Here is a 922,746-nt window from a genome sequence, read left to right on the forward strand (position 1 = left end):
AGCAACTGGCCTCGCAATTGGACGATCACCTCTACACCCTGCACCAAAGCGCCGGCGAAATCCTGTTTCCGAAAGCGGCCACCGCTTATCTCGACGACTGGGCCTCCGACGAACGCGGCTGGCTGCGCAAATACTATCCGCCCGCCGACGACGAAGCCCACTACGACCTGGCCTCGGCCACCGAACAAGCCCTCGAATGGCTCAAGAACCTGGGACAGCGCACCTTCATCGGCACCGAATCGCGCCTGATGACGGTCTTCGACCTGCTGCACCAGATCGTCGACGGCAGCGAACTCGATCCGCGCGCCCGCATCGCCGAACTCAAACGCCGCAAGGCGGACATCGACGCCGAAATCGCCGACATCAGCGCCGGCAGATTCGCCCTGATGGACCCGACCCAGGTGCGCGAACGCTTCCTGCAAATGGCGGCCACCGCGCGCGACCTGCTGTCGGACTTCCGCGCGGTCGACACCAACTTCCGCACGCTCGACCGCCAGGTGCGCGAACACATCGCCACCTGGGATGGCAGCAAGGGTGAACTGCTGCAAGCGATCTTCGGCCAGCGCGACCTGATTGCCGACACCGACGAAGGCCGCAGCTTCCGCGCCTTCTGGGACTTGTTGATGTCGCCCTCGCGCCAGGATGAACTCACCGGCCTGCTCGACGCCGTGCTCAAGCTCGGCCCCGTGCGCGAACTCCAGCCAGATGGCCGTCTGCAGCGCATCCACTATGACTGGCTCGAAGCCGGCGAAGTCACCCAGCGCACCGTCGCGCGCCTGTCCGAGCAGCTGCGGCGCTACCTCGACGACCAGGCCTGGCTGGAAAACCGCCGCATCATGCAGCTGATCCGCGACATCGAACAGAAAGCGCTATCCCTGCGCGGCCAGGTCGACGAACGCGCCTTCATGGAGATCGACGACGCAGCGCCCGCAGTCGCCCTGTCGATGGACCGCATCCTGTACAATCCGCCGTTCAAGCCGAAGATCACGCAGCAAATCATCAGTGACGATGGCGTCGAGATCGCGTCCGACGCGCTCTTCGAGCAAATCTACGTGGACCAGCTGCGCCTCATGTCGAACATCCGGCGCGCCCTTCAGACCCGCAAGCAGGTCTCGCTCGGCACCCTGGCGCGCGAATATCCGATCGAGCAGGGCCTGGCCGAACTGGCCACCTACCTCAAGCTGGCCACCCAGGACATGCACGCCGCCATCGACGACGATCAGTCCGAAACGGTCGACTGGCTTGATGACAGCGGCCGTCGGCGCCAGGCCACGCTCCCCCTTATCATTTACGCGGCATGAATCCTGAACCGACTACCCCCAACGATCAAAACCGCCTCGGCCAATTGCTGGTAGCGCTGTTCCAGGGCGTGCTGTACCGCGACACCGACAGCGCCCTGTGGCAGCCGCTGATGGACCTGCAGGCGCGCGTGCGCGACTACGGCGCCACGATCGGCCTCGAACTCATTCTCGACGAGGCCGAAGGCTACGCCTATCTGCGCCAGCGCCCTGCCGTGGTGGGCGAGCCGGAACTGCCACGCTTGATCCAGCGGCGCCAGCTCAGTTACCCGGTCAGCCTGATCCTGGCCCTGCTGCGCAAGAAGCTGGCCGAATTCGACGCCACTGGCGGCGACACCCGCCTCGTCATCGACCGCGACCAGATCGCCGAACAGGTACGCCTGTTCCTGCCGCAGAGCGGCAACGAAGCGCGCCTGCTCGACCGCATGGACGCGCACCTGAACAAGGTCGTGGAACTCGGCTTTTTGCACCGGCTGCGCGGGCAGGACAACCAGTTCGAAGTGCGGCGCATCCTCAAGGCGTTCGTGGATGCCCAATGGCTGGCCGACTTCGAACAGCGCCTCTCAGGCTACGCCGCCCACGCTGCCAGCGGCGAGGAGGAAGCATGAGTCACGCTTGTGTGGCCGATATCCCCGCGGCCGATGGCAGCGGCCCGCTACTTGAACGTGCTGGCTTCCGCCTTCAGCACTTCGAGGTATTCAACTGGGGCACCTTCCACGAACGCGTCTGGCGATTGCACCCGGGTGGCGACAACATGCTGCTGACCGGCGACATCGGCTCCGGAAAATCGACGCTGGTCGACGCCATCACGACGCTGCTGGTGCCGGCTCAGAAGATCGCCTACAACAAGGCGGCCGGCGCCGACGCGCGCGAACGCAGCCTGCGCACCTACGTCATGGGTAACTACAAGTCCGAGCGCGGCGACAGCGGCCTGGCGGCGCGCGCCGTCGCCCTGCGCGATCACAACAGCTATTCCGTGATCCTCGGCGTCTTCCACAACGAAGGCTTCGACCAGACCGTCACCCTGGCGCAAGTCTTCTGGTTCAAAAACCCGCACGGCCAGCCCGAACGCTTCTACGTCGTGGCCGATGGCGCGCTGTCGGTAGCCGAGCACTTCGCCGGCTTCGGCAGCGACATCGCGCAGCTGCGCAAGCGCCTGCGCGCGCTGCCCGGCGTCACCCTGCACGACAGTTTCCCGCCGTACGGCGCCGAGTTCCGGCGCCGCTTCGGCATCGCCAGCGAACAGGCGATGGACCTGTTCCACCAGACCGTATCGATGAAATCGGTCGGCAATCTGACCGACTTCGTGCGCGACCACATGCTCGAAGCGTTTCCGGTCGAAGCGCGCATCGCCGCCCTGATCGCCCACTTCGACGACCTCAATCGCGCGCATGAAGCGGTCCTCAAGGCCAAGCTGCAGATCGACCAGCTCACGCCCCTGGTCGGCGACTGCGACCGCCACGAAACGCTGCAGGAACAGGTGGTCCAGCTGCGCGGCTGCCGCGAAGCGTTGCGCCCGTGGTTCGCCCATCTCAAAGGCGAGTTGCTGGAAAAGCGCATCGGCCTGCTGCAATCGGAGCTCGACAAACTGGCCGGGCGCCTGGCGCGCCTGCAGGAAGAAAAACGCAGCCAGATGCTGCGGCGCGACGACATGACCCAGGCCATCGCGGCCAACGGCGGCAACCGCATCGAGCAAATCCGCGCCGAGATCACACGCCTGCAAACCACGCGCGAGGAACGCACACGCCGCTCGAACCAGTATGACGCGCTGGCGGCGGCGGTTGGCTTGCCCGGCGCGGCCGAGGCGAGCATGTTCGACGCCAACCGGCGCGCCATCGACGACGGCAAAGCCGGCTGCACCGCGCGCCGCGACGACGCGCAAAACCAGCTGATGGTGGCCGGCGTGAGCCTGCACGAACTGCGCGACCAGCACGGCGCCATCACCACCGAACTCGATTCGCTGCGCCAGCGCCGCTCCAACATCACCAGCCAGATGCTGGCCGTGCGCGCCGCCCTGTGCGACGCGCTGCGCATCGCACCGGAAGACTTGCCGTTCATCGGCGAGTTAATCCAGGTGCGCGAGGAGGAACGCGCATGGGAAGGCGCCGCCGAACGCATGCTGCACAGCTTCGGCCTGTCGCTGCTGGTGCCCGAAACGCACTACGGACAGGTGGCGGCCTGGGTCGATGCGACCAATCTTGGCAACCGGCTGGTGTATTTCCGGGTGCGCGCCAATGTCAGCGCCGACCACCACGGCCTGCACCCCGACGCATTGGCGCGCAAGCTCGCCATCAAGCCCGATTCGCCGTTCTACGGCTGGATCGACGCCGAACTGGCGCGCCGCTACGACCACGCCTGCTGCGAAACGCTCGACCAGTTCCGCCGCGAAAAGCGTGCCATCACCCGCAACGGCCAGATCAAGGCCGGTGGCGAACGCCACGAAAAGGATGACCGCCACCGGATCGACGACCGTTCGCGCTACGTGCTGGGATGGTCGAACCAGGGCAAGATCGCTGCGCTGGCAAAGCAGGAGCGCGACCTCTCCACGCGCATACAGGCGCATGCGGCCAAAATCCAGTCGGTCAGGGCCGATATCGCTCGCCAGGAAGCGCTGCTGGAAAACTGGGGCAAGCTGACCATGTTCTCGAATTTCAGCGACCTCGATTGGAAGCCGCTGCTCTCCGCCATCGACGCGCTCGAACGCGAACAGGAAGCGTTGGCCGCATCGTCCGACATCCTGCGCACTTTGCAGCAGCAGCTCGCCGAGCTGACCGTGGCCCAAGCCGACACGGACGCACAGGCGCACAGCGCCACCGCCGATCACGCAAAGACCATCGAAAAGCTGGAAGTGGCCGGCGCCGCCCTGGACGACTGCGCCACCCTGCTCGATGCGACGCCAGACCAATCGCGCGCCACGTATTTTCCGCAGCTCGAAGCGCTGCGCGACGAGGTGCTGGGTGAGCACACGCTCACGGTCGAGTCGTGCGAGAATCGCGAGAAAGAGCTGCGTCAGGAACTGCAGAACCGGATCGATGCAGAAGAGAAGAAAATCAGCCGCCTGCGCGACGCCATCATCCGCGCCATGCAAGACTACACGCGGGCCTGGCCGCTGGACGCGCGCGAGGTCGACGTGAGCATCGACGCGGCCGCCGAGTTCCGCAAGATGCTGGCGGTGCTGCAGGCGGACGACTTGCCGCGTTTCGCAGGACGCTTCAAGGAACTCCTCAACGAAAACACCATCCGCGAGATCGCCGGCTTCCAGTCGCAGCTCAAGCGCGAGCGTGAAACCATCCGCGAACGCATCGACACCATCAACGGTTCGCTGCGCCAGATCGACTACAACCCGAACCGCTACATCGCGCTCGAAGCGGAGAACAACATCGACGCCGACCTGCGCGACTTCCAGCAAGACCTGCGCAGCTGCACCGAGGGCGCGCTGACCGGATCGGCCGACGAAGAGTATTCGGAGGCGAAGTTCTTGCAGGTCAAACGCATCATCGAGCGGTTTCGCGGACGCGAAGGCAGTGCCGAGATGGACCGGCGCTGGACGCGCAAGGTCACCGATGTGCGCAACTGGTTCGTGTTCTCCGCATCCGAACGCTGGCGCGAGGATGGCCGCGAGCACGAACACTACACCGACGCCGGCGGCAAATCCGGGGGCCAGAAAGAGAAGCTGGCCTACACCGTGCTGGCGGCCAGCCTGGCTTACCAGTTCGGGCTGGAGTGGGGCGTGGTCCGTTCGCGCTCCTTCCGTTTCGTTGTCATCGACGAGGCATTCGGGCGCGGCTCCGACGAATCGGCGCGCTACGGCCTGGAACTGTTCAAGCGCATGAACCTGCAACTGCTGATCGTCACGCCGCTGCAAAAAATCCACATCATCGAGCCTTACGTGTCCGGCCTGGGCTTCGTGCACAGCGAAGAAGGGCGCCAGTCGCTGCTGCGCTATCTAACGATCGAACAGTACCAGGCCGAGCGCAGCGCGCGTGCCGCATGAGCGCCGCGCCATCCTGGTCGAGCGCGGCCGCGATCCGCGCTCAGGTGCAGCGGCTGTGGGACGATGGCCGCCTGCTCGCCGCGCGCCTGCGCGGTGAAGCCCTGTTCCCGCTCGAACTGCGTTTGCGCCAGCCCACGGTGGCGCAAACGGGCGAGCGCTTCGACGAGGTGCGCGCGTGGATCAGGGAACTCGACGCCGGCAGCAAAACGGCGCGCGGCTACGGCTACCGGATCGTTTGGCGCGACATCAATCATCGCCAGCTCGGGCGCAACCGCATTCCTGACAGCGTGGTGTTCGAGAGCGACGAAGACGCCCTGCGCCTGATCGGATGCCAGGCCGAGGCACGCCGTGTCGACCAGCTTGCCGCGGCGACCGTCAGCGCGTTTCCGCAACTGGCCGACTGGCTCGCGCGGCGCGCGCTCGTGGTGCTGGAGCAAAGCGAGGCGTGGGCGCGCATCCTGGCGATCCTGGAATGGTTCGCCGCTCATCCACGTCCCGTTTTATATCTGCGCCAGCTCGATATTGCGGGCGTCGACAGCAAATTCATCGAAACGCGCAAGGCCTTGCTCACCGAATTGCTCGACCTGGTGCTGCCGGCCGGCGCCATCGATACCCGGGCCATTGGCACGCGCCAGTTCGAGGCGCGCTACGGGCTACTAAGCAAACCTGCGCTGCTGCGCTTTCGCCTGCTCGATCCGGCGCACCACATCGGCGGCCTGTCGGACCTCGCCGTGCCGCTGGCCCAGTTCGCGGCGCTGCAAACGGGTGTGCATCGCGTCTTCATTACAGAGAATGAAATCAACGGTCTCGCCTTTCCCCCGGTGCCCGATGCCATGGTGATTTTTGGCGGCGGTTACGGGGTCGAGCGGCTCGCCGATGTGCCCTGGCTGGCCACGCGCGCGGTATATTACTGGGGCGATATCGACACGCACGGCTTTGCCATCCTGGACCGCTTGCGCGCCGGTGTTCCCCACGCGCGCTCCATCCTGATGGACAGCGCGACCCTGATGGCGCACCGCGCGCTGTGGGGCGCCGAAGACCAGGACAAGCGCTTCAGCGGGCAGCCGGCACGGCTCGATCCCGACGAGCGGGCGCTGTTCGACGCCCTGCGCGACGATGTGTTCGGCGAGCGAATCCGGATGGAGCAGGAGCGCCTTTCGTACGGCTGGCTGCAGCAAACCCTGGCCGCGCTCATCGTAGGAAGCGGTGACAGCGCTTACGCCTTCACCCGGCTGAGATGATAGGCCACCAGGGCATTGGCGTGTCCATGCCCGAGTTGATGCTCCGACTTGAGCCAGTCGACCATCTCCATGTGCTTCATCGGGCCGGTCGATTCCAGAAGGCCAAGCCAATACGCCACCGGGTGCCCATATTTCGCTTCAATGGCGGGAAAATAGGAAGCCGGGCCTTTTACCTTGTCAGTCATTGTCGTTCTCCGTTGGTTGATGTTGTGCGCTGCGGGGCAAAGGCACCGGAGTGCATGCTGACCCGCTAACCATACGACGTTACGGAGTGGCTGATATCGACATCGACATCGGGAAAATCAGGTTATTTGCGGCGGCGGCGAGGGGATGCGCCGGAAGTGCTCACCCACCCAATACCGCCGCGCTGCCCAGCGCATCGGCCGGCGCCTGGATCGTCGCATGCGCCACCGCCATGCGCAGCATGGTCGGCGTCACATACGCGCGGTGAGTGCGGTCGATCGCCCACATATAAAAGCGCCCGAACAGGTTCTTGCAGCGCACGCGCGAGCCCAGGCTGAACTCCACCTGGCCGCCCTTGACGATGCGCGCCGCCACGCAGGAGCGAAACGATAGATGCTTGTCGTCCGCGCCCAGCACCACTTGCGCGCGCGTATTATGCTCGTCCGTGCTTTGCTCGAGCACCGGAAAACGGTTCGAGAACAGCCGGCTCTTGTCCGGCGAGAGCAGCGACGACACCGGACAGCCCAGCGACGAGGTCCGCAATCCCATCGGCCGTACCAGCACATTGCGCACGGCCATCATGCGCGTGACGCCGCGCGGCGGATTTTCCATGAAGCCATCGAGCAGGCGGGTCAGCAGCGCCGTCGCATTGCTCTCCTGGAAGCTGGACAGCGGCATGGTCAGGGTAAACGTATCTTCATGATGAAACGGCGTGCCCTCGAATTGCTTCAGCAGCAACGATCCGGCCGGCGTGGCATCCAGCTCGCGCACTTCGCTTCCGTCGCCGTGATGCGACACAAAGCCCTTCGAGCGGCGCCACGCGCCCCATTTGCCGAGAATCGTGCCGACGGTGCCGCGTGCCGTGTAGCACATCGCGCGTTGCAAGGTGCCCGGCGGCGCTTCCAGCGACAGGTCGACAGTGGCAACTTGCCCCTTGGCCATTGCCGCGTCGAGCAAATCGGCCACTTCCGGCGGCAGAAGCGAGGTCAGCGAGGGAATACTGGCTTCGTTCGCCATGACCTGTTGCCGCAGGTCTTCGGACAAGTCGCCGCCGAGCTCGTTGGTGTGGCAGGACAGCGCGAAAAACACCGGATGCGGGCTGTTGCGCGTCAGCGGCGCGAACTGGTGCCAGGTCTCGCCGCCGAAGCGCACGGTGAACATGCAGTCCGGCGGGATATTGATGCATTGAAGCGCGCGCAGGAAACTTTGCGGGTCTTCATCGATCTGCGCCGTGGACGCGCTGGAAAAGCGCAACTGCGCGCCGCCGCTGCCGGAAATTGCCGTGAAAATGCGATGCCCGGCGTGCCGGTGGAAAGGGTGCCCTTTGGGGCCGACAACGAAGGAGTACAGCGAGGTCGGATCGCCTTTATCGAAATTGGTGCCCCCCAGCTTGGCCGATGGCTCGTCAAGCTCGTCGACAAACTCCTGATGTTGCTGTTGTCGCGCCGATACGCTGGCGAACAAATGATTACCCGAGCCATGTACCAGTTGCGCGATCAGTGACACTTCGACCGGCAGCCCGCCCGAGCTGGACAGAATCCGAACCGAAGGAAAGGTTCGCACAACCTTAATCATTGATAACATGGCACTTCCACAGATTAAATTATTGCTCACATTCTACACATGTAGTCTGAGCGTCAACCGCGCAAAGTGCGCTCCGCTGACGTTTTTGCAACAACTGGAAAATGCCTTATTTTATAGCACACAGCGCGTCGTACAAGGGACGCGCGGCTTGCGCAATGCGCTCCAGGCTGGCCTCGCGCAGTTGGTTGGTGTCCACTGTGTTTGTGCTGTCGAGCCCCGCCCAGCGCAGCAGCGCGGCGCAAGCTTGCGGGTGATCGAACATACCGTGCAGGTAGCTGCCCAGGATCCGGTCGTCGCCTGAGCGCGCACCTTCGGCCCGGCCATCGATGTGGAACGCCGGCGTATCGAGTGCAGCGCCACTGGAAACGCCCATGTGAATCTCGTAGCCCGCCACCTCGGCATCGGCAAAGGCGCAGCGGCCCGCCACTTGCGCCAGGCGTTTTTCGGTGGTCAGCTCGGTGCGCATATCGAGCAGGCCGAGACCCTCGGTCATGCCGCTCTCGCCTTCCACGCCGTTCGGATCGGCCACCTCACGCCCCAGCATCTGGAAGCCGCCGCAAATGCCGATGACCTTGCCGCCGTAGCGCAGGTGCTTGTCGATATACGGCCCCCAGCCCTCGTCGAGCAGATAGGCCAGGTCGCCGCGCGTGTTTTTACTACCCGGGATAATCAGCAGGTCGCACGCCGGCTTGGCCTCGTTCTGGCGCACGAACTGCAGGTCCACATCCGGATGCACGCGCAGCGCATCGAAGTCCGTGTGATTGCTCATGCGCGGCAGCGACGGCACGACCACCTTGAAGGCCCCGCGCGAGGCCTGCACCGCCTGCACCGCGTCTTCCGCATCGAGGAACAGCCCTTGCAGATACGGCAGCACCGCCAGCACCGGTTTGCCGGTCTGCTGTTCCAGCCAGTCCAGGCCCGGTTCCAGCAGCGAGATATCGCCGCGAAAGCGGTTGATCACGAAACCGATGGTCCGGTCACGCTCGCTCTGCGACAGGCACGACAGCGTGCCGACAATGTGCGCGAACACGCCCCCGCGGTCGATGTCGGCCACCAGGATCACCGGGCAGTCCACCGCCTCGGCAAAACCCATGTTGGCGATATCGCGGTCGCGCAGGTTGATCTCCGCCGGGCTGCCCGCGCCTTCCACCACGATCGCCTGGTACTGCTGGCGCAGGCGCGCGTACGATTCGAGCACGGCACCCATCGCCACCGTCTTGTACTGATGGTAGTCGCGCGCATTCATCTCGGCGCGCACCTTGCCGTGAATGACCACCTGCGCGCCGATGTTACTCGATGGCTTGAGCAGCACCGGGTTCATGTCCGTGTGCGGCGCCACGCCGGCGGCAATCGCCTGCAGCGCCTGCGCCCGGCCGATCTCGCCGCCGTCGGCCGTCACCGCGCTGTTCAAGGCCATGTTCTGCGGTTTGAACGGCGCCACCGTGACGCCTTCGTTTTTCAGCAGGCGGCACAGGGCCGCCACGACGGTACTCTTGCCCGCGTCCGATGTGGTCCCCTGCACCATCAGGGTGTGATAAGGGAAGCGGCTCATGGCTTGGTACGGCGCTGGCGCACGATGTCGAGTTTTTCGCACAGCAGTTCGGCGCCGGCGACCATGCGCGGACCCGAACGATTAAGCAGGTTGCCGTCAATGCTGAACAGGTTCCCGCGCTTGACCGCCGTCATGGTGGTGTACGGCTTCCAGAGATTCAAACCGACGTCCGTGGGACTGCGTTCGCCGCTGAACAGCGCCTCCGGATCTTCCTCCAGCACAGCCTCCACCGTGACCACCGGCGCGGTGACTTTCAGTTTGCCGAATACGTTCTCGCCGCCGCACAGGAGCATGGCATCGCTCAGGATATGGCCATCGTTGAGCGTGTAGAGTGGCTTGTCCCACACCTGGTAAAACATGCGCACCGGCGCGCGCTTGGCATATTTGAGCTGCAGCGCGCCGAGGCGCTTGCGCAGGTCGGCCGCCGCCGGGGCGGCAACGGCTTCGGTTCCCATCAGCTTTCCGAGGCGTGTCAGGTTGGTGGCGATGTCATCGAGTTTGCGCGGCTCGCTGTGGAACAGGGGAATGCCGAGCGCGCGGATCTGATCGATCTGGCGCGCCGAACTGCCATGCAACCAGACCACGATCAGGTCCGGCTTGAATGCGGCGATGCGTTCCATGTCGATCCCGCTGTTACTGCCCACTTGCGGCAGGCGCTTGGCCGCTTCCGGATAGTCGCTATAGGCGACGGCGGCAATCAGGCGCTCCGCGCCGCCGGCCGCGTACAGCATCTCGGTCACATGCGGCGCCAGTGCAATCACGCGCTGGGCGGGCTTTTGCAAGGTCACCGGCTTGCCATCGTCGTCGTGGACCGTGATGGCTGCGCTGGCATTCAATGCAATCATGCCGGCAAGGGCAGCAAACAATATTTTCATCGTGATCCTCGGTTCCATTCTTCCAGGGCGAGCGCCAGGCGCCACCATCCTTCTTCATCTAACGGCAGGCCAAGGCGGATGCCCCGCGCTGCCTTGGGAAACAGCCGCACCCAGATTCCGCGCTCGGCCATGTGCTGCCAGAATGCTTCCGGCTGCGCCTCCGGCCACCATTGAAACAGGTCGGTGCCGCTCGACGCGATGCCATTCGCAGCGAGCAGCGTTCGCAAGCGAGTGCCTTCGCTGGCAAGCCGCGCGCGCATCGCTTCCTGCCACGCAGCATCGCCCAGCGCCGCCGTTGAAACCTGCTGCGCCGGACCGCTGACCGTCCACGGCCCGAGCAAATCGGCGAGCTGCGACAGCAAGGGCGCATGCGCGCCCACAAAGCCCATGCGCACGCCGGCCAGGCCAAAGAATTTGCCTACCGAGCGCAGTACGATCAAACCGGGACTGTCGCTGTGCGCGGCCACGCTCAGGTGCGGCGCCGTGTCGCCAAAGGCTTCGTCCACCACCAGCCATCCACCGCGCCGGCCCAACTGCGCGGCCCAGTCCAGCAAGCGTTCCGGTGCCACGGTGGCACCGGTTGGATTATTCGGATTACACAGCACCAGTACATCGCAGTCGGGCAGCGCCGCATCAAGCGCGTCGTATTCCACCTCGCGCATGCTGTGCCCATGCCTGGACCAGTGATGCGCGTGTTCGGCGTATGAGGGCGCGGCCACCACCACACGCGATGGCGCCCGTAGCTGGGGCAGCGCCTGGATCGCGGCCTGCGTGCCGGCCACGGCCAGCATGCGCGGCGCACCGTAGAAGGCGCTCGCCGCCCGCACCAGTTCAGGATCAGTCTCCGGAAGGCGGTGCCACGCATTGTCCGCCAGTTGCGGCGCCGGATACCATGTGGGGTTCAGTCCCGTCGACAGGTCCAGCCAGTCAGCCAGTGGACGGTTGAAGCGAATCGACGCCGCGCGCAGATTGCCGCCGTGTTCAAGCATGAAGTGCTCCCGTCAATAGGGCCGCTAGCGCGGCCACGCCAAGCCACAGCAGCGCGGTGGCACGCACCAGCTTCCAGGCGCGCGCGATATCGCCCGCCTGCGCGGCGCGCCCGCGTCCCAGCGGAGGGCGCTGTTCGGCCACGCCGTCATAGGTGGCGCTGCCGCCCAGCGCCAGGCCCAGCGCGCCGGCGCCGCTGGCCATCACAGGGCCCGCGTTCGGGCTTGGCCAGCCCGGCGCCTGCGCGCGCCAGCATTCCCAGGCGGCGCGCCGGTGATCGGCCAGCAGCACATACGAGAGCGCGGTCAGGCGCGCCGGAACGAAATTGAGTGCATCGTCGATGCGCGCCGCCGCCCATCCGAATTGCAGAAACCGGGTGCTCTTGTAGCCCCACATTGCGTCGAGCGTGTTCGCCAGCCGGAACAGCAGTGCGCCGCCGCCGCCGGCCACCACGAACCAGAACAGGGTGCCGAACACCGCATCGTTGCCGTTTTCAAGCAGCGATTCGGCGCTGGCCTTGGCCAGATCGGCTTCGCTGGCGCTGGCGGTATCGCGGCTGACGATGCGCGCCGTCAGCAGGCGCGCCTGCGCCAGGTCGCCGCTTTCCAGCGCCTGCGCTATCGGCAGGTTATGGTCGCGCAGGCTGCGAAAACCCAGGCAGAAGTACAGCAGGACAGCGTGCGCGGCCAGCCCTGTCCCGAAGCACAGCAGCGCGCCCAATGCCGCCAGCGGCAGCACCGCCAGCGCCCACGCCAGCACGCCGCGCGCAAAGCGGCCTTGCCCACGATTGAGCGCGCGCTCGATGCGGTTGGCCAGATTGCCGAAGCCGACCAGCGGATGAAAGCGGCGCGCTTCGCCCAGCAGCAGGTCAAGCAGCACGCCGCCGGCGAGCAGCAGTGCCACCTGCGCCAGCGTCAGCCCACTCAGCATGCCTGGCCTTTCAGCGTGAGCGGCATGCCGGCCACGATGAACAGGGCGCGGTCGCACACCTTGGCGACGGCCTGGTTCAGCCGCCCCGCCTCGTCGGTGAAGCAGCGCGACACGGCGCCGTAAGGAACGATTCCGAGCCCCACTTCGTTCGATACCAGGATCACGTCGCCCGGCGCTTCCGGCAGGGCGGCCAGCAGCGTGTCGCACTGTTCGTAGAAAATGTCCGGCAGGTCGATCACGCCCACTTCCGGGAAGTCCTGGTCGACCGAGAAAATCAGGTTGGTCAGCCACAGGGTCAGGCAGTCGACCAGCACCAGGGTATCCGGCTCGCTGCAGCGCAGGATCGCGTCGCCGAGCAGCAGCGGCTCTTCGATGGTGGTCCAGCTTCCCGGGCGGCTCGACCGGTGGGTTGCGATGCGCTGCGCCATTTCACCATCGCCGGGGCGGGCGGTGGCGATATAGACCACCTCCTTGCCCGATTCGAGCGCCAGTTTTTCGGCGTACGAGCTTTTGCCCGAACGCGCGCCGCCCAGGATCAGCGTGGTCGTCATGCCTCGCTCCTTGAAAACAGGGCCGCCACCGCGGCCGGACAGGATGGAAAGTAGGCGTGGAAGTACGATGCGCTCAAGGACCCGGCGCGGTACACCGCCTCGCCGCTGGCACCGCTCGGATGCTTGACCGTGTGCGCCATTGGTGCGACGCCGGTTTCAAGCTTCGAGTAATGAAAGGTATGCCCGCGCAGCAGGCCGTGCGGCGTCTCAAGCCCTTGCGAACCGAGGCCCGCTATGCGCGCCTGCATCGTCACGCTGCCTTCGAGCAGGCCGGCCATCGGCCACACCTTGCCCGCCTGGTCGGCCAGCGAATCGGCCAGCGCCATCATGCCGCCGCATTCCGCGAGAATCGGCATGCCTGCCGCATACACGGCGCGGATCGATCCGCGCCAGCGCGCGGCAGCGGCCAGCGTCTCGCCGTGCAGCTCCGGATAGCCGCCGGGCAGGTACACCGCATCGGCCTGCGCCGGCACCGCATCGTCGGCCAGCGGCGAAAAGAAGGCGAGGGTGGCGCCCAGCGCGCGCAGGGTGTCCAGGTTGGCCGGGTACAGGAAGGCAAAGGCGGCGTCGCGCGCAATGGCGATGGTACGCCCCGCCAGCAGCGCGGCTGGCGGTTCCACGCGCGCGGTGAGGTCGATGCGCGTGCTGCGCAGTTTCGCCCAGGCGTCGTCGTCGAACTCCAGCTGGTCGGCCAGCAGGTCGAGCAGGCCATCCACATCCTGCACTTCGGACGGCAGCACCAGGCCCAGATGGCGTTCGGGCAGCGTCTTGGTCTGGCGCGGCAGAATGGCGATGAGTGGAATGTCGCGCATCGAAGCGGCGACCATCGCCCCGTGCCCCTTGCTGGCGACGCGGTTGGCGATCACGCCCGCCATCTCCACCGGGCCGTAATCGCGCAGGCCGTGCACCAGCGCGCCGGCGGTTTGCGCCATGGCCGAGGCGTCGATCACCGCCATCACCGGCAGGCCGAACTCGCGCGCCAGGTCGGCCGACGAGGGCGTGCCGTCGTACAGGCCCATGACGCCTTCGATCAGGATCACATCGGCTTCCAGCGCGGCCGCGGCCAGCTGGCTGCGGCATTGTTCGCGCCCGACCATCCACAGGTCGAGCGAGCCGACTTGCGCGCCGCTGGCGCGTTCCAGCAGCATGGGGTCGATGAAATCGGGGCCGCACTTGAAGACGCGCACGCGCTGGCCGCGCCGTACCAATGCGCGCGCCAGGGCGGCCGTCACGGTGGTCTTGCCCTGGCCGGACGATACGGCGGCCACCAGCAGCACGCGCACGTCTGCGTGGTCAGTCATCAGAATTCCGTCCCGGCCTGCGCCGCAATCCCGGCCTTGAATGCATGCTTGACCACCGTCATGTCGGTCACCGTGTCGGCAATCGCAATCAGTTCGTCCGGCGCGCCGCGCCCGGTGATGACCACGTGCTGCATGTCGGGCCGGTCGAGCAGGTCGGCGATGACGGCATGGACGTCCAGGTATTTGTACTTGAGCGCGATATTGAGTTCGTCGAACAGCACCAGGCCGATCGTCGGGTCGGACAGGAAGCCCTTGGCCAGCGCCCAGGCTTCCTCGGCCTTTTCGATGTCGCGCTCGCGGTTCTGGGTGTCCCAGGTGTAGCCTTCGCCCATGGCGTGAAAGCTCACTTCGTCGGGGAAGCGGCGCAGGAATTTTTCTTCGCCGGTCGACATCGCGCCTTTGATGAACTGGACCACCGCCACCTTCATCCCGTGCCCCATCGCGCGCACCACCATGCCGAAGCCGCTCGAACTTTTACCCTTGCCGTTACCGGTATTGACGATGATGATGCCGATTTCCTTCTGCGCCTCGGCGATCTTCTGGTCGATGATGGCCTTCTTGCGTTCCATGCGGACGCGGTGGCGTTCATTCAGTTCGCTGTTTGCGGTGTCGTCGATCATGCGGATTCCTCGGTTGGGATGAAAATACGGCGGGCGCCGTGGGGAAGGACTTCAATCGGGTGGCCCAGGTAGCGGCTCAGGACCGGTGCTTGCATCACCTCGTCGACCGGGCCGGCCAGCCATTCGCCGTCGCCCATCATCAGGAGCGCGTGGCTCGACGCCTGGTGCGCCAGGTTCAGGTCGTGGCCGATCATCACGGCCGTCTTGCCCTGCTCGCGGCACAGCTTTGCCAGCAGGCGCATCACGCTGTGCTGGTGCGCCAGGTCGAGCGCGTTGGCCGGTTCGTCGAGCAGCAGCAGGGGCGTATCCTGCGCCAGCATGGCGGCAATCGCCACGCGTTGGCGTTCGCCGCCGGACAGGGTGCGCACGTCGCGTTCGGCCAGGTCGGCCACTTCCATCGATGCCAGGGCGGCGTGCGCGATGGTGTAGTCGTCACTGCCTTCCCAGTAGCGGTTGGCGTGGTAGGGATGGCGCGCAGCCAGCACGGTTTCGATGGCGCGGTAGGCAAAGGCGTCGCTGCGCGCCTGCGGCAAGAAGGCGCGCTGGCGTGCCAGCTCTTCTAGCGGCCAGTCCTTGAGCGCGCGCCCGCCGATGGCGATGCTGCCGCCATCGGGCTCGCGCAGGCCGGCCAGGGTGCGCATCAGCGTGCTTTTGCCGGCGCCATTGCGGCCGATGATGCACCACGATTCGCCGCTGTGCACTTGCCAGTCGAGGTTTGCCACCAGCGTGCGGCTGCCGGCGGTAAGTAGTAGTTGGCGCGCTTCGATCATCATGAGCGGTTCAGCCGGTGGAGTTGATACAGGAAGACGGGTGCGCCGATCAGCGCGGTGATGACGCCCACCGGCAGCTGCTGCGGCGCGAGCACGGTGCGCGCCAGCGTATCGGCCAGCACCAGGAAGGCGCCGCCGGCCAGCGTGGCTGCGGGGATCAGCAGGCGGTGATCGGGTCCGCAGGCGAAACGGCAGGCATGCGGCACGATCAGGCCGACGAAGCCGATGCTGCCGGCGCTGGTGACGGCGCTGGCGGTCAGCATACCGGAACAGAAAAACAGGCCCTTGCGCAGTGCGCTGACGCGAATCCCAAGGGTGGCGGCGGCTTCCGCGTGCAGCGCCAGGACGTTCAGCGACCGGGCGCTGCGCAGGGCGAAAGCCAGGCCCACGGCGAGCACGATCCACGGCAGCGGGCGCAAAGGAGCGCCGGCTATGTCGCCGATCATCCAGAAAATCATGCTGCGCAAGCGGCTTTCGGGCGCGATCGAGAGCATCAAGGTCACCAGCGCGATGCAGGAGGTGGAGATAATCGCGCCGGTCAGCAGCAGCAGGGACGAGCCGCCTTCGGCCGCCGCATTGCCGCGCAAGTCGCGCCGCGCCAAAAGATACAGCAGCATCGAGACGGCCACCGCGCCCGCGAATGCAGCCAGGTCGACCATCCACATGGCCCACATGAACAGCAGCGCGGCCAGCGCGCCGACCGAGGCGCCGGCCGAGATGCCGAGTACATACGGCTCGGCCAGGGGATTACGCAGCAAGGCTTGCATCATCACGCCGGCCAGCGCGAGCGCGCCGCCTGTCACAAAAGCGACCAGCGCGCGCGACAGGCGCAGGTCGAGCAGGGTGGCGGCCAGGGTCGAGGTATTGCCTTTCGCAAGCGCCATCAGCGCGCCCGGCATCTCCGCCAGCGGGACCGGCACCGAGCCGACCATCCCGGCGACTACCAGGCTTGCCAATGCCAGCAAGGAGAGCGCCGTGATGACGACGCTGGCCCGGTGGCGCATGTTGCGAAAGAACGGATGCATGCGATTCCTATTTGCTGCCGTAGCGGATGCCGGCAAACACCTGGCGGCCGGCGGTGGCGTAAGTGCGCGCCAGTTCATACTGTTTGTCGGCGACGTTGTTCAACCGTAGCACGGCCGACCAGTCGGGCGCAAAGCGATACTCGGCAAACAGGTTCACCAGCCCGTAGCCGGGCAGCGTGTTGCGGTTGGCCAGGTCGTCGAAGCGCTTGCCGGACAGGTGCACGCCCGCGCCGGCAACCAGCGCCCCCGCCGTGTACTCGATGGCGAATTTGGCGTGGCGCTTGGCACGCCGCTGCAGGTTTTTGCCGGTGGTGTCGTCGCGCGGGTCTTGCAGGTCGAGCGAGCCGCTCATGTCGAAGGCGCCCATGCGGGTACGCGCGCCGAGGCTGATGCCCTCCAGGGTGGCGCGGTTGACGTTGTAGGCGCAGCCGTATGGATGCGTATCCTGCTGGACCGGACATATGATGGTGTTGACCAGCAGGTCTTGCAGGCGGTTGCGGTAGTAGACCGCGCTGGCTTCAAGCGTGCCATCGTTGTAATACACGCCGCCTTCGACGTTCTTGCCTTGTTCGGGCTTGTTGGCGTCGACCCCGTAACCGGGGTAATACAGTTCGTTGAACGTCGGTGCGCGAAAGCTGGTGCCGGCGCTGGCGTTCACGCGCAGCGCGCGCGTGAGTTTGTAGCCGTAGCCGACGCCGCCGGTGACCTTGTTGCCGTACTGGGTGCTGTCGTCGCGCCGCGCGCTGGCGCTGGCCAGATGGTTGCCGCGCTTGAGCGAGTAGGCCGCAGCCACGGAATTGGTCGCGCGGCTGGCGTTCAAGGCGCGCGTGGTGTCGGCGAACACGTCTTCCACCCGGCGTTCCAGAACCAGTTGCAGCAGGTCGCTACCCAAAGCGATGTCATTCTGCATGCTGTAGGCGTGCAGGCGCGTGTCGATACGGTTGCTGCTCGCCGCACTGGAGAAGTTGACCGATTTGTCGTCGGCCTCGGATGCCTGCAGGCTCACTTTCCAGTTGCGCGTGATCTCGTGTTTCGAGTACACGGCGATGTTGTCCATGTTCTGCACGCTGCGCACGTCGAAGGGACCCGCGCCCGCATCGTACTGCGACTTGAGGTGGCTGTGCAGGTACAGGAGGCCCGCTTCGTGGCCCTTGGCCAGCACGATGCCCAGCTGGCCGCTGGCGCTGTCGCGCGCATAGCCGTCGTTGTCCTGGTTGTAGGAGAAATTGCCCGGTTTGGTGGCCGAGAAGCCGTCATCCTTATCCTTCGACACACCGAACGCGTAGCTGATGCTGTTCTCGCCTTCGCTGGCGCCGGCCACGCCGAACGCCATCGAGCGCGCCTTGTCGCTGCCCGCTTCAACAGCGGCCGTGACGTTTGGCGCTCCGGCGCCGCGCCGGGTGAAAATCTGCACCACGCCGCCGATGGCGTCGGCGCCGTACATGGTGGCCAGCGGGCCGTAGACGATTTCGATGCGGTCGACGTTCGCCAGCGGCAGGGTGGCCCAGTTGGCGATGCCGATCGTGGACGAGCCAATGCGCACGCCGTCGACCAGTACCACGGTCTGCTTGGCGTCGCCGCCGCGAATGAACACTTGCGATGCGGTACCCGGACCGCCGTTACGCGTGATTTCGATACCGCGCTGCTTTTGCAGCAGTTCGACGACGCTGCTCGCACCGGAACGTGCGATGTCGGTGGCGCTGATCAGCACATGGTCGCTCAGCACCTCGCTGGACGGTTGCGGCGCGCGCGTGGCGGTGATGATGACGGCGGCACCGGCCGTATCGGCGGCGCTGTCGGCGAGGGCACAAGGGGAAGTAAAAGCTAGCGCGAGCGACGTCAGGGCCGCGTGGCGTACAACAGGAAAGGTCATGACAAATCTTCAGTGAATGCGATTGCGAGCAACCGGCCGACGTCCCCGTTGGCCAGATTGAAAAGGAACGCGCAAATCCTGCGCGTTCCCACCTGTCCTGGCCGGTATCCGGGCTGGCAAATGCGGCCGTCTCACCTTCCCATGCCAAATGCACAGTGGTCATACGAGGCGGCTCGTCGCCATGTCAGCGACATTTGCTTACCGTTGCGGGGGCAGCACACGTTGGCCTGTTGCAGGCTTCGTGTTTCCCAGTTTAACTGCGCTCATGGACATGGGCGCGGGCACCAAAACCCGATAATTATACACAGTCGATGATGACGGTCTCGCCGTAGGCGATGGCGTGGGGACGCTGCGCCGCTTCCAGCGCCATGGCCTCGGGACCCAGGCCGCGCGCGCGTGCCGACAGCAGGCGGATGGTGCCGGCGTGGCAGATGACGATGGCGCAGGGTGCCTGCGCGCGCATGCAGTCGGCATAAAACGCGGACACGCGCTGCGCCATGCCGGTCACGCTTTCGCCGCCGCCGGGGCGGTAGCGGGCCATGTCGGCGGCCCAGGCGTCGACGCCGGCACGGTCGATGTCGTCCCAGCGGCGCATTTCCCAGTCGCCGAAATCGAGTTCGGCCAGGCGCGCGTCATACCGCACCGCCGCGCCGCCGATTGACTCAGCCAGCATGGCACAGCGCCGCAACGGGCTGGAAAATACCGGTACGCCGGGGGGAAGGGTGGCGCGCAGGGCGGGCAGGGCCAGCGCCTGCAAATCAGGATCGACAGCGAGGTCGGTGCGCCCGTAGCACACGCCGGATGCTACTTGCGGCGCCAGGTGGCGTACCAGGTACAGGCGCATTCTAAGCCCCAGAGGCCGTGATGGAAAAACGCCAGCAGCGCCAGGTAAATGACCACTTCGGCCACTTGCTGCACGGCGCCCAGGCAGTCGCCGGTATAGCCGCCGATGCGGCGCAGGCACTTGGCGCCCAGCCACCACGCCACCAGCGCGGCCCCGGTCACGCTGGTGAGCAGCGCAAGCCAGGGCACCATGCCGGCCGTGGCCAGCGCCAGTGCAGGCACGCCAGCGCAGGCGCAGGCGATGCCGAATTCACGGTTGCTCATATGCTGGGCCATCGGCTTGGCCTTGCCATCGGCGCGCGCATATTCCATTTCCCAGATCAGGCTCACCGCCGCCAGGCGCGACAAGGGATGGGCGATGAACAGCGCGGCGATAGCGGCGGGTACGGAAAAAAAGGACAGCAGCGCGCATTTGAGCGCCACCGTCAGCCCCATGCCGACCGCGCCGTAGGTGCCGATGCGCGAGTCCTTCATGATCTCCAGCACCCGCTCGGTACTCAAGCCGCCGCCGAAGCCGTCGCACATGTCGGCCAGGCCGTCCTCGTGGAAGGCGCCGGTCAGGTAGATCGCCGCCGCCGTCGACAGCAGCACCGCCACCGGGGCCGGCCATAGCAATGACGCGCCGGCATACACCGCCGCGGCCACCGCCGCCACCACCACGCCGACCAGCGGAAAATAGCGCGACGCATGGTGCAGCCAGGACGGGTCGAATCCGACCCAGCCCGGAATCGGCACGCGGGTGAAGAATTGCAGCGCGATGAAGAACAGCCGGCACTGGTGGACGATGCTGGCCATGGTCTGTACTTACGCCGACTGGCCGCTGACGCGCGCCGACTGGAAGGTGGCCATCTCGCCGAGGAAGTTGACGGCCGCGTGCAGCAGCGGCAGCGCCAGGGCGCAACCGGTGCCTTCGCCCAGGCGCAGACCGAGGTTGAGCAGCGGCCTGGCCTTGAGGTGTTCGAGCATGCGCGCGTGGCCCGCTTCGTCCGAGCAGTGCGAAAATACGCAGTAGTCGAGGATGGCCGGCTGCATGCGCGCCGCCACCAGCAGCGCGCTGCTGACGATGAAGCCGTCGATCAGCAGCACCATGCGCCGCTCGGCCGCCTTGAGCATGGCCCCAACGATCATGGCGATCTCGAAGCCGCCGAAGGTGGCCAGGATGTCGAGCGGCTCGCTCATCTCGCCATGCAGGGCGACCGCCGCCTCGATCACGTCTTGCTTGTGCAGCACGCCCTCGGGCGACAAACCCGTGCCGGCGCCGACGCAATCGGCCACCGGCACGCCGGTCAGCTTGTGCATCAGCGCGGCGGCGGCGGTGGTGTTCCCGATTCCCATTTCGCCGAAGCCGATCACATTGCCTTCCAGGTTGCCGACGATGCGCATGCCGTGCGCCAGGGCGGCGGCGCATTCGGCCCAGCTCATGGCCGGCTTCTGGGCAAAGTTGGCGGTGCCGCGTCCGACCTTGCAGTCCATCAGGGCCACGCGTTTGCCGAAATCGTGGTTCACGCCGGCGTCGATGATCTGCAGCGCGCAGCCGTTCTGGCGCGCGAACACATTGATGGCCGCGCCCTTGGACAGGAAGTTCTCGACCATCTGCCAGGTGACGCTTTGCGGATAGGCCGAGATGCCTTCTGCCACCACGCCGTGATCGGCCGCGAACACGAGGATGGCCGGCTTGTGCAGCGCGACCTTGGTCGTTTGCTGGATCAGGCCAATCTGCCGGGCCAGCGTTTCGAGCGCGCCCAGGCTGCCCAGCGGCTTGGTCTTGTTGTCGATCGCTTGGGCCAGTTCGCTGGCCAGCAATGGGTCGTGGGTGGAAAGTATGTCAGGGAGGCGCATCGTGGAGATAGATAAGAAAGTGTCAAGAAAATTCCGCGCTAAGATAGCACACTCACGCTGCGTCGTTTCTCGGAGACCAGCGTGTGTCGGCACAATGCGGCAAAGTGCGGCACAATTGGCCTGTGAATGTTGTCGCTTCATACAAAAGATTTCGTTAAAAGAAAACAGGAAGAACATGAACGAGCAGGTTGCACGGGACGTGGTGTTGGTACGCTCCGTCGAAACAATGGACGGCAAGCACGAGATACTCAGCGACGACGATCGCCTGTATGCCAGCCGCAGCGCCAGGGAACTGGCGCAGTGGCAGGCGTCCGACAGCAAGGCGGCGGTAACGAACGAGCATTTTTTGCAGCAGAGGGCCGAGCAGATCCTCAAGCGCCTGGGCGAACGCACGCCCGCTTTCGCGGCTATTGCGCGGCGGCGTGCCGGCTTCAAGGCGCTGTCGCTGGGCTTGCCGCTGCTGGCGCTGGTGCTCGGCGCCGCGGTCGATCGCATTGGCGACCCGCACCGGGTCGACCTGCTGTCGGCGCCGCTGCTGGCGATTATCGGATGGAATGTAGCGGTGTACCTGCTGTTGCTGGCCTGGCTGTTCGTGCCCGCGCGCAAGAACGGCTGGGTCTCGCCGGCCTTGCTGCGGCGCCTGAGCGGAGCGCAATTGACGCTGCCGCGCAAGTTGCCGAATGTGCTGGCGTCCGCGCTGGCCGATTTCAGCCTGCAGTGGACCGAGCTGAGCGCCAAGCTGACCCTCGCGCGCCTGGCGCGCACCATGCATCTGGCCGCCGCCATGTTTGCCCTGGGCGCGGTCCTGTCGCTGTATGCGCGCGGTTTTCTGTCCGAATATGTGGCCGGCTGGGAAAGCACCTTCCTGGGCGCCGGGCAGGTGCATGCCATCCTGTCGGCCCTGTTCGCGCCGGCCATGGCGCTGTTGCCGCTGGAGGGCTTCAGTGTCGCCGATATCGAGGCCCTGCACTTTTCCAAGACGCCGAGCGGGGTGGGCGGGGCCAGATGGGTGCATTTATATGGCGCAACCTTGCTGCTGCTGGTGGTGCTGCCGCGCCTGATTCTGGCCGGGGTGGCGCATTGGCGCGCGCAGCGGATGCACAATCGCTTTCCGCTGGACCTGGAACAGCCGTATTTCCGCAAGCTGAACGGCGAGGCCGGCACCACCGCGCCGGCTGTGCTGCGCGTGCTGCCGTACAGCTTTACGCTCGACGAGGCGCGCGACAAGGGACTTTCGCAGGTGGCGGTCACCCTGTTCGGCGAACAGGCCCGGGTGATGCTGCGCCCGTCCTCCGGCTATGGCGAGGAAGCCGTCGATTCCCTGCGCGACCTGACGGCGGACGATCCGAACGTGACGGCGACCGCCGTGCTGTTCAGCCTGGCCGCGACGCCGGAAAAGGAAAACCAGGGCGCTTTTCTCGATTATCTGGTGCGCTCGTCCAAGCGCGGCATTGCCGTGCTGATCGATGAGTCGGCGCTGGTCGAGCGCAGCGTTGCGCAGGACGGGGACGATGTGCGGCTGGCCGAGCGTATCGCGCTGTGGCAACAGTTCTGCAACTTCCACCGCGCCCCGGCGACCATCGTCAACCTGCTCGATCCCGAGCGCCGCCCGCTGGAGCCCGGCGCCGGACTTAGTTTATCGAAGGCATCATGAGCGATACCCCTGACCACATCCAGTTTGCGCTGATCTCGCATACCAACAACGGCAAGACCACCCTGGCGCGTACGCTGGTCGGCGTGGACGTGGGCGAGGTGCGCGATGCCGCCCACGTGACCATCTTTGCCGAGTCGCACCTGCTGCTCAAAACAAACGAGGGCGATACCCTGCAACTGTGGGATACGCCTGGTTTCGGCGATTCGGTGCGCCTGTTCAAGCGGCTGGCCATGTCGGGCAATCCGATCGGCTGGTTCCTGCGCGAAGTGCTGGACCGCTACCGCGACCGTCCGTTCTGGCTCAGCCAGCAGGCGCTGCGCACCGCGCGCGATGAAGCGGACGTGGTGCTGTATCTGGTCAACTCGTCCGAACATCCGCGTGATGCCGGGTATTTGCCGGCCGAAATGCGCATCCTGGAGTGGCTCGGCAAACCGGTCGTGGTGCTGCTCAACCAGCTGGGTCCGCCGCGTCCCGCCAATGAAGAACAGGAAGAACAGACGCGCTGGAAACAGCATCTGGACCAGTACAAGATCGTGCGCGACGTGCTGGCGCTCGATGCCTTTGCGCGCTGCTGGGTGCATGAGCGGGTGTTTTACGAGGCGGTCGGCAAGCTGGTCGATGAGTCCAAGCAGGCCGGCTACGCGCGCCTGTTTGCGCTGTGGGAGTCGAATAACCGCGAACGCTTCCTTGAATCGATGCGCATCACCAGCGCGCAATTGGCTGGCGCCGCGCGCGACAGCGAGCCGGTCGAGGCGGATGAAAAGACCTTGCTCAAGTCGGCCATGAAAGTGGTGGGCCTGGGCAAGAACGACCAGCAGCGGCAGGAACGGGCCATGGCGGTGCTGATCGACCGGCTCAACCAGAACATTGCGGCCACCACCGCGCGTCTGCTGGCGCTGCACAAACTCGATCCGAGCGAGGCGCCCAAGATCAACGCGCGCGTGAGCAAGAATTTTACCGTGCGCGCGCCGGTCGACCGGGCCCAGGCCGGGCTGCTCGGTGCGGTGGTGTCGGGCGCGGCGACGGGCTTGTCGGCCGATCTGATGGCGGGCGGATTGACTTTCGGCGCGGGAGCGCTGCTGGGCGGCGTGGTGGGCGCGCTGACGGCGGCCGGGGCGGCCTGGGGTTTTAACACCAGCACCGACCGCAACCGCACCACCATGCAGTTCGCCGACGATTTTCTGCAGACTTTGCTGGTCAGTAGCATCCTGCGTTATCTGGCGGTGGCCCACTTCGGACGCGGGCGCGGCAATTTCGTCGAAGGCGAGGCGCCGGCGTTCTGGCAGGCCGAGGTGGAGGATGCGGTGGCGCAACAGGCCGGGAAGCTGGCCGGGCTGTGGCAGGCGCTGCGGGCGGAGGGCGAGGCCGGCAAGGCGGCCGCCGACGTCGAGGCGATTGCAACGACGGTGGCGCGCGCGACCCTGGCAAAGCTGTATCCGGGGCCTGTCTGATCTTGCTTTTCGTGAAAGATGGCTAGTAAAGCAATTTTTTAAGCCCTGTCATGCTGCCGAGGTCCGCCCGATGAAACTGTCCTTGCCCGAGCGCGAAACCTTGCTCGCCCCACTGGTGATCGGGATTTTTATCGGACTCCTTGGCGTTCTGAGCGTTGCGAGAAATAGCCCGGACCAATATCAGCCGATAGAAGAGCAACAGGGGCCTGCGCTGCACGAGGTCCTGCTGGGATTTTTCCTGGGATTTAGTCTCGTCTTCATTCCGTTTGGCGCGGCGCCGGTGCTCATTGTCCGGGCATATGCCCGAGCCAATCCCGACGCCGGGTAGCGGCCGGTTTTTTCAGCCGCGCCGGTTTCCGACAAATCAGAATACGTACTGCGCACTCACGCCCGCCAGCCAGTTGCGCTGGGGCGCCGCTTCATAAAAGCGCTTGTTGGCGTCGCCGACGATCACCGATCCCACATACCGGCGGTCGCTCAGGTTATTCAAGCGCACGAACTGTTTCAGGCGCCATCCGCCCAGGGACTGCTTGGCCTGGAAGCGCGCATTGAGAATCGCGTATCCCGGCGCGGCGACGTCCGCGTTGGCGTCTTCCGCATATATCTTGCTGCTGGCGATGGTTTCCAGCGCCGCGCCGAAGCCATCGCCGCTGCTTTTCCATGCCAGCTCGCCGAACAGGTTGGCCTTGGGTACGCCGGGCAAGCGGCTGCCGGCAGCGACGTTGCCGAATCCCTGCTGGTAGGTGGCGTTCAAGGCCGTCATTGCCAAGCGTCCACTGAATCCCGCGCCGAAGTTGCTGTCCAGAGAGACTTCCGCGCCTTTGCGCAGGGTTTCGCTGGCATTGCGGTAACTGGTGCGCCCGCCGCCCGAGATATCGACCACCAGCTCGTCACTGGTTTTAACGTGGAACAAGGCGGCGTTGATGCGTGTATTGCTGCCGAGATAGGCTTTCACGCCCGCTTCCACATGGGTGCTGGTGGCGGGCTTGAGCGCGAAGTTGAAGCCGGCGCCGGCGCCGGAATAGAACAGCTCGTTCAAGGTCGGCGTCTCGAAGCCGCGCGCCGCGCTGGCGTACACATTGATGGTCGGCGAGATTTTGACCAAGGCGCCGAGCACCGGCGTCGTGTGGCGGTAGCTGACGCCGCCGCTGTCGTTGCCATTGGTAACAAAGCGGTCATCCACCGACACCTTCATGCGGCTGTGGCGCAGGCCGGCCGTCAATACCCAGTCGCCGCCTTGCCATTCGGCTTGGGCGTACGGGTCAACGCTGGATACGGCGTTGCTTTCGTCGCGGCGCAGCTTGCCCTGCAATCCGAACTGGTTGCCCATGAAATTCTCGTAGCCCTGGCGCTCGTCGGTGGAGCGGCCGTAATCGATGCCGATGGTGGTGCTCAGCTTGCCGCCAGCCATGCTGCGCACGCTCAGCCAGTTGATGTCCGCGCCGTAAAAGTCGCGGTCGAAATCGACCACGCCGCCGGACTGGCTGGCGGGCGTCTGCACGAATTTCGAGAAGGCCTGGTACTGGATGACCTGGCGATTGCCGCCGTACACCATCGCACGCAGGCGGTCGTCGCCCAGGCGCTGCTCGAAGGCGGCGCCGGCTTGTTTGTGGTCAATGCTCTTGCGCGTGTTGTAGCGGTCGGCAATGGTGCGCTTGGGAATTTGTGTATCGGTGGCATCGGTTTCGCCGGCGCGCGGGTCGCGCTGGTAAGTGGCCCAGGTGACGCCGAGCGGATCTTGCGTGTCATCCTGGCTCAGGGCGCTGGCGGTCAGGGTCAGCTTGCTGGTGCTGGTGGGCGCCAGGGTCAGCTTGGCGAAGCTCTGGTCGCGCGTGGCGGCGCTGTGCGCGCGGTAGCCATCGGTCTCGAAGCGGGAGGTGTCGATCACGTAGCCGATGCCGTTGGCCGCTCCTTGCGCGTTGACGTCGACCTTGCGCGTGCCGTTGCTGCCGCCGATGACCGTGCCTTCCACGCTTGGCCGGCCCTGGCCGTCGCGCGTGAACAGCTGCACGGTGCCGCCGGAATGGTTGCCGTAGATGGCGGAGAAGGGGCCGCGCAGCACTTCGATGCGCTCAGCCATGTCGAGGTTGAAGGTTGCAGCTTGTCCCTGTCCGTCGGGCATGGTGGCAGGGATGCCGTCGGCAATCAGGCGCACGCCGCGCACGCCGAAGGCGGAACGGGCGCCGAAGCCGCGTGAGGAAATCTGCAGGTCCTGTGCGTAATTCTGGCGATTCTGGGCCACCAGGCCGGGTACCGCGCTGAGCGATTCCGATGCGTTGACGCGCAACTGGCCGTCACGGATGCGTGCCGCATCGAGCACATCGATGGCTGCCGGCAGGTCGAAACTGGTGTGCTCGACCCGGCTTCCGCTGATAACGATCACATCGGCCAGCGGCGCGTTGACTGGCGCGTCGGGTGCGGCCGCCGCTGCCATGCCTGCCGCGCTCAGGGCGAATAAGGTGGCGATGTAATTCAAGCGAAACGGGTGCTGCTTCATGGGTTCTCCGGTGGATTTTTGGCGTCGGTACGCAATATACGCGGGCCGCCCGAATCCTGCAGGGAGCACGGATGCCCCGCTGGTCTAATGTGCGCCAGAGCACTAACGAAAGGACTAGCCTGTCGGTAGCCGTTGACAATTCTTTGCGTTTGCGCAGGCACTCCTTTTGATCTGCGTCTATGCTGAGATTCCCGGTATATAACCATAAAGGAAGAGGACGACATGAATCTCGCAGATATCAGCAAGCTGGGCGTGGCCAACCCGTTCAAACAACGCTACGACAATTACATTGGTGGAAAATTTGTTGCGCCGGTGAAGGGCGAGTATTTCGGCAACGTCACGCCGATCACCGGGCAGGTGTTTTGCGAGATAGCGCGCTCGAGTGCGGAAGATATCGAGCTGGCGCTGGATGCCGCGCATGCCGCCCGGGAAGCGTGGGGCAAGACGTCGCAGGGCGAGCGCGCGAATATCCTGAATAAAATTGCCGATCGGATGGAGGAGAACCTCAGCCTGCTGGCCACCGCGGAGACCATCGACAACGGCAAGCCCATCCGCGAGACGACCGCGGCCGACATTCCGCTGGCCATCGACCATTTCCGTTACTTTGCCGGGTGCATACGCGCGCAGGAAGGATCGGTCGCACAGATCGACCACGAAACGTATGCCTACCATTTCCACGAACCATTGGGCGTCGTGGGGCAGATCATTCCCTGGAATTTTCCGATCCTGATGGCCGTGTGGAAGCTTGCGCCGGCGCTGGCGGCGGGCAATTGCGTCGTGCTCAAGCCCGCTGAGCAAACGCCGGCGTCGATCATGGTGTTCATCGAGCTGATCGGCGACCTGTTGCCAGTGGGCGTGCTCAATATTGTGAATGGTTACGGGTTGGAGGCGGGCAAGCCGCTTGCATCGAGCAAACGCATCGCCAAGATCGCCTTCACGGGCGAGACCGCTACCGGCCGCCTGATCATGCAATACGCGGCGCAAAACCTGATTCCCGTCACGCTGGAACTGGGCGGAAAATCGCCGAATATCTTCTTTGCCGACGTGATGGATGCGGACGACGCGTTTTTCGACAAGTGCCTGGAAGGGTTTGCCATGTTCGCGCTGAACCAGGGCGAAGTGTGCACCTGTCCGTCGCGCGTGCTGATTCAGGAATCGATTTACGACAAATTCATTGCCCGCGCGCTGGAGCGGGTGGCGGCGATCAAGCAGGGAAATCCGCTCGATGCGTCGACCATGATCGGCGCGCAGGCGTCGCAGGAGCAGCTGGAGAAAATCCTCTCCTATCTCGACATCGGCAAGCAGGAAGGCGCCCAATTGCTCACCGGCGGCGAGCGCAATATGCAGCCTGGCGAGATGGAAGGCGGCTATTACGTGCAGCCGACCGTGTTCAAGGGCGATAACAAGATGCGCATCTTCCAGGAAGAGATCTTTGGTCCGGTAGTGTCGGTGACCACCTTTACCGACGAAGCCGATGCCCTGCGCATCGCCAACGATACCCTGTATGGACTTGGCGCCGGTTTGTGGACGCGTGACGGTTCGCGCGCCTTCCGCGTGGGCCGCGCTATTGAAGCTGGGCGCGTGTGGACCAACTGCTATCACCTTTATCCGGCGCATGCCGCGTTTGGTGGGTACAAGCAATCGGGCATCGGGCGGGAAAATCACAAGATGATGCTCGATCACTACCAGAAGACCAAAAATCTGCTGGTCAGCTACAACCCGAACGCGATGGGCTTCTTTTAACCGCACGGGAGTTTCGCATGGGTGACGCGCTTTCACGCGTGGTCGCAACCGATGCCGCGCGCGCGATGATTGACGAGTTGCGCGCGCGGCATGGGCCGGTCATGTTCTTTCAGTCGGGCGGCTGCTGCGATGGCAGCGCCCCGATGTGCTATCCGGACGGCGAATTCAATATCAGCGATACCGATGTGTACCTGGGCGACCTGCACGGCGCCGCCTTCTATATGGGACGTGATCAATTCGCCTACTGGGAGCATACGCAGCTGGTCATCGACGTGGTCGCGGGCAACGGCGGGATGTTCTCTCTGGACAATGGGACGGGACGCCGGTTTCTGACGCGCTCCCGGCTCTTCACTGATGATGAGTTCAACTCTCTGCCAGCCGTAAGGGAGGGGCCGCATGACACATAAATACGTGTATTGGTGAGCAGGGCGTGGGCCGGAGGCGACGAAATGTGTGGTCTCTCAGAAAGTTCTTGCCAGCGCGGCGAGGGCTTTGCTATAGTTCGCCTCCCCGCTGAAAGGGTTAACGAAATCAAGTAGTTAGCAGGCAGTTGGGGCCGCTTCGAAAGAGACGCGGTAGCAAAGAAGGGGTTGACGAGAAACGCGAAACGCTGCATAATCTCACCTCTCTGCTGCAACGAACACAACGCTTCGTAGCAAACGGCAGAAGTAGTACAGAATAAGTTCTTTAACAATTAACAGTCGATAAGTGTGGGCGTTTGATGAAGGTGCCAACGAAGCGTAAGCGACGTTGAATACTTAAATTATCAAATGTTCACAAAAAAGAAATATAGGCGCTTCGCAAGAAGTGGCCTGTCAGTATTTTGAGTGAGCGATCTGTCCGCAAGGACATTAAACAGAGATTGAACTGAAGAGTTTGATCCTGGCTCAGATTGAACGCTGGCGGCATGCCTTACACATGCAAGTCGAACGGCAGCGCGGGGCAACCTGGCGGCGAGTGGCGAACGGGTGAGTAATATATCGGAACGTACCCTGGAGTGGGGGATAACGTAGCGAAAGTTACGCTAATACCGCATACGATCTAAGGATGAAAGTGGGGGCTTCGCAAGAACCTCATGCTCCTGGAGCGGCCGATATCTGATTAGCTAGTTGGTGGGGTAAAGGCCTACCAAGGCATCGATCAGTAGCTGGTCTGAGAGGACGACCAGCCACACTGGAACTGAGACACGGTCCAGACTCCTACGGGAGGCAGCAGTGGGGAATTTTGGACAATGGGCGAAAGCCTGATCCAGCAATGCCGCGTGAGTGAAGAAGGCCTTCGGGTTGTAAAGCTCTTTTGTCAGGGAAGAAACGGTGAGAGCTAATATCTCTTGCTAATGACGGTACCTGAAGAATAAGCACCGGCTAACTACGTGCCAGCAGCCGCGGTAATACGTAGGGTGCAAGCGTTAATCGGAATTACTGGGCGTAAAGCGTGCGCAGGCGGTTTTGTAAGTCTGTCGTGAAATCCCCGGGCTCAACCTGGGAATTGCGATGGAGACTGCAAGGCTAGAATCTGGCAGAGGGGGGTAGAATTCCACGTGTAGCAGTGAAATGCGTAGAGATGTGGAGGAACACCGATGGCGAAGGCAGCCCCCTGGGTCAAGATTGACGCTCATGCACGAAAGCGTGGGGAGCAAACAGGATTAGATACCCTGGTAGTCCACGCCCTAAACGATGTCTACTAGTTGTCGGGTTTTAATTAACTTGGTAACGCAGCTAACGCGTGAAGTAGACCGCCTGGGGAGTACGGTCGCAAGATTAAAACTCAAAGGAATTGACGGGGACCCGCACAAGCGGTGGATGATGTGGATTAATTCGATGCAACGCGAAAAACCTTACCTACCCTTGACATGTACGGAAGCCACGAGAGATCGAGGTGTGCTCGAAAGAGAGCCGTAACACAGGTGCTGCATGGCTGTCGTCAGCTCGTGTCGTGAGATGTTGGGTTAAGTCCCGCAACGAGCGCAACCCTTGTCATTAGTTGCTACGAAAGAGCACTCTAATGAGACTGCCGGTGACAAACCGGAGGAAGGTGGGGATGACGTCAAGTCCTCATGGCCCTTATGGGTAGGGCTTCACACGTCATACAATGGTACATACAGAGGGCCGCCAACCCGCGAGGGGGAGCTAATCCCAGAAAGTGTATCGTAGTCCGGATTGTAGTCTGCAACTCGACTACATGAAGTTGGAATCGCTAGTAATCGCGGATCAGCATGTCGCGGTGAATACGTTCCCGGGTCTTGTACACACCGCCCGTCACACCATGGGAGCGGGTTTTACCAGAAGTAGGTAGCTTAACCGCAAGGGGGGCGCTTACCACGGTAGGATTCGTGACTGGGGTGAAGTCGTAACAAGGTAGCCGTATCGGAAGGTGCGGCTGGATCACCTCCTTTCTAGAGTTGCACTGGCTATAGAGCCAATTCATTGAGCGTCCACTCTTATCGACTGTTGAATTTAGAAGAAACAGTAGCAGTGTCCAAGTCGGGGCTGTAGCTCAGCTGGTTAGAGCACCGTGTTGATAACGCGGGGGTCGTTGGTTCGAGTCCAACCAGCCCTACCAGTTATGTCTTTAGATATACCTTGGGGGATTAGCTCAGCTGGGAGAGCACCTGCTTTGCAAGCAGGGGGTCGTCGGTTCGATCCCGTCATCCTCCACCACTCTACTTAACTCTTGAAAGTACAAACGTAAGTCAGCGCAATTGGCGCCTGGGTTTAGGTTTGATCTTTCAGAGATTAAAAGCTGTTTCGTTCTTTAACAATCTGGAAGAAGTAAAGTTTTAATCGAATCGCCGGCAGGCGGTTCGATGGGTAGTGATTGTATGTATCAAAACAAAGCAACAACGCTGTACTTTTTTATCTCTGTAACGCTCTTTGTTCTCCGGAACAGAGGCTAACGTTATAGGGACAAGCGAATAAGTGCACATGGTGGATGCCTTGGCGATTACAGGCGACGAAGGACGTAGTAGCTTGCGATAAGCTGCGGGGAGCTAGCAAACAAGCTTTGATCCGCAGATTTCCGAATGGGGAAACCCGGCCTTTTAGGTCATTGCATACTGAATACATAGGTATGCAAAGCGAACGCGGCGAACTGAAACATCTAAGTAGCTGCAGGAAAATAAATCAACCGAGATTCCCAAAGTAGTGGCGAGCGAAATGGGATGAGCCTGCACGTTTTAGCATGACGGATAGTAGAAGCCACTGGAAATTGGTGCCATAGAGGGTGATAGCCCCTTATACGAAATTCGATGTGTGGAACTAAGCGTGCGACAAGTAGGGCGGGACACGAGAAATCCTGTCTGAATATGGGGGGACCATCCTCCAAGGCTAAATACTCGTAATCGACCGATAGTGAACCAGTACCGTGAGGGAAAGGCGAAAAGAACCCCGGAAGGGGAGTGAAATAGATCCTGAAACCGTGTGCATACAAACAGTAGGAGCGGACTTGTTCCGTGACTGCGTACCTTTTGTATAATGGGTCAGCGACTTACATTCAGTGGCAAGGTTAACCATATAGGGAAGCCGTAGAGAAATCGAGTCCGAATAGGGCGACAGTCGCTGGGTGTAGACCCGAAACCAAGTGATCTACTCATGGCCAGGATGAAGGTGCGGTAACACGCCCTGGAGGTCCGAACCCACTAATGTTGAAAAATTAGGGGATGAGCTGTGGGTAGGGGTGAAAGGCTAAACAAACTTGGAAATAGCTGGTTCTCTCCGAAAACTATTTAGGTAGTGCCTCAAGTATCACCATCGGGGGTAGAGCACTGTTATGGCTAGGGGGTCATTGCGACTTACCAAACCATTGCAAACTCCGAATACCGATGAGTGCGAGCTTGGGAGACAGACGTCGGGTGCTAACGTCCGGCGTCAAGAGGGAAACAACCCAGACCGCCAGCTAAGGTCCCAAAGATTGGCTAAGTGGAAAACGAAGTGGGAAGGCTAAAACAGTCAGGATGTTGGCTTAGAAGCAGCCATCATTTAAAGAAAGCGTAATAGCTCACTGATCGAGTCGTCCTGCGCGGAAGATGTAACGGGGCTAAGCCAGTCACCGAAGCTGCGGATATATGCTTGCATATATGGTAGGAGAGCGTTCTGTAAGCCTGCGAAGGTGTCTTGTAAAGGATGCTGGAGGTATCAGAAGTGCGAATGCTGACATGAGTAGCGATAATGGGAGTGAAAAGCTCCCACGCCGTAAGCCCAAGGTTTCCTGTTCAACGTTCATCGGAGCAGGGTGAGTCGGCCCCTAAGGCGAGGCAGAGATGCGTAGCTGATGGGAAGCAGGTTAATATTCCTGCACCGTCGTATGATGCGATGGGGGGACGGATCGCGGAAGGTTGTCCAACGGTTGGAAGTGTTGGTTTTTGACTCATAGAAGGCGCTTAGGCAAATCCGGGCGCGCAATTCAAGGGGTCGAGACGAGGAACTTAGGTTCTGAAGCAATCGGAAGTGGTTCCAAGAAAAGCCTCTAAGCTTCAGTCATACGAGACCGTACCGCAAACCGACACAGGTGGGCGAGATGAGTATTCTAAGGCGCTTGAGAGAACTCGGGAGAAGGAACTCGGCAAATTGGTACCGTAACTTCGGGAAAAGGTACGCCCCGGTAGCTTGACTGGTTTACTCCAGAAGGGTGAAAGGGTTGCAATAAACTGGTGGCTGCGACTGTTTAATAAAAACACAGCACTCTGCAAACACGAAAGTGGACGTATAGGGTGTGACGCCTGCCCGGTGCTGGAAGATTAAATGATGGGGTGCAAGCTCTTGATTGAAGTCCCAGTAAACGGCGGCCGTAACTATAACGGTCCTAAGGTAGCGAAATTCCTTGTCGGGTAAGTTCCGACCTGCACGAATGGCGTAACGATGGCCACACTGTCTCCTCCCGAGACTCAGCGAAGTTGAAATGTTTGTGATGATGCAATCTACCCGCGGCTAGACGGAAAGACCCCATGAACCTTTACTGTAGCTTTGCATTGGACTTTGAACCAATCTGTGTAGGATAGGTGGGAGGCTTTGAAGCGGGGACGCCAGTCTTCGTGGAGCCATCCTTGAAATACCACCCTGGTTTGTTTGAGGTTCTAACCTTGGTCCGTTATCCGGATCGGGGACAGTGCATGGTAGGCAGTTTGACTGGGGCGGTCTCCTCCTAAAGTGTAACGGAGGAGTTCGAAGGTACGCTAGATACGGTCGGACATCGTGTTGATAGTGCAATGGCATAAGCGTGCTTAACTGCGAGACTGACAAGTCGAGCAGGTACGAAAGTAGGACATAGTGATCCGGTGGTTCTGTATGGAAGGGCCATCGCTCAACGGATAAAAGGTACTCTGGGGATAACAGGCTGATTCCTCCCAAGAGTTCATATCGACGGGGGAGTTTGGCACCTCGATGTCGGCTCATCACATCCTGGGGCTGTAGCCGGTCCCAAGGGTATGGCTGTTCGCCATTTAAAGTGGTACGTGAGCTGGGTTTAAAACGTCGTGAGACAGTTTGGTCCCTATCTGCCGTGGGCGTTGGAAATTTGAAGGGGGCTGCTCCTAGTACGAGAGGACCGGAGTGGACAGACCTCTGGTGTACCGGTTGTCACGCCAGTGGCATTGCCGGGTAGCTAAGTCTGGAAGAGATAACCGCTGAAAGCATCTAAGCGGGAAACTTGCCTTGAGATGAGATTTCCCAGAGCCTTGAGCTCTTTAAAGGGTCGTTCGAGACCAGGACGTTGATAGGTCAGGTGTGGAAGTGCAGTAATGCATTAAGCTAACTGATACTAATTGCCCGTACGGCTTGTCCCTATAACCTTAGCAGGTACAGAGATAAGAAATGCGCGTTGTGTTTTGTGCGATATGCACAGTCACTACCCAAGTAATACAATAAAACGATACTTCTTCCAGATTCAAGCTAGTGCTGCCCAGTCGGGAGCACCAAGCTGTACAAGTTATGCCTGATGACCATAGTAAATCGGTACCACCCCTTCCCATCCCGAACAGGACCGTGAAACGATTTTACGCCGATGATAGTGCTGCAACCAGTGTGAAAGTAGGTCATCGTCAGGCTAGTTATAAGAAAAAAACCCCGCAGAAATGTGGGGTTTTTTTTCGTCCGCAAAAATTGAAGGAGCTCGACTGATGACCGATCTTGACCGCATCACGAAGCTGCAAAGCGCCATGTGCGAGAAATACGGCTCCGATTTTCTTCCGCCCGACCCAGCGCTGACATTGGGACTCGCGCGCCAAACCTTGCTGTCGATGCCCATCAGTGGCGTGCGAATCTGCCCGGAAAACGGCACCAGCGGCTGGTACATTTACGGTGGCGATCATTCGGACGCGGCAGACTTTTACAGTCCTCTCCATCACAGTCATCTTTCCGTCGAGCTTCCGATGGTCATTCCTTATCTTGCACTGGCGCCCGGATTCAGGTTTATCATCGACGACGAAGGTTACGAAGACGTATGGTACGAGCCGCACGACGTATCCGCGTAAAGGCGGCGCTGGCAGTACGCTTATCTGCCGTCCTTCAATGAAGCGCCACGACAAGACCGATTGGCTTTGGTATCAGAGAGCTTCAAGATTTGCTCCGCGCATGCCAACGAGTAGTGCCTTTCCATTCGCATCGACGCGGAATTCGCCGTACTTCGCTGCCTCCCAGCGTTTTCCTTCCCCTTCCTGGAAGTACCACGCATCGGTCACCAGCGTATGGCCACCGTGACGTGGCGTGAGTTCGATCACGATCTCGCCAGGCGCAAGCGGCGTGCCATCGTGGAGCCGGGTCAGCTCCACAATTCCCTTCTCGTTCACCTTGCCGGCGACTTTCAATCTCGCGCTTCCAGCTTCATCGTCACTCAATTGCGATAGCTCCTGCGGCAAACTGAAATTCAGGCGCATGTAATCCCCCTGCATGAGCGAGCGCGGATCGACCGGCGCCAGTTCCACCAGGACCGGGCGGCCGTTGGCAATCAGGGATTCCTTTTGCCAGATCCCGATATTGGCGATGGCCAAAACCGCGACCGCCGTCAGCGCAATGCCGATCCGGCCTGCATGCGTTTCCTTCGGCGCAGGGGGCGCGCTGGCGCCACTGACCACCGATGCGCGGTCGCGAATGGCAAGCCAGGCGATCAAGGCGAACAGCGCGCCGGCGCCGATCAGGATAAGCGCCTTGGTCGCAAGCGGATACGCCAGTTGGTAATACAGCGCGCCCACAATCCAGGCGGCTGCAGCGCCGGCCGCCGTCGCGATGCCCCAGCGCCCGCTACTCGCACACAATGCGAGAATCATCATCACCGCGCCGAGCGACGGCATCAATACCGCCAGCCCCGTGAATGCCGCGGTAGTGAGCGCATACCACGGCGTGTGTAACGTGGGCCAGCGCTTGGCCAGCCAGGCTGCCCCGCCAAGCGTCAGCGCCGCCGATGCCAACTGCGCAAAGGACGCCAGCGGCTGCGACAGCGGAGCCATCGTGCTGACGGGACCGCTGTTGATGGTGGCACCGACCAGGAAGGTCATCCCTGTCCAGAACGCAAGGCCCGCAATGATAGTGAGTACCCACCCCGTCGCCAATCTGTCCACCAGCACGCTACGCAGATGTTGTCGCTGGACGAAGTCGGTAACAAGCCAGATTCCCATCGCAGCATGCACCACGATCCAGAATCCATCGCGATCGCGAGAAGCGGCGAGGATGACGATCGCCGCCATGATGAACGCACAGGAGATCGCCCCCAGCAGAACGCGCAGCCAGTTGCGTGGAATAAGAGCAGCCAGGGCGATTGCCAACAGCGCGACGCCGGCAGAGCCATTACCAATTGACATGTCGATGTAAAAAGCCGCACTCATGGTCGCCGCGCCGGCGAGCAATGCCGGAATGGCCAGCTGCTCGATAAACAAGGGAAGGGATGCACGGCGCAAGATGGCCACTGCGACGCCGCACATGATGATCGAAAGCGGATACAGTGCACGGGTGTCGCGGGTCAGGTAATCGCCGCATAGCAGAAAAATGATTCCCATCAGTGGGATAGCCGCCAACCATGCTCCGAACGCCGTCAACAATACGACGGGCCAGGGGCGATGGGCTTCGTGCTGGATAGAGGTGGCTGCGGAGGGGGGAAGAATACCCGCCGCAATAGCCTCGGCGATAATCTCGTTAAGTGGACGCTTCATTGCGCACCTCCATGCAGCGGGCCGCGTTTCGACAGCCTGAGAATGATGCTCACCGTCGCGGCAAGCAGGCCGGCGGCGACAAGGCCAAGCACCAGCAGCGCCAGAATCGACCAGCGCGCGTGATCGACGAGCAGGAAGTGGGCCAATAATCCAATCAGCAGAACATTCAGGGCCAGCCCGATGCCGCACAGTGAAAACATATCGAACAAGCGCTGCGACGAAAACGCGGCAGCAGTAATGGCCAATACCATCAAGGCCAGCCAGTATTGTGCGGTTACCTGACTGTTCGTCAGACCGGCAATCCCGATCAGTGCGACGCTGATGACCGCCAGCGCGACGCTCACGCGCATGGACAGCAGGCCTGCACCGGTCCATAGCGCACACAGGGGGCTGAGTAGCGCCGCCACGGTAAGTGCACCAAGGCATGCTGCCGCCTGATAATTCAGATCGCTGGGTCGGAAGCGCCAACTATGGCCCGTGTTCGCATGCAGCCAGAGCGAGATGGCGCTCATGGCGATCAGCGCCCACGGTGTCCACAGCGCGTCATGGCGTACGGAGAGGCATAGGGGTAGTCCTAGCACCGCCCACAGCGCGAACAGTTGCCAAGGGTCTGCGCCCGTCTGATAGGTCTGCCCGAAGTAAGCGAACACCGCGCCGATGGCGAGCAGGGCCAACAGGCCAAGCGGCACGCGCGCGCGTGGCCGCGCGTACGCGCCGATGCACATGACAGCCACCACGCCCTGCAGCAGGATGAAACGGCCCGTGCGGCCAAGCGAATCCCAGTTCGCCGCAATCCAGAAAATGATACCGAGGCCGATCAGCACCGCCGCAATGATCGCCAATCCGGTGCGAAACCGTGACGCCAGGTTCGCTGGCTCATCATCGAGGCCGGACAGTTCGCGAAGCCGGCGGTGCTGCTCATCGTTCAAGGAATTTGTCGCGGACACTTCTAAGGAAGCACTGATTTATTCATCCAACACCATGCCGGGCTCGGGCGATACCTGAGACAATAACAGCGCCTCCACGACCGCTCAATCGATCATGCAGAAGAGTTTTTCCGATCTCGAATACGCCGCCAAGAAGAAGTTGACACGTCGTGACGTGTTCCTGGCAAAGATAGACAGTGTGACGCCATGGTCGCAGTTGCATGCGCTGATCGAACCGTTCTATCCCAAGGTTGTAGGTGCTGGCCGCCCGCCGATCGGCTTGGCGCGCATGTTGCGGATGTACGTGGTCCAGCAGTGCTTCGGTTTGTCCGATGAGGGGATCGAGGACGCGGTCTATGACAGCCAGGCGATTCGTGGCTTCGTCGGTATCGACCTCAGTCGCGAGCAGGCGCCGGACGCCACGACGCTGTTGAAATTTCGCCGCTTGCTGGAGAAGAACGAGCTCACACGCAAGATCTTCGAAACGATCAACGGGCATTTGGCGGCCCAGGGTTTGATGATGCGCGAAGGCACGATTGTGGACGCCACGCTGATAGCGGCGCCGCCATCGACCAAGAACAAGGACAAAAAACGTGATCCCGAAATGCACCAGACGAAGAAGGGGAACGACTGGCACTTCGGGCTCAAAGCGCATATTGGTGTTGACGCGAAGTCGGGACTGGTACACACGGTGGTGGCCACTGCCGCCAATGTGGCTGATGTGACGCAGGCACATGCATTGCTGCACGGCGATGAAGTGGCGGTACTGGGCGATGCGGGATACCAGGGCGTTGAAAAACGCGAAGAGAATCTTGAAACGAAAGTGACTTGGCACGTCGCAATGAAGAGAACCAAACGCAAGGCGCTGCCTGCCAACAAACTCGGCCGCATGACGGAAAAGCTGGAGCACTTGAAGGCAAGCGTGCGGGCCAAAGTTGAGCATCCGTTCCATGTCGTCAAGAACCTCTTTCGTCATCGGAAAGCGCGCTACCGCGGCTTGAAGAAAAACACTGCCCAACTGTTCACCCTGTTCGGCTTCGCGAACTTGATACTCGCGGGCCGGCAATTTACGGTCTCGGAAACCCGAACTCCGTCCTGACAATGAAAGGGCGAGAAAAACGCCCTTGAAACGGAAGAATTGGCCGCCTCAACTGTGTAGATATCGCCGATGCGGCTCGTCAGAAACGCGGCATCAAAAACTTTGCACCGCCAGCCAGAATCGTCAATAGATCAGCGCTTCCCTAACAGCGCGAGGCCGATCTCCATGATTTTCTTTCAATTTTGGAATTACGGCTGAGTTTACCCGGCTTTGCATCAAAAAGGCTTGCCAAGCGATCGGGGCCTTTGCTATAGTTCGCCTCCCCGCTGAAAGGGTTAACGAAATCAAGTAGTTAGCAGGCAGTTGGGGCCGTCTCCAAGGACGCGCGGTAGTAAAAAAGGGGTTGACGAGAAACGCGAAACGCTGCATAATCTCACCTCTCTGCTGCAACGAACAAAACGCTTCGTAGCAAACGGCAGAAGTAGTACAGAGTAAGTTCTTTAACAATTAACAGTCGATAAGTGTGGGCGTTTGATGAAGGTGCCAACAAAGCGCAAGCGATGTTGAATACTTAAATTATCAAATGTTCACAAAAAAGAAATATAGGCGCTTCGCAAGAAGTGGCCTGTCAGTATTTTGAGTGAGCGATCTGTCCGCAAGGACATTAAACAGAGATTGAACTGAAGAGTTTGATCCTGGCTCAGATTGAACGCTGGCGGCATGCCTTACACATGCAAGTCGAACGGCAGCGCGGGGCAACCTGGCGGCGAGTGGCGAACGGGTGAGTAATATATCGGAACGTACCCTGGAGTGGGGGATAACGTAGCGAAAGTTACGCTAATACCGCATACGATCTAAGGATGAAAGTGGGGGCTTCGCAAGAACCTCATGCTCCTGGAGCGGCCGATATCTGATTAGCTAGTTGGTGGGGTAAAGGCCTACCAAGGCATCGATCAGTAGCTGGTCTGAGAGGACGACCAGCCACACTGGAACTGAGACACGGTCCAGACTCCTACGGGAGGCAGCAGTGGGGAATTTTGGACAATGGGCGAAAGCCTGATCCAGCAATGCCGCGTGAGTGAAGAAGGCCTTCGGGTTGTAAAGCTCTTTTGTCAGGGAAGAAACGGTGAGGGCTAATATCTCTTGCTAATGACGGTACCTGAAGAATAAGCACCGGCTAACTACGTGCCAGCAGCCGCGGTAATACGTAGGGTGCAAGCGTTAATCGGAATTACTGGGCGTAAAGCGTGCGCAGGCGGTTTTGTAAGTCTGTCGTGAAATCCCCGGGCTCAACCTGGGAATTGCGATGGAGACTGCAAGGCTAGAATCTGGCAGAGGGGGGTAGAATTCCACGTGTAGCAGTGAAATGCGTAGAGATGTGGAGGAACACCGATGGCGAAGGCAGCCCCCTGGGTCAAGATTGACGCTCATGCACGAAAGCGTGGGGAGCAAACAGGATTAGATACCCTGGTAGTCCACGCCCTAAACGATGTCTACTAGTTGTCGGGTTTTAATTAACTTGGTAACGCAGCTAACGCGTGAAGTAGACCGCCTGGGGAGTACGGTCGCAAGATTAAAACTCAAAGGAATTGACGGGGACCCGCACAAGCGGTGGATGATGTGGATTAATTCGATGCAACGCGAAAAACCTTACCTACCCTTGACATGTACGGAAGCCACGAGAGATCGAGGTGTGCTCGAAAGAGAACCGTAACACAGGTGCTGCATGGCTGTCGTCAGCTCGTGTCGTGAGATGTTGGGTTAAGTCCCGCAACGAGCGCAACCCTTGTCATTAGTTGCTACGAAAGAGCACTCTAATGAGACTGCCGGTGACAAACCGGAGGAAGGTGGGGATGACGTCAAGTCCTCATGGCCCTTATGGGTAGGGCTTCACACGTCATACAATGGTACATACAGAGGGCCGCCAACCCGCGAGGGGGAGCTAATCCCAGAAAGTGTATCGTAGTCCGGATTGTAGTCTGCAACTCGACTACATGAAGTTGGAATCGCTAGTAATCGCGGATCAGCATGTCGCGGTGAATACGTTCCCGGGTCTTGTACACACCGCCCGTCACACCATGGGAGCGGGTTTTACCAGAAGTAGGTAGCTTAACCGCAAGGGGGGCGCTTACCACGGTAGGATTCGTGACTGGGGTGAAGTCGTAACAAGGTAGCCGTATCGGAAGGTGCGGCTGGATCACCTCCTTTCTAGAGTTGCACTGGCTATAGAGCCAATTCATTGAGCGTCCACTCTTATCGACTGTTGAAATTAGAAGAAACAGTAGCAGTGTCCAAGTCGGGGCTGTAGCTCAGCTGGTTAGAGCACCGTGTTGATAACGCGGGGGTCGTTGGTTCGAGTCCAACCAGCCCTACCAGTTATGTCTTTAGATATACCTTGGGGGATTAGCTCAGCTGGGAGAGCACCTGCTTTGCAAGCAGGGGGTCGTCGGTTCGATCCCGTCATCCTCCACCACTCTACAAACTTCTGAAAGTACAAACGTAAGCCACTGGGTTTAGGTTTGGTCTTTTAGAGATTAAAGCTGTTTCGTTCTTTAACAATCTGGAAGAAGTAAAGTTTTAATCGAATCGCCGACAGGCGGTTCGATGGGTAGTGATTGTATGTATCAAAACAAAGCAACAACGCTGTACTTTCTTATCTCTGTAACGCTCTTTTAGTGGCAACACTAAGAGGCTAACGTTATAGGGACAAGCGAATAAGTGCACATGGTGGATGCCTTGGCGATTACAGGCGACGAAGGACGTAGTAGCTTGCGATAAGCTGCGGGGAGCTAGCAAACAAGCTTTGATCCGCAGATTTCCGAATGGGGAAACCCGGCCTTTTAGGTCATTGCATACTGAATACATAGGTATGCAAAGCGAACGCGGCGAACTGAAACATCTAAGTAGCTGCAGGAAAATAAATCAACCGAGATTCCCAAAGTAGTGGCGAGCGAAATGGGATGAGCCTGCACGTTTTAGCATGACGGATAGTAGAAACCACTGGAAATTGGTGCCATAGAGGGTGATAGCCCCTTATGCGAAATTCGATGTGTGGAACTAAGCGTGCGACAAGTAGGGCGGGACACGAGAAATCCTGTCTGAATATGGGGGGACCATCCTCCAAGGCTAAATACTCGTAATCGACCGATAGTGAACCAGTACCGTGAGGGAAAGGCGAAAAGAACCCCGGAAGGGGAGTGAAATAGATCCTGAAACCGTGTGCATACAAACAGTAGGAGCGGACTTGTTCCGTGACTGCGTACCTTTTGTATAATGGGTCAGCGACTTACATTCAGTGGCAAGGTTAACCGTATAGGGAAGCCGTAGAGAAATCGAGTCCGAATAGGGCGACAGTCGCTGGGTGTAGACCCGAAACCAAGTGATCTACTCATGGCCAGGATGAAGGTGCGGTAACACGCCCTGGAGGTCCGAACCCACTAATGTTGAAAAATTAGGGGATGAGCTGTGGGTAGGGGTGAAAGGCTAAACAAACTTGGAAATAGCTGGTTCTCTCCGAAAACTATTTAGGTAGTGCCTCAAGTATCACCATCGGGGGTAGAGCACTGTTATGGCTAGGGGGTCATTGCGACTTACCAAACCATTGCAAACTCCGAATACCGATGAGTGCGAGCTTGGGAGACAGACGTCGGGTGCTAACGTCCGGCGTCAAGAGGGAAACAACCCAGACCGCCAGCTAAGGTCCCAAAGATTGGCTAAGTGGAAAACGAAGTGGGAAGGCTAAAACAGTCAGGATGTTGGCTTAGAAGCAGCCATCATTTAAAGAAAGCGTAATAGCTCACTGATCGAGTCGTCCTGCGCGGAAGATGTAACGGGGCTAAGCCAGTCACCGAAGCTGCGGATATATGCTTGCATATATGGTAGGAGAGCGTTCTGTAAGCCTGCGAAGGTGTCTTGTAAAGGATGCTGGAGGTATCAGAAGTGCGAATGCTGACATGAGTAGCGATAATGGGAGTGAAAAGCTCCCACGCCGTAAGCCCAAGGTTTCCTGTTCAACGTTCATCGGAGCAGGGTGAGTCGGCCCCTAAGGCGAGGCAGAGATGCGTAGCTGATGGGAAGCAGGTTAATATTCCTGCACCGTCGTATGATGCGATGGGGGGACGGATCGCGGAAGGTTGTCCAACGGTTGGAAGTGTTGGTTTTTGACTCATAGAAGGCGCTTAGGCAAATCCGGGCGCGCAATTCAAGGGGTCGAGACGAGGAACTTAGGTTCTGAAGCAATCGGAAGTGGTTCCAAGAAAAGCCTCTAAGCTTCAGTCATACGAGACCGTACCGCAAACCGACACAGGTGGGCGAGATGAGTATTCTAAGGCGCTTGAGAGAACTCGGGAGAAGGAACTCGGCAAATTGGTACCGTAACTTCGGGAAAAGGTACGCCCCGGTAGCTTGACTGCTTTACTGCAGAAGGGTGAAAGGGTTGCAATAAACTGGTGGCTGCGACTGTTTAATAAAAACACAGCACTCTGCAAACACGAAAGTGGACGTATAGGGTGTGACGCCTGCCCGGTGCTGGAAGATTAAATGATGGGGTGCAAGCTCTTGATTGAAGTCCCAGTAAACGGCGGCCGTAACTATAACGGTCCTAAGGTAGCGAAATTCCTTGTCGGGTAAGTTCCGACCTGCACGAATGGCGTAACGATGGCCACACTGTCTCCTCCCGAGACTCAGCGAAGTTGAAATGTTTGTGATGATGCAATCTACCCGCGGCTAGACGGAAAGACCCCATGAACCTTTACTGTAGCTTTGCATTGGACTTTGAACCAATCTGTGTAGGATAGGTGGGAGGCTTTGAAGCGGGGACGCCAGTCTTCGTGGAGCCATCCTTGAAATACCACCCTGGTTTGTTTGAGGTTCTAACCTTGGTCCGTTATCCGGATCGGGGACAGTGCATGGTAGGCAGTTTGACTGGGGCGGTCTCCTCCTAAAGTGTAACGGAGGAGTTCGAAGGTACGCTAGATACGGTCGGACATCGTGTTGATAGTGCAATGGCATAAGCGTGCTTAACTGCGAGACTGACAAGTCGAGCAGGTACGAAAGTAGGACATAGTGATCCGGTGGTTCTGTATGGAAGGGCCATCGCTCAACGGATAAAAGGTACTCTGGGGATAACAGGCTGATTCCTCCCAAGAGTTCATATCGACGGGGGAGTTTGGCACCTCGATGTCGGCTCATCACATCCTGGGGCTGTAGCCGGTCCCAAGGGTATGGCTGTTCGCCATTTAAAGTGGTACGTGAGCTGGGTTTAAAACGTCGTGAGACAGTTTGGTCCCTATCTGCCGTGGGCGTTGGAAATTTGAAGGGGGCTGCTCCTAGTACGAGAGGACCGGAGTGGACAGACCTCTGGTGTACCGGTTGTCACGCCAGTGGCATTGCCGGGTAGCTAAGTCTGGAAGAGATAACCGCTGAAAGCATCTAAGCGGGAAACTTGCCTTGAGATGAGATTTCCCAGAGCCTTGAGCTCTTTAAAGGGTCGTTCGAGACCAGGACGTTGATAGGTCAGGTGTGGAAGTGCAGTAATGCATTAAGCTAACTGATACTAATTGCCCGTACGGCTTGTCCCTATAACCTTAGCAGGTGCAGAGATAAGAAATGCGCGTTGTGTTTTGTGCGATACGCACAGTCACTACCCGAGTAATACAATAAAACGATACTTCTTCCAGATTCAAGCTAGTGCTGCCCGATCGGGAGCACCAAGCTGTACAAGTTATGCCTGATGACCATAGTAAATCGGTACCACCCCTTCCCATCCCGAACAGGACCGTGAAACGATTTTACGCCGATGATAGTGCTGCAACCAGTGTGAAAGTAGGTTATCGTCAGGCTAGTTATAAGAGAAAGACCCGTGTGAGCGAAAGCCATGCGGGTTTTTTTTCGTCCCGAATGAAGTTCCAACGGCGCTGTCCAATTCCGGAAAACGCCTGCAAAATCAGTTCAGGCGCTTCTTCATAAAGACGCTCAACGGATCGTCACGATAATCCCCGTAGCGCTCGCACCGTTCATATCCGGCGCGGCCATAAAACCCCAGCGCGTCCGGCTGCGAGGGCCCCGTTTCCAGCATCAGCATATCCAAACCAGCCTCCCGCGTGGACGCTTCCAGCAGCGCCAGCACCTTTCCTGCTACTCCCATACCGCGCTGGGCCGGCGCCACGTACATCCGTTTCAACTCCACATACTCGTCATACAGCACCACCGCGCCGCACCCGATCGCCGACCCGTCGACATCGCGGGCCACCGCAAACCGCACGTTCGGCTGCTTCAGTGAAGTCAGATCCAGCGCATAGCGGCTCTCGGCGGGGTAAAGCGAGTCCTGATAGGCATCCAGGTCCGCGATCAGCTGAATCACTTCCGGCTGATCGGGCGTTTCAATGGCGATATTCATAGGCGGTCCTCAAGCTCATAATGGGAATTCAATTGTGCACTAGAATATCCGCATGCGTATCCTTATCATCGAAGACAATCCCGACATCGTCGCCAACCTCTACGGTTTTCTGGAACCCAAGGGCTACATCCTCGACTCGGCAGCCAACGGCTACGCCGGCCTGGCCCTGGCGGCCCAGAATACCTACGACATCGTGGTGCTCGACGTCGTGCTGCCCGGCCTGACGGGCCTGGACATCTGCCAGAAGCTCCGCGGAGAACTCAACAGCGCCATTCCCGTGCTGATGCTGACCGCGCGCGACACGCTGCAGGACAAGGTCGCCGGCTTCGACAGCGGCGCCGACGACTACCTGGTCAAGCCATTTTCCCTGGTCGAACTCGACATCCGCCTCAAGGCCTTGCTGCGCCGTGCCAACGGCGCCGTCAGCGGTGCCACCATCCTGCGCGTCGGCGAGCTGAGCTTCAACACCGGCACCTACGAAGCCGCGCGCGCCGGCGTACCGCTGGCTCTCACCAAAACCGGCTACACCATCCTCAAATGCCTGATGCGCGATTCGCCCAAGGTCGTGCCGCGCCACGTCATCGAGCAAGCCATCTGGGGCGACGACCGGCCCGACAGCGACGCCTTGCGCACCCACATCCATGCCCTGCGCCAAGCCCTCGACAAACCCTTTCCGGCCGCCATGCTGCGCACCGTGCCCGGCCTCGGTTTCAAACTGGTGAACCCCGATGACATCGCGTGACTCCCTGCGCAACCGCATCGCGGTTGCCTACCTGCTGTTCGCGCTCGGATCCTCGCTCTTCCTCGCGGCAATTGCCATCGTGGCGGTCGAGGGGATCGAGGTCCACCTGGTCGACAACCGCCTGACGGAGGCCGCTGCCTGGGCGGCGCCACGCCATGCCGGCGGCTTGCCGGTTGCCATGCCCGCCGGCCTGAGCTTCTACCATGGCGCATCGATTCCGGAGCCACTGCGCAATCTCCCCGAAGGCGTCGGCGAAGTACACGTCGACGGTATCGGCCTGCACGTGCTTGCTGGCAAAGATGCGAGCGGCAACTACGTCGTGGTCGATCACGAAAGCGACTACGAAAAGGTCGAACTGGTCGTCTATTCGATGTTCGGCCTCGGCTTCATCGGCATCATGCTGTTCTCGCTGTTTCTGGGTGGCTTCATCGGACGCCGCTTCGTCACCCCGATCACGATCCTGGCCAATGCCGTGCGTGAAAATTCCTCCGAATTGCCCTTGCTCGAACGCCAGGACGAACTCGGCATCCTGGCGCGCGCCTTTGCCGCCCATACCAGCGAGCTGCGCATTTACCTTGAGCGCGAGCGCCTGTTCACGGGCGACGTCAGCCACGAACTGCGCACGCCGCTGACGGTGATCACCGGCGCCGCTGAAATCATCATGACCCAGGCTGACGCCAACCCCGCCACCGCCGCCGCGGCCGAGCGCATCCTGCGCGCCGCCAACGAGGCGTCCGCCTGCGTCAATGTCCTGCTGACCCTGGCGCGCTCGCGCGACCGCATCGCCCATCCCGTCACCAGCCTGGAGCAGATCGCCAGTGCCGAAACCGAGCGCTACCAGCCGCTGGTCGCGGGCCGGCCGGTGGCGCTGCGTTTCCTGGGCGGCCCCGCCTTCGCCGTCGCCGCCCCGCCCGAACTGCTGGTGGCCGCCGTCGGTAACCTGATCCGCAACGCATGCCAGTACACCACGCACGGCGAGGTGTCGGTTCGCCTCGGCGACGGCCTGGTGCGGGTGGAAGACACCGGCCCCGGCTTGCCGCTCGCCGTGCGCGCCACCTTCGACCAGGGGCAGGGCGCCGCCCCCGGCTTGCCGCTCGCCGTGTGCGCCACCTTCGACCAGGGGCAGGGCGCCGCCCCCGGCGCGGGATCGGCGGGCGCCGGCCTGGGCTTGGCCCTGGTGCGGCGCATCTGCGAGTATCTCGGCGCCACGCTTGCCTTCAGCGAACGCGAGGGCGGCGGCAGCGTCTTCGAGATCCGCTTCAATATGGCCTTAACGAAATCTTAACGCCCGGTTGACGCCGGCTTGATGTTCTCAACTGTATCTTCGGTCGCGTGTGCCGCCTTGCCGGGCGGCGCCGTTCACCCTGGAGCATCTGTTGAAATTGAATACCGCACCGCGCATCCACGCTTCCCTGCTCATCCTGGGCGCCTCGACCTTTCTGCTCACCGCCTATAACGGCAATTTCTGGCGCACCTTTTTCAGCGCCACCGGCGGTGTCAGCCTGCCGCACCTGCCGCTTCACCTGGGCAGCTTTCTCCTGCTGGTCCTCTTGTTCAATGCCTGCCTGAACCTCATCAATTTTCGTTTCATCGTCAAACCCGTGCTGGTCGTCCTGTTCATGGCGACCTCGGCCACGTACTACTTCATGAACGAGTACGGCACGGCCATCGACAAATCGATGATCCAGAACCTGCTCGAAACCGATGTCCACGAAGCCCTCGAACTGCTGAACTGGAAACTGCTGCTGACCATCACCGTGCTCGGGATTATCCCGTCGCTGCTGGTGTGCCGCGCGAAGATCAGTTTCTGCGCAGGCAAGCGCGGCCTGATGCTGCAGGCCGCCAATATCGGCGGCTCGCTGCTGATGGCGTCCGTGTTGCTGTTCCTGTTCTTCAAAAGCCTGGCGCCTGCCCTGCGCGAGCACCGCGAACTGCGCTATCTGCTGGCGCCCACCAACTACATCCAGGCCATCAACGGCTACATCAAACAGCAGCGCGCCCAGGCGCTGGTGATGGCCCCGCTGGGCATGGATGCGACCAAACGCGTGGTGGGCAGCGGCAACCGCCAGCGCTCGGTGACCCTGATTGTCGTCGGCGAGACCGCGCGCGCCGCCAATTTTTCGCTCAACGGCTACACCCGCGCCACCAATCCGGAACTGTCGGCACAGCCCGACCTGCTCAATTTCACCGATGTGCAATCGTGCGGCACGGCCACGGCCGTCTCGGTGCCCTGCGTCTTTTCGGCACTGGGACGAAAAAACTATTCCGACGACAAGGCGCACGCCCAGCAGGGCTTGCTCGATGTGCTTTCGCATGCCGGCTTCAGCGTGCTATGGCGCGATAATAATTCCGGCTGCAAGGGTGCTTGCGACCGGGTCGACTACGAAGACCTGTCCAAGACTGAACCAGGCAACCGCTGGTGCGTCGACGACGAATGCTTCGACGAACGCCTGCTCGATGGCTTGCCCGAACTGATCCGCAAGGCGTCCCAGGACATGGTCATCGTGCTGCACCAGAAGGGCAGCCACGGCCCGGCCTACTGGAAGCGCGCCCCCGCCGCCTTTCAGCGCTTCGGCCCGGTGTGCCAGACCAACCAGCTCGAGTCGTGCTCGCGCGAATCGATCGTGGCCGCCTACGATAATTCGATCCTGTACACCGACCACTTCCTCAATCAGGCCATCGAATTGCTCAAGGCCAGCGCCGCAAAGGAACAGATCAACACGGCCATGCTCTACTTTTCCGACCATGGCGAGTCGCTCGGCGAACACAATATGTACCTGCACGGCGCTCCGTATGTCATTTCCCCGGCCGAGCAGCGCGCAGTGCCGTTCATGCTGTGGCTGTCGGACGGATTCCGCTCGCGCTTTCACATCGACCAGCGCTGCCTGGCGGCCCGCACCGGCCAGGCGTTCTCGCACGACAACGTGTTCCACTCGGTACTGGGGATGCACAGCATCGGCACCGCCGTCTACAATCCCGGCCTCGATATCTTCGGCCCGTGCACGCATGAGGCATAAGCGGCTGGGCTTGGCGCTTGCCGGGAGCGCACTCGCCATCGCGTCGATCAACGCCTTCACCGATCTCGACCTGATCCTGGCGCGCGCCATGTTCGACCCGGCCAGCGCCACGTTTCCGTGGCGTCATACGTGGTTTGCCGAAACATTCAGCCACGTCTGGGCCAAGATCATGCTGCTGACCCTGGCCGGCGCCGTGGTGCTCGCGGCCGTGTTCGACCTGTTGTGGCCGCGCCTGGCCTGGCAAGACACCTTCCGCCTGCGCCTGCGCGTGGTGGCCCTGGCTGCCGTGCTGGTGCCCGCGTGGATCGGCGCGCTCAAGCATGTCAGCACCTCGCATTGTCCCTGGGACCTGGACCTGTTCGGCGGCAGCGAAACCTATGTGCGCCTGTTCCAGGCGGTATCGCCCAACGCCTCGGTCGGCCACTGCATGCCGGCCGGACATGTGTCGAGCGCGCTGTGGCTGGTCTCCGTGGCAGTGTTCTGGCTGCCGCACCAGCCGCGCACGGCCCTGTGGATGGGTTCAGCCATGCTCGGCCTGGGCTTTGCCCTCGGCTGGGTGCAACAATTGCGCGGCGCCCACTTCCTCACCCACACCCTGTGGTCGATGTGGTGGACTTGCCTGATCGTCAGCATCTTGTATGTGCTGCTGATCGACCGCCGGGCTGCCGGCTGCCGGAGTGGAAATACTCAACTTTCTTGAATCCACTGGGCGCCGTTCTCCGTATAAGACTGTGTGCCGCGCATGTTTCGCGTCCGTACCTACTGGGAGAACCCGATGAAACGCATTTCCGTTGGCATGATTGCCGTCCTGTTGTCGACCAGCTCCTTCGCCGCCGACCCGGCACCGATCGCCGTCCCGGCTGGCAACACGCTCGCCCTGACCGTGCTCGGCGCGGGCGACCTGGCCTACGAGTGCAAGGTCAAGGCGGGCACCCCCGGCGCCCATGAGTGGGTCTTCGCCGGCCCCACCGCGGTCCTGTACGACAAGACCAGCAAGGCCGTGATCGGCAAATATTACGCAGGCCCGACCTGGGAAGCGAACGATGGCAGCAAGGTCGGCGGCAAGCAGCTCGGCGTGAGCCCGTCGGGCAATGCCGCGTCGATTCCGCTGCAACTGGTGCAAGCCGCGCCAGCCACCGGCAGCGGCGCCATGACGGGCGTCACCTACATCCAGCGCATGAATACCAAGGGCGGCATTGCGCCGGCCGATGCTTGCGGCGCCGACAATCTGGGTGCGAAAAAGATGGTCAAGTACGAAGCGGACTACCTGTTCTACAAGGCGTCCTGAGCAGCCAGCCAAGCACGCAGGTCCGCCAGCGGGCGGGCCGCATCAAGCTCGTTGAAAATTTCGTGATACATCTCGTCGTACACATGCAGCTGCGCCATGCCGGACGGCAGGTGCGCGGCGAACCGGCGCACCCCGTCCGGGTCGACCAGATGGTCGTCGCCGGCGGCCAGCAGCAGTGCCGGCACGGCCAGCTTGCCGGCGTTCGCCTGGCAATACGCGACTGAGCGCAGCATCGAGCGCATCAGGCGCGCACTGATTTTTCCGTGCACCAGCGGATCGGCTTCGTAAGCCGCCACAACCTTGGGATCGTGCGACAGCCAGCGCGGCGGCAGGCCGTTCGGCACCGCCAGCGACGGCGCGACCGCGTGCAGCACATCGAGCAACAGCATTTGCAGGCGCGACAGGCGCAGCCCCAGCGCAGGCGAGGACAGGATCAGCCCGCGCAGTGGCGACACGCCTGATAAGGCAAAGCGCGCCGCGAACAGTCCGCCCATGCTGTGGCCGAATAAAAAGGGAGGCAGGCGAAAGCGGGCGGCGAAATCGTCGATGACGATCTCGGCATCTTGCAGTAGCGGATCGCCGTTGATGACGTCGCCGCGTTTCCCTTGCGAGCGGCCATGGCCGCGGTGGTCGTAGCAGCGTACCGACAGGCCGCATTCGTTGAAGAAGGCGGCCAGGTGGCGATAGCGTCCGCTATGTTCGCCCAGGCCATGCATGATCACCACGCTGGCGCGCAGCGGCGACGCCGGCAACAGGTAGTCGCTCACGAACAGCGTGGTGCCGTCGGCAGCAACGAGCTGGTGGCTGTGCTGCGCCACCAGCGCGGGCATTACACGCCCCAGACGACGTCGTGTCCGCCGGCCTTGGCGGCGCGCAGCATTTCCACCAGGGGATAGGCGCGCGTCGAGAAACTGACCGCCTGGATTTGTTCGTGATCGGTATCGTCGCCATCTTCGTTGTGATGCGCGTGGACATCGCGCTCGACATCTTCCGACACCGAATGCTGGCGGCTCTCTTCGATTTCTTTTTCGAGAACCTGCAAGGCATGCGGCGCTTCCATTGCCGTGATCACACCCTGGTCGACGTCTTTATGGAGGAGGTCGAGGATGCGTTTTGCGTGTTCCTTGTACATCAAAACTTCTGATGCTGCTTTGGAGGTAAAGGTAATTAACATAGGAACTTTCTAATTATGCGTACGTAGTGAAACGATAACACGAACCGGCGCTGTCGGTCGTGCCGCCTGGCCTCGTGTGCGTCATGTCAAGCGGGTTTCTTGCGCAAAAAACGCGCCGTTGCCGCGAACGCGATCAGCAGCAGCACGTTCAGGGCGGCCCCGACCACGACCGGCGCCTGCCAGCCGGCAACGGTCAGGCCGTACGCCAGGATATAGCTCAGCGTGGCCCAGCCGGCCCCGGTCAGGATCTCGGCGATGGTGCACACCAGGTTGCCCTTGCTGCGGACCTTGAAGTCGCCGCGCAGCGCCGGCCGGCTGCACCATGCCACCACCATCGCACTGTTGAGCGCACACAGGGTGCAGGTCAGCAGTATGGTCGCCGCCGCCGCCGGCTGGCGCAAGGCCAGCCAGCACAGCGGCAGCAACGCCACCGCGATCGGCGGGATCACCACCGCGGCCAGCTTGGCGCGCCGGATGGTGCCCTGGCTGCAGGGCGCGCCGCGCAGCATGTCGGGCGCGTCTTCCGCCGAGATCACGATCCAGCTCAGCGAGGCGCTCAGCGCGCCGCACAGGAAGGCCAGCGCCGCCGCCACCGCCGGCAACGCCGCCGCGCGGCCGAACAGCAGCGGCATGAACAAGGGCAGCAGGTACATCAGCTGCAATCCCACCTGCGCAATCAGCTGCGGGTCGCGCCAGATCAGGCGCCATTCCTTGACCAGGATGGTGCGCGTCAGCCCGCGCCCGAAGCGAAAGCGCAGCCCGCCCGGCGGCGCCTTGGCCACGCGCGCCGCGCCGGCCGCCTGCTGCACGCCATGCACGAAGAAGCCGTGTGTCAGGCGCGCCGTCAGCCAGAACACGGCGCCGCCCACGCCAATCATCAGCAGCGCCGGCAGCGGCATGCCCAGCGCGGCCTTGGCCGGCAGCCAGAAGATGCTGTCCGCGCCCAGCGCCGCGCCATTGTCCAACAGCGGCAGCAGGCGCTTGACGAAGCGCTGCAAGGCCGGCCCGAGCGCGCTGTTGTAGGCCTGCGCCAGCAAGAATATCGCGGCGCCCGACACCGCGCCGAGCAGCTGCGCCGTCACGCGCGTGCGGCGCACGCCGAGCGAGCGCACCAGCGCCAGCGTGAGCAGCATCGATACCGACGACGACACCAGCGCCATGCCCACGATGGCCGGATAGATGCCCAGCCAGCGCAACTGCCCCAGCACCATGCCGGCATGCGCGAACGGCGTGAGGAAAAACAGGTACAGGGTGCAACTGGTGGCGGTGATCGCCGCCAGGCGCACGGTGAACACGCTGCGCGACGGGATCGGCGACGACAGCAGCAGGTCAAGGTCGCGCCGCTCGAACAGCGCCGTGACGCTGGTGTTCAGGCCAGTCGACATCATCATCGTGAACAGCCCGGCCATCGCCGCGCTGACCATCAGCAGCAGCTTGTGGGTCGGCGCGCCCGCGGGCAGCCTGGCTTCCATCAGTACCATAAACGCGAAGCCATGCATCAGCAGTGCCAGAATGAGCCAGACCGCGACCGCCTTCTTGTTCACGCCGGTGCGAACCGTATCCTTGCGCGCCCCCAGGATGTCGAACATGAACAGGCGCAGCTCGTGCCGCAGCAGCCACAGGGCGCTGCCGGCGCGTGCCATCAGCCTTTCCCCGTCAGGTGCAGGAACACGTCTTCCAGCGTGCCGCCCTGGGCCAGGCCGCGCAGCTGGTCGAGCGTGCCTTCGGCGATCAGACGCCCGTGCTGGATGATGCCGATGCGCTGCGCCAGCCGCTCCGCCACTTCAAGAATGTGGGTGGTGAGGATCACCGTGCCGCCGCCGTCCACGTGCGCCAGCAGCAGGTCCTTGACCTGGCGCGCGGCGGCCGCATCGAGCCCGGTGAGCGGCTCGTCGAGAATGAGCAGGCGCGGTTCGTGAATCAGTGCCCCGGCCAGCGCCAGCTTTTGCTTCATCCCGCGCGAAAAGCCATCGGTCAGTTCGTGCGCGTGCGGCGTCAGCTCGAGCCAGTCGAGCAGGCGCCGCGCGCGCGGCTCGGCTTCATCGGCTTCTATGCCCCACAGGCCGGCCACGAATTCGAGGTACTCGGTCGGTTTCAGTTTGGCGTACAGCAGCGGGTCGTCAGGCAGATACGCCATGGCGCGCTTGGCGCCGGCCGGATCGCGCGCCAGGTCGACGCCGAGCACCTCGATGCGGCCGGCGTCGGGCGCGAGCAGCCCGGCCACCATGCGCAAGGTGGTGGTCTTGCCGGCGCCATTCGGCCCGAGCAGGGCATACAGCTCGCCGCGCCGCACCGTCAGGTCCAGATTGTCGACCGCGGGACGGCCGAAATGCTTGACCAGTCCAGTGAGCCGCAGTGCGTCGCCGTTATCGGTGTTCATGTACTTGGGTTCCCGGGTTGTGCGCGGTTGAGGAGGAAGAAGACCAGCGCGCCGGCCTGCAGCAGCACCGCGACGGCGAGCGTGGCGCGGAACGCATCGGCGGCGAGCACGCCGTGCGCCTTGAACAGGTCGACCGCCACCCCGAAGCCCCACTGGGTGGCAAAGGCGCCGATGAACAGCTGCAGGTTGTAGGCCGAGTTGGCGCGCCCGGCCAGCGCGGCCGGGAAAGCCAGCCCGACGTGCGATTGCACCAGGGTGGTGACCGGCACGCAGGCCGCCAGCAGCAGCCAGAGCAGCCAGGCCATGGGCGCGCTGGTGAACAGCATGGCCGCCTGCGCCAGCACCATGCCGCCGATGCCGATGCCGATGATGCGGTGCGTGTTCCAGCCGCGCGCCACCAGGCGCGGCGCGGCCCAGCCGAGCGCCAGGTAGGACAGCAGCAGCACCAGGTTAAACGCAAACAGGATCTGGCCGGTCTGCTGCGCGCTCTTGCCCAGCACCGTCATCATCCACGGTCCGGCCCACAGGGTTTGCAGGGCGAAGAAAATGCCGTGATTGAGCAGGCCCGGCACGCCCATGCGCCAGAAATAGGCGCTGCCGAAAATGCGCCGGTAGCCGCCGTCGGGCGCCGCGTCGCCTGTTGCGGTGCCGCCCTTGGCCGCGCCGTCGTCGAACTGGCGCTCGACCTCGCGCAGCAGGAAAAAGATCGCGCCGGAGACGGCCAGCAGCAGCGCCGCGACCACCCAGAAAATGCCGCGCCAGCCCAGCGCCGGCAGCGCCAGGGTCACCGGCACGGTGGCGGTGAGCGCGCCCGAGGTGCCGGCCACCAGCATCCAGCTGGCCAGCTGGCTCTGGCGTTCGAGCGGGAACCACTGGCGGTACGCCTTGAAGGCGGCCATCAGGCAGGCCGACACGCCGATGCCGATCAGGGCGCGCCCGATCCACAGGCCGGCCAGCGAACTGCTCGACGCAAACACGGCCGCGCCCAGGGCGGCGCACAGCAGCAGGCTGGCCTCGGTGCGGCGCGCGCCGTATTTGTCGAGCCACACGCCGAGCGGCAGCTGCATGGCCCCGAAGCTGACGAAATAGGCCGACGACAGCAGCCCCAGGTCGGCGTTCGACAAGTGCATCTCCGCCACCAGGGCCGGCGCGATGACGGCGTTGACCGCCCGCAGCGCGTACGACAGCAGGTAGCCGAAGGCAAAGCACAGGAACACGCGCGCCGCGCGCGCACCGCTCAGGGGGGCTGTCACGCGCTTACTGCAGCTTGAACGACGACATGAACATATCGACCTGTTCCTGCGAAATGTCCTTTTCCTTGCCCATCACGATGACCTGGTAGAAGCGCTTGTCGCGCGCTTCGAAATGGCCCACCAGGCGCATCGGCACGCCTTTCTGCACGCCGCTGGCGTCGATGTCGATGGCGCTGCCGCGCGCCGTGGCGCTGCCGGCGGCGGCCGAGGACTTGCCGCCTTTTTCGCTCTTGATGGTGGCGCCGATATTGCGCACCAGCGCCGTCTTCATGGCCGCCACCGCCGCTTCGGCCTTGTCGGCGTCGGGCGCCACGCCGCTGCCGACGGCGAACATGGTGCCGTCGACCTGGGCCGCCGTCATGGTCATCTTGACCTTCATGCCGTCGAGGTCGACCTCGCGCGCATGGGTGGCCGGTTTGTCGGGGAACATCACGCGGAACGGCGCGTCCTGGCTGCTGTAATCGCGCCAGTTGTATTGGGGACTGCACGCGGCCAGGGACAGGCTCGCGAGCAGGGAGAGCAGAAGGGGTTTGAGGTGGGAGGTTCGCATGCCTGAATGTTAGCAGGAGTTGACAGGAATGCGGGCCAGCTTCCTCCCTACGGCGCCGGTTTGCTGGTGCGCAGCAGCGCGTACATATTGTCGCTGAACGGCGTGGTGTCGAGCGCGCTCATGCGCACCACGTCGAGGCCGGCGCGCGCGGCGATGGCGCGCAAGGTCTTGGGCGTGAAGTAGTTCACGTGGTCGGGCCAGCGAAAGCCGCTCCAGCGCGGGCCGCGGATCATCCGGTTGTAGCAGGCGAAATTGGGCACCTTGACGATGATGGTGCCGTCCGCCTTGAGGCGCTTGCGGCAGTTTTCCAGCACTTCGAGCGGACTGGCTTCGTGTTCGAGGTAGGAAGCCATGACGATGACGTCGAAATAGTCTTCGTCGAAGCGCAGCACGCCATCCTGGGCCGAGGCGTGCACGCAGCGCCCGCCGAGGGGCCGCAGCTTGTCGTCCGACAGGGTCGACAGCGCGCGCGAAATTTCCACCCCGTGCGGCGCCACGCGGCTGCGCAGGGCGGGCGGCAGGGAAGTCATCAAGGTTTGCAGCAGTTCGCCCCAGCCGCAGCCGACGTCGAGCACATTGATGCGCGCCGAGGGCGAGGCGGCGATCAGCTGGTTCAGGATGCCCAGCACCTTGTTGCGCTTTAAGACCTTGGCGCGGAAGCGCTTGAGCATGGTGCTGAAGGCGTAGCGGATCGGTTCGGCCTGCTTGCGCGCGGCCGATTCCTTGCTGAAGGTCACTTCGTAGGCGTAAGTTTCGCTCAGCTCTTCGTAGGCGGGCGGATTGGCCAGGAAGATGATGTCGGTTTCAGCGCATTGCTTGAGCACCCAGGGTGCCGGCGCGTAGTCCAGGTCGTGTTCGCGGCCTTGTACGGCCAGTAAAGGAGAAATGCGCAACGGTGTGGCTTGAACCAAGGTAGGTCCCCCGACAGGGTTTGCTGGCCGCCATCGGATTGCGCGGCGGGTACGTGGACGGCGCGGAGGTGACGCTGCTGCCCGATATGCATACTACCATCACGAAATCTTCCGCGCATGCAATTTTGCAAACAGGTTTCGCACGATGCTTCCCGGCATTACTGGGCGGGTGCCCGATCTGCGATCTCGACGATGAATTGCGGGTCGAAGTGAACATTTTCGGTGCCGCCGGCGCGGTTTTTGTAGCCGCAGGGATTCGACACCACCCGGCACTTGCCCACCATGTAGTCGACCGGATCGTGCATGTGGCCGTGCACCCACAGGTCGGCCTGGCTCACCAGTGCGTCGAGGCGCGATGCGTAGGCGGCCGAGAAGCGCGACTGCCGGTAGTCGTCCGCCACCGACTGCATCGATGGCGCCATGTGGGTGACGACCACGGTGGAGCCGGCGAACGGCTCGGCCAGCCGGGCGCGCAGCCAGGCGGTCTGGACTGCGTGGAACTGGGCCGTGTCGGCGGCGCGCAGATGGCGGTAGTTTTTCTGGGCCAGGCGGATGCGCTTGTAGTCGTTCATTACCGCTTCGGCTTCGCGCATGGCCGCCTGGCGGTCGTCGTCGCCGAACAGGCGGAAATCGGTCCACAGGGTGGCGCCCAGAAAGCGCACATTGCCGATGATTTTTTCGTCGCACGAGAGGAAGTGCACATTGCCGGCCCCCATGCAGGCTTCGCGCAGTTCGCCTTGCACGCTGTCGAGATTGTGGCCGTAGCCTTCGTGGTTACCGTGCACGTACAGCACCGGCAAGCCGGCGAAATTGCGCGCGGCCCAGGCTACCGCCTTGGCTCCGGTATCGATATCGCCGGCCAGGATGACGACATCGGGACGGCTCAGCGCCGGGTCGATGCGGGGCGCGTCGTCGCGCCAGAGTTCGTGGTGCAGGTCGGAAAGAATAAGCAGGCGCATGGACGGCGTGATCGGGAGGCGGGATATGCATACTAGCCTATCGGGCGGCCGGCTGAAACCGGGAACAGCCCCGGAGAGCCAAACACCGCTCGTCGAGGTACACAAACCTGCCGCCGCTGGCCTTGATTGGCGCCGCCGGCAGGCGCTTATCGATGCGCGCGGGGCTGGCAGAAAACGGGGATTTTCGGCGTCCGCGGGGCGAACGGCGATTGCCCGGAGAACCCCGGCGCGCTGCAAAGGTGGGGCGCCCAGGCAAGCCGAAAACAGCGCCGATAAATACGCCGCGATCGGCCGCATTTTCAGTCGCAAGCGCCGGCGTATTTACTTTCGTCTAATCCGCGTGAATTAAGAGTTACTTAAAACGGCACTCGATGAATAAATTGGCTCTGCGCGGCGAATTTAATTGCGCAATGGACAATAATGGAAACGTCCTGCAAAAAACGCCAAAATGTGGTCTATTTCGGTCTTTTTCTGATCTAGGAGGGTGTTCTCATTGCCGCTTAATCCATGGCGGGTGGAAAATCACACAGGGTTGCGGCATCATTTGTTGTTTTCTAGATATATGTACAACATGAATAATTGACAGGAAAGCGGGCGTGGTGGTTATATATGCAATCGATGATTTGAACACGACAAATCACACGAACGCGTCCGAGAGACGATTGCAAATATAATTAATCCATGACCGTTTTGCATCACGAGAGCAAAACGCGTTCATATACTTACAAAATGAGGAGCTTTGCAATGATGGTGGAGACAAGATTGTCGCGGTCGATTCGGCTGATGTTTATTGGTGGTATCGCCCTGAGCATGCAGATGGCAAATGCGCAGACCGCAGGCGACAGCATTCAGAAAGTGGAAATCACCGGTTCGAGCATCAAGCGCGCCGAAGCGGAAACCATTTCGGTGGTTCAGACGCTCAGCCGCAAGGACATCGAGCAAACCGGTAAAACCTCGATTGCCGAAGTCGTGCGCAGCATTTCCGCCGACAACAACGGCAGTATCAGCGGTTCCTTCACCAACGGCTTTGCCGGCAGCGCATCGGGCGTGTCCCTGCGCGGCCTGAGCGTGAGTTCGACCCTGGTGCTGATCAACGGCCGCCGCACCGCGCCGTACGGCTTTGGCGATGACGGCCAGCGCAGCTTCGTCGACTTGAATTCGATCCCGCTCGACGCGGTCGATCGCATCGACATCCTGAAAGACGGCGCTTCGGCCATTTACGGTTCGGACGCGATCGCCGGCGTGGTCAACGTGATCCTGCGCCAGAACTATGTTGGTAAAACCATTTCCGCCAGCGCCGGCACTTCCGGCGAGCGCGACGGCACCGTGACCAGCATGTCGGGCGCCATCGGCTTCGGCGACCTGGACAAGGATAAATTCAACGTCTTCGCGACCCTCGACGCCAAGCACCAGAAAGAAATCAAGCAGAGCAGCCGCGAAAAATGGCTGGGCCAGGCGGATTCGCGTCCGTGGGGCGGCCGCGACCAGCGCAACGGCCATACCACGGCGGGCAACGGGGGCGGCAGCAGCTTCCTCGGTACCCTGCGCCCACTGAACGCTGCCGGCGGTCCTGCCGGCGGTGTCAAGAACATGCCAGGCAGCTGCGATCCGATCAACCAGGATCCGACCGGCGGTACCGCGCATGACAACACCGGCGGTGGTTGCTTGTGGGATCCGGTCCAATTTTCGACCATCCAGCCAGAAACCAAGAACCTGAACCTGTTCGTGCGCGGCACGCTGGCGCTGGGCGAAAACACCCGTGCCTACAGCGAAGTGGGCGTCTTCAAGTCGGAAGCGATTACCCGCACCTCGCCGTCGGGCCTGACCGGCGCCGGCTTCGACCTGGTCAATGCACGCGTCAACAACACCAGCACCGGTCCGGACCAGCTGGTCATGCCGGCCAACCACCCGGACAACTTCCTCGGCGTTGCCGCACGTCCACGCTGGGTCGACGCATCGCGTCCACGCGCCTCGGACCTGGAATCGACGGTCACCCGCGTGCTCGCCGGCGTCAAGGGTAATATCGCCGACTGGGATTACGACACCGGCGTGCTGTACGCGGAAAGCAAGACCGACAAGACGCAAAACGGCTACTACCGTACCAGCGCGCTGCGCCAGGCGCTCAACAACGGTACCTTCCGCATCGGCAAGGGCGTCATCAACACGCCGGAAGTGCTGGCGCTGGTGTCGCCAACCCTGAACAACTCGGGCATTACGAAAAGCACCTCGTTCGACTTCAAGGCGTCGCGCGAGCTGATGGAACTGCCGGGCGGCAAGATGGGCATCGCCGTCGGTGCTGAGTACCGCAAGGAAAAGACTGATAGCCAGTCGACTCCGTACACGGACATCAACGATATCGCTGGCCTCGGCTATTCGGCATCGAAGGGTTCGCGCGACGTGACCGCGCTGTACACCGAGCTGGCGGTGCCGGTCCTGAAATCGGTGGAACTGCAGTTTGCGCTGCGTACCGATGATTACTCCGATTACGGCCGTTCGACGACCCCGAAAGTGGGCTTCAAGTTCACCCCGACCTCGAACTTCGCCCTGCGCGGTACCTATGCGGAAGGCTTCCGTGCGCCTAGCGCTGCAGAAAACGGCGACAGCGCAGTGGCAGCGTTCACCAACATTGCGAACGATCCGATCCGTTGCCCGGTTACCAAGCTGGCCCTGGACTGCTCGAACCAATCGGTTGGCGCCATCACCATCGGCAACAAGAACATCAAGCCGGAAGAGTCGAAGAGCTACAGCCTGGGCATGGTGCTCGAGCCGATCAAGAACGTGAACCTGTCGCTGGATTTGTGGCAGATCGTGCGTACCGGCGAAATCAACGGTTCCGATCCTGGCGCTGTCGTCGACAACCCAGCCGGCTACCCTGATGCGCAAATCGTGCGCGGCGAAGCCACCACCAACTTCCCGAACCTGCCAGGCCAGATCCTGATGGTCAAGGCGCCGTACCTGAACGCCGGTGAAACCAAAACCAGCGGCGTCGACCTCGACCTGCGCGGCCGCATCAACCTGGGTTCAAGCGGCAAGCTCAATTCCGGCATGACGGTCACCTACATGAAAGAGTTCACCCGTACCAATGCCGACGGCACGGTACTGGAGTTCGCTGGCACCCACGGCGACATCAACCTGTCCGGTAACGGCGGCACGCCGAAGACCAAGGTCCGCTTCACCCTGGGTTGGGAAAATGGTCCGTTCCAGCTGACCGGCAACGTCAATTACGTCAGCAGCATCAGCAACACCAACCAGGTTGGCGGCGAGTGCCTGGATGTGGATGAAAACGACGTGGCCCTGCTGAACTGCCGCATCGCTTCGTTCACCACCATGGACACCTTCGGCAAATGGGCATTCTCGAAGAACTTCGAACTGACCGCGTCGATCAGCAACCTGTTCAACAAAAAAGCACCGCTGGACGTGCAGACCTACGGCCGCGTCAACTACAACCCGTCGCTGCACCAGACGGGCGCGGTTGGCCGTTACTTCACGCTGGCAGGACGCTACACGTTCTAATAGTGAGTTAGTCGTACCGCAGCCGGATCGGCTGCCGTCCACTCTTCGGGGCCGGACGGCGGTTGCTCCGGCTGTTTTTTTTCGTCCGCAGGTCCGCGCAGTGCGCGCGATGCCGGATGGGCTGAACAGCAAGTTAAACATCGTCGCGTTCGCATGGCCAGTCAGGGCTAACCCGTACGTTACAATCCCTCGAACAAAGTGAATCGGTAATCATCAGTAATGTCGCGGAGACATATGAATCAACCGGAAACGGTGGACAGTTTATCCGCTTTGGCTAATACGGATCCACAAGGCGAATCTATCGCTACCCTGCATCCATCCAGCGCGACATTCGTCAATCCGCTCGTCCGGCAGGTTGGCCCAGCCGACGTCATCGCGGCAAATACGGTCTGTGGGACCGGCGAGGCGCTGCATGGCGCATGAGCGCATCGCGTTTCCCATGCCGGCCTCGTGCGAGGTCGTGTTCGACGTCTTTCACTACCATCGGTGGCGTGCGCGCTGGGACAGCCTGGTGTCGCACACCGAGGTCGACGGTGGCGCGCCTTGCCCCTATGTCGGCGCGGTCAGCGAGAATGTCGGCGGCGGCCTGCTGCGCGCGCTGTCGATGCGCACCGAGTTCGTCAGTTACCAGCGCCCGCGCCTGGCGGCGGCGCGCATGCTCGGCACGTCATTTCCATTTTCCAAGTGGGCAGCCTCGATGAAACATGAGCCCGCTGCCGGCGGCGGCTCGGTCCTGATCTACACCTACAACATCGAAGCCGGTCCGCGCATGTTGCGCTGGCTGATCGAACCGGTGGTTCACCACGTATTCCGCCGCCAGACAGTCAAGCGCTTCGAGCGCATGCGTGCGTTCCTGGCCACGAACGGCAGCGAGGTGGAAGCGTGGCAGCGCGGCTATCACGGCGCTGGCTCGCCCGGTGCGCAGTAAGGCTTTCGTCCAGAGCACGCGCTCAGGGTGCGCGCAAGCCGCGCCGTAGCTGTATTGCTTGGGAAATGGTGCGCGCCACTTTCAGCACGCGGTGATACACGCGCGCCGACCAGTTCAGGTGCAGCATGGCCTTGCGCAGCAACAGCTCGCCGGATTTGTCGAGGCGGCAGTGACGCTCCACTTCGCCCGTGATCAGCGCCTGGCTCTGCTACTGCGGGCTCTCAAGAGTGGGAGGCGGTGGTTCGCGACTCGCACGCCGTGATCGAAAAAGCGAAAGTCGCCGGCGTCTACATCTTTGGAGGTGGCATCGACGAAGGCGTGCCGCCCGTTCCCGTCGCGGCAGACGGTGCAGCCGCCGAGGGCGGCTACCCATGGGCCCCACCGCTTGATGGCGGCTTCGCCGTGCTGGGACTACCCTCGCGCGAGGGAGCCGTCCGGTAGGCCGCGCGCATTGCGAAGGCCTGTCGTTGTGACCAGAGGTACGCGTCTTCGGCTTCGACCCGCAGTCCTGAGAGCGGTGTAGACAGAGAGGGCGTTCTGACTATTCACTCATGCCGACGCTGCTCGCGTTCCGGCTTCGTTGGGAAAAAAAGGGAAAACGGATTAAATAGCACGCTAATTGCGGGCAGTTGCGGCCGGCACCGCACAACGACGGACATGGTCTAAAGTTGATTTTTAGATTACGATGACGAGCCGACATGATTTTACATTCAGCAATCTTGAAACGGGATCTGTATAGCTACCCTGGACCCGATGTCATTCATATTCGAAACCTTGGGCCGTCGAAGCTCCCCTCACAAACTGAAAATGCATGCATGCGGATATGGTGCTGTTGCGGCCATCGCTTTGCTTCTACTTATAATCCTCATGAAATGAAAAATATGATGTTAAAAAAATCGCTATATCTGTTGACCGCCTTGGCCTGTGCGTCATCGACCGCACTTGCTGTCGTGCCGACCAATAACCAGGAAGAACTGGCTTTGATCGACTTGCAGATGTCTAGCTTCGAACGGTCGCCGCCGGCGCATCCACGCTTCGTGCGCGGCGCCCAGGGAGAAAGTATTGTCGCTGCGGCCAGGGGGGGGCGCGATCCCGCCGTCAAGGTGATCGCCGACCGTATTGCACGCTGGCCCACATCACGTATCTCGACGGACGGCTTGACGGCGCTTAAGTCGGATATGACGATGGACCTGTGGAATCACGAGAAAGACAAGATGAGCCTGCATTTCGAGGCGATCGCTGAAGCAGCGTTTCTGTTTTACCTTGATCCAACCAAAGCAGCGCTTTTAGCGGATTTGCGCAGCCGGATTCAGCTTTTTGGGCCGGCAATTGTCGCCCGTGGATGTAGTGATGACATTTACTTTAGCCGTGAATACATGCGCCAGTTTGCGCTAGCCTACGATTTTGCAGGCCAGAACCTTGCATCCGGTGACGTGGTCATCATTAAAGACGTGATGAAGGCATGTGCGGCGAAATTACCTGGGTTGCTCACGACGCTGCAGAACCACCCGGATTACGCACTGGGTTTTAATGCGCTGGGGAAAATGTCGGCCGCGCTTCTGCTGGTGCGGGGCGACGCTGCCTTTGTCGATCTGTCCGCCGAAGACCATCGCAGGGCATTGAAAGCGTATATTAACCGCTTGCCGAGCTGGGGTGGGACAGATTACCTGTCCGATGGCGGCTATTCGAACGGTTCCTCCTACTTCCTGTACGATACCAGCGAGTCCGTCGCCATTTGGGATACGTTTGCGCGCGTGCTGGATTATCCGATCTACGAAAAGCCTTACGTCAAAAATCTGCCGAACTTTCTGCTATATAACGTTCCGCCTAATTCGCCAGCGGGCGTTTTCGGCGACGGAGCTGAAGTGGACCGTCGTGCCGGTGGCGAGACGCTGTATCTTACCTATCCAATCGTGACACGCTACACCGGTTCGGCCAATCCGGGGATCGCCACGCTGAGCCAGTGGTATCTCAAGAAAAACAACGGTGCGGGCGACCAGGGTCGTTTGAGCTATTTGTTTAGTCCACCGGAAAGCGCGGCGAGCCCCGCCTCGCCAACGAACATACTGAGCAAGAATTTTTCCTCGGTCGGCGTGGCGGCTTTTCATACTTCTTTTAATGACGTGAACCGAGCCTCGCTATATTTCCGTAGCGGCCCAATGGGTTCGTCGAATCACGCCCACCACGATCACAACAGCTTCCTCCTCTATAACAAGGGTCAGGTCCTGGCGATGACCAGCGGCAGATACGAATCCACAACGGAATCTCATTGGGGCGGTTACTACAAGAAGACGATGGCGCACAACGCGATTACCTACAATGACGGCCAGGGCCAGGAGCTGGTTGGCGGCTCGGAAGGTACCCGCTCGGAAAAGGGGGAGATTAGCTATTTCAACCCTAACCCTGATGCGAACGGTCTGTCGACTTCCCCGCGCGGCGTCAAGTATGACATCGTGAAGGGCAATGCGCTTAACGCCTACGGGACAGCGAATTTGTCGCGCGCCGAACGGACCATGATTTTTGTGCGTCCGTCGACGATCGTGATTTTCGATCAGCTCCGGAGCGCAAACGCAAACAAGAAATGGGAATACAATTTGCACACGCCGGTTACGGGTAAACCGGTCGGCGACGAGTATAAGTTCGAGACGGTGCCAGGCACGAGCATGTGTGTAAAGGTAATGTCGCGCAGTCCTTTGATTCGTTCGGAAAAAAGTGGCACGGACAGCTTTGGCACGGACAGCCTGGGCAGCTTCCCTCCGAAGACGCCAGTGACCCACTTCTGGAACAAGTTCGCCTACGCGAATCCCACGCTTGACGGTCTGTTCGTCTCCGTTATCCGGCTCGATTGTTCTCCCACGCCGATTGCCAACGTTGCCTTTTTCAGCGGGATCACCAGCGTTAATGTTGGCAATTTCGATGTATCGCTCACCGACGCTGGCGTACTGCAAGTGAAGTAAGCATCTCGAACCCCGGCTTGGTCGTGTGCCCTATTGGTATGGGCACCAATGCGCGATGGGAAAACTCAAAATCGGCATAGGCTCTGCACAGCGGGAGTCACTACCCATGGTAATCCCGCCATTTTTTGAGCGCGCTACAAGTAGAGGTTAAGCTGCCAGAGCAAATTTCTGTTTGAGCGTAATGACTCCCAGTGCCATATTTGGCCGGTCGTGATTGTAAGTCCATAGCCAGCGCGTAGCGAAGTCCTGAATCTGGGTTTGAGGCGCAACGGAGCGGAATGCCGGTTCAAGCTTCATTAGCGACTTGCTGGGTTTCGTGAACAAAAAAGGGCGGCTGAAAGGCCGCCCTTTCTCTTGTTTATCGCTTCGAAGCAGGCGCTCTGAGTATCGATATGAGGGCGGTACTGAAGTACTCCCATCCAAGCATGTAGAAGCCGGCGACGAAGGTCCTCAATGGGGCCATAGCGGCAGCGGCTGCAGTCCACCCTGCGGGGTCGGGCGGCGGTTGCTCCGCCTTTATTCGTGCGCGGGTTCACTATCACGGCTCGCGCAAGCCGCGCCGTAGCTGGATCGCCTCGGAAATGTGTTCGGCAAGAATGACCGGCGCGTCGCCCAGGTCGGCAATGGTGCGCGCCACTTTCAGCACCCGGTGATACACGCGCGCCGACCAGTTCAGGTGCAGCATGGCCTTGCGCAGCAATAGTTCGCCGGATTGGTCGAGGCGGCAATGGCGCTCAACCTCCCCCGTGATCAGCGCCTGGTTGGGCTTGCCCTGGCGCGCAAGCTGGCGCTGGTGGGCCAGCGCCACGCGCGCGGCGATCACGCTGCTCGCTTCCCCATCGGCATCGGCCAGCAGGGTGTCCGGCTGCAGCGCCGCCACTTCGATCTGGATATCGATGCGGTCGAGCAGCGGCCCGGAAATGCGGCCCTGGTAGCGCAGCACCGCGTCGCTGGTGCAATCGCACTTGCCGGACGGGTGGCCGAGAAAGCCGCACGGGCAGGGGTTCATCGCGGCAATGAGCTGGAAGCGCGCCGGAAAATCGGACTGGCGCGCCGCGCGCGAAATCGTCACCCGGCCCGATTCCATCGGCTGGCGCAGCACTTCCAGCACGCGCCGGTCGAATTCCGGCAGCTCATCGTCCATTATAGCTAGCATAATATTCGATCGGTCAGAAATTTCTTTTAAAATCAAACGCTTGTAGTCAATCTAATGACCGCTTCATTAGTCGGGACTGGTGCCAGCCTGCGCCACACACGGGTCGCGTACATGAATCAAGCCAGATAGCTCTTTGTAGTGGTAGATCCAATAGCTACTACGGTCTAGGATTTCGCGTGCCTCGCAGGTGACGCAGAACCCAGAGCCGCTTTGATCGAAACTTGACCGTGCCATGATGCCGGTATTGATCAGCGCTTTCCTACATTTCTAACGCAATTTTAACTCTGCGTGACTATCCGATCAAATGATCTTTCCTGTCAGATCCCCCTAAACTGTACCAAACCCGATCAAACCGGAATAAGTTTGTTGTCATTTGGAACTTCATAGTACACTTCACTTTAGATCTGCAATCTTGGAGATTTAATTTATTTGGAAGCTGATATGGACGACCGCTGGCTCTCTGTAGATGAAATTGCCGACTATCTTGGTGTTGCCAAAGACACAATTTATAGCTGGGTGACCACAAAAGGTATGCCTGGGCACAAGGTCGGACGCTTCTGGAAGTTCAAGAAAGAAGACGTGGATGCCTGGGTGCGAGAGGGCGGTGCGGCCGCCAGCAGTGATGACTTTAACGACAAGGAGCCCCGCAATGCCTAAGCAGCGCTCCGCACAGGATAACAATGATATGAACGACCTCGAACACGAAACCCCAGCGCCTGAGAGCGCACTCGACGAGGGCAAAGTCTTCGACTACATCACTGGCAATCCAGTGAAGGACAGCGATAAGGAGCAAGTTCGCCAGCGCATCGCGCGCGCCATCATCCATGAGTATGGAATCGCTGCCGAAGATATGGAGCCTGACTTTAAGGTGAAGGTGTTAGGCAAGAACCGCAAGATCGATATCGCCATCTTTAAGCCTGGTCGAATGCACACAGTCGACAACCTCTACCGTGCCGTGGTGGTTGAAAAGGAGCCAAAGATCGGCACCAAGGGTGCCTATCGAATGCGCGATCCGGAAGAGGCGCGCAAAGAGTTTGATGTGCTGGAAACCGTGATGGCCGAAGTCAATAGTTGCGACTACGGCTTGTGGACAAATGGCCTGGAGTTTTTCTTCTTTAAGAAAGAGGTCACCCGCTTTGACACTAAGTTCAAGCCCATCGGCGATTGGCCCTTGGGCGATGACACTTTTAGCGTGGAAGGTCACTCCATGGGTCGCCTGCGTCGCGCCGACCCGGTCATGTTGCGCATTGCATTCCGCCGTTGCCACAACTACATTCACGGCAACGAAGGGATGCCCAAAGATGCTGCTTTCTGGCAGTTTCTGTACCTCATTTTTTGTAAGATGTACGACGAACAGCAACCCAACGACGCACGTCGTTTTTGGGTGGGGCCGTTCGAGCCGTTTGAACCGGCCGGTCGTGAGCAAATCCGCCTGCGCATCAAGCCGCTTTTTGACGCGGTAAAGAAGAAGTACGGCAGTCTGTTTAAGGGCAATGAAGAGATTACATTGTCCGACCGGGCCTTGGCCTTTATTGTGTCCGAACTGGCCCGGTACGATTTTGGCCGCACTGACGTGGACGCCAAAGGCACTGCGTACCAAGAGATCGTTGGCACGAACCTGCGCGGAGATCGCGGCCAGTACTTCACGCCGCGTGGCGCCATAAGTCTTGTGGTCAAAATGCTTGCGCCGAAGGAGCATGAGCGCGTACTTGATTCGTCCTGCGGCACGGGTGGATTCTTGGTTGAGACCCTCAACTACCTGAACAAAGCGTTTCACGAAGAAAAGCGCATTAAGGCGGGCGACGAGAACACGGAAGAGTTCATCTCCATCCGCGACCGGCTCGCTAACTATGCAGCTAAGAACCTGTTTGGCGCTGACTTCGACCCGTTCCTGGTCCGCGCCGCACAGATGAACGTGATGATGGCGGGTAATTCATTGGGTAGTCTCTATCACATGAATTCGCTGGAGTTCCCAGCCGGGCATTTACCCGGCGTCCAAGCTGCGAAAGAGACCATCCCGCTTGGCACCATCGATGTTTTGATGACCAATCCTCCCTTCGGCTCAGACATCCCGGTCACTGAAAAAACCATACTAGAGCAGTACGAACTGGCCCGCCGTTGGGAACGACAAGGTGAGGGTTTTGTGATGACCAACGCTATCAAACCTGCGGTGTCTCCCGAAGTGCTGTTCATCGAACGTTGTGTCAAGTGGCTTAAGCCGGGTGGCCGGGCAGGCATCGTGCTGCCTGATGGCATCTTGGGCAATCCTGGTGATGAATTCATTCGGTATTGGATTCTTCGCCACTGCTGGGTTTTAGCCAGCATCGACCTGCCAGTAGAGTCCTTCATCGTGGAGGCGAATGTCAACATACTGACCAGCTTGCTCTTCCTGAAGCGCAAGCCCTCAGAAGTAATCCAAGCGGAAGATCTGGGCCAGAAGAAGGATTACCCCGTGTTCATGGCGGTGGCTGAAAAGGTAGGCTTTGACCGCCGTGGCAACACCCTTTATAAGCGTCACCCAGACGGTGAAGAAATTCTTGTGGATGTCAGCCATGAAGAGAAAGTGCGCATCGGTGGCGGCCTGCAAGTGCGCACGTTGCACCGCAAAGAACGCATTCTCGACGACGACCTGCCTGAAATCGCCAAGGCCTACGCAGCGTTCCGCGCTCAACATCCGGAGCCCAACAAGTGATCACGCGACTGGAAGCCACACGCTATCGCTGCTTTGAACGCCTCGGTGTTGATGTCGGCGAGTTTCGCGTTCTCGTCGGCGCCAATGGCTCTGGCAAGACCACCCTCCTTGATTTGCCCGGTCTACTCGGCGACCTATTGGATGCCAAGTATGTAATCGATGCATTCGTGCCGCGACGTCGCAAGTCGTCGGAGCGAAAAGCTCGCGCAAGTAGCCTAAGAGAACTAGTTTTCGCTGGTCGGGGAGATGACTTTTCCTTCGCCATCGAGGCGAAATTGCCGGAGGCAGTTCAGTCAAGGCTCGTCGAAGGCATGTTTCAACGATTGAGTAAGGCCCAACGGCAAAAGACTCAGTCCGCGCTGGACATCGATAAGAAGCGCTGGCCTTCACATATCAGGTACGAGCTAGGGCTTAGAGTTTCTGAAGATCGCGAACTTCATGTTGTTCAGGAGTACCTTTTCGTCTTCCCCGAGAACTTCAAACCGAGTCGCACGGAGCCCGGATACCAGGGCGTTCGCGTGGGCGAGCGGGGAAGCAAGGGTTGGCGAATGATTCTACAGCGCGAATTTGGCCAAACGGCTGAATTTACGCCAGAAGTGCCGCCGCCAGGCGCGCGAACTCGCTCCACAAAAGTCGGAATTGGCAATACCTTGCTAGCAATGCCTCGAATGCTTTTTGAATCAGAGCATGAGTTTCCCGCGTCACGTTGGTTACACAGTCTGCTCACCACTGAAACAGTGTTTCTTAATCCGGATTGGGAGGAGATGCGGTTCGCCTGCCCGCCAGGGCAGCCGAAAACCATCACATCCGACGGTCGGAATGCGCCGTGGCTCGCGTTGGAGTTGATGCGCGAGGGCGCACCGCAAGATGCGGGTGCCGACTACCGCAGCGAGCGCTATGCCGATTGGGTTGCGCACGTGCAAACCGCGCTCCCGCAGGTAATGGACGTGGAGGTGCGCGAGCGCGAAGACGATCATCATGCCTACTTCGTTGTCAGCTACAAAGGCGATTTCCAAGTGCCATCCCCCGGCTTGTCGGACGGCACCTTGCGCATCCTTACACTGACGCTGTTGCCCTACCTCAGCAAGCAGCCCGCTATTCTGGTGACTGAGGAGCCGGAGAACGGCATCCATCCGCGCGCCATCGAAGCCGTCTTGCAATCGCTCTCATCCATGTACGACAGCCAAGTATGGGTGTCGTCGCATTCACCCGTGGTGCTAGCCCGTGCCAAGCTGAACCAGTTGTTGTGTGCCCGGCTGGCCAATGAAGGCGGTGTCGAGATGGTTGCTGGCACAGATCACCCTCGTTTGCAGGAGTGGCGTGGTGGCATTGATCTTGGGAGTCTATTCGCAGCGGGGGTATTGGGATGATAACCAAACGACCCTGCGTCATTTTGGTGGCCGATAGCAACATGGCAGCTACCTTCCGTGGCTACTTTAAGCGGGATGGTTGGTACCTGAGCCTCGGCTGTGCACCATTTGAAATCAATACCGATGTGGGCGCCGACCTATTAGTGGATGAAGGCGGCAATGACCCTGGCGTGTACACGAAGGGCCACGAGCTACTGCGCCCCTACCAAAACAGCCACCATCGCGCCCTCGTGGTGCTGGATTGCGAATGGGGCGGCTCGCCTCGCAAGGACGCCATCATTGCCCATATCACGGCTAACCTAATCGCCAGCGGCTGGGCTGAGTATGCGGTCAAGGTGATTGCGATCGATCCGGAGTTGGAAAACTGGCTGTGGCAGGACAAGCCGCAGGTTGCAGACGTGCTTCGCTACAAGGGCGACAAGTCGCTGCGGCAACATCTGTCTGATAGTGGATGGTGGCCGGCTGACGCCGCTAAGCCACCGCGACCGAAAGAGGCCGCTGAGTGGGTGCTGAAGCAGACCCGGCAACCTCGTTCTTCCGCAATTTACCAAAAGCTGGCTGAGCACATATCGATTAAAGGGTGTACAGACACGGCCTTTGTCGAGCTGCATACCGCACTTCAGCAATGGTTCCCTCAGGAGGCGGCGGCATGAGTAACCCGAATTGGAAAATTGTTCGCTCCGCTTGGCTGCAAGAAGGTGGCCGCCGACTCGATTGCAACCCGTATATGTCGGGAGCGCTGGAGGCGCGGGACACATTGAATCGATTGCCTCTGACGGAAAGACTTTCAGATGTCACAGATCGAATCTTTCATGCAGGACGAGAGGCAAGACTTTGGGTGGAAGATGCCTCGTACGGCACAGCATTTATGGGTAGCTCAGATATTCGGATGTCCGACTTTTCCGCCTTACCGTTAATCTCCAATCGGCAAGTCCGGCGAAATCCATTGTTCACCTTGCGCTCAGGGTGGACGTTGATCACCCGCTCCGGGACCATTGGGCGGATGGCATATACAAGGCCAGACATGGATGCTATGGCGTGCTCTGAGCACGTGCTACGAGTCGCTCCCGATGCGCAACGTATTCCACCAGGCTATCTCTATGCCTTCTTGTCTAGCCGCTATGGTGTGCCTCTAGTGGTTTCGGGGACTTACGGCGCGATCATTCAGCACATTGAGCCCGAGCACATCGCTGAATTGCCGGTGCCGCGGTTCGAGCCAGGCTTCGAGCAAGAAGTGGGGGAAGCCATCGACGCTGCTGCGGCCGAGCGCGTTGCGGCATCTATGCATCGTCGCGCCGCGCTTGCGCTTTTCCAGGCCAAGATTGAATGGAGCCAACACACCGGCCCTGCGGCTGGTACTCCCATGGCATCGTCACTACGCGGGCGAATGGACGCCTTCCACTATTCACCGAATGTTGAGGCAGGTCGAGCCTCGTTAGCCGCCCATTGCGGTGTTCGGCTGGGCGATAAAGTGGAACGAGTCTTTGAACCCAATCGAGGCTCTCGGCTGAAGGTCACCGACCCTGCCTTTGGCGTTCCCTTCCTGTCATCCTCTTCCGTGTTCGAGTTGAATCCCAGCGCAGAGTATTTGGTTTCGCGATCACTGACACCGCATCTAGAAGGACTATTGCTATCGGATTGCGATGTGTTGATTCCGCGTAGTGGTCAGCTTGGCGGGATCATCGGCCGTGCGGTATTGCCCTTGCCAATGAACGTCGGTCAGGCTGGAAGTGAGCACCTGGTTCGCGTTCGGTGTCATTCGCCCTCAGATGCCGGTTACCTTTGGGCTGTTTTGGCATCCGAGCCAGGGTACTGGGCGCTGATCGGTACGGCATTTGGATCATCCATTCCTAGTCTTGATTCGTCATTGGTCAGTGACCTAACCGTTCCATGGCTGCCTGAGCTGGATCGTCAAGAGATCGGATCACGTGCTGAAAAAGCGGTCGTCGCGCAGAACAAAGGCAACGAATTGGAAGCAGCAGCCGTTGCGATGCTAGAAGAAAAAATTCGGAAGGAAAGCTGATGGCAAAGGTGATCCCAGTAGGCCAGCCGGTCAACGATGCGGAGCGCAACGCCATCGCTTACCTTCGGGATCGCCTACCAGAAAGTTTTGTCCTGCTCCATAACTTCGAGATTGAGCGCCACGGTGAACGCTTCGAGATCGACATCGCGCTGTTGACCCCGCATGCCCTTTACCTGATTGACGTGAAGGGCACGCGCGGCACCATCGACGTGTACGGCAACAAGTGGTATCCCGAGGGGCGCGCTCCGTATCCCTCGCCGCTGGGCAAGTTGCGAAGCCACGCCCGCACCGTGAAGGGCTTGGTGACCCAGGCCAATCCCGGACGTCATGAGCTGGACGGCATCTATGTAGATGCCGCCATCCTGCTCACCGCGCCTGATGCACATTTGAACGATCGCGAGCAACTTGACGCGGACCGGGCAGTCAAACTGAAGGACGCTGAGCGTTACTTTAAAGACGCGACGCGCATCCCTGCGCGCTTCTCCAAGAACATCCTGCAGCAGCAGGGACTCATCCTGCATGCGTTAAAAGTGGTGAAACCTGCTTCCGCCGTGCAGCGGTTCGGTCACTGGCAAGTAACAGAAAAGCTCGGGGCAGCAGAGGCTTATACGGAGTTCCGTGCCGAGAACGCGTTCGCGGGTGGCACGGCCCGCCTGCGGGTGTACCGAGCTGACCCCTATCAACCTGAAGATGTGCGTAAGGCGCAGGTCAACCGCATTACCAATGCCTATCGGGCACTTTCCAAGCTGCCGCTGCACCCCAACATTGTGGCGGCGCGGGACTTCTTCCCAACCGATGACGATAAGTCGTTCATCCTGATCCTGGATGATGCACCCGGTCAAGCGCTGACGGTACACATGGTCCGACCTCAACTGGCGCTGACGCTGGACCAGAAGTGGCGAGTCGCCAAGGACCTGTTGGCAGCTTTGGCCCATGCGCACCACTACGGCGTGGTTCATCGCAACCTCACGCCAGGTGCGATCTTGATCGGTCAGGACGGCACCACACGCATCACCGACTTCGATTTCGCCAAGCCTGGCGCCGACCGCACCCTGACAATAGCGCCAGACATTGTTGAACTCGTGGAAAAGGCCTATGTAGCCCCGGAGGCATTCCGCGAGCCGGGTGCGGCATCCACGGCGTCGGACATTTTTTCCGCCGGTGTCATCCTCTATGAGCTGTTCACTGGGGAGCGTCCGTTCGCAGGCGATCCCACAACGGTGTGGGATCGAGCGGGCGAGTTTTTGAACAAGCCCTCTGCGCTGCGACCTGAGCTGAACGAAACTTTTGACGGTTGGCTACAGAGCCTGTGCGCATTTGACGAACACAAGCGCTTGACCGCCACCGCCGCGCTGGCGACATTGAACGCCATTCTACAACCGGCACCCCAGCCACATACTGGGCCAATTGAAGTGCTGAAGCTTGAACCGGTTGAAGCGGCAGAACAAGCACTCGTCGATTACTTGAACCTTGCAGCAGGCTACCGGCTGACTCACAAGTTCATCGTCGAGAAGAAGCTGGGGAGAGGCAGTTTCGGCGTGGTCTACAAGGTGATCGATACCTTAGGGGATGTAGCACGCACGGTGAAGCTTATCGTCAGCGACCGGCACTCGACCCTGGACCGATTAAAGAAGGAATATCGCCACCTGGTGCAGATTCCGGAACACCCTCACGTGGTACGGGTGCTGGATGCGGATGTGATCCCTGGCCATGACATCCCTTTCCTTGTGTTTGAGTATGTGGAAGGCTCAGACGTTGGCGACATGATCCAGGATCGCCTCCTGTCACCCGAGGACGCGCTGGAACTAGGCAAGCAGGTGATGGAAGGACTGGTACACCTGCATGCGCACGGCTTCCATCACTGCGACATTAAGCCCCGTAACCTGCTCTGGACCCACAAGGGCGCCAAGATCATCGACTTCAATGTCTCGGTTCGAGCAGATGATAAAGAGTCGCGCGGTGGTGGCTCACGACGCTATCTGCCCCCGGACTTTGACCCCGAGGTCATTCCACACAACGGAGAGCGCGCGGACCGTGATCTCTATGCCTTGGGCCTGACCCTTTATGAGGCACTGACATCCCGGTACCCCTGGGACACGACCGAGCCGCCCATCAACAAGCCAGCGCCCGACCCGCGCGATTTATCGGGTTTTGACGACTTAGCCTCAGAGCTGGTGAACGTGGTGTTGAAGGCAATTGCCCCGCGTCGGACTGAGCGTTATCACACCGCCGTTGATTTCCGGGATGCGCTGGCAGAGGTGCGCCACGCGCGGCGCATTCAAAGCGGCAGCCTGACAGCCATGGCGACGGCGGTCAGCAGTGGGCAAGCCGTTTTGACCGAACCCGCTTTGAATAGAAATGCTTTTGTGTCGCACCTGCTGACGTTATATAGCCAGAGCAGCCGTAGCAATGCGGGCACGCGGGGCATGGACGCGCTGGGCTTCTCCGCTTACGTGGACACAGCGCTGGATCGGGCCTTGTTACCCGCTGTGCTGCAGGGTGAATTTCGATTGGTGCTGATCTCGGGGAATGCAGGTGATGGCAAGACGGCCTTCTTGCAGCGCCTGGAGAAAGAGGTTGAAGCCCGGGGCGGCTCAGCCAATCGAGGCCTGCCCAATGGCAGCGAGCTGCTCCTGGCGGGCAGGCGCTATTTGATCAACTACGATGGCAGCCAGGACGAGGGCAACAAAGACAACAACCAGGTTTTGTTGGATTTCCTGGCACCGTTCAAAGGCAACGACGCGACATTGTGGAAGCCAGCTGAGACCAGGCTGATCGCGATCAATGAAGGCCGATTGGTGGACTTTCTGGCGACCCATGAGATAGGCTTTCCCGCATTGACGGCGCTCGTTCGGAGGGCGTTTTCGAGCGGCGAGGCAGAATCTGGTGTGGCGGTGGTAAACCTGAACAGGCGCAGTGTGGTAGCCGACGCTGAAGGCGGTTCAATTCTGGAGCGCACGCTGCAAAGCATGGTACAGCCCAAGAATTGGTCCGCTTGCGAACAATGTGTCCTGCAGGACAGTTGCTACGCCTTGCACAACGCACGCAGCTTCCAGGACGAAATCGCCGGCCCGCGCTTGCTAGAGCGCCTCAAGATGCTTTACACCATGGCGCACCTTCGCGGGCGCTTGCACATCACGATGCGCGACCTGCGCTCGGCTCTGTCCTTCATGTTGATCGGGAACCGCGACTGTGCCGAGATACATGCGCTGTACGCGGCTGGGAAACATGATGACGTGGCGCGCAGCTTCTACTTCAATAGCTGGATGGGTGCCGAACAACCCACCTCAGACCGGCTACTGACGTTGCTTAGCGATCTTGATGTCGGCAAGCAGGAAGACCCACGCTTCGACCGTGGGTTGGACTTTGTGCAACCTGACGACCGGGCCTTGTTCCGTTTTGAGCGCCGGAGGCAGTTCGACTTCGAGATATTGAAACGGCTATTCGCCGATCTTCCGCGTGGACTATCTGATTCTTCCGTTCGCCAGCGCGCCCGAAAGCACCGGGCATACGTCGCAATGGCTCGCCGCAAGCACTTCTTTGAACGGCGCGACCCTAGCTGGGAAAAGATGCTGCCTTATCGCTCCGCCAAGCGCATGGTGGAGATCGTTCGCGGGGAAACGCCCATCGAAGAACTCACCAGCGAAATCTTGCATGCGATCAACCGCGGTGAGGGACTTCAGCGACCCGAGCGCCTGGGGGCCAGCTTGGCCTTGCAGTTGCGCCAGGTCGAACACGGCACGGTTCGAAGTTACCGGCTCTTCCCTACGGAAGGCTTCGATCTGCAAGTGCAAGACTTTGCGGCAAAGGCGCGCTTCGTTGAGCACCTGCCGACAGGCCTGCTGTTGAAATATGAAGGGCAAGGCGTGGGCGCGATCACAAGCGAGTTGATCATCAACCTGGATGTGTTCGAGATGCTGGTACGCCTCAACGAAGGCTATCGGCCCAGTGTCGAGGAAATGCAGGGTTTCTATCTTTGCCTCGGCGTATTCAAGAATAGTCTGAACGCACAGCCCTATCGGGAAATTCTGCTGACCACAACGGGACACGACTTCTTTCGCTTGGCTCGCCATGACGATGGCCGCCTGGAGATCCGTTTGCTGCAGGGTCCAGTAGTGAGTAGTGGCGGAGCAGTCGTTAAAAACGGCGTCAAGGGGAACTGATGGCATTGCAGAAGAAGGACAGGGAGTTTCGCCTCCCGAAAATTAGCTATCTCGATTTCAAGACGATCGAGATGGACCGGGTACTCACAGGGCTGTTCGAGCGCCTTGAGCATGGCGGCTATCCGAGCGTCTTCCGGGACAAGCGCGAGTTAACCGTGGACAAATTCGTGGATGACATCCTCGACGCTAGCGACAAATTCTTGGGCTTCAGGCAGCACCGAGACATAGTGGAGCGTTGGGTCGAAACCCACCTGATGGACATTGTGAATCGAGGCAAGAAAAACGCGGCCGTGGCTGGTCCGCGCCCCTTGCATGGCTATACTTACCGCTTTCGCAATCCGAAACACTCGCGAGACTATGGCGCTTCCCAGCATCTCTACCAGATGCTTCATCACGCTCGAAACCTTACAGGTCACAAGGCAATCGAGCATCTAAAGAGCTTCTTCTTCGACGGGTTCGACAAGCTCACGCGAGAGTTGAACGAGAAAGCGCTGACCGACATTGAGACTGCCACGCTGCTGCATTTCCTTTCTCAGCGAAAAGACACGGCTGATACACGTGCTGGAGGCGACCGCTTCGCGCCGGTTTGCATCGGATCGGCTGACTTGATGGCCGAGGACGTTCAGCGATTGCTTTTCTATAAACCCTTTATGCCACGCTCGGTGATGGTGGAATATCTTAAGGTCCTGTTGTCGTTCCACTTGGCCCTTTATCACCTGCGTCTCATGAAATTGCTGCCTGCTTGGCAGAAGCTGGAGGGTGCAAATTCCCTCTGCGCCGAATCGACGTGCCCAATGAAGCCCCGCGAACAACGCGATCCGCAGGGTGACTGCCCTTACAAGCTCGGTCTATATGTTGATCTCTCCGGCAGCGCGAGTTCTGCAACGGCGACGCTGGCTGAGCGAAGCGCCGACGGGTATTACCGGCGTATTCCTAGTTTTGTCCGTGCGTACTTCGTCGCGAAGAAGCTGGACGAGTTCTCAGAGCACCTGGTCAGACGTGGAAAGCTGATCCGCCCTTTGAACGCGGTATTTTCCGTTGGCCAGCTATACGGGTTGCAAGGCGAGCCTTTTGCGGAGGAGCGGAACAAGTTTTTCGGCGAACGACTTTCCGGACTGTTGGAATCCCTGGCTGAGGGGGGGGCTGGCTTAGATGCGGAGGTAGAGGCGATTACCAAAATGGGCCTCCCGGATTTTGATACTTACATTGAGATTCTGGTGGCCCTTCGTGGCGCCTTCCATCGGAAGTACATCGTCGAGTCACTGGATGCCACGATGCTCAAGAACAAGTCGGGAGCGCTGCTCGCACAAACTCGCGCGCGAAATGCCCCCCGGCGATTTGTTTTAGAAAGCCGCTTGCTTGAAGTTCTTTTGCAGATTGCCGTCCTGCGGCCCGGTGGTGATCAAGGCTATTTCACGGGGGAGATGCGGATCGATGAGTTGATGTCGTTTCTGCGTGAGCGTTACGGCATTCATATTGACCAGCTGCCGCCCGGCGAAGGCTTCAGCACGCCAACTATCGAGGAGCGCAAGGCGCTAAGGAGCAACGTACAGGCCTTCACCGGACGCCTTCGCGAAATTGGTTTCTATCGAGACCTTTCCGATGCATACGTGACACAAACCGTCGTGCCGCGCTATGTAATCGCGGAACACGCGGAGGGAGCAAGCACATGAGCCAAGGATTACGTGAACTCACCACCCAGGAGCTGAACGCCGCGCTGGAAACGGTACTGCTGCCGAAGCTTTCTAAGCTTTTGGCGACTCGCGATCTCGGGCATTGCATGCGGGTCACGGACCTTGACCGTGAGCTGATGATTCGCTTGGCCGGCGGTCTTCGTGCTGCAGTTCCTTCGGCTAACGTTGTGGTTCTTGCAGATGACAGCCTCCGTGCTCTGGCACCAGATTTAGCGGTTAGCAGTACCAAGCTTGTGGAACTCAGAAATCCGCTGCCTAACGAAGAGCTTCGGCCGCCGCTGCTCGTGTTTGTGCCGAACGACCTGCGGGCATCAGCTGAGGACTCATTCGGGGTTGCGACGTTTGAAGAGGTGTCAATTGATGGAGCCTATGCCGAGCTGAATGCGCTTCTAATTTCACAGGTTCCAGCCGATGTGAGAGTTGCCGTGGAAGCTTGCCTAGGTGAGCTGCGCCGAGGCGAGACCCGTTGGCGATATGCCGACGATGCCGCAGTTGCGCGGTATCTGCTGACCTGCAAGGTCAATGATTTTGAGCAGGATGCCATGGGCGCAGCGCTGTGCGAGTTCGCTCTGATACCTGACTTTGAGCTGTACCAGCAAGCTGAGCGAGCACCCGCTCGTGTGGCGCGTAATCGCGAGTGCGTCGAACGCATCACTTGGTCTACAAAGACCGAGCGCGTTCGAGCGCTGGAGCTAGGCTTGCTTGAGCCTCTGTTCTGCAAGCAATTGGGCGAGTTTTTCTCGCGGGTGGGTGTTGCCAATCCCAAGGAATGGACGCAGCTGATTGTCCGCGACCGGGTGCATTGGCCTCTCGCGTTCAACAAATGGCATTTTGCGGATGGTGGTGTCAATCCGGACGCCGTCTATATTGGTGATGTAGTCTTGCCAGATTTGCCAGTGGTGAAGGAAGATAACGAGGATCCTCGCTTGGCTGAGCTGATTGGCCACAAGGTGCTGCCTATCTCAAAGACTGGGCTGAAGAAGTTCAGCGTGTCTTTCCGTGTCGATCCCGTTCCATCTAAAGTCGAGGGCTTGTCCCGCTTTGTAGCAGAGGTGGTTTCGCGCGACAATGGTCCGACCGGGCTGCGGCGGCGTAAAGCGGCATGGGCCAAAGGTATGGATTCAGGGGTGATCGCCTTTTCGTCGATTGGTAAGACCGACTGGGAAGAGGGTTGGCATTTCGTTCGGGTGTATGCAGAAACGGAGGACGGTGACCGAATTCCACTGGCTGACGGCGAAGGCAATCCGGTGCGCTTTAACAACGATGCATCGGAAACACACGCCAGCGCCAATGAGAGCGATCTTTTCTATGTTGTTACAGATGAAGAGGTCGAGGTAGAGCCGCCGCAACGCGCGGTGCCACGGGATTCCAGTTTAATGCACGCGTTGCTGCGCGCACGTTTCGCTGCGGTGTCTCAGGATCGTGATCCCGGTTCTGTCTCGATCACTGGTTGTGCATGGGTCGAACGAGGCAGTAAAGCTGCGACAACCGCTGAGACTCTGGAGATTCGGCTGGGCAAGGAAGGTAAAGCGAACGTCTTGGTGTCTGGTGTGCTGGCCAGCCTTGAGCGTGCCTTTCTTAGTGATCCAGATGGTCTCAACCGATTGAAGTTGTCGGTCAGTGCCTCAGGAGTCGCCACACGCTCAACGATGTCCTTCGTATGGCCCAGCTCAGAAGAGGTGGCGCGCTTCAGGGAAGCTCGGGCGGCGCTCTTTGAAGCCGTTCTACAGGGCGATCAGCGACTGATCATGCAGGCAAGTGACCTTCTTCAGCTGCAGGAGCCCGCGCAAAACTACGCTGCTGCTTACTTAGCTTGGATTGATGCCGTACTGGTCCGATCCAGCTCGAGCGATGCGGCTGTGGCGCGCCAAGCAATGGATGAACTACGGTGTGCGTTGACCATTGATTCGGTGGCGTTGGTCCTGGAAGATTATCAAGGCAGACGCCGAGACGCTGTGCTGCTGGGGCCAACGCATCCGCTGCGCTCAACTTGGCATGCCGCGTGGGGCCAGCTCGGACAGACCTGGATGGAGCGAAGTCGAATGAGCAGCCGCGAGTTCGTGGTTCCGACCCGTGATGCTGTGATCAAGCAGCTTGCCCCCGCAGCTTTTCCTCCGGTACTCCCCTTCGGTGAGGAACTGGGGCGCTCGGCTCTTGCCGTTGACAATATCAATCCATTCTGGGCGCTGTATGCTGCGACCGATGAGAAGGACCCTCGGGGCTTAGTTGGAGAGGTGTGTGCGGCGCTTGGTCTTCAGGAGCCTGCCATCGGCGGTGCAACCATCGACAGCGCCTATTTGGCGTCGCGTGTTCAGCGATATTTGATTCAGCATCCCTATGTTGAGACCTTGACGATCAATGCCTTCAACGCCGGGAGAGCGGGGGCATTAGCTGATGTTCTATTGGCACTGCAGCGTCATTCTGAGTTTTCCGATCTTCGGTACGACGTTCGGCTGTTCGTACTTGACCCTGCCGTCCCATCGACCGGGGAAGCTCTGTTGGAACTTTTGGCGCCAGACTCGGGCACCAGTGCGAAGGAGGCAGATGCGTTTTCAACGCCAACAGACAGCCATTTGCACCCGAAGTTGCGATTGGCGGTCCGGGCCATCAAGGAATTCCGAGACGCCCCAGACTCGCATGCTGCGCACCTGTCGTTCCTATTTGACCTGTTCCCTGCCGAGGAAATTAGAGCCGTAGACGTGCGAGAATCGGATGATTCCTCATTCGTACATGGCCTAATTCAGCCCTTTAAGGTGGATTATTTAGAGGACGAACAATCCATTACGTGGCTTCGGCGCCCCCTACACGGTATCGCTCAGCCGCTGGAGGGAGCTGAAGCCTTGTCCGACCTTATGGGCGGTATCTCCCGCGCGGTATCGATTGCCGTGGCTGCGGTCGCCCGCAGCCAGTATCTTCCGCACGCGCGCCCCGTGGTTGCGCTAAGCTTGTCAGCTGACGAGCGCGCAATGCTTCATCAAGTTCACGAGGTCAGCGATTGGGTGATCACGATTGATCGAAATCTTGGCATCGAGTTCTTTGATCATCGTCGACATTCCAATCGGCCCGACTATCTTATCGATCACTCGCCCGACATGGCCAATGCGATGAGCCATCGGTTGGCGATTACTTCGCGCTCGGTGGCGGAGCTGGAGTCTTTATTGGTTCCCATCCTAGGCGAGTATGGTTTGCCGAACACTGGCCGCCATGCCTTGGCGATGTTGGATCAGTTGCGCTCACTGTCTGGTCGTTTGGCCCTGAAGTTACTCTCCTCCTCGTCGCAACGAGCTGAGGCAATGGGACTTGCACTCTCTCGTTTGTTCCTGGAACATCAAGGCGTTTTTCAAAACCAAGTGGTCGTGCCGTTGGATGCACATTTGGAGCTGTACAAGGCATTCCGGCAGAACGCCGAAGAGTTGGGGGACGACGTCAACTTCCGGCGAACTGATCTGGCACTGTTCGATCTAGATCCGTCCAGTCGCGTGATAACTTGTCGATTAGTAGAGGTGAAGTGCTACAGCCAGGTTGGTGATGTTGGTGCCTATACCCAATTGAAGGCGTCCATTGCTGAGCAGATAGCACAAACGGAACAAGTAATCGCTTACCACTTCGACCCTAAGCGCGCTGAAGTGGACCGTCCTGATCGCCCGATAAAAAACCGGGATTTAGCGGCATTGCTGGCCTTCTATTTGGATCGTGCGGAGCGGTATGGCATCGTTCTCCCCGAGGCAGCAGAAGAAGCGCAATATTTTTTGCGTCGCCTTGATGAGCGTCCCTACACGCTGATGTTTACGCGAAGTGCGGTGGTGTTTGATTTCAGCAAGCCCGGAACCGAGCCCGCCGAGCACGAGGGTGGCATCGAGTACTATCGAATTGGCAGCGACCTAATTCGGCAGCTCGTTGAGTCTGCTGTTATTGAGACCGAGAGCATAGCCAGCCTGCAGACTGCCCGGTCCGTAGATACGGCTCGGGAAGTCACGCACGAGCTTCTGCGCCGCCGGGAGTTGGCACCAGCAGTTCCGACCTTTGAGACCGCAGCCTTCCTCAGCCCGCACCGCGATCGTACGTTGGCTTGGGATGACGGCCGGCATGCCACATACCGCCCTCTCAAAGTCGTTCCCGCCCCCCCGGTGGGCGAATCAGCGCCTGACGTGTTTGTACCCCCTTTGGTGGTTGCTTCTACCCAGTCGCCAATCGTCAAACGCGAATCAACACCATCCGCTCTGGATGAGAAAACGAGAGATCAGGGTCCGCTGGCGAATGACAGTTTTGCTAAACGGCCTGCCAACGTCGTGCCCTTGACTCCACCTATCGTGGCAGAAGATGCTCCGGTTCCTTACGACATTATGCTCGGTGCTACTGGCCTGACGCCTCAGTACGGCCTGCTAGGAGAAGTTTCCGGGCGCAAGGTTGCGCTAGACCTCAATCAAACCCACACCATTAGCTTGTTCGGTGTCCAGGGTGGAGGGAAGAGCTATACCCTAGGCAGCATTGCAGAGATGGCCTCTTTGGCTATCCCTGGTATCAACTGCCTGCCCGAGCCATTGTCTACAGTGATCTTCCACTACAGCCCAACCATGGACTACAAGCCCGAGTTCACGTCAATGGTTGGAGCTAATAGGGTCGAGGATCAGGTCCGCGCGTTAAAGGAAATATACGGGGCGGAGCCAAAGGCGCTTGCAGATGTCTTGCTACTTGTGCCTGCAGACAAGATTGAAGAGCGGCAGATCGAGTATCCCGATATCGAGGTTTTGCCGTTACAGTTCTCTGCATCAGAGTTGAAGGCGTCGCACTGGAAATTCTTAATGGGTGCGGTGGGCAATCAGGCCACCTATATCCGTCAAATCATGCGCATCATGAAGGCAATGCGCGATGACATCAGCTTGGATGGACTGCGTGCAGGAATCGAGGCCTCATCGGTTCCTGAGCACCTGAAAGAGCTTGCCCGGATGCGCCTAGACTTAGCTGCGGAATACATCAACGACTCCACCTCGCTAACTGACGTGGTGAAGCCGGGACGTTTGATCATCGTGGACCTTCGTGACGAATTCATCGAGAAGGATGAGGCACTCGGATTGTTTGTAGTGCTCTTACAGTTGTTTGCAGAGGCACGGATCAACGGGCGCAGCTTCAACAAGTTGGTGGTATTCGATGAGGCTCACAAGTATATTGAGAGCCCCGACTTGGTTGCCGGACTGATCGAGGTGGTTCGCGAAATGCGGCATAAAGGTGTAAGCATATTGGTGGCCAGCCAAGACCCGCCTTCTGTTCCCGTGAGCCTAATCGAATTGTCCACCCAGATCATCATGCACAAGTTCAACTCGCCAGCGTGGCTGAAGCATATTCAGAAGGCCAACGCTGCGCTGGGTAACCTGACGCCTGAGCGAATGGCTCTGCTAAGGGCGGGGGAGGCGTACGTGTGGTCCAGCAAGTCAACCGATGAGTCTTTCTCGAAGGGGGCCGTCAAACTGAGGTGTCGGCCTCGTGTGACTCAACACGGTGGAGCAACGCGAGTGGCCGTAAACGAATGATCGGTGTAGCTACAACAAGCGGGCTTAGCGATGCAGGCGCCTTATGAATTCCGTTGAGGAGTCGAAATTGTCGCGAAGCCTGTTCCGGCGCGAACTTTGCAAACCTAGTTGCGCAAGGCCAGGGGTAAGCGTCTTCCCAGCACCGTCTAGAGATTTACTGCATTAAGAATCCATTGCGCTATCCCTTCCGGGCGCGGTAATTCGCGCAGGACAAGTACACTCGGCAATCATGTGGTCAATTGTTGCAACGAAAGGGGGTACCATGGTTGAGTCATTCGTTGAACGCAGCTTTGCACGTATGGTCGAGAAGGTCTCGGACTATGCAATCTTCCTGCTCGACCGCGAAGGAATTATCCAGACCTGGAACCCAGCCGTTGGACGACAGATCCATCTGCACTAGCGACACATCCGGTTGCACGGAACGACGCATCATCTTGCACTACGATATCGTGAGGTAACCTGAGTTCCGTGGACGCTTCCATTTGATAAACTTGTCAAAGGGAGTGTACTTATGAAATTAACGACATATATGCCGGAGTTCCGTGCGAAGGCGGTCGAGCTGGTGCTTGCTCAAGGCTTGACGCTGGAAGAAACGGCGAAACGAATCGCCATCCCGAAGGGGACATTGGCGAACTGGGTGGCTCGGCCAAGCGCGGTAGCGATCCGAGAGCGCCAGGCAGCCATAGCGTCGCTGAGCTTGAAGCCGAGGTTGCGATGCTGCGCAAAGAACTGGCTGTCGAGCGCATGGAGAAGGAAGTGCAAAAAAAGCCACCGCGTACTTTGCGAGGGAGTCGCTGGCCGGTACGCGTTCATGAAGTCGGTGCGACTCGATTACCCACTTGGCCTGTTGTGCCGTGTCTTTGATGTGTCGCGCAGCGGCTTCTATGCAGCAGTGGAGTGCCCGCCATCCCGGCGCGCTCAGGCCGATGAGCGGCTGAAGGTGGCGATCAAAGCTGCGCACGTCCAGACACGGGAGACATACGGTCCGTCGCGGCTGCAGCCCAAATTTGTCGCGCAAGGATTCGATACGGGGCGTGACCGTATAGTGCGGCTACGGCAGGAACTGGGCCTGCGGTGCAAGCAGAGGCGCAAGTTCAAGGCGACGACCAACTCTCGCCATGCGTTCGCGGTGGCGGAGTACCTGCTAGCGGTCTTACTCAACGGGCGTACCATCGCCTATGCCAGCGGGTCATCCGATGCCAGCCCCCTCGCATGGCCGACATTTCACGAAGTGCTTAAGTCCCGGCCACCCTCCGGTGCCACCACACATCGCACATTCCTCACCGTTCTGACGAAGCTGCTCGGCGCGCTCTAGACGCATGGTCCAGTCGCCGGGCACAACTAAAAACGTCACATGACGATTGCTAGGTTCCACTACATCAACCATTGCCAGATCCCCATGCAAACTAACGAAAAGATCGTGCCAGCGATAGCGAGAAATGCTAGACAGACGATCAATTTTCGCAGTGCGTAGCTGATGCAGAAAAGTGTGAGCCCAGTGAAAACGTAAATGAGCTTGGCCGTCGTCGTGTGGACAACAAAAAAAGGAAGCAGACTAAGTGCGCCGTGCAGGTAGTAAATTGCGAGTGCGGTCACCGTGCCGGGCACCAAGATCGAAACGAGCTCCTCGTTCTGCCCGCGCAGCTCGTCGTCTGAATAAATCGAATTGCCAATGCGATGAAAAGCCATGTCTGCCTCCAAGTCACGATGTCATACCGCATAATATCCCATTTTGGGATAATTTTACGGAAGTGGTCACATGGGCGGATGAAATCCATCCACGACCCACGCTACATCGAGTTCATCGAGCAATTAATTCTTGAACGTTGGAAGAGAAAAATTACGCAAGAGCAACTTTCAATTTCTCTTGGCCGACCTCAATCATACGTCGCGAAAGTGGAGAACCTCGACCGTAGAGTCGATGTGGTCGAAACGCGAGACTGGTTGAGCGCGCTGGGCGTCGCACCATCGGAGTTTATGGATCGAATCCCGTGGTGGAGTTCTGGGTCGTCTCCACCGCAGAAATGAAAAACAGCCAAAGCTGGCAGACACATTACGCGAAGATAGCTATTCTCTGCTCTTGACGCGCAGTACTAACGGTCGTTGATAGCTTCAAAGTAACTGGGCTCTCGGCCGTCAGTGCTGGATAAAATTTTCTGAAGTTGTCGAGCTGCGCGATGGCTCAGAAACGGCTCGTCGCCAAGCTCCAAAAGGAAAGCGGCACGAGCCTCGACCGCTAGCGCGAATGCTCCGTTATTGCCGTATTTTTCGATCGAATATCGCTTGCTACGAGTGGATACACCCTTGTTTTTTGGACTGCGTGCTACCCACGATGAGTACTTCGTTTTCCCGGAGGGGCGGGACAGGAAGACGCCGGCTACGCCACTTGTATTGACAGTATTGATGCGCGCAGCTACCTCTCCCGTTGGTAATGTCGGGTTGTCGAGAAATACGCGATCCCGCCATGCCTTCGCCGCAGACAACGCATCATCCGCAGTGCCATATACGGAATCGGAAAACGTCTTACGGTACTTTACTCCGCCGCGTTCGATGCTCACCCTCCAGTTACCAGTCATCGATTTCGTAATGTAACGGCCTATGTAGGGCTCGCCGCTACGATTAGAGGCGGCGAGGAGGTCCGCGTCCCGCTGAGCGATAGCGACGCGCTGCGCTTCAGCGGCCCTCTGGCGCCGAACAGTCCGGGCCTGATCGCGCTGCGCACGCTGCTGGTCCCGCAACGCCCGGCGCTCGGCTGGTTCGTTAAGCAATGCTTCAAGCGCGTCCATATGAGCGCGGCTGCTGACCTGCATCGGTTGCATTTGCTGTCGGAATACGACACTCTCCAGCTCAGCGAGGCCTTGCTCGCGTGCTTCTATCGCTAGGCGCCTCGCATCATCTTCGCCTAGCTTCGCGATCGAGAAGTGACGCACACTAACGGTGCCCCCGCTGCGCGGAACACACGCTACCCAGTACGCGTTTCTTACATCAATACCTTCCTTGGTCCGATAGCCTTTTTCGCGCCGCGCGACGCCAGGAATACCCGATGTGTTGTTACTACGCACAATGGAACAGAACTGCGCCAAAGTCATTGCGGGATGTTGAGCGATGACACGGTCGCGCCATGCTTGCGCCATTTGCAACGCCTGCACGTGGTCGCCGCAGCGATGTTCCCAAAACCGCTTTGTGAAGACAATACCATTACGTCTCAAAACAACGTGAAGCACATACCCAGCGATTGCGTGTGGAATGCGGTATATCCCGATGCGGTCAGGCGCGTGTTGTGATCTGGTTATGGGCTGCATAATAAATTCATGGCAATTTGAGACATGTCGTTAATTTGACAAAAGGTGATCCCAACAGTTCTATTTTCGCGAATTAATTGCCGCGCATGACATCCATATGTCAGCGCGCCCCAGACGAAGACAAGAATATCGACGAAAATGGCAGCTGTGGTAAATATTCCACAAAAGTAATGTTAGCAATATGTCATATTATGTTATGATCTGTAACTAAAATGGTGAGCTCAGTGGCAATGGGGGGAGTGCTGCCCTCCCTGCCGGGGACGTGTTTCATCGATCTTTTTATCACTCATCAGGAGCGAACGTATGAGCTTACAGGAATTGGTTGGTGACCGTCAGCACGCCCGCTTGCTGCGATTGTCGTTTCCAAACGGCGACGGCCCTTCGTCAACCCTGCTGGTAAATCGGATCGATGCCTTTGAATCTCTGTCACGACCATTCGAGTTCACCGTCGAATTACTTTCCGACGACCCAAACGTCGCTCTGAAGGAGCTACAAGGCAAAATGATGTGCGTCGCGCTGGTGCGGCGAGATGGTTCCATGCGTTATTTTACCGGACGCGTCTTTGGATTCGCGCTAAAAACGGTGGATGGAGGAGTATCGTTTTACGAAGCGAAACTTGGCCCTTGGTACAAATATCTGACCATGCGTAAAGATAATTTCCTGTTTCATTACACTACAATGTACGACCAGACTGCCAGCATCTTCAGTGATTATGGTGGGCTGGCCGACTGGGACTGGCGTGTTCAAGGGGCAACTGATGTGTTCACGGATTGCTGCCAATTTGACGAAAGCGATCGCAATTTTCTCGAAAGGCGCTGGGTCGCTGCGGGGATTTTTTACTGGTTCGAGCACACTGCCACAGGGCACAAGCTCGTCCTATCCGACGATTCAACGGCCGTTGCGCCTATCGATGGAAATCCTGAGGTGCCGTTTCAGCGGCATGCCGGTTCGACACACGAAGATGGGTTGGGAGAATGGTCGCCAGGCCGCCAGATCGTGACCGGTAGCGTAGCCTTAGCGTCGTTTGACTTCAAAGCGCCCCACCCCGCGCTCACTTCGCTGCCCAGCGTCAATCAGCAAGGCGACATACCGAATATTGAGTCATACGAGTACACGGGCGCCTTAGGGTTTAAAAGCGGCGGCGGCCGTTCCCTGGCCCAGCTCCGCATGGAAGAAGTCGAGGCAGCTGGCAAGCAGTTTGATGGCAGCGGTAATTGCCGCACTGTGATGCCAGGGCGCTGGTTCCGACTCACTGGTCACTTCGATGCCAGTAGCACCGGAGGCGACGATCAAGCGCGCGAGTTCCTGATTACGGAGGTGACCCACAGTGCCTCGAATAACTACCACGTCAAAAATACATCAGAATCCCATTATGAGAATCGTTTGTCGTGTATCCGTAAGATCATTCCCTTCCGCGCAGGACGCGATCACAACAGCGTCGAAACAAAGATCCACGGAATACAGACGGCAACGGTAGTCGGTCCTGCTGGTGAAGAGATCCATACTGACGAATATGGCCGGGTTCGCGTCCAATTTCATTGGGACCGCGCAGGCACTAATGATGAGAAGAGTTCAGCATGGATCCGTGTCGCGACCCCTTGGGCGGGACCGAATTTTGGTATGACTTTCGTCCCTCGCATCGGGACTGAGGTGCTCGTTCAATTTCTTGATGGCAATCCAAACCGTCCGGTAATCACTGGCATGGTTCCGAACGCCAATACGATGCCACCATGGACACTTCCAGCTAACAAGACTCAGAGCGGCATCCTAACGCGCTCCACGCCCAAGGGCAGCTACGACAATGCCAACGCATTACGCTTCGAAGACAAAAAGGGGCAGGAGCAGCTCTGGCTGCACGCCGAAAAAGACCAGCTCACCGAGGTCGAGCACGATGAAGACAAATGGGTCGGCAACGATCGGCGCAAAACTATCGATAGGGACGAGACCACGCTGGTCAAGCGCGACAGAACCGAAACGGTGAACCGGGACGAGACAATCACTATTCACCACAACAGGGTCGAGGTTGTGGACAACGACGAGACCATCACGATCCATAACAATCGCTCTGAACGCGTCGACCACAATGAAAAAATCAGTATTGGCGATAATCGAAGCGAAGATGTCGGAAAGAACGAGAAAATCGATATCGGCGGCAATCGAACCAAATCGGTAGCGAAGAATGAAAAGGACAAAATTGGCAAAAACTGGTCGATCAATGTCTCCAAGATGAAGACCGAAACGATCGGCATGGCTTATATGCAAAACGTAGGAATGGGACGGATGGAGAACGTCGGCATGGGGTACAGCCTCAATGTCGGCATGATCATGTCCACGATCGTCGGCATGAACAAGATGACCAACGTCGGAGTCGACTATTCAATTTCTGCGGGGACAAGTTATACGGTGGAAGCAGGCGGCGAGGGCGGCAGCGTGCTCAAAATGGATGCTGACAGCATCACATTGACGATCGGAAAATCGAGCCTCACGTTGAAAAAATCCGGCGAGATCGAACTGGTCGGCGATGAATTGCAGATTGCAGGTACCGATAGCATTTCGCTGATCAGCCCGAACATTCACAATAACTAAGCGATCGTTATAACCCAACAGGTTAAGGCCTCAACGTGAATAGTTTGTTGACGAACCAAACACCACTACCGGCGATTGTGAAGCCATACCGCGATCACCTTGGGCAATCGCATGTTCTTGTCATCGCCAAGGCAAGCTGGCGCATTAGTACCGACCGCATGGCGCCAGCTGAGAAACAAGTACCATTGCACATGGAGCCGGTACGTCTGCGTATTGGCGACTTCGAACTCGATACGGCGCAGTGTGAAGCGGTAAGGCAGCGGCTGGATCAGCAGGTCGTTTGGATCGACCATGATCTGATGCCGCCAAAGCCAGCCTTCGATGTCATCGTCGCAGGATACGCGACAGCCCCTCCCAAGCATGCCGAAATGTTTATCGACGCCGGAATCAAGATCGGAGAGAACACAGGTTCAATCCGGGCGCACACGCCACGATGCTGGCAAAAAAGCTGGCTCGGTTATCGTCCCAGGCCCCTGTCTCCTGTCGTGCGCCGCGTACCCGTTAGCTATGCTTTTTCGGATTGGTCGGAAGGATTTGATATCGATCCTGGAAAGGATGGTCCTGACGTGGTGGCTTACCTGCCGTGGATCGAGTCACTGCATGCATCCGCGAAGCGGCGTGGACACGCACGTGCGCCCGCCGGCCTCGGGTATTGGCCAGAGAACGCGGCCCATCGGCGCATACATGCTGGCAAGTACGACGACGAATGGCAAAAGAATGTCTCGCCGCACCTGCCCAAGAGCTTCAATCCGTGTTTCTTTAATGCGGCCCACCCGGATCTACAACTCAAAAGCGCGCCACTACCAGGCACTGCAATACGTCTGGTTCACTTGGCACCACAGGCCATACTCGACTGCTCGTTTCCTCATTTGAACCTGAGCGCACAAGGTCGTACCGCCGGTGGCGAGATGCTAGTTCCGGTGTCCTTGAAGCCCGACACGTTGACGATTGAGCCAGATGAGGACCGCTTTTCGATCGTCTGGCGTGCCTTGCTTCCGGCAGGCTCCGCACAGTCTGCCGTCCGAACTGTGCGACTTTTCAGGTCCTAGCTGAACCGACATGCGCAACCCCTCGGCCCGCACGCTAACACAGCTGCAACTATAACTTCCCAGGAAATTTATGCAAACAAATGCCCAACTCGCTTCGCGCCAATCCATGGAGACATTGCACCAGTATAGTGCCAAGGTGTTGTCCGTCGCGGGCACCGTCTGCGAGCTATCGCTTGACGAGATGACGGTGCAAGCATCGATTGCGACCCATGTTTTGGGAATCGCGCCCGGACAGCGGGTCGTTGTCCTGGGGGACAGAAGTGGCACCGGGTGGCTTGTTACAGCCGCTTGGCCAGACCCGGCAGACCAGCGTGCCCCCCTGCTTGCGTTCGAACCGGCCACGGGCACGCTCAGGATCCGGGCAGCACGCCTGGACTTGGTGGCCCTTGCAGAAGTACAACTTAGCTGCGGCGAGGCGCGCATTGGACTCAGTCTCGACGGTAAGGCGCACATTGAAGGCGCCGAGGTATTGTCGGCGGCAACTGGATCGAACCGTATTGAAGGAGCCACGATTGATCTCAACTAAGGTAGCAAGCTTGAGCCATCGATTGCCACCGTTGGCGGGATTGCTAGACGATACGCTGGACCAGGCAATCCGAGCCCGCCAGCGGCGCGTCATGATGGCGGATAACTTAGTCGTCAACCTCGCCGCCTTGCGGGTGCCCGACCGCAGCCTGGATAGCTTGCTGCAGGCCGCAGCAATGTACGGCCGCGATGCCGTCCTGCAGCTTGACTCAAGGCTGGCAACGCTGAACGGCCCGCGCAAGGAGGCGGCCGTATTCCTGCGCATCGCCCTTGCCGTGCAAAGCGGCGATCCGGCATTGTGTCAACTCGCCGCCACTTTCCATACTGAGTTCCGGCGCGCGGTTCTGGATGGCTGTGCCTTCTATCCTGTGCCTGGCGGTACGTTCAGTGGCAATGACGATCATATCGTACAGTTGTTCTCCTTTAGCAGCACTGTGCCCGCACTACGCCCAATCGCCCTTGCGCTGGCAGGCATGCGTGACGTCAAGCGGCTCGCAGCAGAGATCGACGCCTTGCGGGATGATCCGCAATGGGCTGGCCCCGCCTATCTGGCCTTGACGAGGATGGGGGCAGCGCCACCCGATACCAGTAACTTTATTGAGGACGCATTGCAGTCGGTTTCGCCAGCCCAGGTCGCGCTCGCCATGGATCTGATTGCCGCCGACCCACGGGTCATCAGTAACGAGCAGCTACTGCAAGCAAGCGCGCGCATGGATGCCGACACCGACAATGCCTGGCTCATCGCTGCTTGCCGTGCGCCCCGGGCGGTTTACGAGCGCGCAGCCGCCAGCACATCGATTGCCTATCCGCTGCTGCTACAAATTTCAGCCTTGACCGGCTACTTGGACGGCGTCATCCGCGCCTGCCATGCAATCGCCGCGACACCGGGGCCGATTACCCAGCTCGAAGCCGATCTGCTCACATTGGTGCTTGGCGAGTTGCCGGTCGAAGCACGCTGTGCGCCAAATGATGGCCACGCCAAATCGCTGGCACTACGCAACCTGTTGCTGCGGACGTGCCGAAACGCGCATGTTCCGGTATGCAACGACGCTGATATCTGCGCCTGGAATGTAGACGAGATATTGGCCAATCCCCAGGCTGCCTATGGCATTCGCTTCCGCAATGGTGCTCCCCTCACTCAGCAAGTCCCTCCCTTAAACAGCGTTGTTTTTGAAGTTAGCCATACCATGCGCCAGGCGCTCTACATTGAACGCGCCACGACGGCGGGTCACGCGCTGGCACTATCGGCAAAAGATGTGACGCGGCGTCAAGAACTTGCATGCATGATCAGTGAATTCGCCGACGCGATGACTGAAAACTGATTGCACAGCCGCCCATCCATTCAAGGCCAGACACCCGCGTATGACCTCTATCCCAGCACCACTATTAATTCTGCAAGCCCAGGGCTTGGTCACCGCCATTGGCAATTCGACCGGGCAGACTGTCGCCTCATGGATCGCACAGTCACGGCGCTCGCGCAAAGTACGCCTGGCAGGATTTGCCGATCCGTTCACCATCATCGATTGTGCCCACGTCTGCGGCGATTCGGTGGGGCCAGAACGGCTCGGCCGACTCCTTCCGTCCGCTGTCGCAGAGGCGCTGGATGACTTCGCCGCGCCTTCGCCCCACGATCGGCAGCCTGCCTTGGAAATACTAGTCCTCCCAACATGGCTGACGCATGAGCAATGCAATGCCCTAGACGCTCAGTTCAGCGCCTGTCTTGCAGACCATACAGATTGGACTGCGCGACCGCGCGAGCGACTGATCGTGCAAGCAGGAACGTGCGGAGCCTGGATCGCTCTTGAACATGCCTATCGAGCAATGGACGCGAATCTACAACTGGAACACGTTTTGATCGCGTCGGTTGACAGCGCGTGCGAACCCGGTGTCCTCGCCGATCTGGCCTCACGAGACCTCATTTTCGGTCCGGGCCACGCACAAGGTTTCGTTCCGGGTGAAGCAGCAGCATGTGTCCTTTTGAAGCGTGCGGCCCATGCAGGAAAGATTCCGGCGACGAAGTTCGCACTGCATCGGCCCGCGCTCATCGCGTCCCCCAGCGGCTTCCGGATTGACGACGGCGCGCCGGACGCTTCGTCCCTGGCGCAAGCCCTGGCGCGCGCACTAGACTTTGCGGCGATGGAGGCCATCCACATCAGCCATCTCGAAAGCGATATGGATGGCTCAGACTGGCGTGCTTTGCTTGAAGCAAATGCCTTAAACCGGGTGATCTTCAGCGTCACCACGGCGCTGCCCCAATGGCGCCCGGCGACACTGCTGGGACAGACCGGCATTCCCTCCGGCTTGATCGGGTGGATTCTCCCGGCAGTTCTTCACGCCCAGGGGATCGAACAGGTAAACACCGTGCTCAACTGGAGCGTGGACGCCTCCGGCCAATGCGCTGCCTGTGTACTCGAACGCTCGCCCTACTAACGTACTGAGAATCTATGCCTACCAACGTTCGTACCGATAACAACGACCTGGTCACGCAATATGCGCGCGGCACGGTTTTTCAGCAAGCCGATCCGGTCCTGCTCAAGCCGAAGGGCGACCCAGGCGTCGCGCCACACTTCAATATCAGTACCACCATCAAAAACCCGGCCGGCACCGTCTACGACCACAAGACCAAGGTAGCCCATAGCGAAAGCTATATGGGACAGGGCAAGCATCTGCCGATCGTCATCGTTGGACGCAATACGGGCCAAGTGGATGGCGACAATGGTTTCCTGTCGTGGGCAAAAACCTTGTACGTAGAAGGTCGCGGCGCCGTGATGCATGGCGTCCAGACCGGCGTCAATGCCTTGTGGAGCATGCTGCCCCCGGCAGTCAAGAACATTGTGCAAAATGGTGGGCAGGTTGCCGGTGGGATGACGACCAAGGACTTCGCGGATGCTGCACGCGATGATGCCGAGGCCATGCTTAATGCGTTGAAATCGACAGATACCCTGATTGCACTGGCACAGACGGCCGCCTTGATGGGTGTGTCAGCTATTCCGGTGGTAGGCCAGATTGCCGGTGGCGCAGCGGCCGTCCAGCGCATCAAAAGCGCAGTCGAAGCGACGGCGGGGGCGGCCGATGAGTTAAAGGCGATGATGGACCGCTGGAGCAAACCGATGAGTCCGACGCAAATCGCGGCCGAGCGCAAGAAACTTGCCTCGTTTCTCATTCGGGTCGGCGTGTCGGCGATTCTCGCGGCGCTCGGCAAAGCGATGGGCAAGCTGTCGGCCCGTTCGAAGGGGAAAGAGAATTCGACAAAAGATGTTGAAGTTGGCACGGCAGCGGCACCAGCGGTGACTGGATGCCCATGCAAGCGCGGCAGGCCGGTGATCGTTGCAACAGGTGAAAAGACGCTTACTCAAGCCGATTTTTCGTTGCCTAGTACGCTTTCGCTTGAGTGGACTCGTGTCTACCGCTCCGGCGATGAACGGATTGGCTGGTTCGGCCAAGGCTGGAGCGCACCGCTGTGCGTCGAACTGCAACTCTTCGCCACTGAGCTAGGCTATCGCGATGAAAACGGGCGGACCGTTATTCTCCCCGCGCCTGGCGTCGGCGCCGCCCATTTTGATCCATACGAACAATTTACGGTTAAACATCCGTCGGTCAATGATTGGGAAATTTGCTTCAAGGATGGGATCACCCAGCACTTCGTCCGGTCCAGTCAGGATCAATTGGTACTCCCGCTGTGCCACATTTGGGATCGGAACAACAACCGCATCACACTAACTTATCCAGGCGAACCGGCTGATCCAATGGAAGTCGCACGGCCCGATTACATCACAGATGCCAGCGGTCGAGTTCTGCAACTTTCCTGGAGCGATGCCCGCCTTTTGACCGGGGTCAGGCTTCAAGACTCAGCGCTAAAGAACTCGTCAGTACTGTCGACCTACCAATACGACCAGGACCAAAATTTGGTCGCTCATCTTGATTCCAATGGAGGACTAAGGACCTACGAGTGGCGCAACAATATCCTGACCGCTTATACCACCGCTGATGGTGCGCGCTATGTGGCGCAGTACGATGAATATTCCCCTTTTGGGCGCGTGGTGCATTCATTTAGTGAACAAAGTGGTCAAGGACTTCATTTTTCCTATAGCGATAGGGCACGCACAACCCTAGTGACAGATAGCCTCGGGCGCCAAACATGCTATGCGTACAATGATCGAAAGGACGTCGTTCTTACCAGGCTGCCGGATGGAACCAGCACCGAAACTCCTTACGATGCGAACGGCAACCGGCGCGGAGCCAAGGATGGCTTAGGCCGGCAGACCCACTATCGATTTGATAAACGCGGCAACATCATCGAAATTGTCGACACTGCAGGAGCGCGAACGGTTATCGATTACAACGAAGCGGACCAAGCGGTTTGCCTAACCGATGCGATGCAAAACAAATGGGAGCGGAAGTACGATGAGCGAGGGAACCTAACCGCCGTCATCAATCCTCTCGGGCACAAAACCGCCTACGTGAACGATACTCGGGGACTACCAATCACCGTTATCGATGCTCAAGGGGGAGTTAAAAAGCTCAAATGGGATGCTTTCGGAAACCTAATTGCCCACCAAGACTGTACAGGATCTGAAATACACCTCGAATACGACTTTCTGGGTCGCTTAACGCGTCGGACAGACGCCATGGGACAATCGACTATGTACTCGTGGGACGCGGTCGGCCGCCTCACCTCGATGCGCGAACCCGACGGCGCAGAACACCAGTACGAATGGAGTGCAGGCGGACAGCTCGTAAGCTACCTTGACCCTGAAGGAGCCCGCACACGGTATTTTTACAATGGCGACGGCGACCTAGTTCGTCGGGTTGACGCAAATAATTGCGAACTGCAGTATGTCTATGACGAGTCGGCTCGCTTGGTCAGGCTTGTCAATGAAAACGGCGACTTTACCGAGTTTCGCTACGATATTCTCGACAGGCTGACCGACGAAATCTCGTTCGACGGACGGCACCAGCGCTATTGTTACGACGCTGCAGGCGAAGTGACGCACATCGTGGAACCCGGCGAGGGGGATCACGGCCCGGGCAAAGTGACACGACTGGAACGCGATGCGGCAGGACGAATGATTGCACGCATTGTAGAGTGCGATCCGGCAAGCGAAGCTACTTATTCGTACGACATCTTGGGCCGCATGCAATCTGCAACGAATCGATATGCCCAGCTATCTTTTGCTTACGATCCGCTTAGCCAGCTTCTCTCGGAAACACAAGTACTGAGTGGCGGTACCCAGCTAAGCTTGAAACATGCCTATGACGAGCTTGGAAACAGGATTCAGACGACGTTTCCCGATGAGCGAAAGATCAATACGCTGTTCTACGGTAAGGGCCACGTGCACCAGGTCAATCTGGAAGAAGGCAGCAATAGTCTTGTGATCGCCGATATCGAGCGAAACAAGAATCATCAAGAGGTTCAGCGGCGCGCCGGCGCAGTCGAGCGGACGTTTTCATATGATCCAATGGGCAGGCTCACTGGCTTCAAACGGCAGTTTCTTGTCGAACCAATGCAGGATGGGCAAATCACAACCTCGCGTAGCTATGTCTACGATCATACGGGAAGGCTGACTCGGTCTTCCGATGACCAAAACGGCGAAAAACGGTTTCTCTACGATCCATTAGGGCAGATTTTGCAAGCGAGTGGCCGGATCGACGAATATTTCTCGTTCGATCCGGCCGGCAATATTCTCGATACCAATTTGCATTCCCCTAATAAAGCGCCCGGCAATCGGATTTCCAGCTTCAAAGGCCAATCTTATGCGTACGATGCTTACGGGAACGTGCAGAGCCGAGTGGGCTCGGGTGATCGCATGGAGTTGCTCTGGAACGGGCTTAACGAACTTGTAGAAGCGGAGTGCAACAACAACGGCGTACTGAGCCACACTTCCTTCGAGTACGACGCGCTGGGCAGACGCACACGGAAACACGATCAATTTGGATGTACAGAATTTCTTTGGGATGGTAACCTTCTGGCCCAGAGCCGTCGCGGCGGAAGGGTCTCACTATTCCTTTTCGAGCCCAACACATACTTCCCAATGGCAACCATCCAAGATGGCGAAGTATTTTGGTATGAATGCGATCAAATCGGTACTCCCATTGTGCTACTGGACAACGCCGGTCGCGCTGTATGGGACGCTGACTATGCTGTGTGGGGAAAACAAATTGCTAAGCGAAATGGCACTGACGGTACTATTGCAACATCGTATGCAAGGGAAAGCAACCGTATTGAACAGCCGTTCCGTTTCCAAGGCCAACAGTTCGACGCCGAGACCGGACTGCACTACAATCGTTTCAGATACTATGACCCATGGTGCGGAAGGTTTATCTCACCTGATCCCATAGGTTTAGCAGGAGGCACTAACGTATATGCATACGCCCCCAATCCCTTTTCTTGGAGTGATCCGCTCGGCTTGAAAAGCACGGCGAAGCTGCGGCAAGGTATGAAAGCCTCAGGTGTGACATGTCCGAAAGGATACGCTGCGCACCACAAGATTGCCGAACAGTTTGAAGACCATCCAGCCCTTGCGGAGGCAAAAAAGAGGGGCATATGGAACATTAATGAGGGGTCGAATGGAGTTCCGCTCCCGAGGACCCAGGCAGAGTCGCTGGCGACAGGGAAACCGCTCCATTCAGGCAATCATCTTGGTACCTATTATGATGAAGTTTTACAGGGCTTGGATAAAATCGGGACCGTTCCTTCAAAGCTCGCGAAAATGAGTGATGCGCAATTACTCGGTAAAATAAACGGCGTCGAAAACAAATTACATTCTATGTTGGAACAAGATCAGATCAGATTGCAAAGTACTGATCCGCGTCCTCCTGGAACGATTTGCAGCTTATGAGGAATATCAATGTATTATTTCCTAAAAAATAACAAAATTGATTGGGGCACTCTTTATTTCGAGCCTCCTGATGATAACTATTCTGGTATAGGCGGGATCGAGCCGCCAATAGAAGGGACGAAGGTAACTTTCAAATTAACTTCACCCAACACTCGAAAACTCGATGCGGATTTTATTCGAGCTAACCGGGGTTTTCTGTGTTCAAGAAAAATGCGAAACATATTGATTGATTCGGAGGCCAATGTAAATTTTTTGCCAGCATCCCTCTATGATCGAAAAGGCAAACTGGCGAGCGACGACTACTTTCTAATGCATATCTCGCACCAGATAGATTGCCTTGATTACACAGAATCCGAATATGAAGATCGTGAAGCATTTAAAGCCTCAGGCGAGACAGATCTGGACGTGATTACGAAAGTCAACAAGATTGTTTTGGATGTCACTCGGATTGGAGGGGTAAATGCTTTCTTCGTCTCTAATGCTCCATTTGCTTACTTGCCGGTGGTCGATGAGTCGGTTGGGCAGAAATTCCGGGGCATCGAATTAAAAGGTTTAGAATTGATTCCGGTAAATACCTTTGTTTGGAAAGACCTTGGCGTTCTGTGACCTTCCGGAAACCTTGCGGCTATGCACACGACACTCATGAGGCAACTATGAACAACGTAATTCGTACATTTTCTTCCGGAATCGACAAAAAACTCGGCGAATACATTTATGCCCTTAGGGACCCGCGCGACAATAAAATTTTTTACATCGGTAAGGGTAATGGAAACCAGGCCATCGCCGGTCCACCACAGCACTTTGATCATGTCACCGCGCCGGCCCCACGGAACACAAACACGTGACCGCTGTAGGGATCTTCCGTTAATGTCGTCTCCACGGTAAGCGATTTCGTCGGCCAATGCTGAGTTAATTTGTTTCTCATTGGACGCGCGGCGCCGATGCCATCATGGCCGCAAAAAAATCATTAGGGCAAGTGAACGTGATTTTAGCGATTTTAGATACTGGGTGCGAGATATCGCGCTGCAATCCTGCTGACGGCACGACCGGACACAGCGGCAACGGTCCGACCGTTCAGGCCACGCCGTCAATAGTTTGAGCACCAGTAGTCCCCTCGGCGACGCCGAGGAACTACCAACCCGAATTGCCTGTTTCAGTCATCTTTTTGCATCCCACGCATATAGCTAGTCCACCCCTCCATATCCATGTCCTCGTCCCCGATGTACCGCTGAGAAATCCTAGCCAAGAATGCTTCCCTTGCCTCAGGGGTGGCTAGCAGCAACTTATCTTCCACGCTGTGCGACGAGACGATCATATTCCCGTTAGATGTTTCGACACACTCAAAAGAGCCCATGTTGGTGCATTGATTGACCGCCGTGTAGAGTGCATACGCTTCCTCATGATCGGTGACATCGGCTTGATCAAGAAAGGCAGAAAAATCTGTAATGGTAGTCATTTTTTTCCTTTGCAAAACTGATGGAGGTCGTACCGAGAGCTTACCACCGCATTGAAAAAAACAGCACACTGAGCAGCGGAGCTTACAGTCGCCGGCCGTTTTCGCACTCGGCATCGCTGTTTTCATTCCACGCGGCGGCGGTGCCGGTTCCCTGGCAGGGGCGACATGACACGAATTGATGTTGGCCGGGCCACCCGCCAGTACCCCCACACATTGCGCACTCAAGCCCGCTCTCACGAAGTAGCGCGGCTTGTACTAGCCGGAAGTTCCAATCTTCCGGCAACGACGAAAGTGCCCCCGTGCCATCTTGAGGTTCTAATGCATCAGCCATTGCCAAATTCCCATTCCACACAAAGTAAAAATTGTGCCGCCAATCGCTAGCACCACTAGCGAAACGATCAACCGGCGAAAAGTATGCCCAATGCAGAACAGCGTAAGGCCCGTGAAGACGTAAATCAGTTTAGCCGTGGTGGTATGCACAACAAAAAATGGCAGAGGGCTCAGCGCGGCATGCAAATAGTAAATCCCGATGGCCGTCACCGCCACGGGCACGAGAATCGAGATGAGGTCCTCATTTCGACTACGCAGCTCCTCGTCAGAGTAAATCGAATTTCCAACGCGATGAAAAGCCATTTTGATCCTCCACGGTGTCAGTGTAGGGGGTCATAATATCCCATTTTGGGATAATTTCACGGAAGTGGTCACATAGCTGGATGAAATCCATCCATGACCCACGGTATCTCGCATTTATTGAACAGCTGATCTTAGAACGATGGTCGCTCAAAATTACTCAAGAGCAACTATCGATGGTACTTGGGAGACCGCAATCCTACGTCGCTAAAGTGGAAAACTTGGACCGGAGAATTGATGTCGTTGAACTGCGTGATTGGCTGATGGCCCTCAATATTGAGCCTACGGAATTCATGTGTCGGATTCCGTGGTGGAGTTCGAACTCCGCGTCAACGGAACAATGAGGGTCGTGCTGGCGCGGCAAAATAGCTCCTAAAGTGTAGTCGTTCGGATCGTCAGAACCTCCCCAGCTGAGCACATCGACGTAAGGATTGCCGGCCGCATCCTCGACATTCGCGGGACCGCCATTTGAAGCTAATTTCGGGCGACTATGTGCATTTTGGATTCCGACCGAAGGACCTCGAGCTCAGCTCTCAGCGACGTTAATTCGGCCCTCACTGTCAACAGCTCAAGCTCCGTGTCTCTATGAGACTGCGCGAGTCCAGCATACATGGTTTTCCAATCATTCATCCTCTCATCAGGGCCACGGCTGCTTTTACGGGGAGATGCGCTCATTGCGGATTTTCTGTGTGCCAACCAGATGTTGACTTCTTCTCTTAAGACCTTGTGGCGGTGGCTGAAGTAAGTAGTAATATGGACATCAGCTCGGCGCGCCACTTCCGCGAGGGAAAGTGTTCCTCCGTTTTGCGGATACACTCCGTTACTTGAGTCGATCTCGTGTCCTATGGACTTCAACGCTGCCCGAGTGCGGCTTACGATATCGAGAGTTCGTTGCGCGCCTTGGCGTAACGCTTTTTCTCTAATTTTCTCTTTTGTTTCGGCTGACTTTCGAAGCGGCGAAAATCCGGGAGTGATATTTTTTTGGGTCATGGTCATCCGTCGTTCATCAAAAGTCTTACGGTTGGATCGTTCAACCAATATGCACGAATATCATCAAAACGTGTTACGTTTGCGCGAAGCTGTCCGGCCCAAAATGACTGCATAAGCTCATCTTCCTCGGCCTCGGCCGTCTTGTACTGTTCGAGAGACTCTTGTATTGCACTGCTCACATCCTGCCTCAAAAATCCTTCCTCCAGACGGTGCTCGCAGGTAGACTCACATTTTGACGGCTCTGGTTGTCCCTTGCTACCGTTGCAAGGGCCAAACTCAGTGCCCGGAAATTTTGTGCAGATTATTCCTTCCCGAACCAAATTCCATGCCTGGCCTTGCAAAGTCAGAATTTCAGCTAGCTCTTTGACGTTGTTAGCGTTCCAGTTTTCTCCGCGCTGATGAATTCGCCTGCCGTGTGCACTCACTGCACTCTTTATTTTTTTCTCAGCTGGTCCACCGTAGAGCGTCGGTTCATCTGATTTAGCAAAAGTCTGCTCCGCTAGGATATGCTCGACTGCGTCCGACGCTCGCATGACACACAGTTCGCGACAAACTTTTTCGACATCAACTTGCAGGGATTTATCGGCGAGCACGTAATACAACGTCATTTCAATAGACTTGTGGCCAAAAACGTCCATTAGTATTTTTGGCGCTTGCGTGAGTGCGAGGGCGACAAGACGAGCTACCGTTTTTCGGAGTCTGTGAGGCTTTAGATTCTGTCCTCCTGGGTTTGTACTTAAGCCAAGCGTCGTCGCTAGTCGGTTTAAGGAATTGCGCAGATTTGTCAGAGGGGCGGACCGATTGCACTTCGCAGTGCCGGGAAGTTGAGCCCACAGATGTGCTGCCGGTCCTGCATTCCCTCTGTGGAGGGCTCGGCGCTTTGCATGTTGCGGTCCAATGCGTTCTACCAGATTGACTAACGTGACCTGCTGCTTTATAGCCTTCATCGCTACCTCCGGCAAGATCCATTCCTTACTTTGTCCTTCGAAATTTTGAACCAGCTTGAACGTTAGTCCAGAAGCGTACGGCTGCCCGTTTTTGCTCAAGTGCAAGCAGTGACGGCTGAGGCTTAATACTTCCGAGCTTCGTGCGCCAGTCGATAGTGTTACTACGAACAGATGAGCCTGCTGGAGGGTCGCCAAAAGCCCCATGACGTCTGCGAAGGAACTTGGAGGCCACGTTGATGATCTATCTTCCCAATCACTGGATGCTTCCGAGGGAATTCGAAGGTTTGACGCGCTCATTTTGGCACTCATATCTGATTGCGCATTTCCGCCAACAGATTTTCCAAGTTGATTAAAACGAATAAGAAATGGCGGGCGAGTTATCAAATTGCCGTAGTTGTCCTTCCACACTGCCGCGTTTAGGTACTTGCGGAGTCGCGTTCGGCGTAGCTGTTCCACTTCTAAGGTGGAGACCGCTGCAAATTCTGTCTCGCTCCAAAGCGCTGCGATTCCTTCTGCTACTTGTAGTAGTGTTGGAGCAAGCTCGTCAATGAGCCAGAGACAGCAACGGCCCATTTGGGCAACATAGTCATCTGGCAAAGGGGAATGGGGTTCAATTGTTCGGATTGCAGGGTATGTTCGTTCACCTGGGGCAGCAATCGCGACCGCTGTCTCCATCATGCCTATACGGGGAGTATCGATCCAATAGCCCCGCTCTGTGAGAACCCGCATCCGCATGATTTCCATACTAACGGCACGCCTTTCGCTCGTATTCAACAGTTGGAGGTCGTCCTCAGTGACGAAAGCGAAGAATTTAAAGGAAGATTTTTTATCGACGCCGTGGTGGATCGTTTTCGCGCGAGCCCGCCAAATATTTTGTACGGCAAGAGCAGCAAGCAACGGCATCGTTCGATAGGCAATTCCCATAATGTTTCCAGGGTCAAGCGACGCAGAACTTCCCTTGCGGCCAAGCCCTACCGGGCCTATCCGAAGTAGTAGCAAATATCTTGTAATGGAAAGAATTGCGTCATCCATTTCGGAAGCGAACAAGTTTTCTGGCGCGTCTAAAATCTGGCAGTTGAACTGAAATCGCTTCCAAAGGAAATGACGGATTCTTCCGGCTAGATCGACTCGCGAGACTACTGCTTGGGTGGAAATACGCGTCCATTTTTTTGGCGTCTCCCATATGCCGATTTCGTGGCCGTTCTCAATCAGAGATTGGAGCAGCTGAATATCGACCTTGTTGAGTCTATGTATGTTCTCTGCCGTCGAAATTCCTTTTGCCCTATCGATTGCCTCGAGAATGCTGCTCTTCCGGCCCTTTTGTGAAACGAGAGGCGAGGGGCTGGCAGCTATGGCTGACCCTGTGTCGGGAAAGGAATCTGTGCTCATCCAGAGTTTCTTTCGTATCCATTCAACTGTATAACTCGATGCGCGCCATCCGCGATTTTTTTCGACCATTCGTCAGTCTTAGCGAGCACGGAAGCTGGGTCGAAGCCTGTCAATGCAAGTTCAGTATTTCTTATTTCTTCAACAAACGATGATTGGATAAATGCGAGGGAAGACATGGTCGACTTCAAGTATTGCAGTTCCGCTAAGCGCATTGTTAGGCCGGGCAAACTATCTGGAAAGATCACTGCATGCTCGACGCATAGAGTGCATCGCTGAACAGAGCACACAGCTTTTCCGTCACGTAGAAAACCTGGCGCGATCCTCTCCGGCGGATCGTGCGGATTTTTGCAGCCTACTCCAAGTCTGCTTCGCTGCAACGACCGATACTTTTCAACACGGTCTCGTTGATCGGCCGTGATATGGCCGTCCTGAGAAATCTTTGCTATAACCGATGCATCAACTCGACCGTTTACCTTTATCTCGTCCCAAAGCGCATCGCTAAATGTTTTGTACAATCGTCGGGATTCCTCGTTGATCAAAGTGTTGTCTAGATAAATTTGGGTCGTGTTTGGCGATTTGTGACCAAGAGCCTTCATAACGTATAAGATCATCCCGCCGCTCAGCGTGTAAGCGTTCGCTGCGAAAGCATCCCGGAAGTCGCTAGGAGTGATACGGCCCAATTGTCGCTCAGAGTTTCTTCGTGTGTTCATATCGGCGATGATTTCTTCTAGAAATGAACTGCCCTGGCCCCTCTTTAGGCCGCTTCCGTAAGTTTGGTTGTGCAGCCATTGAACGTTCTTGTTTGCCCCAACCGCGTACAGCCAGGGAGACCGTAGTCCGCGCTCCAAGTTAGAAATTTCTGAGTGGGCTTTCTCAAAAGTGGTAGAGCTTTTCAACTCGTCATGCATGGCATCTAGCTGCCGTCGCTTGCCCTTCAATTCCCGTGCTAACTTTTCCCGTAAGGGGTGAGTTTGCTTCATTAGGGTCTGGAGAATAACTCCCGGGGAGCCCTGGGACTTAAAGAGCCCTTCACTAATCTGCTCCGAACTGCCGCGCGCTTTATAGCCACGCAGTAGATAGCGGGACGAATCTTTTGGATGCTCAGTCAAGAACTCTTCTTCTACGTCGAGATCAAGCAGCACCGATGGGTTCCATCCTGTATTCGCGAGGCAAAGATTGAAGGCGACGCGTATGTCTTCTGCATTGGGGTAGAAGCCACTCAGCATGAGAGGAATGGACAACCCTTTCATCTTGAAAGCGTCTGAAGAGAGACCGTTATAGAAATGCTCCGCAGTCGGGCGGGGATCTGCAGTCGCTAAAGTTCTGGTGCGAAAATGCAAGTAGTTTGCCTGCAGACGCTCCTCCGTTGCGTTCAGTGGAGAGTAATCCAGCGATAGTAAACAACGGGCTTTCTCCCAGCGAAAAATGGCGGCGAACCACCGATGTTTAAGTTCAAATCGAATCTGGTCTGTCTGCCATTTTGGTGGCAAAGATCTGGGAGCAATCGGTCGCTCTGGAGCAGACCAGTGCAGCGGTGGCGATTGACTGCGCCGCCGTACTAAGTTTGCTAACCTCACAAAGTTACTGAACGCGAGACTCTCCATCGCACTGTCCAATGCTAGTTGTCTATGCACGTCGGTAAGATCGGCGACTGTAGAGACTTTTGGCGCGCCGGAGGACTCCGCAATATCCAGTGCGCGCCACCATTTTCGTAACGCATGCAAATACTGCGAAATCGTGTTAGCGGCTGCGTATTCAACTAACTCTTTCAGCACTGGGGCGATCTCAGCTATTAACGCCGGACGACCGCTGTACCGGCCACTCCATCTTCCTGTGACCGCCTCTTGCTTCGCGCCGGTGTGAAAACTGGTCAGGTCGACCATGATCGACTTCGTTGAATGCCTAGTCCAAAAGCGCAATGGGTCGAGTGTTGGCTCTCGCTCATTTTCTGGGTTGGCCGCGGCTGCAAGTCGCTGCGCGAGTTCCTTCAGGTGATCTTTTTTATAGGTACGAATACTCATCAGTGTTGCTCATGCTTTCGTCGTTATTGAGGGCCTGATTCGTATAAGATGGGCAGACTTTCGCCGAGCGCTGCAATTGCCCACTTGAGATAAATCATTGTTGACGAATCGTGTCTATGGCCTAGTTGAGGTTGTATCTGCAATCTTAGAATGCTCATGGCCGTTGACTCAAGGAGCGCCGCTGCGACCCCGATGCCCAGGTCACGCAAACGCTCATGCCTCTTCATCTCCTGTAACAAAGTCGAGCAGGCCCACCAGTGCCGACCTTGATGAGGAGCCCAACCCTTCACGGGCAGCGCGCCGCAAGTCCATGCGCTGTAGAGTTTCTTAGCCGAGACTCTGCGACCACTTTTCTCGTCAATAAAAAGGTGGACAGCGTCATTCACCCTTCTCCTTTTTTCATCCAATGTTGTGGCCTGGTTCACCCATGTTTTTAACGCCGGCGAACGCATTTTCATTCGATATTCGTGGATCCGCTCTGCTAAGTGAAGTGGAATCCATATGAACCTAGCTGGTCCAATCTTGTCGCCGTGATCGTGTCCGTAGGATGGGCCCTTCGTTCCATACTGAAGTTTGATTTGCACCCGCTGCTGTGCCAACGGCGTACCGGAACTGCTAAGTTCCCAGTCGGACGGATTCAATGGAAGAGTATTGGTTCGCAGACAGCAGAGCTCCTCCCGCCTAAGCCCAGATAGCAAAATCGTCTCGCACATTAATCCTCTTATATGCCCAACCTTTTCGTACACATCTTTTAGCCATATTTTGAGGTCGCTGGACGCCGGCATGTGAATAATTTTGCTCGCCTCACGCACTTTTCCTTTTCTAACGTTGACGTACTGCGCAGCATGACCAACTGCACTTAGTGAACTTCGCCCCTTCAACAGTACGGTGTCACAAGGAATTTCGAAAGGCTGGCGATGGCTATTGTCTTCGAGCCATGATAGGTAGTCGCATGCTTGTTGTACCCTCAGGTTCACCGTGCGCGGCGAGAGGCCGCTGCCATCACATGACCAAATTCCGTTGAGCATTTCCGCTTGATACCGTCCCTGCACATGGTCGCGATATGTGCACGTTACGAGATCGATGTTCCGGAGTTCTGCCCACTCTAAAAAATTAACGAGCCAGTGTGCATAATTGCGCATTGTCTGGTCGCTTGGCGGATTGTTTCGCGCAGGTCCTCTCCTGGTTATCGGATGCCAAATGGCCAAACCTCGATCCAGCAAGTAGTGGCTTGCGAATCGGTGATAGCCGGGCCGCGCATCGAAGATACAGGGAAGATGTGCGGCACGACCGAATCCCGCGCGAGTGGTCGTCGGGTTATCACTGTAATAGACGCTGAATTTCATTTGGTGCCCATGTTGAGGTATAGATGGAAGACTCAGATTGAACTCCATCTAATTCCACAAAGTCTAAGCTATATCGAGAAACAGCACACCGCAATGCGCGAGCGAAATTTCGCCGGGCCGCGGTACCGCGCCGCCGCCCACCAGCGCCACGCCGGACGTGGTGTGATGCGGGCTGCGGAAGGGGCGCGCCTTCCAGTTTTCCGCACAAAAGCCACCGGTGAGCGACTGCACCGCCGCCGATTCCAGCGCTTCCTGATCCGTCATCGGCGGCAGCAGGCCGGGAAAGCGCGACGCCAGCATGGTCTTGCCGGCGCCGGGCGGCCCGACCATCAGCACGCTGTGGGCGCCGGCCGCCGCCACTTCGAGCGCGCGCTTGCTTGAGCGCTGGCCTTTGACGTCGCAAAAATCCGGATAGTCGGGCAGGCGCGTGAGCGCGCGCGGCTGATGGCGGCCGAGGCGGCAGGCGTCATCGCTGGCGCTGAAGTGGGCGCACACCTGCAGCAGGGTAGCGGCCGGGTAAATGACGGCGTCGGCCACCAGCGCCGCTTCGTCGGCATTGGCTTGCGGCAGGATGAAGCCGCGATGCGCGCCGGCTTCGCGCTGCATGGCGAAGGTGATCGCCAGCGCCCCGCGGATCGGCCGCAACTCGCCCGACAGCGACAGTTCGCCCGCGAATTCGTAGCGTCCCAGTTCCCGCGACGGAATCTGTCCCGACGCAGCCAGGATGCCGATCGCGATCGGCAGGTCGAAGCGGCCCGATTCCTTGGGCAGGTCGGCCGGGGCCAGGTTAACGGTGATGCGGCGCGCCGGGATCTGGAACCCGGCATTTTGCAGCGCGGCTTGCACGCGGTCTTTCGATTCGCGCACTTCCGCGTCGGGCAGGCCGACGATGGTGAATTTCGGCAAGCCGTTCGCCAGATGTACTTCGACGCTGACGGCGCGCGCTTCCATGCCGGCCAGGGCGCGGCTGCGTAGAACGGCGAGGCTCATGGTTTCCCGATGGGGCAAGTGATGATCCGGCTGATCATAAGCAGTGTTCACCTTCGCCTATTGATGGCGACCAAACGTGCGGGCATGGCGAGGCCCGATGGACGATGGATTGCCGCATCGTGATAGCCCCAGTGCTATTCGGCAAACTAGCAGATAATTGATGGCTGGAAGCCAATAGAGTGCGCAAGTGGCCTCGCCGGTGGCCATCCACCGGACTCAAGGTCTGGCGGCGCGATCCATATCAGGGACAGGAAATTGATGACCAAGCCTTATCGACAGCGGCCCGTCCGCATTTCAATAATCTTCCTCTTTGCCATTTCCGTGCTTCCGATGCAAGCCGTTCAAGCTCGGGACGACGTTGCATCGCTGATCGCCCAAATCGAAACGCCGCAAACTTTTCCCGACCGTGACGATCTTGACTCCCTCGCTATGGCGGCGTTGATGAAGCGCCTTCGCGTTCCTGGCGTGAGCATCGCTGTGGTCAAGGATTTCAAAATTCACTGGGCCAAAGCCTACGGCGTCGCCGACGCGCAAACCGGGCGCGTTCTGGACACGGCAACCCGCTTCCAGGCCGCGTCGATCAGCAAGCCAGTGACGGCGCTGGCCGCCATGCGCCTGGCGCAGGAGAACCGGCTCAACCTCGACGCCGATATCAATACGATGCTCAAGTCCTGGCAGGTGCCGCGCTCTGCATTGACGCGCAAGCAAGCGGTCACGCCACGTTCGCTGTTTAGCCATACATCGGGCGCGGACGATGGTTTCGGTTTCCCCGGTTACGAGCCAGGCGCGCCACTGCCGACGACGGTCCAGATGCTCGACGGCCGGCCGCCATCGAACGTCGGCAAGGTCGCCTTCGCGCGTGCGCCTTTCGAAGCCTACAAGTATTCGGGCGGTGGATTGACCATCATGCAGCTGGCGCTGACGGAGTTATCCGGGCGCCCGTTTGCGCAGTTGATGGCATCGTCCGTGCTTGGTCCGGCAGGCATGTCCGACAGCTCCTTCGGGCCGCCAGCGCTGGAGCGCGCCGCGCTGGCGCACGATGAACAGGGCCGCCGCATGGGCGCTCCCTGGCGCGTCCATCCGGAGCTGGCCGCCGCCGGCTTGTGGACCACCCCGAGCGACCTGGCCAGGTTCGTCATAGAAATCCAGACGGCTGCGCGCGGTCCAAAGGGCAGGGTGCTGGAACAGCGGTTCGCGCGGGAAATGCTAACCCCGGTCGGGATTGGCCGCTACGCAGTGGGCCTGGCAATCGACCGCCATGGCGACGGGTGGTACTTTTCGCACAACGGTAGCAACTGGGGCTATCGCGCCTGGATGACCGGCCATGTTCGCAAAGGGTACGGGCTCGTCATCATGACCAATGGCGACAACGGCATGCCCCTGATGAACCAGATCGCAGACCGTGTCGCGAAGGCATACAACTGGGATTCGATTGAAAAGCCATAAATAATGCGGGGGACCTGGAGGTCCGGCGTACCGGACCTCCTCTGCTTACTTCTCGCCGCCCTTGCGGGTGATGAACAGGCTGGCCACACAGCTTGCTGCAATGAGCACGGCCACGACGGTCAGCGATGCCTGCACCGGCACGTGATACCACGGCATGATCAGCATTTTCGTGCCGATGAAGGTCAGTACCATGGCCAGGCCATACTTGAGCAAGTGGAAGCGATCGGCCACATCGACCAGCAGGAAGTACAGTGCCCGCAGACCAAGTATGGCAAACAGGTTTGAAGTGAAGACGATGAACGGATCGGTCGTAATGGCGAAAATCGCCGGAATCGAGTCGACCGCAAACACCAGGTCCGTCACTTCAATGAGCAGCAGCACCAGGAACAGCGGCGTGACGTAGCGCAGTCCATCCTTGGTGATGAAAAACCGTTCGCCGTGGTCGCCTTCTGCGACACGCAAATGGCGGCGGGCAAAGCGCAGTACCGGGTTGTTGGCCACGTCGGGCTCCTGGTCGACCGCGACCAGCATGCGCAGGCCGGTAAAGAGCAGGAACGCACCGAACAGATACAGGACCCAGCTGAACTCGCTGACCACCCACGCGCCCGCCGAGATCATCACTGCGCGCATGACAATCGCACCGAGCACGCCGTAGATCAGCACGCGCCGCTGATACTGCTGGGGCACCTGAAACGCGGTGAATATCAGCAGGAACACGAACACGTTATCCACCGACAGCGCTTTCTCGATCAGGTAGCCCGAGAAAAACTCCAATGCCTTTTGGTCCGCGATCTCCGTTCCTACCGTGCCCTTCAGGTACCACCACAGGCCACCGTTAAACAGCATGGCCAGGCTCACCCACACCAGCGACCAGATGCCTGCCTCCTTCACGCTCACCTTGTGCGCCTTGTTGCCCCCGAATACGAACAGATCGAGGGCGAGCATGACGAGCACGAAGACGATAAAAGCTGCCCACATGGGGGCGCTTGCAATGGTTTCTAAACCGTTCATGGAATGCTCTCCGTTGTCCTTGGTCGCTTAGCTTGCCGCGTCGTCATCCAGGTCGCGCAGATCGCCGTCGCGGTCCATATCCGGCGCCTGGGTCGCCGCCAGGCGGGTGTGGGTAAAGTCACGCTTGCGCTCAACCTGCCGCACCACCGCGCGGTCGGCGCGATCCGTAGCGCGGTCGATGGCGCTGTAAAGATCGGCTTCCGTATCTTCGATGATCACTTCCTTGCCCCCGCCGAGCTGCACCTGGATCTTGCAGCGTTTGTCGATGCCGCCGCGCGGGCCGTTGATGTCGGACAGCGACACCGCCAGCCTGCGCATATGCTGGCCGGCCCAGCCTAAGGCGATGGCCAGGCGCTGCTCGGTGTACGAACGCAATGCCTCGGTGAGTACAAATCCGTTTGCCTGAATGGTGACGCGCATGATTTCCTCCTGTTGGGTTAATGGATTCACTATAGTTCGTGGAAAAGCATCGTACAATTCGAATATAATGTGCTGTCAGATCGATTTAATCGATGTATTGAAGGCTTCCATGTCATCATTGAATTTCAAGCACCTGCGCTATTTCTGGATGGTGGCGAAAACCGGCAGCATTGCCAAGGCTGCCACGCAGCTGCATCTCACGCCACAGTCCATTTCCGGCCAGCTCTCCGAATTTGCCGACACGCTTGGCGTGGAGCTGTTCCGCCGTGTCGGACGCAACCTGGAACTGACCGAAACCGGGCGGCGCATCCTGAGCTATGCCGAAGACATTTTCACCACCGGCGACGAACTGCTTGACCTCGTGCGCGACAAGACGTTCACCACGACGATTACTTTCCGTGTCGGCTGCGCCGATTCGGTATCAAAACTGATTGCCTGCCGGCTGGTGGAACCGGCCCTGAAACTAGGGGAACCGGTCAAGCTGATCTGCCGCGAAGGCAGGCTCGCCAGCCTGGTGGCGGACCTGGCGGTTCACCGGCTCGATCTCATCATTGCCGATCGCCCCATGCCGAGTCACCTCAGCGTGCGCGGCTTCAATCACCTGCTCGGTGAAAGCGGCATGACCGTGTTTGCCACCGCGGCGCTGGCGAAGGAGCTTGGTGAAGGATTTCCGGCTTGCCTGAACGGCGCTCCCATGCTGCTGCCCGGCGAAGACTTCGCCATCCATCAGCGCGTCTTGCAGTGGCTGGAAAAGAGCCAGGTGCATCCGCGCGTGGTTGGCGAGTTCGATGACAGCGCGATGATCAAGGCCTTCGGCCAGTCCGGGGCGGGGGTCTTTTTTGCACCGACCGTGATTGCCCGCCAGGTCAGCGATCAATACCGGGTGGTGCCGCTCGGCCGGGTCGATTCGCTGGTCGAACAGGTGTACGCCATCACCACGGAACGCCGGATGAGCCATCCTGCCACGTTGGCAATCAGCACAATGGCGCGCAACACACTGTTTGCCTGAGCTGATGCCCCCGCCGTGTTTCGACGGCCTTGCCGCCCATTTCAGCCGGGCTGGCGGCGGCGCCCGCATGGGCCGGGAACCACGTAAAACAGCGCTCGCGGACTTAGCGCATACAATGCATCCATACACCCGCCCCGCGTCAACGCGACCGGCGGCGTTCGCACATGCTTTCAGAGAACAGGAATATCGATGGATTTTGACGTAGCGGCATGGGAAAAAGAGATCGGCCGGCCAGTACCACCCCTCATGGCCAAGTTCTTCACATGGCTCGCGCCCTATGAATACGGCGACCTCGGCTACTTCGAGCTGGCGCCGGAAAACCTGGCCGGCGGTACCGCCTGGGAAGGCATGGAGCGCTGGGGCGACAGCACCTGGGGCTTCATCAGCCTGCCCGACGGTTCCCTGATCGGCCTGTGCGAAGCGGTGCAGCCGCCTGCCGTCGTGCATATCGGTTCCGAGGGCGAACTGCGAACCCTCTCCGACTCGTTCGAAGCCTTCCTGCTGGCCATCGACGCAGGCGAAACCGACACCGAGATCGATCTCGGCGACGATGAGCTGGAACCGGAGCAGGTGGCTGCGCGCAAGGCATTCAAATCCTGGCTCAACAAGAGCAAGATCGCCGCGCCGGCCGTGAGCGGGCAGTTCGACTTTTCCGCCTACGCCGCAGGTGATCCGCCGGAACGCCGCGCGCCGCCCACGCAGCAGGGCGCCGCGCCCGTCATGGACCCCGGCTACCTGAGCCACATCGACGGCATGGGCGAGCGCCTCAAGATGTTGTGCAGCCTGGTGGGCCGCACCGCCGCCGATCCCGAACTGTGCGCCGTCGCCGAACAGATCTTCGGCAAGGCGCCGCCCCAGTCCATCGGCAATGCCAAACACGACGACAGCATCTGGCTGACCGCGAAAAAGGCCGACGTCAGCTTTCTTTTCAGCCGCAAGGTGCTGAACCCGAACTACGCGCCAGTCCCGATCAGTAACAAGGCCATCTGCCCGTTCCTGGAAAGCGTGTTTCTTGGTGACGCGTACAGCGAGCCAGTCCTGTTCGGTTTGCATGGCGACGCACTGTGGGACGCCATTGCGCAGCGCCTGCCGCAACAGTACAAGGAAACCGTCGATGAGGACGGCGAGGTCGAAAAGGCGTGCACCTTGCCGCTCGATCCGGCACGCGACACCGAACTGAGGCTGTGGATGAACAATGGCCGCACCAATGCCTGCGTGCAAATCGCCCAGGGACGTGAACTCGCCCGGCCCGAAGCGGCCAACCAGATCCACAGCGGCGCTGGCCTGTTCATGCAATGGGCGCTGGAAAACGGCTGGCTCGAGCGCGCCATGTTCCCCGGGCAGGACGAGCTCATCGACTCCATGCGCCGCAGGGAAGCGCGTCCGTCGCAGCTGGTGCAGCTGGGGCTGACGCGCGGGCTGTGGGACACGCATCTGACGGACGAGCCCGGCCTGCGCCAGTTTGCCTACATTTACTTCCACAACATGGACGGCATCTGGATCAATGCCGATCTGAAGACCATGTTCGGCAAGCGCCAGGGCCAGTACGGTCATGACGAACCCGTGCTCGACGACGATCCGGTCGAGATCTACGACGCCTTGTTCGCGCTCTTCACCAAGCAGTTTGCGACCTGGAAGCAAGCCAATTCCCAGGAATTGGCCTAAGGTTCCTTCGGACCGGACTGCAGCGGACCACGCTCCCTGCAGCACCGGTCGCGCCGCTGCGCTAGCCGAGGTCCCCACCTCGACAGTCAGCGCTTGCGGGCAGGCTGCCATCTTGTCCTGGTTAGCATGACATTCCCGCTCCAGTTGGCGGCGGTGATGTCGTCGCCGCCGCTCGCGGCCTTGCCGCCTGGGCCACCCGGCCACGCCATGCAAGCGGCGAAGCTATGCTATTAATCTGATTACCTATGTCAATTGCAGATATTGACTTGGGTTAACACGATTGTTATATTCGTCCAAAAATTACATTTGGATAACTTTAAGCGTCGAGACACAGCGTGACCGTACACGGCTCTGGGCTGATCAATCTATCCATCCATCCCAACCGTTCTGCCGGAGTTCGTCATGCCCCCCGTCAATCATCGCCCCGCCTTGTCCATCCTGGCGCTGTCCATCGCTCTTTCCGCCTGCGGTGGATCGTCATCTTCGAATAAAGTGGGTCCGGACGCGCAAGCCTCGGTGAACCTGCCGTCCGCTGCCGCGCCAGTGCCGACGGCACCGGCCACGCCACCCGCAGCTGTTATTCCCGACACCGTGCCGGTCGCCGGCCCGCCGGAAGCGGCTCCTGCTTTGCCTGGCGCTGTTCCGGTGGCCGATGACAGCCCGGTTGGCGACCCCGTGGCCACCAAACCGATCATGGTACCGACGCCGGCTGTGCTCATTCCTGCGCCGTCCACGCCGCCGGTTGCTGCCGTGCCTGTGGTCACTCCGCCAGCCGTTGTTCCGCCGGCAATCACCCCGCCGGTGGTCGCACCGCCGGTCGTCACGCCGCCAGTCGTCACGCCGCCAGTCGTCACGCCGCCGGTGGTCACCCCACCTGTCGTCAAGCCGCCGGTCGTCGTCACCCCATCCGTGGTCGCTCCACCGGTCGTCACGCCACCGGTGATTACGCCGCCGGTCGTTACCCCGCCGGCTGTGGTCCCGATCGCCGTGCCGGCTGCCTGGACCACGGGCGTGACCAGCTTCGTGCACCCCGGCATTGGCTACAACGCGGCCGACCTGGCGCAATACAAGGCGCACGTGCTCGCTGGCGAGGAGCCGTGGGCCAGCGGCTACCACCATCTCGGCGGGCGCACACCCCTGAACTACGCGATGCTCGGCCCGTTCGCCATCGCCAACCGCAATTTCGACCTGAACCGCGGCGCCTTCGAGCGCGACATGCAGATGGCCTACAACCACGCGCTGATGTGGTACGTCTCGGGCAACAGCGCGCACGAGGAAAAGTCGATCTCGATCCTCGACGCCTGGGCCACCACCAACACCTCGCTCGATGGCGTCGAGGCCGCGCTGATGCTGGGCGACTATTCCGGCCGCGCCATCGTCGCCGCCGACATTCTGCGCGGCCTGTATCCCGGCTGGACCGCGACCCATACGGCGCACATGAAGTCCTGGCTCGAGAATGTCTGGTGGCGCCGCCTGCAGGTCGGCGGCAGTTCCGCGATCGGCACCGCGCTCGGCAACGGCAGCCTGCTCAAGCCATGCAACCAGGGCGGGCTGGCGCTCAAGGCCGCGCTGGCGGTGGCGGTATTCCTCGACAGCCCGCTCAAGTTCGACCAGGTCATCAACGCTTACCTCAGCGATCCGGGCGGGCTCGACCAGATCATGTCGAATGGCGAGGTGGGCGATACCGGCCGCGACCAGGGTCACGCACACGGCCAGATCGCCACCTACGGCGCGATTGCCGAAACCGCCTGGAAGCAGGGCATCGACCTGTATTCTCTGCGTAACAACCGCTTGCTGGCGGCCGGCGAATACTACGCCAACTACAACCTGGGCAAGCCGTTCACGTTTAATCCGGTCTCGTGCGGCTACGGTTACTACACCCAGATCGGCGCCCAGCCCCTCCAGACCATGCCGGCTAACCTGTTCGAGACCTTGTACACGCACTACGTGGTGCGCAAGGGCCTGAAGGCGCCGAATGTCGCGGAATACCGCGAGCTGGCCAAATCGCGCGGCGAAGCCGGTCCGTACAGCGGTCCGTACTCGGGCCAGGTTTACCGCCGCACCAAGGACAGCTCGACCGCACGCGCGCTAACGTTCCCGTTCACCCCGCCGGTGATGACGGCGGCGACCAGCTTCACCCAGGCCGACCTGGGCAAGGTCCAGACGCCGGGCAGCGCCACCAATACCGGCGCGAACTGGAAGATGACGGCCTCCGGCGCCGGTGCCGAGAAGGGCTATCACTTCGCGTACAAGGAGCTCAAGGGCGACGTCGAAGTCATCGCCACCGTCACCGATCCGGGGGCGCTGAGCACCGGCGTGGCCGGCATCATGATCCGCAGTTCGCTCGACGCGCGTCCCGCCACGGCGGCGGCCCAAATTTACGTGGCGCCGGCCAGTTCCGGCAACGGCACGCATCTGTTCTGGCGCGTCGGAACGCAGCACTACGGCGGCTACCATGCGGCGCGCCGGTTCACATCGGCGGTGGCGCCGATGTCGCTCAAGCTGGTGCGGCACGGTAATTTCGTCTATGCCTACCTGTCGAGCAACGGCGGGACCGACTGGTCGGCCATCGGCACCATCATTTATCCGGAACTGTCCGATACCTTGTATGTCGGCATTTTCTCGGCCTCGGGCGATCCGGTGGCCACCACCACCGCCAGTTTCGAGAACGTGAAAATCGGATCGAAGCCCGGCAGCCTGGTGGCGCCGCCCACCAAGGTCAGCGCCAGCGCGCGCAGCGGCGGCGTCGCGGTGCAGTGGGCGGCCAGCCCGATGGCGCGCAGCTACGATGTGTTGCGCGCTACTAACGCAAGCGGGCCGTTCGAGCGGGTCGGGACCGAGCTGACCGGCACCAGTTTCGTCGACGCGGGCGCTACCGGTAGTGCGGCCTACTTTTATGTGGTCAAGGCATCGACTTACAGCGGCCTGAGCGCACCATCCGCGGTGGCGAGCCTGCCGGCGCGCTAACGCAGGCAAAAAAAAGCAGCCGGATGGTTTCCGGCTGCAAGTATCTGGTGCCGGTGTTCGAGGTCACCGGACTAACCTGTGGGAAATGCAGAGGCATGTCACCAACAGCGTCAGAATAATCCTCTCAGATGACCGGAGCATGACGTAAGGCGAACGGCAGCGCGTTGTGCAACGCGTCGTGCAGAGCGGGGCGTTGCCGGAAGCGTCATGCAGTGCTTCAGGTCAGGCTGATGGCGTCGAAACCCTGCGCTTGCGGCGGCCCCGCCAGCAGGGGCATGACCGCGACGATCGGCCCGCGGTAAAATTCGGGTGCGCCGGGCCGACTTGTGCTGGCGAGACGGGGGACGGCAACGCGTCTGCTGCCAGCCAGTTGCCAGCATGTCGATTTTCTCCCACACCGCAATCATTTCATCGATAGGCATGCATGCACCTATTCCTGCTTGTAGCGGGATGTCTGTTTCCGTTGATCAGCTGGCTAACCCTGTTACTCAGCTATATCGTTGCACGCGGCGGTCGCAGCTCATCCGGTATATATATCCCCTTTGTCGGGCCAGCGCTGCTCAGCATCTGGCTGGTGCGGGTCGACGCTCCGCATTGGACGCTTCCGCTCCCTTGGATTGCCGATATCGGCACCGTGTTCTTCCTTGTATGGCTACCACGCCTTGCCCGAGAAATTTGGCAAACCAGTCGATTTACGCGGCTCTACAAACTCACTGGCAGCGACGGAAATGAATCGGTCGTCATCTCGTTTCACCGGGGTGGGAATTACTTGCTACAGAAACATTGGTACCGTCCAGCTGGCGAGCCGGGGATGATCGCGATAGGCGAACCGGGCACTTTCTCAAGCCAGCAGGGCATCGTCAGCCTGTGCAGTCATACCGGACGCCAGCGCTATCTTGTGCCCGAAGGCGCAGTCCATGCCGTCACCGATGCAGGCGAAAGTGATGAGCTTCAACTTCAGGGCTGGCGGCTTTTGAAAACCACCGGCTGAGGGCAGGGCGCAAGCCAGGTGCCAACATCTTGAAGAACGGCGGTGCACGCGACGCTGCCAACTGCAATGGCAATCGCGGCATGCATGTCGATCATGCTGCGAAGGACTGCGCGCCGTGCAACGCGTCGCCGGAAGTACCATAGGAATTGCTTTATGTCAGGCTGATGGCGTCGAAACCCTGCGCTACCGGGGCCGCCGCCAGTAGAGGCATGACCGCGACGATCGGGTCGCGCAAGGCCGGGTCGCTGTCGCCGGCGAGGCGGTCGGCCTCGGTTTCCCACAAGGTAATCGACATGCCTTTGCCGCTGGCCGGATCGGTCAGGAGAAAGGTTGACTTGAATCCTTGTAACTGTTGAAGAACCGGCAGCACCGAATCGTTGTACAGCGCCACGATCTCGGCGAGTTTTTCCGGCTTGGCTTGAACATGGGTAACTCTTGCAAACATGATGTGCTCCCTGGGATGAAAAACGACCGGTACGGGCACCGCTGCGTCCGAACCATACAGTGTGTATGGTTGCACTATACACGATGTTTGGGCACTGCCGGGTTTGCTGGCGGTAAGCTATGATGCGAGCGCATCGCACCGCATGCCGCGGGACCGTTCCTGGCGCCGGCGTCGTATTGATTGGAGCCGCCATGCCGTCCCCCCGTTCTCCCGGACAAAATCGTTTATCGCGCGACACCTGGCTCGACTTCGGCCTGGCCGTGTTGCGCGACGAGGGCCCGCAAGCCTTGAAGGCCGATCCGCTGTGCAAGCGCATGGGAGTGAGCAGGGGAAGTTTTTATTGGCATTTCGATAGCGCCGGCAGCTTTGCGCTGGCCGTGCTCGAGCGCTGGGAATCGATCGCCACCGACCAGATCATCCGCGCCATTGAAGAGGCCGCGGACGATGCGCTGGCGCGGCTGCGTCTTTTGTTGACGAACGTGGGCGAACTCGATATCGGCCTGTACCAGGCCATCAACACGCTCGGCGCGCAAGACCCGGGCGCGGCCCAGGTGCTGCGCCGGGTGCACGAGCGCCGTGTCGCGTTCGTGGCGAACTTGCTGGAGGGGCTTGGTTTTGACGCGGCCGAGGCAGCCACGCGGGCGCAACTGATCTACGCCTGGGCCATGGGCGAATTGCTCACGCGCGAGCCGGGCCGCAACGCTTTTTCAGCGGCCCAGATCGATGCGGTCGAACGCTTGCTGATGCGGCGCTAGCGCCGCCGCAGGTTCAGACTCTGACTCAGACCTGCGGCTTGGTGGGCACCAGGCGTTCTTCGAGCTCGGTGACGCGCTGTTCCAGTGCTTCGAGCTTGGCGCGGGTCTTGGCCAGCACCTGCGCCTGGATATCGAATTCCTCGCGCGTGACCAGGTCGAGCTTGGAAAAGCCCTGGGTCATCATGCTTTTGACGTTCTTCTCGATATCCTTGGCCGGCGAACTCTCGATGGCCTGGTTGATCTTGCCCTGCAAGTCGTTGAAAAAGCTGTTCATGTCCATCGCAATCCTCGTGAAATCGGTAGCGCACCGCAGCGGTGCGCCAGGTGGGCCAGTTTGGTGCATTCGCGCCGGCCGCGACCGGAATCGCGGATTTTTTACTGTTTATTAACAGCAAGTTGGGGACGCCGGGCGCAAAAACAAGTTGCGGCCGGGCGCAATCGTAGCTGGCATGACTTCTGCTAATGGTTAAGCAGTGTGCATGCTCCAGGCTTCATTTTAAACCCCAACCGCCGTCTCTGTTAAAAAACCATAAGGGAACCGTCATGAATAAGCTGTCTACTCCGTTGTCTCTCGCCGCCGCGCTGACCCTGGCGCTGGCAACCCTGGGGGCACCGCTGGCCCAGGCTGCCGACGCGCCCGCGCCCGACAATGTGGTGAGCTTCAACGCTGCCCTGACCAGCGACTACCGCTACCGCGGCCTGTCGCAAACCCGCATGAAGCCGGCCGTGCAGGGCGGGGCCGACTACAGCCACACGCCGAGCGGCGCCTACGCCGGCGTCTGGGCGTCGACCATCAAGTGGACCAAGGACCTGGGCGGCGACGGCGATGTCGAAATCGACCTGTACGGCGGCAAGAAGGGGGAAATCACCAAAGGCATCAGCTACGACGTGGGCGGCCTGTACTACGGCTACCCGTCGAACGGCTTGCATCCGAACGCTAACACGTTCGAGCTGTACGGGCAGGTCGGCATGGGGCCGGTGTCCCTGAAGTATTCGCATTCGACCACCAACCTGTTCGGCACCACCGACAGCAAGGGCAGCGGCTACCTGGACCTGAGCGCCAATCTCGACCTGGCCACCGGCCTGGTGCTCAACCTGCACGTGGGACGCCAGCGCGTGGCCCACAACGATGCGCTCAGCTACAACGACGCCAAGATCGGCCTGACCAAGGACTTCGGTTTCGCCACGGTCGCGCTGGCCGTCATCAGCGCCAATACCGACATGTACGTCAGCCCGGTCAACGGCAAGGACCTGGGCCGTTCCCGCGCCGTGCTGACCGTGTCAAAAACTTTCTAAGAGGCCAGCCATGAAAATGATCACCGCCATTATCAAACCCTTCAAGCTGGACGAAGTGCGCGAAGCGCTCTCGGCCATCAACGTGCAAGGGATTACCGTTACCGAAGTCAAGGGCTTCGGACGCCAGAAAGGCCATACCGAGCTGTACCGCGGGGCCGAGTATGTGGTGGACTTCCTGCCCAAGACCAAGATCGAGGCGGCTGTGGACGACGCCATCGTTGAACAGGCCATCGAAGCCATCGAAGGCGCTGCGCGCACCGGCAAGATTGGCGACGGCAAGATTTTTGTCTATAACCTGGAACAGGTGGTGCGTATCCGCACTGGCGAAACCGGTAACGAAGCACTTTAAGCTGAGGGAACACTGATGAATAAAACGATAACAAAGTGGCTGGCCGGACTTGCGGTGCTATGCGCAATCGGCGGCGTTTTGCCAGCCTCGGCCCAGGATGCTCCCAAGCCCGATACGACGGCCGCGGTCGTCACGCCGGTCGAGGCGCCCGCCACCACCGCGCTCACGCCGGCCGCCACCACCGCCAGTGCCGCCGTCCCGGCGGCGGCCGCCGCTCCGGCGCCGGTGCCGCATAAAGGCGACACCACCTGGATGTTCATTTCCACCGTGCTCGTGGTCCTGATGACGATTCCCGGGCTGGCGCTGTTTTACGGCGGCCTGGTGCGCACCAAGAACATGCTGTCGGTGCTGATGCAGGTATTCGTGGTGTTTGCGCTGATCATCGTGCTGTGGTGCATCTACGGCTACTCGTTGACATTTACGGCAGGAAACGCCGTGATTGGCGGCTTCGACCGGGCTTTGCTGACCGGTATCTTTGATCCGGTCAAGGGCACGTTCGCCTACGCCGCCACGTTCAGCAAGGGCGTGGTCATTCCGGAGTTCATTTATGTCGCCTTCCAGGGCACGTTTGCCGCGATTACCTGCTGCCTGATCGTCGGCGCCTTTGCCGAGCGCATCAAGTTTGCCGCCGTGATCGCCTTCATGGTGCTGTGGTTCACCTTCGGCTACCTGCCGATCGCCCACATGGTCTGGTTCTGGACCGGTCCGGACGCCATCACCGACGCCGCCACCCTGGCCACCGAAACCGCGAAAGCCGGCTGGCTGTTCCAAAAAGGTGCGCTCGATTTCGCCGGCGGCACCGTGGTGCACATCAATGCGGCAGTGGCCGGCCTGATGGGCGCCATCCTGATCGGCAAGCGCGTCGGCTACGGCCGCGAAGCCATGGCGCCGCACTCGCTGACCATGACCATGATCGGCGCCTCGCTGCTGTGGGCCGGCTGGTTCGGCTTTAACGCCGGCTCGGCACTGGAAGCGGGCGACATCGCCGCGCTGGCCTTCATCAACACCCTGCTGGCCACCGCCTGCGCCACCCTGTCGTGGGTGTTCGGCGAGTGGATCACCAAGGGCAAGCCATCGATGCTGGGCGCCGCTTCCGGCGCGGTAGCCGGCCTGGTGGCGATCACCCCGGCGGCCGGCTTCGTCGGCCCGATGGGCGGCTTGGTCATTGGTTTGCTGGCTGGTATTATCTGCCTGTGGGGAGTGAACGGCCTCAAGCGCCTGATCGGCGCCGACGACTCGCTCGACGTGTTCGGCGTGCACGGCCTGGGCGGTATCCTGGGTGCCTTGCTGACCGGCGTGTTTGCCGCGCCATCCTTGGGCGGACAGGGCATTTTCGACTACGTTGCCAACAAGGCATCGGCGGAATATTCGATCGGCGGCCAGGTCATCACGCAGCTGACCGCGGTCGGCACCACGATCTTGTGGTCGGCGGTGGTGTCCTTCATTGCCTACAAACTGGTGGACCTGGTGATCGGTCTGCGCGTACCGGAAGAAGAAGAACGGGAAGGGCTCGACATCACGAGTCACGGCGAATCGGCCTACCATTCCTGATTCACATTTTTGCTCCGGCCCGCGCAAGCGGGTTGTTCCAGGCGCCCCGCGGGGCGCCTTTTTGCTTTCCGCGACGCCGCAGGACTTTAAAACGCCGGTTCCGCCCCGATTTGTGCAGTTCATCATTATCATCAAGCAGTCTTTAAGGACGTCTTACTCATGGTTCCCCACCTCGTCACCGCCCTCACTGGCCCGCTGCTCGACCTCGAAAAGAAAATCCTGGCGGCAACGCCGGCCATTGAGCGCTGGTTCCGGATGGAGTGGCAGGAACATACGCCGCCGTTCTATTGCTCGGTCGACTTGCGCAACGCCGGCTACAAGCTGGCGCCGGTCGATACCAACCTGTTCCCTGGCGGTTTTAACAATCTTGCCACCGAGATGCTGCCGCTGGCGGTGCAGGCCGCGATGGCCGCGATCGACAAGTATTGCCCGGATGCCCGCAACCTGCTGCTGGTGCCGGAAGGCCACACCCGCAATCCGCATTACCTGCAGAACGTGGCGCGCCTGATGCAGATTTTCCGCCAGACCGGGCTGCACGTGCGCCTGGGTTCCCTGTCGCCCGAGATCACCCAGCCCACGCCGCTGGCGCTGCCGGACGGGAACATGCTGGTGGTCGAGCCGCTGGTGAGGTCCAGCAACGGCCGCCGGGTCGGGCTGAAGGATTTCGATCCTTGCACCATTTTGCTCAATAACGATTTGTCGGCCGGTATTCCATCGATCCTGGAAAATATTCACGAGCAATCGCTGCTGCCGCCGCTGCACGCCGGCTGGGCGCTGCGCAGGAAGAGCAATCACCTGGCCGCCTACGATGAAGTGGCCAAGAAGTTCGGCAAGCTGATCGATGTCGATCCGTGGATGGTCAACCCCTTCCACAGCAAATGCGGCGCGATCAATTTCGACGAAGACCAGGGCGCGGAATGCCTGGCCGACAATGTGACCATGCTGCTGGCCAAGATCCGCAAGAAATACAAGGAATACGGGATCAAGGAGCAAAAGCCGTTCGTGATCCTGAAACCCGATGCCGGAACCTATGGCATGGGCATCCTGACCATCAAGGATGCCAGCGAAGTGCGCGAACTGACGCGCGCGCAGCGCCAGAAGATGTCGGTGATCAAGGATGGCGTGGAAATCAGCGACGTCATCATCCAGGAAGGCGTGCCGACCTTCGAGAACATCAAGGATGCGGTGGCCGAGCCGGTCGTGTACATGATCGACCGCTATGTGGTAGGCGGGTTCTACCGGATTCACGCCGAGCGCGGGATCGACCAGAACCTGAATGCGCCGGGTTCGCAGTATGTGCCGCTGGCGTTTGCCCAGCAGCATGCCGTGCCGGACCTGAAGGCCAAGCCGGGGACGGCGGCGCCGAACCGCTTCTATGTGTATGGCGTGGTGGCAAGGTTGGGGTTGATTGCGGCGTCGCTGGAGATGGAGCGGACGGATCCGAACCCGGAAGTTTATTAGGCTACAGCGCGAACTTGGGGGGAACGCATGCGTTCCCGCCGAGTGCCGCCTTGGCGCGGGAAGTCGTTTCTGCCAATGGCAGGAACGACGAAGTTAGCACCCGTACCCTAATATCCGTCGTTCCCGCGCATGCGGGAACCCAAGTTCGTCGCGTATCGCCGCACCCCATCCAGACTCATCCCAAGCCAACATCGGCGTTTCCGGCTAAAATCAGGCATTACCCCGAATGGAATCGCCCATGAAAATCGCTTTCCTCGCTGATCCGCTGTCCGGCTTCAAGACGTACAAGGATTCGACCTTCGCCATGATGCGCGAGGCGGCACGGCGCGGCCATGCGGTTTACGCCTTCGAGCAGCGCGACATGGCCCTGGAAGAAGGCGTGGTCAGTGCCGACATCGCCCAGATCACCCTGACCGGCGACGCCGACGACTGGTACCGCGCCGCGCCCAAGGCGGCGATGCGCCTGTCCGAGTTCGACGCCGTCATCCAGCGCAAGGACCCGCCGTTCGACATGGAGTACGTGTACGGCACCTATCTGCTCGAACTGGCCGAACAACAGGGCGCGCGCATCTTCAACAAGCCGTCCGCGATCCGTGACCACAATGAAAAGCTGGCGATTGCCCAGTTCACCGAATTCACCTCGCCCACCCTGGTCACGTCGGACGCGGCGCGCCTGCGCGCGTTCCACGCCAAGCACGGCGACGTGATCTTCAAGCCGCTCGACGGCATGGGCGGGGCCGGCATCTTCCGCATCGGCGCCGACGCCATGAATCTCGGTTCGGTGATCGAAACGCTGACCCTCAATGGCGCCCAGACCATCATGGCGCAGCGCTACATTCCCGATATCGTCAAGGGCGACAAGCGCATTCTCGTCATCGATGGCAAGCCGGTGCCGTTCGCACTGGCGCGCATCCCGCAGGGCACTGAAATTCGCGGCAACCTGGCCGCCGGCGGCATCGGCGTGGCGCAGCCCCTGACCGCGCACGACCTCCACATCGCCGAGAGCATCGGCCCCTTGCTGGCCGAGCGCGGCCTGTTACTGGTAGGATTGGATGTGATCGGCGAGTGTCTCACCGAAGTCAATGTCACCAGCCCGACCTGCTTCCAGGAGATCACCGACCAGGCGGGCTTCGACGTGGCGGCGATGTTCATCGACGCCGTCGAGCGGCGCAGCAAGGGAAAGTAAGGCAAACATATTATGGTAGGTATTCTGTTGATGACCCATGCGCCGCTCGGACAGGCGTTCATCGCCGCGGTGGCGCACGTGTTCCGCGGCCCCACCGAGCATTTTGAGGCGATCGACGTCACCGCCGACCAGGACCTGGCCGAGGTGAACGAACTGGCGCGCCAGGCGATCTGCCGCCTCGACGACGGTACCGGCGTGCTGGTAATCACCGATATCAAGGGCGGCACGCCGGCCAACTGCTGCAATTCGCTGGCCGACGCGGGGCGGGTTGAAGTCATCGCCGGCATCAGCCTGCCGATGCTGCTGCGCGCGATCACCTACCGGCGCGACACGCTCGACGTGGTGGTTGAAATGGCGCTGGCCGGCGCGCAGAGCGGTGCGGTGCGGGTCGACAATCGTATCAGGGTAGGACCGGCGTAAAAAGCGATTGGGCGGTGGCTGCGGCCACCGGGTGTGCGAATGTGCAGGATCCGTGTGAAGAGACGACAAAAAAATGATTCAACAAGATCTGGAAATTATCAACAAACTTGGTTTGCATGCGCGCGCCTCGGCCAAATTCACGCAGCTGGCCGCGAAGTTTTCGAGCGACGTCTGGCTCACGCGTAACGCGCGCCGCATCAATGCCAAGTCGATCATGGGCGTGATGATGCTGGCGGCCGGGAAGGGCGCCAAGGTCACCCTGGAAGCCGACGGCGCCGACGAGAAGGAATGTGTCGAAGCGCTTGCCGCGCTGATCAACGACAAATTCGGCGAAGGCGAGTAATGCCGGTCGGACGCACCTCCAGCGGATCATCCATGGCATCGTTCACGCTGCACGGCATTCCTGTGTCGCGCGGTATCTCGATCGGCCGCGCGCACCTGCTCACGCCCGCCGCGCTCGACGTCAAGCATTACCTGGTGGCCGAAGAGCACCTGGAAGCGGAAGTGAAGCGCTTGCAGGATGCCCTGGCCGAGGTGCATCGCGGCCTGCAGGCGCTATGGACCGACCTGCCCAAGGACGCGCCGACGGAACTGGGCGCGTTCATCGACGTGCACGCGCTGATTCTGTCGGACCCGATGATTTCGGAAGCGCCGCTCGATATCATCCGCACGCGCCACTACAACGCCGAGTGGGCGCTGGTGACGCAGATCGACGAATTGTCGGCGCAGTTCGACGAAATTGAAGACCCGTATCTGCGCGAGCGCAAGGCCGACATCCAGCAGGTGGCCGAGCGGGTGCTCAAGGTATTGATGGGCACCGCCCAGCTGGCGCCGGCGCCCGTCACCGACGAAGAATTCCAGCCGCAGATGATCGTCGTCGCGCACGACATTTCGCCGGCCGACATGCTGCAGTTCCGCGACCGCTCGTTCATCGGTTTCGTGACCGACGTGGGCGGGCAGAACTCGCACACGGCGATCGTGGCGCGCAGCCTCGATATTCCGGCGGCGGTGGGCATGTCGCAGGCGTCGCAATTGATCGAGCAGGACGACTGGGTGATCATCGACGGCGATGCCGGCGTGGTGATCTGCAATCCGAGCACGCTGGTGCTGGAGCAGTACCGGGCGCGCCAGGCGGCCATGCTCAAGGCGCGCAAGAAGCTCTCGAAGCTCAAGAAAACCCCGGCCATCACGCGCGACGGCACCGTCATCACCCTGCTGGCCAACATCGAACTGCCGGACGATTGCCCGCACGCGCTCGACTGCGGCGCCGAAGGGGTGGGCCTGTTCCGCTCCGAGTTCCTGTTCATGGGCCGCAGCGGTCAGGCGCACAAGATTCCGAGCGAGGACGAACAGTTCGAGCAGTACCGCAAGGCGGTGGTGGCGATGAAAGGGCGGCCGGTGACGATCCGCACGCTCGACATCGGCGCCGACAAACCGCTCGACCAGACCGAGCACACCGCGCTCAATCCCGCGCTGGGACTGCGCGCGATCCGCTATTGCCTGGCCGAGCCGCAGCTGTTCCTAACGCAGCTGCGCGCGATTCTGCGGGCCTCCGCGTTCGGCAAGGTGCGCCTGCTCATTCCAATGCTGTCGCACGTGTTCGAGATCGACCAGTGCCTGGCGATGGTGGAGCAGGCCAAGGCGCAGCTGCGCGAGGCGGGGCAAAAGTACGATGCGGCGATCGACGTCGGCGCGATGATCGAGATCCCGGCGGCGGCGCTGTCGCTGCCGATGTTCGTCAAGCGCATGAACTTCCTGTCGATCGGCACCAACGACCTGATTCAGTACACCTTGGCGATCGACCGGGTCGATTACGAAGTGGCGCACTTGTACGACCCGCTGCATCCGGCGATTTTGCAGCTGATCGCGATGACCATCTCGGCGGGGATGAAGGCTGGAATCGACGTGGCGGTGTGCGGCGAGATGGCGGGCGATGTGAAGTTGACGCGCCTGTTGCTGGGCATGGGACTGCGCGAGTTCTCGATGCATCCGGCGCAGCTGCTGTCGGTCAAGCAGGAGATCTTGAATTGCGACCTGACCACAATCACCCCGCAGACGCGCAAGATCTTGCGCACCACCGAGCCGCATGCGATTGTGGAGGCGGTGCAGCAGTTGCAGGTGATTTGACAGTCTTCCCGCGCCATATCCTCCGTCGTTCCCGCGCCAAGGCGGCTCTCGGCGGGAACCCAAGTAATACATGGTTAGCGAAAAACCTTGGGTTCCCGCCGAGAGCCGCCTTGGCGCGGGAACGACGAGGTAGCGCTCTTAACTCATTTTTTCGAATCTCATGTCATCCATTGGAATAGTCTCCCCGCAAGCGATGCGCTTTGCCGAACCGCTGCGGTTGCAGGGCGGTGGTGCGCTGGCCGAGTACACCCTGGTGTACGAAACCTACGGCACCCTCAACGCCGACAAATCGAACGCGGTGCTGGTCTGCCACGCCCTGAACGCCTCCCACCACGTGGCCGGCACCTACGAGGGCGACCCGAAAAGCACCGGCTGGTGGAACAATATGGTCGGTCCGGGCAAACCGCTCGACACCGACCGTTTCTTCGTCATCGGCGTCAACAACCTCGGCTCCTGTTTCGGCTCCACCGGCCCGATGCACCTCAATCCGGCCACCGGCAAACCCTACGGCGCCTCCTTCCCGGTGGTGACGGTGGAAGACTGGGTCGCCGCGCAGGCGCGCCTGGCCGACGCCCTCGGCATCGTGCAGTTCGCCGCCGTCATGGGCGGCTCGCTGGGCGGCATGCAGGCGCTCGCGTGGAGCATCATGTTCCCCGACCGCCTGCGCCACTGCGTCGTGATCGCCTCCACCCCCAAGCTGTCGGCGCAAAACATCGCCTTCAACGACGTGGCGCGCCAGGCCATCCTGTCGGACCCGGATTATCGCGGCGGCGACTTCTACGCGCACGGCGTGGTGCCCAAGAACGGGCTGCGCGTGGCGCGCATGGTCGGTCACATCACCTACCTGTCGAACGACGACATGGCCGAAAAATTCGGCCGAAAACTGCGTAACGCCGCTGAAAACAACGACTACAAATTCGACTTCGGCATCGACTTCGAGATCGAGTCCTATTTGCGCTACCAGGGCGACAAGTTCTCGGAATACTTCGACGCCAATACCTACCTCCTGATCACCAAGGCGCTCGATTATTTCGACCCGGCGCGCGAATTCGGCGGCTCGCTCACGCGCGCGCTGGCCGGCACCAAGGCCGACTTTTTCGTCGCCTCGTTTACCACCGACTGGCGCTTTTCGCCCGAGCGCTCGCGCGAGATCGTCGAGGCGCTGGTATGCAACCGGCGCCGCGTGACCTACGCCGAAATCGACGCCCCGCACGGCCACGACGCCTTCCTGCTGGAGGACCAGCGCTACATGAACATGGTGCGCGCCTACTACCAGCGCATCTGGGAAGCCATGCCGGTGAAAGGGCAAGCATGAATTTTGAAGACCTCTCCAGCCTGCGCCCCGACCTGGCGTTCATCGCGCACTGGGTGCCGGAAAAATCGCACGTGCTCGACGTGGGCTGCGGCGACGGCGCCATGCTGCGCTACCTCCAGAGCGGCAAGGGCTGCACCGGCTACGGCATCGAGATCGCCGACGAATCGCTGCTGGCCAGCGCGCGGCGCGGCATCAACGTGATCCAGCAGGACATGGAAAAAGGCCTTGGCCTGTTTTCCGATAATTCCTTCGACACCGTCCTGTGCCTGTCGTCGCTGCAGATGATGCAGCACGTCGAGGCGCTGCTGCGCGATATCGTGCGGGTGGGCGCCGAAGCGATCGTCTCGTTCCCCAATTTCGCCTACTGGCCGCACCGCATGGCGCTGCTCAAGGGCCGCATGCCGGTGTCCAAGTCGCTGCCGTACCAGTGGTACGACACCCCCAACGTGCGCTGCGCGACGATTTACGATTTCGAGGAACTTGCGCAAGAATGCGGCCTCGAAGTACTGGAGCGGGTCGCGCTGGCCGACGGCAAGCCGGTGTCCTTCCTGCCCAACCTGCGCGGCAGCCTGGCCGTGTTTCGGCTGCGCAAAAAGACGCAAGCGGCGGCCTGAGCGGCCGGAAACCTTATCGTGTGCGACTTTACGGGATTTCCTGCGATGATGGTGTTATCAAATACATAGCAGGAATTGAAACATGCATAAGATTAAACCTATTCTCCTGGCCCTGACGCTCGGCGCCTGCACGGTCCTGGCCACCGCCCAGCCGCTGCCGGAGCCGATCAAAGGCAAGACCGCGAAGGCCGCGGTGCAGGACGGCATCCAGGTGCGGCCGATGCCGCGCTACCGCGTGCTGGCTTCGGCCGAGAAAATGGACCAGCAGGCGGCGCAGCAATATACGCAGCTGATGGGCCAAGCCCAGCAAAAGGGGGCGCTGGTGCCGGACGACCATCCGCAGGTAGTGCGCCTGCGCACCATCGCCAAACGGATCATTCCGTACGCCACGCGCTGGAATCCCGAGGCCGCCAAATGGAAGTGGCAGGTCAATCTGCTGTCGTCCAAGCAAATCAACGCCTTCTGCATGCCCGGTGGACGCATCGCGTTTTTCAGCGGCATCCTCACCACCCTGAACCTGACCGACGATGAAGTGGCCGCCATCATGGGCCACGAAGTTTCGCACGCCCTGCGCGAACACGGGCGCGAGCAGATGGTCAAGTCGACCGCCACCAATGTCGGCGCACGGGTGGGCGGCGCGGTGCTGGCGGCGGTGCTCGGCATCGATCCCGGCATTACCGACACGGTGGCCCAGTATGGCGCGCAGTTCGCTTCGCTCAAATTCTCGCGCGACGACGAACGCGAAGCCGACCTGATCGGCCTGGACCTGGCCGCGCGCGCCGGTTACGATCCGCGCGCCGGCATCATCCTGTGGCAAAAAATGGCAGCGGCGGGCGGCGGAGCGCCCCCGGCGTGGCTGTCGACCCACCCGGGCGGCAAGGAACGCATCCGCCACATGGAAGAGCACATGAACGTGCTGCTGCCGCTGTATGCGCGCAGCAAGAACACCTCGGTCGCGCAATTGCCGCCGTACCGTAGCAGCGCGCCCAAGTAAATGGGACGGCAGGCCGACGCCAATGCAGTTGTTCCGCTGCCGGTCCGCGATGGCGTCGCGCCCAGTTATTTATGGCTGGACGATAGCCCGCTTGAGGGCGCGCTGGCGTTTCTCACCAGCCATTTCGCCGATGTAGGCGAGGCTGTCTGGCGCGACCGCATGGCGCGCGGCGAGGTGGTCGACGCCAGCGGCGACATGCTTGGCGCCGACAGTGTGCTGCGGCGCGGCATGCGCATCTGGTATTACCGCGAGCTCGAGGCCGAGACGCCGATTCCCTTCGAGGAACAGATCCTGTTTCGCGACGACCATCTGCTGGTGGTCGACAAGCCCCATTTCCTGCCGATGACACCGGGCGGGCGCTTCCTGCATGAAACGTTGCTGGTGCGGCTGAAGAACAAGACCGGGTTGGCCCAGCTGACCCCGATTCACCGGCTCGACCGCGAAACGGCCGGGGTGGTGGTTTTTTCGCACCAGGAAGCGACCCGTGGCGCCTACCAGTCGCTGTTCCAGAAACGCAGCGTGCGCAAGGTGTACGAGGCGCTGGCGGCGCCCTTGCCGCAGCTGACCTTTCCACTGGTGCACCGCAGCCGCATGGTGGAGGGAAATCCGTTTTTCCGCATGCAGGAAGTCGACGGCGAGCCGAATTCGGAAAGCGTGATCGATGTGATCGAGCCGCAGGGGGACGCCATGCTGTACCGCCTGCAGCCGCATACGGGCCGCAAGCACCAGCTGCGGGTGCACATGGCCGCGCTCGGCGCGCCGATCATGAACGACGCGTTTTATCCCGAAGCGCTGCCGTGCAAGGGCGACGACTTCGCCAACCCGCTCAAGCTGCTGGCGCGCAGCATCGGCTTCGACGATCCCTTGACGGGCTTGGCGCGCCGGTTCGAGAGCCGGCGCACCCTGTAGCGGCGTCCTAGAGGCGGTAATCGATGATCAGCGGTGCGTGATCCGAAAACCGCTCATCCTTGTAGATGAATACTTCCTTGGCCTGAGCGGCGATGCCGGGGGTTGCCACGTGATAATCGATGCGCCACCCAACGTTCTTGGCGTAGGCCTGGCCGCGGTTGCTCCACCAGGTGTATTGCTCGGGGCGCTTGTCGATGCCGCGGTGCACGTCCACAAAGCCGACTTCATCAAACACACGCGTCAGCCAGGCGCGCTCTTCCGGCAGGAATCCTGAATTCTTCTTGTTGCCTTTGAAGTTTTTCAGGTCGATTTCATTGTGGGCAATATTCCAGTCGCCGCAGATGACCACTTCGCGGCCTTCGGCGCGCAATTCCAGCAGATGCGGCAGGAACAGTTCCATGAAGCGGAACTTGGCTTCCTGGCGTTCCGGCGACGAGGAACCGGACGGGCAATAGACCGAAATGATGGTCAGGTTGCCGAAATCACAACGCACGTAGCGGCCTTCGGCATCGAATTCGGGGCTGCCGAAACCAATGCGCACGGCGTCCGGCTTGGTCCGGCTGTAGATACCGGTACCGGAGTAGCCTTTTTTCTCGGCGTAATGGAAATGGCCGTGATAGCCGCCCGGCATCAGGAATTCCTCGGTCATGTCGGGCAGCTGCGCCTTGAGCTCCTGGACGCAGACGAAATCGGCGGTCTGGGTGGCCATCCAGTTGAAAAAACCCTTCTTGTGGGCGGAGCGGATCCCGTTCAGGTTCGCGGAAATAATTTTTGGCATGGTTCCAGGGGGTGTGGAGGGTGGCGTAAAATAGCGCCACTTTTCTATATGAACAAATGAGGTCGTCGTGAATAATTTGCGCCAACAGTTTATCGCGTTTTCGGTGTCGGCGGGCGTGTTGCGCTTCGGCGAGTTCACCACCAAGGCTGGCCGCCTGTCGCCGTATTTCTTCAACGCCGGCCTGTTCCATGATGGCGCCACCCTGGCCAAGCTGGCGCAGTTTTACGCGCAGACCCTGATCGATTCGGGGATCGAGTTCGACATGCTGTTCGGGCCGGCGTACAAGGGCATCACCCTGGCGTCCGCCACCGCGGTGGCGCTGGCGGGCAAAGGGCACAACACCTCGTTCGCCTATAACCGCAAGGAAGCCAAGGACCATGGCGAAGGGGGCACTATTGTCGGCGCGAAGCTGGCGGGCAAGGTCGTCATTATCGACGATGTGATTTCGGCGGGCACGTCGGTGCGCGAATCGGTCGACATGATCCGCGCCGCCGGCGCCGAGCCGTGCGCCGTGCTCATCGCGCTCGACCGCATGGAGCGTTCGGGCAAGGATGGCGAATTGTCGCCAAGTTCAGCGGTGCAGCAGGTCAGCCAGGAGTTCAATATTCCGGTGGTGTCGATCGGGAACCTGGAGGATTTGTTTACTTACCTGAACGCGGCCGGGGCCGATCCGGAGATGGCGCAGTACAAGGATGCGGTGGCGGCGTACCGGACGCGCTACGGGGTGTAAGGCGGGCGGGCGGCCCGCAGCGCCCTGAGTGCCCTCGTCAGACGGGCTGGTCGGCAGCCCGCTCGTGCTCAGGCGGTGCCGCTTCCGCTGTGCGCCTCTTGCAGGTGAAAATATAGCCGCGATCGAATTCGTTATCGAAATAGCGGCTGTATTTCATTTTCACCATACCGTGCTCGACGTCATAATCGTCCAGGATGTCATCGAGCTCGTCGTCATCCGTGTCGATGATTGTCACGTTTGCAATCATCATCCGCTCGGGATTGCTGCACACTGCATAGTATTGATCGACGATATAGCTGATCGCCGCAGGTCTATGCTCACGATCGGCCCAGTGCGCGGAAACGGTAAGTTCCCATGCTGGCTCCAGCCCGGCCCATGGCAAAAGCAAGGCGAAAAAGGTCAGCTCTCCTTTTTCTTCGGAAATCTCGCGTTCAATTACCGCCATTTTGTTCAATAAGACCTTCAATTCCGCTTTCATATACTCCTCACAAGAAACGATGCGGCAGCAAGCCTGGCACGCGCCGCACTTCCAGGTACAGCCCCGGGCGGTCGATAGCGTTCTTCAGGTGACCAATCTTTTACATTCGACCAGTGGGAGATATATTTGGTTCGAACTTTTTCTTGATGACCTGTCAGGTTAAGCAGTGTTTCAAGATAATGCGTGCGAAATGAGGTATAGCGTTCAAACTCGTGGCGCGACTCGGGATATCCATTCCAACGCAAGTTGGCGCAAATCCTTGCTTTCAGGATCAACTCGACCGCGTATCCGCTGAGGTAAGCCGACCCGTCGAACTGTTGGGTGACCAGGAGAGCGGTGGCCTCATGCAGACGCGTGCGAGCGAGCTTTTCAAGATCGGCGATGGTGAGCATGATGGGCAGTCGGGAGGATTCACATCAACCAGTCTGACGCCGAAAACGAACGCTTGTTTGCGCCCCCTCAATCGCGTTCAGCTCTGCGGTAAATCCTGCGCAATGCCGGCCGCGCCCGCCAGTGCCTGCTCGCGGCAAATGCGGTCGACCGTTTTCAGCAGCACCGGCATGCGGTGCGGCCCGTGCATGGCAGCGATGTGTTCCTTCGCCTCCGCCAACTCAAGCCCGATGCAGGTAATGAACAGCGGCTTGATGCTGTCGCCGCGCAGCAGTTTGTAGTTGTCGCCGATGCCGGCATACGACGTTTTCGCCACGCCGATGACTTTGGCCTTGCCGTCCAGCGCATCGTACAGATGCTTGCCCAGTCCCGCGTGAGAATGCCCGTCGAGGAACACAAAGCCATCGATGACGACGACCTCGGGAAGCTGGTCGAGTTCGCCGAGCAGGGCCAGGATGCACGGCAGCTCGCGCTTGTAGAATTCCCCCGGAACATACTCCCCGACGCCGGCCTGCTTTTTGCAGATAGTCGCCGCTGGCGTCAAGGCATCCCAGCGCTCGAACAGCAGCCCCGCGGCATAGCCGCAATCGGCATCGTATTGCACGTCGACTGCTAATATCATCAGGCATTTCTCCTTGGCGGAAACAAAGCCGGCCGTCAATATTGCTTAACCGGGGTCTGACCTCGATTGAGCAACATTGACGGCCGGTATGGATGCGAACTATGCCGCAGAGCCTACGGCAGGTATCAGCCAGCCAGCTTTTTCTTGAGCAGCTCGGTCAGCTCGGCCGGGTTGGCCTTGCCTTTGGATGCCTTCATGGCCTGGCCGATCAGCGCGTTGATGGCCGCTTCCTTGCCGGCGCGGTATTGCTCGACCGATTTGGCGTTGGCCGCCAGCACATCGTCGACGATCTTTTCCAGCGCGCCGCTGTCGGAGATGGTCACCAGATCTTTTTCCTTGATGACCACGTCGGCGATGTTTTCATCGTTCGATTTGGCTTCCCACATGCCCGCAAACACTTCCTTGGCGCTCTTGGTGGAAATCGTGCCGTCGGCAATGCGCTTGATCATCAGCGCCAGTTGCGATGCTTCCACCGGCGAATCGGCGATGTCGACGTTTTCGCGGTTCAGGGTCGAGGCCACGTCGCCCATCAGCCAGTTGGCCGCGGTCTTGGCTTGCTCTTTTCCGGTCTTGGCGACGACAGCTTCGAAGTACGCGGCCATCTGTTTCGACGAGGTCAGGAACAGGCTGTCGTATTCCGGCAAGCCGTAGTCGTTCGCGAAGCGCGCACGCATCGCGGCCGGCAGTTCCGGCATGTCGGCCTTGATGCGCGCGACCCACTCGTCGGAAATGAGCAGCGGCGGCAAGTCCGGATCGGGGAAGTAGCGGTAATCCTGCGCGTCTTCCTTGGTGCGCATCGAGCGCGTTTCCTTCTTGTCCGGGTCCCACAGGCGCGTGGCTTGCTGCACTTTGCCGCCATCTTCGATCAGGTCGATCTGGCGCCGCACTTCATAGGCGATCGCTTCTTCCATGAAACGGAAGGAGTTCAGGTTCTTGATCTCGCAGCGGGTGCCCAGTTCCGTCGTGCCAACCGGACGCACCGAGACGTTGACGTCGCAGCGGAACGAGCCTTCCTGCATGTTGCCGTCGCACACGCCCAGCCACACGACCAGGGTATGCAGTGCCTTGGCGTACGCCACGGCCTCGGCCGCGCTGCGCATTTCCGGCTCGGACACGATTTCCAGCAGCGGCGTACCGGCGCGGTTCAGGTCGATGCCGGTCATGCCTGCATAGTCTTCGTGCAGCGACTTGCCGGCGTCTTCTTCCAGGTGGGCGCGCGTCAGGTTCACAGTTTTGGTCTGGAACTGGCCATCTTTTTCGAAGCCGAAGGTGAGCTGGCCGCCGATGACGACCGGATCGGCGAACTGGCTGATCTGGTAACCCTTGGGCAAATCCGGGTAAAAATAGTTTTTGCGCGCAAACACCGATTCCGGCGCGATTTTCGCGTCGACCGCCAGGCCGAAACGGATCGCGCGTTCGACCGCGCCGCGGTTCATCACCGGCAGCACGCCCGGCAACGCCAGGTCGACCGGGCTGGCCTGGGTGTTCGGCTCGGCGCCGAACTGAATCGAACTGCCGCTGAAAATCTTGGAGTTGGTCGTGAGCTGCACGTGGTTCTCAAGACCGATGACGACTTCCCATTGCATAGTGTTCTCTTTTCTTGTCAGGTTGCCGGTGCGCACGCGGTGCGCACCCGGCGAAATCAGATGCCGGCCGGCGCGCGGGTGTGCCAGTCGGTCGCCAGCTGGTACTGGTGGGCAATATTTAGCAGCTTCGCTTCGGCAAAGTAATTGCCAATGATTTGCAGGCCCACCGGGCGCTTGCTGTTCTTTTCGCCCTGGCCGAAGCCGCACGGGACCGACATGCCGGGCAGGCCGGCCAGGCTGGTCGACAGGGTAAAAATGTCGGCCAGGTAGTTGGCGACCGGGTCGTTGGCCTTGTCGCCCAAGTCCCAGGCGACGGTTGGCGCGACCGGGCCCATGATGACGTCGCAGGTGTTGCCCAGCGCGGCCTGGAAGTCGTCGGCGATCAGGCGCCGGATCTTCTGGGCCTGCAGGTAGTAAGCGTCGTAATAGCCATGGCACAGCACGTAGGTGCCGACCAGGATGCGGCGCTGCACTTCGGGACCGAAGCCTTCGGCACGCGACTTTTTGTACATGTCTTCGAGGTTCTTGTATTCGCTGGCGCGGTGGCCGTAGCGCACGCCGTCGAAGCGCGACAGGTTCGACGACGCTTCCGCCGGGGCGATCACGTAGTAGACAGGGATCGAGAGCGACGTTTTTGGCAGCGAAATGTCAACCAGGGTTGCGCCCAGTTTCACAAATACGTCGAGCGCGGCGCGCACGGCTTGTTCGACGTCGGCCGCCAGGCCTTCGCCAAAATATTCTTTTGGCAAGCCGATGCGCAAGCCCTTGAGCGGTGCGTTCAGGTCGCGCGTGAAGTCTTCGCGCACATTGCCCTGTTCGGCCGTCAGGCTGGTCGAATCGCGCGCATCGAAGCCGATCATTTCATTGAGCAGCATGGCGCAGTCTTCGGCGCTCTGGGCGATCGGGCCGCCCTGGTCGAGCGAGGACGCGAACGCGATCATGCCGAAGCGCGACACGCGCCCGTAGGTCGGCTTGATGCCGGTGACGCCGCAAAACGCGGCCGGCTGGCGGATCGAGCCGCCGGTATCGGTGGCGGTGGCGGCCGGCGCCAGGCGCGCGGCAATCGCCGCGGCCGAGCCGCCCGAGGAGCCGCCCGGCACGGCCAGCGTGTCCCACGGATTCTTGACGGCGCCAAAGGCCGAGTTTTCGTTCGACGAGCCCATCGCGAATTCGTCGCAATTGAGCTTGCCCAGGGTGACCATGCCGGCGCGGTTGAATTTGTCGACCACGGTGGCGTCGAACGGGCTGGTGTAATTGGCCAGCATCTTCGAGCCGGCCGTCGAACGCCAGCCTTTGGTGACGAAAATATCCTTGTGCGCGATCGGAATCCCGGTCAGCGGGCCGGCATTGCCGGAGGCGAGGCGCACATCGGCGGCGCGCGCTTGTTCAAGCGACAAGGCTTCGTCGACCTGCAGGAAGGCGTTCAGGTCGCTCGCTTTGGCGCGCTGCAGGAAGTGGGTGGTCAGCTCGGTGGCGGAAACCTGTTTCGCGTGCAGGAGCGCGGACAGCTGTTGAATGGTTTTAGTATGCATGGCGGATGCTCGGCTGACGTAATTGCTCGGTTTGCTCGGGAGTGTGCCCGGTACTCGGCGACGCGCGCGGCGCCGGTCGGACGAAGAGGGTGGGCGGCCGTTATTCGATCACTTGCGGCACCAGATACAGGCCGTCCTGGGTCTTCGGCGCCGGCGCCTGGTAGGCTTCGCGGGCGTTTTCCTCGGTCACGACGTCGTCGCGCAGGCGCAACGGCAGCTTGCCCAGGATGGCCGCGAGCGGGTGCGAGAGCGGCTCCACGCCGGTGGTGTCGACATCCTTCATCTGCTCGGCCAGCGCGAAAATACCGTTCAGTTCCGCCAGCGCGATGTCGGCGTGGGCCTCGTCCATCTCGAGTTTGGACAGATAGGCGATTCGATTTACATCTGATAGTGTCAGGGACATGAAATTTGCGCGGCGCGGGCCGCGTTCAAAATGTGGTGGACGAATAGTGAAGTTTCGATAACAGAGCGCTAAAGCCGATAAAAGCTTCCTAAAGGCCCTGATCTCACAGGGGGAATAGGCGCGCAAAACACCGGTTTTTCAGCGATTAACGCGCAAATTATAAGGTAGAATGGCGGGCTAATGCGTTGTCGGCGCCGAATAGGAGTGGCCGCAGCATGCAAACGGCCGTGCCGGTGCGGGAAGGTAGCGCGCGGCGGCTGTTTATTTCGTAGCGTTTTTCTACTCATTTTAATGCTTACGCGCAGCCCGTTGCGCATCAGGACACTCATGTTTGGTTTTTTACGCAGCTACTTTTCCAGCGATCTGGCCATTGACCTCGGTACGGCGAACACCCTGATTTATGTACGCGGCGAGGGCATCGTCCTGGACGAACCTTCCGTCGTTGCGATCCGCCAGGAAGGCGGCCCGAACGGCAAAAAGACGATTCAGGCAGTCGGCAAACAGGCAAAGCAAATGCTCGGCAAGGTCCCTGGCAATATCGAGGCGATCCGCCCGATGAAAGATGGCGTGATCGCCGACTTCACCGTCACCGAGCAGATGCTCAAGCAGTTCATCCGCATGGTGCACAACACCAAGGTCTTCCGTCCTTCCCCCCGCATCATCATCTGCGTTCCCTGCGGTTCGACCCAGGTCGAGCGGCGCGCGATCCGCGAATCGGCGCTCGGCGCCGGCGCTTCCCAAGTCTACCTGATCGAAGAACCGATGGCGGCGGCCATCGGCGCCGGCCTGCCGGTGTCGGAAGCGACCGGCTCGATGGTGGTCGACATCGGCGGCGGCACCACCGAAGTGGGCATCATTTCGCTGGGCGGCATGGTCTATAAGGGCTCGGTACGGGTGGGCGGCGACAAGTTCGACGAAGCCATCGTCAACTACATCCGCCGCAACTACGGCATGCTGATCGGCGAACAGACGGCCGAAGCGATCAAGAAGGCCATCGGTTCGGCCTTCCCCGGTTCCGAAGTGAAGGAAATGGAAGTCAAGGGCCGCAATCTGTCCGAAGGCATCCCGCGTTCGTTTACCATTTCGTCGAACGAGATTCTCGAAGCGCTGACCGACCCGCTCAACAACATCGTCTCGGCCGTCAAGAACGCGCTCGAGCAGACCCCGCCGGAACTGGGTGCCGACATCGCCGAAAAAGGCATGATGCTCACCGGCGGCGGCGCCCTGCTGCGCGATCTCGACCGCCTGCTGATGGAAGAAACCGGCCTGCCGGTGCTGGTGGCCGAAGACCCGCTGACCTGCGTGGTGCGCGGCTCCGGCATGGCGCTCGAGCGGATGGACAAGCTGGGTTCGATTTTCTCGTACGAGTAAGTCCGAGCCCGTAGCGAGCCGCGAGCGCGCCGGCTTGCACTGCCGGCGCGGCCGGCGTACCGTTCAGATCTTCGGCTTGCAATGCGTTGTACAACCCGGACAGACCAGGTTGAACAATGTGTGCAAGCCGGAGGTCTGACCCCGTGCCGCACCGGGACAGGTTGTTAGCACCGATTATTGGATTTCATGGAATACAGTCCTCCGCCACTCTTCAAGCAAGGCGCCCCTGCCCGGGTCAAGGTGACGGTTTTCGCGTTTATTTCGATCGCCCTCCTGATGATCGACGCCCGCGTCCATGCGCTGGCCACGGTGCGCCAGGTGGCCGGCACCGTCCTGTATCCGCTCCAAATGGCGGCCCTGATGCCGCGCGAGGCGCTGGCCAACATGGGCAGCTACTTCTCTTCCATTTCCTCGCTCAAGCAGGAAGTGCGCGATCTCCAGGTCGCCCAGGTCGCCGTCGCCGAAAAACTCCAGCAAGCCCAGCTCCAGAGTGCGGAAAACGCCCAGTTGCGCAAACTGATGGGCGCGCGCGAGCATGTGCCGGTCAAGACCATGCTCAGCGAGATCCTGTACGACGCGCGCGACAGTTCCAGCCGCAAGATCGTGCTCGACCGCGGCAGCCAGAACGGCGTGGCGCTCGGCCAGCCGGTGATCGATAACGCCGGCGTGGTGGGCCAGGTCACGCGTGTATTCCCGTTCACCGCCGAAGTCACCCTGCTGACCGACCGCGAACAGGCCATTCCCGTGCAGGTGCTCAGAAACGGCTTGCGCAGCGTGGCCTACGGGCGCGGCCAGTCCGGCACGCTCGACCTGCGCTTCGTGGCACCGAACGCCGACATCCAGGTCGGCGACGTACTCATTACCTCGGGCATGGACGGGGTCTACCCGGCCGGCCTGGCCGTGGCCAAGGTCACCAAGGTCGAGAACAGCGCCGCCGGCGCCTTTGGCGGCGTGGTGTGCCAGCCGCTGGCCGGCATCGACCGCAACCGCCATGTGCTGATCCTCACCACGCTGCCGCAAGTGCCGGCCCGCCCGCCTGAAGAGCCGCCGGTGCCGTCCAAGAAGAACCTTCCCAAGATGACACCGATCAAAGAGGGTGCCGTCCCGATTGCCGCCGCCGCGCCGAAAACGCCGGCGCCGGTGGTGCCCGCCGCCAGGACCCCGGCCACGCCGTCGCGCGCGCCCGCCACGCCGGCCCGCGCGCCGGTCCCGGCGGCTCCCGCGCCCGCACCCAAGGAAGCGACCCGATGAACCGCCCGCACTACATCCTGCTGCCCGTCAGTCCGCTGTTCATTACCTTCAGCCTGACCTGCGCTTTCATGCTCAATCTGCTGCCCTGGGGGCACTGGATCGGCGCGCCCGACTTCGTGGCGCTGGTCCTGGTGTTCTGGGGCATCCACCAGCCGCGCAAGGTCGGCATCGGCGTCGCCTTTTTCATGGGCCTGCTGATGGACGTGCATGACGCCACCCTGCTCGGCGAGAACGCGCTGGCCTACACGCTGCTGTCCTACCTGGCCATCATGATTCACCGGCGCGTGCTGTGGTTTCCGGTGCTGACCCAGGCGCTGCACGTGTTTCCGCTGCTGCTGGCCACCCAGGCCATCCAGGTCATCGTGCGCGTGATCGTCTCGGGCAAATTCCCGGGCTGGATGTACTTCATCGAGAGCGTGGTGGGCATCGCGCTGTGGCCCGTGATTACCTGGATGCTGCTGGCGCCCCAGCGGCGCGCCGTCGACCGCGACCATACGCGCCCGATCTGATGGTGCGGCTGCGTCATGACTGAATTAACCAATAACGACCGCGAAATCCACCTGTTTCGCCTGCGCGTGGTGGCGCTGATCGCGCTCGTCTTCGTCTGCTTCGGCGCGCTGGTGGCGCGCCTGGTGTTCCTGCAGGTGGTCAAGCACGACGACTTTGCGGCGCTGGCCGAAGACAACCGCATCGCCATCGTGCCGATCGTGCCCAACCGCGGCCTGATCGTCGACCGCAAGGGCGTGGTCCTGGCGCGCAACTACTCGGCCTACACGCTCGAAATCACCCAGTCCAAGCTGCGCAACACGCTCGACTCGGTGATCGACGAATTGTCGACGCTGATCGAGATCGAGCCCAAGGACCGCAAGCGCTTCAAGACCCTGCTGGCCGAGTCGAAGAATTTCGAGAGCGTGCCGCTGCGCACCCGCCTGACCGACGACGAAGTGGCGCGCTTCGCCGCCCAGCGCTTCCGTTTTCCCGGGGTCGAGGTGCAGGCGCGCCTGTTCCGCCAGTACCCGCTGGGCGAAACCGCCTCGCACGTGATCGGCTACATCGGCCGCATCAACCAGAAGGAAGCGAAGGAACTCGAAGAGCGGCCCGACAAGGCGAACTACAACGGTACCGACCATATCGGCAAGGAAGGGCTGGAAAAGAGCTACGAAGCGCAGCTGCACGGGCGCACCGGCTACCAGAAGATCATCCGCACCGCCAGCGGGCGCGCGGTCAGCATCCTGTCGCGCACGGAAGCGACCGCCGGCAGCAACCTGATTCTGTCGATCGACATCGAACTGCAAAAGATCATCGAAGAAGCCTTCGGCGAGTACCGCGGCGCGCTGGTCGCCATCGAACCGGAGACGGGCGACATCCTGGCGTACGTGTCGCGTCCCGGGTTCGACCCGAACCTGTTCGTCGACGGCATCGACACCCAGAGCTGGAACGAACTCAATACCTCGCTCGACCGCCCGCTGATGAACCGCCCGCTGCAGGGCACCTATCCGCCCGGATCGACCTTCAAGCCGTTCATGGCGCTGGCCGCGCTGGAACTGGGCAAGCGCACGCAGAACCATACGATTTCCGACGCCGGCTATTTCACCCTGGGCGGCCACACCTGGAAGGACGACAAGGTGGGCGGGCACGGCATGGTCAGCCTGACCGATTCGATCATCGTCTCGTGCAATACCTACTATTACCAGCTCGGCAACGATCTCGGCATCGATGCGATCCACGACTTCATGAAGCCGTTCGGTTTCGGCCAGAAGACCGGGATCGACCTGGAGAACGAAAAAATTGGCGTGCTGCCCTCGAAAGACTGGAAGAAGGCACGCTTCGCCAAGAACAAACTGATGCAGACCTGGGTCGGCGGCGACACCGTCAATATCGCCATCGGGCAGGGCTTCAACAGCTTCACCATCCTGCAGCTGTCGCACGCGGTGGCCACCCTGGCCAATAACGGCGTGGTCATGAAGCCGCACCTGGTCAAGATTGTCGAAGACAGCAGCACGCGCGCGCGCGCCCTGACGGTGCCGAAGGAAAGCGCGCGCATCCCGCTAAGCCAGGGCAACATCGATTTCATCAAGCGCGCCATGGTCGGGGTGTCCGAGCGTGGCACCGGCAAGACCGCGTTTGCGAACGCCGGCTACATCGCCGCCGGCAAGACCGGCACCTCGCAGGCGGTGGGCCTGCGCCGCGGCGAGAAGTACAACGCCAAGAACGTCAACGAACGCCTGCGCGACAACGCGCTGTACATCACCTTCGCGCCGGCCGACAAGCCGCGCATCGCGGTGGCGCTGATCGTCGAAAACGCCGGCTTCGGCGGCGTGGTGGCGGCCCCGATCGCGCGCAAGGCGCTCGACTACTACCTGCTGGGCAAGCGCCCGGTGGGCAAGGACGGCACCAAGGTGCCCAAGGAAGACGTGGAACTGCTGCCGCTGGAAGAACTGAAGACCGATACGGCCACCGAAATGCCATACAAGCCGGGCGCCGAAACGCCGGCACCGAAGGAGTGACGGCCATGCGCATCAACGAACGGCGCTCGCTGTGGCGGCGCGCCAAGCCTTACCTGCTGGTGTTCGACGCGCCGCTGGCCATGGTCATCTTCCTGCTGCTCGGTACCAGCCTGGTGACGATGTACTCGGCCGGCGCCGATTTCCCCGGCCGCATCGAAGGCCAGTTGCGCAACATGATGATCGCATTCGTGGTCATGTGGCTGGCGGCCCAGGTGCCGCCGCAAACCCTGATGCGCCTGGCCGTGCCGATCTACACGGTCGGCGTGACCTTGCTCATTGCGGTGTTCCTGTTCGGCGTGATCAAGAAGGGCGCGCGCCGCTGGCTGCACATCGGCTTCGACATCCAGCCGTCCGAGATCATGAAAATCGCCATGCCGCTTATGCTGGCCTGGTACTTCCACCAGAAGGCGGGGCTGGTGCGCTGGCATTCGTTCATCATCGCCACCGTGCTGCTGGCCGTTCCCGTGGGCCTGATCCAGCTGCAGCCCGACCTGGGCACCTCGCTGCTGGTGCTGGCGTCGGGCTTCTACGTGATCTTTCTGGCCGGGCTGTCGTGGAAGGCGCTCATCGGCCTGTTCGTGGCCGGCGCCGCCAGTTTGCCGGTGGCCTGGTCGCTGATGCACGACTACCAGCGCGAGCGGGTGATGACCCTGATCGATCCGAACGCCGACCCGCTGGGCAAGGGCTTCCACATCATCCAGTCGGTCATCGCGATCGGCTCGGGGGGGCTGAGCGGCAAGGGCTGGATGAAGGGCACCCAGGCCCACCTCGAATTCATCCCCGAACGCACCACCGACTTCATTTTCTCGGTCTTTGCGGAGGAGTTCGGGCTGATGGGCTTCCTCGGGCTGCTGCTCTTGTACCTGCTGCTGATCGGGCGCGGCCTGATGATCGCGGCCAACGCACCGACCCTGTTTGCGCGCTTGCTGGCCGGCGCGATCACGATGATCTTCTTTACGTACGCCTTTGTGAACATGAGCATGGTCAGCGGCATCCTGCCGGTGGTGGGCGTGCCGCTGCCGTTCATGAGCTACGGCGGAACCGCTTTTGTGACCCTCGGACTGGGGGCAGGTATACTGATGAGTATCCAGCGGCACCGCAAGCTGGTGCAAACCTGACCCCGGAGACACAATGGCGGTAACACGAGCGCTTCCACCTTCCATTGCGCTGAGCGCACTGGCCTTGCTGCTGACCGCCTGCGCCACCGACCCGGAAGGCCACCGGCGCATGCTGCCGATGCCTGCCCCGGGCACCCCGGCGGCCAAACACGGCGATGTCGGCAAGAACCTGCCGCGCATGCCGCGTGCCGGTTCCGGACGCGGCGGCTACTACCAGGATGACGGCCCGGGCGACAATCCGCCGGCTAACCTGCTCGATGTGCCCGATGCCGTGGTCAAGGCCGAACCGTATGCGCGCTACGCCAACCGGCCCTACGTCGTCTTCGGCAAGACCTACACGCCGATATTGCACGAGCAGCCATTCCGGCAGCGCGGCGTGGCGACCTGGTACGGCAAAAAATTCCATGGACAGAAAACCTCGTCGGGGGAACTGTACGACATGTACAAGATGACGGCGGCCCATCCGACCCTGCCGATTCCTTCGTACGCCCGCATTACCAGCCTCGATAGCGGCAAGCAGGTGGTGGTGCGGATCAACGACCGCGGCCCCTTTCACTCGAGCCGCGTGATCGACGTGTCGTACACGGCGGCGCTCAAACTCGGCCTGCTCGGCAAGGGCACCCACACAGTGGAAGTGGAACGGCTGCTGCCCAACGCGCAGGAGCGCATCGCCACCATCAGGCGCCTGGCGCCGGAGCCGGACGGGGAAGTGAGCACGATGGCGGTGGACATGCCGCCGCCGGGCGAAAGCAGCGCGATCACGGTGACGGCCCCCGCCTTGGCTCCCGCCTTGGCGCCCGCGAGCGCGCCTGTGGCGGCGCCGCCACAGGTGCTGACGCAGCCGGGGTTTTACCTGCAGCTGGGCGCATTTGCCCGGGCCGACAAGGCGGCCGATGTGCGTGCCCAGATCGCGGCCACGGGCGGGGCGCTTTCCGCCGTCGAAGTGGTGCAGGGCGGTGCGCTGCACCGCCTGTTCAGCGGCCCATTCCCGAGCCGGGCCGACGCCATGCAGGCGCTGCGCGATCTGCCATCGACCCTGCGCCTGAAACCGATCGTCGTACAGCGCTGACCTGGGCCGGGCGCGCTGGCGTCATTTGCAGCTGCGCGATTCCTGATCCGGAAAGCGCGCCACGATCGCATCGACCTTGGCCTTGGCGGCCGGTTCGAGCGCGCGGAAGCGATACGCCATTTTGGTCGCCTGGCTGGTGCGTCCGGCCACCTTGGCGCCGACCACGCCCTGCTTGGTGAGCGTCGCCAGCAAGGTCTGGGCCGACGTCTCCGACTTGAACACACCGAGCGAAATCGCGTACTTCATCGGGCTGTTATCGTTCATGATGAAGTAACTGGTGATGCCGAGTTCCTTCAGTTCGGCCGCCTTGCGGTCGGCCGCTTCCTTGCTGCCCGGGGAAGGGATGAACACGATATGGCTGGTGACCTCGGGGACGGCGACGTTTTCGCGCGTCTGGCGCTGGCCCAGCGCCAGCGGCGAGAGCATGGCTTCGAAGCGGCGCGCTTCCGGCGGCGCGAAATTTCCAACCAATGTGCAGGCAACCAGGTCCGGCTTCGGCTCCGGCTTGGGTTCCGGCTTCGGCTCGGCGGGCGCTGGCACCGCGGCGGCGGGCTTGGTCATGACCAGCACCGGCGTTGGCGGGGCGACCACCGGCTCGGGTTCGGCCGCCGCTTCCGTGTCCGGCGATGGCAGCGGGCGCGCGGCGACCAGCTTGATGTTCTCGGTGGCGAGCTGGTTGCGCATGCGGCCCGGCTCGCGCTCGTTTTCCCTGAAGTTGCCGAGCATGCCCTGGCCGTACGCGAACAGCACGGCATTGATGGCAAGGAGGGTCCAAAATATGAATTTCAACACGGGCTATCCTGGAGTGGCGAAGACGTGACGGTGGAATGAAGGCCGATCAGGACGATATTATCGACGATCCGGTGATCGATCGGGAGCCTGAGCACGGGGCCGATGTACTGGGCCGCGCCGCCCGAGACGATGCAGGCGGTCGCGCCATGCAGGGCGCAGGCGCGTTCGATGGCGCCGGCCTGCGCCGACAGGCAGCCCGACAAAATGGCGTCGGCGGTATTGTCGGCAAAGCCGGCCGGCAGGGTGGCGCCCGGCGCGACCTCGGGCAGCTGCGCCGTATTGCGCGCCAGCGAGGTGGCCATCAGGCCCAGGCCGGGCAGGATCATCCCGCCCAAAAATACCCCGTCTGCGCTGACCGCATCGATGGTGGTGGCGGTGCCGCAGGTGGCGACGATGAGCGCCTGGCGGGGCGCCAGCGCGCGCGCGCCGAGCGCCGCGGCGAAACGGTCGCAGCCAAGCTGGGACGGATTGCGGTAGGCGTTGCGCATGCCGGCCAGCTGCGCCGTTGATGCGAACCAGCTGATCGCGGTGGTCGGAATCATCAGCTGCAGCTGGTCGCGCAGCTTGCTGCCGGCGACGTTCGACACCAGTGCGCGCTTGACGCCGTGCTGCGCCCAGCTGGCCGGCAGGTGATTGAGGTCGGCGTGGGCGACGGCGCCGCTGGCGATCCAGACGCCAGGCGCGGCGCCGTCCTCGGCCAGCGCCCATTTGATACGCGTATTGCCGGCGTCGATCAGCAGCAGCATCTCAGTGCTCCCGCACGCGCAGCGACACGTCGCCGGCGACGATGGCGATGCGCCCGCCCGCCGTGTCGAGCAGCAGGCGCGCGCCATCGTCCACGCCGGCGGCCACGCCTTCGTGCAGGGTGGCGCCGCGGTCGATGATGACCACCGGCAGGCCATGATAAGCATGCAGGCGGTTCCAGCGCGCGCAGAAAGGCGCAAAGCCGCCGTGCGCGAACTGGCCGAGGTTGGTGGCCAGCACGCCGAGCACCTGCGCCATGAGCGCATTGCGGTCCATCTGCGCCAGCCACGGGGCGGCCGCCACGCTGCGGCCGATGCGCTGTTCCATTTCGTCGGGCATGAGCAGATTGAGGCCGGCGCCGATCACCGCCCACACGCCGCCGCCGGGCGCAGCCTGGGTTTCGATCAGCACGCCGGCCAGCTTGGCGCCGTCGCGCAGCACATCGTTGGGCCACTTGAGCTGGACCGGCACGCCGAGCGCGCCGAGGGCGTCGGCCAGCGCCACGCCGACCGCCAGCGGCAGGCCGGCCAGCTCGCGCAGCGGTCCGGAAAAATGCCAGGCCAGCGAAAACGTCAGGGCCGAACCGGGCGCCGACAGCCAGCTGCGCCCGGCGCGTCCGCGCCCGGCCGTCTGGTGCTCGGCCACGCGCAGCACGGGGCGCGCAAGGCCGGCGGCGCGCGCCAGCAGGTCGGCGTTGGTCGATCCGGTTTCGGCCACGACTTCGATATCGATGCCGACCTGGTCCAGCGCACGGTAGTGGCGTGCGAGCGCGGCGGCGTCCATCCCCAGGCTGGAAGAGGCGGCGAGGGCGTCGTTCATGGCGTTTCCTTTGCCTTGCGTGCCTTATGCGGCGCGTTCACGAAGGCCAGATCGTACAGGGTATCGGGCAAGAGGCGCAGCAGCTTGGCCACCACCCCCATCTGCCACGGGATCACGCGATAGCTGGTGCCGGCGTCGATGGTGCGCGCGGCCCTGGCGGCAAAGCGCTCCGGCGACATCAGGAAAGGCATCGGATAGGCGTTGTGTCTGGTCATGGGGGTATCGATGTAGCCGGGCGCGATGGTGACCACCTTAACGCCGTGCGGCTTGAGTTCGAGCCGCAGCGACTCGCAATAGCAGCGCAGCGCCGCCTTGGACGCGCTGTAGGCGCCGGCACCGGGCAGGCCGCGCACGCCGGCCACGCTGCCGATGCCGACCAGGCGGCACGGCGTCGCCTGGGCTTTCATGGTGGCGATGAAGGGCGCGAAGGTGGCCACGGTGGCGCTCACGTTGGTGGCCAGGATGGCGTCGAACACCGGCATGTCTTCGGCATATTCGGTCAGGGTTCCCACCGAAATGCCGGCGCAGGCGATGACGATATCGGCGCCGCCGAGGCGTTCGATGAAGTCAAGGGCGGCCGCCGCCAGCGCGGCGCGGTCGGTGACGTCGAGCGCGTACACCGCATGGCGTTCGGGATTGGGCAATTGCGCGCGCAGGGCGTCGAGCGCGTCGCGGCGGCGCGCCACCAGGCCGACGGTCGCGCCGCGCGCGGCGTACTCGCGCGCCAGCGCCGCACCGAGCCCGCTCGACGCGCCGGTGATGAACACGCGGTTCATTGGGCGCGCGCCGGCATGGTTATTTCTTTTCCGCTGCCGCTTTGGCGACGAGATGATCCATCACTTGCAGCGCCATTTGCTGTTGCTGCGCTTCGGTGGCGGCGCTCGCGCTGGCGCCGGCCAGGTGGGGCGAGGTAAGGTACTTGCCGCCGATGGCCACCTGCGGCCACTCCCTGATCTGGTACGACGCCACCATGCCGTTGGCGCGCGACAGCCTGGCCTGGATACCGAAGGAGCGGTACACATCGATGAATCTGGCGCGGTCGATGCCGGCGCTGGCGGCCCAGTCGAACACCTGCTCGTCGTTGCCGAAGCGCTGGTGCTGCTGGTGCAAGGCGGTGAACACCTTGGCGTGGTATTGCGGCACCAGCTCCATCGACTCGAGCGTGTAGTACAGGCGCTGCTGCGGCACCACGGCCGGCGTGTGGCCGAGGTGGACGCGCTTGAAGACGATCTTGTCGCCCTGTTTTTTCACCCACTCGGCCAGCGCCGGCTCGAAGCTGGCGCAGTGAGGGCAGGAGTAGGCGAAAAATTCGGTGACTTCGACTTTCTGGCCGGCGTCGGTGTTTTGCGCCCCGGGCAGCGTCACATAGTCGGTGCCGCTGACCGGCGCTTCGGGCGAGGCAGTGGCGTGGCTGCCGGCGCCGCACAGGGCCAGCGCGAGCATGATCTTGAAAAGAGTGGGCATGCGGGTTTTCCGTGGTGTCGTGGGTTATTTCTGGTTGCGCACGATGGCGACGTCGATGCCGGCGTCGACCAGCTTGGCGCGCGCCTTGTTCATCGCCTCGACCTGGCCGTAAGGGCCGATGCGCACCCGGTGCAGCACGCCGCTGTCGTTGGCGCGCTCGCTGATGACGGCCTCGAAGCCGAGCAGGGCGAGCTTGGCGCGCGTGTTCTCGGCGTCGGCCACTTCGCGGAAGGCGCCTGCCTGCAGGTAGTAGGTGATCTTTTCCTCGGCCGGTTCGGCCGCCGCGGTCGGGGTCACATTCTGGGCGGACGGCGCGGCGGCGACCTGGGTTGGCGCCGGTGCCGGCGCAGGTGCCGGCTTCTCCGGCTTCTCCTTCATGTTGGCGATGGCCGCGCCCAGCGGATCGGCTTCGGCCGGGGTGGCGGCCTTGGGCTTGTCGGTGATCTGCTTGTTGGCGGCGCGCGCCGCTTCCTTGTTCCCGTACAGCGGCTTGTTCGGATCGGCCGCCTGGCCGGCGGTCGGCTCGCCCATCTTGCCGGCCTTGCCGGTTTTATCGGTAAAGGGCGTGGCGCCCTTGGTGATCGCCAGTGCCACCGCGACAGCGATCACCAGGCCCACGATCAGGCCGATGACGATGCCGGTGAGGGTATTGCCTTGCTGGTGCTTGAGCGGTAGTTTGAGCCGAGGGCGGGAATCGCGTGTCATTGGAGCTTTCAATCGAAGAAGCGGTTACATTTTTTCCGGCGCCGACACGCCGATCAGGGCCAGGCCGTTGCGCAGCACCTGGCGAGTGGCGACCATCAGCGCCAGGCGCGCCAGCTTGAGGGCCTCGTCGTCGACCAGCACGCGTTCCGCAAAGTAGAAGCTGTGCAGGTTGGCCGCCAGGTCGCGCAGGTAGAACGCCACCTGGTGCGGACCGAGTTCGCTCTGGGCGCGCGCCAGCGTTTCCGGATAGGCGGCCAGGGTCGCCAGCAAGGTCATCTCGGTCGGTGCGGTCAGCGGCGCCAGATCGGCCGAGGCCAGGGACGACAGCTCGCCCGTGAACTGTTCGAGCATGCGGCAGATGCGGGCGTGCGCGTACTGCACGTAATACACCGGGTTCTCGTCCGACGTTTTCAGGGCGACGTCGACGTCGAACACGAACTCGGTATCGGCCTTGCGCGAGATGAGGAAGAAGCGCACGGCGTCGCGGCCGCGGGCGATGTCGCCGTCGCCCGACCATTCGATCAGGTCGCGCACCGTCACGTAGGAACCGGCGCGCTTGGAGATCTTGACCTCGGCGCCATCCTTCATCACGGTGACCATCTTGTGCAGCACGTAGTCCGGGTAGCCCTGCGGGATTTCCAGGCCGACCGCCTGCAGGCCGGCGCGCACGCGCGCGATGGTGCCGTGGTGGTCGCTGCCCTGGATGTTGATGGCCTGGGTGAAGCCGCGCTGCCATTTGACGATGTGGTACGCCACGTCCGGCACGAAGTAGGTGAAGCCGCCTTCGGACTTGCGCATCACGCGGTCCTTGTCGTCGCCGTAGTCGGTGGTGCGCAGCCACAGCGCGCCATCGAGTTCATAGGTCTTGCCGGCCTTGATCAGGGCCTCGACGGCTTTTTCCACTTTGCCGTCGGCGTACAGGGACGATTCGAGGTAGTAGTTATCGAACTTCACGCCGAAGGCCTGCAGGTCGATATCCTGCTCGTTGCGCAGATAGGTGACGGCGAACGGGCGGATCGAATCGAGATCGTCGACGTTGCCGCTGGCGGTGGCAGGCAAGCCGTCGCTGGCCGAGACGGTTTTGCCGGCCAGGTAATCGGCGGCGATATCGGCGATGTAGTCGCCGTTGTAGGCCGACTCGGGCCATTCGGCGTCGTCCGGCTTGAAGCCGCGCGCGCGCGCCTGGACCGAATTGGCCAGGGTGGCGATCTGCACGCCGGCGTCGTTGTAATAGAACTCGCGGGTGACGGCGTAGCCTTGCGAATCGAACAGCGCGGCTAATGCGTCGCCCAGCGCGGCCTGGCGGCCGTGGCCGACGTGCAGCGGGCCGGTCGGATTGGCCGAGACGAATTCGAGGATGACTTTCTTGCCGGCGCCGGCGTCGCTGCGGCCGTAAGCCTGGCCTTCGGCGAGGATGGTCTTGACGACCGACTGCTTGGCGGCGGCGGCCACGCGCAGGTTGATGAAGCCCGGGCCGGCGATATCGGCGCTGTCGACGAGGGTCTTGCCGGCCGGGTTATCGAGTAGGGCGGTGACGATTTTCTGCGCCAGTTCGCGCGGATTCATCTTGAGCTGCTTGGCCAGCTGCATGGCGATATTGCAGGCGATGTCGCCGTGCGACGGATCGCGCGGGCGCTCGAGGACGACGGATGGCGTGATGCCGGTACCGTCGAGGACAGGAGCGAGGGCGGCCTGGAACAGGGCGGCGATTTCTTGTTTTTGTGAGGCGAGCATGAGTGGTGATCTGTAGAGTAGTCGAGCGGTGGCAGTGCCACGGGCAATAGTAGCTCAATTATACTGGTTTGCCGCCCCTCTGAGTCCGCCCTCGCAGCCCATCGACGCCGGCGCCTCGGTCAAAAATTCCTTAACCGGGGTCAGAGCTCTGACTAGCAACAAAAATACGACTAGTCAGCGCTTTGTCCACAATGAATGCGCTAAAGCAGCGCACGCAAAAGTACCGTGCCCCTAGGGCGGCTTGGCGCTGCCTTTCCGTCTGCAGAGATGGTGATTGTAGGAAGAATGTTTCTAATTAAAGCTCTGACCCCGGTTGTAGGATTTTCGGTTGAGTGAGTGCGTCGGAGCTCTGACGGCGGTGGTAGGATTTTTCGGTTGGGTAAGGGTTGGGCGTTGGAAGAATGTGTTGTCATAAAGGATCGTTTAAGCCTGTGCGGGGGCTAAACCGGTACAATTGCACCTTTATAAAGTAGCGCTAAGCCGACCCCGACCATGACTAACAAGCGTCCGACGCTCTCCATCAAACCCGCCGCGGCCAAAGCGGACAAGCCGGCAGCGCCGCGCATGCGCGCCAGTTTCGAGGTCAAGCCCGTGCTGCAGCCCGGCTATCGCCCCGATCTGAAGCCCGATTCGCTCGCGCTGTGCCTGCTCGGCGCGGCCAATGCCGTGGCCCAGGTACGCGGCGGTGCAGCCCTGCCGCAGGCACTGCTGACCGCGTTCGGCGTGACCGCCGCCGCGCCCCAGGCGCGCGGGGCAATCCAGGATATCGCGTACCGCACCATGCGCCAGCTCGGCCGCAGCGAGACCCTGCTCGGCCTGATGACATCAAAGGCGCCGGAACCGCCGATGCTGGCCAGCCTGCTGTGCTGCGCCCTGACCCTGATCGATACCCCGGACGGCGCCGAGCCGCCGTATGAAGTATTTACCGTCGTTGACCAGGCCGTCACGGTGGCCAGCTCGCACCCGGACATGGCGCACGCCAAGGGCATGGTCAACGCCGTGCTGCGCCGCTTCCTGCGCGAACGCGAGGAGCTGCTCAAGACGGCGCTGATGCAGCCGGTGGCGCAATGGAATTATCCGCAGTGGTGGATCGACGCCGCCAAGGCCGCCTATCCGGCCAACTGGCAAGCCATCCTGGCGGCCGGCAACGCCCAGCCGCCGTTGACCTTGCGCGTGAACGTGCGCAAGACCACGGTCGAGGCTTATATACAGTTGCTGGCCGACGCCGGCATGGCGGCCACGCAAATCGGCCCGTCCGCCGTGCGTCTCGAGAAGGCCCTGGGCGTGGCCCTGATTCCCGGTTTCGACGAGGGCCTGGCCTCGGTGCAGGACGCCGGCGCGCAGCTGGCCGCGCCACTGCTCGATGTGCAGGACGGCATGCGCGTGCTGGACGCCTGCGCCGCCCCCGGCGGCAAGACGTGCCACCTGCTGGAACTGGCGCAGCTGGAGCTGACCGCGCTCGATTCGGACCCCATGCGCCTTGAGCGCGTGGGCGAAAATCTGGAACGCCTTGGCCTGTCGGCGACGCTCAAGGCGTTCGAGGCGCAGACCAGCGTGTGGTGGGACGGCCAGCAGTTCGACCGCATCCTGGCCGACGTGCCGTGCACGGCGTCGGGCATCGTGCGGCGCCACCCCGACATCCGCTGGCTGCGGCGCAAGGGCGATGCACTCCAACTTGCAACACTTTCGGCCAAAATTCTCGACAACCTTTGGCAGATGCTGCGCCCGAATGGTAAATTGCTGTTCGTGACATGTTCGCTCTGGCCCCAGGAATCGGAGGCGCAGGCCGCCGCATTCGCGGTGCGCCACAATGCGACCCGCCTCGCCGCGCCGGGACAGTTGCTTCCGACCGGTACCGCCGTGCAGGATCATGACGGATTGTTCTACGCCCTGTTTCAAAAAAACGCGACGTAACGGGTCCTTCGACTATGCGAACTTTTAAAACTCTGGCCCCCCTGTGACATTACGATTTTTCCGCCTTCTCGCCTGCCAGCTGCTGCTGATGTTCGCGTCCGTATGCGCGTGCGTGCCGGCGTGGGCGGCGGGAGTGGTGGACGTCACGCATGCCCATATCGAGGCGACCGACGATGGCTACCGCCTGGCGGCCAGCTATGCCTTCGAGCTCAACGAGGGGCTGGAAGACGCCATCAAGCATGGCGTGCAGCTGTACTTCACCACCGAAATCGAACTGACCCGCCCGCGCTGGTACTGGTATGACGACAAGGCGGTGTCGGCGCGCCAGACCATCCGGATCTGGTACAACGTGCTCACGCGCCAGTACCACGTGTCGGTACTGGGCAGCATGGCGCAGAGTTTTCTCACCCTGGAAGACGCGATGGTGCTGATCCGCCGCCCCAGCCGCTGGGTGATCGCGCCGAAGGGCGCGCTCAAGCGCGGCGAGACCTACAACGTCACCCTGCGCATGTTCATGGACCGCGAACTGCTGCCCAAGCCGATGCAGGTCAATGCGCTGAACAATTCCGACTGGCGCCTGGCTTCCAAGAACAAAACCTTCCCCTACACGGCGGAATAAGCGGTGAATCAAGCCTTGCGCTATGCAGTGATCGTCGGCGCCGCTGTCGTCAGCATCCTGCTGTTCCTGCTTGCCTCGGCATCCGACAATTCCGGCTTCTTCGACCGTTACTACACCTGGCTGCTCGGCCTGAACGCGGCGGTGGCCGGCGCGCTGCTGGTATTCGTGGTGGTGGCGCTGGCGCGCCTGTATTCGCGCTACAAGAGCGGCAAGTTCGGCTCGCGCCTGATGGCGCGCCTGGTGCTTCTGTTCGCCGGCATCGGCATCCTGCCCGGCCTGGTCATCTTCCTGGTGTCGGTGCAGTTCGTGTCCAATTCGATCGAGTCCTGGTTCAACGTGAAGATCGAGGACGCGCTCGAATCGGGCGTGAGCCTGGGCGTGGCCGCGCTCGACCAGGCGCGCAGCGAACTGGGCGCCGTCGGCGAGATCAGCGCGGCCACCATCGCCGGCCAGGATGCGGTGGCGTCGCACGATATCCTCACCCGCCTGGTGCGGGAACAGGAGGGCATGCTCAGCGCGGTCGTCATCGGCCAGGACGGCAGGATGATCACCAGCGCGGTCCAGGGACGGCGCGACCTGAAGGCCGATCTGCCCACGCCGGCGATGCTGCTGCAGGCGGTGATGCCGGGCGGGTATTCGGTGGCCGAGGGCGGGGTGGAGCGCGATTTCAAGGATGTCAACGGCAACCACGGCCCGCCGGCCAATGCGCTCGACGGCGCCACCAGCCTGCGCCTGCGCGTGGTGCTGGCCATTCCCGAGCCGCCGGGCGCGGCGCCGCGCTTCCTGCAGCTGATGCAGGCGGTGCCGGTCAAGCTGGCGCTCAACGCCGAGGTGCTGCGCAACGCCTACAGCGAGTACCAGGAGCGCTACGTGGCGCGCACCGGCCTGCGCAAGATGTATATCGAGACGCTGACGTTGACCTTGCTGCTGGCGATCTTCGGGGCGATCGCCAGCGCGTTCGTGATCGCCGGCAAACTGGCGCAGCCGCTGCTGGTGCTGGCCGAGGGCACGCGCGCGGTGGCCGAGGGCGACCTGTCGCCGCGGCCGATCGTGGCCACCTCCGACGAACTGGGCACGCTCACGCAATCGTTCAACACCATGACCGGCCAGCTGTTCGAGGCGCGCAGCGCGGTCGAGCGCAACCGCGCCGCCCTGCAGAGCGCCAAGGCGCACCTGGAGTCGGTGCTGGAAAATATGTCGGCCGGCGTGATCGTGCTGGACGCCGATTCGAAACTGGTCAGTTCCAACGAGGCGGTCGAGCGCATCCTGCAGCACAACGTGGCCGGCCACATGGGCATGGCGCTGGCTGCCATCGACGGGCTGGAAATGTTCGCGCAAGCCATCGCCAAGGCGTTTTCGACCCAGAGCGCGCAGAGCGCGGCCGGTTCGCCCCGCAAGCAGACCCACTGGCAGCAGCAGATCGAAATCCCGCGCCGGCTCGGCACCAGCGACGACCATGACATCACCCTGCTGGCGCGCGGCTCGCGCCTGCCGGTGGGCGCCGGCAGCGGCTACATCGTGGTGTTCGACGATATTTCCGATGTGATCTCGGCGCAGCGCTCGATGGCCTGGGGCGAAGTGGCGCGGCGCCTGGCGCACGAGATCAAAAATCCGCTCACGCCGATCCAGCTGTCGGCCGAGCGCATGCAGATGAAGCTCGAATCGCGCCTGCAAGGGACCGACCGCGACCTGCTCAACAAGGGCACGGCCACCATCGTCAACCAGGTCGACGCCATGAAGCGCATGGTCGATGACTTCCGCGACTATGCCAAGGCGCCGCCGGCGGTGCTCGACAAGCTCGATCTGAATGCCCTGGTCGGCGAAATCCTGCATATGTACCTATCCGGCGACGAAAGCGATATTATTCATGCTGAGCTTGCCGATAACCTGCCGGCGGTCATGGGCGATGCGACCCAATTGCGCCAGGTGATCCACAATCTGCTGCAAAATGCGCAGGATGCGATGAGCGAGCGCGGTCCTGACGCGGCAGCGGCGCGCATCGATATCACGACCGAGGCGATTCATTACCAGGGGGCGAACGGGGCCGGAACCGCGGTGCGCCTGTCGATTGTCGATAACGGACCGGGATTCGCCCCTAAAATCCTGTCGCGCGCATTCGAGCCGTATGTCACGTCGAAAGTGCGCGGGACCGGGCTGGGACTGCCGATGGTGAAGAAAATCGTCGATGAACACGGCGGTAAGATCGAGATACAGAACCGCAGTGACGGAACTGGCGCGTCGGTGTTGATTTTACTGTTAAAGTTAGCACCGGCCAGCGTTGTGGCGTAAGCGTTGAACTAAGAATAAAATCGCGGCTGTGAGCGGTATGCGCTGCATGCCATTGGAGCGGGCAAAAAGAGGAAGGCAAACACATGGCAAACATTCTCGTAGTTGATGATGAAATGGGCATCCGCGAGTTACTCTCGGAAATTTTGGGCGATGAAGGCCATGCGATCACGCTCGCCGAAAACGCGCAGCAGGCCCGTGACGCGCGCGCGGCGGGGGCACCGGACCTGGTGCTTCTGGATATCTGGATGCCCGATACCGACGGCGTCACCCTGCTCAAGGAGTGGCAGCGCGACGGCTTGCTGACCATGCCGGTCATCATGATGTCGGGACACGCGACCATCGATACCGCGGTCGAGGCAACCCGGATCGGCGCGCTCAACTTCCTCGAGAAGCCGATCGCGCTGCAAAAACTGCTCAAGGCGGTGCAGCAGGGCCTCACGCGGGCCCAGGAAGTGGTGCGCGCGCCGGTAATCGCGCCGCGCCCGATGCTCACGCCCCAGCCCGAGGAAAGCCCGTTGACGGCGTCGGCCATGTTTTCGGCGCAAACCCCGCAATCGGCCATCGCGCCGCGCATGGGCGGCTTGCCGAACGGGGAAGGGCATGGCTTCAACCTCAGTTTCGACCTGCCGCTGCGCGAGGCGCGCGACGCCTTCGAACGCATGTATTTTGAGCATCATTTGGGACGCGAGGGCGGCAGCATGACCCGCGTGGCCGAAAAAACCGGACTCGAACGCACCCACCTGTACCGCAAGCTCAAGCAACTCGGCGTCGAGCCGGGCAAGCTGGCTAAAAAGAACGGATGACCGCGGCGCCTGCGCGCAGGGCTGCCCTGACCCTGGTCACGGGCGGCTCGGCGCCGCAGCGCGAGGCCGCCATCGCGGCGCGCCTTGCGGCATCGTCCGCTGCCGGCCTGTGCGCCGTGCTGCTCGAAGGGTTGCCATCCGGCCAGCCCCTGCTATCCCCCTCCCACGACCTGCAAGTGCACCGGATCGCGCCCGGCTGCCTTTGCTGCACCGGCAATCTCGTTTTACGTGTAACATTAAATCGGACCCTGCGTCTGCGCCCCGACTGGCTGTTCATCGGGCTGGCCGCCACGGACCACCTTGATCAGTTGAGATCGTGGCTGCAAGACCCGCCATACGATCAGCTGTTGGAACTGACAGCGGACCTGCACACTTGAAATCGGTCCGCATAGCCCCACCTGCCCTGATGAGCACAGTGGAACGTCTGATCGAGCGAAGGAGCAATAATGAACATGATCTACAACAGTGAACAGTACAGCGTGGTCGAGTTCGGCGTCGATCACAATCTCGAAGCCTTGCGCTTCGGCGGATATGAAATCGTCGACAAATCCGGACGCCGTGAAGCATTTATCGGCGGCAAACTTGCGCAATCATTCAGGCGCGACGTCAACAACCTGATCGCCAGCGAACCAACCATGGAAGAAATCGATGATTTCCTCGGTTCGTATGACTCGCTGATGAGCCAACCGGTGTTGTTGCACTAATATTCTGCAGGTGCTGGGACAGTAGCTGGCGGTCTCGCTAGCGCGGCGCTCGCAGCTCTGTTACCGGCAAAAATCAATTCCCGCGCCCGGCAGGCTGTCTTGCGCGGGAATGCAAGAACAGGGCAGTGCGTCGGCGTATCGTATCGGTGCGCATCGATACGCCTCCTTCGCGTCGCTGGCCGCGTCCATAGTGCCAAGGCACGCGCAGCGCACAAACAGACCCAGGTCGGGTGCATCACGGTACAAGCCGGCAGCCAAGCCGATTGCCGGTGCCGCCGCGCTCCCGCCGCAGGCATCGCCAATGCCTCGGAGGACCACCCGAACATGGTATTCTGGCGTCATGTGCCAACTCCTCGGAATGAACTGCAATGTCCCTACTGACATTGTTTTTAGCTTTACCGGCTTCGCCATGCGCGGCGGCCGCACCGATACCCACCACGATGGCTGGGGCATCGCCTTTTTCGAGGGCGCCGGCGTGCGCCATTTCGTCGATCACCAGGCTGCCGTCGAGTCGCCCGTCGCCGAACTGATCAAGCGCTATCCCATCAAGTCGAAAAACGTCATCGCCCATATTCGCAAGGCGACCCAGGGCCATGTGGCGCTGGAAAACTGCCATCCCTTCGTGCGCGAATTGTGGGGCCGCTACTGGGTGTTTGCCCACAATGGCGACCTCAAGGAGTTCGCGCCGACCCTGAACGGCCCGTATCGCCCGGTCGGCAGCACCGACAGCGAAAAAGCCTTCTGTTTCCTGCTGCAGGAATTGCGCAACCGCTTCGGCGACACGCCGCCGGCCTTGTCCTTGCTGCGCGCGGCGCTCAAGGAACTGGTGGCTGCCGTTGCCGTGCATGGCACTTTCAACCTGATGCTGTCGGACGGCTCGGCCCTGTTCGTCCATTGCTCGACCAAGCTGCATTACGTGGTGCGCCAGCACCCCTTTGTCACGGCCAGTCTGTCCGACGAAGATGTGAGTGTTGATTTTTCTCAAGTCACCACACCGGAAGATCGGGTAGCCATTATCGTCACCGAACCCCTGACCACCAACGAAAAGTGGACCGCCTTCGCGCCCGGCGAATTCAACGTGTTTGTGGATGGGATGTCAATACAAGAGCGTTAAGTATTTCCGCCACGCACTGGTATTAATTAGGTTACATTACCGGCTGTTATTATCCATATTTACAGGACAGATGAGCCACGACTCCGACCTAATGGCGCAGCAGATGCCAGTGCGGGATTTTTATCTGGGGCGCCAGCCTATCCTCGACCGTCAGCAAGGGCTGTACGGATACGAAATGCTTTTTCGCAACGCTCCAGGCGAGACGGCCCAGATTGACAGCGATGTGGCCGCCACCGCCACGGTCATTGCCCACACCGCCCAGCTGGGGCTGGAAAAAGTCATTGGCGACGCGCTCGGCTTTCTGAATGTGGATGCCGAAGTGCTGATGAGCGACATTTTCGTGTTCCTGCCGCGCGAGCGGGTGGTACTGGAAATTGTCGAGAGCATGGTGGTCACCAAATCGGTACTCGACCGCATTGCCGACCTGAGCGCGCATGGCTTCCGCTTTGCGCTTGACGACGTGCGCGTCGACGCCCCCGACGTGCAACTGCTGTTGCCGATGGTCGAGTACGTCAAGCTCGACGTGCGCGCGCTGCCGTTGTCGTCGCTGACGGCTCTGGCGCCACGCTTCAAGCGCCAGAACAAGAAACTGATCGCCGAAAAGGTCGAAACGCGCGAGGAATTCGATGCCTGCCTTGGGCTGGGTTTTGATTATTTCCAGGGTTATTATTTCGCCAGGCCGGCCGTGATCAGCGGGCGCAAGCTGTCGCCGTCGCAGCTGACAGTCCTTGAACTGATGAGCTTGGTCACCTCGGATGCCGAGAATATCGAGATCGAACGTGCCGTCAAGCGCGACGTGACCCTGGCCTTCAATTTGCTGCGGCTGGTCAATACCCCGGCGATCGGCATGCGCCACCGCATCGATTCGATCAGCCAGGCGGTGACGATCCTCGGCCGCCGCCAGTTGCAGCGCTGGCTGCAGATCATGCTGTACGCCGAACCCACGCGCCGCGGCAACAGCATGTCGCCCCTGCTGCTGCTGGCCACCACGCGCGGCCGCTTGCTCGAACTGCTGGCGCAACGCTTGCGCCCGGGCCAGCGCAATGTGGCCGAAATCGCCTTCACGGTCGGTATCATGTCGCTGATGGATGCCCTGTTCGGCATGCCGATGGCGGTCATCGTCGAGCAGATTCCCGTCATCGACGAGGTGGCGCACGCGCTGCTGCAGCGCACGGGCTTTTTCGGCGACTTGCTGCACCTGGCCGAGTGCATCGAGCGCATGGAAGAATCCGACGACCAGGTGCTGCCCGCATTGCGCGAACTGGCTATTTCCAGCGAAGAACTGATCGAACTGGAAGTGGCGGCATTCGAGTGGAGCGACAAGGTGGTGCGTTTCGCCATTTAGCACCTGTTGCGGCGGATGCAGCTCTCATCTGCCGCCACAGGCTTGCAAGCGCGGGCAGGGCCGCCGGGTTGCCGGCGGGCCCCGCTGCGCGTGGCGGCGGCTAGGTGCCGCCCGCCCATTGCTTGTGCAGGTCCGGATCGCTGCGCAACTCCCACAAGGCCAGGATGATGACCGCGATGCCGACGATGAGGCTGTTGTTCATCATGGGCCCGCGGTCGGCCACGACCGGAATCCATGGCGATACAGCCACCCACACGCCCGCCAGCAGGTTGACGACGACGGCCCAGACGTAGGTTTTGTACAGATCGAACGCGGCGAGCACGGCGATGACCGCGCCCGCGATCCAGGCATTCATGGCCTGCGGGGTGTCGGCGGGGTAGGCCAGCACCCAGGGTGAGACGAACAGCCAGAGACCGAGCAGCAGGATCGCCTGATCCTGCCACCGCCTGGCGGAGCGTTGGATTTTCATATTGCCTCCTGAACGCGATGTGCGGCGCGGAAAAGCGTGACCAGGGGGATGCGCCGATACTCCCCGGCTGACAGAGAGTTAGGCAGAAAAAACGCGGAAAAGTTCACGCTATGTGGTTCTGCCATCGGCAGAAACGACTCCACGCGCCAAGGCGGCACTCGGCGGGGACGCGTGCGTCTCCCCACGTTCTTACCGCAGTTACGAGCGAATCAACAAACTTGGGTTCCCGCCGAGTGCCGCCTTGGCGCGGGAACGACGGTGGAGGGCGCTGCGCTTTACCAGAAGGTGGAGGGCGCTGCGCTTTACCAGAAGGTGGAGGGCGCTGCGCTTTATCAGAAGGTGGAGGGCGCTGCGCTTTACGACAAGGTGGAGGGCGCCGCGCTTTACGACAAATTCGGCGCCAGCCAGCGTTCCAGGTCTTCTTTCGGCACGCCACGGCGCTTGACCATATCGTTCAACTGGTCTTCGCCGATCTTTCCGACCACGAAATACTTCGCTTCGGGATGGGCGAAATAGAATCCCGATACCGCCGCGCCCGGGAACATGGCGAACGACTCGGTCAGTTCCATGCCGATGTCCTGCGCCTGCAATACCTTGAACATATCGGCCTTCACCGTATGCTCCGGGCACGCCGGATAACCGGGCGCCGGACGAATACCGGCATAGCGCTCGGCGATCATGTCTTCATTCGACAGATTCTCGCCCACCGCATAACCCCACAAATCGGTGCGCACGCGTTCGTGCATATATTCGGCGAACGCTTCGGCCAGGCGGTCGGCCAGCGACTTGAGCATGATCGACGAATAATCGTCGTGCGCATCTTCAAAGCGCTTTTCGTACTTTTCGATTCCCAGCCCGCTGGTCACCGCAAACATGCCGATATAATCCTTGATGCCCGACGCTTTTGGCGCGATAAAATCGGCCAGGCACTGGTTCGGCCGCTGCACGCCATCGACCAGCGGCTTGACGCCCTGCTGGCGCAAGCCGTAATACGTGAATGCCACGGTGGCGCGCGTGTCGTCGGTATAGACTTCGATATCGTCGTCGTTTACGCTATTGGCCGGCAGCAGCGAAATGACGCCATTGGCGGTCAGCCAGCGTCCTTCGATGATCTTCTTGAGCAGCGCCTGGCCTTCCTCGAACACCTTCGACGCCGCTTCGCCGACCACCTCGTCGGTCAGGATCGCGGGGAACGGGCCGGCCAGGTCCCAGGTCTGGAAGAACGGACCCCAGTCGATATACCTGGCCAGCGTGCCCAGGTCGACGTTCTTGAATTCGCGCCGCCCGATGAATTTCGGCCGCACCGGCTCGAACGCCAGCGCCATCTTGTTGGCGCGCGCGGCGGCCAACGGCAAGATCGGCAGCGCCTTCTTGTTGGCGTGCTGCTCGCGGATGCGCACATAATCCTGGGCGATGTCTTCGATGTACTGGTCGCGGCTTTCCGGCGTGAGCAGCGACTGCGCCACCGACACCGAACGCGATGCGTCCGGCACGTACACCACCGGGCCTTCGTAGTTGTGGGCGATCTTCACCGCCGTGTGGGCGCGGCTGGTGGTGGCGCCGCCGATCAGGAGCGGGATCTTGAGCATGCGGAAGTGCGGGTCGCGCTGCATTTCCTTGGCCACGTGCGCCATCTCTTCCAGCGACGGCGTGATCAGGCCCGACAGGCCGATCATGTCGGCGTTTTCGACCTTGGCGCGCGCCAGGATCTCGGAGCAGGGCACCATCACGCCCATGTTCACGACCTCGAAGTTATTACACTGCAGGACCACCGAGACGATGTTCTTGCCGATGTCGTGCACGTCGCCCTTGACGGTGGCGATGACGATCTTGCCCTTCGGTTTGGCGACGATGCCGGTGCGTTTTTCTTCGAGCAGTTTTTCTTCTTCGATGAAGGGAATCAGGTGGGCCACGGCCTGCTTCATCACGCGCGCCGACTTGACTACCTGCGGCAGGAACATTTTCCCTTGTCCGAACAGGTCGCCGACCACGTTCATGCCGTCCATCAGCGGGCCTTCGATCACGTGGATCGGGCGGCCGCCGTTGTGCAGCAGTTCCTGGCGCGCTTCTTCGGTGTCGTCGACGATCCACTGGGTGATGCCGTGCACCAGCGCGTGCGAGAGGCGCTGCTGCACCGTGCCTTCGCGCCAGGCCAGGGTCTGCACGTCCTGCTTGTCGCCCGCTTTCAGGGTGCCGGCAATCTCGATCATGCGCTCGGTCGAATCAATCCGGCGGTTGAGCACCACGTCTTCGACGCGCTCGCGCAGCTCGGGGGCGATGTCGTCGTACACGCCCATCATGCCGGCGTTGACGATCCCCATGGTCATGCCGGCCTTGATGGCGTGGTACAGGAACACGGTGTGGATCGCTTCGCGCGCCGGGTCGTTGCCGCGGAAGCTGAACGACACGTTCGAGACGCCGCCCGAAATTTTCGCGTGCGGCAGGTTGTCCTTGATCCAGCGCGTGGCGTTGATGAAGTCGACCGCATAGTTATTGTGTTCTTCGATGCCGGTGGCAATCGCAAAGATGTTCGGGTCGAAGATGATGTCTTCCGGCGGAAAACCCACCTGCTCGGTGAGCACCTTGTAGGCGCGCGCGCAGATTTCGGTCTTGCGCGCGAAGGTGTCGGCCTGGCCCTGTTCGTCGAAGGCCATCACGATCACGGCGGCGCCGTAGCGGCGGCACAGGCGCGCCTGGCGGATGAATTCTTCCTCGCCTTCCTTCATCGAGATGGAATTGACGATCGCCTTGCCCTGCACGCATTTGAGGCCCGCTTCGATCACCGACCACTTGGACGAGTCGATCATGATCGGCACGCGCGAAATGTCCGGCTCGGAGGCGATCAGGTTCAGGAAGCGTTCCATCGCCGCCTTCGAGTCGAGCATCGCCTCGTCCATGTTGATGTCGATGACCTGGGCGCCGTTTTCCACCTGCTGGCGCGCCACCGACAGCGCTTCGTCGTACTGCTCATTCAAAATCATGCGCGCGAACGCTTTCGAGCCCGTCACGTTGGTGCGCTCGCCGACGTTCACAAAAAGCGAGTTCTCGTCGATGGTGAACGGTTCCAGGCCCGACAGGCGCTGCGCCACCGGGATCTGGGGGATCGCGCGCGGCGCGGTGGTGGCCAGCATGTCGGCAATCGCCTTGATGTGGTCGGGCGTGGTGCCGCAGCAGCCGCCGGCGATGTTGATAAAGCCGCTGTCGGCAAATTCGCGCAGCAGCGACGAGGTGTCAAGCGGCAGTTCATCGAAGCCGGTATCGCTCATCGGGTTGGGCAGGCCGGCGTTCGGGTAGATGCATACAAAGGTGTCGGCGATCTGCGACAGTTCTTCGGCGTAGGGGCGCATCAGGGCCGCGCCCAAGGCGCAGTTCAGGCCAATGGTGAGCGGCTTGGCGTGGCGCACCGAGTTCCAGAAGGCGGGCACGGTCTGGCCCGACAAGATGCGTCCCGACGCGTCGGTGACGGTCCCGGAAATCATGATCGGCAAGCGTTCGAGGGCCGGGTGTTCGGTGAAATACAGGTCGATCGCGAACAGCGCCGCCTTGCAGTTCAGGGTATCGAAGATGGTTTCGACCAGCAGCACGTCGGAGCCGCCTTCGACCAGGCCGCCCACCTGCTGGTGGTAGGCGGCGACCAGCTGGTCGAACGTCACGTTGCGCGCGGCCGGGTCGTTCACGTCGGGCGAGATCGAGGCCGTTTTCGGGGTCGGTCCGAGCGCGCCGGCGACGAAACGCGGCTTGTCCGGGGTGCTGTACTTGTCGCAGGCGGCGCGCGCCAGTTTGGCGGCGGCCACGTTCATCTCGTAGGCCAGGTGGCCCATGTGATAGTCGTCCTGGGCGATGGTGGTGGCGCCGAAGGTGTTCGTTTCGATCAGGTCGGCGCCGGCGGCCAGGTAGCGCTCGTGGATTTCCTGGATGATGTGCGGCTGGGTCAGGGTCAGCAATTCGTTGTTGCCCTTGACGAACAGCTCGCGCGCGCCGCTTCCGGCCGGGGCGGCAAAGCTCGCGAAGCGGCCATCGGGACCGCCGCGGTAGGCCGTTTCATCGAGTTTGTACTGCTGGATGATGGTGCCCATCGCGCCATCGAGAATCATGATCCGGCGCGACAGGATGTCGCGCAGCCGGGTTTCAGTCTTGGACATGGCGGGATGGGCGGTAGTCATGGGTGTGCTTTCGTTGGGCGGGTCAGGAGCCGGCCGGGACCGGGTCTAAAATTATACGTCATCGTGCCCTTTTGGTTTTTTGGAGGCTTAATGATCAGTTCGCTTTGTATCGTTTTGTATTTAAATACCGGCTTGATACAAGATGATACAAAATGTAGCGTGTCTGCAATCTTTACGTTACATGGGCAAACGACAATCGCTCCGATGACGCCGCAGTGCGTCTTTACGGGGAATACATAAATGAACGATGATTTTCAAACCAGCTGGTCCGAGCCAGTATCCATGCAGCAGGGTGACGCCAGCACCGTGCAGCGCCCGCCAGTTGCCGCGCCGCTCAAGCAGATCGTCACGATCCGCCTCGACGTCGACATGCTGAAATGGTTCAAAGCCGCAGGTCCAGGCTACCAGACCCGCATCAACCAGATCCTGCGTGAATATATGGAAGCGCAGCAGGCTGAGCGCGACGCGGCTCAGTAAGCTGGCGGAAGGACTCAGTCGAGGCTGAGCCCTTCCAGAGGGAATCCCTTGAGAAACTCGGCCGCAGGCAGACGCTTGCCGCCGGGTTTTTGCAGTTCCGTCAGGCGCAGGGTGCCATGTTTGCAGGCGACAACGATGCCGTGCTGGGCATCGGCGGCCAGGATCCGGCCGGGAGCGGCGTCGCTGCCGGCGTCGAGCGCTTCGGCGCCCCAGATCTTGATGACCACCCCATTGACCTCGGCGTGGGCGCCGGGGAAGGGGTTGAAGGCGCGGATCTTGCGGCCCAGTTCGGCCGAGGACAGGGAGAAATCGAGTGCGGCTTCCTCCTTGCCGATCTTGGCCGCGTAGGTCACGCCCGCGTCGGGCTGGGGCACCGGGTGCAGGGTGCCGGCCGCGCGCGCGCGCAGGGCGTCCACGATCATGCGTGCGCCCAGCGCCGCCAGGGTGTCGTGCAGGCTGGCGGTGGTGTCGCCCGGCAGGATCGGCACCCGTTCCATGAGCAGCATGGGGCCGGTGTCGAGGCCTTCTTCCATTTCCATGATGGTCACGCCGGTTTCAAGGTCGCCCGTTTCGATGGCGCGGTGGATCGGCGCGGCGCCGCGCCAGCGCGGCAGCAGGGAGCCGTGGATGTTGATGCAGGGCTTGATGTCGAGGGTGCTGCGCGGCAGGATCAGGCCGTAGGCGGCGACCACCATCACGTCATAGTCGGTGGCCAGCAGGCGCGCGTGGGCCGCGGCGGCCTGGGCGGCGCGTTCGGGGTCCTTGCTGTCGAGGCGCAGGGAGAGCGGCTGCAGGACCTCGATGTCGTGGGCCAGGGCGAATTGCTTGACGGCGGAGGCATGCATCTGCATGCCGCGGCCGGCGGGGCGGTCGGGCTGGGTCAGGACGAGTGGAATCTCGAAGCCGGCAACATGGAGGGCCTGGAGGGCGACGGCGGCGAACTCCGGCGTGCCGGCAAAGATGATTTTCATGGGATTCCTGGGTTAAAACAGTTCAAAGTACAAAGCGACTGTATGTGGATCGCAACGCTATAACAGGCGGTAACGCTAAAAACCGGCAGCGACGCTAAAAACCGGCAGCGACGCTAAAAACCGGCAGTAACACTAAAAACCTGCAGCAACGCTAAAAGCCGTCGTTCCCGCGAAGGCGGGAACCCAAGTCCGTTGCTCAGTTCTCGACTGCGCTGGTAACTTGGGTTCCCGCCTTCGCGGGAACGACGGTTTTACGTGTGACGGGCGACGGGCGCCGTGCGCCGGCGGATGACTAACGGTCTGTCAACTGGTACCGACAGCGTACCAGCAGCCTGCCGCCAGCCTGCAATCAGTGCCGGCGACCCGACGCCCGCAGCGCCGCTTCGCGTTCCATCCCGCGCTCTTCCTTGAGCATCTTGGCCTTGATCCGGTTGCGCTTGAGCGGCGACAGGTATTCCACGAACACCTTGCCCATCAAATGGTCCATTTCGTGCTGGATGCACACAGCCATCAAGCCATCCGCGCTCAGCTCGAACGGCTTGCCTTCGGCATCGAGCGCGCTGACCTTGATCTGGGCAGGGCGCTCCACACCGTCGTAGATGCCTGGCACCGACAGGCAGCCTTCATCGTAAACCTGCTTCTCAGCGCTTGCCCAAACGATCTTGGGATTGATGAACACGCGCAGGTCGTCCTTGGTCTCGGACGTATCGACGATGATCAGTTGCTCATGCACGTCAACCTGGCTTGCGGCCAGGCCCACGCCGGGCGCGTCGTACATGGTCTCGGCCATGTCGGCCACCAGTTTGGTGATGCGCTCGCCGAATTCGGTGACCGGCTTGGCCACCTTGTGGAGGCGCGCGTCAGGGTAGCGGAGAATATTCAGTATTGCCATAGGTCTAGTAATTTCGATAACAATTCGGTGATAATTTCAAGTGCTCATACGCATAAGATTCTAAAACACAACAAAAACACAACAGACCCACAACTGGGTTGAGCATGGTTTTTCTTGCTAGTTCAAGGATTTATGTGCAGAATTTGATCCAGTTCGGCAAGCCTTATCATCGATATCGTCGATAGGGTAGCGTTAAATCGCGCTGTCTCTTGCGCTGTGGCTGGCAAGGTGACGTGTCCAGCTAGCAATTCCGTGTTAATGCCGCACTTTACGGACATCTCAATGAAAAATTTTAGCACAGTCGGCGTCCGCGTAGCGGTTGTGGCGCTTTTTGCGGGACTGCTCGCAGCCCCGACCCAAGCGGCCACCTGCGAATTCCGGCCCAATGCCCCTGACCAGCATCTGGTGGTCAAGGGCGACACCTTGTGGGATATTTCCGGCAAGTTTCTGGAGCACCCATGGTGCTGGCCCCAGGTATGGGGACTGAACAAGGAAGAGATCCGCAACCCGCACTGGATTTATCCGGGGCAGGTGATCTACTTCGACCGCAAAAACAACCGCTTGTCGTTGTCCCGTCCGGGTAGCGGCGATGGCTCGGGCAGCGCCAATGGCGTGCTGCGCCTGTCGCCCCAGGTGCGTACCGAAGGCTTGGGCAAGGATGCGATCCAGGCCATTCCGTCGGGCGTGATCGAGCCGTTCCTGTCGCAGCCGCTGATCGTCGACGCCGACGAGCTCAAGGGCTCGCCGCGCATCGCCGCAGCCCAGGAAGGCCATGTCTACCTCGGCAAGGACGACAAGATTTACGTTCGCGGCAACCTCAAGGGTGGCAGCTCGTTCCAGGTGTTCCGTCCGGGCACTCCGCTCAAGGATCCGGAAAACGGCAAGCTGGTCGCTTATGAAGCGGTGTACCTGGGCACGGCCAAGCTGTTTGCCGAAGCCAAGCCGGGCGTCGACGTGCACACCTTCATGGTCGCCACGTCCAAGCAGGAAATCGGCGTGGGCGACCTGCTGATTCCGGCGCCGCCGACCGTCATGCGCAACTATATGCCGCACCCGCCCGATCAAAAGGTCGACGCGCGCGTCATGGGCGTGTATTCGGGCGTGACCCATGCCGGCCAGAACCAGGTGGTCAGCATTAACCGCGGCACGCTTGACGGCGTCGATGTCGGCACCGTTCTCCAGCTGTACAATCTGGGCAAACGTGTGGTCGACCCGGGTGCCGCAAAAACGGGCATCCTTCGTACCACGAAACCGACGATCAAGCTGCCTGACGAACAGTCCGGCACCCTGTTCATCTTCCGCACGTTCAAGCGCGTGTCGTACGGCTTGATCATGCAGGTAACCGAGCCGGTGGAAGTCGGCGACGTGGCCAGATCACCGGAGTAAAACCGCCGTGCAAGACACGGACCCCGCCCATCCCGTCAGCCAGGCCGAACGCCTGGCTGCCTGGGTACGCCTGGAGCAGACCCCGGGCGTGGGGCCCGGTACGGCGCACCGTCTGCTTTCCCGCTTCGGCACCCCGCAGTCCATCTTTTCCGCCTCCCATCTTTCCTTGCGCGAGCTTGTCTCCGACAGCGTTGCGCGCGCCCTGTGCGAGCCCATGCCGCACGCTTGCGCCGCCTACCTCGACACCGTGCACGACTGGCTGGCCCAGCCCGATCACCATCTTCTCACGCCCGACGATCCCGCTTTCCCGCCGCTGCTGCGCGAACTGGCCATGCCGCCCCTGCTGCTGTACGCCGCCGGCCGCGTCGCGCTGCTGTCGGCGCCGGCGGTGGCCGTGGTCGGCAGCCGCAATGCCACCGGGCAGGGCGCGGCCAATGCGCGCGCCTTCGCCAGTGCGCTCAGCGGCGCCGGCCTGACCATTGTGTCCGGGCTGGCGCTGGGCATCGATGCCGCCGCCCACGATGGCGGCTTGCGCGGTCCGGGCTCGACCGTGGCCGTGACCGGCACCGGGGCCGACCGCATTTATCCGCGCCGCAATGAAGAGCTGGCCAGACGCATCGCCGAAGAAGGTTGCATCGTCAGTGAGTACCCACTCGGCACCGGCCCTTCGCCCGGCAACTTCCCGCGCCGAAATCGCCTGATCAGCGGCATGTGCTGCGCCGTGCTGGTGGTCGAGGCCGCCGCCGGCTCGGGTTCGCTGATCACCGCCAGGCTGGCGGCCGAGCAGGGGCGCGACGTGTTCGCCATTCCCGGTTCGATCCATTCTCCGCTGTCCAAGGGCTGCCATAGCCTGATCCGCGACGGCGCCACCCTGGTCGACTGCGTCGACGACATCCTGATTCCATTGCAGGTCGCGCCGCTGGCCACCCTGGACGTGGCGGCGCCGGAGACGGCCATCCGCGACGCCGGCCAGCTGGCGCTGCTCGACGCGCTGGCGTACGAACCGAGCGGCGCCGATGCGCTGGCCGCGCTGACCGGCAGCGACCCGGGCACGCTGGCGGGCCAGCTGCTGGCACTGGAACTTGCCGGTCATCTTGAACGATTGCCGGGCGGATTGTTCCAGCGCGTAAAGCGGTAAGAAACCGCGCAAGGGGCGCACGGACGGGGCTTGTGCCCAAGCGAGCTTAACTGATAGAGTAGAGCCATGTTCGATATCCTTGTCTACCTTTACGAGACGTACTACCGCCCCGATGCCTGCCCCGAGCCGGCCGCGCTGGCGCGTAAACTGTCCGCTGTCGGTTTCGACGATGTCGAGATCTCGGAAGCACTCGTGTGGCTGACCGACCTGACCGAAATGGCGGGCGACGAGACCAATCTGTCGTTCACCTCCAGCGGCACCCGCTTTTACGTGCAGCAAGAATACGATGCGCTCGGCAGTGCCGCGGTCGGCTTCATCCAGTTCCTCGAAAGCGCGAGCGTGCTCAGCCCTGTGCAGCGCGAAATCGTCATCGAGCGCGCGCTGGCGCTGGAAGAGTCGCCCGTGGGCCTGGGCAAGCTCAAGATCATCGTGCTGATGCTGCTGTGGAGCCAGGGCAAGGAACCGGACGCGCTGATGTTCGACGACCTGTTCGGCTCCGACGACGAGCAGGCTCCCCGCCTGCTGCATTGAGTCCGGCCGGCGCCGCCCGCGCAAGCCCGGCGGCGTTCCCGTTTTCCCGTCCACGCAACGCTTTTCTCCCGCTGCCGGCAAGATTGTGCGCTTTGGCATGCAGTGGCTACTTGCGGATTTCCCGACAACCCGCTTATCATTGGCCGCTCTATCGGATTGTTACAATTTCGATATCAGGCCGGCAAAATGCCGCCTGCTGCGGCCAAGCATGTATGATGCGCGGGCCGAACCACTTAATATAGTACGACGAGAAAACCTATGACCAAAACCCTCATCATCGCCGAGAAGCCCTCCGTCGCGAACGATATCGCCAAGACGCTGGGCGGCTTCACCAAGCACGATGAGTACTTCGAATCGGACGAATATGTCCTGTCGTCGGCTGTCGGCCACCTGCTGGAAATCGCGGTGCCGGAAGAGCACGACGTCAAGCGCGGCAAGTGGAGCTTTGCCCACCTGCCCATGATTCCCCCGTATTTCGCGCTCAACCCGATCGCCAAGACCGAAGCACGCCTCAAGGTCTTGAACAAGCTGATCAAGCGCAAGGATGTCACCCAACTGATCAACGCATGCGATGCCGGGCGCGAAGGCGAGCTGATTTTCCGCCTGATCGCGCAGAACGCCAAGGCCAAGCAGCCGATCAAGCGCCTGTGGCTGCAATCGATGACGCCGGGCGCGATCCGCGACGGCTTCACGCAACTGCGCAGCGACGAAGAAATGCTGCCGCTGGCCGACGCCGCGCGCTGCCGTTCGGAAGCGGACTGGCTGATCGGCATCAACGGCACCCGCGCCATGACCGCCTTCAACTCCAAGGAAGGCGGCTTCTACCTGACCACCGTGGGCCGCGTGCAAACGCCGACCCTGTCGATCGTGGTCGAGCGCGAAGACAAGATCAAGAAATTCATCTCGCGCGATTACTGGGAAGTGCGCGCCGAGTTCGTGTGCGCCGCCGGCGTGTACGAAGGGCGCTGGCTCGACCAGTCCTTCAAGAAGGACGAGAACGACCCCGAGAAGCGCCCCGAGCGCCTGTGGAGCAAGGCAGCGGCCGACAGCATCGCCATGGCTTGCAAGGGCCGCCAGGGCAATGTAACGGAAGAATCGAAGCCGACCACCTCGATGGCGCCGGCCCTGTTCGACCTGACCAGCCTGCAGCGCGAAGCCAACGGCCGTTTCGGCTTTTCGGCCAAGAACACGCTCGGCCTGGCCCAGGCGCTGTATGAAAAGCACAAGGTGCTGACGTACCCGCGTACCGATTCGCGCCATCTGCCGGAAGACTACATCAACACCGTCAAGGACACCATGGTGAGCCTGGCGGAAAACAATAACTACCACCAGTTCGCCAAGCAGATCACCGACAAGGGCTGGGTCAAGCCGAACAAGCGCATCTTCGACAACACCAAGATCTCGGATCACTTCGCGATCATCCCGACCACGCTGGCGCCGAAGAATCTGTCGGAGCCGGAACAGAAGCTGTACGACCTGGTCACGCGCCGTTTCATGGCCGTGTTCTTCCCGCCTGCGGAATTCCAGGTCACCACCCGCTTTACCGAAGTGTCCGGCCACCAGTTCAAGACTGAAGGCAAGGTCATGACCAATCCGGGCTGGCTGGCGATCTACGGCAAGGAAGCGTCGACCGACAGCGACAAGGACGACAACACCGGCGGCAACCTGGTTCCCGTGGCCAAGGGTGAAAAAGTGCAGACCGAAAAAGTCAGCCCGAACGCCCTGGTCACCAAGCCGCCCGCGCGCTATTCGGAAGCGACCCTGCTGTCGGCCATGGAAGGCGCCGGCAAGCTGATCGACGACGATGAACTGCGCGACGCCATGGCCGGCAAGGGCCTAGGCACGCCAGCGACGCGCGCGGCCATCATCGAAGGCTTGCTGGGCGAGCGCTACCTGCTGCGCGAAGGGCGCGAACTGATTCCGACCGCCAAGGCATCGCAACTGATGACTTTGCTCCGCGGCCTCGGCGTGAACGAACTGACCGCGCCGGAACTGACGGGCGAATGGGAATACAAGCTGTCGCAAATGGAGAAGGGCAAGATTTCGCGTGACGAGTTCATGCGTGAAATTGCCCAGATGACCCAGATCATCGTCAAGCGCGCCAAGGAGTACAACAACGACACCATTCCCGGCGACTACGCGACCTTGCACACGCCGTGCCCGAACTGCGGCGGCGTGGTCAAGGAAAACTATCGCCGTTTCGCCTGCACCAAGTGCGAATTCAACATGAGCAAGACGCCTGGCAGCCGCCAGTTCGAGATCGCCGAAGTTGAAGAGTTGCTGGAAAAACGCACGATCGGCCCGATGCAGGGCTTCCGCTCGAAGATGGGGCGTCCGTTTGCCGCGATTCTGCGCATCGTGCGCGATGAAGATATCAAGAATTGCAAGCTGGAGTTCGATTTCGGCCAGAACGATGAAGGCGGCGAAGATGGCGAAGGCGTCGACTTCACCGGCCAGACCGCGCTCGGACCGTGCCCGAAATGCGCCGCCGGCGTATTCGAGATGGGCTTGGCGTATGTGTGCGAGCACAGCGTGGCCAAGCCGAAGACCTGCGACTTCCGCAGCGGACGCATCATCTTGCAGCAGGAAATTTTGCCTGAGCAAATGGTCAAGCTGCTCAACGATGGCAAGACCGATCTGATGCCGGGATTTGTATCGCAGCGTACGCGTCGTCCGTTCAAGGCTTTCCTGGTCAAGGGCAAGGATGGCAAGATCAGCTTCGAGTTCGAGGAGCGCAAGGCCAAGGCGCCGGCCAAGGGCAAGGCAGCTGCGGTAGCCGATCCCGAGGGCGACGAGGCGGCACCGGCCACGGCGAAGAAAGCCGCACCGGCCAAGAAAGCGGCGGCTAAAAAAGCGCCGGCCAAGAAGGCTGCCGCCAAGAAGCCGGCAGCGAAAAAAGCCGCCGTCAAGAAAGTTGTTGCGGAAGAATAATCCGCTGTACCGCCTGGTGCCAGGGCTGGCATCCAGATACGGGCCCGTCTGTAGAAACCGCGTTGCGGCTTTTATGGCCGGGCCCGTATTCGTTTGTCAATTTCAGTTTTTTGAGGTGGTCACAGTTTGTGACCACCTCCTGTTCTTCCGCGCCCGTCTACTGGAACGTAAGTCGGACGGGAAGCGTCGTGCTGTACTGGCACCATCACCATGTTGGAGACGCAATTCATGAACGTCGATTTGAGCCTTCTTGAACGCTGGCTGACTGGCTGGAGCCTGGCGCGCGGAGTGCCGCTTCCCAGACACCACGGGGGAGGATTGGCAGTGGACGTCGGTCGGCCCGACCAGTTGCGCCGTCACGTCTTTGCGGATGCAGGTGAAGCGCTTCAAGAATGTGCATCGCGCATCCACGAGCCCTTCGTCTATCTGAAGGCACCGGTCGATCCCGATCACATGCGCCGCGCGCTTCCCGACCGCTGGACGATCGAAGCTCCCCACTATCTTATGTACCTGTCCACGCCGATATCTGCATCAGCCGCATCGCCAGCAGGCTACACGGCCAGAATGGAAGAGGAAAATGGGGCATCCCTTATCCGCCTGCTTGACGCGGCGGGGCAGACGGCGGCAATAGGGCGCGTGGCGCTGAGCCATGGAACCGCCGTATTCGACCGCATCGAAACCGTCGAGTCTCATCGCAGAAAGGGCCTTGCCCGCGCGCTAATGATCGCGCTCGACACTGTGGCCGAACAAGCCGGAACGACAGAGCGCCTGCTCGTCGCCACCGAGGCCGGACGCGCGCTGTACCTCTCCCTGGGCTGGCGCGTGCTGGCACCGTATTCCACGGCCGTGCTTCCGGCCCCATAGCTGTAGCGGCTGGCGTTTCAGATCGACCGTGCTCGCATTCGACGCCGATTTCGGTTCGAATTTACTGCAGACGAAGGCAGGTCCGTGCTCACACTATCTACAAATGAGCTTGCTATCGATGGCGCCGGCTCGCATTCCATGGCCGCCGGCCACGCTAACTGCAAATGACGGCCCGTATCGGTACCTCCCTTTTCGGTCTGCGCGAAGGGGGTGCTGTCGCCCCAAACCGGTCATTGCCAAACAGCGTCGGCGCCATAGAACTTTAGGAATCCTCAACGTTCCTGGCGACGAACATTTCGACAAACTGCATTGGAGCGAGCGTCGTACCACCTTGTTTAGCAATTTCCTGATTCCTAGTCCACATCACATTGATGGAATCCCGGATATCCACCGGAAAGTGGAGTTGGTCGATCACGATGTCCCCCCAGGAACCAGCGGTCGAAAAAGATTCTCGAAATTTAGGAGTCATTGCTACAAGAAGCGCTTCCTGTGATGGATCGAGCTCATCAATACATTTCAATACGAAGGAATCGACCAGCTTAAGAAACGGTTTCCCAGCATAGCGGTCCATCGGCAGAGGCTTCTTGCCAAATCCGAAAAGTCCCATTTGTAGTTCCTGTTTGAAAAGGTAAATAAGGTTGAACGACCGCTCCTGGCCGACATCTGCCGATTGTACTCGACGGCTGCAGCACGGTCCGATCTCGGCAGCTGCCGCCCATAGCGGACGCCCAGAGGTAGGTCAACATTGACGCGAGCTGCGTGCCGCCAGAAAATTAAACAACCACCAGCGCCACATCCGGCACGTCCGACTCGACGGAACTTTTAAGCGGTCTTATTGCCAACCAAAAGAAGCTTATTTCTTACGGTGGCTACAAATTGAGCACGTTGGTCAACATTTAAAAATGCACGAGCAGGAATTATGTGGGCAGCGTGCGCATTAACGTACACGGCAACATATCCAAGTCGTTTGACCACCTTAAGAATGCCTGGCCAGTAGTGGTAGGACTTGTTGAAGCGAGTTTCCTCAAAAAAAGCATCATCTTGTATTTCAATGGTTCTTCTCGTAAATAGCGTGCCATTTCTGGACGAAAAGAGATAAATTACATTAAAAAGCAACTGAACCATCCACATTGCGAAATATACGATAACTGAGGAAAGTGTTCGGACCGGCAAGGTGTCTCCGTCGCTTGGCATAAAGAAAATCAACGCCGCGCCACATATGTAGAAGATCTGCACTGGAATCGACATGAGTTGGTGTATAGCATTGAACAGCAAATAATCGCGGAATTTTAAGTCGAATTCAATGCGCATATCGATGATCCTGAGGCTTAACTTTTTGGTGAGCGGCGGCCGCCCGAAAAATGAAACATAATACTCGTCGTGTACCGGCCGTCCGACTCGACCAAATTGGTAGCCATTTGGATTGCCACAGCGCTCATAATTTGCAGCGTAGTGTCTGGTTGCGCACGGTCACGGCCATGCCGTCATCAGTTGCAGGCGCCAGGACCGAACTATCATACGCGCAACATTGACGGAAAGCCAGATGGTCGAGGCGGACGGTCGCAGAACTGCGGCCATCGGTACCTTTCGCCCCATTGCGGACATTTGCGGTTAGTCGCCGGCGCTCCAAGCGCAGATGTTTTGATGCCTCATAGACTCCAGCGCTATCGTGCTCGCCACGCCAAAACAGACAGGTAAGCGCCGCAGAGTGCAAGAAAACCTCCCACCCAGACACCGAGTTCCCCATTTGAACGGAAACCCGCGCGGGTTTTTGAGAATGAACAGATTCTTTTACCACCAACGTCGAGTTGCCATACCGTGTGGGTGGCGCCCCCTACCAGTGGCATGTCTGGCGTATGCTCATACCCCACAGTAACCTCCTGATTTCCCGCGCCGCGTAAAGCCGGATCTACGATGATGTTTCCTCGAGCAATCGTTGGATAGTTGAATGTTTCGTCGCGTCCAAAGAGTTTAAACTTAACACCAATTTTTCCCGGGCTAACCTCCGCGACGCGCCCATGGGCCGTCGCCAGTGTCGACAAATCCGGGAGGTTGGAATCGGAATTATGCGAGAGTGTAGCTATTAACACACCAAGTGTGAAATTGGCCCCCGCGATCGTGGCCATCTGGGCAAAGCTGTAGTTGGGTTGGGGGTCAAAGTTTCTCAAAGGTTTGGTGATCAGTGTGGTGGACGAAACAAAAAATTCGTCATGGACAAAAACTCATTGGCTATGCACTTGTTTAAACCCTTTACCGGTTGTGGTCGATTAAGTGCAGTCCGATCAAGGCGCCACAGTTGACTGACTGCTCCTGGCCGACTTCTGCCGATTGTACTCGACCGTTGAGGATGTCCGATGTCGGCCGTTTTCGGGCAAAGCGCCCCATGGTTAATATGATAGGCTCAGACTTCGCGCATACCCATTATTTTCATGAAGCGCTGATGGCTCTCTGAAAATTGATCGTCGCTCACGTATTTATTAAAATAACCAGCTTGCAACCCATCTATGCCATCCTCATCGTCCTTGTTGGGACGTGTCAGGCCAAGCTCATCTGCCATCCAATTGTAGACGTCGGTAATATCCCCGCCATGCCTGCACGAACCGTAAACGAACTTCCCAATTCGTTCGTATTTAACTTCTGGGGTCATAGTGTTTCCTATTTTGGAAAAATCGTTGAACGTCGGATCTTGGCCGAAGGCGGAAGTTGCCTGGAGACGATTGTACCGTACAGGTGTACCTATGCGAGGCGTTGCCATTGAGACGATTTTTGCGTATCACAAGGGTTGTTTCTGCATATTTGAGACATTATCACCGACAGATCTCGACCAAAACGGGGCAAATCCGCTGCCCTTTGCTGTTTGTATTTAGTGCGAGCACATCAGCATGGAATGCGGGCCAGTGCTCTCGATTGCAAGCTCATTTGCAGCTAATGTGCGCCGGAAACGGCGCTGAGTGCGAGCACGCCCATTTTCAAACGGGTGCTGTCACACATAGCCTCCCATCATGGGCACTCGCCCGCAAACGATTGACGCTCGCGCAGCATTTCCAGTTCGCGCGCCAGGTTTTCGCGCGCGCGCTCGTTGTACAGATCCGCGAAATATCCATTCGGGTACAGCGTGCCCGCCTTGGCTTGCGCTTGAAAGTGCACCAGGATGCGTTCGCGGCCGGCCAGGTAATCCGCCTCCTCGACGTGCTTGTACTCGGCCCGCACCGAGCGCGCATAGCCGTCGTAAACATCCGCGGCCTGGCCCAGGATCGCCAGGTCCACGCCCTGCATCACATCCTGCAGCGCATGGCGCAGCGACACCGGCGCCAGATGCTCGGTGGCGCGAATCAGGCTGGCCACCTCGTTCGCCGCCGCGCCGCTGTCGAGGTTTGATGCGAGCCACAGCTGCGCACTCTGTTCCTCGTTCGATCCTGTCCCCGTGCCGCCGCCGTACACCGCGTCGTGGAACCAGAACGCTTTCTTGAGCATCGCCATCTGCGCCGCGCTGGCGCCGGCGTTGGCCGCCCACACGGTGATTTCGGTCAGCCCGTGCACCAGATGATCGAGGTTGTGATACGGCCGCTGGCAAGAGCCGTAGGCGCTCTCGCTGGTCAGCCGCGCGAACCAGGCTGCGGCGTTGGCGTCTTCGGCCGGCCACAGGCTGTCCCAGTCCTTGCGCAGCCAGTCGAGAATCCACGCGGCGTAGGCCGGCGCCGGCATGAACTGGCGCGTGGTCCAGTGCCAGCCGACCGGTCCCTGCAACCCGCGCACGAAACTCGAACTGACCGATCCCAGATCGCGCGGCGGCATCACGAACAGCGTTTTCGCGCCGTGCAGCACATCGACATTGGCTTGCTGGATCAGGTTTTCGTAATCGAAGTCGGATGTGTTGCGGATGCCGCGAATCAGGAAGTCGATGCCCAGCCGCTTGGCCGCGCGCGCCGTGTAGTCGCCGCGCACCAGCACCACGCTGACATTGGTCCAGCCCTGCGCGGCCACGCTGCGTTCGACAATCTCCTTGCGCGAGGCGGCATGGAACTGCGGCTTCTTGAACGGGTTTTCAGAGATCAGCACAACGACTTCGTCAGCCAGTTCGCGCGCTTCGCCGATCACCCACAAATGGCCGTTGGTGATCGGGTCGAGCGTGCCGGAGAATGCGATTTTTTTCAAGGTTCAGCTCCACAGGTCGGTGTATCGGTGATGCAGTTGCAAGGTGAGGGCGCGCACGTCGTCCAGCGTGCCGTCGTTCTCCACCACGTCGTCGGCACGCGCCAGATAATCGGCGCGCGGCAGCTGCATGGCGATGATGCTGGCCACCTGCGCGCCGCTCCAGTCGGGATTGCGCAGGGCGATGCGCGCCGCCCGGTTCTGGTCCGATGTATCGACCACCAGCACGCGCGCCGCCGGCAGGGCCTGGTCCATCGCCAGCGCCGACTCCCACACCACATAAGTCGCCTGCTGGCTGCGCGTCCAGTCGTTTGCCAGCGCCAGCACGGCCGGGCGCAGGATGCGCTTCAATGTTTCATTGGCGGCCGGGTCCGGCGCGAACACGCTGCGCAAGGTGCCGCGCGCCAGGCTGCCATCGGGCGCCATCGCATGCGGGAATGCGCGCGCGATTTGCATCGTGGCCGGATGCGCCGGGTCCTGGTGCACCGTGCGCGCGAGCGCATCGGCGTCGATGCACGGCACACCGAGCGCTTCAAAGGCGCGCGCGAAGGTCGACTTGCCGCTGCCGATCCCGCCGGTCAGTACCAATATCTTGGGGGGAGTGAAGCTCATCTTGTAGCCCGTTCAATTGTTTGGTTGCTCATCCAATATTGTCAGGTTAGCGAAAGACGCCAGGGAAAACAAGTATAATTTGGTCATTCAACCAATTTAAGTGATTCACGCATGTCGAGAAAGCCCAATTCGGAACAGCGCCGCGCGCAGATCGTGCAAGCCTTGCTGGACACGATGGCCGAGCATGGCTATGAAAAGGCCACCATCGTGCTCATTGCCCGGCGCGCGGATCTCACTCCCGGCCTGCTGCACTATCATTTTCACAGCAAAGCCGACATCTTGCTGGCGCTGGTCAAGGCGCTGGCCGCGGCGGCGCAGCAGCGCTACCTTGCGTTGGCGCAGAACACGCTTGACGCCGACCAGCGTCTGAAAGCCTACATCGACGCGCGTCTTGGTTTGGGGGAGGGCGCCGATCCGGGCGCCGTCGCGGCCTGGGTGGTGATCGGTGCCGAAGCGGTGCGCCAGCCCGAGGTGCGCGCGGCCTACCAGCACGCGGTCGATACCGAAATGGCGCTGCTGCGCGAGCTGCTCTCGGCCAGCCTGGCCGCACAGGGGAAAATTACGGCCAACGCGCACGCGCTGGCTGCGGCCCTGCTGGCCATGATGGAGGGGACCTTCCAGCTGGCCAGCGCGGCGCCGGCCAGCATGCCGATGGGGTACGCGGCGCCGATGGCTGCGCAACTGGTGCGCCGCTTTATCGACGCCGAGCCGCCGGCCTAGTCGTCGGTGGCGCTCAGGTGCCAGCCGCTTCCGGCCGCCGGCGGCAGCGCCGCCGCCTCGCCCCGGGCGATGCTGAATTGCGCCATGTCGCCGGGATGGCCGTGCGTCCACGCGATCCATCCGGCGCCTGTCATCAGCCAGGCCAGCGCGCCATCATCGCGCTCCAATCGCTGCGCGCGCACCGGGCCGGCATCGATGCGCACCCACAGCTCGCGGTAGCTGCCATCAACGCCAATTTCTTCGACCTTGTCCGCGCCTTCAAAGCGCATGATGCCTGCGTCGATACCGGGACCGAGCGCGGGAAAGGCGATCTTTGGATGCCATTCGCAGCGCGCCCCTTCCACCACGGTGGTACCGGCAAAGCCGCGCGAGTCGATGTGCCAGCGCGCCGACTGGAACCACAGCACCAGTGTCGTGGTATCGCTGCTGCCGTCGCTGCGCCAGATGCCTTCGCGCCGCCACAGGCCGACGTACTCGCGCGGCACCGTCATGTCAGGTCGGCCTTGTCGAAGTAGATGGTGCCGATGATGCGGGCGCCAATCAGCTGGCGCGCCAGGACGGCGGCCGTCGTTTCCTCAAGCGCCTTTTTCGGCACCTCGACCGGATCGGTGGGCGCGTCGGGGCGTGTGCTGAACGCGACGATATGGTCGAAGTCGGGCCGGCTGTCGATCTGCTTGACCAGGAAGCGCGCGGCGCCGCCGCCCACCTGCAGGTAGCGCGCCGTGGTGCTGGCCGCGAAGCGGGGCAGCAGGGGCCGGAACTGCAGAACCTTGTCGACCACGATCGATGTCCCTTTGTGCCGGGTAACGCCGCCACGCTCGAAGTGGCCCTGCACCAGGTCGGCCTTGAAGGCGCGCAGCGGGTTGGCGCTGTCCGGCGCCAGCCGGTCCAGTTCAAAGTTCTCGGGAGCGATGGTCCACAGCGCGGTTTTACCATCGAGCCGGCGCCGCAGCGCCGCATCGAGCGCCTTATCGGCCAAGTGGATTTGCAGGATCACTTGGCGGTCGTGCGGCGCATGCATCATCGGCAGGTGCGAGGCATACAGGCCATCGGCGCCGCCGAACAAGACCATGCCGTGCTGGCCGTAGCTCGCTTCGTGGCGCGATGCGGCGGCGCGTCCGATGCACGCGAACAGCGCCATGGCGCCAACCCCGCGCAGTACGAATCGGCGCGCGTTCATGCGTGCGATCCGCTCAATGGCAGGGTAAGGCGGAAGGCCGCACCCTGGTTCGGCGCGCTCTCGACCTCGAGCGTGCCGTCATGCGACTCGGCCAGCTGGCGCGCAATGTACAAGCCGAGGCCGAGGCCCTCGCGCACGTCCTTGGTGCCGGCCCGCTCGAACGGCGCGAAGATGCGCAGCTGGTCTTCGGGCGCGATGCCCACGCCCTGGTCGCGCACCACGATGATGGCGTAGCCGTCGCGCGCATCCAGGCTGATTTTCACGGGTTTGCTGCCGCCATAGCGCAGCGCGTTGGTGAGCAGGTTGATGATGATCTGCTCGACCCGGAACTCGTCCCACACGCCCGCCACCGGCTCCGGCGCGTGCAGCTCGATGGTGCCGCCGGCCGCCTCGGTGCGCTGCGCCAGGTCGCTGACGATGCGCGCCAGCAGGGCCGACAGCTCGGTTTCGGCCGGGCGGATCGACAGCTTGCCGCTGCGGATGCGCGAGACATCGACCATGTCGTTGATCAGGCGGATCATGCTCTGGATCTGGCGGCCGTCGCGCGCCACCATCTTGCGCATGTTCTCTTCGTTGAAGACGGCCATATTGCCCTTGTCGAGCTGCATGCCGCGCAACTGGGTTTCCAGGAACAGGGTGTTGAGCGGCGTGCGCAGTTCGTGCGCGACCATCGACATGAAGTCGTCGCGCATCTTGAGCGAGCGTTCCAGTTCGACCTGGGTGGCGCGCAGCTCGCGCCGGCTCTCTTCCAGTTCGGCCACCTGGCGCTTGACCTCATTGCGCTGCTGGCACAGGGCCACGAACACATTGACCTTGCTCTTGACGGCCGCGATGTCGAGCGGCTTGTAGAGGAAGTCGACGGCGCCCGTCTCGTAGCCCTTGAAGGCGTAATTGAGTTCGCGCCCGGCCGCGCTGACGAACACGATCGGCACGTTGCGCGTGCGTTCGGTGCCGCGCATCAGTTCCGCCAGTTCGATGCCGTCCATCCCGGGCATCATCACGTCGAGGATCGCCAGCGCGAAGTCGTGTTCGAGCAGCAGCGACAGCGCCGCCTCGCCCGAATTGGCCTGGTAGACGATGCGGTCTTCCTGTTCGATGATCTTGCTCAGCGCGAGCAGGTTCTCGGGCAGGTCGTCGACGATCAGGAGCTTGATTTTTTGTTGGTCGCTCTTCATTGGGTCTCCTTCATCGCGGCCATCAGCGCGCCGATGGCGGGCACGGACAGCACTGCGTCGGGTGCGCGCAGCCGGATCGCGGCCAGGGGCATGGTCGCAATCTCGGCGTCGAGCGGGTCCTGCACCACGGTCAGGCCGCCGCAGGCGGCAATGCGCGCCATGCCGGCGGCGCCATCGGCGCTGGCGCCGGTGAGCAGGATGCCGGCCAGGCGCTTGCCGTAGGCGTCGGCGGCCGATTCCATCAGCAGGTCGATGGCCGGGCGCGAAAAATGCACCGGGTCTTCCTGGCTGAGCGAAAAACTCAGGTCGCGTTCTATCGACAGGTGGTAGCCGGGCGGGGCGAAATAGACGGTGCCTGCCTCCAGCGGCATTTTGTCGTCGGCCTGGCGCACCGGCATCGCCAGGCGCTGCTGGAAAACTTCGGCCAGGCGGCTGTCGCGGTCGTCCGGCAGGTGCAGCACCACGGTCACCGAAAAGCCGAAGCTGCGCGGTAGCGCCGGCAAAATGCGCAGGAGCGCGTCAATGCCGCCGGCCGAGGCGCCGATCACCACGGCGTCGATCTTGCGCCCGGCCAGCAGCGCGTCATGGACGGCGTTCATGGGGCCACCTTGCGAAACACGCGCTCGGACTTGACCAGCGGTTCGAAAGCGTCCGCGTGCGCCGAAAAATCGAGGCTCTCCTTGCTGCCCAGGCCAAGAAAGCCGCGATGGCACAGCGACTCGTGGAACAGGCCAAGCGCGCGGTCCTGCAGCTTGCGGTTAAAGTAGATCATCACGTTGCGGCAGCTGATTAAGTGGGTTTCGGAGAACACGCTGTCGGTCGCCAGGCTATGGTCGGCGAAGATGACATTGTCCACCAGGCTGCGGTCGAACAGGGCGCCGTCGTAGGCGGCCGTGTAGTAGTCGGAGAACGCGGCGCGTCCGCCGGCCATCTGGTAGCTGGCGGTGTAGGCGCGCATGCGGTCGAGCGCGAACACGCCCTTGCGCGCGCGGTCGAGCGAATGCGGGTTGATGTCGGTGGCGTAGATGATGGAGCGCTCCAGCAGCCCTTCTTCCTTCAGCAAGATCGCCATCGAGTAGATTTCCTCGCCGGTGCTGCAGCCGGCGATCCAGATCTTCAGCGAGGGGTAGGTGGAGAGGTGCGGCATCACGTGCTCGCGCAGCGCCTGGAAGTAGGCGGGGTCGCGGAACATCTCGCTGGTCGGAATCGTCAGGTACTGCAGCAGCTGCATGAACGCGTCCGGATCGTGCAGCACGCGCGACTGCAGTTCGGAGATGCTGGCGCAGTCCATCTGGTGCAGCGCGTGCAGCACGCGGCGCTTTTGCGAGGCGCCCGAGTAATCGCGGAAGTCGTAGCTGTATTTCAGGTAAATCGCCTCCATCAGCAGGCGCAGCTCGATGGTGATGCTGTCCGGAGCATTCATCAGAGCCGCTCCATGCTCGGCAGCCAGACGCGCAGCAGGGAGTACAGGCGGTCAAGGTCGATCGGCTTGGCCAGGTAGTCCGACGCACCGGCTTTCATGCACTGTTCCTGGTCATCCTTCATGGCCTTGGCCGTGATGGCGATCACCGGCAGCTTGGCGAAGCGCGGGTCGGCGCGCAGGCGGCGCGTCGCTTCCAGGCCATCCATCCCCGGCATCATCACATCCATCAGCACAAGGTCCATATCGGGGATCTGGTCGAGCCGTTCGAGCGCCTCGAAGCCGTTGCGGCCCACTTCGACCGTGATGCCTTTCTGTTCCAGCGCGCTGGTGAGCGAGAAGATGTTGCGCACGTCGTCGTCCACCAGCAGGATGCGGCGGCCATCGAACACGCGGTCGCGGCTGCGCACCGTTTTGAGCATGCTCTGACGCTCGGCCGACATCTGCGACTCGACCTTGTGCAGGAACAGGGTGACTTCGTCGAGCAGGCGTTCGGGCGAACGCGCGCCCTTGATGATGATCGAGCGCGAATACTTCAGCAGCTCGGCTTCCTCCGCGCGCGTGAGGTTGCGGCCGGTGTAGACGATCACCGGCGGGAACGAGACGATTTCCTCGGCCGCCATCTTGCGCAGCAGTTCGTGGCCCTGCATGTCGGGCAGTTTCAGGTCGATGATCATGCAGTCGTAGACGCTGGCCTGCAGCAGCGCGAAGGCTTCGCCGCCGGTGGCCACCGCGGTGATCTCGACGTCGGCGTCGTCGATCAGATGGACCACGCTCTGGCGCTGGCGCTCGTCGTCTTCGACCAGCAGCACGCGTTTGAGCTTCTGGGTGAATTTGCCTTCGAGCGTGCGGAATACTTCCTTGAGGCGGTCGCGCGTGGCCGGCTTGATCACGTAACCGATCGCGCCCAGTTGCAGCGCGGCTTCGGCGCGGTCGTTGGCCGAGACGATGTGCACCGGGATGTGGCGCGCGCGCGGATTGTCCTTGAGCTTTTGCAGCACGTCCAGGCCCGAGCCGTCGGGAAGTCCCAGGTCGAGCAGGATGGCGTCGGGCAGGAAGTCGTCCGCGGCCTGCAGGCCGTCGGCGGCGCTGTGCGCCACCAGGCAGCGGTAGTGCATTTCGTGCGCCAGGTCGAACAGGATGCGCGCGAAGGAAACATCGTCTTCGATCACCAGCACGGTGCGCCCGCCGGCGACGGTGCGCTCGCGGTCATCGGCGAACACCGGCGCGCGCAGGGCCGATGCCGGCGCCGCCGGCGGCGCCAGGGCGGCGCGCGGTGCGGCCGGCGTGGCGGCGTCGGGCATGCCCGGCGTGCCGGCCGGCAGGGTGGGCGGCAGCAGCAGGGTGAAGGTGCTGCCCTTGCCGGGCGAGCTGGCAATCGCGATCGAGCCGCCCAGCAGGGCCGCCAGGTCGCGCGAGATCGACAGGCCCAGGCCAGTGCCGCCGTAGCGGCGGCTGGTGGTGCCGTCGGCCTGGCGGAACGCTTCGAAGATGATCGCGTGCTGGTCGGGCGCGATGCCGATGCCCGAATCGCGCACCACAAAAGCCAGCATGCCGTCCGGGCGCGCTTCGATGGTCAGCGATACCTGGCCGGCATCGGTGAACTTGATTGCATTCGACAGCAGGTTCTTGAGAATCTGCTGCAGGCGCTGGCCGTCGCTGTGCAGCGTGAGCGGAGCGCCCGCCTCGACGGCGGCGGTAAAGGTGAGCTGCTTCTGGCCGGCCAGCGGCCCGAAGGTGTGGTTCATGGTGTCGGTCAGCTCGGACAGGGCGATGTCTTCGGGCGCCAGTTCGAGCTTGCCCGCTTCGACCTTGGAGATGTCGAGAATATCGTTGATCAGGTTGAGCAGGTCGTTGCCGGCCGCGTAGATGGTGTTGGCGAACTGGATCTGCTCCGGTTCGAGATTGCCCCGGGCGTTCTCGGAGAGCAGCTTGGACAGGATCAGGGAGCTGTTGAGGGGCGTGCGCAGTTCGTGCGACATATTGGCCAGGAACTCGGACTTGTATTTGCTGGCGCGCTGCAGGTCGAGCGCGCGCTCTTCCAGCTCGTGCTGGATGACGCCCAGGGCGCTGTTCTTTTCATCGAGCGCGTTGGCCTGTTCGGCCAGGCGTTCGTTGGTCTGTTCCAGCTCCGCCTTCTGGTTTTCGAGGATGGTCTGCGATTCTTCCAGCACGCGCGACTGCTCTTCGAGTTCCTCGTTGGCGGTACGCAGTTCTTCCTGCTGCACCTGGAGTTCTTCATTGAGCTGCTGGGTCTCGGCCAGCGCATCCTGCAGGCGGCGGCGCGCCAGGGCCGCTTCGATGGCGCGGCCGATGTTCGGTGCGACCAGTTCCAGAAATTCCAGGTCACGCTTGCGCGGCTCGTTCAGGAAGCCGAATTCGATGACGCCATTGGCCACGCCGTCATTGTCGACCGGGATCAAGACCAGGTGGCGCGGGCTGCCGCTGCCGATGCCGGAGCTGACCTTCAGGTAGTGGTCGGGCAGGTTGCCCATCACGATGGCGCGTTTGGACAGCAGCGCCTGGCCGACCAGGGTGTCGGCGCCGTCGTAGCTGATCTCGCGCTGGAGTTCTTCCTTGCTCATGCCGTAACCGGCGACGCGGCGCAGGCTGCCCTCTTCGTCGCGCGCGTACAGGGCGGCGACGGCCGCGCCGGTGTATTCGGCCATGAAGTCGAGGGAGGCGCGGCCAAGGCTGGAAAGGCTGTTGTGGCCGATGCTGCGTTCGGCCAGCCGGGTCTGGCCGCTGCGCAGCCAGGCCTGTCGTTCCAGCGCTTCGCCGTGGGTACGGTGCTGGTCGATGGCGTCGCCGAATACTTCCGACAGGCGCATCAGTTCGCGGCGGCCGAAGTAGGCCAGCAGGCCGGACAGCACCAGGCTGACCAGCAGGTACAGGGTCACGCCCCAGCGCGTGACGCTCTGGGCGGACTCGTTACGCTGTTGCAGCAGGCGCTGCTCGACCGCGAGAAAATCGTCGAACGTCTTCCGGATTTCGTCGAAAGCGACCCTGCCTCGTCCGCTGCGCACCAGGGTGATGACGTCGTTATTGGCGCGCCGCAGCGCGATGGCGCTGTTGGCGTATTCGGTCCACTGGTCCTGCATCGCCATGATCTGGCGCAGGCGCTCGACCTGGGGCGGATTATCCGCCACCAGCTTGGTCAGCGATTCCATGGTCGAGGCGGTTTTCGCCTTGGACAGGGTGTAGGGGGCGAGGAAGGCTTCGTCGTTGCTCAGCAAATAGCCGCGCAGGCCGGATTCCTGGTCGACCGACAGCTTGGCCGCTTCATTGGCGTGGCCGATGACCTTTTCGCTGTGTTCGACCATGCTGAGCACCGACAGCAGGTAGGTGATGACGGCGACGAAAATGAGGGCGCTGCCCACGCCGATTGCCAGTGGCAACGCGACGTTGCGGGCGAGGATGCGGCGAAAGCCGGTCTGGTCCATCGTTTTGACGCTGGGCATGCGATCTTCCACGTAAAAGGTGGAAGTTTATACGAAAAGAAATATTTGTCGCGCAAGATTCGGGGTGGACCCGGTACAAGTGTTAGGAGGCTGTTCCCTCGTGTGCGTCACGATGGACTGTGCAATGCAGAAGCTTGGCGCAGGTCCGTTGCAAAACTTCCGGGCTCTCGCGTCGTCGGGCACACAGAGTGGAAAAAGTGGAGGTGAGTGCGGCTAAGGTATTTTGCCGAGGCAAACGAAGTCTGACGCAATCTCTTCCCACATGTCGCGCACGGCCGTGAATTTGGCTGTCCATACTTTGTGGGCTCCGGGATCATTGATGATGTCAATAATGAGATAGCCGTAGCGGCCGCCGTCCGCATAGATCAGGTAACGATCACTTAGCTGATGTTGGTTGCTGTTGTGTTTTCTGTTCTTTGCCCAGGTCTTTTTCCACAGCGCCAATTTGTCCGCGTCGTTGACTGGCACCATATGTGCATGTCTTACATGTCGGGAGCCCATATTGGCGACGTCTCTGCCGAAAACCGTGGTTTGTCGCCCGGCGGGATCGTTTTTCCATTCTGTGATTGCATTGACGAGTTCACTCTGGTCTACGCCTAACGAGGCGAGTCGCTCATGAAGATCACTGGCGAAATGGATCTTCATCGGCGAAGTCTCAAGACTTTGTTTTTGCCTGTTTCTTTTGGACCAGGCGCGCTAACGCAGCCTCCATCGAAAATCCGTTCTCGGCAGTAAGGGCCAGGTGGAGTTTCAACTGCTCCGGCGTAAGGAAAGGCGGTTCAATGTCGGGTGACGCTGCAGCATTTTCGCGATCTGCAGCGATATTTTCAATTGAAATGGTGATGGCAGATGGCGACGTTGCGACAGATCCGCGTGGCTTTTTTTTCAGCGTGGTTTTCATCCTGTTCTCCTGCGAAACGTGGAAGACACTGGTGATAGGTAGTTTACCACTGATGCCTCCCGCCCAAGGCAGCGCGCTACTGCTCCACCTCGATCATATTGTCCCCCGGCTTGCGGTCGATCAGCTTGTTGTCCGGATCGATGCCCGCCTTGTACGGTCGCGCGCCCACGACCATGGTTACGCTCACGGTATTGCTGTCGACGATGCGCCGTTCGCGCAGCAACGGCTTGCCATCCTTGTCGTCGACGCCGAACTCGATCACGTCTTTCAGTGGCGCTTCCGTCTCGTCTCCAAGTTTGCCGGCGCGCAGCTTGAGCGCGCTGGCGCGCAGAGTCACCTCGTACTTGCCGTCCGCGCGTTTGGTCGCGCTGGCGGACGTGGCCCGGTTCTCGTACAGGACGATGTGCTCGAACAGGTCGTCGATCAGGTAGGCATGCTCGGGCGGCGTGGCGCGGCGCAGCGCGTCGGTCAGCGCCAGCACGCTCGGATACGGCGCGCCGTGGAAGGCGTGATGCGTCAGCAGCTCGTGCAGCACGGCGTTGATCTTGTCTTCGCCCAGCACGTCCTGCAGCCAGTACATGGCCAGCGCGCCCTTGCGGTAGTGGATGTAGTCCTGGTTTTCATTGTGCGCCAGCGGCAGCTCGTACTTGGTTTCCAGCGCCCGTCCCATCAGGTACTTGTCCAGGTTGTAGCGCAGGAAGCGGCGCATGCGTTCGGGGCCGACCTGCTGCTTCATCACCATCAGCGCCGCATATTCGGACAAGGTTTCGCTCAGCACCGTGCTGCCGCGCGTGTTCGCGCCCACCAGCTGGTGGCCCCACCACTGGTGCGCCACTTCGTGGGCCGCCACGTAGAAGGGGTAGTCGATATCCTTGGGATTGTTGTCGTCGACCCGCGCGATGAAGCCGATGCTTTCGGAAAACGGCACCGTGCCCGGGAACGACTGCGCATACGCGCCGTAGCGCGGGAATTCGACCACGCGCAGCACCTTGTGCTGGTAGGGGCTGAAATGCTTCGAGTTGTATTCCAGGGCGGCCTTGACCCCGCGGATCATGCGCTCGACGTTGAAGTCGTGGCCCGGATGGTAATACACGTCGATCGACACATCCTGCCAGCGGTCGTGCCGCACTTCGTAGCGGGCCGACTGGAAGGCATAGAAATTGAGGATCGGCTTGTCCATGCGGTAATGGAAGTAGCGCCGTCCGGCCGACATCCATTCCTTTTCCAGGGTGCCGGGGGCGATCGCCACCTGGTCCGGGCTGGTGCTGATGACGGCATTGAAGCTGATCCAGTCGGCGTCCACGCGGAGCGAGTTATTCGCCAGCCCGGCCGGGTCGCCGGGCGAGCGCATCGGCGCATGCGGCGCCAGGCCGTGGCGCTTGCGGTCGCGGTCGTTTTCCAGTTCGAGCGCCGGCTGGTAGCCGATGCGCGGCAACTGGCCATTGTTGAAGAAGGTGCCGTTGCTCAGCACCGGGGTGTCCGACTCCAGGCCCAGTACCCCGCGCGCCTCGAATTCCACGTCGAATTCGAGCGGCATGCGTTGTCCCGGCAGTAAAGGCGTGCTCAGCTTGTAGGCGTAGAAGCCGCGTTCGCGGTCGGTGATCAACGGCGTGATTTTCTGGCCGAAGCGCACTTTCATGCTGGTGGCCAGGCGGTCCTGGCTGATGAACACCTGGGTGATCGGCGCCGTGCCCTTGTTGTCGAGCTGGTAGACGCCGGTCACGGTCAGGCGGCGCTGTTCGGGCACGATCGCCACTTTCAGGTCGACACCGGTGATGCGCGGCTGCGCCAGCGCCGCGTATTTCTTGTAGCGCAGCTCGTACTCGGCGCGCGTGTTGTCTTTCTGCCACGCGGTCTGGTAGTCGCCTTCGATGTGCAGGCTGTAGTACAGGATGGCGCCGCTGCCGGCGAAGATCGCCAGCCCGGCCGCGAAGGTGGCCAGCACCGGCAGGCTCAGGTTGCGGCGCGCCAGCTGGATGCGACTGCCCAGTTCGGCGTTGCAGCCGCGCGGCCAGAACACCAGCGAGGCGACCATCAGCATCAGCGCCGCGCCGCCCCAGTACAGCTCGAACCAGCGTTCGCGCACCAAAAAGTGGCCGTAGCCGTTCATGTCGGAATACATGAAGGATGGCGAGGTGCCGTACAGCAGCATCGGATGATCGAGGCCGAGCGAACTGAAGGTGAGCGTGGCGAAGTAGTACAAAATCATCGCGAAGTACGCCAGGTACTTGTGGTTGATCAGCACCTGCAGCGCGATCGCCAGCACCGCCAGCAGCGCGTACTGGGGCAGATGGATCAGGAACAGGGTTTGCAGGTACAGGCCGACGTCGATGGCGAAATAGCCGCGGAACAGCTGGATCAGCATGCCGGCGATCATCACCAGCACCAGCATCAGCACTTGCAGGCCGATCAGGGCGAACAGCTTGGCCAGCATCGGCAGCCAGCTCGGCAGCGGCAGGGCGTCGAGCATCTGGGCCACGCGCGCCTCGCGTTCGCGCCACACCAGTTCGCCCGCGTAAAAGGTGGTTACCACCAGCATGAACAGCGCGAAGGCCTCGCTGATCAGTTCCAGCACCTGGTAGGTGACGGGATAGGTATTGGTGCCGTACATGGAACCGAGGTTGAGCGAGGCGCCGAACACGGCCAGCACGCCGGCCAGGGCGATCACGGCGAAGTAGACATCCTTGACCGATTCGCGCAGGTTAAGCCAGCTCGACCTGAGCAGCAGCAGGGCCAGGCTGCGCTGCAGGAAGTCCGGCGTTTCCTGCGAGGCGATGGCGCTGTGCGAGAGGCGCTGCGGGACCTCTCCCTCGGCGCGCCCGGCCGGGCGGCTGTCGGCCGTGGCGGTGAACTGGAAGCGCCAGTAACCGAGCAGCAGCACCACCAGCGCGAAGCCGCACCACAGGGCGCGGTTGTACAGGACCACACCCTCGAAGGCAATCGCGCGGCTGTTGCGCTCGGCGATGGTCCAGTATTCGGTGATGCGGATCAGGGCGGTGGTGCCGAAGGGATCGATCAGCGCGGCCAGGGTCTTGTAGTCGAGGTCGCGCGCCAGCGAGGGCGCGACGATGTAGCCGATCATCATCACCACGCTGGCCACGTATACCGGCAGCATGCGCCGCGTCAGGGCCGCCAGCACGAAGAAAATCGCGCCGAAGATGAAGATGTTGGGGAGAATCACGAACAGGTAGGGCCGCAGGTACATCCAGGGCCCGGATGGGCCCAGCCGGTCGGCTTCGATGCCGGGGATGTAGGTGCCCAGCCAGGCGCCTAGCACGATGCTGGAAAACACCACCGCTAGGGTCAGCGCGGCCCCGAGAAAGCGCCCGAACACATAGTCGTGCTTGGCGATCGGCGCGCTGAAGAAGAAGTGGTGCATGTCGTATTCAAAATCCTGCTGCACCGAGCGCCCCATCATGGCGGCCATCACGACCACGCCCAGGCAGCCGAGGAAGGCCACCGTCAGCGCGATCGAGCGCGGGGAGTTGATGAACAGGCGCCCCCCGAAAGTGACGTAGGCATCCTTGAACACGCCGCCGGCGGCGGCCATCCACAGCATCGCCAGCGCGAAAAACATGCCGAAGTAGACCCAGGTCGATAGCAGCTTGAGCCGCTGGCGCGCTTCAAACAGGGCAATTGCCAACATGGACGCCACCTTCAACAGTTGCTGGCCGCGACGTGGCGTCCGGCGATGGTGGCGAAGTAGACATCCTCGAGGTCGCCGGCGGCGGGCTCGAAGCCATCGCCCGGATCTTGCTCGGAGTACACGTGAATCAGGGTGCGGCCGGTCAGCAGGCGGGTCGAGATCACCGCGTGTTCTTTCTGGAAATGGGCCAGCTCGTGCTTGGCGACAAAGCGCGCCCAGATATGGCCGTCGATATCGTCGATCAGCTTTTGCGGCTCGCCGCACAGCAGCACGTGGCCTTTGTTGATGATGGCCATGTTGGCGCACAGATCGGATACGTCGGACACGATGTGGGTCGACAGCAGCACGGTCTTGTCGTCGCCGATGTCGGAGAGCAGGTTATGGAAGCGCACCCGTTCCTGCGGGTCGAGGCCGGCGGTCGGTTCGTCGACGATGATCAGCTGCGGGTCGCCCAGCAGGGCCTGGGCAATGCCGAAGCGCTGGCGCATGCCGCCCGAAAAGGTGCCCAGGCGCTGGTTGCGTACTTCAAACAGATTGGTTTGCTGCAGCAGGCCGTCGACCACTTCGCGGCGCCGGCCGCGGTGCGACAAGCCCTTGAGCACGGCAAAATGGTCGAGCAGTTCGTAGGCCGTGACTTTGGGGTACAGGCCGAAGTCCTGGGGCAGGTAGCCGAGCAGGCGGCGGATATCGTCCTTGTCGTCGAGCACGTCGAGGTCGCCGAAGAAGACCGAACCGGAGTCGCACTCCTGCAAGGTGGCGAGGGTGCGCATCAGGGTCGACTTGCCCGCCCCGTTCGGGCCGAGCAGCCCGAACATCCCGCTGGGGATGGTGAGGGTAACTTTATCCAAGGCAACTACGCCATTGGCGTATGTCTTGGATAAATTCCTGATGCGTAATTCCATGCCTGACTCCTGATACGGTCGCTGTACGTACGCCTGGCGGATAGCTGAGCGCACTTTCTAGAGTTGCATTGTATAAAATTTGACCGCGCCACGGCCCGCCCGTTGCGATGCACCGCAATTTGATGGGCTCAGATTGCACAAATGGGGGAGTGGATGAGTGGGTACCGTCGGCCGTCGGCCGTCGCATTCGCCAGTCACCCGCCGTCCGCCGTCCGCCGTCCGCCGTCCGCCGTCCGCCGTCCGTCATCCGTCATCCGTCGTCAGCCGCCCGCCGTCCGTCATCCGCCGCCAGCCCCCGCCAGCCGCCCGTCTCCCCCGCGCAGGCGGGGGTCCAAGTTCGCTCCGCAGCCGATGACTGAGCTGACAAACTTGGACCCCCGCCTGCGCGGGGGCGACGGTGGTGAGGCCAGCGACGGTGGTGAGGCCTGCGACGGTGGTGAGGCCTGCGACGGTGGTGAGGCCTGCGACGGTGGTGAGGCCTGCGACGGTGGTGAGACCTGCGACGGTGGTGAGACCTGCAACGGTGGTGAGGCCTGCGACGGTGGTAAGGCCAGCCACGGTGGTAAGGCCAGCCACGGGGGAGGCCGCTAGCGGTTCAAAGGCGGCTATCACGGCTTCAGCGTTCGTGGCCAACTTAACTCCGAAACAACACATCCTCCCGGTTGAACCACCAGCGGCACCACGCCAGCAACGCCCCCGCGATCAGTGTGGTGGACAGCAAAATGGCCGAAAACATGCGGTAATCCATGGTTCCCTTCACCAGTTCCTTCATCGCCAGCGACACATTGGTCAGCGGCACCATCGACCAGAACCAGTTCAGCTCCACCCCCGGCAGCATGGCCACGACAATCGGCACGATCAGCAGCATCATCAGCGGCGAAATCATGCCCGACGCCTCCTTGTAGCTCTTGGCGTAGATCGAAATCGACAGCAGGATCGAGGCGAAGATGGCGGCCGTCGGCACCAGCATCAGCGCCACCATGGCCAGGTCGCGCGCGCCGATCGCACGCACCATCTGCGCCAGGCCGCCTTCGAGCGAGCCGCCGAACAAGGCCAGCAGCAAACCCATGCTGGCCACCATCAGCAGCGCCGAGGTCAATCCCACGGTAAACAACACCAGGAACTTGGCCAGCACCAGCGAGGTGCGCGCAATCGGCGCCAGCAGCAAGGTTTCGAGCGTGCCGCGCTCCTTCTCGCCGGCGCCAAGGTCGATGGCCGGGTACATCGCCGCCATCAGGCACACCATCAGCAAAATGTAGGGCAAAAAGCCCCCCACCAGCGCACCCATGCGCTCGCGCGTGCCGGCGGTCGACAGTTCTTCCAGTTCGATCGGATTAAGGGCAAAGCGCAGCTCCGCGCGGCTCATGTTCATGGCCGACAGCGCCTGCTCGCGCAGCGCCCCGTTGTGCGCGTCGATCACGGCCGCCACCCGCTTGTGGGTCATGTCGAGCGCCACCGCGTTGTTGTAGTGCAGCGTCACCCGGGCCTGGCGGTGCGCCGCCATGGCCTCCTCGAACCCGTCGGGTATCACGATCGCAAAGGTGATGCGGTCGTTATCGATGGCGGCCTTGATCGCGTCCTGATTGGCCAGCGGCACCTCGCGCAAGCCTTTTTCGCGCGCGAAGCGCTCGCTCAGCCCGGGCGCATTGTCCTTGCCGAACAGGGCGTAGCTCAGTTCCTTGTGCTGGGCTTTCTTGAAAATGGTCGACGACAGGTAGCCCAGGCCGCCGAAGATCATCGGCATGGCGACGATCGGCAGCAGCAGGGTGAAGATGAAGGTCTTGCGGTCGCGCAGCAGCTCCAGCAATTCCTTGAGATACACGGTCCACATGGTTCAGTTTTCCTGTTTGATGACATGCACGAAGGCGTCGTACAGGTCGTGGCTGCCGCCCAGCTCGCGCAACTCGGCGACGCTGCCGTTGAAGGCGCTGCGGCCGCGGTTGATGATGCAGACCCGGTCGCACAGCTTCTCGACCTCGTGCAGGTGGTGGGTGGAAAAAATCAGGGGAATGCGCAGGGCCTTGTAGCTGGCGATGAATTCGAGCAGCACGCGCGCCGACATCACGTCCAGCCCGGTGGTCGGTTCGTCCAGAATCACCACCTGCGGCTCGTGCACGACGGTGCGGGCGATCGCGCACTTCTGCTTCATGCCGGTCGATAGGTCGTCGGCGCGCTTGTGGGCGTAGGCGTGCATGTCGAGCTGCTCGAACAGCGCGTCGCAGCGCTGCTTGAGGCGGGCCGGGGCCATGCCGTGCAGGCGCCCGAAGTACTCGACGTTCTCGCGCGCGCTCAGGCGCCCGTACAGGCCGGTTGAGCCGGACAGGAAGCCGACCCGCTGGCGCGCCCGGATCGGATCGGCCACGATATCGATATCGTCGATGAAGGCGCTGCCGGCGTCCGGGCGCAGCGCGGTCGACAGGATGCGCAGGGTGGTGGTCTTGCCGGCCCCGTTCGGGCCCAACAGGCCCAGCACTTCGCCGGGCGCGCAGGAGAAACTGACATCGCGCACCGCATGGAACCAGCCATCGCTCTCGCGCACGTCGCGCTGGCGGGCGCGCCGCTCCTTGTGTACCGTCGCGGCGAAGCGCTTGGCCAGGTGTTTCACCTCGATCATCGGGTTCCTTCTCTCAAAGCGTGAGGGTAGCACGCACAAATTCACGGCCGCAAGCACGGCAGGCCGCCACAGCGGGCCGGAAATGTGGATAATGGGTCCATGGACAGTGCCATCAAAGAAAAAGTACTCGCCGTCGCCGGCAGCGGGCGCAATGCGGCCGAATGGACCGCGTATTTCCGCGTCACCCTCGGCCTGTACTACCTGGCCGGGCTGATGACGTCCGACACCATCGATTTCAAGAAGGTCGACCGCGCTTTCAACCAGTTCATCTACCATACCATCGGCAAGGGCCACACGATCACCAGCGTGCTGCAGTTCATGAGCGGGGCGAAAGTGGTGCCGGTGGTGTCCGCGCCGCGCTTCATTGCCGCGTTTTCCGAGCATTGTCCGGACGTGCCGTCGGACACCATTCCATTTTTGCTGCAGCTGAACCTGGGCGTGGCGAAAAACATCTCCGGCATCGATGTCGCCGGACCTCTGCTCGACTGGATCGAACGCCAGACGGCCCCGGCCGTGGTCGAGGCCGCAGCTGGCGACCCGCCCGGGCCGGACGTCCTATAATGGCGTTTTATCGCTACCGGGGCAGCGCGTATGTCAGCACAACGATCCATCAATCCACTCGACCAGCTGATCGTCAGCATGGACAAGGCCCTGCGCGTGATCGCGGGCGTGGCATCGGCATCGCGGCCGACCCCGGCGGCGCACGCCGATGACGGCCAGCTCGACGAAGCGGAACAGCGCCGCAGCGCCGGCCTGATGCGGGTCAACCACGTGGGCGAAGTGTGCGCGCAAGCGCTGTACAACTCGCAATCGCGCTTTGCCAAGACCGAGGCGATGCGGCTGCAGTTCGCCGAGGCGGGGCGCGAGGAAGAGGATCATCTGGCGTGGACGGCGCAGCGGCTGGCCGAGCTGGGGTCGCAGCCGAGTTTGCTCAATCCCTTGTGGTATGCGGGAGCGTATGCACTGGGCACGGTGGCGGCGCAACTGGGCGACGCGCGCAGCCTGGGGTTCGTGGTCGAGACCGAGCGCCAGGTGGAGGCGCATCTGAACAGCCATCTCGATTTGCTGCCGGTGCAGGATGCCAAGTCGCGTGCGATCGTGGACCAGATGCGGGTCGACGAGATTGCGCACGGCGCGGCGGCGCAGGCGCTGGGCGCGGTGGACGTGCCGCTGCCGGTGCGCGGCGTGATGAGTGCGATGGCGAAGGTGATGACGACGACGGCGTATTACGTTTGATGCTGCCATAAGAGCTCCCGCTGACGCCCTGGTTCACCACTTACCCGTCGTTCCTGCCACTGGCAGAAACGACTCCCCGCCTGCGCGGGGACGACGGATAGACGGCTAACGGCTTACCCTTCAATAATCTCAAACGAATGCGTGATCTCGGCCATCTTGGCCAGCATGATCGACGCTGAGCAATATTTGTCGTGCGACAGGCTCACCGCGCGCTCGACCGCACCAGGCTTCAGATTTTTCCCCGTCACCGTGAAGTGAAAGTGGATCTTGGTAAATACCTTGGGATCGGTCTCCGCGCGCTCGGCTTTCAAACTCACGTCGCAGCCGCGCACATCCTCGCGGCCACGCTTGAGAATGAGCACCACGTCATACGCGGTGCATCCGCCGGTACCGAGCAGCACCATTTCCATCGGCCGTGGCGCCAGGTTGTGGCCGCCGCCTTCGGGCGCGCCATCCATGCTGACCATGTGGCCCGACCCTGTCTGCGCCCGAAAACTCATGCCCGAGGGACCGTTCCAGCTGACTGTGACTTCCATTGCATTCTCCGATCATTGTGTCGGCCTATTGTAATGGAGCCCGCGCGCCCGTGCTGAGAGCGCCTACACCGACAGCACGTAGCGCTCGCTCTTCATGCGCCAGCTGGCAAACGCCACCGCCCCCAGGGCCGGCAGCATCGAACTGAGGAAGGTCAGCACGAACGGCAGCGCGCCCAGATCCTGGCCCTTGGCCAGCTCGCGCAGCAGGGTCTGGTTGGACAGCATCGGCACCACATACATCCAGGTCGCCGTCTTCAGGTCCAGCACCGACACCGCCACCCCCGGCAACATCGGCAACAGGATCACGAGGCTGAGCATGCTCTGGGCTTCCTTGAACGATTTCGCATTCATCGCCAGCGCGATGTGCAGGCCGGCCGCGAACAGCGACAGCGGAATGGTCGCCACGCACACCAGGGCCAGCTGGGCCGAGGTGACGCGCCAGCTCATGCCGATTTCTTCCAGCGGCAGCCAGGACAGCACGGCATGCGCCAGCGCCAGTTCCAGGGTGATGCCGATCACGGCCAGCGAGCCGGCCGCCAGCCATTTGCCGGTGATCAGCGACCACGGACTGGCCGGCTGGGCCATCAGCACTTCGAGCGAGCGACGCTCGCGTTCGCCGGCGGTGCTGTCGACCGCCGCCGACAAGCCGCAAATAAACGCCGGGAAAAACAGGAAGCCGAGAATGGCGCCGATCAGCCCGGCCGAGCGTGCCGCAGTGCTGCCGGTGTCGAAGCGCTGCAGGCGCACCGGCGCCATGGTGGCCGGCGAGACGCCGTGCGCCAGCAGGCGGGCGCTGCTGATGTTCGAGCTGTAGCTGTGTAGCACTTCTTCGATGTCGCGCTGGCGCTGGCCGTTGTCGCTGGCCGAGTCGAACCAGAGCTCGATGCCGGCCGGCCGCATGGCCTGGTAGTGTTCGCCGAAGGCGGGGTCGAGCCGCAGCAGGGCCACCACTTTACGTGCGCGCAGCAGCTCGGCGATGGCGTCTTCCTTCATCTCGCCCATCGGCACGACGGTGATATTTTTTTGCTTGAGCTGGGCCATCAGGTTGGGGGCCTGGGCGGCGTTGACGACCGCCAGTTGCATGCCTTCGCGCTCGGAGCGGGTGGCGCGTCCGATCTGCTGGTTGAGCATGTAGCCGAGCATGAGCGGGTACATCAGGGTGAACAGGGACAGCAGGACCAGCGCGCGCCGGTCGCGCAGCGTTTCCTTGAATTCCTTGAGAAAAACGACCAGGAATGCCGGCTTCATGCTGCGATTCCTTCTTCGCCCACCAGGCTGACGAAGGCGTCCTCGAGGTTGGCGATGCCGGTGCGGCGGCACAGCTCCTCGGGCGAGCCCTGGGCCACGGTATGGCCCTTGGCGATGACGATCACGTCGTCGCACAAGTGCGTTACTTCCTGCATCACGTGGGTGGCCATGATCACGCAGCAGCCGTCCTGGCGCAGGGCGGTGAGGGCGGTGCGCAGGGCGCGCGTGCTCATCACGTCCAGCCCGCGGCTCGGTTCGTCGAGCAGCAGGTGGCGCGGCTTGTGCAGCAGGGTGCGCGCCAGCGCCACCTTGATGCGCTGGCCCTGCGAAAACCCCTTGGCGCGCCGTTCCAGGATGTCCTGCATGGCCAGCAGGTCGGCCACCTCATCGATGCGGCGCTGCACCAGGGGTGTGCTCATGCCGTTCAGTTCGCCGAAATAAGCCAGGTATTCGCGCGTGCTCAGGCGCTCGTACAGGCCGAACTGGTCGGTCAGGAAGCCGATATCCTTGCGCACCGTCATCGGATCGATGGCTGGATCGATGCCGCCGATGCTGATGCTGCCCTGGTCGCGCTTGAGCAAGCCCACCAGCAGGCGCAGCAGGGTGGTCTTGCCGGCCCCGTTTGGACCGAGCAGGGCCGTGATCTGGCCGTCGGCGGCCGTGAAGCTGACGCCTCCCAGCGCTTGCAGCGAGCCGAACTGTTTGCGTACGTCGTCTACAACAATCATCGTGGCCTCGGGCTATTCAAGGGTGCGGACCGGCGCTGCCGATCTGGAAGTTGGCGGCCGGAATGTCATTCAGGCAGTGGGCCATGACCGGTTTTTGCGGTGCGTCGAGAAACTCGCGCAGCAGGCGCGGCGCGCAGCCCAGCGCGGAAATGCCGTGGCCGGCATTGGCCACCACCAGGTGCTGGGCCTTGGGAATGTGGCGCGCGGCGGCCTCGGCGCGGCGCGGCGGCGTCACCGGGTCCAGCGCGCCCGACAGCAGCAGGGCCGGCGCCAGGATCGGGCTCGGCGCGCGCCAGGCGACTGCCGGGACCTTGATCGACTTGCACAGCTCGATCAACTGCCCGACCCGTCCGCCCCCGAGGAAGGAATTGTGGGCGTCGTCGGCCAGCAATTGCGGCGTCATGCGCGGATAATCCTCGGCGCAGATCACGGCCATGTGCAGCACCAGCGCGGTGCCGCCTTCGCCGGCCAGGTCGGAGGCGACGTTGCGGCGCGCCACGAAAGGCGCCCAGCGCCCCAGGTGGGCGCTGTGGATCAGGAACGGCAGGCGCCGTCCGTCCAGCGCCGAGTACAGCACGTTGTGCACGGTGTTCAGGAAGCGCTCCTTGGTCATGTTCATCTGCAGGGGCTCGGCGGTGCGCGGATTGGACAGGTTCAGCGGCACGGGAGCGGCGCTGACCTTGGCCAGCAGGCCGTTGAATTCGGCGCGCAGCGCGGGGTAGGCCTTGTTGCAGCCGTTGTCGGCCGCGCACTGGCGGAACAGGGCGTCCAGCGCCGCCTGGCCGTCGCGTCCGCCGGCCGGGATGATCTGGTCGGGCGCGGCCACGCCGTCCAGCACCAGGCTGCGTACCGCATGCGGAAACGCGCGCGCGTAGGCCTGGCCGAGGCGGGTGCCGTACGACGCCCCCCACACATTGATTTGCTGGTAACCGAGCGCCAGGCGCACCTGTTCGATGTCGCGCGCGGCTTGTTCGGTGGTATAGGCCGACAGCGGCTGGCGGATGGCGGCCAGGCAGGCGCGCACGGCGGCGATCTGTTCCTCGTCGCTGAGATTTTCCGGCAGGGCGTCGTCATCGCAGTCGAGCTTGCCGGACAGGCCGGTGCCGCGCTGGTCGATGAATACGATGTCGCGGGTGGCGCGGGTGCGCCGGAACATGGCATTGAGTGCCGGCAGCACGTCGCTGCCGGCCTGGCCGGGGCCGCCCGCCAGCACGAACAGGGGATCGGGGCGTCCCGATTCGCGGAAGGCCGGCGCGACGGTGATGTGCAGCGTCAGGGTCGGGCCGGTGGGCTGGCGGTAATCGAGGGGAACGGCCAGTGTGCGGCAGCGCAAGCCTTCTTCGGAACCGGGCAGATGGCAGGTGCGCCCGTTCAGGGCTGCGCCGGGCGCGCTGGCCAGGCAGGACGGTGCCAGGGCCGACAGCAAGGAGAGCAGTGAGGCGGCAAGGCAATGTTTCAATTTCACGAGGTCTCCCGACGATAAGTGCTCAGGCATAGTAGATTGACATTCTTTCCGGGGTCAAGAAAGTTTTTTTCGGTTAATGAAACAGGCGCTGTGGTGCAGTCTAGGGTGGGCCATGGCGCTGGCGTTTGCGATTTATCTAGGGATGGCGCCGATGTCATTTCGCTACTGCCGCAACAGCCGGAGAAGGGCTTGACTCGTCCATGGGGAGCGCGTTATAGTAGCCGGCTTTCCGTTTGCTCAGGAAAAGACAATAAGGCAGAGTCCGCGGGCAGTACATGCGGAACCACCATTTGAGCGATTTAATAAGTTTTATATTTAGGAAGTCAACATGAAAACTTTTTCCGCTAAGGGACATGAAGTCCAGCGCGATTGGTTCGTGGTTGACGCGACGGATCTGATCCTCGGACGTGTTGCCAGCGAAGTGGCACTCCGGTTGCGCGGCAAACACAAACCCGAATTCACTCCTCACGTCGACACGGGCGATTTCATCGTCGTGATCAATGCAGGCAAACTGCGCGTGACCGGTACCAAGGCAACCGAGAAGACGTACTACCGTCACTCGGGCTACCCAGGTGGTATCTACGAAACCAACTTCAAGAAAATGCAAGAGCGTTTTCCTGGTCGCGCGCTTGAAAAAGCGGTCAAGGGCATGCTGCCTAAGGGCCCGCTTGGCTACGCCATGATCAAGAAGCTCAAAGTGTACGCGGAAGGTTCCCACCCGCACGCTGCCCAGCAACCTACAGCACTCGTGCTGTTCAAGTAAGGAGCTGACATGATCGGTAACTACAATTACGGCACCGGCCGTCGCAAGAGTGCAGTCGCTCGCGTCTTCATCAAAGTTGGCACTGGCCAAATCATCGTTAACGGCAAACCAGCCGCTGACTACTTCTCGCGCGAAACGGGCCTGATGGTCATCCGTCAACCGCTGGAACTGACCGGCAATGTCGAGCGTTTCGACATCAAGGTCAACGTTCACGGTGGTGGCGAGTCCGGCCAGGCTGGCGCGGTTCGTCACGGCATCACCCGTGCACTGATCGACTACGACGCATCGTTGAAGGGCGACCTGGCACGTGCCGGTTTCGTTACCCGCGATGCACGTGAAGTCGAGCGTAAAAAAGTTGGTCTGCGCAAAGCACGTCGCGCAAAGCAATTCTCGAAGCGTTAATTCGCCTCCAGCGCGCACTCCGGTGCGCAGCTTCAAAAAAGCCGCCGACTGCGAAGTCAGGCGGCTTTTTTGTTTTTGTTTCCTAACTTCTGACAACCGGGGTCAGAGCTCTGACTTGCAATTAATTGCCGACTCGTACTGAACTGGTGAGCGGCCTCGCTGATGATGGCTGAATATCGCGCATATCCCGACAAATGTGCCTAAAGCCGCCGTTGTGGGGCAGCGCCCGCTGATGTACCAGCCCGGATTGTCAATAATGTTGCTAGTCAGAGCTCTGACCCCGGTTGTGCAAGAGCTCTGACCCCGGTTGTGCAAGTTTTGGGGTTCGGTAGCGCTGCGCAGCGTTTTGCTTGCGCTGTTAGAATCACCATCTTTCGGGCAAGGCCCACCATTTACTCTCAAGGAATACATATGATCAAAGTTAGCATCGTCGGCGGTACGGGTTACACGGGCGTGGAATTGCTGCGACTGCTGTCGGTCCACCCTGATGTGGAGCTGACCGCGATTACGTCGCGTAAGGAAGATGGCTTGCCCGTCGCTGATATGTTTCCTTCGCTGCGCGGCAAGGTGAACCTGGCGTTTTCGGCCCCGGACAAGGTCGATCTGACCAAGTGCGACGTGGTCTTTTTCGCCACCCCGCACGGCGTGGCCATGGCCCAGGCTCCGGCACTGCTGGCCGCCGGCGTCAAGGTCATCGACCTGGCCGCCGATTTCCGCCTGAAAGACCAGGCAACCTTCGAGCAGTGGTACAAGATTCCACACACTTGCCCGGACCTGCTGGAAGAGGCCGTCTACGGCTTGCCGGAACTGAACCGCGAAGCGGTCAAGAACGCGCGCCTGATCGCCAATCCGGGTTGCTATCCGACCACCATGCAGCTGGGTTTCGTGCCGCTGCTCAAGGCGAACCTGATCGATGCCAGCGCCCTGATCGCGGATGCGAAGTCGGGCGTGTCGGGCGCCGGCCGCAAGGCGGAAATCGGCACCCTGTTCTCCGAGTCGAGCGATAATTTCAAGGCTTACGGCGTGTCCGGCCATCGCCATACGCCGGAAACCGTGGCCCAGCTGCAGCGTTTTACCGGCCTGCCGGTCAACCTGATCTTCACGCCGCACCTGGTGCCGATGATCCGCGGGATGCATTCGACCCTGTACGCACGCTTGACCACCGATATCAGCAACGAGGAGCTGCAGGAGCTGTTCGAGAGCACCTACAAGGACGCGGCTTTCGTCGACGTCATGCCGTTCGGCTCGCATCCGGAAACCCGTTCGACCCGCGGCTCGAACATGCTGCGCCTGGCGCTGCATCGTCCGAACAACGGCAATACCCTGGTGATCCTGGTGGTCCAGGATAATCTGGTCAAGGGCGCCTCCGGCCAGGCGATCCAGTGCATGAACCTGATGTTCGGCCTGCATGAAACCCTGGGCTTGCAACAGGTCGCGCTGCTGCCGTAAGGCATGACAATGGCGGGAAGTGCAGCCGCTTCCCGCAATATTAAATTTCAGTTAAACTTTCAATTTAGCCAAGTAGTCTTTATGATGGGTGGTATTTACCCACCATCGAAAGACTCTCATGCGCTTCGTCCGCTCCCTGTTGTCCGCCCTCATGCTCGGCATCTTCGCCGCGCCCGCGCTTGCCGCCCCCTCCTACACAGTCACGACGCTCAATACCGGCCAGTACGATCAATGGCGCCTGATCGACAACGCCGGCACCCTGTACGGTTCTTCAAACTGGCGTACGGCATTTCATGCCGGCGGCAGCACCACGGTGGTGCATGTCAGCACGAGTCCGTTTCCCACCGGTGGGATCACGGCCATCAGCAATGCCGGCCATATGGCCAGCTACGAATACTGGACCACCATTGGCGACATCGTCAACGCCCGTGGCTACCTGACGGTCAACGGCGTTACCACGGACCTCGGTTCGTTCGGCCCTGATAGCTACGGCGGGGACACGTTCACCCATGGCGTCAACAATGCCGGCACGGTGGTGGGCAGTTCAAGCACCAATCTGCGCCTGCCGGGAGGCGATCCGCATTATCCGCGCTTCGCCAGCCATGCTTATGTGTACAGCGACAATAAAATGAAGGACCTGGGCACGCTGGGAGGCATCCACAGCAGCGCCTCGGGCATCAATGCCGCCGGGACCATCGTGGGCACCGCTGAAAACGCCAACCGCCAGGATCGCGCCTTCATCTACCAGAACGGCCGCATGACCGACCTGGGCGGATTCAGTGGCGGCAGCAGTCTGGCAAGCGGCATCAATGATGCCGGCCTGATCATCGGACAGTCCGCACGCGACAATAACGGCTATGTGAAGTCGGCCTTTGTGTATGCGAATGGCGCGATGACCGATCTGGGCTGGGGTGCGCAACGCAGTTCGAATGCCGTCGATATCAATGAGCTGGGCCAGATCATCGGCTACGGCGCCGACGCGAACGGCCAGGAGCGTGGCTTCATCTATCAGAACGGCCAGCTGCTGCAGCTCGACAAGGCCGTCGACCCGCTGGACAACTGGATTATCAAAACCACTTACAGCATCAATGATAATGGCCTGATCCTGGCCGATGCGTGCAAGCTCGATGTCTGCGGCACGGTGCTGCTGAGCCCCGTTCCGGAGCCGGAAACCTTTGCAATGTTGCTGGCCGGACTAGGTTTGCTCGGTTTTTGCGCGCGCCGCCGCTCCCGCACCGTAGCGAACGCAAAGCAATAGCTTGAATTCGCGCCGGATGGCCGCATTGTAGGTACAGTAGGACAGCACAGCCCCGGCACGCGCCGGGGTGTCTCATTTGACGGTCGCCGCCAGTGGTCTGTGAGCGTGACTCGTCCCAACAGTCTATAATGACGCATATCCGTTCCCAGTAGGAGTTCCAAATGAATGCAGTTGCTGAAATGCCAGAAGTGATGCCGGCACCGATCGTGTTTACCGATAGCGCCGCGCAAAAGGTTGCACAGCTGATCGAGGAAGAGGGCAATCCCGACCTCAAACTGCGCGTCTTCGTGCAGGGCGGCGGCTGCTCGGGCTTCCAGTACGGCTTCACCTTCGACGAAATCGTCAACGAAGATGACACCACCATGGTCAAGAATGGCGTGCAACTGCTGATCGATTCGATGAGCTACCAATACCTGGTCGGCGCGGAAATCGATTATAAAGATGATCTCGAAGGTGCCCAGTTCGTCATCAAGAATCCAACCGCTACCTCGACCTGCGGTTGCGGTTCGTCGTTCTCGGTATAAGCCAGTCCGGCCCAGGCCGCTCCAAGGCGGCCTGCCAGCCTAAGCAGGATAGAGGGCGCCCAGAATCCTGGGTCCCTTTGCCCCCGTCACCGACGGCAAATTGCCCGCTTCGCGCCTTGTGAAGCGGTAGCCCAGCCACGCGAACGCCAGCGCTTCGACGTGATTCGGGGCCACGCCCAGGGCGTCGGTTGATTCCACTCTTGTCTTGCCACCCAGCGCTTGCGCCAGTTCGCGCAACAGCGTGCCGTTGTACGCCCCGCCGCCGCACACATACACCGCCTCCACCTCACTGGCCTGCTGATGAATCGCGCGCGCGATGCTCAGGGCGGTCAGCGTGGTCAGGGTCGCCTGTACGTCCGCCGCCGGCATGCTCGGCGCCTGCGCCAGCCGCTGCGCCAGCCAGTCGGCATGGAACAGGTCGCGCCCCGTGCTTTTTGGTGCGGCCAGGCGGAAATAGGGTTCGTCGAGCAAGATGCCGAGCAGGGTCGGATCGACTCGACCGCCGGCGGCCCAGGCGCCGTCGGCGTCATACGCCTTGCCCTGGTGCATGCCGATCCAGTGATCCATCAGCACATTGCCGGGACCGGTATCGAAGCCGCTCACCTTGCCGTCGGCATGCAGCACGCTGATGTTGGCGATGCCGCCGATATTGATCACCACGCGGGTCTGGCCGGCCTGGCCGAAGCACGCCTGGTGGAAGGCCGGCACCAGCGGCGCGCCCTGGCCGCCGGCAGCCACGTCGCGCGCGCGGAAGTCGGCGATGACGTCGATGCCGGTCAGTTCGGCCAGGAGGGCAGGGTGGTTGAGCTGGCGCGTGTAGCCGAGCTCGGGCCGGTGGCGTACCGTCTGCCCATGCGCGGCCAGCGCTTGCACGGGGCCGGGCGCCCCCGGCAGCAGGGCTGCCACGCACTCGGCGTAGCAGCCGGTCAGGTGGGCGGCGGCCAGCGCTTCGCGCGCGATTTCGTTGTCGCCGCTGCTTTGCAGGGCCATCAGGTCGGCGCGCAACGCGTCGGGGAAGGGGACGAAGGCCGCTTGCAGGGTGCGGATGGCGCCGCCGGCAAAGTCGGCCAGCACGCCGTCGACCCCATCCATGCTGGTGCCGGACATCAAGCCGATGTACAGCGTCGAAGGTGTGGTCATGTCTGTTCCAATCAAAACAGCGGGCGAAAAAAAAGGGCAGGAGCCGGGTCGATGATCCGGTTCCTGCCCGTGTCGGTGCGCTGACCTTTTAGCGCGCCATGTTCGAGCCGGTCGTCGGACGCAGCAGGGCGAAGCGGTGCGACATGTCGGCCGCGGCGATCTGGAAGCGGGCCCGCTCGGCCGGCGTCATCGGGGCCTGTGCCAGCACCTTGATCGACATCGGATCGACTGCATCGTTGTTGACGCGGAACTCGTAGTGCAGGTGAGCGCCGGTCGACCAGCCGGTCGAGCCGACGTAGCCGATCACATCACCCTGGCTGACCTTGCTGCCCTTGCGGATGCCTGGAGCGAAACGGCTCATGTGCGCATACGCGGTGGTGTAGTTGGCCCAGTGCTTGATGGTGACGAAGTTGCCGTAGCCGCCTTGCACGCCGGCGAAGTCGATCACGCCGTCGCCGGAAGCGCGGATGGGCGTACCCAGCGCGGCGGCGAAGTCGACGCCCTTGTGCGCTTTCCAGGCGCCGGAAATCGGATGCGAGCGCAGCGAGAAGCCCGACGAAATCCGCGAGAATTCCAGCGGCGACTTGAGGAAGGCTTTTTTCAGTGCCTTGCCGTCGAAGGTGTAGTAGCCGCCCTGCTTGCTGACCGGATCTTCGTACCAGACGGACTGGTAGGTCACGCCGCGGTTGACGAATTCGCCTGCCAGGATACGGCCGGCGCGCACCATTTCGCCATCTTGCCAGAACGTTTCGTAGACCACGTTGAAGCGGTCGCCGCGTTTCAGGTCGGAACGGAAGTCGATACTGGTGGAAAACATTTCGATGATCTGGGCGACGATGGCGTCGGGCAGTTTGCCGCCGTCGGTGGTGGCGTCGGTCGCCGAGTAGAGGGAGTTGGTGATTTCGCGGGCGCGCATTTCAACCCGGCGTTCCAGCAAGGCTGGCGTTTCCTCGGCAGTGAACTTGCCGCCCTCGCGGGTGATCGAAATCAGTTTGACCGGGTTGTCGCGGCCGTCGACGACGGTGGCGCGCAGCCATTGCAGTTCGCCGTTTTCGCCCGTCTGTGCCTGGACCCGCTTGCCGGTCTTGAGCTGCATGACGGCTTTGGCGACCTTGTCGGACTTGATGAAGTCGACGGCAGCGGCATCGTCCACGCCCAGACGCGTGAGCAGGGCGGCGAGCGTATCGCCCGGACGTACCTTCTCTTCGTGAATGAATTGCTGGTCGTCCTTTTGCAGCGCAGTGATCTGATCCGCCAGGTTCGGCAGCTCGAGATTTTGTGCGATCGATTTGACCGGCAGGTCCGACGCATCCGGAGCCAGGGGCGCTACGCCCGCGGCACCAAATGCGCACACTGTCAGGAAGATCGCGCCGGCGCTGATGATGCGCGCTTTTCGCGTTGTTCCTAGCAAGCCGGTCAAGCGTTTGCCTGTGAATTTGTTTGTAGGGTCCATGCAATCAGTTAAAATTTGCCGCTTGAACATTCGCGTTGAGCACTTAACTATTTCTTGTTATTGTTTTGTTTAGTTTTCATTGGGCAAGATTAATCGGATCGAGCAGTATATCAAACTTTTGAATCCACCCAACAATTTCGACACTTTGCTACAGATTTATTACACATACCTATGACCACTCCTGCCACCTCCAAGCCTGCCGCCCCTGCGCAAGGTACTCCCCCATTGCCGCTGACGGACACCGTGCTGGAAGCGCTGGCCATCACCAAACGCGGCGTCGACGAGCTGCTGATCGAGAGCGAGTTCGCGCAAAAGCTGGCCCGCTCCGAAAAAAGCGGCACGCCGCTGCGCATCAAGCTCGGCCTCGACCCCACCGCGCCCGACCTGCACCTGGGCCACACCGTGGTGCTGAACAAGATGCGCCAGTTGCAAGACCTGGGCCACCAGGTGATCTTCCTGATCGGCGACTTCACTTCCATGATCGGCGATCCGTCTGGCCGTAACGTCACGCGCCCGCCGCTGACCAAGGAGCAGATTGAAGTCAATGCGATGACCTACTTCAAGCAGGCGTCGCTGGTGCTGGACCCGTCGCGCACGGAAATTCGCTACAACTCCGAGTGGTGCGACCCGCTCGGCGCGCGCGGCATGATCCAGTTGTCCTCGCGCTACACGGTGGCGCGCATGATGGAACGCGACGACTTCACCAAACGCTTCAAGAGTGGGACACCAATATCGATCCACGAGTTCCTTTATCCTTTGATGCAGGGGTACGATTCTGTCGCTTTGAAGGCCGATCTTGAGCTGGGCGGCACCGATCAGAAGTTCAACTTGCTGGTCGGACGCGAGCTGCAGAAGGATTATGGCCAGGAACAGCAGTGCATCCTGACCATGCCGCTGCTCGAAGGGCTCGATGGCGTGGACAAGATGTCCAAGTCCAAGAACAATTATATTGGCATAACGGAACCCGCCAACACGATGTTCGCCAAGCTGATGAGCATTTCCGACGTGATGATGTGGCGTTATTTCGAGTTGCTGTCGTTCCGCTCAATCGCCGATATCGCCGCGCTCAAGGCCGAGATCGATGGCGGGCGCACTCCGCGCGATGCAAAAGTAGCTCTTGGGCAAGAAATCGTGACGCGTTTCCATTCGGCCCAGGCGGCGGACGATGCGCTGGCCGATTTCGTGAACCGGTCCGCCGGCGGCATTCCGGATGATGCGCCCGAAATGACCGTGGACGGCGCGCCGATGGGTATTGCCCATCTGCTCAAGAAAACCGGTTTGTGCGCGTCGACGTCGGAAGCGATGCGCATGGTCGAGCAGGGCGGCGTGCGCATCGACAGCGCCGTCGTCAGCGACAAGGCGCTCAAGATCGAGGCTGGCAGCTTTGTGCTGCAGGTCGGCCGCCGCAAGTTCGCGCGCGTGACCTTCACGGCATGATTGCCCTGTTGCAACGTGTCAGCCACGCCAGCGTGGTCGTCGATGGCGCCACCATCGGCGCCATCGATGCTGGCCTGCTGGTGCTGCTGTGCGCCGAAAAGGGCGACAGCGAGAAGGAAGCCGACGCCCTGTTGACCAAATTGCTGGGCTACCGGGTATTCGGCGACGAGGCCGGCAAGATGAACCGCAGCCTGGCCGACATACATGGCGGCCTGTTGCTGGTGCCTCAGTTCACCTTGGCAGCCGACACCAAATCGGGCACGCGGCCATCGTTCACGCCCGCCGCCAGCCCGCAGGATGGCTTGCGCCTGTTCGACCATGTGGTGCGCCAGGCCCGCGCGCGCCACGCTACGGTCGAGACCGGTCAGTTTTGCGCCGACATGAAAGTGTCGCTGACCAACGACGGTCCGGTCACTTTCTGGCTGCAAGTGCACCCAAAATGAAACCAAGCGGGCCGTTTGTGGTCAATATAATCAGTACAGGAGGTTGCGATGAGACTCTGGAGTGATTCCTTTACCGACGGCGGCCTGATTCCCGCCGAGTGCGCCTTTGCGGCGATCGACCCGGTCAAGCACGCGCGCCTGTCGACCAACCGCAACCCGCACTTCGCCTGGGATGATGTGCCTTCCGGCACGCAGTCGCTGATTCTGTTTTGCTACGATATCGACGCGCCCACCGTCGGCACCAATGTCAACAAGGAAGGCCTGTTCGTGCCGGAAGAGTTGCCGCGCGCCGATTTCTATCACTGGACCCTGGTCGATATCCCGGTCGCCATGCGCTCGATTGCCGAAGGCAAGTTCTCGGAACTGGTCACGCCGCACGGCAAACCCGGCCCGCTGGTGCCGTTCACCATCAAAAACGGCACCGAGCATCAATTGCGCCAGGGTGTAAACGATTACACGAGCTGGTTTGCGAGCGATCCGGACATGGCCGGCGAGTATTACGGCTACGATGGCCCTTGTCCGCCGTGGAACGACCTGCGCGTGCACACCTATTTATTCTGCGTCTACGCGCTCGACGTGCCGCGCCTGGCGCTCGAAGGCCGCTTCACCGGCCCGGAGGCGCGCCTGGCCATTCGCGGGCACATCCTCGACGAGGCGCAGATGTACGGCGTGTATTCGCTCAATCCCGACCTCGCGGCCACCCTGGTTCCTTAAAGAACGCAACTTTTTCAGTCCGGGCACGATGTGCCCGGCTTCCCCATGTCCCCGACCACGATCATCCTCATCCGCCACGGCGAAACCGCCTGGAACGCCGAACGCCGCCTCCAGGGCCATATCGACATCGCCCTCAACGACGAGGGCCTGCGCCAGGCCAGCGCGCTGGCCGAGGCATTGGAAGGCGAGCACATCGACCTGATCGTCTCCAGCGATCTGCAGCGTGCCGCCCAGACCGCCGACGCCGTGGCCCGGACGCGCAGCATGCCTGTCCAGCGCGACCCTTTGCTGCGCGAACGCTGCTTCGGCGGCTTTGAGGGCTTGCTGTACGCCGAGATCGAACAGCGCTTCCCGGTCGAATTTGCCGCCTGGCAGGCGCGCGAGATCGATGCACCGATGCCGTCCGGCGCACGGGTGGCCGAAACGTTCCGCCAGTTTTACCAGCGCGCCGTTGCCGCCATTATTCAATGGGGCCGGGCCCATCCCGGCCAGACACTGGCCTTGGTGGCCCACGGCGGCGTGCTCGAATGCGCCTACCGCGCCGCCCTCGGCCTGTCGCTGGAAACTCCGCGCGACTTTCCGGTGCTCAACGCCAGCATCAACCGCTTCCACCTGCTTGACGGCAAGCTGAGCCTGGTCAGCTGGGGCGAGGTCGGACACCTGCAGCCACGCGTGCTGGATGAACTCAATTGAGGCTTGTCAAGCGCACACGATCCCGTTTTTGTGGCCGTGCGGTGCTGTCAAATGAAAAATAGTGCTTATTAATTGAGCAGCACTTCAGGTAAAATAGAGGGTTCCCGCAAACTCTGAGCGTCCCGCCCGTGCAAATTGGTCCTTACTTGCTGCGCAATAATGTTTTCGTTGCTCCCATGGCGGGGGTGACGGATCGTCCTTTCCGACAACTGTGCAAGCAGCTGGGCGCCGGCTATGCCGTCTCCGAAATGGCCGCCTCGAACCCGCGGCTGTGGGCCACCGAAAAGAGTTCGCGCCGCACCGATCACGAAGGCGAAATGGAGCCGAAAGCGGTCCAGATCGCCGGTGCCGACCCGCAAGATCTGGCCGACTGCGCCAAGTTCAACGTGGACCGTGGCGCCCAGATCATCGATATCAATATGGGTTGCCCGGTCAAGAAGGTGTGCAACAGCTGGTGCGGTTCGGCCTTGCTGCAGCACGAAGACCTGGTGGAACAGATCCTCTACGCCGTGGTGCGGGCGGTGGACGTGCCGGTAACATTGAAATTTCGCACCGGCTGGAACCGCGAAAACAAGAATGCCCTGCGCATCGCCCGCATCGCCGAACAGGCCGGCATCCAGATGCTGACCCTGCACGGGCGCACCCGGGCCGACGGCTACAGCGGCGACGCCGAGTACGAGACCATTGCCGCGGTCAAGGCCTCGGTGGCCATTCCCGTGGTGGCCAACGGCGACATCACCACCCCCGAAAAGGCGAAACACGTGCTGGCCGTCACCGGGGCCGATGCGGTCATGATCGGGCGCGCGGCCCAGGGCCGGCCGTGGATTTGCCGCGAAGTCGACCATTACCTGCGCACCGGCCTGCATCTGCCCGCGCCGGTGGTGGAGGAAGTACGCGCGCTGATGAACGAACATTTGCAGGCCCACTACGCGTTTTACGGCGAGTTTTTGGGCGTGCGCACGGCGCGCAAGCACATCGGCTGGTATGTGCGCGACCTGATCGGCGGAGAAGAATTCCGCCAGCAAATGAACCTGCTGGAATCGACCGATGCGCAGTTGCGCGCCGTCGATGCCTTTTTTGAAACGCAACATGTTCATGGCGAACGGTTACAATACCGGCCCGCGGGCCTTGCTCAAGTGGCATTGGCAGCCTGACACGGCACAGCTAGCAATACGACATACTGGAACGACCGCTGCCTGCAGAGCCGCGGCGAAACATTTAATCCGCAGAAAAGCACCAACATAATATGAGCAAAGAAAGTATCCAGGAAGTTGTCCAGAAGAGTCTTGAAGAGTATTTCAACGACCTTGGCGAGCAGCAGGCATCGAACATCTACGATATGGTGGTCCTGACCGTCGAAAAACCGATCCTCGAGGTCGTCATGACGCGAGCGGAAGGCAACCAGTCCCATGCGGCCCAGATGCTGGGCATCAACCGCAATACCTTGCGGAAGAAATTGCAGGAACACGGACTGCTGTAACTAGTCTTATTAGCACACACTGAGTGGCCGTGCTATCGAGCGCGAGCCCATCGCGCCCGAGGGGTGCGCCAGTGCAAACACCGAATACTCCACAACCAGGCCACTCACCATGATCAAACAAGCCCTCATTTCCGTTTCCGACAAGACCGGCGTGCTCGACTTTGCACGCGCGTTGTCCGCGCTCGGCGTCGGCATCCTGTCCACCGGCGGCACCGCCAAGCTGCTGGCCGATAACGGCGTGGCCGTCACCGAAGTGGCGGACTACACGGGCTTTCCTGAAATGCTCGATGGCCGGGTCAAGACCCTGCACCCGAAAGTGCACGGCGGCATCCTGGCACGCCGCGATTTTCCGGAGCACGTCGCCAAGCTGAGCGAGCACGACATTCCGACCATCGACATGGTGGTGGTCAACCTGTATCCGTTCCAGGCGACCGTGGCCAAGGACGATTGCTCGCTGGAAGACGCGATCGAAAACATCGATATCGGCGGCCCGACCATGCTGCGTTCGGCTGCCAAGAACCACAAGGATGTGATCGTCATCTGCGATCCGACCGACTACGCGCAAGTGCTGGCGGAAGTGACGGCCGGTGAAGTGCCTTACGACACCAAGTTCCGCCTGGCTAAAAAAGTGTTCGCTCACACCGCGCAATACGACGGCGCCATCACCAATTACCTGACCAGCCTGGGCGAAGACAAGGCCCACGCCACGCGCGCGGCGTATCCGCAAACGCTGAACATGACGTTCGAAAAAGTGCAGGACATGCGCTACGGCGAAAACCCGCACCAGTCGGCCGCGTTTTACCGCGATCTGGCGCCGGCTGCCGGTTCGCTGTCCGCCTACAAGCAATTGCAGGGCAAGGAACTGTCGTACAACAATATCGCCGACGCCGATGCGGCGTGGGAATGCGTCAAGTCGCTGGGTGGCCTGGGCCAGCCGGCCGGCTGCGTGATCGTCAAGCACGCCAATCCGTGCGGCGTGGCAATCGGCACCGATGCGCTCGACGCCTACAGCCGCGCGCTGCAGACCGACCCGACGTCGGCGTTCGGCGGCATCATCGCGCTTAACACCGAGCTGGACGGCAAGACCGCCGAAGCCATCGCCAAGCTGTTCGTGGAAGTCTTGATCGCGCCATCGTTCTCCGCCGAAGCACGCGCCATCATGGCGGCCAAGCAGAACGTGCGTCTGCTGGAAATTCCGCTGGGCGCGGCCAACAATCCGTTCGACGTCAAGCGCGTCGGCGGCGGCCTGCTGGTGCAGTCGCCGGATGCAAAGAATGTCGGCCTGGAAGAACTGCGCGTGGTTACCAAGAAGCAGCCGACCCAGCAGCAGTTGCAGGACATGATGTTCGCCTGGCGCGTGGCCAAGTTCGTTAAGTCGAACGCCATCGTCTTCTGCGCCAACGGCATGACCCTGGGCGTGGGCGCCGGCCAGATGAGCCGTATCGACTCGGCCCGCATCGCCTCGATCAAGGCCCAAAACGCCGGCCTGACCCTGGCCGGTTCGGCCGTGGCGTCGGATGCCTTCTTCCCGTTCCGCGACGGCCTCGACGTGGTGGTCGATGCGGGCGCGACCTGCGTAATCCAGCCGGGCGGTTCGATGCGCGACCAGGAAGTGATCGATGCCGCCGACGAGCGCGGCGTGGTGATGCTGTACACCGGCGCGCGCCATTTCCGTCATTAATTTCGACGGCTTGCGCAAGTTTGGTATACCGAAGTTTCTCCGGCGGTATACCATTCGTCCATGATTATTCTTGGCATTGACCCTGGCCTGCGCACCACAGGCTTCGGGCTTATCGAAAAGCAGGGCAACAAACTGCGCTACATCGCTTCCGGCACCATCAAGACGGTGTCCGAAGGCGAGCTCCCCGGCCGTCTCAAGGTGATCCTGCACGGGATCGCCGAGATCGTCCGCACCTACCAGCCCGATTGCGCGGCGGTGGAAAAAGTCTTCGTCAACGTCAATCCCCAATCGACCTTGCTGCTCGGGCAAGCGCGCGGCGCCGCCATCACGGCGCTCGTGGGTGCGGACCTGTCGGTGGCCGAGTACACGGCGCTGCAAGTCAAGCAGGCCGTCACCGGCCACGGCAAGGCGGCCAAGGAACAGGTGCAGGAAATGGTGGCGCGCCTGCTGGTGCTGCCCGGCCTGCCCGGGACCGATGCCGCCGATGCGCTCGGCGTGGCCATCTGCCACGCCAACAGTGTCGACGCGCTGGCGCTGATCGGCGCGCTGGCGCCCTCGCTTTCCGGCCTGCGCATGAAGCGCGGCCGTCTCGTTTAACCTTGTTTTAAGGTCTACCCCATGATCGGACGTATTTCCGGAACGCTGCTCGAAAAAAATCCGCCGCAGTTGCTTATCGATTGCCACGGTGTCGGCTATGAAGTCGATGTGCCGATGAGTACCTATTACGATTTGCCGGCACTCGGCGCGCAAGTCACCCTGTTCACGCACCAGGCGATCCGTGAAGATGCGCATTTGCTGTTTGGCTTCGGCAACGCGGCAGAGCGCGCGGTGTTCCGCCAGTTGATCAAGATCACCGGCGTGGGTGCGCGCACGGCGCTGTCGATCCTGTCGGGCATGACGGTGAACGACCTGGCGCAGGCCGTGACCTTGCAGGAAGCGGGGCGCCTGGTGAAGGTGCCCGGCATCGGCAAGAAGACGGCCGAGCGGCTGCTGCTGGAACTGAAGGGCAAGCTCGGCGCCGACCTCGGCTCGGTGGGCGGCGTGGTGCAGCATGATGCGCAATCGGACATCCTGAACGCGCTGCTGGCGTTGGGGTATTCTGACAAGGAGGCCACGGCCGCGCTGAGGAATATGCCGGCCGGCAGCACCGTCTCGGACGGCATCAAGTTCGCGCTCAAGGCGCTGTCCAAGGGCTGACGCTAACATTTACACGAAAGTTCATCCATGAGTATCCAGACCGACGACTTCAGCGAGCAGCGCATCATCGCGCCCACGCCCGCGTCGCCCAACGAAGAGGCGATCGAACGCGCGCTGCGGCCCAAGCAGCTCGACGAATACGTCGGCCAGGAGAAGATCCGCGGCCAGCTCGAGATTTTCATTTCGGCCGCGCGCAAGCGGCGCGAAGCGCTCGACCACACCTTGCTGTTCGGGCCGCCGGGGCTGGGCAAGACCACCTTGGCGCACATCATCGCGCGTGAGATGGGCGTGAACCTGCGCCAGACTTCCGGGCCGGTGCTGGAGCGCCCGGGCGATCTGGCCGCCATCCTGACCAATCTCGAAGCGAACGATGTGCTGTTCATCGACGAGATTCACCGCCTGTCGCCGGTGGTGGAAGAGATTCTGTATCCGGCGCTGGAAGACTACCAGATCGACATCATGATCGGCGAAGGGCCGGCGGCGCGCTCGGTCAAGCTGGACCTGCAACCGTTCACCTTGGTGGGCGCGACCACGCGCGCCGGCATGCTGACCAATCCGCTGCGCGACCGGTTCGGCATCGTGGCGCGGCTGGAGTTCTATAACACGGCGGAACTGACGCGGATTGTGACGCGCAGCGCGTCGCTGCTGAACGCGCCCATCGTCGAAGAAGGCGCGCGCGAAATCGCCCTGCGCGCGCGCGGCACGCCACGTATCGCCAACCGCCTGCTGCGGCGCGTGCGCGATTATGCGGAGGTGAAGGGTACCGGTGAAATTACCAAGGCCATGGCCGATGCTGCGCTGGTGATGCTCGACGTCGACTCGGTCGGCTTCGACGTCATGGACCGCAAGCTGCTCGAAGCGGTGCTGTTCAAGTTCGGCGGCGGGCCGGTCGGCATCGGCAATCTGGCGGCGGCCATCGGTGAGGAAAGCGATACGATTGAAGATGTGCTCGAACCCTATCTGATCCAGCAGGGCTATTTGCAGCGCACCCCGCGCGGACGCATCGCCACGCCGCTGGCGTACCAGCACTTCGGCCTTGCCGCGCCGCGCACCAGCCCGACGGGCGACCTGTGGGATAACCTGGGGGGCTGAACCAGGCGGGTTACGTGCGTCGGCGGCCGTCTCTTCTGGGCGGGATATGGGTGGAATCTTCGCGGTTGCGCTGGCGTCGCTTGTTCCACCCGTCGCAGCAGTGGACGCCGTCGCCGCAGCCGGTGAGACAATCGCACGCCTTTCCGGCGGTCAACGGCGACGGATCGCAATCGCACGGCAGGTCGCACTCGCCTGCCTGATTCGGCCTGGCCAGGAGGCGTGCCATGGCGGGCTGCTCCACCGTGGGCTGGTAGCGGCGGTAGGCGATCCCGCATTTTCGCAGGCGCCCGTTCAGGATCGCCAAGCCATCCCACAAACCGAAGCGGCGGATGGCGCGTGCGCCAAGATGCGAGCAGCTGGCATTGCCCGTGTAGGCGCAATAGGCGCAGCGGAAACCCTTGTACGGCGACAGGTGGCGCTGGTAGAACCCGATTGCCGATAGCGCGAGTGTTTTCATCATGGTGCGGTATCACCGTCTCTTGCAACGGCGCCTATTTGATTGCCAAAAAGAACATTTCGCACGAGTATGGTTGCTTGACTCTTCCAGAACAAGCAGCTATTTACGAGGTTTTGCTACCGTAAACTAGGAGAGACATCTGCAAGCAACAACCGGCACCGATCACGTCAGATATTCCGCTGCGTCAAATTCGCGCCACGTATGACGACGCCACCATCCGCGTCTACCAGGCGTATTCCGATTCGATCGCCGATGGGGCATTGTCTGCGGGCACCTTCGTTTCGCCGCTGGCGCACGAGATTCATGCGCTAGTGCAAGCGGGACAGGTCGATGACGCGCGTGCCAGGCTGCCCGTGGAGCGTGTGGTCCGTCGCGCACTGGGCTCAGCCTCTGCACGCAACCAAACTTAACAGGGCTCCACTTGGATACCGTGAAATTGGCTAGCTTCTTCTTCATCACTTCGCTGGCGGAAATTGTCGACTGCTACTTGTCTTGGCTGGTAATTAAACAGGACACGAGCGCCTTCCTGCTGGTGCCAGTGCCACTTTCCCTGTCGCTGTTCGCGTGGCTGCTGACTCTCCATCCCGCAGCGGCCGGCCGAACCTATGCGGCCTACGGCGCGGCGTTTATTGCGTTGCACTGTTGTGGCTGCAAATTGTCGATGGAGTGGCGCTGAGTCGTTTTGATTACGCTGGCGCCGCGCTGGCGCTGGGGGGGATGGCGGTGATCGCCTTGCAGCAATCGCAATGATAGGGGCTCCTCGTGGGGAGAACAGCACGATCACAGCCACTAGCCTGCGCCGCCATGCGGAGCGCGGGAAGACGCGACCCGAGAACGGCGAGGAAAAATAACCGCCCGCTAAGGCAACAATGCCCGTGCACATCATCAGCAAGGGCACGTTTCCAGCAAAGGAGTGCAGCGGCGCCTATCCCATTTAGAAGCGCTATTTGCAGCGAATCAGCCCGGGCTAACGGCTTGGGCTGCTGAATGTGCACCATTGCAAGGCAGAGTTCGAATAGCCTCTACGCGATTTGCCCCGTTTTACCCGCGCTACTTATTCGGCATCGGTGAGGTGCATACCCGGCGCTAGCCCTATTGGACCATCCAGCCCAACCGCAATGCGCGAAGCTAAAGATGCTGAGGGATTGCTCGGAAGTACGGACGTTATTCGCCAGCGCCCGCGTAACTGTGGAGAGCACAGTGTGCCCCGCACAGAGTACACATCACCAGTAATGATCTCCAAAACGACAAGTACATCTTTCCGGCCGGGAACCAAAGCAACTTCAATGACTTCAAATGTATTCAACATAATTATTCGCCTTTTCGTAGTGCATCATCTAATAACGACTGCCAAGTCACCTCGGCACTTCGGAAGTGAGCAATTTCACTTGGTAACCAATTTTTCCTTTCAGCTAGTCTGGCAAGCCGTTGTTGTGCCTCAACCTCAAATTGCAGGCCTTGAATCTGCCCCTCATACGTGGAACTGGTTGGAAAGCCGGCCTTTTTATATTGACCAAGGTGCATCAGCTCTTCAATCACCTCACTCCTAGTGGGATTGCTCGAAAAAATTAGTGTTCCTGGCCCGCCCTCATCTGGAAAATATGAGGCCTTGGCTCCAAGAGTCTTCAAAAATCGCTCAGCATCAGGCCCCTGCTCGAAAGTAGCTCCCATTTTTTTAGCCGCGTTCAGAATTCGAGCAAGTTTCTCGGGATTAAAAAGTGGGCCACCTCCCTCACCCACGTTCATTAGTACTGAGCCTGGGACAAGAGGCTCACTAATTGCTGCGCTACTATTTGCCCCGAGCGGAACTCTAGCCAACTTATTCATGACGGTCGCCGCGCCGACCGCGCCACCTAGCATCGGTAGCCCGTTATCAACGAGTCCCGCTATACGATCCGATCCAGTTAAGGCTCTAACTCCATCATACGTTGCAGTGTTATGAGCTTCGCCATAGAAGACTCGTCGCATTCCTGTCCCAAAGGTATCGCCCGCATGGAATGCCAATGGAACACCTATAACGGCCCCTACTCCCGTACCGCTAATTCCGATAGCTCCGCCAAATTCTAAAATACCATTCGCAGCTTGAACTGCTCCTTGGGTTCGCTCTGAGCCTTGGTAGGCAAACTTTGTGTTGCCCCAGGCCGTGGATACAGCATCGCTTAAGCCCATCTGACCGCTATTGTAGGCGCCCGCAATATATCGATACGTGCTCCAAATGGACGGCTGCTCTTGAAGTCGGGGCAGTGGAAGAACTTGGGTGAATGTAACCCTCCTATCCAACCCAAAATCCGAGGCCAGTTTTTCATCGGGCGTCATCTTGCGACGATTGATTTCGACTTGTGGGAGTGCAGGTTCAAAATGCGGATTTGCCGCACGTCGCGCAGCAACGTCTTCATCCCAAGATCGGGCACCATCAATTTTCCCTTGGTAGGGCCCCATTAGCTTTTCCCAATCCTTGTCGCCGCCCAGAACTTCCTGTTTCGTCATGCCCATGTACTGCTGGCGTTCAGCATCTGACTTCGATAATCTTCTTGGCTTCGTTTCGCTAGCAGCATTCGCAGGCTTTGCCAATTCATCCGCGATGTCTTGCCCCAGCGCATTGCCGAACGCATCAGCAGCTATTTTCGACATGCTGATATGCCCACCACGCATCGCTGCCATTGTCACGCCAGAAGCAAGATTGCCCACGCCATTCGTGGCGAATTTTCCGAATTCGGTGTTAGCATTGTCGCCAAGTAGGCTTTTCATGCCGCTTCCCGCAAGCGATTGAGCCGCAGCGCCAGCGCCCGCAATCGCGACGTTTTTCCACTGGAAGCTATCCTGCTGACGGGTCACAACACCCAAGCCCTGCGTCACAGCGTTAGAAATCATTGCCCGGCCCGCGACGTCATACCACGCGTTCGAGCCCAAGAATTGCGCACCTTTAAAGACTTGGCCAACACCGGCGGAAACGGCGCCACCGATCGCGGACATGGCCACGCCTTTCCAATTAATCGAATCTTGCATCCCCATTGCCATGCCAGCAGCTTGGCTTGCTATTGAGCCGACAGCACCGCCAATAGCACCGCCAATCATCAAAGCAGCGCCGTTTGCAACCGCGGCAACAGCTATCGAACCCGCAGCAGCCGTCGCACCCGCAGCAGCCGTCGCACCCGCAGCGGCAGCACCCGCAGCAGCAGCACCCGCAGCGCCTCCAGCCGCGAAAAGCGTGGGGGCGGCGGTTGCGAGCCAAGCCGCAGCAGCCCCCGCAGTATAGATCGTCACTACGATCGCGATAACGACCATGATGATCGTCCCGACCGTCCCGCATCCCTCCTTCACCGCTGGCGTTGGCAAGGTCGGCATCGTGCTGCCGATGGCATCGCTTGCATTGTATGGCTTGAACGTGTTGTAGTCGCTGTGCACGGTATTCACGCGCGAGGGCAGCTTGATCATGATGTCAGGCGTTACCTCATCCGTGCTCAAGCCATTGGCATCGGCGATCAGGTACCACAGCTTGCTATCGCCCCACACGGCTTTTGCGATGCTGCGCAGGGTATCGCCACTTTGGGTGTGATATACCGATGGCGCCGCACTGTTGGCGCTCGAGGTACCCGACTCGTAGGTGTCGGCAAATCCGACGGCGTTAGACTGGCTCGAATCTACTGAACCGAGCACTTCACCGTTAACGATCAACGTGCGCGTCGACACGCCGCTTTGCCTCTTCAGCAACACGCGGCCGGCCGCGTCGTTGAAGTACATTCGATCCTTCGTCAGAGCGCCGTTGTCCGAAACCTTATATATATAGCCGTTGCCGTCGAAATAGCTGGTCGTCGTTCGTGCAACTTCCTTCTTTGTCGCCGTCGAGGTGATTTCCTTGACACTGTCGAAGTAGACCGAGGCACTGTCCATATAGGTCTTGTCGCCATTCTCGGCCGGCACGATCATATAACCTTGCAGGTTACCGGTCTTGTCATATCCTCCGTTCGGCTTTTCCGGCACCAGCGACATGTAATACAGATCGTCGAGCTCTTTTTCCTGCAAATTACGCAGCTTCAAACGCGTCATCTCGCCTGCAGCGTTGTACGCATAGGTACGCGTCTCGGCAGCAATTGCCATTCCTTCATACGGGTTCTGCTTACCATAGCTCTGCGGTCCGCTATTGACCACGCGGCTTGCAGCGTCATAGAAGCGCCGCTCGACCGAGGCGTCCGGCTGCTCAATCCCCAAAATCAAATAGTCGAACATCGATGGGATCTGTTGCGTGACATGATCAAGGCGGCCGGCAGCGTCGTACCAGAAATTCTCCTTGGTGGGGATCAGTTCCTTGGTTTTTGAATCGATATATTTGTACGAATCCGTGCGGCGCTTCCCGCTCGGCATATAGGTGATGGTATGCGAATCGTCATCTTCCACCACCGCTTCACCCTTCACCGTGCCGTTGGAAATGGTCACCCGGTTCATCGCGTCGAACGCATTGTAGGCGTGGGTGACGCGGGGAGCGCTATCGGTGTCACCGGTGTATTGCGTCACTACGCGCGTGCGGTTGCCGTTGAAGTCATAGCTGAACTCCACGTTGAATCTGCCATCGACCACTTGTTGCAGACGCCCCACGTTATCGTAGAGTATGTGATTGTCTTGGACCACAATCTGCGCGCCTGACTCCGGGACTGTCCCGACGGTTCGTTCCAGCACACGATTGCCAGCCAAATCGTAGGCGTAGCTCGTGGTGGAGGTGGTCTGTTGGTCGCCGCGCGTGCCGGTGTCGACGATGGACGTCAGTTGCCCGTTGACGTAGGTGTATTTCAAGTTCTGTTTGACGTCGTAATCCACTCCATGTCCAACCAGCTTGTGTACCCCGGACTTCTGCGTGTCCAACTGGTTCAACCAGTTATACGTATAGTCGATGCCCGTTCCGCTCAAATCTTGGTGCCAAATAACCTTACCGAAACTGTCGACATTCCATTTCATGGAACGCCCTTCCGCGTCGATGAACTCGGTTTTGTGATGGAAGGCATCGAACTTCGTGGTCGTGACGTTGCCAAGGCCATTGACGAGCTTGACCAGATTGCCGTCAAAATCGTAACCCATCTGCGTTTTTTCAAGATTGCCGTTGACGCTCAGCACGCGCCGGCCCAACTCGTCGTAAGCGAACGTCTCCTTCAGCGCGTGTTTCTCCCCGCCGGTTGTGACCTTTACGGCTTTCATGTCGCCGCGCGTATCGTCGGTTGTATACACCTCCACTTCCGCAGTGGTAGTCGAGGTCAGATGGCCAAGTTGGTCGTAGCCGTACGTCGTGCGTTTACCGTCCGCGTCCTGCAGTACGGTGCGTTCGCCAAACACGTTGTAGGTGTTGTGCACCACGCCGCCGTCGGCATGCAGTTCACCGACCAGTTGGCCGCCTGCGTTAAATTGGCTGCGGTTGATATTACCTTTGGCGTCGATGCTGGCCACATTGCGGCCCAGCTTGTCGAAGTAGAAGGTCTGTCTCGGGCGAGGGAAATTATCGGTGTACGAGTCGCGTACCGTTGGCGTCTCCACGCTGATCATCTGATTGCTGGCGTTGTACGCGTAATTCGTTACCAGCCTCTTATCGCGTGCATCAGTCACCGACAGCACATTGCCCCAACGGTCGTTGGTCTGCACGATTTCCGGCGCCACGCGCTTGGCCGCCTCTGTCTTGCTGACCAGCCCGCCGGGCAGCATCGATCCGGCGGCGATTCCATTCGTAATCGGCATGCTGGCAAGCGCCTTCGCCACGCTCGCCACTTTGGCGGCACGCTCGGCGATGAGGGTCCATCCATCCGTAACTTCGAGCCCTTCCTTGGCCATCCGTTCCAGGGAAGTGTTGACCTTGTTCTGGAACAAATGCTGCGAGGTCAACCCATACGCCGATGGGCCAGCATAGAACGGCAAGCTGCTGATCATCTCGATCGCGGTCAGCGACTGCGATCCGGTCTTGATGAGGCGATCGGTGTAGTAAGCCAGCCCGTCGGCGGCTGGTGCGCGTCCGAACGCCCTCTGGAAGAATGCGTTGACGAAATCGGCCGGGGCCATGGCAGGCGTGAAACTGCTGCGCGCCTCGGGCGTCTCCAGCAGATTTTGCGCAACCTTGTCCAGGGCCGCTTCCAGCAGCGTCGGATCGGCCGGCAGATCGGCCATTTGCATGAAGAAATCGTCGGCGCTCGGCACGCGGCCGAGCAACGCAACGTACAGCTCGGCCAGACGCTGCGCATTGACCGAGAACTTGGTGTTGGCCGCGGCGGCAATGCCTTGCTCGTTGAATTTGGCCGCTTCCTTGCGCGCGGCAGCGACCGCCTGGATGATCGCGTCGGCGGCGGTGCTTGCCGCATTCTGCGGCTGCACAGCGGTGTTCGCTTCCGCCTTCAGCTTGTCCAGGGCGTTGCGCAGATTGACGCTAAATTGCAGTTGCGCCTGGGCCAGTTCGACAGTGGTGCCGGAGCGCTGGCTCAAGCTGTCGATGATGGCTGCCGCCGTCATCACCCGGCCATCGCTGGCAAACATCGCTGTCCATTGGCCCAGCGTTCGGGTGTCGGGACCGCTGCCTTGCAGCGCGGTGTAGATTTTGTTGACGAAGTCGGTCGCGCTCATGCCGGCAGGGAAGCGCGCCAGGGTTTCGGGAGCGGTGAACATGCCCGCCACAAATTCCGTCAGCGGTTCTCCGCCCTTCATTCCGGCGACAGCGCTGTTATAGCCTTTCAATTCAGGTGCACGGCCCAGCAGCGCCATGTAGGCTTTGGTGACATCGGTACGGATCTTCAGATCGGTGCCGGCCGCCGCGGCGGACTGCGCCGCCGCCAGCACGCCGGCAGCCGCGATCTTCAGTGAGATGGCCCCGGTGGCCAAACCGTCGGCCACCGCCTTGGCGGCAGTCACGGTCGCCAGGCTTTGCGGCGCCGTTTTGACCGCCAGATCCGCTAACTGCGCCATTTTTTCCGAAACGGCGCGGTATTTGTTGGCGGCAAGCGCTTTGCCCAAGATCAGTTCATCGATGGCGATCTGGCTATCGATGATTTCCCTGGCTGCGCTAGCGGCGGTCTCGACGTCCTTCCTCGCCTTGTCGGCCGCCAGCGATGCTTTTTCGGTGGCAAACGCTGCTTCGGCGGCGGCGCCTGCCGCGACCACTGCGGCGTTGGCGGCGATCAACGCGTCGGCATCGGCCTTGCTGGCATCGTCGCGCTGGATCTTGGTGATGGCGCTTGCATGGGCGGTAGCTGCCGCCTTGGTGGCGATGTCCGCCAACGTGGCCGCCGTTTGCGCGGCGATCGATGCCTTGGCCGTCTCGCTTGCCGCGGTCACGGTGTGGATGGCGGCCGTAAACGCCTCGGCGGTGGCCTGGGCGGCGATTTCGGTCGCTGCCTGGATAGTGGTCGCGGCCGTGATCAGTGCGCCCGATATGGCCAGGTTTGCCATGTCCACGGCAGCGTTGGCCGTCGCCTGGGCATTCCTGAGCGATACCAGGTTCAGGTTGAGTTGAGCCAGGTCGCGCGCCGCCGCGTTAGCCGGGATAGCGGCTTGGGCTGCGGCAATCGCATCGTTGGCCGCTTTCAGGGCCAGTTCGGCTGCCTGCGCCACCTTCTTGGCGGCAATGAAGGCGTTGACGAACGGGATTTGCTTTTCCTTGGCTGCGGCGGCGAGCACGCGCAAGCCGGCGGCGCTGTTATCCAGATTGGCGAGCTTGAGCGCTGCAACGCTGTCTGCGTTGAGCGCCTTGGCCGCTGTCAGCCTGTCTGCCGCAGCCTTGACGACGGCCTCGAGCCTTTTCTTCTCGTTGCTGGCAGTGAGGGTTTGAGTCGTATAGTAATCGACCTTGCCGACGGCGGTAGCCAACGTGGTCCTGGCGGCATTGTAGGGCGTCAGCGCGTCCTGGATCGCGGTGTTCGCCGTGGTCATGGCGCCGTCGATACGGCTCTTCAGATAGTCATACGACTGTTGCTGGAGCGCGGTGCTGCCGCGAACCAGGTTGTCTCTGATGATGTCCCATACCGCCATGCCGCGCGTATAACCAGCCGTGGCGAATTTGCCGGTGTAGTAATTGATTCCGTCAGCCTCGGCCGGACGGCCAAGCGCCCGCAGGAAGATGGCCTTCACAAAGTCGATATTGTTTGCGGGGAAATTCTGGGCGCCCGCTTCCGGGCTTGCCAGGATACCGTTGGCATACGTCGCCATGCCCGCGTCGGTGCCCGTTTGCAGCGCGCCATCGGCGATCACGGCCAGTTCCGGCGCGCGTCCCAGTAAGGTGATGTACAGCGCGGCGACGCGGCGGCGTTGCTCGTCGGGCGTATTCGCAGCCCGCTGTGCCAGTTCGCCAGCCGGGCGCAACGGCGCCAGGTTGCTCTCCGCCGTGGTCTTTTGCCCCTTCCAGAAATCGAGGGCGGCTTGCATCTCGCCCAGCGTCTTGTCCGCGGGGCCCAGCGCGGTGTTGGCGTTGCCCAGGGCGGTGTCGCTGGCGCTGCGGTCTGCATCAACGGCAGTGGCAGCCGCTTGCATGGTCTGCGCCACGCGGCCTTCGAACAGGGCGCGCGAATTGGCGCCGAACAGGTCCACGCCTTCATAGCCGGCCAGGGATTCGAGTATCTTGACCAGCGACAGTCCCTTGGAACCGCCCGTCGCGGTGATCTCGGCTGCCCAGAAGCTCAATCCCTCCGGCAGCGGCGCTCTGCCGTGCACGTTGGCGTACACGGTCTTGACGAAATCTTCCGGCGACAGACTGGCCGGATAGCGCAAAGCCGGCTCCGTATCGCGCAGCATCTGATTGGCCACGTAGGCAAACCGTTCAAGCTCATCTTTGCCGGGTGCCTGCGCAAACGAGTTGAGCCAGAACGTGAAACCGGTCAGTGCCGGGGCGTGCGGCACCAGTGCCACCCACAGGCGCGCAAGCGAGAGCTGGCGTGCCGCGAGCACGCTGGTCGTGCCCGCCGCGGTGGCGGCAGTCGCGCTGGCCGCTTTGGCGGCGCTTTCGGCATCGTTGTAAGCGATCGTGGCAGTGTCGGAGGCGCTCGTTGCCTTCTTCAACTCTTCATCGGCCAGCGCTTTCGCGGTTATGGCCTTGGCGGCAGCGATCTTCGCGCTCTCCACCCCCGCAGGGCCGGCCGCGATGACCTCGTCGATCACTGCGGCCAGTTTGCTGCCGATGCGCAGTTGCGAGGATACCCCGCCCGGATCGGTGCCTTCGTATTTCACGGCAGCATCGAGCATCTGGACGGCCACTTCGCCTGCGGTTTGCGTGCCCCAGGTGTCCGACCAGAAACGCAGGCCGCTATCGAGCGGCATGCGACCCATTGCCACTTCGAAGAACCTGATCACGAAACCGTCATGTGTCAGGCTGGCGTCGAATTTTGCACGGCCTTCGGGCGTGTCGAGCATCGCTTGCGCGATCTGGCCCAGGCTGGCGCTTGCGTTGGCCAGCTTCGTGACGGCCGCGGTCAGTTCCTCGTTGCTCGGCGCGCGATCCAGCAGCGCCGCATACAGTTGCATGACCTGCAAGCGATTCTGGGCCGATGGCGCGCGCGCCAGGATCTCGGTGCGCGCCAGCTCGGCGGCCTTGACGGCACTCTCGGCTCTCGCCTGGGCTTCGCCCGCCAACTGTTTGAGATTTGCCAGATTGGTCGATGCGGCGACGGCGTCGAGCTTCGCCTGTTTTACCGCCTCGCCCGCCTTCCTGTTAACGGAGTCCGCCTCTGTGGCAAGCACACCTGTTGCGGTCTTGATATCCTGGTCGAGGCGTTGCTGCGCGGCGAGCGCCAGGGCGTCGGTGCCCTTGTAGTTGATGACGTCGGCGACAATATCTTTGAGGATATCCTGGCGCGTGCGCGGTTTTTCCGTGCTGCTCAGTGCATCGCTCCAGAAACGCAATCCAGCCGTCAGTGGCGTGCGTCCCAGTACATTCTGAAATACCGCCGTGATGAACGCATCGTTCGACGAAGCGGCAGGGTAGCGGCTGGTCCACTCCGCGTGTTCAGTCAGGAAGGTGTGCATCGACTCCATGGTCTCGCCACTATTGCGGTATGCGCTCCAGAAATTGAACTCGGCCACGGTCGGCGCGCGGCCCAGCATCGACACGAACGCGCGCGTCACTTCCAGTACCCGGGCCGCCGCGACGGTGTTGCTTGCGGTCAGTTGGTCGGTGGCGTTTTTGGCCAGGTCGGCGGCGACGCCCGCCGCGTCACTCGCCTTTTTCGCGGCTCCCGTCGCATCCAGGGCTCCCTGGGCGGCCAAGGTCGCGGCAGTGGCGGCGTCCTTGGCGGCCGCCACGGCGTCCCCGGATACCTTTTCGCTGGCGGCGGCCACGCGCTGGTCGAACAGCTTTTGCGAGCCGAGGGCGCCGGTGTCGGTGCCCTTGTAGCTCAGAACCGCGTCGATGATGCTCATGGCCACGCCGGCGCGATTGGTCGGCCTGGCATCGGCGTCCGCGCCCCAGAATGCCAATCCTTCCGGATAGGGGGTACGCCCCAGGACCAGGCCATAGAATTTGGTAACGAAATCCTTGCCGCTCAGCGTGGCCGGATAGGTGGACAGCCACGTTCCCGATCCCGACATTGCCAACACCAGCTCGGCCACGGTCGCCTCGTTGTTCTTGACCTTGGCTGCCCACGATTCCAGCTCGCTCAGGGTCGGCGCACGCTGCAGCACCGTGACCGACATGCGGATCAGCTGCAGGTGCAGGGCCGCCGATGCCGTCAGGGCGTTGGCCAACGCCAGGTCGGCCAGCTTGGCCCGGTCTTGGGCGGCGATTTCTTCCTGCTTGGCGGCGTTGAGTGCCGTCTGATTCGGCACGGCGGCTGCTTCCGCCGCGCTTTTCGCCTTGACCGCGGCAGTGATGGCGTCCAGATTGGTTTGCTGAATGACCGTGACCGCAGCCGAGACGGCGGCATCGAATTCGCGTTGCGATTTGAGCGCCAGCGGGTTGTCGGAACTGTTCTCGACAACCGATTTGACGATATTGGCCAGCACGTCGCCCCTGGTTGCAAGCAGCGTACCCGGACTGGCGTGATCGAGCGGATTGCTCCAGAAAGCAAGGCCGTCCGGCTGAGGCAGGCGGTTCAGCACTTGTTGAAAGGCTTGCGTCACGAAGGCGGCATTGTCGAGCGAGGCAGGGAAGCGGGCCAGGCCTTCGGGGGTCGCCAGCAGCCTGGCGGCCAATTGACTCGGGGTGGTTGATGCACCCAGCAACGCCGTACCGTCGTTCAGTTCGCGCGGGGTGGGCGCACGCCTGAAGGCGGCCACGTACAGCTCGATCACCGTCAGGCGGTTCTGGGTGCGGCTCTGGTTCACGCCTGTCAGCGCTGCCGCACGTATATTGGCGTTTTCGGCGTCGAGCTTGGCGTAGGCAAATTCCTTGTTGGCCTCTTCCAGTTCGGTGGCGGCATTGGTAGCCGCCAAGGTCGCACGCGCCAACAGGTCGCCGATGGCAGTGGCGACGCGCTTGGCCAGTTCGGTCTTCGAGTCGATCACCTTGCCGTTGCCGCCACCATCGGTGAGGATGTCGAGAATGATCGAGAACGCGGCTTTGTGGCGGCCCTCGGTCGCAGCGACATTGGCCCAGTAGGTCAGGCCGGCCTCCAAGGGTGCGCGGCCCAGCACATTGACGAAGATGCGGGTGATGAATTCCTGCGCCGACAGATTGTCTGGGTAAATTTTGCGCAATTCCGGCGTTTGCAGCATCGTTTCGACGATGTTCTCGAAAGACGAACCCTTCGCCAATGCGGCGCGGGCGCTGTCCAGGGTAAACATGTCCGGAGCGCGGTTGAACAAGGCAACGTAGAGTTGCAGGTAACGCATCGTCATCGCCATTTCGGGCGTGGCGGCTGCGGCTTCGGCGAGGGCGGCATCTTTCGCCGCTTTCAGCAGTGCATCGTTGGCGCTGACGTACTTGGCTGCTTCGGCCGCGGCCAGGGAGGTGTCGCGCAACGTGCCTTGCGCGGCTTTGTTAGCGGCCGCCACCATGGCGGCATCGGCGGCCATATTGGCCACCGACGTATCGGTGGCGGTCACCTTGCCGATGATGTCCTTGGCCGCGGTAATATCGTTGCCGCCCAGGTCGACCGCGTAGGTCAGCGCGACGGCGACCTTGTTGTTGAACAGGTTTTGCGAGGTGAGTTCGACCGCGCCCGGGTTCTGGGCCCGGACCAGTGCATCGATCATGCCGAAACCGGCGCCGCCGCGTCCGTACTTGAGGATTGCGCCGCTCCAGAAGGCCAGGCCTTCGGCGGCAGGCACGCGGTCGAGCGCATGCTTGAAGACATTGGTGACGAACTGTTCGTTGGTGCCCGCTGGATAGAGCAGCTTGCCTTCCGCGCTGTCGATCAGGTATTGCACGAACGTTGCTTCGTTCATGTTGCCGTCCAGCCTCCCCAGCCACTGGTTCATTTCGTCGCGCGTCGGAGCGCGGTTCAGGAAGGCGACGTGCAGTTCCGCGACCAGGGTGCGTTTCTTTTCCAGCGGCATCGCACCCACGGCGGCAGCGGCGGCTTTGGCGTACAGGGTCGCCATCTTGGCCGCTTCGGCGCGTGCGACCAGGACTTCCGCGTTCTTGTCGGCGGCCAGGGTCGCACTGGCGGCGGCCGTGACGTTGGCCAGGATGGCGGCGGCAACCGCTACCTCGTTGCCATTCATGTCGACCGCGTAACTGAGGCCGATGGCGATTTTGTTGCTCAACAAATTCTGGGCATCGAGGGCTTTCTGATCGTTGCCCTTGTATTCGGCGATGCTGCTCACGATGGCCAGCAGCGATGCTTCGCGGCTGGTGAAGTCCTTCAATGCCGCCGTCAGCTCGGCCGCATCCGGTTGGCGGCGCAGCAGGTTGAGGTACACCTGTTTGACGAAACCGGCGTTGTCGGTGGCTTTGGCGAACAGCTTGGTCGCTTCGTCATTGCTCATGAAGTCGCGCACGACCGCGTTCACGTTCGCGTCCTTCGCCGCCAGCTTGCCGACCCAGAAGGCCAGGCCGGTGGCGTCGGGCGCGCGGTTATACAGTCCGATGTAGAGCGAGGCGACACGCGCGCGGTGGGCTTCGACCATGACCGCAGCATTGGCGGCGGCAATTGCGACGGCCGTATCGGTGGCGCTGATTTTCGACATCACGTCGACCGCCGTGGAATAGCTGGCGCCGCGCAAGGTGATGGCATAGTGCAGGGCCACCGTGATGCGGTTGTTGAGTAATTGCTTGTCGGTATTGGTCTCGGCGATTTTCCCGGCGAAATTGCTGACGTATGCGATGCGGTCGAGCGCGAATTCGGCGCGCGCCAGGGAGCGTGCCTCGCTATCGCCCATGCCTTCCGCCTTGTGCTTGGCGAAGCCGGCGGCGATGGCGGTGCTGCCCTCGGTGCGTGCGGCCTCGGATGGTGCGTGCTTGAAAGCGATCTGGTAGAACTTGTCGATGAACTGGGCATCGGTATCGCTTGGCGGGAAAATGACGCTGCCTTCCTCGCCACCCATGATCTGCTGGGCCACGCTCGCAAGGCTGACCTTGTTCTGCAGCGCATTGACCCAGAACTGCAAGCCCGATGCGGCTGGCAAGCGGTTGAGCAAGGAGACGAACAAGCCTGCCACCTGATGGCGCAGCGCCGACGACGATATCCCGAAGGTGCCGGTTTCGGTGTCGATCGTGCTGCCGTCGCGGGCAATGTGACTTACTTTGTAGTCGTAGTTGCCTTCGATGAGTTTGGCGGTATTGAACATCAGCGCGTCGCCGAAGTTCGGCATCGCCGTGACGTCGGTCCAGACGCTGGTGCCGGCGGCGCGGTAGCTCAATGTCACCCTGGTTGAGAGGTCGGCGGGTGCGGCAATGCGCATGACGGCGTTAACCGGAGCACTGAAGTTGTCGCGGTCCATCATCACGACCCATTGGCCGTAGATGTCTTTTTTCGATACCTTGATGCTGACGATGCGGTCAAGCGGCGTCTTTGGGTCGTTCCAGCTCATATCGACGCCGCTTGCGGCCTCGAGCGAACCGAAGATCTTGGTTGCCGTTTGCTTGGTCTCACCCGTGCTTTTGTCGGTGTCGAATTCGGCGTCGTGCGCATCCGACACGTATAGAACTTCCACCTTCACATCGCCGCTGCCGAACTTGCTCATGTCCATCCACGACAACTTGAGATCGTTCTTGCCGCTCAGTACCGAGGTGTAGGAAGTGGTGGTCCCAATTGTCCTGGATTTTATAGCGTAGGTCATGCTCTTCATCGAGCTTATCGACAGCGATGCGTCGACAAGCGCGCTTGGCGTGCCCGAGGTCACGGTTTGCATCGGCATGACGCGCAGGGTGACATGGCCCAGCAAATCGTAGCGGGTTTCTGTGCGCAACAGGTCGGCAACTTTGTTTGCCTCCTCTGCGGAAGTGACCTCGCTCAGGTTCTTGGTTGCGCTACGCAGCACGGCCGTGACGTTGCCCGCAACGTCGTACAGCGACACCTTGTGGACGCCGTCGCCGGCGTTGGTGCGCCAGGCGCGCCCGGCATTGTCGTAGCTCGTGTACTCGTAGACGCCGCCGTTCAGGCTCTTCCCGGTCAGTTCGCCATACGCGTTGTAGTTATTGCCGCGGCGCACAGCCACGCCATCGTTCCCGCTTTCGCGCGTCTCGACGACCTGGCCGTTGCCGTCATACACGGTGACCAGGTAGGCGGTTTTCTTGTTGCCGAGATAATCGGTGACCGTGCGCCAGTGCTTGGCAACCCGGCCCGCAGCGTCGTACGAGGTGTAGGACATGTGCTGCTCGGCGTCAACGTTGACCGTTGCGTGGCCGTGCGAATCGTAGAAGGTCTTGGAAATACGGTTCTTGCCCGGATCGAGGTTGAGCGCGGTGTAGCCCGAGGTGCTGGCCATCAGCGCGCCGCCGGCGTGCTCGGTGCGTTGAACCGTATTGCCGTGCACGTCGAGCTTGAGCTCAGTCAAGGTGCCCAGACCGGACAGGCTGGCACTGGCTTCCGAAGTGACGATACCCTTCAGCGCGCTCGCGACTTTGCTGTTGAATGTGGCGCGTCCTGTCGTGCCCAACGGGTTGGAGCCGGCATAATTGACCAGCCCCTCGACGATATCGGCCGCCGTGGCTGCGCGTGTCGACTTGGCCAGCACGCCCTGCCAGTAAGCCAGTCCTTCCGGTTCGGGTTGGCGGCTCTGCGTCGCCTGGAACAGCGCTTTGATGAAGTCGGCGTCCCCCATTGTTGATGGATAGCCCGCTTTCCCTTCCGCCATGTCCAGCAACCCGGCAGCGACGTCCCGGGAAGTTTTACCGATTTTCAAGGCATCGACCCAGCTGTTCATCTCGTTCAATGTTGGAGCGCGATTGGTCAGCGCCAGGAACAGTTGGGTTACCTGCGTGCGCATCTCGGAGCCTGGGCCGGCTACTGCCGTGATCTGGCCAAGGACGTTGTAGTAGGTGAAGCGGGTCTGGCCCAGCGCATCGGTGGTGCTGACGAGGTTGCCCACCGCGTCGTAGCGATACGACGTTGTGGCATGGCCTTCCTCGTGCAGTGATTTGGTCGCACCGGTGTGCAGGATATGCAGCTTGGTTTCCGACACTTTGCGCTTGAGCTTGTCGTAGACGATCACCGTTTCGCGGTTATCGTTATCAAAGGCCGGAGTTTTGGTCCAGTCGCTGATCGCCTTCTTGTATTCGATCTGCCGTGTCAGATTGCCGGCGTAGTCGTACTCCATGGTGGTCAGATAGCCTTCGGTACCCTCGAGCAGGGACCACTGGGCCATCAGTTTGCCGCGCAGGTCGTATTTCAGATCGCTCCGCGCGCTCTGGACGGTGCGAAGCTTGGCGGCATCCTCGCCGTACATCGTCTGCTGGTCAACCTCGCCGAAGGCGTTGTAATGGGTTGCATTCACCTTGGCCCATTCGCCCAGCGCCTCCTTGGCGTCGTAGGAATAGGCTAGCGGCTGCAGTACGCGCACGGCGCGGTTCAGGACGTCGTATTCGGTGCGGATGACTCGACCACCCGGGTTGCTCGCCAGCGCGTCGGAAACCCGCTTTGAGGCCGTGTCGAGCGTGATGCCGTTGAGCGCTTCGCTGTAGCGCGTCAGCGCCACGACGTTGCCGAAGGTGTCGCGCGCGTAGCTTGTCACGTAACCGTTGGCGTCGATCTCGGAACGGACTCGTCCCATGACGTCATACAGCTTGAAGCTGCGATAGCCGGAGACGTCCTTGTTGGCGACGGCATTGCCGAAGGCGTCGTAAGTCACCTCGGAGACGGGCACAGCCGTCACGTCGGCGCGCACGGCGTTGCCGGCCGGGCCGTTCAGCTGTGCGTTTTCGGTGGCATTGTAGATGGCTACCTGCGGGAAGATGGTCGCGATCTGGCGGCCCACGGCATCGTACTGGTAACTCGTGACGCGCTGGTTGGGCTGGCCTGCCGCCTCGGTGCGGCTGGTAAGGTTGCCGAGCGCATCGTAGGCCAGCACGGTCTGCGGTTGCAGCCTGATCGAATCGATCGCGTAGCCGTCCGCCGAGACTGTCAGTTCCGGTGCCAGTTCCTTGACCATGCGGCCGGCGGCGTCGTAACTGTAAGTCCAGGTCGCGCCGGCTTTGTTGGTGAACGACAGCTTGCGGCCGAGTCCGTCGAATGCGTACGATTCGGTCGCGCCCAGCGCATCGGTGCTGCGCACGAGGTTGCCCTGTGCGTCATAGGCAAAGCGGCTGACGCGGGCGTCGGCCTGGTTGGCGACGGCGGCCTTGGCAAGGTCGCCCGCCAGGGTGGCATCCGAGAAGACGGCGGGAACGGTGAATTCCGAGGTGGACGTGACACGGCCCAGGGCGTCGTAGATGCTCTGTGTGAAGTAACCGCCCGCGTCGACGGTAAATACCGGACGTCCCTCGGTATCGAAGACGCTGCGTTCGGTACGGTCCTGGCCGCTGGTCGCGGGCCGCACAGCCGCGTCGTCCGGCGTGGTCGCGATCGACAAGCTGGCGCGCGCCGACTCAGTGAGCAAGGTTTCGTAACGGGTGGTCTTGATGGCGTTGCCCAGCGCATCGTATTTGCGTTCGGTGACAGCGCCCAGTGCATCGATGGCAAGCACCGCGCGGTGATCGCGGTCGTAAATGGTGCGCGTGACGCGGTCGTTGGCCGGATCGGACTGCGGCGGCGTGGCCGCCGACGGCAGGCCGGCACCGGTCCAAAGGGTGGCGAACTGGGTGACCTGGGCGACATTGCCCTTGGCGTCGTAGACGCGCTGGGTCACGCTCTTCGATGGATCGATCGAGTACACGAGGCGGTTGGCGTTGTCGTACACCAGGCGCGAAACGCGGTCGGCATCCGACGTGGCCGTGCCCATGATCCAGTTATCGATGCCGGTCTGGTCGGCATTGGCCGCCAGTTTGTCGGCGCCCAGCAGGGTCGCATGTTCGATACGCGACACCACATTGCCGGCCTTGTCGAGCACCTGCCGGGTGACGGCGTACTGCACCACGCCGGCTGCGTTCGGACCCTGCGCAACGGCGCTGGCCACCAGGCGGTTGGCGGAATCGTAGACGAAGCGCGTGTGCGCATCGTTGAGGTTATTGAAGGCGCCGTTGACCACGTTCATGATCAGTTCGGGCGAGGCTTCCGCCACGCTGGCCGTCTGCACGCTGGCGGTGCGGCGCACCACGTTGCCGTTCTTGTCGAACTGCTGGGCTACAAAAGACCAGTCGCGCTGGGCTGCGCCGTTGGCGCCGCGCATCACCGTCGCGCTGCCGACCATGCGGTTGGCGGCGTCGTAGACCATGCGCACATCGCTGTCGCTCGCGCTGATGTTGTTGACGTCGGCAACCCATGCCGCGATCTCGGCGGCGCCCGGGTCCATCGATACCAGCTGCTTGCTGAAGCTGGTGCGGGCGATCACATTATTGTTGCTGTCGTACTTCTGGCTGCGCACGGTCCACAGGTTGGCGCTGGCGCCACCGGTCAGGGTGGCGCTCAGGCGGCCGCGCTTGTCGTACACCATGCGCTCGCGCAGGTCGACGGCCGGGTTGTCGAGACCGGCGGCAAGGATGGCTGCCTTCAGGCTGTCCGGCGTGACGCCGGCGCCCAGCGCGGCGGTCAGCGCCGTGGCGTAGGTGCGCCGTTCGGTGACCCGGCCTTCGCTGTCGAACTTGAGGTTGACGATCACGGTGCCGGATGGATCGACGCTGCCGAATACGCGCCCATCCTTGTCGTAGACGGTGACGGTGACGGCGTCGCGGGCTGCGTCGACGGTCAGGCTGTCCTTGATTTGCAGGGCGGTAAAGATGGTCGACGGCGCTGCGGACGCCGCCAGTTTGCTCGGGTTGGCGTAGTGCGTTACCTTGACCAGGCGCTGGTTCTTGTCGTACTCGTAGCGGGTGACCGCGCCTTCGGCGCTCATTTCGTATTCGAGCTGGTTGGCGCTGTTGTAGACGTAGCGCACGGCCGCGTTGCTGTTGGTGCCGCTCACGCGCAGGATGACATTGCGCCCGCTGTTGTCGTAGCGCTGCAGCACTTTCTGGTTGGCGCCGGTCGGATCGGCGGTGCTGGTCTGGTCGAAATCGGTGGTGCCGTAGGTAAAGTCGGTGACGCGTCCGGACGGATCGGTCACTTTCAGGCGGTTGCCACGGCTGTCGTAGGTGTACAAGGTGGTCAGGCGCTGGCCGGCCGTGTCGACGATGACGGAGGCGACCTGGCCGGTCTTGTCGTAGGTCGTCTGCGTCACGATCCCGCGCGCATCGGTCATGGTGGCCACGCGGCCCATGGCGTCGTAGGTGAACGAGCTGGCGAGGTTCAGGCCGGTCTTGTCGAGCGTTTTGGTCAGGACGCGGTTAGCGGCGTCGTAAGTGAACGTGGTGATCTTGCCGTTGGCATCGGTGGTGCTGGCCAGCAGGCCGGCGCGGTCATAGTCCTTCTTGAGCTCGACGCCGAGCGAATCGCTTTGCCTGGTCAGGGCGCCGTTCTTGTCGTACTCGAAGGTGGTGCTGTTACCCTGGCTGTCGCTGAGCGAGACGGTCTGGCCGAAACGGTTCTTGACGGTCGTGTGGCTGACACCTTCGGCCGTCGTCATCGTCATCGAGCGCAGCTTGGTGTCGTACTTGTAGGTGGTTACGCCGGTACCGATCGCATCGGTCTGGGTCATGACGCGGTTGAAGGCATCGTAGGTGATGCGGCTTGGCGAGTCGATGCCGTTGTTGCGGGTCGAAACGACGCGGCCGGCGCGGTCGTAGGCGGTGGTGCTGCCGGTGCCGTTGGCCTCAAGCAGCACGGTCGGGCGGCCGAAGGCATCGTACTCGGTCGCGCTGGCGATCGCGGTTTTGCCAAACGGAAGCGTCTTGGTCAGGTTGCCGCGGTTGTCATACTCGTAGGTCGCCGCCGTGACGTCGCCGCCAGAGAGGTCCTGGAAGGTGCGCCGCTTGACGTTGCCGAACACATCATATTCAAGGCGCGTGGTGTAGCCGCCGCGCAGCGGGTCGGTGCTTGCGCCCCTGGTGCCGTCGAATCGGGAGATGAGCCGTCCCAGGGTGTCGTAGGTGAAGGTCTGGATGCGGTCGTAGCCTTGCCCATTGACCAGCGGTGCCAGCAGGTTGGTCAGCTCGGACGTGACCGCGCCGCCGCTCAAGATGGACAACTGGGCGGTGGCGATGCGGGTGGCGTACTCGGTGATGGTTTGCACTTCGCCGAAGGTGTTGTAGACCTGTTCCTTGACTTCCCCGAGGGCGTTGATGGTATGGGTGATGCGGCCTTTGGCGTCGTAATAGAACAGCGTGCGCTGGCCGAGCTGGTCGGTCGTGCTGCTGCGCCGGCCCATCACATCGTAGGTGTGGCGCACGCCATGCGCGGTCCACAGCGCTTCGGCGCTGGCGCCGGGAGCGAGCGCCGCCACCAGTTTCGCGCCTTCGGCGCTCAATTCGGCGACGACCTGGCCCAGGTCGTTGTAGCGGATGCGGCTGTCGCGTTGGTCTTCGCTGCCCAGGTCGCGCTGGACCAGGGTCAGGCGGCCGCGTTCATCGTAGACGTACTTGGTGACCGTGCCATCCGGTGCGGTCTCGGTCAGCAGGGCGTTGCGTTGGGTGTAGGTGTAAATGGTGATCTGGTCGTCGGCACTGACGGATTTACCCACGGAAGCGAGATCGAGGCCTGTCGGATTGGTGACGGCGGTGGCGTAGCGTTTGCGGCTGATGACATTGCCGGCCCGGTCGTAGGCAAGTTCTGTCAGGTAGTTTTCGCCGTCGATGGTACCGACCAGTTGGTTCTTGCTGTCGTACAGCTTGCGCTGGTGGATATCCTTGAGCGCGACGGGGACCGGACGCAGGGCGTCCAGGGTGCCGGCGGCGCGCAGGGCAGGGGTGGTGACGGTGGCGTAGCCGACCGTGTCGACCAACTGGCCGCCGGCGTTGTAGATGTTCTCGGTCAGGTAGCCGTCGGCGTCCAGCGTCGCGACCAGCTTGCTGTCCTTGTCGTAGAACATGCGGGTGCTATGGTCCAGCGGCGAGGCCACCGCGACGATGTCGATCTGCTGCGCGTACGATGCACCGAGCTTCGGCAAGATGCCCGGGGTGGCGCGCACGATCACCTGCACCAGGCGCGAGGCGCCATCGTAGATATAGCTGGTGATCTTGCCGCTGTCGTCCATCGTGGCCGACAGGCGGCCCGCGCTGTCATAGTTGTTGACCGTAGCCCGATCGTCGGCCTTGCCCAGGGCAGTGCCGTTGCGCAGCAAGGCGATGTCTGTGCCGCCCGCCACCGTGTAGCGATTGACGCGAACAATCTGGTCTTTAGTATTGTAAAGATTCTCGGTGACCGCCCCGGTCTCGTCGACCTCCAGCGTCTTGCGGCCAGCATCGTCGTAATACCACATATGCTGCTTATTGTTCGAATCGAGGGTCCTGATCAGGTTACCGTTCTTATCGTAGTAATAACTGGTTAAGGTCGTTCCTCCACTATGGGTGACGCTGGCGCTGGAAACCCGGCCGGCCGTGTCGTACGTCTTGGTCGTCGTGAGCGATCCGACAGCGCCTGTGCTCACTTCCTGGCTCGGCTTGCTCACGGCGTCGGTCCATGTCGTCGTCGTCGCGTAGCTGCCGGCATCGGTGCTGGTGATCAGGCGGCCCAGGCCGTCGTAGACGTAGGACGTCACGTGCTGCTCGCCGTCGATGGTCTTGCGCAGATTGCCAGCGTGATCGTAGACGTAGGTCGTCACCGAGCTGCCGGCCGCGAGGCCGTTGCCGGCCGCATCGACTGCCGAGAAAGTCGTTTCGGTGGACAGCAGGCCGCGGCCGTCATAGGCGTAATCGATGCGCGTGGTTTTGCTGCGGTCGGTGCTACTGCGGGCGACCCAATCGGCTACCGCGCTTTCGGTCGGTGCAGCGGTTTCGCCGAGCGGGGCGACGTCGTAGAAGGTGCCGTTGTAACGGATGGTGCTGGAGCGCAGACCCTGCGTGTTGTAGCGGTACTCGGTGACGCGGCCTTGCGCTGTGATCTCGAAGCGCAGGCGGTGCAGGCTGTCGTATGCCATGCGCGTGGTGAGCGGAACGCTGGCCTGTGCGGTGCCCTCGCCGTCCGGATCGGCCACCAGGAAGTGCGTCTCCGTCAGCATCTTGTTGCCGAGCAGCTCAAAGGTGCGCTTGATGGTGAGCCCGGCGCTGTCTCGCTCCAGGGTACGGTTGCCATTGGCATCGTAACCGTAGAAAGTTTCGACGCCGTTCGTCTCTTTCATGCTGGCGACGTTACCGTTCGCGTCATAGGCAAACTTCTTCGCGATGCTCACGCCATTTACTGGCGCGGCCGCTGCCGAAGTGAGGCGACCCAAGCTGTCGTAGGTGTACACCGCTACCTTGCCGAGCGCATCAGTTACGCTGGTGGTGCCGACAACGGAATAGTCGAACGTTGTCTTATTGCCGATTGCATCGGTGATGGAGGCGACTCTTGTAGCCCCTCGCACCGAGACATAGCTGAACGTCAGGCGCGTACCATCGTCCTGCGTGACCGACGACACGCCGGAGATGCCATAGGTGTAGGTTGTCCTGTATGTCGCCGCATCGGCCACATTGTCGGGCGTCAGGTCAGTGGTTACTGTGGTCAGTTGCTGCTGGTCGTTATAGCCGTAACTAACGCGCGTATGCGGCGTGGCGCGGCCGGCCAGCGCTAAGCTGTATCCCGTCAACATGTTCGACGCGTTGTAGATGAAGGTCGTCGTTTCCTTGCTGGCGTCGACAATCTGGTGGATCAATTTCGCGGCATTGTAACTGTAGCTCAGTCGGATGCCGTTCTCGTCGTTCACCGACATGATGCGGCCACCGTTCGCGGCATCGTAGACTTCGTGCACGCCTGCGCTATCGAGGCCCCCGTCGCGCCACACCCAGTTCCCATTCGTATCCATGACAATGGTCTGGTAGGCGCCGCCGCCCTCGGTCGAGACGTACATATTGCGCGCGACGTCGAACGCGAACATGGAGTTGCTTCCATCGCCATTGATACGGTACACGGTGCTGCCCGCAGTGTTGCGGGTGCCGCCTGATATCAGGTAAGCTTTCTTGGCCATTCCCAGCTTCCAGCCTATGCCGGCGCCATCGTGGAAGCCGGCACTGTAGGTGCGGGTTAGCGCGACGTCGGCGCCATTCGAAGCAAGGTAATCGTCCCGCGACTGCAGCAACAAATTGCCGGTGGAGACGTTGACGTATGCGCCTTCCTTGGTCTTGCCATTCGCGGCATTGCCGAACACACCTTGTTGTCCAAGTACACCAGCCGAGCTGTTGAGTAGACCAGCATTACTACCGCTTACAATCGCAACCATGTCATTCCTAAGTGATCGGGCACATTGGTGCCCCAAAATTTGTCTAGCTAGTAAATATTGATATTTCTATAATTCAATATTCGCTTCTTCAAGTAATGTATCCACACATTTCAGGAATTGTTTAGCGATTTAGCGTAAATATTCTTTTGTGCCGCGTGTTATTGCTTAATTAACAATAATTCATGGAGTTCCCCGTACCACGAGGAAGGGTGGAAAACGTTGTTTTTTAATAATGAATTGCGCCCATTTTGTTTAGATTTAAACAAAAAACCCACTCTTTTTGTTGCTGCCAATCTACTTTCAGTAAATATACCTGTTACCTAAGGACATTTTGAGTTTCCTTAATGTTATGATTGGTCCTGCTCGTAAATATTTGCGCGCAGCCAATAATTAACACCAGGTAACTCGATGGACTTGATCACAATCGCCAGTGTTGGCATGCAAAGCGACCAGGCGCGGATGGATGGCATCAGCCACAACATCGCCAACGTCCTGACCCCGGGTTATAAGCGCCAGGTTTCCGTGACGCCAACTTTCCAGGCGCAGATGCTGGGCGCGCAAAGCGAGCGCGCGGCGCAGTCGGCCCCGCTTCCGCGCGTGTCGATCGACCCAACTGCCGGCCCGATGCGCCACACGGGCAACACGCAGGACGTGGCGATCGAAGGCGACAGCTTCTTTGAAGTCAATACCGCCGACGGTCCGGCCTTTACCCGTCAGGGCAGCCTGCGGGTCGATGTCCAGGGCCGCCTGGTTGGCCCCCATGGCTTTCCCGTGATGGGCAGCGGCGGCGAGATCGTGCTGGCCAATACGCCCTTCACCATCGCCCCGAATGGCGACGTGCGCCAGGATGGCCGCGTGGTGGGCCAGCTCAAGCGCGTGCGTTTCGAGTCGGCCTCTGCGCTCACTCCGCTTGGCAACAGCCTGTATCAGCAGGGCGGGGCGCGCGTGGCCGACGCCATGAACAAGGATCCCTTGCGCATCGGTTTCCAGGAAGGCTCGAACGTCAGTTCGCCCCAGGAAATGGTGCGGATGACGGAAACGGTGCGCCATTTCGAGGCGCTGTCCAAAATTGTCCAGGGCTATGACGAGTCCCTGGAAAAAACCATCCGCAAGCTCGGGGATTTCTGACAGTTATGAACGATTCACTTTACATTGCCGCCACCGGCATGCACATGCAGCAAAAGAATGTCGACACCATTTCGAACAACCTGGCCAATGTGAACACGCCCGGTTTCAAGAAAGGCAAAGTCAGCTTCGAAGACCTGGTCTACCGCGACATGGGTGGCGCCACCAGCGCCATCGAGGCTGGCGGCCAGCGCCTGTGGCAGGGCAGCGGCGTGGCCATGTCGGCCATCCTCAAGTCTTTCGTCGCCGGCCAGCTCAAGAAAACCGACCTGCCGCTCGACGTCGCCATCGAAGGCGATGGCTTCTTTGAAGTGGTGGCGCAGGAGGGCGTGTCCGCCTTCAGCCGCGGCGGCTCGCTGATGGTCGACAAGGATGGCTTCCTGGCCACCTCCGGCGGCCAGATACTGAAACCGGCCATCCACATCGGCCTCGATGCCAAGGAAATCAGCATCAAGCCCGATGGCCGGGTGCTGGTGCGCACGCGCGACGGCGGCGACAGTCTCGAAGCCGGCCGTATCGAGCTGGTGCGTTTTTCAGATACCACTGGCCTCACGCCCATCGGCGGCAATCTGTACAAGCCGACCGAGCGTTCGGGCGACCCGATTTACGGCCGAGCCGGCGACGAGGGCGTCGGCACCCTGGCCCAAGGCTTCGTAGAAGGCTCGAACGTCAACCTGGTCGATGAAATGGTCGATCTGATGGTGGCGCAGCGCGCCTACGAAAGCAGCGTCAAGATCATCCAGGCATCCGACGAGATGCTGGCAATGAGCAATAACCTACGCAAGTAAGGCATGCAACGCTGGTGCGCCATGGTGGCGCTGGTGTTCTGGACGCCGTACGGCGCGGCCCAGCCGCTCGCGCTCGAACTGCGTCCGGCGGCCCTGCTCGCGCAAGCGCGCGTCACCCTGGCCGACGTGGCCATCGTGGCGGGCGGCGAGCCGCTGGCAACGCTCGAACTGGGCGTGGCACCGCGCATCGGCTATGTCGAGCGCCTGAGCCGCGAGCAGATCGGCCTGATGATCCGGCGCCGCGCCGGCGTGACGCGCGAGATTGCCTGGAGCGGCGCCGCCAGCGTCGCCCTGCAGAGCCAGTCGCAAACGATTGGCTCGGAAGCCCTGGCGCAGGTGGCCGTGCGCAGTGTGCTGGCAGCCTGGCAAGCGCGTTTGCCAGGCATCACGGTGGACCTCGCGGCGCCGCCCGGCGCGCTGGAAGTGCCGTTTGGCGCGATTGAGATCAAGGCGCGCGCGCTGAGCGAGCCACGGCTGGCGGCGCGCATGCCGGTGTGGATCGACATCCGGGTCGACGGCGCCGTGTACCGCTCGCTGGTGGTGGCGCTGAACGTCACGGCGCGCCAGCCGGTGCATGTGGCGCGCCGCGCGCTCGCTGCCGGGACCTTGGCCGATGCCGGGGATTTCGAGCAGCGCGACGAGAATGTCGTCGCCCTCGACGCCATGCCGGCGGCCCCGGCTGCGGCCGGCTGGCGCATGCGCCGGGCGCTGGCGGCGGGACAGATACTGACCCAGGCCAGCTTGCCGCAGCCAGGGATGATTTTTCGCGGTGACACGGTGCGCTTGCTGATTTTGCGCGGCGCCGTTGAAATCGAAGCGCGCGGCGTGGCGCTGGCCGATGCCGCGCCCGGCCAGCCGCTGGCGGTCCGGTTGCCGAATGCCAGCGAGCCGGTCAATGCACGGGTCAGCCCCACCGGGGCTGTCGTGATGGAAATGGAATGAGGAATTGGAATGAGTCGTAAACGGATGATGGTCCTGATCTTGCTCGCGCTGGGCTGCGGCGCTCCCGCGCTTGCCGAAAGCTTGTACAAGCCGGGCACCTATCAGGCGCTGACGTCCGACCTGCGCCAGCGCAAGGCGGGCGACCTGATCACGGTGATGGTGTACGAGACCGCCAGCGCGACCAGCACCGCCGACACCCGCAGCGGACGCGACGCCGATGTCGGGCTGGGCGTGCAAACCCCGCATCGCGGTTATGCCGCCGGTATCCAGGCGCGCAACCATACCGACGGCGGCGGCCAGACCCGGCGCGAAGGCAAGGTGCTGGCGCAGATTACGGTGGCGATCCGCGAAATCACCGAGAGCGGCGACTTGCTGGTGGCCGGCGAACAGGTGCTCGATATCAACAATGAGACCCAGCAAATTTCGGTGGAAGGGCGCATCCGGCCGCAGGACGTGTCCGACGCCAACGTGGTGCTGTCGACCCGCATCGCGAATGCGCGGATTCGTTATTCCGGCCAGGGCGACCTGGCCGACAAGCAGCGTCCGGCCTGGTGGCAGCGCTTTCTGACCCTGTTTGGAATCTAAGGCCATGTTCAAGCGTACCTTACTCCTGGCCGGCTTGCTGGTCCTGTCTCTCTCCGCCGCCGTGTCGGCCTCGGCCGAGACGATCCGCATCAAGGATATCGGCAAGATGGCCGGCTGGCGCGACAATGCGCTCAGCGGCTACGGCCTGGTCACCGGCCTGGCCGGGACCGGCGACTCCTCGCGCAACAAGGCAACCCGGCAATCGATCGCCAACATGCTGTCGCGCTTCGACATCACCATCGGCGCCGACGATGTCCAGAGCCGCAACGTGGCCGCGGTCATGGTCACCGCCACCCTGAGCCCGTTCGCGCGGGCCGGCGACGCCATCGATGTGACGATCACCTCGATCGGCGACGCCCGCAGCCTGGTCGGCGGCGCCCTGATGCTGGCGCCCCTCAAGGGCGCGGACGGCAAGATCTACGCGCTGAGCCAGGGCGCGCTGTCGGTGGGCGGCTACAAATACGACATGAATGGCAACGTGGTGCAGAAAAATCACCCCACCGTCGCCTCGATTCCCGGCGGCGCCACGGTCGAAGTGGGCCTGGTCAACGATATGCGAAGCGGCCGCGACAGCGTTACCTTCGTCCTGTCCGAACCCGACTTCACCACCGCCAGCCGGGTCGCCAGCGCCATCAATGCGCGCCTGGGCAGCTCCGTGGCGGTAGCCCTGGATGCGTCCGGGGTCGAGATCCAGATCCCGGCGGCGCGCCGCAACCGCCTGACCGATTACCTGACCGACATCGAAAACGTGATGGTCGAGCCGGACCGGCGCGCGCGCGTGGTCATCAACGAGCGCACCGGCACCGTGGTGTCGGGCGGCGATGTGCGCATTTCAAAAGTGGTGGTGTCGCACGGCGAACTGAAGGTGTCGATCGTCACCGACAACACCGTCTCGCAGCCGCTGCTGGTGCGCCAGGTGGGGAGCGGAGTGCAGTCGCTGCCGGTGGCCAACAGCCGGGTCAGCGTCGACGAACGCGGCGAGACCGGCTTCGTCGCCCCCAACGATACCACCGTGGCCGACCTGGTGCGCTCGCTCACGCGCCTGAAAACGAATACGCGCGACATCATCTCGATTTTGCGCGCCGTGAAGGCGGCCGGCGCCCTGCACGCCGAACTGATCGTCCAGTAAGTATTTATGCAGCGACCGGCGCAGGCCGGCCTGCGCAACCGTATCCGAACCGTGGAGTATTGAACCATGTTATCCATTATTGACAGCAACGCCAGTGCCTTGCTCAGCCTCGCGCTCGATGCCGCGGGCATGCGCCAGCAAGCCATTGCGCACAACATCGCCAATGTCAACACCCCCGGGCACCAGCGTGTCAGCGTCAGTTTCGAAAGCCGCATGGCGGCGCTGCGCAGCCCCGACGGCCAGGTCGCGTCCCCCTCGCTGGCCGACCTGTCGAACTTCCGTCCGGCCTTCGAGTACGCCCAGATCGGCAGCGCCGACAACGCCGTGGCGCTCGACCAGGAAATGGCGCAACTGTCCGAAACCACCTTGCACCACCAGGCGCTGCTCAAGGCGCTCAACAAGCACTTTTCCCTGATCGGGATGGCCATTTCGGAAGGCAAGCGCTGATGGACTACCACGCCGCCTTCCAGATCAGCGCCAGCGGCATGGCCGTTGAAAAAATGCGCATGGACGTCACCGCCGCCAATATCGCCAACATGAACAGCGCCGGTACATCGGCCTCGTCGGTGTACCAGCCGCAGCGCGTGCTCTCGAGCCCGAATGCGCTCAGCTTCGCCCAGCAGTTCGGCCAGATGACGGCCGTGCAGGGCGGTGGCGTGCGCGTTACCTCGGTCGAGTCGCAGGCGGTGGCGCCGCGCCTGGTCTACGAGCCGGGCCACCCGTATGCCGACCCGAAAGGGATGGTCGCTTATCCCGGCGTCAATCATAGCGCCGAGATGCTGAATTTGAATACCGCGCTGCGCGCCTACGAAGCCAATGTGGCGGCCATGACGGCTGCCAAGGCCATGGCCGCGCGCACGCTCGACATCGGAGGTCAGCAATGAGTATCGATGCCATCGCCGCGGTGGGCGCCGCGGTCCCCGCCGAAACGTTCCTGCCGGCCAGCGCACCGGCCGCGCCGGCCGCCGGCTTTGCCAACTGGTTCGCGCAGGAAGTCGGCGCGGTCAACACCAGCCTGGTCAATGTCGACCAGGAGGTCAGGAAACTGGCCGTCGGCGAGACCCAGAGCTTGCACGAAGTCATGATTCATATGGAAGAAGCGAAACTCTCGTTTCAATTGTTGGCACAGGTACGCACCAAGTTGCTCGAGGCGTACCAAGAAGTCATGCGGATGCAGGTTTAGGAGCCATAAGTGGGATCAATGCAAGAAAAATGGGAAGGCCTCGCGCCACGCGCTCGCACCGGCATCGTTGCCGGCGTGCTGGTGATCGTCGCGCTGATGGCGGCACTCGGCTTCTGGGCCTACCGCACCGAGTATCAAGTCCTGTTCGCCGACATCGCCCCGCGCGATGCGGCCGCCATGACGAGCGAACTCGACAAGATGAAGACGCCGTACCGGCTGGCCGACGGCGGCCACACCATCCTGGTGCCGAAAGAGCTGGTCTACAAGACCCGCCTTCAGCTGATGGGTACCGACGTGCCGCTGCACGGCGCGGTCGGCTTCGAAGTGTTTAACAATGCCGATTTCGGCATGACCGAGTTTGTGCAGAAGGTCAACTATCAACGGGCGACCCAGGGGGAGCTGACCCGCACCATCCTGTCGATCGATGATATCCAGGCCGCGCGCGTGCATCTGGCGATTCCGGAGCAGGGCTTGTTCAAGAAGACCATGACCAAGCCCAAGGCCTCGGTCACCCTGACCATGAAGCCGGGCCGGGTGCTCAGCGCCGAACAGGTGGCCGGCATCCAGCGTCTGGTGGCCGCCTCGGTGCCCGACATCGCCAGCGCCGATGTGACCCTGCTCGACCAGCATGGCGTGGCGCTCACGCGCGTGGCCAATGGCGAGAACCCGGGCGAAGGCGCATCGAGCCAGCTCGACGCCAAGCGCAGCACCGAAGATTACCTGGTCAAGAAAGTGACCCAGGTGCTCGACCGCACCTTCGGCGCCGGCCAGGCCATCGCCAGCGTGGATGTGGTGCTGAACCTGGACCAGAGCAAGGTCACGACCGAAGAAGTGTTGCCAGCCAAGGGCGCCGTCAGCGACGGCAGCCCGACCGGCGTCATGGTGCGCGAGCGCTATACGGTGCGCGAAGGCGACGCCGGCGCCAACGCCCCGGCTGCGGCCAAGGGCGGCAGCGGCAGCACCACCTCCGAGTCCGACTACAACGTCGGACGGCGCGTCGAGCAGTTGGCCGTCGCCAGCGGCACGGTGCGGCGCATGACCATCGCGGTCGTGGTGCGCCAGGCCCTGAGCGACGAACAATTGGCCAGGCTGAAGGAAGTCGTGTCGCTTGCCGCCGGCCTGAACGGCGGGCGCGGCGACGCCATCGTGGTCAACTCGATGCAAACCCTGGTCAGTGCCAGTCCGGCTGCCGATGTTGTGCCGGCCGCGTCGGAACCGGCGACGGCCGCGCCCTTGCCGGCCAAGCGTGGACCGGACGCCGATTCGGCCGCCGTGGTGATCGGCGTGCTGCTGGTCGTGCTGGCGATCGTGCTGGCGGCGGCAGCGCTGGCCTGGCGCGCGTCGCGCCGCCGCGCGCAGCCGGTGCGCACCGCGCTGAGCGACGCCGAGCGGCGCGCGATGCTCGATAACGTGCGCAACTGGATCGACCGTCCGGCCGATGCGGCGCCTGGCCCTGGAGCGCCGCGATGAGCGGCCACCGCCAGGCCGCGCTTGCGCTGTATGGCGTGAGTACCGGCGACCAGGAAGCCATCCTGGCCGAACTGCCTGCGCACGATCAGGAAGTATTGCGCGCCTATCTGGCCGAACTTGCCGAACTCGGTTTCGATGGCGGCGCCGTGCCGGCCCTGGTGTCGACCACGGCTCCGGACCGCGCCCCCGCCAGTGCCGCCGAGCGCTTGCGCGGCGCCGACGCGCACGCGCTGTTCGAGGCCGTCGGCAATGAGCCGGCCAGCCTGATCGCCGCCTTGCTGGCGATCGAAGCGTGGCCGTGGGCGGCCGACCTGCTCGACCTGCTCGCTGCCCCGCAGCGCGCACTGGTGCGCGGCGCGATCGACCGCAGCGGCGCCGTGGCGCCCGAACGCAGCGCATTCCTGCTCGAGGCGGTCGCCGCCGCACTGGCGCGCACGCGCACGCGCAGCGTGGCACCGGCGCTGGTGCGCTCGCCCTTGTCCGCACTGATCGCCAGGGTGTCCGCATGGGTGAAATAATCCGCGCCGCCGCCGTTACCGGCTTGCGCCAGTTGCGCCGTCATCAGGAAGCGCCGGCACGCCCCGCCGCGCCGGCGCCCGCAACCGCAACCGCGCTGGCCGCCACGCTCGCCGCGCCCGCGCCGCGCCCGGCCGCGCCGCCGCCAACGGTGTTGCCGGTGGCCGTGGCGGTGGCTGCGCAACCGGCGCCCGCCGCGCCAACGGCGCCGCTGATGCCGACCTTGCCGGAAGTGCTTGAGGCCGAGCTGAAAAAACTGCGCGCGCAAAACGAGCGCGACTGCGCGGCCGCGCGCGCCGAGGCCGAACGGCGCGGTCATGCCGCCGGCCTGGAACAGGGCGAAGCCGAAGGCCGCCAACTCTTGCAAGCCCAGGTCAGCCGGGTCAAGTCGCTGGCGCTGCAGCTGGTGCAGGCCAAGCCGGCACTGGTCGAGCAGGCCGAAGACGATATCGTCGAGCTGGCGTTCGCCGCGCTGTGCCGCATCCTGGGCGAGCGCGCGGCCAGCCGCGACACCCTGATGCAGGTGGTGCGCGAGGCCGCGGCTGCCACGCGCGAGCGCGAACACGTCGGCATCCGCCTGCATCCGGACGATCTGGCGCTGCTGCGCCAGGGCGAAGATGGACCGGAACCGCATGTGCGCTACAGCGCCGACGCCACCATTGCGCTGGGCGGCTGCATCGTCGACAGTTCCACCGGCACCCTGGACGCGCGCCTGGAAACCCAGATCGAGCGCTTGCGCGCGACCCTGGTGGCGGTGCGCGCCGCCCGCCTGCAGCAGGAAGAGATCTGATGCAAGCCTATCGCGACGCGCTGGCCGGCGCCGAACTGACGCGCCGCACCGGCCGGGTCACCGGCATCGCCGGCCAGAGCATCGAAGCGATCGGTCCGGATGTGACGATCGGTGAAGTGTGCGAGGTCAGCATCGAGGGCGCGGCGCCGCTGCTGGCCGAAGCGGTCGGCATGAAGCCGGGGCGGGTGATCCTGATGCCGTACGGTGAATTGCGCGGCATCGGCGTGGGCAACAGCATTGTCGCGACCGGGCGCCAGGCCGGGGTCGGGGTCGGTCCTGCGCTGCTGGGCCGCGTGATCGATGCCTTCGGCGTGCCGCTCGATGGCGGCGCGGCGCCGCGCACGGTCGCCACGCGCGCGCTCACGGCCGACCCGATCAACCCGCTGACCCGTCCGCGCATCGCCCACCTGCTCGACACCGGGGTGCGCGCGATCGATACCTTGCTGCCGCTCGGGCGCGGCCAGCGCATGGGCATTTTCGCCGGCAGCGGCGTCGGCAAAAGCACCTTGCTGGGCATGCTGGCGCGCGACGTCAAGTCGGATGTGAACGTGATCGCCCTGATCGGCGAGCGTGGACGCGAGGTGCGCGAATTCGTCGAAAAGCAGCTTGGCGCCGAAGGCCTCAAGCGCAGCGTGGTGGTGGTGGCGACCTCGGACCAGCCGGCGCTGGCGCGCACCCGCGCCGCCTACGCCGCCACCGCGATCGCCGAATCGTTTCGCGACCAGGGCCGCCAGGTGCTGCTGATGATGGATTCGATCACCCGCTTCGCCATGGCACGCCGCGAAATCGGACTGGCCGCTGGCGAGCCGCCAACCGCGCGCGGCTATACGCCGTCGGTGTTCTCCGACATTCCAGCCTTGTGCGAACGCTGCGGCACCACCGATTCGGGTGGCGCCATCACGGCGCTGTACACGGTGCTGGTCGAGGGCGACGACTTCAACGAGCCGATCTCGGACATCGTGCGCGCCACCCTCGACGGCCACATCATGCTCTCGCGCGAGCTGGCACACGAAGGCCACTTCCCGGCCATCGATGTGCTGCAAAGTACCAGCCGGCTGGCCTCGGAACTGTGCGGGCCCGAGGACCTGGCGCTGATGTCCTCGGTGGTCGACCTGCTGGCGACCTACGAGCGCAATCGCCAGATGGTCGACATGGGCGCCTACCGGGTCGGCAGCAATCCGGCCATCGACCGCGCCATGCAAGTGTTTCCGGCCTTGCGCGCGGTGCTGCGCCAGTCGGTGCTCGAATCGACCACACGCCAGGATGCGCTGCAGCGCCTGCAGCAGGCGCTCGGCGCAGGGCAGCCATGAGCGGCGCGCGCTTTCGCTATGCGCTCGAACCGATCCTGCTGACGCGGCGCTGGGATCACGACGCCTTGCTGGGCGAACTGGCCGAGCGCAACGTGGCGATCAGGCAGCAGCAGGAAGCGATCGGCGCGCTGCAGGCGCAGTCGGAGCAGCTGGCGCTGGAGTGGGCCGGCGTGTGCGCGTCCGGCCAGGCGCTGCCGGTCGAGCGCTTCGCGCGCACCACGCGCTACCTGTCGCAACTGGCGGGCCAGGTGCGCGCCGAGCAGGCCGCGCTGGCGCAGCTCCAGGCCGGTCGCGATGAGCTGGTCGACCGGGTGATGGCGTCGCAGCGCGCGATCGAGGCGGTCGAAGAGCACCGCGATGAAATGAAAGCCAAGTTTGTACAGCTACGCCTGAGTGGCGATTTCAAAATCGCCGACGATCAATGGAATACCCTTCATGCAGGGACGACAACGTAATGACAGTCAATCTCGATGTGCTCAGCGCGACGGCCAGCCCGGCTGGCGCCCGCCTCGACCGGCGCGACGCCGAGGCACGCCAGGACCGCTGGATGCAGCAACTCGAACGCGCCGCTTTCGACGCCGTGGCCAAACCGGATAATCCACGCGTCCAGCGTGCTGCCGCGCCAGGCGCGCCGGCCGCTGCCAGTCCGCCCCAGGCCCAGGTCCAGGCCCAGGCAGTGAAGCAGGCCGAGGCAGCGAATGCCCAGCCCGCCGCGCACGAGGCCGCGTCCGGCGTCGCCGCGCGCGGCCCCGCTTCCGAAGCGCCGGCCGACGCTTGCGGCCAGCCGCGCGCGAGCGCCGCCTCGCCCGCTGCGCGCGCCGCTGGCACACGCGCCAGCGGCGCGGCGCCGGATGCCGTCCAGGCCGCCCAGCCCGGCCAGCCCGACACCGACGCGGTCCCACACAGCCCAGTGCACGCCATGCTGGCGGCCAGCGCGCCGGCCACGCCGGAGGAAGTGAATCCTGCGCCCGCGGCCGTCGCCACGCCAGCCGCTTTCGTGGCGCAGGCCTACGCGCTCGCTGGCGCCGGCGCGGTGGCGCGCTCGGGGACGATGGCCCCGGGCTCGCCTGCGGCGATGGCGGTCACGGCCGCCAGCGCGGCGCCGGCGGCTGCGCCCGCGTTCGGGTTCGGTCCGTTCGGCGCCCAGCCCGAGGCGGCGCCGGCGGCGCCCCAGGAACAGGCCGAAGCCGGCCACGGCGCGCCCGAGCGGCATGCCGCCGGCGAGCCCGAGCAGTACGCCAAGACCTTGATGCACGTGTATCGCGACAACGACGGCGTGCATGCCTGGTTGCGCGACGCCGCGCTCAGTCAAAACCAGGTGCGGGCCGTGGCCCAGGCCATGGCGGGCGAATTCGCGCGCAGCGGCACGCCGCTGGCGGCCCTGACCGTCAACGGCAGGAAAATTGTCGCCGGCCCCGGCCTGGCCGACGATGCAGAGGAAACCCGCGCTGCGGCCGATGGCGCGCACGACGATATTTTATTGGCGCGCCGTGTCGGCATGCCAGCAGTTCAAGGAGCAGTGTAAATGCCTATCAGTTCGGCAACCGCCGCCGGTTTCAATCCGGCCTCGCAATCGAGCAATATCGGAATTCAGGATTTTTTGAAGATTCTGACCACCCAGCTGAATAACCAGGATCCGCTGAAACCGGTGGACAACCAGGAATTCGTGGCCCAGATCGCCCAGTTCGCCACACTCGAACAGAGTCGTCAGCTCAACAGCAAGATCGACGAATTGCTGTCGGTACAGTCATCGACGCAGTCGATCGGCTTGCTGGGCAAGACCGTCGACATCAACCAGAACGGCTTCATCGTCAGCGGCAAGGTCACCGCGCTGGCGCTGGCATCCGGACAACCGATGATGACGGTCACGACCGCCAGCGGCCAGTTCCAGAGCGATGTCAGCCTGTCGCAGATTATCAATATTCGCTAGGAAACTTCACATGTTCGATTCGATCTCTATCGGTACCTCGGGTCTCTTGACCCATGCCAAAGGCTTGCGCGTTGTCGGCAACAACCTGGCCAACGTCAACACGCCCGGTTTCAAGAGCGCCCAGCTGCAGTTCGCCGAGCTGTTCGACCAGGGCAGCGGCCCCAAGGCGCCGCAGGACAGCCCTCATTCGAATGGCCTGGGAACCGGCGTGGCGTCGCTCGGCTCGAAGATCAACTTCCGTGCCGGTCTCGACCAGAGTACCGGCAACCCGCTCGACCTCAACATCAACGGCAACGGCTTTTATGCGGTTCGGCGCGACGGCGAGATCTTGTACACCCGCTCGGGCGACTTCCGTTTCGATGAAAAGGGCATTCTCGTCAACAGCGCCGGCGACCAGGTGATGGGCCTGGATAGCGGCTCGAAGCTGACCGAGATTTCGCTCGACAAATTCAACAACAGCGCAGCCAAGGCAACCGGCACGGTCAAGTTTCGCGGCAACCTCACGATGACCACGACCACCCCGCCGATTGACGCCAAGGTCAATGCGATTCCCGTGTTCGATGCGAACGGTGTCAGTCAGCCGATCAGTTTGTCGTTCAAGAACAATGGTGGCGGTAACTTCACCATGACGGCGACCAATGCCGCCAACGCCACGCTCAGCACCCAGCAACTGAAGTTCGTCGGCGGCTTGCTCGACCCGGCGCAGGGGCCGCTGACGGTCAACCTGGCCGCCGCCGGCGCCCCGGCGGTGAACGTGAAGCTCGATTTCGCCGGCATCACCTCGACTTCCGAAACGACCACCCTGGCGCCGAACGCGAACGACGGCTATGTGGCCGGGGCCAGGACCGATACCACCATCGATGCCGACGGCAGCGTCCAGGTCCACTATTCGAACGGCCAGACGGTCAAGGCCGCACGCCTGGCGCTGGCCAATTTCGAGGCCGATTCGGCGCTCGAGCAGATCGGCGGCAGCGCGTTCGCGAAGAAGGAAGGTTCGAGCGTCCAGTACGGCTTTGCCGGCACCGATGCCTTCGGCAAGCTGCTGTCGGGGCACCGCGAAGGCTCCAACGTCGATCTGGCGGAAGAGTTCGGTAATCTGATTTTGATGCAGCGCGGCTACCAGGCTTCCTCGCACGTGATCAGTACCGCCAACGACATGATCCAGCAACTGTTCGACATGAAAGGCCGCTGATGTCGGTCCGCCCATTTACCCTGCTCGGCACCAGCGTGCTCGACACCGTGCGCGCGGCCCTGGCCGGCGCCGTGGCGCAGTGGGCCGGCGCCTGGGGCGTTGACCCGGCGCTGGCGACGGTCGAGGTGCTGCGCGCCAGCGAGCGCGGCGCATCCGGTTTTGCCTGGCAACAGTGCTGGAGCGATGCCGGACGCAGCGTGTGGCTGGGCTGGCAGAACGAACTGGGCGCCGACGTGCAGCGCGCCGTGTTCGCGCCCGACCCGGGCTACGCGCCGTCGCTGGCGCGCCTGGCGCCGGCCGGCGCCGAGCTGGCCTTCACGCGCTTGCAGGCGGGCGTGCGCGAGAGCTTGCTGGCCGGCGCCACGCGCGCTGCGGGCGCCATGGCGGCCGTGCCGCCGGCCCTGTTCGCCCAGGGCGGCGGCGCGCTGCTGTTGCGGGTGCGCCTGGGCAAGCAGGCGCTCGACTGCCTGCTCAACGCCGAGGCCGTCAGTGCGCTGGCCCCGGCGCCGGATCAGCCGGTCGCCGCGCTGGCCGCGCTCGACTACCTGCAGGTGCTGCGCGCCGTGCCGGTGACGCTGACGGTGCGTGCCGGCGGCGCCCGGATCGGGCTCGGGAACCTGATGACGGCCGGCGCCGGCGACGTCATTCGTCTCGACAATTCGGTCGACGACACGGTCACCCTGGTCGGGCCGGGCGGCAATGCCCTGTTCGAAGCCTATCTGGGCCAGCGCGACGGCATGGTGGCCGTCGAACTATCGAGTACTTCCTTATCATTGAATGGAGCAGCATGATGCTTAACAAACCGAACAGCACTTCCGACGCCGGCGACAGCCATACCCAGTTCGTCGAGTTGCCCGAACTGACACCCGAGGCGCCGGCCGGTCCGGCTTTGCTGGCGGGCGGGAGCGGACTGCTCGATGGCGTCAAGGTCAGCCTGTCGGTGGTGGTCGGGCACGCCCACACGACCCTGGGCGAATTGCTGGCGTTGAAGCAATCGGCGCTGCTCAAGATCGACCGCGCGGTCGATACCCCGGTCGACGTCATGGTCGACGGCAATGTGGTGGCACGCGGTCAACTGGTGGTGGTCGACGATAACTTCGGCGTGCGCATCACCGACGTCGCACCGGCGCTGCGGGGCTGATCATGCGTGCCCATTTCCTGGCTGCCGCCCTGGGGCTGCTGGCCGCCGTGGCGGTGCAGGCCGCGCCGGCGGCCGGCGCGCCGGCGATTCCGTTCAAGCAGGACCCCGGCAGCAGCGCCTCGCTGTTTTCGGGCGGCGCCGTCGGCGTGCTGGTCATGTCGCTCATTGCCATCGTGGCCGTGCTGTTCATCCGCAAGCGCCTGAACCTGACGGCGCCGGCGGCGTCCGGCACGCGCCTGCTGCGCATCCTCGAAACCCAGCGCATGGGCCCGCGCACCTTGCTCGCCGTGGTCGAATTCGGCGGTGCCCATTATCTGGTGGCACAGGGCGAACACGGCGTCAATTGCCTGGCGCAAGCGGCGCCGCCCGGCCCCGCCGCCGGCGTGGCAAGCGCATCGGATCCGGCATGAGCGCCCGCCGCACGCTGCTGACAGGCTGCGCCCTGGGCCTGGGTTTAGTGGCCGGCGCTGCCGCCGGCGCCGAGCCGGTGCTGAGCATGCCCGGCATCCAGGTCAACCTGGCCGGCGCCGGCCAGGGCGGCGGCGAGATCTCGTCCGCCATCAAGATCCTGCTCGGTTTGACGGTGCTCAGCCTGGCGCCGGCGATCCTGATGTCGATGACCTCCTTCGTGCGCATCGTGATCGTGCTCTCCATGCTGCGCCACGCGCTGGGCATGCAGGAAACCCCGCCCAATACGGTGATCGTCAGCCTGGCCCTGTTCCTGACCTTCTTTACCATGACGCCGGCCCTGACCGAGGTCAATACCAAGGCGCTGCAACCGTTCATGGCGGGCAGCCTGACGGCGGAAAAAGCGGTGCAGGGCGCGATTTTGCCGCTGCGCGAATTCATGGTGCGCCAGACGCGCGAGCCGGACCTGGCCCTGATGGTCGAGCTGGCCAAGGCCGAGCAGCCGCGCACCATGGACGATATCAGCATGGTCCAGCTGATTCCGGCGTTCATGCTCTCCGAGCTGCGCGCCGCCTTCCAGATCGGCTTCGTGATTTTCCTGCCCTTCTTGCTGGTCGACTTGATCGTGTCGAGCGCCTTGATGTCGCTCGGTATGATGATGGTGCCGCCGGCCTCGATTTCGCTGCCGCTGAAAATCCTGATGTTCGTGCTGATCGATGGCTGGAACCTGATCGTGCGGGCGCTGTTGGGAACCTTTGTCTGAGGCATGAAATCCGATGCCGCCCTCATTGTGCCTGGTCCGGCCGCCGCAGCCGGCGCCGCAGCGTCGGCGACGGAGCGCCTGTGGGCCCGTTTCGTGCAGGCGCGCGAGGCATCGGTGCGCGAGCAGCTGGTCGGCGCCTACCTGGGGTTCGCGCGCATGATGGCCGCCAAGACCTACGCCCGGCGGGTGTTTTCGGAGATGGAATTCGCCGACTACCTGCAATACGCCAGGGTCGGGCTGATCGAGGCGATCGACCGCTTCGATCCCGCGCGCGGCTACAAGTTCGAAACCTATGCGGCGGCGCGCATCAGCGGCGCGGTCATGTCGGGCATCGAGACGTCGAGCGAAATCCAGCAGCAGATCGGCGCGCGCCGCCGCGTGCTGGCCCAGCGCGTCGAGTCGCTGCGCGGCGACGCGGCGCCGCCCACCGGGCCGGAAGCGGTGTTCGCCCGCCTGGCCGAGCTGGCGGTCGGGCTGGCGGTCGGCTTTGCGCTGGAGGGCTCGGACATGCACCGCGCCGAGGATGCGCAATACGCCGACAATAGTTATCATGGTGTGCAGCTCAAACAGTGCCAGTCCAGGGTGCGCGCCATGGTGGAGGCGTTGCCCGCCACGCAAAAACAAGTGATCTACTCGCATTATTTGCAACAAGTACGATTCGACGACATTGCCGCCAGCCTGGACCTGTCGCGCAGCCGGATCGCCCAGATTCACCGCGATGCGCTGGCCACCCTGCGGTCGCGGCTGCCGCCGTCCGCACAGGTCGATTTGCGCTGTTGAGCATGCCGATTTCGACCCGCCAGCGGCCCATTTTCCGATTTCCCCGATTTTCTTGAGACTGACAATATGACAAGCACCACACTTTCCATGCTCGACCAGGCTGAACTGATGCAGCTGGCCCTCAATGCCAGCGGCGCCGACGATTCCGGCGCCGCCCTCGGCTACCTGAAGGAAGCGGTGTCGCGTCCCGACGCCAGCGGCATCGCCCACTACCTGCTGGGCGCCGAATACGCCCAGATCAAGATGTACGAGCGTGCCGTGGGCGAGATGGAGGCGGCGCTGGCGCTCGATCCGACCTTGTCGATTGCACGTCTGCAACTCGGCTTATTGTGGCTCACCGGCGGCGGCGTCGAGCAGGCCGCGCTGGTGTTCGCCCCGCTCGACGAGCTGGCCGCCGGCGATCCCCTGCGCCTGTTCGGGCGCGGCTTGCGCCACATGATCGGCGAAGAATTGGCGGACGCCAGGGCTTGTCTGCAGGAGGGCATCCGCGCGAACCTGAGCAACGCGCCGTTGAATGTCGATATGCAGCGCATTGTGAACGAACTCGAACGCATCGAAGCGGGCCAGCCGGCCGGCATGCCGGCGGGGGCCGTGGTGCCGGCAGCGGAGCCGGCGGAGCAGCCGGAAGAGCAGGCGGAAGAGGCGGCGGGCGGCGCGCACCACCTGTTCCTGTCGGCCTATACCGGCAATACGGCGCCCTGAGTCCGGACCTCGATAGCGGACAGGCAAGCGCATGAGTGCTCCGATCGGCAGCGTGAACGACCTGGTCTCCGTGATCCGGGCCCAGCTCGGCGCGCGCGTGCAGGGTGCGCCGCTGAAAAAGACGGCGGCGCGCAAGCAAGCTGGCGGCGCCGGGCGCTATGCGCAGGAAAACCTGGGGCAACTGGTTCAACTGCGCATTGCGCAGATTGGCGTCGACGATCCGCAGCGCGGGCGCAAGGCGTTCCGGGTGTTCCTGGAGGCGGTGCTGTTGTCGCACTTCGGCGAAGACCTGGTCGGCGATCCGGGCTTTTTCCAGATGGTCGAGAAGGTGCAGGATGCGCTCGACGCCGATGCCGCTTGCCGCCAGATGATCGGCAGTGCGATCGAGCATCTGTTGTCAAAAAACACTTAGGCGCGCCTTCGCGGGCAGCGCCATTTCATAGCACTTAATCAGCTCTTCACACATGACACGGGTAGCGACTATGCAGGCAGATCACACCACACTCCAGGACACGGTTGCGCAATTGGCGCGCACAGAAGGCTATCTGCTGGCCGATCCGGGCAATACCGACCTGCTGGCGCGCGCCATCGACCAGAGCCTGGCCGCCGGCGCGCTGGAACAGGCCCTGGCCCACGTGCAAGACGCCATGGCGCGCTATCCGGCCGATCCGTTTTTCCGCTACCGCCACGCGCATGTGCTCAATGCCCTCAAGCAATGGGGCGAGGCTGCCGTTATCTACAGTGCGCTGCTGGAACAGCATGCCGACGTGGGCATCGCGTCGAGCCTGGCGCAGTGCCTGGTGCAATTGGGATTGCACCAGGGGGCGCTCGACACCATGACGCCCTGGCTGGCCGATCCCGCGCTCGATCCGGCGGCGGTGACCGCGCTGGTGCGCGCCTACCACCACACCGGCGCGCTGGACAAGGCGATCGCCTTTGCCACCGAGCACCACGCACGCCTGGCCGGCGAGCCCGCGTTCCTGGGCGCGGCCAGCCTGGCTTGCCTGGATCAGGGCGACCTGGAGCGGGCCGGCGCGTGGAGCGCGGCGGCGCTGGCGCTCGATGCGCAGGCGGCCGAGGCGCTGGTGGTGCGGGCGACCATCGCCCTGGCCCAGGCCGACAGCGAAGGCGCGATCGCGGCCTTCAAGCAGGTGCTGGCCAGCCATCCGGCCGAAGGGCGCAGCTGGTCCGGCCTGGGCATGGCCAGCCTGCTGCGGCGCGACTTGGGCGGCGCGGTGGTGCAGCTGGAACAGGCGTTGGCCTATATGCCGGGCCACATCGGCACCTGGCACGCGCTCGGCTGGTGCAAGCTGTTCGGCGACGATCTCGATGGGGCCGAAGCCGCCTTTACCAGCGCCATGGCGCTGGACCGCAATTTCGGCGAGACCCATGGCGCGGTGGCCGTGGTCGCCGCGCTCAAGGGACAGCGCGGCATCGCCGAGGCAGCCATCGAACGGGCGCTGCGGCTCGACCGCGAGGGCTTGTCGGCGCGTTACGCGCAGGCCGTGCTGTCGGGCGAGGCGGGCGACCCCGGGCGTTTGCGCAGTGTCGTCCTGGACGCCATGGGCGGACGGGCCGGCCCCACCGGCGAAGACATGGCCCAGATGGTGGCACGCCTCGCGCGCCACTGATTGCGCCGCCTGAATATTGTTTAAGTAAATGAAAGACACCGATGCGTGCTGATCTTGCCTTGCAATTGCTGGGCGACGTGTTATGGAATGCGCTGCTCATTTCCGCGCCGCTTTTGGCGGTGACGCTGGTGGTGGGCTTGCTGGTGAGCGTGATCCAGGTCGTCACGCAGGTGCAGGAAACCTCGCTCACCTTCATTCCGAAGATTATCGCGGCGGTGATCGTGCTGATCGTGTGCGGCCCCTGGATGCTCAAGCGCCTGGTGGGGTTTTCGGTGAATTTGATCGCCAACATCCCTCATTATTTCTGAAACGGATGCCGTTACATGCTTGTCGATGTCGATCCTTCCTGGCTGATGGCGGTCTTTCTGGTGTCGGTGCGCATCGGCGTGCTGCTGATGCTTTCGCCGATCTTTACCGGGCTGGCCGGGCTGGTGACCGTGCGCGTGCTGCTGACCCTGGTGCTGAGCGTGATGCTGGTCGGCGCCCTCGGCATCAAGCCGGCGCCGCTGGCGCTGTCGATCGGCCCGGTCATCCTGGCCGCCATCGGCGAGCTGATGGTGGGCGCGGTGCTGGCGTTCGGCGTGTACGCGGCGTTCGGAGCGTTTTCGGTGGCTGGCAAGATTCTCGATATCCAGAGCGGTTTCGGCATCGGCAATGTCTACGATCCGGTCACCCGCGCCGGGGCGCCGCTGTTCGCGACCATGCTGAACCTGGTGGCGGTGGCGGCCCTCTTCGGCATGGATGGGCACCACGCTTTCCTGCGCGGCATTGCATTTTCGCTGCAGCAGGTGCCGCCCGGGACCGGCCTGGGCGCCCTCGACCCCGAGCCGGTGATCCGCCAGTTCGGCCTGATGTTTTCGCTTGGCGTGGCGCTGGCGATCCCGGTCATGCTGTGCCTGCTGCTGGTGGAAGTGGGGCTGGCCGTGGTGTCGCGCGTGCTGCCGCAGATGAACGTGGTGATCGTGCTGGTGCCGGTCAAGATTTTTGCCGGCCTGGCGCTGTTTGCGCTGACGATCGGGGTGCTCGGTCCGGCGATGGGGCGGGTGTATGCCTCGATCTTTATTTATTGGGAACAGGTGCTGCGCTAAATGGCCGAACAAGATGCCGACCTGTCGGAACAGGCAACGCCGCACAAGCTGGACGAGGCGCGCAAGAAGGGCTCGGTCGCCAAGAGCGCCGACTTCACCGCGACCATGATGCTGTGCGCGCTGGTGGTGACGGTGTACGGCAGCGGCTGGGATGCGCTGCGCCAGACCCTGCATCTGCAGCAGCGCATGCTCACGCGCGCCGGCCGGCTCGACTGGAGCGTGGATGGCATCGCCAACTGGACCGGGCAGATGCTGATCGAGATGCTGACCGTGCTCGGGCCGCTGTTCCTCACCCTGGCGGTGGTGGCGGTGGTGGCCAATCTGTTCCAGACCGGGCCGATCTTCAGTTTCCATCCCCTGATTCCGGACATGACGCGGATCAACCCGACGACCGGCTTCAAGCGCGTGTTTTCGATGCGCACCCTGTTCGAAGCGGCCAAGAGCATCTTGAAGCTGCTGATCCTGGGCAGCGTGCTCTATACGCTGGTCAAGAATGCCATTCCCGGGCTGGTCGGGCTGACCCTGATGGAGCCGAAAGGCTATGCGCGCCTGCTCATTTCCCTGTCGGGCGGCTTGCTGGTGAAGATGGTGATGACCTTGCTGGTGATCGCGCTGCTCGACTTCATGTACACGCGCTGGGAGTTCAGCAAGCGCATGCGCATGAGCAAGCGCGACGTCAAGGATGAATCGAAGAACCGCGACGGCGACCCGCGCATCCGCTCGCGCATCCGCGAGTTGCGCCAGGAAGTGCTCAAGCGCAGCAAGTCGATGGCCAAGGTGGCGTCGGCCGATGTGCTGATCACCAATCCGACCCACCTGGCGGTGGCGCTGAGCTACAGCCATGGCAGTTCCGGCGCGCCCCAGGTTATCGCCAAGGGGGCGGGGGAAACGGCGCGCAAGATGCGCGAGCTGGCCGGCAGGCACCAGATCCCCATTGTGCAAAATAAATTATTGGCGCGGGCCTTGTTCCGCGAAGTCGACTACGACGGTTACGTGCCCGAAAAGCTGTATCCGCAAATCGCAAAAATCATGGTGTGGGTGTATTCAATGCGCGAAGTAAAGCGCGCTTCTCGAAGGATTGTGTAATGTTGGCATTGCGTCGTATTTTCGGAGGGAATTCAGACCTCGTCCTGGCCTTGCTGGTGGTCGGCATTCTGACGGTCCTGTTCATTCCCATTCCCGCGGGCCTGCTCGACTTCCTGATCCTGGTCAATGTCAGTTTCGCGATGCTGATCCTGCTGCTGACGTTTTACATCGGGCGCCCGGTGGAGTTTTCCACCTTTCCATCCCTGCTGCTCATCGCCACCCTGTTCCGGCTCTCCCTGAACGTGGCCGCAACGCGCCTGATCCTGACCGACGCCGATGCCGGTCGGGTGATCTCCGCGATCGGCTCGTACGTGGTCGGAGGCAATTACGTGATCGGCATGATCGTGTTTCTGATCCTGGTGGTGGTGCAGTATGTGGTGGTCACCAGCGGCGCCCAGCGCGTGTCCGAAGTGGCGGCCCGCTTCACGCTCGACAGCATGCCCGGTCAGCAGATGAGCATCGATGCCGACCTGAACATGGGTTTCATCGACCAGGAAGAGGCCAAGCGGCGCCGCAAGATGCTGGAGAAGGAAACCGGCTTCTACGGCGCCATGGACGGTGCCAGTAAATTCGTCAAGGGCGACGCGATCGCCGGTATCGTGATCATGCTGATCAACATCATCGGCGGACTGGTGATCGGCGTCATGCAGATGGGCATGCGCTGGGATGAAGCGCTCAAGACCTTTACCTTGCTGACGGTGGGCGACGGCATCGTGACCCAGGTTCCGGCGCTGGTGATCGCGGTCGGCACCGGCATCATCGTGACGCGCTCGGCGTCGGACGGCAACCTCAGCTCGGAAGTGCTGCGCCAGATGACGGCCTTTCCCAAGACCCTGTTCATCGTGGCCGGCGCGCTGGCGGTGCTGTTGTTCGTGCCGGGAATTCCATCGATTCCCGTGCTGGTGATTACCCTTGGCCTGTTCGGCGTGGCCATGCTGGTGCGCCGCAATGCCAAGTCGGCCGATGCCGGCGAGGCGAAGGATGAGAAGGACAAGGCCGGCGCCGGCGGCGAGCAGGATACCTATGACTTGCTCAAGGTCGAGCCGGTCGAGGTCATGGTGGGAACCAACCTGGCGCCGCTGGTCAGCGGCGAGCAAACCCTGTTCATGGAGCGGATCGCCGCGATCCGCAAGCAATATGCGCTGGAATCGGGCATGGTGCTGCCGCGCGTGCGTTTCCGCGACATGCCCCAGCTCGGCGCCAACGCCTATGAACTGCACGTGTTCGGCGTGCTGGCCGGGCGTGGCGAGATCATGACCGACCGCACCTTGGCCATCCATGGCGGCGGCGAGGCGCGTCCGATCAAGGGCATCGAAACGCGCGAGCCGACCTATGGCCTGCCCGCGATCTGGGTCGAGGATTCGGAAAAAGAGATGGCGCGCGCGGCGCGCTACACCCTGGTGGACGCCAGCACCGTGTTCATCACCCACCTGAGCGAAGTGCTCAAGCAGCAGTCCGCGATGCTGCTCACGCGCACCGAAACGGACCGCTTGCTGCAGCGCATCCGCGATCAGCAGCCGGGTCTGGTCGAAGAGCTGGTGCCGACCATCCTGACGGTCAGCGACGTGCAAAAGATCCTGCAAAATCTGTTGAAGGAAAAAGTCTCGATTCGCAATCTGGAAGTGATCCTGGAAACCCTGGTCGACGTTGCGCGCAACAGCAAGGACTTGAGCTATCTGACCGAACTGGTGCGCCAGAAGCTGGGCCCGGCGATCTGCCAGGGGCTGCTGGGCGACCTGACGGCGCTCCATGTGCTCACGCTCGACCCGGCCATCGAGCAAGCGCTGATGCAAAGCGTGCGCGACGCCGATGCCGGCAGCACGATGGTGGTGGAACCGAAGTTTGCCGAACAGTTGCTGGGACGCCTGGCGACCCAGTCGGAACGCATGATGAAGGCCAGCATGCTGCCCGTGCTGTTGTGTTCACCTGACCTGCGCCGCCATATCCGCCTGCTGTGCGAACGCGTGGTGCCGCATATGCGCATCCTGTCGATGGCAGAAATTCCGAATTCGGTCAGCCTGAAGTCGTACGCCACTGTCACTTTATAGGCCGGCAAGCGTTCACGTGCGCGGATCGACCTGGTCGGACCGCTCGCGCCGCAGCTCGACGGGCGACCTGTGGGACTGCCCTGGCGTCTGGATCAGGAGCGCTCGTTATCCGGGTCCGACCGCGGCGGAATGTAGATGAGCTCTTCTTCCTGCCGGGTTCGCGGCGCCCCCTCAAACCGTCCCAGCAGTCTTTCGCATCGACGCAGTAGGACGCCGTATCGCACGCATCGCCAAGGGACGGGTCGCACGAACAGTCGCACTCGCCCGCTTGATTCGGCCTGGCCAGCAGACGTGGCGGGGCGGGCGGGACAGCTGTCCGGTAACGGCGGTACGCGACGCCGCATTTTTGCAGGCGGCCCTGGAGCACGCCGATGCCATCCCAAACGCCGTAACGGCGGATGGCCCGTGCACCGAGCGCTGAACAGCTGGCGTTGCCGGTGTAGGCGCAGTAGGCGCAGCGGAAACCCTTGTAGGGCGACAGATGGCGCTGGTAAAAGCCGATGGCCGATAGCGCGAGTGTTTTCATCATGGTGTGCTTGTCACCGTCTCTTGCAACGGTGCCTGTTAGATTGCCAAGGAGAACATTTCGCACGAAGTATGGTCGGTGAACACTTCCAGAACAAGCAGGTATTTACGAGTCTTTCCTACCGTAAACTAGGAGAGACGTCCGTGTGCCGGAACGCTCCGATGAACCTGTGCATGACGCACCAGATTCATGCGCCGATGGAAGCGCGGCACTTGGAAGAAAGCGGGCCGAGGCTGCCGGCGAGCGTGTCTGCAGGTAAGCGGAGTCGCTGTTGGTGGATGGTGCCGCAGCCGTGCGCGGTTACTGCATCTGAACGAAGGCAGACGGTGGAATGTGTATCTGCTCTGTCAATCCGGTGCCGCTGGCGGCGGTGGATTTTTACGGTCCCGCGTCAGGAATTTCTTCCATGCCGAGAGTTCGAAAAACATGCCGAGCAGCGCAAAACCGGCTGCGTATTCCTTCGACGGCATGGCAAAGAACAGCACAGCGGCCAGCGCGAAGCAGACCGTTGCGGTGAAGTGGGGGTTTTTCATGATGGGCAGGCTCGCAAGCGTTATCGACTGCGGAGTATGCACTGCAACCTAAGGCGCATCAAGCTTGCTCACTTGCGTGGAAACTCATCCTCCGAGCGCTCACGCCTGCGCAGCGGACGATACGTACGGTTGCGCCTGGCCGGCCACACGAAGGTGGCAAACATATACACCGAGAAGCACAGCAGCGGTCCCATCACGCCCAGCACGGCCGGGTCGGGATACAGATACACCATGGTGCTGCCCGCAACGAGCTGAAACAGCACGATCACGGCCGCCAGCCTGCGCCGCCATGCCGAACGCTGGATACGCGAGCCGGCAATGGCGAAAAAAACATAGCCGGCCGCGAAGGCAAGAATACCCGCACCCATGAGCAGCAAGGTCGCGTCGCCCGCAAAAGGGTGCAGCTGCGCGGGTGGAAGCAAGGTAAATGAGGTGGCGAACAGTGCCGCCATGCCCACCAGAAAGGCGAGCACTTGTAAAAGTAACATCTGGACTCCGCATGATGCAACGGACCCCATGAGCGTCCGGCAAAATTTCACTCGGCAAAAATTGCCGAGTATTTATGAAACTTGTCGAAAGATAACACATGATGCCGTGACGCGCCAGCCGCTGGCGTTATACTGCGCGCACACACCCGATAAACCGCCGAGAAAGAAGTGACGATGATGCAAATCTGGGTCGATGCCGATGCCTGTCCGGTCGTCATCAAAGATATCCTGTACCGCGTGGCCGAGCGCCTGCAACTGAACGTGACCTTGGTCGCCAACCAGCTGATGCGGGTGCCGCCGTCGCGCTTCGTGCGCGCGGTGCAGGTGCCGTCCGGCGCCGACGTGGCCGATGCCGAAATCGTGCGCCTGCTCGCTCCCGGCGACCTGGTGGTGACGGGCGACATTCCGCTGGCCGCCGATGTGCTGATCAAGGGCGGCTTCGCGCTCAATCCGCGCGGCGAGTTCTACACCGACGACAACATCGCCCAGATGCTCACGATGCGCAAATTCATGGATGAATTGCGCGGCAGCGGCGTCGACACCGGCGGGCCTGCGCCCTTCGGCCAGGCCGACCGCCAGAACTTCGCCAACCAGCTCGACCGTCACCTGGCCCGCCACGCCAAACGCCCCTGAACCGGCGTACAATGAGCGCTCGGCCTGACAAAAAACTAAGATTACTGCAAAGGTAAGCATGACGCTCTTACGTATCCTTGGCCTGCTGTTCGCCGCGGTTGCCATGGTCGGTTTCGGCTTGTGCGGAGCGTTCGGCCTGATGATCGGTATCCAGCCCGGCGCTGAACTGGCCGACCGGTTCAACATCGGCTTTGTGCTTGGCCTTGCCGGTCTGGCCATTTGCGGCGGGCTCGCCTGGTTTCTTGGCAGCAAACTGCGTAAAGCGTTCGCATCGTCCCGCGAGTGAGCAGCCGCTCGACAACGTCGTGAACGGACCCGTTTCGTGAGGCACATATGATCATTCTGCGCACTCTTGGCCTGTTGCTTGCCTTTGCCGTCATGGTCGGTTTCGGCGCGTGTGGCTTGCTTGGGCTGGTGGTCGGCGCGAGCAAAGGATTTGAGCCAAGGATCATGGCATTAGCGCTGCTTGGCTTGGGAATTGCCGGCTGGATTGCGCAAAGGGTTAGCCGCGGGGTGAAAAGCCGTGGCGTGCCACCAAAGTCGACGCCGCCCCGGGAATGATCGTCCCGTCCTTGTCCCCCAGCGCCGCCCATGTCGTTCATCTGCTGTTCGAGTGGGCCGCCATCGCCATCGGCGTGCAGCTGTACCGGCGGCAGCGCGCGCGCAGCGGCGCCAGCGGCATTCTCAGCAACAGCGGCTACGCCGTCGTGATCGGCTGTATCCTCGGCGCCGCCATCGGCAACAAGCTGGTGTTCTGGGTCGAGTATCCCCACCTGTGGGCCGCGCATGCGGGCAATGCGGCGGTCTGGATGTCGGGGCAGTCGATTGTCGGCGGCCTGCTGGGCGGCTTGCTGGGCGTGGAAATGGCCAAGAAATTGACCGGCCAGCGCCAGTCCACCGGCGACCAGTTCGTGCTGCCGCTGATGGCGGGAATCTCCCTCGGGCGCATCGGCTGTTTTCTGGCAGGCCTGAACGACGGCACCTACGGCACGGCGACCACGCTGCCATGGGGCGTCGATTTCGGCGACGGCATCGATCGCCATCCCACCCAGCTGTACGACATTATCTTTGTGCTCGCGTGGGGCGGCCTCCTGCTGGCGCTGCGCGCGCGCTGGCACGACAAACCGGGCCTGATGTTCAAGCTGTTCTTGTCCGGCTACCTGGTCTGGCGCTTCGCCGTCGACGCCATCAAACCGCTGCGCTACGATTACGGCGCGGGGCTGGGCGGGGTGCAGCTGGTCTGCCTGACCGCGCTGCTCTGTTATCTTCCACTCCTCGCCAGGCAGCTTGGCGGGCCGGCACCACTGAAAGCGATTGAACCATGAGCCGGAAAATCCGTCCCTACCTGTTTTACGACACCACCACCTCGGTGTGTTCCACCTGCCTGCATCCGGTCGAGGCCAAGATCATCTTCAAGGGCAGCGATGTCTTCATGGACAAGTGGTGCAGCGCGCACGGCGCCGAACGCGTGCTGGTGAGCGACGATGTCGATTACTACCGCCTGTGCCGCGAAGTCTTCGTCAAGCATCCGGAGATGCCGCAGACCTTCAACACGCCGATGCAGTACGGCTGCCCTTACGATTGCGGCCTGTGTCCCGACCACATGCAGCACTCCTGCCTGTCGATTGTGGAAATCACCGACAACTGCAATCTGAACTGCCCCGTGTGTTATGCCGAAAGCGGCACCCACCGCGAGCTGCACAAGAGCTTCGAGGACGTCATCAAGATGCTCGACGCGGTGGTGGCCAACGAGGGCGAGGCGGACGTGATGCAGCTCTCGGGCGGCGAGCCGACCCTGCATCCGCGCTTCTGGGACATTCTCGACGCGGCCAAGGCGCGCCCGATCAAGCACGTGATGGTCAACACCAACGGCATCGTGCTGGCGCAGGACCCGGCGTTCGCGCAGCGCCTGGCCACCTACGCGCCCGGGATCGAGGTGTACCTGCAGTTCGATTCCCTGCGCGGCGCGGTGCACAAGGCGCTGCGCGGCGCCGACCTGACCCGCATCCGCGCGCAAGCGCTGGCCAACCTGAACGCGGCGGGCGTGTCGACCACGCTGGTGGTGACGCTGAAAAAGGGTTTGAACGACGACGAAATCGGCGCCATCATCGACTTTGCGCTGACCCAGCCCTGCGTGCGCGGCGTGACCCTGCAGCCGATCCAGGATGCCGGCCGGGTAGAGCAGTACGACCCGCGCGTGCACCGCCTGACGGTGTCCGAAGTGCGGCGCAAGATCGCCGAACAGACATCCTTGTTCACCTTGCAGGATATCGTTCCGGTGCCCTGCAATCCTGACACGCTGGCCATGGCGTATGCGCTCAAGACGGCCGACCAGGTGGTGCCGCTGACGCGCTACCTCGATCCGCAAACGCTGGTCGAAGGCAGCAGCAATACCATCGTGTTCGAGCGCGACGAGACGCTGAAAAAGAGCATGAAGGAGCACGTCTTCAAACTGTTCTCGACCAATCACTCTCCCGAGTCGCAGGCCAACTGTCTGTCCGAGTTGATGTGCTGCCTGCCGCTGATCGACGCGCCCGCGGGTCTGCGCTACGACAATGTCTTTCGGGTGCTGATCGTGCAGTTCATGGACGCGTATTCGCTCGACGTGCGCGCGCTGAAAAAATCATGCATCCATTTCGCGCTGCCGGACGGGAAGATGATCCCGTTCGAGAGCTACAACTTGCTCTACCGCGGCGGCGAGCAGCTGGCCGAGATCCGCGCCAGCATCGCGCAGCAGACCGCGCAGCGCAAAGGTTCGCGCGAGGTCATCCCGATCGGCGCGCAGTAGGGTCAGCGCGGCGCGCGCTTGCTTGCAATGACTTCGCCGATGGTATGCGCGCCGGGTGAGTACAGCGCCAGCCCGGCGCCGGCAACGGCCATGGTCACCGCAGCGGCCAGGAACGCCCAGCCGGTGCGCCGGATGGCCGGCTCGATCCAGTGAGCCCGGTCCAGGCCCCGCAGGCGGCGATATAGGCTGGCCGAGAGCAGCCCGTCGAGCAGCAGCTCGGCGAACAGCAGCGGCGCCGAGGACACCAGCGAGAACATCATGAAGATCGCTGCCCCGAGGGCGGCGCAGATGGCCGCGAGCAGCGCCAGCGGAATGAGCAGTTCTTCGGCGCTGCCGACCGCTTCGAGCGCTGTGTCGCTCACGTCCGACATCACCCCGCCGCCGGGCGGCTCAAAATCGGCGCTCGCGCCACCGCCGTCGAAGCTGCCGCCCTTGCCGCTGCAAGCGACGTCGGAGCCGCGCCCGGACGGCGCCAGGTCGGGCAGGCCGCCGTCGCCGATGTCGCCGCCCCGCGAGCGCAGCCAGATCCACAGCAGAAAAAGGAAGGCGAGATAGGCGACGGCAATCGATGCCGGATAACGCAGCCACATGGTCTGCAGCCCGGCCAGCAGCAGGAGGAAGGATGCGAGAAAGCCCGCCGCGCCGGTCAGCGTGACCAGCAGGAGCATCTGCAAGCGTGGATAGCTGTCGCGTTCGAGCTTGCCGCGCAGGCGCTCGACGTCGCGCTCGCGCTGCGATACGGCGGGACGTCGTCTCATGGGGTGATCACGCAGGGCCGGCGCGCCGCGCGCCTAGTGTTCGGCCTTGTGGCATACGGCTTCGATGTTGTGGCCATCGGGACCGATGACGAAGGCGCCGTAATAGTCCGGATGGTAGTGCGCGCGGATGCCGGGCGCGCCGTTATCCTTCGCGCCGGCGTCGAGCGCGGCGGCGTAAAATTGGCGTACCTGTTCGCGGCTGTCGGCCACGAAAGCCACGTGCATCTGGCCCTGGACCGTGCCGCCCTGGCCGAACCAGAACTCGGGCTTGCCGTTTTTACCCAGCCCGGCCCAGCCTTTTACTTCGGTAACCAAAGAGATGCCCAGCGGCGCGAGCGCCTTGCCGAAAAAAGTTTTGCTCTGTTCGTAGTCGCTTACTGCAAAGCCAAGATGGTCGATGATCATGTCAGGTCCGATGAAGAGTTAACGTGATGAAAGTGTCGCCATGTGTGTCATGGCAACCTTGCGCTTTGAATAATATCAGGATTGACGACCAGCACCAATGCCGGTCGATGCCGCGCACTACAGGCAGTAGAAAAAGTTATTCTTCGCGCACCCAGACTTGGGAACGGCCGAACATCGGCATGCCGACGTAGCCGCGCACGTTGAGCTTCTTGCCGCCTTCGACGACTTTCAGCTTGCTCTTGTAGACCTTGCCGTTGTCCGGGTCGAGGATCTGGCCGCCGGTATATTCGTCGCCCTCTTTTTTCAGTCCCGACATGAACGTCAGGCCGAGGACCGGCTGGTCCTTGTTGACGCCCTCGCACTTGGTGCACTTGGGATTCTGGTCCGTGCCCTCGGGGCGGAACAGTTTTTCGAGCTTGCCCTGGATTTCGCCGTTGTTCTCGCTGATGCGGATCAGCGCCTTCGGCTTGCCGGTGACGTCATCGATGTTTTTCCACAGGCCGACCGGGGACGCTGATTCCTGCGCCGAAACCAGTGCCGGCGCCGTGGCCAGCATCGCGGCGATCAGGGTTGCTGTTGTAAGTGCTTTCATGGGTGTCTCCAGTATTGTTAGTTTGTCCAGCGTTGCTAGTGTAGCAAACTGGCTTTGCACTGGAGCCACAACTTTGTATCAGCCTGTGAGGGCTTTTACCGGGGCCGGGCACGGCGCGCACCGTCCCCGGATGAGGCAGCCCCGGGACCGGGGGCCACCCGCGGCACTCAGGGTGCCGTGATGATTGCGACGATCTCGTTGCGGGTGCCGGCCACCAGCGTGCCAGTGGCGCTCTGTTCTTCGGTGCGGATCCAGCCGAAGCCTTTCGCCATCCACCCCACGGCAAGCTGGCCCTGGACATCGGACGCCCCGGTTATTTTGCAGGTATTGGCAAAGATCCGGCCCGCCACGGTGATGGTCTCGAATCCGGCAAACGTAAATTCATCGCTGACGGCCTTGACTTCGGTGGTGAGCGAGTTGGCCCTGGTCACCGTCTCGGTGTAGTGCGATACGATGGCCTGGCCCGGGACTTTGTTCAAGACCAGGGCCGCCTCTTTGGAATAGACGTATTTGTCCTCGTACACACCGGCTTCATTGTGCTGGGTCAGTCCCAGCGGCGTGAAGACCTTGCCGTCGAACGCATTGTAGACTGCGGCCAGGCGCGTGCCGTTCTCGCGCAGATAGACGTCGGCATACGCCATCACGCCTTCAAACATCTCCTGGACGATCACATGGGTGTACTTGTCGGTCGTCGTGAATTTCACGCCCGGCGTGCGCTCGTAGCAGTCGGCGAAGGCGGGTGCCGCCGGCACCACCACGGGCTTGGCCGGCGCGGTATTGTTATCGGACGAGCCGCCACCGCAGCCGGCAACGAGGACGCAGGACAGGGCGATGCCCCAGGCTGAATGTTTCATGTAATACCTTCTTCTTAAAAAAATCGTTGTGCGCGGCGAGTCCGTGGAAATCCATCGTGACAACGCCGCTGGCCCGGCAGACGGTGTTTGCCGCCTGTGTGGACCGTTGAATGTAAGCAGCCAGCGGCCCCACCTTCCATAAGCGCTTAGGCCTGTGTAGAGTTTGCGAACGGTAGCAGCGAGTCGATCCTGCTGTTCGGGCAGGTTGGAAGTTTTTCAAGTGTGTCGGCTAGCCAGCGCGCAGGATCGAGTCCATTCAGTTTGGCGGTCGCGAACAGGCTTTGGATGGCAGCGGCGCGGCGGCCGGCCCGTTCCGACCCGGCAAACAGCCAGTTCTTCTTGCCGATAGCGATCGGCCGTATCGCGTTCTCGACCGGGTTGTTATCGATGGGCAGGCTGCCCGAACTGGCGTAGCGCTGCAGCGCTGGCCAGCGTTTGAGGGCATGTTCAATGGCCTTGGCAGTGCCGCTGCCGGCGGCGACGCTGCGCTGCGTAGTCAGTAACCAGGTATGCATCTCGGCCAAGGCCGGGATGGCATGCTGCTCGCGCAAGGCGAGGCGCTGCGACGACGTCATGCCTTTTGTCTGCTGCTCGATGGCGTACAGCTGGGCGATACGGCGCAACGCTTCCTCAGCCACCGGACTGCCGCTGGCGGCGTGCACGTCGAAGAACTTGCGGCGGATGTGGGCCAGGCATGCGAGTTCGGTCGGACCCGTGGCAAACATTGCCTTGTAGCCGGCGTAGTCGTCGACCATCAGGTGACCGCGCCAGTCCTGCAGGAAGGCGCGCGCATGCGCGCCAGCACGACTCGTCCGGTAGTCAAACACGACCACTGACGGCCCGTCGTCGAGCGCGTTCGAACGGTAGGCCCACAGATAGGCGTGCTTGGTCTTGCCGCTGCCGGGATCAAGCTGGCGTACTGGTGTTTCGTCAGCATGCAGGCAACTTCGCTCCCTGAGCAGTTCGGCCAGCCGGTCGGCCAGCGGCTGCAGGGCCACGCCGATGCGGCCGATCCATTCGCCCAGCGTAGAGCGTGCCAGCGGCACGCCCTGGCGCGCGGCGATCTGTTCGATCCGGTATAGCGGCAGATGGTCCAAGTACTTGCAGACGGCGATCCACGCCAGCAGACCGACTGCAGCCAGGCCGCCGTCGATGACGGCCGATGGGATTGGCGCTGCCGTCACCGTTTCGCAAGGCCTGCAGGCGTACTGCGGCCTGATATGGCGATGCACGAAGAAGCGCGCCGGTTCCACGTCCAGCTGTTCGCTGACGTCCTCGCCGATCTTGACCAGGCCTGCGCCGCATTGCCCGCACTGGCACGATTCCGGCTCATGGCGGTGCTCGATGCGCGGCAGTTCCGGCGGCAGCGGCTGACGTCCGGCACGCTTGCGCGCTTGCTTGGTCGGCGCCTGACTGTGGAGTTCCTCGTCGATGGCGGCGAGGTCCATATCGACTGTCTCGTCAAATAGCATGCGCTGTTCGCCGACCAGCGCTTCGCTGGCCTTGCCGAAGCGGACCCGTTTGTAATAGGCCAGCTCGAACGTCAGCGCCTTGATCTTAAAGTCGTTCTCGGCCAGCTTCGCCCGCTGCTGTTCGAACAAGGCCCGCACCTGCGCCAGCATAGCTGGGTCGATGTTAGTGAGGGCAAGTTCGTTAAGCAGATCCATGGCTCGGTAGTTTACCGAGCATGGATAATGGTTACAAGCGAAACAGTTTACGTCCTCACAGGCGCCACTGCACCGGCGCTGTGGCCGACAAGCGCTGCCAGTCCACACCGGCCACCAACCACTGCCATTGCTCGGCACTCATCTGCCAACTTGCCTCGTCTGCCTGCGGCCAGACGAACTGGCCACGGTGCAGCCGGCGCAAGCACATCCAGACGCCGGTGCCGTCCCAGCACACCAGCTTCATGCGCGTCCGGCGGCGATTGGCAAACACGTAGGCCGTGCCGTCGCACGGCGCTCGCCCTAACGCCTGCTGCACGTGCAGGGAGAGTCCGTCGATGCCCGTGCGCATGTCCACCGCCGCCGTCGCCAGCCAGATCGTATCGGCCGACAGCTGCATCACAACGCACGCATCAATTCCGCCAGCCAACTGGCCGGCATATCGGTCGGCAAGCTCAAGGTCCAACCGTGCTCGTTGCGCAAGCTGATCGCAACCGCCACCGGACCCGCCTGTGCCACCCGCACCGGGAGCAGTGTAGGCATCGCTTCCCGCTTGGTCAAACGCCGTACCCAGTAACCAACCTGGCGTACCGGAAAGCCTTGCTCGATTGCGTAGGCCCGCTGCGAAAGGCCGCTGGCCTGCCACTGCGCGACGCGCTCTTCCCATACCTTCTCACGTTCCGAATTTGACACTATCACCTCCTGAAAGAATGAGCGGATAGTTTGGCTTGGGCGATCAGGAATTCATAGGTGGAGGGGCCGGACGCTTACCGTTGAATGATGTTGTGCTGCGCGCCAAAAATGCCGCTCGTGCGCACACGCGCCGGACCGGGCAACAGGGAATCGGTCGACGCTGAACGCCGACGAAGCGGAACGAATCAGGAACGCGCCGGCTCGCGCGGCGCTCGCATGAACATGCCCCCCGCGCCGGGTGTGGCGCTGGCGCGGGGAGATGGAGTGCGCGACTTGAAGCGCGCTACACGGCGCCTTACGCCTTCGGCAGCTTGGCCAACTGCTCGCGCAATTTTTCGATCGTGGCCGAGAAATTGACCAGACGCTCTTTTTCCTGCACTACAACCGCCTCAGGCGCGCGCGCCACGAAGCTTTCGTTGCCCAGTTTGCCGTTCACCTTGGCAATCTCGCCTTCGATGCGGCCGATTTCCTTCGACATCCGCTCACGCTCGGCAGCGACATCGATCTCCACCTTGAGCATCAGCTTGGTCGCGCCCACCACCGCCACGGCCGCGGGCGACTCCGGCAAGGTGTCGACGATATTTACTTCCGACAGCTTGCCCAGGGTCTGGACATAAGCCGCATAGCTTTCCAGGCGCGCGCGGCCGGCCGCATCGGCCGCTTCCACGATCAGCGGCACGCGCATCGACTCCGGCAGCTTCATCTCGCCGCGCAGGGTACGGGTGCCATCGGTCAGCGCCTTGAGCTGGCCCATCCACTCTTCCGCGCGCTCGTCGATGAGCGCGGGATTCGCTTCCGGATACGGCTGCACCATGATCGAGTCGCCGGCCGGGTTGAGCTGCTTGCCCGCCAGCGGCGCGACGGTCTGCCACAGCGTTTCGGTCACGAACGGGATGATCGGATGCGCCAGGCGCAGGATCACTTCCAGCACGCGCAGCAGGGTATTGCGGGTGGCGCGCTGCTGGCCTTCGGTGCCGTGCTGGATCTGGACCTTGGCCATTTCCAGGTACCAGTCGCAGTAGTCGTACCACACGAACTTGTGGATGGCCGAGGCGATGTTATCGAAGCGATAGTCGTCGAAGCCCTTGATCACTTCCATTTCGGCGCGCTGCATGGTCGACAAAATCCAGCGGTCGCCCTGCGACAGGTCGGCATCGGCCGGCACGCCGCAATCCTTGTCCTGGGTGTTCATCAGCACGAAGCGGGTGGCGTTCCACAGCTTGTTGTTGAAGTTGCGGTAACCCTCGGCGCGGCCCAGATCGAAGTTGATGTTGCGGCCCAGCGAAGCGTAGCTGGCCATCGTGAAGCGCACCGCGTCGGTGCCGTAGGCCGCGATCCCTTCCGGGAATTCCTTGCGCGTGGCCTTGGCGATCTTTTCGGCGTCGCGCGGATTCATCAAGCCGGTGGTGCGCTTCTCGACCAATGCTTCCACGTCGATGCCGTCGATCAGATCGATCGGGTCGAGCGTGTTGCCCTTCGATTTGGACATCTTCTGGCCGGTCGAATCGCGCACCAGGCCATGCACGTACACGGTCTCGAACGGCACCTTGCCGGTGAAGTGCGCGGTCATCATGACCATGCGCGCAACCCAGAAGAAGATGATGTCGAAGCCCGTCACCAGCACCGACGACGGCAGGAAGGTCTTCAGGTCGACCGTCTCTTCCGGCCAGCCCATGGTGGAGAAGGGTACCAGCGCCGACGAGAACCAGGTATCGAGCACGTCGTCGTCGCGGCGCAGCGGCGCCGTCACGCCGGCCGCCAGCGCCTTGGCCTTGGCTTCTTCCTCGGTCTTGGCGACAAAGATATTGCCGGCGTCGTCGTACCACGCCGGAATCTGGTGGCCCCACCACAGCTGGCGCGAGATGCACCAGTCCTGGATGTTGTTGAGCCACTGGTTGTAGGTGGTGTTCCAGTTCTCCGGCACGAACTTGATCTCGCCCTGGGCGACTTTGTCGAGCGCCACTTCCGCGATCGATTTACCCGGGAAGAAGGTGCCTTCCGGCGCCGGCTTGGTCATGGCCACGAACCACTGGTCGGTCAGCATCGGCTCGATGACCACGCCGGTGCGGTCGCCGCGCGGCACCATCAGCTTGTGCGGTTTGACTTCCTGCAGCAGCCCTTGCGCATCGAGGTCGGCCACGATCTTTTTGCGCGCCACGAAACGGTCCAGGCCACGGTAAACTTCGGGCGCTTCCTCGTTCATTTTCGCGTCGAGCGTCATCACGCAGATCATCGGCAGCTTGTGGCGCTGGCCGACCGCATAATCGTTCAGGTCGTGCGCCGGGGTGATCTTCACGCAGCCGGTGCCGAAGGCCTTGTCGACGTATTCGTCGGCGATGATCGGGATTTCGCGATCCGTCAGCGGCAGCTTGAGCATCTTGCCGACCAGCGCCTCGTAACGCTCGTCGGTCGGATCGACCGCCACGGCGACGTCGCCGAGCAGCGTTTCAGGACGCGTGGTGGCCACCGTCAGATGGCCGCTGCCGTCGGCGAACGGATAGCGGATGTACCACATCGAGCCGTCTTCTTCTTCCGATACCACTTCCAGGTCCGACACGGCGGTGCCCAGTTTCGGGTCCCAGTTCACCAGGCGCTTGCCGCGGTAGATCAGGCCCTGCTCGAACAGGCGCACGAAGACGTCGGTGACGACTTTCGAGCGCGGTTCGTCCATCGTGAAGTATTCGCGCGACCAGTCGGGCGACGTACCCATGCGGCGCATCTGGCCGGTGATGATGTTCCCGGACTTTTCTTTCCATTCCCAGACTTTTGCGACGAACTTCTCGCGGCCCAGGTCATGGCGCGAGACTTTCTGCGCATCGAGCTGGCGCTCCACCACGATCTGGGTGGCGATGCCGGCGTGGTCTGTGCCCGGAACCCAGGCGGTATTGAAGCCGCGCATGCGGTAGTAGCGGGTCAGGCCATCCATGATGGTCTGGTTGAACGCATGGCCCATGTGCAGGGTGCCGGTGACGTTCGGCGGCGGCAGCTGGATGCAAAACGACGGCTTGTCGGCGTCGGTGGTCGCGGCGAAGTAGCCGCGCTTTTCCCACTCCGCGCGCCAGAATCGTTCAATGTCGGCGGGCTCGAAAGATTTGTCTAATTCCATGGTTTGTCGTGTATTTTTGCGAAAACGTTCATTATAGAGGACTGCCGCCCAGCCGCAGCCGGGAATACCGGCCGGGCGGCGGACAGTTATTGCGCCGCGGCGCGCTGGCGCAGCGCTTCCAGGGTCTTGGGCATGCTGCCACGGCTCATGCTGTCGACGATCCAGCCCAGTCCCATCGGCACCGGACCCGGATCGGTGTACACCATGTACTTGACGATGGTCTTGTTTTTGTCCGCGCCGTGCGGCACCAGGAGCCAGTAGCCGGTGGTGTCGGCGATCGCTTCCTCGGCCTTCAAACCTTCCCAAGGCAGCATTTTCCACGATAGCTGGCACTGTGCGGCGGAGACCTTGGGTTCCATGCGCAGGCGGTATTTCTTGACCTTCCCGAGCGGGAGCTTGAGCGTCATGTCGACCTGCGATGCGTCATCCTTGCGCAGCACCGCCACCTTCTCGACGTTGGGCATGAAGTTCGGGTAGGCCGCGTAATCCTGGATCATCGCGCACAGCTTCGGCACGGGCGCGTTGATGATGGTGGCGGCCATGAAGGCCTTGCCGGGCTGGCCGGCCTTGCTGACGTCGGCGATGGCGACCGCCGTCTCGGTCAGTTTGGCGGTGTCGATGCCGGCGTCCGCGTAAGCGCCGGCGCAGGCGGCGGACAGCGCCGCGCACAAGAATAGTCTGGTCGTGGTCATGAGGCGTTCTTCAGTGTTGGTCAGGTAGGTGGCGTTCATGGTAATCGGTCTTCGTGCACTCATGCCGGCTGGCCCAGCACCTGGGCCAGGACATCGCCGGCCGCATGCGGGCGGCCCAGCGCACGCGCGCGTTCGCCCATGGCGGCCAGCTGGCCGGGATGCGCCAGCAGGTGGGCAATGCGGTATTCCAGCGTCGGGCCATCGACCGCCTTGAGCGCGACGCCCTGTTCGAGCAGGTAGTCGGCGTTGCGCTCCTCCTGCCCCGGAATCGGCGAATTGACGATCATCGGCAGCCCCATGGCCAGGCATTCCGAGCTTGTCAGCCCGCCCGGCTTGGTGATGACCAGGTCCGCGCAGGCCATCAGGCGCTCCACGTGATTGGTAAAGCCCTGCGCCAGCAGGCGTCCCGGATAGCGCGCTTCGAGCAGCTTGAGCGCGGCCAGTGCCTTGGCGTTCTTACCGGCCAACACGATCAGCTGGAAGGTGCCGTCGAGGCTTAGCAAGCGTTCGGCCACGGTCTCCAGGCTGCCCAGGCCCGCGCCGCCGCCCATCAGCAAAAAGGTGGTGGTGTCCGGATCGAGCCCGAATTCGCGCGCGCACGCGGCGCGATCAGGCACCTGCCCGAACGCGGGCATGATCGGAATCCCGGTGACGTGGATGCGTTCCGGCGCAATGCCGCAGCGCCGCATGCGGTAGGCGACTTCCTCGTTGCCGGCGAAGTAGCCGGCCATGTTCTCGTGCACCCACATGCGGTGCAGGTCGAAGTCGGTCACCTGCACCCACACCGGGCAGGTGAAGCCGCGCTTGCGGATCGCACGCGCCAGAATCTCGGCCGGCAGGAAGTGGGTGCAGACGATGGCGTCCGGCCGGGCGTCCTCGATGGCCTGCATCAGCGCGCGCGTGTTGAGGCGTTCCAGGCCGCGCCGCAACTGCTGCATGGTGCTGTCCGGGCGCGCATCGTTGCTGGCCTGGTACAGGTAGCCCCACAGCGCCGGCGCCTTGTTGACCAGCTTCAGATAGAACTCGGTGTACATCTTGCGAAAGCCGGACGTCACGTAATCCATGACGTCCAGATGGGTGGCTTCGATGCCGCCCGGCGCCGCCGCCGCGTGGGCGCGGATCGCTTCGGCCGCGCGCATATGGCCGGCGCCGGCGGAAACGCTTAACAGCAAAATCTTTTTCGTCATACTTGCCCGGAGATGGTAGGGGCGCCAGGCGCCCCGGATAAACAAAAGTCTACCAGCGTACCATCTCCGCAAGGTCCCGCGTCAGATCAATTCCCGCAACCCATCAACTTGATGCGGTCGTGGGCGGCCCTTGCCTGTACCAGGCCGAAACCGTACTTGGTGTCGCGTCCCGCCGTGCCCAGGTCGAGCGCGCTCTTGCCGAGCGATGTGCGGATCTGGGCGCCGCTGCAGGTCGGGAAGTAGCTCCACACCAGTGCCGCCACCGCCGACACGTGCGGGGTCGCCATCGAGGTGCCGTCGAAGTAGGCGTAGCTGGCTGGCTTGACCGCCACCGTGGCGCTCTGGCCCAGCTGGGTCTTGAGCTGCGCGCCCTCGGTGCTTGATGCCGACACCGATGGAATGAGCGTGGCCGTGCCGACCGTGCCGGTAAAGGCGCCGGCCACGTTGTTGTACACGACCGCGCCCACGCCGCCGCTGTTCTGGCAGTTGGCGACCTTGGTGGCGAAATCGATGGTGCCGCGCGCGATCAGGCAGACCTTGCCCGAGACGGCGGCGTTGACCTTGTCGCCCAGGCCAAAGTCGGCCAGCGGCGCGGTGGCCGTTTTCACGGGCGAGCCGTCCATCGACCCCGGCGCATACACGGTGGCGCCCACAGTCAGTGCCGGCGTGGAGCCGCTGTTCATCGGCACGGTCGAAAGCACGCCCACGCCGGGGCCGGAAATTTCGACCTTGCTGTTGTATTGCGAGAAGCTGGCCCAGGCCTTGTTCTCGTCCAGCGCGCCGACCATCATCACGCTGCCGTAGCCGGCCGGGTAGGAGACCACCGTGTTGCCATCGTTGCCCGCCGCGGCGATGCTGAGCACACCCTTGGCGGCCAGCGCATCGAAGGCGCGCTGCTCGGTCTTGCTGGGGCGCCCGCCGCCGAGCGACATGCTGATCACGTTGGCGCCGGCGCTGCCGCACTTGTTGGCGGCCGTCGCCAGGGACGAGGAATAGGCCCAGCCGGCCGCGCCGAACACCTTCACGATGTGCAGTTTCAAAAGCCGGTTCGCGTTCACGCCCACCACGCCGGTGCCGCTGTTGTTGATGGCCGCGACGGTGCCCGCCACGTGCGTGCCATGATGGTTTTCGTCGGTGTACCAGTTGCCGGTGCCGGCATCGTATTCGCCGGCGACGCTGTTGGCGCTCAGGTCTTCGTGGGCGCGGTCGTAGCCGGAATCGATGATGCACACCTTGCGGTTGGCGGCGTTCGCGTCCGGCAGCAGGTCGGCTTGCACCAGCTTGATCCCGTACGGCACCAGCTGGCCGGTCGCATAAGGCGTGCCGGTGGACGCCGACGTCAGGGCGAACGCCTTGCGCACCACGTCTTCCTCGATGTACTCGACGTTCGGATTGCGCAGCAGTCCGTTCAGGGCTTTGGCCGGCACCTCGATCGCCATCGCGTTCATGCCGTGGATCTCGTGCTTGACCGCACCGTGGGCGCCCGATACCGCCGCCTTGACGATGGCTGCCTTGCCCGGCTTGAACGCAACGATCACGCGGGTCGTGTCCGCGGCCGCGGAGGCATGCGTGACGACGCCGGCGGCGACGCTGGCCAACAACAATTTGACCGCGCTGGCGATCGGGGACATTTCAGGCTTGGTATGCATCATGGCAGTTCTCCGGAATGATCGTTTCAAGGGTGCCGCAGGCGTTGTTGACTGGCGTGCCCATGGGACCAGAGATTAAGTGTATTGGGAAACGATTAGAGCAATCAAACAAGTTATTTTGCGCGTCAGGCAACTGTTGTTTTGTACCGAAAGTCACGATTTCCGCCGTGTGCTCACTGCCGGATGTGAGAATTGGTGATATTGTTTTGCGCCTTACACGGGATTCATGTGGCCTGAACGGCAATCGTGCCAGGCATGCCATCCGCGCTCCACGATTGTTCAGTGTCCCACTCCGGTGCGCGCGGGTCTTGTGGCAGATCACTGCGCCGGACGTGCCGAAAAAGCCATCTTGTCCGGCCGATCAACAGGTATAATTACGCTCGCTGCCGCAAGGCGGCACACGCTAGGGGTCCTGCAAGTCGCAATGCGATGCGCGGGTGAGAAACACCCTCTGAACCTGATCTGGATAATGCCAGCGAAGGGAAGCCAGTGAGTTCCATGGATGCGCCGTCACGGCTGCCATCCCGGCCGCTCCTACTCCTTTGCTGGCTCCTGCACGCAATGGAGCCACATGAACGCACCGCTTAAAACCCCGCTCAAATTCGATTCCGCCACCGCCACGGTGGACGAAGCCGCCATCGCGCCTTTCCCGAATTCCCGTAAAGTCTATGCCCAGGGCAGCCGCGCCGACCTGCGCGTGCCGATGCGCGCCGTGAGCCAGTCCGATACCGCCGCCTCGTTCGGCGCGGAACCGAATCCGCCCGTGTATATATATGACACGTCCGGCCCGTACACCGATCCGGAAGCGAAGATCGACATCCGCTCGGGTCTCGGCACCCCGCGCCTGCCGTGGATTCTGGAGCGCGGCGACACCGAAGAACTGGCCGGCCCCAGCTCGGCCTACGGCCAGGCGCGCCTGGACGATCCGGCGCTGGCCGCGCTGCGCTTCCAGCTGCAGCGCACCCCGCGCCGCGCGCTGGCTGGCGCCAACGTGACGCAGATGCACTACGCGCGCCGCGGCATCATCACGCCTGAAATGGAATATGTCGCGATCCGCGAAAACCTGCGCCGCCAGGAATACCTGCAGGAGCTCGAAGCGTCCGGCCCGATGGGCAAGCGCAGCGCGCAGCTGCTGGGCCGCCAGCACCCGGGCCAGTCGTTCGGCGCCAGCATCCCGGACACCATCAGCGCCGAATTCGTGCGCGAGGAAATCGCACGCGGACGCGCCATCATCCCGGCCAACATCAACCATCCGGAAGCCGAGCCGATGATCATCGGCCGTAATTTCCTGGTCAAGATCAACGCCAACATCGGCAATTCGGCCGTGACCTCGTCGATCGGCGAGGAAGTCGAAAAAATGACCTGGGCGATCCGCTGGGGCGCCGACAACGTCATGGATCTGTCGACCGGCAAGCACATTCACGAAACGCGCGAATGGATCATCCGTAACAGCCCGGTCCCGATCGGCACCGTGCCGATCTACCAGGCGCTGGAAAAGGTCAACGGCAAGGCCGAAGACCTGACCTGGGAAATCTTCCGCGACACCCTGATCGAACAGGCCGAGCAAGGCGTCGATTACTTCACCATCCACGCCGGCGTGCTGCTGCGCTACGTGCCGATGACGGCCTCGCGCCTGACCGGCATCGTCTCGCGCGGCGGCTCGATCATGGCCAAGTGGTGCCTCGCGCATCACAAGGAATCGTTCCTGTACACGCACTTCGAAGACATCTGCGCCATCATGAAGGCGTACGACGTCTCGTTCAGCCTCGGCGACGGCCTGCGTCCCGGTTCGATCTACGACGCCAACGACGAAGCCCAGCTGGCCGAACTGAAGACCCTGGGCGAACTGACCCAGGTCGCCTGGAAGCACGACGTGCAGGTCATGATCGAAGGCCCGGGCCACGTGCCGATGCAGCTCATTAAAGAGAACATGGACCTGCAGCTGGACCAGTGCGGCGAAGCGCCGTTCTACACCCTGGGACCTTTGACGACCGACATCGCGCCCGGCTACGACCACATCACCTCGGGCATCGGCGCGGCCATGATCGGCTGGTACGGCACCGCCATGCTGTGCTACGTCACGCCCAAGGAGCATCTGGGCCTGCCGAACAAGGATGACGTCAAGGACGGCATCATCACCTACAAGATCGCAGCCCACGCGGCCGACCTGGCCAAGGGTCATCCGGGGGCGCAGATCCGCGACAACGCGCTGTCGAAAGCGCGCTTCGAGTTCCGCTGGGACGACCAGTTCAACCTGGGCCTCGATCCGGACAAGGCGCGCGAGTTCCACGACGAGACCTTACCGAAGGATTCGGCCAAGGTGGCGCATTTCTGCTCGATGTGCGGACCGCATTTCTGCTCGATGAAGATCACCCAGGAAGTGCGCGACTACGCCGCCACCATGAACGTGAGCGAACAAAGCGCGCTGCGCCAGGGGATGGAAGTGAAAGCCATCGAATTCGTGCGCCAGGGCGGTGAGCTCTATAAAAAGGTGTGACCGTGATCGAGATCGAGGTGAATGGCGAGGCACGGCGCGTGGCGCCGGGTGCTTCCTTGCTCGACCTGGTCGAGGAACTTGGCCTGCCGCCCGGGCAGGCCATGGCGCTGGCGGTTAACCGCCAGGTGGTGCCGCGCCAGCAATGGCCGCAACGCGCGGTGCTGGCGCTGGACAAAATCGAGATCGTGCGCGCCATCGGCGGCGGCTGACAGATAAGGAATCGACAATGAACATGAACGATAACAACGGGGCCGGCAACGACGTCCTCACCATCGCAGGCAAAACATACCGTTCGCGCCTGCTGGTCGGCAGCGGCAAATACCGCGACCTGGCGCAAACGCGCGAGGCGACCGACGCTGCGCAGGCCGAAATCGTCACCGTGGCGATCCGCCGCGTGAACATCGGCCAGGACCGCAACGCTCCCAGCCTGCTGGACGTGCTGCCGCCCGACCAGTACACGATCCTGCCCAACACGGCCGGCTGCTACAACGCGAAAGATGCGGTGTACACCCTGCAAATGGCGCGCGAGCTGCTGGGCGGACGCAATCTGGTCAAGCTCGAAGTGCTGGGCGACGAAAAGACCCTGTTCCCGCACATGCCTGAAACGCTGATCGCGGCCGAAGCGCTGGTCAAGGACGGCTTCGACGTCATGGTCTACTGCAGCGACGACCCGATCCAGGCACGCCTGCTGGAAGAAATCGGCTGCGTGGCGGTGATGCCGCTGGCGTCCCTGATCGGCTCGGGCATGGGTATTCTCAATCCCTGGAACCTGTCCCTGATCATCGAGCAGGCCAAGGTGCCGGTGCTGGTCGACGCCGGCGTGGGCACCGCGTCGGACGCGGCGATTGCCATGGAACTGGGCTGCGACGGCGTGTTGATGAACAGCGCCATTGCCGGCGCGCGCGATCCGGTGCGCATGGCCGGCGCCATGCGGCTGGCGGTGCAGGCCGGACGCGAAGCCTTTTTGGCCGGACGCATGCCCAAGCGCTTCGCCGCCGTGCCGTCCTCGCCGGTGGCCGGCAAAGTCGCGTGACAGGGCAGGGCGCGTTCATGCCGACGGTGCTGGTGTTCGCCGGACTCGATCCGTCGGGCGGCGCCGGCATCGCCGCCGACCTGACCGCGATCGCGGCCCAGGGCGCGCACGCGCTGCCGGTGGTCACCGCGCTGACGGTGCAGGACCATAACCGCGTCCACGACGTGGTGCCGGTCGATTGCGCCCTGTTGACGCGCCAGGCGCAGGCGCTGATCGACACGGTCGAGGTCAAAGCCGTCAAACTCGGCATCCCCGGCAACCGCGCCAACGCCGAGGCGATTGCCGCGCTGGTCAATCAACTGCGCCAGCGTCATCCCGCGCTGCCGGTGGTGCTCGACCCGGTGCTGGCCAGCGGCCATGGCGATGCGCTGGCGCGCGGCGACGCCCTGGCGGCGCTCATGCCCCTGCTGGCCGTGGCCACGCTGGTGGTGCCGAACCTGCGCGAAGCGGAAGCGCTTGGCCAGGTCGCATGCCCGCATGTGCTGGTCACCGGCGGCCATGGCGACGGCCCGGATGTCGTCAACCGCTGGCGTGGCGGGAACCGGGAGCACGAGTGGCGCTGGCCGCGCCTGCCCGGCGAATTTCATGGCAGCGGCTGCACCCTGGCAGCGGCGATTGCGGCCCGCCTGGCGCTGGGCGAATCGATGTTCGACGCCCTCGAACGCGGCCAGTCCTATACCCATCAAAGCCTGGCGCAATCGTTCGCGATCGGCGCCGGGCAGCGCATTCCACAGCGCTTACCTTCCTTACTATGAAACTGAAAGCGACACTCCCCATGCGCGGACTTTACCTGGTCACCCCCAACTGGGACGATACCGAACGCCTGCTCGACTGCACCCGCGCCGCCCTCGATGGCGGGGTGGCGCTGGTCCAGTACCGGCACAAGGACGCCAGCCCGGATCTGCGCCGGCGCCAGGGCGCGGCATTGCTGGCGCTGTGCCGCCGCTACGGCCGTCCGCTGGTCATCAACGACCACCTCGACCTGTGCCTGACCTTGGGCGCCGACGGCGTGCACGTGGGCGGCACCGACGCTTCCGTGGCGCAGGTGCGCGCCGCCCTGGGACCGGGCAAGATCGTCGGCGCCTCCTGCTACGGCGACCTGGAACTGGCGCGCGCGGCCGAACGCGATGGCGCCACCTACGCGGCCTTCGGCGGCTTCTATCCCTCGCCGGTCAAGCGCTACAGCTTCACCACCGCGCCGGATATTCTGCTGGAAGCGCGCAGCCAGATCGCGCTGCCGCTGGTCGTCATCGGCGGCATGACACCGCGTAACGCCGTGCCGCTGGTCGAACGCGGCGCCGACATGGTGGCGGCGATTACATCGGTCTACGGCAGCGCCGATCCGACTTGTGCCGCGCGCCAGTTCGACGCCTTGTTCGGCGCACAGCGGAAAACGTGCGCGAACGTGACCGGGGCCGTATAATCTTTTCACACTTCCTCATAGCGTAAAAGGACTTCCGTGCCAAATTCCGCCCCTGTCGCGAAACGCCGCATCCTCATCGTCGACGACGATCCGCTGCTCCTGCAGTTTCTCAATGAAGTCATCGGCCACGCCGGCTACGACACGGTGACCGCGTCGTCCGGCGAAGAAGCGCTGCAGCAGATCGTCGCGGGGGAGCCGGACATGGCGCTGCTCGACATCACCATGCCCGGCATGACGGGGCTGGAACTGGCACACCACCTCAAGACCCACACCACGGTGCCATTCATGTTCCTGTCGGCCATCGGCGACAGCGAATCGAGCAAGCAGGCCGCCGCCTACGGCGCGCTCGGCTATCTGGTCAAGCCGGTCGACGCCGAGCGCCTGATGCCGGCCTTCGAGGCAGGTCTTGCGCGCGCCGACGATATCCGCCAGCTGCGCCGCACGGAACTGAACCTGAACGCCGCCCTGGCCGCCGGACGCGAAACCAGCCTGGCCGTGGGCCTGTTGATGGGCAAATTCCAGACCGACCGCAACACCGCCTTCGAGGTGATGCGCGACCACGCGCGTTCGAGCCGGCGCAAGATCAACGAAGTGGCCGACCAGCTGCTGGCGGCCGAAGAAACGTTGAACAGTTTGCATGCCGGTTTTGCCAGTCGTCTCAAATCGAAGTGATATGACGCGAAGGCGTTGCGTGTTGCGGACGCTTTCGAAATAAAAATCTTGCACACTGTTCCCGTAGAGCAAAACTTTGCTACACTTGGTGCTGTGACTTGCATTTCTTCATATGGTTGTTGCGCGACTGAGCCCTGACCCGCTCCTGTCCGCCCCTTTTCAGCGCCGCCTTTCCCCTGCGGCCGATAGATGTTTTCGGCCCAACTCCGCCGATTGTTCCCCTGATGCCGCCACGCTTGCGCTATTGCCGCGCCGTGCGATGCAGGATGTCGATCGAAACGGTTCAGAAAGGAGGTCGTCATGAAAGCGACCGCTAATTACAAACTCTGCATTTCCGACGCTGGCCCGCAAGTGGTGGCCAAAGAGCGTCGCACCCTGTTTTCCCACACCCCGCGGCGGCGCGAGGTCGGTTTTGCCTTTCCCCTGGACGACGAGGCACCGCGCCTGACCGCGCCCTTGATGGACGCGCCGCTGGTACTCGGCTGCGCGGCCGATGCCGGCCCGGGCGACCATGAGGGCGGCGCTCGCAGTGTGCCGCGCGTGCTGCACATCGACAGCGATGAAAAGACCGCGCTGGTGCTGGCCACGCTCCTGCAGCCGGAAGCGCGCGTGACCCACGTGGCCACCATCGCCGAGGCGCGCCGCCTGCTTGGCACGCAACTGTATTCGCTGGTGGTGCTCGATCCCGGCCTGTCCGACGGCGACGGCCGCGCGCTGCTGCCGGAGCTGCTGACGACGCCCCTGCTGGTGTACTCGGCGCGCCTGCCCGACGCGCGCGACCCGGTGCGCGCCTTCCTGCCCAAGCCATGGACCTCGCCGCGCCAGTTGTGGAGCACCATTTCGACCATGCTCGGGATTGCACCCGGCCTGACGGCGGGAGATTAGGCATGGACACCGGCATGAACAACGGCCTCAAGACCATCCTGTACGTCGAAGACGACCTGCATGTGCGCACCACGGCCAAGCTGGTGCTGGAGGTGATCGGCAAATTCGAGGTGCGCGACTGCGGCTCCGGGCGCGAAGCGCTGCTGGCGGCCTTGGATTTCAAGCCCGACCTGATTTTGCTGGACGTGATGATGCCCGAACTGGACGGCCTCGCCACCCTGGCCATGCTGCGCCGCATGCCGCACCTGGCCGAGACGCCGGCACTGTTCGTGACGGGCCTGACATCGGAGGCGGACGTGCGGCGCTATGCCGAGGCGGGCGCGATCGGGGTCATTCCCAAGCCCCTGATGCCGCTGCGCCTGACCGGCCAGCTGCACTCGCTGTGGGAGCAGCACGCGCTTGCCGCGGCTTGAACGGAAGATGCACGCTTGGTTCCAGCTTGATATGATGGCGGAAGTGCGCCCGCGCGGCGCGATCCGATCATCTGAGGGACAGGAACAACATGAAAACCAAGGCAGCGATTGCATGGAAGGCGGGCCAGCCGCTGACGATTGAAGAAGTCGACCTGGCAGGCCCGCGCGAGGGCGAGGTGCTGGTCGAAATCAAGGCCACCGGCATCTGCCATACCGACTACTACACGCTCTCGGGCGCCGATCCGGAAGGGATTTTTCCCGCCATTCTCGGACACGAAGGCGCCGGCGTGGTGGTTGACGTGGGTCCGGGCGTGAAAAGCCTGAGCAAGGACGACCACGTCATCCCGCTGTACACCCCCGAATGCCGCCAGTGCAAATTCTGCCTGTCGCAGAAAACCAATCTGTGCCAGTCGATCCGCTCGACCCAGGGGCGCGGCCTGATGCCCGATGCGACCAGCCGCTTCTCGATCGACGGCAAGCCGATTTTCCACTACATGGGCACATCGACCTTCTCGAACTACATCGTGGTGCCCGAGATCGCGCTGGCCAAGGTGCGCTCGGACGCCCCGTTCGACAAGATCTGCTACATCGGCTGCGGCGTGACCACCGGCGTGGGCGCGGTGCTGTTTACGGCCAAGGTGGAAGCGGGCGCCAATGTGGTGGTGTTCGGCCTGGGCGGCATCGGCCTGAACGTGATCCAGGCGGCGAAAATGGTCGGCGCCGACAAGATCATCGGCGTGGACCTGAACCCCGAGCGCGAAGCGATGGCGCGCAAGTTCGGCATGACCCACTTCATCAATCCGTCCAAGGTGGAAAACGTGGTCGACACGATCATCCAGCTGACCGACGGCGGGTCCGACTACAGTTTCGAATGCATCGGCAACGTGACCACCATGCGCCAGTCGCTCGAATCGTCGCACAAGGGCTGGGGCCAGTCGATCATCATCGGCGTGGCGGCGGCGGGGCAGGAGATTTCGACCCGTCCGTTCCAGCTGGTCACGGGCCGTGTATGGAAAGGCTCGGCGTTCGGCGGCGCGCGCGGGCGCACCGACGTGCCCAAGATCGTCGACTGGTACATGGAAGGCAAGATCAACATCGACGACCTGATCACGCACCGCCTGCCGCTCGAACGCATCAATGAAGGTTTCGACCTGATGAAGAGCGGCGAGTCGATCCGCTCGGTTGTGCTGTACTAAGCAAACCGCGTCGGCCCGCGCCTTGCGGGCCATCGTCAATCGCGAACATGGGCCGTGGAACATTCACGGCGCGTGGCAATTCGCCCGCCTCATCGACCACATACGTGCCAGCCACGGCTTTTGGTCGCCTGTTCCCCCGAATCGACCGCCCATCGCCTGCCGGTGGAGCATGGTCCGCCTGTTCTCTACAGTACCGTCAGCACTCCGCGCCCGCGGCTGCCCTCGAAGTAGAAAAATAGTTCTAGACAAAAGTATCTAGATATTTTATTCTACATTGGCCCTTTGACGGAGAGACCATGCACGCAGGAACCCACCCATGAACGACATGCTCGCCGTTATCGTGCCCAGCCTGGGCTGGGCGCTGCTCGATTTTGTGTGGCAGGGATTGCTGATCGGCTGCCTCGCCGCCATGGTGCTGGGATTGCTGCGCGGCGCGCGTCCCCAGCTGCGCTACGCGGTCGGCTGCGCCGCGCTGCTGCTGTGCGCCGCCTTGCCGCTGGCCGGCACGGTGCAGCGCGTGCTCGACGCGCAGGCGGTCACGACGATGTTGCCGCTGGCTGCGATCGGCATGCCGGCCATGCCCGGCGACGCGCCGATGCTGGCCGCGCAGGTCGCCACCTGGGAGCCGGTGCTGCAGCAGCGCCTGCCCCTGCTGATGTTTTTCTGGAGCTGCGGCGCCGGCCTGCTGGCGCTGCGCCTGATGTTGGGCCTGGCCTGGGTGCGGCGCCGCAGCCAGCCGGGCCGGTATGCGCACAACGCCGCCTGGCAGGCGAGGGTGGACCGGCTGGCGCTGCGTTTCGGCGTGGCGCGCAAGGTCGCGCTGGGGCTGGTGGACGACTTGCCCAGCCCGGTCACGGCCGGCTGGTGGCGCCCGGTGATCCTGGTGCCGGCGTCGCTGGTAAGCGGCATGCCGCCCGACCTGCTGGAAGCCCTGCTGGCGCACGAAATGGCGCATATCAAGCGCTTCGACTACCTGGTCAACCTGATTCAAAGCGCGATTGAAATCGTGCTGTTCTATCACCCGGCGGTGTGGTGGCTGTCGCACCGGGTGCGGATCGAGCGCGAACAGATCGCAGATGATTTAGCAGCAAGCATGCTCGGCGAACCGCGGCGTCTGGCGCTTGCATTATCCGAACTGGACCAGTTCCAGTTCTCCACACCTCAACTCGCCCACGGGGCTCACGGAGGAAATCTTATGTCCCGCATTAAACGCCTGGTACGCCCGGATACCGAACCGCTCAACTGGAAAATGGCGCTGCCGATTCTCGGCCTGTCGGCCGCCTGCGCCGCCTTCTATGCAAACGCGCAGACAGCGCCGCTACCGCTTGCCAAAACCGCGCGCGTCGATAGTGCGCCGGCGATCCCTCCGGTGCCACCGGTGCCCCCGGCGCCGCCCGCCACCCCGGCCCTTCCCGCGGCATCGATGGATGTGCCGGTGCCGCCGGTACCACCCATGCCACCGATGCCGCCGCGTCCTCCCGTGACCATCACCAAGGGCGCCGGCGAGATGTCGTATGCGCTGGTGCAGGGCGCCGAGCGCAAGGGCATGCTCAGTGGCGACAGCCGCGATTTCGACGACATCGACGCCGCCAAGCACACCGTCAAGGGCGATTTCCTGTGGTTCCGCCAGGGCGGCAAGGCTTACGTGGTGCAGGACCCTGCGCTGATCGCCAGGGTGACCGACGCCTATGCGCCGCTCAAGCGCCTCGGCGAGCGGATGGACGTGCATGGCAAGGAGATGGAAAAGCACGGCAAGGTGGTTGAACAGCTGGGCCGCGACATGGAACGCACTGTGGGCGCCAATCGGCCCGACGACGCTGAAACGCAGCGCATCACCGGTCTGATCGGGGCGCTGGCATCTCAGCAGGGCCGCTTGCAGCGCGACATTGTGCTGCTCGAGCGCCAGATCGACGACGCCAGCGGGGCCGCGCGCGCCCAGTTGTCGGGAAAACGCGACCAGCTCAACGTCAAGCTGGGCGACATCGAACGCCAGCTCGACCAGCAGCACGCGCAACTGGAACGCCAGCACAGCAAGCTCGCCGATGCGCGCGCTCCGATGGATGCCATCGGCAAGCAGATGAAAGAAGCCGGCAAACCGATGGACGCGCTGGGCAAGCAGATGAATGTACTGGGACGGGAAATGGACCAGCAAGCCAAAGCGGCCGAGCGCGTGATGCGCGAGGTGCTGCGCGATGCGGTCGCCAGGGGCCTGGCGCGGCCCGTGCGAGGGGACCGCGCGGGCTGAGCCGTCTGACTATTTTTGGCAAATAGCCAAATATGTCGAATGTGCAATGGTTTAGAATGGCGCCTCCGGCGATGCGCCGGGGTTGCCGCCCCATCTGACCATGAAAGCAAAAATGAAAAAATTCATCAGCGTTTGTCTCGCGGCCACTGCCGTCTTGTGTATCGCTCCATCGCATGCCGCGCCGGTCGATATCACAGGTCGCTGGATCATTGACCTTGCGCCCATGGTGGCGGAGATGAAAGCGAAGAAGGCGCCGGCGAAAGCGATCGCGTCGATGGAGGAGACCTTCCGCGGCGGCATCATGACCATCGATGCGAAGGCGGTCAAGTTGAGTGTCGCCGGCTATGACGGCCAGCAGGCCGTCACCCTCAAATACAAAATGGTGTCGAGCACGGATAACTGCGCCACGATGCTCATGGATGGCTCACCGCGTCCCATTGCGTACTGTCTGGTGGCCGGCGGCATGCAGGTCAAGGACCCCACCGCCGGCATGACCCAGTTCTACCGGCGCCATTGATCGCGCAGCGCCGAAGGGCTGCAATATGTTAACTTAATTGCATGTCTATTGTGCAATGGATTAGATCCCCGCTTGCGGTCACGCTTCCGGTCGCGCGCAGGAAGCGCTACCTCCATCGACTCACCGTTAAGGAAAACATGAACAAAGCTCTACGCGTTGGTTTTGCCGCCATTGCCGTGCTGTGCGCCGCCCAGTCGCACGCCGCCCCGGTCGATATCAAGGGGAGCTGGGAGATCGACCTGGCCCCGATGCTCGAACAGGCGAAGAAAAATAACGCCCCGGCCGAACAGCTTGCGCAGCTCGAGCGCAGGTTCCAGGGCAGCCAGATGGTGATCGATGCAAAAACGATCAAGCTGTCGCTGGCCGACAGCGTCGCCCAGCCGATGACCTATGAATACAAGATCGCCAAGACCGCCTCGAAGAAGGCCAACTGCGTCAGCCTGAGCATCGATGCCTTGCCCGCGCCGCTGGACTACTGCATCAACGATGGCGCCCTGTCCGTCAACGATCCCACCAGCGTGCTGGTGTCGGTCTACCGCCGCAAATAAGCAAATAAGCAATGAAGCCCGCAACACGGGCTTGACCTTTGCGATTACGCGTGTAATCATAAGTGATCGATTACACGTGTAATTAATAAGGGGAGTGGCGCATGGAACAACAAGCGGGCGCGATCAGCGACGCCGAGTCGAAGGTCATGGAAGTGCTGTGGCAGGCTGGCCGCGCCATGCCGGCCGAGGATATCGTGGCCGCGCTCGTGAACGGCCACCAGTGGCAGGAAGCGACCATCAAGTCGCTGCTCAACCGGCTGCTCAACAAGGGTGCGGTCAGCGCGCAGAAGGAAGGCCGCCGCTATCTCTACACGGCGGTGCTCAAGCGCGAGCACTGGCTCACCAGCGAAAGCAAGGGCATGCTCGATCGCCTGTTCGGCGGGCGCATCGCGCCGCTGGTGGCCCATTTCGGCAAGCACCGCAAACTGAGCAAAACCGACATCGCCGAGCTGAAACGCCTGATCGGAGAGCTCGACGATGATCAATAGCCTGCCCGATCTGCTGCTGCGCCTGACCATCTCCGCCAGCGCGGCCATTGTGCTCCTGCTGCTGGTGCGGCGCCCGCTGCGCCAGCGTATCGACGCCCGCCTGGCTTACCAGGCCTGGCTGATCGTCCCGCTGGCCATGGCCGCCGCCGCGCTGCAACCCTTGTTCGCCGCCCCGGTAAAGGCGCTGGTGCTGCTGCCGGCGTTCGGGCCCGCGGGGAGCGCGACGGAGGCGCTCAGCGCCGCCAACCCTGGTTTCACCGGCTGGCTGCTGCTGGCATGGGCTTGCGGCGCGCTGGCCACGCTGTCCCTGTTCTGCCTGAGCCACCGCGCCTTCGTGCGCAGCCTCGGCACACTGACCGAGCGTGGCGGCCTCGCCTACGCCGCCCATACGACTGGCGGGCCGGCCCTGCTCGGATTGTGGCGCCAGAAGATCGTGGTGCCGGCCGATTTCGAGCAGCGCTACAGCGCCGCCGAACAGGCGCTGATCATCGCCCACGAGCAGGTCCATGCGCAGCGCGCCGATGCCGCCGCCAACATCTTGCTGGCGCTGATGCAATGCGCCTTCTGGTTCAATCCCCTCGTGCACCTGGCCGCGCCGCGCTTTCGCTTCGACCAGGAACTGGCCTGCGACGCGCTGGTGATGCGGCGCCATCCGGCACAGCGCCGCACCTATGCCGGCGCGATGATGAAAACCCAGGCCGGCGTGAGCGTCACGCCGTCCGTCTGCCACTGGCAATCCTGCCACCCACTCAAGGAGCGCATCATGCATCTGCAACAAACCTCACCAACCCCTTCGCGCCGCATGGCAGGACGCATGCTGGTAGCGGCGCTGGCCGCCGTCACCGTCTTCGGCGCCCTGGCCGCACGGGCCGAGTCCACGCCCGGTTACGCAGTGGCCATGACGCTGCGCGTTGGGAGCGACGCGGCGCCGCAGAATGTCAACATTCTCACGCCGGCGGACTTTTCGGTGCGCTCGGGAGCGGGCGAGAGCGTGTGGAGCGGCGATTTTTCGATTACCGCGGCCGGCACCGACCAGGTGTTCATCCGCAGCAAAATCAGCCAGAACGGCAAGCTGGTGAGCGAACCGGGCATGCTGACACGGCTGGGCGCCAGCAGCGCCATCAAGATTCCCGGCGCCGAGGGCAAGCCCGGCCTGGCGCTTGAATTGACGGTCACGCCCGCGGCCCAGGCCGTCCCCGGCGCCTGACAAGGCCCGTTCGCCAGCGAAACCGCCGCCGTCCGGCGGCGGCGCGCCGGTATAATCACGGTATGCAAAATCTCCTCCACAACCTCAATCCCGAACAACTCGCCGCCGTCACCCTGCCACCGCAGAGCGCCCTGATTCTTGCGGGCGCCGGTTCCGGCAAAACGCGCGTGCTGACGACCCGCATCGCCTGGCTGATCCAGACCGGCCAGGTGTCGCCGTCCGGGATCATGGCGGTGACGTTTACCAACAAGGCAGCGAAGGAAATGCTGACCCGCCTGTCCGCCATGCTGCCGGTGAGCACGCGCGGCATGTGGATCGGCACTTTCCACGGCCTGTGCAACCGCTTCCTGCGCACCCATTACCGCGACGCTGCGCTGCCGCAAACCTTCCAGATCCTCGATTCCCAGGATCAGCTGTCGATGATTAAACGTTTGCTGAAAGCGAACAATATCGACGACGAAAAGTATCCGGCCAAAAACCTGATGTATTTCATCAACAACGCCAAGGACCAGGGCTTGCGCGCCAACCGGGTCGAGGCGCACGACCCGATCGAACGCAAGATGGTCGAGTTGTACGAACTGTACGACAACCAGTGCCAGCGCGAAGGCGTGGTCGATTTCGCCGAACTGCTGCTGCGCGCCTACGAACTGCTCGAACGCAACCAGCCGCTGCGCGAGCATTACCAGGCGCGCTTCAAGCACATCCTGGTCGACGAGTTCCAGGATACCAATGACCTGCAATACAAGCTGCTCAAGCTGCTGGCGGGGCAGGGCCAGCAGATCGCCGGCGCGCTGTTCGCCGTGGGCGACGACGACCAGAGCATTTACGCCTTCCGCGGCGCCAATGTCGGTAACATGAGTGCCTTCGAGCGCGAATTCCGGGTCGAGAACCTGATCAAGCTGGAACAGAACTACCGCTCGCACGGCCACATCCTCGACAGCGCCAACCATTTGATCGCCAACAACAGCAAGCGCCTGGGCAAGAACCTGCGCACCGATGCCGGCCACGGCGAGCCGGTGCGCATCTACGAAGCCTCGTCCGACCTGGAAGAGGCGCAGTGGATCATCGAGGAAGCCAAGAGCCTGATGGCTGAAGGCTCGCTGCGCCGCGAAATCGCGATCCTGTACCGCTCCAATGCGCAGTCGCGCGTGATCGAGCACGCCCTGTTCGCGGCCGGCCTGCCGTACACCGTGTACGGCGGCCAGCGCTACTTCCAGCGCGCCGAGGTCAAGCACGCCATCGCCTACCTGCAGCTGATGGACAATCCGCACAACGATTCGGCCTTTTTGCGCGTGGTCAATTTCCCGACGCGCGGCATCGGCATGCGTTCGATCGAAGCGCTGCAGGCGGCCGCCGAACAGTACGGCATTTCGCTGTACGCGGCGGTGCCTTACGTGGCGGGCAAGTCCGGCTCTTCGCTGAACAGTTTCGTGAAACTGGTCGAAGGAGCCCGCTTCGAGACCCAGCAACTGGCGCTGCCCGAAACGGTGCGCGTGGTGCTCGAGGCCAGCGGCCTGCTGCAGCACTACCAGAACGAAAAAGAAGGCGCCGACCGCATCGAGAATCTGGAGCAGATGGTCAATGCCGCCACCCAGTTCGTGCAGGAAGAAGGCTTCGGCCAGGGCGCCCCGGCTTACCTGGGACCGAAGGCGCAGGCCAGCGCGGGCGAACTGATTTTGAATGGCGACGGCACCGAGATCATCGACGCCGACATCCCGCTCAACACCATCATGTCGCCGCTGTCGGCGTTTCTGTCGCACGCCTCGCTCGAAGCGGGCGATTCCCAGGCCCAGGCCGGGCAGGACGCCCTGCAGCTGATGACGGTGCACTCGGCCAAGGGCCTCGAATTCGACGCGGTGTTCATCACCGGCCTGGAAGAAGGCTTGTTCCCGCACGAGAGCAGCTCGCGCGAAATGGATGGCGTCGATGAAGAACGGCGCCTGATGTACGTGGCCATCACGCGCGCGCGCAAGCGCCTGTACATGAGCTTCACGCAAACGCGCATGCTGCACGGCCAGACCCGCTACAACATGAAATCGCGCTTCTTCGACGAGCTGCCGGAAGAGGCGCTCAAATGGATATCGCCGCGCGTGCAGTCGCACTGGTTCGGCAACAAGAAGTCGGCCTGGGATGACGCCAAATTCAGCAGCGGCGGCTCGGACAACAAGATCGCCCAGCAGATCACGCAGAAAGCGGCCAGCAACGGGCCCGGATGGCGCATCGGCGAATCGGTGGAGCACGCCAAGTTCGGTGAAGGGGTGATTGTCAATATCGAGGGAGGCGGCAGCAATGCGCGCGCCCAGATCAATTTCGGCAAGGCCGGCATGAAAGTGCTCGACCTGTCGGTCGCCAAGCTCGAACGCGTGGCGCGCTAGTCTGGTGCGTCATGAAGAATAAGACCTATCCATTGCAAAGCATAATATGGCACCGCAACCATCTATCTGGACCGTGAAAGTGACCGGCATTCTGGCCAAAGTCACGCGCGCCAAGCTTAATAAGCGTCCATCTGTATGACGCACCACTCACCGCTATAGAATCGATCCCTTCGATGCCGTTTTCTGTCAATGATCGAGAAATACTTCGCGCAGTCAAAGGGGTCGGGCCGACGGTCATCGCTCGACTTGAGCAGATGGGATATTCGGATCTGGAGCAACTGGCCGCCGCAGACGCCCAAGGCATTGTGGAAAAGGCCGCCGCACTTGTTGGTTCGACCTGTTGGAAGAATAGTCCTCAGGCGAAGGCGGCGGTTCAGGCCGCTATCATCGCCGCTGCTCGTGCCAGTAAGACGATGGTCGAGTCTGGACTGGTCCAGGAGTCGCTCCTGCCTGGCCATGCCATCCGCGAACTCGAGCGCATGGCAAACCTCGGCCCCAAGTCAGCAGCCATCCTCGCGGCAGCAGGAATTCACTCCTTGGACCACCTTACAATGCTTGGATCAGTTGCTGCCTTTGCGATGGCCAAGCGCTCCGGAGCACGTGTCAGCCTCAATCTCTTGTGGGCGATAGAAGGCGCCCTGACTGGCGAATCCTGGCAAACCGTAGCGCGTGAGCACAGGGCCAGCCTTTTGCTGGCGCTCGATTCATATGGGACTGGCGCTCAGCGGGAGTAGCACCAGCTCCGGCTTTCTTCCTCGCAGCGCCGACCAGCTTGCGTCCGTATTTGCATTCCTACTTGAGCGCCGCCTCTTTCGGCAGCAGCGACGGGTCGCCGAAGATCTGCCGGTAGCTGCAGAAAATCGCGCACTGCAGCAGCAGCACGAACTGCAGCATCAGCCAGATGACGGCAATCCGCCCGCCCTGGCTGTCGCCGAGCAGCAGCATGACCACGATCGACGCGCCGAAAAACATGGCGCTCCACGCCAGCAGCATCACCATGAACGGGCGGATTGCCCCGAAGATGCCGAAGACGCTGTAAAAGATCGCTTTGCCCGGTGACATTTGCTGCCAGTACGTCAGTGGCGGTGCGAAGCACAGCGCCAGCAGCGCCAGGCTTTGCAGCAAGCCCGTCAACAGCACCGCCTGCATGTCGGCCGCGCTGATCTTTTGCGCGGCGCGCTCGGCCAGCGGCACGCTCATCTGCTTGATGAATTCGGGCGAAATCATCAGCGCCAGCATCACGCCGAGCAGGATCGACAATCCCAGGTAGATCAGGCCCAGCTTGCACAGGCGGCGTAAGGCCGGCTGGCGAAATCCCGTGAGCAGCACGCCGGGCGTGACCGGCTGGTCCTGCCCGATCAGGTTGCAGGCCTGCAGGATCGCCATGCTGAACGAGGGAACCAGCACCATCGTGATCATCTGTCCGAGCAGGGGAATGGCGCTCAGGGTCAGGCTGAACAGCAGGGTGGCGAACAGCAGCATCGTGAGGATCGCCGGCTGCTTGCGGAACAGGGCGAACCCCTGCTTGATCCAGAGCCATCCGGTGATGGCGGGAAGGCGGCTCATGCGAACAATTCCGGGGCAGGGGTGGCGATGCGCTCGCGCAGGATACGCTCGAAATGGGTCGGGTCGTGCGGGGTCAGCATTTCGGCTTCGCGCGGCAGGTAGAGGTCGTACAGGCGCGAGAGCCAGAAGCGCAGCGCGGCGGCGCGCAGCATGGGTTGCCAGGCAGCCTGCTCGTCGGCCGTGAACGGGCGGACCGCGTGATAGGCGTCGAGCAGGGCGCGCACGCGGGAGCTATCGAGCACGCCGGTAGCGAGGTCGATGCACCAGTCGTTGACGGTGACGGCCACGTCGAACAGCCAGGTGTCGCAGCCGGCGAAATAGAAATCGAAGAAGCCGGTCAGGCGCTCGCCGACGAACATCACATTATTGCGGAACAGGTCCGCATGGACCGGGCCGCGCCCGAGCCGGTGGTAATGGTCGCAAGCGGCGAACGCGCTCTGGAAATGCATCTCGGCGCGCAGCAGGTGGGCGTTGCGCTCGTCGAGGAAGGGCAATACCAGCGGCGTGGTGTCGTTCCACCAGTCCAGGCCGCGCAGGTTCGGCTGCTGCAGCGGGAAGTCGCGCGCGGCCAGATGCATCCTGGCCAGCATCGCGCCGACGGCCGCGCAATGGACCGGTTGCGGCGCCATTTGCGACGTGCCTTCGAGTTTGCTGACGATGGCGGCCGGCTTGCCGTGCAGCGGCACCACCAGCTCGCCCGACTCGTCCGGCACCGGTGCCGGCACCAGCACGCCGCGCTCGGCCAGATGGCGCATCAGCTGCAGATAAAACGGCAACTGCGCAAAACTGAGGTTCTCGAAAATCGTCAGCACGTACTCGCCGCGCTCCGTCTCGATGAAGAAATTGCTGTTTTCGATGCCGGAACTGATCCCTTTGATGGCGATGGCATTTCCTAATGGAAACTTCTTCAACAACAAGGTGAGGTCATCCAGGCTGACCGCGGTAAAAACTGCCATGTGCAAGCGAAGGGTAAGGTGAGTCGATCGATATCGGTGCGCGCGCGCAAGGGCATGCGCGCGGGCGGATGGGGCGGATTACTTGGCTGGCGCGGGCGGTGGCGGCACCGGTGCCGCCTCGGTGTCGGCGGCGGCCTCGCTGGCGGCTTTTTTCTTCTTGTTCAGGTCGAATTCACCGACCGTCCATTGGGGCGGCCGCAGGGTCGAGCCGGCGGCGTCGCCGGTCGAACTGCCGCCGGCGGGATTGGTGCCCTTCATCGTATAGCTGCTCTTGCCGGTTTTGACCTTCACTTCCGTGGTCCGGCCGCCCTCGCGTTTTTCGGTGATCTTCGGCTCGTTCGCGCGCGGCGCGGGGGTTGCGGGGGTGACTGGCGCCAGGTTGCCGTCGTCGATGCGTTCGAGCTTCGGCGGCGCGTCGCTCGGCTTGGATTGCTGGGCCCCGGCCAGGTTCGCGTGGGCCAGCAGGCACAGTGCCAGGGTCTTGCAGAGAGAAGAAGTGCGCAGCATGATTGGGTCGCCTTTTGATCGTGTGGACCATTGTAACAAACCCCCGCCCCACCTGTGGAAACACATCGTACCAGCCGGTGCAATCCTACCGCCCAAGCCCGCCCCCTACAACCGGGGTCAGAGCTCTGATTAGCAACAAATGCCGTTGCACCTTGCAGAATCGCGGTCGCACCCCGGTTTTCGCCGATTTTGCAAGGAACTGTGCCTCAAAAGTTGCCTAACCGGGGTCAGATCTCCGACTAGCAACAAAAATGTTTCGATTCGGAGGTGTGACCCCGGTTAGGAAACAAAAAGATTGCAAGTCAGAGCTCTGACCCCGGCTGGGGGTATATTTACAGGCGCTTCGCGCTTCGGGCCAGCCGCGCTTTCTGCGATAATGACCGGTACGCTGCCGCGCCCGCTCCTGTCCCGGCTCAACCTCATTTTTGGCACTATGCAAAATACCCTGCTGTTAGTCGACGGTTCCAGTTATCTTTACCGTGCTTTTCACGCCCTGCCTGACCTGCGCAGCCCCGACGGCCATCCCACCGGCGCCATGCACGGCATGGTCAATATGCTGCGTCGCCTGCGCCAGGATTATCCGGCCGCTTACATCGCTTGCGTGTTCGATGCCAAGGGCAAGACTTTCCGCGACGATATGTATCCGGAATACAAGGCCACGCGCGCGTCCATGCCGGACGACCTGCGCCTGCAGATCGAGCCGATCCATGAAGTGGTGCGCCACATGGGCTGGCCGATCCTGATGGTCGATGGCGTCGAGGCCGACGATGTCATCGGCACGCTGTCGGTCCAGGCGTCAAGCCTGGGCATGAACACCGTCGTTTCCACCGGCGACAAGGACCTGGCCCAGCTGGTCAACGACAAGGTCACCCTGATTAACACGATGAGCAACGAGAAGCTCGACGAAGCCGGCGTGATGGCCAAGTTCGGCGTGCCGCCCAACCGCATCATCGATTACCTCACGCTGATCGGCGACACGGTCGACAATATCCCGGGCGTGGCCAAGTGCGGCCCGAAAACCGCCCTGAAGTGGCTGGCGCTGCACGACAGCCTCGATGGCGTGATCGCCAACGCGGCCAGCATCGGCGGCGCGGTCGGCGAGAATCTGCGCCAGGCGCTCGACTGGCTGCCGCAGGGCCGCGCCCTGATCACCGTCAAGACCGATTGCGACCTGGCCGCGCACATGGTGTCGATCGCCGACACCCTGGTAGCCCAGCCGGAAAACAAGGAAGGCCTGAAAGCCTTCTTCGAGCGTTACGGCTTCAAGACCCTGCTGCGCGAAGTGATCCAGCGCGACGACGAAGGCGCCCCGCGCGCCCTGCTCAATTCCCCCGAGGGCGACCTGTTCCCCGGCGCGGTGGTGCCTGTCATGCGCGGCGAGTACGACACCGTGGTCACCGAGGCCGACCTGGAACGCTGGCTGGCGCTGGTCGATGCCGCCGAACTGACCTCGGTCGATACCGAAACCACCTCGCTCGACCCGATGACGGCCCAGATGGTCGGCATTTCGCTGTCGGTCGAAGCAGGCAAGGGCGCTTACATCCCGCTGGCGCACCGCTACGCCGGCGTGCCCGAACAGCTCGACCGCGAGGCGGTCCTGGCGCGCATGAAGCCCTGGCTGGAAGACGCGTCCAAACCGAAGGTCGGCCAGAACCTCAAGTACGACAGCCATATTTTCGCCAACCACGGCGTGACCCTGCGCGGCATCATGCACGACACCTTGCTGCAATCGTACGTGTTCGAGTCGCACAAGCCGCACGACATGGACAGCATGGCCCTGCGCCACCTGGGCTACACCACGATTCCGTTTACCGAGGTATGCGGCAAGGGCGCCGGCCAGATCTGCTTCGACCAGGTCGAACTGGGGCGCGCCACCGAATACGCGGCCGAGGATTCCGACATCACCCTGCGCCTGCACCAGGCCATGAAGGGCCATGTCGAGAGCGACGAGAAGCTCAATTTCATCTACCGCCAGATCGAGCTGCCGACCTCCGTGGTGCTGCACAAGATCGAACGCAACGGGGTGCTGATCGACGCCGAGCTGTTGAACGTGCAGTCGGGCGAACTCGGTGCGCGCATCATGGAGCTCGAGCAAAAAGCCTACGAGCTGGCCGGCGGGCCGTTCAACCTCGATTCGCCCAAGCAGATCGGCGAGATCTTCTTCGGCAAGCTGCAGCTGCCGGTGATTAAAAAGACCCCGAGCGGGGCGCCGTCGACCGACGAGGAAGTGCTGCAAAAGCTGGCCGAGGACTTCCCGCTGCCGAAAATCCTGCTCGAGTACCGCGGCATGTCCAAGCTCAAGTCGACCTACACCGACAAGCTGCCCAAGATGGTCAACCGCGCGACCGGCCGCGTGCACACCAACTACGCGCAGGCGGTCGCGGTGACGGGGCGCCTGTCGTCGAACGAACCGAATCTGCAGAACATCCCGATCCGCACCGCCGAAGGGCGCCGCATCCGCGAAGCCTTCATCGCCGGGCCGGGCAACGTGATCGTGTCGGCCGACTATTCGCAGATCGAGCTGCGCATCATGGCCCATATTTCGGAAGACGCGGCCATGCTGCGCGCCTTTGCCGAGGGCGAGGATATTCACCGCGCCACCGCCGCCGAAATCTTCGGCGTGCCTCCGGCCGAGGTGCAGGGCGAGCAGCGGCGCTACGCGAAGGTGATCAATTTCGGCCTGATTTACGGCATGAGCGCCTTCGGGCTGGCCGCCAACCTGGGCATCGAACGCTCGGCGGCGCAAAACTATATCGACAAGTACTTCGCGCGCTTTTCCGGCGTGCGCCAGTATATGGAAGACACGCGCATGCAGGCCAAGGCGCGCGGCTACGTCGAAACCGTGTTCGGACGGCGCCTGTGGCTGCCGGAGATTAATTCGCCGAACGGGCCGCGCCGCCAGGGTGCGGAACGGGCCGCGATCAACGCGCCGATGCAGGGCACGGCGGCGGACCTGATCAAGCTGGCCATGATCGCGGTGCAGAACTGGCTGGAGACGGACAAGCTGGGCACGCGCATGATCATGCAGGTGCACGATGAACTTGTACTGGAAGTGCCGCAGGCGGAACTGGAGCTGGTCAAGGCCAGGCTGCCGCAATTGATGGCGGGCGTGGCGGCCCTGAAGGTGCCCCTGCTGGCTGAAGTGGGTATTGGCAAAAACTGGGACGAAGCACACTAAAAATTTATATAAATACCTACTGAAAGAGGGAACGATGAAGAGCACATTTATCCGCCTTAGCACGGCAACCACCGTATTCGCCGCACTGGCGCTGACTGCCTGCGGCGGCGGCGGCGGCAACCCCGGCACCAACCGCCCCGGCGGCAGCGGCAACGGCACCACCACGCCGCCGGCGCTGGGCGGCACCTCGGGTACCCTGAACGTGTCGCTGACCGATGCGCCGGCTTGCGGTTTCGATGCCGTCAACGTCACCATCAGCAAGGTGCGCGTGCACCAGAATGCCAGCGCGGCGGACGCCGACGCCGGCTGGTCCGAGGTGGTGCTGGCTCCGCCGCGCAAGATCAATCTGCTCAATCTGACCAACGGCAAGCTCGATCCGCTCGGCTCGACCTCCGTGCCGTCCGGGCGCTACAACCAGGTGCGCCTGGTGCTCGATCCGAACACCGGCGCCGGCCTGGCCAACACCGTCACGCCAACCGCCACCAAGGTCGAAACGACCCTCGAAACGCCGTCCGCCATCCAGTCCGGCGTGAAGATCGCCAGCAATTTCGAGGTCGTGGCCGGCCAGGCCTACGGCCTGGTGCTCGATTTCGACGCCTGCCGCTCGGTCATCACCAAGGCCGCCGGCGGCTATCTGCTGGCCCCGGTCGTGACCGTCGTGCCCGGCGCGGCGAACGGCATCACCGGTTATGTCAGCACGACCTTCGCACGCGATGGCGTGGTGGTCAGCGCCCAGCAGAACGGCAACGTGATCGGCAGCACCATCGCCGACCCGGCCACCGGCGCGTTTTCGCTCAGCCGCCTCAATCCGGGCGCCTACGATGTGGTCCTGGTCGGCAGCGGCCATGCGGCGGCCGTGATCGGCGCCGTGCCCGTTGCCAGTACCACCGGCACCACGGCGGTCAGCACGGCGGCCGCGCCGATCAACATGCCGGCCAGCCTGATGCGCACCATCAGCGGCACCGTCACCCTGCTGCCGGCGAATGCGACCGTGATGCCGTTCGTGAAAATGATGCAGACGATCTCGGGCGGCAAGAACGTGGTGATCCAGGCGCGCGATACCGGCACCGGCGGCAGCTACGCGATCAACGCGCTGCCGGTCGCCGCGCCGCAGTATGCCAACTACGGTGCATCCCTGCCGCTGACGTTCGGTCCGGTCACCCCGGTCCAGGGCCTGGGCGGATATCGCGTCGACGCGCTCGCCACCGGATATGCCACCAAGTCGGTGGCAGTGGTCGACGTGGCGGCTGGCGACAAGGCCAACGTCAACCTGCAGCTCACGCCGTAAGGCGCCGGCCATCCGTCCTGCGGCGCGCCATGCGGGCACCGCGGGCGTGGTGGCGCCTCCGGTGCCTGCTTGGTTCAGTCCTGATGGGGCCGAACCGGGCGGCTGGCGGCCCGGAGCGGTACAATGCCCGGCTTGCGATCAGCGCAAGTGTCGTTCAAGAGGCTTCAAAATCGATTCAACCCTCATTTCCATCCTGCTGGCGACGACCATCGGGGGTGTGCTCAGCATTTCCGCCGCTGCCGTGTTTTCGTTCGCCCTGCTCTCGAAAATGGTCGAGCGCATGGTCAGCCTGTCGGTCGGGATCATGCTGTCGACCTCGCTCCTGCACGCCTTGCCGGAAGCGTTCGAGTCGGGTGCCGATGTGCGCAGCCTGTTCGCCACCTTGCTGGCCGGATTGCTTGCATTTTTCATGCTGGAAAAGTTCGCCATCCTGCGCCATTCGCACCATCACGAAGGCGACGGTCACCACCATGCCCACGGGCACGACAAGCGCGAAGCCGGCAAGGCCGGCTGGATGATCCTGCTGGGTGACGGCATGCACAATTTTACCGATGGCATCCTGATCGCCGCGGCCTTCCTGGCCAATCCGGAACTGGGCATCGTCACCGGGCTGGCCATCATCGCCCATGAAATCCCGCAGGAAATCGGCGACTTCATCGTCTTGCTCAACGCCGGCTTTTCGCGCACGCGCGCTTATCTGTTCAACCTGCTGTGCAGTCTGATGGCCGTGGCCGGCGGTTTGCTCGGCTATTTCACCCTGGACCGCGCCAGCGGACTGATTCCGTATGTGCTGGTGTTTGCCTCCTCGGGCTTCCTGTACATTGCCGTCAGCGATTTAATGCCGCAGATGCAACGCCGCGCCACCGTGCGCGAATCCGTTCCGCAAGTGTTGCTGATCGGCGTAGGCGTGCTGATCGTGCTGTTTCTCACGCGCGGAACGTAAGCATCGCGGCGGCAATTCGTGCCGCCGCGCGCTTGTCGCCCGCAATCGATATTATTCCGGTCCGGATATTTCATTTCCCTCGGTTATGCGCCAGGCGCTGAAATGCGCATGGCGTTTAGTCCCCGTCAAACCCGCGCTATTGTTTAGCTCGCCAGCCTCTTTATACTACAGCCTGAAGCAGGAAACCGGTGAAGCGAGACCACCTTTTGCCTCGCAACCAGTTTGGAGGACATATGGCTGAAGTCGTGCTATTCCAACATGCTAATTTTCACGGTGCGCATAAACATCTGTTTCGGTCGGAATCGAACCTGAATGCGCCTGATGATAAAGCGTTCAATGATCAGGTATCGTCGTTTGTGGTCCTGTCGGGCCGCTGGCAGTTTTTCCGCGATAGTAATTTCCAGGGACCATCGTCCCAGGTATTCGGGCCGGGACTGTATAACTGGGTCGAAGCGGTGAATATTCCGAACGATTCCATTTCGTCGGTACGGCTGACGTAAGCCAGGGCCGGCGAGGGCGGCTTGCGCGCCGGCGTGACATAGGGCGCGCCCGCCGCCTGCAACCCAGTCAGGAGTATATATGGCTGAAGTCGTGCTATACCAACATATCGATTTTCGTGGCCGGGAAGCATTTGTACGGCTCGGAACGAAATCCGAACGCTCCCGACGATAATTTTTTCAACGATAAAGTATCGTCGTTTGTCGTGGTATCCGGCCGCTGGAAATTTTACCGCGATAGCGAGTTTCGCGGGCCGGGATCGCGGGTCTTCGGACCCGGGCGTTAGCGCCGGGTCGAAGCGGTGGATATTCCGAATGATTCCATGTCGTCGGTGCGCCTGATAGCGGCCTGATTTGGCCGCGATCCATGACAGGCGCATGCCTGATTATTTCACGCGCTCGTCATCAAGCTGTCACATGTCTATGCGAGGCTATGCTCATCACAAAAACAAAAAAGGAGAATATGACCATGCTCAGCAACGTAGTTAATCACATCAACACCTATCGCGCCGCCCGGATCAAGCATCAATCACCGTACCGGGCCGAAATGGCCGATCTCCCCGCGACGCTGTATCCCTTCTGGAAACGCAGCGCGCAGCACGAATTCAAAGGCATCCCCCAGGATGCCTTTTTTTTCGCCCGCGCCGCCGAAGGCTTGATGGCGTTTTTCGACTGCGTGCGCGACAGCGGCTTGCCGTGCGGCTTGCCGTCGATGGCGGCCGATTCGGTGTGGCACGCCTGGATGCGCCTCTCGCCCACCGGGCTGAACGCGTTTTGCCGCAAGCACTTCGGACGCGTCATCCCGCATGTGGAAGCGCTCGACATGGCCGGCGGCATGGAAGGCGCGCTGGCCGCGTGCCTGGTGCGCGCACGCCGGATCGAGCGCATGCCGGCGGCCGGGCCCAACCTGCCGCACCTGTTCGCCCTGGACCGCATGCTGGCCATGCCCGGCGGTTGCGGCTACCTGCTGTTCAACGGCCAGGTGGCGTCGCTGGCGCTCGACGCGCGCGGGCGCGCCGTCGGCGTGCCGGCCTATGCCGCCAGTCTGTGTCCGGAGCGATTGCTGGGGGCTGGCCTGATCAGTGAAGACGAGTACCGCCGCTACGCGCGCAAGGCCACTCCGGCCGCCGGCGCCACGGGCGGCTGCGGCACTGGCGACCGCCATTTCCCTTGCGGCACCGAAGCCTGCGAGGGCGCTGGCGATGCCGCGGGCGATGCGGGCTGCGGCGGCGGCTGCGGTGGGGGCGGCGATTGAGCGGCGCAGCGCTGGCGATGGACGCTTCTCGTCAGCCCGCGCCGCGCAGGCGTTTTATGTTCCGGTGGCTAGCGGGCGTGCCGGATCGGCGCACCACTCGCTCCACGAACCCGGGTACAGCGCGGCGCCGGGCAGCCCGGCCACTTCCAGGGCCAGCAGGTTGTGGCAGGCGGTCACGCCCGAGCCGCACTGCATGATGGCATCGGACGGATTGCCCACCAGCGGCGCCAGTTCCGCCTTGAGCTGGGCGGCATCCTTGAAGCGTCCGTCCGGTCCCAGGTTATCCTTGAAGAAGTGGTTCTTCGCGCCCGGAATATGGCCGCCGACCGGATCGATGGTTTCGTTCTCGCCGCGGAAGCGGTCGGCCGCGCGCGCGTCGAGCACCACGCGCTTGCCGCCGTCGATATTGTCGAGTACATCGGCCGCCGAGACGGTCGTCACCAGCGGCGAACGTTCCGTGATGCCGCCGCTGCGCGCCACCGGCGCGGCCGTCGACAGCGCCAGTCCGGCCGCCTGCCACGCCGCCAGGCCGCCATCGAGCACCGCCACCGCCGGATGGCCGACCCAGCGCAGCATCCACCACAGGCGCGCCGCGAACATGCCGCCGTGCGCGTCGTAAGCGATCACCTGGCTGTCTTCGTCGATGCCCCAGCTGCGCAGGGTGGCGATCAGGTCGGCGCGCACCGGCAGCGGATGACGCCCGCGGAAAACGCCGTCGGCGCCGCGCTTGGCGCCCGACAGTTCGGTTTCAATATCGGCAAACAGGGCGTGCGGCAGATGGCCGGCGGCGTAGGCTTCGCGCCCGGCGGACGGGTTCATCAAGTCGTGGCGGCAGTCGACGATGACCCAGGCCGGGTTGTCGATATGGCCGGCCAGGTCGGCTGCGGAGATCAGTGTCGTGTACATGGGCGTCCTTAAAGTTCGCTTGCGATGGGATCGGTCTTGCTGACGGCGGCGCCGCGCGGCGTGCTTTGCGTATTGTAAAACGTCGCGGCGATGCCCGACACAAGAATCACCGCCATTCCCAGCCAAACGTACCAGGTAAATTTATCCCCCCCCAGCAGCATGCCCCACAGGCTGGAAAAGACGATGCCGGTGTACTGCAGGTTGGCCACCACCAGCACCTTGCCGATGCGGTAGGCGCGCGTCATGGCGATCTGCGCGAACAGGGCCGACACGCCGATGGCCAGCAGCAGCGCGCCGCTGTACAGATTATGCGCGGTGAATAAGGGCATGCCGGCGCCGCGCCCTTCGAGCAGGGTGCCGGCCAGGCCGGCCGTGGCGGTCATCGCGGAAAAATAAAACACCACGCGGAACTCCGGTTCACCCAGCTGGCCCAGGCGCCGCACCTGCATGTACGCCATCGCCGACAGTACGCTCGAAAGCAGGCCGACCACGCCGCCGAGCCACTGGTTGGCCGCGATGGCCGGCTGCAGCACCAGCGTGACGCCGACAAAGCTCATGATCACGGCCACCACCAGCGGCCACTCGACGTGGTCCTTGGCGTGCCACCAGCCGGCGCAGAACAGGAAAGCGGCGATCCAGATCGGCGCCATGTAATTGAGCGTGACGGCGGTGGCCAGCGGCAGTTTGCCGATCGCGAAAAACCACATCCACAGCGACACCACGCCCACGACACTGCGCCACAGATGGTCTTTCACGAACACGGTGCGCAGGGTCAGGCCCTGGTGCTTGACCATGACGAGCAGCATGACGGTGCCGATCAGGCCCCGGTACATGACGATTTCGGACGTCGAATACACGCTTGATGCCAGTTTCACGGCCGCGCCCATGGCGGCAAAAGCGAAGCTGGCAAATAACATCCACAGTGCTGCTGCCATGGTTTCCTTATTGGTCGACGCCGGCCGATGCGGCCGCGGCGGCGCGTTTTTCAGTAACGGTGTTGTAGAACGTGGCGGCGATGCTGGAAGCGAGGATCAGCGCCATCCCGAGCCAGACGTGCCAGTCGAAGACATCGTGCCAGATCAGGATGCCCCAGACGCTGGAGAACACGATGCCGGTGTACTGCAGGTTGGCCACCACCAGCACCTTGCCGGTGCGCCAGGCGCGCGTGAGCGCCATCTGGGCAAACACGCCGGAGGCGCCGATGAACAGCAGCAGGGCCGCGCCGCGCGGCGAGTGCGCATGCCAGGCGGCGCCGTCGGGCGAGCCGCCCGGCAGCAGGCTGCCGGCCAGGCCGGCCGCGATATTGACCGCCAAAAAGTAGAACACCACGCGGTATTCGGGTTCGCCGGCGCGGCTCAGGCGCCGCACCATGGTGTAGGCGACAGCGGCCAGCACGCCGGACAACAGCGCCATCAGCGCGCCGAACCACTGCTGCGCCTCGAACGCCGGGCGCAGGGCCAGTATCACGCCGCCGAAACTGACGCCGATGGCGGCCAGCAGGGGCAGGGCGATGCGCTGCCCGCCCTGCCACCAGCCGAAGGCGATCACCGCGACCGCGGTCCAGATGGGCGACATGTAATTGAGGGTGACGGCGGTGGCCAGCGGCAGCTTGGTGGCCGCGTAAAACCACATCCAGAGCGACACCACGCCGATCGCGCCGCGCCACAGGTGCCCGGCCAGGTGTTCGGTGCGCAGCCTGCCGCCCTGGTGGCGGATGAAAAAGTACAGGAGGATGATGCCGACCAGGCCGCGGTAGAACACGATTTCGGCCACCGAATACTCGCTCGAGGCCAGCTTCACGGCCGCGCCCATGAGCGAGAACAGGAAGCTCGCTACCAGGATCCAGAGCGCGGCCATCGGTCGGCGCCTACAGCGCCAGGTTGCTGCGGTACCACTCGTGGAAGTGCTGCATGCCGTCTTCCATCGGCGACTGGTACGGCCCCACCTCGTTGACGCCGCGCGCCATCAGGATGCGGCGGCCGGCGTCCATGCGCAGGGCGATTTCATCGTCCTCGATGCAGGTCTCGAAGTAGGCGGCGCGTTCGGCCTCGATGAAGTCGCGCTCGAACAGCACGATCTCTTCGGGGTAGTAGAACTCGACCACGTTGCGCGTCTTTTGCGGTCCGTCCGGCCACAGGGTCGAGACGATCAGCACGTGCGGATACCATTCGACCATGATGTTCGGGTACAGCGTGAACCAGATCGCGCCTTTTTCGGGCGGCACGCCGCCACGGAACTTGAGCACCTGTTCCTGCCAGCGCTGGTAGATGGGCGAACCGGCCTTGCCCAGGCCGCGGTTCACGCCGACCGTCTGCACGCTGTAATCGCGCCCGAACTCCCAGCGCAGGTCGTCGCAGCTGACAAAGCCGCCCAGGCCCGCGTGGAACGGCTCGACGTGGTAATCCTCCAGGTAGACTTCGATGAAGGTCTTCCAGTTGTAATCACAGGTCTGCACCTCGACATGGTCGAACATATAGCCCGAAAAATCGAAATCCTTCGTCACCGACAGGCCGGCCAGTTTTTCCATGACGTTGTAGCCGTTCTGCTCGAACAGCAAGCCGTTCCACTCCTGCAGCGGCGTCTTGGACAGGTTCAGGCACGGCGTTTCCGGGAAGTGCGGCGCACCGATCAGCTCACCCTTGAGGTCGTAGGTCCAGCGGTGCAGCGGACAGACGATATTGTTCGCATTGCCGCGTCCGTTGAACATCAGCGCCTGGCGATGGCGGCACACATTGGACAGGACTTCGATCCCGTTTGCGTTGCGCACCAGCATGCGGCCCTCATTCTCGGAAGCGAGCGTGGCAAAGTCTCCCGTTTCGGGCACCATCAGCGTATGGCCGACATAGCGCGGGCCATGCTGGAACAATTGCTGCATTTCGCGCTTCAACAGCGCTTCATCAAAGTAAGCATCTACCGGAAGCTGCGCGCATGAGCGCGCCAGCTTGGCGTGGGTAGCCAGATCGGACATCCCAACCCCCCTTTTATATGTGCATCAGCCAAAGAAGAGAAAGAATCCAAAGACCAGTATTTTTAAGTGCGGAATACGGCATTTCGGACAGAACCGGCGATTATAGCGCGGAACGGGCCCTACCGTCTTGGTCCGGCGCGGGAATGTGGTGTGGGCGAATGCAAATGTTGAAGGAAAAACATGGTTTTCATCGATCCAGCCCCAATGCGATAAAATGCCAAATCGCCACCCGTCAGGATGGATTGTTCTAAAATAAGCGATTAGACTGGCCCGCCGCGCATAAGTTGCGTGGGGCGGACTCACATAAAGTAACTATGGCAAAGAAATTAATAGCGGAAAGCGCAGCTGCGCCGGAATCGTTCGAACAGGCCATGGCCGAACTGGCCCAGCTGGTAACCCAGATGGAAGCCGGCCAGTTGCCGCTGGAGGCATCGGTGGCGGCGTATGCGCGCGGCTCGGAGCTGGTGCGCTACTGTGCGGCGCAGCTCGAAAAAGTCGAGTCCCAGGTCAAAGTACTCGAAGGCGACATGCTCAAGCCCTTCGCGGCCGATGGCGCCGGCGAGGGCATGCAATGAGCGGCGCGGCTTTCGGCGACTGGATGAAAACCGTGCAGGCCGGCGTCGAAGAGGCGCTGGGCGCCTTGTTGCCGCCAGCGGGCGCGGTGCCGCACAAGCTGCACGAAGCGATGCGCTACACGGTGCTCGGCGGCGGCAAGCGGGTACGCCCGCTGCTGGTGTTCGCCGCCGGCGCGCTGTACGGCGCCGATGCGCGCGCCCTGGAGCGCGCCGCCGCCGCGGTTGAAATGATCCACGCCTATTCGCTGGTGCACGACGACATGCCCTGCATGGACGACGACGACCTGCGGCGCGGCAAACCGACCGTGCACGTGGCCTACGACGAAGCGACCGCGCTGCTGGTGGGCGACGCGCTGCAGTCGCAAGCCTTCCTGGTGCTGGCCGAAGGCATGGACATTCCGCCGGCGCGCCAGGTGGCCATGCTGCGCCTGCTCGCGCACGCGGCCGGGTCGAGCGGCATGTGCGGCGGCCAGGCGATCGATCTTGACAGTGTCGGCATCAGCCTCACGCTCGAACAGCTCGAACAGATGCACCAGCTCAAAACCGGCGCCTTGCTGCGCGCTTCGGTGGTGCTGGGCGCGCTGGCCGGCGGCGATGTGAGCGACGCGCAGATGACGGCGCTCGACGCCTATGCCAAAGCGATCGGGCTGGCCTTCCAGGTGGTCGACGACGTGCTCGATGCGACCGCCGATTCGGCCACCCTGGGCAAGACCGCGGGCAAGGATGCGGCGGCCAACAAGCCGACCTATGTATCGATTTTGGGCCTGGAGCCATCCAGGGTCTTGGCAGAAAAATTGCGGAACGATGCGCATGACGCGCTCGCGCCGTTTGGTGAAAAAGCAGATAGGCTGCGCCAGTTGGCGGACCTGATCGTGCAGCGGAAAGCGTAAATGAACTTGCTAGAGACAATCAACGAACCGGCCGAACTGCGCAAGCTGGCACGCGCCCAACTCACGCCCCTGGCGCACGAGTTGCGCCATTTCCTGCTCGATTCCGTGTCCAAGACCGGCGGCCACCTCTCGTCCAACCTGGGCACGGTGGAGCTGACGATTGCGCTGCACTACGTGTTCAACACGCCGTACGACCGCATCGTGTGGGACGTGGGCCACCAGACGTACTCGCACAAGATCCTCACGGGCCGGCGCGACCAGATGCACAGCCTGCGCCAGCTGAACGGCATTTCGGGCTTCCCGCGGCGCGACGAAAGCGAATACGACACCTTCGGCACGGCGCACTCGTCGACCTCGATTTCGGCCGCGCTGGGCATGGCGCAGGCGGCCAAGATCAAAGGCGAATCGCGTCACGCAATCGCCGTCATCGGCGACGGCTCCATGACCGCCGGGATGGCTTTCGAGGCGCTCAATAACGCCGGCGTACAGGAAGACATCAACCTGCTGGTGGTATTGAACGATAACGACATGTCGATTTCGCCGCCGGTCGGCGCGCTCAATCGCTACCTGGCGCGCCTGATGTCGGGGCAGTTCTACGCGGCCGCCAAGAACGTCGGCAAGTCGGTGCTGCCCGGCCCTGTGCTGGAACTGGCCAAGCGCTTCGAAGAACACGCCAAGGGCATGGTGGTCCCGGCCACGATGTTCGAGGAATTCGGCTTTAACTACATCGGCCCGATCGACGGCCATGACCTGGACTCGCTGATTCCCACGCTGGAAAACATCAAGAAGCTCAAGGGTCCGCAATTTTTGCATGTGGTGACCAAAAAAGGGCAGGGCTACAAGCTGGCCGAAGCCGACCCGGTGCTGTATCACGGGCCGGGCAAGTTCAATCCGACCGAAGGCATCCTGCCCGCGAAAGCCGGCAAGACCACCTACACGGAAGTCTTCGGCAACTGGCTGTGCGACATGGCCGCTGCCGACAAGCGCCTGGTCGGCATCACGCCGGCCATGCGCGAAGGCTCGGGCATGGTGCGCTTCGAAGAGCAGTTCCCGGACCGCTATTTCGACGTCGGTATCGCCGAGCAGCACTCGGTGACCTTCGCCGGCGGCCTGGCGACCGAAGGCCTCAAACCCGTGGTGGCGATCTACTCCACCTTTTTGCAGCGCGCCTACGACCAGCTGATTCACGACGTGGCGCTGCAAAACCTGGACGTGCTGTTCGCGCTCGACCGCGCGGGCCTGGTTGGCGCCGACGGCGCCACCCACGCCGGCAACTATGACATCCCGTATCTGCGCTGCATTCCGAACATGATCGTCATGGCCGCGTCGGACGAAAACGAATGCCGCCAGATGCTCAGCACCGGCTACCAGTACAACGGTCCGGCGGCGGTGCGCTATCCGCGCGGCGCCGGCATTGGCGCGGTCATCGAAAAAGAACTGACAACGCTCCCGATCGGCAAGGGCGAGATCAAGCGCGAAGGCCAGAGCGTGGCGATCCTGGCCTTCGGCTCGATGGTGGCGCGCAGCGTCGTCGCGGGCGAGGAGTTGAATGCGACGGTGGCCAATATGCGCTTCATCAAGCCGCTCGACGTGGAGCTGGTCAAGCGGCTGGCGCAGGACCATGATTATCTGGTGACGGTGGAAGAGGGCGCGGTCATGGGCGGCGCCGGTTCCGCCGTGGCCGAAGCGCTGGCGGCCGAAGGCATTCAAAAGCCGCTGCTGATTCTCGGCCTGCCCGATAAATTTATCGACCATGGTGACCCGGCGGCCCTGCTGGCCAGCGTGGGACTCGACGCCAAGGGCATCGCCGCATCGATCCGCCAGCGTTTCGGCGCCGCCGAACCGCGCCTGGTGGTCAACAACACCTGAACCGCGCTCCCGCGCGGGCGATGACATGAAGCAGCCGATGCGCTTAACGTTCTTTGCGCTGCTGATGTGTCTTGCCCCTGCGGCGCAGGGCGCGCGCGAGCGTGGCCCGGACGCGGTCATTCGCTGCCACGAGACGCTGCGCGACGTCCCTGGAACACTGGGCACCGTGTGCCCCGCTGATCCTGATGCGGCCAGCGGGGAGAGGATCTACGCCGGCACCGTCGTGCGCCGCATGAAGATCGACCCGCAGTGGACCCTGGTTGACGTCGAGGGCAAGAAGGGTTGGATGCCGACGCAAGCCATCGTGGCCTTGTCGCGTTTTACGCCTGTGCGGGCCTGGAAATGGCCGCGGCTTATCGAGGTTGGCGACGGCGACTACGCAGCGACTTACCGCGTTCGCGCCGATGGACGGTTTGCGGTCAGGGTGGACGGGCAGCAGGACCGTGACGAAAATTTCATCACTGTGCGGCACAAGGGACAGATGTACGGTTACCGGAACTTGATGTGGCCGAAGGTGCCGGGCGAACGTCTGTACTCATCGCGCATGCTGGTCAAGGGCGAGGCCGGCATCGTGTATGGCGGCCGCCAGCCCTAAGTACGGCACTGCGTCGCTCGCCGCCGAATGACAACGCCAGCCCTCGGGTTGGCGTCTTTTGTTTCGGCGGAAAAATGCCAGCGGCTGCCGATCATTTACCTTCAGGGATGTCAATATCGCGCGCATGGTGCAGTACGTCGACAGTCACACGGTGCGCCAGGCGATGCAGGCCTGATGCATTCGACCGGATCGTTATCTGAAGATCCCATTGATCCGCGCGCGCAGTACCGGCACCAGATCCTGCTCGAACCACGGATTGCGCTGCAGCCAGGGCGTGTTGCGCGGCGACGGATGCGGCAGGGGGAAATACGCCGGTGCCACATCGCGCCATGCCTGGACTGTCCCGGTTAGCGATGGCTTGCGGAGGGGACCCAGAAAGTGCCGCTGGGCGTGCGCGCCGATCAGCAACGTCAGTTCGATATCCGGCAATTTGGCCAGCAACTGGTCCGGCCAGAGATCGGCGCATTCGGTGCGCGGCGGCAGGTCTCCACCCTTGCCCCGCCCGGGGTAGCAATACCCCATCGGGATGATCGCGAAGCGCGTGGGATCGTAGAATGCCTTCGCATCCACACCCATCCATTCGCGTAACCTGGTCCCGCTGGCGTCATCCCACGGGATGCCCGATGCGTGCACGCGGGAGCCGGGTGCCTGTCCGATAATCAGCACGCGCGCGCCTTCGCCGACCTGCACGATGGGGCGCGGACCTTTGGGCAGATGGGCTTCGCAGGCACGGCACGCGCGCACGTCGGACAGCAGGCTGTCCAGATCCGGATAGTGCTTGAGGGTTGCGATGTCAGTCATCCGCGTTGGGGATTGTGGCGCGAGCGTGGAACCGTGCGCACATCGAGAAACGCATCCAGCGGCCGGTTGGAGTGACCGATCGTACAAACGATGATGTCGGTTGGCGCGGCGGGACGAACTTTGCTTGGCTTTTCCACGAGTGTGCAAAAAATAATTGCTTGCTGTCAGGGATGGCGTAAATTACTGCATTCGATGGTAGCACCGCCTTTGCGGTGCACGATTGGCCGGGACGGCAGACCTTCAGAGATCGTCCATATCGATGATCGAAGGCAGCGCTTCGATCTCCAGATAATCGACTTGCGCGATCGACTGGCGCCAATCGTCCAGATGCAGCGCAAGTAATGGCCGCAACGCTTCCTTGAACGCGCACCGGTTTTCCTCGGTGATCAACGGAGCTGCGAGCCTGTCGTCGAGCAGAAACGATTCCGACCATCGCGCTTGCGGCGACCGGTCTCCCAGATCGGCGGGGAAGGCGCTTCCCGTATCCCATATCTTCCGGGTCAGACCGAGCCACAACAATATTTGCGCGCGCCAGTGCGGATCGTCAATCGCAAAGATCGAGTCCACCCAACCCTTGATGTCACGAGGGTCGAGATACTTCAGGCAAAAGAACAGCGATACCGACAGGTCGCTGCAGACATCCCACCAACCCCACGTCTCGCGAGGCCTGGCGGGCGGGCCATTGAAAACATGGTCCAGGATCAGCCGGCCGTCCCGCCAGCGCGACGGCCCCATGATGACCTGTCCCAGCGTCTGCAACACCTCGTCATAGGTCCAATCGTGGATGCGGACCGGGTAATGGATAAAAAACGCCGTCGCCAGCATCTCTATGATGGGCCGCTGCGCTGGCGCTTGCTTTATCTCTATCAGCCTGGGGAGCAGGTAAGCGAACCAGTCATCCCATTCGTTCATATGGCCGAAGCTGGACGTCCCGCTGGCGATGTCCCACAGCGTCTCATTGATCTGACTGTCGGTGAGCTGCTCGACGGCCGTGGTGCGCAGATAGTCGTACATCTTGCGGTCACCACTCATGAACCATGCTTCGCCCATGAGTACCGATGGCTTGGGCGCCGCCTGGGCCATGCGCGCGAGCGCTTGCGGGTCGGGTCCCGTGCCGGGCTGCCATCTGAAGCCGGGGCTGGACGCCGGGAGGCGCTTGGAGCGCTTGCCCACTTACTTGCGCACGCGCGCCAGTTCGGCCTTGAGCCAGTCGGCGCTGTTGACGACCGCCGTGCCGGGGCAGCGCATCTGGTAAGGGTCGCCGCTCATGCTGCTGCCGGTCGCGCCACGCTCGATGAAGCTTTCGGTGTTGGTCAACATCTTCTTCTTGTCGAGATAATCGTACTTCTTTTGCAGGTGCGCGCGCGCCGCCTTGGCGTCGTGCCAGCTGCCGTTGCGGTTGAACTGGCACTGCGATTTTTCGACCGCGTCGAGCAGGCGCGTGACTTCGGTGCGGGTGGCATCGGGGGCGGTGGCAAACGCCGTACCCGAGCTCCAAAGTGCCACGGCCAGCGTGGCAATCAGTGTCTTTTTCATGGAGGTTATCCTCGCTTGCGCTCATGTTGCCACAGCACGTCGCTGCCGCCCGCGAAGCGGTTCAACACGCGCGAGAGCACGAACATCAGATCCGACAAGCGGTTCACGTATTGGCGCGGATGGTCGTTGATGGTCTCGGTTTTGCCGAGCGTGACGATGCTGCGCTCCGCGCGCCGGCACACCGTGCGGCATACGTGCGCAATCGACGCCGCGCGCGAGCCGGCCGGCAAAATGAAATCCTTCAGCGGCGGCAGGTCGGCATTGTATTTTTCGAGCAGGTCGTCCAGCCGCGCCACATGGTCGTCGGTGATCAAGGTGTAGCCGGGGATGCAGATCTCGCCGCCCAGGTCGAACAGGTCGTGCTGGATCGAGACCAGTTCCTCGCGCAGCTCGGCCGGCATGTCTTCGCACAGCAGCAGGCCGACGAAGGAATTGAGTTCGTCGACTTCGCCCAGGGTGTGCACGCGCACGCTGTCTTTTTCGGTGCGGCTGCCGTCACCCAGGCCGGTGGTGCCGTTGTCGCCGGTGCGGGTGGCGATTTTAGAAAGTCGGTTGCCCATGATTGTTTTCCGGTAGCTGAATCATAATCAGGCAGGATACGACAAAAGCGGCGATAACGCATACAATCGATGCATGTCCGCCTCCCTTCCCATTGATCCCGAACGCAGGCAGCAGGTCGCCCAGGCGCTGCTGGCAGTGCTGCCGGAACGCTGCGTGCTGTCCGACCCCGAAGACACCCGCCCTTACGAGTGCGACGGCCTGGCCGCCTACCGCCAGTTGCCGATGATCGTCACCTTGCCCGACGACGAGGAGCAGGTACTGGCCATCCTCAACATTTGCCGGGAACTGAACGTGCCGATCGTGCCGCGCGGCGCCGGCACCGGCTTGTCGGGTGGAGCGCTGCCGATCGCCGACGGCGTGGTGCTGTCGACTGCGCGCATGAACCGCATCGTGCGCATGGACCCCTACGCGCGCCTGGCGGTGGTGCAGCCGGGCGTGCGCAACCTGGCCATTTCCGATGCAGCCGCGCCGCACGGCCTGTACTACGCGCCTGATCCGTCCTCGCAGATCGCCTGCACCATCGCCGGCAACGTGGCGGAAAATTCGGGCGGGGTGCACTGCCTCAAATACGGACTCACCGTGCATAACGTGCTGCGCGTGCGCGTGGCCACCATCGATGGCGACATCATCGAACTTGGCGGCGAGGCGCTCGATGCACCGGGCCTGGACCTGCTGGCCGTGTTCATCGGCTCCGAGGGCATGCTGGGCATTGTCACCGAAGTGACGGTCAGGCTCATTCCCAAGCCGGCCACCGCGCGCGTGATCATGGCCTCGTTCGACAACGTTGTCACCGGCGGCAATGCGGTGGCCAGCGTGATCGCCGCCGGCATCATTCCGGCCGGGCTGGAGATGATGGACCAGACCTCCTCGCGCATGGTCGAACCGTTCGTGCGCGCCGGCTACGACACCGATGCCGCAGCAATTCTGCTGTGCGAAGCGGACGGCACCCACCTGGAGGTGGACGAGGAAATCGAACGCATGTCGGCGGTACTGCAGGCTGCCGGCGCGAGCGCCATCGCCGTGTCGCAGAGCGAGGCCGAACGCCTGCGCTTCTGGTCGGGCCGCAAGAACGCCTTTCCCGCGGCGGGCCGCATTTCGCCCGACTACTACTGCATGGACGGCACCATCCCGCGCAAGAACCTGGCGCAGGTGCTGACCGGGATCGCGCAGATGGAAGTCACCTACGGCCTGCGCTGCGCCAACGTGTTTCATGCCGGCGACGGCAACCTGCATCCGCTGATCCTGTTCGACGCCAACCAGCCGGGCGAATTCGATCGCGCCGAAGCGTTTGGCGCGGCCATCCTGGCGCTGTGCGTCGACGTGGGCGGCACCATCACCGGGGAGCATGGCGTGGGCATGGAGAAGATCAATTCGATGTGCGTGCAGTTCACGCGCGCCGAACTCGATGCCTTCTTCGCCGTCAAGCGCGCCTTCGATGCGCCGCACCTGCTCAATCCCGACAAGGCCATCCCCACGCTGAACCGCTGCGCCGAATTCGGCAAGATGCGCGTCAGTGGCGGCGTGCTGCCTTTCGCCGGCCTGCCGCGTTTCTGACATGGGAGACAACGTGCAGCAGATCGAACAATTCAGGGAACAGGTGCTCGCGGCGGCACGCGATGGCCGCACCCTGCGCATTTGCGGTGGCGGCACCAAGGACTGGTACGGCCAGGCCAGCGATGGCGACATTCTCGACACGCGCGGTTTCAGCGGCATTGTCGACTACGAGCCGACGGAGCTGGTCATCACCGCGCGCTGCGGCACGCCGCTGGCCGAGATCGAGGCGGCGCTGGCCGAACGTAAGCAGATGCTGGCATTCGAGCCGCCGCACTTCGGCGCAGGGGCCACCATCGGCGGCGTGGTCGCCAGCGGCCTGTCCGGCCCGCGCCGCGCCAGCAGCGGTGCGCTGCGCGACTTCGTGCTCGGCGCCGTTCTCATGGACGGCAAGGGCGAGGTGCTTACCTTCGGCGGCCAGGTGATGAAGAATGTGGCCGGCTACGACGTTTCGCGCCTGCTGGCCGGTTCCATGGGCACGCTGGGGCTGATGCTGCAGCATTCCATCAAGGTGCTGCCGCGCGCGCTGTGCGACATCACCTTGCGCTTTGCAATGGACGAAATCGAAGCGCTGCGGCGCCTGAACGAATGGGCCGGCCTGCCGCTGCCGATATCGGCCAGCTGCTGGCACGCCGGCGTGCTTACCTTGCGCCTGTCGGGCGCGCAGGCGGCAGTCGTTGCTGCCGCGCGCACGCTGGACGGGCAGCCGGTCGATGACGGCCCCGCCTTCTGGGCTGCGCTGCGCGAGCAGCAGCATGCGTTCTTCGATGGCGACGCCAGCCTGTGGCGCCTGTCGGTGCCGTCGGCCACGGGCGCCATCATTCTGCGTGGCGCCCAGCTGATCGAGTGGGGCGGCGCGCAGCGCTGGCTCAAGGTCGATGCCGATGCGGCAATGGCGCACAATATTCGGCGCGCGGTGACGGCGGTGGGCGGCCATGCGACCCTGTTCCGGGGCGGCGACAAGCGCATCGGCGTGTTCCAGCCGCTGGCGCCCGGCGTCGCCAGGATTCATCAACGCCTGAAGGCGGCCTTCGATCCGTCGCAGGTTTTCAATCCCGGACGGATGTACTGATGCAAACCAACCTCGCCGATTTCATCAAGGGTACGCCTGACGGCGACGAAGCCGAAGCGATCCTGCGCGCCTGCGTTCATTGCGGCTTCTGCACCGCCACCTGTCCCACTTACCAGCTGCTGGGCGACGAACTCGACGGCCCGCGCGGACGCATCTACCTGATCAAGCAGCTGCTGGAAGGTGCGCCCGTCACCGTCAAGACCCAGACCCACCTGGACCGCTGCCTGACTTGCCGCAACTGCGAGACGACTTGCCCGTCGGGCGTGCGCTATGGGCGCTTGGCCGACATCGGCCGCCGGGTGGTCGAAGAGCGCGTCCAGCGTCCGCTCGGTGAACGCATCAAGCGTGCGGTGCTCAAGGAAGCGCTGCCGCGCGCGTGGATCTTCAGGCCGGCGTTCAGGGCGGGGCAGCTGTTGCGGCCACTGCTTTCGCCGGCGCTGCAGGACAAGCTGCCCAGGACGCGCAGCGCAGGCCACTGGCCGGCGCGGGAACATGCGCGCAAGATGCTGGTGCTGCAAGGCTGCGTGCAAAGCACCATGGCGCCCGGTATCAACGCCGCCACGGCGCGCGTGCTCGACGCCTTTGGCGTGCAGCTGCTGGCCGCGCCCAAGGCGGGCTGCTGCGGCGCGTTGCGCTACCATCTGAACGACCAGGAAGGCGGCCTCGATGACATGCGCCGCAATGTCGACGCCTGGTGGCCGCTGGTCGAGGGCGGGCATATCGAGGCGATTGTGATGACTGCATCGGGCTGCGGCGTCACGGTCAAGGAATACGGGCACCTGCTGGCGCACGACAGCGCCTACGCCGCCAAGGCCGCGCGCATTGCGATGCTAACGCGCGACCTGAGTGAAATCATGCCGCAGTTCGAGGCCGAACTGGGAGCGAAGCTGAAGGGGAAAGAGACGAAGCGGGTGGCGTTCCATCCGCCTTGCACCCTGCAGCACGGACAGCAGATCCGTGGCAAGGTGGAAGGGGTGTTGCGTGCTGCCGGCGTCGATGTGACGCTGTGCGCCGACAGCCATCTGTGCTGCGGTTCGGCCGGCACCTACTCGGTGCTGCAGCCTGCGCTGGCTACTGAACTACGGGACCGCAAGCTGGCCAGTTTGCAGGCCACCAACCCGGAGGTGATTGTGTCGGCCAATATCGGCTGCCAGACTCACCTTCAATCAGGTACGGAGACGCCGGTTGCGCACTGGATCGAGTTGATCGATCAGGCGCTGGCCTGAGATTACGCGGCCAGTTTCGCTTTTTCTGCCGCGCTCAGGCGCTTGCCGGTGACGACGATGGTGGTCATGTCGGCCTTGACGTCGGCGTCGGCCTTGGCGGCAGCGGCCGGCGAAGTCGGTGCGGCGGTGCGGGCGCGCGGTGCTTCAGCGGAGGCCATGGCGGTGACAAAGGTCAGTGCAACTGCGGCGATGACGACGGCTTCCATGTTCTTCACGATGTTCATATCGATCCTTTTTCAATGTGTTTGTTTGGTATGTACACATTATGCGGCATCGCAACATATAACTCCAATTTCAAATTAGAATGTTCGTCATTCACATTTTGAATGATGTAAGCACATTATTTGATGAAGGTTATTTGGTTTGTGAATGCTGGTGCGAGCAATCGCCGTCGTTTCAGCCAATGGCAGGATCGACGGGGATGAGGAAGCGGGGAGGGCGCGACGGAGGGGACGGGAACGACGGGGACCAGAACAGGCGGACGGCGTAACCGTCAGCCCTTATCGGCGAGCAGCTTCTCGATATCCTCGACCAGCTCTTCGGGCTTGGTCATTGGCGCGTAGCGTTTGTACACGCTGCCGTCTTTCCCGATCAGGAATTTGGTGAAGTTCCACTTGATCCGCTCGGTCCCCAGCAAGCCGGGCGCCGCCTTCTTCAAGTGCTGGAACAGCGGATGCGCGTTATCGCCATTGACATCGATCTTGGCGAACAGCGGAAACGTGACGCCGTAGTTCTTCTCGCAGAACGCGCCGATCTCGCTTTCGCTGCCCGGCTCCTGTCCGCCGAACTGATTGCATGGAAAACCGAGCACCGCCACGCCCTTGTTCCTGAACTGCTGGTACACGACTTCAAGGCCCTTGTACTGCGGCGTGTAGCCGCACGCGCTGGCCGTGTTCACGACCAGCACAACCTGGCCCTTGTACATGGCCAGGTCCACCGGCGTGCCCGAAATATCAGCCGCCTTGAAATCGAGTGCGCTCGTCACACGATACCCAGATGCTCGGTGCCGTGCGAGAGGTCGCGGTTCTTGGCTTCCTTGCCGTTCAACTTGATGTTCAGGCGCAGGTCATTGACCGAGTCGGCGTTGCGCAGCGCGTCTTCGTAGGTGATCTTGTCCAATTCGTGCAGGTCGAACAGCGCCTGGTCGAAGGTCTGCATGCCCAGTTCGCGCGACTTCTTCATGATCTCCTTGATCTCGTGCACATCGCCCTTGAAGATCAGGTCCGAAATGAGCGGGGAGTTGAGCATGATTTCGATCGCCACGCAGCGGCCCTTGGCTTCCTTCATCGGAATCAGGCGCTGCGACACCATGCCCTTCAAGTTCAGCGACAAGTCCATCAGCAGCTGCTGGCGGCGTTCTTCGGGGAAGAAGTTGATGATGCGGTCGAGCGCCTGGTTGGCGCTGTTGGCGTGCAGGGTGGCCATGCACAGGTGACCGGTTTCGGCGAAGGCAATCGCGTGTTCCATCGTTTCGCGGTCGCGGATCTCGCCGATCTGGATCACGTCCGGCGCCTGGCGCAGCGAGTTTTTCAGCGCGACTTCAAACGACTCGGTATCGACACCCACTTCGCGCTGCGTGATCACGCAGTTCTTGTGCGGGTGAACGTATTCGACCGGGTCTTCGATCGTGATGATATGCCCGTAGCTGTTTTCGTTGCGGTGCCCGACCATGGCCGCCAGCGTCGTCGATTTACCCGAACCGGTCGCGCCGACCATGATCACCAGGCCACGCTTGGTCATCACGATCTCTTTCAGGATTTCCGGCAGGCCCAGGTCGTCCAGGCGCGGAATGGCGGTGGTGATGGTACGCAGCACCATGCCGACAGAACTCATCTGGATGAAGGCCGACACCCGGAACCGTCCCAGGTCGCCCGGACTGATCGCGAAGTTCGACTCCTTGGTCAGCTCGAAGCCGGCGGTCTGCTTGTCGTTCATGATCGCACGGGCCAGGTCGGCGGTGTGCGATGGCGTGAGCGCCTGGCTCGACACCGGGGTGATCTTGCCGTCGATCTTGATCGCCGGTGGAAAACCGGCCGTGATGAACAGGTCGGAGCCGCCCTTGCTGGTCATCAGACGCAGAAGGTCGAACATGAATTTTGAGGCCTGGTCGCGTTCCATTAATGTGTCCTAAAAATTAGCCGGGGAAGTTTTCCGGCGTTTTGGCGGCCGAACGCGCAGCAGCGCCGGAAATGACGTTGCGGCGAACCAGATCGGTCAGGTTCTGGTCCAGCGTCTGCATGCCGACCGAGCTGCCGGTCTGGATCGCGGAGTACATCTGCGCGATCTTCGCTTCGCGAATCAGGTTGCGGATCGCCGGCGTGCCGATCATGATTTCGTGCGCGGCGATACGGCCGGAGCCGTCCTTGGTCTTGAGCAGCGTCTGCGAAACGACGGCCTGCAGCGATTCGGACAACATCGCGCGGACCATCTCCTTTTCTTCGGACGGGAACACGTCGACGATACGGTCGATGGTTTTCGCGGCCGAGGAGGTGTGCAGCGTGCCGAAGACAAGGTGGCCCGTTTCCGCGGCCGACAGGGCCAGGCGGATGGTTTCCAGGTCGCGCAGCTCGCCCACCAGGATGCAGTCCGGGTCTTCGCGCAGCGCCGAGCGCAAGGCGTTGTTGAACGAGAGTGTGTGCGGACCGACTTCGCGCTGGTTGATCAGGCACTTCTTCGAGTCGTGCACGAATTCGATCGGGTCTTCGATGGTCAGGATGTGGCCATACTCGTTTTCGTTGAGGTGGTTGACCATCGCCGCCAGGGTCGTCGACTTGCCCGAACCGGTCGGGCCGGTGACCAGCACCAGGCCGCGCGGACGCATCGCCAGTTCGGCGAAAATGCGCGGGGCGTTCAGGTCTTCCAGGCTCAGGATTTTTGAAGGAATGGTCCGCAGTACCGCCGACGCGCCGCGCTCCTGATTGAAGGCGTTGACGCGGAAACGCGCCAGGCCCGGAATCGCAAACGAGAAATCGCACTCGAGCATTTCTTCGTACTGCTTGCGCTGGCCGTCATTCATGATGTCATAGATCATGCCGTGCACATCCTTGTGCTCCAGCGGCGGCAGATTGATGCGGCGAACGTCGCCGTGCACGCGGATCATCGGCGGCAAGCCGGATGAGAGGTGCAAATCGGATGCCTTGTTCTTGACGGAGAATGCGAGTAATTCGGAGATGTCCATTTATAATCCCTGTGCCGTGAATGGGCGCGTGCCGATGGTGTGCGCATTTCGCAACGACCGACCTGCATTGAATTGCCCGCCGAAAATGATTATGTCCACAATCGTCCAGAACTTGCAAGCTGTCGATGCGAGTATTGTTGCTGCGGCCGACGCCGCAGGCCGCTCCCGGAACGACGTGCAATTGCTCGCCGTTTCCAAGACTTTTCCTGCCGAGGCTGTACTTGAAGCCGCTGCCGCCGGGCAGTATGCGTTCGGAGAGAATTACTTGCAAGAAGCATTGGATAAAATTGCCGCGGTTTCGCACGCGCTGCCCGCTTCGCCGATGGAATGGCACTTCATCGGCCCTATACAGAGCAACAAGACGCGCCCGATCGCGGCCAGCTTCGCATGGGTGCATACCGTCGAACGGCTCAAGATAGCGCAGCGTTTATCTGAACAACGCCCGCCGGAACTGGGGGCGCTGAATATTTGTCTGCAAGTTAACATCAGTGGTGAGGCTAGCAAGAGTGGTGTCACGCCGGAAGCATTGCCCGAATTGGCGCGCGCAGTGGCGCAACTGCCACACTTGCGCCTGCGTGGACTGATGGCGATCCCGGAAGCGCAGGCCCAGGTCGACCGGCAGCGCGCCGCGTTTCGCCAGTTGCGGGTGCTGTACGACCGGCTGCGCGCGGACGGTTTGGCGCTCGATACGCTGTCGATGGGCATGTCGGCCGACCTGGGCGCGGCGATTGCGGAAGGCGCGACCATCGTGCGGGTCGGCAGTGCGATTTTCGGATCACGGCAATACGAGTAACAACATCAACGAAGAGCGGACTAATAAGGGTGGCTATGAAGATTGCGTTTATCGGTGGTGGAAACATGGCGTCGGCGCTGATCGCCGGCCTGGCGGGCAAGCTGGCCGCGGGTGCGGATATTCACGTGGTCGATCCGAATGCCGATGCGCTGGCGCGGCTCAAGGCGCAGCATGGCGTGAGCACCAGCGGCGCGATCGATGGCGAGCTGGCCGGGTGCGATGCGATCGTGCTGGCGGTCAAACCGCAGCAAATGCGCGAGGTGGCGGCATCGCTGCTGCCCCAGTTGACCGGGGCGCCGCTGATCCTGTCGATTGCGGCGGGCATCCGGGCGGCGGATTTGTCGCGCTGGCTCGGTGGCTATGGCGCGATTGTGCGGACCATGCCGAATACGCCGGCGCTGATCGGGCTTGGCATCACCGGCATGGTGGCCACGGCGGGCGTGAACGAAGCGCAGAAGGCGGCGGCGGACGGCATCATGAAGGCCGTGGGCCAGACCGTGTGGCTCGATGGCGAGGACATGATCGATCCGGTGACGGCGGTGTCGGGCAGCGGGCCGGCGTATGTGTTTTACTTTATCGAGGCGATGCAGCAGGCGGCCGAGGAACTGGGCTTGTCGGCGCAGCAGGGCAAGCAGCTGGCCTTGGCCACGTTCACCGGGGCGGCGCAACTGGCGGCGCAGTCCGATGACGCGGTGTCCGTGCTCAGGGAGCGCGTCACGTCCAAGGGCGGCACGACTTATGCGGCCTTGCGCAGCATGGAAGACAGTGGTGTGAAGGAAAAGGTGGTTGCCGCGATCAAGGCGGCCGCGGCGCGGGGCAGGGAGTTGGGCGATGAGTTGGGGGCTGGGTAATCGTCGTTTGCGCCATCCCCGCGTCGTCGTTCGCAGCATGACCCATCGTCCGACTTTCCGCGAAGGCGACAGTGTCGGGGAAACTGCTCAGCACTTTTGGAACCGGGCAAGGCGGCATCCGGTGCCAGCCCCGGGCGGCGAAGCAGCCGCCTGATCCCGACGCTCGCCGAACAGGGGCCCGTGCGCGCAAGCGCCGGGCCCTTGTTGTCTGTGCCGGCAGGACCAGTGGCTGCCGCTAGGCGGGCTGGTTGATGACGAGGTGAGTGGCGTACAGCTGGGAACTGGACGAGTCGGTATAGACCAGGCACAACTGGGTGTCGGTGGCGGCCAGCGCGGGGACCGAGGTCCCCTGGTCAAGAATTTTCTGGGCGGGATTCCAACCGGTGCCGTCGGGGAAGGTACTGACCCACAATTGCGGTCCATTGGAATCGGGATACACCATGTACAGGCAGTCCTGGAAGCAGGCCAGCGCCGGAATGGACGTGCCTTGTCCGTCGATGGGCTGTGCGTTGTTCCAGTTCACCCCGTCAATCGATGTGGTCCAGTACAACTGCGAGCTGTCCGAACCCGTGTACACCATGTACAGCGTGTCGCCCATGGTAGCGAGCGCCGGTACCGATGTGTACTGGTTGGGGATTTGCACCGCCTGTGTCCAGTTGATGCCGTCGGGCGAGGTGCTGGCCCAGAGCTGGTCGGAGCCGTTCGAATCGGCGTACACCATGCACAACGTTTCCCCGAGTGCCGCGAGCGCCGGGATCGACGTTTGTTGTCCGATCTGATTTGCTGGCGTCCACTTGGTGCCGTCTGTGGACTGCGTCTGATACAACTGCGGAAAGTCGTTGCCGTAGCCGGCATACAGCATGCACAGGGTGTCGCCAAGCAGGGCCAGCGCCGGCACATTGGTCTGCTGGTCGATTTGCGTGGCGTGTGACCACTTGATCATGTCGGTCGACAGCGTGGTCCAGATCTGCCCGTCACCGTTGGCGTCGCTGTAGGCCATGCAAAAGCCGCCTTGCGGCGCCGCCGCAAGCGCGGGAATCGAGGTAAATTGGCCGGTGATGGCGACCGGATCGGCAAACTGAATGACATTGTCGGCGCTGCGTTGGGGAATTTTCTCAGGCTTGTTCATGGCGATTCTCCGGTTGGTTGTGACGCAGTGGTGGTACGTGGGTGCGCCAGCTGGCGCGTGGCCCTTGCAGCGGCCAATTCGTGGCCGACTTCATGACTGGGAAAGCAGGATCAGCTGGCATCTTGTCCGCCCCACACCACCAGCGAAAAATCCTGGCGCGTGGGGGTCAGCTGGGACAGGGGCAGCACGTTGCGGTCGCTCGCATACACGGTCACCGTGTCGGGCGAGGTAATGGCCAGCCCCTTGCCCCATCGAAAACTGCTATTCATATAGGTTTCCGCAAGCGCCCACAGGATCAGGATGATTGCATTGGCCAGCGGCGTCTGATCGTTGAGCAGGTAGCTCAGCACGTCGGTCAGCGACTGGCTCACGCCCGGCACCGGCATGATGCGATGATCCAGTTTGGACAAGGGCAGGCCGGCCGCCAGGTCGATGCTGTACAGGCACATGAGGTTGTTGCTGCCGTCGTCATCGGCGTTCAGGGTGAACATGAAAATGCGGCCATCGGTCTGGGTGACCAGCGCCAGGCCAGCACCGGACTCGGCAAACGTGCTTGTGTGATAGACCGCGTCGAACAGAATCTGTCCGTATTGCAGGGTGTCGCTGCGGGAGCGGTACAGGGTCAGGCTGTTTCCATTGACGCCGGCGACGATGTAGCGCCCGCCCGGCCCCGCTTCCTTGGTCATGCCCACGCCGTTGATGCCTTCGGTGCGCGCGATGCTGCCAAGAACTTGCATCGGCTCGTTGCGCAGGGTCGCTTGCAGGTCGCAAATCTGGATCACGGACTGGTCGCCGCTGGTTTCGGTCGGCTGGATGCCCATGGCCATGAAGCTGCCGCAGGCCTGGGACGAGCAGGGATGGCACCAGCCTTGCTCGTCGGTATCGTAGGTGGCGGCGATCGTGCCGTCGGCGCCGGCACCGAGCCGGTCGGCGATCAGGTATTTGCCGCAGGTCGCCCCGGATTCCAGGTCGGTGTGGGTGAAAATGAGCTTGTCGGCGTAGGCGGCAATGCCCTTGAAATGCGAGAGCACCATGCCGCCAGGTGAGGTGGGATCGACCGGGCAGGCGTAGTAGTTGCGCGTGGCGGCGTCGGGAACGGCATGGAAGGCGGCCAGTACATCATGCATTTCGAGATTGGACGGGATCATCATGCTGCGCTCCTGGTGGTGGGCGTTGGGCGCTCGGTGGTGGGCGGATGTATCCAGTGTGGCAGTCTCTTGTCTGCGCGATAAGTATCTTTACCGTTACAGTCCGCCTTGTTACGGTAACCGGCCGGCGCCGGCGGCATGCTGGCGCAGGCCCGCGCAAATCCCGGCCGCCAGGAGCTCCGCCGGGCGATCGCCCAGGTTCGCAAAAGTCGAATTGACGCGACCACACGATGCTGGCGGCCGCGCCACCCTGCGCCCTGTTCGTGGACCGGCTCGAAGCCCTGTTCATTCTGCCGGCCATCACGCCCACCACCCGCAGCGCCACCCCGGCCCGGCACTGGCGAGGGCCAGACCGATGACATGCTGCTGCCCCAGGGCAAACAGCTTAATGAAGCGTTGAACTTGCTGGCGCGGCCGGACCTGGCGCTGCCGACAGTCCCAAGATCCACCTGCTCGACCCTGGGTGCGCGCGCGTATCTGCCTGGGCCTGGAACCGGATGCTACAAACGGCAAGGCGCGTCTGCAGCCGTTGGGCGAGCGCGATGCCGATATTGTGCCTTCAGGGAAAAGTACCTGTGTCGATCAGGTGAATGACAGCGAGAAGCTCTTGCTCAACATATTATTGATGGTGCTACATATGGAGGATGCGGGCAAGCGCGTGGGCGTCGATCCGCACATTACCAAGGTCCCTGCTGCGCCAGGCTGCGGCGCCGGGCAAGACCCGGACTTGCCCGGCGTGGGCGCTGCGGGATCGACCGCTTTTTCGCCAATCGCCATTTCACCCGTATCCGGGTCGCGGGAAGCCGGTTCTGGCAATGCCAGAGACGAGGGGCTTATTTCTTGCGCACCAGCCCCATGACACTGCGCGCCGCCTTGATCAGCGACAGGCCCATGGTCAGCATCGGCAGCACCTTGCCCGACTTGGCCATGACCAACCCAGCCACCGTCCCGACGATCCCCAGCGGCAGCTTCATGCCGCCGCCACCGAACAGTTTGCCGATCCCGCCCGCCGGATGATTCAGGGGCGTCATCAGCGCGCCAATCTCGCGCGCGGCGTCGCGCCGCTGCATCGAACACTGCACAATCAGCGCCTCGCGCCGTTCGGCCAGCGACAGTTTGTCGTTACTCATCGGCGTGCCCCGCATTCCTGATGAAATTGACGTCCTTGTTCAGTTCAGCCACGGTCGCTCCCAGCAGACGCGGACGCGCGTCGAAACTGCGCTTGACCTGCATCGCAATCAGGCCGCCGGCGACGCCGAACAGCGCCGCCATGGCGCCAATGGCTTCGAGCCGGTAGCTGTCCCAGAAAATGACCACCACCAGCAGCACCACCAGCAAGGCGGCGATGCCGAACAGGATCAGCGACGCCAGCGCAAGCACGAAATACCCAAGAAAGCGTTGCAGCTCCTCCTGCACCTCGACGGCGGCCAGTTCCAGCCGCGTTTGCACCATGGCGACGAGGGTCGCCCCGATCCGCCCCACCGATTCGGCGATCGCCATGCGCCTTACCTGCGCGAAATGAGCATGCCGATGATGCAGCCGGCTGCAGCACCGATCCCGACCGCTTTCCACGGGTTCTCTTGCACGTACTCGTCCGTCGCCTTGGCCGCGACCTTGGTTTTATGGACCACCGCTTCTTCCAGGCGAATCAGGTCCGCCTTGGCGCTCGTCAGGGTGCGCTCGAACTTGGCCTTGGCCGCCTGCAGCTCTTCGCCGGTCAGCTGGCTGCCGTGGCGCAGCCACTGTTCGGCATCCTGGATCACGGATTTCAGGTCGTTCATCAACTGGTCGCGCGCGCCTGGTTTGGTTGGGATGGATTCGATCATTTTTGTTACCTCGTAAGTGAATTTATAGGAAAGCCCAGTGTGCCGAACGCGTCGATGTAGATGTTGTGCGTTAGCAATATTGACTTTCTGTGTTATCGGAACAACATCAGCTGAAAGCGTAGTCTAACGCCACACCGGCAAAAAGGGCCGCACCCAACCAATTGTTGTGGCGAAAAGCGGCAAAACAAGCCATGCGTTCGCGTCCACGGATCAAAGTGTAGTGATAAAGCGCCACTGCGGCGGCCACGGCGACTCCCCCGACGAACCAGCCGCGCAAGCCTTCGAGCCAGCCGCACACGAGGATGATGGCCAGCGCGGCGCCGTAGCACAGCATGACGGCGGCCACGTCGAAGCGGCCGAAGGTGATGGCCGAGGTGCGGATGCCGATCCGGATGTCGTCGTCGCGGTCGACCATGGCGTATTCGGTGTCGTAGGCGATGGCCCAGAACACATTGGCCACCAGCAGCCACCAGGCCGCGGCCGGCACCTGGTCCTGCACGGCTGCAAAGCCCATCGGGATGCCGAAGCCGAAGGCGATGCCCAGGTAGGCCTGGGGAATGGCGAAAAAGCGCTTGAAGTAGGGATAGCTGCCGGCGATGATGACGGCGGCCACGGAGAGCTGCTTGGTCAGGGTGTTGAGCGGCAGGATCAGCAGGAAGGAAATCACGGACAGGGTGGCGGCGACAGCCAGCGCTTCCCAGCTCTTGATGCGCCCGCTGGTGAGGGGACGTTCGGCGGTGCGCTTGACGTGCTTGTCGAAGTCGCGGTCGGCGTAATCGTTGATGGCGCAGCCGGCCGAACGCATCAGGACGGTGCCGAGGGTGAAGATGGCAACGACGGCGGGGTCGGGCCTGCCCCGCGCGGCGATCCAGAGAGCGATCAGCGTGGGCCAGAGCAGCAGCAGGATGCCAATCGGCTTGTCCAGCCGGACCAGGCGGAAGTACAGCGACAACTTGTTCATGGTTGGGTCGCTGGCGCGACTGTCGTGGGCGAGCCTTGGATTTTACTGTGTTTGCACGAAGGCGTGAACGCCGTGTTGCACAGGCAAGCCGCACGCGCCCTCGCTCAGGGAACCGGCTGGTCCTGCCGCTCCAGAAGCGCTGTGAGGGTAGCCACCAGTTCCGTCACGATAAACGGCTTTGCCACATGCGCCTGAAAACCGGCATCGAACGCCCGCTGGCGATCCAGGGTGCTGGCGAATGCGGTCAGGGCCACCGCCGGCAGCGTGTCGCCCGCAAAGCCACGCCGCCGGATCTCGCCGATCAGCTGGTAGCCATCCATCTGCGGCATGCCGATATCGCTAACGACCACGTCGAGCGCCTCGCTACCGAGCAAATCGAGCGCGAGCAGCGCCGATGGTGCCGTGAGCACGTGCGCGCCATGCGCGCTGAGCACGTCTTTAAGCAACTCGCGCGTATCGGCGGCGTCTTCCACGAGGAGAATGCGGCGCTGTGCAAGCATGCGCGACTGCGCCGCCGGCAGCGCCGGGTGCTGGTGGGCAGGCCCTGTGCCGTCGCCCGCAGAGACAACAGGAAAGCGTAGCGTAAAGCTGGTGCCGAGCCCGCGCCCCGGACTGGTCACCGCAATGGTCCCTGAATGCAGTTCGGCGAGCTGTTTCGCAATCGACAGGCCGATTCCCAGGCCGCCATAGCGGCGCGTGCTCGAGGCGTCTTCCTGGCCGAATTTGTCGAACACATACGGCAGGAATTCGGCAGCGATGCCGCACCCGGTGTCTTCGATGACGATCTGCACGAGGCTGTGCGAGACGAGCGACGCGCGCACGTGAACCGTGCCTCCTTCCGGCGTGAACTTGATTGAATTACTCAGGATATTGTAGAGCACCTGCTGGAGCCGGTACACGTCGCCCGCGATCGTCACCGCGCCGACTGCATATTGCGTCATCAGCTTGAGCTGCTTGGCGTCGGTCATTGCCTGCACCGAATCAGTGGCCGCGCGCAGCAGGTCGAGCACCGCGATGTTGTGCAGTTGCAGGGTGAGCTTGCCGGTGACGATCGCGGACACATCCAGCAGATCCTCGATCAGCTTGGCCTGCAGCTTGGCATTGCGTTCGATAATATTGAGCGAGTACTGCAGGTCGGGCGCATCGCGGTGCTGAATGCGCAGAAGTTGCGTACGACCGATGACCGCGCTGAGCGGCGTGCGCAGCTCATGCGAGAGCAGGGCAAGGAATTCGTCCTTGATGCGCCCCAGGCGCTCGGCATTCTGGCGCCCCGCACGTTCCATTTCGATGGCGCGCACGACGTCGGAGACATCGCGCGCCGAGATCGAGGTACCGATAAACGTATGGTGTTCATCCTGCACCCGTGCCAGCGACACTTCCAGGTGCAGCGTTTGCGCATCGATGACGGTGCTCATTTTCGCTGTCAATGGCGATGCGCCGGCATGGATACGCGTCAGCAGCGTACCGAGCATGGCTGACCAGAACGGCAGCTCGGCAGCCGGCTGGTTGTGCCGCGGACGACACTGGAACAGCCGCTCCGCCCCCGTGCTCCAATACAGGACGTTATCGCGCGGGCCCAGCGAGAAAATCGCATCCGACGAGTGCTGCAGCAAACTGGCCAGGTAATGCTCCGAAATCACCGATTGGCGATAGGCGACGCTATCGACCGGTTTGGGTTCCGCCAGCCGGACGTTGGCGCGGTCCAGGGTGGTGCGCAGGCGCGAGCGCTGGCGGCTTGCCTGCACTGCGCGCATCAACTTCTCGCCCAGGCGCGGATCTCCCAGCGCCACCAGGGACCAGTTCGGGCCGAGCATGGGCACATAGCGCAATTCGGTCTGCACCGCCTCGAACTGTTCCCAGGCCGGTACGAAGAGAATCTGTCCGACCGGCCAGACAGTGCGAATCTGCCGGGCGATCGAGGCAGAATTGCCGACGCCGGGCCCGACCAGAACGACAGACGGTTCGCGGTCCTGGCCGATCAGGTCCTGGATGCACTCGACGGCGTCGGCCGGCGCAGCCAGGACGGCGTCGAGCTGCAGCTCCTTGAGCGGCTGCGCGAGCGCGCCATCGATGTCCGCGTGCGGGTCCGGGACGATGAGAAGGATGAGTTTATAGTTCACGGCGCTGTCACAGTAACGGCAAGCCCAGCAAAGAGCGCCCGGTCCAGATTTTCAGCATATCGGTCGTGGGCGACATCACATGCCCGGCGCGTGCATCGCGCAGCATCTGGCTCACCCGGCTGTTCTCGCGGTAGGCGATCCCGCCGCAAATCGTCATCGCTTCATTGGTGACCGCCACGGCGGTTTCGGCGGCATCGGCCTTGCAGGACAAAATGAACGGGAGCGCGTCCGGGTCGCCGCGGTCGCCGCGTTCTCCGGCTGCGTACAGCAGTTGCCGTGTCTTTTCGATGGACCTCCACATGTCGGCGTACTTCATCTGCAACTGCTCGATGTGGCGCAACGAGTCGCCGGTATGGCTGTAGCGCCGCGTGCGCAGATGCTCGCCAACGGCCTCGAGTGCTGATTGCGCGATGCCGAGGTAACTGCCCGCCATTGCCATGAGAAAGTAGGGCGCGATGACTTCGAACACGTACCAGATCTGGTCGCCAGTATCGCCCAACAGATTGGTGAGCGGCACGCGCGCATCCGTCAGACGCATACCGCGTGAAGAGTTTCCGCGCATGCCGAAGCCGTGCCAGGGTTCCAGCCATTCGACCCCGGCTGTGTCGCTGTCGACGATCAGGCAGCTCAAGTCGCCAATTTCGCCGGAATCCGGACTCAGTGCCGAGATCACGTACGAGTCGGCGCGCCCGCCGTTGGTGACGAACTGCTTGGTTCCATTGACCAGGAACTGGCCTGCGGCGAGGGTGATCAGCGTTTCGGAAAGATAGAAGTTGGCGCCGGTCCCGCTTTCGGACAGGGCCAGGGTGGTGATATGCTCCCCGCGCGCAATCTTGCTCAGGTAATTCTCGGATTGGTAGGAGGTCGCCTTGGCGGCGATCACGGCCGTCCCCACGCAATGCATGCCGAAGCACAGCGCGGACGACGGGCAGGCCTTGCCCAGCGTTTCGGTCAGCACCGCCAGCGCGAGCAGGCCCTGGCCATGGCCGCCGAGTTGTTCAGGCACTTGCAGGCCCATCAGCCCGGCCTTCGACAGCGCGGCCATCGAACGGGCAGGCCAGGCGGCCTCGCTGTCGACCTCGGAAGCGAAAGGAGCGATCTCGCTGGCGACAGTCGCTGCGGTATCTTTCAGCCTGAGTAGTTTGGTCGCAAACATGTTGGGCATCCTGTCCTGTCGAAAAAGCAAGCTCGGCGGCAGATCCGGGGAGGTGGCGCCAGATGCGATGTGTCGCTTAGGTAAATACAATTGTAGCGTTTTTGCTATCGGAACATATTTTCAATGGCCGCAATCGAACGGTCCGGGGCAGGCCTCGTTTTTCCCGCCTCGAGGGGTGGGGGAGCGGCCTTGCCAAGCCTGCCGAAGGCATGCTGGCGCCCTCGCTAGCGCGGCAGCGCTGCGAGGTGGCCGGGGCGGTGCCGGGCGAACCGGTCAGCGCTGGCGTTCCCGCGCAGGTGGCGAGGGCCAGGAGCGCGCCGAGCAGGCGCTTCCCGCCGCGGGCCTGGCCGGCCCAGGCGTGCCGATCATCGTGCAGCGGGTTGCATATCCCCATCGGGAACGGCCCGATCAGGCACGAACATCTCGACGCCCGGAAGGTCGCAGGCGGCAACCGCCTCGCACACCGCTTCGATCGCGGCGCGGCGGGTGAAACTCTTGCGCCAGACGATGACCACGCGGCGCTCGGGCACCGGCGCCTCGAACGGCACGAAGGCCAGCATGCTGCTGCGCGAATGCATGTCCGGCACCGAGGCGCGCGGCAGCACGGTCAGGCCGATGCCGCTGGCAACCATGTGGCGGATCGTTTCCAGCGACGAACCTTCAAAGGTGCGCTGCATGCCGTTGCCCGGCGACGAGAAGCGCGCCATTTCCGGACACACTTCCAGCACCTGGTCGCGGAAACAGTGACCGTTGCCTAATAACAACATCGTTTCGGATTTCAAATCCTGGGCCGAGATAGCGCTGCGCTTGGCCCACGGGTGGTTTTGCGGCACGGCCACGACGAACGGTTCGTCGTACAGGGTTTGCATCGACATCCCATGTTCGGGCAGCGGCAGCGCCATGATGGCCGCGTCCAGTTCGCCCTGGCGCAGCAGTTCGAGCAGGCGCACGGTGAAATTTTCCTGCAAGATCAGCGGCATCTGCGGCACCCGCTCGATGATGTTCTTCACCAGCGGCGGCAACAGGTACGGGCCGATGGTGTAGATCACCCCCAGGCGCAGGGGCCCGGCCAGCGGGTCCTTGTTCTGCTTGGCGAGTTCCTTGATGGCGGCGGTCTGTTCCAGCACGCGTTCGGCCTGCGCGATGATCTGCGCCCCGAGCGGGGTGACGGAAATTTCCGCGCCCCCGCGCTCGAACAGCACCACGCCGAGCTCGTCTTCGAGCTTCTTGATCGCGACCGACAACGTGGGTTGGGCGACGTAACACGCTTCGGCGGCGTGTCCGAAATGTCTCGCACGCGCGACGGCAACGATATATTTCAGTTCAGTCAGGGTCATATGGGTGCGGGCAGGAAGAAGACAGGCGCGGCGCGACTGTCGTGACACGAAGTTGCTTGTGCGTCAGCAAAGAAATTATATTCTACCGGAATGCAGTCGATATAATTGTGCCGCAGGCGGATTTTCGACCTGCCGACCATTTGAAAGGCGAGCATGTCCACCACTTTTGGCCCTCTGGAAGCGCAGGCCTACATCCATAAATTACTGACCGTGATGCACCATCAGGGCGGTTCCGACCTGTTCATCTCGGCCGATTTTCCTCCGAGCATGAAGTTTCAGGGCTCCATGAAACCGATGAGTCAGCAAAAGCTCACCGGCGAAGTCACGCGTGCGCTGGCCCTGTCGTTAATGAACGACAAGCAACGCAATGAGTTCGAGAAGGAAATGGAATGTAATTTTGCAATTTCTTTGCCGAATGTGTGTCGTTTCCGCGTCAATGTATACGTGCAGCAGCAGTGCGTGGCGATGGTGGTGCGGACGATCGCGTCCGAAATCCCGAATTTCGAGAAACTCGACCTGCCGGAAGTGCTGAAAGATGTCGTGATGACCAAGCGCGGGCTGGTGCTGGTGGTAGGCGGCACGGGCTCGGGCAAGTCGACCACCCTGGCGGCGATGATCGATTACCGCAACGCCAATTCGGCGGGGCACATCATCACGGTGGAAGACCCGGTCGAGTACGTCCACAGGAACAAGAGCTGCCTGATCACCCACCGCGAAGTGGGGGTGGACACGCATTCGTGGCACGCGGCGCTGAAAAACACCCTGCGCCAGGCGCCGGACGTGATCCTGATCGGCGAAATCCGCGATACCGAAACGATGGAGCACGCGATCGCGTTCGCCGAGACGGGCCACCTGTGCCTGGGCACCCTGCATGCGAATAACTCGAACCAGACCATGGACCGCATCATCAACTTCTTCCCGGAAGAGCGGCGCAACCAGTTGCTGATGGACCTGTCGTCGAACCTGCGCGCGATCGTCTCGCAGCGGCTGGTGCGCACGGAAGACGGGAAGGGGCGCAAGGCGGCGATCGAGATCTTGCTCAATACGGCCACGATCAGCGAGATGATCCTGAAGGGGAATTTCCAGTCGATCAAGGAGATCATGCACAAGTCGCGCGAGCTGGGCATGTGCACCTTCGACCAGGCGCTGTACGAGTTGTACAACCGCGGGCAGATTGGCTACGACGAAGCGATCCGCAACGCCGACTCGGCCAACGGCCTGCGCCTGCAGATCAAACTGCGCGGCGACCGCAAGGAACCCGGCACCGCCACCGCATCGCGCTCGAACGATTTGTCGATGGCGGTCGATGAGGATGAGGAAGAGGCAGAGTAAGCTCTTCGTCGTTACCGCTACCCCCCGTCGTTTCCCGCCACCACATCGTCGTTCCCGCGCAGGCGGGAACCCAAGTTTTCTCGGCTTAGCAACGGGCTTGGGTTCCCGCCTGCGCGGGAACGACGATGCTATCTAATTGAATTACACGGTAAGCCCCCATGCCCGACTTCGAAAACAAAATCTGCACCCGCCTTGATCTCGCCGCCCGCGTCGCCGCCCTGCCCAAACCGGTAGTGCTGACCAACGGCGTCTTCGACATCCTGCACCGTGGCCACGTCACCTACCTCGCCCAAGCGCGCGCCCTGGGCGCCTCGCTGGTGGTCGCGGCCAACACCGACGCCTCGGTCAAACGCCTCGGCAAGGGCGACGACCGTCCGCTCAACACCGCCCAGGACCGCATGGCCGTGCTGGCTGCGCTCGAATCGGTCAGCCTGGTCGTCGACTTCGACGAAGACACCGCGCTCGAAGTAGTCCTCGAAGCGCGACCGGACATCTACGCCAAGGGCGGCGACTACGACATGCAGGCCATTCCCGAAGGCCAGGCCGTGCTGGCCTACGGCGGCCAGGCCATCGCCATCGATTTCGAACACGACCGCTCGACCACCAAGCTGCTGTCGAAAATCCGCACATAAGGAGTCTGCCATGGGTGGAAACGCCATGAAACACGTCGGCGTCACCCGCCAGTCGGCCGCCGATTACGCCGCCATCACCGCCGCCACGATCGACAAGCTGCGCGCGCTGTTCCCCGCGATTCGCTGCCAGCCGATCCTCGCCTACGGCCAAAAGGAAACCTTCGGCGACAGCGACATCCTGATCGAATCGACCCACCTGCCGCCCGACTGGATCGAGCAGGTCAAAGCCGCCTTCGCGCCGCAGGACCTGATCGTCAATGGCGACGTGGTCTCCTTCGATTTCCGCTCGATGCAGATCGACCTGATCACCACCCCGGCCGAAGAAATGGAATTCGCCGCCTCGTACTACGCCTTCAACGACCTGGGAAACCTGATGGGCCGGATCGCCCACAAGATGGGCCTCAAGTACGGCCATGACGGCCTGTGGAAACTCCTGCGCGACAACGACCAGGTGTTCGCCGAGATCCTCATCACGCGCGACGTCGCCAAAACGTTCGCCCTGCTCGGCTACGACCACGTGCGCTATCTGGCCGGCTTCGAGAAGCTCGACGACGTGTTCCGCTTCGCCGCCTCGACCCCGTATTTCCATCGCCAGATTTACCTGCTCGACAACCGCAATGCCGCCAGCCGCGTGCGCGACGCCAAGCGGCCGTCGTACACCGCGTTCCTGACATGGATCGAAGACAAACCGGAACTCGACCGCTATACCTGGTCAGCCTGGGATGGCGGCAGGAACTCGCCCGAGCGCGATGCCGAACGGGCCGACTGGGAGCAGCGCATCTTCAACGACATCTTCCTTGATGCGCGCCCGCAATACCTGGCGGCCATCGATGAGCATGAAACCCACAAGCGCGCCAAACTGGTCTGGAACGGCACGTTCGTCGCCGCGCAAACCGGCTACCAGGGCAGGGAACTGGGCGAATTCATGGCCGCGTGCCGCGCGAACTTCATGAACGCGCCGCACGACCCTGCGCTGTCGTTCGAGCGGTGGGTGCTGACCCTCGCGCCGGAAGATATTGTCAACCACGTCCACGCTGTTCAGCAGACCTGGCTGTCGCGTGGAGCGTAGTGCCTATTGGAGAAGAATGAACCCACGCCGTCATCTCTTGCATGTGACCGTACTCATGGTGGGTCTCTGCACACCATTTGCCGCATTTGCGAATCCCAGTGTGACAGGACAGGCGGTTGCCTTTTATGGGATATACATGTTCGGTCCATTCATGCAGTCGCTGCTTTTCCTTTGTTATTTTCTCTGTATTACGCGCCGCCCATTTCGCCAGAAAATGACGATGCTGGCGCTGCTGTTCATGACCGCGCTGATGCTGGGACCGTTCCTGTTTTATGTGATGAATGGTCTGTCCCAGGTGGGCCTGGTTCTGCTCTGGATTGTGCCGGTGCTGGCGGTCATGGCTTACGCAATGGCGCATCCGCCCGAGGCAGACGAACCGGATCCATCGTAATCGACATGATCGCCGCACAACGCGGCGGGGCGCGCTGGGACGTGTTCACGACGCTCGATTCGGCGTTCGAAGACATCGCCGGCGCCGGCGCGTGTCTGCGGCGCAGTATCGCCTAAGTCAGCCGCCTGACCGACTCCCGCACCACCAAGCTCAGTGCCGGCAGCGGCACCTTCACCTGGTGATGCCCGATCATCCCCAGCATCATGGTCCCGATGCACGAACCAACGTCGTACAGCGGCTGGCGCACCGTGGTCAGGGGCGGGGTGGTGTACATCGAACTATGCAGGTCGTCGAAGCCGATGATCGACACGTCTTCCGGCACGCGGATGCTGCGCCGGTACAGCGCCAGGCGCGCGCCATAGGCTGAGAGATCGTTGGCCGCGAAAATGGCGGAAAAGCGCGCCCCGGACGTGAGCAGCTGGTTCACCGCCTGCAGCCCGCCGGACTCCTGGAAGTCGCCCGCCACGATCAACCCTGGATCGGGCTCGATGCGGTGTCGCGCCAGGGTGTCGCGATAGCCGGCCAGGCGCGCGTGCGCATCTTCCTGGTCGTCGGAGCCGCGAATGAACGCGATGCGCCGGTGGCCCTGCTCGATCAGCAGTTCCATCGCCTCGCAGGCGGCGCCGTAATTGTCGAGGACAAAACCGAATACGCGCTCGCCTTCGAGCTTGCGCCCGAACGCCACGATCGGCACGCGCTGCGAAAAATCGAGGATCTGCGTGTCGCTCATGTTCCCGGTCAGGATCACCACGCCGTCCACGCGCCGTCCGATCAGCAGTTCGACCCGCTCGGCTTCCTCGGTCGCGTGCCAGTGGCCGCTCATGATCAGGAGCGCATAGCCGGCCGCCTTGACCGCATCCTCGATGCCGACCATGGCGTCATTGAAGTAGCCGCTCACCAGCGACTGCGTCAGCACGCCGATGGTGCGCGTGCTGCCCATTTTCAGGCCCTGCGCCACCAGGTTCGGCTTGTAGTTCAGGCGTTCGATCGCTTCTTCAATGCTGCGCCGCTTGGCATCCGACACCCTGGCGGTGCCGTTCATGAAGCGCGACGCGGTGGCTGGCGAAACGCCGGCGGCGTGCGCCACCTGGTGCAGGGTCACGGGACTGTTGTCGTTATTGATCATCGCTTGTTTCTCATCGTCGTTGGCACAAGTGCTCGACCAGCGCGCGGTGCGGCGGCAGGTCGGCCAGCGCATGCCCGGCCAGTTTGGCGATCATGGCAAATTCGGCGGCCGCCTCGTCGCGCCGCTCCGGCTGGCAGGCGCTCGGATGCAGCCCGGTGGCGAACTCCATCCCGTACAGCACGTACTGCCAGCTCGACGTCGGGTACATCTCGACGTCGGCCACGAAGTCGAGCCGGTGCGGGGGCCGGCAGCGCCACATGGCCAGCTTGTCGCGCAGCGAAGCGGGAATCGAACGCGGGTCGGTGTTGTCGGTCCAGAAGGCCGAATCGGTGCGCTGCGAGAGACAGTAGTGCAGCTTGATGAAGTCCACCACGCGCTCGTAGCGCTCGCGCATCAGGCGGTTGAACTGGGCCGCCACCGGCGCCGTGTCGCCGTTGAACGGGAACAGGTGGCCGATCAGGTAGGCCGCCGTTTCGATCAGGCCGATGCCGGACGATTCGAGCGGCTCCAGAAACCCGCCCGACAGGCCGACCGCTACGCAGTTTTTCACCCACTGCACGTCGCGGTAGCCGATGTTGAGTTTCAGCTGGCGCGGCGTGAGCCCGTCAGCGGCCGGGCCGATGTACTGGCGCAGCACCTCTTCGGCGCGTTCATCGGTCGTGTGCCGGCTCGAATACACGTAGCCGATCCCGCGCCGCTGCTGCAGGCCGATGTCCCAGGTCCATCCGGCTTCGTGCGCGGTGGAGACGGTGTACGAGGGGATCGGCGTATCAGGCGAAGGGTAGGGCACCTGCATGGCCAGCGCGCGGTCGACGAACAGCACGTCGTCCATCTTGCGAAACGGTGAGCCGAGCGCGTCGCCGATCAGCGCGGCCCTGAAACCGGTGCAGTCCACGAACAGGTCCGCGCCCAGCGCGCCGTGTTCGCGCGTGTGCACGCAGGCGATCGCACCGCCGGCATCGAGTTCGACCCGTTCCACGGTGGCCTGCACGTGGCGCACGCCGAGGAATCGCCCATGCTCGGCCAGCAGGGCCGCGAAGCGCCCGGCGTCGAAGTGGTAGGCGTAGTTCATCGGCCCCGTATAGTCGGCGTCGGCCAGGCGTTTGGGCCCGTGCGCGGCATCGGCCACGCGCTTTTGCATGGTCGCCGCTTCGGCGAACGGGATGCCGGCGCCGGCAGTGCCCTGCAGCCAGTGCGGCAGCAATTCGGGTCCGCCCTGGCGCTGGCTCGGCTGGCTGAAGGGATGGAAGTAGTGGTCGGCGCCGGGCGCGCCGGCCGGGCGCACCCAGTGGTTGAAGCGCACGCCCTGCTTGAAGGTGGCCTGGCATTCGCGCACGAAGCGCGCTTCGTCGATGCCGATCGCCGCCAGGGTCGCGCGGATCGAGGGGAAGGTGCCTTCGCCCACGCCGATGATGCCGATCTCGGGCGACTCGACCAGGGTGATGCTCACGCCAGCCGCACCCGCTCCGGCCGTGCCGAGGGTGCGCGCCAGGTAGCAGGCGGTGAGCCATCCAGCGGTGCCGCCGCCGACGATCAACACGTTATGAAACGCTTTCATGAATTGCCCCTTTTTGTGGCCATGTGTGGCGAATATGACAAATCCGGTCGCACCAGAATATTTCGTTTGACTTTGGAATGCACCGAAATGTACCATGAAATCGTTTTCACGTAATCTGAAAACGTTTTCTCGCCCAGCCAAAGTGTTGAACAACAAAAATCGGTCAATTCCGAATGGAGACTGCATGAAATCTACCGCCACCCAGGCGTTTCGCCGCGTTCGCGCCCCAATTCAACTTGCCATCCTGACTTTGCTCGCAGGTATCAGTGCGGCGCATGCCCAGGATGTGGCGCAAGCTCCGGCGGCGCCTGCGGTCAGCAAAAGCAGCGCCAGCGCCGACTCGAACGTGATTCCCGAAGTCGTCGTCACCGCCACCAAGCGTTCGACGCCGCTGCAAAAAACCCCGATCGCGATCACCGCGATCAACGCCGCCGCGCTGCAGGACAACCACGTACAAACCATCCAGGACGTCGTCAACCTGGTGCCGGGTTTCCAGGCCACCGGCCAGGGCGACCATGGCGTCATCACCATGACCCTGCGCGGCATCGGCAACGACAGCGCCAAGACCGAATACGCCGATCCGGAAGTGGCTAGCTTCATCGACGGCATCTATTCGCCGCGTCCGGAAGGCGCCACCTCGCTGCTGTTCGACCTGGAAGCGATCGAAGTGCTGCGCGGCCCGCAAGGCACGCTGTGGGGCCGCAACTCCACCGTCGGCGCGGTCAACATGCAAACCACCAAACCGGTCATCGGCGAGCGCTCCGGCAGCATCGAAGCGGGCATGGGCAACTACAAGCGCCTCGGTTCGCGCGGTGCCTTCAACATTCCGCTCGGCGAAACGGCGGCCCTGCGCATCGCCGCGGTGCACGAACAGCACGACGGCTACATCGGTTACCAGAAGCTGCCGGCCATTCCACTTGCGGACCAGCGCGCGGCCTTCAAGGCCGGCGGCGGCAAGGATGCCGATTTCCGTCCGATCAATCCGAACCTGTTCGTCGCCAACGGCCCGCAATACGGCGCCCAGGACCAGACCGCGGTGCGCCTGTCCCTGCTGTGGAACATCACGCCATCGGTGAAGTGGAACGTCGCGTACGAAAAATACGCCGACCGCGGCACCCCGAGCATGAACCTGCTGCAAACCCCGCGCGCCGGCACCGACCTCTGGTCCACCCTGTCCGACGTGGCGCCAACGCTCAAGCGCGATTCCGACGCGATCCGCTCGCGCCTCGAGTACACCATCAACGATTCGCTGGCGCTGCACTACATCGCCGGTGTGTCGCGCTTCAGCGGCTCGTCCACCTTCGACCAGGACGGCGGCGCGGCGATACCGACCAGTTTCGCCACCGGCGCGACCTACCAGGCCAACAATACCGTGGCCTCGCACTACAAGAACCACAGCCACGAACTGGAACTGCAATCGCTCGGCAAGAAAGAGATCGACTGGCAGCTCGGCCTGTACTACGCGGCTGAAAAGAACGACATGCGCTTCGATATCCCGATCTTCAACGGCACGCAAGAGGGCACGGTCAACTGGCAGGGTTCCTTCATCCAGCCGAAACAGACGGTCGACTCGACCGCCGCCTTCGGCCAGGCCACCTGGAACATGAGCGACAAGCTGCACCTGACCGCCGGCCTGCGCTACACCAAGGACAAGCGCACCAACCAGGGCGGCAACGGCTACACCTGGGACTACAGCAAGGACGTGGCCCAGGTACCGGTCAGCCCATCGATCGACCCGCGCATTCCCGGCCAGGGCTATGTGCCGAACAATCCATCGAACGACGGCGTCTACCACGGCAGCAAGACCACCGGCCTGGTACGCGTGAACTACGACATCGACCGCAGCAACATGGTCTACGCCAGCGTCTCGACCGGCTACAAGTCGGGCGGCCTGCAGGATGGCGGCCGTCCGTATGGCGCCGAAACCCTGACCAACTATGAACTCGGCAGCAAGAGCACCCTGATGGGCGGCATGGTCAAGGTGAACAACGCCTTGTTCTACTCGGACTTCAAGGACTTCCAGTTCAGCGCCCCGATCACCAATCCGGACGGCACGCGCGGCCTGGCCACCAACAATGCCGACGGCGCCACCGTGTGGGGCCTGGAATCGGAAATCGCGGCCAAGCTCACGCGCGACGACAAGCTGCAGCTGACCATGGCCTACACCCGCGCCAAGCTGGGCAAACTGATCGGCGGCACCAACGATTACCTGCTGCCGAAGTGCGATATCCCCGGCATCAGCAACTGCCTGGACGTGAGCGGCAACACCATGCCGCACGCGCCGAAGTTCTCGATGCAGCTGCAGTACCAGCACACGTTCGAGCTGGCCGGCGGCGCCACGGTGATCCCGCGCATCTCGACCCACTACGAAACCGCATCCTGGCTGAGCGTCTTCAACCTGGGCGAGGGCGACCGCCAGAAAGCCTACACCCGCACCGACCTTGGCCTGCGCTACACGGCCAACAAGTGGTGGGTCGATGCCTACGTGCGTAACGTGGCCGACAAAAACATCAAGACCAGCGCCGCCAATGCCTTCGGTCCGTGGGTGGCGCAGTATCTGCCGCCGCGCACCATCGGCTTCAACACCGGCGTCGACTTCTAAGTCTGCCGCCTTGTCCGCTTCCCCCGGGGGAGCGGACCACGGCGCGGCGTGCCCGGACGGGCGCCGCGCGTCCCGTCATCGCCCCACCGATATCGAGCTCTACAATGAACCAATCCAATCACTACCCTGCCGACTTTACGTGGGGAGTCGCGACCAGCGCTTTCCAGATCGAGGGCGGCGCCAACGCTGATGGCAAGGGGCCATCGATCTGGGACACCTTCTGCCTGAACCCGAACAACATCAAGGACCAGAGCGACGGCACCGTCGCCTGCGACCATTACAACCGCTATCGCGAAGACGTGGGCCTGATCTCGTCGCTGGGCGTGGATGCCTACCGCTTCTCGATGGCCTGGGCGCGCGTCCAGCCGAGCGGCAAGGGCGCCTGGAACGAAGCCGGTTTCGGTTTCTACGACCGCCTGCTCGACGAACTGGCGGCGAAAGACGTCAAGGCGCACCTGACCCTGTACCACTGGGACCTGCCGCAAGGCTTGCAGGACGACGGCGGCTGGCTCAATCGCGACACCGCGCACCGCTTCGCCGACTACGCACACGAAGTGGCGCGCCGCTTCGGCAACCGCATCGATGCCATCGCCACCCATAACGAACCATGGTGCAGCGCCAACCTCGGTTACGGCAATGCGCAGTTCGCGCCCGGCGTGGCGGACGCCAGGCAGGCGATCCAGGTGTCGCACCATCTGCTGCTCTCGCACGGACTGGCGATGACGTCGATGCGCGCGGCCGCCGCTTCGGCCCAGCTGGGCATTGTGCTGAACCAGTGGACGGCCGATCCGGCCACCGATTCAGAGCTTGATCGCACCATGGCCGAACTCGAATACGCACGTTCGGTGCAGTGGTTCATGGACCCGATCTTCAAGGGCCGCTATCCGGAACTGGCGCTGCGCGCGCATGGCGCCAACGCGCCGGTGGTGCACGACGGCGACATGGCCGCCATCGCCCAGCCGATCGACTTCCTCGGCGTGAATTACTACTTCCGCTCTTTCTGCAGCGCCGAAACGCCGCCGCGCACGCCGCCCGGCAAGCTCGGTTTCACCGACATGGGCTGGGAGATCTACCCGCAGGGGCTGACCGAACTGCTGGTCAAGCTCAATGCCGAATACATGCTGCCGCCGATTTACATCACCGAGAACGGCATGGCCAATCCGGACGCGGTCACCGACGGCAAGGTGAGCGACCCGGCGCGCATCGCCTACGTGCGGATGCACCTGGACGCGCTCAAGGCGGCCATGGAGCAGGGCGTCGACGTGCGCGGCTACTTCCTCTGGAGTTTGCTCGACAACTTCGAATGGAACTCCGGCTACGCCAAGCGCTTCGGCATCGTCCATGTCGATTACGCGACGCAGGAGCGCACCCTCAAGGATAGCGCCATCTGGTACCGCGATTTCCTGTCCGCCCAGCGCCAGCGCTGATCGACCGTTCTTCCATTGGAGGCAACATGGTTCATGATTCCTATGCCGATGGTGCGCGCCTGCTGGCCGACATCGGCGGCACCAACGCGCGCTTCGCGCTCGAATACGGCGCCGGGCGGGTGGGCGACGTGCACACCCTGGCCTGCGCCGACTACGCGCAGTTCGACGATGCGGTGCGCGCCTATTTAAACAGGCTGCCGGCGCGGCGCGTGCGCCACGCGGTCATCGCGATCGCCAATCCGGTCGACGGCGACGCCGTCAAGATGACCAATCACCACTGGGCCTTTTCGATCGCCGCCTCGCGCCAGGCGCTCTGTCTCGATACCCTGCTGGTGGTGAACGACTTCGCCGCGCTGGCGATGGCGCTGCCGGCCCTGGTGCCGTCGGACCTGGAGCAGATCGGCGCCGGCAAGGCAGTCGCCACCGGCGTGATCGGCCTGGTGGGCGCCGGCACGGGCCTGGGCGTGGCCGGCCTGGTGCCGGTCGACGGGCGCTGGGTGGCGGTGCAGAGCGAAGGCGGCCACGTCGCCTTTTCGCCGTTCGACGAACGCGAAGTGGCGGTCCTGCAGCATTGCTGGCAGCGTTACGAGCACGTCTCGGCCGAGCGCATCGTATCCGGACCGGGCATCGTGCTCGTTCGCGAAGCGCTGGCAGCGAGGGCCGGCCTGCAGGTTGACGCCAGCCTCTCCACGGCCGATATCGTCGAGCGCGGCCTGGCCGGCGGCGACCCCCTGTGCCGTGAAACGCTGGACTGCTTTTCGGGTATGCTGGGCACCGTCGCAGCCAACCTGGCGGTTACCCTGTGCGCGCGCGGCGGCCTGTATATCGGCGGCGGCGTGGTGCCGCGACTGGGTGCGTATTTCGCCCAGTCGCCGTTTCGGGCGCGCTTCGAGAACAAGGGACGTTTCAGCGCCTTTATCGCGCAGATTCCGACGCTGGTGATCACCGCCCAATATCCGGCCATGCTGGGCGCGGCGGCGATCCTGTCGGAGCACCTGGCCGACCTGGCGCTAAGCGGCCCCGCGCCGCGCGCCGTGTTGCCGGCGACCCTGCCGCTGCCCCCTCTTGAAATGGAAAACGACCATGCACGCTTCTAAACCGTCCGTCTCGCCCCTGCTGTGGGTGCCGACCGGTTACTTCATGATGGCGCTCGGCTACGTGATGCTGACCACCGTCACCGCCATCATGTTCAAGAATCTCGGCATGGACAACGGCAAGGCGGCCCAGTATTCGAGCCTCCTGATCCTGGCGTACACGGTCAAGCCGCTGTTCGCGCCCTTCGTTGAAATGTACCGCACCAAGAAGTTCTTCGTGCTGTGCGCGCAGGTGCTGATCGGCCTCGGTTTCATCGGCATCGCGCTGGTCATGGCGCTGCCGAACTACATGGCGATCCTGATGGCGCTGTTCTGGGCCCTGTCTTTCGTCGGCGCCACCCTCGATATCGCCAGTGATGGCGTCTACGTCACTTCGCTCGATTCGCGCGCGCAGTCGCTGTACTGCGGCATCCAGAGCCTGAGCTGGAATGTCGGCCCGATCGTCGCCGCCGGCGGCATGGTGTACCTGAGCGGCTGGCTGCACGTGAACGTGTTCCACCACGACGCCGCCGTGTTCGGCCCGGACTGGATCGAATCGTGGCGCATCATTTTCTTCCTGGTCGCCGGCCTGACCCTGGTGCTGGCGCTGTGGCATGCGCGCTTCATGCCGGACGGCGCGCGCGCCGAGAACACGCCATCGAGCGTCAAGGCGGCCGGGCATATCCTGATGGATTCCTTCGTCACCCTGTTCCAGAAGCCCGGCATCTGGCGCATGATCGCCTTTGCCTTCCTGTTCCGCCTCAGTATCGGCTTCCTGGAAAAGATCGGCCCTTTCTTCATGGTCGATCCGGTCGCCAAGGGCGGGCTGGGGCTGAACAACGAAATGCTGGGCCTCATCTACGGCACCTACGGCCTGGCGGCGGTGCTGCTCGGGTCCCTGCTCGGTGGCCTGTACGTGGCCAAGCGCGGTCTCAGGGAAACCCTGTTCGTGCTGTGCTGCGCGGTGAACATCCCGAACGTGACGTTCCTGATCATGGCCGTTTACCTGCCAACGAGCCTGTCGCTGATCACGGCCGGCGTGATGATCGAGAAATTCTTCTTCGGCTTCGGGGCGGTCGGCTTCATGATCTACCTGATGCAGCAGCTCGCGCCGGGCAAGTACACCACCACCCACTACGCCTTCGGCACCGGCATCATGGGCCTGTGCGGCATGGTCACGGGCGCCATCAGCGGCCACCTGCAGGAGTGGATGGGCTACATCACCTACTTCATCTTCGTGATGGTCGCCACCATTCCATCGTTCATCGCCACCTGGTTCGCGCCGTTCTATATTGACGAAGCGGCCGGCGAAGATCCGAAGGCCACGCAGGCGGTACCGGCATGAGGCGCGCGCCTGCCTGCCTGTTATCGATTCTGCTGGCGGCCGGCGCACATGCCCATGCCGCTACTGGCAACATCCGCGTCAACCAGCTCGGTTTCCTGCCGCAGGCGCACAAGGTGGCCGTGCTGCCGGCCGGTGCGGCCGGCGAGGTCGAGGTGATCGACGCCGCCAGCGGCGCCGTCGCCTGGCGCGGCCGCGCCGGGCCGGCCGCCGTTTGGCGCGAGTCGGGCGAAACGGTCATGCTGGCCGATTTTTCGGCCCTGACGCGTCCCGGCGACTACCGCATCCGCGCCGCCGGCGCCGCGACCTCCGAGCCGTTCGCGGTGCGCGCCGGCGTGTACGCTGAGCTGAACCGCGCCGCGCTCAAGGCGTATTATTTCAACCGCTCCGGCATGGCGCTCGACGCCGCCCACGCCGGCGCGTATGCACGGGCGGCCGGGCATGCCGACACGCGCGTGCTGGTGCACGCCTCGGCCGCATCGAAGGCGCGCCCGGAAGGCACCGTCATCGCCAGCCCCAAGGGCTGGTACGACGCCGGCGACTATAACAAGTACATCGTCAATTCGGGCATCTCGACCTACACGCTGCTGGCCGCGTTCGAGCATTTTCCGGATTATTTCGCGCGCCAGCGCAGCGCCATTCCGGAGAGCGGCAACACGCTGCCCGACATCCTCGACGAGGCGCTGTGGAACCTGGAGTGGATGCTGACCATGCAGGACCCGCATGACGGCGGCGTGTACAACAAGCTGACCAACCTGCGTTTCGACGGCATCGTCATGCCGGCCCAGGCCAGCAGCGAACCGCGTTACGTGGTGCAGAAGGGGACCGCCGCGACGCTCGACTTCGCGGCCACCATGGCGGCCGCCAGCCGCGTCCTCAAACCCTACGAGCAGCAGCGGCCCGGCCTGCCGGCGAAAATGCTGCGCGCGGCCGAAGCTGCGTGGGAATGGGCGCGCGCCAATCCGGCCGTGGCGTTTCGCAATCCGCTGGGCGTGGTCACGGGCGAATACGGCGACGCCACTTTCGAGGACGAATTCGCGTGGGCTGCGGCCGAACTGTATATCAGCAGCGGCAAGGATGGCTACTACGCGGCCATGAAGCCGGCCGGCGTGAGCGCCACTGTGCCCGAATGGGCCGACGTGCGCGGCCTGGCCTGGATCTCGCTCGCGCACCACCGAAAAAGCCTGAGCGCGGTGGCCGACCAATCCCTGATCGCCGCGCGCATCGATGGCCTGGCCGCGGCGCTGGCCGCCAAATGGCGCGCCTCGGCCTATGGCGTGGCGATGCAGGGGAAGGACTTTGTCTGGGGCAGCAATGCGGTGGCGCTGAACCAGTCGATGATGCTGCTGCAGGCGTATCGCCTGAACGGCAAGCGCGATTACCTCGACGCGGCGCAGGCCGGCCTCGATTATGTTTTGGGGCGTAACGCCACCGGGTATTCGTTTGTGACCGGGTTCGGGGCGCGCCAGGTGCGCCATCCGCATCACCGGCCGTCGATGGCCGACCAGGTGGCGGCGCCCGTGCCGGGTTTTCTGGCTGGCGGGCCGCATGCGGGCCAGCAGGACAAGGGTGACTGCAAGGCGCCATATCCGTCGGCGCTGCCGGCGCTGTCGTATATCGATGACGACTGCAGCTACGCCAGCAACGAAGTGGCGATCAACTGGAATGCGCCGCTGGTGTACGTGTCGGCGGCGCTCGATGTGCTGGGCGGGGCGGCGCCGTGAAACGGGAAGATCCGTACCTGCGGCTGGCCATGCTGGCGCGCCAGGAGGAGCTGCTGCAGTTCGAGTTTTTCAACAGCGACGTCGCGCTGGAAATCGGCCTGCGGCTGGTGCGGGCGGCACGCGAGGCGCGCCAGGCGATCACGGTGGACATCACCCGCCATGGGCAGCGCCTGTTCTATCACGCCATGAACGGTACGCCGCCCGATCATGCGCACTGGATCTGGCGCAAGAGTAATCTGGTCAAGCGCACCGGGCACAGTTCCTACCATGTGCACACGCAGGTGACGCTGGGCGGGGGCACCATTGCCGCCATTGCCACGCTCGACCCGCGCGAGTTCGCGGCGCTGGGGGGCGCGTTTCCGCTGACGATACGCGGCAGCGGCGTGGCCGGCACGATTACCGTGGCCGGCCTGCCGGGCGCCGACGACCACGCGCTGATCGTGCGTGTGCTGCGCGATTACCTCAGGATCAGCGAGACCCTGTAACGCAAGATTCGTCGTCCCCGCGCCAAGGCGGCACTCGGCGGGGACCCAAGTATCGTCGCTCAGTCTGTGGCTTCGGAACACACTTGGGTCCCCGCCTTCGCGGGGACGACGGTGCCGCGTACTACTCAAACGTTACACTACGCTGCTGCGCGTGGCTTTGCATGGCCATGCGGATGATCTTGATCACCGCCAGGCCTTCGCGCGCCGTCACCGGCAGGCTTTTGCCATGGGCGATGGCCTCGAACACGCGCTGATAGTATTCCTGATAGCAGCCGGGCAGCGATTGCGCCTTGCCGGTCACCGTCAGCGCCCCTTTCACGAAACTGAGCTGCGCGTGCAGCGACTCCGGCTCCACACCCCAGCCGGGCGCGCCGGGCCGCTCGCCGCGCATCAGCGCCGCTTCCTGCGGGTCCATTCCATGCTTGATGAAACTGCCGGTGTCGCCATGCACCGTGAAGCGCGGACCGGGTTGCAGCACCAGCGACGACCCGTGCAGGATCACGCGGCGCGCGCCGTAGCGCATGGTCAGATGAAAATAGTCGTCGGCGGCGTCGCTGCCGGCGTCGCGCTGCACACCGATGTCGCAGTTGACGCAATCGGGATTGCCGAACAGGACCAGCGCCTGGTCGATCAGGTGCGCGCCCAGGTCGTACAAAATGCCGGAACCGGGCAAATTCTGTTCGCGCCAGCGTCCGCGCACATTGGGGCGGTAGCGGTCGAAATGCGCCTCGTACATGTTGATGGGCCCGAGCAGGCCCGCATCGATGGTCTGGCGCAGGGTCAGGAAATCGCTGTCCCAGCGCCGGTTGTGGAACACGCTCAGGTGCAGCTGCCGCTGTTCGGCCAGCGCAATGAGCTCGGCGCCTTCGTCGAGGGTGATGGTAAACGGTTTTTCCACCACCACGTGCTTGCCGGCCAGCAGCGCCTGCCTGGCCAGCGGCGCATGGCTGGCGTTGGCGGTGGCGACCACCACCAGATCGACTTCGCCCGAGGCCATCAGTTCGGCCGGGTCGGCCACTACCTCGACATCCGGAAAGTCGCGCAGCACGCGCTCGCTCTGGCTGGAGCACACGCGGGTCAGGCGCAGTCCCGGCACCGAGGCAATCAGCGGCGCCTGGAAGGTGGCTCCGGAAAAGCCGTAGCCGATCAGCCCAACCCGTACTTCGCTTGCCGACTCCATCGCTACGCCTGCTGCCAAGCGGCGAAGGCGTCGACCAGGCCGGCCCCGGTGGCGCCATCGATGCCCGGTCCGGCCTTGATGCCCTTGCCTTCCGGATCGCTGGAGGGGCTGGCCGAGCCGTCGCGCACATCGATCGCGGTGCGCACCAGCAGCGCCTTGATCTCGGCGGGCGTGAGCTTGGGGTTTTTCTGCAGCAGCAGGGCGCACACGGCCGCGATTTGCGGGGCCGAGGCCGAGGTGCCGCTGAACACGGCCCAGCCGTCGCCGGCGGTGGTGCCGTCATGCTCGGCGTTGCCGGTATCGATGTCGGCCCCGGGCGGGACCGGCAGCATGATGTAGTCGGCATTGGGCAGCATGCCGACCAGGCCGCACACATCGGGCACGTGGCGGCCTGAATAGATGCCGCTGGTAAAGGCCGACGCGTAATCGGACGCTTTCATGGCGCCGTCTTCGGCCACGAAGGTGCCGCCGACGCTGAGCACTTCCGGCATCGAGGCCGGGAAAGCGTAGTGGCCGTTGCCTGCAGAAAACACCACCACGATGCCGCTGGCAATCGCCGCCTGGATTTCCGCTTCCAGCGGTTTCAGGCCGTTCGGCAATTCCTTCAGTTCGGAGGTGCCATTGTTGTCGCGCAAGTCGTAGCACATGCTCACGGTAATAACGTGCGGCTTGTGCTTGAGCGCTTCCTGGAAGCCTTCGAGGATGCTGGCGCCGCCGTTCGGATCGGCATCGTCGCCCAGCTTGACGCCGATGAAGGTCACTTTCGGTGCCACCGCGAACACATTGGCCGACTCGCCCGTGCCGTGGCTGCCCGGATCGGTGTGGCGGTTGGTGGCCGAGGGCGCCAGCACCACCGAGGAAGTGAAGCCGTTGCGCGTGAAGAAGGGATGCGAATGGTCGAAGCCGGTATCGATCATGGCCACCCGGATGCCTTCGCCGTGGTGGCGTTCCTTGTGGATGTGAGCCGCGTTGAGCTTGGCCGGCACATCCTTGAGCACGTCGAGGTGGTAATAGCCGACCGCCGGCGGACGCGCGCTGGCGCCCGGGTCGGCCAGGTAGATGTGGGGCCACTGGATATAAGCGTCATCGATCAGCGCCGAGAGGGCGGGATCGGGATTCCATGGAGCGCCCTTGGCCGGGTAGAACACGCGGTCGCTCGAATAGCTTTGCTTCGGGCTCAGGTTGAACGGGGTCAGGCGCGTGCCGAACACTTCCTCGAACTGGGCCACGGTACCGCGCACCGATACCGTCATGCGCCCGCGTCCGGAGACGATGAAGCCGCGCTGGCGCAGCGCTTCGATCGCCGTTTCCATTTCGCCCGGGGCGGGCTCGAAGCTGAGAATGCTGCGCGACGACAGGCGCGCCGCCAGCTTGGTCGGACCGGTATTGGCACGGCCCTTGAAGGTGATGGCGATGCGCAGCTGTTCCTGCGGCGGCGCCGGCTCATTGACGGCAGGGCGGGGCGGGCTGGGTTTGAAAGGCTGCATGGATTCCCCCTAGGTAGGTTGGCTCGTCGCCGCATGGCGTGGAGCGATGGTAATCAGGCTGACGGCGTGTTCCAGATCCGCCGGAATCGCGAGTGCCGGTGTGGATGTTACATCGGATGCGAACCCAGCCCTTACATTTGGAATTGGTCCGAATAAATTTTCTGCGTCGGCCAGCGAGGTTTCAGCCGAGATGGTGGCCATGCCGCAGGCGGTCACGTGCATGCCGTGCGCCTCGAGCAAGGCGCACAGGGCGGGGTCGTCGCTGCGATCGCGGGCGGGATCGCGCAGCAGGAGCTGGAGCTTGATCATGACGGAGCGGACAGGGGAACGCTGATGTCATGATAGTAAGGCTTCGCGGAAATTTTTGCCGGACTGATGCAATCGTGCGGCAATTTCTCAGGCGCCGCCGGCGTAGCCGTTCTGGCGCCATGCCTCGAACACCACCACGGCCACCGTGTTCGATAAATTCAGGCTGCGGTTGTCCGGGCGCATCGGCAGGCGGATGCGCTGTGCTGGCGCGAACGATTCGCGCAGTGCGGGCGCCAGGCCGCGCGTTTCGGCGCCGAACACGAAGACGTCGCCCGGCAGGAACTTTGCTTCGGCGAACGGCGACGAGCCGTGCGTGGTCAGCGCGAACATGCGCGCCGGGTCGGGCTGGCAATCGCTCAGGTACGCTTCCCAGTTCTTGTGGACCTTCATGGTGGCGTAATCGTGGTAGTCGAGCCCGGCGCGCTTCATCTTGGCATCGTCCAGCGGGAAACCCAGCGGTTCGATCAGGTGCAGCTGCGCACCCGTGTTGGCGCACAGGCGGATGATATTGCCGGTGTTCGGCGGGATTTCGGGTTCTACCAGTACGACGTGGAACAAGTCATTCTCCTTTTGTAAAGTCAGTGCGGCGGCGTGCGCGCAAACACCAGGTTGCTCACGCGCGCGGCGCCGAAGCGCTTGAGCGTGGCCGCCAGCGCATTCAGTGTATGCCCGCTGGTCATGACGTCGTCGACCACGCCGATGTGGCGCCCGCGCACCTGCGCCAGCATGTCCGGCGCCACCAGAAATGCATGGCGCATATTGTTCTTGCGCTCCAGCGCCGTCGCGCCCGATTGCGCCGGCGTGTCGAACCGGCGCAGCGTCAGCCGCGGCTGCAGGGCGATGCCCAGCAGCGTCGATAGCGGCCGGGCAATTTCGAGCGCCTGGTTGTAGCCGCGCTCGCTCAGCCGCGCCGGCCCCAGCGGCACCGGACACAGAAGCTCGGGCAGCGCGAAGCCGGGCGCGGCCAGCACCGCCGCGTGCAGCGTGCGCGCGCACCAGGGCGCCAGCGCGAGGGCGCCGCCGAACTTGAGCCGCAGGACCAGCTGGTCGAGCGGACTGGCGTAGTCGCTTGCCGCCACGGTAGCGTCGTAGGCCGGCGCATCGGCCAGGCAGGCACCGCAGGCCAGGCCGGCGTCGGCGCCGCCGAGCGGATTGGCGCAGCGGCGGCAGCGCGCCGCGCCGGCGGCCACGAACTGGCGCGCGCAGGGCGCACACACGGCGGCGTCGGCCGCTTCCCCGCACAGGGCGCAGGTGGAGGGCAGCAGCGCGCGCAGCATGCCTGCCATGGTGTCGCGCTGCGGCCACGCGCTCATCGGACTGCCCTTTCAAAATGGGAATGCGGCAAACGGGAATACGGCAAACGGGTACACTGCCGGCATTATCTCATCTCAGCTGATTTTACCCTCCATGGCTACCGATACCCTGAGCGCGCCGATCGACCTGGCGCGCGTGCGTACCCTGTTCTCGCGTCCGCAGCGCGTGGAACGGTCCGATTTCCTGCGGCGCGAGATCGCCGCCCGCATGCATGAGCGCCTGATGCTGGTCAAGGTGGCGCCCAAGCGCGTGCTCGACGCCGGCTGCGGCAGCGGCGCCGACCTGGCGTTGTTGCAAAAAGATTATCCCGCCGCCCACATCGTCGGGCTCGACGCGGCCGCCGCCATGATCGAGGCGGCCAAAACGCCGGCCTCGGCCCTCAAATCGCTGAACCAGATGCTCAGCCGGCTGTTGCCGGGCAAGGCCGGGGTCGATCTGCTGTGCGGCGATTTCGGCAGTTTGCCGTTCGGACCGAACTCGGTCGACCTGGTGTGGTCCAACCTGGCCTTGCACTGGCATCCCCAGCCCGACCGCGTGTTCGCGGAATGGCGCCGGGTGCTGCGCCAAGATGGCTTGCTGATGTTTTCCAATTTTGGCCCGGACACCCTGCGCGAGCTGCGCACGGCGTTCGCCGAGGCCGACGCCGGGACCGGCCCCACCCCGCACGTGCTGCCTTTTGTGGACATGCACGACTTCGGCGACCAGTTGGTGGAGGCCGGGTTTTCCACCCCGGTCATGGACATGGAAGTCATTACGGTCACCTACGATACGGCCGCCGCCCTGCTGGCCGACGCCCGCGCGCTGGGCGGCAATCCGCTCGCCACGCGCCGGCGCGGCCTGTTCGGGCGCGCGGCCTGGCAGCGCATGCTGGCGGCGCTGGAGCGGCAGCGCCGCGCCGACGGCAAGCTGGGCCTGACCTTCGAGGTCATCTACGGCCACGCCTTCCGTCCGGCGCCGCGCGTGACCGCCGCTGGCGAGGCGATCATCCGCTTTGAGCCGCGCAAGGGGCGCTGATGGTTCGTCAAGCGTTTTAGGTGCGGGCTTGCCACTTGTACCAGACATGGTACAAAAGGGCCGTCAAAGCGGGGCAAACAGGCGACGGCTGACCCGTTACGGGAGGATTTTCCCTTGATGAGGGGGGCTATCCTTGAGTATAATCAACGACTAATTTTGTCGACTGTGTTGTTCAAGGCGGGAAATCCCGGTGTTTGTTCAGCGGTGCAGCAGTCGAAAGCGATAGCAAGTCAGCGTTCATCAGTGTGCTTTGTTCACCTATGGCCGATGTCAGGGTTCCAGTCGGGTCCGCCGTGCCGTGAGCGCGCCGGGACGGTATGGGCCCTTTTTGTGCGATGGTTTCGGAGCGCCGGGATCCGATCAGGATGCTTCGGCGTAGAAAAAATATTTTTATTTTTGGGTGGTTGGGGAAAACATGACATATGCAAAGCGACTTCAGGCCTTGATGTTCGGTCTGGCAATTTCGGCCAGCATCCCTGCGCTGGCTGCACCGGTGGAGGGACGTCCGGTGGAATACCAGCTGAACCTGCAAATGCCAGTGACGAAGATTGCGTCGGAAATCAACGACCTGCACACCTGGATGATGATCGTCTGTATGGTGATCTTCGTCGCGGTGTTCGGCGTGATGTTCTATTCGGTCTTCAAGCACCGCCGTTCGCTGGGCCACAAGCCGGCCACCTTCCACGAATCGACCGCTGTCGAGATCGCCTGGACCGTCGTCCCTTTCCTGATCGTGATCGTGATGGCGCTGCCAGCGACCAAGACCGTGGTAGCGATGAAAGATACCTCCAACGCCGACATCACCATCAAAGCCACCGGCATGCAGTGGAAATGGGGCTACGACTACCTGAAGGGCGAGGGCGAAGGCATTTCCTTCCTGTCGAACCTGAAAACCCCGCGTTCGCAAGTCGGTGCGCCAGGTGTTGAGCCGACCGAAGCGCGCGGCGTCAACTACCTGATGGAAGTCGACAATGAAATCTACGTGCCGGTCAACAAGAAGATCCGTATCGTCCTGACCGCCAACGACGTCATCCACGCCTGGATGATCCCGGCCTTCGGCGTCAAGCAGGATGCGATTCCCGGTTTCGTGCGCGATACCTGGTTCAAGGCCGAGCAGATCGGTGTCTACCGCGGCCAGTGCGCCGAGCTGTGCGGTAAAGAACACGCCTTCATGCCGATCGTGGTCAATGTCGTCTCCGACGCCGACTACACCAAGTGGGTCGAAGGCGAGAAGAAGAAAATGGCTGCCCTGGCCGACGATCCATCGAAAGTGTGGACCATCGATGAACTGAAAGTCAAAGGCGAAAAAGTCTACACCACCAATTGCGTGGTCTGCCACCAGGCCAACGGCAAGGGTGTGCCGAACGCGTTCGCCGCGCTCGATGCCTCGCCGGTCGTTCTGGGCGCGAAAGCGGAACAGATCAATGTGCTGCTGCACGGCCAGAAGTCGGGCAAGTACCCGACCGAAATGCCAGGCTGGAAACAATTGTCGGATTCTGATATTGCTGCGGTGATTACTTACACCCGCAACAACTGGTCGAACAAGGCAACGGAAAATATCGTTCAACCAGCCGAAGTCCTGGCTGCACGTAACAAGTAATCGGGAGTAAGTTATGAGCACAAGCACACTAGATCACGCACACGGCCATGATCACGATCATAGCCACGATCACCCGACGGGGATGACCCGCTGGCTGTTCGCCACCAATCACAAGGATATCGGTACCCTGTACCTGTGGTTCTCGCTCATCATGCTGCTTTCCGGCGGCGTGCTGGCGCTGATGATCCGTACCGAACTGTTCAAACCGGGCCTGCAATTCTTCCAGCCCGAGTTCTTTAACCAGCTGACCACGATGCACGGTCTGGTGATGGTGTTCGGCGCGATCATGCCGGCCTTCGTCGGTTTCGCCAACTGGATGATCCCGCTGCAGGTGGGCGCTTCCGACATGGCGTTCGCACGGATGAACAACTTCTCGTTCTGGCTGCTGCCGCCCGCGGCAATCCTGCTGGCGACCTCGTTCCTGGTGCCTGGCGGCGCAACCGCTGCCGGCTGGACCCTGTACGCTCCGCTGTCGACCCAGATGGGCCCCGGCATGGACATGGCGATTTTCGCGATGCACCTGATGGGCGCATCGTCGATCATGGGTTCGATCAACATCATCGTCACCATCCTGAACATGCGCGCTCCGGGCATGACCCTGATGAAAATGCCGATGTTCTGCTGGACCTGGCTGATCACCGCCTACCTGCTGATCGCCGTGATGCCTGTGCTGGCTGGCGCGATCACCATGACCCTGACCGACCGTCACTTCGGCACTTCGTTCTTTAACGCTGCCGGCGGCGGCGACCCGGTCATGTACCAGCACATCTTCTGGTTCTTCGGTCACCCCGAGGTGTACATCATGATTCTGCCTGCGTTCGGTATCGTGTCGCAGATCCTGCCGGCGTTTGCCCGCAAGCCGCTGTTCGGCTATGCCTCGATGGTCTACGCTACCGCGTCGATCGCGATTCTGTCGTTCATCGTCTGGGCTCACCACATGTTCACCACCGGCATGCCAGTGACCAGCCAGCTGTTCTTCATGTATGCAACCATGCTGATCGCAGTGCCGACCGGCGTCAAAGTGTTCAACTGGATCGCCACGATGTGGAAGGGTTCGATGACGTTCGAGACCCCGATGCTGTTCTCGGTCGGCTTCATCTTCGTGTTCACCATGGGTGGTTTCACCGGCCTGATCCTGGCCGTGACCCCGATCGACATCCAGCTGCAAGATACTTACTACGTCGTGGCCCACTTCCACTACGTGCTGGTGGCTGGTTCCCTGTTCGCCCTGTTCGCCGGTTTCTACTACTGGTCGCCGAAGTGGACTGGCCACATGTACAGCGAATTCCGCGGCAAGATGCACTTCTGGCTGTCGCTGATCACGTTTAACATCACTTTCTTCCCGATGCATTTCCTGGGTCTGGCGGGGATGCCGCGCCGCTACGCGGATTACCCGGCGCAGTTCACCGACTTCAACACGATCGCCACCATCGGCGCGTTCGGTTTCGGCCTGTCGCAGGTGTACTTCCTGTTCTGCGTGATCCTGCCGACCATTCGTGGCGGTGCCAAGGCGGCCGACAAGCCATGGGATGGCGCTGAAGGCCTGGAGTGGACCGTGCCGAGCCCGGCACCGTTCCACACCTTCGAAACACCGCCGACGGTGAAGTAACGGTAAAGTCATACAGCGGCGCGGACAGCGAATTGCTGCCCGCGCCACTGAACTTGTAAGTGGAACGCCATGTCTGATCCAAAAAAACCGAACAATGCAAGAACCGGCCTGATCCTGGCCGTGCTGGCGGCATTTTTCTTTGCCATGGTATTTATCAAACGTATTTGGCTGTGAGCTGACGTGGCGACTGAAGAATCCGGAAAGCTCAAGCTCAATCGCACCATGCTCGGCAAGCTGCTGGTCGTGGCGGTGATCATGTTCGGTTTCGGCTACGCCCTGATTCCCGTGTACAAGCACTTGTGCGAAATGCTGGGAATCAACGTACTGACCCAGTCCGATGGCACGGTGAAGTACGACAAGAATACCCAGATCGATACATCGCGCAAGATCACGATCGAGTTCGATGGCAATTCGCAGGGTCCGTGGCGTTTCCGCCCGACCACGAGTTCGATCGAGGTCCATCCGGGCGAGCTGACCACCGTGCTGTACGAGGTGGTCAATACGCAGAACCGGACTGTGCAGGCGCAGGCGATTCCCAGCTTCGCGCCGCAACTGGTGATGCAGCACTTTAAAAAAGTCGAGTGCTTCTGCTTCAAGCAGCAGACCTTGAAGGCGAATGAAGCGAAGCAGATGCCGGTGGTGTTCTACATCGATCCGGCCCTGCCGCGCAACGTGAAGACGATGACCTTGTCGTACACGTTTTTCGAGATTGCCGGTACCCAGGCAGCAAAGTAAGGGCCGCCATGACGGATGTGAAGCAAGGCAACGAGCACAAGGCGTCTTTCGGCGCCACGATGAAAGCGGTGTTCTGGTCTTTCCTGGGCATCCGCAAGCGCAGCGATTACGAAAAAGATTCGGCCAGCCTGAATCCGGTGCATGTGGTTTTCGCCGGATTGATTGGGGTGATGTTGTTCATTGGCGTGCTGGTGGCATTGGTGAAATTTGCCGTGTCGTAAAATCAGCCGCCCGATTAAGTTTTTACAAATTAGCAATAAATTCACCGCATACAGTTTGATTTAGGAGATGAAGATGAGTTCACCACACGCCGCCGCACCGTATTATTTTGTGCCGGGCCCGTCCAAATGGCCGATGGCCGCCGGCTTGTCGCTGCTCGTCACGATGATCGGCGCTTCAGCCTGGGTCAATGACGTATCGTGGGGCCCGGCGGTCAATATCGCCGGCATCCTGGCGACCTTGCTGGTCATGTACTTCTGGTTCGGCGACGCCATCGGCGAATCCGAAGCGGGCCAGTACGGCAAGCGCATCGATCTGTCGTTCCGCTGGTCGATGAGCTGGTTCATCTTCTCCGAAATCATGTTTTTCGGCGCGTTCTTCGGCGCCCTGTTCTACGCGCGCACCATCACCATGCCGTGGCTGGGCGACCTCGATCACAAGATCATCTGGCCTGATTTCGCGGCCCAGTGGGGCGGCGCCAGCCCGGCCGGCACCATCGACAGCTTCACGACCATGGGTCCGTTCCCGATCCCGACCATCAACACCGCGCTGCTGCTGCTGTCGGGCGTAACGCTGACCATTTCGCACCACGCCCTGCGCGCCGGCCACCGTGCCAAGACCGCGTTCTGGCTCGCCGCCACCATCTTGCTCGGCTTCGTCTTCATGGGCTTCCAGGCCTACGAGTACATGCACGCTTACAGCGACCTGAACCTGAAACTGACCTCGGGCATCTACGGTTCGATCTTTTACCTGCTGACCGGTTTCCACGGTTTCCACGTGACGCTCGGCGCGATCATGCTGTCGGTGATCCTGTACCGCGTCATGAAGGGCCACTTCACCGCCGAGAACCACTTCGGCTTCGAAGGCGCCGCCTGGTACTGGCACTTTGTCGACGTCGTCTGGCTCGGCCTGTACATCGTCGTCTACTGGCTGTAAATGGCGGCATGCAGCGGGGGGTGCGCCCTCCGGCAGGTTTAGAACAAGAAAAACCGGGGACAGTCCACCAAGCGGTGGCCTGTCCCCGGTTTTTTGCGGTTGGGAATAACCTTGACGGGCTGAGGGCCGCTCAGCGTCAGCGAATGCCGGTCGGCGCGATCCAGCCCATCTTGTAGCTGCCCAGCAGCACCAGGAACAGGGTAATCGACAGGCCCACGCGCATCGCCAGCGCGTGTACCGTGCGGTTGCTCTTGCCCTTGTCGCGCATCAGGAAGAACAGGGCAGAGCCCAGGCTTCCGATAATCAGGATGAAGGCAATAGCGACGAGGATTTTCATAATGAGCTCGAATTTTTTGAGTAAGGCACCATTGTAATGCGTATCCGCTTCCGGTTTCGGGCGATCCCCTTCGTGGCCACGGTGCTGCTGGTGGCGCTCGGCATCGCCCTGGGGCGCTGGCAGGATGGGCGCGCCGCCGAGAAAATCGGTCTGCAGCAGGCCATCACGGCGCGCGCCGGGGCCGCCCCGCTGGTGCTCGGCGCGGCCCCGCTCACGCCCGCCCAGGTCGAGCTGCGCCCGGTCACCGTCACCGGCACCTTTGTGCGCGACTGGCCGCTGTTCCTGAACAACCGTCCGCAAGAAGGCAAGGCCGGCTTTTACCTGCTGATGCCGCTGCGCATCGATGGTACTGATATGCACGTGCTGGTGGCGCGCGGCTGGCTGCCGCGCTACACCGGCCAGTACGACCGCTTGCCGGAGTTCGATACGCCGGCGGGCACGGTGACCGTCACGGGCCTGGCGCGCGCAGGCATGGGCAAGGTGATGCAGCTCGGAACGGCGGCGCCGGTCGCGCCCAAGGCCATCCTGCAAAACCTGACGCCGGCCGAGTTCGCGCAAGCGAGCAAGCTGGCGGTGCAGCCCTTTTTTATCGAGCAAAGCGGCCCGGCGCCGGCCGGCGACAAGCTGGTGCGCAACTGGCCGGCCCCCTCCCTGAACGTGGAAAAACACCAGGGTTATGCATTTCAATGGTATGCGCTGGCGGTCATGGCGCTGCTCTTTTTCGTGATTACAGGATTTCAACGTGGAACTAAACAAAACGACTAAAGCAAGTCAATGGAGCGGCCGCTGGAAACTGCTGGCCGTGGTCTTCGTGTGCGCGGCGCCGATGCTGTTTTCCTACCTGACTTATTACGTGATCAAGCCGACCGGGCGCACCAACTACGGGACCCTGATCGAGCCGCAAAAGTACCCGATCCCGCCGGCAATGGGCATCACCACGCTCGACGGCAAGCCGATCGCGCTCGACGCCTACAAAGGTAAATGGATCATGCTGCAGGTCGGTCCGGGCGAGTGCCCGCAAGCCTGCCGCGACCAGCTGGTCGCGATGCGCCAGCTGCGCCTGATGCAGGGCAAGGAAATGGAGCGCATCGAGCGCGTCTGGCTGGTCACGGACGCGACCCCGATCGACACCATGCTCATGCGCGTGGTCGACGGCACCCGCATGCTGCGCGTGCCGGCCGCGGCCGTGACGTCCTGGCTGCCGGTCGAGCCGGGCGGCAAGGTGGACGAGCACATGTACCTGATCGACCCGATGGGTCACCTGATGATGCGCTTCCCAAAGCAGCCTGATCCGGCCAAGGTGAAGAAGGACATGTACAAGCTGCTCAAAGCTTCCGCGATCGGTTAAGCGATGCAGCTCTCGTCCATGGTGCAACTGGGGTTGATCGGCCTGCTGGCGGCCTGCCTGCCGCTGGCGATGGTCTGGATGTCGTCCGACCCCAATAAATACCGCAAGCTGGTCTGGGTCACGGTGTTCCTCACGTTCGACCTGATCGTCTTCGGCGCCTTCACGCGCCTGACCGATTCGGGCCTGGGCTGCCCGGACTGGCCGGGCTGCTATGGCGCCGCCAATCCCTTCCTCGCGCATGCCGAGATCGTCGCCGCCGAAACTTTGATGCCGACCGGCCCCGTGACCGTGGTCAAGGCCTGGATCGAAATGATCCACCGCTACCTGGCGATGGGCATTGGCGTGCTGATCGTGGCGCTGATGGGAACCGCCTGGGTTCAGTGGCGCAAGACGCGCCGCGCCGAGTTCGCGCCCGGCCTGCCGACGGCGCTGTTCGTGTTCGTGCTGATCCAGGGCGCCTTTGGCGCCTGGACCGTGACGCTCAAGCTGCAGCCGGTCATCGTCACCATCCACCTGCTGCTGGGCATGGGCTTGCTGTCGATGCTGGTGTGGCTGGGTGCGCGCCAGAACCGCGCCGCCGCGCTGGCCCATGGGCGCTTTACCGCGCCGGCCGCCGGCGCGCCCACCATGCTGTGCCGCCTGGCGCTGGCCGCCGCCGTGGTACTGACGATCCAGATCGCCCTGGGCGGCTGGGTCAGCACCAACTACGCCACCCTGGCCTGCCTTGATTTCCCACTTTGCAACGGCAACCTGGTGCCCGAGATGGACTTCGAGCATGGCTTTACCCTGTGGCGCGAGCTGGGCAAGACCGCGGCCGGCCACTACCTGCCGTTCTCCGCCCTGACCGCGATCCACTGGGTGCACCGCAACTTCGCCTTCGTCGTGCTGGCCGTGCTGGGCCTGGCGGCGTGGCGCGCGCGCGCCCATCCGGGCGTGGCCAGGCATGCGCGCGGGATCGCCCTCGTGCTCGCCGTCCAGGCCGCGACCGGCATCGCCACCGTCTACCTGAACTTCCCGCTGACCATCGCCGTGCTGCATAACGCCGGCGCCGCGCTGCTGGTGCTGATGGTGACCATGTTAAACTACAAGATCAAGTACCCCTCCGGCCCGGTACTGCAAGCAAGCCACCACCAATGACAACCCAGACCGCAACACACAAAACCGCCAACCGCGCCGCCCAGTACTGGGCGCTGACCAAACCGAGAGTCACCCAGCTGGCCGTGTTCTGCGCCGTGATCGGCATGCTGCTGGCCACCGAAGGCATGCCCAACTGGCGCATCCTGGTGCCGGCCACGGTCGGCATCTGGCTGCTGGCCGGCGCCGCGTTCGCCGTCAACTGCCTGCTCGAAGCCGAGATCGATGCGCGCATGGCGCGCACCGCGCGCCGCGCCACCGCCATGGGCGAGCTGACCAAGACCCAGACCATGATCTTTTCGGCCATCATCGGCGGCGCCGGCATGGCCGTGCTGTACACGATGGTCAATCCGCTGACCATGTGGCTCACCTTCGTGACCTTTGTCGGCTACGCCGTCATCTACACCATGATCCTGAAACCGGCCACGCCGCAAAACATCGTCATCGGCGGCCTGTCGGGCGCCATGCCGCCGGCGCTCGGCTGGGCCGCGGTCGCCAACGACGTGCCGATGCAAGCCTGGCTGCTGGTGCTGATCATTTTCGTGTGGACCCCGCCGCACTTCTGGGCGCTGGCCATGTACCGGCGCGACGACTATGCGCGCTCCGGTTTGCCGATGCTGCCGGTCACGCACGGCATGAACTTCACCGGTTTCCACGTCTGGCTGTATTCGATCGCGCTGGCGGCCACCACGCTGCTGCCGTACGCGGTGCGCATGAGCGGACACATCTACCTGGCCTCGGCCGTGGTGCTCAATGCCGTGTTCCTGTGGCATGGCTGGCAGGTGTACCGCCACTATTCCGACCAGGTGGCGCGCAAGGCGTTCACCTGGTCCATCATTTACCTGTCGCTGCTGTTTGCTGCCTTGCTGCTCGACCACTACGTCAAATTATGATCAAAAAATTGCTCGCCCTGTGCGCGCTGGGCCTGCTGCTGGCCGCGTGCGACAAACCGGCCGCCAAGCCGCTTAGTTTCCAGAACACCGACCTGACCGGCTTGCCGTACGCGCGCGAATTCGCGCTGACCGACCACAACGGCAAGCCGCGCACCCTGGCCGACTTCAAGGGCAAGGTGGTGGTGATGTTTTTCGGCTTTACCCAGTGTCCGGACGTGTGCCCGACCACCATGGCCGAAATGGCGGCGGTGATGAAGGAACTCGGTCCCAAGGCCGACCAGGTGCAGGTGCTGTTCGTCACCATCGACCCCGCGCGCGACACCAGGGAGTTGCTGGCCCAGTACGTGCCGGCGTTCGACCCGCGCTTCCTCGGCCTGTACGGCGACGCCGAAGCCACCGCCAAGGTCGCCAAGGAATTCAAGGTGTTCTACGCCAAGGTCGACGGCAAGGCCGAGGGCAGCTATTCGATGGACCACACCGCGGCCAGCTATGTATTCGACCGCAACGGCAAGGTCCGGCTGTTCGTGCGTCATGGCAAGGGTCCGGGCCCGATCGTGCACGACATCAAACAATTGCTCGACTGATCCACCTACTTACCTGACGGGGCGACCATGGAACAGGAACGCGGCAGCAAGAATTACGCCTACATGGGCGCCATCGCGCTGCTCACCATCGGTTGCCTGTACGTGCTGCGGCCATTCCTGGCGGCGATCCTGTTCGCCGCCGCCATCGTGATCTCTTCCTGGCCGATCTACCTGTACGTGCTGGGGCGCATGCGCGGACGCCGTACCCTGGCCGCGCTGACCCTGACCTTGACCCTGACCTGCCTGGTGATCCTGCCGATCGCGCTGGTCGCCTACAACCTGGCCGACGATATCGGGCGCTTTTACGACCAGCTCAAAACCGCCGTGGCCACCGGCCACGTCGAGCCGCCGGCCTGGCTGCGCCAGATTCCTCTGGTCGGCGAAACGCTGTACACCTACGTGGGCAATCTGGTGTCGAGCCGCGAGCAGATGATGGCACTGGCCCAGCGCCTGCTGGAGCCGGCGCGCCATTACCTGCTGGGCGGCGGCATCGTGCTTGGCGCCGGCGTCGCGCAGATGAGCCTGGCCGCGTTCGTCAGTTTCTTCCTGTACCGCGATGGCCACACTTTGCTCATTGCCATCGGCGTGGCCATGGACCGCATCATCGGCGAGCGCGCGCAGAGGATCGCCAGCACCGTCAGCCAGACCGTGCGCGGCGTCATGTACGGTTTGCTGGGAACGGCGCTGGCGCAGGCGCTGGTGGCCGCCATCGGGTTCGTGATTGCCGGGGTGCCGGCGGTGCCGCTGCTGGCCGTGGCCACCTTCGTCATGTCGCTGGTGCCGGTCGGCCCGCCGATCATCTGGGGCGGGGCGGCGATCTGGCTGTTCAACCAGGGCCAGACCGGCTGGGCCATCTTCATGGTGGTGTGGGGATTGGTGCTCATCAGCGGCGTCGACAACGTGGTCAAGCCGATGCTGATCAGCCGCGGCAGCAGCCTGCCGTTCCTGCTGGTGTTGTTGGGCGTATTGGGCGGGGTGCTGGCCTTCGGTTTTGTCGGCCTGTTCATCGGCCCGACCCTGCTGGCGGTGGGTTACTCGCTGATGCGTGAATGGACCGGCATCGAGCCGGCGGTCGTCAACGACGTCTAGGCAGATTCCCACCCGGTGGTGAGTGCCGTTCGATTAAGACCTTGTAGCCTCGAAACTTAGCTCTGTCATTTCTGCCATTGGCAGATGACTTCCCGTCTCTCCAGGAACTGGTCTCTCGACTCGATGGCGTTAGGTTCAGCGGTTTTCTGACCATGAATTTCAAAACCGTCCTTCCCGCGCAGGCGGGAATCCAAGGCATCTTTGCTAAGCGACGGAGCCTTGGATTCCCGCCGCGGGAATGACGACGCTTCCGACCTCAGTCCTGCCTCCGGGGCAGTGTGCCTAGTCCTGCTCGTCCGTGTCGATCGTGCGCTCGATCTGCGGGATTACCTTGATCAGCACAATGCGCGGACCGTTCATCTTCTTGACCACGATGTCGAAGTGGGGGAATTCAATCCGCTGGCCCTGCTTGGGAATGTCACCCAGCTTGACCATCAGCAAACCACCCACCGATTCCACTTCATCCAGTCCCAGCGTCTCGTTATCGATATCGATGCCGAGAATGCGTTCGAGCGAGAAGATCGGCAGGCTGGCCTTGCCGATCAGGGTGCCGTCCGGCTGGCGCAGCCAATCGTTTTCGTTGAGGCGGAATTCGTCGCGGATTTCACCGACCATGGCGCCGAGCAGGTTGTCGAGCGTGATGAAGCCGACCGGGCGCTTGCCCTTTTCACCGATCAGCGCAAAGTGCGGCGCACCGTCGCGGAAACGGCGGAACATTTGCTGCGCCGGGGTGCGCGCCGACATCGTTTCGACCGGACGCAGGAACTGGTTCAGGTCCTTGATCGGACGCCCGGCCTGCTGGGCGAAAAACAAATCCTTCAGGTGAATCACGCCGAGCACGTCTTCGCCATTGGTATCGAAGTAGGGATAGCGGCTGAAACGGTTTCTCACCACGGTCTGCAAATTGTCTTGCAGCGATTTGCTGGCGTGCAGGGCGATGACTTCATTGATCGGACGCATCAGGTCGGCCACCGACAGCTGGCTGAAGTCGAGCGACTGGGCCAGGATGTGGCGCTCGTCGCGGGTGAATTTTTCGCCGGGCTGGCTGGTGCGCAGGATCAGCTTGAGTTCATCGGTGGAATAGTGCGCGTCATGCCCGCCCGGACCGGACAGGCCCGCCAGGCGCAGCACCATGTTGGCGCTGCCGTTGAGCACGTAAATGGCGGGGTACATCGACCAGTAGAACACGTACAGCGCCGGCGCGGTCCACAGGCCGACCACTTCCGGATTGCGGATCGCCAGCGATTTCGGCGCCAGCTCGCCGACCACGATGTGCAGGAAGGAAATCACGCTGAAGGCGACCACGAACGATACCGTATGGATGATTTTCTCGGAATCGATGCCGATCATGCCGAACACGGGTTCGAGGATGCTGGCAAAGGCCGGTTCGCCCACCCAGCCCAGGCCCAGCGAGGCAAGGGTGATGCCCAGCTGGCAGGCCGACAGGTAGGCGTCGAGCTGGCCGTGGACCTTGCCCAGCAGGCGCCCGCGCAGGCCCTGGCTCTTGGCGATGGCGCGCACGCGGGTTTTTCGGAGTGTGACGATGCCGAATTCGGCGGCCACGAAAAAGCCATTGAGCGCGACCAGGAACAGGGCGAGCAGGACCAGTAAGGCATTTTGCATAGAGAGTGGTGTTAGTTTTTCGCTTGGCCACAGGGGACCGGGATGGACATTGTACCGTTCATGGCGTGCTGAACACACCCTGATGCACGGCCGACAGGATCGCTTCGACCGCGGGATGCTTGATTTTGCGTTCGTTCGAGATGGCGTAGACGTGCTCGCGCACCTGCGGCACGTGGCCGGCCAGCACCGCCCCGAACTGGTCGGCCAGGTCGGTGGCCAGGGCCGCCGGCGCGAAAAACAGGCCGGCGCCGCGCCGTCCGAAAGTGTTGAGCAGGGCGTTGTCCTCGAATTCGCCGACCACATCGGGGCGCACATTGTGCAGCTCGAACCATTCGTCGATGCGTCCGCGCAAGGCGTTGTTGCGGGTCGGCAGCAGGAACGGGGCGCCGTTCAGATTGCCCGGAAAGCCTTCGGCGTAGGCCCCCGCCAGGGCCGGCGTGCCGACCACGATGGTGTCGCTCTCGAACAGCATGTGGCTGAACACGCGCAGGGTGGTGCCCGAGCGCACCGCGCGGTCGGTCAGCACCACGTCCAGCTTGTGCAGGGCCAGGTCGGCCAGCAGGGCCTCGAACTGGTCTTCGTAGCACACCAGGCGCACCGGCGTGGCCAGGTGCAGGGTCGCCTCCAGCAGGCGGAACGCGGTCAGCTTGGGCAGGGAATCGGAAATGCCGACGGTGAGCCGGGTGCGCCCGCTGTCGGCCTCGCCCAGCGCTTCCTGCAACTGTTCGCCCAGCAGGAAGATCTGGTCGGCGTAGGCCAGCGCCAGGCGCCCGGCCTCGGTCAGCTGCAGGCCGCGGCCCTGCTGCATGAACAGGGCCTTGCCGATCGATTGCTCGAGCTGGGTGAGCTGGGTGCTGATGGTCTGGATCGCCAGTCCCAGGCGCTCGGCGGCGCGCGTGACGCCGCCTTCCTTGGCCACCACCCAGAAGTAGTACAGGTGGCGAAAATTCATTCCAGTATTTTTCATGCTTCGGTTTTTCAGAAGTAATAGTCAGATTATCTCCTATTTTTAAAAGTGTTGCTTAGGGATACACTGCATGCATCAACAATAACAGTAAAGGGAAAACCCGCTTATGAAGCATTTCAGAATTTCATTCCTCGTCACCTTCGTCTGCCTTGTGGTAGCCGGATGGTGGGGCTACCAGCACCACGGCGTGAGCGGCATGTTCACGGCCCTGGGCGTGGCGGCCATCCTCGGTATCATGGAAGTGTCGCTGTCGTTCGATAACGCGGTCGTGAACGCCTCCGTGCTCAAGACCTGGGACGATTACTGGCAAAAGCTGTTCCTCGGCGTCGGTATCATCATCGCCGTGTTCGGTATGCGCTTGCTGTTCCCGCTGGTCATCGTGGCGCAAGCTGCCGACCTGGGCATCATCGAAGTGTGGAACCTGGCGCTGTCCGATCCCAAGGCCTACTCGGCGCACCTGACGGCCCACCATGCGGAAGTGGCGGCCTTCGGCGGTATGTTCCTGTTGCTGGTATTCCTGAACTTCCTGCTCGACGATGAAAAAGAAACGCACTGGCTCGGTAGCCTGGAAGAAAAGCTCGGTTCGCTCGGTAAAGTCGGCTCGATCTCGGTGATGATTGCTCTGGGTACCTTGATGGCAAGCATGGCGATGGTCGCCGAAGCGCAAAAGATGGTTGTGCTGATGGCCGGTCTGTGGGGTATCTTGATTTACGTGGGCGTGGACACGGTCAGCAGCCTGCTTGAAAACGATGGAGATGACAGCGGCGCCAATGTCGGCGACATGGTCAAGCGCGGCGGTATCGGTGGCTTCCTGTACCTGGAAGTGCTCGATGCATCGTTCTCCTTCGACGGCGTGATCGGCGCGTTTGCGATCACCACCGACGTCGTGATCATCATGCTGGGCCTGGCAATCGGCGCAATGTTCGTGCGTTCGATGACGGTGTTCCTGGTCAAGAAGGGCACGCTCGACGAATTCGTCTACCTGGAGCACGGCGCACACTATGCGATCGGTATCCTGGCGCTGATTATGTTGGCAAGCATGAAGTTTCATGTGCCTGAAATCTTTACCGGCCTGATCGGTGTGGCCTTCATCGTCGCCTCGCTGTGGTCGTCGGTGCGTCACAAGAAACTGCAGCTGGCGGCGTAATCACGCTGCCAAGGCCTGCGTAATACAAACGCGGCAGACTGAGGAACACCAGTTTGCCGCGTCATTCACCCGGTGTTCATTGTCTTACTAACTTTTGGAGAATCAAAATGCCAGTCAGCTTGCAAAAAGGCGGTAACGTCAACCTGAGTAAAGAAGCACCCGGCCTGACGAAAATGATCGTCGGCCTCGGCTGGGACACCCGCGCCACCGACGGCAACGCGTTCGACCTGGACGGCGCGGTCTTCCTGCTGAACGCCAGCGGCAAGGTCCGTTCCGACGCCGACTTCATCTTCTACAACAACCTGAAATCGGCCGACGGTTCGATCACCCACTCGGGCGACAACACCACCGGCGCCGGCGACGGCGACGATGAAAGCGTCACCATCGACCTGGCCAACGTGCCGGCCGATATCGACAAGGTGGTGCTGGCCGTGACGATTCACGATGCCGAGACACGCCGCCAGAATTTCGGTATGGTGTCGAAAGCATTCGTCCGCTGCGTCAACGCCGCCGGCAACGCCGAAATCGCCCGCTACGACCTGTCGGAAGACGGCTCGACCGAAGCGGCCATGATCTTCGGCGAAGTCTACCGCGCTGGCGCGGACTGGAAATTCCGCGCCATCGGCCAGGGTTTCCAGGGCGGCCTGGGCCCCCTCGCAACGAGCTACGGCGTCAACGTTTAAAGTGTTTTGCGGCCCGCGCGGTACTTCCCGCGCGGGCCGTCAATAAGGAGCACACATGCCAGTTTTCACAGTCACAGGCGATATCGACCCGTTCCTGCACGTGTCGATGACGCGCGGCGAGACGATTTACTGCGAATCGGGCGCGATGGTCATGATGGAGGCCGCGCTTGACCTCAAGGGCAAGATGCAGGGTGGCATCGGCAGCGCGCTGATGCGGCGCTTCGCCAACGGCGAATCGTTCTTCCAGCAGCACATCGAAGCGGTGCGCGGCGATGGCGACTGCCTGCTTTCGCCAACCCTGCCGGGCGCGATGCAGATCGTCGAGGTCGGCCAGCGCCAGTACATGCTCAGCGATGGCGCCTTTGTCGCCGCCAGCTCCAAGGTCGAGCTCAAGGTGCGCACGCAAAGCCTCGGCAATGCGCTGTTCGCCGACAGCGGCGGCTTTTTCGTCACCGAGACCAGCGGCACTGGCCAGCTGATCGTGTCCGGCTTCGGCGCCCTCAATGAGCTGGTGGTCGAGCAGGGCAAGGACATCACGATCGACAATTCGCACGTGGTCGCCTGGGACAGCAGCCTGCACTACACGCCGTCGATCACGACTGGCAACAGTGGCGGCTTTTTAGGCAATCTGATCAACAGCCAGACCAGCGGAGAGGGCATCGTGCTACGCTTCTCCGGCAATGGCAAAGTTTATATTTGTTCGCGCAACCGTGCCTCGTTCCAAGCCTGGGCGGCAGGCAGCGCGCGCTAAAACCAAGGAGTCATACCATGTCAGTCAATCTGCAAAAAGGCCAGAAAATTTCTCTGGATAAAGAAGCCGGCAGCACCCTGACCCGCATCACCATGGGCCTGGGGTGGGATGCCATCAAGACCAAGGGCTTGTTCGGCTTCGGCGGCAAGAGCCAGACGGTCGACCTGGACGCATCGTGCCTGCTGTTCGACGAGAGCAACCGGGCGGTCGATGTGGTCTGGTTCCGCCAGCTCAAGAGCAAGGATGGCAGCATCGTGCACACGGGCGACAACCGCACCGGCGCCGGCGACGGCGACGACGAGCAGATCCTGGTCGACCTGACCCAGATCCCGGCCAGCGTCAAGTCGCTGGTGTTTACCGTGAACAGCTTCACGGGCCAGAACTTCTCGCAGGTCGAAAACGCCTACTGCCGCATCATCAACGGGGCCGACCAGAAGGAAGTGGCGCGCTTCAATTTGTCCGTGCAGGGCGATCACACGGCCCAGATCATGGCCAAGCTGTACCGTCACAACGGCGAGTGGAAGATGCACGCGATCGGCGAAAACGGCAGCGGCCGTACCTTCGACGAACTGATGCCGAAGATCACCCCGCACCTGTAAGCCTGTCAGCCTGCGCCCCGGCCGGGCATGACCCGGCATGGCGCCTCGCGCGGCCAGCGCCCCGCACCATTACCCGTTTCCATGCGACGCGGGTTTTTGGCGCGGGGCGCTTCTTTTTTGTGCATTGGTGAAGGGCGCGCTGCTAGAATCGCACTCGGAACAGCCAGCGAGGACCAACCCGCGGTGCGACACTCTTCATTGCAAAGCGTTGTATGACCCTTGACCTTACCTGCGTGCCCGCGCAGCCGGAACCGCCAGCGGCCGGCATCACGCCGCGCTGCCTGTCGGTCGACCTGGAAGTGGGCCTCAAGGATGGCCGCATTCACCAGTTCGCCGCCGTGCGCGGCGATACCGGCGCCGCCTTCGTCTTCACCGAAGGCAACTTTCACGCGGCGCTGGCGCAACTCGACGACTTCGCCGACCCGGTTGCCTTCCTGCTCGGCCACAACCTGATCGCATTCGACGCTCCCCATCTGGCCGCTGCCGCGCCGTACCTGCGCCTGCTCAAGCTGCCGATGGTCGACACGCTGCGTCTCAATCCGCTCGCCTTTCCGCGCCATCCGTACCACCACCTGGTCAAGCACTACAAGGAAGGCCAGCTGCGGCGCGGCAGCCTGAACGACCCCGAACACGATGCGCGCCTGACGCTGCAGCTGTTCGCCGACCAGCTGGCCGCCTTGCGCGACATGCAGGACAGCGCGCCGGACCTGCTGCTGGCCTGGCACTGGCTCACCACCGGCGCCGATACCCTGTCCGGACTGAACTCGGTGTTCATGATGGTCAGGCGCGCCGCGCGCCCGGGCCAGGCCGAGGCCAGCGCCGCCATCCTGCGCCGCCTCGATGGCCAGGCTTGCGTGAGCGAGGCGCGCGGCGTCGCCGCCGACGCGCCCGCCCTGGGCTGGGCGCTGGCGTATGCGCTGGCGTGGCTCTCGGTAGCCGGCGCCAGTTCGGTCATGCCGCCCTGGGTGCGCCACCAGTTCCCGCAGGCGGCGCAACTGGTGCGGCGCCTGCGCGACAGCGCCTGCGGCGCTGCCGATTGCGCCTGGTGCGGCGAGCGCCACGACCCGCGCAAGGAACTCAAGCGCTGGTTCGGCTTCGATGCCTTCCGCCCCGAACCGTGCGACGGGCAGGGGCGCCCGCTGCAGGAAGCGATTGTCGACGCGGCCATGCGCGGGCGTCACGTTCTCGGTATCCTCCCGACCGGTACCGGCAAGTCGCTGTGCTACCAGATCCCGGCGCTGTCGCGCTACGACAAGACCGGCGCGCTGACAGTCGTCATCTCGCCGCTGGTGGCGCTGATGGCCGACCAGGTGAGCGGGATGGAAGCGCGTGGTATCGGCTGCGCGGTGGCGATCAACGGCCTGCTCTCGATTCCGGAGCGGGCCGCCGCCCTCGACCGGGTGCGCCTGGGCGAGGCCGGCATTGTCATCGTCTCGCCCGAACAGCTGCGCAGCCGCGCCTTGCGGCGTGTGCTGGAGCAGCGCGAGATCGGCGCCTGGGTGCTCGATGAAGCGCATTGCATCTCGAAATGGGGCCACGATTTCCGTCCCGACTACCGCTACGTGGGCCGTTTCATCCGCGAGCGCGCCGGCGCCGGCGACATTGCCCCGGTGCTGTGCCTGACCGCGACCGCCAAGCCGGATGTGGTGGCCGACATGCTGGCGCACTTCCGCCACAAGGTCGGCATCGACCTGACCGTGCTCGATGGCGGTGCCAGGCGGGTCAACCTGTCGTTCTCGGTGGTGCCGACCACCCCGGCCGAAAAATTCGCGCACATCCACCAGTTGCTGGAAGCCGAACTGCCCGCGCACGCGCCCGGCGGCGCGATCGTCTACTGCGCCACCAAAAAGCAGACCGAGGAAATCGCCGCTTTCCTGCGCCAGAAAGACGTGAGCGCGGGGCACTTCCATGCGGGCCTGCGTGGCATGGTCAAGAAAGACACCCAGCACGCCTTCATCGCCGGTGAGCTCAAGGTCATCGTCGCCACGAACGCCTTCGGCATGGGGATCGACAAGCCGGACGTGCGCCTGGTGATCCATGCCGACATTCCCGGCTCGCTCGAAAACTACCTGCAGGAAGCCGGGCGCGCCGGGCGCGATTGCGGCGCCGCCCGCTGCGTGCTGCTGTACACGGTGGAGGATGTGGAGCGCCAGTTCGCCATGTCGGCGCGCTCGCGCCTGTCGCAACAGGATATTCAGGTGGTGCTCAAGGCGATCAAGCGCCTGGAGCGCAAAAAACACGGCGACGCCGACATCATCGCCACGGCCGGCGAAATCCTGACCGAAGACGCCGACGGCGACTTCGCGCGCGACTCCACCACCGACGACACCCGCGTGCGCACCGCCATCGCCTGGCTGGAAGAAGCCAGGCTGCTCACGCGCGAGGAAAACCAGGTACAGATATTCCCGTCCTCGCTACGTGTGGCTACCCTGGAAGAAGCCGAAAAAAAGCTGGCCGGGTATCCGCTCTTCAAGGAAAAACGCGACGCCTTGCTGGCGCTGGTGGATGCCCTGATCGGCGCCGATGCCGATCAGGGCATCTCCACCGACGAATTGATGAACGCCTCCGGCCTGTCGGCCGAGAAGGTGCGCGCCGCGCTGTATGAGCTGGAACAGTACAAGATCGCCAGCAACGACACGGCGCTGACCGCCTTCGTTCACGTGGCCGTAGAGATGTCGTCGAAACGCTTGCTCGAGCAAGCCTGCGCACTCGAGGTGGCGCTGCTCGACGCCATGCGCGAAGGCGCGCCCGACCTGGCCAAGGGCGGCGCCTCGGTGCTGCACCTGCGCCACGCCAGCCAGCGCCTGAAAGACGCCGGCCTGGCGCATGCCTTGCCCGACAAGCTGCTGCGCATCGTGCGCAGCATCGCCAACGACGGCGATGGCGACGATGGCGTGGGCAGCTTCAGCGTGCGCCAGCTCGACGCCGAGAGCGTGCAGGTCACCTTGCAGCGCAGCTGGAACCTCATCGCCGGCACCGCCGCCCTGCGGCGCGACGGCGCCGCCAAGCTGCTCGGGCACCTGGCCGCCAGCCTGCCGGCCAGCGCACGCGGCAACGACCAGCTGGCCAGTACCACCCTCGGCCAGCTGCTCGCCGCGATCGAGGGTGACCTGGAACTGGCGGGCCGGGTGAAATCCTGTCCCAGGCTGGTCGACCGCGCCCTGCTGTGGCTTCACGAACAGGGCGTGATCCGCCTGAACAAGGGGATGGCCGTGTTTCGCCCCGCCATGACGATCCGTCTTGCGCCCGAGCGGCGCGGCTTCTACAAGGCCGACTTCGCGCCGCTGGAACTGCACTACAGCGAACAGGTGGTGCAGATTCACGTGATGGCCGAATACGTGCAGCGCGGCCTGCAAAAGATGGCGGACGCCCTGCAACTGGCGATGGATTACTTCAGCATGGAGCGCGACCGGTTCATCGCGCAATGGCTGCCCGCGCGCGACAAGGAACTGGAGCGCCAGACCACGCCGGCCTCGTGGCGCGCGATTGTCGAAAGCCTCGACAACAGCGCCCAGCAGCGCATCGTGGCCGACGACCGCGAACGCACCAATGTGCTGGCGCTGGCCGGCCCCGGATCGGGCAAGACGCGCGTGCTGGTGCACCGCATCGCTTATCTGGTGCGGGTGCGGCGCGAAAATCCGCGCGCCATCCTGGTACTGACCTATAACCGCCACGCCGCGGTCGACATCCGGCGCCGGCTCGCCGCCCTGATCGGGCGCGACGCCGGCGGCGTGATCGTGCTGACCTGCCACGCGCTGGCGATGCGGCTCGCCGGCATCAGCTTCGACAAGCGCCTTGGCGCCGACGAGGAGCTGCTCAAGCAAGTCATTCCGCAGGCGGTGGCCTTGTTGAACGGGACCGGCCTCGCGCCGCAGGAAGCGGACGAACAGCGCGACCGCCTGCTCGGCGCCTTCCGCTGGATACTGGTCGACGAGTACCAGGACATCGGGCCGGACCAGTACGCGCTCATTGCGGCGCTGGCGGGGCGCAACAGCGCCGACGAGGATGCGCGGCTGAGCCTGCTCGCGGTCGGCGACGACGACCAGAACATCTACGCTTTCAACGGCGCCTCGGTCGACTTCATCCGCCGCTTCGAACAGGACTACAGCGCCAGAGCGGCGTTCCTGACCGAGAATTACCGCTCGACGCGACACATCATCGATGCGTCCAACCTGGTGATTGCGGCGGCCAGCTGCCGCATGAAAGCCGCGCACCCGATCAGCATCGACCGCGCGCGCGCCAAGCTTGACGCGGGTGGCGCATGGCAGGAGCGCGATCCGGTCGGCCGGGGCCGCGTGCAGATCATCGATGCCGGCGCCGACGATGCCAGCCAGGCGCTGGCCATCATGGCCGAGCTGCGCCGCCTGGCCGCGCTGGACCCGGACTGGGACTGGGCGGGCGTGGCGGTCATCGCGCGCGAGTGGAAAACCCTGGAGCCGGTGCGCACCTTCTGCATGCTGCATGCCATCCCGGTGCAGTTGGCCAATGAAGAAACCGCGCAGTTCTGGCGCCTGCGTGAAACCCAGGCGTTGGTGCGCTCGCTGCGCGCGGACGAGGCGGCACTGGTCGATGCGGCCGCCATCGAGGCCTGGCTCGATGCCCGGCCGCCCGGCACCTGGCTCAGTCTCCTGCGCCAGGCGCTCCAGGAGTACGCGCTGGAGACGGGCGGCGCCGAACTGCCGGTGGCGCACTTCATCGAGTGGCTGGCCGAATGGGGCCGCGAAGCGCGCCGGCGCCAGACCGGTTTGCTGCTGCTGACGGCGCACCGCGCCAAGGGGCTCGAGTTCGACCACGTCGCCGTGGCCGACGGCCACTGGGACAGCTTCGGTCCCGGTGAAGACGCCGATGCGCCGCGCCGCCTGTACTACGTGGCCATGACGCGGGCGGCCAGGACGCTGGTCCTGGCGCGCTTTGCGCCCTCGCGCGGCCGGCCGGCCAGCCTGCCCGACCAACTGCCGGACGCGCCATGCCTGCTGCGCCGCGCGCCGCTGGCGATGGACGCCACCCGGGGCGCCTTGCGGCGGCGCTATCTGCAGCTCACGCTGCAGGATGTCGACATCGGTTTCGCCGGCCGGATGGCGCAGGGCGACCCGGTCCACCGCGCCATTGCCGCGCTGCGCATCGACGACCCGCTGCAGCTGCGCGTTGGCAAAACCAGGTGGGAACTGGTCACGCCCGCCGGCGTGGTGGTGGGGCAACTGGCCAGGGCGTTCAAGCCGCCAGCCAATCTGCGCTGGATCGCGGGCCGCGTGGCGGCCATCCTGGTGCGCCAGGCGCAGGACGGCGATCCCGAGTTCCGCCACCTGGCCCGTTGCGGCGAGTGGGAGGTGGTGCTGCCCGAACTGGTCTTCGACGTTTGATGCCGGGCTCAAGCCCAGCGCCGCCGCGGCATCGGCGGCATGGTCCTCAGTTGGCGCTTTTCTGCACCAGCGCGCTGCCCACGCCGTGGCGCTTGCCTTCGCTGACCGCCGTCACGGTGCCGTCGGCATTGAACACGATGGCGTTCGCCGCGCCGATTTCTTCCGCCTTGGCGCGCCACTTGTAGCCGAGCTTTTCCAGGGCCAGCGCCTGCGCGCTGCCGGCGAAGCCCGGCTCGGCGTCGGTGGCCGCATCGTTGCGCTGGCTCAGGCGCGGGGCATTGATGGCCTTGTCCATCGGCATGCCGAAGTCGACGTGGTTGACGATGGTTTGCAGCACCGTGGTGATGATGGTCGCGCCGCCCGGGCTGCCGACCGTGAAGGCCGGCTTGCCGCTTTTGAGCACGATCGTCGGCGCCATGCTGCTGCGCGGGCGCTTGCCCGCTTCCGGCACGTTCGGGTGCGGGCCGCTGAAATCGAAATCGGTCATTTCGTTATTGAGCAAAAAGCCGTAGCCCGGCACCACGATGCCGCTGCCGCCCCACGATTCGATGGTGAAGGTGTAGGCCACCACGTTGCCGTCCTTGTCGGAGACGGTCAGGTGCGTGGTGTGGGCGTTGTCGGCCAGCAGGCGCGCAGCCTGCGGACGCTGCGGCACGCTGGGGTCGTTCTGGAACGGGTACGGGTCGCCCGCCAGCACTTTCGGTCCGGCGCGCTCGGCATTCATCTGGGTGCGCCGGCGCGCCGCGTAATCCTTGCTCAGCAGGCCGGCCACCGGCGCATCGACATATTCGGGATCGGCCAGGTAGGCGTTGCGGTCGGCAAAGGCCAGGCGGCTCGCTTCCATGTACAGGTGCTCGGCGCTGGCGCGCGGCAGGGTCTTGAGGTTGTAGCCTTCGAGCAGGTTGAGCGCTTCGCCGATGGCGATGCCGCCGCTGCTCGGCAGGGGCATGCCGTACACCTCGTAGCCGCGGTAGGTGGTTTTTATGGGCTGGCGGATGCGCGCTTCATAGTTGGCCAGGTCGGCCATGGTCATCGCGCCGGCGCGCACGCGCACGCCGGCGGCCACCGGCGGCTTGCCCACCGCGTCGACGATGGCGCGCGCGATCGGGCCCTGGTAAAAGGCTTTCTGGCCCTGGGCGCCGATGTCGCGGTAGGCCTTGGCCATGCCGGGGTTTTTCAGCACGGTGCCGACCGCCAGCGGCTTGCCGTTTTTCAGGAACAGGGCGCTGCTGCTGCTGAAAAGCTGGAGCTTTTTCTGGTTCTCGGCGCTCATGCGGTGGAAATTGTCGCTCACTTCGAATCCCTTGGTGGCCACGCCGATGGCCGGCGCGAGCACCTGCTTGAACGACATGGTGCCGTAGCGGCTGAGCGCTTCGTGCCAGCCGCGCACGGTGCCCGGCACGCCGACCGAGGCGCCGCTGGCGAGGGTGGCGTCGAAGTCGCTGTCCTTGCCGTTTTCCTGGAATACCGTGGGGGTGACGCTGGCCGGCGCCGTTTCGCGGTGATCGACCGCGATTACGCGTTTGTCCTTGGCCAGGTAGATCATCATGAAGCCGCCGCCGCCGATGCCGCAGCTGTACGGATCGGTCACGCCCAGGGTGGCGGCCGCGGCGACGGCGGCGTCGATCGCATTGCCGCCCTTGTCGAGGATGGCCATGGCCGACTGCGAGGCCTGTTCGCTGATGGTGGCAACGGCGCCGCCGGTGCCGCTGGCCACCGGGGTCCTGGCCTGGCTCAGGGGAATGACGAGGACGATGGAGCAGGCGAGGGCGAGGCGGCGGGCGGCGTGGGTCATGTCGTTTTATCGGCTTTCGGCGGGAGGGTGGCTGACGTTCAGGATGACCGCTTGCGGCGGGCCCGGCGGCACATTGGTGGGCAGCGGAGCCGGCGGGTCGGTGGCCAGCGAGATGATCAGGTCGGGCTGCTGCGTCGATGTGTAGGCCGGCGCGGCCGGTTCGAGCATGAATGGCTCGACCCCGACCGGAAAGATCAGGGTGAAGTGGTAGACGATCTTGCCGGCGGTGATGCATACCACGTTCGGCGGGCAGCGGCTGTCGTCGACGCGGTCGAAGCGCAGGGTAGCGTCGGGCGCCACGGTGGCGCTGGTCTGCGGCAGCAAGGAAATGGTGCCGTCGTATTTGCGTTGCATCGATGTTTCCTTTATTGGCGCGGCGGTGCACCCGGTAAACACCCAGGCGGCGGCGAACGCGAAAATCAGCTTGATCATGATGGGCTCCTCATTAGTGGGAAAGCCGATCATAGATCATATCAATTTCGCCACTGTGTGGCCGCGCAATTGACGAGCCGGCGCGCTGCGGCGCCGTGCATGCCCGTCGGAAAAGGAAGAGCCGGCCTGGCCGGCCCGGGTATTACGCTTGCGCCACGCCGTTCTGCAGGCGGCGGCGGGTGCGGCGGGTCAGGCCGATCACGGCCAGGCCGAGCGCCAGCATGGCGTAGGTTTCCGGTTCCGGCACGGCCGAGGTGTAGACGGTCAGGGTTGGGTTGAGCACGCTCAGCCCAGCCCACGAAGCCTGGCGGTGGACGACGCCATCGGACGTGGTCCAGACCGCCGGGGAGGCGAACATGGTCATGCTGCTGTTCAATGACATGGTCAGCACGTCCTTGAGCGTCAGGTTGGCGGCGCTGAACACGAAGGATTCGTTGCCGTTGAGCCTGTAGACGCTGCTGAAGTGGTTCTCGCTCCAGTCGTTCGCGCCGCTGGCGAACAGGCTGACCGCGCCGCGGTTGCTGGCCGTCCCGGCGCCTGCCAGGCCGCCCGGCGGCACGGCGGTGTCGAGGGTGCCGGCGAAGGTGCCCGAGAAGGAATAACCGGTGACCTGATAGCCGGAACGCACGGCGAACGACATGTCGGCGGAGTAAGCGTTGCCGGCGGCATCGCTGGTTTTGCCGGTCATGCTGCTGACAAAATCGCTGAGGCGGATGGTGGTCGCGCCGGCCACGTCGGACACGAGCACGTCGGCCACGGTCGAATCAGGGTTGGTGAAAGTGAAGCCGGTGGCCTCGATCACGGTCGGCGCGGCCGATGCCGTGGCGGACACAAAAGCCAGCGCAGCAGCGCCCATCTGCAATTTAAACAAGTTCATTGGTCCCATTCCTTTTTTATGTCACATCGACGAACGCCGCAACGGCGCTTCCAAGCTTGCCATCATAATCGAGGGCAAGCCACGCATCATAGAACAACATTGTAAGAAATGTATTAGAAGCGACACTGGCTGGGAGCAGCAAGGCCGGCCGCCAGCACGGGCGGCGGCGGCCGGGTCGTTTATGCGTCGAGGCTATCCTGCAGGCGCTTGCGGGTACCGCGCGTGAGGACGATGACGGCCACGCCGACGGCGAGCATGACATAGGTTTCCGGTTCCGGGACCGACTGCGAGGCCACGCTCGGGCGCGCATTGGCGGCGCTGAAGCTGCCGCGCGCTTGCTTGGCATAGCTGGCGCGCACTTCCGGGTAGCTGTGGCGCGCGTCCGTTCCGCCCCATGAAGGCACATTGCCGTTGGCATAGGCGCTGATGGCGCCGCTCAGGTCGACATCGCCGAGCAGCGCGTCGGCCGGGCGCAGGTGCATGGCGCGGCTGACGTCGCCCAGGCCGAGCTGGCCGAGAACGCGGTTGTCGGCCAGTTCGATACCGGCGTGGTACGCAGAGCGTTTGCTGACATTATTCAGGGTCGGGGACTCGATCAGCGCGGGCGCGGCACCGGCCAGGCCGGGCGCCAGCAGCAGGGCGGCCAGGCTTCGCGTCCATGTAAAGTATTTCATGTGCAGACTACCTATTCATGTTTAGCTGTGAAAAAGGCTGTGACGGCGCGCGGGGCAGCGCTCGGGGCTCATGTTATTGCCGCGCTCAGACACCGGCACGGTATGCATGATACGTCAAACTCGCATTATAAATATGTAATCAAGTGTATTGACTTGTACAAGCTTGACGATTTGTACCGACGAAAAAAATGCCGCCTAGTCTACACCAGGCGGCATCGGCGCGGGTGCGCCAGGCGTGCGCGGGCTCAGATATAAGCCGACAGCGCGCCTTTCATTTTCTTCAGAGCAGCGCTTTCGATCTGGCGAATGCGCTCGGCGGAGACGCCGAATTCGTCCGCCAGCGCGTGCAGGGTGGCACCGGAACCGTCGTCGTTGGCCAGCCAGCGCGCTTCGACAATGCGGCGCGAACGGGCGTCGAGCTTGCCCAGCGCCGTTTCCAGCCCTTCGGATTGCAGGCGCGTGACCTGTTCGGCTTCGAGCACCTTGGTCGGCTCGGACAGGTCCGACGACAGGTAGGCGATCGGCGAGAACTTGTCGTCTTCGTCGTCGGTCGGCGCTTCGAGCGCGATATCGCGGCCCGACAGGCGCGTTTCCATCTCGATCACTTCCTCGCGCTTGACGTCGAGCAGCTTGGCCAGCGCATCGATCTGGGTCGGGGTCATGGCGTCCAGGCCCTGCTTGTTGCTGCGCAGGTTGAAGAACAGCTTGCGCTGCGCCTTGGTCGTGGCAACCTTGACCAAGCGCCAGTTCTTCAGGATGTACTCATGCATTTCGGCCTTGATCCAGTGCATGGCGTACGACACGAGGCGCACGCCCTGGTCCGGATCGAAACGCTTGACCGCCTTCATCAGGCCGATATTGCCTTCTTGAATCAAATCGGCGTGCGGCAGGCCGTAGCCGAGGTAGCCGCGCGCGATCGACACCACCAGGCGCAGGTGCGACAGCACCAGCTCCTGCGCGGCGGCGAGGTCGTTATTCTTTTGCAGGCGCTGGGCCAGGGAAATCTCTTCCTCGTGGGTCAGCATCGGCAGGCGGTTGACCGCCGAGATATAGGCGTCGATATTGCCCAGATTGCCGGTGAAACCGAGTCCTAAAGCACGATTGCCGGTCGGAACCAATGCGGATTGTGCGGACAACGTCATCATGTATTTCCTCGTAGAGTGTCTGTGCTGCATCATCAAATGCCCAGGCCGGATGCGGGTCCGGGGCGATAGTTGCGGTCTGATGCCAGCGGTGGCTTCGGGGATTCCCCGCCATGCAAGACCCTATATTAGCACTCTCTCGTGTTGAGTGCCAATGCCGAGAATTTATGGCAGTGATAGCGAAATGTTATTACTTTGAGGCAATCATAAATTTGCAGATTTCACTCTAGTGGAGGCTACTATTTGAGCCTTGATACAGATCAAATTTGCTGTGCGCCGGATCGCCATGCGCTTGCGCCGGCGCAGTATGTGAGCCCGGCTCCAGTGTCGCCGATCATGGCGGCCGCCTCTGTTCGTTTACACACGCAATGCGTTCGTAAAAAGCCAGGCCCGCGTATGGATAAAATGCAATCTTTTCGTTAAACCATCATTTCTCTTTCCGCAGTCGACAGACAGCATGAATCCCATCATCATGGCTGGCGGCGACAATGACAACTATCTGTATGGCTGGGCCGCGTCGGAAGCGGTCAACGGAAAGGGAGGCAATGACGTTCTGCCCGGTGGAGACGGCAACGACACGCTCGACGGCGGCACCTCCGGTATCCTGATCGGCAGCGAAGGGGCTCAGGCGCCGGCGCGCGCGTCTAAGGCAGCGCAAAGGGAGGGAAGGGGCCCTCGCTACAATGCGCCATGCCCGCCCTTCACGACCTCGGATACCGCTTGCTGTTCGCCCACCCGGAACTGGTGCGCGAACTCATCACGGATTTTACTTCCCTCAAGCTGCTCGACGAGGTCGCGCTGTCGGCGTTCGAACGGGTCAATCCGGCGTATGTGAGCGAGCGCTTGTCTGCGCGCCAGAATGACATTGTCTGGCGCGTGCGGGTCGGCCAGCAGTGTTTGTACGTGTACATCCTGCTCAAATGCCAATCCGGCGTGGACCGCTGGATGGCCTTGCGCATCCAAACCTACATTGGTCTACTGTACCAGGACCTGGTCAAGCGCCACGACTTGTCCCCTGGCCTGCTGTTGCCGCCGGTGCTGCCCCTGGTGTTCTACAACGGCGTGCCGCACTGGAGCGCCAGCACGGAGCTGGCCGGGCTCCTCATGCAAGCGCCCGCCGAGCTTGCGGCATTCCAGCCAACACAGCGCTACGTGCTGATCGACCAGCAGCGTCTGGACAGGACGGCGCTGGAAGCGAACGCCAGCTTGCTGGCGCTGCTGTTCCGGCTTGAACTTTCACTCTTTCCCGATGTCTCAACGAACGTCTTGCCTGCGCTGACGACATGGTTCAAGGAAGCTCCCCAGGCCAGCCTGCGGCGCTCGGTCCAAGTGTGGGTAAACGGTTTGCTGGCACGCGGAACCGGCAATTCCGAATTGTTTATGGTTGATAGCGCGCAGGAGGATGCTGACATGGGAGACAAACTTGCAACTTGGGCCGAGCAGCTTGAGGAGATCGGCTTTCAAAAGGGATTCGCGTTGGCGGAGAAAGCCAAGGAAGACGGCAAGGCGGAAGGCAAGGCGGAAGGGCAAGTCATTGCCCTTCGCGGGATGCTGGGCAGCCTGTTGCGCAGCCGGTTCGGCGCCTTGCCGGCGCCGGCAGCGCAGCGCATCGCCCGGGCCACTCAGGCAGAGCTTGAACAGTGGTTCGAGCGCAGCCTCAGTACGCCCAGCTTGCAGGCGGTGTTTGACGATGGCGCGACATCCACTTGATCCGACCATGTCATCAGAGAGGCCGGCGGTCGCGCCGTGAGGCGCGTGATGCAGTCCAGGCAGATACGCATTGGCGACATTGCCGCCCTAGCGCAGGCGCGCCAGGTGCCTGCGCACCGACAGTACCGCCCCGGCCAGGCCGAGCGCGGTGCTCACGGCCAGCAGCACGCCCATCGCCACCGGATTGAGCGGCGCCAGCTGGAAGGTCGAGCCGTACAGGCGCGCGAACTCGCCGATGGCCGTATTGAGCGGTTGCAGCGACAAGGTCACCGCGCCCAGCGCCACGCCGCCGGCGCACATGCCCAGCAGACCCCCGGTGTAATAGAAGGGACGGTGGATGAAGCCGTCGGTCGCGCCGATCAGTTTGCTCACGGCGATTTCGTCGCGCTGGGTCAGCACCTGCAGGCGGATCGTATTGAACACCACCGCAATGACCACCATGCCGAGGGTGACGGCCAGCAGCAGCAGAATCAGGCGCATCACGCGCAGCAGGGCGGCCAGGCGCTTGACCCAGGCCGAATCGACCTGCACCGCGTCCACGCCCGGCAGCGCGCGCAGGCGCTCGGCGATGGCGTCGACGCTGCCCGCTTCGCTCACGCTCCTGAAACTGTCGAGCTTCAAGACATACCCGTCCGGCAGGGGATTTTCACCCAGCGTGGTCAGGACGTCGGCCAAGCCGCTCTTGCTTTTCAGGCTGTCGAGCGCCTGTTCGCGCGAGACGAACGCGATGCGCGACTTGGGATCGGCCAGGATCGCGCGGATGGCCGGCTCCAGCGCCTGCGCCTGCTCGCGCGTGGTCTCGGCCTTGGTGAAGACGCTGATTTCCGGCTCGACCGAGAGTTGCTCGGACATCGGACGCACATTGTCGAGCAGGGTCAGGCCGGCGAACGGCAAGGTGAGCGCGATGGCGACCACGATCACATTGAACAGGAAACTGAGCGGCGACTTGCCCAGCTGGCCGAGCGCCGAGCCGATGGCGAAACTGTGTTGGCGGAACCAGCGCTTCATGTGGCGTCTCCCACCACGCTGCCCTGGTCGAGCCGGATCACGCGCGCGCTGCCGTGGCGCGCGGCGTCGTACAGCACCAGCTCGTCATGGGTGGCGATCAGGCAGGTCACGCCCACCGAATGAAAGGCGCGCAGGGCGTCGAGCACCTTGTCGGCGCTGGCGCGGTCCAGATTGGCGGTCGGTTCGTCGGCCAAAATGATCTGGGGCCGGTTGACGATGGCGCGGGCGATCGCCACGCGCTGCTGCTCGCCGCCCGATAATTCGAGCGGGCGCGCCAGCGCGCGTGCTTCCAGCCCGACTTTTTCCAGCGCGGCGCGGGCCCGCAGTTCGGCTTCGGCCTTCGACGCCCCGGTCACCAGCAGCGGCAACATGGTATTGGCCAGGATCGAGCGGTCGGTCAGCAGGCGCTGCTGCTGGAAAATCAGGCCAAGATTGCGCCGCAGGTAGGGCAGGCTGGCGTTTTTCATGCGCCCGATATCCTGCTCGTTGACCAGTACGCTGCCCGAGGTGGGGCGCTCCATGGCCGCGATCATCTTCAGCAGGGTCGACTTGCCGGCGCCGGACGGGCCGGCCAGGTAGACCAGCTCGCCGCGGGCGATGTTCAGGGTGACTTCGCGCAGGGCGGTGGCGTCGGCCGAGTAGGTTTTGGAGACACACCGGAATTCGATCATGTACGCTTATCCCAGCAGCGCCTCGACGAATTCGTCGGCGCTGAACGGTTGCAGGTCTTCGATTTTTTCGCCGACCCCGATGAAATACACGGGAATCGGGCGCGTGCGGGCAATCGCGGCCAGCACGCCGCCCTTGGCGGTGCCGTCCAGCTTGGTGATCACGAGGCCGGTCAGCTGCAGCGCATCGTCGAAGGCCTTGACCTGGGCCAGGGCGTTCTGGCCGGTGTTGCCGTCGATGACCAGCAGCACTTCGTGCGGGGCGCCATCCATGCCCTTGCCGATCACGCGCTTGATCTTTTTCAATTCTTCCATCAGGTGCAGCTGGGTCGGCAGGCGGCCGGCCGTGTCGACCATGACCACATCCATCTTGCGCGCTTTGCCGGACTGCACGGCGTCGAAGGCCACGGCGGCCGGGTCGCCCGATTCCTGGGCGATCACGGTGACGTTGTTGCGCTGGCCCCAGACCATCAATTGCTCGCGCGCGGCGGCGCGGAAGGTGTCGCCGGCGGCCAGCAGCACCGACTGCTCGTACTTCTGCATGTGCTTGGCGAGCTTGCCGATGGTGGTGGTCTTGCCGGCGCCGTTCACGCCCGCGATCATCATCACCAGCGGTTCGTGGCGGCCCAGTTCGAGCGGCTTGACCAACGGGCGCAGCATGTCGGTCATGAGCACCTTGAGCGCGGCCTTGACGGCGGCCGCGTCGAGCAGCTTGTCTTCTTTTACCTTGCGGCGCAGCTCGGTGAGCAGGAAATCGGTGGCGTCCATGCCGGCGTCCGACATCAGCAGGGCCGCTTCCAGCTCTTCGTACAGGTCTTCGTCGATGCGCGCGCCCACGAACAGCAGGCTCAGGTTGTTCGAGGTTTTCGACAGGCCCGCTTTCAGGCGTGCCATCCAGGAGCTTTTGCTGTCGGCATCGTTGCCGAGGCGCTCGGCGGTTTCCGGAATCAGCTCGCTGCCGAAGGCGGGCAGCGGCGCTGGCGCGACGAAGGTCGAGGTGGTGCCGTAACGGCGTGACGGCGCTACGGCTGGCGCTGCGGGCGCAGGCAGGTCCGGCGCGGCCGCGGCTTGCACGATTGCTGCGGGTACGGCCGCTACCGGCGCAGGCGCAGCGCTCGGCGGTGGCGGCGGAAGATCGGGAGCGGGCGGTTTTTTCTTAAAAAAACTAAACATGGGAATGTGTTGGAGGGCGCAGCATGCTGATGCCCGGCGGCGCCGGGCACGACGAAATCGATGCCGCGTATTTTACCAGAGCAGGGCCGGGTTTCCCCTGGCGGGCTGGCCGGCAGCGTCGATTGCTTGCCCGCCTAAGCGCTAAGCGCGCTGTTCTGGGTCCGCCAGCGCGCCACCGCCGCATCGATGTCGTGCAGGTCGAGCACGCGGTTGGGCCCGAGCTGGCGCCGGGCCAGCGCGGCGCAGCTGCCGCCGGCCCACACCTGCACGCTCTCGCCCAGCCGGTTTTGCAGCTCGACCACATTGTCGACCGCCGCGCGCGGCGACATCACGCTCGAAAACGACAGCGCCACGATATCGGCGCGCTGCACCCGCGCCGCCTCGACGATATCGGCCAGCGGCGTCTGCACGCCGAGCGAGACGCAGTGCGCCCCTTCCAGCGCGAACAGCGCTTCGGCCATCAAGAGGCCCAGGCCGTGGCGTTCCTGGGGCACGGTGGTGAGCAGGATGCGCGGGGCGGCGTCGATCTGGCCGGTCTGCTGGTTGGCCGCGAAGATCGCGTTGCGCATCACGCTTTGCAGCAGTTCGGCGAACAGGTGTTCTTCAAAAATGGCCAGGCCGCCGGTGGCCCAGGTGTCGCCCACCAGCGTGGTCAGCGGCGCCACCAGTTCCAGCACGAAGCGGCGCAGGCCCAGTTGCAGCAGCGCCTGGGCCATTTTCTGGCGCAGCTCGTGCATCTGGTGCGCCTTGATCATGACCAGGCACTGGCGCAGCACCGGATCGTCGGCGTCGGCGGCGATGGTGCCGGTGCCGGACTTGCTGGCCATGCTGCTCAGCTCTTCCGTGTCCAGATGCATGATCTTGCCGGGCCGGTAACCCATGTCCAGCAGGCGCTTGACCACCCGCAGGCGCGCCACCTGGTCGAGCGGATACAGGCGCTCGCCGTTGGCATCGCGCTGCGGCTGCGGAAAGTTGTAGCGCCGTTCCCACACGCGCAGCGTTTCCTTGGGGACGCCGGTATCCCGTTCCACGTCGCTGATGCTGCTGAAGACGGCAGTGGTCTGTGCTTGGCTCATTGTCGCATTCATCGTTTGTTCAGGACATCGTCCCGATTGTAAGTCGAAATAGTAAACATAAAACTACTCTTTGTATGAGCTTGTTTTCGCTGGTCCCCGCAGGCGCCACATGATGCCATGCCTCTTGATATTCCTGCTTGGTAATAAATCGCAATTCTTGAATCCAATTTCCCACCCACGGCGTATAAATCAATGACAGTTCAGTTTGTCATGGACAAATCGTTGACATATTTCATTATTTCACGGATTATCCGTCAGGTGGCGAGTTTGTCCTAGACAAAACAAGGAAAGCAGGTGGAATGATGAAGATAGCGGTGATTGGGGCAGGAATTTCAGGTTTGTCGTGCGCATACCGGCTTGTCCAGGGCGGGGCGGACGTGACTCTGTATGAAGCGGGTGCTTACTTCGGTGGCCACAGCAACACGGTGGACGTGACCCTCGATGGCATTACACATGGCGTGGACACCGGCTTTTTGGTGTTTAACGAGCGTACCTACCCGAACCTGATTGCCCTGTTCGCAGAACTCGGCGTGGAAACCGCGCCCAGCGACATGTCGTTCTCGGTCAAGCTGCCGCTCGGGCCGGAGCGGGGCGCGCGCATGCTGGAATGGGCCGGCAGCAATCTCGACACCGTGTTCGCCCAGCGCGGCAACCTGCTGCGTCCGCGCTTCCTGGGCATGGTGCGCGATATTGTGCGCTTCAACCGCCACGCCACCAGCCTGGCCGTGGCCAAGCGCATGCCGGCCATGTCGCTGGGCGACTTCCTCGACCAGCATGGCTACAGCGCCCAGTTCCGCGCCTGGTACCTGCTGCCGATGGCGGCCTGCATCTGGTCGTGCCCCTCGGACCAGATGCTGGCCTTCCCGGTGGCGACCTTCATCCGCTTTTGCCACAACCACGGCTTGCTGCAGGTGAGCGACCGGCCCCAGTGGCGTACCGTGCGCGGCGGTTCGCGCAACTATGTCGACAAACTGCTCGCTGCCATTCCCCGGCGCCGCCTGGCGTCCCCGGTCACCGGCGTGACGCGCAACCCGGCCGGCGGCGCGCGCTCGGTGCGCGTCGATACCGCCGTTGAAAGCGAGCAGTTCGACCATGTCGTCATGGCCTGCCACAGCGACCAGTCGCTGGCGTTATTGACAGACGTGCGCGAGGACGAGCGCTCGGTGCTGGCGGCGGTGCGCTACCAGCCCAACCGCGCCGTACTGCACACGGACGCCAGCTGCCTGCCGCGCAGCCGCAAGGCCTGGTCGGCCTGGAATTACCAGAGCACGGCCTCGGTCACGCCGCAGGTGTGCGTGCACTACCTGCTCAACCAGCTGCAGCCGCTGCCTTTTACAACGCCGGTGATCGTCTCGCTCAACCCGATCGATGAGCCCAACCGTGCCCGCGTGCTGGCGTCGTTCGACTACGCGCACCCGGTGTTCGACGACGCCGCCGTGGCCGCGCAAACGCGCCTGGCTGGCTTCCAGGGCTGCCAGAACACCTGGTTCGCGGGCGCCTGGACCGGCTACGGCTTCCATGAAGATGGTCTCAAGTCCGGCCTTGCCGCCGCCGCTGCGCTGACGGGCCTGATGCAGGGCGCGCAGCATGCGGCGGCCTGACCCCGCCGTCGATGCGCGCGCGCAGCTGTGCTTCGGCCAGGTGCGCCACACGCGCCTGCGCCCGGTGGCCCATGCGTTCGCGTACGCCACCTATTACGTGCGCCTGCCGCTGCGCGCGATGGGCAAGCAGGACTTTGGCTGCGCGCTGTTTTCGCGCAACCGCTTCAATCTGCTGTCCTTTTCCGACGCCGACCATGGCGACGGCAAGGCCCCGCTGGTCGACTGGATCGACGCGCTGCTGCACAAGGAAGGCATTCTCGACGCCGATGGCGAGGTATGGCTGCAAACCATGCCGCGGGTGCTCGGCTTCGTCTTCAATCCGGTCTCGTTCTGGTTTTGCCACCGGCGCGACGGCGCCCTGCGCGCGCTGGTGTGCGACGTGCGCAATACCTTCGGCGAGCGCCACTTTTATCTGCTCGACACCGGGGCCGCCATCGCCAACGGCCAGGAACTCCATGCGCGCAAGGTGTTCCATGTGTCGCCGTTCTGCCAGGTGCAGGGCGGCTACCGCTTCCGCTTCACGCACGTGCGGCGCTTGAAGGATGGCCTGCCGCAGGACAGCACCCTGGCCTGCATCGATTACGACGATGCCGACGGCGCGCTGCTGCAAACGAGCCTGTCCGGCAGCGCCACGCCGATCACTTCAAGCAGCGCGGCGCGCGCCTTCTTCGGCTTTCCGCTGATGACGGCCGGCGTGGTGGCGCGCATTCATATTCAGGCGCTGCGCCTCTGGCTGCGGCGCGTCCCGTTCTTTTCCAAACCGACTCCACCCCAACATAAGGTAACCCGATGAGCTCCCAATCCCTGCCATCGCTTGCACCGGCCGCGTCCAGCCTGCGCGCCGCCACGCCCGCGCCATCGTCCGCCAAGCTCATTCTCAAGCTGCTCGAGAACCTGAAACACGGCGCGCTGACCCTGATCACGCCGGACGGCGCGCAGCGTCACTTCGGCGACGAGTCGGTGCCCGTCATCCTGGAGCTGAACAACTGGAACTGCTTTTCCGCCGCCATGCGCTCGGGCGATATCGGCTTTGCGGAAGCCTATATCGACGGCGACTGGAACACCAATAACCTGACCGGCCTGATCGCCCTGCTGGCGCGCAACCGCGCCGCCATCGAAACGCTGGTCTACGGCAGCTGGTGGGGCAGCCTGGCCTACCGCATCAAGCACCTCCTGAACCGCAACAGCAAGGCCGGCAGCCGCAAGAACATTCACGCCCACTACGACATCGGCAACGAGTTCTATAAGTTGTGGCTCGATCCGTCGATGACGTATTCGAGCGCCCTGTACACCGAAGCCAGTGGGCGCGACCTGGAACAGGCGCAGCAGGCCAAGTACCGCAGCATTCTGCGCCAGCTGGAGGTTTCGCCCGGCCAGAAGGTGCTCGAAATCGGCTGCGGCTGGGGAGGATTCGCCGAACTGGCGGCGCGCGACGGCGAGGTGCATGTGACGGGATTGACCCTGTCGGAGCAGCAGCTGGCCTACGCCAAGAACCGCCTGCAACAAGCCGGCCTGCTTGACAAGACCGACCTGCGCCTGTGCGACTACCGCGACAGCGCCGGCCAGTACGACGCCATCGCTTCGATCGAGATGTTCGAGGCGGTGGGCGAGAGCTACTGGCCCAGCTACTTCGAGTGCATCGCGCGCAACCTCAAATCGGGCGGGCGCGCCTGCATCCAGACCATCGTCATCGCCGACGAACTGTTCGAGCGCTATCGCAAGGGCACGGACTTCATCCAGCAGTTCATTTTCCCGGGCGGGATGCTGCCGTCGCCATCGGTGTTCGAACGCATGGCTTTTGAATACGGCCTCACGGTGACCAGCCAGCACCGCTTCGGCATCGATTACGCCGACACCCTGGTCGAATGGCGCAAGGCGTTCCACGCGCGCCTGGACGAGGTGCGCGCGCAGGGCTTCGACGAGCGCTTCATCCGCACCTGGGAGTTTTACCTGTGCTACTGCGAGGCCGCCTTCCGCGAAAAGAACACCGACGTCATGCACTTCACCCTGACGAAAGCCTGAGATGCGGCGCCGCCAGGTTCTGTTATCCGCGTGTGCGCTGCTGTCGATGCCGGCCTTCGGCTCCGCCGCCGTGCCGGCCCACATCGAAGAAAACCTGCCGCAGGCGCGCCTGGCCGGCAAGGGCACCTACACCTGGTTCGGGCTGGCGATCTATGAAGCCGAACTGTGGGTGGGCGACAAAGGCTACCGCGCCGACCTGCCGTTCGTGCTGGAGCTGCGCTATGCGCGCAAGCTCGATGGCGTCAAGATCGCCGAGGCCAGCGCCGACCAGATGGCAAAAATCGGCGCCGGCAGCGCAGCCCAGCGCGCACGCTGGCTGGCCAATATGAAGACCATCTTCCCCGATGTGAAAGAAGGTACCCGCATCAGCGGTGTGTTCGTGCCCGCTAGCGGCGCCCGTTTTTACCTCGATGGCAAGATGCTGGCGTCGGTGCCCGACCCGGAGTTCGCGCGCGCCTTTTTCGGCATCTGGCTCGACCCGGCCACCAGCGCACGCTCGCTGCGGGCCGCGCTGCTCAAAGACGCTGGCGCGCGATGAGCCGGCTGTCGCTGCCGATGCTGCTGTCGTACGGCCTGTTCGGCCTGCCGCTGGCGATGGTCGCGCTGCCGATCTATGTTTACCTGCCCCAGTTCTACGCCGGACGCGCCGGGCTGTCGCTGGCGCTGATCGGCGCCGTGCTGCTGACCGCGCGCGTGGCCGCCGCCTTTATCGACCCGCTGCTCGGCTGGTGGATCGAGCGCGGGCAGGGCGCCTACGCGCGCTATGTGGCGCTGTCGCTGCCGGTGCTGCTTGCCGGCTTCGTGGCGCTGTTCCACCCGCCGCCGCTGGGCAGCCTGGCGACCATGGCCTGGTTTCTCGGTGCGCTGATGCTGGTGTACGTCGGTTTCAGCATCGCCACCATTGCGCACCAGAGCTGGGGCGCGGCGCTGACCCAGGCCCCGCTCGAGCGCGCGCGCGTGACTGGCGTGCGCGAAGCCTGCGGCCTGGTGGGCGTGGTGCTGGCGGCGGCGGTGACGGGCAAGGCAGGCTACGGCGCCCTGAGCGTCGCCTTCGCCGTCGCCCTGGCCGTGGGCGGCGCGTTGCTGCTGGCCAGGGCCGCGCGCCCGGCCATCGGCAAGGCATCCGCCGCGCGGCCCGACTGGCGCGCCATGACGGCGCCGTTTCGCGAGGCGCCGTTCCGCGCCCTGTTCGCGGTCCTGATCGTCAACGGCATCGCATCCGCGATTCCGGCCACGCTGTTCCTGTTCTTTGCGGCCGACCGGCTGCAGCTGGGCGCCATGTCCGGCCTGTTCCTGATTGTGTACTTCGGCGCGGCGGCGGCCTCCATGCCGCTGTGGATCGGCGCCGCCGCCCGTTTCGGCGAGGCGCGCGCCTGGGCCGCCGGCATGCTGCTGGCGGCCGCCGTTTTCGTCTGGGCGTTCGGGCTGGGCGCGGGCGCGGGCATTGCCTTCGGCGCGATCTGCCTGTTGTCCGGACTGGCGCTGGGCGCCGACCTGGCGCTGCCGCCGGCGCTGCTGGCCGGCGTGATCGGCGCGGCCGGGCATGCCGGCGGGCGCGAAGCGGCCTACTTCGGCGTATGGAACTGGGGCGTGCAAATGACGCTGGCGCTGGCCGCCGGCATCGCCCTGCCGCTGCTGGCGTGGCTCGGCTACGTGCCCGGCGCCGGTGGCGGCACCACCGCGCTGGCGGCCGCCTACGCGCTGCTGCCGTGCGCACTCAAATTGCTGGCCGCCGCCATGTTGTGGCGCGCGCCCCTGCGCCACTGTTAATTTATAAAGGATTGAACGATGACACTCTCAAGAATTTTCGCCGCCGGCGCCCTGGCGCTGGCCATCGCCGGCTGCAGCACGCCCACCCCCGAAACCTACGCGAAACAGTCGCCGAGCCTCGACATCACCCGGTATTTCAACGGCACGCTGGACGCGCACGGCATGTTCCAGGACCGCTCAGGTGAAGTCATCAAGCGCTTCGTGGTGGTGATGCGCTGCCAGTGGAACGGCGACACGGGCGTGCTCGATGAAGATTTCGTGTACTCCGATGGCACGCGCCAGAAGCGCGTCTGGACGCTGACCAAAACCGGGCCGGGAACCTTCACGGCCACCGCGGCGGATGTCGTCGGCACCGCGCGCGGCACCGTGTCGGGCAATGCGCTGCGCTGGCAGTATGTGCTGGCGCTGCCGGTCGACGGCAAAGTGATCAACATGGACATGGACGACTGGATGTTCCTGATCGACGACAAGGTCATGCTGAACCGAACCGCGATGAGCAAGTTCGGCGTAAACCTGGGCAGCGTGACGCTGTCGTTCAGCAAGCGCCCCGCCACGGGCGCGGCGCCGCAATGAATCCGCGCGTCAAAGCGTGGCGCGGACGGCGCGTGTGGATGATCGGCGCCTCGACCGGCATCGGCGAAGCGGCCGCGCACCTGCTGCTCGACCTGGGTGCGCGCGTGGCGTTTTCCGCGCGCAGCGCCGACAAGCTCGAACAGACGGTGGCGGGCGAGCCGCACGCGCTGGCGCTGCCGCTGGACGTGACCGACCGTGCCAGCGTCGACGCGGCCTGCCAGCGCATCGTGGCCGCGTGGGGCGGCATCGACCTGGTGCTGATCGTGGCCGGCGGCTACAACGAAATGCGGGCCGATGCGATCGACCTGGCTGCGGCCAACCAGATGATCGACCTGAATCTGCGCGGCGCTTTCAATTGCCTCGACGTGGCGCTGCCGCTGCTGATCAAGCAGGGCGCGGGCGGAATCGGCATTGTGGCCTCGGTGGCCGGCTACGGCGGGCTGCCCAAGGCGCTGGTGTACGGGCCGACCAAGGCGGCGCTGATCAACCTGTCCGAGTCGCTGTACCTCGATTTGCGTGCGCGCGGGATCGCGGTGTACCAGATCAATCCCGGCTTCGTCGACACGCCGCTGACGGCGAAGAACGACTTCAAGATGCCGGCCCTGATGAGCGCCGCCGATGCCGCGTATGCGATGGTGGAGGGGATCGAGCGCGGGGACTTCCACATCCATTTCCCCAGGCGCTTCACCAACAGCATGCGTCTGGCGCGGCTGCTGCCGTATCGCCTGTATTTCTGGCTGATTCACAAGGTGACGGGATTATGAACCGCGCGCCGGAACTGGCACGGCTGGTGCGCTTTTACGAGAATATCGAGCGGGCGTCGGTGCGCGCGCAACTGACGCAGATTTACGCGCCCGGCGCGCGGTTCAAGGACCCGTTCAACGAGGTATGCGGGATTGAACCGATTATCGGCATTTTCGTGCACATGTTTGCACAGGTCGAGCAGCCGCGCTTCGTGGTGACGTCGACCGTGCTGCAGGGCGACGAGGCCTTCCTGACATGGGAGTTTCTGTTCCGGATGAAGCGTTTTTCGAAAGCGCCGCAATGCATCCGCGGCGCGACGCGGATCCGCTTCAATGCGGGCGGGGCGGTCATGATGCATCGCGATTATTGGGATGCCGCCGAGGAGTTATATGAAAAGCTTCCATTAATAGGAAGTGTCATGCGCTGGCTCAAACGTGCGGCAAATAATTAGGCTGTATGAAGTGGCACACATATGCATCAATCCGACTCAAGATTAGCTATGCTTTTATCGGAAAAGGGTATAAATTATTACAAAACGATGACAGGAGGCAGTGTGAAAAGCCCAGACAATTTCAGCTTGTTGATTTCGCCGGAGACGATTCATGTGGCGGGGTCGATGTGGATACGCAACGTCATCGGATTGGCGTTTATCGCCACGGTGGCTTGTTTCTTTACGGCGCCCGTGACCGAAGCGCCAAGCGCCTACGACCGGCCGCTGCCTATGCCAGCCGAGCTTGGTCTTGAACTGCTGCCGCAAGCGCAGCTGCTCAGTCCGCAGTAACTCGTTCTTTCCCGATTTTCAAGACAAAGCGCATGGCCTGTCCGGTATGCGCTCCTTCTTGTGCCCGCTACCGATACCACTGGTATCGATAGCGGGCTAACCGTCCCTTACTTGGCGGCCTTTGCAGCTTCAGCCGTCTTCCTGATGGTGTCCAGCGTCGCATTCGGCGTAATCAAATTGCCGTCGTAGCGCAGTTCGATCACTGCCGGCAGCGACTTCTCGCGCGTGTGCGCCAGCGCGCGTGCCAGGGCCGGGCCGAACTCCGCTGTCGCGTTGACCACCTCGCCATGGGCGCCATAAGCCTTGGCCAGTTCCGCAAAGTCCGGGTTATGCAAGCTGGTGCCCGACACCCGGCCCGGATAATCGCGCTCCTGGTGCATGCGGATGGTGCCGAACATGCCATTATTAAAAACGATAATGATCACGCCGGCTTTGTATTGCACCGCCGTGGCCAGTTCCTGGCCGTTCATCATGAATTCGCCATCGCCGGCAAAGGTCACTACAGTACGTGTCGGATCGACAATCTTTGCCGCTATTCCCGATGGAACGCTGTAACCCATCGCGCCATTCGTCGGCGCCAGCTGGGTACGCATGCCGCCATAGCGGTAAAAGCGGTGCGCCCACGATGCGTAATTACCGGCGCCATTGGTGATGATGGTATCGCGCGGCACTTGCGCCATCAGGTCCTGCACCACTTGCCACAGGTCGAGCGGGGCCTTGCCATCCTTGAAGATCGGCGGCTGTTCCTGGTAGGCGGCCAGCTCGGCTTTCGCCTCGGCCACGCTGCCGCGCCAGGCGGACGCATCGACCGGTTCCATCGCGGCCAGCATGGCGCAGGCTTGCGCGGCGCCGCTGTTGATCATCAGGTCGGCCTGGTAGACGCTGCCCAGTTCCTCGGCATCGGCATGGAAATGCACCAGGCGCTGGGCCGGGACGGGCGAGGCCAGCAGGGTGTAGCCGCCGGTCGTCATTTCGCCCAGGCGCGGGCCGATGGCGATCACCAGGTCGGCGTTTTTCACGCGCGCGGCCAGTTTCGGATTGATGCCGATGCCGACGTCACCTATATAGTTGGGGTGGGCGTTGTCGAGCAGGTCCTGGAAGCGGAAGGTGCAGCCGACCGGCAGGGCATTGGCTTCGGCGAAGCGCTGCAGGTCGGCGCAGGCCTGGGCGTTCCAGCTGGCGCCGCCAAGCAGCACGACCGGACTTTTTGCGCTGGCCAGCATCTCGCGCAGGGTGGCGATCTGTGCGCTCGACGGCGACGCCTGCACCGCCTGGTAGCGGCGCGTGTCGGCCACGCTGGCGGTGTCGATCAGCATGTCTTCCGGCAGCGCCAGCACCACCGGACCCGGGCGGCCGCTGGTGGCGACCTGGAAGGCGCGCGCGATGTATTCGGGAATGCGGTCGGCGCGGTCGATCTGGGTGACCCACTTGGCCATCTGGCCATACATGCGGCGGTAATCGATCTCCTGGAACGCTTCGCGGTCGATGAAATCGTTGCCGACCTGGCCGATGAACAGGATCATCGGGGTCGAATCCTGGTAGGCCGTGTGCACGCCGATCGAGGCGTTGGTGGCGCCCGGGCCGCGCGTGACGAAGCAGATGCCGGGCTTGCCGGTCAGCTTGCCGTAGGCTTCGGCCATGAACGCGGCGCCGCCTTCCTGGCGGTTGATGATGAAGCGGATGTCGGAATCGTGCAGGGCGTCGAGCACGTCGAGGTAGCTTTCGCCGGGAACCCCGAAGGCGGTGTCGACGCCGTGAATGTTGAGCGCATCGACCAGAATCTGGCCGCCACTGCGGGAAGGGTGCGTCATGTCGTCTCTGCCTTGATGGTTGAGTATGCGCCATTCTATGCGAGCCGATTCTCGCAAGCTTTTGAAATTACGACATTAAATATCAGAATTACTATCCCGGGCGAAGGGCGCGCGACATTGGCCTGCCTCAAACCCCGGCGATATGGCAGGGCTAACTTGGATGGATTCACCGTCCGCGCAAGCTAGCTTCCATGGAAATGCTGATCATCCTCGTCCTCATCTTGCTCAATGGCGTGTTCGCCATGTCCGAGCTGGCGCTGGTGTCGGCCAAACGGGTGCGGCTCGAAAAAATGGCCCGGGAGGGGCGCGGCGGCGCGCGCGCGGCGATGCGGCTGGCCGACGACCCCAGCGCCTTCCTTTCCACGGTCCAGGTCGGCATTACCGTCATTTCCATCTTTAACGGTGCCTTCGGCGAAGCCTCGCTGACCGAACGCCTGGCCCCGCAGCTGGCCGCGGTGCCGGTGCTGGCGCCGTATGCGCGCCCGCTGTCGCTGGCCATGGTGGTGGCCGGCATCACGCTGGTCTCGATCCTGCTCGGTGAGCTGGTGCCCAAGCGCATCGCGATCCAGTATCCCGAATTCGTGGCCTCCGTCATCGCGCCGCCCCTGCAGGCGCTGTCGCGGGCGATGGCGCCGTTGGTGCATCTGCTGTCGGCCTTGAGCGACCTGATCATGCGCATCCTGGGCATGGGACGAGCGCCCGACAGCACCCCGACCGCCGACGAGATCAGCGGCATGCTCAGGGAAAGCGCCGACGCCGGCGTGCTCGACAAGACCGAATCGGACATCGCAGAGCGTGCCCTGCGCCTGGACGACCAGCGTCTCGATGCGCTGATGACCGCGCGCGCCGACTTGCAGCTGATCGACCTCGATGGCGACCGCAGCGACAACCTGGCGCGCATCGCGGCCAGCCCGTTCAGCCGCTTTCCGGTGGTGCGCGGCGACCCGTCGCATGTGCTGGGGGTGGTCGACGCGGGCGAGCTGTTCGCCCAGGCGATCCGGCAGCGGACGCTCGACGCCATCGATATCGGCGCGGCCATGCATCCGGCGCTGCTGGTGCCGGCCACGGTCAGCGCGCGCGGCTTGCTGGAACAGTTGCGCCAGCAGCACGCCGAGCTGGCGCTGGTGGTCGACGAGCACGGCCAGCTCAAGGGCATGGTGACCCTGAACGACCTGATGGCGGCGCTGATCGGCGCGCTGCCCGGGAACGAGGCGCGCGAACCGGACGCCGTGCGGCGCGACGATGGCAGCTGGCTGCTCGATGGCGACCTGCCGTTGGCGCGCCTGCGCGAACTGCTCGGGATTGGCCCGGCGCTGCCCGGCGAAGCGAGCGGCGCCTACCAGACCCTGGCCGGGTTTGTGCTGGAGCAAGTTGGGCATGTGCCCGCTGCGTCCGACCGCTTTGTGTGGGAACGCTATCGTTTCGAGGTGGTGGATATGGACCGGCACCGGATCGACCGGGTGCTGGTGTCGGAGCTGGGGGAGGCCGGCGGCGCTGCGCTGGCCCAGCCGCGCTAGCGCGCGACGCTCCCATGCGCAATGCCGCGGCCGGGGGGCGGGCCGCGGCATTGCGGGGTTTACCTGACGCTGAGCTTGCCGGCGCCTGCATTACGCAGGACCGATTCGCGCACTTTCGACGCATCGATCACGGCCGGGGTGTATGGCAGGGTCCAGCCGATCGCGTTGCTGAACTTGCAGCTTTCGCCGCCCATGCCCAGTGCCGCGCCGTTCAGCTGGGAACCGCTGTCGACGATGGCGCCGGTTTTGCTCGACGAACCCGAAGCCTGGACCACATCGCCGCATTCCTTGGCGCCGAGGACGTCGAAAGCATTGTGCTGCGACACGATCTTGGCCTTGTAACCCACGCCGATGCTGTAGTGGTGCGGGTACAGCTTGGCGTCGCGGTCGCCCTGGAAGTAGTTGTTGTAGATGTGAACCTTACCGAAACGCACACGCGGCGAACGGCCGGTGATGTCCAGGTAATGATTGCCGTGGAAAGTCACCGTCAGGTGGCCATCGTCGGTGGTGGTGTCGTCGGACGAGCCGACCAGGGTGTTTTTCTCGTGCAGCTTGAACACATTGTTTGACACGGTCACGTAGTCGGCGCCATTCTTGATGTCGAGCGAGCCATCGTGGCATTGCTTGAGTTTGCCATTCTCTTTCGGGAACTGGTCGTCGGTGCGCGGCGCATCGGTGAAGGTGTTGTGGTCGATCCAGACGTGGGTCGACTTGTCGACGTTCATGCCGTCGTAGCGCGAGTTCCAGTTGCCGGTACTGGTATCTTTCGGATCCCATACCGGGGCGATGTCGCATGGATTGGCGATGGTCAGGTTGCGCACGATGACGTTGTCCACGCCCTTGATCATGATGCGGCCGTTGACGATGCCCGCATTCGGGCCCACGCCGATCAGGGTACTGTTCGAGGGCAGCGAAATCAGGCTGCGCACGCCCTGGTCGGCGACACTCTTGAACGGACCGTCGGCGGCCATGTCGATGGTGCCGTAGACCTTGATCTGCACCGGTTTGCCGCCCTCGGTCTTGAGTGCGGCCAGCAGTTGCGATGGCGTGCTGACCAGGAAGACATCCTTCTGCGCCGCCGCCGCGCCGCCGCGGGTGCCGGTGCCGTGGCTGGCCCATCCGGTTGCCGGGGCTGCCTGCGTCAGCGGATCGGTGTCGGATGGCGGCGTAGTTGGCGGCGTCGTTGGTGGTGTCGTTGGCGGGGTGGTCGGCGGCGTGGTGCCGCCATCGAGCGGGCCTAGCGCGCATTTTTTGTCGAGGCTCGGATAGGGATCGCTGCCAAACGTGGCGACGGTGCAGGCAACTTTGCCGCTGAGCGATTTGACGACCCATTTGTTTTTGATGCCGAACGACACCTTGCGCTTGCTGGCACCGACGTCACAGGTTCCGCCCTGGGCGGCGCATTTCGAGAAACCTTCCGGCCAGTCCGCGGCATGGACGGCGGCGCTGGCGAAGAGAGTGGTGCTGATCAGTGCTGCAAGGGGTAACAGTTTCATTTAGTTTCCTTTTTATAAACTGTCGATATTGTAATTGCACGTATGTACGTTGGGTAACTCGGCTGCGATCACATTTTTTACACGATTGATATCGAAATCGATATCAGTGGCGGGCGCTGGCCGGAAACTTGGCCGCGATGGCTGTGGCGCGGTACAATGGAGGGGTGAAGCAGGCCAGACAGTCGCTGGCTGGCGCGTAATGCGTCGGCGGGAGGAAGGTCCGGACTCCATAGAGCAGGGTGACGGTTAATGGCCGTCCGCTGAAAGCCGACCGGCGCAAGCCGGGGAGTATAAGGCGAGGAATAGGGCCACAGAGACGAGCGTATTAAGTTACGGTGAAACGCGGTAACCTCCACCTGGAGCAATCCCAAATAGGCACGCGTTGAGGCGGCTCGCGGAGCGTGCGGGTAGGGAGCTTGAGCGCCGGAGTAATTCGGCGCCTAGAGGAATGGCTGTCATAGCGAATGCCTGCAAGGGTAGTCGCCGTAACAAAATCCGGCCTATCGGCCTGCTTCACATTGAATATCCGGCGCGCAATGCGCCAACGCAACCACGCCGCGCCCTTTGACAGGGCGTGCGTATGCCAGCCGCTGGTGTGCTGCAATCATTTCCCGCATTTCCTGCCCCCTTGCGCCACCCGAGGCGCGTGTTCGTATAGCTGCGCAATCACGCTTAGCCACGCCAGGCCGGGCCACGCCAGGCCGGGCCCCGCCAGGCCGGGCCACGCCAGGCCAAACCACGCCAGGCCAAACCACGTCAAGTCGGGCCGCGCTTTAGGGCCCGCGCGGCCGGTCTACCACAGTCCGGCCCGCACATCAGACAAATCACTCATCCGTTGCGTAAAAGTAAGCAGATGTAATTATTTTAAGCTTTGTTGTGTCTCGCAAACCCATGTGTATAGATGAGGTTGAACATTCACTGTCTTGTCTAAGTCTCTAATTTATCGACATATTTTACTTTGAAGATCCTTCAAGGTAATGCGCTAAGTCCTTGACTTCATTAACAAAATTCCCTTTTAGCACGATTGAAAGCGCTTGACCGTCCAGATGGCTTCATCTAAAGTGGGCAACTGTGTGAAAAAGTGTAGTTTTGTGGGAGAAAAAATGATGCTCCTGGCGCCAAAACACCGACTTCATAATAACTTTTCCAAGTAGGTAACTCGTGTTTCAAGGCGCGTCCGCAATCAATCTCGATGCGAAAGGCAGGATGTCCATCCCCGCCAAGCATCGCGACGCACTCGCAGTCCAGTGCGAAGGCCGCCTCACGCTTACCCGCCACCCGCACGGGTGCCTGCTGTTTTTTCCGCGTCCGGTGTGGGAATCGCACCGCGAGCAAATTGCCGCCTGGCCGATGTCGGCCCGCGCGTGGCAGCGTATTTTCCTCGGCAACGCTTGCGATGTCGAGCTCGACTCCGCCGGCCGCATCCTCATTTCCCCCGAGCTGCGCAGTGCCGTCGGCCTGACCCGCGAAGTCATGCTGCTGGGCATGGGCAGCCATTTCGAGATCTGGGATGCCGCCAAGCTGGCCGAAGATGAGCAAGCCGCCGTCGCCGGTGGCATGCCCGATGTGTTATCTAATTTTTCTTTCTAAGGCGCGCCGATGATGAACGTGGTGGCGGTGCCGGAATTTCAGCACCGGACGGTGTTGCTGGACGAAGCGGTCGATGCGCTCGATCTGACGGGTGCGCGTGCCGATGGCACTTATATAGACGGGACCTTCGGTCGCGGCGGACACAGTCGCCTGATTTTGTCGCGCCTGGGTCCGAAAGGACGCCTGTTCGCCTTCGACAAGGATTTGCAGGCCATCGCCACGGCGGGCCAGATCATTGATCCGCGCTTCGAGATCGTGCACGACAGTTTCGCCACCATGCAGCAGGCGCTGGCCGCGCGCGGCGTGGCGCAGGTCGACGGCATCCTGCTCGACTTGGGTATTTCCTCTCCGCAGGTGGACGACGCCGCGCGCGGTTTCAGCTTCCGCAACGATGGTCCGCTCGACATGCGCATGGACACCACGCGCGGCGTTTCCGCCGCCGCATGGCTGGCCAGCGAGACAGAACAACAATTGGAAAGGGTCATTCGCGATTATGGGGAAGAACGGTTTGCTTTTCAGATTGCAAAGGCGATTGTTGCTCGCCGGGCAGTCGAACCAATTTCAAGCACACGACAGCTTGCCGGCATCGTGGCAAACGCGGTCAAAACCCGGGAGAAGGGCAAGGATCCGGCAACCCGGACCTTTCAGGCTATCCGGATTTTCATCAATAAAGAGCTTGAAGACCTTGAAACAGGCTTGAGCGCCGCCTACGCCATGCTCGCGCCCGGCGCGCGCATGGCCGTGATCAGCTTTCACTCGCTGGAAGACCGCATGGTCAAGCAGTTCCTGGCGAGCAAGGTCAAGGTCGAGCAGCCCGACCGCCGCCTGCCGATCCGCGCGGTCGACCTGCCGCAGCCGCTGATGAAGCTGGTAACCAAGATGAAGCCGTCCGACTCGGAAATCGACGGCAATCCGCGCGCCCGCTCGGCCGTGATGCGGGTGGCCGAACGCTTGCCCGCCCGGAGCGCGCCGTGAACGGCAAGATCAACATCGTGCTGGCCGCGCTGCTGGTCGGCTGCGCCCTGTCGCTGGTCAATGCCCAGTACCAGGCGCGTAACCTGTTCATCGAACTGGGCAAGCTGGAACAGCAGGCGCGCCAGCTCGACATCGACTGGTCGCAGCTGCAGCTGGACCAGTCGACCCTGGGCACCAACGCGCGCATCGAACAGATCGCGCGAGACAAGCTCGACATGACGCCGCTGACCCCGGCGCGGACGCAGTACCTGACGGAAGGGGCGCAATGAAACGCGGTGGCAATGGTGCGGCAGGCGCGCGAGTAGCGGCCTCGAAAGGCGTATCGTTCTCGAAAAGCCCGGTCCTGGCGGTCAGCCTGCCGACCTGGCGTTCGCGCGTCGTGCTGTTCGTGCTGTTCGCGGCCTTTGTCGCGCTGGCCGGCCGCGCCGTGTGGCTGCAAACCGTGACCGACGAGGTCCTGATCAGCTACGGCAAGCAGCGCTACGAGCGCACCATCGAACTGCCCGCCACGCGCGGGCGCATCCTCGACCGCAACGGCCAGGTGCTGGCATCCTCGGTACCGGTCAAGGCGGTATGGGCCATTCCCGAAGACGTGCTGGCCTCGCCGCCGGAGAAACTGCGCGCCCTGGCCGCGCTGCTCAAGATGAGCGACGCCGAGCTGCGCAAAAAACTCGATTCCGACCGCACCTTCGTCTACCTCAAGCGCCAGGTGGAAATGCCGGTGATCGACCAGATCGCCAAACTGGACATCAAGGGCCTGGACACGCGCAAGGAATACAAGCGCTTCTATCCGCAGGGCGAAATCGCGACCCACCTGGTCGGGTTCACCAACGTCGAAGACGCCGGCCAGGAAAGCATGGAACTGGCGCAGCAAAAGACCCTGGTCGGCACCACCGGCAGCCGCCGCGTGATCAAGGATCGTCTCGGCCAGATCGTCGAAGACGTGGGCCTGTCGAAAGAGCCGCACGACGGCCGCGACCTGACCCTGTCGGTCGACAGCAAGCTGCAGTACATCGCCTTTACGCAGGTGAAGGAAGCCGTGGCCAAATTCAAGGCCAAGGCCGGCGCCGCCGTGGTGCTGGACGTGAAAACCGGCGAAGTGCTGGCGCTGGCCAACTGGCCGACGTACGATCCGAACGACCGCAAGGGCCTGACCGGCGCGCAGCTGCGCAACCGCGTCATCACCGACACCTTCGAGCCGGGATCGACCCTGAAACCCTTTACCGTGGCGCTGGCGCTCGACACCGGGCGCGTCACGCCCAACACCCGCATCGATACCGGCGCCGGACGCCTGGTGATCAACGGCGCCCCGATTTCCGACACCAAGCCGCACGGCGTGATCTCGGTCGCCGAAATCATCGAAATGTCGTCCAATATCGGCACCTCCAAGATTGCGCTCTCGATGCCGCCGCGCGAAATGTGGGAGATGTTTACCGAAGTCGGTTTCGGCCAGCAGCCCAAGTTCGGTTTTCCCGGCGCGGTGGCGGGGCGCGTGCGTCCGTACAAATCGTGGCGTCCGGTCGAACAGGCCACCATGAGCTACGGGAACGGCATCTCGGTCTCGCTGCTGCAGCTGGCGCGCGGCTACATGATGTTCGCCCGCGATGGCGACACCATTCCGCTGTCGTTCCAGAAGGTGAGCGAGCTGCCGGTGGGGCGCCAGATCATCAAGCCGAAAACCGCGCGCAACATGCGCGAAATGCTCGAACGCGCGGTCTCGGGCCAGCACGGTACCGCCAAGCAGGCGCAGATCGCCGGATACCGCGTGGGCGGCAAGACCGGCACCGCCTACAAGGTCGAAAACGGCAAGTACGCCATGCCGCGCAAGTACATCGGCAGTTTCGTGGGCATGGTGCCGATGTCGAATCCGCGCTTCATCATCGCCGTCATGATCGACGAACCGACCGCGCTCGGCCACTTCGGCGGCATCGTGGCGGCGCCCACCTTCGCCGCGCTGGCCGCCAACGCGCTGCGCGCGCTTAACATTCCGCCCGATTCGGACGTGACCGAAATCGTCGCGCCGTACGATGGCTCCGGGGAGGTCATGTAATGCTGTCTATGAATCCACAGGAAATCTGCGCCTGGATCACCCAGGCGGCGCCGGGCGCCAGGGTGGTCTCCGACTCGCGCCGCGTCAAGGCGGGCGATGTGTTCTTCGCCTATCCGGGCGATGCCGCCGACGGCCGCGCCTACATCGGCAAGGCCGTCGCGCAGGGTGCCGCCGCCGTTGTCTACGACGAGCACGATTTCGCCTGGACCCCGGCCTGGAACGTGCCGCACCTGGCCGTGGCCGACCTGAAAGCGAACGCCGGTCCGATCGCCCACGCTTGCTACCAGATGCCCGACTCCGCCATGTTCACCGTCGGCGTGACCGGCACCAACGGCAAGACCTCGTGCGCGGTCTGGCTCGGCCAGGCCTTTGCGCGCCTGGGCCAGACCGCCGCCGTCATCGGCACCTTGGGCGTGGGCCTGTTCAACGGCCGCGGCGAGGTCGAGTACGACGTCACCGGCTACACCACCCCGGACGCGGTGCTGCTGGCCGAAAAACTCGCCGCCGTGCGCGACGCGGGCGCCACCGCGCTCGCGATTGAGGTAAGCTCCATCGGGCTCGGGCAAGGCCGTACCCTGGGCATGCATTTTGACGTTGCGCTGTTCACCAACCTGACGCGCGACCACCTCGATTATCACGGCACCATGGAATGCTACGAAGCGGCGAAGGCCAAGCTGTTCGCGTGGCCAGGATTGAAAACAGCAGTGCTTAACCTCGACGACCCGGCTGGACAGCGCCTGGTCAACCAATTGATTTCCCAGCCTGGCGGTGTACCTTCCGTGACTGGCTACACTCTGCGCGACGTTGCGGCCCAGCCCGACATCGCCGGCGTCACCATGCTGCGCGCCTCGCAGTTCCGCAGCCGCCATGCGGGCACCGAATTCCACCTCGATTCGCCGCTCGGCAGCGCCCAGGTCAAGACGCGCCTGGTGGGCCACTTCAATATCAGCAACGCGCTGGCGGTACTGGGCGCGCTGCTGGCCAAGGGCGTGGCCCTGCGCCCCGCGCTCGACGCCATCGAAGCACTGACTCCGGCCCCTGGCCGCATGCAGCAGATCGGCGGCCAGGACGCGCCGATGGTGGTCATCGATTACGCCCACACGCCGGACGCGCTCGAGCAAACGCTGGGCGCGCTGCGCCAGGTCGCGCACGAACGCGGCGGCCAGCTGTGGTGCGTGTTCGGCTGCGGCGGCGACCGCGATCCGGGCAAGCGCCCGCAGATGGGCGCCATCGCGCAGATCGCCGAACACGTGCTGGTCACCAGCGACAATCCGCGCAGCGAAGAACCGGCCGCCATCATCGCCCAGATCGTCGCGGGCATGGATGCAGCCCATCCGGCATCGCGCTTCCAGGCGATCGAAGACCGCGCCGCCGCGATCCTGTCGGCCATCAAGCACGCGGCCAAGCCGGATGTGATTCTGCTGGCCGGTAAAGGCCACGAGCCGTACCAGGAAATCAAGGGCCGCAAGATGCCGTTTTCCGACGCCGACCACGCCGCGCTGGCGCTGGCCGCGCGCGTGACCATGATGAGGACTAACTGATGCGCGGCTCGCTCGCACAACTGGTTGCCGCCATTCCCGGCGCGCGCATGACGGCCGACGCGACCTATCAGAGCGTCTCGACCGACAGTCGCAGCGCCGGCGCCGGTGCGCTGTTCGTCGCCCTGCGCGGCGAGACCTTCGACGCCCACGATTTCCTGCAGCAGGTGGCCGCCAGCGGCGCCGCCGCAGTCGTTGTCGAACAGCTGCCGGACGGCTGGACGCTGCCGGCCATCGTGGTGCCCGATACCCTGGCCGCATTGGGCCGCATCGCCCATCACTGGCGTGCGCAATACGCCATTCCCGTGATCGGCGTCACCGGCAGCAACGGCAAGACCACGGTCAAGGAAATGATCGCCGCGATCCTGGCGGCCGGCCTGTCCGACGAGACGCGCCTGGCCACGCGCGGCAACCTGAATAACGAAATCGGCGTGCCGCTCACGCTCATGCGCCTGACCGCCGCACACAAGGCGGCCGTGGTCGAACTGGGGATGAACCACCCGGGCGAAATCGCGCGCCTGACCGCCATCGCCGCGCCGACCATTGGCCTGGTCAACAACGCCCAGCGCGAGCACCAGGAATTCATGCACACGGTCGAAGCGGTCGCGCGCGAAAACGGCGCCGTGCTGGCCGGCCTGGCGCCAGACGGCGTGGCCGTGTTCCCGGGCGACGACGAATACACGCCGCTGTGGCAGGGCATCGCCGCCGGCCGCCGCACGGTCACCTTTGGCCTGGACGCCGCATCGAACGTGAGCTGCGTGCACCGCGCCGCCGATTTCGGCAGCGAACTCGATGTGACCGTGCGCCTCGACGGCGAACCGCTGCACATGTTCGTCGTCAGGCTGGCCGCGGCCGGGCTGCACAATGTGCGCAATGCGCTCGCCGCGATCGCCTGCACCATGGCCGCCGGCGTCAGCCCCGACATCGTCGCGCGCGGCCTGGCCGCGTTCGAGCCGGTCAGCGGCCGCCTGCAGCGCAAGCAGGCCACCGGCGGCGCCACCGTCATCGACGACACCTACAACGCCAATCCGGATTCGGTGCGCGCCGCCATCGACGTGCTGGCGCAGGCGCACGCGCCGCGCATCCTGGTACTGGGCGACATGGGCGAAGTGGGCACGCAGGGGCGCGAGTTTCACGAAGAAATCGGCGCCTACGCAGCCGCGCGCGGCATCGACACGGTGCTCGTCACCGGCGAACTGACGCGCCACATGGCCGCCGCGGGCGCACGGCATTACACGCAGTTCGACGAATTATTGGCAGCACTCGATACGCAATTGGGCAGCACATCTGACGCAACTGTACTGGTGAAGGGCTCGCGTTTCATGAAGATGGAACGCGTCGTCGCTCACCTTGTCGGATCAATCAACACAAGTAAGGAAGCCCACTAACATGCTGCTCTGGCTCGCACAAATGTTCCAGGACCAACTCGGTCCTCTGCGAATCTTCAACTTCATCACGTTCCGTGCGGTGTTCGCCACCATCACGGCGGTGCTGATCGGCCTTGTCGCCGGTCCCGCCGTGATCCGCAAACTCACCTCGCTCAAGGTCGGCCAGGCAGTGCGCCAGGACGGTCCGCAGACGCACCTGAAAAAACACGGCACGCCGACCATGGGCGGTGTGCTGATCCTGATCGCCATCGGCGTCTCGACCCTGCTGTGGTGCGACCTGTCGAACCGCCTGGTGTGGCCGGTGCTGGTCGTGACCCTCGGTTTCGGCGCCATCGGCTGGGCCGACGACTACCGCAAGGTGGTGTACCAGGACCCGGAAGGCATGCGCTCGGGCGAAAAATACTTCTGGATGTCCCTGATCGGCATCGCCGCGTCGCTCTACCTGGCGTTCTCGGTGTCGGCGCCGACTCCGGGCAAGGTCTGGGAACTGTTCTATGCGTGGGTGCAGTCCGGCTTTTCGCTCGACCTGCCGCCCAAGGCCGACCTGATCGTGCCGTTCGTGAAAACCATCAGCTATCCGCTCGGCGTGTGGGGCTTCATCGCGCTGACCTACTGCGTCATCGTCGGCACCAGCAACGCGGTCAACTTCACCGACGGCCTCGATGGCCTGGCGATCATGCCGACCGTGATGGTCGGCTCGGCCCTGGGCCTGTTCGCCTACCTGACCGGCAGCGCCACGTACTCGAAATACCTGCTGATCCCGCACATTCCGGGCGCGGGCGAACTGCTGATCTTCTGCGGCGCGATGGCCGGCGCTGGCCTGGCCTTCCTCTGGTATAACGCGCATCCGGCCCAGATGTTCATGGGCGACGTCGGCGCGCTGGCGCTGGGCGGCGCGCTCGGCACCATCGCCGTCATCGTGCGCCAGGAAATCGTCCTGTTCATCATGGGCGGCGTGTTCGTGGCCGAAACGGTCTCGGTGATCATCCAGGTCAGCTGGTTCAAGTACACCAAGAAGCGTTACGGCACCGGGCGCCGCGTGTTCCTGATGGCGCCCTTGCACCACCACTTTGAACAAAAAGGCTGGAAAGAGACCCAGGTCGTCGTGCGTTTCTGGATTATCACGATGATGCTGGTGCTGGTCGGCCTGTCCACCCTGAAGCTGCGCTGATGAACCACCTCGAACAATACGCCGGCAAGCACGCCCTGGTCCTCGGGCTGGGTGAATCCGGCCTGGCGATGGCCCAGTGGCTGGCGCGCTGCGGCGCGCGCGTGCGCGTGGCCGACACGCGCGAAGCGCCGCAACGCCTGCAGGCGCTGCGCGACGCGTTGCCCGGCGCCGAATTCATCGGCGGCGAACTCAATGAAGCCCTGCTCGACACCATCGACTTCGTCGCCGTCAGCCCGGGCCTGGCGCCCGCGCGCGAACTGGCCGCCATCGTGCCGGCCGCCGCCACGCGCGCCATTCCGGTGTGGGGCGAGATCGAACTGTTCGCCCAGGGCCTGGCCGCGCTCAAGGAAGAACGCGCCTATGCGCCGAAAGTCATCGCCATCACCGGCACCAACGGCAAGACCACCGTCACCAGCCTGACCGGTTTGCTGTGCCAGCGCGCCGGCCTGTCGACCCGCGTGGCCGGCAATATCAGCCCGGCGGCGCTTGACGTGCTGCGCGAAGTGCTGGATCAGGCCGAGGGCGCGGACGAAGTGTTCGATCAGACCCTGCTGCCGCAAGCCTGGATCCTCGAGCTGTCGAGCTTCCAGCTGCATTCGACCTTCAGCCTGCGCGCCGATGCCGCCACGGTACTGAACATCACCCAGGACCACCTGGACTGGCATGGCGACATGGCCGCCTACGGCGCCGACAAGGAACGCATCTTCGGACCATCGACGGTGCGCGTGCTCAATCGCGACGACGCGCTTGTCGCGCGCATGGCCGCGCCGGGCGCTGACGTGCGCACCTTCGGCACGGGCGAGCCGAAAGAAGCCGACAGCTTCGGCCTGCACAACGAACGCGGCGTGCTGTGGCTGACCGTGGCCGTGGCGGGCGAAGAGAGCGAGAAGAAGCGCAAGAAAAATGAACCGGCCGAAGTGGTGCCGTGCACGATCAGCCGTCTGATGCCGGCCGACGCCCTGCGCATCCGCGGCCTGCACAACGCCGCCAACGCGCTGGCCGCGCTGGCCCTGTGCCGCGCCATCGGCCTGCCGTTCGCGCCGCTGCTGCACGGCCTGCGCGACTACCAGGGCGAGCCGCACCGGGTCGAACTGGTGGCCGCCATCGACGCCATCGATTACTACGACGACAGCAAGGGCACCAATGTGGGCGCCACCGTGGCCGCGTTGACCGGCCTGGGCAAGGCCTTCGGCGGCGAATCGCAGAAGATCGTGCTCATCGCCGGCGGCGACGGCAAGGGCCAGGAGTTCGAACCGCTGGCCGAACCGTGCTCGCGCTATGTGCGCGCGGTGGTCCTGATCGGGCGCGACGCGCCGCTGCTGCGCGCGGCCATCGAGCCGTCCGGCGTCGAGTTGATCGATTGCGCGACCTTGCCTGAAGCGGTGCGGCGCGCGGCCGCCCTGGCGCAGGGCGGCGATTGCGTGCTGCTCTCGCCGGCCTGCGCCAGCTTCGACATGTTCACCGGCTATGCGCAGCGCGCCCAGGTGTTCGTCGACGCCGTGCGCGAACTGGCGCTGGAAAAAGGACAGGATCTCTGATGGCCCTCCAGTTTCCATTCAAATTCGCCGGTTCGGCTTCGGACGCTCTGTCCGGGGACCGCACACGCCCGTCGAAAATGATGGAATACGACCAGCTGCTGGTCTGGGTCACCGTGCTGCTGATGCTGTTCGGGATGGTGATGGTGTACTCGGCCTCGATCGCGCTGCCCGATTCGCCCAAATACGCCAACTACAAGACAACCTATTTCGTGCAGCGCCAGGCCATTTTCATCATGGTCTCGATGCTGGCCGGGTACTTCGTGTTCCGCATCCGGATCGCGCTCTGGCAGCGCTACGCGTCCGTCATGTTCGTCGGCAGCCTGGCGCTGCTGGTGCTGGTGCTGGTGCCGCACATCGGTTTTTCGGTCAATGGCGCGCAGCGCTGGCTGGACCTGAAACTGTTCAAGCTGCAGCCGTCCGAAGTGATGAAGATCGCGGCCGTGCTGTACGCGGCCGACTACACGGTGCGCAAGCAGGAATACATGCACAAGCTGACCAAGGGCTTCCTGCCCATGGCCGGCGCCATCGGCCTGGTGGGCCTGCTGCTGCTGCTCGAACCCGACCTGGGCGCGTTCGGCGTGATCGTCTGCATCGCCATGGGCATCCTGTTCCTGGGCGGGATCAACGCGGTCTGGTTCGGCGGCATCGGCGCGCTGCTGGTGACCATTTTCGGCGCCATCATCTTCTTTTCTCCATTCCGGCGCGCGCGCATTTTCGCCTACCTGGACCCCTGGAAGGAAGGCAATGCGCTCGACAAGGCTTACCAGCTGACCCACTCGCTGATCGCCTTCGGGCGCGGGGAATGGTTCGGCGTGGGCCTGGGCGCCAGCGTCGAAAAACTGCATTATCTGCCCGAAGCGCATACCGATTTCCTGATGGCCGTCATCGGCGAAGAACTCGGCCTGGCGGGCGTGCTGGTGGTCATCGCCATGTTTTACTGGCTGGTCAAGCGCGCCTTCGATATCGGCCGCCAGGCCATTGCCATCGACCAGATCTTCGCCGGCCTGGCCGCCAAAGGCATCGGCATCTGGATCGGCGCGCAGACGTTCATCAATATGGGCGTGAATCTGGGCATCCTGCCGACCAAGGGATTGACCCTGCCGTTGATGAGTTACGGCGGCTCGGGCGTCCTGATTAACTGCGTCGGACTGGCGATTTTGCTGCGTATCGATTATGAAAACCGTGTGTTGATGAGAGGTGGACGGCCATGAAGCGTTTGATGATCATGGCGGCCGGCACCGGCGGGCATATCTTCCCGGGGATCGCGATCGCGCAGACCATGCGCCAGCGCGGCTGGGACGTGAGCTGGCTCGGCACCTCGCACGGCATGGAGCAGGACCTGGTGCCGAAGAACGGCATCGCCATCGACAGCATCGATTTTTCGGGCATGCGGGGCAAGGGCCTGAAGCACAGCGTGACGGGCGCGTTCAAGATGGCCGCCAGTTTCGTGGCTTGCCGGCGCATTATCCGTCAGCGCAAGCCCGACGTGGTGCTCGGCATGGGCGGCTATGTGTGCGTCCCGGGCGGCATGATGGCGCGCTTGGCCGGCGTGCCGCTGGCGCTGGTCAATGCCGACGCGGCGCTGCTGTTGTCGAACAAGACGCTCGCGCCACTGGCCGGCAAAGTGATGTTCGGCTTTCCCGCCGATTTCGGCAGCGCCGCCGCCAAGGCCATCGTCACCGGCAACCCGGTGCGCAAGGAAATCCTGGCCATGGCGGCGCCGTCGCAGCGCTTCGAGGGGCGCAGCGGCGCGCTGCGCATCCTGGTGGTCGGCGGCAGTCTGGGCGCCAAGGTGTTGAACGACAGCGTGCCGGCCGCACTGGCGCTGCTGCCCGAAGAGCAGCGCCCGCACGTGACGCACCAGTCGGGCAAGAAGAATATCGATGCGCTGCGCGAATCGTACGCCAAGGCCGGCGTGACGGCCGACGTGGTCGACTTCATCGACGACATGGCCGGCGCCTACGCCGCGGCCGACGTGGTGATCTGCCGCGCCGGCGCGATCACCGTGTCGGAACTGACGGCGGCGGGCGTGGCCAGCGTGCTGGTGCCGTTCGTGGCCAGCACCACCAGCCACCAGCGCGACAACGCGCAGTGGATGGACAAACAGAAGGCGGCAATTCATTTGCCGCAAACGGAATTGAGCGCGCAGCGCGTGGCGCAGCTGCTGCAAGGCCTTAGCCGCGATGCATGCCGCGCCATGGCGCAGGCCGCGCTGGCGGTCGGCAAGCGCAACGCCAATGAAGCAATCGCGGATGTACTCGAACAACTGGCAGGATCGACAGACAGAATTGAAACAAGAACATGAAACATAAAATCAAGAACATTCACTTCGTCGGCATCGGCGGCAGCGGCATGAGCGGCATCGCCGAAGTGCTGCTCAATCTCGGCTACAGCGTGTCCGGCTCGGACCTGGGCAGCAACGCGGCCAGCCAGCGCCTGGCCAGCCTGGGCGCGCAGGTCATGCTGGGCCACGCCGCCGACAATATCCTCGGCGCCGACGCCGTGGTCACCTCGACCGCGGTCAAGGAAGACAATCCGGAAGTGGTGGCGGCGCGCGCAGCGCAGATTCCCATTGTGCCGCGCGCGATTATGCTCGGTGAATTGATGCGCTTAAAGCGCGGCATCGCCATTGCCGGCACCCACGGCAAGACCACCACCACCAGCCTGGTGGCCTCGGTGCTGGCCCAGGGCGGACTCGATCCGACGTTCGTCATCGGCGGACGCCTGAACAGCGCCGGCGCCAACGCCAAGCTGGGAACGGGCGAATACATCGTGGCCGAAGCCGACGAATCGGACGCGTCGTTCCTGAACCTGACGCCGATGATCGAAGTGATCACCAATATCGACGCCGATCACATGGAAACCTACGAGCACGATTTCGAAAAGCTCAAGCAGGCGTTCGTGCACTTCACGCACCGCCTGCCGTTCTACGGCCGCGTGATGCTGTGCATCGACGACCAGCACGTGCGCGACATCATTCCCTTCGTGACCAAGCCGATCACCACCTACGGCTTTTCCGAAGCGGCCCAGGTGCGCGCGGTCAATGCCAGCGCCATCGGCCTGCAGATGCATTTCACGGTGGTCCAGGAAGGCTATCCGGATACACAGTTCATCCTCAACCAGCCCGGCATGCATAATGTGCAGAATGCCTGTTCGGCGATTGCCATCGCGCGCGAAATCGGCATCGACGACAGTGCGACCCAGCAGGGCCTGGCGGAGTTTCACGGCGTCGGCCGGCGCTTCACGCGCTACGGCGACATCGGTATTCCTGGCGGCGGCAGCTTCGCACTGGTGGACGACTTCGGCCACCACCCGGTCGAGACGGAAGTGACCCTGGCCGCCGCGCGCGGCGCCTACCCGGGCCGGCGCCTGGTGCTGGCGTTCCAGCCGCACCGCTATTCGCGCACGCGCGACCTGTTTGAAGACTTCGTCAAGGTGCTGGCCACGCCCGACGTGCTGCTGCTGGCCGAAGTGTATGCCGCCGGCGAAGCGCATGTGGTGGCCGCCGATGGCCGCGCGCTGGCGCATGCGCTGCGCGTGGGCGGGAAAATCGAGCCGATTTTCGTCGAGGCGATCGCCGACATGCCGGCCGCCATCATGAACGTGGTGCGCGACGGCGACGTGGTCATCACCATGGGCGCCGGCTCGATCAGCGGCATTCCGAATAAACTGGTTACCCCTGTGGAGGCTTGAAGATGAGTGTATTTAATTCCGGCGACGCCGCCGCACTGGGCAAAGTCGGCGTGCTGTTCGGCGGCCGCTCGGCCGAACGCGACGTGTCGATCATGTCCGGCACCGGCGTGCTCGCGGCGCTGCGCAGCAAGGGCATCGACGCCCATCCGTTCGACACCGGCCTGCGCAGCATCACCGAGCTGGCGGCCGAGGAATTCGACCGCGTGTTCATCGCGCTGCACGGCCGCTACGGCGAAGACGGCACCCTGCAGGGCGCGCTCGAGCAGCTTGGCATTCCCTACACCGGCAGCGGCGTGATGGCGTGCGCGATCGCCATGGACAAGATCTACACCAAGATGATCTGGCTGATGCGCGGCCTGCCGACGCCGCGCTACGCCACGCTGGCCGCCGATACCGACCTGGCGCAGGTGGTCGAGCAGCTTGGCCTGCCGCTGATCGTCAAGCCGCCGCACGAAGGTTCGAGCGTGGGCATCACCAAGGTGCGCGCCGCCGCCGACTTCAAGGCGGCCTATGAGGTGGCGGCCGGCTTCGATGAAGTGGTGCTGGCCGAGGAATTCGTCACCGGGCGCGAACTGACGGTCGCGGTGCTTGGGCGCGGCGCGACTGCGCGCGCGCTGCCGATCGTCGAAATCGTGGCTCCGGACGGCAATTACGATTACCAGAACAAGTACTTCACCGACGACACCAAGTACGTTTGCCCGGCCGCGCTGGACGAAGCGACCAGCGCGGAAGTGGCGCGCCTGGCGGTGGAAGCCTACCGCGCCGTCGATTGCGAAGGCTGGGGCAGGGTCGACGTGCTGCTGCGCGCCAGCGACAACAAGCCGTTCCTGATCGAGGTCAATACCTCGCCGGGGATGACCACTCACTCGCTCGTGCCCATGGGCGCGCGCGCGCTGGGCATCAGTTATGAAGACCTGTGCGTCGAGATTGTGCGTTCGGCACGCTTGAAAATGGCCCAGGGCCAGGGTTAATACAGTAATGTGGCATGACGTAAGAGCTTTGAACGCAAGCGCGAGCGGCCTGATGGCCGTGGTGGTGATCGCCTGCCTCGCGTCTGCCGTGTGGTGGTTGTCGCAGCTGCCGATGTTCACCCTGCGCACGGTGCGGGTCGACAGCGTGCATGGGATGGAACTGAAGCACGTGAACAAACTGACCTTGCGCGCCGGCGTGGTGGGCCGCATCAAGGGGAATTTTTTCACGACCAACCTGGAACAGGTGCGCACCGCCTTCGAAACGGTACCCTGGGTCAGGCGGGCCAAGGTACGGCGTGAATGGCCGGACCAGCTGATCGTGGAAGTCGAGGAGCACGAGGCGCTCGGCACCTGGGGCGAGGATGGGCGCCTGTTGTCGATGAAGGGCGATGTCTTTACCGCCAACCTGGCCGAGGCGGACGAGGATCATCCGCTGCCGGCGCTGGACGGGCCGGAAGGCAGCGAGAAGGAAGTACTGGCGCGGTTCCTGGAGTTGCGCGCGCTGTTTTCGCCGATCTCGCTGGTGCCGGAAAAGCTGGACCTGTCGAGCCGTTACGCATGGACCGTGAAACTCGATAACGGCATGAGCGTGGCGCTGGGGCGGGAGCAGGACAAGACGACGCTGAAACAGCGGGTGCAGCGGCTGGTGGGAATTTATCCGCAACTGGCCAGCCGCCTGCAGGACGGCATCGACACGGTCGACATGCGGTATCAGAACGGCCTGGCGCTTTCCGCCGCCGCGCTGGTGCTGCCAAGCGATCCGCACAAGCCTGTGAAGGCGGCAGTAAAAAAAGCAGTGAAACCGAACAGCAGATCAACCAGCAGCAAGACAAAGCAAAGACAGTAGGCGACAGCACATGACAAAAGACGCGAAAAACCTGATCGTCGGCCTCGATATCGGTACCTCGAAAGTGGTGGCCGTGGTGGCCGAGGTGATGTCCGACGGGCGCCACGAGGTGATCGGACTGGGTCAGCACGAGTCGCGCGGACTGAAAAAAGGGGTGGTCGTCAATATCGAGGCGACCGTCGAATCGATCCAGCGCGCGCTCGAAGAAGCAGAGCTGATGGCCGACTGCAAGATCCGCAATGTGTACGCGGGCATCGCCGGCAGCCATATCCGTTCGTTCAATTCGAGCGGCATGGTCGCGATCAAGGACAAGGAAGTAACGGCCACCGACGTGGCGCGCGTGATCGAAACGGCCAAGGCGGTCAACATCCCGACCGACCAGCAGTTGCTGCACACGGTGCCGCAGGAATTCATCGTCGACAGCCAGGAAGACGTGCGCGAACCGATCGGCATGAGCGGCATCCGCCTTGAAGTGCGGGTGCATATTGTCACCGGTGCGGTATCGGCGGTACAAAACATTGTAAAGTGCGTGCGCCGCTGCGGCCTTGAAGTGTCGGACCTGATTTTGCAGCCGATGGCTTCCGCCGATGCGGTGCTCACGCTCGACGAAAAAGAGCTGGGCGTGGTGCTGATCGACATTGGCGGCGGCACCACCGACATTGCGGTGTTCTCCGACGGCGCGATCCGGCATACGGCGGTCATTCCGATCGCCGGCGACCAGATCACCAACGACATCGCCATGGCGCTGCGCACGCCCACTTCCGAGGCCGAAGAGATCAAGATCCGCTACGGCGTGGCCAAGCAGGTGCTGGCCGATCCGCACGAGTCGCTCGAAGTGCCGGGACTGGGCGACCGCGGTCCGCGCAACCTGTCGCGCCAGGCGCTGGCGGCGGTGATCGAGCCGCGCGTCGAGGAATTGTTCGCGATGGTGCACCAGGTGGTGCGCGAGTCGGGTTACGAAGGCGTGCTCTCGTCGGGCATCGTGCTCACCGGCGGCACCGCGATCATGCCCGGCATGGTGGAAATGGCGGAAGATATCTTCCTCAAGCCGGCGCGCCTTGGCACGCCGGATTACCGCGGCCAGCTGGCCGACGTGGTGCGCAGTCCGCGCTACGCGACCGTGCTCGGGCTGCTGCTCGAAGCGAAGAAGCAGTATCTGCGGGGGCACATCGTGACGCGCCAGGACGGTTCGGTGAAAGCGGTCTGGCAGCGCATGAAGGAATGGTTTTTAGGGAATTTTTAAGTCGGCACAGTTTGGAATACTACGCACACGGGTTCTTGTTATTTAACGGTTAACGCAGTTTTCAACCTCCAGGTTTCATACGACTATGAGTCCTGGCGCTTGGAAACCGCACTTTGATTAGGAGTTCATCATGGAGTTTGATATGGTCGATAACGCAGCACTAGGAACCGTCATCAAGGTCGTCGGCGTCGGCGGAGCAGGTGGCAATGCGGTTCAGCACATGATCAACAAGGGCGTGTCGGGCGTTGAATTCATCGCGGCCAATACCGATTCGCAGGCACTGGCCGCGTCGAGCGCCCACAACATCATCCAGATCGGCGAGTCGGGCCTGGGCGCCGGCATGAAGCCGACCGTCGGCCGCCAGCTGGCCGAAGAGTCGCGCGCGCGCATCGAAGACGCGCTGCGCGGCGCGCACATGGTCTTCATCGCAGCCGGCATGGGCGGCGGCACCGGTACCGGCGCAGCTCCCATCGTGGCCGAAATCGCCAAGTCGCTCGGCGCGCTGACGGTGGCCGTGGTGTCGAAGCCATTCTCGTACGAAGGCCAGAAGTGCATGGACGTGGCCGAGAGCGGACTGGAAGAACTGTCGCAGCACGTCGATTCGCTGATCATCATCCTGAACGAAAAGCTGGAAGAGATCTACGAAGACGAAAGCATGATCGAGTGGATGCGCCACGCCGATGATGTGCTCAACAACGCGGTGGCCGGTATCGCCGAGATCATCAACGTGCCGGGCCACATCAACGTCGACTTCAACGACGTCAAGACCATCATGGGCGAGCAGGGCAAGGCCATGATGGGCACCGCGACCGCCAGCGGCGTCGATCGCGCGCGCATCGCGGCCGAGCAGGCAGTCGCGTCGCCGCTGCTCGACGGGATCGACCTGTCGGGTGCGCGCGGCGTGCTGGTCAACGTGACCGCCAGCCGTGGCCTCAAGGGTAAGGAGATCAAGGAAGTCATGGCTGCCGTGCGCGCGTTCGCGGCGCCCGATGCATCGATCGCGCAGGGCATCGCGTACGACGACGACATGGGCGACGACATCCGCGTGACCGTGGTGGCGACGGGCCTTGGCAAGGCCAAGAAGGCCATGCAGCTGGTGCAGCAGCCGATGCTGCGCACCGGTACCCACAACGGTCCGATGATGTCCGGCGGCGCTGGCGCCACCGTGGGCGTGTCGATGGGTGCCGGCGCGGCCAGCGGCCACGCGATGGAAGGCATGAAGCAGCCAGCCGTGTGGCGCCGCGAACAGGCTTCCGAGCAGGTGCAGGCGATGCAGCGCAATGGCGTGGAAACCTACGACATTCCGGCGTTCCTGCGCAAGCAAGCCGATTGATCGGATCGCAGTGTTAAAAAAGCCGGGGTTCGCCCCGGCTTTTTTTACGCCGTTTTTTTCGGGTGCCGGCAGTGCGGCGGCGCGCCAGGGAGCCGCCTGCCTGCAAGATTGACGAGGATCAGGCATACTAGCCGTCTTATCAATCCCATATTATGGAGCCTCGAATGACTATTAAAATCGGCGACCGCCTGCCGGAAGGCACCCTCTCTGAATTCGTCGAGACCGAAACCGAAGGCTGCTCGCTCGGCCCGAACACTTTCCAGGTAGCTGATCTGGCCAAGGGCAAGAAGATCGCGATCTTCGGCCTGCCGGGCGCCTACACCCCGACCTGCTCCGCACAGCACGTGCCGGGCTACGTCAAGCTGGCCGACGAACTCAAAGCCAAGGGCGTCGATGAAATCTGGTGCATCTCGGTCAATGACGCTTTCGTCATGGGCGCCTGGGGCCGCGACCAGAAGGCCACCGGCATCGTGCGCATGATGGCCGACGGTAACGCCGCCTACAGCAAGGCACTGGGCCTGGACGCGGACTTCTCGAAGTTCGGCATGGGCACGCGCTCGCAGCGCTACTCGCTGCTGGTCGACGACGGCGTCGTCAAGCAGCTCAACGTGGAGCAGGGCGGCGCGTTCGACGTATCGAACGCCGAAACGCTGCTCAAGCAAGTCGCTTAACTAACAAACCGGAACCACTTCCGCAAAGACGGCGCCGCGGCGCCGTTTTTTATATCGCCATGCATATTCAAACCGAAACTCCGCGCCAGAGCGACATCATCGCCATGCTCGAACGGCTGGACGCCTATTTTGCCGGCCTCTATCCGGCCGAGAGCAACCATCTGATGGATGTCGACTCGCTGACCCGGCCCGGCGTGGTGTTCCTGGTCGCGCGCGACCTTGACGGCCGCGCGCTCGGCTGCGGCGCCTATGTCGACCGTGGCGGCTACGGCGAAGTCAAACGCATGTACGTCGATCCGGCCCAGCGTGGCAAGGGCGTGGGCGGCAAGCTGCTGGCCGAGATCGCGCAGCGCGCCAGGGCGGCGGGTTTGCCGGCGCTGATGCTCGAAACCGGCATCAGCCAGCCCGAAGCCATCGGCCTGTATGAACGCGACGGCTTTATCCGCTGCGCGCCGTTCGGCGACTATCAGCCCGATCCGCTCAGTCTCTTCATGGTCAAGCGCCTGTGACGCAGGGCAAAGGCAACCTGCGCGCGATCTACGCGATGCTGATCGCGGTGGCCATGTTCTCGCTGATGGACACGGTGATGAAGCTGCTGTCGGCGCATTATCCGGCGCTGCAGGTGGCCGCCCTGCGCGGCCTGTCGTCGCTGCCGCTGGTGTTTGCCTACGTGGGCTGGCGCGGCGCCTTCGGCACTGCCCTGCAGGTGCGCTGGCCGCTGCACCTGCTGCGCGCGGGCCTGAGCATCACCATGCTCGGGCTATTCGCCTTTGGCCTGCGCAAGCTGTCGCTGGCCGAAGCGTATGCGATCTTCTTCATCGCGCCCGCGCTCATCACCGCCTTGTCGGTGGTGTTCCTGAAAGAGAGCGTCAACCTGGCGCGCTGGATCGCCATCGCGGTCGGCCTGGGCGGGGTGCTGGTGGTGCTGCGTCCGAGCGGAACCGGCATGCTGACCCTGGGCGGTCTGGCGGTGCTGGGCGCGGCCGGCTGCTACGCGGTGTCGGCCATCACCACCCGCATCGTCGGGCGCACCGACCGCGCCGAACACATGGTGCTGTGGCTGATGGTGTTCCTGGCCATCGGCGCAACCACCCTGGCCGCGCCCAACTGGGTGCCCGTGCGCGGCGCCGATGTCTGGCTATTGTGCGCGCTGTCGCTCTCCGGCTTCCTGGGCCAGCTGGCGGTCACGGAAGCGTTCAATTCCGGCGAAGCGTCGCGCGTGGCGCCGTTCGAGTATTCGGGACTGGCCTGGGGCGTGGCGCTGGACTGGATCCTGTGGCATACCTTGCCCGACCGGTACACGCTGATCGGCGCGGCCATCATCATCGGCAGCGGCATCTACCTGGTGCGGCACGAGCGCTCGCATGCGCAGGCCGAGCACCCCTAGACGCCCGGCAGCGCTGGCCCATCAAGTTCGCTATAATCGGCGGATGTTAAAACAAAGAACCGTCAAACAGCTGGTGCGCACCGTCGGCGTCGGACTGCACTCCGGGACCAAGGTCGAACTGACCCTGCGTCCGGCCGCGATCAATACCGGCATCGTGTTTCGCCGCGTGGACCTGAACCCGGTGGTGGAGTTTCCCGCCAGCGCAGGCGTGGTGGGCGACACCCGCATGGCGTCCGTGCTGGTCAAGGACGATGCGCGCGTGTCCACGGTCGAGCACCTGATGTCGGCCTGCGCCGGGCTCGGGATCGATAATCTGTACGTGGACGTGTCGGCCGAAGAGATTCCCATCATGGATGGCTCGGCCTCGTCGTTTGTCTTTTTGCTGCAACAGGCGGGTGTGCAGGAGCAGGACGCGGCGAAGAAATTCATCCGCGTGCTGAAAGACGTGGAAGTACGCCAGGGTAGCGGCGCCAACGAAAAATGGGCGCGCCTGACCCCGTACGACGGCTTCAAGCTCGATTTTTTCATCGAATTCAACCATCCGGCGGTGGACGGCACGACCCAGCGCGCGTTTGTCGACTTCGGCGACGTATCGTACGTGCACGACGTGGCACGCGCGCGCACCTTCGGCTTCATGCAGGATGTGGAAAGCCTGCGCGGCATGGGCCTGGCGCGCGGCGGATCGCTCGAAAACGCGATCGTGATGGACGAGTACCGGATTCTCAATTCGGATGGCCTGCGCTACGACGACGAGTTCGTGCGCCACAAGATCCTCGATGCGATCGGCGACTTGTATCTGGTCGGGCACCCGCTGCTGGCCGGCTACGAGGCGCACAAGTCGGGCCACGCGCTCAACAACCTGCTGCTGCTCGAACTGCTCAAGCATCCGGATGCCTACGAGATCGTGGCGTTCGAAAAGCCCGGCAGCGCGCCGCCGTCGTACGTACGCCAGATGGCGCGCGAGTGGGCGCTTACCTAAGAACCGTTGCCCCCGCACAGGCGGGGGCCCAAGGGATAACCGCAGTCTGTAGCTGAACGAACGACTTGGACCCCCGCCGAGGGCCGCCTTGGCGCGGGGGCGACGGTCTGAAGGCTTGCGGTCGCGGTATTCAAGCGCGAAGCTCTCTAGCGCTGGCGCGCCGCCATCGCCTTGACGGCGGCGATCAGGGTGGCGTTGGCCGCCGTTTTCGGCAGCGCGTCGCCGAGCGCTTCAAAGGCCGACAAGGCCGTGCCGGGCAAAATCAGCTGATGCGTGTGCACCACCGGCGCGATGCTGCGCGTGACCTGCACTTTCAATTTGATCTCGTCGATATGCCAGCCGCGCTTTTGCAAGGCGCCCTGCAGCTTGGGCAGCTGCTGTTTGAGCTTGGCCGCGACGGCCGAACTGGGCGTGGCCAGCACCAGGCGCGCGTCTTCGAACGAGAGCACGTCGCAGTTGACGAACATCGGCGGCAGCGCCTTGGCGCAATCGCTCTGCAGGGTGGCCATGCGCATCGCCGTCGGCAGCAGGGCCGCGATCTTGTCATTGCGCTTGAGGAAATCGGTAGCGACAATCGAGGTGCGGCGCGTCTTGGTTCCGTAGATATGCATAAGGCGCAACATATCACAGCGCGCGGCGCCCCGCCACAAGGCGTGGCCGTACGGCGGGGCCAGAACGCCTTGCCGGAGTCATTTTATTAACTTTGTTTTGCCCTCGCCTCTTGAGTTCCGGGGCAATATCCCCAAGTGTGGCGAGATCGCATGATAAAATCACAGTCTTTTTGCCATAGTCGGCCGTTGGGTGATATGTTTTTGCTATCATTACGGCTTCTTTTTGCGGCGTCTTTTTCAAGAATTCAAGCATGTCATTACTGACCCAGATTTTCGGTAGCCGCAACCAGCGGCTGCTCAAGCAATATCAAAAAACCGTGCGCGAGATTAACGCGCTCGAGCCACAGATCGAAAAGCTGTCGGACGCTGAACTTAAAGCGAAGACGCCGCAGTTCAAGGAGCGCGTCGCCAAAGGCGAAACGCTCGACCAGCTGCTGCCGGAAGCGTTTGCGGTCTGCCGCGAGGCGGCCAGGCGGGTGCTCAAGATGCGCCATTTCGATGTCCAGATGATCGGCGGCATGGTGCTCCACTACGGCAAAATCGCCGAAATGGGTACCGGCGAAGGCAAGACGCTGATGGCGACCTTGCCGACCTATCTGAACGCGCTGTCGGGCAAGGGCGTGCACGTCATCACGGTCAACGATTACCTGGCCCAGCGCGATGCCGAGTGGATGGGACGCCTGTATAGCTGGCTCGGCCTGACGACCGGCATCAACCTGTCGCAGATGGACCACAGCGTCAAGCAATCGGCTTACGCGTCGGACATCACCTATGGCACCAACAACGAATTCGGTTTCGACTACCTGCGCGACAACATGGTGTTCGAGGCGGGCGAGCGGGTCCAGCGCGGCCTCAATTTCGCCGTGGTCGATGAAGTCGACTCGATCCTGATCGATGAAGCGCGTACGCCGCTGATCATTTCGGGCCAGGCTGAAAACCATACCGAGCTGTATCACCAGATTAATTCGCTGCCGGCCAAGCTGACCCTGCAGATCGGCGAAGAAACCCCGGACGGCAAGGGCGTGATCTCGGTCCCCGGCGACTATACCAAGGACGAGAAGGCGCACTCGGTGCTGCTGACCGAACGCGGTCACGAGAACGCCGAGGCGATGCTGACCCAAATGGGCTTGCTGCCGGAAGGCGCCTCGCTCTACGACGCCGCCCACATCACCCTGATCCACCACCTGTACGCGGCCCTGCGCGCGCACGCGCTGTACCACAAGGACCAGCATTACGTGGTGCAGAACGATGAAGTGGTGATCGTCGATGAATTCACCGGCCGCCTGATGACCGGGCGCCGCTGGTCCGACGGCCTGCACCAGGCAGTCGAAGCGAAGGAAGGCGTGCGTATCCAGAACGAGAACCAGACCCTGGCCTCGATCACGTTCCAGAACTACTTCCGCATGTACACCAAGCTGTCCGGCATGACCGGTACGGCCGATACCGAAGCGTACGAATTCCAGGAAATCTACGGCCTCGAGACCGTGGTCATTCCGCCGAACCGTCCGTCGCAGCGCAAGGACCGCCAGGACCAGGTGTACAAGTCCTCGGACGAGAAATACAACGCCATGCTGATCGATATCCGCGATTGCTACGAGCGCGGCCAGCCGGTCCTGGTGGGTACCACCTCGATCGAAAACTCCGAGATGCTCTCGGCGATCCTCGACAAGGCCAAGCTGGCGCACAACGTCCTCAATGCGAAGCAGCATGCGCGCGAGGCCGAAATCATCGCCCAGGCGGGCCGTCCGAAGATGATCACCATCGCCACCAACATGGCCGGCCGTGGTACCGACATCGTTTTGGGCGGTAACGTCGAAAAGCAGATCCAGATCATCGAAGCCAATGCGGCGCTGCCGGACGCCGACAAGGCGGCCCAGGCGGAAAAGCTGCGCAGCGAGTGGAAGTCCCTCAACGAGCACGTGGTGGCCGCCGGCGGCCTGCACATCATCGGCACCGAACGCCACGAATCGCGCCGGGTCGACAACCAGCTGCGTGGCCGTTCCGGCCGCCAGGGCGATCCGGGTTCGTCGCGCTTCTACCTCTCGCTCGACGACGCGCTGCTGCGCATCTTCGCGGGTGACCGCGTGCGGGCCATCATGGACCGCCTGAAAATGCCGGAAGGCGAACCGATTGAAGCGGGCATCGTCTCGCGCTCGATCGAGTCGGCCCAGCGCAAGGTCGAAGCGCGCAACTTCGACATTCGCAAGCAGCTGCTCGAGTACGACGACGTGTCCAACGACCAGCGCAAGGTGATCTACACCCAGCGTAACGAACTGCTCGAGACGACCGACATCGGCGAACTGATTGCATCGCTGCGCGCCGGCGTGTTCACCGACGTGGTGCATGCGTACGTGCCGGAAGAATCGGTCGAAGAGCAATGGGACATCGCCGGCCTGGAAGCGACCCTGGCCAGTGAATGGCAGCTCAACGTGCCGCTGGCGCAAATGCTGGCCACCGATACCAGCATGACCGACGACGACATCCTGGCGCGCGTGCTGGCCGCGGCCGACGCTTCGTACGAGAGCAAGATCGCCATCGTCGGCAAGGAATCGTTCGGCGGCTTCGAGCGCAACGTCATGCTGCAAAGCGTGGACAGCCACTGGCGCGAACACCTGGCGGCGCTGGACCATCTGCGCCAGGGTATCCACCTGCGCGGCTATGCGCAGAAGAACCCGAAGCAGGAGTACAAGCGCGAAGCGTTCGAGCTGTTCGGATCGATGCTGGACATGATCAAGAACGAAGTGATCCGCATGGTGATGACGGTGCGCATCCAGTCGCGCGAAGAAATCGACGCCGAAGCGGCGATGCACCAGTCGCACGTGGAAAACGTCAGCTACCAGCACGCGGACTTCAATCCCGACGCGGCGCCGGAAGATTTGCTGGCGCCGGTCGGCAATCCGGGCGAAGACGAGATGCTCGGACCGAAGGTCGGCCGCAACGACCCATGCCCTTGCGGCAGCGGCAAGAAGTTCAAGGCATGCCACGGCAAGCTCGCATAAAGCGCCCGGCATGACCAAAAGGGGAGGCAGAACGTGATGTTCGGCCTCCCTTTTTTTACGCCCCTATCAGATTACATTCCTATCCAATCAAGGAGCCTCTCATGACCTATCCGGTTTACCGCAGCGCCCCGGCGGCGTGCGCCTTCGCACTCGTCATTTCTTCGCCGCTGGCGCACGCGGGAAAATACGATGCCGACCGTCCCGGCAGCGCCGATCATCCGCTGGTGTCGCGCTATGCCGGCTCGACCTTGTACCTGCATGGCGAAGAAAACTACGCCGGCGCGCGCACGCTCGTTGCCGGTAAAAACGGCCCGGTCGAGAAGACGGTCGAAGGCAAGATCTCGAACCGGATCTATTTTGGACCGAAGGGACGCGGGTCGCTCGAGATCTTCCGCAATTACCAGGCCGCGCTGCGCAGCGCCGGCTTCGACACCCTGTACGAATGCGAGGCTGCGCAGTGCGAGAAAGACCGCACCCAGTCGAAGATCGTGCGCTGGGCCCAGGGCGCGCAGTGGGTCGACAATGGCAATAGCGATGCCTATGTGATCCGCCTGTTCGAATACAAGCCGGGCTTCCACTACATCCACGCGCGCAAGGACGCGCCGGCGGGCCCGGTGGACGTGCAGATCGCGCTGCGCACGGGCGAGGAGAGCGATGCCAACGTCCAGGGCCGCGCGCAGCAATTCATGCAGGTGATCGAGTCGGCCAGGGTGGAGCAGGGCAATGTGACGGTCGACGCCAGCGCCATCGGCGCGGCCCTCAAGAAGGATGGCCGCATCGCCTTGTACGGCATTCTGTTCGATACCAGCAAGGCAGTGATCAAGCCGGAATCGAAGGACACGCTCGAGCAAATGGCCAGGTCGCTCAAGAACGACCCGGGCGTGAACGTGTTCATCGTCGGGCACACCGACAATCAGGGCGCGGTCGATGCCAACCTCGCGCTGTCGCGCAAGCGCGCGCAGGCGGTGGTGGACGCATTAAGTGGGCAGTACGGAATCGCCGCGGCGCGCTTGCAGCCGCACGGCGTCGCCAACCTGGCGCCGGCGGCGAACAATGCCGACGACGCTGGGCGCGCGCGTAACCGCCGCGTTGAAATGGTGGTGCGTTGATGCGCATTCCCTTGACGATGCTGGGCGCCCTGCTGGCCGGGGGCGCGCTCGCCGCCGCACCGGCGATCGAGCAGATCCTGCCGCCGGCCGGCTTGTACCGGCTCGATTCGGCGTCCACCAGCAGCATTCCGGCCCCGGCGCCGGCCAACCGGGTCGACACCAGGGTCGACGGCGCCAACGGCGACATCGTGCGGCGCGAACGCGTCGCCGGGGCCGACTCGGGCGACAAGCTATATGAAGGCAAGGGGCCGGTCACGCACTGCATCCGGCCGCGCCGCATCTCGGACGCGCTGTATTCCTCGGCGGTGGCGCTGGCGTCCTGCCCGGACCAGTCCAGCCAGGTCGGCGCGGACGGCGTGGTGGTGCATACGGCGAACTGTCCGGCGGCGGTGGTCACGCTGACCATCCGCCGCATCGACAAGGTCACCTGGGAATACGATACCGTCAGCGCCACCCGCACCGGCGACCCCGCGGCGGACCTGGCATGGATGCGTCCCGTGCTCGAACGCGAAGCGGCCGAAGGCAAGACGCCCGAGGCGCGCGCCAGGGCGGCGCAGCAGTTGCTTGACCTGCCACGCCTGCAGCGCGAACTGGCGGAAAAGCAGGTGGCGGTCAATGTGCAGTACGCAAAAGCCCTGCGCGAGGCGAAGACGCCCGCGGAAGCGGCAGCGGTGCGCGCGACGATGGCGCAGTCGGGTAAATCGGTGGCCACCGAGGCGCGCCAGCGGGTGCGCTGGACCCGTATCGGCAACAGCTGCGCCGCCGGCGCGGGCAAGTGATACCGCAGGGCGGCGTCGTGCCGGCGCCACGGTCATGGCGTTGCAGGTAGGTAAGATTGGTTCTAGTTGATGGCACACAACAATAGCAAGCGCGCTTCCTGCAATGGTTAGGTTTCATTGCCAACCAGGAGGACCTTATGAAAGCCATTTTCGCCGCTGTCGCTGTTTCGGCATGCTTGCTGCTCGCGGTGCTGGGAGGAGTGCTTCCGTTGCGGTCTTCACACACAGACGCGGGGGCGGACGCTCGGCAGGCCGGCCTGCAGTGCCCGGCTAACAGCATGTTGGAAGGAAGCCGGTGCGCATGCCCGGACGCGACCAGCTGGACCGGGTCGGAATGCATGCAGGTGTGGTCCAGTTCGGGCCGCAAGGTGGCCGCCGTGGCGCCACCGCAGCCGGCGCAGCAGTAGCGTGCCGGCGCTGACGTAAAGAGATTGAGGCGGCCATCGGACGACGGCCGCCGCTGATGCTTGCTGCTTATTTGGCGCGGCGCTTGGCCGGCTTTTTGGCGCCAGCCGCCGGCTTCTTGCTGTCCGTCGGCAGGGCGATCGCCTTGCCGTTGACGGTCAGCTTGCCCGCCTTGAATTCCACCATCGATACCAGCACGCCATCGTCCAGGCGCGCATAGCCGTCGGCGGTCGCCTTGTCCACTGCCATGTCGGCCAGGCTCTTGGCGGTCGAGTCCAGCAACTCCGTCGATGGCGTTTCACCCTTTTTGGTGGCCTGGTTCTGCGCCACATTGCGCGCGATGGCGGTGACCAGCGCAACCGGCACGCGCATCTCAAAGCGCCCGTCCAGCTTTTTCATCAGGGCGGCGGTCGAGTTGAAGTCCTTGTCGACCGTCTTGCCCAAAGTCAGGTGGCCCTTCATCAGCGCGCGGTGACCGCGGTAGCCTGCACTCATCTCGGTGAGCTCGATCGCCGTGCCGCGTGCCGCCATGCCCTTGGCGAAGGCCTTGAGCTGCGGGCCGATAGCGGCCAGGTCCGGCTCGGCGCCCGGCTTGGTCGTCTTTTGCATGGCTTTGCTCAACTGCTCCAACGACATCATATCGAGCTTGGTCATCCGGAACGACATGCGCATGTCGTCGATCTTTTCATCCATGACCGTGATCAGCCTGATGCCGAAGTCGCTCCCGATGTCGTAATCCTTGCCGTTCTCGGACACCTCGGAGGTGACCGACAGGCCTTCCATTTTCATGACCACCGGCTTGTCCTTGCCGGTCACGTCGATCGACTTGACGTCCGCGCGCGCCGTGCCGAGCCACACATCGTCGTTGTTGCGGCGCTGGCTGCTTTGCAGGGTCATGTCGTTGACGACGACGTCGGCGCTTTTCAGGTTGGCTGTGAGGCGTGGCCAGGCGCCGGTGCCCGTCAGCGTGCGGCCGGCCTCGTCGGTCACGACGTTGATCTTGAGCGCGTCCCACGACCAGTTCTGCTCGTTCAAATCGGCGTAGCTGTGCGCCGGAAGCGCAATATCGAAGCCGACCATGCCGGCCGCCGCCGGCGCGCGCGTGACGCTGTACGGCCGTGCCGAGCCGAACACGGTTTTGAGTTTCGCGGCGGTTGGCGCCGAGAACTCGAACACTGCCAGCTTGTCGAAAATGGGAATCGGATTGCCCTTGGCCCAATAGAAATTGCGTTCAAGTTCGTCCGCTGCCGCCGCAACGGCCTCGACCATGTTCGATTCGATCTTGGCCACGGGCACTTTGTCAGCGGCGGGACGTTCCGCGGCGAAGGCGGGGAAGGAGGTCAGCAGGGCTGTGCAGAGGAGAAGTTTTTTCACGGGGTTCATTGATAAATAGTTAATGTTTAACATTATCAAGCAAATGACTTTACTTGTCATCAAGCATTTTTGCGGTTGTGATTAAGCAACAAAACCAAGCGCCAAGCCTCAGTCCGTGGAGAAAGTCGGGGTCGCGAAGCCGTATTCCAGGAACTTGCGTTGCATTTCCGCGACATTGGCGCGCTGGGTTGCGTTCAGGCCCGCCCACGCTCCCGGCAGTACCTTGCGCAGGTAGCGCGCCCCCTTCTCGAAATCCTCGCGCGCCTCGTCCTTGCGTCCCAGCGCTTCGAGCGCCTGGCCGCGCATCCAGTACGCATCCGTATAGTCGGGTTGCGCGGGCAGGCCGGCGGTGATGGCGCTGACGGTTTCCTCGTAGCGTTTCAGGGTGAAGAAGGCGCGCGCGAGGTTGTATTGCACCGGCATGCTGACCCAGCCCATGGCACGGTCCAGCTCCTCGGCCTTGTGCAGCGTTTCCAGTTCTTCCTTGTATTCCTTGCGGCCGCGCTGGGCCGCTGCGTGCTGCATCGTCTCCGTGAGCAGCCGCCGCAGGCGCACCTTGCGCGCGGCCGCCTGCTTGCTGTCGAACTGCGGATCGGCCACCGTGCTGGTGGCGCAGCGGGCATGGGTCGCCGCGCCATTCTCGCCCCACGCGCGCAGGTCGATCTGCTGGCCGAGGCGCGCGAGCACGGGCGCCATGGCGCCGACATCGTTTGCCAGGCAGGCGAAATAGGCGTACGCGTTCAGGTTCCACGGGTCCGGATACTGCGCGACCAGGGCCTCGAAGCTGGCGCGCATGGTCGGCCAGTCGGCCTGGCTGACCTCGAAGATTTTTCCCTTGTAGGCCGTTTGGTCCATGTACCAGTACAGGCGCGCATACATGGCACCTTGTTCCTTGCCGCCGACATTGTTCAGGTCTTGCGCGAGCTGCTCGACCGCGTCCGGCGCGCCGCCCCAGTGGGCCATCGAGTAGCCGGCGGCCGTGAAATACGCTTCGTGGTAGTTGGGATGGCGCGCCATCGCCGCGCCGATCTTTTTCTGGTAGCGCTCTTGCGTGAACTGGCTTGTGAATGGCAACACCTTGAGCATGGCGCGATGCCATTCCGGGTCATCGGCCTTGGCGGCCAGCACCTGCGTTTCCTCCAGCACCCGCATGGCCGCCGCCGAACCCTGACTGAGGTCGCGCCGCTGCTTTTCCGTGAGCGTGTTGTAGTAACCCGAACCGCGGTCCGCTTCGGCGCGCTTGATCAGCATATAGGCCTCGAACAGCCGCGCCGGCACCGACTTGGGATATTGTTTCTGCCACGCCTTGGCCTGACCCTGCACCGTATCCCAATAAGCCGCATCGGTGCTCCACTGGCCGAATGCGCGCAGCTGGTTGTAGAACTGCGCCTGTTTCCAGATGCCGTTGGGGGTGCGCTGGCCGGCACCCCGGATCTTCCGATACAGCGCTTCGAGACCCTTGTAATCGCGCGCCTGCAGATAGCGCAGCGTTTCGCTGGCCAGCTCTTCGCGCACATGCCTGTCGGCGCTGCCTTGCGCTGCCGTGGCGGCTGGCGGCTGCGCTGCGGCGTGGCTGAACGCAGGCGCGGCAAGGCAGGCCAGCAGGATGGCAAGGCGGGCCGGCCGGCGCGCGCGTGGAATCAGGGTCGGGAAAATCAAGGCAGTCCTTCGGGATCGATTATGTTTGGGCGACTCGTGGCGTCCGGATGACGCTGACGTTAATGCCAGACGGATATTGTTACACATCGTCTACAGCGCATCCACAGCGGGGCCCCGGATCGTGTCGCGCCCGCCCCGGCGTGCGGCGCACGACGCGCCGTGGCAGTTGCATCCCGCATATCGTTTCAAGCGTTACAATAGCGGCTTCCCACTTCACTGCTAGAGAATCCGCCATGGCCGTTAATTCCCCTCTGCCCGTCGCCGCCGACCTGAAGCCCGTCAACGGGATCGAGATCGGTTTTGCCGAAGCCGGCATCAAGAAGCCCAACCGCAAGGATATCCTGGTGATGAAGCTCGCCGACACGGCCACCGTGGCCGGCGTGTTCACCACCAACCGTTTCTGCGCCGCGCCGGTGCAGGTCAGCAAAGCCAACCTGGCGGCCGTGGCCGCGGGCGGCGCGCCGATCCGCGCGCTGGTGGTCAACACCGGCAACGCCAACGCCGGCACCGGCGAGACGGGCCTGGACAGCGCCAACGCCACCTGCGCCGCGCTGGCGCGCCTGCTCGACTGCGAGCCGCACCAGATCCTGCCGTTTTCGACCGGCGTGATTCTCGAGCCGCTGCCGGTTGCCAAAGTCGTCGGCGCGCTGCCGGCCGCCATCGCCAACCTGAAGGCCGACAACTGGTTCAACGCCGCCGAGGCGATCATGACCACCGATACCCAGCCGAAGGCGGCGTCGCGCACGGTCGACATCTGCGGCCATAGCGTCACCATGACCGGCATCAGCAAGGGTGCCGGCATGATCCGGCCGAACATGGCGACCATGCTGGGCTACCTGGCGATCGACGCCAAGGTTTCGCAAGACGTGCTCAATGAACTGGTCAAGCATGCGGCCGACCATTCGTTCAACTGCATCACCATCGACGGCGACACCTCGACCAACGATTCGTTCATGCTGATCGCCACCGGCACCGGCAGCCTGGCCATTGCGAACACCGATTCGACCGAATACGCCGAACTGAAAACCGCCGTGACCGACATCGCCCGTTCGCTGGCGCAGATGATCATCCGCGACGGCGAAGGCGCCACCAAGTTCATCACCGTCACGGTGGAAGAGGGCGGCAACATGGAAGAGTGCCGCAAGATCGCCTACTCGATCGCCCATTCGCCGCTGGTGAAAACCGCGTTTTTCGCGTCCGACCCGAACCTGGGCCGCATCCTGTGCGCGATCGGCTATGCCGGCGTGGACGACCTGGACGTGACCAAGCTCGATCTGTATCTCGACGACGTGCTGGTGGCGAAAAGCGGCGGGCGCAATCCGGCCTACCAGGAAGCCGACGGCCAGCGCGTGATGCAAAAGAGCGAAATCACGGTGCGCGTGCGTTTGGGACGCGGCGCGCACAGCGCCACCGTCTGGACCTGCGACCTGTCGCACGAGTACGTGACCATCAACGCCGACTACCGTTCCTGAGCCGCGCCTTGACGACGCCACTCGAACAGTTCCTGCTGCGCGCCGAAGCGCTGCTGCAGCGGGTCGAGGCGGTGCTGCCGCCCGCGTATCCGCGCGAGCCGGACTGGCGCCTGTCCACCGCTTTCCGCTGGCGCAAGCGCGCCGGCAGCGGCGTGAGCTACCTGCAGCCGGTGCTGCACGCCTCGGGCATCGCGCTGTCGGACCTGCACAAGGTGGCGCCGCAAAAGCTGCAGATCGAGCGCAACACGCGCCAGTTCGTGCAGGGCCGCCCGGCCAACAACGTGCTGCTGACCGGCGCGCGCGGCACCGGCAAGTCCTCGCTGATCAAGGCGTGCCTGAACCAGTTCGCCGCCGATGGCTTGCGCCTGATCGAAGTCGACAAGGCCGACCTGGCCGAACTGCCCGACATCGTCGACCTGGTGGCCGGGCGTCCGGAGCGCTTCATCATCTTTTGCGACGACCTGTCGTTCGAGGAAGGCGAGAGCGGTTACAAGGCGCTCAAGGTGGCGCTCGACGGCTCCATCGCGGCCCAGTCGGACAATGTGCTGATCTACGCCACCTCGAACCGGCGCCACCTGCTGCCCGAGCGCATGAGCGACAACGCCAGCTACAGGCATGACGGCGACGGCGACCTGCATCCGGGCGAAACGGTGGAAGAGAAAATATCGCTGTCCGAGCGCTTCGGCCTGTGGCTGTCGTTCTATCCGTTCAAGCAGGACGACTACCTCGGTATCGCGGCGCACTGGCTGGCCAGCTACGGCTGCAGCGCGCAGCAGATCGAGCAAAGCCGCCCGGAAGCCCTGCAATGGGCCCTGCAGCGCGGTTCGCGTTCGGGCCGGGTGGCATGGCAGTTCGCCAGGGATTACGCGGGAAAGCTGCCTCAATGAGCGATAAGACTGGAAACAAGCCGATCGATGTCGCGGTCGGCATTTTAATGAAACCCAATGGCGACGTGCTGCTTGGCCAGCGTCCCGCCGGCAAACCGTACGACGGCTATTGGGAATTCCCGGGTGGGAAAGTAGAAACCGGCGAAGCCATACTCGACGCGCTCAAACGCGAATTCGTCGAGGAGCTTGGCGTTCATATCCTGAGCGCGAGCCAATGGTGCGGGGTGGAGCACGTGTACGAACACGCGCATGTACGCCTGCACTTCTTTATCAGCCGCGAATGGCGCGGCGAGCCGCAAAGCCTGGAAGGCCAGGCTTTTGCGTGGCAGGGCGTGGTCGGCGTGTCGCCGCTGCTGCCGGCCACCATTCCGCTGCTCGAATGGCTCGACCAGCTGCGCTATCCGTAGCGACGTTCTTTTTCCGCCCTTACGCCATAACGCACCGCAAGGAAGTTCGTGAAAATTATTGTCTTGGGCAGTGGCGTGGTGGGTACCACGTCGGCCTATTTTCTGGCGAAAGCCGGGCATGAAGTGACCGTCATCGAGCGCCAGGACGGCGCCGCGCTGGAAACGAGTTTCGCCAACGCCGGCGAAGTCTCGTCGGGCATGGCCGCGCCGTGGGCCGCGCCGGGCATTCCGATGAAGGCGCTGCGCTGGCTGGCCATGAAACACAGCCCGCTGGTGATCCGTCCCTCGTTCGATCCGCGCATGTGGCGCTGGCTGTTCCAGATGCTGGGCAACTGCAATCCGGCCAGCTACGCCGTCAACAAGAGCCGCATGGTGCGCCTGGCCGAGTACAGCCGCGATTCGCTGATCGCGCTGCGCAAGGATACCGGCATCGCCTACGACCACCGCAGCAAGGGCACCTTGCAGGTATTTCGCAATCCGCGCCAGCTCGATGAAGCGCTGGAAGACATCGCGGTGCTCAAGCGTTATGGCGTGCCGTACGCGCTGCTCGATCCGGCCGGCTGCGAAGTGGTCGAACCGGCGCTGGCGCGGGTGCGCGGCAAGATCGTCGGCGGCCTGCACCTGCCCGGCGACGAGACCGGCGACTGCTTCAAGTTCACCCAGGCGCTGGCGCAGATGGCGGCCGGCGAGGGTGTCGTTTTCCGCAATAACGTGGAGATCCGGCGCCTCGTGACCGACGGCGACGCGATCAGCGCCGTCGACACCTCGCAAGGGGAGCTCAGGGCCGATGCCTTCGTGATGGCGATGGGGAGCTATTCGCCGCTGATGCTGGCGCCCCTGGGGATCAGGATACCGGTGTATCCGGTCAAGGGGTATTCGATCACGCTGCCGATCGTCGATGCGGCCAGCGCGCCCGAGTCGACCATCATGGAGGAGACTTACAAGGTCGGCATCACGCGCCTCGGTGACCGCATCCGGGTTGGGGGCACGGCCGAAATCGCCGGCTACGACCTGCGCCTGCACGCTTCGCGCCGCGCCACGCTGGTGCATGCGGTAACCGAGTTGTTTCCGGGCGGGGGCGATGTGGACAAGGCCACTTTCTGGTGCGGCCTGCGTCCGATGACGCCGGACGGCACGCCCGTGATCGGGCCTACACCGTATCGCAACCTGTTTCTCAATACCGGGCATGGAACGCTGGGGTGGACCATGTCGTGCGGTTCGGCGCGGGTGCTGGCCGATATGGTGTCGGGACGGGCGCCGGACATCGATACCGAAGGCTTGCTGATGACGCGCTACGGGCGCTGACGACGCTGACTTCGAAACCGGCGCCGTGGAATTTGACAGCGCCGCCTTTGCGCCCCATCGTCGCCACTGCACTGCACTGCACTGCACTGCACTGCACCGTACCGCCCCCGGCGCCCCCGCACCGTCGCCCCCGCGAAGGCGGGAACGCATGCGTTCCCCCCAAGTTCGCACTGTAGCCAGCAACTGAGCAGAAAACTTGGGCCCCCGCCTTCGCGGGGGCGACGTTAGTGGTGGTGCTGGTGTTGGTGGCGGGAGAGCCAGCCCCCCCGCGCGGAGAATCAGCCCCCGGCGCTCTTCGGCGCGCGCGGCAAGTGCGCTGTAAAGGTGGTGCCGCAATCCTCGCTGGACGTCACCGTCAGGGTGCCGCCATGCGCCGCGGCGATTTCGCGTGCGACGAACAAACCCAGTCCCAGGCTGGTGCGCGGCCGTTCCTCGGCTTCGCCGTCGCCCGGCAGCTGGATCAGCGGACTGAAAATGCTTTCGAGCGACGCCGGCGGAATCACCGGGCCGTCATTCGTCACGGCCACCGTCACCGCATCCGGATGGGCGCGCGCCTCGATGCGTACGGCCGCGCCGCGCGTGCCGTACTGGGCAGCGTTGACCATCAGGTTGGTCAGCAGCTGGTGCAGGCGCACGGCGTCGTACTGGCCGCTGAGCGCTTCATCGGCATCGATCTCGAAACGCGTGGCCGGATGGGTGGCATGGGCGTCGGCCAGCGCCGCGCGGCACACATCGCCCACATTCACCTCGCGCAGCTGGGTCGGCATGCCGCCGCCGAGCTGGGTGCGGGTGTAGCCGATCAGGTCGTCCACCATGCTGCTCATCAGGCGCGCACCGCGCTTGACCCGGGCGCCGATCTCGCCAGCCTGGGTGGTATCGACCTGTGTGCGGGTCAGCAGGTCGCCCGCCATCGACATGCTCGACAGCGGCGCGCGCAGGTCGTGCCCGAGGATGGCCAAAAACAGCTCGCGCATGTGGTCGGCGCGTGCCGAGTAAGTCACCACCGACTCGGCCAGGGCCTGGTCGATGGCTTCGTTAAAGCGCACCATTTCTTCGGCCGCGTCGGACGTCATGCGGCTCACCTGCGGCAGCCACAGGCGCAGCACGGTGGCGCGCAGGGCGCGAAATTCCGCACTGAGCTGGAGCAGGGAGAAATTGCTGGCCTGGCGCAGCGCGCCGTGAATCGAGGCCGCGCTTTCGCCCTCGACCGTGTCGGGCGCGAGGCCCTGCGACTTGGCGATCTGCTGTTCCGGGTTCTGGAAGGTTTCGATGTCGAGCGCGATCGCCTGCAGGATCTGGCGCGCGTGGTCGCGCAGGGCCAGATCGGTCATCTGGCTCGCGGCCGGCAACAGGGTCTGGGCGAACGCTTCCCACTCCGTCAGGATCTCTTCCATGCGCTCATTGATGAAACGGTCGAGTCTCATTGCACTGTCCGTGACATTGACATGGTGTTGCATCCTTTACATGATGGGCGGTGAGTCATTGTAAGCGTTTTTGCACCGCCACGGCGAAGGACGAACGCAGCGCTACTGGGGCAGGTTGTCGTCGTCCAGCAAGGGGTCGGATGGGGCGGCGCCGGGAATGGTGTATTTTTCTTCGGCCCAGGCGCCCAGGTCGATCTGTTTGCAGCGTTCGGAGCAAAACGGGCGGAACTTGTTCGCCTCGATCCATTCGACTTTCTTGGCGCAGGTGGGGCAGGTAACGACGGTCATGGCAACATGGGATCTAAAAATTACAGAGCGTGAGCTCGAACGGGACATCTTCTTCCAGCGGCTTGGGCTTCAAATCCCCGCCCTGCGTGGTAAAGCGTACCCACAACATGTATTTGTTGGCGGAAATCTCGGGAATCGCCCCCATCGCTTCATCCATGGTCAGGCGCAGCATCTGGTAGACCTTGCCTTGCAGCATTTGCTGATAGCTGCCGGCGATGGCGATCATCTTGACCGGGCCGCCCGAATCGCGCAGCAGGCGCAGCACCAGGGCCAGGGCGTCGAACAGGGGCGCCAGCGGGGCGAACCAGTTGACGATATCGTTGAAGCGCTGCTCGGCCGGGCGCTTTTGCCAGGCGTAGTAGGACGGCAGGTCGAATTCGCAGGCGCCGCCGGGAATGATGGTGCGGCCGCGGATGCTCATCAGCCATTCATTGTCGCGCACGTTCTGGCCGGTCTTGCCCTGGGCCGCGACCAGCGCGCTGCTGACGGTTTCGACTTCAAGCAGGACGGCGTCGAGCATGTCGGCCGCGACGTTTGGATTGGACCGGTAGCTCAGCAAGCTTTGCTTCTGGCGTTCGAGTTCCTGCAGCAGGTCGGACTTGAGATCGGCGCGGCCGGCGACTTCGAGCATGTCGAAGATGGTGGCCAGGGCGACGTGATGCTGCATTGCATGTTCCTGGTGCACAAAGAACTTGAACTTCTCATACAGGTCTTCCAGCCGCAACAACGTGCGTATGCGCTCGTTGAAAGGGTATTCGTAGACGATCAAAATGACATCCCTTTACATGGCAGGAGAAGAATCCCGTGATTCTGAACCAAGCGACGCAAAATTACAAACGCTGCACCGGGAATAGTGCCATTCTCTCGGAAAATGCCATATATTTAGCATGCAATAGAGCAATTTGACGGTCCAACGCCGCCAGGGTGCCATCGTTGGTGAGCACATCGTCGGCCGCCGCCAGCCGCTCGGCGCGGCTGGCCTGGCTGGCCATGATGGCGCGCACCTGGGCTTCGCTCATGGCGTTGCGGCGCATCACGCGCGCAATTTGCAGTTCTTCAGGGCAATCGATGACCAGCACGCGCGCCACCCGCTCGCGCCAGCCGCCGGACTCGATCAGCAGCGGCACCACGTAGATCAGGTAGGCGCCGCTGGCCACGGCGGCTGCCGCAGCGGTGGCGGCGCGGATGCGCGGGTGCAGGATCGCTTCCAGGCGCGCCTTGGCGGCCGGGTCGGAAAACACCAGTTCGCGCATGCGCACGCGCTCGAGCGCACCGTCGGGGGTGACGAACGCCGGGCCGAACTCGTGCAGGATGGCCTCCATGGCGGCGCCGCCGGGAACGGTCAGCGCATGCGCGATGAGGTCGGTATCGATGATGCTCGCGCCCAGCGCGGCGAAGCGGTCCGAGACGGCCGTCTTGCCGCAGCCGATGCCGCCGGTCAGGCCGACGCTGAACTTGCCGGCATCCGGGACGGGCGCGCTGTTCACTCAGCTCACCAATTGCTTGAAGATGATGCCGGTCACGGCGCCGATCGGTTTGCCCCACACCATCACGATGAAGCCGGCCGCGGCCAGGTAAGGACCGAAGGGAATCTTGACATTGCGCGCGCGCCCGCCGAACACGATCAGGCAGATGCCGACCACCGAGCCGACCGCCGACGAAATCAGGATGATGCTTGGCAGCACGGTCCAGCCCATCCAGGCGCCCAGTCCGGCCAGCAGCTTGAAGTCGCCATGGCCCATGCCGACTTGCCCGCGCACCTTTTCGTACAGGGTGGCCACCGACCACAGCGACAGATAGCCGACCGCCGCGCCGATGACGGCGTCCTGCAGCGGCACGAAGCTGGCGTTGACATTCATCAGCAGGCCGATCCACAGCAGCGGATAGGTCAGTTCGTCGGGCAGCAGCTGGGTATCGGCGTCGATGAAGGTCATCGACAGCAGCAGGTAGCCGAACACCAGGGTGGCCAGACCCGCAAAGCCGCTGCCGAAGGTCCATATCAGCAGGGCCGACATCAGCCCGGTCACCAGTTCGATGATCGGATAGCGCGGCGAAATCTTGGCCTTGCAGCCTTTGCACTTGCCGCCCAACACCAGATAGCTGATGACGGGGATGTTTTCCAGCGCGCCGATCTTGTGGCCGCAGTGCGGGCAGGCCGAGCGCGGCGCCCACAGGCTGAATTTATCGGTGTGCACCTTGCGGGTGCCGCAGCCGCAGCCGTATTCGCCGGCCAGGTAGTCGTTGTATTCGCGATCCATGATCTTGGGAAGGCGGTAGATGACGACATTCAGAAAGCTGCCGATCAGCAGGCCGAACAGGCCGGCGGCGAGGGCCGGGCCCAGGGAGCCGGGGGCGGCGAACAAGAGTGTTTCCGGTAGCATGATGCTCCAAATTAAGAAGGAATCGTTGCAGTTTTCTGCAAGAATGTATTTTAGGGGGTTTTGCCCCCTTTGGGGCACCTGCCGCCCGCACTTGTATCGGCTTGCAGTACTTATCTGCGCAATTCACGCAGTTCCGTTGCCGACATCTGGATGCAGTGCGCGCCCAACGCCGCAGCCGCTGCCGCTTCACGGCTCGCGGCGCTCTCGCCCACTTTTCCCGCTTTCGCAGGCGTGATGTTTTGGGCGTGCGCTTCTTTAGCGGCCGCCGCCAGCGATGTCTTGCATAGCACGCGGACACCGCTAAAACGAAAGCGTACATAAGCGTCTACCGTTGACATCCCGGTCCCATGGGTGATCGACAGCCCGGCCGCGGTCAGTGCCGGTTCGAGTTTGCTATCGGAAATGAGGAAGGTGACAGGAACATCGCTGTAAATGCCTGCAGCCCGCAGCACCATCAGATGCACCGGGCGCACGGTAATAGCCAGCCCAAACACCACGTACGCCACAAACAGAAGCGCCATCAGCGCGGCTTTTCGTGCCGGAACTGCATCCGTTTGAACGCTGCGCTTGTGCAGGTAGGCCAGCCCTGGGGCGGTGCCCAGTCCGCCAAGCAGCACGCAGATAATGAAAATGAGGACCTCGCTGAGCGTGTCCATGCGCCCCAGTTGAGATCCGATACTGAATGTGACCTGCAAGGTGAATATGGTCGATAGGATCGCCCCTACTGCCAGCATGGAAAAACACAGTGCCTTCATCGTCACTCTGGTGGATGTGGTCGGGCCGGAAGAGGCGCCGAGTTCGGTGCGGTTGCGCAGCCCGAAGCCTCCGGTAATGACGAACGGTATCGCGACGGCCCACCACGGCGAGAGCTCCGGGATATGCGCGATGACCCCGAAAGAAATTAACCACGTCATCAAGGCGATGCCAGATGCGGCAACTGCCTTCTTGGGGAAAAGCTGACCCGCATCATAATATTGGGCGAGCGCCATGATGAACATGGAAGGCAATACAAACATCAAGTTGAGTAATATCGCCAGCAGCACTGCCGCGACAAACAGGTAGGCCAAGCCCGCTACCGACATAGCAGATTCCGAGAATATCCCGCCCCAGCCAATAGTATGAAGATATGACCAGATGAGCAGGCCGGATGCGCCGAGTGACAGGGGGGATAGTTTGAATATGACATCGAGCGCATCCTTCAGAAACGATAGGGTGGTCGCAAAGCGAGTAATCCAAGTCATCTTTAGCTTTCGAAAATCCGTGATGCTAGTGAAAATATTTCGGCATGTAGTGATCCATATCAAGATGCGGCGCCGACGCGGCTAAATTCGGCAGGGCACCCGATTCTTCCTGGAATTGCACGCGAAAACTGTCAATTGAATCGAGTCCCTGCCGGATCGTTGGCAAGGACGGCACGCAGCTCAGCGTAGCTGGCCCATTGCTCAACACAGGGCATGCTGCTGATGCGCATGCGGCTGCATGTAGCCGGCATGCTAACTGTAGCGCCATAAAAGCAAAAAACCCCGCTGTTGCATTTGCATGCAACAGCGGGGTTCTTTTTTCGTTGAAGTAGCGCTGCTTACACCACCGCGCCCAGTTTGAAGATCGGCAGGTACATGGCGACGACCAAGCCGCCGATGATCACGCCCAAAATCACCATGATCAACGGTTCCATCAGCGACGCCAGGGTGGCGACGGCCTCGTCGACCTCATCTTCGAAGAAGCCGGCCACCTTGCCCAGCATCGAATCGAGCGCGCCCGATTCTTCACCGATGGCGACCATCTGGGTCACGATCGGCGGAAACACATTGGCGTTCTGCATGGCGGCGGTCAGGCTGGTACCGGTGCTCACCTCGTTCTGGATGCGCTTGGTCGCTTCCAGGTACAGGGCATTGCCGGCCGCGCCGCCGACCGAGTCGAGCGCTTCGACCAGCGGCACGCCGGCCGCGAACATGGTGGCCAGGGTCCGGGTCCAGCGGGCAATGGCCGCCTTGCGGATCACGCTGCCGAAAATCGGCGCCTTGAGCAGGGCCAGGTCCATGAAGCGCTGCATCTTGGCCGAACGCTGCCAGGTCTGGAAGAAGAAGTACAGGCCGGCAAACAGACCGCCGAAAATCGCCCACCAGTACGAGACGAAGAAGTCGGAAATATCCATCACGATCACGGTCGGCGTCGGCAGGTTGGCGCCGAAGCTGGTAAACACCGATTTGAACGCCGGTACCACCCAGATCATGATCACGGCGGTGACGATGAAGGCGATGCCCAGGATCGACACCGGATACATCAGCGCCGACTTGATCTTGGCCTTGATGGCCAGGGTTTTTTCCTTGTAGATCGCCAGACGCGTGAGCAAGTCTTCCAGAATACCGGCCTGTTCGCCGGCGCCGACCAGATTACAGAACAGCGGGTCGAAGTAGAGCGGGTACTTGCGGAAAGCATTGTTCAGGCTGGTACCGGTCTCGATGTCCGAACGCAGGTCGAGAATCAGCTTGGCCATCGATGGATTCGCGTGGCCCTTGCTGACGATGTCGAACGATTGCAGCAGCGGCACGCCGGCCTTCATCATCGTGGCCAGCTGGCGCGTGAACAGGGAAATATCCTTGTCCGTGATCTTCTTGCCGCTGCGATAAGTCTTTTTCTTTACCTTGGTCACCATGACACCCTGGCGCCGCAAGGTCACATTGACCACGGCTTCGCCGCCGGCGCGCAGTTCGCCGCGCACGGTCTTGCCGGTCTTGTCCTTGCCTTCCCAGGCGTAGACCGACTCCTTGACGGCGGCGGCGGTTTTAGATTGAGCGAGTGCCATACTGTATTTTCCTATTCGTTGGTGCAGCCAAGAACTTCTTCAAGGCTGGTCAAGCCTTGCTTTACTTTCATCAGGCCGGAACGGCGCAGGGATTTGACGCCCTCCAGCTCCGATTGCGCGGCAATTTCCATCGAATTGCCGTGCGCCAGAATGATTTTTTCGATCGCCGAGGTGATCGGCATGATCTGGTAGATGCCGACCCGGCCCTTGTAACCGCCGCCCAGGCAACGGTCGCAGCCGACCGGACCGTAAGGCTTCCAGCCGCCTTCCAGTTCCTCTTCCCGAAAGCCGGCCGCGAGCATGATTTCGCGGCTGGTTTCCACCGGCTTCTTGCAGGTGCACAAGCGCCGCGCCAGGCGCTGCGCCGTGATCATGATCACCGACGAGGCGATGTTAAACGGCGCCACGCCCATGTTCATCAAACGCGTCAGGGTCGACGGCGCATCGTTGGTGTGCAGGGTCGAGAACACCATGTGGCCGGTCTGGGCCGCCTTGATGGCGATGTCGGCCGTTTCCAGGTCGCGGATCTCGCCGACCATGATGATGTCCGGATCCTGGCGCAGGAAGGACTTGAGCGCGACCGGAAAGGTCAGGCCGGAGCGTTCGTTGATGTTGACCTGGTTCACGCCCGGCAAGTTAATCTCGGCCGGGTCTTCCGCCGTCGAAATGTTAATGCCCGGCTTGTTGATCACGTTCAGGCAGGTGTACAGCGACACCGTCTTGCCGGAACCGGTCGGGCCGGTCACCAGCACCATGCCGTACGGGCGCTGGATCGCTTCGAGCAGCAATTCCTTCTGGTCCGGATCGTAGCCGAGCGCGTCGATGCCCATCTGGGCCTGGGTGGCGTCCAGAATCCGCATGACGGTCTTTTCGCCGAACAGGGTGGGGCAGGTGCTGACCCGGAAGTCGATCGCCTTGGTGGGCGAGAGGATCAGGCGCATGCGGCCATCCTGCGGCACGCGCTTTTCGGAAATGTCGAGCTTGGAGAGTACCTTGATGCGCGAGACCAGCTTGTCGCGGATGGTGATCGGCGGCTGGGCGTGTTCTTTCAGCATGCCATCCACGCGCAGGCGGATGCGGTAAAACTTTTCGAATGGCTCAAAGTGGATATCGGACGCGCCGAGGTTGATCGCGTCCATCAGGATCTTGTTGAGGAACTTGACGATCGGCGCATCTTCGATATCGGCGGCCGCGGCCTGGTCGACCACGGCGGGCGCATCGTCCTCGCCGAACTGGATGTCTTCCTGGTCGCCGACCATGTCGTTCAGATTCTGTTCGGCGTTGCGGCCCAGGCTGGCCAGCAGGATCAGCAGGGCGTCGTGCAGCACGATCACCGGCTCGACCGACGCTTCGCTCTGGAACTTGATCTGGTCGAGCGCCTGGATATTGGTGGGGTCGGAAATGGCGACCGACATCTTGTTGCCGCGCTTGGCCAGGGCGATCACGCGCTGGGTCTGCATCAACTTGCCGTCGATGGCGTTCGGCGGCAGGGCGTCGATATTAAAGCTCTGCAAATCCATCAGCGGGTAGCCGAAGGTTTCCGCGCAAAAGGCGGCCAGGGTGCGCGCGTCGAAGGTACCCGTGAGCAGCAGGGTATCGATGAACGGACTCTTGTCGACCAGCGACTTCTTGTGCAGCGTATCGGCTTGCTGCGCACTGAGGCGGCCAGCCTGCATCAGGGCGCGGGCCAGGCCCGGCATGGGCGTTCCGGGGGTCGTGTTGGGGAGGACTGCAGCCATATGCGCGCTTGCTTTAAATAGTACGGAGAACGACAAAGCGCCGTCCAGTGGTGACTGTTGCGGCGAACTGCCTTGGATCATGCCTCCGAGCATCACATTTGTAAAGTGTTTGCTGCATGGGGGAGGCAACCATACCACGTAGCCAAAATGGAACGTTCAGTTGCAATCTGGAACTTGTATGGCTGAACTGAAATTGTTAGTGACAGTCTGATTAGTACGCCGGCGGACGAGTCAGCTTGACGACCTTGATTGCCTGGTCTTTGACCTGGATGACTTCGATCACAACATTGCCGATTTTCAGGCTGATCGGGGCGTCCGGAATCTCCTGCAATTGTTCCAGCATCAAGCCGTTGACGGTCTTGGGGCCGTCCAGCGGAAAGGCCAGGCCGAGCCGTTTATTGATCTCGCGCAGGGGCGCCGTGCCTTCGAGCAGGCATTCGCCGCGCGCATCCCAGCAAACGCTGTCGCCGCGCGCCGCGCCGGGCACCGAGGTGGTGAAATCGCCAATCATTTCCTCGATGATATCGTCGAGGGTGACCAGTCCTTGCACTTCACCATACTCGTCGACAATGATCCCCAGGCGTTCCTTATTTTCCTGAAAATATTGTAACTGAGTAAAGACGCTCGTGTCCTGGGGAATGAAATAGGGTGTTGTTAAAAGTTCACGAAAATGGGCGATGCTCAGTTCGTCTTCCTCGTTGAGCAGGGCCACTGCGTGACGCACGTGCAGGATGCCGATGATGCGGTTGATCTCGCCTTCATACACGGGCAGCTTGTTGTGGTAGCAGGTCGTCAGCTGGGCCTTGAGCTCGGCCACCGGCACGGCCAGGTTGAGGGCCTCGATCTGCGAACGCGGAGTCATGATGTCTTCGATCGAGACGGTTTCCAGGTCGAACAGGTTGAGCAGGATGCTTTTGTGCTTCTGCGGAATGAAATTGCCGCTTTCGAGCACGATGGCGCGCAATTCTTCCGGCGAGACGCGGTGCTGCGCCGCGCCGTCGGCCGGCTTGACGCGCAGGATCTTCAAAAACAGGCGCACGAACAGGTTGACGAACCAGATCAGCGGCTTGGACACGGCCATCATCGGCCTGAGCAGGGTGCTGGCGACCAGCGAAATGGTTTCCGGATAGGTGGCGCCGATGAACTTGGGTGCGATTTCGGCGAACACGATCAGCACGAACACCAGGAGCGCGATGGCGATCGCGATGACGCTCTCTTCATAGCCGAACAGCAAAATCGCGATCGCGGTGGCCAGCACCGTCGCCATGGCGTTGACCAGGGTATTGGCGATCAGGATCAGCGAGAGCAGCTTGTCGGTGCGGTCGAGCAGCCACAGCGTGGTGATGGCGCCGCGGTGGCCGCGCTTGGCCAGGCTGCGCAGGCGGAATTTGTTGGCGGCCATGAGCGCCGTTTCCGCCATGGCGAAAAAGGCTGAACACAGAATCAGGAAGACAAGCGCGGCGACGAGCACCCAGGGCGACACGGTATCCAAGGGTCAGCGTGCCGCGGTAATGGAAAAACAGGGGAGCATGAAAAGCGGGCCAAGCCCAGAATGGTGCGCTCGCCGGAACGGCAACCGCAGAGCTGCTGATTTTAAGTCAAGCCCCGTCTCCATGCAAGTTTGACCATGATGTGTGTGTCACGTAGTGCGCCACGTAGTGCGGCAACTTTTTACCGCCGCGCTATCGGCGCGTCAGCCGTTCCACCAGTGCGAGGTGGTGCCGGCGCCGGGCAGGCGCGCCTGCGTCGCCTTGTGGATGATGCCGGCCTTCACGGCCTGCTCGGCGTCGTAGATGCGCGCGTTGCCGAACAGATTGGTGCGGATATCGTCCTGGGCGCCGGCTTCCCTGGTCGCTTCCTCGAAAATGCAGGCATAGCGCTCGGCGTCGAAGTCGAGGCAGTCGCGCCATTCGCTCACGCGCGAATGGTCGGCCGCGACCAGGCTGCCGAAGCCCCAGTGCAGGGGGTGGACCAGGAAGCGCGTGCCGGGACAGGCGTAGCGCTTGCCGCCGGCGAGGAAAATCACCACGCCCACCGATTCGACGCTGCCGATATTGTGGGTGGTCAGCGGCAGGGGCAGCGACTTGAGGAAGAAATACAACGCGAAGCCGGCCGTCATGTTGCCGCCTTCGGTCGACATGTGCAGCTCGATCTCGCTGGCGCCGCTCTGCAGTGCCTGCAGGCAGAGGTTGCGGATGGTGCATACCGCGCTGTGATTGATGGGGCCGATAAAGTGAACGATGTGCAGCGACATTATCTCTCCTGAAGCTTTCTGCCCAAGAATAGCAAGTTTTCGCCCGCTGCACGGTTTCCTTGGTATTTCAGCTACCGCGATAGGTGGAATACGACCACGGCGTCACCACCAGCGGCACGTGATAATTCTGGGCCGGATCGGCAATCCCGAAGGCCAGCGTGACCTGGTCGATGAAGCGCGGCTCCGGCAGGTTCACGCCCTGGGCGGCGAAATAGTCGCCGGCGGCGAACACCAGCTCGTAGCGTCCGGCCCGCATGGCGTCGCCTTCGAGCAGGGGCGTATCGACGCGGCCGTCGCGGTTGGTGGTGACGGTCTTGAGCAGGGTGCGCGCGCCGGGAGCGACGGCGTACAGTTCAACTACCACCCCGTCCCCGGGTTTGCCTTGCGTTGTGTCAAGCACGTGCGTACTAAGTTTTCCCATGGTTCTTCCTATATGACAATAATGACGCTTGTTATCTGGCAGATCATATACTGAGGTGTGAACACCAATATATGATGCGAACTATACCCTCCATGCATTACCTTCCATCCCGAGCTTGCCCATGACGACTTATGACAACTACCCACGCGACCTGATCGGCTACGGGCGCACGCCGCCCCATCCGCAGTGGCCGGGCCAGGCGCGGGTGGCGCTGCAGTTCGTGCTCAACTATGAAGAGGGCGGCGAAAACAATGTGCTGCACGGCGACGCCGCCTCCGAAACTTTCTTGTCGGAAATTATCGGCGCGGCCGCATTTCCCATGCGCCACATGAGCATGGAGTCGCTGTACGAATACGGCTCGCGCGCGGGCCTGTGGCGCCTGCTGCGCATGTTTGAAGAGCGCAAGCTGCCCCTGACCGTATTCGGCGTGGCGATGGCGCTCAAGCGCAATCCGGAGGCGGTAGCCGCGTTTCAGGAGCTGGGCCACGAAATCGCCTGCCATGGCCTGAAGTGGATTTCCTACCAAAACGTGGATGAAGCCACCGAGCGGGCCCACATGCTTGAGGCCGTGCAAATCATGCGCGAACTGACCGGTTCGGCCCCGCAGGGCTGGTACACAGGGCGCGACTCGCCCAACACGCGCCGCCTCGTGGTCGAGCACGGCGGCTTTGCGTACGATGCCGATCATTACGGCGACGACCTGCCGTTCTGGCAAAACGTCGAGCACGCGGGCGGCGTGGCCCCCCATCTGGTGGTCCCCTACACGCTCGACACCAACGACATGCGCTTCGCCGCCATGCAGGGCTTCAACTCCGGCACCCAGTTCTTCGATTATCTGAAAGATGCTTTCGACGTGCTGTACGCGGAAGGCGATCCGGATGGCCTGAACCAGCCGAAAATGCTCTCCATCGGCCTGCACTGCCGCATCGTGGGCCGTCCGGCACGCGCGGCGGCGCTGGCGCGCTTTCTCGATTACGTGCAAAGTCACGACAAGGTATGGATCACCCGGCGCATCGATATCGCCGGGCACTGGAAGGCCGTGCACCCAGCATAGTGCTTTTTGCTGATAAGCGACATCTGCAAATAGATATAATTGCGGATGCCCTGGGTGTTAGCCTTGCAGACTGGGATAAAGCCGAGGCAACAATGTCAGAACCGATTCGTTTTTACTATCAGGGCGCCGTGCGCGAAGTGACGCAGGCCGCGCCGACGCAGACCGTTCTCCAGCATTTGCGCGAGGACCTGCACTGCACCGGCACCAAGGAAGGCTGCGCCGAAGGCGACTGCGGCGCCTGTACGGTCGTCATCGGATGCCTGGGCGCGGACGGCCAGGTTGAAATGAAGGCCGTCAATTCCTGTATCCAGCTCACTCCCACGCTCGACGGCAAGGCCCTGTTCTCGGTCGAAGACCTGCAGCAGCCCAACGGCTTGCTGCACCCGGTGCAGCAAGCCATGGTCGAATGCCACGGCTCCCAGTGCGGCTTCTGCACGCCCGGTTTCGTCATGTCCCTGTGGGGCATGTACCTCAAGCAGGAAGGGCGTGAGCCATCCCGCTGCCAGATCGACGACGCCCTCTCGGGCAATCTGTGCCGCTGCACCGGCTACCGGCCCATCATCGACGCCGCCAAACGCATGGGCGAACTGCCCGCCGTGCATTTCGACCGCGCCGCGCTGGCGGCGCAACTGGCGCCCCTGCAGCGCGGCGCCATGGCCACCTACAGCGCCGCCGGTGCGCACTTTCACGCCCCGCGCACGCTCGATGAACTGGTGCGCATCCGCGCCGGCAAGCCCGACGCCGTGCTGCTGGCCGGTTCCACCGACATCGGCCTGTGGGTCACCAAGCAGATGCGCGAGCTGGGCGACATCATCTATCTCGGCCACGTCGACGCGCTCAAGCAGGTATCGCAGCAGGACGGCATGATCGACATCGGCGCCGGCGTGACGCTGGAAGAGGCCTACAAGGCGCTCGCCGCCCACTATCCGGCCGAACTGTCGGCCATGTGGCAGCGCTTTGCCTCGCTCCCGATCCGCAACGCCGGCACCCTGGGCGGCAACGTCGCCAACGGCTCGCCCATCGGCGACTCGATGCCATGGCTGATCGCCCTCGGCGCGCGCGTCGTGCTGCGCGGCGCCGCCGGCGAACGCGAGATGGCGCTGGAAGACCTGTACCTCGGCTACCAGAAAAAGGACATGCAGGCGGGCGAATTCGTCCAGTCCGTGCGCGTGCCGCTGCCGCGCGCCGGCGTTCAGTTCCGCACCTACAAACTGGCCAAGCGCTTCGACCAGGACATCTCCGCCGTGTGCGCCGCCTTTGCGCTGCGCGTCGACGGCGATGTGGTGGTCGAGGCCCGCATCGCCTTCGGCGGCATGGCCGCCACCCCCAAGCGCGCCGCGCAAACCGAAGCCTTGCTGGTGGGCCAGCCGTGGAACGAAGCCACGGTGGACGCCGCCATGGCCATGCTGGCGCAGGATTACGCGCCCCTGTCGGACATGCGCGCGTCGAGCGAGTACCGCATGAAGGCGGCGCAGAACCTGCTGCGCCGCTTCTGGTTCGAGACCCGTCAACACAACCCGCTGGCGGCCGATGCCGTCAACGCCTTTGCCGTGCGTGCGTAAGGAGAACACCATGAACGACGCAGCTACCCCAGCGCTCAAAGCGGCGGCGTGGACCGGCGTGGGCGTTTCGCGCGCGCACGAATCGGCCGCGCTGCACGTGCTCGGCCAGGCCACCTATACCGACGACATTCCCGAAGTGCAGGGCACCCTGCACGCGGCGCTCGGTTTATCGAGCAAGGCGCACGCCAACATCACCGCCATCGACCTTGCCGCCGTGCGCGCCAGCGTGGGCGTGGTGGCGGTGCTGACGGTTGAGGACATCCCCGGCACCAACGACTGCGGTCCCATCATCCACGACGATCCGATCCTGGCCGATGGCCTGGTCATGTACGTCGGCCAGCCGATCTTCATCGTCGTCGCCGACACGCACGACCACGCGCGCCGCGCCGCGCGCCTTGCCAAGGTCACGTACGCGGAACTGCCCGCCATCCTGACGCCGCAAGCCGCCCGCGCCGCGCAATCGTACGTGCTGCCGCCGATGCTTCTCACGCGCGGCGACTACCAGGCCGCCTTCGAGAAGGCGCCGCGCTCGGTCAAGGGCGAGCTGTATGTGGGCGGACAGGAGCAGTTCTATCTGGAAGGGCAGATTTCGTACGCCATCCCCAAGGAAGACAAGGGCATGCTGGTGCTCTGCTCGACCCAGCACCCGAGCGAAATGCAGCACGTGGTGGCGCATGCGCTCGGCCTGCACTCGCATAACATCGTGGTCGAATGCCGGCGCATGGGCGGCGGCTTCGGCGGCAAGGAGTCGCAATCGGCGCTGTGGGCGGCCGCTTCCGCGATCGCCGCGTCCAAACTCAAGCGCCCGGTCAAGCTGCGCGCCGACCGCGACGACGACATGCTCGTCACCGGCAAGCGCCACTGCTTCCACTACGAATACGAAGTCGGCTACGACGACGAAGGCCGCATTGTCGCCGCCAAGGTCGACATGGTGACCCGTGCCGGCTATTCGGCCGACCTGTCGGGGCCAGTGGCCACGCGCGCGGTCTGCCATTTTGATAACACCTATTATTTGTCCGACGTCGACATCCGCGCGGCCTGCGGCAAGACCAATACGCAGTCCAATACCGCCTTCCGCGGCTTCGGCGGCCCGCAGGGGGCGATTGCCATCGAATACATCATCGATGAAATCGCGCGTGAGCTCGGGCGCGATGCGCTCGACATCCGGCGCATTAATTTCTATGGCCGCGACGAGCGCAACGTCACGCCGTACGGCCAGGTCGTGGTCGACAACGTGATCCACGCGCTGTCCGCCGAACTGGAAGAGACCAGCGAATACCGCGCGCGCCGCGCGGCCATTAGCGCCTTTAACGCCGCCAGCCCGGTGCTCAAGAAAGGACTGGCGCTCACGCCCGTCAAGTTCGGCATCGCTTTCAACGTCACGCACCTGAACCAGGCCGGCGCGCTGGTGCACGTGTACGTCGACGGGTCCATCATCGTCAATCACGGCGGCACCGAAATGGGGCAGGGCATCAACACCAAGGTCATGCAGGTCGTCGCGCATGAGCTGGGGGTGGACATCGTGAACGTGCGCGCCACCGCCACCGACACGAGCAAGGTATCGAACACCTCGGCCACGGCCGCATCGACCGGCGCCGATTTGAACGGCAAGGCGGCCCAGGACGCGGCACGCCAGATCCGTGAACGCTTGGCCGCCTACGCGGTCAAGCTGTATGGCGGCGAGGCGGGCGAGGTGGTGTTCGCCGGTGACACGGTGTTCGTCAACGGCCACGAAGTTGCCTTCCCGGTGCTGGTGCAAAAAGCCTACCTGGCGCGCGTGCAGTTGTGGTCCGACGGGTTTTACGCCACGCCCGGCCTGCACTGGGACCCGAAGACCATGAATGGCCGCCCATTCTCGTACTACGCTTACGGCGCGGCCGTGGCCGAAGTGGTGGTCGATACCCTTACCGGCGAATGGAAACTGCTGCGCGCCGACGCGCTGTACGACGCCGGCAAGTCGCTCAACCCGGCCATCGATATCGGCCAGGTCGAAGGCGCCTTTATCCAGGGCATGGGCTGGCTCACCACCGAGGAGCTGTGGTGGAACCCGGCCGGCAAGCTGATGACGCATGCGCCGTCGACCTACAAGATTCCGGGCGTATCCGACTGCCCGGAAGACTTCCGGGTGCGCCTGTTCGACAACCGTAACGTCGAAGACAGCATCCACCGCTCCAAGGCCGTGGGCGAGCCGCCGCTGCTGCTGCCGTTTTCGGTGTTCTTCGCGATCCGCGATGCGATTTCCAGCGTCGGCGGGCACAAGGTCAATCCTCCGCTGAACGCCCCGGCCACCAGCGAAGAAATCCTTAAATCCATTTCCGCTGTCGAAGCGGCGCTCAAGGCGGCGTGATGGACGACTGGCTCAGTGCCACCGGTCCAGCCGTGCTGGTGACCGTGGCCATCGTCGAAGGTTCCGGTCCGCGCGAGTGCGGCGCCAAGATGCTGGTCGACGCGACCCGTGTATTTGACACCATCGGCGGCGGCCACCTTGAACACCGCGCCATCGAGACCGCGCGCGCCATGCTGGCAGGCGCCCGCCCGCGCCACTTCGAACGCTATGCGCTCGGTCCCAGCCTGGGCCAGTGCTGCGGCGGCGTGGTGCACCTGGCGTTCGAGCTGCTTGATGCAACGCAGGCTGCGCTGCTCGGGCAGCGGCGCCAGGACGATAGCTGGCGCGTGGTCGCCATCGACGGCGCGCCGGACAGCGCGCTGTTCGATGGCGATGGCCGCTGGCTGCTTGGAGCCCGCCCACCCGTGTTCGCGCGCGACCGCGGCGCCTACGTGATGCAGGAGCCGGACGGGCGGCGCTGGCTGGTCGACCCGGTGTTCGCTCCGCGCGCGCACCTGGTGCTGTTCGGCGCCGGCCACGTGGGCACGGCCATCGTGCGCGCACTGGCGCACCTGCCGTGCAACGTCACCTGGGTCGACGAACGCGACGCCATGTTCCCCCAACAGGTGCCGGCCAACGTCACCATCGAAGCATCCGATGTGCCCGAGGCGCTGGTCGCCGCGGCGCCAGCCGGTGCCAGTTACCTTGTCATGACGCACAGCCACGCGCTCGACCAGCGCCTGACCGAAGCGATCATGGCACGAGCCGATGTGGGCTGGTTCGGCCTGATCGGATCGAAGACCAAACGCCGCCAGTTCGAGCACCGCCTGCGCGCGCGCGGCGTGGACGCGGCGCGCATCGACGCCATGGTCTGCCCGATCGGGCTGGTCGGGATCACCAACAAAGCGCCGGCGGTCATCGCTGCTTCCGTCTGCGCGCAATTACTGACCGTGTGGGAAGCCATGCAAAGGACGCCCCAAGCGTCCCGGCAAGCCACGGCCGCAATCACCGAAAGAGTCTGATGTCTACCGTACCGCCAACCACCGTGCAAGCCTACCGAGCCAGCTTGCTGCATTTTCACGCCGACCCGGCCTTCAACCCGGATGCCTGCCTGTGGCACGAAGATGGGCTGCTGATCGTCGCCGACGGTAAAGTCAGCGCGGCCGGCGACTACGCGCAGCTGTTTCCGACGCTGCCGGCCGGCGCGCTGGTGATCGATTACCGTGGCAAGGTGATCATGCCGGGCTTTATCGACACCCACCTGCATTTCCCGCAGACCGACATGATCGCCTCGCCGGCGCCTGGCCTGTTGCCGTGGCTGGAGACGTACACCTTCCCGACCGAGCGCCAGTTCGGCGACCCGGCGCACGCGCGCGAAGTGGCCGACTTTTTCCTCGACGAGCTGCTGCGCTGCGGGACCACCACGGCCATGGTGTACTGCACCGTGCACCGCGAATCGGTCGACGCGTTTTTCGAGGCCAGCGCAGCGCGCAACCTGCGCATGGCGGCGGGGAAGGTGCTGATGGACCGCAATTGCCCCGAATTTTTGCGCGATACGGCGGAAAGCGGGGCCCGCGACAGCGAGGACCTGATCAAAAAGTGGCACAACAAGGGCCGTGCGATGTACGCGATCACCCCGCGCTTCGCGCCCACCTCCACCGAGGCGCAATTGCGGATGACGGGCGAGCTGGCGGCGGCCTATCCGGACACGTTCATCCAGACCCACGTGTCGGAGAACGCGGACGAGTGCAGCTGGGTCAAGTCGCTGTTTCCGGACGCGCGCAGCTATCTGGACGTGTACGACCACTATGGGCTGATGCGCGAGCGCGCCATGTTCGGCCACTGCATCTGGCTCGACGACCGCGATTTCGAGCGCATGGCCGAAACCGGGTCGGCGGCGGCGATCTGCCCGACCTCCAACTTCTTCCTCGGCAGCGGCTTGTTCGATTTTGAAAAGGCCGACGCGGCGCGGGTATCGCTGTCGCTGGCGACCGACGTGGGGGCGGGGACTTCCTTCTCCATGTTGCAAACTATGAATGAAGCCTATAAAGTAGCGCGACTGAAAGGCAGCTACCTGCCGGCCGCGCGCATGTTTTACCTGGCGACGCTGGGCGCGGCGCGCAGCATGCAACTCGAAGGGACCATCGGCAGTTTCGTGGCGGGGGCGGAGGCCGATTTCATCGTGCTCGATCCGAAAGCGACGCCGTTGCTGGCGCGCCGCACGGAGCGCTGCAATAATCTCGAGGAGCTGCTGTTCGCGCTGGCGCTGCTGGGCGACGACCGGTGCGTGGGTGCGACCTATGCGGCCGGGCGAAAGGTGCATGAGCGCGCGAGTACGACGCAAGCGTAAATACCGCTCCGTCGCTCCCGCCTGCGCGGGAGCGACGGATACTAATCGAGAGAAGAAATCCATGATCCGTAAAACGAGCAGCCTGTTGATCGCCCTGGCGCTGGCCGCCAGCGCACACGGCGCCGCGCCGACCGCCAAATCCAAGGCCAACGAAGCGGCCACCGCGCGCCATCTGGCGGGCCTGATCGCCGGCGCCGAGCCGAAACTGTCCGAACTGACCCTGTTCTTCTCGCAGATGCCCAAGGGCGCCGACCTGCACCACCATTACTCCGGCGCCCTCTACGCCGAACAATACGTCGACTTCCTCGACAAGCAGGGCCTGTGCGTCAACAAGCAGACCTACCGCATCGAGACCAGCAAAGCCGTGATCGATGCCCAGCGCGCGCTCCCCGCCGCCGAGCGCACCTGCCTCTCTTCCGCCGAGGTGCTGGCCGACGACTTCACCTACCGCGAGCTGCTGCAGCGCTGGTCGAGCAAGGACTTCGACAACCACGGCGCGATCCAGCCGCCGCCGGACCGCCAGTTCTTCCAGACCTTCGGCTTCTTTGGCCCGGTGTCGAACGCCAATTACAACGAAGGCTTGCTGGAGCTGAAAAAGCGCGCCATCGCCGAAAACGTCGGCTACATCGAAACCATGTTCAAGCTCGCGCCCATGACGGGCAACGCCGATGCCGACAGCGCCATGTGGAAAGCCGGCGACGACGCCGCGCTCACCGCCGCCATGCGCGCCTGGATGGAGACGCTGGAAAAAGACCCGACCTTCAAGCAGAACCTGGCCGACTACGTCGAGCGCATCAAGACCAACCATGCCAACATCGACGACGAGCAGTTCACGATGCGCTACCAGGCGTACGTTCTGCGCCTGCTCAATCCCTCGCTGGTGTTCTCGTCGATGCTGGCCGGCTTCAAGGCCGCCAGCCAGAGCGAGTTGATCGTCGGCGTCAACATCGTCGGCCAGGAAAGCCTGGCGCCGTCGATGCGCGACTACGCGCTGCACATGAAGATGTTCCGCTTCCTGAAAACCCAGTATCCGAAGGTGAAGCTGTCGCTGCACGCGGGCGAGCTGGCGCTGGGCGACGTGCCGCCGGAAGGGCTCAAGTTCCACATCGACCAGGCCCTGAACGTGGCCGGCGCCGACCGCATCGGCCACGGCATCGACCTGGCGCACGAGTCGAATGCGACCGGGATCATGAAGACCATGCGCGACAAGGACATTCCGGTCGAGATCAACCTGACCAGCAATGCCTTCATCTCCGGCATCAAAGGCGCCAACCATCCGGTGACCTTGTACCGCAAATTCGGCGTGCCGTATGTGATTTCGACCGACGACGCCGGCGTCACGCGTCACAACCTGTCGCAGGAATACACGCTGTTCGCCAGCCGCTACCAGCCGTCGTACGCCGAAATCAAGAAGGTCTCGTACAACGGCGTGCGCTACGCTTTCCTGCCGGAGCAGGAAAAGCAGCGCCTGACGCGCCAGCTCGACGAGCGCTTCGCGCGCTTCGAGGCGCAGGTGGCCTCCTGGCCAGCCGCCGCCAGCGCCACCCCACGCGCGCGCTGAGCTGTTCCGCCCCGTCGTTTCCGCCACTGGCAGGAACGATGGGGGCGCCGCCCCGGCCCGCCCGGTCTGGCACATCCCCAATTCTGCCGTTTCCCCGCTCCCACCTCCCAAACGCTGCACAACTTCACTCGCGCCACCTTGCGCGGCACCAAACATCCCTTCGTTTGTTGTAAAAAATGATTTACGGAATGGAAAGTCTGTGGCCGTCCTGCTACACATTTGCGTGTCCGGGCAAACGTTTGTCGAAAATCCATATGAAAGGATTTCACCTTGGAAGGGACGATTTATAATCCGCCAAGGCAAGAAGCCCGGAAAAATGCCTCCCTCAGTCGATCTAGCACTACTTTATGCATGAATTTATATGATCGATATATAAATGAATAAACGAAATGGTATTTGTCAGCCGCGCGCGCGCTGCTGCATAGTTGGCTGAGGATGTTTACGGAAACATGAATATTGCCTGTTGCTCCATGGTCATGGTGGTGACACATTCAGCAAGTAGACTTGCGCGCTGCGCAGGAACACGCCGCGGTCGGGCGCTCTCGCTCGACGGGCACGACGGATGACAATCAAGACGGCTTCGCTTTATTTGACAGGCTTTTCGTGGTGGCGCCACAAGCGCCGCCAGCGCAGATTTGCAACAAAGTACAGAGGGAAAGCTTCACGGCTTTCCACCATAACATGTCTTTTTTTGGGATTACACAATGATCAAACATAATCGGATGCAGGTCACCAAGCTGGCGCTGGCGCTATCGATCGCGCTGGCGACCTTGCCGGCCATGGCGCAGAACACCACGTCGGCCATCGGCGGACGCATTTCCGCCGCCGACGGCAAGCCTGCCAGCGGCGCGACCGTATCCATCGTCCACGCAGAATCCGGTTCCGTCAGCAATGTCGTTACCGACGGCGAGGGGCGCTACGTTGCGCGCGGCCTGCGTTCGGGCGGTCCGTACACGATCATCGTCACCAAAGACGGCATCACCGAAAAACGCGAAAACGTCTTCATCCAGCTGGCCGAGACCGCGTCCGTCGACGCCACCTTGGGCGCACCAATGCAGACCGTGACCATCGCCGGTTCGGCTGCCCGCTCCGAGAAGTTCTCGAAATCGAACATGGGCGCCGGCACCAGCATCGGTTCGGCCGAAATCGCCACCCAGGCATCGATCCAGCGCAATCTGCAAGACTACGCCCGTGCCGACCCGCGCGTGGCCCAGACCGACAAGGAACGCGGCGAAATCTCCGTGGCCGGCCAGAACTCGCGCTACAACTCGCTGACCATCGACGGCGTGGCCGTCAACGATACCTTCGGCCTGGAATCGAACGGCAGCCCGACCGCCAAGCAGCCGATCTCGATCGAAGCGATCCAGACCGTGCAGGTCAACGTCGCCAACTACGACGTCACGCAAAAAGGCTACACCGGCGGCAACATCAACGCCGTCACCAAGTCCGGCACCAACACCGTCAAGGGCAGCCTCTACTACGTGTTCCGTAACGACAAGATGTCCGGCGACCGCTACAACAACGCCAACGACAGCTATTACGCGCCGCCATCGTCCAAGGACACCACCGCCGGCTTTACGCTGGGCGGCCCGCTGATCCAGGACAAGCTGTTCATTTTCGCTAACTACGAGAAGCTCGAATCGAGCCGTTCGGCGCCGGCCTTCGGCCCGTTGGGCAGCTCGCTGACCAACGTCGGCATCACCCCGTCCCTGATCTCCGCGGCCCAGGGCATCGCCAAGAACCAGTACGGCATCGAGCCCGGCACCACCGATGTGCCGAGCGGCGCCAAGCTGAACGTGGAAGATGCGCTGGTGAAGGTCGACTGGAACATCAACGACGACCACCGCGCAATGTTCCGCTACGCGAAGACGTCGCAGTCCGAGCCGCAATTTGCCGGCATTTCGGCAACCGGCCTGTCGCTCAATTCGCAATGGTACGCGCAGGACAAGACGATCGAAACCTTCGTCGCCCAGCTGACGTCGGACTGGAGCCCGAACTTCTCGACCGAATTCAAACTGTCGCAGCGCGACTATGACAGCGTGCCGACCCTGAACTCGCGCCTCCCGGCGATCAGCCTGTCGATGACCGGGCGTAATCCGGATGGTACGCCGGCAACCGTGCCGACCACCAACCGTTCGCTGAGCTTCGGCACCGACAGCAGCCGTCACCGCAACATTCTCGCCACCAAGACCGACGACGTCTATCTGGGCGCGAACTGGGGCCTGGGCGACCACGAAGTCAAGTTCGGCACCGACTACAGCAACAACACGATCTACAACGCTTTCCAGCAAAACATTTTCGGCAACTATTCGTTCAACTGCCAGAACAGCAGCGCGGCCTGGACCTACAGCTTCGGCGCGATCACTTGCGCCAGCGCGACGCCGGCCCAGGTTGAACAAGCCATCCTGGAAAACTTCGCCAAAGGCCGTCCGAACTCGTACCAGGTGCAGGTCGCCGCTCCTGGCGTGAACCTGAACGATGCCGTCGCCAACTTCTCGCTGAAGAACTACGGCGCTTTTGTGCAGGATACCTGGACCATCAGCCCACGCCTGACGGTCAGCGCCGGCGTGCGTCTCGATGCTGCCCGCATCAGCGACCGTCCGCTGCGCAACAATGCCGTCGCCGCACCTAAGATCGAAGGCAATGTTGCCACCGGCCTGCGCGAAAAGGGTGGCTATGGCATGGACAACACCAACACCTTCGACGGCCAGAATCTGATACAGCCGCGTTTCGGCATCAACTACAACTTCGACACCGCCCGCAAGATGCAAATCCGTGGTGGCGCCGGCCTGTTCCAGGGTAACGCTGCCGCGGTATGGCTGTCGAACCCGTTCTCGAACCCTGGCGTGGCAACCACGACCGTCGGTTGCGGCACAGGTAACTTCGCGGCGTGCGGCGGCGCCAGCATCTTCAACGCCAATCCGGACCAGCAGAAAACCAGCTTCGGCGGCAGCGCTGCCATGCCGGCGGCCAACGTCGACATCCTGGCGCAAGGCTTGCGTCAGCCATCGGTCTGGAAAGCCAACATTGCGTTCGACATGGAATTGCCATGGTACGGCCTGGTCTTCGGTGCCGAGTACCTGCACGTCAAGTCCAAGGACGCCATCTTCTATCAGAACTTGAACCTCGGTGCCGCAACGCGCCAGGGCAGCGATGGCCGTTCCCTGTACTACACCAGCCAGGGTTACAATTCCGCGTGCTGGGGCGCGACCGGCAACGCGATCACCAGCGGCCCCGCCTGCGCTGGTTTCCGTTCCAAGGCACTGAGCAACGAATCGTTCGCCAACGTGCTGCTGGCGCAAAAAACCGACCAGGGCGGCAGCGGCATGGCGACCCTGTCGCTGAGCCGTCCGATGACGTCGGGCCTGGCCTGGTCGATGGCGTACACCTACACCGACTCCAAGGAAGTGTCGCCACTGACCTCGTCGACCTCGAACTCGAACTTCACCGGCCGTTCGATCTTCAACCCGAATGAAGAAGTCAACGCCAATTCGAGCTACCTGGTCAAGAACCGCGTCAACGCCATCGTCAACTTCCAGAAGAGTTTCTTCGGTGCGTACAAGACCCGCTTCGGCATGTTCTACGAAGGCCGTTCGGGCAAGCCCTACAGCTGGACCGTCAACAACGACTTGAACGGCGACGGTTCCGGTGGTAACGACCTGATGTACATCCCGTCGGCGCCAGGTTCGGGCCAGGTGGTGTTTGCAGGCGACACGGCAACGAGCCACGCCAACGAAGACAAGTTCTGGGGCGTCGTCAACAGCAACAGCGTGCTGAAAAATGCCGCTGGCGGCGTGGTTGGCCGTAACACGGACTTCTCGCCATGGAGCAACAGCTTCGACATGCGTATCGCCCAGGAACTGCCGGGTCTGTTCGCCAAGAACAAGGCCGTGTTCAGCCTCGACTTCTTCAACTTCGGCAACTTGCTGAACAAGAAATGGGGCCGTATCAATGAAGTCGGCTTCCAGAGCGCGGGCGCCCAGGCGCGCAGCTTCGTCGACTACGTCGGTCTCGACGCGAACGGCAAGTACATCTACAAAGTACGCGACAACGTCGAATCGCTCGACGTTCGCCAGACCAAGGGCGAGTCGCAGTGGGCCATTCAAGCGACGGTCAAGTACGAATTCTGATGCCTCGCTAGCGTAGTTTGAAGAGCGGCCGGTGGCGACACTGGCCGTTTTTTTTCGTCCCGCCCGTGCGTGATTTTTTGCCTTGATCGATACATTCCCGATACATATTAGAGGGCGTGGCGTCCGCTGCGGCGCGCGCTCTTCGGTTATCCTATTACCTATGAAACTATTCTCAAGGCCCCTCTGCGCCGCGCTCGCCGCGGCCTTCCTGTCGGCGGGCTGCGCCACGCGCCCGACGGCCCCGATCGAGATCAACGTGGTTGCCCTGAACGACTTCCACGGCCACCTCGACTCCACCAAATTCCAGTACCACAGCATCCACGCCAGCGGCCAGCAGACCGCGCAGGCCGGCGGCATCGACACCATCGCCGCCGCCGTCCAGGCCTGGCGCAAGGAAGACAAGGACCTGCTCTTCGTCGGGGCCGGCGACCTCATTGGCGCGTCCCCCGCCATGTCGTCGATGTGGGCCGATGAACCGGCGTTGGAGGCGCTGACCTTGGCGGGCATGCGCATCTCCTCGGTCGGCAATCACGAATTCGACAACGGCCGCGCCGAACTGCTGCGCCAGCAGCGGGGCGGTTGCGACTCGGTACGTCCCGAAAAAGCCTGCCAGTTCACCAAAGACTTCCGCGGCGCCGGCTTCACTTACCTGGCCGCCAACGTGATCGACGACGCCACCGGCAAGCCGTTTCTGCCGGCCTACCGGATCGAAGACGTCAAGGGTGTCAAGGTCGGCCTGATCGGCGCCGTGCTGCGCAACACCGCATCGGTGGTGCTGGCCTCGGGCATCGTCGGCTTGACGTTCGAGGACGAAGCCACGGCGATCAACCGCGTCATCCCCGCCATGCGCGCGCAGGGCGCACAGGTGTTCGTGGTGCTGATTCACGAGGGCGGACACACGCCGGAACCGTTCGACAAGCCCGATTGCAGCGACCTGAAAGGCCCGATCGTCGACATCGTCAAAAAGCTCGATCCGGCGATTCGCGTGATCGTCAGCGGCCACTCGCACACGGGCTTTCAGTGCAAGGTCGATGGCCGCGTGGTGACCCAGGGCGAGATGGGCGGCCATGTGCTGTCGCGCATCAAGATGATGGTCGACCCGGCCAGCGGCGCGGTGGGCGACATCGGGGTGCGCAATGTGGTGATGAAAGCGGGCCAGTATCCGCCGGATGCGCGCGTGTCGGCCTACCTCAAGCAAGCCAGGGAGCGCAGCGAGGCGGCGCTGGCGCGGCCGGTGGCGCGCGTGGCCATCCGTTCGATCAACCGCAAGGAAAGCGCCGCCGGCGAAACCGTGCTCGGTGGCCTGATCGCCGACGCCGTGCTGGCGGCCACCAAATCGCAGGGTGTGCAGATCGGCTTCATGAACATGGGCGGCATGCGCCAGGACCTCGATGTGGGCGCCAGTCTCACCGCCACCTACGGCGACGTGCAGATCGTGCTCCCGTTCGGGAATACGATCGTGGCGATGGATATGACCGGTGCCCAGATCCGCGCGCTGCTCGAGCAGCAGTGGGCGCGTCCGGGTGCGAGCAGTGTCTCGGTGCTGCAGGTATCGGAGGGCTTCAGCTACCGCTGGAACCCGGCCGCGCCGCCCGGCCAGCGCGTCATCCGCGACAGCGTCACTTTGAACGGCAAGGTGCTGGACGATGCCGCCGTGGTGCGCGTGGCGGGCAATAACTTCCTGGCCGAAGGCGGCGACAGCTTCCCGGCATTCGCCGCCGCGACCAACAAGCGCGATACGCAGATCCGCGATATCGACGCCGTGGTCCAGTTCATGATCAGGCAGGACAAGGCGGGCAAACCGGTGGGCGCGGCCACGCCGGCCGGCCGCATCGGGACCGTGCAATGACGCCGCTTCGCCGTGCGCTGGCCGCGCTGCTTGCGCTGGTCCTGGGGCCGCAGGCGCAGGCCGGGTTTTCCATCCCCGGCTATGAACTGGTGCACACCGCGCCGGTGGAGACCACGCTCGTCAACGCCGACCTGCGCAGCAGCGCGACGGTCTGGTCGCAGCTGTTCGACGAGGCGCGCAGCGAGATCGTGATCGGCCAGTTCTATGCCATCAGCAAGGCCGGCACGCCGTTCGATAAGGTGGTGGAGCGGTTGGAGGCGGCCGGGGCGCGCGGCGTGAAGATCCGCTTTTTGCTCGACAAGAAGGGCATCGGCCTGTCCGATCCGGCCACCCTGGAGCGGTTGCGCAAGATTCCCAACCTGGACATGCGCGTGCTCGATTACGCGCAGCTGACCGGCACCGGCATCATTCACGCCAAGTACATCGCGGTGGACAAAAAATCGGCCTTTATCGGCAGCCAGAACTTCGATTGGCGCGCTTTTACCCATATCCAGGAGACAGGCCTCCTGATCACCGATGCCGCGATGGTGGCGCAGGTGCGGGCCGTGTTCGAGCGTGACTGGCAGGCGCAGTCGCTGCTGGCGTCCAACCTGGCGGTTCCGCGCGCCGTTGCTGTCGCGGTACCGGTGGCCGCGCAGGCCGCGCAGCTGGTCGCCAGTCCGGCGGCCTTCAATCCGTCCGGCGTGGCCGATTCCGAGGTGGTGCTGCCGGCCTTGCTGGCCGACGCCAGGACCGAGGTGCGCATCCAGCTGCTCGACTACGCGCCGCTCGGCTACGGGCCTGACAGCACGCGCCCGTACTACGGCGTGATCGACAACGCGGTGCGCGCGGCGGCTGGGCGCGGGGTGAAGATCAAGCTGATGGTCTCGAACTGGAGCACCGACCAGCCGGGCATCGCCTACCTGAAAAGCCTGGCGCTGCTGCCGAATGTGGAGGTGCGCATCGTCACCTTGCCGCTTGCCGCGAGCGGACCGATTCCGTTCGCGCGCGTTATCCACAGCAAGACCATGACGATCGACGGCAAGCTGGCCTGGGTCGGCACCAGCAACTGGGCCGGCGGCTACTTCGACAAGTCGCGCAACCTCGAAGTCGTGCTGCGCAACGAGAAGATGGCGCAGCGCCTTGGCGCGCTGCACGAGCAGACGTGGAGTTCCTCGTACGCCCAGCCGATCGACATCGGCAAAGACTATCCAAAACCGAACAAGGGAAACGAATAATGAAAAAACTGGCATGTGTACTGGCGCTGTCCGGCGCCTTCGTCTCGGTGGACGCGCTGGCGTGGGGCGCCGAGGGGCACCGCGCGGTCGGCGCCATCGCAGAAAAACTGATCAAGGGCAGCAACGCCGAAAAGCAGGTCGCGGCCTTGCTGCTGCCGGGCGAAAGCCTCGAATCGATCACGGTGTGGGCCGACAGCGCCAAAGGCGGCGCCGGCTACACGCCGCCGACGCCGGAAATGAACGCCTACACGGCGGTCAATCCGCGCCACAACGAATACCACTACACCGACATTCCGTTCCAGAACGAGCACTATCACGATGGTGCGGTGGGCACGGCCGATGTCGACATCGTGCAAACGCTCAAGCAGGCTATCGCTGTCTTGCAGGGCAAGACCGATCCGGCGCTCAATCCGCACAAGCTGACCAAGCGCCAGGCGCTGCTGCTGGTGGCGCACATGACCGGCGACATTCACCAGCCGCTGCACGTGGGCGCGGCGTTCGTCGGCAAGGATGGCAAGTTCGTGGTGCCGAAGAAGCATGAGGATATCGATAGCCTCAACATCTACGACTCGCGCGGCGGCAACAGCCTGCTGCTCGACGACGACAAGCTGACATCCCTGAGCGCGGGCCTGATTCCCGGCGAAGCCAAGCCGCTGCCGCCTGGCGCGCAAAAATGGACGACCAGGCCGTTCCACGCGTACTGGGACAGCACCGTGGTCGATTATGCGATGCGCCGCATCAGCACCAAGACGCCGGAGCAGTTCGCGCAAAAGGTCATCGACGGCAAACCGGTGGTGGCGATGAATACGGGCGACGCCACCAGCTGGCCGTACCAATGGGCGGACGATGCGCTGGCTGCGTCCAAGCTGGCCTATTCGGACGTCACGCCGGGCGCGATCGGCAAGCAGGTGAACCGCAAGGGCGAGACGTATTACACCTTCGGGCTGGAGATGGGATCGAACTACCCGGTGCCCAGTTCCGCGCTCGCCAAGACGCAGCTGATCAAAGGCGGTTACCATCTGGCGTCGCTGCTGAAAACCATTTGGCCGTAAGCGCCGTAATCCGGTCATTCACAGCCTCTACCTCGTCGTCCCCGCGCCAAGGCGTCACTCGGCGGGGACCCAAGTTCGCAACGCCACCTCGGACATCCGCATGAAACTCGCCGTCACCATCGCTGCCATACTGCTCGCATTTCCGATCATCGCCTGCGCTGTACCCGCCGAAAACAAACCCCTGCCATTATGGGAAGCCGGCGTCCTTGGCGGCTTCGCCTCGACGCCCGCCTATCCCGGCTCGGCCGACCGCTCGACGCGCGGCTTGCTGCTGCCGTTCCTGATCTACCGTGGCAAGGTGTTCCGCGCCGACCAATCCGGCATCGGCGCGCGCCTGGTCAAGCGCGAGGCGGTCGAACTCGATGTGGGTCTGGCGGCTTCGCTGCCGGCCCGCTCCGACGACGTGGCCGCGCGCGCCGGCATGCCCAACCTGGGCACCTTGCTCGAATTCGGGCCGCGCCTGAAGGTGCGCATCGCCGAGCCGAGCGCGTCGAGCCGCGTACGCCTCGACATCCCGCTGCGCGCCGTGATCGAAGCGCGCGCCGGCGTGCGCACGCAAGGCTTCACGTTCGAGCCGAAGGTGGTGTACGAGATGCGCAGCGCCGACGGCCTGTGGACCTTCGATGCCAACGCCGGCGTGGTCATCGGCGACAAGAAGGTGAACCGCTATTTTTACGAAGTGCAGCCGCAATATGCCACCTCCACGCGGCCTGGCTATCGGGCCGACGCGGGGCTGATGTTGACACGGGTGGGCGCAAGCGCGTCGCGCATGATCAATGAGGACGTGCGCGTGTTCGGCTTCATGCGGCTTGAGAGTTATGCGGGTGCCGCCAACGAAGACAGTCCGCTGATGAAGAAGAAAACCGGCGCGTCGGCCGGCGTGGCCTTTGCCTGGACCCTGGGCCGTTCGACGCGCCTTGCCGGCGACTGACCCGTTTTGCCAGCGCTGCCGCTCCGCAGGGGCAGCGCGATGACGGTGCGATGGTGCGACCACCGTTTTGTTCTACCGCAAGCTGACATTCATTGAATAGATTGTCGGGAAAACTTACGTTAAGTCATTAGCTAAGATTTCATGTTCGATAGGCTGTGAGACTCCGTTTCTTCACGCAAACCGCGCCGCTGCACTGCGGCGCGCGCTGCCTACCGTGAAATGAGAGCTTGCCCAATGTCGAACATTTGTCAGAACACGCTCAATAGCGCCTCGCCAGAGGCACCGCAGGCCGCCCCACCCGAACAACCTTCCGCCGTTAACGACTCGTTCTTCCGCAAGGAGGTGGCGCAAGCGCACGTCAATCAATGGATGGGTGCGATCCGGCTCGCGCAGCCGATGTCGGTCCGAATCGTTGCATGTGTTGCTTTGGCTATTGCGCTGTGTGTTCTTGCATACATTTTCTTCGGCACCGTGACCAGAAAAGCGCGGGTGACAGGCATGACCTTGCCTGCTGGCGGAAGCTTGACGATCGCCGCGATGAACCCGGGAATTCTTACCCGAAGTTTCGTGACCGAAGGTCAGGCTGTTATCGCCGGGCAGCCGCTGTTCGAGGTGTCGACCGAACGCCAGGGAAGCAATGGAGAAATTTCCATGCTGGTGGCTCAACAGTTAACGATCCAGAAAAACACGCTGGCGTCCGAGCGCCGCACCCGGATGGCTCAGCATCGCGATAAGGCAACCGCAATCGATGAACGTTTGTTGAACGTCAATGCGGAGACGCTGGAATTAGAGCAGGAAATCGCGTTAGCGCAGCGGCGCCTCGAACTTGCCAAGTCGAGCCTTGCCAAGTACGAAACCTTGCAGGGCAGTGGATTCGTATCCGCAGCACAGACGCAGCAAAAGCAAGAAGAACTGATCGATCTTGGCGCGCGGGTGAGTACGCTCACCAGAGCAAAGCTGCAGCTGCAAGCGAGCCGGCTGAACCTGGCTTCGGAACGCACCGCCAGTGTGGGCGAGCTGGACAACACGATGAGCCAGTTGCAGCGTTCGGAGGCCAGCATCGACAAGGAAATCGCCGAAAATCACAGTCGAAAAACCAGTCTGATACTCGCACCGCAGGCAGGGGTGGTGGCGACGATTACTTACCGTTCCGGGCAGGCGGTCGCTGCCGCTCAATCCCTGGCGGTGCTGATACCTCAGGCGAACGGCAAGGAACACGGTGAGCTATTGGAGGTCCAGCTGTATGCGCCAAGCCGGATGATGGGTTTTGTCGCGGCCGGCCAGACGGTCTTGATACGTTATCAGGCCTATCCCTATCAGAAATTCGGCCTGCATCGCGGACGCATTGTCGATATCAGCAAGGCGCCGTTTGCGCCGAATGATCTTCCCCCGCATCTGGCCAGCACGATTCTCAGTCATGCCCAGCAAAGCGCCCCGGGCGGGAACAGCAGCGAGGCCTTGTTTCGAATCCGGGTGCAGTTGTCGCGCCAGAATGTCGATGTCTACGGCGTGGCGCAACCGCTGCGTGCCGGTATGACGCTGGAAGCGGACATCGTGCAAGACCGGCGACGCATCTGGGAATGGATCGCGGCGCCCTTGCTGGCGGCCGCGCAGCGTTAAATCAATCTGAGGGAGCCGGAGATGAAAGCCGTTCTACAGACCGAATCGAGCGAATGCGGGCTGGCTTGCCTTGCCATGGTGGCCAGCCATTTCGGTAGTCATATGGACCTTGCGGATTTACGCCGGCGCTTTTCTATCAGTCTCAAAGGCGCGAGCCTGGCTCAATTAATGCGACACGCGGGCTCCATGCATCTTGCGTCGCGGCCCTTAAGACTGGCGCTGGACGAGTTGGGCGCCTTGAAGTGTCCGTGCATATTGCATTGGAATCTGAATCACTTCGTCGTCCTGAAGAAGATCAAGCGCAGCTTGCGCGGCACCACGACCGTCGTCATTCTCGATCCGGCCGTTGGAGAACGAATCCTCACAATGGCCGAGGTGTCGGAGCATTTTACCGGGGTCGCACTGGAACTGATGCCGACTGCGGAATTCGAGCAGAAAGACGCCACCCGTAGGATGTCGATCAAGCAGCTGACCGGACCGGTTGTCGGATTGCGCCGGGCGTTATTGCAAGTATTTGCGCTGGCACTTGCGCTGGAAGTGTTCGCGCTTGTTTCGCCGCTATTCAATCAGTACGTGATCGATGAGGTGATCGTCAGCGGCGATCACCAATTGCTGCAGATATTGGTGGTCGGCTTTGCTCTCCTGCTGGTGACGCAGACGCTGATCGGCATTGCGCGCAGCATGGTGTTGATGAGATGGAGTATCGACGTTGGCCTGCAATGGTCGGCCCGTGTGTTTTCCCATCTGATCAGCCTGCCTACGGTGTTTTTTGAAAAACGCCACCTGGGCGACGTGCTGTCCCGTTTCGGCAGCATTACCGCGATCCAGCAGACATTGACCAGGGTGTTTGTGGAAAGCGTGCTGGATGGTTTGATGGCGCTGCTGGCGTTGGGAATGATGTTGATGTACAGCGCGGAGCTCACGCTGATCGTCGCCATCAGCGTCGCGTTATATGGCGCATTGCGGTGGATTTTTTATGAGCCGCTCAGAATCGCATCGCAGGAACGCCTGATCCTCGCCGCGAAGGAAAATACGCATTTTGTGGAAACCGTGCGTGCCATTGTTCCCCTCAAATTATTCGGGCGGGATGCCGAGCGCAAGGCGCGCTGGCAAAACCTCAAGCAGGATGTCGTCAACCGCGATGCCAGGACCGAAAAACTCACCATCCTGATCAAGGCCACGAACAGTACGATCATCGGCTTGCAAGGCCTGATCGTTTTCTACATCGGGGCGGGGCTGGTGCTGCGAAACGCGTTGACGGTGGGAATGCTGATGGCATTCATCAGTTACACAGCGACATTCGCAGGCCGCATGGTCAGCCTCGTGGACATGCTGATCAGCCTGAAGATGCTCGGGCTGCATGCAGAGCGGCTGTCCGATATCGTTCTGGAGCCGGCGGAGCCCACGACCATGTGGGAAAGCGATTTAAGCCGGATTTCTCCCAGCATCACCCTGCGCGATGTGAAGTTTCGCTATGCAGACGGTGAGCCCTGGATTCTGGACGGCGTGAATCTGCACATACCGGCGGGGCAGAGCGTTGCGTTGGTCGGTCCAAGCGGATGCGGCAAGACGACGATGTGCAAGATCCTTCTCGGCTTACTCGCGCCCACCGAAGGGGAGGTGATGATCGATGGAATTCCGATTCAGCAGCTTGGCCTGCAGGCGTATCGACAATTGGTCGGCACGGTCATGCAGGATGACGTGCTCCTGGCAGGTTCCATCATCGACAACATCAGTTTCTTCGACAGCAAATGCGAGTATGCCGATGTGGAGCGGTGCGCGCGGCTGGCGGCGGTGCATGACGAAATTGCTTCGATGCCGATGGGGTATCAAACCTTGGTGGGAGATATGGGTAGCAGTTTGTCCGGCGGGCAGAAACAACGCATTCTACTGGCCCGGGCGCTTTACAAATCTCCCAAAGTGCTGGCATTGGATGAAGCTACCAGTCACCTCGATATTCAAAACGAACAGCTCGTGAATGCGGCGTTGAGCAGCATGGCGCTGACACGCATCATGGTGGCGCACCGGCCGGAAACGATTAATTCGGCGGATCGGGTTGTTGGTTTGTGTGCAGGCAGAGAAGTTGAATTGCGTCCGGCAATTTTCTCCCAATAATTGGTTTACGATTAAATGCTTGGTTTGCGTTTCGATAATGTCTAGATTGCCAGTATCCGTGATAATAATTGCAAGTAAGCGAGATTGGAAAATGGCTCGTCTTATTATTCGCGTCGGTCGACTCTCATCAGTCCGCGTGCCGGCCTGGATTCAATCGCACACTTCGGTGCGATTGAAACATATAGCAAGGAGTAGTCATGCAAATAATCGAAAATTCTGCAATTCTCGAGGCAATTGGCGGTAGCGGTAAAGAAGATATGAAATGCGAAATATCGACTGAAAAAATTGGTTGCGAAGCTAGCTTCCAACAATTTCTTGAACTAAGCTTCGAAGCCTTTGATGAAGTTCAGAGATGGGGCGGTAACTTGGGTCGTTGGCTGTATGACCGGATCCAGGGTGATTGATCAATTAGCTTTATATCGCTGAATCGGAAGCCCGATGACAGAAGTGGCGAAGCACGTATATTGTCGGGCTTCGTCACATAAACCCAGATTACGATTTCAGTACAAAGGTGGCAGAATGTTGAATAATTTCAGTACGCTCCCAAATTCCCTGGTTCGACCAGCGCCAATCAAAATCCATGAAGTCATATTTATTTGGGTTTGCGTAATGCTCGTGTGGGACTATATCGTGGGCACCTATGGGGAAGGTATTACGAATTCCATCTATCTGAAATTTGTTGGCATCGCATTGACGATGATCTATTTTAGTAAACGCTTCCTTCAACGAGAGAATCTGAATTTTACTCAATTCATGGGGGCTGGCTTCTCAGTTCGGGCTCTAGCCGAATTGGTCGCTGTGCTCTTTGCAAGCGTAGTCATCGGGATTGGGTGCTGGGCTGTCCTGGTTTTTTTGAGTGCAAAAATCGATATCGATTGGGCATATCGTCACTGGCATTTTGCCAAGCCTTCAACGTTTGATAACACAACCTGGCTGCCGAGCTGGCTGGTCCTTCAAGCAATTACCATTGTCGTGTTAGGTCCCGTTGTCGAAGAAATTGTTTTTCGCGGATTTATATTGCGTCGCCTATGTGAGAAGTATCGATTGAGTGTCGCGATCGTCGTATCATCATTGATGTTCGGGATTGTTCACTTCGATCAAGGATTTTTAGGCAGTTTTGTGAATGGAATTATTTACGCAATTGTTGCGGTCAGGTTCGCTTCATTATATGCGCCCATTTTCGTACATGGCGGCTATAACGCGATCACCTTTTTCATCGAAAGAATGTACGGCGTGTCGTTGGTCGCCGAAAAGTCGCGGATTGATTCAATCGACTACTGGCTGCCAGAACTAGCGCTACTGCCGTTTTGCTTGATCGCCTTGGTTTGGTATTGGAAAATGTTTTTTCGTACCAATGAAGTAACATCGCCAGCGCTGGTACAGCGTGGCTGAGTTATTTGATGCCTCTGAGGTGCAGCGCCATGAACTGGCCGATCCGTGCTTCATACTCGCGCGTCGCCACACCATGAAAGTCGGTATGCGCCGCCCCGGGCACGATCCAAAGCTGCTTTGGTTCGGGCACGGCGGCGTATATGCGGCGCGTCTCGGCCTCGCTCGTATGCTGATCCTTTTCTCCGCCGACAACCAGGGTAGGGCAGGCCAGCGTGCTTACAGCGTCGATCGGCCGTAACTGGTCCAAAGTCAGATCCAGCCGCAGCGGCACCTGCCATAGCAACAGTGGCGCCAGGCCAACGCCCGCGCTTCCCAGATGCAGGCGCAGGCGATTCTCGATGGCTTCCTCAATCGTCGGATACATCGCCTCGATCACCAGCGCATCGATCCCGCGTCCGGGTTTCGACAGCACCACGGCAGCAGCGCCGAGCGACACGCCGATCACGCCGATCCGTTCATCGGGCTGTTCGCGCTTGAGGTAAGCCAGCGCGGCACGCACGCCATCGGCCTCGCGCACGCCGAAGCTGATGCGCGCACCCGCGCTTTCGCCGTGCGCCTGCTGGTCGATCAGCAGCACGCCATACCCCAGTCGCGACAGAAAGCGCGCGCGCCCCAGCATATGCAGGCGGTTGCCGCGCACGCCGTGCAGCAGCAGAACCACGCCAGCGCCCGGCGTGCCACGCGCCATCCAGCCCCGGACCGGGCCGGCGGCGGTAGAAACAGTAACGGAGGAAGCGGGGAAGTCCGGCGGCGCGGCACCGATCTGGCGCCGCGCGGGAGCACTGAGATATTCGCCGGCGCCGAACAGCGCGGCGAATCCCACCAAAAGCAGACAGGCGAAGGCGATCAGGCCGCGCTTCGCCATTGCGGGTTTAACGCGACTTGACGAACGGCTTGCCGATCGCTTTCGGCGCCACCGATTTGGCCATCAGACCGGCCAGCACGATCACGGTCACCACGTACGGCACCATCTGGATCAGCGAGCCCGGAATGCGCCCGATGCCCGGCAGGTCGACGCCTTCGATCTGGATCTGCACGGCGCTGAAGAAGCCGAACATCATGCAGCCGAGCGCCGTGTACATCGGCCGCCAGTTACCGAACACCAGCGCGGTCAGCGCCAGATAGCCTGCCCCGGCCGACATGTCGCGCAGGAAGAAGCCACTCTGCACGATCGCCAGGTAAGCACCCGAGAACGAGCACAGGATGCCCGCCACCAGCATCGCCATATAGCGCGTGGTGGCGACACTGACGCCGGCCGCATCAGCCGCGTGCGGATTCTCGCCACAGGCGCGCAGGCGCAGGCCGAAGCGGCTGTGGTAAATCACCCAGTGCACCAGCGGGATCAGCGCGAACGCCAGGTACACCAGCGCCGAATGGCCGCCGATCACGTGCCCGTAGAACCAGCCGATGAAGGGAATTCCCGCCAGCGCCTCGGTACCCGGCAAGACGATATCGAACAGGCGCGCCTGGCCCAGGTCCGGCGTGCGGCCGCCCTGCTGGTAGAAGAACTGGGCCAGCACGAAGGTCAGGCCGCTCATGGCGATGTTGATCGCAATGCCGCCCACCAGCTGGTTGCCCTTCTGGGTGATGCTGACGTAACCCTGCAGCAGCGCCAGTGCGGCCGATACCGCCACGCCGGCGGCCACGCCGTACCAGGCGTTCTGCGTGGTGAAGGCGACAGCGGCCGAGACGAACGCGCTGGCGAGGATTTTGCCCTCTAACGCAATGTCGACCACGCCGCTGCGTTCGGCGAACAGGCCGGCCATCGCGGCAAAAATCAGAACTGGCGCATTGCGGATCGTGGAAACGACAATGCTCGATAAATGGAGGTCTTCAAACATGGCTTATCCTTTGCGAATGTTAAGCAGCTTCAGGACAGCGGGCGCATACAGATTTTCCATCGCGCCGCAGAACAGAATGATCAGCCCCTGGATGAAAATGAAGGTCTCCTGCGGGATGTTCGGTTTTTCCAGCGACAGGTCGAAACCGCCCTGGATCAGTGCGCCGAACAGGACGCTCGACAGGAAAATACCGACCGGGTGCTGGCGCCCCATCAGCGCAATCGCGATGCCGATAAAGCCCGCGCCGGCCGGGAAGTTCAGGCTCAGGTAGTGGGTCGAACCCATGATCGAATTGACCGCGCCCAGACCTGCCAGCGCGCCCGAAATGAGCATCGCCACGATGATCATGCGGCTGATCGACACCCCCGCATAATGCGCCGCGCTTTGATTCAGGCCGGTGGCGCGCAGCTTGTAGCCCCACGAGGAACGCCACACCATCACGCCGTAAATGGCCAGGGCGGCAATCGCGATCAGGAAGCTGACGTTGAGCGGCGTGTCGCCCAGGATGGGGAACCATTCGTTCAGGCGCGGCATGGCGCCGGCTTCCGAGAACACGCGGCTGGCCGGATTTTGCTGGCCTTCCGGTATCAGGTACTTGACGATGATGAAGTTCATCAGACTGGCGGCGATGAAGTTGAACATGATCGTCGTCACCACCACATGGCTGCCGCGCTTGGCCTGCAGATAGCCGGGCAGCCATGCCCAGGCCGCGCCGAATACCGCGCTGCCCAGCATCGCCGCCGGAATCAGCAGCCAGGCGGGCAGCGAGTGGTCGAGCGTGAGCATGACCACGGTCAGTCCCAGGCCGCCCACGTACAACTGGCCTTCGCTGCCGATGTTGAACAGCCCGGCCTTCATGGCGATCGATACCGACAGGCCGGTAAAGATGAAGGTACTGGCGTAGAACAGCGTGTAGCTCAACCCCTCGGGATTGATCACCGCGCTGTCGATCAGGATGCGCAGCGACTCGCTCGGGCTTTCGCCCAGCAGATGGATCACCAGCGCGGCCACCAGCAATGCCGAGAGCAGGTTCAGTACAGGCAGGACAAACGCGCTTGCCCAGCGTGGGAGTTCGGTCGTTTTCATGTTTTGTGCATCCCGCCCATCAGCAGCCCGATGCGGGTTGTGTCGAATTCTTCAATCTTGAGTTCACCGGTAATGCGTCCGCCGGACATGACGATGATGCGGTCGGCCAGCGCCCGCACTTCTTCCAGTTCCACCGACACCAGCAGGATCGCCACGCCTTCGTCGCGCATCTTGAGCAGCTGCGTGTGGATGCTTTCGATGGTGCCGATGTCGACCCCGCGGGTCGGCTGGCCGACTAGCATCAGCTTCGGTTTGGCCGACACTTCGCGCGCGATCACCACTTTTTGCTGGTTACCGCCCGAGAGCAGGCCAATGCGCAGCTCCGGATTGGCCGGACGCACGTCGAAGGCCTTGAGCAGGTCGCCGCAGCGCGCCGCGATGGCCTTGAAGTCGAACAGGCCCCAGCGGTTGCAAACCCGGTCCTGGTAGCCGAACACGGTGTTCTGCATGACCGAAAAATCCTTGATCACGCCGTCGCGCAGGCGGTCTTCCGGCACGTGGCCGATGCCCAGCTTGCGGAACGTGGCCGGCAAGCCGTCGGCGTCCGAGCGTTTGGCGTAGGGCAGTTCGGTGCCGAGGAAGGCAACCTTGCCGCCGCTCGGCAGGCGCATGCCCGACAGGATTTGCATCAATTCGCTTTGGCCGTTGCCCGACACGCCGGCAATCGCCACGATTTCGCCCGCGCGCAGGGTGAAGTCGATATCGGCCAGCAGGCGCACGCCTGCGGCATCCTGCAACTGCAGGCCGGCCACTTCCAGCACGGCGGGGCCGGGGTTGTACGGTGCGCGCGGCAGCTCACCCTGGATCGGGCGGCCCACCATCATGTTCGCCAGTTCTTCCTTCGACGTCGTCGCGGTCTGCACCGCGCCCGCCACGCGCCCGGCGCGCATCACGGTCACCTGGTCGGTGATCTCCATGATTTCGCCCAGCTTGTGGGTGATCAAAACGATGGTCTTGCCCTGTTCCTTGAACAGACGCAGGATCTCGAACAGCGACGCGGTTTCCTGCGCCGTCAGCACGGCGGTCGGCTCGTCCAGGATCAGGATGTTGGCGCTGCGGTAGATCTGCTTGAGGATCTCGACGCGCTGCTGCGCGCCGACCGACAGGTCTTCGATCTTGGCCAGCGGGTCGACATCGAGCCGGTAGCGGGTGCAGATCTCGCGCAGCTTCGCTTCGGTCGCGGCGCGGTGCGATGCGAGCTTGAAGCCGCCTTCGGTGCCCAGCATGACGTTGTCGAGTACCGTGAAATTCTCGACCAGCATGAAGTGCTGGTGCACCATGCCGATACCGAGGGCGATCGCCTGTTGGCTGGTGCGGATGTCCTGCGCCTGGCCGTCGATCAGCAGCGCACCGCTGTCGGCATTGTAGTAGCCGTACAGGATGCTCATGAGGGTCGACTTGCCGGCGCCGTTCTCGCCGATCACGCCATGGATCGAGCCCTTGGCGATGGAGAAGCTGACGTCGGCGTTCGCCTGCACGGCCCCGAAGGCTTTGCAGATATTGCGAAATTCTACAGCTGGCTGCATAGCGGTCAGTGGTGAGTAGTAAAGGTAAATGAGTTCAAAAGCGCGCCGGGCCGATCAAAACCGGCGCGGCGCGCTTTTCTGGAGTGCGGGGAGAATCTAGACCGGGCAGCTGCTGCCAACGCGGTAGTCGACCACTTTGACCTTGCCGCTGATGATATTGGCCTTCGCTTCGTTGACCTTTTTTTCGATCTCCGGCGTGACGACCGCGCGGTTATCCTTGTCCAGCGCCCAATCGACGCCGCCTTCTTTCAGGCCCCTGTAGGTGACGCCGGCTTTCCAGGTGCCGTTCTTCATCTGCATGAACGAATCGTAGATGGCCAGGTCGACCCGCTTGACCATGGAGGTCAGCATGGTGCCCGGATGGAGGTAGTTCTGGTTCGAGTCGACGCCGATGGCCAGCTTGCCTTTTTCCTTGGCCGTCTGCAGGGTGCCCATGCCGCTGCCGCCGGCAACGGCGAACACCACGTCCACGCCGCGGTCGAACTGCGCGCGCGCCAGCTCACCGCCCTTGGCCGGGTCGTTCCAGGCCGCGCTGGTGGTGCCGACCATGTTCTGCATCGTCTCGATTTTCGCGTTGGTCGCTTTCGCGCCCTGGGCGTAGCCGCAGGCGAAGGTGCGGATCAGCGGAATGTCCATGCCGCCGACAAAACCGATTTTCTTCGACTTCGATGCAAGGGCGGCGGCCACGCCGACCAGGTACGAGCCTTCTTCTTCCTTGAACAGGATCGAGTTGACGTTGTTACCCTTGGCCACAGCGTCGATCAGCACGAAGCGCACGTTGGGGAATTCCTGCGCGACCTTCTGCACGGCCTGGGTCTGCGAGAAGCCGACGGCGGCGATCAGGTCCAGCTTCTTGCGCGCCAGGCCGCGCAGCACTTGTTCGGCCTGGGTATCGCTGCTGGCCTGCACCTCGATGTATTTGATGTTGGTCTCTTTTTTGAAGCGCTCGGCGCCTTCAAACGCGGACTGGTTGAACGACTTGTCGAACTTCCCGCCGGCGTCGTACACGATGCCCAGTTTTGGGTCGGCAGCCGTGGCGCTCGCCGCGACGCACAGCGCCGCGATCGTGATACTAAGTTGCTTAAATTTCATGAGTTCACTCCTGGAAAGCGATATTGTACCCGGCACACCGGCTGCGATGGGGCGAAAGGAATGCGTAAGCTTAACGACACTAAGCAAGCAAAGCCAGCAAATTGGCGTGTGCTTGCTCGAATTGTGTCAGGCCGGAGCGCAAGAGGTCGTTACCAATTGTATCGAGTCCGATGCCGTGCCGGCCCAGTTGCGTCAATACGGCGCGCGCGCCGTCGACATCGTCGACCAGCGACAGGCGCGCTTCGCCATGGTCGCGGAAGGCGGCCAGGGTCGCATCGGGCACGGTGTTCACGGTCGCTTCGCCGATCAGTTCTTCCACGTAGGTGACGTCGCGCATGGCCGGGTTTTTCACGCCGGTGCTGGCCCACAGCAGCCATTGCGGGGTGGCGCCGAAGGCGGTGAAGATGGCAAAGCCGCTGTCGTTCTGGAACTCGTGGTAGGCCACGCGCGCGGCGGCGATGGCCGCCTTGCCGCGCAGGGCATCGGCGGCCGGCGGCAGCAGTGCATCGACGGCGGCATCGACGCGGCTGATAAAGACGCTGGCCACGCTGGCGATGCGCTGCACCGACAGCATCGCTTCCAGCCTGCGCGCCAGGCCACGGCGGTGCGCCGCGCGCACGGCGGCCAGCTGGGTGGCGCTGAAAATGAGGGTGACGTTGACGTTGATGCCGGCGTAGATCACTTCTTCGACTGCGGCGATGCCCGCTTCGGTCGCGGGGATCTTGATCATCGCGTTGGGCCGGTCGATCGCGGCCCACAGGCGGCGCGCATCAAGCACGGTGCCGGCGGCATCGTGCGCCAGGCGCGGCGCGACTTCGAAGCTGACAAACCCCGCATGGCCGTCGCTGTCGGCGTACAGGGGCGCGAACAGGTCGCACGCGGCCTGCACGTCGGGCAGGACCAGCGCTTCGAAGCGCGCTTCCGGGTCAAGGTGGGCCAGGCGCAAAGCCGGCAGCGCGGCCTGATAGGCGGCGTCGTTGCGGATCGCGTTATAGAAGATGGATGGATTTGAGGTCACGCCCTGGATGCCGTCGTCGGCGATCCAGCGCGCCAGTTCGCCCGAGGCGACCAGCTCGCGGCTGAGGTTATCGAGCCAGATTTGCTGGCCCAGGCCGGCTACGGCCTTGAGGCGGCTGGCGGATGCACTAATTTGGTTCATGGCAACTTTCCTGGCGGGCTATGTCGTATTGTTGCAACAACTCATGTGGCGAAAATCACGCGTCTTTACGTGTTGAACTTTGCTCGTCCAGGCCCGGTGCGAGGTGGGCCGTGTCGTCGCCATGTTCGCTACGCCCGGGAGTGCGTAAGGCTAGGGAATATTGCGCCGCGCCATATGGCACAGGTACAGCTTTAGAACTATGCATCACCGTTAATATGTATGGCAAATACGATTTTGCTTCGTCATTTATATGATCGAAATATAAATGAAAACGTAATTCCCATGATTTCGGGTCAATTCTTTTCATGCTAGGATGCCCAAGCACTATCAAGATACAGACGGAAGCGTAGTCACAGCGGGGCGATGAAGGCTGTTTTGTGCGCTGCAAGGCGTGCGGCGGCGCACGTTGCCGGAGCGGGGTGCGAACCGGAACGCAGGATTCATGAGATGGTTAATCGATCTAAGGGATTACTTAAATGACAATAAAAAGCAAGCAGTTCGCCACCCGTTCGCTGATCGCCCTGGCCGTTGCCAGCGCCTTTCCGGTGCACGCCGCGATGGCCCAGGACAAGCTAGCCGAAGAAGCCAAGCCACAGGCCGGCCAGCTGGAAACCGTGATCGTGACCGCGCAGCGCCGTTCCGAGAACATCAAGGACGTGCCGATGGCGATCACCACGCTCAAGGGTGAAAAACTCGACGTGCTCACCGCCGGCGGCCAGGACATCCGCTTCCTGTCGGGCCGTTCGCCCAGCCTGAACGTCGAATCCGACTATGGCCGTTCGTTCCCGCGCTTTTACATCCGCGGCCAGGGTAATACCGATTTCGATCTGAACGCATCGCAGCCAGTTGGCCTGGTGGTCGACGACATCGTGCAGGAAAGCCCGATGTTGAAAGGCTTCCCGGTGTTCGACGTCGACCAGGTCGAAGTGCTGCGCGGCCCACAGGGCACGCTGTTTGGCCGTAATTCCCCGGCCGGCGTGATCAAGTTCGACTCGGCCAAGCCGCAGATCGGCAAGTCCGACGGCTATGCCACGGTCGGCATCGGCAACTACCGCGCCCGCAATTTTGAAGGCGCGATCAATCTGCCAATCAGCGATACCGTCGCCGCGCGCGTATCGGCGCAGTCGCAGAACCGCGGCGACCGCGTACATAACAACCGTCCGGGCAACGGCACCAAGGATTTCGAGGGTTACCACGACGATGCGCTGCGCCTGCAAGTGCTGGTCAAACCGACCAGTAACTTCAGCGCCCTGTTCAACGTGCACGCGCGCGACATGGATGGCAGCGCCACCCTGTTCCGCGCGAATATCCTCAAGAAGGGCAGCAATGAACTGGTCGACGGCTTCCAGTACGGCCGCTACGACAGCGACGGCGTGAATGAACAGCGCCTCTCGACCGAAGGCGCCAGCATGCGCCTGCGCCTGGACCTCTCCGGCGTCACGCTGCACTCGATCACGGGTTACGAATCGGCCGACTTCTACAGCCGCGCCGATGTCGACGGCGGCTATGGCGCCGTGTACGCGCAGCCGATGGGCCCGAGCTACGCCAACCAGGCCGCGTTCATCCCGTTCGTGGTCGAAACGGCGGACGTGCTGCCGAAGCACCGCCAGTTCACCCAGGAGTTCCGCGCGGAGTCGGTCAACACCGGTCCGCTGCAGTGGATCGCCGGCCTGTTCTACTTCAACGAAGACATCCAGATCGACAGCATCAGCTTCGACTCGCTGGCGCCGGGTAATCCGCAGAACCCGTTCTTCGCGACCCAGTACCAGGACACCAAATCGTGGGCCGCCTTCGGTTCACTGAACTACACCGTGTCCGACAAGTTCAAGCTGCGTGGCGGTCTGCGCTACACCAACGACAAGAAGAACTTCGCCGCCCGGCGCGTCGAGTTGACCACCGCGGGTCCTTTCGGGATCAGCAACGAGTCGACCAACGTGAGCTGGGATATGTCCGGCACCTACGCGCTCAGCGCCGACAGCAATCTGTTCGCCCGCGTGGCCACCGGCTATCGCGCACCGAGCATGCAGGGTCGTTTGAACGGCCTGGCCGATCGTCCATCGTTCGCCGAAGCTGAAAAGGCGCTGTCGTACGAAGCCGGTATCAAGCAGGACCTGTTCAATCGCCGCGCGCGCCTGTCGGCCAGCGTGTTCCAGTACCGCGTCAAGGACAAGCAGCTGACCGCCGGTTCGGGCCAGATCAACATGAACCAGTTGATCAACGCCGACCGCGTGACCGGCCAGGGCGTGGAACTGGACTTCCAGGCCAACCTGTCGGACGCACTGCGCATGACCCTGGGCGGCAGCTTCAACGACACCGAGATCAAGGACTCCAAGCTGTTCGTCCAGACCTGCGGCAACGAGCCAAATACCAAGGGTCTGAACGGCTGCACGCCAACCGGCGTGGCGGGTCCTTTCGCGTACACGCAGAAACTGAACGGCAACCCGCTGCCGCGCGCACCTAAGTGGCAAGGCAACTTCACGCTGCGTTACAGCGTGCCGGTGGGCGATGCCGAGTTCTTTGCCTACACCGACTGGGCGTATCGCAGCACCTACAATATGTTCCTGTACGAAGCCAAGGAATACAAAGCCAAGTCGCTGGTCGAAGGCGGCCTGCGCATGGGCTACAAGTGGGATAACTACGAAGTGGCAGCCTTCGCGCGCAACATCACCGACAAAGTGCAGTCGGTCGGCGCGATCGACTTCGACAACCTGACCGGCATGGTCAACGAGCCGCGCAGCTTTGGCGTGCAGCTCAAGGCGACGTTCTAATCTCCGTCCTGATGCCGTACCGGGCCCCTCACATCGCAAGATGTGCGGGGCCCGTTTTTTTTGGGAAAACCATGAAGCCACTCTATTCCATGATCGCTGGCGCAGCATTGTGCGCTCTGTGCTCCTTCGCTTCGGCGCAGGCAAAGAAAGATGAAATGTGCGACGTGATCGACAGCTTTGCCGATGGCATCGCGGTCGACGAAAAGCGCTCGATGGAACTGGAGACGCAGTGGGGTGGCAACGCGGTCGGCGAAACGCATTCGATGGAAGTGGCGACGCAGAACAGTGACACCATCGTCCTGGCGTCGAAGAGCTGCAAGCCCTCTGCCATGGACGAGAAAGGCCGGGTGATCTGCCAATGGATGATGAAGAACACCTCGATGGAATTCATGGGCCATAACATCTCGCGCGTCATCGCCTGCGTGACCAAGGGCCCGAAGTTGATCCGCAAAGACGTACACGTAGACTCGCTGTCCGGAGAACTCACAGTGTATGGGCGGCAGGCCGACATTAACGTCAAGTACCAGTTCAATTCCCGTTACGACAAGCGCAATTTCGTCGCTATCCGCATCACAGGTGCGGAGCCCGAAGAATAATAGGGCGCGACGCCGGTATCGGGTAAGATTCCCCGGCCCCCTGACGGGTCTACCGGAGAATCCATGCAAACAGCAGTGAACCTGTGGCCGCTCATCGGCGTCGCCGTCATCATTGTCGGCTTCGTGCTGCGCGTGCATCCTGTGCTGGTCGTTGTCGCCGCATGCGGCGCCACCGGCCTGGCCGTGTCGATGCCGGTCGAAACGCTCCTCGCCTCGCTCGGCACCGCCTTCATCAAAACACGCAACCTGCCGATGATCCTGCTGCTGCCGCTGGCCGCCATCGGCCTGCTCGAACGCTTCGGCCTCAAGGAGCATGCGCAAGCGAGCATCGCCAAGATCAAATCGGCCACCACCGGCCGCCTGCTGATCGTTTACCTGTTCGTGCGCGAAGTGTCGGCCGCATTCGGCCTGACCAGCCTTGGCGGCCACCCGTCGATGGTGCGTCCGCTGGTCGCGCCCATGGCCGAAGCGGCCGCCGAAACGCGCAACGGCACCATCAGCGACAAGCTGCGCTACCGCATCCGCGCCATGTCGGCCGCCACCGACAACATCGGCCTGTTCTTCGGCGAAGATGTCTTCGTCGCCTTCGGCGCCATCGTCCTGATGCAGACCATCCTCGCGGCCGAAGGCATTCCGGTCAATCCGCTGCACATGGCGATGTGGGGCATTCCCACCGCGATCACCGCCTTCATCATCCACGCGTGGCGCCTGCACCGCTTCGATGCCGAGATTGCGCGCGACGGAGCCGGCAAATGATCATCCTGCTTGACTATTTCTACCTGGCGCTCGGCGCCATGCTGGCCGCTTCCGCCGTCATGTCCCTGCGCGACAAGGATAATCCGCGCCGCTATTCGAGCGCCTTGTTCTGGGCCCTGTACGCCGCCGTCTACCTCGTTGGCGAACGCCTGCCGCCAGCGATTGTCGGCGTGATCATGATCGTGATGGCCCTGATCGCCGGCTGCGGCGGCGTCACCCTGGGCAAATACGGCGTGCGCACGACCGAGGAAAAGACATCCAGCGCGCGCCGCCTCGGCCACCTGCTGTTCATCCCCGCATTGATCATCCCGGTGGTGACCATGATCGGCTCGACCCTGCTCAAGGACGTTCACATCGGCGGCCTGCTGCTGCTCGAAACGAAGCACCTGACGCTGGTCAGCCTCGGTTGTGCTTCGGTGCTGGCGGTCGGCGCGGCTTGCTGGCTGACGCGCTCCACGCCGGTGCAGGGCATGCGCGAATGGCGCCGCCTGGTCGACGCGGTCGGCTGGGCGGTGGTGCTGCCGCACATGCTGGCCGTCCTGGGGCTGCTGTTCGCCGAAGCGGGCGTCGGCAAGGCGGTCGCGCACATCACCACCTCGTACATCAACATGGATTCGCGTTTCGTGGCGGTGGTAGTGTTCTGCGTCGGCATGGCGCTGTTCACGATCATCATGGGTAACGGCTTCGCTGCGTTTCCCGTGATGGCCGGCGGCGTCGGCATTCCGATCCTGATCGGCCAGTACGGCGCCAACCCTGCGGTGATGGCCGCCATCGGCATGTTCAGCGCCTATTGCGGCACCCTGATGACACCCATGGCCGCCAACTTCAACGTGGTGCCGGTGGTGCTGCTCGAACTGCCCGACAAGCACGCGGTGATCAAGGCGCAGATACCGACCGCGCTGCCGCTGCTGGTGGCAAATATCTTCCTGCTGTATTTTTTGATGGACCAGAAATGACCAGAACAGTACTGCTGACCGGCTTCGAGCGGTTCAATAAAGAGACGATCAATCCGGCATGGGAGGCGGTGCGCTCGCTGGCCGGCCACGAGGGCAACGGCTATCGCATTGAAGTGCGCCAGCTCCCGTGCGTGTTCGGCGCCGCGGGCGAGGTGCTGCGCGCGGCGATCGACGAGGTGCGGCCCGCGGTGGTGATCGCGCTCGGGCAGGCCGGGGGCAGGGTGGACCTGTCGGTGGAACGCATCGCCATCAATATCGACGACGCCCCGATTCCCGACAACGCCCAGTGCCAGCTCGTCGACCGGCCGGTTGTGGAGGGTGGACCGGCGGCGTATTTTTCGACCCTGCCGATCAAGGCTATCGTCGCAGGTTTGCGCGAGGCCGGCTTGCCGGCGTCCGTGTCGCAGACAGCGGGCACCTTCGTGTGCAATCACGTTTTTTACAGCCTGATGCACCAGACGGCGGGCCAGGATGTACGGGCAGGCTTCATTCACATTCCCTACCTGCCGCAGCAGGCTTCGGCGCACCCCGGGGCGCCCAGCATGGCACTGGCCGACGTGGTGCGGGGGGTGACGATTGCGCTGGAAGTGGCGCTGGCCGTACGCGACGATGTGTGCGAGGCCGGCGGCGCGGTTTTCTAGGTGCTGGGATTGAGGATGTTCAGGAACGCCCGCACCACCGGCGCATCGTCGAGCGTGGTGTAGGTGATGTACAGATTGGCCGATGGCGGATTGGTCTTGATCGGCAAGAAGATTACGCCCGGCCAGCCGATGCGGCTGGTCGTTTCCGGCATCAGCGCCACGCCCAGGCCCGCACCCACCATCGCCAGCAAGGTTTGCGGCTCGGACGCTTCCTGGAAAATCGCCGGCTGAAAACCGGCCTTGATGCAGCACTGGATCAGGTAGCGCGGGAAGGCCGACTTGTCCAGCGCCAGCGTGAGCATCGGCTGGTCGGCAATGTCGGTCAGCTCGATCCACGGCTGCGTGGCCAGCGGATGATGCTCGTTGACCGCCACGCACACGTTCTCGCGAAAACACAGTTCCTGGCGCAGGTTGTCGTGTTTGAGTTCATCTTCATCGAGCTTGGGCTCGCGCCAGAAACCCACGTCGATCTGCTTGGCGCGCAGCGCTTCGTACTGCACGTTCGGTCCTGACTCATGCAAGGTCCAGGTCACGCGCGGAAACTTGGTCTGGAATTCTTCGAGCAGGCTGGGAATCGGTCCCCACATGGCCGAACCGACGATGCCGACCCGCAGGCGCCCGACTTCGCCGCGGTCGATCTGGCGGATGGTGTCGATCGTCATGCGCATCTTGGCCAGCAGGTCCGACGCTTCTCCCATCAGCGCCTTGCCGGCCACCGTCAGCTCGAAGGTGCGGGTAGTGCGCGCGAACAGGCGCACGCCCAACTCGCTCTCGAGCTTCATGATCTGCTGGCTCAAGGGCGGCTGCGAAATGTGCAGCCGCTCGGCGGCGCGGCTGAAGCTCTTTTCTTCAGCCACCGCGAGGAAGTACTTGAGCTGTTTCAGGTCGATGGACATGTGGGTATGTGGGTGGAGTTAGAGCGGCTGCAGGCCTGGCAGGTTACGCATGGCTACGGCCAGCTCGGCGCCTACCTGTGCGTTGTGCTTGACCAGCGCGATGTTGGTCATCAGGCTGCGTCCTTCGGTCAGCGTCTTGATGCGGGCCAGCAGGAACGGGGTAACCAGCTTGCCCGCCACGCCGCCGTCGCGCGCTTCCTGCAATGCCTGTTCGGTGATGCCGTCGATTTCTTCCTTCTGCATCGCAAACGCTTCCGGCACAGGATTGCTGACGACGATGCCGCCATTGAGGCCGAGCTGCCATTTGGTCTGGATGAAGGATGCCTGCTCCAGCGCCGAATCGAGCTGGAAGTCGGCCTTGAAGCCGCTGTCGCGCGTGAAGAAGGCAGGGAAGGCCGGCTGGCCGACGCTGATCACCGGCACGCCGTGGGTTTCCAGGTATTCGAGCGTGAGGCCGATGTCGAGGATCGACTTGACGCCGGCGCACACCACCGCCACGTTGGTGCGGGCCAGTTCCTGCAGGTCGGCCGAGATGTCGAAGCTGGTCTCGGCACCGCGGTGCACGCCGCCGATGCCGCCGGTGACGAACACGTGGATGCCGGCCAGCTGCGCGCAGATCATGGTGGCGGCCACAGTGGTGGCGCCAAGGCGGCCTTGCGAGAGCACGTACGGCAGGTCGCGGCGGGATACTTTCATCGCGTCCGGCGACGTGGCCAGCAGTTCGAGCTGCTCGGCCACCAGGCCGATGCAGATTTTGCCTTCGATGATGGCGATCGTGGCCGGCACGGCGCCGGCGGCGCGGATCACGTGCTCGACTTCCTGCGCCATCGTGACGTTTTGCGGGTACGGCATACCGTGCGAGATGATGGTCGACTCCAGGGCGACGATCGGCTTGCCGGCGGAACGGGCGGCGGCGACTTCGGGCGAGAACAAGAGGTATTGGTGCATGGTCAGTCCTGGTAAAGTGCGTTGAACGGCTGCTGGGCGCCGGGAAGGGCGTCGGGATTCGGAATCTCGGCGAGGACTTCCGCCGTCAGGTAAGGGCATACGGTTTCTTCGCTGGCGAGCGTCATGGCAGACAGTTGCAGGCCGCGGCGACAGGCCAGCGTCATGTCGTCGCTGCCCTGGAACAGGGACCAGCATACCGCAGCGGCAAAGGCGTCGCCCGCACCGGTGACGTCGACGATGTGCGCAGGCGGCGCGTCGAGCTGGGCGATGCCGTCAGCAGTGGTGTAGACCACGCCGGTGGCGCCGCGCGTGACGATGACGTCTTGCGCGCCCTTCGCCTGCAAGCTGCGGCAGGCCGCCAGGAAGTCGGCGTCGGTCAAAAGCCGCGCGCCGATGCGGGTTTCGAGCTCGCCCTGGTTCAGAATGAGCAGGCGCAGGCCGTGCAGGTCGTCCGGCAGGTTGGCCATCTTGGGCTGAGATACCGCCACCAGCACCAGCGGCACGGCATCGCGCGCGGCGTCGTCGAGCAGGGCGCGCAGGGTGTCGCGTGGCAGGTTCAGGTCGGCCACGGTCAAGGCGCCGGCCGCGCGCTGCGGCTGGCGCGTGGCCAGAAAGGCGGGCGTGAGCGCGTCGTACAGGGCCATGTCGGCCAGCGCGAGTATCATTTCGCCGTGGTCGTCGAGTACCGCGGTGTAGGTGCCGCTGCATACGCCCGTCAGGTGCAGGGTGGCGCGGGTATCGATGCCGGTTGCCTCGGCGTGCGCCAGCAGCGCCTTGCCGGACGAATCGTCGCCGATAGCCGTGATCAGCGCCACCGGCGCCGACAGGCGCGCCAGGTTCTCGGCGATATTGCGGGCCACGCCACCGAACGATTCGTCCTGGCGCGCGGGATTCGAGGTGCCCATCTTGAGTGTGGCGAGGGAGCGCAGTTTGCGATCGAGATTGGCCGCGCCGAGGCAGACGATCGGCCGGTTATCGGGCAGCACGTAGGCGCGTCCGAGCAGGCGCCGGTCGCGGATCAGGCCTGCGATATAGCCGGCCACCGCGGAGCGCGACAAGCCCAGCACCGATGCCAGATCCTGCTGCGAGATAAAGGGATTAGCGCGGATCAATTCGTACAACTGGTCTTTTTTGGAGAGTTCGGTCACAATGAGCAATCATTAAACAATTGTTTGCGATAGTAGACAATTGTCTTAATGCTGTCAATCAATGATTGTGTCTCGCTCTCCTATAGTGTGCCTGATTGGCGGGCGGGGTCCAATCGATTCTAGCGTGTATTTATATGTTACGCGTATAAATGAGGAAGAAAAATGGTATTTGCCATACATATCCCCGATCATGCATAGTTATAATAGTTAGCGAACCCATTCTCCACGCCGCCTGCATCCTCCGCGTCGCGTGGCAGCGCCCTCCCCGAACAGATAAGGAATCCTCATGTCGAACAATACTCCCTTCGAAGCCGCCGATATCATCCGTGCCCGCAAACCTGGTTTCGAGCCGCGCGTGGCGATGATCCTCGGTTCGGGTCTCGGCGTGCTGGCCGAGCAGATGACCGATGCGGTCTCGATCGGCTTCGACGAGCTGCCTGGTTTCCCGATCAGCACCGTGCACGGTCACGCCGGCGAGCTGGTACTGGGCACCCTGGCGGGCGTGAACGTGGTGTGCATGAAGGGCCGCGGCCACTTCTACGAAGGTTACGGCATGGGCGTGATGACCAGTGCCGTGCGCACCATGAAGCTGCTCGGTTGCGAGATGCTGTTCGTGACCAACGCAGCCGGTTCGCTGCGCACCGAAGTCGATGCGGGCAGCCTGGTAGCCCTGACCGACCATATCAACTGGCTGCCTGGCACGCCGATGGTCGGCCCGAACGACGACCGTTTCGGCCCGCGCTTTTTCAGCATGGCCAATGCTTACGACAGCGACATCCGCAACGTGGTCAAGGAAACCGCCGCCGCCAAGGGCATCACGCTGCATGAAGGTGTGTTCATCGCCTACCCGGGTCCGAACTTCGAAACCGCCGCTGAAATCCGCATGATGGCCAAGCTGGGCGCCGACGTGGTGGGTATGTCGGTGGTGCCGGAAGTGGTGTCGGCGCGTCATTGCGGTTTGAAGGTGGTTGGCGTATCGGTGATTACCAACCTGGCGGAAGGCATGTCGCCGTTCCCGCTGTCGCATGAGCAGACGCTGAAATACGCGGCGATTGGCGCCAAGGATCTGGTTGCGCTGATTCCGGCGTTCCTGGAGCGCGTCGCCGCACAACCGCGCGCCGCTGCCTGATTTGTCACCGTCGCTCCCGCGTAGGCGGGAGCCCAAGTTTCCCGCTCTGCCACAGGCTACGGAACCGAACTTGGACCCCCGCTTTCGCGGGGGTGACGGTGGAAAGCAGCACTGCTTTTGGTAGTAATCAGCGCAGTCCTTTTCACCGTACCTGAACCTTTCTAAAGCGAGCGATCCCATGTCACGCGCATTTATCCTTCTGCTTGATTCCTTCGGCCTCGGCGCCACCCCTGACGCCGACAAATTCGGCGACGTCGGCGCCAACACCTTCGGCCATATCGCCAGCTGGGCAGCCGAACAAGGCAAGCCAATGCAGCTACCCAACCTCGAACGCCTCGGCCTTGCTGCCGCCGCCCACCTGGCCAGCGGCGAATGGGCCCAGGGCTTCGACCAGCGCGACGGCTTTACCGGCGCCTACGGCGCGGCGCGCGAGCGCTCGACCGGCAAGGACACCCAGAGCGGACACTGGGAAATCGCCGGCGTGCCGGTCGAATTCGACTGGGGCTACTTCCCGCGCACCGTCCCGTCGTTCCCGGCCGAACTGACCGACAAGCTGCAGGAACTGACCGGCGTGGCCGGCTACCTCGGCAACTGCCACGCGTCCGGCACCGACATCATCAACAAGCATGGCGACGAACATGTCGCCACCGGCAAAATCATCGTCTACACCTCGGGCGACTCGGTCATGCAGATCGCCGCGCACGAAGAACACTTCGGCCTCGAACGCCTGTACGCCGTGTGCGAAGCCGCGTTTGAACTGGTCAAGCCGTACAACATCGGCCGCGTGATCGCGCGTCCGTTCCTGGGCGAGAACGGCAACTACCGCCGCACCAGCAACCGCCACGACTACGCCGTTCCACCCCCAAGCGCGACCCTGCTCGACCACGTCAAGAACGAAGGCGGGGAAGTCATCGGCCTTGGTAAAATCAGCGACATTTTCGCGACCCAGGGCATCTCGCGCGTGGTCAAGGGCGTGGACAACATGGCCCTGTTCGACGCGCTGCTCAAGGTCACCGACGAAGCCGGCGACAAGTCGCTCACTTTTGTGAACTTCGTCGACTTCGACCAGGCCTTCGGCCATCGCCGCGACGTGGCCGGCTACTCGAACGCGCTGCACGAAATGGACGCGCGCCTGCCGGAGTTCATGGCCAAGCTGAAAGAGGGCGACCTGGTCGTCATCACCGCCGACCATGGCTGCGACCCAAGCTGGCCGGGCTCCGACCACACGCGCGAGCATATCCCGATGATCTTCTTCGGCCCGGGCGTCGCCCCGCGCGCGCTGCCGGTCTCGAACACGTTCTCCGATATCGGCGCCACCTTGGCCAAGCACCTCGGCGTCAAACCACTTTCCAACGGAACCGCTCTGCTATGACTCACAATTCCGCATTCAAACGCAACGAGGCGGTTGGCCTCGACCTCGGCTGGGTCAACCAGATCAAAGTGAACCGCAATGCGTCGGACCGCCGCGCGGCCAGCCTGGCCAATCGCCGCACCGTCAAAAAAGAATACCAGGCCGCGTGGCTGATCAAGGCCTTGCAGTGCATCGACCTGACGACGCTGGGCGGCGACGACACGCCGGGCCGCGTCGAGCGCCTGTGCATGAAGGCCATGCGCCCGCTGCGCACCGACCTGATGGAAGCGCTGGGCGTGTCCAATTTGACCACCGGCGCGGTGTGCGTGTATCACGAAATGATCACCCCGGCCGCCAAGATTCTGCAGGGCCGCTTGCCGATCGCCGCCGTGTCGACCGCGTTCCCGGCGGGCCTGGCCAGCATGGAAACCAAGGTGCGCGAGATTGAATTGTCGGTCGCCGCCGGCGCCACCGAAATCGATATCGTCATCACGCGCCAGCACGTCCTGATGGGTAACTGGCAGGCACTGTACGATGAAATGGTCGCTTACCGCAAAGCCTGCGGCGACGCGCACGTCAAAGCCATTCTCGCCACCGGCGACCTGCTCACGCTGGAAAACGTGGCCAAGGCTTCGTGGGTGTGCATGATGGCCGGTTCCGACTTTATCAAAACCTCGACCGGCAAGGAAGGCGTCAACGCCACCATTCCCGTGGCCCTGACGATGGTGCGCACGATCCGCGAATACCATGAGCAGTATGGCTTCCAGGTCGGCTTCAAGCCGGCTGGCGGCGTGGCAACCTCGAAGAGCGCGCTGCAGTACCTGACCCTGATGAAAGAGGAACTGGGACGCGAGTGGCTGGAGCCGCATCTGTTCCGCATCGGTGCATCGAGCCTGCTGACCGACATCGAGCGCCAGCTCGAACACTACGTCACCGGGAACTACTCGGCCAACCATCGCCACGCGCAACCATAAACATCAACGGATTCGTCATGCCAACAATCAACGAGATTCTTCAAACTATGGACTACGGCCCTGCACCCGAGAGCACCAAAGAAGCGCAAGCATGGCTGGACCAGCATGAGCGCCGTTTCGGGCTGTTCATCGATAATGCCTGGAGCGATGCCGCCGACACCTTCGCCTCGACCAATCCGGCCGATGGCAAGGAACTGGCGCAGGTAAGCCAGGCCAGTGCCGCCGACGTGGACCGCGCAGTGGAAGCGGCGCGCCGCGCCCAGCCGGGCTGGGTGGCCCTGGGCGGCCATGGCCGCGCGCGCGTGATGTACGCGCTCGCGCGCCTGCTGCAAAAGCATGCGCGCCTGTTCGCGGTCATCGAAACGCTCGACAACGGCAAGACGATTCGCGAAACGCGCGACGCGGACCTGCCGCTGGCCGCGCGCCACTTCTACCATCACGCCGGCTGGGCGCAGCTGCAATCGGAAGAATTTGCCGACTACCGCGCCGTGGGCGTGGTGGGCCAGATCGTTCCCTGGAATTTCCCGCTGCTGATGCTGGCCTGGAAAATCGCGCCAGCGCTGGCGGCCGGTAACACGGTCGTCTTCAAGCCGGCGGAATTCACTTCGCTGTCCGCGCTGTTGTTCGCCGAGATCTGCCAGCAGGCTGGCGTGCCGGCCGGCGTGGTCAACATCGTCACCGGCGACGGCCGCGTGGGCGAAGCGATCGTCAACCATGCGGGCATCGACAAGGTGGCCTTCACCGGTTCCACCGAAGTTGGCCGCATCATCCGCAAGGCTACCGCCGGCAGCGGCAAGAAACTCTCGCTCGAATTGGGCGGCAAGTCGCCGTTCATCGTGTTTGAAGATGCCGATCTCGACGCCGCCGTTGAAGGCCTGGTCGATTCGATCTGGTTCAACCAGGGCCAGGTCTGCTGCGCCGGTTCGCGCCTGCTGGTGCAGGAATCGATCGAAGAGCGCTTCCTCGCCAAGCTGCGCGCGCGCATGGACAACCTGCGTCTCGGTTCGCCGATCGAAAAGTCGGTCGATATCGGCGCGCTGGTCGATCCTGTCCAGCGCCAGCGCATCGAAGGCCTGGTCGAAGCGGCCCGCGCCGAAGGCTGCACCATTTATCAGCCGGTCTGCGAACTGCCAGCCACCGGCTCGTGGTTCCCGCCGACCCTGATTACCGGCGCATCCACCTCGGCCGGCATCGCCCAGACCGAAATTTTCGGACCTGTGCTGGTCGCAATGAGCTTCCGTACCCCGGTTGAAGCGGTCCAGCTGGCGAACAACACCGTGTACGGCCTGGCTGCCTGCGTGTGGTCCGAATCGATCAGCCTCGCGCTCGACGTGGCCCCGCAGATCAAGGCTGGCGTGGTGTGGATCAACACCGCCAACCAGTTCGACGCCGCGTGCGGCTTCGGCGGCTACCGCGAGTCCGGCTTCGGCCGCGAAGGCGGGAAGGAAGGCATGTTCGAGTACATGACGGCACTGTCGGAAGATGCGCGTCCGGCAGTACCGCTGGTGGAAGCGAAGGGCAAGGCCAAGCCGGCCGAAGCGCCGGGACCATTCGCCATCGACCGCACCGCCAAGATGTACATCGGCGGCAAGCAGGCACGCCCTGATGGCGCCTACACGCGCGCGATCACCGGCGCCAATGGCGCCTTCATCGGCGACGTCGGCGAAGGCGGCCGCAAGGATATCCGCAACGCCGTGGAAGCGGCGCACAAGGCGTCCGGCTGGGCCAAGGCAACGTCGCACAACCGTGCGCAGGTCCTGTACTACATCGCCGAGAACCTGGCGATCCGCGCTGATGAATTCGCGGCGCGCCTGGCTGCCATGACCGGTGCCAAGAACCCTGAAAAAGAAGTGCAGGCGTCGATCGAACGCCTGTTCTACTACGCGGCGTGGGCCGACAAGTACGACGGCCTGGCGCACCAGCCGCCGATGCACGGCATCACCGTGGCACTGAACGAGCCGGTTGGCGTGATCGGCATCATCTGCCCGAACGAGTCGCCGCTGCTCGGCTTCATTTCGCTGGTGGCGCCTGCGCTGGCGCTGGGCAACCGCGTGATCGCGGTGCCGTCGGAAGCGTATCCGCTGGTGGCGACCGACCTGTATCAGGTACTCGACACGTCCGACCTGCCAGGCGGCGCGCTGAACATCATTACCGGCAGCGCTGACGAACTTGCCAAGACGCTGGCATCGCACTCGGATGTGGACGCCGTGTGGCGCCACGACGGTTCGGCTGAAGGCTGCGCCGAAGTCGAACGCCTGTCGGCCGAATCGCTCAAGCGCACCTGGGTGGGCGGCGGCAAAGGGCGCGACTGGTACGACACCAAACAGGCCGGCGGTCGCGCAGTGCTGGCGCACGCGAGCCAGGTCAAGAATGTCTGGATTCCGTACGGCGTTTAATAACCCCCCTGTCGTTGCCGCGCAGGGCCAAGGCGCCCTCGCGGCAATCCAGGTTTTCTGCGCTGCACGGGCTGATCGACGAACTTGGGTTCCCGCCTTCGCGGGAACGACGATGTAACTATTTATAAGGCAGCACATGTTCTTAAATCAGGAAATCATCCGCAAAAAACGCGATGGCGGCGCTCTCTCGGCTGAAGAGATCCAGTTCTTCGTACGCGGCATCACCGACGGCAGCGTCACCGAAGGCCAGATCGCGGCACTCGCGATGGCCGTCTTCTTCAACGACATGAACATGGATGAACGCGTCGCCTTCACCCTGGCCATGCGCGATTCCGGCCAGGTTATGGAATGGCGTTCGCTCAACCTGCCGGGTCCCGTGGTCGACAAGCACTCGACCGGCGGCGTGGGCGATGTGGTGTCCCTGATGCTCGGACCGATGATTGCAGCCTGCGGCGGCTTCGTGCCGATGATCTCCGGCCGTGGCCTGGGCCACACCGGCGGCACGCTCGACAAGTTCGATTCCATTCCTGGCTACTGCACCGTGCCCGATCCGGAACTGTTCCGCACCGTCGTCAAGGACGTGGGCGTGGCCATTATCGGCCAGACCGCGCAACTGGCGCCGTCGGACAAGCGTTTCTACAGCATTCGCGACACCACCGCGACGGTGGAGTCGGTAGCGATGATCACCGGTTCGATCCTGTCGAAGAAGCTGTCGGCCGGGCTGGATGCGCTGGTGATGGACGTAAAGGTCGGCACCGGCGCCTTCATGCCGAGCTACGACAAATCGGTCGAACTGGCCGAGAGTATCGTCGCTGTAGGTAATGGCGCGGGCACCCGTACGTCGGCACTGCTGACCGAGATGAACGAGTCGCTCGGTCCCGTGGCCGGCAATGCGCTGGAAGTGCGCCTGGCGATGGATTACCTGACCGGCCGTTCGCGTCCGGCGCGCCTGCACGAAGTGACGATGGCGCTGTGCGCCGAGATGCTGGTGCTGGGCAAACTGGCCGTCAACGAAACCGACGCGCGCGCCAAGCTGCAGGCGGGGCTCGACTCCGGCGAAGCGGCCGAGCGCTTCTCGCGCATGGTGGCGGCTCTGGGCGGCCCGGCCGACCTGGTCGAGCGTCCGGATGCGTATCTGGAAAAGGCGCCGATCATCGTGCCGGTACCGGCGCTGCAGGCAGGTTTTGCGAACGCGACCGATTGCCGTGGCCTTGGCCTGGCGGTGGTCAGCCTGGGTGGCGGACGTCGCCGTCCGGAAGACGCGATCGACTTTGCGGTTGGTTTGACCGGGCTGGTGGAGTTGGGCGACGCGATTGCGGTTGGCCAGCCGCTGGCAATGGTGCACGCACGCACGCAGGCTGCGGCCGAACAGGCGGTGCGCGAGGTGCAGGCTGCGTACAAGGTTGGCGATACCAAGCCGGCTGCGAATCCGATCATTTACCGCACGATCCGTCCATAACGTCGCACCCGCGCAGGCGGGTGCCCAAGTTCGCTCTGGAGCAAATGGCTGCGGAGCCAACTTGGGTCCCCGCCTGCGCGGGGACGACGGTTTTTAAGGTGCGGGGCATTAAAAGGACCACCCATGCAATACGAAAAACTCATCACCGAAGCCACCGCAGCACGCCTGCTGGCCTACACCCCGTACTCCAACTTTCAGGTCGGCGCCGCCCTTGAATGCAAGGACGGCCGCATCTTCCGTGGCTGTAACGTCGAAAACGCCTCCTACGGCTTGTGCAACTGCGCCGAGCGCACCGCTTTTTTCAGCGCCATCGCCCACGGCTACAAACCCGGCGACTTCGCCGCGCTGGCCGTCATCGGCCAGACCGACGGCCCGATCGCACCGTGCGGCGCTTGCCGCCAGGTGATCCTGGAACTCGGTGGTAACGACCTGCCCATCGTGCTGACCAACCTGCATGGCGACATTCTCGAAACGACGGCAGCCGCCCAGCTCCCGAATGCGTTCGGCGGCCGGGACTTGAAGAAGTAAGCTTTGAAAAAAACCATCGATGTACAGGCCGCGGTAGCACTGGCGGCCAACGAGGCCATCGCCGCCAAGACCCAGGGAACGTTCGGGGTCGGCGGCGTGCTGCTCGACCAGCATGGCAATGTGCTCAAGTCGCTGCAAAACAACGTGGTGCGCGACGGCCTGATTTTCGATCCGACCGCGCACGGCGAGCGTCAGCTGATCGACTGGTATTTTGCCGAACGTGCCAAAGGGCGCGCTTTGCCTGCGCCCGAAGAAATCACCCTCGTCACCTCGCTCGACCCCTGCGCCATGTGCACCGGTGCGATCCTGTCGGCCGGCTTTAGCGTGGTCGTCGCCGCGCGCGACGCCAAGGCCGGCATCAACCACGACGCCAGCTTCACCTTTGCGAGCCTGCCCGCGGGCCTGCGCGGCCAAGCCGGCGCCAGTTTTTTCTACCCTGCGGTGAAAGGTGCTTCGCCGTTCGCGCGCGAGAGCGCCGGCGTCGTGCCCAAGTCGTTCTTCATCGGGAAAACCATCGCCGAAGCGACGCAAGCGCTTTGCTCGCTGGTGTTCGAGGCTACATCCGACAAGGTGCAGGTCCTGCTCAACAGCGACCCGCCGCGTGAGCAGTTGAAGGACCCCGCGCAACTGGCACCCGACCATCCGCTGGTACGCCAGCTCAAGACCCTGTACCCGCACGCGCTGGCCTACCGCTGCACGCCGCACCAGCCGGATGCGGGCCTGGCGCCCTACCTGCTTGATGCCGTCGCGCGCGACCGCCAGCAGGGCGGGGAGGGCGATGCGGTGGCCTTGCTCGACTCCTTCGGCAACCTGCTGCTGTGCTCACCGGGCCGGCGCGCGCTGTCGGCGATCTGCACGGCGTTCATGGAATGCACGCGCCAGTACGCGCAGCTGCGCTACACGCTGATGCAGGGACTGGACGCCGAGGCGCAGGCCGTGGTGCGCCAGTACCTCGCCCATCCGAAGGAAGGCACGTTCGTGTTCGCGCGCGGGCCGGACGCCAGCGCGCAGAGCTTCATGAACCTGGGCGCCTACGGTTCGACCATGGAAGGGCCGCTGCCGGCGGATAACCCGTCCCAGTTCCAGTATGTGAGCGCGTCGCTGGACGACGCGCAGCTTCAATCGATCTGCGCGCACATGCCGCCGCTGTACCGGGACGTCATCCGCATCCGCCCGGTACAGGTGGCCGACCAGGCGCTGGTGGCGGCGCTGGCGGAGCCGGTGCCCCTCATGCAGCCGTGATATCGGCCTGCATCATCCCGAACATATTCCCGTCCGGGTCCTTGACGTAGGCCAGCCAGCCGATCCCCGGCACCGCCATCTTGGGCACGCACACCACGCCGTGCAGCGAGCCCGATGCGGCTTTCGCCAGCGAGGCGTCGATATCTTCCACGTCGACCGTGATGACGAAGGCGTTGACGGCGGCCTGGCTGTCGGGCAGCGGGCCGCGGCGCGGCAGCAGGCCGCCGTTGATGCCCGGCTGGTCTTCCGGGCCGGTGTGCACCATCCAGTAATCGCCACCCTCCCATTTGTTGAAGGTCCAGCCGAACAGGCCATGGTAAAAGTCGATCATCGCCTGCGGGTTCGACGCCTGGATTTCAAAGTGGACTGCACGTGACATGGTGTGCTCCTCGATGGCTGCGCTATTCAAACGGGTCGTAGGTGCCGAAGGTCCAGACGTGGCCTTCCAGGTCGCGGCAGGTAAAACTGCGCCCGCCGTAGTCTTCATCCTTGATGTCCATGACGATCTGCGCGCGCGCCGAGATGGCGCGGTCGTAGACGGCATCCGCATCGGTGACGACAACGCAGATGGTCTGGGTTTGCGCGCCGCCGATCTCGTCGGGCTGCTTCATCAGCTTGCTGTACTCGGAATCGATGGCCGACGTCGAGCCCAGCATCACCATGCCGTTGCCGAATGACAATTGCGCATGGAGGATGGTATCGTTTTCGCCGGGGACCACGAGTTGCTTTTCGAAACCGAAAGTGCTGCAGAGCCAGTCGATGGCGGCCGGCGCGTTGCGGTAGCGCAGGCAGGGGATGATATTGGCGCGGGTTTGCTTGGGTGTGGATGACATGTTCCTTCTCCTGGGTAGGTGATCGGAAAAGCAGGGTATATGGTACTGGATTATTGGACATCCGGGTGCACATCCACGCCGCCATGCGCAGCGGGATGGGCCTTACATCTGCTGGAACAGATGCGTGTGGTTCCGGCTCACTTCCAGCAGCACCGGATGATTGCGCACCCTGAGCATCTGGCGTCCGCGCTCGTCGCGCGTGACTTCGGCGATGGCATCGACGCGCACCAGGGTGGAGCGGTGGATGCGCCAGAATTCGTCCGGATCGAGTTCGTCGGACAGCTCCTTGAGCGTTTTGCGGATCAGCATTTCGGCCTGCGCCGTCTGCACCAGGGTGTACTTTTCGTCGGACTGGAAAAACAGCACCTCGCGGGTGCTGATCATGCGCAGGTTGCTGCCAACCTGCGCCTGGATCCAGCGCAGGTACGCGGGCTTTTTCGATTCGCCCTGCTGCAGGAGCTGGGTCAGCTGGCGCAACTGCTCGCCGATATTCTCGGGCGCTTTTGTGAGGCGCGTGCGCAGCCGCTCGCAGGTGACGCGCAGGCGCTCGGCCACCACGGGCTTGAGCAGGTAGTCCATCGCGCCCTGTTCAAAAGCATCCAGCGCGTACTGGTCGTAGGCGGTCACGAACACGATGTGGCAGCGGTTGTATAAATGCCGCGCCGCTTCGATGCCGCCCTGGCCCGGCATGCGGATGTCGAGGAAGACGATGTCCGGCTGGAGCTGCGCCGCCATGGTGACCGCATCGAGGCCGTTCGATGCCTCGCCCACGATCGCCAGGTCCGGCCATACGTCGGCCAGGCGTGCGCGCAACTGGTCGCGCATGGGGGATTCATCGTCGACAATCAGGGCGCTGACAGTGGCCATTTCAGTTGGTCTCGTGAGAAGAATAAGGTACGCGCAGCGACGCCAGCGCGCCGCCTTCGACCGGCATTTCGATCACCAGTTCGGCGCGCGATCCGAACAGCAGCAACAGGCGCTCGCGGATATTCGCCAGGCCCACGCCATCGCCGGCGTGCATGTTAAAGCCGACACCATTGTCGCGCACATCGACATGCATGGCGTCGCCCACCAGGCGCGCGCCGACATCGATGCGGCCGCCCTCGATCTTCGGCTCCAGGCCGTGCTTGATGGCGTTCTCGATCAGGGTCTGCAGCATCATCGGCGGAAAAGGCATGTGCTCCAGCTGCGCCGGCACGTCGAAACTGACCGTCAGCCGTTCCTTCATGCGCGCCTGCATGATGGACAGGTAGGCGCGCGAGAGCTGGACCTGGCGCCCCAGCGTGCCGCCGCCGGCCGCGCGCATCTGCGGCAGGGTGGAGCGCAGGTATTCGATCAGGTGCATGTGGATGCGCGCGGCCTGCGGCGGATCGGTTTCGATCAGCTGGCCGATGAGCGCCAGGGTATTGAACAGGAAGTGCGGCTCGACCTGCGCCTGCAGGGTCGCCATCTGCGCTTCGAGCAGGCGCCGTTCGAGCACGGCGACGTTGGCTTCCTCGGTCGCTTCCCTGGCAGTCAGTTCGGCCTTGCGCTTGCCGCCGGCCAGCACTTTCACGGCGTACGACAGGATCACGTACCACACCGCCGGTTCGGGCAGGGTCAGCGCCAGCCCGAACGCCATGGCCAGGAACCAGGTGATGAACAGTTGCCGCCATTCCACCAATGCAAGCCAGTCGAAGAAGCTCCACCATAGCACCGTGGCTTGCGCGAGGGAATCGCGCAGGAAATCCATCACCTTGTTCAACTGGCTTGCCTTCACGCTGTTATTCGCCTTCTGTCTTCACGGGCGTGTAGGGCGTGGCCGGGCCGCGGGTGGCGCGGTCGCTGACGTAGCCGGTCACCAGCTTAATGATCATGAGCAACACAAACAGCGTCAGCACCACCGGCACGATGGTCAGCAGCATGGCCAGGCCGACGGCGCTGAGCAGCAGAGTGGGCCAGGACATGGTGGCGATGGCGCTCACGGCGTAGCGGGCTACCTTCCCCAGCGTGCGGCCGAGGTCTTCCATGCTGGCAAAAAAAGAGGTGAATGCAGGGTTGGTCATGTGCTTCTCCAGGGGAGGGTTGTCGATGGAGAGACTTTAGCAAGTGCCGCAGGATTGCTCTACCGCTGTCCGATGAAGTGCGTAAATTGGGTGGTGACCGGTTTGGAGAGGCGATAAACGGACGGCGGGGCAACGCTTCACGCCAGCGCGACGATCCTGCCGCCGTTATCGTCCGCAATCGCCAGCATCTCGCCCGGTCCCGGCGCGGCGATCACCAATTCCCCGCCGCAAGCCCAGATGGCACTGCGGCCGGCGCTTTCGTACCCGCCCGAGGCGTGCGCGTGATTGGCCATCAACACTCCCATCCCGAACAGCTTTGCGTAGCCGGCCAGCTGGCCGGTATCCTTGTCGTACCCGCCCGCGGAGATCAGTGAGCCGGCCACGTACAGCTCGGCGCCGGCCACCGCGGCGGCGTGCGCGTGCTGCTGCTGGCCGGTGTCGGCGCAAATCGCCAGCGCCACCTTCGTGCCGCGCACATCGTGCAGCTGGCTGATCGCGCTGCCCGCCGTGACGTGCTGCTCTTCGCCCGCGTGCAGGAAATGCTTGCGGTAGACGGACGTCCGCCCATCCGGATGTAAGGTGATGGCGCCGATGCCGGGCAGCGCGCCGGCATTTGCCAGCGGCGCGCCCACCACCACCGTCATGTTGGCGCAGGCGGCACGCTCGCGCAGGGGCGCCAGGCGGTCGTCGTCGGCCTTGAGCGCGCAGGCGGCCATGCCGGGTAGCTCGTAGCCGCTCAGTGACAGCTCGGGGAACACCAGCAGCTGCACGCCAGCCTCGCTGGCGGCATCGATAAAGGCGAGGTGACGTTTAACGTTGGCCGCGATATCGAGCGGCACCGACGCCGACTGCGCGGCCGCATAGCGCAGGCCCGCCATCAGCTGTTCTCCCAGCCGCGCCGCAGCAGGCCGTAAAAGACGGTGTCGCAGATTTCGCCGTTGACGATCCAGCGCTCCGGCATATAGCCCTCTTTTTGAAAGCCCATGCGCTCGAGCAGCTTGGCCGACGCCAGGTTGCGCGGGTCGATATCGGCTTCGATGCGGTTCATGTTCATTTCCTTGAACAGGTAGTCGAGGGTGGCGCGCATCGCTTCGCTGAGGTAGCCCTGGCCCCAGTGGGCGCTGGCCAGCGCGTAGCCGATTTCGCAGCGGCGGTTCTGTGCGTGGAAGGCGTGCGGTTTGATGGTGCCAATCAGCTTGCCCGTCTCGCGCAGGACGAGAGCGAGCTCCATGCTGCTGCCGCTGCTGTAGCCGTCAAGCGCGCGCGCAATGACGGCGTCGCCCTGCGCCGGATCGGTCCAGGCGGTGCCGCTGAAGTAGCGCATCACGACCGGGTCGGAGTGGATCGTGTACAGCGCTTGCGTATCGCTGGCGTGCAGAAAACGCAGCGTCAGGCGTTCGGTTTGTAGTGTGACGGGAGCAATTTCTGGCATGGGGCGGTTCGGCATGATGGGCAATTGGCAAGAATACACCAATGCTGCGGATCGGGTATCCCGGCTGTCGTCTTCCGGCACCGCTTGTTTCCTCTGTGCAAAAATAGCACGACATCATCCCACGCCGACCCAAGGCATCCTCCTACCCCTACGGATGGCTTACGGTGCAAGAATAGCTGTTCGTTATCTTCTTCAGGAGACAGGCATGAAAACCAAACTCGCGATTTCCCTCGTCGCTCTCATGGTCGGCGGCGCAGCATGGGCGCAAAGCCAGAGCGGCACCGCTACCAGCGGCAACAGCGGCACGAATGCGACCGCGACCAGCACGCGCGACGGCGCCGCCTTGGCCAATCCGGACCGCCAGCCTCGTAGCGGCATCAAACCGCGCCAGAACCGCGACAAGTCGCAGGAAGAGCGCGATGTGATCACCGATCCGCGCGACACGACGAACAGCAGCACCAGTGCCAACACCAACCCGGCGCGCGATGCGGACATGACCGGTACCACCGGCACTGAAATGCGCGGCTCGTCCGGCACCAGCGGCAGCACCGGCAGCAGCAATCCGCCCGTCACCGGCACGTCCGGTAACCGCGGCATGGACAGCACCGGCGCGGCCACCGGCACCTCCACCACCGACAAGAAGCCCACGGTGCCGCCGGTCCGCTGACCGGCCGCATGCGCCAGCGCCAGCCGCGCCCCGCATCGCCGATTGGCGATGCGGGGCGCTGTTACCGTCCGATCAGCACGACCGTATATCCCCCAACGATTTCTCCGCCAATCTTCTGGCGCACGCGCAGCACCTGCGCTTCGCCGCGCTTGATGTCGGCTATGCTGGCGTGGAAGGGGATCGCTTGCCGGTCGCACCCGCGCAGCACGTCCTCGGCCGGCAGCAGCAGCTTGCGGCGCGCCTCGAACGGAATGTCGCTCAGCCGCTGCCTGCGCGCCTGGCCGACGGTTGCCGGCAGCAGCCCATAGGCCACCGGGTTGGCGGGCGTGCGCAGGCCGGGATCGGCCAGGCCGGTGTAGAGCTTGAGCCAGTCCATGCTGTCCGGCGCGTCGAGGCTCGTCTCGATCCGGGCCGGCCCCGGGTTGGCCAGATAGCCCAGGTTCAGCGCCAGGTCGACCGCCGCTGGCGAGGACGAGGGAATGACGGCGATATTGCGCTGTCCGATATGACGGTCCGCCGGGGCCGAGAACTGGTCGGGCGAGACAGCGTCGAGAATCGGTTCATGCACCCGCACCACCAGGCATTCATGGCCGCCGTTGACAAAGGCCGGCACCCAGCTTTGCGGGCACTTGACGATGGCGTGGCAGCCGTGGCTCAGGTAGCGCCCATCCGGGCCGTTCACGACGCGCCATTCGGTGCCGTTGTTGAAGCGGTTGCCGAGGTCGACCCAGGTGGCGCCGATGAAGTTCGCTTCGGCGCGCGAGATGCCCAGCGTGGGATCGAACCAGTAGAATTCCACGCGCACCCGCAGCGCCGGCGCCTTGCCCAGGTTCCAGACGTGCGCATACAAGGTGTTGGGCGCGTTGGCGCGCGCAATGCCGCCCACCGTGGCCGGCTGCACCGGCGCGCTGGCCACTTCCTGGTTCGACACCACATAGATATCGGGCGACTCCCAGAACACGCCGTTCAATGGACGCGCGCCGTTGTCGCCGCCGTTGGCGCGGATCATCAGGAACGGCAGGAATTCATCCTTGCGTGGACCGAAGGTCGGGCCGTCCTTGAGAATGCCCTGCAGCTGGCCGCGGAACCACGGAATTTCAGCGGGGCTGCCTTGGGGCGGACGGTTGACGCTTTCGGGCCGCTGCGGCGCGGTCTTGACCACGGGCGGGGCGTCGGCTTGCGGCAGTTCCACCGTGCCGGGGAACGGGCAGCGCGGCGGCGGCGGGCAGACCGGCCCGCGCGGCGGCTGGCATGGATCATGGGCGCAGCGGCACTGCTGGCAAGGGCCGTGCGGCGCGCCGGGTGCGTGGCAAGTGCAGGCGCAGGCGCGTTTTTGGTCGGATGGTTTCATGATGCCCCCTTGTCGTTGGCGTTGACGTCGGCGTTGTTGTCGTCGCTCTTTGCGTCATGCGCGGCCCCGCGCGTCAGCGCCGCCAGGATGCCGGCACCCATATCCGCGACGCAGCCGGGATTGCGCACGCCGGCTTCGAGAAAGTAGATATCCAAAGGCTTCGTCGGATTGTGAAGTTCCGCGGGTTCGGCCTGCGACGGCCAGGTGCACGGCGGCTGGAACTTGAAGCCTTCGGGATCTTCAACGCCGGGGGCGGTGAGGCTGCGCGCGAAGTCCCAGGTGTGGTAGCCGTAGCCGCGGTCCGCATCCAGGTTCCAGTCGACCAGCGGCACGGCGGCACCGCCGGGCTGCGGATTCTGGCGCGAATTGAGCCAGATCAGATAACTCGAAAAACCGACCGCGTCGCCCAGGTGGCTGTTCGCGCGCAGGTCCGGGCCGACCGCATCGGCCGCCTGCGGCGTCGTTGCGCTTTCGAGCGCGTCGCGGATCTTCGGGTCCGGGCCCACGTTCTGGAACAGCACATCCGGGTTGGCGCGGCGCGGGTGCGGCCCGGCGAAGGTAGGCGCCAGTTCGACGCCCTGGTCCGCCGGGTACCGCCACGGGTGCTTGAATTCGTCCTCCGAATGCCGGCGCGGGTAGAGCCGGTCGCGGAAGGGCGTCAGATCGAGCACCGGCGTGTCGAAACCCGGCAGCACGTTGCCGACATCGTTCAGCACTCCGGCAAAGGCTTGCGCATCGGGCATGCCGACCGTGATCAGCCCGACCGTGATTTCATCGTCCATCGGCAGCAGGTAGCCGGACATGACCAGCACGGCGCGGAACGATTTGAGCAGGTGGAACAGCGGCAGTTCGAGCGCGTAGTACAGCCCGAGGCGCAGCGGGTAGGTAGCGATGTCGGCCAGGATCGCCCACGGCAGGCTCCCCAGGTATATCGCCACCTGCACGATGTAGAGCAGTATCTTGACGATCGAAAGGATGAAGTCGAGCAGGTCATCCCACCAGCTGCTGTCGTCATCGCCGGCGCCGGGGGCGCTGGCCTGCGGATCGTTAAAGGTGGGGAACTGCAGGTTGGGAAAAAGCTCGGGCGGTGGTGGCGGTTCGTGCGCGAAGCCGTCGACGGTGGTCATCTTGAGGAAGGTGAACAGCAGGCGGTAACAGGAGGCGACGAGGTCCTCGCCTGGTTTGCCGTCGTCCTCGCGCAGGATGCGCGGATGCGCGCCATCCTTGTAGTAGACCGCGGTGATGGTCTCGTGCAGCAGTTTGGCGATGGGGTCGGCCAGCTCGGAATCGACGTCGAGCAGGCGGCGCCGGGTCCAGTTTTCGCGCAGCGTATTGCCGCTCGGGTAGGCGGGGCGCGCCACGCCGGCGCCATCGTTTTCGCGGAAGGCGATGTCGAAGTACAGCGCCGATTCGCTCAGCTGCGGGTACTGGCCGCCGTGTGCCGGGCCGGCGCCGTCGCGCAGGTAGCGGAAGGCGTCCATGTGGTTCTCCACCAGGTGGTGGCGCTGCCAGTGCAGGCGGAACGGCCCGCCGGAAATGGCGTTCACCAGCGCATGGCCGGTAACGTCGGTGCCGACGTGCGTCATGTAGCCGAGCGCATAGGCGCGCGCCTTGTCCTGCTGGTCCTGGGACTCGAATCTGGCCGCCTGGTTCCACAGTTCGCGCGCGAACTGGCCGGTGCGGCGGTAGTGGAGCATGTCCGACCAGAGGAAGGCTTGTTCGTCGTAGCCTACGTTCAGGCCCAGCGAAAAATATTCGAACAGGTCCACGCGCGTGACGACGAAGTTTTCGAGCGCCGTGATCAGGATGCCGGACAGTTCGCCCGCGATATTGCCGACGCTCTCGGACAGGCCGCCGGTCAGGCGACTGAGTTCCTCGGCGGCGTTTTCGGTGATCGGCCCGAGATAGCGTTCATATTTTTCGATGTAGGGATCGAGCGCATCGTACAACCCTTCTAGCACGCGCAGCACGCCGATCAGGGCGCTCGATAGCGGGAACGGCCCCTGGTTGCGAAAATCCGGAAGGAAGAAAAACAGATCGGGGCCGATCGCGCCCAGGCTGGCGAAGTTGGGATGGCGCTGCATGATGCGCGCCAGTTCGGCGGTGTCGGCGCCGGTCCATTCGGGCTTGATGCGCGCGCTGCCGGCGGGTTTGAAATTGCCGCGAGCGAGCGCCTGGGCGGTCGCGCGCATGGCGCTGATGTGTATATACGGTCCGGGCATGATGCCCTCCACAAATGCGGTCGTCGGTCGGAATCAGGGGACTGGTTGGTCGTCTGCATTTGTAACGGTAGACCTGCGCTAGCGCGCCGCCCTGTGGCATCGCAAGGGCGGCGCAATTGATGAGATTGGCTTAAACGGCGGGCTTGCCAGTCTCGGCAGCAATAATGCCGAAGCGCACGCGATAGCGTATTTTGCTGATGCGTTTCGCGCCTTCGAGTTCGACGTAGGCCGGTTCGCCATCGCCCATCGAGGCCGCACCTGCCGCGTACATGCCGCCCCAGTTCTCATCGCCGTAGGCGCCGGAACGCCCGACCGCCGCCCCCAACTCCTCGACCTGCGAAATGAACGACAGCCGGACACCGGATTCCGATGCGATGAGCTGCGCCTTGCCGCGTGCATCGGCAAGCGCCGCCGCGTGGGCCTGCGCGCGCTCGTCGTCGGACGCTTCGAATTGCGGTGCGAGCATGGACACGCTCAGGGTGTAGCGCTGGTGCTCGAAAATCGGTTGCAGCGCGTCGAGCGCGGTGTACAGGCGTTTCGCTTCCGAACACGTAATCAGAATCTTGAACGCGCGTTCCTGCCCCGGTTTGTTTTTCTTCCAGAACCACGGCTGCCAGATGGCGTTGCCGCCTTCGCTCATTTCGTCGGGCGCGATGCCCGAGCTTTTGAGGACGCGAATGCAATCGTCGCGCAGCGCGCCGGCTTCGCTGATGGCGGTGTCGGCGTGCGCCGCGCGCACCGACAGCGACAGGTCGGCGCGGTAGGTCGTCACTTGTTCGACCAGCGAGGACTGGCCGGTTACTTCGATATAGGAATCCATGGTGGTGTCGTTACGCTTTCAGGAGGTTTGTCCGGGGCCGCAATCATACGTGAGCGCTGGCGCGCGGGTCGGCGATGGCCACCGCCGACAGCACCATATGGGTGATCGTGGCCTCGGCGTCGTCGAAATCCTTGCGCGAAAGCTGTTTGCGGTTCAGCACCAGTGCCATCTGCGCCGAAAAATCGGCATACGACTGCGTCATCGCCCAGATGGCGAACAGCAGGTGGGTGGCGTTGATCGGGCCGATGCGGCCTTCGCCGATCCAGCGCTCGAACACTTCGATATCCTTGCGCAGCAACGGCACCACGCGGCTCTGGATTTGCGGGCCGTACAGCTGCGCCCCGCTGATCACTTCCATCGCATACACGCGCGAGGCCCACGGCTGTTCACGCGAAAAACGCAGCTTGGCCTGGATGTACGCGCGCAGCACGTCGCGCGGTTCCTGGCTAGGGTCGCCCAGCGTGGCCATGCGCGCCAGCCAGTCATCGAGCACGCCATCGAGTACGCGCTCGTACAGCGCCTGCTTGGTGGGGAAGTAGTACATCAGGTTCTGTTTCGACAGGCCGGCCTGCTCGGCGATGGTGGCGATCGAGGTGCCTTCGTAGCCGCATTCGGCGAACACGCGCACGGCGACGTCGGCGATGTCGGCTTCGAGCTTGTCGCGATTGAGGACGCGGCGCTTGACGGCGGCGCTACGCGGTACGGTGACGGTCTTGGTGGCGGCCATGGTGACTTTCAGCGTTGCGATTGCAGGAACTGGATCAGCTGGGGCGCATCGGCGGCATACGCCACGTTGAAGCGGAACCAGATGCTCGGGGACGGGCGCAGCATGAAAAATTCGTATGGCGAGAGCAAAATGCCGGAGCGCAGCGCGCGGTCGGCAATCACCTTGCCGTTGAATTCCGGCGTGGGCGCCTCGGGCCAGCCGGCGCTGACGAACATGCCGCCGCGCGGCCGCGCCAGCGGCTCCATGCCCGCCTCGAACAGGCGTTCGATGGTGCGCTCGCGGCCCGACTGCAACTGGTCGGTCAGGCGTTCGAGCATGCGCTTGTAGGGCCGCGCGGAGATGGCATGGTACACCGCGCGCTCGTTGATCTCGGAGGTGGTCAGCCCGGTCAGCATTTTCACGCGCAGCAGTTCGGGAATGAGCGAATTCGATGCGCAGATCGAGCCGACCCGCAGCACCGGAGACAGGGTCTTGGAAAAGCTGCCGACCCGGATCACGCGCCGCAGGCCGTCCATGGCCGCCAGCGAAGCATCGCCGCCGGCGGCCAGTTCGCGGTAGATGTCGTCTTCCACCAGCCAGAAGTCGAACTGCTCGGCGGCCAGCAGCAGCCGGTGCGCCTGCGCCTGGGTGAGCGAAGTACCGAGCGGATTTTGCAGCACGGTGTTGACGAACATGAGCTTGGGCTGGAGCGCCGCCGCCTGCGTCATCAGGACCTCCATATCGAGTCCGTCCGGCCCGCGCGGAATGCCGACCGCGATGCAGCCGTGATGGCGGATCAGGGAGAGCAGGTTGCTGTAGCCCGGGTCTTCGACAAACACCGCGTCGCCTGGCTTGGTCAGCGTGCGCAGGATCAGGTCGAACCCGTGGGTGGCGCCGTGGGTGAGCAAAATCTGGTCCGGGCTGGCCGCGAACAGCTCGTCGGCGAGGGTGGCGGCCATGTGCTGGCGCAGGGTGGGAAAGCCAAGCGGATGGCCGTAGCCGCGCAGGCGGCTGGCCGGAATTTTCATCGCGTGGCGCACCGCGTCGAGCACCGTGTCGTCACCATACCATTCGGGCGGCAGCCAGCCCGCGCCGACCGGCAGCGCGTCCGACACGCCGGAATACAGTTCGGGCGTGAGGGCGTCGATGGCGGCGGGCGTCGCTTGCAGCGCCAGTTGCTGGGGCGCGCTGGCCGCCTCGCTGCGGGCGACGAAAAAGCCCGAGCCGCGGCGTGAACTTAACAGGCCAAGCGTGAGCAGGCGGTCGTACGACTCGACCACCGTGAAGGTGCTCACGCCATTACACTTTGCGAAGCGTCGAACCGAGGGCATCTTTGTACCCACGCGCAGTTCGCGCCGGTTTACCATCTGCGTGATGGCCGCGACGATCTGGTCGACCAGGCCACCGCGCTTGCTGCGCTCGATCGCCAGCACCGGCCAGCCATCTCCGCAATTGCCAGGAGGCACTTCCTCATGCAAAACGTCGCTGTCGTCCATCCACATTCCTTTGTTGCATTGCCGCGAACTGTATTGTTTGCGCCACCGATACGGTTGGCGGGTTTTGCGATTTGTGTATATGTGCCATAGTTGATCTGCTGACTATTATTGCATCATCATTTTGCCAACTGGTAAATAATTTTTTTAGTTGTAAAAACTCTTGGAGAGTCGCATGAACGAGTCCAGACCAGAATCGATGTCGTCGTTTTGGATGCCATTTACGAATAATCGCGACTTCAAAGCCAACCCGCGCCTGCTGGTGTCGGCCGAGGGGATGTACTACAAGGATGTCGACGGCAACACCGTGCTTGATGGCACCGCCGGCCTGTGGTGCGTGCCCTGCGGGCATGCACAGCCGAAGATCGTCGCCGCCGTGCGTGAGATGGTCGGCCAGCTCGACTTCGCTCCCACCTTCCAGATGGGCCACCCGGCCGCGTTCGACCTGGCTGAAAAGCTGATGGACTACACCGGCCGCCGTTTCGGCCACGTCTTCTATACCAACTCCGGTTCGGAAGCGGTGGACACCGCGCTCAAGATGGCGCTGGCCTACCACCGCGCGCGCGGCGAAGCGGGGCGCACGCGCCTGATCGGGCGCGAACGCGGTTATCACGGCGTGGGCTTCGGCGGCATTTCGGTCGGCGGCATCGGCGGCAACCGCCGCACCTTCGGGCCGCTGCTGCCGGGTGTCGACCATCTGCCGCACACGCACAACCTGGAAAAGAACGCCTACTCGCGCGCGGAGCCGGAACACGGCGCCAACCTGGCCGATGAACTGGAACGCATCGTCGCGCTGCACGACGCATCGACCATCGCCGCGGTGATCGTCGAACCGGTGGCCGGGTCCACCGGCGTGCTGATTCCGCCCAAGGGTTACCTCAAGCGCTTGCGCGAACTGTGCACCAAGCACGGCATCCTGCTCATTTTCGATGAAGTCATCACCGGCTTCGGGCGCCTGACCACGCCGTTCGCGTTCGATTATTTCGGCGTCGAGCCGGATATGGTCACCTGCGCCAAGGGCCTGACCAACGGCATGGTGCCGATGGGCGCCGTGTTCACCAAGCAGCATATCCACGACGCTTTCATGGATGGTCCGGCCGGCATTGAGCTGTTCCACGGTTACACCTATTCGGGCCATCCGCTCGCCTGCGCAGCGGCGCTGGCTACACTGGAAGTGTTCGAGGAACAGAAAATCCTCGACAACGCCAAGGGCGTGCAGGAGTACTGGACCGACGCGGTGCATTCGCTCAAGGGGCTGCCGCACGTGATCGATATCCGCACGATCGGGCTGGTGGCGGGCATCGAGCTGGCGCCCATCGACGGCAAACCTGGTGCGCGCGCGTTCAGCGCCTTTAAAAAGGCATTTGCCGACGGCGTGTTGATTCGCACGACGGGCGACATCATCGCCCTGTCGCCACCGCTGGTGCTCGAGAAGAAGCACATCGACGAGTTGTTCGGCAAGCTGGCAACCATCCTCAAAAACCTGGACTGACCCCATGAGCAATCTCGATACCATCACCCACTACATCAACGGCGCCAAAGTCGATACGGCCAGCGGCCGCTATGCCGATGTCTTCAATCCTGCCATGGGCGAGCCATGCGCGCGGGTGGCGTTGGGCACCGCGGACGATGTGGATGCCGCCGTCGCCGCGGCCGCCGCGGCCTTTCCGTCATGGTCCGCCACGCCGCCGCTGACGCGTGCGCGGGTTCTTTTCAAGTACCTGCAACTATGCCAGGCGCATACCGACGATTTCGCGGCCATGCTCACGCGCGAACATGGCAAGACGTTTTCCGACGCGCAGGGCGAAGTGGCGCGTGGTATCGAGATGGTGGAATTCGCGGTCGGCATTCCGCAACTGCTTAAAGGTGAGTTCACCGACCAGATTTCGCGCGGCATCGATGCCTGGTCGATGCGCCAGGCGCTCGGTGTGGTGGCGGGCATCACGCCGTTTAACTTCCCGGTGATGGTGCCGATGTGGATGTTCCCGGTTGCGATCGCCTGCGGCAATACCTTTGTGTTGAAACCATCCGAGCGCGATCCGTCGGCGTCGCTGCTGCACGCGCGGCTGCTCAAGGAAGCGGGGCTGCCGGACGGCGTCTTCAACGTGGTCCAGGGCGACAAGGTCACGGTCGACGCGCTGCTCGATCACCGTGATGTGCAGGCGATCAGCTTCGTCGGCTCGACCCCGATCGCCGAATATATCTACGCGCGCGGCAGCGCGGCCGGCAAGCGTGTGCAGGCGCTGGGCGGGGCCAAGAACCACATGGTGGTCATGCCCGACGCCGACATGGACATGGCGACCGATGCCCTGATCGGGGCGGCCTTCGGTTCCGCCGGCGAGCGCTGCATGGCTATTTCGGTGGTGGTGGCGGTGGGTGACGCCGGCGACAAGCTCATTGGCGCACTGGGCGAGCGCACCGCCGCGCTCAAGATCCGCGACGGCATGGCATCCGACGCCGAAATGGGGCCGGTGGTCAGTGCGGCCGCCAAGGAACGCATCGAGCGTTTGATCGGCGAGGGCGTGGAGCAGGGCGCGACCCTGGTGGTCGATGGGCGCAACTGCAAGGTGCCGGAACGCGAGAAGGGCTTCTTCGTGGGCGGCACGCTGTTCGATCACGTGACGCCCGATATGACGATCTACAAGGAAGAGATTTTCGGGCCGGTACTGTGCGTGCTGCGCGCGCCGGACGTGGCCACGGCGGTCAATCTGATCAACGCCAACGAATACGGCAACGGCGTGGCGATCTACACGCGCGACGGTGGCACGGCGCGCGAGTTCGTGCGCCAGATCCAGGTTGGCATGGTGGGGGTGAACGTGCCGCTGCCGGTGCCGATGGCGTTCAACAGTTTTGGTGGATGGAAGCGCAGCATGTTCGGCGACCACCATGCGTACGGCCCGGAAGGCGTGCGGTTCTACACGCGGCACAAGGCGGTGATGCAGCGCTGGCCGAACACGGCGAGTGCTGGCGTGGAATTTGCTTTTCCACAGATGAAGTAGAAGACCCTGTTAGCGGGTGATGCGTACGGTTAGATGAGAAACCGTCGCCCCCGCGCCAAGGCGGCACTCGGCGGGGGACCAAGTTCGATGATCAGTCGGTGGCTACGAAGCTGACTTGGGCCCCCGCCTGCGCGGGGGCGACGGATAAGAGGTTAGCGTTGAAGCCTCCGTAAAGTGGGTGAACTTATTATAAAAACAGGGATGTAAAATGATCGAATCTCTCAAGCACCTGCCGCATGCGGCCGGCTCCAGCAGCGCACTGGCCGAACAGTTCAACGATCTCGCGCCGGCGCTGACCGAGCGCCAGGCCGCCATCGAAAGCGCGCGTTGTCTGTACTGTTACGACGCGCCGTGTACCCGCATCTGTCCCTCCGAAATCGACGTGGCCAGCTTTATCCGCAATATCCACGACAAGAACATCAACGGCGCGGCGGCGGGCATCCTCAAGCAGAACATCCTGGGCGGCAGCTGCGCCCGCGTGTGTCCCACCGAGATCCTGTGCGAAGACGCCTGCGTGCGCAATCACGACGAGGAAGGCCAGCCGGTCAAAATCGGCTTGCTGCAGCGGCACGCGCTCGATCACGCGTCCTTCAAGGCCTATCCCTTCCAGCGCGCGGAACGCACCGGAAAAAAGATCGCGGTGGTGGGCGCGGGGCCGGCCGGCCTGTCGTGCGCGCACCGCCTTGCCATGCTGGGCAACGACGTCGTCGTCTATGAGGCCCGCGAAAAATCCGGCGGCCTGAATGAATACGGCATCGCCAAGTACAAGCTCACCGGCGACTTCGCCCAGCGCGAGGTGGAGTTCCTGCTCAGTATCGGCGGCATCGAAGTGCAGCATGGCCGCACCCTGGGCGTGAATCTGCAGCTGCACGAACTGCATGCGCAGTACGATGCCGTGTTCCTCGGCCTGGGCCTGAACGCCAGCCGCCAGCTTGGTTTGACGGGCGAAAACGCGCCGGGCCTGATGGCGGCGGTCGACTACATCGCCGACCTGCGCCAGGCCAGCGACCTGACGGCGCTGCCGGTGCCGGAGCGCGCCATCGTCATCGGCGCCGGCAACACGGCGATCGACATGGCGGTGCAGCTCAAGCGCCTTGGCGCGCAGGACGTGACGCTGGTGTACCGCCGCGGCTTCGAGTCGATGACCGCCACGCACCACGAACAGGATATCGCCAAGGCCAATATGGTGCGCATCCGCACCTGGGCGGCGCCGCTGGAAGTGCTGCTCGACGAAACGGGCCGCGTGCGCGGCATGCGCTTTGAAGAGACCTGTCTCGACGAAGGCCGCCTGATCGGCACCGGCGCCTTCATCGAGATCGCCGCCGAAGCCGTGTTCAAGGCCATCGGCCAGAGCATCGACCCGGTCGGTTTGTCGGACGAGATGGCGCAGCAGATCACGCGCGAAGGCGACAAGATTCATGTCGACGCACAGTTCCGCACCGCGCTGGCGGGTATTTATGCGGGCGGCGATTGCATCGCGCCCGGGCAGGATTTGACGGTTCAGGCGGTCCAGCATGGCAAGCTGGCGGCGATGGCCATTCACAATGACATCCAATTCAAGGTGGAGGCTTCCCATGGCTGACCTGAGCATCGAATTTTGCGGCATCAAGTCCCCCAATCCGTTCTGGCTGGCCTCCGCGCCACCGACCGACAAGGCCTACAACGTGGTGCGCGCCTTCGAGGCGGGTTGGGGCGGGGTGGTCTGGAAGACGCTTGGCGAAGACCCGGCCGCGGTGAACGTGTCGTCGCGCTATTCCGCCTTGTACGGTAAGAACCGCGAGGTAATCGGCTTCAATAACATCGAACTCATAACCGACCGCTCGCTGGAGATCAATCTGCGCGAGATCACGCAGGTGAAGAAGGACTGGCCGGACCGCGCGATGATCGTGTCGCTGATGCTGCCGTGCGAGGAAGCGCTGTGGGCCGAGATTTTGCCCAAGGTCGAAGCGACCGGCGCGGATGGCATCGAGCTCAATTTCGGCTGCCCGCACGGCATGCCAGAGCGCGGTATGGGTGCGGCGGTTGGGCAGGTGCCCGAGTATGTGGAAATGGTGACGCGCTGGTGCAAGAAGCACTCGAAGCTGCCGGTGATCGTCAAGCTCACGCCAAATATCACCGACGTGCGCAAACCGGCGCGCGCGGCCAAGGCGGGTGGCGCCGATGCGGTGTCGCTGATTAATACGATCAATTCAATCACGCACCTGGACCTGGACCGCATGGTGGCGCTGCCGATCGTGGGCAACGCCAGCACGCACGGCGGCTACTGCGGCGCGGCGGTCAAGCCGATTGCGCTGAACATGGTGGCCGAGATCGCACGCGATCCCGAGACGCACGGATTGCCGATTTCGGGCATCGGCGGCATCGGCAACTGGCGCGACGCGGCTGAATTCATCGCGCTGGGCGCAGGCTCGGTTCAGGTGTGCACGGCGGCGATGCTGCACGGCTTCCGGATCGTGGAGGAGATGAAGGACGGCCTGTCGCGCTGGATGGACGAGAAGGGATACAAGAGCATCGCGGAGTTTTCGGGCAAGGCGGTGCCGAATACGACGGACTGGAAATACCTGGACATGAACTACCAGGTGATTGCGCAGATCGATCAGGACAAGTGCATCAAGTGCGGCAAGTGCTATGTGGCGTGCGAGGATACGTCGCACCAGTCGATCGCGCAGCTGATCGACGCGGCGGGCACGCGCACGTATGAAGTGATCAAGTCAGAGTGCGTTGGGTGTAATCTGTGCGAGATTACCTGTCCGGTGGAGGCGTGTATTACGATGGTGCCGCAGCCGACCGGGAAAGCGTATATGAACTGGACGCAGGATCCGCGCAATCCAAGGGCGGAGGTAGTTAGTTAGCAGCACTGTCCTTAAAACCGTCGTTCCCGCGCAGGCGGGAACCCAATTTCGGTCCGTAGCCACAGACGGATCGACGAACTTGGGTTCCCGCCTGCGCGGGAACGACGTACCGTCCTCGTTACCAATTTGGAGAAAACCACTGTGAGCAACGACCTGTCCGCCAACACGCAGCTCTGGAACGAAGACCTCGCGCCCACCTCCGACGCGCAGCGCACCTGGCGCTGGTATCACTTCGCCGCCCTTTGGGTTGGCATGGTCATGTGCATTCCGGCCTATACCCTGTCGGCCAGCCTGATCGAAGGCGGCATGTCCGGCTACCAGGCAGTGCTCACGGTGTTCCTCGCCAACGCCATTGTGCTGCTGCCCATGCTGCTGATCGGGCACGCGGGCACCAAGTACGGCATTCCCTACGCAGTGCTGGCGCGTGCCTCGTTCGGCACCACGGGCGCCCGCATTCCCGCCCTGATGCGCGCCATCGTCGCCTGCGGCTGGTACGGCATCCAGACCTGGTTCGGCGGCAGCATGATCTACACGCTGCTCGGCGTGATGATGGGGGCCGAAATCGGCGGCGCGAAAATCGCGGGTCTCGGCATCAACGGCATGCAGCTCCTGTGTTTTCTCGCGTTCTGGGCCATCCAGTTCTATTACATCGTGCATGGCATGGAATCGATTCGCAAACTCGAAACCTGGACCGCGCCGCTCAAGATCCTCATCTGCTTCGTGCTGCTTGGCTGGGTCTACAACAAAGCCGGCGGATTCGGTCCGCTGCTCGAACAGCCGTCCCAGTTTGTCGAAGGCGGCAAGAAAGCAGGCCAGTTCTGGAGCACCTTCTGGCCGTCGCTCACGGCCATGGTGGGTTTCTGGGCCACGCTGGCGCTGAACATTCCCGACTTCACGCGTTTCGCCAAGACTCAGCGCGACCAGATTATCGGCCAGTCGGTCGGGCTGCCAGTGCCAATGGGGCTGCTGGCGGCGCTGGCCGTGATCGTGACGTCGGCCACGGTGGTTTTGTACGGCAAGGCGATCTGGGACCCGGTGGACCTGGCCAGCCGCATGACCGGCATCGCCGTGCTGATCGCGCTGATCGTGCTGCTGGTCGATACCGTCAGCGTGAACCTGGCCGCCAACCTGGTTGGACCGGCGTACGATTTTTCGTCGCTGGCGCCGAAACACATCACCTACCGCGCCGGCGGCTACATCACGGCGGGCATCGCGCTGGTGATGATGCCCTGGAAGATCCTCGAATCGACCGAAGGCTATATCTTCACCTGGCTGATCGGCTACTCGGCGCTGCTCGGACCTATCGCCGGCATCCTGATCATCGATTACTACTTCATCCGCAAGACCGAACTCAATGTCGACCACTTGTACCGCGATGATGGCGTCTACTCGTACGGGAACGGCTGGAACATGGCCGCGATTGTCGCTTTCGTTCTTGGCGTGGCGCCGAATATCCCGGGCTTCCTGAATGCTGCCTTTCCGGCGGCGTTCCCGGACGTGGGCGCGCTGTTCAAGACACTGTATACATATGCGTGGTTCGTCGGGATCGCCATTTCCGCACTGGTGTACGGCGTGATGATGAAGGGGAAGGCGCTGCCCACCCTCAGCACCGCAGCCCGTACCTGAGTATCTGTTTGCCTTACAGGAGAGATTTATGACCACGATTATCCGCGGCGGCACGGTCGTCAATGCAGACCGCGCGTTTCGCGCCGATGTACTCACCGATGGCGACAAAATCGTCGCCATCGGTGAGAAGCTCGATGCGCCCGCCAATGCGACGTTGATCGATGCCAGCGGCCAGTACGTCATGCCGGGCGGGATCGACACCCACACCCACATGCAGCTGCCGTTCATGGGCACCGTGACGGCCGACGACTTCTTTACCGGAACCGCCGCCGGCCTCGCGGGTGGCACCACGACCATCATGGACTTCGTCATTCCGAATCCCCAGCAATCCTTGTTGGAGGCGTACCACACGTGGCGCGGCTGGGCCGCGAAGTCCGCAGGCGACTATACCTTTCACGTGGCGGTCACCTGGTGGAGCGACAAGGTGCACGAGGAAATGGGTGTGCTGGTGCGCGATCATGGCGTGAACAGCTTCAAGCACTTCATGGCGTATAAGAACGCCATCATGGCGGACGACGAAACGCTGGTGCGCAGCTTCACGCGCGCGCTGGAACTGGGCGCGATTCCGACCGTGCACGCCGAGAACGGCGAACTGGTTTTCCAGCTGCAGCAGGACCTGCTCCGGAAAGGCATCACCGGTCCGAGCGCACATCCGCTCTCGCGTCCTCCCGAGGTGGAAGCGGAGGCCGCCAACCGCGCCATTGCGATTGCCAACGTGCTGGGGACGCCGGTGTATATCGTGCACGTGTCATGCGCCGAGTCGCTCGATGCAATCGCGCGTGCGCGGGCCAAGGGCCAGCGCGTTTACGGCGAGGCGCTGGCGGGGCACCTGGTGATCGACGACAGCGTGTACCAGAGCGCGGATCTGGAATTCGCGCGCGGGCACGTGATGAGCCCACCGTTTCGCAGCAAGCACCATCAGGCCGCACTGTGGCAGGGCCTGCGCGGCGGGAACCTGCATACGACGGCGACAGATCACTGCACCTTCTGCGCCGAGCAGAAGGCGGCGGGGCAGGACGACTTCACCAAAATCCCGAACGGCTGCGGCGGTGTCGAGGACCGCATGTCGGTGGTGTGGGACGCTGGTGTCAATTCGGGGATGCTGACGCCATCGGAATTTGTGCGCGTAACGTCCGCGAATGCGGCGCAGATTTTCAATATGTACCCGCGCAAGGGCGTGGTGGCGGTGGGCGCGGATGCCGACCTGGTGGTGTGGGACCCGGAAGGCACGCGCACCATTTCGGCCAGTACGCAGTTTGCCAAGGGCGGGTTCAATGTGTTCGAAGGGCGCACCGTGAAGGGCATTCCGTCGCATACCCTGCATGCGGGGAACGTGGTGTTTGCCAGGGGCGAACTGCGCGCGGTGCCGGGCGCCGGGCGGCATGTGGACCGGCCTGCATTCACCAAGACCCATGCCTGACCTTCCGTCGCATGTCTTCAATTTTTGGAGTGATCAATGAACGATCTGCGCATTAACGGCGAGCGCCTGTGGGCCTCGCTGATGGAACTGGCCAAAATCGGCGCCACGCCAAAAGGCGGCGTCAAACGCCTCGCCCTGACGGACCTCGACAAGCAGGGCCGCGACCTCGTCGTCGGCTGGGCGAAGGAAGCCGGCATGTCGATCACGGTCGACCAGATCGGCAATGTCTTCATGCGCCGCGAAGGCCGCAATCCATCGCTGCCACCGATCATGACCGGCAGCCATATCGACACCCAGCCCACCGGCGGCAAATTCGATGGCAATTACGGCGTGCTGGCAGGCCTGGAAGTCGTGCGTACCCTCAATGACCAGGACATCACTACCGAAGCACCGGTCGAAGTGGCCTTCTGGACCAACGAGGAAGGCTCGCGCTTCGTGCCCGTGATGATGGGCTCCGGCGTCTTCTGCGGCGCCTTCAGCCTGGAGACGGCCTACGCCGCCAAGGACACCGAAGGCAAAAGCGTCAAGGATGAACTGGCGCGCATCGGCTACATGGGCGAGCAGGTGCCCGGCCAGCACCCCATCGGCGCCTACTTTGAAACCCATATCGAACAAGGCCCGGTACTGGAAGACGCCGATAAGGTGATCGGCGTGGTGCCGGCCGTGATGGGCCTGTCGTGGTACGACTGCGTGGTCACCGGCATGGAGGCGCACGCCGGCCCCACGCCCATGGGTCTGCGCAAGGATGCGATGCAGGTCTCCACCTACATCATGCAGGAGGTGGTGAAGATCGCGAACCGTTATCCGCCGTATGGCCGCGGCACGGTCGGCATGGTGCAGGTATTCCCCAACAGCCGCAACGTCATTCCCGGCGAAGTCAAATTCAGCATCGACCTGCGCAACGTGAACGATGAACTGCTCAACACCATGCATGAAGAGATGCTGGCATTTATCGACAAAACCCGCAGCGACTCCGGGCTGGCCATTTCGATCGAGCGCGTGTCGTACTATCCGCCTTGCCCGTTCCATCCGGACTGCGTGGGTGCGGTGCGCGAGGCGACCGCCAGACTCGGATACTCCACGATGGACGTGGTGTCCGGCGCCGGCCACGACGCCATCTACGCCGCCCGCCTGGCGCCCGCCGGGATGATTTTCGTGCCCTGCAAGGACGGCATCAGCCACAACGAAATCGAGGATGCCAAGTCCGACCACCTTGAAGCGGGTTGCAATGTGTTGCTGCATGCCATGCTGGAACGCGCGAAGGTCGTGTCCTCATAATTTCAGTTAAGAAATCACGTCGGCGTTCTCCTACTGTTACGGACGGACTCTGCTGATTTGTGCGTAGGAGTTTGCTTGTTACGCTGTCCTTTTCCATGAGGAGGACAGTTCATGCGCGCTTTAACCTATCACGGCAGCAACGACGTCAAGGTTGACAACGTTCCGGATCCGATTTTGCAGGAGCCGGACGACATCATCCTGAAAGTGACTGCCACCGCCATCTGCGGATCGGACCTGCACATGTACCGCGGGAAGATCCCGGCGATGAAAAGCGGCGATATCCTGGGCCATGAATTCATGGGCGAAGTCGTCGAGACGGGCCCCAACGTCACCAAGCTGCAGAAGGGCGACCGCGTGGTCGTGCCGTTCGTGATCGCGTGCGGCAGCTGCTTTTTCTGCGACATGGATCTGTACTCCGCGTGCGAGACGACCAATCCCGATCGTGGTTCGATCATGAACAAGAAAAGCCTGCGCTCGGGCGCGGCGCTGTTCGGGTTCAGTCATTTGTATGGTGGCGTGCCGGGCGGGCAGGCTGAATACGTGCGGGTGCCCAAGGCGAATGTCGGTCCGATCAAGATCCCCCTGACGCTGGCCGATGAGCAGGTGCTGTTCTTGAGCGATATTTTGCCGACCGGTTATCAGGCCGTGCTCAATACGGGCGTGGGCCAGGGCGGCAGTTTGGCGATTTTTGGTGCCGGGCCGGTGGGGCAGATGGCGGCGGCCAGTGCGCGCATGCTGGGAATCGAGAAGATCTTCATGGTCGACCACCATGCGTTCCGCCTTGAATTCGCACGCAAGACATATGGCGTCATTCCGATCAATTTTGACGACTGCGACGCTGCGGAGTTCATTCTCGATCACACCGACGCGCGCGGGGTTGATGGCGTGGTGGAGGCGGTCGGATTCGAGGCCAAGGGCAGTACGGTGGAAACCGTGATGACCAACCTGAAGCTCGAAGGCAGCAGCGGCAAGGCCCTGCGCCAGTGTATCGCGGCTGTGCGGCGCGGCGGGACGGTGAGCGTGCCTGGCTTATATGCCGGGTTCATTCACGGCTTCCTGTTTGGCGATATCTTCGAGAAGGGGATCGGGATCAAGGCCGGCCAGACGCACGTGCAGAAGCATATGCCGGAGCTGCTCAAGTTTATCGAGGAAGGCAAGCTGCATCCGAATGCGATCATCTCGCACCGCCTGAACCTGTCGCAGGCGGCGGAGGGGTACAAGATGTTCGATAAAAAAGAGGATGATTGTCGGAAGGTTGTGCTGACGCCTTAATCGTCGTTTCTGCCACTGGCAGAAACGACTTCCCGCGCCAAGGCAGCACTCGGCGGGAACCAAGTCCGTAGCGCAGTCACCGACTAAACAAGCAAACTTGGGTTCCCGCCTGCGCGGGAACGACGCTATAGTAGGTTCCTCAAAAAATCGAGCAATATCTGCGCTGCCATCTCCACATCGTCCGCCGTCATCGTCTCCAGCCGGTTATGGCTGATCCCACCGTTGCCGCACCGTGTAAACAACATCGCCACATCGGTAATCTTCGCCATCGCCATCGCATCATGCCCGGCGCCGGATGCGAGATCGTAACGCGGCAAACCGGCGCGTTCGATTGCATCGCCCAGTTGATCCATCAGCGCCGGCGCACATGGCGCGGCCGGTGCCGACACGATCTGCTCGACCTCCACTTCCACATGGCGCCGTCCGCAGATCGCCTCGATGCCGTCCAATATCTCCTTGACCGCCGCATGGCGCACAGCGTCGTCCGCAGCGCGGATGTCCAGCGACAGCTTGCAGTGGCCTGGAATCACATTCACCGATCCATTCGGCACCTGCAGCTGTCCCACCGTGCCCACCAGCGACCCGGCGCCGCTGCAGCGCCGCTCCACCAGCAGCACGATCTCCGCCGCGGCGGCAGCGGCATCCTTGCGCATATTCATGGGCGTGGTGCCCGCGTGGCTGGCCAGCCCGGTCAGGTCGACCAGATAGCGCGAGCTGCCGGCAATCGCCGTCACCACGCCCACCGCCAGGCCGCGCTCCAGCAGCACCGGCCCTTGTTCGATATGCACTTCCACAAAACCCAGCAGATCTTCAGGATTGCGCGCGATCGACGCTATCGCGCCAGGATGGTGGCCGGCGGCTGTCAGCGCCTGCAGCATGGTGACGCCGTCGGCGTCGACCTGTTCCAGCAGCGCCACGTCGAACTGCCCGATTACGGCGTTACTGCCCAAGAAGGTACTGCGAAAGCGTACGCCTTCTTCCTCGGCGAAACCCACCACTTCGAGGTGATAGGGCAGGCGCTCGCCGCGTTCGTGCAAGTGGCGCACCACCGCAATCGGCAGCAGGATGCCGAGGCGTCCGTCGTACTTGCCGCCATCGCGCACGGTGTCGTAGTGCGAGCCGGTCATCAGCGTCTTCGCATCCGGATCAGCCGACAGATAGCGCCCGACCACATTGCCCACGGCGTCGATGCAGGTTTCCATGCCGGCGTCGCGCATCCATTCGGCCAGTTGCGCCGCGGTGCGCTGGTGCACGCCGGTCATGTAGGAGCAGGTCAGGCCATCATCGGCTTCGCTCCATGCGCCGATGGTTTCGGCCCATTGCATCACGGTGGGTCCGAATACGGGCGTCAGTGCGAGCAGGTCATTGATGCGCAGTTCGGCGATGCGGTGAATCTGGCGCAGGCATTCGGCCATTTCGTCGGGGCGCTGGTTTTTCAGGCGCCGCGTGAAGGTGTCGATGATGGCGCGGCGCGTCAGGCCGTTGCCGTCCGGGCCCTTGACCGCGAGGATAAACGGAAAGCCGAAGCGCGCGTTGTAGTCGGCATTGAGCTTGTGCAGGGTCGCGTATTCTTCCGCGCTGCACAGGTTCAGGCCGGACTTGGCCTGCTCATTGGTCGACTCCTGCGTCAGTTCACCGGCGATGGCCGCTTTGCCGGCCAGTTCGGGGTGGGCGCGGATCAGGCCAAGCTGTTCGTCGACGCTGGCCTTGGTCACTGCCGTTTGCAGCGCGTACTTGAGCGCCGTTACGGTCGCGAACGGGCGAGCGGACAATGCGCGTTCGGGAATCCATGGCGAATGTTCGTAAATGCCGCGCAGGGTGTCGACAAAGGCCGCCGCGTCGCAGCTGTTCAAATCCGTCAATGTAGTCATGTTATGGGTATTCCATCTTTGATTACCGATCATAAGCGCTGGCTGCGTTGTACACATACGAGCCAGCTGATAACCGCTATCGCTACTTCTGCACCAGCGCCTTGGCCGCAGCGCTGACCTGGTCGCGCAGCCATTTGTGTTCGGGCGCCTGGTGCACGCGTTCGTGCCACAACTGGTAAAACCGCATCGGCGGGAATTTCACCGGCACCGTGAAGCTTTTGAGCGGCAGCGTCTTTTCGTAAAAGCGCATGAACTGGCGCCCGGTGGTCAGTACCAGGTCGGTCTGCGTGAGCATATACGGAATCAGGCCGAAATAGGCCGATTCCACCGCTACCTTGCGCTGCATGCCCTGGCGTTCGAGGAAGGAGTCGATCACGCCGTGGTAACCGGGCAGCATCTGTGACGGCGCCACGTGGGGCAGGGTCAGATAGTCTTCGATCGTCATCGCATCGCTGGCCGTGCGTTTGGCGTACGGGCTATCGGCGCGCATGGTGCAGATGATCGGGTCCTCGAACAGCTTGGAGATGTGGAGATGCGCGGGTGGCTCGTCCCAGTTGGCGATGACGAGGTCCATGTCGCCGTCCGATAGCATGCGAATATAATCGACGCCGCCACCCAGACTGTGGATCACCACGCGGCTGTTGGGTGATCCGCGCCGCAGCGCCGCCACCATATTCGGCAAAAATTGGCTGTCGAGGTAATCCGGCGCGGCGATGTGGAAGGTGCGCGCTTCTTCCTGCGGCATGAAAGGCGATTTTTTGACGAACAGGCTTTCCGTTTCATCGAGGATGCGTTTGGCCGGCTTGAGCAGGCTTTCGCCGTGCTGGGTCGGCACCATGCCGCGTGCACCGCGCACGAGCAGCGGGTCGCCGGTCAGCTCGCGCAGTTTGCGCAGCGACGCCGAGATCGAGGGCTGCGGCTGATTGAGCTTGAGCGCCACGCGCGAGACGTTTTTTTCGACCAGCAGCAGGTACAAAATGCGGATCAGGTGCAGGTCGAGGTGTTGGGGAAGGCTGGACATCGGTATGTATATGAATTCGAGTATGTCGAATATACGCCATATTTCATGTTGTGGCACTTGAATCAGTTTATCTTGGGTAAATTCGCGCTACTATCGCCGCAGCCCACGCAACAAGGAACCCCATGGAAGTGTTCGGATACCTGATCCCCTACGGCCTCGAATGGCTCAACCTCATCGTGCGCTGGCTGCACCTTATCACCGGCATCGCCTGGATCGGCGCCTCGTTCTATTTCGTCTGGCTAGACAACACCATCCGCCCTCCCGCGCCGGGTTCCGACCTGGCCGACAAGGGCGTGTCGGGCGAATTGTGGGCGGTGCATGGCGGTGGTTTCTACAACCCGCAAAAATATCTGGTGGCGCCGGCCGAACTGCCGAAGGAACTGCACTGGTTCAAGTGGGAAGCCTATTCCACGTGGCTGTCCGGTTTTGCGCTGCTCACCATCGTCTACTACTTCAACGCGCAGGCGATGATGGTCGATAAGGCCGTGGCGGACCTGACGTCGTGGCAGGCGATCGGCATCGGCATCGGCAGCCTGGTGGTCGGCTGGACGGTGTACGACCTGCTGTGCCGCTCCCCGCTCGGCAAGCGCGACCTGCCGTTCGGGATTGTGATGTTCCTGTTCCTGGTCGCCAGTGCGTATGTGCTGAACAAGTACCTGAGCGGGCGCGCCGCCTACATCCACGTGGGCGCCATGATCGGCACCATGATGGTGGCCAATGTGCTGATGCTGATCATTCCGGGACAGCGCAAGATGGTGGCCGCGATGATGGCCGGCCAGAAGCCGGACCCGATTCACGGCCTCAAGGCCAAACAGCGCAGCGTGCATAACAACTACTTCACCCTGCCGGTCCTGTTCATCATGATCAGCAATCACTACGCGATGACCTACCGCCACGAGCATGCGTGGGCGGTGCTGGCCGGGATCATGGCGGCGGGCGTGTTGATCCGCCACTTCTTCAACCTGCGCCACAAAGGCCGCGTGGAGTGGAGGTATCCGGTGGCCGGCGTGGCGCTGCTGCTGGCCGTTGCCATTGCCATCGCGCCCAAGGCGCCTGCCGCTGCGGCCGCGGGCGTCGATCCGGCGGCGCAGTTCGCGCAGGTGCAGGCCATCGTCGTACAGCGCTGCGCGACGTGCCACGCCGAGCGTCCGACCCAGCCCGGGTTTGCCAGCGCACCGGCCGGCGTCATGCTGCACAACGCGGAACTGATTCGCCAGAACGCAGCGAAAATTTACCAGCAATCGGTGCAGCTCAAGGCCATGCCGATCGCGAACCTGACCAATATGACCGATGCCGAGCGCGCGCAGGTCGCCGCGTGGTTTGAAGCCGGCGCTAAATAGGAATAACGGAAATGACAATGCAAGCACAAGAAAAACTGATCGACTGGATCGACGCCCATTTCGACGAACAGGTGGCGTTTTTGCAGCAGGTAATTCGTATTCCGACCGATACGCCGCCGGGGAACAATGCGCCGCACGCTGATGCCGTGGCCACCATGGTGGAAGCATTCGGCTGGAGCGCCGAGAAGCATGCGGTGCCGGCGCAGGCGGTGCGCGACTACGGCATGGAGAGCATTACCAACCTGATCGTGCGCCGGCCCTATGCGGCAGGCGGGCCGACCATCGCGCTCAATGCGCATGGCGACGTGGTGCCGCCCGGCGAAGGCTGGGTGCATCCGCCGTATGGCGGCGTGGTGGAAGATGGCTTTATTTACGGGCGCGCGGCGGCGGTGTCGAAGTGCGATTTTTCGACGTATATTTTCGCCGTGCGCGCGCTCGAAGCGCTGGGCGTGCCTCTCAAGGGCGGTCTTGAACTGCATTTCACCTACGACGAGGAATTCGGCGGTTTGCTGGGACCGGGCTGGCTGCTCGAACAAAAGCTGACCAACCCCGATTTCGTCATCGCGGCGGGCTTCAGCTACAACATCGTCACGGCGCATAACGCCTGCCTGCAGCTGGAAGTGACCGTGCATGGCAAGTCGGGACATGGCGCCATGCCGGAAACCGGGCACGATGCGCTGCAGGCGGCAACGCGCATCCTGAATGCGATTTACGGGCAGCTGCCGGAACTGAAGAAAATCAAGTCGAAGGTGGCGGGCATCGATTCGCCGACCATGCTGGTGGGCCGCATCGATGGCGGCACCAATACCAACGTGGTGCCGGGGAAGGTCGTGCTGAAGATGGACCGGCGCATGATTCCGGAAGAAGATCCGGTCGCGGTGGAAGCGCAGGTGCGGGCGCTGATCGAGGATGCAGTGCGCGGCGAGCCGGGGATTCGGGTCGAGATCAGGCGCCTGCTGCTGTCGCACGCGCTGCGGCCGTTGCCGGGGTCGGACAAGCTGGTGGCGAGCTTGCAAAAGAATGGCAGGCAGGTGATCGGCGAGGAGATTACGGCGCAGGGCACGCCGCTGTATGCGGATGCGCGTTTGTATGGCGAACACGGGATTCCGGCGGTGCTGTATGGCGCCGGGCCGCGCACGGTGCCGGAGTCGAATGCGAAGAAGGCCGATGAACGCCTGGCGCTGGAGGATTTGCGCAAGGCGACCAAGGTGGTGGCGTTGACGTTGCTGGATTTTCTCGGGCGCTGACATCCGCTCCGTCGTTCCCGCGCAGGCGGGAACCCAAGTTCGTAACGCAGCTACAGGCGGACCGAAAAACTTGGGTTCCCGCCTGCGCGGGAACGACGGAGCTTGGAGTAGCCGGAACGACGGGGTTACTTCAACGTCCGCTCAAACAGCTGGTAAATCCGGCGATACTGGTCGTACCAGCTCTCCGGCTGCACAAACGCGTGGCGTTCCAGCGGATAGCTGGCCAGTTCCCAGTGATCCTTTTTCAGCTCAATCAAGCGCTGCGCGATGCGTACCGAATCCTGGTAAAACACGTTATCGTCCACCATCCCGTGCGAGATCAGCAGGTGTCCGCGCAGCTTGTCGGCGTACTCGATCGGCGACGACTTGCGGTACGCTTCCGGATCCAGATCAGGCGTATTGAGAATGTTCGCGGTGTACTCGTGGTTATACGTCGTCCAGTCGGTCACGGGCCGAAGCGCCGCGCCTGACTTGAACATCTCCGGCTCGCGCATCAACGCCATGAAGGTCATGAAGCCACCATAACTGCCGCCGTACACGCCCACGTTTTTCAGGTCGCCCTGGTGGTTCGCCGCCATCCAGTTCACGCCATCGACGTAATCTTCCAGCTCCGGATAGCCCATCTGGCGATAAATGGCCGTACGCCAGGCGCTCCCGTACCCTCTTGACGCGCGATAGTCCAGATCGAGCACGATGTAGCCCTTCTCGACCAGCAGGTTGTGGAACATCTGCTCGCGGAAGTACACCGGATACCGCTTGCTGACATTCTGCAGGTAGCCCGCGCCGTGCACGAACATCACGATCGGGTACTTCCTGCCCGGTTCCAGATTCGCCGGACGATACAGCTTGCCCCAGATCTAGCCCGCGCCTTTGGTCGACGGCACTGCCACGTACTGCGGCTCGATCCAGCTGCGCGCCTTGAAGTCAGGCGAGCGCGTATCGGTCAGCTTGACAGGCGCGCCGCCACTGGCTGCGATGGTTGCCAGCTGCGCCGGCATGTAGCTCGACGAATAGTGCACCAGCAGCTTGCGTTCGTCCGGCGACAACGCAAACTGCTCGACGCCTTCGAGCGCCGTCACTTCGCGCAGCTTGGCATCGACGGCCGAGACCGAGCACACTTCATACGTACCCGGGTTCTTCGGGTTGCACATCATGAAAGCGGTGGCGCCGTCGGCCGACCACTGGATGCGGGTCGCTTCCCATTTGCCCTGCGTGAGCGCGCGCGTCTTGCCGTCGCTGGCGCGGGTGTACAGGTGCGCGTAGCCGCTTTCTTCGGAGAGATACCACAGCGTGCTGTTATCGGGCAGCCAGCCGAATTCATTGTTGCCCGAGTTGACCCAGGCATTGTCAGTGACGCGGTGGGCCGGCTTGAGCGTGGCGCCGGCCAGGTCGACGGTGGCGATCCAGCGGTCCTTGTTGTCGGCGGCGCGCAGCATCACGGCCAGGCCTGTGCCGCTGCGGTTCCATTCGACCGCAGCGCCGTCGTCATCGACGCGCACCACGCGGTTGCCTTTCAGTTCGGGCAGTTTTTGTGCCTTGCGCAGGTCCGCCAGCGGGTCGACGCCGATGCCGGGCAGGCTGTCGAAGGACAAATCGCGCATCTCGCGCGTGGCCAGGTTGACCAGCTTCAGGGTGTGCGAAACCGGTGCGTTGCGGCCGACGCGCGGACGCTGGTCGTCGAATTCTTCGTAGCCCGATTCGGTCACGTAGCGCGGCAGCTTGCCGATGCGGCCCTTGTCGGTGGCCTTGGGTGCGGTTACCAGCAGCAGCCAGCGGCCGTCCGGCGACAGGGCGCTGCCGTCGATGACGACTTTGTCGCCCAGGTAGATCGGCGCCGGTGCGCGCGTGGGATCGGCGCGGCGTTCCTGCTCGGCGCGGTCGCGGCTCGCGTCGCGGTCGTCCTTCTGGCGCTTGAGGGTGGAGATCAGGCGCAGTTGGAGGTCGCGCAGGTTGTCGGCGTCCGGCGCGGCGGCGGGGGCCTTGGTGGCGTGCGCCGCAGCCAGCGGCGAGATCAGGCGGTCGGCGCGGTTCCAGCCGAGCCATTCATGGCCGACGCGGAACTGCACGCTGCGCCCGTCGGCGGAATACTGGGGCGCGGCCAGGCCGTTGCTGCCGCGCGTGATCTGGGTCAGTGCGCCGCTTTTGAGATCGCGCTCGAACAGGTCGCCGTTGCGCAGCATGATGGAGCGCGTGCGCTCGCGGTTGTAGATGACCTTATCGCTGTCCAGATTGGCCAGTTCGGCGTCGCCAACCAAACGTGGTTTTCCGGGCGCGGCCTGGTAGATGTCGCGCAGTTGCGAACCGGTGCGCTTCTGTTTGTAAAACACCTGCTTGCCGTCCCAGCTCCACCAGGCGGTTTCCGCCGGCGTGCCGATCCAGTCGGGGTGGGCCATCGCCTGATCGAGGCTGATGGGCGTGGCGGCGACGGCGGGGATCGCCCACATCGCGGCCAGGAGGGGTAGTACAAATAGGCGCATGGTAAATACAGTTCGAGAGGAAATGAAAGGAAATGCGAGAAGTTGCAGGATCGCATTCTAGCGCAGGCGCGGTGGGTGTGGGCGGCTGGCGGGTTGGCGCCGCCGCACAACATTGCGCACCCGGCCTATCGCACGCGGCGTGCCTTGCGGATCGATTCGATCAATTCAAAGAGGAGCATCCCGCCCAGCATGGCCGCGACGAAAACCAGGGCATCGCTGCCGCCGGTCGCCAGCGATGCCAGCGCGGGGCCGGGGCAGTAGCCGGCCACGCCCCAGCCCGCGCCGAAGGTCAGCGCGCCGGTCAGCAGGCGCCGGTCGAGCTTGCGCGAGTCGGGCAGGTGCTCTGTTCCGCCCAATAGCGTCGTCGAACGCCGCGCCGCGATGCGGAAGGCGATCGCCGCTACCGGAATGGCGCCGGCCATCACAAACGCCAGTGCGGGATTAAAGTCGCCGGCCAGGTCGAGAAAGCCGATCACCTTGGCCGGATCGGTCATGCCCGACAGGATCAGGCCAAGCCCAAAGACCAGGCCACTGACGAACGCTGCGCTGACGTATTTCATGAGGCTCCCGATCCCAACAGATGGCGCAGCACGAAGACGGTGACGAAGCCGGCCAGCATGAAGGCGGCGGTCGCGGCCAGCGAGCGGGGCGACAGGCGCGCGATGCCGCACACGCCATGCCCGCTGGTGCAGCCGGAACCGTAGCGGGTGCCCAGTCCGACCAGCAGACCGCCCACGATCAGGCTCGCCTTGCCGGCTTCGACGTGCACCTGGGGCAGGGGAGCGAACAGCACGAACACCAGAGGGGAGAGCACCAGTCCGAAGAGAAAGGCGATGCGCCAGCCGAGTTCGCTACGAACCGGACGCAGCAGTCCGCCGAGGATGCCGCTGATGCCGGCGATGCGGCCATTTAGCAACAGGAACATGGCGGCGGCGAGGCCGATCAGCGCGCCGCCAGCCAGCGCGCGGACAAGGTCAGGACTAAGCGGTGGCATCGTCTTTTTTCTCCGGAGGCGGTGAACAGAACTGCTGATACAGCACATCCATAACTGCGCTGGCCTGCGCGCTGCTGAGCGAGTAGAAAATCTGCTTGCCGGCTCGCCGTGTACTGACCAGTTGTTCGTTGCGCAGCACGGTGAGCTGTTGCGACAGCGTCGGCTGGCGAACGCCGGTCAGTTGTTCCAGCTCTCCCACGTTGCGCTCCTGGTGCGACAGCTGGCACAGCAACAGCAGGCGGTCGCGGTTGACCAGCACTTTTAACAGCGCGCACGCCTGGTCCGCGCCAGCGGCGAAGCGTTCGAGATCGAGTGAATTTTCCAGCATGGGCATGGGCACGGCGACAACCGTCAATATCAATCTGGATAATATATCACAGAATATAATATGTCCAGGTCAGTTGTTCAGGGCTGGGAATGCCGGGATCGAGGCGGAGGAGGGGAAGGGGGTGCGCTGCAGCGGTGGCAGCGCGGAAAAACATCCGGCCACGAGCGCGGCCGGTGAGATTTAAACGTCTTGCTGGTCTTGCTCTGGCTCCGGGCCATCGCGGAAGAAGATGGCGATGCGAACGGCCAACGCAATCGCTGCCAGCGCGCCCGGGAGGTATTCGATGACTTCCATAATCAACCCCGCGAAGCCAGATTGCGCAGTTCAGCCGCCAGGCTAGGATGCATGTGCTGGTAAGCATTTGCCATGACGATCAGCTTGCGATGGCTGCGCATGCGCGCTCGGTCGTTCTGGGTCGGCTTGACCGCTACTTCCTGCGCGATGAACTGGCGCTCTTGCGCGGCAAACAGCGCTGCAGCAAAGGCACGCGCCGCATTGCTGACGTCGGTCAGGTAATGGCGGAAGCTTTGGTTCGTCGGTTGGGTGTAGGTGGCGCTGCTCATTTGGAACTCTCCTGGGGATTAAATTGCGTTGTTGCAGTGCAGTATAAGAGAGTCCAAGGTATAAAGAAAATTTTGATTTATGATGCCTCATATCACGGCGGGAAATAACTCCGATTTTGCGTCAATATGCATTATTCGCACCAGTGATGTCGTTGGGCAATATGACGTATCCGTATATCAATATGAATAAAGGGGCAAATGCAGCCGGAGATTGCAGCCCCGATGTGATGCGCTATGCTGCCTGTTTGAGCTCTTTCAGACGTGGATGGATGACAAAACTTAAAACGTTCAATCATGTGGCCGCGGGCGTATCCCAGTCCTTCATCAGCCGCAATAACGATGTGGGCGGCTACTGGGCGCTCGGAGAACTGTACAAGGACGCCAGTGCGCCGGATGATGCTGTCCAGCTGCAATTGCTCGATGGTGTTGCGATACCGTCCACTCGCAGCGTCTGCCAGGTCGCTAAAAACTACGCGGTGTTTTTGCAACGGGCGCTGGCTGACAAGGGCATAGCGTCCGATGAGCTTGCGGATGCGAATGTATGCATACAGTTCAATGCAGAAGCACCCGAGGGCGCAATCTCCATGGAATATCAGGGCGATCCTTTCGTTTGCACCGTTACGTTGAGAACAGCGCAAGGAAAGGTGGCGGTGGCGAAAGCGTACGGGCGCTGCCTGCGCAATCGGTGGGGAATGTTTGCCGGTCGGGCGGGATAGCGGTTTTCGCCCCCGCATGCGATCGAACGCGTGCGCTTATTTTGTCTGCCCTGCGCGGAGGAATATGATGCGCTGGTGTGGGCAATGAGGCCGGTAATGCGGCCAGCTTCGAGCATGGCGGCATGACGTCGGGTTTTTACGCGTCGGCTGGGGCCGCGTCTCCATCGGCGCTGGCGGGCGGCGCAAAACTGTCGAGCCAAGTGCGCCAGAGGGTCTCGAAACGTTCGTCGAACGGACGCGCGCTGGCGGCGGTGAGGATCAGCGCGCGTTTCGGTCCGATCAAAAAAGCGGCCTGGCGCTGGCGGATCGTCTGGGCTCCGTTCTTGTACTGCGCCTCGATCCGTTCGCCCGACATTTCCGGCTGATGCGAGCCAAGGCGCTCCGGCGCGCGTGCCAGCAGCTTGTGGCCGGGCATGCGCGCCTTGAGCAGCCCAAGTTGGCGGTCGACATACGTGGTGAGGGTTTCGCCCTCGGCCAGCCAGTCGCGCGCGATGCTCAGGTTGGGCTGGTTCTGCAGGTCGGCCGGCACGAAGATATTGGTGGTGTTGTCCTGGTAGCCCGGAGGCAGGCCGATGCTGCCTTCGTGGATGCCGACGCGGGGCGCCGGCTCGGTGCTGCTTGCTGCTGTGTTCTCGCTCATGCGCTATATCCGTTTTCTGGGGAGTCAATAAGTAATCGGCGTGGTGCTATTTGGTCGAGTAGCGCGGCGGCGTGCTGTTGTTGGCGCAGCGCGGCGGACGCCGGCCGATGCAGCGCTCCAGCATGGCGACAATGGCGGGCAGGGCGCGCCGGCGCGCGATGGCCAGCGCGTTTTCGCCGCGCGCGTTACGCAGGGCTGGGTCGGCACCATGGTCCACCAGCATAGCGGTCAGTTCGAGATTGCCGGCTTCGATGGCAAGCATCAGCGGCGTGGTCGCTTGCGCCCCGGTTTGGTCGATCGCAGCGCCCAGCTTGAGCATCATGTCGGCCAGCGCGGCTTGCGCGCGCACGTCCGCGTGGTGGGCGCTGTTGGCCAGGTGGTGCAAGGCTGTGTTGCCGTCGTCGTCGCGCTGACGCGTATCGGCGCCACGTTCGAGCAGGGCGCTGGCGGCGGGCCACTGGCCGGCATCGAGCGCCGCGTGCAGTGCCGTGCCTCCGTGGGCGCTTCGCGGCGCATCGAGCACTGCGCCGGCCTGGTGCAGCATGTGGATGGCGTCGACGTCGCCGCTGGACGCCGTCTTTATCAGGGGCGTGACGCCGCCATGGCATGCATTCGGATTGTCGCCGGCGGCCAGGACTTTTTTCAGCGCGGCGTGGCGCTCCTTGCCGAGGGAGGCGAAGATGCGTGGGGCGCCCGGCGCGGGGGCTTTGTCGTCGACCGTGGGTTGTGCCGTGACGGCGGGGCAGCGCTGCGGTGCGGACGGTTGCACCGGCAGCGGTGCCGCGGACGCCATTGGCACGGCCAGCAAGCAGGCGGCCAGCACGGCGAGGCGGGCGGCGTCATTCATTGCGAAGCGGCGCACGGCGGTTTCTTGGCATGCATGGCGATGGCTGGTTCCAGGTCAGTCCCCCGGGTTTGATGGGGCCCGGGGATGTGTGCAATATTAAAAAAACAAGATGAATTCTAACAAACCATATCATGGAAGACAATTTGTATCGGAACGCAATGGGCGCCTGGGGCAGTTTGGCTGGTGGTGAATGACCTTGTCGGCAGACTCGCGCCGCTGCAAGGAGCGGCGCCGGCAAGCTGCCCGGGATGGTTGATCCGCGTGCGGCAGGGCGCTTACTGCGTGGTGATTTCTGTCGCCGACAGCGTGATGTTGGTGGCCGTGCCGCTGTCGCGCAGGATCTTCTGCGCGATCACGCGGTTCGCTGGCGCCAGCACGTTGAAGTGATCGGCGCCCGGCACTGGAACGAAGCGGATTCGCGGGTTGCGCGTGGCTTGAAGCGAGTCGATATTGCCGCCCGCGCCTTCGATCACAAACACGGGCGAACGTACCGATTCGAGCCAGCGACCGGGTGAGCGCAACGCGGCTTCGCGCGGATTGGCGGGATTGAAGCTCGTGAAGCGGCCGCCGTAGCCGTCGATTTCATCGACCGGGCCAAGCGAAAAGACGGCGCGGTAACGCGTCGAGGTTTCGGCGGTGCCGGGGGCGGCATCGTAACGCACGAGGCTGAAGATATCGGCGGGCGGCGCGGGGATGGGCGGCTGCACGCTCACCTTGCGGACGATGGGCGGCCGGGTACTAATGGGATGCCGATTTACTCGCGCTTACTTGCGGCGACTCAGTTCAAGCAGAACCACGTCATTTTCACGCAAGGGCAGCTTGATGCTGAAACGCCCATCGGCGCCCACGCGCACCGTTTTTTGCTCATCAGGCTTGCCGCTGGCGAGCGATTTCAAGGTCGCGACCTGGCTTTTTCCCAGCTGTTTCGGTGAACCCATGCCGATGTAGGCGGTGAATGCATCGTTGCGCTTGTAGCCGACCGTGGAGATCTTCATCGTATAGCTGCCGGTTTTCAGTCCGCGCATATTCACCTCGGCCTGGCCTTTATCCTTGGGCGGCAAGTCCTTGATGAAATACTGCTGATTGTTGACACCCTCCGGCAGCGTGCGCGTGTAATCCCACAGCAGCAGCTGGACGTTGCCCCGTTCGTCGGTGGTGGCGAACGAGTGGCTGTCGCTGTTTTTCAGTGCCGTCGGCGCAAGCTGGTTGAGAAACTGGTAGGCAAAATACGCGGGCTTCTTGATCCCCTGGGTATTCATCAGGCCAAAGCCGCCGTGAAAGGCTTCGATGCGCGGCCCGGCTTCTTCAAAGATATCGGTGAACACCCAGTAGGACATCGATTGCGCCGCGCCGCCGACCTGCTTGAGCTTTTGCAGAATGTACGCGGCTTGGTGGTAGCTGTCGTGCGTTGGATCGGCCGGCGTGTACGACGAACTCCATTCCGTGTAATGCAGGTCCAGCTTGGGCATGGCCGATGCCGCGATTTCCTTGCGGTTCCTGAGCACGTCGTCGCTGACCGCGCCATTTTCTTTGCTGAGCACCGTGCCGGTGGTGCCGTATTCGTCGAGGAAGCCTTGATTGACGCCGTACGTGTGCGTGCTGACGAAATCGAGCGGCACCGCATTGCTTGCACAGTAAGCGATCATTTCCGGTATCCATGCGGCGCCGGCGGTGGCGGGGCCGCCGACCTTGTACCTGGCGTCGACGCTCTTGATTGCGCGCGCGGCATGGCTGTACAGCTTGAAGTAGTCGTCCCGCGATGCGACCCAGAGGCCGTCCAGGTTCGGTTCGTTCCACACTTCAAAATACCAGCTGGCCACTTCTTGCGCACCGTAGCGTTCGGTGAAGTGTTCGGTCAGGGCTTTGATCAGGCGTTCCCAGGCAGCATAGTCTTTCGGCGGGGTGACGTTCCCGCGCCACCAGAAGACGGTCTTGTCGCCGCTGGCCATCTGCGATGGCATGAAGCCCAGTTCGACGAAGGGTTTGATGCCGATGCTCAGGAGATAATCGTACAGCGCGTCGACGTATTGGAAGTTGTAGTGTTCCTTGCCCTGCGCGTCGACGCGGTACACGGCCATGTCATCTGAGAGCAGGCCGTGCATGCGGATATATTTGAATCCCGCATCGCGTTTGACCTGGGCGAGCTGTTGCTGCCAGTCGGCGCGTAATCCTTCATTGGCCCGGCCGGCGCCGATGGAAAAGTTGAAGGCCGGGTCAAAGCGTCCCGCGATGGCGTTGGCATCGAGTTCAATCACGCGCGTTTGTGCCAGGCTTGCCAGCGGCAACGCCAATATGGCACTCAGCAGGACTACGCCGATGTTCTTTGGACTCATGTTTCGCTCTCTCGCAGGACGTAAGGAATAAGGCTGTTCCCATTCTGAAAGAGATGCATCGGCGCCGCAATCGTCAAAACTGCGTATTAGCATTATGAAATCAGTCAGCGGCAGTGCGGACCCTGCGTCCCGCGTTCTTCTGGCGCCAATCGGGTGCGTTAATGATCGCGATGGTGGTTAAATGAGATCCTTTTCCGATTGGAACGACGATGACCGCACCTACCGCAACCGCCCCCAAATGGGGCATGGCGCTTGACCTGGAACGCTGCATCGGATGCCACGCCTGCTCCGTGGCTTGCAAAGTCGAAAACTCAGTTCCACTAGGAAATTTTCGCACCAAGGTGTATTACTACGACTTCACTGCCATCAATCCTTTCAACAAGAAGGAAACGATGAAGCGTGCTTTTTTACCGACGCTATGCATGCAGTGCGAGGACGCGCCCTGCCTGATCGCCTGCGAACAGGACGCGATCACGCGCGACGCCGACGGCATTGTGCGCATCAGCGAGGACAAATGCGACGGCGACCGCTCCTGCATCAAAGCCTGCCCTTACGGCGCGATCCACCAGGACCCGGTGACCAAGCTGGCCGACAAATGCGACTTCTGCTCGCACCGGCTGGAGGCGGACCTGCTGCCCGCCTGCGTTGAAGTGTGTCCGGCCGATGTATTCGCCTTCGGCGACCTGAATGACCCGGCCAGCCGCATCAACGCGTTCAACCGACGGCACGGCAAGGAACTGTCGGTGCTGAAACCCGAAGAGAAGACCAGGCCCGCCGTCAAATACCGCGGCATCGGCACGGTTGCCCCGCGCGCCATGGAAAAGAAAATCCCCAAGGGCCGCAACCACGACCCGTTCTCGTATGAAGTCGACACCTGGAGCCAGTTGCAATCGACATTCGCTCGTTCCACCGTGAAGAAAGGCTGAGAACATGGACCGCAGATCATTCATCAGGAACGGCATTGGGTCGATGGCGACGCTCGGCGTTGGCGAACTGATTCTCCTTAACCCGTCGACCGCGCAGGCGATGGCGTACCGGCCGGTGGCAAACGGCAAACAGCGCAAGATCAAGAACAACTACAAGACGGCCACGCGCGTCACCAGCGTATGCCTGAATTGCTCCACGGTGTGTGGCATTGAAGGCTTTGTGCAAGATAACAAGGTGATCAAGATCCGAGGCAATCCGCTCGACCCGAACATGGGCAGCCACATGACGTGCGCCAAGGGCCAGTCCGGCCCCAACGTCAACGATTATCCGGAGCGCCTGCTATACCCCCTCAAGCGCGCCGGCGAGCGTGGGTCGGGCCTGTGGAAGCGGATTACCTGGGAAGAAGCGTACGAAGAGATTGCCCGCCGCATTCGCGCCAGTGTCGATGCCGGCCACCCGGAACGCGTGTGCATCCACCAGGGCCGCTCGCGCATCGAGGCGGAGATCGGCCGCTTCCTCGACGCCATCGGCACGCCGGTATTGCTCAATCACCGCGCGATCTGTTCGTCGAACAAGCGCGCGGCCAATTACGTATCGCTCGGCGAGACGGACTGGGAATCGATCGATGCGGAGCGCTGCACCTACTTCCTTAACTTCGGCTCCAATTTTTATGAAGCGCACCAGGGGGGACTGCACCTGGTGTCGCGCGTGGTCAAGGCCCGCTACGACCACGGGGCCAAACTGGTCACGTTCGATGTGAGGCTGTCCAACACGGCCGGGCGCAGCGACGAATGGCATCAGCCGTTTCCGGGCACGGAAGGCGCCATTGCCTTGGCCATGGCGCACGTGATCGTGCGCGAGAATGAAGTCGATCGGGATTTTATCGACAAATTCGTGCAGCCAGGGCTGGACACCATCCGCACCTGGCTGGCGCCATGTACGCCAGCATGGGCGGCGAAGCTGTCGGGTGTAGCGGCGGCCGACATCACCCGGCTGGCGCTGGAATTCGCGCGCAAGCGGCCAGCGGTGGCGGCCTTCACCAATCGTGGCACGGGCGCGCATTACAACGGTTTTAATGCCGAGCGCGCGGTCGTCATGCTCAATGCCTTGGTGGGTTCGGTCGCGAAGGAGGGCGGCTATTGCTACGGTCTCGATGAAAAGCTGTCTCCGGCGCGCTATCCTGCCCCGGAGCCAAGGCCGCCCAAGCCGACCATCAGGACCGACCTGGAAGACCCGCCGGAGTGGCCGCTGGCGAACCGCTGGCAAAAGATGAAGGTCGGCCAGGTCGTGTTCGACTATTTGCGCCAGGGGCGCGCCAAGCTGGATGTCTACCTCAGCTATACAATCGCCGCACCGATGACCTGGCCGGAAGGGCGAAGCACGACCGTCGATGTCCTCAAGGATGAAAAGCTGATTCCCTTCCACGCCTGTTCGGATGTGGTGTATTCCGAAATGGCGCACTACGCCGACATGATTCTGCCCGATGCGACCTACCTGGAACGCTGGGGCATGGACATCCGTAACAATATGGAGCTTCAGCATTTTGTAACGCTGCGCCAGCCGATGGTGACCCCGCCCGGTAGCGCGACCAGCTTTGCCGATGTCCTGTTCGAGATCGGCAAACGGCTCGGTCCCGAGCAGGCGAAGTACTTCAAGTTCGGCAAGCACGAAGACTTTGTGCGGCATCAATGTTCGAAGCTGCCGACCAGGGGCGCGGACGGGAAGGTATTCAAGGACGGCTTCGACTACATGAAGCACTATGGCGTGTACGTCGATAGCGCGGCGCCGAAACCGTACGAGGTGTATCGCAAACCCCTCGCCGCGGCGCTGGTGGAAGGAAGCCGCGTGGACGAGAAAACCCGCGTGATCTACAAGGCGGACGACAAGGGCAAGGAAAAGGCGATCGGGCTGATGGTGGGCGAGGTACCGGTACGCGGCTTCACGACGCCGTCGCGCAAGTTCGAGATCCATGCGCCCGAAGTGGCGAAGGTGGCTGCGACGATCGGCATGGTTGACGACGGGCTGCCGACCTTCCATCAGGTCCCGTCGCACGTGGGCCTGGCGGCCGATCGCCTGATCCTGACCACGTTCAAATGGAACGTCCACACGCAGGGCAGGACCGCGTCGCAGAAGTATCTGGCCGAGATCGTGCATGACAATCCGATGTGGATTCATGCGGCGACCGCGAAGAAGCTGGGTATCAAGACCGGCGACACGGTGGAGCTGACCACGTATCGGCCGCTCAGTGGCGCGGTGGGGGACAAGGCGTACCGGGGCACGGGCGAGATACTGGGCTCGGCGACGGTGAAGGCATTCGTCACCAAGGGCATTCATCCGCGGGTGGTGGCGGTATCCAATTCGCTGGGCGGGATCACGGGTGGACGCTCTTGCGAGGGTGAGCGCGGGCGGCGCGTGGAGGTTGCGGCCAAAGGGCTGGCGCCGGATGCGGCGCAATCGTTCGGGCCGGCGCCGGCGGTCGACGACCTGGAGTTCGGCTTATGGTGGGACGAGAAGCATGGCGGACGCGGTAGCGGCGTGAATATCAATGCGATCCTGCCGATCAATCCGCAGCCGTTGGTGGGAATGCAGGCGTGGTTCGATACAGTGTGTTCGATCCGGAAGATAGTCTGAATGCACGCAAAAACGCCGAATGCCGCCTGGCCCGCACCCAGCCTGCGCGGATGCACCGCGCGGGGCTCATCAGGGCAACAGTTTGCGCGTGCCCGCCGTGCTGATGTCGTCCAAGTGCCTGAACGCAGGCGCAATCTTGGCGATGTCATCGGCCGCGACGCCTGAGCGCTCGAACGACACCTTCCACTCCCGAACCACGCGCCACACGTCGCCAACCAGCGCGCAAGCGCGGGGCAGGCTCAACGAGAACATGGCATGCCCCCCCAGCGCATTGTCGAGCGTCGCGAGGCGACCCTGCGGGCCAATGCCCAAGTGAAGGTAGCGCTCGGTAGCGAGGCCAGGCCGCGGCAGCACGTCGTAGAGAGGACTGAGACGCCATCCGGGCAGCCGAGGGTCCCAGAGAAATCCGTGGTTTCGCAAGTGGTCGTCATCGTTGCTTGCGAAGATGTTAAACACCATCCGCTTGAAGAGCTCTTCGTTGTCCGCTCGAATCACGCTCGGATGGCAGTACTTGCGTATGGCGAGGGCCAGGTCGGCATAGGATTTTGTCCGCGATTGCGTCTCGTCGCATCCCACCAGGGTCAGGCCGCTCACGAAACCCATGCGGCGCTCGGTCAAGCCGTCGGCAGGCAAGTGCATCAAGTCCGTTGCCACGGTGGGCTGCGCCCCCTGCGCCAGCCAGTAGCGGTCGAAGCGTCGAATCATCATGATGCGGCGGTCGCCGATGATACGCGTGTTTACAGGGGGTACGTTCAAGCCCGTCTCCCGTGCGAGCACCAATGAAGCACACTCGGCCGCAGGGATGTCGAAGGCGTCATTCTTGCTTTGAAATTTTGCGAGCCACAGGGAGCCGCCCGCGTCGCGCACAGAGGCTTTGGGCCGGGCGCCGCCAAGCGCCGAACCAGCCATGAAGATGTATTCAAGGTTGGCCGGGACGTCCTCGCCGGCCTCGATGCGCTCGGCAGCCTCCATCAAGTATGCCAGCGCGTGAACGCTGCCAGCGGCGCCCGTTGGCTCGTCCTTGATGTTGGCGCGAATATCCAGCGCGCCGACCCTTTCGCTGCCCGCATGGAGTAGGTATTGCGACTCCGGCAGGCTGTTTGCGGGTACTTTGAGTTTGGCCTCGATAACCCGGCGCCCCCAGGCGTCCGGGGCGGCGTCGCGGATGCCGCCGAAGCTCACCAGGTTGTTGACGGGCAGTAGTAACTTGCCCTTGATGGACTGCGGCCCACGGATAGCCAAGCTGACAGGGTCAACCTCTATGGCATCTGCACGATCAAGGTAGTTCAGACCGTAGGCGAAACTCGATGCCAGCAGCTCAGGGCCCTGCTCGGTCATCGTGAGCTGCCCGCAAGGTGCCCAGCTTTCGCCCAGGTACGCGAAGGTCATCAGCTTCAGTTCTTTGACAGCCATCGCAATCCCGCTTTAGATGACAGGCCTGACCGTTGCGGCGGCAGGTTCTAAAAGTTCAAGCCGTCGAGTTCCGCAGCACTGAGGTCTCGTACGCGCTTCGTCGATTCCCTCGCTTGCAGGGAAACAAGCGCCGGGTCGGACTCCAGCAGCAGGCTTGTCAGTGTGGTCCCTGGCGCAATCGCTTCCAGGTACCGTAGCACCTGTCCAATCGCCAGGCCAGGGTCGCCCTTCTCTATGCGGTAGGCCGTATTGCGTGATAGCCCGGCCCGCAGAGCCGCATCGGCCTGCTTGACATGACGCGCGTGGCGCAATCGCGCAAGAAGTTGTCCGAGGTGGACAACTTCTTGCGCGAGGTGCGTGCTGAGCACGGCCGACTGTCGTACTTTCATGTTCGTCAAATCATCCGTTAAAGAGTCAAAACTCGATTTAACGAGCATCATACTCGCGTGGGTGATGCCTGTCCACGTATGCTCGATTAATCGCACATTGTGGGGATAACGCTTGATTTAACGCGCTTGGCTATCTGCCACGTCGCTACGCGAACAGCAGTCAACCGTGGGGTCCGGCAGGTAGAATTCGCAGGGCAATTCGCGTGGAGGCATTGAGAGGGCCGGAGGAGGGGAGCGGCATCTTGTAGAGCGAAATCCCTCTCTATGGATGTGACGGGCCGATGAGGGTGAATTGCTGGGGGCGGGTTGGTGGCACAGATTTGGCACAGAAGGTGCCTACACGACGTATCGCTGAAAAACCTTCGAACGTATCTCGGTAAAAAAATAAGGAAATATTGGTCGGGGTGAGAGGATTCGAACCTCCGGCCTCTGCGTCCCGAACGCAGCGCTCTACCAGGCTGAGCCACACCCCGACGGGTGGTCAGATCACAGGTATTAAATTATGCCGCTCAGTGGTTCCTGTCAACTGCGAAGGTACACAGTTGCATCAAGCTTTGTTTGTACACGCTGTCCGGCAAACCGGCGATGGCGTCCGCCGCGCGCTTGGCGGCAATTTCCGCCTCGCGCCGAGTGAAGTCCAGGGCGCCGCTGCTGGTCACCGCGGCCAGGATGACGTCGAAATGCTGCTCGTCACCTTGCTCGATGCAGTTGCGCACCAGTTCGCGCTGTTCCGGCGTGCCGTTTTCCATCAGATAGATCAGTGGCAAGGTCGGCTTGCCTTCGCGCAGGTCGTCGCCGACGTTCTTGCCGATTTCGCTGGCGTCGCCCGCGTAGTCGAGCACGTCGTCGATCAGCTGGAAGGCCGTACCCAGCGAGCGGCCATATTCGCCGGCCGCGCTGATCTCGTCATCGCTGGCGCCGGAAATGAGCGCACCCAGTTCCGCCGCCGCCTCGAACAGCTTGGCTGTCTTGGAGCGGATCACTTTCAGGTAGCTTTCCTGCGTGACATCCGGATCGTGCATATTGAGCAGCTGCAGCACTTCCCCTTCGGCGATCACGTTGGTCGCGTCCGACAGGATCTGCATGACGCGCATATTGTTCAGGCCCACCATCATCTGGAACGAGCGCGAGTACAGGAAGTCGCCCACCAGCACCGATGCCGCATTGCCGAACAGCGCATTGGCGGTCTGGCGCCCGCGCCGCATCGACGATTCGTCGACCACGTCGTCGTGCAGCAGGGTAGCGGTGTGGATGAATTCGACCACGGCCGCCAGTTCATGGTGGGCCGTGCCCTTGTAGCCGTAGGCGTTCGCCACCAGCAGCACCAGCACGGGGCGGATGCGCTTGCCTCCGGCACTGATGATGTACTCGGCGATCTGGTTGACCAGGCTGACCTCGGAATGCAGGCGCTCGCGGATCACCGTGTTGACTGCCTCCATGTCCGGAGCGATCGATTGGGCGATGGTATTTTGTTGTGCGTGTAAGATGGCGGCGGACAAGGCGAACCTGCAATGGACGTTAGGTGCGGCGATTATACGACACCCCGCCTGTTTCCGTCCCATGCTCAACGGTTACGCCCGCCTATACGTACAGCCCGCCGCCGGCCGGCGCAGCGCCTTGTAGTTGTCGACATACCACGAACCTGTGGCCTTGTGCATGTCTTTTGACGAAAAAAACCAATCCATGTATAATCTGCGGTTCCCCCGGCTCCGGCCAGGGAATTTTTTAACATTTGATGAGGTTTCCTATCATGTACGCGGTCATAAAAACCGGTGGCAAACAATACAAAGTTGTCGCTGGCGAAAAACTTAAAGTAGAACAGATACCGGCAGACATTGGTTCCGAACTCACCATCGATCAAGTTCTCGCAGTAGGCGCGGGCGACACCATCAAGTTTGGTGCGCCATTGGTCGAAGGTGCAACGGTACTGGTAACTGTTGTGGCACACGGTCGTCACGATAAAGTGAAGATTTTCAAGATGCGTCGTCGTAAGCACTACCAAAAGCATCAGGGCCATCGCCAGAATTTCACCGAAATTCAAATCGTTTCGATCAACGGTTAATTCCGTGTGCCAGGCTCAATGAGCCCGGCTAGATCAGTCCAAAGTAACCAGCTATCCAGGAGTATTTAAATGGCACACAAAAAAGGCGGCGGCACAACGCGCAACGGCCGTGACTCAGAATCAAAACGCCTTGGCGTTAAAGTCTACGGCGGCCAGACCATCAATGCCGGCGGCATCATCATCCGTCAGCGCGGCACCCCAGTGCGCGCAGGCGAAAACGTCGGCACCGGCAAGGATCACACCCTGTTCGCGCTGGTCGACGGCAAGGTGAAGTTCGTTGTCAAGGGTGCAGGCTCGAAGCAGTTCGTTACCGTTGTTGCTAACGACCCAGCTCCAGCAGCAGTCGCAGCGTAAGTTGTATCCGCGCTGTCATGGCGCACATTTGTAAGGCGCAAGCCTTCCATTGAAAGGCTCTGCCCACGGTAGAGCCTTTTTAGTTTTAGGGCGGCACAAAATATGAAGTTTATCGACGAAGCAAAAATCGAGGTCATCGCTGGCGACGGCGGCAATGGCTGCGCATCGTTCTGTCGCGAGAAATTCCGGCCTTTCGGCGGCCCGGACGGCGGCGACGGCGGCAAGGGTGGGTCCATCTGGGCGGTTGCGGATCGCAACATCAACACCCTGGTCGACTTCCGTTACTCCAAAATGCACAAGGGCAAGGACGGCGAGCCCGGACGCGGCGCGGATTGCTACGGCAAGGGCGCGGAAGACATCTACATGCGCATGCCGGTCGGCACCTTGATCGTCGATAACAACAACGGCGAGATCATCGCCGACCTGACCGAGCACGGCCAGACCGAACTGCTGGCCAAGGGCGGCGAGGGCGGCTGGGGCAATATCCACTTCAAGTCCTCCACCAACCGCGCCCCGCGTCAAAAGACCGAAGGCAAGGAAGGCGAACGGCGCGAGCTGCGCCTGGAACTGAAGGTTCTGGCCGACGTGGGCCTCTTGGGCATGCCGAACGCCGGCAAGTCGACCTTTATCACGGCCGTGTCCAACGCCAAGCCGAAGATCGCCGACTACCCGTTCACGACCCTGCACCCGAACCTGGGCGTGGTGCGCGTGTCGCATGAAAAGAGTTTCGTCATCGCCGACATTCCCGGCCTGATCGAAGGCGCCTCCGAAGGCGCGGGCCTCGGCCACCAGTTCCTGCGTCACCTGCAGCGTACCGGCCTGCTGCTGCACATCGTCGACATGGCGCCGTTCGAGACCAACGTCGATCCGGTCAAGGAAGCCAAGGCCCTGATCAAGGAACTCGAAAAGTACGATGAGTCGCTGGTCGACAAGCCGCGCTGGTTCGTCCTGAACAAGCTCGATGTGGTGCCGGAAGAAGACCGCAAGAAGCTGGTCAAGGATTTCGTCAAGCGCATGGCCTGGAAGGGTCCTGTGTTCGAGATTTCGGCATTGAGCCATGAAGGCTGCCCGGAGCTGGTCAACGCCATCTACCTGCACCTCGAGACCGTCAAGAAGAGCGAGCACCGCGCCGAAGAAACGCAGATGACCGAAGAAGCACGCGGCATTGCGTCGATCGATCCGGACGATCCGCGCTTCAAGATTCTCGACTAAAATTGGCAGTACCCATGCTTAGACAGAAGCTGCGCGCGCAGCTTCTGAACCTGATCGCCCTCGCCAGTTCGCTGGCCGCATTAGCGGCTTTGCTGGACCCGGACCGGGTGGCGATCGCCATGGGCGTGTTTCTTGTTGGCGTGAACGGCTACAGCCAGTTCTTCGCCATGTATGTCGGCGTGAGGGCAGCTACAGCAGCCCTGGCGCTGCTGGCAGCAAGGCAGGCCGACCAGCCTGTCCTCGGCGATATCACCGCATTGTTCGTCCTGGCGCAGCCGGCCGGCCGCTTTGTCGCGGCGTTTGCCATTGGCCTGCCCCAGGGATTGTTGTTAGTCGTTTGCGGGATCGAACTGGCGGCAGGGCTCCTGCTGCTCGCCTTGCGCCCGCGCTTAAGAGCCGCTGCCCCATGAACTCCGTCATCCAGACCGCTACCCGCATCATCATCAAAGTCGGCTCCTCGCTCGTTACCAATGACGGGCGCGGGCTCGATCACGCCGCCATCGCGCGCTGGGCCGTGCAAATCGCCGCCCTGCGCGCCCTCGGCAAGGAAGTCGTGATGGTCAGCTCCGGCGCCATCGCCGAAGGCATGCTGCGCCTCGGCTTCGAGAAGCGCCCGACCGATATCCACGAACTGCAGGCCTGCGCCGCCGTCGGCCAGATGGGCCTGGCGCAAATCTACGAAACCAGCTTTCGCGCGCACGGCCTGGGCACGGCCCAGGTGCTGCTCACCCACGCCGACCTGGCCGACCGCGAACGCTACCTGAACGCGCGCTCCACGCTCACCACCCTGCTGCGCCTGGGCGTGGTCCCGATCATCAACGAGAACGATACCGTCGTCACCGACGAGATCAAGTTCGGCGACAACGACACCCTGGGTGCGCTGGTGGCCAACCTGATCGAAGCCGACGCCCTGGTCATCCTCACCGACCAGCATGGCCTGTTCAGCGCCGACCCGCGCAAGGACCCGCAAGCGGTGCTCATCGCCGAGGGCAAGGCGGGCGACCCGGCGCTCGAAGCAATGGCCGGCGGCGCCGGCAGCAGCATCGGGCGCGGCGGCATGCTGACCAAGATCCTGGCCGCCAAGCGCGCCGCCGGATCGGGCGCGCACACCATCATCGCCTGGGGCCGCGACAGCGACGTGCTCACGCGCCTGGCCGCCGGCGAGGCGATCGGCACCCAGCTGCGCGCCCAGACCGGACGCTTGACCGCGCGCAAGCAGTGGATGGCGGACCATCTGCACACCGCCGGCAAGGTGGTGCTCGACGCCGGCGCGGTGCAGAAACTGTCGAAAGAGGGCAAGTCGCTGCTGCCGATCGGCGTGATCGAAGTGCGCGGCGAGTTCGGACGCGGCGCCGTCATCACCTGCCTGGCCGAAGATGGCACGGAAGTGGCGCGCGGCCTGTCCAACTACACCAGCAGCGAAGCGCGCCGCATCCTGCGCAAGCCCTCGTCCGAAATCGAAAAGCTGCTCGGCTTCCTGGAAGGCCCGGAGCTGATCCACCGCGATAACCTGGTCCTGCTCTGATCGGCGTCGGCGCCGTTCCATATGAAAGAATTTTTCTTCAAATTCCTCGGCTGGATCGGCGTGCTGGTGTTCCTGCTGTTCGGGTTCCTGTACTACGTGTTCACCTTCAGCGTGTTGCTGTTTTTCGTGACCCTGCTCGCGATGCTGGTGTGCGCGCCGCCGTCGCGCCAGTTCATCATCGACCGCACCGGCTTGAACCTGTACGGGCGCGGCATGGCCACCGCCTTCGTCGCGCTGTTCATCGCGCAGGCGTGGGTCGGCATTTCCGAGAACGTGGAAGTATTTGAGCAGTCGGAGGCCCAGAAGGAGCGTGACGACGCCCAAGCCCTGGCCAAGGCGCGCGCCGGCGAACGGGCGCGCTTCCTCGCCGCCAAACCGGCCATCGTCGCCGACATCGCCGCCAAGCGCGACCAGGGCATGCTGACCGAAGCGCTGGCGCTGATCGACAAGCACGCGGCGCGCACGCCCGATCCCGACCTCGACAAACTGCGCCTGTCGATCCGGATCGCCGAAACCGAAGCGGGCCTCAAGGACGAAGCGGCGGTGCCGCTGCGCCAGCGCCTGGCCCTGTACAAGCTCCTGGCGACGCTCGATCCGTCCAGCACGCGCTACGCCGGCAGGGTGGCCGTGCTCGACGCGGAACTGAAGGAGACCAGCGCGCGCGAACAGGCGGAGACTAAGCGCGTGAGCGCCGCAAAAGGCCGTGACGCCATGCTGGCGCGCCAGTTCGACAAGCGCAGCGGCGCGCACCTCAAGCTGCAGGCGGAACTCAAGCGCACCATGATGAACCCGGCCAGCTACGCGCACGTGGAAACCACCTTTCTCGATACCGGCAAGGGCATGAGCGTGCGGACCACCTTCCGCGGCAAGAACGCGGCGGGCGACACGGCCGAGAACAGCGTCGCCGCCACCGTGGACGACAGCGGCAACGTGCTGACCATCGAGGACTAGCGTCCCGTCGGCGGCAGATCGCGTTGTTCCGGCGAAAACGGCGCCGTCCCGGTATCATGGCATTCTTGCCACCGATTCACCGAGCCACATGATCAATTCACTCAAGCGCTTCTTCACCCGCCCGCAAAGCGTCGTCCCGGCCGCGCCCACCGGCGAGACGACCTTGTACAACGTCTACTGCACGCGCCATACGATCGCGCAGCCGGCCTTCGCGCACGAGCTGCAAGGGCGGCGCGACCTGTCCGATGGCGAGCTGCTGACGCACCTGCATACCTTCTGCGGCTATGTGTTCGGCCGTGGCACGGAAGCCATGACGCGCGATAAATACCACGTCATCCTGCACCTGCAGCGCGTGCAGCATCACCTGAGCATGGCCGTGGCCGACGACGAGCTGCCTGCGCTGCATGCCTGGGCGCGCGAATCGAACGCGCTGCTGTTTACGCCCGACGGCCACGTGCGCGATCCTGACGGCCATATCCTGATCAACGTCGCCGACGGCCTAGCCGCCGCCGGCGCGAGCGTGCCGTACCCGGAGCAGGCGTGGACGCGCAAGAGCGCCACCGAAGCGGCGCTGGCGGCGCGCTCAATCGAGGTGCCAGCGAGCCTGCCGCCGCTGGCGTGCGAAGAAGAACTGACCCTGCGCGACCGGGACGAGGTCATCGGCCGCGCGCGCGCCTTGCTGCTGGTAGCCTTGCGCGCCGAATCGGTGGCCGCGGGCGAGCCGATGCCGGTCGCCACCTTGCTCGATAAAATGCCGCTGGCGGACGACAGCCTGTCGCCGGCGGAACGCACCTTTCTGGCACTGGAGTCACCGTCCGAGCATGAGTGCGCGCAGTTCCTGTGGCGTTACGAGAGCCTGTACGTGCTGCAGTGGGCGCTGGGCATGGTCGACGCGCTGCCGTTTCCCGATGCGCCCTGCGACACCGCCGCCGCCGTGGCGCGCCAGATCGAGATGCGCGGGCCCGAGCTGCGTGGCGCCGGCGAGATTGTCGACGCGCTCGACCAGACCTACCGCCTGCACTGGCATATCCGCCAGATCCGCCTGAAAAAGACCGGCGCGCAATTCGGCGCCGATGCCGACGTGGTGATGGAACGCCATCACGCCCTCAACTGGCTGATTCGCTTCCAGCACGCCGATTGGGACGAGGTGGACACGCCGACCTGACGGCTAGCGTTTGAGCAGTTCGTCTTGGTACAGCGCCAGGTCGTCGGCGGAAAAGCAGCAGAACAGCACTTCACGAAGACTTGCTGCCGTGAGCAGCGCTGCGCGCACGCTGGCCACCGCGGTGCCCGCGGCCAGTGCCACCGGGTAGCCGTAAATGCCGGTGCTGATCGCCGGGAAGGCAATCGACGATAGTCCGCGCGCGGCGGCGATGCCGATGGCGCGCCGGTAGCAGCTCGCCAGCAGCGCCGCTTCGTCGTTGGCGCCGCCGCGCCAGACCGGGCCAACGGTGTGGATGATGCACTTCGCCGCAAGGCGATACGCTTCGGTGGCCTTGGCGTCCCCCGTTTTGCAGCCGCCGAGCAGGCGGCATTCATGCACCAGTTCCGGTCCGGCGGCGCGGTGAATCGCGCCATCGACGCCGCCGCCGCCGAGCAGCGATGAGTTGGCGGCGTTGACGATGGCGTCGACCTGCAAGGTGGTGATGTCGGCGCGCACGGCCCGCAGTACAGCGCAGTTCTGGTGAGCCGGGTGTTGCGTCATGAGAGTCTCCAAAAATCGTCGTGCCAGGCCCGCGCCGGAACGAGCGGCTACTTCACCGCGGGCGCCAGCGTCTTCGCCTTGTACTCGCACAAATCGGCAATCATGCAGTTCCAGCACAAGGGTTTGCGCGCGATGCAGGTGTAGCGGCCGTGCAGAATCAGCCAGTGATGCGCATCCTGCAAAAACTCCTTGGGCACGAACTTGAGCAGCTTCTGCTCGACCACCACCACGTCCTTGCCGGGAGCGATGCCGGTCCGGTTCGAGACCCGGAAAATATGCGTATCGACCGCGATGGTCGGGTCGCCGAAGGCCGTATTGAGCACCACGTTGGCCGTCTTGCGTCCGACGCCCGGCAGCGCTTCGAGCGCCTCGCGCGAATGCGGCACTTCGCCGCCGTGCAGGTCGATCAGCATCTGGCAGGTGGCCATCACGTTCTTGGCCTTGGTGTGATACAGGCCGATGGTCTGGATGTACGATTTGAGTTCGTCGATCCCCAGCGCCAGGATGGCCGCCGGCGTATTGGCCACCGGGTACAGGCGGCGCGTGGCCTTGTTCACGCCCACGTCGGTGGCCTGCGCCGACAGCAGCACCGCGATCAGGAGTTCGAACGGCGTCGTGTAGTCCAGTTCCGTGGTCGGATGCGGATTGGCGGCGCGAAAGCGGCTGAAAATTTCAAAACGTTTGGCTGGATTCATCGATTATTCTTCTGCGGGCGGCGCCGCCTTTTGGCGCGCGCGTTCCATGGCGGCGGCGATGATGGCGCGCTTGCGCTCCTTCTCGGCGATTTCCTCGGGCGTGTTGGTCGGCTGCGCGGTCACTTCCTGCATCTTGGCGACAGCCTTGGCGGCCAGGCGCGCATCGTTTTCCTCGCGCTCGCGCCGCAGGCGGGCGGTGCGGAAGTCGTGCCGGTCGCGCGCGGCATCGGCCTGTTCCTGCGACCACGCGGCCCAGCCGGTGCGCTCGCCCGTCACCGGCATCATGCTGATGCAGTCGACCGGGCAGGGCGCCACGCACAGGTCGCAGCCGGTGCACAAACTCGGCAGGATGGTGTGCATCTGCTTGGCCGCGCCCATGATCGCGTCGACCGGGCAGGCCTGGATGCACAGCGTGCAGCCGATGCACAGCGCTTCATCGATAAACGCCACCGGGCGCGCACGCTCGACGCCATTGGCCGGATTGATCGGAATGACCTTGCGCTTCAACAGCGCGGCCAGGCGCGCCACGCCTTCGATGCCGCCCGGCGGACACTGGTTGATGTCGGCCGTGCCCTCGGCGATGGCCTCGGCGTACGGGCGGCAGGCGGCGTACCCGCATTTGGTGCACTGGGTCTGCGGCAGCAGGTCTTCGATGTGGTCGGCCAGGGTCTTGGTCACGGCGGCGGCGGGCATGCAGGGTGGGAAAGCGACATTATAGTCGCCGCCCGGCTTCCTCACCGGCGCTGCGGGCGCGCGGCGAAGCGCGACGCGCGAAAAAAATGCCGCGCGTGGGAACTAGTCCCATGCGCGGCATTTTCAGGAGAGAACGGGAATCAGCCGTGCGATCAGCCGTGCTTCTGGATGAACTCGCCGATCTTCGGGCAAATCACTTCGCGCCAGCGACGGCCCGAGAAAATGCCGTAGTGGCCGCATTTCGGCGCCACGAAATCCTGCTGCATCTCGGCCGGAATGCCGCTGCACAGGTCATGCGCGGCCTGGGTCTGGCCGGCGCCGGAGATGTCGTCCAGTTCGCCTTCGACCGTGAACAGCGCCACCGTGGTGATGTCTTGCGGACGCACCAGGTTGCCGCCGACAGTCCACGTGCCCTTCGGCAGGCGGTGTTCCTGGAACACGGTCTTGATGGTGTCCAGATAGTATTCGGCCGGCATGTCGAGCACGGCGTTGTACTCGTTGTAGAACTGGCGATGGCCTTCGGCCGGTTCATCGTCGCCGGCCACCAAGTGGTTGTAGAACTCGCGGTGGCTCTGCGCGTGGCGGCCCGGATTCATGGCGATGAAGCCGGCGTGCTGCAGGAAGCCCGGATACACCTTGCGTCCGAAGCCAGGATAGTTGGCCGGCACCGCGTAGATCACCGTGTTCTCGAACCACGAAAACGGCTTTTCGATGGCCAGGTCGTTGACCGCGGTGGGCGACTTGCGCGGATCGATCGGGCCGCCCATCATGGTCATGGTTTTCGGCAGCTTCGGATCCTTGGCGGTGGCCATCAGCGAGATCGCGGCCAGCACCGGCACGGTCGGCTGGCATACCGAAATGACATGCAGATCGGGTGCGAGCAGGCGGATAAAATCCTGCACGTAGAAGATATAGTCGTCCAGGTGGAATGCGCCCTCCGACTGCGGGACCATGCGCGCATCGGTCCAGTCGGTGATGTACACGTCGTGGCCGGTGAGCAGCCCGCGCACGGTATCGCGCAACAGGGTTGAGTGGTGGCCGGACAGCGGCGCGACCAGCAGCACCTTCGGCTGCTCGAGTTTTTCGATGGCCTTGTCGTTCAGGTCTTTCTTGAAATGCAGCAGGCGGCAGAATGGGCGGGTGACCACCACCTGCTCGATGATGCCGATAGTTTCACCGCCGATGACGGTCGATGTGATGTCGAAAGGCGGTTTTTCGTAATCCTTGCCGAGTCGGTACATCAGCTCGTAGCCAGCGGCGATACGCTGCGCAAACGGCGTGTGCGCGAACGGGGACACTGGATTGGAAAAGAGTTTGGAGGACGCGTCGGCCCACTGCATCAGTGGCGTCAGGAACGAGCGTTGCATCTCGTGCAATTGGTAAAGCATACATATTCCTTCGTTGTAATCGTTGCCTTGCAATCGTTTGCGTAAGGTGTGCTGATTAATTATAGGCCATTTGAAAGGCGTGACTGCAATTTGGCATTCTTGTTGGAAATTCAGCGTGGCTGTCAGTTTCAGGCAAGCCAAGCGTGTTGGATACACCGTTTTAACACACAACGGTGCGCTTCGTTTATGAGCTACCTAACGCAGCATGAAAAATGCCCCGGCTGAGCGGGGCATTTGTTGTGGCGGTAAGACTTATCCGGCCGAGCTTGCCGTAACCGACTCTTAGTCGAAGGTCGGCGTCTCGACACCGAGGATCTTGTGCAGTTTGGGCGATGTCGTCGTGTACTGCATGTGAATCTTCTTGTCCGGGAAGATGTAAGGCGCCGCGCCGAAGGCAGCCAGCGCCGCTTCGTGGAAGCCCGACAGGATCAGCTTCTTCTTGCCCGGATAGGTGTTGATGTCGCCCACGGCGAAGATGCCCGGCACGTTGGTTTCGAACTTCTCGGTGTTCTGCACCTTGAGCTGGCGGCGCTCGATGTCCAGGCCCCATTCGGCGATCGGGCCGAGCTTTGGCGACAGGCCGAAAAACACCAGCAGCATGTCGAGCGGTACGCGGCGGGTGACGCCGTCGGCGCCGGTCACTTTGACTTCGCTCAGCTTGCCGTCTTTTTCATCGAAGCCGGTGACCTGGCCGATGATCAGCTGCATTTCGTACGCTTCGCACAGCGCCTTCATCTTGGCGACCGATGCCGGCGCGGCGCGGAAGTCTTCGCGGCGGTGCAGCAGCACGACCGATTCGGCCTTGCCCACAAAGTTCAGGGCCCAGTCCAGCGCGGAGTCGCCGCCGCCGCAGATGACCAGGTTCTTGCCTTCGAACTGGCTTGGATCCTTGACGCGGTAGTGCACCTGGGTGCCGTCGAACGCTTCGATGCCGTCGACCTTGATGGTGCGCGCCTGGAACGAACCGACGCCGGCCGCGATGAAGATGGTCTTGGTGATGAACTGGGTGCCGGTCGAGGTTTCGACGTTGAAGCGGCCGTCTTCACGGCGCTGCACCACGGTCACTTCCTGGTTCAGGTGGAAGGTCGGCTCGAACGGCTCGATCTGCTTGAGCAGGTTGTCGGTCAGTTCCTGGCCGGTGCACACCGGCACGGCCGGAATGTCGTAGATCGGCTTGTCGGGATACAGTTCGACGCACTGACCGCCCACGGCCGGCAGCGAATCGATCACATGGGCTTTAATTTCCAGTAAGCCTAGCTCGAACACCTGGAACAATCCGACCGGGCCTGCGCCGATGATCACGGCATCGGACTCGATGGCGCCGGCAAAGGAACTATTGGCAGCCAGGCTGCCTGCTTCATGGTTGGCGATGATAGTCATGCGCTTACTTCCTGTTGATTTTGGGGTGGGGTGCAGCTTGCAGCAGTGCATGGAGCGTTGCTGCGAATGGCCGACAGTGTGCCACGATGAAGACGATCTTGCTGGCGCGAACCTGAAATGCCGGGCCGCGAGGGCGGTCCGGCAGGGCTGCTGGCTGGCTTAACGGATCAGCTGATCGATCTTGTCCTTGACGTCTTTCCACTGCTCCGCTTCGGGCAGCGCCGGTTTGGTCTTGGTGATGGAGGGCCAGGCGCGCGCCAGTTCAACGTTGATCTTGATGAACTGCTGCTGATCGGCCGGCACATCTTCTTCCGCGTAGATGGCGTTGACGGGACATTCGGCCACGCAGACGGCGCAATCGATGCATTCGTCCGGATCGATCGTCAGAAAATTCGGGCCTTCCCGGAAACAATCTACCGGGCATACATCGACGCAATCGGTGTAACGACAGCTGATGCACGATTCGGTGACAACGTGGGTCATAACAGTCCTATCAGTGAAAAGGGTGCTGCGGGCCGGTGGCGAGGGGCTTACGCCGACCATAGCAAAGCACTGTATTTTAAGGCAATTCGCTTATTCCCACAATTCAGGCTTATACACAATCCACATAAGCAAATGCGTCGTTGCGCCCGCGCACACGGGCTTTTTTGCTCAAAAACCAAGACTTGTTTTCCTGCCATCCAAGCGAGCTGAACAGAAATGGTCGCCCTGATAACGGCGCGCGGGTTTGATGCAGCGCAAGCCGCGCACCAAAATGGGCTACAGCAGAAACATGATCATTGCCACGATGGTCGGCGGCAGCGCACCCGCCAGCAGTCCGCCGACGCCGATCGATTCGTCCTCGAAGCCGTCGCGCACCAGGGCCGCGCCGGCCGGATTGGGGGCATTGGCGATGATGGTCAGGCCGCCGCCGGCCACCGCGCCGGCCACCAGCATGTATTTGGCCTGGTCGGACAAGCCCACGATCAGCGAGCCGAGGTATGTAAGGGCGGCGTTGTCGGTGATCGCGGTCAAGGCGGTGGCGCCGAAAAACAGCGCGGTCGGTCCCAGGCTGGAGACGATCGGCTGCAGCCACCACTGCTGCATGCCGCCCAGCACCACCAGTCCGGCCAGGAAGAAGCCGACCATCAAGCCTTCCTTGAGGATCAGGGGATTCTGGTATTTGTCGTAGGCGTGGGTGAAGCCGATGAAAAACAGGAACAGGCCGATGAAGATCACCGGATGGTGGGCAAAAGCGACCACCGCCGCCAGGAAGGCCAGGTGGATTGCGCTCACCAGCGGCGGCACCCCGACCGCGCCCGGCGCCGGCGCGGGAGCGTCGACGATGTGCCGGCGCAGCATGGCGGTGACCACGGTGGCGTTGATGGTCACCGCCACGGCGGCGCGCCAGCCGAAGGTGGAAGCCATGAACGCGCTATCCCAGTGCCAGGTGGAGGCCACCATCAGCACAGGCGGGGCGGCGAACGAAGTCAGGGTGCCGCCGATCGAGACATTGACGAACAGCACGCCGAGAGCGGCGTACTTGAGCCACTCCGGCATGTCCTTGCGAAAAATCTGGGGGGCCAGCATGAGCGCGGCCAGGGTCATGGCGGCCGGTTCCGTGATGAGCGAGCCGAACAGCGGCACCAGCGCCAGGCACAGCCACACATTGACCACCGGCGTGCGCAGCGGCACCAGGCGCGCCAGGGTGGCGATGACGGCCCGGATCGCTTCGAGCACCGGGCGCGACGCGGCCACCACCATGATCACGAACACGAACAGCGGCTCGGTGTAGGTGCGCGATTCGGCGTAGCTGATCGCCTCGCTGCCGCCCACGACGATGGTCATGGCCAGGATCAGCACCAGCGCCCACAGGCCGAACACGACCTCGACTTCGCCGAAGAAGTGGAACAGGCCGGCATGGCGCGGATAGCGGTCGGCCAGGCGCTCGAAACTCTTGGCGGCGAAGGTGTGCGCCAGGGCGAGTCCGAACAGGATCGCGGCGATGAGGTGCATGTCGCTCATGGGATTCCGATAAAAAGTAGCCGAAAAGCATTATAGAGCGAGTATCGAGGGTGATGCGGGTGGCGGAGCCGAACTAGGCGTGCCGAGCTCAACAAGGTATCATGTGCGCGAAAAACACAACAAGGAAAGTCATGGCTGACATCAGCATCGTTCAGGAACACTGCCTGACACCGAACAAGGCGCGCGAAGCGGCCCAGAAAGTGGCCGACAAGATCGCCGCCGAATATGGCCTGGAATGTGCGTGGCAGGGCGACGTGCTGCATTTCGAGCGCAGCGGCGTGCACGGATCGCTGGCGGTGGAAGCGCAGCAGGTCGAGATGAATATCAGGCTGGGGTTCTTGATGAGCGCGTTCGCGCCGGCAATCGAAGCGAAGGTGACGGAAAAGATGAAGGCGGTATTTGGCGCAGCCTGAAGCGGCCGCGCCGTGGTGTTACAGAGGCTCGATCAGCCCTTCAATTCTTCGATCAGGTCGACGTACTGCTGCATGGCGTCGTCCTTGGACGTGCCCTTGAAACCATCCCACGCATCGTACTTGGCGCGCCCGACCATGTCGGTGAAGCCTGGACGGTTACCGTCGGTATCGCCCACGGCAGCCTGCTTGTACAGGGCGTAGATCTTCAGCAGCGTCATGTTATCGGGCCGTTCCGGCAGATTTTTGGAATCGGCCAAGGCCTGGTCAAACTGTTCCTGCAAGCTCATCGTATCTCCTGGGGTGGCTGAAATTAGTGACGAGGATCTTAGCGCAAGTTACACGCCATCAGCCGGAAAAGCGCAAGAGATTAGAGGGGATGCTCGGATGCGGCCGATGTACGGCTAATCCTTCCCCTCTGCCTCAGCCTTCGCCTTTTCCGCCTTTTCCTCGTCGCTATCGCGAAACGGGTAAGTCGCCACCTTGACGGCGCCCTTGGTCACCGCAACCCCGGTACTGACCGCCGCCGAGCCGACCGCCACGCCGGCGCTAACCACCGCGCCGGTCACCGCCACGACCGCGCAGCCGCTCGACAGGGCAACGGCCAGCAAGGCCAGTGCGCAGCGCAGGGCGCCCATCGACATGCTTAAACCTTGAGCAGTTCGACGTCGAAAATCAGCGTGGCGTTCGGCGGAATCACGCCGCCCGCGCCGCGCGCGCCGTAACCGAGGCTCGCCGGGATCGTCAGGCGACGCGCGCCGCCGACCTTCATGCCCTGCACGCCTTCATCCCAGCCCTTGATAACCTGGCCGGCGCCCAGCGAAAACTGGAACGGGTCGTTGCGGTCCTTGCTGGAGTCGAACTTGGCGCCGGCGGTGCCGTCGTCGTTGCGCAGCCAGCCGGTGTAATGCACGGTGACGTGCTGGCCGGCTTGCGCTTCGGCGCCTTCGCCAACGGTGGTGTCTTCGTACTGGAGGCCGGAATCGGTAGTGATAGTGGACATGGTTTTCCTTGATAAATCGGTGTGATTGGCGATTGTAGTGCATGACGTGTCAAAGCGCTATTGAGGCCACCCCCGCACGCGTGCAAAGCGCGCTACACTGCGTGGACTTTTTGACTACATCCGGCCGCTTTCCATGACCAAGACCCCCTGGCGCCCCGTCGCCACCGCCTACCGCCGCGCCCTCATCTCGCAGGCCAATCCGAGGATGCTGTTGCTGACGGTGATTCCCTTCGTGCTGTCGGTGGTGCTGTGGGCCGTGCTGCTGGCCTTCGGCTTCCAGCCGCTGCTCGATTACGTCCAGACCCTGTTCCAGGATAACGACTGGTTCAAGACCAGCAGCGGCATGCTCGGTTCCTTCGGCATGAGCGCGCTCAAAACCATGATCGTGCCGCTGATCGCCATGCTCCTGCTGCTGCCGCTGATGATCCTGACCGCGATCGTCTTCATGGGCGTGGCCGCCATGCCGCCCATCACGCGGCACGTCGCCGCGCGCCACTTCAGCACCCTCGAAGCGAAACACGGCGGCAGCTTCATGGCCAGCATCGCCATCAACGTCAGCAGCGCCGTGCTGTTCCTGGTGGTCTGGATACTGACCCTGCCGCTGTACGTCTTCCCGCCGCTGGCGGTGCTGGTGCAGGTGGTGCTGTGGGGCTGGCTGACCTCGCGCGTGATGGTCTACGATGCGCTGGAAGACTACGCCAGCGCCGAGGAGCTCAAGGAACTGCGGCGGCGCCACCGCCCGCAGCTGGCCTTCATCGGCATGGTCTCGGGCTTCATCGGCGCCTTGCCGGGCATCGTCTGGATCGGCGGGGCGCTCATGTCGGTGCTGCTGTTCCCCTTCCTGGCGGCGATTTCGATCTGGCTGTATGTGCTCATCTTCGTATTTACCGCGCTGTGGTTTCAGTACTACTGCATGCAGGCGCTGGCCGGCCTGCGCGCCGGGCAGGAGGCGCCGGTGGCCGTCGCCCCCGAGGCGGCGCCCCCTGCCTGACGCGCTTTCATGGCACACTGATCACTTTTGCAACAACGGAGAAACACATGGCCATCGGTTTGATCATCATCGGCGATGAAATTTTGTCGGGCAAGCGGCGCGACCAGCACTTTCCCAAGGTGCTCGAGCTGCTCGCCGAGCGCGGCCTGAAGCTGGACTGGGCCGAGTACCTGGGCGATGATCCGGCGCGCATCGTCGTCACCCTGAAACGCACCATCGCCAGCGGCGACATCGTGTTTTCGTGCGGTGGCATCGGCGCCACGCCGGACGACCACACGCGCCAGTGCGCCGCCACGGCGCTCGGCGTGCCGCTGGTGCTGCATGCGCAGGGACGGGCCAACATCGAAGAGCGCATCGGCGACATGGCGCGCGAGGCCGGCACCACGGCCGACCTCAATTCCCCGGAAAACCTGCACCGCCTCAAAATGGCCGAGTTCCCGCAAGGGGCGTCGCTGATCCCCAACGCCTACAACAAGATCGCCGGTTTCACGGTCGGCACCCATCACTTCGTGCCCGGCTTTCCGGTCATGGCCTGGCCGATGATCGCCTGGGTGCTCGACAACTGCTACAGCCACCTGTTCAACCGCCAGCCGCACAGCGAACAGTCGGTGCTGGTGTACGGCTCGATGGAGTCGACCCTCAATCCGCTGATGGAAGCGCTCGAAGCCCAATACGCCCCGGTCAAGGTGTTCAGCCTGCCGAGCGTGGGAGACGCGGTTACGCGCGGCCACATCGAACTGGGCGTCAAGGGCGAGCCTGCCCTGACCGCGTCGGCCTTCGCCGACATGTGCGCGCAGCTGACCCGCATGCGGATCGAATTCGCCCCGTGCGACGCGCCCGTGTGACCGGCGTGTGACGCCTTTTGTGGCAGTGCTTTTGCACGGCGCGCTGAGCCGTTGTTTTTTTGCGAAAAACAAACGGCCAGATCAAGTTTTCTTGAACATGCCTTCGCCACGGTCACCCGATGTGGTGGAATGGTGACCGTGCACCACTGCGATCTCGCGTGAGATTTGAGTGAGAATTTAACGAGTGAGTTTTTAACACCACAGCAATGCGATTGACCACCCGATCACACGAAGCGACCCGTTGCACGATGGCGAAGGTTGATGCGGTGATTGCAGGGACGATTGATTTGAACCGGTTGAGCCATCATGGAAAGTAATCGTCGTTTTCGACGGCCCCGCATCGTCGCCAGCGCGGTGCGCAAATTGCGCGCCCGCGCAGCGTTGAGCCAACTCGGCCAGGTGCCGCCGGAGCCGGATGACGGCACGGCGGCGCAGCCTCCCCACCTTTCCCTCGTTCACGACGGCGCCGCCGGCGCATCCGACACGTACACCGACACCGATACTGACACCGATACCTTGCCCAATTCCGACACTGAAACCGACACCGAGCCGCAAGGCACCCCGCCACGCCGCCGCAGCCGCATCAAACTGGTCCTGTGGCTGCTGATATTGGTCTTGCTGGGCGCTGGCGTCTGGTGGGTGCTCGACGAAGTGCGCACCTCGTCGATGCAGGCCAAGTATTTTGCCGGCATCGCCAAAAAGATCAGCTACAAGGTCGAGAAGGGCCCGAGCACCAACATCCGCTTCCCGCACGACAGCCCGTACGACGAGCGGCTCGGCTATGCCAACATGCCCGAATACCTGACCAAGCTCAAGTCGCGCGACTTCATGATCGATTCGCAGGCGCGCCTGTCGCCCAAGATGGTGGAGCTGGCCGACCAGGGCCTGTTCGCGACCTACCGCGAAAAGACCAAGGTCGGCCTCGAAATCCTCGACTGCCGCAGCGAACCGCTGTTTTTGGCGCGCTACCCGGAGCGTTTCTACGAAAAGTTCGACGATGCGCCGTCCTCGCTCGTCAAGAGCCTGCTGTTCATCGAAAACCGCGAACTGCTCGACCCGACCTACCCGAAACGCAATCCCGCCGTCGAGTGGGACCGCTTCAGCAAGGCCGTCTTCGACAAGTCGCTGCACGTGTTCAGCGGCGGCGACAAGCGCTCGGCCGGCGGCAGCACGCTGGCCACCCAGATCGAAAAATACCGCCATTCGCCGGACGGACGCACCAACTCGCTGTCGGAAAAGGCGCGCCAGATGGTCTCGGCCACACTGCGCGCCTACCAGTACGGCGAAGACACCACGCGCGCCCGGCGCCAGATCGTCATCGACTACCTCAACACGGTGCCGCTGTCGGCCAAGCTAGGCTACGGTGAAGTGAACGGCATCGGCGACGGCATGTGGGTCTGGTACGGACGCGATTTCGCGGCCATGAACAAGGTACTGAAAGAAGATCCGCAGTCGCCTGAAGCGGTGCTGGTGTACAAACAGGCGCTGTCGCTGATGATCGCCCAGCGCCGTCCGGCCCACTACCTGGGCGCCGGCGCCAACGACCTCGAAAACCTGACCAACACCCACTTGCGCGTGCTGGCCCAGGCCGGCGTGATCACGCCGCAGCTGCGCGACGCCGCGCTGGCGGTTAAGCTCGAACCTGCCAAGGGTTCCGGCGTGGCGCCGCCGGCGGCCAATGCCTTCGTCTCGCGCAAGGCCTCGAATGCGGTGCGTACCCACCTGGCCGGATTGCTGGGCGACTCGCGCCTGTACAACCTGGACCGGCTCGACCTGTCGGTAGTCAGCACGCTCGACTCCGAAGCGCAGAAAGCCGTCACCGCCATGCTGCGCAAGCTGCGCGACGCCGCATCGGCCCAGGAGGCCGGCCTGACCGGCAAGGGCATGCTGGGCAATGGCGACCCGGCCAACGTGGTCTACAGCTTCACGCTCATGGAACGCGGCGAACGAGCCAACTACCTGCGCGTGCAGACCGATAACTACGACCAGCCGCTCGACATCAACGAAGGCGCCAAGCTCGATCTGGGTTCCACCGCCAAGCTGCGCACCCTGGTGACCTACATGGACATCGTCGATCAGCTGTACCAGCGCTTCAACGGCATGAGCGCCGAGGAACTGCGCAAGACGGTGGTCGATCCCAAGGACCGGCTGTCGCAGTGGGCGATCGAATACTTTTTGACCTTGCCGTCGGGCGCCGCGCGCGACCTGCCGGCCATGCTGGAAGCGGCGATCGAACGCAAGTACTCGGGCAGCCCGGCCGAAGGCTTCTTCACCGGCGGCGGCATGCACACCTTCGGCAACTTCAGCAAGCTCGATAACTCGCGCATCCTGAGCGTGCGCGAAGCGCTGCGCAGCTCGACCAACCTGGTCTTCGTGCGCCTGATGCGCGACGTGGTGCGCTACTACATGTTCCAGCTGCCTGGTTCCTCGGCGGCGCTGCTGGCCGATTCCGACGATCCGCGCCGCGCCGAATACCTGGCCCGCTTCGCCGACCGCGAAGGTCGCGAGTTCCTCGGCCGCTTCTATAACAAGTACAAGGGCAAGAACGCGGCCGACGCCGAAAAAGTGCTGCTGGCGAGCTTCCGTCCGACCCCGACCCGGCTGGCCAACGTGCACCGCACGATCGGCCCGAACGCCACGCTGGCCCAGTTCACGGCCTTCGTGAAGGACAACCTGGTATCGGCCAACGAAGTGCCGGACGAGCGCATCGCGCGCATGTACGACCAGTATGCGCCGGCCAACATGTCGCTGGCCGACCGCGGCTACCTGGCCACCATCCACCCGCTCGAATTGTGGCTGGTCGGTTACTTCCGCGCCAATCCGAACGCCACGTACTCCGACATGGTGGCGGCCAGCGCCAAACAGCGCCAGGAAGTCTATGCGTGGCTGTTCAACACGCACCGCAAGCATGCGCAGGACCGCCGCATTGCCGGGCTGCTGGAAGTCGAAGCGTTCCTGAAGATCCATGCGCAGTGGAAGAAGATGGGGTATCCGTTCGACTCGCTGGTGCCGTCGTACGCGACCACCTTGGGTGCGTCGGCCGACCGTCCGGCGTCGCTGGCCGAGATGATGGGCATTATCGTCAACAAGGGCGTGCGCAAACCGGTGCAGCGCATCGACTCGCTGCACTTTGCCGCCGATACGCCGTACGAAACGCTGGTCAAGCAGGCCAAGAGCGCGCCGGGCGAGCAGATTCTGGCGCCGGAAGTGGCGCGCGCGGTGGCCGATGCGATTCGCGGCGTGGTGTCGGACGGTACCGCCAAGCGCGTCAAGACCGCCTTCAAGATGGCTGACGGCAGCATCATCGCCGTGGGTGGCAAGACCGGTACGGGCGACCAGCGCTTCGAGGTGTATGGCGGCGGTGGACGGCTGATCGAATCGCGTTACGTGAACCGCTCGGCGACGTTTGTCTTCAACATCGGCGAGCGCTTTTTTGGGAGCATGACGGCGTATGTGCACGGACCGTCGTCGGCCGACTACGACTTCACCAGCGCCTTGCCGGTGCAGTTGCTGACGGTGCTGGCGCCCGCTCTGATGCCCATGATCGAGCCGCCGGCTGACAGCACGGCCAAGCAGTGCGTGCGTTGATGGCGGCTGCGCTATTAAATAATTGAAGCTGGTTCCGAAATGGTAGTACCGGACCGTGTGTTAGTACCGCCAAACTGAAAACCGTCTTTCCTGCGCAGGCGGGAATCCAATTTTGTCGAGCCGCCTTTGGCTGCGGCACGAACCTGGATTTCCGCCTGCGCGGGAAAGACGGTTTTTAGGTTAACGGTAGATGCAGCAAGCCGGTCCCCCCGGATTGATTGCCCTTGCATGTTTGTGCGAATGTTGGCATCGTACCGAACCATGAAACCTTTGCAACGTGCGATGTCCAAAATCCGGAAGTTTACCCAGTTCTCGTTTCGCGACCTGGTTGCCACCGCCGGCCCCACCGTCCTCACCATCGTCGCGCTGTGCGCGCTCGCCTACTTCCTCGTCGATCCCTCGCCGCCGCGCAGCGTCACGCTCGGCACCGGCCAGGAAAACAGCGCCTATGAGGAATTCGGCAAAAAATACGCGGCCAGGCTGGGTAAGCATGGCATCCAGGTCACCTTGCAGCGCTCCCTCGGTTCGCAGGACAACCTGCAGCACCTCAACGAAGGCAAGGTCGATATCGCTTTTGTGCAGAGCGGGTCGACCGAGCAGGCTGAAGCCCAGCGCAAGGGACTGGTTTCGATCGGCAGCCTGTTCACCGAACCGGTCTGGCTGTTCCTGCGCGAGGACGCCAAGGTTACCCAGATCTCGCAGCTCAAGGGCTTGAAAATCAACCTCGGACCGGAAGGTAGCGGCGTACCCAAGCTGTTTCGCCAGGTGCTGGCGCTGAACGGCATCGAGCCGGGCGACCTGACCATCGGCGCGCTGGAAAACACGCCGGGCACGGTGGAGCTGCTCGAAGGGCGCATCGATGGCCTCGTGTTCAGCTCCGGGCCGGATGCGCCGCTGGTGCAGATGCTGCTGCAAACGCCGGGCTTCAAACTGTTCGATTTCACGCAGGCCGAGGCGTATTCGCGGCGTTTGCCGTTCGTCTCGCACGTGGTGCTGCCGCGCGGGATTGTCGACGTCGGGCGCGACTTGCCGGCCCAGGACTATCACCTGATCGCCCCCACCGCGACCCTGGTGGCGCGCGAGGATTTACATCCGGCGCTGATCGACCTGTACGTGCAGGCAGCGAGCGAAATTCATGGCGGGACTGGCTGGTTCCAGCAGCAGGGACAGTTCCCGTCGGCGCGCTATACCGAAATTCCCGTGGCGCGCGAAGCGGCCAAGTTCTACAAGGATGGCGCACCGCTGCTGCAGCGCTACATGAGCTTCTGGCTGGCCAATTTCTTCGACCGGATGTGGGTCGTGGTGGTGGCGCTGGCGGCGCTCGTGCTGCCGCTGTCGAAGGTGGTGCCGCCCTTGTACGTGTGGCGGATTCGCTCGCGCGTGTACCGCTGGTACGGGCAGCTGCGCACGGTGGAGCAGGAACTGGAGGCGGCGCAGGGACCGCAGCGCGCGCAAGTGTGCGCCGGGCTGTTGAAACGCCTGGATGAAATCGAGGAAATGGTGAACCAGATTTCGATTCCGCTGGCGTTTGCCGATGGCTTGTATGGCCTGCGCAGCCATATCAATTTTGTGCGGCAGCGGGTGAAAAACGCCTTGGCGTAGCCCCGTCGTTTCCGTCGAAGGAGGAACGGCGTTAGCGTGTATAGGCTATGAACCTATACGGGCTTCAGGCTCCCATCCACGGCAAGCCCGCCTTGCACCATCCACCGACCGTCTTGCGGTGACCATCGGCATCCTTGTCGCCCTCGAAGCCTTCCAGGATATCGAACGACTGCGCATAACCATTTTCCGTCGCCACGCGCGCGGCGTGACGCGACCTGACGCCCGAGCGGCACAAGAACAGCAGCACTTCGTCTTTCTGCGCCACCGCTTCCAACTGCTGCACGAAATCGGGATTGGGCGCGCCATCGGGCCAGGTACTCCACTGCACCGCGCAGTGCTGCTGCGCCGGAATGGCAACCTTGCCCACCCACGCGCGCTCGGCATCGGTGCGCACGTCGACCAGGCGCACGCGCGCCTCGCTTTGCAGCAGTTCCCACGCTTCCTGCGGCGTCACCGCTCCCGCATACGGTTGGCCAGGCGCGCGGGTGCGGGCGGCGGCAAGCAGGGTGTCAGCGTTACTCATGGCGTATTCCTCGGTCAAGTTTGCGATTATTATATGAGCGGCGCACCACGGCGCGGCATATTTACCTTTTCGGTGCATGATGCATCAACTTGGTGCAGTCGGCGAGATTCGCACCACGGTGGTGCGAACCCGGTCAGGCGCCCGGCGCCGCGCCGCAGCAGGGACTCCGGAGTTTAGTGATATTTGGCAGCATTTTCAACGCTGCTGTGCCATTCGGTCCGCATGGTCTGGCTGGCACGCTTTCTGCTATGATCCCTGTGAGTTTTGCCGCCGAGGTGGCAACCCCCCATTTATATTAGGAGAGATACGCATGGCAATGACGGCCGCAGAAGTCTTGGAAATGGTTAAAGAGAAGCACGTTCGCTTTGTGGACTTTCGCTTCGCCGACACGCGTGGCAAAGAGCAGCACGTAACGGTTCCGGTATCGCACTTCGATCTCGACAAATTTGAATCGGGCCACGCTTTCGACGGCTCGTCGATCGCCGGCTGGAAGGGCATCGAAGCGTCCGACATGCTGCTCATGCCAGACCCGAACACGGCCAACATCGATCCGTTCATGGAAGAAGTCACGCTGTTCATGCAGTGCGACGTCATCGAGCCAGCCGATGGCAAGGGCTACGACCGCGACCCGCGTTCGATCGCCAAGCGCGCCGAAGCCTACCTCAAGTCGACCGGCATCGGCGACACCGCCTACTTCGGCCCTGAGCCGGAATTCTTCATCTTCGACAGCGTGCGCTGGAAGATCGACATGTCGGGCTGCTTCGTCAAGATCGATTCGGATGAATCGTCGTGGGCGACCGATGCCAAGACCGAAGGCGGCAACAGCGGCCACCGTCCAACCGTCAAGGGCGGCTACTTCCCGGTGCCACCAGTCGATTCGTTCCAGGACATGCGCTCGGAAATGTGCCTGATCCTCGAAGAACTGGGCATCCCGGTCGAAGTGCACCACCACGAAGTGGCCGGCGCCGGCCAGAATGAAATCGGCACCAGGTTCTCGACCCTGGTCGAGCGCGCCGACTGGACCCAGAACCTGAAATACGTGGTCTGGAACGTGGCCCACAGCTATGGCAAGACCGCCACCTTCATGCCGAAACCGATCGTTGGCGACAACGGCTCGGGCATGCACGTGCACCAGTCGATCTGGAAAGACGGCAAAAACCTGTTCGCCGGCGACGGCTATGCCGGCCTGTCGGAAGATGCGCTGTTCTACATCGGCGGCATCATCAAGCACGCCAAGGCACTGAACGCGATCACCAACCCGGGCACCAACTCGTACAAGCGTCTCGTGCCAGGCTACGAAGCGCCGGTCAAGCTGGCTTACTCGGCCAAGAACCGTTCGGCATCGATCCGCATCCCGCACGTGGCGAACCCGAAAGGCCGCCGCATCGAGACCCGCTTCCCGGATCCGCTGGCCAACGTGTACCTGTGCTTCGCCGCGCTGCTGATGGCTGGCCTGGACGGTATCGCCAACAAGATCCACCCGGGCGAAGCAGCGTCGAAAGACCTGTACCACCTGCCGCCGGAAGAAGACGCGCTGATCCCGACCGTGTGCGCCTCGCTCGAAGAAGCGCTCGACAACCTGAACAAGGACCGCGAGTTCCTGACGCGCGGTGGTGTTTTCAGCAACAGCATGATCGATGCCTACATCGAACTGAAAATGCAGGACGTGCAGCGCATGCGCATGACCACGCACCCGGCCGAGTTCGACATGTACTACTCGCTGTAATTGTTTTTGGTTGGCAATCATTGCCAACTTGCAGCATCTATGGCCGGGGAGACATCAAAACGTATCTCTCCGGTACAAAAACGCGAGGAAGGCCAAGGCTTTCCTCGCGTTTTTCATTGGATGTTGTATATTCGGTTGAATCTAATTACTCCACGGAATTCCGTGAAACAACGCTGATGCTTATGATAACGAGGATGTCCCGAATTCGCCCGCACCGACCGCTGCGTATGCCTTTGCTGGCGCTGGTGCTGTTCGCCGGCCTCGGCGCGCAGCTGCCGGCCCGGGCCGACATCTATTTATGCGTCGATGCCAGCGGGCGCAAGGAGTTGACCGACAACCCCAAGCCGGGCTGCAAGCAGCTCGATGTGCCGAACAATATCCCCGCTCCGTCGGCGCGCAAGAGCAGCGGTCCGGCCAAGCCGGTGACCACGCCGACCGATTTCCCCAAGGTGGGCGACAGCGAGCAGCGCGCGCGCGACTCCGACCGGCGCCAGATTCTCAACGACGAATTGCGCGCCGAAGAGAAGAAGCTGGCCGAACTCAAACGCGAATACAACAAGGGCGAGCCTGAACGCCAGGGCAACGAGAAGAACTACGCCAAGTACGAAGAGCGGGTCAAGTCGATGGCCGAGAACATCGCGCGCGCCGAGAAGAACATCGAAGCGCTGCGGCGCGAAATTTCAAACATTAAATGACCCCGGTCTTGACCCCGGCCTTGCCCCCGGCCGCGCCTGGCGTCGCACGGCGCGAGGCCCTGGCCGGCCTCGATTTGCTGGCGTCGGCCGTGCTGCTGGTCGACGCCGACGGCACCATCACCTTCGCCAACGCGGCCGCCGAGAATCTGCTGGAAAGCTCGCTCAGGGCCCTGCAACGCCAGCAGCTCCATACCCTGTTCCTCAACGCCGAGGAATTACTCAATCTGTGCGCGCAGGCGCTGGCCCATAAATACTCCGACCTGCGCCAGGACCTGACCCTGGAGCGCAGCGGGCGCGACCCGCTGCACGTGCACAGTATCGTCAGCGAGGCCGGCGAATCGGGCATCGTGATCGAACTGCGCGAGAACGTCCAGCAGTTGAAACTCGACCGCGAAGAGCGCATCCTCGACCAGAGCCAGGTCAACAAGGAACTGGTGCGCAACCTGGCGCACGAGATCAAAAATCCCCTGGGCGGCATCCGCGGCGCGGCGCAGCTGCTCGAACTCGAACTGCCGGCGCGCCATCTGACCCAGCTGCGCGAATACACGCAGGTGATCATCAAGGAAGCGGACCGCCTGCAAACCCTGGTCGACCGCCTGCTGGCGCCGCACCGGCGTCCGCATATCGTCGGCGACGTCAACATCCATGAAGTGTGCGAGCGCGTGCGCAGCCTGATCCTGGCCGAGTTCCCGCTTGGGCTCTCCATCCGGCGCGATTACGATGCGTCGATTCCCGAGTTCAGGGGCGACAAGGAACAGCTGATCCAGACCGTGCTCAATATCGCGCACAATGCCGCGCAGGCCCTGTCCGAGCGCATCGTGGCGGGCGACGCCGAGCTGGTTTTCAAGACCCGCGTGGCGCGCCAGGTGACCCTGGCCAAGGTACGCTACGGGCTGGCATTAGACTTGCATATCATCGACAATGGACCGGGCATCCCGCCGCAGATCCGCGACCGCATTTTCTATCCCCTGGTATCGGGACGGGAGGGCGGCAGCGGCCTGGGGCTGACACTGGCGCAGACCTTCGTGCAGCAGCACATGGGTGTGATCGAGTGCGAGAGCCGGCCTGGATTTACGGATTTCAGGATCCTGTTGCCGCTGCCATAAGCCGCGCCTCAGCCCCGGATTCCGGGTCCCATCAATTGAAGATCCATATTGCGGGGAAGCGCGAACACATGAAACCAATCTGGATAGTCGACGACGACGCCTCGATCCGCTGGGTGCTTGAAAAAGCCCTGGCGCGCGAGAACCTCGCGACCAAAAGCTTTTCCAACGCGCGCGATGCGATGGCCGCGCTCGAATTCGATACGCCGCAAGTGCTGGTGTCCGACATCCGCATGCCGGGCGAGTCGGGGCTGGACCTGCTGCAAACGGTCAAGGCCACTTATCCCGGCCTGCCGGTGATTATCATCACCGCGTTTTCCGATCTCGATTCGGCGGTTGCGGCCTTCCAGGGCGGCGCCTTCGAGTACCTGGCCAAGCCGTTCGATATCGACAAGGCGGTGGAACTGATCCGGCGCGCGCTCGAAGAAAGCCTGCGCGAGACCAGCATCGAATCCGGTCCCACCGACACGCCCGAAATCCTGGGCCAGGCGCCGGCCATGCAGGAAGTGTTCCGCGCCATCGGGCGCTTGTCGCAGTCGAATGTGACGGTGCTGATCACGGGCGAATCGGGCACCGGCAAGGAGCTGGTCGCGCGCGCGCTGCACAAGCACAGCCCGCGCGCGCAGCAGCCTTTCATCGCCTTGAATACGGCGGCGATCCCGAAGGACTTGCTCGAATCCGAACTGTTCGGCCACGAGCGCGGCGCCTTCACGGGCGCCCAGACCACGCGGCGCGGCCGCTTCGAGCAGGCCGAAAACGGCACCCTGTTTTTGGATGAAATCGGCGACATGCCGTTCGACCTGCAAACGCGCCTGCTGCGGGTGCTTTCGGACGGCCACTTTTACCGGGTCGGCGGGCACCAGCCGATGAAGGCCAATGTGCGCGTCATCACGGCCACCCACCAGAACTTGGAACAGCGCGTGCGCGACGGCCTGTTTCGCGAAGACTTGTACCACCGCCTGAACGTGATCCGCCTGCGCCTGCCCAGTTTGCGGGAGCGGCGCGAGGATATCCCCCTTTTGGTGCGCCACTTCCTGGTGCAGAGCGCGCGCCAGCTCGGCGTCGAGGCCAAGCGCATGAGCGATCCGGCGCTGCATTTTCTCACCGGGCTCGATTTGCCGGGCAATGTGCGCCAGCTGGAAAACCTGTGCAACTGGATCACCGTGATGGCGCCCGGGCAGACGGTGGACGTGAAGGACATGCCGCTCGAACTGACGCAGGAAGGCGGGGCCGAAACGGCGCTGCCGCTGGCCATGGGCGACAGTGCGCCGCCGGCCAACGGCCACGCGGGCATCCTCGCGGGCGGCGCCGGCGTGGCGCTGGGCGCGGCCGACGGCTGGATTGGCTTGCTGGAGCTGCAGGCGGCCAGCATGCTGGCGGCCGGGCAGTCGGAGGTGATGGATGTGCTGGGACGGCAGTTCGAGTCGGCGTTGATCAAGACGGCGCTCAAGCACACGCACGGGCGCAAGAACGATGCCGCGGTGCGCCTGGGGATCGGCCGCAACACCATCACCCGCAAGATCGCCGAATTGGGGATCGATGGCGCCAAGGACGAGTAGGGCGGCGGCTGGGAGCGGGGCGTGCCCCCGTCCGGCCGCGCCATGGTGTAAGCTTCTGTCCAATTTATTGTTGGAACCACCATGCTGATCAACTGCGTCGCCTACCAGGAAGGCAAAAAGCTGTCCGACATTTCCGTCGAAGCCATCAGCGACTATATTCAAAAACCCGACTGCTTCGTGTGGGTGGCCCTGAAGGACGCCCAGCCGGATGAACTGGCCATCATGCAGCACGAATTCGGCCTGCACGAACTGGCGGTGGAAGACGCGCTGCGCGGCCACCAGCGGCCCAAGATCGAGGAGTACGGCGATTCGCTGTTCGTGGTCGTGCAAACGGTCGAGATGGATGGCGATGAGATGAGCGTGGGCCAGGTGGCCATGTTCGTCGGCGACAATTACGTGCTCTCGGTGCGCAACAATGTGATGCGCGGTTTTCTCGGCGTGCGCGCGCGTGCCGAACGCGAACCGCACCTGCTGGCCAAGGGCTCGTCGTTCGTGCTCTATGCGCTGATGGATGCGGTGGTCGACCGCTATTTTCCGGTGGTCGATGCGCTCGAAACGGAACTCGAAACGATCGAAGACCGGATTTTTATCCGCGGCTCGCAGCGCACCAATATCGAACGCCTGTATGAACTCAAGCGCAAGGTGCTGATGCTGCGCCACGCGGTCACGCCGCTGCTCGACGCCATCGGCAAGCTGCATGGCGGACGGGTGCCGGCGTTCTGTCTCGACACCCAGGAATACTTCCGCGATGTGCACGATCACCTGCAAAGGATCAACGGCGCGCTCGATACCATCCGCGATACGATCGGCACGGCGATCCAGGTCAACCTGTCAATGGTGGCCATCGACGATGGCGAAGTCAATAAACGGCTGGCCGCCTGGGCTGCGATCTTCGCGGTGTTTACCGCGTTCGCCGGGGTGTGGGGGATGAACTTCGACTTCATGCCGGAGCTGAAATGGAAGTACGGCTACGCCGTTGCGATCAGCGCGATGATCAGCGTGTGCGTCTACCTGTACTACCGGTTCAGGAAATCGGGCTGGTTGTAGCGTGCCGAATTTCGTTATACACAAGGTGAAAGCAGCTGCATTTCACGATGAGCCTGCGCACAAGCTCGCACGTCACGCAGCCCTTCCAGTTCGTCCTGGCGCCTGGCGCGTCATCACTTTTTCGAGCAATTAGGCCGCCGACTGGTGCAATCAACCGTGCCATGTCCTGTACCGATCGATCAGCGCGGCTTACCGCTGCCGCGTTGGTCGCGACACGGTTGGTCGACAATACGTCGAAAAGGCCGAGCGGTTCACGCGCTGTCGCTACTGTATGCTTCGGATGCACGTACATGCGCCTTGCACCCTTAGCTCAGCGGACCGTGCCTTTGCGCCTGTTGGCCGTTGAGGTCCAGTTCAGTTCTGCAGACACAATATCTCTGGATGCCCCGCTATCCTTTACTCAGTCTGCTGCCATAATTTCCATCAATGTCCTTGCTCGCCGCTTCCCACCTGCATCGAGTTGCTAGAATTCCGTTTCCGTTCATGCCATCGATCGGTTGGACAATTGCGCGACGCAAAAGTCATGAGGAAACGCCATGTCCTTGCTGTTTAAAAATGCAGCGCCAAGTCATTGATTGTAAACACCGTTTGAAACCTCAGATGGTGACAGCTGAGTTGTGTATAACAAGGTGCCTACGCGTATCGCCAGCCATGCGGGTTTGTTGTTAATGTGGTTTGCATATATTGGTCGCGACGCATGCAAAGACGCGCCGCCAGCCATAATACCGCCTGCCGGTTTAATGCGCAGTCTCATCTTTGCAACCAGAACTGCCTACCTAAAATATAGGTAACTGTTCAGCCCGTATGACAGCTAGTAAAAAGCGTGCATTTTTGCTGGAAAATTGGGCAAGCTGGAATTTTATGCCGCCTTTTTAAGCAAAAATCGACGCTTTTCGATAGCTCTTCATAGGGGCTAGACAGTTATAAATATAGCTTCACGTCGCTTCCAGATGTGCTGTCCGGTTTCATCCATTTTCGCTCGATGATATTTTCTTTTGCGTTGCCAAATTTAACTCATAAATATACTGACGAAAAATTAATTTTGATTTAAAATTACGGCACAGGCAGTTCGGAAAATAGGTTGCAAACTGCCTGTGATCTAGCCCTGCGTGGCAGATTTTAAAACTAAAAAAGGAAAAAAATAGATGCGTGCATTAAATATGAGCGAGTTGGACTATGTTTCTGGTGGCGCGGTAGACGACACCAGTGGTGCACTGAACCTGACAATTGATGGAAATGGCGTACAGTGCATGCCAGAAATTACGACCACTGCGCCGATGCAATATCAATCAATCGCCTCGATCGGAAACGATTACACCGAAATGGGTGTCGGCTTTGCTGGTTGGGGCCTTGCTGGCGGGCTCGCCATTGCCGCAGGCAGCGTCGCCGCAGCGCCTGCGTTGGTTGTAACTGCCGTGGTAGTATTGGCATATTGGTCGAGTGTACTCGTGGTTGATTCCTTCGGTAATACCCAGCACCCGCAATAACATCCCGGAGCCTGAATGGTGTGATTCTCGCCGTTCAGGTTTTTGGAAAAGAAATACATAAATGTAAGAGAAAAGGTGCTTCAGTAGCCGAGTATGGAAAGAATTACCTGGAGCCGGCCTCATAGGCAGCATTTCTTGGCGTTAAGGATGGCCCGCACACATTAATAAGACCATCTAAAATAATTGTCGAGCGCTTGCGCGGTTCCCCTCAGTGTTAGGTTGAAAAAATCAATGACTTTGTAGATCGGACATTGAAATATCGTACATGCTGTAGCGTCCATTTCCCATCTGTGAAAAAAACAAATTGAGCTATCATATTTTAATTGTCTTGGCAATCCTGGTGTCTAGCCTGATTGCGTTGAAAATGAAAAAAATAACATTTCCTGTTCCGGAAAAAAAATCCCGTAATGCTGCGATTTTTCTTTTAAGTATTGCCGTGATGAGTGCCGCACCAGCGTTTCTGAAGTGGATCAATGCGGCGACATGATTTGACGCTGCAGTCTTACCGTAAGTCTGTCCGCAGTTCATGCTAGTGCCATAAAAATTGCCCTCGGCTGCTCCCCTCCACAGATATGTTTGTCGCTTTGTCCCGTCGGATGCCTGAATTCGTTGATCTTCTATTTTGAAGCAAGGAATCGACAACGCAATACCGCACCCGCCCTGTGCGCAACGATAACTGCGCCTCATTCCCGCACCCCACTTGTCGACGGTCTGCTCCTGTAAGAGTTTTGTTCTGGCCGGCGCATACGCTATTGCCGCTACTCAAGCGTCAGATTAGCTTTGTCTCCCGTCGCTAGGGCGCGCCGCCCGTTGCTGGCGCTGCTGCGCGCCGTCACATACGCCGTGCAGCGCCCGGGCGTGTTGGCCAAAAGGCAGCCGCCAATCTGGGTTACGTTGAGCGGCGACATTTTTCGCACAGTTGTTCTATCGCCTCAACCTCGAGTTCAAAGCGGATGATCGTTGCGTCGCAATACGAGTAATTCGGTGCCAGCCAAACCACGTCGGGATGAGTCGTTCTGACGCCCTGCCACCGGTCGAACTGGCCGATTTGATGGTGACGGATCGTCAGGAATATTCTGCAACCCGCCTCAATTGATGGCCGCTGCAAACGGCAGCGCGCTCATGTGTTAGTGACGGCAACCTCTGGCTGTGGGGATTTTTCAATCATCTCAGCGTTGTTATCCTTATCAAGGTTGCGCAATTCTACGACTTGGCCCCCGCGCAATTCAACGACTCTCTGCGCCGATGCGATTGTTTCCGGCCGATGGGCTACCATGATGCAAGTCAGGTTAAGCTGCTTGATAGCGGCATTTACCCTCTTTTCATTATGGATGTCCAGGTGGCTGGTGGCTTCATCCAGTGCTAGCACGATTGGTGACTTATATAAGGCACGAGCCAATAAAATGCGCTGTTTCTGCCCGCCGGAAAGACTGCTTCCCATATCCCCCACCAGAGTTTGATATCCCATCGGCATCGCTGCTATTTCAGCATGCACGGATGCCATTAATGCACAGTGCTCGACTTTCGCACTATCGGTGCTCTCGTTGAAAAAATTAATGTTATCGAGAATCGAGCCGGCTAAGAGAACGTCGTCCTGCATGACAGTTCCGACCAGTTTCCGATAAGTGCGAAGACCAAGTTGGCGAATCGGGATATCATCGATCAGGACATCGCCTTCAGTCGGTTCCAGCAAGCCAAGAATAATTTTGCACATCGTCGTTTTTCCACATCCACTTGGACCCACCAAAGCAATGCTTTGACCGGCCGGAATATGCAGGCTGACGTTGTCGAGCACCCAAGGCTCTCCTTCGGCGTATCGAAATTTCACGTTTCTCAAGGTTATGGCGGGACGAATTCTGCTCGTCTCCGTTTCCACAATTAAGTCGGTTTCGGCTTCTTCCAGCACGATGTCGGCCAGCCTTTCGGCGTGCATGCCGAGCATCTTAACGTTAATGTATAAATCGATGAGACTGACGATCCTGCCCGAGAAAGTACCGGCGTAACTCATAAAGGCCATGAGCATGCCGATGGTCAAGGCATTTTCCATGACCAAGCCGGCACCCAGATAGAAGAGCGCGAGGCCTTGGGCTCCCGTGATCGCGGTGCTGGAAACTTTGAAGGTAATACCAATTTTTTGCGTTTTGATATCGCGATTGATAACGTCCTGTCTCAAGTTTTGCCACCTGGCGGCGCGTTCGGCTTCGCGGCCAAACAACTTCAGAGGGACGATTGCGCGGATCGTCTCAAGAAAATTTGAACTTTCCTTGGCCGACAATATCAGGCGTTCGCTCGACGCTTCCCGCAAGGGATGAAAGAACGCCCAGCGTAATAAAGCATAAAAGGAAACGGCGATGATGACGATCAAGCATAATTTCGGACTGTATAGAAGCATCATGCCCAACGCCATGAGCGCCATTACACCGTCCAAAACGCTCTCTACGCACAAACTCGTGAGGGTCCCTTGGATCGCCCCGATACTCCCGAAACGCGAAACAATATCGCCCAAATGGCGCTTTTCAAAATACGATACCGGCAAGCGCATCATGTGGGTAAATACCCGGGTGGTCCACTGAAATCCAATGTCTATACTCCATCGCATCAAGAACCAGCTACGAGCCAATCCGATTGCCGTTTGGGTTATCAAAAGCAGGGCAAACCCGAAAACCAGCACTTTCAGCAGCTCCCGATCGCCGCTGATGATTACCTCATCGACCACGAATTGGTTGAATAATGGCGTTACAATCGCGAAGATTTCCAGTGCCAGGGCAAGCATAATTACCTGGACGAGCGCACGCCGCAATCCAATTATCTTGCCGGCAAGTTCCCTGATGGATATTTTTTTGGTTCGATCTTCTTTCTTGAATGCCGCGGTCGGGCACAGTTCCAAGGCGACCCCGGTGAAGTGGTGGGATACCTCTTCAAGCGTCATGCGGCGCTCGCCTACCGCAGGGTCTAGCAGAACGACGGTGATTTTTCCCCGAAGGCCTCTTGAGATTCTTTTGAGAACGACAAAGTGGTTGAGGTCCCAATGCAGGATGCACGGCACTTGAAGTTCCTGCAATTCGTCAAGTTCGAGGCGGAGAGGGCGGGCCGCAAGATTCATGGCTGCAGCGTGGCGCATGAGTTGATTAAGCGTCGCGCCCTTCAAGCTAATGGCGAATTGCCTGCGTAATTCGCTCAGGTCGGAGTTAAAGCCGAAGTGGCTGGCGACTATGGCAAGGCACGCAAGCCCGCATTCGCTTGACTCATTTTGCAGAATAGACTTCATAGGAGGATATACAGGAAAAATTTAATGAATCAACCGCACGGCAATTTTGGAGAAAGAGCGGCGGAAATGGTCGTACTTGAGGTCGATGAAGACCGGTTTCAGCGTCGTGTGACGGCGAGCAAAGGTTCCGCGATCCACTCCCAAATCTTCCGGCTGTCCTGCTGTACGTCGGCGTCGAGTGTCATGCCCGGCTTAAGAGCCTGTTTTGTGCCATAGGTATCGATGGTCTGCTTGTCCAATTTCACTTTTATCCGATAGACACCTTCGTTGGGATTGACCCCTATCGTATTTTGTTGAGCATTGCTGAGAATGGTACTCGCGACGTTTGAAGGAAGCTCATTGGGCGCGAATGGCGTCTTGCTGACATCAATGATAGTCCCCCGTTGCAAGCCAAATTTTTGATAGGGGTAAGCCTGGTATCGTATAAGCACAGATTGTCCAGGCGCAATAAATCCCGCGGTTCTGCTGTGGGCATAAAGATGTACTTGTAATTCATTGCTGGCGGAGCTTGCGCTATTCTTGGGAATGAGGGTTGCCAGCACCTGCGCTGCATTTACGAATTGTCCAGGCTGATACGTTACCGTGGTAACAATTCCGTCTTGCTGAGCGACAACCAAACTTGTTTTTCGATTTTGGTTTTCCGCGACCTCTTGATCCAAGGAGGCGACTGCCCGTCGAAGTTGCGCCATGATTGAACTATGATTTGCCGCCACGTCAATCTTTTCCGACTCTAAACTCATTTGGTTGGACTTCAGCTGTACTTTTGACCGTTTCAGCGTGCTTATGCGGGAAGTCAGGTCTAATACATCTTCCAATTTCTGTTGCGACTGCACAGATGAAACGAATCCGCTGGTTTGCAAAGTGTCGAATTTATCCCGGTTTTTTTCCGCGAGGCTCAGACGGCGTTCAGCCAAAGCCAGTTCCTGATCGATCTGTTCCGCTTCCATAAGGAGGTTGGCCATGCGCGCGTTAATGCTTCGGTTTTTTTCGCTGTCTTGCGCGACCCGTGTGGCGCGTTCGCCTTCGAGGGTTTGCTTCCGAATGCCCAGCTGCTGGCCGATCAGCTCAGTTATCTCCCCGTTATTCCCCTGGCGTTCAGTGGAAAGCTCGAACAAAATTTGACCGGCCTTGACCTGCTGACCTTCAACCACATGATTTTGCACCAATACGCCTGCATTGAGGGAGCTGATGGTAAGACTCCCACTGATTGGCGTTGTAATCCCCGAAATGCGCGCCTTTTTTGTTACGCTTCCGAACGCCATAAACATGATTAAACATGATGCAATTGCCAGTGAGCAGAAAGCAATGACGCTTCTTGAAATTGGCTGAGCCAAGCGAATCGCGCCGATCCATTGCGCGCTTTTTGACGCGAGAACTTCGCTGCGAAACAGTGGCGGTGGATGCGCTTCACCGCTTGGGGTATGTCTGGGTTGTTTTTCGGGATTCAGCATGAATAGTAAGTTAGTTCGCAGAAACGCGTATCGGCACTCAGTAAGACGAGTTTCTGATATTGCAGATTAGGATAGAAAAGCGATGCGGGGATGCGGCGAGGAAAACAGATTTAAATAGTCAAAATTTATTTCTCAGATATTAACTATTTAAAGTTGTGATTTATTGGTTTTGCGAGGAGTAAGTAAGCAAGAAAATTTTGACAAATATAGCCGGCATGTCTCGAAATTGCGGATGAATTTTTCCGTTCCGTGCGCTGCTTTTCATCGTGCGGAAAAGTGGGATTATAAGCCATCTTTCCAAAATATCAAAAAAATTAATGCACGCAGAACGAGAATCCGATGCTTCGGCTGGTGATGTTTTGGGAAGGTAGGTAAACAACGTATGTCCAGCGGTAGCAAGCTGGTGCGGGCCGCCGCGAGTGAGCCAGGCCTGCTCTGTTTGTACGGGGCGCGTGAACGTCGCGGAGCGGTAGCCTGTCTGGACTTCGCAAATTCAGGAATGCAATCATTTAAAACGGCCGTGCCCGGTACGCGTCCGGGAATATGTTCCCGTGATCTATGCAATGCGGCTACCGGCAGAGCCGAAAGACGCCTTATGCGCGTTACCGTTGCAATGTCTTTTTGGTAGCCGAGATGTCCTGGCAGTGAGTTGAATAAAACGTGGCGAAATCCCTGCGGGCGCCGACGTCGCGCAAAACGTCGTTAACCATGGACGCGTCGTCGCGCGCCAGGACATTTTATTTCCCGGCGTACGCTATTACCTTACCGCGAGGCGGTTTACGCCGCTGCCATCGACAGCGCCACCGCCTCCGCCACCTTGATGCCGTCGACCGCCGCCGACAAAATCCCGCCCGCGTAGCCGGCGCCTTCGCCGGCCGGGAACAGGCCGCGCGTGTTCAGGCTTTGCAGGTTGTCGTCGCGGCGCTTGATGCGGATCGGCGACGAGGTGCGCGTTTCCACGCCGGTCAGCACCGCGTCTTCCTGGTAGTAGCCGCGAATCTGCTTGTCGAACGCCGGGAAGGCTTCGCGCATGGCGATGATGGCGTAGTCGGGCAGGGCGGTGGCCAGGTCGGTCAGGTGCACCGCCGGCTTGAACGACGGGACCACCGAGCCGAAGGCGGTCGAGGCGCGCCCCTTGACGAAGTCGCCCATCAGCTGCCCCGGCGCGTCGTAGGTGCCGCCGCCCAGCGCGAACGCGCCTTCTTCCAGCCGGCGCTGGAGCGCGATGCCGGCCAGCGGGTGGCCCGGGTTGTCGATATAGTCGGCCGGCGTAATGCCCACCACGATGGCGCTGTTGGCATTGCGCTCGTTGCGCGAATACTGGCTCATGCCGTTGGTGACCACGCGCCCCGGTTCGGAGGCGGCGGCGACCACCGTGCCGCCCGGGCACATGCAGAAGCTGTACACCGAGCGGCCGTTGGCGGCGTGGTGCACCAGTTTATAGTCGGCCGCGCCCAGGATCTTGTTGCCGGCGTTCGGACCGAAGCGGCAGGCGTCGATCAGCGACTGCGGGTGCTCGACCCGGAAACCGACCGAAAACGGCTTCGCTTCAATATAGACGCCGCGCTCGTACAGCATTTCGAAGGTGTCGCGCGCGCTGTGGCCGATGGCCAGCACCACGTGGCGCGTGGGGATATGTTCGCCGCTGGCCAGGGTGATGCCGCGGATCTGGCGCGCGTCGCCGTCTCCTTCCACCTCGATATCGGTGACCTTGCTTTCGAAACGGTATTCGCCGCCCAGCGCGATGATGTTCTCGCGCATCTGTTCGACCATCTTGACCAGGCGGAAGGTGCCGATGTGCGGTTTGCTCACGTACATGATCTCGTCCGGCGCGCCGGCCTTGACGAACTCGGTCAGCACCTTGCGGCCGTAGTGCTTGGGATCCTTGATCTGGCTGTACAGCTTGCCGTCGGAAAAGGTGCCGGCCCCGCCTTCGCCGTACTGGACGTTCGATTCCGGGTTCAGCTCGCGCTTGCGCCAGAAGCCGAAGGTGTCGACGGTGCGCTCGCGCACTACCTTGCCGCGTTCGAGGATCAGCGGTCGCAGGCCCATCTGGGCCAGGATCAGCGCCGCGAACAGCCCGCACGGGCCGGTGCCGATGACGACCGGGCGCTCGTTGCGGTCGTGGCCCTGCAGCTGCTCGCCGCCGGCGACGAAGGTGTAGCCGGTGTCGGGCGCGGGCAGGACATGAGCGTCGTGCTGCAGGCGCGCCAGCACTCCCGCTTCGTCGCGCAGTTCGGCATCGATGGCATAGATCAGCACGATGGCGCTGCGCTTTCTCGCGTCGTAGCTGCGCTTGAACACACTGAACCCGAGCAGGTCGGCGCCGGCAATGCCCAGGCGCGCCAGGATCGCCTCGCGCAGGTCGGCGTCGGCATGGTCGAGCGGGAGTTTGAGTTCGTTAATTCGCAGCATAGGAGTCGTTCGTGGTTCAGGGTGGGGAAAGCAAGGCAGGGCGCTATTTTACCGGGTGCATCGCCGGATGGGCGAATCGGGGTGCCTGGGCACGGTATTTTCGACCTCAAGGTGTTGCTGCGCGACTAGTAATGTGTAGTTGAGAAAATTTGTTGCAAAACAGACTCATTCATTATTCTAATTTTGCGGCAGCGCACCATATTTCATTCGGCATATTTACGTAAAGAAAGAATTTTCGCTGTAGTCGCTGCGAAAAGTGCAAATCGGCTGGTTTTGGCCGCCATTTTTTTGTCGCTGACCCGATAATGCCCGTTGCAGAAAATGATGCGACGCCTCTGCGCGCGCCGCTGCCGGGTGATGTTGAACCCGGTAACGCGCCAGCGCCGTGGAGGTGCAAGCAAGCTGCTGTAGTGTCGTTATCCCCATCCTAAACGGAGTTCTAAAAATGATGTTTCAAGAGAAGATTGGCGTACGTTCCGTTCGCCTCGCCCTCGGCCTGTTAGCAGGATTCGTCGCCGGTCACGCCCTGGCTCAGGATGCTCCTATGCAGCGAGTTGAGATCACCGGTTCGAGCATCAAGCGAATCGTGAAAGAAGGCGCGTTGCCAGTCCAGGTGGTCTCCAAGGAAGTGATCGCCCGTTCCGGCGCGACCACCGTTGCCGACCTGATTCAGAAACTGCCAGCGATGCAGGGTTTCACGATTGAAGCGATCGCCGCCGGCACCAACTCGGGTGGCCGCTCTACCGCGTCGATCCACGGCCTGGGCGGCACCTACACCCTGGTCTTGCTGAACGGCCGCCGCATGGCGCCTTTCCAGGACAGCGGCAGCTCGGTCAATCTGAACTCGATTCCAATGAGCGCGGTTGAGCGCGTCGAAGTGCTGAGCGACGGCGCGTCCGCCCTGTACGGCGCCGACGCCATTGCCGGTGTCATCAACTTCATCCTCAAGAAGAACTACCGCGGCCTGACCCTGGACGCGGGCGTATCGGTACCGACCAACCCGGGCGGCAAGAGCGCCAACGCTGGCTTCACCTGGGGCTTCGGCGACCTGGAAACGAACCGCGTCAACCTGTTGATGACCTACCGTCACGACGAGCAGAAGAAGGTCAAGGCGACCGAGCGCGAGTTCAGCAAAACGTCGTACATTCCACTGGGCCACGACGGCCAGAGCTACATCTACGACCGCACCTCGACATCGGGCACCGCAGCGAACGTGAACGTCGCGTTCAAGAATCCGAAAGCTGACCAGATCGGCTTTAACCCGTACAAGAAAGTCAACGGCGCATGCCCGACCGGCTTCTTCGACTACCTGTCGAACACCGCCACCACCGAGTACTGCGCAGTCGACAGCGCCTCGACCGTGGAAACCGTGCCAGAATCGAAGCGCGACACCCTGTTCACCTCGGCCCGCATCAAGTTCAGCGACAACCTGACCGGCTTTGCCGACCTGGCACTGGGCCGCTTCGACCTGACGGCGCGTATCGCCGCCAACCCGGTCAGCGTGGCCGTGCCGATCGGTTCGCCAGTCTACAACCAGTACGTCGCTCCGTACCTGAGCGCCGATCAGCGCGCCGACGTCAAGACCGCCACCGCGACCTACCGCGCGACCGAATTCGGCACCCGCAACAGCCGCACCATCACCGACGTCGGCCACTTGGTCGTTGGCCTGGAAGCGAATGCCTTAGGCTGGGACATGAACACGGGCGCGACGTACTCGAAGTACCAGCTCGACGAGCGTTATACCGGCGGCTACCTGTTGAACAAGGAATTCCGCAGCCTGATCGGCGGCGCCACCTTCAATCCATTCCTGCCGGCCGGCTCGCCATCGTCGCCGACGGCTGAACAGATCAACGGTTCGGTCTTCCACGGTTCGATCCGTGAAGCGTATTCGGTCCTGCGCGGCGTCGACCTGCGCGCATCGCGCGAACTGTTCACCCTGCCAGGCGGCGCCAGCAGCATCGGCCTGGGCGGCGACTACCGCGAACTGCACCAGGTGCAGACCGCCTCGGCCGCAGCCAAGAATGGCACGATCTACAGTTTCACTACCCCGAATCAATTCGACTACACCCGCGACTCCGCCGGTGCCTTCGCCGAATTGGCGCTGCCGCTGATGAAGAACCTGGAAGTGACGACCGCCATCCGCTACGACCGTTATTCGGGTGTGGAAGACAAGAACGCCAAGCGCACCAAGGGTGAAACCCAGAGCGCCAGCACCTACAAGATCAGCGCACGCTACACCCCGACCACGGCCCTGCTGCTGCGCGGTTCGTACGGTACCGGTTTCCGCGTCGCCGACCAGAACGACATCGCCAACACCCTGGTGGCCAACGGCGTCACGGCCGCACCGTATGCTTGCCCGGCAGATCTGGTGGCGATCGACGCGACCCTGTGCCGTCCGGGCGTGAACCAGTACAACTCGTACCTCGGTGGTAACGAAAAACTGCGTCCGGAAGAATCGAAGCAGTTCACCCTGGGCTTCCGCCTCGAGCCATCGTCGAGCGTGACGTTCGGCGCCGACCTGTGGGACGTCAAGATGACCAACCAGGTGTCGAACGTCGGCGAAATCCAGGCGTTTGCCAATCCAGCCAAGTACCGCCAGCTGTTTACCGAGTTCGCCGATCCAGCGACCGGTATCAAGACCTGGGCCTTCATCCGCGCTCCGATCAACATCGGCAAGGCGCACAACCGCGGTATCGACTGGGATCTGACCGTCGGCGAGAAGTATTCGTTCGGCAAAATGACCCTGAACGTCAATGGTACCCACATGCTCAAGGCCAGCTACACCATTCCGGGTTCGGACACCGAGTGGACCGACAGCATGGATAAATACGGCATCGACAATCAGGTCACCTTCCGCGATATCGTCAAGTTCGGCGCTACCCTGGAAACGGGTCCGATGACCAATGCGCTGACGTTGAACTACCGCAATGGTTACACCGACCAGGCCGCCAGCTTGTACAACGTGGCGACCAAGGCCGCAGCCGTCAGCCAGATCCGTCTGCAAGTGCCTTCGTACAGCACCGTCGACTACCAGGGTAAGTTTGCGATCAGCAAAATGTGGGAAGTTCGCGGCGGTATCAAGAACCTGATGGACAAAGAACCGCCACTGACCCTGCGTACGTCGCAGGGCCACCAGGTTGGTTACGATGCGCGTTACGCGGACACGATGGGTCGTACCATCTACCTCAACACCAGCTACAAGTTCTAAGCAGCTGATACGACGTAAGTCATCATGAAAGGCGCGTTGCTTCGGCAACGCGCTTTTTTTCGTCTGGACGGGGAGGGGGAAGAACCTGGATAGCCGCGTGCAGCCCTGGCGCGCGAAGTCGCTTCCGGCCATGCCGGCAACGACGGCTGTCGTTGCCGGCGTCAGCGGCGAAGGAAAGTTACAGGCCGCCCCAGAGGGCGTTCAGGGCGGCGACGGCGGCGATGCCGGCCGTCTCGGTGCGCAGGATGCGCGGGCCCATCGACAGCGCCAGGGCGCCGCGCGCCATCGCGCTATCTTCTTCCTGCACGCTGAAGCCGCCTTCCGGGCCGATCATCAGCGACAGCGCCTGGGGCGGCTGGTGCCTGGCCCAGCCGGCCAGCGACTGGCCGCCGCGCGGGCTGAGCAGGATGCGCTTGTGCATGTCCTGCTGGGCCATCCAGTGATGCAGATCGTCCACCGGGGCCAGCCGCGCCAGCCGGTTGCGCCCGCTCTGTTCGGACGCGGATACGATCACGCCCTGCCAGTGCGCCTGTTTTTTCTCGGCGCGTTCGCCCGACAGGCGCACCACGCAGCGCTGCGCGGCCAGCGGCTGGATCGCCGCCACCCCCATCTCGACCGCTTTTTCGATGATCCAGTCCATCTTGGACGCTTCCGGCAGGGCCTGGGCCAGGGTAATTTCGTAGGGCAGTTCGACGTCGCGCGCGACAAAGGCCTTGATCGTCACGCTGGCGCGGCGCTTCTCGACGCTGGCCAGGTGGGCGATGTATTCGCCGCCATCGCCGTTGAACAGGCACAGTTCGGCGCCGATCTGCAGCCGCAGCACATGGACGTGGTGGGCCACCGTGTCGGGGAGGTCGAGCGTGGCGCCGATCGCCAGCGGCTGGGAGCAATAGAAACGGGGCATGACATCCTGATAAATAGTGGGAGCCGGCAGGGGCGCAAAGTGCTTCATTTTAATTCGGCACCCTCTGGTCTGGTAAAATACTTGGCTCGGTACTCCATGCAGCGCCACCCGCATTCCCAATCCTACGACCTCACAGATTCGACCCATGAAAACGACGCTCCCTACCACTTTGATGGCCAACGCGATCCGCGCGCTGGCAATGGATGCAGTTCAACAGGCCAATTCCGGCCATCCGGGCATGCCGATGGGCATGGCGGAAATCGCCGTGGCGCTGTGGGCCGGCCACTACAAGCACAATCCGTCGAACCCGAAGTGGCTCAACCGCGACCGCTTCCTGCTCTCGAACGGACACGGCTCGATGCTGCACTATGCGCTGCTGCACCTGTCGGGCTACGACCTGACCATGGCCGATCTGAAAAACTTCCGCCAGATGCACTCGAAGACCCCGGGCCATCCGGAAGTGGACATCACCCCGGGCGTGGAAACGACCACCGGCCCGCTCGGCCAGGGCATTGCCAACGCGGTCGGCATGGCGCTCTCCGAATACCTGCTGGCGGCTGAATTCAACAAGCCCGGCTTCAACGTGGTCGACCACTACACCTACGCATTCCTGGGCGACGGTTGCCTGATGGAAGGCATCTCGCACGAAGTGTGCGCGCTGGCCGGCACCCTGGGCCTGAACCGCCTGATCGCCCTGTACGACGACAACGGCATTTCGATCGACGGCAAGGTCGAAGGCTGGTTCACCGACGACACCCCGAAACGTTTCGAGTCCTACGGCTGGAACGTGATCGCCGCCGTCGACGGCCACAGCGTGGCAGCGGTCGATGCCGCGATTGCCGAAGCGAAGCTGTCGTCCAAGCCGACCCTGATCTGCTGCAAGACCATCATCGGCAAGGGTTCGCCGAATCTGCAGGGCGGCGACAAGGTGCACGGCGCCGCGCTGGGCGACAAGGAAGTCGCCGCCGTGCGCGAGCACCTGCTGTGGACCTCGGTCCCGTTCGAGATCCCGGCCGAGGTGTACAGCGCCTGGGATGCGAAAGAGCAGGGCGCGGCCATGGAAGCCGAGTGGAACACCACATTCGCCGCCTACCGCGCGCAATACCCTGAGCTGGCCGCCGAATTCGAGCGCCGCATGAAGGGCGAACTGCCGGCCGACTTCAACGCGACCCTGGATGCCGCGATTGCCGCCTGCGTCGAGAAGAAAGAAAACATCGCGACCCGCAAGGCCAGCCAGAACGCAATCCAGGCGCTGGCGCCGACCCTGCCGGAATTTTTGGGCGGCTCGGCCGACCTGACCGGTTCCAACCTGACCAACTGGAAAGAGTGCATCGCACTACGTTCCGGCAAGCCGGGCAACCACATCAACTACGGCGTGCGCGAGTTCGGCATGAGCGCCATCATGAACGGTATCGCCCTGCACGGCGGCTACATCCCGTTCGGCGCCACCTTCCTCACCTTCTCCGACTACAGCCGCAACGCACTGCGCATGGCCGCGCTGATGAAGCTGCGCTCGATCTTCGTGTTCACCCACGATTCGATCGGCCTGGGCGAAGACGGCCCAACCCACCAGTCGGTCGAGCACGTTTCTTCCCTGCGCCTGATTCCGAACCTGGACAACTGGCGTCCGTGCGACACCGTCGAGTCCGCCGCGGCCTGGGGCGCTGCCGTCCAGCGCAAGGATGGCCCGTCGACCCTGATCTTCTCGCGCCAGAACCTGCCGTTCCAGGAACGCACGCCGGCCCAGATCGCCGATATCGCGCGCGGCGGCTACGTGCTGCAGGACGTGGCTGCGCCCAAGGCGATCCTGATCGCCACCGGTTCCGAAATCGAACTGGCCACCAAGGCTGCCGCGGCGCTGGCCGCCGAAGGCATCCTGGTGCGCGTGGTGTCGATGCCGTCGACCGATGTGTATGACCGCCAGGATGCCGCCTACAAGGCCAGCGTCTTGACGCGCGGCGTGCCGCGGGTGGCGATCGAAGCGGGCGTGACCGACTTTTGGTATAAATACGTTGGCCTGGAAGGCGCCGTGGTCGGCATCGACACCTTCGGCGAATCGGCGCCGGCGCCGGTGCTGTTCAAGCACTTCGGCTTCACGGTCGAGAACGTGGTTGCCAAGGTCAAGTCGGTACTGACGAACTAAGCCAAGCGCGGGCGCGCGCTGCCGCACGGCGCGGGCGTCCGTCCTCCCCATTTTTATCACTCAGGAGCAAAGTAATGACGATCAAAGTTGCAATCAACGGTTATGGCCGTATCGGCCGCAATGTCCTGCGCGCTTTCTACGAAGGCGGCAAGAAACACGACATCCAGATCGTGGCGATCAACGACCTGGGCGATGCCAAGTCGAACGCGCACCTGACCCGTTACGACACGGCGCACGGCAAGTTCCCTGGCACCGTCACGGTCGAAGGCGACAACATGATCGTCAACGGCGATTCGATCCGCGTGTTCGCGCAGCGCAATCCTGCTGAAATTCCATGGGGCGAGCTGGGCGTGGACGTTGTCCTGGAGTGCACCGGTTTCTTCACCACCAAGGAAAAAGCCTCGGCTCACCTGAAGGGCGGCGCCAAGAAAGTCATCATTTCGGCACCGGGCGGCAAGGATGTCGACGCCACCATCGTGTTCGGCGTGAACGAAGGCGTCCTGAAAGCGACCGACACCGTCATTTCGAACGCATCGTGCACCACCAACTGCCTGGCTCCGCTGGTCAAGCCGCTCAACGACGCCATCGGCCTGGAAACCGGCCTGATGACCACCGTGCACGCTTACACCAACGACCAGGTGCTGTCGGACGTGATGCATGAAGACCTGCGCCGCGCGCGTTCGGCCACGATGAGCATGATCCCGACCAAGACCGGCGCTGCCGCCGCGGTCGGCCTGGTGCTGCCTGAGCTGAACGGCAAGCTGGACGGTTTCGCGATCCGCGTGCCGACCATCAACGTCTCGCTGGTCGACCTGAGCTTCATCGCCAAGCGCGACACGACGGTGGACGAAGTCAATGCCCTGATGAAAGCGGCTTCGGAAGGCGCGTTGAAAGACGTGCTGACCTACCAGACCGAGCCGCTGGTATCGATCGACTTCAACCACAACCCGGCCTCGTCGAATTTCGATTCGACCCTGACCAAGGTGTCGGGCCGCCTGGTGAAAGTATCGTCGTGGTACGACAATGAGTGGGGTTTCTCGAACCGCATGCTGGACACCACGGTAGCACTGATGAACGCCAAGTAATACCTGGCAGCATCGCCAACAACGCCCTCCGGGGCGTTTTTTTTCGCCCGCGTGTTCGCCACCAAAAGTTTGCACAACCGGGCTCACAAGGCGACGCCCCACACACACCGGGGTCAGAGCTCTGACTAGCAACGATTTCACCAAATATCGGAACCATGCCGGGTAAGGGCCGCATGCTTGCCCCTGCGTGCCGGGCACCGACCCGAACGAGAGCCAGTTTCAGTGCGGTTCAGCAAAAATTTCTAATTAGAGCTCTGACCCCGGTTGTAGGTGGTCGCCCCGAACAGGTTTAGGAGGTGGCGTCGTACTCGCAGGATTCGCTTATTTGTAGATGCCGGACCCGACCATCATGTCGTCGACCCGCTCGACATAGCCCGCCTTGTTCTCGACCGCCTTGGTCACCGGATTGGGCCATTTGAAGTCGACCCAGCCATTGCCCGCGGGCGACTTGGCGAGATCGGCCATCTCCTTGATCATCAGCTTGCCGTTGCTGTCGGCCAGCGCCATCAGGTTCTTGCCCACGATCTTGGGATTGTTGCCGTGTGCCAGGGCGACGCCGTTCAGGTCGTACACATACACATACAGATCCCGGTCGTGAAACTCTTTGTTGGCCGTGTCGGAAATCGCCGCGAATGCCTTGGCCTTGTCGGTCTTGATCAGCGCGATCGCTTTCTTGACCATGGCCACCGCTTCGCCGGCACTGCCCTTGTCGACCGACCATGCCACCCCCGGCAGGGCCAGCAGGGCGACGCTGAGCAAACTTGTGGAAAACAATGTTTTCATCAATACACTCCCATCCGATCAATGGCGCGTTGTTGCGTGAGACCATTATGCCGATGTTCGCCTGCTCTTAGGCAGGTCGCCTGAAAATCTTCTGAAACCGCACGAATACATGCGCAAATACCACAGTCAGCCGAACTGAACTACATATGCCTCGGAAGGCCGAAACGCCGGGTTTTATATATGTACAATCGTGAAAAAACAACAAATACGATGGCAAAATTGGCGTAAACGCATAAGGCATTTGATTCCTGTCATCGTTCGTGCGAGATTCTATTTACCCATACATATAAATGGGTTTCAAAACAAACAAGAGTCAATTTTCTACAAAGAATTTCTCACCTGGAGTCATCTTGAAAAAGCACTTTGTATTGAAACAGAGCGTCATCGCCGTCGCTTTAACGCTGGGTACTTCCCATGTCGCCCTGGCCCAAGAGGCTGCAGCGGCGCCCGCCGCCACCGTGTACATCACCGGCTCGAACCTGAAGCGCACCGAAAAAGAGGGCACCCAGCCGATCCAGGTGATCACCAGCAAGGATATCCGCGACAGCGGCGCCGCCACGGTCACTGAACTGATGCGCAAAGTGCCCTCCATGGGCAGCGACATCAACCTCGACACCAACGATGGCGGCTTCTCGCGCGGCGTCTCGACCGCTTCGCTGCGCGGCCTGTCCTCGACCTCGACCCTGATCCTGCTCAACGGCCGCCGCATGACGCCGGCCGCTTACGCCGATCCGAACAACGGCAATTCGACCCTGTACGATCTGAATGCGATTCCGTTGTCGGCCCTGGAACGGGTCGAGATCCTCAAGGATGGCGCCTCGGCTGTGTACGGCTCCGACGCCATTGGCGGCGTGATCAACTTCATCACCAAGACCAACTACCAGGGCACCGAAGTGTCGGCCCGCGCCAGCGCCAACGACGATGGCAACTTTGCCCGCAAAGGCGCCAACTTCTTCTTCGGCAAGGGCGACGTCGAGAGCGACGGCTACAACGTCTTCATCACCGCCGACGTGTCCCAGCGCGACCGCGTCCTGCGCAAGGATGTCAAGGACATCGAGTTCGAAACCTACCAGTTGCTCAACGGGCGCTTCGCCACGCCGTACGGCAGCACCACCTCCGGTTCGCCATCGTTTTACCGCGAAAGCGGACCGGGCAGCCGCAATTTCGCGGTGAACCGCAGCAACATGGGCCAGCGCATGATCACGCGCACCAATTGCGAACCGTCCCAGCAGCTGGTGGGTTCGACCGCGATGGGCTTGCCGGCGACCAGCGTGTTCATCGGACGCACTTTCTGTAACTTCGACGCGAGCCGTTTCTCCGAAGGCATCGGCGACGGCAAGGATGCCAGCGTGATGACGCGCGGCGTGTTCAAGCTGGGCCAGAACACCAAGGCCTTCGCCGAAGCGGGCTACGCGCGCACCAAGCGCTCTTATACCAGCAATCCGAGCACCATCGGTACCTCCACCATCACCAACTTCACCAGCGCCGCGGTGGGCGATCCATTCCAGGCCATCCTGGGCATCGGCCACCCGGACAATCCTTTCCCGGACGCCCGCTCCTCGGTCACTTACCGTTTCGAGAACTTGCGCGGCGGCACCGAGACCATCAATGACAATACGCGCGTGGTGGCCGGCCTGCAGGGCAATGTGGGCAACTGGGACTGGGAAAGCGCCGTGCTGTACAACAAGGCGACCCAGGAAGATACCTATTTCGGCATGCTCTACCTGCCGACCCTGCGCAAGCTCAATGCCGGCACCTCGCTGGCGGCGCTGTCGGCCGATCCGACCCTGGCGCGCGATGTGACGAGCAACAACATGGCCTCGATCCTGCAATGGGATGCCAAAGTGTCGACCCAGTTCGGCCAGCTTGGCGGCGGCGCCATGGGCCTGGCGGTGGGCGCCGAAGTACGGCGCGAGAAAATCAAGATGACGCCCGATGCCGCTCTGGCGCGCGGCGACATTTACGGCCTGGCCAACACCATCATCGACGGCGAACGCGACGTCAAATCGGGCTTCGTCGAGCTGCGCACGCCATTCCTGAAAAACTTCGAGATGGATTTCGCCGGCCGCGTCGACAAGTATCCTGGCATCAAAACCAACTTCGTGCCCAAAGTCGGCGCCAAGTGGACCGTCTCCGACGGCATCGCCCTGCGCGGCACCTATGGCCGCGGCTTCCGCGCGCCAGCGCTGGTGCAGGTGACCCCGGGCGGGGCCCAGTTCTTCCTGAGGGACCTGTACGATCCGCGCCGCTGCGAAGCCGACCGCGAGACCCCGCGCGAAGGCGCGACCGAAGTCGATTGCGCCAAGAGCGCGGCCGGTACCGGCGGCGCCAATCCCGACCTGGTGCCGGAAAAATCGAAGAGCATTTCCTTCGGTGTATTGTTCTCGCCGACCAGTACCTTCGACATCGGCCTGGACTTCTACAAGATCCGCAAGGAAGGCGAAGTCGCCCTCGGTTCCGAGGAAGATGCGTTGCGCGACGAAGACCGCACTCCGGGCAACGTGGTGCGCGATCCGAACCCGGCCAACTGGGTGCGCGATGCCAACGGCAATGTGGTCCAGAACAGCGGCCCGCTGCTGATGGTCAAGCTGCCGTGGAAGAACCAGGGCTCGATCGAAGTGCGCGGCGTCGATATCGATATGGCGTACCGCAAGAACCTGGGCGAGTGGGGTTCGCTGAACTCGAAACTGACGTCGAGCTACTCGGACTATTACTCGCTGGCCGCGAACGCGGGCGATCCTGAGCGCAACCTGGCCGGCACCAATATCGGCTATGCCGATTACAGCCTGCCGACCAGCTACCAGCCGCGCTGGAAGAGCACCCTGTCGTCGTCGTGGACCCTGGGCACGCATGCGTTCAACGCCAGCATCGACTACACCGGGCGCGTTTCGCTGCTGCGCCGCTACAACCGCGAGGTGACCTACGACCAGCCGTTCTGCCAGTACGGCGCGCGCAAGGACAGCGACGCCGAGAAGGATCGCGACACCAGCGTGCCGCTGTATGAAGCGTATTTCCCGGAATGCTCGATCAACAGCTGGACCCGTCTGGGCGTGGGTTATACCTACACCGGGATCAAGAACCTGACCCTGAACCTGAACATCCAGAACGTGCTCGATACCAAGGCGCCTTACGACCCGGCCTTCGGCACCAACAGCAGCGTCCAGCCGCTGGCCGGCTACAACGAGGGTTTGCACAATCCTTACGGCCGCTACTTCCAGCTGACGGCGCGTTACGCGTTCTAAGCCGCTCTTGCGGCGCCTGAAAAACCCGGCCCTGGCGCCGGGTTTTTTTTCGCCTGCGCACCCGCGGCGGCGTTGCCTGTAGCGCGGAAAACACGAAAAAGCGGGGATATGCGCTTTTTTGTGAAATCTGCTTGGCGTTCAATCCACCTTTGTGCGAAATTCATGGCCCTCGCCACGCGCGGGCCTGCGGGCGCGCACGCGACGGGAAACGGAAACCACGATCTACCCATACTTATAAAGCAATCCTGGAGCTCAATTGAACAAGAAACTCGCATTGAAACGCAGCGTCGTCGCCGTCGCCCTGACCCTGGGCGCCTCCCAGGCCGCCCTGGCGCAAGCGCAAGCGGCCCAACCGATCCAGAAGGTCATCGTCACCGGTTCGAACATCAAGCGCGCGGTCGATACCGAAACCTCGTCGACGGTGCAGGTGGTCGGCAAGGCCGAGATCGCCGCCATCGGCGCCAGTACCGTCAAGGACGTGCTTGACACGCTGACCTCGAGCGGCACCACGACCCTGTCCGACAAGAGCGGTGGTAATTCCTTCGCCGGCGGCGCCTCGGGCGTATCGCTGCGCAACCTCGGCAAGAATTCCACGCTGACCCTGCTCAACGGACGGCGCGTGGCCAACTACGGCCTGGCCGACGGCGGCCAGCAAACCTTCGTCAACATCGACGCCATGCCGTCCGAAGCGATCGAACGCATCGAGATCCTGCTCGACGGCGCCTCCGCCGTGTACGGCTCGGACGCGGTCGCCGGCGTCATCAACATCATCACCAAGCGCGATTTCCAGGGCGTGCTGGCCAAGGGCGGGATGCGCCAATCCCTGCTTAACAGCAAGCTGGACAAGAGCAAGACCGCTTCCCTGACCATGGGCATGGGCGACTTCGAGGGCGATGGCTACAATGTGTTCGGCCACTTCGAGGCTTACCACCGCGAACCCTACTCGAACCGCGACATCATCAATACCGTGCCGGCCTTCTGGGGCCAGTATGTCAATCCGAGCTTCGGCGTGCAGTCGACCTACGCGTATCCGGGCAACTTCGTGGACCGCTATCCCAACCCGTATCCGGCCAATCCCGCGCTGGCCGGCAAGAGCTTCAGCACCCCGCGCGCCGGATGCGAGAACGTGGTCGGCGGCACCTGCCGCTACGACCAGTGGGCCGGCGTGGGCCGCAGCCCGGAAGCGAAGCGCTACAATTTCTTCGGTACCGGACGCATGAAGCTGGGCGGCAACCGGGTCGGCTTCTCCGAACTGACCCTGGGCCAGACCAATACCACCTACTACAACGCGGCGCCGATCCTGCAATACACCGGTACCCCCTCGACCTGGTATAACAGCAAGGAACGCAAGTTAAGCTCGTACACCGAGCCGAAACTGCCGGTCGGCCATCCGGACAATCCTTACGATTTCCCGGTCGCCCTGCGTTACCGCTACGCCGACGATGCGCTCACGTCCAAGAAAGATGCGAAAGCGAAGCAATACCGGGTGCTGGCCGGAATCGAAGGCAGCGACTTCGGCTGGGACTGGTCGACGGCGGTCGGCACGATGGGCTCGAAAGTCAACAACGTCGACCGCGGCCGCCGCAACGCGGCCGTCTACGACGCCGCGATCAAGAGCGGCGAATACCGCTTCGGCGGTGTCAACAGCCCGGACCTGCTGCTGCGCATGTTCCCGACCTACGTATTCGGCGGCGAGTCGAAGCAGAGCTTCATCGATGCCAAGGCCACGCGCGAGCTGATGCAGCTTGACGGCGGCCCGCTCAGCCTGGCGATCGGCGCCGACTTCCGGCGCGATTCCTTCAAGGCTTTTGTGAGCGACAACGTCTCCAGTGGCCAGATCGTCGGCCTGGGCTCGATCAACGTCGAGGGCGCGCGCAATATCAGCGCCGCTTTTGCCGAAGTCAATGCGCCGCTGACCAAAGCGCTTGAAGTGAACGCGGCGGTGCGTGCCGACAAGGTGGGCAACACCGACCTGTCGCTGGTGCCGAAAGTGGGCATGCGCTACGAAGTGAACAAGCGCTTCATGGTGCGCGCCACCGTGGCCAACGGCTTTCGCGCACCGAACCTGGCGGAAACGGGCAAAGTCGAGCTGTCGGCCTTCCGCAACAGCATCGTCGATCCGAAGCGTTGCGCCACCGCCAACCAGCTGTACGCGGCGCTCAAGACCGGCAACACGATCGACCAGGCCGACGCGCTGCGCGCGCGCGAAATCGGTTGCAGCGTCAGCTTCGCCTCCTCCACCCAGGGCAACTCCGACCTGGAACCGGAAAAATCGCGCAGCTTCAACTTGGGCTTCGTGGTCGAACCGCTGGCCAACCTGAGCATGACGCTCGACTACTACCATATCGAGCGCCGCAACGAAATCGATACCAAGGGCACGTCCCAGCTGCTGGCCGATGAAGACCGCCGTCCGGGCTCGGTCAACCGCCAGGGCGTGACAGCCGACGACCAGCGCCTGTCGGCGCGCGCCAAGGAACTGACCGGCAAGGACATCGTGTTCCCGGTCGGTCCGATCGCGTCGATCTCCAGCCGTTATGAAAACATGAACCGCACCCGCGTTGCCGGTCTGGACATGGAACTGAACCACCGCTGGAACATGGGTTCGGCCGGCAAGCTGGTGAGCAATCTGAAAGCCAACTACCAGCTCGATTACCGCAGCTGGGATACGGTGACCGATACCTTCACCGAAAACCTGGCGGGCAACTACGAGAACCCACGCTACCGCGTGCGGGCATCGACGGCATGGTCGCGCGGCGCCTGGAACGTGGGCGGCGCGCTGACCTACATCCCGGGCACGCGTCTGTACGAGAACAAGTACGACGACAACTACATGGCCGCCGGTTGCGAAGGGCAGGGTTTTACGCCGGAATACTGCCAGATCAAGCGTGATGTGGTCACCGACATGCACCTGACCTACACCGGCTTTGCCAAGACCACCTTGTACCTGAACCTGTACAACGTGTTCGACCGCGCGCCGGTGGCGGACGTGCGTGCCACCGATGTGCCATCGCGCGGCCGTTCGGTCCGCATCGCGGCGCAGTATCAGTTCTGATGCTGTGACGCAGGGCGCCGCGGGGCGGCGTCAATCAAAAAACCCGGCCTTGCGCCGGGTTTTTTTTCGGGCGCCGGGCAGCGCCGGCGCGCGCTGCCTGCTGTCAGCCAGGCGCCGGCGCATCGAGCCCGAACACCGCCGCCCACAGGCGCCGCACCGCCGCGCTGTGGCGTGCCACCAGCGCCGGATCGATGCGCGCGCTATCCTTGCCCTGCAGGCGCAACTGGTGCTGCAGCTTGCGCATGGCGCGGTAGGCGTCGCCCACCGCCAGCGCCAGGTCGGCATCGATCAGGCCGAGGTCGGCGAACATGCGCAGCAGCCCGATGTTGCCCAGATTAACCGTCAGCTGCGGGTACTGGGCGGCATGGCGCAGCACCAGGTATTGCGACATGAATTCGACATCGATCATGCCGCCTTCATCCTGCTTGAGCTCGAACTGTCCCGGACGGCTCGGATAAGCGTCGTGCATCTTCTTGCGCATCTTGAGCACTTCGTCGCGCAGCTCGCCGGCGCGCGCCGTGCGGTCCAGCCGCAGCACGCCTTCGCGCACGGCTTCGAAGCGCTCGCCGATGGCCGTGTCGCCGGCGCAAAAGCGCGCCCGGGTGAGCGCCTGGTGTTCCCAGATCCAGGCCGAATTTTCCTGGTAGCGCTCGAACGCCGCCACGCTCGATACCAGCATGCCGCTGGCGCCGTCCGGGCGCAGCGCGGTATCGATGTCGAACAGGATGCCGGCCGAGGTATGCGCCGTCATCCAGGTAATGAAGCGCTGGGCCAGCTTGGCGTAGTTGCCGGGCGCTTCCTGGTCGTCGTCGTCGAACAGGAAAATCACGTCCAGGTCCGACACGTAACCGAGTTCCTTGCCGCCCAGCTTGCCGTAGGCGATGACGGCGAAGCGCGGCACCTCGCGGTGGCGCGTGGCGATCGCCTGCCAGGCGGCGTCGATGGTGGCCGCGACGATGGTGTCGGCCAGCGCCGACAGATAGTCGGCCAGCTTTTCCACGGTCAGCTCACCCGCCAGGTCTTGCGCCAGCAGGCGGAACAGTTGCGCGTGGTGGGCTTCGCGCAGGATATCCATCTGGCGTTCGGTGTCGCCGGCGGCCGCGCCCAGTTGTTCCTTCAGTTCGGCGGCCAGGGCGGCGCAGTCGGGCACGGCGCTGCGCACCCGTTCGTCGAGCAGCTCGTCGAGCACGATCGGGTGCTGGGTCAGGAAGGTCGCCGCCCAGCCGCTGGCGTACATCATGCGGATCACGCGTTCCAGGGTGTGCGGGTATTCGGTCAGCAGCGACAGGTAGGCCGAGCGGCGCGCGATGGCTTCGAAAAACGCCAGCAGGCGGGTCAGGGTCGAACTGGCGCTGCCGGAACCGGCTTCCTGCGCCGTCTTGGCGATCAGGGGCAGGGCGGCGTTGACCAGCGCCAGCAGCCGGGTGCGGCTCGCTTCGGGCAGGGCTTGCACCTTGCCGGACTGCCAGGTGCTCATCAGGCGCTGGGCGGCGCCGCCGGCATCGTCGAAGCTGAGCGCGCGCAGGTGCGCTTCGATCGCTTCGCGGTTGTCGAGGTCGGCCCCGGCCCAGCTGCTGGCCGCCGGGTCGACCGTGTCGCCGCTCTGTTCGGATTTGTCGCTGAAAATGGCGTCGAACTGGGCGGCGACGAAATGGCGGTGCTGTTCCAGCTGCGCCAGCAGGGTGGCCACGTCCGGCAGGCGCATCATTTGCGCGATGACGGCGCGGTCGGCCTCGCTGGCGGGCAGGGTGTGGGTCTGGGCGTCGTCCAGGTATTGCAGGCGATGCTCCAGGTTGCGCAGGAAGCTGTAGGAGTCGAGCAGCTGGCCGACCGTGTCCGGAGTCAGCAATTCCTTGTCGGCCAGCACGCGCAGGGTGGCGCGGGTGGAACGGTCGCGCAGGGCGGCATCGCGCCCGCCGCGGATCAGCTGGAACACCTGGGCCAGGAATTCGATTTCGCGGATCCCGCCGCGCCCCAGCTTGACGTTGTTGCTGCGGTCCGGATGCAGCCGTTCCTGGCGGTCGACCTCGGCGCGGATCTGGGCGTGCATGGTGCGGATCGCATCGATCACGCCGAAATCGAGGTAGCGCCGGTACACGAAGGGATGGACGATGGCTTCCAGCGCGGCGATATCGACCTCGGTGCCGGTGACCGCGCGCGCCTTGACCCAGGCGTAGCGCTCCCATTCGCGGCCCTGGACGATCAGGTATTCCTCCACCATGTTCAGGCTGGCAACGAGGGGGCCGGAGTTGCCGTTCGGGCGCAGCGCCATGTCGACCCGGAACGTGAAGCCATCTTCGGTGATTTCGGACAGGGCGGCGATCAGCTTCTTGCCCAGGCGCGCGAAAAATTCGTGGTTCGACAAGGGGCGCTGGCCCGGACCGGCGGCGGTGTCGCCATCTTCCGGGTAGACGAAGATCAGGTCGATGTCGGACGAGACATTCAGTTCGCCGCCGCCTTGCTTGCCCATTGCCAACACAATCATTTCCTGCGGCAAGCCCGATTCGTAGCCGACAGGCATGCCGTGACTGGCCACCTGTTCGGCCATCAGGGCCGCCAGATGGGTGCGGATGGCGAAATCGGCGAAGCTGGTCATGCTGGCGACCACTTCGGCCAGGTCGGCCCGGCCGTCGAGGTCGCGTTCGATCAGGCCGGCCACCAGCAGGTTGCGCAGGCGGCGCATGGCGCGCACGGGCGGCAGCGCGGCGCCGTCGGGACCGCGCTGGCTGGCCAGCGCTTGCGCCAGGTCAAGCTGGTCGAGGGCGCTCGCGCCGAGGGCGGCGACGGCGCCGGCGCGGCTGGAATCGGCCGCCAGCCAGCGTTGGTAAAAGCGCGACAGCGTTGTCAGGGAAGCTTGGTTCATGGGTTGGCGTCGGGTCAGGGTGAGTGAAAGTCGGGTTCAGCGACGCGGTATAAGGTAGAATTGGCCCGCGTCGCGATAGGCCGCCGCAGTGCGGATCAGGACGATGGTAAGGGAGTGGGCGGCTCTGACGCAAGCGCTCTCTTGCTGCAATACATTTACACGGCGGACCCTTTATCAGTTTATTGATGCACACACCGGAAGCACCGACGCCCGCCGAGCACCTGCCCATCGCAGAGCGCTGGCGGCGGCTGCGTTCCGCCTATCGGGTGTGCAACCGCGCCACCCACCATGTGCTGGGCTTTACGATCAAGCTGGCGCTGCTGGTGTATTTCATCTTCACCATCGTGTTTCTGGTGCTGCGCTACGTGATTTTGCCGAATATTGACTATTACAAGGGCAATATCGAGCGCATCGCCAGCCGCGCGCTGGGCAGCGAGGTGACCATCACCCGCATCTACGCCTCCTGGCGCGGCCTGCGCCCGAACCTGTTCCTGGGCGACGTGATCGTACGCGATCCCGGCGGGCGCCAGGTGCTGAGCCTGCCGAGCGTGTCGGCCACCCTGTCGTGGTGGAGCGTGCCGACCCTGGAACCGCGCTTTTACTCCCTGGAAATCATTCGTCCCGACCTCGACATCCGGCGCGACGCCGCCGGCCAGCTGTTCGTGGCCGGCATGCTGATCAAGCGCCATGCCGATGGCGACGGCAGTGGCGCCGACTGGGCTTTCAAGCAGCGCCAGATCGTGATCCGCGAAGGCCGGGTGCAGTGGACCGACCAGTTGCGCGGCGCCCCGCTGCTGGCGCTGGAGAACGTCGACATGGTGCTGAAGAACCGCTGGCAGCACCACCGCTTCGGCTTGCGCGCCACGCCCCCGGCCAGTCTGGCCGGGCCGCTCGACGTGCGCGCCGACTTTGTTCATCCGCGCTTCGCCAAGCGCATGGCCGACGTGCGCCAGTGGAAGGGCGAGCTGTACGCCGACCTGCCCGATACCGACCTGTCCGCCTGGACGCCGTACCTCGATTATCCGGTCAAGGTGAGCCAGGGCCAGGGATCGGTGCGCGCCTGGCTGAGCCTGGACCGGGCCAAGCTGGCCGGCTTCACCGCCGACGTCGTGCTGGCCGGGGTGTCGGCGCGCCTCGGACGCGACTTGCCGGCGCTGGAACTGGCGCGCGTGCGCGGCCGCCTGTCGGCGCGCGAAACCTTCGCCAGCGGCAGCAACCGCGGCGCCCCGGCCTTCGGCGCGCACGGCCACGAAGTGAGCCTCACCGATTTTTCCCTGCTCACCGCCGACGGCCTGAGCCTGGCGCCGACCACCTTGTCCGAGTCCTACGTGCCGGCGCGCGGCAGGACGCCCGAGCAGGTGACGGTGAGCGCGCGCCAGCTCGACCTGGAAACGCTGGCCAAGCTGGCCGCCCAGCTGCCGCTCACGCCGGGGCAGCGCCAGATGCTGACCGAGGCCGGCCTGCGCGGGCGGGTGAGCGACTTTTCGGCGCAGTGGCAGGGCAGGTTCCCGGACATTGCCAGCTACCGCGTGCGCGGCAAGCTCGACGGCCTAAGCATGCGCGCCCAGCCGGCGCGGCTGGCCGTGGCCAAGAGCGCGAACACGCCGGCGCGCGCGGCCGTGCCGCCGATTCCCGGCATCGAAAACCTGTCCGGCATGCTCGACGCGAGCGAGCAGGGCGGCGCGATCAGCCTCGATTCGCAGCAACTGGTGCTGCAATTGCCGGCCTGGTTCGCCGACCCGGCCATGCCGTTCGACCAGTTCGCCGCGCGCGCGCGCTGGCGCTTTGCGACCGGCAATAAATTGATGGTGGACCTGGACAGCCTGAACTTTGTCCAGGGCGCGCTGAGCGGTTCGCTGTCCGGCACGCACCAGATGACCCTCGGGTCGCAGCCGGGCAAGCCGGCCGCGATCGTCGACGTCAGCGGCACGCTCAGCGGGTTTGCCCTGAACACCATCGGGCGCTACCTGCCCCTGGCCACCCCGGAACACCTGCGTGGCTGGCTGACCGGCGCGCTGGAAGACGGCGTGGCCCAGGACGCCACCTTCCGCCTGCGCGGCGATCTGGCCCATTTCCCCTTCCGTAGCAATACGCCGGGCGAGCGCAAGGGCGAGTTCCGGGTCGGCGGACGCCTGGAAAACGCGCGCCTGAACTACGCGCCCGGCCATTTCGCCCCCGACGGCGTGGCACCGGTATGGCCCCAGGCCGAGCAGATCAACGGCACGTTTCTGTTCGAGCGCGCGCGCATGGAAATCAAGGGCGACACGGGGCGCACCCGCGGCGTGGCATTGAGCGCCGTCACGGCTGTGATCGCCGACCTGGCCGATCCGGACAAGGTGCTGGAAATCGACGGCAACGCGGCCGCGCCCATGCAGGATTTCCTCGGCTATGTGGAAGCGAGCCCGGTGCTGAACTGGATCGGGCGCTTTACCGAACATACGCGCGCGACCGGCAACGCCAAGCTGGCGCTCAAGCTGCAGTTGCCGCTGAACCATCTGATCGAATCGAAGGTGCAGGGCACCTTGCAACTGATGGGCAACGACGTGGTGCTGTTCGACCCCTTGCCGCCGCTGCAGGCGGCCATCGGCAAGCTCGAATTCAACGAACGCGGCATCAACCTGAACGGCGTCGGCGCCAGCTTCCTGGGCGGGCCGCTGGCCCTGACCGGCGGGAGCGGCCGCGACAATGCCATCGTGATCAAGCTCAGCGGCGTGGCCACGGCCGACGGCATCCGCAAGACCTATCCCGCGCCCGCCCTGCGCCATGTGCTGGGGCTGGTCTCGGGCGGCACCCGCTACACCGGCTCGGTGGTGGTCAAGGATCACCAGGCGCTGGTGACGGTCGACTCGACCCTGGCGGGCCTGGGCGTTGACTTGCCGGCGCCTCTGAACAAGGCGGCGGCCGACACCCTGCCTCTGCACTTCACCCTGGGCGGCCTGCCAAGCGCCGACCCTGGCGTGGCGCGCGATGAGATCCGGCTGGCGCTGGGCGCCAACATGGGCGCGCGCTACCAGAGGATCAAGCACGGCAAGGGTCCATGGCGGGTCGAGAGCGGCGGCATCGGCGTGAACGTGCCGGCCCCGGCCCCGGACAGCGGCGTGATGGTCAATGTCGACATGAAGTCGCTCAACGTCGATCAGTGGATCGCGATCGCCGCCTCGGTGGCGCATGCCGCGCCCGAGCCCGCGGCCGGCATCCCTGCGGCCGCCGGAGCGGCGGCCGGCGTACCGGTCGATGGCGGCATGGACCTGGCGCAGTACGTGGTGGCCGATGTGCTGGCCGCGCGCGCGGGCGAACTGATCATCAGCGAGCGCAAGCTCGACAACGTGGTGGTGGGCGCCTCGCACGTGAAGGATACCTGGCAGGCGAATATCGATGCGCGCCAGGTGGCCGGCCACATCACCTGGGTCGAGGGCGCCGGCGGCCAGGGCTTGGGCAAGGTCACGGCGCGCCTGGCCTCGCTGATCATTCCCGAGTCGGCCGCGGCCGGCGTGAAGGACTTGCTCGAAGGCGGCAAGAGCGCCGCGGCCACCATCCCGGCGCTCGATATCGTGGCCGAGCACTTCGAACTGTTCAACAAGAAACTGGGCCGGCTGGAACTAGTCGCCAGCAATGCCCAGGTTGCGAGCGGGCGCGAGTGGCAGATCAACAGCCTGCTGCTGGCCAATCCGGACGGCGTGCTGCGCAGTACCGGCAAATGGGTGACGCGGGAAGGGCAGAGCAATACCAGCCTGAATTTCTCCATGGAGATCGAGGATGCGGGCAAGCTGCTCGACCGTTTCGGTTTCCCGGAAACGCTGCGCCGCGGCAAGGGCAAGATGTCGGGCGACATCGCCTGGAACGGCTTGCCGTATTCGCTCGATATCCCCAGCCTGTCGGGCAAGATCGACATGCGCGTGGCGTCCGGCCAGTTCCTCAAGCAAGACCCGGGCGCGGCCAAGCTGCTGGGCGTGCTGAGCCTGCAAATGCTGCCGCGCCTGCTCAAACTCGATTTCCACGATGTGTTTTCGGAAGGCCTGGCGTTCGACGGCATCAGCGCCAACGCCAGCATCACGCGCGGCGTGGTGCGCACCGACAACCTCAAGATGCATGGCGTGGCCGCCACCGTGCTCATGGCAGGCACGGCCGACATTGCAAACGAGTCGACCAACCTCCATGTGGTGGTGATCCCCGAATTTAACCTGGGCACCGGCCCGCTGGTGTACGCACTGGCGGTCAATCCGGTGGTCGGGCTGGGCAGCTTCCTCGCGCAACTGTTCCTGCGCGCCCCCGTGATGCGTGCGCTGACCTATGAAATGCAGATCACCGGCCCATGGAAGGCGCCGGTCATCACCAAGCTGGGTTCGCCCAAGGGGCCGCCACCGCTGGCCGTGCCGGCAAGCAACGTCAAGCCGGGGACCAACTGAAGCGAACGACCGCAACGACTGACTGGAGAGAATGATATGAGCACCGTGGCCGCAGTACAAATGATCAGCACCCCTGATGTCGCCGAGAACATCGCCACCGCCCGCCGGCTGGTGCGCGATGCGGCTGCGCGCGGCGCCACCCTGGTGACCTTGCCGGAATACTGGCCCATCATGGGCATGAGCGACACCGACAAGGTGGCCCATGCCGAGGCGCCCGGGCAGGGCCCGATCCAGGAGTGCATGGCGCAGGCCGCGCGCGAGCACGGCATCTGGCTGATCGGCGGCACCTTGCCGCTGGTGTCCCCCGACGCCGGGCGCGTAATGAACACCACCCTGGTGTACGACCCGCAGGGCCGCCCTGTGCACCGCTACGACAAGATCCACCTGTTCGGCTTTACCCGCGGCGCCGAAAGCTACGACGAGGCGCGCACCATCGTGCCGGGCGAGGCCGTGGTGACGTTCGAGGCGCCGTTCGGGCGGGTTGGCTTGTCGGTCTGCTACGACCTGCGTTTTCCCGAGCTGTACCGGGCCATGGGCGAGTGCGCGCTGATGGTCGTCACCGCCGCCTTTACCCACACCACGGGTCTTGCGCACTGGGAAGTGCTGCTGCGCGCGCGCGCCATCGAAAACCAGTGCTATGTGCTCGCTTCGGCCCAGGGCGGCACCCACCAGAACGGACGCCGCACCTTCGGCCACAGCATGCTGATCGACCCCTGGGGCGAGGTCAAGGCCGTGCTGGAAGAGGGCGAGGGCATCGTCAGCGGCGCGCTCGACCCTGCCTTCCTGGCGGAGGTGCGCGAAAGCTTGCCTGCGCTCAAGCACCGCAAACTGTGAGCTACCGCAATAAGCCGACTATGGCACAATGGCTGATCCACATTGAAAGACCCGCAAAATGACCCCGTTCGAACCGAATCTCTCCTCCCTGGCTGTCGCGCGCGATGTGCTGCTGACGCCATTTGGCCTCGATGAAGGCAAGCTCCTCTCCACCCTGGGTACGATGTTCACCCACAAGGTCGATTACGCCGATCTGTATTTCCAGTTCACCAAGAGTGAAGGCTGGAGCCTGGAAGAGGGCATCGTCAAGACCGGCAGTTTCTCGATCGACCAGGGCGTCGGCGTGCGCGCCGTGTCGGGCGACAAGACCGCTTTCTCTTACTCCGATGAAATCTCGGAACGTGCCCTGCTCGACGCGGCCGCGGCCACGCGCACCATTGCGCGCGCCGGCGCCGGCAAGATCAAGGTGGCGTCCTCGATGACGCCGGTGGGCGGACGCTCGCTGTACCTGCCCAACGATCCGCTGGCCTCGCTCGACGCGACGGCCAAGGTCAAGCTGCTTGAGCGCGTGGAAAAAATGGCGCGCGCGAAAGATCCGCGCGTGGTGCAGGTGATGGCGGGCCTGGCCGGCGAATACGATGTGGTGCTGGTGGTGCGCAGCGATGGCGTGCTGGCGGCCGATATCCGGCCGCTGGTGCGGGTCTCGGTGACGGTCATTGTCGAGCAGAACGGGCGCCGTGAAATGGGCTCGTCCGGCGGTGGCGGGCGCTACAACTACGGCTATTTCGACGACGTGGTGCTGGAGCGCTACGCGGAGGAGGCGGTCAAGGCGGCCGTGGTCAATCTCGATGCGCGTCCGGCCCCGGCCGGGCCGATGACCATCGTGCTCGGACCGGGCTGGCCCGGCGTGCTGCTGCACGAAGCGATCGGACACGGGCTCGAAGGCGACTTCAACCGCAAGGGTTCGTCGGCGTTTTCGGGCCGTATCGGCGAGCGCGTTGCCGCCAAGGGCGTGACCGTGGTTGACGACGGCACCCTGGCCGACCGCCGCGGTTCGCTCAACATGGATGACGAAGGCAATCCAACCCAGTGCACGACGCTGATCGAAGATGGCATCCTGAAGGGCTACATCCAGGACACGATGAATGCGCGCCTGATGAAGATGCCGGTGACGGGCAATGCGCGGCGCGAATCGTTCGCGCACCTGCCGATGCCGCGCATGACCAACACCTATATGCTGGGCGGCGACAAGGACCCGGAAGAAATCCTGGCTTCGGTCAAGAACGGCTTGTACGCGGTCAATTTCGGCGGCGGCCAGGTCGATATCACCAACGGCAAGTTCGTGTTCTCGGCCAGCGAAGCGTACATGATCGAAAACGGCAAGGTCACCTATCCGGTCAAGGGTGCCACCCTGATCGGTAACGGTCCGGACGTGCTCAACCGCGTATCGATGATCGGCAACGACATGCGCCTCGATTCCGGTGTAGGCGTGTGCGGCAAGGAAGGCCAGAGCGTGCCGGTCGGCGTGGGCCAGCCGACCTTGCGCATCGAAGAGGTGACGGTGGGCGGCACGGCGTAAGTTTTCCAGGGCCGGCGACTTTTCAGCAGCGTCAGGCAGCGTCATTGCCGGCGCTGTTACGCAAAGGGTGCACTTGCGGTGCGCCCTTTGTGCTTTCTGGCCGGCGTTTCCGCTGGCGGCACCCGGAACTTCGTACTCAGAACTTGTACGTGGCCCTCACGTAAAACGTCCGTCCGAGCGGGTCCGTGTAGCGCGGATCGTAGCCCTGCTGGAAGGTCGTACTCTGGACCGTGAAGGGCGGGTCGTCGTCGAGCAGGTTCTTGACGCCGGCGGTCACGCTGACCTTCTGGTTGGCCGTGTAGGTGCCCGCCAGGCTCCAGGTCGAGTAATGTCCCACTCGGCCGGGCACGACCCCGTGTTCATCGGGCTGGTCGTCGTAGCCGGACAGATAGCGGTTGGACAGGGTCATGTTCACGGGACCGCGGGTCCATCCCAGACTGGCGTTGTGACGCCAGCGGAATACCGGACTGGCATCGGCATAGCGCCCCACGTTGACGGTGAACGGTCCGTTGCGCTCGTTCTGATAGTCGTAGCGGTCCACCCAGGTGCCATCGACCCCCAGGGTAAAGTCGCCCCACTGGCCGCGCTGGAGACGCCACAGCAGTCCCAGGTCGACGCCGCGGGTCTTGACCTCGCCCAGGTTCTGGGTGATCGTCAGCACGTAGTCGAGCCGGGTGCGGGCGGCATTGTAGAAATACAGGTTCTGGTATTTCTGGTAGTTGCCGAAGATTGATTCCTCCGCCAGCGCGCTGATCTGGTCCTTGAGGCGGATATCCCAGTAGTCGAGCGACAAGGTCAGGTCGCGCGTCGGTTCGAGCACGATCCCGGCGCTGTAGGTGCGCGAGCGTTCCGGCTTGACGTCGGGGTTGCCGCCCTGGCGCTGGTTTTGTTGCTGGTCGCAGGCGAGATTGGGATTGGCGCCGGGAGCCGCCGTACCGCCCGGACACAGCACCGGATCGTCCCAGGGGCTGCTGGTGTTGGTGGTGGTCTGCGGCCCGTGCAGATCGTACAGGGTGGGCGCGCGGAAGCCCTTGTTGAACGAGCCGCGCAGCAGCACCTGCTTGCTCGGCTGCCAGCGCAGCGCCACCTTGGGGTTGAAGCTGTGGCCGAAGTCGGTGTAATCGTCGTAGCGCGCGGCCAGGTTGACTTCGAGGTCCTTGATGACCGGGATGTTGAACTCGGTGAACACGGCGCCGATGTTGCGGCTGCCGCTCTGGTCCTGGGCGTCGGCGTAGCCGGAACTGGACGCCTGGCTGGCCAGCGCGCGGTTGACGCGGTAGTCGGCTTCGTCGCGCCGGAATTCGCCGCCCAGCGCGAAGCCGAGCGGGCCGGCGGGCAGGTTCATCAGCTCGCGGCTGGCCTTGAAGTCGATGGCGCCGCTCTTGATCTTGGCGCGCAAGTATTCGCCCAGGAGCAGCGACTGGCGCAGGTAGTCGTTGCCGGCCGGGGTCTGCTCGCCGAACGGGTTGAGCAAGCCGTTACCCACGCCCTCGATCATGCGCGCATCGATCACGTAGCCGTTGGTAAACGCGCTGCGCGCCCGCCCCACCGCGTACGACAGGCCGGCGCTGTAATCCCAGCCGCCGACCGTGCCTTCCATGCTGGCCAGCAGCCGGTCCGACAGGCTCACGTCGAGGCCTTCGCGCTTGCCGGTCACCAGGGGCCGCCAGCTGACGTCGAGCGGCTCGCCGGTCAGGCCGGCCACGGCCGGGGTGATGCCGGCGCCCGGATAGAAGGGGCTGGTATTGCTCATGGTCAGGCCGATGCCGGCCAGCGGCGGCGGCGCCACGCGCGCTTCGTTGGTGCTGCGGCTGCGCAGGTATTCCAGGGTGGCGGTATGGTCGGCCCCGAGCTTTTTGCTGAAGCGGCCGAGGAAGGTTTCCTGCTTGGTCAGCGGAATCAGGTCGACGAACTGGGTGTAGTCGAAGCGGCAAGTCGGCGCGCCGCTGCGGTTGGGGATCGAGTAGGGCGGGCGGCAACCGCTGGCAAAGCTGGGATTGCCCGAGATGTCGTTCTCCGAATAGAAATTGGCGGGGAAGGTGGTGCCGCTGGTCTGGTCCATGCCGCGCTCGGGGCGCACGCCGGTGCGCGCGAAGTCGCGGTCGGTGGCCGTCAGCGCGGACTGGCGGTGAAAGTCGACAATGCCGAGCACGTTGTAACCGTCGGTGGCCAGGTCGCCCCAGCCGCCGATGACGTTGACGCGCTGCTCGTCGCCGCCGCCCGAGCCGGCCGGCTCGTACGCTTCCACGCTCACTTCCAGGCCGCGGTAGGAGCGCTTGGTGACGAAGTTGATCACGCCGCCGATGGCGTCGCTGCCGTAGATGGCCGAGGCGCCATCGCGCAGCACCTCGACCCGGTCGAGCGCGGCGACGGGAATGATGTTCAGGTCGACCGTGTCGGCAAAGAAGGGGTGGTTGGCCAGGCGCCGGCCGTTGAGCAGTACCAGGGTCTTGTCCCCGCCCAGGCCGCGCAGATTGGCTGTGGCGCGCCCGCCGGTGCCGGAGCCGACCGACTGGCTGGCGCCGGTCGAGGTCTGGTTCATCGGGATCGTGGCCAGCACTTCCTGCGCGGTGGAAAGGCCCTGCTTGGCGAAGTCTTCGGCGCGCAGCGAGGTGATCGGCAACGCGGTTTGCGCCTCGAGGCGCCGCCTGATCGAGGTGCCGACGATTTCGACTTTTTGCATCGTCTGGGAAGTGTCGGCGGGCGTCTGGGCCTGGGCCTGTGCGGGCAGGGCCAGCACGCCGGCGCCGAGCAGGGCGCCGCCGGCGCACAGGCCGCGGATGGCGGCGGATAAGGCTTTTTCAATCATGGATTGCTCCGGTGGTTAAACGGTTGGTGAAAGAGTGCTGCTGAAAGGTGCGCTAAAAGGTGTAACGCACGCCTGCCGTGAAAAAACGTCCCACGGCGCCGGCATAGTCGAGCGGGTTATAGGCAGTGGCGCCGTAGGTCAGCGGGTCGAGCGGGGCGGTCTGGTCGAAGATGTTTTGCGCCGTTCCGAACACGTCGATGCGCGGCGTCGGCTTCCAGCGCACGGTCAGATCGACCGTGGTGAAGGATGGCAGTTCGCAGTTGGCCGGGGCCGGGTCGCCGTTGGCGAAGTGGCTGGCGCAACCAGCGGGGTCGTTCTTGAACAGGGTGTTCTTGAGGTCGCCGCGGTAGTTCACGTTGGCCGACACGCGCCAGGCCGCGCGCTCCCATGACAGCCTGAAATTGACCCGGTCGTCGGGCGTGCCGATGCAGTTGGTGACGTCGCAGTTGCCGTGCGTGCCGGCGTAGTCGCGCGTGCTGCCGTCCTGCTCGGTACGCTGCCACTTGAACAGGTGAGTCCACTTGACATCCATGCTCGCTTCGCCGGTGCCCGGCCCGAAGTCGAAGCGCTGGCGCAGGTCGAGGTCGGCGCCACGCACCTGGGTCCGCGCCGAATTGACGTAGCTGGCCAGCACCGCCGTGATCGGGCCGGGGTCGCCCGGAAGGGCGGCGCTGCTCGGATCGCGCGCGATGCGGCCCGCCGCGATGGCGGCATCGCTCTGCTCCTGGTTGATGTCGTTCTTGCGCTTGATTTCCCACAGGTCGAGCGCGATATTGGTGCGCCGGTAAGGGTCCCACACCATGCCGACATTGATGCTGCGCGATCTTTCGGGCGACAGCGCCGGGTTGGGCGAGGTGATGATCGCCACCGACGCCGGGCTGCAGGCGGTCTCGATGCCCAGGGCGCAGCGCAGCGGGTCGGCCGCGGTGGAGTAGGCGGCCAGGCCGCCGACCCCGTTTTCGGCCGTGCTCGGTGCGCGAAAGCCGCGCGCATACGTGCCGCGCAAGGCAAACTGGCGCAGCGGCGTCCATTTGACGCCGAACTTCGGTGTGTAGGAGTCGCCGGCGTCGGTGTAGTGGTCGGCCCTCAGCGCACCGGACAGTTCCAGGGTGCGGTGCACCGGCGCGAGCACCTCGCCGTACAGCGCTGCCACGTTGCGCCCGCCCTTGTGGGCCGAATAGCCCTGGCCAATGATATTGCCGCGCCCGGTGCCGGGGACGGCTTCCAGATCGGCCGTTTCGCGCCGGAATTCACCGCCGAACGCGATGCCGAGATTCCCGCCGGGGAGCCCGGTCAGCTGGCGCGACGCGCGCAGGTCGATCTGGGCGATGCGGCTCTTGGCATCGTTGTTAAGCGTCGGCGCCAGCGCCGCGTACAGGGCCGGCGCATTGAGCCCGGCGTTTTCAGCGATGCGCCAGACGGTACCGGGGGGCAGCGCGGCATAGGCCGGATTGGCGCGGGCCGCCGCCACATTCTCCGGGCTCGGATTGAGCAGCGCGAACAGGACGTCGCGCTGCGGATAACGGCTGCGTTCGCTACTGACCTGGTTTTGCGAGAACAGCAGGGCGGTGTCCAGCTCCCACGGGCCCATGCTGCCCTTGGCGCCGAGCAGGAAGCGCACGAAGTCCGAGTCGATCGCGCTCGTGCGTGGGCCGAGGTCGGCCGCCATGTAGCGCAGCCGCGCCGGCCTGCCGAAATACGGATTGTCGGGATGGGCCGCGCCCAGCGCCACGGCGGCGCTGTTGACCGGCCCGGCGGGCGAGCCGACCGCGCCGCTGACCGCCGACGGCGTGGAAGACGATGCCGATTCGCTGCGGTACAGGTTCAGTTCGGCGTAGGTCTGCAGCGCCGGCGTGGCCTGGAACGTGGCGCGGCCGAAAAAGTTGATCCGTTCCTGGCGGGGCTGGATCTGGCCGTACAGTTGCGCCGCGTCGACCAGGCAGCCGCCGCCCGGATCGCCCTGCGGATGGCGCGTGAAATTGGCGCAGGCCGCGCCCGGAAAGGTGCGCGTGAAGCCGGCCCCGCCCAGGTTGCCGCGGTTGACGTAGTCGAGCGTATCGGGGTTGCGTACATTGCCATTGATGGCGCTGCCGGCGGCATTGTTGATGGTGATGGCGCCGGTGCCGCCGAGCGACTCCTGGGCGCTGAAACCCCAGGGGCGCAGGTCGCCGCGCCCGATGTGGCCGCGCCCGGCGCGGTCGCGGTTCCAGATGGCGCCGCGCCGCCCGTACTCGAGGCTGGCCAGGACGTTGTAGCGGTCGGCGTCCAGGTCGCCGCTGCCCCAGGTCACGGCGGCGACGCCATCGTTGCCGTCGCGTTCGCGCGACTGGCCGAAGCTGGCGCGCAGCGCCGTGCCGTGAAAGTCGCGCCGCAGGATCACGTTGACCACGCCGGCGATCGCGTCCGAACCGTAGATGGCCGAGGCGCCATCCTTGAGCACTTCGATCCGCTCGACCGCGTCGGCCGGGATGATGTTCAGGTCGGAAAACATTTTCTGGCCATCGTCGGCCAGGCCGTAGGGCGCCACCCTGCGCCCGTTGAGCAGGACCAGGGTGGAGGCGGCGCCCAGGCCGCGCAGCGAGAGGCCGGAGGCGCCGCTGGCGAAGCCGCTGCCGAAACTGGACGGCACCGACCCTTGGTTATCGACGGCCAGGGTTTGCAGCAGTTCGGCCACCGTGGTTTTGCCGGAACGCTCGATATCGTTGCGGTTCAGGGTGATGACGGCGGCCGCGGTCTCGGTCGTGGCGCGCGGGATGTGGGTGCCGGTGATTTCCACCCGCGGCATGGGGCCGGGCGGCGCCGGGGTTTGGGCCTGGACGGCCAGCGAGAGCAGGGCCAGGCTGGCGCCGCCGCCGCCGGCGGACAGGCGTCTTAGCGAACAGGAAATGACGGATTCTTTCATTGCGGACTCCGGAAAACGATTGTCTGCCGATTGACTGCCCCGCCCGCTTCGCCCGGGGATGACCATGATTTAGGTCAATCTATCTATTTGGAAAAGTTGATCGGGGTTTGATCTGGCGCAAGGTTCGGCTGGGGACTGGATGGACCGAGTTTTGCACCGGGCGCGCCGGCACAACTGATCTGGATCAAACGTGACAGGCATCGGCGCCCCCGTTGTGGGGAAGGCGCAACCGCTTGTGGCGTATCGCCTTGACGGAAGCCGATAAAACAGCTTGCCAAATTGCAGGAATCGTTGTTATAGTCGTTGCACCACTTTTGGATTCTTGCCATGCACAACGTCTTTTTCTTTACCTGCTACTTTTACTTTAGCAATTCCAACCCTAAGGCGGTGGAGTAGCGGCAGGTTCACGTAGCAACAACGAGATCTTGCAATATCCAGAAAAACCGCCAGCCATGGCGGTTTTTTTTTAGCCCATCCATTTTGAATGACCCAGCCACGGAGAACAGCATGCCCCGCACCGACGATCTACGCATCCGCGAAATGAAGGAATTGACGCCGCCCTCCCACCTGATCCGCGAGTTTGCCTGCGGCGAGCGGGCCGAGCAGACCACCAGCGCGTCGCGCGTGGCGCTGCACCGCATCCTGCACGGCCAGGACGACCGCCTGATGGTGGTGATCGGCCCGTGCTCGATCCACGATACCAAGGCGGCCATGGAATATGCGCGCCGCCTGATCGGCGAACGCGACCGTTTCAAGGACGAGCTGGAAATCGTCATGCGCGTGTACTTCGAGAAGCCGCGCACCACGGTCGGCTGGAAGGGCTTGATCAACGATCCGTACATGGACAACAGCTTCCGCATCAACGACGGGCTGCGCATGGCGCGCGAGCTGCTGCGCGACATCAATGAACTGGGCTTGCCGGCCGGTACCGAGTACCTGGACGTGATCAGCCCGCAGTACATCGCCGACCTGATCAGCTGGGGCGCGATCGGCGCGCGCACCACCGAGTCGCAGGTGCACCGCGAACTGGCGTCCGGGCTGTCCTGTCCGGTGGGCTTCAAGAACGGGACCGACGGCAACATCAAGATCGCGGTCGAAGCGATCAAGGCGGCCTCGCACCCGCACCATTTCCTGTCGGTGACCAAGGGCGGGCATTCGGCGATCGTCTCGACCAACGGCAATGAGGATTGCCACGTCATCCTGCGCGGCGGCAAGACACCCAACTATGACGCGGCCAGCGTGGAACTGGCCTGCCAGCAAATCGCGGCACTCGGCCTGGCGGCGCGCCTAATGATCGACGCCTCGCATGCCAACAGTTCCAAGAAGCCGGAAAACCAGGTGCCGGTGTGCGCCGACATCGCGGCCCAGGTGGCCGGCGGCGACGAGCGCATCGTCGGCGTGATGGTGGAGTCGCATCTGGTGGGCGGGCGCCAGGATCTGGTGCCGGGCAAGGAACTGGTCTACGGCCAGTCGATCACCGATGGCTGCATCGACTGGGACAGCAGCGTGGCCGTGCTCGAAGGCTTGGCCGCGGCCGTGCGCCAGCGCCGCTTGCGTCAGGACCTCTGAGCGTTAACTGAGTGTTGCGCTGACTGTTACGCGGGGCTGCGCCAGCACCCCGCTGTTTTCCCGAAGCGCCGGCGGCGGTGCCGGCGCGCGCGGGCAGGCGTATCGAACGGCGCCAGCGTCCGCAAGGCGCGCTTCAAACGTGCCGAATTTGCCTCCGCGACGAGCGAGCACGGCTTCGCATTGCAAACCACGGCAATCAATTACCTTTATTCAATCACAATTTCCCGGCTTGCACGTAAAAAAATACCGCGGAAACGTATGCACGACACCAACCCTGTTGTTTATATACATATTCCGTATTTACCGTTGACATCAATTATTCCCGTATGTTTCTATCTTGGGCTTGATTGGCAAAAAGGCATAGCCGAACGCCAATTGACAAGTCGCTCTATGCGAAGTGAAGAAGTTCAGCCGACGGAGACAGCGCTACCAAGAACTCGGCTGGTTGTACCTTGCAACGGAAGACTCCGCGATCCGGAGCCGGCCACCGCAAGGTTCGCTACTTAAATTGATGCACCCTCCAAAAGATGGTGTTAATACTAATATTTTATAAATCAAGGGATTTCACACATGATGACAGAAACCGTTTTATCGCGTTCACTGCGCCTGGTTTTCTCGGGCGGTATCGCCGTCGGCCTTGGCCTCGCAGCATTGCCTGCCGTGGCGCAGACCGCTTCCCAGGACAATTCGATGCAGCGCGTCGAGATCACCGGCTCCTCGATCAAGCGCGTCGCCGCTGAAACCGCACTGCCTGTCACCATTCTTCGCCGCGAAGACATCGAGCGCACCGGCGCCACCTCGGCCCAGGATCTGGTCAACCTGATTCCGGGTAACTTCGGTGGCAACGTGGCCTCCAACAACGTCGGCGCCTCCGGCGTGCCGTCGACCGCCAACCTGCGCGCCCTGGGCGCCCGTTACACGCTGGTGCTGCTCAACGGCCGCCGCGTGGCCAACTATGCAGTCGGCAACAACCCGGTCGACTTGAATTCGATTCCGCTGTCGGCCATCGAACGCATCGAAGTGCTGCGCGACGGCGCCTCCGCCGTGTACGGCGCCGATGCGGTGGCGGGCGTGATCAACTTCATCCTCAAAAAAGACTACAAAGGGATGGAAGTATCGGCCTACAAGACCCACGTGGATCAGGGCGGCGGCAATACCAAGAGCTTTAACCTGACCGGCGGCTTCGGCGACATCGCGACCGACCGCTTCAACGTGCTGTTCAGCGCCAATCACGAAGAGAACCAGAAACTGCTCGCTTCCGAGCGCAGCTTCTCGACCACCTCCGTGCGTCCCGATCTGGGCCTCAACAAGTCCTCGCCACGTAACGGCGTGCCCAACCTGAACTTCACCGATTCGCTCGGCAACAAATACGTTGGCGTGAACCCTTACCGCTACAACGGTTGCAAGAACGACGAATTCAGCTTGGTGGTCAACAGCGAAAAAGGCTGCGGCACCGACTATGTGAAGTACATCGACCTGGTTCCTGAAGCCAAGCACGACAACATCGTCACGCGCGGCGTGTTCAAGGTCAACGAAGGCCTGGAACTGTTCGCCGAAGCGGCTTACACCAAGGACAAGATGATCGCGGCTGCGTCGCCAGCGCCGTACACCAAAGCCATGACCTATCCGGCCAATGGCCGCTTCTATCCAAAAACGATCAAGCTGCCCAAGGGCCTCAAGCTGCCGGCTGGCTACAAAATGCCGAACGGCAGCGTCACGACGGCGGAAACCGTTCTCGCGGCCGATATGGATGTGACCCCGACCGGTCCGATGACAGGTACCTGGCGTACCGTCGCCGGCGGCGGCCGTAACGACCTCACCAAGACCGAGAACACGCGGGTCGTGGTGGGGGCCAAGGGCATGCTCGCGGGCTGGGATTACGAGACTGCACTGACTTACGGCAAGAATGAAGTCGAGATCCAATTCGGTCCAGGCAAGTTCAGCTATGCAAGACTGGATCCGCTGGTCAAAAATGGTGAAATTAACGTATTCGGTACGCAAGATGCGGCCAGCCTGGCGGCTTTGCTGGGTTCGCAACTGAGCGGCTTTGAAAACGGCGGGACCTCGATCTCGAAAGAGTTCGACTTCAAAATGTCCAAAGAACTTTTCAACATGCCTGCTGGCGCGGTTGGCTTCTCGGTTGGCACCTCGTTCCGCAAGGAAAAGCTGACCCAAGAGTCGTCTGAGGTGCTTAAGAAAGGTGACGAAGTCGGCGGCGCCGGTGAAATTCTTGGCGTGACGGGCGACCGCAAGGTCTTCGGCCTGTTCTCGGAAGTGGTTGTGCCGGTCATCAAGAGCCTGGAACTGACCGCTGCCGCGCGCTACGACAAGTACAAGAACGGTTTCGGCACCGAATTCGATAACCTGAGCCCGAAACTGGGCTTCACCTTCCGTCCGAGCACGGTAATCATGGCGCGCGGTTCGGTGGCGCGCGGCTTCCGCGCACCGACCCTGGTCGACAACCTCAGACCGAAGGAACTGAACAACACCTCGTCGAACTTCAGTGATCCGATTCGCTGCCCGAACGGCACGCCGATCAACGATTCCGTTGGCGAACTGCAGGATGAGTGCAATGTTCAGTTGGACACGCAAAACAGCGGCAATCCCGACCTCAAACCTGAGAAGTCGAAGCAGTACACTCTTGGTCTGGTATTCCAGCCGACGTCGACCGTCAGCGGCTCGATCGATTACTGGAACGTGAAAATCGACAAGTCGATTAACGCGATGTCGGAAAACACCGTGTTCGGCGACCCGGTTGCCAACATTAACCAGTTCTATCGCTACGATCCTGCCGTTGAAGCAGCTGAGGAAGTGAAGGGTTTCCCGAAACTGCCAGGGTCGAAGGCCAATCCTTACCGCGCCAGCACTAACAAGGACTTCCCGCTCGCGTACGTCGCCCTGCCACGCGTGAACACCGGCAAGTTCTACGCCGCCGGTATCGATTTGAACCTGAACTATCGCCAGAAGATGGGCGATATGGGCACGGTTGGCGCGAACTTCGATTCGACCTACTACAGCAAGCACGGCTATCAGTACCAAGGTGAGAAGGAAGTCAGCGACCTGGGCAACTTCAAGGATTTCGGCCCAACCCCGCGTTTCCGTCATACCCTGGGCCTGACCTACGGCATCGGCCAGTGGAATACCTCGCTGACGCACAACTACACCAAGGGCTATTGGGACTACACCGATCCAGCGTCGATCGGTCCTAACTACCCTGAGCTGCGTAAAGTTGGCGATTACTCGACCTTCGACGCCACTTTGGGGTGGAAACCGATGAAAAACGTCAGCATGACGTTTGGCGTGAAAAACATTGCGGACGAGGATCCACCATCGTCGCGTAACGGACAGAACTTCCAGGTCGGTTACGATCCGACCTTCACCAACCCGCTGGGTCGCACGTTCTACGCACGTCTGAACTACAAGTTCCTGTAATTGCCGGCGTGCGCGGCGGTTGACAGACAGCCGTCGCGTACTCTTGTAAGAAACTTGTATGACGTAAAAAACCCCGCCGGACACTGTGTCCGGCGGGGTTTTTTCTTGTGCGCCCAGCATGGGCGCACTCCTGCGGGTGCAAGTCCCGCCGCGAGCTGACCACAGCGAGCGAAGTGAAGCGCAACTGCGGAAGAGTAATCGACCGTGGGAAGGAAGCGCGAATCGTAAATCATGAGCCGAGGTACACGAACTGCATAGAAGGCGCTGCCGAGCAGGGCGAGCGGGCGAGAAACCGCAAAGCTCTTGTGGTCAAGGCGACGTGGCGTAAATGCGGCGGTTGTGTGATGAAGGAGTGCGGCCCTTACCTGGGGACGCCCTGCCTCACGTCTGAAGGGACGACGGCGCTGCCGTAGCAGGGTCTCAGCAGAGGTCATAGTAGTCGGTGGTAGCGCCGGGAAGGCTCGACCCCGCCGACAAAGGACCGAACGAGTAGGAGTGTTGTCCGGCATGTCGATACAACAGGCAATGCGTCAGATGCCCGCGTCAGCGGGGCGGGAGGCCACCGGTCAGGGTGAAGCCCTGTCTGCAACCCCCAGCGACGAAGCTTGCGGTCCGCGACATGTGTCAGGAGACGCAGGATCAATGCTGCTGCGTGCGGCATTGAGAAGAGAGAACCTGCTGCAAGCGTTCAAGCGTGTGCGTCGCAACAAAGGCGCAGCCGGGGTGGATGGTCGGAACATCGACGAAACCTCGCGCTATCTGGCTGTTGCGTGGCCGGAAATACGCGAACAACTGCTGGAGGGGACGTACCGGCCCAGCCCGGTACGCAGGGTGATGATTCCCAAGCCCGACGGTGGCGAGCGCGAGCTCGGCATTCCGACGGTGACGGATCGCTTGATCCAGCAAGCACTGCTTCAAGTGCTGCAACCGATTCTTGATCCCACATTCAGTGAGCACAGCTACGGTTTCCGTCCGGGCCGGCGTGCGCAGGACGCGGTCCTTGCCGCGCGCGCGTACGTGCAGTCGGGACGGCGGATCGTGGTGGACGTGGACCTGTCGAAGTTCTTCGACCGGGTCAACCACGACATCCTGATCGACCGCTTGCGGAAACGCATCGACGACGCTGGCCTGATCCGACTGATTCGCGCCTACCTCAACAGCGGCATCATGGATCATGGCGTGGTGCAGTCGCGGCACGAGGGCACGCCGCAAGGCGGGCCGCTCTCGCCGCTGCTGGCCAACGTCCTGCTCGATGAAGTGGACAAGGAACTGGAACGGCGCGGCCATTGCTTTGCGCGCTACGCCGACGATGCGAATGTCTATGTTCGCAGCAGACGTGCTGGCGAGCGGGTGATGGTGCTGTTGCGCCGGTGCTATGCTAAGTTGCACCTCGTGGTCAACGAAGGCAAGAGTGCGGTGGCCAGTGCATTCGGCCGCAAATTCCTCGGTTACAGCCTGTGGGTGGCAAGTGGGAAAGTGGTGAAACTGAAGGTCGCGGACAAGCCGTTGGCAACATTCAAGCAGAAAATCCGTGAATTGACGAGGCGTTCCTGTGGCCGCAGCATGGCCCAGAGCGTCGAGAAACTGCGCTCCTACATGCTCGGCTGGAAAGGGTACTTCAAGTTGGCCCAGACCCCAAGGATCTGGAAGAGACTCGATGAATGGCTGCGCCACAGGCTCAGGGCGATCCAGCTCAAGCACTGGAAGCGCGGGAAAACCATGTATCGGGAACTGTTCCGGCTCGGGGCGGCGCCTTCGGTCGCAAAACAGGTCGCGGCGAATAGCCGCTGCTGGTGGCGAAACGCTGATCGACTGTTGAAAACAGTCCTCACGATTGCCTACTTCGATGCACTTGGCGTACCTCGCCTGTCTTAACCTCAACTACTCGAACCGCCCGGTGCGGACCCGCATGCCGGGTGGTGTGGCTGGGGAGCGGTCCATTGGGGCCGCCCCCTATGCCGTTTGGCGGCTGCCGCACCACTTGAACTACAATTGAGACGGTAATAAGGGAGGCATTCCATGACCACCGTTTTCAAAAAGAAACCGCATACCCACTCCATCGCGTACGACCCGTTGGCCCGCATCGCGGAAGGCCTGGTGTCGAAGTTGCCGAGCCTGGCTGCGGAGGCGCCACAACAGATTGCCGATGCGCTCCATGAACTCTTGAACGGGCAGGATGACTCGGCGCAACGCATGCGCATCGGTATGCAACGATATTTGGCTGATGTCGTCTTACTCCATGCTGAAGCGCCGTCTGAGACCGCGCCTGCCGCCAAAATGCTGACGACCGAGGATGCGGCCGATTTGATGCAATGCGGCCTGGCGTATGTCGCGATGCTCATCGATAACAACAAGCTGGAGGGGGCATTGGTCGCAGAGGACGGACGACGCAGTGTTCCTGAGCCATCGGTGCGCGCATGGATTGCGGAGCGCGATGCCAATGCTGCGCAGTCCGACTACCGGGCGGTCGCCACCGAGACCGGCATGTATGCGATTCCCGACGCAGCATTTGTGGACCTGAAGACCCGCCGGCGAAACTGAGGTGGTGGTCGACCACCCTCTGTCTCCTGGCGGCACCACCCACGCGTTGCTCGACGCAAACGTCCTATTGCCGCCGCGGCTCTCCGACATCTTGTTCGATATGTGTTTGCTGGGCCTGTTCTCCGCGAGATGGAGTCTGAACATCGAAGCTGAGTTCTTGCGCAATTGGTCGAAAGTCGCTCTCAAACGCGGTGGAGACACAGCGTCACGTACGGCCAGACAGGCTTTCGCCGAAGAGAAAAAGGCGGAGAAACGTTTGGCTTGCTACAAGGGGGCTGTCGCCGAACATGCAGTCTTCGGTCATGACCACCCGGCCATGCTGGCCAAGGTGCCAAGTGCTGTGGATCCGCGCGACAAGCATGTCGCTGCAGCCGGGTTGGTGTTGCTAGATTACGCCCGGCAGTTCAATGAAAAGGATAAGGTTTTTATTGTGTCGAGCAATCTCAGGCATCTCGCAGTGTCTGACATGGCGCAACTTGGCGTTGGCGTTGTCTCGCCCGGGCAATTTATCGATCATCTCGCGCAAGCTGACGGTGCCAGGGTCGGTCGTGCCTTGGACAATTGCGTGAACAGCCTCGAAAATCCGCCTTACACTCGCGTACTTCTCCTGGACACGCTGCTCTTGCATGGGGCGAGGAAGACCGTTCAGCACTTTTCGCGTGAATGGGGGGTAACGCCTGCGTCGATAGGCGCGCGTCGCAAGTGACAATGCGTTGCGGTCTGGAAGATAGGCGACATGCGCCTTGGTATCGGGAAAGGAACCGCCGCGCCTGCGGAGGGCCAGCGAAGACCAAAAAAAACCGCCGGACTCCGGCGGTTTTCTCGTCAGCTGAAAACGCTTAAAACGCGTAGCTGGCGCGCAGATACACGGCGCGGCCGATCGGGTCGCTGAAGCGCGGATCGTAGCCCTTCTGGAACAGGGTGCCCTGGTTCGAGAATGGCGGCTGTTCGTCCAGCAGGTTCTTCAGGCCGGCGGTCAGGGTCAGACCCTTGATGCCGCTGTAGCTGCCCGACAGGTTCAGCAGGCTGTACGCCTCGACCTTGTGCTTGAACTCGTCGGCGACCTGGTTCTGATCCTGGTACGAGGACTTGAACGATTGCGACAGGTTCGCGCCCCACGGACCGCTGTTCCAGTTCAGCGAGGCGGTGTGCTGCCAGCGGAATACCGGCGCCATGTCGGCGTAGCGGCCCACGTTGTGCACGAATTCGCCATTGCGCTCGTTCTGGTAGTCGTACTTGTGCACATAGGTGCCGTCCATCGTGACGGTGAAGTTGCCGACGCTGGTGCGCGGCAGGCGCAAGGTCATGCTGACGTCGACGCCGTCGGTCTTGACTTCGCCCAGGTTGTTGAGGAAGTTTTCGATCGCGTTCGGCGAGCCGTCCGGATTACGCAGGAACAGCGCCTTGTACTTCTCGTAGTTGCCGTAGATGGTTTGCTCCGGCAGGGCCGCAATCTTGTCCTTCAACTGGATGTTCCAGTAGTCGGCGGCGATCGTCACGCTCGGGATCGGCTCGATCACGGCGCCGAAGGAGAACGACTTCGATTTTTCCGGCTTCAGGTTGATATTGCCGCCCTGCAGCTTGAACTGTTGAAGATCGCAATCGCGCAGCGGATTCGAGCCTGGCTGCGGCTTGCCGCCTGGGCACAGGATCGGATCGTTGTAGCTGTCGTTGGTATCGTTGCGCGACGGTGGACCGTTTTTCTCGAACAGGGTCGGAGCGCGGAAACCGGTGCTGGCCGAGCCGCGCACCAGCAGCTGCTGGGTCGGCTGGTAGCGCAGGCCGATTTTCGGATTGGTGGTGTTGCCGACGTCGCTGTAGCGGTCGTAACGGGCCGCCAGCTGCACTTCCAGTTCCTTGGTGAACGGCAGGTTCAGTTCGGTGAACACGGCCTGGATGTTGCGCGAACCGGTTTTCGACAGCGAACCCGACAGACCCGAGCTCGACGCTTGCGAGGCGATCGCGCGGTTGACGTTGAAGTCAGCCGTCTCGCGCCGGATTTCGGTGCCGACCGCCACCGCCATCTGGCCGCCGCCCATCGGCATCAGGTCGCGGCTGGCCTTGAAGTCGAACGCGGTGTTCTTCACTTCGGCGCTCTGCACGCGGCCGCGCAGGGCGGTGCTCTCCAGATAGGTCTTGCCGGCCGCATCCTGCAGCGCGAACGGGTTGAGGATGCCATTGGCCACGCCGGCCGCGAACGCGGCGTCGGCCACGTAGCCGCCCACGAAGTCTTCGCTCGACTTGGACATCGAGTGCGACAGGCCGCCCTTGTAATCCCAGCCCGCCAGCAAGCCTTCCATGCCGAACACGATGCGGTCGGCCTTGCCTTGCGAATCGATGGTGCGCTGGCCCGATTCGAGCGGACGCCAGTTGATCGACAGCGGCCCGCCGGACACGCCGCTCTTCGGATAGTACTTGCTGCTGTTGGTCATGATCAGCCCGGTTTGCGGCGGCGGCGCCGTGCGCGAGGTGACGTCGTTTTGCGAATGCAGGAATTCCAGGCTGGCCAGGTGGTCGGCACCGAGCTTCATGCTGGCGCGCGCGAAAATGGCCAGTTGTTCCTGGTCGGGCATGCTGTCGATCTGGCGCGTGTAATCCTGGCGGCAGATGCCGGCCGCGTTCGGTACCGAGAACGGCGGGTTGCAGCCGCTGGCCCAGCCCGGATTGCCGGACTTGTCGGCGCCGGCATCGTAGAAATTGCCGGGGAAGGTGGTGCCGCTGGTCAGGTTCAGGCCGCGGCTCGGGACGATCCCGGTTTTCGAGAATTCGCGCTGCTGCGAATTGATCGATTCCTGCTTGTGCCAGTCGACCACGCCGAAGATGTTGAAGCCGTCCTTGTCGAGGTTGCCGAAGCCGGTGGACAGGTTGACGCGCTCTTCGTCGCCGCCGGCCTTGCGCGGGCGTACCAGTTCGCCGGTGATGGTGGTGGTGTTGACCGAGCGCTTGGTGATGAAGTTGATCACGCCGCCGATGGCGTCGGTGCCGTAGATGGCGGAAGCGCCGTCGCGCAGCACTTCAACGCGGTCCAGGGCGGAGAGGGGAATCATGTTCAGGTCGACGCTGGAGCTGTCGTACGGGTGGTTGGCGAGGCGCCGGCCGTTGAGCAGCACCAGCGTCTTGTCGCCGCCCAGGCCGCGCAAATCGGCGCTGGCCTGGCCGCCGGTCGGCAAGCCGCTGCTGTTGCCGCCAACGACGTTGCCGCTGCCCATGGTGGTCTGGTTCGATGGAATGCGCGACAGCGCTTCCTGGGCCGTGGTCAATCCCTGCTTGATGAACTCGTCGGCCTTGATGACGCTCAGCGGCGTGGCGGTTTCGCTTTGCATGCGCTTGATCGACGATCCGGTGATCTCGACGCGCTGCATTGGCTGGCCGTCCTGTGCGAACGCCGCGCCTGCGAGTCCGCCGCCGGCAGCGAAAATCGCGCCCAACGACAGGGATAATACGGTTGGCTTCATCATGCTGTTCAACTCCATCCAAAAGTGAGAGGGGACTATAGAATCATCAGGTGCTGCGGGTGTCAATCGAACAAGATTGGGTTTGATCGAAATACAACGGAAATGGCTAAATTGTTTAGCTTGATTTACAAAGTAAGCTTCCCGTCAGCAAGCATGTTCCTGCAGGCAGCAATTGCTGCCCTTGAACAGTGTGCCGACGATAGTCGTATGCATATGCACATCCGGGCGGGCATAAAAAAGGGCGATGCCTGCGCATCGCCCGGTGTCATGCGTTCACTGCCGGTTAAGACTAGAACTGGTAGCGCGCGCCGGCCTTGAAGTAGCGGCCGATGGCGCCGCTGGCGTCCATCGGGTTGTAGCTCATGCCGCCGTAGGTGAGCGGATCGAGCGGTGCGACCTTGTCGAACAGATTGTTGATCGAACCGAACAGCTGGAAGTTCTTCGACAGGTTGTAGCGCACCGACAGGTCGGTCGCGGTGAACGAGCCGAGCGTGCATTCGGCGTTCGGCGCCGGGGTGCCGTTGGCGAATTTCGACGCGCACAGCTCGCCTTCGAACTGCACGTTCTTCATCTTCGAGCGGTAGTTGGTGGTGAGCGTCAGGTTCAGGTCTTGCCAGTCCCAGCCTGCGACAAAACTGATCTTCTGCTTCGGCGTGCCGGCGCAGTTGGAGGTGTCGCAGTTGCCGTGGGTGCCGGCGTACTGGTACTTGACGGTAGCCGATTCGGCCCGGATCCACGAATCGATGTAGGTCCAGGTCAGGCCCAGGTTGGCGCGGCCGAAGTCGCCGAGGCGGAACTTCTGCTTGATGTCCAAGTCGACGCCCTTGATCTCGGTAAAGCTCGAATTGCGGTACGGCGCGTTCGAGATCAGGATGGTGCCGGTGTTCGGAATGGCCACGCCACCGACCACCAGATTGTTATCCGCGCGCACGGCGGTCGGCAGGGCGGCCGCTTCGTTGTACGGCAGCGGATTGATCTCGTCGCTGCGCTTGATCTTCCACAGGTCGACCGACAGGCTGGTATCGTTGAGCGGATCCCAGACCATGCCCAGCGTCATGCCTTTCGACGTTTCCGGCTTCAGGTTGGGGTTGCCCACCTTGACCGCGGCCAGCGAGACCGAGCAATCGGTGGCGCTGCCGCCGCCGGCTGCCGGCGTGCCACCCGGGCAACGGACCGGATCGCGCGTGGTTGCGGTGCCGGTGGAACGCGATGAGGCACTCGCTTCGGCGGCGCCCGGCGCGCGGAAGCCTTCCGAGTAGGTGCCGCGCAGGGCGAAGGTTTTGAGCGGGGTCCACTTGGCGCCCAGCTTCGGCGTGGTCGAGGAGAAGTTGGTGTACTTGTCGTAACGCAGCGCGGCCGACAATTCCACCGATTTCAGTACCGGCGCCGCCACTTCGAGGAACACCGCCGAAATCTTCTCTTCGCCCTTGGCGGCCACGTAGGACGAGTTGATGCTGCCGTCTTCGGTGCCCGACAGGGATGGATTGTCGAGTTTTTCGCGGCGGTGCTCGCCGCCCACGGCCAGGCCCATGGCGCCGCCCGGCAGCTGGAACAGCTCGCGCGAGGCCTTGAAGTCGACGATGTCGAGCTGGGTGGTCGAATGCGAAGTGGCGGTGCGCACCATGGCCGCGTACAGCGAAGCCGGGTTCTTGCCGGCCTGCTCGCCGATGTAGTACGGGAAGTACTGGCTGGCCGGATTGCCCAGCGCATCCTTGACCACGCGCAGGTTGAGCATGTTGCTGTACAAGAGATCGAGTTTCGATTCCGAATGCACGTAGGACGTGTCGAAATCCCAGCCCATGGCCGCGCCCTTCAGGCCCACCACGAAGCGGTTGAATTCATTGTTGACCGAACGCTCGCTCGGACCGACGTCGAAGGCCGAATAGCGCACGCGCACCGGCACGCCGTACGGGTTTTGCGGGTGGTTGGCGGCCAGCTGCATGGTGGTGCCGGCGCCCGAACCCCAGTTGGTCACGCCGGTCGGATTGGCGGCCGTCGGCGGGCCGGCATAGGTGCGCGTGATTTCGCCCGGAATCAGGGTGAACGAGGTGTCGCGTTTCGAGTAGCCGACTTCGCCGTACACTTGCAGGTCCTCGCCCAGCTTTTTGCTCACGCGCGTGTACAGGTTCAGGCCATCGACCTGCGGCTGCATCGAGCGGAACTGGTCGTGGTGCCACAGGCAGCCGCCTTGCGGATCGCTGTTGGCGGTCTTCGACAGGGCGGCGCAGCCGGGCAGCGACACGTAGGTATTGTTGGCCGGATTGCGGATCGAGCCGGTCGGGCTGGCGCCGGTGTTGTTGCTGCCCGCCAGATAGCCGGAAGCGAACTGGGTATCCATCGCATAGCCGTACGGACGCAGGTCGCCGTGGCCGATCCAGCCGCGGTTGGCGCGGTCTTTGTTTTTGAGTTCGTTGTTGGTGTAGTACTCGGCGTTGACCAGCACGTTGTAACCGTCGGCTTCCAGGTTGCCCTTGCCCCAGGTCAGCGAGCCCTTGGCCATTTCGCCGTCCTTGTATTTGGACTGGCCGATCGTGCCCTTGGCGATCAGGCCCGTGAAATCCTTGCGCAGGATGATGTTGACCACGCCCGCGATCGCGTCCGCGCCATAGGTCGAGGAAGCGCCGTCTTTCAGCACCTCGATGCGCTCGACCGCTTCCATCGGAATGGTCGACAGGTCGGTAAAGCTCTTCTGGCCATCGTCGGCGCGCGCGAACGGCGCCATGCGGCGCCCGTTGAGCAGCACCAGGGTCGACGTGGCGCCCAGGCCGCGCAGCGAAATCGCGGTCGAGCCGGCGGCAAAACCGTTGCCGAAGCCTGTCGGCAGGGAACCGGCGCCATCGGCGGTGAGGGTCTGGAGGTATTCCGCGACCGTGCCCTTGCCGGACTTGGCCATGTCTTGCGCGGTAATGACTTGTACTGGAGAAGCCGTTTCGGCGCTGGCGCGCTTGATGCTGGAACCGGTGACTTCGACCCGCTGGATGGGACCGGTTGGTGCGTCCTGCGCCATGGCCGGTGCGGCCACGGAAAGTGCTGCCGAAGCGATCGCCAGAGAGACGGCGTGCGCAATTGCGGTTTTTCTAAACATGTGTAACTCCAGAGGGTATCAATGTTAAAGACGTCTGTATCTGCATGCTTATTTCGCTTTTTGCGCCATTCCCAGCACAGGCTTGCTGAAATGGGCAGAAAACACATGCAGTCTCCCGTTTTCTTGGGAAATAGTTGGTGAGAACATTTTCCAAGCGCACATATATCAACACCTGAGTGTCGGACTGTCAATGTACACACCGTTCATTTTGGCAGCGAAACAACAGTTTCTTGACGCTACAAATTTGTACTTGAATTTGTCGGCGTAGTCTGTCGTCGGCCTGTGTTTACAGGGGCGCGGGGAAGGCATGGCGCGCTTGGACATTGTTCGCCTGTCATGACCGCGCGCGGCCGAAATGCGCTATCGTGATGGCCTGCGCAACGGCGCGACTGAACCGGACCACGACCAGGAAAGACCGCGCCACACCCCATGCTTGCCTATATCCTGCGCCGCCTGTGGCAGATGCTGCCCACCATGGCCGGCGTCGTGCTGCTGGTGTTTATCTTGTTTAACTGGATCGGCGGCGATCCCGCGTATCTGCTCGCCGGCAAGATGTCCGATGCCGCCGAGATCGAGAATATCCGGCGCCAGCTCGGCACCGACCAGCCGATGCATGTGCAGCTGTGGATCTTCGTCAAACAGATCGTGACCTTTGATTTCGGCAACGCCTGGAGCACTGGCGAGCCGGTCTCGCGCATCATCGCCAGCCGGCTGGGGCCGTCGCTGACGGTGCTCATTCCCCTGACCGTGCTCGAGACCGTGATCGGCATCGCGCTGGCGCTGGCCGTGGCGTTCGTGCGCGGCTCGCTGACCGACCGCGCGGTGATGATTGCCTGCACGGTCGGCATGTCGGTCAGCATTTTGGTGTACATCATCGCCTTCCAGTACGGCCTGGCCTACAAGATGGGCCTGTTCCCGGTGCAGGGCTGGGGCACGGGGCTGGGCGAGAATCTGCTGCGCTATGCGGCGCTGCCGGTGCTGATCGGGCTGGCGGTGTCGATCGCGCCGACCCTGCGCCTGTACCGCAGTTTCGTGCTCGACGAAGTGCACCAGGACTATGTGCGCACGGCGCGCGCCAAGGGCTTGTCCGAGCGGCGCATCATGTGGGTGCACGTGCTGCGCAATGCCGCCATCCCCATCATCACGCACGTGATGGCGAACCTGCCGGCGCTGCTGATCGGCGCGTTTTTGCTGGAACGGTTCTTCGGCATTCCCGGCATCGGGCGCGAAGTCATTCTGGCGGTCGAGCGCAGCGATTTTCCGGTGATCAAGGCGATTACCGTGTACGTGGCCGCCGCCACCATGGTGTTCAATTTGCTGGCCGACCTGCTGTACAAGGCGGTCGATCCGCGCGTGCAGCTCGCATGATGGCGGACGCACGGGCCGGCCTGTGGACCCTGGCCCTGCGGCGCCTGCGCGCCGACCGCGTGGCAATGGTGTCGCTGGCCGTGGTGGCGCTGTTCCTGGCCATGCTGGCGCTCTCGGTCATGGGCGTGATCGGCGCCGGGTGGGAAGAGGAGGTGGCTGTCACCTATGCGCCGCCATCGTTCATCGGCCCCGATGCGGTAACGCAGCAGGGCGCGGGCGTCGCGCGCACGGCGCCGCCGCCGAACGGTTTCGATCCGCTGGCCGGCGACATCGCCGCCATTATTGAGGCGCAGGGCGCCGCCATCACCGCGCCGCCGCCCGCGCGCCTTGCCACGCTGGCGTTCGGGGCCGACAAATGGGGCCACGACGTCCTGCTCAAAACCATCAAGGGCGGCGAAACCTCGATCGTGGTGGGGCTGGCGGCGGCGCTGCTGGCGGTCTTTCTGGGGACCTTGTTCGGCGCGCTCTCCGGCTACTTCGGCGGCGTGGTCGACGACCTGTTCAACTGGTTCTACAGCGTGTTCACGTCGATCCCCTCGATCCTGATGATCCTGGCGGTGGCCGCCGTGCTGCAGCACAAGGGCGTGAGCACCATCGTACTCATTCTCGGGCTGACCGGCTGGACCGGGCCGTACCGCCTGATCCGCGCCGAATACATGAAACACAAGGGGCGCGAATACGTGATGGCGGCCGACGCCATCGGCGCCTCGCACTGGCGCAAGATGTTCTCGCATATTTTTCCCAACATCAGCCATGTGGCGCTGGTGCAGTTGTCGATCCTGGCGGTCGGCTTCATCAAGGCCGAAGTGATTCTGAGCTTTCTCGGCTTCGGCGTGCCGGTCGGCGTGGTGTCGTGGGGCAGCATGCTCAATGAAGCGCAGAACGAACTGATCCTCGGCAAATGGTGGCAGCTGACCGCCGCCGCCACCGCCATGGCGCTGCTGGTGACGGCGTTTTCGCTGTTTACCGATGCGCTGCGCGACGCGCTCGATCCGAAACTCAAGTAGAAGGCCCGCATGCTGCTTCAAGTAGACAATCTGCGCATTGCCTTTCGCGTCGACAAGCACACCACGGTCGAGGCGGTGCGCGGCGTCTCGTTCGCGGTGCCGCGCAACGCGACCGTGGCGCTGGTGGGCGAATCGGGCAGCGGCAAGTCGGTCAGCTCGCTGGCGGTGATGGGTTTGCTGGCGCCGGAAACGACGCTGATCGATCCGGCCTCGCGCATCGTGTTCGACGGGCGCGACTTGCTGGCGCTGCCGGCGCGCGAGCGGCGCCGCCTGTGCGGCAAGGAAATCGCGATGATCTTCCAGGAGCCGATGTCCTCGCTCAATCCCGTGCTGACGGTCGGCTACCAGATCGGCGAAGTGCTGCGCCTGCACATGGGCATGAGCGCGAAGCAGGCGAGGGCGCGCACGCTGGCCTTGCTCGATGAAGTGGGCATGCCGGACCCTGCGCACAAGATCGACGCCAATCCCGGCCAGCTGTCGGGCGGCCAGCAGCAGCGCGTGATGATCGCGATGGCGATCGCGTGCGAGCCGGCCCTGCTGATCGCCGACGAGCCGACCACCGCGCTCGACGTCACCATCCAGAAGCAGATCATGGCCCTCATCGTCCGCCTGCAACAGCAGCGCGCCATGTCGGTGCTGTTCATCACGCACGACCTGGGACTGGTCAGCGAGATTGCCGACCACGTCATCGTGATGCGCCACGGCGAGGTGCGCGAGCAGGGCCTGGTGCGCCAGGTGCTGGACCAGCCGGCCGACGCCTACACGCGCGCGCTGCTGCACTGCCGCCCGCGGCTGGAACGGCGTCCGCTGCGCCTGCCGGTGCTGGACGATTATCCGGACGATCAGGTGGAAGTGCGCGAGCAGGCCGCCGGCGCCCAGCGCGAGCGCGGTTATGCGGACGGCGACGAGGAAGTGCTGGTCGTGCGCAACCTGAGCAAGAGTTTTTACGCGCGCGAAGGACTGTTCGGCAAGCGCGAGCTGCGCGCCGTGAGCGACGTGTCGTTCACCCTGGCGCGCGGCAAGACGCTGGGCGTGGTGGGCGAGTCGGGTTCGGGCAAGACCACGGTCGGACTGACCCTGCTGCGCCTGCACCAGGCCACGGGCGGCACGGCGATCTTCGACGGCAAGGACCTGATCGGCATGCCGGCGCGCGAATTCATGGCGTACAAGCGGCGCATCCAGATCGTGTTTCAAAATCCCTACGCCTCGCTCAACCCGCGCTTCACGGTGGGGCAGATCCTGCTCGAACCGATGCGCATTCACGGCATCGGCGCGGGCGATGGCGAGCGCACGGCCATGGCGCTGCAACTGCTCGACAAGGTGGGATTGCCGGCGCAGGCGATGCAGCGCTATCCGCACGAGTTTTCGGGCGGGCAGCGGCAGCGCATCGCCATTGCGCGCTGCCTGACCATGCGTCCGGAGATTCTGGTGTGCGACGAATCGGTGTCTGCGCTCGACGTCTCGGTGCAGGCGCAGGTACTCAATCTGCTGCAGGACCTGCAAGACGAATACCGCATGAGTTACATCTTCATTTCGCACGACCTGTCGGTGGTGAAATACATGGCCGACCGGGTCATGGTGATGCGCGCCGGCAGCGTGGTGGAGATGGCCGATTCCGACGAGCTGTACCGCAATCCGCAGCGTGCGTACACCAAGGCACTGCTGGGAGCGATTCCGCGCACGTAAAGACGCCGCTGCGCGACGGCCAGCTGCGGCGATGCGGGGGCGCGGGGAATTCCGGCGCATTTTCGGCTAAGATAGCGCCATGCCCAATCTTATCGAATTGCTCCAGGTCTACGGTGTGCTCATCGTGTTTGCCATCGTGCTGGTCGAGCAAATCGGACTGCCGATTCCCGCTTTCCCGATCCTGATCGTGGCCGGTGCGCTGGCCGCGGGCGGCGAGATCAGCTGGCCTGTGTGCCTGGCCGCCAGCGTCGGCGCGTGTCTGATCAGCGACGTGTTCTGGTTCAACGCCGGACGCTTTTACGGCAAGCGCATCCTGCGGCTGTTGTGCAAGATTTCGCTCTCCCCCGACTACTGCGTCAGCCAGACCGAAGACCGCTTCAACCGCTTCGGTCCCAAGTCGTTGATGGTCGCCAAATTCGTTCCGGGCTTCAATATCATCGCCTCGCCCATGTCCGGCGCGCTGGGCGTGAGCACGCCGCGCTTTCTGGCCTTCAGCATGACCGGCAGCCTGCTGTGGAGCGGCACCGGGATTGCCATTGGTGCCATCTTCCACAAGAGTGTCGACAAAGTGCTGGTCATGCTCGAAGACATGGGCAGCACCGCCCTGATGGTCCTGCTGACCTTGCTCGCATTGTTCGTTTTGTACAAGTACATCGAGCGGCGCCGCTTCCGCCAGGGCATGCAGATCGAGCGCATCAGCATGAGCGAGCTGGTCCAGCTGATCCACGGCGGGCAGCAGCCGATCATCATCGACGCGCGCAGCATTACCGCCCAGCAGCTCGAACAAGCCGTGCCCGGCGCGCTGATCTACAACGCCTGCGCGCCCGAGAGCTTCATGGCGCTGCTCGACAAGGACCGCCACATTGTCGTCTATTGCAGTTGCCCCAACGATGTCACGGCGGCCCAGGTCGCCAAGGAGCTCATTTCCAAGGGCTATCACCGCGCCCGGCCCCTGCATGGCGGACTGGACGCGTGGAACGCCCACCACACCGGGCGGAGCGACCCCCTCACTGTCCACGCGGGCTGATTTCGCAACTTCCAACGCTGTTTTGCGACTGTTGCGCGTACCTATACTACGCATAACGGTCTCCAAGCTCGCCTCCGCGGGGGATTTTATGGCTGGAATGTACTAAAACTACAAAGAAAGCTTGCACCTCGGGCATGTGATCCATTAAGCTTGGCGAGTCCATAGAACACTCGCCACCATGACTCAGCAATACACCGCGCCATCTTCCGTTTCCCCGTCCCCAGGCTATGCTGACGGGCCGCGCCTGCTGGCTGACATCGGCGGCACCAACGCCCGCTTCGCGCTGGAGACTGCGCCCGGGCAGACCGGGCTGATCGCGGTTCTGCCCTGTGCCGACTATCCGACCCTGGCAGAGGCCCTGCGCGCCTACCTCGGCTCGCCGAAGGTGCTTGCCGCCGGCGTGGGCGCCTTGCGTCACGCCGCGCTGGCCATTGCCAATCCGATTACGGGTGACCTGGTGCGCATGACCAACCATCACTGGGAGTTCTCGATCGCCGCGTTGCGGCTCGAGTGCGGCTTCGAGACGCTGGAAGTGGTCAATGACTTTACCGCGCTGGCGCGTGCCTTGCCGCACCTTGCCGATACCCAGAAGCTGCAGATTGGCGGCGGCGTGGCGCGTGCGCGTACGCCGCTGGGGCTGGTCGGCGCCGGAACCGGGCTGGGCGTGTCGGGACTGATTCCGGCCGGCGACAGCTGGACAGCGTTGCTCAGCGAAGGCGGACACGTGACGTTTTCGCCGGCCAACGAGACCGAAGTTGCTATTTTGCAATTCGCGTGGCGCCAGTACGAGCACGTATCGGCCGAGCGCCTGCTGTCGGGCGATGGCATCGAGCTGATCTACCGCGCGCTGGCGCACCATACGGGGCAGGTGGCGCAGGAGCTCGATGCTCCCGAGATCTCGCGGCGCGCGCTGGCGGGGGAGTGCGCCCTGTGCGACCAGGCGATCGAAGCCTTCTGCGGCATGCTGGGCACGGTGGCGGGCAATCTTGCGATTACGCTCGGTGCGCAGGGCGGTATCTATATAGGTGGCGGCATTGTGCCGCGGCTGGGCGAGCGCTTTGCGCGGTCGTGCTTCCGCAGTCGCTTCGAGCATAAGGGGCGCTTCGTCAACTATCTGGCGCAAGTGCCGACGTTCGTCATCACAGCTGAATATCCCGCCTTCCTCGGCGTCTCCGCCATCCTCGCGGAAAAGCTCGGCAGCTAAGAAATTTCTTACAAACGAAGTTGGACCTCTCACAAATTCCTACAACCGGGGTCAGAGCTCTGACTAGCAATTAGTTTCGTTTTGGGAAACTCTCAGCACCGGGGTCTGACCTCTGATTGGCAATTAATTGCTATATTTGGCGCAGTAAGCGAGATTTCGGCACGATTGCTGCCTGAGGATTTCGGTGATGGGCGCGTTGCGTTCATAGAGCGGAGGCATGGCCGGGCCTGGGCAGTACCGTTATTGGGAATCCGCCCGACAACTAATTGCTAATCAGAGGTCAGACCCCGGTTGAGGCTTGTTTTGCAGTTGGCGGGCAATTAATTGCTAGTCAGAGCTCTGACCCCGGTTTGGGGTGCGGGCCATTTTGGTGCAAGCATTTGCAGGGGTTTCTGACGCCGCTGCTTGTCCTTTTCGCGCTTTTATCAGGTACAATGGCCGCAGTTGGAGGAAACGATGTCGATCGTTCGTGTAGTGCGCGCCCGGAGCTTGGCCTCCTTGCCGCTGCGGCGAACCAGCGTTTCTCTTGAAAATCAACGGTTTAGCCTCGCCAGGTATGCAGGTAGCCGTGTGGCAGGGTTCGCATCTCGCCACCAGTAACATTCCCGCCCAGCGCGCTTCGTCCCGGGCGACGGATTCCAGTTTCAACGTGTTTCTCTGCAAATCGGCGTCATTCTGTGACGCGCGCTGCCATGCGTTGAGTGGTATTTGTTTGATTTTTTCTCTGCAGACCTAATTGCAACATCCGCACACGACATCGTTATGAATACTGATGAGGCCAAACGGGTCCTCGAAACCGCTTTGCTCTGTGCGCGCGAGCCCATGTCGATTCACGGCATGAAGAAGCTGTTCGTCGATGTCGATGACCATGGCCGCCCGATGGGCGCCGGGGTCGGCGCCGATACCATCAAGATCATGCTCGAGGAATTGCGCCGCGACTGGAGCGAGCGCGGTATCGAAATCGTCAGCCTGGCCAGCGGCTGGCGCTTCCAGAGCCGCCCGGAAATGAAGCAGTACCTCGATCGCCTGAGCCCGGAAAAGCCGCAGAAGTATTCGCGCGCCACCCTGGAAACGCTGGCGATCATCGCTTACCGTCAGCCTGTCACTCGCGGCGATATCGAAGAAATACGTGGCGTTGCCGTTAATTCGCAGACGATCAAGATGCTGGAAGACCGCGGCTGGATCGATGCCATCGGCCACCGCGAAGTGATCGGCCGCCCGGCCTTGCTGGGCACGACCAAGCAGTTCCTTGACGATTTGGGGTTGAATTCGCTGTCCCAGCTGCCTCCGTTGCAGCAAATCAGCGACATGCAGGGCGGTCTCGAAATGGAAGCACTCGAGGCGGCCCTGCAGGAGAATTTTGATAAAGCGGCGGCCTCGGAGGCCGCAAACGACGATGGTGCAGGTAGCGGCGACGCGCAGGAGGCATTTCCTCCCGCCGTCGCGGATGCGGCCGGCTCCGATACTTCATCTCTTGAAGTCCTCATCCACGACCCTGCGCCGGAAATAACGGTTGACGCTGCGCCAGGTCAGCACAACCAAGAAACGAATAATGAATCCAACTAAATCGACAGAGACAAGTACCGCCGACGTAACAGGCATGGATGAGGCCGTGGCCAAGCCAAAACGCCGCACCAAGGCACAGATAGAGGCGGACGCCGCCGCCGGCACCGACGCGCCGAAACCGAAGCGCGCCGCCGCCAAGAAGGCCGTTGCCGACGTCGAGGCCGCCGCGCCCGCCGAGGCGCCAGTGGCCAAGGCCCCGGCCAAGCCGCGTGCTAAAAAAGCCGCTGCCGTTGAAGCGCCCGCCGTGGTAGCGGGCGAGTCCGCTCCGGCAGCCGCCAGCACCGCCGCGCCCGCAGCAGATACGCCAGCCCCGGCCGCCCGCAAGCCGCGCGCGCCGAAAGCAGCCGCCACCGATGCCGCGCAAGCTCCCGCCGCCGATGCCGCCGCCCCGGCCGCCGACGGCACCGCGCCTGCGAACCAGGAACGTGGCCCGCGTCCGCCACGCGGCCCGCGCCAGATGCGCGAACTGCGCGGCCAGCGCGAAGCCCGCATCCAGATGGAGCGCGCCGAATCGGGCGAGCCGGAAGTCGTCGCCGAAGCACCGGCCGAGCCGGTTGCCCGTCCCGAGCGCGGTCCGCGCCCGGCGCGCAGCCTCGATGCCAAGCCGCGCGTGAAAAAGAACAAAAAAGGCAATCCAGGCTTGCAGCATCACGGCAAGAACAAGATGAACGATGCCGATGCCGCGTTCTCGTACGTGACCTCGGACGCGTTCGACGCCAACGACGGCGGCCGCGCGCAGCCGGTCAAGCAGGTGCGCCGCGACCTGACCTCCGACGACGACGCGCCCAAGCTGCACAAGGTGCTGGCCGAAGCCGGCCTCGGTTCGCGCCGCGACATGGAAGACCTGATCATTGCCGGCCGCGTGTCGGTCAATGGCGAGCCGGCCCACATCGGCCAGCGCATCCTGCCGACCGACGCCGTGCGCATCAACGGCAAGCTGATTCACCGCAAGGTCACCAGCAAGCCGCCGCGCGTGCTGGTGTACCACAAGCCGGCCGGCGAAATCGTCAGCCATGACGATCCGGAAGGCCGTCCATCGGTGTTCGACCGCCTGCCGACCATGAAGGCCGGCAAATGGCTGGCCGTCGGCCGCCTCGACTTCAATACCGAAGGCTTGCTGTTGTTCACGACCTCGGGTGACCTGGCCAACCGCCTGATGCACCCGCGCTACAACATTGACCGCGAATACGCGGTGCGTACCCTGGGCGAGCTGGAAGAGGGCATGCGCCAGAAGCTGCTGGCCGGCGTCGAGCTCGACGACGGCGTGGCCTCGTTCACCAAGATCGCCGATGGCGGCGGTGAAGGCATCAACAAATGGTATCGCGTGGTCATCGGCGAAGGCCGCAACCGCGAGGTGCGCCGCATGTTCGAGGCGATCGGCCTGACCGTCTCGCGCCTGATCCGTACCCGCTACGGCATTATGACCCTGCCAAGCAACCTCAAGCGCGGTCGCTGGGATGAAATGGAAGAAAACACCGTGCGCGACCTGCTGGCCGCGTTCGGCGTCGAGAAAAAAGGCGCCGGCAATGACGCGCGCGGTCCGAAAGGCCGCAGCGACGCCAAGCCGCGCACCGACGAGGACAAGCGTTCCGATGGCAACCGCATCGACCGCGTCGACGCCAACCGCAATGCCGATCCGTTCGGTCCGCCAAATGGACGTGGCGGTGCGGGGCGCGGTGCCGGTGGCCGTCCGCAGGGGCGTCCAGGTGGTGCGGGCGGTGGGATGGGCGGCGGCATGGGCGGACAAGCGCGCAGTGCCGGCGGCTTCGATGGTCAGAGCCGTGGCCAGGGCCAGGGTCGCCCGCAGGGTGATGGGCAGCCGCGTTCGGCGCGTCCCCAGGGCGATGCGCAGCCGCGCACCGGCCGTCCCGGCGGCAATGGTGGCAATGGTGGCGGGGCCAAGGGGCCGCGCCAGCCGGATCCGCTGCAAACGACCTTCGGTTTCGGCAATGCAGGTGGCGGTAATCGCCGTCCGCAGGGTCCGCAAGGCCCGCGCAGCGCCGATCACGGCATGCCGCGTCGCGGTCGCCGCGGTTGATGCCATAGCTGGTCGTTCCCGTAGCCACCAACACGTCGTTCCCGCGCAGGCGGGAACCCAAGCTCGTCGCGCAGCCACAGGCGACTCCGCAAACTTGGGTTGCCACGGGGGCGCCTAGCCCTGCGCGGGAAGTCGGTTCTGCCCGTGGCAGGACCGACGGTAGCGGTGTTGTTTTGTGATCCGCACCCCGCGCACGCATCGCCGCACGGCACCCGCCCTGCGGCTTTTGTTTTAAAATTGATAAGTGTTGTATGCCTGTTCATTTGCCCGTCATCGGATTGCGGGCAGCCCGATAACAGGTTATAATCTGCAGCCTAATAAAAGTTCTTCCCACCACAGACTGGTGCAAGTGCTTTCATCTGGTTGGGAGTATAGGAAGATGGGCAGATGCCCATTTTTTTTTTGGTAAATCGTTTTTAGTGGTCCCGCGGGGCCGTGATCTGGAGAACTTGTTTGCAGCAGTTTGAATTAATCGCCAAGACAGTCAGTGGCCTGGGCTACGAACTCGTTGATGTCGAACGGGGCGAGCGCGGCATCCTGCGCGTGTATATCGATTTCACTGCAGCCGACGCGGCCGAAAAAGGCCCGATTACGGTCGAGGACTGCGCCACCGTGAGTCACCAGCTGTCGCACGTGCTGACTGTGGAAAACGTCAGCTACGAGCGCCTGGAAATCTCGTCGCCGGGGCTCGACCGCCCGGTGCGTACCCTGGCCGATTTCGCGCGTTTCGCCGGTTGCGAATGCACCGTGAAGCTGCGCGTGGCCATGCCTGGTACGGCCGACCGCAAGACCTACACCGGTATCTTGCAGGCCCCGGAAGGCGAGAATATCGCATTGGAATTTGAAAGCAAGGATGGTCCGGCGCTGTTGGAGTTTACGCTCGCCGACTTGGATAAGGCACGCTTGGTGCCGCAGGTGGATTTTAGGAGTCGCAAAGCATGAGTCGCGAAGTTTTGTTATTGGTTGATGCGCTGGCGCGCGAAAAAAATGTCGATAAAGATGTGGTCTTCGGGGCGCTCGAATTCGCCTTGGCGCAAGCCACGAAGAAGCGTTACGAGGGCGAAGTCGACATTCGCGTGTCCATCGACCGTGATTCGGGCGAGTTCGAGTCCTTCCGCCGCTGGCACGTGGTGCCCGACGAGGCCGGCCTGCAGCTGCCCGACCAGGAAATCCTGCACTTCGAAGCCAAGGAAAACATCCCCGACATCGAAGTCGACGAATATATCGAAGAACCGATCGAGTCCGTCGAATTCGGCCGCCGCTTCGCGCAAGACACCAAACAGGTGGTCCTGCAGCGTGTACGCGACGCCGAGCGCGAACAGATCCTGGTCGACTTCCTGGAGCGCGGCGACTCGCTCGTGACCGGCACCATCAAGCGCATGGAACGCGGCGACGCGATCGTCGAATCGGGCAAGATCGAAGCACGCCTGCCACGCGACCAGATGATCCCGAAAGAGAATCTGCGTATCGGCGACCGTGTGCGCGCTTATATCCTGCGCATCGACCGCAATATGCGCGGCCCGCAGGTGATCCTGTCGCGCACCGCGCCGGAATTCATCATGAAGCTGTTCGAACTGGAAGTGCCGGAAATCGAACAAGGCTTGCTGGAAATTAAATCGGCTGCCCGCGATGCGGGTGTGCGCGCCAAGATCGCCGTGTACACGGCCGACAAGCGCATCGACCCGATCGGTACTTGCGTCGGCATGCGCGGTTCGCGCGTGCAGGCCGTGACGGGTGAACTGGGCGGCGAACGCGTCGACATCGTGCTGTGGTCGGAAGACCCGGCGCAATTCGTCATCGGTGCCCTGGCTCCGGCCAATGTGTCGTCGATCATGGTCGACGAAGAAAAGCATGCGATGGACGTCGTGGTCGACGAGGAAAACCTGGCTATCGCGATCGGCCGTTCCGGCCAGAACGTGCGCCTGGCTGCCGAGCTGACCGGCTGGAAGATCAATATCATGACGGCGGAAGAGTCCGAGAATAAATCGGCTCAGGAAACCGCGGCAGTACGCGCGCTGTTCATGGAAAAACTCGACGTCGACCAGGAAGTGGCCGACATCCTGGTGGAAGAAGGGTTCGCTAGCTTGGAGGAAATCGCGTATGTGCCGATTTCCGAGATGCTCGATATCGAATCCTTCGACGAAGATACCGTCAACGAACTGCGGACCCGTGCCCGTGATGCGCTGGTGACTGAAGCAATTGCTTCGGAAGAAGGCCTGGAAGGGATGGACGAGCAGCTGGTTAACCTGGAAGGCATGGACCGCAACACTGCGGGCAAGCTGGGCCTGGCCGGTATCAAGAACGTTGAGGCGTTCGCGGCGCTCGCGTACGACGAATTTGGCGCTATTTTGGCGCTGGCGTCGGACCGTGCACGTGATCTGATCAAGAATGAATTTAATGATGTGACCGACGACGAGATGAAGCTGGTCGACTCAAAGTATGACGACCGCGCCAAGGCGCTGCAGGCGAAAGCCTGGAGCCTGGCAGAAGTGGCCAAGGCTTAATTTGAGTAACCTTATCATCTGTCTCGACACAAAGAAAAGAGGACTGAATGGCGAGTAACAACGTAGCCCAATTTGCCACCGAACTGAAGATGCCTGCAGATTTGCTGCTGACGCAGCTGCGTTCTGCCGGCGTCGATAAAAGTTCGACGTCAGATCCATTGTCGAAAGATGATAAGGATAAGTTGTTGGATCACCTGCGCCGTACCCACGGCACGGCGACCGACACCGAGAAGAAGAAAATCACGCTGACGCGCAAGGAAACCACTGAGATCAAGCAGGCTGACGCCACTGGCAAGTCGCGCACGATCCAGGTAGAAGTGCGCAAGAAGCGCACGTTCGTGCAGCGCGACGATCCGGCGCCAGCGCCAGTGGCCGCGGCGCCCGTTGCACCAGTGATCGACGCGGCCGAAGTGGCCCGTCGCGAGGAAGAGGCACGCCGCCAGCAAGAGCTGATTGCGCGCCAGGAAGCCGACCTGCGTGAAAAGCAGGAGCGCCTCGCCAAGCTCGACGCCGAAAAAGAAGCCCAGGCCAAGCAGGCCGAGACCGACGCCAGGAAAGAAGCGGATGCTGAAGCGAAGCGCGCCGCCGCTGCTGCTGCCGCCGCCGCCGCTGGCGCCGATCAGGCTGCCGCCGACGAGTCGAAGAAAGCTGCTGCCGAAGAAGCCAAGAAAAAGGCTGCCGTTGCTGCGCAAGAAGCTGCGGCCCGTGCCGAAGCGAACGACCGCGCCCGCAAGGCCGTGGCCGACGAAGTGGCGCAGATCAAGGCCATGATGAATGCGCCGCGGCGCGCGATCAAGGCGCCTGAGCCAGTTCCTCCACCGGTGGCGGCATTGAAGCCGAAACCGCCGGAAGGCACCTTGCACAAGCCAGCCGACAAGAAGCCGGGCGACAAGCCGGGCGACAAGAAGCCGGTTACGGCGGACAAGAAGTCGATCAAGTCGGCCAATGTCTCGTCGACCTGGTCGGACGACGCGAAAAAACGCGGCGCGCCGGGCTCGATCAAGCCACGTGGCAACACCGGTTCGCCGGGTGGCCGCGACAGCTGGCGCGGTGGCGCCAAGGGCCGTCGTCCATCGCACAGCGATGACCGCGAAACCAATTTCCAGGCGCCGACCGAAGCGGTCATCAAGGACGTTCACGTTCCTGAGACCATCACGGTCGCCGAACTGGCACACAAGATGTCCGTGAAGGCATCGGAAGTGATCAAGCAGCTGATGAAGCTGGGCCAGATGTGCACCATTAACCAGGTGCTGGATCAGGAAACGGCGATGATTCTGGTGGAAGAGATGGGCCACAAGGCATTTGCGGCTGAACTCGACGATCCGGAAGCACTGCTGGCCGACCAGGGCGAACACGCCCACTTCGAAGCCGTCTCGCGCGCACCGGTGGTCACCGTCATGGGTCACGTCGACCATGGCAAGACCTCGCTGCTCGATTACATTCGCCGTGCCAAAGTGGCGTCGGGCGAAGCGGGCGGGATCACGCAGCACATCGGCGCATACCACGTCGAAACGCCGCGCGGCATCATCACCTTCCTCGACACCCCGGGTCACGAAGCGTTTACCGCCATGCGTGCCCGTGGCGCCAAGGCAACCGACATCGTCATTCTGGTGGTTGCCGCCGACGATGGCGTGATGCCGCAGACGAAGGAAGCAATTGCTCACGCAAAAGCTGCCGGCGTACCGCTGGTCGTGGCGATCAACAAGATCGACAAGCCGGGTGCGAATCTGGACCGCGTCAAGCAGGAACTGGTTGCTGAACAAGTCGTGCCGGAAGAATACGGTGGCGAATCGCCATTCGTGCCGGTGTCGGCCAAGACCGGCGAAGGCATCGATGCGCTGCTGGAACAGGTTCTGCTGCAAGCCGAAGTGCTGGAACTCAAAGCCCCGGTCGACGCGCCAGCGCGCGGCCTGGTGGTCGAGGGACGTCTGGACAAGGGCCGTGGTCCTGTCGCGACGATCCTGGTGCAGTCCGGTACCCTGCGTCGCGGCGACGTGATCCTGGCTGGTTCCTCGTATGGCCGCGTGCGCGCCATGCTGGATGAGAACGGCAAGGCGATCAGCGAAGCTGGTCCGTCGATCCCGGTCGAAATCCAGGGTCTGACCGAAGTGCCGGTTGCCGGTGAAGAAGTCATGGTCATGGCCGACGAGCGTAAAGCGCGTGAAATTGGTCTGTTCCGTCAAGGTAAGTTCCGCGACGTCAAACTGGCCAAGCAGCAAGCGGCGAAACTGGAAAACATGTTCGACAACATGGGCGAAGGCGAAGTCAAGAATCTGCCGGTCATCGTCAAGACCGACGTGCAGGGTTCGCAGGAAGCGCTGGTTGGCTCGCTGCAGAAACTGTCGACCTCCGAAGTGCGGGTACAGGTTGTCCACGCAGCGGTCGGCGGCATTACGGAATCGGACGTCAATCTGGCGGTGGCATCGAAAGCGGTCATCATCGGCTTTAACACCCGTGCTGACGCCCAGGCGCGCAAGCTGGCCGAGTCGAACGGCGTGGACATTCGCTACTACAACATCATTTACGATGCGATCGACGAGATCAAGGCGGCGTTGTCGGGCATGCTGGCACCGGAGAAGCGCGAGCACATCACCGGCCAGGTCGAGATTCGCCAGGTTATCCTGGTCTCGAAAGTGGGCGCGATTGCCGGTTGCCTGGTCACCGATGGCGTGGTCAAGCGTTCGTCCTCGGTTCGCCTGCTGCGCAACAACATCGTGGTGTGGACTGGCGAGATCGATTCGCTCAAGCGCTTCAAGGACGACGCGAAAGAAGTGCGCGCCGGTCTGGAGTGCGGCCTGTCGCTCAAGAACTACAACGATATCGAAGTCGGCGACGTCCTCGAAGTGTTCGAAGTTCAAGAGATCGCCCGTACGCTGTAATCGTTGGATGCACAACTGTGAGGCGCCCTGGAAACGGGGCGCCGAACCGGTGGCCGCCAGCTGACGCTATTGCGGCCACCGCCCCCCAAAACCGTCATTTCCGCCTGCGCGGGAATGACGGTTTTTAAGTTTGTGGTATTCGGCCCTGACGCCGGCTCCGGCGCTGCGCTTTTCCACCTTACAAAATCATAAAGAGTAGTATACGACCATGGCTAAACACAGCAAAACCATTCCCGCCCGCGGCTTGCGCGTGGCCGACCAGATCCAGCGCGACCTGGCCGAAATCGTCGCCTACGGTCTGAAAGACCCGCGCATCGGCATGATCACCATCACCGAAGTGCAGATCACGCCCGACTACGCCCACGCCAAGGTGTTCTTCACCATGTTCAAGGACGACAAGGAAACGATCAAGAACACGGTCGACGGCCTCGGCGCCGCTGCCGGCTTCATCCGCAACCAGCTGGGCAAGCGCCTGCATATCCACACCTTGCCGATGCTGCACTTCGTGCACGACACCTCGACCTCGCGCGGCATGGAAATGTCGCTGCTGATCGACCAGGCCAACGCGACCCGCGCGGCCGACGCCGAGCCGGACCCGGTCCCGGAAGACCAAGCCAAGCCGGACGCCGAATAAGCCAGCATGAAACAAGCCCATATCAAACGCGTGCGCGACCTGGTCGACGGCGTGCTGCTGCTCGACAAACCGGTCGGCCTGTCCTCCAACGACGCGCTGATCAAGGCCAAGCGCGTGCTCAACGCCAAGAAAGCCGGCCACACCGGCACGCTCGACCCGTTCGCCACGGGTTTGCTGCCGCTGTGTTTCGGTGAAGCGACCAAATTCTCGCAAGACTTGCTCGAAGCCGACAAGACCTACGAAACCACGGTCCACCTGGGCATCACCACCACCACCGGCGACACCGAAGGCGAAGCGATCGACATGCGCGATGTCGACGTCACCCTGGCCCAGATCGAAGCCGTGCTGCCGCAGTTCCGCGGCCCCATCATGCAAGTGCCGCCGATGTATTCGGCGCTCAAGCGCGACGGCAAGGCCTATTACGAGTACGCGCGCGAAGGCATCACCCTGGAGCGCGAAGCGCGCCCGGTCACCATCCTCAAGCTGGAACTGATTTCGTTCGAAACGCCGCTGCTGAAGTTAGCGGTTACTTGCAGCAAGGGCACGTATATCCGCGTGCTGGGCGAAGACATCGGCCACGCGCTCGGCTGCGGCGCCCACCTGATCCAGCTGCGCCGCACCCAGGTCGGCGCGCTGACCATCGATGGCATGGTGACGCTGGAAGCATTGCAGGCGCACGCCGAACCGCTTACCCTGCTGGCCCCGGTCGATGCCTTGCTGTCGAGTTTCCCGGCGGTGCAGCTGACCGAGGAACTGGCCAAGCGCTTCCTGCAAGGGCAGCGCCTGGCGCTCGGTAAGGAAGCGCTCACTTTGCCGGACAGCCTTGGCCGGGTGAGGGTGTATCACGACACCCGCCTGCTGGGCACGGCGAACTTGCAGGAATACGCGATCCTGGCGCCCGAGCGCCTGATCGCCGCTTCGCACGCCTAAATGCCGTTTACGCCATTTCACCTCGGTCCCGGTGCGGCCATGAAAGCCGTGGGCGGGCGCCATTTCAGCTTCATGGTGTTCGGCGGCGCGCAAGTGCTGATAGACATCGAGCCGCTGGTGGGCCTGATCCAGGGCGCCGACATCCTGCACGGTCCAACCCATACCCTGGCTGGCGCGCTGGCCATCGGCGCCGTTGCCGCGCTGACGGGCAAGCCGGTCAGCGAATTCGTGCTCAGGCTCCTGAAGATTCCTCATCAACGGATCAGCTGGCTGGCCTCGTGCACGGGAGCGTTTCTGGGCACGCTGTCGCACATCGTGCTCGACGCCATCATGCACAGCGATATGCGTCCGTGGCGGCCGCTGTCGAGCAGCAATGGCTTGCTCGACCTGGTGTCGGTGAACACATTGCACCTGGCGTGCCTGGTGCTGGCGGTGTTCGGGGGCACAGTGGCCGCCTGGCGGCTCTACAAGGCAAGCCGGCAGCGGCCGTGATGCCTCCGTCGCCCCCGGTTCATCACGTCACCAGTGATAGGTCAAGGCCGTGAACAAGACGGTATTGCTGCGGGTGTCCACCAGCGGGCTGTCGAGCGCACTACCCACCAGGCGCGAGGCGGTGATGCCGCTACCGAGCGCGTACTTGGTGCTCAGCCCCACATTCCAGCGCAGCGACAGGGAGATATCCTTGACCCCGGCCCCGGCCCGGTACGCCGGCTTGCCGCTGCGCGCTGCCTGCTCTGGCGAAATCCCGAAATACGACTGCATATAGCCGCGGTTGACCACGTTCATCCCCACGCCGGCGTTGAGCGTCTGGTGCGTCGTCAGGCGCATGCCGTAGCTGCCGCCGAGATTGAGGCGTACGCCGCGGTGGTCGTCGCCGCCCCCGTACATCACGCTGGAATGAAACGCGATATTGTGCGCCAGCTGGTAATAGGCGAACGCGCCCGCCTCGATCCCCAGGATGGACTTGTGTTGCCTGTCATCGGCCCGGCGCGAGCGCGAGCCATAGGAGAGCAGGGGACCGTACTTGAACATGGGATCTTCCGACAGCTGCATGCCGACTTCGCCCGGCCGGGCAAAGATGCCGTTGCTCCACTGCGCCGAGATGCTTGGGAGCACGACCGTTTTCATCCCGCTGCGGCCCTCGCTCACCGGCACCAGCGCGGCGATCAGGATCAGGTCGACATCGGTGGTTCCTTCCGGCATGCCGGTGGTCGGCGACTGCGCCGCCGCCGGCAGGCAGCAAGCGGCGAGGGTCGCGAACGTGGCGAAGGAGGCAAAGCTGGCGCAGGCGCGCGCCCGGGTTGGGAGGGTCATGGTTTCCTGTGGAAGTGCGTTGGTCAGATGTAGCCGAGTTCGAGGCCGCGCAGCACCGCGCGCACGCGGTCGCGCACGGCCAGTTTGGCAAGGATGTTCGATACGTGATTCTTGATGGTGCCTTCGCTCGGCCCGAGCGCGGCACCGATTTCGCTATTGTTCAAGCCGGCCGCCATCAGCGCCAGGATTTCCGTCTCGCGCGCGGTCAGGCGCGCGCCGCCCTCGGCCGGGATGCGCGTCCCGCCGGCCTGTTCGTAGGCGGCGCGGGTGCGTTCGGTCAGCCCCGGGCGGAACAGGGTGGCGCCGGCGGCGACGCTGCGGATGCCCTCGGCCAGGCGTTCGAGCGAGATATCCTTGAGCAAAAAGCCGCGCGCGCCGGCGCGCATGCCGTCGAACAGCGCCTCGTCATCGTCGAAGGTGGTCAGGAGGATGGTCGGCGGCAGCAAACCCTGCTGCCTGCGCAGCAGCTCGATGCCGGAACACAGCGGCATGCGCACGTCCAGCAGCAGCACCTGCGCTTGCGCCTGGGCGATCACGGCCACGGCCTCGTCGCCACTGGCCGCTTCGGCCACCACGCGGATGTCGTCGGTCAGGTCGAGCAGGCCGCGGATGCCGCTGCGCACCAGCATCTGGTCGTCCACCAGCACCACGCGGATCACGCTCCCGCTCCCGATGCCGGCAGGCGGATGCCGAGCGCGTAGCCCTGGCGCGGGCCGTTGGCGGCGTGCAGGCTGCCGCCCAGCTGGGCCAGGCGTTCGCGCATGCCGCGCAAGCCATTGCCTTCGGCCGCGCCGCCGCTGCCACGGCCATCGTCGGCGATGTCGAGCACCAGGTCGCCGCCGGCGTCGCGCCGCAAGGCCACCGTCATGCCGGCCGCGCCGGCGTGGCGGATGGCGTTGCTGACCGCTTCCTGCACCGCGCAAAACACCGCATGCGCGACCGCCGCCGAATCGATGCCGAGCCGCTCGCCGATGCACAGCTCGATGCGCGGCGCGGGAATGCCGGCGCACAGGGTTTCCAGCGCCAGGCGCATATCGATATCGCATCCGCCGCGTTCGCTGCTGACCAGCAGGCGCACGTCGGCCAGCAGGGTGGCGGCGAGGCTGCTGGCCGTGGCCAGCGAGGCCGGGGCCGCGTCGCCGGCCTGGCGCTTGGCCAGGTCCAGGTGCAGCTTGAGCGCGGTCAGGTGATGGCCGGCCATATCGTGCAGGTCGCGCGCCAGGCGCATGCGTTCGCTGGCGCGCACCGCTTCGCCCAGCAGGGCCTGGGTCGCCTGCAGTTCCGCGTGCGCGGCGGCCAACGCCAGGCGCGCGCGCCGTTCGCCCAGGGCCACGTGCACCACCGCCGTGACGATGGCCATGATCACCGCCTCGCCCGCCGCGACCATGCAAGCCATGATGAAGCGTTCGTCGGGCATGGGCAGGTCCGCGATCACCAGCAGGGTTGCGCCCGACGAGAACAGGGGCGCCGCCGCCAGCCAGCGCAGCGCGCTGCGCAGCGGCAGGGTGCCGAGCTGCGCGGTGAAGACATAGATCAGGCCCATGTCGCCGACCACCGCCAGCGCCAGTTGCAGCCCCAGCGCCGCCGGCGAGCGCAGCACGGCCGGCCAGGCCGGCCCGCTGGCGCGCAGCCAGGCCAGGGCGGCAAAGCCGACGGCGCAGCCGGTGCGCAGCAGGCGCAGCAGCAGGGCGGTCAATTCCTTGCGGTCGGTGCCGGCGCTGACCGCCGATGGCGGCGTGGTGAAGTGGTTGGCGACGATGCTGGCCATGCGGCCGGCCGCGCTACGGAGCCCGTCGAAGTCGACCTGATAGCTCCACAGCAGCGCGCAGCCCGGTCCCGTCACCAGCAGGCAGGCCAGCGGCCAGACGGCGCGGGGGAACAGTTTGTCGAATCGGGATGTCATCATGGCGCTTTGTGAGCGCCGGGAGCGCTTGCTGTCGAGGTGGCAATTCTACGTGAGGCCGCGTGGCGCGGGGCAGTGCCGGAAGTCATGCGGCGCCTCTATCTAGTGGCACATGGCGGCGCGGCCGCCCTGGACTAGAATGGCCCTCCCACTTTCTGTATTGCCGCCGATGAAAACGCTGACGAAATTATGCTTGCTTGCCGCCTGCCTGCCGACCGCCGTGCCGGCCGCCGATACTGTCGTTACCGATCCCGTCATGACGGTGGAGATCAACGCGCTGCGCGATCCGGAATGGATCGGCTACCGGCATGCCTACAAGGCGGCCGCCTTCTTCGCCCCGTTCGTGCGCACGCGGCCATTGATCCAGGCGCATCTGCAAGTGCGCAGCCGGCGCCCCGGACTGCCGCTCGACGGCCTGCGCCTGAGCGTGGCGGGCGCGCGCACCCGCTTCGAGGTGCCGGTCGACGCCATCGGACGGGCCGAGCTGCCGATGGAAAAGACGGCGTACGAAGACGACGCCGTCATCACCCTGAACCGGCAAAAGGGCCACTACTACTTCAGCGGCCGCTACAGCATCCGCGAGCGCGACGATGGCGTGTACGACGCGGGCCTGCTGCGCGACGCCTGCGAGCAATTGCTGGCGGCCCAGCGCGCCTCAGGCTACCGCATGCGCCTGCTGGGCAAGCAATGCGCCGGCATCAAGATCGTGTATCCGGCCGGTTCCATGCCCGAGGTGGCGCTGGAGGACGGCGCTTCGCCGCCGCGCATGCTCGCGCCAGCCGAGGCGCACCCGTTCGAGGATGGCTCGATGGGCCTGTACCAGGTGGTGACGGTGCGCTTTGCCGACTTGCCGGCCGGGGCCAGGGTGACGGCGGCCACGCGCCCGCTGGCGATCGGTACGCTGTACGAATAGCCGGGAAGGGCGCGCGGGCGCAGGCGGGCGTGTCATGCGGGCGACACAAATCGGCGTCAGACTTCACCAACGCAGTGCGTCACTGTGGTGAAAAAAGCAGCAAGCCATTGAAATTGCAGGGCTTTTCAAATTGGTGGTGCGCAATACACCGGTTTAGCATGCTATACTAGTCGGTTCCTGATTTAAGCAGCACCGTACACCTTCGTACACCACGTACATTTCCGTTCCTTACGACCATGTCAAATTCAAAACGCGCAATTCGTAACATCGCTATCATCGCCCACGTTGACCACGGCAAAACCACGCTCGTGGACAAGCTGCTGCGCCAATCCGGTACCTTCCGTGAAAACCAGGCAGTCGAAACCCGCGTAATGGATTCGAACGACCTCGAAAAAGAACGTGGCATTACGATTCTGTCGAAGAACTGCGCGGTTGAATACGAAGGCACCCACATCAACATCGTCGACACCCCAGGCCACGCCGACTTCGGCGGCGAAGTCGAGCGCGTGCTGTCGATGGTCGACTCGGTACTGCTGCTGGTCGATGCCCAAGAAGGCCCGATGCCACAAACCCGCTTCGTGACGCGTAAAGCGCTGGCGCTGGGTCTCAAGCCGATCGTCGTCGTCAACAAGATCGACCGTCCGGGCGCGCGCGCCGAATGGGCGATCAACCAGACGTTCGAACTGTTCGACAAACTGGGCGCCACCGACGAACAGCTCGACTTCCCGGTCGTGTTCGCATCGGCCCTGAACGGCTACGCCAGCCTCGACTCGGAAGTGCGCGAAGGCGACATGACCCCGCTGTTCGAAGCCATCCTCAAGCACGTTCCTGTGCGTGACGACAATCCTGACGGCCCGCTGCAGATGCAAGTGACCTCGCTCGATTACTCGTCGTACGTCGGCAAGATCGGCATTGGCCGTATCTCGCGCGGCCGCATCAAGTCGGGCCAGGACGTCATCGTCCTGAACGGTCCTGATTCGACCCCGATCAAGGGCCGCATCAACCAGGTTCTGAACTTCAAGGGCCTGGAGCGCGTGCTGGTTGACGAAGCGGTTGCCGGCGACATCGTGCTGATCAACGGTATCGACGAAATCGGCATCGGTTCGACCATCTGCCAGCCGGACACCCCGGATGCGCTGGAAATGCTGACCGTCGACGAGCCGACCCTGACCATGAACTTCATGGTCAACAACTCGCCACTGGCTGGCCGCGAAGGCAAGTTCGTCACCAGCCGCCAGCTGCGCGACCGTCTGGACCGCGAACTGAAAGCCAACGTTGCCCTGCGCGTAGCGCCGACCGACGACGACACGATTTTCGAAGTATCGGGCCGTGGTGAGCTGCACCTGACGATTCTGATCGAAAACATGCGTCGCGAAGGCTTCGAGCTGGCCGTATCGCGTCCACGCGTGGTGTTCAAAATGGTTGATGGCGTGCGCCACGAGCCGTTCGAGCAACTGTCGGTTGACGTTGAAGAAGCCAACCAGGGCGGCGTCATGGAAGAACTGGGCCGTCGTCGCGGCGACCTGCAGAACATGGAATCGGATGGCAAGGGCCGTGTTCGTCTCGAGTACAAGATTCCTGCGCGTGGCCTGATCGGCTTCCAGGGCGAATTCATGACCCTGACCCGCGGCACCGGCCTGATGAGCCACGTATTCGACGAATACGCACCGGTCGACAACTCGAAAGGCGAAATGGCTGGCCGTCGCAACGGCGTGCTGATCTCGCAGGACGACGGCGCAGCGGTTGCTTACGCGATCTGGAAACTGCAGGACCGCGGCCGCATGTTCGTGGTTCACAACGACCCGGTGTACGAAGGCATGATCATCGGCATTCACTCGCGCGACAACGATCTGGTCGTCAACCCGATCAAGGGCAAGCAGCTGACCAACGTGCGTTCGTCGGGTACCGATGAAGCGGTGCGCCTGGTACCGCCAATCCAGATGTCGCTCGAATACGCGGTGGAATTCATCGCCGACGACGAACTGGTTGAAATCACGCCTAAATCGATCCGTCTGCGCAAGCGCTACCTGAAAGAGCACGAGCGTAAAAAAGCGGGCCGCGATTCCGCGTAATTGACGCAGACGGAGTGCCTGGCATTCCGTAGCGACAACGCCTTCCCTCGGGCTTGCATCCACTTGATGCGGGTCTGACGGAAGGCGTTTTGCATTTCAGCACACCGGGGTCAGACCTCCGACTCGAAACATTTCCTAATCGGGGTCAGACCGTAATGCCGCTAACTTAAGCTCCGTCATTCCCGCGCAGGCGGGAATCCAAGTTCGTCGAGCCGCCTGTGACTGCGCTACGGAATTGGATTCCCGCCTGCGCGGGAAGTCATTTCTGCCAATGGCAGGAATGACGGTTTTGAAGTTTGTGGTCAGATAACGGCTTAACTTAACGACATTAGGGTCAGACCGCTGACTCGAAATATTGCAGAAAGAACACGCATGTCCTACCCGTATTTAAGCGATGTCATCAGGGACTTCACCGGCATCGACCTGCCGCTGCCGATTGCCACCTTCGGCCTGCTGGTTGCCTGCGCCATCATGGCCGGTGCCGAGTGTCTCAAACGCGAGCTGGCCCGGCTGTACGCGGCCGGCCGCATCGGTCCGGCACACAAGCGCGTCAAGGGTGACGATGGCGTGGTGAGCGAGGTGGTGGTGCCGCCGCAGGACATCGTCAACGATCTGGCGTTTGTCGTGGTGCTGGTGGGCGTGGTCGGCGCGCGCCTGTTCCACATCCTGGAGCATACCGATCAGTTCATGGCCGATCCGTGGAGCATGATTTTCAGCCGCTCCGGCCTCAGCGTGTTCGGCGGACTGATCCTCGGCACGGTGGCCGGGGTGATTTGCATCCGGCGCTGGAAGTTGCCGATCCGCCCGCTGCTCGACGCGGTGGCGCCGGCCATGATGCTCGGTTACGCGCTCGGCCGCGTCGGCTGCCAGGTTTCCGGCGACGGCGACTGGGGCACGGCGGCGAACATGGCGCTCAAACCCGACTGGCTGCCGACCTGGTTCTGGGCGCAAACCTACGACAACAATATTTTCGGCGAAGTGCTCGCGGCGCCGGGCGTGTATCCGACCTCGGTGTACGAAACGGTGATGGCGCTGGCCTGCTTCGCGCTGCTGTGGGCGCTGCGCAAGCACGCTTTCAGGAGCGGCTGGCTGTTTTCCGTCTACCTGATCCTGGCCGGCATCGAGCGCTTTTTGATCGAACAAATCCGGGTCAACCCCGTCATCGATGTCGGCGGCGTGCAGGCGAGCCAGGCAGAGATGATTGCCGTGGTGCTGGCGCTGGCCGGGCTGATCGGAATGGCGGTGCTGAGCCGCCGCGCGGCCCCGGCGCCGGTGCTGGCAACACCTTAGCCATGCCGGCTGTGGCCGGATTCGCCATGCAAAAACGCCACCGGGGTCCGACTCCGGTGGCGTTGCGGTCATGCGGACAGGCGACTTATTCGACTTTCACGTCGCCCCGGTACCAATCGTTTCCTACCTGCCTCAAATCCGGTGCCTGCGCCGAGCCCAAGGCGCCCGGTCCACTGCGGCTGTCGTCGATGTAGGAAACCTTGCCGATGTCAACGGTGTGGTCGCGATTATAGGTGGTGCTGTGGAGAACCATGGTGCCGTTCGCCCAATCGATGCTTTTGAGCGTACCCTGCTCGATGGTGGCATTGATGGACCCGCCAAAGTGGCCGTGGGCCATGAGATAGGTACCGATCGGCGTGTTTTCAAGTTGCTGTTTGATGCTGTCCGTGCTCATGTTCATGCTCTCCAGTTGGTTAACTTACCGGGCATATTCCTGCGCGGCAGAGCGTGCTCGCTCGCCTTGCACGGGTCTCTTCTCCTCCCTATATCGCCAGTCTGTTTCGGGATGGCCCCGGTAGCAATTCGGCCAGCATCGGACATGGCGACTCTGCGAATCCGCATGGGGCATTGATTTGCATTGCTGACAAGATTACTCGGAGGCTTAGACGTGGATAACTATCTTTTCTGATAGCTCACTGATGACGGCGCGGTAGGGGAGTCGGGGCTTGTAGAGGCAGAATGCAACACCGGGGTCAGACCTCCGAATCGGCATGTTTCGATTCGGAGCTCTGACCCCGGTTAGGAAATGTTGCGAATGAACGCTCTGGCGCCGGCGGGGTTTAGTGCAGGCCGAGCAGGGCCAGCACGCGCTCGCGGCTGATGCCGACCAGCGCCGAGGTCAGCGCCAGCAGCGATTCGTAGTTCGGCGTGCTGGCGGTGTCGGCGAAATCCTGCGCCATCACTTCGATCTCGGCCGCCGGCGGCTGGTCGACGGCGGCGCGGCTGGCCGCCGCACTGAGCGCCTGGCTGGCCGCATTCTGCGAGCGCTGCACCTGCGAGAGCGCTTGCACCACTTCATGCAAACTCTGGCGCAGGGCGTCGGTGTTGTCGGCGCCCCATTGCTGCGGCATGATGACGTCGGTATCGGCTTCCACAGCGACCCGTCCCACCCCTTGAATCGAGAGCGAATCGCGTACCATCGGCCAGGCCGACTCGGGCGTGCTGAACACCAGCGCGCCGCTGCCGTCGGCGCTCACGCGCATATTGGCCGGGGCCAGCGCGCGGTCGAAGCGCACCACGATGTCCTCGCGCGTCATGGACGGGTCGATCGCCACCGTCAGCGGCTGGGTATTGCCGCCCACCGAGAACGACAGGGATTGGCCGGCACCGGCGGTGAGCATGTCGAGGTTCAGCCCCTTGATGCGGAAGCGCTGGCTGGCCGGTTGCGGGCTGCTGAAGTTCAGGCGCGCGTCGACGCTGCCGCCGCTCGCCTGGCGCCGCTTGTCCATGGTCGCGCCGAGCTGGCGCAGATGGGCTTCGATGGCGCCGCTGTCGCCGCGGCGCGAGCTCAGTTTGGCGCTCAGTTCGCCCTTGAGCGCCTGCAGCTGGCCGGCCACCTGTTCCAGGAAATCGAGCGCCTGCTGGGCGCTGGCGACGTCGCCCTGCAGCTGATGGTCGACCCTGGCCAGGCCGCGCCGCAGCGGGGCGGCCGCGCCCGGCGCCGGCTGGGCCGGGGTCAGTTGCGGCGGACGCGCGTGCGTGGCGCCCGGGGCCGCCTCGCTGCGCACGCCGGTGCCGTTGGCGCCGGCCGGGCCGCTGGTACTGCCGGTGGTGGGGCGGATCGCTTCCATGGCGTTACAGCGCCGCGAACAGGGACAGGTTGCCTATCTTCGTATAGGCCTTGTAGGTCGCTTCCAGCGCGCTGGTGTAGCCGCTCAGCTCGGTCGCGGCGATGCCGTAGTCGAGCTGGCCGATGTCGGTCAGCGCCATCTGGTTCGACAAACTCACATTGCTGTGGTTTTCGTCGAGCGTGCCGAGGATGTTTTGCGAGCCGCCCAGCACGGCGATCTTGCCGGAAATGAGGTCGAGCGCCTTGTCGAAGCCGTCCAGGTTGGCCGCGAGGGTGGCGCGGGTGGCCGGGTCGTTGGCGCTGGCGCCCGGCGCGCTGAGCGCGGCCAGGGTCAGGTCGAGCTGGTTGAGCAGGGTTTCGATGCCGCTCATATTACCGTTCGCAACCTGGGTGATGCCGTTGCCGACCACGACCGTCTGGTCGTTGGTATTGCCGGCGTAGCTGTAGCGCGAACCGATCGCGGCGGCCGCGTTGTAGGCGATCGGGGCGGTGCCGGTCTGGGTGCCGGAAAACACATAGCGCCCTTCCTGGTCGATCGAGTTGGCGCTGTAGAGCAGGCTTTCGCGCAGGGCGGTCAGGGGCGACACCATGGCGGCCAGGTCGGCCGGGGCGTTGCCGCCGTCGGACGACCAGACCAGCAGGTCGCGGCCCTGCATCATGTCGTTGACCATGCTGCCGAGGTAGGCTTCGTTCTTGGTCAGGCGGATCTTGAGCGCGGCGATATTGTCGCGGTACTGGCCGACGGCGGACTCTTCGCGGTGCAGGCGCGACATGCGCACCGTGTCGACCGGGTCGTCGGACGGCAGCAGGATGCGGGTACGGCTCGCCATCTGCTGATTGACGTAGCTGATGCGCTCCTGGTTTTGCTGGAGCGAGATGTTCATCGTCGCTTGATACTGGCTGGTGGCAATCCGCATACGTTTCTCCTTAACCCATCATGGCCAGCGTCGCATCGAACAGCGAGTTGGCTACTGACATCACTTTCATGTTCGCCTGGTACATATTCTGGTACTCGACCAGATTGACCGCTTCTTCATCCTTGTTCACGCCGCTGGTCGAGGTCCAGTCGTCCATCGCATGGTTGCGCATGGTCTCGGCGGTGGCCAGGGCCACCCGGTTCTGCTGGCTGTCGACGGCCAGCTTGCCGACCAGCTGGGAATCGGCGTCGCTGATCATGACCGAACCGAGCGAGCCGATGGTGACCGGCTGCTTTTTGATGTCGATCATTTTTTGCAGGTTGCCGCTGTCGCCAGGGGTATTATCGCCCGAAAACGCGAGGTCGGCGGTCTGGTAGCCGGCCGTGACCTGCAGCATGTTCGAGGGGCTGCCCGGGGTGAACACGAACAGCGGGCCGCCGGCCGTGCCGTTCATGGTGTAGCCGGCCGCCAATTGGGTGTTGACCTTTTGCGCCAGCTGCTGGGCCAGGTCGGACACGCCTTGCTGCATCGGCAGCAAGATGTCGCGTTCGTACAAACCGAGGCCGCCGAGCTGGGCGCCAACCGCCGTCTTGTCGAGCTGGAACGAGGAACCGGCGAAGTCGACCCGCAGGTTTTGCGCCGCGCCGCCTTCGGCCACCAAGGTGGCGGCGACATCGCCGATCACCAGCGCCTGGCCGGTCTTGAGCGAAATGCTGCGCGTGCCGTCGGGCTGGTCGGTCACTTCCAGGCCGACCTGGGTGGACAGGGCGTCGATGGCCAGGTCGCGCGCGTCGACCAGGGTCGAGGTGCTGCTGCCGGACGCGGTGGCCAGGCTGATCTGGCGGTTCAGGCCGGCGATGGTCTGGATCGAGGCGTTGGCCGACGAGACGATCGCGCCGCGCTGGTCGCGCAAGGATTGCAGCTGGCCGTTGTACACGTTGTTCATGCTGTTGAAGCGCTGCGCCATGGCGCTGGCGGCGGTCAGCACTTGCTGGCGCAGCGGGGTCGAGGTGGGATCGACGCCGGCCACCGCGTTGAGCGCCTGGAAGAATTTGTCGACGCCGTTGCTCAGGCCGGCGTCGTTGTCGCCCATGACCCGTTCGAGCTGGGTCAGGTAGGGCTGGGTCTGCGAATACTGGCCGACGCCGGAAGCGGCGCGCCACAGCTGCTGGTTCTTGTAGCCATCGGAAAAACGCAGCAGGGAATTGACCTCCACCCCGTTGCCGGCCGAACGCGTGCCGAACTGCGGACCGACCGCGGTCAGCAGCGCCGACTGGCGCGTGTAACCTTTGGTTTGCAAGTTTGCAATGTTCTGGCTGGTTGCCTGCAGCGCGAGTTGGGAAGCCAGGGCGCCGCTCAGGGCGTTGTTCATGATGCTCATGGTGTCACTTCTTTCTCGATGGGCCGGCCAGATGGGTCGTCATAGTTACAAGGCGACCGTTTACTTGCCGCCATTAAATTTTTTGGTGCGAAGTTTGCAGCGAAGTTTGCGGCGCGGTCTGCGCCGGCGTCTGCGGTGCGGCCGCCGGCAGCAATTGGCGCAGGATGGCGTCGGCCACGCCGAAGGCGCGCTGGTTTGCCATTTGCCCGGCCATCATGTTGTCGGCCATGTCTTGCATATCGCGGTTGACCGGGTCCTTGAAGACGCTGTCGTCGTCGGCCATGGCACGCGTGCCGCTGCGCATTTGCTGCAGCATATTGCCGATAAAGAAACTTTCGAATTCGATGGCGGCCTTGGTGGCTTTCGCCACGAATACCGGATCGGCGGCCGGGGTGACAGCGGCCTCGTGGCCGGTGCCCATGCCGGCGCGGTTGAGCTTGGTGGTCAGGTCGAGTGGATTCATGGCAGCAACTCCTTAAATGACGACCAGTTCGCCTTCGATGGCGCCGGCCTGGTCGAGCGCCTGCAGGATCGCCATGATGTCGTCGGGGGTGGCGCCCAGGCTGTTGACGATGTCGATGATGGTTTGCAGCTTGGCGCTGGCGGGCCACTTGAACATGGCGCGCCCGGCGCCCTGGTCGACCGACAGCTTCGATTGCGGGGTGACGGCGGTGCGCCCGTTCGAAAACGGGCCGGGCTGGCTCACGGCCGAGCTTTCGGCGATCACCACCTTGAGCGAACCGTGGGTGACGGCGGCAGCCTTGACCCGCACGCCTTCGGCGATCACCACCGTGCCGGTGCGCGAATTGAAGACCACTTTCGGCACGTCGGTGCCGACATCGATCGACAGCGCCTGCAGCTTGGCCATGAAGGCCACGCGCTCGGTCGGGTTGGCCGGGGCGATCACCTGGATGCTGGCGCCGTCGGCCGTGGTGGCGAGCGGGCCGAAGCGGCGGTTGATGGCTTCGACGACATTGGTGGCGGTCTCGAAGTGCGGCGTTTTCAGGCGCAGCATGACTTCGGCGCGGGTCGAGAAATCGCTGCCGATTTCACGTTCGATATTGGCGCCGTTGGGAATGCGCCCGCCGGTCGGGGTGTTGACGGTGACGCTCGAGCCGCTCGCGCCCGTGGCGTTCAGGCCGCCGACCACCACATTGCCCTGGGCCAGGGCATAGACTTCATTGTCGGCCGCGCGCATTTGCGTGAGCAGCAGCATGCCGCCGCGCAAGCTCTTGGCGTCGCCCAGCGAGGAGACGGTGACGTCGATCGGCTGGCCGCGCCGGTAGCCGGGCGGGAACACGGCGCTGACCATGACCGCGGCCACGTTCTTGTTCTTCGCTTCGGCGCCGTCGGGCAGCTTGACGCCGAACTGCTTGAGCATGTTGACCACCGACTGGCTGGAAAACTTGACCTGGCTGCTGTCGCCGCTGCCGTTGAGGCCAACCACGAGGCCGTAGCCGACCAGCGGATTTTCGCGCACGCCTTCGACGCTGACCAGGTTGCGCAGGGTTTGCGCGGCCGAGGCCGGCAAGGCGAAGCAGGACAGCAGGGCCAGCATGGATAAGGGAAGGGCGAGGGGAAGGGCGAGGCGACGCAGGAAAGCGGGTGATTGCATGGTGATTCCTTAGAACGGCACGAACAACGCGGCGTTTAAAACGGCATCCAGGGGCCGAGGAAGAAACGGGTCAGCCAGCCAGGTTCATTGGCGTTGGCCAGGGCGCCCCGGCCCGAGTAGCTGATCTGGGCATTGGCCACGCGCAGCGACGAGACCTGGTTGTCGGCGTCGATGTCGGCGGCGCGCAGGAAGCCCTTGAGGCGCACGAATTCTTCGCCCTGGTTCAGGGTCAGGCTTTTTTCGCCGGCCACGCGCAGCAGGCCGTTGGGCAGCACTTCCTGCACGATCACGGTCAGCGCGCCGGACAGGGCGTTCTGCTGGGTGCTGGTGGCGTCGCCCTCGAAGCCGCGTTCGGCCGACAGGTCGATGCCGGCTTTCGGGAACGTCTTGCCGAGCAGGATAGGCGGCGTCACACCCACGCTCGACTCCTTGCTGATGCTGGTGCCGGCGCGCTTGCTCGCCTGTGTGGTTTCCTGCAGGATCACGGTGACCACGTCGCCGGTGCGAAACGCCCGGCTGTCGGACGTCAATGGCACCGCGTCGGCGTTGAACACGCCGCCCGACAGGCCGCCGCGCGTTTGCGCTCGCGGCAGCGGCGCGGTTTCCTCGGCCATCGCGCGCGGTGGCGGCTGGCCGCTGCTGGCGCAGCCGGCCAGCACAGCCAGCGCAAACAAGGCGGCCGCCGCTTTCATCAGCGGGCCGCCTGGGCCAGGTACTGCAGCATGTTGTCGGCGGCCGAGAGCACCTTGGTGTTCATTTCGTAGGTGCGCTGGGCGGCGATCATGTCGACCATTTCCTCGACCACCTGCACGTTCGAGCCTTCCAGCGCGCCCTGCTTGAGCTTGCCGAAAGCGCCATCGCCCGGACGCCCTTCGGCGGCGGCGCCGCTGGCCGGCGTTTCCGAGAACAGGTTTTCGCCGAGTGCCAAGAGGCCCGTCGGGTTGACGAAGTTCGACAGCGTCAGCTGGCCCAGTTCCGACGGCGTGGTGCTGCCGGCGATGGTGGCCGAGACCATGCCGTTTTCACCGATGGTGATCGCGGTGGCGTTGTTCGGTACCGTAATCTGCGGCACCAGCGGCAAGCCCTGGGCATTGACCAGGGTGCCGGTGGCGTCGACCTGCAGCTGGCCGGCGCGGGTGTAGGCCGGGTCGCCGTTCGGGCGGCGCACTTGCAAAAAGCCATTGCCGGAAATGGCCACGTCGAGCGGCTGGCTGGTCGTTTGCAGGCTGCCGTTGGTGAACACTTTCTGGGTGCCCAGCAGGTGCGTGCCGTTACCGAGCTGCACGCCCGATGGCGACAGGGTATTGTCGGCGCGCTGGGCGCCCGGCTGCTGGTCGACCTGGTAGAACAAGTCCTCGAACACGACACGGTCGCGCTTGAAGCCGACGGTGTTGACGTTGGCCAGGTTGTTGGCGATCGCCTGCAGTTTGGCGTCCTGGGCTTGCACCCCGGTTTTGCTGATCCACATTGCTGGATTCATGATCTTTTCCTTTTACGTGTTGGGGGGCGCGTCAGGCGCCGAGCAGGCGGTTGCCCACTTCGTTCATGTTGTCGCTGGCCTTGAGCAGCTTCATCTGCATCTCGAAGCTGCGGTTCAGGCTCATGGTGGCGACCATTTCTTCGACCGCCGACACATTGCTGCCTTCCAGGTGGCGCCCGCGCACGGTCACCGTTTCGTCGGCCGCCAGTGGCTGGCCGCTGCGCGAGACGATCAGCCCGCCTTCGTTCTTGGTCACTTCGCCCGCTTCGGCGTTGACCAGGCGTAGCTTGTCGATCACCTGCATGTCGGTCGTTCCGGGCGCGAGCACCGAGATCGAACCGTCCGCGCCGATGGTGAGCGCGTTATGCGGCGGCAGCACCACCGGGCCGCCTTCGCCCAGCAGCGGATGGCCGTTGACCGACAGGGCGCCGTCGGCATCGATATTGATGGCGCCGGCGCGGGTATAGGCTTCGCCACCCTGCCACTGGACCGTCAGGTAACCGTTGCCGGTGATGGCCACATCGAGGTCGCGACCGGTTTCCTTGACCGGACCGGAGCGGGCCGACACGGAGTCGGACTGCATCCGCACATAGTGGCGGTCGTCGAAACCCGCGCCGCCCAGCGCTTGCGTCGACGACATTTCGAGGTTGGCGCGAAAGCCCGTCGTTTCCATGTTCGCCAGATTGTTGGCGTGGACCTGCTGGGCTTTCAGCGCGCGTTCGGCGCCGCTCAGTGCTGTAAAGATCAATTTATCCATGTTGCTCCCTCAATGAATTCGGTGTTTCCGTGCAGATACTTATAGTGCCTGCATTAAGGACTGAATCATCTGATTTTCTGTTGAAATCACCTTGGAATTTGCCTGATAGTTGCGCTGTGACGTCATCAGGCCGACCAACTCTGACGTAATGTCAACATTCGAGCGTTCCAGCGCGCCGGTATTGAGCTTGCCGGCCAGGCCGCTGCCCGGGGTGCCGTACAGGGCCGCGCCGGACGCGGAATTGGCGGTCCAGCTGGTGTCGCTGACCGAGGTCAGCGAACCTTCGTCGGCGAAGGTGGCGATGGCCACCGTGCCCACCACTTGCTGCTGCTCGTTGCTGTACTTGGCCAGGACGGAACCGTCGGTGCCCATTTCGACGCCGATGAAGGTGCCGGAGGCATAGCCGTCGGTGCTGTTGGTGGTGGTGATGGCTTCGCCGGCGAACAGGGTGGTGCCGGCGTAGTTCACGTCCAGCGTGATCGCGGCCGAGCCGTTGGTCGGGGTGATGTTCAGGGTGGTCACGGGCGGCACCGGCGGCAGCTGGCCCATGTTGTCGAACGCCAGGGTGGTGGTGGTGGCCAGCGGCGCGCCGCCGTCGACCGCGTAGTGCACGGTCATGTTGGTGCCCGCGCCCTTGACGAAATACTGCGACAGGGTGTGCTGGCTGCCCAGCGAATCGTAGACCACCGATTGCTTGGCCATGTTGTAGGAAGAGGCGTTGGCCGGATCGAAGGCGGCGGCCGGGGTCACCCAATCGTTCGACAGGTTGCCGACGTAGTTGACCTTGGTGCTGGCGACGGCTGGAATCTGGCCGGTCGGCACGGTGATATTGCCCATCACGCCCAGCGCGCTGCTGCCCTTGATGGCGGCGTAGCCCTGCACCGAGCGGCCGTTGCTGTCGACCAGGAAGCCATCCTTGTTGGCCGAGAAGATGCCGACGCGGCTGTAGTTGACCACGCCCTGGCTGTCGCGGCTGACAAAAAAGCCACGGCCGTCGATGGCGGCGTCGAGGCTGCGGCCGGTGGTGGTCACGCCACCGTTCAGGCCGATGCTCTGGGTCATCGAACCGACTTCGACGCCGGTTGCCTGGGAACCGGCATACATCGACGAAAAGTTGGCGCGGGTGCTCTTGAAGCCGTAGGTGCCGGCGTTGGCGATATTGTTACTGACTGCTTCGAGCTGGGTGTTGATCGACTGGATGCCCGACAATGCGATTTCGAAACTCATGATGAACTTCCTTTAATTTGCGGTGGAGGAGTTGGCGGCCGCCAGCGATGCGCCGGACTTGCCGTTGAAGCCAGTGACGGACGACGGCGCAACATCGCCGATTCCTGCCACCTTGAGGACCACACCGCCACCGGCCGACATGCGCACGCTGTCCAGGCGGCCGATGACTTCGATGGCGTCGAGCGCACCAGCGCTCGTTTGTACTTTGATATCGTATTTCCCAGGCGCCAGACCAAGCGCGACCGGATCGATGGAGAACGTTTGCGGACCCGAACCGCGCGAACCGAGCTGGACGTCGTGCTTGACGCCGTCGGAGCCGGTCAGGGTCACCGTGTTGGTGGCGCTCGCGCCGGGCAGGGTGACGCTGGCCTTGAGCGGCTTGCCGTCCAGGCGCACGCTGTTGGTCGTGACGGTGATGTCGGAGCCGACCTGGGCGCCCAGGGCCAGGGTCTGGATGCTTTCGAGCACACTGGCGCTGGTGCTGTTGAGCTTGGCGAGGCTTTGCATCGCCTCGGTCTGGCTCAACTGCGACAGCTGGTTGACGAACTGCGACGGATCGCTCGGCTCCAGCGGATCCTGGTTGCGGATCTGCGCCACCAGCAGCTTGGTGAACATGTCCGCCGTTTCGCTGGCCGGGGCCTGGCCGACGACGGTGTTGGCATTGCCGGCAGCCTGGTTATTGGCGCCGTTGAGGTTATTGGTGAGCATCGGATCAGCCTTCGCCGAGTCGCAGCAGGCCCGCTTGCATCGACTTGATGCGTCCCAGGACTTCCACATTGGTTTCAAAGGCACGCGAGGCCGACATCATGTCGGTCATCTCGGCCACCTGGTTGACGTTCGGGTAGAACACCATGCCGTCGGCATTGGCCACCGGATTGCCCGGCTCGTAAGCCTTGCGCAGCGGTTCGGCCGATTCGACCACGTCGAGTACCTGGACCCGGCTGCCGGCGCCGAGCTTGCCCGAACCGCCGTCGAGCATGGCGGCGAACACGGGTTTGCGGGCACGGTAGGTTTCGCCTTCCGAGCCGGACACCGAATCGGCATTGGCCAGGTTGCTGGCGATGGTATTGAGGCGCACCGACTGCGCCGCCATGGCCGAACCTGCAATTTGGGAAATGTCTTTAAAGCTCATGATTATTGTCCTGCGATGGCTTTGGCCAAACCCTTGAGCCGCATGTTCACGAACGTCAGGCTGGTCTGGAAATCGGATGCGTTTTGCGAGAACGCGGCTTGTTCGACGCCGATTTCGACGGTATTGCCGTCGGCGCTAGGGTGGTAAGGGACCCGGTACAAAGCAGCCTGGTCATCGGCGCCCAGGCCCGGCATATCCGACTCGGTCTCGATTCGCTGCTGCAGCATGGCACCGAAGTCGACGTCGCGTGCCGTGAATCCCGGCGTGTTTTCGTTGGCGATATTGGCGGCCAGTACGCGGGTGCGGTCGGCGCGCAGATGGAGCGCGTCGGCGTGCACGCCAAGTGCCTTTTGGAAATCAATCGACATGAAGCTTCCTCCGTGAATGAACTGCAGTGTGAATCTGGTTAAAATGACTCTGTGCGGCGTTCCTTGCGTCGTGCGCAACGTTTGCCAAGGTGCTACTTATGTCTGAAGTCCGCCGCGCCACCAGCGCTTTGTTCATGCCATTAACGGCCGCCGCGCTGATTTCATTAGCCGGGGGCAACACAAACGCTGCCGAAACTTCGATCACGACCAGGCTGGAGCAGGCTGCGCGCGAGCAGCTGGCGCGCCAGGCGGAAACGGCCGGCTTGGCGGAACCGCAATTTACTGTCAACGTTGCAACGCCGCGTGCGGCTCCGCCGTGCGCCAAACCGGTCAACATCGAAGCGGTCGACACGCGCACGCCGGCGCGCATGCGCTTTGCCGTGCTGTGTCCCGACGCCGGCGGCTGGCGCAGCTCCGGCTGGCGATACGAATACGTGCTGCGGGCATCGGTCAGCGCGCTGGTGGCGGTGACGGCGGCGCCGGTTGCGGCCGGGCAGATGCTCACGGCGCAGGACGTGACGCTGGAGCGGCGCGACGTCACCACCTTGAGCGACGCCATCAGCTCGGCCGACGCGGCCACCGGGCAAGCATCGCGGCGCTCGCTGCGGGCCGGCGAAGTGCTGCGCCAGGCGCAGCTGAGCGCGCCATTACTGGTCAAGCGCGGCGAGCCGGTGGTGATGCTGGCGCGCTTCGAGGCGATCGAAATCAGCACGTCCGGCGAAGCGCTCGACGCCGGCGCCTTCAATGCGCTGGTGCGGGTGCGCAACCTGGCCAACGGACGGGTGGTGCGCATGCGCGTGATCGCCGCCGGCACGGTCGAGCCGGTCGAAATCCCGCGCTCGGCGCAGCCATGATTCATTCCGACGCTCCCTGCAGGCGGGCGGCCAGGCGGGTCAGCTTGGCGGCGTAGGCCGGATCGGTGGCGTAACCGCCCTTGGCCAGGCCCTCGGCAAAGGCGCGGGCATCGGTGCCGGTGCCGATGGCGGCGGCGTAGCGCGGATTGTCGAGCAGCACCTGGGCGTAGTCGCGGAAAGCGGCGCCCTGGTCCGGGTAGCTGCGGAAGCGCTCGGTTTTCTTCACGGCGGCGCCGTGTTCGTATTCGGTGGTGGCGTTGTCGGCCACCTCGCCCTGCCAGCTGGCACCAGCCTTGATGCCGAACAGGTTGTGGGTGGTGGCGCCTTCGGCCTGGCGCAGCGGACGCTGACCCCAGCCCGATTCCAGCGCGGCATGGGCCGACACCAGTTGCGGCGCCACGCCCAGGCGTTCGCCCGCTTCGCGCGCCCATGGCGCGATCTGTTCCAGGAAAGCCTGTTGCTCGGAACCGTCGGCAAAGGCGCCGCCGACCGTGCTGGCCGGGGCGACCTCGGCGTCCTGCAGGCGCGCCTGCAGCATGCGGCCTTGCGGACTGAGCATGGAAGCGCCGCTGTCGGCGCTGCCCTGGCTGATGAAATCGGCAATCTCGTTCTGCATCGAACTGTAGACGCCGCCAAAGCCCGCGCCGCCGCCCACGGCCGCCATCGGGCGGGTGGACTGGGTCGGCGTGGCCGGCGTGATGCTGGCGGTATGGAAATCAGCGTGCCTCATACAAGGTCTCCTCTCCGTGCAGCACACGCTGCATGATGGAAAATTGTTCGGTCAGCAATGCGCTGTTGCGAACATTCAAACGTTTGCATTCAAGTACCAGTTGCTCCAGCGATTGCCAGGCGGCGCTCAAGGCCTCGCGTTGCGGCGCGCCGAGGCTGGCGATCAGGGTCGCCATGTCGGCGGACGCGCCGCACAGGGCGCGCACCAGCGATACGCGCTGCACGCGGCGCTGTTCCATCGCATCGAGCTGCGGGGCCAGCTCGTCGGCCAGTTCGGCCAGCTCGGCGCTGCGGTGGCGCAGGGCGGCGTCGAACTGGCGCGCCAGCAGCGCCAGGATGGCCTGGCAGGCATCGATATCGGCGCTCACGCCGGCGCTGAGCTTGCCCAGTGCCTGCTCGCGCGTCATGCGGCTCATCCCTGGCCTCCATGGAAGCGTTCGATCAGGCCGGCCAGGCGGGCCGGATCGAATGGCAATTCGCCCTTGGCCAGCGCGTCGCGCAATTGCGACACGCGCTCGTGGTCGATCTCGGGCATGGCGGCCAGCGCGGCCATGGCCGGCTGCAGCACTTCCGATTGCAGGGCGCCGGACGGCGCGGCCACGCCGGCGCCGCTGGTCACCGCCGTTTTGACCTCGGACGCCACCGCGGCGCTGCCGCGCTGGACGGCCGATGCATCGGCGGACGCACCGCCACCGGAGATTTTCATGCGGGGACCTCGGCTTTTCGATTGGATCGTCATGATTATTTGCCTTGGGCGTCGGCGCCCTTGACGCTCTTGAGTTTATCGCGCAGTTCCTCGACCGAGCCCTTGGTGCCGACCGCCGTTTCGGCGCCGACCTCGTTCTTGCCCGGCACGCCGAACATGGCGGCCACGGTATTGGCCTGGCTGTTGGTCAGGATCAGCAATTCGATGCGGCGGTTCACGGCCGCGCCGGTATTTTCCGGTTCGAACGGGGCGCGGTCGGCCATGCCCACCACTTGCAGCACGCTGTCCGGATTCATGGAACCGGCCAGCAGCTGGGAGCGGGCCGCCATGGCGCGCGCATTCGACAAGGTCCAGTTCGAGTTGCCATCCTGGTCGCCCGCATATTTGCGCGAATCGGTATGGCCGACGATCAGCATCTGGTTTTCCATTTTTGCAAAGACCGGGCCCATCTGGCGCATCAGGCGGCCGAAGCGATCGGTCGGCATGGCGCTGCCGAGCAGGAACATGCCCTGGCGGTCGGTGTCGTGCAGGGTGACGCGCAAGCCGTACGGGGTGATCACGGTTTCCAGGTTGTTCGACAAGCCCGCTTCCACGCTCATGGTGCCCAGCTGGCGCGACAGCACGGCCAGTTCGGCCGGCGAGTCGTAGCGCACTTTCGGGCCTTCGCCGCCGTTTTCCTTGTGCGAGGAAGTGCCGCTGTGGGGCATGGAAAAGCGCTCGATCAGGCTGCCGCGCGGGCCGCCGCCGATTTCCGGCTTGTTGCCCTGGCCATCGGCATAGCTGCCGTTTTGCTCGCGCACCATGGCTTTCATGGTTTGCTGGTCGCGTGCCGCCATCAGCCACAGCACCAGGAACAGGGCCAGCAGCGCCAGGCAGAAGTCGGCGAAGGCGACTTTCCAGGCGCCGCCGTGGTCGTCCTCGTGCGCCTTGCCACGGCCGCGGACGATGATCGCCGCGTCGTGCTTGTCATGTTTATCATGCTGCTTTTGCACGCGGCTCTCCTGACTTGTCGGTGGCGCGGCGTTTCGGCGATGGCGATTCCTCGCCTTCGCCGCCCATGGCGTTGATCCAGCTTTCGAGCTGGGCGAACGTCGGCTTGATGTTGAGCTGCACCAGGCGGCGGCCGGCATCGATGGCCAGCAGGGCCGGTTTGCCGGCCACGTGGGTGACCAGAACGACTTTGACGCATTCCATGTTCGACGCTTCCTGGTTCACAAGCTGCTTCATCATGTTGCTGATCGGGTCGAGTACGCCGTAGCAGAAGAAAATACCGAGGAAGGTGCCGACCATCGCGGCGCCCACCTTGGCCGAGATCGCGCCGGCATCGGCGCCCTCGGCCACCGAGTTCATCGCCAGCACGATCCCGAGCACCGCCGCCAGGATGCCGAATCCGGGCATCGCTTCGGCAATCTTGTGCAGCGACTTGGACGGCTGCACCAGCTCTTCGTGAATGGCTTCCAGTTCCTGCTCCAGTACGCCTTCAAGCTCATGGGCATTGATTTTTCCCATGGCCATCAAACGAAAATTATCGACAATAAACGCCAAAAGTTTAGGCTCTTCCAGCACCAAAGGGTAACGCTGGAACAGTGGGCTCGACGCTGGATCTTCCACGTGGGCATCGAGCGCTTTCAAGCCACCTGCCGCGGTCTGCAGCAGCTCATACATCAACAACAACAACTGGCGCTGGAACTCGGAACCTTGCTTCTTGCGCACGATGATCTTGCGCAGCTGGGTCGTCAATTCCTTGAGCACATGGTTGGGGTTGCCCAACACCAGTGCCCCGGCGCCGCCGCCGGCGATGATCAGGATCTCGACCGGATGCCAGATGGCATCGAAGGTGCCGCCCATGAGCACGAATCCGCCAAAAATACAGCCGAGAACGATGGCAATGCCGACTAGTTGCTGCATGTTAAATTCCTTTGGTAAGTCGTGATGTGCGAAAGAAGTGGGTAAAACATGTCCTGATCAGCCTTTGAGAGCTGCTTTCATCTTGGCCAGCGCCGCCTTGTTGAGCTGGCAGACGCGCGCGTCCGACAGATCCAGCACGGCAGCCACTTCCTTGTAGCTCAGTTCAAATTCGTAAATCATCTGGATCACGCGCTGCTCGCGCTCGTCGAGGGCCATCAGGGCCTGTTCCAGGCTGTGCTTGACCATGAACTGCTCTTCCGGGCCGGGCGCGCTGTGGGCCCGTTCAGCGGCTTCCTGCAGCACTTCGTCAAAGCTGAGCAGCAGCTCGGCGCCATCGTCGAGCTGGTATTGCACGTAGGCTTCGGGTGTCAGGCCCAGGGCGGCGGCCGCTTCCTGGTCGTTCGGCTCGCGCCCGAGCGAGCGGGTCAGGGCGCGTACCTGGTCGCGCATCTTGTGGCTGTCCTGGCGCACCGCGCGCGGACGCCAGTCCTGGCGCCGCAGTTCGTCGAGGATGGCGCCGCGGATGCGCAAGGAAGCGAAGCTGCCGAAACCGGCGTCCGGCATGCCGTAGCGGCGCAGCGCTTCAAGCAAGCCCATCAGGCCGATCTGTTCCATGTCTTCGCGCCCCATCACGCCCGAGACCTGGGCGTTCAACTGGCGCACGATGCGCTTGACCAGCGGCGCGTAGGCCACCAGCTGGCGCTGTTCTTCGCGGGCGTCGAGCACGGGCGCGTACTCGGCCACCTGGGCGGCGCCGTAAGCGCCGCCGTACTCGCTGGCGTGTTCACCTGGCACGCCATGGGCGTGCGCGTTGCCGCCCAGGTAGCTGGCGGCGCTGCTGCAGTCGGTGTAATCGGCGTGATAGGCCACAGGATTCCCGGGTTGGCTATTCGATGATCAGTTTGCCGATCATGACTTCGGAGAAGGGCTTTTCGAGCTTGTCCTTGTCATAAGTGGCGGCGAAAGTGCTGTTGATCTGCTCGGCGTACTGCTCGACCGTCAGGGCCTGGGCCGCGCCCATGGTGTGCGCCGACAGGGCGCGCACGGCCACGCTGCGCAGCATCGGCAAGTCATCCTTGACCTTCTTTTCCTGCTCGAGCGTGGTCGACAGCACCAGGTCGGTGGAAATGTAGTGGGCCTGGGTTTCGCCAGGGCTACGGCGCAGCATGACGATGACCTTGTCGAGCGAGACGTAGCGCGCCGGCTTTTTCTTCGGCGCTTCGGCCTCGACCGGCTTGCCATCCTTGCCCGGCATCGGCTGCTTGAAGTACAGGGCCGCGCCGGCACCGGCGGCGCCCAGAATGCCGATGACCACAAAAGCGACGATCAGTTTGGTGGTCTTCTTCATGCCGCAACCTCACGGCCGGACAGCGAAAACGTGGCGGACGGATGGCCGGCTTCGGCCAGCGCGCGTCCAGGATCGTTGTCATTGTTGTCGCGTTCAGGCTGGCGCTGGCGACCTTGCTGTTCGCCGAAGGCGGCGCCGCTGCGCGGGGTTGCCGTAATGGTCACGGCGACATCGCTGAACTGGCGCTGGGCCAGGTCGGAACGCATGGCATCGCTGACATTGTTGAGCTGGCGCCGCACTTCGCTGTGGGTGGCGCTGATGTTTACTTCCAGCGCGCCGCCGGCGGCGTGGCGGATGGCGATCTCGATGCGGCCCAGCTGCGGCGGGTCGAGGCGGATCACGGCCTGGTCGATGTTGCGGCCCAGTTGCAGCTGCAGGCGGTCGCCCAGCGCTTCGCGCAGGGGCTGCTGCCAGTCGGCCGGGTTGGCCGGCAGTTTCACATCCAGCGGCGCGGCCATGGCGGCGTTCTGGGATGCCAGGGCGTTGGCACCGGTCATGACGTTGGCGGGCCCGGCAACCGGCGCGTCGCTGCGCAGCACGGTGTCGACGGTGGCGGCGGCCAGCGGCTGGGCGGTCGCGGCCACGCCGGTTTTCTGGGCTGCGGGAGCCGCTGTGCTGGTTGCCGTGCTGTCGCCGGTACGCACCGGTGCGCGCGGCGCCGGCGCGGCGGCCACGGTTTGCGCCGGCAGGGCGACCGGGGCGGCGAGCGGTGTACGGGACTCGGCGGCGCCGCTGCCGGTGGCGCTGTCGGTGCGGCTGTGGGTGCGGCTGTCAGCGGCGCCAATGGTGCTGGTGGCGGCCGCCGGCGGGGCGCTGAAGGTGGACGAGACGGTGCTGGCCGGGGCCGCGGGCATGGCGGCGGCGACGGCGATGGCGACGGCAACCGTTGGCGCGGCTGGCGTGGCCGGGACCGGCGCGGCAGCCGCAGTCAGCGGGCTGGCAAAGCTGACCGGGGCGCTGGCGCCAGCGACCGGTGCGGCCATGGTGGCGGGCAGGCTGGACGGCATCGGCACGGCTGGCGGCAGGACGATGCCGAGCGGCAGCGTCATACTCATCGTCATGGCCGGCGTGGTGGCGTAATCGGGCGTGTCGAGCGGCACGGCCGGCGCTGCAGGCGCGGCGCTATCGAGCAGGACGCCAGGCTCGGCCAGGCCGTCCGCCGGCGCGGCGTCGGCGCTGCCGGCCTCGCCCTCAGGCACGCTCACCTGGACGGCGGCGATGTCGAACATCAGCCAGCTGGCAAACGGCGCGGCGGCGTCGCCGCCAGCGGTGGCGGGGACGCCAGCGGCGGGCGCGGCGGCGCCAGTGGTGCCGGGAGCGCCAGGGGCGGCGGGGGAAGGGGTCAGGTTAGCGAGCATCATGGTTATGCCTGGTTACGTTCTGAATCAGTTTCATTGTCGAGGGCGTAAGCGATAAACCCGGCCTTGTTCGTGTGCATCTCGTGCATTTGCGCTCCCAGCAGTTCCAGCTCGGCGGCGCACAGGTCGGCTGCCTCGTCGTGCTGGGCGCGCAGCGCTTCCAGGGCACGCTTCTCAAGCGGGTTCCACGGGCCGCTGGCGGCCAGCACGCGCAGCTGGGTGCTCAGGGCGCCGACAGCGCGGTCGAGCGCGACCCAGTCGCGCGCGGTGCCAGCACCGGCCAGTGCCGCCGTCAGGGCGTTCAGGGCGGCGCGCCTATCCATTGCGCGCCTGGACGCCGATCCAGCCCTGGCGAATCGTGCCGAGGATCTCGACCACTTCGTCCAGCATCGCCGGATCCATCTTGATGCCAGCCCCGTGCAGGCGGGCCGCGCAAAAGTCATACAGTGTTGCCAGGTTTTCCACCACGTCGCCGCCTTGTTCGAAGTCCAGCGAGCTGGACAGTCCATTGATGATTTCGACACATTTGTCGATGCTGACCGCCTTCTGCTCGTAGCGCTTGCCGACGATGTGGCCGCGCGCACGGGCCAGCTCGTCAAGCAAGCCATCGGTCAGCAGCAAGACCAGCTCGACCGGTGATGCACGGGCCGTCTGAGCATCAAGGTTAACCGAGTGGTAGTCGCTGTAAGCGTCGGAATAGGACATCTTTTCCTCTCTTGATTAGGATTTGTCGCCGAACAGTGCGTCGAACATGGATGTGTTGGACGCCATCCGGCTTTGCAGTGTTTGCAACTGTGTAAATTGCATGAGATAGCGTTTGTAGGCGCTGTCGTACTGCTTGTCGAGCTGGTCCTGGCGCTTGGTCAGGCTGGTCTGCAATTTGGTGTTCTGTTCCAGGCGCTGCTTGAGCTGGCCGTCGGTGCTGCTGCTCCATTCCTTCAGGTAGCTGTCGACACTGCCGGCGATGCCGCTGCTGCTGCCGTTGACGCTGCTGCCGATGAGGGTATCGAGGCCTTTCGGCGATACGCCGAGCTGGCTGGTCAGGCGCGTCGCGTTCAAGCTCAGGCTGCCGTCGCGGGCGGCGATGATGCCGTAGGCGGCCAGGCTGTCGGCGCCATTCGCGCCGCGCAGCATGCTCACCATGCGTCCTTGCAGCACGCGCACGCCGCCATCGTTGGCGAACACGCCGCCGGCCTGGCCCTTGGGCGGGTCGCCCGGCGCCACCATGGCGTCGATTACGCCCTTGAGCTTGTTGTAATCGTCGACGAATTTCTGCACCTTGGCCACGGTGGCGGCGTTGTCGCTGGCCACCGTCAGGGTCACCGGCGCGTCGCCCGGGGCCTGGGCCTTGGCGAAGGTCATGGTCACGCCGTCGACGTTGGTGAACACGTTCGAGGCTTGTTCGATCTTGGTGCCGGTGCCCTGGGCGCCGAGCCAGACGATGGCATCCTGGCCGGTCACGATCTGCTTGGCGTTGAGTGGATCGTCGAGTGAGGCTTTCAGGCCGGCATTGTTGACCGCGGCGGTGTTGAGCGAAATATTGCCGGCCGCGCCAGTCGTCTTCGAGGTCAGCATCAGCTGGGTGACGCCGTTGACGGTGACGATCGAGGCCGATACGCGCCCGTTGTTGGTCGGCTCGGCATTGATGGCGGCCGCGATTTCGCGCGGGGTCAGGGTGCCGTTGGCGTCGCTGTTGGCGGTCGCCAGGTTGACGGAAAAGCCGGGCACGCCGCCCAGTTCAATGCCCAGGGTACCGCCATCGGCCGCGCTGTCGGCCAGGCCGCTGTAGGACACCTGGTTGGCGGTGGCGATGCGTTCGACAAAAAAGCTGTAGCTGCCGGCGGTGGCGTTCACGCCCGCGCTGGCGGTGCCGACCGCAGTGTTGCTGAAGGTCGCGGCCTGGCTCAGCATGGTCTTGCCGGAGGTCAGCGATAGCAGCGAACTCTGGTAGCCCGAAATGGCCGAGCGCAGCGAGGTCAGCGCGGCTGCGGCGGCGCTGGCTTGCCGGGTCTGGGACGTCAGGATGCTCTGGCGCGCCGAGGTGTAGTTGGTCGCCAGGCCAGTTGCGGTGGTGGCCGGATCGTAGGTGTTGCCAATGGTCGCCATCGTATTCTCCAGAGTGTCTTCAGGGTGGGCTTGCTATTACTTGCGGTTACTTGCGGCCGGCCAGCCACGATTGCGTGGCCAGGTCGTCTTCGCGCTTGCGGTCGACGCGGTTTTGGGCCAGCGCCGCCACGCCTTTTTTCTGTTCCAGTACCTGGCCCAGCAATTCGCGCTCGCTCCAGGCGTCGTTCAGGGCGCGCTGCGACACGGCCATGGTCGCTTCGTGCAGGCTCAGGTCGGTGCGGTGGTTGTCGGCCAGCGCGATCACGGCCAGCTTGTACTGGCCGCAGTTGAGCGCCAGCGCCAGCGGCAGGGCGCCGCTGGCGCCGCTGCCGCTGGCCAGGCTGTCCAGGCGGGCCAGGTTGGCCTGGTAGCGCGCCTTGGTGGCGTGCTGGGCGGCCATGTCGGCCTGCAGCTTTTCCACCTTGGTGCTGCGCAGGCGCACCAGCGTGTCGAGGCTGTCGATCGTGCTCTTGATGGTCATGACATCATCGCTTCCAGTTGGGAAATGCATTCAGGCAAAGGCGCCGCTTCCCGCGTACCCTGGCACAGGTAAGCGTCGATATGGGGTTCCAGGCGCACCGCGTGGTCGGTCACCGGATCGGCGCCCGGCACGTAGGCGCCCAGGGGAATCAGGTCGCGCACGCGGGCGTGGCGGGCCAGTGCGGCTTTCAGCTTGCGGGCGGCCAGCGCGTGCGGGACCGGGACCACCTGGGCCATGCAGCGGCTGATCGAGGCGGCCACGTCGATGGCCGGGTAATGGCCGCGTTCGGCCAGTTCGCGGGTGAGCACGATGTGGCCGTCGAGAATCGCGCGGGCGGTGTCGACCACCGGATCCTGCTGGTCGTCGCCTTCGGCCAGCACGGTGTAGATGGCGCTCATGCTGCCGTGTTCGTGCTCGCCGTTGCCGGCGCTTTCGACCAGCTGCGGCAGGGCCGAGAACACCGACGGCGGATAGCCCTTGGTGGCCGGCGGTTCGCCCAGCGCCAGCGCCACTTCGCGCAGCGCCATGGCGTAGCGGGTGAGCGAATCGACCAGCAGCAGCACGTTCAAGCCCTGGTCGCGGTAATGGGCGGCGATCGCATGGCACAGTTCGGTTGCGCGGATGCGCATCAGCGGCGATTCGTCGGCCGGGGCGATCACCAGCACGGCTTTTTTCAAGCCCTCGGGGCCGAGCGACATGTCGACGAATTCGCGCACTTCGCGCGAACGCTCGCCGATCAGGCCGACCACGACCACGTCGGCCACGGTCTGGCGCGTGATCAGGCCCAGCAGCACGGACTTGCCGACGCCGCTGCCGGCCATCAGGCCGACGCGCTGGCCCTTGCCGATGGTCAGCATGGAATTGATGGCGCGCACGCCGACGTCGAGCGGCTCGACCACCGGTTGCTTTTTCAGCGGATTGATTTTAGGCGGCGTCATCTCCAAGCGATGCTCGCCGCCCAGGCGGCCCAGGCCGTCGATCGGCTCGCCCAGGCCATTGACCATGCGTCCCAGCCACGAGGGGCCGATCTGCAGGGTGGCGGCGGTCGGGCTGGGCAGCACGCGGGCGCCCGTGGTCAGGCCGATGGCTTGCTTGAACGGCATCAGGAACGACAGGCGTTCGCGGAAACCCACCACCTGGGCATCGAGCCAGTCGCCATTGACCGTTTCGATGCGGCAGCGCTGGCCCGTGTGCAGGCGGCAGCCGGCCGATTCCAGCAGCAAGCCCGAGGCACCGACCAGGCGCCCGGTCGGGATTGCGACCGGGACGTCGTCGAGCTCGACGGTGCGCAGGGAATCGGCCAGGGTGCTCATGCTTCCATCTCCTCGGGCACCCGTTCAGGCGCCGGCAGCAACTGGGCGCTGACCTGGGTCATGCAGGCGGCCAGGCGGCCCTGGCAACCGGCGTCGACTTCATTGTCGCCGGCGCGCACACGGCATTCGCCCGCTTGCAGCGACGGGTCCGGCAGCAGGTTCCACTTGGCGGCGCGCACCGGATCGAGTTCGGTGATGCGCTTGAGTTCTTCCGGACTGAGGCACACTTCGATGCCGTCACGGGTCGGCGGCATGGCGGCCAGCGCTTCGTCCACCAGGGCCAGCAACTGGACCGGCTGGAGCGCCAGTTCGGCGCGGATCACCTGGCGCGCCACCTTGCCGACCAGGTCGACGACTTCCTTGCGCTGGGCGGAACGGAATTCCTCGACCATCTGGTTCAGTTGCGTGAACATGCCATCGAGCGGCCCGGCCAGCTGCTCGAAGCGGTCCTGCACCTGCTGCATGGCTTGCCGGCGGCCGGCGGCCTGGCCCTCGGCCAGTCCGGCTGCGTAGCCTTCGGCGCTGCCGCGCGACTGGCCGCTCTCGTAGCCGTCGCGCTGCCCCTGCTGGTAGCCGTCTTCGACCGCGTTCTGCCACTGGCCGGCGGCCTCGGCTGAATGGGCGGCACCGAGCGCGTCGAGTTGCGACAGCGGTGGGAAATGGTAGGGGCGGAATTGTTTCATTCTATGACGGCCTCGGCAAACAGTTGGACTTCGATCTCGCCGTTGTCGGCCAGTTGTTTCACGGTTGCCATGATGTCCTTGCGCGTCTGTTCGATGCGCGAGAGCGGTACGGGACCGGCGCGGCGCAGCAGGTCGTCGAAGTTCTGGGCCTGGCGGCGCGGCATGGTGGTGAGGATCGCGTCGCGGATCGCCGGTTCGGCGCCCTTGAGGGCGATGGCCCACTGTTCCAGCGGCACGTCGTCGAGGATGCGGGTAATCGTGGCCTCGGTCTGGCGCGACAGGATGAAAAAGTCGTACATGCTCATTTCGATTTCGGACACCACGTCCGGATCGTGGGCGCGCAGCAGTTCGACCATGCCGGCGCGGTTGCCCGGCAGGCGGTTCAAAATCTCGGCAACCTGGCGGATGCCTTCCACGCTGGCGCTCTGCGTATCGAGCGCGCCCAGGCAGCGGGTCACCAGCTCTTCCAGTTCGGTCAAGAGGTCGCGGTCGATTTCATCGAGCCGCGCCAGGTTCAGCAGCACCAGGTCGCGGCCCTCGAGCGGCAGGGCGTCGAGGATCTGGCCGGCCAGGGCCGGCGGCAGGAAGGCCAGGAACACGGCCTGCATCTGCACGTGCTCGTTGGCGACATAGTCGGCCAGCCATTTCGGCGAGGCCCACTGCAGACGCGCCATCATCGGGCGGATCGCATCGCCGTAGATGTTGTTGAGCACGCTGTTGGCGATGTCGCTGCCGAGCGCCAGGTCGAGCGAGCGCTTCAGGTAGCTGCGCGAAGCGCCATGCACGCCCGACTGCTGGCGGTAATCGTCGAAGAAGGTTTGCATCGCCACGCGCACGGAATCGACCTTGATGCCGCTCATGCGCGACATCACTTGCGTCACTTCCAGCAATTCCTCGCGGTCGAGGCAGCGCAGCACGGCCGCGGCCGGCTCTTCGCCAATGCTCAACAGGACGATGGCGGCCTGTTCGACAGGGGTCAGTCCAGGCGCCTCTTCGGCGTCCACGTTATTGTCCAGTTCGGCCATTTTTCTGCATCCATTGTTTGACGACTTCGGCGACCCGCTCCGGTTCCTTGGCAGCGAGAACTTTCAGGTGATCGACCATCACATCGACTGCCGATCCGGCAGGGGGAAGATCATAATTTTCCAGCAAAGGCACCATCGGCAGCGGTGCGCCGAGGGCCGGGGCGCCGCCCACGAGCTCGACCGCACGGGCGTCGCCGGCACGCAGCGCCGGACCGGCCACCGCGGTGGCGGCACCGGCCGGACCGCCGAGCAGCTGGGCGTCGGCGGCGACCGCGCCTGCCGGCGCCAGGCGCACCGTCAACAGGCGCAGCAGCGGACGGATGATCAGCAGGAAGCCGAGCAGGATGCCCACCGCCCACGCCGCCCAGCTGCTCATGTCGACCACGTTGTCGCGTTCCTGCCACCATGGGGCTGCGGCGGGCTGGACCGGGAAGGTCATGGCCGACACGGTCAGTACATCGCCGCGTTCGGCATTGATGCCCAGGCCGCTGGTCAGGGTTTTTTCGATATTCGCCAGTTCGGCGGCGGTCCAGCCGGTCTTGGCGGCAGCCACGTTATTGTTCAGCACCACAGCCACGCTGAGCTTCTTCAAACGGCCGCGGCTGCGCTTGATCTGGGTGATGTTGCGGTCGTAGGCGAACTGGCGCGTGCTGGCGTTCTTGCGCGCGCTGCCGTCGTCCATCTTCGGATCGGGTCCGGCGCCGGCGCCGGCGACGACCTGCGGATCGGGCAGGGCCGGCGGACGGTTCGACAGGGTGCCCGGCACGCCCATCGCCATGCGGTTCTTTTCCTGCTCTTCGCGTACCGCTTCGCTGGTCACTTTCGGGGCATCGCCGTATTTCTCGCTGGTTTCCTCGATCTTGTCGTTGTCGATGTCGGCGGTGACGCTGAGCTTGAAGTTGTTCGCGCCCAGGACTGGACCTAGCAGTTCATTCACGTTGCCGCGCACCTGGTCCTGGTATTTCTTGGCGTTGGCATCCGCGCCCTGGCCGGCGCCGTCGAAGCCGTCGCTCAGGTCGACCCGCGAGGACAGGTAGTTGCCGGCCTGGTCGACCAGGCTGACGCGCTGCGGCGAGAGGCTGGCAACGCTGCCCGAGACCATGTTGATGATCGCGGCGATCTGTTCCGGGGCCAGGGTACGGCCCGGCTTGACCGCGATGACGACCGAGGCCGAGGATTTTTCACCATCGCTGGCCACGAACGAGGTCGAACGGGCGATCGACAGGTGCACGCGGGCCGAGGCGATGGCGTCGAGCGCCAGGATGCTTTGCGACAGTTCGCCTTCGAGGCCGCGGCGGAAGCGCACGTCCTGCACGAACTGGGACACGCCCAGCGGATCGTTCTTGTCCATCAGTTCCAGGCCGGCCGGCAGCTGGGCGCTCAAGCCCTTGGCGGCGAGCAGCATGCGCACCTTGCCCAGCGACGAAGACGGCACCAGCAGCTGACCGGTTTCCGGATGCAGGCGGTAGGGAATCTGGTCGGCGTCGAGCACGGCCATCATGTCGCCCGAGGCCACCCGCTCGCTGGCGCCGAAGACCGGCTTGTAACCAGCCTGGTCGTTCCACAGGTACATCATGACCGCGGCCGTGATGGCGATCGCCAGCACCAGGATCGGGGTCAGATTGTTGCGCAGCGCTGGAGGCAGCGAAGGCATGGCGCCCATGCGCCCGGCGAAGTTCGATTTGAGAGAGGCAATCACGCTGGTTTTTTCCCGCGGTTAAGGTAACGTTGCAAACAGGAGCTCAGACCGGGAGCTTGATCAGCTCGTCCACGGCGCCCATGACCTTGTTACGCACTTGCATGAGCATCGAGAAGGACAGGCTGGCTTCCTGGCTGGCCAGCATGGCGCCGACCAGGTCGTCGCTCTTGCCGCTGTCGACGTCGTTCATTTTCTGGCCGGCCTGGGCATCCTGGCGGTTCACACTGTCGAGCGCATCTTTCATGCTCTGGGTGAACGAAAACCCGGCCGGGAGCGCTTCGCCGGCGGTCGGTCCGATGTTGGCGTGCGCGGCCATTTGGCCCGCATCGTTGGCCAGGATTTTCATCTCCGACTGGAGCTGGCCGGCGAGCGAATTCGATGTTGTAATTCCGACTTCCATGTTGTCATCCCTGCATAATTTTTTGTTCATAATCAAACAGTTACGACTAATTTTCTGTCGTAGCCGGCCTGAACGGTGAAGCGCCAAGTGTGCGCGTTCCGTGCCGCGATTCCAAACGAAAACATGCTCGACGGCAAAAAGATTTATTGCTGAGTCGGGTAAAACCAACAAATTTCGCTAAACCACTTGGAGGAGAAGCAAAGGTGTCGAAATGCCTAACGATATCGCTTACTGTTGGTAACGGGGGCGACGGTCGGAACTTGAGCCTGTCTTCCGGTTAATTTCCTTGCAGCATCATATTTCACCTTACCCTACGGCAATTATAATGCCACATGGAAATTAAATCCATCAAATAAAAATGCTCTGATATACTGTTTTCCTCAAACAAAACAAAGAGTTGCCCTCTTTGCCATGCACTTGCCGAGTTACTTATGACCATGATAAATAAGACAAACTTGCCGGCATCACCGCAGGTGCTCGACCCCCGGCTGCTGGGACGGCCAGTCCATTTGCTGCCCCATTTCGCTGCCCAGTTTGCCGAGGATCTGGCCGCCGCCTTGCGCCAGCCAGCCCTGCGCCGCTACTGGGATGGCTTTCAGCTTGAAGCGAGCGGTTTCGTGGGCCCGCCCGACAGCAGCCAGAGCGGGCGCTGGCTCGGCTTTACCAGTGGTGCAGGCGACGCCGGCGGTATCGCCTTCGCGCTCGAACGCTCGCTGCTGCTAAGCGTGCTCAACCAGCGTTACGGACGCCGCGGCGCGGCCCCCGCGCCCTCCGTCGATCCCTCCACGGTACGCGTGACGGCCACGGAAGAACGCCTCGCAGTTGTGTTAGGTCAACAACTAGCGTCGGTCCTATCCAAGCGGGTGGATGCAAACCTTGCGCGAGCGCATAATGAACCCGGCGCGGCTTCCACCGAGCTGGTGCCGGGCAGCGTGCCGCCGGCGCCGCCCAGCGCCGATGGCTGGACGCTCGGCATTACCCTGCGCCAGGCCCAGAGCGGCGAATGCGGCCAGCTGTGGCTGGCGCTGGACCAGGACATGGTGGCGCGCGTGCTGCTCGGGCTGTTGCCGGAGCGCGCACGCGACCACGCGCCGGCGCGTGCCAGCGTGGCGCTCGGCACGGCATTGCAAGTGACCTTGGAAGGGCGGCTGGTGAGCAAGGAAATCACGCTCGAAGCGCTGTTTGCGCTCAAGCTGGGCGACATCATTCCCGTGACGGTGGGCCGGGCCGATGTCTTGCTGGCCGAGTCGCGCTTGTTTACGGCGGCGGTCACCGAGCACAACGGCTCGCTCTGCTTAACCTCTTTTGAAGATAGCGACTAATGAAAATCAACGAGAACGAACTTCAGGCGCCGGACCAGGATGCCGGGATCGACGAAGAATTGATCATCGATGAACCACAGATGGGCGTGCCATCGGGCATGGACGCCCCGCGCGCGGCCGACAAGCGGCCGCAGCGCGACTTGCCGCAGATGATGCGCAAGATTCCCGTGACCCTGACCCTGGAAGTGGGCTCGGCCCGCATCTCGCTGCAGGAATTGATGTCGATCGGGCCGGCCAGCGTGATCGCGCTCGACGTGCTGGCGGGCGAGCCGCTCGTCATCAAGGTCAACGGCACCCCGATCGGGCGCGCCGAAGTGGTGGTGGCCGGCGAACAGTACGGGCTCAAGGTCATCGACCTCGACGGCCTGGACCTGGACCTGATCACCGCATGAGAGAGGGCGCACGGGGCGGCGGCGCCGGCGTGGCCACGGCGGCCTTGCTGGCCGCCGGCCTGCTGCTGTGCGCGCCGGCCTCGGCCCAGGACTTGCTGGCCGGGGTGATCCCGGGCGCCAAGACCGACCTGACGGTCAAGTCGCAGGTGCTGGTCCTGATGACCCTGCTTGGGCTCTTGCCCATCATGGTCATGATGATGACCTGCTTCACCCGCTTCGTGATCGTGCTCTCGCTGCTGCGCCAGGCGCTCGGCCTGCAGCAGGGTTTGCCGAACCGCATCATCACCGGCGTGGCCCTGATCCTCACCCTGCTGGTGATGCGCCCCATCGGCGACCAGATCTGGCGCGACGCCTTCGTCCCCTACGACCAGGACAAGATCGGCATGCAGGACGCCCTGAAGGTGGCCGAAGTGCCGCTCTCGCGCTTCATGCTGGCCCAGACCAGCAAGGCCGCGCTGGCCCAGGTGGCCCATCTGGCGGGCGAGCCGGCCGACCTGGCGCCGCAGAAGCGCGCGTTTACGGTCAAGCTGGCGGCGTTCGTCTTGAGCGAACTGAAAACCGCGTTTCAGATCGGCGCCATGCTGTTCATTCCGTTTTTGATCATCGACCTGGTGGTGTCCTCGGTGCTGATGGCGATGGGCATGATGATGCTCTCGCCGCTGGTCATTTCCCTGCCGTTCAAGCTGCTGCTGTTCGTGCTGGTCGATGGCTGGACCCTGACCGTGAACACGCTGGTCGGCAGCATACGGCCGTTCTGAGGGCCGCACTTTGATGGGAGAAAGCCGATGACCCCCGACGTGGCCGTGGACCTGATGGTCGGAGCGCTGCAAATCGTCATGCTGATGGTACTGGTGCTGGTGGTGCCGGGCCTGATCACCGGTTTGCTGGTGGCGCTGGTGCAGGCCGCCACCCAGATCAACGAGCAGACCCTGAGCTTCCTGCCGCGCCTGCTGGTGACCCTGCTGGCGGTGATCGTGGCCGGGCACTGGATGACGGCCTACCTGATGGATTACTGCGTCTCCGTCTTCCAGCGCGCCGCCGCCCTGGTCGGCTAGGCGCATGGAGCTGGCCGGCTACCTGCTGCCGCTGCTGAACGCCCTGTGGTGGCCGTTCATCCGCAACCTGGCGCTGCTGTCGTCGGCGCCGGTGGTGGGCGACATCCTGGTGCCGCTGCCGGTGCGCGTGCTGCTGTCGCTGGTGCTGTCGTTCATGATGCTGCCGTTTTCCCCGGGCAATGCGGTGGTCGACCCGTTTTCCGTGCTTGGCATCGCCACCACCCTGGAGCAGGCCGTGATCGGCGGCGTGCTGGGGCTGGCCATGCATTTTTCCATGTCGGTGATCAATGTGCTCGGCTACCTGGTCTCGAGCCAGATCGGTTTTTCGATGGCGCAGATGAACGATCCGGTCAACGGCACCGCCTCGGATGTGGTGTCCGGCATGCTGTCGCTGCTGGCCATCATCGTGTTTTTCGCCATCGACGGCCACCTGGTGCTGACCGGGGTGCTGGCGGCTAGCTTCAAGGCCTGGCCGGTCGGCGGCGGCTACGGCCCGGTGCTGCTGCATACCGTGGCGCTCAAGGCGGCCTGGATTTTCGCCGCCGCCATGCTGCTGGCGCTGCCGATCGTGTTTTCGACTTTGGTGGTGCAGCTCGGCTTTGGCCTGTTGAACCGGGTGGCGCCGTCATTGAATTTGTTTTCGCTGGGCTTTTCGCTGACCACCCTGTTCGGCCTGATGATGCTGGTCCAGATCGTGCGTTTCATTCCCGAACACTACATTGCGATGAGCAACCAGGTGCTCGAACTGATCCAACAACAGATGAAGGCGGCCCATGGCTGACGACGCGAGCGGTGGCGACAAGACCGAAAAGGCTTCGCAGCAAAAGCTGCGCAAGGCCCGCGATGAAGGCCAGGTGGTGCGTTCGCGCGACCTGGGCACCGCCATCGGCATCCTGATCAGCCTGAAACTGTTCGCCATGCTGCTGCCGACCTACCTGTTGTCGTTTCGTAACCTGTTCGACCTGGTCTTCATTCCGCTGGGCCCGGACGGGGCCATGGAAAACGCCATGTCGACCATCTTCAGCAGCGCCATGTGGCTGTTGATCAGCATGGTGCTGCCGCTGCTGGGCGTGCCGTTCGCGGTGGTGCTCTCGTCCCTCATTCCCGGCGGCTGGGTGATCAGCACCAAGCACTGGGAACCGAAAATGAACCGCCTGTCGCCGATGAAGAACCTCGGCAACCTGTTCACGGCCAAGCACGGCATCGGCGTGGCCACCTCGGTGGCCAAGGCGGTGGTGCTGGGCTGGGTGCTGGTGCACGTGAGCCGCTCGGGCATGAGTGCCTTTGTCGAGCTGCAAAAAATGCCGCTCAGCGTGGCCCTGTCGACCGGCGCCGGCCTGATGCTCGACGCCCTGATGGCCATGTGCATGGTATTCATCATGTTCGCCGTGCTCGACGTGCCGATGCAGGCATTCTTGTTCGCGCGCAACCAGCGCATGAGCAAGCACGACCAGAAGGAAGAGCACAAGAGCAGCGAAGGCAAGCCGGAAGTGCGCCAGCGCATCCGCCAGCTGCAGCAGCAGATGGCGCGCCGCAGCGTCAACAAGACCGTGCCCACGGCCGACGTGGTGATCGTCAACCCGGAACACTACGCGGTGGCGCTCAAGTACGAGGCCAGCCGCGCCGAGGCGCCCTTCGTGGTGGCCAAGGGAGTCGATGAAATGGCCCTGTACATCCGCCAGATTGCACGCCAGCACAATATCGAGACACTCGAACTGCCGCCCCTGGCGCGCGCGATCTACAATACCAGCCAGGTCCAGCAGCAAATTCCGGCCCAGCTGTACCAGGCCGTGTCGCAGGTGCTCAACTATGTGCTGCAACTGAACGCTTTCCGTGCCGGCCGGCGCACTGCGCCGCCACGTTTTCCCAACGAGGTGGTCGTGCCATCTCATCTGAGTGAGGTTCCCGCCACATGAGTTTCTTGAACAGCCTGCTGGTCGAGTTGAAGCGGCATAAATTTGCCACGCCGGTATTCCTGCTGGTGATCCTGTCGATGATCATCCTGCCGCTGCCGCCGGTACTGCTCGACGTGCTGTTCACGTTCAACATCGTGCTGGCGCTGATCGTCATCCTGGTGTCGGTCTCGGCCAAGCGGCCGCTCGACTTCTCGGTGTTCCCGAGCGTCATTCTCGGCACCACCATGCTGCGCCTGACCCTGAACGTGGCCTCGACCCGGGTGGTGCTGCTGCACGGCCACGAAGGCAGCGACGCGGCCGGTAAAGTGATCGAAGCCTTCGCCAATGTGGTTATCGGCGGCAATTTCGTGGTCGGTTTCGTGGTGTTCGTGATTTTGATGATCATTAACTTCGCGGTGGTGACCAAGGGCGCCGAACGGATTTCCGAAGTGTCGGCGCGCTTCACCCTGGACGCGCTGCCGGGCAAGCAGATGGCCATCGACGCCGACCTCAACGCCGGCCTGATCAACCAGGAAAAAGCCCAGGTGCGGCGGCGCGACGTGGCCGCCGAAGCCGACTTCTACGGCGCCATGGACGGGGCCTCGAAGTTCGTGCGCGGCGACGCGGTCGCCAGTATTTTGATTCTGATTATCAATATGGTGGGCGGCGTCGCGATCGGCTCGCTGATGCACAACCTGTCGTTCGGCGACGCCTTCCGCCTGTACGCGCTGCTGACCATCGGTGACGGCCTGGTGGCGCAGATTCCGGCGCTGCTGCTGTCGGCTGCGGCGGCGATCCTGGTGACCCGGATCAGCGATTCGGGCGATTTCGAACAGCAGGTGGGCGGGCAGTTGCTGGCCTCGCCGGCGGTGCTGTACAGCGCCTCGGGCATGATGCTGGCGCTGGCCATGGTGCCGGGCATGCCGTGGATGATGTTCGGCATTTTCGCCATCGTGCTCGGCTATGTGGGCTGGCGTCTGGGGCGCATGGTCAAGGCGCCCGACCAGGCCGGGGTGGCGGCGATCGAAGCGGCCCTGCGCGACGAGCGCGCGCCCGAGCTCGAATGGCATCAATTGCCGGCGGTGCAGCCGCTGACGGTGGCGGTGGGCTACAAGCTGGTCGGGCTGGTCGACGCCGCCCAGGGCGAGCCGCTGACCAAGCGCATCAAGGGCGTGCGCCAGAGCCTGTCGGAAGCGATGGGGCTGCTGCTACCGCAGATCAACGTGCGCGACGACCTGTCGCTGCGCCCGACCCAGTATTCGATCATGCTCAGCGGCACCGTGGTGGCGGAAGCCGAAGTGGTGCCGGACTGCCTGATGGCGATTCCCTCGCCCTCGGTGTACGGCCAGCTCGACGGCATTCCCGGGATCGAACCGGCCTACGGCATGGCCATCACCTGGATTGCGCCGGCCGAGAAGGCCCATGCGCTGGGGCTGGGTTACCAGGTGGTCGAGGTGCCGAGCGCGATCGCCACGCACTGCTCGAAGGTGGTGCGCGACTATCTGCCGGATTTGTTTCGCCATGAAGACGTGCCGGCGATCCTGGAGCGGCTCACGGCGCTCTCGCCGAAGCTCTCGTCGGCGCTGGACAAGGCGCTCACGCACACCCAGCTGCTGCGGGTGTTCCGCGTGCTGCTGGCCGAAAATGTGTCGCTCAAGGATATCGTGGTGATCGGCACCACCTTGCTCGACAGCTCGGAAACGACCAAGGACCCGATTCTGCTGGCGGCCGAGGTGCGCTGCGCGCTGCGGCGCCAGATCGTCACGGCGCTGTTCGGCAAGAAGAAGGAAATGCCGGCGTTCAATCTGTCGGCCGAGCTGGAGAATATGCTGCTGGGTTCCCTGAACCAGGCGCGCCAGGGCGGGAAGGTCGCGCTCGACAATTTCCCGATCGATCCGCAGTTGCTGTCGCAGCTGCAGCTGAACATGCCGGTGGCGCGCGAGCAGATGAAGCAGCAGCAGAGTGCGCCGCTGCTGCTGGTGCTGCCGCAGATCCGGCCATTGCTGGCGCGTTACGCGCGCCTGTTCGCGCCGGGCTTGCACGTGCTTTCTTACAACGAAATCCCCGAAAACCGCGATGTGAGCATTGTCGGAACAGTCGGATAAGTTTCCTTATCGGCGGCCGCCGGTGAGGAAACACTGACCGGGACGACGGCTCATGGTTCACCGTAAGCCATGTCGCCCGGCAGCGGCCCCTCGGTAAACCGCACCGTCGTTGCCGCCTCCGGCCTGGAGGTCCCTGCCAGCAGCAGCGCCACTTCCGCCATGGCCCGGAACAGCGGCGGGGGCAGGGCGGCGCTGATCTGGGATGAGTACTGCTGCAGCGGCTTGCCCGGCCATATTCCCTGCCTGACGCTGGCACGCGCCAGGCGCAAACCGGCCAGTTCGATCGCCTGCTTGAGCGCCGGCAGCGCCTGGCGCAGTAGCGCAACCGCGCGCGGATGCTCGGCCGCCAGTTCCATCAAGACCCCATCGACCAGTTCCAGCTGCACCGTGGCATGGCTGCCGTCAGCCAGCACCACGTCAAGCCGCAACGCGGCCTTGGCGCGCTGGCGCCGGCTGGGCGGCGGATCGGGCAAGCCGGTCAGCAGGCGCAGCGCCAATTGCTGGCCGCCCGCGCCCGGCAGCACGAAACGCCACGCTTCCGGGTGCCACAACAAGGTTGCCTGATGCGGCACGGCGCTCGCCTGCAGGGCTTGCTGAGGGCCCGACATCAATAGATTGCCCGACATGAACTGGGCCCGTCCCTGCTGCTGCAAGGTGGCCAACTGGGCCGCGTAGGCACGCACCATGGTGCGCCATGCGTTGGCCAGGCTGGCGCCGTCGAGCACCGGCCAGGCCAGCTGGCGCGCCATGAAGACCTGGTCGGTGCGCATCGAGGCGCTTTCGTTCAGGTTGGCAGGCAGGCCGGCGCCCGACCCGGCCGCGGCCACCGGTTCGGAGACCGGCAGCGGCAAGCCCATGCCCGCGGCCCCCGCCTTGGCCGGCGCCGGCAGCAGCGACACCGGCGCCAGCGGTGCAATCAGCGGCGCGCCCAGCGGTTGCGAATGGATGGTAGACATGGCGTTCACGCATGGTCAGGATAAAAAAAGAGCCAGCCGGGTGGCCGGCTGGCTCGGTCGTTGCCCGGCTGACTACGCCGGCGGCCGTGCCGCTTACTGCAGCAGCGACATGACCATCGAGGACATGCTGTTGCTCTGCTTGAGCATGGCGGTGCCGGCTTGCAGCAGCATCTGGTTGGTGGTCATTTTCGAGCTTTCGCTGGCGAAGTCGACGTCCATGATGCGGCCGGTGGCAGCCTTGCTGTTGGTGCTGATGTTCGACAGGTTGTTATAGACGTGTTCGAGGCGGTTGGCCGAAGCACCCAGGGCCGAGCGCACGGTGCCGATCGAGGCGATCGCGGTCGAGAGCTTGTCGATGGTGGTCGAAGCGGTGCCCACACCGGTCAGTTCGGTGCCGACCGTGTTCGGGGCGGCGTAGTTGGCGGTGGTGGCGCCGACGTCGGTGCCCAGGGTGGTCATGCTGGCAGACATGTCGACGGTCATTTTTTCACTGGTGCTCGAACCGATCTGGAACGTCATGGCCGAAGCGATGGTGCCGCCGACGAGCAGCTTGGCGCCGCCGAAGGAGGTGTTGTTCAATACGTTGTTCAGTTCGGTGCCGAGGGCATCGTATTCCGACTGCATCGCGGTCTTGTCGGCCGAGGTGGAGGAGGCATCGGCCGATTGCGTGGCCAGATCCTTCATGCGCACCAGCATGTTGCTTACTTCGTCGAGCGCGCCTTCAGCGGTCTGCAGCATCGAGGTCGAATTCTGGGTGTTGCGCATTGCAACGGCCATGCCGCTGGTCTGGGCTTTGAGGCGGGTGGCGATCTGCAGGCCGGCGGCGTCGTCCATCGACGAATTGATGCGGTAACCGGTCGACAGGCGGGTCATCGAGGTCGACAGGCTGCCTTGGGTACGGTTGATCGAATTTTGTGCGGACAGGGCAGCGTTGTTAGTGTGCAGACTCAGCATGATCGAACTCCAGGTATAGGGGGTGGGGGTTGTCGGAGCCGCGGTGTGCTGCGCTCTTACTAGTACAAGACGACCGTTTCGCCGGCCGCGTTAAGTGCCACATGGAAATTAATCGAACTATTTTCTGTGCATGAAAAAAGCCAGCCGGATGAGGGCTGGCTTTCTGGGGAACCCGGCTTGCTCAGCCGGGCATCCTTGCGGATTACTGCAGCAGCGACATGACCATCGAGGACATGCTGTTGCTCTGCTTGAGCATGGCGGTGCCGGCTTGCAGCAGCATCTGGTTGGTGGTCATTTTCGAGCTTTCGCTGGCGAAGTCGACGTCCATGATGCGGCCGGTTGCAGCCTTGCTGTTGGTGCTGATGTTCGACAGGTTGTTGTAGACGTGTTCGAGGCGGTTGGCCGAGGCGCCCAGGGCCGAACGCACGGTGCCGATCGAGGCCAGCGCGGTCGAGAGCAGGTCGATGGTGGCGTTGGCGGTGGCGGTCAGTTCGGTGCCTGGGGTGCCCGGCACGGTGTAGGTGCCGCTGGTGGCGCCGATGGCGGTGTTCAGGGCGGTTACGTCGGTGGCCAGGTTGACCGTCATTTTTTCACTGGTGCTCGAACCGATCTGGAAGGTCATCGAGGAAGCGATGGTGCCGCCGATCAGCAGCTTGGCGCCGCCGAAGGTGGTGTTGGTCATCACGTTGCTCAGTTCCTTGCCGAGGGCGTCGTACTCGGCCTGCATGGCGGTCTTGTCGGCCGTGGTCGAGGAGGCATCGGAAGCTTGCGTGGCCAGATCTTTCATGCGCACCACCATGTTGCTCACTTCGTCGAGCGCGCCTTCAGCGGTCTGCAGCATCGAGGTCGAATTCTGGGTGTTGCGCATTGCAACGGCCATGCCGCTGGTCTGGGCTTTCAGGCGGGTGGCGATCTGCAGGCCGGCGGCGTCGTCCATCGACGAATTGATGCGGTAGCCGGTCGACAGGCGGGTCATCGAGGTCGACAGGCTGCCCTGGGTGCGGTTGATCGAGTTTTGCGCGGACAGGGCAGCGTTGTTGGTGTGAAGGCTCAGCATGGTCTAACTCCTGGGGGTTGGGTGGTTGCTTCTTGGAGCCGCACTGGTGTCGCGCTCTCATCAATACAAGGCGACACTTTGATCTGGATCATTAAGTGCCACATGGAAATATATTCGAAATAGATGTGTGTGTTGTCGCTATGGACATCTTGCAGTGCGGATGGACGAAAAAAAACCAGCCGGGGGAGGGCTGGTTTTTGTGGCAACCCGGCGGCTGCGCCGGGCATCCTGGATGATTACTGCAGCAGCGACATGACCATCGAGGACATGCTGTTGCTCTGTTTCAGCATGGCGGTGCCGGCTTGCAGCAGCATCTGGTTGGTGGTCATTTTCGAACTTTCGCTGGCGAAGTCGACGTCCATGATGCGGCCGGTTGCAGCCTTGCTGTTGGTGCTGATGTTCGACAGGTTGTTGTAGACGTGTTCGAGGCGGTTGGCCGAAGCACCCAGGGCCGAGCGCACGGTGCCGATCGAGGCGATGGCGGTGGAGAGCTTGTCGATGGTGGTCGAGGCGGAGCCGGCGGCGGTCAGTTCGGTGCCGACCGTGTTCGGGGCAACATAGTTGGCGGTCGTGGCAGTCACGTCGGTCACCAGGGTGGCCATGTTGGCACTCATGTTGACGGTCATTTTTTCGCTGGTGCTCGAACCGATCTGGAACGTCATGGCCGAGGCGATGGTGCCGCCGACGAGCAGCTTGGCGCCGCCGAAGGAGGTGTTGGTCAGCACGTTGTTCAGTTCGGTACCGAGTGCATCGTATTCCGACTGCATGGCGGTCTTGTCGGCTGCGGTCGAGGAGGCATCGGCCGATTGCGTGGCCAGATCCTTCATACGCACCAGCATGTTGCTCACTTCGTCGAGTGCGCCTTCAGCGGTCTGCAGCATCGAGGTCGAATTCTGGGTGTTGCGCATCGCAACGGCCATGCCGCTGGTCTGGGCTTTGAGGCGGGTGGCGATCTGCAGGCCGGCGGCATCGTCCATCGACGAATTGATGCGGTAACCGGTCGACAGGCGGGTCATCGAGGTCGACAGGCTGCCCTGGGTGCGGTTGATCGAATTTTGCGCGGACAGGGCAGCGTTGTTGGTGTGAAGGCTCAGCATGGTCAAACTCCTGGGGTTGGGTGGTTGCTTCTCGGAGCCGCACTGGTGTCGCGCTCTCATCAATACAAGGCGACGCTTTCATGCAGGTCATTAAGTGCCGCATGGAAATATATTCGAAATAGATTTGCGTGTTATCACTCTGGACACGCGGCGCGGGAGGACGAAAAAAAAGCCAGCCGGGTGGACGGCTGGCTTTCTGGGGAACCCGGCTTGCTCAGCCGGGCGCGGTACTTATGGCTGATTGCGGATTACTGCAGCAGCGACATGACCATCGAGGACATGCTGTTGCTCTGTTTCAGCATGGCGGTGCCGGCTTGCAGCAGCATCTGGTTGGTGGTCATTTTCGAGCTTTCGCTGGCGAAGTCGACGTCCATGATGCGGCCGGTTGCGGCCTTGCTGTTGGTGCTGATGTTCGACAAGTTGTTGTAGACGTGTTCCAGGCGGTTGGCCGAAGCACCCAGGGACGAACGCACGGTGCCGATCGAGGCGATCGCGGTGGAGAGCTTGTCGATGGTGGTCGAGGCGGTGCCGGCGGCGGTCAATTCGGTGCCGACCGAGTTCGGGGTGGTGTAGTTGGCGGTCGTGGCGGTGACGTCGGTGACCAGGGTGCCCATGCTGGTGGACATGTCCACGGTCATTTTTTCACTGGTGCTCGAACCGATCTGGAACGTCATGGCCGAGGCGATGGTGCCGCCGACGAGCAGCTTGGCGCCGCCGAAGGAAGTGTTGGTCAGTACGTTGTTCAGTTCGGTACCGAGGGCATCGTATTCCGACTGCATCGCGGTCTTGTCGGCTGCGGTCGAGGAGGCGTCGGCTGCTTGCGTGGCCAGATCCTTCATACGCACCAGCATGTTGCTTACTTCGTCGAGCGCGCCTTCAGCGGTCTGCAGCATCGAGGTCGAGTTCTGGGTGTTGCGCATCGCAACGGCCATGCCGCTGGTTTGGGCTTTCAGGCGGGTGGCGATCTGCAGGCCGGCGGCGTCGTCCATCGACGAATTGATGCGGTAGCCGGTCGACAGGCGGGTCATCGAGGTCGACAGGCTGCCTTGGGTGCGGTTGATCGAGTTTTGTGCGGACAGGGCAGCGTTGTTTGTGTGAAGGCTCAGCATGATCAAACTCCAGGTGTAGGGGGTGGGAACTTCGGAGTCGCGTTGCTTCGCGCTCTCCCAAGTACAAGACGACCGTTTCCCCCAAGTCATTAAGTGCCACACGGAAATAAATTGAATTATTTTTCCGTTGTGCTGAGGGAGCACCCTGCAGAAACGATATTTCCCTTTGTAATGAATGGCTTAGTGAATGCATGACCCGATTGAGAACGGATAAACCCCGGCCGCTGAGCGCGCGCCAAGATGAGGTTCTTTCATCTTTCGGAGAGTTATCATGAAATGTTTGCTTAAATCATCTGTCTTGTTGTTCGCCATGGCCTGTCTGACCCACGGCGCCGGGGCCGAGCCGCCATCCATGACGCAGCGCACTGCCGATGTCGTCCGCACCACCCTTGTGGGCGGGGAAACATTGGTCATGAAGGGGGCACGACTGATTGCCAGGCTGGCAGATGACCGGAGCACGCATTACTTCTATAAACAGGGCCGGCTCTCCAATATCTACCATTCGGACGGCAGGTTCGCCAGCTATTACTACGATGACGAGCAGCGGCTCGAGCGGATCGAGTTTTCCGATGGACAGGTGCAGCGGGCGGTGTATCAGGCTGGTGCGCTGGTATCGATCGACAGTTCCTCGGGCCAGCGCATGCTCATGGCGCCGGCACCGGCGCTCGACAATCGGGTGGCAGCGGCCCCCGGCAAGCAGGCGCAGCTCACCTCGGCGGCGCTCTCCACTGCCCCGGGAACGGCGGTGGCGACCCCGGCGCCGGATGCCCTCAACAAAAAACTGATTGCCATCGTGGGCTGGCAAGAAAAGAGCTGGGAGTGCCGTCTCGCGCCTGATGAACAGACCATTTGCACCGGGCGCGGGGGAGGCGGCGACAGCGGCGGCGGTAGTGGTGGCGGCGGCGCCCCTTACGGCGGCGCCGGCTGGACGCCCGGCGATGGCGCTCCCTCCGGCGGTGGTGGAGGTGGAGACGGCGGTGGCGGTGGCGGTGGTGGAAACGGCGACAGTTATGGCGGCGGCCCGCGCTATCCGACCAATTTACCCACGCGCATGAGTTGCCTGTCCGCTGCGAGCGAAACCTTCGAGATCATGCGCGATCAGGTGTGCACCATGGTCCGGGATCCGACTATCTGCATGGAGCAGAACTTGTTGCTCTTTCAGCAGCTGTGGCACGAATGCATCGCCAGGTTCCCCCATTAAGCCTTCGCCTGTGAGGAGAAAGACCATGATTTCCATCGGATCGGATGACCTTCGACGCATCCAATATTTCATCTTCGCGGTCCAGCGGCTCAACGGCATCGCCGACGTCCTTTCCACCTGGATGGCGAATGGGACGATGACCGCCTGGGATGGCACGCCGGCCCGCTTTGCCGACTGCGAAGCGACGGCGATGGTGTATTTCGACGCGCGCGCCGGACAGGAGGAGCTGCGGCGCGACTATCTGGCGGCACTGCGGGCGGCTCGCCAGATCGACCAGACCCTGGCCGCCTTCCTGGCCGGTGGCGCCCAGGGCGACCTGAATGCCTTGCTGGAGCAGGCCAGCGCGGCGCTGAACCAGTTTGCCGGCATGATCGAGAGGCTGCCGGACTACCCCGGCGCGGAAATGGACGCTCCCGCATTCAGGACGGAAGCGCGCCACTGTTTATCGCTGCGCCAGGCTGCATAGCGGACGGTGCCCGGTTGCGGGCGGCGCCTGCCGTCGGCCTCCGGATAAGTGCTGCGCAGCCGGTTCGTGTTGGCTTATCATTGTCATCCCGGCACGGCGCGCTGCGCGCCACGCGCACTTTCCCAACTCAACCCACCATGATGGTATGCCCCCGAACAATGCTTTAATCCGCGCCAGCGGCCTGGATACCCTGCGCGCCGTCGCCATTGCGCTCGTGTTGATGTCTCATTATGGTGGTTTTGTCAGCGGTAAAGACACCTTCGGCGTGGTGGGCAGCGTCGGCTGGACCGGGGTGGATCTGTTTTTCGTGCTCAGCGGCTATCTGATCGGCAACCAGATTTTGTCGGCGATCGCGCGCAAGGAAGCATTTTCGTTGAAGGCGTTCTTTGCCAAGCGCCTGTTGCGCACCTTGCCGAATTATTACTTCATGCTGGCCTTGTATTTTCTGCTGCCGGGCTTGCTCGGCGGCTCGAGCACGCCGCCGCTGTGGCAATTCCTGACCTTCACGCAGAATTTCGGGCTGGCTTACGGGCAAACGTTTACCCATTCCTGGTCATTGTGTATCGAAGAACAATTTTATCTGGCGCTTCCCCTGGTGACGCTCGCGGTCGTGCGCTGCAAGCGGCCGCTCGCCGTCGCCTGGTGCCTCATCGTGGGCGCCATCGCCGCCGGCATGCTGGCGCGCGGCAGCGCGTTTGTGCTGTACGAGTACGATGCGTTTTCGGCGCAGACGTATTACTCCACCTGGTGCCGCTTCGACGAATTGCTGCCGGGCGTGGCCATCGCCATGCTCAAGAACTTTCATGGCGCCCTGTATGAAAAGATCCTGGCAAAGGGCAATCTGCTGCTCGGTACCGGGCTGGCCGCCGTCGTCGCCACGCTGTATTGCATGGAACAGGAATGGCCCGATCCGATGCTCTCGACCACCTTCGGTTTTTCGCTGGTCGCCATCAGCTACGCCTTGCTGGTCATGGCGGCGCTCAGCCCAACGTCGCTGCTCGGCCGGGTGCGCGTGCCCGGCGCAACTCAATTAGCGCTGTGGTCGTACGCCATCTACCTGATCCACAAACCGATCTTCATGGTCGCCGCGCCGCGTTTGCGCGACATGAAGATCGATGTCAACGCGCCGCTGACCGTGCTGCTGCTGTTCGCGGTCAGCATCTTCGCCGGCTGGCTGCTGTTTCGCTGCGTGGAGACCCCGTTCATGCAGTTGCGCGCGCGCTGGTATCCCTCGCAACGGGCGCCGGCGGGACTGGTGCCAGCGGCCTGAGCAGGGGGCTTGCTTGGCTGGCCGGGAAGCAATCGATCCGGATTGAGTGGGAAGCCACGGGCGTAAAAACCCGTTCGGGAAGCTTGCTTCGGGAAGCGGCTACTTCGCGGGCGCTGCTGGTGGCGCGGCTGCCTGTGGGACGGTGATGATGATGGGGGGAGGCTGCAGGTTGGCTTGCGACGGAGGTTTCTCCGTCATCCTGGAGACGGCAAATATGCCGCCAATGCTGGCAAGGCCAAAGCCGATGACCCACTTGACAATATCCATCATGCCTTTTTGCATATCAGCGCGCATTTTTTCGTAACTGTTCAGCCTGAATGACCAAAGCAATCAGCGGTTGTAAACTATGTGCAATTGCCGCATCATGTTGTCATGCCACCGAAACCGCCTCGTCCCGACCTCACGCACCTGTCCGATACCGATAAGGACCGGCTCATCGACGCCTTGTTTGCGCGCCTGGACGCGGTCGAAGCGAAACTGGGCATGACCAGCGAGAATTCGAGCAAACCGCCATCGTCGGATGGCCTAGCGAGAAAGCCGAAGACTAGCTCGTTGCGCGGCAAGTCTGGCAAGGCGGTTGGAGGCCAACCTGGCCATAAAGGCAGCACGCTCAAGAGGGTGGCCGAGCCCACCGGAACGGAGGATCATCCGCCGCCGTCGCACTGCGACCGCTGCCACAGTGCGTTGCCCCTGGAGCAGGCAAAAATGCTGGACAGCCGTCAGGTATTCGATGTGCCGGCGATGAGCTTCGAGGTGATCGAACACCGCGTCTACACGGTCGTATGCGCCTGCGGCCAGCGGCACGACAGCGCTTTTCCCGCCGCAGTCAGCGAAGTGGCGCAATACGGTCCGAATGTGCGCGCACTGGGCGTGCATCTGACCCAAGGACAGATGCTGCCATATGCCCGCGCCGCCGAGTTGATTTGCGAGATGACGGGCTTATCGGTATCGCCGGCAACGCTGCACGCATGGGTTGGCGATGCCAGCGTGGCTTTGCAAGGCACAGCCGACCTGATCGCACGGCAGTTGCACCACGCGCCAGTGCTGTGCGCCGACGAATCCGGCCTGCGTGTGGACGGCAAGCTGCACTGGATGCATGTGGCGGCCACTGCGGATCTCACCTGGTACGGCATGCACGCAAAGCGCGGCCTGGAGGCTATCGTCGCGCATGGCATTCTGCCCAAACGCCTCGGCGTCCTGGTGCACGACTGCTGGGCTCCCTACTGGAAACTCGACGATGGCCTGCACGCCTTGTGCAATGCTCATCTCCTTCGAGAACTGGTTTATGCGCAAGAGGTGACCGGCCAGGACTGGCCGGCCGCCATGACGGAACTGCTGCTCAACGCTCATAGACTGAGCGCGGCGGCGCGCCAGCAAGGCCGGCCATTTGACGCCGATGCCATCGCCGCCTTCACCACCGTCTACAACGATATCGTGCGCGCAGGCGAACAATTGAACCCTCTCAAACTCAAGCCCGACGGAAAACGTGGTCGCTGCAAACAGTCAGACGCCCACAATTTGCTGCGCCGCTTCCGACTGCACGCCGACGCCATCTTGCGCTTCATCGCCGACCCCACCGTCCCGTTCTCCAACAATATTGCTGAACGGGCCGTGCGCATGCCCAAGGTCAAACAGAAAATATCGGGCTGCTTCCGCACCGTTACCGGCGCCGCCAACTTCTGCACCATCCGCTCCTGCCTCGACACGCTACGCAAGCAGGGACACAGCATGTTGGAAGTGTTGCGTCGGGCATTTGCTGGCGATCCGATCATGCCAGCTGCGTAGCGGCCGAACAGTTAACAATCGCATTCAATACCATGGTCAAACCGAAGCGCAAACTGACCTCCGCCCAGAAAAGGGAGAAGGCGCAGTTCATGACAATCTTCATCAACGGAAAACAAAAACGGGTGCGTCGTCCGGTCCTGATGGACGGCCTGGGTCCCGATGAGTTCTACTTGCGAAATGCCGATTCGATCGCGCTGCATCAAGACGGGCTATGGGAATGCACAGCGGCGGCCGAACAAGGCGACATCGCTTTCACCGATGCGAATGACGCGGATTGCTTTGGTCATTCAGGCTGAATAGTTACATTTTTTCTATATCCGCACGCATTTTTTCCATATCTGCGCGCAGTTCGGCAAAGGCAGTGCGTAGCTCTGCGAAGCCAGTCTTCACGCTGACATCGAAATTCGCCAGGCGCGCATCAACCCGCGCCTCGGAGGCGTCGAGCTTGGCGTTGATCTCGTCTTTGGTCGGGGTTGTCATCTGGTCTGCCATACCGGTTTCTGGAAGAGTATGCCTTGCCTGTCGCGCTTTGCCACCATTGGTATCATGTTCGACAGCGCCAACGGCGAAACGTTCGCCCGGCATGAGCTTGCCGATTTCCTCCGGGTGCCTGACGGTCGGGCACCGGAATGTAATAGAATTCAGGCTGCGGCCATCCTGGCAGGTAGCCGCATCCATGTCGGACTCGAAGCGGCGCGCCATTCGGCCGCTATGGGTTTTTGTCGGGAATGATTTGCTCGCCGCCTTGTGGCCCGTCCGGCGCACATCAGCCACCCAGCTTCCGTTCCTCTTTCCAATAAACGCCACCCGTCATTTCTCCGTCCTGAGCGCGCAGGAAACCACACAATGCCGCACACCGAGCATGAGTGACGGAGCGATACCAGCGCAATAATAACGAAATATAGTATGAAATCAAGCACTTACCGAAGCAGAAGAGTCTCTGTCGCGCCGATGATGGACTGGACCGACCGGCACTGCCGCAAGTTCCACCGCCAGATCACGCGCCATACCTGGCTCTACACCGAGATGGTGACCACCGGCGCGCTGGTATACGGCGACGTCGAGCGCCATCTGCGCTTCAATGAAGAAGAGCATCCGGTCGCCCTGCAGCTGGGCGGCAGCGACCCGGCCGATCTGGCCACCAGCGCCAAACTGGGCCAGCAATGGGGCTATGACGAAATCAACCTGAACTGCGGTTGCCCGTCGGAGCGGGTGCAGAAGGGCGCGTTCGGCGCTTGCCTGATGGCCGAACCGCAACTGGTGGCCGATTGCGTGAAAGCCATGCGCGACGCCGTGACCATCGACGTCACCGTCAAGCACCGCATCGGGATCGACCGCAACGAGGAATACGGTTTCGTGCGCGATTTCGTCGGCACCATCGCCGATGCCGGCTGCAACACCTTCATCGTGCACGCGCGCAATGCGATCCTGAAGGGCTTGTCGCCCAAGGAAAACCGCGAGATTCCGCCGCTCAAGTACGAGGTGGCGTACCAGCTCAAGCGCGAGTTTCCGGACCTGGAAATCATCATCAACGGCGGCATCAAGACGTCCGACGAGATCGCGCTGCACCTGGCGCATGTGGATGGCGTGATGATGGGGCGCGAGGCTTACCATAATCCGTATGTCATGGCCGAGTACGATGCGCGCTTTTACGGCGACACGGCGCCGGTCAAGACGCGCGAGGAAGTGCTGGCCGCGATGATCCCTTATATACAGGCGCAGCTGGAGCAGCATGCGGCGCGCGGCTTGAAACTGAACACCATTACGCGCCACATGCTGGGGCTGATGGCCGGGCTGGGCGGTGCGCGCAGTTTCCGCCAGGTGATGTCCGACCCGAAGCGCCTGGCCGCAGCCGATCCGCATCTGCTGCTGGAAGCGGCGGCCGGGATGCGTCGGGCGTCGTAACGTCGGGCGCCGTAGCGTCGGGCGCCGCCGCGCCGCGCCGTATGGCAGGAGCGCAGGACCGCGCCACGTTTGCCCCCGCCCGGCAGCCACGCCTGCCTCCCTCGCTTTCCCCACCACCGCATGCCCGCCCTTGACTGGGCATGCGCGCTGTCTTCCCCCCGCGCTCTGTAGTTACATCCATGAAACCCTCTTTCAATTGCGCAAACGCATTTTTCCTTGCTCTATGGCAAAAAATACCTCTATAATCCCTTCATCTTTTGCCCGTTTTGTGATCTGCGGCAACGCCACGTCGCCTGTTGTTGCACTGAAACAATTCGTTCTCAAATCAACTTTTTTGCATGCGCAGTCACTGTTTTGATTTATCCTAAATGGAACGCAGATAGCCATGCGTTTCTTCAAAGACAGCATCAAGCCGGTCCCAGCAGGACCGCACAGTACACGCGGTGACCCTGATTAATCGATCAATCGTTCCATAGAAAAGACGCGAAATGAATTTATCCAACATGAAGGTCGGCACCCGTTTAGGTCTTGGATTTCTCCTGGTCCTGTCTTTTCTGGTCGCGGTCACCATCGTCGGGATCATCAGCATGGCGCAGATCCAGGCCCGTTTGGATAACGTCGTCGGCGTCAACAATGTGGTGACCCGTCTGGTGATCGACATGCGCACCAATGTCAGCGAGCGCATCGTGTCGCTGCGCATCCTGACCCTGATGACCGATTCGGGCGACATGGAACCGGAAATGAAGCGCATCAAGGAACAGACCGCCAAGTACGATGCCGCCCAGAAAAAACTGAGCGAGAAATTCGCCAGCGGCGCCTCGGCCGAGGAAAAGAGCTTGCTGGCCCAGATCAAGGAACATGAAGCGCTGGCCATGCCGGCCCTGGCCAAGGCGTCCGAACTGTGGATGGCCGACAAGGCCGAAGACGCGACCCGCGTGATGATCAAGGAAATCCGCCCGGTCCAGAAAAAATGGATGGATGCGCTGGAACAGCTTGCCGCCCTCGAAGACAAGCTCAATAGCTCAGCCCAGAAAGATGCCGAAAACGGTTTTGAAAACGCCCGCCTGACCATGCTGATCCTGGGCGGCGTCGCCATCCTGCTGGGCGGCATCGCGGCCGTCTTCATCACGCGCGGCCTGCTCAAGCAGCTCGGCGGCGAACCGGACTACACCGCCAGGATCGCCAGCAGCATCGCCCATGGCGACCTGTCGGTCCGCATCGATACCAGCGGCGCCGAGAAGGGCAGCCTGCTGATGGAAATGCGCGAAATGCGCAACAGCCTGAAAGACATCGTCGGCCAGGTGCGCGGCGGCACCGAAACCATCGGCACCGCGTCGCGTGAAATCGCAGCCGGCAATATCGACCTGTCTTCGCGTACCGAAATGCAAGCGAGCGCCCTGGAAAAGACCGCCTCGGCCATGGAAGAACTGACCTCGACCGTGAAACAGAACGCCGACAATGCCCGCGAAGCGAACCAGCTCGCCGCCAGCGCCTCGGACGTGGCCCGCAAGGGTGGCGACGTGGTGTCGCAAGTGGTCGACACGATGGGTTCGATCAACGCCTCGGCCAACAAGATTGTCGACATCATCGGCGTGATCGATGGGATCGCCTTCCAGACCAACATCCTGGCGCTGAACGCGGCGGTGGAAGCGGCCCGTGCCGGCGAACAGGGCCGCGGCTTTGCGGTCGTCGCCTCGGAAGTGCGCAACCTGGCGCAGCGTTCGGCGGCGGCGGCGAAAGAAATCAAGACCCTGATCGGCGATTCGGTCGAGAAGGTCGAGCGCGGCAGCAAGCTGGTCGGCCAGGCCGGCGTGACGATGGATGAAGTCGTCGCCAGCGTCAAGCGCGTCACCGACATCATGGGCGAGATCGCCAACGCCAGCCAGGAACAGAGCGCCGGCATCGAGCAGGTGAACATGTCGATCATCGATATGGACAGCATGACCCAGCAGAACGCGGCCCTGGTCGAACAGGCCGCCGCCGCCGCCCAGAGCCTGCAGGACCAGGCCAGCGAGCTGGCGCACGTGGTCAGCATCTTCAAGCTGATCGAAGGCGAAGAAACCCATGTCGCCGCGCCTGCCGCGCTGGTGGCGGCGCCGGCCCGTCCGGCCAACGCAGCGCCGCTGCGCGTGGCCAAGCCGGTCCTCAAGCGTCCGGCGCCGGCTGCATCGGCAGCGCCCGCCAGGCCGAAAAAGGCGGCTGCCACGAGCGGCAGCGATGAATGGGAAGAATTCTGATCCGCTTCCCGGCCGGCCGCACAAGGCAGGGCAGGGTGGATGGAGGGATGCGGCGCAAGCTGCAGCGTTAGCGCCGACGTGATACAGGCGCGCGGTTGTACCTTATTTCCAGGGAAATTGTATGTTGACCTCTACGCGTTTGATGAGTGCGATGGGCGCCTTGCTGGTGTGCGGCGCCGCCGCGGCGGCCGAAGTACCGGCCAGTTTCGATGCCGGCAAGTGCAAGGCCGAGTATCCCAAGGCGTCGCTGATGAACGAGGAACAGGGCACGGTGTCGATGTCCTTCCTGGTCGGCCCGGACGGCTCGGTGGTCGAATCGAAGCTGGAAAAAACCAGCGGCTTCAAGAATCTCGACAAGGCCGCCATCAAGTCGATCAGCGCGTGCAAGTTCAAGCCGGGCACCAAGGATGGCGCCCCGGCCCAGACCTGGACCAAGGTCGACTACGCCTGGAAGCTCGACTGATCGCTTAGCCACCGTTCCACGCGGCCAGCCCGCCCGGGCCGGTCGCCGCGGCAGCGCACGCCTGCGCTGGCCGCGAAAAATAAACATGGCCGTTTACTTATTTCTGACGTGCATGTATGTTCGCGCGCATGCACATCAAACTCCTCATTGCCGCGGCCTGCTTGCTGGGGCTGTTTTCGACCATCGGCGCGGCGCTGCCGTATCCCATCCTGCCGCCCCTGTTCGCCTCGGGCGCCAGCAATGGCCTCAATTCCTTCCTCGGGCTGCCGCCCAAGATGCTGTTCGGCCTGGCCCTGACCATCAATCCGCTCGGCCTGCTGATCGGCAATACCTTGCTTGGACCGCTATCGGACCGCTATGGCCGCCGCCCGGTACTGATGGTGACCACCTTCGGCGCCGCCCTCGGCCATGTGCTCACGGCGCTGGCGCTGCTGCTCGAATCGTATCCGCTGTTTATCCTGGCCCGCTTCGGCACCGGTTTGTTGGAAGGCAACGGCGCCGTGGTGCGCGCCATGCTGGCCGACCGTCTCGAGGGCGAGCTGCGCGTGCGCGCGCTGTCGTGGCTGAACGGCGCTTTCTACCTGGGCTGGCTGGCCGGGCCGCTGCTGGCCGGCGCCACCGTGGTGTGGGGCATCACCGTGCCGTTCTGGATCGCCGCCGGTGCGCTGGTGCTGACCACGGCGCTGGTGGCGGCGGTGCTGCCGCGCGAGACGGCGTCGCTGGCCACCACCTCGTGGTGGTACGTGGCGCGCCACCAGCACGCGTTTCACCTGCTGCGCCACGCCGACCTGCGCAAGCTGTTCATCGTGCAGTTCGCCTATACCTGCGGCGTGACGGCGTTTTACGAGTTTTATCCCCTGTGGCTGGTGGAATTTCCCGGCTACGGCGCGCCCGGCATCGCCTGGATCACGGCCGGTTTGTGCGCGGTGATGACGTTGACGGCCGTATTCGCCGGTCGCCCGAGCCGCATTGCGCCGCTGCAGCGGGCCGCCTGGAGCGCGTTCGGCGGCGCCGCCGCCATCGCCGCGCTGGCGCTGGGCAATGTGTGGCTGGGATTGGTGGCGATCGTGCTGTTCGGCATTCCGAATGCGTTTTATAACGCCATCGTGCCGGGCTGGTGCGCCGAGCGTTTCGGCGCCCTGGGGCAGGGCGCGGTGATGGGTTTGCTGTCGACCACGTTTTGCCTGGCCAATATCGTCATGGCGCTGGTCGGCTCGGTGCTGCCCCTGGTCGATACGCGTCTGGTGCTGATGCTGGGCGCCGTGCTGTCGGCCTGGGCCGCGTGGCGCCTGCTGGGCTGGCGCGTGCAGATGGCCGGTCCCGCCGCGACAGGCGGGACCGGCGAAGGCTGAGCGGCGAGTCAGCCCGCCGGTGGCGGCTTGACCAGGGCCGTCGGCAGCGGCTGGGTGACCGCGTTGGGGCCCGCCGGAGCGCGCAGCATGGTCGGATCGAGGAAGCTGGCGGCGCGCCGGCTGTAGGCGGGACGCATGTGGATGGTGTCCGTGTACAGCGGCGAACCGGTCTCGTCGAGCACCGGGCAGACATTGTCCTTGCACATGAACTGGGCCGGTTCGATGACAATGGCGCCGGTGTCGGCGGCAATCGCGGTCAGGCGGGCGAGCGGCGCGGCGTTGCGCTGGCGGTAGTCGGCCAGGTCGAACATGGGCACCTTGGGCACCGGCGCGATGGCGCCGAAACGCGAGCCGGTGTACATCGACTGCGGATCGAAGGCGGAACCGGACGGCGGCTGCAGCACCAGGAATACGCGCTTGCCGTTCTTGCGCAGGTTGGCCATGCTGGCGCGCAGCGACTCGTAGGCCAGTTCCTGCGCATCGGCCGCCGGGAAGGTTTTCTTGACCGCGCCCTTTTCATACAGCAATTCGTGCTGGCCGGCGTTGAAGTAGCCGTACCAGGCCGCGCCCACCACCACGGTGTCGACTTCCGGGCTGTTGGCCAGCGCGTAGGCCGCCTTGACCGTCTTGGGACACAGCGGGAAGCGGAATTGCGGCAAGCGCACCGTGTGCTCGATCGGCGGGCAGCCGCCGGCGGTGGCGAAGATGACGCTGCTGAAGCGCGCCGGATCGCTGGCCACCGCGTGTTCGATGCGCGGGCCGTACTGCTGCACCACGGAGTCGCCCAGGAACACGGTCAGGCCCGGACCGCGGCTGACGGCTTTCTGGAACACCACGCCGTCGTAGCGCATCGGCGCCAGGGTCGGGCCGGGGAACTGGCTGTCGTTCAAAGCCGCCAGATACGGCTCGGCGCCATGGGTATCGATGCGTTCGCGCAGCAGGCTGGTGCTGATCGTCAGACCGAGCACGGCAATGGCGACCATGCCCAGGCCGAGCGACCAGGTCGTGCGGCTGCGGTCGCGCCGTTCGCGCAGCGGGATTTCGACCAGGCGATAGGTCAGGTAAGCGAGCACGAAGCCGGCGCCCACGAGGACCAGCTTGACGACGATCGGCGGCTTCTGGCCGTAGATGATGTGGCCGTAAGACAGCAGCGGCCAGTGCCACAGGTACAGGGGATAGCTGATCAGCCCGATCGCGACGGGCAGGCGCCGGCCCAGCACCAGGCGGTTGAGCAGGGCGTTCTTGCCGGCCAGGATCAGCATGCAGGCGCCGCCGACCGGCAGCATGGCCCACCAGCCGGGGAATACCGACTGCGCATTGGTCAGCCAGAAGGCCAGGCCCAGCAGCAGCGCGCCGCCCAGCGACAGCGCCGTGCCGTGCCGCTCGAAGCGCTGCGGGTGATGCAGGTGCAGGTAGGCGACCACGCCGCCGGCCATCAGTTCCCAGAAGCGCGTGAGCGGCGAAAAGAACGCGGCCACCGGATGGTCGGTCACCAGCAGCACGTTGGCGCTCATCGAGATCACGAAGATCACGCCGGCGACCCACAGGAAGCGCAGCTTGCGCGAGAACACCAGCCACAGGATCAGCGGCCACAGGATGTAGAACTGTTCTTCGACGCCGAGCGACCACAGGTGCAGGAACGGCTTGGTGATGCCGTCGTTGTCGAAGTAGCCGGCTTCATTCCACAGCACCAGGTTCGACACGAACAGCGTGCCGGCCACGGCATGCTTGCCGATCTGCTGGAATTCGCCCCGCAGCAGGATCACCCAGCCGAAGGCGAGGGTGGCCAGCATGACCACGGTCAGGGCAGGGAAAATGCGGCGGATGCGGCGCACGTAAAAGTCGGCGATGCTGAACGTGCCCTTTTCGAGCTGCGAAATCAGGATCGAGGTAATCAGGAAGCCGGAAATGACGAAGAAAATGTCGACGCCCACGAAGCCGCCGGCGAACCAGGTCGGCCAGGCATGGAACACGATTACGGCGATGACCGCCAGCGCACGCATGCCATCGATATCGGGCCGGTAGGCGAGGGCGCCTGCGTGCGCGGTATGCAAATTGGTTTGAATGACTGTCTCCAGGAGAAATTGAGTAAAAAACAATGCCGACAACACGCGCATTATAGAGGAAGCGCTCCGGCGGGTTGTAAATAGTTCAATCCAGTGCGCGTGTCAATATTGTCGAAAACACCCTGTGTTTTGCCCTTTTTATCGGTTCGACAGCGCGCGCCGGGCGGCGTTCCCATTTTAAGGCGGCGGGCACGCCGCGATCAAAGCCGGGTGCCCGTTCGGGCTCGCTCAGCCGGGCGCGTCGTCCTCGTGCGCGCTCTGGCCGATCCAGATGCGGTGCGGTCCCGGCCCCTTGCTGGCCAGCTTGTCTTGCGGATTGCGCAGCCGGCAGCGCTCCAGCGAGAGGCAGCCGCAGCCGATGCAATCATCCAGGGTGTCGCGCAGTTTCTTCAGTTGGGCCATGCGCAGGTCGAGGTCCTGGCGCCATGCGGCCGACAGGCGCGCCCAGTCGTCGCGGCTGGGCGCCGTGCTGCCGAGTGTGGCCAGCGCGGCCTCGATCTCGGCCAGGCTGACCCCCACGCGCTGCGCCACCCGGATGAAGGCGATGCGGCGCAGCACGTCGCGCGTGTAGCGGCGCTGGTTGCCGCCGCTGCGCGCGCTGGCGATCAGGCCCTTGGTTTCGTAGAAATGCAGGGTGGACACGGCGACGCCGCTGCGGCGCGCGACGTCGCCCACCGACAATGTCGGGAACGCTGCGCCCGGTGCGAATTTATCTGGCACGGAAGACTCCTTGACCTCAACTTAACTTGATGTTTTAGACTGGCTTGCATTGGTTCGGCAACCATTCTAAAGGAGAATTTCGCATGGCAAGGAACACAGTCAGGAACCCGTCGGATGGGGTATTTCGCATCGATAAATTTGTGGTGCCGGCAGCGTCGCTGACGGCGTTCGTGGAGCAGATGCGCCAGATCCAGGCGATGTTTGAGCGCCTGCCTGGCTGGCGCCAGAAGCATTTATTGACGCAATACGCCGGCACCGGGGAATTTAATGTGGTGACCATGGTCGAATGGAAGACGGCCGCCGCGATGGCGGTGGCCCAGGAAATCGTGCAGCAGCAATTTACGCAGGAGGGGATCGCACCGGCCCAGGTGCTCGAGCGCCTCGGGGTGCGCTCGGACCGCGGGTTTTATATCGCCGCTTGAGCGCGGCGGACCTGGCGCTTGCGGTAAAGCTTGCGCAGCCACAGGAACAGAGGCAAGCCGACCAGCAGCCATGGCAGCACGGCGACGGTCACGGTGATCAGGGTCGCCAGGCTCGACATGAGCACGCGCCCCGATTCGCCGGCCGCTTCCACCACCGGCGCGGCCCAGCTGCCGGCGGCGGCCAGCGACTGGGGCACCAGGGTCACTTCGACGCGGGTGGTCTCGGTCTGGCCTGCCAGCGCCTTGCGCTTGCCCTGGATGCTGTCGAGCTCAGCCTGGATGGCGGAAAGCTGCTTTTCGGCGGCCAGCACTTCCTCCAGGTTGCCCGAGCGTTTGGCGAGCAGTTCCAGGATGCGGGTTTTCAGTGCCGTCAGGTTGGCGATTCTGGCCTCGACGTCGATCACCTCGCTGGTAAGGTCTTCGCTTTCGCGCTGGTGCTGCCGCAGCTTGCCGTGTTTGAGCAAGATGTCGAGAAAGCTGTCGAACGCGTGCGGGGCAATCCGCGCGGTCAGCGTGGCCTGGGCCGGGTTGTACGGGCCGCCGCACCGGTTCTGGTCGGCCCTGAGCACCACGCAGGCGAGCTTGACGCAGGCTGCCTGGATGGCGTCGAAATGCTTGTCCAGATCGGCCTCGGGCGCTTCGAGCAGAAGCTTGTGCCGCGTGGCGATGTAGCGTCTGGCCGCTGGCGTCTCGAGCGCCGCATCGGCGGCCTTGCTTGAAAGCTGACTCGCGCTGTCGGCACTTTTTCCGACGTTTTGCGAACAGGCGGACAGCAGAAGGACGACGGCGACACCGAAAAGAAATTTCGTGGGAGGGGCGGGGAATGGATGTTGAGTGAATAATAACATCACACTCATGCCTGTCCCTGGCCAGCGCAATCTGGCGCGTCCGCGACGGCTGCGCGGGGTCGGGCTGGGCCGCCTCGGATCGATCAGGCGGTCCCCGTCATGCCGGTAGTCACCCGGCGGCAATCGCGTACTGCCTGCCGGTGGCGCAGGCTAGCTGACGGTGGCGGCGCGCAAGCGGCGTGCGGCCTGGCGGCGGTCGTAGCTTTCGATCAGCGCGTCCTGGGCGACTTCATCGCCAATGCCGCGCAGTTTGAGAAAGCGCTGGGCGGCATCGCTGCCGAAGGCGCGCTGCAAGGCAATGGCTTCGTGCAATTGCGCTGCGGTTTCGAGGTCCTGGCGACGTTCTTCGTGACGGCGGTCTGCATCGTCCATGTTGTTCTCCTGGTTACTGTATTGAATTTATAGCACGCAGCGAAAATGCATGCTCGAACTACGTGTACCGAACGCGGGTTCTTACGCGAATGTCAGCAGGCCGGCGAAACGGATGGCGAGTGCATGCAGGGGCGAGGAGACCATGGGTGCCGGGCTGTGGGTGCTGTCGGTGCCGCAGTTGCCGCAGTAGTGGCGCCGGTGTGGCGTTTGCGCAAAACTGCCCAGGTCCAGATGCGGATGGCCGCAGCGCGCGCAGTCGACGCAGCCGAGCGCCTGTGCGCCCGATGCCGCCTGCGTGTAGGCCAGCAGGGCGGGCGGGGTGATGTTGACCTGGACGATGCCGGTACCGGGAAACAGTGCGCGGTCGCCGCTGCTGCACAGCGCCACTGCCGCGCAGCGCCCGGACGGGGTGGCCTGCACTCCGGCGGGCAGGCTGGCCAGCTCCATGGCGCCACCCGGAGCCCGGGAAACCGTCACGCTGGCGCAGGCCGCCAGGTCGATCACGGGCGGACGCAGCGCGTAGCGCATTTTTTCCGCGTGCCGCGCGCAGCGGCGCTGGCCGCCGTGCGCCAGCGCGGCCAGGTCCGCCTTCACGCCCCAGTACGTCTGATGCGTGCGGCACCAGTGGCGCGCGGCGCCGTTGCGGTATTTGCCGGCCGCGACCAGCACGCAGGCGACCAGCGCGTCGTCGCCTTGGTCGGCAGGAAAATGCCCTGACAGCTGGCTGGTCGCCACCGTGATGTGTCCAACCGTGGCCTCATGCGGCCAGCAGATGCCGGCAACGTGCTGCAAGCTCAGTCGGAATGGGCGATATACAGGTCGCCCTTGCCGTCCGGCAGCCAGGTTTCGGCAATATCGGAACTGACGTCGAAAAAGCCCACGCCGTGTCTGGCGGCAAGGCGGGTGACGGTGGCGTGCGCTTCGTCGATCTGGTCCCACGAAAACGTGATGTAGATGAGCGACTTGCCGATGGTGTAGTCGGTGCCGGAACTTTCCTCATCCTCGCCGGCCAGGTCTTCGAGCGCCACAGCCGGGAAGGTTTGCACGATCTCGGCGTAGAACGCTTGCAGCGCCGGGCTGGCGACGGCCGGGTCGGCGTAGGAATGGCCTTCACCCCATTCGGCTTGTTCGTCATACCACGCCAGGAAAGCCTCGCGCTTCCTGGGCGCGGCTTCCGGGGCGAAAACCATCAGGTCGTAACTCATGCGTGTGGCCCTTTAAAGTGGACATGCGCCGGACGGCACGTTCGGTATTGTAGTCGACCGGCCACTCCCGGCGCCGCTCGCAGCTGATCGACGAGGGGTAGTGCAGCGGTTTCAGCGCCTTCATGTTGCCGAAATACCATCAATTCTCTATTTACCTGAAGTAATAATGCATTTTGTCAATAGCTACTGAGTGGAAATATTTATTTTTATAAAAATGAAATATGACGCAATTTGCAGGTATCGTTCTGGGCCAAATTTGTATTTATTTCTGCTTCGGCAGCTCACTCGGAAGCGCAGTTTTTTATGAACCACAAAGAAATACAGGCAGACGCCTTTTTCTGGGCGTTGCAAGGTATTTGCGCGCTCCACCGACAGCCTTTTTCCCTCGAACTTGCACAGCAACAGCTGGCCGCCCCGCATACGGTCGCGTCATTGACGCAGGCCGCAGGCGTGTATGGCTTCGATGCAACGCTGCGTAAAGTAAAGACGGGCAAGCTGCAGCACGAAGCTTTTCCGCTCGTGGCATGGCTGCAAGCGCCGCCTGACGGCGACAGTACCGCCAGCGCCATGCCGGCCCTGATCCTGCAGGCCGACGGCGCCAGCGTGCTGATCGTCGAAGCAGGCGACCCCGCTCCCAAGCAAATGACCATGGCCGATCTGGCCGTGCGCTACCTGGGCCAGGTGACGCGCATCGCTCCGCGCGACGAGGGCGGCGCCGATCCGGACAGCGAAGCCGACACCCTGAAGTCGCGCCGGTTCGGCTTTCGCTGGTTCATCCCGGAACTGATGAAGCACAAGCAGCTGTGGCGCGAAGTGCTGCTGGCATCGCTGGTGATCCAGCTGATTGCCCTCGCCACGCCGCTGTTTACCCAGGCGATCATCGACAAGGTGGTGGTGCACCACACCCAGAGCACCCTGATCGTCATTGCCATCGGCATGGCGGTGTTCGTGCTGTTTTCGGCGGCCCTGTCGTGGGTCAGGCAATACCTGGTGCTGCACACCGGCAACCGCGTCGACGCCGTGCTGGGCGCGACCGTCTTCGAGCGCCTGTTCAAGCTGCCGCCGATGTATTTCCAGCACCGCCCGACCGGCGTGATCGCCGCGCGCATGCAGGGTGTCGAAACGATCCGCGAATTTATCGCCGGCGCCGCCGTGACCCTGGTGCTGGACCTGCCGTTCTTGCTCATTTTCGTGGCGATCATGTTCTATTACAGCGTCACGCTGACCTTGCTCGTGCTGGCCATTCTCAGCGTGATCGTGGCGCTCAGCGCCATCGTCGCGCCCCTGTTCCAGACCCGCCTGCAAGAGCAATTCCAGCTCGGCGCGCGCAACCAGGCGTTTCTGACGGAATATATCGCCGGCATGGAAACGGTGAAATCGCTCCAGCTCGAGCCGCAACTGAACAGTAAGTACAGCGGCTACCTGGCCAGTTACCTGGCGGCGGGCTTTTCCACGAAACAGCTGGCCAATACCTACAACTCGAGCGCCAACCTGCTCGAGCAACTGATGAGTTTGCTGATCCTCGCGATCGGCGCCTACACCGTCATGCACGACACCCACTTCACGATCGGCATGCTGGTGGCGTTCCAGATGTTTTCGGGCCGCCTGTCGCAGCCGATGATGCGCCTGGTGGGCCTGTGGCAGCAATTTCAGCAGGCCAGCCTGTCGGTCGCGCGCCTGGGCGACCTGATGAACGCGCCCACCGAGCCGTATTCCCTGGTCCCTTCGCGCGACGGCAGCCGCAAGGGCCAGGTACAGATCGACGGGCTGGCGTTCAAGTACGCCGAGCACCTGCCGCTGGTCTACGAAAACCTGTCCCTGTCGATCGAGCCCGGCCAGACCATCGGCATCATGGGGCCGTCGGGCTGCGGCAAGAGCACCCTGGCCAAGCTGCTGCAGGGCTTTTACCAGCCGAGCGCCGGGCGCATCGTCATCGACGGGGTCGATATCCGCTATCTGTCGGCCAACGAGCTGCGCAGCCACTTCGGGGTCGTGCCGCAGGAAACCGTGCTGTTTTCCGGCACCATCTACGACAACCTGCACATGGCCAGCCCCGACGCGAGCTTCGAGCAGATCGTCGCCGCCTGCAAGATGGCTGAAATTCATGGCGCCATCGAAGCGCTGCCGCAAGGCTACCAGACCCAGATCGGCGAGCGCGGATCGGGCTTGTCGGGCGGGCAGCGGCAACGCATCGCCATTGCGCGCGCGCTGCTCAAGCGCCCGACCATCCTGGTGTTCGACGAGGCCACCAGTGCCCTTGACGGCCCCACCGCCGAGCAATTCGCCCACACCATCAACGCGCTGCGCGGCAAGATCACGATGCTGTTCATTACCCACGGCTTGCCGAAGGGCTTGCAGGTCGACGCCATCTACCGCCTCGGCGCCCAAGGCGCCCAGCGCGTGGCGCTTGCGAGCGCACTGAACAACACTACCGCTGCCGCCGATGCGCGTCATCCCGCAGCCTGAGGATCCCATGACTGACACTACTTCCCCGATGGGCGCGTCGCTGGCCCAGCCTGACGGCGCGCGTCCGAGCGCCCAGGTCATCCCACTGCGCGTGCCGAGCCGCTGGCACGATCCGCTCGGCCTGATCCAGGTCAACGCGCCGGACCGGAGCCGCCGCATCGTTTTATGGATCGTCTCGGTGCTGGTGCTGGTGCTGATTGTCTGGGCCGCCTTTGGCAAGCTCGACATCATCGCCAGCGCCGACGGCAAGCTGGTTCCGCAAACGCTGGTCAAGATCGTGCAGCCGGCCGAGGCCGGCGTGGTCAAGCAATTGCTGGTGCTCGAAGGCGACAAGGTCAAGGCCGGACAGGTGCTCGCGCGCCTCGACACCACCCTGGCCAGCGCCGACAAGAGCGGCATTGCCAACGACCTGGCGGCGCAGCAGATGCAGACGCGCCGCATCGAGGCGGAATTGAGCGGCAAGGCCATGCTGCCCAAGGCCGGCGACGATATGCGCCTGTATGCGCAGGTGCACGCCGAATACGCCGCGCGCCGCAAGGCCTTCGCCGACAGCCTGGAACACGAGAAAGCGCTGCTGGTGAAAGCGGCGCACGAAATGCGCAGCGCCCGCGAAACCCTGGCCAAGCTGGAGCAGACCCTGCCGTCGTACCAGGCCGCGGCGAAAAGCTTTTCCGATTTGTCGGCGGACGGCTACGTTCCGGCGCAGCGCAGCGCCGACAAGCAACGCGAAGCGACGGAAAAGGCCAAGGACCTGGACGCGCAAAAGTCCACCGTGGCCGCGCTCGGCGCCACCATTTCCGCCCAGGAGCAAAAGGTCAGCCAGCTGCACAGCAGCTACAGCAGCGAGCTGGAAAAGGAACTGGCGGCGGTCCGGGCCCGCATCGGCCAGTTGCAGCCGAACCTGGACAAGACCAGCTACCGCGAAGGCCAGATGGAATTGCGCGCGCCGCAGGACGGGGTGATCAAGGACCTGGCCACGACCACGGTCGGCGCCGTGGTGCAGCCCGGCTCGGTGGTGCTGACCCTGGTGCCGGAGGGCGAACAGCTGTTCGCCGACATCAATATCAAGAATGAAGACGTGGGTTTTGTCCGGGTCGGCCAGCGCGCGCAGATCAAGCTGTCGGCCTATCCCTTCCAGCGCTTCGGCATGCTCAAGGGCGAGGTGGTGCACGTCAGCGCCGATGCCAGCGAGCCGGCCCGGCAGGGCGGCGCCGAGGCGCAGGAAGGCGCTCCGGTGCCCGCCATGGCCAGCTACAAGGCGCGCATCCGGCTCGACCAGCAAAGCCTGAAGGACCCGCAGGGCAGCGTGCTGCGGATTACCCCGGGCATGCAAGTCATGGCGGAGATTAACCAGGGCCAACGCACGGTGCTGGAATATCTGCTGTCTCCCGTACAAAAAGCGGTCTCCGAAGCGGCGCGCGAACGATGACTTCCGATATGCGGCGAGATCGCGTTCGTCATGAGGTCTTTCCGTATCTGCCAGTAGGGTGAACAGCGGCTGAGCGAGCGGCTTGCGCTGTTTTGCAACTGTATGAGTATTGGCGAGTTTTCGGACCGGCCCCGGCTGGTAAGATGTTCGCTCTCCATCATGAAGGCCAGCGTACGACCGACTTATGACACTGACACCAGCCAAACCTTTGCATTCCGGCGCGCCGCGCGCGCGCCGCATTCTGTTCATTCATCAAAACTTTCCTGGCCAGTTCAAGCGCATCGCGTCGCACCTGGCGCACGACCCGGCATACGACGTGCTGGCGATCGGCAAGGAAGGCTGCCCAGGCTTGCCGGACGTGCGCACGCTGACCTACAAGCTGCACCGCGGCGCGGCCAAGGAAACCCACCACTACGCCCGGCCCTTCGAGGCCGGCATCCTGCATGGACAGGCTTGCCTGCGCGTCTTGCTGGCGATGAAAGAGAAGGGCTTCGTGCCGGATGTGATCATCGCCCATCCGGGCTGGGGCGACACCATGTTTGTGCGCGAAGCGTTTCCGGATGCGCGGCTGGTGCATTTTTCCGAGTTCTACTATCACACGGACAATGCCGATGTCGGCTTCGATCCGGAGTTTCCCAGCACAATCGACGACCGGGCGCGGGTGCGCGCCAAGAATGCGCTGCAGCTGCTCAACCTGGAAGCGTGCGACATCGCCGTGGCACCGACGCAATGGCAGAAAAGCCTGCACCCCAAGCCCTACCACGACAAGATCGCGCTGATTCACGAAGGGATCGACACGGCCTACCTGTGCCCGAATCCCGACGCATCGTTCACGCTACCGAACGGCAAAGTGCTGCGTCCAGGCGACCCGGTGGTGACGTACGTGTCGCGCAATCTCGAACCGTACCGCGGCTTTCATACGTTCATGCGCGCGCTGCCCAGGATACTGGCCGACAATCCGGACTGCGACATCGTGCTCGCCGGCGGCGCCGATGTGAGCTACGGTTCGCGTCCGGCCGACGGCCAGACCTGGCGCGCCAAGATGCTGGCCGAGGTCGCCATCGATCCCGAGCGCGTGCATTTCCTCGACCGCATTGCCTACGCGCGCTACCGCGACCTGCTGCAGGTCTCGGCCGCGCATGTGTACCTGACGTATCCGTTTGTGCTGTCGTGGTCGATGCTCGAAGCGATGGCCTGCGGCTGCCTGGTGATCGGTTCGGACACCACGCCGGTGACGGAAATCATCCGTGACGGCGAGAATGGCTTGCTGGTCGATTTTTTCGATACGGACGCGATTGCCGGCGCCGTCAGCCGGGCCTTGCGCGCACCCGCGCAGTTCGCGCCGCTGCGCGCGCGGGCCGTGGAGTCGATCAAGGCCGGGTATCCGGTCGAGGAGGGCATCGCCGGCTACCGCCGCCTGATCGACGTGGCGCCGGCGGCGTAACGACCGGTGCCGCCCGGCGGCGACTTGCCGGCACCGGGCGGCACCGCGCGTTACGTCGGCCGCCGCTGTTATGCCTGCGCCAGCACGCGTCCGCTGAAGTTGGTCTCGGCGCACCACAAGGTGCTGGCGCGCGCCAGCAGCACCGCTTCGGCATCGGCCAGCCAGCCATCGGCGTCGGCGATGCGCCACATTGCCTGCAACAGTTGACGGCGCAAATCCGGATGTTGGATTTCGTCGAGCAAGCCGTCGAGCATGGCGCCATCGATGCGGACCTCGCCGTGGAATGCCGAGGTCAGCATGTCCTGGCAAAGCTCTTGCAGCAAGGCTTTGAAGCCGGGCTGGTCCAGGTCGATGTGTTGCAGGATCTTGCTGCTGTCAAGGGCGGCAAGTTCGCTTTGCGCCAGATTGCCATCGACCACCATTGCGAGGGCGAGAATCCGGCCGGCTGCCTGAGGGCTATCTGTTTCGTAACGACGCATTGTGCTACTCCATGTAGTAAAAAAGGTGAGTGGAACTTTGTCCACCCAAAAATTATATGGGAGCACGATATAAAGAAAAACTCGATTAATCTTAATTAAAACATCGAGTTTTTCGATGTGATTGCACGCGCTTGCTCTTCCTCGCGACGAGCGGAACGCAGTATGCGTGGTTGAAATTGGGTACGGGGGCTGGCGGAGCGGGGGTATGCGATCACCATGCAGCGGCGCATGCGCCATCTGGCAGTCATCCGGATGGCGCGGCGCGACGTGTTGGGCGGAGGGGAAGGGGCGCGGCATCGCGCCCCTTGCATTGCCTGCGTTGCTTAGACGATGGGAGCGGCGGCGGCGGTGGCGGCGGTGGCTGCGGGGAGCGGGCGCCGCTCGGCCCACTTGCGGTTCAAATACAGGCGCATTGGATTCTCGAAGAGAAAGTAGGACGCCGCGCCTACGGCGATCGCCGCCACCAAACCGGCCATATGCGGGAAGCGACCCTCGATCACCGCGTAGTAAATCGGCTGCTGCCACAGGTAGAGCGAAAATGAGCAGACGCCGAACCACTGCATCACTTTGCTTGACAGCAGTTGCCTGACAATCTGCGGCGTGCGCTCGAGATGGTTGATCGTGTATGCCAGGCACAGCGGGCCAACCGTGTATTGAAGCCGCTTGTGGGCAAAGATCGAGTAGCAGGCGATCGCCATGATGAAGCTCAGGACAGGCAGCCATGGGGGACTTTCGCGCAGCCATGTGGCTTGCGTGCTTGCCGCGGTGACGCGATAGGCAGCAGCTGCGACCAGCCCGATTGCGGCGGACTCGCTACGCAGGAACCATGGCGTTGCGCCGGCGGGCGGGTGCGAAGGGTAGTAGGCGTTGACAGCCATGATGGCGGCTGTACCGGCGAGCAGGAATGCCGCGCCGGCGTACCGGTTCTTCAGATTGCCGACCAACAGGGCGCCGGCCGCCAGGAACATGTAGCTGTGCTCCTCGACGCTAAGCGACCACAGATGCCCGATCGGCCAGGCGCGATGCCAGATGCTCATATCGGCCGGAAAGTAGCTGCACAAAAAGGCGAAGGTGGATAGCAACTCGCCGCGGGTTGCCACATGACGCACCGGTTGCAGGAAGGCCGCATACAGCGCCATCGCAATGACGAACATCCAGAACGTCGGAAACACCCGGCTCATCCTGCGCACAAAGAAATCCTTCAGCGGCACCTTCTTGATAAACAGGAGGTTGCCCATCAAGAAACCGGACAGCACGAAGAAGAGTTGTACGCCGAACCCACCCAGCCAGGAGAGTTCTTGCGTCCATTTGAAGTGCGATACCAGGACGGCGATGATGGCCAGGCCGCGCCATCCATCGAGGTAGGGGATATGTTTGGTGGGACTGCTCATGTTTTCGCCGCCGTGTCTGTGGATGAATCAAGCAAACACACGTGGCTATTGCATTGACAAATTGTTAATAATAATGACGATCGGCTGCATGAGCGATCATCTGCTGTATCGTCTGAACGTGGAACGCCGATGCGCGGCGCCGCCGTACGTGCGTCGCACGCGTAGCGATGGTTCGAGTTGTTGAGCCGCAGGCTCGTCGACTGGCCCGTGCAATATCGCACGCGCATTAAAAAGCCACCTCGCAGGTGGCCATGTCGATGGGAAATTTGAAACCGCTGTCAGATGCGCATTGTGCAATGCGACTTCACGAGAGAGTTTTGATTTCAATGCGAACGATGGGGTGGCTGATGGGGCTCGAACCCACGACAACAGGAATCACAATCCTGGACTCTACCAACTGAGCTACAGCCACCATCGAATCTGCATTTTGTTCGTATGCTTCCCGAACAGAAAAAGATTATACAAACATCTGAGCGAACTGGCAAATCAAAATGCAGCGAAAGCGAAATATTTTCAAATTACCACTTCGCGAACGGGCGCATCGACGCCCAGCAAGTTGGCAAATGCGACCGACAGCGCCGTTCCGCTGGCGCTGGTATAGCCTTGCAGGGTCGCAGCGGCACCAATGCCGATGGCAGCCACCGCGACGGCCACGCTATCCGGCGCCGGTGCGTCATCGCTGCCCTGATTGAGCAGTCCCGCGCTACCCAGCAGACGCGCCAGCTGCCGCGCCACCGCGTCGCCGGTGTCGATCAGTACGATCTCGCGCGCTGTCGCCCCGGCGATGACCTTGCCGAGCGTCGCCAGCACGAACGGATAGTGCGTGCAGCCCAGCACCAGCGTATCAGCACCTTGATCGATCAAGGGCACCACATAGCGCTCCAGCAGCGTCCTGATCGCGTCCGACCCCAGATCGCCCAGCTCGATCTGGTCGACCAGGCCAGGGCACCCTTGCAGCAGGAACTGCGCACTGCTGGCCGCGCTGATCTGGTCGCGCAGCAGCAGGAACTTGGCGCCGGCGATGGTCACGCTGGTCGCCAGCACGCCCACCTTGCCGTTGCGCGTGGCCGCCGCAGCCGGCTTGAGGCCCGGCTCCACCCCGACGATGGGCATGTCGGGATAGTGCGCGCGCAGCACCTTGATGGCGGCCACCGTCGCCGTATTGCATGCCACCACCAGCGCCTTGGCGCCGTTGGCCACCAGAAAACCCGCGACCGCCAGCGAACGCTCGGCCACCACGCTCTCCGGCTTGTCGCCATACGGCGCAAAACCGGAATCGGCGAAGTACAGCAAATGCTCATGCGGCAGCTGCGCGCGGATATGACGCAGGACCGACAAGCCGCCCACGCCGGAATCGAACACGCCGATCGGCGCGCTAGCCGACGCCGTGGCCACCATGGGGACGCTCGCGTTTGTCACTCGTTCGTCACTCAGGCCACGCTGACAGGAATCTTGCCAACACTCGACAAGGACTCAATCTTCGCTGCCCATTCCTTTGGACCGGTGTTGTGCACTGAAGTTCCATTGGAGTCGACCGCCACCGTGACCGGCATGTCGATCACGTCGAACTCGTAAATCGCTTCCATGCCCATGTCGTGAAAGCCCAGCACCTTGGCGCTCTTGATCGCCTTCGACACCAGGTAAGCGGCGCCGCCGACCGCCATCAGGTAGGCCGACTTGTGCTTCTGAATCGATTCGATCGCCGCCGGACCGCGCTCGGCCTTGCCGATCATGGCGATCAGGCCGGTTTTTTCGAGCATCATGTCGGTGAACTTGTCCATGCGGGTGGCGGTGGTCGGGCCGGCCGGGCCGACTGCTTCATCGCGCACCGGATCGACCGGGCCCACGTAGTAGATCACGCGGTTCTTGAAGTCGACCGGCAATTCCTCGCCCTTGGCCAGCATGTCCTGGATGCGCTTGTGCGCGGCGTCGCGCCCGGTCAGCATCTTGCCGTTCAACAGCAAGGTCTGGCCCGGCGTCCACGAGGCGACTTCTTCCTTCGTGAGGGTGTTAAGGTCGACGCGGCGCGATTTTTCGGTATCCGGGGTCCAGTGCACGTCCGGCCAGGTCGACAGCGCAGGCGGCTCGATGTAGCTCGCGCCCGAGCCGTCCAGCACGAAGTGCGCGTGGCGGGTGGCGGCGCAGTTCGGAATCATCGCCACCGGCTTGGAAGCCGCATGGGTCGGGTGCATCATGATCTTGACGTCGAGCACTGTTGTCAGGCCGCCCAGGCCCTGGGCGCCGATGCCCAGCGCGTTGATCTTGTCGCACAGCTCGATACGCAGTTCTTCGGTCTTGTTCTGCGGGCCGCGCAGTTTCAGTTCGTACATGTCGATGTCGTCCATCAGCACTTCCTTGGCCATCAGCATGGCTTTCTCGGCGGTGCCGCCGATGCCGATCCCGAGCATGCCCGGCGGACACCAGCCCGCGCCCATGGTCGGCACGGTCTTCATGACCCAGTCCACCAGCGAGTCGGACGGGTTGAGCATGACGAACTTGGACTTGTTCTCGGAGCCGCCGCCCTTGGCCGCGACCTTGACGTCGACGGTGTTGCCTTCGACCAGTTCCATGTGGACCACGGCCGGCGTGTTGTCCTTGGTATTCTTGCGCTCGAACTGCGGGTCGGCCACGATCGAGGCGCGCAGCTTGTTGTCGTCGAAGTTGTAGGCGCGGCGCACGCCTTCGTTGACGGCGTCGGTGACGGTGCCGGAAAACCCTTCGAAGCGCACGCCCATGCCGATCTTGAGGAATACGTTGACGATGCCGGTATCCTGGCAGATCGGACGTTTGCCCTCGGCGCACATGCGCGAATTGGTCAGGATCTGGGCGATCGCATCCTTGGCGGCGTCGCTCTTTTCCGAATCGTAGGCGCGCGCCAGGTGGGCGATGTAATCGGCCGGATGGTAGTAGCTGATGTACTGGAGAGCGGCCGCAACCGATTCGATCAGGTCTTCCTGCTTGATGATAGTCATGAGATTCTCGTTAGCTTAGTGGGGTGTCTTGGACTGGTTCTGGGTGCCGATCATGATGCGGTCGGTGTAGGCGATGGCCAGCGCGGAGAGCAGGAACACGATGTGGATCACGGTCTGGGCGATCAGTACCTTGGGGTCGTATGCATTGGCGTTAATAAACGTCTTGAGCAGATGGATCGACGAAATGCCGATGATCGCCATGGCCAGCTTGGTCTTGAGCACCGACGCGTTGACGTGCGAGAGCCACTCCGGCTGGTCGGGATGGCCTTCCAGATGCATGCGCGAGACGAACGTTTCGTAGCCGCCCACGATGACCATGATCAGCAGGTTGGAAATCATCACCACGTCGATCAGGCCCAGCACCACCAGCATGATGGTCGCTTCGTTCAGCTTGGTCGCCTGCCTGGCGCCCGGCACGGTGACCGCTTCAAAGATGTGCTGCAGCGCCGCCTCGTTGCCCAGTACGGCACCGATCAGGTCCTTGAGTTCAACCCAAAAATGGAAAACATACACGCACTGCGCCAGGATGAGCCCCAGATACAGCGGCAATTGCAGCCAACGGCTCATGAAAATGAGGTTGTTCAAGGGGGTCAGTTTCTGACGCTCTTTCGGTAAAATCGGTTCAGACATAAATGCTTGGCTCCAGAGTAAGGCAAAAATTTTCGCTGCGTCATTTTACCAGCGCTTGGCTCCGCTGCAGATACCTGCCTCGGTCTGACAATGTATTGATCTGGCGCAAACCACATGCAATCGCCTCGGCGTGAATATTGATCTTGTCTTAAAAGCAAGTGACCATACCGCTTCTTGGCGCTATCCATGTTTTAATGTCTCGTTGACCTTATTCGCTGATTTGCAACGTAAGGGCGCAGTAAGCGAGCGGGACTATGGTTTTAGCAAAACAACACCACCAATGGAGACCAGCATGGCAGCAACAGATTCCACCCAGCAGGACAATCAAGGCTTGCAAGAATGCCGCGTGTTTGCGCCGCCGTCCGACTTCGTCGCCAACGCCGCCATTTCCGGGATGGATGCCTACAAGGCGCTGTGCGCGGAAGCGGCCGCCGATTACGAAGGTTTCTGGGCCCGCCTGGCACGCGAGAATCTCGAGTGGCACAAGCCATTCACCTCGACCCTGAACGAAACCGATGCCCCGTTCTACAAATGGTTCGAGGACGGCCAGCTGAACGTGTCGTACAACTGCCTCGACCGCAACCTCAAGAACGGCAACGCCGACAAGACCGCGATCATCTTTGAAGCGGACGACGGCACCGTCACGCGCGCGACGTACCAGGAGTTGTACGAGCGCGTCTGCAAATTCGCCAACGGCCTCAAGGCGCGCGGCATCAAGAAGGGCGACCGCGTCATTATTTACATGTCGATGTCGATCGAAGGCGTGGCCGCCATGCAGGCCTGCGCGCGTATCGGCGCCACCCACTCGGTGGTGTTTGGCGGCTTTTCCGCCAAATCGCTCCAGGAGCGCATCATCGACGCCGGCGCGGTGGCGGTCATTACGGCCGACGAGCAACTGCGCGGCGGCAAGCACCTGCCGCTGAAAAGCATCGTCGACGAAGCGCTGGCGCTGGGCGGCTGCGAGAGCATCAAGAACGTGATCGTCTACAAGCGCACCGGCGGCAACATCGCCTTCACCGAAGGGCGCGACCTGTGGCTGCACGAGCTAGTGGCCGACCAGCCCGCTGAGTGCGAGCCGGAATGGGTGGGCGCCGAGCATCCGCTGTTCATCCTGTACACCTCCGGCTCGACCGGCACCCCGAAGGGCGTGCAGCATTCCAGCGGCGGCTACCTGCTGTGGGCCGCGCTGACCATGAAGTGGAGCTTCGACATCAAGCCGCAGGACGTGTTCTGGTGCACCGCCGATATCGGCTGGGTCACCGGTCACAGCTACATCGCCTACGGCCCGCTGGCGGTGGGCGCGACCCAGATCGTGTTCGAAGGCGTCCCCACCTACCCGAACGCCGGGCGCTTCTGGGCCAACATCGCCAAGCACAAGGTCAGCATCTTCTACACGGCGCCGACCGCGATCCGTTCGCTGATCAAGGCGGCCGATGTCGACCCTAGCGTGCATCCATCCAAGTACGACCTGAGCAGCCTGCGCCTGCTCGGTTCGGTGGGCGAGCCGATCAACCCGGAAGCCTGGATGTGGTACTACAAGAACGTGGGCGGCGAGCGCTGCCCGGTGGTCGACACCTTCTGGCAGACCGAAACGGGCGGCCACATGATCACTCCGCTGCCGGGCGCGACGCCGATGGTGCCGGGTTCGTGCACCTTGCCGCTGCCGGGCATCATGACGGCGATTGTCGACGAGGCCGGCGCGGATGTGCCGAACGGGCAGGGCGGCATTCTGGTCGTCAAGCGGCCGTGGCCATCGATGATCCGCACCATCTGGGGCAATCCGGAACGCTTCAAGACCAGCTACTTCCCGGATGAACTGGGCGGCAAGATGTACCTGGCGGGCGATGGCGCGATCCGCAACAAGGATACCGGCTACTTCACGATCACGGGCCGCATCGATGACGTGCTCAACGTGTCGGGCCACCGCATGGGCACCATGGAAATCGAATCGGCGCTGGTGGCCAATCCGATGGTGGCCGAGGCGGCCGTGGTGGGCAAGCCGGACGATACGACCGGCGAATCGATCTGCGCTTTCGTGGTGCTCAAGCAGGCGCGCCCGACCGGGGAAGAGGCCAGGAAGCTGGCGCTGGAGCTGCGCAACTGGGTGGCCAAGGAAATCGGCCCGATCGCCAAGCCGAAGGAAATCCGCTTTGGCGACAATCTGCCCAAGACCCGCTCCGGCAAGATCATGCGGCGTTTGCTGAGGGTGCTGGCCAAGGGCGAGACCATCACGCAGGATGTCTCGACACTGGAAAATCCGGCCATTCTGGAGCAGTTGAAGGAGGCCTCGTAAGGGGGAGGTGCAAATTTCTTCATACTTCCCAGAATCTTTGCTATAATCTGCGGCTTCGTGAAAGCGAAGATGTAATGCAGGAGAGATGGATGAGTGGTTGAAGTCGCACGCCTGGAAAGCGTGTATAGGTTCATAGCCTATCCGGGGTTCGAATCCCCGTCTCTCCGCCAGGAACAAGCAGGTAACTGATGTGAAATGAAAAAAGCCAACCGTTGAGGTTGGCTTTTTTCATTTCCGTGCCGCGTTTTCGCTGTGGGGGCCAGCGTTGGGCTGCTGATCGTGACGGCAGAACTCGTTCTTGTTGTAGCGGATGAGATGACTGTATTGGGACGGAAGATCGGCACGCATGCGCAACTGCCGCTAGAATCGACAGTATCGGCCGCGCCGTCGATAAATAGTCTGCGAGCAGATTCGGCCGATCTGCAGATCTTGAATCGGCCCATACCTGCCATTGATCGGCGATGAAAACAATGAACAAGATGGATCCCTACAGTACCTACGTCATTCTCAATGAAGAATTTTCCCAGTCTCTGGGCCATTCTTGGAAGCACGAAATCCCGGACGGACTCGTGCTAAAAATCGCTGAATTTGTCGATGCCCACCCGACAGACATGATGACGGCCTACTATGCCAAGTCATTGCTCGCCAAGTTCTTCCGAAAAAGAACAAAAAAACGGTCGGAAAACCTCTTTAACTCATTAAATTCGTATCTGAGAAATAAAAGCTTCTTAGTCAAAATATTTCTCGAATATCGACGCGATGAGCAAAATCCCTTCTACGCCGAAAATCATGACATTGCGGCCATCTGGGTCGCGATCCACGATCTTGATGGCTATGACAAAGCAAATTACATCGGTAAATTTTCACATTTGTTCACCGACGAAATGGCCCGCTTGTCGTATCAATCCATTCTGGAGATGCCCGACATATACAAGACAAGAGCTCTTGGGGGAATCTATCCCAGAATGGATAAGCTTCACAAGGCGGAGATTTTTTCCTATATATGCCAACAATTTCTCTCTGGATTGCCGGAGGCCGCGTATCAGCTCAAGCGGATGTTTCCGCACTTGGACAAGGAATTCAGAACCGAGGTGATTTCTCTTCACCTTGACATGCCGGACCTCCCGGAAGAATTTATCGCCTACCTCGTCATCCGCAATGCGCAATATCTACAGCCCGCAGATGCAGACAGGATGGCGGCGAGGGTCAGGATGCTCCCCTCGGATTATTTCAGGAACCGCTGCCTGCTAAAGCTGGCCGCGTACTTGCGCCCTGGTGAAGTCGAAGCACTGTTCGAGCGATTTATGGTGGACTTCACCATGTTCGAACCGAACGCGGATTTGATACACAACCTTTATCATTTTGGCGCTGTTCTAAAAACATTGGAAAAGAGCGATGTCGTTAGCATGGCGTTGGAAAAAATCGCTTGCCTTGACGATTCCGAGAGTGAACTTTACGAACAACAAAAATATAGCGAAATGATGTTCATCACGCCCCTCCTGAGCGAAGCGAATAAAGCAAGAGCAATGGGCATCGCAGAAACCGTCAAGGGCGGCTACAAGAGAAACCTCATTGCAAAACTGCGGGTCCATTTTTCCCAGAGCAAAGGATTTTGTAGACTCCGGGGGGCGCCAATATGCTGTTGAGAGGCTGCTCCGGGGTGTCTGCGCTTGGTCCCATCCGATGGTCCATGCCAGCTAATTACCTGCTGAGTTCCGCGATGTTTGCTGGGGCTACCTTCGGGGCTGATCGATGGGAATGGCCTTAAAAATAGCGAGTCCCATGCCACCACGACCGCCATGCAGGTACGCGGTCAGGAAGGGAACGCGCTGCCAGAATCTGCGGCATTGACGAATCCCGACAACGGCATTAGTCTCCTACGACGGACCAAGGTCCCCTCATGCGGCTTTGGTTTTTCGCGGCAATGAATGCCCGGGTTCAACTCTTCAGGAGGCACGCAATGACCAGCAAGAACACGATCTGTCTTTGGTATGACGGCGACGCCGTCGACGCGGCAAACTTTTATGCAGAAACCTTTCCCGACAGCGCAGTCCATGCAATTCACCGCGCACCGGGCAACTATCCCGATGGCAAAGAGGGCGATGTACTCACGGTCGAGTTCACCGTCGTCGGCATTCCATGCCTCGGGCTCAATGGCGGCCCGCATTTCAAGCACAGCGAAGCCTTCTCGTTCTTGATCGCGACCGACGACCAAGCCGAAACCGACCGCTTGTGGAACGCCATCGTCAGCAATGGTGGACAGGAAAGCGAATGCGGCTGGTGCAAGGACCGCTGGGGATTGTCGTGGCAAATAGCCCCGCGCGTCCTGACCGACGCAGTATTCGGCACGGACCGCGCCGCGGCCAAGCGCGCGTTCGATGCGATGATGACGATGAAAAAGATCGATATCGCCACGATAGAACGGGCAGTGCGTGACCGGGGTTGATCCGCTTAATTAAATGAATGCCGTGCGCGACGACGCTACCTCAGTGACGGATTGCATGGCGCGTCCCAAGGGAAGCTCCACGCACCGGTAAAATGCGGCGCCCGCCATCAGGCTGGCACCCCAGGCAACCAGCATGCCCAGCGCCTGATAATGCGGTTCAGGCGGCACGAAACGGGTAAACGCGGCATTCATCACCAGGCATACCGGGAAATGGATCAGGAATACCGAATAAGAGATCTGCGCGAGACGATTCACCGCCGATATTCCCCAGTATGAATACGATCCGGTGCGCGCACGGCCGAACAAGAACAGTACGCACGCAACCACTAGCGCCACCGCAATGCGCAGACGGAAGTCCAGTGCCAGCGCGATCAGCGTTGGCAACACGATCATCGCCACCAGCAGCGCAACCGCGCGTGGCCGCCGTGCCGGATCGCTCGCCAGCCACGCCATGATGCCGAGTCCATAGCTCCCGAAGAAATAGGGCGCCCACTCATCCCAGTCGGGATCGCGATTGAAGTACAAGAGCGACATGCTGATACCGATGACAAACACCGCAGGCATCAGCCAGCGCCGCAATCGGCTGCCGGAAAAACGTCCGCAGAGCCAGACCAGCAAGGCCACCACTGCATACAACTGGAAATCGATCGCAACGTACCACGCCCCTGCCGACAGGGAGTCGTAACCCAGCACGCCCTGCAGCAGCAGCGCATGCGCCGCCAGTTGCATGAAATCGGGCGGGGCGGAGATGGAATCGTGCGTCATCCATCGGTTGGCCAGCGCGGAAGCGGCAACGGCGAACAGGATCGCCACCATAAACGGCGGAACCAGCTTGGCATACCGTCGCCACACGGTTCCCAGCGGATTGATCAAGCCTGGCTGGCCTTTCGGGAACAAGGATTTAGCGACGAGAAATCCGCCGATCACGAGGAAGACCTGCACCGCGATGCGCGCGAAGGAATCCAGCCAGTCGATTACGTCGGGCATCAGGGGCCGCGCGTAGTCCGCCATGGGGCCGTAAAAGGCCAGGTGGTGCAATACGATTAATTGTGCCGCGATGGCTTTTAACAGATTGATGAGTCCAAACTGACCCGGGGCGCTTGGCTTGGCCCCGGATACTTTTTCTACAACGACAGCCATGCAAACCTCTTCCAAAACCTCGACCGCGCAAGCTGCGCATCGGTCGACACCAGCCAGTCATAAGCAATGACTGCTGTTAACAATTTGTTAGCATAGCGTATGCTGTCAGGCTGTGGCGTATGGATGAGTTACCGGATGTTACGCGGCTGCGCCCGACATCCGGGCCGCGCTGCGCTTTACGGGGCCGCGCAGGAGCACCGTAGTCGGGCAGGAATGAGCTTCAATATGGACTCGATGCGGGATCTCCGGCAGTGTTCATCCATATATCGTCAGGCAGCGAGCGGTCGCGGTGGCACACCCGATCATGGTCGGGATAGGTGATCCTGTCGACTGGAGCGCGGGTGCCGACCACCAGGCAGCGCGTTGGCGCTGCGCTGCGATTCCACAGAAAATGGCCGACCGCGTCGCCTGCGCGGAAAGTCGCCGCGTCGCCGGGCTTGAGGATTGTTTCGACATCGCCTTCGACCAAGGTCACGTGGCCTTCCAGGACGTAGACCAATTCATCTTCCGCGCTGTGCCAGTGCTTGATCGACGAGCGCGTGCCCGGTTGCAGTACTTCCACGAAGGCGCCGAACTGCGTCAGTCCGCCGGCTTCTGAAATCCAGAGCGTCTGGTTGGGTTCGGCCAATCCCTCGACGAAGCCTTCTTCTTTGATAAAGCCATCAGGCGTTAGCGCGGTCATGCGTGTTTCCTTTCATCAGTGACAGAGACGAGACGGTGAGTCATTATTGAATGTGAGCGCGACAGTGCTTGCGCAGGGCCTGATTTTACGCTGAGCGCTATTTTTGTTGCCTTACGTTGGTGCGGCTGCGACACTGGGCGGTCGTGGGCATCAACCTTATTTGGAACCGTCATGCATTGGGTTATTCGACAAAGTATTTTCAAGCCGGGCAATTACCAGTTGCTGGTGAATGCGCTCGATACGCTCCGCATTTCGCATACGTCGGTCGCAATTGCCAACGGGACGTTCGACATGCTTCCCGATGTGAATCCGGAAGGGAAGGTCTACGTCTGCGGCGCCATCAAGCTCGCCAGGATCGCCCGCGACAAGGGCTGGGTTCCCGGCAGTCTGTTGAACGAAAATTTCAAGTTCGATATCTGGCTCGCGCAACTCGGCTCCGAGCTGCTGAACCACGACATCGAGACCGGCACGCTGGCGGACGTACGCACCGGCCACCTGGCGAAGTTCTTCATCCGCCCGTGCGAAGATAACAAGGCGTTCGACGGCATGGTGATGGACAGCGAGATGATCGCCGACTGGCGGCGCGATCCGGCCAAAGCGCAGCTGCAAAAGATCGACGTCATCGTCTCGCCGGTGAAGGCGATTTATCGTGAATACCGCCTGTTTATCGTGAACCGCAGGGTGGTGGCGGGCTCGGTGTACCGGATCGGCGGCCGGGCGGAGATATCGCCCGATGTGGAAGACGATGTCCTCGACTATGCCCGCGGCGTGATCGACACCTGGGCCCCGGCGCATTCGTTCGTGATGGATGTCTGCCTCACGCAGGAAGGACTGAAGGTGATCGAATTCAATAACATCAACAGCTCGGGTTTTTACGCGATCAATGTTCCCAAATATGTCGAAGCGATTCAAACACACTACGGCTAGGGCCTACGTTGACTGACTGCAGCGTAGCGTGTATCCGGCTTACGCGCAGACGCTGGCCAGGAAATCGGCCACGTTGGCTTTTTTCAGAATCAGGCCCGAGGCGGCCGCATACGGATCGAACTGGCGTTCCATCCCGCCAGGGAAGGGCACCCGCACGCTGATCCGCTCGCCGTCGACCTGCACCGACGCATTTGCCGTATCGAGCAGATACTGCGAAATGAACGCGCCCACCAGACCCACGAAGAACCCCAGATCCTCGCGCGCCACCGTCTGCGCCTGCAGCCACTGGCTGAACGGCCCACGCAAGGCGTCCAGATCGAGCGGTTCGCCCGGCGCATGCAATCCGGTCTGGGTCAGCACTGCATCGAGCATCGGCCGGGCTTCTTCGAGAACTTTGTACGGGTCCATGTTTCTTATATGAGTGTGGGAGCGGGCCGGCGGCCGCGCATTCGGGGCGCCATCATACCATCGACGGGCAAGCGCGCCCTGGCGCGGCGAGCGGCGCAAGGCCTGCGCGCGCTTGCCGCCGCGGCCGGATCGAACCGGTAGAACACGGCCGCTATTACCGGTTGCGATGGATCAGCTCCCGTGTATCATCGGCTTGTCTTTATGCAATCGTTATACTTTTCCCTGCACCGCCAGGCCGATCCCTTTTTATCCATTGCCCGCCATGACCAAACAACGTAACGCCGCTCTTTGTCTGCCGATTTTGCTTGCCCTAGCCATCACCGGATGCAAGCCGAAACCACCGGTCGAATCCGTGCCGGCGCCCGTTCCGGCGCCCGTGGCAAGCGTTCCCGCCCCTGCGCCGCCGCCTGCCGTGGTGCCAGCGCCGCCGGCCGCCACGCCGGCGCCGGTGTCCGCCAGCGCGGACGTCGTCGACCTCGACCAGATCGCGGTCATCAGCAAGCCGATGCCGCCGTTCCCGTTTGTCGATTACCCGGAAAACATCGGCGAACCGAAACAGCAAACCAAGGCGTCCGACTTCGACCAGTTGCACCTGATCGTCGGTAACAAGGTGCAGGCCGTCGAAGGGCGTTTTCGGCGGATCGTGTTTGAACTGGCCGATGCCAAGGTGTCGCGCTTCCAGGCGCTGCGCGATTACGCCAAGGCGGCAACCGACATGGGCGGCGTCAAGGTCAATACCAGCAAGCCGAAAGACGAGGCCTTCGAGAAGGTGAATGGCGCTTTCACCGATGCCATGGCCAAGAAGCTGGATTATCCGAATGAAAACTACAGCTACGAAACCTATTTTTCCCGACACCGACCGGCCGCAAATGGATGCTCATCATGGCCAACGAGTACAGTGTGCGCGTCACGTCCATCGAAGAGAAACAGACGGCATCGATGGTGAAGATGGTGACCGCCGCCGTCATGAAGTCGGAACTCGACAGCAAGGGCCGGGTGGCCCTCTATATTAACTTCGACACCGACAAGGCGGCGATCCGCCCGGACGGCAAACCGGCGGTCGACGAAATCGCCGCGCTGATGAAAAAGGAAACCGCGCTGCACCTGTCCGTCGAAGGGCACACCGACAACGTGGGCGACAAGGCCCGCAATGCGACCTTGTCGCGCGAACGTGCGCAAGCGGTGGTGCAAGCCCTGGTGAGCGACGGCATCGACGGCGCCCGCCTGAACGCCGCCGGCCACGGCTCGGACAAGCCGCTGGTGGACAATGGCAGCGAAGAGGGCCGCGCAAAGAACCGCCGCGTCGAACTGGTCAAGGTTGTCAAAGGATGACCATCAGGGGCGCGCAGCGGCATCGCTGGCGCGCCCCGTGCCGTCCCACCACACCGGCGGCACCCGGCGATGTGCCCGGTGTGCGCTTGCCGCCAAGGGCAAAGCGAACCGGTAAAACGCCGCCGCTATTACCGATTGCGATTGATTAACACCCGTGTATGATCGCCTTGTTTTTATGTAATCGTTATTTAAACCCCTGCACCGTCAGGCCCATTTTTTTTCGCTCCGACTGCCCGCCATGACCAAACAATTCAACGCCGCTCTTTGCCTTTCGATCTCGCTTGCCTTCGCCGTGACCGGATGCAAGCCGAAACCACCGGCCGCGCCAGCCGAGGCGCCTGTCGCCAGCGCGCCGGCCGTGGTGGCGCCCGCGGCGCCTGCCCAAGCGCCAGCGCCAGTGGCCGCGGCCACGCCAACGCCGGCGGCCGACAGCACCGGCGCCGGCGCCGACCTCGATAAGATCGCGGTCATCACCAAGCCGCTGCCGCCATTCCCGTTTATCGATTATCCGGCGGCCATCGCCGAGGGAGACAGGAGAACCGAGCAATCCGACTTCGATCAAAAGCACCTGATCGTCGGTAACAAGGTGCACGCCGTCGAAGGGCGCTTCCGCTTGATCTCGTTCCATTTGTCGGCTGCGAAGATTTCAAAATTTCAGGCGCAGCGCGATTACACCAAGGCAGCGGTGGACATGGGCGGCGTGAAGGTCAATACCGTCACCCCGGACGATGATAAATTCGTGGAGGCGCATGGCGGCGACCGCTATACCCTGGACAAGAAATTGGATTTCCACGGCAACTCCAGCAGCTATGACGTGTACTTCGTTCCGACCCCCACGGGCCGCAAATGGATGCTCATCATGATCAACGACAGCGGCGTGCGGATCCTGTCCATCGAAGAAAAACAGACGGCTTCGTCGGTGAACATGGTGACCGCCGCCGTAATGAAGTCGGAACTCGACAGCAAGGGCCACATTGCGCTGTACATTAATTTCGATACCGACAAGGCAACCCTGCGCCCCGACGGCAAACCGGCGGTCGACGAAATCGCCGCGCTGATGAAAAAGGAAACGGCGCTGAAGCTGTCGGTAGAAGGCCATACCGATAACGTGGGCAACAAGGCCCGCAACGTGACCCTGTCGCGCGAACGCGCGCAAGCCGTGGTGCAGGCCCTGGTGAGCGATGGCATCGACAGCGCCCGCCTGAGCGCCGCCGGCCATGGTGCGGAAAAGCCGGTGATGGACAATGGCAGCGAAGACGGCCGTGCAAAAAACCGCCGCGTGGAGCTGGTCAAGGTCGTCAAAGGCTGATCGTCAGTCCGGGCGCGGCAATCGGCCGCGCTACCGGAGCGCCACGGTAAAGCGCTGCGATGACCGTTGCGCTAGATCGGCCGCACGCCTTGCTTTATATAGTTCTTTTACTTTTTCCTGCACCGCCAGGCCAATTCATTTCATTACGATTGCACGACATGACCAAACAATTCAACGCCGCTCTTTGCCTGTCGATCTCGCTCGCCTTTGCCATCAGCGGATGCAAGCCGAAAGCCCCGGCCGACGCGGTGCAGGCGCCAGTGGCAAGCGCACCGGCGAGCGTGCCGGAACCGGCCGCCGCACCGGCAGCGGCCCCTGCGCCGGCCGCGGCCAGCGCTGCCGCCGTTGTCGACCTCGACAAGATCGCTGTTATCGCCAAGCCGGTGCCACCGTTCCCGTTCATCGATTACCCGCCAGCCGTGGATAAACAGTATTACAGCACCAAGGAGTCCGATTTCGACCAGGTGCATCTGATCCTCGGCGATAAAGTGCATGCGGTCGAAGGGCGTGTCCGGGCCATCCACTTCACTTTGCACAAGGCCAATATCTCGCAATTCCAGGCCCAGCGCGATTACACCAAGGCGGTGCTGGACATGGGGGGCATCAAGGTCAATACCGCCAAGCCGCACGACAGTGCGTTCCTTGCGGCCCATGGCGACAATCAAAGCGAGCTCGATAAAAGGCTGCGCTATGAGTTTCATACCTATTCCTATGAGGCGTATTTCTTGCCGACCGCCACCGGCCGGAAATGGATTGTGCTGATGGTGAGCGACGAAGCTGTGGATGTCATTTCCGTCGAGGAAAAACAGACCGCTTCTTCGGTGAAGGTCGTGACCGCCTCCGCCATGAAGTCGGAACTCGACAGCAAGGGCCATGTCGCGCTGTACATCAACTTCGACACCGACAAGGCCGCCATCCGTCCGGACGGCAAGCCGGCGGTCGACGAAATCGCCGCGCTGATGAAGAAGGAAGCCGCGCTGCGCCTGTCGGTTGAAGGCCACACCGACAACGTTGGCGACAAGGCCCGCAACGTGACCTTGTCGCGCGAACGCGCGCAAGCGGTGGTGCAGGCCCTGGTCAGCGACGGCATCGACAGCGCCCGCCTGAGCGCCGCCGGCCATGGGGCCGAAAAGCCGCTCACCGACAATGGCAGCGACGAAGCGCGCGCAAAGAACCGCCGCGTCGAACTGGTCAAGGTTGTCAAGGGCTGACCGCTGCAAGGGGCGTCGAAGCAGTACTAGGCGCGGAGGGCGGCATCGAGGAAGATAGACCGGATCTGCACGCCTGCTGCTGCCTCACCGTCCAAGACCTGACTCCGGCATCATCTGTGTCGCTCCCGTAACGCGTGGCGCAAAGCGCGCGGCTGCGCTACCGTATTAGTGAACAAACGGCGTGGGCACCTCCACGCCGTCACACTTTTCGGGAGCTGTTTATGACACGCACGCATCTTTCCATGGCGCTGGCAGCCCTGCTGCTGTCGATGTCCCCAATCCGGGCGCAAGAAAAAGTGGCGCCTGCGCAAACGCCGCCGGGGGCCGACAAGGCGCCCAAGACCATCGCGCTCGAAGCCGGCGCCAAACTCTTGCAAAGCAATAGTCCGGTCGCCGGTTTCGATATCTATCTGGTCGGTTTCCACCCCATGAAGGACCATCCCGAACACCAGATGGAAGCGCATCATTATTGCCACCAGATGAACGAGGATTTCGCCCAGTGCGTCCTGTTCGACAGCAACACCAAAAAAGCGAACATGCACGGCGTCGAGTACATCATTTCCGAGACCTTGTTCGAGACCTTGCCGGCCGAGGAAAAGAAATTCTGGCATCCGCACAACGGCGAAATCCTCAGCGGCCAGCTGATGGCGCCCGGCATTCCCAAGATCGCCGAAAAAGCGCTGATGAAGTCCAAGATGAACAGCTACGGCAAAACCTGGCACGTATGGAATACCGGCCACATGGGCCAGCCGAACGACAAGCTGCCAATGGGCGAACCCATGCTGGCGTGGTCCTTCAGCCGCGACGGCGAAGCGCAGCCCGGCCTGGTCGAAGAGCGCGACCGCCGCATGAAGCTCGACACCGCCAGAACCCGCAAGGAGCGCGCCGATCTCGCCAAACTGGCCAAGCCGCAGTCGGGCACGGACGACCTCAAGGGTAAGTTCGCGCGCCCGACGCGCGAGATTCCAGGCGTGACGAACAAATAAGCGACCCGCATGGCGATCAGATAAAAGACGGACAACTCTTACATGCCAGGGGCGAGTTGGCCGATGGGCCCGGGTTGCAGCGCAGCTGCGGTGTGGCATGCGCCTGCACGATGTGCGCATCTGCCGCCACATAGCGTATCGCCGGCATCAGCCGGTTACGCCCGTCCCGAACGTCGCCAAGCGTTGCGGGCAGACCTGCCTCCACCACGCACGGAACCAGGCTGGTTTAGGCTAAGGCCTCGACCTTCTGGCAGCATCATGGGCCGGCGACAAGGATGACCTCATGCTGGCGGCGCTCATGAATGTCTGGCGCGCTGTCCGCAAGTTCCCTGCAAATGATGCGCACGCAGCGCGCCTGCATTCCCACGGCGCCGGTGAGCGCGCGTCGGCGGCACCTGGCGGCGACCGGCGACGCGGCCATGCTGGCGTCGTTTGCCCAGCGCCTCCAGCCAGGTGGCCCATTGCCTACCGATGGGTAATAGTTACAGCCCTGTTCAGCCTGCTAGCTAGCAATGGTTTGCTTGAGCGATGTCAAGCCTCCAATAGCGTCGAAACGTAACCTTGGCATATGTCAGGCGCCCCGGTGCCGCTAACGCCAGCTTGTTTATGTCGTCGCAAAGGAAGAGCCATGAAACTGACCTCCCACCCCGTCGTTCCCGCAGGAGCCAGCCGCCGTCCAGCCACGCGGAGCCTGCCGCAATGAGGCGCTACACCATCACCCTCGGGGCCACCACGACCGCCGGCGGGCGCGTCATGTCGGCCAGCGGCAGCGGCTGCATCAACGGCGTGCCCATCGCACTCGAGGGCGACCTGGTTGCTTGTCCCGCATGCAAGGCGACCGGGCGCATCCTGTGCGTCGGCCCGCGCATCCCCGAAATGTCCGACGGCAAACACGTCGCACTCGAAAACGATTTGTGCACCTGCCGCTGCTCGCCTCCACCCAAGCTGCTGCCGGTGCAGATCATGCGCAGCCAGGTGCTCAAGGATACCGGGCGCGCCCTGTCCAATACCAACGACAGCGACCCGTCCTACCCCTCCCGTGGCACGCCGCGCGGCCCCAGCTTCAATGAGCGCTTCGTGCTGCTCGACGAAGAAACCGGCGACCCGCTGGTCCACAAGGAATACGCGGTGGTACGCGCCAGCGGGCAGCTCGAATTCGGCACCTCCGACCGCTACGGCTACACGCACTTGCTGTCGACGACTGCGGTGCCCGAGTCCGTCGAGATCTTTGTCTAGGAAGCAGCATGAGCGCGACCCTCATTTCGCCGTCCGGCGCCGTCCTGCACCACCGGGCGCGCGTGAGCACCACGCCGGCCGATGAAGCCGAAGCGAAGGCAGTGCGCATCCGGCTCGAGAAAGCATGCCGGCTTGAAGAAAATCGCGTCTACCTCAAGCAGCCCAACATCCGCGCCTTCCTGCGCGCGATGTGCCACAGCCTTGGCGGCGGCGTCGATTTTCTCGATGGCGCCATCCGCGGCCGGCGCAGCGACCCGTGGCGCTTCACCGATTTCTCCACCCATCCCGGCCCTGGACACGACGGCAAGAGTACCGCCGCCGGCCTGTACCGCATCACGCGCGAGATATGGGAAGAGTACGGCGTGCGCATGGACCTGACCGACTTCTGTGCCGAAACGCAGGAACTGATTGCTGTGGAAGTGTTGCGGGGATTGGGTGTGCTGGGAAAAATCCAGGCCGGCGATATCGACGCCACGCTGGTGATGGTCTCGGCCTGCTGGCCGGGCTTGCCCAAAACGCCAGGCAGCCAGGCGCGCTTTGCGGCGCCGGACGCGGCGTACGAGAGCTTCCTGCACAAATACGGCGAGTGCGGCGGCACCATCAATCCGCAGGCCGGTGACGGCACGCTCGGCAAATCCGGCCCGTCGCGCCCGGACCTGCCGCCAGCGCGCCCTTAAGCCGCCGGGCCTCTGCGCTGCGGCGTCACCCCGCGCTGTGCCACGGCGCGCATCGCCACACCATGATTGCTCTCCTGGCCTGCATTTGCAGCGCTGCCGGTATCCTGGCTACCTTGTTGCCAGCGCCACGGCATCGCCGCCATCGTTCTCGCCAGCGCCTGTTCGGCCTGATGCTTACTGCTGCGCTTTGATGCCGCCGGCCTGGCGCTGCTGCCATTCCAGTCCCGGACGCGCCACGCGAAATTGCAGCAGCTGCCCGTTTTCCACCTCGGTCACGTACGCGGTGCGGCCATCCGGTCCGCCGAAACTGATATTGCTCGGCTTCTTGCCGGGCAGGGCAATCTCGGCCAGGATGCGTCCCTGCGGCGACATCTTGACCACCGTGCCTTTGCCGATGCGCGTTACGTACAGGTTGCCGTCGACATCGACACGCATGCCGTCGAGCCCGAAATCGGCAAAGCTGGCGATGCGGCGCTTGCCGCCGAGCGTGCCATCGGGCGCAATGGTGAACGCCCAGATATGGCGCTGCACGCTCTCGTTCACATACAGGGTGCGCCCGTCCGGGCTGACGTCGATGCCGTTGGCGGTGCCGAGCTGGTCGGCCGCGAGCGTGACCTTGCCGTCCGGATCGATGCGCCACACGCGCCCCGCATTCTTCTTCCAGTCCGGATCGCTCGCATAGATGACGCCAGCCGCCGTGATGGCCAGGTCGTTCGGCTGGCTCATGGCGGCCTCGCGCGCATGCACGGCGATGGCGCCGCTGGCCGGGTCGATGCGGTAAATCGTGTGTTCCACATAGTCGGCCACGTACATCGCGCCATCCGGCCCGAAGCGGATGCCATTGGCCACGCTGGTGCCGGGCAGGGTCGCGAACACCTCGGCCTCGCCGTTCGGCTTGACCTTGCCGATGGTTTGCTGGCGCGCGAAATTGACTGCGTACACATTACCGGCGGGATCGACCGCCGGACCTTCCACGCCGGAGGTGAACGATTGGGGCGCCGTCAGGGCGCTGGCCACGTGCAGGCGTTCCAGCGTGGCCGGAGGCGCGCCGGCGGCCACCGTGTGGCCCGCCTGGCAGGCGGCAAAGGCCAGCGCGCACGCCAGCCGGGTCGAGGTATCCATGGAACTCCGATCAGGAAAAATGCCGGTCATCCGGCCGGCACCTAGTGTACTTGATGATGAGGTAAGCTTCGTGTTTTGATAATGCTGAGCCAGGTGACGAGTTTGAATGGTAAATACACGAAGCCGCTGATGATAGCGGCGGCCATTGGCGCCATTGGCGCGGGCGGCATTTGGTACGCGCTGCAACCGGGCGGGCAGCCGGCTGTCCGTAAAGTGGCGGCCATGGTCGGCATCAAACCGAAGCCGACCGTGCTGGGCTGGCCGGTGAGCATCGGCACCGTGGCCGGCAGCAGCGGCAGCGCCGGATTCGCCGATGGCGCCGCGGCGCAGGCGCGCTTTTCCGACCCCTTCGGCCTGGTGGTCGACCGTGACGGCAACGTGTTCGTGGCCGATGCCGGCGACAACAACCGCATCCGTAAAATCACCCCCGAGGGCATCGTCTCCACCCTGGCCGGCGGGCGCGAAGGCTTTGCCGACGGCACCGGCGCCGCCGCCGGGTTTCACACGCCGTCCGGCATGGCCATCGATGGCGCCGGCAACCTGTTCGTCGCCGATACCGGCAACAACGCCATCCGCAAAATCACGCCGTTTGGCGTGGTCAGCACCATCGGCGGCACCGGCGTGGCCGGCTACCGCGACGGCAAGGCGGCCGAGGCCCAGTTCAACGGACCGGTCGGCGTGGCGGTCGACAAGGCCGGCGTGGTGTACGTGGCCGACACTTACAACGACCGCATCCGCAAGATCGCGCCCGACGGCACGGTCAGCACGCTCGCCGGCGGCGCCCCCGGCTACGTCGACGGACCGGCCGCCGCCGCCCAGTTCGACACGCCCACCTCGGTCGTGGCCGACGCCACCGGCAACCTGTATGTGGCCGACACCAGCAACGGCGCGGTGCGCAAGCTGGCGCCGGACGGGCTGGTGAGTACCCTGGCGATTGCCCCGGAAGACGCCGAAAAACCGCTGCTGCGCCGCCCTGTCGGCCTGGCGCTGACGCATGACGGTTTTCTGTACGTGGGCGATATCTGGCGCGGACGCATCCTGCAGGTCAGCCCCGACGGCAGCTTGCGCGGCTTGACCGGGATTGGCGTCGACATCGAAATCGGCGACGACAAGTCGCTGCGCTTGAGCCGGCCGAGTGCGATTGCGCTCGACCGCGCCGGCGCGCTGTACGTGGCCGATGCCGTGAAGCGCACCGTGCACCGGGTCTCGCCGCGGCTTGATGGCGCGACCGCGGTGCTGGCGCCCAAGGCGCCGGCGCTGGTCGCCACGGGGACCGCGCCGGTTGCGGCGGCATCGACGGCGTCCCGGCCTGTTGCGGCCGGGCGCTTTCCATGGCCGTTCAAGCCGCAGGACCAGCGCCACGAAGTGGTCGGCACGATCGGTGAAGTGCGCGGCAGTTACGGCGGCGAAAGCCGGCATCACTTTCACAGCGGCCTCGATGTCCAGGCCAACATGGGCGTGCCGGTGCTGGCGGTGGCCGACGAAAAGGTCAGCAGCCCGGTGCCCAACTGGGCCTTCGGCGACGTCGGCGAAGGCATGAGCGTCGACAGCATGGCCTACATCCACATGCGGGTCGGGCGCACGGTCAAGGATGCGCCGCTCGACCCGGCGCGCTTCATCATGCTCGACAACGAGAAGGGCAAGGCGGCGCGCATGCGCGTCAAGCGCGGCACGCGTTTCCATGTGGGCGAAGCGCTCGGCACGGTCAACCGCATGTTTCACGTGCACCTCGTGTACCAGCCGGGCGGGGCGGAAGCCAATCCGCTGACCCTGCCGTTCACGGGTTTCAGCGACCAGGTGGCGCCGCGCATCGACAAGATTCAGCTGGTCGACGCGGCGGGCACGGCGCTGGCACGCAAGCCGGGCAAGCGGGTGATGGTGGCGCGCGGGGCGGGGCCGCTGGGGATCGTGGTCGATGCCTACGACCAGGCCGACGGCAATGCCGCGCGGCGCAAGCTGGGTTTGTACAAGGTTGGATACCAGGTGCTGCGGGCGGACGGCACGCCGGTCGCCGGCTTCGACAAGCCGCTGATCAACATCGAATTCAACAAGCTGCCGCCGGACCCGGAAAGCGTCAAGCTGGCGTACGCCGACAACAGCGGCATCACCGTGTACGGCAGCGCGACGACGCGGTTCCTGTATGTGGTGACCAACACCGTGCGCGACGGCGTGGCCAAGACCGGGGCATGGGACCCGGCCGCGCTGGCACCGGGCGACTATCTGATCCGCATCTTCGCGGCCGATTACGTCGGCAACGAAGCGCTCAACGGACGCGATTTGCCGATCACGGTGGAGTGACGGGCAGGCGAGGCCGATCTGAGACCGGCCTCCCGGCCGCTGCTCAGGCGCGGATTTTTGCCGGACGATCGCGGCGGCGGGTCATGAACCCCAGCATGGCCATGCCGGTCAGGAACATGGCATAGGTTTCCGGTTCCGGGACCGCGCTGACGAGATTATCCGACGTGCTGAAGCTGGTGAACGTGCCGGCTGGGGCCATGAACTGCGCTTGCTGGGCGCCATCGCAGCATCCCTCGAAGCCATAGATCGTCAGTGTGTGGTTGCCTACGCCCAGGATCACCGTGGCACCGAAATACTGCGATGGATTGGTGTACTGGCCGTCCCACCACATATCGTGGCTTTTCGAGTCGAGCGCCACGTCGTTCAAGAACAGCGCGCCGCCGTAGCCGAAATCGACGCCTGCGCGAAATTGCCACAGGCCGGCATTGGCTTCGCTCACGCCGAAGCTGATGGTCGACTTGAGCGCGAAGTTACTGCTGCCGCCGAACAGGCTGGCGTGGGTGATGTTGTTATACGAATCGACGCTGGTTTTCGCGTAGGTGGCGCTCTGGAGCGCACCGTTGACGGCGCTCCGATAGGCCGCCGCGTCGGCCAGGATGCCGGACGGGGTGGCGGAAGCCGATTCGATCACGATCGTGCTTGCGCCGACATTGCCTGCAAGCGCCATGGAAGCGGCAGCCAACATCCATGAGATTTTCTTATTCATATTTTTTCCAGGACAAGGACCGCGCGCGCAAACGGTGCGCGGTCGGGATGAAAGAGAGTTTTCGCTCCGCACGAGCGTCCAAGGCATGCGATGGACGGTCAGTCTGGGTGCTGGCGCTGAATCACGGTGTACCGGATAGTCATCCGGCGCACGAACAGTAGTCAAAGAATAACATAGATGCGCGGTGGAAAAACATTGTCCGCAAGTGTGTTTACGTTTTACAACTAACCCAACTCCTACGGCTGACCTCCAAACGCCTACAACCGGGGTCAGAGCTCCAATCAGCAACAAAAATATTGCTAATCAGAGCTCTGACCCCGGTTGTAGGGGCTTTTACTGCTGTCGTAGGATTTTTTGGTGTCAGGCGTTGGCGAGGTCGAGGCGCCCGTCGCTGCCGCGGCCGTGATAGCGGCCGGCCGACAGGTCGTCGAAGCGGATCGCCGGGCGCTTGGCCGACATCAGGTCGGCCAGCATCTGCGCCGAGCCGCACGACATGGTCCAGCCCAACGTGCCGTGCCCGGTGTTGAGGAACAGGTTGCCCAGCGCGGTGCGCCCGACGATCGGGGTGCCGTCCGGCGTCATCGGCCGCAGCCCTGTCCAGAAGGTGGCGCGCGCACTGTCGCCCGCGCCCGGAAACAGGTCGTTGACCACCATTTCGAGGGTGGCGCGGCGGCGCGGATTGAGGCGCTGGTCGAAGCCGGCAATCTCGGCCATGCCGCCGACGCGGATGCGGTCGTCGAAGCGGGTCACGGCAATCTTGTAGCTCTCATCCAGAATGGTCGAGACCGGCGCCTTGCTGGCGTCCGTGATCGGCACGGTGATCGAGTAGCCTTTCATCGGGTACACGGGAATGTCGACGATCGATTTGAGCAGCGCCGTCGAGTGCGCTCCGAGCGCGACCACATAGGCATCGCCCTGCACCAGTTCATCGCCGCAATGCACGCCGCTGATGGCGTTGCCCGTCACCGCCAGGCGGTCGATGGCGACGTTATAACGAAAGCGCACGCCCAGCGCTTCGGCCATCGCGGCCAGACGCGTGGTGAACAGCTGGCAGTCGCCGGTTTCGTCATTGGGCAGGCGCAGGGCGCCGACCAGCTTGTCCTTGACCAGCGCCAGCGCCGGCTCGGCCTGGCCGAGCTGGTCGCGCGTGAGCAATTCGTAGGGCACGCCGGAATCCTGCAGCACCTTGATGTCTTTTTCCGCGCTGGCGAACTGCTGTTCGGTGCGGAACAGCTGCATGGTGCCGCGCTGCCGGCTTTCGTAGCTGATGCCGGCTTCTTCACGCAGGGTCTTGAAACAGTCGCGGCTGTACTCGGCCAGGCGCACCATGCGTTCCTTGTTGACCGCGTAACGGTCGGCCGTGCAGTTGCGCAGCATGTCCCACATCCACTTGAGCTGGAAGGTGGTGCCGTCGGGCGTGATCGACAGCGGCGCGTGGCGCTGCAGCATCCATTTCATGGCCTTCAGGGGAATGCCGGGCGCGGCCCACGGAGAGGCGTAGCCGGGCGAAATCTGGCCCGCATTGGCGAAGCTCGTTTCCAGCGCCGGACCGGGCTGGCGGTCGAGCACGGTGACGTCGTGGCCGGCCTTGGCCAGGTAGTAGGCGGTGGTTACGCCGATAACGCCGCTGCCCAAAATGACGACACGCATGGTCTCTCCGGAAGAATAAATGTGGATTCAAGAATTTCCGCTATATTATTGGGATTCAACCAGGCTTTGTTCACGTATAACTGCACTTATTTAGTGGAATTTCATGCGAATCGTTAAAGAATCGACCCGCAGCCTCGATAAGCTCGACCGCCACATCCTGCGCATCCTGCAACACGAGGGCCGCATTTCGATGAAGGACCTGGGCGAGCGGGTTGGCCTGTCGGTCACGCCCTGCATCGAGCGCGTCAAGCGCATGGAGCGCGACGATGTCATCAGCGGCTATTACGCGCGCGTCGATCCGGCCGCGCTGGGCGCCAAACTGCTGGTGTTTGTGGAAATTACGCTGAACCAGAAGTCGGCCTCGGCCTTCGAGCAGTTCCGGCGTGAGGTGCTGCGCATTCCCGAGGTGCAGGAGTGCCATCTGGTGTCGGGCGACTTCGATTACCTGATCAAGGCGCGCATCCACGAGATGGCGGAGTACCGCAAGCTGCTCGGCGACATGCTGCTGCAGCTGCCCGGCGCGGCCCAGTCGAAGAGCTATGTGGTGATGGAGGAGATCAAGGAGACGCTGGTGCTGTCGACCGAGGCGCTCCTCCAGCCTTAGCGCAAGGTCTGGAAACGCCCGGCCTCGAAGTCGGCGATGGCCGTCTGGATTTCCTCGCGCGTATTCATCACGAACGGTCCGTGCGACACCACCGGCTCGCCGAGCGGCGTGGCGTGGCCGAAGATCAACAGGGCGTCGGTCTCGGCGATGATGCTGAGGGCGTCGCCTTCCTCGTTCAGTTCGGCCAGATGGAAGGCGTCGGCGCGGTCGCCGTTCACCTCGACGGTGCCGCGCACCACATACAGGAACACCTTGCGCGCACGCAGGTCCGGCACGTGCAACTGGCCGCCGGCGCGCATCGCCACCGTGCTCATGAAGACGCCGGTCAGCGAATGCACCGGGCCCTGGTTACCGTTCCATTCGCCGGCGATCAGGCGCAGGTCGACCTTGCCGCCGTCGAGCGCGATGCCCGGAATGTCGCCTTGCTGCAGCCCCGTGTAAGCGGGCGCGGTCATCTTCAGGCGTCCCGGCAGGTTGATCCACAACTGCAGGATTTCGAGCTGTCCACCATGCTCGCGAAATTCGGGCGGCGATACTTCGGCATGCACGATGCCGCTGCCGGCGGTCATCCATTGCACGCCGCCGGCGCCGATGATGCTTTCGTGCCCGGCACTATCCTTGTGCATCAGCGTGCCGTCGACGATGAAGGTGACGGTCTCGAAACCGCGGTGCGGGTGCGGTCCGAACGGCAGGCCGCGGTTGCCCGGCGGGTAATGCTGCGGTCCGTGATGATTGAGGAACAGGAAGGGATCGATCTGGTCGGCGTACGGGCCCGGCAGCGGGCGCTGGGTCAGCAGGTCGCCGATGTCGTCGCGTTGCGCCGGATGCAGGCGCTTGATGCTTTTTTCGCTCATGGGCTCATTCCTTCGATGGTGGTTTTGTCCCTCACCATACCCGAAGCGCCGCGCGCACGGCGTCGGCCTGCACGATGGCGAAAACTTTGTGCCCCGGTTTGCTGTCCTACCGGGACGCCACCATTCTGGTGGAGACCACAAGGAGGCAGTAATGGCAACAATGAACGCACCCGCAAACGAACGCCGCCACATTCCGGAACGCCGCAACTCCGGCAGCGCGTTGCACTCGACTCACTTTTCCGCCATGGACTGGTTGGCGATGGTCTTGATGATCGTCGGCGGCCTCAACTGGGGCCTGGTCGGGGCCTTCGAGTTCGACCTGGTGGCGGCGCTGTTCGGCGATCGCACCATCTGGTCGCGCCTGGTGTATGCGCTGGTCGGCATCGCGTCGCTGTACGGTATTTACCTGCTGAGCAAGATGGCGGCGCGGCAGCATTAGCGCTGCCGCGCTGGCGCCGCGTGCTTGGGCCGCGCCCTTGGGCCACGCCCTTGGGCCGCGCCCTTGGGCCCGCGCTTGCGGACACGCGTATGGTATGCCGCTGCGCGCCCGCGCCTGCGCCGGACGGCCGGCGGTGATAGACTTTGACGTTACGCAAACCCAACGTCCAGGATCGTCACCATGCGCCACTCGTTCGTCCTCGCCAGCCTGCTGTGCTGCCTGAGCACCGCTGCCGGCGCCGCTCCCCCGCCACCGGGGGATGCGGCGTTGCGCGCGGCCGCCCATGCGGCGGCAACCTATCGCACCGCGCTGATCGACAGCCTGGCGAAGATGGTCAGCTTCAATACGGTCGCCGACAAGACGGTGCCGTTCGAGCGCAATCCGCAGCATCTCGGTTTCAAAAGCTACCTCAAGAGCGAGGCGGAGCGCCTCGGCCTCGATTACACCGACCACGGTTATGTGATGGTCATCGGCCTGGGCCGCGGCAGCGAGCGGGTCGGCATCATCACGCACGGCGATATCCAGCCGGTCGATCCATCCAAGTGGAAAAAATCGCCTTTCGAGCTGGACAAGACGAGCGAGGCCGGACGCCTGATCGGGCGCGGCACCGAGGACGACAAGGGACCGATCGCAACCGCCCTGTACGCGATGAAGGCGATCAAGGATAGCAAAGTGGCACTGTCGAAACGGCTGGAACTGTATGTGTACATGGCCGAGGAGTCCGACTGGGGCCCGCTGACCGAGTTTCTCAAGACGCACCAGCCGCCCCAGATGAACATCACGCTCGACGCCGAGTATCCGGTGGTGACGGCCGAGAAGGGCTACGGCACGATCAGCGTGACGGTGCCGGCGCAGGCAGCGGCGCCGGCGGGCACGCCATCGCTCGTTGCCTTCGGCGGCGGCTTTTTCGGCAGCCAGATTCCCGAAGACGCCAGCGCCGCCATCGAGGACGCCACGGCGGAACTGGAAGCGCGCATCCGCCAGCGCGCAACCGCCCAGGGCGGCATGCGCTACACCTTCAGCCGCCAGGGCAAGCAGCTGCTGGTCAAGGCGCAGGGCCTGTCGGCGCACTCGTCCAAGCCGGAAGACGGCGTCAATGCGATCAGCATGCTGGCCGATGCGCTCAATGTACAGCCGTGGCCGAACACCACGGCCGGCGCCATGGTCAATCTGCTCAACGACCTGATTGGGACCGGCATTTACGGTGAAAAGTTCGGCAAAATCGCTTACCGCGATAAATTCATGGGGCCGATGACGGTGGCGCCGACCGTCATCAAGCAGGGCGACGCCGGTATCGCGCTGCACGTGAACCTGCGCCGTCCGCAAGGCAAGAGCACCGAACAGCTGACCGGCGAAGTGAACGAGGCGCTGACCCAGTGGCAGGCGCGCCGCATCGCGCTGGCCGACGTGAAGGTCGAAATCACGGAACCGTGGCTGCAGAAAAGCGCCCCCCAGGTGCCGACCTTGCTGTCCGTGTTTTCCTATTACACCGGCATCAAGAATCCGCGCCCGATTTCCATCGGCGGCGGCACCAATTCGCGCCTGTTCCCGAACGCGGTCAGCTTCGGCCCGACCATGCCGGGGACGGTGTATTCGGGCCACTCCGAACATGAATTCATCACCGTCAAGCAACTGATGCTGAACCTGCAGATGTACACGGCTGTCATGGTCGAACTGGCCAAATAGCGCCAACCAGCCACGCGGGCGGCGCGGCGCGTAGCGGCCGCGCGCGCCCCATCCACGTCTCCGCTTCGTACACACAGGTAAGAACGCCGATTTTTGATGTAGGCACCAGCCTACTTTGTGTAACCAGTTTCGACCTCCTCAAGTCCACGGCATCACTCCTCCCTCTCAGAAAAACCTTTGCCTTCAATATGATTGAACGCCACTGGTTACAAGCCATTTTCACTTAGAAATCTTGCCTTTGCTGGGCGTGAAAATGCGCAAAATGGGCGTGCTAGCATCCGTTCCCTGTCCGCGATAACGGCGCTGTTCGCGGCATGGAGTAGCGCGCCAGCTACCCGACACGGCGCGTTCCGCAGCCTGGCGCCGCACCAGCGCCCAACGTCATTGCAAGCCCACGGCGAGGAGCACCAATGAGTCAATTCGAGTACCCGCGACCGCAGCTCGTGCGTGAGCACTGGATCAGCCTGAACGGGCCGTGGAAATTCATGTTCGACGATGAACGGCGCTGCCGCATGCCCGATGGCGCGACCGGGTGGACGCACCAGATCGAGGTGCCGTTCGCGCCGGAATCGCGCGCCAGCGGTATCGGCGACACGGGCTTTCACACGGTGTGCTGGTACGAACGCACGTTCCCTCTGGCGCCGCACGCGGGACACACCCTGCTGCATTTCGGCGCGGTCGATTACCGCGCCCGGGTCTGGGTCAACCAGCACCTGGTGGCCGAGCACGAGGGCGGACACACGCCGTTTTCGGCCGACATCAGCGGCGTGCTCAGGGAGGAGGGCACGCAGCTCGTGACGCTGTGCGTCGAGGATGACCCGCACGACCTGGCCAAGCCGCGCGGCAAGCAGGACTGGCTGCTCGAAGCGCATTCGATCTGGTATCCGCGCACCACCGGCATCTGGCAGACGGTGTGGATCGAGCAGGTGGCGTCGACCTACATCCAGAGCCTGCGCTGGACGCCCATTTTCGAAACCTACGAAATCGGCTGCGAAATCTTTGCCACCGGCGACATCACGGAAGACCTGTTCGTCGAGGTCAAGATCTGGCACGGCGCCAATCTGCTGGCGGACGATCACTACAAGCTGCTCGGCAACGAGGCCAACCGCAAGATCGCCTTGTCCGACCCGGGCATCGACGATTCGCGCAACGAACTGCTGTGGAGTCCCGAGCGTCCCACCCTGCTCACTGCCGAGGTCAGCCTGCACCATCGGGGCAAGGTGCTCGACCTGGTGCATTCCTACACGGCGCTGCGCTCGGTGGCGATCAACCGCGACCGCTTCATGTTGAATGGCCGCGCCTACGCGCTGCGGCTGGTGCTCGACCAGGGCTACTGGCCCGAATCGCTGCTGACGGCGCCGTCGGACGCGGCGCTCAAGCGCGACGTGGAGCTGGCCAAGGCCATGGGTTTCAATGGCGTGCGCAAGCATCAGAAGATCGAAGACCCGCGCTATCTGTACTGGGCCGACCGGCTCGGTCTGCTCGTGTGGGAAGAAATGCCGTCGGCCTACCGCTTCAGCCCCAAGGCCATCACGCGCATGCTGCGCGAATGGACCGAGGCCATCGAACGCGACTACAGCCATCCCTGCATCATCGTCTGGGTCGCCTTCAACGAATCGTGGGGCGTGCCGAATCTGACCCTGACCCAGGCCCACCGCAACGCGGTCGAAGCCCTGTACCACCTGACGCGCACGCTCGACGCGACCCGGCCGGTGATCGGCAACGATGGCTGGGAAGCATCGGCCACCGACATCCTCGGCATCCATGACTACGACTGCAATCCCGACAGGCTGGCGGCGCGCTACACCACCAGCGAACCGACGCGCACCCTGTTCGACCAGCGCCGTCCGGGCGGACGCATCCTCACCCTGGACGGCTTTCCGCACCGGGGCCAGCCCATCGTGCTGACCGAATTCGGCGGCGTCGCCTTCGACCGGCATAACGGTAGCGCGCGCACCTGGGGCTATTCGCGCGCCCATACCGAAGACAGTTTTCTCGACCTGTACCGGCGCCTGCTGGCGGTGGTCAACACCACGACCATGTTCAGCGGCTTTTGCTACACCCAGTTCAGCGACACCTTCCAGGAAGCGAACGGCCTGCTGTGCGCCGACCGCACGCCCAAGGTCCCGCTCGAACTGATCAGCGCGGCCACGCGCAACGACGATAAAAAGGAGGACTGCTACCCGGGAATTGCCTGACCAGCCGCTTACACCACCCGCGCGGACGGCGCCGCGGGTCAGCCTGACACATCACTTTTCCAACACACGCCCACGATGGGCGAAAGGAGCCAGCATGTCTACAATCATCGTTTTTTGCCACCTGCGCTGGGATTTTGTTTATCAGCGGCCGCAGCAGTTGCTGTCGCGGCTGGCGCAACATTTCCGCATCCTCTTTATCGAAGAGCCCGTGCACGATGATGGCGACAGCTTCATGGAGCAATCGACTCCGGTTCCCAATGTGACCGTGTACCGGCCGCACACGCCGGTGCATGCGCCCGGTTTCCACGACGACCAGATCCGCCTGCTGCAGCCGATGCTGGCCGGCCTGGTCGAACCCGGAGAGCAGCCCATCGTCTGGTTCTATACGCCGATGGCCTTGCCGCTGCTGCAGGAGCTACATGCGGCGCTGGTCGTGTACGATTGCATGGACGAGCTGGCGGCCTTCAAGAATCCGCCGCGCCAGCTTCTGCAGCGCGAAACGGCCCTGCTCAGCCTGGCCGACCTGGTGTTTGCCGGCGGGCCGAGCCTGTACCAGGCCAAGCGCGAGCGCCATCCCAACACGCACTGCTTTCCCAGCAGCGTCGAGGTGCGCCACTTCGCGCGCGCGCTCGAGCGCGACAGGAATCATCCGCTCCAGGCCGGCATTGCCTCGCCGCGCCTGGGCTTTTACGGGGTGATCGACGAGCGGTTCGACACGCCCCTGATCGGCGCGCTGGCCGACGCCCATCCGGACTGGCAACTGGTGATGGTGGGGCCGGTCATGAAAATCGACCCCGCCAGCCTGCCGCAACGCCCCAACATTCACTATCTTGGCCAGCAGCCTTACGAAGCACTGCCTGGCTTGCTGGCAGGCTGGGACGTGTGCCTGCTGCCGTTCGCCCTGAACGAGGCCACCCGTTTCATCAGCCCGACCAAGGTGCTCGAATACATGGCCGCCGAGCTGCCCATCGTCAGTACCGACATCGCCGACGTCGCCCGTCCGTACGGCCACGTGGTTGCGATCGCGCGCGATACGGACGGCTTCCTGGCAGCGTGCGAGGCGGCCATGGCGATGACGCCCGAGCGCCGTGCCGCCATGGGCGCCACCATGCGCGCCATCGTGGCCGGTACGTCGTGGGATGTCACGGTGGACGCCATGCGCCGCCTGCTGGCGCAGACCAGGCCCGGCCGAAGCACGGGACGGTTCAGCAACGCAGGCAATGCTGGCAACGCAGGCATGGCCGCCAGTGCCAGCGCTGCCTGCGCGGGCAGCGGCGCCACGGTCAATCCGCTGCGCTCGCAGAGCGGTGCGCAGAGAGTGCAGACGGTCATCGTCGGTGCTGGCCCCACGGGATTGTCGGCCGCGTATCACCTCGGCGAGGGCACTATCCTGCTCGACAAGAACGCGAGCGTGGGCGGCTGGTGCCGGTCGATCCACGACCAGGGCTTCACGTTCGACCATGCCGGCCACATCATGTTCTCCAACGATCCTTATGTGCTGTCGCTCTACGAGATGCTGCTTGGCCCCAACCTGCATTGGCAAAACCGCGAAGCCTGGGTCTACAGCAAGCAGGTGTACACGCGCTATCCGTTCCAGGGGGCCCTGTACGGCTTGCCGCCGAAGGTCATCACCGAATGCATTATCGGCGCGGTCGAAGCGCGTTTCGGCAGCATCGGCAGCATCGACGGCGCGGCGGCGGCGCCACCGTGTGCGGTCAAGCCGGTGGAAGACTGCTGCGCCGACGGCACCGTCGAGGTCGCGCACGGTACCGCCAGCATCACGCCGCGCAAGCGCGAGAGCCAGAATTTCGAGGAATTCATTTACAAAGTCTGGGGCCGCGGCATCGCCGAGCACTTCGCCATCCCTTACAACAAGAAGCTGTGGACCGTTCCGCTCAGCGAGATGGAAACCTCCTGGCTGGGGGGCAGGGTGCCGCTGCCCGACCTCGAAGAAATCATCGAGGGCGCGCTGGAACCGGTCGCCAAACCGATGGGGCCGAATGCGCGCTTCGGCTATCCGCTTTCCGGTGGTTTCCAGGCGCTGATGTCCGGCTTCCTGCCGCATATCAAGGGCCGCATCGAAATGCAAGCCGAGGCGGCCCAGTTGCTGCCGCGCGAACATCTGCTGGTGATGGCCGACGGCAGCCGTTACCGTTACGACCATCTGATCAGCACCATGCCCTTGCCCGAGCTGATCAAACTGATCGGCAGCGAGGCACCGCAGGACGTACGCGACGCTGCGGCGGGCTTGCGTCATTTGTCGGTCCGCTGCGTCAACCTTGGCGTGGCACGCGAGAACCTCACCGACAAGCATTGGATCTACTACCCGGAAGAGACGATTTTCCACCGTATTTTCGTCCAGGGAAACGCCAGTCCCCATTGCAACCCGCCCGGCGGATTCGGGCTGACCTGCGAGATTTCCTATTCCCCATGGAAACCGCTGCCGCTCGATGGACAGGCGCTGATCGACCGCTGCATCGAAGACTGCATCAAGGTCACGATGCTCAGGCCGGACGACCGCATCATCACCGCCAATCTGGTCGACATGCCCTATGCGTATGTGGTCTACGACCATGCACGCGCCGCCAACGTCGCGCGCGTCAAGGCATGGCTGGCGCGCTACGACATCGTGCTGGCGGGGCGCTACAGCGAATGGGAGTACTACAACTCCGACCACGCTTTCATTGCAGGCAAGAAGGCAGCGGAGACCGTGCTTCGGCAGCGTGCCGATGCGGCGCAAAATGTTGGGTCAGAGTGAGAGATTGCGGCAAGCCTGCGAATGAAACCTCCACAAGTCGAATTGGCGAACGTGTTGATCGAGACTATGCTTAGGATCGGATCATGACTTGCTTTCGCCCTTGCTTGTGGCGGTTGTCGATGCACGGCAGGTGGCGTGTCTGAGTTCACACCCCGGCAGGCATGAGCAGGAACCAACTACGCCAGCCAACAGAGGCTCAAGTCGACCATGTCCATGCGGCTACTCTTGTCCGCTATTCAGCACAAAAGCTAAGTGCGCGACAACGCCAGGCACTGTCACCTGGCCGGTCGCGCGTCGGTGAATAAGCGCTAACGCTCGATCGCGCCGCCCGACATACGCACGCGGTCGCCGGTCACGAAGGAGGGCGCCCATTCCTGTGTGATGACCTGGGTGGCACCGTCGTCCAACTTCAGCGTGATCCGGTAGACACGGTCGCCGGTCATTGTGCTGCCGCTGGTGCCCGTGCTGCCAGCGCTGCCAGTGCCGCCAACGGCGCCACCCGTACTGGCCGCCCCGCTGCCCTGACGCGGCACCACTTCGATTTTGCTCACGGTGCTGTTGGGCGTACCGGTTGGCGCGCTGGCTCCGCTTGCCATGCTGCCACCTGACTGGGCGCCGCCGCTGCTCGCAGCGGAACTTCCCATCCCCGTCGTCGTGCTGCCGGTTCCTGTGCCAGCCATGCTTGCGCTACCCCCACTGGTACTCGTGCTGCCGGTAGTCTGGCCACTGCCCGTGCCGCCCGTACCTGTGCCAGCACCGCTGCTCCCTGTCGTTCCGCTGCCCCCCGTGGAACCGCTGCTGCCCGTCCCTGTGGTGCCGGTACTGGTCCCCGTCGTTCCGCCGCTGTCCGTCGTGCTGCTCCCGCTCGATGGCATGCTGGCGGATGTGTCGCCACCAGTGCCGCTTGTGCCACTGGCTGTGTCGCCGCTCATGCCGGTGGAAGTGCAGGCCGCCAGTCCGACAGCCAGCAAGCCCGCCAACAGCATGCTTTGTTCGATACGCTTCATGATCAACTCCTTTGGTTGGGTGTTTTCCGTGGGTGCGTGACAATGCCGCGTGCCACTTCGGTAAGAGCAGGGAATCCGCCCGGCGTTCCCATGCATTCTCTTGCGTTTGACGCAGATCAAACAATCATTAGATAAGCGTGAATTTTGCGGAGGGGAGGCAGTCAGCGCAAGACATGCGCTTTCAGAGCTTGATGCAGCGCAAAAGCCCACCTTCTTGGGCGGGCCATAATTTTTTACTGCAATTTTTTGAGAGCCTGCCATGCCAGCTTCATCACTCTCCAGCCTGATTGTCGACCTGGTCGCTTCGGTGGAAACGACGGTCATCAGCCTGCGTGAGCATCATCTGTCGGGTCAGGCGGTACATCGCCTCGTGCGCGAGGCGAGTGCCGGGCAATTCGCCGATGCGCCGGCCGGCGCGCCGCGTTTAACGGGACCGTGCCGTTTGAGGCAGGAAGGCCCAGAGCAGGCCGGCCGTGATCAGCGCGGCATTGCAATCGACCAACCAGTCGCCGATCGCGCCTGAGCGGTACGGCAGGAAGCTCTGCACCAGCTCGTCCAGCGCACCCATCACCATCACGGTCAGGACCGACTTGATCGCGCGTTCGCGCGCACTGCCCAAGCTGCCGGTGAACAAAAGAAATGTGATAACACCGTAAGCCAGCGAGTGCAGGACAATGCCTGATGCCACGGTGCCGATCTCGGCGCGCGCGCCCGGCAAGGAACCCATGATGAGAATGGCGGCGTAGATCGCCAATGCGGTGCCGTAGCGCAACTTGCGCAGGCGTTCGTCAAGAACAAGAAGGGAAAGCAGTGCAGGCATGACAGAGGGTGTGGGGAAAACCATCACCTTACCATGCCGGCCGTCGGACATGCACGGCCAGCATGTTGCCTGGGTGAACGCTAAATCAGATCGTCAGCGCCGGCGCACCATTGCTGTAGCGTGCGTCGAAACAGCCCTGGCACTCGGCGCAAAACAGATGGGCAACGCGCACGGCGCGCTGGCGCAAGACCAGCTTGAGGTGCGTATGACTGCAATTGGGACAGGTTTCCCGAACCGTACCGAAGGTGATCAGTTCGACCGGGACATCGCCGGTGTCGAGGTGGTCGACAACAGCGCTGGGATTGAGTTCACTAAGGACGAGCTTGTCGTCGGGACTATGGCGCTGGCGGCGGCTGGCGTGTGCCTGTTGATAAAGTGGTTCTGATAATGCATCTAGGACATATTCACTCATTCTTATCGCTCCGCTTGGCTGGCCAATGGTTATGAAAAAAGCTCGAGGAACTTCACTATAGATGAATGGGCGGCAGCTTCAAGCCTTTACGTCATCTTTTTGCCAACCCTAGTCAAAGGAAGGGGAAAAAGTGTTGCGCCAAAAAAAAGCCCGCTTGTGGGAGCGGGCTAAACCCAAGATCGGGCCAAGAGATCGTCAATTCGGAGTGGTGTGCCGCCCTCTGGGTCGGCACACCTGGCTGCCAGTCACGCATATCGGGTGCGTGTACAGCAGATGAAACTAGTATAGGGAGGCAATGTGACGCAGCTATGACAATGCGCAACAATTGCGTCGGCGCGATGAATAAAGAGAAGAATTCCGACAGGCAGCACAGCGCGGCTGCAAGGGCACTGGCCATCGCGCGGCGTGCACGCAAAAAAAAAGCCCGCTGATGAAAGCGGGCTTCAAACTATTTTCTTGGAGGAAGATAGTGGAGACAGGTGCAATTATGCGGGGCCACGAATTATATGTCTAATTGACATTTTGGATACCGGACATGCGCCTGCATTATATCTCTATCCTTACACTTACACTTCCACGCTCAGCTCGACCTCGATGTTGCCGCGCGTTGCGTTCGAGTAGGGGCACACTTCATGCGCCTTGTTCACTGCTGCCTGGGCCGTTGCCTGGTCCATGCCGGGCGTTTTCACGACCAGCTTGATGGTCAGGCCGAAGCCGCCCTTGTCGTTCGGGCCCACGCCGACCGATGCGTCGATGCTGGTGTCGGCCGGCACCGGGGTCTTGAGCGCGCCGCTGACCAGTTTCAAGGCCGACAGGAAACATGCAGCATAGCCGGCCGCGAACAATTGTTCAGGATTGGTGCCGTCGCCGCCCGCGCCGCCCAGCGATTTCGGGGTCGACAGTTTGACGTCCAGGACGCTGTCATCGGAAACGGCGCGGCCATCGCGACCACCGGTTGCTGTTGCGTGTGCTGTGTAGAGAACTTGCATGGTAACTCCTTGGTTGGGTTGGGGCGGCAACGCTGTGCCGATGAAAGAACTATAGCTAACAATCTAATTGTGTGCAATCTATTTATTCAAATTCTTTTCCGATAAAGAGCGGGGCATGCCCCGCCGGTCAACTCAGTCGTGGTCTTCCATGGCCTTGAACAGGTCGTCGCGCACGCTCGACAGTTCGCTGCGCATGCGTCCCAGCGCGGCCAGTTCCTGTCCGCTTGCGCACAGCACCTGTTCCGGAATCGCCTCGGCCTGGGCGCGCAGCGCCCGGCCCTGCTCGGTGAGCACAATGCGCACCTGGCGCTCGTCGTGCGGATCGCGGTTGCGCGAGAGCAGGCCATTGCCTTCGAGCCGCTTGAGCAGCGGCGTGAGCGTGCCGGAATCGAGAAACAGGCGCGCGCCGATATCCTTGACCAGGATCGCATCCTGCTCCCACAGCACCAGCATCACCAGGTATTGCGGGTAGGTCAGGCCGAGCCGGTCGAGCATCGGTTTGTAGGTCTTGGTCATCGCGTGCGATGCCGAATACAGCGCGAAGCAAAACTGGTTTTCCAGCGCCAGCATGTTGACCGAGGCCGGCAGCGTCTGTTTGGTTTGGCTCATTCCTTCACCGGGACCGTATAGTTGAGGGCTAGGCGGCCACCGTCGACATACATGGTCTGGCCGGTCATATACGACGCATCGTCGCTGGCCAGGAACACCACCACGGAGGCGATTTCGTCCGGCTCGCCGCAGCGTCCGAGCGGGGTGCGCGACAGGATCGTCTTGCGCGCTTCCGGGCTGCCCAGCACGGCTTTCTTGGCCAGTTCGGTCAGGATGGTGCCCGGGCCGATGCCGTTCACGCGGATGCCGTAGCCGGCCAAATTGAGCGCCATTACCTTGGTAAGCTGATTGATGCCGCCCTTGGACACCACATACGGCACCTGGTTGGCGATCGCCACTTCGGAATTAACGCTCGACATATTGATGATGCAGCCGTGCTGCTGGCTCACCATGTGGCGCGCCGCGGCCTGGCCGCACAGGAACATCGATTTCAGATTGATGCGCATGACGCGGTCGAAATCGTCCTCGGTCAGGTCGAGGAAGTCGGCGGCATGCGTCACGCCGGCATTGTTGACCAGCACATCGATGCGGCCGAAGGCGGCCACGGTAGCGGCGATCATGGCATCCACATCGGCTTTCTGGCTGACATCGGCAGCGAAGAAGCGGGCGTTCTCGCCGAGCGCTTCGGCGGCGGCGGCGCCGTCGGCTTTGATATCGACCAGCATCACGCGCGCGCCTTCCTTCACCAGGCGCTGGGCGCAGGCCAGGCCAATGCCTTGCGTGGCGCCGGTGACGATCGCTACTTTTTGCTCAAGTCTCATGTATTGCTTTCAATGTGGTGCGGGAATAGCGAATTTTAACCACACAGCGCCCCCGGCGTTCATTTTTTTGCAGTGCATCACAGCACCACGGGGCGGTCCGGCAACTCATTGGCGCGCGCCCCGTTGGCCGGAAAGTGCTGGCTGAGCAAAGTGTTGACCTGCTCCAATGCAGCGAGGGTGGCGGCGTGGAATTCACCGCGCGCAAAGCCCTGCGTCATTGTCGTGCACACCCGCTTCCAGACGATATTGTCGATCTTGCGCCCGACATTGCGGTCGGTCACGATTTCGACCTTGTGCTCGGCCAGGTTCACATAGATCAGCACGCCGCAATTGTCTTCGGTATCCCAGATGCCGTATTCCGCGAACAGGGCAATGGCGCGCTCGCGCATGCCCATGCCGTCCCACAAGGCATCGAACGGCAAGCTGTTCTCCACGATCAGGCGCAGCTCGCTGCGGTGGGTTTGCTCGCCGGCCGTGATGGCCTTGCCGATCGCGTCCAGCGTTTCCGGTGGAAAAGCGCGCCGGCCTTTCGCCGCCGTGCTGCGCCAGTGGCGCCAGATGCGCGCGAGGCGTGCGCCCATCGTTGGTGTAGGGGAGTGACTCATTACCAATCTCCCGAGGCGCCGCCGCCGTCAAAACTGCCGCCGCCGCCGGAAAACCCGCCGCCGGAAAAACCACCACCGCCACCGCCGCCGCCGCCGCCGCTTCCGAGGCCGCCGAGTGCGCTGCCAATGATGAAGCCGGTGGCGCCGCTGCTCCAGCCGCCCCGCCCAAGACGCGAACGGCGCGGGCGGAAAATGGAGAACAGGAGAAAGGCCCCAAACAGGATCAACGGGACCGTTATATTGTCTTCGTCCAACTCATTGGACTGTTGCTGCTGCGGCGGCGCAGGGAACTGCTCCGCGTTCAGCAAGGTCGCGATCGCGCCCACGCCGGCCACCAGGCCGTCATAAAACTGCTTTTGCTGGAAATGCGGTGCGATCACGTCTTGCAGGATGCGTTTCGATTGCGCATCGGTCAGCACGCCTTGCACACCGCGTCCGGCTTCGATGCGCAGGCGCCGCAGGGCGGACGGATTGTCCGGCGCCACCACCAGCAGCACGCCATCATCGACGCCCTTGCGCCCCAGTTTCCCGGCATCGCTGACGCGGATGCTGTACTGCTCGATCTGTTCCGGCGCCGTGCTCTTGACCAGCAACACGGCGATCTGGCTGCCGGTTTTGCTTTCGTAGTCCGTGAGCACGGTTTCCAGCTTGGCGCGCTGTTCCGCGCTCAGCATGCCGGCCTGGTCGGTGACATGGCTGCTCAGGGTCGGCACCGGCACCAATTGCGCGTGCGCCGCGCCACCCAGGCCGAGGCCGAGTGCCAGGACCAGCGTCGATAAAAATCGCAGCCAGCGCATCTGCTTACTTGCCAAAATTGACGGTCGGGGCGGTCGAAATCGCTTTTTCGTTCTCGACGGTGAACGATGGCTTGACTTCATAGCCGAACATCATCGCGGTCAGATTGGTCGGGAACTTGCGCACCTGAACGTTGTATTCCTGCACGGTGACGATGTAGCGCTGGCGCGCGACGGTGATGCGGTTCTCGGTGCCTTCGAGCTGCGACTGCAGGTCGCGGAAGCTGGCATCGGCCTTCAGGTCCGGATATTTCTCCGCCACCACCATCAGGCGCGACAAGGCGCCCGACAGCTCGCCCTGCACCTGCTGGAATTTCTTGAACGCTTCCGGATTGTTCAACACCTCGGGCGTGATCTGGAAACTGGTGGCCGCGGCGCGTGCGCGCGTGACCGACTCCAGCGTTTCCTTTTCGTGGTTGGCATAGCCCTTGACCGTATTGACCAGATTCGGAATCAGATCGGCGCGGCGCTGGTACTGGTTGACCACTTCGCCCCAGGCGGCCTTGCTGGCCTCATCCTTGGTCTGGAACTCGTTGTAGCCGCAGCCGGACAGGAGCGTCCCTGTGAGTGCCAGGGTCAGCAGCACCCGGGCGCAGCGTGCGAATGCAGTGTTTGTCATGGTATTTCCGTCCGTAGCAAGTTGTCGAATGGTCAAAAATATACCCTAAATGCCAACACGATGACTTTTCAAACGTGCGTGGTACCGGGCGGGGAGGGGCATGGGACGCGCTACAATGACGGGTTTGTAATCGACTACGAGGCTGTCCTGTGAACTTTATCAACAAGCTGTCCGCCGCCTGGACCACCAACAATTCCCTGCTGTGCGTGGGCCTCGACCCCGATCTCGCCCGTTTCCCGGCGCAACTGGCCAGCGAGCCCGATGCGATTTTCCTGTTCTGCAAGGAGATCATCGATGCCACGGCGGATCTGGCGTGCTCGTTCAAGCCGCAGATCGCCTACTTTGCCGCGCTCGGCGCCGAAGGCCAGCTCGAGCGCATTTGCGCGTACGCGCGCCAGCATTATCCGCACATTCCCCTGATTCTCGACGCCAAGCGCGGCGACATCGGCGCCACCGCGCGCCAGTACGCGCGCGAAGCGTTCGACCGCTACGGGGCCGATGCGGTGACGGTCAACCCGTACATGGGTTTCGATTCGGTCGAGCCGTACATGGAGTGGACCGACCGCGGCGCCATCGTGCTGTGCCGCACCTCGAATCCGGGCGGATCGGATTTGCAGTTCCTGATGGCCGACGGCAAGCCCTTGTACCAGCACGTGGCGCGCATGGTGGCCGACAAGTGGAACAGGAACGGGCAGTGCGCGCTGGTGGTGGGCGCGACCTTTCCGGAGGAACTGGCGCAGGTGCGCGCGATCGTGGGTGAGATGCCGCTGCTGGTGCCGGGTGTCGGCGCGCAGGGCGGGGATGTGGAAGCGACCGTGAAATCGGGCCGTACGGCCGGCGGCGCCGGCATGATGATCAATTCCTCGCGCGCGATTTTGTATGCCACGCCGCAGGGGAGTGAGGATTTCGCCGCGGCAGCGCGCAGGGTGGCGCTGGAGACGCGCGACGCGATTAATTTGTATCGCTAGATCGTCGTTCCTGCCATAAGCTCGTCGTTTCCGCGCCAAGGCGGCACTCGGCGGGAACCCAAGTCCGTACCGAAGCCACTAGCAGATAAACAAACTTGGGTTCCCGCCTGCGCGGGAACGATGCGGTGGTGGCCTGGAAACCACAGGACGGCTAATACCTGCTCGGCGCAATCGCCTCCGCATAATCGTACAAGGTCCCCAAAATCTCCTCCGCGCGCTCGTCGGCATCTTCCGACAGCGTATCGATCTCGGCAAACAACTGCTCGATCGTCCTCGCCCCGCCTTGTCCGTCGAACAGCTTGGCGGCGCGGTGCTCTTCCCACTGCTGCGCTTCAGCTTCGTTCAGCAACTCCGGGAAATTGCGCGCGCGGTAGCGGAACACCAGTTCCACCAGCCGCTGATCCTCGAACGACGGCCGGGCCTTGGCCAGCTTCTCGGGCGTTTCCGTCCGCAGCGACTCCAGCTTGCGCCGGTCGCCATTGCCGATGAACCCGCCATACAGATCCTCATCCACATCGACCGCTTCCTGCGCACCCGGACGCTGATACACCTGCGTCCACAAGGCCCCCATATCCGGCCCGGCTGCCGCCACCGCCGCGAACGCGCGTCCCTGCTCGATATCGATGCCCCACTTTTCCGCCATCGCCGCGCTCAGGGTCTTGAGATTCCCCACCAGCATCGGTGACTTGTTCAGGTGAATGCTCTTGATCGGCAAGCGCGTCACGCCTTCCGGCAAATCGGCCGAACGCGTGAACATGCGCAGGCGGATCGTTTCCGCATCGAGTCCGAACAGCTCGGCCGGGTCGTGGCTGCAATCCCACACCAGCACTTCATTCTTGTTGGTCGGATGGGTCGCCAGCGGCCATACCAGCCCGATGCAGCCGCGCTCGGTCGGGAACATGCCCGACACGTGCAGGAACGGCTGGCGCTGCGCCGCCGCCAGATGCATGCCCATTTCCGACGCGACCTTGTCTTTCTTGTGCAGCGCCAGGCAAAAGTCGAACAGCTTCGGCTGTTTATCGCGGATCAGGCGCGCCAGCGCAATGGTGGCGCGCACGTCCGACAGCGCATCGTGCGCCGTCTCGTGCAGCAAACCGTTGGCCTTGGCCAGGTGCTCCAGCTTGAAACTCGGCTTGCCATCTTCGCGCAGCGGCCATTCGATGCCTTCCGGGCGCAGCGCGTACGTCATGCGCACCACGTCGAGCAAGTCCCAGCGCCCGCAATTGTGCTGCCACTCGCGCGCGTACGGATCGATCAGATTGCGCCAGAACAGGAAGCGCGTGATTTCATCGTCGAAGCGAATCGTGTTGTACCCGACCCCGATCGTGCCCGCCTGGCTGAAGGCCGCCTCGATGGTGGCCGCGAACTTGTGCTCGGGCACGCCCAGTTCAAGGCATTGCTGCGGCGTGATGCCGGTGATCAGGCAGGACTGCGGGTCCGGCAGGAAATCCGGCGCCGGCTGGCAGTACAGCATGATCGGCTCGCCGATTTCATTGAGGTTGGCATCGGTGCGGATCGCTGCGAACTGCGCAGGACGGTCGCGGCGCGGCTGGGCGCCGAAGGTTTCGTAGTCGTGCCAGAGAAAGGTATGGGTGGTCATGGAACTTCGATCAATAAGTAGCACTAAGATCCGTCATTCCCGCCTACGCGGGAATGACGGCGCTGCATTTTGGGGCAGGCGTCAACCGCATCAGGGGCGGACCCATATGGTACACAGATTGGCGCCGCGCCGGGGCCTGGATTGAGCGCGCGGCGCCGTACTTCAGCGCGCGACGCGGTTGCGTCCGCCTTCCTTGGCGCGGTACATGGCCGCGTCTGCCGCCGCGATCAGCGCGCTGTCATCCATGCCCGTTTCCAGCAAGGCCACCCCGAACGAAGCCGTGATGTGCGGCAGCGGAATGCGCATGTCGCGGAAAATCGGCGCCTCGCGCATGCGCGAGCACAGCCGCTCGGCCACCATCAGCGCCAGCGGTTCCGGCGTTTCGGGCAGGATCACCATCAATTCCTCGCCGCCGTAGCGCAGCGCGAAATCGGACGGGCGCAGCGCCGTCGAAATCACGTCGGCCGCCGCGCGCAGGGCGTCGTCGCCGGCCAGGTGACCGTGGGTATCGTTGAAGCGCTTGAAATGATCCAGGTCGAGCATCACCAGCGCCAGCGGCGTGCCGGCGCGGTGCGCGGTGGCGATCAGCTTGGGCAGCATGTCGTTCATCCAGGCCCGGTTGTACATGCCGGTCAGGCCATCGTTCATCGACAGCTGGCGGTAAAATTCGCCCAGCTTCTGGCGCCGCCGCAGCAGCGCATTGGCGGCCCGGATGCGGAACGACAGCAGGCGCAGCAGGTTGCGCGCCAGGCCGTTCGACTGGTCGATCAGCTTCCACACCAGTTCGCCTTCGATGAGCAGCAGCTCCGATTCTTCCAGCGCGCTGATCGAGGCCAGGTTGGCCGCTTCGTCCAGCACCGACTGCTCGCCCACGCTCTCGCCCGGCAAGATCTTGCTGACCGTGCCGTCGGCCATGCCGTTGCGGGTGTCGGCCTCGACCGCGAGCGCGCCGCGCAGCAGGATGTACAGGCGCGCACGGTTGCTATCCTCGACCCTGGCCCCGGGCGCGAGGCGCACCACGGCGCAGTCGGCCAGCGCTTGCGCGATCTGCTCGTCGTCAATGTCGCGGAACAAATGCAAGTCCCGGATGGTGTAACTTGATGCAGCGAAGGTGCCGATCTGTTCCAAAATAGTTTCTCCGGTCAGGTGTGCGCCGCTATAACAATTGGTGTTTGCATCATATCAGTGTTCCAATAGCGTCATTCGAATCGAACCATCCACGACATGCACTTCATTGACGCCCTTGGCACCCCCCATCAGCCCGACCCGGCGGCACGCATCGTGTCGCTGGTGCCCTCGATTACCGAATTGCTGTGCGAGCTCGGCCTGGCCGGGCAAGTGGTCGGGCGCACCGGCTTTTGCATCCATCCGGCCGCCCAGGTCGCCGCCATTGCCAAGATCGGCGGCACCAAGGACGTCAACCTGGAAAAAATCCGCAAGCTCGCGCCCACCCATCTGGTGGTCAACATCGACGAGAATGAAAAGCCGACCGTCGAAGCGCTGGCCGAATTTGTGCCGAATATCGTCGTCACCCATCCGGTGGCGCCGCGCGACAATTTGGCGCTGGCACGGCTGATGGGCGGGATTTTTTGCGCCGACGCCAAGGCCGCGGCCTGGTGCGCCGCCTTCGAGGAAGAATACGCGGCGCTGCAGGCGCTGCCCAAGGGACGGCCGGCGACGGTGCTGTACTGCATCTGGCAAGACCCGTGGATGAGCGTCTCGGCGGACACCTACATCGCCCGCATGATGGCCGAGATCGGCTGGAGCGTGCCACAGCTGGAGGATGCGTCGCCTGGCGCGACGCGCGAGGCGACGCGCTACCCACGTTTCAACTGGTCCGATGAACTGGTGGCGCGCATCGACGGCGTGCTGCTGTCGACCGAACCCTACCGCTTCACGGACGTCCACGCGGACGCGCTGGAAAAACAGATCGGCAAGCCGGTGCATGTGATCGATGGTGAAATGATGTCGTGGTACGGCAGCCGTTCGCTGGCCGGTTTGCGCTACTTGCGCGCATTGGCACAGTCGGCGTCGATGTTCTGATCGTGCGCCAGCAAGACAGGCTGGCTGTCTTGCTGGAGTTGCCTCTGGCCAGCCTGCCGCGGGGGCAGGGCGCTGGCCCTGGCGTATTACATGGCAATTACTCGTTGACTTCGTCCGGCTCGGGCACCAGTTTCGGTGTCGCGTGCAGCTGCTTGTCGTGCAGGCGGCCCAGGGCGCTGTCGATCGCGCGCTTGAGTTTTTCCGCAGCGCCGGTGATTGCCTGGTGCAGGTGCACCGAGTGGTCGCTCACGGCGATCGGCTGGTAGCCGGTCACGCGCGCTTCGAGCAGGCAGCGGTTGCCGCCGTCGGCGGATTTCTGGCTGTTATCGTCGCTGAGGTGGACTTCAACACGGGTAATGTGTTCGCTAAAACGCTGAACGGCGGCGGAGACCACGGATTGCACATGATCGTCGAGGCCCTGATGACGTTCGATCGTTTTATCGGTATTGATGTTGATTTGCATAAGCTCACTCCCGGCTGTTCATAAAGGTACTGGCACAACCCCGGTCTTATTGCGTGTGCGGCCTGCGCGCGTTGCTGCGCAGCGCCCGGGTTGGCACAACGTTAAGCACACGGCTTCATATTACACCTTTGTTTGATATTGCTCAGTGCAAATGAAATCGGGTCATGCAGCTTGCCAGCGCAGGGCGTCGGCGTGGGTGTCGGCGCGCTCGATCGCGAAGCCCAGTCCCAGGTACAGGCGGCGTGCCTGCGGGTTGCCGCGGTGGACGGACAAGGTCAGCGGCAGATGACGTTCGGCCGCGAACTGCTGCAGCGCGCGCAGCACGGCACTGCCGGTGCCGCGCCCGCGTGCCGGCGGCAGCAGGGCGATATCGACCAGGCGCAGCGCGTCGCGGCCATGCGCGACCACGATGCGCGCCACCGGCTCGCCGGCCTCCTGCAAAATCAGATAAATGGCATCCGGAAAGCGTGCGCGGTAATCGGCCGCCTGCAGGCGCTGCTGCATCGCGATCAGCGCCGCCGCCAGGGTGGGGGCGGCGCGGCCGCTGCCGAGCAAGTCCTGGCGCGTGGACGCGTACAGACGCGCCAGGAAGGGCGCGTCGTCCTCCACCGGGGTGCGCGCACCGAATGCCCGAAGATGGGCCGCCAGCACGCTCACGCGCCGGCCTTGCCGTCACGCAGCGCCGTCTCTTCCTTCTCATGATGGGGAAAACGGTCCATGCGCGAGAGCACCGGAAACTTGAAGATCCAGATCGCCGTGACCGCCAGCGTGGCGGCACCGCCGAACAGGATGGCGCGCGTGAGTCCGAACCAGCCGGCGGTCAGGCCCGACTCGAATTCGCCGAGCTCGTTGGATGCCCCGATGAACACTGCATTGACCGCGCTCACGCGGCCGCGGATTTCATCGGGCGTTTCGAACTGCACCAGCAGATGGCGCACGTACACGCTGACCATGTCGCCGGCGCCGAGCAGGAACAGGGCGCCCAGGGCGACCGGGAAACTGGCGCTCCAGCCCAGCACCAGGGTGGCCGCGCCGAACATGGCCACGCCGCCGAACATCCACGCGCCGACGCGGCGGCGGATCGGATAAAACGCCAGCGCAACCGAGCACAGCGCGGCGCCGACGCCGGGTGCGGTGCGCAGGAAACCCAGTCCCACCGCGTCGACCTGCAGCACATCGTGCGCGTAGGCCGGCAGCAGCGCCGTGGCGCCGCCGAACAGCACCGCGAACAGATCGAGCGAAATGGCGCCCAGCATGATCGGGCGCGACCACACGAAGCGCAAGCCTTCCAGCACCGTGTGCCAGGTGGCCGGCTCCTTGTTGACCACCTGGGGCGCGCTGTGCGTCATCGACATCAGGATCACCGACAGCACCAGTAGCGTCGCGGCCGCCAGATACACCGTGGTCGGCCCCGAGATGTACAGCAAGCCGCCGAGCACCGGACCGGCGATCACGGCCACGTGAAACGCCGACGAACTCAGTGCCACCGCCTGGCTGAAACTTTCATCGGGCACCATATTGCGCAGTACCGCCTGGGTGGCCGGCATCATGAACGCGCGCGCGCTGCCGAACAACACCAGGATGGCAAACACCGGCCACACCACCGACACCCCGCTTGCCGTAAAGGCCAGCAACATCAGGCCGCACAGCAATTGCGTGAGCAGGCACAGGATAATGATGCGGCGGCGGTCGTAGCGGTCGGCTGTATGGCCGGCGAGCAAAATCAACACCAGGAAAGGCGCGAACTGCGCCAGGCCGATCAGACCGAGATCGAACAGGCTGCCCGTCATCTGATACACCTGCCAACCGATGGCCACGCTCTGCATCTGTACCGCCAGGGTTCCCAGCACGCGCGCGCCGAGGTAAAACGAGAAATTACGGTGGCGCAAAACACTGAAACCGTTGGACGGCGACATCACAGACATAGGAACTTTCGGGACTGGCTACGCGGGTAGGGTAAAATGATTCTTTCTGGAATCTGCATGGTATTGTGCACGATGTTTCCCGACCCTGCTGGCTGTGCCGCTTCCTTGCCGTTATCGTTTTATGCAGAAAACCATATTTGAAACACCTGTCGTCAACACCTTGATGAGAGGATTCTCGCTCCTGACGCTGCGGCTGATGGGGTGGCGTACCGACGGGCTGACGCCGGAGCAGATTGCCGGCTATTCCCGGTACGTGCTCATTGCCGCGCCACACACGAGCAACTGGGATTTCCCGATCACGCTGATGGTGTGTTTCGCCTTGCGTTTGCGGGTGTACTGGATGGCCAAGTCGAGCCTGTTTACCTGGCCGATCGGCTGGCTGTCGCGCTGGCTGGGCGGCATCCCGATCGACCGCAGCGCGTCGAACAACACCGTGCAGAACACGATCAACGCGTTTGCCAAGCGCGAGCGGCTGGCGGTGATTGTCGCGCCGGAAGGAACGCGCGGTAAGGTCACGCACTGGAAGACGGGTTTTTACCACATTGCGCACGGCGCCAACGTACCGATCGCGCTCGCCTTCCTCGACTTCAAGCGCAAGACGGGCGGGATTGGCTGCATGTTCCACACCACCGGCGACATCACGGTCGACATGGTTGAAATCCAGCGTTTCTACAGCGGCGTGACCGGCAAAAACAGCGACCAGTTCGACGCATCCGCAGTCAAGCGCAAATAGTTTTCTAACCGGGGCCTTACCTCCGACTAGCAACAAAAATGTTTCGATTCCGAGGTCTGACCCTAATGCCGCTAAGTTAAGCCGTTTTCTGACCACAAACTGCAAAACCGTCTTTCCCGCCGAGTGCCGCCTTGGCGCGGGAAGTCATTTCTGCCAATGGCAGGAATGACGGAGCTTAAGTTAGCGCCATCAAGGTCTGACCCCGGTTAAGTCAGCAGCGGCTTGTAGAGCTGCGTCATCTTCAGCGAGGTCGAATACAGCTTGAAGCACAGATGCTGGTCGAGGACGAGGGGGACGGCGATACGGTTCTCCGGTGCCAGCTAGGCCAGGTCGGCTTCGCTGGTGAAGGCGTCGGCGTAGAACTCGTCGGCCGGCAAATGGCATTGCTCGACATACTCGCGCCGCGCAGCCTCGACCACCACCGGGGCGCCGCAGGCATACACCTGATGGCCGGACAGGTCGGGCAGGTCGTGCATCACCGCGGCGTGCACGTAGCCGGTACGGCCGGTCCAGTGGTCTTCCGGGAAGGCGTGCGAGACCACCGGCACGTAGCGGAAGCCGGGCAGGGTGGCGGCCCATTGTTCGCACAGCGCGTTCATGTACAGGTCGCCCGGGCGGCGTCCGCCCCAGTACAGGCTGACCGGACGGGTGGAGCCGAGGTGGATCAGGTGCTCGACCAGCGCCTTGACCGGGGCAAACCCGGTGCCCGAGGCCAGCAGCACGATCGGCTTGTCGGTGTCTTCGCGCAGGTAAAACGTGCCGAACGGGCCTTCGAAGCGCAGGATGTCGCGCTCCTTCATGGTGTTGAACACCTGCTCGGTAAATAGCCCGCCCGCCATGTAGCGGATGTGCAAGGTCAGCGGACCGGCCAGGCTGGGCGCGCTGGCCATGCTGTAGCTGCGCCGCTTGCCGTCGCGCAGCAGGAATTCGATGTATTGCCCGGCGCGGTAGGCCAGCGCTTCGTTGGCCGGCAGCTGCAAGGTGATGATGGCCACGTCCGGCGCGACTTTTTCGATGCTGGCCACGCGCGATGGCATCTTGCGCACCGGATAATCGGTGCTGCCGCCCACTTCGCGCGCTTCGATGACCAGGTCGGCCGAGGTGGTGGCGCAGCAGAACAGCGAGAAGCCGGCGGCTTTTTCTTCCTCGCTCAGGGCGCGCTGCTGGTGCGCCTTGTGCGCGACCGTGCCGGAGACGACCTTGCCCTTGCAGGAACCGCAGGCGCCGTTCTTGCAGCCGTAGGGCAGGCCGATGCCGGCGCGGATCGCCGCCGCCAGCACGGTTTCGTCCGCTTCGCAGGCAAACTGGTGGCCGCTCGGCTGGACAGTAATCTGAAACGTCATAGTGTCATCGTCATCAATTGGAACTACATGATCGGTGTTGATCGCGCCGGTACTGTCGCGAGCAACGGGTTGCTGGTATTTTACATGGTCCGGTGCGCTCGCCGGGTGCGACAGGGCCCGGATCAACCTCGACGGCGGGCCCTGCCGGCGCCACGGTTATCTTGTATATTGTCCGGCTACGCCATTGACGACAAACAATTTCACATGACCACCATTTCCCCCTTCAAACGGCCGCGCCTGCTCATTCTCGGCTGCGGCGATGTCGGCATGCGCCTCTTGCCGCTGGTGCGTGCCCGCTTTCGCGTGTTCGCCGTCACCAGCAACGCCGAGCGCTGCGCCGAACTGCGCGCGGCCGGCGCGGTCCCGATCATCGCCGACATCGACCGCCCTGCGAGCCTGAAACGCCTGGCCGGCCTGGCGGACTGGGTGGTGCACATGGCGCCGCCGCAGACGGAAGGCACGCTCGACCGCCGTACCCGCAACCTGTGCGCGGTGCTGCCGGCAGGCGCGCGCATGGTTTACATCAGTACCACCGGTGTGTACGGCGACTGCGCCGGTGCGCTGATCGATGAAACGCGCACCGTGGCGCCGCGCAATCCGCGCGCGCTGCGCCGGGTCGACGCGGAACGGGTTCTGCGCGCCTGGGCCAGCCGCAGCGGCGCGCGCCTGGCGATCCTGCGCGTGCCCGGCATTTATGCGCGCGACCGGTTGCCGCTGCGCCGTCTGGAGCAGGGCACGCCCGCGCTGCTGGCGTCCGAGGATGTGTTTACCAATCATATCCACGCCGACGACTTGGCGCGCATCGTGGCGCTGGCTTTGTACAGGACATTGCCCGGCCGCATCTATCACGCGGTCGACGATACGCAGATGAAAATGGCCGATTATTTCGATACCGTGGCCGATGCCTTCGGGATGGCGCGGCCGCCTCGCGTTGCGCGATCGCAACTAGTTGCTGAAGTATCGCCTATGTTGCTGTCGTTCATGTCCGAGTCGCGGCGCATGAGCAACGCGCGCATCAAGCGCGAACTGGGCGTGCGCCTGCGTTATCCGCACGTTGCGCCGGCGGTGGCGGCGATGGCGCTGGTAAAATGACGGTCCCCACTAAGGAAGCACGATGACCTACGAAGAATATCTTGACGAAGTAACCACCCTGATCACGGAGAAGTATAATCTGAGCGATGCCGCCGCGATCAAGCTGGTCGTGAAGGCGCAGGACGCCGATTTTTTCGTCGAGCATGACGAGAAGGAAGCCATGCGCACGGTCGACCGTGCGCATCAGGACGCCAAAACCCTGTATCTGGCAAGCCAGAAGAAATAAGGCAGAAACCGGATTGTCAATGGGCGCAGACTTGCGCTCGTTTGACCGGCGTCAAGTTCTGGCGTCTCCGTGGCCGTATCGTGTGCAGTGTCGTCTCAATTGCTGACTTGCGCCAACCGCCATGCCACATCGGATCATCCAGCCAACCAAAGAACAGGTGCGCGCCTACATGGCAAGGCGGGAAGGCGCGCGCCGTCCGCCGCCGCCCCCCGAAGAGATCCGCCGCCAGCTGGGCTGGCGCCTCGCCCCCACCGATAGTGAGCGCTTGCTCGTTCAATTCTATCTGATTCCCACCAATTACAGCCATTTGGCCACCCAGGTAGCGCTGGACTGGCTGTTTGCCCCTGTCCGGCGCGCCGCGCGCCGCGTCAATTCTCACCAAATATTGCCTTAAGCACAAATTTAATTGAGCCTGAGTTCTACTGGTTGAGCGAATGTCAACACTTAGGTGTATGATGCACGCCTATGCTATGGCAGCCGCATATTCGGTCTGTTTTTGGCATCACCGCATACTTAATTGACTGTAAAGACAGCGCACTGGCGAATATGCCACGGTGCGAATTTGGAAAGATAGAAGAACATGACCAATCGCAGATTTCCGGAAGATCCTACCTACGATCCGAACAAAGTGCTCGATGCCATCATTGAACGCTTGCAGCTCAAAAACGACGCAGCCCTGTCGCGCGCGCTTGAAGTGGCGCCGCCCGTGATCAGCAAAATCCGCCATCGCACCTTGCCGATTGGCGCGACGATCCTGCTGCGCATGCATGAGATCAGCGATTTCAGCATCCGCGAATTGCGCGCGATGATGGGCGTGCCGGCGGTGAGCATCACGATCAACGCCTGAGGCGGCCCAAAAGAAAAGGGGCACCGTGTGCCCCTTGATTGGATATCCGGCGCCCCGTTCAGCGGGGCTTGAGCAGCCTTCCCGGCACGGATTGCCGGTGCGATGCTGCTCCTTGCGGTACTGCGGCACATGCTGTTGCGATCGTATCCGTTGCCGCGGGGCGGGGACTGCGGTCCCGCCGGCGCGCGGATGATTGCCCACTGCTGGTCATGCGTCGCGGTGAAACGCTCAGACTGACTGCCGTGCGCCCTGGGCGATCGCTTGCAGCAGTTCGCGTGTGGCTGCGCTCACCACCAGTGTATCGCTGTCATCCGGTTCACTGATTTTTGTGCACCATGCCGCCTGGGGCGTGGCGGACGTCACCTTCGTACACCATGCCGCGCTGACTGACGTTGCGCTGGTCCGCGTGCACCATGCCGACTTGGCTGCTTCCGTATTGGTCCTCGTGCACCATGCCGACTTGGCCGCATCCGTATTGGTCCTCGTGCACCATGCCGACTTGGCGTCGGTGGATACCGTGCGTGTGCACCATGCCGACTTGGCTGCTTCCGTATTGGTCCTCGTGCACCATGCCGACTTGGCCGCTTCCGTATTGGTCCTCGTGCACCATGCCGCCTTGGTGTCGGTGGACACCGTGCGTGTGCACCATGCCGACTTGGCCGCTTCCGCATTGGTCCTCGTGCTCCATGCCGACTTGGCGTCGGTGGAGACCGTGCGTGTGCACCATGCCGACTTGGCGCTGTCGGCACTGGTCCTCGTACACCATGCGGCCTTGGTTTCAGCCGACACCGTGCGTGTGCACCATGCCGATTTGGCGCTGTCGGCGCTGGTCCTCGTGCACCATGCGGCCTTGGTGTCAGCCGACACCGTGCGTGTACACCAGGCGGATTTGGCATGGTCCTCCGACACCCGTGTGCACCACGCCGACTTCACTTCTTCAGTAATGGCGCGCGTGCACCATGCCGACTGCGCAGCGGCTGCTTCCATTGGCGCGGCGGCTTCGGTGGTGCGCGTGCACCATGCCGACTGCGGGGCGGCTTCCACCGGCGCGGCGGCTTCAGCGGTGCGGGTGCACCAGGCCGCGGCGCGCTGGCCGTAAGGCTCGTCGAACGTGCTTTCATACAGGTCACGCATTTTATTGCCGCAATCCTGCAGGTACTGCGTATCTTCCGCTTCGCCGCTCATGCCCACATACGGATAGTGGTGCAGGAAGTAGCCGAACGCGTGCTCGCAATCCTTCGCGTACTTCATGGTGTCCAGAATATGGTAGTGCCAGAAGATGTCGACTTCAATCATCGGTGCGGTTTCGTGTTCCGGGAACATCTTCATCAGATACAGAAAGCGCCGATACTCCACTTCCACCGCATCGGCTTTTTCCTGCGACCAGCCTTCGCCGGAATCGGCATGGGTAAGCTTGAATTTGATTGGATCCAGATCGAGTTCCGAAATTGCGTTGATTGCGTCGTTGTTCATCATGATTAAGCCTCTTTTTTAGAGTGTGATTGGTTTATGTGACTACATCCCTGTTTGAATCTGCGGATACTACGGCTGCTGCAAAACGACTGACTCTTTCATTTCTTCAGGTAAATCAATTGCCCGATTACATTGATTTCCGTTACTGTTTGAGGATGTTGCGCCGGTCCAAACTCAGCTTGTTGACTTAGCTCAATGATCATTTCGGGCAATTCCTAGTGCATCGCGGATGCACTGACTGTGCCGCAGGTCATTCAGGAGGATTCTGTTTAGGACAATGCCCGTCGTCATCAGACAAACGCGGCATGCGATTCACTTTTGCCGGCCACTGCCCCGGACGGGCCGCCGCGCGAAGGTTCGTTGTGCAAGGGCACGCTCACGCACACCGTGGTGCCGTCGCCGCCGTTGCTGGAAATGGAGAACGAACCGCCGAGGATGCTGATCCGCTCTTCGATGCCGACCAGGCCGAACGAGCCGACCTTGGCCCGTTCGCCAGCCTGCAGGCCGATGCCGTTGTCGGTCACCGTCATCGACAGGCGATTGCCGTTGAGCTTGAGTTCAACCCGGACCCTGGTCGCTTGCGCATGGCGCACGATATTGCTCAGCGATTCCTGCAGGATGCGGAAGAAGGCCGTGGCGGCGTGGTCGCTGAGCGCCACTTCCTTCGGTTCATCGATCAGCTCGCAGGCGATGCCGGTACGGCGCTTGAATTCGGCGATCTGCCACTCCACCGCCGCCGACAAGCCCAGGTCCAGCACGTTCGGACGCAGGTCGTTGATGATCTGGCGCACGCTCTTGATGGTGGCGTCGATTTGCTGCAGGGTGGAGCGGGCGCGCGCATGCAGGCGCGGATGGCGCTCGCGCGTGCGCGAACTGAGCATGTCCGCTTCGATGCGCAGCGCCAGCAGGTTTTGCCCGAGGTCATCATGGATTTCGCGCGCGATGCGCTTGCGCTCGCCTTCCTTGATCTGGTCGGCATGGGCCGCCAGGCGGCGCAGGTTCTGGTGCGACAGCTGCAGCTTGGCCTGGCTGTCGCGCAGTTCGCGCGTCATGCCCTTGGCCATCTTGATCGCGCGCCGGCGCGACGAGGTCAGCGCATGGAACAGCGCGTACAGGAGCATCGAGCTGATCGATCCGGCCATCATCGCCAGCCACGGCGCGAATTCCTCGAAGCCCGTGTACAGCTCGGTGGCGGCCACGCTGAAGGTGGCATCCCACTGGCGCCCGTTGAAGTCGATCGGCAAGGTGGCGCTGAAGCGGGCCGGCGCCAGCAGAGACGGCAGCACGGTCTCGCCGGCGCCGCCGGTGTCGAACAGCACGCGCCCGCGCCGCATGTCGGGCCCAATGGCATTGTCGACCAGCATCATGCGCACATTCCTGATCGGCACGTCGTCGATCACGCCCTGCACCAGTTTCTGCACGCTGAACGCAATGCCGACCGTGCCGATGTAGGCAGCGCGCCGCTGCGCCACCGTGGCGGTCGGCGCAAGCGGGCGGTACACCGGCAGGCGCATGCCCAGTCCGGTGCGGTTCGGTCCCGAGATGAAGGCGATCGGCAAGCCGGAGGTGAACAGCTTGCCCGTATCGCGCAGATTGGCCAGCGTGTCGATGATCAGCGGATTGGCGAACATGTCGTAGCCCAGCGTCGCGGCCCAGCGTTCTTCCGGCTCGACGAAGGTGACCACGGTGTAGGAGGGGCGGCGGCCGGGCGGCGTGATGGTGAAGTCTTCCAGCACCGTGCCATCGGCTGCGCGTTCGCTGCGCATGCGCTGCAGATAGGCCTCGCGGTCGGCGTCGAGCAGCAGCTGGGCGAAATTGATGTTCTCGATGGCGGGAAAGTTTTTCGCCAGTCCCAGTCCGCGCACGTAGCCGTGGAACTGGCGGCGCGTGAGCGGCTCGCTGATCTGGAATACGCTGACCGTGCCGCGCAGCACGTCGGTATACGATTTGATGCGGGCGCTGATGGTATTGCGGGCGTTCTGCGCCAGGCCGGCGAAACGGGTGCGCGAGTCCGCTTCAATAGAATTGGCGGTCGCAAAGTAAAGCACCATGCCGACCGCCAGCGAGAAGGGCAGGCCAACCCACAGGGCAGGACGTGCCGTCGAGAATGTTTTTAGAGTTGTCTTCAAAGTAAGCATTGCGCGTTGCATTCCTTTCGGTACCCGCAAATGGCGATGCATTGTTTGATCTACATTAACCGGAAGTTTGTTGTCAGAATACCTAGTGACCCTGCTAGGTATGGATATCGGAAAAGTCTGAATATAGAAAGAATCCCGCCACAGCAGTCACCGGGGCGGGATTCGGGGGGGCGAAAATGTCGCGTTTAGGCAACGTTTATTTGACCCAGCTATCTTTCAAAGTGGTAACTCTGTTAAATACCGGCTTCCCTGGCGTGGAGTCGACGCGGTCGGCGACGAAGTAGCCATGGCGTTCGAACTGGAAGCGCTGGTCCGCTTCGGCCGCGCTCATGCCCGGCTCCAGGTAGGCGGTGACCACCTCCAGGGCGTTCGGATTGAGGAACGGCTTCCAGTCGCGTCCGCCCGCATCCGGCTGCGGCTCGGTGAACAGGCGGTCGTACAGGCGCACTTCCGCTTCCAGCGCGGTGGCAGCGCTGACCCAGTGAATGTTACCTTTGACCTTGTACGTGTTCGAACCTTCGGTACCCGATTTGCTGTCTTCGAAATACTTAACGTGCACGGCGGTAACGTTGCCCGCAGCATCTTTGTCGTAGCCGGTGCACTCGGTAACGTAGCCGTGGCGCAAGCGCACGCGGCTGCCGGGGGCGTCGCCGATCGGCGGGAAGTACCGGAAGTATCCCTTGCTCGGCACCTCCATGAAGTCATCCTGCTCGATCCACAGTTCGCGCGTGATCGGGAAGGTGCGCAGGCCGCGCTCCGGAAAGTGCGGGTGCACCGGCGAGCTGCATTCGACCGACTCGCCTTCCGGGAAGTTGTCGATGATCAATTTCAGCGGACGCAGCACGGCGGTGGCGCGCGGCGCTTTCGGGTCGAGGTCGTCGCGCAGGCAGCCTTCCAGCGTGCTCATGTCGATCCAGCCGTCGGCCTTCGAGACGCCGATGCGCTCGCAGAACAGCTGGATCGCTTCCGGCGTGTAGCCGCGCCGGCGCAGGCCGACGATGGTCGGCATGCGCGGATCGTCCCAGCCCGTCACGATGCCTTCGTCGACCATGTCGCGCAGCTTGCGCTTGCTGGTGACGACGTAGGTCAGGTTCAGGCGCGCGAATTCGTACTGGCGCGGCACCGGCTGCTTGAAGAAGCCGCCTTCGGCCAGGGTCGCCAGCAGCCAGTCGTAGAACGGGCGGTGGTCCTGGAATTCGAGGGTGCAGACCGAATGGGTGATGTTTTCCAGCGCGTCCGAAATCGGGTGCGTGAAGTCGTACATCGGATAGATGCACCAGGCGTCGCCCGTGCGGTGATGGTGCGCGTGGCGGATCCGGTAGATGGCCGGGTCGCGGTTGGTCATGTTGGGCGAGGCCATCGAATCGGCGGCCATCTTGATGCGCAGGATGTGCTCGCCGTCTTTGTACTTGCCGGCTTTCATGTCACGGAACATCGCCAGCGATTCTTCCGGCGCGCGGTCGCGGAACGGCGAATTGACGCCCGGCGTGCCGAAGTTGCCGCGGTTCTTCTTGATGTCGTCGGCGCTCTGGCTGTCCACGTAGGCGTAGCCGGCCGTGATCAGGTACTCGGCCATCAGGTACAGGCGCTCGAAATAGTCGCTCGCGTAGTACAGGTGGCTATCGCCGTTCTGTTCCCAGCTGAAACCGAGCCACTTGACGCTGTCGATGATGGTGTCGACGTATTCCTGTTCTTCCTTGGCCGGATTGGTATCGTCGAAACGCAGGTTGCAGCGGCCCTGGTAGTCGCGCGCCAGGCCGAAGTTCACGCAGATCGATTTGGCGTGGCCGATGTGCAGGTAGCCGTTGGGCTCCGGCGGGAAGCGGGTAATAACTGGAGGCAAGCCCTCGCGGGCGTGGGTGCCGGCGGCCACGTCGTTCTCGACGATGGCACGCAGGAAGTTCGGCGACGGGGCATTCGCAGCCGGCGCCGCAGTGTTTTTTTCGTTGCTCATGGAGAGATGCTTTGCGAATGATAAGGTTGTGTCATTTTAACGCAAATAGGTGTGTATCCAATTCCGAATAGGCGTGGGTCAGACTCGAAGCGTGGCATGTATTGGTACCGGCACCCGCGTTCCGCCCGGCCGATGCCGTTCTATAGGATAATCTCGCTTTACAGTTTCGGCAGCAGGAGTTTCCCGTGGACAATTTATACACCATCCTCGGCGTGGCGCCGAATGCGACCGACGACGAGATCAAGAAGGTTTACCGCTCGCTGGCGATGCGTTTCCATCCGGACCGCAACGACGCGCCCGGTGCGGAAGTGCGTTTCAAGAGCATCACCAAGGCTTACGAAATCCTGTCCGACCCGGCCAAGCGCGAGGAATACAACCAGAGCGTCAACCACCGCATCATCATCGATGCCGAGGAAGAGGCATTTGCCTTGTGGCGTTCGTTGTTCAGCCTGAACGGCGTGACCCTGCCGGCGTAAGCGCCGCCCCCCAACTCCGCGCCCACATCCACGCGCAGTTCATCAGCGCAGTCATACGCATTACCAACAGGATCAGAAAATGAGAAAAGTACATCCCGAATTTGCCTACCAGTCGCGCGAACTCGGCGGCCAGATCGATGGCATTTTGGGCGACCCGCCGAACCGCAAGAACTACGACATGATGCTCGGCGCGCTCGTGAGCGAATACGCCAGCGGCGGCGGCATCGAAGACGTCAACATGATGAGCTTCGCGCTGGTCGATCACATCACCTTCAGCAATCCCAAGGGCTTGCTGGCGGAAGCGGGCGAGTACGAAGGCGGCAGCCCGGAAAAAGTGTTCGCCATGGCCGCCTGCGAAGGCGACGCCGAAGCCATGTACAACGCCATGACCGAGAACCACCCGGATCTGGCGCGCCAGGCCATCATCACCGCATTCCTGTTCAAGCACCCGCGCCTGTGGGACGAGGACGACGAATCGCTCGAACAGCTCTCGCGCGACGATGACGGCGACGACCGTTACGATGACGAAGATGAAGGCGTCACCGACGACTTCGCCCAGATGTTCGACAAGGAAGGAGATTGAGCATGAGCGAAAACAGCAATCTGCCCGCGTTATCGAAACAGATCAGCGAACTGGTGCTTGCCGGTTCGCTGTCGCATGCCGAGCATGCGTTTTCCGAGGCGGTCGAGCAGCATGGCGACCTGGCCGTGGTCGAGGTACTCGCCTCGCTCGCCCCTCAGGTAACGGCCTTGCACCTGTCCGGTTTTGACGGCGGCAAGACCTCGCTGGCCACCCTGCTCGTGCCGCCCAAGGCGTGGGCCGACAGCCTGGCGTTTTTCGCCGCCACCTGGTCGGACGACATGATCGAAGACGACCCTGAGCGCGTCGCCGAGACCCTGTTCGCGCATGTGCACGGCATCGTCTTTTCGGCCGACGACCCGGAGCGCCGCCAGGAGCTGCTGGCCGAAGCCTCGGCCACCGACCACGGCGCGACCGTGTTCGCGATCCTGTTCTCCATGGCGCCCAAAGAGATGCTGGAACTGGCCGGCGAAGTGCTGGCCAAGGGCCCGTACATCACCAGCCAGACCTCGTCCGACAGCGACGTGGCGCCATTGGCGATCGAACTGGCCAAGGCCAGCGAAGATGGCTGGGACCGTGCCTTGTTCGAGCTGTTCCCCGACTTCCGCCACAGCGGCGACCTGGCTGACGCCGAGTACAACGACGATCCGGACGAAGAGCAGAAATTCCTGCAGCGATCGACCAAGGAATTGCTGTACCGCTTGCGCAAGCAGGTGCCATCGTCGCGCAGCAACGTGCCCAAGCGCGGCGTGCGCAAGAGCATCGGCACGGGAATCTTCTCGTGATGGAGGCGGCGCAGACTATGCTGCCCGCCATCGTCGTCGAACGCCTGCCGCGGCTGGTGCGGGCGATCCGTTGCCTGTCTGCGCGCGAGATCGGCGACGAGTCGGTGATCCTGGCCGACGAGCTGGCCGGCATCACCGCCATGGTGGCCGAAAAGTTCACCAACGACCGCACCGCCGAAGGCATCCAGAAAGCCTTGCTGCTGACGGTGGGCTGCGTGTCGCTGGGGCTGGAGCATGAGCTGATGCACGAGGGCGACGAAGCGGCGCTCGATTTCCTGATCGAGCACGGGGCCGAGCATGCGTTCCAGGCGGGTTTTCGCATGGTGCGCGACCTGGCCGCCTTGCCCGAGGATTCGCTGGTGGGCGAATACGACCAGGACCCGGTGTACGCGCAGCGGCGCCTGAAGGATTTGTTCGTCGACATCTGCAGCGCCGATCCGCATCAGAACTGGGCCGGGTACGAGAAGTTCGAAGTGCAGTACAAACAGCGCAAGGCGGTGCAGGCGATCGTGCGCGCGGCCGGCTGGCTGCGGCGCCACCATTACGCGGGGCCGATCAACGACGCCGATCTGAACGCGGAAGGCGTGATTGCGGTAGCGATCATTTTCGCGATCGAAGGCGGCGGACGGATCGTGGCGCGCACGGGGCAGGCCGATTTCGAGCGTTTGGTGAAATCGGTACGCAAGAACAAGCCGGATTACGAGGAGGGCTGGGCGGCGCTGATGAAGCAGGTGCCGGTGCAGCACCAGCCGGTGATCGCGGAGCGGATTGCGTCGTATCGGACCAATTGCACCGTCATCCAGAAAATTCGTACGCGCACGGCGATGAAGACCTTGTTTGCGGAGTTCGAGAATTATGCGGGGTCGGAGCTGGATGCGGATTACGGTTGATGGCTAATCTTCGCTACCCTTAAGACCGTCGTTCCCGCGCAGGTCCCAGTTTCCAAGAAACTCCTCGAATTCCGTGGAACAAGGCAAGTCCCGGGGTAAATGCCGATACCGCAAGCTTCGTCATTCCCGCGCAGGCGGGAATCCAATTCCGTAGCGCAGTTGCAGGCGGCTCATTGAAACTTGGATTCCCGCCTGCGCGGGAAAGACGGTCTTGAAGTTTGTGGTCAGAAACCGCTGAACCTAACGCCATCGAGTCGAATCGCCAGTTCCTGGAGAGGCGGGAACGACGGAGCGGAGGCTAACTCAAAAGAGCCGCCTCCGTCGCCAGCGCCAAAAACGCCTGCACCAACGGGGCATGCTCGCCCTTCCTCTGCGCCAGCAGCAAGGTCGTCGTCGCCGCCGGATCGAGCAACGGCCGATAACACACCCCATCCATCCTGATCCTCTCGAACGACCCTGGCAGCACCGACACCCCGCACCCCGCCGCCACCAGCCCGATGATGGTCGACGCTTCCCCCGCCGTCTGCTCCACCCTCGGCACGAAGCCCGCATCCCTGCACAGCCTGAAAATCTGCGGATAAATCCCCGTCCCCGCGCTATGCGGATACATCACGAACGGCAGTTCTGCCATCTCGCTGAGCGCGACCGCCTGTTTGCGCGCCAGGGCCAGGCCGGTCGGCAGCACCGCCACCAGCGGGTCCTCGCGCAGCGCCGTCAGGCCGATGTTCTCGGGCAGTCCGTTCTCGGGCGGTCGCACGAATCCCAAGTCGAGCGCGCGCCGCGCCAGCGCGTCGAGCTGCGGCACGGTGGCCATTTCGTGCAAGGTCAGCGTCACCGCCGGATACCGCTGGCGGTAGCGGTTGATCACGTTCGCAAACAGGGGCGTGAGCGGCGTCGAGAACGTGAAGCCGATGCGCAGTTCGCCCGCCTCGCCGCGCTCGGCCCGGCGCGCGGTGGCCGTGGCCTGCTCCGACAAGGCCACGATGCGGCGTGCATCGTCCAGGAACAATCGCCCGGCTTCGGTCAGCCTGACCCAGCGCTTGGTGCGCTCGAACAGCTGCGCGCCGACATCCGCTTCCAGCAACTGGATGGCGTGGCTGAGCGGGGGCTGGCCGATGTGCAGGCGCTCGGCCGCGCGCGTGAAATGCAGTTCCTCGGCCACGGCGATGAAGTAGCGGAGCTGGCGAAATTCCATGTCTGTAATCGATTCGATGTATGAGAAACGACTTAAATATATATTGGACAGTATAAAAGCGCAAACCTAAGATGGCTTCAGTCTATTCACTTCGGGTTGCTCATCATGTCTTCCAGCGTCGTCACCGCCGGTTCTCCCGCCTTCAAACGGATCAACCGCGCCATGCTGTGCGGCGGCTTTTCCGCCTTCGCGCTGCTGTATTCGGTGCAGCCGCTCATGCCCCTGCTGGCGCACCAGTTCGCGCTCACGCCAGCCCAGAGCAGCTGGTCGCTGTCGATTGCCACGCTGGCGCTGGCGGTGTCGCTGGTGATCAGCGGCGCCCTGTCGGACCGCATTGGTCGCAAGAAGCTGATGACGTTCGCCCTGGTGGCCGCCGCCGGTTTCACGGTGCTGACCGCGCTGGCCCAGAACTACGCCCAGTTGCTGGTGCTGCGCGCCTTGCTCGGTTTTTCGCTGGGCGGCATGCCGGCCGTCGCCATGGCTTACCTGAGCGAGGAGATCGAGGGGCCGTCGCTGGGCCTGTCCATGGGCCTGTATATCAGCGGCACCGCGCTCGGCGGCATGGCGGGGAGGGTGGTCGCTTCCGTGGCCAGCGACCATTACTCGTGGCGCCTGGCGCTGGGGCTGATGGGCGCCGCCGGCCTGTATGCGGCATGGGAGTTCGCGCGCAGTTTGCCGGAGTCGCGCAATTTCAGAGGCGGTAAACCCGGGCTGCGTGGTTTGCTGGAAGGCGCCCGCACGCACCTGCGCGATGACGGCATGCCGTGGCTGTTTGGGCTCGGCTTCCTGGTGATGGGTGTGTTCGTGAGCCTGTATAACTACATCGGCTACCGCATGCTGGCCGCGCCATTCAATATGAGCCAGAGTGCGGTGGGGGCGCTGTCGGTGCTGTATCTGATCGGGATGTTCAGTTCCGTCTGGGCGGGCCGGCTGGCCGACCGCATCGGCCGGCGCAATGTGTTGTGGATGGTGATGACGATCATGCTGGCCGGGCTGGTTCTCACCCTGTCCAGCCGTCTGCTGCTGATCCTGGCGGGTATGAGCTTGTTCACGTTCGGTTTTTTCGGCACCCATTCGGTGACCAGCAGCTGGGTGGGACGGCGGGCGAGGGCGCCGCAGGCGCTGGCGTCGGCCATGTACCTGTTCTTTTACTACATCGGATCGAGCGTGATCGGGTCGGTATCGGGGCTGGTGTGGAGCGGGGCCGGGTGGAACGGGGTGGTGGGCCTGCTGGCGCTGGCGCTCGGCCTGGCGCTGGCGATTGCGCTGCGTTTGCGCGGGTTGGCGCCGATTGAGGCGGTCAACTTGAAGGTCGCGTAAGCGCGCCGTTTCCTGCGCGGGATCGACGGTTGGGGTAATTTTTGTGATACCTCACACGCAATCCGACACGGGGCATACGGTGATCGACAGCTTCCGCCCCAAAGCGGACCGTCAAGCCGGGCGCGCCACCCGGAAACCAAGGTCATCGATGGCGAAGGTCGGATGGCTGCGGCGCCGGTTGGTGACCAGGCAGCTGCGCTCCAGATCGTCCCAGCCCCCGCCGCGAAAGACCCGGTACTCGCCGTACACCTCGGGGTCATACAGGTCCTCGCACCATTCCCACACATTGCCCAGCATGTCATGCAGCCCCCAGGCGTTCGCCGCTTTGAGGCCGACCGGCTGGGACGCGCCCGCAGCATTGCCGCGGTACCAGGCGATGTCATCGAGTTCGCCGTAGCGCGGTTCCCGGGTGCCGGCGCGGCAGGCATACTCCCATTGTGCCTCGGTGGGAAGCCGATAGCCGCGCGCTTCTGGCAGGAGCGTGACCGCCTGGCCATCGGCTGCGATCGCGTACGACGTTGCCAACCCCTGGGACAATGACAGCAGGTTGCAGTAGCGCACAGCATCGATCCAGGAGACATTCACCACGGGGTGCTGGGCTGTTGAGCCTGGCTCTGGCGCGCCCCCGCTCAACTGGGCGTATTGCGCCCGCGTGACGGGATACTTGCCGAGCGCGAAGGGCGCGAGCGCGACCACCCAGCTCTGTTGCTTGCGGTCGTCGCGCAGATTGATGCTGCCGGGCGGGATGCTGATGGTTTCCATGCTTGATGAAAGGGAAAGGGGTAATCCGGCATTCTAAGTGCAGGCCGTAGCCACGCGCCTATCTCGCCGCACTTGGCCGACTATTGACCGTCATTGCCGTGCTGGATTTCGGCTTGATCCGCATGCGGCGCAAGAGCTGGCCTGTGGTGTCCTAAGTGGTTTGTGACAAGTTCCACATGATGGTCCGTAAATGCTCAGCCGATGATGAAACAATGCGTCGGGATTTGTTTCCTTGAAACCTGTAATTTTCTCGTATAGCTCCAATGCCTTTTGACCAAACCCCTTAGTTCTTGCCTGGGCAAGCGAGCAATGGTTCTTCTCTCGATACGCCTTGATCTGCTCCACGCCATTTTCTAACTCTGGCGAAACGACCGCCCACTCAGCGTCGGTAAGCATTGGGATATCTGTTCGACATCTCCAGCAGTACAGGGTCTGTGGCATGAAGTGACCTAAGTTGTTATAGAAATGGCCGTCCACCGATGGCGGCTTCTGGCCGACTCCGGCCTGTCGCGACAGGCGACTCGCGACCCGAAGCGAAAGCTGTTATTCCAGCGGCGCCTCATATTGGACCTGCACAAGCTTGCCGCTGACCGCATCCCTGGCAAACGCACTGCATGGAGGGGCATCAAGCAAGGGAGTGATATCTGGAGAATAATTTGCAATGGTGTTCACGTCATAGATGCCGTGATGCGATGGATCATCCATGTACTCCTGCGTCTCGTCGCCGCCCATGAAACACCAACCGCTGTCTTGCGGACGAGAAGTCGGCTCTCGCACCATATATCCCACTGGGAAACCTTCCACGGTGATCTTATCCGTAGCAATACAGCCACCTCGACCGGTAGCCAGCGGCTTGATTTGATCAGCAGTAAGTGCAAATTTCTGTGTGTGCATGTTGTTCAATCACTGTAGAGATACTGCATCGACGAATTCTAAACGGCTGCTTTTGGCCGATAGCGGGCCGACGGCGGCTTTAACTCATCCGACTGCAGTGGTCAGGTCCAAGTTTAAACTACGGCAGGTAATTAAATCGCACCTTTCGCTCGCAACGCCGCAATCTCCTCTTCGCTGCGTCCCAGCAAATCGCGCAGCACTTCATCGGTATGCTGCCCCAGCATCGGCGGCGGCAAATCGGCCTGCGCTGGCGTGAGCGAGAGCTTCATCGGGCTGCGCACCAGCTTCACCTTGCCCGCCGCCGGATGATCCATCTCGATGGCCACGCCGCGCGCTTTCACCTGTTCGTTCTCGAACACTTCACCGACATCGTTGATCGGCCCGCACGGCACGCCGACCGCTTCGAGCTGCGCAATCCACTCGTCGCGCGTGCGCGTGCCGACCATCTCCGCCAGCAGCGGCACCAGCACATCGCGGTGCTGCACGCGCAGCGGATTGGTGACGAAGCGCGCATCGACTGCCAACTCGGGCCGCCCGCCCGCTTCCACGAACTTCTGATACTGCCCATCGTTCCCGGTCGCGACGATGATGTGCCCATCGGCGCAAGCAAACGTCTGATACGGCACGATGTTGGCATGCGCATTGCCCCAGCGCTTGGGCGCCTTGCCGCTGTTAAGGTAATTGCTGCCCACATTGGCCAGCATCGCCACCTGCGTGTCGAGCAGCGCCATGTCGATGTACTGGCCTTGGCCGGTGCGGTCGCGGTGCGTGAGCGCGGCCAGCACCGCCACCGTGGCGTACATGCCGGTCATCAGATCGGTCAGCGCCACGCCGGCCTTTTGCGGGCCGCCGCCGGGCAGGTCGTCGCGCTCGCCCGTCACCGACATCAGTCCGCCCATGCCCTGGATCAGGAAGTCGTAGCCGGCGCGGTGCGCATACGGCCCGTCCTGGCCAAACCCTGTCACCGAGCAGTACACCAGGTCCGGCTTGATCTCTTTCAGGCTGGCGTAATTGAGGCCGTAGCGCTTCAGCTGCCCGACCTTGTAGTTTTCCAGCACCACGTCGGCCTCGCGCGCGAGGTCGCGGATCAGCGCCTGGCCTTCGGGAGTGGCAATATCGACCGTGACGGAACGTTTGCCGCGGTTCGCGGTCAGGAAGTAGGCCGCCTCGCTGGTGTTATTGCCGTCGGCGTCGCGCGCGTACGGCGGGCCCCAGGCGCGGGTGTCGTCGCCCACGCCGGGACGTTCGATCTTGATTACATCGGCGCCGAGATCGGCCAGGTTCTGGGAGCACCAGGGACCGGCCAGCACGCGCGACAAATCGAGTACGCGGATGTGGCCGAGCGCCTTGGGCATGCCCGAAAATGCTTGAGTCATTGTGTGTGCCTTGTTGCAAATCAGGCAGCAATTATATCGGCTCAAGCCCCTCTGCGGCCAAGCGTGCAACGCGGCCGGACCGCCCTGACCATTTTTGGCGGAAAAGTTAAATTGGTCAGACCAATAACTTGAATTGGACTAGCCGATTTTATAGTTTGCTGGCATACTTACCAAAACCGACCGCAAGGCGTCCGCATTTCCCGGGCTCATGCGGGGGCGGGCAGACAAGGCTACCAAAATGACGACACCGGAAAAAACACCGCTCCATATCCGCATGCACGCGGGCGACAATGTCGCCATCGTGGTGAACGACGGCGGCTTGCCGGCGGGGACAGTGTTTCCGGACGGGCTGGTGCTGGTCGACGCGGTGCCGCAGGGTCATAAAGTGGCCCTGGCCGACTTTGCCGAGGGCGATGCCGTCATCCGCTACAACGTCACCATCGGTTTCGCCGCGCGCGCGCTGCCGAAAGGAAGCTGGATTTCGGAAGCGGTGCTGCGCATGCCGGCCGCGCGCGAACTCGAAGGGCTGCCGATCGCCACCCGTGCCGCACCGGTCATGGCGCCGCTGGAGGGCTATACCTTCCAGGGCTTCAGGAACGCCGACGGCTCGGTCGGCACGCGTAATATCCTGGCCATCACCACCACCGTGCAATGCGTCTCCGGCGTGGTCGAACATGCGGTCAAGCGCATCAAGAGCGAACTGCTGCCGCGCTACCCGAACGTGGACGACGTGGTCGGCCTCGAACATACCTACGGCTGCGGCGTGGCGATCGATGCGCCGGGCGCCGAAATCCCGATCCGCACGCTGCGCAACATCACCCAGAACCCGAACTTCGGCGGCCAGGCGATGGTGGTCAGCCTGGGCTGCGAAAAGCTGCAGCCGGCGCGCCTGTTCCCGAAGGGCTCGATCCCGATCCTGAGTGGCGCCGATCCGGCGCACGTGTGCCTGCAGGACGAGGGCCACGTGGGCTTCCAGTCGATGATCGATTCGATCATGCGCACCGCCGAGGTCCAGCTGCAGGCTCTCAACGCGCGCCAGCGCGAAACCTGCCCGGCGTCGGACCTGGTGGTGGGCGTGCAGTGCGGCGGCAGCGATGCGTTTTCGGGCGTGACGGCCAATCCGGCGGTGGGCTACGCGACCGACCTGCTGGTGCGCGCCGGCGCCACCGTGATGTTCTCGGAAGTGACGGAAGTGCGCGACGGGATCGACCAGCTGACTTCGCGCGCCGCCAACGCCGACGTGGCCGACGCCATGATCCGCGAAATGGCCTGGTACGACGCTTACCTCACGCGCGGCGGCGTCGACCGCAGCGCCAACACCACGCCGGGTAACAAGAAGGGCGGGCTGTCGAACATCGTCGAAAAGGCGATGGGATCGATCGTCAAGTCGGGATCGTCCGCGATCACTGGCGTGCTTTCGCCCGGCGAGAAACTCAAACAGAAGGGGCTGATTTACGCAGCCACCCCCGCCAGCGACTTCATCTGCGGTACATTGCAGCTGGCGGCGGGGATGAATATCCATGTGTTCACCACGGGCCGCGGCACGCCTTACGGCCTGGCCGAATGCCCGGTCATCAAGGTCGCCACGCGCAACGACCTGGCGCGCCGCTGGCACGACCTGATGGACGTGAATGCGGGCCGCATCGCCAGTGGCGAAGCGAGCATCGAAGACGTCGGCTGGGAATTGTTCAAGCTGATGCTCGATGTCGCCAGCGGCAGCAAGACCTGGGCCGAACACTGGAAGCTGCACAATGCCCTGACCCTTTTCAATCCTGCACCGGTGACCTGATCATGAGCAAACCATTCAAACGCATTCTGCTGACCGGCGCCGCCGGCGGCCTCGGACGCCTGCTGCGCGACCGCATCAAACCATGGGCCGACATCGTCCGCCTGTCCGACCTGGCCGATGTCGGCCCGGCCGGCGAGGGCGAAGAAGTGGTCCAGTGCGACCTGGCCGACAAAGCCGCCGTGCTGGCGCTGATGGAAGGCGTGGACGCGGTGCTGCACTTCGGCGGCATTTCGACCGAAGCGCCGTTCGACGCGATCATGCAAGCCAATATTCTCGGCATGGCCAATCTGTACGAAGCGATTCACAAGTGCGGCGTCAAGCGTGTGGTGTTTGCCAGCTCGAACCACACGATGGGCTTCTACAAGACCACCGACCTGGTCGACGCCGACATGCCGCCGCGCCCTGATGGCATGTACGGCGTCAGCAAGGTGTTCGGCGAATCGCTGTCGCGCTACTACTACGACCGCTTCGGCATCGAAACCGTATGCCTGCGCATCGGCTCCTGCTTCCCCGAGCCGGCCAATCCGCGCATGATGATCACCTACCTTAGCGCCGACGACCTGGTCGAAGCGCTGCGCTGCTCGCTGTTTGCCGCGCGCGTGGGCCATACCATCGCCTTCGGCGTGTCGGACAACAAGGCCAAATGGTGGGACGACCGCAAATCGCGCCACCTCGGTTTCGTGGCCAAGGACAGCTCGACCCAGTTCGAGCACAAGTTCCCCGATAGCGGCAACTACGCGCCGGCCGACGACATCACCATTACCTTCCAGGGTGGCGGTTTTCTTTTGACCGGGCCGCAATATAACTAGCCTGCCGTCGCTGGTTCTGCGTAACGCGCAGCTCTCCGCCGAAATCCTTCCGGGTTTCGGTGGCGCCTTGTCGCGTCTGGACTGGACAGGTGGCGGCACGCCGGTTCCGGTACTGCGGCCGTATGGCGGGGGCGATGCGGCGCCCCGTCCTAATCAATTGGCCTGCTTTCCGCTGGTGCCGTGGTCGAACCGGATGGCGGGTGGTTTTTCGTATGGCGGTGAGCGTTACGACATCGCGCCCAACCGCGAAGGCGATCCGTTTCCGATTCATGGCGAGGGCTGGCAGCGGCCATGGACGGTGGCGTTCCATTCGGCCAGCCAGGTGCTGCTGATGCTGGAGCGCCGCGATGGCGTGCCATTCTCGTATCGCGCCTCGCTCGAATACGCCTTGCGCGGTAATTCTCTGGTGGTGACGCTGGAAGTGACCAATACCGGCGCACTGGCGCTGCCGTTCGGTCTGGGCTTACATCCGTGGATGCCGCGCAGTCCTGGCACGATCTTGCAGGCGGCGGCGCGCAGCGTGTGGATGGCCGGTGCCGACAAGCTGCCCTCGCATGCGGAAGCGATCCCGCAGGCATGGTCGTTCGACCGTGCCTGCGCGCTGCCTGATGGCTTGATCGACAATGTGTTCGAGGGCTGGGATGGGCAGGCGCGCATTCACTGGCCCGAGAGCGGCTTGAACCTCGCGATCGCCGCTGATAGCGGGTACTACATTGTGTATGCGCCGGCCGGCGGGGATTTTTTCTGCTTCGAACCGGTGGATCACCTGATCAACGCGCATAACATGGCCGGTGGGCCGGCAAGGCATGGCTTGACGATGCTGGCGCCGGGGCAGAGATTGCGGCGGATGTTCAGTTTTTCGGTGACTTAACCCGCTACTTCAGACCGTCGTCCCCGCGCAGGCGGGGACCCAAGTACCTCGATCAGCCTATGGCTCCGGCACGAACTTGGGTCCCCGCCTGCGCGGGGACGACGGCGCTTGGGTTATCGATCTTGGGTCACTTCACTGCGCGGGGACGACGGCGCTTGGTTTATCGATAATCGACAGGCCAACGGGAGTGGCCACGCCACGTTCAATGGTCTGCACCACGCGCGACGTCGGCTTCAACGCCAGCTCGATTACCTGCAACGCCAGCTGCGGCTGCGCATCGCCGCACATGAAAATATCCGCCGCCGCGAAACCGTACTCCGGCCACGTATGGACCGAAATATGGGACTCGGCCAGCAGCACCACGCCGGTCACTCCCATCGCCTCGCCGAAGCTGTGGAAATGACTGTGCAAGATGCGCGCACCCGCGGCCTCGGCGCCGGCGCGCAGCAGCGCGTCGATATCGGCGCTCACGGTCAGCAGGGCCGGATCGATCCCGTGAAAATCAATCAGCAGATGAATGCCGGCCGGACGGTGCGCGTGCGTGATCACTTATGCCCGCCACCCGAACCGCTGCCGTAACTGCCGCTGCTGGAACTCCAGCTGCTGCCACCGCGGCCGCCTCCGTGTCCATTGCTCGACGAGTCGAACATGCTGATCCAGCTGATGATCGTGGTGAGTATCGCCACTGCGACCGCGTACAGAAAATATTTTGCGTTCATTCATCATCCTTGCCGGCCACGCTGGTGAACATCGCCGGAATACAAATGGCCAGCAAGGCCATGATCAGGTACATGGCGGTCGCGCCGAAGTTAAATAGCAGCGGAATCAGGTTCAACCCGAGCAGCCACCAGAAGAATTTGCCCAGTGTGGCGGACAGCGTCGGCCCCGATGCCGGCGCGCGCTTCCGGACCTTGGGAGGCCGCGTTTTTTTTACCGCTTTGCTGAACCAGGCCGTGACCTGGTCGGCTGCGACCGGCTTGGAGCGTGACCAGGTCATTTCCCCGGCGCTGATTTCAGCCGCCAGGCTGCTTTTGCCGTGCTCGAATTCCATCACGTGCACGGTGTCGCCCACCGCCACGCGCCAGTTGAACGCGCCGGCCGCCGCCACCACGGTCGCGATGTAGTCATCGGTTTTTTGGTAGTCGACCTTGTCGGCCCTGGCCAGTTCGGACGCGGTCGGATGCCATGCCGGCCAGTGGGTCATGACGTCGGCCCGATACCAGCCGTCATCGCTTTCGATCAGCCAGAAGAAGTTGGCGTTGACGCTATAGACCAGGTATTCAGTCCACTGCGAATCGCTGCCGGTTGCGCGGATCATGGCGCCGATCACGGTGCACTTGCTGCCGTGGATGTTCGCCTTGGCGCCGATCTCGATCGTGGTGCGCATCTGCGCGACCTTGTCGCCGGCTGCCAGAACGCTGGCCTCGGGACCCGCGGCGTCGAGCTGGGCGGCGCAGGACGGGCAAACCAGGTTGGTCGCCACGCCCGGCAGATAGCTGATGGTGCTGCCGCACGCGGGGCAGTCGAGCGCATCGACCTTGCCCCGGTATTTGCCCGCGCTGGCCTTGATCTGTTCATCGTCGCGCAGCAGCTGGCAGCGCATTTCGGCCAGCGTGACCGCCACCCCCGTGTACACCACCGGCGTTTCGCCATCGGTGTAGTCGAGCGTCAGGAAGTGCGGCCCGCTGCGAAAGTCCGCCACGCGGATGCGCCAGCCCGTGCCGACCCGGAACGGCAGTTCGCCCTGGCCGGCGATGCATTCGCCGCTGCGCTTTTCCGACGCAAGGTAGCGCTGATCGTCGATGTGGTAGGCGTTGGCCACGTGGATCGCGTCGAAGCCGGGCAGGGCGACGGCGACTTTGCGTTCGGCGGTGATGGTGAACAGGCCCGAGGAGTCGCCCAGCCAGCCGTTGCCGCCGTCGCCGTACAGCACATACCATTCGTTCCACATCCCTTCGGCGTAGCGCAGCTGGATGCGCCCGACCACCGTGAAATTGCGCGCGCCGACGGTCCCGCTGGTGCCGATCTGGATCGGAGAGTAGTCTTCCAGCACCGACGACATGGTGCCCAGGTTCTTGACCGATTCGGCATCCTTGAGCAGGGTGGCGCGACAAAACTCGCACACCGCCATGACGGCGGCGTGCGATTTGAACTTGACTTCGGCGCCGCAGCTTGGGCAGGAAACGATTTGCATGGACAGCGGCTTAGCCGATCAGTTTTTTGAGCAGCTCCGTCTTGGTGCTGTTGTAGTCGTCTTCCGAAATCAGGCCCTTGTCGAGCAATCCCTTGAGTTTGAGCAGGCGCTCCTCGATCGGATCGACTTCCGGCATGGTGGGCTGCAAGGGCGCGGTCGGCGCCGGCGGCACCTGCGGGATCATCGAGCCGCTCATGCCCTGCGCCATGGCGTGGCCCAGCATCGCGCCGGCCCCCAGGCCCGCGCCGATGCCGGCCAGGCCGCCTTCGTTCTGGGCCGCCAGCGGGATGCTGCTGGCAACCTGGAACTGGGTGAAGCCGCTCATCTTCTCGCCCGACAGGCCGCCTTTCATGCCGGCCGAAATACGCTCGTCGAGCGCGGCCTGCAGTTCTTCCGGCAGGCTGACGCTGGCGACGTTGAATTCATCAAGCCCCACGCCGTAGCGCGCAAAGGCGGCGTACAGGTCGCCCTTGACCTGCTGCGCCATCAGCGCCTGGTTGGCGGCCATGTCGAGAAAGGCGACTTTGGCGGTACCGAGCGAGGTGGCCATGGTGGCCAGCAGGATGCCGCGCAGCTGGTCTTCGACCTCGTCGCGGGTGTAGACGTCGCGCGTACCGCTGATTTCGGTGAAGAACAGGCGCGGGTCGGCAACGCGGTACGAGTACATGCCGAAGGCGCGCACGCGGATCATGTCGAAGTCGGCGTCGCGGATCGTGATCGGCTGCGGGGTGCCCCATTTGCGGCCGGTCTGCACGCGCGTGCTGAAGAAGTACACGTCCGACTTGAACGGCGAATCGAAGAACTTGTCCCAGTTTTTCAGGTTGGTCAGCACCGGCAGGGTGTTGGTGGTGAGCTTGTGGGTGCCGGGGCCGAAGACGTCGGCGATCTTGCCTTCGTTGACGAACAGCGCCATCTGCGACTCGCGCACATTGAGGATGGCGCCGTTCTGGATTTCGAAGTCCTGCATCGGAAAGCGCCACGCCAGCACGCCGTCGTTCTCTTCGTTCCATTGCAGGACGTCGATAAACTGCTTCTTGATGAATGAGCCAAGGGACATGTCGGTCTCCGGTAGGAATGCGTTGAATGAGGGCGGGTCAGGACAGGGCGCCGGCGTTGACCAGGCCGATCGACACCGAAATGGCGCCCAGCAGGCCGCCGAAGGCCGAGTTGTCGGCCTCGATCTGGTCCTTCGACATTTTCAGCAGGCGCGTGGCGATGTTATAGGCAAGCACCTGGACCAGCATCGCGCCGGCCGCCCATTCGAGGAACTTGTAGTAGTCGGGGGTATGCAGCAGGGCCGAGGCGATCGTCAGCGAAAAGCCGATCAGCGCGCCGCCGAGCGACAATGCGGCCGCGTGGTTGCCGCCGCGGATCAGCGCAACTTCATTGAAAGGGGTCAGGCGCGTATAAATGACAAAAAACGCCATTACCATGGCAACCGCTGTTGCAAGGTGGAGCAGATAGTTTAGGATGGCGGGCACGAGATTTCCCCATGAAGATGGCCAGGATGGCGGCAAACGACGATCTTAGAACAAAAGATACTACATGACCAAACGAATTTTGATACTTTCCGTCTTCGTGGTGGCCTCCTGCGGGCTGGCCTACGAACTCATTGCCGGCGCTTTGTCCAGCTATCTGCTGGGCGACTCGATCCTCCAGTTCTCCACCATCATCGGCTGCTACCTGTTCGCCATGGGGGTCGGCGCGCACTTCTCGAAGTACGTCGCGGAAGAGGATGTGCTGTCGCGTTTCATCGACATCGAGCTGGCAGTGGGCTTGATCGGCGGGGCGTCGGCGGCGCTGCTGTTCATGACGTTTTCGTGGATGACGGCTCCGTTTCGCACCCTGTTGTACGTGCTCGTGTTCATGATCGGCGCGCTGGTGGGCATGGAAGTGCCGCTCGTGATGCGCGCGCTGAACGCGCGCGACACCGCGTTCAATGACCTGGTGAGCCGCGTGCTGACCTTCGATTATCTTGGCGCGCTGGCCGTGTCGCTGCTGTTTCCGCTGGTGCTGGCACCTTACGTGGGGCTGGTGCGCACCGGCTTTTTGTTCGGGATGCTCAACGTCGGCGTGGGCTTCTGGACCCTGTACGTGTTCCGCGCCGAACTGACCAATATCGGCGGGCGCGTGCTGCGCGCCTCGTTTGTCATGTTCGCGCTGGTGATGGGCTTCGCGCTGTCGGACCGCATGGTGCAGTGGGGCGAACACGGCCTGTTCGGCGACGAAATCGTGTACTCCACCACCACGCCATACCAGCGCCTGGTGATCACGCGCTGGAAGGACGACATGCGCCTGTACATCAACGGCAACCTGCAGTTCTCCTCGCGCGACGAATACCGCTATCACGAAGCGCTGGTTCACCCGGCGCTGCAAGCCTTGCCGTGGGCGCGCAGCGTGCTGGTACTGGGCGGCGGCGACGGCCTGGCGCTGCGCGAAGTCCTGCGTTACCCGAACATCAAACAGGTCACCGTGGTCGACCTGGACCCTGCCATGACGCAGGCCTTCACCACCCGTCCGGAGCTGGTCAAGCTCAATGGCGGCTCGTTCTCGGACCCGCGCGTGAAAGTCGTCAACGCCGACGCCGCGATCTGGCTGCAGAACACGCGCGAAATGTTCGACGCGGCCATCATCGACTTTCCCGACCCGTCCAGCTTCGCGCTCGGCAAACTGTATTCGGTACCGTTCTACGGCATGGTGAAAAAGCACGTGGCGGCCAAGGGGCTGGTGGTGGTGCAATCGACCTCGCCATTCTTCGCGCCGCACGCCTACTGGACCATCGAGGCGACCTTGCGCGAGGTCGGCATGCGTACCTATCCCTTCCATGCATATGTGCCGTCGTTCGGCGAGTGGGGCTTCATCATGGCCTCGCCCGAGCAGGAGTATGTGCCGCCCACCAGCTACCGGCTGCCGATGCGCTACCTGAACGAAGCGACCACGCGCGAAATGTTCGCCTTCCCGCCCGATATGCAGCGCCTGGAGATGCCGCCGAACCGGCTCAATACGCAGTCGCTGGTGCACGAGTTCGAGCAGGACTGGGGCAGGGTGATCCGCTGATGGACCGGCGCTCGTTCCTGGCATTGGCCGGCGGGGTGGGGGCGGCGGCGGTGAGCGCGGCCGGCTTCCAGCGCTGGCTCGAGATCACGCCCACCGTGCATTATCCGGGCCGCACGGAGGGCCACTTTTTGCGCGAGCGCGGCAAGCTGCCGGCGCCGATCGAAGTGATCGACACCGACATCATGATCCTCGGCTCCGGCATCGCCGGCCTCACGGCGGCGTGGAAGCTGGAGCGCGAAGGGCAGCGTAATGTGTTGATGATCGACGGTCCGCAGCCGTTCGGGAACGCCGCGGGCGGCCATTTCGGCGAGCTGGCCTATCCGACCGGCGGCCACTATCTGCCGCTGCCGTCGCCGGAGTCGGTCCATGTGCGCGAGATCCTGTTCGACCTTGGCATCATCGAGCGCGACCCGTACGGTGAAAAACCCTACTACGACGAGCGCTACGTCCTGCACGGCCCGGAAGAGCGGCTGCTGTTCAACGGCCAATGGCAGGAAGGCTTCATTCCGACCGACGGCGTACCGGCGCAGGAGCTGGCCGAGCATAAGCGTTTTTTCGCGGAGGTCGAACGCCTGCGCAAGCTGCGCGGGGCTGACGGCAAGCGTGCATTCGTCTTCCCTACCGTGACCTCGTCGCTCGACCCGGTGTTCGAGGCGCTCGACCGCATCACGCTCAAGGACTGGCTGGACCAGCAGGGCTACCGCTCGCCGACCCTGCACTGGTATCTGAACTACTGCTGCCGCGACGACTACGGCACCCGCTACGACAAGGTCTCTGCGTGGGCCGGGCTGCATTACTACTGCAGCCGCTGGGGACAGGCAGCCAACGCCGGCAACGGCGCCTGGCTGACCTGGCCGGGCGGGATGCAGGTGGTGGCCGACAAACTGGCCGCGGCGTCAGGCGTGCGGCGCCGGGCCGGCACCGCGGTCTCGCTCAAACGCACCGAGTCCGGCGTGGAAGCGCTGTGCTTCACGTTGGAAGACGGCGTGGCGCGCAGTTACCTGGTGCGCTCGCGCAAGGCGGTGTGCGCGATGCCGCTGTACGTGGCCGCCCGCGTGGTCGACGATATCGCCACCTACGGCTTCGATGCGAAGCGCCACACGCCATCGTACGCACCGTGGATGGTAGCCAATTTCCTCATGAAGGACTTCCCGCGCGAGCTGCCGCACGCGCCGCTGGCGTGGGATAACGTGGTGTACCAGGAGCCGGGGCTGGGCTATGTGGTCTCGACCCATCAGGATATCCGCGTGGCGCCGCCGGCCAAGACTGTGTTCAGCGCCTACGTGGCGCTGTCGGACCGTACGCCCGACGCGGCGCGCAAGTGGATGATGGCGGCCAGCAGCGACGAGCTGGTGGCGCTGGCCAGCGCCGACCTGAAAAGCGCCTACGGCTGGAAGTTCGCCGCTTGCGTGGAGCGGGTCGACATCACCCTGCGCGGCCACGCGATGGCGGTGCCGCTGCCGGGTTTTCGCAGCAATGCGGGCCTGAAGGCCTTGCGCGAAGCCGATGGGCCGATCGTGTTCGCGCACGCCGACCTGTCCGGCTTTTCGGTGTTCGAGGAAGCGGCGTGGTGGGGCGTGCAGGCCGCGCTCAAGGTGCTCAGGTAATTTACTGGTAGGTGGCGACGATGCGCTGCCAGGCCGGATCGTCCTTGAGTTTTTTGAGCACCGGTGCGATTTTGCCGAAGGCGGCGGCGTGGCTGTGCGGCGCCAGCATGCGCCGCTCGGTGGGCGGGCTGGCCAGGATGGCCAGGTGCAGTTTGGACGACATGCCGTGCGCGCGCATGAAGTAGCGGGCCATCGATTCGGCCACGATCACGCAATCGAGGCGCCCGAGCAGCAGCTTTTCCAGGTTTTTCTCGTCGCTCGGACCTTCGCTGCGCTGCATGCGCGAGCCGGCCAGCCAGGCGTCGATACCGGGATAGTGGTAGCCGAGGGTGACGCCGACCGAGGCGCCCTCCAGGCTCGCCGGTGCATCCGGGCTGACCGGTTTTGCCGCCAGCGACACCAGCGCGTAACGGTCGGCCGCGAACGACGCCGACCACAGATACTTTTTCTGCTCCACGTCGTCGAACCATTCGGGCATCATGCCGATGACCATGCCGTCGATGCTGCCGTCTTCGAGCTTGACCTGGAGGCGCTTGCGCGGCATGAACTGCAGCTTGAAAGTAAGCTTGCCCAGCTTGCGCTGGTTCAGGTAGCCGATCAGGTCCGGGTACATGCCACGCCCGTCACCGAGCATCAGCGGCGCAAAATTGGCGCTGGTGTAGACGGTGACCACTTCGGCAGCGGCGGGCTTTGCTACCAGCAGCGCGCACACGACCGAGAAGTGCAGGACCAGGTTTTTCATGAATTGATTATCGCATCCCGTTTCATTGATGAGTACGGGTTTCGGCGTCGAGCGTTGCCAGGAACAGGTCGCGTTCACTGTCGACGATGCGGTCGACCCGTTCTTCGTCCATGCCGAGCGTTTCGAGCACGAAGGCGGACAGCTGCAGGCTGGCCTCCAGCGTTTCGGGCACCACGATGGTGGCGCCGGCGCGTTTCAGGGCGCGCGCATGCTGTTCGTCGCGCGAGCGCACCAGCAGCGGCACGTCGGGAAATTCGCGCCGGATGCCGCGCACCGCGTGCAGGGCCGACGCGGGATGGTCCATTGTGAGCACGATCGCCGGGGCCTCGCCCGCATTCACGTGGCGCAGCAGCTCGGCGCGCGCGGCGTTGCCGAAGTAGACCGGCAAGCCTTCGCCATGCATTTTGGTGGCCAGGCGCGCGTCGTTCTCGAAGGCGATGTAGCCGATGCCTTCGGCCGTGAGCAGCTTGGCCAGTTGCTGGCCGACGCGCCCGAAGCCGGCGATGATGATGTGGCCGCGCGCGGCGCTCAGCGCGGCCTGGTCGGGCGTGGCGGCCTGGCCGTCGTCGCGCGGCTCCCAGCGCGTGCCGATCTCGCGTCCCAGGCGTGCCAGCATGGGGGTGACGAACAGGGACAGGCCCACGGCCAGCATCACGCGCGCGCCGAGGTCGGCGTCGACCAGTTTGCTGGCGGTGGCGTAGCCGATCACGATGAAGGCGAATTCGCCGCCCTGGCCGAGCAGCAGGCCGCCTTCGACCGCGCGCCCCCAGCTGAGCCCACCGATGCGGAACAGCACGGCAATGACCAAGGCCTTGATGGCGATCAGCCCGAACACGGCGCCGGCCAGCCACAGCGGCGCATCGATGATCTGGCGCGCGTCCATGCCCATGCCGACCGTCATGAAGAACAAGCCCATCAGCAAGCCCTTGAACGGCTCGACCATGAGTTCGACCTCATGCTTGAATTCGGTTTCGGCCAGCAGCAGGCCGGCGATCAGGGCGCCGAGCGCCATCGACAGGCCGGCCGCCGCGCTCAGGCCGGCAATGCCCAGGGTCGTGAGCAGCACCAGCGCCATGAACACGTCGGGCTGGCGGTGGCGCGTGAAGATGCGAAACAGGGGATGGACGAGGCGCCCGCCGACCAGGTAGATCAGCGCGATGGCGGCCGCCGCCTTGACCATGGTGATGGCCACCAGCGAGACGATGCCGTCGCTTTCGCCCCTGGCCATGACGCCGATCAGGATCAGCAGCGGCACCACCGCCAGATCCTGCAGCATGAGGATGGAAAAACCGGCCTGGCCGAGCGGGGTGTCGGTGCTGTGCTGTTCGTTCATCAGCTGCATGACCACGGCGGTGGACGAGAGCGAGAGCACGATGCCGAGGATGACGGCGCTTTCCGTGCGGTAGCCCAGCAGGTAGATGACGGCGCCGAGGAGGGCCGCGCTGATGCAGACCTGGGCCGTGCCGGCGCCGAACACCCAGCGCCGCAGCGCCCACAGGCGGGCGGCCGACAGTTCCAGGCCGATCATGAACATCAGGAACATGACGCCCAGTTCGGCCAGCGCGACCACGCCTTCGGCGCGCGGGAAGGTGAGATAGGCCAGCCATGGATGGGTATCCGCGAACAGGCCCAGGCCGAACGGGCCGAGCAGGGCGCCCACGGCCAGGAAGCCGAGCACCTGGTTGATGCGCAGGCGCTGCAGGGTCGGGATCAGGATGCCCGCGAGCGAGAGGAACAGGAGGATTTCCCTCAGGAAGGGGAAGGCGTGTTGCTCTTGCACGGGGTGGGGCCTGTCGGGAAGTTGATCGCTCTTGCCATTCTATAACAGTGCGGTGGGGCGGCGGGGTCTGGTGGCGCTGCCGGAAGGCATGTTTGATGTTAATGACTGAGCTGGAAACTTGGGCACCCGCCTGCGCGGGTGCGACGGGTTGGAGGGGCTGGCGGAGCTGACGGGGCTAGCGAGACTGACGGGGCTAGCGAGACTGACGGGGCTAGCGAGGCTGGGGGGCTTGCAGGGCTGACGGAGCTGGCAGCGGATTGAAACAGCGAGCTGAGCGGCGTTTAGTCGGCAAGGGGTCTGGCTGGCGATGCGCTTCGCTTGCGGCGGCGCAAACGGAAGGTTGTATCCGTGAGGCAATATGACTGACCTGCCGCCTCATCGGAGTTCCAGCATGAAGCCCTCGTTTTTCACCGTGCGCGATAACTATCCCACCCGCGCGAGCGTCGACCGCGCTGCCCTGTACAAGGCAATCGGCTGGGATGCCCTGGTCGGTGTGACTGCCTATCAGAATACCTGCGCCACCCGCGTCAGCCTGGCACTGGTGCGCTCCGGCATGCGCATTCCCGGCCGGCTGGCCATCCTCAAGGGAGAGCACAAGGGCAGCCTCATCGAACCGGGCCACGCGCGCCTGTCAATCCTGCTGCAGCGCCGCAACCTGCTGGGCCTGCCGGAAGTTCATCGCGGCGGGCAGGCGCGCCAGGCCATCGGCAGGCGCAGCGGCATCGTATCGTTCTGGCACATCCAGGATGGCAGCGGGCCCGAAGAAGGACATATCGATATCGTCTTCCCCGACCCGCACACGGTCGACGGCCCGGCCTGCGGAAGCCAGTGCTACTGGCAAGCGGGCGAAGTGTGGTTCTGGCCGCTCGTTTGATATAGTCAGCTGGCTTGCTGGCGCCTCCCGGCGTTGGCTTGCTGGCGTGTGTCGGTGCAATGGATCGCCTGTTCCAGCTCCACGCTCTCGCCGCGCATCTGCAAAAAGCGCCTGATCGCATTGTCCAGGCCCGGCAGCAGGATGCCGCGCTCGGTGTGCAGCGCGCTGTAGGCCGGGCGCGCCGCGATGTAGCGGCAGTTGGCGCTTGACTGCGCTTCAAGCCGGCTGGTGTCCACCCCGGCCTGCCCCGCCGCCATGCTCGCCAGTTCGACCCAGGTGAGCGGATGGCCGTTGGTCAGGTGCCATACCCCGCGTTCCTTGTCGATGGCAAGATCGAGGCAGGTGTTGACCAGGTCGGGCACGTAGGTTGGCGTGACCGTGATGTCGCTGGCGGCGGCGAACGGCGCGCCGCTTTCGAGGCTGGCCAGCGCCTGGGTCACGAAGTTGTAGCTGTCCCAGGGGCCGAAGAAGGAGCTGGTGCGCACCACCAGCGCCCCCGGGTGCCGGTCGAGCACGGTGCGTTCGGCGGCCGCCTTGCTTTTGCCGTAGATGTTGATCGGCGCCACGGTGTCGCTTTCCACATACGGACACTGCCGGCTCCCGTCGAATACCAGATCGCTTGAGAAGGTGGTCAGGTGCACCTGGTGGCGCGCACAGGCGGCGGCCAGGACCGCCGGGCCGGCGACGTTTTCGCGAAAGCAGCGTTCCACATCGTTTTCAGCCTCGTCCACCCGCACGTAGCCGCTGGCGTTGATGACGGCCCAGGGCTGGTAGCGCTGCATGGCTTGCTCCACCGAAACAGGGTCGGCAATGTCCATGTCCTGGCGGCTGAGCAGGCGGTAGGCCAGGTTGCGGCGCTCGCAGATGCGGGCGAAGGCGCGCCCCAGCGTGCCGGTGGCGCCGGTGATCAGGATCGGTGCCGAGGCAGTGCCGACCAGGCTGTGGCCGTCGGCCGTAATGGAAGTGAGCGCTTCCGGCGTGGACACGGGCGGGCACAGGCAGCGCCCGGCGCGGCGCCACCAGCCCTGGCCGCGCAGCACGGGGTGCGAGGGCGCCCGGCCGCTGCCCAGTTCGCGCATCATGGCCGCCAGGGCGGTGGGGCGCGGAAGCGGCGAGCGCACGTCGAACGGACCCGGCTCGTAGTAGCCGCGGCATTGCGTGACCAGGCTGTTCCAGTCGAACGAGCCGAGCAGCGCCCAGACAGTCACGGCGCGCAGGTCGATGCCGTTGCGCCTGGCTTGCTGCCCCGCTTCCCACACTTCGAGCAGCCAGCGCAACTGGTCTTCGCGGTTGGCGTCGATATGCGCTTCGGTGACCGCCAGCGGGATGAGGTAGCGGTCCCAGATTTCTTGCAGCAGCGGTCCGATGCCAGGGGTGGGCGTGGCCAGGGCGCGCGCGGTTTCGATATCGGCGCAGGGCACGCCGTCCGCATGGCCGCGAAAGTGCGCCGGGTAGCGCTCGGCCCGGTGGTCGAGCCAGCGTTCGCTGGTCACGTAGTAATTGACGCCGATGAGGTCGGGCGGACAGGGATTGTCGCGGAACCAGAGCAGCTCGGCCGGCTGGGCCCCGTGGCCCGTCATGTAGCCCCACAGCGCATGCTCCGGCCCGACTTTGCCGCAGAGTAAGTCCCAGGCCAGCCAGCGCCGTTCGTTGTAAAACGTGGCGCAGCGGGCCATGTCGGGCGTGCCGTAGGTTTTGCCCAGGTCGTCGGTCTGGACCAGGCGCGCGCGCGGATTGATGCGCCGGATCGCGCGCATGGCGAGCACGGTGGCGCGGCACTGGATCAGCAGCGCCTGCAGGAAGGTGCGGTCGTCGCGCCCGTGCGGATACCAGAGGCCGTACAAGCCGCTGAAGCGCGCGGTGGTGAGCGGCTCGTTGACGGGCGTGTAGGCGTCGATCCAGGGGTAGCGCGCGGCCACGGCGCCGGCGTACTGCGCCAGCCCGGTGGCGAAGGACGGGTCGGTCAGGCAGGTGTCGCGCGGGCCGCTACCGTGGTGTACCAGCCCGGCAATGGGACTGATGCCGGCTTCGCGCAAGGCGTTCAGGCGTTCGTCGGCCCAGGACCAGTCGGCGCCGGCCAGGCCGCCAGGTGCCACGCGTTCCCACAGCAGCGGGTAGCGGATGGTGCTGATGCCCAGGGAACTGAAGCGCGCAACATCGTCGGCGCGGCCGTGATGGCCATTTCTTTCTATCTGGCTGAAGTAATTGTCTCCCACGCGATTGACCGTACATTCGAGCCCGCCCCACAGGGCAAGCGGCTGGTGTGCTGCGTCGCTGTCGATTGATGGCATAAGTTCACTCGTAATATTTAAGCAATTTTAGAAATTAGATACCGGGCAGCGCCGAAAAGTTCAGTTTGTCTTTCGGTTTGCACAAGTCGATGGCAAAAAACAACGAGAAATTGCTAGCAAACAGGAAATTTTTGTTAGCTGAGTACAAAGATGATATGGATCAATGATATGATCCGCTATCAATTACGTAACAATACTTTCGTTCTGGTAATCACTTTTAGGATTTAAATGAAATCATCAGTACTCCTGGGCGGCTTGTTTGCCGCCGCCATGTTCGCCAGTGGCGCAGCACGCGCCGACCTCGTGGTCAACGGCAGCTTTGAAGTCAACAAAACCGCAAGTTCGTGGCAGAATTTCAATGCCGTGACCGGCTGGAATTCCAGCAACGGCATTTTTGAAATCCAAAAGGGTGCCAAGCAGGGCGGCGCCGCCGGTTTCAATCCGTACGCAGCCAATGGCCGCCAGTACCTGGAACTGAACAGCACCGGCCTGAGCTCGGTATGGCAGATGATCGACACCTCGGTTGCCGGCACCTACTCGGTCTCGTTCGCTTACTCGGGCCGTCCGGACACCGCCGGTCACGCCAACAGCGCGATGAATGTGTACTGGGGCGACACCAAGCTGAACGATTCGCTGCTGATGGGCGGCACGACCGGCCAGTGGAGCCTGTTCAGCATCACCGACCTGGTCGCTACCAGCCCGCTGACCAAGCTGCGTTTTGAATCGGTCGGCCCGAGCTCGTCGCCAACCTACGGTTCCTACCTCGATGCCGTGTCGGTCGACGTGACCCCGGTTCCGGAGCCGGAAACCTACGCTCTGTTCCTGCTGGGCCTGGCAATCGTCGGCGCTACCGTTCGCCGCAACAAAAAAGCCTGAGTTCCCTCGCTGCGCCGGTCCTGAATCGGCGTTTTGGTGTTGTATGATCGGCGCCAATGAAAAAAACGCCGCCGGGCGGATAGCCCGGCGGCGTTTTTTTGCGTCTGGCGGCGGGACCGTGGTCCCGCCAGCGCGGATCAGTCCTTCAGGTCGGCCGGCACTTTGCCGCCGTTGGCCGCCAGCTTGTTCATCACCTGGCGGTGCAGCCAGATATTCATCGACGCCGAATCGCTGGTGTCGCCCGTGTAATCGAGCTCGTTCGCCAGTTCCTTGCGCGACTGCAGGCTGCTGTCCAGGTTCAGCAGCTTGAGCAGGTCGACGATCGAGGTGCGCCAGTTCAGGGTCTGGCTTTGCGGCATGCCGCTGAGGATGGCTTCGACGTCAATCTGTTCCATCGGCGCTGCCGGCGGCGGGGCCGATGCCTGGGTTGGCGCGCCCGGTGCTGCGCCGGTCGACTGCATCGATGCCGGTGGCGTGGCCGCAGGCGAGGCCGGCTGCACGGCTGGGTGCGACGACGGGAAGATTTTGCGGAAGATATTGGTGAGAATGCCCATGAGTGACCTTTTTAGTTGGTGGTGAATGGTTGAATACGAAAATTGCTTAGTGGCGCATGCCTTCAGCCACGCGGCCGAGCACGATGGCCAGTGCGGCCCCGCCGATAGTCTTGACCAGGGTCGGGTGCTCGGCGTAAAAGTCGCCCATGCGGTCGACGATGCTCGGATTGTTGCGTTCGGCATCTTCCGCGATTTGCTGGACTTGCTCAGGCGTGAGCTGGGCCGCTTGTTCAGGCGTAATCGCAGCCGGCGTTTCGCCGCCACGGAACAGGTTGCCGAGCGTGCCGCCCGCGATCGAGCTGAGCAGGCCGGGGCCCACGTTGCTGATCAGCTGGTTGAGCATGCCGGCACGCTGGTTGGCGTCGCTATGGCCGAACAGCTGGCCGATCATCTGCGGGAAGGGCGGGGTCTGGTCGGACCGCAGTGCTTCCGACACGCCCTGGGCCACCGTGCCACGCGGCGCGTTCTGCGCCACCTGGTCGAAGTCGTCGAATGCGCGCGCGCCATTGTTGTTGGCTGCGCCACCCAGGTATTGCTGTAGTAGATTGCCTAAATCGAAAGCCATACACCCTCCACTTGGATTAGAAAAGCATCGCTGCACTGGTTTGCGCGAAGCCGATGCCGGAGCTTAGGCTTCTGCGGGCGGACCATCTGTTCGGCAGCGCACCGTGATGCGCTTTAAGCTGCCAATCGAGCAATATTCTTCGATTCACTGGAAATGGTTGCGCGGCAACCCGGCCCGCTCTAAGCTGGCGGTTTTTAATCACGGCCACCCTGATGCCCTACCTGTCGATTCTGATGTTTGCCGCCGTGTTCGCGGGCGCCGTGCTCGCGTGGGATATGCCGCTGTCGGTGGGCGTGGTGTACTTGGCGGCAAGCTGCGCCTGCTTTGCTCTCTACGCGATTGACAAGGCGGCGGCGCGCGCCGGCGGCTACCGCACGCCCGAACGCACCTTGCTGTTGCTCGGCCTGGGCTGCGGCTGGCCGGGCGCCGTGCTGGCGCAGCAGTGGCTGCGGCACAAGTCGTCGAAGGGGTCGTTTCAAATTGCCTTCTGGGTCACCGTGGCCTGCAATCTGGCTGCCTTCGTGTACCTCACTTCGCCGCTGTCTTTCCTGCGCATGCCGTAACCACTGCAGCATGGTGTCGATCAGACTCCGGCGCATGATCGCCGACGTGCGAAGTGGAGTCATCCGCCTGGCGCGGCTTCAGAACGGGATGACGCGCGCCGCCAGACGCTGCGCACCATGCTGCTCGACGTGGCGAATCAGGTCTTTGGCGGCCTGGGGCTGCGCGTCCGGCGTGCCGCTGCCGAATGGCGGGGCAGGGTAGTATTCGATGCCGAGCTGAATGGTGCGGGCCAGTGTCTCGCCGCCCAGCAGTGATGCGAGGAACAGGCCGGCATCGATACTGGCCGACACGCCTGCGCCGGTGATCAGCTTGCCATCGCGCTGATAGCGTTCGGTGCCGACCAGGGCGCCGTAAGCGGCGACGTGCTCGCGCGCGAACCAGTTGGTCGTAACTTTCTTGCCCTTGAGCAGACCGGCGGCGCCCAGGATTTCAGCCCCGTTACAGATGCTGACCGTCCACGCTGTTGTTGCATGCAGGCGGCACACGCAGGCCATCAGCGCGGGGTTGCCGAGCGCGCCAGCGACGCCGGGGCCGCCCGGCACGTACAGGATATCGGTGGTATCGAGCTGATCGAAGGTTCTGTAGGCGGCCATGCCGAGGCGGCCGGTATCGCTGGCGACCAGTCCCACGCGGTCGGAGACGAACTCGACCTCCATGCCGGGAATATTTGCCAGCACTTCATAGCCGCCGACGACATCGAGCGCGGTAAAGCCATCGAACAATACAATCGACAATCGCATGATTTTCTCCCTGACGTGATGCGCCATTGTCGGCGCGCTCACGGCGCCGGTGAAGAGGCGATATCGCCCTTTTTAATGGCATACTCGCCATATGAAGACCAAATGCATCGCCATCCTGGCGTACTCCGGCTGCATGGGCATGGAAGTGTTCGGCCTGTGCGATACCTTGCTGCTGGCAAATCGGGTCGCCGTGGCGATCAATGGTCCGTCCGCGCCCTTGTTCGAGGTAATCGTCACCAGTCTCGGCGGCGGGAACGTGACTGCTGCTGGCGGCATTCCGATTGGCACGCGCAAACCGGTCGCGCGGCCGGACTTGCTGGTTGTGCCGGGCATGGAGCTGTCCGACCGTCATGCCTGCACGGCGCCGATGAGCGCGCTCGCGCCCGAGGTCGCCTATCTGGCCAAGGCGTTCGCCAGGGGCACGCCGGTGGCTGCCGTGTGCGTCGGCGCATTCCTGCTGGGCGACGCCGGCTTGCTGAGCGGGCGCCGTGCCACCACCTCGTGGCTGTTCGCGCCCGACCTCGCGCGGCGTTTTCCCGCAGCCATGGTCGATCCGGCGGCCATGCTGGTCGAAGATGGCGGGGTGGCTACCACCGGCTCGTTCAGTGCCGCCTTCGACCTGGCGATGCATCTGGTCAGGCAGAGCGCGAGCGCCAAGGTGCAGCGGTCGGTCGCGCGCATGGGCTTGCTGGACGATCGGCGCACCAGCCAGGCACCGTTCATCGATACGCGCATGCTGGCGCGGCCGGAAGGCGCATTCGCTGCCAGCGTGCATGCCTGGCTCGGTCAACGGTTGGCCGAGCCGTACAATCTTAAACAGCTCGCGGCAGCGTTTCACGTCAGCGACCGCACCTTGCTCAGGAGAGTGAAGGAAGAGACGGGGCAAACGCCGCTGGCGTATGTGCAGCAGGCGCGCGTCGGCAAGGCCAAGGTGCTGCTGGAATCGACCTCGCTGAGCGTGGCGCAAGTGACCGAACGGGTGGGGTATGCGGACGTCGCGACCTTCTGCGCCCTGTTCAAGCGCAATGTCGGGCAGTCGCCAGCCGAGTACCGGCGCAGGTTTAGAGTGATTAGCCAGGTCGATGTGAAAGAGCGGCCCGCGTGATTGCATCTTTGGACCGGACGACGGGCAAGCTGAACAAAATCGGGCGAACCCACGCATGGCGAACGGTGGAATTCATCGTGTAGCTGGATTATCTCGCTGATACTTCACATATTGTGACTACGACGAATGAAGATGTGTCGGCTCGCTGCCTTCGTGTATCTCGGTTCGCCGCTGTTTTTCATCCGCATGCTGTACAGGCGGCAGAGCGGGAAGAGAAGCGTGTTTGATCGCATCCCTCGATATATGGATCATCCACCCGAACGCTATCAGGGCGGAGCCGAGCATGGCCAGTTGCGGGATCCAATGATGCCATTCCTTTAGTTCGTTGATGCCCCGGATGCGGTGAAAATCGAAAAAATGCTGATTCACAAAGGCGAGCAGGTTGAACGTGGCATGCGCGACCATGCATGTCCGCAGCGAGCGTGTTGTCGCATACAGGTAGGAAAGTACGAAAGAGAAAATGAAAGTGCCGATGTAGATTGTCTTAAAAGCGTGGATCGCCGTGAACAAGACGGCGGTGAGGGCCGCGCTGACAAGAAACGAGTGCCGTTCATTGAACGAACGGAAAACCAGGCCGCGGAAGAAGAATTCCTCCACGATCCCGGGAAGAATCACACTGGAAAACACGAACGTCAGCACATGCACCGAGAGGAAGGGGTGAGATCCATACGCTTCAGAATGAAATTTTCCCAAGCTATACGCGGTCTCGAGGTTGTACTGCGCGGCAGCCATCGTGAACACGGCGCTCTCGCCGAACGTGAGCATCAGCAGCAAGAGCGCAACTGCCACCGATAGCGCCAGTTGACTGGGTGTTAGTCTGTTACCGAGAATGAGAGCAATTTTTCTGCGGTGGAGCTTGAATTGAAAAATGCTTGCGATTGTCATCGCAGCGAACATCAGCAGCACGCCTGCGTGCTCTGCAAAATAAGCCAGATCAGGCCAGAATGTTGTGACCCCGATAACGAAGGCGGAGCGCACAACCATACTGAAAATCAAAATTAGAAACAGAATCTTAAATGGATAGTCGAACCCGGGTCGGTGTGCGTGGATGTTCGTTTAACGTAAACCGGCCGAATATCGACGTATGGATGAGAATAGGAGGTGCCCGGCTGCGCAGCGCTGACATCGCGCAATATTATTTCCTGCGTGCATCAATTGATTGCATGGCTGACGTTCGCTCAGGAACATGTTATGGTCCTGCCCATGTGGAACTACCCTAACTTCCTGGCGCACCGCGGCGGCGGCAAGCTCGCGCCCGAAAACACCATCGCCGGCTTGCGCTGCGGCCTGGCGCACGGCTTTCATGCGGTCGAATTCGATGTCATGCTGGCGCGCGACGGCGTGCCGGTCGTCATGCACGACCCGTATCTGGGGCGCACCGTCGCCGGTTCGGGCAATGTGTACGACTACGACGCCGCCGAACTGGTCACCATGGACGCCGGCAACTGGTTCAGCGCGCAGTACAAGGGCGAAACGGTGCCCCTGTTCACCCAGTTCGTCCAGTTCTGCAAGGACAACGACATCTGGATGAATATCGAGATCAAGCCCGCACCCGGATTCGAGGAGGAAACGGGCAGGGCGGTCGCCAGTCTCACGCGCGCCTTGTTCGGGCTTGAAATTGCCCAGGACGACCTGCGCCAGATACCGCTGCTGTCATCCTTCAGTCCCGTCGCGCTGGCCGCTGCCCTGAAGGCGGCGCCGGATTTGCCGCGCGCCTTGCTGCTCGACCGCATGGACGAGGGCTGGCAAACCCAGGCCCGCGAACTTGAGGCGGTGGCGATCCACACCAACCACAAACACCTGAACGAAGCGCTGGCGCACCAGATCAAGGAGGCCGGCTACGGGCTGTTTTGCTACACCGTCAACGACCCGGAGCGCGCGCGCGAAATCCTCGCGTGGGGCGTGGACGCCTTCTGCACCGACCGCATCGACCTGATCGGGCCGGATTTCGCTTGAGACGCGGCTGACACTGCCCCGCCCGGTGTTTACTCCAGTCGCATACGCTATAATCGTTTTTTTATAGCATGCTGCCCTCTCACGCCCATACGACATGAAATCATCCGAAATCCGCGACAAATTCCTGAAATTCTTTGAATCCAAAGGCCATACGATTGTCCGCTCCAGTCCGCTGGTTCCGGGTAACGATCCGACCATGTTGTTGACCAACAGCGGCATGGTGCAGTTCAAGGATGTATTTATCGGCACCGACACGCGTCCGTACTCGCGCGCCACCTCCGTGCAGCGCTGCGTGCGCGCCGGCGGCAAGCACAACGACCTGGAAAACGTCGGCTACACCGCGCGTCACCACACCTTCTTCGAAATGCTGGGCAACTTCAGCTTCGGCGACTACTTCAAGCGCGACGCCATCAACTACGCCTGGGAGCTGCTGACCAAGATCTACGCGCTGCCGGCCGACAAACTGACCGTCACCGTCTACCACGAAGACGACGAAGCCTACGATATCTGGGCCAATGAAATCGGCGTGCCGAAAGAGCGCATCATCCGCATCGGCGACAACAAGGGCGCGCGCTACGCGTCGGATAACTTCTGGCAGATGGCCGACACCGGCCCGTGCGGCCCGTGCACCGAGATCTTCTACGACCACGGCGCCGACATTCCGGGCGGCCCGCCAGGCTCGCCCGACGAAGACGGCGACCGCTTCATCGAAATCTGGAACCTGGTGTTCATGCAGTTCAACCGCGACGAAGCGGGCGTCATGCACAAGCTGCCCAAGCCGTGCGTCGATACCGGCATGGGCATGGAGCGCCTCGCCGCCGTGCTGCAGCACGTGCACTCGAACTACGAGATCGACCTGTTCCAGGCATTGATCAAGGCCGCCGCGCGCGAAACCGGCGCCGCCGACCTCGAAAGCAAATCGTTGCGCGTGATCGCGGACCACATCCGCGCCGCCTCGTTCCTGATCGTCGACGGCATCATCCCCGGCCCTGAAGGCCACGGCTACGTCCTGCGCCGCATCATCCGCCGCGCGCTGCGCCACGGCCACAAGCTGGGCCAGACCAAGCCATTCTTCTTCAAGCTGGTGGACGACTTGAATGCCGAAATGGGCACCGCCTATCCGGAACTGGCCGAAGCCAAGGAGCGCGTCGCCGCGATGATCAAGGCAGAGGAAGAGCGTTTCGGCGAGACGCTGGAAAACGGCATGAAGATCCTCGAAGCGCGCCTGGCCAAGGACAGCAAGAACCTGGACGGCGCCACCGCCTTCACGCTGTACGACACCTACGGTTTCCCGCTCGACTTGACGGCCGATATCTGCCGCGAGCGCAACATCTCGCTCGACGAAGCGGGCTTTCACGCCGCCATGGCGGAAGCCAAGGCCCTGGCGCGCAAGAACGGCAAGTTCAAGATGGCGGCCGGGGTTGAATACACGGGCGAGAAGAACAAATTCGTCGGCTACGATAGCCTGACCCACGGCAGCAAGATCGTCGCGCTGTATGCGGACGGGGTCTCGGTGCAGGAACTGAAAAACGGCCAGACCGGCGTCGTGGTGCTCGATACCACCCCGTTCTACGCCGAATCGGGCGGCCAGGTTGGCGACCAGGGTGTCATCAAATCGGCTGGCGCGCAGTTCAAGGTCGAAGATACGCTCAAGGTCCAGGCGGACGTGTTCGGCCATCACGGCGATGTGGTGTCCGGTTCCCTGAAAGTGGGCGACACGGTCGACGCGCTGGTCGACGAAACCACGCGCGCGCGCACCATCCGCAATCACTCCGCAACGCACCTGATGCACAAGGCGCTGCGCGAAGTGCTGGGCGGCCACGTGGCGCAAAAAGGTTCGGTGGTCGATCCTGACCGCACCCGTTTCGACTTCTCGCACAACGCACCGCTGACGGCCGACCAGATCGCCCAGGTCGAAGTGATCGTGAACCGCGAAATCCTGGAAAATCACGCCACCCAGGCGCAGAACATGTCGTTCGACGACGCCGTCAAGCATGGCGCCATGGCGCTGTTCGGCGAGAAGTACGGCGACGAAGTGCGCGTGCTCGATATCGGTTCGTCCAAAGAGCTGTGCGGTGGCGTCCACGTGGGCCGCACCGGCGATATTGGCCTGTTCAAGATCATCGGCGAAGGCGGTGTCGCAGCGGGTATCCGCCGCGTCGAAGCGGTCACCGGCGAAGGCGCGCTGGCGCTGGTGCAGTCGCTCAACCGCCGCGTGCAGGAAGCTGCCGGCGCGCTCAAAACCACGCCGGACGAACTGACCAACCGCATCGCGCAGGTGCAGGATCACGTCAAGTCGCTGGAAAAGGAATTGGCCGCACTGAAGTCGAAACTGGCGGCGGGGCAGGGCGATGAACTGGTAACGCAAGCGGTTGACGTGAACGGCATCAAGGTCGTTGCAGCGATCCTGGAAGGCGCCGATGCGGCGCGCCTGGGCGAGACCATGGACAAGCTCAAGGACAAGCTGAAAACGGCGGCCATCGTGCTGGCCAGCGTGGCTGACGGCAAGGTGAGCCTGATCGCCGGCGTGACCGCGGACGCGACGTCCAAGGTCAAGGCTGGCGAGCTGGTCAACTTCGTGGCCCAGCAAGTCGGCGGCAAGGGCGGCGGACGCCCGGACATGGCACGTGCCGGCGGCACCGATCCGAGCGGCCTGGCGGCTGCGCTGGCCGGTGTGGCAGCTTGGGTGGCTGAGCGCGCGTAACCTTAGCGCCCTTTGACTGATACACCCGCCAAACCGTCGTCCCCGCCGAGTCCTGGCGCACGGGCGACGGCGGCAGGCTAACCATACGTCACAGTATTGCGCGTACCGACACGACATCCACTTCAGATGTTTCTTACGCGCAGCTTACAATTTCCATTGCAGCACCGTTATTGTCGTTGTGACCATGCAACAAGCAATTTATATATTGGTGCGGTGCGTCAAATTTGCGGATTTGGAGTATATTTGTTGGGTGAGTAATCCAATCCACCCTAAGAGCAAGCGATGAGCGATACAACTTTCGACAGCGAGATCATGGAATACCAAAAGGAACTCGATGCACGGGGACTCAACTGCCCACTGCCGATCCTCAAGGCAAAGAAGGCGCTCGCAGAGATGGAAACCGGAGAAGTGCTGCGCATCGTCGCCACCGACACCGGCTCCGTGCGCGACTTCCAGGCTTTTGCCAAGCAGACCGGCAACGCCCTCGTTTCCCACACCCAAAACGGTCGCGAATTCATCTTTTTGATGCGCCGCAAATAAGATTCCGGACGGGGCAGGCACCGGCACGCCCCGCTGATCTGGTCCGACATTTTCCCGACACCATGACAAAGCCCGACGATTAGGGGTTTTCCTCTAGCTAAAAATCGCACGATCGTGCTTTAATTTAGCGTGAAAACGGTTTATCTCTTATAATCTAGGCCACTTTAGTCAAGTCACCTTATTTATTCTTCCAAAGGCACCCCTATGAAAGTCCTGGTTCCCGTCAAACGCGTGGTCGACTACAACGTCAAAGTGCGTGTGAAATCCGACGGCAGCGGCGTCGATATCGCCAATGTCAAAATGTCGATGAATCCTTTCGACGAGATCGCGCTGGAAGAAGCGATGCGTCTGAAGGAAGCCGGCAAGGTCACCGAAGTGGTGGCTGTGTCCTGCGGCGTGACCCAGTGCCAGGAAACCCTGCGCACCGGCATGGCCATTGGCGCCGACCGCGGCATCCTGGTTGAAACGAGCGCCGATCTCGAACCGCTGGCTGTGGCCAAGCTGCTCAAGGCGCTGGCCGACAAGGAGCAGCCGCAGCTGATCATCCTGGGCAAGCAAGCCATCGATGACGACTCGAACCAGACCGGCCAGATGCTCGCCGCCCTGCTGGGCTGGCCGCAAGCCACGTTTGCCTCGAAAGTCGTGCTGGAAGACGGCAAAGTCACCGTCACCCGTGAAGTCGACGGCGGCCTGGAAACCCTGGCGCTCACGCTGCCGGCCATCGTCACGACCGACCTGCGCCTGAACGAGCCGCGCTACGTGACCCTGCCGAACATCATGAAGGCCAAGAAAAAGCCGCTGGACGTGGTCAAGCCGGAAGAACTGGGCGTCGATGTCGCGCCGCGCCTGAAGACCTTGAAGGTCGTCGAGCCAGCCAAGCGTTCGGCCGGCATCAAGGTGCCGGATGCGGCGACCCTGGTCGCCAAGCTGCGCACCGAAGCCAAAGTTATCTGATCGCGGCCTGGCCGTCTCACCTAAAAATACAGGAAAAATCATGGTCGCATTAGTTATTGCTGAACACGACAACGCCTCCCTCAAGGGAAGCACCCACCACACCGTCACCGCTGCGATTCAGTGCGGCGGCGACGTGCACATCCTCGTTGCTGGCAGCAACTGCGGCGCCGCCGCGGCGCAAGCAGCCGCCACCGCCGGCGTGACCAAGGTCCTCGTGGCCGACGCGCCTCACCACGCCGACGGCCTGGCCGAAAACGTGGCCGAGCAGATCCTGGGCCTGGCTGCCTCGTACTCGCACATCCTCGCTCCCGCAACCGCCTACGGCAAGAACATCCTGCCGCGCGTGGCCGCCAAGCTGGACGTGGCGCAGATCTCCGAGATCACCAAGGTCGATTCGCCGGATACCTTCGAGCGTCCTATCTACGCCGGCAACGCCATCGCCACCGTGCAGTCGTCCGACAAGATCAAGGTCATCACCGTGCGCACCACCGGTTTCGATTCGGCCGCGGCCGAAGGCGGCTCGGCTGCCACCGAAGCCATTGGCGCGGTTGCCGATTCGGGCAAGTCGACTTTCGTCGGCCGCGAGCTGGCCAAGTCGGATCGTCCTGAACTGACCGCTGCAAAAATCATCGTTTCCGGTGGCCGCGGCATGGGCTCGGGCGACAACTTCAAGATCCTGGAACCGCTGGCCGACAAGCTCAATGCCGCCATGGGCGCTTCGCGCGCCGCGGTCGACGCGGGCTACGTGCCGAACGACTGGCAGGTTGGCCAGACCGGCAAGATCGTCGCACCGTCGCTGTACATCGCGGTCGGCATTTCGGGCGCCATCCAGCATTTGGCCGGCATGAAGGACTCGAAGACCATCGTCGCGATCAACAAGGATCCGGAAGCGCCGATCTTCTCGGTGGCCGACTACGGCATCGTTGGCGATCTGTTCGAGGTGGTGCCTGAGCTGGTCAAGCAACTCGGCTAAGCCGCCCCGGCTAAGCCGCCCCGGCTAAGCCGCGTCGGCTACCGCGCGAAGTAACACTGCAGTAAACACCTGTAGGGTGGGCACGGGAACCCTGTGCCCACCCTACACGTCCATTGGAAGCGCAATTTTAGGAGATCAAGGTGACTTACAAAGCCCCGCTGAAAGACATGCTGTTCGTGATGAACGAACTGGCCGGACTGTCCACCGTCAACACGCTGCCCGGTTGCGAAGACGCCACCGCCGACACGGTCGAAGCAGTCCTCGAAGAAAACGCGAAATTCTGCGCCAACGTCGTCGCGCCATTGAACCACTCCAGCGACAAGGAGCCGAGCTTCTGGCACGACGGCCAGGTGACCACCTCCAAGGGCTTCAAGGATGCCTTCAAGGGCTTCGCGGAAGCCGGCTGGCAGGGCGTTCAGCACCCGACCGATTTCGGCGGCCAGGGCTTGCCCAAGCTGGTTGCCACGCCGTGCATCGAAATGCTCAACGCGTCGAGCATCTCGTTCGCGCTGGTGGCCTTGCTGTCGGACGGCGCGATCGAAGCGCTGCTGACGGCCGGCTCCGAAGAGCAGAAGGCCACGTACCTCGAGCCGCTGGTGTCGGGCAAATGGACCGGCACCATGAACCTGACCGAGCCCCAGGCCGGATCGGACCTGGCCGCCGTGCGCACGCGCGCCGTGCCGCAGGGCGACGGCACCTACAAGGTATTCGGCACCAAGATCTTCATCACCTACGGTGAGCACGACCTGACCGAGAACATCGTCCACCTGGTGCTGGCGCGCACGCCGGACGCGCCGGCGGGCGTGAAGGGCATTTCGCTGTTCATCGTGCCCAAGTTCCTGGTCAACGCCGACGGCTCGCTGGGCGAGCGCAATGACGCGCACTGCGTCTCGATCGAGCACAAGCTGGGCATCAAGGCCAGCCCCACCGCGGTGCTGCAGTTCGGCGACCATGGCGGCGCGATCGGCACGCTGGTCGGCGAAGAGAACCGCGGCCTCGAATACATGTTCATCATGATGAACGCGGCGCGCTTCGGCGTGGGCCTGCAGGGCATCGGCCTGGCCGACCGCGCCTACCAGCAGGCGGTGGCTTTCGCCAAGGACCGCGTGCAGTCGCGCGACCTGGCCGGTTCCGCCGGCCCGGTATCGATCATCCATCACCCCGATGTGCGCCGCATGCTCATGTCGATGCGTTCGCAGGTCGAGGCGGCGCGCGCGCTGGCGTATGTGGGCGCGGGCATCAGCGATGTCGCTCATCACCACGAGGACGCCGCCGTGCGCGCGTCCAACCTGGCGGTGTACGAGTACCTGGTGCCGATCATCAAAGGCTGGTCGACCGAGATGTCGCAGGACGTCACGCGCGACGGCGTGCAGGTTCACGGCGGCATGGGCTTTATCGAGGAAACCGGCGCGGCGCAGCACTACCGCGACGCCAAGATCCTGACCATCTACGAAGGCACGACCGCGATCCAGGCCAACGACCTGGTGGGCCGCAAGACGGTACGCGACGGCGGCGCCGTGGCCAAGTCGATCATCGGCCAGGTGCGCGAGACCGAGGCGCTGCTGGCGGCCATGGACGGTGCGGACTTCAAGGCGATCCATCGCGCGCTGGTCGAAGGCAGCGTGGCGCTGGAAGCGGTGGTGGAGTATGTGGCCGCGAACATGAAGACCGACATCAAGGGCGTGTTCTCGGGCAGTGTGCTGTACCTGAAACTGGCCGGTATCGTGCTCGGCGGCTGGGTGATGGCACGCGCGGCGCTGGTGGCGCAGGCGAAGATCGATGGCGGTGAAGGCGATGCGGGCTTCTACAAAGCCAAGATCGCCACGGCGCGCTTCTTCGCGGACCATATCCTGACGCAGGCGTCGGGACTGCGCACGGCGATTGTGGAAGGTAGTGCCGGGGTGCTGGCGTTAACGGAAGATCAGTTCTAACCGCGCCCACCACCCCGCCGTTCCCGCCACTACCCTCGTCGTTCCCGCGCAGGCGGGAACCCAAGTTCGTACCGCAGCATAGGCGGCCCGACAAAATTGGGTTCCCGCCTGCGCGGGAACGACGGTTTTGAGAGCTATGACTTCGGTGTCAGTTCTTACGACCTGCGAATCGAATTACCCGAATTCCGCACGCGATCCCCGCGCTGCATGCCCGGCTGATTGTTAAATTTGAACGAGCGGCGCTGGCCGTTGTCGTACTGGACATCCACCGTCCACACGGTATGCGCATTCGCGCGTTCCTGGATCTTCTTGCCCGCATACGCACCACCAACCGCACCGGCCACCGTGGCCAGCGCGCGGCCCGAACCGCCGCCCACCTGATTGCCCAGCAAGCCGCCCACGGCGCCGCCACCGATCACGCCCAGGGCATTCGCACTGCCGTTCTGGCGCGCGCTGCGTACCGCCGTCACCTTGCCGCAGTCGCGGCATGCCGCCGCGCGCGGCTCGTTGCGACTGTCATGACGGTCGCCCCCACGCGCCGCCGCCAGGGCGCGGTTATTCTCGGACTTGGCCGCGCGCAGGCATTTCATGCGCTGGCCATCGTTACGCTCGTCGTTGCAGATCTCGCGGTCCTGCGCATACTGCGCATCGGCGGCGCGCAGCTGCGCGGACGAGGCGTGAACCGCGCCCATCGCGCTGCTCAGCGCCAGTACCAGCGCCAGTGTCAAATTGCGTTTCATCATAGTGTTCTCCTGATCGATTAATCGTGCCCGGCAACAGGCCGCATACCGTATTGTAGAGCACTTGCGAGACAGCAATTATTCGCGGCAAGGTGCGCTTCGCCTGCCCTCAACTGTTTATAATCCATGCACGGTCTTTACATCCCACGTTTGCCCTCTTTCACAGGATTTATCTTGAACATTCAACAATACGCAGTGCGCCTTCCGGCCGCGCTGGCCATCGCCACCCTGTTTACCGCCTGCGGCGGCGGGGGCGGCGATCCGACCCGGGTGCCGGGCAGGGTCGATACCCCGTCCACGCCCACACCGACGCCCACGCCGACGCCAACCGATACCAGGCCGGATGGCTGCAAGGCGTACATCGCCGCCGACAAAACCGTCGCTGCCGACAAGGCCGGCGGCGCGAGCGTGCTCTCGTGCGGCGCACCGCTGGCCGATGTCAGCTGGACCCAGGTCAGCGGCCCCGCGGTCACCCTGCAGGCGGCGCGCACGCCGACCATCACGTTCGAGCCGCGCGAAAAAGGCGTGATCGTGCTGCGCGCCGACGTCACCCTGGCTGACGGTTCGCGCCAGTCCCTGAGCACCGACGTCACCGTGACCGAGGCGCCGGTGGGCAGCTTCCTCACCCTGCGCGCCGACCACTCCGTGCGTCCCGGCACCGAAACCTCGGTACGCGCCTGGCCTAACCTGTTCGGCGGCGACAAGGTCGTCGGCATCGTCTGGACCCAGGTCAGCGGCCCGACCGTGACGATGAATACCGAAGACCCGCAACTGCTGATGTTCAAGGCGCCGGACGTCACCGCCGACGTGGCGCTGCGTTTCCGCGCCACCATGACCTTGAATAGCGGCGTGAAGGACAGCGACGACGTGCTGATCAGCCTCGACCGCCAGGCCGCTCCCGGCCAGGGCGCGCTGTTCGACATCACCGCGCGCGTGCATCCGTACCGCCAGGCCGGCGCCTATGCGGCCGTGCTGGCGCGCTGCGCCTACGATGTGGGGGTGCGCTACTCCGGTTCCTCGAACACGCTGTGCAGCGCCGAGGTGCTGCCGCCGCTGCAGACCGAAGCGGGCATCGGCGCGGTGCCGAGCGTGGCCCAGGTGATGGGCCGGGTACTGGTCTCGCACGACTTCCTGGGCGCCAATTTCGAGCAGTTCCTGCTGACCCAGGATGCCAACAGCGATTTCCGCCGCCTGCTGGCGAGCGTGTCGACCATCGTCATCGGTTCGCACGTGCGCCCGAGTTTCTACAGTGCCGGCACCGGTGCGATTTATCTCGATGCCAACAACCTGTGGCTGACCGCCGAACAGCGCGATGTCGTCACCGAGGTGCCCGACTACCGCGCCGCGTTCGATGACAACCTGAACTTCATTCCGCTGGGCCGCTCGGTGAAAAACAACGCGTACGCGCGCCGCAGCTACCCGTCCACGGCGCGCGTGACGCGCACCACCGACGAACTGCTGTTCGACCTGGGCCGCCTGATGTACCACGAGCTGGCGCACGCCAACGACTTCCTGCCGTCGGTCGAGCGGGCCATGAATCCGCAGCGCTCGATCTGGGAAAATATCGTCGACCGCGTCAGCAGCCGCACGCTGCCGTCGGATGCGCTGGCCGGGCAGTTCCCGTTGCAGTCGAGCGAAATGCTGGGCATGGGGCAGGTGCTGTACCAGGGCAAAAACGCCACCTCCGTGCAGAAGGGTTACACGGCGGCCGACATCGGGCGCTTCTTCGGCTCCGACCGCGCATCGGATGATTATGCCTACTCGATTTTCGAGGATGACAGCTCGCGCGAAGACCTGGCGATGCTGTTCGAGGAATTCATGATGAGCTACCGCCACGACGTGCGCTACGACGTGGGTTATATCAACCAGACCACCGGCAGCGACCTGATCGTCGGCTGGGGCCAGCGCGGCCGCATTGCCGAGCCGGCCATCAAGCCGCGCATCAAACTGGTGCTGCAGCGCATCGCGCCGTGGATCGACGTCAGCGCGGTGGACCGCCTGCCGGCGCCGCTGATGATGAGGGCCGGCGAGAGCTGGGATGCCAACCTGGTGCTCAACCCGCCGGGCGGCTTCTCCAAGCAGTCCGCATTGCGCAAGGAATCGGCTGACGACCGTGCCGCGCGCCTGCGTGGCGACATCAAGCAGCGCGAGCGGCACGGCAAGATGACCCCGGATCCGCGTCAGCCGTAAGCGCCGCCGGTGTAAAGCAGGTCGTTCAGGCGGGCGAGGGTGGCAATGGTCATCGTCGCCGCCGTCAGCATTGTGCAAACCAACAACACTGCCAGCACCCAGTTCGACGCCGACTTGCGGCCTGATTTGGCATTGAAGGCGGCGTCGAATTTTTCATCGGGGGTCAGGCCGATCATCAGCGCTTCGACGAAGCCGATAATGCCCGACAGCACCAGCGGCAAGATCTTGAAAAACCAGTTGGCCTCGGGCGCCAGACCATACACCAGCCCGGCAACGGGCAGGCTGGCCAGGTGCATCAAGCCCAGCTTGTCGAGGCTGCCGCGCAGGTAAAAGCGGTGCGCGCCGACGGCCCCGAGGATCAGGGCGAGGAAGCTGGCGAAGGTCTTGTTTTTGTGCGATGTGGACATGAATGTGAGCCTGAAGCGGGCCAGGGAAGCGGGAAAGCAGGCAGTATCGGTCAATTTTGACCGGAAAGCACGGCGTTTCCTGCGACAGACATCGACGATGCAGTTGGCGGTCCGGGTCAAAATCGGCGATAATCTTTGCTTCGCCCCGAAGTGCGCGCCCTGTTGTCATTAACGCTTGCTGCTGCGCGGCATTGCGCGCTATAATTGTCGGCTTTTTCCGCCCAGCACAACTTTTTGGAATTATTATGGTCGTTATTCGTTTAGCTCGTGGAGGCGCCAAGAAGCGCCCGTTCTTCAACATCGTTGCAACGGACTCGCGCAATCGCCGCGACGGCCGCTTCATCGAGCGCATCGGTTTTTACAACCCGATGGCAGCTGGTGGCGAAGTCGGCCTGCGTATCACCGCAGACCGTCTGGCTTACTGGCAAGGCGTTGGCGCACAATTGTCGCCAACCGTTGCACGTCTGGTGAACAGCCAGCCTGCAGCTCCAGCAGCAGCCTAAGCAGGTCCGGGTTTGAGCGGTTCAGCAGCATCCGGGGTGCAAATCCCTGACGATCTGACGCAAGTCGGGTACGTGTCCGGCGCCTTCGGCGTCACCGGTTCGATACGGGTCACCCCGTTTTCCACCGACGCGGATGGGTTGCTGAGCGTGAAAACCTGGTGGCTGGATAAACCCAGCCTGCAATCCGTCTCCGTACGGACTGCGAAAATGCACGGCGGCGACGTCGTGGCCCAGTTGGCAGGTACGCTCGGGCGGGATGCCGCGGAGGCGCTCAAGGGCGCCGCTGTTTCCATCCCGCGCAGCCAATTCCCGCAACTGCCGGCCGATGAATTTTATTGGTCCGATCTGATCGGACTGAATGTAGTGAACCTGCAAGGCGAAGCCTTGGGGCTGGTGTCCGACATGATGCACAACGGCGCGCAATCGATTTTGCGCATCACGCCGGTGCCGGATGCTGCGAACGATGACAAGGCGCCCGAGCGCCTGATTCCGTTTGTGGACCAGTTCGTCAAAACAGTTGACCAGACAAGCAAGACCATCACGGTGGACTGGGGTCTGGATTATTAAGGCTCAAGCAAGGCGAGAACGCGATGCAATTTGATGTCGTGACCTTGTTTCCCGAGATGTTTGCCGCACTGACGCAGTCGGGTGTCACCCGCCGCGCCTTCGAGCAGAAACGCTGGGGCTTGTCGACCTGGAATCCACGCGATTTCACCACCGACAACCACCGTACCGTCGACGACCGCCCGTATGGCGGCGGACCGGGCATGGTGATGCTGGCCAAGCCGCTCGAAGCTGCCATCGGCGCCGCCAAGCAGCGCCAGGTCATGCTCGACTTGCCGATTCCGCGCGTGGTCTTCATGTCGCCGCAGGGCAGGGCGCTGACCCACGAACGGGTGATGGATCTGAAGGATGAAGCGGGCTTGATCGTGCTGTGCGGACGCTACGAAGCGGTCGACCAGCGCCTGCTCGACCGCTGCGTCGACGAGGAAATCAGCCTCGGTGACTTCGTGCTGTCGGGCGGCGAACTGCCGGCGATGGCGCTGATGGATGCGGTGGTACGGCAATTGCCGGGCGTACTGAACGACGACGCTTCGGCGGTCGAAGACAGTTTCGTCAACGGCTTGCTCGATTCGCCCCATTACACCCGTCCCGATACGTATGAAGGCGTGGTGGTGCCGCCGGTCCTGATGGGCGGCAACCATGCCGAGATTGTCAAGTGGCGGCGCGAGCGCATGCTCGAAGCCACCGCCAGGAAACGGCCCGATCTGCTGGTCAAGGCGCGCAGCGCCGGACTGCTGAGCAAGGCCGATGAAAAGTTTCTTGCAGGTTTGTAAATCTGCTATTGCAGTACCACTGTGCAGGCAATGTCGCCCGTATCAGTAACCCCATCCTCTACTGGGCGAATGCAGCGCCAGCAAGATGGTTATCGGAGTCCTAAAAATGAATTTGATTCAGCAACTTGAGCAAGAAGAAATTGCCCGTCTGGGCAAGACTATTCCTGATTTCGCACCTGGCGATACCGTTATCGTCAACGTCAACGTCGTCGAAGGCACCCGCAAGCGCGCCCAGGCATACGAAGGCGTCGTGATCTCCCGTCGTAACCGTGGCCTGAACTCGAACTTCATCGTTCGTAAGATCTCGTCCGGCGAAGGCGTCGAGCGTACGTTCCAGCTGTATTCCCCGCTGATCGCATCGATCGAAGTCAAGCGTCGTGGTGATGTTCGCCGCGCCAAGCTGTACTACCTGCGTGAGCGTTCGGGTAAATCGGCGCGTATCAAAGAAAAACTGCCAAACCGTCGCGCTGCAACTCCAGCCGCTGCCAAGTAATCGGCATCTGCGTTGCAAAAAAGGCATCCCTACCCGGATGCCTTTTTTTGTTTTGAAGGACAATACCTTTGCCCAAGATTATTTTCGATCCAGAAAAATTGCCTGTCGAAGCCCTCGGTGGCGAAGCGGCGCTCGATGCCGAGCGCCTCACGCCCGATTGGCTGCGCCAGCGTTTTGCCAGTCCCGCCGACTGGCAGCCGGAGCCGCCGGGCGAATCCTGGGCCGAACGCACGGTGATGACGCCGGCCTCGGTGCTGCTGCCGCTGGTGCAGCGCGAGGGTGGCCTGACCATGCTGCTGACGGTGCGCACCGCGCATCTGTCGGCGCACGCGGGGCAGATCAGTTTTCCGGGCGGGCGCGCCGAAAGCTACGACGCTTCGGCCATCGACACGGCGCTGCGCGAGAGCGAGGAAGAAATCGGCCTGCAGCGCCGCCACGTGGACGTGATCGGCACGCTGCCTGATTACATTACCGGCACCGGCTTTCGGGTCACGCCGGTGGTGGGCCTGATCGCGCCGCCGTTCGAGCTGGCCGCCGACGCCAATGAAGTGGCCGAAATCTTTGAAGTGCCGCTGCAGTTCCTGATGGACGGCATGAACCACCAGCGCCTCTCGCTGGAACTGCCCGAGGGAGCGGGGCAGCGCAGCTTCTACGCCATGCCGTATGATCGCTTCTTTATCTGGGGCGCCACCGCCGGCATGCTGCGCAATCTGTTTCACTTCCTGCGTGCCTGAACAGGGCGTGCGCGGCCGGGCCGGGCTGTCCGGCCGACCGCGTCGCCAATAAGTTTGATTGAATCGGTGCTCTGCGCTATCGTAGCGGGCATTGATGAATTGCTCTGCTGCTTCATTTCAAAAAGTACAAAGGACGTTCGATGACATTTCTCTCCATTCTCTGTGCGTTGCTGATCGAACAGCTCAAGCCGCTGCGGGCAGACAATCTGATTTATGCGGAGATCAAGAGTTTTGCGATGCGCATGGAGGGGTGGTTCAACGCAGGCGACGCCAGCAACGGGCGCATGGGCTGGGTGCTGGTCATGCTGCTGCTGGTGGGCCCGACGGCCCTGATTTCCTGGCTGCTGTACCACTACCAGCTGGTGTTCATCGCGTTTGCGTGGAATGTGCTGATTGTCTACCTGACCCTCGGCTTCCGCCATTACAGCCACTATTTCAGTTCGATCCAGGCGGCGCTGAGCGCGGGCGACGAAGCCGGCGCGCGCGCCTTGCTGTCGGAGTGGACGCGCATCGACACGGTCGGCATGGAAGCGTCGGAAGTGGCCCGCATCGCCGTGGAAAAGTCGCTGGTGACCACGCACCGCAATGTATTCGGGGTGTTTTTCTGGTTTTTGATCGTGGGGCCGGCCGGCGCGGTGATGTACCGCGTGTCGGAATACCTGGCGCGGGCGTGGAACGAGCCGGATCATATGCGTAACGAAGCCTTCGGCCAGTTCGCCGCGCGCGCGTTTTACTGGATCGATTGGCTGCCGGTGCGCCTGACGGCGGTGGCGTTCGCGGTGGTGGGCAATTTTGAAGATGCCATTTATGCATGGCGCAACTTCGCCCATCGCTGGAACGACGAGGCGCGCGGGATTATTCTGTCGGCCGGCGGCGGGGCGATGGGGGTGCGTTTGGGCACGCCGAACGAAAACGCATCGAAGGTGTTGCCACCGGACGCGGCCACCGTGGACAGCACCTACAGCGAAGTGGAAGTGATGCCGGGGGAAGAACCGAACGCCCGGGCGCTGCAAAGCACGGTCGGATTGGTGTGGCGGGCGTTGCTTTTATGGATGCTGCTGCTGTTGCTGTTGTCGGGGGCGGTTGGTTTGGCTAATATTGGGCAGGTGGCGGCGTAAGCCTTGGCGTTGTGGGTCCGCATCTCCACTGTCGTTCCCGCGCAGGCGGGAACCCAAGTTCGTAGCGCAGTCCCTGGCGGCTCAACAAACTTGGGTTCCCGCCTGCGCGGGAACGACGAATTTAGTGGCCGGAACGACGCTGGCGGTCGCGCAACAACGGTCGTGGCGGAGGTCTCCGCCGCTAACCACATCGCATCATTCTGCAAGCTCAACTCTTCTATAAGATATAATACTCACGTTCCACAGCAACACCTGATTCACCGGCCCGGCGCTTGCGCCATCGTCTCCACGCATCTTCTTGTTCCTACGACCCGCCCTATGGCCGAGTTATCCGAAAGCAAGAAAAAACTCGCCGACGAGTTTTTCATTCTTGGCATCACCAGCGATGGCAGGCAGTTCCGTCCCAGCGACTGGGCTGAGCGGCTGTGCGGCGTCATGTCCTGCTTCCGCCCCGAAGGCTCGGGCGGGCGCAACGCGCACCTGCAGTTTTCGCCTTACGTGCGCCCGACCATGCTCGACGGCGTCAAGGCCGTGGTGGTCAACAACGACCTGCAGAAACTCGAACCGCTGGCCTACCACTTCGTCCTTAATTTCGCCAAGGACAACGACTTGCAGGTCCTCAACGCCTGCTTCCTGCCTCTGCCCGGCGACCCTAAAATATAAATACGCGTCACCACTGCTTTGAGCAGGATCAAACCGACATCAGAAAGCCCGCGTAAGTTTAAGCCTGTCGCGCGCAACCCTGCGCGCGCGCACATCATAAGCGCTGGGCCGCTCGGGAGGAAACAATGCGCATAGGCGAAATCTGTACTGTCCCATCCATCTACTGCAAGGGCGACGAAACCGTTCAGGCCGCCGCCTTGCTGATGCGTAAGCATCACGTCGGCGACCTGGTCGTCATCGAACAACCGGAAAACGAACGCATTCCGGTCGGCATCATCACCGACCGCGATATCGTGGTCTCCGTCATCGCGCTCGGGCTCGACCCGGCCAGCCTGCTGGTCGGCGACATCATGAGCGCCGACCTGTTGACCGCGGCGGAAGACGACGACGTCTACGAAACGATCGACCGCATGCGTTTCCGCGGTATCCGGCGTGTGCCCGTGGTCAATAACGCGGGCGGCCTGGCCGGCATTGTCAGCGTCGACGACCTGCTCGAATTCCTGGCCGAGGAAATGGGCGAACTTTCACGCATCAGCTCGCACCAGCAATCGCACGAGAAACGCGCGCGCCAGTAGCCAGCCAGCGCGACGGCTGCCCTCTGGTATGATGGCTCGCGCCGGGGTCCGCGTGGGCACGGCAAACCGTGTCCACCCTACCAGAAGACCTCATGAACCAAATTCGCTGGATCTGCGCTGCCGCCTACCTTGTCACGGGCGCCGCGCTCGCCCTGCCGATGCCGAAAGGCGTCGTGCAGGGACCTTCCGTCGAAGGCATCACCGAATACCGCCTGCCGAACGGCTTGAAGGTGCTGCTGTTCCCGGACTCGTCCAAGCCCACCGTCACCGTCAACGTCACTTACCTGGTCGGCTCGCGCCATGAAAACTACGGCGAGACCGGCATGGCCCACCTGCTCGAACACCTGATGTTCAAGGGCGCGCCCAACAACCGCAACATCGCCCAGCAGTTCTCGCAGCGCGGCATGCAGTTCAACGGCACCACGGGGCTCGACCGCACCAACTACTACGAAGTGTTCCAGGCCGGCGACGACAACCTGAAATGGGCGCTGCAGATGGAAGCGGACCGCATGGTCCATTCCTACATCGCCAAGAAGGATCTCGACTCCGAAATGACGGTCGTGCGCAACGAGTACGAAAGCGGCGAGAATTCGCCCGGCGAAGTGCTGATGAAGCGCATGCAGAGCCTCGGCTACGACTGGCACAGCTATGGCCGTTCCACCATCGGCAACCGCAGCGATATCGAAAACGTCAGGATCGAGAACCTGCAAGCGTTCTACCGCACCTGGTACCAGCCCGATAACGCGGTGCTGCTGGTGGCCGGCAAATTCGATCCGGCCCGCACGCTCGGCTGGATCGCGCAAAGCTTCGGCGCCATCCCCAAACCCAAGCGCGCCTTGCCGCAGTTCTGGACGGTGGAGCCGACCCAGGATGGCGAGCGCAGTTTCACCGTGCGGCGCCAGGGCGACGTGCAGATGATCGCGGTCGGCTACAAGGTGCCGCCCGCGCTGCACGACGACAGCGACACCCTCAGCTTCGCCTCCGAAGTGCTGGGCGCGGCCACCACCGGGCGCCTGCACAAGCTGCTGGTCGAAAGCGGCAAGGCCAGCGACGTCTTCGCCTACGCCGAAACCGGCTACGCGCCCGGCATGCTGTACTTCGGCGCCGTGGTGCGCAAGGGCGACCCGATCGAACCGGTGCGCGAAGCGCTGACGGCGGCCGTCGAGGACTTCGCCAAGACGCCGCCGACCGACGCCGAAATCGAGCGCGTGCGCCGCAACTACACCAACAGCATCGAGAAAAGCCTGAACGATCCGCAGCAGGTCGGCGTGGCCTTGTCCGAAGTGATCGCGCTGGGCGACTGGCGCCTGTTTTTTGTCGGGCGCGAACGCATCGCCACCATCACCGCGGCCGCCGTGGCCGAGGCGGCGGGACGCTATCTGCGCCGCGACAACCGCGTCACCGGTCACTTCCTGCCGGACGACGCCCCGCGCCGCGCCGAGATCCCTCCCGCGCCGACCCTAGCCAGCGTCATGAAGGACTTCAAGCCCAAGGCCGCCAGCCAGAAGTCGGAAGACTTCGATCCGAGCCAGGCCAACATCATGAAGCGTACCACGCTGGCCACTGTGGGCGGCATCAAGCTTGCGCTGCTGCCCAAGAAGAATCGCGGCGAAGCCGTTTTCGTGGACCTGAACCTGCGTTGGGGCGACGAGAAAAACCTGTTCGGCAAGGGCGTGCTGCCGGCGATGACGGGCGCCATGCTCACGCGCGGCACCACGAAATATGCGCGCGAGCAGCTCTCTGACGCCTTCGACAAACTCAAGATCAGCGGTGGCCTGATGGAGTTCGAGACCACCCGTTCCAACCTGGCCGAGGCGCTGCGCCTGGTCGCGCACGTGCTCAAGGAACCAACCTTTCCCGAAGCCGAATTCGAGCAGCTGCGCCAGCAATTTCTGGTCAGCCTGGAGTCGTCCCGCAGCGAGCCGCAATCGGTGGCCGCGCGCGTGCTGAGCGAACACTTCGACCATTATCCGAAGGGCGACATCCGCGCCAGCCGCACGCTCGACGAGCAGATCGCCGACGTCAAGGCGGTGCGCCTGGAAGATGTGAAGGCTTACTACCGCGACTTCTATGGCGCTTCGCAGGGCGAACTGGCTATTGTCGGCGACTTCGACGCCGCCCCCGTGGCTCCGCTCGTCGACGAGTTGTTCGGCAAGTGGCAGAGCCGCGCCAGCTATGCGCCAGTGCTGCGCACGCACGCGGCCATTGCGCCGATGAACAAGACCGTCAACCTGGCCGACAAGGAAAATGGCGTGGTCATGGCGCGCCTGAACCTCGATCTGCGAGTCGACGATCCGGACTATCCGGCGCTGATGCTGGCCAATTACATCTTCGGCGACGGCGGCCTCGAATCGCGCCTGATGAACCGCATCCGCCAGAAGGATGGCTTGTCCTACGGCGGCGGCTCGCAGCTGGGGGCAGGGGACCTTGACCGCGCCGGCAGCCTGACCATGAGCGCCATCGCCGCGCCGCAAAACCTGGCTAGGCTCGATGCCGCCATGCGCGAGGAACTGGTGCGCGCCGTCATCAAGGGCTTTACTCCGGGCGAACTGGCAGCGGCCAAATCGGGCCTGCTGCAGCAGCGCGCGCAAAACCGCGCCGATGACAGCATTCTCGCCGGCGGCTGGACTTCATTGCTGTATCAGGGGAAAACGTTTGAATGGAGCGAGCGCTTCGAGCAAAAACTGGCGGCTGTGTCGTTAGAACAACTCAATGCGGCGTTCCGCAAGGCGATCGACCCGGCCAAGCTCAGTGTCGTCATAGCGGGAGATCAAGAGAAAGCCAAGCTCAAGCGGTAAAAGCAGCAATACTTGCTGGCGGGATAGCAACGTTTACGGTATTCTGTTGCTTCGAGGAAGTATTTGCTTCCTCTGTAGAACATACGGAGATGTTGGAACATGGCCAGGGAGAAGCAAAAGGAGTCCTCGTTCGAGGGTAAGGTTGTCCTCGTGACCGGTGCGGCGGGCGGCATCGGCCGCGCGGCCGCGGTGGCGTTCGGACGCGCGGGTGCTTGCGTGGTGGTGGCCGATACCTCGGTCGATGGCGGCCATGCGACGGCGGCGATGATCGTCGAAAACGGCGGCAAGGCGTTGTTCGTGCAGTGTAACGTCACGCGCGCGGCGGAAGTCGAAGCGCTGATCGACAAGACGGTGGCGTATTACGGGCGGCTCGATTGCGCGTTCAATAACGCGGGCATCGACGAAGAGCATCTGCCGCTGGCCGACGCCGACGAAGCGCTGTTCGACCGCATCATGAACGTCAACGTCAAAGGCACGTGGCTGTGCATGAAGTACGAGATTCGCCAGATGCTCAAGCAGGGCAGCGGGTCGATCGTCAACACGGCGTCGGTGGCCGGCCTGGTCGGCGCGCCGACGCAGCCGATTTACGCCGCCAGCAAGCACGCGGTGGTGGGCATGACCAAGACCGCGGCGGCCGAGTATGCGCGCGAGGGGATTCGTATTAATAGTGTGTGTCCGGGCGTGGTCAATACGCCGATGATGGGCCGCGCGCTGGAACGCGAACCGCTGCGCGAGAAAAAGCTGCGCAATGTGCATCCGATGGGCCGGTTCGCCGAGCCGTCGGAGATTGCCAGTGCCGCGATGTGGCTGTGTTCGGACCAGAGCTCGTTCGTGACCGGGCATCAGCTGGCCGTGGATGGCGGGTTGACGGCGATTTAATAAGCCACCGTCGTTTCCGCCATCGGCGGAAGCGACGGTGATATGCGCGGAAACGACGACTACGCCGTACTCAACTCCGCCACGAAATCATACATATCCCCCCTGAAGTACGAGCGGCAAAACTCCACCGCGCGTCCATCCCTCAGGAACGCCAGCCGTTCCACGCACAAGCCCGCATCGCCTTCCTTCGACTGCAGCAGCTTGGCCTGCTCCGCATTGAGCAGCAGCGCCGATAATCGCTGCAGCGCGCGCGTTGGCCGGTTGCCGGCCGCTTCCAGGGCCTCGTACATCGACACCCCCACCACATCGAGCGATGGCAGGCAGGATGCCACGATGGTCGCGTATTCCAGACACATCGGCAACTCGTCCGCATAGCGGATCCGGTTGAAGCGGTACACCGGCGCACCGGGCGACAAGCGCAGGCGCAGGGCTTCCTCCGGCGTCACCGTCCCCTCCGACCGTTTGAGCCACACGCTGCGCGGCGTGCGCCCGCGTGCCCGCATGTCCTCCGAAAATGAGGTCAGCTTGGCGAAGTTTTTCTCGATCCGCGTGTTGATGAAGTTGCCCGAACCGGGCCGCTTGACCAGCAAGCCTTCGCTCACCAGCCCGTCGATCGCCTTGCGCACGGTGATGCGCGAGATCGACAGGTCGAGCGCCAGTTGCCGTTCCGCCGGCAGGGCTTCGTCCGGGCCGAAGATGCGCTGGTCGATCGCTTCGCGCAGGGCGCGCTGCAATTGCTGGTACAGCGGCTGCGAGCTGGTCTGGGCCAGCGTCTGCATGATGTGGACAAGGGAAGTCATACCAATCTGCTTTCTATCGTGAGGGTGGGACCACTTTTCCCGTCGCCTGGCGCAAATTCGCCACATCATGCAGTTGTCGCATTTGCATATAACGATAATACCAAAAAAAGACCGCAGGAATAGCCCTCCCTCTTGCAACAACGTCAAATTCGCCCCGAATGACCAGACCACTTGGCCAAAATCCCAGTCCACCCGTGTGTTATCGAAACAACATATGAAAAAATTCACTTAACTGGTAGTGTTCTGGTATTAAAGAGGAGTATATTGGCGTTAGATTGGTTTTAGACGTGGTTGTACCCGTAGCACATAAAAAGTCGTTGTTAAAAATGAACTGGCTTACTCACGGAGCCAACATCAAGGGGGAAGTAATGAAGCGCAATCAGTCAGTAGTGAATAAGAACGCAGAGCGTCCTGTATCGACCAGCCTGACGCCGGTAGCGTCGGCCGCAGCTATTCTGGTGTTGAGCATCGCGATGTCGGCCCAGGCCCAGGCCCAGGCGCCCGCCACGGCACCAAGCGTGGACCCGGAGGTCAAGGGTGAAGTGGTGATCGTCACCGGTATCCGTGCGGCGATGCAGCAGTCGCTGAACCAGAAGCGCAATTCGGACACGATGGTCGAAGTCATTACTGCTGAAGACGTGGGCAAGATGCCCGACAAGAATGTCGCCGACTCCCTGCAACGCCTGCCGGGCGTGAGCGTGGCCGCCGCCGGCGGCTCGGAAGGCAGCTTCGGCGAGAACGACCGCGTGGCCCTGCGCGGCACCCCGTTCGGCCTGACCCTCACTACCCTGAACAGCCACACCGTATCGAGCGGCGACTGGTTTGCCGATAACATCATCGGTGGCGGCCGCAGCGTCAGCTTCTCCCTGTTCCCGTCCGAACTGATCGGCCGCGTGACGGTGCATAAAGGTTCGCAGGCCAACCTGCTCGAAGGCGGCGCCGTCGGCGTGGTCGACATCGAAACGCGCAAGCCGCTGGACTTCAAGAAGGGCCTGAGCGCGCAGATGAGTCTGGGCGCCGTGAATTCGCAGAACTCGGGCAAGAACGATGGCCAGTTCAACGGCCTGGTTAACTGGAAGAACGAGGCCGGCAACCTGGCCGTGATGGTCCAGGGCTTCCATGAAAAACGCACCCTGAGCCGCGTCGGCCAGGAAAACGGCATCTGGTACGATCCGGTCGATGCCGGCTCGTCCGTGGACAAGGGCGTGCCCGGTGCGTCGACCGCCATCAAGACCGATCCGGTCAAGGGCGCCAAGGCCAACTACCTGGGCGGTACCGCCTGGTTCGAACAGGAACGCACGCGCAAGGGTGGCCTGATCGACGTGCAGTTCAAGCCGACCAGCGACATCACGCTCGACCTGACCGCATTCCGTTCGCACCTCGACGCCCCGAACATCAACCACAACTTCATGCAGTCGCTGGGCCGCTTCCTGGCGCCGAACTGGACGGCCAAGGATTTCCCTGCTGGTCACACCAGCGGCACCGTCAGTAACGGCGTGCTGACCCAGCTGACCGGTACCGTGCCGGCCAACTGCGGCGCGGTCTGCGGCACGATGTCGAGCGCGGTGCAGGAAGAATTCAGCCGCCCGATCGCCGAGAGCCAATCCAAGTTCGTCAACCTGGACGGAAAATGGCGCGTCAACGACAAGCTGACCCTGGCCGGCAAGGTCGGCTCGACCAAAGGCCTGGGCAATACCCAAAGCGGCGCGCTGGGCGTCTGGATGCCGTACACCGGCGGCAGCTACACCATGAACGGGCTCGACAAGGCGGTCACCTACGTGATCCCGGGCGCAGACAAGTTCTCGATCGGCGGCGGTCCTGACGGTACCGGCAACGTGCCTTATACCTACGGTTCGCACGTGACCGCGATCGACAAGGAAGTCTACGGCCAGATCGACGGCACCTACAAACTGGACCTGGCCAGCGTGCAGTCGGTCCAGTTCGGCGTGCGCGCTGCGGAGCACAAGCGCGACCTGACCGCCATCGGCATCAACGCCTTGCCAAGCCTGTCCCTGGTCAGCAACCTGCCGACAGGCGGCCTGACCTCGTTCCCGACCGAGTTCAACGACCTGGACGCCAACGGCGCCGGCTGGTGGACGTTCTCGCGCGAAGCGGTCAACAGCTGGCTGAGCACCCATGCCAAGTACGAAGGCCACTTGAAGCAAAACGAATTCAAGATCAAGGAGCCGACCCGTTCGGGCTACGTGATGGCGAACTTCGGCGCCGACGGCTTCTCGGGCAATATCGGCGTGCGCGTGGTGCACACCAAGGAAGAAGTCGAGCGCAACGAGATCGCGCCGTCCGGCACGTTCGAGCCGCGCCTGTACACCAACACCTACCTCGACTTCCTGCCAAGCGCGAACTTCCGCATGGACCTGTCGAAAAACCTGGTGGCGCGTTTTTCGACCAGCCGCACCATGGCGCGTCCGGAGCTGGGCCAGATGGCCGGCACCGACCTGCGCGACGTGCAGGGCACCGGCAGCGCCGGCAATCCGAACCTGCGTCCGATCCGCTCGAACAATTTCGACCTGGGCGTGGAATGGTATTTCGCCGAGAAGTCGCTGCTGGCGGCCGGCGCGTTCTACTCGGCACTGGACGGTTACGTGACCTACGGTTCGGGCACCGCGACCTTCTACAACCAGTTGCAGAAGAAGAACACCGTGTACCAGATCGACACCCCGCTCAACACCACGGCGGAAGTGAAGGGCATGGAGTTCTCGTATCAGCAGGCGCTGCCGGCGGGTTTCGGCGTGAATGCCAACTACACCTATACGCTGGGTAAGGAAACCGGCAAGGCGCCGGGTTCGATGTGCGGCGCGCTGACCTATGCCGACTGCACCCTGATCGGTACCTCGAAGAACGCCTACAACGTCGGTGCTTTCTATGAGCAGAACAAGGTCTCAGCGCGCCTGACCTACAGCTGGCGCTCGGGCTTCCTGAATGGCACCAGCCGCAATTCGGCCTCGTACCAGGCGTCGGTCGGTTCGCTGTCGGCATCGCTGGCGTACCAGATCAACGAGAACTTCAGCGTCACCCTCGATGGCAAGGACCTGAACAATCCGATGGTGCGTTCGGTGATCCACACCGCCGGTGCGATGGATGTGCCAGGTTCGCTGTACAAGAACGGCCGCCAGATCTATCTGGCGCTGCACGGCAAATACTAAGACGACGATGGAGGGACTTCGGTCCCGCCAAAAAAAACGGGACGCTCAAACGTCCCGTTTTTTTTTGTATGACGGGCCCGTGATGTGGCCGTGATGATGGTCTGGAGCGTAGCGAAGATGGATCTCCTTGATTTAACTTTCCCGTTGAACTGGGCCCAACCCTGTGTCGCTATCCTGACTGCCGCAGCCGGTCGTTCTCGCCCGGCGCCAATGCAATGCCCCGCATCAAAGGGATCGAGCGTCTGCTGCGCCGAAATATTTGGGCACATATCGTATGAAGCCGGGAAGAGTATAAAATAAACAATCATTTCGAGCCACGATGCTTCTTCCACCGTCTTGACAAAGGAATTGTTGATGAAGAGCTTGATAAGGCACACAGTGCAGCGTCACCAGGCTAGTACGTCGACCGCCGCCACCAATGACCGTGGAGGCGGCGGTCGGGTCAACATCGTGGACAATCGTGCCATTGCGGTGGCGCAACGCCGCCTTCAAGCAAGCATCGCCGACAGCCCCCGCATGCGGGAACAGCATGCGCAACTGGCGCGCATGCGCGGGCCAGCCGTGCAACGCAAGAGTGACGGCGGCTTGCCCGAGCAATTGCAGTCCGGAATAGAACGCCTGTCAGGCCAGCCGATGGATGATGTGCGCGTGCACTACAACTCGAATCGCCCCGCACAGTTGCATGCCTTGGCCTACGCGCAGGGCAACGACATCCATCTCGCTGCTGGCCAGGAACGGCATTTACCGCACGAGGCCTGGCATGTGGTGCAACAAAAACAGGGGCGGGTCAGGCCCAGTTTTCAACTGATGGGAGAGTCGGTCAATGACGACGTTAGCCTGGAACGGGAAGCGGATGTCATGGGAGCCATGGCCGCCTCCGCCCGACTGCCAACGGTGCAGCGCCAACCGGATGCTTTGATGGGGCAGCAGGTCCGCATGGACGGTCAACTCGGGCGGCTCGCGCCGATGCGCGGTAGCGCCCCGCACTCGGCGCCGCTGCAAATGGTTACCCTTTGGGGCGTGCTCGGCGGCATGGGAGCGGCGGTAGCCGGCCTGGGCTTGGGCGCCGGCGCGCTCACAGCCTCGGCACTGGGCGTGGGTGCGGGTGCAGGCTTGGCGGTGGCGGCGGGCGGCCTGGGTCTGCTTGGCGCGGCCGTTGGCGGTGGTTTACACCGCGCGATGGCGAGTACCGCGAGCGAGGCCCCGCTAACGACACCGAAGCTATCGTCAAGTCAGAGCAATGAACTGGCCGCGCGACGTACCGGAAACAATATTCAGCCGCTTGATGTGCATTGGGATGCAGCCCTCACGGACGAGGTTGCGGGACGCCGGCGCGAGCCCGACAGCTATCGACAATGGCAACCCGGCGCACCTGGTGCCGACGGACAGATCAACGATGCCGGCGGCCATCCTCTGGCACCGGGTCGCTATATTTATGTCGTTACCGTGCAAAATGAATTCCGCTATCTGCCCATGAAGGAGATGAGCAAGGAGCACTTCGACCAATACCGTACTCATTCCCAACTGTCAGGCAAACAAAAGGTCTTTGCCGCAGGCGCTTTCACTGTCAATGAAGACAACCTGGTCGCTTCGATCGACAATGAGTCTGGCCACTACCAACCACCTGATATCGGTCATGCTGAATATGCGGCCGAACTGCTCAGGGCCATGGGTTTCAAGGGCGAAATGAGGGCGAGTAGTCATAACAGCAGCGGCGACCCGAAAGGACTTGCCTATGTCGGAAGCCAGGTCAAAGCCAATCTGCGGGCGTTGAAAACCTGGGTACCCGGCACCAAGAAAGCTGGTTGGGAATTCGGTTTTCCTGATATCGACGATCCAGCCATGAAGGCCAAAATGCCATTCTAAGTGTGTGCGCGGACGGGCGCAGCCCGCCCCGCATCAGCAGGACTTGCTCAAGTCCCGGTTTCGCTTCTCAAGAACGACGGCGAAGGATTCCTTCGCTTGCGGTGAGGACAGTGTCGCGTTGAACATGCCTCAATGAAAACGGGCGGGCCCGGCTTGCGCCGGAACCCGCCCGATCAGACGGCAATGCCGTGAATTACTTCGCTGCCACTGGCGCTGCCGTATCGGCCGGGCGCTTGAGCCACATGGTCCAGTAACGCGCCAAGTCGCCGATGCCATCGTTACCCTTGATGGTCTCGAACGTCTTGATCGCATCGTCCTTGCGGCCGGCCTTGACGTACGCCATGCCCAGCTTGAGCTTGGCTTCTTCCGGACGCTTCAGGCCGCCCTTGGCGATACCTTTTTCGATGCGCTCGATGCCCTTGTCGAATTCGTCCATGGTCACGTAGGCGTAACCCAGATTCACGAGGCCCGTGCCGTCTTTCATCTTGGCAGCGCTGGCTTCGCCAGTGGCGATGTTCTTCGCGTCGTCGGCCGCGGCCTTGCTGACGCGGTCGCGCAGCGACTTGTGCTTGGCAGCATCCGCGCCAGTGCCCAGGACGTTGGCGGCGAAGCCGGCATCAACCGCCTTCTTTGCTTCGACCGGGAAGCCGGAGCGCACTGCCTCTTCAGCCATGTTGACATAGGTCTCGGCTTCCAGCTGTTTCAGCACGGTCGATTCCAGACGATACGCGTCGAGCAGCAGGCGCGAGTTGAAGCTGGTCTTGCCGTACATGCGGTGCAGCAGGTCCGCCCACAGGTCCTGGCTCGGGTAGGCCGCAATCAGCTTTTCCAGCGCGACCGTGTAGGCCGGCCAGTCTTTTTGCTTGCCGGCGATAGCGACCAGCAGGCGCAGATCGCCCTCTGCCGGTGGGGTGCCAGCCTTTTCCAGTTCGGCCAGGTGGGTCTGCGCTTCGGTCTTGGCCGTGGCCAGATCGTTATTCAGGTAGTAGGCACGCGACATCGAGGCACGCACGCGCGACGGCGAACCGCCCTCGGCGATGTAGCGCTTCATCCATTCGATCGCCTTCGTATAGTTCTTGGCGTTGTTTTGCAGATTGCCCATCGCCAGGATGAATTCCGGCTTGTCGACCGCCGGCGTGCTTGGCGAGTTGATGACCGCTTCGAGCGAGCTCATTGTCATCGCTTCGTTGCCGCTGGCAGAACCGAGCGAGAATTTCATGCGCTCGATGACGTAGTTTTCATACGGGGTGCGGTTGGCGTAGGCTTCCGCGGCAGTCAGTCTTTCCTGGACTTCAGCGAATTTCTTTCCGTCGATCAAGACCTTAACGGCGGCCGGGTCCAGCAGCTTGTACAGCTCCGGACGGACGGTTTCAGGTTTGGTTGGAGCGGCACTGGTCGCAGGCGTGGCTGGAGCGGATTGCGCGGTGGCGCTGGTCATCAGGGCGGGTGCGGCGTTCAGGCCGATGGCGGCCAAGATCAGACTGATACGAGCAAGACGAAACTGGGACATGGAAAATCCTTCAATCAAAGACATAAAGACAGCCTGACGCTATAACGCATCAGCCCGCCGAACCGTGGACACGTAGCCTACATGGGCGTCGTCCGGTTGGTGCGAATTTCGGACGAAGCGCATATTGTTACATAAACTTCATTTTTGCACGCTGATTTCCGTGCGGACCGGTTCAGGCGCGTAAAAACGCGCGTCCGCGCGCGTCGAACAGATGGCAGTGCGCGGGCGGCAAATGCACCGCGATACGCTCGCCCGCGCGCAGCATGGCGCCGCCCTGCGGCTGGCGCAGCGCGATCAGGGCCGGGTCGCCGGCCATGCTGGCGTAGACGATGGTCTGGTCGCCCAGGTATTCGACGTGGCCGACCACGGCGGCAATCATATTGACTTGCTGCGAACCGGCCGGCAGCACCGTCATGTGTTCGGCGCGGATGCCGAGCGTGACCTTGTCGTCGATCATGGCGTCGCCGCCGTCGGCGTCGGCGTCGACCAGCGTGCCGTCGGCCAGGCGCACGCGCACGCCGATGGCGCCGATATGCGCCACCCCGGCGGCGATGAAGTTCATTTTGGGGGCGCCCAAAAAGCCCGCCACGAACAGGTTGCCCGGATTGTTATACAGCTCGTACGGCGTGCCCACCTGCTCGATGCGCCCGCCGTTGATGACGACGATGCGCTCGCCCAAGGTCATCGCCTCGACCTGATCGTGGGTCACATAGATCATGGTGGTCTTGAGTTCCTTGTGCAGGCGGCTCAGTTCCACCCGCATCTGCACGCGCAGGCTGGCGTCGAGGTTCGAGAGCGGTTCGTCGAACAGGAACACCTCGGGCTTGCGCACGATGGCGCGCCCGATCGCCACGCGCTGGCGCTGGCCGCCCGACAGCTCCTTGGGCCGGCGCTGCAGCAGATGGGTGATCTGCAAAATCTCGGCGGCGCGCCCGACCTGCGCTTTCAGTTCCTCGCCCTTGTGGCCGGCCAGCTTGAGCGCGAACGCCATGTTCTCGAACACCGTCATGTGCGGATACAGCGCATACGACTGGAATACCATGGCCAGCCCGCGCTTGGCCGGGGCGATATCGTTGGCCAGCAGGCCGCCGATATGCAGCTCGCCGCCGCTGATTTCCTCCAGCCCGGCGATCATGCGCAGCAAGGTCGATTTGCCGCAGCCGGAGGGCCCCACGAAGACCACGAATTCGCCGTCGGCGATCTCGAGGTCGATGCCGTGGATGATGGTCTGCTTGTCGTCGTAGCGCTTGACGACGCCCTTGAGGGTGACGGCGGCCATGCTTAGAGCGCCGTCGACGGCTTGGCGGCCGCCAGTTCGGCCTGCTGGCGTTCGCTGGCGCTCATCGGAATGATTTGCGACAGGATCGCCACCGGCACCGCGGCCGCCAGCACCCACAGGAAGAAGTTCTGGTATCCGAGCGCGATCTGGATGTCGCCGCTGACCCATTTGAACAGCGAGAAGCCCAGCTGCATGATCCCGGTCGCGAACGCGTAGTGCGCGGTCTGGTATTTGCCCGGCGCGACCACCTGCATCATGTACAGAATCAGGCCGACGAAGCCGAAGCCGTAGCCGAACATCTCCACGCTGAGCGCCGCGCCGATCAGGGTCAGGTCGGTCGGCCGGGCGGTCGCCAGGAAGTAGAACACCAGGTTGGGCAGGTTCACCGCCAGGATCAGCGCCAGGATGGCGCGCTTGAGGCCCAGCCACGAGGTGAAATAGCCGCCCGCGATACTGCCGATGACGAAGGCGACGGTGCCGGCGGTGCCGTACACGGCGCCCACTTCGGTGGTGCTCAGTCCCAGCCCGCCCAGCTCGCGCGCCTCGCGCAGGAACAGCGGGCCGATGGTCTGCACCTGCGCTTCGCCCGCGCGGAACAGGATGATGAACAGGACCGATACCCAGATCCCCGGCTTTTTGAAAAAGTCGATGATCACTTCCTTGAGCGTGCGTGCGATCGCCTGCGCCGTGATGTCGGCGCTGGCCGGGTTCTTCGCCAGCGGCAGCGCCCAGCCGTTGTACAGGCCGAGCATGATCATCATCGCCGCCAGGATGCAGAACACGATGGTCCAGGCCGAGGCCACGCCCATGGTTTTCTCGAAGTACCCGGCCAGCAGCAGCAGGCCGCCGGCCGAAATGAAGCGGCCGGCATTGAAGAAGGTGCCGGTCCAGCCGGCGTAGGCCGCCTGTTCCTTCTGCGTCAGGCTGGAGATGTACAAGCCGTCGCAGGCCACGTCGTGGGTGGCCGAGGAGATGGCGACCAGCGTGAGCATGACGACGCAGGCCGCAAACCAGAACGGCATGTGCAGCGCCACCGCCACCAGGCCGAGGCAGGCGCCCCCGATCAGCTGGAAGCTGACCACGATGATCTTCTTGCTGCTCGCCAGTTCGAGGAAGGGACTCCACAGCGGCTTGAAGATCCATGCCGACATGATGGCCGCGGTCCAGTGGGCGATGTCGTCGTTGGCCACGCCCATGCTCTTGAACATCTGGCCGGCCACCAGTGCGACCGCGAAAAAGGGCAGGCCCTGCGCGAAGTACAGGCTGGGCACCCAGGTCAGCGGGCTGCGGTCTTTTTTAGTTGTTTTCGTGAGATCCATCGACATCCTTGGGTGGGGTTTCTTAACAGCGTTACTTGACTGCGCCGTCCATGCCGCGCATGAAGAAGCGCTGCGTGAACAGGAAGGCGGCCAGCGTGGGCAGGATCGTCAGCACGGTGCCGGCGGCGATCACGCGGGTACTGCTGCCGAAGGTGCCGCGCAAATACAGCACGCCCACCGACAGCGGAAATTCATCGGGCTTGCTCATCACGATCGAGGGCCAGATGTACTCGTTCCAGGCTTCGACCGCGGTCAGGATGCCGACCGTGGCCAGCCACGGCGCGATCAGCGGCAGCATGATCTTGCTGAAGATGATCCACTCCGAGGCGCCGTCGACGCGGGCGGCATCGATCAGGTCTTGCGGCACTTCTTCAAAAGCCTGCTTGAGCAGCAAAATGGCCACTGCCGTGACCACGTTGGGCAGAATCACGCCGGTGTAGGTGTCCACCAGCGACAGCTTGGTGACGGTGATGAAGTTCACCAGGAAGTTCACCTCCGACGGCAGCACCAGCGTTGCGAGGATCACGCCGAACACCAGTTTGCGGCCGCGGAAGTGCATGCGCGCCAGCGGATAGGCCGCCATCGAACACAGTGCCAGCTTCCAGAACACGGTGCACACGGCGATCAGCACCGAGTTCTTGAAAAAGGCGAGAATCGGAATCGCGCGAAACACCTCCGCGAAGTTTTCCAGCGACGGCGCGCGTGGCCAGAACGTCGGCGGAAAGGCGAACACATTGCCTTCGGTCGATATCGCCGTGACCAGCGTCCACCAGAACGGGAACACGCACACCACGGCCAGCACGCACAGGATCAGGTAATGGCCGAACGTGGCCAGCGAACGCGCGCGCATCAGCGGTGCTTCGGTTTGAGGTAGCGCAGGCACACCAGCGCGATACCGATACAGATGCTCGACACCACCAGGCTGGCGGCGAGCGCGCGCGGCAGCTTGAGGTGCTTGAGGCCCTGGTCGTAGGCGTAGTACAGGGCGGTAAAGGTCGAATTCATCGGCCCGCCCTGGGTCAGTACGTCCACTTCCTGATAGGCCTTCAGCGCGGCCAGCACCGACAGGATCGTGCACACGGCAATGGTGGGGCGCAGCATCGGCACGGTGATCTTCCAGAACTGCTGCCAGCGGTTGGCGCCATCGAGCATGGCCGCTTCCTGCATGTCGGCGGGGATGGCCTGCAGCGCCGCCAGGTACATCACCATGTACCAGCCAAGGCCGCGCCACAGGGTGACGAACATGACGGCGAACAGCGCCAGGGTGTCGTCGGTCAGCCAGCCGATGGGCGCGTTCGCCAGGTGCAGCTGCATGAAGACGTAATTGAGCGTGCCCTGTTCGTGGAACATGAAGCCCCACATGATGCCGACCACCGACACCGTGGTCACTACCGGCACGTAGAAGGCGGCGCGGAACCAGCGGATGCCGGGCAGCTGGTTATTGACCAGCACCGCCAGCGCGATCGCGCCGATCTGCACGAACGGCACCATCACCATAAACAGCAGCGAGTTTTTCAGGCCCGTGACGAACATCTCGTTATCGAAGATGTAGCGGAAGTTGTCAAACCCGACGAACGACGTTGGCCGTATCAGGCTGTAATCGGTGAACGCGAGGAAGGAGCCGTAAGCCACCGGCCAGAACGAAAACACGGCCAGCAGCACCAGTGCCGGTGCCAGGAACATCCATGCCTGCAGGGTGTGGCGCCGTGTACTCATTAATGCAACCTCTGTTTGGACAGCTTCTTGTTCCAGATCGCCACGGCCTGGTCGAGCGCCTGCTGCACGTCCTGCTTGCCGGTGACGCCCGCTTCGACCGCCTTGACCAGCGAGCGGCGAAGTTCGTCGTAATCGTCGATACCGGCCACGTACAGGGTGTGCGAATGGGCCATCGAGCGCGCGCCAGCTTCCACGGCCTTTTCGGCCGCGCCGGCGTTGGCCGGCAGCGCCAGGAAGTAAGGATCGGCAGCCGCCCTGACGGTGGTGGGGAACACGCTGGCCTGCTTGGCAAAGGCCAGCTGGTTGGCGTCGCCCGTCAGGTACAGCGCGAACTTGCCGACCGCTGGAAGCAGCTTCGCGTCCACGCTTTTGGGTATCGCGAAATGAATCAGCCAGCCGCCATCGGCAATGCCGGTCGGGCCGAGCGGCGCCGGCGCCACGCTGGTGATGGCGTAGATCTCTTTCGCGTCGTTCTGGATGCGTTTGAGTGCCGTCGGTGGTGCCAGCAGCATGCCCAGGCGCCCGCCCTTGTAGGCGTCGACCACGGCGGGAAAGTTATCTTCGGCGAACAGGCTTTCCTTGAGCAGGCCGCCGGCCTTGTAGGTCGCGGCGAGTTTTTGCACCAGCGCCACGTGCTGCTCCGAATTGAACACCGCCTTGCCATCCTTGATGACGGCCAGGCCCTGCCACATGAACAGGCCATCGATTTTCGACAGCGCCGGGGCGATGCCGGCCTTGCCGGTGCGCGCGGCGATCTGGCGCGCGAAGGCAAGCTGCTCGTCGAAGCTTTGCGGGCCGCGCGTCAGACCCGCGTCCTTGAAGATCGTCTGGTTGTAGGCGATCACGGCGACGTTGCTGTACATCGGGAAGCCGTAGGTCTTGCCCTTGAAGCGCAGGTCTTCCAGGGTGCTGGGAATGTAGCTGGCTTTGGATGCGCCGAGCAGGGCGTCGACGGGCGTGAGCAGTTCGTCGCGCGCGTATTCGTCGGCCCAGGGCACGTTCAGGTTGACCAGCGCCGGCGGCGTGCCGGCCACGATGCGCGTGACCAGCTTGGTCTGGATGACATCCCACGGAAAATCGATCCATTCGATCTTCACGCCCGGATTGGCAGCCTCGTAATTGCGCGCCACCGATTCGAAAAACGGCGTGAACTTGGGCTTCATGCTGAAGGTCCAGAACTCGATTTTCGTCTCGGCGGCGGCCGCCGAAGCCGCCAGCCCCAGTGCCATCAATGCCGTCAGTAGTATCGTTTTCATTGATGGCGCAGTCGCGTCAGTTGGTCTTGGTGACTTTGCTGAGGTGGCGCGGACGGTCCGGGTCCATGCCGCGCGCTTTCGACAGTTGCGCCGCCATCACATAGAACGCCTGCACGGCGACGATCGGGTCGAGGTCCGGGGTGGCGGCGGTCGGCAAGGTCAGGTCGCGCTCGGGCACGTCGGCGGGCGCGGCCAGCAGCACGCGCGCGCCGCGGGTGCGCATTTCGGCTGCCAGCGCAATCAGGCCGACCTGGGTCGGTCCGCGCGTTGCGAAAATCAGCAGCGGGTAGCCGTCTTCGATCAAGGCCATCGGGCCGTGCTTGATTTCGGCGCCGCTGAAGGCTTCCGCCTGCAGGGCCGAGGTTTCCTTGAACTTGAGCGCCGATTCGAGCGCGATCGGAAAACTGATGCCGCGTCCGACCACCATGATGTTGCGGGCCGGCGTGAGCACTTCCAGCGCCGGCGACCAGTCCACCTCGGTGGCGCGGCGCAATGCCTCGGGCAGGGCGGCCAGTCCTTCGGTCAGTTCCGGGTCGTTCTGCCACTGCGCGACAAGGCGCGCGCCGGCTACCAGGCTGGTGATGAAGCTCTTGGTGGCAGCCACGCTCTGTTCTTTACCTGCGCGCAGCGGCATTGCCCATTCGGCGGCGGCGGCCAGGGGCGAATCGATATCGTTGACCAGCGCGATGGTGGTAGCGCCACCGTCGCGGAAGTAGCGGATCGGTTCAACCACGTCCGGGCTCTGGCCCGATTGCGAAATGGCGATGGTGAGCGTGTCGCGCGTGACCAGCGGTGACTTGTACAAGGTCACCAGCGACATCGGCAGGGACGCGACGATGCGGCCCATGCGCGCCATGATCAGGTAGGCGCAGTAATTGGCGGCGTGGTCGGAACTGCCACGCGCCACCGTCAGCGCGGTGTTGAAGGTGGTGGTCCTCAGCTTGCGGCCCAGTTCCGCGTAGCGTTCGACGTCGTTTTCCAGTTGCAGGGCGACGCAGTCGGCGGCGGACATGGCTTCTTTAAGCATCAGTGAGGTCACACTTTTCTCCTTCGATATAGACAGCTTTGATTTTCAGGTCGCGGTCCAGGACCACCATGTCGGCAAAGGTGCCCGGCGCCAGGCGTCCGCGTTCGGTTTCGCCGAGGTAGTCGGCGGCGTAGGTCGACACCCGGTGCGAGGCGTCTTCCAGCGACAGGCCCAGGCTCACCAGGTTGCGCAGCGCCTGGTCCATCGTCAGCGTGCTGCCGGCCAGGGTGCCGTCGGGCAGGCGCACGCCGCCCATGCATTTCTGCACGCTGTGGCGGCCAAGCTTGTAGTCGCCGTCGGGCATGCCGGTGGCGGCGGTGGAATCGGTGACGCAGTACAGGTGCGGGATCGAACGCAGCGCCACCTTGATGGCCCCCGGGTGCACGTGCAGCAGGTCGGGAATCAGTTCGGCGTACTGCGCATGCGCCAGCGCCGCGCCAACCATGCCCGGCTCGCGGTGATGCAGGCCGCTCATGGCGTTGAACAGGTGCGTGAAACCGGCCGCGCCGTGCTCCAGCGCGGCCACGCCATCTTCGTACGAACCGAGCGTGTGCCCGATCTGCACGCGGATGCCGGCGTTACTGAGTTCGCGCACCAGGTTCAGGTGGCCGGCGATTTCCGGCGCCACGGTAATGAGGCGCATCGGCGCATAGCTGCCCAGCTGCTGCACTTCGGCCAGGGTGGCGGCGCGCGCGTAGTTCGGCTGCGCTCCCAGCTTGCCGGAGTTGATGTACGGGCCTTCCAGATGCACGCCGAGAATGCGCGCCGCGCCTTGGCGGCGCGCGGCGCAGGCGGCGCCGATGGCTTTGAGCGCGGCGGTGATTTCGTGCGGCGGCGCGGTCATGGTGGTGGCCAGCAGGCAGGTGGTGCCATGCTTTGCATGCATGGCGGCGATCACGTGGGGCGCGTCGCCGGCCTCCATGATGTCCTTGCCGCCACCGCCATGCACGTGCAGGTCGATGAAGCCGGGGATGATGTAGTCGTCGCCGTTGACGGATGGATCGACCGCGCCGCCGCTGATGCTGGTCACGCGTTCGCCGAAGCTGATCGCGCCGTTGATCCAGCCGCTGGTGGTCAGGATATTGCCCTTGATTGCATCGCTCATCGGCGCGACTCCGCTACGAATTCATAATAATCACTGCGGCAGAACGAGTGGGTCAGTTCCACCGCCGCGCCGCTGTCCAGGTAACTCACACGGGTAATGTGCAGCATTGCCGCACCCGGGGCCAGACCGGCCAGGCGCGCCTGCTCCGCATTGGCGTTGACGGCGCGGATATGCTGCAGGGCGCGCATCGGAATGGCGCCGCGCGCCTCGAGGTAGCCGTACAGCGAATCGGTCACGCCGTGCGGGTCGGGCATGTGGATGGCCGGGATGGTGGTCGTTTCGATCGCCATCACCACGTCGTCGGCGGTGCGCAGGCGGCGCAGGCGCGCCACCGGCATGTTCGGCGACAGGCCAAGCGAGAGTAGTTCCAGCGGGGCGGCCACGCCGATCTCGCGTTCGAGCCAGCGCGAGCCGGCGGTGAAACCGCGCTGGCTCAGTTCTTCCGAAAAGCTGGTCAGGCGCGAGAGCGGCTGCTCCAGTTTCGGCGTGATGTAGGTACCGGAGCCGCGCCGGCGCGTGAGCATGCCGCGGTCGCACAGCATGTCGATGGCCTTGCGCGCGGTGACGCGCGAGATGTCGAGCATGTCCGAGAGCATGCGCTCGGACGGCAGCGCTTCGTTGGCGCGCCAGTCGCCGCTGGTGATGCCGGCCGATAGTTTGTTCGCCAGCTGCATGTACAGCGGGGTGACGCTGTCGGCGTCGGGCTTGAAATCGCTAAGCTGCGCAAGCATGGTTAGTGTCCTCTCACGTGGAGTTCGATCATGCGCAGCGCGCCGCTGGCGGAGTCGCCCAGGGGAGCGACGCTGCGTGCCAGCAGGTCTGGCGGCAGGTAAGCGCGCAGCGGTTCGCCAAGGCCGCCGCACAGGGCCAGCGGCAGTTGGCCGGATGGGTCGAGCGCGTGCGCCATCAATGCCACTTCGCGCCCGGCGTCGGCCAGGATGGCGCGCGCGGTGTCGTTGTTGTCGGCATGGGCCACCACCAGCGGGGCGAGCGAGGCAAAGACGGTCTGGGTGGCGCCGCCGATCCAGACCTGGATCGCATTGCGTTCGCCGCCGCAGGCGTCGATCACCGCTTGCGCAAAGGTGCTGTGCGACGCGCGGCCGTCGATGACTTTTTCGATGTGGGCGATGGCGCGCAAGCCCATCCAGCCGCCGCCGGCTTCGTCGCCGGTCGGGAAGCCCCAGCCGCCAACTTCGCGCAGGCTGCCGTCGGCCAGCAAAGCCTGGCCCACGCTGCCGGTGCCGATGGCGACGATGGTGCCCGGTTTGCCGCCGTGCGCGCCCATCAGCGTGGTGAAACCGTCGTTCTCGAGGCGCAAGGCGCCGAAACCGGGATCGGCGGCGATGAATTGTTCGGCCCACTGCGGATTGTGCACGCCGGCCAGGCCCAGACCGATGGCGATGCCGGCATTGGCGGGTTGCGCGATGCCGGCCGCGCCGAAGGCCGAGGTGATCGCCTCGGCGACCGAGTTCCACGCCTGCGCGATGCCGAGCGAGAGGCCGGACGGCCCGCCCTGGCCTTGTGCCAACTGGCTGCCGTCGGCGCGCGCCAGGCGCACCCTGGTACCGGTTCCACCGCCATCGACGCCGATGAGATATTCGATCATGTGTGTTGTTGTCCGGGTTCTGAAGTGGGGAAGGTGTGGGCACTATATGATCGCCTAACCACCTTGTCAACAGGTATTTAAGTGGTATTATAAAATACCGAATTGGCATTGGGTGGCGAAGGTCGAAAAATGCGCCAAGCCGCTGTTTTATAAGGATTTTTAAAATGAATCGAATGGTATTAATGCGGTTGTGGATTAGTGCCAATTTGGTATGGCCGCGCAGGCTCGTGGATGTAAACGCAACGTGGGCACCATTGGTGCCCACTGCGCTGCAAAACCGTGCCGGCGGCGCCTAGTTGTGCGATGTGCTCGCGCCCTTGCGGTCATAGTGCATCAGTTGCGCCGCGGCGCTGGCGTTCGGTTTGACCCGCACTTCGGCGCTGCCCGATCCGCGCACGCTCACGCTGGCCTGTTGCGCCACCAGGTTGTCGCCGTCGACGCTGCCCGAGCCGCTCAGGTCCGCGGTGAGTGCGCCGACGGTGCCTTCGATGTCGATTTCGCCCGAACCGGCCACCACCAGGCGTGCCTTGTCGGCGCGCAGCTGCTTGACCGTCAGCTCGCCCGAGCCGTGGACTTCACCCAGGAATTGCCCGGTGCCGCCCGGAACGCAGGCTTCGCCCGAGCCGCGCAGCACGGCGCTGCTGCGTTCGACGGCCAGGCCGCACGCTTCGATGTCGCCCGAGCCGTGCGCGTCGAGCTGCAAGGTGCGCGCCGCGCCAGCCAGTTTGACGTCGCCCGAGCCTTTCATGGACAGGTTCAGCTTGCCGGTCTTGAGCTGGTACACATCCACATCGCCCGAGCCGCTCAGGTTCATTGCGAACTGCTCGCCTTCGACCTGGCTGAGCGACACGTCGGCGCTGCCCGAATTGGCCAGGCTGCGCAGGCCGGGCACCACGATGGTGATGGTGGCGCGCTCGTCGTCGTTGAAGCTGATGTTGATGCCGCTGCGCGAACGCGGGCGCACGATCAGGGTGTCGCCCTTGACGATGGTTTCGATACGCTCCAGTTCCTTGCGTTGGCCCGACAGTTCGAGCGCTTGCGTGCCCTGGCCCGTGATCACCACTTTATAAGGGCCGGACAGTTCGATTGCGTGGAAGGGGGCGACCTTGCGCACGTCGGAGATGTTCTCGGCATGGCTGGCCGCGGCGGCGCAGAGCAGGGTGGCGAAGGTGGCTTGCTTGAGTAAGGTTGTCATGGCGTGTCTGCCGCTGGGCGGCGTTGAGTTCGGAACATGAACAATACGGCCAGGGGCGCGGGCGCGCGAGCGAAAATCGACAGATGGTCGAATCGGCGGCTTGAACGGTCAGGATGAAGGAATGGCAGGAAACGGGGAGGCGGGGGAGGTCGGAAAACCCGAGGGGGCGTCAGGTTTTCCGGTTTGACAGGTACTGCGCAGGTACTACGGCGAACGGTCGGGGGCGGACCGCGCGCTTAATGCTCGTACTGTATTAGTTCTTGTACTGTTCCAGCTGGACGGCGAAGGCGGTCTTGTAGTTCTTGACGAACTGGACGGCTTCGGCGCTGACATCGCTGCTGCTGCGCGACTGGTTGATGGTCACCGCTGGCACGCTCAGGCTCGATGCGGCGGCGGCGGAAACCGCGGTGCTGGCGGCAGGTGCGTCGGCGGCAAAGGCGGAACCGGTCAGGACCAGGGCTGCTACGGCGGTAAACAATTTCGATGCGTTCATAATATTTCTCCAGTATTAGGTCAACGTCGCGATTGTCTGCGGCGGTAAGAGCGGTGCTCTTTGAATAAGGTCAGTGTATTGCGTCTGATTGATCCGAAAAAGCTCGATTGACGCAATGCACAATTGCGGAATTCGCAATAATCAAGCTCAGTTTTTGGACATGTCCAACTGATTGGACAGCGTCGGGCGCGCATTCTTGGCCGCTTCCACGGCTTCGGCGCGCACTTCGGCGCGGGTGCGGCTCGACGGGGCCGACAGTTCAGGCACGTTCAGGCGGGTGGCGGTAATGCTGCTTGCAGCCGCGCTCACACTCGCATTGGCCAGCGGTGCGTCGGCAGCAACAGCGGAACCAGCAACAAACACGGCAACAGCAGCAACGAAAGACAATGATTTCATGGTGTTTCTCCAGTAATTGGGTGAACGTCGCTCGGTTGCGGCGTTGACGAGTTGCCTGTTTGCGTTTGCTCGTCCATGTGAAGCAGTCTATACGTTGCGCTATCCGCAAAAAAGGCGAATAATCGCAATGCAACGTTGCGCTATCGGGGATAATCCACAATCGGGAGGCGGGATGGACAGGCTTCAATCAATGCGCGTGTTTTCCAAAGTGGTCGAACAGGGCAGCTTTGCCCGCGCGGCGCAGGCGCTGGATATGTCGAATACCGTTGTTACGCGCAATGTCGCCGACCTCGAAGCCCATCTCGGCACGCGCTTGCTCAACCGCACCACACGCAAACTCTCGCTCACCGAAACCGGCAAGCAATACCTGGAGCGCGTGCGCCAGATCCTGGCCGATATCGACGACGCCGACGCGGTCGCATCCTCCTCGGCGCGCAAGGCCAGCGGCACGCTGCGCATCTACTGCCATCCCGGCTTCGGCCAGTACCAGCTGGCCAGGCTGCTGCCCCTGTACGCGGCCACCGTGCCGGACGTGGTGCTCGACGTCAGCCTGGCCGATCATTCGGTCGATATCGTCGAGGAGGGATTCGACGTCGGCATTTACATGGGCTTGCAAAAATTCGACTCGAGCCTGATCGCGCGCCGCCTGGCCACCTCGAACGTGGTGCTGTGCGCCTCGCCCGAATACATCGCCCGGCGCGGCGAGCCGCTCACGCCGGTCGACGTGTCCTCGCACGATTGCCTCAACTTCGCCTTTGAGCAGCTGCGCCACAGCTGGCCCGTGAAATGGGAAAACAAGCAGGTCGACGTACCGATCACGGCGCGCGTGGTGTCGAACAATATTTCGGTGCTGCGCCAGGCGGCCATTGCCGGCATGGGCATCATGGTGCGCTCCTCGCTCACGCTCGAGGATGACCTGAGCAGCGGGCGCCTGGTGCAACTGCTCAAGGGCCACCACCTGGGCCAGATGTCGCTCTCGCTGGTCTATCCGAGCCGGCGCCTGCTGTCGTACAAGGTGCGCAGCTTCGTCGATTTCATGACGGCCCAGTTTCCGCGTCCGGAAAGCGATCCCTGGCTCGCGCATGTGTAAGCACCTTGAGCCGTTTCTTTCTTGCCACACCCGCTGACATTTTGTTCATTGACGTCAATTCCCTGTGCTATATTTCTAGTCGGAATTTAGTGATTCCAGAGTGGCATGTGTAATGTGCTTTCTGGCAAATTTTACAAAAACAAGATGTATTACGGGCACTCGTTGTCCATCTCGAAAGCCCGCTCCGTGCGGGCTTTTTTTCGTCGGCTAACTTTGCTCCGGGTAGCGAAATCGCGCCGGGCAGTGTCATAATGCGACGATGTGAGAACAACCGAGGTTTATTCGCTCCGCTCACGGAACAAAGGGAGGAATAATGATCCGCTATATGGGCACGCGACAGAACGACGACGGTGCCATCGTATATGTGTTTATTATCAACGGTTTGCAGAAGGAAATTCGCGAGCACGCGCTCAAGCAGTATCCCGGTTGTTACGAGGTGCTGCCCGCTTCTGCCAAGCAAAAAATCGCTGCGAACCGCAATTGGCTGTCCAAGCTATAGAATCGTTATCAGGAGATTGCAATGAGTAAAGCGCAAGACAGTAAAAAAGAATCGAAAAAAGAGCCGGCCAAGTCGGTAAAAGAGAAAAAGGAACAAAAGAAGGTCAAGAAGGAAGAGCGCGCGCGTCAGTAAGCACGCGGGCTTGGGAGGTCGGATGCGCCTGGCGATCGGTTCGGAACAGGTTTCCCCGGCAGCGGAGCGCTTGCGGGCACTGCTGGCGCGAAGCTGCGCCCTGGCGTTGCTGGCCGCTCCCGCCGCCCAGGCCGCGCCGTCGACCTTCGGCCCCGTCATCGGCAGCGCCATCCTGTGCCGCAGCCAGCTCGACAATGCCTACTTCCACGATTATCTGGTGAGCGCTTTCGGCCCGTCGTACAAGCACGAGGGCGGCGCCTACTGGTTCAAGGCCGACGGCACCTTGTGGGGCGCGCAGGTGACCGACATCATGATCAGCGACGATACCAGCGAAGTGGTGTTCGTTGCCGCCGTGGCCGACACCACGCCCGACAAGCTCGAAGAGTCGATCCGCAACGCCGTGGGCGTGCGCCATGTGTCGATGGACAACTCGCAGTATCCCGTGCGCGCGTCCAATCCCGGCAGCAAGATCGTCTACTTCAAGACCAAGTCCAAGATTTACTGCGCCAAATACAAGCCGCTACCCGTCGGCAGCCAGCGGTGATGCACTTCCAGGGAATCCATGTATAAGCAATTCTTCAGCCTGAAGCAATCACCGTTTTCGATCGCCCCCGACCCGCGCTACCTGTACATGAGCGAACGCCACCGCGAAGCGCTGGCGCACCTGCTCTATGGGGTCGGCAGCGGCGGCGGCTTCGTGCTGCTGACCGGCGAGATCGGCGCCGGCAAGACCACCGTGTGCCGCTGCTTCATCGAGCAGATTCCGGCCGATTGCCGCCTGGCTTACATCTTCAATCCCAAGCTGACGGTGGAGGAATTGCTGCTGTCGATCTGCGACGAGTTCCGCATCGACCTGCCGCCGGCACCGGCCGGGGCGGTGAGCGTGAAGAGCTATGTCGACGCCATCAACCGCTACCTGCTGGCCAGCCATGCGCAGGGCAAGAACAATGTGCTGATCATCGACGAGGCCCAGAACCTGTCGGCCGACGTGCTCGAACAGCTGCGCCTGCTGACCAATCTGGAAACGAGTGAGCGCAAGCTGCTGCAGATCATCCTGATCGGCCAGCCCGAGCTGCGCGCGATGCTGGCCCGGCCGGAACTCGAACAGCTGGCCCAGCGCGTGATCGCGCGCTATCACCTCGGTTCCCTCACCGAAGCGGAAACCGCCAGCTACATCGCGCACCGCCTGGCGGTGGCCGGCGGGGGCTCGTCGCGGCCATTTCCGCGTTCGGTGATGCCGCAGGTATTCCAGCTATCCCAGGGCGTGCCGCGACGCATCAACCTGCTGTGCGACCGCGCGCTGCTGGGCGCGTACGTCGAAAACAGCCGTGAAGTGACGCGCCCTATCCTGCGCCGCGCCGGCAGCGAAGTGTTTTCCGGTGGTGCCAAGGCGCCCGCGCCGAAAAACCGCTGGCCGGCCGTCGCGGCCGGGGTAGCGGCTGCAGCCGTGATCAGCGCTGCCGCCGCGTGGCAGATGCGACCATCCGCACCGGCGCTGCAGGCTGCCGCCCCCGCGGCGGTGGCGGCCACCGTGCTCGCGGCGGCGCCGCAGTCGAGGGCGGTGCCGGCGGCGAGTGCGCCACCGGTGGCGAGCACGCCACGGGTCGCCGTCACGCCGCTGGCGCATGCGAGCGAGCAGGAGGCGCTGCGCCCCCTGGCGGCCCTGTGGGGCGTGGCCCTGCCGGCCGGCGCCACCTGCGACGATGTGCTCAAGCTGAACCTGCGCTGCCATCAGAGCAAGGGTGGGCTGTATGAATTGCGCCTGCTGGACCGTCCGGCCATCCTCACCCTGCGCGACGGTGCGCAGGTGAGCTATGCGCTGCTGACCGGCATGGACGACACCCACGCGCGCCTGAGCGTCGATGGCAAGGAGCAGAAGATCGACATCGGTGCGCTCGCCACGCGCTCGGACGGCAGCTTCGTGACCCTGTGGACGATGCCACGCTACTACCGCGACCAGGTCAGCGCCGGGGAGCAGGGCGCCGATGTCGACTGGATCGCTTCGCGCCTGGCCAAGATCAACGGCCTGGTGCCGCCCGCGGCGGACCGGCCGCTGAGCGGCCAGACGGTCGAATTGCTGCGCACCTTCCAGACCCGGCAGAATCTCAAGGCGGACGGCGTGGCCGGTCCGCGCACCTACATGCGTCTGAACCAGCTGACCGGCGTGGCCGAGCCGCGCCTCCTGGCCGCCAGCGCAACGGGGAAACCATAAGATGTCGTATATTCTCGAAGCCCTCAAGAAAGCCCAGGCCGAACGCCAGATCGGCAGCGCGCCGACCATTCACGCCGTGCCGCTCCATGGCGGCGAGCCGGAACGTGACGGCGCCGGCGCCAAGCCGCTCGTGATCGGGCTGGCGCTGCTCGCGCTCGGGGCCGCCGGGGCCGCCGTGTACGCCTGGCGGCAACCGGCTGCGCCGGCGCCTGTGGTGCAGGCTGCCGCCCCGGTGGCTGCCATTCCGGCTCCCGCACCCGCACCCGCACCCGCTCCTGTGCCCGCGCCAGCTCCCGAAGCGGTTGCCATGCCTGTGGCGGAAGCGCCGCCGCGCAAGAGCGAGCCGGTCAAGGTCGCCGTGGCCGAACCTGTCCTCAAACCCGAGCGGGTCAAGAAGGCTGAACCAGTCAAGCCTGCGCCGGCGAAAGAGGACGTGGCCAAGGCCGACACAGCACCTCCCGCGCCGGAAGAGAAACTGCGCACCCTGCGCGAGTTGCCAGAAGCGCTGCAGCACGAGATTCCGCCGATCGCGGTTGGCGGCTACATTTACTCCAAGAATCCGGCCGACCGTCTGTTGCTCATCGATAAGGTGCTGCGCCGCGAAGGCGATGAAGTGGCGCCCGGCCTGGTGCTTGAAAAATTGCTGCCCAAGGCGGCCGTCATGAAATACAAGGGCGAGCGCTACCGCCATCCGTATTGATGCCTTTGTAGTTTGTATAATGGCGGACTTACTTGTCTCACTCTACGGCGGAAAGGCCGCGCATGCACAATCTACTGGGTGTGATCGGCTGGTCCGGCAGCGGCAAGACGACCTTGCTTGAAGTACTGGTCAGCCAGCTGGCGGCCGATGGCCTGCGCATCAATGTCGTCAAGCACAGCCATCACGACGTGATGCTCGAACCGCCCCATAAAGATAGCGCGCGCCTGCGCCTGGCCGGTGCGGCGCAGGTGATGATCGCCTCGCCGTTTCGCGTGGCGGTCATCCGCGAACTGCGCGGCGAGCCCGAACCGACGCTGGCCGACCAGCTGGCGCTGCTGGGCCCGGCCGACCTGACCTTGGTCGAAGGCTACAAATGGGAAGCCATTCCCAAGCTCGAAGTGCAGCGGCCGTCGCTGGGCCATCCGGCGCTGTATCCGAACGATCCGCATATTGTCGCCGTGGCATCGGATGAGCCCCGGCCGGATGATCTGCCCGACAAGCTCGCCTGGCTCGACCTGAACGCGCCGGCGACAGTCCTGGCCTGGCTCAAGCAAAGAATTAATTCGCCGCAAGCCTAAAGTATGGACGCAGGCTGCCGTTACCATCCGTGATAGCCATCAAAACGGGAGAACTCTCATGGATGTTTCAGGAATCGCCTCACTGGCAACCAGCATGGCCCAGACAGGTATCAAGCAGGAAGTCGGCTACGCCGTCTTGAAAAAAGCGCAACAGATGGAAGGCCAGGTCGCTGCCCAGCTGATCGACGCGCTGCCGAAAAGCCCGCGCTTGCCGTCGAACCTCGGCAACACGATCAACACGACTGCCTGAGCCGCGCCCGTCAGGGCGCAGCCTGCTGAACAGACATTCGCTGTCCGTGCGGCAGGAGCCTGGCTCCGCCGTGCTGCGGCACGCCGCCCGGCGACCTCCTGTCGAAGGAGGGGCCGGGTTTTTTACGTTAGAATCGCCTGCGGCATGGGGAAAGTTGTAAGGAACTGAAAAGCGCGCGCGGTAATCGCACGGCCGGCTTTACAATCGCCCCCGAGCTGGCAATTCCGGTTTCACTTCCATATTCTCAAGGAGATTCACGATGAACAAACGTCAAGCCCTGATCGCAGCCGCCCTCGCCGGCATGTACGCGGTATCCTCCGGCGCGGCCGCGCACGAACCCGGATCGATGGCCAAGGTCGACAAGGCCGAGAAAGAGAAGTGCTACGGCATCGCCAAGGCCGGCCAGAACGATTGCGCCAGCGCCAACGGCTCGCATTCGTGCTCGGGCCAGTCGACCGTCGACAAGGCGCCGGAAGAGTGGAAATACGTGGCCAAGGGCACTTGCGAAAAAGCCGGCGGCAAGCTGACCGGCAAGTAAGGGCAAGCAAGGGCAAGTAAGCTGTGACGGGCGGGGCTTTACCGGTCGATCTTCCAGCCGGTCCCGCCTCGCCGGGCGCCGGTGTCGGCTTGCGCGCCCCGCATTACCGCCAGTTTCTCGAGCAGCGGCCCGCGGTCGGCTGGCTTGAGGTTCATACCGAAAATTTTCTCGACCGCGCGGGCTGGGACTGGCATGTGCTGCAGGAACTGCGCCGCGATTATCCCATCAGCCTGCATGGCGTCGGTCTCGGACTGGGCTCGGCGCGCGGCTTTTCATCTTCCCATCTGGAACGCGTGTGCGCCCTGGTCGAGCGGGTCGAGCCCATGCTCGTGTCCGAACACCTGTGCTGGGGCGCCATCGCCGACCGCCAGCTCAACGACCTCTTGCCCATGCCGCTCAGCCGGGCTGCGCTCGACCTGCTGTGCCAGCGGGTGGAGCAAGTGCAGGACCGGCTGCAACGCCGCATTTTGCTGGAAAATGTCTCCACTTACGTGCGGTTTCGCGACGATGCGATGAGCGAGGCCGAATTCATGGCCGAGCTGGCCAGCCGCACCGGCTGCGCGCTGCTGCTCGATGTGAACAATCTCTACGTCAATCAGTGCAACCACGGCGAGGACGCACTGGCGGCGATCGCGGCCATCGCGCCCGGCAGCGTGGGCGAAATCCACCTGGCCGGCCATCTGGTGACGCCGCAAGCCGTGATCGACCATCATGGCGACGTGGTGGCCGAGCCGGTGTGGGCGCTGTACCAGGCGGCGCTGGCGCGCTTCGGACGCTTGCCGACCCTGATCGAATGGGATACCGACGTGCCCGCGCTCGACGTGCTTCTGGGCGAGGCGCGCCGTGCCCAGCAAATTGCCAGCGTGTATCCGCTGCCGGACGCCGCCAACCCCTGGCGCGGCCGGCACGCCCAGCCGCTGGCATCGGACTATCTGGCCGCAACCCAGCAGCAGTTCGCGGCGGCCCTGTTCGACCATGCCGGGGAGGGCGCCGCGCTGGCGCAATTGAAGGGCGACGCCAACACGCACCGCTTCGGCCTGTACCGCGGCAACCTGACCGTTACCTGGAACAAGACCTTGTCGGCGGCCTGTCCCGTGCTGCGCCAGCTGGTCGGCGAGGAATTTTTCGGCGGCCTGACGCGAGCTTACGGCATGGCCCACCCCTCGCTTGATGCCGACCTGAACCGCTTCGGCGCCGGCTTCGCGCGTTTCCTCGACGGTTTTCCCCACATTGCCGATTATCCTTACCTGCCCGACATGGCGCGCCTGGAATGGGCCTTGCACCGTGCCCATTACGCGCCTGATGCCGACCCCATCGGCGCCGACGCGCTCGCCGTCCTCACGTCCGAGGCCTTCGAGAACGCGCGCTACGCGCTCCATCCCGCCTGCAGTCTGATCGCGTCGCGCTGGGCGGTAGTGCCGCTGTGGCAGGCGCATCAGCCGGACAGCGGCGTCGACTTTCCTTCAGCCATGGATTGCCCGAGTGCAGCTCTGGTGGCGCGCCCGCGCTGGAAGACGGAACTGGTGGCGCTGAGCCCAGCGCATGCCGGCGCCCTGGCCGCCCTGGCCGGCGGATATACGATGGGGGAGGCGCTCGATGCCGCGTTCGCCCTCGACGAGCAATTCGATATCGGGGCGCATCTGGCGCAGTGGCTGGCGCTGGGCATCCTGCTGGCGCCGCCCGGCTGAGCGAACCGCCACCGGGCGCAGCCCGTTCGCCACTGTGCGGAACAATGCGAATTTTTCCCGCGTCCGCGCGCACGCCAGAAGCGTTGCGTTTTACTCAAGCTATAATCATCCTTTATATCGATTTTATTCATGTCCATGAGCGCTGATCAAGCAATCGACGAATACCTGAGCAATGGCAATACCATTACCACCGCGGTAGGAACCGTGCTGCTATCCCCGGAAGCGCGGCGGGCGATCTACAAGCGCCTGGTCAATGAGCCGGCGGCACCCTACCACGTCCTGCTGACCCAGATGCTGGCGGAAGAAGTGAAGTTCCGCACCTGGATATCGGAAGAGATCGTGCAGGACGACATGAATTACTACGAAGGCATCTACCAGTGCGCCTTCCTGCTCTACCGTGTCGGCGATGTGCGCGATACCCTGCCGCTATGGGAGGCCAAGTACATCAATATGGATGTGGGAAGTTCGATGGGCGCCGAGTATTTTGTCGGTGCCGGGCTGGAGCAGACCCTGGCATTCCTGGCAAGCTCGCCGGCTCCGCAAGCGGCTGAGATTGCGGAATATCTGCACGGCTGGTTCGACCAGCCGGGCGCCATTACCTGGCAAGAAGCATGGGAGCGGGAACGCGCGTCGAATATAGCCTGCGCCTGATTGTTCGACGGGTGGGCGACGGCGTATTTGTAGCCGCGCGCAGGACGCGCATCGGCGGGCGGTACCAGCGGCGTCCGCGAATGACGCCGCTGGGTTGGTTAATGAAACGCGCGCATGATGCGCGCTTCGCCGGACAGATCGGCGTTTTCCACGTTGGCGGCGCGGGTCGCTTCGATCATGCGCCCGAGCTGCTCATCCTCGAACCTGGCTAGTTCTTCGGTGGCCGCGTTCAGTGCCAGCGCCAGCTTGGCCCTGGCACTGCGGTATAACACGCTGGTGTACTGATCCGTGTTCTTCAGCAATTCCTCCGCATTTTCGATCACGAGACGCAGGTCGCCGATCAGTCGTTCTTGGGTTTGCTGGTTTTCTTCAGGGTTATCCATGGTGGCCACCTTGAATCGGTTAATCACGTCTTAGAATATAAACAAAGCAAGAGTTTTCGTGTTTGTCGCGCCGCAAGAAGGGCCGCGGCGCGGCTTGTCTCTGCTCAGCATATTTCTAATATTGCCCGATTACAAGGGGATTGTTCTGCGCTGGCGCAATCAGGCGCCGTCCGTGCCACCGCTGCGCACGCTGATGCGCACATCGCCGATGCCGACCACCTGGCCATCGCGGATCTTGGCCGTCTTGCGCAATTCCTTCTTGCCGTCGACCGATACCACGCCCGTGGCGACCAGGTTCTTGCCCGCGCCGCCGCTGTCGCACAGGCCCGTCAGTTTCAGTAACTGGTTCAGTTCGACGAACTCGCCTGTCAGGTCAAAAGAGACTTTCTGCATTTACCGCTCGTCCTAAAAAATAATGTAAGAACCGCAGTGTGGCGGCATCGGCGCGGCGCGTCAACGTCAAGGTCGGCGTCGGCCGCGCCGCGCCGCCATCACAGTCCAGGCCGGGTCATGTCGAGCGGGACGATCCAATCCTGGAACTGTTGTTCCGTAACAAAACCGAGCGCCAGCGCCGCCTGTTTCAAGGTGGTGCCTTCGTGCTGCGCCTTCTTGGCGATCTGGGCCGCGCGGTCGTAGCCGATGTGCGGCGCCAGCGCCGTCACCAGCATCAGCGAGCGCTCCATCAGTTCGCCGATACGTTCGCGGTTCGGCTCGATCCCGTGCGCGCAGTGCTCGTTGAAGGAGCGCATGCCGTCGGCCAGCAGGCGGGCACTTTGCAGGAAGTTATGGATGATCATCGGCTTGAACACGTTCAGCTCGAAGTTGCCCGAGGCACCGCCCATGGTAATGGCGACATCATTGCCGAATACCTGGCAGCACAGCATGGTCAGCGCCTCGCACTGGGTCGGATTGACCTTGCCCGGCATGATCGAGCTGCCCGGCTCGTTTTCGGGAATGCTGATTTCGCCCAGGCCCGAGCGCGGGCCGGACGCCATCCAGCGCACGTCGTTGGCGATTTTCATCAACGCCGTGGCCAGGGTTTTCAGGGCGCCGTGGGTGCCCACCAGCGCGTCGTGACCGGCCAGGGCGGCAAACTTGTTGGGCGCGGTTTTAAAGCTGATGCTGGTGCGCGAGCCGATTTCGGCCGCGATGCGCCCCGCGAAATCCGGGTGGGTATTCAGGCCCGTGCCGACCGCGGTACCGCCGGCGGCCAGTTGCAGCAGGCCGGGCAGGGTGGACTTGATCGCATGTTCCGAGTATTCCAGCTGGGCCACGTAGCCGGAGAATTCCTGTCCCAGGGTCAGCGGCGTGGCATCCTGCAGGTGGGTGCGGCCGATCTTGACGATGTCGGCGAAGTCGCGCGCCTTGATTTCCAGCGTGCCGCGCAGGCGCGCCAGGGCCGGCAGCAGCGACTGCACCACAGCCTGGGCCGCCGCCACGTGCATTGCGGTCGGAAAGATATCGTTCGACGACTGGCCCATGTTCACATGGTCGTTCGGGTGCAGCAGGCGGCCTTCGCCGCGCGCGCCGCCCACCAGCTCGGACGCGCGGTTGGCCAGCACCTCGTTCATGTTCATATTGCTTTGCGTGCCGGAACCGGTCTGCCACACCACCAGCGGAAATTCGTCCGGATGGCGCCCGTCGAGGACTTCGTCGGCCGCCTTGACGATGGCGTCGGCCTTATCCGCGGGCAGCAGGCCGAGCGAGCGGTTGACGGCGGCGGCGGCGCGCTTGACCTGGGCCAGCGCGGCCACCAGCTCGGGCGCCATGCGCTCGGTCGAGATCGCGAAGTGCTCCAGCGAGCGCTGCGTCTGCGCGCCCCACAAGCGCTCTGCCGGTACCGCGATCGGGCCAAAACTGTCTTTCTCGATTCTTGTTTCCATTTAGCTACCTGTTTATTTGAGACTGGGGTTAAAGAGTTTATCGCGGCGTACGTTAATTACGGCAGGGCTACAGATTTCACTGGGTCCGCCGTCATTAGCTGAGCAACATTACCATATATGCACCATTCTGGAATCGTCCGGCTGGTCCGGTCCGGCATTACCGCTATCCTCGCCTTGCTCCTGGCCGGCGCGCTCTCCTGCGCTCACGCGGCCGAGCTGGGCGAGGTCCAGGTGCGCTCGTATATCGGGCAGCCGCTGGTGGCCGACATCGAACTGACCGCGCTGGCCGAGCCTGGCTCCAGCGTACAGGTACGGCTGGCCGATCCGAATGTGTGGCGCGGCGCCAATGTGCGCATGCATCCGGTGCTGTCGAACCTGACCCTGTCGGTGATGCGGCGCGACGGCCGCCAATTTCTGCACATCACCTCGGTCAATCCGGTCGAGGGCGACTACGTCCACCTGTTTCTCACGCTTGCCGAAGGCGGCAAGCGCGAAGTGCGCGCGGCCACCTTGTGGCTGAGCCAGGATCCGCAGCCGGCCCCGCCACCGCCACCGCCGCCCGCTCCCGTTCCCATTCCAGTTCCAGTTCCAGTTCCAGTTCCAGCGCCGGCATCGGTATCCGCGCCCGCGCCAGCGCGAACGGCGCGTGCCGCTCCGGCTGTCATCGCCCCGGCAGCGCCGCGCCCGGTGCGCGTATTGCAGCTGCCATCGGCGCCGGCATCCTGTCCCCAGCAGTTCAGCGATGAGCAAATCAAGCTCTGCGCTGCGCTCGACCACAAGAATGGCATACTGACCGCCCAGATTGTTGAACTGGAGGAAAAGGTCAAGCTGCTGCAATTGGCCATCGAAAACAAGAGCGCGGCGGCAAGCAGTCACACCGAAGCGGCCAGCACGCCGCCGCCCGTCATCTCGCGTGCCGCCCTGGCCAAAAAGAATGCCGAAGCCGCCAAGAAAGGGGAGGGCTTGCCCTGGATGCTGATCGGCGCTGCCGCAGCCGGCGCGCTGCTCGTGATCGGGCTGGCCGTCTGGTTCCTGCTGCGTCGACGCAAGCGCAAGGCGGCCCTTCCCGCCGAGGTTGCCGAGGCCCCGGCCGTGCCCAAAACGGGCATGTTCGCTAGGCTGGCGGCACGCTTCAAACGCAAGCCCAAGGCAGCTGCGCCGGTGGCACACGTGGAGCCCGACGCCGGCTGATTTCGTTGCATATAGCAAAATGTTGTAAAAAAGACCCGCACACGGACGAAGTCGTCTACACAAGTTGAAAAACTGCGCTATACTGATTTCCGTGGTCCTGCGGGACTGCACAAACGGGCCCAGGATCTGGCGCAGCCACCAACGATAGCGTGGCGCGGCAAGCAGATAATCGTTGAAGAAACGCCTGTCCCCGGAAGCGGTCCGCCAGCCAACGATGCGCTTGCGGACGCCGGATGCAACCGGCACGAGGCGACACCAGGAGATACCTGGTGATCGCTCTCCAGAATTCTTTCCTCCCCCTGTGATCGTTTTGCCTTCGGGCTATACTCTTCGGTGATCCCATCACCGAAGGCAAGCTCATGACGACGGCAACACATTCAGCACAAGCGCAATACGACCTGTTCCGCCAGCGCGGACTCAAACTCGACATGTCCCGCGGCAAACCGGCGCCCGAACAACTCGACCTCTCCAACGACCTGCTTGACGCCTTGCCGGGCTTTAGTGCGGCCGACGGCACCGACGCCCGCAATTACGGCCTCGGCGTCGGCCTGCCCGAAGCGCGCGCGCTGTTCGGCGGCTTGCTCGGCCTGCCGGCTGCCCAGGTGGTGGTCGACAGCAGTGCCAGCCTGTCGCTGATGCACGACGTGATCGTCTACGCACTGTTGAACGGCGTGCCGGGCGGACAGCCCTGGGTTGGTCAGCAACCGGTGTTTCTGTGCCCGGTGCCCGGCTACGACCGTCATTTCTCGATCTGCGAAGCGCGCGGCATCAAGATGATCAACGTGCCGCTCAACGACGACGGACCGGACATGGACATCGTCGAGCAGCTCGTGGCGACCGACGCCAGCATCAAGGGCATGTGGTGCGTGCCCAAGTACAGCAACCCGTCCGGCACGGTGTATTCGGATGAGGTGGTGCGCCGCCTGGCCGCCATGAAGACGGCCGCGCCGGACTTCCGCCTGATGTGGGACGACGCCTATCGCTTTCATCATCTGACGGACGAGAACGTGCGGATTGCCGAGATCATCGCCGAATGCGCCAGCGCCGGCAATCCGGACCGGGCGATCGTGTTCGCATCGACCTCGAAGGTGAGCTGGGCTGGGTCGGGTATTGCCGCGCTTGCATCGTCGCCGGCCAATATCGCCTGGTGGACGCGCCACGCGGGCATCCGCAGCATCGGCCCGGACAAGATCAACCAGCTGCGCCATGTGCGCCTGCTCAAGGATGTGGCCACCGTTGAGGCGCTGATGACGCGCCACGCGGCGCTGCTCAAGCCCAAGTTCGACGCGGTGCTGGCGCAGTTCAGCGCGCAGCTGGGCGATGTGGCGGGGGTGTCGTGGACGGTGCCGAAGGGCGGGTATTTCATCGATCTGGTGACGCCGCCGGGTGCGGCGAAGAAGACGATCGCGCTGGCGAAGGAAGCAGGGATTACGCTCACGCCGGCTGGCGCTGCGTATCCGTACGGGGTCGATCCCGAGGACAGCCATATCCGGATTGCGCCGAGTTTTCCGTCGTTGCTGGAGATTACCCAGGCGGCCGAGGGGATTGCGCTGGCGTTGAAGGTGGCTGTGGCTGGTTGAGTAACCTCCCGCCGTTCCCGTGTCGCCGCCCTCGTCGTTCCCGCGCAGGCGGGAACGACGGAGGTAGTGGCGGGAATGACGGGAGGCAGGGCAGGGCGGCGTCAAACGACGAATAAAAAAAGCGCCCTCAGGCGCTTTCATTCACATCTTTACCAGTTCAGTGCGTCGCGCACATCACATCCGACAACTGCCACGGCTCGGTAATCTCGCGCACGGCGCGGTCATTGGCCATGATCTGCTTGAGCAAATCGATCTTGCGCATGCGCGGAGCGCCATCGAGTGCCGGCACGCCGGTCTTGGTCGCCGACGCCTGCTGCGCGCACTGCGTTTCCAGGTGCGCCAGGCCGTTCCAGTCGCCTGCTTTTGCCGCAACCGCCATCTTGCCAGTCAGACCAGCAATATTTTCGTACATCGAGAGAACTTCGTTGGAGGTCATGCGCTCACCTGGCCAAAAAATTTATAAAGATTACCGCGTGTCCTTCCATAACGTCGGGATTGCGCGGAACTTTAGCCCTTTTTCAAAAAAATCTGAAAATATTTTTAGCTTACTTAATTGATAAGCTCTTCCAGCCCGCCACTGAGCTCGCCCAGCGGCGGAATCCCGGCAAACAACGCATCCGGCGCCACGCCCAGGCCGGTGGCCAGCGCCGCCGTGAAACAGGCAGCCAGTTCCTCATCGTTCGGCTGGCGCTCCTCGTAGCGCGCGCGCAGCACGGCCAGGTGAATCACCGCCGCCATCCGGTAGGAAGGCGACTCCGGCGTCGGATCGCCAAAGTGGCGCAAGGTCTGGTGAAACAGGTCGGGGAACTTCCAGCGTACCGCCAGTTCCGCCCCCACTTCGCTGAAATCGTAGCCGAACAGCGCTTTTTCGGCCGCGATGCGGCCATTCTCATACGGCCCGACCGTCTGGTCGAGCTCCCGCGCCTGCTCCGCCACGCCCGCATGCATCACCAGTTGCCCGATCCCGTGCATCATCCCGATCGTGAACGCCAGGTCGGTATTGGCGCCGATCTGCTTGGCGATCCACTTGGCCGCCACCGCCGTGTGCAGGCTGTAGCGCCAGAAGCGCTTCAGGTCGAGGCCCGGCACGGTCTTGAAGCTGCCCACCAGGCCGGAACTGATCACCAGGGTCCGCACCGTCACAAAACCGAGCATGCGCACCGCGTCGCCCACATTGCCGATCCGGCGCGAGACGTGATAGTAGGCCGAGTTGGCCAGCCGCAGCAGCTTGGCGCTCAGCACCGGGTCGAGCGAGAGCTTGCGCGCGATCTCTTCGACCGCCACATCCGGGTCGTCGAAGCTGCTGATCAGTTCTGCCACCACTTTGGGCGCGGAGGGCAGGGCGTTCGGATTTTGCAGCAGGGTCTCGAGAGTCATGGTGTCTCCTGGTTGATGCGGGCTCGCGGCAGCCAGACTATATAGAGAAACATTGGGCAGCGCTACTGGAGCGCCACGGTTCCCGTTTTACGCACTCTGGCCGCCTATTGTGCAGTTTGTCGCATTTGGTGTACGTTTCGCACTGCGCTCGATTAGAGTGCAGGCTGGGAAGTCGCGCCGGTCCTGGCGCCGCCACGAAGAGAGAAAAGACATGACATTATTGAAAGCCCGACGTCTGGCCGCCGCCATCGCGCTCGCCTGTACCGCCTTTGCCGCCCATGCCGAAGCCCCGTACGCGTTCGCCACCACGCCGGGCAAGCTGCCGAAGGATATCGTGCCGGTGCAGTATGCCGCCCACCTGATCCCCGACCTGGCCGCCAATACCTTCCTCGGTTCCGAGACGGTGGAAATCGAAGTGCTTAAAACCACCTCCCTCATCATGCTCAACGCCGTCGACCTCGAGATCGACGCGGCCAGCCTGTCGGGCAAGAACATCGGCTCCCTGAAACTGACGCCCAAGATCGACAAGGAACAGGAAACGCTCAGCTTCGCGCTGGCGCAGCCGCTCGAACCTGGCCGCTACAACCTGGCCCTCAAGTTCCACGGCGTGATCAACCGCGAAGCGCGCGGCATGTTCCACATGAAGTACAAGGCCGGCAGCGCGGCGCGCACCATGATCGCCACCAACATGGAGCCGACCGACACGCGCCGCATGCTGCCGACCTGGGACGAACCGGCTTTCCGCGCCGCCTTCAAGCTCACCGTCGACCTGCCGGCCAGCTTCAAGGCCTACTCCAACACCCCGCTCGAACGCCAGGAAAAGCTCGACGGCGGCCTGCAGCGCTTTCACTTCGGCGTCACGCCCAAGATGTCGAGCTACCTGGTGGTGCTGGTGGCGGGCGAACTGGAACGGATCAGCGCCAGGCAGGATGGCGTGGAGATCGGCATCGTCACCACCGAAGGCAAGCAGGAGTCGGCCGCCTACGCGCTGGCCGCCACCAAGGACTTGCTGCGCTACTACAACAAGTACTTCGGCCAGCCCTACCCGCTGCCCAAGCTGGACCAGATCGCCATCCCCGGCGGCTTTAACGGCGCCATGGAAAACTGGGGCGCCATCGTCTACAACGAATCGGCCCTGCTGGTCGACCCCAAGAAAAGTCCCGACCATGTGCGCCAGAACTCGTTCGGCATCAACGCCCACGAAGTGGCGCACCAGTGGTTCGGCAACCTGGTGACCATGGGCTGGTGGGACAACCTGTGGCTCAACGAAGGCTTCGCCTCCTGGATGGCGACCAAGGCCACCGACCATTTCCATCCCGAGTGGCGGGTGCAGCTGGGCGCCCTGGCCGACCGCGAAAGCGTCATGAACCTGGACGCGCGCAAGACCACGCACCCGATCCAGACCCCGGTGCTGACCGAAGCGCAGGCCGCCGACGCCTTCGATGCGATCACCTACGCCAAGGGCCAGGCCTTCCTGCGCATGCTGGAGGCCTACCTGGGCGAAGAGCCCTTCCGCAAAGGCATCCGCGCCTACATGGCCAAGCACCAGTATGGCAACACCACCACCGCCGACCTCTGGGCCGCGCTCGAAAAGGCCTCCGGCAAGCCGGTCGAAAAGCTGGCCTCCGACTGGACCACCCAGCCCGGCTTCCCGCTGCTGAAGGTCGAACAAAGCTGCGAAAACGGCAAGCGCCGCGTGACGCTGTCGCAGGAACAGTTCCGCCTCGACGAACCGGCCCTTGAAAAACGCCTGTGGAACGTACCGGTGCAAGTGGGCACCGTCAACGGCAAGGCCAGTTACGCCTTGCTCTCGGGCGCCAGCAGCACGGTAATGCAAGCCTCGTGCGACGGCACGCTGGTGATCGACCCGGCCAGCGTCGGCTACTTCCGTGTCCAGTACGACAAGGCCGGATTCGACGCGCTGGCAGGGCAGGCCGCCAAGCTGCCCGACACCACCCGACTCAAACTGCTGGGCGACACCTGGAGCCTGGTGCAGGCCGACCGCATGCAGCTTGATAGCTACGTCAAACTGGTCTCGGCCTACGCCGACGAACCGCGGCTGGCGGTATGGGACGCCATTCTCGGCAATCTGAGCACGCTCGACACCCTGGCCCAAGGCGAACCGGAACGCGCGCTGGTGCGGCGCTATATAACCAGCCTGGCCGCTCCCAGGTTCGCGCGCCTCGGCTGGGACGACAAGCCCGGCGAATCGACCGAAGAGCGCCAGCTGCGCGCCCTGCTGGCCAGCACGCTGGCCAAGATCGGCGACCCGGCCGTGATCGCCGAAGGGCGCGCCCGCTTCGCGCGCTTCCTGCTCGACCCAGCCAGCGTGTCGCCATCGATGATCGAGTTCGTCATGCGCGTGGCCGGCCGCTATGGCGACGCCGCCACCTACGAGGCCCTGGCCAGCCGCGCGGTGCAAGCCCAGAGCGACGAAGAACGCAACCGCTACGCGCGCTCCATGGCGCTGGCGCGCGACCCGGCGCTGGCCCAGCGCACCTTGAAAATGGCGCTCTCGCCCGAACTGCCGGCGCAGCTGACCTCCACCCTGGTACCGGCGGTGGCGCGCGGCGAACACGTCGAGCTGGCGTGGGCGTTCGCCACCGCCAACCGCGACGCATTGATGAAGGACCAGGAATCGGTTGGCCAGAACCGCTTTTTCCCGAGCGTGGTATCGTCCTCCTCCAATCCGGCCCACGCGGACATGATGGAAGCCTACGTGAAGCAGAACTTCGGCCCCGATGCCCAGGTCGAAGCGCAACGCGTCGCCAATGGCATCCGCACCCGCGCCGCCCAGAAAACCCGTTTGCTGCCGCAAGTGCGCGCGGCGTTCAAATAAACACAGCATCAAGGAACGACATGAAAACCAACTGGACCCCGATCAAGACCGCCCTCAGCCTCGCCCTGTGCGGCGCCTCGCTGGCCTTTGCCCCGGCCCATGGCGCCGGCCAGGACGCCGCCCCCGCCGCCAAGGCCATTACCACCCCCGTGCTGCCCGGCGACGACTTTTTCGCCTACGCCAACGGCGACTGGCTCGCCAAAACCGAGATCCCGGCGGACCGCAGCAGCTGGGGCGCCTTTGCCGCCATGGCCGAAACCAGCAACGCGCGCATCGTCAAGCTGATCGACGAAGTCGCGGCCGACAAGAAGGCCAAGGGCGAAGCGCGCAAGGTCGCCGATTTCTACAGCACCTTCATGGACGAAGCGGCCATCGAAGCGAAAGGCACGGCGCCGCTCAAGCCGCTGCTGGCGAAGATCGACGCCATCAAGGACAAGGCGCAGCTGGTGCGCGCGCTGGGCGCCTCGCTGCGGGCCGACGTCGATCCGCTCAACGCCACCAACTTCTTCACCGAGAACCTGTTCGGCCTGTGGGTCGCCCAGGGCCTGAACGACCCGACCCGCAACACGCCCTACCTGCTGCAGGGCGGCCTGGGCATGCCGGACCGCGCCTACTACCTGACCGACAGCCCGCGCATGGCCGACCTGCGCACCAAATACAAGCAGCACATCGGCGCCATGCTCAAGCTGGCCGGTTACCCTGATGCCGACGCGCGCGCGGCCAAGGTATTCGATCTCGAGATGAAGATCGCCCAGTCGCACGCCAGCCGCGAGGACTCGGCCGACGTCCTGAAAGCGAACAACAGCTGGACCCTCAAGGACTTCGCCGCCAACGCGCCCGGCATGGACTGGGCTGCGTTCTTCAAGAGCGCCGGCCTGACGGGCGCGCACAACTTCATCGTCTGGCATCCGGGTGCGATGAAGGGCGCCGCCGCGCTGGTCGACAGTACCGATATCGCGACCTGGAAAGACTTCCTCGCCTTCCACCAGGTGAACCACTTCGCCCCGGCCTTGCCGAAGGCCTTTGCCGACCAGCGCTTCGAGTTTTCCGGAAAAGCCATGAGCGGCACCCCGCAGCAGTCGCCGCGCTGGAAGCGCGCGCTGGCCGCCACCAACGGCGCGCTCGACGAAGCGGTCGGCCGCATGTACGTGGAACGCCACTTCCCGGCCGAGAACAAGGCGCGCGTGCAGAAAATGGTCAGCAACATCATCGCCGCCTTCAGCAAGCGCATCGACCAGCTGGACTGGATGGCCCCGGCCACCCGCGCCCAGGCGCAGGAAAAGCTCAAGACCATGTACGTCGGCGTGGCCTATCCGGACCGCTGGCGCTCGTACGCGGGCCTGAAGGTCGTGCCGGGCGACGCTCTCGGTAACGCCGTGCGCGCCGAACAGTTCCACTACGCGCAGGAGATCGCGCGTCTGAAGCAAAAGGTCGACCGCACCGCCTGGGCGATGCCGCCGCAATTGGTCAACGCGGTCAATCTGCCGCTGCAAAACGCCATGAACTTCCCGGCCGCGATTTTGCAGCCGCCGTTCTTCGATCCCAAGGCGTCCGATGGCGAAAACTACGGCGCCATCGGCTCCATCATCGGCCACGAGATCAGCCACAGCTTCGACGACCAGGGCGCGCAGTTCGACGCCCAGGGACGCCTGCGCGACTGGTGGACCAAGGAAGACATGGCCCACTTCAAAGGCGCCGCCGGCAAGCTGGTGGCGCAGTTCAGCGCCTACAAGCCGTTCCCCGACCTGGCCGTCAACGGCCAGCTGACGCTGAGCGAAAACCTGGCCGACCTGGCCGGCGTCGCGGCATCCTACGATGCCTACAAAGCCTCGCTGGGCCAGGCCGCGCCGGCCGACGCCGACAAGCAGTTCTTCCTCGGCTACGCGCGTGCGTGGCAGACCAAGGTGCGCGAAGCGGCTGCGCGCCAGCGCATACTGACCGACGGCCACGCGCCGGCTGAATACCGCACCGCCATCGTGCGCAATCTCGAGCCGTGGTACAAGGCGTTCGACGTCAAGCCGGGCCAGGCCCTGTACCTGGCGCCGGCCGAACGCGTCAAGGTATGGTAAGAAAGGACGTGCGATGAGCCAGGATATCGACGACATCACGCGCCGCACCCTGGCTCACTACGACAGCACCGCCGAACAGTTCTTCCGCGGCACGGTGGACCATGATGTCAGCCAGAACATCGCGGCGCTGCTCGACGCCATCGACGGCGAGGCGCCGTACACCTTGCTCGACCTGGGCTGCGGCCCGGGGCGCGACCTCAAGACCTTCAGCGCCCTTGGCCACCGCGCCATTGGCCTGGATGGTTCGGGCGAATTCGCGGCCATGGCGCGGGCCTACAGCGGCTGCGACGTGTGGCATCAGGACTTCGTGCACCTCGACCTGCCGGCTGGCCTGTTCGACGGCATCTATGCCAACGCCGTGCTGTTCCACGTGCCCAGCCGCGCGCTGCCCGAGGTGCTGGACAAGCTGTACGCGGCGCTGAAGCCGGGCGGCGTGCTGTTCAGTTCCAACCCGCGCGGCAACAACCAGGAAGGCTGGAACGGACCGCGCTACGGCAGCTACTACGACTTCGATACCTGGCAGGAATACATGATCGCCGCTAACTTTTCTCCGCTGCATCATTACTATCGTCCCGACGGCTTGCCGCGCGAACAGCAGCCCTGGCTGGCGAGTGTTTGGCGCAAGCCGTACGGTTAGTTAGCGAACGGAACAATTCTTCGGATTGAACTATTCTGAACCGGTCGCACATTCCGGTGCGCCCGCAGTTTCACTCACCATATGAGGTACCGAAAATGAACGAGGACCAAGTAAAAGGCAAAGCGAAAGACATCGGCGGCAAGATCCAGGAAGAAGTCGGCAAAGTTGTCGGCAGCAGCGAGCAGCAAGCTAAAGGTTTATCAAAGCAGGTAGAAGGCAAAGTCCAGGAAAAATTCGGCGACGCCAAGGAAGTGCTCAAGGATCAAGGAAACCGCTGATCCAGCTCAGACGCGCCCCACAACCGGGGTCAGAGCTCTAATTAGAAATCTTTCTAATCAGAGCTCTGACCCCGGTTCCGTTTACCGGCCCAGTTCGATTGTTCTGTGAAGACAAGAAATAAATTGCGCCCATGGCGACATCCGAGCCGAAAAAACTTTCCTAACCGGGGTCAGACATCCGAATCGAACCTTTTTTGTTGCTAGTCAGAGCTCTGACCCCGGTTAGGAAATAATTTGGCTTATGTGCGGGAGCGAACTGATCAATTCTGAGCTCAGCAGTAAGATGGCTTCACTACATCGCCACCCTGGCTTTGTGCACTAAAGGAGCCTTACCATGAACAAAGATCAAGTCAACGGCAAACTGCAAGACATCGGCGGCAAAATTCAGGAAGAAGCTGGCAAACTGGTCGGTAGCACCGAACAGCAAGCTAAGGGTCTGGAAAACCAGCTCGAAGGCAAAACCCAGGAAAAAATCGGCGACCTCAAAGAAGCTATCAAGGATGCGACCAACTAATTGGTCCGCTCCATATGAAAACAGCCGCGAACTTCGCGGCTGTTTTTTTTGGTCGGTCGCTTTGCGCCGATTACTTCGGCGCGTCGGCCAGGTTCTTTTTGAAGAACGCTTCGATGGTGCCGTACACGTGGCGCTGCCCCGGCCGCGATGAGATCCCGTGCTTGGCGCCCGGGTAGGTCATCAGGTCGAAACGCACGTTGCGATTCACCAGGCCATCGATCAGGCGCGTGGTGTTGGTGAACAGGACGTTATCGTCGGCCATGCCGTGCACCAGCAGCAGCGGCGACTTGAGCCCGTCCAGGTGCGCGAACACGCCGCTGGTCTTGTACGCGTCCGGCTGGCCCTTCGGCGTGCCGCCCACATAACGCTCGGTGTAGTGGGTGTCGTACAGCGCCCAGTCGGTCACCGGCGCGACCGAGACGCCCATCGCAATCTTGCTTGATGCCGCCGCCAGCAGGCGCAAGGTCATGTAGCCACCATAGCTCCAGCCGAACACGCCGATGCGCTTGGCGTCCACGAAACTCTGCTTGCCCAGCCAGTCGATGCCGGTCAGCTGGTCTTCGACTTCGTGCTTGCCCAGGCCATTGTGGATCGCGTCGGTGAACGCGCGCTCGCGCCGGTACGAGCCGCGGTTATCGAGGCGAAATACCACGAAGCCCTGCTGCGCCATGTACTGGTCGAAGTAGTTGCCCCATTTGCGCGAGACGTGCTGCGCGTGCGGCCCGCCATAGGTCGACAGGTACACCGGATACTTTTTCGCGGCGCTGAAGTCCGACGGCTTGATCAGCGAGTAGTGCAAGGTCTGGCCATCGTTGGCCTTGATGGTGCCGTACTCGGTAGCCAGGTGGTCGGCCTTGTACTTGGCGTACGGGTGCTCCGCATTGAGCTCGTTCTTTTCCAGCCAGCCGACCATCGAACCGTCCGGACGTCGGATCGAAATCTGCGGCGGGGTCGATGGGTCGGAGAAGGTGTCGACGAACACTTCGCCGTTGCGCGAGAACGCCGCTTCGTGCCAGCCGTCGCCCTTGGTGATGCGCAGCGGCTTGTCGGCGCCGCTGCCGTCGAGCGCCAGCGCGTAGGTCTGCTTGTCGATCACCGCGTCGCGGTTCGACGATACGTACACGCGGCCCGCTTTTTCGTCGACCGCCAGCACGTTGTCGATGCCCCATTCGCCGCTGGACACGGGATGCAGCAGTTTGCCATCGAGGTCGTACAGGTACAGGTGATTGCGTCCGCTGCGCTCGGACGCCCACAGGAAGGCATTGCGCTTGGACAGGAAGCGCAGGTCGTCATGGATGCTGACCCAGGTTGTCGAGGTTTCGGTGAGCAGGGTGCGCTGCGCCAGGGTGGCGGCATCGACCGAAATCAGGTCGAGGCGCTTCTGGTCGCGCGACTGCAGCTGGTACACCAGCTGTTTGCTGTTGGCGCTCCAGTCGGCGCGCACCAGGTAGATGTCGCGGTTCGGACCCAGGTCGACCTTGCGCTGCGCGCCGGTGGTGGGCGAGACGATCATCAGGTCGACCAGCACGTTGGCGTCGCCCGCTGCCGGGTAGCGCTGCTCGACGACGTCGGTGCGGTCGGCGAAAATCTCGAAGCGGCGCACGACCGGCACCGGCGACTCGTCGTAGCGCTTGTAGGCGATGGCCGAATCGTCGGGCGCCCAGTAGTAGCCGGTGCGCTGGCCCATTTCTTCCTGCGCCACGAATTCGGCTTCGCCGTTGAAGATGGTGCCCGCGCCGTCGGTGGTGAGCTGCTTCTCAAGCCCCGAGACCAGGTCGATCACGTACAGGTTCTGCTTGCGGACAAAAGAGACGTAGCGGCCCTTGGGTGAAATCTTCGGATCGGCCACATTGCCCGAGGCGACCTTGCGCGCCGCCTGCGGCTTGGCCGCATCGATCAGATACAGGTCGCCGGCGATCGGTACCAGCAGTTGTTTGCCGTCCGGCGACCAGCTGTAATTGAGGATGCCGGTCAGGCTGGCGGTGCGCGCGCGCTCGCGGCGGGCCTGTTCTTCGGGCGAGAGGGTCTCGTTCGGAACCAGCAGTTTGGAGTCGACCAGGCGCTTCGAGGTCTTGTCCTTCATGTGGAATTCCCACAGATCGAGCTGGAACTGGTTGTCCTGGCGGCCGCGCAGGTAGGTGACACGGGCGCCGTCGGGCGACATGCGCAGGTTGCGCACGCTAGGCCCCGCCAGCGCCGGGTCGGCGTGGATACGGTCCAGTGTCAGGCGTTCGGCGGATGCGGGAACGCTGGACAATGCGGCGAGAAAGCAGAGAAGAAATCGCATGGATGTCTCGGGTGAGGTGGATGTGGAGAACTCAGGACGATACCAGAGTTCCGCACCCGTGGGCACCCCTCGCCGGCGACCCGCGTCACGCCTTTGCGCGCGTGCGCGACAGGTGGTGTAAAGACCACGTCAGCAGCACCGCGGCCACGGTCAGGCCCAGTACGAGCCCGATCCAGAAGCCGGCGGCGGCCATCGGCACCGCCGGCGACCAGGCGAACCACGACGGCGCCAGGCCCAGTACATACCCGACCGGCATGGCAAAACCCCAGAACGCGAGCAGCTGGATCTGCATCGGCTGGCGCGTGACCTTGTAGCCGCGGATTGCGCTGGACGTTGCAACCTGGGTGGCGTCGGACAGCTGGAACAGCGCCGCGAACAGCAGCAGGTGCGCGCACAGTTCCTGCACCGCCGGATCGGATGTGTAGGCGCGCGCGATCTCCCAGCGGAACACGGCGATCAGCGCCGCCGAGATGAGCGCAAAGGCGAGCGACATCGCAACCCCGACCCAGGCCACGAAACGCGCGCGCACCGCGTCGCCTTCGCCCAGCGCATGGCCGACGCGGGTAATGAGGCCGATGCCGAAACTGAGCGGCACCATGAATACCAGCGACGAGAAATTGAGGGCGATCTGGCTGGCGGACACCTGCACCACGCCGAAGCGGGCGATCATCAGGCTGACCGCGCCGAAAGCGCTCACTTCGGCCAGGTAGGTCACGCCGATCGGCAGGCCAAGGCGCAGCATGGCGCCGATCTCGGGCCAGTTGGGCCCTTCCCAGTGCGTGAACGGGTAGGTCTGGCGGTAGGCCGGGGCGATGCGGATCCAGGCCAGCATGGCGCCCAGCATGAGCCACATGCACACGCCGGTGGCGACCGCGCAGCCGACCCCGCCCAGCTTGGGCATGCCCCAGTTCCCGAATACCAGCAGCCAGTTGACGAAGACGTTGAACAGCAGCCCTAGGACGGCGATCACCATCACGGGCTTGGTCTGGTTGATGCTGGTGGTGTAGCCGTACAGCGCGCGGTAGCAGGCAAAGGCCGGCATGCCGATGCTGATCGCATGCACGAACATGGCGGCGTTGGCGGCAACGTCGGGCGTGAGGCCGATGTGGTCGAACACGAGGGTCGACAGATTGGCCACCAGGCAGGCCACCAGGCCCACGCCCACGCCTTTCCAGAGCGACTGGCGCACCACGTGCGGAATGCGGCCGTACTGCGCGGCGCCGATGTCGTGCGCGACCACGGTGTTAATCGCCATCATGGTACCCATCACGGTCACCAGGATGATCGACCAGACCGACGCGCCGAGCGAGACGGCGGCCAGTTCGCTGGCGCTGACGTGGCCCGTCATCGCCACGTCGGCCACGCCCATGCCGACGGTGGCCAGCTGCCCGACCAGCATGGGCCAGGACAGGCGCCACAGGGCGGCGACTTCGGTGCGGACGGGCGTGGGCTTGGCGAGAATGGCGGACATGATGGATACGGTAGGAGCAAACAGGGATTTTACCGGCTAATGGCGGGCAGGGTGGGGCGCGGGTTTGTCGGGGTGCGTGTAAAGACTTGTTACACATCTCACCGCTTGCCCACTGGCGCCGCGGCCGCGCGGTCGTCACAATCGGTCATTGCACATCAAGGATCGTCCCATGCTGAAGTCTCCCTTTAAAATCGCGCTGCTGCTCGGCGCCACCATCTTTTCGCACGCCGTCGCCAATGCCGGTGAACTGACCCTGTTCTCGCGCGATGGTTTCGACGGCCGCGAGATGACCTTGCGCGCCACAACGCCCAACCTGGTCGAAAGCGGATTCAATGACCGCGCGTCGAGCATGATCGTGCGTTCCGGGCGCTGGGAGGTGTGCGAGCATGTCGGCTTCGAGGGCCGCTGCGTGGTTTTCGAGCAGGGCGAATATCCGACGCTGGAGCGCTTCAACGACCGCATTTCATCGGTGCGCGAAATCATGCCGGAGCGCGGGCATGGCGGCGGGCGCCATCATGGCGGCCGGCGCGGCATGATCTCGCTGTTCGCCGAGCGTGGCCTGGAAGGGGACGCCAAGCGCCTGCGGCGCGATGCCGACGATTTCGCCGAGATCGATTTCAACGACAGCGCGCGCAGCGCCCAGGTCATGGAAGGCACCTGGCAGTTGTGCAGCGACGCCGGCTACCGCGGCACCTGCCGCATCTTCGCGCCGGGCCGTTACGAGGACCTGGGACGCGGATTGCGCGGGCACGTGTCGTCGGCGCGCATGGTCGATGCCGAGGGCGGGGGAGGGGCAGGGGGCGGGCAGCGCGATGGCGATGTGGAGCTGTTTTCGTCAAGCGGCTTTTCCGGCGAGCGCCTGGTGCTGCGCGAAGACACGCGCGACCTCACCGACTTCGGATTCAACGACCGCGCCGACGCACTTATCGTGCATCAGGGCGAGTGGGAGTTCTGCAAGCACGCCGATTTCGGCGGCCGCTGCGTGACTTTCGGCCCGGGCCGTTACGAGCGTCTGGGACCGATGGGGAACCTGATTTCATCGGTGCGCCGGGTCCGTTAAGGACGCGCTCAGCGCTGTCCGCCGGCGCGCGGCGGCAGGCTTTGAAGGTAAGCATGCAGGGCGCGCATGTCGACTTCGTTCATTTCGCCCAGCGCCGCGAACGGCATTACAGGACTGATGGCGCTGCCGTCGGGCCGGCGCCCGCTGCGCAGCATCGTGATGAAACTGTCGGGCGTGCGGTAGCGCGTCATGGCGCTGTCATAGCCCGGCGTCAGGTTGGCCGGCGCCGGCCAGGTTGACGGCGTGCCGGGAATGCGCCCGCCCGTCAGATTCTCGCCATGGCAGCCGATGCAGCTGTACGCGACGTAGGCCCCGTGTTCGATGGTCACGGCCGGCACGGCCGCCGGCGCTGGCGGTGCCGCATGGTCGATGGTTTCGGCGGCGTCGCGCACCGCGCCGAAGGCGTACATGACCTTCACCACCACCGGCAGGCGCACGTCGGCCGCCTGCCCGGACACGGGCGCCAGCTGGCGCGCGTAGGCGATGATGGCGCCCATGTCGGCGTCGCTGAGCAGGCTGTAGTCTTCGCTCGGCATGATCAGCAGCGGCCGGCCATCGGGCTTGACGCCATGGCGCAGGGTGCGTACCCAGTCGGGCGTGCGGTAGCGCGTGATGGCGCTGTTGGCGCCGGCCGTGATGTTGGGCGAGACGATGCGTGTCGTTCCGTAATCGATGACGGCGGCGCCGCTGCCATCGCGCCCGTGACAGGTGGCGCAGCCGCGCGTGTTGAACAGGTAGCGTCCGTGTGCGATGCTGGCCGCGTCCTCGGGCAGGGTAATGTCGGCCACGTGCACCGCGATCTTGCGCGCCATCTTGCGCTCGCCGAGCCAGAGGCCTGCGAGCACCGTCACAAGAGCCGCCAACCCCAGCGCCAGCATGGCCAGGCCGATCCCTTTCACCCACCCGTTCATGGCGTTTCTCCTTCAAAAATAGGGCTGGCAAGCGTGCGCTGCGTCCGCCGGGTGCGTTGTAGGATGATTAAAACCGATCCTGGAGCGCCGTTCGTGGAATACAAGGACTATTACAAGACCCTCGGCATCGACAAAGGCGCTTCCGCGGAGGAAATCAAAAAGGCGTACCGCAAGCTGGTGCGTAAATACCATCCGGACGTGAGCAAGGCATCCGACGCCGAACACAAGACCAAGGAAGTGAACGAGGCGTACGGCGTGCTGGGCGACGCCGACAAGCGCGCCGCCTACGATGCGCTGGGCCGCACCCGGCGCGCAGGGGAGCAATTCAAGCCGCCGCCCGACTGGGGCTCGGGCGTCGATGGCGGCGCGGCCGGCTCGAGCGACTTCTTTTCCGATCTGTTTGCCCATGTCGGCCGCCGCGCCCGCCCCGGCGGACAAGGCTTCCAGATGCGCGGCGACGATATTCACGCGGCCATCACCATCGACCTGACCGATGCATACCACGGCTCCACCCGCGCCGTGACGCTGCGCGTGCCCGAGCACGACGCGCAAGGCCGGGTGGTGACGCGCGAGCGCATCGTCAATGTCAAGATTCCCAAGGGCGTCATGCCCGGCCAGCAATTGCGCCTGGCGGGCCAGGGCCATCCCGGCAGCGGCGGCGCCGGTGCGGGTGACCTGTTTCTTGAAATCCAGTTTCATCCCGACCCGCGCTACCGGGTCGAAGGGCGCCATGTGTACGCCAGCGTGCCGGTCACCCCGTGGGAAGCCGCGCTCGGCGCCAGCATCGGCGTGCCCACGCCGTCCGGACAGGTCGAGGTGTCGGTTCCGCCCGGCTCGCAAACGGGGCGCAAGCTGCGCCTCAAGGGACGCGGCATTCCGGGCCATCCGGCGGGCGACCTGTATCTCATTCTCGAGGTGGTCCTGCCGCCGGCAAATACCGACAAGGCACGCGAGCTGTACCGCGCAATGGCACGCGAGATGGCCTTCAATCCGCGCGCGCAGGCGGGGGCGTAGGCCATGGCCGACATCGATATCGTGGGAGTGCTGCTCGACGACGTGGCGCTCGACCTGCACGAGCTGGCGCGCGCCTGCGGCGTCGAGCCCGACTGGGTGGTGCGGCACGTGGGCGACGGCTTGCTCGGCGCCGACGAGATCATGGCGCGCGGCCTGGACGAGGACGCGCGCGCGCAATGGCGTTTTCGCAGCGCCGACCTGCAGCGCGCGCGGCGCCTGCTGAGCCTGGAGCGCGATCTCGATGCCAACGAGGAAATCGCCGCGCTTGTGCTCGACCTGGCCGACGAGGTGAGCCGTCTGCGCACGCGCCTGCGGGTGCTCGGCGCGCTGTGAGCGCAGGGCGGGCCGCCTGCTGCATCCGGTGAACATCAGCCGTCTCCTGGCGATTCGATGTAGTGACTATGCTACCGGTCGGCCTGCTTCGTTTGATGCACAACAAGCCTGCTGGGTCATGACGGCACGCACCGTCTGCCGCGCCCGCTTTCACGGCAGCGCGCAAGGCGGGCGACACGTTGGCGCAATGGCTTCTACAATCCTCCTTCAATATTGACGAATACTTAATAGTGTAAGGGAGTTCACATGGAGCAAAACAATGGCCAGGCCCTCAAGGGCAAACGCGTGGCGGTCCTGATGACCGATGGCGTAGAGCAAATCGAGTACACCTCGCCGCGCAGTTTCCTGCAAGAGCACGGCGCCACGGTGACGCTGATCTCGCCCAAACCCAAGGGTGACAAGGTGCAGGGTTTCAATCATGCGGACAAGGGCGACAGTTTCGAGGTGGACCTGCACATCGGCGCAGCCTCACCACGCGATTTCGATGCGCTGCTGTTGCCGGGTGGCGTGTCCAATCCCGACGCCTTGCGCCTCGACACGGCCTCGATCGATTTCATTCGCGCGTTCGGCGCCGACGACAAGCCGATTGCCGCCATCTGCCACGGCCCCTGGCCCCTGATCGACGCCGGCATCGCCAAGGCAAAACACATGACCAGCTGGCCGAGCCTGCAGAACGACCTGCGCAACGCCGGTGCCGAGTGGAGCGATGAGGAAGTGGTGATCGACGGCCGCCTCATCACCAGCCGCAAGCCGGACGATTTGCCCGCGTTTAACCAAGCCCTGCTGAAGTTGCTGTCGATCGACCCCGCCACCGCGGACCGGGGTCCGTCTTCATAAGCCCATGCTGCAAAGCCGTTGACGGAAACAGCGGCTTTGCGGCTTGCCGGCGGCGGTTGGCGGAGCCGGCCGCCAGCTGAAATGCGTCTCACGGTTCTGTCGCTTGCGCTCTGTTACGATGGGGTTTATTCATGAATTGCACCCACGTATGAAGACGTTGATCGCCCTTTCAGGCAGCTTGCGCCGGGACTCGGCCAATACCACGCTGCTGCGCGCCGCGATTGCGCTGGCGCCAACCGGCGTGCGGATTGTGTTGTACGAGGGTACCGACAGGCTGCCTTTCTTCAATCCCGATATCGAGGCCGATCCGCCGCCGGCCGCGCGCGAACTGCGCGCCTTGCTGAGCGCGGCCGATGGCATCATCGTGGCCAGCCCGGAGTATGCGCACGGCGTGCCGGGTGCCTTCAAGAATATGCTGGACTGGCTGGTCGGCTGCGCCGAGTTGAGCGGCAAACCGGTTGCGCTGATCAATACCTCGGCGCGGGCGGTGCACGCGCAAGCGGCGCTGGCCGAGATTCTTGCGACCATGGGGTGGCGTGTGATTGACGCGGCGTCGCCGGTGATCGCGGTGGCCAACAGGGGATTCGATCACGCGCACATGGCGGCCGATCCGGCGCTGGCCGGGCCGCTCCTGGCTGCCATCGAGGCGCTGGTGCAGGCCAGCGTGGAGCCTGGCGTGCCGTCATGAGTCAGGACACGCTGGACACCATCGCACCGTTCGTGGAATCGGTGCGCGCTTTTTGCCGCTGGGCCGAGGGCGATTTGCTGCCGGGCGATGCCCAGATGACAGCCGCCCGCCGCCATCTGGCGCGTTTGTATGCGCAGGCGCTGGATTTGCCGCAGCGCGATTGCGACTGGGGCGATGAGGCGCGGAAGGTATCGCACGAGGCGTGGAGCGCGATGTTCAAGCGCTTTGGCGCGCTTCCGGTCAACTATTATGCGGAGAGCGCCAATCCCCTCGATATTGCCGGCGGCGACACCATGATCGGCGATCTGGCCGACGATCTGGCGGACATATGGCGGGATCTGAAGCACGGTCTCAATCTGCTCGATGGAGGGGAGGCCGATGCGGCCCTGTTTCACTGGCGCGAGCACTTCATCATCCATTGGGGCAGCCATGCGGCCAGCGCCTTGAATGTGTTGCAGTACTGGGAACAGCGGCAACCCCGCACGTGGGCGTGATCCACGCCCTGTTCCGGCGTGGTCGCGGCAGCGCCCGGCCGGTGCTTTCTTATGGCGCGAGTTGCTCCAGGATCGCATGGGCCGCTTTAATGCGTGCCGGAATCGGGTAGTTTTTGTTCGCCAGGATCACGACCCCAATTTTCTTTCCCGGCACGAAGGCCACGTAGTTGCCGAATCCGCCCGTCGAGCCGGTCTTGTTGAACAGGATCTTGTCGGAGCCCGCGGGCCGCGCTGTGAGCCGCTTTGCCGCGTTCGGTTCCATGATCATCGTGTACGCGTTGCCTGCCTGCAGACGCTGCAAGGTGACGGGGTAGGGGTACTGCTCCCACCCGAGCCCTTGCACCATCGCGCCGACCTTGAAGTAGCCGACCTGGGTGCCGTTTACCGCGCGCCGCATTGGCTCATCGAGCCGCTGCGGATCGATGTTCGCTTCCACGAAACGCAGCATGTCGGCGGCTGTCGCCCGTACGCCATACCCTGCCGCGGCGAATACGCCGGGGTTCATGTGGCGCGGTTTGTTGTCCTCGTCGTAGCCCCACGCGTAATTCGGCATTGCACTGTCGGGCACGCGGATATAGCTGCTTTTCAGGCCAAGTTGGGGGAACAGTTGCTGCTCCATCGCGTCGGCAAAATCGCTCTTGAGCGCCAGTGCGGTGAGATGCCCGAACAGGCCGAGGCTGGGGTTGGAGTAGCGGCGTTGCGCGCCCGGCGCGGCTTGCGGTTGCCATTGCCGGAAATAGTCGATCTTCGTGGCATCCGTGACCTCCTGCGGAAACTGCAGCGGCAGCCCGCCCCCCGTGTAGGTGCCGAGATTGAGCACGCTTGCCTTGTCGATCGGACTGCCTTGCAGCTCCGGCATGTACTTGCCGGGATGGTCGTCCAGCGACAGCTTGCCGAGCACCTGCGCATACGAAGCCAGCGTTGCAGTGAGCACCTTGCTGATGGAGCCCAGTTCGAACAGAGTGGCTTCGCTGACGGGTGTGTTGTCCTTGATCGATGCCAGGCCGTAGTTGAAGACATAGGGCTTGCCGTCGACCGTCACGGCCACCGCCATGCCCGGCACCTTGTATTCGGCCATGACAGGGCCGATGGCTTTGTCGACGATGGCGCGGATGTGCGCGTCGTTCTCGGCAGCGTGGCTGCTGAGGGGAGCGAAACAGGACGCCACGAGGGTGACGGTGATGCAACTGACGAATTTTGGAAAGAGGTTCAACACGATGTTCCTTTTTTGATGGAGGGATGCAAACGGGTGCAACGATCCACCCCCGCTCTTTTGCAGGAGCGGGGTGGCGTGGTTTTCTTTTGTTACGGGTGTTTTTGTTTGGGCGGCGCAGTTACAGCGTGTCCAGCCGCCTTCGCATGTCGTGCAGGAATGCCTCCTTGACCCGGCCGCCGGCAAAGCCTTCTTGCCTGCGCTCCAGCGCCATGCGGGCGAACACGATCGTGCGCTCTCCCTTGCTTGCCCAGCCGACGTACCAGCCGTACTGGTGCGCCGGGTCGTCCCGCCCATCGGGCAGAACGGGTGAGGCCGTGCCTGTCTTGCCGTGAATTTTCCAGCCGTTGTCCAGCGTCTCCGGCTGCATGATGCGCGACGTCATGTCATACGCCTTGGGCGCCAGCGGCAACTGGCGGTTGACCACCTTGCGCAGGAATGTCACCTGTTCGGCCGGCGATATTTTCAGCGATGAGCTGACCCATGACAGCGCCAGGCCGTTGTCCTTGCCCGGGTCGCCGGAGACATCCTGGTTGCCGTAATTGAAGCTGTTGACGTAACCCTGGAAGCGCGCGGCGCCAAGCTGGGACGTGACTTGCTGCGCGAACCACAGCACCGAATGCGTGAACCAAGTGGTCGGGTCGGTCGCCGTGCGCCATGCCGGGTTCCAGTGGACGTACTCCTTGCGAAATGGCATGCGCGGCGCGTGTTCGTCTTCCAGGATGCCGCTGTCGTAGCCCATCAGGCTGACGGCGATATTGAATGTCGATGCCGGCGTGATGCGCTCGTCGCACTGGCCTTCACGGATCAGCCGCTTGCCGCTGGCGGCGTCGGCCAGTTCGGTGCAGCTGACGGCGTTTGTGGATGCGGCAGGGCTGATGGGCGAGGGCGATGTTTGCGCCACTGGCTCTGGCGGTGGCGACGCGGAATCGCCGCGCCATGCCAGTGTCGGCTGGAGCGCGAGGCTGCCCATCAGGACGCTTGCCAGCGCGGCGAACGCGGCAAGGCGTGTCCAGCGGCCGTGCGACATGGCGCCCGGCTCGCGGATCAGGGCGATCCTGCCGGCGAGCGTACGCGCGCTGACGGCGCCGAAGGCAAGTGCGTTCGTTGCCGGCGAACGCTGCATTTTCAGTTGCGCCACCAGGGCTGCAGCGTAGGCTTTGCGCTGCGTGGCCGGACGGCCGCTGAGCACATCGCGGTCGCAGCCCAGTTCCAGCGCCCACGACAGGTTGGCGCGCAGCACTCGCATGAAGGGGTTGAACCAGAGCAGTGTTTGCAGCAGGACGCTGGCGCTGATCCAATGCAGGTCGTGGCGCCGCAGGTGCGTCAGTTCGTGTTCCACCATCATTTGCTGTTGGGCCGTCTCGAAGCGGCGCAGGTGCACTGGCAGCAGCAGGCGCGGCCTGAAGAGGCCGAACAGCATCGGCGAGATCGGCGCGTCGACTTCGATCACCTTCGGGGCGAGGGGCACGTTGTTGATAAAGCCGTCATGCTGGTGCGGGGCCCGCAGGCGGCCTCCGCTTGCGGCCAGGCTAGTGAGGATGCGCCGCGCTTGCAGCAGTCGGGCAATCGCGTAGCCAAGGCCGAGCAGGTAGCACAGCAGCCAGGCTTGCGCGCCCAGGGCCAGCCAGGAAGGCCCGGCAGTCTCCACGCTTGGGGTGGCGGACGCGCTGGCGGCGCTGTTGGTCGCAGGGCTGTTGTCGGGGAGGGCGACGTGTGCTTGCGCCACGCTCTCGATTTCGATGGGCGGCACCAGCCGCAGGCGTTCGCTGTGCGGCAGCAAAATCAGCAGGAAGGCCGCCACGATCGTGACCTGGCCGAGCAGCCACACTGAGCGCTGCGAGGCGACGGCGGGGAGGGCGCGCCGGCACAGCGCCATCGCGGCCCATACGGCCAGTCCGGCGGCAATGCAGCCGCCGCTGGCAAGGAGAAACCGGAACATCAGCAGTTCGGTCGGATTCATTTGGCGCCGCCATCGTTGTCCGGCCAGTCCTGCAGCAGTTGTTCCAGTTGCGCCAGTTCGGTGTCATCGACCAGCTTGCTGCCGGTGAACATATTGACCGGAAACGGGGTGGCCATTTCCATGACGCGGGTGCCGAAGTCGTGCGCAAACGTCGCCAGGGTGCCGACTTTTTCGAGGGCGGCTTCGTACACTTGCACGCCGTGCAGGGTGGCTTGGCGCACTGAGCCCTTCTCCAGCATGCGTTCCAGGGTTTTGCGCGTCGACGAGTATGACCAGCCAAGTTCGTCTTCGATCTGTTGATGGATTTCGCGCGCGCTGAGCGGCTGCTGTCGCCACAGCGCCTTGAGGATGATGAGTTCGGAAATTGAGGGGATGGCCATGGAATGCTCTCGATGCGACGGGTGCCACCATTATGCGACACGTGTCGCAGAAGCGTCAAGATGGATTTGGATGATCGTGCTGAACCGGTGGCGAATAACGATTGATTGGGCGAATCACTGGCGTGCGGTGACAGTCGTCTGGCTGTCGGGGCCGGCACGACGCGGGATGTGCCGGGTCGCGACGGTCGCGTGCGCAGGGATTCGCGAATCGGGAGGATGGGCGCCAGTGGCTGCTTCTTGGAGCGATTTCCCTTTGGCCGGGGTGTCGGACGACTGCGCCAGCAAGCCCAGGTCGTTTCGTGGATGCCGTGCGTGCTCCTGATCGTTGGGTAATCGCGCGAATATCTCCGACGACTCGGCAATGCTATTTTGCGCCATCGTCGCATGGCGTTGCGCTTGCTTCCGATATCTGCCGCATCATCGCGAGGTGCCTGTGAGCAACGAAGCCGGGCCGCTGATACTGGAAATGCACCGGATCGACGGCCCGGACAAGTCGCCCATGCAGATGATCAGCGCCGAGCGGCAGGCGCACTACCGGCGCTGCGAGGCGGGCTGGCCGTGCTCAAGGCGGCTGCACGGCGAGCGGCCGAGGATGAATGGAATCTCTCTGCCGCCCAGGGAGGGATCTAGAAATCACTTTGGCAAAACGAACATTTCCGACGCGAGAATTTCTTGCATTCTGCCAATATCGGCTCTAATCGATTTGCTTGGGGCGTTCTTTTCAGCGACCTCAATTTTCTTCGCCAGCAGATCTTCCATTCTCTGTTTTGCTGGAGGGTATATAAAAGCTAGCTGTCCCCACGTTTGAAAGCCGTAGATCCGTCTAAACATCTCCGATGGCAGAAGGTCCGGAATCGGATTGTCATGAATCCACACAAGTGCTTCCAACGCCGCCTCATAATTGCCCGACCCGATTAGGTCGCACGCAGTCATAAAAGTATCTCTCAGCTTTTCCATCTGTAAATATTTATCCATAATGCAACTCCTTAGTGCGAACGCAATTTCGACCGCACTAGTGGGCAATAGTTCCGTCCTTATTTTTTTTCGACCATTTATCCTTTCCGTATTTGTCCACCCATCTCCAATCGCCTGAATAGCAGCTCTCCGCGCATCTTTTGTAAAATTTGGTCGCTTCTTGGTAGCATTCTTCCAAGCTTTTGGGATTAAACATTGTAATGGTGCAAATCCAATTCTGCTTAAGAGCGGCGGGAACGCACAAATCCGTTACGCACTTCGGAGGGTTTTTGGACCAATCTTCATAGGACTTGGGCGGCCCGTCATTCCCGCCACCGCCACCGGCGCCACCACCACCACCTGATGGATTGCGATGAGGCCCGCCGCCACCGGGCCAGTCCCCGCCACCTCGACCTCCCCCAGGCGCTTCGACGATGCAGGGAATCGGACTCTTCTCCTCGCAAATCGGATCGGCTCCGCCCGAATGATGTCGATCAATAAGGACCGCTATCCCCCTCTCAATTGCGAAAGCAGCTGCGATTTCTTTGTCTTTTTTATTCGGAATTGCCGCCTTTTTCTTAAAAACAATCTTCTGGCCCGTACCATTTTCTAAAATCGATTGGATGTTTCCGGTTTCGTCATAAATGGCAGTAATGGCGCGGCCATCAGAAAATGAGATTCCTTGGACGCGGCCATCTCGGTCGTAGAGATACGTACCCACAGTTCCGTCCGGCCTTGTAACAGACAGAGTTTTTCCGTTTACGACCACGTATTTTCTTTGTAAAGCCAGCTGAATAGCTAGCTTAGCAATCGTCGAATCGATTGCTTTTTGTTCCGGCGACACCTGCGCCTTGGTTGCAATAAGTGTTTGGGTTTCAACAGGGCTGCCCGCGGCGGCTTCAGCACTTGCCAGGCCAAAAGCAAATAACCCGGAAATAATTTTCGACGTCAATTGCCTATTCATAACAATCCTCCATTTATCTCGTTATGCTCTATCCCGACCATTACATTAATGAGCACGGATTTTCATCATATTCAAACGAAATACATGGAGCCTGTTCCGGATCAAAAGAATCGGGCGAACTTTATGCTATGCCGCGCGGTCGATTTGGATGGTTGAGACGGGCGTAGAATGATGCGGCGCGCACAGAAAGACTTTGCGAGCAAAGGCAATCTCCTTTGATATACTGTGCGCCCATCCAGTGGTTTTGTGGTCTGCCATGCCTCTCAACCCACCATTAACCCTTGCGCAACTTGACCCCATCGCCGTGCGCAAAGATCAGACCGATATCTCGGCGCTGCTGTGGGCGATCAAGCGACTGCCTATCCAGATGCTGCGCGGCGATCAGGCGCAGGGCGGCATGGCGGGCGGTGGCGGCATTATCGGGGATGTCCTACGTGGCGAGCTAGACCGCGAGCGCCAGGCATGCTCGGTTACTTCCCGATTCGGCCCCCGGCCCGACGTGGCTTCGATTCCAGGCGCCATCTTGCGCTAAGGAAAAAAATCGCCCACTGGGCGGTTTTTTTACATACGCCGGTGGAGGAGAAAGGCAAGAAATCGCTGGAGCGATTTCCCTTTAGTCAGGGAATCGGAGAGCCTTGCGCTTGCAAGCGCAAGTCGCTTCGTGAGCGCCGGGCATGCCCGGCGAAACCCTCACTACGCCCCGCGTCCCGCGGCTTCGATTCCCGCCGCCCGCTAGCGCTAACGAAAAAAAACCGCCCAAGGGCGGTTTTTTGCGTTCGGTGGTGGAGGCGGCGGGAATCGAACCCTCCGTTTTTCAGCATGTTTTCATAGGAGGACGTGGTCATGAAATCCCTCCGCGTGTGATTCGCGTGTGATTCGCTGAGGGCAGGCTCAGACCTGACGAAGGACCTCCTCCGCGGCCGAATGCGCTGCGCTTGCGGGAGAGCTTGCGGCGCGTCGCGCCTACCACGGCCAGGCCCGCGCCGAGCATCAGCCAGCTTTCGGGTTCCGGCACCGGGGTCGTGTTGGTGATGGAGAAGGTCACATTGTCACTGCCGTATTCGTAATTGGTAGGCCAGTAGCAGATCGGCCCATCGCAAAAGTAGTCGGATTCGTAATACGCGTATTCCAAACGGTTGCCGGGAAAATTTAAAAAGCCATAATGGCTGTCGCGATAGGACCAGTTGGCGCGAAATGCCAGCGTGTTGCCGGGCTGGTAGGAAAAGCTGTCGAGCGAGCGAGTTGCGGACGAAGGTTGCGCTCCGGGCAAAAAATCGATGCCGTGGAAGCGGAACGTTGCTACTTCGTCCTTGCTGAATATACCGTCGGCATTGACATCGTCGCCGCTGAAACTGCCCGTGTGGGCCAGGCTCCACTCGGGTGACGAGTAGCGGAAATCAAAGGTCTGCGTGGCGGCGTGCGCTGTCAGACCGCAGCTCAACAGTAGAAATGCGCCGAATGTGCGTTTAAACATAGAATTCCTTGAGAAAGATGGGATTAAATGCAGGGAGGTGAAGCGGGACTACCAGTGTTATTTTATCATTCACATTGCAAAAAAACTATTGAGCGTTGATTGTTCCTCGCCTTCTGAGCGGAGAACTACTTTGCAATTCTAACTGTATCCGGATTCCAGTCGTTCACCGGCTTGTACTGCCCGGAGTCCTTGTTCGGCATCCATTTTCCGTAGTGGCGGAACACCATTTCAACGTCGACGTGCCCCATCTGCTTTGCGACCCACCACGGATTCTCACCAGCCGACAGCATGCGCGAGGCGTAGGTGTGTCGGGTCTGATACGGATTCCGGTACCGCACGCCAGCCTTCTTCAAGATCGCGGTCCAACAGGTCTTCCGGATTTGGGCGTCCGTCTCCCACGGGGCGCCCGTGCGCGGGTTGTGAAACACCCGGCCGCCAGCCAGGAAGGTGTGCTCCTTTTGCGCCTGGAGCGCGGCGCGCGCCAGCGGCAGCATAAGCACGTCGCGGGTACCGGCGTCGGTCTTGGTACCCTTTTCGGTCTTCGCCACCACCGCTCGCTGCACGCGCACCTGGCCGTGTATCCAATCGATGTCGCCCCATTCCAGCCCGATCAGCTCCGAGGTGCGCAGGCCGGCCCAGAACGCGAACTGGAACAGATTGCGCGCCTCGCCAGTTGAGGCGGCCAGAATCGCGCGCACCTCCAGCTCGTCGAACGGGTCGACCACATACACCGATTTCTTTGCCGTCCTGGTCAGCAGCTTTTTCAAGGCGATTTTGTTCAGGGGGTTCTGATCGATCAGCTCGTCGTTGACTGCATCGTCCAGAACTGAGCGAAGCACCGACAGGATGTTGCGTGCGGTCTTGGCCGTGACGCCCAGGGCGCCGACCCACTCGCGTACGGGCGCCGGAGCAAGTAGGCGAACTTCGATCTGGCCGAACTGCGGCAGAAGGTGGCCGTCAATGATCTTGCGGTACCCATCGCGTGTCGACGGTGACATCTGCCCATTGGCGGCCGCGTGCTCGTACCCGAGCATGTGTGCGCGCAGGAGGTCGCCAACAGTTTTTTTCGTCACGACGTGCCCGAACATCACCGCCCGCGGCGACTCCGGGAAGTAGTCGCTGTACTTGAACGATTCGCTGATGATCTTGCGATTGATCTCGGCGCGCAGCCCCTCTGCATACTTGATGTTGGCGGCTGTTGGCTCCAGCCGCAGGCCCTCCCGGCATTGCACCCCCTTGAACATGAACGCAATCTGTAGCGACTTGACGTTCTTGTGCTCGCGGATGCTTACCCCGCGCGGAGGGCGCTTATTGCCGACCGGCTTCCCTGTTCCACCCATTTTTCTACCTCCTCTACGTTGACCCACAGGTTGCCATCGCCGGCGATCTTGCAATGCACGCCGTCCAGAAACTGGCCCTTTTTTCTCTTGGAGTGAACCGCGTCCGAGGTTTCCCCGGACAGCTCACAATACTTTTTCAGCTTGACCCATCGCATATTCGCTAAGCCCCTATTCGTCGTTTGTTGGTGGCGCCGCGCCGGCGTCCAGCAGATCATCCAGTTCGTCTGCGACATCGGCCGCCATGCTGGCGCAGGTTCGTAGCGCATCCCCCTGACTCTCAGGCTGCAAGATCGGAATCGCCGCAAGCAGCGCGCTGATCACATTGGCCAGGCCGGCCAGGCGTCGGATGGTTACTTCGTCGATAGTGGCGCTCATGCTTTTCTCGCTTTCGGATGCGGTTGAATAGTCGGCCCGATTCCGGCGACACGCCGCAGCTCGGACACCGGTATGCCCGAGTAGTCGGACATACGCAGCAGCCACCCATCCTGTATTTCGCGGTGGCCTTGACGGCAACGGGTCGCCGAGGATGCGTCAACACCGATGGCTGTGTAGATCGTTGTCCGCTGAACGTTAAGCGTGCGGCCTATCAGATCGATCATTGCGTCAAATGGCGAGCGCGATGTCTGCCACGTTCCTGCCGGCCAGCCTTCCAGCCGAAAGGCAGGTTTTCCGTCAATCTGTTTGCACTCCACCACGGCGATCATGCTGCACCGCCTTTCGCTGCTGCAAGATAGCAAAGGTGGGCGTGGGTAAAACGGCCGTGCCGCAGGCCATCGAACCAGGCTTTGTGCAGCGGCCCGCCGTCGAGGCGGTCCAGCTCGGCTGCCTGCGTCTCGGCAAATGCGCGCCATGCCGCTTCGTCGCCGCCGAGGTCCGATGCTCTGTGGTGCGGGTAGACAGTGGTGATGCCTTCACTGCGCACCTGCTGCACGATGTCGAAGAGGGTCGGCGCCAGCGCGCCGCGCCCGTTCAACATCACATCGAGTTCGCGCACCAGCTCGTCGTGCACGCCTGCTGCTTCGAGTTCTTTGCGCAGCCGGTCGCATTCGCGTTTGTGGTCAGCCGCGTAGTCCGCCAGCCCATTCACTCCGCATTCAGGAATCGACTCGATGTGCTCGATCGGCATGCCGTCGAAGGCATTCCAGCAGGCGGCCAAGCGGCGCGCGTCTGCCGGGTGGTTGACCAGCGCGACCTCGCGCATGCGGTTCTCAGCGTTGGCGCCCGCCGGCATCACCCAGGCGTCGCCAAGCACGTTGCTGATCTTGACCCACACGCGGCCCTGCGTATGTTGGGCGCTCATGCCGTGCCCCCGCGCACCAGGTGAAGGGCAGGGCGCGTATGGCGCGGCTTCGTGCGCGCACAAACTGCCGCGATGCCCAGCAGAAGCTGCTGATCGGTTGTCTCGCGGAACAGCTCAAGGATGCGTTTCTCGTCGCGCGTAAGTGCCGCCACGACGGCGATTGTTGCCAGCCGGGCGCTTGGATTACGCGTCCGCGCAAGCGGTGTTGTGATATCGTTCTGGTCGTTCATAGCACGCTTTCAAAATTTTGGCTGTGACAGGCCATCCGGCGTCTGCGCGTCGGGTGGCTTCTTTTTGCAGCGGGTTGTGGCGACTTACCGGCCGGTGCTGTCTTTGTACTGGCCTAAAAATTTAGGCGAGTCGATACCTGGGTGCTTTTCGATTTTCGCCATGAAATTGTCGTTAGGCACCTCAGCGAACGATCCGCCCAAAGCATTCGCCTTGCGATCCTCATTGATCAGCTCGACGATATCCAGGCTGGACATCGTCGCTTGAAATTTGCGAATGGGGCCGCTCATGCTGCACCTCGGCTAATGACTTTCAGTGTCGGTCGGACGTGGCGCGAACCGCCTGCTGCCGCCATTGATAGCGCTATGTCTAGACAAAATCCCTGGAGATCATTATTAAGGGCGCGATACGCCGCTAGCATCAGCTTTTCATCTCGTGTAAGGTCGGCTGCATGAGCTGCTGCTAGGAGCTTCGGTTGGCCCTGACGTTTCGTCGGCGCACTCATGAGGTAGCTTTCGCGCGCTGCGCTTCTGCGGCTGCCTCGTTCATGATGCCGATGCGCCGTCCGCTTGAGTCACTTAACATCTCGACTGTACGCATGGCCATAAGCATGAGGTACTCGGCTTTCTGTGGGCTGAGAATCGGCCGCTCGTCGGCGTCGCGCTCAAGGCTGTCGGCATGGAGAAGTTCCAGGACAGTTTTGCAGCCGCTGGTAACATCTTTAACGAGTGCGCAGAACTCCGCATTTGCGTCGTACTTGAGGTCGGCGTGCAGCCAGCTGAACTGATCGTGCAGGGGCATGCGAGCGTCGGCCACAACTTCTGCTTTACTTGGTGTTTCACTTTTGATACTATTCTTCTGTTCCATGATCTTTACTCCGAAGTTGAGGTCAGGTAAGGCCGCCCGATGTTGACGCATCGAGGCGGCTTTTTTACATGTGATCTATTGGAATCACAGACACAACCTTATCACTAAAAACTACCAAATACAACCATTTGAAAAATTATTGGTTGTTATCATAAGATGAAAAAATGCCCGGAGCCGGGCATTTGCTTGAATGATAGAGGTAACCTACTGGTAGGCGGACCCGCCGTCCACATCGGGAAAGATCAAGCAGTTAGAGTCAAGGATAGAGATTACATCCGCTGGGGCATGCGAGACAAACAAAAACATGTTTAGAAGGGCAGCCTGCTCGGTTAGCTCGCGCAACAGGCGGCCGTTACGGACTTCCCGTGTCTGATCCATTGCGCTATTTAACGGGTCGTGCGACCCCCTCTCATTTGCGATAGTCAAAATAAGCATGTACGTGCGGGTATCCTTCAGATGTGCGCGCAGTGTTGCGAGCTCCCACAAGGTTCGCGGAACGGAAATGCGGAGGGTACTCCACAGCCCAACGTGGGACCCATGTACAAACTTAGCCACCCGGCGATCGTCCATGTAGTCAACTTTCCACGCTATAGAACTGCCGTGTACTACGCTGTCCCATCTCCCATCTGGATAGAACGGCTCAAGCACCGGAGCGATCATTTCCTTAATCGCCGACGCATACTCAGATGGCGTCATGTCGCTATGAATTTTAGGGAAATGAGAGTCGATCCTAAATTGCGACAATGGCGTTAACGCGTGAGCGGCCGGGGACTCTCCGCTCGCTTTCGGATCCAGTGGGAGGTCTGCTACGCCACGCCCGCGTTTATTGACGCTACGTGCTTGCAGCAGGAATGCAGTAGATACGCTTAATGCGGTCGCCAAGGCGTCTAGAATCGAGGTACGAGGGGTCGCCTTCCCGGCTTCCCATTTTGCGATCGATTGCTGCGTAAGTCCCAAGCGCTCTGCCAATTGCTCTTGGGTAAGTCCTGCTCGCTCTCGCAAATCCTGTAGTGTCTTCCCTAGATCGTTGTTCATTCTTACAGCCACTTGGTTGTTAATGGGCCAATTGTATAGACTTCCGTCATCCCTTTAAAAATATATTTTATCTGGCTGTTTTTGGTTGTAAAATGGTTGTGTTGCGTACACGGGCCACTCTAATGAACACTTTCTTAATAGCCCCATCTGGTATTGCTGACGCCGTCCTTGCCGCTGGTACGCAATCCATACTTGCGAGCCAATTAGGGGTGACGCAGCAGGTAGTGAGCAAATGGTTGCGTCGAGGCTGGGTTCCACTTCGCCGAGCGAACGAAATCGAAGCACGTTTCAAAATTTCTCGCGCTCGTCTGGTCAACCCGAAAATCATGATCTTGCTTTTAGACGCGACCGACAGCCGGTAAGTTCCAAAAAACTGAGTTTCTATTCGAACGCCACCGACCCGCAGGCGGCGCGTGGCCCCTTTACGCCCAAATTCTGGAGAACACTATGAAAACCATCATCAAACGCACCGTCATGCAGTTGTACTGCCGCGAGCTGATCAAGGGCTCGACTGTCATCCGCGCGTTCAATCGCTTCGCGCTGTGGGAGGCGTGATGGACGTTGCGCCGACATTGTCGTCGGCCTTCACAGCCGAGGACGGATTCGAATCGACGCTGCCGCTGGCGCCGTCCGTTCTGCTCGCGCACGGTTGGACTGGGCTCAGCCGGCCAAGCCGCACCAGCGGGCTAATCCTCGTTGAGACGTGGCCTAGTGCGAACGATTCGGGATTTATTCACTATAGCTGCGTGGCGATGCCCGGCGGACTTGAGACTTATTCCAAGCGTGCCTTTGCGCCGAAGTGGGTCGGGATGGCCATAGACCTGATTCTCAAAAGCCACGGCAGTACTGCGGGCGAACTAACGTGGACCCGGATGAGGCACTCTCCGCGCCACGATGGCGCCGCTGGCAAACATGTGACCCAGGAATTCGTCTACTTCGTGACCGCTGGTGCATTCGTCAAAATCGGTAAGACGACCGGGCAGCCAGGCAGCAGAATAGCCGGCCTGCAAACCGGTTGCCCGTATCCGATGACGCTGGCCGCGCATGAGCCGGGCGGCATCAAAGAAGAATTCGCGCTGCATCGCCGCTTCGCCGCGCAACGCGTCCGCGCCGATGGCGAGTGGTTCCACAACGAAGGCCCGCTGCGCGCATACGTTCAGGCGTTGGCCGTCAAGAAAATACCAGCCGGGACGGTAAATCCATGAGCGCGCTGGTCAAGTACGACCAGGCCCGGCTGGCGCTGGCAGCCTGCCGCAACGTGGACGACATCAAGGATATTCGCGACAAATCTGAGGCGATGCGCCTCTACGCCAAGCAGGCGAACGACACCGAGCTGGAGCAGTGGGCCGCCGAAATCAAGCTGCGGGCGCAGCGCGCCATCGGGGAAATCAGCGCCGGCCTGGAAAAGCAGAAGAATCAGGCCGCTCTTCCCTCCGGCGGGAAGAGCAAAAACGAGACATTAAAGGACGCAGGTATCTCGACCTCGACGGCCCACCGATATGAGCAGCTGGCCACCATTCCGCTGGCAGATGTCGAGGCGCTGATCGCTAAGCATAAAGATGCTGGCAAGCCAGTTTCTGCCAAAGCTGTGTTGGCCACATTTGCCAAACCGGCCGCAGCTGCGGCCTCGGCCCGGGCCGCCACCGTTCAAGCCTCCGATGCTCCCGCCGAGGTTGGGGCACTCGATAATCCCGACGCGCCTCACTTCGACGCTGACGAGAGTGTGCTTCAGCCTGGCGCAGCGCCGGCGCCCGACGCGCACTTCGACTCGACCGAAGAAAATTTGACCGCCGACGAGCTTCTCGCTGTAGAGCAGGCAGAGGTCGCGCGACTGAGCGACGAAATCGGCCAGCTCCGCAACCGCATCGCCGTGCTGGAACAGGGAAGCGACGCGGCGCAGCTGCTGGCGCTGGAACGCGACCGCGACGGTTACCGCAACACTTCAACTGACCACTTCAACAAATGGGCCGCCGCGAACAAAAAGGCGATTGATTACAAGGCGCTGCTCGATCGACTGTGCAAGATCGCGGGCGTGTCGAAATACAGCGAATTGGCCGCACGCGTCACGCCGGCCGCGCGGAGCTGAAATGGCTGAGCTCGAACTACGTCCACTCCAGGTTCCTGTTGTCGCAGCTGCGCAGGACGCCTTCCGTCGTGCCAAGAACATCCTGATCCAAGCTCCGTGCGGGTTCGGCAAGACGGAGCTCGCCACGTACCTTCTCAAGATCACGAAGCGAAAAGGCAACCGGGGCGCGTTCATCATGGACCGCATCGCGCTGGTCAACCAAGCATCGGAGCGCTTCAAAAAATACGGCTTGAGCCACGGCGTAACGCAGGCGCAGCACGACGACTTCGACCCGCTCGAACCGATCCAGGTTTGCAGCCTGCAGACGATCTCTGGATCACGCGGATGGCCGGACGTGAAGCTGCAGATCATCGACGAATGCCATGTGCTTTCCAAGAAGCTGCGCGAACGTCTGGCTGCGCGCGAGCGCTACACCATCGGCCTGACGGCTACGCCGTTCACAAAGGGTCTGGGAAAATATTTTGACGTGGTCATCAACGCCGCTACCACAAACCAGCTGATCCGCGAGGGCTGGCTGGTGCCGTTCCGCGTCTTTGCCGCATCCGAGCCGGACATGGCGGGCGCAAAGGTTGTCGCGGGAGAGTGGAGCGAAAAGGAGGCCGAGTCGCGCGCCATGCCGATCATTGGAGACGTGGTCGACGGCTATAAGATGCATGGCCAGGGTGAGAAGTTCATTGCGTTCGCTTCGTCGGTATCCCATGCCGAGGAAATGCAACGCCAGTTCATGGTGGCCGGCGTCGTTTGCAACCTGTACACCTACCGCCAGACCGACGACGAGCGCAACGCCGCCGTCGAAGAGTTCCGCAAGCCGGACAGCTATATTCGCGGGCTGATCAGTATCGAGAGCCTGACGCGCGGCTTCGACGTGCCCGACGTTCGGGTGCTGATCCTCGCGCGCCCGCTGCGCAAAGCCCTGGCGGTGCACATTCAGATGCTGGGCCGCGTGCTGCGCTGCTCGCCGGAGACTGGAAAGACCGAGGCGATCGTGCTCGATCACAGCGGCAACTGCATGCGCTTCTGGTCCGAAGTGCAGGATTTCTTCGAAAATGGCATTGAGGAGCTGGATGACGGCAAGCCGAAGGAAGCTAAGCCGACGGCCGAGAAGGAGAGCAAGCCGGCGAAGTGCCCGACCTGTTTCCACGTCCATGACGCGCGCCCCGCGTGCCCGTCTTGTGGCCATGTCTACGCCACATCCCGAGAGCTTCTGCACGTGGCCGGGACACTGGCAGAGGTGAAGCCTAGCGGGTCAGCGAAGCCAGCCATCACGCCGGAGGCGAGGGCCCGCTTCCACGCTGAGCTGCTGGGTTACGCCGCAGAGAAGGGCAAAAGCGCTTCATGGGTCAAAGCAAAATTCAAAGAAAAATATGACGCCTGGCCGCCATGCGCGTTGCCGGCGCCAGTCGAGGCGTCCACCGACACGCGCAGATGGATCACCTCCCGCAACATGGCTTATGCCGCGCGCACGAAGAAAGCCGCACGCGTATGAGCGACTTCCTACAATTCGTCCAAGCGAACCGAATCATCGTGCCGGATACGTTCACGCCTGGCCGCTGGATTCGTTGCCGGACCGAGAGCCACCCGCGCAAGAAGAACGGCAGCATCAAGCTGGCCGACGACGGCCTGGTCGGCTGGTGCCAGGACTACGCCGTGCACGCCGAGCCGGTGATGTGGCGCGCCAGCGATGACGCCGCTGCGATGGCCGCGCCAATCGACCGCGCCGCCATCGCACGCCGCCAGGAAGAGCGTCGCGCCGCTCTGTGTGAGGCCACTCTGGGCGCGCGCGCCTTCTACGAGAAGTGCGCACCGCTGCGCGACAGTCACCCGTACCTGGTGGGTAAGGGCCTGGGCGTGGCGGGCTGCGTCGGCCTGCGTGTCGACGCAGCCGGCTGGCTCGTGGTCCCGATGCTCTACAACGGCAAGATTCTCAGCGTGCAGCGCATTTCGCCAGACGGCGAGAAGAAATTCCATTTCGGCGCCACGACAAAGTGTGCGTATTACGCCCTCGAGCGGGCCGGTGCTGCCGTCACAGTTCTCGTCGAAGGCTTCGCCACCGGCCTGACTGTCTTCCAAGCCATCCCGAATTGCCGCGTCATCGTCGCGTTCAACGCCGGAAATCTTCCCGTCGTCGCGGATCGCATGGACCGCTCCGGTATGGGCGTCGTCTGCGCCGACAACGACCACGAGACTGCCGCGCGCATTGGGCGCAACCCTGGCCTTGATGCTGCCCACGCCGCCGCCGAGCTGCTGGGGGTGGGCGTCGCGGTGCCGGCGTGCGCTGGCAGCGACTGGAACGATTACGCCATGGAGAAGATCGAACTGGAGCTGGAAGGCCAGGCGTTTAGCTTCAGCCGGAAACGCACGGTGCTGCAGGTGCAGGCGAGCGTCTTCGCCGACATCAAGCTGAAGGTCATGCGGGAAGCGCGGCTGCTGCGCGCGAAGTAGGGCAGCAGCCTGCATTCGACTTCGTGCGAATTTCGTTCGAAGCCGAATGCAGTACCAGATAAAGGGTCGCGTTTGAAACACGGACCAGGTGGAGCGGACGACACCAGAAAAACGTGCAAGGGCCTGAATCGGCTCACACCGCAAAAAGACCGACAGCACCGTCGAACACCAAGGCACAGCACGAACAAGGCGCAGAGGGGGCCTTGCCGAGGCCTGAGAGCACAGGCCGAAGCGAACAGAGGTACAGAGTTGGAATGCTTGGCTCGTTCGGCAGGCGCATTCACCAGAGTGCGCCAATCGAAAGAGCGAGGGGGCGGCCTGGGCGAGCCGTAGCGGAACTGACCATCCGTGAATACGTCACTTTCGATACAAGTTTTTGCTGATTTTGCTCGGGGGGCCAGGAACACCTAACCCTCATACCTATCAACTGCGGAGGGGTTCCAACCAACCCCTCTAAATGACAACTATGGCCAAGAGAAAAGCATGACGAAAAACGACCGCCCGGTTCCCGCAAAGATTGAGCAGCGCCTGATGGAGTTACTGAAAATGAAGGAGTTCGATATGCAAGAAGTGACCTGGTGCCGCGCGACTTACTGGGCTCGCCGCGGCGACTGGCACGCCATCCTGGTGGCCTGCCACGACACGGCGCTGGCGCGGATCGCAACCGAAGCCGCGGCTGCCTGCGCGACCGAGGTGCGCCCATGAGCAAGCGCCCGATACTCACTCTGCGCTGGCCTGTCAAGACAGCGCCCGTACCGGACATCGTCTTCGTCGACGTGACCGAAGACAGCTCGCCGCCAGCGCTCAAACCTGTACGCGTTGCCACGCTGCCGCCAGTGGTGCGCAACACTGTGGAGCAAGAGCACTACCAAAACGTGGTGCGCATGCTTGATGGATGGGCCGACTGGATCAGAACAGGCGAGCCGATTGCCGAAGGCGCGCCAAGGCAATGCCTGGGCGCCCCGGATGCACGCATTCACAGCTTTGAGGACATGGAGATCGAGGTCAACAAGCGCCTGGTCCGCGAAGTGCATACGGCCGTCTGGGAGCTGCAGGTAATCGAGCGCGAGGCAGTTATGACCCATTACGGTCTCAAGACACGCGGCGTCTGGCGTGCAGACTTTGCCAAGGTGTTCGATCAGGCAGTCGACAGTTTGTTCAAGATCCTCAAGGACCGCGTGGCCTGTTGATGCTTCAGCAGCAGATCTTTTAGGGTAGCGAGGCGGCCCATTCTGCGCGATGATCTTGCTCGACGATGTTGTTGAGGTATTTGATTTGGCGCACCACGATCGGCACGCCGCGACCGGCGGTTATCGCATGTATCGCCGACATGATTGCGCCGCCGACGTTCGCTGAGCGACAGAACCTCCGGGGGGGCTGTGCCAGCGCAGTGCCGGTTTGCTATCTGGCGCCCTTGCGACGGGTGCAGAAGCCCACTAAGCCCAGGCCGGCCAACAGCATGGCGTAGCTTTCCGGCTCAGGCACTGCCGACACTACCCGTGCCACGGCGTCGGTGCTGAAGCGTATGCTTCCCATGACTTCTTGCTGGTTGGAATGCAAATAGCCGGACATCTTGTACGTTTGCGTGCCAGAGGTGAATTTGCTGTATGACTCCGTGAAATCCATCATTTCGGCGTTGTCCGACCCGTACCTGCTGCTTATGTCTCCTTGCATTCTGACATTCATGACCGCCGAGTCGCCCGGACCCAGAGGAGAGACCTCTCCGGAAATCTCTGCGACGGCGGAAAACATGATTCCTGTATTCGGACTTAAAATGAATGTACTGGAATGGGTCGTACTTGCGGACATCGATCCGTTCAAGAGCATGGCGCCATCAACGTGCGCCAGCGAACGCCAACTGCTTGCATCGGACCGGGTGCTTGCGAAGCCACCACGACTGCTGATTGAGGTTGTGCCCAAGGTGTGGATGGAATCGGCGGCGATGACCTCGTTTTCGAGGGTGTGCAAACTGAAGCTCCTATCCATGAACTCGGTAAAGACAATACTTGGAGTAATGTTGTCGTTCAAGTCGAGATCGATCAGCTGATACCGGTACTGGGAAATTCCGGCGGACATGTCGATCGATTGCGCATGGGCGGAGCTGCTTGCAATGGCGGCGGCGGCAGCCAGGACGCAATACGCTAGTCTAGAAGAAAATTTGGGCATTAGGTGCTTTCATGGTAAGCGGAGCCGGTTATCGACTACCTTGTATTATTGTAAACATATTGTATATGAATGGCTATTTCAAAAACCAAGCACAACACTGAGTTAATTTACAATGCTGGCCGGATCTTGCCGCAATGCACTGAGGTACAAGAAAATATGTACGCATGCGCTCCGATGCCGTTTTTGAATCTCTGCAAATAAATTTCCACAATTCATTGACACTACGGCCCGGCATAGTAGAATAGCTGCCATCGGGACTTCTTGCGCCCGGAAATAAAGCCCGCACCGAAAGGTGGCGGGCTTTTTGCATTGGTCTGCGCGTTCCGGTTGACCTCATGCAAATATCGTCTACAATCGCACCTTCAACTGATTCATAGATTAACTAGACGCGGCAAGGTTCCCTGGTGGGAGCCTCCCGCGCACTCGGAAGAAGCGCAAAAGCCCCTGCCTCAGCAATGACGCAGGGGCTTTTGCATTGCGCGCCAGCTTTTCAATATCAACCAACTTTCTACGCCTCGCCCCTAACCGGTCGAGGCATTTTTCGTTCTACGCGCAGATAGGGTTGCAACCCGAAGAGCAGCTCGTCACTGCTTCTGCGCACCCATTTCAACGACGACCACTGACGAAGGAAATGTATGCAAAGCACCCTGAACCTTGCTGGGCTGGTAGCTGTGAGCACCGATGGCGAACTCCGTGCCTCGTCGCTCGTTCTTGCGCGCGGCATCGGGCAGCCACACGCGACAGTAATCAAACTGGCCCGAAAGCACGTGTCCGATTTGGAACAATTGGGCAGGGTCGGATTTGAAATCCAACCCTTTGACACGGAAGGAGGCATACAGCGCCGCGAGATCGCAATGCTCAATGAATCTCAATCCACGCTGCTGATCGCGCTGATGCGCAACAGTAAGAAGGTGGTCGAGTTCAAGATCGCCTTGGTGAAAGAGTTCTACCGCATGCGCGATGCTTTGTCGCGCGGCGAGCGCAACCTGTGGCAGCAGATGCAGGCATTGATCGCCAAAGAGGTGGCATCCGAAGTGCGCGCGTCGTTCGGCTCGCACCTGATGCTGGACCGAAAGCGCGAACTTCCAAGTTTGCGTGATGAGCGCCATTTGCTCGAGACCGCGATTCAACCCTCGCTGCTCAACTGACCTGTCCGGACGGCTCGCCATGACCGACACCACCAAGCCTGACAAGCGCAAGGTGCGCGCTTACATGGACCGGCGCACGCACGCCGAGCACGACGATCCACCACCAAGCCCCGACGACATTCGCCGAGAGCTGGGCTGGGGCCTCATCCCCCACAACGACGAAACGGAAGACCAGCCATGAGAATCTCAGGTGACCCGCAGCACCCGGACTACAACGCCGCCATGCTGCCCGCCGACGTGTACCTGAACGGCGAGCAGCTAGTCGGCTGCATCTTTGCGGACGAGGACGCAGGCGAGGCAATCTGTTACGCCCCTGACAAACGAGGGGGCCCATACCTGGTTGGCGACGAGATCGCTATCGATGTGAAGCGTGGGCATATCCGCATCGAGAAGATGACGGAGCCGGGCCCCGATGGCTTCGATGCCTGGATGCGCGCCCGCACGCAGGCGGCGCACGCCGCATACATGGCACGGCACAGCGCCGGCGGTAAGGCTTACCAATGACCAGCGCGCTTGTCCGGCTGGTAACCGCCGGCATCCTCGTGGCGCTGAGCTACATCGGTGCCGCAATGTATCCGACGCTCGGATGGGCGCTTGGGTGGCCCGCAGGGCTGGCGTATTGCTGGATCGTTCGCCCATGGCTGCGCGAGCCCCTGTTCGAGCGCCGGGCCGTTCAACAGCGCCCTGACGGGAAGAAGTAGCGCTACATGGCCTGGTCCAAGCTATCCCGGCAAGAACGCGGCTACGGCGCAGCATGGGATCGAGTTCGCAAGGTAGTGATGCAGCGGGACGGTGGCCTGTGTCAGGTGTGCCTCAAGGCGGGCCGCTACGGCGTCATCGCGTACGCGGTCGACCATGTGGTGAGCAAGGCCAAGTGCGCGGCGCTGTGCTGGTCTGACGCACGCACAGATGACCCCAGCAACCTCCAGGCGATCTGTGCACCGTGCCACGAGATCAAGACTGAGGTGGAACAAGGCAAGGCCAAGCGGCCCGAAGGTTGTCATCGGGTTGGACGGCTGGCCAGTCTCTCCGCAGTAGGGGCGGGCAAGGGAAGCAGGAAAATTCGTGCACGTGAAATGTTTCCCCCATGCATGTCACCAGCCGGGAAGTTTTCAGGCAATAACATTTCAATCAACAACATACCGGGGTGGGTCGAAAGTGCACAAGGTTGCTTCTTACAGGACCGCGCTCTACCCATTTTTTCACACGGTCAAGATAGAAAAACGGTTTTTGGAGGACACATGCCAGGACCAGGCAGGAAGCCCGCCGGCCTGAAAATGGTCGCCGGCACGGAACGAAAAGACCGCAAGACCGAGGGCAACGCCGAGCTGCCGATCCTCTCGGACGTGCCGCCGGCGCCAGACTGGCTACCGAATGCCCACGCGATCAAAGAGTGGGACCGCCTCGCCGCGATCCTGACGGCGAACCGGCTGTTGACCGAAGGCGGGCTTTCCTCCCTCGGCATGATGTGCGCGCTGCACGGCAAGATCGTTCAGCTGTACGCGGCGGGCGAGGCGCCGACTGCGAGCATGGCCGGCACCTTGCGGAACTTGGCAAACGACTTCGGATGACGCCAGTGGCACAGGGCAAGGTGAAACCAGTTGGCGAAACAGACAAAGGGAACAGGTTCGCCGGCAATGGCAAGCGAACAGCGTGATTACATCGCGATCGCCATCGAATATGCCGAGGCTGCGGTCGCTGATACGGATCGAAAACGGTTCGGCAAGTGGGTCCGCTGGCGGCAAAGCGCTTTCTGGATGATCTGAAAACGGCGAAAAAGAAGGAAACGCTTCACTTCGACTGCCTGGCACGCGCGGACGCCTGCGATTTCATCGAAAACTGCCGCACGTCGAGGGCACTTGGGACACCGAGAACGTGGTCATGCACCCGTCGCACATCTTGTTCGTGGTGAACCTGTTCGGTTTCCGCAATCAGGATGGCACGCGGCGCTTTACGACCGGGCTGTTCGCGGTGGCCAGGAAGAACGCCAAGTCATTCCTCTGCTCGGCGATCCTGCTGTACTGCTTCTGCTGCGAGACCGAGAATGGGCCGCAGGTGATCAGTGCGGCGACGACCGGCTCTCAGGCGCGCATCGTTTTCAACGTCGCCAAGCGCATCGTGGAGAAACTGGCGGACCTACGCGAGGCGTTCACCCTGGAGCCGTTCGCCAATGCGATCGCCCGCTACGAAGTCGGCGGAACGTTCAAGCCGATCAACGCAAAGGCCAGCACGCAGGACGGCCTGAACCCGTCGCACTGCGGCATCGATGAGATTCACGCTCACAAGAATCATGATCTGCTGAACGTGCTCAAGTCGGCGGCCGGCGCGCGCCGCAACCCGCTGTTCCTGTACACGACGACCGAGGGCTACGAGAGCCCGGGGCCGTGGGCAGAGATTCGACACTTCGCGAAGCAGCTGCTCGAAGGTGTCGTCGAGGCCGACCACTTCCTGGCCATCTACTTCGCGGTAGACGACGAGGACAAAGGCGAAGGCACGCCGGCGGATGACGACTTCGACGAATCGAAGTGGATCAAGGCCAATCCGCTGATGGAAGTGAACCCGCTCCTGATGAAGGAGATTCGGAAAGAGGCGGTCGAGGCGAAGTCAATGCCAGGCCGGCATGCGGAATTCAAGATCAAACGGCTGAATCGCCCCTCCGCGGCCGCCGGTGGGTGGGTGAATCTCGTCAAGTGGAAGGCTTGTACCGGCGCTGTCGACCTGGAATGGCTGCGGCAATACCCCTGCTGGGGCGGCCTGGACCTGGCAAGTACACGCGATTTGACCTCGTTTCGGCTGGTCTGGAACGTGGAGGGCGTGCTCTACACGCACGGCTGGCGGTTCGTGCCGGCGGCGGCAGTGCATGGGCGCACCGAGCGCGGCCTCGTGCCCTATCAGGCATGGGTGCAGGCCGGGATCCTGATCGAATCCGGCGGCGAAGTGACCGATTACGACGCCGTCGAGGAATGCATCCTGGCGGCGACTACGCGGTTCAACGTGCAGATGATCGGATACGACTCATGGAACGCGAAGCAGCTGGTGCAGAAGTTGCAGGCGGCCGAGGTGCCATTGCAGGAGTTCATCCAGGGTGGAAAGAGTTACCACCCGGCGATGCAGGCGCTGGAAGTCTCGTACGTCGAGGGCAACCTGGCGCACGGCAACGACCCGGTACTGAACTGGTGCGCGTCGAACCTGATCGCGCGCACTGACCAGAACATGAACACGGCGCCGGACAAGAAGAAGGCGCCGGAAAAGATCGATGACATCGTCGCTTTGCTGATGGCAATCGGCGTGATGCAGACAGCTGAACCTGACAAGGGTGGCACCCTTGACGACTACCTTTCGGACCAATAACGCATGAAATTATTCAGTAAAGCAGCGGCCACCGGCCTGGCTCTGAAAAGCATCTACTTTTCGATCCGGGAAGCAGTGGCCTATCGCGGCGTGCGCGATGCGAATAAGGACATCACGATCAATCACGGCGACATGCGCCACGGTACGCCCGGCGTGAACGCCGCGCTGCAACTGTCCGTGGTCTGGTCGTGCGTGCGTTTGATCGCCGAGACGATCGCCACGCTGCCGCTGATCACCTACGAGCGCAAGGTCGTGGACGGCCGCGAAATCCGCTTGGTGGCGCGCGAGCACCCGCTGTACTACCTGCTGCACGACTCGCCGAACGCTGACATGACGGCGGTGGAGTTCTGGGAAGCGGTGGTCTCGCAGATTTGCCTATGGGGAAACGCCTACTGCCTGAAAAGCTACGGCGCCGCCGGCCGCATTGTAGCCTTGGATCCGCTAAACCCGGCGCTGATGACCGTTCGGCGCAGCGCAGACGGCGCGCTGAGCTACCTGTACGCGGATGCGCGTGGTCAAAAGCAGTTTGCAGAGGGTGATATTTGGCATATCAAGGGCTTCGGCACCGATGGCTTGATGGGGATATCGCCGATCACGGCGGGCTGGCGGTCGATGTCGGGCGCCACGGCAACCGAGAACGCGTCGGCCAGCACCTTCACGAACAACATGCGCACTGCGGGCGTGGTCTCCGTCAAAGAATTTTTGAACATCGACCAGCGAAAGCAGATGAAAGAGAAGGTGATGGGCGCCGTGTTTGGCGATTCCCGCACCGGCCAGCTTCAGCTGCTCGAAGGCGGCGCCGAGTTCACGCAGCTCTCGATGCACCCAGCCGACGCGCAGATGTTGGAGACGCGGGCGTTCAGCGTCGAAGACCTGTGCCGCTGGTTCGGCATGCCGCCGTCGATGATCGGCCACGGCACCGCGGTGTCGAACTGGGGCACCGGGCGCGAGCAGATCAACCTGAACCTGATCCAGTACGTGCTGCGTGCCTACATGGTCCGGATCGAGCAGGGCATCAAGAAGTCGCTGATGACGCCAGTGGAGCGCGCGCGCTTCTTCTCGGAATACAGCGTTGAGGGCCTGCTGCGCGGTGACAGCGTGACCCGGTTCCAGGTGTATTCGACCGCAATTCAAAACAGCATCAAGACGCCGAACGAGTGTCGCGCGCTCGAGAACGATCCGCCCCTGGAAGGCGGCGACGTGCTGGTCATTCAGAGCAATCTGGTGCCACTCACGATGCTGGGCAAGATCACAAGTACCGCCCAAACGGCGAAATCCGCCATGTTGTCCTGGCTTGGAATCAAGGAAAAAGACGATGACCATTCTGCATAAATCGATTGAGCTGGAGCTCAAAAGCGTGACCGAGAAAGGCAATTTCTCCGGATACGGCTCGGTGTTCAACGTCATCGACAAGGGCGGCGACATCGTTGCCCCCGGCGCGTTCGCGGAAAGCCTGGCCAAGTGGCAGAAGTCCGGCCGCACGGTGCCGGTGCTGTGGCAGCACCAGTCGGATCAGCCGATCGGCGCGTGGGAGGCCTTGAAAGAAGATGACTACGGGCTGCTCGGCGAGGCGTCGCTGTGGCTCGACGACGCGCCGTATGCCCGTCTGGCGCACAAGGGCATGAGCACCAAGACGATCACCGGCCTGTCGATCGGGTACCGCGTCAAGGAGCACAGCGTCAACAAGGACACCGGCGTCTACACGCTGCAGAAGCTCGAGCTGGTGGAAATCAGCGTGGTTACTAACCCGGCGAACGATGACGCGCGCGTGGCCGACGTCAAGAGCCTGATCGAGGCTGGGCGCATGCCGACACTTCCTGAATTCGAAAAGTTCCTGTGCGATGCAGGCGGCTTTTCACGAACGCAGGCCAAAGCCATCGCCGGCAGCGGCCTGTCGAAACTGCTTACTCGGTGCGAGGCCGAGGGCGATCTTGGCGACACGCTGGCCCTTTTGAAGGCTTTCAGCGTTCCGTAATTCCCGCTTCACCCTCCCTCAACAGGCCCGCAACTCGCGGGCCTTTTTTATTCTAGGAACAAAAATGGCTACCGAAATCGACGTAAAGCAGGAACTGACCAAAATCAGCGACCAACTCAAGGAGCACGGCCAAAAGGCTTTGTCCGAAGCCCAGCGCGGCATCGCCATGTCGGAAGGCGTGAAGCAGACCGTCGACGAGCTGCTGGTCAAGCAGGGGAATTTTGCTGCGCAGCTGGCCGAACTCGAGCAAAAGGCCGCGCGCCGCCAGACCGAGCAAACGCAAGGCGCCAAGTCGCTCGGCGCTATGTTCGTCGACAACGATGCCTTCAAAAAAGCACACGAATCCGGCGAATTGCATCGCAAGGGTGGCCGCATCACCCTCGATATCGAAACGAAGGCGGTCCTCACGGCAAATACCGGTGCTGGCGTAATCGCCGATCGCCAGCCAGGCATCATCACCCAACCGCAGCGCCGCCTGACGATCCGCGATCTGATTGCGCCTGGCCGCACGGCATCCAACATGATCACCTACATGAAGGAAACCGGCTTCACCAACAACGCGGCGCCTACTGCTGAGGGCGCCCGCAAGCCGGAATCGAGCATTGTCCTGACGCAATCGACCGCGCCGGTTATCAAAATCCCTCACTTCATGAAAGCATCGACCGAAATTCTCGATGACTTCCCAGCGCTGCAATCGTACATCGACGAGCGTCTGACCTACGGGCTGAAACTTGCCGAAGAAAATCAGATGCTCAAGGGTTCGGGTGTCGGCAATAACTTGAACGGCATTTACACGCAGGCGTCGGCTTACGTGGCCCCGATCGCCATCGCCGGCGCCACCCACATCGACATCCTGCGCTTGGCGCTGCTGCAAGCCGACCTTGCCGAATACCCATCGGATGGCCTGGTGCTGCACCCATCGAATTGGGCCGGTATCGAGCTGCTGAAGGACACCACCGGACAGTACATCATCGGCAACCCTCAAGGCACGCTGGCGCCAACGCTGTGGGGCCGCCCTGTTGTGACCACCCAAGCCATGTCCATCGCCACATTCCTCGCTGGCGCCTTCCGCATGGGCGCCCAAGTGTTCGACCGCCTGCTTGCATCGGTCTCGGTTGCCACGGAAAACGAAGACGATTTCGTCATGAACTTGGTCACGATCCTGATCGAAGAGCGCTTGGCCCTGGTGGTCAACCGTCCCGAGGCGTTCGTCAAAGGCGCGCTGGCGTAATCAACCCCGCCGGCGGCGCAACACGGCCGCCGGCCACCAGGAGAACGACATGGCAGTAACGAAAATCAAAGCGATCGACCAGTTCTCGCACGGCCGCCTGAGCATGGCCGCTGGCGACACAGACACGATCGAGCTGGTCGAGGCGCACGAACTGGCAAAGGCGGGTTTGGTCGAGATCGTCAAGGAGCGTCACACACCAGCGGAAGCGAGCGAGCCAGCGCCGCAGGCAGAAGCGGCCGACTCGCGTGATGCCGGCGCCAAGATGGCGGCCGCACCTGAGAACAAGATGGATGACGCGGCCTTGAACAAAACCCACAAATCGAAGGCGAAATAATCATGTCGAAAACCATCCGCCTGCTTTCAACGTACAAGGGCCATCGCCCCCAGACCATCCTGACGGTGGATGACGCGACGGCGACCGCGCTGCTGGCCGGCGGGCTGAATGCAACCACCGATCTTACTGGCGGTGTTCGCTATGTGCCACCGATTCTTCCGCCACAAGTGCTGCCTGCCGCGTTTCAAATCGATGCCAACGGGGCCGTCTCCTTGGTCGGTGCCGGCTTCCAGGTAGCCGTGCCGACAGGTGGCACGCGCCGCCGCGCGGTATTTGTGGGCGATTCGTTGACACAGCACGGCCAGCCCGGCAAGACCGGCCCCGAATACCAGCTGCAGTTTTCGATCACCACGATCACCAGCGCTGCCAATTTCGGCGGCATTACATGGATCGCTTACGCCATGGTAGACGGCCGGGCCAATGGTGGTGTTGCTCAAACTGTAGCGGGCAATCTTTTCACCGACAGCCGCGGCTGGGTTGCTTGGCAGGCCGCCGGCGACACCATCGGGCAGTACGTGGACGTGAGCGTCGGCGGTTGGCACTATTTGAAAAGCGGGACGTACGCAAATTCCGGCATCACCCTGGCCGTGCGTGGTGCGTCCGCGCCTGTGCCAAACGCCACCTCTGCTGTCCAAACTGCAGGATCGCCAATTACCAGCGACTACAACCTGATCGGCTATGTTGCATGGGTCGCCGGCGCGTTCGGGGATACGTTCTACGATTACGAAGCCTTCGCAATTGCTGGCGCCAGCTCGGCCGACATACTGAAGTTTGCACCTCAAGCGTTTCTGCTGGACACCGAGGTTGCGGTGATCATGGGCGGCGTCAATGACCTGCCGACCACCGACGCCGCATGCAACGTTACCGTCGCCAATCTCAAGGGAATAATTGACATTGCCTCCGCGAAGGCGCGCCGGGTCTATGTCCAAGAGATTTTCCCAAACCCATCGGCAACGCCGGCAATCGTTAAAAATCTGGCGTACGTTTCGCAGATGATCAAGGCATATTGCGCTACCAAGAAGAACGTCAAGTTCGTCAGCGCGTACGGCAAGATGGTGAACGCGAATACCTGGGTGGTCGGCTCCGGCGCCGGCGGCCGCGCCGGCGTGTTCAACCCTGCCGACAACCTGCACACGCAGCCCTACGGCGGATGGATCGGCGGCAGCGCAGTCGTCGACGCAATGTCCAAGGACTACCCGATCGAGGCCCCGGAATACACCACGCTGGATACGTGGAATCCTGTTCTGCAAATTGGCTCGCTCAACACCAACCCGACGCTGAGAGGATCGGCTGGCGCGGGGTCTGGATCAAACGGTATTACCGGCCCTATTCCTGACGGGTGGACCGGCGCGCGTAGTGGCGGCGGGGTGCAGGTCTGCGTGACCTCGTTTAAACCCGCTCCTGATGGCGGCTTGGATTTGTTCGCGATGGCAGTATCCGGAGCAGGCGCAGCGGGCGAGTACCACGAGATCAGCCAGATTGTTCCACTTCCCACGAACGTGACCGCAGGCGACTATGTGCAGCTGGTCGCTGAAACATGCATTCTTAGCACCACTGGAAATGGTATCGGCACCTTAACGATTTATGCAGCCGGTGGCGCCACTCAACTCCCATACCTGCTGCAAACATCGCGTGCGATCCAGACATTCACCACTGAGGCGCCAGTGCTCAAGCTGCGCAGCTTCCCGATGGAGATACTGCAAGGCGTGACCTCCTTCACCATGCGGCTGCGGGTCGGATGCGCTTACACGGCGGGCGTCAGCGGCGCCGGCGAGATCGGTTTCCGTAAATTTCGCTTCGAGAAATGCGCGGCGCCGGTGTACGGGGTCCAGTGATGGCAATTCGTCTAGTTGCTCCTCCTGTCGCGATGGCGGTGTCCATGGTCGATGCACGCGCGGCCGCTCGCGCGAATGGGAACGATCAGGATGCAGAAATCGAGATCCGTGTGCGCGCGGTGACCGCCGAAGCCGAACACTTCACCGGCCAATCGATCATCAACCGCACGTACGAGGTGACGCTGCCAGGCTTTGCCGAACAGATCGCACTGCCGTCGTCGCCACTGGCGGAAGTGGTCAGCCTGAAATACCTCGACGCTGACGGCGCCACGCAAACGCTCGGGGCGGGCGCCTACGTGGTCGACCTCAAAATTCTGCCGGGGTTTGTCGCGCGCGCGCCGGGCACCAGCTGGCCAGCAACGAAGGACCACCCACAGGCCGTGACGCTGACCGTGGTTTGCGGGTATGGCCCCGACGAGACCACCACGCCACCAGCGTTCAAGGGGTACATCGTGGCCAAGGTGCGCGAGTTCTTTGCGCCGGCGGGCACGCCTGAATCGCCCCACCTCATCAGGGGGCTGGATGGCGAGAAGGTGCACAGCTGATGGCCGCGCCCTTCAAGTGCGACGAGAAGGTTTCGATCGAGCGCAAGACCGGTGCGACCGATCCGGACAGTGGCGTCGAGCTCGATGTGTGGGAAGTCGTGTACGACCACTATTGGGCCTCCGTGCAGGACTCACTGCCGAGCCGGTCGGAGTCGACCAAGAACGGCATGAGTATCGATGTGCTGCCGTCCCGCCTACGCATGCAGGGCGCCGGCGGCGCAACCACTGAAATGCGCGCGGTCCTGCACAGCCGCGGCGACCGCATCGCGCAGATTATCTCGGGGCCGGCCATGCTGGACGACCGGGTTCACTACGAATTCATGATCGAGGGGTTCAAACATGGCTGATTCAAACATTCGCGGCGGTCGCGAGCTGTCGGCGTTCCTCTCGGCGCTGCCAGCGAAGCTCGAGAAAAACATTATGAGGTCCGCGCTGCGCGCCGGCGCTGTGGTTATCCGGGACGAGGCCAAAGCCAATGTGCCCGTCGACCAGGGGCTGCTCCAGAAGAGTGTACGGATCTCCAGCGGCACAAAGCGCGGCACCGTTACAGGCACCGTGAAGGCTGGCGGCCGAATGGCGCCGCACGCGCACCTGGTCGAATATGGCACGCGGCCGCACAAGATCGAGCCCAAGAATGCCGGTGCTCTGGCGATCAACGGGACGCCGTTCCGCTCCGTCGAGCACCCGGGCGCGCGGCCGCAGCCATTCATGCGGCCGGCTCTCGATGCAAAAGCGCCGCAAGCTATCGAGGCAATCGCGGCGCAGATACGCAAGCGGCTCACCGCAGAAGGCATCAACGTCCCGGCGCCAGAGATCGTATGAGCGACTGGAAGATCATCCGCGCGCTGCTCGCTGCCGACGCGCCGCTGGCCGCCGTCGTCGGGCCGCGCGTTGTCGCGGGCACGTTGAAGTCGACGGTGGTTTTGCCGGCGCTGTCGATTCAATCGATATCGAACGTACCGCACGCGCGCGTCGCCGACACCGCCACGACTGTGCTCACGACGAGCCGCACCCAGGTAACGGTACACGCCAAAAATATCGTGCAGCAGACCGAAATCCTCCGCTTGGTCGGCAGCGCGATTCGCGGCGGCCGGCGCGAGGTGGCCGGCATCATGGTTGCCGATATCCAGCGTGACCTCATCGGCCCGGACATGAGCGACGAGAACGCCGGAATCTTCGAGCAGACCCGCGACTTCCGCGTCAAATACTACGACCCGATTTAAGTTTTTTAACCTGCCTGCCTGAGCATTCCGCCCGGCAGGTTTTTGCATTGAAAGGCAATATCATGAGCGGTGAAAATGTTACGACCGTCGCGGAAAGTTCCCTGTGGGTTTCCGTGGCAGTACCAGCAACCTACAACGCGGCCGGCTTTCTCGCGCTGACCTGGACCAAAATTGGCGAGATCACCAATATGGGTTCGGTCACCGGCCGCGCCTATAACAATTCGACGCATGCCCCGGTCGACACCGCGCAGCAGATTCAGAAGAAGGCCAGCTATACGCTGGGCGAATCCGAATTCATGATGGGCTGGGACGAAGAAGACGAGGGCCAGATCATCGTCGACAATGCCAGCCGCACTTACGACATCCTGTCGTTCAAGCTCATCAAGCAGGATGGAGCGCTGCGCTACTTTACCGCCCAGGTTTCGACGTTCGTCGAGAACAACGGCGCGGTCGATGACATCGTGCAGGGCTCGCTGACGCTGCTGCGCCAGAAAGACACGATCCGCGTCGCTGCTATCTAACCTCCACCGGCCAAACGGCCATCACCAGCACCGGCAGGTCGCTGTCGCCTTCGTGGGCGCGGCGGCCGGCACGGGCATTCAATCCCACGAAAAAGGAATCACCATGTTCAATCTGAAAAATCTCGCTATTGCCGCTACCGCTGATATGCCCGTTCGTGACGCTTCGGGCGAAGCGCAGTTCAACGAAAAGGGCGAGCCGTTGACCATCACCCTGCACAGCCCCGGCACCAAGGAATTCCAGAAGGCCAAGCACGCCGCCGATGAGCGCAATAGCACCCGCGTGTTCGGCCGTATGCAAGGCAAGTCGGAGAGCAAACAGTCGGCCGACGACAAGAACATCGAGCGCGCCGAGTTTCTGGCCGCCGTGACCGCGTCGTTTAACGGCGGTGCTGGCTTGGACGGCAAAAAGGGCTTCGAGCTGTTCAAGGCAACGTACGCCGACATCGAAATCGGCCACATTGCCGACGACGCTGAAAAGTTCCTCGGTGACCGTGGAAATTTCAAAAAGCCCTCGCCGACTGTCTGAGCCTGTACGTCCGGCAGACGGCGTGGCTTCACGCGGTGCCGGACCCTCCTGGCAAGAAGCCTGCGGGGGCGCAGCTCTCCCGGCTGGACCGCTACAAGCGCGACAAAGTCCAGCCGGACATGCCACCAATCGACGGTGGCGAGTACCTGATCAATTATTTTTGGGAAGTCGGCCCTGTCATTGCGGGGATGGATGGCCCGGTCGTTATTTCGCAGGCCGAGATCCGGGCATGGCAGGAGAACGCCGGGATCGACCTGCAGCCATGGCAGGCCGGCCTGCTCCGACGCTTGTCGCAGGATTACCTGGCGCAGTCCCACGCGGCGAAGGATTCGGCCTGCAAGCCGCCGTACGGCGAGCTGTACCGATCCCCTAACCTTTCCAAACTGATCGACGCCGCGCTCGACTAGCGCATAACCCGCCACCTCCTGGTGGCTCTTTTTACTGAGGATGCCATGCTCGCTGGCCAGCTCGAAATTCAACTGATGGCCGACGTCGCCAGGATCCGCACGGACATGGACCAGGCACGCCGCGTGGTCGAGGACAACACGACTCGTATGGCGAAGGCGGCCGACATGGCAAAGACGGCGCTCGGCGCCATTGCGGGCGCCCTGTCGGTCGCGGCGTTCGCAGGAATGATCAAGGGATCGCTCGATGCGATCGATAGCCTGACTGATCTCAGCACGCGCACCAGAATCACGGTTGAAGACCTGGCGGGCCTGAGCTACGGCGCCAAGCTTTCGGGGACGGATCTGGAAAAAGCCGCGGCCTCAATCACAAAGCTTGCTACGAATATGGGCGCCGACGCGGAAAAATTCTCAAAGCTGGGCGTTACGGCCAAGGAGCCGATCGAAGCCTTCAAACAGTTCGCCACCGTCTTCAAGAATATCGAAGACCCCCAGCAGCGCGCGGCGCTCGGGGCGGCCGTCCTGGGTAAATCCTGGCAGGACGCCGCGGTGTTGCTGGACGAAGGCGGAGAAGGAATAGCCGAGTTGGTCAAGCGGGGACAGCAGCTGTCGGGCATCACGACTCAAAGCTCGGCAGATGCAGCCGCGTTTAACGACATGCTGGACGAATTCGGCGCTATTGCGGCCGGCGCAGGCGCGCGTGTAGCAACGGGCCTCCTGCCAATGTTGAATTTGCTTGCAGGGCATCTTCTCAAGACTGCGGAAGGCGCTGAAGAGGTCGGAAATTCTTTCAGCCCTTTGACGGAGACGTTCCGCGCCTTGGTCATCCTGGGCGGCAATGTCGCGTTTGTATTCAAAACCATCGGCAACGATATCGGCGGCATCGCCGCGTCCGTCGCATCGCTTGTCACCCTGGACTTTGACGCGCTCAAGAACATCGACAAAACGATGAAGGAGGACGCCACCAGCGGCCGTGCGGCTTTTGACGCCTGGGAAAAGCGTTGGCTCGAGGTCGGGAAGACCGCCAGAAAAGTGGAGGCTGACGTGCAGGCGAGCAGCAAGGCGGAGAGGGATGCAGCGTCAGAGCAGGCGGCCGCATATCTCAAGGACGCCGAACTCAAAGCGGCAGCAGAGAAGAAGACCGCCGAGGCAGCAGCGCAGGCAAAACGCATTGCCGCCGAGGCAAAGCGCGAACGGGACGCTGCGGCAAAGAAGGCGGCACAAGAGAGCGCGGCCGCAATAAAGCAGGCGAACGATTTTATCGAAGCGCTGAAGGTGGAAGCCAGCCAGGCCGGCCTGGGCTCCGACCAGCTCAAAATGATGGCGGCGGCGCGCGCGGCAGCAGTAGCGCCCACCGCCGAGCTGCGCACGAAAATCATGGAAGAAGCGCTCGCGCTCGATATCGCCACGAAGGCAGCGAAGGCCAAAGCCGACGCAGACCAGGTTCTGGCCCAGGCTCGCGCCAACTCCGACAGCGAAGTCGCGGCTATCAACTCCGAAACCGAGGCGCTCTTAACGAAAATCCGGACACACGGCATGCTCCCCGAGGCAATCACACTCGCGCGAATCGCCGAGCTCGAAGCGGCCAAACAGTCGGCCGTCCTCACCGAAGAGGGCATTGCCGACATTCAGCGTCGCATCGATGCGCTCAAGGGCTTGGCCGACGCACAGGTTGGCGCGGGCGCGCTCGGCGATGCGCCTGGCCTTACCCAGGCAAAGGAACTGCTCGAAGTAATGGCGGAGTTGGACGAAGCCACAAAGTCGGCGGCGGCCGGCATGGCCGCATCCTTCGGCAAGATCGGCTCTGCCATCGGGGGCTTGACCACCGCGCTGTCGGGCTACGGCCGCGCTCAGGCGGCGATCGCCGCGCATCTGGCCGCTGTCAAGGACGACAAGCGCAACAGCCCGGAGACCGTGCTGAAGGCCGAAATTGCGGCCGCCAAGCAGTCCGCCCAGGCGCGCGTGAAGTCCTACGGCGATATGGCAACCGCGGCCAAGGGGTTCTTCAAGGAGAACAGCACTGGCTACAAGGTAATGGAGGGCGCCGAGAAGGCTTTCCGCGCCACCGAAATGGCGATGGCTATCGAAACGATGTTGACCAAGAGCGGGCTGCTGACGGCCTTCACGGGCCTGTTCGTCACGAGCCGGGCTACCGAGTCAGCGGCGGACAACGCTGCGACCGGAAAGTCGATCATCAATTCCGGATTGCGCGCAGCAGCGGATGGGGTTGCTGCATTTGCCAAGACGCTCGCGTCGTTGCCATTCCCGTACAACGTTGCCGCGGGCGCCGCTGTGGTCGCGCTGCTCGCCGGCGTCGGCGTGGCCATGTCGGGCGGTGGCGGCGGTGGCGGTGGAATGTCTGCCGCAGAGGTGCAGAAGAAGCAAGGCACCGGTGGCGTGTTCGGCGACAAGGACGCACGGTCCGCATCGATCCAGCGATCACTTGAAATGCTGGAGGCGAATTCTGGCAACCTGATTCCGCTCAACGTAGGCATGCTGTCCGTCCTACGCTCGATCAATGCATCCGGGAAAAGGCTGACCAACCTCATCGTGCGCGCGCCTGGCGTGGTCGACGGGTCCAACATGGCCATCCAGACCGGCGTGAAGCAGAACGGCCAGGCGATCGTCAATTCGCAATTGCTCGGGAGTAGTATCAATCCGTTGGCCTCGGTGATGCAAAAAGTTGCGTCCTTTATTTTCGGGAAGGTCACAACCACAATTGTGGATTCGGGCATCCAGTTCGGCGGTCGTGTAAATGACCTGCAGGCCGGCGCCGGCTATGAGCAATACGCCAGCGTCGACACGAAGAAAAAGGGCCTGTTCGGCTCATCGACCAACAATACTATGAACACGCAGGGCCTCGATCCTGGGCTCGCCAGTCAGTTTGCGCGGATTTTCACCGACGTCGAAACGGCGCTGGGTAGCGCCGCGGAATCGCTCGGCGTGCGCGTCGAGCACGTGACGGCCACCCTCGATGCGCTGACGATCGATAAGACGAAGCTGTCGTTTAAGGGCTTGAGCGGGGACGCGCTGACCGAGGCCCTGAACGCTGCAATATCGAAAACGATGGACGACATGGCCGAGGCAGTCTTCCCGGACCTGAACGGTTTCCGCGAGGTCGGCGAGGGATATGCCGAGACGGTAATCCGGCTCGCATCGAATTCGGCCATCTTGGACTCGACCCTGTCGTCGATCGGCATGACGTTCGGCGCCACCGGCGTGAGCAGCCTGGCCGCGCGCCAATATCTGATCGACCTGGCGGGAGGTATTGACGCGCTGTCGGAGCAGGCATCCGGCTTCGCCAACAACTACCTGACGGAGGCGGAGCGCATGGCACCGGTTCAGCGGCAGGTCACCGAGCAGATGGCCGCGCTCGGCATGGCCGGAGTCACAACCCGGGATCAGTTCAAGGAAGTCGTGCTTGGCCTCGACCTGAACACCGCGAAGGGCGCCGAGACCTACACGAGCCTAATGGCGTTGCAGGAAGCTTTTGCCTTGGTCACACCGGGTGCGAAGGATATGGCAGCGGTGCTCGAGGAGCGGGCCGGCCTGCAGGAAGAATACGACGCGGCCACGATGACGTCCGCGCAGCTGCTCGCAAAGCAGCGGGACGCGCTTGATGAAAGTAACCGCGCCCTGTTCGACAGCGTTGTTGCAGCGCAGGCGGCCAAGGACGCAAACGAAGCCACGGCGGCATCGATGAGGTCGTACGCGGAGCAGATCGCCACCTTGGAGCAAGCCAGCATGACGCTGGAGCAGCGGCGCGCCGCGGAGATTGCAGGCCTCGACGCCACGGTGGCCCCGCTCGCCATGCAGCTGCACGCCATGCAGGACCAGGCAACGGCAGCGAAGGAAGCGGCTGCCGCGCTTGATAGCGCTGCTGCATCCGCTCGTGCCATCGCCGCGGAACGGGCAGGCCTTGAGCGAGAAATGATGCAGCTGCAGGGCGACACGGCAGGATTGCGCAAACTAGAACTCGACGCGCTCAATCCTGCAAACAAGGCCTTGAAGGAAGCAATTTTTGCCATCCAGGACAAAAACGCAGCGGATGCGCTTGCGGCCAAGACGGCGGCAGATGCTCTCAAAATTGCCCAGGATGCCGCGAAGGAGCAACAGGATATTGCTGACGACGCCAGGCGCGCCGCTGAACAGATCCAGACCGCCTACCGGGCAATTACCGAATCGATCTTTGATGAGGTCGCGCGCATTCGCGGGATGCTGAACGAAAACACGCCGGCATCGATAGCCGATGCGCAGGCGGCATTTTCCATCAAAACGGCGCAGGCGCGCGCGGGGGATCAGGAGGCAGCGAAGCTCTTGCCGCAACTGTCGAAGTCGCTGCTTGACCTGTCCGAGGCGAACGCGCTGACGGCGATGGACCGCGATCGGGTGCGCGCGCAGACGATGGGCAGCCTGATCGACACCGGGAACATTTTGTCGCGGATGTTTGGCCTTGATGCCTCAGCTTTTGCCGCAAGCACGAACGCGGGCGTGTCGGCGTCGAACGTGCCGGTCCCGCAGTATTCGCAGAACGTGGCCCGCCAAGGTTCCGACACCGGGATGCTGGAGGCTGTTGTCGAGCGTCTCACCGCGCAGGTTGCCGCACAGCAGACCGTGCTCAACAGGATTGCGTCGAACACGCAGCGCTCTGCTGATACGCAGGACCGACTGTCCGATGGCGGCGTCGCCGTGCGCACGAAAGAGGTGCCAGCGTGAGCGCCGCCGATTTCTGGCTGATCCGGCCGGTTGCCATCACCGACGCCATGCTGATCAGCAGCACGGTGCCCGAGGGGCTGGCGCAAGAGTATTCGTCTGGCTCCACATACGTCCTAGGCGCCGTCGTTGGTGTGAGCACGGGAACGAAGCAGGCCGTCTATCAGGGGCTCCAGGCGAGCAATGTTGGACACGCTCCTGCCACCTCGCCAACCTGGTGGAAGCCGCTGGGGACAGTCTACGCGCCCTACAGCACGGGCACCTCCTACGGCCTGGGCGATGTGGTGTCGAGCACTTCGGCCAACGTGCACGACCTATACGAATCCCAGGCGGCGGGCAACTTGGGCAACGCGCTCACCGACAAGGCCAAGTGGCTGCGCAAAAGCGCGACGAATCGCTGGAATGCGTTCGACAAGGCGCTGAATAGCCGAACCGTCGTGCCGAACTCGATCAGCTTCGTCATAGCGCCCGGCCTGGTCAACACCGTGACCCTGCTCAACGTCGAGGGCGCCAGCGCGACCATCACGCAGTCGGGCACGGGGTACACGCGCACGCAGAACTTGGTCCGGCACCACGTCCTGAACTGGTACGACTTCTTCTACGAGATTCCGATCAGGATCGGTGACGTGGTGTTCGATGGCGTGCCGCCATATGCAGCGTCGTCGCTGACCATCACGATCGAGAACACCGGACTCGACGCCGCGATAAGCGGGTGCTTCGTCGGTAAGTCGCGCACGATCGGGACCACACAATGGGGAGTGACGGGCGGGACGCTCAGTTACTCCACGGTCGACACCGACAAATTCGGCAATGTGACCATCTTCAAGCGTGCGAACGCCAAGCGCCTCAATTTCGAAGTTCGCATACCGGACGGTTTTGAAGACGAGGCGCACCGGCTGCTTACCGAATACACCGATGTCGAGCTGATCGTGATCGGCTCAACGAAATATTCAATGACCTATGCCTACGGTTACATCGACCAGTGGGAAGTGCCGATTTCAAATAGCGGCCAGAACGCGCCGATTTCATTCCGAGGACTGATATGACAATAACCCAAGTGATCACCGCGCTGCCACCGGCGCCCAATCCGCTGACAGACACCCCGGCCGTGTTCAGCGAGAAGGCGGCTGCCTTCGTCGCTGCGCAGCAGGTGATGGTGCCAGAGCTGAATGCCTTTCGCACCCAGGCGAACGCGCTCGAAACGAACGTGAACGCAAAGGAAGCTGCGAGCGATGCGGCAAAGACCGCGGCTGAGACAGCGCGCGATAACGCTCTTGAGTATAAAAACAATGCTTACACTGCGGCAGATGCTTCTGAGAATTATAAGAATCAGTCCCGCGACTACTCTATTGCTGCCGCAGGGAGTGCGGCCACAGCTAGCACCGCCGTAGCATTTATTGACTCCAATTCGATCGCGAAAGGAAGTATTGACGCGTCGAAGCAGGTTCGCTTCGAGTGCGACGCGCTGATTCCAACGGGCACAGTTATTCCGTTGACTGTGCCGGCGGCCGGGGGAACCCTTGCGCTGCTGTCCGATCTACAGGAACTTACTCGGGCGATGACCTTCTACGACAATGGCACGAGCACTGCGGTGGCCTATGCGAATGGCGGCACCCAGCGCGTGGCGCCAGCGTCGGGCGCCAAGACGATGAGCTTCACGGGTTGGCCAGCCAGCGGCAAGCAGGCGGTGCAATTCTTAGAGCTGGTGAATGTCGGCCTCGGTAGCAACCCGGCGTGGCCTGCCGGCGCGCGCTTCATCCGCTACGACGGTGTGATCCAGACCACGGCGGCCGCCGCGAATATCACCTGGCAGACAGGCGGCACCGATTACGTGATGGTGTCGACGCGCGATGGCGGCACCACGCTCATCGTGTCCGTGCTGCGAGGCTGATCATGACGCCTATCGATGCCCGCCGCAGCAGGTTTTATGGGAAGCGCGCACGCACGCCCATGACCGCAACCTTTACCAGCAGCGGCACATGGACGGCGCCCGCGTCGACCACGATGGTCGACAGCCTGGTCGGCAAAGGCAGTAACGGCGGCGCGGCGCCCCTGCTCAGCGCAAGCACGACGGTAGCAACGGTGTTCTGGTACATCGGCAGTGGTGGCACAAATTCCGGCAACTATGACTGGGCATCAGCAACGAATTCGGCAATTTCTCAGCGTAACGCGATCAACGCCGGCGGCAGCCCGAGCTACACCTTCTACAACATCAGCCAGCATTCAAACAACACGTACACGGTTGCCACTGCTGGCTACTCATTGTCGGGCGTGGTCGCGGGATCGGCCACGATTGTGTATGAGACCGGCTGGCTGAGCAGCGGAAATATCGTTGGCGGCGGGTCTTCGCAAAACTGGTCGGCCACGGTCAGCTGGAACTACTACGGCTCGCCGACGAACGGCAGCGATAGTACCGCGCTCGGCTACACCTTTGCCGGCGGCATCAGCGGCGGCGTTGCGCCGACTTCCACGCACTACAACATCGCCGTCACTCCTGGCAACGGATACCCCATCGTGGTGCCGCCAGGCGGATCGGTGACGATCAACTATTACCAGTAGGCCCGCACGCTCCACCTCTGGCCACCTTCGGGTGGCCTATTTTTAAGGCAACGAATGATGAACGATCAAGAGCGCGACGCCATGCTGGTGTCGATCAAGACGGCTTTGTCCGATAACACGCGCAAGACCGAGCAGATACTAACCGCCTTCCCATCCGGAGACACGGACGGCCACCGACGCTATCACGAAGCCGTGATCGAGTGGCGCGAGCTGCGCAACCGGCTGGTGCGCGAGGCGCTTATCAAGGTCACCCAGGCGGGCGCGCTGGCCGGCGCCGGCTGGGTAGCACTGGCCATGTGGCAGGCGCTCAAGATCACGGTGAAGCAATGAGGCTCATCGACGACTGGCGCACGGTTCTGCGCAAAGCCTGGAGCGTGAAATTCAACGTGGCGGCCACACTGTTCGGCGCCGCCGAGGTGGCCGTGGCCATCTGGAAGCCGGACGGCGTGCCGAACGGCATGTTCGCCGGCGGCGCCGCGGCAATCTCCATTTTCGCAAATGTCTCGCGCCTCTTGGCGCAGAAAGAAATCCATGGCACTGACAAATAAAGCCCGCATGGGCATCGCCGGGCTTGCGCTGAGCGCTGCGGCTTTCGTGGGCATCCTCACACGTGAGGGCTACAGCGACGGCGTGATCGTCCCGACGAAGGGAGACGTTCCCACCATTGGGTTCGGCACCACCGGCGGCGTGAAGGCTGGCGACCGCACCACGCCGGTCAAGGCGGCGCAGCGGGCGCTTCTCGATGTCCGGACCTACGAGGGGGCCGTCAAAAGCTGTGTGCGCGCCCCGATGACCCAGGCGGAATACGACGTGTACGTCGATCTGACCTACAACATCGGGTCGACCGCGTTCTGCAACAGCACCATCGTAAAGCGGCTGAACGGGGGGGACTACCGCGGTGCTTGCGATGCGATCCTGCTGTACCGTTTCGCCGCCGGCTACGACTGCTCGACACCCGGCAACCGACGCTGCGCCGGCCTGTGGACGGATCGCCAGCGCTCGCATGCGCAGTGCGTGGCCGCCAAATGATCCCGCTAGCCGCAATTCCGATGGCCTGGAAAATCGGAGCCGCGCTGGCCGTGGCAGCCGCTGTCGCGGCCGGCGCCGCCGGGTACCGCTCGCACGTTTGGCATGCCGGCTACGACGCCGCTGTCAGCGATTGGGCCGCGCGCGACCTGGGCGCCGTCGTCGCGCGCGTGCAGGACAACGCCGTCCTGTCGACTCAGCAGCACACCATCAATGTCGGAATCACGAAAGCCAAGAATGAAGAACTTGCTCCTGTTGCTGCTGTTATTGCTACTCGTCGGGTGCGCGTCGGTCACGCCATCTGTAGCGGACCTGCCGCCCCCGCCAAAGCCGAAAGCGCCAGCGGCGGCGACCGTGCCAATCCACCCGGCCGGCTGGTTTCACAAAGCGTTGAGCGAGATTTTAGAGCGTTGACGCTGGCCGTGGAGCAGGACTTGGCCACAGGGCGTGCGTGCCAGGCGTTTATCGAGGCAAACGGGTTGGTGCCGTGAGCGACGCCGCCGGGCCCGCTGATCTTGCAAATGCACCGGGTCGACGGTCCGGACCGCTCGCCTATGCAGACGGTGAGCGCTGACCTGCTGGCGCATTTCGTGTGCTGTGAGACGGAGTTTGCGCAGTGACCGACGAAAAGTCAGAAGCGTGGGCGAGTCAACTCACCGGTGACTTGTAGGCACACTCGACACTTCAAGAGTATGGCAAATGCTGCTATAGCGGCAGCGGTGACACTTGATGGTAGCGTGGTCGCCGAATTACAACGTTAACAAATATATATTGCTGAATGTATAAAAGTATTGCGTTGCCATGAGATAATTTTGCAACTTTCAAGATTCAAAGGTGTGAGATGGCTTCTTCGTTTGTACAATTTATCTGTTTATCGCGGCTCTCGCCCCAACGGATATTCTTATTGTTGATCACCGCAATTCTTCTGTGCATCACAATCAACGCGCGGGCCGGCGTGCCTGATTCATTTGGACCCTACGAATATAGGTTAACGTACAATCGTTACTTTTGGGATGAAGATGGCGCAAAGAAGGATGACATTGATAGGTTTTGGGCGAGCAACGGAACAGCCTTTTATTGTAAATATTTTTTTGTTCAAAACGCATCAGCAGCGTACGGGCCTGACCGAACGTTCTTAACGTTTTCTACTATTGCAGATAAGCCTATGCCGTCTCAACTATATTATATCAAGGAGGGTGCGTGCGTCCCATATGGCGACGGAACCAGCAACGTTGTTATGCAACGCATACGAGCGGCGTGTAGCTCAGCCGATGGGTATCGCTATTCCGCTAAAGAGCGTACATGCGTCAAGATAGAACCCAAAACGCGGGACGACTCCGACGGAAGGAATGTAGGTGGAAGTTGTTCACGCTTGAGCGCACCGCCCGTCGGACAACCGATTGAGCCGGCCACCGGGAACATGTGGCACATCATCACGGATTACCAAGCGCCGAAGAGCGCGAGTAACCTGTCGCTGAGCCGTACCTACAACAGTACGCTCGCCTATCCAGATCCCTCGGTGATCCGCGGATTTGGTGTGCGTTGGACTCATTCGTATAACAAATCGCTCCGCCCAGAAAAACAATACGCTAACTCTAAAACTTGCTGGCTCTTCCCTGAAGATGACTCCATAGAGTGCTCGTCCGGTTTCCGTAGCCAGGAACCAATTCCAGGCAGGGTGTCCATCAGTCACCCCGACGGTAAACAAACCATGTTCACCCGTTCCACAAACGGCACATACACCAGTTCCGCCGATGTGTGCGACAAGCTTTCTCCGGTGATGACGGCGGACAACTCGGCTGTAAAGGAATGGACTCATTCCAGCGCGCAGCAGGACCGCTCGGAACGTTTTGACGCTACGGGATTGCTGTTGTCGGTGACCGAACGCAGCGGACTCAACCAGGTTTTTACGTACAGCGATGGCGTCACCAACGATACCAGCGTCAGCCGTCTTCCGGCAACTGCCCCGAAGTGCGGAAACGTGCATCCGAACGGCGTGCTCGAGGCAGGTCGTTTGCTCTGCGTGACCAACAATTGGGGACGTCAAATTCAGTTTAAGTACGACGTAAAAGGCCGCATTACCGCAATGATCGATCCAGCGGGTGAGTCCACCCTTTACGAGTACGACGGTGCGTCCGGCGGCTGCATTCCTGGTAACGAAGCTACTTACGCGTGCAAAGCAAACAATCTGACCAAGGTGACTTATCCTGATGGAAAAAGCCAGACTTACTGGTACAACGAAGCCAGCAAAATCAACAATGGCGCCGCATGCAGCGGCGCCTTGACTAAAACCATCGGGAAAGGCTTTGGCCCGAGGGCTTTTAGCAATCTGATGACCGGCCTAGTCGATGAAAATGAAGATCGGTACATCAGCTGGACATATGACTGCTCCGGCAGGGCAACGTCGTCGCAGCTCGGTGAAGATGTCGAGAAAGTAACCGTCGCCTATACCGACGGACCTACCTCGGCGGCAACGGTGACCCATTATGTGGGGCCGAAGGAAAATCCGGTGGCGTCGGTGAGCAACTTCGGCAAACAATATGTGCAGGGCGTCGCCAAAAGCACCACCGTTGACGCTCCCTGCGTGGAGTGCGGCACGATCGCCGAACGCAAGTATGACGCCATCGGCAATGTCACCATGACCAAGGATTTCAACAATAATTACAGCTGTTTCCAATATGAGGCCGGACGCAATCTTGAAACGGCGCGGGTGGAAGGCGCAGCGACAGCCGATTGCCCCTCGCTGCTGGCTACGCAAACACTTGCTTCGCCGGCACGTAAAACCACGACCAAATGGCACATGACTTTTCGCCTGCCGGAGACTATCGCCGAACCCAAGCGTATTACGAAATACCAGTACGACGCCTTGACCGGCAATCTGCTCTCCACAAGCGAGCAGGCCACCACCGATCTGACGGGGGCGCAGGGATTGAATGCGCCTTTGACCGGCAGCGCCCGGAAATGGTCATTTGCGCACAACAAGGTGGGGCAATTGCTAACCGTGACCGGACCGCGTACCGACATCGTCGATGTCACCAAGTACGACTATGATGAGTCCACGGGCGACCTGATCAAGGTAACGAACGGCGTCGGCAAAGAGACGACCTACGGGGGGTATGACGCCCACGGCCGAGTTCATACGATTCGCGCGCTTGACGGCATCAAGACAGAGCTGGAATACACCGAGCGCGGATGGGTCAAGTCGAAAATCGTATCAAGTGGCATAAGCACAAAGAAGCCGCCACAGACGACCACCTACGCCTACACGCCTTCAGGTCAGATCGAGATGGTCACGTTCCCCGACAACAGCGTGAGGAAGTACACCTACGATGCAGCACACCGGCTGACCTCCGTCGTCAGCGGTCGTGACGAAAGCACCGAAAGCATCATTTATACACTCGACCTCACCGGCAACCGGATCAAGGAAGAAGTGCGCGACCACAAAGGCAACCTCGTGCGCCAGATTACCCGTACCTTTGACAAAACCGGCCGTCTGACGAGCCAAACCGGAGCTGCACGATGAGCCGCCGTATTCTCAGCCGTTTAATGTCCGGGGCACTGATTGTTGTCATGACGTATACCCCGCTGCTAGGTGCCTATACCGGCACCGTTGCATCGGCGCAGTCGGTGCCTGAAGGTGCCACCAGTTACAAGTACGACCTCGTTGGAAACCTCAAGGAGGTGACCGATCCGCTAGGACGGGTGACGAACTTCACCTACGATCCGCTCGACCGTGTAAAGCAGGTGGAGCAGCCGCTGACCAACGGTGCACGTCCGACCCTCAAGTATGGTTACGACGGAATCGACCAGGTGGCGACGGTAACCGATCCGCGTAAACTGGAGACACGATACGACGTCGACGGCCTGGGTAACCGTAGCGAGCTGAGAAGTCCCGACACCGGGTTGACGAAGTCGACTTACGATGCCGCCGGCAACTTGAAGACGAGCATGGACGGTCGTGGTAAAACGACCACCTATTTTTACGACGCGCTTAACCGTCTGACCCGGATCGACTATACGGGCTCCGCCAGCACGACGTTTGAATACGACGGCGACACCACCCTGACGCCGACCGCGGCCGGAAAAATAACGCGGATGACGGATGAGTCGGGTAATACGAGGTATACCTATAATGAATTTGGGCGCTTGGCGACCAAAACCCAGAACACGATCGGAGGGGGATACAACACCACCCACACTCTTGCCTATGATTACGATGGGGCCGGTCGTCTGACGAGCGTAACGTACCCCAGCGGGAACCGCGTTAACTATGGCTACAATCAAGCGGGCCAAGTCACCAGCATCACGCTGAACCCGGTGCAAGCCGGCGGTACCGGCACGAGCACCGGCAGTATTGTCTTGCTGAACAATATTACCTATGCAGCGTTTGGCGGAACAACCGGTTGGACGTGGAGCAACAGCACACAAGCAAACCAATACGCGCATGTGCGCACCTATGACCTCGATGGCAGGATCAGCAGCTATACCTTGGGAAGCCCGTCGGCGAACGGTGTTGTACGCACGGTCCATTACGATGCCGCCAGCCGCATCAAGGGGTATATCCATACCGGCACAGGAACGACGCCCAGCCCTGCCAGCCTGAATCAGACCTTCGGCTATGACGAGTTGAATCGCCTGACCAGCTACAGCGGCAACGGTACCAGCCAGACGTATGCGTATGACGTCAGCGGTAACCGCATCAAGGCTGGGTTCGGAGCGAACAGCTACACGAACACCATCGACCCGCTCAGCAATAAGCTGAGCGCGACCACTGGTCCAGTGCCGGCAAAGAAAAATGTCTATAACGACGCGGGTAATCTGACCACCGATGGTACGCTCGTAGTCACTTACAGTGGACGGGGTCGGCCGTACAGTATCCAGAATGGTGCTGTCACGACCTACCAGCTGTTCAACGGTATGGATCAGCGAGTATTCCAGAGTTATGGCGGCGGCGTGTTCGTTTATGATGAACGGGGCCAGTTGGTTGGTGAATACAACTATGCCAACGGTAAGGCGACACGCGAAACTGTGTACTTGGGCAACCTGCCGGTGGCAGTTTTGACGCAGACAGTGACGGGTACGGCACCCGCCCAAAGCACGGCGATTAACGTATTCCATATTCACCCGGATCATTTGGGAACGCCGCGGATGGTCACACGTTCGCTCGACAACAAGATCGTCTGGCGCTGGGACAATGGTGACCCGTTCGGGCTGACGCCGCCGACCGAATATTTCAGCGGATCAGGCACCTTTACATTCAATTTACGGATGCCAGGCCAGTATTACGACCGAAGCACCAACCTGTTTTACAATCACTTCAGAGATTACGATCCGCAGACCGGGCGGTATCTGCAGAGTGATCCGATTGGGCTCGACGGGGGAGTGAATACATATGGATATGTACTGGGCAATCCGGTATCGAATACTGATCCAAGTGGTCTTCAAGTGCCCATGCCGATGCCACCGATACCCATGCCTGGAGTACCAAACCCATCAATGGAGGCTAGCCGCGTAATCGCGAAAGCGATTTTCGGTAAAGATCCAGAAGAAGCTCCGGTAACCTATCAAACATATACCCGTTTGAACAAAAAAACGGGTCAATGTTATTCCGGTAGAACCTCAGGACGGGGCACTCCAGAGCAGAACCTAAAAGATAGAAAAAACGGACAGCCGATACTTAATGCCGAGGGATTTGATGATCCTATCTTAGATAAAAGTAGTGAAAGTCCCTATGGGATTCGTGGGCGTGAGCAACAATTAATTGATATAAATGGAGGAGCTAAATCAGATGAGGGTCAATCCAGAAATGCCATACGTGGAGTAAGTAAAATTAATCCGTTTGGAGATTATTATGATGCCAGTGCAATCAATGAATTTGGTGAAATTAAACGTGACCGAGAGTGTACGTGTAAATAGGAGAAACTATGAGCAAAATCAAGATATCGGCGGAAAGTTATGCGGAATTTAAGGAATGTGTAGCTGTGTTATTCCCGTTAGTTATGCCGCAAATTAACCTTCCTATCGAAAAGCACCCGTTAAGCGTTCTGTCAGCCATGGAAGTTTCCTCTCCAGCGAATGCGCGCGCTGGGCTAGCCATGGCTTTGAATGATTTAATACAAGGTTCGTTTTTAATTTCATCTGATCAAATCAAAGAAATTGACACTTTACTCGCTAGCAAAGGACTTTTTACTTTAACTAAATTGAGATATCTATATTCCGACAAAATTCAAAAAATTGTCCGGCGAGGTATTATCTCAAATGACGTAGAATATTATCTTCTGAAGAATATTGTTGATTCTGGCGTCTGTGAAAATTCGCCTCGGGAGACACTTGAAAAAATGCTCGATAACTACGAGTTTAAAGGATGATTTCCAAGCCTTGCATCAATGTTCTTTATGAGGGCTCGAATAAGCTAAGCAGGCATTCACTTCAAAACAGCAGATAAGTGAGTGTCGAGCTTAGCCCATGCGTCGCACTTCTCGTCGGCATAGTCGTGGTGCAGGTAGTGCCGGCGCACTTTGCTGCCAGGCAGGACCAGTTCAAGCCGAGCTTCGCACTCCTTTTTTGCCTTAAAACCCGCTCCACAAAACAATTTAGGTCCGCATGGATAGGGGCTTTCTGGCATGCTATCGCGCAGAGTTTGTGGAGCGAAAAAAGGGCTCAAACCCGCATGGTTGTCACGTTTCTTGGGTAGCTTCCCAAGCTTACGACGAGGGTTCGATTCCCTTCACCCGCTCCAGTAACATCCCTGTCGTGCGCATGCTCCCGATACTCAGTTTCCCCAGGCCCCCGCTTCTTACCTCTTGCATTAAAGCTGTGCATGGAAGGCGTGAGCGCATGCATTTCGACGTACGTGGTGTGCGCCGAGGGGGGGCAAGGTGGTGCACTCCGCTCAAGGCGACCGCGTATCGCTCAAGATTCTGGAGCATTTCAAAGGGCCGCAATTGCAAAGCATCCAGGCGCTATCTCAAGCACCAGAACGAGTCACATCTTGCTGCAGGCGGGTTGACAATCATCCATCTGTGCATAAACCTCGTCCTTGCCGGATCGTTGTCAACCGTCGTTCGGATACACCAGCAACAGCCTAGAACGGGAGCACTTCGGTCTCCGCCGGCACGGCATTCACATCGAGATCGACAAAGGTCACATGTTCGAGCTGCACGAGCGCGAGCAGCTCACTGGTCTGGAACGTGGCAAATGCGCGAAAGCCATTGTTCTCGATCGACACCAGCATGATCGGCAAGGCCGGAAAATACGGCTGCAGGCGCACCAGCAGCGCCGCTCCGCGCTCCGGCAGCGTATCGGCCGAATCGACCAGCACGATTGCCAGCAGGGAGCCGCCTACGTTGATGCAGGCCGATTTCATCGCTCGCCCGGGTCGCGGCGGACCTCAGAACCTTCTGGGACAGCATTCAGGTCGAGTATTCTTTGCACGGGTTTGAGCTGCACTTCGTACGGGCGGAAACAGGGGATCCTCAGGATATGCGCATCCGCGATCATGTCGTCGTCGTTCGTATAAATCGCGCTGACGCGATATTGACGCGCGATCGCCAATATCTGCCGATCGATTTTGACTTGTTGCCATGCAAGCGTGGATCGGCCCTTCTTCGTGCCTGTGGCGCCAACGATTTCCTGGTGATGCGGTGCCGCTTCATAGGCGCTGATATCATCGAAGGGAAGAATCTGGACATAGGCGCGCGAGCGAAACGCGGTGGAAAAAACGCTGGCCGAGGCGTCGCTGCCGCACAAATATTCTGCCCACGCCGAGGCCGGGATGCCAATCACTGTTTTGCTAACGCTTAGTTCAGAAACGAGACCCTGAATCCGCTCCTTCGTTTCCGACGTTTCCAGCCGGGATAGTTCAACAAGGACGTTGGCATCGAACAGTATCAATCGAGTCCTCGCAGTTTCCGCCATTCGGCTTGGGGGTTACTCATTTGAGCCCAGCCGTTGTCCGGAGACGCAAGGACAGATAGCAGGCCTTCAGGGGAGCTCTGATCCAATATTTCCCAACTATCGATGTCAAGAATGTCCAGGATCCACTTCCCATCTTGTCCACGTGTCCATCGACCGCTGCCATGCACCCGGATGGGTGCTTCCAGATAATGGCGCGACAGTCTTTTCGCGTTAGCGACGCCACGGATCTGGCAACGCACGACCTGTCCTTCCAGATCTTTCAGTGTCACAGGAATCGACGAGTCACGGACACCAATTTTAATCACCGTGCCATCGATTGTGGTAAGTTTGGTAATCGACACCGTTTCAACAATTTTTCGATTTCTTCCCGGAAAAGCAAGAACGACACCGCCGTGCACGTGAACCGCGCCGACCGCGTTGTCTTCACGCAGCAAGCAGTCGAGCTGGTTATATGCCTTATGAATAGGGGCGGCTGCCGTGCCCGCACCGACGGATGCCAGTTGCGTCATCACCGTCGTCATCGCCGGCTCATCAACCCACACTTGCAGCAGGGCGCTACCGTTGTCGACCATGTCGAAATGAAAGTATTCGTCACTCCCATACAGCGTCGACAGCGCTGACAAATACTCGGCCAGCCGGCTCATCGGAAGCGTGTCCGGAGTGCGGCTGTCGATGCTGAACGTAATCTTTTCTTTGGATTCCATGGGATTCCTCGCCTTCTCCGAGTATAGCGGCACTCGTCTCGACACGCTTGCGATAATCAGATGCGTCAGATGCGTCAGATGCGTCAGATCCGGTCGCTCTCCTTGCGCACCACGCGCCCAACGATGATGCAGTCGCTGCCCCGGCACACCTTGCGGTGGTACTTGCGCTTGTCGGAATTGTCGGACTCCAGCCACCATTCGCCCGCATCGCGCGAGAGCCGCTTGACCACCGCTTCACCCTCATAATTAACGGCGAACACCGCACCATCGACGGGCCGGTTGTTAGCCGTATTGATCACGATGATATCGCCCTCGTACAAGGTCGGCTCCATGCTCTGGCCCTTGACGCGCGTGGCCACCAGACGTTCCGGAATATAGTTGTTGCGCCCAACCCAGCCGGCGTCGAGCGGCAAGGTAGCGCCGGTATCGTGCCCGGGATCGGACTGAAAACCGCTGATGCCGGCCGACAGGCGCAGCGTCACCATCTTGATCTGCACGAAGCGCGGGTCGCCGTCTTCGGCCACGATAACCGGCTGCATCTCCCCGGGCAGGCCATCGGCCCCGGCGCTACGGCGCGCCATCGGCCCCGTGCCTTCATGCAGCCATTCGAACGCCACCTTGCAGGCCGACGCCAGCGCCGCCAGGGTAGCCGCTTCCGGCCCACGCGTGCCGCTGCGGTTGATGATGCGGTTGATGGTCGGCTGCGGCACGCCGGAGGCGCGCGACAGGGCACTCTGCGACTGGAAACCGGCTTCTTCCATCGCGTGTGTCAGGCGGTCTGAAATAGTCATGAGCGAATTATACGCGTACGAATAGATTTTTTCAAAACCGTAGCGTGCTCTTGTTGAAAATCTATCCGAGCGCGTATAGACTGTGCTCATGGAAAAAGACATCTCCACCCTGTTACGGGAAATCAAGGACGCAACCGGGTGGACGGAGATGCGCATGGCGACGGCACTGGGGACCACCCAGCCAACCGTCAGCCGCATCCTGAATGGCCAGGCGGACTGCAAAATCGCCACCTTCCACGCCATCCGCGCCCTGCACGCGCTGAAATGCCCTCTCGCCCGCGCAAGCGGACCGTTGACCTGACCTGAGGCACACATGAGCAAGACCAATACTGCCGGCGGCCTGTCCGCCGCACCGGGACAGTCACGTCCGCACCCTGTCCAACGCGCCGTTCCGGCACCGGCGTGCGCCAGCCGCGCCGGGCCGGCGCGCTCCGCTCCGCGTGGCGTGTTGTCGGGCCGTGCCGATGTCCGCGCCCGCGTCAGGTTGCGCGCCGCGCGCCGCCTGATCGACGATTTTTTGGAACGCCGGAGCCCTGGTGGCGCTGACGCTCTTCGATGCCCACCAGCGCTTCAAGGAGGTTCTATGCGCACCTTTCTACACCTGAAACCCCGGCTTTGCTGGACCTGGCTGCTCTCCTCATGGGACACCAGTGCAATCGCCGCCACCAACTTCGCCAGCGACCTGTCGAGCATCCCGCTCGATGGCGTGGCCGTCGCCGTCACGCTGTCGCTGGTCGGCGGGGCCGCCGGCACGCTGCAAAAGATCGCCAGTCCCGATGTGGTGATCAAGTCGCTGCCGCTGGAAATCGCCAAGGATATCCTGATCTCCCTGGTGGCCGGCCTGGTGACGTACTCGCTGTGCGCGTGGCAGGAGATTCCGCTCCTGCTGCAGCCGGGCTGCATCACCATCGCCGCCTACGGCGGCTCGCGCGTGCTGGAACGCTACCTGTCGGCCGGCATCTCGCGCATGGAGCGCCTCGACGGCAAGCAGGACTAGCCGTCCCGGCGCCTCCTGCTCCCCCGCTGCCGGCGCCTGCCGCCGGCAGCGGCGGCGCCGTACGATATAATGTCGTCCTGCCTTTTTTTCCTCATCCATCCCCATGTCCGCAGATACCCCGAACCGCCCGATGTTGTACGACCCGACCGAACACCGGATTCGCAGTTTCGTCACGCGCGCCGGCCGCCTGTCGATCGCCCAGGCGCGCGCGCTGGAAGAGCTGGGACCGAAGTTCCTGGTCGAATACGCCAAGGCGCCGCTCGACTTTGAACAAGCCTTCGGCCGCCGTGCGCCGGTGATCCTCGAAATCGGCTTCGGCATGGGCGACACCACCTCGCACATCGCCAAGGGCATGCCGGAAAAGGACTTTATCGGCGTCGAAGTGCACACGCCCGGCGTGGGCAGCCTGCTCAAGCAGATCGGCGAACAGGATCTGACCAACTTGCGCCTGATCCAGCACGATGCGGTCGAAGTGCTCAACCAGATGATTCCTCCCGCCTCGCTGGCCGGCGTGCACGTGTTCTTTCCCGACCCGTGGCACAAGGCGCGCCACAACAAGCGCCGCCTGCTGCAGCCGCCGTTCGTCAAGCTGCTGGCCGGGCGCCTCGCGCCGGGCGGCTACCTGCACTGCGCTACCGACTGGGAGGATTACGCGGTCCAGATGCTCGAGGTGCTGGGCGCCGAGCCGCTGCTGCAAAACACGGCCGAGGGCTACGCGCCGCAGCCGGCCTACCGTCCCCTGACCAAGTTTGAAAACCGCGGCATCAAGCTCGGTCACGGCGTCTGGGACCTGGTGTTCACCAAAAAATAAGCCGACGTTGGGCTGACCTTGGGCGACGCAGCCATGCAGGCCGCATCGCCACGGATTTTTCTCCAAAGTGGTAGCGTTTCCAATTAGAATACGATTTCTTGGTACGCTTCTTCACGAGGAGTTAATACGATGGCTTCAACGGCACCCCGCCTGGACGTGGTCGACGCATTGCGTGGCTTTGCCATCGTCTCGATCATGCTGCTCCATAACATCGAGCACTTCGACCTGTACTACGTCGTGCCCGATCTCCCGGCCTGGCTGGTCGTCCTCGACAAGATTATCTGGGACTGCGCCTTCTTTCTTTTCGGCGGCAAGTCGTACGCCATCTTCGCGCTGCTGTTCGGCCTGACCTTCCATTTGCAGTCGCAGCGCCGCGCCGGGCGCGACGAGGATTTCCGCGTCCGTTATGGCTGGCGCCTCCTGATTCTGTTCGGCTTCGGCTTGCTCAACTCGATGTTCTACCACGGCGACATCCTGACCATCTATGCCGTCATCGGCCTGTGCCTGCTGCCGGTGGCGCGCATGCGCGATGGCGTGGTGCTGGCGCTGGCCGCCGCCCTGATGCTGCAGCCGTACGCATGGCTGGTGCTGGCCGACGCCATGCGCCATCCGGACGCGAAGATCGGCGACCCGGTCTCGTGGCAGTATTTCGCTCGCATGAATGCCTACCTGACGGGCGACTCGCTCGTGCGCGTCTGGCCCGGCAACCTCACCAACGGCAAGCTGGCGGTGATTCACTGGAGCTGGGAAAACGGGCGCATATTCCAGATCATGTCGCTGTTCATGCTCGGCATGCTGGCCGGGCGCCGCGGGTTGTTCGAGGCCGTGCCGGCAAGCCTGCGCTTCTGGCGCCGCACCCTCGCCGGCGCCGCGCTGCTGTTCATCCCCCTGTTCGCGATCAAGACCATGCTGCCCGACCTGGTCGCCAGCGCCGCCGTGCGCCGCCCGCTGGGCACCATCATCGCCTCATGGTCGAACGTGGCGTTCATGCTGGTGCTGGTGGCGTGCTTCGTGCTGCTGTACCAGGGCGGCGCCCTCACGCGCGCACTGCGCGTGCTGGCACCCTTGGGACGAATGAGCCTGACCAGCTACTTCACGCAGTCGATCATCGGCTCCTTCATCTATTACGGTTTCGGCCTTGGCCTGTACAAGGTCACCGGCGCCACCGTGTGCCTGCTGATCGGCGTGTTGCTGGCGGCGCTGCAGTGCGCGTTTTGCGCGTGGTGGCTCAGGCGCCACGCCCAGGGGCCGCTGGAGCGGTTGTGGCACCGGGCGACCTGGATAAGCGCGCGCCAGCCGGCATGAACGCCAGCACGTTCCCGCCCAGGACCAGCAGCAGGCCGCCGATAGCGAGGGCGCTCCACTGGTACCCTTCGAGCACCGTCGACACGCTCAGCGCCACCACCGGGAACAGCACCGTCGAATAGGCCGCGCGGTCAGGGCCGATGCGCCCGACCAGCAGCAGGTAGGCGGTAAACCCGACCACCGAGCCGGGAATGGCCAGGTACAGCAGCGAGGCGGCGTAGCGCATGGTCGGTTCGACCGCGAAGGGCATGTTCAGCAGCCACGCGCCGCAACCGAGAATGGTGGCGCCGATCAGCATGGCCCAGGTATTGGTCAGCCACGGCGTCAGGCCGAGCGTCTGCATGCGCGAGGACAGCAGGTTCCCGGTCGAGAAGCACACGGTGCCCAGCAGCGCCAGGCCGAGACCGAGCAGCATGCCGCTGTCGTTCCAGTGTCCGCGCATCTGCGGCAGGAACAGCAGGGCGATGCCGCAAAGACCGAGCAGCGCGCCGCCCACCACCTGGCGCCGGATCGGGCGTCCCATGAACAGGCGGCCATTGATCGCATTCCAGATCGGCGCTGTCGAAAACACCACCGCCACCAGCCCGCTCGGCACCCATTGGCTGGCGTAATAAAAGCACAGGAAATTACAGCAGAACAGGGCCAGTCCCTGGGCCAGCAGATAGCGCCAGGCGCTGCGCGGCGGCCAAATGGGCTTGCGCGTGGCGATCAAGAACAGCATCAGCACCGCGCTGGCGATCCAGAAGCGGTAGGCGATCGATACCGGCGCCGGCACCACGCCAAGTTGAAAGGTAATGGCGATCCAGGTGGTACCCCAGATCGCGACGGTGAGAAAGTAGAGGAAGATATTCATGCCCCCATCTTGAACCGGCATGCCTGGTGCGACTTGTCTGATCTTGCGCACTTTGGGCCGGCCGCCGGCAGCGGCGGGCATGCCATGCTAGACTTTTCAGCATGCACTCACGCCCACCGCTCATTTCGCACGCCGTCTTCAACACCATGAGCGGCACCAATGCCACGCTCGAACGCTTCGCGTGGCTGGGCGACGGCTTGGCCGCGGCGATCTGGAAGCGCGAAACCGTGGAGGAGTTCACCAGCTATGTGCAGCCGGGCCACCACACCCTGTCGTGCTACCTGGGCGGCGGCTACCGTACCGAGCGCGCCGGCGTGCCGGGGCGTTACGGGGCGCCGCAGCAGCTCTGCTCCATGCCCGACTGGCACGAGTCGCAATGGGTCGTGCGCGGCCATGTGCACATGCTGCATGTCTACTTCATGCCCGAGCACTTCACGCGGCGCGCCGTGGCGGAACTGGACCGCGAACCGCGCGAGCTGACCCTGGCCGACCGCACCTACTTTGAAAACCCCCGCATCGTGCAGCTGTGCGAGGCGCTGGTGAGGCAGCCCTGGGACGATACGGGCCAGCTCCTGCGCGCCAACGAGATCACCCACGAAGCGCTGAGCGAACTGCTTCGTTCGCAGGCGATCGTGCGGCGCGACCTGCGCCTGCGCGGCGGCCTGGCGCCCCTGGTCAGGCGCCGTCTGGCCGACTATATCGAGCAGCATCTGGCGCAGCCGATCACCCTGGGCGAACTGGCGCAGCTGGCGTGCATGTCGGAGTTTCATCTGGCGCGCATGTTCCGCGTCTCGTTCGGGATGCCGCCTTCAAGCTGGGTAGCGCAGCGCCGCATCGAACGCGCGCGCGTCCTGCTCAAGGCCGGCAAGCTGCCCTTGCAGCAGATTGCCGCAGCCTGCGGCTACGCGGACCTGAGCCACTTCAGCCATCGTTTCAGCAAAGCGGTGGGAGCGCCGCCCGGGCGTTACCGCCAGGCGCTGGCGGGATGAGTTTTAGCTCATCTCCATGATGATGGCGACGATCTCGTCGCCGTAAGAGACCAGCTTTTTCTCGCCCACGCCGGTCACGCCGCGCAGTTCCTGCAGCGAGGTGGGTTTGGCCTTGGCGATTTCGCGCAGGGTGGCGTCGACAAAAATCACGTAGGCCGGCACATTGTGCGCGCGCGCGGTTTCGACCCGCCACCAGCGCAGCTTCTCGAAAATCGCCTGTTCGGATTTGGACAGGTCCATCTCCACATGCCCTTTGGACGAGGCGGACGGCGCGCGCTTCTGCTTGACCGGTTTCTGGTACTGGCGCAGCTGCACCTTCTGGCCGCCCTTGAGCACCGGGCGCGCGGCGTCGGTCAGCTTGAGCGAGCTGTAAACTTCATGGTCGACCGTGATCAGGCCGAGCGCGATGGCCTGGCGCAGGATGGCGCGCCACTCCGCTTCGGTGCGTTCGCTGCCGATGCCGTACACCGACAGCGAATCGTGGTGCCACTGCTTGATGCGGTCCGTCTCGACCCCGCGCAGCACGTCGATCACGTGGCCGGCGGCGAAGCGCTGGTCGACCCGGTAAATCGCCGACAGCAGCTTTTGCACCGGCACCGTGCCGTCGAACGACACCGGCGGAATCAGGCAGGTATCGCAATTGCCGCACGGGGTGGACTGCTCGCCGAAGTATTCGAGCAGGCGCACGCGCCGGCAGCTGAGCGTCTCGCACAGGCCCAGCATGGCGTCGAGTTTCATCGACAGCACGCGCTTGAAGGTTTCGTCGGCTTCCGACTCGTCGATCATGCGCCGCTGCAGCACCACGTCCTGCAAGCCATACGCCATCCAGGCGCTGGCGGGCATGCCGTCGCGGCCCGCGCGTCCGGTCTCCTGGTAGTAGCCCTCGATGCTTTTCGGCAGATCCAGGTGGCACACAAAACGCACGTCCGGCTTGTCGATACCCATGCCGAAGGCGATGGTCGCGACCATGACAATGCTTTCCTCGCGCAGGAAGCGGGCCTGGTTGGCGCTGCGCTTGGGGTAGTCCATGCCGGCGTGGTAGGGCAGGGCGCGGATGCCGTTCTCGTTCAGGAAGTCGGCGGTTTCCTCGACTTTTTTACGCGACAGGCAGTACACGATGCCGGCGTCGCTGCCATGCTCGGTGGTGATGAAGTCGAGCAGCTGCTTGCGCCCGTTGCCCTTCTCGACGATCTGGTAGCGGATGTTCGGCCGGTCGAACGAGGACACGAACTGGCGCGCATCGCCCAGTTGCAGGCGCAGTGCGATCTCGGCGCGGGTCTGCTGGTCGGCGGTGGCGGTGAGCGCAATGCGCGGCACGTCCGGAAATTGCTCGTGCAGGATCGACAGCTTGATGTATTCGGGGCGGAAGTCATGCCCCCACTGCGACACGCAGTGCGCCTCGTCGATGGCGAACAGCGCGATTTTGGAGGCCTGGAACAGGTCCAGGCAGCGCTGCGTCATCAGGCGTTCGGGCGCCACGTACACCAGGTCGATCTCGCCGGTGCGCACCAGGCGTTCGATGCGCATCGACTCCTCGTACGTCTGGGTCGAATTCAAGAACGCGGCGCGCACGCCGACTTCGGCCAGTGCGTCGACCTGGTCCTGCATCAGCGCGATCAGGGGCGAGACCACCACGCCGACGCCGTCGCGCAGCAGCGCGGGAATCTGGTAGCACAGCGACTTGCCGCCGCCGGTCGGCATGAGCACCAGCGCATCGCCACCGCTGGCGACGTGTTCGACGATCTCCTTCTGCTGTCCGCGAAACGCCGGGTAGCCGAAGACCGTTTGCAGCTGGTCGAGCGCGCGTGCTGAGAGACCGGGGTCCATACTGGGGTCCATACCGGGGTCCATACCGGGGTCCATACCGGGGTCCATTATTCCGCCCAAACGACCCATCCGTAGTGCGAGCTGGCCAGCACCACGATGCCGAACACGATGCGGTACCAGGCGAACACGGTGAAGTCATGAGTGCTGATGTAGCGCAGCAGCCAGCGCACGCACAGGAAGGCCGAGATGAAGGCCGCGATCGAGCCGATGCCGAACATCGGCAGGTCGGCCATCGACAGCACATCGCGTTCCTTGATCAGCGAATACACGGTCGCCAGCAGCAGGGTCGGGATCGCGAGGAAGAACGAGAATTCGGTGGCGGCCTTGCGCGGCAGGCCGAACATCATCGCGCCGATGATGGTCGCGCCCGAGCGGCTGGTACCGGGAATGAGCGCCACGGCCTGGGCGCAGCCGACCTTGAAGGCGTCGAGCAGCGTCATGTCGTCCACCGTTTCAACACGCACCACTGGAGGATTGAGCTTGTTGCGGCGCTCCACCCACAAGATGATGAAGCCGCCGATGATGAAGGCCAGCGCCACCGGCACGGGCTTGAACAGGGCCGACTTGATCATCTTGCCGAGCAAAAGGCCGAGCAGCGCGAGCGGCAGGAAGGCGACGATCAGGTTGAGCATGAACTTCTGCGCCTTCGGATCGGACGTCAGCCCGCTCATCACCGAGACGATGCGCGCGCGGTATTCCCAGCACACCGCCATGATGGCGCCGGCCTGGATGACGATCTCGAACACTTTCGCTTTCTCGTCGGTGAAGTCGAGCAGGCTGCCCGCGAGGATCAGGTGGCCGGTCGAGGAAATCGGGAGAAATTCGGTGAAGCCTTCCACCAGACCCATGATGATGGCTTTTAGTGCGAGAGCGAGAGTTATGTCCATGAAGCAGTTTGTATTGTTATCGGGGAAGTCGGACCGGATGACGGCACGGTGCGGGGTCGAAGCTTACCACGAGCACGCCTCCGGCTTCTGATCCACCCGCATGTGCGCCGCGCTATTTCGCAATTTGTTGAGCTGGCGCGGGTAGGGCGTTGCCTTGATGAAATGGCAACAATGCCGCGGGCGGGAAGCGCCTAAGCGCGTTCCATCAGCGCCGTGATGGCGCCGAGCGACGGCGGCGCGGCGCCGGCCGCCTGGCAAGCTGCCGCACCGGCGGCCACCGCGAAGCGCAGATGATCGGCGGGGGCGCGATGCGGCTCGTGCAGGAAGCTCCACGCCAGCGCCGCGATGCTCGCGTCGCCCGCGCCGACGCTGTCGACCACGGTGATGCGCGGCGAGGCGGCGTGCCACGTTCCCGCACCGATGTGCAACGAGGCGCCCTGCGCGCCGCGCGTGTACAGGTAGGTGGCGCCAGGGTTCCAGCCGCGCAGGGTGGCAAACGCCTTCTCGGGGTCATCGGTGCGAAACAGCCCGGCCAGATCTTCATCCGACACCTTGATCACATCGGCCAGCGCCGTCATGCGTTGCAAGGTGGCGTCGTAGCGCTGGTCCATCAGTGCCCGGAAATTCGGGTCGTAGCTGATCTTCACGCCGTCGGCCTTGAGCGAAGCCGCCAGTGCCAGCAGCTTGCCAGCGAGCGGCTCGCGCGCCAGGCTGATGCCGCCGAAGTGCACCCATTTGCAGTGCGCGCGCCACCCGTGCGGCAGGCGCGCCGCGTCGAAGTGCAGGTCGGCGCTGTCGTCGCCGACGAAAAAGTAGCTGGGCGGGTCGGTCCGGTAGACGATCGCCAGCAGCGGCGAGCGTGTCTCGCGCTGCACGAAGCGCAAATCCAGGCCGGCCGCCGCGCTGGCGTCCCACAGCTGGTCGCCGAAGACGTCGCAACTGACAGCGCCGGCGAAGGCGCTCGGCACGCCCAGGCGCGCCATGACGCGCGCCACGTTCCAGGTCGAGCCGCCCACCTGGCTGCACCAGTGTTGCTGGCCCGGTTCGGCGATCATGTCGGTCAGCGCCTCGCCGGCGGCCACAAACATCGGGAATGTCGGTGCGTTCATCTCAGTCCTTGAGCACATTGAGCACTTCGTAGCAGGCGCCCATGGTGTGATAGTCGACCTTGCCGGCCGGGCTTTTCTCGTCGGTCAGCTTGGCGTTGGCCGGGCTGAGGATACGGTACCAGGCGCCGTGCTGGTGATCGACAAAGTGAGTCCAGCTGTATTCCCAGATGCGCTGGTACCAGTCCCAGTACACCGCATCGCCCGTGCGCGCGCCCAGCAGCGCGGCCGCGGCCAGGCTCTCGGCCTGCACCCAGAAGTATTTGTGGCCGTCGCAAATGCTGCCGTCGGGCGCGAAGCCGTAGAAGATGCCGCCGTGCTGCGCATCCCAGGCCTTGTCCATCGCCTGCAAAAACAGCGCAGAGGCGCGCGGCAGCAGCCAGTCCGCCTCGCCCAGCAGGTGGGCCTGGTGACGTTCCAGGATCAGCAGCAGCTTGCTCCACTCGGTCAGGTGGCCCGGCTGGAAACCCCAGGGCCGGAAGATGTTGGTGCTGTCGTGGCGGTTGTAGTCGTGATCGACCGACCAGTCGGCGCGATAGTGCTCCCACACGGTGTCATTGCACAGTGCGGCCTGGCGCACGGTGATGTTGTAGGCCAGCGTTTCGGCGCGGCGCAGGTAGGCATTCTCGCCGGTCGCTTCGAAAGCGCTGAGCAAGGCTTCGCAGGCGTGCATGTTGGCGTTCTGGCCGCGGTAGGGTGCCAGCTGCGACCAGTCGGCGCTCGCTTCGTCGGCGTACAGGCCGTACTGCGGCTCCCAGAAGCGGCGCTCCATCAGGGCGAAGGTTTCTTCGATATGCAGGCGCGCCTCTTTCACTCCGGCCATCAGCGCGTGCGAATAGGCCAGCAGCACAAAGGCCAGGCCGTAGCAGTGGTTGGTACCGTCCGTGACCTCGCCCTTGCCTTCGGCCCAGTGCAGCTGCCAGCAATAGCCGCCTGTGGCCGGATTGCGGTGCGCACCGCGCAGGAAGTCCAGGCCGTGCAGAAGACGCATTTCGTCGGCCGGGTCGCCGAACTCGCGGTAGGCCATCGCATAATTGAAGATGAAGCGCGTGCTGCTCACAAGGTGGCGCGTGTGCGCGTCGTAGACGGTGCCGTCGTCCTTGTAGAAGTGATAGAAGCCGCCGCTGGGGTCGACGCAGCGCGGATCGTAAAAGCGTTTGGTGTGGCGAATGTGGTCAAGCAGGGTATCGCGCGAATGAAAATCGGGGGCCATCGTCAAGTCTCGTTGTCAAAAAATAGGGTGTTGAATAAGGTATGGATAAGCGCGCGGACGCAGTTGTCCCTGGCGCCGGTCAACTGTGGCGCGCGCTGTGCTGAGTTTGCGTGGGGGTTGCTCAGTCGGTGGTGTTCGCTCGCTTCATTTGTGCGGTCCCCAGTCGTCGCACACGGTGCTGGCGCGGACGATCAGTTCCACCGGCGCGACCTGCTCCACCGGTGCGTCCTGCTGGTCGCGCAGAAGCAGCTCGACGCCCATCGCGCCGAGCTCCTTTTTGTCGATGCGCAGGGTCGTCAGGGGCCGGTGGCCGAGTACCGCGCTGGAGATGTCGTCGAAGCCGACGATCGATACGTCGTGCGGCACCGTCAGACCGGCCGCCAGGCAGCAGCGCATCGCCACCAGGGCGGCGCTGTCGTTGTAGCAGAACACCGCGTCCGGCGGATTGGGCAGGGCCAGCAGCGACTGCATCGCTTCGCAGGCCCCGGTTTCGAGATCGACGCCGTCCGGCAGGCTCGCTTCCAGGCGCGGGTCGGCCAGCATGCCCGACTCGAACAGGGCCTGGCGGTAGCCCTTGTTCCGCTCACGTACGCTGTAGTGGCCGAGGGAACCCGAGATCATGCCGATGCGTGTGCGCCCCAGGCCGATCAGGTGTTTGGTGGCCAGGTAGCCGCCCATGAAATTGTCCGGGTTGACCGAGCTGTATCCGCGCAGCTTCATGTCGATCAGGACCAGCGGCTTGCCGCTCGCGCGCAGGGCGCCCAGCAATTCGGGTTCGAAAAAGCCGGCGCACACGATCGCGTCCGGCGCGTGCATGCGCAGCTGCTCGGTCACGCCATCGGCTGGACCGACCGCCATGAACGAGAGCACGATGCCCTGCTTGCGGCAGGCTTCCTCGGCCCCGTGCAGCACCGGTGAATAGAACGGGCTGCTGGCGGCCGTGTTGTGCTGGCGGTGCAGCAGGAAAGTCAGGCGCCGCATGCGCTTGCGCCGCAGGTTGGTAAAATCGTAGCCCAGTTCATGCGCGGCCGACAGCACCATCTGGCGCGTGGTTTCGGTCAGACCCGGCTCGTTCTTGAGCGCGCGCGAGATGGTCCCCGCCGAGACGCCGGCAAACTTGGCGATGTCGCGGATGGTGACGTTCGACGGGCTGGCGGCGCTCATCGGAACGGGGCCGGCGGGGTGCTCAGATGCGGGGTCGGGTCGATCACAAGCTTCTCCAGTGGCAGATGCCTTCTCATGCTGAGAGTCTTGCATATCGATTAGCCCATGGTCAAACGATTGGTCCGGTTTGCAAACAGTTTAGCCGGGTTTTACTAAACAGGGTCGCGCCGCCTGTTGCGCAACCGCCCAAGCGCGGCTCCCCGGGCGTAGCACCCTGCGCGAAGCCGTTCGCGTGTTTAGCGATCATGGCTAAACATGATCGAAAGCGCCACCTTTTGTTTGACCGGTCGACAGTCCGCATGCACACTCCCCTCATCCATATAAACCGGCCGGCGACCCTTTCCAGGCGCCGAGCAGGTAAATACAAAGAGGAGACACGCACGATGAGCACCCGCACGACCACCCTGATTAAACACGCCCTGGCCGTCGCCATCGCGGCCGCCCTGCCGCTGATTGCCGGCGCGGCCGAGGCGCCCATGCCGTGGATGAACCGCGCCCTCTCCGCCGACCAGCGCGCCACGCTGGTGCTCAAGGAAATGACGCAGGAAGAAAAACTGCAATGGGTGTACGGCTACTTCGGCTCGGACTTCGCACCCAAGAAAACCACCAAGATCGCGGCAGCCCTGCCGTCGTCGGCCGGCTATATTCCCGGCGTGCCGCGCCTCGGCCTGCCGGCGCTGTTCGAGACCGACGCCGGCCTTGGCGTGGCCTCGCAAGCCAGCGCCAATCCGCGCGAGCGCACCTCGCTGCCGTCGGGCCTCGCCACGGCGGCCACCTGGAACCCGAAGCTGGCTTACCAGGGCGGCGCGATGATCGGTGCCGAGGCGCGCGCCTCGGGCTTCAACGTGATGCTGGCCGGCGGCGTGAACCTGATGCGCGATCCGCGCAACGGCCGCAATTTCGAGTACGCCGGCGAAGACCCGCTGCTGTCCGGGATCATGGTAGGGCAGGCGGTCAAGGGCATCCAGTCCAATCACCTCATTTCCACCGTCAAGCACTTTGCGCTGAACAGCCAGGAAACCGGCCGCACCGAACTCGATGCGCGCATCGGCAACGTGGCCGCCCGCACCAGCGACCTGCTGGCCATGCAGCTGGTGATCGAACAGGGCCACCCCGGTTCGGTGATGTGCGCCTACAACCGCGTCAACGGTCCCTACGCATGCGAGAACGCCTGGCTGCTCAACGAAGTGCTCAAGCAGGACTGGGGCTTCAAGGGCTATGTGATGTCCGACTGGGGCGCGGTGCACAGCACCGTGGCGTCGGCCAACAATGGGCTGGACCAGCAGTCCGGCTCCGAATTCGACAAGTCGCCTTACTTCGCGGGTGCGCTGGAAGAAGCGGTCAAGACCGGCGCTGTTTCGCAGTCGCGCTTCGACAATATGGTCTACCGTATTCTGTACGCGATGTTCGACAAGGGCGTGGTCGACCATCCGGTCAAGCCGGATGGCGCCATCGACTTTGCCGCCCATGGCCTGATCAGCCGCCTCGATGCCGAAGAGAGCATGGTCCTGCTCAAGAACGACGCCCAGCTGCTCCCTTTGCGCAAGGACGTGAAAACGATTGCAGTGATCGGCGGCTATGCCGACAAGGGGGTGCTGTCCGGTGGCGGTTCGTCGCAGGTGTATCCGGTCGGCGGCAGCGCCGTCAAGGGTTTGCTGCCCGCCATCTGGCCCGGTCCGGTGGTATATCACCCATCCGCGCCGGTCAAGGAGATCGCCGCGCTGGCGCCCGGCGCCAACGTGGTCTTCGACAGCGGTGCCGATCCTGCCAAGGCAGCGCAGCTGGCCGCGAGCGCCGACGTGGCGATCGTCTTCGGCACCCAGTGGATCGGCGAAGCCAACGACGCGGTCGACCTGTCGCTGCCCGACAAGCAGGATGCCCTGATTGCGGCCGTCGCCGCCGCCAATCCGCGCACCGTGGTCGTCCTGGAAACCAGCGGCCCGGTACTCATGCCGTGGCTGGGCAAGACGGCGGCCGTGCTGCAAGCCTGGTACCCGGGCACGCGCGGCGGCGAAGCGATCGCGCGCGTGCTGTTCGGCGACGTCAATCCATCGGGGCACTTGCCGGCCACCTTCCCGGCGTCCCTCAGCCAGTTGCCGCGTCCCGTGCTCGATGGCGACCCCGCCAAGCCGCAGATGCAGTTCCGGGTCGACTATCACGAAGGCGCGGCGGTCGGCTACAAGTGGTTCGATCTCAAAAAACATATACCGCTGTTCCCGTTCGGGCATGGCTTGTCGTACACGCAGTTTGCCTACACCGGTCTGGCGGGCGAGTACAAGAACGGGCAGCTGCAGGTGCGCTTCAAGGTGAGCAATACCGGCAAGGTAGCGGGCAAGGATGTGGCGCAGCTGTACGTGGCGGCGTCACCGGGTGCGCGCTGGGAAGCGCCCAAGCGCCTGGCCGGCTGGGACAAGGTCGATCTGCAGCCGGGCGAAAGCCGCGAGGTGACGCTCACGGTGGAGCCGCGCATGCTGGCCGTGCTCGATGGCCCGTCCAAGACCTGGCGCATCGCCAAGGGGAAGTACAAATTGGTGCTGGCGCAGGACGCCGGCGGCACTGGTGAAAGCAGCATCACGGTCGACCTGCCCGCGCGCAAACTCGACCTGCATGGTAAAGCCGTCCCTTCAACCGAGAAAAGGTAAAACGCGATGATCAAGATGAACCAGTTGGGTGCAGCATTGGCAATGGCCGGTTTGGTGAGCGGCGCGGCGTCGGCGGCGGCGCCAGTGAGCGCGGCGGGCAAGAGCGAATTCGTGACGGTCAAAAAGACGCACTTCGCGCGCAAGGGCAAATCGTATTACATCGCTGGCGCCAATTTCTGGTACGGCGGCTATCTGGGCTCGCCGTCCGGGGTGGGCGAACGCGCGCGCCTGCGCAAGGAACTCGATACCATGAAGGCGCTCGGGATCAACAATGTGCGGGTGCTGGCCGTCTCCGAAAAAACCGCGATGACCAGCGCCGTGCGGCCCGCCACCACCAACGGTCCGGGCAAGTACGACGAGGACCTGCTGGCGGGCCTCGACTTCCTGGTCGATGAACTGGGCAAGCGCGACATGACGGTCGTGCTTTACCTGAACAACTTCTGGCAGTGGTCGGGCGGGATGACGCAGTACCTGAACTGGTTCGAAGGTACGCCGGCGATCGACCCGAACGTGACCAAGGACTACGACGACTACATGGCCAAGACGGCGCGCTTTTACGCCAACAAGGACGCGCAGAAGGAATTTCGCGGCACCATCAGGAAGATCGTCGGCCGGGTCAACACGATCAACGGCAAGGCGTACCGCGACGACCCGGTGATCATGTCGTGGCAATTGGCGAACGAGCCACGCCCGGGCAACGGCAAGGCAAGCGACAAGGAGAAGGCGGTCTATACCAAATGGATCGCCGAGACCGCGCAGTACATCCATGAACTGGACAAGAACCACCTGGTGAGCAGCGGCAGCGAAGGCCTGGCCGGGTCGGCGCAGGATGCCAAACTGTTCATGGCGTCGCATTCATCGAAGCACATCGATTACCTCACCTATCACCTGTGGCCCAAAAACTGGGGCTGGTTCGACTCCAAAAAGCCGGTCGAGAGCTGGGACGGGGCAATTGCCAAGAGCCGCGATTATCTGAACACGCATATCGACATGGCCAAAACGCTGGGCAAACCGATCGTGCTGGAAGAGTTTGGGCTGGACCGCGACGGTGCCTCCTTCGACATCAAGTCGGGCACCAAGATCCGCGACCGCTTCTATGGCGAGATCTTCGAATTGATACAACGCCGCGCCGCAAACGGCGAGCCGATCGCGGGCTGGAATTTCTGGGCCTGGGGCGGCGCCGGGCGTGCCGCCAACGCCGACTACTGGTGGAAACAGGGTAATGATTTCATGGGCGACCCGCCGCAGGAAGAGCAGGGCTTGTACTCGGTGTTCGATACCGATGCCAGTTCGCTGGCGCTGATCAAGGACCATGCAGCCAAATTGCGCTTGCTCCAGAAGTAAACTCTTCGACAGGACGATCCATGAAAACCGTACCTACGCTGTTGATCTCGGCGGGACTCCTGCTGGGCGCGAATGCATCCGCACAAAAGTTCGACAATCTCGCGACGACGCCGCAAATGGGCTGGAACAGCTGGAACAAGTTCGCCTGCAATATCGATGAAAAACTGATCCGCGAAACGGCCGACGCCATGGTCAGGATCAGCATGAAAGACGCCGGCTATGAATACGTCAACATCGACGACTGCTGGCACGGCAAGCGTGACAAGAACGGGAACATCCAGCCCGATCCCGAGCGCTTCCCGTCCGGGATGAAGGCGCTGGCCGACTACGTGCATGCGAAAGGCCTCAAGCTGGGCATCTATTCGGACGCAGGCGCCACCACCTGCGGCGGCCGTCCGGGCAGCCGCGGACACGAATACCAGGACGCGATCACTTACGCCGCCTGGGGCGTCGACTACGTCAAGTACGACTGGTGCGATACCAAGGGCCTGAACGCGGCCGCCGCCTACACCACCATGCGCGATGCCATCCGCAGCGCCGGGCGGCCCATGTTGTTCAGCATGTGCGAATGGGGCGACAACAAGCCGTGGGAGTGGGGCGCCGACATCGGCCATTCGTGGCGCACCACCGGCGATATCTATCCGTGCTGGGATTGCGAGATCAATCACGGCTCGTGGTCCGCCTTCGGCGTGCTGCGCATCCTCGACAAGCAGGCCGGCCTGCGCAAGCACGCCGGTCCCGGACACTGGAACGACATGGACATGATGGAAGTCGGCATGGGCATGACCGAGGACGAAGACCGCGCCCACTTCTCGATCTGGGCCATGATGGCGTCGCCCCTCATCTCCGGCAACGACCTGCGCTCGATGCCGGAGTCCACGCGCAAGATCCTGACCAACAAGGATGTCATCGCGATCAACCAGGATAAGCTGGGCGTGCAGGCGTGGAAGTTCCTGTCCGAAGGGACGCTGGAACTGTGGGCCAAGCCGCTGGCCAATAACGAATGGGCGCTGATGATTCTGAACCGTGGCGCCGGCGCCATCAGCTACAAGGTCGACTGGAAAAAGCACAAGATCAGCGATGACCTGAGCAAGCGCGAACTCGATATCAACAAGACCGCCTACCGCTGGACCGACGCCTGGACCGGCAAGACGGGCGACACCGGCAAGGCCCTCGACCTCACCATTGCCTCGCATAGCGTGGCCATGCTGCACCTGAAAGCGAAGTGACCGATCATGAACATGCGTATTCTTCCAATCCTGCTGGCCGGTGCGCTGGCCAGCCATGTCGCACACGCCGAGACCGCGGACCCGAACGACGGGGCCGGCGCAAATACCTGCGCCGTCAACATCAAGCCGCGTACCCAGGAGTACCCGTGGATGTCGATCGGGCGCTGGAAGCGCATGCATGAAGACCAGCTGGCCCTGGCCGACAAGGGCGATGTGGACCTGATGTTCATCGGCGACTCGATCACCGAAGGCTGGCCGCGCGCGATCTGGAATGTGAATTTCGGCGCCTACAAGGCGGGCAACTTCGGCATCGGCGGGGACAATACCGGCAACGTGCTGTGGCGCCTGCAGGACAAGCGCATGGCCAGGCTCGCGCCCAAGGCGATCGTGCTGCTCATTGGCGTGAACAACCTGGGGCTGTGCGACGAGAAGCCGGAACAGGTTTTCCCCGGCATCAAGGCGGTGGTGACGGCCTTGCGCAAGCAGTATCCGGCCGCGCGCATCCTGCTCAATGCCGTGCTGCCGACCGGCGAATCCGCGACGAGCGAGCGGCGCCAGAGTGTCGTCACGCTCAACAAGATGGTGGCAACCCTGGACGACGGCCGCCATGTGGTTTTCCGCGACTATGGCGCGTCCTTCGTGCGCCCTGACGGCGCCATCGGCACCGACATCATGGGTGATTATCTTCACCTCACCCCAAAGGGCTACACCATCTGGGCCGACGCCATGCTGCCCGACGTGCAAGCACTGATGAAGTAGGGCGCCATGAACCGTAACGCGCTGGCACTGGCGCTGCTGCTGGTCCATGGCGGCGCCTGGGCCGAACCGGTGGTGCGCGCGGACGACCCGCGCATCGCGCGCATGGGCAGGACCGTGGCCCGGACGGACGGCAGCTTGCGCTTCGCCTATCCCGGCGTGCAGCTGTCGCTGGCGTTCGAGGGCAAGGCGCTGTCGGTCGATGCCGCGGCCAGTGGTGAGCGCAGCGTTCTCGAAGTCGTCGTCGACGGGGGCGCGGCACGCATCATCAAGCTGTCGGCGAAATCGCGGACCATCAAACTGGTGGACGAGCGCCAGGCCGGCATCCACCGCGTCGACATCATGCACCGCACCGAAAGCTGGCACGGTGTCGTCACCCTGGCCAGGTTTGTCGCCGACGGCACACTGCACACCGCGCCGGTGCTCCCGCAACGCAAAATGCTCGTTCTTGGCGATTCGGTCACCTGCGGCGAAGCCATCGACCGGGTTGACAGCGAGACGAAGAAGCCGTCATGGTGGAATCCGCGCGCATCGTATGGCATGCTGGCCGCGCAGACGCTCGGTGCGCAGGTTCACCTGGTCTGCCATGGCGGACGCGGGCTGCTGCGCAGCTGGAACGGCCGCACCGATAACGACAATCTTCCCGATTTCTACGAACTTGCCATCGCCAATGAAGAGCAACGCGTGCGCTGGGACCACGCCGGCTACTGGCCTGACGTGATTGTCAGCGCGATCGGCACCAACGATTTCAGCACGGGCATTCCGGAGCGCGACTCCTTTGTCAAAGCCTACCAGCGCCTGGTGCGCACGCTGCTGCGCAATCATCCGCACGCGCTGATCGTACTGACCGAAGGCGCCATTCTCAATGGCGAGCGCAAGGCCGCCTTGAACGGCTATATCGCCGAGACCATCAGGCGCGTCGGCAGCGCGCGCGTGCATGCCGCAACAACCATGCACCATCCGGGCGACGCGACCGATGCGCATCCCACCAGGGCGCAGCATGCCGCGATGGCGCGCGAACTGGTTCCCCAGCTACGGGATTTGACCGGCTGGTAGTCGCGCGTCGTCCGACACCTGCGACGACGAAAAAAAGAGCCGGTGCAGCGCGGGATTGTCCGCGCCGCACCGGCCCAAGCCACCCAGGTAAACCGAATCAGTAGTTCACGCCCACGCGCACGCCGAACATGCGCGGCTCGACGAAGTTGGCCTGCATGAAGCCACCCATCACCGAGTCGCCGCTGGTCTTGGCGTGGCTGTCGGCGATATTGCGCACGAACGCTTCCGCGTGCCACTTGTCGTTCGGCGAATCGAGCCGCACCGACGCGTCGCCCATCGCATAGGCCTTCTGATAGCGCCCGATATGCGCAAACTCCGAATTACGCAGATCGAAATAGGCCTTGTCGCGCCAGTTCACTTTCACATACGGCGTGATGCGGTAACCGTTGGCCAGCTCGAACTCCTGCGAGAGGCTCAGGTTCAGCTGGTACCTGGGCGTGTTGGGCAGGTGGTTGCCGTCGATGTTGTACAGGCGGCGGCCCAGCAGCGCCTTGTCCGGACCGTTGTAGATGGCCGGGCAGGGTTCGATGCCCAGTTCCGCGCGCACTTCGCCGCACTGGTACTCGTCGCTGAATTCCTTGAAGTCGTGCACCTTGGTGTTGATGTAGGCGAAGCCGCCGCCGATGCGCGCGCCGCTCCACGGCCGCCAGTCCGCTTCGATCTCCAGGCCGGGAATATCCACCTTGCCGACGTTGATGGTGCGCCAGGCGTCGTACACATCGCACTTGGGCTGGTCGGCCGGGCAGGGCAGGCCGTTGTCGGGGATGATCTGGTTGATGAAGTAGTTACCGGTTAGCTGCATGCCCTTGTACTTCATGAAGAAGGCGGTGGCCGACAGGTTCAGGCGGTTGTCGAGGAACTTGCCCTTGTAGCCCAGTTCATAGTTGGTGACGGTTTCGGGCTCG

General features: G+C 62.8%; 821 protein-coding genes, 7 tRNA genes, 6 rRNA genes, 1 other RNA gene, 7 pseudogenes and 2 riboswitches (2 of these 844 running past the window's edge). Of the genes and pseudogenes, 477 read left to right on the top strand and 365 right to left on the bottom strand.

Annotated elements, in window-relative coordinates:
• The 4 genes in view from CR152_RS06245 to CR152_RS06260 are tightly spaced (each overlapping or abutting the next) and all read left to right on the top strand, a layout consistent with a single transcriptional unit that may run on beyond the window.
• A protein-coding gene (locus tag CR152_RS06245) for a DUF3375 domain-containing protein (RefSeq protein WP_099874139.1) crosses the window boundary here: on the top strand, nt 1–1,301 show its 3' portion. The gene continues 136 nt to the left of window position 1, outside the view; the window shows 1,301 of its 1,437 coding nt (coding positions 137–1,437); its start codon lies off the left edge, out of view; the stop codon is at nt 1,299–1,301.
• On the top strand, nt 1,298–1,906 hold the full coding sequence (locus CR152_RS06250) for a DUF4194 domain-containing protein (RefSeq protein WP_099874140.1): 609 nt from the start codon (nt 1,298–1,300) through the stop codon (nt 1,904–1,906). Before CR152_RS06245 ends, CR152_RS06250 begins: the two co-directional genes overlap by 4 nt.
• Complete coding sequence (locus CR152_RS06255; RefSeq protein WP_099874141.1) at nt 1,903–5,292, top strand: ATP-binding protein; 3,390 nt, start codon at nt 1,903–1,905, stop codon at nt 5,290–5,292. The genes CR152_RS06250 and CR152_RS06255 overlap by 4 nt, the downstream gene beginning before the upstream one ends.
• Entirely contained in the window at nt 5,289–6,533 is a 1,245-nt protein-coding gene (locus CR152_RS06260) for a Wadjet anti-phage system protein JetD domain-containing protein (RefSeq protein WP_099874142.1), read from the top strand. Before CR152_RS06255 ends, CR152_RS06260 begins: the two co-directional genes overlap by 4 nt.
• On the opposite strand, the gene CR152_RS06265 is transcribed toward CR152_RS06260, so the two are convergent.
• The 15 genes from CR152_RS06265 to cobT form a co-directional block, all read right to left on the bottom strand.
• Nucleotides 6,509–6,718, bottom strand: coding sequence for a DUF4287 domain-containing protein (locus CR152_RS06265; RefSeq protein WP_099874143.1), 210 nt, complete (start codon nt 6,716–6,718; stop codon nt 6,509–6,511). The two genes, CR152_RS06260 and CR152_RS06265, sit on opposite strands and share 25 nt — an antisense overlap.
• Before the next feature lie 160 nt (nt 6,719–6,878).
• A complete protein-coding gene (locus CR152_RS06270) occupies nt 6,879–8,279 on the bottom strand; it encodes a DUF2867 domain-containing protein (RefSeq protein ID WP_229413297.1) in 1,401 nt (466 codons plus the stop codon).
• A 127-nt stretch (nt 8,280–8,406) separates the two neighbouring features.
• On the bottom strand, nt 8,407–9,852 hold the full coding sequence (locus CR152_RS06275; protein ID WP_099874145.1) for a cobyric acid synthase: 1,446 nt from the start codon (nt 9,850–9,852) through the stop codon (nt 8,407–8,409).
• Nucleotides 9,849–10,727, bottom strand: a complete 879-nt coding sequence (locus CR152_RS06280; RefSeq protein WP_099874146.1) for a cobalamin-binding protein — start codon at nt 10,725–10,727, stop codon at nt 9,849–9,851. The genes CR152_RS06275 and CR152_RS06280 overlap by 4 nt, the downstream gene beginning before the upstream one ends.
• Entirely contained in the window at nt 10,724–11,716 is a 993-nt protein-coding gene (gene cobD / locus CR152_RS06285) for a threonine-phosphate decarboxylase CobD (RefSeq protein ID WP_099874147.1), read from the bottom strand. Before cobD ends, CR152_RS06280 begins: the two co-directional genes overlap by 4 nt.
• Entirely contained in the window at nt 11,709–12,644 is a 936-nt protein-coding gene (gene cbiB, locus CR152_RS06290; protein WP_099874148.1) for an adenosylcobinamide-phosphate synthase CbiB, read from the bottom strand. The genes cobD and cbiB overlap by 8 nt, the downstream gene beginning before the upstream one ends.
• A complete protein-coding gene (gene cobU / locus CR152_RS06295; protein WP_099874149.1) occupies nt 12,638–13,195 on the bottom strand; it encodes a bifunctional adenosylcobinamide kinase/adenosylcobinamide-phosphate guanylyltransferase in 558 nt (185 codons plus the stop codon). The genes cbiB and cobU overlap by 7 nt, the downstream gene beginning before the upstream one ends.
• The gene (locus CR152_RS06300) at nt 13,192–14,496 is read right to left on the bottom strand and encodes a cobyrinic acid a,c-diamide synthase CobB (RefSeq protein ID WP_099874150.1); all 1,305 of its coding nucleotides are present in this window, start codon (nt 14,494–14,496) and stop codon (nt 13,192–13,194) included. The genes cobU and CR152_RS06300 overlap by 4 nt, the downstream gene beginning before the upstream one ends.
• A complete protein-coding gene (cobO, locus tag CR152_RS06305) occupies nt 14,496–15,116 on the bottom strand; it encodes a cob(I)yrinic acid a,c-diamide adenosyltransferase (protein ID WP_099874151.1) in 621 nt (206 codons plus the stop codon). Before cobO ends, CR152_RS06300 begins: the two co-directional genes overlap by 1 nt.
• Nucleotides 15,113–15,889, bottom strand: a complete 777-nt coding sequence (locus CR152_RS06310) for an ABC transporter ATP-binding protein (protein ID WP_441295161.1) — start codon at nt 15,887–15,889, stop codon at nt 15,113–15,115. Before CR152_RS06310 ends, cobO begins: the two co-directional genes overlap by 4 nt.
• Nucleotides 15,886–16,911 (bottom strand): FecCD family ABC transporter permease, encoded by a 1,026-nt coding sequence (locus tag CR152_RS06315; RefSeq protein ID WP_099874152.1) that lies wholly within the window; start codon nt 16,909–16,911, stop codon nt 15,886–15,888. Before CR152_RS06315 ends, CR152_RS06310 begins: the two co-directional genes overlap by 4 nt.
• A 7-nt stretch (nt 16,912–16,918) precedes the next feature.
• On the bottom strand, nt 16,919–18,784 hold the full coding sequence (locus CR152_RS06320) for a TonB-dependent receptor plug domain-containing protein (protein ID WP_099874153.1): 1,866 nt from the start codon (nt 18,782–18,784) through the stop codon (nt 16,919–16,921).
• A gap of 82 nt (nt 18,785–18,866) precedes the next feature.
• A riboswitch (cobalamin riboswitch) is annotated at nt 18,867–19,088 on the bottom strand.
• Nucleotides 19,083–19,628, bottom strand: coding sequence for a histidine phosphatase family protein (locus tag CR152_RS06325; protein ID WP_099874154.1), 546 nt, complete (start codon nt 19,626–19,628; stop codon nt 19,083–19,085). It overlaps the preceding riboswitch by 6 nt.
• Complete coding sequence (locus CR152_RS06330) at nt 19,589–20,422, bottom strand: adenosylcobinamide-GDP ribazoletransferase (RefSeq protein ID WP_099874155.1); 834 nt, start codon at nt 20,420–20,422, stop codon at nt 19,589–19,591. Before CR152_RS06330 ends, CR152_RS06325 begins: the two co-directional genes overlap by 40 nt.
• A gap of 9 nt (nt 20,423–20,431) precedes the next feature.
• Nucleotides 20,432–21,466 (bottom strand): nicotinate-nucleotide--dimethylbenzimidazole phosphoribosyltransferase, encoded by a 1,035-nt coding sequence (cobT, locus tag CR152_RS06335; protein ID WP_099874156.1) that lies wholly within the window; start codon nt 21,464–21,466, stop codon nt 20,432–20,434.
• A gap of 175 nt (nt 21,467–21,641) precedes the next feature.
• On the opposite strand from cobT, the gene CR152_RS06340 reads away from it, so the two are divergent.
• The 3 genes from CR152_RS06340 (at nt 21,642) to CR152_RS06350 (ending at nt 24,899) form a co-directional block, all read left to right on the top strand.
• Nucleotides 21,642–23,120 (top strand): DUF2868 domain-containing protein, encoded by a 1,479-nt coding sequence (locus CR152_RS06340; protein ID WP_099874157.1) that lies wholly within the window; start codon nt 21,642–21,644, stop codon nt 23,118–23,120.
• On the top strand, nt 23,117–24,571 hold the full coding sequence (locus CR152_RS06345) for a DUF3482 domain-containing protein (protein ID WP_099874158.1): 1,455 nt from the start codon (nt 23,117–23,119) through the stop codon (nt 24,569–24,571). Before CR152_RS06340 ends, CR152_RS06345 begins: the two co-directional genes overlap by 4 nt.
• A 70-nt stretch (nt 24,572–24,641) precedes the next feature.
• Nucleotides 24,642–24,899, top strand: a complete 258-nt coding sequence (locus CR152_RS06350) for a hypothetical protein (RefSeq protein ID WP_099874159.1) — start codon at nt 24,642–24,644, stop codon at nt 24,897–24,899.
• 36 nt (nt 24,900–24,935) lie between these two features.
• Here CR152_RS06350 and CR152_RS06355 read toward each other — a convergent pair whose 3' ends face one another.
• Entirely contained in the window at nt 24,936–27,068 is a 2,133-nt protein-coding gene (locus tag CR152_RS06355) for a TonB-dependent receptor family protein (protein WP_099874160.1), read from the bottom strand.
• A gap of 222 nt (nt 27,069–27,290) precedes the next feature.
• On the opposite strand from CR152_RS06355, the gene adh reads away from it, so the two are divergent.
• The 8 genes from adh to CR152_RS06395 all read left to right on the top strand — a co-directional run bounded on the left by adh (nt 27,291) and on the right by CR152_RS06395 (nt 35,277).
• Nucleotides 27,291–28,811 carry an aldehyde dehydrogenase gene (gene adh, locus CR152_RS06360; RefSeq protein ID WP_099874161.1) on the top strand — a complete coding sequence of 507 codons (1,521 nt, stop codon included), beginning with the start codon at nt 27,291–27,293 and terminating at the stop codon, nt 28,809–28,811.
• A 17-nt stretch (nt 28,812–28,828) separates the two neighbouring features.
• A complete protein-coding gene (locus CR152_RS06365; RefSeq protein WP_099874162.1) occupies nt 28,829–29,218 on the top strand; it encodes a DUF779 domain-containing protein in 390 nt (129 codons plus the stop codon).
• Between the two features lie 457 nt (nt 29,219–29,675).
• Nucleotides 29,676–31,206 (top strand): 16S ribosomal RNA (locus CR152_RS06370).
• Between the two features lie 90 nt (nt 31,207–31,296).
• A tRNA-Ile gene (locus CR152_RS06375) sits at nt 31,297–31,373 on the top strand.
• A gap of 22 nt (nt 31,374–31,395) precedes the next feature.
• Nucleotides 31,396–31,471: transfer RNA gene (locus tag CR152_RS06380), tRNA-Ala, on the top strand.
• Between the two features lie 244 nt (nt 31,472–31,715).
• Nucleotides 31,716–34,590: ribosomal RNA gene (locus CR152_RS06385) — 23S ribosomal RNA — on the top strand.
• A gap of 148 nt (nt 34,591–34,738) precedes the next feature.
• A 5S ribosomal RNA gene (gene rrf / locus CR152_RS06390) occupies nt 34,739–34,851 on the top strand.
• The 16S, 23S and 5S rRNA genes sit together here with 2 tRNA genes alongside, the layout of an rRNA operon.
• A gap of 72 nt (nt 34,852–34,923) precedes the next feature.
• On the top strand, nt 34,924–35,277 hold the full coding sequence (locus CR152_RS06395; protein WP_229413298.1) for an immunity protein Imm33 domain-containing protein: 354 nt from the start codon (nt 34,924–34,926) through the stop codon (nt 35,275–35,277).
• Nucleotides 35,278–35,349: 72 nt separating this feature from the next.
• On the opposite strand, the gene CR152_RS06400 is transcribed toward CR152_RS06395, so the two are convergent.
• A complete protein-coding gene (locus CR152_RS06400; RefSeq protein WP_099874163.1) occupies nt 35,350–36,948 on the bottom strand; it encodes a GDYXXLXY domain-containing protein in 1,599 nt (532 codons plus the stop codon).
• A complete protein-coding gene (locus CR152_RS06405; protein ID WP_208640083.1) occupies nt 36,945–37,877 on the bottom strand; it encodes a DUF2157 domain-containing protein in 933 nt (310 codons plus the stop codon). Before CR152_RS06405 ends, CR152_RS06400 begins: the two co-directional genes overlap by 4 nt.
• 112 nt (nt 37,878–37,989) lie before the next feature.
• Between CR152_RS06405 and CR152_RS06410 the strand changes: the two genes are divergently transcribed.
• The 6 genes from CR152_RS06410 (at nt 37,990) to rrf (CR152_RS06435) (ending at nt 44,753) form a co-directional block, all read left to right on the top strand.
• The gene (locus CR152_RS06410) at nt 37,990–38,973 is read left to right on the top strand and encodes an IS5 family transposase (protein WP_099874165.1); all 984 of its coding nucleotides are present in this window, start codon (nt 37,990–37,992) and stop codon (nt 38,971–38,973) included.
• A 617-nt stretch (nt 38,974–39,590) separates the two neighbouring features.
• Nucleotides 39,591–41,121 (top strand): 16S ribosomal RNA (locus CR152_RS06415).
• 90 nt (nt 41,122–41,211) lie between these two features.
• Nucleotides 41,212–41,288 (top strand) — tRNA-Ile (locus CR152_RS06420).
• A 22-nt stretch (nt 41,289–41,310) separates the two neighbouring features.
• A tRNA-Ala gene (locus CR152_RS06425) sits at nt 41,311–41,386 on the top strand.
• 231 nt (nt 41,387–41,617) lie between these two features.
• A 23S ribosomal RNA gene (locus CR152_RS06430) occupies nt 41,618–44,492 on the top strand.
• A gap of 148 nt (nt 44,493–44,640) precedes the next feature.
• Nucleotides 44,641–44,753: ribosomal RNA gene (rrf, locus tag CR152_RS06435) — 5S ribosomal RNA — on the top strand.
• 104 nt (nt 44,754–44,857) lie between these two features.
• Here rrf (CR152_RS06435) and CR152_RS06440 read toward each other — a convergent pair.
• Nucleotides 44,858–45,310 (bottom strand): GNAT family N-acetyltransferase, encoded by a 453-nt coding sequence (locus tag CR152_RS06440; protein ID WP_099874166.1) that lies wholly within the window; start codon nt 45,308–45,310, stop codon nt 44,858–44,860.
• Between the two features lie 52 nt (nt 45,311–45,362).
• Here CR152_RS06440 and CR152_RS06445 point away from each other — a divergent pair, with 52 nt between their 5' ends.
• The 5 genes from CR152_RS06445 to CR152_RS06465 all read left to right on the top strand — a co-directional run bounded on the left by CR152_RS06445 (nt 45,363) and on the right by CR152_RS06465 (nt 50,357).
• Nucleotides 45,363–46,052: a response regulator transcription factor gene (locus CR152_RS06445; RefSeq protein WP_099874167.1), complete on the top strand. Its 690-nt coding sequence runs from the start codon at nt 45,363–45,365 to the stop codon at nt 46,050–46,052.
• Nucleotides 46,039–47,337: a sensor histidine kinase gene (locus CR152_RS06450; protein WP_099874168.1), complete on the top strand. Its 1,299-nt coding sequence runs from the start codon at nt 46,039–46,041 to the stop codon at nt 47,335–47,337. The genes CR152_RS06445 and CR152_RS06450 overlap by 14 nt, the downstream gene beginning before the upstream one ends.
• Nucleotides 47,338–47,428: 91 nt before the next feature.
• Nucleotides 47,429–49,069 carry a phosphoethanolamine transferase gene (locus tag CR152_RS06455; RefSeq protein WP_229413299.1) on the top strand — a complete coding sequence of 547 codons (1,641 nt, stop codon included), beginning with the start codon at nt 47,429–47,431 and terminating at the stop codon, nt 49,067–49,069.
• Nucleotides 49,059–49,769: a phosphatase PAP2 family protein gene (locus tag CR152_RS06460; protein WP_208640084.1), complete on the top strand. Its 711-nt coding sequence runs from the start codon at nt 49,059–49,061 to the stop codon at nt 49,767–49,769. Before CR152_RS06455 ends, CR152_RS06460 begins: the two co-directional genes overlap by 11 nt.
• A gap of 75 nt (nt 49,770–49,844) precedes the next feature.
• Nucleotides 49,845–50,357 (top strand): DUF3455 domain-containing protein, encoded by a 513-nt coding sequence (locus CR152_RS06465; RefSeq protein ID WP_099882056.1) that lies wholly within the window; start codon nt 49,845–49,847, stop codon nt 50,355–50,357.
• On the opposite strand, the gene CR152_RS06470 is transcribed toward CR152_RS06465, so the two are convergent.
• From CR152_RS06470 to CR152_RS06505, 8 genes are all read right to left on the bottom strand, one after another.
• Entirely contained in the window at nt 50,342–51,187 is an 846-nt protein-coding gene (locus CR152_RS06470) for an alpha/beta hydrolase (protein WP_099874169.1), read from the bottom strand. The genes CR152_RS06465 and CR152_RS06470 overlap by 16 nt on opposite strands.
• Entirely contained in the window at nt 51,187–51,531 is a 345-nt protein-coding gene (locus CR152_RS06475; protein WP_099874170.1) for a DUF1840 domain-containing protein, read from the bottom strand. Before CR152_RS06475 ends, CR152_RS06470 begins: the two co-directional genes overlap by 1 nt.
• 86 nt (nt 51,532–51,617) lie before the next feature.
• A complete protein-coding gene (locus CR152_RS06480; RefSeq protein ID WP_099874171.1) occupies nt 51,618–53,174 on the bottom strand; it encodes a hypothetical protein in 1,557 nt (518 codons plus the stop codon).
• Entirely contained in the window at nt 53,174–53,911 is a 738-nt protein-coding gene (locus CR152_RS06485) for an ABC transporter ATP-binding protein (RefSeq protein WP_099874172.1), read from the bottom strand. Before CR152_RS06485 ends, CR152_RS06480 begins: the two co-directional genes overlap by 1 nt.
• A complete protein-coding gene (locus tag CR152_RS06490) occupies nt 53,908–55,164 on the bottom strand; it encodes an MFS transporter (protein WP_157778346.1) in 1,257 nt (418 codons plus the stop codon). Before CR152_RS06490 ends, CR152_RS06485 begins: the two co-directional genes overlap by 4 nt.
• 4 nt (nt 55,165–55,168) lie before the next feature.
• Nucleotides 55,169–55,714, bottom strand: a complete 546-nt coding sequence (locus CR152_RS06495) for a hypothetical protein (RefSeq protein ID WP_099874174.1) — start codon at nt 55,712–55,714, stop codon at nt 55,169–55,171.
• Nucleotides 55,715–55,761: 47 nt separating this feature from the next.
• The gene (locus CR152_RS06500; RefSeq protein ID WP_157778347.1) at nt 55,762–56,625 is read right to left on the bottom strand and encodes a class I SAM-dependent methyltransferase; all 864 of its coding nucleotides are present in this window, start codon (nt 56,623–56,625) and stop codon (nt 55,762–55,764) included.
• Between the two features lie 158 nt (nt 56,626–56,783).
• On the bottom strand, nt 56,784–57,584 hold the full coding sequence (locus tag CR152_RS06505; protein WP_099874176.1) for a metallophosphoesterase: 801 nt from the start codon (nt 57,582–57,584) through the stop codon (nt 56,784–56,786).
• Between the two features lie 783 nt (nt 57,585–58,367).
• On the opposite strand from CR152_RS06505, the gene CR152_RS06510 reads away from it, so the two are divergent.
• The 3 genes from CR152_RS06510 to CR152_RS06515 all read left to right on the top strand — a co-directional run bounded on the left by CR152_RS06510 (nt 58,368) and on the right by CR152_RS06515 (nt 62,025).
• Nucleotides 58,368–61,097, top strand: coding sequence for a TonB-dependent receptor (locus CR152_RS06510; protein ID WP_099874177.1), 2,730 nt, complete (start codon nt 58,368–58,370; stop codon nt 61,095–61,097).
• A gap of 234 nt (nt 61,098–61,331) precedes the next feature.
• Entirely contained in the window at nt 61,332–61,520 is a 189-nt protein-coding gene (locus tag CR152_RS32690; protein ID WP_157778348.1) for a hypothetical protein, read from the top strand.
• Nucleotides 61,510–62,025, top strand: a complete 516-nt coding sequence (locus tag CR152_RS06515) for an SRPBCC family protein (RefSeq protein WP_099874178.1) — start codon at nt 61,510–61,512, stop codon at nt 62,023–62,025. The genes CR152_RS32690 and CR152_RS06515 overlap by 11 nt, the downstream gene beginning before the upstream one ends.
• Nucleotides 62,026–62,047: 22 nt before the next feature.
• On the opposite strand, the gene CR152_RS06520 is transcribed toward CR152_RS06515, so the two are convergent.
• A complete protein-coding gene (locus tag CR152_RS06520; protein WP_229413300.1) occupies nt 62,048–62,206 on the bottom strand; it encodes a magnesium chelatase subunit ChlI family protein in 159 nt (52 codons plus the stop codon).
• Nucleotides 62,207–62,906: 700 nt separating this feature from the next.
• On the opposite strand from CR152_RS06520, the gene CR152_RS06530 reads away from it, so the two are divergent.
• Nucleotides 62,907–64,982: a heparinase II/III domain-containing protein gene (locus CR152_RS06530; RefSeq protein ID WP_167399870.1), complete on the top strand. Its 2,076-nt coding sequence runs from the start codon at nt 62,907–62,909 to the stop codon at nt 64,980–64,982.
• A 538-nt stretch (nt 64,983–65,520) separates the two neighbouring features.
• Here the strand turns inward: CR152_RS06530 and CR152_RS06535 are convergent.
• Nucleotides 65,521–66,120 (bottom strand): annotated as a pseudogene (locus CR152_RS06535) (ATP-binding protein); the annotation flags it as partial.
• A 459-nt stretch (nt 66,121–66,579) separates the two neighbouring features.
• On the opposite strand from CR152_RS06535, the gene mads1 reads away from it, so the two are divergent.
• The 9 genes and pseudogenes from mads1 to CR152_RS06580 all read left to right on the top strand — a co-directional run.
• The gene (mads1, locus tag CR152_RS06540) at nt 66,580–66,795 is read left to right on the top strand and encodes a methylation-associated defense system helix-turn-helix domain-containing protein MAD1 (RefSeq protein WP_099874182.1); all 216 of its coding nucleotides are present in this window, start codon (nt 66,580–66,582) and stop codon (nt 66,793–66,795) included.
• Nucleotides 66,788–68,830, top strand: a complete 2,043-nt coding sequence (gene mads2, locus CR152_RS06545; protein WP_099874183.1) for a methylation-associated defense system DNA methyltransferase MAD2 — start codon at nt 66,788–66,790, stop codon at nt 68,828–68,830. Before mads1 ends, mads2 begins: the two co-directional genes overlap by 8 nt.
• On the top strand, nt 68,827–70,200 hold the full coding sequence (gene mads3, locus CR152_RS06550; protein WP_099874184.1) for a methylation-associated defense system AAA family ATPase MAD3: 1,374 nt from the start codon (nt 68,827–68,829) through the stop codon (nt 70,198–70,200). Before mads2 ends, mads3 begins: the two co-directional genes overlap by 4 nt.
• Nucleotides 70,197–70,853 (top strand): methylation-associated defense system protein MAD4, encoded by a 657-nt coding sequence (gene mads4 / locus CR152_RS06555; RefSeq protein WP_099874185.1) that lies wholly within the window; start codon nt 70,197–70,199, stop codon nt 70,851–70,853. Before mads3 ends, mads4 begins: the two co-directional genes overlap by 4 nt.
• Entirely contained in the window at nt 70,850–72,223 is a 1,374-nt protein-coding gene (mads5, locus tag CR152_RS32700; protein WP_157778351.1) for a methylation-associated defense system restriction endonuclease subunit S MAD5, read from the top strand. The genes mads4 and mads5 overlap by 4 nt, the downstream gene beginning before the upstream one ends.
• Nucleotides 72,223–76,386, top strand: coding sequence for a methylation-associated defense system protein kinase MAD6 (mads6, locus tag CR152_RS06565; RefSeq protein ID WP_099874187.1), 4,164 nt, complete (start codon nt 72,223–72,225; stop codon nt 76,384–76,386). The genes mads5 and mads6 overlap by 1 nt, the downstream gene beginning before the upstream one ends.
• Nucleotides 76,386–78,059: a methylation-associated defense system protein MAD7 gene (gene mads7 / locus CR152_RS06570; protein ID WP_099874188.1), complete on the top strand. Its 1,674-nt coding sequence runs from the start codon at nt 76,386–76,388 to the stop codon at nt 78,057–78,059. The genes mads6 and mads7 overlap by 1 nt, the downstream gene beginning before the upstream one ends.
• Nucleotides 78,056–83,608, top strand: coding sequence for a methylation-associated defense system ATP-binding protein MAD8 (gene mads8 / locus CR152_RS06575; RefSeq protein ID WP_099874189.1), 5,553 nt, complete (start codon nt 78,056–78,058; stop codon nt 83,606–83,608). Before mads7 ends, mads8 begins: the two co-directional genes overlap by 4 nt.
• Before the next feature lie 511 nt (nt 83,609–84,119).
• Nucleotides 84,120–84,755: pseudogene (locus tag CR152_RS06580) on the top strand (transposase); the annotation flags it as partial.
• Nucleotides 84,756–84,982: 227 nt separating this feature from the next.
• On the opposite strand, the gene CR152_RS06585 reads toward CR152_RS06580, so the two are convergent.
• Both CR152_RS06585 and CR152_RS06595 read right to left on the bottom strand, forming a co-directional pair.
• On the bottom strand, nt 84,983–85,297 hold the full coding sequence (locus tag CR152_RS06585) for a hypothetical protein (RefSeq protein ID WP_099874191.1): 315 nt from the start codon (nt 85,295–85,297) through the stop codon (nt 84,983–84,985).
• 404 nt (nt 85,298–85,701) lie between these two features.
• Entirely contained in the window at nt 85,702–86,910 is a 1,209-nt protein-coding gene (locus CR152_RS06595) for an AP2 domain-containing protein (protein WP_099874193.1), read from the bottom strand.
• Between the two features lie 303 nt (nt 86,911–87,213).
• Between CR152_RS06595 and CR152_RS06600 the strand changes: the two genes are divergently transcribed.
• The 8 genes from CR152_RS06600 to CR152_RS32715 all read left to right on the top strand — a co-directional run bounded on the left by CR152_RS06600 (nt 87,214) and on the right by CR152_RS32715 (nt 98,754).
• Nucleotides 87,214–89,496: a type VI secretion system Vgr family protein gene (locus tag CR152_RS06600; RefSeq protein WP_099874194.1), complete on the top strand. Its 2,283-nt coding sequence runs from the start codon at nt 87,214–87,216 to the stop codon at nt 89,494–89,496.
• 35 nt (nt 89,497–89,531) lie between these two features.
• Nucleotides 89,532–90,545: a DUF2169 domain-containing protein gene (locus tag CR152_RS06605; protein WP_099874195.1), complete on the top strand. Its 1,014-nt coding sequence runs from the start codon at nt 89,532–89,534 to the stop codon at nt 90,543–90,545.
• A gap of 70 nt (nt 90,546–90,615) precedes the next feature.
• Nucleotides 90,616–91,071 carry a hypothetical protein gene (locus CR152_RS06610; protein ID WP_099874196.1) on the top strand — a complete coding sequence of 152 codons (456 nt, stop codon included), beginning with the start codon at nt 90,616–90,618 and terminating at the stop codon, nt 91,069–91,071.
• A complete protein-coding gene (locus tag CR152_RS06615; protein WP_157778352.1) occupies nt 91,058–92,392 on the top strand; it encodes a hypothetical protein in 1,335 nt (444 codons plus the stop codon). The genes CR152_RS06610 and CR152_RS06615 overlap by 14 nt, the downstream gene beginning before the upstream one ends.
• Nucleotides 92,393–92,432: 40 nt before the next feature.
• Nucleotides 92,433–93,500 (top strand): hypothetical protein, encoded by a 1,068-nt coding sequence (locus CR152_RS32705; protein WP_157778353.1) that lies wholly within the window; start codon nt 92,433–92,435, stop codon nt 93,498–93,500.
• A gap of 14 nt (nt 93,501–93,514) precedes the next feature.
• The gene (locus tag CR152_RS06625; RefSeq protein WP_099874199.1) at nt 93,515–97,909 is read left to right on the top strand and encodes an RHS repeat-associated core domain-containing protein; all 4,395 of its coding nucleotides are present in this window, start codon (nt 93,515–93,517) and stop codon (nt 97,907–97,909) included.
• 9 nt (nt 97,910–97,918) lie between these two features.
• Nucleotides 97,919–98,515, top strand: a complete 597-nt coding sequence (locus tag CR152_RS32710) for an imm11 family protein (protein WP_157778354.1) — start codon at nt 97,919–97,921, stop codon at nt 98,513–98,515.
• 47 nt (nt 98,516–98,562) lie between these two features.
• The gene (locus CR152_RS32715; protein WP_157778355.1) at nt 98,563–98,754 is read left to right on the top strand and encodes a hypothetical protein; all 192 of its coding nucleotides are present in this window, start codon (nt 98,563–98,565) and stop codon (nt 98,752–98,754) included.
• Nucleotides 98,755–99,062: 308 nt separating this feature from the next.
• On the opposite strand, the gene CR152_RS06635 is transcribed toward CR152_RS32715, so the two are convergent.
• Nucleotides 99,063–99,365 carry a hypothetical protein gene (locus CR152_RS06635; RefSeq protein ID WP_099874200.1) on the bottom strand — a complete coding sequence of 101 codons (303 nt, stop codon included), beginning with the start codon at nt 99,363–99,365 and terminating at the stop codon, nt 99,063–99,065.
• Between the two features lie 315 nt (nt 99,366–99,680).
• Nucleotides 99,681–99,998, bottom strand: coding sequence for a hypothetical protein (locus tag CR152_RS06640; protein ID WP_099874201.1), 318 nt, complete (start codon nt 99,996–99,998; stop codon nt 99,681–99,683).
• 80 nt (nt 99,999–100,078) lie between these two features.
• Between CR152_RS06640 and CR152_RS34965 the strand changes: the two genes are divergently transcribed.
• Nucleotides 100,079–100,339 (top strand): helix-turn-helix domain-containing protein, encoded by a 261-nt coding sequence (locus tag CR152_RS34965; protein WP_099874202.1) that lies wholly within the window; start codon nt 100,079–100,081, stop codon nt 100,337–100,339.
• Between the two features lie 130 nt (nt 100,340–100,469).
• Here CR152_RS34965 and CR152_RS32720 read toward each other — a convergent pair whose 3' ends face one another.
• From CR152_RS32720 to CR152_RS06655, 5 genes and pseudogenes are all read right to left on the bottom strand, one after another.
• A complete protein-coding gene (locus tag CR152_RS32720) occupies nt 100,470–100,985 on the bottom strand; it encodes a hypothetical protein (protein WP_208640085.1) in 516 nt (171 codons plus the stop codon).
• 2 nt (nt 100,986–100,987) lie between these two features.
• On the bottom strand, nt 100,988–103,390 hold the full coding sequence (locus CR152_RS06650; protein ID WP_099874203.1) for a site-specific integrase: 2,403 nt from the start codon (nt 103,388–103,390) through the stop codon (nt 100,988–100,990).
• Complete coding sequence (locus CR152_RS32725) at nt 103,318–105,342, bottom strand: site-specific integrase (protein WP_157778358.1); 2,025 nt, start codon at nt 105,340–105,342, stop codon at nt 103,318–103,320. The genes CR152_RS06650 and CR152_RS32725 overlap by 73 nt, the downstream gene beginning before the upstream one ends.
• Before the next feature lie 23 nt (nt 105,343–105,365).
• The gene (locus tag CR152_RS32730) at nt 105,366–106,688 is read right to left on the bottom strand and encodes a site-specific integrase (RefSeq protein ID WP_157778359.1); all 1,323 of its coding nucleotides are present in this window, start codon (nt 106,686–106,688) and stop codon (nt 105,366–105,368) included.
• 72 nt (nt 106,689–106,760) lie between these two features.
• A pseudogene (locus CR152_RS06655) lies at nt 106,761–107,678 on the bottom strand (YifB family Mg chelatase-like AAA ATPase); the annotation flags it as partial.
• Between the two features lie 441 nt (nt 107,679–108,119).
• On the opposite strand from CR152_RS06655, the gene CR152_RS06660 reads away from it, so the two are divergent.
• Entirely contained in the window at nt 108,120–109,124 is a 1,005-nt protein-coding gene (locus CR152_RS06660; RefSeq protein ID WP_157778360.1) for a serine hydrolase domain-containing protein, read from the top strand.
• A 45-nt stretch (nt 109,125–109,169) separates the two neighbouring features.
• Here the strand turns inward: CR152_RS06660 and CR152_RS06665 are convergent, their stop codons facing one another.
• Both CR152_RS06665 and CR152_RS06670 read right to left on the bottom strand, forming a co-directional pair.
• On the bottom strand, nt 109,170–110,135 hold the full coding sequence (locus tag CR152_RS06665) for a TerC family protein (protein ID WP_099874205.1): 966 nt from the start codon (nt 110,133–110,135) through the stop codon (nt 109,170–109,172).
• Nucleotides 110,136–110,162: 27 nt separating this feature from the next.
• Nucleotides 110,163–110,555, bottom strand: a complete 393-nt coding sequence (locus CR152_RS06670) for an HPF/RaiA family ribosome-associated protein (protein ID WP_099874206.1) — start codon at nt 110,553–110,555, stop codon at nt 110,163–110,165.
• A gap of 109 nt (nt 110,556–110,664) precedes the next feature.
• On the opposite strand from CR152_RS06670, the gene nhaR reads away from it, so the two are divergent.
• The 4 genes from nhaR (at nt 110,665) to CR152_RS06690 (ending at nt 117,187) form a co-directional block, all read left to right on the top strand.
• Complete coding sequence (gene nhaR, locus CR152_RS06675) at nt 110,665–111,564, top strand: transcriptional activator NhaR (protein ID WP_099874207.1); 900 nt, start codon at nt 110,665–110,667, stop codon at nt 111,562–111,564.
• Between the two features lie 189 nt (nt 111,565–111,753).
• Nucleotides 111,754–113,229, top strand: coding sequence for a DUF7832 domain-containing protein (locus tag CR152_RS06680; protein WP_157778361.1), 1,476 nt, complete (start codon nt 111,754–111,756; stop codon nt 113,227–113,229).
• A gap of 402 nt (nt 113,230–113,631) precedes the next feature.
• Nucleotides 113,632–116,196 (top strand): alginate lyase family protein, encoded by a 2,565-nt coding sequence (locus tag CR152_RS06685; protein WP_157778362.1) that lies wholly within the window; start codon nt 113,632–113,634, stop codon nt 116,194–116,196.
• Between the two features lie 424 nt (nt 116,197–116,620).
• Nucleotides 116,621–117,187: a hypothetical protein gene (locus CR152_RS06690; protein ID WP_157778363.1), complete on the top strand. Its 567-nt coding sequence runs from the start codon at nt 116,621–116,623 to the stop codon at nt 117,185–117,187.
• Between the two features lie 151 nt (nt 117,188–117,338).
• Here the strand turns inward: CR152_RS06690 and CR152_RS06695 are convergent, their stop codons facing one another.
• Nucleotides 117,339–117,632, bottom strand: coding sequence for an antibiotic biosynthesis monooxygenase family protein (locus CR152_RS06695; RefSeq protein WP_099874211.1), 294 nt, complete (start codon nt 117,630–117,632; stop codon nt 117,339–117,341).
• 191 nt (nt 117,633–117,823) lie between these two features.
• On the opposite strand from CR152_RS06695, the gene CR152_RS06700 reads away from it, so the two are divergent.
• Entirely contained in the window at nt 117,824–118,387 is a 564-nt protein-coding gene (locus CR152_RS06700; RefSeq protein ID WP_157778364.1) for a TetR/AcrR family transcriptional regulator, read from the top strand.
• Between the two features lie 25 nt (nt 118,388–118,412).
• Here CR152_RS06700 and CR152_RS06705 read toward each other — a convergent pair whose 3' ends face one another.
• Nucleotides 118,413–118,667 carry an accessory factor UbiK family protein gene (locus tag CR152_RS06705; protein WP_099874213.1) on the bottom strand — a complete coding sequence of 85 codons (255 nt, stop codon included), beginning with the start codon at nt 118,665–118,667 and terminating at the stop codon, nt 118,413–118,415.
• Between the two features lie 263 nt (nt 118,668–118,930).
• Here CR152_RS06705 and CR152_RS06710 point away from each other — a divergent pair, with 263 nt between their 5' ends.
• The 12 genes from CR152_RS06710 to CR152_RS06765 all read left to right on the top strand — a co-directional run bounded on the left by CR152_RS06710 (nt 118,931) and on the right by CR152_RS06765 (nt 130,609).
• Nucleotides 118,931–119,683: a TorF family putative porin gene (locus CR152_RS06710; protein ID WP_099874214.1), complete on the top strand. Its 753-nt coding sequence runs from the start codon at nt 118,931–118,933 to the stop codon at nt 119,681–119,683.
• A 10-nt stretch (nt 119,684–119,693) separates the two neighbouring features.
• Complete coding sequence (locus CR152_RS06715) at nt 119,694–120,032, top strand: P-II family nitrogen regulator (RefSeq protein WP_054266216.1); 339 nt, start codon at nt 119,694–119,696, stop codon at nt 120,030–120,032.
• Between the two features lie 15 nt (nt 120,033–120,047).
• Complete coding sequence (locus CR152_RS06720; RefSeq protein WP_099874215.1) at nt 120,048–121,583, top strand: ammonium transporter; 1,536 nt, start codon at nt 120,048–120,050, stop codon at nt 121,581–121,583.
• Nucleotides 121,584–121,742: 159 nt separating this feature from the next.
• Nucleotides 121,743–123,044 (top strand): glutamate--cysteine ligase, encoded by a 1,302-nt coding sequence (gene gshA, locus CR152_RS06725; RefSeq protein WP_099874216.1) that lies wholly within the window; start codon nt 121,743–121,745, stop codon nt 123,042–123,044.
• Between the two features lie 238 nt (nt 123,045–123,282).
• Nucleotides 123,283–124,230, top strand: a complete 948-nt coding sequence (gene gshB / locus CR152_RS06730) for a glutathione synthase (RefSeq protein ID WP_099874217.1) — start codon at nt 123,283–123,285, stop codon at nt 124,228–124,230.
• Nucleotides 124,231–124,242: 12 nt separating this feature from the next.
• Complete coding sequence (locus tag CR152_RS06735) at nt 124,243–124,650, top strand: PTS sugar transporter subunit IIA (protein ID WP_099874218.1); 408 nt, start codon at nt 124,243–124,245, stop codon at nt 124,648–124,650.
• Nucleotides 124,651–124,723: 73 nt separating this feature from the next.
• The gene (locus tag CR152_RS06740) at nt 124,724–124,993 is read left to right on the top strand and encodes an HPr family phosphocarrier protein (RefSeq protein WP_099874219.1); all 270 of its coding nucleotides are present in this window, start codon (nt 124,724–124,726) and stop codon (nt 124,991–124,993) included.
• Between the two features lie 32 nt (nt 124,994–125,025).
• Complete coding sequence (gene ptsP, locus CR152_RS06745) at nt 125,026–126,777, top strand: phosphoenolpyruvate--protein phosphotransferase (protein WP_099882057.1); 1,752 nt, start codon at nt 125,026–125,028, stop codon at nt 126,775–126,777.
• 193 nt (nt 126,778–126,970) lie between these two features.
• Nucleotides 126,971–128,092, top strand: a complete 1,122-nt coding sequence (gene metX / locus CR152_RS06750; protein WP_229413778.1) for a homoserine O-succinyltransferase MetX — start codon at nt 126,971–126,973, stop codon at nt 128,090–128,092.
• Nucleotides 128,089–128,706 (top strand): methionine biosynthesis protein MetW, encoded by a 618-nt coding sequence (metW, locus tag CR152_RS06755; RefSeq protein ID WP_099874221.1) that lies wholly within the window; start codon nt 128,089–128,091, stop codon nt 128,704–128,706. The genes metX and metW overlap by 4 nt, the downstream gene beginning before the upstream one ends.
• Before the next feature lie 82 nt (nt 128,707–128,788).
• The gene (locus CR152_RS06760) at nt 128,789–129,700 is read left to right on the top strand and encodes a M48 family metallopeptidase (RefSeq protein WP_099874222.1); all 912 of its coding nucleotides are present in this window, start codon (nt 128,789–128,791) and stop codon (nt 129,698–129,700) included.
• The gene (locus tag CR152_RS06765) at nt 129,701–130,609 is read left to right on the top strand and encodes an RluA family pseudouridine synthase (RefSeq protein ID WP_099874223.1); all 909 of its coding nucleotides are present in this window, start codon (nt 129,701–129,703) and stop codon (nt 130,607–130,609) included.
• A gap of 7 nt (nt 130,610–130,616) precedes the next feature.
• Here the strand turns inward: CR152_RS06765 and CR152_RS06770 are convergent, their stop codons facing one another.
• Nucleotides 130,617–131,387, bottom strand: coding sequence for an exodeoxyribonuclease III (locus CR152_RS06770; RefSeq protein ID WP_099874224.1), 771 nt, complete (start codon nt 131,385–131,387; stop codon nt 130,617–130,619).
• 67 nt (nt 131,388–131,454) lie between these two features.
• On the opposite strand from CR152_RS06770, the gene pyrE reads away from it, so the two are divergent.
• Nucleotides 131,455–132,117: an orotate phosphoribosyltransferase gene (gene pyrE / locus CR152_RS06775; protein WP_099874225.1), complete on the top strand. Its 663-nt coding sequence runs from the start codon at nt 131,455–131,457 to the stop codon at nt 132,115–132,117.
• 37 nt (nt 132,118–132,154) lie between these two features.
• On the opposite strand, the gene CR152_RS06780 is transcribed toward pyrE, so the two are convergent.
• From CR152_RS06780 to gatC, 6 genes are all read right to left on the bottom strand, one after another.
• Nucleotides 132,155–132,595: a hypothetical protein gene (locus CR152_RS06780; RefSeq protein WP_099874226.1), complete on the bottom strand. Its 441-nt coding sequence runs from the start codon at nt 132,593–132,595 to the stop codon at nt 132,155–132,157.
• On the bottom strand, nt 132,592–132,987 hold the full coding sequence (locus CR152_RS32735; RefSeq protein WP_157778365.1) for a hypothetical protein: 396 nt from the start codon (nt 132,985–132,987) through the stop codon (nt 132,592–132,594). The genes CR152_RS06780 and CR152_RS32735 overlap by 4 nt, the downstream gene beginning before the upstream one ends.
• Before the next feature lie 77 nt (nt 132,988–133,064).
• Nucleotides 133,065–133,607, bottom strand: a complete 543-nt coding sequence (locus tag CR152_RS06785) for an endonuclease V (RefSeq protein WP_099874227.1) — start codon at nt 133,605–133,607, stop codon at nt 133,065–133,067.
• A gap of 125 nt (nt 133,608–133,732) precedes the next feature.
• Nucleotides 133,733–135,193: an Asp-tRNA(Asn)/Glu-tRNA(Gln) amidotransferase subunit GatB gene (gene gatB, locus CR152_RS06790; RefSeq protein WP_099874228.1), complete on the bottom strand. Its 1,461-nt coding sequence runs from the start codon at nt 135,191–135,193 to the stop codon at nt 133,733–133,735.
• 56 nt (nt 135,194–135,249) lie between these two features.
• Nucleotides 135,250–136,725 (bottom strand): Asp-tRNA(Asn)/Glu-tRNA(Gln) amidotransferase subunit GatA, encoded by a 1,476-nt coding sequence (gatA, locus tag CR152_RS06795; protein WP_099874229.1) that lies wholly within the window; start codon nt 136,723–136,725, stop codon nt 135,250–135,252.
• 100 nt (nt 136,726–136,825) lie between these two features.
• Complete coding sequence (gene gatC / locus CR152_RS06800; protein WP_099874230.1) at nt 136,826–137,128, bottom strand: Asp-tRNA(Asn)/Glu-tRNA(Gln) amidotransferase subunit GatC; 303 nt, start codon at nt 137,126–137,128, stop codon at nt 136,826–136,828.
• A 327-nt stretch (nt 137,129–137,455) separates the two neighbouring features.
• Here gatC and CR152_RS06805 point away from each other — a divergent pair, with 327 nt between their 5' ends.
• From CR152_RS06805 to CR152_RS06830, 6 genes are all read left to right on the top strand, one after another.
• On the top strand, nt 137,456–138,499 hold the full coding sequence (locus CR152_RS06805; protein ID WP_099874231.1) for a rod shape-determining protein: 1,044 nt from the start codon (nt 137,456–137,458) through the stop codon (nt 138,497–138,499).
• Between the two features lie 186 nt (nt 138,500–138,685).
• Nucleotides 138,686–139,750, top strand: coding sequence for a rod shape-determining protein MreC (mreC, locus tag CR152_RS06810; protein ID WP_099874232.1), 1,065 nt, complete (start codon nt 138,686–138,688; stop codon nt 139,748–139,750).
• Nucleotides 139,747–140,259 carry a rod shape-determining protein MreD gene (mreD, locus tag CR152_RS06815; RefSeq protein ID WP_099874233.1) on the top strand — a complete coding sequence of 171 codons (513 nt, stop codon included), beginning with the start codon at nt 139,747–139,749 and terminating at the stop codon, nt 140,257–140,259. The genes mreC and mreD overlap by 4 nt, the downstream gene beginning before the upstream one ends.
• 15 nt (nt 140,260–140,274) lie before the next feature.
• Nucleotides 140,275–142,257, top strand: coding sequence for a penicillin-binding protein 2 (mrdA, locus tag CR152_RS06820; protein WP_099874234.1), 1,983 nt, complete (start codon nt 140,275–140,277; stop codon nt 142,255–142,257).
• A 5-nt stretch (nt 142,258–142,262) separates the two neighbouring features.
• Nucleotides 142,263–143,375: a rod shape-determining protein RodA gene (gene rodA / locus CR152_RS06825; RefSeq protein WP_099874235.1), complete on the top strand. Its 1,113-nt coding sequence runs from the start codon at nt 142,263–142,265 to the stop codon at nt 143,373–143,375.
• 13 nt (nt 143,376–143,388) lie between these two features.
• Complete coding sequence (locus CR152_RS06830) at nt 143,389–144,444, top strand: septal ring lytic transglycosylase RlpA family protein (RefSeq protein ID WP_229413301.1); 1,056 nt, start codon at nt 143,389–143,391, stop codon at nt 144,442–144,444.
• Nucleotides 144,445–144,465: 21 nt separating this feature from the next.
• On the opposite strand, the gene CR152_RS06835 is transcribed toward CR152_RS06830, so the two are convergent.
• From CR152_RS06835 to argS, 7 genes are read right to left on the bottom strand one after another with little or no spacing between them, the layout of a single operon-like run.
• The gene (locus tag CR152_RS06835; protein WP_099874236.1) at nt 144,466–145,236 is read right to left on the bottom strand and encodes an SPOR domain-containing protein; all 771 of its coding nucleotides are present in this window, start codon (nt 145,234–145,236) and stop codon (nt 144,466–144,468) included.
• Nucleotides 145,230–145,982, bottom strand: coding sequence for a type III pantothenate kinase (locus CR152_RS06840; RefSeq protein WP_099874237.1), 753 nt, complete (start codon nt 145,980–145,982; stop codon nt 145,230–145,232). The genes CR152_RS06835 and CR152_RS06840 overlap by 7 nt, the downstream gene beginning before the upstream one ends.
• A 1-nt stretch (nt 145,983) precedes the next feature.
• Complete coding sequence (locus CR152_RS06845) at nt 145,984–146,763, bottom strand: biotin--[acetyl-CoA-carboxylase] ligase (RefSeq protein WP_099882061.1); 780 nt, start codon at nt 146,761–146,763, stop codon at nt 145,984–145,986.
• A gap of 32 nt (nt 146,764–146,795) precedes the next feature.
• Entirely contained in the window at nt 146,796–147,575 is a 780-nt protein-coding gene (locus tag CR152_RS06850; protein ID WP_099874238.1) for an SDR family oxidoreductase, read from the bottom strand.
• A gap of 19 nt (nt 147,576–147,594) precedes the next feature.
• Complete coding sequence (locus tag CR152_RS06855) at nt 147,595–148,263, bottom strand: thiol:disulfide interchange protein DsbA/DsbL (protein ID WP_099874239.1); 669 nt, start codon at nt 148,261–148,263, stop codon at nt 147,595–147,597.
• Between the two features lie 24 nt (nt 148,264–148,287).
• Nucleotides 148,288–148,968, bottom strand: coding sequence for an SPOR domain-containing protein (locus CR152_RS06860; protein WP_099874240.1), 681 nt, complete (start codon nt 148,966–148,968; stop codon nt 148,288–148,290).
• Between the two features lie 24 nt (nt 148,969–148,992).
• The gene (argS, locus tag CR152_RS06865; RefSeq protein WP_099874241.1) at nt 148,993–150,702 is read right to left on the bottom strand and encodes an arginine--tRNA ligase; all 1,710 of its coding nucleotides are present in this window, start codon (nt 150,700–150,702) and stop codon (nt 148,993–148,995) included.
• Nucleotides 150,703–151,194: 492 nt separating this feature from the next.
• On the opposite strand from argS, the gene rsmB reads away from it, so the two are divergent.
• From rsmB to CR152_RS06905, 8 genes are all read left to right on the top strand, one after another.
• Complete coding sequence (gene rsmB / locus CR152_RS06870) at nt 151,195–152,616, top strand: 16S rRNA (cytosine(967)-C(5))-methyltransferase RsmB (protein WP_099874242.1); 1,422 nt, start codon at nt 151,195–151,197, stop codon at nt 152,614–152,616.
• Between the two features lie 43 nt (nt 152,617–152,659).
• On the top strand, nt 152,660–153,235 hold the full coding sequence (locus tag CR152_RS06875) for a DUF4390 domain-containing protein (RefSeq protein WP_229413302.1): 576 nt from the start codon (nt 152,660–152,662) through the stop codon (nt 153,233–153,235).
• A 3-nt stretch (nt 153,236–153,238) separates the two neighbouring features.
• Nucleotides 153,239–155,524, top strand: coding sequence for a sensor histidine kinase (locus CR152_RS06880; RefSeq protein ID WP_099874244.1), 2,286 nt, complete (start codon nt 153,239–153,241; stop codon nt 155,522–155,524).
• 83 nt (nt 155,525–155,607) lie between these two features.
• Nucleotides 155,608–156,327 carry a response regulator gene (locus CR152_RS06885; protein WP_099874245.1) on the top strand — a complete coding sequence of 240 codons (720 nt, stop codon included), beginning with the start codon at nt 155,608–155,610 and terminating at the stop codon, nt 156,325–156,327.
• Nucleotides 156,324–156,704, top strand: coding sequence for a GTPase (locus CR152_RS06890; RefSeq protein WP_099874246.1), 381 nt, complete (start codon nt 156,324–156,326; stop codon nt 156,702–156,704). The genes CR152_RS06885 and CR152_RS06890 overlap by 4 nt, the downstream gene beginning before the upstream one ends.
• A gap of 69 nt (nt 156,705–156,773) precedes the next feature.
• Nucleotides 156,774–157,031: a BTH_I0359 family protein gene (locus CR152_RS06895; RefSeq protein ID WP_054266260.1), complete on the top strand. Its 258-nt coding sequence runs from the start codon at nt 156,774–156,776 to the stop codon at nt 157,029–157,031.
• A gap of 340 nt (nt 157,032–157,371) precedes the next feature.
• Nucleotides 157,372–158,145, top strand: coding sequence for a class II glutamine amidotransferase (locus CR152_RS06900; protein WP_099874247.1), 774 nt, complete (start codon nt 157,372–157,374; stop codon nt 158,143–158,145).
• A gap of 70 nt (nt 158,146–158,215) precedes the next feature.
• The gene (locus CR152_RS06905) at nt 158,216–159,490 is read left to right on the top strand and encodes an EAL and HDOD domain-containing protein (RefSeq protein ID WP_099874248.1); all 1,275 of its coding nucleotides are present in this window, start codon (nt 158,216–158,218) and stop codon (nt 159,488–159,490) included.
• Nucleotides 159,491–159,590: 100 nt separating this feature from the next.
• Here CR152_RS06905 and CR152_RS06910 read toward each other — a convergent pair whose 3' ends face one another.
• Together CR152_RS06910 and metH are read right to left on the bottom strand one after the other, a co-directional pair.
• On the bottom strand, nt 159,591–159,959 hold the full coding sequence (locus tag CR152_RS06910) for an SPW repeat protein (RefSeq protein WP_099874249.1): 369 nt from the start codon (nt 159,957–159,959) through the stop codon (nt 159,591–159,593).
• Nucleotides 159,960–160,342: 383 nt separating this feature from the next.
• A complete protein-coding gene (gene metH / locus CR152_RS06915; RefSeq protein WP_099874250.1) occupies nt 160,343–164,101 on the bottom strand; it encodes a methionine synthase in 3,759 nt (1,252 codons plus the stop codon).
• A 261-nt stretch (nt 164,102–164,362) separates the two neighbouring features.
• Here metH and CR152_RS34630 point away from each other — a divergent pair, with 261 nt between their 5' ends.
• Complete coding sequence (locus CR152_RS34630; RefSeq protein WP_099874251.1) at nt 164,363–164,599, top strand: BrnA antitoxin family protein; 237 nt, start codon at nt 164,363–164,365, stop codon at nt 164,597–164,599.
• A gap of 14 nt (nt 164,600–164,613) precedes the next feature.
• Here the strand turns inward: CR152_RS34630 and fmt are convergent, their stop codons facing one another.
• On the bottom strand, nt 164,614–165,570 hold the full coding sequence (gene fmt / locus CR152_RS06925) for a methionyl-tRNA formyltransferase (protein ID WP_099874252.1): 957 nt from the start codon (nt 165,568–165,570) through the stop codon (nt 164,614–164,616).
• A gap of 349 nt (nt 165,571–165,919) precedes the next feature.
• A complete protein-coding gene (def, locus tag CR152_RS06930) occupies nt 165,920–166,462 on the bottom strand; it encodes a peptide deformylase (protein WP_099874253.1) in 543 nt (180 codons plus the stop codon).
• 282 nt (nt 166,463–166,744) lie between these two features.
• Between def and CR152_RS06935 the strand changes: the two genes are divergently transcribed.
• The 5 genes from CR152_RS06935 to CR152_RS06955 all read left to right on the top strand — a co-directional run bounded on the left by CR152_RS06935 (nt 166,745) and on the right by CR152_RS06955 (nt 173,312).
• On the top strand, nt 166,745–167,848 hold the full coding sequence (locus CR152_RS06935) for a LysM peptidoglycan-binding domain-containing protein (RefSeq protein WP_099874254.1): 1,104 nt from the start codon (nt 166,745–166,747) through the stop codon (nt 167,846–167,848).
• Nucleotides 167,849–167,855: 7 nt separating this feature from the next.
• Complete coding sequence (gene dprA, locus CR152_RS06940) at nt 167,856–168,986, top strand: DNA-processing protein DprA (protein ID WP_099874255.1); 1,131 nt, start codon at nt 167,856–167,858, stop codon at nt 168,984–168,986.
• 66 nt (nt 168,987–169,052) lie between these two features.
• Complete coding sequence (locus CR152_RS06945) at nt 169,053–169,517, top strand: Smg family protein (RefSeq protein ID WP_099874256.1); 465 nt, start codon at nt 169,053–169,055, stop codon at nt 169,515–169,517.
• 258 nt (nt 169,518–169,775) lie between these two features.
• On the top strand, nt 169,776–172,448 hold the full coding sequence (locus CR152_RS06950) for a DNA topoisomerase III (protein ID WP_099874257.1): 2,673 nt from the start codon (nt 169,776–169,778) through the stop codon (nt 172,446–172,448).
• Nucleotides 172,449–172,676: 228 nt separating this feature from the next.
• Nucleotides 172,677–173,312, top strand: a complete 636-nt coding sequence (locus tag CR152_RS06955; protein WP_099882062.1) for a GNAT family N-acetyltransferase — start codon at nt 172,677–172,679, stop codon at nt 173,310–173,312.
• A 262-nt stretch (nt 173,313–173,574) separates the two neighbouring features.
• Here CR152_RS06955 and CR152_RS06960 read toward each other — a convergent pair whose 3' ends face one another.
• The 5 genes from CR152_RS06960 to coaE (CR152_RS06980) all read right to left on the bottom strand — a co-directional run bounded on the left by CR152_RS06960 (nt 173,575) and on the right by coaE (CR152_RS06980) (nt 178,076).
• Nucleotides 173,575–173,919, bottom strand: a complete 345-nt coding sequence (locus CR152_RS06960; RefSeq protein WP_099874258.1) for a hypothetical protein — start codon at nt 173,917–173,919, stop codon at nt 173,575–173,577.
• Between the two features lie 215 nt (nt 173,920–174,134).
• Complete coding sequence (locus CR152_RS06965; RefSeq protein ID WP_099874259.1) at nt 174,135–174,623, bottom strand: YcxB family protein; 489 nt, start codon at nt 174,621–174,623, stop codon at nt 174,135–174,137.
• A gap of 1,090 nt (nt 174,624–175,713) precedes the next feature.
• Nucleotides 175,714–175,959, bottom strand: coding sequence for a hypothetical protein (locus tag CR152_RS06970; RefSeq protein WP_099874260.1), 246 nt, complete (start codon nt 175,957–175,959; stop codon nt 175,714–175,716).
• Nucleotides 175,960–176,312: 353 nt separating this feature from the next.
• Nucleotides 176,313–177,467 (bottom strand): pantetheine-phosphate adenylyltransferase, encoded by a 1,155-nt coding sequence (coaD, locus tag CR152_RS06975; protein WP_099874261.1) that lies wholly within the window; start codon nt 177,465–177,467, stop codon nt 176,313–176,315.
• Between the two features lie 3 nt (nt 177,468–177,470).
• A complete protein-coding gene (coaE, locus tag CR152_RS06980; protein ID WP_099874262.1) occupies nt 177,471–178,076 on the bottom strand; it encodes a dephospho-CoA kinase in 606 nt (201 codons plus the stop codon).
• 111 nt (nt 178,077–178,187) lie between these two features.
• Between coaE (CR152_RS06980) and CR152_RS06985 the strand changes: the two genes are divergently transcribed.
• Nucleotides 178,188–178,796, top strand: coding sequence for a TetR/AcrR family transcriptional regulator (locus CR152_RS06985; protein ID WP_099874263.1), 609 nt, complete (start codon nt 178,188–178,190; stop codon nt 178,794–178,796).
• On the opposite strand, the gene CR152_RS06990 is transcribed toward CR152_RS06985, so the two are convergent.
• The 12 genes from CR152_RS06990 to CR152_RS07050 all read right to left on the bottom strand — a co-directional run bounded on the left by CR152_RS06990 (nt 178,793) and on the right by CR152_RS07050 (nt 194,095).
• Nucleotides 178,793–179,287, bottom strand: a complete 495-nt coding sequence (locus CR152_RS06990; protein ID WP_099874264.1) for a hypothetical protein — start codon at nt 179,285–179,287, stop codon at nt 178,793–178,795. The two genes, CR152_RS06985 and CR152_RS06990, sit on opposite strands and share 4 nt — an antisense overlap.
• The gene (locus CR152_RS06995; protein ID WP_099874265.1) at nt 179,284–179,976 is read right to left on the bottom strand and encodes a hypothetical protein; all 693 of its coding nucleotides are present in this window, start codon (nt 179,974–179,976) and stop codon (nt 179,284–179,286) included. Before CR152_RS06995 ends, CR152_RS06990 begins: the two co-directional genes overlap by 4 nt.
• Entirely contained in the window at nt 179,973–181,151 is a 1,179-nt protein-coding gene (locus CR152_RS07000; protein WP_099874266.1) for a hybrid sensor histidine kinase/response regulator, read from the bottom strand. The genes CR152_RS06995 and CR152_RS07000 overlap by 4 nt, the downstream gene beginning before the upstream one ends.
• On the bottom strand, nt 181,148–181,750 hold the full coding sequence (locus CR152_RS07005) for a chemotaxis protein CheB (protein WP_099874267.1): 603 nt from the start codon (nt 181,748–181,750) through the stop codon (nt 181,148–181,150). The genes CR152_RS07000 and CR152_RS07005 overlap by 4 nt, the downstream gene beginning before the upstream one ends.
• Nucleotides 181,747–182,574, bottom strand: coding sequence for a CheR family methyltransferase (locus CR152_RS07010; RefSeq protein ID WP_099874268.1), 828 nt, complete (start codon nt 182,572–182,574; stop codon nt 181,747–181,749). Before CR152_RS07010 ends, CR152_RS07005 begins: the two co-directional genes overlap by 4 nt.
• On the bottom strand, nt 182,574–186,032 hold the full coding sequence (locus CR152_RS07015; RefSeq protein ID WP_099874269.1) for a response regulator: 3,459 nt from the start codon (nt 186,030–186,032) through the stop codon (nt 182,574–182,576). Before CR152_RS07015 ends, CR152_RS07010 begins: the two co-directional genes overlap by 1 nt.
• A gap of 213 nt (nt 186,033–186,245) precedes the next feature.
• Nucleotides 186,246–186,677, bottom strand: a complete 432-nt coding sequence (locus tag CR152_RS07020; protein WP_099874270.1) for a type II toxin-antitoxin system YafO family toxin — start codon at nt 186,675–186,677, stop codon at nt 186,246–186,248.
• Between the two features lie 10 nt (nt 186,678–186,687).
• Nucleotides 186,688–186,933 carry a hypothetical protein gene (locus tag CR152_RS32740; protein ID WP_157778366.1) on the bottom strand — a complete coding sequence of 82 codons (246 nt, stop codon included), beginning with the start codon at nt 186,931–186,933 and terminating at the stop codon, nt 186,688–186,690.
• A 76-nt stretch (nt 186,934–187,009) separates the two neighbouring features.
• Entirely contained in the window at nt 187,010–190,579 is a 3,570-nt protein-coding gene (locus CR152_RS07025) for an ABC transporter permease/M1 family aminopeptidase (protein WP_099874271.1), read from the bottom strand.
• Between the two features lie 11 nt (nt 190,580–190,590).
• A complete protein-coding gene (locus CR152_RS07030; RefSeq protein ID WP_099874272.1) occupies nt 190,591–191,481 on the bottom strand; it encodes an ABC transporter ATP-binding protein in 891 nt (296 codons plus the stop codon).
• 634 nt (nt 191,482–192,115) lie between these two features.
• A complete protein-coding gene (locus tag CR152_RS07045) occupies nt 192,116–193,312 on the bottom strand; it encodes an ABC transporter permease (RefSeq protein WP_099874275.1) in 1,197 nt (398 codons plus the stop codon).
• A 3-nt stretch (nt 193,313–193,315) separates the two neighbouring features.
• Nucleotides 193,316–194,095, bottom strand: a complete 780-nt coding sequence (locus CR152_RS07050) for an ABC transporter ATP-binding protein (protein WP_099874276.1) — start codon at nt 194,093–194,095, stop codon at nt 193,316–193,318.
• A 99-nt stretch (nt 194,096–194,194) separates the two neighbouring features.
• Here CR152_RS07050 and CR152_RS07055 point away from each other — a divergent pair, with 99 nt between their 5' ends.
• The gene (locus CR152_RS07055; RefSeq protein WP_099874277.1) at nt 194,195–194,656 is read left to right on the top strand and encodes a hypothetical protein; all 462 of its coding nucleotides are present in this window, start codon (nt 194,195–194,197) and stop codon (nt 194,654–194,656) included.
• Between the two features lie 30 nt (nt 194,657–194,686).
• Nucleotides 194,687–195,331 (top strand): 2-polyprenyl-3-methyl-6-methoxy-1,4-benzoquinone monooxygenase, encoded by a 645-nt coding sequence (gene coq7 / locus CR152_RS07060; RefSeq protein WP_099874278.1) that lies wholly within the window; start codon nt 194,687–194,689, stop codon nt 195,329–195,331.
• A gap of 113 nt (nt 195,332–195,444) precedes the next feature.
• On the opposite strand, the gene CR152_RS07065 is transcribed toward coq7, so the two are convergent.
• From CR152_RS07065 to CR152_RS07080, 4 genes are all read right to left on the bottom strand, one after another.
• Nucleotides 195,445–195,867, bottom strand: coding sequence for an OsmC family protein (locus tag CR152_RS07065; protein WP_099874279.1), 423 nt, complete (start codon nt 195,865–195,867; stop codon nt 195,445–195,447).
• Between the two features lie 63 nt (nt 195,868–195,930).
• Nucleotides 195,931–197,115: an ABC transporter permease gene (locus CR152_RS07070; RefSeq protein WP_099874280.1), complete on the bottom strand. Its 1,185-nt coding sequence runs from the start codon at nt 197,113–197,115 to the stop codon at nt 195,931–195,933.
• Nucleotides 197,112–197,843 (bottom strand): ABC transporter ATP-binding protein, encoded by a 732-nt coding sequence (locus CR152_RS07075; RefSeq protein WP_099874281.1) that lies wholly within the window; start codon nt 197,841–197,843, stop codon nt 197,112–197,114. The genes CR152_RS07070 and CR152_RS07075 overlap by 4 nt, the downstream gene beginning before the upstream one ends.
• Nucleotides 197,844–197,859: 16 nt before the next feature.
• Complete coding sequence (locus CR152_RS07080; RefSeq protein ID WP_229413303.1) at nt 197,860–199,308, bottom strand: alpha/beta fold hydrolase; 1,449 nt, start codon at nt 199,306–199,308, stop codon at nt 197,860–197,862.
• A 328-nt stretch (nt 199,309–199,636) separates the two neighbouring features.
• Between CR152_RS07080 and rplM the strand changes: the two genes are divergently transcribed.
• The 5 genes from rplM to erpA all read left to right on the top strand — a co-directional run bounded on the left by rplM (nt 199,637) and on the right by erpA (nt 203,704).
• Nucleotides 199,637–200,071: a 50S ribosomal protein L13 gene (rplM, locus tag CR152_RS07085; protein ID WP_054266289.1), complete on the top strand. Its 435-nt coding sequence runs from the start codon at nt 199,637–199,639 to the stop codon at nt 200,069–200,071.
• A 9-nt stretch (nt 200,072–200,080) separates the two neighbouring features.
• Complete coding sequence (gene rpsI / locus CR152_RS07090) at nt 200,081–200,473, top strand: 30S ribosomal protein S9 (protein WP_054266290.1); 393 nt, start codon at nt 200,081–200,083, stop codon at nt 200,471–200,473.
• Between the two features lie 411 nt (nt 200,474–200,884).
• The gene (argC, locus tag CR152_RS07095) at nt 200,885–201,922 is read left to right on the top strand and encodes an N-acetyl-gamma-glutamyl-phosphate reductase (RefSeq protein WP_099874283.1); all 1,038 of its coding nucleotides are present in this window, start codon (nt 200,885–200,887) and stop codon (nt 201,920–201,922) included.
• Nucleotides 201,923–202,040: 118 nt separating this feature from the next.
• Nucleotides 202,041–203,180: a PEP-CTERM sorting domain-containing protein gene (locus CR152_RS07100; protein WP_099874284.1), complete on the top strand. Its 1,140-nt coding sequence runs from the start codon at nt 202,041–202,043 to the stop codon at nt 203,178–203,180.
• A gap of 161 nt (nt 203,181–203,341) precedes the next feature.
• Entirely contained in the window at nt 203,342–203,704 is a 363-nt protein-coding gene (gene erpA / locus CR152_RS07105) for an iron-sulfur cluster insertion protein ErpA (RefSeq protein WP_054266294.1), read from the top strand.
• A gap of 39 nt (nt 203,705–203,743) precedes the next feature.
• Here erpA and CR152_RS07110 read toward each other — a convergent pair whose 3' ends face one another.
• The gene (locus tag CR152_RS07110) at nt 203,744–204,844 is read right to left on the bottom strand and encodes an anhydro-N-acetylmuramic acid kinase (RefSeq protein WP_099874285.1); all 1,101 of its coding nucleotides are present in this window, start codon (nt 204,842–204,844) and stop codon (nt 203,744–203,746) included.
• A gap of 88 nt (nt 204,845–204,932) precedes the next feature.
• The gene (locus CR152_RS07115; RefSeq protein ID WP_099874286.1) at nt 204,933–206,297 is read right to left on the bottom strand and encodes a M23 family metallopeptidase; all 1,365 of its coding nucleotides are present in this window, start codon (nt 206,295–206,297) and stop codon (nt 204,933–204,935) included.
• 171 nt (nt 206,298–206,468) lie between these two features.
• Between CR152_RS07115 and tyrS the strand changes: the two genes are divergently transcribed.
• The 10 genes from tyrS to ruvB all read left to right on the top strand — a co-directional run bounded on the left by tyrS (nt 206,469) and on the right by ruvB (nt 215,034).
• Nucleotides 206,469–207,734, top strand: a complete 1,266-nt coding sequence (tyrS, locus tag CR152_RS07120; protein ID WP_099874287.1) for a tyrosine--tRNA ligase — start codon at nt 206,469–206,471, stop codon at nt 207,732–207,734.
• Nucleotides 207,731–208,177, top strand: coding sequence for a D-aminoacyl-tRNA deacylase (gene dtd, locus CR152_RS07125; protein WP_099874288.1), 447 nt, complete (start codon nt 207,731–207,733; stop codon nt 208,175–208,177). Before tyrS ends, dtd begins: the two co-directional genes overlap by 4 nt.
• Before the next feature lie 48 nt (nt 208,178–208,225).
• The gene (locus CR152_RS07130; RefSeq protein ID WP_099874289.1) at nt 208,226–208,891 is read left to right on the top strand and encodes a YbhB/YbcL family Raf kinase inhibitor-like protein; all 666 of its coding nucleotides are present in this window, start codon (nt 208,226–208,228) and stop codon (nt 208,889–208,891) included.
• Between the two features lie 45 nt (nt 208,892–208,936).
• Nucleotides 208,937–209,584 carry a histidine phosphatase family protein gene (locus CR152_RS07135; protein ID WP_099874290.1) on the top strand — a complete coding sequence of 216 codons (648 nt, stop codon included), beginning with the start codon at nt 208,937–208,939 and terminating at the stop codon, nt 209,582–209,584.
• 128 nt (nt 209,585–209,712) lie between these two features.
• Nucleotides 209,713–210,738, top strand: coding sequence for a tRNA dihydrouridine synthase DusB (gene dusB / locus CR152_RS07140; protein WP_099874291.1), 1,026 nt, complete (start codon nt 209,713–209,715; stop codon nt 210,736–210,738).
• Between the two features lie 92 nt (nt 210,739–210,830).
• Complete coding sequence (locus CR152_RS07145; protein WP_054266301.1) at nt 210,831–211,064, top strand: helix-turn-helix domain-containing protein; 234 nt, start codon at nt 210,831–210,833, stop codon at nt 211,062–211,064.
• Nucleotides 211,065–211,173: 109 nt separating this feature from the next.
• Entirely contained in the window at nt 211,174–212,745 is a 1,572-nt protein-coding gene (gene purH, locus CR152_RS07150) for a bifunctional phosphoribosylaminoimidazolecarboxamide formyltransferase/IMP cyclohydrolase (RefSeq protein ID WP_099874292.1), read from the top strand.
• 60 nt (nt 212,746–212,805) lie between these two features.
• Nucleotides 212,806–213,342, top strand: coding sequence for a crossover junction endodeoxyribonuclease RuvC (gene ruvC / locus CR152_RS07155; protein ID WP_099874293.1), 537 nt, complete (start codon nt 212,806–212,808; stop codon nt 213,340–213,342).
• A 21-nt stretch (nt 213,343–213,363) separates the two neighbouring features.
• Nucleotides 213,364–213,942: a Holliday junction branch migration protein RuvA gene (ruvA, locus tag CR152_RS07160; RefSeq protein ID WP_099874294.1), complete on the top strand. Its 579-nt coding sequence runs from the start codon at nt 213,364–213,366 to the stop codon at nt 213,940–213,942.
• A gap of 27 nt (nt 213,943–213,969) precedes the next feature.
• Complete coding sequence (ruvB, locus tag CR152_RS07165; protein WP_099874295.1) at nt 213,970–215,034, top strand: Holliday junction branch migration DNA helicase RuvB; 1,065 nt, start codon at nt 213,970–213,972, stop codon at nt 215,032–215,034.
• A gap of 10 nt (nt 215,035–215,044) precedes the next feature.
• Here ruvB and yidD (CR152_RS07170) read toward each other — a convergent pair whose 3' ends face one another.
• Nucleotides 215,045–215,494, bottom strand: coding sequence for a membrane protein insertion efficiency factor YidD (yidD, locus tag CR152_RS07170; RefSeq protein ID WP_208640086.1), 450 nt, complete (start codon nt 215,492–215,494; stop codon nt 215,045–215,047).
• 185 nt (nt 215,495–215,679) lie between these two features.
• Here yidD (CR152_RS07170) and CR152_RS34040 point away from each other — a divergent pair, with 185 nt between their 5' ends.
• Nucleotides 215,680–215,901: a DUF4291 family protein gene (locus CR152_RS34040; RefSeq protein WP_267876256.1), complete on the top strand. Its 222-nt coding sequence runs from the start codon at nt 215,680–215,682 to the stop codon at nt 215,899–215,901.
• Between the two features lie 11 nt (nt 215,902–215,912).
• Nucleotides 215,913–216,241: pseudogene (locus tag CR152_RS07180) on the top strand (YnfA family protein).
• A 561-nt stretch (nt 216,242–216,802) separates the two neighbouring features.
• On the opposite strand, the gene CR152_RS07185 reads toward CR152_RS07180, so the two are convergent.
• Nucleotides 216,803–238,135: a DUF4214 domain-containing protein gene (locus CR152_RS07185; RefSeq protein WP_099874296.1), complete on the bottom strand. Its 21,333-nt coding sequence runs from the start codon at nt 238,133–238,135 to the stop codon at nt 216,803–216,805.
• A 480-nt stretch (nt 238,136–238,615) separates the two neighbouring features.
• On the opposite strand from CR152_RS07185, the gene CR152_RS07190 reads away from it, so the two are divergent.
• From CR152_RS07190 to flhA, 28 genes are all read left to right on the top strand, one after another.
• Entirely contained in the window at nt 238,616–239,335 is a 720-nt protein-coding gene (locus tag CR152_RS07190; RefSeq protein WP_099874297.1) for a flagellar hook-basal body protein, read from the top strand.
• Nucleotides 239,336–239,340: 5 nt separating this feature from the next.
• Entirely contained in the window at nt 239,341–240,120 is a 780-nt protein-coding gene (gene flgG / locus CR152_RS07195) for a flagellar basal-body rod protein FlgG (RefSeq protein ID WP_099874298.1), read from the top strand.
• 3 nt (nt 240,121–240,123) lie between these two features.
• On the top strand, nt 240,124–241,062 hold the full coding sequence (gene flgA / locus CR152_RS07200) for a flagellar basal body P-ring formation chaperone FlgA (protein ID WP_099874299.1): 939 nt from the start codon (nt 240,124–240,126) through the stop codon (nt 241,060–241,062).
• A gap of 9 nt (nt 241,063–241,071) precedes the next feature.
• Entirely contained in the window at nt 241,072–241,647 is a 576-nt protein-coding gene (locus tag CR152_RS07205) for a flagellar basal body L-ring protein FlgH (protein WP_099874300.1), read from the top strand.
• A 4-nt stretch (nt 241,648–241,651) separates the two neighbouring features.
• Nucleotides 241,652–242,776 (top strand): flagellar basal body P-ring protein FlgI, encoded by a 1,125-nt coding sequence (locus tag CR152_RS07210; RefSeq protein WP_099874301.1) that lies wholly within the window; start codon nt 241,652–241,654, stop codon nt 242,774–242,776.
• A gap of 66 nt (nt 242,777–242,842) precedes the next feature.
• Nucleotides 242,843–243,223, top strand: coding sequence for a flagellar basal body rod protein FlgB (flgB, locus tag CR152_RS07215; RefSeq protein WP_099874302.1), 381 nt, complete (start codon nt 242,843–242,845; stop codon nt 243,221–243,223).
• Complete coding sequence (flgC, locus tag CR152_RS07220) at nt 243,223–243,660, top strand: flagellar basal body rod protein FlgC (protein ID WP_099874303.1); 438 nt, start codon at nt 243,223–243,225, stop codon at nt 243,658–243,660. Before flgB (CR152_RS07215) ends, flgC (CR152_RS07220) begins: the two co-directional genes overlap by 1 nt.
• Entirely contained in the window at nt 243,657–243,959 is a 303-nt protein-coding gene (gene fliE, locus CR152_RS07225; protein ID WP_099874304.1) for a flagellar hook-basal body complex protein FliE, read from the top strand. Before flgC (CR152_RS07220) ends, fliE (CR152_RS07225) begins: the two co-directional genes overlap by 4 nt.
• An 18-nt stretch (nt 243,960–243,977) precedes the next feature.
• Complete coding sequence (fliF, locus tag CR152_RS07230; protein ID WP_099874305.1) at nt 243,978–245,429, top strand: flagellar basal-body MS-ring/collar protein FliF; 1,452 nt, start codon at nt 243,978–243,980, stop codon at nt 245,427–245,429.
• The gene (locus CR152_RS07235; protein WP_099874306.1) at nt 245,426–245,947 is read left to right on the top strand and encodes a hypothetical protein; all 522 of its coding nucleotides are present in this window, start codon (nt 245,426–245,428) and stop codon (nt 245,945–245,947) included. The genes fliF (CR152_RS07230) and CR152_RS07235 overlap by 4 nt, the downstream gene beginning before the upstream one ends.
• Nucleotides 245,935–246,735 carry a FliH/SctL family protein gene (locus tag CR152_RS07240; RefSeq protein ID WP_099874307.1) on the top strand — a complete coding sequence of 267 codons (801 nt, stop codon included), beginning with the start codon at nt 245,935–245,937 and terminating at the stop codon, nt 246,733–246,735. The genes CR152_RS07235 and CR152_RS07240 overlap by 13 nt, the downstream gene beginning before the upstream one ends.
• Nucleotides 246,735–248,045, top strand: a complete 1,311-nt coding sequence (locus CR152_RS07245; RefSeq protein WP_099874308.1) for a FliI/YscN family ATPase — start codon at nt 246,735–246,737, stop codon at nt 248,043–248,045. The genes CR152_RS07240 and CR152_RS07245 overlap by 1 nt, the downstream gene beginning before the upstream one ends.
• Nucleotides 248,042–248,500, top strand: coding sequence for a hypothetical protein (locus tag CR152_RS07250; RefSeq protein ID WP_099874309.1), 459 nt, complete (start codon nt 248,042–248,044; stop codon nt 248,498–248,500). The genes CR152_RS07245 and CR152_RS07250 overlap by 4 nt, the downstream gene beginning before the upstream one ends.
• Complete coding sequence (locus tag CR152_RS07255; protein ID WP_099874310.1) at nt 248,500–249,570, top strand: hypothetical protein; 1,071 nt, start codon at nt 248,500–248,502, stop codon at nt 249,568–249,570. Before CR152_RS07250 ends, CR152_RS07255 begins: the two co-directional genes overlap by 1 nt.
• The gene (locus CR152_RS07260; protein ID WP_099874311.1) at nt 249,571–249,975 is read left to right on the top strand and encodes a flagellar hook assembly protein FlgD; all 405 of its coding nucleotides are present in this window, start codon (nt 249,571–249,573) and stop codon (nt 249,973–249,975) included.
• A 10-nt stretch (nt 249,976–249,985) separates the two neighbouring features.
• Nucleotides 249,986–251,167 carry a flagellar hook protein FlgE gene (locus CR152_RS07265; protein WP_157778368.1) on the top strand — a complete coding sequence of 394 codons (1,182 nt, stop codon included), beginning with the start codon at nt 249,986–249,988 and terminating at the stop codon, nt 251,165–251,167.
• A complete protein-coding gene (locus CR152_RS07270) occupies nt 251,167–251,958 on the top strand; it encodes a FliM/FliN family flagellar motor C-terminal domain-containing protein (RefSeq protein ID WP_099874313.1) in 792 nt (263 codons plus the stop codon). Before CR152_RS07265 ends, CR152_RS07270 begins: the two co-directional genes overlap by 1 nt.
• Nucleotides 251,955–252,308 (top strand): FliM/FliN family flagellar motor switch protein, encoded by a 354-nt coding sequence (locus CR152_RS07275; RefSeq protein WP_099874314.1) that lies wholly within the window; start codon nt 251,955–251,957, stop codon nt 252,306–252,308. The genes CR152_RS07270 and CR152_RS07275 overlap by 4 nt, the downstream gene beginning before the upstream one ends.
• Nucleotides 252,309–252,310: 2 nt before the next feature.
• A complete protein-coding gene (locus CR152_RS07280) occupies nt 252,311–252,718 on the top strand; it encodes a flagellar biosynthetic protein FliO (RefSeq protein WP_099874315.1) in 408 nt (135 codons plus the stop codon).
• Nucleotides 252,715–253,479, top strand: a complete 765-nt coding sequence (gene fliP / locus CR152_RS07285) for a flagellar type III secretion system pore protein FliP (RefSeq protein WP_099874316.1) — start codon at nt 252,715–252,717, stop codon at nt 253,477–253,479. Before CR152_RS07280 ends, fliP (CR152_RS07285) begins: the two co-directional genes overlap by 4 nt.
• A 3-nt stretch (nt 253,480–253,482) precedes the next feature.
• Nucleotides 253,483–254,259 carry a sigma-70 family RNA polymerase sigma factor gene (locus tag CR152_RS07290; protein ID WP_099874317.1) on the top strand — a complete coding sequence of 259 codons (777 nt, stop codon included), beginning with the start codon at nt 253,483–253,485 and terminating at the stop codon, nt 254,257–254,259.
• A 66-nt stretch (nt 254,260–254,325) separates the two neighbouring features.
• Nucleotides 254,326–254,961 (top strand): tetratricopeptide repeat protein, encoded by a 636-nt coding sequence (locus CR152_RS07295; RefSeq protein WP_157778369.1) that lies wholly within the window; start codon nt 254,326–254,328, stop codon nt 254,959–254,961.
• Nucleotides 254,962–254,992: 31 nt separating this feature from the next.
• Nucleotides 254,993–255,373 (top strand): hypothetical protein, encoded by a 381-nt coding sequence (locus tag CR152_RS07300; protein ID WP_099874319.1) that lies wholly within the window; start codon nt 254,993–254,995, stop codon nt 255,371–255,373.
• Between the two features lie 112 nt (nt 255,374–255,485).
• On the top strand, nt 255,486–256,592 hold the full coding sequence (locus tag CR152_RS07305) for a tetratricopeptide repeat protein (protein ID WP_099874320.1): 1,107 nt from the start codon (nt 255,486–255,488) through the stop codon (nt 256,590–256,592).
• A 41-nt stretch (nt 256,593–256,633) separates the two neighbouring features.
• Entirely contained in the window at nt 256,634–256,900 is a 267-nt protein-coding gene (gene fliQ, locus CR152_RS07310; RefSeq protein ID WP_099874321.1) for a flagellar biosynthesis protein FliQ, read from the top strand.
• A gap of 15 nt (nt 256,901–256,915) precedes the next feature.
• Nucleotides 256,916–257,680 (top strand): flagellar biosynthetic protein FliR, encoded by a 765-nt coding sequence (locus CR152_RS07315; RefSeq protein WP_099874322.1) that lies wholly within the window; start codon nt 256,916–256,918, stop codon nt 257,678–257,680.
• Entirely contained in the window at nt 257,681–258,766 is a 1,086-nt protein-coding gene (locus tag CR152_RS07320) for an EscU/YscU/HrcU family type III secretion system export apparatus switch protein (RefSeq protein WP_099874323.1), read from the top strand.
• Complete coding sequence (flhA, locus tag CR152_RS07325) at nt 258,766–260,814, top strand: flagellar biosynthesis protein FlhA (protein WP_099874324.1); 2,049 nt, start codon at nt 258,766–258,768, stop codon at nt 260,812–260,814. The genes CR152_RS07320 and flhA overlap by 1 nt, the downstream gene beginning before the upstream one ends.
• Here the strand turns inward: flhA and yidD (CR152_RS34970) are convergent.
• The 3 genes from yidD (CR152_RS34970) to CR152_RS07340 form a co-directional block, all read right to left on the bottom strand.
• Nucleotides 260,804–261,343 (bottom strand): membrane protein insertion efficiency factor YidD, encoded by a 540-nt coding sequence (gene yidD, locus CR152_RS34970; RefSeq protein WP_208640087.1) that lies wholly within the window; start codon nt 261,341–261,343, stop codon nt 260,804–260,806. The two genes, flhA and yidD (CR152_RS34970), sit on opposite strands and share 11 nt — an antisense overlap.
• Before the next feature lie 344 nt (nt 261,344–261,687).
• Nucleotides 261,688–261,873 (bottom strand): hypothetical protein, encoded by a 186-nt coding sequence (locus CR152_RS07335; RefSeq protein ID WP_099874325.1) that lies wholly within the window; start codon nt 261,871–261,873, stop codon nt 261,688–261,690.
• A 68-nt stretch (nt 261,874–261,941) separates the two neighbouring features.
• On the bottom strand, nt 261,942–262,361 hold the full coding sequence (locus tag CR152_RS07340; protein ID WP_157778371.1) for a hypothetical protein: 420 nt from the start codon (nt 262,359–262,361) through the stop codon (nt 261,942–261,944).
• 177 nt (nt 262,362–262,538) lie between these two features.
• On the opposite strand from CR152_RS07340, the gene CR152_RS07345 reads away from it, so the two are divergent.
• Genes CR152_RS07345 through CR152_RS07365 form a run of 5 tightly spaced genes read left to right on the top strand, consistent with a single transcriptional unit; the run spans nt 262,539 to nt 265,782 of the window.
• Nucleotides 262,539–262,994, top strand: coding sequence for a YaiI/YqxD family protein (locus CR152_RS07345; RefSeq protein WP_099882068.1), 456 nt, complete (start codon nt 262,539–262,541; stop codon nt 262,992–262,994).
• Between the two features lie 58 nt (nt 262,995–263,052).
• The gene (locus CR152_RS32745) at nt 263,053–263,280 is read left to right on the top strand and encodes a hypothetical protein (protein WP_157778372.1); all 228 of its coding nucleotides are present in this window, start codon (nt 263,053–263,055) and stop codon (nt 263,278–263,280) included.
• Between the two features lie 47 nt (nt 263,281–263,327).
• Nucleotides 263,328–263,555 (top strand): hypothetical protein, encoded by a 228-nt coding sequence (locus CR152_RS07355; RefSeq protein WP_099874328.1) that lies wholly within the window; start codon nt 263,328–263,330, stop codon nt 263,553–263,555.
• Nucleotides 263,552–264,319 carry a prolipoprotein diacylglyceryl transferase gene (locus tag CR152_RS07360; protein ID WP_099874329.1) on the top strand — a complete coding sequence of 256 codons (768 nt, stop codon included), beginning with the start codon at nt 263,552–263,554 and terminating at the stop codon, nt 264,317–264,319. Before CR152_RS07355 ends, CR152_RS07360 begins: the two co-directional genes overlap by 4 nt.
• On the top strand, nt 264,316–265,782 hold the full coding sequence (locus CR152_RS07365) for a radical SAM protein (protein ID WP_099874330.1): 1,467 nt from the start codon (nt 264,316–264,318) through the stop codon (nt 265,780–265,782). Before CR152_RS07360 ends, CR152_RS07365 begins: the two co-directional genes overlap by 4 nt.
• Before the next feature lie 2 nt (nt 265,783–265,784).
• Here the strand turns inward: CR152_RS07365 and CR152_RS07370 are convergent, their stop codons facing one another.
• The 11 genes from CR152_RS07370 to CR152_RS07420 all read right to left on the bottom strand — a co-directional run bounded on the left by CR152_RS07370 (nt 265,785) and on the right by CR152_RS07420 (nt 277,385).
• On the bottom strand, nt 265,785–266,540 hold the full coding sequence (locus CR152_RS07370) for a hypothetical protein (RefSeq protein WP_099874331.1): 756 nt from the start codon (nt 266,538–266,540) through the stop codon (nt 265,785–265,787).
• A 33-nt stretch (nt 266,541–266,573) separates the two neighbouring features.
• Nucleotides 266,574–266,945 (bottom strand): VOC family protein, encoded by a 372-nt coding sequence (locus tag CR152_RS07375; protein WP_099874332.1) that lies wholly within the window; start codon nt 266,943–266,945, stop codon nt 266,574–266,576.
• A 136-nt stretch (nt 266,946–267,081) separates the two neighbouring features.
• On the bottom strand, nt 267,082–267,537 hold the full coding sequence (locus tag CR152_RS07380; RefSeq protein ID WP_099874333.1) for a DUF2147 domain-containing protein: 456 nt from the start codon (nt 267,535–267,537) through the stop codon (nt 267,082–267,084).
• 167 nt (nt 267,538–267,704) lie between these two features.
• A complete protein-coding gene (locus CR152_RS07385) occupies nt 267,705–268,391 on the bottom strand; it encodes a hypothetical protein (protein ID WP_099874334.1) in 687 nt (228 codons plus the stop codon).
• A gap of 146 nt (nt 268,392–268,537) precedes the next feature.
• Nucleotides 268,538–270,058: an IS66 family transposase gene (tnpC, locus tag CR152_RS07390; RefSeq protein WP_099874335.1), complete on the bottom strand. Its 1,521-nt coding sequence runs from the start codon at nt 270,056–270,058 to the stop codon at nt 268,538–268,540.
• Between the two features lie 55 nt (nt 270,059–270,113).
• Nucleotides 270,114–270,485, bottom strand: coding sequence for an IS66 family insertion sequence element accessory protein TnpB (gene tnpB, locus CR152_RS07395; RefSeq protein WP_208640063.1), 372 nt, complete (start codon nt 270,483–270,485; stop codon nt 270,114–270,116).
• Entirely contained in the window at nt 270,455–270,748 is a 294-nt protein-coding gene (gene tnpA, locus CR152_RS07400; protein WP_099874336.1) for an IS66 family insertion sequence element accessory protein TnpA, read from the bottom strand. The genes tnpB and tnpA overlap by 31 nt, the downstream gene beginning before the upstream one ends.
• A 295-nt stretch (nt 270,749–271,043) precedes the next feature.
• Nucleotides 271,044–273,854 (bottom strand): valine--tRNA ligase, encoded by a 2,811-nt coding sequence (locus tag CR152_RS07405; RefSeq protein WP_099874337.1) that lies wholly within the window; start codon nt 273,852–273,854, stop codon nt 271,044–271,046.
• Between the two features lie 86 nt (nt 273,855–273,940).
• Nucleotides 273,941–274,585 (bottom strand): SRPBCC family protein, encoded by a 645-nt coding sequence (locus CR152_RS07410; protein WP_229413305.1) that lies wholly within the window; start codon nt 274,583–274,585, stop codon nt 273,941–273,943.
• A 20-nt stretch (nt 274,586–274,605) separates the two neighbouring features.
• Complete coding sequence (locus tag CR152_RS07415; protein ID WP_229413306.1) at nt 274,606–275,733, bottom strand: MGDG synthase family glycosyltransferase; 1,128 nt, start codon at nt 275,731–275,733, stop codon at nt 274,606–274,608.
• Between the two features lie 86 nt (nt 275,734–275,819).
• Complete coding sequence (locus CR152_RS07420) at nt 275,820–277,385, bottom strand: S8 family serine peptidase (RefSeq protein WP_099874338.1); 1,566 nt, start codon at nt 277,383–277,385, stop codon at nt 275,820–275,822.
• Between the two features lie 392 nt (nt 277,386–277,777).
• Nucleotides 277,778–277,883: riboswitch (TPP riboswitch) on the top strand.
• 70 nt (nt 277,884–277,953) lie between these two features.
• Between CR152_RS07420 and thiC the strand changes: the two genes are divergently transcribed.
• The 16 genes from thiC (at nt 277,954) to CR152_RS33780 (ending at nt 293,615) form a co-directional block, all read left to right on the top strand.
• On the top strand, nt 277,954–279,879 hold the full coding sequence (gene thiC / locus CR152_RS07425) for a phosphomethylpyrimidine synthase ThiC (RefSeq protein ID WP_099874339.1): 1,926 nt from the start codon (nt 277,954–277,956) through the stop codon (nt 279,877–279,879).
• Between the two features lie 2 nt (nt 279,880–279,881).
• Nucleotides 279,882–280,088, top strand: coding sequence for a sulfur carrier protein ThiS (gene thiS / locus CR152_RS07430; RefSeq protein WP_099882074.1), 207 nt, complete (start codon nt 279,882–279,884; stop codon nt 280,086–280,088).
• A gap of 17 nt (nt 280,089–280,105) precedes the next feature.
• Nucleotides 280,106–280,912: a thiazole synthase gene (locus CR152_RS07435; RefSeq protein WP_099874340.1), complete on the top strand. Its 807-nt coding sequence runs from the start codon at nt 280,106–280,108 to the stop codon at nt 280,910–280,912.
• Between the two features lie 17 nt (nt 280,913–280,929).
• Complete coding sequence (gene thiD / locus CR152_RS07440) at nt 280,930–281,667, top strand: bifunctional hydroxymethylpyrimidine kinase/phosphomethylpyrimidine kinase (protein ID WP_099874341.1); 738 nt, start codon at nt 280,930–280,932, stop codon at nt 281,665–281,667.
• Nucleotides 281,668–281,687: 20 nt separating this feature from the next.
• Nucleotides 281,688–282,335, top strand: coding sequence for a thiamine phosphate synthase (gene thiE / locus CR152_RS07445; RefSeq protein WP_099874342.1), 648 nt, complete (start codon nt 281,688–281,690; stop codon nt 282,333–282,335).
• A 36-nt stretch (nt 282,336–282,371) separates the two neighbouring features.
• Nucleotides 282,372–283,007, top strand: coding sequence for an ANTAR domain-containing response regulator (locus tag CR152_RS07450; protein WP_099874343.1), 636 nt, complete (start codon nt 282,372–282,374; stop codon nt 283,005–283,007).
• Nucleotides 283,008–283,307: 300 nt separating this feature from the next.
• Nucleotides 283,308–283,892, top strand: a complete 585-nt coding sequence (locus CR152_RS07455; RefSeq protein WP_099874344.1) for a response regulator transcription factor — start codon at nt 283,308–283,310, stop codon at nt 283,890–283,892.
• 2 nt (nt 283,893–283,894) lie between these two features.
• Nucleotides 283,895–284,305 (top strand): response regulator, encoded by a 411-nt coding sequence (locus CR152_RS07460; protein WP_208640088.1) that lies wholly within the window; start codon nt 283,895–283,897, stop codon nt 284,303–284,305.
• A gap of 89 nt (nt 284,306–284,394) precedes the next feature.
• On the top strand, nt 284,395–285,501 hold the full coding sequence (locus CR152_RS07465; RefSeq protein WP_099874345.1) for an S-(hydroxymethyl)glutathione dehydrogenase/class III alcohol dehydrogenase: 1,107 nt from the start codon (nt 284,395–284,397) through the stop codon (nt 285,499–285,501).
• A 316-nt stretch (nt 285,502–285,817) separates the two neighbouring features.
• Nucleotides 285,818–287,746 carry a M56 family metallopeptidase gene (locus CR152_RS07470; RefSeq protein ID WP_099874346.1) on the top strand — a complete coding sequence of 643 codons (1,929 nt, stop codon included), beginning with the start codon at nt 285,818–285,820 and terminating at the stop codon, nt 287,744–287,746.
• Between the two features lie 112 nt (nt 287,747–287,858).
• The gene (locus tag CR152_RS07475; protein ID WP_099874347.1) at nt 287,859–288,263 is read left to right on the top strand and encodes a hypothetical protein; all 405 of its coding nucleotides are present in this window, start codon (nt 287,859–287,861) and stop codon (nt 288,261–288,263) included.
• A 137-nt stretch (nt 288,264–288,400) separates the two neighbouring features.
• Nucleotides 288,401–288,811, top strand: coding sequence for a hypothetical protein (locus CR152_RS07480; RefSeq protein ID WP_099874348.1), 411 nt, complete (start codon nt 288,401–288,403; stop codon nt 288,809–288,811).
• Nucleotides 288,812–288,912: 101 nt separating this feature from the next.
• On the top strand, nt 288,913–289,299 hold the full coding sequence (locus tag CR152_RS07485) for a BlaI/MecI/CopY family transcriptional regulator (protein ID WP_099874349.1): 387 nt from the start codon (nt 288,913–288,915) through the stop codon (nt 289,297–289,299).
• The gene (locus tag CR152_RS07490) at nt 289,289–290,506 is read left to right on the top strand and encodes a M56 family metallopeptidase (protein WP_099874350.1); all 1,218 of its coding nucleotides are present in this window, start codon (nt 289,289–289,291) and stop codon (nt 290,504–290,506) included. Before CR152_RS07485 ends, CR152_RS07490 begins: the two co-directional genes overlap by 11 nt.
• Before the next feature lie 62 nt (nt 290,507–290,568).
• Nucleotides 290,569–292,881, top strand: coding sequence for a UvrD-helicase domain-containing protein (locus CR152_RS07495; RefSeq protein WP_099874351.1), 2,313 nt, complete (start codon nt 290,569–290,571; stop codon nt 292,879–292,881).
• Between the two features lie 173 nt (nt 292,882–293,054).
• Complete coding sequence (locus tag CR152_RS33780) at nt 293,055–293,615, top strand: TfoX/Sxy family protein (RefSeq protein WP_208640089.1); 561 nt, start codon at nt 293,055–293,057, stop codon at nt 293,613–293,615.
• Between the two features lie 58 nt (nt 293,616–293,673).
• Here the strand turns inward: CR152_RS33780 and CR152_RS07510 are convergent, their stop codons facing one another.
• From CR152_RS07510 to CR152_RS07520, 3 genes are all read right to left on the bottom strand, one after another.
• The gene (locus CR152_RS07510) at nt 293,674–294,447 is read right to left on the bottom strand and encodes a BPSS1780 family membrane protein (protein ID WP_099874352.1); all 774 of its coding nucleotides are present in this window, start codon (nt 294,445–294,447) and stop codon (nt 293,674–293,676) included.
• A complete protein-coding gene (locus CR152_RS07515) occupies nt 294,444–295,403 on the bottom strand; it encodes a homoserine kinase (protein ID WP_099874353.1) in 960 nt (319 codons plus the stop codon). The genes CR152_RS07510 and CR152_RS07515 overlap by 4 nt, the downstream gene beginning before the upstream one ends.
• Nucleotides 295,404–295,481: 78 nt before the next feature.
• On the bottom strand, nt 295,482–295,910 hold the full coding sequence (locus tag CR152_RS07520) for a hypothetical protein (RefSeq protein WP_099874354.1): 429 nt from the start codon (nt 295,908–295,910) through the stop codon (nt 295,482–295,484).
• A gap of 433 nt (nt 295,911–296,343) precedes the next feature.
• Here CR152_RS07520 and polA point away from each other — a divergent pair, with 433 nt between their 5' ends.
• The 5 genes from polA (at nt 296,344) to CR152_RS07545 (ending at nt 303,071) form a co-directional block, all read left to right on the top strand.
• Nucleotides 296,344–299,088, top strand: coding sequence for a DNA polymerase I (gene polA / locus CR152_RS07525; protein WP_099882080.1), 2,745 nt, complete (start codon nt 296,344–296,346; stop codon nt 299,086–299,088).
• A gap of 34 nt (nt 299,089–299,122) precedes the next feature.
• Nucleotides 299,123–300,376, top strand: coding sequence for a DUF4382 domain-containing protein (locus CR152_RS07530; RefSeq protein ID WP_099874355.1), 1,254 nt, complete (start codon nt 299,123–299,125; stop codon nt 300,374–300,376).
• Nucleotides 300,377–300,569: 193 nt separating this feature from the next.
• On the top strand, nt 300,570–301,319 hold the full coding sequence (locus CR152_RS07535; RefSeq protein WP_208640252.1) for a ZIP family metal transporter: 750 nt from the start codon (nt 300,570–300,572) through the stop codon (nt 301,317–301,319).
• Nucleotides 301,320–301,552: 233 nt separating this feature from the next.
• Nucleotides 301,553–301,819 (top strand): beta/gamma crystallin-related protein, encoded by a 267-nt coding sequence (locus CR152_RS07540; RefSeq protein WP_099874356.1) that lies wholly within the window; start codon nt 301,553–301,555, stop codon nt 301,817–301,819.
• Between the two features lie 466 nt (nt 301,820–302,285).
• Nucleotides 302,286–303,071, top strand: coding sequence for a UCP032817 domain-containing protein (locus CR152_RS07545; RefSeq protein ID WP_157778373.1), 786 nt, complete (start codon nt 302,286–302,288; stop codon nt 303,069–303,071).
• A gap of 54 nt (nt 303,072–303,125) precedes the next feature.
• Here CR152_RS07545 and CR152_RS07550 read toward each other — a convergent pair whose 3' ends face one another.
• The 4 genes from CR152_RS07550 to CR152_RS07565 are packed head-to-tail and all read right to left on the bottom strand — an operon-like array spanning nt 303,126 to nt 306,945.
• Nucleotides 303,126–303,977: a sulfurtransferase gene (locus tag CR152_RS07550; RefSeq protein ID WP_099874358.1), complete on the bottom strand. Its 852-nt coding sequence runs from the start codon at nt 303,975–303,977 to the stop codon at nt 303,126–303,128.
• An 8-nt stretch (nt 303,978–303,985) separates the two neighbouring features.
• Entirely contained in the window at nt 303,986–304,912 is a 927-nt protein-coding gene (locus CR152_RS07555; protein ID WP_229413307.1) for a DMT family transporter, read from the bottom strand.
• Nucleotides 304,913–304,919: 7 nt separating this feature from the next.
• Nucleotides 304,920–305,834 (bottom strand): DMT family transporter, encoded by a 915-nt coding sequence (locus CR152_RS07560; protein WP_099874360.1) that lies wholly within the window; start codon nt 305,832–305,834, stop codon nt 304,920–304,922.
• Nucleotides 305,835–305,844: 10 nt separating this feature from the next.
• Nucleotides 305,845–306,945, bottom strand: a complete 1,101-nt coding sequence (locus CR152_RS07565) for an aromatic ring-hydroxylating oxygenase subunit alpha (RefSeq protein WP_099874361.1) — start codon at nt 306,943–306,945, stop codon at nt 305,845–305,847.
• A gap of 314 nt (nt 306,946–307,259) precedes the next feature.
• Between CR152_RS07565 and CR152_RS07570 the strand changes: the two genes are divergently transcribed.
• The 4 genes from CR152_RS07570 to CR152_RS07585 are packed head-to-tail and all read left to right on the top strand — an operon-like array spanning nt 307,260 to nt 310,874.
• Nucleotides 307,260–307,520: an exodeoxyribonuclease VII small subunit gene (locus tag CR152_RS07570; RefSeq protein ID WP_054266369.1), complete on the top strand. Its 261-nt coding sequence runs from the start codon at nt 307,260–307,262 to the stop codon at nt 307,518–307,520.
• Nucleotides 307,517–308,410, top strand: a complete 894-nt coding sequence (locus CR152_RS07575) for a polyprenyl synthetase family protein (protein WP_099874362.1) — start codon at nt 307,517–307,519, stop codon at nt 308,408–308,410. The genes CR152_RS07570 and CR152_RS07575 overlap by 4 nt, the downstream gene beginning before the upstream one ends.
• A complete protein-coding gene (dxs, locus tag CR152_RS07580; RefSeq protein ID WP_099874363.1) occupies nt 308,411–310,279 on the top strand; it encodes a 1-deoxy-D-xylulose-5-phosphate synthase in 1,869 nt (622 codons plus the stop codon). It begins immediately after the preceding gene.
• A gap of 25 nt (nt 310,280–310,304) precedes the next feature.
• The gene (locus CR152_RS07585; RefSeq protein WP_099874364.1) at nt 310,305–310,874 is read left to right on the top strand and encodes a hypothetical protein; all 570 of its coding nucleotides are present in this window, start codon (nt 310,305–310,307) and stop codon (nt 310,872–310,874) included.
• A gap of 192 nt (nt 310,875–311,066) precedes the next feature.
• Here the strand turns inward: CR152_RS07585 and CR152_RS07590 are convergent, their stop codons facing one another.
• The 5 genes and pseudogenes from CR152_RS07590 to CR152_RS07610 form a co-directional block, all read right to left on the bottom strand.
• Nucleotides 311,067–311,675, bottom strand: coding sequence for a uracil-DNA glycosylase family protein (locus CR152_RS07590; protein WP_099874365.1), 609 nt, complete (start codon nt 311,673–311,675; stop codon nt 311,067–311,069).
• Nucleotides 311,676–311,680: 5 nt separating this feature from the next.
• A pseudogene (locus tag CR152_RS34975) lies at nt 311,681–311,770 on the bottom strand (DUF488 domain-containing protein); the annotation flags it as partial.
• Nucleotides 311,771–311,915: 145 nt separating this feature from the next.
• Nucleotides 311,916–312,848: a hypothetical protein gene (locus CR152_RS07600; protein ID WP_099874366.1), complete on the bottom strand. Its 933-nt coding sequence runs from the start codon at nt 312,846–312,848 to the stop codon at nt 311,916–311,918.
• Nucleotides 312,849–313,211: a DUF5329 family protein gene (locus CR152_RS07605; RefSeq protein WP_099874367.1), complete on the bottom strand. Its 363-nt coding sequence runs from the start codon at nt 313,209–313,211 to the stop codon at nt 312,849–312,851.
• Nucleotides 313,212–313,216: 5 nt separating this feature from the next.
• Entirely contained in the window at nt 313,217–313,771 is a 555-nt protein-coding gene (locus tag CR152_RS07610; protein WP_099874368.1) for a cob(I)yrinic acid a,c-diamide adenosyltransferase, read from the bottom strand.
• A 73-nt stretch (nt 313,772–313,844) separates the two neighbouring features.
• Between CR152_RS07610 and CR152_RS07615 the strand changes: the two genes are divergently transcribed.
• From CR152_RS07615 to glcF, 3 genes are read left to right on the top strand one after another with little or no spacing between them, the layout of a single operon-like run.
• The gene (locus CR152_RS07615; protein ID WP_099874369.1) at nt 313,845–315,326 is read left to right on the top strand and encodes an FAD-linked oxidase C-terminal domain-containing protein; all 1,482 of its coding nucleotides are present in this window, start codon (nt 313,845–313,847) and stop codon (nt 315,324–315,326) included.
• A gap of 1 nt (nt 315,327) precedes the next feature.
• A complete protein-coding gene (glcE, locus tag CR152_RS07620) occupies nt 315,328–316,395 on the top strand; it encodes a glycolate oxidase subunit GlcE (RefSeq protein ID WP_099874370.1) in 1,068 nt (355 codons plus the stop codon).
• Entirely contained in the window at nt 316,395–317,621 is a 1,227-nt protein-coding gene (glcF, locus tag CR152_RS07625; protein WP_099874371.1) for a glycolate oxidase subunit GlcF, read from the top strand. The genes glcE and glcF overlap by 1 nt, the downstream gene beginning before the upstream one ends.
• A gap of 2 nt (nt 317,622–317,623) precedes the next feature.
• Here the strand turns inward: glcF and CR152_RS07630 are convergent, their stop codons facing one another.
• The 4 genes from CR152_RS07630 to CR152_RS07645 form a co-directional block, all read right to left on the bottom strand.
• Nucleotides 317,624–317,845, bottom strand: coding sequence for a hypothetical protein (locus tag CR152_RS07630; RefSeq protein ID WP_099874372.1), 222 nt, complete (start codon nt 317,843–317,845; stop codon nt 317,624–317,626).
• Nucleotides 317,846–318,114: 269 nt separating this feature from the next.
• Nucleotides 318,115–318,606 carry a glutathione peroxidase gene (locus CR152_RS07635; RefSeq protein WP_099874373.1) on the bottom strand — a complete coding sequence of 164 codons (492 nt, stop codon included), beginning with the start codon at nt 318,604–318,606 and terminating at the stop codon, nt 318,115–318,117.
• Nucleotides 318,603–319,739 (bottom strand): PilT/PilU family type 4a pilus ATPase, encoded by a 1,137-nt coding sequence (locus CR152_RS07640; protein WP_099874374.1) that lies wholly within the window; start codon nt 319,737–319,739, stop codon nt 318,603–318,605. Before CR152_RS07640 ends, CR152_RS07635 begins: the two co-directional genes overlap by 4 nt.
• 16 nt (nt 319,740–319,755) lie before the next feature.
• Complete coding sequence (locus CR152_RS07645) at nt 319,756–320,799, bottom strand: type IV pilus twitching motility protein PilT (RefSeq protein ID WP_099874375.1); 1,044 nt, start codon at nt 320,797–320,799, stop codon at nt 319,756–319,758.
• Nucleotides 320,800–320,890: 91 nt separating this feature from the next.
• Here CR152_RS07645 and CR152_RS07650 point away from each other — a divergent pair, with 91 nt between their 5' ends.
• Both CR152_RS07650 and proC read left to right on the top strand, forming a co-directional pair.
• Complete coding sequence (locus CR152_RS07650; RefSeq protein WP_099882084.1) at nt 320,891–321,592, top strand: YggS family pyridoxal phosphate-dependent enzyme; 702 nt, start codon at nt 320,891–320,893, stop codon at nt 321,590–321,592.
• 35 nt (nt 321,593–321,627) lie between these two features.
• Entirely contained in the window at nt 321,628–322,443 is an 816-nt protein-coding gene (gene proC / locus CR152_RS07655) for a pyrroline-5-carboxylate reductase (RefSeq protein WP_099874376.1), read from the top strand.
• Between the two features lie 235 nt (nt 322,444–322,678).
• On the opposite strand, the gene CR152_RS07660 is transcribed toward proC, so the two are convergent.
• Both CR152_RS07660 and CR152_RS07665 read right to left on the bottom strand, forming a co-directional pair.
• Nucleotides 322,679–323,572, bottom strand: a complete 894-nt coding sequence (locus tag CR152_RS07660; protein WP_099874377.1) for a hypothetical protein — start codon at nt 323,570–323,572, stop codon at nt 322,679–322,681.
• Nucleotides 323,573–323,682: 110 nt separating this feature from the next.
• Nucleotides 323,683–324,723 (bottom strand): hypothetical protein, encoded by a 1,041-nt coding sequence (locus tag CR152_RS07665; protein ID WP_099874378.1) that lies wholly within the window; start codon nt 324,721–324,723, stop codon nt 323,683–323,685.
• Nucleotides 324,724–325,183: 460 nt separating this feature from the next.
• Here CR152_RS07665 and CR152_RS32750 point away from each other — a divergent pair, with 460 nt between their 5' ends.
• A complete protein-coding gene (locus CR152_RS32750) occupies nt 325,184–325,579 on the top strand; it encodes a hypothetical protein (protein ID WP_157778374.1) in 396 nt (131 codons plus the stop codon).
• On the opposite strand, the gene CR152_RS07670 is transcribed toward CR152_RS32750, so the two are convergent.
• From CR152_RS07670 to CR152_RS07700, 7 genes are all read right to left on the bottom strand, one after another.
• A complete protein-coding gene (locus CR152_RS07670; protein ID WP_099874379.1) occupies nt 325,554–325,850 on the bottom strand; it encodes a hypothetical protein in 297 nt (98 codons plus the stop codon). The genes CR152_RS32750 and CR152_RS07670 overlap by 26 nt on opposite strands.
• Entirely contained in the window at nt 325,843–326,220 is a 378-nt protein-coding gene (locus CR152_RS07675; RefSeq protein ID WP_099874380.1) for a phage holin family protein, read from the bottom strand. The genes CR152_RS07670 and CR152_RS07675 overlap by 8 nt, the downstream gene beginning before the upstream one ends.
• Before the next feature lie 5 nt (nt 326,221–326,225).
• Nucleotides 326,226–326,546 (bottom strand): ElaB/YgaM/YqjD family protein, encoded by a 321-nt coding sequence (locus CR152_RS07680; protein WP_099874381.1) that lies wholly within the window; start codon nt 326,544–326,546, stop codon nt 326,226–326,228.
• Nucleotides 326,547–326,652: 106 nt separating this feature from the next.
• Nucleotides 326,653–327,507: a 4-hydroxybenzoate octaprenyltransferase gene (gene ubiA, locus CR152_RS07685; RefSeq protein WP_099874382.1), complete on the bottom strand. Its 855-nt coding sequence runs from the start codon at nt 327,505–327,507 to the stop codon at nt 326,653–326,655.
• 104 nt (nt 327,508–327,611) lie between these two features.
• Nucleotides 327,612–329,627: a hybrid sensor histidine kinase/response regulator gene (locus CR152_RS07690; protein WP_099874383.1), complete on the bottom strand. Its 2,016-nt coding sequence runs from the start codon at nt 329,625–329,627 to the stop codon at nt 327,612–327,614.
• Nucleotides 329,628–329,634: 7 nt separating this feature from the next.
• The gene (locus CR152_RS07695; protein ID WP_208640090.1) at nt 329,635–330,783 is read right to left on the bottom strand and encodes an acyl-CoA dehydrogenase family protein; all 1,149 of its coding nucleotides are present in this window, start codon (nt 330,781–330,783) and stop codon (nt 329,635–329,637) included.
• Nucleotides 330,784–331,148: 365 nt separating this feature from the next.
• On the bottom strand, nt 331,149–332,120 hold the full coding sequence (locus CR152_RS07700; RefSeq protein ID WP_099874385.1) for a hydrogen peroxide-inducible genes activator: 972 nt from the start codon (nt 332,118–332,120) through the stop codon (nt 331,149–331,151).
• Between the two features lie 153 nt (nt 332,121–332,273).
• On the opposite strand from CR152_RS07700, the gene CR152_RS07705 reads away from it, so the two are divergent.
• The 4 genes from CR152_RS07705 (at nt 332,274) to CR152_RS07720 (ending at nt 335,544) form a co-directional block, all read left to right on the top strand.
• Nucleotides 332,274–333,452, top strand: coding sequence for a PilT/PilU family type 4a pilus ATPase (locus CR152_RS07705; protein ID WP_099874386.1), 1,179 nt, complete (start codon nt 332,274–332,276; stop codon nt 333,450–333,452).
• Between the two features lie 158 nt (nt 333,453–333,610).
• Complete coding sequence (gene rfaE2, locus CR152_RS07710) at nt 333,611–334,084, top strand: D-glycero-beta-D-manno-heptose 1-phosphate adenylyltransferase (RefSeq protein WP_099874387.1); 474 nt, start codon at nt 333,611–333,613, stop codon at nt 334,082–334,084.
• A gap of 10 nt (nt 334,085–334,094) precedes the next feature.
• A complete protein-coding gene (locus CR152_RS07715) occupies nt 334,095–335,153 on the top strand; it encodes a nucleotidyltransferase family protein (RefSeq protein ID WP_099874388.1) in 1,059 nt (352 codons plus the stop codon).
• Nucleotides 335,154–335,169: 16 nt separating this feature from the next.
• The gene (locus CR152_RS07720; RefSeq protein WP_157778376.1) at nt 335,170–335,544 is read left to right on the top strand and encodes a hypothetical protein; all 375 of its coding nucleotides are present in this window, start codon (nt 335,170–335,172) and stop codon (nt 335,542–335,544) included.
• Nucleotides 335,545–335,656: 112 nt separating this feature from the next.
• Here CR152_RS07720 and CR152_RS07725 read toward each other — a convergent pair whose 3' ends face one another.
• Together CR152_RS07725 and CR152_RS07730 are read right to left on the bottom strand one after the other, a co-directional pair.
• Nucleotides 335,657–336,670 carry a LacI family DNA-binding transcriptional regulator gene (locus CR152_RS07725; RefSeq protein ID WP_099882085.1) on the bottom strand — a complete coding sequence of 338 codons (1,014 nt, stop codon included), beginning with the start codon at nt 336,668–336,670 and terminating at the stop codon, nt 335,657–335,659.
• 10 nt (nt 336,671–336,680) lie between these two features.
• Nucleotides 336,681–338,228 carry a tryptophan halogenase family protein gene (locus tag CR152_RS07730; protein ID WP_099874390.1) on the bottom strand — a complete coding sequence of 516 codons (1,548 nt, stop codon included), beginning with the start codon at nt 338,226–338,228 and terminating at the stop codon, nt 336,681–336,683.
• Between the two features lie 184 nt (nt 338,229–338,412).
• Between CR152_RS07730 and CR152_RS07735 the strand changes: the two genes are divergently transcribed.
• From CR152_RS07735 to CR152_RS07760, 6 genes are all read left to right on the top strand, one after another.
• Nucleotides 338,413–340,830 carry a TonB-dependent receptor gene (locus CR152_RS07735; protein ID WP_099874391.1) on the top strand — a complete coding sequence of 806 codons (2,418 nt, stop codon included), beginning with the start codon at nt 338,413–338,415 and terminating at the stop codon, nt 340,828–340,830.
• A gap of 104 nt (nt 340,831–340,934) precedes the next feature.
• Nucleotides 340,935–342,257 carry a GH1 family beta-glucosidase gene (locus CR152_RS07740; RefSeq protein ID WP_099874392.1) on the top strand — a complete coding sequence of 441 codons (1,323 nt, stop codon included), beginning with the start codon at nt 340,935–340,937 and terminating at the stop codon, nt 342,255–342,257.
• A 26-nt stretch (nt 342,258–342,283) separates the two neighbouring features.
• Nucleotides 342,284–343,354 carry a glucokinase gene (locus CR152_RS07745; protein ID WP_099874393.1) on the top strand — a complete coding sequence of 357 codons (1,071 nt, stop codon included), beginning with the start codon at nt 342,284–342,286 and terminating at the stop codon, nt 343,352–343,354.
• Entirely contained in the window at nt 343,341–344,675 is a 1,335-nt protein-coding gene (locus CR152_RS07750; protein WP_099874394.1) for an MFS transporter, read from the top strand. Before CR152_RS07745 ends, CR152_RS07750 begins: the two co-directional genes overlap by 14 nt.
• Nucleotides 344,672–346,396 carry a glycoside hydrolase family 9 protein gene (locus CR152_RS07755; protein WP_099874395.1) on the top strand — a complete coding sequence of 575 codons (1,725 nt, stop codon included), beginning with the start codon at nt 344,672–344,674 and terminating at the stop codon, nt 346,394–346,396. The genes CR152_RS07750 and CR152_RS07755 overlap by 4 nt, the downstream gene beginning before the upstream one ends.
• On the top strand, nt 346,393–346,881 hold the full coding sequence (locus CR152_RS07760; protein ID WP_229413309.1) for a heme-degrading domain-containing protein: 489 nt from the start codon (nt 346,393–346,395) through the stop codon (nt 346,879–346,881). The genes CR152_RS07755 and CR152_RS07760 overlap by 4 nt, the downstream gene beginning before the upstream one ends.
• A 121-nt stretch (nt 346,882–347,002) precedes the next feature.
• On the opposite strand, the gene CR152_RS07765 is transcribed toward CR152_RS07760, so the two are convergent.
• The 5 genes from CR152_RS07765 to CR152_RS07785 all read right to left on the bottom strand — a co-directional run bounded on the left by CR152_RS07765 (nt 347,003) and on the right by CR152_RS07785 (nt 351,170).
• A complete protein-coding gene (locus CR152_RS07765) occupies nt 347,003–348,061 on the bottom strand; it encodes an oxidoreductase (RefSeq protein ID WP_099874396.1) in 1,059 nt (352 codons plus the stop codon).
• A 2-nt stretch (nt 348,062–348,063) separates the two neighbouring features.
• A complete protein-coding gene (locus CR152_RS07770) occupies nt 348,064–349,548 on the bottom strand; it encodes a S8 family serine peptidase (protein WP_099874397.1) in 1,485 nt (494 codons plus the stop codon).
• Between the two features lie 9 nt (nt 349,549–349,557).
• Nucleotides 349,558–349,857 (bottom strand): hypothetical protein, encoded by a 300-nt coding sequence (locus CR152_RS07775; RefSeq protein WP_099874398.1) that lies wholly within the window; start codon nt 349,855–349,857, stop codon nt 349,558–349,560.
• A gap of 87 nt (nt 349,858–349,944) precedes the next feature.
• Entirely contained in the window at nt 349,945–350,415 is a 471-nt protein-coding gene (trmL, locus tag CR152_RS07780; RefSeq protein WP_099874399.1) for a tRNA (uridine(34)/cytosine(34)/5-carboxymethylaminomethyluridine(34)-2'-O)-methyltransferase TrmL, read from the bottom strand.
• A 20-nt stretch (nt 350,416–350,435) separates the two neighbouring features.
• The gene (locus tag CR152_RS07785; RefSeq protein WP_099874400.1) at nt 350,436–351,170 is read right to left on the bottom strand and encodes a ComF family protein; all 735 of its coding nucleotides are present in this window, start codon (nt 351,168–351,170) and stop codon (nt 350,436–350,438) included.
• A 94-nt stretch (nt 351,171–351,264) separates the two neighbouring features.
• Here CR152_RS07785 and CR152_RS07790 point away from each other — a divergent pair, with 94 nt between their 5' ends.
• The 7 genes from CR152_RS07790 to CR152_RS07815 all read left to right on the top strand — a co-directional run bounded on the left by CR152_RS07790 (nt 351,265) and on the right by CR152_RS07815 (nt 357,284).
• A complete protein-coding gene (locus tag CR152_RS07790) occupies nt 351,265–352,185 on the top strand; it encodes a methyltransferase domain-containing protein (protein ID WP_099874401.1) in 921 nt (306 codons plus the stop codon).
• 415 nt (nt 352,186–352,600) lie between these two features.
• On the top strand, nt 352,601–353,785 hold the full coding sequence (coxB, locus tag CR152_RS07795) for a cytochrome c oxidase subunit II (protein ID WP_099874402.1): 1,185 nt from the start codon (nt 352,601–352,603) through the stop codon (nt 353,783–353,785).
• A gap of 13 nt (nt 353,786–353,798) precedes the next feature.
• Nucleotides 353,799–355,394: a cytochrome c oxidase subunit I gene (gene ctaD, locus CR152_RS07800; RefSeq protein ID WP_099874403.1), complete on the top strand. Its 1,596-nt coding sequence runs from the start codon at nt 353,799–353,801 to the stop codon at nt 355,392–355,394.
• A 69-nt stretch (nt 355,395–355,463) separates the two neighbouring features.
• The gene (locus CR152_RS34045; protein ID WP_229413311.1) at nt 355,464–355,568 is read left to right on the top strand and encodes a cytochrome oxidase small assembly protein; all 105 of its coding nucleotides are present in this window, start codon (nt 355,464–355,466) and stop codon (nt 355,566–355,568) included.
• A 6-nt stretch (nt 355,569–355,574) separates the two neighbouring features.
• Nucleotides 355,575–356,129, top strand: coding sequence for a cytochrome c oxidase assembly protein (locus CR152_RS07805; protein WP_267876230.1), 555 nt, complete (start codon nt 355,575–355,577; stop codon nt 356,127–356,129).
• Nucleotides 356,130–356,137: 8 nt separating this feature from the next.
• Nucleotides 356,138–356,350: a DUF2970 domain-containing protein gene (locus CR152_RS07810; RefSeq protein ID WP_099874405.1), complete on the top strand. Its 213-nt coding sequence runs from the start codon at nt 356,138–356,140 to the stop codon at nt 356,348–356,350.
• A 73-nt stretch (nt 356,351–356,423) separates the two neighbouring features.
• Nucleotides 356,424–357,284, top strand: coding sequence for a cytochrome c oxidase subunit 3 (locus CR152_RS07815; protein WP_099882089.1), 861 nt, complete (start codon nt 356,424–356,426; stop codon nt 357,282–357,284).
• A 136-nt stretch (nt 357,285–357,420) separates the two neighbouring features.
• On the opposite strand, the gene CR152_RS07820 is transcribed toward CR152_RS07815, so the two are convergent.
• The gene (locus CR152_RS07820; RefSeq protein WP_099874406.1) at nt 357,421–357,621 is read right to left on the bottom strand and encodes a twin transmembrane helix small protein; all 201 of its coding nucleotides are present in this window, start codon (nt 357,619–357,621) and stop codon (nt 357,421–357,423) included.
• Nucleotides 357,622–357,657: 36 nt separating this feature from the next.
• Here CR152_RS07820 and CR152_RS07825 point away from each other — a divergent pair, with 36 nt between their 5' ends.
• From CR152_RS07825 to CR152_RS07850, 6 genes are read left to right on the top strand one after another with little or no spacing between them, the layout of a single operon-like run.
• On the top strand, nt 357,658–358,386 hold the full coding sequence (locus tag CR152_RS07825) for an SURF1 family protein (RefSeq protein ID WP_099874407.1): 729 nt from the start codon (nt 357,658–357,660) through the stop codon (nt 358,384–358,386).
• The gene (locus CR152_RS07830; RefSeq protein ID WP_208640091.1) at nt 358,364–358,969 is read left to right on the top strand and encodes a redox-active disulfide-containing membrane protein; all 606 of its coding nucleotides are present in this window, start codon (nt 358,364–358,366) and stop codon (nt 358,967–358,969) included. The genes CR152_RS07825 and CR152_RS07830 overlap by 23 nt, the downstream gene beginning before the upstream one ends.
• 3 nt (nt 358,970–358,972) lie before the next feature.
• Nucleotides 358,973–360,106 carry a COX15/CtaA family protein gene (locus CR152_RS07835; RefSeq protein WP_099874409.1) on the top strand — a complete coding sequence of 378 codons (1,134 nt, stop codon included), beginning with the start codon at nt 358,973–358,975 and terminating at the stop codon, nt 360,104–360,106.
• Nucleotides 360,103–360,996, top strand: a complete 894-nt coding sequence (gene cyoE, locus CR152_RS07840; RefSeq protein WP_099874410.1) for a heme o synthase — start codon at nt 360,103–360,105, stop codon at nt 360,994–360,996. The genes CR152_RS07835 and cyoE overlap by 4 nt, the downstream gene beginning before the upstream one ends.
• Complete coding sequence (locus CR152_RS07845) at nt 360,993–361,580, top strand: SCO family protein (protein ID WP_099874411.1); 588 nt, start codon at nt 360,993–360,995, stop codon at nt 361,578–361,580. Before cyoE ends, CR152_RS07845 begins: the two co-directional genes overlap by 4 nt.
• A gap of 27 nt (nt 361,581–361,607) precedes the next feature.
• Nucleotides 361,608–362,669 (top strand): AI-2E family transporter, encoded by a 1,062-nt coding sequence (locus CR152_RS07850; RefSeq protein ID WP_099874412.1) that lies wholly within the window; start codon nt 361,608–361,610, stop codon nt 362,667–362,669.
• A 282-nt stretch (nt 362,670–362,951) separates the two neighbouring features.
• On the opposite strand, the gene CR152_RS07855 is transcribed toward CR152_RS07850, so the two are convergent.
• Together CR152_RS07855 and CR152_RS07860 are read right to left on the bottom strand one after the other, a co-directional pair.
• A complete protein-coding gene (locus tag CR152_RS07855; protein ID WP_099874413.1) occupies nt 362,952–364,292 on the bottom strand; it encodes a hemolysin family protein in 1,341 nt (446 codons plus the stop codon).
• 58 nt (nt 364,293–364,350) lie between these two features.
• On the bottom strand, nt 364,351–365,259 hold the full coding sequence (locus tag CR152_RS07860) for a LysR family transcriptional regulator (protein WP_099874414.1): 909 nt from the start codon (nt 365,257–365,259) through the stop codon (nt 364,351–364,353).
• Nucleotides 365,260–365,365: 106 nt separating this feature from the next.
• Between CR152_RS07860 and CR152_RS07865 the strand changes: the two genes are divergently transcribed.
• The 5 genes from CR152_RS07865 to CR152_RS07885 all read left to right on the top strand — a co-directional run bounded on the left by CR152_RS07865 (nt 365,366) and on the right by CR152_RS07885 (nt 373,799).
• Nucleotides 365,366–366,406: a DUF475 domain-containing protein gene (locus CR152_RS07865; protein WP_099874415.1), complete on the top strand. Its 1,041-nt coding sequence runs from the start codon at nt 365,366–365,368 to the stop codon at nt 366,404–366,406.
• 107 nt (nt 366,407–366,513) lie between these two features.
• A complete protein-coding gene (locus tag CR152_RS07870; protein WP_099874416.1) occupies nt 366,514–367,089 on the top strand; it encodes a TerD family protein in 576 nt (191 codons plus the stop codon).
• A 55-nt stretch (nt 367,090–367,144) separates the two neighbouring features.
• Nucleotides 367,145–367,840 carry a TIGR00266 family protein gene (locus CR152_RS07875; protein ID WP_099874417.1) on the top strand — a complete coding sequence of 232 codons (696 nt, stop codon included), beginning with the start codon at nt 367,145–367,147 and terminating at the stop codon, nt 367,838–367,840.
• A 17-nt stretch (nt 367,841–367,857) separates the two neighbouring features.
• Nucleotides 367,858–368,439 (top strand): TerD family protein, encoded by a 582-nt coding sequence (locus tag CR152_RS07880; RefSeq protein ID WP_099874418.1) that lies wholly within the window; start codon nt 367,858–367,860, stop codon nt 368,437–368,439.
• A gap of 212 nt (nt 368,440–368,651) precedes the next feature.
• Nucleotides 368,652–373,799 (top strand): RecQ family ATP-dependent DNA helicase, encoded by a 5,148-nt coding sequence (locus CR152_RS07885; RefSeq protein ID WP_099874419.1) that lies wholly within the window; start codon nt 368,652–368,654, stop codon nt 373,797–373,799.
• Nucleotides 373,800–373,845: 46 nt separating this feature from the next.
• Here CR152_RS07885 and ggt read toward each other — a convergent pair whose 3' ends face one another.
• From ggt to rpoH, 5 genes are all read right to left on the bottom strand, one after another.
• Complete coding sequence (gene ggt, locus CR152_RS07890) at nt 373,846–375,594, bottom strand: gamma-glutamyltransferase (protein WP_099874420.1); 1,749 nt, start codon at nt 375,592–375,594, stop codon at nt 373,846–373,848.
• 6 nt (nt 375,595–375,600) lie between these two features.
• Nucleotides 375,601–376,026: a hypothetical protein gene (locus tag CR152_RS07895; protein ID WP_157778377.1), complete on the bottom strand. Its 426-nt coding sequence runs from the start codon at nt 376,024–376,026 to the stop codon at nt 375,601–375,603.
• Between the two features lie 142 nt (nt 376,027–376,168).
• Entirely contained in the window at nt 376,169–376,903 is a 735-nt protein-coding gene (locus CR152_RS07900; RefSeq protein WP_157778378.1) for a PEP-CTERM sorting domain-containing protein, read from the bottom strand.
• 179 nt (nt 376,904–377,082) lie between these two features.
• Nucleotides 377,083–377,577: a PEP-CTERM sorting domain-containing protein gene (locus CR152_RS07905; RefSeq protein WP_099874423.1), complete on the bottom strand. Its 495-nt coding sequence runs from the start codon at nt 377,575–377,577 to the stop codon at nt 377,083–377,085.
• Nucleotides 377,578–377,822: 245 nt separating this feature from the next.
• Nucleotides 377,823–378,722: an RNA polymerase sigma factor RpoH gene (rpoH, locus tag CR152_RS07910; protein WP_054266431.1), complete on the bottom strand. Its 900-nt coding sequence runs from the start codon at nt 378,720–378,722 to the stop codon at nt 377,823–377,825.
• 687 nt (nt 378,723–379,409) lie between these two features.
• On the opposite strand from rpoH, the gene CR152_RS07915 reads away from it, so the two are divergent.
• Nucleotides 379,410–380,429 carry an Rpn family recombination-promoting nuclease/putative transposase gene (locus CR152_RS07915; protein ID WP_099874424.1) on the top strand — a complete coding sequence of 340 codons (1,020 nt, stop codon included), beginning with the start codon at nt 379,410–379,412 and terminating at the stop codon, nt 380,427–380,429.
• A gap of 87 nt (nt 380,430–380,516) precedes the next feature.
• On the opposite strand, the gene ftsX is transcribed toward CR152_RS07915, so the two are convergent.
• The 4 genes from ftsX to CR152_RS07935 form a co-directional block, all read right to left on the bottom strand.
• Entirely contained in the window at nt 380,517–381,437 is a 921-nt protein-coding gene (ftsX, locus tag CR152_RS07920; protein ID WP_099874425.1) for a permease-like cell division protein FtsX, read from the bottom strand.
• Nucleotides 381,434–382,108, bottom strand: a complete 675-nt coding sequence (locus CR152_RS07925; protein ID WP_099874426.1) for a cell division ATP-binding protein FtsE — start codon at nt 382,106–382,108, stop codon at nt 381,434–381,436. Before CR152_RS07925 ends, ftsX begins: the two co-directional genes overlap by 4 nt.
• Before the next feature lie 6 nt (nt 382,109–382,114).
• The gene (gene ftsY / locus CR152_RS07930) at nt 382,115–383,278 is read right to left on the bottom strand and encodes a signal recognition particle-docking protein FtsY (RefSeq protein WP_099874427.1); all 1,164 of its coding nucleotides are present in this window, start codon (nt 383,276–383,278) and stop codon (nt 382,115–382,117) included.
• Between the two features lie 134 nt (nt 383,279–383,412).
• The gene (locus CR152_RS07935; protein WP_099874428.1) at nt 383,413–384,354 is read right to left on the bottom strand and encodes a MerR family transcriptional regulator; all 942 of its coding nucleotides are present in this window, start codon (nt 384,352–384,354) and stop codon (nt 383,413–383,415) included.
• A 302-nt stretch (nt 384,355–384,656) separates the two neighbouring features.
• Here CR152_RS07935 and CR152_RS07940 point away from each other — a divergent pair, with 302 nt between their 5' ends.
• Genes CR152_RS07940 through CR152_RS07980 form a run of 9 tightly spaced genes read left to right on the top strand, consistent with a single transcriptional unit; the run spans nt 384,657 to nt 391,845 of the window.
• Nucleotides 384,657–385,955: an NAD(P)/FAD-dependent oxidoreductase gene (locus tag CR152_RS07940; RefSeq protein WP_099882091.1), complete on the top strand. Its 1,299-nt coding sequence runs from the start codon at nt 384,657–384,659 to the stop codon at nt 385,953–385,955.
• Nucleotides 385,942–386,748 carry a DUF1365 domain-containing protein gene (locus CR152_RS07945; protein WP_099874429.1) on the top strand — a complete coding sequence of 269 codons (807 nt, stop codon included), beginning with the start codon at nt 385,942–385,944 and terminating at the stop codon, nt 386,746–386,748. Before CR152_RS07940 ends, CR152_RS07945 begins: the two co-directional genes overlap by 14 nt.
• The gene (locus CR152_RS07950; RefSeq protein WP_099874430.1) at nt 386,745–387,977 is read left to right on the top strand and encodes an SAM-dependent methyltransferase; all 1,233 of its coding nucleotides are present in this window, start codon (nt 386,745–386,747) and stop codon (nt 387,975–387,977) included. The genes CR152_RS07945 and CR152_RS07950 overlap by 4 nt, the downstream gene beginning before the upstream one ends.
• A gap of 1 nt (nt 387,978) precedes the next feature.
• Nucleotides 387,979–388,515 (top strand): chalcone isomerase family protein, encoded by a 537-nt coding sequence (locus CR152_RS07955; protein ID WP_099874431.1) that lies wholly within the window; start codon nt 387,979–387,981, stop codon nt 388,513–388,515.
• A complete protein-coding gene (locus CR152_RS07960) occupies nt 388,512–389,747 on the top strand; it encodes an MFS transporter (RefSeq protein ID WP_099874432.1) in 1,236 nt (411 codons plus the stop codon). The genes CR152_RS07955 and CR152_RS07960 overlap by 4 nt, the downstream gene beginning before the upstream one ends.
• A gap of 18 nt (nt 389,748–389,765) precedes the next feature.
• Nucleotides 389,766–390,320: a DUF3833 domain-containing protein gene (locus CR152_RS07965; RefSeq protein WP_099874433.1), complete on the top strand. Its 555-nt coding sequence runs from the start codon at nt 389,766–389,768 to the stop codon at nt 390,318–390,320.
• On the top strand, nt 390,317–391,084 hold the full coding sequence (locus CR152_RS07970) for an SDR family NAD(P)-dependent oxidoreductase (RefSeq protein WP_099874434.1): 768 nt from the start codon (nt 390,317–390,319) through the stop codon (nt 391,082–391,084). Before CR152_RS07965 ends, CR152_RS07970 begins: the two co-directional genes overlap by 4 nt.
• Complete coding sequence (locus CR152_RS07975; protein WP_099874435.1) at nt 391,081–391,515, top strand: nuclear transport factor 2 family protein; 435 nt, start codon at nt 391,081–391,083, stop codon at nt 391,513–391,515. Before CR152_RS07970 ends, CR152_RS07975 begins: the two co-directional genes overlap by 4 nt.
• Nucleotides 391,516–391,563: 48 nt before the next feature.
• Nucleotides 391,564–391,845: a hypothetical protein gene (locus CR152_RS07980; RefSeq protein ID WP_157778380.1), complete on the top strand. Its 282-nt coding sequence runs from the start codon at nt 391,564–391,566 to the stop codon at nt 391,843–391,845.
• Between the two features lie 107 nt (nt 391,846–391,952).
• On the opposite strand, the gene CR152_RS07985 is transcribed toward CR152_RS07980, so the two are convergent.
• The gene (locus tag CR152_RS07985; RefSeq protein WP_099874437.1) at nt 391,953–393,656 is read right to left on the bottom strand and encodes a thiamine pyrophosphate-binding protein; all 1,704 of its coding nucleotides are present in this window, start codon (nt 393,654–393,656) and stop codon (nt 391,953–391,955) included.
• A gap of 191 nt (nt 393,657–393,847) precedes the next feature.
• On the opposite strand from CR152_RS07985, the gene CR152_RS07990 reads away from it, so the two are divergent.
• A complete protein-coding gene (locus CR152_RS07990) occupies nt 393,848–395,173 on the top strand; it encodes a hemolysin family protein (protein ID WP_099874438.1) in 1,326 nt (441 codons plus the stop codon).
• 59 nt (nt 395,174–395,232) lie between these two features.
• On the opposite strand, the gene CR152_RS07995 is transcribed toward CR152_RS07990, so the two are convergent.
• Entirely contained in the window at nt 395,233–396,669 is a 1,437-nt protein-coding gene (locus CR152_RS07995; RefSeq protein ID WP_208640092.1) for a pectate lyase family protein, read from the bottom strand.
• Nucleotides 396,670–396,835: 166 nt separating this feature from the next.
• Between CR152_RS07995 and rnpB the strand changes: the two genes are divergently transcribed.
• The 20 genes from rnpB (at nt 396,836) to lpxC (ending at nt 418,043) form a co-directional block, all read left to right on the top strand.
• Nucleotides 396,836–397,188, top strand: an RNA gene (gene rnpB / locus CR152_RS08005) — RNase P RNA component class A.
• Between the two features lie 642 nt (nt 397,189–397,830).
• Nucleotides 397,831–398,259, top strand: a complete 429-nt coding sequence (gene mraZ, locus CR152_RS08010) for a division/cell wall cluster transcriptional repressor MraZ (RefSeq protein WP_054266448.1) — start codon at nt 397,831–397,833, stop codon at nt 398,257–398,259.
• Between the two features lie 12 nt (nt 398,260–398,271).
• On the top strand, nt 398,272–399,234 hold the full coding sequence (gene rsmH, locus CR152_RS08015; protein ID WP_099882092.1) for a 16S rRNA (cytosine(1402)-N(4))-methyltransferase RsmH: 963 nt from the start codon (nt 398,272–398,274) through the stop codon (nt 399,232–399,234).
• The gene (gene ftsL, locus CR152_RS08020) at nt 399,231–399,503 is read left to right on the top strand and encodes a cell division protein FtsL (RefSeq protein WP_099874440.1); all 273 of its coding nucleotides are present in this window, start codon (nt 399,231–399,233) and stop codon (nt 399,501–399,503) included. Before rsmH ends, ftsL begins: the two co-directional genes overlap by 4 nt.
• The gene (locus CR152_RS08025; protein WP_099874441.1) at nt 399,500–401,284 is read left to right on the top strand and encodes a peptidoglycan D,D-transpeptidase FtsI family protein; all 1,785 of its coding nucleotides are present in this window, start codon (nt 399,500–399,502) and stop codon (nt 401,282–401,284) included. Before ftsL ends, CR152_RS08025 begins: the two co-directional genes overlap by 4 nt.
• An 8-nt stretch (nt 401,285–401,292) precedes the next feature.
• A complete protein-coding gene (locus tag CR152_RS08030; protein ID WP_099874442.1) occupies nt 401,293–402,825 on the top strand; it encodes a UDP-N-acetylmuramoyl-L-alanyl-D-glutamate--2,6-diaminopimelate ligase in 1,533 nt (510 codons plus the stop codon).
• The gene (locus CR152_RS08035; protein WP_099874443.1) at nt 402,825–404,210 is read left to right on the top strand and encodes a UDP-N-acetylmuramoyl-tripeptide--D-alanyl-D-alanine ligase; all 1,386 of its coding nucleotides are present in this window, start codon (nt 402,825–402,827) and stop codon (nt 404,208–404,210) included. The genes CR152_RS08030 and CR152_RS08035 overlap by 1 nt, the downstream gene beginning before the upstream one ends.
• Before the next feature lies 1 nt (nt 404,211).
• Nucleotides 404,212–405,381: a phospho-N-acetylmuramoyl-pentapeptide-transferase gene (gene mraY, locus CR152_RS08040; RefSeq protein WP_099874444.1), complete on the top strand. Its 1,170-nt coding sequence runs from the start codon at nt 404,212–404,214 to the stop codon at nt 405,379–405,381.
• On the top strand, nt 405,381–406,919 hold the full coding sequence (murD, locus tag CR152_RS08045) for a UDP-N-acetylmuramoyl-L-alanine--D-glutamate ligase (protein ID WP_099874445.1): 1,539 nt from the start codon (nt 405,381–405,383) through the stop codon (nt 406,917–406,919). Before mraY ends, murD begins: the two co-directional genes overlap by 1 nt.
• The gene (gene ftsW / locus CR152_RS08050; protein ID WP_099874446.1) at nt 406,919–408,130 is read left to right on the top strand and encodes a putative lipid II flippase FtsW; all 1,212 of its coding nucleotides are present in this window, start codon (nt 406,919–406,921) and stop codon (nt 408,128–408,130) included. The genes murD and ftsW overlap by 1 nt, the downstream gene beginning before the upstream one ends.
• Complete coding sequence (gene murG / locus CR152_RS08055) at nt 408,127–409,224, top strand: undecaprenyldiphospho-muramoylpentapeptide beta-N-acetylglucosaminyltransferase (RefSeq protein ID WP_099874447.1); 1,098 nt, start codon at nt 408,127–408,129, stop codon at nt 409,222–409,224. Before ftsW ends, murG begins: the two co-directional genes overlap by 4 nt.
• Complete coding sequence (gene murC, locus CR152_RS08060) at nt 409,221–410,612, top strand: UDP-N-acetylmuramate--L-alanine ligase (RefSeq protein ID WP_099874448.1); 1,392 nt, start codon at nt 409,221–409,223, stop codon at nt 410,610–410,612. Before murG ends, murC begins: the two co-directional genes overlap by 4 nt.
• A 2-nt stretch (nt 410,613–410,614) precedes the next feature.
• Nucleotides 410,615–411,583, top strand: coding sequence for a D-alanine--D-alanine ligase (locus CR152_RS08065; RefSeq protein ID WP_099874449.1), 969 nt, complete (start codon nt 410,615–410,617; stop codon nt 411,581–411,583).
• Between the two features lie 7 nt (nt 411,584–411,590).
• Nucleotides 411,591–412,430, top strand: coding sequence for a cell division protein FtsQ/DivIB (locus CR152_RS08070; protein WP_099874450.1), 840 nt, complete (start codon nt 411,591–411,593; stop codon nt 412,428–412,430).
• 10 nt (nt 412,431–412,440) lie between these two features.
• Nucleotides 412,441–413,673, top strand: a complete 1,233-nt coding sequence (gene ftsA, locus CR152_RS08075; protein ID WP_054266460.1) for a cell division protein FtsA — start codon at nt 412,441–412,443, stop codon at nt 413,671–413,673.
• A 130-nt stretch (nt 413,674–413,803) separates the two neighbouring features.
• On the top strand, nt 413,804–415,006 hold the full coding sequence (gene ftsZ, locus CR152_RS08080) for a cell division protein FtsZ (protein WP_054266461.1): 1,203 nt from the start codon (nt 413,804–413,806) through the stop codon (nt 415,004–415,006).
• Between the two features lie 164 nt (nt 415,007–415,170).
• The gene (locus CR152_RS08085; RefSeq protein ID WP_099874451.1) at nt 415,171–415,677 is read left to right on the top strand and encodes a peroxiredoxin; all 507 of its coding nucleotides are present in this window, start codon (nt 415,171–415,173) and stop codon (nt 415,675–415,677) included.
• Nucleotides 415,678–415,736: 59 nt separating this feature from the next.
• The gene (locus CR152_RS08090; protein WP_099874452.1) at nt 415,737–416,186 is read left to right on the top strand and encodes a GNAT family N-acetyltransferase; all 450 of its coding nucleotides are present in this window, start codon (nt 415,737–415,739) and stop codon (nt 416,184–416,186) included.
• 35 nt (nt 416,187–416,221) lie between these two features.
• Complete coding sequence (locus tag CR152_RS08095) at nt 416,222–417,064, top strand: DMT family transporter (protein WP_099882094.1); 843 nt, start codon at nt 416,222–416,224, stop codon at nt 417,062–417,064.
• Nucleotides 417,065–417,107: 43 nt separating this feature from the next.
• The gene (gene lpxC, locus CR152_RS08100; protein ID WP_099874453.1) at nt 417,108–418,043 is read left to right on the top strand and encodes a UDP-3-O-acyl-N-acetylglucosamine deacetylase; all 936 of its coding nucleotides are present in this window, start codon (nt 417,108–417,110) and stop codon (nt 418,041–418,043) included.
• Nucleotides 418,044–418,189: 146 nt separating this feature from the next.
• Here lpxC and CR152_RS08105 read toward each other — a convergent pair whose 3' ends face one another.
• The gene (locus CR152_RS08105; protein WP_099874454.1) at nt 418,190–418,654 is read right to left on the bottom strand and encodes a DciA family protein; all 465 of its coding nucleotides are present in this window, start codon (nt 418,652–418,654) and stop codon (nt 418,190–418,192) included.
• A gap of 13 nt (nt 418,655–418,667) precedes the next feature.
• Nucleotides 418,668–418,907 (bottom strand): hypothetical protein, encoded by a 240-nt coding sequence (locus CR152_RS32760; protein WP_157778382.1) that lies wholly within the window; start codon nt 418,905–418,907, stop codon nt 418,668–418,670.
• Here CR152_RS32760 and secA point away from each other — a divergent pair.
• The 3 genes from secA (at nt 418,906) to CR152_RS08120 (ending at nt 423,541) form a co-directional block, all read left to right on the top strand.
• Entirely contained in the window at nt 418,906–421,653 is a 2,748-nt protein-coding gene (gene secA, locus CR152_RS08110; protein ID WP_099874455.1) for a preprotein translocase subunit SecA, read from the top strand. The genes CR152_RS32760 and secA overlap by 2 nt on opposite strands.
• Nucleotides 421,654–421,754: 101 nt before the next feature.
• Nucleotides 421,755–422,762, top strand: coding sequence for an OmpA family protein (locus tag CR152_RS08115; protein WP_099874456.1), 1,008 nt, complete (start codon nt 421,755–421,757; stop codon nt 422,760–422,762).
• Nucleotides 422,762–423,541: a hypothetical protein gene (locus tag CR152_RS08120; RefSeq protein WP_099874457.1), complete on the top strand. Its 780-nt coding sequence runs from the start codon at nt 422,762–422,764 to the stop codon at nt 423,539–423,541. The genes CR152_RS08115 and CR152_RS08120 overlap by 1 nt, the downstream gene beginning before the upstream one ends.
• Nucleotides 423,542–424,015: 474 nt before the next feature.
• Here CR152_RS08120 and CR152_RS08130 read toward each other — a convergent pair whose 3' ends face one another.
• Nucleotides 424,016–425,320: a DUF945 family protein gene (locus CR152_RS08130; protein ID WP_157778383.1), complete on the bottom strand. Its 1,305-nt coding sequence runs from the start codon at nt 425,318–425,320 to the stop codon at nt 424,016–424,018.
• 108 nt (nt 425,321–425,428) lie between these two features.
• The gene (locus CR152_RS08135; protein ID WP_157778384.1) at nt 425,429–426,979 is read right to left on the bottom strand and encodes a tetratricopeptide repeat protein; all 1,551 of its coding nucleotides are present in this window, start codon (nt 426,977–426,979) and stop codon (nt 425,429–425,431) included.
• Between the two features lie 233 nt (nt 426,980–427,212).
• Here CR152_RS08135 and argJ point away from each other — a divergent pair, with 233 nt between their 5' ends.
• The 4 genes from argJ to CR152_RS08155 are packed head-to-tail and all read left to right on the top strand — an operon-like array spanning nt 427,213 to nt 431,050.
• Nucleotides 427,213–428,451 carry a bifunctional glutamate N-acetyltransferase/amino-acid acetyltransferase ArgJ gene (gene argJ, locus CR152_RS08140; protein WP_099874461.1) on the top strand — a complete coding sequence of 413 codons (1,239 nt, stop codon included), beginning with the start codon at nt 427,213–427,215 and terminating at the stop codon, nt 428,449–428,451.
• Nucleotides 428,452–428,459: 8 nt separating this feature from the next.
• Nucleotides 428,460–429,338: an ATP-binding protein gene (locus CR152_RS08145; RefSeq protein ID WP_099874462.1), complete on the top strand. Its 879-nt coding sequence runs from the start codon at nt 428,460–428,462 to the stop codon at nt 429,336–429,338.
• Nucleotides 429,335–429,745, top strand: a complete 411-nt coding sequence (locus tag CR152_RS08150; RefSeq protein ID WP_099874463.1) for an NUDIX domain-containing protein — start codon at nt 429,335–429,337, stop codon at nt 429,743–429,745. Before CR152_RS08145 ends, CR152_RS08150 begins: the two co-directional genes overlap by 4 nt.
• A 48-nt stretch (nt 429,746–429,793) precedes the next feature.
• Entirely contained in the window at nt 429,794–431,050 is a 1,257-nt protein-coding gene (locus CR152_RS08155; protein WP_099874464.1) for a D-amino acid dehydrogenase, read from the top strand.
• Nucleotides 431,051–431,328: 278 nt separating this feature from the next.
• Here CR152_RS08155 and CR152_RS08160 read toward each other — a convergent pair whose 3' ends face one another.
• The 11 genes from CR152_RS08160 to uraH all read right to left on the bottom strand — a co-directional run bounded on the left by CR152_RS08160 (nt 431,329) and on the right by uraH (nt 442,363).
• The gene (locus CR152_RS08160; protein ID WP_099874465.1) at nt 431,329–432,474 is read right to left on the bottom strand and encodes a sensor histidine kinase; all 1,146 of its coding nucleotides are present in this window, start codon (nt 432,472–432,474) and stop codon (nt 431,329–431,331) included.
• 102 nt (nt 432,475–432,576) lie between these two features.
• On the bottom strand, nt 432,577–432,762 hold the full coding sequence (gene yacG / locus CR152_RS08165) for a DNA gyrase inhibitor YacG (RefSeq protein ID WP_099874466.1): 186 nt from the start codon (nt 432,760–432,762) through the stop codon (nt 432,577–432,579).
• 13 nt (nt 432,763–432,775) lie between these two features.
• Entirely contained in the window at nt 432,776–433,531 is a 756-nt protein-coding gene (gene zapD, locus CR152_RS08170) for a cell division protein ZapD (protein WP_099874467.1), read from the bottom strand.
• 61 nt (nt 433,532–433,592) lie between these two features.
• Complete coding sequence (gene coaE, locus CR152_RS08175; RefSeq protein WP_099874468.1) at nt 433,593–434,249, bottom strand: dephospho-CoA kinase; 657 nt, start codon at nt 434,247–434,249, stop codon at nt 433,593–433,595.
• A complete protein-coding gene (locus CR152_RS08180; protein WP_099874469.1) occupies nt 434,250–435,143 on the bottom strand; it encodes a prepilin peptidase in 894 nt (297 codons plus the stop codon).
• Nucleotides 435,144–435,253: 110 nt separating this feature from the next.
• On the bottom strand, nt 435,254–436,384 hold the full coding sequence (locus CR152_RS08185; protein ID WP_099874470.1) for a hypothetical protein: 1,131 nt from the start codon (nt 436,382–436,384) through the stop codon (nt 435,254–435,256).
• Between the two features lie 338 nt (nt 436,385–436,722).
• Nucleotides 436,723–437,949 carry a type II secretion system F family protein gene (locus CR152_RS08190; RefSeq protein WP_099874471.1) on the bottom strand — a complete coding sequence of 409 codons (1,227 nt, stop codon included), beginning with the start codon at nt 437,947–437,949 and terminating at the stop codon, nt 436,723–436,725.
• Nucleotides 437,950–437,960: 11 nt separating this feature from the next.
• A complete protein-coding gene (gene pilB, locus CR152_RS08195) occupies nt 437,961–439,688 on the bottom strand; it encodes a type IV-A pilus assembly ATPase PilB (protein WP_099874472.1) in 1,728 nt (575 codons plus the stop codon).
• A gap of 211 nt (nt 439,689–439,899) precedes the next feature.
• A complete protein-coding gene (locus CR152_RS08200; protein ID WP_099874473.1) occupies nt 439,900–441,180 on the bottom strand; it encodes an HlyC/CorC family transporter in 1,281 nt (426 codons plus the stop codon).
• A gap of 201 nt (nt 441,181–441,381) precedes the next feature.
• Nucleotides 441,382–441,942, bottom strand: coding sequence for an ATP-dependent Clp protease proteolytic subunit (locus tag CR152_RS08205; RefSeq protein WP_099874474.1), 561 nt, complete (start codon nt 441,940–441,942; stop codon nt 441,382–441,384).
• Between the two features lie 67 nt (nt 441,943–442,009).
• Nucleotides 442,010–442,363, bottom strand: coding sequence for a hydroxyisourate hydrolase (gene uraH / locus CR152_RS08210; RefSeq protein ID WP_099874475.1), 354 nt, complete (start codon nt 442,361–442,363; stop codon nt 442,010–442,012).
• 121 nt (nt 442,364–442,484) lie between these two features.
• Between uraH and puuE the strand changes: the two genes are divergently transcribed.
• The 15 genes from puuE to CR152_RS08285 all read left to right on the top strand — a co-directional run bounded on the left by puuE (nt 442,485) and on the right by CR152_RS08285 (nt 465,522).
• A complete protein-coding gene (gene puuE, locus CR152_RS08215; protein WP_099874476.1) occupies nt 442,485–443,417 on the top strand; it encodes an allantoinase PuuE in 933 nt (310 codons plus the stop codon).
• Between the two features lie 92 nt (nt 443,418–443,509).
• Complete coding sequence (gene xdhA / locus CR152_RS08220) at nt 443,510–444,979, top strand: xanthine dehydrogenase small subunit (RefSeq protein ID WP_099874477.1); 1,470 nt, start codon at nt 443,510–443,512, stop codon at nt 444,977–444,979.
• A gap of 10 nt (nt 444,980–444,989) precedes the next feature.
• The gene (gene xdhB, locus CR152_RS08225; RefSeq protein WP_099874478.1) at nt 444,990–447,326 is read left to right on the top strand and encodes a xanthine dehydrogenase molybdopterin binding subunit; all 2,337 of its coding nucleotides are present in this window, start codon (nt 444,990–444,992) and stop codon (nt 447,324–447,326) included.
• Nucleotides 447,326–448,327, top strand: a complete 1,002-nt coding sequence (gene xdhC / locus CR152_RS08230) for a xanthine dehydrogenase accessory protein XdhC (protein ID WP_099874479.1) — start codon at nt 447,326–447,328, stop codon at nt 448,325–448,327. Before xdhB ends, xdhC begins: the two co-directional genes overlap by 1 nt.
• Entirely contained in the window at nt 448,327–449,655 is a 1,329-nt protein-coding gene (guaD, locus tag CR152_RS08235; RefSeq protein ID WP_099874480.1) for a guanine deaminase, read from the top strand. Before xdhC ends, guaD begins: the two co-directional genes overlap by 1 nt.
• Before the next feature lie 61 nt (nt 449,656–449,716).
• On the top strand, nt 449,717–451,216 hold the full coding sequence (locus tag CR152_RS08240) for an amidohydrolase family protein (RefSeq protein ID WP_099874481.1): 1,500 nt from the start codon (nt 449,717–449,719) through the stop codon (nt 451,214–451,216).
• 704 nt (nt 451,217–451,920) lie between these two features.
• Complete coding sequence (locus CR152_RS08245) at nt 451,921–455,346, top strand: TonB-dependent receptor (RefSeq protein ID WP_099874482.1); 3,426 nt, start codon at nt 451,921–451,923, stop codon at nt 455,344–455,346.
• A 160-nt stretch (nt 455,347–455,506) separates the two neighbouring features.
• Nucleotides 455,507–457,195 carry a bifunctional metallophosphatase/5'-nucleotidase gene (locus CR152_RS08250; protein WP_099874483.1) on the top strand — a complete coding sequence of 563 codons (1,689 nt, stop codon included), beginning with the start codon at nt 455,507–455,509 and terminating at the stop codon, nt 457,193–457,195.
• Nucleotides 457,192–458,412, top strand: a complete 1,221-nt coding sequence (locus tag CR152_RS08255; protein ID WP_099874484.1) for a phospholipase D-like domain-containing protein — start codon at nt 457,192–457,194, stop codon at nt 458,410–458,412. The genes CR152_RS08250 and CR152_RS08255 overlap by 4 nt, the downstream gene beginning before the upstream one ends.
• Nucleotides 458,412–459,464: a S1/P1 nuclease gene (locus CR152_RS08260; RefSeq protein WP_099874485.1), complete on the top strand. Its 1,053-nt coding sequence runs from the start codon at nt 458,412–458,414 to the stop codon at nt 459,462–459,464. The genes CR152_RS08255 and CR152_RS08260 overlap by 1 nt, the downstream gene beginning before the upstream one ends.
• A 100-nt stretch (nt 459,465–459,564) precedes the next feature.
• Nucleotides 459,565–460,395 carry a MipA/OmpV family protein gene (locus tag CR152_RS08265; protein ID WP_099874486.1) on the top strand — a complete coding sequence of 277 codons (831 nt, stop codon included), beginning with the start codon at nt 459,565–459,567 and terminating at the stop codon, nt 460,393–460,395.
• A 234-nt stretch (nt 460,396–460,629) separates the two neighbouring features.
• Nucleotides 460,630–462,015, top strand: a complete 1,386-nt coding sequence (locus CR152_RS08270; protein ID WP_157778385.1) for an HlyD family secretion protein — start codon at nt 460,630–460,632, stop codon at nt 462,013–462,015.
• Between the two features lie 21 nt (nt 462,016–462,036).
• A complete protein-coding gene (locus tag CR152_RS08275; protein ID WP_099874488.1) occupies nt 462,037–464,130 on the top strand; it encodes a peptidase domain-containing ABC transporter in 2,094 nt (697 codons plus the stop codon).
• Between the two features lie 197 nt (nt 464,131–464,327).
• A complete protein-coding gene (locus CR152_RS08280; RefSeq protein WP_099874489.1) occupies nt 464,328–464,534 on the top strand; it encodes a hypothetical protein in 207 nt (68 codons plus the stop codon).
• A gap of 115 nt (nt 464,535–464,649) precedes the next feature.
• Nucleotides 464,650–465,522: a CPBP family intramembrane glutamic endopeptidase gene (locus tag CR152_RS08285; protein WP_157778386.1), complete on the top strand. Its 873-nt coding sequence runs from the start codon at nt 464,650–464,652 to the stop codon at nt 465,520–465,522.
• A gap of 1 nt (nt 465,523) precedes the next feature.
• Here the strand turns inward: CR152_RS08285 and CR152_RS08290 are convergent, their stop codons facing one another.
• The 7 genes from CR152_RS08290 to CR152_RS32765 all read right to left on the bottom strand — a co-directional run bounded on the left by CR152_RS08290 (nt 465,524) and on the right by CR152_RS32765 (nt 472,533).
• A complete protein-coding gene (locus tag CR152_RS08290; RefSeq protein WP_099874491.1) occupies nt 465,524–466,387 on the bottom strand; it encodes an alpha/beta hydrolase in 864 nt (287 codons plus the stop codon).
• Between the two features lie 7 nt (nt 466,388–466,394).
• The gene (locus CR152_RS08295; protein WP_099874492.1) at nt 466,395–467,363 is read right to left on the bottom strand and encodes an ABC transporter permease; all 969 of its coding nucleotides are present in this window, start codon (nt 467,361–467,363) and stop codon (nt 466,395–466,397) included.
• Nucleotides 467,364–467,366: 3 nt separating this feature from the next.
• A complete protein-coding gene (locus tag CR152_RS08300) occupies nt 467,367–468,449 on the bottom strand; it encodes an ABC transporter permease (protein ID WP_099874493.1) in 1,083 nt (360 codons plus the stop codon).
• Nucleotides 468,446–469,975, bottom strand: coding sequence for an ABC transporter ATP-binding protein (locus CR152_RS08305; RefSeq protein WP_099874494.1), 1,530 nt, complete (start codon nt 469,973–469,975; stop codon nt 468,446–468,448). The genes CR152_RS08300 and CR152_RS08305 overlap by 4 nt, the downstream gene beginning before the upstream one ends.
• Nucleotides 469,976–470,071: 96 nt before the next feature.
• Nucleotides 470,072–471,067, bottom strand: a complete 996-nt coding sequence (locus tag CR152_RS08310) for a BMP family lipoprotein (protein ID WP_099874495.1) — start codon at nt 471,065–471,067, stop codon at nt 470,072–470,074.
• A 79-nt stretch (nt 471,068–471,146) separates the two neighbouring features.
• Nucleotides 471,147–472,226 (bottom strand): transaldolase, encoded by a 1,080-nt coding sequence (gene tal / locus CR152_RS08315; protein ID WP_099874496.1) that lies wholly within the window; start codon nt 472,224–472,226, stop codon nt 471,147–471,149.
• Between the two features lie 55 nt (nt 472,227–472,281).
• The gene (locus CR152_RS32765; RefSeq protein WP_157778387.1) at nt 472,282–472,533 is read right to left on the bottom strand and encodes a hypothetical protein; all 252 of its coding nucleotides are present in this window, start codon (nt 472,531–472,533) and stop codon (nt 472,282–472,284) included.
• 169 nt (nt 472,534–472,702) lie between these two features.
• Between CR152_RS32765 and CR152_RS08320 the strand changes: the two genes are divergently transcribed.
• From CR152_RS08320 to pcp, 5 genes are all read left to right on the top strand, one after another.
• The gene (locus CR152_RS08320) at nt 472,703–474,994 is read left to right on the top strand and encodes a TonB-dependent receptor (RefSeq protein WP_229413312.1); all 2,292 of its coding nucleotides are present in this window, start codon (nt 472,703–472,705) and stop codon (nt 474,992–474,994) included.
• 71 nt (nt 474,995–475,065) lie between these two features.
• Nucleotides 475,066–475,590, top strand: a complete 525-nt coding sequence (locus CR152_RS08325; protein ID WP_157778388.1) for a hypothetical protein — start codon at nt 475,066–475,068, stop codon at nt 475,588–475,590.
• Nucleotides 475,591–475,653: 63 nt separating this feature from the next.
• Nucleotides 475,654–476,346: a DUF969 domain-containing protein gene (locus tag CR152_RS08330; protein WP_099874498.1), complete on the top strand. Its 693-nt coding sequence runs from the start codon at nt 475,654–475,656 to the stop codon at nt 476,344–476,346.
• Nucleotides 476,343–477,302, top strand: coding sequence for a DUF979 domain-containing protein (locus CR152_RS08335; protein ID WP_099874499.1), 960 nt, complete (start codon nt 476,343–476,345; stop codon nt 477,300–477,302). The genes CR152_RS08330 and CR152_RS08335 overlap by 4 nt, the downstream gene beginning before the upstream one ends.
• Entirely contained in the window at nt 477,299–477,943 is a 645-nt protein-coding gene (pcp, locus tag CR152_RS08340) for a pyroglutamyl-peptidase I (protein WP_099874500.1), read from the top strand. The genes CR152_RS08335 and pcp overlap by 4 nt, the downstream gene beginning before the upstream one ends.
• Here pcp and CR152_RS08345 read toward each other — a convergent pair.
• The 3 genes from CR152_RS08345 to CR152_RS08355 are packed head-to-tail and all read right to left on the bottom strand — an operon-like array spanning nt 477,940 to nt 480,935.
• On the bottom strand, nt 477,940–478,839 hold the full coding sequence (locus CR152_RS08345) for a LysR family transcriptional regulator (protein WP_099874501.1): 900 nt from the start codon (nt 478,837–478,839) through the stop codon (nt 477,940–477,942). The two genes, pcp and CR152_RS08345, sit on opposite strands and share 4 nt — an antisense overlap.
• Nucleotides 478,840–478,857: 18 nt before the next feature.
• Nucleotides 478,858–479,787, bottom strand: coding sequence for a pseudouridine-5'-phosphate glycosidase (locus CR152_RS08350; RefSeq protein ID WP_099874502.1), 930 nt, complete (start codon nt 479,785–479,787; stop codon nt 478,858–478,860).
• Nucleotides 479,788–479,789: 2 nt separating this feature from the next.
• On the bottom strand, nt 479,790–480,935 hold the full coding sequence (locus tag CR152_RS08355) for a carbohydrate kinase (protein WP_099874503.1): 1,146 nt from the start codon (nt 480,933–480,935) through the stop codon (nt 479,790–479,792).
• 286 nt (nt 480,936–481,221) lie between these two features.
• Between CR152_RS08355 and xapA the strand changes: the two genes are divergently transcribed.
• The 7 genes from xapA (at nt 481,222) to CR152_RS08390 (ending at nt 490,014) form a co-directional block, all read left to right on the top strand.
• Nucleotides 481,222–482,064, top strand: a complete 843-nt coding sequence (gene xapA, locus CR152_RS08360; protein ID WP_054266513.1) for a xanthosine phosphorylase — start codon at nt 481,222–481,224, stop codon at nt 482,062–482,064.
• Nucleotides 482,065–482,242: 178 nt separating this feature from the next.
• The gene (locus CR152_RS08365; protein WP_099874504.1) at nt 482,243–483,436 is read left to right on the top strand and encodes a phosphopentomutase; all 1,194 of its coding nucleotides are present in this window, start codon (nt 482,243–482,245) and stop codon (nt 483,434–483,436) included.
• Nucleotides 483,433–484,389 (top strand): deoxyribose-phosphate aldolase, encoded by a 957-nt coding sequence (deoC, locus tag CR152_RS08370; protein ID WP_099874505.1) that lies wholly within the window; start codon nt 483,433–483,435, stop codon nt 484,387–484,389. Before CR152_RS08365 ends, deoC begins: the two co-directional genes overlap by 4 nt.
• Before the next feature lie 17 nt (nt 484,390–484,406).
• Nucleotides 484,407–486,785, top strand: coding sequence for an aldehyde dehydrogenase family protein (locus tag CR152_RS08375; RefSeq protein WP_370663809.1), 2,379 nt, complete (start codon nt 484,407–484,409; stop codon nt 486,783–486,785).
• 136 nt (nt 486,786–486,921) lie between these two features.
• Nucleotides 486,922–488,244 carry a thymidine phosphorylase gene (gene deoA / locus CR152_RS08380; RefSeq protein ID WP_099874507.1) on the top strand — a complete coding sequence of 441 codons (1,323 nt, stop codon included), beginning with the start codon at nt 486,922–486,924 and terminating at the stop codon, nt 488,242–488,244.
• Nucleotides 488,245–488,367: 123 nt separating this feature from the next.
• Nucleotides 488,368–488,772 (top strand): cytidine deaminase, encoded by a 405-nt coding sequence (locus CR152_RS08385; protein ID WP_099874508.1) that lies wholly within the window; start codon nt 488,368–488,370, stop codon nt 488,770–488,772.
• A gap of 3 nt (nt 488,773–488,775) precedes the next feature.
• On the top strand, nt 488,776–490,014 hold the full coding sequence (locus CR152_RS08390) for a nucleoside deaminase (protein ID WP_099874509.1): 1,239 nt from the start codon (nt 488,776–488,778) through the stop codon (nt 490,012–490,014).
• On the opposite strand, the gene CR152_RS08395 is transcribed toward CR152_RS08390, so the two are convergent.
• From CR152_RS08395 to CR152_RS08425, 7 genes are all read right to left on the bottom strand, one after another.
• The gene (locus CR152_RS08395) at nt 490,001–490,393 is read right to left on the bottom strand and encodes a VOC family protein (RefSeq protein WP_099882098.1); all 393 of its coding nucleotides are present in this window, start codon (nt 490,391–490,393) and stop codon (nt 490,001–490,003) included. The genes CR152_RS08390 and CR152_RS08395 overlap by 14 nt on opposite strands.
• A gap of 22 nt (nt 490,394–490,415) precedes the next feature.
• Entirely contained in the window at nt 490,416–490,847 is a 432-nt protein-coding gene (locus tag CR152_RS08400) for a VOC family protein (protein ID WP_099874510.1), read from the bottom strand.
• A 102-nt stretch (nt 490,848–490,949) separates the two neighbouring features.
• Nucleotides 490,950–491,714 carry a LytR/AlgR family response regulator transcription factor gene (locus tag CR152_RS08405; protein WP_099874511.1) on the bottom strand — a complete coding sequence of 255 codons (765 nt, stop codon included), beginning with the start codon at nt 491,712–491,714 and terminating at the stop codon, nt 490,950–490,952.
• A gap of 1 nt (nt 491,715) precedes the next feature.
• A complete protein-coding gene (locus tag CR152_RS08410) occupies nt 491,716–492,606 on the bottom strand; it encodes a sensor histidine kinase (protein ID WP_099874512.1) in 891 nt (296 codons plus the stop codon).
• A gap of 4 nt (nt 492,607–492,610) precedes the next feature.
• Nucleotides 492,611–492,892 carry a hypothetical protein gene (locus CR152_RS33785; protein WP_208640093.1) on the bottom strand — a complete coding sequence of 94 codons (282 nt, stop codon included), beginning with the start codon at nt 492,890–492,892 and terminating at the stop codon, nt 492,611–492,613.
• Between the two features lie 137 nt (nt 492,893–493,029).
• Complete coding sequence (locus CR152_RS08420) at nt 493,030–493,770, bottom strand: carbon-nitrogen hydrolase family protein (protein ID WP_208640094.1); 741 nt, start codon at nt 493,768–493,770, stop codon at nt 493,030–493,032.
• Entirely contained in the window at nt 493,770–494,324 is a 555-nt protein-coding gene (locus tag CR152_RS08425; protein WP_099882100.1) for a GNAT family N-acetyltransferase, read from the bottom strand. Before CR152_RS08425 ends, CR152_RS08420 begins: the two co-directional genes overlap by 1 nt.
• A 205-nt stretch (nt 494,325–494,529) precedes the next feature.
• On the opposite strand from CR152_RS08425, the gene CR152_RS08430 reads away from it, so the two are divergent.
• On the top strand, nt 494,530–494,991 hold the full coding sequence (locus CR152_RS08430; protein ID WP_099874513.1) for a hypothetical protein: 462 nt from the start codon (nt 494,530–494,532) through the stop codon (nt 494,989–494,991).
• A 61-nt stretch (nt 494,992–495,052) separates the two neighbouring features.
• Here the strand turns inward: CR152_RS08430 and CR152_RS08435 are convergent, their stop codons facing one another.
• The 5 genes from CR152_RS08435 to CR152_RS08455 form a co-directional block, all read right to left on the bottom strand.
• Nucleotides 495,053–496,342: a hypothetical protein gene (locus CR152_RS08435; RefSeq protein ID WP_157778389.1), complete on the bottom strand. Its 1,290-nt coding sequence runs from the start codon at nt 496,340–496,342 to the stop codon at nt 495,053–495,055.
• Entirely contained in the window at nt 496,339–498,564 is a 2,226-nt protein-coding gene (locus CR152_RS08440) for a zinc dependent phospholipase C family protein (RefSeq protein ID WP_157778390.1), read from the bottom strand. Before CR152_RS08440 ends, CR152_RS08435 begins: the two co-directional genes overlap by 4 nt.
• Nucleotides 498,565–498,694: 130 nt before the next feature.
• On the bottom strand, nt 498,695–499,384 hold the full coding sequence (locus tag CR152_RS08445) for an SIMPL domain-containing protein (protein WP_099874516.1): 690 nt from the start codon (nt 499,382–499,384) through the stop codon (nt 498,695–498,697).
• Between the two features lie 43 nt (nt 499,385–499,427).
• Complete coding sequence (locus tag CR152_RS08450) at nt 499,428–500,111, bottom strand: TetR/AcrR family transcriptional regulator (protein ID WP_099874517.1); 684 nt, start codon at nt 500,109–500,111, stop codon at nt 499,428–499,430.
• A gap of 8 nt (nt 500,112–500,119) precedes the next feature.
• A complete protein-coding gene (locus CR152_RS08455; protein ID WP_099874518.1) occupies nt 500,120–501,586 on the bottom strand; it encodes an aminotransferase-like domain-containing protein in 1,467 nt (488 codons plus the stop codon).
• A gap of 172 nt (nt 501,587–501,758) precedes the next feature.
• Between CR152_RS08455 and aptA the strand changes: the two genes are divergently transcribed.
• The 8 genes from aptA (at nt 501,759) to CR152_RS08495 (ending at nt 513,030) form a co-directional block, all read left to right on the top strand.
• Entirely contained in the window at nt 501,759–503,075 is a 1,317-nt protein-coding gene (aptA, locus tag CR152_RS08460; protein WP_099874519.1) for an omega-aminotransferase AptA, read from the top strand.
• A gap of 4 nt (nt 503,076–503,079) precedes the next feature.
• Nucleotides 503,080–504,582: a CoA-acylating methylmalonate-semialdehyde dehydrogenase gene (locus tag CR152_RS08465; protein ID WP_099874520.1), complete on the top strand. Its 1,503-nt coding sequence runs from the start codon at nt 503,080–503,082 to the stop codon at nt 504,580–504,582.
• A 208-nt stretch (nt 504,583–504,790) separates the two neighbouring features.
• Nucleotides 504,791–506,164, top strand: coding sequence for an NAD(P)-dependent oxidoreductase (locus CR152_RS08470; protein ID WP_099874521.1), 1,374 nt, complete (start codon nt 504,791–504,793; stop codon nt 506,162–506,164).
• Nucleotides 506,157–507,434, top strand: a complete 1,278-nt coding sequence (gene preA, locus CR152_RS08475; RefSeq protein WP_099874522.1) for an NAD-dependent dihydropyrimidine dehydrogenase subunit PreA — start codon at nt 506,157–506,159, stop codon at nt 507,432–507,434. Before CR152_RS08470 ends, preA begins: the two co-directional genes overlap by 8 nt.
• Before the next feature lie 141 nt (nt 507,435–507,575).
• Nucleotides 507,576–509,060, top strand: a complete 1,485-nt coding sequence (locus CR152_RS08480; protein ID WP_099882104.1) for an NCS1 family nucleobase:cation symporter-1 — start codon at nt 507,576–507,578, stop codon at nt 509,058–509,060.
• 28 nt (nt 509,061–509,088) lie between these two features.
• Nucleotides 509,089–510,480, top strand: coding sequence for a dihydropyrimidinase (gene hydA / locus CR152_RS08485; RefSeq protein ID WP_099874523.1), 1,392 nt, complete (start codon nt 509,089–509,091; stop codon nt 510,478–510,480).
• A 36-nt stretch (nt 510,481–510,516) separates the two neighbouring features.
• On the top strand, nt 510,517–511,758 hold the full coding sequence (locus CR152_RS08490; RefSeq protein WP_099874524.1) for a Zn-dependent hydrolase: 1,242 nt from the start codon (nt 510,517–510,519) through the stop codon (nt 511,756–511,758).
• A 111-nt stretch (nt 511,759–511,869) separates the two neighbouring features.
• The gene (locus tag CR152_RS08495) at nt 511,870–513,030 is read left to right on the top strand and encodes a zinc-dependent alcohol dehydrogenase (protein ID WP_099874525.1); all 1,161 of its coding nucleotides are present in this window, start codon (nt 511,870–511,872) and stop codon (nt 513,028–513,030) included.
• 125 nt (nt 513,031–513,155) lie between these two features.
• Here the strand turns inward: CR152_RS08495 and CR152_RS08500 are convergent, their stop codons facing one another.
• Together CR152_RS08500 and CR152_RS08505 are read right to left on the bottom strand one after the other, a co-directional pair.
• The gene (locus CR152_RS08500; protein ID WP_099874526.1) at nt 513,156–514,901 is read right to left on the bottom strand and encodes an allantoate amidohydrolase; all 1,746 of its coding nucleotides are present in this window, start codon (nt 514,899–514,901) and stop codon (nt 513,156–513,158) included.
• An 82-nt stretch (nt 514,902–514,983) separates the two neighbouring features.
• Nucleotides 514,984–515,922: a LysR substrate-binding domain-containing protein gene (locus CR152_RS08505; RefSeq protein WP_099874527.1), complete on the bottom strand. Its 939-nt coding sequence runs from the start codon at nt 515,920–515,922 to the stop codon at nt 514,984–514,986.
• A 122-nt stretch (nt 515,923–516,044) separates the two neighbouring features.
• Here CR152_RS08505 and CR152_RS08510 point away from each other — a divergent pair, with 122 nt between their 5' ends.
• Nucleotides 516,045–517,262, top strand: coding sequence for a urate hydroxylase PuuD (locus CR152_RS08510; RefSeq protein WP_099874528.1), 1,218 nt, complete (start codon nt 516,045–516,047; stop codon nt 517,260–517,262).
• An 11-nt stretch (nt 517,263–517,273) separates the two neighbouring features.
• Nucleotides 517,274–518,509: a M20/M25/M40 family metallo-hydrolase gene (locus CR152_RS08515; RefSeq protein WP_099874529.1), complete on the top strand. Its 1,236-nt coding sequence runs from the start codon at nt 517,274–517,276 to the stop codon at nt 518,507–518,509.
• Between the two features lie 125 nt (nt 518,510–518,634).
• Here the strand turns inward: CR152_RS08515 and CR152_RS34805 are convergent, their stop codons facing one another.
• From CR152_RS34805 to CR152_RS08545, 6 genes are all read right to left on the bottom strand, one after another.
• The gene (locus CR152_RS34805; protein WP_307718604.1) at nt 518,635–519,366 is read right to left on the bottom strand and encodes an alpha/beta hydrolase family protein; all 732 of its coding nucleotides are present in this window, start codon (nt 519,364–519,366) and stop codon (nt 518,635–518,637) included.
• Nucleotides 519,367–520,986 (bottom strand): DPP IV N-terminal domain-containing protein, encoded by a 1,620-nt coding sequence (locus CR152_RS08520; RefSeq protein ID WP_307718565.1) that lies wholly within the window; start codon nt 520,984–520,986, stop codon nt 519,367–519,369. It abuts the gene before it with no gap.
• 125 nt (nt 520,987–521,111) lie between these two features.
• Nucleotides 521,112–521,546 carry a DUF6691 family protein gene (locus CR152_RS08525; protein WP_099874530.1) on the bottom strand — a complete coding sequence of 145 codons (435 nt, stop codon included), beginning with the start codon at nt 521,544–521,546 and terminating at the stop codon, nt 521,112–521,114.
• Nucleotides 521,543–521,980 carry a YeeE/YedE family protein gene (locus CR152_RS08530; protein WP_099874531.1) on the bottom strand — a complete coding sequence of 146 codons (438 nt, stop codon included), beginning with the start codon at nt 521,978–521,980 and terminating at the stop codon, nt 521,543–521,545. The genes CR152_RS08525 and CR152_RS08530 overlap by 4 nt, the downstream gene beginning before the upstream one ends.
• Nucleotides 521,967–522,314, bottom strand: a complete 348-nt coding sequence (locus tag CR152_RS08535; RefSeq protein WP_099874532.1) for an ArsR/SmtB family transcription factor — start codon at nt 522,312–522,314, stop codon at nt 521,967–521,969. The genes CR152_RS08530 and CR152_RS08535 overlap by 14 nt, the downstream gene beginning before the upstream one ends.
• Before the next feature lie 290 nt (nt 522,315–522,604).
• Nucleotides 522,605–522,871 (bottom strand): hypothetical protein, encoded by a 267-nt coding sequence (locus tag CR152_RS08545; protein WP_099874534.1) that lies wholly within the window; start codon nt 522,869–522,871, stop codon nt 522,605–522,607.
• A 269-nt stretch (nt 522,872–523,140) separates the two neighbouring features.
• Here CR152_RS08545 and CR152_RS08550 point away from each other — a divergent pair, with 269 nt between their 5' ends.
• Nucleotides 523,141–523,587 (top strand): hypothetical protein, encoded by a 447-nt coding sequence (locus CR152_RS08550; RefSeq protein ID WP_157778391.1) that lies wholly within the window; start codon nt 523,141–523,143, stop codon nt 523,585–523,587.
• Nucleotides 523,588–523,723: 136 nt separating this feature from the next.
• On the opposite strand, the gene CR152_RS08555 is transcribed toward CR152_RS08550, so the two are convergent.
• The 4 genes from CR152_RS08555 to CR152_RS08570 form a co-directional block, all read right to left on the bottom strand.
• Nucleotides 523,724–524,227: a DcrB-related protein gene (locus CR152_RS08555; RefSeq protein WP_099874536.1), complete on the bottom strand. Its 504-nt coding sequence runs from the start codon at nt 524,225–524,227 to the stop codon at nt 523,724–523,726.
• 46 nt (nt 524,228–524,273) lie between these two features.
• Nucleotides 524,274–525,089 carry an ankyrin repeat domain-containing protein gene (locus CR152_RS08560; protein WP_157778392.1) on the bottom strand — a complete coding sequence of 272 codons (816 nt, stop codon included), beginning with the start codon at nt 525,087–525,089 and terminating at the stop codon, nt 524,274–524,276.
• Between the two features lie 260 nt (nt 525,090–525,349).
• Nucleotides 525,350–525,781: an alpha/beta hydrolase gene (locus CR152_RS08565; protein WP_157778393.1), complete on the bottom strand. Its 432-nt coding sequence runs from the start codon at nt 525,779–525,781 to the stop codon at nt 525,350–525,352.
• 57 nt (nt 525,782–525,838) lie between these two features.
• Entirely contained in the window at nt 525,839–527,407 is a 1,569-nt protein-coding gene (locus CR152_RS08570; RefSeq protein WP_099874539.1) for a GH39 family glycosyl hydrolase, read from the bottom strand.
• Nucleotides 527,408–527,616: 209 nt separating this feature from the next.
• Here CR152_RS08570 and CR152_RS08575 point away from each other — a divergent pair, with 209 nt between their 5' ends.
• Nucleotides 527,617–528,333 carry a 4Fe-4S dicluster domain-containing protein gene (locus tag CR152_RS08575; protein WP_099874540.1) on the top strand — a complete coding sequence of 239 codons (717 nt, stop codon included), beginning with the start codon at nt 527,617–527,619 and terminating at the stop codon, nt 528,331–528,333.
• Between the two features lie 4 nt (nt 528,334–528,337).
• On the top strand, nt 528,338–530,965 hold the full coding sequence (locus tag CR152_RS08580; protein WP_099874541.1) for a molybdopterin-containing oxidoreductase family protein: 2,628 nt from the start codon (nt 528,338–528,340) through the stop codon (nt 530,963–530,965).
• Between the two features lie 69 nt (nt 530,966–531,034).
• On the opposite strand, the gene CR152_RS08585 is transcribed toward CR152_RS08580, so the two are convergent.
• From CR152_RS08585 to ispB, 4 genes are all read right to left on the bottom strand, one after another.
• Nucleotides 531,035–532,378, bottom strand: coding sequence for a type II toxin-antitoxin system HipA family toxin (locus CR152_RS08585; RefSeq protein ID WP_099874542.1), 1,344 nt, complete (start codon nt 532,376–532,378; stop codon nt 531,035–531,037).
• Nucleotides 532,379–532,425: 47 nt separating this feature from the next.
• Nucleotides 532,426–532,818, bottom strand: coding sequence for a helix-turn-helix domain-containing protein (locus tag CR152_RS08590; protein ID WP_229413313.1), 393 nt, complete (start codon nt 532,816–532,818; stop codon nt 532,426–532,428).
• 345 nt (nt 532,819–533,163) lie between these two features.
• Nucleotides 533,164–533,240 (bottom strand) — tRNA-Pro (locus CR152_RS08595).
• 36 nt (nt 533,241–533,276) lie between these two features.
• Nucleotides 533,277–534,266, bottom strand: coding sequence for an octaprenyl diphosphate synthase (gene ispB, locus CR152_RS08600; protein ID WP_099874543.1), 990 nt, complete (start codon nt 534,264–534,266; stop codon nt 533,277–533,279).
• Between the two features lie 251 nt (nt 534,267–534,517).
• Here ispB and rplU point away from each other — a divergent pair, with 251 nt between their 5' ends.
• From rplU to CR152_RS08635, 7 genes are all read left to right on the top strand, one after another.
• Nucleotides 534,518–534,829, top strand: coding sequence for a 50S ribosomal protein L21 (gene rplU, locus CR152_RS08605; protein ID WP_054268134.1), 312 nt, complete (start codon nt 534,518–534,520; stop codon nt 534,827–534,829).
• A 69-nt stretch (nt 534,830–534,898) separates the two neighbouring features.
• Nucleotides 534,899–535,183, top strand: coding sequence for a 50S ribosomal protein L27 (rpmA, locus tag CR152_RS08610; RefSeq protein WP_054266569.1), 285 nt, complete (start codon nt 534,899–534,901; stop codon nt 535,181–535,183).
• Nucleotides 535,184–535,285: 102 nt separating this feature from the next.
• A complete protein-coding gene (obgE, locus tag CR152_RS08615) occupies nt 535,286–536,395 on the top strand; it encodes a GTPase ObgE (protein WP_099874544.1) in 1,110 nt (369 codons plus the stop codon).
• Between the two features lie 14 nt (nt 536,396–536,409).
• Nucleotides 536,410–536,805, top strand: a complete 396-nt coding sequence (locus tag CR152_RS08620; protein ID WP_099874545.1) for a hypothetical protein — start codon at nt 536,410–536,412, stop codon at nt 536,803–536,805.
• A complete protein-coding gene (gene proB, locus CR152_RS08625) occupies nt 536,802–537,920 on the top strand; it encodes a glutamate 5-kinase (RefSeq protein ID WP_099874546.1) in 1,119 nt (372 codons plus the stop codon). The genes CR152_RS08620 and proB overlap by 4 nt, the downstream gene beginning before the upstream one ends.
• Nucleotides 537,921–537,941: 21 nt before the next feature.
• Entirely contained in the window at nt 537,942–538,871 is a 930-nt protein-coding gene (locus CR152_RS08630; RefSeq protein WP_099874547.1) for a hypothetical protein, read from the top strand.
• Between the two features lie 88 nt (nt 538,872–538,959).
• Nucleotides 538,960–540,036, top strand: a complete 1,077-nt coding sequence (locus CR152_RS08635; protein ID WP_099874548.1) for a DUF4272 domain-containing protein — start codon at nt 538,960–538,962, stop codon at nt 540,034–540,036.
• 3 nt (nt 540,037–540,039) lie between these two features.
• Here the strand turns inward: CR152_RS08635 and CR152_RS08640 are convergent, their stop codons facing one another.
• From CR152_RS08640 to CR152_RS08670, 7 genes are all read right to left on the bottom strand, one after another.
• A complete protein-coding gene (locus CR152_RS08640) occupies nt 540,040–540,576 on the bottom strand; it encodes an O-acetyl-ADP-ribose deacetylase (protein WP_099874549.1) in 537 nt (178 codons plus the stop codon).
• Nucleotides 540,577–540,623: 47 nt separating this feature from the next.
• Nucleotides 540,624–541,271: an endonuclease III gene (gene nth, locus CR152_RS08645; protein WP_099874550.1), complete on the bottom strand. Its 648-nt coding sequence runs from the start codon at nt 541,269–541,271 to the stop codon at nt 540,624–540,626.
• A 3-nt stretch (nt 541,272–541,274) separates the two neighbouring features.
• Nucleotides 541,275–541,964 (bottom strand): electron transport complex subunit RsxB, encoded by a 690-nt coding sequence (rsxB, locus tag CR152_RS08650; RefSeq protein ID WP_099874551.1) that lies wholly within the window; start codon nt 541,962–541,964, stop codon nt 541,275–541,277.
• Nucleotides 541,965–542,116: 152 nt separating this feature from the next.
• On the bottom strand, nt 542,117–543,352 hold the full coding sequence (locus CR152_RS08655; RefSeq protein WP_099874552.1) for a polyhydroxyalkanoate depolymerase: 1,236 nt from the start codon (nt 543,350–543,352) through the stop codon (nt 542,117–542,119).
• Nucleotides 543,353–543,634: 282 nt separating this feature from the next.
• A complete protein-coding gene (locus CR152_RS08660) occupies nt 543,635–544,732 on the bottom strand; it encodes an NAD(P)/FAD-dependent oxidoreductase (protein ID WP_229413315.1) in 1,098 nt (365 codons plus the stop codon).
• Nucleotides 544,733–544,891: 159 nt separating this feature from the next.
• Nucleotides 544,892–545,215, bottom strand: coding sequence for a ferredoxin FdxA (fdxA, locus tag CR152_RS08665; protein WP_099874553.1), 324 nt, complete (start codon nt 545,213–545,215; stop codon nt 544,892–544,894).
• 276 nt (nt 545,216–545,491) lie between these two features.
• Nucleotides 545,492–546,736, bottom strand: a complete 1,245-nt coding sequence (locus CR152_RS08670; protein WP_099874554.1) for a putative Na+/H+ antiporter — start codon at nt 546,734–546,736, stop codon at nt 545,492–545,494.
• Nucleotides 546,737–546,867: 131 nt separating this feature from the next.
• Between CR152_RS08670 and CR152_RS08675 the strand changes: the two genes are divergently transcribed.
• Nucleotides 546,868–547,149, top strand: a complete 282-nt coding sequence (locus CR152_RS08675; RefSeq protein WP_099874555.1) for a polyhydroxyalkanoic acid system family protein — start codon at nt 546,868–546,870, stop codon at nt 547,147–547,149.
• A 32-nt stretch (nt 547,150–547,181) separates the two neighbouring features.
• Here the strand turns inward: CR152_RS08675 and CR152_RS08680 are convergent, their stop codons facing one another.
• The 3 genes from CR152_RS08680 to CR152_RS08690 all read right to left on the bottom strand — a co-directional run bounded on the left by CR152_RS08680 (nt 547,182) and on the right by CR152_RS08690 (nt 548,149).
• Nucleotides 547,182–547,436, bottom strand: coding sequence for an acyl-CoA-binding protein (locus CR152_RS08680; RefSeq protein WP_099874556.1), 255 nt, complete (start codon nt 547,434–547,436; stop codon nt 547,182–547,184).
• 114 nt (nt 547,437–547,550) lie between these two features.
• Nucleotides 547,551–547,790, bottom strand: a complete 240-nt coding sequence (locus CR152_RS08685; protein ID WP_229413316.1) for a hypothetical protein — start codon at nt 547,788–547,790, stop codon at nt 547,551–547,553.
• A gap of 2 nt (nt 547,791–547,792) precedes the next feature.
• Complete coding sequence (locus CR152_RS08690; RefSeq protein WP_099874557.1) at nt 547,793–548,149, bottom strand: FKBP-type peptidyl-prolyl cis-trans isomerase; 357 nt, start codon at nt 548,147–548,149, stop codon at nt 547,793–547,795.
• A gap of 133 nt (nt 548,150–548,282) precedes the next feature.
• Between CR152_RS08690 and CR152_RS08695 the strand changes: the two genes are divergently transcribed.
• From CR152_RS08695 to CR152_RS08710, 4 genes are all read left to right on the top strand, one after another.
• A complete protein-coding gene (locus tag CR152_RS08695) occupies nt 548,283–549,140 on the top strand; it encodes an EI24 domain-containing protein (protein WP_099874558.1) in 858 nt (285 codons plus the stop codon).
• Between the two features lie 47 nt (nt 549,141–549,187).
• Entirely contained in the window at nt 549,188–549,985 is a 798-nt protein-coding gene (locus tag CR152_RS08700; protein ID WP_099874559.1) for a competence/damage-inducible protein A, read from the top strand.
• A 306-nt stretch (nt 549,986–550,291) separates the two neighbouring features.
• Entirely contained in the window at nt 550,292–553,573 is a 3,282-nt protein-coding gene (locus CR152_RS08705) for a transglycosylase domain-containing protein (RefSeq protein ID WP_229413317.1), read from the top strand.
• A gap of 282 nt (nt 553,574–553,855) precedes the next feature.
• Complete coding sequence (locus tag CR152_RS08710; RefSeq protein ID WP_099874560.1) at nt 553,856–555,175, top strand: TAXI family TRAP transporter solute-binding subunit; 1,320 nt, start codon at nt 553,856–553,858, stop codon at nt 555,173–555,175.
• A 64-nt stretch (nt 555,176–555,239) separates the two neighbouring features.
• On the opposite strand, the gene CR152_RS08715 is transcribed toward CR152_RS08710, so the two are convergent.
• Nucleotides 555,240–555,698 (bottom strand): rhodanese-like domain-containing protein, encoded by a 459-nt coding sequence (locus CR152_RS08715; protein WP_099874561.1) that lies wholly within the window; start codon nt 555,696–555,698, stop codon nt 555,240–555,242.
• Nucleotides 555,699–556,008: 310 nt separating this feature from the next.
• On the opposite strand from CR152_RS08715, the gene glnA reads away from it, so the two are divergent.
• The 7 genes from glnA (at nt 556,009) to CR152_RS32770 (ending at nt 563,802) form a co-directional block, all read left to right on the top strand.
• Nucleotides 556,009–557,424: a type I glutamate--ammonia ligase gene (glnA, locus tag CR152_RS08720; RefSeq protein ID WP_099874562.1), complete on the top strand. Its 1,416-nt coding sequence runs from the start codon at nt 556,009–556,011 to the stop codon at nt 557,422–557,424.
• 194 nt (nt 557,425–557,618) lie between these two features.
• Complete coding sequence (locus CR152_RS08725) at nt 557,619–558,119, top strand: DUF4124 domain-containing protein (RefSeq protein WP_229413318.1); 501 nt, start codon at nt 557,619–557,621, stop codon at nt 558,117–558,119.
• Nucleotides 558,116–559,225 carry a nitrogen regulation protein NR(II) gene (gene glnL / locus CR152_RS08730; protein ID WP_099874564.1) on the top strand — a complete coding sequence of 370 codons (1,110 nt, stop codon included), beginning with the start codon at nt 558,116–558,118 and terminating at the stop codon, nt 559,223–559,225. Before CR152_RS08725 ends, glnL begins: the two co-directional genes overlap by 4 nt.
• A gap of 68 nt (nt 559,226–559,293) precedes the next feature.
• Nucleotides 559,294–560,781, top strand: a complete 1,488-nt coding sequence (gene ntrC / locus CR152_RS08735; protein ID WP_099874565.1) for a nitrogen regulation protein NR(I) — start codon at nt 559,294–559,296, stop codon at nt 560,779–560,781.
• Between the two features lie 81 nt (nt 560,782–560,862).
• Nucleotides 560,863–561,828, top strand: a complete 966-nt coding sequence (gene corA, locus CR152_RS08740; protein ID WP_099874566.1) for a magnesium/cobalt transporter CorA — start codon at nt 560,863–560,865, stop codon at nt 561,826–561,828.
• A gap of 1,145 nt (nt 561,829–562,973) precedes the next feature.
• Nucleotides 562,974–563,315, top strand: coding sequence for a hypothetical protein (locus CR152_RS08745; RefSeq protein WP_157778394.1), 342 nt, complete (start codon nt 562,974–562,976; stop codon nt 563,313–563,315).
• 304 nt (nt 563,316–563,619) lie between these two features.
• The gene (locus tag CR152_RS32770; protein WP_157778395.1) at nt 563,620–563,802 is read left to right on the top strand and encodes a hypothetical protein; all 183 of its coding nucleotides are present in this window, start codon (nt 563,620–563,622) and stop codon (nt 563,800–563,802) included.
• 633 nt (nt 563,803–564,435) lie between these two features.
• On the opposite strand, the gene CR152_RS08750 is transcribed toward CR152_RS32770, so the two are convergent.
• The 3 genes from CR152_RS08750 to CR152_RS08760 all read right to left on the bottom strand — a co-directional run bounded on the left by CR152_RS08750 (nt 564,436) and on the right by CR152_RS08760 (nt 570,449).
• Complete coding sequence (locus tag CR152_RS08750; protein WP_099874568.1) at nt 564,436–566,583, bottom strand: peptidase domain-containing ABC transporter; 2,148 nt, start codon at nt 566,581–566,583, stop codon at nt 564,436–564,438.
• Between the two features lie 98 nt (nt 566,584–566,681).
• Nucleotides 566,682–568,034 (bottom strand): HlyD family secretion protein, encoded by a 1,353-nt coding sequence (locus CR152_RS08755; RefSeq protein ID WP_099874569.1) that lies wholly within the window; start codon nt 568,032–568,034, stop codon nt 566,682–566,684.
• Between the two features lie 777 nt (nt 568,035–568,811).
• On the bottom strand, nt 568,812–570,449 hold the full coding sequence (locus CR152_RS08760; protein ID WP_099874570.1) for an NAD(P)/FAD-dependent oxidoreductase: 1,638 nt from the start codon (nt 570,447–570,449) through the stop codon (nt 568,812–568,814).
• A 544-nt stretch (nt 570,450–570,993) separates the two neighbouring features.
• On the opposite strand from CR152_RS08760, the gene CR152_RS08765 reads away from it, so the two are divergent.
• Nucleotides 570,994–573,657 (top strand): TonB-dependent receptor, encoded by a 2,664-nt coding sequence (locus tag CR152_RS08765; RefSeq protein WP_229413319.1) that lies wholly within the window; start codon nt 570,994–570,996, stop codon nt 573,655–573,657.
• A 178-nt stretch (nt 573,658–573,835) separates the two neighbouring features.
• Here the strand turns inward: CR152_RS08765 and CR152_RS08770 are convergent, their stop codons facing one another.
• Nucleotides 573,836–574,561 carry a 16S rRNA (uracil(1498)-N(3))-methyltransferase gene (locus CR152_RS08770; protein WP_099874571.1) on the bottom strand — a complete coding sequence of 242 codons (726 nt, stop codon included), beginning with the start codon at nt 574,559–574,561 and terminating at the stop codon, nt 573,836–573,838.
• A 145-nt stretch (nt 574,562–574,706) separates the two neighbouring features.
• Here CR152_RS08770 and tkt point away from each other — a divergent pair, with 145 nt between their 5' ends.
• A complete protein-coding gene (gene tkt / locus CR152_RS08775; RefSeq protein WP_099874572.1) occupies nt 574,707–576,704 on the top strand; it encodes a transketolase in 1,998 nt (665 codons plus the stop codon).
• 74 nt (nt 576,705–576,778) lie between these two features.
• Nucleotides 576,779–577,789, top strand: coding sequence for a type I glyceraldehyde-3-phosphate dehydrogenase (gene gap, locus CR152_RS08780; protein WP_099874573.1), 1,011 nt, complete (start codon nt 576,779–576,781; stop codon nt 577,787–577,789).
• 321 nt (nt 577,790–578,110) lie between these two features.
• On the opposite strand, the gene CR152_RS08785 is transcribed toward gap, so the two are convergent.
• A complete protein-coding gene (locus tag CR152_RS08785; protein ID WP_099874574.1) occupies nt 578,111–578,572 on the bottom strand; it encodes a cache domain-containing protein in 462 nt (153 codons plus the stop codon).
• Nucleotides 578,573–578,922: 350 nt separating this feature from the next.
• Between CR152_RS08785 and CR152_RS08790 the strand changes: the two genes are divergently transcribed.
• Entirely contained in the window at nt 578,923–581,814 is a 2,892-nt protein-coding gene (locus CR152_RS08790; protein ID WP_167399874.1) for a TonB-dependent receptor plug domain-containing protein, read from the top strand.
• A 256-nt stretch (nt 581,815–582,070) separates the two neighbouring features.
• Entirely contained in the window at nt 582,071–584,866 is a 2,796-nt protein-coding gene (locus CR152_RS08795) for a TonB-dependent receptor plug domain-containing protein (protein ID WP_099874576.1), read from the top strand.
• A gap of 103 nt (nt 584,867–584,969) precedes the next feature.
• Here CR152_RS08795 and glnE read toward each other — a convergent pair whose 3' ends face one another.
• Nucleotides 584,970–587,729: a bifunctional [glutamate--ammonia ligase]-adenylyl-L-tyrosine phosphorylase/[glutamate--ammonia-ligase] adenylyltransferase gene (glnE, locus tag CR152_RS08800; protein ID WP_099874577.1), complete on the bottom strand. Its 2,760-nt coding sequence runs from the start codon at nt 587,727–587,729 to the stop codon at nt 584,970–584,972.
• Nucleotides 587,730–587,914: 185 nt separating this feature from the next.
• Between glnE and CR152_RS08805 the strand changes: the two genes are divergently transcribed.
• The 3 genes from CR152_RS08805 to tldD are packed head-to-tail and all read left to right on the top strand — an operon-like array spanning nt 587,915 to nt 594,488.
• Nucleotides 587,915–592,135 (top strand): YhdP family protein, encoded by a 4,221-nt coding sequence (locus CR152_RS08805; RefSeq protein WP_099874578.1) that lies wholly within the window; start codon nt 587,915–587,917, stop codon nt 592,133–592,135.
• Nucleotides 592,136–592,171: 36 nt separating this feature from the next.
• Nucleotides 592,172–592,969: a carbon-nitrogen hydrolase family protein gene (locus CR152_RS08810; protein ID WP_099874579.1), complete on the top strand. Its 798-nt coding sequence runs from the start codon at nt 592,172–592,174 to the stop codon at nt 592,967–592,969.
• Nucleotides 592,970–593,027: 58 nt separating this feature from the next.
• On the top strand, nt 593,028–594,488 hold the full coding sequence (tldD, locus tag CR152_RS08815; RefSeq protein ID WP_099874580.1) for a metalloprotease TldD: 1,461 nt from the start codon (nt 593,028–593,030) through the stop codon (nt 594,486–594,488).
• A gap of 136 nt (nt 594,489–594,624) precedes the next feature.
• Here tldD and CR152_RS08820 read toward each other — a convergent pair whose 3' ends face one another.
• Together CR152_RS08820 and CR152_RS08825 are read right to left on the bottom strand one after the other, a co-directional pair.
• Nucleotides 594,625–597,297: a TonB-dependent receptor gene (locus CR152_RS08820; protein WP_099874581.1), complete on the bottom strand. Its 2,673-nt coding sequence runs from the start codon at nt 597,295–597,297 to the stop codon at nt 594,625–594,627.
• A 52-nt stretch (nt 597,298–597,349) separates the two neighbouring features.
• Nucleotides 597,350–600,199 carry a TonB-dependent receptor gene (locus CR152_RS08825; RefSeq protein WP_099874582.1) on the bottom strand — a complete coding sequence of 950 codons (2,850 nt, stop codon included), beginning with the start codon at nt 600,197–600,199 and terminating at the stop codon, nt 597,350–597,352.
• A 507-nt stretch (nt 600,200–600,706) separates the two neighbouring features.
• Between CR152_RS08825 and aroG the strand changes: the two genes are divergently transcribed.
• The 5 genes from aroG (at nt 600,707) to CR152_RS08855 (ending at nt 608,447) form a co-directional block, all read left to right on the top strand.
• Nucleotides 600,707–601,768, top strand: coding sequence for a 3-deoxy-7-phosphoheptulonate synthase AroG (gene aroG / locus CR152_RS08830; RefSeq protein ID WP_099874583.1), 1,062 nt, complete (start codon nt 600,707–600,709; stop codon nt 601,766–601,768).
• Nucleotides 601,769–602,338: 570 nt separating this feature from the next.
• A complete protein-coding gene (locus CR152_RS08835) occupies nt 602,339–605,200 on the top strand; it encodes a TonB-dependent receptor plug domain-containing protein (RefSeq protein ID WP_099874584.1) in 2,862 nt (953 codons plus the stop codon).
• A 507-nt stretch (nt 605,201–605,707) separates the two neighbouring features.
• Nucleotides 605,708–607,075, top strand: a complete 1,368-nt coding sequence (gene ltrA, locus CR152_RS08845) for a group II intron reverse transcriptase/maturase (RefSeq protein ID WP_099874585.1) — start codon at nt 605,708–605,710, stop codon at nt 607,073–607,075.
• Between the two features lie 144 nt (nt 607,076–607,219).
• Nucleotides 607,220–607,741 carry a hypothetical protein gene (locus tag CR152_RS08850; protein WP_099874586.1) on the top strand — a complete coding sequence of 174 codons (522 nt, stop codon included), beginning with the start codon at nt 607,220–607,222 and terminating at the stop codon, nt 607,739–607,741.
• A 1-nt stretch (nt 607,742) separates the two neighbouring features.
• Nucleotides 607,743–608,447 (top strand): hypothetical protein, encoded by a 705-nt coding sequence (locus tag CR152_RS08855; RefSeq protein ID WP_099874587.1) that lies wholly within the window; start codon nt 607,743–607,745, stop codon nt 608,445–608,447.
• A 133-nt stretch (nt 608,448–608,580) separates the two neighbouring features.
• Here CR152_RS08855 and CR152_RS08860 read toward each other — a convergent pair whose 3' ends face one another.
• Nucleotides 608,581–611,199, bottom strand: a complete 2,619-nt coding sequence (locus tag CR152_RS08860) for a TonB-dependent receptor (RefSeq protein ID WP_099874588.1) — start codon at nt 611,197–611,199, stop codon at nt 608,581–608,583.
• Between the two features lie 286 nt (nt 611,200–611,485).
• On the bottom strand, nt 611,486–614,281 hold the full coding sequence (locus tag CR152_RS08865; RefSeq protein ID WP_208640096.1) for a TonB-dependent receptor: 2,796 nt from the start codon (nt 614,279–614,281) through the stop codon (nt 611,486–611,488).
• A gap of 429 nt (nt 614,282–614,710) precedes the next feature.
• On the opposite strand from CR152_RS08865, the gene CR152_RS08870 reads away from it, so the two are divergent.
• The 13 genes from CR152_RS08870 (at nt 614,711) to CR152_RS08930 (ending at nt 631,616) form a co-directional block, all read left to right on the top strand.
• On the top strand, nt 614,711–615,649 hold the full coding sequence (locus CR152_RS08870) for an ABC transporter permease (protein ID WP_099874589.1): 939 nt from the start codon (nt 614,711–614,713) through the stop codon (nt 615,647–615,649).
• Nucleotides 615,646–616,656 (top strand): ABC transporter permease, encoded by a 1,011-nt coding sequence (locus tag CR152_RS08875; RefSeq protein ID WP_099874590.1) that lies wholly within the window; start codon nt 615,646–615,648, stop codon nt 616,654–616,656. The genes CR152_RS08870 and CR152_RS08875 overlap by 4 nt, the downstream gene beginning before the upstream one ends.
• 9 nt (nt 616,657–616,665) lie before the next feature.
• Nucleotides 616,666–618,342 (top strand): ABC transporter ATP-binding protein, encoded by a 1,677-nt coding sequence (locus CR152_RS08880; protein WP_099874591.1) that lies wholly within the window; start codon nt 616,666–616,668, stop codon nt 618,340–618,342.
• Between the two features lie 79 nt (nt 618,343–618,421).
• Nucleotides 618,422–619,369, top strand: coding sequence for a VTT domain-containing protein (locus CR152_RS08885; RefSeq protein ID WP_099874592.1), 948 nt, complete (start codon nt 618,422–618,424; stop codon nt 619,367–619,369).
• Between the two features lie 178 nt (nt 619,370–619,547).
• A complete protein-coding gene (locus CR152_RS08890; RefSeq protein ID WP_099874593.1) occupies nt 619,548–620,573 on the top strand; it encodes a glucokinase in 1,026 nt (341 codons plus the stop codon).
• Nucleotides 620,574–621,335: 762 nt separating this feature from the next.
• Nucleotides 621,336–622,139, top strand: coding sequence for an SMC-Scp complex subunit ScpB (gene scpB / locus CR152_RS08895; protein ID WP_099874594.1), 804 nt, complete (start codon nt 621,336–621,338; stop codon nt 622,137–622,139).
• A complete protein-coding gene (locus CR152_RS08900) occupies nt 622,126–624,177 on the top strand; it encodes a pseudouridine synthase (RefSeq protein ID WP_099874595.1) in 2,052 nt (683 codons plus the stop codon). Before scpB ends, CR152_RS08900 begins: the two co-directional genes overlap by 14 nt.
• Before the next feature lie 453 nt (nt 624,178–624,630).
• Entirely contained in the window at nt 624,631–625,119 is a 489-nt protein-coding gene (gene rimP / locus CR152_RS08905; RefSeq protein ID WP_099874596.1) for a ribosome maturation factor RimP, read from the top strand.
• Nucleotides 625,116–626,681, top strand: coding sequence for a transcription termination factor NusA (gene nusA, locus CR152_RS08910; RefSeq protein ID WP_099874597.1), 1,566 nt, complete (start codon nt 625,116–625,118; stop codon nt 626,679–626,681). The genes rimP and nusA overlap by 4 nt, the downstream gene beginning before the upstream one ends.
• Nucleotides 626,682–626,728: 47 nt before the next feature.
• Nucleotides 626,729–629,560, top strand: a complete 2,832-nt coding sequence (gene infB, locus CR152_RS08915) for a translation initiation factor IF-2 (protein WP_099874598.1) — start codon at nt 626,729–626,731, stop codon at nt 629,558–629,560.
• A 208-nt stretch (nt 629,561–629,768) separates the two neighbouring features.
• Nucleotides 629,769–630,194: a 30S ribosome-binding factor RbfA gene (gene rbfA / locus CR152_RS08920; protein ID WP_099874599.1), complete on the top strand. Its 426-nt coding sequence runs from the start codon at nt 629,769–629,771 to the stop codon at nt 630,192–630,194.
• Between the two features lie 6 nt (nt 630,195–630,200).
• A complete protein-coding gene (gene truB / locus CR152_RS08925; RefSeq protein ID WP_099874600.1) occupies nt 630,201–631,124 on the top strand; it encodes a tRNA pseudouridine(55) synthase TruB in 924 nt (307 codons plus the stop codon).
• 39 nt (nt 631,125–631,163) lie between these two features.
• Entirely contained in the window at nt 631,164–631,616 is a 453-nt protein-coding gene (locus CR152_RS08930) for a metal-dependent hydrolase (protein WP_208640097.1), read from the top strand.
• A 27-nt stretch (nt 631,617–631,643) separates the two neighbouring features.
• Here CR152_RS08930 and CR152_RS08935 read toward each other — a convergent pair whose 3' ends face one another.
• Genes CR152_RS08935 through CR152_RS08945 form a run of 3 tightly spaced genes read right to left on the bottom strand, consistent with a single transcriptional unit; the run spans nt 631,644 to nt 634,344 of the window.
• Nucleotides 631,644–632,438, bottom strand: a complete 795-nt coding sequence (locus CR152_RS08935; protein WP_099874602.1) for a MipA/OmpV family protein — start codon at nt 632,436–632,438, stop codon at nt 631,644–631,646.
• A gap of 23 nt (nt 632,439–632,461) precedes the next feature.
• The gene (locus CR152_RS33585) at nt 632,462–633,097 is read right to left on the bottom strand and encodes a response regulator (protein WP_167399875.1); all 636 of its coding nucleotides are present in this window, start codon (nt 633,095–633,097) and stop codon (nt 632,462–632,464) included.
• A complete protein-coding gene (locus CR152_RS08945) occupies nt 633,094–634,344 on the bottom strand; it encodes a sensor histidine kinase (protein ID WP_099874604.1) in 1,251 nt (416 codons plus the stop codon). The genes CR152_RS33585 and CR152_RS08945 overlap by 4 nt, the downstream gene beginning before the upstream one ends.
• 190 nt (nt 634,345–634,534) lie before the next feature.
• On the opposite strand from CR152_RS08945, the gene CR152_RS08950 reads away from it, so the two are divergent.
• The 3 genes from CR152_RS08950 (at nt 634,535) to CR152_RS08960 (ending at nt 638,616) form a co-directional block, all read left to right on the top strand.
• Complete coding sequence (locus CR152_RS08950) at nt 634,535–635,254, top strand: hypothetical protein (RefSeq protein ID WP_157778396.1); 720 nt, start codon at nt 634,535–634,537, stop codon at nt 635,252–635,254.
• A gap of 236 nt (nt 635,255–635,490) precedes the next feature.
• Nucleotides 635,491–637,326, top strand: a complete 1,836-nt coding sequence (gene typA / locus CR152_RS08955) for a translational GTPase TypA (protein ID WP_099874606.1) — start codon at nt 635,491–635,493, stop codon at nt 637,324–637,326.
• 372 nt (nt 637,327–637,698) lie between these two features.
• Nucleotides 637,699–638,616, top strand: coding sequence for a prolipoprotein diacylglyceryl transferase (locus CR152_RS08960; protein ID WP_099874607.1), 918 nt, complete (start codon nt 637,699–637,701; stop codon nt 638,614–638,616).
• Between the two features lie 85 nt (nt 638,617–638,701).
• On the opposite strand, the gene CR152_RS08965 is transcribed toward CR152_RS08960, so the two are convergent.
• The 13 genes from CR152_RS08965 to flgB (CR152_RS09025) form a co-directional block, all read right to left on the bottom strand.
• Nucleotides 638,702–639,016 carry a hypothetical protein gene (locus tag CR152_RS08965; protein WP_099874608.1) on the bottom strand — a complete coding sequence of 105 codons (315 nt, stop codon included), beginning with the start codon at nt 639,014–639,016 and terminating at the stop codon, nt 638,702–638,704.
• Nucleotides 639,017–639,395: 379 nt separating this feature from the next.
• Nucleotides 639,396–640,406, bottom strand: a complete 1,011-nt coding sequence (locus CR152_RS08970) for a hypothetical protein (RefSeq protein ID WP_099874609.1) — start codon at nt 640,404–640,406, stop codon at nt 639,396–639,398.
• A 4-nt stretch (nt 640,407–640,410) separates the two neighbouring features.
• Nucleotides 640,411–641,322 (bottom strand): flagellar hook-associated protein FlgL, encoded by a 912-nt coding sequence (gene flgL / locus CR152_RS08975; RefSeq protein ID WP_099874610.1) that lies wholly within the window; start codon nt 641,320–641,322, stop codon nt 640,411–640,413.
• A 10-nt stretch (nt 641,323–641,332) separates the two neighbouring features.
• On the bottom strand, nt 641,333–642,703 hold the full coding sequence (flgK, locus tag CR152_RS08980) for a flagellar hook-associated protein FlgK (protein WP_099874611.1): 1,371 nt from the start codon (nt 642,701–642,703) through the stop codon (nt 641,333–641,335).
• 73 nt (nt 642,704–642,776) lie between these two features.
• Nucleotides 642,777–643,166, bottom strand: a complete 390-nt coding sequence (locus CR152_RS08985) for a rod-binding protein (RefSeq protein ID WP_099874612.1) — start codon at nt 643,164–643,166, stop codon at nt 642,777–642,779.
• Between the two features lie 12 nt (nt 643,167–643,178).
• Nucleotides 643,179–644,318: a flagellar basal body P-ring protein FlgI gene (locus CR152_RS08990; protein WP_099874613.1), complete on the bottom strand. Its 1,140-nt coding sequence runs from the start codon at nt 644,316–644,318 to the stop codon at nt 643,179–643,181.
• A 35-nt stretch (nt 644,319–644,353) separates the two neighbouring features.
• Complete coding sequence (flgH, locus tag CR152_RS08995; RefSeq protein ID WP_099874614.1) at nt 644,354–645,010, bottom strand: flagellar basal body L-ring protein FlgH; 657 nt, start codon at nt 645,008–645,010, stop codon at nt 644,354–644,356.
• Nucleotides 645,010–645,798 carry a flagellar basal-body rod protein FlgG gene (gene flgG, locus CR152_RS09000; protein WP_167399876.1) on the bottom strand — a complete coding sequence of 263 codons (789 nt, stop codon included), beginning with the start codon at nt 645,796–645,798 and terminating at the stop codon, nt 645,010–645,012. The genes flgH and flgG (CR152_RS09000) overlap by 1 nt, the downstream gene beginning before the upstream one ends.
• 31 nt (nt 645,799–645,829) lie before the next feature.
• Nucleotides 645,830–646,555 carry a flagellar basal body rod protein FlgF gene (locus CR152_RS09005; protein WP_099874616.1) on the bottom strand — a complete coding sequence of 242 codons (726 nt, stop codon included), beginning with the start codon at nt 646,553–646,555 and terminating at the stop codon, nt 645,830–645,832.
• Between the two features lie 39 nt (nt 646,556–646,594).
• Complete coding sequence (locus tag CR152_RS09010) at nt 646,595–647,782, bottom strand: flagellar hook protein FlgE (RefSeq protein WP_099874617.1); 1,188 nt, start codon at nt 647,780–647,782, stop codon at nt 646,595–646,597.
• A 12-nt stretch (nt 647,783–647,794) separates the two neighbouring features.
• A complete protein-coding gene (locus tag CR152_RS09015) occupies nt 647,795–648,490 on the bottom strand; it encodes a flagellar hook capping FlgD N-terminal domain-containing protein (RefSeq protein WP_099874618.1) in 696 nt (231 codons plus the stop codon).
• 4 nt (nt 648,491–648,494) lie between these two features.
• The gene (flgC, locus tag CR152_RS09020) at nt 648,495–648,914 is read right to left on the bottom strand and encodes a flagellar basal body rod protein FlgC (RefSeq protein WP_099874619.1); all 420 of its coding nucleotides are present in this window, start codon (nt 648,912–648,914) and stop codon (nt 648,495–648,497) included.
• Between the two features lie 2 nt (nt 648,915–648,916).
• Nucleotides 648,917–649,282, bottom strand: a complete 366-nt coding sequence (flgB, locus tag CR152_RS09025) for a flagellar basal body rod protein FlgB (protein ID WP_099874620.1) — start codon at nt 649,280–649,282, stop codon at nt 648,917–648,919.
• A gap of 98 nt (nt 649,283–649,380) precedes the next feature.
• On the opposite strand from flgB (CR152_RS09025), the gene flgA (CR152_RS09030) reads away from it, so the two are divergent.
• On the top strand, nt 649,381–650,136 hold the full coding sequence (gene flgA, locus CR152_RS09030; protein ID WP_229413321.1) for a flagellar basal body P-ring formation chaperone FlgA: 756 nt from the start codon (nt 649,381–649,383) through the stop codon (nt 650,134–650,136).
• Nucleotide 650,137: 1 nt separating this feature from the next.
• Here the strand turns inward: flgA (CR152_RS09030) and CR152_RS09035 are convergent, their stop codons facing one another.
• The 17 genes from CR152_RS09035 to fliE (CR152_RS09115) form a co-directional block, all read right to left on the bottom strand.
• Entirely contained in the window at nt 650,138–650,866 is a 729-nt protein-coding gene (locus tag CR152_RS09035) for a glycoside hydrolase family 73 protein (protein WP_099874621.1), read from the bottom strand.
• Nucleotides 650,853–651,281 carry a flagellar export chaperone FlgN gene (gene flgN / locus CR152_RS09040; protein ID WP_099874622.1) on the bottom strand — a complete coding sequence of 143 codons (429 nt, stop codon included), beginning with the start codon at nt 651,279–651,281 and terminating at the stop codon, nt 650,853–650,855. Before flgN ends, CR152_RS09035 begins: the two co-directional genes overlap by 14 nt.
• Nucleotides 651,278–651,571: a flagellar biosynthesis anti-sigma factor FlgM gene (gene flgM / locus CR152_RS09045; RefSeq protein WP_099874623.1), complete on the bottom strand. Its 294-nt coding sequence runs from the start codon at nt 651,569–651,571 to the stop codon at nt 651,278–651,280. Before flgM ends, flgN begins: the two co-directional genes overlap by 4 nt.
• A gap of 35 nt (nt 651,572–651,606) precedes the next feature.
• Nucleotides 651,607–652,563 carry a flagellar motor protein MotB gene (locus CR152_RS09050; protein ID WP_099874624.1) on the bottom strand — a complete coding sequence of 319 codons (957 nt, stop codon included), beginning with the start codon at nt 652,561–652,563 and terminating at the stop codon, nt 651,607–651,609.
• A complete protein-coding gene (motA, locus tag CR152_RS09055; protein ID WP_099874625.1) occupies nt 652,547–653,479 on the bottom strand; it encodes a flagellar motor stator protein MotA in 933 nt (310 codons plus the stop codon). The genes CR152_RS09050 and motA overlap by 17 nt, the downstream gene beginning before the upstream one ends.
• A 57-nt stretch (nt 653,480–653,536) precedes the next feature.
• Nucleotides 653,537–654,223: a FliA/WhiG family RNA polymerase sigma factor gene (locus CR152_RS09060; protein WP_229413796.1), complete on the bottom strand. Its 687-nt coding sequence runs from the start codon at nt 654,221–654,223 to the stop codon at nt 653,537–653,539.
• 142 nt (nt 654,224–654,365) lie between these two features.
• Nucleotides 654,366–654,827, bottom strand: coding sequence for a flagellar basal body-associated FliL family protein (locus CR152_RS09065; protein ID WP_099874626.1), 462 nt, complete (start codon nt 654,825–654,827; stop codon nt 654,366–654,368).
• Nucleotides 654,824–656,188, bottom strand: coding sequence for a flagellar hook-length control protein FliK (locus tag CR152_RS09070; protein ID WP_099874627.1), 1,365 nt, complete (start codon nt 656,186–656,188; stop codon nt 654,824–654,826). Before CR152_RS09070 ends, CR152_RS09065 begins: the two co-directional genes overlap by 4 nt.
• Before the next feature lie 2 nt (nt 656,189–656,190).
• Complete coding sequence (locus CR152_RS09075) at nt 656,191–656,508, bottom strand: hypothetical protein (protein WP_099874628.1); 318 nt, start codon at nt 656,506–656,508, stop codon at nt 656,191–656,193.
• Entirely contained in the window at nt 656,501–656,890 is a 390-nt protein-coding gene (gene fliS, locus CR152_RS09080) for a flagellar export chaperone FliS (RefSeq protein ID WP_099874629.1), read from the bottom strand. The genes CR152_RS09075 and fliS overlap by 8 nt, the downstream gene beginning before the upstream one ends.
• A gap of 15 nt (nt 656,891–656,905) precedes the next feature.
• Nucleotides 656,906–658,291 (bottom strand): flagellar filament capping protein FliD, encoded by a 1,386-nt coding sequence (gene fliD / locus CR152_RS09085; RefSeq protein ID WP_099874630.1) that lies wholly within the window; start codon nt 658,289–658,291, stop codon nt 656,906–656,908.
• Nucleotides 658,292–658,337: 46 nt separating this feature from the next.
• Nucleotides 658,338–658,772: a flagellar FliJ family protein gene (locus CR152_RS09090; RefSeq protein WP_099874631.1), complete on the bottom strand. Its 435-nt coding sequence runs from the start codon at nt 658,770–658,772 to the stop codon at nt 658,338–658,340.
• Entirely contained in the window at nt 658,769–660,085 is a 1,317-nt protein-coding gene (fliI, locus tag CR152_RS09095) for a flagellar protein export ATPase FliI (protein WP_099874632.1), read from the bottom strand. The genes CR152_RS09090 and fliI overlap by 4 nt, the downstream gene beginning before the upstream one ends.
• Nucleotides 660,082–660,768, bottom strand: coding sequence for a flagellar assembly protein FliH (gene fliH, locus CR152_RS09100; protein ID WP_099874633.1), 687 nt, complete (start codon nt 660,766–660,768; stop codon nt 660,082–660,084). The genes fliI and fliH overlap by 4 nt, the downstream gene beginning before the upstream one ends.
• Entirely contained in the window at nt 660,765–661,793 is a 1,029-nt protein-coding gene (locus CR152_RS09105; RefSeq protein WP_099874634.1) for a flagellar motor switch protein FliG, read from the bottom strand. The genes fliH and CR152_RS09105 overlap by 4 nt, the downstream gene beginning before the upstream one ends.
• Nucleotides 661,774–663,492: a flagellar basal-body MS-ring/collar protein FliF gene (gene fliF / locus CR152_RS09110; protein ID WP_370663810.1), complete on the bottom strand. Its 1,719-nt coding sequence runs from the start codon at nt 663,490–663,492 to the stop codon at nt 661,774–661,776. Before fliF (CR152_RS09110) ends, CR152_RS09105 begins: the two co-directional genes overlap by 20 nt.
• Before the next feature lie 43 nt (nt 663,493–663,535).
• The gene (fliE, locus tag CR152_RS09115; protein WP_099882121.1) at nt 663,536–663,838 is read right to left on the bottom strand and encodes a flagellar hook-basal body complex protein FliE; all 303 of its coding nucleotides are present in this window, start codon (nt 663,836–663,838) and stop codon (nt 663,536–663,538) included.
• 485 nt (nt 663,839–664,323) lie between these two features.
• Here fliE (CR152_RS09115) and CR152_RS09120 point away from each other — a divergent pair, with 485 nt between their 5' ends.
• The 7 genes from CR152_RS09120 (at nt 664,324) to CR152_RS09150 (ending at nt 670,661) form a co-directional block, all read left to right on the top strand.
• Entirely contained in the window at nt 664,324–665,214 is an 891-nt protein-coding gene (locus CR152_RS09120) for a hypothetical protein (RefSeq protein ID WP_099874636.1), read from the top strand.
• A gap of 98 nt (nt 665,215–665,312) precedes the next feature.
• Complete coding sequence (locus tag CR152_RS09125) at nt 665,313–665,606, top strand: FliM/FliN family flagellar motor switch protein (RefSeq protein WP_370663847.1); 294 nt, start codon at nt 665,313–665,315, stop codon at nt 665,604–665,606.
• Nucleotides 665,603–666,364: a flagellar type III secretion system pore protein FliP gene (gene fliP / locus CR152_RS09130; protein ID WP_099874638.1), complete on the top strand. Its 762-nt coding sequence runs from the start codon at nt 665,603–665,605 to the stop codon at nt 666,362–666,364. The genes CR152_RS09125 and fliP (CR152_RS09130) overlap by 4 nt, the downstream gene beginning before the upstream one ends.
• A 27-nt stretch (nt 666,365–666,391) precedes the next feature.
• Nucleotides 666,392–666,661 (top strand): flagellar biosynthetic protein FliQ, encoded by a 270-nt coding sequence (locus tag CR152_RS09135; RefSeq protein WP_099874639.1) that lies wholly within the window; start codon nt 666,392–666,394, stop codon nt 666,659–666,661.
• Nucleotides 666,662–666,665: 4 nt separating this feature from the next.
• Nucleotides 666,666–667,442, top strand: a complete 777-nt coding sequence (gene fliR, locus CR152_RS09140) for a flagellar biosynthetic protein FliR (RefSeq protein ID WP_099874640.1) — start codon at nt 666,666–666,668, stop codon at nt 667,440–667,442.
• Entirely contained in the window at nt 667,435–668,577 is a 1,143-nt protein-coding gene (locus CR152_RS09145) for an EscU/YscU/HrcU family type III secretion system export apparatus switch protein (RefSeq protein WP_099874641.1), read from the top strand. Before fliR ends, CR152_RS09145 begins: the two co-directional genes overlap by 8 nt.
• Nucleotides 668,574–670,661, top strand: coding sequence for a flagellar biosynthesis protein FlhA (locus CR152_RS09150; protein WP_099874642.1), 2,088 nt, complete (start codon nt 668,574–668,576; stop codon nt 670,659–670,661). The genes CR152_RS09145 and CR152_RS09150 overlap by 4 nt, the downstream gene beginning before the upstream one ends.
• Before the next feature lie 50 nt (nt 670,662–670,711).
• On the opposite strand, the gene CR152_RS09155 is transcribed toward CR152_RS09150, so the two are convergent.
• The 5 genes from CR152_RS09155 to CR152_RS09175 form a co-directional block, all read right to left on the bottom strand.
• Nucleotides 670,712–671,617, bottom strand: a complete 906-nt coding sequence (locus CR152_RS09155; protein ID WP_099874643.1) for a flagellar hook-length control protein FliK — start codon at nt 671,615–671,617, stop codon at nt 670,712–670,714.
• 93 nt (nt 671,618–671,710) lie between these two features.
• Nucleotides 671,711–672,571, bottom strand: coding sequence for a flagellin N-terminal helical domain-containing protein (locus CR152_RS09160; RefSeq protein WP_099874644.1), 861 nt, complete (start codon nt 672,569–672,571; stop codon nt 671,711–671,713).
• 202 nt (nt 672,572–672,773) lie between these two features.
• On the bottom strand, nt 672,774–673,628 hold the full coding sequence (locus tag CR152_RS09165; RefSeq protein WP_099874645.1) for a flagellin N-terminal helical domain-containing protein: 855 nt from the start codon (nt 673,626–673,628) through the stop codon (nt 672,774–672,776).
• A 236-nt stretch (nt 673,629–673,864) separates the two neighbouring features.
• Nucleotides 673,865–674,725 (bottom strand): flagellin N-terminal helical domain-containing protein, encoded by an 861-nt coding sequence (locus CR152_RS09170; RefSeq protein ID WP_099874646.1) that lies wholly within the window; start codon nt 674,723–674,725, stop codon nt 673,865–673,867.
• 248 nt (nt 674,726–674,973) lie between these two features.
• Nucleotides 674,974–675,834 carry a flagellin N-terminal helical domain-containing protein gene (locus tag CR152_RS09175; RefSeq protein ID WP_099874647.1) on the bottom strand — a complete coding sequence of 287 codons (861 nt, stop codon included), beginning with the start codon at nt 675,832–675,834 and terminating at the stop codon, nt 674,974–674,976.
• 271 nt (nt 675,835–676,105) lie between these two features.
• Between CR152_RS09175 and CR152_RS33590 the strand changes: the two genes are divergently transcribed.
• The 3 genes from CR152_RS33590 (at nt 676,106) to CR152_RS09190 (ending at nt 678,771) form a co-directional block, all read left to right on the top strand.
• Nucleotides 676,106–677,035, top strand: a complete 930-nt coding sequence (locus CR152_RS33590; RefSeq protein ID WP_167399877.1) for a hypothetical protein — start codon at nt 676,106–676,108, stop codon at nt 677,033–677,035.
• Nucleotides 677,036–677,060: 25 nt separating this feature from the next.
• On the top strand, nt 677,061–677,501 hold the full coding sequence (locus CR152_RS09185) for a hypothetical protein (RefSeq protein ID WP_099874649.1): 441 nt from the start codon (nt 677,061–677,063) through the stop codon (nt 677,499–677,501).
• A 145-nt stretch (nt 677,502–677,646) separates the two neighbouring features.
• The gene (locus tag CR152_RS09190; RefSeq protein ID WP_099874650.1) at nt 677,647–678,771 is read left to right on the top strand and encodes an acyltransferase family protein; all 1,125 of its coding nucleotides are present in this window, start codon (nt 677,647–677,649) and stop codon (nt 678,769–678,771) included.
• Between the two features lie 99 nt (nt 678,772–678,870).
• On the opposite strand, the gene CR152_RS09195 is transcribed toward CR152_RS09190, so the two are convergent.
• Nucleotides 678,871–679,041: a hypothetical protein gene (locus tag CR152_RS09195; RefSeq protein ID WP_157778398.1), complete on the bottom strand. Its 171-nt coding sequence runs from the start codon at nt 679,039–679,041 to the stop codon at nt 678,871–678,873.
• 102 nt (nt 679,042–679,143) lie between these two features.
• On the opposite strand from CR152_RS09195, the gene tnpC (CR152_RS09200) reads away from it, so the two are divergent.
• Entirely contained in the window at nt 679,144–680,556 is a 1,413-nt protein-coding gene (gene tnpC, locus CR152_RS09200; RefSeq protein WP_099874652.1) for an IS66 family transposase, read from the top strand.
• Nucleotides 680,557–680,645: 89 nt separating this feature from the next.
• Nucleotides 680,646–680,852, top strand: a complete 207-nt coding sequence (locus tag CR152_RS33790; protein WP_208640098.1) for a hypothetical protein — start codon at nt 680,646–680,648, stop codon at nt 680,850–680,852.
• A gap of 4 nt (nt 680,853–680,856) precedes the next feature.
• On the opposite strand, the gene CR152_RS09210 is transcribed toward CR152_RS33790, so the two are convergent.
• A complete protein-coding gene (locus CR152_RS09210) occupies nt 680,857–681,330 on the bottom strand; it encodes a hypothetical protein (protein WP_157778399.1) in 474 nt (157 codons plus the stop codon).
• Between the two features lie 132 nt (nt 681,331–681,462).
• On the opposite strand from CR152_RS09210, the gene dusA reads away from it, so the two are divergent.
• Nucleotides 681,463–682,461 (top strand): tRNA dihydrouridine(20/20a) synthase DusA, encoded by a 999-nt coding sequence (gene dusA, locus CR152_RS09215; RefSeq protein ID WP_099874654.1) that lies wholly within the window; start codon nt 681,463–681,465, stop codon nt 682,459–682,461.
• 192 nt (nt 682,462–682,653) lie between these two features.
• On the opposite strand, the gene CR152_RS32775 is transcribed toward dusA, so the two are convergent.
• Complete coding sequence (locus tag CR152_RS32775; protein WP_157778400.1) at nt 682,654–682,848, bottom strand: hypothetical protein; 195 nt, start codon at nt 682,846–682,848, stop codon at nt 682,654–682,656.
• 101 nt (nt 682,849–682,949) lie between these two features.
• On the opposite strand from CR152_RS32775, the gene CR152_RS09220 reads away from it, so the two are divergent.
• The 3 genes from CR152_RS09220 (at nt 682,950) to CR152_RS09230 (ending at nt 686,513) form a co-directional block, all read left to right on the top strand.
• Nucleotides 682,950–684,698 (top strand): methyl-accepting chemotaxis protein, encoded by a 1,749-nt coding sequence (locus CR152_RS09220; protein ID WP_229413323.1) that lies wholly within the window; start codon nt 682,950–682,952, stop codon nt 684,696–684,698.
• A 121-nt stretch (nt 684,699–684,819) separates the two neighbouring features.
• Complete coding sequence (locus CR152_RS09225) at nt 684,820–685,161, top strand: energy transducer TonB (RefSeq protein WP_099874656.1); 342 nt, start codon at nt 684,820–684,822, stop codon at nt 685,159–685,161.
• A gap of 128 nt (nt 685,162–685,289) precedes the next feature.
• Nucleotides 685,290–686,513 (top strand): MFS transporter, encoded by a 1,224-nt coding sequence (locus CR152_RS09230; protein WP_099882123.1) that lies wholly within the window; start codon nt 685,290–685,292, stop codon nt 686,511–686,513.
• Between the two features lie 8 nt (nt 686,514–686,521).
• On the opposite strand, the gene CR152_RS09235 is transcribed toward CR152_RS09230, so the two are convergent.
• Entirely contained in the window at nt 686,522–688,567 is a 2,046-nt protein-coding gene (locus tag CR152_RS09235; RefSeq protein WP_157778401.1) for an acyltransferase family protein, read from the bottom strand.
• A gap of 240 nt (nt 688,568–688,807) precedes the next feature.
• Nucleotides 688,808–689,299, bottom strand: coding sequence for a redox-sensitive transcriptional activator SoxR (gene soxR / locus CR152_RS09240; RefSeq protein ID WP_099874658.1), 492 nt, complete (start codon nt 689,297–689,299; stop codon nt 688,808–688,810).
• A gap of 83 nt (nt 689,300–689,382) precedes the next feature.
• Here soxR and CR152_RS09245 point away from each other — a divergent pair, with 83 nt between their 5' ends.
• On the top strand, nt 689,383–689,721 hold the full coding sequence (locus CR152_RS09245) for an antibiotic biosynthesis monooxygenase (protein WP_099874659.1): 339 nt from the start codon (nt 689,383–689,385) through the stop codon (nt 689,719–689,721).
• Here the strand turns inward: CR152_RS09245 and CR152_RS09250 are convergent.
• From CR152_RS09250 to CR152_RS09265, 4 genes are all read right to left on the bottom strand, one after another.
• Nucleotides 689,706–690,569, bottom strand: coding sequence for a DUF4349 domain-containing protein (locus CR152_RS09250; RefSeq protein WP_157778402.1), 864 nt, complete (start codon nt 690,567–690,569; stop codon nt 689,706–689,708). The two genes, CR152_RS09245 and CR152_RS09250, sit on opposite strands and share 16 nt — an antisense overlap.
• Nucleotides 690,570–690,719: 150 nt before the next feature.
• Nucleotides 690,720–690,941 (bottom strand): hypothetical protein, encoded by a 222-nt coding sequence (locus CR152_RS09255; RefSeq protein ID WP_099874661.1) that lies wholly within the window; start codon nt 690,939–690,941, stop codon nt 690,720–690,722.
• An 81-nt stretch (nt 690,942–691,022) separates the two neighbouring features.
• Nucleotides 691,023–691,733, bottom strand: coding sequence for a hypothetical protein (locus CR152_RS09260; RefSeq protein ID WP_099874662.1), 711 nt, complete (start codon nt 691,731–691,733; stop codon nt 691,023–691,025).
• A 2-nt stretch (nt 691,734–691,735) separates the two neighbouring features.
• Entirely contained in the window at nt 691,736–692,146 is a 411-nt protein-coding gene (locus tag CR152_RS09265) for a hypothetical protein (RefSeq protein WP_099874663.1), read from the bottom strand.
• A gap of 432 nt (nt 692,147–692,578) precedes the next feature.
• Between CR152_RS09265 and CR152_RS09270 the strand changes: the two genes are divergently transcribed.
• The 3 genes from CR152_RS09270 to CR152_RS09280 all read left to right on the top strand — a co-directional run bounded on the left by CR152_RS09270 (nt 692,579) and on the right by CR152_RS09280 (nt 697,485).
• Nucleotides 692,579–694,612 (top strand): peptidase domain-containing ABC transporter, encoded by a 2,034-nt coding sequence (locus CR152_RS09270; protein WP_370663811.1) that lies wholly within the window; start codon nt 692,579–692,581, stop codon nt 694,610–694,612.
• 7 nt (nt 694,613–694,619) lie between these two features.
• On the top strand, nt 694,620–696,041 hold the full coding sequence (locus CR152_RS09275; RefSeq protein WP_099882127.1) for an HlyD family type I secretion periplasmic adaptor subunit: 1,422 nt from the start codon (nt 694,620–694,622) through the stop codon (nt 696,039–696,041).
• 184 nt (nt 696,042–696,225) lie between these two features.
• The gene (locus tag CR152_RS09280) at nt 696,226–697,485 is read left to right on the top strand and encodes a glycosyltransferase family 4 protein (RefSeq protein WP_099874664.1); all 1,260 of its coding nucleotides are present in this window, start codon (nt 696,226–696,228) and stop codon (nt 697,483–697,485) included.
• A gap of 68 nt (nt 697,486–697,553) precedes the next feature.
• Here CR152_RS09280 and CR152_RS09285 read toward each other — a convergent pair whose 3' ends face one another.
• The 6 genes from CR152_RS09285 to CR152_RS09310 form a co-directional block, all read right to left on the bottom strand.
• A complete protein-coding gene (locus CR152_RS09285; protein WP_099874665.1) occupies nt 697,554–697,964 on the bottom strand; it encodes a tellurite resistance TerB family protein in 411 nt (136 codons plus the stop codon).
• A gap of 323 nt (nt 697,965–698,287) precedes the next feature.
• Nucleotides 698,288–699,355 (bottom strand): acyltransferase family protein, encoded by a 1,068-nt coding sequence (locus tag CR152_RS09290; RefSeq protein WP_099874666.1) that lies wholly within the window; start codon nt 699,353–699,355, stop codon nt 698,288–698,290.
• A 336-nt stretch (nt 699,356–699,691) separates the two neighbouring features.
• Nucleotides 699,692–699,767: transfer RNA gene (locus CR152_RS09295), tRNA-His, on the bottom strand.
• A gap of 101 nt (nt 699,768–699,868) precedes the next feature.
• Nucleotides 699,869–700,753: a glutamate racemase gene (gene murI / locus CR152_RS09300; RefSeq protein WP_099874667.1), complete on the bottom strand. Its 885-nt coding sequence runs from the start codon at nt 700,751–700,753 to the stop codon at nt 699,869–699,871.
• 32 nt (nt 700,754–700,785) lie between these two features.
• Complete coding sequence (locus CR152_RS09305; protein ID WP_099874668.1) at nt 700,786–702,327, bottom strand: fumarate hydratase; 1,542 nt, start codon at nt 702,325–702,327, stop codon at nt 700,786–700,788.
• A gap of 15 nt (nt 702,328–702,342) precedes the next feature.
• Nucleotides 702,343–702,957, bottom strand: coding sequence for a YqhA family protein (locus CR152_RS09310; RefSeq protein WP_099874669.1), 615 nt, complete (start codon nt 702,955–702,957; stop codon nt 702,343–702,345).
• Nucleotides 702,958–703,249: 292 nt separating this feature from the next.
• Between CR152_RS09310 and acs the strand changes: the two genes are divergently transcribed.
• The 4 genes from acs (at nt 703,250) to CR152_RS09330 (ending at nt 707,696) form a co-directional block, all read left to right on the top strand.
• On the top strand, nt 703,250–705,250 hold the full coding sequence (gene acs, locus CR152_RS09315; protein ID WP_099874670.1) for an acetate--CoA ligase: 2,001 nt from the start codon (nt 703,250–703,252) through the stop codon (nt 705,248–705,250).
• A gap of 79 nt (nt 705,251–705,329) precedes the next feature.
• Nucleotides 705,330–705,420 (top strand) — tRNA-Ser (locus tag CR152_RS09320).
• A gap of 291 nt (nt 705,421–705,711) precedes the next feature.
• Complete coding sequence (locus CR152_RS09325; RefSeq protein ID WP_099874671.1) at nt 705,712–706,896, top strand: hypothetical protein; 1,185 nt, start codon at nt 705,712–705,714, stop codon at nt 706,894–706,896.
• Between the two features lie 314 nt (nt 706,897–707,210).
• Nucleotides 707,211–707,696, top strand: a complete 486-nt coding sequence (locus CR152_RS09330) for a VOC family protein (RefSeq protein ID WP_099874672.1) — start codon at nt 707,211–707,213, stop codon at nt 707,694–707,696.
• A gap of 9 nt (nt 707,697–707,705) precedes the next feature.
• Here the strand turns inward: CR152_RS09330 and CR152_RS09335 are convergent, their stop codons facing one another.
• Both CR152_RS09335 and CR152_RS09340 read right to left on the bottom strand, forming a co-directional pair.
• Nucleotides 707,706–708,836 (bottom strand): acyltransferase family protein, encoded by a 1,131-nt coding sequence (locus tag CR152_RS09335; protein WP_099874673.1) that lies wholly within the window; start codon nt 708,834–708,836, stop codon nt 707,706–707,708.
• 220 nt (nt 708,837–709,056) lie between these two features.
• Nucleotides 709,057–709,518: a cupin domain-containing protein gene (locus CR152_RS09340; RefSeq protein ID WP_099874674.1), complete on the bottom strand. Its 462-nt coding sequence runs from the start codon at nt 709,516–709,518 to the stop codon at nt 709,057–709,059.
• A 225-nt stretch (nt 709,519–709,743) separates the two neighbouring features.
• On the opposite strand from CR152_RS09340, the gene CR152_RS09345 reads away from it, so the two are divergent.
• Nucleotides 709,744–710,445, top strand: a complete 702-nt coding sequence (locus CR152_RS09345; protein WP_157778403.1) for an ATP-grasp domain-containing protein — start codon at nt 709,744–709,746, stop codon at nt 710,443–710,445.
• Between the two features lie 39 nt (nt 710,446–710,484).
• Here the strand turns inward: CR152_RS09345 and CR152_RS09350 are convergent, their stop codons facing one another.
• Nucleotides 710,485–710,853: a hypothetical protein gene (locus CR152_RS09350; RefSeq protein ID WP_157778404.1), complete on the bottom strand. Its 369-nt coding sequence runs from the start codon at nt 710,851–710,853 to the stop codon at nt 710,485–710,487.
• 262 nt (nt 710,854–711,115) lie between these two features.
• Between CR152_RS09350 and CR152_RS09360 the strand changes: the two genes are divergently transcribed.
• From CR152_RS09360 to CR152_RS33795, 7 genes are all read left to right on the top strand, one after another.
• Nucleotides 711,116–711,799, top strand: a complete 684-nt coding sequence (locus tag CR152_RS09360) for a hypothetical protein (RefSeq protein ID WP_157778405.1) — start codon at nt 711,116–711,118, stop codon at nt 711,797–711,799.
• Nucleotides 711,736–712,185, top strand: a complete 450-nt coding sequence (locus CR152_RS09365) for an OmpA family protein (RefSeq protein WP_167399878.1) — start codon at nt 711,736–711,738, stop codon at nt 712,183–712,185. Before CR152_RS09360 ends, CR152_RS09365 begins: the two co-directional genes overlap by 64 nt.
• Nucleotides 712,186–712,423: 238 nt before the next feature.
• Complete coding sequence (locus tag CR152_RS09375) at nt 712,424–713,494, top strand: OmpA family protein (RefSeq protein WP_157778407.1); 1,071 nt, start codon at nt 712,424–712,426, stop codon at nt 713,492–713,494.
• A gap of 158 nt (nt 713,495–713,652) precedes the next feature.
• Entirely contained in the window at nt 713,653–714,705 is a 1,053-nt protein-coding gene (locus CR152_RS09385) for an OmpA family protein (protein WP_157778408.1), read from the top strand.
• Between the two features lie 221 nt (nt 714,706–714,926).
• Nucleotides 714,927–715,691 carry an OBAP family protein gene (locus tag CR152_RS09390; RefSeq protein ID WP_208640099.1) on the top strand — a complete coding sequence of 255 codons (765 nt, stop codon included), beginning with the start codon at nt 714,927–714,929 and terminating at the stop codon, nt 715,689–715,691.
• A gap of 699 nt (nt 715,692–716,390) precedes the next feature.
• Nucleotides 716,391–716,927 carry a PAAR domain-containing protein gene (locus CR152_RS09395; RefSeq protein ID WP_099874685.1) on the top strand — a complete coding sequence of 179 codons (537 nt, stop codon included), beginning with the start codon at nt 716,391–716,393 and terminating at the stop codon, nt 716,925–716,927.
• Between the two features lie 8 nt (nt 716,928–716,935).
• A complete protein-coding gene (locus CR152_RS33795; RefSeq protein WP_208640100.1) occupies nt 716,936–717,604 on the top strand; it encodes a lysozyme family protein in 669 nt (222 codons plus the stop codon).
• 174 nt (nt 717,605–717,778) lie between these two features.
• Here the strand turns inward: CR152_RS33795 and CR152_RS09405 are convergent, their stop codons facing one another.
• Complete coding sequence (locus CR152_RS09405; RefSeq protein ID WP_208640101.1) at nt 717,779–718,726, bottom strand: SMP-30/gluconolactonase/LRE family protein; 948 nt, start codon at nt 718,724–718,726, stop codon at nt 717,779–717,781.
• 129 nt (nt 718,727–718,855) lie between these two features.
• Here CR152_RS09405 and CR152_RS09410 point away from each other — a divergent pair, with 129 nt between their 5' ends.
• Nucleotides 718,856–721,024, top strand: a complete 2,169-nt coding sequence (locus CR152_RS09410) for an NHL repeat-containing protein (protein ID WP_099882131.1) — start codon at nt 718,856–718,858, stop codon at nt 721,022–721,024.
• Nucleotides 721,025–721,067: 43 nt separating this feature from the next.
• Here CR152_RS09410 and CR152_RS09415 read toward each other — a convergent pair whose 3' ends face one another.
• The gene (locus tag CR152_RS09415) at nt 721,068–721,730 is read right to left on the bottom strand and encodes a CCXG family PEP-CTERM protein (RefSeq protein WP_229413324.1); all 663 of its coding nucleotides are present in this window, start codon (nt 721,728–721,730) and stop codon (nt 721,068–721,070) included.
• A gap of 360 nt (nt 721,731–722,090) precedes the next feature.
• Entirely contained in the window at nt 722,091–723,380 is a 1,290-nt protein-coding gene (locus CR152_RS09420; RefSeq protein WP_099874686.1) for a D-amino acid dehydrogenase, read from the bottom strand.
• A gap of 103 nt (nt 723,381–723,483) precedes the next feature.
• On the opposite strand from CR152_RS09420, the gene CR152_RS09425 reads away from it, so the two are divergent.
• On the top strand, nt 723,484–723,984 hold the full coding sequence (locus tag CR152_RS09425) for an Lrp/AsnC ligand binding domain-containing protein (protein WP_099874687.1): 501 nt from the start codon (nt 723,484–723,486) through the stop codon (nt 723,982–723,984).
• Here CR152_RS09425 and CR152_RS09430 read toward each other — a convergent pair.
• Nucleotides 723,981–724,838: a pirin family protein gene (locus CR152_RS09430; protein WP_099874688.1), complete on the bottom strand. Its 858-nt coding sequence runs from the start codon at nt 724,836–724,838 to the stop codon at nt 723,981–723,983. The two genes, CR152_RS09425 and CR152_RS09430, sit on opposite strands and share 4 nt — an antisense overlap.
• 151 nt (nt 724,839–724,989) lie before the next feature.
• Between CR152_RS09430 and CR152_RS09435 the strand changes: the two genes are divergently transcribed.
• The 4 genes from CR152_RS09435 (at nt 724,990) to CR152_RS09450 (ending at nt 731,919) form a co-directional block, all read left to right on the top strand.
• Nucleotides 724,990–725,277 carry a DUF378 domain-containing protein gene (locus CR152_RS09435; protein ID WP_099874689.1) on the top strand — a complete coding sequence of 96 codons (288 nt, stop codon included), beginning with the start codon at nt 724,990–724,992 and terminating at the stop codon, nt 725,275–725,277.
• Nucleotides 725,278–725,457: 180 nt separating this feature from the next.
• Nucleotides 725,458–726,963 carry a dipeptidase gene (locus CR152_RS09440; RefSeq protein WP_099874690.1) on the top strand — a complete coding sequence of 502 codons (1,506 nt, stop codon included), beginning with the start codon at nt 725,458–725,460 and terminating at the stop codon, nt 726,961–726,963.
• Between the two features lie 410 nt (nt 726,964–727,373).
• Entirely contained in the window at nt 727,374–729,161 is a 1,788-nt protein-coding gene (locus CR152_RS09445) for a glycoside hydrolase family 2 TIM barrel-domain containing protein (RefSeq protein WP_099874691.1), read from the top strand.
• A gap of 94 nt (nt 729,162–729,255) precedes the next feature.
• On the top strand, nt 729,256–731,919 hold the full coding sequence (locus CR152_RS09450) for an NAD(P)-binding protein (protein WP_099874692.1): 2,664 nt from the start codon (nt 729,256–729,258) through the stop codon (nt 731,917–731,919).
• Nucleotides 731,920–732,227: 308 nt separating this feature from the next.
• Here CR152_RS09450 and CR152_RS32780 read toward each other — a convergent pair whose 3' ends face one another.
• Nucleotides 732,228–732,926 (bottom strand): hypothetical protein, encoded by a 699-nt coding sequence (locus CR152_RS32780; RefSeq protein ID WP_157778409.1) that lies wholly within the window; start codon nt 732,924–732,926, stop codon nt 732,228–732,230.
• Between the two features lie 424 nt (nt 732,927–733,350).
• Complete coding sequence (locus CR152_RS09465; RefSeq protein WP_229413325.1) at nt 733,351–733,770, bottom strand: VanZ family protein; 420 nt, start codon at nt 733,768–733,770, stop codon at nt 733,351–733,353.
• Between the two features lie 25 nt (nt 733,771–733,795).
• Between CR152_RS09465 and CR152_RS32785 the strand changes: the two genes are divergently transcribed.
• Nucleotides 733,796–734,131 carry a hypothetical protein gene (locus tag CR152_RS32785; RefSeq protein WP_157778410.1) on the top strand — a complete coding sequence of 112 codons (336 nt, stop codon included), beginning with the start codon at nt 733,796–733,798 and terminating at the stop codon, nt 734,129–734,131.
• Between the two features lie 593 nt (nt 734,132–734,724).
• Here the strand turns inward: CR152_RS32785 and CR152_RS09475 are convergent.
• From CR152_RS09475 to CR152_RS09500, 6 genes are all read right to left on the bottom strand, one after another.
• Nucleotides 734,725–735,147: an organic hydroperoxide resistance protein gene (locus CR152_RS09475; protein ID WP_099874697.1), complete on the bottom strand. Its 423-nt coding sequence runs from the start codon at nt 735,145–735,147 to the stop codon at nt 734,725–734,727.
• A 132-nt stretch (nt 735,148–735,279) separates the two neighbouring features.
• Nucleotides 735,280–735,756, bottom strand: a complete 477-nt coding sequence (locus CR152_RS09480) for a MarR family winged helix-turn-helix transcriptional regulator (protein ID WP_099874698.1) — start codon at nt 735,754–735,756, stop codon at nt 735,280–735,282.
• Complete coding sequence (locus CR152_RS09485) at nt 735,753–736,517, bottom strand: SDR family NAD(P)-dependent oxidoreductase (protein WP_099874699.1); 765 nt, start codon at nt 736,515–736,517, stop codon at nt 735,753–735,755. The genes CR152_RS09480 and CR152_RS09485 overlap by 4 nt, the downstream gene beginning before the upstream one ends.
• A 77-nt stretch (nt 736,518–736,594) precedes the next feature.
• Nucleotides 736,595–737,122, bottom strand: coding sequence for a TPM domain-containing protein (locus CR152_RS09490; protein WP_229413326.1), 528 nt, complete (start codon nt 737,120–737,122; stop codon nt 736,595–736,597).
• A complete protein-coding gene (locus CR152_RS09495) occupies nt 737,122–737,919 on the bottom strand; it encodes a TPM domain-containing protein (RefSeq protein WP_099874701.1) in 798 nt (265 codons plus the stop codon). The genes CR152_RS09490 and CR152_RS09495 overlap by 1 nt, the downstream gene beginning before the upstream one ends.
• Nucleotides 737,920–737,923: 4 nt before the next feature.
• Nucleotides 737,924–738,535, bottom strand: a complete 612-nt coding sequence (locus CR152_RS09500) for a LemA family protein (protein ID WP_099874702.1) — start codon at nt 738,533–738,535, stop codon at nt 737,924–737,926.
• Nucleotides 738,536–738,684: 149 nt separating this feature from the next.
• Here CR152_RS09500 and pyrF point away from each other — a divergent pair, with 149 nt between their 5' ends.
• Nucleotides 738,685–739,503: an orotidine-5'-phosphate decarboxylase gene (gene pyrF, locus CR152_RS09505; RefSeq protein WP_099874703.1), complete on the top strand. Its 819-nt coding sequence runs from the start codon at nt 738,685–738,687 to the stop codon at nt 739,501–739,503.
• Between the two features lie 151 nt (nt 739,504–739,654).
• On the opposite strand, the gene sbcB is transcribed toward pyrF, so the two are convergent.
• Together sbcB and CR152_RS09515 are read right to left on the bottom strand one after the other, a co-directional pair.
• Nucleotides 739,655–741,103 carry an exodeoxyribonuclease I gene (sbcB, locus tag CR152_RS09510; protein WP_099874704.1) on the bottom strand — a complete coding sequence of 483 codons (1,449 nt, stop codon included), beginning with the start codon at nt 741,101–741,103 and terminating at the stop codon, nt 739,655–739,657.
• A gap of 162 nt (nt 741,104–741,265) precedes the next feature.
• Entirely contained in the window at nt 741,266–742,231 is a 966-nt protein-coding gene (locus CR152_RS09515) for a diguanylate cyclase (RefSeq protein WP_099874705.1), read from the bottom strand.
• A 96-nt stretch (nt 742,232–742,327) separates the two neighbouring features.
• Here CR152_RS09515 and CR152_RS09520 point away from each other — a divergent pair, with 96 nt between their 5' ends.
• Complete coding sequence (locus CR152_RS09520; RefSeq protein ID WP_099874706.1) at nt 742,328–743,146, top strand: helical backbone metal receptor; 819 nt, start codon at nt 742,328–742,330, stop codon at nt 743,144–743,146.
• Nucleotides 743,147–743,243: 97 nt separating this feature from the next.
• Here CR152_RS09520 and CR152_RS09525 read toward each other — a convergent pair whose 3' ends face one another.
• The 3 genes from CR152_RS09525 to CR152_RS09535 all read right to left on the bottom strand — a co-directional run bounded on the left by CR152_RS09525 (nt 743,244) and on the right by CR152_RS09535 (nt 745,534).
• Complete coding sequence (locus CR152_RS09525) at nt 743,244–743,609, bottom strand: HPF/RaiA family ribosome-associated protein (RefSeq protein WP_099874707.1); 366 nt, start codon at nt 743,607–743,609, stop codon at nt 743,244–743,246.
• A gap of 162 nt (nt 743,610–743,771) precedes the next feature.
• Nucleotides 743,772–744,266 (bottom strand): GNAT family N-acetyltransferase, encoded by a 495-nt coding sequence (locus CR152_RS09530; protein WP_099874708.1) that lies wholly within the window; start codon nt 744,264–744,266, stop codon nt 743,772–743,774.
• Nucleotides 744,263–745,534 carry an MFS transporter gene (locus CR152_RS09535; protein WP_099874709.1) on the bottom strand — a complete coding sequence of 424 codons (1,272 nt, stop codon included), beginning with the start codon at nt 745,532–745,534 and terminating at the stop codon, nt 744,263–744,265. Before CR152_RS09535 ends, CR152_RS09530 begins: the two co-directional genes overlap by 4 nt.
• Before the next feature lie 121 nt (nt 745,535–745,655).
• Between CR152_RS09535 and CR152_RS09540 the strand changes: the two genes are divergently transcribed.
• Nucleotides 745,656–746,267 (top strand): lysophospholipid acyltransferase family protein, encoded by a 612-nt coding sequence (locus tag CR152_RS09540; protein WP_099874710.1) that lies wholly within the window; start codon nt 745,656–745,658, stop codon nt 746,265–746,267.
• 320 nt (nt 746,268–746,587) lie between these two features.
• Here CR152_RS09540 and CR152_RS09550 read toward each other — a convergent pair whose 3' ends face one another.
• Nucleotides 746,588–747,610, bottom strand: coding sequence for a CDP-6-deoxy-delta-3,4-glucoseen reductase (locus CR152_RS09550; protein ID WP_099874711.1), 1,023 nt, complete (start codon nt 747,608–747,610; stop codon nt 746,588–746,590).
• Nucleotides 747,611–747,814: 204 nt separating this feature from the next.
• Between CR152_RS09550 and CR152_RS09555 the strand changes: the two genes are divergently transcribed.
• The 4 genes from CR152_RS09555 (at nt 747,815) to CR152_RS09570 (ending at nt 749,775) form a co-directional block, all read left to right on the top strand.
• The gene (locus CR152_RS09555; RefSeq protein ID WP_099882135.1) at nt 747,815–748,702 is read left to right on the top strand and encodes an SDR family oxidoreductase; all 888 of its coding nucleotides are present in this window, start codon (nt 747,815–747,817) and stop codon (nt 748,700–748,702) included.
• A gap of 22 nt (nt 748,703–748,724) precedes the next feature.
• Nucleotides 748,725–748,928, top strand: a complete 204-nt coding sequence (locus tag CR152_RS09560; protein WP_099874712.1) for a hypothetical protein — start codon at nt 748,725–748,727, stop codon at nt 748,926–748,928.
• A gap of 121 nt (nt 748,929–749,049) precedes the next feature.
• Nucleotides 749,050–749,322 (top strand): hypothetical protein, encoded by a 273-nt coding sequence (locus CR152_RS09565; protein ID WP_099874713.1) that lies wholly within the window; start codon nt 749,050–749,052, stop codon nt 749,320–749,322.
• A gap of 186 nt (nt 749,323–749,508) precedes the next feature.
• Complete coding sequence (locus CR152_RS09570) at nt 749,509–749,775, top strand: hypothetical protein (protein WP_099874714.1); 267 nt, start codon at nt 749,509–749,511, stop codon at nt 749,773–749,775.
• A gap of 228 nt (nt 749,776–750,003) precedes the next feature.
• Here the strand turns inward: CR152_RS09570 and CR152_RS09575 are convergent, their stop codons facing one another.
• The 3 genes from CR152_RS09575 to CR152_RS09585 all read right to left on the bottom strand — a co-directional run bounded on the left by CR152_RS09575 (nt 750,004) and on the right by CR152_RS09585 (nt 755,340).
• On the bottom strand, nt 750,004–751,251 hold the full coding sequence (locus tag CR152_RS09575; RefSeq protein WP_099874715.1) for a glycine-rich domain-containing protein: 1,248 nt from the start codon (nt 751,249–751,251) through the stop codon (nt 750,004–750,006).
• Nucleotides 751,252–751,538: 287 nt separating this feature from the next.
• Nucleotides 751,539–753,386 (bottom strand): sensor histidine kinase, encoded by a 1,848-nt coding sequence (locus CR152_RS09580; RefSeq protein WP_370663812.1) that lies wholly within the window; start codon nt 753,384–753,386, stop codon nt 751,539–751,541.
• Between the two features lie 196 nt (nt 753,387–753,582).
• Entirely contained in the window at nt 753,583–755,340 is a 1,758-nt protein-coding gene (locus tag CR152_RS09585; RefSeq protein WP_099874716.1) for a glutamine--tRNA ligase/YqeY domain fusion protein, read from the bottom strand.
• A 185-nt stretch (nt 755,341–755,525) separates the two neighbouring features.
• Here CR152_RS09585 and CR152_RS09590 point away from each other — a divergent pair, with 185 nt between their 5' ends.
• The 4 genes from CR152_RS09590 to CR152_RS09605 all read left to right on the top strand — a co-directional run bounded on the left by CR152_RS09590 (nt 755,526) and on the right by CR152_RS09605 (nt 758,071).
• Nucleotides 755,526–755,816, top strand: a complete 291-nt coding sequence (locus CR152_RS09590) for a DnaJ domain-containing protein (RefSeq protein WP_099874717.1) — start codon at nt 755,526–755,528, stop codon at nt 755,814–755,816.
• A 79-nt stretch (nt 755,817–755,895) separates the two neighbouring features.
• On the top strand, nt 755,896–756,399 hold the full coding sequence (locus CR152_RS09595; protein ID WP_099874718.1) for a hypothetical protein: 504 nt from the start codon (nt 755,896–755,898) through the stop codon (nt 756,397–756,399).
• Between the two features lie 2 nt (nt 756,400–756,401).
• A complete protein-coding gene (locus CR152_RS09600; RefSeq protein WP_099874719.1) occupies nt 756,402–757,181 on the top strand; it encodes a hypothetical protein in 780 nt (259 codons plus the stop codon).
• Between the two features lie 17 nt (nt 757,182–757,198).
• Nucleotides 757,199–758,071, top strand: coding sequence for a hypothetical protein (locus CR152_RS09605; RefSeq protein WP_099882139.1), 873 nt, complete (start codon nt 757,199–757,201; stop codon nt 758,069–758,071).
• 298 nt (nt 758,072–758,369) lie between these two features.
• Here the strand turns inward: CR152_RS09605 and CR152_RS09610 are convergent, their stop codons facing one another.
• Nucleotides 758,370–759,266: a LysR family transcriptional regulator gene (locus CR152_RS09610; RefSeq protein WP_099874720.1), complete on the bottom strand. Its 897-nt coding sequence runs from the start codon at nt 759,264–759,266 to the stop codon at nt 758,370–758,372.
• 105 nt (nt 759,267–759,371) lie between these two features.
• Here CR152_RS09610 and CR152_RS09615 point away from each other — a divergent pair, with 105 nt between their 5' ends.
• Nucleotides 759,372–760,586: an MFS transporter gene (locus CR152_RS09615; RefSeq protein ID WP_099882141.1), complete on the top strand. Its 1,215-nt coding sequence runs from the start codon at nt 759,372–759,374 to the stop codon at nt 760,584–760,586.
• Between the two features lie 111 nt (nt 760,587–760,697).
• Here the strand turns inward: CR152_RS09615 and CR152_RS09620 are convergent, their stop codons facing one another.
• The 3 genes from CR152_RS09620 to CR152_RS09630 form a co-directional block, all read right to left on the bottom strand.
• Nucleotides 760,698–761,348, bottom strand: a complete 651-nt coding sequence (locus CR152_RS09620) for a formylglycine-generating enzyme family protein (protein ID WP_099874721.1) — start codon at nt 761,346–761,348, stop codon at nt 760,698–760,700.
• 543 nt (nt 761,349–761,891) lie between these two features.
• Nucleotides 761,892–762,242, bottom strand: a complete 351-nt coding sequence (locus tag CR152_RS09625; RefSeq protein WP_099874722.1) for a DUF2185 domain-containing protein — start codon at nt 762,240–762,242, stop codon at nt 761,892–761,894.
• 131 nt (nt 762,243–762,373) lie between these two features.
• Nucleotides 762,374–763,618: a CaiB/BaiF CoA transferase family protein gene (locus tag CR152_RS09630; RefSeq protein WP_229413328.1), complete on the bottom strand. Its 1,245-nt coding sequence runs from the start codon at nt 763,616–763,618 to the stop codon at nt 762,374–762,376.
• A 238-nt stretch (nt 763,619–763,856) separates the two neighbouring features.
• On the opposite strand from CR152_RS09630, the gene garD reads away from it, so the two are divergent.
• The 3 genes from garD to CR152_RS09645 are packed head-to-tail and all read left to right on the top strand — an operon-like array spanning nt 763,857 to nt 767,087.
• Nucleotides 763,857–765,407: a galactarate dehydratase gene (gene garD / locus CR152_RS09635; RefSeq protein WP_099874723.1), complete on the top strand. Its 1,551-nt coding sequence runs from the start codon at nt 763,857–763,859 to the stop codon at nt 765,405–765,407.
• Between the two features lie 2 nt (nt 765,408–765,409).
• Nucleotides 765,410–766,216 (top strand): NAD-dependent epimerase/dehydratase family protein, encoded by an 807-nt coding sequence (locus CR152_RS09640; RefSeq protein WP_099874724.1) that lies wholly within the window; start codon nt 765,410–765,412, stop codon nt 766,214–766,216.
• A gap of 16 nt (nt 766,217–766,232) precedes the next feature.
• Entirely contained in the window at nt 766,233–767,087 is an 855-nt protein-coding gene (locus CR152_RS09645) for an aldose 1-epimerase (protein ID WP_267876257.1), read from the top strand.
• A gap of 132 nt (nt 767,088–767,219) precedes the next feature.
• On the opposite strand, the gene speD is transcribed toward CR152_RS09645, so the two are convergent.
• From speD to CR152_RS09665, 5 genes are read right to left on the bottom strand one after another with little or no spacing between them, the layout of a single operon-like run.
• A complete protein-coding gene (gene speD, locus CR152_RS09650; protein ID WP_229413330.1) occupies nt 767,220–767,636 on the bottom strand; it encodes an adenosylmethionine decarboxylase in 417 nt (138 codons plus the stop codon).
• Entirely contained in the window at nt 767,633–767,806 is a 174-nt protein-coding gene (locus CR152_RS33595; protein ID WP_167399879.1) for a hypothetical protein, read from the bottom strand. The genes speD and CR152_RS33595 overlap by 4 nt, the downstream gene beginning before the upstream one ends.
• Nucleotides 767,803–769,281 carry a DUF4178 domain-containing protein gene (locus tag CR152_RS09655; protein ID WP_229413331.1) on the bottom strand — a complete coding sequence of 493 codons (1,479 nt, stop codon included), beginning with the start codon at nt 769,279–769,281 and terminating at the stop codon, nt 767,803–767,805. Before CR152_RS09655 ends, CR152_RS33595 begins: the two co-directional genes overlap by 4 nt.
• 10 nt (nt 769,282–769,291) lie before the next feature.
• The gene (locus CR152_RS09660; RefSeq protein ID WP_099874726.1) at nt 769,292–770,338 is read right to left on the bottom strand and encodes an SPFH domain-containing protein; all 1,047 of its coding nucleotides are present in this window, start codon (nt 770,336–770,338) and stop codon (nt 769,292–769,294) included.
• Nucleotides 770,339–770,375: 37 nt separating this feature from the next.
• Entirely contained in the window at nt 770,376–770,762 is a 387-nt protein-coding gene (locus CR152_RS09665; protein ID WP_229413332.1) for a DUF350 domain-containing protein, read from the bottom strand.
• Nucleotides 770,763–770,826: 64 nt separating this feature from the next.
• Here CR152_RS09665 and CR152_RS09670 point away from each other — a divergent pair, with 64 nt between their 5' ends.
• A complete protein-coding gene (locus CR152_RS09670; RefSeq protein WP_099874728.1) occupies nt 770,827–772,338 on the top strand; it encodes a polyamine aminopropyltransferase in 1,512 nt (503 codons plus the stop codon).
• Complete coding sequence (locus CR152_RS09675; protein ID WP_099874729.1) at nt 772,338–773,945, top strand: NAD(P)-binding protein; 1,608 nt, start codon at nt 772,338–772,340, stop codon at nt 773,943–773,945. Before CR152_RS09670 ends, CR152_RS09675 begins: the two co-directional genes overlap by 1 nt.
• Nucleotide 773,946: 1 nt before the next feature.
• Here the strand turns inward: CR152_RS09675 and CR152_RS09680 are convergent, their stop codons facing one another.
• Nucleotides 773,947–774,687 carry a substrate-binding periplasmic protein gene (locus CR152_RS09680; protein WP_099874730.1) on the bottom strand — a complete coding sequence of 247 codons (741 nt, stop codon included), beginning with the start codon at nt 774,685–774,687 and terminating at the stop codon, nt 773,947–773,949.
• Nucleotides 774,688–774,709: 22 nt separating this feature from the next.
• On the bottom strand, nt 774,710–776,467 hold the full coding sequence (locus CR152_RS09685; protein WP_099874731.1) for a cation:proton antiporter domain-containing protein: 1,758 nt from the start codon (nt 776,465–776,467) through the stop codon (nt 774,710–774,712).
• Between the two features lie 391 nt (nt 776,468–776,858).
• Between CR152_RS09685 and CR152_RS09690 the strand changes: the two genes are divergently transcribed.
• Nucleotides 776,859–777,341, top strand: a complete 483-nt coding sequence (locus CR152_RS09690) for a T6SS effector amidase Tae4 family protein (protein WP_157778411.1) — start codon at nt 776,859–776,861, stop codon at nt 777,339–777,341.
• Between the two features lie 5 nt (nt 777,342–777,346).
• On the opposite strand, the gene CR152_RS09695 is transcribed toward CR152_RS09690, so the two are convergent.
• Complete coding sequence (locus CR152_RS09695; protein ID WP_099874733.1) at nt 777,347–779,632, bottom strand: family 1 glycosylhydrolase; 2,286 nt, start codon at nt 779,630–779,632, stop codon at nt 777,347–777,349.
• A gap of 228 nt (nt 779,633–779,860) precedes the next feature.
• On the opposite strand from CR152_RS09695, the gene CR152_RS09700 reads away from it, so the two are divergent.
• Nucleotides 779,861–780,508: a DUF642 domain-containing protein gene (locus tag CR152_RS09700; protein WP_099874734.1), complete on the top strand. Its 648-nt coding sequence runs from the start codon at nt 779,861–779,863 to the stop codon at nt 780,506–780,508.
• Nucleotides 780,509–780,645: 137 nt separating this feature from the next.
• Here CR152_RS09700 and CR152_RS09705 read toward each other — a convergent pair whose 3' ends face one another.
• Both CR152_RS09705 and CR152_RS09710 read right to left on the bottom strand, forming a co-directional pair.
• Nucleotides 780,646–781,062, bottom strand: coding sequence for a DUF3597 domain-containing protein (locus CR152_RS09705; protein ID WP_099874735.1), 417 nt, complete (start codon nt 781,060–781,062; stop codon nt 780,646–780,648).
• A 46-nt stretch (nt 781,063–781,108) separates the two neighbouring features.
• Nucleotides 781,109–781,627: a hypothetical protein gene (locus CR152_RS09710; protein WP_099874736.1), complete on the bottom strand. Its 519-nt coding sequence runs from the start codon at nt 781,625–781,627 to the stop codon at nt 781,109–781,111.
• A 212-nt stretch (nt 781,628–781,839) separates the two neighbouring features.
• On the opposite strand from CR152_RS09710, the gene CR152_RS09715 reads away from it, so the two are divergent.
• Nucleotides 781,840–782,190, top strand: a complete 351-nt coding sequence (locus tag CR152_RS09715) for a DUF1294 domain-containing protein (RefSeq protein WP_099874737.1) — start codon at nt 781,840–781,842, stop codon at nt 782,188–782,190.
• A gap of 78 nt (nt 782,191–782,268) precedes the next feature.
• Here CR152_RS09715 and CR152_RS09720 read toward each other — a convergent pair whose 3' ends face one another.
• Entirely contained in the window at nt 782,269–782,931 is a 663-nt protein-coding gene (locus CR152_RS09720; RefSeq protein ID WP_157778412.1) for a DJ-1/PfpI family protein, read from the bottom strand.
• A 91-nt stretch (nt 782,932–783,022) separates the two neighbouring features.
• On the opposite strand from CR152_RS09720, the gene CR152_RS09725 reads away from it, so the two are divergent.
• On the top strand, nt 783,023–784,036 hold the full coding sequence (locus tag CR152_RS09725) for a GlxA family transcriptional regulator (RefSeq protein ID WP_099874739.1): 1,014 nt from the start codon (nt 783,023–783,025) through the stop codon (nt 784,034–784,036).
• Nucleotides 784,037–784,153: 117 nt separating this feature from the next.
• On the opposite strand, the gene CR152_RS09730 is transcribed toward CR152_RS09725, so the two are convergent.
• Nucleotides 784,154–785,020, bottom strand: coding sequence for a CPBP family intramembrane glutamic endopeptidase (locus CR152_RS09730; protein ID WP_099874740.1), 867 nt, complete (start codon nt 785,018–785,020; stop codon nt 784,154–784,156).
• Between the two features lie 219 nt (nt 785,021–785,239).
• On the opposite strand from CR152_RS09730, the gene ugpQ reads away from it, so the two are divergent.
• The 6 genes from ugpQ to CR152_RS09760 all read left to right on the top strand — a co-directional run bounded on the left by ugpQ (nt 785,240) and on the right by CR152_RS09760 (nt 793,094).
• Nucleotides 785,240–785,992, top strand: a complete 753-nt coding sequence (ugpQ, locus tag CR152_RS09735; RefSeq protein WP_099882149.1) for a glycerophosphodiester phosphodiesterase — start codon at nt 785,240–785,242, stop codon at nt 785,990–785,992.
• Between the two features lie 94 nt (nt 785,993–786,086).
• Complete coding sequence (gene alaS, locus CR152_RS09740) at nt 786,087–788,696, top strand: alanine--tRNA ligase (protein ID WP_099874741.1); 2,610 nt, start codon at nt 786,087–786,089, stop codon at nt 788,694–788,696.
• A 312-nt stretch (nt 788,697–789,008) separates the two neighbouring features.
• A complete protein-coding gene (locus CR152_RS09745) occupies nt 789,009–789,236 on the top strand; it encodes a sulfurtransferase TusA family protein (protein ID WP_054268154.1) in 228 nt (75 codons plus the stop codon).
• A 204-nt stretch (nt 789,237–789,440) separates the two neighbouring features.
• The gene (locus tag CR152_RS09750) at nt 789,441–790,190 is read left to right on the top strand and encodes an electron transfer flavoprotein subunit beta/FixA family protein (RefSeq protein ID WP_099874742.1); all 750 of its coding nucleotides are present in this window, start codon (nt 789,441–789,443) and stop codon (nt 790,188–790,190) included.
• Between the two features lie 40 nt (nt 790,191–790,230).
• Entirely contained in the window at nt 790,231–791,163 is a 933-nt protein-coding gene (locus CR152_RS09755; protein WP_099874743.1) for an electron transfer flavoprotein subunit alpha/FixB family protein, read from the top strand.
• A 140-nt stretch (nt 791,164–791,303) separates the two neighbouring features.
• Entirely contained in the window at nt 791,304–793,094 is a 1,791-nt protein-coding gene (locus tag CR152_RS09760; protein WP_099874744.1) for an acyl-CoA dehydrogenase, read from the top strand.
• A gap of 155 nt (nt 793,095–793,249) precedes the next feature.
• On the opposite strand, the gene CR152_RS09765 is transcribed toward CR152_RS09760, so the two are convergent.
• Complete coding sequence (locus CR152_RS09765; protein ID WP_099874745.1) at nt 793,250–793,837, bottom strand: glycine zipper 2TM domain-containing protein; 588 nt, start codon at nt 793,835–793,837, stop codon at nt 793,250–793,252.
• A 171-nt stretch (nt 793,838–794,008) separates the two neighbouring features.
• On the opposite strand from CR152_RS09765, the gene CR152_RS09770 reads away from it, so the two are divergent.
• Nucleotides 794,009–796,024: a hypothetical protein gene (locus tag CR152_RS09770; protein WP_157778413.1), complete on the top strand. Its 2,016-nt coding sequence runs from the start codon at nt 794,009–794,011 to the stop codon at nt 796,022–796,024.
• Here CR152_RS09770 and CR152_RS09775 read toward each other — a convergent pair.
• A complete protein-coding gene (locus CR152_RS09775; protein ID WP_099882151.1) occupies nt 796,015–796,431 on the bottom strand; it encodes an NINE protein in 417 nt (138 codons plus the stop codon). The genes CR152_RS09770 and CR152_RS09775 overlap by 10 nt on opposite strands.
• A gap of 245 nt (nt 796,432–796,676) precedes the next feature.
• On the opposite strand from CR152_RS09775, the gene rpsP reads away from it, so the two are divergent.
• From rpsP to CR152_RS09825, 10 genes are all read left to right on the top strand, one after another.
• Nucleotides 796,677–796,934 (top strand): 30S ribosomal protein S16, encoded by a 258-nt coding sequence (gene rpsP / locus CR152_RS09780; protein ID WP_099874747.1) that lies wholly within the window; start codon nt 796,677–796,679, stop codon nt 796,932–796,934.
• 36 nt (nt 796,935–796,970) lie between these two features.
• On the top strand, nt 796,971–797,501 hold the full coding sequence (gene rimM / locus CR152_RS09785) for a ribosome maturation factor RimM (RefSeq protein WP_208640258.1): 531 nt from the start codon (nt 796,971–796,973) through the stop codon (nt 797,499–797,501).
• Between the two features lie 23 nt (nt 797,502–797,524).
• Nucleotides 797,525–798,271, top strand: a complete 747-nt coding sequence (gene trmD / locus CR152_RS09790) for a tRNA (guanosine(37)-N1)-methyltransferase TrmD (protein ID WP_099874749.1) — start codon at nt 797,525–797,527, stop codon at nt 798,269–798,271.
• Between the two features lie 106 nt (nt 798,272–798,377).
• Nucleotides 798,378–798,764, top strand: a complete 387-nt coding sequence (gene rplS / locus CR152_RS09795) for a 50S ribosomal protein L19 (protein WP_054266855.1) — start codon at nt 798,378–798,380, stop codon at nt 798,762–798,764.
• Between the two features lie 68 nt (nt 798,765–798,832).
• Nucleotides 798,833–799,498, top strand: coding sequence for a CoA pyrophosphatase (locus CR152_RS09800; protein WP_099874750.1), 666 nt, complete (start codon nt 798,833–798,835; stop codon nt 799,496–799,498).
• 140 nt (nt 799,499–799,638) lie between these two features.
• Complete coding sequence (locus tag CR152_RS09805) at nt 799,639–800,616, top strand: CobD/CbiB family protein (RefSeq protein ID WP_099874751.1); 978 nt, start codon at nt 799,639–799,641, stop codon at nt 800,614–800,616.
• Nucleotides 800,617–800,934: 318 nt separating this feature from the next.
• Complete coding sequence (locus tag CR152_RS09810) at nt 800,935–801,279, top strand: DUF3579 domain-containing protein (protein ID WP_099874752.1); 345 nt, start codon at nt 800,935–800,937, stop codon at nt 801,277–801,279.
• Between the two features lie 125 nt (nt 801,280–801,404).
• Entirely contained in the window at nt 801,405–801,854 is a 450-nt protein-coding gene (locus CR152_RS09815) for a CBS domain-containing protein (protein WP_099874753.1), read from the top strand.
• Between the two features lie 92 nt (nt 801,855–801,946).
• A complete protein-coding gene (locus tag CR152_RS09820; RefSeq protein ID WP_099874754.1) occupies nt 801,947–804,652 on the top strand; it encodes a M16 family metallopeptidase in 2,706 nt (901 codons plus the stop codon).
• Between the two features lie 99 nt (nt 804,653–804,751).
• A complete protein-coding gene (locus CR152_RS09825) occupies nt 804,752–805,531 on the top strand; it encodes an SDR family oxidoreductase (protein ID WP_099874755.1) in 780 nt (259 codons plus the stop codon).
• A gap of 59 nt (nt 805,532–805,590) precedes the next feature.
• Here CR152_RS09825 and CR152_RS09830 read toward each other — a convergent pair whose 3' ends face one another.
• Entirely contained in the window at nt 805,591–806,331 is a 741-nt protein-coding gene (locus CR152_RS09830; protein WP_099874756.1) for a GntR family transcriptional regulator, read from the bottom strand.
• Nucleotides 806,332–806,720: 389 nt separating this feature from the next.
• Between CR152_RS09830 and CR152_RS09835 the strand changes: the two genes are divergently transcribed.
• Entirely contained in the window at nt 806,721–809,495 is a 2,775-nt protein-coding gene (locus CR152_RS09835; protein ID WP_157778414.1) for a TonB-dependent receptor, read from the top strand.
• 354 nt (nt 809,496–809,849) lie between these two features.
• Complete coding sequence (locus CR152_RS34055; protein WP_229413333.1) at nt 809,850–811,361, top strand: eCIS core domain-containing protein; 1,512 nt, start codon at nt 809,850–809,852, stop codon at nt 811,359–811,361.
• A gap of 193 nt (nt 811,362–811,554) precedes the next feature.
• On the opposite strand, the gene CR152_RS09845 is transcribed toward CR152_RS34055, so the two are convergent.
• The 13 genes from CR152_RS09845 to CR152_RS09905 form a co-directional block, all read right to left on the bottom strand.
• Nucleotides 811,555–812,871 (bottom strand): tetratricopeptide repeat protein, encoded by a 1,317-nt coding sequence (locus tag CR152_RS09845; RefSeq protein ID WP_099874758.1) that lies wholly within the window; start codon nt 812,869–812,871, stop codon nt 811,555–811,557.
• A 172-nt stretch (nt 812,872–813,043) separates the two neighbouring features.
• The gene (locus CR152_RS09850) at nt 813,044–814,150 is read right to left on the bottom strand and encodes an ABC transporter ATP-binding protein (protein WP_099874759.1); all 1,107 of its coding nucleotides are present in this window, start codon (nt 814,148–814,150) and stop codon (nt 813,044–813,046) included.
• Between the two features lie 2 nt (nt 814,151–814,152).
• Complete coding sequence (locus CR152_RS09855; protein WP_099874760.1) at nt 814,153–815,469, bottom strand: MFS transporter; 1,317 nt, start codon at nt 815,467–815,469, stop codon at nt 814,153–814,155.
• A gap of 31 nt (nt 815,470–815,500) precedes the next feature.
• A complete protein-coding gene (locus CR152_RS09860; RefSeq protein ID WP_099874761.1) occupies nt 815,501–816,319 on the bottom strand; it encodes a carbohydrate ABC transporter permease in 819 nt (272 codons plus the stop codon).
• A complete protein-coding gene (locus tag CR152_RS09865; protein WP_099874762.1) occupies nt 816,319–817,185 on the bottom strand; it encodes a carbohydrate ABC transporter permease in 867 nt (288 codons plus the stop codon). The genes CR152_RS09860 and CR152_RS09865 overlap by 1 nt, the downstream gene beginning before the upstream one ends.
• The gene (locus CR152_RS09870; RefSeq protein WP_099874763.1) at nt 817,185–818,441 is read right to left on the bottom strand and encodes an ABC transporter substrate-binding protein; all 1,257 of its coding nucleotides are present in this window, start codon (nt 818,439–818,441) and stop codon (nt 817,185–817,187) included. Before CR152_RS09870 ends, CR152_RS09865 begins: the two co-directional genes overlap by 1 nt.
• 16 nt (nt 818,442–818,457) lie before the next feature.
• Nucleotides 818,458–819,468, bottom strand: coding sequence for an SIS domain-containing protein (locus tag CR152_RS09875; RefSeq protein WP_208640259.1), 1,011 nt, complete (start codon nt 819,466–819,468; stop codon nt 818,458–818,460).
• Entirely contained in the window at nt 819,461–820,573 is a 1,113-nt protein-coding gene (gene nagA / locus CR152_RS09880; RefSeq protein WP_099874764.1) for an N-acetylglucosamine-6-phosphate deacetylase, read from the bottom strand. The genes CR152_RS09875 and nagA overlap by 8 nt, the downstream gene beginning before the upstream one ends.
• Entirely contained in the window at nt 820,570–821,304 is a 735-nt protein-coding gene (locus tag CR152_RS09885) for a GntR family transcriptional regulator (protein ID WP_054266873.1), read from the bottom strand. Before CR152_RS09885 ends, nagA begins: the two co-directional genes overlap by 4 nt.
• Before the next feature lie 2 nt (nt 821,305–821,306).
• Entirely contained in the window at nt 821,307–822,179 is an 873-nt protein-coding gene (locus tag CR152_RS09890; RefSeq protein WP_099874765.1) for a glucosamine kinase nucleotide-binding domain-containing protein, read from the bottom strand.
• Nucleotides 822,180–822,471: 292 nt separating this feature from the next.
• Nucleotides 822,472–823,374 carry a head GIN domain-containing protein gene (locus CR152_RS09895; protein WP_099874766.1) on the bottom strand — a complete coding sequence of 301 codons (903 nt, stop codon included), beginning with the start codon at nt 823,372–823,374 and terminating at the stop codon, nt 822,472–822,474.
• Nucleotides 823,375–823,627: 253 nt separating this feature from the next.
• Nucleotides 823,628–823,867 carry a hypothetical protein gene (locus CR152_RS09900; protein WP_099874767.1) on the bottom strand — a complete coding sequence of 80 codons (240 nt, stop codon included), beginning with the start codon at nt 823,865–823,867 and terminating at the stop codon, nt 823,628–823,630.
• A gap of 147 nt (nt 823,868–824,014) precedes the next feature.
• Entirely contained in the window at nt 824,015–824,263 is a 249-nt protein-coding gene (locus CR152_RS09905; RefSeq protein ID WP_099874768.1) for a hypothetical protein, read from the bottom strand.
• 172 nt (nt 824,264–824,435) lie between these two features.
• Here CR152_RS09905 and CR152_RS09910 point away from each other — a divergent pair, with 172 nt between their 5' ends.
• The 10 genes from CR152_RS09910 (at nt 824,436) to CR152_RS09955 (ending at nt 832,601) form a co-directional block, all read left to right on the top strand.
• Nucleotides 824,436–825,353, top strand: coding sequence for a LysR family transcriptional regulator (locus CR152_RS09910; RefSeq protein WP_099874769.1), 918 nt, complete (start codon nt 824,436–824,438; stop codon nt 825,351–825,353).
• A gap of 313 nt (nt 825,354–825,666) precedes the next feature.
• Nucleotides 825,667–825,852 (top strand): hypothetical protein, encoded by a 186-nt coding sequence (locus CR152_RS09915; protein WP_099874770.1) that lies wholly within the window; start codon nt 825,667–825,669, stop codon nt 825,850–825,852.
• A 154-nt stretch (nt 825,853–826,006) separates the two neighbouring features.
• Nucleotides 826,007–826,528: a hypothetical protein gene (locus CR152_RS09920; protein WP_229413334.1), complete on the top strand. Its 522-nt coding sequence runs from the start codon at nt 826,007–826,009 to the stop codon at nt 826,526–826,528.
• Between the two features lie 18 nt (nt 826,529–826,546).
• Nucleotides 826,547–828,196 carry an ExeA family protein gene (locus CR152_RS09925; RefSeq protein WP_099874771.1) on the top strand — a complete coding sequence of 550 codons (1,650 nt, stop codon included), beginning with the start codon at nt 826,547–826,549 and terminating at the stop codon, nt 828,194–828,196.
• A 1-nt stretch (nt 828,197) separates the two neighbouring features.
• Nucleotides 828,198–828,896 carry a general secretion pathway protein GspB gene (locus CR152_RS09930; RefSeq protein WP_099874772.1) on the top strand — a complete coding sequence of 233 codons (699 nt, stop codon included), beginning with the start codon at nt 828,198–828,200 and terminating at the stop codon, nt 828,894–828,896.
• Between the two features lie 62 nt (nt 828,897–828,958).
• Entirely contained in the window at nt 828,959–829,474 is a 516-nt protein-coding gene (gene mobB / locus CR152_RS09935; RefSeq protein WP_099874773.1) for a molybdopterin-guanine dinucleotide biosynthesis protein B, read from the top strand.
• Nucleotides 829,475–829,532: 58 nt separating this feature from the next.
• A complete protein-coding gene (locus CR152_RS09940) occupies nt 829,533–829,724 on the top strand; it encodes a YjfB family protein (protein WP_099874774.1) in 192 nt (63 codons plus the stop codon).
• A gap of 259 nt (nt 829,725–829,983) precedes the next feature.
• Complete coding sequence (locus tag CR152_RS09945; RefSeq protein WP_099874775.1) at nt 829,984–830,262, top strand: BufA1 family periplasmic bufferin-type metallophore; 279 nt, start codon at nt 829,984–829,986, stop codon at nt 830,260–830,262.
• A 23-nt stretch (nt 830,263–830,285) separates the two neighbouring features.
• The gene (gene bufB / locus CR152_RS09950; protein WP_267876232.1) at nt 830,286–831,950 is read left to right on the top strand and encodes an MNIO family bufferin maturase; all 1,665 of its coding nucleotides are present in this window, start codon (nt 830,286–830,288) and stop codon (nt 831,948–831,950) included.
• Between the two features lie 129 nt (nt 831,951–832,079).
• Nucleotides 832,080–832,601 carry a hypothetical protein gene (locus CR152_RS09955; RefSeq protein ID WP_099874777.1) on the top strand — a complete coding sequence of 174 codons (522 nt, stop codon included), beginning with the start codon at nt 832,080–832,082 and terminating at the stop codon, nt 832,599–832,601.
• Between the two features lie 98 nt (nt 832,602–832,699).
• Here CR152_RS09955 and CR152_RS09960 read toward each other — a convergent pair whose 3' ends face one another.
• The 3 genes from CR152_RS09960 to fumC all read right to left on the bottom strand — a co-directional run bounded on the left by CR152_RS09960 (nt 832,700) and on the right by fumC (nt 834,867).
• Nucleotides 832,700–832,984 carry a DUF883 family protein gene (locus CR152_RS09960; protein WP_099882157.1) on the bottom strand — a complete coding sequence of 95 codons (285 nt, stop codon included), beginning with the start codon at nt 832,982–832,984 and terminating at the stop codon, nt 832,700–832,702.
• Between the two features lie 159 nt (nt 832,985–833,143).
• A complete protein-coding gene (locus CR152_RS09965) occupies nt 833,144–833,377 on the bottom strand; it encodes an RNA-binding S4 domain-containing protein (protein ID WP_099874778.1) in 234 nt (77 codons plus the stop codon).
• A 98-nt stretch (nt 833,378–833,475) separates the two neighbouring features.
• Nucleotides 833,476–834,867: a class II fumarate hydratase gene (fumC, locus tag CR152_RS09970; protein ID WP_099874779.1), complete on the bottom strand. Its 1,392-nt coding sequence runs from the start codon at nt 834,865–834,867 to the stop codon at nt 833,476–833,478.
• A gap of 117 nt (nt 834,868–834,984) precedes the next feature.
• Between fumC and CR152_RS33800 the strand changes: the two genes are divergently transcribed.
• Both CR152_RS33800 and CR152_RS09990 read left to right on the top strand, forming a co-directional pair.
• Entirely contained in the window at nt 834,985–836,058 is a 1,074-nt protein-coding gene (locus tag CR152_RS33800; RefSeq protein WP_157778415.1) for a type IV pilus assembly protein FimV, read from the top strand.
• A gap of 359 nt (nt 836,059–836,417) precedes the next feature.
• The gene (locus CR152_RS09990) at nt 836,418–837,638 is read left to right on the top strand and encodes an aspartate aminotransferase type Ic (RefSeq protein ID WP_099874782.1); all 1,221 of its coding nucleotides are present in this window, start codon (nt 836,418–836,420) and stop codon (nt 837,636–837,638) included.
• 157 nt (nt 837,639–837,795) lie between these two features.
• Here the strand turns inward: CR152_RS09990 and CR152_RS09995 are convergent, their stop codons facing one another.
• A complete protein-coding gene (locus CR152_RS09995; RefSeq protein WP_099874783.1) occupies nt 837,796–838,074 on the bottom strand; it encodes a flagellar protein FliT in 279 nt (92 codons plus the stop codon).
• A gap of 113 nt (nt 838,075–838,187) precedes the next feature.
• Nucleotides 838,188–839,015, bottom strand: a complete 828-nt coding sequence (locus CR152_RS10000; protein ID WP_099874784.1) for an HDOD domain-containing protein — start codon at nt 839,013–839,015, stop codon at nt 838,188–838,190.
• A 211-nt stretch (nt 839,016–839,226) separates the two neighbouring features.
• Between CR152_RS10000 and CR152_RS10005 the strand changes: the two genes are divergently transcribed.
• From CR152_RS10005 to CR152_RS10025, 5 genes are all read left to right on the top strand, one after another.
• Nucleotides 839,227–841,854, top strand: coding sequence for a M1 family metallopeptidase (locus CR152_RS10005; protein WP_099874785.1), 2,628 nt, complete (start codon nt 839,227–839,229; stop codon nt 841,852–841,854).
• 20 nt (nt 841,855–841,874) lie between these two features.
• On the top strand, nt 841,875–843,923 hold the full coding sequence (locus tag CR152_RS10010; RefSeq protein WP_099874786.1) for a M13 family metallopeptidase: 2,049 nt from the start codon (nt 841,875–841,877) through the stop codon (nt 843,921–843,923).
• 13 nt (nt 843,924–843,936) lie between these two features.
• Nucleotides 843,937–844,560: a class I SAM-dependent methyltransferase gene (locus tag CR152_RS10015; RefSeq protein WP_099874787.1), complete on the top strand. Its 624-nt coding sequence runs from the start codon at nt 843,937–843,939 to the stop codon at nt 844,558–844,560.
• Between the two features lie 95 nt (nt 844,561–844,655).
• A complete protein-coding gene (locus CR152_RS10020) occupies nt 844,656–844,838 on the top strand; it encodes a CsbD family protein (RefSeq protein ID WP_099874788.1) in 183 nt (60 codons plus the stop codon).
• 334 nt (nt 844,839–845,172) lie between these two features.
• Nucleotides 845,173–845,352 carry a CsbD family protein gene (locus CR152_RS10025; protein ID WP_099874789.1) on the top strand — a complete coding sequence of 60 codons (180 nt, stop codon included), beginning with the start codon at nt 845,173–845,175 and terminating at the stop codon, nt 845,350–845,352.
• A gap of 70 nt (nt 845,353–845,422) precedes the next feature.
• Here the strand turns inward: CR152_RS10025 and CR152_RS10030 are convergent, their stop codons facing one another.
• Entirely contained in the window at nt 845,423–847,639 is a 2,217-nt protein-coding gene (locus CR152_RS10030; RefSeq protein WP_099874790.1) for a S9 family peptidase, read from the bottom strand.
• Between the two features lie 85 nt (nt 847,640–847,724).
• The gene (locus CR152_RS10035; RefSeq protein WP_099874791.1) at nt 847,725–849,110 is read right to left on the bottom strand and encodes an MATE family efflux transporter; all 1,386 of its coding nucleotides are present in this window, start codon (nt 849,108–849,110) and stop codon (nt 847,725–847,727) included.
• Between the two features lie 169 nt (nt 849,111–849,279).
• Between CR152_RS10035 and CR152_RS10040 the strand changes: the two genes are divergently transcribed.
• The gene (locus CR152_RS10040; RefSeq protein WP_099874792.1) at nt 849,280–850,170 is read left to right on the top strand and encodes a beta/gamma crystallin family protein; all 891 of its coding nucleotides are present in this window, start codon (nt 849,280–849,282) and stop codon (nt 850,168–850,170) included.
• An 8-nt stretch (nt 850,171–850,178) separates the two neighbouring features.
• On the opposite strand, the gene CR152_RS10045 is transcribed toward CR152_RS10040, so the two are convergent.
• Nucleotides 850,179–851,081: a c-type cytochrome gene (locus CR152_RS10045; protein WP_099874793.1), complete on the bottom strand. Its 903-nt coding sequence runs from the start codon at nt 851,079–851,081 to the stop codon at nt 850,179–850,181.
• A 93-nt stretch (nt 851,082–851,174) separates the two neighbouring features.
• On the opposite strand from CR152_RS10045, the gene CR152_RS10050 reads away from it, so the two are divergent.
• The 5 genes from CR152_RS10050 to CR152_RS10070 all read left to right on the top strand — a co-directional run bounded on the left by CR152_RS10050 (nt 851,175) and on the right by CR152_RS10070 (nt 854,447).
• On the top strand, nt 851,175–852,095 hold the full coding sequence (locus CR152_RS10050) for a DnaJ C-terminal domain-containing protein (protein ID WP_099882159.1): 921 nt from the start codon (nt 851,175–851,177) through the stop codon (nt 852,093–852,095).
• Nucleotides 852,096–852,098: 3 nt separating this feature from the next.
• The gene (locus CR152_RS10055) at nt 852,099–852,428 is read left to right on the top strand and encodes a chaperone modulator CbpM (RefSeq protein ID WP_099874794.1); all 330 of its coding nucleotides are present in this window, start codon (nt 852,099–852,101) and stop codon (nt 852,426–852,428) included.
• 246 nt (nt 852,429–852,674) lie between these two features.
• The gene (locus tag CR152_RS10060) at nt 852,675–853,265 is read left to right on the top strand and encodes a type 1 glutamine amidotransferase domain-containing protein (RefSeq protein WP_099874795.1); all 591 of its coding nucleotides are present in this window, start codon (nt 852,675–852,677) and stop codon (nt 853,263–853,265) included.
• 148 nt (nt 853,266–853,413) lie between these two features.
• Entirely contained in the window at nt 853,414–853,953 is a 540-nt protein-coding gene (locus tag CR152_RS10065) for an NADPH-dependent FMN reductase (RefSeq protein ID WP_208640102.1), read from the top strand.
• Nucleotides 853,950–854,447, top strand: coding sequence for a DUF5063 domain-containing protein (locus CR152_RS10070; protein WP_099874797.1), 498 nt, complete (start codon nt 853,950–853,952; stop codon nt 854,445–854,447). Before CR152_RS10065 ends, CR152_RS10070 begins: the two co-directional genes overlap by 4 nt.
• 49 nt (nt 854,448–854,496) lie before the next feature.
• On the opposite strand, the gene ampC is transcribed toward CR152_RS10070, so the two are convergent.
• From ampC to CR152_RS33805, 6 genes and pseudogenes are all read right to left on the bottom strand, one after another.
• Nucleotides 854,497–855,630: a class C beta-lactamase gene (gene ampC / locus CR152_RS10075; protein ID WP_099882161.1), complete on the bottom strand. Its 1,134-nt coding sequence runs from the start codon at nt 855,628–855,630 to the stop codon at nt 854,497–854,499.
• A gap of 151 nt (nt 855,631–855,781) precedes the next feature.
• Nucleotides 855,782–856,564 (bottom strand): class D beta-lactamase, encoded by a 783-nt coding sequence (gene blaOXA, locus CR152_RS34980; protein WP_370663848.1) that lies wholly within the window; start codon nt 856,562–856,564, stop codon nt 855,782–855,784.
• Nucleotides 856,565–856,717: 153 nt separating this feature from the next.
• Nucleotides 856,718–857,623, bottom strand: a pseudogene (locus tag CR152_RS34985) (M56 family metallopeptidase); the annotation flags it as partial.
• The gene (locus tag CR152_RS10085; protein WP_099874799.1) at nt 857,620–858,003 is read right to left on the bottom strand and encodes a BlaI/MecI/CopY family transcriptional regulator; all 384 of its coding nucleotides are present in this window, start codon (nt 858,001–858,003) and stop codon (nt 857,620–857,622) included. The pseudogene CR152_RS34985 and the gene CR152_RS10085, both read right to left, overlap by 4 nt.
• Nucleotides 858,004–858,636: 633 nt before the next feature.
• Entirely contained in the window at nt 858,637–858,978 is a 342-nt protein-coding gene (locus CR152_RS10090; RefSeq protein ID WP_099874800.1) for a hypothetical protein, read from the bottom strand.
• Nucleotides 858,979–859,015: 37 nt separating this feature from the next.
• The gene (locus tag CR152_RS33805; RefSeq protein WP_208640103.1) at nt 859,016–859,921 is read right to left on the bottom strand and encodes an RHS repeat domain-containing protein; all 906 of its coding nucleotides are present in this window, start codon (nt 859,919–859,921) and stop codon (nt 859,016–859,018) included.
• Nucleotides 859,922–860,177: 256 nt separating this feature from the next.
• On the opposite strand from CR152_RS33805, the gene CR152_RS10100 reads away from it, so the two are divergent.
• Entirely contained in the window at nt 860,178–860,453 is a 276-nt protein-coding gene (locus CR152_RS10100) for a hypothetical protein (RefSeq protein WP_157778416.1), read from the top strand.
• A gap of 309 nt (nt 860,454–860,762) precedes the next feature.
• On the opposite strand, the gene CR152_RS10105 is transcribed toward CR152_RS10100, so the two are convergent.
• From CR152_RS10105 to CR152_RS10150, 10 genes are all read right to left on the bottom strand, one after another.
• The gene (locus tag CR152_RS10105; protein ID WP_099874802.1) at nt 860,763–861,395 is read right to left on the bottom strand and encodes a PEP-CTERM sorting domain-containing protein; all 633 of its coding nucleotides are present in this window, start codon (nt 861,393–861,395) and stop codon (nt 860,763–860,765) included.
• 125 nt (nt 861,396–861,520) lie between these two features.
• Complete coding sequence (locus tag CR152_RS10110; RefSeq protein WP_099874803.1) at nt 861,521–862,735, bottom strand: Arm DNA-binding domain-containing protein; 1,215 nt, start codon at nt 862,733–862,735, stop codon at nt 861,521–861,523.
• Nucleotides 862,684–863,001 (bottom strand): excisionase family protein, encoded by a 318-nt coding sequence (xisR, locus tag CR152_RS35170; protein ID WP_502554290.1) that lies wholly within the window; start codon nt 862,999–863,001, stop codon nt 862,684–862,686. Before xisR ends, CR152_RS10110 begins: the two co-directional genes overlap by 52 nt.
• On the bottom strand, nt 862,904–863,110 hold the full coding sequence (locus CR152_RS10120; RefSeq protein WP_099874805.1) for a hypothetical protein: 207 nt from the start codon (nt 863,108–863,110) through the stop codon (nt 862,904–862,906). Before CR152_RS10120 ends, xisR begins: the two co-directional genes overlap by 98 nt.
• Nucleotides 863,107–863,439, bottom strand: a complete 333-nt coding sequence (locus CR152_RS10125) for a hypothetical protein (RefSeq protein ID WP_099874806.1) — start codon at nt 863,437–863,439, stop codon at nt 863,107–863,109. Before CR152_RS10125 ends, CR152_RS10120 begins: the two co-directional genes overlap by 4 nt.
• Nucleotides 863,436–864,035 carry a hypothetical protein gene (locus CR152_RS10130; RefSeq protein ID WP_099874807.1) on the bottom strand — a complete coding sequence of 200 codons (600 nt, stop codon included), beginning with the start codon at nt 864,033–864,035 and terminating at the stop codon, nt 863,436–863,438. The genes CR152_RS10125 and CR152_RS10130 overlap by 4 nt, the downstream gene beginning before the upstream one ends.
• The gene (locus tag CR152_RS10135) at nt 864,032–864,265 is read right to left on the bottom strand and encodes a hypothetical protein (protein ID WP_099874808.1); all 234 of its coding nucleotides are present in this window, start codon (nt 864,263–864,265) and stop codon (nt 864,032–864,034) included. The genes CR152_RS10130 and CR152_RS10135 overlap by 4 nt, the downstream gene beginning before the upstream one ends.
• An 84-nt stretch (nt 864,266–864,349) precedes the next feature.
• Nucleotides 864,350–864,553 carry a hypothetical protein gene (locus tag CR152_RS10140; protein ID WP_099874809.1) on the bottom strand — a complete coding sequence of 68 codons (204 nt, stop codon included), beginning with the start codon at nt 864,551–864,553 and terminating at the stop codon, nt 864,350–864,352.
• Nucleotides 864,554–864,764: 211 nt separating this feature from the next.
• Nucleotides 864,765–865,130 carry a hypothetical protein gene (locus CR152_RS10145; protein ID WP_157778417.1) on the bottom strand — a complete coding sequence of 122 codons (366 nt, stop codon included), beginning with the start codon at nt 865,128–865,130 and terminating at the stop codon, nt 864,765–864,767.
• 204 nt (nt 865,131–865,334) lie between these two features.
• Nucleotides 865,335–866,165 (bottom strand): helix-turn-helix domain-containing protein, encoded by an 831-nt coding sequence (locus CR152_RS10150; protein ID WP_099874811.1) that lies wholly within the window; start codon nt 866,163–866,165, stop codon nt 865,335–865,337.
• A 122-nt stretch (nt 866,166–866,287) separates the two neighbouring features.
• On the opposite strand from CR152_RS10150, the gene CR152_RS10155 reads away from it, so the two are divergent.
• The 7 genes from CR152_RS10155 to CR152_RS10185 all read left to right on the top strand — a co-directional run bounded on the left by CR152_RS10155 (nt 866,288) and on the right by CR152_RS10185 (nt 871,883).
• Complete coding sequence (locus CR152_RS10155; protein WP_157778418.1) at nt 866,288–866,527, top strand: YdaS family helix-turn-helix protein; 240 nt, start codon at nt 866,288–866,290, stop codon at nt 866,525–866,527.
• Between the two features lie 192 nt (nt 866,528–866,719).
• The gene (locus CR152_RS10160) at nt 866,720–867,370 is read left to right on the top strand and encodes a GIY-YIG nuclease family protein (protein WP_099874813.1); all 651 of its coding nucleotides are present in this window, start codon (nt 866,720–866,722) and stop codon (nt 867,368–867,370) included.
• Complete coding sequence (locus tag CR152_RS10165) at nt 867,367–868,251, top strand: hypothetical protein (RefSeq protein ID WP_099874814.1); 885 nt, start codon at nt 867,367–867,369, stop codon at nt 868,249–868,251. The genes CR152_RS10160 and CR152_RS10165 overlap by 4 nt, the downstream gene beginning before the upstream one ends.
• A 1-nt stretch (nt 868,252) precedes the next feature.
• Nucleotides 868,253–869,737 (top strand): DEAD/DEAH box helicase, encoded by a 1,485-nt coding sequence (locus tag CR152_RS10170; RefSeq protein WP_099874815.1) that lies wholly within the window; start codon nt 868,253–868,255, stop codon nt 869,735–869,737.
• Nucleotides 869,734–870,693: a toprim domain-containing protein gene (locus tag CR152_RS10175; protein ID WP_157778419.1), complete on the top strand. Its 960-nt coding sequence runs from the start codon at nt 869,734–869,736 to the stop codon at nt 870,691–870,693. Before CR152_RS10170 ends, CR152_RS10175 begins: the two co-directional genes overlap by 4 nt.
• A 483-nt stretch (nt 870,694–871,176) precedes the next feature.
• Nucleotides 871,177–871,398, top strand: a complete 222-nt coding sequence (locus CR152_RS10180; protein WP_099874817.1) for a hypothetical protein — start codon at nt 871,177–871,179, stop codon at nt 871,396–871,398.
• A complete protein-coding gene (locus tag CR152_RS10185; protein ID WP_099874818.1) occupies nt 871,395–871,883 on the top strand; it encodes a hypothetical protein in 489 nt (162 codons plus the stop codon). Before CR152_RS10180 ends, CR152_RS10185 begins: the two co-directional genes overlap by 4 nt.
• A gap of 43 nt (nt 871,884–871,926) precedes the next feature.
• Here CR152_RS10185 and CR152_RS34060 read toward each other — a convergent pair.
• Both CR152_RS34060 and CR152_RS34065 read right to left on the bottom strand, forming a co-directional pair.
• Nucleotides 871,927–872,034: pseudogene (locus CR152_RS34060) on the bottom strand (IS6 family transposase); the annotation flags it as partial.
• 60 nt (nt 872,035–872,094) lie between these two features.
• A complete protein-coding gene (locus tag CR152_RS34065; protein ID WP_229413336.1) occupies nt 872,095–872,859 on the bottom strand; it encodes a PEP-CTERM sorting domain-containing protein in 765 nt (254 codons plus the stop codon).
• A 635-nt stretch (nt 872,860–873,494) separates the two neighbouring features.
• Between CR152_RS34065 and CR152_RS10200 the strand changes: the two genes are divergently transcribed.
• The 30 genes from CR152_RS10200 to CR152_RS32800 all read left to right on the top strand — a co-directional run bounded on the left by CR152_RS10200 (nt 873,495) and on the right by CR152_RS32800 (nt 900,618).
• A complete protein-coding gene (locus tag CR152_RS10200; RefSeq protein WP_099874819.1) occupies nt 873,495–874,007 on the top strand; it encodes a Rha family transcriptional regulator in 513 nt (170 codons plus the stop codon).
• Between the two features lie 19 nt (nt 874,008–874,026).
• On the top strand, nt 874,027–874,188 hold the full coding sequence (locus CR152_RS33610) for a hypothetical protein (protein WP_167399881.1): 162 nt from the start codon (nt 874,027–874,029) through the stop codon (nt 874,186–874,188).
• A complete protein-coding gene (locus CR152_RS10205; protein WP_099874820.1) occupies nt 874,185–874,511 on the top strand; it encodes a hypothetical protein in 327 nt (108 codons plus the stop codon). Before CR152_RS33610 ends, CR152_RS10205 begins: the two co-directional genes overlap by 4 nt.
• On the top strand, nt 874,508–874,708 hold the full coding sequence (locus tag CR152_RS33810) for a hypothetical protein (RefSeq protein WP_099874821.1): 201 nt from the start codon (nt 874,508–874,510) through the stop codon (nt 874,706–874,708). Before CR152_RS10205 ends, CR152_RS33810 begins: the two co-directional genes overlap by 4 nt.
• A 6-nt stretch (nt 874,709–874,714) precedes the next feature.
• Nucleotides 874,715–875,578: an HNH endonuclease gene (locus CR152_RS34070; protein ID WP_229413337.1), complete on the top strand. Its 864-nt coding sequence runs from the start codon at nt 874,715–874,717 to the stop codon at nt 875,576–875,578.
• A 30-nt stretch (nt 875,579–875,608) separates the two neighbouring features.
• On the top strand, nt 875,609–875,773 hold the full coding sequence (locus CR152_RS34075) for a hypothetical protein (RefSeq protein ID WP_229413338.1): 165 nt from the start codon (nt 875,609–875,611) through the stop codon (nt 875,771–875,773).
• Nucleotides 875,774–875,888: 115 nt separating this feature from the next.
• Nucleotides 875,889–877,358, top strand: a complete 1,470-nt coding sequence (locus tag CR152_RS10225) for a terminase large subunit (protein WP_229413339.1) — start codon at nt 875,889–875,891, stop codon at nt 877,356–877,358.
• A gap of 75 nt (nt 877,359–877,433) precedes the next feature.
• A complete protein-coding gene (locus CR152_RS10230; protein ID WP_157778420.1) occupies nt 877,434–878,690 on the top strand; it encodes a phage portal protein in 1,257 nt (418 codons plus the stop codon).
• Complete coding sequence (locus CR152_RS10235) at nt 878,674–879,333, top strand: HK97 family phage prohead protease (protein WP_099874823.1); 660 nt, start codon at nt 878,674–878,676, stop codon at nt 879,331–879,333. The genes CR152_RS10230 and CR152_RS10235 overlap by 17 nt, the downstream gene beginning before the upstream one ends.
• 64 nt (nt 879,334–879,397) lie before the next feature.
• Nucleotides 879,398–880,564, top strand: a complete 1,167-nt coding sequence (locus CR152_RS10240; protein WP_099874824.1) for a phage major capsid protein — start codon at nt 879,398–879,400, stop codon at nt 880,562–880,564.
• A gap of 49 nt (nt 880,565–880,613) precedes the next feature.
• Nucleotides 880,614–880,898 carry a hypothetical protein gene (locus tag CR152_RS10245; RefSeq protein WP_099874825.1) on the top strand — a complete coding sequence of 95 codons (285 nt, stop codon included), beginning with the start codon at nt 880,614–880,616 and terminating at the stop codon, nt 880,896–880,898.
• Nucleotides 880,899–880,900: 2 nt separating this feature from the next.
• Complete coding sequence (locus tag CR152_RS10250; RefSeq protein ID WP_099874826.1) at nt 880,901–882,733, top strand: SGNH/GDSL hydrolase family protein; 1,833 nt, start codon at nt 880,901–880,903, stop codon at nt 882,731–882,733.
• Nucleotides 882,733–883,278: a head-tail connector protein gene (locus CR152_RS10255; RefSeq protein ID WP_157778421.1), complete on the top strand. Its 546-nt coding sequence runs from the start codon at nt 882,733–882,735 to the stop codon at nt 883,276–883,278. Before CR152_RS10250 ends, CR152_RS10255 begins: the two co-directional genes overlap by 1 nt.
• A complete protein-coding gene (locus tag CR152_RS10260; RefSeq protein ID WP_099874828.1) occupies nt 883,278–883,625 on the top strand; it encodes a head-tail adaptor protein in 348 nt (115 codons plus the stop codon). Before CR152_RS10255 ends, CR152_RS10260 begins: the two co-directional genes overlap by 1 nt.
• Nucleotides 883,618–884,100 carry an HK97-gp10 family putative phage morphogenesis protein gene (locus CR152_RS10265; protein WP_099874829.1) on the top strand — a complete coding sequence of 161 codons (483 nt, stop codon included), beginning with the start codon at nt 883,618–883,620 and terminating at the stop codon, nt 884,098–884,100. The genes CR152_RS10260 and CR152_RS10265 overlap by 8 nt, the downstream gene beginning before the upstream one ends.
• Nucleotides 884,097–884,501, top strand: coding sequence for a tail completion protein gp17 (gp17, locus tag CR152_RS10270; protein ID WP_099874830.1), 405 nt, complete (start codon nt 884,097–884,099; stop codon nt 884,499–884,501). The genes CR152_RS10265 and gp17 overlap by 4 nt, the downstream gene beginning before the upstream one ends.
• A gap of 62 nt (nt 884,502–884,563) precedes the next feature.
• Nucleotides 884,564–885,022: a hypothetical protein gene (locus CR152_RS10275; RefSeq protein WP_099874831.1), complete on the top strand. Its 459-nt coding sequence runs from the start codon at nt 884,564–884,566 to the stop codon at nt 885,020–885,022.
• Nucleotides 885,023–885,074: 52 nt separating this feature from the next.
• On the top strand, nt 885,075–885,548 hold the full coding sequence (locus CR152_RS10280) for a hypothetical protein (RefSeq protein ID WP_157778422.1): 474 nt from the start codon (nt 885,075–885,077) through the stop codon (nt 885,546–885,548).
• A gap of 35 nt (nt 885,549–885,583) precedes the next feature.
• Entirely contained in the window at nt 885,584–885,955 is a 372-nt protein-coding gene (locus CR152_RS10285) for a hypothetical protein (protein ID WP_099874833.1), read from the top strand.
• Between the two features lie 45 nt (nt 885,956–886,000).
• On the top strand, nt 886,001–890,668 hold the full coding sequence (locus CR152_RS10290) for a hypothetical protein (RefSeq protein ID WP_099874834.1): 4,668 nt from the start codon (nt 886,001–886,003) through the stop codon (nt 890,666–890,668).
• Nucleotides 890,665–891,711, top strand: coding sequence for a hypothetical protein (locus tag CR152_RS10295; protein WP_099874835.1), 1,047 nt, complete (start codon nt 890,665–890,667; stop codon nt 891,709–891,711). Before CR152_RS10290 ends, CR152_RS10295 begins: the two co-directional genes overlap by 4 nt.
• Nucleotides 891,708–892,556, top strand: a complete 849-nt coding sequence (locus CR152_RS32795) for a hypothetical protein (protein WP_157778423.1) — start codon at nt 891,708–891,710, stop codon at nt 892,554–892,556. Before CR152_RS10295 ends, CR152_RS32795 begins: the two co-directional genes overlap by 4 nt.
• Before the next feature lie 59 nt (nt 892,557–892,615).
• A complete protein-coding gene (locus CR152_RS10305; RefSeq protein ID WP_099874837.1) occupies nt 892,616–893,224 on the top strand; it encodes a hypothetical protein in 609 nt (202 codons plus the stop codon).
• Nucleotides 893,225–893,278: 54 nt separating this feature from the next.
• Complete coding sequence (locus CR152_RS10310) at nt 893,279–893,554, top strand: hypothetical protein (RefSeq protein ID WP_099874838.1); 276 nt, start codon at nt 893,279–893,281, stop codon at nt 893,552–893,554.
• Nucleotides 893,551–893,772: a DUF7940 domain-containing protein gene (locus CR152_RS10315; RefSeq protein ID WP_099874839.1), complete on the top strand. Its 222-nt coding sequence runs from the start codon at nt 893,551–893,553 to the stop codon at nt 893,770–893,772. Before CR152_RS10310 ends, CR152_RS10315 begins: the two co-directional genes overlap by 4 nt.
• On the top strand, nt 893,756–894,253 hold the full coding sequence (locus CR152_RS10320; protein ID WP_099874840.1) for a lysozyme: 498 nt from the start codon (nt 893,756–893,758) through the stop codon (nt 894,251–894,253). The genes CR152_RS10315 and CR152_RS10320 overlap by 17 nt, the downstream gene beginning before the upstream one ends.
• 20 nt (nt 894,254–894,273) lie before the next feature.
• Entirely contained in the window at nt 894,274–894,741 is a 468-nt protein-coding gene (locus tag CR152_RS10325) for a hypothetical protein (protein ID WP_157778424.1), read from the top strand.
• A gap of 746 nt (nt 894,742–895,487) precedes the next feature.
• Nucleotides 895,488–897,773 carry a DUF6531 domain-containing protein gene (locus CR152_RS10330; RefSeq protein ID WP_267876258.1) on the top strand — a complete coding sequence of 762 codons (2,286 nt, stop codon included), beginning with the start codon at nt 895,488–895,490 and terminating at the stop codon, nt 897,771–897,773.
• On the top strand, nt 897,770–900,166 hold the full coding sequence (locus CR152_RS10335; RefSeq protein ID WP_099874843.1) for an RHS repeat-associated core domain-containing protein: 2,397 nt from the start codon (nt 897,770–897,772) through the stop codon (nt 900,164–900,166). Before CR152_RS10330 ends, CR152_RS10335 begins: the two co-directional genes overlap by 4 nt.
• 8 nt (nt 900,167–900,174) lie before the next feature.
• A complete protein-coding gene (locus tag CR152_RS32800; RefSeq protein WP_157778426.1) occupies nt 900,175–900,618 on the top strand; it encodes a hypothetical protein in 444 nt (147 codons plus the stop codon).
• 716 nt (nt 900,619–901,334) lie between these two features.
• Here CR152_RS32800 and CR152_RS10345 read toward each other — a convergent pair.
• The 4 genes from CR152_RS10345 to CR152_RS10360 all read right to left on the bottom strand — a co-directional run bounded on the left by CR152_RS10345 (nt 901,335) and on the right by CR152_RS10360 (nt 903,662).
• Nucleotides 901,335–901,616: a hypothetical protein gene (locus tag CR152_RS10345; protein ID WP_099874844.1), complete on the bottom strand. Its 282-nt coding sequence runs from the start codon at nt 901,614–901,616 to the stop codon at nt 901,335–901,337.
• The gene (locus tag CR152_RS10350; protein ID WP_099882163.1) at nt 901,613–902,143 is read right to left on the bottom strand and encodes a type II toxin-antitoxin system VapC family toxin; all 531 of its coding nucleotides are present in this window, start codon (nt 902,141–902,143) and stop codon (nt 901,613–901,615) included. Before CR152_RS10350 ends, CR152_RS10345 begins: the two co-directional genes overlap by 4 nt.
• Complete coding sequence (locus tag CR152_RS10355; RefSeq protein ID WP_099874845.1) at nt 902,140–902,871, bottom strand: hypothetical protein; 732 nt, start codon at nt 902,869–902,871, stop codon at nt 902,140–902,142. Before CR152_RS10355 ends, CR152_RS10350 begins: the two co-directional genes overlap by 4 nt.
• Nucleotides 902,872–902,954: 83 nt before the next feature.
• Nucleotides 902,955–903,662: a LexA family transcriptional regulator gene (locus CR152_RS10360; protein WP_167399883.1), complete on the bottom strand. Its 708-nt coding sequence runs from the start codon at nt 903,660–903,662 to the stop codon at nt 902,955–902,957.
• An 88-nt stretch (nt 903,663–903,750) separates the two neighbouring features.
• On the opposite strand from CR152_RS10360, the gene CR152_RS33615 reads away from it, so the two are divergent.
• The 4 genes from CR152_RS33615 (at nt 903,751) to CR152_RS10375 (ending at nt 906,775) form a co-directional block, all read left to right on the top strand.
• Complete coding sequence (locus CR152_RS33615; RefSeq protein ID WP_167399884.1) at nt 903,751–903,963, top strand: helix-turn-helix domain-containing protein; 213 nt, start codon at nt 903,751–903,753, stop codon at nt 903,961–903,963.
• Between the two features lie 282 nt (nt 903,964–904,245).
• On the top strand, nt 904,246–904,659 hold the full coding sequence (locus tag CR152_RS10365) for a phage holin family protein (protein ID WP_099874847.1): 414 nt from the start codon (nt 904,246–904,248) through the stop codon (nt 904,657–904,659).
• 130 nt (nt 904,660–904,789) lie between these two features.
• Nucleotides 904,790–905,470, top strand: coding sequence for a tRNA (guanosine(46)-N7)-methyltransferase TrmB (gene trmB / locus CR152_RS10370; protein ID WP_099874848.1), 681 nt, complete (start codon nt 904,790–904,792; stop codon nt 905,468–905,470).
• Nucleotides 905,471–905,599: 129 nt separating this feature from the next.
• Nucleotides 905,600–906,775 carry a DUF418 domain-containing protein gene (locus tag CR152_RS10375; protein ID WP_099874849.1) on the top strand — a complete coding sequence of 392 codons (1,176 nt, stop codon included), beginning with the start codon at nt 905,600–905,602 and terminating at the stop codon, nt 906,773–906,775.
• On the opposite strand, the gene CR152_RS10380 is transcribed toward CR152_RS10375, so the two are convergent.
• On the bottom strand, nt 906,699–907,628 hold the full coding sequence (locus tag CR152_RS10380; protein WP_099874850.1) for a DMT family transporter: 930 nt from the start codon (nt 907,626–907,628) through the stop codon (nt 906,699–906,701). The two genes, CR152_RS10375 and CR152_RS10380, sit on opposite strands and share 77 nt — an antisense overlap.
• A 101-nt stretch (nt 907,629–907,729) precedes the next feature.
• On the opposite strand from CR152_RS10380, the gene CR152_RS10385 reads away from it, so the two are divergent.
• Nucleotides 907,730–908,617, top strand: coding sequence for a helix-turn-helix domain-containing protein (locus CR152_RS10385; RefSeq protein WP_099874851.1), 888 nt, complete (start codon nt 907,730–907,732; stop codon nt 908,615–908,617).
• Between the two features lie 3 nt (nt 908,618–908,620).
• Here the strand turns inward: CR152_RS10385 and recQ are convergent, their stop codons facing one another.
• From recQ to CR152_RS10410, 5 genes are all read right to left on the bottom strand, one after another.
• Nucleotides 908,621–910,456 carry a DNA helicase RecQ gene (recQ, locus tag CR152_RS10390; RefSeq protein ID WP_229413340.1) on the bottom strand — a complete coding sequence of 612 codons (1,836 nt, stop codon included), beginning with the start codon at nt 910,454–910,456 and terminating at the stop codon, nt 908,621–908,623.
• 35 nt (nt 910,457–910,491) lie between these two features.
• Nucleotides 910,492–911,325: an undecaprenyl-diphosphate phosphatase gene (locus CR152_RS10395; RefSeq protein WP_099882165.1), complete on the bottom strand. Its 834-nt coding sequence runs from the start codon at nt 911,323–911,325 to the stop codon at nt 910,492–910,494.
• Between the two features lie 197 nt (nt 911,326–911,522).
• Nucleotides 911,523–912,440, bottom strand: coding sequence for a carbohydrate kinase family protein (locus CR152_RS10400; protein ID WP_099874853.1), 918 nt, complete (start codon nt 912,438–912,440; stop codon nt 911,523–911,525).
• Nucleotide 912,441: 1 nt separating this feature from the next.
• Nucleotides 912,442–913,650: an AGE family epimerase/isomerase gene (locus CR152_RS10405; protein WP_099874854.1), complete on the bottom strand. Its 1,209-nt coding sequence runs from the start codon at nt 913,648–913,650 to the stop codon at nt 912,442–912,444.
• Nucleotides 913,651–913,794: 144 nt separating this feature from the next.
• On the bottom strand, nt 913,795–914,814 hold the full coding sequence (locus CR152_RS10410; RefSeq protein WP_099874855.1) for a LacI family DNA-binding transcriptional regulator: 1,020 nt from the start codon (nt 914,812–914,814) through the stop codon (nt 913,795–913,797).
• Between the two features lie 383 nt (nt 914,815–915,197).
• Here CR152_RS10410 and CR152_RS10415 point away from each other — a divergent pair, with 383 nt between their 5' ends.
• Genes CR152_RS10415 through axe2C form a run of 5 tightly spaced genes read left to right on the top strand, consistent with a single transcriptional unit; the run spans nt 915,198 to nt 921,841 of the window.
• Entirely contained in the window at nt 915,198–917,456 is a 2,259-nt protein-coding gene (locus CR152_RS10415) for a glycoside hydrolase family 3 C-terminal domain-containing protein (protein ID WP_099874856.1), read from the top strand.
• A 6-nt stretch (nt 917,457–917,462) separates the two neighbouring features.
• A complete protein-coding gene (locus CR152_RS10420; protein WP_099874857.1) occupies nt 917,463–918,800 on the top strand; it encodes a glycoside hydrolase 5 family protein in 1,338 nt (445 codons plus the stop codon).
• A 20-nt stretch (nt 918,801–918,820) separates the two neighbouring features.
• A complete protein-coding gene (locus CR152_RS10425; protein WP_099874858.1) occupies nt 918,821–920,029 on the top strand; it encodes a glycoside hydrolase family 27 protein in 1,209 nt (402 codons plus the stop codon).
• A 12-nt stretch (nt 920,030–920,041) separates the two neighbouring features.
• Nucleotides 920,042–920,788, top strand: a complete 747-nt coding sequence (locus CR152_RS10430; protein WP_229413341.1) for a GDSL-type esterase/lipase family protein — start codon at nt 920,042–920,044, stop codon at nt 920,786–920,788.
• Between the two features lie 6 nt (nt 920,789–920,794).
• Complete coding sequence (axe2C, locus tag CR152_RS10435; RefSeq protein WP_099874860.1) at nt 920,795–921,841, top strand: bifunctional acetylxylan esterase/glucomannan deacetylase AxeC2; 1,047 nt, start codon at nt 920,795–920,797, stop codon at nt 921,839–921,841.
• 97 nt (nt 921,842–921,938) lie between these two features.
• Here axe2C and CR152_RS10440 read toward each other — a convergent pair whose 3' ends face one another.
• Nucleotides 921,939–922,746, bottom strand: the final stretch of a protein-coding gene (locus CR152_RS10440; RefSeq protein WP_099874861.1) for a TonB-dependent receptor. Its footprint extends 1,868 nt past the window's final position; only the last 808 of its 2,676 coding nucleotides appear in the window; its start codon lies beyond the right edge, outside the window; it ends in the stop codon at nt 921,939–921,941.

Source organism: Massilia violaceinigra (genome assembly GCF_002752675.1).
Classification (GTDB): domain Bacteria; phylum Pseudomonadota; class Gammaproteobacteria; order Burkholderiales; family Burkholderiaceae_D; genus Telluria_A; species Telluria_A violaceinigra.

Coding starts and splice junctions, on each gene's coding strand:
- CR152_RS06250 (WP_099874140.1), top strand. CDS start 1,298: ATGAATCCTGAACCGACTACCCCCAACGATCAAAACCGCCTCGGCCAA.
- CR152_RS06255 (WP_099874141.1), top strand. CDS start 1,903: ATGAGTCACGCTTGTGTGGCCGATATCCCCGCGGCCGATGGCAGCGGC.
- CR152_RS06260 (WP_099874142.1), top strand. CDS start 5,289: ATGAGCGCCGCGCCATCCTGGTCGAGCGCGGCCGCGATCCGCGCTCAG.
- CR152_RS06265 (WP_099874143.1), bottom strand. CDS start 6,718: ATGACTGACAAGGTAAAAGGCCCGGCTTCCTATTTTCCCGCCATTGAA.
- CR152_RS06275 (WP_099874145.1), bottom strand. CDS start 9,852: ATGAGCCGCTTCCCTTATCACACCCTGATGGTGCAGGGGACCACATCG.
- CR152_RS06280 (WP_099874146.1), bottom strand. CDS start 10,727: ATGAAAATATTGTTTGCTGCCCTTGCCGGCATGATTGCATTGAATGCC.
- cobD (WP_099874147.1), bottom strand. CDS start 11,716: ATGCTTGAACACGGCGGCAATCTGCGCGCGGCGTCGATTCGCTTCAAC.
- cbiB (WP_099874148.1), bottom strand. CDS start 12,644: ATGCTGAGTGGGCTGACGCTGGCGCAGGTGGCACTGCTGCTCGCCGGC.
- cobU (WP_099874149.1), bottom strand. CDS start 13,195: ATGACGACCACGCTGATCCTGGGCGGCGCGCGTTCGGGCAAAAGCTCG.
- CR152_RS06300 (WP_099874150.1), bottom strand. CDS start 14,496: ATGACTGACCACGCAGACGTGCGCGTGCTGCTGGTGGCCGCCGTATCG.
- cobO (WP_099874151.1), bottom strand. CDS start 15,116: ATGATCGACGACACCGCAAACAGCGAACTGAATGAACGCCACCGCGTC.
- CR152_RS06310 (WP_441295161.1), bottom strand. CDS start 15,889: ATGATGATCGAAGCGCGCCAACTACTACTTACCGCCGGCAGCCGCACG.
- CR152_RS06315 (WP_099874152.1), bottom strand. CDS start 16,911: ATGCATCCGTTCTTTCGCAACATGCGCCACCGGGCCAGCGTCGTCATC.
- CR152_RS06320 (WP_099874153.1), bottom strand. CDS start 18,784: ATGACCTTTCCTGTTGTACGCCACGCGGCCCTGACGTCGCTCGCGCTA.
- CR152_RS06325 (WP_099874154.1), bottom strand. CDS start 19,628: ATGCGCCTGTACCTGGTACGCCACCTGGCGCCGCAAGTAGCATCCGGC.
- CR152_RS06330 (WP_099874155.1), bottom strand. CDS start 20,422: ATGGCCAGCATCGTCCACCAGTGCCGGCTGTTCTTCATCGCGCTGCAA.
- cobT (WP_099874156.1), bottom strand. CDS start 21,466: ATGCGCCTCCCTGACATACTTTCCACCCACGACCCATTGCTGGCCAGC.
- CR152_RS06340 (WP_099874157.1), top strand. CDS start 21,642: ATGAACGAGCAGGTTGCACGGGACGTGGTGTTGGTACGCTCCGTCGAA.
- CR152_RS06345 (WP_099874158.1), top strand. CDS start 23,117: ATGAGCGATACCCCTGACCACATCCAGTTTGCGCTGATCTCGCATACC.
- CR152_RS06350 (WP_099874159.1), top strand. CDS start 24,642: ATGAAACTGTCCTTGCCCGAGCGCGAAACCTTGCTCGCCCCACTGGTG.
- CR152_RS06355 (WP_099874160.1), bottom strand. CDS start 27,068: ATGAAGCAGCACCCGTTTCGCTTGAATTACATCGCCACCTTATTCGCC.
- adh (WP_099874161.1), top strand. CDS start 27,291: ATGAATCTCGCAGATATCAGCAAGCTGGGCGTGGCCAACCCGTTCAAA.
- CR152_RS06365 (WP_099874162.1), top strand. CDS start 28,829: ATGGGTGACGCGCTTTCACGCGTGGTCGCAACCGATGCCGCGCGCGCG.
- CR152_RS06395 (WP_229413298.1), top strand. CDS start 34,924: ATGACCGATCTTGACCGCATCACGAAGCTGCAAAGCGCCATGTGCGAG.
- CR152_RS06400 (WP_099874163.1), bottom strand. CDS start 36,948: ATGAAGCGTCCACTTAACGAGATTATCGCCGAGGCTATTGCGGCGGGT.
- CR152_RS06410 (WP_099874165.1), top strand. CDS start 37,990: ATGCAGAAGAGTTTTTCCGATCTCGAATACGCCGCCAAGAAGAAGTTG.
- CR152_RS06440 (WP_099874166.1), bottom strand. CDS start 45,310: ATGAATATCGCCATTGAAACGCCCGATCAGCCGGAAGTGATTCAGCTG.
- CR152_RS06445 (WP_099874167.1), top strand. CDS start 45,363: ATGCGTATCCTTATCATCGAAGACAATCCCGACATCGTCGCCAACCTC.
- CR152_RS06450 (WP_099874168.1), top strand. CDS start 46,039: ATGACATCGCGTGACTCCCTGCGCAACCGCATCGCGGTTGCCTACCTG.
- CR152_RS06460 (WP_208640084.1), top strand. CDS start 49,059: ATGAGGCATAAGCGGCTGGGCTTGGCGCTTGCCGGGAGCGCACTCGCC.
- CR152_RS06465 (WP_099882056.1), top strand. CDS start 49,845: ATGAAACGCATTTCCGTTGGCATGATTGCCGTCCTGTTGTCGACCAGC.
- CR152_RS06470 (WP_099874169.1), bottom strand. CDS start 51,187: ATGCCCGCGCTGGTGGCGCAGCACAGCCACCAGCTCGTTGCTGCCGAC.
- CR152_RS06475 (WP_099874170.1), bottom strand. CDS start 51,531: ATGTTAATTACCTTTACCTCCAAAGCAGCATCAGAAGTTTTGATGTAC.
- CR152_RS06480 (WP_099874171.1), bottom strand. CDS start 53,174: ATGGCACGCGCCGGCAGCGCCCTGTGGCTGCTGCGGCACGAGCTGCGC.
- CR152_RS06485 (WP_099874172.1), bottom strand. CDS start 53,911: ATGAACACCGATAACGGCGACGCACTGCGGCTCACTGGACTGGTCAAG.
- CR152_RS06495 (WP_099874174.1), bottom strand. CDS start 55,714: ATGCGAACCTCCCACCTCAAACCCCTTCTGCTCTCCCTGCTCGCGAGC.
- CR152_RS06505 (WP_099874176.1), bottom strand. CDS start 57,584: ATGCGCCTGCTTATTCTTTCCGACCTGCACCACGAACTCTGGCGCGAC.
- CR152_RS06510 (WP_099874177.1), top strand. CDS start 58,368: ATGTTTATTGGTGGTATCGCCCTGAGCATGCAGATGGCAAATGCGCAG.
- CR152_RS32690 (WP_157778348.1), top strand. CDS start 61,332: ATGAATCAACCGGAAACGGTGGACAGTTTATCCGCTTTGGCTAATACG.
- CR152_RS06515 (WP_099874178.1), top strand. CDS start 61,510: ATGGCGCATGAGCGCATCGCGTTTCCCATGCCGGCCTCGTGCGAGGTC.
- CR152_RS06530 (WP_167399870.1), top strand. CDS start 62,907: ATGATGTTAAAAAAATCGCTATATCTGTTGACCGCCTTGGCCTGTGCG.
- mads1 (WP_099874182.1), top strand. CDS start 66,580: ATGGACGACCGCTGGCTCTCTGTAGATGAAATTGCCGACTATCTTGGT.
- mads2 (WP_099874183.1), top strand. CDS start 66,788: ATGCCTAAGCAGCGCTCCGCACAGGATAACAATGATATGAACGACCTC.
- mads4 (WP_099874185.1), top strand. CDS start 70,197: ATGATAACCAAACGACCCTGCGTCATTTTGGTGGCCGATAGCAACATG.
- mads5 (WP_157778351.1), top strand. CDS start 70,850: ATGAGTAACCCGAATTGGAAAATTGTTCGCTCCGCTTGGCTGCAAGAA.
- mads6 (WP_099874187.1), top strand. CDS start 72,223: ATGGCAAAGGTGATCCCAGTAGGCCAGCCGGTCAACGATGCGGAGCGC.
- mads7 (WP_099874188.1), top strand. CDS start 76,386: ATGGCATTGCAGAAGAAGGACAGGGAGTTTCGCCTCCCGAAAATTAGC.
- mads8 (WP_099874189.1), top strand. CDS start 78,056: ATGAGCCAAGGATTACGTGAACTCACCACCCAGGAGCTGAACGCCGCG.
- CR152_RS06585 (WP_099874191.1), bottom strand. CDS start 85,297: ATGGCTTTTCATCGCATTGGCAATTCGATTTATTCAGACGACGAGCTG.
- CR152_RS06595 (WP_099874193.1), bottom strand. CDS start 86,910: ATGCAGCCCATAACCAGATCACAACACGCGCCTGACCGCATCGGGATA.
- CR152_RS06600 (WP_099874194.1), top strand. CDS start 87,214: ATGAGCTTACAGGAATTGGTTGGTGACCGTCAGCACGCCCGCTTGCTG.
- CR152_RS06610 (WP_099874196.1), top strand. CDS start 90,616: ATGCAAACAAATGCCCAACTCGCTTCGCGCCAATCCATGGAGACATTG.
- CR152_RS32705 (WP_157778353.1), top strand. CDS start 92,433: ATGACCTCTATCCCAGCACCACTATTAATTCTGCAAGCCCAGGGCTTG.
- CR152_RS06625 (WP_099874199.1), top strand. CDS start 93,515: ATGCCTACCAACGTTCGTACCGATAACAACGACCTGGTCACGCAATAT.
- CR152_RS32710 (WP_157778354.1), top strand. CDS start 97,919: ATGTATTATTTCCTAAAAAATAACAAAATTGATTGGGGCACTCTTTAT.
- CR152_RS32715 (WP_157778355.1), top strand. CDS start 98,563: ATGAACAACGTAATTCGTACATTTTCTTCCGGAATCGACAAAAAACTC.
- CR152_RS06635 (WP_099874200.1), bottom strand. CDS start 99,365: ATGACTACCATTACAGATTTTTCTGCCTTTCTTGATCAAGCCGATGTC.
- CR152_RS06640 (WP_099874201.1), bottom strand. CDS start 99,998: ATGGCTTTTCATCGCGTTGGAAATTCGATTTACTCTGACGAGGAGCTG.
- CR152_RS34965 (WP_099874202.1), top strand. CDS start 100,079: ATGAAATCCATCCATGACCCACGGTATCTCGCATTTATTGAACAGCTG.
- CR152_RS32720 (WP_208640085.1), bottom strand. CDS start 100,985: ATGACCCAAAAAAATATCACTCCCGGATTTTCGCCGCTTCGAAAGTCA.
- CR152_RS06650 (WP_099874203.1), bottom strand. CDS start 103,390: ATGGTCGAAAAAAATCGCGGATGGCGCGCATCGAGTTATACAGTTGAA.
- CR152_RS32725 (WP_157778358.1), bottom strand. CDS start 105,342: ATGAGTATTCGTACCTATAAAAAAGATCACCTGAAGGAACTCGCGCAG.
- CR152_RS32730 (WP_157778359.1), bottom strand. CDS start 106,688: ATGAAATTCAGCGTCTATTACAGTGATAACCCGACGACCACTCGCGCG.
- CR152_RS06660 (WP_157778360.1), top strand. CDS start 108,120: ATGAAGCGCCTTCGCGTTCCTGGCGTGAGCATCGCTGTGGTCAAGGAT.
- CR152_RS06665 (WP_099874205.1), bottom strand. CDS start 110,135: ATGAACGGTTTAGAAACCATTGCAAGCGCCCCCATGTGGGCAGCTTTT.
- CR152_RS06670 (WP_099874206.1), bottom strand. CDS start 110,555: ATGCGCGTCACCATTCAGGCAAACGGATTTGTACTCACCGAGGCATTG.
- nhaR (WP_099874207.1), top strand. CDS start 110,665: ATGTCATCATTGAATTTCAAGCACCTGCGCTATTTCTGGATGGTGGCG.
- CR152_RS06680 (WP_157778361.1), top strand. CDS start 111,754: ATGGATTTTGACGTAGCGGCATGGGAAAAAGAGATCGGCCGGCCAGTA.
- CR152_RS06685 (WP_157778362.1), top strand. CDS start 113,632: ATGCCCCCCGTCAATCATCGCCCCGCCTTGTCCATCCTGGCGCTGTCC.
- CR152_RS06690 (WP_157778363.1), top strand. CDS start 116,621: ATGCACCTATTCCTGCTTGTAGCGGGATGTCTGTTTCCGTTGATCAGC.
- CR152_RS06695 (WP_099874211.1), bottom strand. CDS start 117,632: ATGTTTGCAAGAGTTACCCATGTTCAAGCCAAGCCGGAAAAACTCGCC.
- CR152_RS06700 (WP_157778364.1), top strand. CDS start 117,824: ATGCCGTCCCCCCGTTCTCCCGGACAAAATCGTTTATCGCGCGACACC.
- CR152_RS06705 (WP_099874213.1), bottom strand. CDS start 118,667: ATGGACATGAACAGCTTTTTCAACGACTTGCAGGGCAAGATCAACCAG.
- CR152_RS06710 (WP_099874214.1), top strand. CDS start 118,931: ATGAATAAGCTGTCTACTCCGTTGTCTCTCGCCGCCGCGCTGACCCTG.
- CR152_RS06715 (WP_054266216.1), top strand. CDS start 119,694: ATGAAAATGATCACCGCCATTATCAAACCCTTCAAGCTGGACGAAGTG.
- CR152_RS06720 (WP_099874215.1), top strand. CDS start 120,048: ATGAATAAAACGATAACAAAGTGGCTGGCCGGACTTGCGGTGCTATGC.
- gshA (WP_099874216.1), top strand. CDS start 121,743: ATGGTTCCCCACCTCGTCACCGCCCTCACTGGCCCGCTGCTCGACCTC.
- gshB (WP_099874217.1), top strand. CDS start 123,283: ATGAAAATCGCTTTCCTCGCTGATCCGCTGTCCGGCTTCAAGACGTAC.
- CR152_RS06735 (WP_099874218.1), top strand. CDS start 124,243: ATGGTAGGTATTCTGTTGATGACCCATGCGCCGCTCGGACAGGCGTTC.
- CR152_RS06740 (WP_099874219.1), top strand. CDS start 124,724: ATGATTCAACAAGATCTGGAAATTATCAACAAACTTGGTTTGCATGCG.
- ptsP (WP_099882057.1), top strand. CDS start 125,026: ATGGCATCGTTCACGCTGCACGGCATTCCTGTGTCGCGCGGTATCTCG.
- metX (WP_229413778.1), top strand. CDS start 126,971: ATGCGCTTTGCCGAACCGCTGCGGTTGCAGGGCGGTGGTGCGCTGGCC.
- metW (WP_099874221.1), top strand. CDS start 128,089: ATGAATTTTGAAGACCTCTCCAGCCTGCGCCCCGACCTGGCGTTCATC.
- CR152_RS06760 (WP_099874222.1), top strand. CDS start 128,789: ATGCATAAGATTAAACCTATTCTCCTGGCCCTGACGCTCGGCGCCTGC.
- CR152_RS06765 (WP_099874223.1), top strand. CDS start 129,701: ATGGGACGGCAGGCCGACGCCAATGCAGTTGTTCCGCTGCCGGTCCGC.
- CR152_RS06770 (WP_099874224.1), bottom strand. CDS start 131,387: ATGCCAAAAATTATTTCCGCGAACCTGAACGGGATCCGCTCCGCCCAC.
- CR152_RS06780 (WP_099874226.1), bottom strand. CDS start 132,595: ATGAAAGCGGAATTGAAGGTCTTATTGAACAAAATGGCGGTAATTGAA.
- CR152_RS32735 (WP_157778365.1), bottom strand. CDS start 132,987: ATGCTCACCATCGCCGATCTTGAAAAGCTCGCTCGCACGCGTCTGCAT.
- CR152_RS06785 (WP_099874227.1), bottom strand. CDS start 133,607: ATGATATTAGCAGTCGACGTGCAATACGATGCCGATTGCGGCTATGCC.
- gatB (WP_099874228.1), bottom strand. CDS start 135,193: ATGCAATGGGAAGTCGTCATCGGTCTTGAGAACCACGTGCAGCTCACG.
- gatA (WP_099874229.1), bottom strand. CDS start 136,725: ATGCATACTAAAACCATTCAACAGCTGTCCGCGCTCCTGCACGCGAAA.
- gatC (WP_099874230.1), bottom strand. CDS start 137,128: ATGTCCCTGACACTATCAGATGTAAATCGAATCGCCTATCTGTCCAAA.
- CR152_RS06805 (WP_099874231.1), top strand. CDS start 137,456: ATGTTTGGTTTTTTACGCAGCTACTTTTCCAGCGATCTGGCCATTGAC.
- mreC (WP_099874232.1), top strand. CDS start 138,686: ATGGAATACAGTCCTCCGCCACTCTTCAAGCAAGGCGCCCCTGCCCGG.
- mreD (WP_099874233.1), top strand. CDS start 139,747: ATGAACCGCCCGCACTACATCCTGCTGCCCGTCAGTCCGCTGTTCATT.
- mrdA (WP_099874234.1), top strand. CDS start 140,275: ATGACTGAATTAACCAATAACGACCGCGAAATCCACCTGTTTCGCCTG.
- rodA (WP_099874235.1), top strand. CDS start 142,263: ATGCGCATCAACGAACGGCGCTCGCTGTGGCGGCGCGCCAAGCCTTAC.
- CR152_RS06830 (WP_229413301.1), top strand. CDS start 143,389: ATGGCGGTAACACGAGCGCTTCCACCTTCCATTGCGCTGAGCGCACTG.
- CR152_RS06840 (WP_099874237.1), bottom strand. CDS start 145,982: ATGCTGCTGCTGATCGACGCCGGCAATACGCGTATCAAATGGGCGCTG.
- CR152_RS06845 (WP_099882061.1), bottom strand. CDS start 146,763: ATGGACGCCGCCGCGCTCGCACGCCACTACCGTGCGCTGGACCAGGTC.
- CR152_RS06850 (WP_099874238.1), bottom strand. CDS start 147,575: ATGAACCGCGTGTTCATCACCGGCGCGTCGAGCGGGCTCGGTGCGGCG.
- CR152_RS06855 (WP_099874239.1), bottom strand. CDS start 148,263: ATGCCCACTCTTTTCAAGATCATGCTCGCGCTGGCCCTGTGCGGCGCC.
- CR152_RS06860 (WP_099874240.1), bottom strand. CDS start 148,968: ATGACACGCGATTCCCGCCCTCGGCTCAAACTACCGCTCAAGCACCAG.
- argS (WP_099874241.1), bottom strand. CDS start 150,702: ATGCTCGCCTCACAAAAACAAGAAATCGCCGCCCTGTTCCAGGCCGCC.
- rsmB (WP_099874242.1), top strand. CDS start 151,195: ATGACTAACAAGCGTCCGACGCTCTCCATCAAACCCGCCGCGGCCAAA.
- CR152_RS06885 (WP_099874245.1), top strand. CDS start 155,608: ATGGCAAACATTCTCGTAGTTGATGATGAAATGGGCATCCGCGAGTTA.
- CR152_RS06890 (WP_099874246.1), top strand. CDS start 156,324: ATGACCGCGGCGCCTGCGCGCAGGGCTGCCCTGACCCTGGTCACGGGC.
- CR152_RS06895 (WP_054266260.1), top strand. CDS start 156,774: ATGAACATGATCTACAACAGTGAACAGTACAGCGTGGTCGAGTTCGGC.
- CR152_RS06900 (WP_099874247.1), top strand. CDS start 157,372: ATGTGCCAACTCCTCGGAATGAACTGCAATGTCCCTACTGACATTGTT.
- CR152_RS06905 (WP_099874248.1), top strand. CDS start 158,216: ATGAGCCACGACTCCGACCTAATGGCGCAGCAGATGCCAGTGCGGGAT.
- CR152_RS06910 (WP_099874249.1), bottom strand. CDS start 159,959: ATGAAAATCCAACGCTCCGCCAGGCGGTGGCAGGATCAGGCGATCCTG.
- metH (WP_099874250.1), bottom strand. CDS start 164,101: ATGTCCAAGACTGAAACCCGGCTGCGCGACATCCTGTCGCGCCGGATC.
- CR152_RS34630 (WP_099874251.1), top strand. CDS start 164,363: ATGAACGATGATTTTCAAACCAGCTGGTCCGAGCCAGTATCCATGCAG.
- fmt (WP_099874252.1), bottom strand. CDS start 165,570: ATGAAAATCATCTTTGCCGGCACGCCGGAGTTCGCCGCCGTCGCCCTC.
- def (WP_099874253.1), bottom strand. CDS start 166,462: ATGGCAATACTGAATATTCTCCGCTACCCTGACGCGCGCCTCCACAAG.
- CR152_RS06935 (WP_099874254.1), top strand. CDS start 166,745: ATGAAAAATTTTAGCACAGTCGGCGTCCGCGTAGCGGTTGTGGCGCTT.
- CR152_RS06945 (WP_099874256.1), top strand. CDS start 169,053: ATGTTCGATATCCTTGTCTACCTTTACGAGACGTACTACCGCCCCGAT.
- CR152_RS06950 (WP_099874257.1), top strand. CDS start 169,776: ATGACCAAAACCCTCATCATCGCCGAGAAGCCCTCCGTCGCGAACGAT.
- CR152_RS06955 (WP_099882062.1), top strand. CDS start 172,677: ATGAACGTCGATTTGAGCCTTCTTGAACGCTGGCTGACTGGCTGGAGC.
- CR152_RS06960 (WP_099874258.1), bottom strand. CDS start 173,919: ATGGGACTTTTCGGATTTGGCAAGAAGCCTCTGCCGATGGACCGCTAT.
- CR152_RS06965 (WP_099874259.1), bottom strand. CDS start 174,623: ATGCGCATTGAATTCGACTTAAAATTCCGCGATTATTTGCTGTTCAAT.
- CR152_RS06970 (WP_099874260.1), bottom strand. CDS start 175,959: ATGACCCCAGAAGTTAAATACGAACGAATTGGGAAGTTCGTTTACGGT.
- coaE (WP_099874262.1), bottom strand. CDS start 178,076: ATGAGCTTCACTCCCCCCAAGATATTGGTACTGACCGGCGGGATCGGC.
- CR152_RS06985 (WP_099874263.1), top strand. CDS start 178,188: ATGTCGAGAAAGCCCAATTCGGAACAGCGCCGCGCGCAGATCGTGCAA.
- CR152_RS06990 (WP_099874264.1), bottom strand. CDS start 179,287: ATGACGGTGCCGCGCGAGTACGTCGGCCTGTGGCGGCGCGAAGGCATC.
- CR152_RS06995 (WP_099874265.1), bottom strand. CDS start 179,976: ATGAACGCGCGCCGATTCGTACTGCGCGGGGTTGGCGCCATGGCGCTG.
- CR152_RS07000 (WP_099874266.1), bottom strand. CDS start 181,151: ATGAAGAGCGACCAACAAAAAATCAAGCTCCTGATCGTCGACGACCTG.
- CR152_RS07005 (WP_099874267.1), bottom strand. CDS start 181,750: ATGAACGCCGTCCATGACGCGCTGCTGGCCGGGCGCAAGATCGACGCC.
- CR152_RS07010 (WP_099874268.1), bottom strand. CDS start 182,574: ATGAATGCTCCGGACAGCATCACCATCGAGCTGCGCCTGCTGATGGAG.
- CR152_RS07015 (WP_099874269.1), bottom strand. CDS start 186,032: ATGCCCAGCGTCAAAACGATGGACCAGACCGGCTTTCGCCGCATCCTC.
- CR152_RS07020 (WP_099874270.1), bottom strand. CDS start 186,677: ATGAAGATCCATTTCGCCAGTGATCTTCATGAGCGACTCGCCTCGTTA.
- CR152_RS32740 (WP_157778366.1), bottom strand. CDS start 186,933: ATGAAAACCACGCTGAAAAAAAAGCCACGCGGATCTGTCGCAACGTCG.
- CR152_RS07025 (WP_099874271.1), bottom strand. CDS start 190,579: ATGTTGGCAATTGCCCTGTTTGAAGCGCGCCAGCGGCTCAAGCTGCTA.
- CR152_RS07030 (WP_099874272.1), bottom strand. CDS start 191,481: ATGGAATTACGCATCAGGAATTTATCCAAGACATACGCCAATGGCGTA.
- CR152_RS07045 (WP_099874275.1), bottom strand. CDS start 193,312: ATGTGGACCGTGTATCTCAAGGAATTGCTGGAGCTGCTGCGCGACCGC.
- CR152_RS07050 (WP_099874276.1), bottom strand. CDS start 194,095: ATGATCGAGGTGAAACACCTGGCCAAGCGCTTCGCCGCGACGGTACAC.
- CR152_RS07055 (WP_099874277.1), top strand. CDS start 194,195: ATGGACAGTGCCATCAAAGAAAAAGTACTCGCCGTCGCCGGCAGCGGG.
- coq7 (WP_099874278.1), top strand. CDS start 194,687: ATGTCAGCACAACGATCCATCAATCCACTCGACCAGCTGATCGTCAGC.
- CR152_RS07065 (WP_099874279.1), bottom strand. CDS start 195,867: ATGGAAGTCACAGTCAGCTGGAACGGTCCCTCGGGCATGAGTTTTCGG.
- CR152_RS07070 (WP_099874280.1), bottom strand. CDS start 197,115: ATGAAGCCGGCATTCCTGGTCGTTTTTCTCAAGGAATTCAAGGAAACG.
- CR152_RS07075 (WP_099874281.1), bottom strand. CDS start 197,843: ATGATTGTTGTAGACGACGTACGCAAACAGTTCGGCTCGCTGCAAGCG.
- rplM (WP_054266289.1), top strand. CDS start 199,637: ATGAAAACTTTTTCCGCTAAGGGACATGAAGTCCAGCGCGATTGGTTC.
- rpsI (WP_054266290.1), top strand. CDS start 200,081: ATGATCGGTAACTACAATTACGGCACCGGCCGTCGCAAGAGTGCAGTC.
- argC (WP_099874283.1), top strand. CDS start 200,885: ATGATCAAAGTTAGCATCGTCGGCGGTACGGGTTACACGGGCGTGGAA.
- CR152_RS07100 (WP_099874284.1), top strand. CDS start 202,041: ATGCGCTTCGTCCGCTCCCTGTTGTCCGCCCTCATGCTCGGCATCTTC.
- erpA (WP_054266294.1), top strand. CDS start 203,342: ATGAATGCAGTTGCTGAAATGCCAGAAGTGATGCCGGCACCGATCGTG.
- CR152_RS07110 (WP_099874285.1), bottom strand. CDS start 204,844: ATGACCACACCTTCGACGCTGTACATCGGCTTGATGTCCGGCACCAGC.
- CR152_RS07115 (WP_099874286.1), bottom strand. CDS start 206,297: ATGGACCCTACAAACAAATTCACAGGCAAACGCTTGACCGGCTTGCTA.
- tyrS (WP_099874287.1), top strand. CDS start 206,469: ATGACCACTCCTGCCACCTCCAAGCCTGCCGCCCCTGCGCAAGGTACT.
- dtd (WP_099874288.1), top strand. CDS start 207,731: ATGATTGCCCTGTTGCAACGTGTCAGCCACGCCAGCGTGGTCGTCGAT.
- CR152_RS07130 (WP_099874289.1), top strand. CDS start 208,226: ATGAGACTCTGGAGTGATTCCTTTACCGACGGCGGCCTGATTCCCGCC.
- CR152_RS07135 (WP_099874290.1), top strand. CDS start 208,937: ATGTCCCCGACCACGATCATCCTCATCCGCCACGGCGAAACCGCCTGG.
- CR152_RS07145 (WP_054266301.1), top strand. CDS start 210,831: ATGAGCAAAGAAAGTATCCAGGAAGTTGTCCAGAAGAGTCTTGAAGAG.
- purH (WP_099874292.1), top strand. CDS start 211,174: ATGATCAAACAAGCCCTCATTTCCGTTTCCGACAAGACCGGCGTGCTC.
- ruvC (WP_099874293.1), top strand. CDS start 212,806: ATGATTATTCTTGGCATTGACCCTGGCCTGCGCACCACAGGCTTCGGG.
- ruvA (WP_099874294.1), top strand. CDS start 213,364: ATGATCGGACGTATTTCCGGAACGCTGCTCGAAAAAAATCCGCCGCAG.
- ruvB (WP_099874295.1), top strand. CDS start 213,970: ATGAGTATCCAGACCGACGACTTCAGCGAGCAGCGCATCATCGCGCCC.
- yidD (WP_208640086.1), bottom strand. CDS start 215,494: ATGATGAAAACACTCGCGCTATCGGCAATCGGGTTCTACCAGCGCCAC.
- CR152_RS07190 (WP_099874297.1), top strand. CDS start 238,616: ATGGACTTGATCACAATCGCCAGTGTTGGCATGCAAAGCGACCAGGCG.
- flgG (WP_099874298.1), top strand. CDS start 239,341: ATGAACGATTCACTTTACATTGCCGCCACCGGCATGCACATGCAGCAA.
- flgA (WP_099874299.1), top strand. CDS start 240,124: ATGCAACGCTGGTGCGCCATGGTGGCGCTGGTGTTCTGGACGCCGTAC.
- CR152_RS07205 (WP_099874300.1), top strand. CDS start 241,072: ATGAGTCGTAAACGGATGATGGTCCTGATCTTGCTCGCGCTGGGCTGC.
- CR152_RS07210 (WP_099874301.1), top strand. CDS start 241,652: ATGTTCAAGCGTACCTTACTCCTGGCCGGCTTGCTGGTCCTGTCTCTC.
- flgB (WP_099874302.1), top strand. CDS start 242,843: ATGTTATCCATTATTGACAGCAACGCCAGTGCCTTGCTCAGCCTCGCG.
- flgC (WP_099874303.1), top strand. CDS start 243,223: ATGGACTACCACGCCGCCTTCCAGATCAGCGCCAGCGGCATGGCCGTT.
- fliE (WP_099874304.1), top strand. CDS start 243,657: ATGAGTATCGATGCCATCGCCGCGGTGGGCGCCGCGGTCCCCGCCGAA.
- fliF (WP_099874305.1), top strand. CDS start 243,978: ATGCAAGAAAAATGGGAAGGCCTCGCGCCACGCGCTCGCACCGGCATC.
- CR152_RS07235 (WP_099874306.1), top strand. CDS start 245,426: ATGAGCGGCCACCGCCAGGCCGCGCTTGCGCTGTATGGCGTGAGTACC.
- CR152_RS07240 (WP_099874307.1), top strand. CDS start 245,935: ATGGGTGAAATAATCCGCGCCGCCGCCGTTACCGGCTTGCGCCAGTTG.
- CR152_RS07245 (WP_099874308.1), top strand. CDS start 246,735: ATGCAAGCCTATCGCGACGCGCTGGCCGGCGCCGAACTGACGCGCCGC.
- CR152_RS07250 (WP_099874309.1), top strand. CDS start 248,042: ATGAGCGGCGCGCGCTTTCGCTATGCGCTCGAACCGATCCTGCTGACG.
- CR152_RS07255 (WP_099874310.1), top strand. CDS start 248,500: ATGACAGTCAATCTCGATGTGCTCAGCGCGACGGCCAGCCCGGCTGGC.
- CR152_RS07260 (WP_099874311.1), top strand. CDS start 249,571: ATGCCTATCAGTTCGGCAACCGCCGCCGGTTTCAATCCGGCCTCGCAA.
- CR152_RS07265 (WP_157778368.1), top strand. CDS start 249,986: ATGTTCGATTCGATCTCTATCGGTACCTCGGGTCTCTTGACCCATGCC.
- CR152_RS07270 (WP_099874313.1), top strand. CDS start 251,167: ATGTCGGTCCGCCCATTTACCCTGCTCGGCACCAGCGTGCTCGACACC.
- CR152_RS07275 (WP_099874314.1), top strand. CDS start 251,955: ATGATGCTTAACAAACCGAACAGCACTTCCGACGCCGGCGACAGCCAT.
- CR152_RS07280 (WP_099874315.1), top strand. CDS start 252,311: ATGCGTGCCCATTTCCTGGCTGCCGCCCTGGGGCTGCTGGCCGCCGTG.
- fliP (WP_099874316.1), top strand. CDS start 252,715: ATGAGCGCCCGCCGCACGCTGCTGACAGGCTGCGCCCTGGGCCTGGGT.
- CR152_RS07290 (WP_099874317.1), top strand. CDS start 253,483: ATGAAATCCGATGCCGCCCTCATTGTGCCTGGTCCGGCCGCCGCAGCC.
- CR152_RS07295 (WP_157778369.1), top strand. CDS start 254,326: ATGACAAGCACCACACTTTCCATGCTCGACCAGGCTGAACTGATGCAG.
- CR152_RS07300 (WP_099874319.1), top strand. CDS start 254,993: ATGAGTGCTCCGATCGGCAGCGTGAACGACCTGGTCTCCGTGATCCGG.
- fliQ (WP_099874321.1), top strand. CDS start 256,634: ATGCGTGCTGATCTTGCCTTGCAATTGCTGGGCGACGTGTTATGGAAT.
- CR152_RS07315 (WP_099874322.1), top strand. CDS start 256,916: ATGCTTGTCGATGTCGATCCTTCCTGGCTGATGGCGGTCTTTCTGGTG.
- CR152_RS07320 (WP_099874323.1), top strand. CDS start 257,681: ATGGCCGAACAAGATGCCGACCTGTCGGAACAGGCAACGCCGCACAAG.
- flhA (WP_099874324.1), top strand. CDS start 258,766: ATGTTGGCATTGCGTCGTATTTTCGGAGGGAATTCAGACCTCGTCCTG.
- yidD (WP_208640087.1), bottom strand. CDS start 261,343: ATGATGAAAACACTCGCGCTATCGGCCATCGGCTTTTACCAGCGCCAT.
- CR152_RS07335 (WP_099874325.1), bottom strand. CDS start 261,873: ATGAAAAACCCCCACTTCACCGCAACGGTCTGCTTCGCGCTGGCCGCT.
- CR152_RS07340 (WP_157778371.1), bottom strand. CDS start 262,361: ATGTTACTTTTACAAGTGCTCGCCTTTCTGGTGGGCATGGCGGCACTG.
- CR152_RS07345 (WP_099882068.1), top strand. CDS start 262,539: ATGCAAATCTGGGTCGATGCCGATGCCTGTCCGGTCGTCATCAAAGAT.
- CR152_RS32745 (WP_157778372.1), top strand. CDS start 263,053: ATGACGCTCTTACGTATCCTTGGCCTGCTGTTCGCCGCGGTTGCCATG.
- CR152_RS07355 (WP_099874328.1), top strand. CDS start 263,328: ATGATCATTCTGCGCACTCTTGGCCTGTTGCTTGCCTTTGCCGTCATG.
- CR152_RS07360 (WP_099874329.1), top strand. CDS start 263,552: ATGATCGTCCCGTCCTTGTCCCCCAGCGCCGCCCATGTCGTTCATCTG.
- CR152_RS07365 (WP_099874330.1), top strand. CDS start 264,316: ATGAGCCGGAAAATCCGTCCCTACCTGTTTTACGACACCACCACCTCG.
- CR152_RS07370 (WP_099874331.1), bottom strand. CDS start 266,540: ATGAGACGACGTCCCGCCGTATCGCAGCGCGAGCGCGACGTCGAGCGC.
- CR152_RS07375 (WP_099874332.1), bottom strand. CDS start 266,945: ATGATCATCGACCATCTTGGCTTTGCAGTAAGCGACTACGAACAGAGC.
- CR152_RS07380 (WP_099874333.1), bottom strand. CDS start 267,537: ATGAAAGCACTTACAACAGCAACCCTGATCGCCGCGATGCTGGCCACG.
- CR152_RS07385 (WP_099874334.1), bottom strand. CDS start 268,391: ATGAAACATTCAGCCTGGGGCATCGCCCTGTCCTGCGTCCTCGTTGCC.
- tnpC (WP_099874335.1), bottom strand. CDS start 270,058: ATGGATCTGCTTAACGAACTTGCCCTCACTAACATCGACCCAGCTATG.
- CR152_RS07405 (WP_099874337.1), bottom strand. CDS start 273,854: ATGGAATTAGACAAATCTTTCGAGCCCGCCGACATTGAACGATTCTGG.
- CR152_RS07410 (WP_229413305.1), bottom strand. CDS start 274,585: ATGAACGCCACCTACCTGACCAACACTGAAGAACGCCTCATGACCACG.
- CR152_RS07415 (WP_229413306.1), bottom strand. CDS start 275,733: ATGACGAAAAAGATTTTGCTGTTAAGCGTTTCCGCCGGCGCCGGCCAT.
- CR152_RS07420 (WP_099874338.1), bottom strand. CDS start 277,385: ATGATGCATACCAAGCCTGAAATGTCCCCGATCGCCAGCGCGGTCAAA.
- thiC (WP_099874339.1), top strand. CDS start 277,954: ATGAACGCACCGCTTAAAACCCCGCTCAAATTCGATTCCGCCACCGCC.
- CR152_RS07435 (WP_099874340.1), top strand. CDS start 280,106: ATGAACATGAACGATAACAACGGGGCCGGCAACGACGTCCTCACCATC.
- thiD (WP_099874341.1), top strand. CDS start 280,930: ATGCCGACGGTGCTGGTGTTCGCCGGACTCGATCCGTCGGGCGGCGCC.
- thiE (WP_099874342.1), top strand. CDS start 281,688: ATGCGCGGACTTTACCTGGTCACCCCCAACTGGGACGATACCGAACGC.
- CR152_RS07455 (WP_099874344.1), top strand. CDS start 283,308: ATGAAAGCGACCGCTAATTACAAACTCTGCATTTCCGACGCTGGCCCG.
- CR152_RS07460 (WP_208640088.1), top strand. CDS start 283,895: ATGGACACCGGCATGAACAACGGCCTCAAGACCATCCTGTACGTCGAA.
- CR152_RS07465 (WP_099874345.1), top strand. CDS start 284,395: ATGAAAACCAAGGCAGCGATTGCATGGAAGGCGGGCCAGCCGCTGACG.
- CR152_RS07470 (WP_099874346.1), top strand. CDS start 285,818: ATGAACGACATGCTCGCCGTTATCGTGCCCAGCCTGGGCTGGGCGCTG.
- CR152_RS07475 (WP_099874347.1), top strand. CDS start 287,859: ATGAAAAAATTCATCAGCGTTTGTCTCGCGGCCACTGCCGTCTTGTGT.
- CR152_RS07480 (WP_099874348.1), top strand. CDS start 288,401: ATGAACAAAGCTCTACGCGTTGGTTTTGCCGCCATTGCCGTGCTGTGC.
- CR152_RS07485 (WP_099874349.1), top strand. CDS start 288,913: ATGGAACAACAAGCGGGCGCGATCAGCGACGCCGAGTCGAAGGTCATG.
- CR152_RS07490 (WP_099874350.1), top strand. CDS start 289,289: ATGATCAATAGCCTGCCCGATCTGCTGCTGCGCCTGACCATCTCCGCC.
- CR152_RS07495 (WP_099874351.1), top strand. CDS start 290,569: ATGCAAAATCTCCTCCACAACCTCAATCCCGAACAACTCGCCGCCGTC.
- CR152_RS33780 (WP_208640089.1), top strand. CDS start 293,055: ATGCCGTTTTCTGTCAATGATCGAGAAATACTTCGCGCAGTCAAAGGG.
- CR152_RS07510 (WP_099874352.1), bottom strand. CDS start 294,447: ATGAGCCGCCTTCCCGCCATCACCGGATGGCTCTGGATCAAGCAGGGG.
- CR152_RS07515 (WP_099874353.1), bottom strand. CDS start 295,403: ATGGCAGTTTTTACCGCGGTCAGCCTGGATGACCTCACCTTGTTGTTG.
- CR152_RS07520 (WP_099874354.1), bottom strand. CDS start 295,910: ATGCTGCGCACTTCTTCTCTCTGCAAGACCCTGGCACTGTGCCTGCTG.
- polA (WP_099882080.1), top strand. CDS start 296,344: ATGCAAAATACCCTGCTGTTAGTCGACGGTTCCAGTTATCTTTACCGT.
- CR152_RS07530 (WP_099874355.1), top strand. CDS start 299,123: ATGAAGAGCACATTTATCCGCCTTAGCACGGCAACCACCGTATTCGCC.
- CR152_RS07540 (WP_099874356.1), top strand. CDS start 301,553: ATGGCTGAAGTCGTGCTATTCCAACATGCTAATTTTCACGGTGCGCAT.
- CR152_RS07545 (WP_157778373.1), top strand. CDS start 302,286: ATGCTCAGCAACGTAGTTAATCACATCAACACCTATCGCGCCGCCCGG.
- CR152_RS07550 (WP_099874358.1), bottom strand. CDS start 303,977: ATGTACACGACACTGATCTCCGCAGCCGACCTGGCCGGCCATATCGAC.
- CR152_RS07555 (WP_229413307.1), bottom strand. CDS start 304,912: ATGGCAGCAGCACTGTGGATGTTATTTGCCAGCTTCGCTTTTGCCGCC.
- CR152_RS07560 (WP_099874360.1), bottom strand. CDS start 305,834: ATGGCCGCGCTCTGGATCCTGGTAGCGAGCTTCCTGTTCTCGCTCATG.
- CR152_RS07565 (WP_099874361.1), bottom strand. CDS start 306,945: ATGTCCGATCTGGCTACCCACGCCAAGCTGGCGCGCTCATGCGCGCAG.
- CR152_RS07570 (WP_054266369.1), top strand. CDS start 307,260: ATGGCAAAGAAATTAATAGCGGAAAGCGCAGCTGCGCCGGAATCGTTC.
- CR152_RS07575 (WP_099874362.1), top strand. CDS start 307,517: ATGAGCGGCGCGGCTTTCGGCGACTGGATGAAAACCGTGCAGGCCGGC.
- dxs (WP_099874363.1), top strand. CDS start 308,411: ATGAACTTGCTAGAGACAATCAACGAACCGGCCGAACTGCGCAAGCTG.
- CR152_RS07585 (WP_099874364.1), top strand. CDS start 310,305: ATGAAGCAGCCGATGCGCTTAACGTTCTTTGCGCTGCTGATGTGTCTT.
- CR152_RS07590 (WP_099874365.1), bottom strand. CDS start 311,675: ATGACTGACATCGCAACCCTCAAGCACTATCCGGATCTGGACAGCCTG.
- CR152_RS07605 (WP_099874367.1), bottom strand. CDS start 313,211: ATGAAAAAGACACTGATTGCCACGCTGGCCGTGGCACTTTGGAGCTCG.
- CR152_RS07610 (WP_099874368.1), bottom strand. CDS start 313,771: ATGGGCAACCGACTTTCTAAAATCGCCACCCGCACCGGCGACAACGGC.
- CR152_RS07615 (WP_099874369.1), top strand. CDS start 313,845: ATGTCCGCCTCCCTTCCCATTGATCCCGAACGCAGGCAGCAGGTCGCC.
- glcE (WP_099874370.1), top strand. CDS start 315,328: ATGGGAGACAACGTGCAGCAGATCGAACAATTCAGGGAACAGGTGCTC.
- glcF (WP_099874371.1), top strand. CDS start 316,395: ATGCAAACCAACCTCGCCGATTTCATCAAGGGTACGCCTGACGGCGAC.
- CR152_RS07630 (WP_099874372.1), bottom strand. CDS start 317,845: ATGAACATCGTGAAGAACATGGAAGCCGTCGTCATCGCCGCAGTTGCA.
- CR152_RS07640 (WP_099874374.1), bottom strand. CDS start 319,739: ATGGAACGCGACCAGGCCTCAAAATTCATGTTCGACCTTCTGCGTCTG.
- CR152_RS07645 (WP_099874375.1), bottom strand. CDS start 320,799: ATGGACATCTCCGAATTACTCGCATTCTCCGTCAAGAACAAGGCATCC.
- CR152_RS07650 (WP_099882084.1), top strand. CDS start 320,891: ATGTCCACAATCGTCCAGAACTTGCAAGCTGTCGATGCGAGTATTGTT.
- proC (WP_099874376.1), top strand. CDS start 321,628: ATGAAGATTGCGTTTATCGGTGGTGGAAACATGGCGTCGGCGCTGATC.
- CR152_RS07660 (WP_099874377.1), bottom strand. CDS start 323,572: ATGAACAAGCCTGAGAAAATTCCCCAACGCAGCGCCGACAATGTCATT.
- CR152_RS07665 (WP_099874378.1), bottom strand. CDS start 324,723: ATGATGATCCCGTCCAATCTCGAAATGCATGATGTACTGGCCGCCTTC.
- CR152_RS07670 (WP_099874379.1), bottom strand. CDS start 325,850: ATGAGTAACGACAAACTGTCGCTGGCCGAACGGCGCGAGGCGCTGATT.
- CR152_RS07675 (WP_099874380.1), bottom strand. CDS start 326,220: ATGGCGATCGCCGAATCGGTGGGGCGGATCGGGGCGACCCTCGTCGCC.
- CR152_RS07680 (WP_099874381.1), bottom strand. CDS start 326,546: ATGATCGAATCCATCCCAACCAAACCAGGCGCGCGCGACCAGTTGATG.
- ubiA (WP_099874382.1), bottom strand. CDS start 327,507: ATGAACAAGTTGTCGCTGTACTTCCGCCTGGTCCGGCTGGACAAGCCG.
- CR152_RS07695 (WP_208640090.1), bottom strand. CDS start 330,783: ATGTTTGCGACCAAACTACTCAGGCTGAAAGATACCGCAGCGACTGTC.
- CR152_RS07700 (WP_099874385.1), bottom strand. CDS start 332,120: ATGACCCTGACTGAACTGAAATATATCGTTGCCGTCGCGCGTGCGAGA.
- CR152_RS07705 (WP_099874386.1), top strand. CDS start 332,274: ATGTCCACCACTTTTGGCCCTCTGGAAGCGCAGGCCTACATCCATAAA.
- rfaE2 (WP_099874387.1), top strand. CDS start 333,611: ATGCCCGACTTCGAAAACAAAATCTGCACCCGCCTTGATCTCGCCGCC.
- CR152_RS07715 (WP_099874388.1), top strand. CDS start 334,095: ATGGGTGGAAACGCCATGAAACACGTCGGCGTCACCCGCCAGTCGGCC.
- CR152_RS07720 (WP_157778376.1), top strand. CDS start 335,170: ATGAACCCACGCCGTCATCTCTTGCATGTGACCGTACTCATGGTGGGT.
- CR152_RS07725 (WP_099882085.1), bottom strand. CDS start 336,670: ATGATCAATAACGACAACAGTCCCGTGACCCTGCACCAGGTGGCGCAC.
- CR152_RS07730 (WP_099874390.1), bottom strand. CDS start 338,228: ATGAAAGCGTTTCATAACGTGTTGATCGTCGGCGGCGGCACCGCTGGA.
- CR152_RS07735 (WP_099874391.1), top strand. CDS start 338,413: ATGAAATCTACCGCCACCCAGGCGTTTCGCCGCGTTCGCGCCCCAATT.
- CR152_RS07740 (WP_099874392.1), top strand. CDS start 340,935: ATGAACCAATCCAATCACTACCCTGCCGACTTTACGTGGGGAGTCGCG.
- CR152_RS07745 (WP_099874393.1), top strand. CDS start 342,284: ATGGTTCATGATTCCTATGCCGATGGTGCGCGCCTGCTGGCCGACATC.
- CR152_RS07750 (WP_099874394.1), top strand. CDS start 343,341: ATGCACGCTTCTAAACCGTCCGTCTCGCCCCTGCTGTGGGTGCCGACC.
- CR152_RS07755 (WP_099874395.1), top strand. CDS start 344,672: ATGAGGCGCGCGCCTGCCTGCCTGTTATCGATTCTGCTGGCGGCCGGC.
- CR152_RS07765 (WP_099874396.1), bottom strand. CDS start 348,061: ATGGAGTCGGCAAGCGAAGTACGGGTTGGGCTGATCGGCTACGGCTTT.
- CR152_RS07770 (WP_099874397.1), bottom strand. CDS start 349,548: ATGCAGCCTTTCAAACCCAGCCCGCCCCGCCCTGCCGTCAATGAGCCG.
- CR152_RS07775 (WP_099874398.1), bottom strand. CDS start 349,857: ATGATCAAGCTCCAGCTCCTGCTGCGCGATCCCGCCCGCGATCGCAGC.
- CR152_RS07785 (WP_099874400.1), bottom strand. CDS start 351,170: ATGAGCGCGTGGCCGCAGCGCGACACCATGGCAGGCATGCTGCGCGCG.
- CR152_RS07790 (WP_099874401.1), top strand. CDS start 351,265: ATGGCTACCGATACCCTGAGCGCGCCGATCGACCTGGCGCGCGTGCGT.
- coxB (WP_099874402.1), top strand. CDS start 352,601: ATGACATATGCAAAGCGACTTCAGGCCTTGATGTTCGGTCTGGCAATT.
- ctaD (WP_099874403.1), top strand. CDS start 353,799: ATGAGCACAAGCACACTAGATCACGCACACGGCCATGATCACGATCAT.
- CR152_RS34045 (WP_229413311.1), top strand. CDS start 355,464: ATGTCTGATCCAAAAAAACCGAACAATGCAAGAACCGGCCTGATCCTG.
- CR152_RS07810 (WP_099874405.1), top strand. CDS start 356,138: ATGACGGATGTGAAGCAAGGCAACGAGCACAAGGCGTCTTTCGGCGCC.
- CR152_RS07815 (WP_099882089.1), top strand. CDS start 356,424: ATGAGTTCACCACACGCCGCCGCACCGTATTATTTTGTGCCGGGCCCG.
- CR152_RS07820 (WP_099874406.1), bottom strand. CDS start 357,621: ATGAAAATCCTCGTCGCTATTGCCTTCATCCTGATTATCGGAAGCCTG.
- CR152_RS07825 (WP_099874407.1), top strand. CDS start 357,658: ATGCGTATCCGCTTCCGGTTTCGGGCGATCCCCTTCGTGGCCACGGTG.
- CR152_RS07835 (WP_099874409.1), top strand. CDS start 358,973: ATGCAGCTCTCGTCCATGGTGCAACTGGGGTTGATCGGCCTGCTGGCG.
- cyoE (WP_099874410.1), top strand. CDS start 360,103: ATGACAACCCAGACCGCAACACACAAAACCGCCAACCGCGCCGCCCAG.
- CR152_RS07845 (WP_099874411.1), top strand. CDS start 360,993: ATGATCAAAAAATTGCTCGCCCTGTGCGCGCTGGGCCTGCTGCTGGCC.
- CR152_RS07850 (WP_099874412.1), top strand. CDS start 361,608: ATGGAACAGGAACGCGGCAGCAAGAATTACGCCTACATGGGCGCCATC.
- CR152_RS07855 (WP_099874413.1), bottom strand. CDS start 364,292: ATGCAAAATGCCTTACTGGTCCTGCTCGCCCTGTTCCTGGTCGCGCTC.
- CR152_RS07860 (WP_099874414.1), bottom strand. CDS start 365,259: ATGAAAAATACTGGAATGAATTTTCGCCACCTGTACTACTTCTGGGTG.
- CR152_RS07865 (WP_099874415.1), top strand. CDS start 365,366: ATGAAGCATTTCAGAATTTCATTCCTCGTCACCTTCGTCTGCCTTGTG.
- CR152_RS07870 (WP_099874416.1), top strand. CDS start 366,514: ATGCCAGTCAGCTTGCAAAAAGGCGGTAACGTCAACCTGAGTAAAGAA.
- CR152_RS07875 (WP_099874417.1), top strand. CDS start 367,145: ATGCCAGTTTTCACAGTCACAGGCGATATCGACCCGTTCCTGCACGTG.
- CR152_RS07880 (WP_099874418.1), top strand. CDS start 367,858: ATGTCAGTCAATCTGCAAAAAGGCCAGAAAATTTCTCTGGATAAAGAA.
- CR152_RS07885 (WP_099874419.1), top strand. CDS start 368,652: ATGACCCTTGACCTTACCTGCGTGCCCGCGCAGCCGGAACCGCCAGCG.
- ggt (WP_099874420.1), bottom strand. CDS start 375,594: ATGACCCACGCCGCCCGCCGCCTCGCCCTCGCCTGCTCCATCGTCCTC.
- CR152_RS07895 (WP_157778377.1), bottom strand. CDS start 376,026: ATGATCAAGCTGATTTTCGCGTTCGCCGCCGCCTGGGTGTTTACCGGG.
- CR152_RS07900 (WP_157778378.1), bottom strand. CDS start 376,903: ATGAACTTGTTTAAATTGCAGATGGGCGCTGCTGCGCTGGCTTTTGTG.
- CR152_RS07905 (WP_099874423.1), bottom strand. CDS start 377,577: ATGAAATACTTTACATGGACGCGAAGCCTGGCCGCCCTGCTGCTGGCG.
- rpoH (WP_054266431.1), bottom strand. CDS start 378,722: ATGATGACGTTGTCCGCACAATCCGCATTGGTTCCGACCGGCAATCGT.
- CR152_RS07915 (WP_099874424.1), top strand. CDS start 379,410: ATGCCCGCCCTTCACGACCTCGGATACCGCTTGCTGTTCGCCCACCCG.
- ftsX (WP_099874425.1), bottom strand. CDS start 381,437: ATGAAGCGCTGGTTCCGCCAACACAGTTTCGCCATCGGCTCGGCGCTC.
- CR152_RS07925 (WP_099874426.1), bottom strand. CDS start 382,108: ATGATCGAATTCCGGTGTGTCTCCAAAACCTACTCGGCCGACGCCACC.
- ftsY (WP_099874427.1), bottom strand. CDS start 383,278: ATGTTTAGTTTTTTTAAGAAAAAACCGCCCGCTCCCGATCTTCCGCCG.
- CR152_RS07935 (WP_099874428.1), bottom strand. CDS start 384,354: ATGAGCCAAGCACAGACCACTGCCGTCTTCAGCAGCATCAGCGACGTG.
- CR152_RS07940 (WP_099882091.1), top strand. CDS start 384,657: ATGAAGATAGCGGTGATTGGGGCAGGAATTTCAGGTTTGTCGTGCGCA.
- CR152_RS07945 (WP_099874429.1), top strand. CDS start 385,942: ATGCGGCGGCCTGACCCCGCCGTCGATGCGCGCGCGCAGCTGTGCTTC.
- CR152_RS07950 (WP_099874430.1), top strand. CDS start 386,745: ATGAGCTCCCAATCCCTGCCATCGCTTGCACCGGCCGCGTCCAGCCTG.
- CR152_RS07955 (WP_099874431.1), top strand. CDS start 387,979: ATGCGGCGCCGCCAGGTTCTGTTATCCGCGTGTGCGCTGCTGTCGATG.
- CR152_RS07960 (WP_099874432.1), top strand. CDS start 388,512: ATGAGCCGGCTGTCGCTGCCGATGCTGCTGTCGTACGGCCTGTTCGGC.
- CR152_RS07965 (WP_099874433.1), top strand. CDS start 389,766: ATGACACTCTCAAGAATTTTCGCCGCCGGCGCCCTGGCGCTGGCCATC.
- CR152_RS07970 (WP_099874434.1), top strand. CDS start 390,317: ATGAATCCGCGCGTCAAAGCGTGGCGCGGACGGCGCGTGTGGATGATC.
- CR152_RS07975 (WP_099874435.1), top strand. CDS start 391,081: ATGAACCGCGCGCCGGAACTGGCACGGCTGGTGCGCTTTTACGAGAAT.
- CR152_RS07980 (WP_157778380.1), top strand. CDS start 391,564: ATGCTTTTATCGGAAAAGGGTATAAATTATTACAAAACGATGACAGGA.
- CR152_RS07985 (WP_099874437.1), bottom strand. CDS start 393,656: ATGACGCACCCTTCCCGCAGTGGCGGCCAGATTCTGGTCGATGCGCTC.
- CR152_RS07990 (WP_099874438.1), top strand. CDS start 393,848: ATGGAAATGCTGATCATCCTCGTCCTCATCTTGCTCAATGGCGTGTTC.
- CR152_RS07995 (WP_208640092.1), bottom strand. CDS start 396,669: ATGAAACTGTTACCCCTTGCAGCACTGATCAGCACCACTCTCTTCGCC.
- rsmH (WP_099882092.1), top strand. CDS start 398,272: ATGAACGTGGTGGCGGTGCCGGAATTTCAGCACCGGACGGTGTTGCTG.
- CR152_RS08025 (WP_099874441.1), top strand. CDS start 399,500: ATGAAACGCGGTGGCAATGGTGCGGCAGGCGCGCGAGTAGCGGCCTCG.
- CR152_RS08030 (WP_099874442.1), top strand. CDS start 401,293: ATGAATCCACAGGAAATCTGCGCCTGGATCACCCAGGCGGCGCCGGGC.
- CR152_RS08035 (WP_099874443.1), top strand. CDS start 402,825: ATGCGCGGCTCGCTCGCACAACTGGTTGCCGCCATTCCCGGCGCGCGC.
- mraY (WP_099874444.1), top strand. CDS start 404,212: ATGCTGCTCTGGCTCGCACAAATGTTCCAGGACCAACTCGGTCCTCTG.
- murD (WP_099874445.1), top strand. CDS start 405,381: ATGAACCACCTCGAACAATACGCCGGCAAGCACGCCCTGGTCCTCGGG.
- ftsW (WP_099874446.1), top strand. CDS start 406,919: ATGGCCCTCCAGTTTCCATTCAAATTCGCCGGTTCGGCTTCGGACGCT.
- murG (WP_099874447.1), top strand. CDS start 408,127: ATGAAGCGTTTGATGATCATGGCGGCCGGCACCGGCGGGCATATCTTC.
- murC (WP_099874448.1), top strand. CDS start 409,221: ATGAAACATAAAATCAAGAACATTCACTTCGTCGGCATCGGCGGCAGC.
- CR152_RS08065 (WP_099874449.1), top strand. CDS start 410,615: ATGAGTGTATTTAATTCCGGCGACGCCGCCGCACTGGGCAAAGTCGGC.
- CR152_RS08070 (WP_099874450.1), top strand. CDS start 411,591: ATGTGGCATGACGTAAGAGCTTTGAACGCAAGCGCGAGCGGCCTGATG.
- ftsA (WP_054266460.1), top strand. CDS start 412,441: ATGACAAAAGACGCGAAAAACCTGATCGTCGGCCTCGATATCGGTACC.
- ftsZ (WP_054266461.1), top strand. CDS start 413,804: ATGGAGTTTGATATGGTCGATAACGCAGCACTAGGAACCGTCATCAAG.
- CR152_RS08085 (WP_099874451.1), top strand. CDS start 415,171: ATGACTATTAAAATCGGCGACCGCCTGCCGGAAGGCACCCTCTCTGAA.
- CR152_RS08090 (WP_099874452.1), top strand. CDS start 415,737: ATGCATATTCAAACCGAAACTCCGCGCCAGAGCGACATCATCGCCATG.
- CR152_RS08095 (WP_099882094.1), top strand. CDS start 416,222: ATGCTGATCGCGGTGGCCATGTTCTCGCTGATGGACACGGTGATGAAG.
- lpxC (WP_099874453.1), top strand. CDS start 417,108: ATGTTAAAACAAAGAACCGTCAAACAGCTGGTGCGCACCGTCGGCGTC.
- CR152_RS08105 (WP_099874454.1), bottom strand. CDS start 418,654: ATGCATATCTACGGAACCAAGACGCGCCGCACCTCGATTGTCGCTACC.
- secA (WP_099874455.1), top strand. CDS start 418,906: ATGTCATTACTGACCCAGATTTTCGGTAGCCGCAACCAGCGGCTGCTC.
- CR152_RS32760 (WP_157778382.1), bottom strand. CDS start 418,907: ATGCTTGAATTCTTGAAAAAGACGCCGCAAAAAGAAGCCGTAATGATA.
- CR152_RS08115 (WP_099874456.1), top strand. CDS start 421,755: ATGACCTATCCGGTTTACCGCAGCGCCCCGGCGGCGTGCGCCTTCGCA.
- CR152_RS08120 (WP_099874457.1), top strand. CDS start 422,762: ATGCGCATTCCCTTGACGATGCTGGGCGCCCTGCTGGCCGGGGGCGCG.
- argJ (WP_099874461.1), top strand. CDS start 427,213: ATGGCCGTTAATTCCCCTCTGCCCGTCGCCGCCGACCTGAAGCCCGTC.
- CR152_RS08150 (WP_099874463.1), top strand. CDS start 429,335: ATGAGCGATAAGACTGGAAACAAGCCGATCGATGTCGCGGTCGGCATT.
- CR152_RS08160 (WP_099874465.1), bottom strand. CDS start 432,474: ATGAGACTCGACCGTTTCATCAATGAGCGCATGGAAGAGATCCTGACG.
- yacG (WP_099874466.1), bottom strand. CDS start 432,762: ATGACCGTCGTTACCTGCCCCACCTGCGCCAAGAAAGTCGAATGGATC.
- CR152_RS08180 (WP_099874469.1), bottom strand. CDS start 435,143: ATGCTACCGGAAACACTCTTGTTCGCCGCCCCCGGCTCCCTGGGCCCG.
- CR152_RS08185 (WP_099874470.1), bottom strand. CDS start 436,384: ATGACTTGGATTACTCGCTTTGCGACCACCCTATCGTTTCTGAAGGAT.
- CR152_RS08190 (WP_099874471.1), bottom strand. CDS start 437,949: ATGGCACTCGCTCAATCTAAAACCGCCGCCGCCGTCAAGGAGTCGGTC.
- pilB (WP_099874472.1), bottom strand. CDS start 439,688: ATGGCTGCAGTCCTCCCCAACACGACCCCCGGAACGCCCATGCCGGGC.
- CR152_RS08205 (WP_099874474.1), bottom strand. CDS start 441,942: ATGTCGCTGCACATCGTTCACTTTATCGGCCCCATCAATCACAGCGCG.
- uraH (WP_099874475.1), bottom strand. CDS start 442,363: ATGGGAAAACTTAGTACGCACGTGCTTGACACAACGCAAGGCAAACCC.
- puuE (WP_099874476.1), top strand. CDS start 442,485: ATGACGACTTATGACAACTACCCACGCGACCTGATCGGCTACGGGCGC.
- xdhA (WP_099874477.1), top strand. CDS start 443,510: ATGTCAGAACCGATTCGTTTTTACTATCAGGGCGCCGTGCGCGAAGTG.
- xdhB (WP_099874478.1), top strand. CDS start 444,990: ATGAACGACGCAGCTACCCCAGCGCTCAAAGCGGCGGCGTGGACCGGC.
- xdhC (WP_099874479.1), top strand. CDS start 447,326: ATGGACGACTGGCTCAGTGCCACCGGTCCAGCCGTGCTGGTGACCGTG.
- guaD (WP_099874480.1), top strand. CDS start 448,327: ATGTCTACCGTACCGCCAACCACCGTGCAAGCCTACCGAGCCAGCTTG.
- CR152_RS08240 (WP_099874481.1), top strand. CDS start 449,717: ATGATCCGTAAAACGAGCAGCCTGTTGATCGCCCTGGCGCTGGCCGCC.
- CR152_RS08245 (WP_099874482.1), top strand. CDS start 451,921: ATGATCAAACATAATCGGATGCAGGTCACCAAGCTGGCGCTGGCGCTA.
- CR152_RS08250 (WP_099874483.1), top strand. CDS start 455,507: ATGAAACTATTCTCAAGGCCCCTCTGCGCCGCGCTCGCCGCGGCCTTC.
- CR152_RS08255 (WP_099874484.1), top strand. CDS start 457,192: ATGACGCCGCTTCGCCGTGCGCTGGCCGCGCTGCTTGCGCTGGTCCTG.
- CR152_RS08260 (WP_099874485.1), top strand. CDS start 458,412: ATGAAAAAACTGGCATGTGTACTGGCGCTGTCCGGCGCCTTCGTCTCG.
- CR152_RS08265 (WP_099874486.1), top strand. CDS start 459,565: ATGAAACTCGCCGTCACCATCGCTGCCATACTGCTCGCATTTCCGATC.
- CR152_RS08270 (WP_157778385.1), top strand. CDS start 460,630: ATGTCGAACATTTGTCAGAACACGCTCAATAGCGCCTCGCCAGAGGCA.
- CR152_RS08275 (WP_099874488.1), top strand. CDS start 462,037: ATGAAAGCCGTTCTACAGACCGAATCGAGCGAATGCGGGCTGGCTTGC.
- CR152_RS08280 (WP_099874489.1), top strand. CDS start 464,328: ATGCAAATAATCGAAAATTCTGCAATTCTCGAGGCAATTGGCGGTAGC.
- CR152_RS08285 (WP_157778386.1), top strand. CDS start 464,650: ATGTTGAATAATTTCAGTACGCTCCCAAATTCCCTGGTTCGACCAGCG.
- CR152_RS08290 (WP_099874491.1), bottom strand. CDS start 466,387: ATGGCGAAGCGCGGCCTGATCGCCTTCGCCTGTCTGCTTTTGGTGGGA.
- CR152_RS08295 (WP_099874492.1), bottom strand. CDS start 467,363: ATGTTTGAAGACCTCCATTTATCGAGCATTGTCGTTTCCACGATCCGC.
- CR152_RS08300 (WP_099874493.1), bottom strand. CDS start 468,449: ATGAAAACGACCGAACTCCCACGCTGGGCAAGCGCGTTTGTCCTGCCT.
- CR152_RS08305 (WP_099874494.1), bottom strand. CDS start 469,975: ATGCAGCCAGCTGTAGAATTTCGCAATATCTGCAAAGCCTTCGGGGCC.
- CR152_RS08310 (WP_099874495.1), bottom strand. CDS start 471,067: ATGAAATTTAAGCAACTTAGTATCACGATCGCGGCGCTGTGCGTCGCG.
- tal (WP_099874496.1), bottom strand. CDS start 472,226: ATGAACCAAATTAGTGCATCCGCCAGCCGCCTCAAGGCCGTAGCCGGC.
- CR152_RS32765 (WP_157778387.1), bottom strand. CDS start 472,533: ATGAAAAGAATTGACCCGAAATCATGGGAATTACGTTTTCATTTATAT.
- CR152_RS08320 (WP_229413312.1), top strand. CDS start 472,703: ATGACAATAAAAAGCAAGCAGTTCGCCACCCGTTCGCTGATCGCCCTG.
- CR152_RS08325 (WP_157778388.1), top strand. CDS start 475,066: ATGAAGCCACTCTATTCCATGATCGCTGGCGCAGCATTGTGCGCTCTG.
- CR152_RS08330 (WP_099874498.1), top strand. CDS start 475,654: ATGCAAACAGCAGTGAACCTGTGGCCGCTCATCGGCGTCGCCGTCATC.
- CR152_RS08335 (WP_099874499.1), top strand. CDS start 476,343: ATGATCATCCTGCTTGACTATTTCTACCTGGCGCTCGGCGCCATGCTG.
- pcp (WP_099874500.1), top strand. CDS start 477,299: ATGACCAGAACAGTACTGCTGACCGGCTTCGAGCGGTTCAATAAAGAG.
- CR152_RS08345 (WP_099874501.1), bottom strand. CDS start 478,839: ATGTCCATCGACCTGAAACAGCTCAAGTACTTCCTCGCGGTGGCTGAA.
- CR152_RS08350 (WP_099874502.1), bottom strand. CDS start 479,787: ATGCACCAATACCTCTTGTTCTCGCCCGAAGTCGCCGCCGCCCGTTCC.
- xapA (WP_054266513.1), top strand. CDS start 481,222: ATGTCGAACAATACTCCCTTCGAAGCCGCCGATATCATCCGTGCCCGC.
- CR152_RS08365 (WP_099874504.1), top strand. CDS start 482,243: ATGTCACGCGCATTTATCCTTCTGCTTGATTCCTTCGGCCTCGGCGCC.
- deoC (WP_099874505.1), top strand. CDS start 483,433: ATGACTCACAATTCCGCATTCAAACGCAACGAGGCGGTTGGCCTCGAC.
- CR152_RS08375 (WP_370663809.1), top strand. CDS start 484,407: ATGCCAACAATCAACGAGATTCTTCAAACTATGGACTACGGCCCTGCA.
- deoA (WP_099874507.1), top strand. CDS start 486,922: ATGTTCTTAAATCAGGAAATCATCCGCAAAAAACGCGATGGCGGCGCT.
- CR152_RS08385 (WP_099874508.1), top strand. CDS start 488,368: ATGCAATACGAAAAACTCATCACCGAAGCCACCGCAGCACGCCTGCTG.
- CR152_RS08395 (WP_099882098.1), bottom strand. CDS start 490,393: ATGTCACGTGCAGTCCACTTTGAAATCCAGGCGTCGAACCCGCAGGCG.
- CR152_RS08400 (WP_099874510.1), bottom strand. CDS start 490,847: ATGTCATCCACACCCAAGCAAACCCGCGCCAATATCATCCCCTGCCTG.
- CR152_RS08405 (WP_099874511.1), bottom strand. CDS start 491,714: ATGGCCACTGTCAGCGCCCTGATTGTCGACGATGAATCCCCCATGCGC.
- CR152_RS33785 (WP_208640093.1), bottom strand. CDS start 492,892: ATGACCAACCCTGCATTCACCTCTTTTTTTGCCAGCATGGAAGACCTC.
- CR152_RS08420 (WP_208640094.1), bottom strand. CDS start 493,770: ATGGCGGGCCTGCGCTATGCGGCCGCGCAGTCGGCGTCGGTGCCGCTC.
- CR152_RS08425 (WP_099882100.1), bottom strand. CDS start 494,324: ATGCCAGAAATTGCTCCCGTCACACTACAAACCGAACGCCTGACGCTG.
- CR152_RS08430 (WP_099874513.1), top strand. CDS start 494,530: ATGAAAACCAAACTCGCGATTTCCCTCGTCGCTCTCATGGTCGGCGGC.
- CR152_RS08435 (WP_157778389.1), bottom strand. CDS start 496,342: ATGAAACCATCCGACCAAAAACGCGCCTGCGCCTGCACTTGCCACGCA.
- CR152_RS08440 (WP_157778390.1), bottom strand. CDS start 498,564: ATGCCCGGACCGTATATACACATCAGCGCCATGCGCGCGACCGCCCAG.
- CR152_RS08445 (WP_099874516.1), bottom strand. CDS start 499,384: ATGGATTCCTATATCGAAGTAACCGGCCAGTCCTCGCTGGTCGAACAA.
- CR152_RS08450 (WP_099874517.1), bottom strand. CDS start 500,111: ATGGCCGCCACCAAGACCGTCACCGTACCGCGTAGCGCCGCCGTCAAG.
- CR152_RS08455 (WP_099874518.1), bottom strand. CDS start 501,586: ATGGACGACAGCGACGTTTTGCATGAGGAAGTGCCTCCTGGCAATTGC.
- aptA (WP_099874519.1), top strand. CDS start 501,759: ATGAACGAGTCCAGACCAGAATCGATGTCGTCGTTTTGGATGCCATTT.
- CR152_RS08465 (WP_099874520.1), top strand. CDS start 503,080: ATGAGCAATCTCGATACCATCACCCACTACATCAACGGCGCCAAAGTC.
- CR152_RS08470 (WP_099874521.1), top strand. CDS start 504,791: ATGATCGAATCTCTCAAGCACCTGCCGCATGCGGCCGGCTCCAGCAGC.
- preA (WP_099874522.1), top strand. CDS start 506,157: ATGGCTGACCTGAGCATCGAATTTTGCGGCATCAAGTCCCCCAATCCG.
- hydA (WP_099874523.1), top strand. CDS start 509,089: ATGACCACGATTATCCGCGGCGGCACGGTCGTCAATGCAGACCGCGCG.
- CR152_RS08490 (WP_099874524.1), top strand. CDS start 510,517: ATGAACGATCTGCGCATTAACGGCGAGCGCCTGTGGGCCTCGCTGATG.
- CR152_RS08495 (WP_099874525.1), top strand. CDS start 511,870: ATGCGCGCTTTAACCTATCACGGCAGCAACGACGTCAAGGTTGACAAC.
- CR152_RS08500 (WP_099874526.1), bottom strand. CDS start 514,901: ATGACTACATTGACGGATTTGAACAGCTGCGACGCGGCGGCCTTTGTC.
- CR152_RS08505 (WP_099874527.1), bottom strand. CDS start 515,922: ATGTCCAGCCTTCCCCAACACCTCGACCTGCACCTGATCCGCATTTTG.
- CR152_RS08510 (WP_099874528.1), top strand. CDS start 516,045: ATGGAAGTGTTCGGATACCTGATCCCCTACGGCCTCGAATGGCTCAAC.
- CR152_RS08515 (WP_099874529.1), top strand. CDS start 517,274: ATGACAATGCAAGCACAAGAAAAACTGATCGACTGGATCGACGCCCAT.
- CR152_RS08520 (WP_307718565.1), bottom strand. CDS start 520,986: ATGCGCCTATTTGTACTACCCCTCCTGGCCGCGATGTGGGCGATCCCC.
- CR152_RS08525 (WP_099874530.1), bottom strand. CDS start 521,546: ATGAAATACGTCAGCGCAGCGTTCGTCAGTGGCCTGGTCTTTGGGCTT.
- CR152_RS08530 (WP_099874531.1), bottom strand. CDS start 521,980: ATGCCACCGCTTAGTCCTGACCTTGTCCGCGCGCTGGCTGGCGGCGCG.
- CR152_RS08535 (WP_099874532.1), bottom strand. CDS start 522,314: ATGCCCATGCTGGAAAATTCACTCGATCTCGAACGCTTCGCCGCTGGC.
- CR152_RS08545 (WP_099874534.1), bottom strand. CDS start 522,871: ATGAGCAGCGCCACCTACACCCAACCGACGAACCAAAGCTTCCGCCAT.
- CR152_RS08550 (WP_157778391.1), top strand. CDS start 523,141: ATGACAAAACTTAAAACGTTCAATCATGTGGCCGCGGGCGTATCCCAG.
- CR152_RS08555 (WP_099874536.1), bottom strand. CDS start 524,227: ATGAGCGAGAACACAGCAGCAAGCAGCACCGAGCCGGCGCCCCGCGTC.
- CR152_RS08570 (WP_099874539.1), bottom strand. CDS start 527,407: ATGAGTCCAAAGAACATCGGCGTAGTCCTGCTGAGTGCCATATTGGCG.
- CR152_RS08575 (WP_099874540.1), top strand. CDS start 527,617: ATGACCGCACCTACCGCAACCGCCCCCAAATGGGGCATGGCGCTTGAC.
- CR152_RS08580 (WP_099874541.1), top strand. CDS start 528,338: ATGGACCGCAGATCATTCATCAGGAACGGCATTGGGTCGATGGCGACG.
- CR152_RS08585 (WP_099874542.1), bottom strand. CDS start 532,378: ATGGCTGTCAAAGAACTGAAGCTGATGACCTTCGCGTACCTGGGCGAA.
- CR152_RS08590 (WP_229413313.1), bottom strand. CDS start 532,818: ATGATGCTCGTTAAATCGAGTTTTGACTCTTTAACGGATGATTTGACG.
- rplU (WP_054268134.1), top strand. CDS start 534,518: ATGTACGCGGTCATAAAAACCGGTGGCAAACAATACAAAGTTGTCGCT.
- rpmA (WP_054266569.1), top strand. CDS start 534,899: ATGGCACACAAAAAAGGCGGCGGCACAACGCGCAACGGCCGTGACTCA.
- obgE (WP_099874544.1), top strand. CDS start 535,286: ATGAAGTTTATCGACGAAGCAAAAATCGAGGTCATCGCTGGCGACGGC.
- CR152_RS08620 (WP_099874545.1), top strand. CDS start 536,410: ATGCTTAGACAGAAGCTGCGCGCGCAGCTTCTGAACCTGATCGCCCTC.
- proB (WP_099874546.1), top strand. CDS start 536,802: ATGAACTCCGTCATCCAGACCGCTACCCGCATCATCATCAAAGTCGGC.
- CR152_RS08630 (WP_099874547.1), top strand. CDS start 537,942: ATGAAAGAATTTTTCTTCAAATTCCTCGGCTGGATCGGCGTGCTGGTG.
- CR152_RS08635 (WP_099874548.1), top strand. CDS start 538,960: ATGATCAATTCACTCAAGCGCTTCTTCACCCGCCCGCAAAGCGTCGTC.
- CR152_RS08640 (WP_099874549.1), bottom strand. CDS start 540,576: ATGACGCAACACCCGGCTCACCAGAACTGCGCTGTACTGCGGGCCGTG.
- nth (WP_099874550.1), bottom strand. CDS start 541,271: ATGAATCCAGCCAAACGTTTTGAAATTTTCAGCCGCTTTCGCGCCGCC.
- rsxB (WP_099874551.1), bottom strand. CDS start 541,964: ATGCCCGCCGCCGCCGTGACCAAGACCCTGGCCGACCACATCGAAGAC.
- CR152_RS08655 (WP_099874552.1), bottom strand. CDS start 543,352: ATGCTTTACCAATTGCACGAGATGCAACGCTCGTTCCTGACGCCACTG.
- CR152_RS08660 (WP_229413315.1), bottom strand. CDS start 544,732: ATGACTATCATCGCCAACCATGAAGCAGGCAGCCTGGCTGCCAATAGT.
- fdxA (WP_099874553.1), bottom strand. CDS start 545,215: ATGACCCACGTTGTCACCGAATCGTGCATCAGCTGTCGTTACACCGAT.
- CR152_RS08670 (WP_099874554.1), bottom strand. CDS start 546,736: ATGAGCGACATGCACCTCATCGCCGCGATCCTGTTCGGACTCGCCCTG.
- CR152_RS08675 (WP_099874555.1), top strand. CDS start 546,868: ATGGCTGACATCAGCATCGTTCAGGAACACTGCCTGACACCGAACAAG.
- CR152_RS08680 (WP_099874556.1), bottom strand. CDS start 547,436: ATGAGCTTGCAGGAACAGTTTGACCAGGCCTTGGCCGATTCCAAAAAT.
- CR152_RS08685 (WP_229413316.1), bottom strand. CDS start 547,790: ATGTCGATGGGCGCCCTGCGCTGCGCACTGGCCTTGCTGGCCGTTGCC.
- CR152_RS08690 (WP_099874557.1), bottom strand. CDS start 548,149: ATGTCCACTATCACTACCGATTCCGGCCTCCAGTACGAAGACACCACC.
- CR152_RS08695 (WP_099874558.1), top strand. CDS start 548,283: ATGACCAAGACCCCCTGGCGCCCCGTCGCCACCGCCTACCGCCGCGCC.
- CR152_RS08700 (WP_099874559.1), top strand. CDS start 549,188: ATGGCCATCGGTTTGATCATCATCGGCGATGAAATTTTGTCGGGCAAG.
- CR152_RS08705 (WP_229413317.1), top strand. CDS start 550,292: ATGGAAAGTAATCGTCGTTTTCGACGGCCCCGCATCGTCGCCAGCGCG.
- CR152_RS08710 (WP_099874560.1), top strand. CDS start 553,856: ATGTCCAAAATCCGGAAGTTTACCCAGTTCTCGTTTCGCGACCTGGTT.
- CR152_RS08715 (WP_099874561.1), bottom strand. CDS start 555,698: ATGAGTAACGCTGACACCCTGCTTGCCGCCGCCCGCACCCGCGCGCCT.
- glnA (WP_099874562.1), top strand. CDS start 556,009: ATGGCAATGACGGCCGCAGAAGTCTTGGAAATGGTTAAAGAGAAGCAC.
- CR152_RS08725 (WP_229413318.1), top strand. CDS start 557,619: ATGTCCCGAATTCGCCCGCACCGACCGCTGCGTATGCCTTTGCTGGCG.
- glnL (WP_099874564.1), top strand. CDS start 558,116: ATGACCCCGGTCTTGACCCCGGCCTTGCCCCCGGCCGCGCCTGGCGTC.
- ntrC (WP_099874565.1), top strand. CDS start 559,294: ATGAAACCAATCTGGATAGTCGACGACGACGCCTCGATCCGCTGGGTG.
- corA (WP_099874566.1), top strand. CDS start 560,863: ATGCTGATCAACTGCGTCGCCTACCAGGAAGGCAAAAAGCTGTCCGAC.
- CR152_RS08745 (WP_157778394.1), top strand. CDS start 562,974: ATGCGTGCATTAAATATGAGCGAGTTGGACTATGTTTCTGGTGGCGCG.
- CR152_RS08750 (WP_099874568.1), bottom strand. CDS start 566,583: ATGAAGTCTATTCTGCAAAATGAGTCAAGCGAATGCGGGCTTGCGTGC.
- CR152_RS08755 (WP_099874569.1), bottom strand. CDS start 568,034: ATGCTGAATCCCGAAAAACAACCCAGACATACCCCAAGCGGTGAAGCG.
- CR152_RS08760 (WP_099874570.1), bottom strand. CDS start 570,449: ATGCTGCGAATTAACGAACTCAAACTCCCGCTCGACCATGCCGACGCC.
- CR152_RS08765 (WP_229413319.1), top strand. CDS start 570,994: ATGCAGCGAGTTGAGATCACCGGTTCGAGCATCAAGCGAATCGTGAAA.
- CR152_RS08770 (WP_099874571.1), bottom strand. CDS start 574,561: ATGCCCCGTTTCTATTGCTCCCAGCCGCTGGCGATCGGCGCCACGCTC.
- tkt (WP_099874572.1), top strand. CDS start 574,707: ATGAAAACGACGCTCCCTACCACTTTGATGGCCAACGCGATCCGCGCG.
- gap (WP_099874573.1), top strand. CDS start 576,779: ATGACGATCAAAGTTGCAATCAACGGTTATGGCCGTATCGGCCGCAAT.
- CR152_RS08785 (WP_099874574.1), bottom strand. CDS start 578,572: ATGAAAACATTGTTTTCCACAAGTTTGCTCAGCGTCGCCCTGCTGGCC.
- glnE (WP_099874577.1), bottom strand. CDS start 587,729: ATGAACCAAGCTTCCCTGACAACGCTGTCGCGCTTTTACCAACGCTGG.
- CR152_RS08805 (WP_099874578.1), top strand. CDS start 587,915: ATGCACACACCGGAAGCACCGACGCCCGCCGAGCACCTGCCCATCGCA.
- CR152_RS08810 (WP_099874579.1), top strand. CDS start 592,172: ATGAGCACCGTGGCCGCAGTACAAATGATCAGCACCCCTGATGTCGCC.
- tldD (WP_099874580.1), top strand. CDS start 593,028: ATGACCCCGTTCGAACCGAATCTCTCCTCCCTGGCTGTCGCGCGCGAT.
- CR152_RS08820 (WP_099874581.1), bottom strand. CDS start 597,297: ATGATTGAAAAAGCCTTATCCGCCGCCATCCGCGGCCTGTGCGCCGGC.
- CR152_RS08825 (WP_099874582.1), bottom strand. CDS start 600,199: ATGAAAGAATCCGTCATTTCCTGTTCGCTAAGACGCCTGTCCGCCGGC.
- aroG (WP_099874583.1), top strand. CDS start 600,707: ATGCCCCGCACCGACGATCTACGCATCCGCGAAATGAAGGAATTGACG.
- CR152_RS08835 (WP_099874584.1), top strand. CDS start 602,339: ATGATGACAGAAACCGTTTTATCGCGTTCACTGCGCCTGGTTTTCTCG.
- ltrA (WP_099874585.1), top strand. CDS start 605,708: ATGTCGATACAACAGGCAATGCGTCAGATGCCCGCGTCAGCGGGGCGG.
- CR152_RS08850 (WP_099874586.1), top strand. CDS start 607,220: ATGACCACCGTTTTCAAAAAGAAACCGCATACCCACTCCATCGCGTAC.
- CR152_RS08860 (WP_099874588.1), bottom strand. CDS start 611,199: ATGATGAAGCCAACCGTATTATCCCTGTCGTTGGGCGCGATTTTCGCT.
- CR152_RS08865 (WP_208640096.1), bottom strand. CDS start 614,281: ATGTTTAGAAAAACCGCAATTGCGCACGCCGTCTCTCTGGCGATCGCT.
- CR152_RS08870 (WP_099874589.1), top strand. CDS start 614,711: ATGCTTGCCTATATCCTGCGCCGCCTGTGGCAGATGCTGCCCACCATG.
- CR152_RS08875 (WP_099874590.1), top strand. CDS start 615,646: ATGATGGCGGACGCACGGGCCGGCCTGTGGACCCTGGCCCTGCGGCGC.
- CR152_RS08880 (WP_099874591.1), top strand. CDS start 616,666: ATGCTGCTTCAAGTAGACAATCTGCGCATTGCCTTTCGCGTCGACAAG.
- CR152_RS08885 (WP_099874592.1), top strand. CDS start 618,422: ATGCCCAATCTTATCGAATTGCTCCAGGTCTACGGTGTGCTCATCGTG.
- CR152_RS08890 (WP_099874593.1), top strand. CDS start 619,548: ATGACTCAGCAATACACCGCGCCATCTTCCGTTTCCCCGTCCCCAGGC.
- scpB (WP_099874594.1), top strand. CDS start 621,336: ATGAATACTGATGAGGCCAAACGGGTCCTCGAAACCGCTTTGCTCTGT.
- CR152_RS08900 (WP_099874595.1), top strand. CDS start 622,126: ATGAATCCAACTAAATCGACAGAGACAAGTACCGCCGACGTAACAGGC.
- nusA (WP_099874597.1), top strand. CDS start 625,116: ATGAGTCGCGAAGTTTTGTTATTGGTTGATGCGCTGGCGCGCGAAAAA.
- infB (WP_099874598.1), top strand. CDS start 626,729: ATGGCGAGTAACAACGTAGCCCAATTTGCCACCGAACTGAAGATGCCT.
- rbfA (WP_099874599.1), top strand. CDS start 629,769: ATGGCTAAACACAGCAAAACCATTCCCGCCCGCGGCTTGCGCGTGGCC.
- truB (WP_099874600.1), top strand. CDS start 630,201: ATGAAACAAGCCCATATCAAACGCGTGCGCGACCTGGTCGACGGCGTG.
- CR152_RS08930 (WP_208640097.1), top strand. CDS start 631,164: ATGAAAGCCGTGGGCGGGCGCCATTTCAGCTTCATGGTGTTCGGCGGC.
- CR152_RS08935 (WP_099874602.1), bottom strand. CDS start 632,438: ATGACCCTCCCAACCCGGGCGCGCGCCTGCGCCAGCTTTGCCTCCTTC.
- CR152_RS08945 (WP_099874604.1), bottom strand. CDS start 634,344: ATGATGACATCCCGATTCGACAAACTGTTCCCCCGCGCCGTCTGGCCG.
- typA (WP_099874606.1), top strand. CDS start 635,491: ATGTCAAATTCAAAACGCGCAATTCGTAACATCGCTATCATCGCCCAC.
- CR152_RS08960 (WP_099874607.1), top strand. CDS start 637,699: ATGTCCTACCCGTATTTAAGCGATGTCATCAGGGACTTCACCGGCATC.
- CR152_RS08965 (WP_099874608.1), bottom strand. CDS start 639,016: ATGAACATGAGCACGGACAGCATCAAACAGCAACTTGAAAACACGCCG.
- CR152_RS08970 (WP_099874609.1), bottom strand. CDS start 640,406: ATGGAAGCGATCCGCCCCACCACCGGCAGTACCAGCGGCCCGGCCGGC.
- flgL (WP_099874610.1), bottom strand. CDS start 641,322: ATGCGGATTGCCACCAGCCAGTATCAAGCGACGATGAACATCTCGCTC.
- flgK (WP_099874611.1), bottom strand. CDS start 642,703: ATGAGCATCATGAACAACGCCCTGAGCGGCGCCCTGGCTTCCCAACTC.
- CR152_RS08985 (WP_099874612.1), bottom strand. CDS start 643,166: ATGAATCCACTCGACCTGACCACCAAGCTCAACCGCGCCGGCATGGGC.
- CR152_RS08990 (WP_099874613.1), bottom strand. CDS start 644,318: ATGCAATCACCCGCTTTCCTGCGTCGCCTCGCCCTTCCCCTCGCCCTT.
- flgH (WP_099874614.1), bottom strand. CDS start 645,010: ATGAAAGCGGCGGCCGCCTTGTTTGCGCTGGCTGTGCTGGCCGGCTGC.
- flgG (WP_167399876.1), bottom strand. CDS start 645,798: ATGAATCCAGCAATGTGGATCAGCAAAACCGGGGTGCAAGCCCAGGAC.
- CR152_RS09005 (WP_099874616.1), bottom strand. CDS start 646,555: ATGGATAAATTGATCTTTACAGCACTGAGCGGCGCCGAACGCGCGCTG.
- CR152_RS09010 (WP_099874617.1), bottom strand. CDS start 647,782: ATGAGTTTCGAAATCGCATTGTCGGGCATCCAGTCGATCAACACCCAG.
- CR152_RS09015 (WP_099874618.1), bottom strand. CDS start 648,490: ATGCTCACCAATAACCTCAACGGCGCCAATAACCAGGCTGCCGGCAAT.
- flgC (WP_099874619.1), bottom strand. CDS start 648,914: ATGAGCTTTAAAGACATTTCCCAAATTGCAGGTTCGGCCATGGCGGCG.
- flgB (WP_099874620.1), bottom strand. CDS start 649,282: ATGTCGATTGATTTCCAAAAGGCACTTGGCGTGCACGCCGACGCGCTC.
- flgA (WP_229413321.1), top strand. CDS start 649,381: ATGTCTGAAGTCCGCCGCGCCACCAGCGCTTTGTTCATGCCATTAACG.
- CR152_RS09035 (WP_099874621.1), bottom strand. CDS start 650,866: ATGAGGCACGCTGATTTCCATACCGCCAGCATCACGCCGGCCACGCCG.
- flgN (WP_099874622.1), bottom strand. CDS start 651,281: ATGAGCCGCATGACGCGCGAGCAGGCACTGGGCAAGCTCAGCGCCGGC.
- flgM (WP_099874623.1), bottom strand. CDS start 651,571: ATGAAAATCTCCGGTGGCGGTGCGTCCGCCGATGCATCGGCCGTCCAG.
- motA (WP_099874625.1), bottom strand. CDS start 653,479: ATGCAGCAACTAGTCGGCATTGCCATCGTTCTCGGCTGTATTTTTGGC.
- CR152_RS09065 (WP_099874626.1), bottom strand. CDS start 654,827: ATGAAGAAGACCACCAAACTGATCGTCGCTTTTGTGGTCATCGGCATT.
- CR152_RS09070 (WP_099874627.1), bottom strand. CDS start 656,188: ATGATGCTCGCTAACCTGACCCCTTCCCCCGCCGCCCCTGGCGCTCCC.
- CR152_RS09075 (WP_099874628.1), bottom strand. CDS start 656,508: ATGGATAGGCGCGCCGCCCTGAACGCCCTGACGGCGGCACTGGCCGGT.
- fliS (WP_099874629.1), bottom strand. CDS start 656,890: ATGTCCTATTCCGACGCTTACAGCGACTACCACTCGGTTAACCTTGAT.
- fliD (WP_099874630.1), bottom strand. CDS start 658,291: ATGGCGACCATTGGCAACACCTACGATCCGGCCACCACCGCAACTGGC.
- CR152_RS09090 (WP_099874631.1), bottom strand. CDS start 658,772: ATGACCATCAAGAGCACGATCGACAGCCTCGACACGCTGGTGCGCCTG.
- fliI (WP_099874632.1), bottom strand. CDS start 660,085: ATGAGCACCCTGGCCGATTCCCTGCGCACCGTCGAGCTCGACGACGTC.
- fliH (WP_099874633.1), bottom strand. CDS start 660,768: ATGAAACAATTCCGCCCCTACCATTTCCCACCGCTGTCGCAACTCGAC.
- CR152_RS09105 (WP_099874634.1), bottom strand. CDS start 661,793: ATGGCCGAACTGGACAATAACGTGGACGCCGAAGAGGCGCCTGGACTG.
- fliE (WP_099882121.1), bottom strand. CDS start 663,838: ATGAAAATCCTGGCCAACGATGCGGGCCAAATGGCCGCGCACGCCAAC.
- CR152_RS09120 (WP_099874636.1), top strand. CDS start 664,324: ATGACCATGATAAATAAGACAAACTTGCCGGCATCACCGCAGGTGCTC.
- CR152_RS09125 (WP_370663847.1), top strand. CDS start 665,313: ATGGACGCCCCGCGCGCGGCCGACAAGCGGCCGCAGCGCGACTTGCCG.
- fliP (WP_099874638.1), top strand. CDS start 665,603: ATGAGAGAGGGCGCACGGGGCGGCGGCGCCGGCGTGGCCACGGCGGCC.
- CR152_RS09135 (WP_099874639.1), top strand. CDS start 666,392: ATGACCCCCGACGTGGCCGTGGACCTGATGGTCGGAGCGCTGCAAATC.
- fliR (WP_099874640.1), top strand. CDS start 666,666: ATGGAGCTGGCCGGCTACCTGCTGCCGCTGCTGAACGCCCTGTGGTGG.
- CR152_RS09145 (WP_099874641.1), top strand. CDS start 667,435: ATGGCTGACGACGCGAGCGGTGGCGACAAGACCGAAAAGGCTTCGCAG.
- CR152_RS09150 (WP_099874642.1), top strand. CDS start 668,574: ATGAGTTTCTTGAACAGCCTGCTGGTCGAGTTGAAGCGGCATAAATTT.
- CR152_RS09155 (WP_099874643.1), bottom strand. CDS start 671,617: ATGTCTACCATCCATTCGCAACCGCTGGGCGCGCCGCTGATTGCACCG.
- CR152_RS09160 (WP_099874644.1), bottom strand. CDS start 672,571: ATGCTGAGTCTGCACACTAACAACGCTGCCCTGTCCGCACAAAATTCG.
- CR152_RS09165 (WP_099874645.1), bottom strand. CDS start 673,628: ATGCTGAGCCTTCACACCAACAACGCTGCCCTGTCCGCGCAAAACTCG.
- CR152_RS09170 (WP_099874646.1), bottom strand. CDS start 674,725: ATGCTGAGCCTTCACACCAACAACGCTGCCCTGTCCGCGCAAAATTCG.
- CR152_RS09175 (WP_099874647.1), bottom strand. CDS start 675,834: ATGCTGAGCCTTCACACAAACAACGCTGCCCTGTCCGCACAAAACTCG.
- CR152_RS33590 (WP_167399877.1), top strand. CDS start 676,106: ATGAAATGTTTGCTTAAATCATCTGTCTTGTTGTTCGCCATGGCCTGT.
- CR152_RS09185 (WP_099874649.1), top strand. CDS start 677,061: ATGATTTCCATCGGATCGGATGACCTTCGACGCATCCAATATTTCATC.
- CR152_RS09190 (WP_099874650.1), top strand. CDS start 677,647: ATGCCCCCGAACAATGCTTTAATCCGCGCCAGCGGCCTGGATACCCTG.
- CR152_RS09195 (WP_157778398.1), bottom strand. CDS start 679,041: ATGATGGATATTGTCAAGTGGGTCATCGGCTTTGGCCTTGCCAGCATT.
- tnpC (WP_099874652.1), top strand. CDS start 679,144: ATGCCACCGAAACCGCCTCGTCCCGACCTCACGCACCTGTCCGATACC.
- CR152_RS33790 (WP_208640098.1), top strand. CDS start 680,646: ATGACAATCTTCATCAACGGAAAACAAAAACGGGTGCGTCGTCCGGTC.
- dusA (WP_099874654.1), top strand. CDS start 681,463: ATGAAATCAAGCACTTACCGAAGCAGAAGAGTCTCTGTCGCGCCGATG.
- CR152_RS32775 (WP_157778400.1), bottom strand. CDS start 682,848: ATGGCTATCTGCGTTCCATTTAGGATAAATCAAAACAGTGACTGCGCA.
- CR152_RS09220 (WP_229413323.1), top strand. CDS start 682,950: ATGAATTTATCCAACATGAAGGTCGGCACCCGTTTAGGTCTTGGATTT.
- CR152_RS09225 (WP_099874656.1), top strand. CDS start 684,820: ATGTTGACCTCTACGCGTTTGATGAGTGCGATGGGCGCCTTGCTGGTG.
- CR152_RS09230 (WP_099882123.1), top strand. CDS start 685,290: ATGCACATCAAACTCCTCATTGCCGCGGCCTGCTTGCTGGGGCTGTTT.
- CR152_RS09245 (WP_099874659.1), top strand. CDS start 689,383: ATGGCAAGGAACACAGTCAGGAACCCGTCGGATGGGGTATTTCGCATC.
- CR152_RS09250 (WP_157778402.1), bottom strand. CDS start 690,569: ATGTTATTATTCACTCAACATCCATTCCCCGCCCCTCCCACGAAATTT.
- CR152_RS09255 (WP_099874661.1), bottom strand. CDS start 690,941: ATGGACGATGCAGACCGCCGTCACGAAGAACGTCGCCAGGACCTCGAA.
- CR152_RS09265 (WP_099874663.1), bottom strand. CDS start 692,146: ATGAGTTACGACCTGATGGTTTTCGCCCCGGAAGCCGCGCCCAGGAAG.
- CR152_RS09275 (WP_099882127.1), top strand. CDS start 694,620: ATGACTGACACTACTTCCCCGATGGGCGCGTCGCTGGCCCAGCCTGAC.
- CR152_RS09280 (WP_099874664.1), top strand. CDS start 696,226: ATGACACTGACACCAGCCAAACCTTTGCATTCCGGCGCGCCGCGCGCG.
- CR152_RS09285 (WP_099874665.1), bottom strand. CDS start 697,964: ATGCGTCGTTACGAAACAGATAGCCCTCAGGCAGCCGGCCGGATTCTC.
- CR152_RS09290 (WP_099874666.1), bottom strand. CDS start 699,355: ATGAGCAGTCCCACCAAACATATCCCCTACCTCGATGGATGGCGCGGC.
- murI (WP_099874667.1), bottom strand. CDS start 700,753: ATGGTGGCCACGGCGTCGGCTAGCGCGCCGATCGGCGTGTTCGATTCC.
- CR152_RS09305 (WP_099874668.1), bottom strand. CDS start 702,327: ATGACTATCATCAAGCAGGAAGACCTGATCGAATCGGTTGCGGCCGCT.
- CR152_RS09310 (WP_099874669.1), bottom strand. CDS start 702,957: ATGTCTGAACCGATTTTACCGAAAGAGCGTCAGAAACTGACCCCCTTG.
- acs (WP_099874670.1), top strand. CDS start 703,250: ATGGCAGCAACAGATTCCACCCAGCAGGACAATCAAGGCTTGCAAGAA.
- CR152_RS09325 (WP_099874671.1), top strand. CDS start 705,712: ATGAAAACAATGAACAAGATGGATCCCTACAGTACCTACGTCATTCTC.
- CR152_RS09330 (WP_099874672.1), top strand. CDS start 707,211: ATGACCAGCAAGAACACGATCTGTCTTTGGTATGACGGCGACGCCGTC.
- CR152_RS09335 (WP_099874673.1), bottom strand. CDS start 708,836: ATGGCTGTCGTTGTAGAAAAAGTATCCGGGGCCAAGCCAAGCGCCCCG.
- CR152_RS09340 (WP_099874674.1), bottom strand. CDS start 709,518: ATGACCGCGCTAACGCCTGATGGCTTTATCAAAGAAGAAGGCTTCGTC.
- CR152_RS09350 (WP_157778404.1), bottom strand. CDS start 710,853: ATGGACCCGTACAAAGTTCTCGAAGAAGCCCGGCCGATGCTCGATGCA.
- CR152_RS09360 (WP_157778405.1), top strand. CDS start 711,116: ATGACCAAACAACGTAACGCCGCTCTTTGTCTGCCGATTTTGCTTGCC.
- CR152_RS09365 (WP_167399878.1), top strand. CDS start 711,736: ATGGCCAACGAGTACAGTGTGCGCGTCACGTCCATCGAAGAGAAACAG.
- CR152_RS09375 (WP_157778407.1), top strand. CDS start 712,424: ATGACCAAACAATTCAACGCCGCTCTTTGCCTTTCGATCTCGCTTGCC.
- CR152_RS09385 (WP_157778408.1), top strand. CDS start 713,653: ATGACCAAACAATTCAACGCCGCTCTTTGCCTGTCGATCTCGCTCGCC.
- CR152_RS09390 (WP_208640099.1), top strand. CDS start 714,927: ATGACACGCACGCATCTTTCCATGGCGCTGGCAGCCCTGCTGCTGTCG.
- CR152_RS09395 (WP_099874685.1), top strand. CDS start 716,391: ATGAGGCGCTACACCATCACCCTCGGGGCCACCACGACCGCCGGCGGG.
- CR152_RS33795 (WP_208640100.1), top strand. CDS start 716,936: ATGAGCGCGACCCTCATTTCGCCGTCCGGCGCCGTCCTGCACCACCGG.
- CR152_RS09405 (WP_208640101.1), bottom strand. CDS start 718,726: ATGGATACCTCGACCCGGCTGGCGTGCGCGCTGGCCTTTGCCGCCTGC.
- CR152_RS09410 (WP_099882131.1), top strand. CDS start 718,856: ATGATAGCGGCGGCCATTGGCGCCATTGGCGCGGGCGGCATTTGGTAC.
- CR152_RS09415 (WP_229413324.1), bottom strand. CDS start 721,730: ATGAATAAGAAAATCTCATGGATGTTGGCTGCCGCTTCCATGGCGCTT.
- CR152_RS09420 (WP_099874686.1), bottom strand. CDS start 723,380: ATGCGTGTCGTCATTTTGGGCAGCGGCGTTATCGGCGTAACCACCGCC.
- CR152_RS09425 (WP_099874687.1), top strand. CDS start 723,484: ATGCGAATCGTTAAAGAATCGACCCGCAGCCTCGATAAGCTCGACCGC.
- CR152_RS09430 (WP_099874688.1), bottom strand. CDS start 724,838: ATGAGCGAAAAAAGCATCAAGCGCCTGCATCCGGCGCAACGCGACGAC.
- CR152_RS09435 (WP_099874689.1), top strand. CDS start 724,990: ATGGCAACAATGAACGCACCCGCAAACGAACGCCGCCACATTCCGGAA.
- CR152_RS09440 (WP_099874690.1), top strand. CDS start 725,458: ATGCGCCACTCGTTCGTCCTCGCCAGCCTGCTGTGCTGCCTGAGCACC.
- CR152_RS09445 (WP_099874691.1), top strand. CDS start 727,374: ATGAGTCAATTCGAGTACCCGCGACCGCAGCTCGTGCGTGAGCACTGG.
- CR152_RS09450 (WP_099874692.1), top strand. CDS start 729,256: ATGTCTACAATCATCGTTTTTTGCCACCTGCGCTGGGATTTTGTTTAT.
- CR152_RS32780 (WP_157778409.1), bottom strand. CDS start 732,926: ATGAAGCGTATCGAACAAAGCATGCTGTTGGCGGGCTTGCTGGCTGTC.
- CR152_RS09465 (WP_229413325.1), bottom strand. CDS start 733,770: ATGGTTTTCCCCACACCCTCTGTCATGCCTGCACTGCTTTCCCTTCTT.
- CR152_RS32785 (WP_157778410.1), top strand. CDS start 733,796: ATGCACGGCCAGCATGTTGCCTGGGTGAACGCTAAATCAGATCGTCAG.
- CR152_RS09475 (WP_099874697.1), bottom strand. CDS start 735,147: ATGCAAGTTCTCTACACAGCACACGCAACAGCAACCGGTGGTCGCGAT.
- CR152_RS09480 (WP_099874698.1), bottom strand. CDS start 735,756: ATGAGCCAAACCAAACAGACGCTGCCGGCCTCGGTCAACATGCTGGCG.
- CR152_RS09485 (WP_099874699.1), bottom strand. CDS start 736,517: ATGAGACTTGAGCAAAAAGTAGCGATCGTCACCGGCGCCACGCAAGGC.
- CR152_RS09490 (WP_229413326.1), bottom strand. CDS start 737,122: ATGAGTCACTCCCCTACACCAACGATGGGCGCACGCCTCGCGCGCATC.
- CR152_RS09495 (WP_099874701.1), bottom strand. CDS start 737,919: ATGCGCTGGCTGCGATTTTTATCGACGCTGGTCCTGGCACTCGGCCTC.
- CR152_RS09500 (WP_099874702.1), bottom strand. CDS start 738,535: ATGACAAACACTGCATTCGCACGCTGCGCCCGGGTGCTGCTGACCCTG.
- sbcB (WP_099874704.1), bottom strand. CDS start 741,103: ATGACCACCCATACCTTTCTCTGGCACGACTACGAAACCTTCGGCGCC.
- CR152_RS09520 (WP_099874706.1), top strand. CDS start 742,328: ATGCACTTCATTGACGCCCTTGGCACCCCCCATCAGCCCGACCCGGCG.
- CR152_RS09525 (WP_099874707.1), bottom strand. CDS start 743,609: ATGCAAATCAACATCAATACCGATAAAACGATCGAACGTCATCAGGGC.
- CR152_RS09535 (WP_099874709.1), bottom strand. CDS start 745,534: ATGTCTGTGATGTCGCCGTCCAACGGTTTCAGTGTTTTGCGCCACCGT.
- CR152_RS09540 (WP_099874710.1), top strand. CDS start 745,656: ATGCAGAAAACCATATTTGAAACACCTGTCGTCAACACCTTGATGAGA.
- CR152_RS09550 (WP_099874711.1), bottom strand. CDS start 747,610: ATGACGTTTCAGATTACTGTCCAGCCGAGCGGCCACCAGTTTGCCTGC.
- CR152_RS09555 (WP_099882135.1), top strand. CDS start 747,815: ATGACCACCATTTCCCCCTTCAAACGGCCGCGCCTGCTCATTCTCGGC.
- CR152_RS09560 (WP_099874712.1), top strand. CDS start 748,725: ATGACCTACGAAGAATATCTTGACGAAGTAACCACCCTGATCACGGAG.
- CR152_RS09565 (WP_099874713.1), top strand. CDS start 749,050: ATGCCACATCGGATCATCCAGCCAACCAAAGAACAGGTGCGCGCCTAC.
- CR152_RS09570 (WP_099874714.1), top strand. CDS start 749,509: ATGACCAATCGCAGATTTCCGGAAGATCCTACCTACGATCCGAACAAA.
- CR152_RS09575 (WP_099874715.1), bottom strand. CDS start 751,251: ATGATGAACAACGACGCAATCAACGCAATTTCGGAACTCGATCTGGAT.
- CR152_RS09580 (WP_370663812.1), bottom strand. CDS start 753,386: ATGCTTACTTTGAAGACAACTCTAAAAACATTCTCGACGGCACGTCCT.
- CR152_RS09585 (WP_099874716.1), bottom strand. CDS start 755,340: ATGAGCAACGAAAAAAACACTGCGGCGCCGGCTGCGAATGCCCCGTCG.
- CR152_RS09595 (WP_099874718.1), top strand. CDS start 755,896: ATGAGAAAAGTACATCCCGAATTTGCCTACCAGTCGCGCGAACTCGGC.
- CR152_RS09600 (WP_099874719.1), top strand. CDS start 756,402: ATGAGCGAAAACAGCAATCTGCCCGCGTTATCGAAACAGATCAGCGAA.
- CR152_RS09605 (WP_099882139.1), top strand. CDS start 757,199: ATGCTGCCCGCCATCGTCGTCGAACGCCTGCCGCGGCTGGTGCGGGCG.
- CR152_RS09610 (WP_099874720.1), bottom strand. CDS start 759,266: ATGGAATTTCGCCAGCTCCGCTACTTCATCGCCGTGGCCGAGGAACTG.
- CR152_RS09615 (WP_099882141.1), top strand. CDS start 759,372: ATGTCTTCCAGCGTCGTCACCGCCGGTTCTCCCGCCTTCAAACGGATC.
- CR152_RS09620 (WP_099874721.1), bottom strand. CDS start 761,348: ATGGAAACCATCAGCATCCCGCCCGGCAGCATCAATCTGCGCGACGAC.
- CR152_RS09625 (WP_099874722.1), bottom strand. CDS start 762,242: ATGCACACACAGAAATTTGCACTTACTGCTGATCAAATCAAGCCGCTG.
- CR152_RS09630 (WP_229413328.1), bottom strand. CDS start 763,618: ATGACTCAAGCATTTTCGGGCATGCCCAAGGCGCTCGGCCACATCCGC.
- garD (WP_099874723.1), top strand. CDS start 763,857: ATGACGACACCGGAAAAAACACCGCTCCATATCCGCATGCACGCGGGC.
- CR152_RS09640 (WP_099874724.1), top strand. CDS start 765,410: ATGAGCAAACCATTCAAACGCATTCTGCTGACCGGCGCCGCCGGCGGC.
- CR152_RS33595 (WP_167399879.1), bottom strand. CDS start 767,806: ATGAACGCAAAATATTTTCTGTACGCGGTCGCAGTGGCGATACTCACC.
- CR152_RS09655 (WP_229413331.1), bottom strand. CDS start 769,281: ATGCAAATCGTTTCCTGCCCAAGCTGCGGCGCCGAAGTCAAGTTCAAA.
- CR152_RS09660 (WP_099874726.1), bottom strand. CDS start 770,338: ATGTCCCTTGGCTCATTCATCAAGAAGCAGTTTATCGACGTCCTGCAA.
- CR152_RS09670 (WP_099874728.1), top strand. CDS start 770,827: ATGACCAAACGAATTTTGATACTTTCCGTCTTCGTGGTGGCCTCCTGC.
- CR152_RS09675 (WP_099874729.1), top strand. CDS start 772,338: ATGGACCGGCGCTCGTTCCTGGCATTGGCCGGCGGGGTGGGGGCGGCG.
- CR152_RS09680 (WP_099874730.1), bottom strand. CDS start 774,687: ATGAAAAACCTGGTCCTGCACTTCTCGGTCGTGTGCGCGCTGCTGGTA.
- CR152_RS09690 (WP_157778411.1), top strand. CDS start 776,859: ATGAAGCCCTCGTTTTTCACCGTGCGCGATAACTATCCCACCCGCGCG.
- CR152_RS09695 (WP_099874733.1), bottom strand. CDS start 779,632: ATGCCATCAATCGACAGCGACGCAGCACACCAGCCGCTTGCCCTGTGG.
- CR152_RS09700 (WP_099874734.1), top strand. CDS start 779,861: ATGAAATCATCAGTACTCCTGGGCGGCTTGTTTGCCGCCGCCATGTTC.
- CR152_RS09705 (WP_099874735.1), bottom strand. CDS start 781,062: ATGGGCATTCTCACCAATATCTTCCGCAAAATCTTCCCGTCGTCGCAC.
- CR152_RS09710 (WP_099874736.1), bottom strand. CDS start 781,627: ATGGCTTTCGATTTAGGCAATCTACTACAGCAATACCTGGGTGGCGCA.
- CR152_RS09715 (WP_099874737.1), top strand. CDS start 781,840: ATGCCCTACCTGTCGATTCTGATGTTTGCCGCCGTGTTCGCGGGCGCC.
- CR152_RS09720 (WP_157778412.1), bottom strand. CDS start 782,931: ATGCGATTGTCGATTGTATTGTTCGATGGCTTTACCGCGCTCGATGTC.
- CR152_RS09725 (WP_099874739.1), top strand. CDS start 783,023: ATGAAGACCAAATGCATCGCCATCCTGGCGTACTCCGGCTGCATGGGC.
- CR152_RS09730 (WP_099874740.1), bottom strand. CDS start 785,020: ATGGTTGTGCGCTCCGCCTTCGTTATCGGGGTCACAACATTCTGGCCT.
- ugpQ (WP_099882149.1), top strand. CDS start 785,240: ATGTGGAACTACCCTAACTTCCTGGCGCACCGCGGCGGCGGCAAGCTC.
- alaS (WP_099874741.1), top strand. CDS start 786,087: ATGAAATCATCCGAAATCCGCGACAAATTCCTGAAATTCTTTGAATCC.
- CR152_RS09745 (WP_054268154.1), top strand. CDS start 789,009: ATGGAATACCAAAAGGAACTCGATGCACGGGGACTCAACTGCCCACTG.
- CR152_RS09750 (WP_099874742.1), top strand. CDS start 789,441: ATGAAAGTCCTGGTTCCCGTCAAACGCGTGGTCGACTACAACGTCAAA.
- CR152_RS09755 (WP_099874743.1), top strand. CDS start 790,231: ATGGTCGCATTAGTTATTGCTGAACACGACAACGCCTCCCTCAAGGGA.
- CR152_RS09765 (WP_099874745.1), bottom strand. CDS start 793,837: ATGATGAAACGCAATTTGACACTGGCGCTGGTACTGGCGCTGAGCAGC.
- CR152_RS09775 (WP_099882151.1), bottom strand. CDS start 796,431: ATGTCCACATCGCACAAAAACAAGACCTTCGCCAGCTTCCTCGCCCTG.
- rpsP (WP_099874747.1), top strand. CDS start 796,677: ATGGTCGTTATTCGTTTAGCTCGTGGAGGCGCCAAGAAGCGCCCGTTC.
- trmD (WP_099874749.1), top strand. CDS start 797,525: ATGCAATTTGATGTCGTGACCTTGTTTCCCGAGATGTTTGCCGCACTG.
- rplS (WP_054266855.1), top strand. CDS start 798,378: ATGAATTTGATTCAGCAACTTGAGCAAGAAGAAATTGCCCGTCTGGGC.
- CR152_RS09805 (WP_099874751.1), top strand. CDS start 799,639: ATGACATTTCTCTCCATTCTCTGTGCGTTGCTGATCGAACAGCTCAAG.
- CR152_RS09810 (WP_099874752.1), top strand. CDS start 800,935: ATGGCCGAGTTATCCGAAAGCAAGAAAAAACTCGCCGACGAGTTTTTC.
- CR152_RS09815 (WP_099874753.1), top strand. CDS start 801,405: ATGCGCATAGGCGAAATCTGTACTGTCCCATCCATCTACTGCAAGGGC.
- CR152_RS09820 (WP_099874754.1), top strand. CDS start 801,947: ATGAACCAAATTCGCTGGATCTGCGCTGCCGCCTACCTTGTCACGGGC.
- CR152_RS09825 (WP_099874755.1), top strand. CDS start 804,752: ATGGCCAGGGAGAAGCAAAAGGAGTCCTCGTTCGAGGGTAAGGTTGTC.
- CR152_RS09830 (WP_099874756.1), bottom strand. CDS start 806,331: ATGACTTCCCTTGTCCACATCATGCAGACGCTGGCCCAGACCAGCTCG.
- CR152_RS34055 (WP_229413333.1), top strand. CDS start 809,850: ATGAAGAGCTTGATAAGGCACACAGTGCAGCGTCACCAGGCTAGTACG.
- CR152_RS09845 (WP_099874758.1), bottom strand. CDS start 812,871: ATGTCCCAGTTTCGTCTTGCTCGTATCAGTCTGATCTTGGCCGCCATC.
- CR152_RS09850 (WP_099874759.1), bottom strand. CDS start 814,150: ATGGCCGCCGTCACCCTCAAGGGCGTCGTCAAGCGCTACGACGACAAG.
- CR152_RS09855 (WP_099874760.1), bottom strand. CDS start 815,469: ATGGATCTCACGAAAACAACTAAAAAAGACCGCAGCCCGCTGACCTGG.
- CR152_RS09860 (WP_099874761.1), bottom strand. CDS start 816,319: ATGCGCGCGCGTTCGCTGGCCACGTTCGGCCATTACCTGATCCTGTGC.
- CR152_RS09865 (WP_099874762.1), bottom strand. CDS start 817,185: ATGAGTACACGGCGCCACACCCTGCAGGCATGGATGTTCCTGGCACCG.
- CR152_RS09870 (WP_099874763.1), bottom strand. CDS start 818,441: ATGAAAACGATACTACTGACGGCATTGATGGCACTGGGGCTGGCGGCT.
- CR152_RS09875 (WP_208640259.1), bottom strand. CDS start 819,468: ATGCTTAAAGAAGCCATGTCCGCCGCCGACTGCGTCGCCCTGCAACTG.
- nagA (WP_099874764.1), bottom strand. CDS start 820,573: ATGAGCGATGCAATCAAGGGCAATATCCTGACCACCAGCGGCTGGATC.
- CR152_RS09885 (WP_054266873.1), bottom strand. CDS start 821,304: ATGCTTGCGCAGCTTAGCGATTTCAAGCCCGACGCCGACAGCGTCACC.
- CR152_RS09890 (WP_099874765.1), bottom strand. CDS start 822,179: ATGATCGAATATCTCATCGGCGTCGATGGCGGTGGAACCGGTACCAGG.
- CR152_RS09895 (WP_099874766.1), bottom strand. CDS start 823,374: ATGACAACCTTACTCAAGCAAGCCACCTTCGCCACCCTGCTCTGCGCC.
- CR152_RS09900 (WP_099874767.1), bottom strand. CDS start 823,867: ATGAACGCATCGAAATTGTTTACCGCCGTAGCAGCCCTGGTCCTGACC.
- CR152_RS09905 (WP_099874768.1), bottom strand. CDS start 824,263: ATGAAATCATTGTCTTTCGTTGCTGCTGTTGCCGTGTTTGTTGCTGGT.
- CR152_RS09910 (WP_099874769.1), top strand. CDS start 824,436: ATGGACAGGCTTCAATCAATGCGCGTGTTTTCCAAAGTGGTCGAACAG.
- CR152_RS09915 (WP_099874770.1), top strand. CDS start 825,667: ATGATCCGCTATATGGGCACGCGACAGAACGACGACGGTGCCATCGTA.
- CR152_RS09920 (WP_229413334.1), top strand. CDS start 826,007: ATGCGCCTGGCGATCGGTTCGGAACAGGTTTCCCCGGCAGCGGAGCGC.
- CR152_RS09925 (WP_099874771.1), top strand. CDS start 826,547: ATGTATAAGCAATTCTTCAGCCTGAAGCAATCACCGTTTTCGATCGCC.
- CR152_RS09930 (WP_099874772.1), top strand. CDS start 828,198: ATGTCGTATATTCTCGAAGCCCTCAAGAAAGCCCAGGCCGAACGCCAG.
- mobB (WP_099874773.1), top strand. CDS start 828,959: ATGCACAATCTACTGGGTGTGATCGGCTGGTCCGGCAGCGGCAAGACG.
- CR152_RS09940 (WP_099874774.1), top strand. CDS start 829,533: ATGGATGTTTCAGGAATCGCCTCACTGGCAACCAGCATGGCCCAGACA.
- CR152_RS09945 (WP_099874775.1), top strand. CDS start 829,984: ATGAACAAACGTCAAGCCCTGATCGCAGCCGCCCTCGCCGGCATGTAC.
- CR152_RS09955 (WP_099874777.1), top strand. CDS start 832,080: ATGTCCATGAGCGCTGATCAAGCAATCGACGAATACCTGAGCAATGGC.
- CR152_RS09960 (WP_099882157.1), bottom strand. CDS start 832,984: ATGGATAACCCTGAAGAAAACCAGCAAACCCAAGAACGACTGATCGGC.
- CR152_RS09965 (WP_099874778.1), bottom strand. CDS start 833,377: ATGCAGAAAGTCTCTTTTGACCTGACAGGCGAGTTCGTCGAACTGAAC.
- fumC (WP_099874779.1), bottom strand. CDS start 834,867: ATGGAAACAAGAATCGAGAAAGACAGTTTTGGCCCGATCGCGGTACCG.
- CR152_RS33800 (WP_157778415.1), top strand. CDS start 834,985: ATGCACCATTCTGGAATCGTCCGGCTGGTCCGGTCCGGCATTACCGCT.
- CR152_RS09990 (WP_099874782.1), top strand. CDS start 836,418: ATGACGACGGCAACACATTCAGCACAAGCGCAATACGACCTGTTCCGC.
- CR152_RS09995 (WP_099874783.1), bottom strand. CDS start 838,074: ATGACCTCCAACGAAGTTCTCTCGATGTACGAAAATATTGCTGGTCTG.
- CR152_RS10000 (WP_099874784.1), bottom strand. CDS start 839,015: ATGACTCTCGAGACCCTGCTGCAAAATCCGAACGCCCTGCCCTCCGCG.
- CR152_RS10005 (WP_099874785.1), top strand. CDS start 839,227: ATGACATTATTGAAAGCCCGACGTCTGGCCGCCGCCATCGCGCTCGCC.
- CR152_RS10010 (WP_099874786.1), top strand. CDS start 841,875: ATGAAAACCAACTGGACCCCGATCAAGACCGCCCTCAGCCTCGCCCTG.
- CR152_RS10015 (WP_099874787.1), top strand. CDS start 843,937: ATGAGCCAGGATATCGACGACATCACGCGCCGCACCCTGGCTCACTAC.
- CR152_RS10020 (WP_099874788.1), top strand. CDS start 844,656: ATGAACGAGGACCAAGTAAAAGGCAAAGCGAAAGACATCGGCGGCAAG.
- CR152_RS10025 (WP_099874789.1), top strand. CDS start 845,173: ATGAACAAAGATCAAGTCAACGGCAAACTGCAAGACATCGGCGGCAAA.
- CR152_RS10030 (WP_099874790.1), bottom strand. CDS start 847,639: ATGCGATTTCTTCTCTGCTTTCTCGCCGCATTGTCCAGCGTTCCCGCA.
- CR152_RS10035 (WP_099874791.1), bottom strand. CDS start 849,110: ATGTCCGCCATTCTCGCCAAGCCCACGCCCGTCCGCACCGAAGTCGCC.
- CR152_RS10040 (WP_099874792.1), top strand. CDS start 849,280: ATGCTGAAGTCTCCCTTTAAAATCGCGCTGCTGCTCGGCGCCACCATC.
- CR152_RS10045 (WP_099874793.1), bottom strand. CDS start 851,081: ATGAACGGGTGGGTGAAAGGGATCGGCCTGGCCATGCTGGCGCTGGGG.
- CR152_RS10055 (WP_099874794.1), top strand. CDS start 852,099: ATGGCCGACATCGATATCGTGGGAGTGCTGCTCGACGACGTGGCGCTC.
- CR152_RS10060 (WP_099874795.1), top strand. CDS start 852,675: ATGGAGCAAAACAATGGCCAGGCCCTCAAGGGCAAACGCGTGGCGGTC.
- CR152_RS10065 (WP_208640102.1), top strand. CDS start 853,414: ATGAAGACGTTGATCGCCCTTTCAGGCAGCTTGCGCCGGGACTCGGCC.
- CR152_RS10070 (WP_099874797.1), top strand. CDS start 853,950: ATGAGTCAGGACACGCTGGACACCATCGCACCGTTCGTGGAATCGGTG.
- CR152_RS10085 (WP_099874799.1), bottom strand. CDS start 858,003: ATGGCCATCCCCTCAATTTCCGAACTCATCATCCTCAAGGCGCTGTGG.
- CR152_RS10090 (WP_099874800.1), bottom strand. CDS start 858,978: ATGGATAAATATTTACAGATGGAAAAGCTGAGAGATACTTTTATGACT.
- CR152_RS33805 (WP_208640103.1), bottom strand. CDS start 859,921: ATGAATAGGCAATTGACGTCGAAAATTATTTCCGGGTTATTTGCTTTT.
- CR152_RS10100 (WP_157778416.1), top strand. CDS start 860,178: ATGCCTCTCAACCCACCATTAACCCTTGCGCAACTTGACCCCATCGCC.
- CR152_RS10105 (WP_099874802.1), bottom strand. CDS start 861,395: ATGTTTAAACGCACATTCGGCGCATTTCTACTGTTGAGCTGCGGTCTG.
- CR152_RS10110 (WP_099874803.1), bottom strand. CDS start 862,735: ATGGGTGGAACAGGGAAGCCGGTCGGCAATAAGCGCCCTCCGCGCGGG.
- xisR (WP_502554290.1), bottom strand. CDS start 863,001: ATGCGCTACGAACCTGCGCCAGCATGGCGGCCGATGTCGCAGACGAAC.
- CR152_RS10120 (WP_099874805.1), bottom strand. CDS start 863,110: ATGAGCGCCACTATCGACGAAGTAACCATCCGACGCCTGGCCGGCCTG.
- CR152_RS10125 (WP_099874806.1), bottom strand. CDS start 863,439: ATGATCGCCGTGGTGGAGTGCAAACAGATTGACGGAAAACCTGCCTTT.
- CR152_RS10130 (WP_099874807.1), bottom strand. CDS start 864,035: ATGAGCGCCCAACATACGCAGGGCCGCGTGTGGGTCAAGATCAGCAAC.
- CR152_RS10135 (WP_099874808.1), bottom strand. CDS start 864,265: ATGAACGACCAGAACGATATCACAACACCGCTTGCGCGGACGCGTAAT.
- CR152_RS10140 (WP_099874809.1), bottom strand. CDS start 864,553: ATGAGCGGCCCCATTCGCAAATTTCAAGCGACGATGTCCAGCCTGGAT.
- CR152_RS10145 (WP_157778417.1), bottom strand. CDS start 865,130: ATGGAACAGAAGAATAGTATCAAAAGTGAAACACCAAGTAAAGCAGAA.
- CR152_RS10150 (WP_099874811.1), bottom strand. CDS start 866,165: ATGAACAACGATCTAGGGAAGACACTACAGGATTTGCGAGAGCGAGCA.
- CR152_RS10155 (WP_157778418.1), top strand. CDS start 866,288: ATGAACACTTTCTTAATAGCCCCATCTGGTATTGCTGACGCCGTCCTT.
- CR152_RS10160 (WP_099874813.1), top strand. CDS start 866,720: ATGGACGTTGCGCCGACATTGTCGTCGGCCTTCACAGCCGAGGACGGA.
- CR152_RS10165 (WP_099874814.1), top strand. CDS start 867,367: ATGAGCGCGCTGGTCAAGTACGACCAGGCCCGGCTGGCGCTGGCAGCC.
- CR152_RS10170 (WP_099874815.1), top strand. CDS start 868,253: ATGGCTGAGCTCGAACTACGTCCACTCCAGGTTCCTGTTGTCGCAGCT.
- CR152_RS10175 (WP_157778419.1), top strand. CDS start 869,734: ATGAGCGACTTCCTACAATTCGTCCAAGCGAACCGAATCATCGTGCCG.
- CR152_RS10180 (WP_099874817.1), top strand. CDS start 871,177: ATGACGAAAAACGACCGCCCGGTTCCCGCAAAGATTGAGCAGCGCCTG.
- CR152_RS10185 (WP_099874818.1), top strand. CDS start 871,395: ATGAGCAAGCGCCCGATACTCACTCTGCGCTGGCCTGTCAAGACAGCG.
- CR152_RS34065 (WP_229413336.1), bottom strand. CDS start 872,859: ATGCCCAAATTTTCTTCTAGACTAGCGTATTGCGTCCTGGCTGCCGCC.
- CR152_RS10200 (WP_099874819.1), top strand. CDS start 873,495: ATGCAAAGCACCCTGAACCTTGCTGGGCTGGTAGCTGTGAGCACCGAT.
- CR152_RS33610 (WP_167399881.1), top strand. CDS start 874,027: ATGACCGACACCACCAAGCCTGACAAGCGCAAGGTGCGCGCTTACATG.
- CR152_RS10205 (WP_099874820.1), top strand. CDS start 874,185: ATGAGAATCTCAGGTGACCCGCAGCACCCGGACTACAACGCCGCCATG.
- CR152_RS33810 (WP_099874821.1), top strand. CDS start 874,508: ATGACCAGCGCGCTTGTCCGGCTGGTAACCGCCGGCATCCTCGTGGCG.
- CR152_RS34070 (WP_229413337.1), top strand. CDS start 874,715: ATGGCCTGGTCCAAGCTATCCCGGCAAGAACGCGGCTACGGCGCAGCA.
- CR152_RS10225 (WP_229413339.1), top strand. CDS start 875,889: ATGCACCCGTCGCACATCTTGTTCGTGGTGAACCTGTTCGGTTTCCGC.
- CR152_RS10235 (WP_099874823.1), top strand. CDS start 878,674: ATGACCATTCTGCATAAATCGATTGAGCTGGAGCTCAAAAGCGTGACC.
- CR152_RS10240 (WP_099874824.1), top strand. CDS start 879,398: ATGGCTACCGAAATCGACGTAAAGCAGGAACTGACCAAAATCAGCGAC.
- CR152_RS10245 (WP_099874825.1), top strand. CDS start 880,614: ATGGCAGTAACGAAAATCAAAGCGATCGACCAGTTCTCGCACGGCCGC.
- CR152_RS10250 (WP_099874826.1), top strand. CDS start 880,901: ATGTCGAAAACCATCCGCCTGCTTTCAACGTACAAGGGCCATCGCCCC.
- CR152_RS10255 (WP_157778421.1), top strand. CDS start 882,733: ATGGCAATTCGTCTAGTTGCTCCTCCTGTCGCGATGGCGGTGTCCATG.
- CR152_RS10260 (WP_099874828.1), top strand. CDS start 883,278: ATGGCCGCGCCCTTCAAGTGCGACGAGAAGGTTTCGATCGAGCGCAAG.
- CR152_RS10265 (WP_099874829.1), top strand. CDS start 883,618: ATGGCTGATTCAAACATTCGCGGCGGTCGCGAGCTGTCGGCGTTCCTC.
- gp17 (WP_099874830.1), top strand. CDS start 884,097: ATGAGCGACTGGAAGATCATCCGCGCGCTGCTCGCTGCCGACGCGCCG.
- CR152_RS10275 (WP_099874831.1), top strand. CDS start 884,564: ATGAGCGGTGAAAATGTTACGACCGTCGCGGAAAGTTCCCTGTGGGTT.
- CR152_RS10290 (WP_099874834.1), top strand. CDS start 886,001: ATGCTCGCTGGCCAGCTCGAAATTCAACTGATGGCCGACGTCGCCAGG.
- CR152_RS32795 (WP_157778423.1), top strand. CDS start 891,708: ATGACAATAACCCAAGTGATCACCGCGCTGCCACCGGCGCCCAATCCG.
- CR152_RS10305 (WP_099874837.1), top strand. CDS start 892,616: ATGACCGCAACCTTTACCAGCAGCGGCACATGGACGGCGCCCGCGTCG.
- CR152_RS10310 (WP_099874838.1), top strand. CDS start 893,279: ATGATGAACGATCAAGAGCGCGACGCCATGCTGGTGTCGATCAAGACG.
- CR152_RS10315 (WP_099874839.1), top strand. CDS start 893,551: ATGAGGCTCATCGACGACTGGCGCACGGTTCTGCGCAAAGCCTGGAGC.
- CR152_RS10320 (WP_099874840.1), top strand. CDS start 893,756: ATGGCACTGACAAATAAAGCCCGCATGGGCATCGCCGGGCTTGCGCTG.
- CR152_RS10325 (WP_157778424.1), top strand. CDS start 894,274: ATGGCCTGGAAAATCGGAGCCGCGCTGGCCGTGGCAGCCGCTGTCGCG.
- CR152_RS10330 (WP_267876258.1), top strand. CDS start 895,488: ATGCAACGCATACGAGCGGCGTGTAGCTCAGCCGATGGGTATCGCTAT.
- CR152_RS10335 (WP_099874843.1), top strand. CDS start 897,770: ATGAGCCGCCGTATTCTCAGCCGTTTAATGTCCGGGGCACTGATTGTT.
- CR152_RS32800 (WP_157778426.1), top strand. CDS start 900,175: ATGAGCAAAATCAAGATATCGGCGGAAAGTTATGCGGAATTTAAGGAA.
- CR152_RS10345 (WP_099874844.1), bottom strand. CDS start 901,616: ATGAAATCGGCCTGCATCAACGTAGGCGGCTCCCTGCTGGCAATCGTG.
- CR152_RS10355 (WP_099874845.1), bottom strand. CDS start 902,871: ATGGAATCCAAAGAAAAGATTACGTTCAGCATCGACAGCCGCACTCCG.
- CR152_RS10360 (WP_167399883.1), bottom strand. CDS start 903,662: ATGACTATTTCAGACCGCCTGACACACGCGATGGAAGAAGCCGGTTTC.
- CR152_RS33615 (WP_167399884.1), top strand. CDS start 903,751: ATGGAAAAAGACATCTCCACCCTGTTACGGGAAATCAAGGACGCAACC.
- CR152_RS10365 (WP_099874847.1), top strand. CDS start 904,246: ATGCGCACCTTTCTACACCTGAAACCCCGGCTTTGCTGGACCTGGCTG.
- trmB (WP_099874848.1), top strand. CDS start 904,790: ATGTTGTACGACCCGACCGAACACCGGATTCGCAGTTTCGTCACGCGC.
- CR152_RS10375 (WP_099874849.1), top strand. CDS start 905,600: ATGGCTTCAACGGCACCCCGCCTGGACGTGGTCGACGCATTGCGTGGC.
- CR152_RS10380 (WP_099874850.1), bottom strand. CDS start 907,628: ATGAATATCTTCCTCTACTTTCTCACCGTCGCGATCTGGGGTACCACC.
- CR152_RS10385 (WP_099874851.1), top strand. CDS start 907,730: ATGCACTCACGCCCACCGCTCATTTCGCACGCCGTCTTCAACACCATG.
- recQ (WP_229413340.1), bottom strand. CDS start 910,456: ATGGACCCCAGTATGGACCCCGGTCTCTCAGCACGCGCGCTCGACCAG.
- CR152_RS10400 (WP_099874853.1), bottom strand. CDS start 912,440: ATGAACGCACCGACATTCCCGATGTTTGTGGCCGCCGGCGAGGCGCTG.
- CR152_RS10405 (WP_099874854.1), bottom strand. CDS start 913,650: ATGGCCCCCGATTTTCATTCGCGCGATACCCTGCTTGACCACATTCGC.
- CR152_RS10410 (WP_099874855.1), bottom strand. CDS start 914,814: ATGAGCGCCGCCAGCCCGTCGAACGTCACCATCCGCGACATCGCCAAG.
- CR152_RS10415 (WP_099874856.1), top strand. CDS start 915,198: ATGAGCACCCGCACGACCACCCTGATTAAACACGCCCTGGCCGTCGCC.
- CR152_RS10420 (WP_099874857.1), top strand. CDS start 917,463: ATGATCAAGATGAACCAGTTGGGTGCAGCATTGGCAATGGCCGGTTTG.
- CR152_RS10425 (WP_099874858.1), top strand. CDS start 918,821: ATGAAAACCGTACCTACGCTGTTGATCTCGGCGGGACTCCTGCTGGGC.
- CR152_RS10430 (WP_229413341.1), top strand. CDS start 920,042: ATGCGTATTCTTCCAATCCTGCTGGCCGGTGCGCTGGCCAGCCATGTC.
- axe2C (WP_099874860.1), top strand. CDS start 920,795: ATGAACCGTAACGCGCTGGCACTGGCGCTGCTGCTGGTCCATGGCGGC.